This is a genomic window from Bradyrhizobium roseum (assembly GCF_030413175.1).
Lineage (GTDB): Bacteria > Pseudomonadota > Alphaproteobacteria > Rhizobiales > Xanthobacteraceae > Bradyrhizobium > Bradyrhizobium roseum.
On sequence record NZ_CP129212.1, the window covers coordinates 4926958 to 5836096 of the forward strand.

Here is a 909139-nt window from a genome sequence, read left to right on the forward strand (position 1 = left end):
GGCGTTCAGATGGGCACGATGCTGGGCGGCTCGGTGCTGGTCGAAACGGTGTTCTCCTGGCCGGGTCTCGGCCGGCTCGCCTTCGAGGCGGTGTTTCAGCGCGACATCAACTTGCTGCTGGGCATCCTGCTGAGCTGTTCCTTCGTGGTGATCGTCGCCAACATCCTGGTCGACGTCGCCTACACCAAGCTCGATCCCCGTATCCGGCTATCCTGAAGGATCACCGCGCATGAAAGCCTTGAGGGACTTCTGCGGCCGCTTCAGCCGCAATCGCGCCGCACTCGCCGGCATCGTCATTCTGTTGCTGGTGCTGGCCATGGCGCTGTCGGCCGGCAGGCTCTTTCCAGACGATCCGTGGGAGATGATCGCGCAGCCGTTCGTCTGGCCGGGGCAGGACAGCGAGATCTGGCTCGGGTCCGACATGCTCGGCCGCAATCTCGCGGCAGGGCTGTTCCACGGAGCGAAGGTCTCGCTGCTGATCGGCTTTGCCGCGACGATGATGGCTGTCGTGACGGGCACGGCAATCGGCGCGTTCGCCGGCTATTATCGTGGACCGGTCGACGACCTGCTGATGCGGTTCACCGAACTGTTCCAGACGATTCCGCAGTTCATCTTCGCCATCGTCGTGGTGGCGATCTTGTCGCCGTCGGTTGCCAATGTGACCCTCGCCATCGCGCTGGTATCCTGGCCATCGGTGGCGCGTCTGGTCCGCGGCGAATTCCTGGCCCTGCGGGAGCGCGAGTTCGTCCAGGCCAGCGTCGCCATCGGCATGGGCGATCTGCGCATCATCCTGACGCAGATCCTTCCCAATGCGCTCGGACCGATCATCGTCACCGGCTCGCTGATGGTCGCGACCGCGATCCTGACGGAGGCGGGGCTGGCGTTTCTCGGTCTCGGCGATCCCAACGTGATGAGCTGGGGCACGATCATCGGCAGCGGGCGCGATGCGCTGCGCAGCGCCTGGTACATCACCGCGATCCCCGGGCTGGCGATCCTGCTGACCGTGCTCGCGCTCAATCTCGTCGGCGAGGGGCTCAACGACGCCCTCAACCCCCGCCTGAAGAACCGGTGAGGCTGCCATGACCGATCATCACGCTCCTGCTCCGCTGCTCGAGATCCGGGACCTGCACACGCATTTCTTCACGCCGCATGGCGTCATGAAGGCCGTCAACGGCGTGTCGCTCACGGTCAATCGCGGCGAGATACTGGCTGTCGTCGGCGAGTCCGGCTGCGGCAAGTCGGTCACCGCCTTCTCGATCCTCAAGCTGATCCCCAACCCACCCGGCCGCATCGTCGCGGGGCAAGTGTTTTTCGAGGGCCGCGATCTTGCGAGCACGACACTTGACGAGATGCGCGAGGTGCGCGGCAACGGCATCTCCATGATCTTCCAGGAGCCGATGACCTCGCTGAACCCGGTGCTGACCATCGGCGAGCAGGTCGCGGAGACGCTGATCCTGCACAAGAAGATGACGAAGGCGCAGGCGCGCGAGCGCGTACTCGATCTGCTGGCGCTGGTCCGCATGTCGGACCCGCTGACGCGCATCGGACAATATCCCCATGAGCTGTCCGGCGGCATGCGCCAGCGCGTGATGATCGCGATGGCGCTGGCCTGCGAGCCGAAGTTGCTGATTGCCGATGAGCCGACCACGGCACTCGACGTTACCGTGCAGGCCCAGATCCTCGACCTCCTGATGGAACTGCGCGACCGGCTCGGCATGGCGATGATCCTGATCACGCACGATCTCGGCGTCGTCGCCGAGACGGCGGACCGGGTCGCGGTGATGTATGCCGGTCGCAAGGTCGAGGAAGCGAACGTCTTCGACCTGTTTCGACAGCCGCTGCACCCCTACACGCAGGGCCTGATCCGCGCGACGCCGGAAGGCGCGGGCGGCGGGCGCAAGACCGCACGGCTCACCGAAATCCCCGGCATGGTACCTGCCCTGACGGCGATGCCGCCGGGCTGCGCTTTCGCACCGCGCTGCGGATTTGCCACAGAGGCCTGCGCGGTGGCGCCGCCACCGCTGACGGTGCGCGGAGGCAGCCATCAGGTCGCCTGCATCCATGCTCTCGCAGCAACCGCACCCAAGCCGGAGTTTGCCTGATGCAAGATGCTGTCGCCGCTGTGAGAGGCGAACCCATTCTGGTCGTCGACGATCTCGTCAAGCACTTCCCGGCCGACGATGGCCGCGTAGTCCATGCCGTCGATGGCGTGACCCTGGAGCTCGCCGCCGGCGAAACGCTGAGTCTCGTCGGCGAGTCCGGCTGTGGCAAGTCCACGCTCGGCAAGACCATCATGCGGCTCTACCCGCCCACCTCGGGCTCGGTGCGCATTCGCGGGCAGGAAATGGCGAACGTGTCGCGCAGGGCCATGCGGCCGCTGCGGCGCGATCTGCAGATGGTGTTTCAGGATCCGTTCGCCTCGCTGAACCCGCGTACCAGCGTCGGCCGCGCGATCGAGGAGCCACTGATCGTCCACGGGCTCGGCAGCCGCAAGGAGCGCGGCGAGCGCGTCGCCTGGCTGCTGCAGAAGGTCGGCCTGCCAGCCGACGCGGCCAGCCGTCATCCCCATGAGTTCTCCGGCGGGCAGCGCCAGCGCATCGGTATCGCCCGTGCTCTGGCGCTCAATCCCAAGGTGATCATCTGCGACGAGCCGGTCTCCGCGCTCGACGTTTCGGTGCGGGCGCAGGTTCTCAACCTGCTGGCCGATCTCAAGGCCGAGTTCGGGCTGGCCTACCTGTTCATCTCGCACGATCTTTCCGTGGTCGAATACGTCTCCGACCGTGTCGCCGTGATGTATCTCGGCAAGATCGTCGAGATCGCGACGCGCGACGAACTGTGGAGCCGTCCGCTTCACCCGTATACCCGCGCCCTGCTCGACGCGGCGCCGATCCCCGACCCGACGCGCCGGCGCGCCCGCCGGCCGCGCCTGGAAGGCGAAATCCCGAGCCCGCTCGACCCGCCATCGGGTTGCCGCTTCCGCACACGTTGCCCGCTGGCGATCGTCCGCTGCAGCGAGGAAATGCCGCACCTGACCGCGGCGGGAACAGGCCACCTCGTTGCATGCCATCGCGCCTTCGAGGACGGGATCGGCACCAAACCGTCGCCTGCCGCATCATCATTGACCCCGTCGCCCGCAGGCCCCGCCCTGCGCGCCGTATCCTGACCATCGAGAGGAGCGCCTCCATGTATCGCTTGATCAGCGCCACGCCGAGTCCATACGCCCGCAAGGTCCGCATTCAGCTGGCGGAGAAGGGCATCCCCTTCGAACTGATCACGGAGGTCCCGTGGAATTCGGATACCCAGACGCCCCGGCACAATCCGCTAGAGAAGCTCCCCGTCCTGATCTGCGAGGACGGCACCAGCGTGTTCGAGTCGCGTTACATCAACGAGTGGATCGAGATGAAGCATCCCGCGCCGGCACTCGTACCCGGGGATGTCGACGGCATCCTCGCCGTGAAGCGCTTCGAGATCATTGTCGACGGCATGTGCGACGCGATGGTGCTGATGTTCTTCGAGAAGGCGCGCGAGCCGGGCAAGCGCAGCGCAGAATGGACCGCGCGTCAGAAACGCAAGCTCGACGGCGGCCTGCGCGAGCTCTCCCGCGTCATCTCAGACAATGAATTCGCCCATGGCGGTGTGTTCTCGATGGCCGACATCGCCAGCGGCACCGTTCTGAAATACATCGACGTGCGATGGCCGGAGAATCCCTGGCGCGCCGAGTATCCCAATCTCGCCGCCTATTCCGACCGGCTGGAACGACGCCCTTCATTTGCCTCGACCGTGCCGGTGCCGCAGGTCATCCGCGACAAGGTGGCGTAAGTGACCGGTCCAGCGCCTTCCCACGTCGAGCCGGCGTTGATCTCGCAGCGCCTCGGCGAACTCTTGAGTCATTGCGGGATTGTTTCGGATCTGACGGCGCGCATCGATCTGGATGGCGCGGCGCCCGGCTGCCGGCCCGCGGTGGGCGAAGGCGCCGCTGTCGTGCTCGCCGCCTGCGCCATCGCCGCCGCCGAGATCTGGCTGCGGCGCGGCGGCAAGCCGCAGCCCATTGCCGTATCGACCCGGCAGGCTGCCGCGACATTGCGTTCCTACGCCTATCTGACGCTCGACGGCCACGGGGTGGGCGGCGCCCCGTCTGACGAATCGCCTCTCGCGGAGTTCTACCGGACCAGAGACGGCCGGCACTTCTTCATCCACGGCGTGCTGCCGCATCTGGCGGCCGGGACCCTGAAGGTACTCGGGCTCGATACCGCCACCTATGACAGCGTCGCCCATGCCGTCTCGGGCTGGGATGCGCTCGATCTGGAAGAGGCACTCGCGACCCGCGGCATGTGCGGGGTCTACGCCCGCACGCCGGCGGAATGGGACGCACATGCCCAGAATATGGCGATCGCGCCGGGCGGTCCGGTCGAACTGCTTCGCATCGGTGATGCCCCGCCCGAACCGTTGCCTGCAGGTTCGCGGCCACTCGAGGGCGTGCGCGTCCTGGACCTCACCCGGATTCTGGCTGGTCCCACTTGCGGCCGCACGCTCGCCGAGCACGGCGCCGACGTGCTCCTGGTGTCCTCGCCGAAGCTCGACAGCGTCCATTCCTTCGTACTCGACACCGGACATGGCAAGCGCTCCACCTGGCTCGACCTGACGCACACCGAGGATCGCTCGACGCTGAAGCGGCTTGTCGCCCAGGCTCACATTTTCAGTCAGGGCTATCGTTCCGGAAGTCTGGCACGGCGCGGTTTTTCGCCAAACGAGCTTGCTGCGATCCGGCCCGGCCTGATCTGCATCTCGATCAACTGCTATGGTCACGAAGGCCCATGGGTAGAGCGTCCCGGCTGGGACCAGCTCGCCGCAGCCGCAACCGGACTGACCGAGATCCAGGGCGAGGACTCGGGCAGGCCCGCACTGCTGCGCAGCGCAGCCTGCGACTACGTCACCGGATATCTCGGCGCGCTGGGCGCGATCGCAGCTCTTCAGCGCCGCGCGACCGAGGGCGGAAGCTGGCTGGTGCGCGTATCGCTGGCGCAGACCGGCGTATGGCTGCGCGACTTCGCTGCGCCTCGCGCGCTGGAAGACCGGCCCGACTTCGCCGTTCCGGACGATTACTTCGTCGAGACGCAGACGCCGTTTGGCCGACTGAAGCATCTTGCCCCCGCAGCCCGCATGGGCGCGACGCAACCTCATTGGGAGCGGCCGGTGGTGCCGCTCGGCACCCACCCGCCGAGCTTTTCCGACGCCAACGCCGCACTCGCTGCCAGTTGATCCTTCCACTCGAAATACGGATGCAAGCCATGATCGCCAACAAGGTCGCCGTTAGCCCCGCCGAGGTCGAGACCATCATGGCCGGCTGGGTCACAGGAAAAATCCTGGCCGAGCCGGCGTTGAACGGCATGCGCCATTTCAGCGCGGTGTCGATCTATTTCGAGCCGGGAAAAGGGCATGCCCGGCACAACCACCCCGAATCCGAGCAACTGATCTTTCTGGTCGCGGGAGAAGCCGAGATGATGATCGAGTTCGAGGAGGGCAAGCCCGAGTTCAAGACCATCCACGCCGGAGACCTGGTCTCGATCCCCAAGGGCGCCTATCATTCGACCTTCAACACAGGCTGGGAACCCGTTCGGATCCTGGCGGTCTATTCGCCGCCGGGGCCTGAGGCGGCAATGCGTAACTCGCCCGAGTTCCATGTGATCCCGGCGGGCCAGGTGCCGCGACGGGCATGAGCCTCACGGCCAAGGTCAGTTCAGGTGCATTGATGTCGATAGGCGCCGGGCGTCACGCCGGTCAGCCTCTTGAACGTTGTAGCCAGATGGCTCTGGCTGGAAAACCCGGTGCGATAGGCAATATCCGCAATGGCCTCGTCGGTCGCGCGGAGCAGACTTTTGGCCCGCTCTACACGCCGCTGCAGGATGTACTGATGGACGGTGGCGCCATAGGTCTTCGAAAAAGCGCGCGTGAAGGAGGACGGCGACATGCCGGCTTCCTCCGCAAGTGTGACGAGGCTGACGTCTTCACCGATGCTGTTTTCGATGAGTTCGAGCACGCGGCCAAGTCTGTAGGAGCTCTGCGGCTCGTCGGCCGCCGCGCTCACCGGCTTCAATTTGCTGTAACGCCGCAGCAGATGGGCGGCCATGGCGTGGACGATGGCATCGACATAAAACGGCGATCCGTGGTCTTCCGGTCCGCGCAACGTATCCAGCAAAGCCAGCGCCAACTGCTCGAGCAGCGGATCGCTGACACCGAGGCCGAGATCGATGCTGACGGGACGATCCGAGCGCGAGCCCAGGCTACGGGCGATGCTATCCAGCATATCCTGCCGCAGATACATCATCAGCATGTCCGAAGTACCGTGGCGATGCCACTCGCTCGCTTCGTTGGCCGGGATGATGAAGAATTGCCGTGGGCGCACCACCGACGTCTCGCGAGCAACCGCGTCGCCGAGGCTGCGGCTGAGATGCGCAGGGCGGTGCAGGCAATACGCCAGGCACGGATGTCCGGTTGCGGCAAGCTTGCCCGACCAGGTGTTGACCGTCGCCAGGGCGACATAGACATCGCGCCAGCCACGGTTGGCGCTGTGCAGGATCAGCTGGTTGCGCGGCCAAAGTCCGATGCGATGGGTATGGTGCACGGTGAGTTCGCCGCCGATCATGGGAGAGTCTGCAGGCATCTCGACCTCCTCCGCCTCAAATGCATTCAAACCGATGACATGCGGTGACCGAGGCAAGAACGATGCCAAGACAATCCGGACGCGGCGCGTTTGATCGAGCGGGGGCCAATTGGCCTGCGGCGGAGGATGGCGCCAAGCCCGACAGCGCGGCAGTTCGGATGTAGGCCGACTGGCTGTCAGGCGTTGAGTGATTTCAGACGATTATGCGACCAATTATCTGAAATTGCTGGTGGGGGAAGAAGGACTCGAACCTTCGAAGTCGTAAGACGGCTGATTTACAGTCAGCTCCCTTTGCCACTCGGGACACTCCCCCGTCCAACAACATCGCAAGCCAAGCCGCTTTGAGGCGGCGGATCAGGCCATGGATGACGTTAAAACCGGAAGCGGATGGCGCGCTCCCGGTCGGCCGCGTTTATGGGCGAATGGGGGTGGCAAAGTCAACCAAGGCAAGCCCCTAAAAGCGGCTCTCCATGCACCCAAATTGCCATATTCGGGGACCCGTGACACAAGCTCCCCATGAGCGATCGCGACCGAAAACCCCCGTTCCGCCGTGGCGGTGGCAAACCCTTCGAAAAAGGGCGGAAATTCGCCCGACCGACCGGTCACCGGGGCCGGGAATCGGGCCCTGACGGGCCGGTGATTCTCTATGGCTGGCATACGGTTTCGGCCGCCCTGGCCAACCCGGAACGGCAGATCCGAAAACTGTTCCTGACCGAAAACGCCGCAAAGCGCCTGGCGGACGAGAATATCGACACCCGCGTTCCCCCGGAAATCGTCCGCCCGACCGCGATCGACCAGCGGCTCGGGCCCGACGCCGTGCATCAGGGGCTCCTGGCGGAGGCCGAACCCCTGCCCTCGCCGGATATCGATGCGTTGCCTCAGGAAGGCATCGTGCTGGTGCTCGACCAGATCACCGATCCGCACAATGTCGGCGCCATCCTGCGCTCGGCGGCGGCGTTTGCGGTGAAGGCGATCGTCACCACCGCCCGGCACAGTCCGGAGGCCACCGGCGTGCTGGCGAAGTCCGCCTCCGGGGCGCTGGAACTGGTGCCGATGGTGACGGTGCAGAACCTCGCCCGGGCGCTCACCGAACTCAACGACCGCGGCTTCATGACCGTCGGCCTCGACAGCGAGGGAACCGAGGATCTCGGCACGGTGCCGCTACAGCAGCCGCTGGCGCTGGTGCTGGGCGCCGAGGGCAAGGGCCTGCGCCAGCTGACGCGGGAGACGTGCCAGGTGGTGGCCCGGCTCGACATGCCCGGCGAGATCAAAAGCCTGAACGTCTCGAACGCGGCGGTGCTGGCGCTCTATATCGGCGCCAGCCGGCTCGGCCTGATGAAATGAAAACGCCCGCGCGCGGGATGCGAACGGGCGCTGAAACGTTCAAGTCACCGCTGGATCAGTTGTAGCGGCTCAGCACTTTGCGGCCGTGGTAGTAGCCGTGCCGGTGGTGGTGATGGCGGTGCGCGCGATGATACGGGCGATTGTAGCCATGGCCGTAGCCGGAAATGGAACCCTCGCGATAGACCGGACGCGGCGCCAGATTGCCGGGGCCGGTATAGGTCGGGCCCTGGTTGACCCAGTAATATTGCTGCTGCGGGTCCGGCAGACGCTCGCGGACCCAGCCGCCGCAATCGCCGCAGCCGACATAGCCATAGCTCACGACCGGCGCGGCATAGGCCGGCGCGGCGCAGCCACCATAACCGCAGGCCATCGCGGCGGGGGCCGAGGCCATCACGGCCACGGCGGCGATCAATCCCTTAATCAAATGACGCATTACTCTCTCCGGTGTTTGGTTGGTTTGAATGCTCTGGTCTTTCTTGAGCATGATCTTTTCGGAAAACCGGTTCCCACTTTTCCGGATCATGCTCAGCGTGGAAAAGGCGGACCGCGCCGTTCACCCTGCGGCGCGTAGATGATGGCGGGCGGATCGACGGGGACGTTCGATTGGGCGGGCAGCGGCGCCGACTGCGCCGACCAGGATTGGTGATAGCTCTCGGCCGGCTGCGGCAATTTACGGTTCGCCGGCGGCTCGATTTCCATCCGCCCATAGCCGGGCATGCGGCCGGAGCTTGGATAGTAACGGCCGACATGCGGCACCGGGTCGACATAACGGCCGCCATAGACGGTCGGCTGGACGTGGGTGCCCTTGCCCAGCCCCCAGTCGCCCTCGACCACCGCATAGGAGGCGTCGACACCGTTGATGATGACGGGGACGCCGGGACGGCCCGGAATCACGATCTCGAATCCGCCGCCGGCAAAGGCGGCCGGAGTCATCGCCATGGAAAGTGCCAGTGCCGCACCGATGCGCATCGCTTGGGTTCCCGTTTTCCTCGCGTCTCAATCTAATCCAACAACCCCATTGGAGGGTTAAGGGGGCCGGCCAAACTGGCGATAAGGCTAACGCGCCGACATGGAAGGCCGTTCAATTGCGGAAAAAGCCGCTATCCAATCGTTAACGCCTCCCGAACGTCAGAGCCGCTCGATTGTCATTTGGGCTGCGATATCGCACTCTTTCGCTCCCTCCGAACCCCAGCGAAATGCCCAGGATGACGACCAAAACGCCCGCGAAGAACGTGCTCTGGATCATGTGCGACCAGCTTCGCTACGACTATCTCGGCTGCACCGGCCACGCCGTCCTGAAGACGCCGAACATCGACGCGATGGCCAAACGCGGCGTGCTGTTTTCCAACGCCTATGTGCAATCCCCGATCTGCGGCCCATCGCGGATGTCGTTCTACACCGGCCGCTACATGCGCTCGCACGGCTCGCACTGGAACGGCTGGCCGCTGCGCGTCGGCGAGCCGACGCTCGGCGATCACCTGAAGAAGATCGGCGTCCGCAACGTGCTGGTCGGCAAGACGCATATGGCGCCCGACCTCGAGGGCCTGAAGAATCTCGGCATCCCCCCAGATTCCATCATCGGCGTGCACGTCTCGGAATGCGGTTTTGAGCCCTATGAGCGCGACGACGGCCTGCACCCGACCGGCCGCCCGCGCCCGGCCTACGACAATTACCTGCGCAAACACGGCTATGACGCGCCGAACCCGTGGGAGCACTGGGCCAATTCCGGCGCGGCCGACGACGGCTCCCTGCAGAACGGCTGGCTGTTGGTCCACGCCGACAAGGCCGCGCGCGTGCCGGACGAGCATTCCGAAACGCCCTACATGACGCGGCGCGCGATGGAGTTCATCGCAGAGGCCCAGGACGACGGCCGGCCCTGGTGCCTGCATCTGTCCTACATCAAGCCGCACTGGCCCTATATCGCGCCGGAGCCCTACGCCAGCATGTTCGGGCCCGATGACGTCAAGCCCGCGATCCGCTCGCAGCAGGAACGCGCCGACGCGCACCCGGTGTTCGCCGCCTACATGGACATGCGCTATTCCCGCAACATGTCGCGCGACGAGGCGCGCGAAAAGGTCATCCCGACCTATATGGGCCTGATCAAGCAGATCGACGACCAGATGGGCGTCCTGATGCACTTCCTCGAAGCGCGCGGCCTGCTCGACAATACGATGGTCGTGTTCACGTCGGACCATGGCGACTATCTCGGCGACCACTGGATGGGCGAAAAGGACCTGTTCCACGAGCAGTCGGCCAAAATCCCGCTGATTGTGATCGATCCCTCGCCGGCCGCCGACGCCACGCGCGGCACCGTCAGCAACGCGCTGGTCGAGGCGATCGATCTGGCGCCGACCTTCCTCGACTATTTCGGCTCGACGCCGCCGGACCACATCCTCGAAGGCCGTTCGCTCCTGCCGCTGCTGCACGGCGGCAAGCCCGCCGACTGGCGCAAGGTGGTGTTCTCCGAATACGACTACGCCATGCAGGATGTCCGCGTGATGCTGAACCAGCCGATCGAGCGCTGCCGGCTGTTCATGGTGTTCGACGGCCGCTGGAAATTCATCCACGCCTCCGGCTTCCGCCCGATGCTCTACGATCTCGAAACCGATCCGCAGGAGTTTGTCGATCGCGGCGCTGATCCTGCGTGCGCCGATGTCGTCGCGCGGCTGCAGTCCGAACTGTTCGACTGGGCGCTGCATCCGAAAATGCACATCACGACGCCGAACGCCAAGATCGCAGCCTATGCCGCCCAGCAATTGCAGGTGAAGAACGGCGTCCTGATCGGCATCTGGGACGAGGCCGAACTCGGCGCGATCAGGGAGAAGATCGGGATGAAGCCTTGATTGCTACTCCGACGATATCTGCGCCTGCCGCCAGGCGGCGGGCGGCGTTCCTACCATCCGGCGAAACGCGCGGTTGAAGGCGGCCTCGGAATCGTAGCCGACGGCTTCGGCCACGCGCGCGACCGGATCGCGGCCGGAAGCGAGCAGGCCGGCCGCGAGCTGCATGCGCCAGCGCGTCAGGTACTGCATCGGCGGCAGCCCGATCAGATGGGTGAAGCGCTGCGCGAGCGTCGACCGTGACAGGCCCACGGACTTCGCGAGTTCATCCAGCGTCCAGTCCGCAGCAGGGTTGCCGTGCAGAAGATTCAGCGCCTGACCGACGTGTCGGTCGCCGAGGCCGGCCAGCCAGCCGGTCTGTTCGGGGCCAAGCGCTTCGATATGGCACCGGATCGCCTCGACGAACAGCAACTCGCCCAGCCGGGCGAGGACGCCCTCTCCGCCGGTCCGGCGTTCCTCGGTTTCGGCCCTTGCGGCACGGATCAGGAAGGCCAGTCCCGAATTCTCGCGATAGGAACTTCGCCGCAGGTGCATGACCGCCGGCAGTGCCTCCAGCAGCGGATTGAAAGGACGCGCATCGCAGCCGAGAAATCCGCACAGAATGCGCGCGTCGGCAGGTCCGTTGTCACCGAACTGGATCCGATGGGGCAGCTGATCGGTCGTCGGCTGATGATAGTAGCTCATGTCAGGAATCGCCTGCATGCCCGGACCGCTGGAAAGCACATGGGCCGCGCCTTGCGGAAACGCGATGATGTCGCCGGCGTCGAGCCGCACGGATGGCTGATCGATCAGCCCGCCCCAGCAGCTGCCATCGATCACGACGTGATATTCGATGACATGCTGCGCTCCCGGCAGCACGGCGGAAGCGCAGGCAGCCGATGCCGGCGCCGCGGCGACCCATGGCGCGCGGACGTCGAGATGAAAGAACATTGCACTGCTGAGCCGTACGGCGCGCAACACATCGGACAGGGCATCCGCCCCCATCGTCGCAGCTCCAATCGGACGCTCGATCACGCTCTTCGGACGAACGGCAAAAAATAGGAATGATTTAGACGCTCAGTCAAGCCATCCGGCAGTCTGGTCATTTGCCTCGCCCGCGCAAGGACCTATGTCCGGCGCAGCAATGGAGGCTGCAATGAACATGATGGTGAGAGAACTGAACCAGCAGAAGCTGGAAGACTTCGTGACGCGGATGCTGGGTGACCTGGGCGCCGCCATGATTGCGCCGCTGGTGCGCATCGGCGACGAACTCGGGCTGTACAGCGCGCTTGCCGGAGCGGGACCGGTGACGCCGCAACAACTGGCGCGCCGTACCGGGACGGTCGAACGCATGGTGCGCGAATGGCTCAGCGCCCACGCCGCCGCGGGCTATCTGGACTATGACGTTTCGAGCGAGCGCTTTTCGATGAATCCCGAGCAGGCCATGGTGTTCGGAAACCCGGACAGCCCGGTCTACATGCTCGGCTCGTTCGAGGTTTGCCAGGCCGTGATGATCGACCAGCCCAAGGTGAGCAAGGCGTTCCGCAATGGCGGTGCCGCCGGTTATCACGAGCGGTGCAGCTGCCTGTTCAGCGGAATGTCACGCTTCTTCGCCGTGAGCTACAAGGCTCACCTGGTGCAGGAATGGCTTCCGGCCCTCGACGGCGTCGTCGACAAGCTGAAGCGCGGCGCGCGGGTTGCCGATATCGGCTGCGGTCATGGCGCCTCGACCATCCTGATGGCGGAAGCGTTCGAGAACTCCACGTTCTGGGGCGTCGACAACCACGCGGATTCGATCGCCTGCGCCCGCGACGCGGCGGAGCGCGGTGGTGTGGCGGCGAGAACGAGGTTTGATGTCGCAACCGCCAAGGATTTCACGGGCGGCGACTTCGACCTGATCTGCTGCTTCGATGCGCTGCACGACCTTGGCGATCCCGTCGGGGCGGCGCGGCGGATATTGCAGGCGCTGACGCCCGACGGCACCTTCATGGCCGTGGAGCCGCGCGCCGGCGACAGGCTGGAGGACAATATCAATCCGGTCGGCCGCCTCTATTATGCCGGCTCCACCATGATCTGCACGCCGGTTTCCCTGGCGCAGGAGGTCGGGCTCGCGCTCGGCGGGCAGGCCGGGCCAAAACGGCTCGATATGGTTCTGCGCGACGCCGGCTTTGGCCGCGTCCGGATCGCCGCCGAGACGCCCTTCAACATCGTGCTCGAAGCACGGCGGTGAGGTCAAACGGCGCTGCACCCTTTTGTGAGTCACGAGCAGCCAATGCTCGCCTTTGGCAAGGATATCTTTTCATGACGCAGACATTTCAAGCAAAGCAAGGCAAACGGGAGCCTGGCCAGGCCGGCTGGATCCTCGATTATTGGGTCGCCTGTTCGATCGCAGCGGTGGCGCGCGCCATCCGGCACCACCGCGCCAAGCGCCCGCACGAAGCATGCCGCGATCTCCCCTGCAGCTACGCCGCATGTTGTGGCGCCAGCGCCGATGCTAGTTCGTGATCTTGTATCCCGTCGCCTGCACGATCGGCTGCCAGAACGCGGTGTTGGCGGCGAGCTCTTTCGTCAGGCCTTCGGGCGTCGAGCCGACCGGGATCAGGCCGATCGCCGCGAGCTTTTCCTTCACCTCGGGCTTGGCGAGCGCGGCAGCCGCCGCCTCGCTCAGCTTCTTGGCAAAATCCACCGGCGCGCCGGCCGGCAGCCACATGCCGTACCAGGCGTCCGCCACCAGGTCGACGCCGCTCTCCTTCAGGGTCGGCGCCTCGGGGAGGAACGGCGAACGCTGCGCGCTGCCGATCGCGAGAATCCGGACGTTGCCGGCGCGATGCTGCGGGATGGCGTCGGTCAGCGTGGAAATCGCAAACGGCATATGGCCGCCGACGAGGTCGTTGACGATCGGCGCGCCGCCGCGATAGGCGACGCGGGTCAGCTTGATACCCAGCGCCTGCTCCAGGCGCGAGCCGGTGAAGTGCGGAATGGTGCCGTTGCTGGGCACGCCAAAGGTGGCCTGGTCCGGATTGGCCTTCAGCCAGGCGACGAATTGCTTGAAATCCTTCACCTCGGCAGGAACAGCCTTGCCGATGAAGACGCAGAACTCGAACCGCGTGAGCTGACTGACCGGCACGAAGTCTTTTGCCGCGTCGAAACTCGGCGTCGTCTCGACCATCGGCAGCAGGTACATCGTCGGCCCCGTGGTGACCAGGATGGTGGCGCCATCGGGGTTGGCCCCCTTCACCGCCTTGATGCCGATCAGCCCGTCGCCGCCGGTGCGGTTCTCGACGATGACGTTGCGATCGAGCAATGGCCCGATGTGCTGCGCCAGCAGGCGGCACAGTGCGTCGCCGCCGCCGCCGGCCGCAAAGGGGAAGATGATTTTTGTCAGCGGGCCCGATTGTGCCAGCGCCCGGCCCGCCCATCCGGTCAATGCCGTTGCGGTGCTTCCGGCCAGAAAATCGCGGCGTTTCATCCCGTCTCCTCCAACCTTATGGTTATATTTGTAGATCAGCCCGCCAACGCCACCGGCGTCAGGCCAGCGCCGTTTCGGCCACCGTCATAACCCCGATCGCAATAGTGGCAAGCCCCACTGCGCCCTGCAGGCCGCGATTGGCCCAGGTGAGCCGGCGCGCGGAGACCGCGAGCGGCACCGCGATCACCGTCGACAGCGCGCCCATGCCGATCATCGAGCCGACGCCGAACAGCGCGACGTAGCCCAGGCTGGCCACCGGGCCGGATGCCTGTGCGACCGCCAACACCAGCAGCGCCGCCGAGCCGGCCATGCCGTGCATCAGGCCGACCAGCAGCGTGCGCCAGCGGAAGCCATGGTCATGCGCATGCGCGGTGCGCTGATGCGGGGCGGTTTCGCCGGCATGGCTGTGGGCGTGGAAGTGCACCGTGCCGTCGCCATGGCCGTGCCGATGGAAATGCACCCGGTCGCGCCACAGCCGCCATAGCACATGGGCGCCGAGTCCGATCAGCATGATTCCAACCGCGGTCTCGATCGGGCGGGCCACGCTTTCGGGAATCGCGTGGCCGAGCAGGATGGCGGCGCCGGCGAACACGAACAGCGTCAGCGTATGGCCGAGGCCCCAGGTCAGCCCGTGCTTGACGATGTCGAGGACGTGGCTGCGGCGCGCGGCGATGCTGGATACGGCGGCGATATGGTCGGCCTCGAGCGCATGCTGCATGCCCAGCAAAAACCCCAGCCCAAGAATTCCGAACATACGCCCCCTACTTCGCTCTGTACCTGGTCGGATACCAGCCGGAAGCCCCGGTCAGGTCAAGGCTTCATCAGACGGGCTTTTGATCGACGCCCGGAGCGGCGGTCGGCCCGCCCATGATCCAGCGCGGTGCGCATCATCGCGCCGTTGGCGGCAGGGTTGGTGAAGCCATGCAGCGTGTTGCCGCAGGCGATGGCATGCCGGTCCCCGACCCCGCCGGTTCGCAACTCTGTCTCAAAATCGACGACCGGTCGCGGTGGCGCCGGCGGATCGTCGACACCGGTACAGACCAGCACGCTGGCCTTGTACCGCGCACCCGAATTCGGTCGGTTCGGCGCGTCGGCCACCGATCAGCTTGCTACCTCCTGCAGATGGGCAGCGGCCTCGCCGGCCGCTCGCATCACGTCGGTTTGACCCCTCTGAAAGGGCCGTGCCGGAACGATCATCAAAGCGAGTGCTTAGCGTGGCGCATCTACATTGGAGTCCTGCAATGACCAAATCGAACCTGCTCGCCGCCGCGGCGGTCCTGGCATCCGCGCTCGCCGGTCCTGCCATGGCGCAAGAAGTCGTCACCAATCCGGGCTATTGCGCACAATTCTATCCGAACGCCAATTGCCAGAACCGGGGACCCGGGAGCCCCTACACCGGCAGCTATCAGCGTCAGGTCTATCGCGATGCGGCTGATCAGGGCCGTGCCTGGCACAACAGCTACAACCGCTGGGACGGTAACGACGGCTTCTGGCCGGGCCATGTCGCGGCCGGCGTCGTCGGCGGCGCGGTCGGCACGGCGGCTGCGATCGCCACCTCGCCGTTCGGTGGCAACGAATATGCCCGCCGCAACGGGTTCGTCTGCGTTCCCGGCACGGTGTTCCGCGGCGAGGACGGCCGGCAGCATCTCTGCCAATAGGCGCATTGCGAATCGCGTTCGGGAAAAGGCGGCTGCAAGGGCCGCCTTTTTCATGCGGGAGCGGTGAAAGCGGCGGCTTGGGTTCTGGCCCTTGGCGGCCAAGTCTGATATTCGAGCCGCCGAAGCCCGGATCGCGCGGCGGGACGTTGTCCTCCCGCCCCGGCCACTTCGAATCGCCGGTTTAGCTCAGCGGTAGAGCAGCGGTTTTGTAAACCGAAGGTCGGGAGTTCAATCCTCTCAACCGGCACCACAAACACCCCTTAAATTACAGCACTTTTCCCTCCTTTCGAGCTGCGGCGAACGCGGCGAGAACGGCGGAAACAGCGGTCTTATCAGTCCCAAATTCAGGATTATTTGACGACGTGGTGACGAACCTGAATCCGACAAGCGGCAGGCCGATCGTCTATATGCTGGACCTTGTCGGCCGCCATAGGAGTGAACTGATCCGACTGCAGACGGCCCTAGAAACCATGAGCACGACGATCCCGATACTACCAGGTCGGATCAGCGAAGCGGTCGCGGACGTTGCTCGACCACCGAGCCTGAAGCCGCGGGGCTGGCGGCCGCCCAACGATGACTATGAGGTCCCGTTCTGATTCCGCCTCTAGTCGGCGTCCCGCAGCTGGGCCTCTAGCAATCGAGCCAAGTAAGCTTCGAGCTCGGAAAAGTCCAAATTTCCCTCGTGCCAAGCCCGGTCCGCCGCGCGGAGGCCGTCGACATATCCGCGCCGATCTTCGCGAATACGTTCAGGGACTATCTTCTTGCCCGGCAACAATCCGCCAGATTTTGTGCAAAGCAAGTAGTAGCAAGTAGCGCGGGCCGTTCTACCATTGCCCTCAATAAACGGGTGGATCCAATTCAACCGCCACAGGCCATAGGCCGCCATTTCCGTGGCACTCCAATTGAACCAGTTTTCGTGGATCGTCGAAATGAACCGATCCATTAACTCGGGCACATCTTTGAAGTGGGGCGGCAGATGGTTGCCTACGTATATGGGCTCCTCTCGAAATCGGCCGCCGAATTGGGATATATTGGCGACTGCGACATGATTGAGCGACCAAAGAGTGAATTTGTCGAAGGCAGTGTGGCCCTGCTTTAGTCCGATTTCGACGCAATTCGTCAGAAGATCGTATTGCCGGAACAGGTTCTTCTCCTGCACCAGATCGTATAGCTCTCGGTCGTCACCTTCCGATACGATCATACAAAAAGAGCCCGCTCAGCGGGCTCTCCCTTGCTCACTTGACAGTGGTCCGCATTAGGATGCTGCCGGCTGCCTTAGTGGCCGTTTCCTTGGTAATACCGGAATGCTCCGGTGCGTTCCCATACGCAAAGCTGATGCGCTGTTGAAACAACTGCTCATTCGTCACGCCGGTTTCCCGGGCCTGTTGCAGAAGGCGGTCAAGTTCCGGGCGCGCGGGAGCCTGTTTTAGTGCCGATTTTCTGATAGCCATTTTTGGTTCTCCCGAGTTTCGTGGGCCAAGATACCTTAGCCATTTCTTAAGAAGGTATAACGACCACCCCCCGTAGAACAGCGGGGATAGAAAATATTTCCAATCGGCGGCGTACCAGATTCGCTTGGGAAATTGGCGGGTCGGCAACACCGAACCGTGAATTGTGGGCCGGTGTCCCAAAAGTGTCACGTACGGCAACCCGCCGCTAAAGACGCACACAATCGCGTGCACTCGTCCCGATATTTTTTCTTTGTTCGCTCACCGCCCCCGTTCGACGGCGATCACCCGTCCCCGGCGGCGGCCCTCGGGGTCTGGTCGATCTCCTTCAGCGCCTCATCGACGCCTTCCAAGTGAATGGCCAAACTCTCTAACCGAGCCGCGGTGATGTCCTCGCCGCTGGGCGACATGACCCTTGCTCCAGCTTTTAGGTACGCAATCTGTTCGCGGATGTGCTGCCGTTCGGCTCGAGCCCAAAAGCTCCAATCTACTGGTCATTAACGCCTCCTCCTGTTTGAGAGCCACCAGGTTAGCACCTGCGGCAGCTTGACCCGGCCCTATAGCGTTGTACATAATTCTGATGAATTAAGTACAATTCAAGGCTAAGATTTTGTCTGACCAAGAGAAAAATCAGCGCAAAGCGGCGATCGGTTACACACGGACCAGCTCCGCCACCAACGTCGGCGACGGCAAGGACAGCGTCCCCCGCCAGCGCAAGGCGATCCAAGCCTTTGCCAACAAGGCCGGCTACACGGTCGTTGCTTGGTTCGACGATCCCGCCGTCGCCGGTGACGACATGATCGATGTACGTCCCGGCTTCGCAGCGGCGTTGGGGAAGATCGCCGGCAACGGCGTGCGCACCATCATCGTCGAGACTGCCAACCGCTTCGCCCGCGATCTGATTGTGCAGGAAACCGGGTATCGGCGCCTGCGCGCCGACGACATCAACATAATCGCCGCCGACAAGCCGGACCAGTTCGTCGACGACACGCCCACCGCTGTGTTAGTCCGCCAGATCCTGGAGGCCGTCGCACAATTCGACAAGGCGATGACGGTGGCGAAGCTGCGGGGCGCACGGGAGCGCAAACGCCGCAAGACCGGCGCCAAGGTCGAGGGCCGCAAGGCCCTCACTGAAACGGCCCCAGCGGCCGTGCAGATGGCACGCCAGCTGCGTGCACAGCAGCCCCGGATATCGCTGCGCCAAATCTCCGCAGCGCTCGCGGAGACCGGCCACGTCTCGATCAAAGGCAAGGGCAGCAAGCGGCCCGGAGGCAATCCCTATTCGGCAAGCGCCGTTGCCTCGATGCTGGACTAGCGCGGGTCAGCCGTGCGTCCGTTTTTCGGGGTCCCAGGACGCCGGCAACGCACCAGTGACCTCCGCAACGGCCTTGCGCGTCCTCCGTCACCGACGAGGTGTGCTACAGTCAGCCTCCGAATGAACGATTCGGAGGTTGCGTACCTTGACCATAGCTCTGCCCGATCGGTCGCCTGAAGTGAGGTGGCCTTGGCTAAGTTGGAAAATCTCGGCGCTCGCACTCGCCATTGTTCTCGGTTTCCTATCGTTCGCCGCGGTCGCAGACATCGCCAAGGAATGCAATCGCGAGCCGATCCACCGCGTCACCTCTGATGGTCGCCTCCGCGTCGCCGGCGCGCAGGATGCCCGTGTGGTCAACGGGAAGCACCTCCGGTGCCGGCTCGCATGGGGCGACGTCGTGATCGCCCTCCCATAGTCGCAAGGATGGATTGCATGAGCATTGCGTCTCCCGACTGGGCACCGCTTTCAAAATGGCACTGGCTTGGCCGCATCTTCACGGCGCGATGCCTGCTGGCGCTCGCCCTGTTCCTGGGGCTGTCGCTTACAGCGGTCGCCACGCTGACCATGGAATGTCGCGTTAAGCCGAGTTGCCTGCTGTCAGCGAACGGCCGTTGCATCGCCACCGCGGGAGGGCCCGGCCACTTGCTGATAGTTGAACAGCCAAAGGTGTGCCGCACGAAGGTCGCGTGGGTGCTGGATCGTTTTTGACATGCCATCCGCTGCGCGAGGCTGAGATGATAGAACGTCCGCCAATATCCGTAGGTGACTGGATCAGGTGAATGGGACTGCGTAGTATCGGACGTGCGGCGCCCTGAGCTTGTTGCCACGGCAGGCGAGCCCTGTCCGCTTGCGGACCTTAGACGCCACGCCATCCGGTGGGCGCTCAAAGGGGCGTCGCTTGCAGCCGCCTACCAATCCCTTGGGTACATTGGCCTAATCACATCATCTCCGCGGCTCGACAGTTCGTCTCATCGTGGCTGACCGGCTAAGACGGCCCGAGAGACATGTCCCAGGATGTCCCCAACCTTGCAGCCTTGGACTGCCCTTTCTCGCTTCCTGTGATTTCGGCCGGACCGTCGCCTTGAAAGAGCTGGCGGACTCACACCCGTACCGTGGCTCTGTAAACCGAAGGTCGGGAGTTCAATCCTCTCAACCGGCACCATATGTCTATTGAAGTTATTGGTCTTTCTTTCCCGTCCGGTGTGAACGCTAGCCGGTTCGAACAAACCGGAATTGCTCGGTCCGCCGTTCCAGGGGATCGGAACTGCGCTCGGTCATCCGATAGCCTTCGTGCGCCGAGAGGAACGGTTGCGCCGGGATCCGGTGTCGTTCGTACCGCACGACCTTGTCGCTCGCGGACGGCAGCGAGCCCGGGCCGTTATCACTGAGGAATGACGTCTGCATCTCGCGCACTTCCGCCTCACCGTCGTTGGTTGGCACACGCCTCCACACGATCGCCGCGGGGCGTACCGCGCACAGCGACCGGACGACCTCGATCGGATTGGGAACGTACTGGATCGCACCGTTGGAATGCATCAGATCGACATCATCGAGCCAATCGGCGGCCGGGCCGATGTCGCTGAAAAACTTCAGCCTGTCCGTTGCAAGTTCGCTGGCGCGGCGAACCATCGCCTGGGTTTCCACGACGGCCCAGCGGATGTCGGGGTTCTGCAGGCGAGCCAGCTTGTAGTGCAGGCCTGCGCCGCCGCCGAAATCGAGCACCGTCTTGATGTCGGACACCAGCGCCCAATCGCCTTTCGGATCATAGGCTACGGTCTTGCGGAAGATCGTGTCGACCAGTTCTTCATTCTCGTACCCTTCGATCGCTTGGCCGGGCGGGAAGAGCTTCCTCCGAAGACGTCGTATCAGGCTCATCTTCGATTGTTCATGGTAGCTGATTGCACTTCATACAATCAGAAATATCCAGAAACAATTCGGGCAGCAAGCTCCCGGTTGAACCGTCCCCTGAACAACTCCCGCCTCGACAGCAACTTTGGCGAGAGCGTTTCAAGCAAGGCGTGCCGTCAGCCCCATCCGCGGCCGGCCGCCGGCTTGCTCGAAGAAAACACGTTCAAAACCGAGCGCAGCTTCATCGGCGCACGCAGCTATTTCCGCCACGTCCGAGCGATCGAATCAGGCCGCCGGACGGGACCAGCTCCAAACGTTAAAACCTCCGGGAGGGCATTCCCGGAGGTTTCGGAGGTTTAACGTAAGTAGTGTTGCGTCTCCGTGGAGACCAAGAGGCAACCAGAGCCGGTCGCCTTGGGATCATAATAGATTACACAATTACCTGAGTAAATCATATTTTTTAATTTTCTGAGATTTTCAAGCATTCGTTACAGCGACTTACGTCCGTTTCGTGCCGCCGCCCCCATCCATCGCACGACCGAAAATCAGCAGACCTCCGGATACACCAAGAAAAACCCCCGGCAGTTGCCTGCCGGGGGTTCTCGGTGTTTCAAGTCTTTCGGGATCAGAAGTTGCGCTGAGCGCGAACGTTCAGGAACACAGTGCTCTGGTCCTTGAACTCGTACACAGTGGTCGGCTTGGGAGCCGCAGCCGTCAGGTTGGCAACGCCCGACATCTTCTGGTCGAGGAAGAATGCGCCGACTTCAGCCGAGAACGTCAGGTTCTTGACGGGAGTCCAGCGGGTGGTCAGACCCACCTGGGCAACGCTGTAGTCCGGGTTGCAGGTAAAGCCTGCGCCCTTGCCGACGGAGTAGTTGGCACACCACGCGCCCTTGGCCGAGGTCACGTCGAGCACGCTGCCGCCGTAACGCACCTGGGAGTAGCTGCCCCAGAGGCTGGACGACCAGTAGGGATCCCAGTTGTGGTTGAACGCACCACGGACACCCCATGCGTCCACCAGCTTGAGTTCGCCGCCCGGCACGTAGACCGCGTCGGCGGTCTGGCCGAAGCCGATGCTCTGGTAAGCGCCGTTTCCGCTGCCGCCGAACATCACGAAGTTCGGCGAGGCGCCTGACGTCGAGATCACGGCCTTGGTGGCACCCTTGGAGTACGAGACGTCGATCTTCAAATCGTCGCCCGCACCGGTCGGGAGGTTCTTGATCTGCAACGCGGCCATCACCGCACCGCCCCACTTGTCTTCGGGGTGACCGGAGATTTCCGACAGAGCGTTCGGAACGCCACCGGCGCCGAGGATGTTGTAGGAAGCGTTCACGAGGTGCGCCATACCCGAAACCTGGAACAGACCCCAGGCCTGGTCGACGCGGATGTTGCCGACGATGTCAGGAACATGCGTGCCGCCGTAGGCGTTCGCGCCAGCCGAGGTGGCGCCACCGGCGACGCCGAGGTTGAGCACGGCGGTGCGGTTGAACACGGTCGGATCATCGAGACCGATGGTGGCCGACACGCCGTTGCCGAACTGCGCGGTGTACTGGATGTTGTTGACGCCGGTGACGTAGTCGGCGCCGCCCATCAGGAACGAGTTGTTGTTGCCCGGATAGCCATTCCACGGCGTCGCGTAAGCCGAAGCCGACTTACCGAAGGTGAAACCGGCGAACTGGATGAACACCATTTCAACGGCGACATAGCCGCCGCCAGCGGTGGAGAGCCGGTTCGCATCGAAGGTCGCGAGCGCGGTCGGGTTGCTGGTGCTTCCACCGAAATTGTTGAACTGGAAGTCGCCCTGACCGAAGGTGCGGACGACGCCGTATTCGGTGGCAGTGCGGGTATCGATCGTCAGCGCCATACGCGAACGGGACGAGAAGTAGTCACGGTAGCGGTTCTGCTGACCGAGATCGCCCGACCAGGCCGGCCCACCGTAGGTGTTGCCGTTGAACGTGGTGTCGACACGAACGTAGCCACCCAGCTTGATGCAGGTGTCGGTGCCCGGGATGTAGAAGAAACCCGCGCCGTACAGGGAGCAGATCCTCACGTATTCGACCGCTTTGGCCTTGACGGGAAGATCGGCAGCCTGCGCCCCGCTCATGGCGATGAGACCCGCCGCTGAGCCGAGAACAAGGCTCTTGATCACTTTCATTGTTAACCTCCAAGTTGCTCTGTGGACAAGGGCGGACCTCTGACTGATCCCCCAGAGGATGGTCCGCCCTTGCAAGCCGCCCAGTCGTTTCGCGTCTTCGGACACACCCGCATGAACGCGAGGGACTTAAGCGAACCACTAAAACGGAACGATCGAGGACCCCCCGGACCGTCTCCAGAACTATGCATGCGCATTTTACTTAATCAAAATACTTTATGAACTCAGCTATCTCTATCCCATCCGACTGTGTCGCAGCAGCAACACCGCTCCGGCGTATGATATTTCAGCGCATCACACTGCTGGACGTGCCAATTGAATGAATTTCTTATGAAATAAGCTAAGGTGTCTTTCCAGGTACGGCGGAACTCGAACAGCCATGGGACAGGAACCCCGCAAGGGATCGGACTCATCCAGCCGCGCCAAACGCGCCGAGTCCGGGGCGTCGGGCGGCAAGAACCACGACATCGCCCGACGATTCGCCTGGGAGATCGCCGCCATCAACGTCCACCTGCAGGAGATTCGCTACTTCTGGGCCAAAACCCTCGGGGTCAGCGGCCCGCAATGGATGATCCTGATGGCCTTGGCCGATCTCGACCAGGGCGAGGGCGTGCCGGTCAAGGTGGTGTCGAAGATGCTCCATGTCGACCCTTCCTTCGTGACGACCCAATCCAAGATGCTCGAAAAGAAGGGTTTCATGCGCCGGAAGACCTCGGACGACGATGCCCGGGTCGTGCAGATGTCGTTGACCGACAAGACTTACAAGCACATCGCAGCCCTGGCTTCCCAGCAGGAAGAGCTCAACAACTTCATCTTTGCCGAATTCAGCGACCGCGACCTTGCCGAGTTCACAGAGAAGCTCACAGCGCTCAAGGCCCGTCTTGAGAAGGCCTGCCTGAAGGTTTCGATGGGCATATGACGTTCACTGCTTCAGGCCGGTACCCGGTCGAGGCGATCGGCAACCCAGTCGAAGATGAACTCGTTGGCCAGCGTGGGGTTGTCATGGTGGGCCTGTGCCGCCGCCGTCTCCGAACTGTCGAAGATCTTCAGTGAAATATCACGATGACGGGACTTCAGCCGTTCGAATAGATCGGTAACGACATCGCTCTTGAGCCAGCCCTGCCCGCCGACGGTGATCAAGACCGGGCAATGAAATCTCAGCCCGGGCCAGCTTTCCTCGATTCCTCCGCCAGCCGGCGCGAACCGATTCGTCAGGAATTCGCGCTCGTGGATATCCCACAGCCCGCCGTCGCAAACCGCGGCGGCGAAGCGATTGTCGAGCGCGATGCCACGGGCGGCAAACGACGACCCTGCGCCATCGCCAACGATGGCTATCCGACGTTCGTCGACATCGTCCCTCGTCCTCAGGTAATTCATCACGTAGCTGATCGAAGACTCCAGATCGCGTCGGCCGACAATCGCCTCGAAATCGGCATCGGTGCCCGAACCGAGCAGATCGACGGCGAGCAGCGCCATTCCCCGCTCCCGGGCATAACGCGCCACCTTGAACAGATATTCTTCCTTGCGGTGTCCGGGGTCGCCGATGCACACGACGACAGGCGTCCGGCCGGAAGTGGGCGGCGCCGGCACGAAATAGCCTTCCAATGGATGGTTTTGCAGCCAGGGGATCTCGACCGTCTCACCGGCCGGCGTCACCTGCGCAACGTAGCGGCGGGCGCAGGCTCGCATCGACTCAATGGCGCGCTGCTGTCTCGCATCGGTGGAATCCAGTACGAAGGTTGCGGCCTGATAATAGTTGATCGCGCGCAGCCAATTGCTTCGAGCGGTGATCGCATGACCGCCCGCGAGCGCCGCATCGGCACGCGCGGCATTCAGGTCGGCGATCCTCAGCCACTCACGGTGCCAGGAGTCGGCGCGATCGTGCGGATCGATCCGGCTCGCCACCAGGAAACATTCCGAAACCATCGAGCCGCCTTCCTGAGCCGCAGCCAGCAGCTTGAGGAATTCGGTCGAGAACTCATCGTTGTCCAGCCATTTATCCTGGCCTTGCGGACTGAAGTGAACTGTCATTTACCGGCGGTGCTAAGTTGATTGCGTCAACTGTCTACTATTGTTCCGGTGTTGTTAGCCGACACAATTTCGTTAGGGGTCGGCGCATCATGCATGGCAGGCATCCCGCGCTGGGAGGCGCAACGTCAACCTGGTACCGTGGAGCCGGGCAACAATGTGGTTCGAACGCGTCGAAGATAGGACACTGGAACTCTTCATTGCTGGCCACGTTGCTGCGGCATGAGGATTCGGGAAGAAAACTGCAACATGGTTCTGCTGGCTGCCGTCACCCTGGTCAGCCTGGCGTTCGCTGGCGGCGCTGCACTGGTCGGCTCCGCCGATACAAGGCCGGTTCGGATAGCCGATCGCATGCAGGGCGCCACCGAGCCCACGCCGTCACCTCGCAAGGGGAGAACGGATGTCAGCGACCAACCGCTGGTCCGCGTGGTCGGCGAACGTTTCGTCCCGAACACAAACCCGCGCGAACGATAGACGCCGCGCCGTTTTTTTCTTCATTGAATCCGCATGGCCATCTGATGCCCTATGCACGCGGACAGCCATCAACTGTCACCGTTTTGTCACCTCGCGCGCAAAAGCGTGGGAGTTATCCACCACCGTCTCGCCATTCGCTTGCTTCCGCAAAAGCGGTTTGATCGAGTGAGTTCGGCCGAGGTGTTGCATGAAATGGATGAAGGAACGCGATCTTCTGATCGCACAGACGATGGCGTTCGTTCAGTCGGTGACCGGCAAGGCACCGGACGCCGTCAGGACGCCGGAGGCCCCCACGGCGATCGCGGCGTCGGCCGCGCCGGCCTCCGCAGATACATTCGAACCCGAGCGCCCAGCCGCGGTGGCGCTTGCCGACCTCGCCGTTCCCTTGGTCCAGACGCCGGTTGCCCACCCGCCTGCGCAGGCAGCAGAGGTCCAAGCACGTGCCATACCTGCGCCTGCAATAAGAGTGTCGGCGGAGGCGCCACGAGAGTTACCGGTCCCGATTTCCATCTCCCGCCCCGACCTGCGGGAGGATTTCCAGTCCGAGATCCGGGCGCGGGTGGCCAGTTTCCGCGCCCATCAGGAACGGTTCAACCGCGAGCGCGAGGCCTATTGCACGGCGACGATGGCCAAGGTCCATGCCTCCCTCAAGGAGATTTAACAGTCGCGGCCGCACCCCGGAAAATATCCTGTTATTTCAACAGGATAAATCGGATAACTGTTTCCCGGCTCTACTTTGCATGGGGTTGTTTTCGATATTTTGTGTTCGGACCCCGCCCCGGGCAGGCCTACCTGCCGGCGATCTTCTCCAGCACCGGCAGCAGATGCGCCAGGAACGCCTGCGGATCTTCGCTCATCGGAAAGTGGCCCAGTCCCTTCATGATGGTGGCCTCGCAACCGGGAATACTGTTCGCCACCGCCAGCGTCTCCTCCGGCGTGCAGGAATAGTCGTATTCGCCGGACAGGAGAAACAGCGGGCAACGCCGCGTGTCGATCTGCGCGACGCGGTCGCGGATGTCGCCGTCCAGCTTGTAGAAGTACAGGTCGCCCTTGAAGACGCCGGGACCGCCCTGCATGTAATGCCACAGCGTCTCCCAGCGCTCGTTGTCGGGCGCATCGGGGCCCACCAGGCCGGAGACGATGGCGCCGCAGACTTCGCCGCCATGCACGTCCGCCCGGTGCAGGAAGTTGAGGTCGTAATAGGGATCGACATGCGCGCCGGCCTGCAGACCGATGATGGCGCGGAATCGTTCCGGATGCTCGAGCGCCAGATGCAGCGCGATCCGGCCGCCGATCGAGCATCCGATCAGAATCGGTCTGTCGAGGCCGAGCGCGCCTGAGATTTCCAGCACCATCGCCGTGTATTGCGCCGAGGTGAGCTGATACTCCTCCTCATGCCAGCCGGCAGGCGGCGAGGATTTGCCGTGCCAGGGCATATCGAAGGCGATCACGCGGTGGTTCCGGGTGACCCTGATATCGTTCATCAGGCCGCGATATTGCCGCCCGTCGCTGCCGGCGGTGTGCAGGCACAACAGCGGCGTCCCTTCGCCGGCCTCCTCGACATAGACCCGGTGCGGCCGGCCGAACAGGTCGAGATGCATGTAGCGGCCGACGATCGGCTCGAATCTCACGCTCATGCCGCGGCTCCTTCGCGCAGCTTGCCAAGGGCTTCCTTGAAGTAGCGCAGGTGGGACATGAATATCTGCAGATTGCCTTCGGCCTTGAGCGCGCGCCGCTTGATCAGCGCCATCAGGTCGTTCGAGCCCGGCGGCGGGCGCCGGCTCCAGAACTTTTTCCACTCCGCCTCGGAGGCCCGCAGCGCAAAGGACGAGGACGGCATCACGAACGGCCCCGGCGTCACCGAGACGATTCGGCCCTCGAAGATCGAGATCAACCAAGGCGTGGCGCCGACTTCGAGAAGGAAGCTGGTGGTCAGATAGCGGCCGCGCCGAACCAGACCCTCATCGTCGTTGACCCGCCGCTGCAGCGCTTCGATCATTTCCACCCCCATCCGCTTTTGAGGGCCATGTTCCGTGGAATGCGGCCGCCGTCAATCGGCCGGCGCTACAACCAGGCGCATACCAGCGCCACGTTGGCGGCGCAGGCGACCAGAAGGCAGATCGTCAGCCTGAGTTGGACACGCGTGCTGGAGGTCTGGAGGCTCGTCATCATGGCCCGAAACATCCGGCGATTCTGCTTGATGAGTCTCGGGGATTCTTTTTTCCGGGATTTACGTCTCGTTAAAGACTCAGAGACTCCACGAAAACGGGCCGAAACGAGCCAATTTGCTCCCGAAACCAGCATTCGAATGCCGACATGGCAGCCACGTCTGAAACCCGGCCGCCGCTTCCGCGTTGACCGTTTTTACCGGAGCCGACAATGCCCTACGCGCTGTTCTCGAACGATGCCAAGCTCAGCAAGGCCTACCCGACCGCCGCCGACGTCTGGGCGATCGCCCGCAAGAGCGGGCTGGTGGTGGACGTCGTCTCCCCCCGCCACAAGCAGGGTCCTCAACCCGTTCTGGACCAGGATTACGAGATCAAGCCCTGCCAGCTCGAGCCGCACGAAGACCCCGCCCGCAACAAGGCGGAAGCCGAGCGCGACGCGCAGACGGAATTGCAGCTGGCGTCATGAGGACGAAGGCGGTCACCGGATGCCGACAGGCATCCCTCGCCGGGATAAGCCCAGGCGGCAGATTAAAGTCTGAAATCGTCTCTAGGGCGTCGCCGAAACCAGCGATGCCTGTTCGGCAGCCACAGCAACACACGCCTTACGGCGCTGCAGTCCCCGGATCGCGCCGGTCACCTTGCGCACCTTGCCGACCCCGCAGGCGGTATCCTGCACGAAGGCCACTTCATAAGGAGCAAGAATAAACGGTTCGGATTTAAGGACCGTTTGAGCGAGGCACGGATAAGCCGCTGCAGAAAAGATCAGCCCTAACGCAAAAGCACGCATGTTTTTAATGTCCAACCCAGCCCGGCTGATACTCATAATAGCGCATCATGACGAAAAGTTGCGTGCACCGCGAAATTTTTTTTGACGCCTTCGAGAATGCAACCCGCAAGGCACATCGTAGAGGCCTTGCGCCAATGAAAAGGCCGGCATGACGCCGGCCTTTTGGATGTCGATGCGAAGCGCTCCATCAATATCGGGAGGCAGTCCCGCCGCCCCAACCGAACCGGTAATTCACGCCGACCTTGGCGGTGTGCTCGTCGTTGCGGAAGCTGCGGCCAGCGACGTCGGCCGGGCCGGCGGTGAAGGTGGTATTGCCGAAATTGTAATACTGGTACTCGGCCTTGGCCGACCAGTTCGGGGCAAACATGTATTCGAGGCCGCCGCCGACGGTGTAGCCGTCCTTGTGGCTGCCGTTGGTGGTGAATGCCGCCGGCACACCGGCCACCGACACCCCGATATTGTTGCCGTCACGCCAGGCGTAACCGCCCTTGGCGTAGAGCAGCGCCGGCCCCCAAGTGTAGCCGATCCGGCCGGTCACCGAGCCGATCTGGTCGGTGTTGGAGGTTACGAGGGTGCCACCGGGAAACAGCACGCCATCATTGTTGTTGCTGGGCAGCCAGCTGTACTGGGCCTCGACGCCCATGACCCAGTTTGGGGCGAACTGATAGTCGAAACCACCCTGGACACCACCCATGAAGCGGGCGTCGCTGCCCTGCAGGGAGGTGTTGCCCGCAAAGGCGCCGCCGACATGGCCGCCGACATAGAACCCGGTCCAGTTGTAGACCACCTGGGGCGCGGTATAGGCCGGCGCCTTGGTATAGGGCCGGGCTTGCATGTCGGCCGCGAAAGCTGGCGCAACCATGGCGGCCAGCGCGGCAGCCCCGAGCACTAACTTCTTCATTTGACTATCCCCGTTACGAACGTTGCAGATACCAATCCAAACAACGTGACTTCATTTGGGTTGCTTTGCGGCGAGTGGCAGCGACCAGATGGCGCGCGACTGTGGCCGCATGGCAACAAACCGATTTAGTTCCCTCGCATTAAAGGCTTTTTCGACGGTTAAGGATCCGGCTTTCCACCTAGTTGGGGTCGGGGATGACTAAGGCAAGGTTCAAGCCTCCTCGAAAAGTGATCCAAATTCGTTCACGGTTCCTTCCCAGGCCCTCCGACCCGGCTACCGAGATCCGGCCAGCGCCCGGCTTGGCACGCGCACGCCGGCGGGCGATCAGCGCGTCAATTTCTCCAGCTCCGCGAAAGGCGCGTACGCCAGCCCCGCGCAGGGCTCGGCCGCGTTTTCGAGGATGCGGTCGAGGCGGCCGTCGACGAACAGCATGGCGCGCTCCCGCGGCTCCCGGTAACCACCGTCGGATTCGCGCGCGCTGAACCGAAGACAGACGACATAACGCTGCCGTCCGCCGATGACACGCTCGACCGGCTCTGCCATGACGGCGTCGCGGACGCCGACGGGATTGTTGAGATAGGTCTTCAGGAACGCCAGCAATTCGGTGCGGTAATTCCTCGGAAACGGCTGGCTGGAGACGCCGCGGTCGTCGGTAAAGGTAATCGACTTGCCTTCATCGCTGGTGGCAGCACACGCCGATAGCGCGATCGGCATCGACATCATCGCCGCGAATTTGACCGAACGTTTCACGCCAATTCTTCTCCCGTCCTCCGCCGTCTCATAAACCGCCCGGCGTGAGAATGGAATTCGCCCCTCGGTTACCTCATGTCGGTTATCCCATGGCTTTCGCTCTCGAAAAATTGAGACGAGTGCCACGGAAATGGTCTTGAGCATGCCTGGCCTGATCTCGCCTGACCGATGAAGCTGGCGGCTCCGCACTGAACCTCCCCTGAAGCGGGATTTGGGATTCCGTTCATCTGAATGACATCTTCTTCAAATCCGATGATGATGCAGCGCGATCAAAATCGGTGAATCGAGGGAACGGGACGGGAATGTTCCTGCGCGCCGGGGGTTCACCTCAACGGGCTTCGGTGTAGAATTACCGAACCGGCCATCAGGAGAGATGCATGAAGAAATTTGGGATCAGGCTTTTGACTCTTGCCATGTTGTCGCTGACGCTCGCGGCAACCCCCATCGTCAGCGTCGTCTACGCGGCGCCCGACAACGATCCGCCGCCGCCCGACAAGAAGAAAAAGAAATCCAGCGAAGCTCGCCCGGGTATCGAGCAAACCGCATTCGCCGACGGCTATCGCGCCGCTTATGCCGCGATCTACGACCGTCACGACTACACTTCCGCTATCGAGCAGTTGAAGGCGCTCGGCCGCGACGACAGTGCCGCCGTTGCCAACCTGATCGGCTACTCCTATCGCAAGCTCGGCGACTACAAGGTCTCGCAGATCTGGTACGAGCGTGCGCTCAAAGCCGATCCGGGCCACGCCAAGACGTGGCAGTATTACGGCCTGTGGCAGGTTGAACAGGGCAACCGCGACCAGGCGCAGTATCACCTCAACCGGATCTCGGAGCTCACCGGCACCGCAAGCGAGGAATATCGCTCGCTCGCCACCGCGCTGGAAAAGCCGCCGGGCACGGGATTGGTTTACTGAGGCAGTAAAGTCTCCGCCGTCAATGCGAGCGAAGCAATCCATCTATCCGTTATGCCGTGACATGGATTGCTTCGCTCCGCTCGCAATGACGAACAAAAAATGACCGGTGCAGTGCTCAATCACTGCGCCGGTTTTTTTATTGTTGCGAGTTCACTTCATCACCTTCTCGACCTCGCCGCGAAAGGCCTGACGTGCGGCATCGCGCGAGTAGAACATGTGCCCGCCGGGATAGACGACCAGCTTCACCCGGTCCGACCGCGCATAGGCCGGCAACTGGTCGAGGATCACCTTCGATCCAAAATACGGTGTCGCCAGGTCGAAGAGCCCATGCCCGACCAGCAGTTTCATCTTCGGATCGAGCGCCAGGATCTGCCGCAACTGTGAAACGGACTCGGCCGGCCCTCGGCCGAAATCCCAGGCCATGTTCACGACACCATTGAGCAGGTGGTACGAGCCGTCAGGACGCCAATTCAGTTTGCGCGTGGTGAGGTCGACGGCCGCGCTCGTCAGCGGCGCCGTCAGGGAATCCCCGGAAGGATCGCCGAAGTGCGCGTAGCTCGAATCGGGGTAGGGATCGATGCCGGAGACCGACGCATCGTAGCGTCCCACAACGCGGCCATTTCGGCGGTCGAATTCCCGGCGGAATTCGCCGACATCGAGACGCCCGGCCAGCCTGCGGCTCACCGCCGGATCGATGCCGGTCAGCGCGGCCACCTTGTCGGAAAGCCGCATCGTCGCTTCCCGATCCGCCTGCCCCTTGAGGAGATCGGTAATGAACTCGCCCTGCGCGTATCGCTCGACATCGGCGAGATCGGCGCGCGTCACCGGTCCCTTGGCCTCGCGCGCGACCGCAGCCATGCTCGGCAGCGTGTACATGTATTGCAGCAGGCTCGAGCCGCCGAAGTCGCGGAAATCGAACAAGGGCGAGACCATGATCAGCCCGCGCACGCCGACGCCCTGCTGGGTCTGCAGGTTGCGCACGATCTTCGGCCCGCGGATGCCGCCATAGCTCTCGCCGGCGACGAATTTCGGTGACAGAAGGCGGTCGTGTTTTTCCAGCCATCGGCGGATCACGAGCGCGATGGCGCTGACGTCGCCATCGACCGAGTAGAACCGTTTGCGCGCATCCTCGCCGGACGCCACGAAACGGCTATAGCCGGTGCCGACGGGATCGATGAAGACGAGATCGGTGAAATCGAGCCATGTCTCGGCGTTGGGCAGCAGATCCGGCGGCGCGGACGACACCGCGCCCTCACCCGATATCGAGATGCGCCACGGCCCGGCGGCGCCGAATTGCAGCCACGCCGAGGACGCGCCCGGGCCGCCGTTGAACAGGAACGTCACCGGCCGGTTGGTGCGATCGACGCCTTCGAGCTGGTAGGACGTATGGGCGATATCGGCTTGCGGCTCGCCCTTGTCGTCGAACAGCCGGATCGAGCCAGCGGTGGCGGTGAAGTCGAGCGTACGACCGGGCAGCGCCAGCGTCTGCCGGGTGGTGGAATCAGGCGGCAGGCGATGTTGTTCGGCGACGGTTGACGGCGTCGCACCAGCAGCCGCCCCTCGTCCAGGACTGCCCTTTTGGCCCGATGGCGACGGTGACGGCGTGGCCGCGGGCTGCGGGACCGGCGAACTCGCCTCCTCGGCGCGCGCACCGCCCACCCAGCAAGCGATCAAGAGGGCGGCGGCGATGCGCCGGGGGCGCGTCGCCGTGAAACGAAAAGCCATACGATTCTCTCCCCGTACGCACACCACCGGCCGCGCCATCTGGATTGTACCGCGACAGTGCGACAATGCGGCTGGGTTACACAACAAGCACAAACCTGGACAAAAATCACAATCCCGACAGCATCGCGTGAGAAAGCGGTTCGCGCGTCCGGCGGTTGTCCTTGCCGGCCGCGAGGTGCTATCGGTCGGTTCCGCCAAAACACCGGCCGGGTATTTTTGGTACATTCTTGAAACCATTCAGGCGCCAGCGCGACTAATGAACTTGCGCTTTTTGATGGGGTCTCACCATGAAACGTTCGATTGCTGTTTGTCTCGGCCTGCTGGCACTGGCCTCCCCCGCGGCCGCAGATTCGCCGGTCGCGGTGGTCGAGGACGTCCAGGGCAAGGTCACCGGCGCCGAGTTCATGGACTATGTGACGCCCAAGGCGGTGATCAAGATCGCCGACGGCGGCTCGGTGATTCTCAGCTACCTGAAGTCATGCCGGCGCGAGACGATCCGCGGCGCCGGCACCGTGATCGTCGGCACCGACGAGAGCGCCGTCCACCTTGCCGAGGTCAAGGCCGAGAAGACCAATTGCGATCCTGCCCAGACCAACGTGACCACGCGCGAGACCAGCGGCGTCGCCGCCACCGTGCTGCGTAGCGTCGACGCCAGCAAACAGCCGCAGCCGCAACTCACGCTCTACGGCGCATCACCGCTGGTGGAGGCCAAAGGACGCGGCAAGCTGACCATCCGCCGCCTCGACGTGCCGGGCGAGCTCCAGGAGATCAATCTCGGCGGCACCCAGATGAAGGGACGCTTCGTCGATTTCGCCAACGAGAACGTCGCCCTCACCCCCGGCGGCCTCTACAGCGCGAAGTTCAAATCATCGCAGATCGTGTTCCAGGTGGACGCGCAGGCCAAGCCCGGCGCGACCCCGATCGTCGGCCGCCTGCTGCGGATGGAATAGGCGTGACGGACCATCCCGCTTGAGGATAAGGCGCAGCACGCGCAACCGCATGGTGGTTGCGGCCATCGCGCTGGTCTGCGCGGCGGCTTCGGTTTCTCCCGCGGCCAGGCCGATCCGCGGGCTGTCGCTCGACATCCTCACCGCGCTGCGCTGGGAGATATTCGGCCACAGGCAGGATCCCGCAGCTTCGCCGGCGGTGGTCGTCGCCATGGACGAGGAGAGCTTGCGAACTCCGCCTTTCAAGGGCGCGCCGATGCTGACCTGGACCGGCGAGATCGGGCGGGTGCTGTCGGCGACGCTCGAGGGTGGCGCCAAGGTCGCCGGCTTCGACATCGTGATCCCGGCGTCGATCGAGCAGTCGAATATCCCGTTCGGCGACGGGATGCTGGGCGACAAGGTCCGCGGTTTCGACCGTGACTTTCTTCGTGCGCTGGCCGGCGCAGCGGTGAACAACAAGGTCGTACTGGGCGAAATCCTCGGCGGCAACCAGCCGGTCAGGCCGTCGCAGGGACAGCGCGTCGCGGTGCGACAGCAGCAGAACATCCGTCCGCTCAACGTCCACATCGACAGCGACGATGTGCTGCGGCGCCTGCCGCTCAGCTTCACCGTCAACGGAACGCGAGTGCCGACGATGGCCGTCGAACTGGCGGCGCGTGCGCTTGGCGCAGCCCCCGAATTTGATGAGCGCGGCCGGCTCACGCTGGGCGGCTACCCGGTCCCCGGCCGGGTGCCGAACACAATGACGCTGAACTTCGAGGGCGGCGCCGAGGATATTCCGACCTTCTCCTTTGCCGATCTGCGCGCCTGCGCGGTCAAGAACGACAAGGATTACTTTCGACGCTGGTTCGCCGGAAAGGTCGTCATTTTCGGCAGCGTTCTCGACATCGAGGACCGCCGGCAGACTTCCAAGCGCTTTGCTACCGGCATCGAAGGCACACGCGCACCACGATGCGCCGCCGAGAGCACGCCGGTGATGGCGGGCTTTCGGACCAGCACCATCGCCGGCGTCTACATCCACGCCACCGCGGTCAACAATCTGATCTCGCGCAACGCGGTGGTGGAGCCCGGCCCGGCGGTGCGTTTCCTGATCGCTGCGGTGTTTGCGGTGCTGGCTGCCGTCGCCGCGTGGCTGCTTCGGCCGCTCAGCGCCGCGCTGGCGTGGTTGGCCGTGATCCTGGCTTCCATCGCCGGCGCCACGATCGCCTTCAATCACGCGCTGGCGCTGCCGATCGCCGAGCCGTTTTTGGCGAGCCTGTTTGCGCTCGCCGCCACCATCGGCTTCCGCTCCGTGATCGCCGACAAGGACCGACGCCTGCTGCAGAAGAGCTTTGCGCTCTACCTCGCCCCGCACGTCATCAACCGCATGCTGTCGTCGAACAAATTGCCGGAGCTCGGCGGCGAAACCCGCAACGTGACGGTGTTCTTCTCCGACATCGAGGGATTTTCTCTGATCGCGGAAAAGATGTCGCCCAACAGCCTGATGGAGCTGATGAACGAATATCTGTCGGCGATGACCGACGTCATCGAGCGTCATGGCGGTTATGTCGACAAGTATATCGGCGACTCCGTCGTAGCCGTGTTCGGCGCGCCGGCCGACGACCCCGATCATGCCGCCAACGCGGCGCGCGCCGCGCTGGATTGCTGCGCGCAACTGACCGAACTCAACGCCTCCTCACCCCTGTTCCAGGGATACAGGCTGGCGCAGCGGATCGGCATCAATTCAGGCGAGGCGCTGGTCGGCAATTTCGGATCGCGGCGGCGTTTCAACTACTCGGTCATGAGCGACGCCGTGAATCTCGCGTCGCGGCTGGAGGGCGCCAACAAGTTCTACGGCACCACCGTGATCGCCTCCGAGACCACCGTCGCCCTCACCGGCGACGCTTTTACCTGGCGTGAGCTCGACGCCATCAGGGTCAAGGGCCGGATCCAGGCGCTGAAGATCTACGAGCTGCTGGCGCGCGCCGCCGATCTCACACCTGAGCGAAAGCCCCTGATCGATAATTACGCCGAAGGACTGGCGCACTGGCGCGCCCGCGCGTTCGACCGCGCTGCGGTCTCATTCGGCCGCTCCGCCGATGTGGATCGGCCGGCCGCGCTGTTTCGCGATCGCGCGCGGCAACTGGCCGAGGCGCCGCCGGGCGACGAATGGGATCCGATCCGGACGCTGCAGGAGAAATAGCCGAACCGGTCGGGCATCGCTGCCCGGTCCCGCTCAGTAGGCAATGCCGATCATCAGAACGAAGTGCCGACGGCACGAGGCGGCGGGACAGTCCGAACCGTTCCAGGCCGGCTGGACGTAGCGTTCGCGGCGGTGATCGCGTGACGCGGCCAGCCGGATACGTTGCGGCGTCCGTTGCCTGACGTCGGAGAGCATACCTGCCGCGTTTGCGCTGACGGTTTCACCAACACCGGCAGCCGACACTGGCGATGCGATCGACAGCAGGCTCACAGCGGCGACCGCCGCGGCAAGCGGCAGCATCGAGCGGAGATAGCGGGCCATAAGAGACGCCTCCCGATTGGCGCGAGCGGACTTCAGAACTACCGACCACAACAATGTGGCAACCGTCAGAAGCCTACGCCAATAATTGCCTGGGCTCTACCACCGCCACCCCCGCCGCCGCTGACGATGCTCGGCCGGGCCACGGCCTGCTGGCGGACGCGCGGTTCCGGGGACGGCGCAGGACGTGCCCGCCGCGGTTCTTCGGGCTGGCGGCTGGTCTGCTTGCGGCGCGACCGTGCGGCTTCCTCATCCTCGTTCTTGCGCGAGGCGGTAGCGGGCGTCTTCTTCTCGTCGGCGACGCAGGTCTCGCCTTTCAGCGTTTCACCGCTCTTGCATTCGATCGGGCAGACGCGGGTGGTATGTTTGGCAAGTTCCGCGACAAGTTGGCTCGTCACGCTGATATTGGCGGTCGGCTGGCCGCCGATCGACATATAGCGACCGAGCGCCGCGCTGGTCGGCGCGTTGAGCGTGCCGTCGACCTTGCCGCTGAAGCAGCCGAGCCGGACAAGTTCGGTCTGCGCGGAACGAACCAGTTCGGGTGAATTGGGCTGTTTGGCTGCCCGCTTGGCGGCTTCCGCCTCGAAATTGTTCAGCGCGGCCACCACCGCGCCGCCGAGCCGGTCGCATTTGAGCGCTTTGGCGAACGTCTTCAGGTCGTCGATGCCCGATCCTTCGCTGCCTTTGGCAATGATCTGCTCGAGCTTGCCTTGCTCGTCCTTGCACGCGACCTCTTTCGCGACCGCGAGTTCGGCCTTCCGGCGCGCCTCCTCGGCCTCCCTCGACTGCTTCTCGCTTGCCGCCCTGGCCTCGGCGGCCTCCTGCTCGGCCTTGCGCTTCTCCTCGATCGCCTTGCGCTCAGCGGCCGCAGCCTTGGCCCTTTCCGCAGCTTCCGCCGCCTTGGCCTGCCGCTCGATGGCGGCACGCTGCGCCGCAGCGTCCGCGGCGGCACGATCCTTTTCAGCCTGTTCGGCTTTTTGCTTGGCCTCGGCGGCCTTGCGTTCGGCCTCCGCAGCCCTGGCCTTCTCGGCGGCTTCCGCCGCCCTGGCGCGACGCTCGTCCTCTTCGCGTTTTCTTGCCGCCGCCTGTTCGGCCTTCAGAGCCTCGGCCTGACGCCGGGCTTCCTCCGCAGCCTTTCGCGCCGCCTCGCGCTCGGCCCGCGCCTGCGCCGCGCGTTCCTCGGCGGCCTTCTTCAAAACGTCGATGCGCTGCTGCGCGTTGACCGTCAGCGGCGAATCCGGAAAGCGCCTGATAAATCGTTGCAGCGCGGCTGGATCGGTCGCGTCTTTCACGCGATCCCACTCCAGCGATTCCCTTGTCGGCACCTCGCGGCTCGGTGTCGGCGGCTGCGGCAGCGCGGCGAGATTGACGTTGCCCTTGGGACTCAAGGCCTCGATCTGGGCGCGCGCGAGATCGGCATAGAAGCCGGTGGGGTGCGTACCCAAAAACACTTCCCAAGCCCGCTTCGTGCCGATCTGCTGAACCAGCTCATAATCCGCCTTGATGTCGCTGGTCGGCGCCTCGCGCGCCACCGTCGGCGCCGGCACCAACGCGATATTGCCGCCACCGAGCGCCCCGTAAACGAACGGCTCCTGCCGGTTGTCGGTCACCTTCAGCACCTCGTCCCTGACCCTGCCGAACGCGAGGCGAACATCGAGACCGGGAACGGTGAGATTTTTCAGAACCGCCGCCGTGAACGGGCTGTGTTGGCCATCGCCATCGTCGGCCGTCGAACCTGCCTTCGCGGCATAGGCGATCAATGTGTCGGTGCTGGTCGGCTCGACCTTGCCGAGACCCGCCGATACCGCCCGGGTGGCGGTCTTGCGCTCCCGGCGCATCGACTTGACGAAGGGGTTGTCGCGGCAAGCGTCAAGAACGATCAGCCGCAAGCGCTTGGCGCCATCGGCCGAAGAAACCAGCCGCTCCAGGGGTATCGCCTCATCCTCGGAATCACGGTCGCTGGCGAGGCGCGCATCGACGGGAATGAGATAGTTGACCCCGCTGATTTCGAGACCATGGCCGGCGTAATAGACGACGGCAATATCGGCCTGATCGGCAATCGTTTCGAACTTGCGGATCGCGCGCTTGAATTCGAGGTTGCCGACATTGATCAGGGTATCGACCGTGTCGAAGCCGGCGTCGCGAAACATCTTGGCGACCGCGGTCGCATCCCGCGACGGATTGGGCAGTTGCGGAACGGTCTGGTAGTTCGAATTGCCGACGACCAGCGCCACGCGCTTCTCGGCCCGCGCTGCGTTGGTGGCGAGCATCATCGCGAGGAGAAATCCTCCGATCGCAGCCAGCAATGGGACAAAGCGCTTTAACATTAGCATTCCGACGCGAGCTAATGGTTCGCGCCACAAATCCATTCCGGGCGTTCTCCGGGCGGAACGGCGGCACTCCCGAAATCTGCCGACGTCCAAATCAATACCGTTTGGACCGCTCACGATCAATCCAGACACGGATCGGCGGCACCAGACAGCAAAACAATACGAGCTGAATTCTATGCTGCGAAAGCCCGGCTCCATCGTGACTTGCCTCACATGCCCTCAAAAATAGGGACAGCAATGCATACCTAAGCGCCTCCGCCAGTTTTACCTAATTACCGCCAATGTTGCCTGAATGGTACAGGTTTCGTGGATTCAGTTCCCTAACGAAGTCTTAGCTCCGCGCCATGCTTTCGCGTCCCGCGCCGTTCATCTAGTTTTTTGTGAGACTTTTTTTTGTTTTTCGATTCTTGGTTTTTGGGGACAGGCTTATGGCTGTCGATCTTACGTCCGTGCGCCGCTCGGGTTATCTCGCTTTGGCCGGTCTCGCCGGTTCGGTTCTGGCTTCATCCGGCGCGTTCGCCCAAGCCCCGCCGCCCCTCACCACAACGTCCCTGAACTGCACCACCACGCAGGTTGCGACTCCAACCATCATCAACAACATCGGCACGCTGGCGATTCCGGCCAGCGCCGCGAGCTCGGCGATTTCCGCGGCCATCGGCAATGTCAGCACGGCCTTCCTCACCCAGCAGGGCAGCGCCTTCGTGTCGGCGCCCGCCGATCCCGCGCCCGATCAGCCCGGCGGCGGCGTTTGGGCGCGCGGCGTCGGCGGTCAGGCCAACATCTCGTCCACCTCGAATTCGGTCGGAGTTTCGACCCAGGGCGGCGCTACGATCAATACGGCGACGACCAATTGTAACAACCAGCAGCGCCAGACCTTCGCGGGCGCGCAGGTCGGCACCGACATCGCACGCCTGAACTACGCGGGCTGGAATCTCCATCTTGGAACGACGGCCGGCTATCTCAGCTCGCGGACCACCGACAACGCCGGCTTCGGCAACGATTTCGAAGTCCCGTTCTGGGGCACGTACTTCGTCGCCACCAAGGGACGCTTCTTTGCCGACCTGATGGTTCGCCAGGAGTTTTACAACATTAACCTGAACAACCCGACGCTTGCGTTCAGCAATCAGCCGGTCGGTGCACATGGTTGGTCGATCTCGGCATCGACGGGTTACAATTTCGATCTGGGCCAGGGCTGGTTCATCGAGCCGTCGGCCGGTTTCATCTATTCCAGGACGTCGGTCGACAGCTTCACCGCGCCCGGCGTCGCCGGCGCCAACTTCACCGGCATCACCGGTGTCGTTCAGACCAACGACGTCACCAGCCAGATCGGCCGCGCGTCGTTGCGCGTCGGCAAGGCCATCGCGACGCCGACCGTGGTCTGGCAGCCGTTCGCTTCGGCAAGCGTGTTCCACGAATTCGCCGGTGACGTCAGGTCGAACTACACATCGCTGAACGCCCAACTCAATCCTGGCCCCGTGCCCTTCACGTTCAACCAGGCAACAACGACCTCCCGCGTCGGCACCTACGGCCAGTATTCGCTCGGCCTCGCCGGGCAGATCGTGAACACCGGCTGGCTCGGCTTCGTGCGCGTCGACTATCGCAACGGCGAGCGCATCGACGGCTGGACCGGCAACGCCGGCATTCGCTACCAGTTCACGCCCGAGACGCTCGCGGCCGTCATGCCGACCAAGGCTCCGAAGTCGCCGATCCCGGTCATCGGGGTGACGAACTGGACCGGCTTCTACGCTGGTGGATTCTTCGGCGCCGCCGCGGGCCGTACCGATATCGCGTTCCCGGGCTCGCCGCAGGCGACCAACCGGCCGTGGGTGTTCGGACCGATCGGCGGTATTCAGCTCGGCTACAACCATCAGTTCAGCAACAACTGGGTTCTCGGCTTCGAAGGCGACATCGGCGCCGCCGACATCCATGGTGGTCGCAGCGCCGGCACCCAGATAGCCCTGCCCGGCATGACCTCGGCTCTCTTTGGCCTGCAGGACAAGACTTCCTGGATGGCCACGGCGACGGCCCGCGTCGGCTATGCGATGGGACGCACCCTGTTCTACGGCAAGGGTGGCGCCGCGTTCGAGAACAGCCGCGTGTCTGCGACCTGCTTCAATCCACAAGGCGCGGCTTTGGCGCCCCCCACCTCCTGCTTCAATCAGGCGGGCGCGGCGTTTGCCCACGGCACCGGCTTCAGCACCTCGAGCACCCGCGTCGGCTGGACCATCGGCTACGGCACCGAGTTCGACCTGGGCAAGAACTGGTCGGCCAAGGCTGAATACGATTACATTTCGTTCGGCAGCCACACCGCGCTGGCGTCCGACGGCACCACCACCATCCGGGATCGGGCCGACATCAGCCAGGTCAAGGTCGGCCTGAACTACCGCTTCGGTCCGACGGCGGTCGCCGCCAAGTACTGATCCAGCAACGGCGCGTTCGCGCTGAGGCCAAATCGAGCGTTTAATCGGGCGACCGCGACCGGCGGTCGCCCGATTTCGTTATGGCGCGAAAAGTCGCCCGGGTTGATCTCGACAAGCCTGCCCAAGGTGTATAGACGGGCGCGGCGCAATCCGGCGCCCCCGGCCTGCCGTCACCTGTGAGTTCGCCGTCCGATGGCTACCCCCAAGCGATACGACCGGATCGCCTTTGTCGCGAGCGCCAGCACCGAGGCGCAGGCCGCGCTGGCCAAACTCGTCAATCTCTACGGCAATTGTGACGCCGGCGACGCCGACGTCGTGGTGGCGCTTGGCGGCGACGGCCTGATGCTGCAGACGCTGCACCAGCACATGCGCTCGGGCAAGCCGATCTACGGCATGCATCGCGGCACCGTCGGCTTCCTGATGAACGAATTCACTACCCACGACCTGCACACGCGGCTGGCGGCGGCTCGGGAATCCCTGATCAACCCGCTGTTGATGCGCGCGACCGACGTCCATGGCACCGTGCATCTGCATCACGCCATCAACGAGGTGGCGCTGTTTCGCCAGACCAACCAGGCCGCGCATCTGCGCATCCTGATCGACGAGCACGAGCGGATGGCGGAATTGATCGCCGATGGCGTCCTGGTGGCGACGCCGGCCGGCTCCACCGCCTATAACCTCTCGGCGCAGGGCCCGATCCTGCCGATCAATGCCGCACTGCTGGCGCTGACGCCGATCAGCCCCTTCCGCCCGCGCCGGTGGCGCGGCGCCCTGCTCCCGAACTCCGCCTTCGTCGTCATCGAGGTACTCGAGGGCGAGAAGCGTCCGGTGGCGGCCGCCGCCGACCATGACGACGTGCGCGACGTCCAGCGGGTGGAAGTCTTGTCCGACAAGACGATCTCGATGCGGATGCTGTTCGATCCCGGCCACAGCCTTGAAGAACGCATTTTGCGCGAGCAGTTCGGATCCTGACGCCCACCCGGTGATCGTCCGGTGAATTTGAGCCGGGTCATGTTGCGAAAAAGTGGCGCCATCGGGTATTCTCACGCGCCTGACGGGGGCCGCTTCTCAACCCTTCCTTAACGACCGCCGCGATATGGTTAACACCAGTATACTGTTTTGCTGGGCCAGGCCGGACCATGTATCGCATCGACTTCAACAAGCTGCGATTTCTGATTTGCGACGACAACCCGCACATGCGCCGCATCCTGCGCACGCTGCTGCATTCGTTCGGCGCGCGCGAGGCCTATGAGGCCGAGGACGGCGCGACCGCGCTGGAAATGTACAGCCACTACGTGCCCGACATCGTCATCACCGACTGGTCGATGCCGATCTTCGACGGCCTTGAGCTGGCGCAGATGATCCGGCAGCCGGAATCGAAGGGCAACCCCTACGCGCCGATCATCATGCTGACGGGCCATTCGGAGAAGCGCCGTGTCACCGTCGCGCGCGACGCCGGCGTCACCGAATTCCTGGCCAAGCCGATCTCGGCCAAGGGATTGTACCAGCGCATCCTCAACGTCGTCGCCAACCCGCGGCCCTTCATCAAGACCAAGACCTATTTCGGCCCCGACCGCCGGCGCAACACCACCAACGCCTATATCGGGCCCGAGCGCCGCGTCGGCGGCGAGGTCGAGGTCATGCAGCAGCCCTCGCTGCTCGACAAGGCGCGCACAGCCGTCTAGCCGCCGGCCCGGAGAGACCATGATGATGAAGCAGAAGCCCGGAACGATACAGGTCAAGTCGTTCGGCGATCACCACGTGATCACGCAACCCAATCCGCTGCGCAAGGTGCTGGTGCGCGTTCCCGAATCCGACCTCGACGACCCCGTCGGCCGCGCGGAAAAAGCGCTTGCCGGACTGTCCGGCGAATTCAAGAACTGGATGACGGTCGAGGCCGACCGGCTTTCGGCGGCGCACGCCGCCGTGCTCCGCGAAGGCTTCACCACCGAAAATCGCGACGAACTGTTTCGCGCCGCCCACGACATCAAGGGCGACGCCGCGACGTTCGGCTTCCCTTCCGCCGGCGCCGCCGCCGAAAGCCTCTGCCGCATCATCGAGCACGCGCCGAACCTCGATCAGGTGCCGGCCGAGCTGATTGCCCACCACATCAACGCCGTTCAGGCGATCGTGCGCGAGCGCACCAAACTCGATACGGTCACGACCGCGAGCAAACTGAGTTCGCAGCTGCGCGGGATCGCGGACGAATTCCTGGTCAAGGTCAACCGCGACCGGCCCGAACATCTCGAAGCGATCCTGGCGCCGAGCATCGTTCCGGCGGATTAGCCGGCAATCTACACGCAGTCGTCCCTGCCAAGTGCGCAATTGCGCACGGACCGATATGCCGCGGCTTCTCGATTGAACATGCGCTGGTCGAGGATCTTCGTGTGACCACAAACGGCGGTGGTCATGGCCCCACTCGTTCGCACGGACGGGCTTGACCGGGTAGCTGCTGCTTGCCCTTACGCTGCGATCAGGTCGCGTATCGGCGGCACGTGCGCTTCGTCGGCGACCAGTTCCTCGCAGAACATCCGGGCTTCCTCGCGCGCGGACTCGGTCGCAAAACGCCGCAGCAGGATCAAGAGCGGCTCGGCGGATTTGCCGTCGGTTTCGCAATGAGTCAGAACGCGCTCGACCATGCGGCGGCGCAGTCGCTCCGCGCCACCGGCGGTATCGACATAGCCGGTCTCGCAGCTTGCCTCGAGCGCGACGACGAACGCGGCGAAGGTCGATTCCGGCAGGCCGGCACGGACCAGCAGCGCCCGCAGGCCGGCGGCGCCGCGGTCATGCACCAGCGCGGTGACGCGCGCCAGCGGCAGGCTGGCCAGTTGAGCCAGCGCGGCCTCGAACAGTTCGATGTTGCCCGACAACAGCGCGCGCAGGATCAGGCCGGCGTTGAGTTGTCCCGTGGCGAGCAGATGCTGCACCAGACCCTGCATGTCCTCGCCGCGCGAGCGGGCCGCAATGCTGATGGTGGAACGCTCACGGGACTCTTCCGCCAGCCGCCCGGCCCGTTCGGGGCTCAGCCAGTTGCGGGCGGCAGCGAACTGCGCCAGCGTGCTCGACAGTTTCGCGACCAGCGCGGCGCGGGTGGCGGCCGGCAGGCCCTCGAGCACCAGCATCGCTTCACGGATGGCAGCGAGATGGCCATGCCGTTCGACGATACGGTCCCAGGAAAATGGCGCAAGTTCGGCGTACGCATTTTCGATCAGTTCGAGCGCGGCTGCCGCCGAACCGACTTCGGCAATCGCGGCGGAGACCGACGACGGCAGATTGATGCGGCGGGCGATGGCGCATTGCGTATCGCTGGTGCCGGTCGCAACGATATCGACGAGGTCGGCGTCGATCAAAAGCGGCGAGTGTTCGAGGATCGGCAGCGCGATCGACGGCTGGTCGGAAGCAAGCGCCCGTACGATCGTGGCCGGCGCGTCAGGGCTTCGCGAAAATACTTCCGCCATCGCCAGCCGAACCAGCGGCGACGGATCATCGAGCAGCATCAGCAACGCGCCTTCGGCGGCGATGCGATCGTCCTCGGTAAGGTCTGAAATCAACCAGGCCCGCGCCAACGCCCGCGTCGCCTCTGCCCGCTCGCCTGCCGGAGCGGTACGAATCCAACTGATGAACTGCCGAACAATCATGGTCCTGGCTACGCAACCTGTGACGACACCGTGACGCGGTGCCAACATCAGAAAAAATAAACCATGACGCTTAACAAAGGGTTCACCATAAACAGCTGGTTTTATTGACGTTTTGTTAAGGGGGCAAAGACGGCCTCGCGCTCCCCAAGCCGCAGCATATGATTACCGCTGGAGAGGCGGAGGCAAGAAGCCACCGAACTCGCGCTCCATCAGTCCCGCAAACGCAATTGTCGTCCGGTCTTCCAGGTACGATCCGATGATCTGCACGCCGATCGGAAGGCCCTCGCGTGAGCGGCCGATCGGCATCACCGTTGCAGGCAAACCGGGCGGCGTCGCCAGCGTCGCCCACACGATCTGGGACAGATAGGGATGCGCGGCGCCGTCGATGTTGAGGCTGCGCTCCTCCATGTCGTCGAGGTGATCGTGCGGAAACGCGACCACCGCATGAGGTGGGCAGAGCACGACGTCGAACTGGCTGAACAACATGCTCCATTGCTGACGCAACCGCGCGCGCGCGATTTCGCCCGCCATCCATTCGTGATGCGTCAGCAGCGGCGCCCGGATTCGCCATGCCTTCAGACTGTCATCGTCGCGCGACAGCGCTGCGGCCGCTTCGCGCATCCTCTGGAAATATTCGGGAGGCCGGCCGAAGTTCACGACGTTGCGCACAAGTCTGGTGTGCAGCCTCGCCGACTCGGCAAGATCAGGAAGTAACGCGCTCGATCGCGCTACTGTCGCACCCGCTTTAGTCAGACGGCCTGCAAGCTGATCCAGCGCCGTGCGAACGGCCGATGCCACCGGCAGCAACGGGTGGCCGTCGATGACGAGCACGCGATAGCTGCGCAGATCGGCATGGCGCGCGGCCGGTAGCCACAGCCGATAGGCGGTCGCCTGATTTTCGTCGGGACCTGCCAGGACGTCGAGCGCCATTGCAAGATCGTCAGCGGTGCGCGCCATCGGGCCGCAGACGCCAAGTCCGCTCGTGAGATCGGTCTGCAGTGGCAGTGCGCGCGGCGGCGCGTGGCCGCGTTGCGGCACCAGATCTGATGTCGGCTTGTGGCCGAACACACCGCAAAAATGCGCCGGCACGCGGATCGAGCCGCTGACGTCCGAGCCCAACTCCAAAGCAACATAACCCGCGGCCAGCGCGGCGGCCGATCCGCCTGACGAGCCGCCCGGCGTTCGCGCCGGATCCCAGGGGTTATTGGTCGCATTGTAGATGGTGTTGTAGCTCTGCCAGTCGGCGATGGCGATCGCGAGATTGGTCTTGCCGACGACGACCGCACCCGCGGCCTTCAGGCGCGCGACCGCAACCGCGTCTTCCGCAGCGCGCCAGTCGCGCCCCATGGGAAGTCCCCACGTCGTCGGTAGCCCGCCAACGTTGAAGGATTCCTTGACGCTGACGGGAATGCCGAGCAGCGGCTTGCGCTCGCCTTGTGCCAGCGCCCGGTCCGCAGCAGCAGCCGACAACCGCGCCCGCTCAAAGTCGCGCACGACCATGGCATTGATGCGTGCATCTTGCACCTCGATCCGCTTGATCGCCTGATCCAGCAATTCGGTCGCGGATATTTTGTAGCTGTCGAGCAGGCCGCGCAACTCGGCGACACTGCGATACGCAAGGCCATCACTGGCGGAAGCCGCGTTGCGCTGGGCTACAGCCGAACTTTTCCCCGCACCTGCCGCCACGACAGCTGCGGCACCGGCCGCCGCCAGAAACGAACGTCTGTTCAGGAATTGGTGCATGAAACGTCGCCTTCTGCAGTTGATGCAGAAAACGATAGAGACGGCCTGTCAACCGCGATTGTATATTTCGGTCATCGTGGGCCGCGCGACTTCCAGCCTGCGCTGTTGGCGGCCAGGTCGTGACCTGGCACGATCACGTTGTTCCAGTCGCCGATCAGATGACTGGGCGGCACACCGGCCAGCGCATGGCACTCGCGAATGAAATGTGCCTGATCAAAATAGCCGGCCTGGTGAAGAATGTCGGTCCACGGCCGTCCCGGCGCGGCAAGATGAGCCACCAGCGCCGCGTCGAAACGAACGGTCCTCGCGTAGTGCTTGGGTGACAAGCCTATCTCGGTCCTGAAGCGACGCTGGAATTGCCGGGCGCTCAGCCCCGCCCGCGCGGCAAGCGGTTCGATCCGCGCCCTTCCTGCTGTTTTCAAAAGCACGCGCGAGGCATGGTCGATGCCGTCCAGCGCCGCGCATCCTTCCAGCATAGCGCCAAACCATCGTTCAGCGGCGGCGACACGCGATGGAAAGTCAACCGCCGAACGGACGGCATCGCCCAGCCACTTGGCGCGGTAGCCCAGGACATCGGACGCCGGAATCCCTTCGTTGATCAGGCTGCTCATGTCCACGCCGACCAACCGATTGAGGCCCGCCGGCTGAAACAGGATATTGAACAGATGGATTTCGCCGGAGGCATGGAGCTGAATGCGACGCGAGCCCTGCGGCCCGACCACCGCCATGTCCGGCGAGGCCTGCGCGAGACCGCCGTCGATCCTGACCCTGAAAGGCTCCTTCAGGACGATGTCGATGATCTGGTGAGGTCGCGGCGGAAGCGGCCAGGACAGGCCGGGCGAAGGCAGAAATCCGCGGCGTTCGCCAAACGAGCGAACGATGCCGCGAAGCGCCGGATGTGGCAGAACTCGCTTCTGAACTTCCACCGCGGCCTCCAAGTGGAAAGCCATGACGATCGCCCTGCCGGTACTCGTACCGGTAGGGCGATCGATGGATGAATAGCACGGTTTGCCCGCGAGGGCATCGTTGGGGCTTAGCCGCTGAACGTGCCGAAGCGGTCACTAAAAAGATCAAGCCGGCCGGGTGCGCGGACCTCGGGCTTGTGTCCCGACAATGTCGTGCTTGTCGCAGCACTAGGCGTTGGCGCAACCGAATTTGCCGGCGCAACCGAGGTCAGCGACGAATTGCTGCCCCACAATTCCTGCACCGCCGGCGAAATCGGCTGCGGGCGTTCGCCGGCCTGGAACAGCGAGCGGAACACCGGCTCGGACGCAACCGAGGCGGTTTGCGACGATGCCGCAACCGGCGTCACGTTGCGCTGAACCGGAAAGCTCGAGAGATAGGCGGCGTTGTCGATCGCCGTCGCCGCCGGCGTCGCGCTCGCGACCGTAACGCGCCTTGGCAGATCGCCGCCGGCAGCCGCCATCGCGGTGCGCGTCACCGGCGAGTTGGCAGCGGCTTCGTACCGGGTGTTCAGCACCGAATAAACCTGCGAGACGCTCCGCGCCTGTCCCGCGCGATCATAGAAGATCGACTGGTTGGCCGCCGCAGCGTTCGGAAACATCTGCGCGGCCGACGCGTTCGGATTGTCCTCGGCGCTCTGGATCAGCTTGCCGGCGCCGCCGACGCCCATGAAATGCGCCATATAGAGTTCGGCATCGGTCGGGCGGCGGCCGATCTTGCCGGTCAGCTTGAAACTGTTGGACTGGGTCAAGACCGCCGCCATCGACGAGGCGGCCTCCGGATCGTCGCGCAATTTCATGATCGCCGCGCGTGCGTCGGGGTCGCTGACCGAATAGCTGCCGGAAGGATTTTTGGTGATGGCGTCGGCATATTTGCCATAGCCGAGATGGGCGCCCGCTTCCTTCACCGTGCCGAGCCAGGTCTGGTCGATGAACTGAAACAGCCCCCGCGCCGACGAGGTGCTGGCGGCGGCCTTCGGATTGAAGTTGGATTCCATCTTGGCGGTGGCGAGCAGATATTCGAAGCTCGCGCCGGTGGTCGATGCGGCCTGCCTGATCGAGCCCGCGATCCGCGCGCGCGCGGGATCGACACCTGCCGCAGCCGTGGCGCTTGTTGTGTCGACCGCCATATCTCTGTTGCCCTGCCCCTCGCGAAATCCGCGCAGGCCTCGAGGCGCCAGCAATCAGCGCCCGTACGCCGTCGAGACTGCCGCAATCATGGTTAATGAGAGGTTAAGGGCCGACACCGGTGCAACGCCCAGCGAGAGCAGGATCGAAGCCAAAAGGGAAAGTGCCGGAGACAATCAATAACGTCGCCGTGATGTCCCACCCCGACCGCGGGATGAACTTTCTACACATCGTACAAAGCGAGACAACGCAACGCCAACACCATGGGCTGCGGTATTGGCGCATGGATGAGTTGAACTTATTCCGAATATACTTTGGCCGGATCGAAATGCTTGTCGGCGTCCACGAATGACAGCCGCGTGTCGCCAGCGGCCGCATCGACCTTGCGGTAGAAACAGGAGCGCCGCCCGGTGTGGCAGGCCGCGCCCTGCTGCTCGACGCGAATCCAGATTGCATCCTGATCGCAATCCAGGCGCATCTCGATCACGCGCTGGGTGTGACCGGATGTCTCGCCCTTTCGCCACAACGCGTTGCGCGAGCGGCTGAAGTACCAGGCCTCGCCGCTTTCGATCGTCTTGCGCAGCGCCTCGTCGTTCATGTGCGCGACCATCAGCACGTCGCCGGTCGCGGCATCGGTCGCGACGCAGGTCACTAACCCGGACGCGTCGAATTTGGGCTGGAAGGCCAGCCCCTCTTCGCGGTCGTGATCATGTTTTGAAGCCGACACGGATGACCTCGCAACTCGAAGCGAGGTTACCGGCTCGGTCCTCGCACCAGGGACATGAAACGCTGCTGCTCCGACGGATTGTCGCGGAACACGCCGGTGAAGCGGCTGGTGAACGTGGTCGCGCCATGTTTGGCGACGCCGCGCACCGACATGCAGGTATGCTCGGCCTCGATCAGCACGGCTACGCCGCGGGGTTTCAAGACCTCGTCGATCGCGGCTGCGATCTGCGCGGTCAGATGCTCCTGGGTCTGCAGGCGGCGGGCGAAGATATCGGTGAGCCGCGCCAGCTTGGACAATCCCACCACGCGCTCGACCGGCGTATAGGCGATATGCGCCTTGCCGTAGAACGGCATCATGTGGTGCTCGCATTGCGAGGTAAATTCGATGTCGCGGATCAGGACGAAATCGTCATAACCGGCGGTTTCGCCAAAGGTGCGGTCGAGCACCTCGGCCGGGCACTGGTGATAGCCCTGATAGAGCTCGTCAAAGGCTTCGACCACGCGGCGCGGCGTGTCCAGCAAACCTTCGCGGCCGGTGTTCTCGCCGATATAACTGAGCAGGACGTGGACGGCCTGTTCGGCCTCCGCGCGCGACGGGCGAGGCAGGTCGGGGCGGACCGCAGCCGCCAAGAATTCGGCCGGATCGAGCTCGGCCGGACGGTTTTCCAAGGCTATATCGGGCGATTTCACTTCGGAAGGCCTCAGGTCGGAAGTCTTGTTTGGGCGGATGGATTTGATCAATGCGTCCATGTCTTCTCCGTTCGACCGGCCCGAAGGGCCGGAGTGTCACCGGGCAGACGGGGCGGATTGCCCGCCGGGCGCCTGAGTCCCATCTGAAATACGTTAAAACCCAAACCGGTTTCGTTCCGGCCCGCCTTCGACAACCGCCGGGCTGTTTTTCCGCCGTTGCTGCCCATATATAGGACGATGAAACCCTGCCGCCAAGGGCGCTTAAAATGCCGCCCGGGACACCTGATCTCATGCTGAATGACATCTACAACAAGCGGATCATCGAACTGGCGGGCAACATCCCCCGCCTCGGCCGCCTTCCCGACCCCCATGCCAGCGCCACGGCCCACTCCAAACTGTGCGGATCTACCGTCAAAGTCGACCTCAAGATGGACGGACCGGTCGTGACCGACTTCGCTCATGACGTGAAGGCCTGCGCGCTGGGCCAGGCCTCCTCCTCGATCATGGCCAGCCACGTGGTTGGCGCGACGGCCGCCGAGTTACGTGAATTGCGAGAAACCGTCCGCAAGATGCTGAAGGAAAACGGCAGTCCGCCGCAGGGCAAGTGGGCCGACGTCGCCCTGCTCGAGCCGGTACGCGACTACAAGGCCCGCCACGCCTCGACCATGCTGACCTTCGACGCCGTGGTGGATGCCATCGGCCAGATTGAGGCGAAGGCGAAGCAGACGGCAAAGGCGTAGGGCGGGTTCTCGCTAACCCGCCATCTCGCACGGGAGCGGCGGGTTAGCGAGAACCCGCCCTACGCCTTACTTCTGCGGCTGGATCGGCGCCGTCACAGAGCCACCGGTTGGAACCGCGGCTTCGGCGGTCTTGGTGGACTTGCCCGCTTGTGCCGGCGCGTCACCGCCAACGGCCGAGCTGACGAAGCGGTCCTGCGGCTTGGCGGGCTTTGCTTCCGCCATCGGCAACGCAGCATTGTCGCTCGGGAATACGTCCGCGGCGACTTCGGTCGTGACCAGATTGGCCAGCCGCAGTTCAGCGCGCGACATCTCGTGCAGATCTTCCCAAGGCGGCACGCTGAGCGCGAGCGACAGCAGGTCGCCGCTGCCACCCATGTCGAAAGTGTATTTGGTGAGTCGCCCGATGTCGCGCTGGACGATCATCAGATCCTGCGCAGAATAGCTTGCCGCTTTAGCGTCATCGGCGCGGTCGCCCATCCAGATCTGGTGCACGCGGACATGCGCCACGGGCGGCACGTAACGCGTCTTGCCCGACAGCAGCAGGAACACGCACATCGACTCGCAATAGGCCTCCGGCGTCACGCTCGCGCGCTCACCTTGCGCGGTCTGCGTGCGCACGGTGGCGCCGACGGTGGTCAGCGCGCCGAGGCTGCGAAATTTTCGCCCAAGTATGATGGAGTCATTGACCGAGCCGCCGCTGGAATCCAGCACGATGGTCGCGCCGGCAAGCTGTTTATCCCTGGCGAATTCCTCGAATTCGCGCGGACTGTCCGATGTGACGATGCCGACTGCCGAGACCCAGCCCCTGCAATCGGGCTGGCACGCATTCCACTTGAAATGCATCGGCTGCTTGCGTTCTTCAAGGGTGCCGCCGGCGTGCGCCGAGTTGCCGAGCGTCGTGACCGCGCCCGGCAATGCGAGACAGACGGCAGTGGCGCCGAGGAGCGCCCAGCCGCGAAATTTCAGCGACCTCACAAACCTCAATTTGGTTCCTTCCCCCAAGCCCCGTCCGTGAACAGCAGCAATGGCTTCAGTGTAGCCCAAGATGATTCTGTCATCGATCCGTATGAAAACGGTAACGGTGCTGACTTGTGTCGTCCATCATACCTTGGCGTGCTACACCTCTTCGCAGCGCGATAATTGTCGACTGTGGCGCAAATATCTGCCCCGCATCAGTTCCTTGATATGGAACCCCCGCAAGATTACGTAGCTGGTTCAGCATGGCACCCACCGATCCGTTTCCTCACAAACCATGCACGGAGTGTGCCAGCGCGGCCCGCCGCCTGCCGCGCAATGCCGGGCGCGCGCTGATCTGGATCTACCGACACACGCTCTCGCCGCTGGTCGGCTACAACTGCCGGCATCTTCCGACCTGTTCGGTGTATGGCGACGAAGCGATCGAACGGTTTGGGTTGTGGGGCGGCGGCTGGATGACGCTGGCGCGGATACTGCGCTGCCAGCCCTGGGGCACGTCCGGCATCGACAACGTTCCGGCGACCAGGCCGCCGGGCGCGCGGTGGTATCTGCCGTGGCGCTACGGACGGTGGCGCGGCGTCAACGGCTGATGCATGCGCAGGGTTGATGCGTGCAACGCCGGTGTATCCGCGCTATCGCCAGAAGAAGAAATCGCCCCCGCCTCGCGGTTGCGGCCCGATATCCACCGGCGGGCGCGGTTTCTGGCGACGCGGCGGTGGCGGCGGATTTGGGGCTTCGGCCGACGCCGACGCTCCGGTGCCCGCCGATCCATCATCAGGTGATTTCACCGACAGCAGCACATTGGTCTCATGCGTGCGCCAGCGATAGCCGATGCCGAAATCGACCGGCTGCGCGCGGCGGAACAGTTCGGCGTAAGACGGCTGATAGAGCCCCGGGAATTTGTCGATCGGCCCGAGGTAGCGGCCGAACGGGAAGAAGCGCCACTTCTTCGCATTGAAATAGCCGAGCGGAATGCCTGAATCGTCCTGGATAATGCTGGCGCTGTTGTTGAGCAGGAAACTGCGCACGGTGCTGAAATTGCCTTCATGCAGCAAATAGGATGCGCTCTTGATCAGGCTGTTGCCGGGGCCGAGCGTCTCGCAGAATTTCAGGAAGCCACTCGCCTTGACGCCGGCGTTCGACAGGTCGGTCGAAAAATAATACAGCGTCTTGTCCTGCCCGTCGCTGCCGGAGAAGATGATGCGCACGCCGCGCACGACATTCGTCCCGGGGGTTTCGCCCGCAACATACGCCGCTCCCTTGTCGTCCAGCGCGACCGGCCCGACACTTTTTACCGTCATGCCCGAGCGCGCCAGGAAGACGTAGAGGATCGGCAGCGTGCCGCTGATCTGGCCTGACTGCAGATCGGTCTTCATGTCCTTGGTGATGAAGAAGCTGAAGCTCAGGATCGAACCGAGCGAACGCTCGACATTGTAGAGCGCGGACGCGATGCCGCCGCGCGACAATCTCGTCAAATCCGGCACCACGCCGACCGGCTCGAGCGCGCTCAGCACATAGGTCGACGCCCTCGGATGGAACGCGTTGGCATAGAGAAAGTCGGGACCCGAGAACATGTAGAACATGACAGGTTTTGGCGACGCCAGATTGGCGTCCGCCCAGGCGCGGATCCGAGAGATCTGGCGCTGCTCGAGCTGGCCGAAAGCCGTGTCGAAGAATTTGGCGTGGCGCTGCCAGGCCGCTTCCCGCGTCAGCGGCGTCAGCGGCGAATCCGCAGACGGCATCATGCCTGCGAGAAACTTTGCGGTGTCGTCCACTGTGGCGGTCTGCGCATGGACACCGGCCACGGCCCCGAGCATCGCGATGGCTGCCAAAGACGCAATGCACAGAGAACGCAATATGCTCATTCGCGCCTCGCAGCGATGGCGGGGACCGGATCTGCCCGCTTGCGGAAAACGGCGTAGATCAACAGGCCCGAAAACATGATCAAGAGACTGAGGAACGAGCGCAACGGCTGTTCGCTCAACAGATGGTACATCATGAAGCCGGTCACGATCAGGAAAACCACCGGCGTGACCGGATAGCCCCAGGCGCGGTAAGGCCGCGGCAGGTCGGGACGCGTGATCCGCAGCTTGATGACCGCGAGCACGGTAAAAAACGAACAAAACAGCAAGGAGAACTGAATGAATTCGAGGACAGCCTCGAAACTGCGCGTGAACAGCAGCAGGCTCGCGACCGTAAGCTGGAACAGGATGGCGTAGGCCGGCGCACCGCCGCTGGATTTGCGTGCAAACGCCCGCAGCACCGGCATGTCCTCGCCCATCGTCATCATGACGCGCGGCCCGATCCACATCATCGCGCTGATCGAGGATATCAGCCCAAAGCAGATCATTGCGCCGACGATGCGGCCGCCGAACTCGCCGAAGATGTAGCTGCCGGAAATCCGGGCGACATCGAGCTGGCCGGCGAGCTTGTCGATCGGCGCGGCATGCAGGAACACGGCATTCAACGCGACATAGAGCACCAGCACGATCAGCGTTCCGATCAGCATCGCCCGCGGCACGTTGCGCTCGGGCAACCTCACCTCGCCGATGATGTAGGTCGCCGCGTTCCAGCCCGAGAACGAATACATCACGAAGACCAGGCTGATCGCGAACGGCGCGCTGACGATATGGGTGAAGTCGGAGGCCGAAGGCGCAAACGACACCGGCTGTGCCGTACCGATCGCAAAGCCGCAGACCAGGAACGCCACGATCAGCAACACTTTCAGGATGGTCGCGATCAACTGAAAGTTCGAGGAGTGCTTCACGCCGGTGAGTTGCACCAGCGACACCAGCCAGACCACGCCGATCGCAAGCGCCAGCGGCGATGCCTCCGGTGCGACCGACTTGCCGTACTCGCCGAACGCCATGGCGGCCAGCGCGACGGGTGCGGCGAAGCCCACGGTCGCCGATACCCAGCCCGCCACGAAGCCGAAAGCCGGGTGATAGGCCCGGCCGAGAAAGTTGTATTCGCCGCTCGAGCGCGGAAACATCGCGCCAAGCTCGCCGTAGGAAAACACCCCGCACAACGCGACGATTCCGCCGATCGTCCACAGCAGCAGGATCGAAAAGCCGGAGGGGATGTCCTTGACCTGAAAGCCGAGGCTGGTGAAGACGCCGACGCCGACCATGTCGGCAACGACGATGGCTACCGCCACCAGAACAGAAACAGTGGAGCCGCTGCCGGAGTGCGCGTCCGGCACCGCCGGGCTAACCGTTTCTGATGCCGCCATCTCCGATCATACCTTCAGCGCCGCAGCCAGAACTGCATCGTGAAGGCTGATGGGCCTCAATTCAAGCAATGTTTCCAATGGCTTAAATTAAGGCAAAAGATAGGTTCGATGATACCGCAAGCCTTCCGTGCCACGAACGGATTGCGAAAACATCATGGCGGCCCCACAATCGCGACACGATTTCATGGTGTCCTCAGGCTTCCGGAATGGAGAGTTTGTCCGGACGCTTAACGTCGCCTAAACGCGTGCGGGCTTACGCCGGTTGACGGTGAATCTCTGGGATTCTTGGGACATCGGGGCGGATGGTCGGAGCGATTCCGAAATTCCTGACAGATGATCGCGCCGTGCGCGCGATGTCACCGGCCGTGCCGCGTCGCGCCTTGAAGCGACGGCACTGGCTGACGATGGCCGCGCTATGCGCGCCGCTATCCATTGTGCTCATCCAGTGGAGCAAGGCGCCGAGCGCCGACATGCTGGCGGCGAATTCGGACGGCGCCATATCCCTGACCAGCAAGTCCAAGGCTCCGGCCGACCGGACTTCAATCGACATATTCGAAAATCGTTTCCCCACGCTGCAATTCGCCGACCGTTTTCCGACCGCGAACGAAAGCCTGCCGCTGGTCCAGCGCCAGGTCGCGCTGGCGCCGCACCCGCCACGCAATATGCGTACCGAGCCTGTGAGGGTCGCCTCGCTGACGCCGACGCTCACCTTGCCGCGCGCGGAGCGCGAGGACCTGACCACGCTGGTCGCGATGAAATCCTCGGCATTTCCCTATTCCGGCGCCAATCCGCGTTCCGAAGAGCCCTTCCTCAACATCACCAAGGGCGATCGCAAGGGCCACCGCAGCATCAGTGGCCGCGTCTACTGGCAGGACGAGACCTACAACGATAACCGTGTGCTGCTGCATGTCCCGGAAACCTTCGACGTCAAGAAGCCCGGCGTGATCGTGGTGTTCTTCCACGGCAACGGCGCGACCCTGGAGCGCGACGTCCGTGACCGGCAAATGGTGCCGCAGCAGATTTCGGATTCCGGCGTCAACGCCGTGCTGCTCGCGCCGCAGCTCGCGGTGAACGCCGCCGATTCATCGGCCGGCAAATTCTGGCAGCCGGGCGGCTTCAAACGCTTCATCGACGAGTCGGCGAGCCACCTCGCCCGCCTCTACGGCGACCCGAAATCGGCGCCAACCTTCGCCAGCCTGCCGATCGTGATCGTCGGCTATAGCGGCGGCTTCCTGCCGACCGCCTGGAGCCTCGAGGTGGGCGGCGTCCCCAACCGTATCAGCGGCGTGTTCCTGCTCGACGCGGTCTATGGCGAACTCGACAAGTTCGCGTCCTGGATCGAGAAGAACCGCACCGGCTTCTTCATCTCTTCCTACACCCGCCACACCAAGCGGCACGACCAGGAACTGATGCAGATGCTCCGCGACCGCGGTATCTCGGTCACCGAGACCATGGACGAACCGCTAAAGCCCGGCAGCGTGGTGTTCGTGCAGACGCCCGATGGCGTCTCCCACCGCGATTACGTCACGCAGGCCTGGACCGAGCATCCCATCAAGGACGTGCTGGTCAGGATGGCGGCAACGCCGGCGCTGACGAGAATTGCCAGCGGGCCGGCAGCGAACCGGTAAAGCGGTTAGGCATCTCGCCTGACCTGCAGCACAATCCGCCCCATCGCGCTACGGTTCGCGACCAGGCTCATGGCCTCGCCGGCCTGCTGCAGCGGCAGCACCCGGTCGACCTGCGGACGTAGCTTGCCCTCGCCGACCCACGCCATGATCTTTTCCGACGCGCGGGCGGCCTCCTCCGGGTAGCGCTCCATCCAGGCACCGACGAATACACCGACAACGGAATAATTTTTCAGCAGAGGCAGGTTCATGGCGAGCGACGGAATTTCGCCGCTGGTAAAGCCGATCGGAAGCAGCCGGCCGTTCCAGCCCATGAATCTTGCCAATGTCGCGAACAATGCTCCGCCGACATTGTCGACGCAGATGTCGAAACCTTTACCAGCAAGGGCCTTCACGCGTTCACGCACGTCCTCGCACGAATGGTCGATCACCTCGGCAGCGCCGTGCGCCCGAACCAGCGCCGCCTTCGCGGCACCGCCCACGACGGCAATGACCCGAGCGCCCATCAGATGCGCAATCTCGACACAGGCGAGACCGACGCCGCCGGCGGCCCCCGTCACGAGTACCGTCTCGCTGGCCTGCAGCCGCGCCCGCTCGATCAGCGCATACCAGGCCGTGAGATAGGTGTGCATCACCGTCGAGCCCACGGTGAAATCAACGTTGGCCGGCAGCATGGCGACGCTGCTCTGCTTGGCGACCATGCGCTCCGCAAAGGCGCCGAACCAATTGCCGCAACTGACGCGGTCGCCGGGCTTGAAGCGCGTCACCCGGTCGCCGCAGGCCAGCACGATGCCGGCGGCGTCCGTTCCCGGCACATAGGGAAGTTCTGGGCGCATCTGATAGCCGCCACAGCTCATCAGATAGTCCATGTAGCTGACGGACGCGGCATGGACGTCGACGAGAACCTCATTGGCCGCCGGGCGCGGCTCGTCGACCTCGGCGAAACCAAGGGCTTCGATGCCTTTGAAGGCGTTGCAAACAATGGCGCGCATCTCAGCCTCCGCGACGGGTTTCTGACGCGACGGGGGTGCCGCCGAACAGACGCGGCAGCAGCATCGGAACGCGCCGGCGATATTGCTCGTAGCTCGCGCCGAACGCGGCAACGAGATCGCGCTCCTCCAGCCTGACGCCGACGAGGATGTAGGCCGTGCTCATCATGGCGAACAGCAAATGCCCCGCCGTCATGTGCGGCGTCGCCCAGAACGCGAGCAGCATGCCGAGCATCAGCGGGTGACGCACCAGCCGGTACAGCAGCGGCGTCTTGAATGCCTGCATGCGATCGGCGCCCCCGCGCAGCGCATCGACGACCTGACGCACACCGAACAGCTCGAAATGATCGATCTGGAATGTCGAAAGCAGCGCGATCAACCAGCCCAGCCAGAACACCGCGGTGAACATTGCCGCCGGCCAGCCCTCGACGCGCCAGACGGTCGCGGGGATCGGGCGCCATTGCCAGAAGATCAGGATCAGCAGCAGGCTCGAAATCAGGACATAGGTGCTGCGCTCGCAGGAAGCCGGCACGATGCGCGTCCACCAGCGCTTGAACGCCGGGCGCGCCATGACGCTGTGCTGGGTCGCAAACAGGCCAAGCAAGATCACGTCGATCAGAATGGCGTGAGCCGGGGCGCTGTCCGGTCCGACGTCGATTGTCTTCGGGACCAGAAAACCGCCGAGGAAGGCCGGCGTATAGGCAAATGAAAGCGAGAAGATGAGATAGCTCGTGAGGCCATAAATGAGGGCCGCGGCGCGTCCTGCCATGATGTTTCTCCGGAGGTGACGGTGCAATTGCGCCGGTGCTATCATCGCAACCGTCCCCTCAGCGTCCCCGGGGCGCTACCGCGTCCCCTAACGCCCCACCGAAGATCGCATTGCCATGGCTTCGTTCAGCGTCCGGACGCTCGGTTTCCCGGAGATCCGGTGTGATGACCGCCTGTGCCCGTTGGCGTTGCGCAAGGGGCTCGCGCTGCTGGTCTATCTGGCCGAAGCCAACGGCCCGGTCGGACGCGATGTGATAGCCACCATGCTGTGGCCGGAAAGCCCGGCGGACGTGGTAAGGGCACGACTGCGCCGGCTGCTGCATCGCCTTCAATCGGCGCTCGGCAATGTCCTGGCATCCGACCGATCCACGGTCCGGTTGTCGGCGACGGTCAATCTGCAAATCGACTCACGCCTGTTCGAAGAGGCGTGTGACCGCGGCGAGTTCGAGCGCGCCTGCGCGCTGTATCAGGCCGACTTCCTCGACGGCTTCTCGCCCGGCGACTGCCCGCAATTCGACGAGTGGGCGTTCTTTCGCAAAGAGGCGCTGCGCGGCCGCGCGATCCAGGCGCTGGAACGGGTGGTGCAGGAGAAGCAGGTGGCGGGCGACTATGCCTCCGCCGCCGCTCATGCCGGCCGCCTGGTGGCGCTCGATCCGCTCAGCGAGATCTATGCGCGCCACCTCATTCGCAACCTGATTCTCAGCGGCGACCGCGCCGGGGCCGAGCGCCAGCTCAAGGCGCTGACGCAGCGTTTGCGCGACGACCTCGACGTCGCGCCCGAAGGCGAGACGACCGCGCTGCTCGAAGCCGATGCCGCGGCGCCGCCGCCGACGCAATATGTCAGCGGCGGCAGCGTGCATCTCGCGTTCCAGACCTACGGCAAAGGCGACCCCGACATCCTGATGCTGCCGGGCTTCGTGTCGCATGTCGAACGTGTCTGGGAGGACGCCGCCTGCCGGGCGTTTCTTTCCTCGCTGGCGGAGATCGGCCGTCTCATCCTGTTCGACCGCCGTGGCGTCGGCCTTTCCGACCGGGTCGGATTCAGCCCCAGCGCGGAGGCGACCGCAGAGGACATTCTAACCGTGCTCGATGCCGCAGGCTCGCGCCGGGTCGTGCTGTTCGGGGCCTCCGAAGGCGGACCAGCGTGCATCACCTTCGCCGCCGAATATCCCGACCGCGTCGCGGGGCTGATCCTGTTCGACTCGCTCGCGAAAGGAAGTTTTGCGCCTGATTATCCCCATGCGCTGCATGCCGAACAATATGATGCGTGGCTGCAGCAGCTCGTGTCGGCCTGGGGCGGCCCTGCGGGCATCGAGACGTTCGCACCGAGTCTCGCCGGCGATGCGAAAGCCAAAGCCTGGTGGGCCGGCCTGCTTCGCGCGGCCTCGAGCCCGGGCGCCATCAAGGGCGTGCTCGAAGCCCTGCGCGATACGGATGTGCGGCCTCTGCTCGGAAGGGTTGCCGTTCCGACACTGGTGCTGCACCGCCGCGGCGACCGCGCCGTCCGCATCGGCGCCGGGAGACATCTGGCCGACCACATCCCGCACGCGCGCTTCATCGAGCTCGACGGCGCCGATCATTGGGCTTTTGCCGGTAACCGGCAAGCGGTGCTCGACTGCATCAGGCCGTTCGTCGGCGAACTCTCAAATGCCTCCGGTCGAAGGTAGAGCTACAAGCCATGGTGAGTGATGCTTCACACATCGTTGTCCGCCCCGCCGTTCGCGACTTCAGCGATTGGGAACGCGTGCTCCAGCTGGTCCTCGATGCGTTTGCCTATATGGGACCGCGCATCGATCCGCCCTCCTCGGCCCTGCGGCTGACGCCCAAATCGGTGCAGGCGCATGCCGAAAGCGGCACGCTGTTGCTGGCCTACCGCGCATCCGATCTGGTCGGCTGCTTGTTTCTGCACCAGAAGAACGACGCCCTCTACATCGGCAAATTCGCCGTCAGCCCCACCCTGCAACACGCCGGTATCGGCCGAAAGCTGATGCAAGCTGCCCGCGACGAAGCGAGACGACGCGGTATCGGAACGCTCGAATTGGAAACCCGCGTCGAGCTGACGGAAAATCACGCGGCCTTCGCCCGGATGGGATTTATCAAGACGGCGGAGACTTCCCACCAAGGGTTCGATCGACCGACCAGCATCGTGATGCGCGCGCCGGTGTAGGCGGGCATGCCGCTCCGGCACGCGACGATCTCAGGAAGCTGGCCAAGACTCCTGCAGGTCGAGCCGTTGCGCTTGCGAGAACGGATGTAGGAATAACCGTACCCCGCGGAATTTGAACGCCGCCTCGAAAGCGCGGCCTTGCGAAAACAAGCTTGCCGCTCCGCTGTTCAGTTCAAGCGTAAGGGCGTCACTGGCGAGATAATGCGCCGTCCCAAGAACCGACAGGTCGGACGTATCGTAAAACATGAACCTGTATTCGAGGCCGTCATTCCCATTGTCGCGCCAACGGGGCGGACTGCCGTCCGGCAATGGCTGCGCATCGAGTCGAAGCCATATGTCTCCGGCAAAATCGATAACGAGCTTGCCGGGCCGCAGGCCTTTTAACTCCGGGACGGCGTTGGGGAATGTGCTGTAGATCGCTTGCGGATTATCCAAGTAGTCGGGCCACATGGCTGCACGCGTCTCCCTATGCGGTCACGTTGCGCTCACTTCGCCGGCGTCGCGGGGCCGGGGAGATGTACGGTATGGCGGGCGGCGCGTTGGGTGGAGGTTGCTGGCCGGGCACCGCGTCCATTGAAGCTAGATAAAGCCTGCCGACACCGCAACCTTTGGTCAGCCCGCATCTCTGGCATGGCAGCCTGGGCGATCGAATCGACCCCCTCGAATATGAGCGGATTTGACCTGAATTTCCCGATATTGCCCGGTTGCAGGAGCCGAATCCCCTGCTATACCGCTGCTTTCCGCTTACCTGCGCTCGTTCGCAGGAGTGAGCTTTGGGAGAATGACATGACTGACCAGAATACGCCCGGATCCGGATTCCAGTTCGGCCTCGCCAATTTAAAGCCCGCCGAGCCCTTGGAAAAAATCACCCTCACCTTCCCGGACGGCGCGAGCCGCGAATACGCCAGGGACATCACCGGGCTCGACGTCGCCAAGGGCATCTCGCCGTCGCTGGCCAAGCGCACCGTGGCGATGGCGCTGGATGGCGTGGTCACCGACCTCAACGATCCGATTTCAGCCGATGCGAAGATCGAACTGATCAACCGCGACGATTCGCGCGCGCTGGAACTGATCCGGCATGACTGCGCGCATGTGCTGGCGGAAGCCGTGCAGTCGCTGTGGCCGGGCACCCAGGTGACGATCGGCCCCGTCATCGAGAACGGGTTCTATTACGACTTCTTCCGCAACGAGCCGTTCACGCCGGAAGACTTTTCCGCGATCGAAAAGAAAATGCGCGAGATTATCGCGCGCGACAAGCCCTTCACCAAGGAAGTGTGGGACCGCGAAAAAACCAAACAGGTGTTCCGCGACAAGGGCGAAGCCTTCAAGGTCGAATTGGTCGACGCGATCCCCGGCGACGAGCCGATCAAGATCTATTTCCAGGGCGACTGGTTCGACCTCTGCCGCGGCCCGCATATGTCGTCGACCGGCAAGATCGGCAGCGCCTTCAAGCTGATGAAGGTGGCCGGCGCCTATTGGCGCGGCGACAGCAACAATCCGATGCTGACGCGCATCTACGGCACGGCGTTCGCGAAGCAGGAAGAGCTCGACGCCTATCTCAAGCAGATCGAGGAGGCCGAGAAGCGCGATCACCGCAGGCTCGGCCGCGAGCTCGACCTGTTTCACTTCCAGGAGGAAGGCCCCGGCGTGGTGTTCTGGCACCCGAAGGGCTGGACGATTTTCCAGGCGCTGATCGCCTATATGCGCCGCCGCCTGACCGGTGACTACAGCGAGGTCAACGCGCCGCAGATCCTCGACAAGGTGTTGTGGGAAATGTCCGGCCATTGGGACTGGTACCGCGAAAACATGTTCGCGGCACAATCCGCCGGCGACGAGGCCGAGGACAAGCGCTGGTTTGCGCTGAAGCCGATGAACTGCCCGGGCCATGTGCAGATCTTCAAGCATGGCTTGAAGAGCTACCGCGACCTGCCGTTGCGCCTCGCCGAATTCGGCGTGGTGCACCGCTACGAGCCGTCGGGCGCCATGCACGGCCTGATGCGCGTACGCGGCTTCACGCAGGACGACGCCCACGTGTTCTGCACCGAGGCGCAGCTTGCCGACGAGTGTCTCAAGATCAACGAGCTGATCCTGTCGACCTATGCCGATTTCGGCTTCGACGGCGAACTCACCGTCAAACTCTCGACCCGGCCGGAGAAGCGCGTCGGCACCGACGAGATGTGGGATCACGCCGAGCGCGTGATGGCGACCGTGCTGGCGGAGATCCAGGCCAGCGGCAGCAACCGCATCAAGACCGCGATCAACCCCGGCGAAGGCGCGTTCTACGGGCCGAAGTTCGAATATGTGCTGCGTGACGCCATCGGCCGCGACTGGCAATGCGGCACCACGCAGGTCGACTTCAACCTGCCGGAGCGTTTTGGCGCCTTTTATATCGACGCCGACGGATCGAAGAAGGTGCCGGTCATGGTTCACCGCGCGATCTGCGGTTCGATGGAGCGCTTCATCGGCATCCTGATCGAACACTTCGCCGGCAATTTTCCGCTCTGGCTGGCGCCGACCCAGGTGCTGGTCACGACGATCACGTCCGAGGGCGACGAATACGCCAAGGTGGTGGCCGCAGCCGCCCGGCGCGCCGGCCTTCGCGTCGACATCGATCTGCGCAACGAGAAGATCAACTACAAGGTCCGCGAACACTCGCTGGCAAAGATCCCCGCCCTGCTTGTGGTCGGCAAGAAGGAAGCCGAAAGCCATTCGGTCTCGATCCGTCGGCTCGGCAGCGATGGCCAGAAGGTGATGCCGACGGATGAAGCGATCGCCGCGCTGGTCGAGGAAGCGACGCCGCCGGATGTGAAGCGGGCGGCGGCCTAATCATAATCGGTCTAAAACCGGCTTCCGCTGGACCGGCTGTGCCCCTATTTGGGGCACAGCCATTTCCGACGAAAGAGACCCTCGTGCCCGACGCCATTGAACTCCTGAAAATCCGCCGATCGGTAAAGCCCCGCGAGATGAGCGGGCCCGGCCCTTCGCCTTCCGAGATCGAGACCATTTTGACCATCGGCGCGCGGGTGCCGGACCATGGCAAGCTGACGCCGTGGCGCTTCATCGTGTTCGAGGGCGACGCCCGGGCGCGGGCCGGCGACGTCATCGCGCAGGTCTTTGCGAAGAAGAACCCGTCCGCGCCTGCCGCCGATATCGAGGTGGAGAAGCGCCGGCTGATGGACGCGCCGCTGGTGATCGCGGTGGTCAGCTTCGTCAAGCCGCACCCGAAGGTGCCGGCCTGGGAACAGGAACTGTCCGCCGGCGCCAGCGCGATGAACATCGTCACCGCGGCGACGGCGCTCGGCTATGGCGCCAACTGGCTGACCGGCTGGTTCGCGTTCGACCGCGACGTGCTGGACGGGTTCGGATTGAAGGCGGATGAAAAGCTCGCCGGCTTCATCCATATCGGAACGCCGGCCAAGCCCGCCGAAGACCGTCCGCGCCCGGCGCTGTCCGACATCGTGACGCGGTTCTAGATTTGCGGTTCTGGATTTCGGCTCGACAGCTCTCTTGATTATCATCAACGATAAAGCCCGGCGCAGAACTTTCGTTCTGCGCCGGGCATTGTCACGTCGTCACGCCATGACGACCATCGCGCGCATCATCAACCCCACAGATGATTGTCGAAATGCTGGTGCGCCAGGTTGATCAGTTCGCCGATCTGCGTGCTCGCCAAATCAGCGCCCGATGCGGCGGCTCCATCGCTGTCGTCACCCTGCATTGAACGCAGAAGGGATCCCAGATCGGCGAAGCGGCCGCCAAGATCGCCGCCGAAGCCATCAGGCGTGCCGGCATCTGCACCGGTGCCCGTGGCGCCATCGCCCGCAGCCGTCTGGGTTCCGCCACAGCCGCCGGCGTCGCCATCGCCCGCATCTGCAGTCGGCGTTGTCGGCGTGTCAGGCGTTGCTCCGGTACCGCCATCGGGAGTGACAGTGTCGGGCGGCGTGGTCCCCGTGCCGCCGGCATCCGCCATGTCGGTGGTGTTGGCGCCATACAGCGCCACGATGCCGTCGATATCGGATTGCGTCAAACTGTCGAGCCCGAAATTGGCGGTCGAGTTCATCACCGCGTCATCGTCGTTGAAGTGACCCAGTCCAATCGCATGCCCGATCTCGTGGATCGCGACCAGGGAAAATTCCGAGCCGCTCAGATTGTCGGCGCTATCGAACTCGATATCTGCACTCTGAAGCTGGCCCCCTGAATAACTGTAGCTTGTGACGCCCAGGATGTTGCTGGCGCCATCGATCGCCCCCTCTGAGAAATCGATGTCAGATTCGGTAGTGGACGAGACCTGCTGGAATTGAATATTGGCAACCTCGGACCATTCAGCGAATGCAGCATTGATGGATTGCATTTCTGTCTGGGAGATACTGTCGTCAACGGCCCAGGTGACAATCCCTCCCGCAGTGCCCAGTTCGGGCGAGCCCCATTTCGCGCCCTCGAGGCTGAAGTCATTCGCCATGGTATCTCCTTCACCGTTGATGTCAGTCAAGATCGCAGTATCGGACACGTAAGCTGTTCGGTTGACGAGACTGAGGCTCTCGTTGGCAAGAGTGAGGCGATACAACGCTCATTGAATGATCAGCAATACGCCGACGCGTCGACGCAGCTTTGCAACGCCGGGCATCAAGCAAAGATCGCCCATGCGGGAACCGGCACCAATAAAGTCGGAGCCGCGCTTCGGTGCGTTGCGACCTGATCAGCCGAACAGCAAGCGCTGTGCGATTCCACACGCAGGTAAGCACGGCCTTGTCTGAACCCGCGACGACTTACGCTGCCTGCGAGGCCCGCGCAGCAAAACGAGCCAATAGTTCCGCGATCTCCGACGCCGGCTTCGCCGCGCTGAACAGAAAGCCCTGCACCTCGTTGCAGCCTTCGGCGCGCAGCCAGTCGAGTTGATCCTCGGTCTCCACGCCTTCGGCCGTGGTCGTGATGTTCAGGCTGCGGCCGAGGCCGGAGATGGCGCGCACGATCGCGACGCAGTCGGAACGCTCGACGAGATCCTTGACGAACGAGCGGTCGATCTTGATCTTGTCGAACGGAAAGCTGCGAAGATAACTCAGGCTGGAATAGCCGGTGCCGAAATCGTCCATGGATATGCTGACGCCGAGCTCGCGCAACTGATGCAGGATCGCCAGATTGGCTTCGGTCTCGGCCAGGAACACCGACTCGGTGATTTCGAGTTCGAGCCGCCGCGGCGACAGGCCGGAATGCGCCAGCGCCGAGATCACCGCCTGAACCAGATTGCGGCTGCGGAACTGGACCGGGGACAGATTGACCGCGACCTTGATGTCCTCGGGCCAGCTCACCGCTTCGGAACAAGCCTCGCGCAGCACCCACTCGCCGAGCGCCACGATCAATCCGATATCTTCCGCGACCGGAATGAAATCCATCGGAGAAACCATGCCCTTTTCCGGATGACGCCAGCGCAACAGCGATTCGAACCCGCTGATACGGTTGGCGGCCAAATCCACAAGCGGCTGATAGTGCAGCTCGAATTCTCCGCCGGCAAAGGCGCGGCGCAGGTCGCGCTCCATATCGCGGCGCTTCTGGGCCTGGCGATCCATGTCGCGCTCGAAGAAGCGATGAACGCCGCCGCCATCGGCCTTCGCCCGGTACAGCGCCATGTCCGCGTTGCGCATCAGTTCCTCGCTGGTCGCGCCATCGCCGGGCGACAGCGAGATTCCGATGCTTGCGCCAACGACCACTTCGAGCCCATCGAGATCATAGCGCGCGCTCAGCACGCCGATCAGCCGGTCGGCGAAGTCGCTCACGTCGTTCGGCGACACCTCCGAGACCAGCACGATGGCGAATTCGTCGCCGCCGAGCCGGGCGACGACATTGTCGCCGCGCACCTCGGATTTGAGCCGCTCGGCCACCTGCTTCAGCAGGCGATCGCCCATCGGATGGCCGAATGAATCGTTGACGTTCTTGAACAGATCGAGATCGACGCACAACACCGCAACGCGCCTGTTGCCGGACGCCGCCCGCTCGAGCGACGCGCGAAGGCGGTCCTGATAGAAGGCGCGGTTCGGCAGGTTGGTCAAGCCGTCGTGATGGGCCATGTGAGCGATCCGCGCCTCTGCTTCGCGGCGCTCGGTGATATCGACCGCTGCGACCAGATAGCCGTCATATCCGTCAAAGGCGACGCGGCGCCCGAATGTCAGCACGTGGATTTCGCTGCCGTCGGCCTTCAAATGCCGCCAGTCCCGGCTCGAATGATAGACATCTCCGATCTGCTGCAGCGCCTGGCTGTGGCTTGCCCACTCATCCTCCGGCCAGATCTGGCGAAGCTGCATCTGCAGGAAGGTTTCGCGTGGATAGCCATAATGTCGGACGGCCGCGTCGTTGACGCTGAGGAATTGGGTCGTTTCGACGTCGAACACCCACATCGGCATCGGATTGTTGTCGAACAGCAGGCGGAAGGAAACTTCACTCCGCTTCAGCGCCGTGACATCCGAGACCGTGAGCGACAGCATGTCGCCGAACGCCGTCACGCCCAACCGCAGACAGCGGTCTTCGCTGTCGATTTCGATCTGGCCGCCATTGCCGCCGACGATGATGTCGCGCAAGCGCCGAAGCACCTCCGGTCGGCATAGCAGGTTTCCCCCGGCGGCGAGCCGGCGCCATAACAACGCGGATGCCGGTTGCCGCAGCAGCCGCGCCGCGCCCTGATTGAGGTGGACGATCTGAAAATCGGAAGGGCTGCCGCTCGCATTGCGGATCGCCGCGAGTGACAGGACGCCCTCGTCGGTCGACGAAAAGATCGTGTCGAGCAGATTGAATTTCGGGCCCCGCTCGTTGACGTAGGCGCTGACGAGAGTGGCGCCCCAGCGCGAGGATGTCGGCAGCGCCAGCACGTCGTAAGTCCGAACCAGTCCGTCGCGCACGCAATGCGCGATGGCAAGATGCGGACAGCCGTTCTGCAGCGCGTGAGACGCCGCCTCGCCGAGCGTGGTCGCACAATCCGGCGGCAACGCGCTCAGGGGAATGTCCCAGCGATCGTCATTGAGCCATTGCTGGACGTAGCGGCCGCTGTGCGAGAGGGCAAACATCCCGCCGTCGTGGCGCAGCAGTACCACATGGTCCGCCATCCGGCCGAGGCTGCCCAGCATGACGTCCTCGTAGCGCGGCAGATTCTCGCCCGGGCGCAACGCAGCCTGCCATTTGCGCTTTAGAACCGGGACGTCGGCAAACATCTCGGTGTTGAATTTCTCCGACGTCTTTTTCGATGATCTGTTTGCCGCAACCATGACCTGCCCCGCTTTACGCGCTCAATCCCGGGGGCATCCAATGCAGCCGCCTTTAAGGCTCTGTAAAAATCGCGGCGGCGGTACGCCGATAGGACCATTGTGACAGTTTTAAGCTGCGCGATGGTTAGTGTGCGTTAGAGACTGTGACAGTCAGCGCGCGATGACCTCGACCTCGCCGTCGACGCCGTTGACGACGTTGAAGGGACGCTCGAACACCTTGCCCTCGTTCTTGGCGATCGCGCGGTATTCGCCTTCGGACAGCACGACGCGGGGAAATGCGCCGATCGATTCCTTGATGACGTCGCCGCCCGGCGTGATGACCGACCAGGCGGTATTGGCGAGCGCCTCGCCGCCCCTGTCGCTGACGAGTTTCAGCGTAATGACCGCCGCACGGTGGCTGACGGTCACGTCGGTCAATTTGCCGGCCTGGACGCGGATGTCGGAGCGCACGACCGAGTTGGCGTCGCCGTAGTTGGAAATGATGTAATAGGTCCCCTCGGGGAGCAGCGCGACGTCGCCGGCAGCTACGTTGGGGACCAGCGACTGGCGGTCGGTGCCGGCGTTGCCGCCCTCGAACTGACTGCCCTTGTACAGCGCGAACGAAATCTGGTTCGGCGGGATCTTGCTCGAACCCACGCGGCCCTCGATGCGCAACCCGCCGGCCGGAAGCACAAAGGCAAGACGGTCGGTCTCCGCCTTCAGGCTCACCGCCCGCACCGCGCTGACCAGGCCGAGCGCGACATGGACGACGTAGTTGCCGGGCGGCAGCACGATGTTCGGCGTCGCGCCGCGCTCCTCGCGGATCAGCTTGAACGTGCCGGTGTCGTCGGGCTTGTCAGCGAACACCCGCCACACCAGTCCGCCATTGATGACCGGCAGATCCTTGCCGTAGCGCGCCGTCAGCGACAGCACCCCCTGGGTGGGAACAGCAGGCGCCGGCGGCGCGGCCGGCGGGATCGTGACGATCGTCGGCGGCACGATGGTCGGCTGGTTCAACGGCGGCGGAACCGTCGGGATCGCTCCCGTCCCCGATGGCGGCGCCAGGTTCAGGGCTGGCGAGGTCTGTACGTCAGGCACCGCGGCCGGGGGCACCGGCGGCGGGCGATCCTGGAACATCTGGGCCGACGCGGAGCCAGGAAGTACCAGGGCAAGCGCCAAAGCCAGCATCAAGGCGAACGCTTTCCGCGGGAAAGGCCATCCGCCCCGCCCGAATCCAACGATACCGTTACCGCCCGAGATCATCGCCATGCTTTTCACCGAAAACGCGGCAAATTCAAGCCTCCAGCGCGGGACATGGGCGGGCGATGGTGGCGGAACCTGCGCCGGCACCCAATGTGAGGCCTGCGGTCGTGCTCAGGCCACATTCCCTGCCTAGGCGGCTCCGCCGGCCATAAACCATGCGGGTGGATCAAAACGAACGGTTCTGGTGCGGCCGCAGCGCAGCGAATAGAGTCGAGGCCGCAGGAGAGTTTGCGGTGTTGGATCATTGGATGGGCCGCGGCCAAAAGGGCTCCGATTCGCAGGACAAGGTGGGTCTCGGCAGCATCCGACGGCCGGTGATCGGGCTGGCGCTGGGCGGCGGCGCCGCCCGCGGCTTTGCCCATATCGGGATCCTCCGAACGCTGGCGGCCCACGGCATCGTCCCCAACGTCGTCGTGGGGACGTCGATCGGCGCCGTTGTCGGCGGCGCCTACGCGTCCGGACATCTCGACACGCTGGAGGACTGGGCGCGCCGCCTGCAGCCGCGAAACATCCTCTCCTATCTCGATATCCGCCTGAACGGGTCCGGCTTGATCGGCGGTGCAAAACTTGCGGCCGAACTCGAGACCGCAATGGGCCAGACCCCGATCGAAGACCTGCCGGTAAAATTCGCCACGGTCGCGACCGAAGTCCGCACCGGCCACGAGATCTGGCTGACCCATGGTCCGATGGTGGATGCGATGCGCGCCTCCTATGCGCTGCCGGGAATATTCTCGCCGGTGCTGGTCGGCGACCGCTGGCTGGTCGATGGCGCGCTGGTCAATCCGGTGCCGGTGTCGGCGGCGCGCGCGCTCGGCGCGGAGATCGTCATCGCCGCCAATCTTTCCAGCGACGTCTTCACGCATTCCACGACGATTTATTCCCACGGTCCAACGCCAGGCGTCACGGTATCGGTGATGCCGGAGCCCGAAGCCGAGCCGCGCAGGCGCGGCATCGGAAAGTTCTTCTCTGCCGAGCGCACCATGAAGCGTGAGTTCTTCGGCGGCGGTGGACGGCCCGGCATCTCTTCGGTGATGGTCGATGCCTTCAACATCATGCAGGACCGCATCACTCGCGCGCGGCTGGCTGGCGATCCGCCGGACCTGCTGATCTCGCCCCGCGTCGGCAAGATCGGCTGGTTCGACTTTCACCGCGCCGACGAACTGATCGCCCATGGCGCTAAGGCTGCCGAACGGGCCATCGAATCGATCCAGGAGGCGATCCATATCCTGGCGCCGCCGCCGGCCGGTGAGGCCGGGCCTGCTGTCGAGAAGGTCGAGAAATAAGCGCGTCAGGCCGTCTTGATGTAGTCGCGCAGCGCTTCCTGTTCGGCTTCGTATTCCTGAACGCGGTGCTTGACGATGTCGCCGATCGAGATCAGGCCCACCACCTTGCCCTCCTCGACCACGGGCAAATGACGGAACTTGCCGATCGTCATCATTTCCATGATGCCGGAGACGGTATCGGCCTGACGGCAGCTCACCACCCTGCGCGTCATCACCTCGCTGACCGGCTCCTCAAGTACCCGCGCGCCCCGCTCGCCCAGCACCCGGACGATGTCACGTTCCGACAGGATGCCTTCCAGCCGTCCCTGGTTCATGACCAGCACGGCGCCGATCCTGCGTTCGGCAAGGATCTTGACCGCCGCCGAGAGCTTGGCGTCCGGTTCGACGCTCAGGATCTGGTGGCCTTTGACGTCGAGAATTGAACGTACCGTCATTGTCGTCTCCCTGAATCCGTTCGTGCTCCCGAGAGCCCGACTTGTTCGCGAGTCTTCAATCAACAGTTCCGCGCCGATTTCATTTCGGGGCGCGGTTGACACGCGCGGCTGTCCTTGACGGCAGCGGCATTGGCTTGCGTTGCAACCTGCGTGGATGATGAATGAATTCGTTCTGCGCCGCAAGCGGCGATCAGACGCGACCGGGTTCGTCCGGTGACGAAACGTCCGTCGCATGCGGCATCGCACGCGGCACCGGATCGAACAGCGAAAACAGCATCAGGCCGGCGAGAAATCCGCCGATATGCGCCTGCCAGGCCACGCTGGCGCCGTCCGCGCCGATCGAAATCGAGCCGAGGCCAAAGATGATGTTGACGCCGAACCATACCGCGAGGAATCCAAGCACGCGCGTATTGCGCAACGCACGGCCTAGCGACAGCGCTGGAACTTTTGCCGCGGCATCCGCATCGCCCCGATTGAACGAAAGAAAGCTTCCCCGCACGAAAGCGAAACGGATCGCGGCCGCCATGGCGCCGGATACCGAAGCCGAAGCGCCGATCATCGGCGCGATGGCATGTTCATGGCTGACGAGATGGGCCACCGCGCCCGCCGCCGCGGTCACCGCCATGAATGCGAAGAATCGCGCGGGACCAAATCGGCGCGCCAGTGCGCTGCCGAACGGCAACAGCCACAGCACGTTGAAACCGATATGGCTGAGATTTGCATGCAACAGGGAATAGCTGACGAAGGTCCAGACCTTGGCGCCGGCCCCACCGGGAAAGGTGATATTGAGCAACGTCGAATCGTAGCGCTTGGGGATGAAACCGAACACGTCGATGGTCCAGTTCTCCAGTTCCACCGGCAGGAGCACCCGCAGATGAATCGCCGCGATCAGCAGCACATAGGCCGTCAGCGCGCCCGGAAGCGTCAGGATCGGCTCGTGCGGGGCCTCCGGCGGCTCGGCCGGGGATGAGTAGGACTGCGATTCCAAAGGCAGGACCTTGCAAGTCAGCTTCGAGGCATATCGGTCCAGATAGGCGGCTTTACCCGCCCTGTGCAAGTGCACAATCGGAGCTGTCCGTGTCCCGGAGGCGGCGCGGCATCGTGATGTGACGCAGCGCCGGGATCCAGCCTGCGTCATGTGGTCCCGGCCCTGCGGAGCAGCGTGTCGGACGATGCTTCGCATCGCCGATAGGACGCTGCGCCACGTCCAGGACATGAGACGGCCAAAGAAAAAGGGAGGATGCTGAGAACATCCTCCCTCGTCTCGCTGATCTTCTCGCGCCCTGGAGCCGGGATCACATCCCCACCCCTCCCCGCGCGATGACCAAACTGTTTGAGCCACCTGTGTACCAACTGCGCCGGGAAATCGTTCAGACAATCCGGCACCGTCCGATGCGTTCCACACTACGCGCAGGACCCCGCGCTAGACAACGACGTCGTTAATTTAAAGTTAACGACGAAGCGCTGACCGCTTTTCAGAAAACAGCAGCACTCCAAGTAGCTTCGCAAAAATCACGATGGCTGATCGAGAACGCGAGGAGCGAGAAAAGTCTCACGTGAGGGATTCGTTCGTGGTCCGGGCCACACGGTTGTACTTCCAAAAACTGCCAGTCTCGCTTTGTTGCTATTAGAGGTTGTCGTGCTAGACACCGGGACTATGGCCGGGAGGAAAGCGGTGGAAGGCTGGCGGGTCGTGGAGTTTGGTCCTCATTCGTTTGGGATTGAGCACGGTACAGACAAGGTTCTCGTCGGAGCTATCGACCTGATTGGCGGGCTCTGGCATGTGGATATCCTTCGGCCGAGCGGCACCATCAACGGCAATTTCGCCGAATACGCCGCTGCTCTTGCTTTCGTCGAGATTGCGTTCGCCGAAACGTCAATATGACCGCAGCGAAAGTTATCGCCGTCGGCCTCGGCCTTTACGCAATCTATCTGCCTGTAGCCTGGCTCATGCATCGAAACTATGAGCTTCCCCCGACACCCTTGGGCAATCCCGTCGAGATGCTGCTGGCCTTCCACCGCGACGAGCCCGATCATTTTGTGGCGCGGTCCCATATCTTTCGCACGACGGTTTTTCCCGACACTTCGCGAATTTCCGTCTACGAAAACCTGACGCCGCTACCCAAGGGGCAAGTCGGCTTCACGCCAGATCTGGGCGTCTACATCATCCGCCTCAAGACGAGTGACGGTTCTGATCCGCGATCCAATGGGCGCCGGTACTGGGTCGTTGGCGCTCAGGGCGGCTGAGCAACTGACCTGCGTCTACCCCAGCCGGTTGCACGCGAGTAACGCGATCCAATTCAGCATCGACCCGACCGGATTCCTCAGCACGCTCGCAATGCGCCGTCACGGCAACCTTGCCACACTGGTCCGCCCTCGCCGCAGGTTCGCGATCGGCATCAAGGCTGGCGATCGGGAAGCCGCAAGACAGTCGCTCCAGGTCACGGCAAGCCCCCCGGGGGAGACACATAAGTTACCGATCCCTTAACGGACATAGTGAATTTAACGTTAACGACGCAAAGCCGTCTCCCGCGCGGCCAAATCGCGTTCCCGGCATGGACGCTGCAAAGCCCCTGCTGCACAACACGCCGGGGAAGCGTGTTGCGCAAAAGCGGGACAGAACTGTCTCGCGGAGCAACCCGGGGGCGAGGATCAGTTCATGAAACACCCATCGAGCCGCGATTTCTTCGCCTATTGGGATGCGAAGCGCGGCGATGCGCGGGCGCCGGACCGCAGCGAGATCGAACCCGGCGCGGTGCGCGAGCTGCTCGGCGACATCTTCGTGCTTTCCTACGACAGCGACGCCGGCTATCCGTTCCGCGTCGCTGGAACGCGGGTCAGCGCCCTGCTCGGCCGCGACCTCAAGGATACGAGTTTTGCCGCGCTGTTCACCCCGGACAGCCGCCTCGAGATCGAGGACGTCGTCAGCCACGTGGCCGAGGAAATGCTGCCGGCCATCGCCGGCATCACCGCCACCTCGGACGACGGGACGACCGCTCATCTGGAGCTGCTGCTGCTGCCGTTCAACAATCGCGCCCATGCACCGGTCAGCCTGACCGGCGTGCTGGCTCCATTCGAAAGCGACCTCTGCACGATTTCCGATTTCAAGGTGACGTCGTGGCGCTACCTGCACCGGCCGCAAAAACTCGTGCCACGCGCCTTGCGCAAGCTCGCCATCGCGCGCGGCTTCATGGTGTATGAGGGCTTGCGGTAAGGCGGTAGCGCTATCGCGACAGCAGGTTGGTCTTCGCCACGTCGATCACCTCGTCGCCACGCCCGCTCATCACGGCGCGGAGCACCCAGAGGCTAAAGCCCTTGATCTGCTCGGCCGTGATCGTCGGCGGCAATGACAATTCCTGCGTCGCGGTGACGACATCAAGAACGGCAGGCCCGTCATGGGCCAGCACGTCGCGGATCGCGTTCGGCAGTTCACCCGGATCTTCCACCCGCACCGCACGAATACCCATGGCCCGGGCCATCGCAGCGAAATCGGGATTTTTGAGATCAACCCCGGTCTCGATGAAGCCGGAGGCCTTCATCTCCATCGCCACGAACCCCAGCACGCCGTTGTTGAAGATCACGACCTTCACCGGCAGCTTCATCTGCGTCAGCGTGATCAGGTCGCCCATCAGCATGGCAAACCCGCCGTCGCCCGACATCGAGACGACCTGCCGCCCCTTCTGCGCTGCCTGCGCGCCGATCGCATGCGCCATCGCGTTGGCCATCGAGCCGTGCACCCAGGAACCGATCAGGCGCCGGCGGCCGTTCATGGCGAGATAGCGCGCCGCCCAGATCGTCGGCGTGCCGACGTCGGCGGTGAATACCGCGTCCTCAGACGCCTGCTCGCTCAGGAGGCGCGCCAGATATTGCGGGTGGATCGGCTTCTGCCCCGGCGTTCCCTTGGCGAGGTCATCCAATCCGGCACGCGCCTTCCGGTAGTGCGCCAGGCTGTCGTCGAGATGCTTGCGATCCGCCTTCGCTGTCAGCTTCGGCAACAACGCGCCGATGGTGGCGCCGACATCGCCGACGAGGCCGAGGTCGAGCTTGCAGCGGCGGCCGAGGTTTTCGGGCCGGATATCGACCTGCGCGATCTTCGCATCGGTCGGCAGGAACTGCTTGTAGGGGAAATCAGTCCCGAGCATCAGCAGAACATCGCACGCATGCATCGCGGCATAGCCGGACGAGAAGCCGATGAAGCCGGTCATCCCGACATCGTAGGGATTGTCGAACTCGACGTGCTCCTTGCCGCCGAGCGCATGCACGATCGGGCTCTTTAGCGTCTCGGCCAGCCGCATCAGGCCGTCATGGGCGCCGGCACAGCCGCGGCCGCAGAACAGCGTGACGCGCTTGGCACCGTTGAGGAGCGTGGCCAGCGCCTCGAGTTCGCCCTCGCCCGGCCGGACGATGGGCTGCGCCGGCAACAACCCCGCATTCGGCGAAATGCCGCGCTTGGGCGCCGGACGCAACGCAATATCGCCGGGGATGACGATGACGGCGACGCCGCGCTGGCCCACGGCCGCACGAATGGCGTTTTCGAGGACGTACGGCAATTGCGCCGGATCGGAAACCAGTTCGCAATAATGGCTGCATTCGCGGAACAGCTCCTGCGGATGCGTCTCCTGAAAATAGCCGCCACCGATTTCGGCGGACGGGATCTGCGCGGCAATCGCCAGCACCGGCGTGCGGCTGCGGTGCGCATCGAACAGGCCGTTGATGAGATGCAAATTACCCGGCCCGCACGACCCCGCGCACACCGCAAGCTCGCCGGTGATCTGCGCCTCGCCCGCGGCGGCAAAGGCTGCGACCTCTTCATGCCGGACGTGAATCCAGTCGATCGCCTTTCGCTTGCGCAACGCGTCGGTGAGGCCGTTGAGGCTGTCGCCGACGACACCGAAGATGCGCTTGACGCCGGCCTGGGCCAGCGTCTCCGCGACAAGGTCTGCGACATTGTCGATCGTCATGTTGCGACCCTTTCTCAGCGTCCGGTGAATACCGCCGCACGTTTTTCGAGGAACGCGTTGCGCCCTTCCACCGCGTCGGCGCTGAGACGGATTTCCGCCTGCGTTTCGATCTCACGGCGGAACTGATCCTCATAGCCGGCGTGTTCGCTATCGTCGATCAGACGGCGCGTCGCGACCAGCGCGCGCGTCGGGCCGCTTGCGAGCCTGCGCGCCAGGGCGAGCGCGCCGTCGCGAAGGGACGCATCGTCGATGACTTCACGGACCAGCCCCCACTCTTTTGCCTGATCGGCCGTCAGCGGCTCGTTGGTCATCATCAGTTCGAGCGCACGCTGCCGGCCGACGAGGCGCGGCAGCATCCAGGTCGAGCCGAGATCGGGAACCAGCGCAATCCGGCTGAACACCTGAATGAAGCGAGCCGAACGCGCGGCAACGATCATGTCGCCCGCCATCGCAAGGCTGAAGCCGCCGCCGGCCGCGACGCCGTTGACCGCGACCACGATCGGAACGCGGCACGCACGCATCGCCTTGAACGCCGGCCAGTAATACTTCATCACGCCCGCGGCGATATCGTCACCGAGGATCTGGGCGGCCTTGAGGTTCTGGCCCGAGCAGAAACCGCGGCCGGCGCCGGTCAGCACCAGCGCTCTTACCTGCGGATCAGCATCGATTTCGCCGATGGCGGCCGCAAGATCGCCCAGCAGATCGGGCGTCATGGCGTTCAGCGTCTCCGGCTCGTCCAGCGTCAGCACGCCGACGCTGTCATCGCGTTCCCGCTTCACTCCCGGCATTTCGAAACCTCCGTTCGCTGTCATTTTTGGCCGGCCCGGCCGGACGCGGCAGCATGACCGATGGTATCGAAACAACCTGGCAAAAGACAATCGGTTTGCCCGGCATGACCGGGATCGACCGCAGCGGACAGCGAATTCGGGCGGGGCGAACGCCGTCGCGGCGTCTCACACGTAACCCAGCCAGCGCCAATAAGTCGCGGCCAGCAGCATCACCAGCGCAAGCGCGATCACCGTCAGCACCAAGCCCGTGCGGACGAAATCGCGGGCGCTGAATGTGTCGGTGCCATAGGCGACCATATTCTGCGGCGCGTTCACCACCAGGATGAAGCCGAAGCTCACCACGAACTGCAGCAGTATGGTCATGCCGATGGCGTTGATGCCGGGCGTCGCCACGCTCTTCAGCACGGCAATGACGATCGGAATCATGGCCGATGCCAGCGCCGTGGCGCTGGCGAAGCCGAGGTGAATAACGACCAGGAACAGGCTCATCACGCCAAGGATGAACAACGTGGTCGCGTTCCTCAGGCCGAATGCATCGACGACGATGTTGGCGAGCCAGGTCGCCGCCGTGGTCTGCAGCAGCGCGGTGCCGAGGCTGATGCCGACGCCGAACAGCACCACAGTGCCCCACGGGATTTTTGGCTGCGCCTCCTTCCAGCTCATGATGCCAAGGCCCGGCAGGAACATCAGCGCCACCGCGGTGATGGTCGTCGTGCTGGTATCGAATTTGTGCAGCACACTTTCGGTCGCCCAAAACCCGATCAGCGTGATCGACAGCAGCAGCAGCTTGATCTCTGACGGCTTCATCGGCCCGAGCTCGGACAGCGATTTGCGGATCCCTTCCCGGCCGCCCGGTACATGCGCCACTTCCGCCGGCATCATCCGTGTCATCACGAAATACAGGGCGACACACATCAGCACCGCGAACGGCCCGGCGGCGATCAGCCATTCCAGCCAGGTGACGGTTCGGCCGAACGCCTTCTCGATGAAGCCGATCGCCACCATGTTTTGCGCGGCCGCGGTCTTGATGCCGACGTTCCAGATGCTTGCGGTCTGCACCGTCGTGATCATCAGCATGCCGGCAAAGGCGCCGCGCCGGTTGACGCCGAAGGCCGAGATAATGCCGAGCGTGATAGGTACCAGACAGGCCACCCGCGCGGTTGTCGAAGGCACCATCAGCGCGATCACGAAGCCAACCACAATGGTGCCGATGACGACGTTCCGGGTTTCGGTGCCGGCCCGCGACAGGATGGTCAGCGCGATGCGCTTGTCCAGGCCGGTTGCCGTCATGGCCGCCGCCAAAAACAGCGCCGCCGCCACCAGCACCAGCGCGGTGTTTGCAAAGCCGCTGAAGGCGAGACCGAGCGCGGCGCTCGTCCCCATCAGCACTTTGGGATTGGCGACGCTCGGCGCCAGTCCGAGCAGGAACGCCATCAGCGCGGCGATCACGATCGCCGAAACCGCGTAGTCGATCGCCTCCGTCATCCAGACAATGATTGCGAAGCCGAGAATGGCGAGCATGCGATGCCCCGCGACCGGCAGGTCCGCCGGCGTCGGCAGCAGCAGAATGACAGCCAGCACGCCGACGGCGAGCAGCAAGCCCCAGTTGGCCCGGATCCAGCTCTGGCGCCCGTCGCCTGCGACCGAGCCGCCTGCAGATGTCTGTTCTACGATAGCCATGCGTGTTCCTCCCGGAACCGCACCATCGACCGGGATCGCCGGCGCTGTTTTGCGCTGGATCAAGCCGCTCGCTGCCGCGCCGGGACAACCTACCCGCCGCAGCGGCGGTCGGGCTTTCGCAGCCTCTTTGATCTTGCGCAAGGTACGGTTGCCCTGCCGTCTTTACCCAAGAGGATGGATGCGAGGAATTCCCGATGCGAAAAGCGCCCAGCCTGTCGATCTCACCGGAAAAAGTGTTTTTCATCGTCACAAAGTCGCGGCAGTCCGACGGCACGGCGACCGAACTGGATGCCAATTCCACGTCCGCCGACGACGATGCCGTCCACGGCTCTGACGACAACGGCAGGATCACCGACCGATCGGAGCTAGCCGGCTTCATCCGAGGCCTGAATGTCGACGAGCAGATCGATCTGGTCGCCTTGATGTGGCTCGGTCGCGGCGACGGCGATCTCGACAGCTGGAAAGACCTGCGTCAGGAGGCTTCACACGCCCACAACAACCGGACGGCGCACTACCTGATCGAGACCCCGATGCTTGCCGATTATCTGGAGGAGGCCTTGTCGCAGTTCGGCAAGTCTTTCGAGGATTTCGAGGCGCCTCTCTGACTTCGCGCGACATCAACCATCCAGGAGTAGTTCAAATGGACAAGATCAGGATCGGCACGGGCGACTGGATCGTCGTCTGTGATGGCGGCAAGGCGCTGATTCTCGAAAACCGTGGCGACCGCGTGTTTCCGAATTTGCATACCAGGGAAGTGCACGAGCTACCGAACCCGTCCACCCATGCGCAGGGCAGCGATGCGCCCGGCCGCGTGCACCAGTCGGGTGGCGGGGCACGAAGCTCGGTCGAGCAGACCGACTGGCACGACGAGTCAGAGCGAGCATTTCTCAAGACCCTGGCAGAGCGGTTGGACGTTGCCGTCACGACCGGCGAAACCTCGGCGGTGACCATTGTCGCCTCGCCTCGCGCGCTCGGCATGATCAGATCGGACTATTCGGCCGCGGTTCGAAAGGCGCTTCACGGCGAGATCGCCAAGGACCTGATCAAGATGCCGGTCTATGAGATCGAGAAGCAGCTTCTGGCGGGAGCATGAAAAGGGGGCGGGTTAACGTCGCGCGCGCCCCTGGGATTCAGCCAAACGCTGCCGAGGGCGGCCAAAACGGGACTCAACGCGCACCTCATTGCCGGCGCCGATAAGACATCGTTAACCCTGTCAGCCTTAGGGTCTTCCTGACGCCGAGGACCGGCTGTCTGGTGGCGAAGATGTCGTTTGCGCAAAAGAAAACAACCACTCTACCCTCCGCCGAGGAGCGACGGCGCTTTCAGCGTGTCAAAGTCCACCTGCTCGGCCGCTACATGTTGCCGGACCGCCGTGAATTTCCTTGCCAGATCATTAACATGTCGCCCGGCGGACTGGCCCTGCTGGCGCCCGGCATCGGCAATGTCGGCGACCGCGTGATCGCCTATCTCGATCATATCGGCCGGGTCGAAGGCAAAATCACCCGCATCATCGACAACGGCTTTGCGATGACGGTGGGCGCCACCGCGCGCAAGCGCGACAAGCTGGCCGCTCAGCTCACCTGGCTCGCCAACCGCGACATCCTCAACCTACCGGAAGACCGCCGCCACGACCGCATCATTCCGCGCAATCCGATCGCGCTGATGACGCTCGAGGATGGTAGCAAGATGACCTGCCGCATCATCGACCTCTCGCTGTCGGGCGCCGCGATCGCCGCGGAAAACCGCCCGCCGCTGAAATCGCTGGTCATGCTGGGCAAGGTGCAGTCCCGCGTGGTGCGAAACCTCGAGGAAGGCTTCGCGCTGGAGTTCGTCCACGAGCAAGTGGCCGAGGCTATCGAAGACGCGGTTACCGCGCGGTAAAGCGCCGGCCAGCAAACCCCCCCTTCTTTTTAGCTGAAAAGGCGGCATCCGCACCAAGGATGCCGCCCTTTCCGCGTTTTACGGTCTCTCAAACGCGGTTAACGGGGTGGGCTTTCGCGCGCTTTTATGCCGACGGCACAACGTCCCGCGCCTTAATGCGTAAAATTTGAATCAATTGCAGTTGTTTCAAATTTTATTCGAATTCGATTCAAGTATAAATCAAATTCGCCGCGAGTTTTACTTGTATTCGCTTCAAATCTACTTGCTTGACTTAGCGGCAGCGCAAATCCTCCGTGCGAAACATGGTCCCAACAAGAAACGGGGGCCACCATGTTTTTCAGGGGACAGGGGAAGGGACTGGCGGTCATCGCCATCCTTCTGGGAATGAGCGTCTCGGCAAAAGCCGGCGACGCCATCTATGCCAGCCTTGGCGAGACCGCGCGCTCGCCGATCGGCTGGGTCGAATTCTGCGCCGAGAACGCCGGCGAATGCCGCGGCGGCACCTCGCAGCCCCGCGACATCGTGATGTCGCAGACGGCGTGGCGCGATCTGGTGCGGGTCAACAAGTGGGTGAACGAGACCATCAAGCCGATCACCGACATGGATCATTGGGGTGTGATCGAGAAATGGTCGTTGCCGACGGACGGTTACGGCGACTGCGAAGACTATGTGCTTCTGAAGCGCAAGATGCTGATCGACGCCGGATGGCCGCGCGAAGCGCTGCTGATCACGGTGGTGCGCGACAAGAAGGGCGAAGGCCACGCGGTGCTGACGGTGAAGAGCGACAAGGGCGAATTCGTTCTCGACAACCAGAACGAAAGCGTCCTGGCGTGGACCGACACCGGCTACCGCTTCGTCAAGCGTCAGTCGCAGAGCGATCCCAATCTGTGGGTTTCGCTCGGTGACAGCCGCCCGGCGGTCGCCACCGCTTCGTCACGCGATCGATAACGAACAAGGATTTTACGAACCCGCGAGCCGGTCACATCCCCACCCCTCCCCGTCCCAGACCGGTTCGCGCGCGGCCACCCTTCCCCCAAAGGGTGGCCGCAACTTTTTTGGCGGGCGGATTTACGAGCTTTCGTTCAGAGACGATAATACGCGCGCCGACTTATTGAAGGACGCCGCCACCGATGGACATGCTGGTCAAGCTGTATGCGCTGCCGCCCTCCGGCGATGTGTTCGAGCGGCTGGGCCAGGCCTCCATCATAACGCGGCGCGCGCTCGCGCCGGAAAAGCACACGGTCGTTGGTTGGGTGCGCGAGAATTTCAGCGAGCATTGGGCCAGCGAAGTGGATGTGGCGTTTTCCCGCCAGCCCGTATCCTGCTTCATCGCCGTCCGGCAAAAGACCATTTTGGGATTTGCCTGCCACGATGCGACCTGCCCGAACTTCTTCGGTCCTACCGGCGTTCACCCGAACGATCGAAAGAGCGGAATCGGCAAGGCGCTGCTGTTCAACTGCCTCGAAGCGATGAGGCAGCAGGGCTACGGCTACGCCATCATCGGCGGCGTGGGCCCTGCGGAGTTCTATGCAAAGGCGGTCGGCGCAATACCGATCGAGGGCTCCGAACCCGGTGTCTATCGCGGGCTGCTGTAACGCGGGAGCATGTCATGGCCGGGCGCGAGATCGACGTTATCCGCACCTTGCTGACGTCAAAGCCGAGGCTGGTCGGAGCAGCGGCAGAGAGGCTCCGTGCGCGCGGCTGCGCGGAAGCCGCCGCCGCGGTAAGTTAAACCCGAAGAGCCAATCTGCTGCGTAAAGTCCTGTTCCAGCTGGATTTTTGCCCGCAATTCCCGCGACGCCCCGGCAAATCCGGGGTTTTGGCGCCATTTCGGCTGTGCTATTTTGGAACTTTAGAATCACGTCCGGATTTGGAGTCGCATGATTGAACTCGCCTCCCGGAGTGCCAGCCCCATCGCGCGTCTCGGCAAACAGCCGATTGCGATCGCCGCAGCGGCGCTCGTCCTTGTTGTGCTTGGGGTCAGTTTCATCACCCTCTGGCGCAGCTATACCGGCAACGCGCCTGAAACCGATCGCGTGGTCGCGACCCGGCAGTTGCAGGCGCGCGCCACCCAGGCGTCCGAGCAATTGGTCGAGAAGACCAAGGGTCTGGAGGCGACACAGCAGGAATCGATCGATCAATTGCAGATGGTGCAGGACCAGTTGCAGACGGTGCGGCGCCTGCTTGCCGCCCAGCAGAACGACACCAGGAAACTTTCCGAGCAGGTCGGAACGCTGACTGGAGCCATCGAGGGCCTGCGGCAATCCTTTGCCAGCACACAAGCCTCAGAACCCTCTGCGGCTCCCGCACCGCGCAAACGCGCGGGCAAGGTGCAGCCGCGCTCGAGCCGCAGCGCCACCCGCAGCCGCGCCAAGGCGCGCAGCTGACCGGCGCCCCTATGGCGGCCTTACAACAACCTTCTTTGCAGGCTTCCTGAACGGCGGCGCTTGGCTTGGCCGGACGATGCGATCCTGTTGACAACCCCCGCGCCCTGCCGCAACTTTTTTTCGCCTTTGTGAACTGGTTCACACATCCCCGCGGAAATCCGGAGCATCCTGTAGTTCACCGGATGGCGTGAGCCGATTTCAATATCCGGGGCTGGCAAGGTCGTTGACGGTATACTGCGTCGACGGCCTTGTTTTTTAATCAGTTTTGGTTGTTCCGACTTCTCAGACCAGCCGGCATCTCGCAAGCAGGTGATTTGCGTTCGCTGCGGTTTGCACCCTGAATGCGCCTCCCAAGAAGGAGAGCCGCATGAGCGCCGAACCCCTGCCAACCTCAGATGTCATCGGGCTGACGAAGGTCGCACCTTTCTCACGACGCGGCTTCATGACCGCGTCTGCCGCCGTGACGGCGGGCTATACGCTGGCAGCCGGCCCGGTGCGCGCCGACGTGATCAAAACCGACAGCAGTGGCCTCGTCACCGGCGACGCCAAGATCAAGGTCGCCGACGGCGAGATGCCCGGTTATTTCGCGAAGCCCGCGGTCGTCAGCAACCCGCCGGTGGTGCTGGTGGCGATGGAGATCTTTGGCCTGCACGAATACATCAAGGACGTGACCCGGCGGCTCGCCAAGCTCGGCGCGTTCGCGGTGGCGCCGGATTATTATTACCGCAAGGGCGCCGACCTGACCAAGATCACGGATATTCCGCAGTTGCTTCCGATCGTGAATGCGAAGCCGGACGCCGAGCTGCTATCCGACCTCGACAGCACCGTCGCCTGGGCCAAATCGCAGGGCGGCGACACGTCAAAGCTGGGAATCATCGGGTTCTGCCGCGGCGGCCGCACGGTCTGGGAATATGCCGCCCACTCCGGCACGCTGAAGGCCGGCGCCGCGTTCTATGGCCCGCTGATCGATCCGCCGAATCCGGTCTGGCCAAAGAGCCCGACGCAGCTTGCGCCCGAGATGAAAGCGCCCGTCCTGGGCCTCTACGGCGAGGCCGACACCGGCATTCCCGTCGCCACGGTGGAAGCCTTCAAGGCCGCATTGGCCGCCAACAAGAAGACGGCCGAGTTCAAGATCTATCCCGCCGCACCGCATGGCTTCCATGCCGACTATCGCCCGAGCTACCGCAAGGACGCGGCCGAGGACGCCTGGAGCCAGATGCAGACCTGGTTCAAAAAGTACGGCGTGTTGAGCTAGCTTCTGTAAGTAGTAGCAGTGGACCTCAATAATTGACTGACGCCTGCAGCGAAACACGCCAGGATCCTGCCGGGGTTTGCAGCCCGTCGGTCATGGCCCTTGCCGCCAGCACTCTGGAATTGAAGTTCGAGCCGGCCGCCAAGTCGAAGCCGGCGCCTAGCGACGACAGCGTGGAGTCGCGCCGGGAAAACAGATCCCGCCCCCATCCGACGTCGGCCAGCAGGAACGGCGCCAGCGTGCCCGGCATCCAGGAAGGCATGCTGGGCATCGAGACGTAGAGCGAGTTGCGCAGGATCATGGCCTGGTCGACCGCGCCGTCTTCGGTCACATAGCCGCGTACGGCGTGGATTCCGCCGAGCCCGATGCGTTCGGTGTCCGGAAGCGGCTTGGAGGACGCCAACACGGACACTTCCGATTTCAACGACAGGCCCTTCGGCAGCGGCGTCATGCGGCCGAACTCGAGGGTGACAAAGTTGGTCTGCACGTCGGTGACGCGTCCATTGGTGAAGACGTTCCAGGCGAGCGAATTGTTGCCGGTAAGGATGCCACCGGGATTGGACTTGAAACGAACGTCGAGGGTGTTGCTGCCCAGATTGTCCGACCACCGCCCGTTCCATCCGACCACCAGTTGGGCAACGTCGGCGCTGCCCTCCGCAACGGGCGTGCCGTCGAAGATGGTGGTGCGCAGCTGGTGCTTGAGTTCGACACCGCCGAGCAGATCGCCGACCGCAGGCGCCAGCAGATCGGACAGCGCAGTCCGAACGATCGCCGATGCCTGACTGGTTTGCGTCTTGATCCGGAACAGATTGCTGGGCCGCTCATTGGTCAGCACATGATCGCCGACGACTTCGAGGCTCGTGCGTAATCCGAGCGGCGTCAGCAACCGCCCCGCCTGGCTGACATACCTGGCGTCGTCGGGCCGGTTGAACAGCCCGTCGTCCACCCAGAAATTGCCGCTGCCGGTGAACTGATAGGAGGCGATGATATCGGCGGAGGGCGCCCCGCTGGCCCCGACATAATACCGATTGCGGTCGGTCAGGCGTGTGCCGCTGTTGGCGTAGCCGGCATACACCTGCCACGGCTTGCGGTCCGTCACCTGGATATTGACGTCGGTCAGGCCGAGATCCTTGCCGGGACCAAACACCGCTTCGACCTGCCGAAACGGATTGCGGTTGGCCCAGTCGAGATCGGTCTCGAGCTTGCGGGCATCGATCTCCTGCCCTGGGACGAGGCGGATGCGGCTTTGCGGATAGCGCTCGGCCGCGGCTCCCGTCACCTTGGTGTTGGCGACCTTGAAGACGATGACGCGCAACTGGAGGACGCCGGACGATACTTCCTGCGGCGGCAGCGTGACCGACACGAATGGACGACCGCCGTCGCGGTAGGCCGCGGCCACCGCCGCCTGCACTTCGGCGATCAGCTTGCGGCTGAGCGGCCGATCGAGGAATGACGTGAGCTGCTCGCGAAGCGCGGCGGCGTCGATTCCGCGGACCTCGCTCACATCGATACCCTTCGCGCCCCTGACCGACTTGGCGCCGCCGTCTGCGCCAATCAGGACGATGGCCTGAACGTCGACGCCGAGCGGCGTTGCGTCGTCGCTCCTGAGAAGTTCGTCGGCCCCGATCTTGACCGCCGACGCGCGGCGCGGCGGCTCCGGCGGCAGATTGCGCTCTACCACCTGTGCCCATGCGATGCCCTCAGCGGCGATCGCAACAGCGCAGCCCATGATCAGCGCGCAACAGCGGCCGATTCCGCGTCCATCAGGTGTGGCGGTTCGCACCCGATGCGTGATGCGTGATGCGAAACGTCGTGTCAACGGCTGCATCATGACGACCGCAGTCTGCCAAGGCTGCGCGATATCGACGCGTGAGTCCGCATGAGTTTGCACGTTCCGACGTTCTGTCGCACACGGTGAACCATGAGCACAGCAACCAATATGGTTAAGGGATTAAAGACGGTTTAAGGTTGAGTTCCAAACGACACATAACCATAGCGTGCGAACGGTTGAAGCGCATTCGCTCGCACCAACTTATGCGTGCAACCACGCATTCGAATGTGGGTGCCGATCAGCCGCGGCCTCACGCGCGCGCGACCTCAATTGTCGGCAAAGGCAGGCAGCCGATGGCGGTTGGCGGCGCCGACGAACTTGGCGCGCTCGCCAATCTGCCGATTGTGCGGATGAGGAAGCTCCAGGCATTGCCTGGATGCGCAGATGATGGCAGGCGACGGTTGCGCGATGCGCAGCACGGGCTCCCGCATCTGTTGAGGCGGCTGTGGCGCAGGCAGAGCCACCCGCGAAGTCACGTAGCTTCCGAGCTCTGCAGTCGGTACGCGAGGGGCGGCCGCCGGCATGACCGTGAGGTTTGCTCCAACAAAGGCGAAGGCATAGTTGGATGAGGCCGCCAGCGTTCCCTGCGTGATGCCGTAAACGCCGGCATCGCTGGAAGCCGCAGCCGACGTCGCCAGCGCGCCCGACAGCGTGTCGCCATTGACCAGGCCGGAGCCGCCCACCTGATAGGTGAGCGCCGGATTGGCATCGCCATAGGCGCGGCTCTTGGCATCAGCCGCCACCGTGATCGCACGCGGCGTGACCGACAGATTGGCCCCGGTAAACGAGGATATCGCATAGTTCGGCGAGCCCAGCGTGCCTTGCATTATCCCATAGGTGCCGACACCGCTGATTGCGGTCGCAGGCGTCGCCAGCGTGCCCGACAGCGTGTCGCCGTTCACCAGTCCCGAGCCGCCAACCTGATAAGTCAGCGCAGGATTGGCATCGCCATAGGCGCGACTCTTCGCATCGGCTGTCACGGTGATCGCGCGAGGCGTGATGGTCAATGTGCCGGGCGCATCGATAAAGCGATAGGCTCGGCCGGAGGCGCTGACGGCACTGCCGCCGCTGGCGTTGATGGCGTAGGCGCCGGCATTCGAAGTCACCGTCGCTGCCGTCGATACTCCGAGGCCGTTGATGATCCCCGCCGTATCGCCGGCATGCAGCCCGTAGATCGAATAGGTGAATGCCGGGTTGGCTTCACCATAGACCCGAGAGGCATTGGCGGGATCGACCCGCAACACATAGTTGACGCCGTAGAGCTCCGGGTAATAGCCGACGCTGGGCGCGGACCAGACGGTGGCGAGATCCCAGCCCGCGTAGGTTGACGCATAATTTGCCGAATTCTGCATCTCGCTGGTGGTGAGACCGGTGATGCCGGTGCTTGCGCCGCTGCCGACGGCATTCGCCCTTCCGGACGTCACGGTGTCCCAATAGGACGACGTGACGGCCGCGGTGCCGCCAACCGATCCGATCAAGCCGCCAGCCGCCGCCGTGCCGGAGGTCGAAACGGCGCTCGCGGCGCCGGTCGCGTAGGTCTGGGTGACCGCCCCGGTGCTGATGTGGCTGCCGATCAGTCCCCCTGCCATCGCCGACCCGGCAGCGGAGGTGGCACTGGCCGCACCGGACGCATAAGACTGAGCAACGGTGGCCCCGCCGACGTTCCTGCCGACCAATCCGCCGGTCGTGGTCGTCCCGGCGGCCGAGACGGCGCTGGCTGCACCGGTCGCGTAAGACAGCGTGAGCGTAGCCGTGCTGCCGTTGCTGCCAATCAATCCTCCCGCCGACGTGGCCGTGGCCGCTGCATATGTCGACGTTACATCCACGGACCCTGTCGCATGGGACCGGGTGACCAGCCCGGAGTTGCTGCCGACCAGTCCTCCGCCGAACAACGAGGTGACGGTCGACGACGCAACGCTGACAGCTCCGGTCGCGTAGGAATTTTCGATGGAGGCTCCCACGGAGTTGACGCCGGCCAATCCCCCGCCGAGCGATGTGGCCGTCACGGCGCCGGTGGCGTAGGAATCGACGATGGTTGGCGTGCCAGTGCTGTTGAAGCCGACCAGGCCGCCAACACCTTGGCTGCCGCCGCTGACCGCTCCCGTCGCATAGCTTCTAAGTATGCGGCCATTGTTCTGAGCGGTGAGGCCGCCGGCACGCGTGGCTCCGTTACCGGCCGTCACATTGCCGGTCGCGTAACTGTCCTGGATGATGCCGGACCCGTTATTCCATCCGACCAGACCACCCATGGAGGAGCTGGCGGCGGTCAGTCCCGTGACCGTGACCGCTGCCGAGCTATTGGCGACGCTACCGTGACTCTCGCCCACCAATCCGCCGCCATAGCCTCCGGCTACCACCACACCGGTCGCCGAGGCATTGCTGATGGCCCCCGATGACTGGCCGGCCAGGGTTCCAACGCGATTCAGCCCAGTCATGCTGGCGGCCTGCAAGCTGACATTGCTCAGTGTGGAGCCCGCGGCATATCCGAAAAGGCCTACATAGCTGGTCGACGGCAGGTTGATCGCAAGGTTTGAGATCACGTGGTCTTGTCCGTCGAAACTCCCGGTGAACTGTGAGGAGAGATCGCCGATGGGCGAAAAGCCGGTCGATGCCCACATGCCGGGATACTTGCCTCCCACAGCGAGACCGCTCGAAAAATCGATGTTGGCGGCAAGCTTGTAGCTCGCGCCGAGGTCCATCGCCATCAACTGAAGCTGATGGGCATTTGCAATGTTGGTCGAATATTCCCACTGGCCGAATGGACGAGTCCGGCCATCGATCATGAACCAGCCGGTGGACGCGTTGCCCTCGGTGAAGTCGAAATTGCCATACGCGCTCTGCTTGAACGCATAGTTGGCTGCCGCTGACTGCGCCGGATCGCTGGTTACGGCGGTCAGGCCGGACGGCGCGGTGCCCGCGCCAATTCCAGCCGATTGGCCCGTCGAATAGCTGTCCCAGTACGACAGCAAGACGCTGTCGGTGTCGCCGTTGTCGTTGTTGCCGACCAGTCCCCCGACATTGGCCGTACCACTCACCGGCCCCGTCGCGTACGACTCAGTGATGTAGCCCCCATTGTAGCCGACCAGACCGCCGACCTCGCTGACGCCGCTCACCGCCCCGGTCGCATAGGACCGCGTGATGTCACCCCAGGTGGAGCCGACCAGTCCCCCGACATTCGACGTACCGGTCACGGCCCCTGCGGCGTAGGATTGGGTGATCGAACCGGCATAATAGCCAGCCAGACCACCGACCTCGCTGACACCGCTCACCGCTCCTGTGGCGTAGGATTGTGCGATGGTGCCCCAGCCGTAGCCGACCAGTCCCCCGACATTCGACGTGCCACTGACCTGTCCAGTGGCATAGGACTGGGCAATACTGTCCTCACTTTGCCCGGCCAGACCGCCAACCAGATTGACGCCGCTGACCGCTCCGGTCGCATAGGATTGCGTGATGTTCCCCCAGTTGTGGCCGACCAGCCCGCCGACCAAATCTGTCGCAGTAACGGCTCCGGTCGCGTAGGACTGCGTGATGTCGCCGTCGTTGAACCCGACCAGGCCGCCCGCGATGGAGGTCGTCGCGGTCACTGCGCCAGTGGCGTGGGACTGTGTGATCAAGCCATAGTTGAATCCGACCAACCCGCCTGCGCCGGAATTGGTGCTGGCGACCGTTCCGGTCGCATAGGCGTTTGCAATGGTGCCATAATTGCCCCCGACGAGCGCCGCCGCTGCGACGCGACCGGTGACGGAGCCGCCCAGCAGCCCGACATTGCCCACGGTCCCCCCGCTGCCCACCATGCCGAACAGCGCGGCATAATCAGCGGCGGGCCTATTGATGACGAGACTTGAAATGGTGTGACCTTGGCCATCGAATGATCCGCGGAACTCCGCGCCGGGCACACCTACCGGTGCGAACCCCGCGCCGCCGTTCCACGTCGTCGTTGCGGCAGCATTGATGTCGCGGCCGAGCGCATAGGCACCCAACACGTAGTTTTGCATGTTCTGCAGGTCGTACACCGTATTGACCAGCATGTAGGCGTTGAGTGTGGCGCCACCGGTGACGTTGCCGCTGAAATTAGTTCGCGAGGGCGCAGTGTATTTGATGGCATTGACGCTCGAATTGCCGCCGGTCGGATTGTAGAAGATCGAGACCGTCCCCGCGGTCGATATCTGCCCTCCGCCGAATGTCACGGTGCCTGTCCCCGTACCGGAATTGTCGGCGCGCAGCACCACGCCGCCGCCGCCGGTGCTCGTGATGTTGGCGTTGACCGCGATGTTGCGATAGGCGCTGAGCGTCAGCGTCGCATTGGTCAACCAGTTGATGCTGCTCGCCACCGTGATGTCACCGCTGCCACCGCTGCCGGAAGCACTTGTCAGCTGGGTGACGTTGCTGCCTCCGTTCAGCGCGCTCGCGATGGTGCCGGCGAGCGTCGCATCGATCGTCAGATCCACGGGATCGAGCAGCCATGCACCGCCCCTGCCGGCATTGACGCTGCCACCGGAGAAGTTGAACACATGTCCCGAGGTCTCGATGAAGCCGCCACGCAGACCCTGCGTACTGATGGCGCCGGCAAACGACGTCGTACCATCCGACCAAACCACCACATTGCCGCCGGCACCTGACGTGCCGTCGGCCGTGATCGTCGCACCCGCCTCGATCGTCGTGGTCTGCGCGTTGGCGATGGTCTGAGGCAGAAACTTCAGCGCGGCGTCCGATCCGCCGAGCCGGTCGCCACCGATCAACACGGTGCCGCCCGATGTACCGCTGCCGTCGATCGCAGCGCCTGAAGCCAGGATGACGTCTTTTCCGGTCACCACGACAGTGCCGCCGGCGCCGCCACTCCCCTTCGCCTCGATCGCGCCGCCGACCGTGACCTTGTCGCCGCTGATGACGACGTCTCCGCCGGTGAGCGAACGCCGCGACGCGACGCCTGCACGCTTCGGCGCGGACGCTGCGTCCGCCTGAATACGCCGCGCGACAATTTTCTGCGTCACGTTGACGGAACCACTCTCGGAAGTGAGAAAAATTCTTCCGCCCTTGCTGGCGACGCCGGTCGCCGTGATGGCCCGCCCGGTGTTGCCGGCAAGCGCATAGACGTTGCCGCCGTTGGCGCGCAACTCTACTTCCGCAGCACGGATCGCACCGCTGTTGCGAATCTCGCCGTCCTGCGCCGGAAGCCGCACCAGCACTTTGCCATTGCCGAGCGAGCCGTCGCTCAGCACCACCTCGCTCCCGGAAGCCATCGCGGCGGTGCCGTTGCGCGCCGTCAGCGAGCCGTCGTTGCGAACCTGGCGCGCGACCAGGATGACGTCGCCCTTCGACGCCCCGATCTGGCCGAGATTGACCACCGAGGCTTTGCTGTTGCCGCTGAAGGTCAGCGCGCCGCCGGCCTGGAAATCCGCATCTTTCACATCCAGCGTCGAAGCCACGAAACTGCCGCCGGTCTTGACCACGCCGGTCGGTCCGACGACGACGCCTGCCGGATTGACGAGATAGACGGAGCCGGTTGCGGATACGAGCCCGTTGATCGATGACGGCACGTTGCCGGTCACGCGGTTGAGAGTCGCGCCGCTGCCGTTATTGAATTGGACCTGGTTGCCCTGCCCGACCGAAAAGCTCGACCAGTTGACGATGCCGGTGGCGCTCGACTGGGAAACCGTGAGGCTTGTCGGCGACGGCGAGCCAATTGCGACGTTGCCGCTGACCACCGTTCCACCGGTCGGTAGCGATTGCGCCACCGATGACTGCGCGCAACCGATGCCCCACAACAGTGGGATCACGCTGACGGAGGCTCGGAACTCCCTCCTGCTCGGCTTGATGGCAGATACGAGATGCCGCGTAGACCAGAATGAGACGATCATCGAACCACCATGCGCTGAAAGGCGACCGCACCGTTCCGTCTCTGAAATTTTTTGCCGACAGGCACGGTTCCATGCACACGCCGTTACCGTCGCAGATTCCTATCTAAGGATGTATCAACCAATACAGGCAACTTATCGAAAAATTGTAAATAACGATCGCACTAAACGGCTGCGCCCCCCCGAGCATCGCCAAATCCGACTGCGCGACGTACCGTATCGGATGCTGTCATCAGCCGTAGAACTGCGGCAGCTCATGCAGGCTGGCGTCATGCCGGCCGCAGTTCGATATCAACAACCGCGGCAAATGCTCTTGATCTTGCGATCGACCTCCTTGTTCTCTTTTTCGACCGCCACGTCACCGCTCCGCTGCGGACCTGTGATATCCGAGCCTGATCCCGCACCTCTTGCCGACCCCGTTGTCACGCCGCTGCCGGTGCTGGCGCCCGAGCCTGAGCCTGAAGACTGCGCCGTGCCTGCGCTGTTGGTGCCCGGCGCGCGCGGCGATGACATGCGGGACGCGTTGCCCGCACCGCTCGGATCTTCGCCGGCATTGTTCAGTCCGCCGGGAGTCGCGGGACCGGACGGGACCCCGGTGACGCCTTGCGAGCCGGCACCGGCCGAGCCTGCGCTCGGAGAGCCGGCGGCGCTGCCGCTGCCGCTGCCGCCGGCTGAACCGCCAGCGCTTTGGCCAAATGACGCGACAGGCGATATCAGGATGGTGATTGCCGCAACGGCGGCGGCTGTAGACGCTAGTTTCATTTGAATCTCCCTTTCGAAAGCAACGACTAGGCCCTGGCCCTTGTTCCTGCCGGAACGATTCCCTTGCCCGGTCATTGATTTTCACCCGTTGGAAGCTTGGAGTGATCGCGCTTGCGAAAATTGATCGCCTTCGACGATGACACGCTGGGCAAGCTGACCCGGCTCGCGCGCGACCGGATGGGGACATTGCAGGAATTGGCCGACGAGGCGTTTGCCGACGTTCTCAAGAAGCACGGCATTCCGGTCGACCTCAGAGACGCGTTGCGAAAGAGCGCGCGAATGCCAGAGGACACAACGCCGAAGAAGACCCGACCAAGAACTGGAAAGGCACGATCATGAACTCAGATCCCGACCCGTTCGAGCAGGGCGAGCGCGCCGCACGCCAAAGCATTCCGGCGGAGGCCAATCCGTATCAGGATGGCAGCGAGCAGCACGCGCTGTGGGCCGCCGGCCATGAGAAAATCGCCGGCGCTCGCGAGGCGAATGAAAGCGAAGATACCTAGGCTCGCTTTTGCTCAGCCGATCTTCTTCAGCCCGCTTTTGAATCGCGGCCCGTTGCGCTGATATGACTGTGCGGCGCGCCCCATCGCCGCCGATTGCTCCGGCGTCAACGCCCGGACGACGCGCGCGGGCGCGCCGATGATCAGGGAATATACGGGATATTCCTTACCCTCGGTAATGATCGAGCCGGCGCCGACAACGCTGCCGCGACGTATCCGCGCGCCATTCATGACGATCGAGCCCATGCCGACCAGCGTGTCATCCTCGAGCGTGCAACCGTGCAGAATCACATTGTGGCCGACCGTGCAGTTGGTTCCGATGGTCAGGGGAAAGCCGGGATCGGTATGGCAGGTGCAATTGTCCTGCACGTTGGAGCCCTCGCCGATCTCAATCCACTCATTGTCGCCGCGCAGCACCGCGCCGAACCAGACGCTCGCCGCGTTCAGAAGACGCACCTTGCCGATCACGGTCGCCGTATCCGCGATGAAATAATTTCCGTCAGCCGGGAGATCAGGCCCCTGCCCGTCGAGTTGGTAGATCGCCATAGCAAAAAGGTCTCCGTTACCGGAGACCTTGGCATAGCCGCGGGCGGAGGATCAAGCGAGCACTATGGCCTCATGCCAGCATGCCGGTGGCGCGCAGCGTCATCAGGAAGAACGTGCCGGACATCAGGCTCCAGAAGCCGGAAAGCACGGTCGCCATCATCACGAATTCGAAGCGGCGGCTTTCGATCCTGGCACCACGCAGCGTATTGCGCATGATGATGAAGGGGGCGGCGAACACCAGGAACGGCACGGCTGCGAACGTCTTCGGCGCCACGCCTTCGCCGAGCAGTCCGAACCCTGCCGGCCGCGCCGCCATCGCCTGATAGCCGCTGGTGAGCACGCCGGCGAACGCAAAGCCGATGCACAATGCGAACAGGGAATTCAACGCATCGGGCGACATGGCAACTTCCCCCACTCCGAAAGAACGCGCTTTGCTTTCGCAAATTTGGCGAGCGGCCGCCACAGCATCCTTAAGGAAAGGTTAATGGCCGGCTGGCGGGCGCCGTTTGCGCATGGCTGACGAAGCCGTCACTCCCGTGAAATCATGAGGAAATCACCTGTCCCATGGCATATTCGCCAGATGATTCGCGCCTTGCTTCCCCAATCAGTGCCTCGCTCATGACCCTGCTTTCGACGGCCCAGCACTTCGCCCGGGACACCCGCAGGAAGCGGCGCTCGCACATGACCCTGATCATGGCCGCGGCGGCTCTCACCGCGGGTGCCGTAGCGCTGGTCGCCTATCTGCTATGGCCGACGTGGGTCGCGCGCCCCGCCGGCGCACCCAACCGATTGCCGGTCAGCGTCGGCGGCACGCTATTCAACGTGCCAACCACGGCCATCCGCCGGAAAATCCAGCGCCACTCCGGCCCGCAGGAGCGCGTCGATCTCAATTTCGTCTTCCCGTCGCTGGAACCGCCAGATGCGCCGAAGCACGTCAGCGCCGATACGGTGGAGGAAAAGGTGCAGCCGATCGACCGGATCTTCGTCTCGATATCGGCCCATCATGATGCACTGGCGCCGGACTTGCGTGTCCGCACGATCTACCCGCGCTACCTCGCGCCGGCCTCGACGCCGGTCGATGACGCTCTGACGATGCGCACGTTTCGAGAAGGCTCGCCCTACGCCAATGAAGATCTGTTCTCCGCCGCGGCGCCCGCCCTTAACGCGCGCTGCTCGCGCGACGGCCTGACGCCGGGCATGTGCCTGAGCGAGCGCCGCATCGACGGCGCCGATCTCACGTTCCGCTTTCCGCGGAGTTGGCTTTCGCAATGGCGTGACGTTGCGAATGCGATAGATCGCCTGACGATGCAGATGCAGGGACCGAAGGGATGGTAGGATTTCGTAGGGCGGGCTGAGCGACTTGTCCGCCGTAGCTCAACGGGCGAAGGCGGAAGCGTGCGCACCCTTTTGCGGCTTGCTCGGTAACGGAGGGTGGGCACGTCGCTTGCGCTCGTGTGCCCACCTACAACGTCACGGCATCGCCTCAGCCGACGTCGGCAAGGTCTTCCTCGAGAATCGCCATCTGGAACTGGAACGAGCGGTCGTCGTCCTCGTCATCGACGAACAGCACGCCGATGAATTCCTCGCCGATATAGACTTCGGCGGAGTCGTCCTTTTTCGGACGCGGCACAACGCGGATCTTAGGATTGCCGAATACGCGCTTAAGATAGGCGTCGAGCTTCCTGACTTCCTGAACGTCCACGGCGGTCTCCAATCGGATTCTTTGAATTTCCGGGAGGTTTTTAGGACGAGACGGCGCAGACTACCAGCCGTAACTTCACAAATACGGCCGCAGGAAACGTGTGGAAAATCAAAGGCCGATGGCGCCCAGCATTTGATCCATGGTGCGCGACGGCTCCGCGCAGCCGGCCTCGCCGACGATCTTCGCGGGAACGCCAGCCACCGTGACGTTGTGAGGCACCGGCTTGACCACCACCGAGCCTGCCGCAATGCGCGCACAATGGCCGATCTCGATATTGCCAAGTATTTTTGCGCCTGCCCCGATCAGGACACCGCGCCTGATCTTCGGGTGGCGGTCCTCGTTTTCCTTGCCGGTGCCGCCTAGCGTGACGCCATGAAGGATCGAGACGTCATCGTCGATCACGGCCGTTTCGCCGCAGACGAAGCCGGTCGCATGATCGAGGAAGACGCCGCGGCCGATCCTGGCGGCAGGGTTGATATCGGTCTGAAACACCGCCGATGAGCGGCTCTGCAGGTAGAAGGCGAAATCCTTGCGGCCCTTCTGAAAAAGCCAGTACGCGAGACGATGGGTCTGCAGCGCGTGAAAACCCTTGAAATAGAGCAGCGGGTCGATGAAGCGCGAGGTGGCCGGATCGCGATCATAGACCGCGACCAGATCGGCGCGGAACGCGTTGCCGAGATCGGGTTCGTCGCGCAGCGCCTCGTCATAGGTCTGGCGGATCAGATCGCCCGACAGCGCCGAATGATCGAGCCGCTCGGCGATACGATGCACCACCGAATCCTCGAGACGCTCGTGATGCAGCACGGTCGAATAGATGAAGGATGCGAGTTCAGGCTCGCGGCGGACGATGTCTTCCGCCTCGCCGCGGACACGGTCCCAGATCGGATCGAGGGCGGCCAGCTTCGAGCCCTGCGGATTGGCGTGATGCATTGCCATGGATGGCTCTCGCAATTCAGCTTGGTTGACCGATACTATAGCACGGCCGGGGGTGGCTGTCCCGGGCAGGCCTCGGCAGCGTAAACTGCTGCTGAATGCCATTGGGGCTGGTTCAAGGTGGTCAGTCAATTCGGGAAATCAAGCCGGATAATGACCGGGTATTGATCAATTTTGGCCTGTCAGGCATGACCAGCATGCTGGGCTGAATGCGGGGGGGGCATCATTACGCACATATTGCGGGCGCGGACCGCTGCCAGTGCGCGGTCGGCTTGGATCGCAGCCGTGGCCATTCCGTTGATGCTGCTGGCCCCTGCCCTGTGGAACGGCTATCCCCTGCTCCAGTGGGATACCGGTGGCTATCTCGCGCGATGGTACGAAGGCTATCTGGTGCCGAGCCGCTCGACAACGTTCGGGCTCTATCTTCATTTCGGCGAAGATTCGAACTTCTGGATCAACCTCGGGATCAACGCGCTGGCGACGTTGTGGATCTTGCAGTTGACGCTGCGCGTACTCGGTATCGGCCAGCCGTTGCGGCTCTTGGCCGTCAGCCTCGTGCTGGTTTTGACCACCTCGCTGCCATGGCTTGCCAGCACGCTGCTGACCGACATTTTCGCTGGCCTGTCCGTTCTGGCACTCTTTATGCTGGCTGCGCATGGCGCGCGGATATCGGTCGTCGAGAAATGCCTGCTGTTCGGCCTCACCGCTTTCGCCGCAGCGACGCACAGCGCGACATTCGCGGTACTGCTCGGACTATGCTGCGCAGGCTGGATTGCACGGCCGTTCTTGCGGGGACGAATTTCCGTTGCGGGGCTGGCGCAGGGCAGCCTCACCATCGTCGCCGGCGCGGCTCTTCTGCTGTCGACGAATTTCGCGCTGTCCGGGAAACTGGCTTGGACGCCTGGCGGTTTTGGCGTCGCGTTCGGACGGATGCTGCAGGATGGCATTGTCGCGCAGTATTTGCACGATCAATGTCCCAAGCAAGACTTCAAGCTTTGCCCCTATCGCGACCGGCTGCCGGCCACGGCGGACCAGTTCCTGTGGGGCAACAGCATGTTCAACACGCTCGGCCGCTTTCAGGGACTGAACGACGAAATGGGGTTCATCGTGCTGCATTCGCTGGCCGAATATCCGGCCTGGCAGGCCAAGGCAGCGCTGGCGGGAACGCTGCAGCAACTTGGGCAGGTCGCGTCGGGTGAAGGCATCGGTGTCTGGCTTGGCCATACCTATGGCATCATGGAACGCTTTCTCCCCGCACAATTGAAGCCGATGCGCGCGGCGCAGCAGCAGCGCTGGCGTTTCGATTTCACCGCGATCAACCGCCTTCACGTTCCCGTCGCGCTGGCGTCGATGCTGCTGGCCGCCATCCTGTTCGGCTACGGCATCCTGCGCCGGCCGTTCGACGATCTGACCTTGCTCGCCGGCACCGTCACATCAGCGTTGCTCGGCAACGCGTTTATCTGCGCGGTGATATCAGGGCCGCATGATCGTTACGGCGCGCGCATGGCTTGGCTTGCGACCATGGTGGTGCTGATCACCTGCGTCAGGCATTCCGCCGGTGAGGATGAGCACGGGGGATCATTGCCGACGCGACAGGAAGTCGACGACACCGGCCTTGTAGACCTTGTCGCCGACCGCGCGCATGTGATCGCGGTTCGGAATGTCGAGCACCTCGGCGCCCGGAATGATGTTCCCGAGCGCCGCGGCTGAACCGGCGATTTCGTCGTTGGTGCCGACCGCGATCAGCACGGGCACGCCGATCCCTGCGGCTTCCTCAGACGTCATCAACCGCCGCGAACCGCGCAGGCAGGCGGCAAGCGCGCGGCGGTCGGAGCGGGTCTGGTCGGCAAAGGCGCGAAACGTCCGTCCGACCGGATCGGTCACATCGTCCAGCGAGAGCGCTTCCAGCGCGGTGGCCACGTTCTCACCGGGGCCGCCCCCCTCGATCAATCCAATACCGATGCCGCCGAGGATCGCCGAGCGCAGCCGTTGCGGCTGCTCGCGCGCCAACATCGCCGTCATGCGCGATCCCAGCGAATAGCCCATCACGTCGGCGCGCGCGATTTGGAGATGATCCAGCAGCGCGATCACGTCACCAGCCATGGTCGCGATTTCGTAGTCGGCGCAATCATAGAGCTTTTCGGAATCGCCGTGGCCGCGATTGTCGAGCGCGATGACGCGTCGGCCGTCCTTTCTCAGATCGGAAACCCAGGTCGGATACACCCAATTGACGTTCTTGCTGGAGGCAAAACCGTGCACGAGAACGATCGGATCGCCCTCCCCTTCATCGAGATAAGCAATTTCGACGTTGCCGTTGTGAAAACTCGGCATCAGCAATTCCATGTTTTGGGGATCGGAATGGGCGATCTTGCAATGGCTGCACGCTTAACCCTATGCGGCAGCGCCCGCCAGCGCCGGGCCGGACGGCAAGCAGGCCCCTGCCGCCTGCTTTCTCAATCGCCGCGCCTTGCTACGGCGCAGCCAGGCTTCGGTGGCCCGCTCGGTGGTCGCCTTGATCGACAACAGAAAACCGAACAACGCCAGCAACGCACCGAACACCCACATCGTCAGATTGAAGGTGCCGGCGGCCAGCAGCAGCGCGCCGCGGCCGAGCACCTTCAAGATCGCACGGGTCTGGCCGCCCTTGGATTCGGCAAGCCGGGCGGCGCGCGCGACATCCTTCGGCCCTTGCGCGATGCGCAGCGTGTCGAGCGCACCTCGGGTGCCGGCTTTCTCGCCGACACGCCCGACGTCCTTCGCCAGCCGCACCAGCGCGCCGGCCTTTTCGGCGCGGTACGCCGCCTTGATCGCCCTGATGGTTTCGCCGGGCCGAAGCACCGAGCTCTTCGCGACCGCCTGCTGCAGCAGCGGCGCATCGACGACCTCGCGCGCCGAGCGACCGGCCCACTGCGTCAGCCCTTCGCCCAATCGCCCGACCTTGCGGGCGTCCTTGACCATGGAAAGACCGGCGCGCACCGGTGCGACACCGCCGACGGAGACATAGGTCGCGGCGGTCACCGCGAGGCCAACGGTTGCGAGACCGAGCACCAGCCGGTCGACTTCCTCGCCGGTCGCCAGATGCTTGCCCTCGCGCAAGACGTCCCTGATGTCGCCAAAAACGAAGAGATCGCCAGCCACCGTGCCCGACAGGCTCGCGACGTCGTCGGCAGTACCGGTCACCAGGCCGGTGGCAAAGCGTTTGGCAAAATGCGACGCAGTGCCTGCGTCGGCAACGGCGTCGCTGACGCGCTTCGACAGTTCGTCGCTGACGGCAACGCCCTTGTCGCGGGCGAGCTCAACGAAGCTGTTGGCAAGATCGGAATCACCCGCCGCAAGGGCAGCCTCGATATTTTCGACGACCAGCGCCTGGTTGCTTCGCAGGGCGGAATTGATCTGGATATCCGACAGCGCCGCGGGATCTTCCTGCGCCGCCAGCACAGCCCCGGCATCGCGGGCGTGCGGCCACAACGCAGCGCACACGGCTACGCTGAGCGCCAATCCCGCCAGAGCAGTGCTGAGCCGCAGCCGCATCATCCAAAAAAGCCCAATGTTTCGGTCTGCCTCAAGATGGGTATGCCGCTTTTACGACACAACCGCCCCGACGAAAGAAGGGCTTTTCTCCCACGACAAGATTGTGTCGAATTTGCATAAGCAAATGTGCGGCTGGGACCCTTCAGATTCGGCTCTAGGAATCATCAGCACCCGCCATTATGGTTCGCGGCGTTTCGAGGCTGCCGCGTCGCGTTGATTGCGTCCGCCCGTCGTTGCTATCTAAGGTGAAGCTGATGTCCGACCATGTCGTCCCGCATTTTCATAACGACGCCGGAGTCTCGGTGATCGAGATCGGCTCGCAGGAATTCATGTGCGTGGGCGCCAACCCGCCGTTCGACCATCCGCACGTGTTCCTCGACCTCGGCAACGACAACGAGATTATCTGCCCGTATTGCTCTACCCTGTACCGTTTTGCCGCCGACCTTGCCGCGGGCGAGGCGCGCCCGCCCGAATGCGTGGTGAAGGACAAGGTCGCCTGACCTTTCGGTGGCTGCTCCGCGCACTATCATCGTTGCTGGTGCCGGGATCGGGGGACTGACGGCAGCGCTTTCGCTTGCCGCAAAAGGTTTTCGCGTCGTCATTCTGGAAAAGACCGAACGACTGGAGGAAGCCGGCGCCGGGCTGCAGCTGTCACCGAACGCCAGCCGAGTCCTCGTCGACCTTGGCCTGAGGCCGAGGCTCGCCTCGCGCGCGGTGACGCCCGAGGCCGTCAACATCATGAGCGCGCGCGCCGGCGGCGAAATCGCGCGCCTGCCGCTAGGTGAGGCTGCCGGCCTACGTGCGGGCGCGCCCTATTGGGTGATGCATCGCGCCGACCTGCAGGGCGCCCTGCAGGCCGCGGTCAATGATCACCCGGATATCGATCTGCGGCTCGGCTGCCAGTTCGAGGACGTGACGGCGCATGCCAAGGGGCTGACGGTGGTCCAGCGGCGCGGCGACAGCCGGCAGCAGGAACTGGCGGCGGCGCTGGTCGGCGCCGACGGCATCTGGTCGACGGTACGGAACCACCTGTTCCCGGCGGTGCAGCCGCAGTTCTCCGGCCTGATCGCCTGGCGCGGAACCCTCGATGCGACAACGCTGCCGCGCGAATATACCGCGCCGCGGGTACAGCTCTGGATGGGGCCGGACGCGCATCTGGTCGCCTATCCGATCTCGGCGGCGCGGCAGATCAATGTCGTCGCCATCGTGCCGGGAACCTGGAACAGGCCGGGCTGGAGCGCGCCCGGCGACGCCAATGAACTGAAAAACGCCTTCGCCTCGCAACGCTGGCCGTCGACGGCTCGCATGTTGCTCGGCGCCGTCGACGGCTGGCGGCGCTGGGCGCTGTTCACGCTGCCGGATCTCGGCGAATGGACCGATGGTTCGATCGCGCTGCTTGGCGATGCGGCCCATGCCATGCTGCCATTCGCCGCGCAGGGTGCGGGAATGGCGATCGAGGACGCCGCGGTGCTTGCAAAAACCTTGAGCGAAAGCCCCGGCGACTCGATTGCGGGCATCCCGCAGGCGCTGAAGCGATATGGCCGGCAGCGGCGCGACCGCGTGCTGCGGGTGCAGCGCGCCGCACGGCAACAGGGGCGCATCTATCATCTCACCGGCCCGCTGGCGCTGGCGCGCGACCTCGCGATCCGGGCAATGGGCCCGCAGCGCATGCTGGCGCGGCAGAACTGGATCTATGACTGGCGGGTGTGAGGGGCCCCTATGATCCCTCAATTCGCGCCAGCGCTTCCCTTCTTGCGGCCCTTGGCGGGGGCCGACGCCAGCGATGGCGGGGCTTCCGGCTTTGAATCCTGGCACCGGTTGCGCTGCCAGGCCTCCTCGGCCAGCTTCGATTGCCCGCGCAACGCAATGTAGTCGTTGCGATAGGCCATTTCCGCCACCACCGGGCCGGCGACGCCGGTTTCAGCCTTCGTCATCAGCCCCTGCAATTCAGCGGTCTTGGTCGCGAGGTTCTTGCGCTCCGGCTCGAGCTGCTTGCAATCGTAGAGGTCGTATTTGGCGGGATCGGCAAAGGCCGGCGAAATCGTGTCGCTCATCCCGGCACAGCCGGACAGGCCGGCCCCAAGCATGACCAGCGCCAGCGCCGCGAGGCCGCGCGAGGAGAATTGGCGATGGGACAGCGAGTTGGGCATTGGACCTTCGTTAAGTGCATTATGTTGAGAATGCCTAAAGCCTTTTCCAGTCCGATGGAATCGAAACTGAAAGGTTCTTGTTCTCAATTTTGCGCGTTCTCTTGACGCGAACCGGTTTCCCCCCGGATCAAGTCCGGGACAAGCTTTCGCTGGAAAACGCCCTGAAGCCTGCCGCAGGTAAACACCCCAAGTGTCCGCATTGAGGCTTTGCTTTGGTGGCTTGCTCACTTAAAGGTGGGGAGCGTCTTGTCCGGATAGCTTGCCAATTCCACTTCACCGGAAAACGCGCTAAGTAGCTGATATATTGAGACTAAGCGGACGTGGCGGAACTGGTAGACGCAAGGGACTTAAAATCCCTCGATGGCAACGTCGTGTGGGTTCGAGTCCCACCGCCCGCACCAGCCTTCGCTCGCGAAGCGGCTGAAGGCTGCCACGCCGAAGCCGGCAGGCGAAGGCGGGCTTGTTTCCGCGAGCTACTGCTTGGCAGGCGACGCGAAGACCGTAAGGTCGAAGCGGGTCCGGCATAGCTTGAGCGCAGCAAAGGCGAAGACGGACTGGTGAGACCGGGGACCCCATTGGCACAATCCCAACTTTTTGAAATGCGCCGGCTGGAGATGCTGAGCAACACCATTTTCGGCGTTGCCATGACCCTGCTCGCCTATGATCTCCCAAAGGCGTCCAGCTTTAAAAACGCGCCCGACTGGCATGATCTGCTGCGCATCTATGCGCAGCCGGTCATCGCGCTGATGATCAGCTTCATCGTCGCCGGCATGTTCTGGTTCAGCCATCACCGCCGGCTGGCGGTGGCGCCGGAAGCCAGTCGAGGCGTCGTGTTTCTCAACCTGTTCTTTCTGCTCTCGATCATCATTTTGCCGGTGACCAACGGACTCTACGGCGCCTACCGGCTCGATGGAGTGCTGGCGGTGCTCTACGGGCTTCACCTGACCATCATCGCTTCGCTCAACGTGGTGCTGTGGATTTTCGCGCTCAGGGGCCGCAGCGATCCGCATTTGATGGCGACGGCGATGCTTCCAGTATTCGTGTTCGTGTTTGGAACGGCCGTTGCCCTGGTCTCGCCGAAAGTTGCACAGTTCACCTGGTGCCTGGCGTTCCTGGCCCCCGTTGCAGGCTGGCTCGCAGCGCGACGCGCGGGCTAACGGGCTACCTTCGCCTCAGCGATCGTGAGCAACCGGCCCGCCTCCTCCACGATCATCCGCTCCATCTTTTCCTGGAACTCCTTGCGCGGCAGGCCGGGCGCGATCGGCGGCAGAAACGACAGGGTGATGGTGCCCGAATGCATCATCAGGGTCTTCTTGCCCCAGAACAGGCCGGAATTGCACGCCGCCGGCACGACGGGGACTTCGAGGTTCGTGTACAGCGCGGAAATGCCCGCTGATTGAAACGTCATGGGCTCGTCGATCGCCTGCCGCGTGCCCTGCGGAAACAACAGCGCCTTGCGTCCCTCGCCGACCGCGCGCTTCGCTTCATCGACCATCTGGCGCAGCGCCTGGCGGCCCGCCGAGCGGTCAACCAGGATCATCGGATAACGCTCCAGAAACCAGCCGACGAGGGGCAGCTTACGCAACTCCTTCTTGGCGACGATGCTGGCGTCCGGGAAGATCACGCAGAGCGCCGCGGTCTCCCACAGCGATTGATGATTGCAGGCGATGATGCAGGGCCCGTCGGGAACGTGCTCGCGCCCCTCGACGCGATAATCAAGGCCGACGACATATTTCATCAGAAACATGATGCCGTTGGCCCAGACCTGGGACACCGCGCGCACCGTGGCACTGCTCGCCTTGAACAGCGCCAGGAACGGCACCGACAGCGCAACCACCAGCGTCAGGATCACCACGGCGGCATCGAACAGGATCGACCTCAGATAATGCAAACGTCCGTCCCCTCAGGCCTCGATGCGGCCTCCCTTACAGCACTTTTCGCAGGTAGCACAATTGCGGCCACGCGCTGGAATGGGGCTCACGATGGATCAGCCCGATCAGCCCCGTACGGTCGACTTCGTCGCCTTGCCCTATCGTTGAAACGTTGCCCGGCGTCGGGCTTTTGCGGCCGATCGGGCGCCGAACGTGTCTGCGAATTAATGCTGGAACATCCGGGAGCGCATCCGCCCTGAGGAACGCAACGCAAACAAAAATGTTGTCATGCACAATAGGAGCGCGATGACATGGCTAGCGAACAAACCTTGGATAAACCCGCAGTCGTCGGGCGCAAATTATCCCCGTCCCGGCGGGTCTCTCATCCCCAACAGCCGCAAATTCCTTCCCCGCTGTCGAGTGACGGCCTGGAGCTTATGAGGGATACCCATTGCTGACGTGTGATCGCGTGACCACGAGGGGTTGCGTTCTACGCGCTCGCGGCAAATTCCTGATGGCGGCCGGGCGCCGCATCGAACAGCGCCTTGGTATATTCGTGCTGGGGCGCGGCAAAGACGTCGGCCGTGACGCCCTGCTCGACGATCACCCCACGCTGCATGACGGCGATGCGGTCGCAGACTTGTGCGGCCACCCTTAGATCATGGGTGATGAACAAGACCGCCAAATTGAATTTGCGGCGCACCTCATCCAACAGCTTCAACACCTGATCCTGAACGGAGACATCGAGCGCCGACACCGGCTCGTCGCCGATCAGCAATTCGGGCTCCATCGCCAGTGCGCGGGCGATGCAGATCCGTTGCCGCTGGCCCCCGGAGAACTGATGCGGAAACCGGTCGAGCGCAGCCGGCGGCAAATGCACCACCGCCATCAGGTCGCGCGCACGCTGCATCGCCTCCTTGCGGCCGAGGCCGAAATTCATCGGCCCCTCGATGATCGCCTCCCCCACCGTACGGCGTGGGTTGAGCGAACGATATGGATCCTGGAAAATGAACTGGATGCGTCGGCGCATCGGGCGGAACTTTGATTCGCGCATCGCCGCGATATCGATGCCGTCGACCTTGATGCCGCCCCCGGTGGCGTCGACCAGCCGCGCCACGCAGCGCGCCACGGTGGACTTGCCGGACCCGGACTCACCGACAATGCCGAGCGTCTCGCCGCGGCGGATCGTCAGCGAGACGTCCTTGACCGCGGCCACCACGCGCGCCTTCGGCTGGAACAGCGAGCGCTTGCCGTAGGTCTTGAAGAGATTTTCGGTCTGCAGGACCACCGGACCGGTCACCGGGGACCGCTTCGGCGGCGTCATGCTCGGCACCGCGGCCAGCAGCATCCTCGTATAGTCCTCGCGCGGCTTGCGCAGCACTTCCTCGCAAGGCCCCTGCTCCACGATCCGGCCCATCTGCATCACTACCACGCGGTCGGCGATCTCGGAAACGACGCCGAAATCATGGGTGATGAACAGCACGCCGGTTTTCTTGCGGCCCTGCATTTCCTTGACCAGCTTGAGGATCTGCGCCTGCGTGGTGACGTCGAGCGCTGTCGTCGGCTCGTCGGCGATCAACAACGCGGGATCGAGCACCAGCGCCGCCGCGATCATGATCCGCTGGCGCTGACCACCGGAAAGCTGGTGCGGATAGGCGTCGATCATCTGTTCGGGATCGGGCAGATGAACCGCCCGCATGATCTCGAGCACGCGCGCGCGCTGTTCCTTCTGGTCCAGGCTGGTGTGCACCTCCAGCACTTCTCGGATCTGGTCGCCGACGCGCTCTACCGGGTTGAGCGCGGTCATCGGCTCCTGGAACACCATCGCCATGCGCGTGCCGCGGATCGCGCGCAATTCGGCGTCAGTCTTGGTTAGCAGTTGATCGCCCTGCAGCCGGATCGCGCCGCTCTCGACCTGCATCGCGCCTTTCGGCAGCAGGCCCATCACGGCTTGCGCCGTCACCGACTTGCCGGAACCGGACTCACCCACCACGCAGACGATCTCATCGGCGCCGACGGTCAGGTTGATGCCCTGCACCGCATGCGTTCGGTCGCCGCCCTTGATGGCAACCGAAAGATTCGAGACTTCGAGGACGGTATCGCTCACATCACACCCGCTTTGCCATTTTTGGATCGAGCGTATCGCGCAGGCCGTCGCCGAGCACGTTGACGGCGAGTATCGTCAGCGCGAGGCAGACGCCGGGATAGATGATGTTGTGCGGGAACAGGCTGAACACTTCTCTTCCCGCGGCCATGATGTTGCCCCAGGTCGGCACTTCCGGCGGAACGCCGATGCCGAGGAACGACAAAATGGCTTCGATGAGGATGGCGGACGCGCAGATGAAGGTGCCCTGCACGATCATCGGCGCGATCGTGTTGGGCAACACATGCCGCCACAGCAGTTTTGGCGTTGACGTGCCGAGCGTCACCGCGGCCTCCACGTAAGGCTCCTCGCGCACGCTGAGCACGATCGAGCGCACCAGCCGGACGACACCGGGAATCTGGGGGACGGTGATGGCGATGATGACGGTCAGCACGCTGGAGCGGAACAGCGACACCATGGCGATCGCCAGCAGGATGGCCGGGATCGCCATCAACCCGTCCATGATCCGCATGATCACGGCGTCCAGAACCCGGAAGAAGCCGGCCAGCACCCCGATCAACAGGCCGACGGCGACGCTGATCAGCGCCACGGAAACGCCGACCAGCAGCGAGACACGCGCTCCATAGATCACGCGGCTGTAGACGTCGCGTCCAAGCCCGTCGGTGCCAAAGGCGGCGATCATCTTGATGCGTTCGCCGGTATCTGTGCGGATCGTGAACTCGGCGCCGGGAACCTTGTTGCGGGCGATCGGATTGATCGCCGTGGGGTCGATGGTGCCGAGCCAAGGCGCCAGCAGCCCCATCAGCAGGGCAATCGCGATGATCGTGGCGCCGAACATCACGCTCGGGTTACTCAGCAATTTGCGAAGCGCGGCCGGCTTGCCCGGGCTTGCCGGCAGAACGGGTTCGTTGATTGTCGCGTCCACCATCAGTAGCGAATCCTGGGATCGAGCACGGTATAGAGCATGTCAACGGCGAGGTTGATCATCACGTAGACAAACGAGAACAGCAGAATCACGGCCTGGATCGTCGGATAATCGCGCGCCAGTACAGCGTCGACCGTCAGCCTGCCGAGGCCTGGAATCGTGAACACACTTTCGGTCACGACGACGCCGCCGATCAGGAGCGCCACGCCGAGACCGATCACGGTGACGATCGGCACCGCCGCGTTGCGCAGCGCGTGGCGGAACAGCACCTTCCGCTCGGTCTGTCCCTTGGCGCGCGCGGTTCGGATGTAGTCTTCCGAGAGCACCTCGAGCACGCTGGTGCGGGTCATGCGGGCGATCAGCGCCACATAGATCACGGACAGCGTCACCGACGGTAATAGCAGCCTTAGCGCCCAGCCGCCGACGCCTTCGGATATCCGCTGATAGCCCTGCACCGGCAGCCAGTTCAGCCAGATGGAAAACACGTAGATCAGGAGATAGCCGACCACGAATACCGGCACGGAAAATCCGAGCACCGAAAATCCCATGACGATTCGATCGAGCCAGCTGCCCTGCCAATGCGCCGCCATCACGCCGAGCGGCACCGCGACGCACACGGCGATCAGCATGGTGAAGAAGGCCAGCGAGAGCGTAGGTTCGATCCGCTCGCCGATCAGCGCCGCCACCGTCTTCTTGAAGAAGAAGCTCTCGCCGAAATCGCCGGTCAGCACCCGGCCCGACCAGATGGCGAACTGCTGCAACATCGGCTGGTCGAGACCGAGTTGCTGGCGGATTTGCGCGATCTGCTCGCTATTGGCGCTGTCGCCGGCCAGAATCGCCGCCGGATCCGACGGCGTCATCCGCAGCATCAGGAAGATGAAGACGGCCACGACCAGCATCACCGGAATGGTGCCGAGCAGTCGCCGGAATAGATAGCCATACATGGACATGGTTTGCCCGACCTTGAAACGGCACGGGCGGAGGAATCTCCTCCGCCCGCATTGCTCTCAACTCACTTGGTGAGTTCGATGTTCCAGAACACCGGCGCCGGCGCAGTGACGAACCCCTTGACGTTCTTGCGCATCGCGACCGGCTGCACGTATTCGCCGACCGGGATCTCGGGTGTCGTCTCGATGGCGCGCAGTTGCACCGCCTCGGCAATCGCCTTCTGCTTGGCCGGGTCGGTTTCGCGGGCGAAGTCATCGCGCAGCTTTTCGAGTTCGGCATCGCACGGCCAGCCGAACAGCGCCTTGTCGCATGACGAGTTCAGATAGGCCGTCGACACCGGGTTCATCACGTCGGCGGCAACCCAGGCGGTCAGGAACGCGTTCCAGCCGCCGGCATTGGGTGCGTCCTTCTTGGACCGGCGCGCGACCACGGACTGCCAATCCATCGACTGCATGTCGACCTTGAAGCCCGCCTTCTCCATCAGCGACTTGGCGACCGGTGCGAGGTTGGTCAGCACCTTCAGATCGGTCGAGTGCATCAGCACGACCGGGGTGCCGTCGTAACCGGCCTCCTTCAGCAGTTCCTGCGCCTTCTTGACGTTGGAAGTGAGAAGTCCGTCCATCCCCTTGGTCGACGCAAACGGCGTACCGCAGATGAACAGCGCCTTGCACTCCTTGATGTAGTCGGGATCGCCGATGGTCGCCATCAGGAAATCTTCCTGATTGAAGGCGTACCAAAGCGCCTTGCGGATCTTCGGATTGTCGAACGGCTTGTGGATATGGTTGGGACGGAAGACGTATTGCCCCTTCAGCGGCGGCGAAATAATCACCGAGACGTTGGGGTCCTTCTTCAGGGTGCCCAGCAAGTCATGGCTTGGCTGCTCGACCATGTCGAGTTCGCCTTTGGAGAGTGCATTGACGGCCTGCTGCGCGTCGGAAATCGCGCGCCACTCGACGCGGTCGACCTTGACGACCTTGCCGCCGGCCATGCCGGACGCCGGTTCGCTGCGCGGCTTGTATTTGTCGAACTTGACGTAGACCGTCTTGTCGCCCGGCTTCCATTCATCCTTCTTGAATACGAAGGGGCCCGACCCGGTGAAATCCTCGATCTGCTTGCTCGGATCGGTTTCCGCGACACGCTTGGGCATCATGAACGGCACGTTCGACGAGGGCTTCGACAGGCCGAGAAGCACAAGACCTGTCGGTTCCTTGAGCTTGATGGTGAAAGTCTTGGCATCGACCGCGGCAATCGAGTCGACGAACGTCATCATCTTCTGGCCGAGGGAATCCTTGGCGGACCAGCGCTTGATCGATGCGATGCAATCTTCCGACGTGACCGGTTGACCATCGTGCCACAGCAGTCCTTCGCGCAAGGTGAAGGTGTAGCTCTTGCCGTCTGCCGCGGCTTCGTATTTCTCCACCATCTGCGGCTTGATCTCGCCCTTTTCGTCCTGCGCGAGCAGCACGTCGTAGATCATGTAGCCGTGGTTGCGGACGATGTAGGCCGTGGTCCAGATCGGGTCGAGAATCTTCAAATCCGAATGCATGACGACGCGCAACGTGGTCTCGGCAAGCGCCGGGGCTGCCATGGCCGCCAGGCTGCCGACACAAGTCGCGGCAATAATCGTTTTTCTAAACACGTTCATTCCTTCACCTCCGTTGTCGTCTCAACGCCCGAATGCCTATTGTTCGAGCGCCTGCCCGGTTTCTGACCGGACTATAGGGTCGATATTCAGCTTCACAACACCCTTTTGACCCGACGACACTGGGGACGCCAGCGCTCAGGCAGAAATCAGGACAGCCCTCCGGACAAGTCCTTTTGCGGCCGGCTTGCGCCCGCCGCCGGATGGATTGCAGTCCCGGTTAAGCTCCGCCAACACGCCTCGTCAAACGTCTACAATCAAGAATGATGCCAGAATTACCATTACGCTGACCGGGCACCGAGCAGGCTCCAAGCGCTTCATGTTTTCCCTTTACAAATCTACCGCCGATCCTTCTCGTAAAGGCCCGCATCGAACCCAAACATTCCGGCCCAACCGGGAGAGCCCATCATGAATCCTGCCAACCTTCCCTTCGATTCCGAAACCATGCTGCAGGGCCTGCGGGCCTGGGTGGAATGCGAAAGCCCGACCTGGGATGCGCCCGCGGTCGATCGCATGCTCGATCTTGCGGCGCGCGAAATGGCCATCATGGGTGCGACCATCGAACGCATCGCCGGGCGCCAGGGTTTTGCCGGCTGCGTCCGCGCGCGCTTCCCTCACCCGAAGCAGGGCGAGCCCGGAATCCTGATCGCGGGTCATCTCGATACCGTTCATCCCGTCGGCACGCTGGAGAAGCTGGCGTGGCGGCGCGACGGCAACAAATGCTTCGGCCCCGGTATCTTCGACATGAAGGGCGGCAACTACCTCACCCTCGAAGCGATCCGGCAACTGGCCCGCGCCGCGTTCACGACGCCGCTGCCGATCACGGTGCTGTTCACGCCGGACGAAGAGGTCGGCACGCCTTCGACCCGCGACATCATCGAGGCCGAGGCGGCGCGCAACAAATATGTGCTGGTGCCAGAGCCGGGCCGCCCCAACAACGGCGTGGTCACCGGGCGATACGCCATCGCCCGCTTCAATCTGGAAGCCGTCGGCAGGCCGAGCCATGCCGGCGCCACGCTTTCATCCGGCCGTTCCGCGATCCGCGAGATGGCACGCCAGATCATCGCCATCGACGGCATGACGACCGAAGATTGCACTTTTTCGGTCGGCGTCGTGCATGGCGGCCAATGGGTCAATTGCGTTGCCACGACCTGCAGCGGCGAAGCGCTCAGCATGGCCAAGCGACAGTCCGACCTCGATCGCGGCGTCGAGCGGATGCTCGCGCTGTCCGGCAGCAGCAACGACGTGACGTTCAAGGTGACGCGCGGCGTGACTCGGCCGGTGTGGGAACCGGACGCGGGCACCATGGCGCTTTATGAACACGCCCGCGGGATTGCGAAAGACATGGGCCTCGAGCTCCCGCATGGCAGCGCAGGCGGCGGCTCAGACGGCAATTTTACGGGTGCCATGGGCATCCCCACCCTCGATGGCCTGGGCGTTCGCGGCGCCGATGCCCATACGCTCAACGAGCATATCGAGGTCGACAGCCTGGCCGAGCGCGGCCGTCTGATGGCGGGATTGCTGGCGACGCTGAGTTGAACGACGTCATCCTCTCCCCGTCATTGCGAGTAAAGCGAAGCAATCCATGCCGCCACGCGCTGAAGCATGGATTGCTTCGTCGCTTCGCTCCTCGCAATGACGGGGCTAATCACGGTGCCAGACAATTACTAACGCCCACGCGGCATGCAAAACGGGATTGCTCCCGCGCTTGCGCTTGACGCGATGTCACGCTTAACGTCCCCCAACCAAAAACAGTGGCCGAGAGACTTGATGACCCGCATCGCCGTTGGCGCCTTTCTGCATGAGACCAATACGTTCGCGCCGACCAAAGCGACCTATGAGAATTTCGTCCATGGCGGCGGTTGGCCGTCGATGGCGCACGGGGCCGACGTGCTCAAGGCGATGCGCAAGATCAATGTCGGCCTGGCCGGCTTCGTCGAGGCGGCCGAAGCCAATGGCTGGGAACTGGTCCCGACCATCTCGGCGGCCGCGGTCCCCTCCGCGCATGTCACCACCGACGCCTTCGAGCGCATCATGAAGGAAATGGTCGACGGCATTGCCGCGGCGGGACCGATCGATGCCGTCTATCTCGACCTGCACGGCGCCATGGTGACCGAACGTCATGACGACGGCGAAGCCGAAACGCTGGCCCGCGTGCGCAAGGTGATCGGCAAGGATCTGCCGCTGGTGGTGAGCCTCGACCTGCATGCCAACGTCTCGCCCGAAATGATGGAGCATGCGGACGCGCTGATCGCCTACCGCACCTATCCCCACGTCGACATGGCCGAAACCGGCCGCGCCTGCGCCAAACATCTCGGGCTGATGCTGCAGACGAAAACGCGCTTTGCAAAAGCATTCCGGCAATTGCCGTTTCTGATCCCGATCTCCTGGCAATGCACCAACGACCAGCCGACCAAGGGCATCTACGAAAAGCTTGCCGCGCTCGAAAGCGACGCGGTGCCGACGCTGTCGTTTGCGCCGGGCTTTCCCGCGGCCGATTTCCGCGATTGCGGGCCGAGCGTGTTCGCCTATGGCCGGACGCAGGCTGACGCCGATGCCGCCGCCGATAAACTGGCGGCTCTGGTCGAAAGCCACGAGGACGATTTCGATGGACGGATCTATTCGCCGGATGACGGCGTTCGCCTCGCGATGGAGCTGGCCAAATCGGCGACGAAACCGATCGTCATCGCCGACACCCAGGACAATCCCGGCGCCGGCGGCGATTCCGACACGACAGGGATGCTGCGCGCGCTGGTACGCAACGGCGCATCCGGCGCCACCGGCGTGATCTACGATCCGGAATCGGCCCGCGCCGCGCATGCGGCCGGCGTCGGCGCCACCGTAACACTCGATCTCGGCGGCAAGTCCGGTATACAAGGCGATGCGCCGTACCGGGAAAGTTTTATCGTCGAAAAACTGTCGGATGGAAACTTCGTGGCGACCGGCCCCTATTACCGCGGACGCGACATGGAGATGGGACCGTCAGCCTGCCTGCGCATCGGCAATGTCCGCGTGGTCGTCGGCTCCTACAAGGCGCAGCTCGCGGACCAGGCGATGTATCGCTATGTCGGGATCGAGCCGACCGAGCAGAAAATCCTGGTCAACAAAAGCTCCGTACACTTCCGCGCCGATTTCGAACCGATCGCCGAAAAACTCCTGATCTGCGCTGCACCGGGCGCAATGCCGGCCGACACGGCAACCCTGCCATGGACGCGGCTGCGCCCCGGCATCCGCATCAAACCGAACGGCCCCGCCTTCGCCCCATCCGCTTAATCTCGCTCCACCTCTCCAGTCACGGGATAACAGACATGCCAACCATCGACCGCATCGACGGCTATGCCGAGGAACTCACCGCCATCAGACGCGATCTGCATGCCCATCCCGAGATCGGCTTCGAGGAAGTGCGCACGTCCGGAATCGTCGCGGAGAAGCTGAAGGGATGGGGCATCGAGGTGCATCGCGGCCTCGGCGGCACCGGCGTGATCGGCGTGCTGAAGGGCAAGGGCAGCGGCGGCAAGCGCATCGGGCTGCGCGCCGACATGGACGCGCTTCCGATGGAAGAGAATACCAATTTGAAATGGCGCTCGACGATTCCCGGCCGCTTCCACGGCTGCGGCCATGACGGCCACACCACCATGCTGCTCGGCACCGCGCGCTACCTGGCCGAAACGAAAAATTTTGACGGCACCGTGCATTTCATCTTCCAGCCCGCCGAGGAAGGCCTCGGCGGCGCACGCGCGATGATCAAGGACGGTCTGTTCGAAAAATTCCCCTGCGACGAAGTCTATGGCCTGCACAACGCCCCGGACCTCAACCATGGCGAGATCGCGATCCTGCCGGGACCGGCGATGGCCGGCGCGGACTTCTTCGACATCACCATCCAGGGCTACGGCGCCCATGGCGCGATGCCGGAACGCTCCAAGGACGCGGTCATTATCGCGACGACGCTGACGCAGGCGCTGCAGTCCATCGTCAGCCGCAACGTCGATCCGCTGAAATCGGCGGTGCTGTCGGTCACGCAGATCCATGCCGGCTCCGCCAACAACGTGATCCCCGGCGACGCCCGGCTCGGCGGCACCGTGCGCGCCTTCGACGATGGCGTCCGCGCGCTGATCCGCGACCGGATGCGCAAGATCTGCGCCGGCGTTGCCGCGACGTTCGAATGCGAGATCACCGCCGACATCCGCGACACGTTCAGCGTGCTCGTCAACCAGGAAGAACAGTCGAGAGTGGTCGAGGCTGTGGCGAAGACCATCGTCGATCCCGCCAATGTGCTGACGCGCTCGGCGCCGAAGATGGGCAGCGAGGATTTCGCCGACATGATGCAGGCGATTCCAGGCGCCTATTTCTGGATCGGTCACGACGGCTCGGTGCCGGTGCACAATGCAGGCTTTGTGCTCGACGACAAGATCCTGCCGATCGGCGCCAGCATGTTCGCCCGCATCATCGAAACCCGTCTTCCGGCAAGTTCGCATGCATAAACCCGTCGCCGAAGAAGAGATCACCTCGCTGCATGACCTTTCCGCGACGGACCTGATCGCGGGTTATCGCGCCAAGCAGTTCTCGCCCTCGGAAGTGCTGGAGGAAGTGATCGGGCATGTCGGAGCGTGGGAGCCGCATATCAAGGCGCTCTATCTGTTCGATCCCGAGGCTGCGCGCGCTGCCGCAAAAGTCTCGACCGACCGCTGGCAGAAGGGCGAGCCCGCTGGCACGCTCGACGGGATTCCGGTCACCATCAAGGACAACATGGCCACCAAGGGCCAGCCGGTGCCGCTGGGGTCGGCCAGCGTCAAGCAGGTAGCAGCCGAGAAGGATTCACCGCCCGCCGCACGGTTGCGCGAGTCAGGCGCGATCATCTTCGCCAAGACTACGATGCCGGACTACGGCATGCTCTCGTCGGGCCTCTCCAGTTTCCATCCCCTCACCCGAAATCCCTGGGATCTCAGCAAGAACGCCGGCGGCTCCTCGTCCGGCGCCGGCGCTGCGGCTGCAGCCGGCTACGGCCCGCTGCACCTCGGCACCGATATCGGCGGTTCGATCCGGCTGCCGGGCTCATGGTGCGGTCTCGTTGCGCTGAAGCCGAGTTTTGGCCGTGTGCCGATCGATCCACCCTATGTCGGCCGCGTCGCCGGCCCGATGACCCGCACCGTCGACGATGCGGCGCTGATGATGTGCGTGCTGTCGAAGCCGGACCGCCGCGACGGCACTAGCCTGCCGGCCGACAGCAGCCTGCACTGGAAGGTCATCGATAAGCCGCCGCGCAAGCTGCGCCTCGGCCTGATGCTCGACGCCGGCGCGGGCCAGCCGCTGGAAAGCGAGGTGCGCAACGTTGCCGTGAAGGCCGCCAAGGCGTTCGAATCCGCCGGCGCCGTTATCACCGAGATCGACGGCATCCTGACGCGCGAAATGCTCGACGGGCTCGATCATTTCTGGCGCGCCCGGCTGTGGGACGATCTCTCGAAGCTCTCGCCGGACGAGCGCGGCAAGACGCTGCCTTACATCGTCAAATGGGCGGAATCGGCGGCGAAGCTTTCGGGCGTCGACGTCGTCAGGGGATTCAACGCCACGATGGCGATCCGCGCAGCGGCGGCAAATCTTTTCCACGATCTTGATTACGTCATTTCCCCGGTGTCGCCGGTGGTGAATTTTCCGGCGGAGTTCGCCTCCCCGGTCAACGATCCGGATCGGCCGTTCGAGCACATTGCCTTCACCGTGCCGTGGAACATGGCGGAAAATCCGGCGATCTCGGTCAATGGCGGTTACGACGCAAAAGGGTTTCCGATCGGCGTGCAGATCGTCGGCCGTCGCTTCGACGACATCGGCGTGCTCGGCATGGCCAAGACGTTCGAGGGCCTGCGCGGCCCACAGCGGCCATGGCCCTCGCCGCCGAAGAAGTAGCTCTCACCGTCATTCCGGGGCGGCGCGTAGCGCCGAATCCGGAATCCAAGCGTAGACATATTCGACCGTAAGTGTGGATGCATGGATTCCGGGTTCGCCGCTTCGCGGCGCACCGGAATGACGATATAGGAACCACCAACGCAAGAAACGCAACGGAAGGAAACCCCATGGCCTACGAGACCATCAAATACGAGGTCGAGGACCAGATCCTCACCATCACCCTGAACCGGCCCGACAAGCTCAACGCCTTCAACGGCACGATGCAGCAGGAAATGATCGACGCCTTCGACGCGGCCGACAGGGACGACAACATCCGTGCCATCATTGTCACCGGCGCAGGCCGCGGTTTCTGCGCCGGCGCCGACCTCTCCTCCGGGGCCAACACGTTTGACCGCGACGCGCGGCGCGGCCCGGTGAAGCGGCTCGCCGACGGCAAGGTCGACTACAGCGATCCCCAAGTGCGCGACGGCGGTGGCCAGGTGACGCTGCGGATCTTCAAATGCCTCAAGCCCGTGATCGCCGCGGTGAACGGGCCCGCCGTCGGCATCGGCGTCACCATGCAGTTGGCGATGGACATCCGCATTGCGTCGGAAGCCGCGCGCTTCGGTTTTGTATTCTCGCAGCGCGGCATCGTGCCGGAAGCCGCCTCGAGCTGGTTCCTGCCACGCATCGTCGGCATCTCGCAGGCCTTGGAATGGTGCTATTCGGGCCGCGTGTTCCCGGCGCAGGAAGCGCTCGCCGGCCGCCTTGTCAGCAAGGTGGTGCCGCCGGACGATTTGCTGCCGACCGCGCGAGCATTGGCAAAAGAATTCGCCGCCAAGACAGCACCGGTATCGGTGGCGCTGATCCGGCAGATGATGTGGCGCATGATGGGGGCCGATGATCCGATGGAAGCCCACAAGGTCGACAGCCGCGGCATCTATGCGCGCGGGCGCAGCGACGACGTCAAGGAAGGCGTGGTTTCATTCCTGGAAAAGCGCCCGGCGCAATTCAAGGACAAGGTGTCGAACGATATGCCAGACTACTTCCCGTGGTGGCAGGAACGCGAATATAAGTGAGCGAACAGCGCGCATCGGCCAACGCGACGCAAGACGGCGTCGTCCTGCTGCACGGCATCAGCAGGACCGCGCTATCATTTCGAAAGATGCAACTGGCGCTGGGGCGCGCTGGTTTCGCTACCCTCAATCTGGACTATGAAAGCCGCCGCAAGGCGCTGGAGGGGCTGGCGGAAGACATCCATCCCGCCATCCGGAGCTTTGCCGATCGCATCGACGGCTCGATCCATTTCGTCTGCCATTCCATGGGCGGGCTGTTGGCCCGCGTCTATATTGCCAGGCACCGGCCAGAACGCCTCGGCCGCGTCGTGATGCTGGGCACGCCGAACAGCGGCAGCGAAATCGCCGACCGACTAAAGCATTTCGGCGCTTATCGCGCCTTCTTTGGACCGGCCGGACAGCAACTCGGCACAAAACGGGACGACGCGATCAATGCGCTGTTTCCGGCGGTCGATTATCCTGTCGGCATCATCGCCGGAAACCGGTCGATCGATCCGGTGGCCGGCAAGATGCTGCCGAAACCGCATGACGGCCGGGTGTCGGTGGAAAACACAAGGGTCGCCGGCATGGCCGACCATCTCGTGATCAACACGGCGCATCCCTGGCTGGTGCGAAACAACGTCGCCGTCGCGCAGACGATCGCATTCCTGCAGGATGGTGCGTTCGTGAAGCCGTGACGCGTCATCACCCCATCATCAGCGCGACGCGGCCGATCGCCTTGCGCTCGATCAGCAGCCGCATCGCCATCGCATAATCTTCCAGCGGCAGGCGGTGCGAGATGTTGGGGCGGATCGTTCCGGCTTCCGCCCACTCCGTCAGCTTCCTGATCCTGACTTCGCCGAGCGCAGGATTCTTCCGCACCGCTTCGCCGGCGCGGACGCCGAGCACGCTGGCGCCCTTGATCATCAGAAGGTTGGTCTTTGCGAGACCGATGCCGCCGGTGAAGCCGACGATCAGCAGACGTGCGCCCCAATTGATGCATCGCATCGAGTTCTCGAACACCTCGCCACCGACAGGATCGAACACCACGTCCGCCCCCCGGCCGTCAGTGATGCGCTTGACGGCGTCACGAAACGGCTCCTGGTCGTAGCGGATGAGATGATCGGCGCCCCTCGCCTGCGCAATCGCCAGCTTGTCGTCGCTGGAAGCGGTCGCGATCACGGTCGCACCCAGCATCTTTCCGATCTCGACGGCGGCGAGTCCGACACCGCCGCCGGCGCCATGCACCAGCAGCACCTCGCCCGGCTCGAGCCGGCCGCGGTCGATCAGCGCGTGATAGGCGGTGCCATGGCCTGCGAGGAACGTCGCGCCCTCGGCATAGTCGAACGTCGACGGCAGCTTGACGAGCTGCGAGGGCATGGCGATTGCTTCATCGCAATAGGCGCCATGGCGCATCTTGACGATCACGCGGTCACCCACGGTGACACCTTCGGCTGCATTCACTTCGACCACATCGCCGGCAGCTTCGACGCCCGGCGTGAACGGCAGCGGCGGCTTGAGCTGATACTGACCCGCCGCCATCAAGACATCGGGAAAATTGATCCCGGCGGCGCGGATGGCGACGCGCACCTGACCGAGGGCCAGGGGGACAGCGTCAAACGTTTCCAGACGCAGGCTCTCGGGCGGGCCGAGTTCGCGGCAGACGACGGCTTTCGGCATCAGGCGGCCCGCGCTTTCAGGCGCTCCAGCGCCTCGCGGATCAGCGGCATGCGGTCGTTGCCGAAATACATGTCGGTCTTGTCGACAAAGATCGTGGGTGAGCCGAAACCGCCGCGTGCCATCACCTCATCGGTATTGGCCTTGAGCTGATCCTTGATCCCCTGCTGGCCGATGGCTTCGAAAAACTTGACGTGATCGACGCCGGCCTTCTTGCAGACCTCGGTCAGCACCGAATCCTGCGAGATGTCCTTGTCACCGCCCCAATAGGCCTCGAACGCGGCGGTGGCGAACGGCACCATATCTTTTCCAAGCCAGATGCAGCCGCGCATCGCCTTGACACTGTTCACGGGAAACACCGTCGGCGGCATCTTGATGGTGAGCCCCGCCGAGCGCGCCCAGTCGGCAAGATCCTTTTTCATGTAGCGCGCCTTGAGCGGCACCGGCGTTTCGCGTGAGGCGTAGACGCTGGGATTGACGGTGTTGAAGATCCCGCCGACCAGGATCGGCCGCCACGTGATCTCGACGCCGAGCTCTTTTGCCAGCGGCTGGATGTTGTGGAAGGCGAGATAGGTCCAGGGACTGGAGCAGTCGAAGAAGAATTCGAGCATCGGGATTTCCTTTTGTTTGCTTTCTTCTCCCTCTCCACGTTCTTCACGGGGAGAGGGTCGGGGTGAGGGGCTGCTTCCGCAAACTCGCTGGCAGTTGGACTCGCGGAAGCAGCCCCTCACCCGGCGCTACGCGCCGACCTCTCCCCGCGAAGAGCGGGGCGAGGTTAAGATCTCATCTCCTTCGCCCGCGCGCCAAACATGTTCTTCCGCGCTTCCTCATCGAACGGCTCTTTCACGAACTTTCCGATCGCAAGACCCGCCTGCACCTGCGGCCGCGCGCGGACCTCGGCGTACCAGCGCTTGACGTTCGGATAGTCATCGAGCGTGAAGCCCTGCGCCTTGTGGGTCATGGTCCAGGGGAAGCAGGCGATATCGGCGATCGAATAATCGCCGGCGACACAGGCGCCGGTCTTGCCGAGTTGACGGTCGAGCACACCATAGAGCCGCGCCGCCTCGTCGCGGTAACGCTCGATCGCATACGGGATCTTCTCCGCCGCATAGAGCGCAAAATGGCCGTGCTGGCCGAGCATGGGCCCGAGCCCGCTCATCTGCCACATCAGCCATTGCATGACGCGGGAGCGCGCCCGCGTTTCCGTCGGCAAAAAGCGCCCGGTCTTGTCGGCGAGGTAGATCAGGATCGCCCCGGTCTCGAACACCGAAAACGGCTCACCGCCGTCCGCGGGATCATGGTCGACGATGGCCGGAATGCGGTTGTTCGGGCTGATCGCCAGGAATTCCGGCCTGAACTGCTCGCCTGCGCGGATGTTGACGGGGACGACCCGGTAGGGAAGCCCGAGTTCCTCCAGCATGATCGAGATTTTCCAGCCATTGGGCGTCGGCGCGTAATGCAGGTCGATCATGGCTCCCCTTGGCGGCCGAGGCGGGAAACATTCCACGGGACGGCCACTTTTGTTGTTCTGTACCTCGATCATAAGACATGGCAGAGAGGCGCTCAATCAGAACCAACGGGAGGCCCCCATGCTGTTTCCAACCACCATCGCAGGCTCGCTGCCCAAGCCGGAATGGCTGGCCGAGCCGAACATGCTGTGGGCACCCTGGAAGTCGAAGGGCGAGGAACTCGCCCGCGCCAAGCGCGACGCCACCATGCTGGCGATCAAGCTGCAGGAGGATGCCGGCGTCGACATCGTCACCGAGGGCGAGCAGGCCCGCCAGCATTTCGTCCACGGTTTTCTGGAGAAGGTCGACGGCATCGATTTCGCCCACAAGGTCGAGATGGGCATCCGCAATGACCGCTATAAGGCGATGGTGCCGCAGGTAACCGCGCCGCTGACGCTGAAGGGCCGCGTCCATGCCGACGAGGCGCGCGTCGCCCGCACCCACACCACCCGCAAGCTGAAATTCACCCTGCCCGGCCCGATGACCATCGCCGACACCGTCGCCGACAAATATTACGGCGACAAGGTCAAGATGGCGTTCGCCTTTGCCGAACTGCTCAACGCCGAGGCCAAGGCGCTGCAGGCCGATGGCGTCGACGTGATCCAGTTCGACGAACCCGCCTTCAACGTCTTCATGGACGAAGTCTCCGACTGGGGCATCAAGGCGCTGGAGCGCGCCGCCGAGGGCCTGACCTGCACCACCGCCGTCCACATCTGCTACGGCTACGGCATCAAGGCCAATACCGACTGGAAAGAAACGCTGGGCGCCGAGTGGCGGCAGTACGAGGATATTTTCCCGGCGATCGCCAGGAGCCCGATCCAGCAGGTCGCGATCGAGTGCCGGAATTCAAAAGTGCCGCTGGACCTGCTGGCGCTGCTCCCCGGCAAGATCATCCAGGCCGGCGTGATCGATGTGGCCAGCGACACGGTGGAGACGGCCGAGGATGTCGTCAAGGTGATCGAGGCGGTGTCAAAATTCGTGCCGCTCAGCAACATCGTCGCCACGACCAATTGCGGCATGGCGCCGATGCGAAGGGATATCGCGGAGGCGAAGCTGACCGCGCTGGGTGCGGGCGCAAAGCTGGCGCGGCAGAAACTGGGGTGAGGAAGTCGTCATTGCGAGCGAAGCGAAGCAATCCATAGCGCGGCATAACGGAAAGATGGATTGCTTCGTCGCTTTGCTCCTCGCAATCACGGCGAAAAACCATTAGCCCAGTGCACTCGGATGCAATACAGGCCGATACCCTGCACCGAGCGCCCGCAATGTCGATGGCGGCGTGAGTAGCACCGCGTCTCCGGTTCTCTCCTCCACCTTACCATACCCAACCATCGACCATTGGAGCGCCCTGCCCTGCACGATCAGAAAACTCTCGTTGCCCGCCAGCACCATCGCGCCGTCGGGCAATTGCGCCACCGGCATCGGCAGAGGATGGAGCCGCTTCTTGCCGCGATCAAGACGCTCGCCATGCAGCACGGCATCGATTTCCTTCGCGCGAATGCCCTTTACGCCACTGCCCTCTTCCCATGCCGCGCGAAACCGGTTCGCGTCCTCGCGGCGACAGAAGAAGCATGGGCGGTGGCCGGCGGCGAAGGCGGTCGCCTCATCGAGAAAGAACAGTTCGGTCCAACTTCGCCGCCCCATCACCGGCCGCCGCCAGCCTCTGAATTCGCAAAGGCAGGTGATCCAGGCCGGGCTCGACCAGCGCTTGTTCAGCAGCGTTTTGGTTGCGGGGTCATGGATGATGCCGCGGTTGCCGGTGAACCAGCCGCGGTGCGGGCTGGCGATGATGTCGCCGGTGGGGGTGACGCGGTTTTGCAGGGGCATGAGGTATTCCTACTCCTTCTCCCCGCGCTTGCGGGGAGAAGGTCGGGATGAGGGGCTGTCTCCACGAGCACCGAATGCGCGGAGAGTCCCCCTCACCCGGATCGCCGAGGCGATCCGACCTCTCCCCGCAAGCGGGGCGAGGTAAGAAAGATCACGGCCGGAGCGGCGGCTGGAACGACAGCGCGGTATCCCAGGGAAAATGGATCCAGGTATCCTGCGACACTTCCGTGATGAACGTATCGACCAGCGGCTTGCCCTGCGGCTTGGCGTAGACGGCGGCAAAATGCGCGTCGGGCATCATCGAGCGCACCAGCCGCCCGGTCTTGCCGGTGTCGACGAGGTCGTCGACAATCAAGAGCCCCTTGCCGGTCCCGCCGCCGAGTTTTGCGACCTCGTCCGAGACGCCCTTGAGCGCCTTTAGGTCGCCCTGTCGCGTGTGATCGTAGCTGGCGATGCACACGGTATCGATGACGCGGATGCCGAGTTCGCGCGCCACGATGGCCGCCGGCACCAGCCCGCCGCGGGTGATCGCGATGATGGCGTGAAACGGCCCGACCTCGTTGAGCCGCCAGGTCAGTGCCCGGCAATCCCGGTGAAACTGGTCCCAGGAAACTGGAAAGGCCTTTTCCGGCGGCGGCGTGGCTTTGTCCCCTGCGGTCACGGGCGTGCTCCGGAACAATCGATCAATTCTGTCTCCCGTATTCGCGCGTCGCTATTTCGCAAGGCCCGCCAGCATCTCCTTCACCGCCATCATTGCGGCGGCGAGCTTTTCCGGATCGCGCGAGCGCACCACGAGGTTGGTGTTGGGCTTCTTGTCCTCGTCCTGGAACGGGTAGCTGCCGATGATGGTGTCGGGATGGGCGTTGGCGATCTCGCGCAACGGCCCGCCGATGTCGCCTTCCCGCGCGTTGGCGCGGACCGTGTCCGAGAGCATCCGCACGCCCGATTTCAGCTTGGGCGCGACGATGTCCATCATCGCCTGCATGATCGAGGGGATGCCGGCCATCACGATGACATTGCCGAGCTTGAAGCCGGGCGCCAGGATGGTGGCGCTCTGGATCAGGTCGGCACCGTCGGGGACGCGCGCCATGCGCAGCCGCGCCTCGTTGAGATCCTGCTCGGTCCAGCGCTCGCGGAACCGCGCCACGACCTCCGGATGATGGTCGATCCCGACACCGAACGCCTTCGCGACGCTGTCGGCCGTGATGTCGTCATGGGTCGGCCCGATGCCGCCGGTGGTAAAGACGTAAGTGTAGCGATTCCGCAGGGCGTTCAGGGCGTCGATAATGTCCTGCTCCTCGTCGGCGACGACGCGGACCTCCTTGAGGTCGATCCCGATATTGGTCAGGTATTCGGCGATGAAGCCGATGTTCTTGTCCTTGGTCCGGCCGGACAGGATCTCGTCGCCAATGACCAGAATACCCGCCGTGACAATCTCGCTCATGACTTCCCCTCGCCTAGTACCCGTACCTTGCGCAAGCAACGCATTGAAGTCACGGGGGTTTGCTGCCGAAATAAGCACCCGGCAGCCCTTTTTTAGGGCAGCGCGGCGGACCACCCTACGAAATGCCGCGGGCCAATGCATATCGCGCTGGCCCGAGCCTTGCTACCATCCCGTGAAGTCATGCACTGTGCCGCATGGCCTCCGGAGACAGTCAGAATTTATGGCAATTGCCTTCGATGAAATGAACGTACCCGGCGGTGACCTCCGCCCGGCCTATCGGGAGCTCTCCCGCTGGCTGAAGGAGACGCCTCCCGACGCCCTGGAATACCGCCGCCAGGAGGCGGAACTGCTGTTCCGCCGGATCGGCATCACCTTTGCCGTCTATGGCGACGCCGAGGCCCAGGAACGGCTGATCCCGTTCGACGTGATCCCGCGAATCATTTCGGCCAAGGAATGGGCCACGCTGGAAAGCGGCCTAAAGCAGCGGGTCCGCGCGCTGAACATGTTCCTGCGCGACATCTACCACAGCCGCGACATCCTGCGCGCCAATATCATTCCCGACGACCTGATCTTCCAGAACCCGGTGTTCCGCCCGGAGATGAACGGCCAGGACGTGCCGCACGATGTCTATGTGCACATCGCCGGCATCGACATCGTCCGGACCGACGCCGACAATTTCATCGTGCTGGAGGACAATGCGCGGACGCCTTCGGGCGTCTCCTACATGCTGGAAAACCGCGAAATCATGATGCGGCTGTTTCCGGACCTGTTCGCCCGACACCGTGTCGCACCGGTGGAGCGCTATCCCGATGCGTTGCTCTCGACGTTGCGCTCGGTGGCGCCGCTGTCGGCTTCGGCGGAGCCGACCGTCGCACTGATGACGCCCGGCGTCTACAATTCCGCCTATTACGAACATTCGTTCCTGGCCGACAAACTCGGAATCGAACTGGTCGAGGGCCGCGACCTCGTGGTCAAGAGCGACGAGGTGTTCATGCGCACCACCGAGGGGCTGAAGCGCGTCGACGTGATCTACCGCCGCGTCGACGACGATTTCCTCGACCCCCTCACCTTCCGCCCGGATTCGGCGCTCGGCGTTCCCGGGCTGATGTCAGCCTATGCGGCCGGCAACGTCACGCTGGCGAACGCGGTCGGCACAGGAATCGCCGACGACAAGGCGATCTATTCCTACATGCCCCAGGTCGTGAAATTCTATCTCGGCGAAGAACCGATCCTGAAGAACGTGCCGACCTGGCGCTGCCGCGAGCCGAAGGACCTGTCCTATGTGCTCGACCATCTCGGTGACCTCGTCGTCAAGGAAGTGCATGGCTCCGGCGGCTACGGCATGCTGATCGGACCTGCCGCGACGAAAGCGACGATCGAGGCGTTCCGCGACAAGCTCAAGCGCGAGCCGGAGGGCTTCATCGCCCAGCCGACGCTGGCGCTGTCGACCTGCCCGACCTGCACGGCGTCGGGGCTGGCGCCGCGCCACGTCGATCTCAGGCCGTTCGTGCTGACGGGCAGCAAGCAGGTCACCATCGTGCCGGGCGGGCTGACGCGGGTGGCGCTGAAGGAAGGCTCGCTGGTGGTCAATTCGAGCCAGGGCGGCGGCACCAAGGACACCTGGATACTGGACGAGTAGAGAGCGAAATCTTCGTATGCTGTCGCGCACCGCCGAAAACCTGTACTGGCTGGCCCGCTATGTCGAGCGCGCCGAATACATCGCGCGCACCATCGACGCGACCCTGCGCGTCACCGCGCTCCCCGCCGCCTACATCGGCAAGACCAACGAGTGGGAATCGGCGCTGCTGACCGCGGGCGTCAGCGCGAGCTTTTACGAAACCTATCAGGAAGCCAGCGAGCAGAACGTCGTCGAGTATCTGGCATTCTCGCCGTCCAATCCCTCCTCGATCAAGAACTGCATCGAGGCTGCTCGACTCAATTCGCGATCCGTGCGCACCGCGCTGACATCGGAGATGTGGGACACCATCAATTCGGCCTGGATCGAGCTGCAGGAAGTCTGGGGCAAGGGCACCTCCAGCCGCGAGGAGCTGGCGCGGTTTCTCCGTTTCGTGCAGGAGACGTCACTGCGCTTCGACGGCTCGGCCTACCGGACCATGCTGCGCAACGACGCCTACTGGTTCTCCCGCCTCGGGCTGCATCTGGAACGCGCCGACAACACCGCCCGCATTCTGGACGTGAAATATCATGTGCTGCTGCCCGAGGAGGAACATGTCGGCGGCCCCCTCGACTATTACCAGTGGACCTCGATCCTGCGCTCGGTCTCGGCGCTGACGGCCTATCACTGGGTCTATCGCGAGACGCTGAAACCCTGGCTGATCGCCGACTTGCTCATCCTCAACGACACGCTGCCGCGGTCGCTGGCGAGCTGCTACAGCAATTTGGTACGCAATCTCGACCAGATCGGCGTCGCCTATGGCCGCCAGGGCGCCTCCCAGCGCCATGCCCGCGGCGTCCGCAACCGACTTGAACACAGCCATATGGACGATATCTTCCAGCACGGCGTCCATGAGTTCATCCAGGAATTCATTTCGGACAACGCCCGGCTGGGTGAGATCATCACCAAGCAATATTTGATTTAGTGCGATGGATGCCACCAAAACACCGTCATGGCCGGGCTTGTCCCGGCCATCCACGTCTGCTTTGAGAGTAAGGAAGACGTGGGTGCCCGGCACGAGGCCGGGCATGACGCTCCAGATCCGGTTCCACCATGCGCCTGCGAATTGCCCACACCACGAGCTATCGCTACGAGCCGCCCGCCTCGGGCGTGATCCAGATCCTGCGCATGACGCCCGGCAGCCATGACGGGCAGTATGTCGCCGAATGGCAGATCGACGTCTCGACCGATTCCCGGCTCGACACCCATCAAGACGCGTTCGGCAACGTCACCCACGTGCTCACCCACGGGCCGATCGCCGATCTCACCATCCATGTCGGGGGCCTGATCGAAACCCACGACACCGGCGGCGTGCTGCGCGGCACCGACGAGCGTTTTCCGCCCGGCCTGTTCCTGCGTACGACTCCGCTTACCGAGGTCAATCCGGCGATGGCGACGTTTGCCCGCGAGATGCGGGCGGAGTCCGACGGCGACGTGCTCGGTTTCCTGCACGCGCTGATGGTGCAGATCAACGAGCACATGACGTTCGACGAAGACCCCACCAATTCGGGCACGTCGGCGGCGGAAGCCTTCGCGCTCCGGCGCGGCGTCTGCCAGGACTACGCCCATATCTTCATCGCGTGCGCGCGCACCGGCGGCATCCCCGCCCGCTTCGTCTCCGGGCATTTTATGCGCTCCGACGGCACCACGCAGCAGCAGGCAGGTCACGCCTGGGCGGAATCCTATGTGCCTGACCTGGGCTGGGTCGGCTTCGATCCCGCCAACGGCATCTGCACCACCGACGCCCACGCCCGCGTCGCGATCGGCCTCGACTATCTCGGCGCCGCGCCGGTGCGCGGCACGCGATATGGCGGCGGGGCGGAGACGCTGACGGTGTCGGTCAAGGTCGAACAGGCCGCGCGGCCCGGGCAGTGGCAGAGCCAGCAGTAAGCGGGGGCCACTCAGCGTCAGCCGTCATTCCGGGGCTCGCGTAGCGAGAACCCGGAATCCGACGTGCACCAGCGTTGCTGTTAGTTGGATCCCGGGTTCGCGAAGGCGCGCCCCGGGATGACATCTTTCCGATCATCACTTGTCCAGCCAAACGTCCTCGAAGCGCAGATTGTTGTACTGGCTGTTGTCGTGCGGCTTGAAATTCTTCACGTGCGGCTGCCAGCAATTGCCGGCCGAACCATGCAGGATCACGGGACGCGCGGCGTCCTCCACCAGGATCCGCTCGATATCCCAGACCATCTTGCGCCGCTTTTCCTTGTCGAGTTCGCGGGACTGCGCCGCCAGCAGCTTGTCGACGTCGGCGTTGCAATACTGGGTGTAGTTGCGTTCGGAGTTACACGAATAGTTCTCGACGATGTTGCCGTCGGGGTCGTCGACGCTGACGCCGGTGACGTTGAGGCCGATCGTATAATCCTTGCGCTGCAGTTTGGCGTACCAGCGCGGCGTATCCAGAATGTCGAGCTCGGCGACGATGTAGATCTTCTTGAGCTGGTCGGAGACGATCACGGCTGGATCGCGGTAGGTCGGCAGGTTGCGCGTCTGAATCTTGATCTGCAGCGGCTTGGCATCGCTATAACCGAGCTTCTGCATGATGGCCTGTGCCTCGGCGAGGTTCTTTTCCGCTTCGGAGCCGTAGCCGGTCAAAGCGGCCTGCATCTCCGCGGGCATGCCCCACTCGCCCTCCGGCTTTGGCAGCATCGCCCCACCCAGCCGCGCGGTGCCTTCCATCAAAATGCTATTGAACGGCTTGCGGTCCAGCGCCAGCGACATCGCCTTGCGCATTTCCGGATTGTCGAACGGCGGATTGACGCGGTTGACCATCAGGTTGATCAGCGTGCCGGTCGTGATCACCTCGCAGATCGCGTTCGGCGCCCGCGCCTTGACGTCCTTCATCAGGGGAATGCTGACGTCGGAGGGAAAGGTGATGTCGTAATCGCCGGTCGAGAACGCCAGCATGCGCGTGGCACGGCTGTCGATGGTGCGCACCGTGATTTCGTCAAGATAGGGCCGGTCCTTCTTCCAGTATTCCGGATTGCGCACGAGGCGGATTGAATCGCCGCGCTTGAACTCGACGAACTTGAAGGGACCGGTGCCGACCGGCTTGGTACGCATCACCTGCTGCGGCACGTGACAGGGATAGACCGCGGAGAAGGCGCTCGCGAGCAATACCGGCAGGCTCGGCTGCGGCTCGCTCAACTCGAAGGTCGCTTCGTAATCGCCGTTGACGCTGACGTCCTGCAGCTTGGTGTACCAGACTTTTCGCGGATTGCGCTTGAAGTCCTGCGTCTCGGCCTTGCCGATCAGCATCCGCCAGGTGCACTGCACATCTTTCGCGGTGAACGGCTGGCCGTCGTGCCATTTGACGCCCTGCCGCAGCTTGAACGTCAACCTCGTATTGGTTTGATCCCACGCCCAGCTTTCGGCGAGATCGGGAATGACGGTCTCGATGCTCTCGTGCACCTTGGCGGGATCGAACGTCACCAGATTGTTGAAGACCGCGGCAAAAGGCATCACCGAGGCAATCGTCGATTCTTCCAGCAGCGAGGTCGAAGGCGGGTTGTCGTTGTGATAGAGCCTGAGCGTGCCGCCCTTTTTCTGCGCGGCGGCAGGGCTGGCGGCAACCAGTGCGATGCTAAGCAGCGCCAGGGACGCGGCAGGCTCGAGTAAGGACCGCTTGGCGCGCATGGTGGCCTCCCAATCTTTTTGTTCTTTTCGACGGTCAGACTGCCGGAGGCCGACGGCTTAATCAACACTTGTAAAAGGCCTCCCAAGCCCGGCCCTGCCACGACTGTGCCGATCGCAGTACCTGCCTCCCCGCGAGCCGGTTTATCGGCCTGATGGCATGCCGCCCCGCGGGAATTGGGGTTGGATGCCACTCTGAAATTGGCTACTAGTTGCCCCGCCGTAAATGGACGGCTCGGGGACATGGAATGACTTATTGTTGCGGAATTCTGGTGCGGGACGGGCTCGTGATGATCGCGGACACCCGTACCAACGCCGGCCTCGACAACGTCTCGACCTTCCGCAAGCTGCATATTTTCTCCAATCCGGGCGACCGCATCATGGCGATCGCCAGCGCCGGCAATCTAGCGATCAGCCAGTCGGTGCTGTCGACCCTGACCGAGGGCATCGAAGATCCCACCACCGGCGAGGTCGAGACGCTGATGAACGCCCCGACCATGTTCCAGGCGGCGCAGCGCATCGGGCGCGCGATACGTCTGGTCCATGCCACCGAAGGCCCGGCGCTGCGATCCGAAGATGTCTCCTTCGACGTCTCCTTCCTGTTCGGCGGTCAGATCAAGGGCTCGCGGATGCGACTGTTCATGGTCTACACCGCCGGCAATTTCATCGAATGCACCACCGATACGCCCTACTTGCAGATCGGGGAGCATAAATACGGCAAGCCGGTGCTCGACCGCGCGATGCATTACGACGTCGAGCTGTACGAAGCGCTGAAGACCGGCCTGATCTCGATGGATTCGACCATGCGCTCCAACCTTGGCGTTGGGCTTCCCATCGACGTGCTGGTGGTCCGCAGCGATGCCTGCGAGGCCGACCTCAACCACCGCATCGAGGCCGGCGAGCCCTATTTCCACGACCTGCGCTCGCGCTGGTCGGCGGCATTGCGCGCGGCGCACCAGAATATTCCAAGACCACCCTACAAAACCCAGACAGAAGCAAAAAACTGAAGGCGAGGAAGAAAATGGCCGACGCAACCAACAAGATCGCAATCGTGACCGGTGCCGGCACCGGCGTCGGGCGCGCCGCATCGCTGGCGTTGATGAATGCCGGCTTTACCGTCGTGCTCGCCGGTCGCCGCATGGAGATGCTGGAAGAAACCAAGAAGCTTGGCGACAATGTCGGCAAGAGCCTGTGTGTTTCCGCCGACATGACCGACCCCGGCTCGATCGCGGCGCTGTTTGCCAAGACGATGGACACCTACGGCCGGCTCGACGTTCTCTTCAACAATGCCGGCATGGGCGCACCGCCGGTCAATTTCGAGGACCTGCCGCTGGAGCAGTGGCAGGCCGTGGTGAACACCAACCTCACCGGCCCCTTCCTGTGCACCCAGCACGCCTTCCGCATCATGAAGGACCAGAAGCCGATGGGCGGCCGCATCATCAACAACGGCTCGATCTCGGCGCACGCGCCGCGGCCGTATTCCTCGGCCTATACTTCGACCAAGCATGCGATCACGGGCCTGACCAAGGCCTCCAACCTCGACGGCCGCAAATACGACATCGCGGTCGGCCAGGTCGATATCGGCAACGCGGCAACCCCGATGACCGATCGCATGGTCAATGGCCCCGGCGTGATGCAGCCCGACGGCACGATGATGCACGAGCCGCGCATGGATGCGAAGGCGGTCGGCGACGCGGTGGCCTACATGGCCGGACTTCCGCTCGATGCGAACGTGCTGTTCATGACTGTCATGGCGACCAAGATGCCGTTCGTGGGACGGGGGTAACCGGCCTCCATCCAAAAATCTGCAAAACAACCCCATGCACAGTAGGCGTCAAGGGGGATTTTGTTTCCCGGGTGATGGTGAGCTGAGCGACCTCTGCGCGACAAAACCGTGGAGCGAGCTGCCCTACTCCAGCCGCTCGACCTTACGCAGCGACGGGAACAGCTTCATCCATAGCAGCGCGATCGCGACCGTGCCGACGCCGCCAAGCACGGCGGCTGGCACCGTTCCCAGCAACGCCGCGGTGACGCCGCTTTCGAACTGGCCGAGCTGGTTCGAGGCGTTAATGAACAGGAAATTGACCGCGCCGACCCGGCCGCGCATCTCGTCGGGCGTCGAGAGCTGCACCAGCGAGAAGCGGATCACCACGCTGATCGTATCGGCCGCGCCAAGCACCGCCAGCGCCAGCACCGACAGCCACATCCATTGCGACAGCGCGAACACCACCGTCGCCACACCGAACACGATCACCGCCTGGAACATCCGCAGCCCGACAAGGCGATTGATGCTGTGGCGGGCCAGCACGATGGTCATCAGGAGCGCGCCGACGGCGGGCGCCGCACGCAAAATGCCGAGGCCGAGCGGGCCGGCCTCGAGAATATCGCGCGCGTAAATCGGCAGCAACGCGACGACGCCGCCGAACAGCACCGCGAACAGGTCGAGCGAGATGGTGCCGAGGATTGCCGGGTTGTTGCGGATGAAGCGGACGCCGGCAAACACGTCGTCCGCGAGCGAATCCGCTTTCGCGAGCTCCTGCTTTTCGGTGTAGATGAAGCCGGTGAGAACCGCGCCGACGAGCCAGAAGGCGACGATGACGAAATATGGCAGGCTCGGCGCGAACACAAAGACCAGCCCGCCGAGCGCGGGTCCGGCGATGGTCGCGACCTGGGCTGCGCCGGAAGAGATCGCGGTCGCACGCTGCACCGAGCCTTTCGGCACGATCAGCGGCAGCAGCGCGGCTGTCGCCGGGCTCTCGAAAGCGCCGGCGACGCCGATCACGAAGGTGGCGATGAATATCTGCGGCACGGTGAGCCAGCCGGCAAAGGTGCTGACGGCCAGAAACAGCGCGGTGGCCGCTTCCGCCAGCTGGCAAAGCTGCACCACGCGCTTGCGCTCGAACCGGTCGGCCGCGTGGCCGGCGACGAAAACCAGCAGCGCCGTGGGCAGGAATTGCACCAGCCCGACCATGCCGAGCTGAAAGGCGCTGCCGGTGAGTTCGTAGACCTGCCAGCCGATCGCGACCGCAGCGATCTGGCTGGCGAAGCGCGACAGGCTGCGCGACAACAGGAAGAACAGAAACGGCGCGTGCCTGAGCAATTCGCGGGCGCCGACCGGCATCGTGGAGGACATGGGCAAGAGCGGTGGCCGAGCGGGATGCCGATGTCAACGGGCGGCCCCGCAACACGGCATTGCGCGCCTGCGCGGCGCAGGCATAATCGCTGCCGGGGTTTTGGGGGATTCATGCTGCAACTGCAATCGGCGTTTGGCGTGCTGGCATTGCTGGCGATCGCGTGGGCGCTCAGTGAGAACCGCCGCGCGGTATCGCTCCGTCAAACCGCCATCGGGCTCGCCATCACCGTCGTCACCGCGCTGGTGCTGCTCAAGCTGCCACCGGTGGCAAAAGCGTTCGGCGCCATCAATGACGCCGTCAACACCATTTCGGCGGCAACGCGCGCCGGCACCTCCTTCGTATTCGGCTATCTCGGCGGCGGCGCCCTGCCCTTCGATCTCAAGGCAGCGGGCGCGGATTTCATCCTGGCGTTCCAGGCGCTGCCAATCATCCTGGTCATGAGCGTTTTGACGACGCTGCTGTTCTACTGGCGCATCCTGCCGCCGATCGTGCGCGGCATGGCGTGGCTGCTGGAACGCACGCTCGGCGTCGGTGGCGCGGTGGGGTTGTCGACCGCGGCCAATATCTTTCTCGGCATGGTCGAGGCGCCGCTGTTTATACGTCCCTATCTGGCGCAGCTCACCCGCAGCGAGTTGTTCATGGTGATGACCGGCGGCATGGCCGGCATCGCCGGCACCGTGCTGGTGCTCTACGCCACCTTCCTCGCGCCGCTGATCCCGGACGCCGCGGCGCATTTCGTCATCGCCTCGGTGCTGGGCGCGCCGGCGGCCATTCTCGTCAGCCTGATCATGGTGCCAGAGACGTCAGACAAACGCACCGGCGGATCGTCAGAATATCCCCGGATCGCTGGCAATCCTAAGATGCAAACCTCGAGCACCATGGATGCGATCGTCAACGGTACCACGGCCGGACTTGAACTGTTGCTCAACATCGTCGCCATGCTGCTGGTACTGGTGGCGCTGGTCTATCTCGCCAACGCTATCCTCGGCTTGCTGCCAGAGATCGGCGGCGCCAAACTTTCGCTGCAGCGCCTGCTCGGCTACCTGATGGCGCCGGTATGCTGGCTGATGGGACTGCCCTGGCCGCAGGCGGTCACCGCTGGAAGTCTGATGGGCATCAAGACCGTCCTCAACGAACTGATTGCCTATGTCGAGTTTTCAAAGCTGGGCACGGACGCGCTCGATCCGCGCTCGCGGCTGATCATGCTGTATGCGCTGTGCGGCTTTGCCAATTTCGCCAGCCTCGGCATCATGATCGGCGGCCTCGGCACCATGGCGCCGGAGCGGCGCGAGGAGATCAATGCGCTGGGGCTGAAGTCGATCGTGTCAGGCACGCTGGCGACATGTCTGATGGGCGCGGTGGTGGGGGTGATGACGTGAGGCGCCGCTGTCATTCCAGGGCGCGCGTAGCGCGAGCCCGGAATCCATCGAGCCGCGGAGCAAGTGGTAAATTGGATTCCGGGTTCGCTTCGCGCCCCGGAATGACGGCTAGCTCGCCAATTCCACCGTCTTGAACTCCGCCGGCAAGATCACCTCCAGCAGCTCAACGTCGTCTGAATAATCCAGGATCATGTGCTTGACGCGCGGCGGCTGGGTCCAGGCGCTCCCAACTTTCATCAGCGTCTCGCCCTCGCCTTCCATGTAGGTCTTCACCCAGCCCTTGAGCACGTAGACCATCTGGAATTCAATGTCGTGGTAATGCAGTTTTGAAACCTCCGCCGGATTGCAGGGCCCCTGCAGGCGGATCACCTGCGCGTGCGCCAGGCCGTGCGTAGCTTCCGCGATTCCGAGATCGCGGTACTTCGCATAGGTGCGCAGACCGTCGGCCTTGAAATCTTCTTCGCGGTGATGGCTGACGGCGATGCGCTGCTTCGGTCGGACCTTCTTGACCGGCTTCGCTTTGACGACGCCCGTCGCCTTCGACGCGATGGTCTTGCGGGCTGATGATTTCGCTGCCGTCTTGTGGCCCGACCATTTCTTCTTCACGGCGGGTTGCGCGGCAGCGCGCGACGTGACTTTCTTGCTGGCCATCTGTGCCTCCCTTTTTTGTTTGTGGTGGGAGGCTAACACAAATTTCGCCGCGTATGGGTAGAGCGCAGCGAAACCCATCCTCTTGCTGCATCCGCGGCGAACGCAGCGATGGGTATCGCTTTCGCTCCACCCATCCGACGACCGTACCGCTGGCTCTCAATGCAGCCGAAACACCCCATCGACCGCGCGCAGTTCGGCCGGCTTGATCAGCTTGGAGTGCGCCACCGTAACGGAGTACAGCGGGCCATCGAGCTTTTCCTGCCAGAAGGCGAGGAAATCCTTCAGCGCCGGGAATTTGGGAAACAGATCGTAGTTCTGCCAGACATAGGTCTGCAGCAATGAGGGATGATCCGGCATCCGATACAGGATTTGCGCCGTCGTCAGCCCATAACCCAACACCTGCTTCCGGAAGTCTTCGGAAGCAACTCCAACCTGCGAGACCATGCCAATACCTCCATTGCTGGAGCGCATTTGTCGTGGTGGCCACACACCGAGCCAACCCCGGCGGAGATGCGCTCACATGAGAGAAATGTGACGCACGATACCAACCCATCACAAGCCTAAATGTTTAACGATCTGTTGAAAAAGGTCGCGTTAGCAGCAGCTTACCGCACGTGCTAATACGGGGACCGGCCGGCGGCCGGGCCAGTTAATCATGATGAATGAAATTGGCAGGCGTCACATTTGAGTGCCAAATTTTCTGCTAGAAGCCCTTGTCCCCCGAACAAGAGTGGCCTAAATCAGCCGCAGCCGCGCTGGCACTCGCCTACGCGGACTGCCAAAACTCCAGAATTTGACAACATCTTCAGAAACTTAGGAGGACTGCATGAAATTCCGTCCGCTTCACGACCGCGTCGTGGTCAAGCGCATCGACGCCGAAGAGAAGACCGCTGGCGGCATCATCATTCCGGACAGTGCCAAGGAAAAGCCCTCGCAGGGCGAAATCGTCGCCGTTGGCCCGGGTGGCCGCGACGAGGCCGGCAAGCTGATCCCGATCGACCTCAAGGTCGGCGACCGCGTCCTGTTCGGCAAGTGGTCGGGCACCGAAGTCAAGATCGACGGTGAGGATCTCCTGATCATGAAGGAGTCCGACGTCATGGGCGTGCTCGACGTCCCCGCCGGCGCCAAGAAGAAGGCCGCCTAAGCCACAGCCGTTCCCTCATCCTGAGGAGCCGGCGCAGCCGGCGTCTCGAAGGATGGGCCACACGCTCAATCATCTCATCCTTCGAGACGCCGCAAAGGCGAGCTCCCCAGGATGAGGTCCAGTCTCAAACGGAGATCTCTCTATGTCAGCTAAAGAAGTCAAATTCGGCGTAGACGCCCGCGACCGCATGCTGCGCGGTGTCGATATCCTCGCCAATGCCGTCAAGGTCACGCTCGGCCCGAAGGGCCGCAACGTCGTGCTCGACAAGTCGTTCGGCGCTCCCCGCATCACCAAGGACGGCGTCACCGTCGCCAAGGAGATCGAGCTCGAGGACAAGTTCGAGAACATGGGCGCACAGATGGTGCGCGAAGTCGCCTCCAAGTCCGCGGATGCGGCCGGTGACGGCACCACCACCGCGACGGTTCTCGCGGCTGCGATCGTCCGTGAAGGCGCCAAGTCGGTTGCCGCCGGCATGAACCCGATGGACCTGAAGCGCGGTATCGATCTCGCGGTGGAAGCCGTGGTCGCCGACCTCGTCAAGAACTCCAAGAAGGTCACCTCGAACGAGGAAATCGCCCAGGTCGGCACCATCTCCGCCAACGGCGATGCCGAAATCGGCAAATTCCTGGCCGACGCCATGAAGAAGGTCGGCAACGAGGGCGTCATCACGGTTGAAGAAGCCAAGTCGCTCGAAACCGAACTCGACGTCGTCGAGGGCATGCAGTTCGACCGCGGCTACATCTCGCCCTACTTCGTCACCAACGCCGACAAGATGCGCGTCGAATTCGACGACGCCTACATCCTGATCAACGAGAAGAAGCTCTCCAACCTGAACGAGCTGCTGCCGCTGCTCGAGGCCGTGGTGCAGACCGGCAAGCCGCTGGTCATCGTCGCGGAAGACGTCGAAGGCGAAGCGCTCGCCACCCTCGTCGTCAACCGTCTCCGCGGTGGCCTCAAGGTTGCCGCCGTCAAGGCGCCGGGCTTCGGCGATCGCCGCAAGGCCATGCTGCAGGACATCGCGGTGCTGACCGGCGGTCAGGCGATCTCGGAAGACCTCGGCATCAAGATGGAGAACGTCACCCTGCAGATGCTCGGTCGCGCCAAGAAGGTGATGATCGACAAGGAAAACACCACGATCGTCAACGGCGCCGGCAAGAAGGCCGACATCGAGGCGCGCGTCGCGCAGATCAAGGCGCAGATCGAGGAAACCACCTCGGACTACGACCGTGAGAAGCTGCAGGAGCGTCTGGCCAAGCTCGCGGGCGGCGTCGCGGTGATCCGCGTCGGCGGCGCGACCGAAGTCGAGGTGAAGGAGCGCAAGGATCGCGTGGATGACGCGATGCATGCGACCCGCGCGGCTGTCGAAGAAGGCATCGTGCCGGGCGGCGGCGTCGCCCTGCTCCGTGCTTCCGAGCAGCTCAAGGGCCTGCGCACCAAGAACGACGACCAGAAGACCGGCGTCGAGATCGTGCGCAAGGCGCTTTCCGCGCCGGCCCGCCAGATCGCGATCAACGCCGGTGAAGACGGCTCGGTCATCGTCGGCAAGATCCTCGAGAAGGATCAGTACAACTACGGCTTCGACTCGCAGTCGGGCGAATACGGCAATTTGGTCTCCAAGGGCATCATCGACCCGACCAAGGTGGTTCGTGCGGCGATCCAGAACGCGGCTTCCGTCGCGGCTCTCCTGATCACCACCGAAGCGATGATCGCCGAACTGCCGAAGAAGGGTGGCGCCGCCGGCGGCGGTATGCCCCCGGGCGGCGGCATGGGCGGCATGGATTTCTGATCCAGCCATTCAGGCGATATCAAGGAATGCAAAACCCCGGCAGCGATGCCGGGGTTTTTGTTTGGGGGGTACGATCAGCGATGTCGCCACAGTTGATGTTCCCTGCGCACGAGCGATACCATTGCCGCGTCATTCCGGGGCTCGCGAAGCGAGAGCCCGGAATCCAACTATCGGCTCGCTCATGGCCTATTACGTTTACCTGCTCGCCAGCAACAGAAATGGAACGCTCTATATCGGCGTGACAAACGATATCGTTCGCCGCGTCTTCGAGCACAAGAGTAAGGTCGTCCCCGGCTTTACGAAACGGTACGCGGTCGACAAGCTCGTATGGTACGAAATTTACGACGATCCCACGTCGGCGATCACCCGTGAGAAAGAATTGAAGAAGTGGCGGCGGGAATGGAAGGTACGGCTCATTGAGGAACAGAATCCTCAGTGGATCGACCTGTATCCGCAAATATCGTCCTGAGATTGTTGATGCTTGGATTCCGGGCTCGCCGCTGCGCGGCGCCCCGGAATGACGGGAGAACCAAAGGCGATGGATAGGCTCGATTTATTTTTCGCGCGAGGTTGCAATGCCCGTCATTCCGGGGCTCGCGAAGCGAGAACCCGGAATCCAACTCTCCGCGTGCTCAGAATTCACCTTGGCTCGGTCTGTATCCGCAAATATCGTCCTGAGTTTTTTGATGCTTGGATTCCGGGCTCGCCGCTGCGCGGCGCCCCGGAATGACGAGAGCGAAGGGCCGCCCGTGGGTGGCCCCTCTTCTCAAACGCTCTCCGCCGACTTGATGCGGACGAGCTTGTTGAGCAGCGCGTCAAAGCCCTGCCCGTCGCCCGCATGAAGGTCGATCCGGCCGACCTTCTCCACCAGCCGCTCCAGCGACTCCAGCTCCTTGAGCCGCAGCAGCAGCGGGTTCTCCTCCATCAGCTTGGCGGTGTTCAGGAGCGAGCGCGTCGCCGCGGTCTCTTCCTGACGGCGGATCAGGTTCGCTTTCGCAACCCGCTCCGCTTCCACCACCTTGTTGACGAGCTCGCGGATCTCGCCAGGCAGGATGACGTCCTTGACGCCGAGTTCGGAGACCTCGACGCCGCTGTCGGCGATGCGCTCGCGCACATAGTCGCGCAGCTCCGCGTCGAGCGCCGCTTTCGCCGACAGCACCTCGTCGAGCGTGCGGCCGGCAACCGCCTCGCGGATCGCAAACTGCACCAACCGGTACAGCCACGCATCCACGTCAGGCACGGCAGCGACCACGCGCTCGGGATCGACGACCCGGCGAAATGCCGTCAGGGTCACACGCAACGCGATGCGATCCTTGGTCAGCATTTCCTGCGCGGTGATCTCGACCGCCTGCGGACGCAGGTCGAGGCGCTTGACCTCGATCTTGCGGCCGGCGAGCCAGAACGCGTGCCGTCCGGGCGCGAGCCGCTCCAGCAGCCGGCCCTCGACGTAGAGGAGACCGGCCTCGTGGTTCTCGACCACCGCTTCCGTCACGACGGTCGGACGGTTGCGCTCGATCATCGCCAGATGACGCGCGGTCACCCGGGGATCGCTGCCCACATCGACGCGTTCGACGTCGACCACGGTTGCGACCTTCCAGTAGACGCGGGCCTGCCAGGGCGTCATCAGGTGCACGGGACGGCCATCGAGGCTCACGATGGCGATCTCGTTCGCCTTCGTCTCGACAGCCTCGAACAGCTCCGCAGCCAGATCGGGCCGCGCGGCCTTCAGCACCGCGTAACGCTCCGCGGGGAATTCGGTGCGAACGACGTTGAAGATCTCCGCCGTCAGCCGACCGCGCAGATCGAACAGCCGGTGACGGCCGGGCTCGAGCACGCACTCCAGCCTGCCGTCGCGCGTCAGCAAGGCGCGCTCGCCGTCCTTCACCGTCATCGTCTTCATCAGCATATGCCAGGTCATGACACGCCTCCATGCTTTGCCGTCCGGCCCTCGCAGGGTCGGAAAGCGGGTTTCATTTTGCAAAGGACGTGGGGACCGGACGACGCTTCCTGCAGGGATCGGCGGGCCGGGTTTGAGCTTGCGCGATGGCGGGCGCACGCGCGCGATCACCCGACATGCATCGAGCGTTCGCACGTTGCCACCCGGCATCGACGCAAGCGGTATCCACCGCGGCGCAAAGCCGGTCTGACAGTGTCCAGGTTCGGACGAAAAGCCTTGCGGCGATGCGGCCGGACTGCGACTGAAGCGCGCGTCCGGTCCCCTTCAGAGGAGTCAGCGTTTCAGGCTGAACCGGAGCGGAGCGGGAATCGAACCCGCGACAGGATGATTACAAGTCATCTGCTCTACCCAACTGAGCTATCCTTTGTGGCGCCATAGACCGGAATCGAACCGGCGACCTTCGGGTTACCCCGACGCTCTGCCGCTGAGCTACTATCGCTTCTTCACTTGGCGGAACACGAAGCCGGAAACCGGCCCGCGCCAGTCGGGATCCAACGAGCCCGAACCCATGGCCAAAGCGAAGGAGCGGGTCAGTAAACGAAGCATGTTGCGCTTGCAAGAGCGATTTTAGAAATTCTGCATCCGCTGTGACTTCTCCGTCACGGTGCAATCGGTGACACCGCCATCGCCGCACACTATCGCCGCGCGAAACTCGCTCAATGCACGAGCTTGCCTATCCGTTCAGATCGCACCACCGATGGCTCTCCACCGGCTGCGGGCTTGCGCGAAAAATAGATGAGGCCGGCGCGGCCGACGAGATTTTCGAGCGGGATATAACCCACCGCCGTGCGCACCCGGCTGTCGGTCGAATTATCGCGGTTGTCGCCCAGCACGAACACGTGGCCGGCCGGGACCGTGTAGACAATCGTATTGTCGTAGAAGCCATTGTCGACGCAATCGAGCGTCTCGTAGCTCGCGCCGTCCAACAGCGTTTCGCGCCAACGCCGGGTGCGGTTGCTATCCCCGGCCCCGCACGGCTCGTCGCCTTCAAAATCGGACAATCTCTGCCGCACGGCCGGCACGCCATTGATGACGAGCAGACCCTGCCGCATTTGAATCGTATCGCCGGGCAATCCCACGATGCGCTTGATGTAATCGACCGATTCGTCCCTCGGCAGCCGGAATACAACGACGTCGCCCCGCTCGGGGGTGGAGCCGAGAATGCGCCCTGAAAACAGACGTGCTGAAAACGGCAGGGAATAGCGGCTGTAGCCGTAGGCATATTTCGAGACGAAAAGACTGTCGCCTACCAGCAACGTCGGCATCATCGAGCCGGCCGGAATGTAGAACGGCTGGAACAGGAACGTCCGGAATACGATCGGAGAGAAGATCGGGATCGCCAAAATCACGGCCACGACAATCAGAGCGATCCTGCCCCATCGCCGCGGGGATCGGCCTGCGACCTGCACCAATGTCATGATTACCCAGCCCTGTTCACGTGAGAGCCAAGATAAACGAGATGCCGTCAAGAACAATCCAAAATTGCATTTGGAATAGTCGCGTCGGGTGACGCCGCATTTCGCGGAATGCGGCGTCACCCTAGCGACCGAAATCAGGAACGCAGATTACTTCAGCCCGACGCCGGCCAAACCATCAAACGCTTCGTGCACTCAACAACTGCTCGGCGTGTCGCGATCTCTTGCATGTCCACCCGCAAATCAGCGGGCGCGATTGAACGAGACCACAAACGCCGACGGCGCAATGTGACCTGCGCAACAGTACAGGACGGAATCGAGACGAACGAACGCCGCAGGCGCCAGGGAGCGTCAGCCGTGAGGTGGATTCTGAATGGTCGGAGCCCGGGCCGCCCTTGCCGCCTACTGGATCTTCGCCAGCACCGCGAGGCGGCGGATGCCCTTGTTCTTGTAGGCGTCGAGGAAGGCGTAATAGTCCTTGAACGAGACGCAGCCGTTGGACTGGCCGCTCGGCCCGAGCATGTAGGTGTGCGCGAGCAGACCGTCGCGGCCGTGGATCTTGTCCTCGCCGCCGATCGGCGTCAGCCGCAGCGCCGGCACGCCGTGAAACAGCGCCTCGCGCGGCTTCAATTCGTAGATGTGCGGCGGCGTCACGCCCTGCATCCGCACATGCGAGTAGCGCACGTCGTCCATCTTCGAGCCGAGGCCCGAATGCGCCTCCAGCCTCGTGCCGTCGGGCAGATACACCGTCTTGGCGGCGATATCGTAGACCGCGGTCTGGCGGTCGTAGGGTGGCGCACCGCCCATCATCGGGTTCTGGCTTCGGGTATCGATGATGCTGCCGGTGACGTTGGCGTCGGCGGAGGCGTAGGCCAGCAACCCACCCCCGGCCGGCTGCTTGCCCCACAGCTTTTCGACCATGTTCTGCTTCTCGCCCGAGGCGATCGACATCACGGCGGCCTTGGCGCGCTGCGCCATATCACGAATGGAAGAGCCGGAGGCTTTGGTCTTGTCTTCCACCACCTTGGTGTCGGCTTCCTTGGGCGCCGCGGCCGGGACGTTCAAAGCCAGCTTGGTCGCCGGCGCGGCAACTTTCGGCTTCGCGGGTTCGGCAGGCTTCGCCGCCGCAACGGCCTTGGGTGCTTCGATCGGCGGCGAGGCTTCCGCCAGCTTCGTCGTTTCGGCAGGCCGGGAAGCAACCGATCGGGGCATCTCGCCTTGCGGCGCCGACGCGGCAAACCGCTCGTTGAACATCAGCGAGTTCGCGACGTTCTGCGGCGCGGGCATCACCAGCGACCGTTGCTCGAGGGAAGCAAATACTTCGCTGAACGCCGGCTGCTCGGGACGGTCGGCAACGGCGGTCGGGGTCCTGACGACAGGCGCCTCGAAGGCGCTGCTCTTCATGGTGGGATAGACGCTGGCGCCAAACACGTTGGTGTAGACGGTCCAAGCGCAGCCGAGCACAAGGCCCGCGACCGCGACACTGCCGAGGAAATATTGGGGAATGGTTTTACGGGAGGGTTTTCTGCGATTACGCACCGCAGGCCCGAACGCACGCTTACGCTTACTCATTCACACAAAGTCCAGAACAACAATCCCACCAGGTCCCCCAGTTGATGCCGCGTCTGACAAAGTCCCCGTCAGCATCTCGCAGAGGTACAGAGCGTCATTAAGGCAACTTTTAGTTAAATCCGCATTAAACGCGGGCGCAACCAAGAAAATCCGCAACCAGTTGGAACTTCTGGAGAAATTTGGACCATATCAAGGCGGAGGGCTCCACCGCGAACGGAAACATCCGGCAGTTTCGCCCGCCGGATGTCCCATATTGGGCCAAGTTTAGGCATCAATCCTTGAACGGATCGAATTCGTTCTCGCCCGCCATGGCGACCGCGAACGGGCGCAACGCGTGCTGCACCTTGATCGAGCCGGCGTGCTCGGCCAGCACTTCCGGCAGCCTGCGACAGGTCATCGGACTTTCGTCGAGGTCGGCGCCGACCAGCGTCACGCCCCGCGATTGCAGCCAGGCGTCCATCTCGGGCGCGCGAACCGCCGCTTGGCCTCCTTGCGGCCGAACAAACGGCCCGCGCCGTGCACCGCCGCGGAGTGACCGATCCTACCGCAGTTCCAGCGGCGGCGCGCGGTCGAGCACTTCGAACTTCGGCCCTTCCAGCACGTCGAGTGCATAGGTCTCGATCAAAAGCGGACCGCGCTTGCGTTGGGCCTCGCCTACCCGTTCGACGCGGGCAAACCTGTCCTTCAGATAGGGCGCATCGCCAAGCCAGGATTCGTAGACATACAACAGCTTGCCCGCGAGCTGCGACGCATCGGGTTCGGGCATGTTGACCCAGCGGATACGCTGGCTGTGCTGCGCGACGCAGGTGCCCTTCGGCAGATAGAAGGCGAGCCACGCGGTGGTGCCGTAATCCGGCGCCAGCACGCAAGTGGCCCCGGCACGCCCCCTCGCCGCCTCGACGGCAGCGGCCGTTTCACGCCAGCCAACGCCGACACTGCGCACAGTGGCGTCGCGGCGATAGCCTGACAGCAGGCCGGTGTTGGCCTGCACGACCAGCAGCACGAACATCACGACGCCGCCCGGCGCCGCCCAACGCCTGCAGAACTCGGCGAGGCGCTGCCAGCGCGGCGGCCATTCGACCAGATGCGCGGCAACGGCGGCGGCGACGGCGAACGCCGGGTAGACCGGCGCGAACCAGTTGGCCTCGACACGGGCATGCAGCGAGTGCCAAACGAAATAGGCGACGATGACCCAGAACATCGCGTTGACAAGCACGCGCGCCGGCATTGCGCCGGCACGCCGCGCATACAGTGCGTAGATCCCCATCACGCCCAGGATCCATACCAGCGGCGTCGCAAAGGCAATCTGCGTTGGAATCAGTTCGGCGATGTAGGCCGGACGGAAATCCTGGATCGTCGCCCGCCCCATCTGCTTGATGAACGAGACCCAGCCATGCTCGGCATTCCAGAGAATAACGGGGGCGAACAGCAGCAACGCGACGAGTCCGCCAAGATACAGCCAGGGCGACCCGAGCCAGTGCCGCAAACCGGGAACAGCGAACAGCCAGATCAGGATCGCGGGTCCGAAGAACAGCGCGGTGTATTTCGACAGCAGCGCGCAACCGGCGGCGGCGCCGACCGCAAGCCACCAGGCGCCGTTGCCGGTCTGCAGCACCTTGGCGAGCGCAAACAGCAGGAAGCTGGACGCCACCAGCAGCGGCGCGTCCGGTGTCACGATCATGGTGCCGACCGCGGCCATCAGCGTGATGTTGAGAAGGATCGCCGACGAGGCGGCCACGCGCCGGCTGCCGAACAGGATGGCGGCGGCCTGATAGATCGCCCAGCTCATCGGCAGCGCCAGCAGGATCGAGACCAGCCGCACGCCGAACTCGGTATCACCTGCGATCAGCGTGCCGAGCCGGATCACCACCGCGACCATCGGCGGGTGATCGTAGTAGCCGCCCGCGAGATGCTTCGACCATGTCCAGTAATAGGCTTCGTCGAAAGTGATCGGCGTGAACGCCGCGGCGACCAGGCGCAGCGCGACGAGCCCCAGGATCACCAGACCCGTATGGAGGGCAACCCGCGCTTCGTTCGGACTCATATTCCAATCATCGTTTGCGCCAGACGAACAGTCCGGACATGGCGTAGTTCCAGACCACGCCCATCAGGGCACCCGCAAGCCCGGCCAGCCACCAGATCGGCTCCTGGTCGAACACCGCGAACGCGACGCCGACATTGGCGAGCAGCCCGACGCCGCAAACGACGTAAAACAGCAACAGGCCGCGCAGGATCGCAAATCCCTTCAGCCGCTGGTCGCGATAGGTGAGAAAGTTGTTGAGAATGAAATTGCTGGTCATCGCGGTCAACGCGCCGGCCGCCTGTGCCTCCGCGAACGGCTCCCTGAAAATTTCATGCGCGATGAAGAGCACCACGAGATGCACGACAAGGCCGGTGCCGCCCACCATCGCGAACAGCAGGAAACGCAGCGACACCACGTCGTTGGTCAGCTTCGCCAACACGAGGCCGAGGAAATCCAGCGCCACCATCGAATCAAGTTTGCTCTCGCCGTGCTGGCGCGAACCGAAAGTGTACGGAATTTCGACAGTGCGCAGCTTGCCCTGCGCGCTGGCTATGACATCGAGCAGGATCTTGAAGCCCTGGGTCGAGAGCTGTGGCGCCAGTTCTTCGAAGCGGTCGCGGCGGATCATGAAGAACCCGCTCATGGGATCGGCGACCTCGACCTTCAGCACGCGTCGCGCCACTTCGGTTGCAAGCTGGCTCGCCCCTGCCCGCTGCTTGTTGAAACTGTCGGCGCTGCCGCCTTCGATGTAACGGCTGCCGACCACGAGCTCGGCCTCGCCGCTCCGCAGCAAGGCGACCATTTTCGGCAGTTGCGTCTCATCGTGCTGCAGATCGGCGTCGATCACCGCCGCGTAAGGGCCGCTCGAGGCCAAAATGCCTTCGATGCAGGCGCCCGACAGGCCGCGCCGCCCGATCCGGCGGATGCAGCGCACGCGGGAATCCTTCCGCGCCAGCCCGCGCACCACGTCCCAGGTTCCGTCGGGAGAATTGTCGTCGACAAAAACCACTTCCCAGGCAATGCCGGCAAGCGTGGCCTCCAGCCGCCGGTACAGCACGGTGACGTTGTCGCGCTCGTTGAAGGTCGGCACAACGACCGAAAGCTCGGGCAAACCGGCCTGCGACGGGGTTTCGGGGCCGGGCTGGATGGCATCATTCATGATCGCCAGCGTATATCCGCAGCGGGCCAACATGCCAAGGCGAGCTTGATACTCGGCCGTGCTTGATACTCAGCCATGACAACGGAAGTTCAAAGCGACCCGTGACCTGCCGCCACGACGAGCCATCAGCCGCCATAACGGGCCAAGCCCGATCAAAAATGCCCTGAAAATGCCAACGACCACGAACAGAGGGCGCGCGTACATCCGGCGCTGCCAAACTATTCATGGTCGTCCCAGCGCCGGAGCTTTAAAGCGTCAACGTCGCCGTTGAATACGAAATAGGAATGCCCGGAGCATTCTGCAAGGGGCAGTCGCCCCCCTAGTTCGGTACCTCCCGAATCACTGGCCCTCGCGGAGCCGGCGCCGCCGGAACCGGCTGGGGTGCCGGCGCGGCCTGCTGGGTGCTGGCCGGCTTGGCGGGTTTGCCGAATTGGCCGATCGGTCCATAGGCGATAGCGACCACCATCACGACCGATGCGACAATGGCCCCCAAAAGGCCGGCAATTGACTGCGAATTCATACTCATCGACCCCCTGCACCTAACCGGAAACTGATATCATGGAAAAAGCGGGCCGAAAAATAGTCCCATCGGCCAAACCGGCGGGCGGCCCGACGTTCCAAATCTGGCCACGCCAGCGCCGCGCCACGGACAAGCAAGAACCGCGATTCTATCGTAAACATGGCAGACTCTCGGCCTTCGGGTCGACCGGGAAGAGAGGTATCATATGTCAACGACAGACGAGACCAAGCCGGCCGGGAAATCCAAACGGCGCAAGGGCAAGGCGGAACGTAGCAAGAAGGCGGCCCCGCAGGCGGGTTTGCCGGAGACCCCGCCATCGGCTGGACTGCGGAGCCCGGACCAGAAAAAGCAGCCGCAACCGGCTCGCGTGGAGAGCCCGAAGGTGGAGCCGCAGCCGGCGGCGGTCGTGCAGCCCGTCGTTGCCGTCGTCGCGCCGCCTGAACCAGAACCGGCCGTTGTGTCCCCGCCTTCCGCGCCCATCTCGGCTGCGCCGCCGGTCGCCGAGCCGATGTCGGCCGAACCCACGCCAGCCGAAACCGAGCCAGCTGAAACCAAATCAGCCGAAACTCCGCCGGCCGAGTCGTCCCCAGCCGAGCCCGCGCCGGTGAGCCTGCAAACCATCGCCGATGCGTATCGCGACTACACCCGCAAATCGATCGAGGCGTTCGGGTCGTTTGTCGAACAGCTCAGCGGCGCCCGCTCGCTCGACAAGGCGATGACGGTTCAGACCGAATTCTTGAAGCGGACGTATGAGACCTCGGTGGCGGAGTCGCACAAGATCTGCGAATTGCATAACCGCCTAGCCAAGCAAACCCTCGACCCGTTCAAGGGACTTGCGGGCAAGACGCCCGCAACCCACGGCAAGCCTTGAAACCGGGCGAAGCGGGTCGACGTCCAGCAACGCAAAAGCAAAAGGCTCCGGTTTCCGGGGCCTTTTTTGAATTGGACTCTAGTTAGGAGCCCGCGTGTCGGTTTCGCTTCGACGCCGGCCCGGCGCCGCGCATGTAGTGCCGCTCCGGTCGGTAGCGGCCTGTCCAGGCCCGCATGATCCTGTTGGTAAGGGTCGATATCCATTGCAGGATGGCCATCAATCGATCCTTTGATCCCTGCATCCGAAAGCTCAGGCGCCGAGCTGGCCGGTCAGACGCTGATGGAACGATGAACTGCGCTGGTCGAGCCCGGTGAAAGTGACGGTGGCGCCATGGTCGTTGTATTTGGTTTCGATCGAATCCAGCGCCGCGACGCTCGACGCATCCCAGATCTGGGAATGGGTGAGATCGATCAGGACCCGCTTGGGGTCGGCGCCATAGGAGAACCGCTCGACAAGATCGTTGCTGGAGCCGAAGAACAGGGGACCATGGACAGTGTAATGGACCGACAACCCGTCCTGGCTCACGGTGCGCTCGGTTCGAATGACATGCGCGACTCGTCGCGCGAACAGAATCATCGCCAGCACCACGCCGACGGCGATGCCGATCGCGAGGTTGCCGGTGACGACGGTGACCGCGACGGTGGTCACCATGACCAAGGTTTCCGGGACCGGCATCCGCTTGAACGTCGCAGGCCGGACGCTGTGCCAATCGATGGTCTTGAGCGCGGCGATCATCATGACGGCGGCCAACGCCACCATCGGGATCTGCGCCATCAATCCGCTCAGCCCGGTCACCAGCACCAGCAGCACGACGGCGGCGACCACCGTCGAAATGCGGGTGCGCCCCTGCCCGATCTTCACGTTGACGACGGTTTGCGCAATCATCGCGCAGCCGCCGATGCCGCCATAGAAGCCGGCGGCGATGTTGGCGATGCCGAGCGCCCACGATTCCTTGCCCTTGTGCGACCGCGTATCCGTGAGGTCGTCGACCAGCTTGGCCGTCAGTAGTGTTTCCAGCAGTCCGACAAAAGCGACGCTGATCGCCGTCGGCCAGATGATGCGCAGCGTGTTGAAGTCGAGCGGAACGACAAACGCGGTGAAGCCGGGCAGTCCCGGCGCCATTGCGCCCTCGCCGCCGACGTTCGGTACCGCGAGATGCCCCAGGATCACGATCGACGTCACCACGATGATGGCGACGAGCGGCGCCGGTACCGCCGTCGTGATGCGCGGCATCACGAGCACGATCGCGATTGTCAGCGCGAACAGCGGATAGACCAGCCACGGCACGTTGAAAATGTGCGGCACCTGCGCAGCAAATATCAGAATGCCGAGCGCGTTGACGAAGCCGATCATCACCGAGCGCGGGATGAAGCGGGTGAGCCGCGCCAGGCCGGCAAGCCCGAACGCGATCTGGATGACGCCCGCGAGGATGATGGTCGGCAGGATGTAGCCGACGCCGTGCAGCTTAACCATCGGACCGATGACCAGCGCGATCGAGCCGGCCGCCGCGGTGACCATCGCCGGCCGGCCGCCGAGCACCGACATTACGAGGCACAAGACGATCGAGGAGACCAGCGCCACTTTGGGATCGACGCCCGAGACGAAGGAGAACGAGATCACCTCTGGGATCAGCGCCAGTGCGGTGATGATGCCGGCCAGCGATTCGCGGACGAAAAGGTTCGGCGCGCGAAGAATTGCCGATAGCGGCGGCGAGTCTTCGAACTGCGACTGAGTGGCGGCGGGACTGGCGATTTGCATGAGATTATCCAGAAGATGGTGGTAGCTAGCTCAAGACGGATGCGCGCAATCAGCCGGCCGGCGGATGGCGCACAATGCAGCGGAAGCCGATGTGGCAGGTGGAGGAATCGACCGTTTCGCCCTGACGGGCCGAAGGCCGGTACCGGAGACAGTAGTTTGGCGCGCAGAGATGCGAGCCGCCCTTGACGACGCGTCGCGTCGATCGCTCATCGCCGGCGTTCGGATGGCAGCAGGATTGCGGCGGCTGATCGGGTACGGCGTCGTACGGGCTCGACGTCCATTCCCAGACATTGCCGACCATGTCGAACAGGCCGTAACCATTGGCCGGAAACGCATCGACCGGCGATGTGCCTGCGTATCCATCCTCGGCCGAATTCTCGTGCGGGAAAAGGCCCTGCCAGGTGTTGGCAAGAAACCGCCCTTCCGGATTGGCGGCGTCGCCCCACGGATAGGCCTTGCCTTCCAGACCGCCGCGGGCGGCGAATTCCCATTCGGCCTCGCTCGGCAGATCCTTGCCGCACCACGCCGCATAGGCCAGCGCATCCTCATAGGCAACGTGCACGACCGGATGATCGTCGCGTCCGGCGATCGAACTGCCGGGTCCTTCCGGATGCCGCCAGTCGGCACCGGGGCGATACTCCCACCAGGCCAGGTTGTTGCGCAGGCTGACCGGTCGATCCGGTTTGACGAACACCAGCGAGCCCGGCACCAGCATCGCGGGATCGGCGTCCGGGTACATCGCAGGATCGGGTGGGCGTTCGGAATAGGTGATGTACCCCGTCGCTTCGACGAACCTGCGGAATTCGCCATTGGTCACGGGATGAGTGTCCATCCAGAAGCCGTCGACGAAGGCCGGACGAACCGGGCGCTCCTCCCGGTAAAAGCTGTTGGAGCCCATCAGAAATGCGCCGCCCGGAATCCAGTTCATGGACTCCGGGTCGACGGCGGCGGGCATGGCTCCCGCCTTGATCCGGCCGGAAGAAGCGCAGCAGCCCTCCCCCCGGCGAATGCCGGCTGCACCCTGCGCGATCGTTTCCGCTCTCGTCGGTGCAGTCATCGTTTCAGACCTTGGCGTGTTGCTTGGGCACGAAATCGAGCGCGGCACCGGGCGGAATCAGCTCCTCCTTCTTGGCGCTCTCCTCGAATTCCCTGATGACGCGCTGGGCGTGCTGCATCACCCACCAGCGCACGTAACGCTGGTTGACGGCATCGCGCTCCTTCGGGTCTTCCTTCAGATGCGTGATGCGGGCAAAGCCCAGCGCCAGCTCCGGATCGTGGAAATGCTGCTGCCGCTTGAAGTTGATCTTGAAGTCCTTCCACTTCACGGCGTGCAGTTCGTCCTTCAGCCAGACGATGCAGGACTCGCGATTCGACGTTTCCTGCTTGCCGAGGAAGAACGGGCTCTGGTCGACACCGTCGATCAGCCGGTCGGCGGGCGCCTTGCAGCCGGTCATCGACAGCAGCGTGGTGAACATGTCGGTGACATGGACCATCTCGTTGCTTTCGATGCCTGCCGGGATCCGGTTCGGCCAGCGGATCAAGAGCGGGGTGCGGATGCCGCCTTCCGCGGACGAGAAGTAGGAGCCGTCGAAGAAGCCGCCGGTGCCGCGGCCGGCGAGATGGTCCTCGGCGCCGTTGTCGCCGCACATCACGACGATGGTGTTGTCGGCTACGCCGAGCTCATCGAGCTTGTCCAGCAGCACGCCGAAGTCGTGGTCGAGCATCAGCAGGCAGTCGCCCCAATCGCCGTTGGTGCTCTTGCCGACGAACTCGTCGCGCGGGCTCATCGGGAAGTGCATCAGCGAGTGGTTGAAGTAGCAGTAGAACGGCTTGTCCGCCTTGACGGACTTTTCCATGAACTTGATGGCCCGCTTCTGGTACTCGAGGTCGCAGGTCTTCTTGGTCTCCATGGTGAGCTGCTCTTCCAGGATCGGCCAGGCGCCCTTCCCCTTCACGCCCTCATGCATGTGCGAGAAGCCGTCGCGCTCCGGCACATAATGCGGGTCGGTCAGCCACATGCATTCGTCATACGTGCGCAAGGGGCCGTACCATTCGTCAAAACCGTGATCGGTCGGAAAACGGCCGTCCTCGGCGCCGATGTGCCACTTGCCGTAGATCGAGGTCGCGTAGCCTCCTTCCGACAGGATCGAACCGATGGTGCGCTCCCACTTCACGATGCCGCCGCCATTACCGCCGAGCGCGATGGTGTGGTTGCCCGAACGGATCGGGAAGCGCCCGGTCATCAGCGCCGAGCGGGTCGGCGTGCATTGCGGCTCGACGACGTAATGCGTCAGCTTGACGCCTTGCTTGGCGAATGCGTCCATGCGCTTGGTATCGGCGCCGCGCAGAATGCCGCCGCCGTAGCAACCGAGTTCGCCCATGCCGAGGTTATCGACGTGAAAAAACAGGATGTTGGGTTTGCTTGCCATTGAATTCTCCGATCTGTGACGCAGGCGCACGCCGTCGTTGACGCGCGCGCTTCTTCGCGTCTCTCCTTGGTTGATGTCGTCAATCGTGTTTCGCGCCTGTCCGGCCGCGACGCTCAAAATTCGATTAGAAGATTTCGCCTACTCCTTTCGGTCCCACTTTCATTCCAAAGCCTGCCAGGCCTCGGTCCTTGATCTCCGGTGCCATGGCCGCGAGCGATTCCTCGCGGATCAGGCCCTTGAGCTCCTGCACCAGGTTCATGAATTCAGGCGTGTCGGTCATCTCGGCGCGGCGCGGACGCGGCAGCGGCACCTTGATCTCCGCCTTGATGCGGCCGGGCCGCGCGGTCATCACGTAGATGCGGTCGGAGAGGAATATCGACTCTTCGATATCGTGCGTGATGAACAGCACCGATATCTTGAACTGCTGCCAGATGTTGGTGAGGATCTCCTGCATCACGACCCGCGTCTGCGTGTCGAGCGCGCCGAACGGCTCGTCCATCAGCAGGACCTGCGGGCTGGTGGCAAGCGCACGGACGATACCGATGCGCTGCTTCATGCCGCCCGACAGCTGGTCCGGATAATGGTTCTCGAACGACAACAACCCAGCGAGGTCGAGCAGCGCGCGCGCCGTGGTGTTGCGCTTGCCCTGGTCGACGCCGGCCATCTTGAGGCCGAACTCGACGTTCTTGCGCACCGACAGCCACGGAAACAGCGAATATTGCTGGAACACGACGCCGCGGTCCGAGCCGGGCTTTGTGATGGCCTTGCCGTCCAGCCTGGCCTCGCCGCTGGTCGGCTTGACGAAGCCGGCGACGATGCTGAGCAAGGTCGACTTGCCGCAGCCGGAGGGGCCGATCAGCGAGACAAATTCGCCCGGCTGCACATTGAGCGAGACGCTCTCGACCGCAACGACCTTGTTGTCGTTGGCGCCGAAGATCACGCCCATGTCGCGCACGTCGATGAAACCTTTCTGGGCTTCAGCCATCGCCATCGTCATCGCTTTCCTCCGGGCGCGAATGCCAGCCAGGGCATCAGGAGATGACCGACCATCCGGATGATTCCGCTACAGGCCAGTCCAAGAAAACCGATCGTGATCATGCCGAGCACGATCGCGGGATAGTCCACCAGCGAGTAGGCCTCCCAGGTGAAATAGCCGACGCCGAACTGGCCCGAGATCATCTCCGCCGCGATCAGTGAGACCCACGCCACGCCCATACCGACCGCAAGGCCGGTGAAAATATGCGGCAGCGAGCCGGGCAGGATCACGTTCAGGAACAGGCGGAATTCGCTGGCGCCGAGGCATCGCGCGGCCCGCACCAGCACCCCGTCGAGCGAATGCACGCCGTGGATGGTGTTGAGCAGGATCGGGAAGAAGGCGCCGATGAAGGTGATGAAGACGATGCTGGCCTCGTTGTTCGGCCACAGCATGATCGACATCGGAACCCAGGCGATCGCCGGGATCGGCCGCAGCACCTCGACCACGGGCATGAACAGGTCGCGCACCCGCTGATACTTGCCGATGGCCAGTCCCAGCGGCACGCCGATGGCGATCGCGATGAAGAAGCCGAACAGGATTCGCCGGACGCTGATGGCGATATTGACGAGATATTTGCTGGATAGCCCAACCTGCGTCAGTTGCTGAAATACTTCATAGGGCGTCGGCACGTTCTTGAAGCGAATGTAGAATTCAAGCCGGTACTTTGTCCCGAGATACCACAGCAGGAACAACGCACCGAGCGAAACGCAAGCAAGCGCGGCGGTGATGATCCGATCACAGGTTATCTTCGCCAGCAGGCTCTTGAGGACCTTGGTCAGAGAGACCGTCGGAATCGACATCGGCTCCGGTGCCGGCGCTTCCGTGGCGGAAGCGCGCACCACCACCTGCGCAGGCTCGGGATTTTGGTACTTGTCGGCCATCGGGAGCGCTACGATCTTCGCACGTGCAGGGCTCGCCATGCGCGCCTCCTACTGTCCGACGTTGATGGCGCCAAGCACCTCGGCATAGTTCGCAAGCTTGCCGCCATTCTTGGCCGCGAATTCCTCGGCGTCCTTCTTGAGCAGGAACGGCACCACATCCGGCTTCTTGGGATCCTTTCCACCGATCGAATAGAAAGCGGCGTCGGCGAACACCTTGATGCCGAGTTGGTGGTCGACCAGGTAGACGGCGTTGAACTTCTTGCCTTCGGCGCCGTATTTCTTCACGCCGAGCAGCGTGCAGACCGGCGAACTGAATGCCACGATGTCGCCGCCCTGGATCCATATCTCGCCGGCCTTGCCGGGATCTTTGACCGGCGCGTTGCAGACCGGATCGGTGCCCGCCACGCTGTAGCTGTCGAATGAAGCCAGCTGCTTGTCGTAGTCGACCCCCTTGTCCTTGAAGACCTGCCGAACGTAGCTGTCGTTGACCCAGGCGCCAATGTTGAGCTCCTTGATCATGTTCAGCTTCTGAAGGATAGCGTAGTTGTTGCCGATCGACTCGACCCATTTCGGCTTGATCGTGGGATCCAGCGTGTGCACGCCGCCGGGCCCGAGGAAGATGTAGACCACTTCCTTGTTGATCTTGGTCCATTCCTCGATCTTCTCGGCGGCAAGTTTCGGGTTCTTGCGCATCCAGTCATTGGCTTCCATCAGCGCGGTGATGTAGGCCAGCACGATCTCCGGGTATTTCTCGCCAAAATCCTTGCGCACGACGACGCCATGGAACGTCGGCGTCTTGGTCTCGGCGCCGTCGTAGATCTTGCGCGCAAAGCCCTTGAACGGGAGCAGTTCGGCAAACGGTACGAAATCGCCATGGGCGTCGATGCGCTTTTCCTGCAGGTTGGTGCTGCCGACTTCCGGCGACTGCGACACCAGATTCCAGAAGTCGGGCGATAGCCCCTTCTTCTGCAGCGACGTCAGCATCATGCCGTGCGCAGCCGAGCCGAACGGCACCGAGACGTTCTTGCCCTTGAGGTCGGCGAGTTCGTAGAACGGCGAGTCCTTGTGGACGACGATGCCGTTGCCGCCGCCGACCGCGTTATAGGCGATAATGGCGACGAGCTGGGTTTCGTTCTTGGTGGCCTGCCCCGTGGCGCCGTTCACCATCAGCGGATAGTCGCCCATCATGCCGATCTGGATGTTGTTCGCCATCATGCCGTTGGTGATCGGCGGGCCTGACGTCGCGTTCTGCCAGCTCAGCTTGTACTGGATGTCCTTGTACTTGCCGGTTTTCGGCAGGTGTTTTTCGAGCAGGCCGAGTTCCTTCAGCACGACGCCGCCGGTGACGGTGTTGGTCGTCGTGTTCTGCGTACCGATGCCGATTTCGAGGGTCTCCGCGCCTGCGGTCGCGGGCGCCAACCCCAGCGTTGCGGCGACGAGCAAGGAAAGGAAGCCAGGGAGTTTGGACGCAGGGCCGACGCTCATGAGACAAATCCTTTTCGAACTGAACTGTGCGTTGTGACGTGCATCGCGCACGCCAAGCGCCCCGGCCACGGGAGAGTGGCTCGGCGCTCGGCGGTGAGCGGGCTGGCTGGGTTGAGGTTCTTGGTGCGAGCGATATGCCACGGGGCCGACGTCGGCGGCCGGCGGCGGGCCCGGCTGGCGATGCCCCGGATCGCAAACGGAGAGGTCAATGAAGGAAGTTGACGTCATGTGCCGTGAACTCGCTTGCTGCCATTTCGGACGCTGAACGTCCTGCAAACGAACTCTGAACGGCGGCCTTTGAATCCGAAACGACGAACGGCCTGAACCAGCAACGTATTGCGAAGAAATGCCGGGTGCTCAAATAATGGACAGAAATACCGTCTAGTCTGACTATCAGATGAGCGTCATGGCCAGGAAATGGCCATCTGATCATGCCGCCGCTTCTCAGGCCTCATCCGAGGCCGCGGTCCTGGCGTGCTTGCCATCCCTGATGCCGCTCAACATGAGCGCATTCTTGATAACGAGGTTCGAGCCGTGGGCGGCAAGGATGCCAAGCTCGGTGAACTTCTTCAGGCTGATGGTGACGGACTGGCGCGTCACGCCGGTCATATGCGCGAGGTCCGCGTGGGTGAAGGATGCAGCGATCAATACCCCGTCCTGCTCTTCCACGCCGTAAAGATTCATCAGGTGCAGCAACAGTTGCGCAAGACGTTCGGTCGGCGAGCGGGTGCCGAGCATCTGCGCCAGCGCCGAATAGCACTGCCCCTTGAAACTGAGTCCCTCGATGATTCCGATGGCCAGCGCCGGGATCGTCATCGCCATGCGCCGCAGCACGTCGCCCGGCAGATGTAGCACCGTGCTGTTGACGGCCGCTTCCCCCGACCACACGTGCAGCCCCTGCCTGAACACTTCCGGGCCGCCGACGAAATTGCCGGAGTGCCAGTAGGCCAGCGTGATCTCTCGCCCTGAGGGCGCGGTGTAGAACACCTTGATGCGTCCGCTCTCGATGAGGAAGATGCCGTCTTGCGGACTACCCTGGCTGAACAGTTGCGCGCCACGGTACAGGACGCGGCGTTTTCCCGAACCCAGCACCTGCGCGATTTCCGGTTCCGACAGCCCGCTGAACAGGTAGGGCGGGCCGCTTCGCTGCGCGCCGCCGTCGGCCATCAGCAAAGCGCCAACCTGCGCCGGCGCGCCGGCCCTACCGAATGCCGATGCGGATTGCAGCGGGGGCTTGCTCATGATCGATCCGCTCGAAGCCAAACCATCTTCCTGTGTTGCATCGACAGGGTCGGAATATCCGCTCCAGTCCCTATAAGCTTTGCAAAAGACACGCCAATCGGCTGCGACAAACTGGCCAATCAGGGCCGGTTTGATTAACATCCGGTCCGCCCATTCCCCTCCTTTGCCGACGAGTCCTCCCTTGAGCAAGCCAGCGAAATCGACCGCGAAAAACAGCGGCAACATCTATATCGGCATCGGCGGCTGGACTTTTGAGCCGTGGCGCGGGGTGTTTTATCCCGAGAAGCTGACGCAAGCGAAGGAACTGTCCTATGCGGCGTCCAAGCTGACCTCGATCGAGATCAACGGAACCTATTACGGCTCGCAAAAACCGGAGAGCTTTCGCAAATGGGCGCGCGAAGTGCCCGATGGCTTCGTCTTCTCGTTGAAGGGACCGCGCTTCGCGACCAACCGTCGCGTGCTGGCAGAGGCCGGCGATTCCGTCAAACGGTTCTATGATTCCGGCGTGCTGGAACTCGGCGACCGGCTTGGGCCCGTACTGTGGCAATTCGCGCCGACCAAGAAATTCGACGCGGCCGATTTCGGAAAATTCCTCGAACTCCTGCCGCGCAAGCTCGAGGGCCGCGCGCTGCGTCACGTGGTCGAGGTACGGCACGACAGTTTCTGCGTGCCAGAGTTCGTCGCCTTGTTGCGTCAATTCGAGGTGCCTGTCGTGTTCGCCGAGCACGGCAAGTATCCGGCGATTGCCGACGTCGTCAGCGACTTCGTCTATGCGCGCCTGCAAAAGGGCAATGACGAACTGAAAACCTGCTACCCGCCAAAGCAGCTCGACGCCTGGGCCAAACGCTTCCAGGCCTGGGCCAGTGGCGGCGAGCCCAACGACCTCCCGCGCGTCGACAAGGCCAAGCCCGCGAAGACGCCCCGTGACGTGTTCGCCTACGTCATCCACGAGGGCAAGGTGCGCGCCCCCGCCGGCGCGATGGAGCTGATCGAGCGGGTAAAATAATCCGTCTTTAGTCGAGCTTGATGCCGGCTTCGCGGATCAGCTTGGTCCAGCTGTCATATTCGGAGGCAACAAAAGCGTCGAGCTTGTCGTCGGCGAGATCCCACGCCTCTCCGCCGCTCTTCTCGAAACGATCTTTCAGTTCGGGCAGCACCGCGCGGATTTCCCGGCGCAGTTTTGCGATGACGTCCGGCGGCGTTTTGGCCGGCGCGAATATCCCGAGCCAGGAATCGACATCGAGGCCGGGCACGCCGGCTTCCGACATCGTCGGCACATCGGGCGCGAGCGGGCTGCGTTTTGAGGACAGCACCGCAATGCCCTTCGCCTGCCCGGATTGAACGTACGGCAGCCCTGCCGAATTCGAATCGAAGAACAGGTCGATGCGCCCGGCGAGCAGATCGGTGAAGGCAGGCGGCGAGCCCTTGTAGGGGACCTCGAGGAATTTGACGCCCGCGGCCTTCATGAACGCAGCGGCCACCAGATGCTGGCCGGTGCCGACGCCGGCGGTCGCGACCGAAATCGAGCCTGGGTTCGCTTTGGCGGCGGCGACGATGTCCGCCAGTTTGTCATGCGGCAGATCCTTGCGGGCGACCATCACATAGCCGAACTTGTAGATCAGTGCGACCGGCACAAAGTCCTTGCGCGGATCGTAGGCCAGCTTGGAATACAGCGCTGAATTGAACGCCATGTTGGAGAGCCCGCCGACCACCAGCGTGTAGCCATCCGGCTCGCTCTGACTCGCGGCCTGTGTGCCGACAACGGTGCCCGCGCCCGGCTTGTTCTCGACGACAAAGGGCTGCCCCATCCGTTTCGACAGCGCATCCGCAAGCTGCCGTCCGACCAGGTCGTAGCTGCCGCCGGGGCCGATTGGGACGATGATCTTGACGGGACGATCGGGATAGCCGGTCTGGGCAAACGATGGTGCGCCGCCAAATGCCAGCAATGCCGACGTCAACACCAGCAATCGGCAGGTTCGGTTCATGATGTTTCCCCCGGACGAATGGCCGTCTACCGGCTCTTCCGCAACTATGGAACACGCCGCATCCGACGGCAACGCGGATCTGGCAATTGGCCGGCCTTTCCAATAGCCTTGCGCCAACGACAAAATGTCTGGCATCGACATGGCCCGCAGGGCAAAACGCCTCTTCACCATCGGCTATGAGCAGACGCCGTCGCGCGCCGTGCTCGATGAGCTGGAAGCCGCCGGCGTCAAGCTGCTGGTCGACGTGCGCGCGGTCGCCTCCTCGCGGCGGCCGGGCTTTTCCAAGAGCCAGCTCGCGGCCGGCCTCGACGAGCGCGGCATTTCCTATTTGCACCTGAAAGGCCTCGGCACCCCGAAGAGCGGCCGCGAGGCGGCGCGCAGCGGCCAATTCGGACTGCTGCACAAGATCTATTCGGCACATCTGAAGACGGCGCAGGCGAAGGAGCAACTCGACGAGCTGTCGGCGCTGGTGAAGCAATCGGGACCGGTGTGCATCCTCTGTTATGAGCGCGACCACGCCCATTGCCACCGGCAATGGATCGCGGAGATCATCGAGAAGCGCGACGGCGTGAAGGTGGAGAATCTGGTCGCGCCGCAAGTGTAGCGCCGGCCGTCATTCCGGGGCGCGCCACTTGGCGCGAACCCGGAATCCAAGTTCCAGCTGATACCGTGGCTCGATGGATTCCGGGTTCGCGCTTCGCGCGCCCCGGAATGACGAAAGACTTACCCATCCCCTTTCAGCGAAAAAGTCCCCTCCATCATCTTAACGCTGCCGCCGCCGACATGGATCGAGGCCACCGCTCCGTTCTTCTTCTGCACCCGGGTCAGCAAGAGGCTCGGCCGTCCCATGTCGACGCCCTGCCCGATCTTCAATCTCAGTTCGCCGTCCCTGGTATCGTCAAGATCGGCCAGCAGCGCCGCGGCGGCCGCGGTGGCACTGCCGGTCGCGGGATCTTCGGAGAGCCCGCTGGCGCCGGGGTGGAACATCCGCGCCTGCAGCTCGCACGGCATCTCGCCGGCCGGCACGTCGCGGGTATAGAAATAGACGGCATCGCTGCCGTCGCACGGGAAGGTTTTTGCGAACGCTGCCGCATCGGGCCTGGCCCGCCGCAGCGCGTCACGTGTGGCAACTTCGACGGCGAGAAACGCCAGCCCGACCGAAATGATCTGCGGCGCGTGCCGGTCGGTCTTGATATCGCCGGCCGCCAGCGACAGGCAGGCCGCGGCCTGCTCGACAGGCAGATACGACATCCGCTTCAGCGGCTGGGGCGCGGTGAATTCGGTGCTGACGACCTTGCCCTGCTCGGTCACGATCTCGACCGGCACGAGGCCTGCGCCCTCCTCGAATAGCAACCGCGCCGGCGGCTTGGCCGCCAGCGTTGCCAGCACGAAAGCGGTGCCGACATTGGGGTGGCCCGCAAACGGCAGCTCCCGGTTCACCGTGAAGATACGCACCTGCGCATCATGGCCGGGATCGGCCGGCGGCAGCACGAACGTCGTCTCCGAATAATTGAACTCCCTCGCGACTGCCTGCATCTGCTCGGTCGACAGCCCGCCGGCATCGAGCACCACGCCGAGCGGATTGCCGCCGAAAGCACGGTCGGTGAAGACGTCCACAGTGATATAACGCCGCTGCATTTTTCTACTCCTCTATCCCAAACGCCACACAGCCATCGGCCGTTCATAGCCCCTGACCTCGACCTCGCCGAGCGAGACGGCGTCGCCGCAGGCTTCGCCGAGCGCATCGCGAACCGCCTCCGAGATCAGGAACTGAGAATTGAAATCCTTGTTGAGCGCCTCCAGCCGCGAGGCAAAATTCACGGTGTCGCCGATCACGGTGTATTCCTTGCGCCGCGGCGAGCCGATACTGCCGGCGACCACCTCGCCGATGTGGATGCCGATGCCGATGCGCAAGGGCCAGCTGGCCCCTTCATTGACGCGTGCATTGGCTTCCAGCATTTCGCGTGCCGCCGCGACCGCGCGGTGCGCCGGATCCGGCGCTTCCAGCGGCGCACCGAACAGCGCGAGAAATCCGTCGCCCAAAAACTTGTTCACGATGCCGCCGTGGCGGTCGAGGATATCGACCAGCACCGCAAACGCGCCGTCGAGCCGATCCACCACCTCCTGCGGCGTGCGGGTGCGGGCGCCGGCGGTGAAGCTGCGGAAATCGACGAACATGACGGCGACGCGGCGGATGTCGCTGTCGGTTTTGGTGCCCTCGGCCATCAGGCGCTCCACCACCTGCGGCGAAACGTGCTGGCCGAACAGGTTGGTGATGCGGTCGCGGGCCGTGGCGGCCTTGATGCTGGCCTCGAACTGCCGCCGCAGCTGGTGCCCGACCGCACCGGCGAGCACGCCGCAGACCAGCACGATCAGGCTGCGGGCACCGGCATAGAAAATGCCGGGGTCGGCATCTGCCGACGGATGATAGAACTTCGCCATGCAGAACAGCTGCGTGGCGGCGACGGCGCCGGTGAAGGTGGAAAGCCAGAAGTCCAGTCGCAGCGTCGAGAGGATGATGAAGATGAAATAGCTCATCGGCGCGACGAAGCCGAGCGCGGCCACTGATCCCATGCTGTCGATATGCAGCGCCAGCGCCAATGTCGGCATCGACGTCTCGATCAGCGCACCGATATAGCGGCGGTACAGCGGCAGGTCGCCTCCCCGCTTCATGTGCCGCTGGATGGCGCCGTGCACCCACCATTCGAACAGGATGAAGGGACCGATGATGGAATAGAGATAGAGCGGCGTCAGATTGCCGTGCCAGACCCGGGTGACCGCCTCGGTTGCAAAGAAGTAGACGATCGTCACGATGACGCCGAGCACCAGGGCGGTGACGACCAGCGCCTTGATGCGCAGGAGTTCGGTCTTCATCACCTCCTGCATCAGCTCGCGCTGGAAGTCGGCCGATACGCCGTTGTCGTCGTCGCTTTTCTTCTTGCCCCAAAACCCGAACATCACCGGCATCCGCCTGCCACACGCAATGCGCGACTATTGCAACCGTCATGGCGAGCGAAGCAATCCAGTTTCTCTCCTGTGGGATAGATGGATTGCTTCGTCGCTTCGCTCCCTTGCGCAAACGCTTCGCGCTTGTCGTAGCCAATGACGTGTTTTCGACACTGGCTTCTCACCGCGCCCCTTATAACCTCAATCCAGCGTGCGGCGGAAGCGCGTAACCGCAATCGTCATCGCCACCAGCATCAGTGCAATGAGTGCAATCGTGTCGTATTGCAGGTTGGAAGGTGCTGCGCCCTTCAGCATGATGGCGCGAACGATGCGGATGTAGTGCGTCAGCGGCAGGCCCTCGCCGAGGTACTGCGCCCAGACCGGCATGCCCGCGAACGGAAACATGAATCCCGACAACAGAATGCTGGGCAGGAAGAACATCATCGACATCTGCATCGCCTGCAGCTGATTCTGCACGATGGTGGAGAAGGTGTAGCCGATCGACAGATTGGTGGTGATGAACAGCGTCGTCAGAAGCGCCAGCAGCGCCACGCTGCCGAGAATCGGCACGCCGAACAGCAAAACACCGATGCCGACGATCAGCGTAGCCTGAACGGCGCCGACGATCACATAAGGGATGATTTTTCCGAACATCACCTCCACCGGCCTGATCGGCATCGACAGCAGACTCTCCATGGTGCCGCGTTCGATCTCGCGCGTCACCGACAGCGCGGTGAAGATCAGCATGGTCATGGTCAGGATGGTGCCGACCAGGCCAGGCACGATGTTGAGCCGGGATTCCGCAGCGGGATTATAGCGGGCATGCGTCCTGATCTCGAACGGCATCGCCGGCGGGTCGCCAATGTGGAGATCGTGCGCGAGCGCGGTCTGTACGATCACGCCGAGCGAGCCAAGCGCCGCGCCCGCCGCGACCGGATCGGTGGCGTCGGCCGCGACCAGCAGCGCCGGCTTGTCGCCGCGCCGCACCGCGCGTTCGAAACCGCGCGGGATCTCGACGCCGAACAGCACCTTGCCGGACTGCAGCAGATCGTCGAACTCGGCAACGCTGTGGACCTCCCGGGTGAAGCGGAAGTAGCTGGTATTCTCCAGCGCCTTCAGCACCGAGCGCGCCAGATCGCTTTCCTCCTGCATCAACACGGCCGTCGGCAGATGACGCGGCGTGGTGTTGATGGCGTAGCCGAACAGCAGCAACTGCATCACCGGGATCATCACGATCATCGCAAACGAGACGCGATCGCGCCGAAGCTGGATGAATTCCTTGACCAGCATCGCGTAGCTGCGGCGCCAGAATCCGAAGGCCGGCTCCCTCGCCGCTTCCACGGGACGAACAGATTCGGTCGCGCTCATTGGAAATTGTCCTTTGAGCGGGTCATGAGATCGATGAAGACGTCTTCCAGCGACGGCTCGCTATTCTGCCAGTGCCGCTCCTTCCTGTCGCGATAAGGCGCGATGGTCGCTTCCAGTGCGGCCTTGTCGCGGCCCGAGACGTGCAGGCTGGTGCCGAACGGCGCCACCATGTCGACGCCGGGTTTGCCGGCGAGTTCGGTCGCAAGCCCATTGAGGTTGTCGCCGGAGACTGTCCAGGTCGACAGCGCCGACTGCGCGATCACCTCGTCCACCGTGCCGTGCGCCAGCAAATGACCATAGGCGATATAGGCGATCTCGTGACAGCGTTCGGCCTCGTCCATGTAATGGGTAGAGACCAGCACCGTCAGCCCGTCGGCGGCGAGCGCATGGATTTCGTTCCAGAAGTCGCGCCGTGCCTTGGGATCGACGCCGGCGGTCGGCTCGTCCAGCAACAGCAATTGCGGATTGGGCAACGTGCAGGCGCCGAGCGCCAGCCGCTGCTTCCAGCCGCCCGAAAGCTCGCCGGCGAGTTGCTCCTCGCGGCCGTTCAGCCCGATGCGCCGGATCATGTCGCGTGCCGCGCCGCGCGCGTCGCGTAGCCCGTAGAGCCGCGCCACGAATTCCAGGTTCTCGCGCACCGAGAGGTCCTGATACAGGCTGAAGCGCTGCGTCATGTAGCCGACCCGACGCTTGATCTTGTCGGCGTCGCGGCGGATGTCGTAGCCGAGGCAGGTGCCCTCGCCGGCATCCGGCGTCAGCAACCCGCACAGCATCCGGATGGTCGTGGTCTTGCCGGAGCCGTTTGGCCCAAGGAAACCGTAGATCGAGCCGCGCTTGACCTGCATCGACAGGTCATGCACGACCTCGCGGCCGCCGAACGATTTTGACAGGCCCGAGACGTCGATCGCGATGTCGGGGCCTGATGCAGGACCCGCACTCATCGCTTGTCCGCCACAGGCGTTCGGGGATTGAGGAACACGCTGATCGGCTGGCCGACGCGCAGGCTGTCCGGCCGGCTCGGCCGCGCCTGAATCAGGTAGACCAGCTTGTTGCGCTCATCGAGGCTGTAGATCACCGGCGGGGTGTATTCCGCCGATGTCGCGATGAAATAGATCTTTGCCGTGAGATCGGTCGCGCAATTGTCGCAGGTCACCTTCACCTCGTCGCCGATCGCAAGCTTCGGCAGCTCCGCCTCGGGCACGAAGAAGCGCAGCTTCATGTTGCCGGGCGGCATGATCGACAGCACCGGCCGCTGCGCCGGCACCATCTCGCCTTCGCGGAAATAAATCTGCTGGATGGTGCCGCCGACCGGCGCAAAGCCGCTACGCCGCGCCAGCCGGGTCTGCGAGGTGTTGACGCGGGCTTCCGCCACGCGCAACGCCGATGTCGCGGAGTCCAGATTGGCTTGCGTACCGGAGCCGGTCTTGCTCAGCGACGACGCGCGGTCAAAGGTCTGCTGCGCGTTGGCGAGCGTCGCCTTGTTCTGGTTGAGGTCGGCCTGCTGCAGATCGTCATCGACCGAATAGAGCGGCACGCCGGGCTTTACCTCGTCGCCCTCGCGCACGTTGAGTTTTGTCACGCGCCCGCTCTCATCGGGGCTGACAAAAATCATGTCGGCCTCGACCCAGCCCTGGAAGCCCGGGTCCTTGCGTTCCATGCAGCCGGTGAGCACGGCGGCCAGCGCCAGCGCCGCCAGAATTGTCACTGTTCGCGACGAGGTCATGTCGTCCTCCGTTCGCCAAAAATCAGGTCGAGATGCACCCGAAACATCTCGATGGCATCCAGTGGCGCGTGCTTGCTGAAAAGGCTCTGCCAGATCACCGCGATCAGCGCGGGCGCGATCAGGATCTGCGGAAACTGCGCCAGGTCCTTGTTGCGGATCTCGCCGCGGGCGATCCCAAGCGCGATGGCGGCCCGCATTCCGGCCAGCCCCTTGGAGACCACCTCGCGGTAGTAGAAGTCGGCAATGTCGGGAAAACGCGGCCCCTCGGCGACGATCAGGCGCACGATGTCGCCGCGCCGCGTCGTCGTCACTTCGTGGATGAAGGTGCGGACGAAGCCCTCAATCATGTCGCGGACCGATCCGCCGACCGGCGGCGGGCCTGAAGCAAGCCGATTCACCAGCGGCACGATGGCGGTTCGTATCAATTCCTCGAACAGCGCTTCCTTGTCCTTGAAGTGCAGATAGATCGTGCCCTTGGCGACGCCGGCGCGGCTGGCGACGTCGTCGAGCCGCGTCGCGGCAAAGCCCCGGGCGATGAACTCGTACATCGCCGCTTCGATGATCGCCTCCCGCCGCTCCGCGGCGCGCTCGGCGCGGTTGGAAACGGGCTTTTCGGCGAGTTTCCGGACGGTTTTGCTGGGTTGCCTTGCCATACTAAAAATATGACTGACTAGTCAGTCATTGTCAATTTCAATGAATAAGCGACCCTTCACATGGCCGTGAGCGGCATTTGCTGCCCTGGATGATTGTCTGCGGTCCGGGATGCCGGCGATATCCCACATACGCGGGGTGTCTGGCCCGAGATGTCTCGTCGCGCGCAAGGCAATACGAGCATGGGATTGCAGCACGATTGATTGCTTCGTCGCTGCGCTGCTCGCGATGGCGGACGCGTTCTCAGGCCTGCGATGAGCGAGTAACGGCTCGACCTAGCCGGAAGTAGCGTGGCCGATGCCACCCTCCTTGCTAGAGTTGTGGGAAGCGCGCCGATCATTTTCTGATCGCAGAAGCGGGCGTTGCAAGTTGCGATGGAGAACGCAGATGAGCAGGCTCTCTGAAGGTTTTTCCTTGCGCCGGTGGCTGCGCGCCAGGCGCAAATCCGCCGGGGATGCCACGCATTCATCCGAGCGAATTGCGGGCGATCGCCGTCAACTGCTGCAGGCGCTCTCCGCCATCGCCGGCAGTGGCGCGCTGTCCGCGATGGCGCATCCGGCCGAAGCTAGGGATTCGAGCGAACTGCCGCCGCCCAAGCGGGCGTTGACCGGGCGCGATGAGGCCGGCAAGTCGGTGTTCAAATCCTTCGACGTCACCTCCAAAGTCGTGGAGATCGATTCCAACCCCGGGCTGACGTTCTACGAACTGTACAGGACGGAAGGCGTGCCCGCCCTCACCGGCCTGGAGCCGGATCCGATGGCGACCGGGACGAAAGGCTTTCCCGGCCCCGGGGGGCACGATCTTCCGGCTGATCTCCTATCCGCCCAAACGTCCCGAAGGCTACAAGCCGCCGCCGGGCGTTACCTTCGAGAGCGGTATCAAGGAGCTGTCGGACAAGCTCCGCGGCATGGGCGATCATTTTGAGCGCGGCACGCCGGGCATGCATACGACCGATACGATCGACTACGGGGTCGTGGTTCGCGGCGAGATGACGCTGGAATTGGACGACGGGCAGAAGGTGCACCTGCGCCAGGGGGACTGCATCGTTCAGAACGGCACCCGCCATCGCTGGCGCAACCCGCTGCCGGAGCCCTGCCTGATGGCCTTCATCTCGGTTGGCGGCAGGCGCGGCTGATCCGATCAAAGTAAAATGGTGCGAGGCCGTTCGCGGTGATATCATTAGCCCGTCGAAGCCCTCGCCATTTGGGAATAGAAGGGGTCATCGCATGACGTCGGACGGAATGGCCCTCGCTGCCATTGTCATCCTGATTTTTCCGATGGGTTATTTTTTTCTCGCTTCGCCCGCCTTTCTGCTGGTGAAGCTCGACATTCCACCCGTCACGCAGTTACTGCGCGGCATGTTCAATGCGCATTTTCTGATGATGCGCATCGCCGCCATCATCGGGACGGTGACCTTCGCGCTGACGGGGCGATTGGTTTTCGCAATCGGCGTCGCCTTGATCGCAGCTTTCGCGGTATGGGCGCGCGGCTGGTTTCTGCGGCAGTGGGATGTGCAGCTCCGCGCCAGGGATGCCGGCGACGCCGCTGTAGTGCGCCGGCTGCGGCGGCTGCATTGGGGCGGCATGCTGGCCAACGCGATATTGCTGTTCGCGATCGTGGTCAGCATCCCTTATGTCGCAGCCACGACGACGTAATCGGTTTTTAGCCCGGACGAACGCAGCGACATCCGGGACAGACCCGCATATCGCTCCGCTCTTGCGGGCTGCTCTCTTGCTCGCGCTCAGCCCTTGCGCATCTTGCTGAGCAGGTAATTGTCGTAATAGTTCTCCGCGATCTGCGTATAGAACAGCACTTCCTTCATGTACGCGTCGTGGCTTTCCTTGGTCTTCTTGAACAGCGGACTCTTCTCGGCGATCTCGTTGAGATGGTCCTGGGTTGCCTTGTAACAGGCTTCCATGACCGGCTGCGGGAATGCGCGCAACTCGGCGCCGCCACCGACCAGCCGCTTCAGGGCAGCCGGATTGACGCTGTCGTATTTTTCGATCATCCACGCCCCCGCAGCCGAGGCAGCCTGGTTGACGATCGCCTGGTACTGCTTCGGCAGTGAATTCCATTTCTCATCGTTGACGATCATGTGCAGCATGGCGCCGCCTTCCCACCAGCCGGGGAAGTAGTAGTATTTTGCGACCTTGTAGAAGCCGAGCTTCTCGTCGTCATAGGGGCCGACGAACTCTGCGGCGTCGATCGAGCCCTTTTCCAGCGCTGAATAGACCTCGCCGCCCGCGATCTGCTGCGGCACGATGCCGAGCTTGGCCAGCACATGGCCGCCCATGCCGGCGATGCGGAATTTCAGGCCCTGCAGATCATCGACCGTCTTGATCTCCTTGCGGAACCAGCCGCCCATCTGCGTGCCGGAATTGCCGCACAGGATCGCGTGGGTCTTGAACGGCTTAAGCGCCTCGTTGCAGAGGTCGGCGCCGCCGCCGAACGACCACCAGGAATGCTGGTGGCGGTGGTTCATGCCGAACGGCGCGCCGGTCGCATAGGCCAGCGCCGGCTCCTTGCCGATGTAGAAATACAGCGGCGTCTGCGCCATCTCGACGGTTGCAGAGCTCACGGCATCCAGCGCCTGCAGGCCGGGCACGATCTCGCCCGCCGCAAAGGTCTGGATCTGAAACTTGTTGTCGGTGGCGTCAGCGACGTATTTGGCGAAGGTCTGCGCCGTGCCGTAGATGGTATCGAGCGATTTTGGAAAGCTCGACGTCAGGCGCCATTTGATCTCGGGCGCTGACTGCGCGATCGCGGGCGCCGCAACCAGGGTGGTCGCGCCGGCCACGGCGCCACCTTTGAGAAATGTACGGCGTTTCATGATATGCTTACTCCCTGAAATTGCTGGTCGGTTGGCGCGGGGTTGAGAAGCTTCCGCAGCCATTCGGTGCTGAGAATAGCGACTTTTGAGGCATGGATGGAAGCGCCAAACCGGGCTTCTACCAAACCATTGCGCACCGCGGCAACCTCGGTGGCACATCGCCTCAGGCGCCTTGCCGGACTTGAAATCGCCGCTGTGGCAACCGCATAGTTTGCTGCAGGGGCGCCGCATAGAGCGCCCTTTTCTTGGGGAGGATACAGATGAAAGCATTCATGATGGGTGTGGCGATCACACTCGCCTTTTCCGCCACAGCCTACGCGCAAGCGCCGACCTGGACCGTCCCGGAGGAGAGCCAGCGTTGTCCGTCGAAATGGGGGGCAACCGACGAGCGCGGCTCGGCCAATCACCAGAAGCCCGCGGCTGTGTTGAACGCCGCCAAGCTGATCAAGACCGGCGAGGTGACCGAACTTGCGCATGTGCTCGGCCCCAGCATGGCGTTCTTCGGAACGCGGCGCTTCGACGTGCACACCAAGCGCACCTTTATGAACCAGTTCTCCAACATGCGCGGCTCGAACGAGGAGGTCGTCATCACCGAACTCGGCCAGGTCGGCACCCAGTTCGACGGCTTTGCGCACCAGACCCATCTCAATAGCTGGTACAATTGCCAGAAGGTCGACGAGAACGTCGATCGCAGCGGCTTCAAGAAGTTCGGCATCCACAATGTCGGCGCGCTGTTCACGCGCGGCGTCCTGATCGACGTCGCCGGCTTCAAGGGCGTCGAGATGCTGGGCGACAATTACGAGATCACGGTGGAAGACCTCGAGGGTGCGCTCAAGAAGCAGAACCTGGCGCTGCAGCCCGGCGACGCGGTCCTCATTCACACCGGCTGGGGCAAGCTCTACGGCAAGGACAACGCGCGCTACGTGAAATCCTGCCCGGGCATCGGCGTACCGGCCGCGCTGTGGCTGGCCGCGAAGGATCCGATGCTGCTCGGCGCCGACAACTGGCCGGTGGAGGTCTCGCCCAACCCCGACAAGCAATTGTCGCTTCCGGTGCATCAGGTCGCGCTGGTGGTGAACGGCATTCACCTGCTGGAGAACCTCAAGCTCGACGATCTCGCGCAAAAGGGCGTCGGCGAATTTGCCTTCGTGATGCAGCCGCTCAAGATTCAGGGCGGCTCGGGCTCGACCGTGTCGCCGATCGCCGTGCGGTAAATTCTTCGATTTTGGCAAGCCCGGTGCTTTCGGTTTCGCAAACCGCGGCTCCGCCCGGCCACAAGCGGCGTCCGTCCTGGAAACAGAACGGACGTCGCCCAAATGCCTACCGAACGGTACCGGTATCCGCCCGGCCAATCATGACAAGGCAAGCGAAGGGCGACGCGGCCGGCCCCGCCCGCCGCTCGAACGCCGCTATTGCGCGGTCAACGATCTATCCGGCCCCGCCGGAGCGGCGTGCTCCCGCAGTCGGTCGAATTCGCCTGGGTGATAGGTAGCGCCGTCGGGCGTAACGATCTCGACGTTCCAGCAGCCGTCCGAGATCAACTCCCCGGCCTTCTTCAACGCAGCCGGAACCGACGCGCGGTTGAGGGTCACGTTTCCTGCCGTATCCTGCGCATGAATTAAGAATCTCATAGGGCCGCCTCCCCGGGGCAAATCACAGCCATTCTCGCCCGGGGCGCCGCAGCGTCAAGGGCTTTGCCACTCACTTCGCAAACGGTTGACCCAGCCTCCCCGTCCGGCCGGCGCACGCGGCGGACAGGCCGTCTCCAGATAGTTCACCACGGTTTCACGGTCCTTGTCATCGAGCGGCGGCATGCCCGCGGCAAACTCCTGCGGACTTTCCTCGCGCGGGACGAAAGCCGTTTGCGCAGTGGCCGGCGTGATCAGGCGCGCACCGGTCAGAGCGAACCACCGCAAGCACTGCATCATCCGACCAGCACGGTGCACTGCGTCAGTCGTCGGTGTTACAATAGAAAGGTCGTTACGCTGGCGCCGCCAATTGATAGGACCACTGCCGCAAGAACAATGCAAAAGACGATCCAGTGACGAAACCGCCAATCGAACGAATATTTCACACCGGCCGCCGCCGCAGCCACCAAAATCAGGCCGCCGGCGAGGTATGAATAGGCTTCTAATGATGGCTGGCTGCCGAGACCCACTGCCCCGAGGTAGACGACCTCTACCGCGGCGATTCCGGCGATAGCCGATCCGATCAGCAACACTGCGCGGCTGACGAAATAGATGACACTGGTCTCGGCTTTGGTTCCGCGAATGCAAAGAAGCAGGATGGCAGCTATCGACAGGAGAACGCCGCTTGTGACGACGGGCCGCTGAGGAAAAGCTTCAAGCAAGGTGATCACACCAAGAAGCCACACCTCCGCCAGCAGCAAAGCGACCGCGACAGCAATGATCAACAGGGCCAGTTGGCCCAGGACGGTCCAGGCGTCATGTCGCAATCGGGCCTCCAGCAGGTAGCGCCGGATAACACGTTGCCCCGAGGGTAATTTGGCTCGGGCGTGGGCTCTATGAAAGGCTTCACATTGCGAGCAACTTGACCCAGCCTTGGCATCCGAAGCGGATCCCGGCGCTACGATCAAGCTGGACCCGCTGGCAACCCACGCCCGGCCGCGATCGCGTGGCGCATCAGGATGCTGCCGCCGCTATGGGAGAGTCGGGGATGCGCCGGGATATCGGCGATACCTATCCTGACGAAATGCCTCGCTTCATAGAAATTCACCGCAGGAATATTGTCGGCCCAGACATGCAGGCTCAGGCGATCGTAACCGGCCTCGGCCGCCAGGGATTCCGCCCAGACCAGCAGCGCAGCGCCGATGCCCAGTCCACGATGAGCGCCGTCAACCGCCAGGCAGTTCAGGAACATGCTACCCCAGTCCTGCAGTTCCAGCATCGGCCGGATGTGATCGTGGCGCTCCGATCCGAGCAGCACATGATGGTCTTCCCTCAGCAAATCGGCGGGAAAGGCGTTCGCGACGGCGACGATGTCACCCTCCGGGCCAAGCGACGCGACCCGGCAATTGCGGTAAGAGATCGGATATCGTTCGCCGCCGATGCCGCTCGACAGCAAGTCGACGGCAGTTACAAACGGGATCAGATCGTCAAACAGGAATTCATAGACACCGCCGCCGGCGATGCACATGAACCGCGCCACATCGCGGCTGTCCTCGGCGCGGGCCATGCGATAGACGATATCAGCCGTCATTTGTCAGTCCCGGCAGACGGGGTGGCCGTGTCGTGCGCGCAACGAATTCCCCGACATGCGCCATCGTACTTGTCCGAGACACATTAGGAGGCGAACAGCTTTTCACATTTGATCGGCGTCAAACGTTCCGTTCGCACGAAGCGCGGACGCAATATGTGACGATTCCATGATGGAAGCGTGGATACCGGGGCGAAGCCGAAACTTAGCTGTGAAACTTCAGCCCGTCGACAATCTTGTCGATCACCTTGCGTTCGGCCCGCATCGCGACGCCGACCAGATTGAGTTCGGCGCGGATCACCGCGCGCACCACCTCGCGGTTGGCGGCGTCATGCGTGGTCTTGAACATGTCCTCGGTATAGACAGCGGGCGTGACGTTCCGCGCCAGCGTCCGTTCGAGTGCGCGGGAAAGTGCTGCCCGGTCGGCGCCGTAGATCAGGATCGGCTGGCCGATCAGCGACAGGTATTGCGTGCCTGATGCGTCGCCATAGGGTTCGCCGATACATTCGGCAAAGGCCGCGGCAATGCCGCCGGCGAGAAACGACGCGACGTTGAGCTTCTGCCACGTTTCGAGATCGGTCCGGATCACGACCGCGATCTTGGTGTCGAATTGCATGATGTCTCCGAGGTGATGATGCCGTCATTCCGGGGCGCGCATAACGCGAACCCGGAATCCAACTGGCCGCAATTTCGGCGGTGACATGGATTCCGGGTTCGATGCTGCGCATCGCCCCGCAATGACGGTAACAGAAATCACCCCCTGGCGTCGCAGGCCCAGGCGCGGATCACACATTCCTTGCCGCCGAATTCGTAGCATTTTTTGGTCGCGGCATTGAGCGATGAGGATATTCTGGGTTTGACGGCGTACCCGTGGGGACCGCAGGGATTGGTCAGGTCGACCGCAAAAGCTGCGCAGGCGCGCTTCATGGTGACAGTGGTGCAGTTTCCCTTGCACTGCTTCAGCGCCGCGGCGCGCGCGGCGGGTTCCGCAGGGTAATCGTAGGCCTTGCCGTAGGCGCCGCACTTGCCGACGGCGAATGCGCCCGCTGCGCGGGCCTTGCTGATGTAGCTGGAGACGCCCAGGATCAGCGCCAGCGCAGCCACGAACAACGCGCGGCGTTGCGCCGCCACCGTCGAAACAATCAAGATTCCCTCCCCCGAGGCAACCTCTAGAATATAGTCGAGGGGAGTTTCTAGTTGGTGAATCGAAGCTTCGTAGGGCGGGCTGAGCGAAGCGAGCCCACCATCTTGTTGGCGGACGCATGGTGGGCACGCTTCGCTTTGCCTACCCTTTGAGATCTACGATCTTCGCGCCGCCTCGAGCGCCTGTGGCGTGTCGATATCGAGAAACGCGCTCTGGCCATCGACCGGGACTTCGGCCACCGCTTCGGCGTGCTTGGCGATCAGGTGTCGAGCGCCGACGTCGCCATCGAGCGTCATCAATTCCTTAAAGAAACGGCGCGACCACAGCACGGGATTGCCGCGGCGGCCGTCGCTCACGGGGACGGCGATCAATTGGCCGCGGTCCGGAGCAAAGGTTTCGATGAGTTGGTCGATCAGCTTCGCATCGATCAGCGGCATGTCGCCGAGGCAGATGACGGCGCCGTCGGCCGTGTCGGACACCGCGGCGATGCCTGCCTTGACGGAGGACGCCAACCCGCCGGCGAAATCCGGATTGCGGACGAATTTCACGTTGAGCCCCGCCAGCGCCTGCTCGACGAGATCGGCCTGATGACCGGTAACGATGATCACATCCGTCGCTTTCGAGGCCAGCGCCTGCTCGGTCACGATCCGCACCAGCTTCTTGCCGTCGAGTTCCGCGAGCAGCTTGTTGGGGCCGCCCATCCGCGTCGAGCGCCCGGCGGCAAGCACAATGGCCGTGACGTGGCGGTTGGCTTCGAGGTCGGCCACGGTGCGTGGCTGCGGCCGGGTGACGATTTCCATCAGCAACCCGCCGACGCCCATACCGGTCAGCTCGGCGCGCGTGACCTTGAGCCCGGCGAGAAGGCGCATCAGCACCCAGTCAAAACCGTTTTCGACCGGCGAGCGGGCGCAACCCGGCGCGCCCAGCACCGGCACGCCGCCGGCGCTGCCGATCAAAAGCAGATTGCCGGGATCGACCGGCATGCCGAAATGTTCGATTTGGCCGCCGATCTCCGTGATCGCGGCGGGGATCACGTCGCGGCGATCGGCGATCGCGGAGGCGCCGAACACGATCACGAGCTCGGCGCCGAGACCGAGCAGTTCCTTGATCGACGACGCCAGTGCCACCTCGTCATGCGGTACCCGGCGCTCGGCGATGATGGTGGCGCCGGCCGGCGCCAGCCGCTCCGCCGTCACACGCAACGTCTTCTCAATCACCTTCGGCGCAAGGCCCGGCAGCAGGGTGGAGACCACGCCGACCTTCTTGATGACGTAAGGCGCGATCCGCAGCGTGTCCTTGCCCGCGACGGCCACCGCCGCATCGCGCAGCCTGGCTTCGACACCGAACGGAATGAGCTTTACGGTCGCGATCATCTCGCCTTCGACCACCGGCTTGAAGGCCGAGAGCGTTGCAAAGGTGATGGCTTCGTCGATGCCGTTGATGCGGTCTACCGCGGCGCGATCGACCACCAGCACGCCGGCCTGCGCCGCAAAGAGGTTGGAGCGGCCGGTGAAGGCGCGCTCGACATTGACGCCCTCGCCCGCGACGGCCTGCGCGATGCTGGCGGCGGCCTCGTCTTCGGAGACGTCGCCCGCCTCCAACCGCACCACGACCACTTCCTTGACGCCGGCCTTGTTGAGCGCCTCGACTTCGGCGGCGCCGATCATGGTGCCTTTCTTCAACACCAGCGACCCCTGCCGCAGCGTATGGACGGTGACACCGCCAATCGCCTCGGCCGGACTGGCGGGACCGAACTTCATGCCGCCTGCACTTTCGCGGTCTCTTTGGGCAGCCGCAGCTCGGCGGTGATCTCGGCCATGATCGAGACCGCGATCTCCGACGGCGACACCGCGCCGATGGAAAGCCCGATCGGCGCATGGATGCGCGCGATGTCGGCGTCCGACGCGCCCTGCGCCTTCAGCCGCTCCGCGCGCTTGGCGTGGGTCTTTCGCGAGCCGAGCGCGCCGATATAGAAGCAGTCGCGCGCGAAGGCGTGCAGGAGCGCCGGGTCGTCGATCTTGGGATCGTGCGTGACCGCGACGAACGCCGTGTAAGGATCGATATTGAGCGGCGGCAGCGCCACATCGGGCCATTCGGCGATCAGCGGCACGTCCGGAAAGCGCTCGGGGCTGGCGAACGCCGTGCGCGGATCGACCACCGTCACGTCGTAATCGAGCGAGCGCGCCAGCGGCGCCAGCGCCTGGCTGATATGGACCGCCCCGACGATGACGAGGCGCGCCGTCGGCGCGTAGACGTTGAGGAACAGCTTCCTGCCGCCGCTCTCCACCGTCCCGCTCTTGCCCATGCGGAGCTGCTTCGACAGTTCGGCGCTCAGGGGATCCGTGGCGATATCCTTGGCCTTCACCAGCCGCTGCTCGCCACTAGCGGTATCGGTGACCACGATGACGGGCCGACGTGCGGCGCGCTCGACATTGACCTGTGTGAGGGTTTCCAGTTTCACGATCAGCCCACCTTCTCGACGAAGACGCGGATGGTGCCGCCGCAGGACAGCCCGACATTCCAGGCGGTCTCGTCGGCAACGCCGAATTCGAGCATCTTGGGCTTGCCGCTGGCGATCACGTCCAGCGCTTCGGTGACGACGGCGCCCTCGACGCAGCCGCCTGAAACCGAACCCAGAAACGTGCCGTCATCGTTGATGACGAGACTGGAGCCGGCCGGCCGGGGCGCCGAGCCCCAGGTCTCGACCACGGTCGCCAGCGCCACGCCGTGGCCAGCCTTCTGCCAATTCTCGGCGGCCTGCAGGATGTCTTCGTCGCGGTTGAGCATTTTGAAGCCCTTTCAAGCTGCGGGGCGGATGCGGCTGATATGGTGCGGTGGCGGGGCTGCTGAAAGCGCCTCGATCAGCCCCTCCATCGAGGTCAAGTTATGCACCGGGCGGAATTCGTCAACGTGCGGCAGCATCATTTTGATGCCTTGGGCCTTGGCCTCGAAGGCGCTGTAGCGCAGCAATGGGTTGAGCCAGATCAGCCGGCGGCAGGAGCGGTGCAGCCGGTCCATCTCGAAGGCCAGCTTGTCATCGGCCTCCCGTTCTAGTCCGTCGGATATAAGGAGAACGATCGCGCCCTGGCCGAGCACCCGCCGGCCCCATAATTTGTTGAAGCTGTGCAGCGAGGTCGCAATCCTGGTTCCCCCGGCCCAATCCTCCACCGAGGACGAGCAACTTGCCAGCGCCTCGTCCGGATCGCGCGCCCGCAAGGAACGCGTCACATTGGTCAGCCGCGTACCGAACAGAAACACCGACACGCGCTTGCGGGCGTCGGTGATGGCGTGGAGGAAATGCAGGAACAGGCGGGTATATTCGCTCATCGACCCCGAGATATCCAGCAGCGCCACGATCGGCGCCGGTTTGTCGATCCGCCCAAGCTTCCGGATATCGATGATCTCGCCGCCGGTGCGCAACGAACTGCGCAGCGTGCGGCGCATGTCGAGCCGCAAGCCCTTGGCGTCGGGCTGGTAACGGCGGGTGCGCAACTCGGCCTGCGGCAACCTCATGTCGGCGATGGCGCGGGTCACCTCGGCGATCTCGGCCGCGCTCATCTGCGCAAAATCCTTTTTCTGCAGGATCTCCTTGTCGGAGACCGACAGCCGCAATTCCTGCTCCTGGACTTGCGGCGCCTCTTCGCGCATCGAGGGCTGCGCCAGCGCCTCCTGCACCCGGCGCGAGGCCGGCGGCGGCTTCTTCTTGGCGTGGTCCGGCAGCGGCACCGAATCCAGCATGTGCTTCCAGTCTTCGGCGGCGCGGAAGAACAGGTCGAAGGCCTGGGCGAAGATCAACATGTGTTCGCGCCGCTTGACGAAGACCGCCTCCAGGGTGGCGTAGACGTCGGCGCGGTGGCCGATCTCGATCGCCTGCAGCGCATTGAGCCCGTCGATGACGGCGCCGGGGCCGACGGGAATCCCGGCGGCGCGCAGCGCACGGGCGAAGCCGACGACGTTGTCGGCCATGTGGCCGGTCGGGGGATTGAGATGGTCGATGGTGGTCAAGATGCGTTAACCTCCGCCGTCATTCCGGGGCGAGCGGAGCGAGAACCCGGAATCCATTTTTCAGCACCGATGCGGCTCGATGGATTCCGGGTTCGCGCCAAGTTGGCGCGCCCCGGAATGACGACAACTGGCGCGACGCGCGGCCTAGTCGCTCGTCGCTTCCTTCAAAACCTTCTGCAGCGTGTCGCCCTGCATCCGCGCGATGTCATCCTGGTACTTCAACAGCGCGCCCAGCGTGTCCCCGACGACTTGTGGCGTCAGCGAGCGGGCGTCGAGTTCGGTCAGCGCGGTGGCCCAGTCGATGGTCTCGGCGACGCCCGGCGACTTGTAGAAATCCTGGTCGCGCAGTGCCTGCACGAAGCGCACGACCTGCTGCGAGAGTTTCGCGGAGATGCCGGGTACGCGCGACTTGACGATCGCCAGCTCGCGCTCGGCGTCGGGATAGTCCACCCAGTGATAGAGGCAGCGCCGCTTCAGCGCGTCGTGGATCTCGCGGGTACGGTTCGAGGTGATGATGACGATCGGCGGCTGCGGCGCCTTGATGGTGCCAAATTCCGGAATCGTGACCTGGAAGTCCGAGAGAATTTCCAGAAGATACGCCTCGAACGCCTCGTCGGCGCGATCGAGCTCGTCGATCAGAAGCACCGGCGCGCCGGCGACGTCAGGCTCCAGCGCCTGCAGCAGCGGGCGCTTGATCAGAAAACGCTCGGCGAAAATATCGGACGATAACTGGTCGCGGTCGGTATCGCCGGCGGCTTCCGCCAGCCGGATCGCGATCATCTGCGCCGCACTGCTCCACTCGTAGACGGCGGAGGCAACGTCGAGGCCCTCGTAGCATTGCAGGCGGATCAGCTTGCGGCCAAGCGCGGCCGACAGAACTTTTGCAATCTCGGTCTTGCCGACGCCGGCCTCGCCTTCGAGAAACAGCGGCCGTCCCATGCGCAGCGACAGATAGGTCACCGTCGCCAGCGACCGCTCCGCCAGATAGCCGCGCGAGGTCAGCAGCTCGAGCATGCCATCGACGGATGTGGGCAGCGCCGATGCAGTCATGACAAAACCAATCTCGATACGCGGGTGACCGGCAAACTCACTTCGCCGTGGCGGCTTCGACGGCGCGGCGCGTCAGCACGCCGATCAGATGCGCACGATATTCGGCGCTGCCGTGCAGATCGCTGTTCAGCCCCTCGGCCGACGCCGAGATGCCGTCGAGCACCTTGTGCGAAAAACGCTTCTTGAGCGCCTCTTCGAACGCCAGCGCGCGGAACACGCCGTCGGAGCCCGCACCGGTGACCGCGACGCGCACGTCGGACGGACGCTTGGCGACGAACACGCCGACCAGCGCGTAGCGCGAGGCCTGGTTACGGAACTTGATGTAGGCCGCCTTCTTCGGCAGCGGGAACATCACCTTGGTGATGATCTCATCGCTTTCGAGCGCGGTGGTGAACAGGCCCTGAAAAAACTCTTCGGCCTTGAGGCGGCGCTTGTTGGTGACGATGGTGGCGCCGAGCGCGAGCACGGCCGCCGGATAATCCGCGGTCGGATCGTTGTTGGCGAGCGAGCCGCCGATGGTGCCCTTGTGGCGCACCGCCGGATCGCCGATCTGGGCGGCGAGCTCGGCGAGCGCCGGGATGGCTTCGCCAACGATGGCAGAGGTCGCCACGGCCGCATGCTTCGCGGTCGCCCCGATCACCAGCGCACGGCCCTTCATCTCGATGGTGTCGAGCCCTTCGATGTGGGAAAGGTCGACCAGATGCGGCGGGCTGGCCAGGCGCTGCTTCATGACCGGCACCAGCGTATGGCCGCCGGCGATCACCTTGGCGTCTTCGTTCTTGACGAGCAGATTGGCGGCTTGCCGTACCGTGCCCGGACGGTGGTATTTGAATTCGTACATGGAGAACTTCCTGATCGCGGTCGCGATGAAATCAATTAGGCGAGATCGGACTTGGCCATCGCCTTGGCGCCAGCGGCGATCGAGACGACGATGTTCTGGTAGCCGGTGCAGCGGCACAGATTGCCTTCAAGCTCCTCGCGAATGACGTGGTCGGAGAGGTCATGGCCCTTGCGGTGGACCAGATCGACCGCGGTCATGATCATGCCGGGGGTGCAGAAGCCGCACTGCAGACCGTGATGCTCGCGAAACGCTTCCTGCATCGGATGCAGCGGCGCGCCGTCGGCGGCCAGCCCCTCGATGGTCTTGACCTCGTGGCCGTCGGCCATGACCGCGAGCGTGGTGCAGGACTTCACCGCCTTGCCGTCGAGGTGCACGACACAGGCGCCGCACTGCGAGGTGTCGCAGCCGACATGGGTACCCGTCAGCCGCAGATTTTCCCGCAGAAACTGGACCAGCAGGGTACGGGGGTCGACATTGGCGTTGACGGGGTTACCGTTCACGATCAGGGAAATCTTGGCCATCAAGCACTCTCTTGAGCTGCACCGCCGCATATCAGCCGCGCAGACGTTTTAAAGTCATTCCAAAGCCCATAATATGGGCCATCCCGGTAATGAGCAACCTCAGTAGCCCCTCGTCTGGGGCATGGCCTGAGTGACTTGACGGGTCTGCTCGGCCGGGCCCCGGCCGCACAGAATCAGCCTTGCCTCAACCTTGCACAGCTTTGGCGAAATTGGCGAAGAACTCGTCGGCCAGCTTCTTGGCGGCCCCGTTGATCAGGCGCTGGCCGAGCTGGGCGAGCTTGCCGCCGATCTGGGCCTCGACATTATAGCTCAGCAGGGTACCGCCATCCTTCTCGGTGAGCGCCACGGTGGCGCCCCCCTTGGCAAAGCCGGCGACGCCGCCCTCGCCTTCGCCCGAGATCCTGTAGCCATTGGGCGGGTCGAGATCGCTCAGATTGACCTTGCCCTTGAAGCGGGCGGAGACCGGCCCGACCTTCATCTTGGCGGTGGCGCGAAAACCGTTGTCCTCGGTCTTTTCCAGCTCCTCGCAGCCGGGAATGCAGGCCTTCAGCACTTCCGGATCGTTCAGCTTGGCCCACACCGCCTCGCGCGGCGCCGCAAGCTGGACTTCGCCGTTCATCGTCATGGCCATGGGGGTTGCCTCCTGGATCGCTTCTAACTGATCTCCCCAAGTAAAGCACCGCCGGTCCAAAAGGAAGGCCGCCAGTGGCGAGGAGCGATGCATATTCGCAGGTGCAACACAGCCGGGCTGACAAGGGCATTGGCAGCGGCAACCCGTAATGGTTAGGTCGCGCGCAGATGAGCACGTCCCTGTCTCCCCTGCTGGCTCCGATGCTGTCGAGCGTGGCGATGCGCGCGATCTGCGACGATGCCGCGACCCTGCAAAATATGCTGGATTTCGAGGCGGCGCTGGCGCGCGCCGAAGCTGCGCTGGGCGTGATTCCGGCTGATGCCGCCGGCCCGATCACAAGCGCGTGCCGGGCCGAATCATTTGACCTCGCCGCGCTGGCGGAGGCCGCAACGAGATCCGGCAACCTCGCCATCCCGCTGGTCAAGGCGCTGACGGCCAACGTCGCCGGGGTGAACGCCGGGGCGGCGCGTTACGTTCATTGGGGCGCGACCAGCCAGGACGTCATCGATACCGGCGCCATGCTCGGGCTTCGCGCCGGCATCGACGCGCTGCTCGCCGACATTGATCGCGCCGTCGCGGGCTTTGCCAAATTGGCACACCAACACCGGCATACCCCTGTCGTGGCGCGCACCTGGCTGCAGCATGCGCTGCCGATGCCGTTCGGGCTGAAACTCGCCGAATATGCCGCGGCGCTGCACCGCTCGAAACTGCGGCTGCAGCGCCTGCGCAGCGAGACGCTGGCGCTGCAATTCGGCGGCGCGGCAGGCACGCTGGCGGCCTTGGGTGACAATGGACTGAAGGTCGCCGAAGCGCTGGCCGCCCAACTCAAGCTGCCGCTGCCCGACGCACCCTGGCACACCCACCGCGACCGCATCGCAGAGGCGGCCTCGGTGTTGGCCATCCTCGCCGGCACCTGTGGCAAGATCGCGCGCGACGTTTCGCTGATGATGCAGACCGATGTCGGCGAAGCGTTCGAGCCCTCGGGCGAAGGCCGCGGCGGCTCCTCGACCATGCCGCACAAGCGCAACCCCGTCGCGGCGGCCAGCGCCCTGGCGGCGGCCACCATGGCCCCCAACCTCGCGGCGACGATTTTTGCCGCCCAGGTGCAGGACCATGAGCGCAGCGCCGGCCCCTGGCACGCGGAATGGCCGACGCTGCCGACGCTGATGTTGGTAACGTCGGGCGGATTGGCCGCGATCGTGGATATCGCCGAGGGACTGGAAGTCGACGCCGCGCGCATGCACGCCAATCTCGACGCGACGAACGGCCTGATCATGGCGGAAGCCGTCACATTTGCGCTCGCCGAGACGATCGGCAAGAGCGACGCGCATCACCTGATCGAAACCGCCAGCAAGACGGCGGTCAAGGACAAGAAGCATCTGCGCGACGTGTTGACGAAGGACCCGAAAGTTGCCGCGGAGCTTGGCGCGGAAAAAATCGCAAAACTGTTCGAGCCGATGGCCTATCAGGGCGCCTCGCAAGCGCTGATCGACCGCCTGCTCGCTTCGCTGAACGAGAATTGATGTCATTGCCGGGCTTGACCCGGCAATCCATCTTCTTGAATAGACTCTTATTGGATGGATGCGCGGGTCAAGCCCGCGCATGACAGCGGAGGTTAGACCCATGCCGATGATCGACGCCGACGGGTGCCTGCTCAACGTATCCGTCGAAGGCCGCGACGGCGGACCGACGCTGATGCTGTCGAATTCGCTGGGCTCGACCATGCAGATGTGGGAGCCGCAGATGAAAGCGCTGACGCAGCTGTTCCGCGTCGTCCGCTACGACCGGCGCGGCCACGGCAAGTCGAATGTGCCGGCGGGGCCCTATTCGCTGGAGCGTTTCGGCCGCGACGTGCTGGCGATCCTCGACGACCTCAATATCGCCAAGACCCATTGGTGCGGCCTGTCGATGGGCGGCATGGTCGGGCAATGGCTGGGCGCCAATGCACCAGACCGGTTCGGCAAGATCGTGCTGGCCAACACCACCTGCCACTACCCGGACCCGACGCGCTGGAACGACCGCATCAAGGCTGTAAAGGAAGGCGGCATCGCTGCGGTCGCCGACGCCGTGCTGGCGGGCTGGCTGACCGCGGATTTTCGCGAACGCGAGCCGCAGATCGCCGCCAACATGAAGGCGATGATGCTGGCCACGCCGGTCGAGGGCTACATTGCCTGCTGCGAGGCGCTGTCGACGCTCGACCAGCGCGATCTGCTGCCGAAGATCAACAGCCCGACGCTGGTCATCGCCGGCCGCCACGACATGTCGACGACGATCGCGGACGGCGAGTTCATGCGCAGCCGGATCCCCGGCGCCAGCATGACCATCCTCGATGCCGCGCATATTTCCAACATCGAGCAGCCGCACGCTTTTACGGATGCGCTGGTGGGCTTTTTGACGCAACGCTGACACTGGTCGTCAATTCGGGGCGCGCGTCAGCACGAACCGCGAATCAATTCGCCCCGGACTTTGCTGCCAGTTGGATTCCGGGTTCGATGCTTCGCATCGCCCCGGAATGACGACATCGGAGGAGACACCCAATGGACGACAATCAACGCCGCGACGAGGGCATGGCCCAGCGCCGAAAAGTGCTCGGCAATGAGTGGGTCGACAAGTCGGTCAAGAACCGCAACGCCTTCAACACCGATTTCCAGGACCTGATCACCCGCTACGCCTGGGGTGACATCTGGACCCGGCCGCATTTCGACCATCGCACCCGCCGCGTGCTCGTCATCGGCACCATGGTGGCGCTCGGACAATGGGATGAATTCCGCCTGCATGTGCGTGCAGCGCTGGCCGAAGGCGGCTTCACCCCCGACGATATCAAGGAAATCCTGCTGCAGCAGGCAATCTATTGCGGCGTGCCGGCGGCCAACCACGCGGTGAAGGAAGCGAACGCAATCATCGCCGAAATGGGCTTGCTGAAAAGCTAGCCACGTTCATGCCTGCACCGGCAACGACGTGATGAGCGACCTGATCCGCTCCGCATCCGCTCGCGTGACCGGATTGTAGACGATCATGCCGAGATCGGGACGGCCGTCGACGGCAAACGCCGAATATTCCAGCGCGAGCTCTCCCAGGACCGGATGGCGCAGGCGCTTGACGCCCTCGCCATGGACGTTGACGTCGTTGTCGCGCCACAGCGCGTCGAATTCGGGGCTGAGCCGGCAAAGCTCTTCGACGAGCTGGCCGACTTCGGAAACAGCGCCGGCACGCGCCGCATCCGCCCGGAATGCGCCGACCACGAAACGCGCCACGCGCTCCCAATCATATTGCGCCGCCCGCACGCGGGGATCGCCGAAGATCAAGCGAAGGATGTTGCGCTGGCCCGGAGGAAGCGTGCCGTAATCGGTCAGCACGGCAGCCGCCGCGCGATTCCACGCGACGACGTCCCAGGTGGCGGTCTTGATCAGTGCGGGGCTGGCATCGAGCGCATCGAGCAGACGCTGCAGGCGCGGCGTCACGCCTTCGGTAGCGGTGTAGCGGACTTCGGGTGGACGCCCCAGTCCGAGCAGGAAGAGATGTTCGCGCTCGATGTCGGTCAGCATCAGCGCACGCGCGATCCGGTTCAGCACGTCGGGTGACGGCGCGCCGCCCCGTCCCTGCTCCAGCCATGTGTACCAGGTGGGGCTGATATTGGCGCGCTGGGCCACCTCCTCCCGGCGCAGTCCCGGCGTCCGCCGGCGACCCGCCGCAAAGCCGAGCGCGGCCGGATCGAGCCGGGTGCGGCGATCCCTGAGGTAGCTTCCGAGCAGATTGCCGGTTTCGATGCTCACGCCGATCCTGTTGGTCATTATACCCTGATAAGGTCACTACTTTAACATGACAGACGCCTGATCAATATCCGCCTCCGAACATTCCTGGAGGTTTTCTCGTGCGCATCTTCGTTACCGGCGCGACCGGCTTTGTCGGCTCCGCCATCGTCCACGAACTCATCGCATCGGGCCATCAGGTGCTCGGTCTCGCCCGTTCCGAGGCCGGAGCGAGCGCGCTCGCCGCGATGGGCGCCGAAATTCATCTCGGCGCGCTCGACGATCTGAAAAGCCTGCGCGACGGTGCGCGTCAGTCAGACGCGGTCATCCACACCGCCTTCAACCATGACTTCTCGAGATATCTGGAGAACTGCGCGGAAGACCGGCGCGCGATCGAAGCGATGGGCGCGGCGCTGGAGGGATCGAAACGGCCGATGCTGGTGACCTCAGGCTTTGGGTCGCTGGCGCCGGGCCGGATCGCGACCGAGGCCGATGGCGCACCGACCGGTTTCCCGCGCGCCTCCGAGGCCGCAGCGGCCGCCGTCGCGGCGCGGGGCATACGTGCCGCCGCCGTGCGGCTGGCGGCGTCGACCCATGGCGCCGGCGACCACGGTTTCGTGCCGCGCCTGATTGCCATCGCCCGCGATACAGGCGTCGCCGCCTATGTTGGCGACGGCCAGAACCGCTGGCCCGGCGTGCATCGGCTTGATGCCGCCCGGCTCTACCGGCTGGCGATCGAACAAGGCGTCGAGAATGGTCCCTATCACGCGGTCGCCGACGAGGGCGTGCCGCTCAAGGCGATCGCCGAACTTATCGGCCGCAGGCTCGGCGTGCCCGTCGTCTCTGTCAGCCACGAAGAGGCGCCTGCGCATTTCGGCTGGATCGCCCGGTTCGCCGCCATGGACATGCCCGCATCGAGCGCGCGAACCCGATCGGCGCTGCGATGGCAGCCGGAGCGGCCAGGGCTGATCGCCGATCTCGACCAGGGCCACTATTTTGCATGAGCGTATGCACATGCGCGTGGCTTGAGCGCCGGACCGCAAGCGTGTATCGCCGCACGCGAAGCAACCGCCGCATCGCAGCGTCGCGCCGGTGAAGCCCTGCCCTGGTGATATCTTGAACCCGCAACATGAGATGAAACCTGCGGCGGCTTCCGGCTCGTTCGCGGCCATGAAATCATCGCCCTATCGCGCCCAGTTCACGACCTACGTACTGGCGATGATGGCCGACAATATCGAGCACGTGATCAGCTATTGGGTGGTGTTCCAGAAATTCCATTCACCCGCGCTGGCCGGCTTTGCCGTGCTGTCGCACTGGCTGCCGTTCCTGCTGTTCTCGGTAGCCGTCGGCTCGCTGGCCGATCGCTACGACCCGCGCCGCATCATCCAGTGCGGCATGCTGCTGTTCATCGTGGCCTCGGCGGGATGGGGATATTTCTTCATCACCGACACGCTCGAGATGTGGCACGCCATGGTGCTGCTGGTCATTCACGGCTGCGCCGGCGTGCTGTGGCAGACGCCGAACCAGTTGCTGCTCTACGATACCGTGGTGCCGTCCGCTCTGCCGAGCGCGGTGCGACTGAACGCGACAGCGCGCTATCTCGGCATCCTGGTGGGCCCGGCTGTGGGCGGCGTCATCATGCTGACGCTCGGCCCGTCCCACGGCATCATCTTCAACACGCTGTTCTATCTGCCGCTGCTGCTCTGGCTGTTCTACGCGCCGTCCCGCGCCAGGGACGGCGCGCCCCGGCGTATCGCCGTCCGCGGGCTTGCCGATATCATCCAGACCATCCGCGACATCGGCACGCAACCGGTGCTGACTTCGATGACGCTGCTCGCCGGGCTGACCTCCTTCATGATCGGCAACGCCTATCATGCGCAGATGCCTGGCTATGCCGGCGACCTCGGCCATGGCGACCCCGGTGCTTCCTACAGCACGTTGCTGGCCGCCGACGCCGCCGGCGCCCTGCTCGCCGGCATCGCGCTGGAAGCGTGGGGACGGCTCAGGCCGACGCCCCGGACGGCCATTGTCCTCGCCGCGCTGTGGAGCCTGTCGCTGCTCGCATTCGCCGCGTCGCCCTTCTATGCGTTGGCGATCGCGCTGCTGTTTGCCGCGGGGTTCTTCGAACTTTCGTTCAATACGATGGCGCAGGCGCTGGTCCAGATCAACGCACCCGCCGACATCCGCGGCCGCGTCGTCGGCCTGTTCAACATGGCAGGCCTCGGCATGCGCGCCTTCAGCGGCATCACCGTCGGCCTCGCCGGCGCTGCGATAGGTATCCACTGGTCGCTCGGCCTGTCGGCAGCGGTGCTGCTGGTCTGTCTGGCGGCTCTGTATCAACGGGCTGCGCGCAGCGGCGCGGCGTCGAATTGAATTTGAAGGATCAGGTGGAGGTGGGCGGGCGCTCAAAACAAAAGCCCCGCCTTTCGGCGGGGCCTTCTTCATTTACTCACCAATCCGGCTAACGTTCCTGACCGGGGACCTGTTGGCCCTGTCGGTTGGGGTTCTGCCCCTGACGGCCCGGGTCCTGCTGCTGCTGGCCGGGCTTCTGGCCGCCGCCCTGCTGTTGACCGGGCTTCTGACCCGGGTTCTGGTTCTGCTGGCCCGGATTGTTCTGATTGGTCATTTGGAATCTCCGTTGGTTAGACGTAGCCGGGGTCAACGGAGGGCTTCGACATTCGTTGCGAGGGAACACCGGTTCCGCCGCGATCATTCCGCGGCAAGGCCATGTTCGGACTGTGGCGCAGGGAACCGCTGCCATAAAACTAGCCCTGTACAAGCCAATTTAGCCGCAGCCGGCGCTGTTGCCGCCCCCGGTTCCCACTGTTAGAAACCGACACGACGCGTCGTCCTGGGCTGCCGGAGCTCTCGACGCGTCCGGGCCTCGGGGACAAAACGGCAGCGCATGGATTACTTCGCCCAGCAACTGATCAACGGCCTCGTGCTCGGCTCGATCTACGGCCTGATCGCGATCGGCTACACGATGGTCTACGGCATCGTCGGTATGATCAATTTCGCCCATGGCGACATTTTCATGATCGGCGGCTTCATAGCGCTGATCACCTTCCTGATCCTGGTGTCGTTCGGCTTGACCGCGATCCCGCTGATCCTGCTGATCGTGCTTTTGGTATCGATGGCGATCACGGCGCTCTATGGCTGGACGGTGGAACGCATCGCCTACCGGCCGCTGCGGCACTCGTTCCGCCTGGCGCCGATGCTCTCGGCAATCGGCATGTCCTTCGTGCTGACCAATTATTCGCAGGTGGCCCAGGGCGCGCGCGTCAAGCCGGTGCCGCCGATCATCACCGGCGGCTACACGCTGCATGAGGGCGCCGAGGGCTTCGTCGTTCAGTTGTCCAACATCCAGATCATCGTCGTCATCACCACCATCGTGCTGCTGGCGCTGTTCACCTGGCTGGTGTCGCGCACCCGGCTCGGCCGCGACATGCGCGCCTGTGAGCAGGACCAGACCATGGCCGCGCTGCTCGGCGTCGATGTCGACCGCACCATTTCCATGACCTTCGTGATCGGCGCGGCGCTCGCGGCCGTCGCCGGCATGATGTACCTGCTCTATTACGGCCTGGTCGATTTCTTCATGGGGTTTGTCGCCGGGATCAAGGCGTTCACCGCCGCGGTGCTCGGCGGCATTGGCTCGCTTCCCGGCGCGATGCTGGGCGGGCTGTTGATCGGTCTTATCGAGACGCTATGGTCGGCCTATTTCTCGGTCGAGTACAAGGACGTCGCCGCGTTCTCGATCCTGATCGTGGTCCTCGTCTTCCTTCCGACCGGCCTGCTCGGCCGGCCCGAAGTCGAAAAAGTCTGACGGCGGCAGCGTGAGCGCACCCCCCGTCCCCATGCAAACCTCGCGCGCTCCAGGCGCCGCCTTCATCTTCAAGAAGGCGCTGATCAGTGCGCTGGTGGCGCTGGTGCTGTTCTCGCTGATGATCGGCGTTCGCACCGAAGCAGGCTCGGACGGACAACTGACCTACTGGACGCGATTCGGCGACCTTGCCGCGATGGTTGGGACCGTGTTCGGCGGCAGCATCGTCGTCGAGTTGTTGCGGCAATGGTGGGGACCGGTGGAAACCGTCCGGGTCATTCCCGCATCCGTGCAGAGCACGCTCTCGTTTGCCGGACGCATGGTCGCGCCGGTGCTGCTGATATTCACGTTCCTGGTCCCGGTCCTGTTCTACAACGAGCGCTACATTCTCGATCTGGCCATCCTCGTGCTGACATACGTGATGCTCGGATGGGGACTGAACGTGGTGGTCGGCCTCGCCGGCCTGCTCGACCTCGGCTATGTCGCGTTCTATGCGGTCGGCGCCTATTCCTACGCGCTGCTGGCCACCAATTTCGGATTGTCATTCTGGGTTTGCCTGCCGCTCGCCGGCATCCTGGCCGCGTTCTGGGGCGTGCTGCTCGGCTTTCCCGTGCTGCGGCTGCGCGGCGACTATCTCGCCATCGTGACTCTCGCCTTCGGAGAGATCATCCGCCTCGTCATCATCAACTGGCAGGACCTGACCGGCGGGCCGAACGGCGTCACCGGCATTCCGCGCCCCACCATGTTCGGCATTCCCCTCACCAACGACGACAACGGGCTCGCCGCCCTGCTCGGCATCGAATACTCGCCGACGCACCGCATCGTGTTCCTGTTCTATCTGATCCTGGCCCTGGCACTGCTCACCAACTGGGTCACCATCCGGCTGCGGCGGCTGCCGATCGGCCGCGCCTGGGAGGCGCTGCGCGAGGACGAGGTCGCCTGCCGCGCGCTCGGCATCAACACCACCACGACCAAGCTGACGGCGTTTGCCACCGGAGCGATGTTCGGCGGCTTTGCCGGCGCGTTCTTCGCGACCCGACAAGGCTTCATCAGTCCGGAATCCTTCACCTTCCATGAGTCGGCGCTGGTGCTGGCAATCGTCGTGCTCGGCGGCATGGGCTCGCAGCTCGGCGTCGCGCTCGCCGCGCTCGCCATGATCGGCGGCTTCGAGCTGTTCCGCGGGCTCGATCAGTACCGCATGCTGGTGTTCGGCATGGCGATGGTGCTCCTGATGATCTGGCGGCCGCGCGGCCTGATCGGCCATCGCGCGCCAACCGTGTTCCTCAAGCACAACCAGGCGATCTCTTCCGACCTCGTCAAGGAGGGACACGGATGAGCGGCGATCCGATCCTATCGGTCGACCGGCTGTCGATGCGTTTTGGCGGCATCGTTGCCGTCAACGAACTTTCCTTCGCTGCCGAGCGTCGCAAGATCACCGCGCTGATCGGACCGAACGGCGCCGGCAAGACCACGGTGTTCAACTGCATCACCGGCTTCTACAAGCCCTCGTCAGGCTCGATGCGGCTGACGCATGATGACAGCGGCCCGATCCAGCTCGAACGGCTGAACGATTTCCGGATTTCCAAACTTGCCCGGGTCGCCCGCACTTTCCAGAACATCCGGCTGTTTCCCGGCATGACCGCGCTGGAAAACCTGATGGTGGCGCAGCACAACGCGCTGATGCGCGCCTCCGGGCTGACGTTCCTCGGCCTGATCGGCGCCCCCTCCTGGCGCAAGGCCGAGCAGGACGCAATCGACCTGGCGCGGACTTGGCTCAACCGCATCGGGCTTTTGGATCGCGCCGACGATGCCGCCGGCAACCTGCCCTATGGCGACCAGCGCCGCCTGGAGATCGCGCGCGCGATGTGCACCCAGCCATCGCTGCTCTGCCTCGACGAGCCGGCCGCCGGATTGAACGCGCGCGAAAGTGCGGCCTTGAGCGAACTGCTGCTCGCGATCCGCAGCGACCACGGCACCTCCATCCTGCTGATCGAGCATGACATGAGCGTGGTGATGGAAATCTCCGACCACGTCGTCGTCATGGACCACGGCGTGAAGATCGCCGAAGGCACCCCGAAACATATCCGCGACGATCCCAAGGTGATCGCCGCTTATCTCGGCACCGACGAGGAAGAAGCCATCGCGGTGATGGAGAGCGGCACGTGAGCGCCCCATCGAAGACGCCCCTGCTCGCGATCCGCGGCCTGCGCGCCGCCTATGGCAAGATCGAGGCGCTGAAGGGCGTCGATATCGACATCAACGCCGGCGAGATCGTCGCGCTGATCGGCGCCAACGGCGCCGGCAAGTCGACGTTGATGATGACGATCTTCGGCCGGCCCCGCGCCCGCTCCGGCCACATCGAATTCGACGGCCACGACATCACCGGCGTGCCAACGCATGAGATCGCACGGCTGCGCATCGCCCAGTCGCCGGAGGGCCGGCGTATCTTCCCGCGCATGAGCGTGGCGGAGAATCTGCAGATGGGGGCAGATGCGACCGACAGCAGCGAGTCGGATCGCGCGAATGGCCTGGAGCGCGTCTTCACGCTGTTTCCGCGATTAAAGGAGCGTATCGCGCAGCGAGGCGGCACGCTGTCCGGTGGTGAGCAGCAGATGCTGGCGATCGGCCGCGCCTTGATGAGCCGGCCGCGCCTGCTGATGCTGGACGAGCCGTCGCTGGGGCTGGCGCCGCTGATCGCGCGGCAGATTTTCGATGCGATCCGAACGCTGAACCGGCAGGACGGCCTGACCGTCCTGATCGTCGAACAGAACGCCAACCATGCGTTGAAACTGGCCCATCGCGGCTATGTCATGGTCAACGGCCTGATCACCCTGTCCGGAACCGGCAGCGAATTGCTGCAACGCCCGGAAATCCGCGCTGCCTATCTGGAAGGCGGCCGGCGGGAGTAGCACCCCCACCTTTCTTGGCGCCGGTGCGTCAAGATGCTGCGAACCGACCGTGGATTTGCCCGAAAATTGCCGATGACTTAGCCGTAAAATCATCCGACAATGGGCGTGATTTTCGTACCCGGCCAGCCGGGTATTTCCGAAATCGACTGACCTGCGAGGGACATCTCATGAAATCACTGAAACTCATCGGCCTGGCCTTGGGCGCGTCGTTGGCGCTGTCATCGACGGCGCTGGCGCAAGACATCTCGATCGCCGTGGCGGGTCCGATGACGGGCGGCGAATCCGCGTTCGGCCGCCAGATGAAGAACGGCGCCGAACAGGCGGTCGCCGATATCAACGCCGCCGGCGGCGTGCTCGGCAAGAAGCTGGCGCTGCAGGTCGGCGACGATGCCTGCGATCCCAAGCAGGCGCGCTCGGTGGCGGAAAAGTTCGCCAGCGCCAAGATCCCGTTTGTGGCGGGTCACTTCTGCTCGTCATCGTCGATCCCGGCTTCGGAGGCCTACGCCGACGGCAACGTGCTGCAGATTACTCCGGCCTCGACCAACCCGCTGTTCACCGAGCGCAAGCTGTGGAACGTGGCCCGCGTCTGCGGCCGTGACGACCAGCAGGGCCTGGTTGCCGCCGAATACATCGTCAAGAACTACAAGGGCAAGAACGTTGCCATCCTCAACGACAAGTCGACCTACGGCAAAGGCCTCGCCGACGAAACCAAGAAGGCGCTCAACAAGGCCGGCATCACCGAAAAGATGAACGAGTCCTACAACAAGGGCGACAAGGACTTCAACGCGATCGTGTCGCGGCTGAAGCGCGACAATATCGATCTGGTGTTCGTCGGCGGCTACCATCAGGAAGCCGGCCTGATCCTGCGCCAGATGCGCGACCAGGGCCTCAAGACGGTGTTGATGGCGGGCGACGCCATGAACGACAAGGAGTTCGCCTCGATCACCGGTCCGGCCGCCGAAGGCACCTTGTTCACCTTCGGCCCCGACCCGCGCAACAAGCCGACCGCGAAAGCGATCGTCGAAAAGTTCAAGGCCAAGAACATCGATCCCGAGGGCTACACCCTCTACACCTACGCCGCGATGCAGGTCTGGACCCAGGCGGTGACGAAGACGAAGACGACCGATCCGAAGAAGGTGATGGAGACCATCAAGGCCGGCGAATGGGACACGGTGCTCGGCAAGCTTTCCTTCGATGCCAAGGGTGACATCAAGGTGATCGACTACGTCGTCTACAAGTGGGACGCCAAGGGCAATTACACTGAGATCAATCCGAAGGGGTCCTGATCGCCTTTTCGCGGATTTGAACATGAACGCCCCGGCTTGGCCGGGGCGTTTTCATTTTGGGTTCCAGATAATTCAAGGGGGGTGGGAACAATTGGGTTCCATCTGCATTGTGAGTTGCTGGGCTGAGTTCCATGTCATTGATTTTACAACCTTAACGCTTGTTCCATCTTGATCTGGCGATGGGGGATGGTTCTAGTTGGAGCACGCATCTCAGCCGTTGAGAGTCGCGCGAACTGGCCTGAGTTGGCCGAGGAAACACCATGAGTGATCTTTCCCCCGGAGCGTCACCCTCCGTTCGCCGGGCCGCCAAACCCAAGCCCGCCACCACCAACGGCACGTCTGACCCGATGCAGGATCTGCTGCACGCTTTGCAGGCGATGCGCGCGGGAGATTTCTCCGTGCGGATGACCGGCGATCACATCGGCATCGAGGGCAAGATCGCCGATACTTTCAACGAAATCGTCGCCGCCAACCAGCGTATGGCGCAACAACTCGAGCATGTCGGCCAGGTCGTCGGGCGCGAGGGCATGACCCGGCAGCGCGTGAAGTTCGACCTGTCGAGCGGGTCGTGGGCCGACATGGAAGGCTCCGTCAACACGCTGATTGATGACCTGCTGTGGCCGACCCGCGAAGTGACGCGCGCGGTCGCCGCCGTGGCGCAGGGCAATCTGCTGCAGACCGTGCAGCTCGATGTCGACGGCCGTCCATTGGGCGGCGAGTTTTTGCAGTCGGCCACCATCGTCAACACGATGATCAAGCAGCTTTCGGTGTTCACCTCGGAAGTGACGCGCGTGGCGCGCGAAGTCGGCACCGAGGGCAAGCTCGGCGGCCAGGCTCAGGTGCCGGAAGTAACCGGCGTCTGGAAGGACTTAACCGAGAGCGTCAACTCGATGGCCAACAACCTCACCGGCCAGGTCCGCAATATCGCCGAAGTCACCATCGCGGTGGCCAATGGCGATTTGTCAAAGAAGATCACGGTCGACGTCCGTGGCGAGATCTTGCAACTGAAAGAAGCCATCAACACGATGGTGGACCAGCTCCGCTCCTTCGCCTCCGAAGTGACACGCGTGGCGCGCGAAGTCGGCACCGACGGCAAGCTCGGCGGCCAGGCCATCGTCCCCGGCGTCGCCGGCACCTGGAAGGATCTCACCGATTCCGTCAACGCGATGTGCGGCAATCTTACCGCCCAGGTACGCAACATCGCCAACGTGACCACGGCGGTCGCCCGCGGCGACCTTTCGCGCAAGATCACGGTGGACGTCCGCGGCGAAATCCTCGAGCTGAAGGACACCATCAACACCATGGTGGACCAGCTCAACTCGTTCGCCTCCGAAGTGACGCGCGTCGCCCGCGAAGTCGGCACCGAGGGCAAGCTCGGCGGCCAGGCCCAGGTGCCGGGTGTGGCCGGCACCTGGAAAGATCTCACCGACAACGTCAACTTCATGGCCTCCAACCTGACGGCGCAGGTCCGCAACATCGCCGACGTCGCCACCGCGATCGCCGGCGGCGACCTTTCCAAAAAGATCACAGTGAACGTATCGGGCGAAATCCTTCAGCTGAAGGAAACGCTTAACACGATGGTCGACCAGCTCAACGCCTTTGCCGGCGAAGTCACGCGCGTCGCGCGCGAGGTCGGCACGGAAGGACGACTGGGAGGTCAGGCCAACGTGCTCGGCGTCGCCGGCACCTGGAAGGATCTCACCGAAAGCGTGAACTCGATGGCGTCCAACCTGACAGCGCAGGTCCGCAACATCGCCGAGGTGACCACCGCCGTCGCCAATGGCGACCTCTCGAAGAAGATCACTGTGGACGTGCGCGGCGAAATCCTGGAGCTGAAGGACACCATCAACACCATGGTGGACCAGCTCAACGCCTTTGCCGGCGAAGTGACCCGCGTGGCGCGCGAGGTCGGTACCGAGGGCAAGCTCGGCGGTCAGGCCAATGTGCGCGGTGTCGCCGGCACCTGGAAGGATCTCACCGACAACGTCAATTCAATGGCCGGCAACCTCACCGCCCAGGTCCGCAACATCGCCGAAGTCGCCACCGCGGTGGCCAAGGGCGACCTGTCGAAGAAGATTACGGTGAACGTATCGGGCGAAATCCTTCAATTGAAGGAAACGCTGAACACGATGGTCGACCAGCTCAACGCCTTTGCGGGCGAAGTCACCCGCGTGGCGCGCGAGGTCGGTACCGACGGCAAGCTCGGCGGCCAGGCCGAGGTGCCCGGCGTCGCCGGCACCTGGAAGGACCTCACCGACTCCGTGAACTCGATGGCCGGCAACCTGACGGCGCAGGTCCGCAACATCGCCGAGGTCGCAACCGCAATTGCCGGCGGCGACCTGTCGCGCAAGATCACCGTGGACGTCCGCGGCGAAATCCTGCAGCTCAAGGAAACGCTGAACACGATGGTCGACCAGCTCAACCGCTTCGCGGGCGAAGTGACCCGTGTGGCGCGCGAGGTCGGCACCGAAGGGCGGCTCGGCGGTCAGGCCAACGTGCCCGGCGTCGCCGGCACCTGGAAGGACCTCACCGACAACGTCAACTCGATGGCCGGCAATTTGACCGGCCAGGTCCGCAACATCGCCGAAGTCACCACGGCGGTGGCCAAGGGCGACCTGTCGAAGAAGATCACGGTCGACGTCAAGGGCGAGATTCTCGAACTGAAGAACACCGTCAACACGATGGTGGACCAGCTCAACGCCTTCGCCTCCGAAGTCACCCGCGTGGCGCGCGAAGTCGGCACCGAAGGCAAGCTCGGCGGCCAGGCCCAGGTGCCGGAAGTCGCCGGCACCTGGAAGGACCTCACCGACAACGTCAACTTCATGGCGTCCAATTTGACCGCGCAGGTCCGCAACATCGCCGAAGTCGCCACCGCCATCGCCGGTGGCGACCTGTCGAAGAAGATCACGGTCGACGTCCGCGGCGAAATCCTGCTGCTGAAAGACACCCTCAATACAATGGTCGAGCAGCTTCGCTCGTTCGCCGCCGAAGTGACGCGCGTGGCGCGCGAGGTCGGCACCGAGGGACGATTGGGCGGCCAGGCCGTGGTGCCCGGCGTGGGCGGCACCTGGAAGGATCTCACCGACAACGTCAACCTCCTGGCCGCCAACCTGACGACGCAGGTCCGCAACATCGCCGAAGTGACCACCGCGGTGGCGCGCGGCGACCTGTCGCGCAAGATCACGGTCGACGTGAAGGGCGAAATCCTCGAACTGAAGAACACCATCAACACGATGGTCGACCAGCTCAACGCCTTTGCCGGCGAAGTGACGCGCGTCGCGCGCGAAGTCGGCACCGAGGGCAAGCTCGGCGGCCAGGCCCAGGTCCCCGGCGTCGCCGGCACCTGGAAGGACCTCACCGACACCGTCAACTTCATGGCCGCCAACCTGACCGAGCAGGTGCGCGGCATCGTCAAGGTAGTGACGGCGGTCGCCAACGGCGACCTCAAGCAGAACCTGACCGTGAAATCGAAGGGCGAAGTCGCCGCCCTTGCCGACACCATCAACAACATGACCGAAACGCTGGCGACCTTCGCCGATCAGGTCACCAGCGTGGCCCGCGAAGTCGGCGTCGAAGGCCGGCTCGGCGGCCAGGCCAACGTGCCGGGCGCGGCCGGCACCTGGAAGGACCTCACCGGCAACGTCAACCTGCTCGCCGCCAACCTGACCTCGCAGGTCCGCGCGATCGCCGAGGTGGCCACTGCGGTGACCAAGGGCGACCTGACACGCTCGATCCAGGTCGACGCCCGCGGCGAAGTGGCCGAACTCAAGGACAACATCAACACCATGATCGGCAACCTGCGCCTGACGACGCAGGTCAATACCGAACAGGACTGGCTGAAGACCAACCTCGCCAAATTCACCAACATGCTGCAGGGCCAGCGCGACCTCACGACCGTCGGCCGGCTGCTGCTGACCGAACTGGCGCCCCTGATCAACGCGCACATGGGCGTGATCTACCAGACCGAGAATGCCGACAGCCCGCAGTTGCGCCTGCTCTCGGCCTATGCCGGCGACGGCGCCAAGCCGCATCCGCCGGTCGTGCAATTCGGCGAGGGGCTGATCGGCCAGTGCGCGATGGACAAGCGGCAGCGGCTGGTGGCTGACATTCCGGCCGACACGGCGCCGATCAATTCGGCGCTGCTGCGCATCGCCCCGAAGAATCTTGTCGTGCTTCCGGTGCTGTTCGAAAACCAGGTGAAAGCCGTGATCGAGCTTTCCTCGATCTCATCGTTCACGACATCGCAGATGACCTTCCTCGAACAGCTCACCGATTCCATAGGCATCGTGCTCAACTCGATCGAGGCGACGATGCAGACCGAGGGCCTTCTGAAACAGTCCCAGCAGCTCGCCGGCGAACTGCAGACGCAGCAGAAGGAGCTGCAGCAGACCAACGAACAGCTCGAACAGAAGGCGCAGCAGCTTGCCGAGCGCAATGTCGAGGTGGAACGAAAGAACCAGGAAATCGAACAGGCCCGCCGCGCGCTCGAGGAAAAGGCGACCGAGCTGTCGCTGACCTCGAAGTACAAGTCCGAATTCCTCGCCAACATGAGCCACGAGCTCCGCACGCCGCTAAACAGCATCCTGATCCTCGGTCAGCAGCTCACCGAAAATCCGGACGGCAATCTGTCGGCAAGACAGGTCGAATTCGCCCGCACCATCCACGGCGCCGGCACCGACCTGCTCAACCTGATCAGCGACATCCTCGACCTCTCGAAGATCGAATCCGGAACGGTGACGGTCGACGCCGAGGAAATCCTGACGTCGAGCCTCTTGGAGACCGTCGGGCGGCCGTTCCGGCACGAGGCCGACAACCGCGATCTTTCGTTCAGCATCGACGTCGACGAGAACCTCGCCCGCAGCATGGTGACCGATTCCAAGCGCCTGCAGCAGGTGCTGAAGAACCTGCTGTCGAACGCGTTCAAGTTCACCGCGGAAGGCGGCGTGAAGCTGAACGTCTCGGCCGCCGTCGGCGGCTGGAGCGCCGAACACCCGATCCTCAATCACGCGCCCGCGGTCGTCGCCTTCGAGGTGACCGACACCGGCATCGGCATTCCCCTGGAAAAGCAGAAGCTGATCTTCGAGGCGTTCCAGCAGGCCGACGCCGGCACCAGCCGCAAATACGGCGGCACCGGCCTTGGCCTTGCCATCAGCCGCGAACTTGCGAGCCTGCTCGGCGGCGAAATCCACCTGCGTAGCGTGCCCGGAAAAGGCTCTACCTTCGTCCTGTATCTGCCGCTGAAATATTCCGGCCCTACCGTGGCGCCGCGTGCTCCTGCCCCGTCGGCCTTTGCGCAAACTCCGGCGCTGCAGGTTGCAGCGACCCAGGAGCGCATCATCGAGCAATTGCCGGACGACCGACTCAGTCTCGAGCCGGGCGACACCATCCTTCTGATCGTAGAGGATGATCCGCATTACGCGCGGGTGCTGATCGACCTTGCCCGCGACAAGGGCTTCAAGGTGCTGGTCGCCAGCCGCGGCGACGAGGCGCTCGAACTCGCCAAGCAGTTCCAGCCATCGGCGGTTTCGCTCGACGTGTTCCTGCCGGACATGCTGGGCTGGACCGTGCTGAGCCAGCTCAAGCACAATCCGCTGACGCGGCACATTCCGGTGCAGATCATCACGCTCGACGAAGACCGTCAGCATGCGTTGGCCCGCGGCGCGTTTTCCTTTGTCAACAAGCCGACGACGACCGAGGGCGTCAGTGCGGCGCTGTCGCAGATCAAGGAATACGCCAAGCCCCGGCGCAAGCGCCTGTTGATCGTGGAGGACAATGCCGCCGAGCAGATGAGCATCACCGAGCTGCTCGGCCATGACGACATCGAGATCATCACCGCCGACACCGGCGCCGACGCGTTGTCGACGCTGCGGAACCAGCCGTGCGACTGCGTGGTGCTGGATCTGCGGCTGCCCGACATGAGCGGCTTCGAGGTGCTCGACCGACTCCGCAGCGACGAAACGCTGTCGAACGTACCTGTCGTCGTGTTCACGGGACGGGAACTTTCGGCCGAGGAAGACGCGGAACTTCACACGATGGCACGCAGCATCGTGGTGAAGGGCGTCGAGTCGCCGGAACGCCTGCTCGATGAAACGTCGTTGTTTCTGCACCGTGTGATCACGGAATTGCCTGTCGCCAAGCAGAGGATGCTCGAAAAGCTCAACAGTTCCGATGAAGATCTGGTTGGCAAGACCGCACTTCTCGTGGACGATGACGCCCGGAACATCTTTGCGCTGTCGAGCGTATTAGAACGGCGCGGCATGAAGGTGCTGACGGCGACGACGGGCCACGAAGCCATTGCGCTGGTCGAATCCAATCCGAATATCGCAATCGTGCTGATGGATATCATGATGCCGCAGATGGACGGATATCAGACCATTGGCGTGATCAGGCAAAACCCGTCGTTCGGTCGCCTTCCGATCATTGCGCTGACCGCCAAGGCGATGAAGGGCGACCGCGAGAAATGTCTCGAAGCCGGTGCTTCGGACTATCTCGCAAAGCCCGTCAATACCGAGCAGTTGCTGCTCGCGATACGAATGTGGCTGCACCGGTGATCGGCGTAAGCAGATGATGGACGACAAGGTGAACATTCTTCTGGTGGACGATCAGCCTGCGAAGCTGCTCGCTTATGAAGTCATCCTGAAGGAACTCGGCGAGAACCTGGTCAAGGCTTCGTCCGGGCGCGCGGCGCTGGAGTATCTGCTCAAAAACGACGTCGCAATCATCCTGGTCGATGTCTGCATGCCTGAACTGGACGGCTTCGAACTCGCCGCCATGATCCGCGAGCATCCACGGTTTCAGAAAATCGCGATGATTTTCATCTCCGCCATACAGGTCAGCGACCTCGACCGCTTGCGCGGCTACGAAATGGGCGCGGTCGACTATGTACCGGTGCCGGTGGTTCCGGAGGTGCTGCGCGCCAAGATCAAGGTATTTGCGGAACTCTATCGCAAGACGCGCCAACTCGAACGCCTCAACATCGAACTGGAGGATCGCGTTCGTGCCCGCACCGCCGAACTTGAGGATTCGCACAAAAGGCTGCTGCAAAGCGAGCAGCGCCGCAGCCTCGCGATCGCTGCCGGGAAGATGGGCTCGTGGGATTGGGACTGGGTCAACGGCGACTGGATGTGGGACGAAGGCCAGTATCAGATCCTCGGCCTCGATCCCGCCAAGTTCGAACTGACGCCCGCCAATATCCAGGCGCTGCTGCATCCCGACGACGTGCAGGTATTGCACGAGGCGTGGGCAAATTTCGCGCGCGGCGCGAAATCATATGAAACGGAATTCCGCATTATCCGTCCGAACGGCGAGGTGCGATGGTGCGCGGCAACGGCGGCGGCGAGCACCGACACGGGCGGCCGCGTCATTCGTGTTTCCGGCGTCACCGTCGACATCACCGAGCGCAAGCAGGCCGAGGAGCGGCAGAACCTGCTGGCGCGTGAGGTCGACCACCGCGCCAAGAATGCGCTGGCGCTGGCGCAATCGATCGTCCGGCTGACGCGCGGCGAGAACGTGAAAACCTATGTCCGCTCGGTCGAAGGACGGATCAACGCGCTCGCACGGGTGCACACCGTGCTTTCGCTCTCGAGCTGGCAAGGCGCCAAAATCAGAAAACTGATCGACGAGGAACTGGCGCCCTATTTGACCGGCGAGCAGATCAACCTGTCTGGTCCGGAGATGCAACTCGAACCGACGACGGCCCAGACGGTGGCGCTCGCGCTGCACGAACTCGTCACCAATTCGGCGAAGTACGGCGCCCTCTCGGCGCTGGCGGGCCGGCTGTCGGTGAGCTGGGAAGACGATGCCGGCCAGCTCAGGATCATCTGGGTGGAGACCGGCGGACCCGCGGTAGAGAAGCCGGTGGCGCGCGGCTTCGGGACCAGAAGCGTGATTGCCAGCATCGAATCGCAGCTCGGCGGGCAGGCTGAATTCGACTGGCGCCCGGAAGGCCTGGTTTGCCGCTTGACGGTCCCGCCGCCGCAGCGTCCGTTTGCCGCCGAACCGGTTTCCGCCGCTGACAGCCATGGCCTGCGATGCGCCGAACGGTAACCTGACGCCTGATTGGCGCTGTGAACGCGGACTGACCCCGCTCTATCCCGCGGCCGCTGCGGCGGTGTTGGCCGGCCGTCGGTGCGGTTCCAATGCCGCTTCGATCGCGCGCATCAGATCTGCCGGACGAAATGGCTTCTGAAGGCAGACGACATCAGAGAGTTCGGGCGTATCGGGCAGGAAGTCCAGCACGGTCATTCCTGAAATCGCAATGACCGGCAGGCCGGGCGATTGGGCGCGCAGCGCTGCAATCAGATCCGAGCCGTTGCTGTCCTGCAGGAGGATGTCGACGATCGCCAGGTCGAAGCCCGCCGGCTCGAACAGCTTCAAGGCAGCGCTGGCGCTTTCCGCCTCGATGATTTCGTAGCGGTGCATGCGCAGCACGATAGCAATGATCGTGCGGACCTCGGGTTGATCGTCAACAACAAGCACGCGGGGCATTGAGCCCTCCCGGATCGGTGGCGCAACAGCCTGGGTAGTCGAAGGGATTTCGGCCGTCGCACGTACCAGTATTGGCCCGGACGGTAAAGAGTCGGTTACGCGATCATGTGTCGCGCGCTAGGCGTCGACAGGTAAGATGGAACCTCAAGTTGATTCTGGCCGGGGCGCGCAGGGCATGATCCGGAAAAGCGGGAATCGGTTCTCCAAAAAGATCATGTTCAAACAAAGAGATGGGTTCATGATACGATTTCGGGAAATCTCATCATGACCTATCATAGTTATCTCGGCATTTGATTCCTTCAAATCCATGCACCGGCTGGAAATCGGGCTGCGCCGGTACGCTATTCCCGGGCGTTTGAAGCTATTGCCACTCTAGAACTGCAACAGCGTGTTCGCTGCCAGTTGGCCGGAGGCGACAATGGATGATGAGCGCAACATCTTCGTTTCGACCATGCCGGCGACCGCCCGCGATGGCAGACCCGCGCTCTTCGTCGTTGGTATCTCCGCAGTACTCTTCGCCTGCGCCGTACCGTTTGCCGGCGTGCCGCTGACCCCAATCCCGGCATTCGTTGCGAGCTACCAGTCGGCGCTTGCCATCAACGACGTGATCACCGCCGTCATGTTGTTTTCGCAGTTCGCAATCAGCCGCTCGCGGGCGCTGCTGTTGCTGGCGAGCGGATATCTGTTCACGGCCATGGCGGCGGTCGTCCACGCCCTCACGTTCCCCGGTCTGTTCGCGCCCGGCGGTCTGCTAGGCGCGGGGTCGCAGACCACCGTCTGGCTCTACATGGTCTGGCACGGCGGATTTCCGTTTCTCGTCATCGGCTACGCGCTTCTGAAAGCGAAAGACGACAGGCAGATGATGCTGGTGTCGACCGGCGCGGCGGTCGCCAAATGCATCGTTGCGGTCGGTGTTGCGATGGCAGCGGTCGTCTGGCTGGTCACCGCCCACCATGACCGGCTGCCGATCCTTTTGAGCGGCGGCCACTATACGCCCATCATGCTGGGCGTGGTCTCGACCGTGTGGTGCCTTAGCCTGGCGGCGTTAGCGATATTGTGGCTTCGCCAGCCGCACTCCGTGCTCGACGTCTGGCTGATGGTGGTGATGTGCGTCTGGCTGTTCGACATCGCCCTGTCGGCGATCCTGAACGTCGCGCGCTTCGACCTCGGCTTCTATCTCGGCCGCATCTACGGCCTTTGCGCTGCGAGCCTGGTACTCGCCATTTTGCTGATCGACAATGTCGGCGTCCAAGCCAAGCTGGCCCGCCTGCTCGGAAACGTTCGCCGCGAAGCCGCGTCCGAGCGAAGCCTCCGCAGCGAACGTGAAAGCCTGTTCAGCTCGGTCGTGGAATCGTCCAACGACGCCATCATCACCAAATTGCTCGATGGTACCATTACCGGTTGGAACGGTGCCGCCGAACGCCTGTACGGCTACACGGCGGCCGAAGCGATCGGGAGGAACACCAACATCATCGTCCCGCCTGAACGGCGCGACGAATTGCGCGACATCATCGAGCGGGTCAGCGCCGGCGAACCGATCGAACACCAGGAAACTTCGCGGATGCGCAAGGACGGCAGCATCGTCGACGTTTCGCTGAGCATCTCTCCGATCCGTTCGGCCTCCGGGCGGATCGTCGGCATCTCCAAATCCGCGCGCGACATCACCGAAAGCAAGCGGACGCAGCGGGCACTCAGCCAGGAAATCGAGGAACGCCGGCGCATCTTCGATTCTTCGAACGATCTCATTCTGGTGACCGACAGCAAGGGCAACTTCATCCAGGTCAGCCCGAGCGTTACGGCGATCCTCGGCTATCAGCCGTCCGACCTGCTCGGACATAGCGCGGTCGAATTCATCCACCCCGACGATATCGAGCACACCCGCAGGGAAATGAGGGCGGCGCGACTAGGACAGCGCAAGCGCAGTTTTGAAACGCGCTATATCAACAAGGAAGGCAGAACGGTCGCGCTGAACTGGACCGGAACGTGGTCGGAGCCGGTCCGTCGCCACTTCTTCATCGGCCGGGATCTGACCGAGAAGCAGACCGCAGATGCCCAGTTGCGGCATGCCCAGAAGATGGACGCAATCGGCCAGCTCACCGGCGGCGTCGCGCACGATTTCAACAACATCCTGACCGTGATCACCGGCACCATCGGCATTCTTGAAGAAGCCGTCGCCGACAACCCCGACTACGTTACGATCGCCAGGCTGATCGACGAAGCCGCCGAACGCGGCGCCAACCTGACCAAGCATCTGCTGGCGTTTGCCCGCAAGCAGCCCTTGCAGCCCGTCGAACTCGACGTCAATGCGCTGGTGCTGGAGTCGGCAAAGCTCTTGCGTCCCACCCTCGGGGAGCACATCGAGATCACCCCGCTCCTGGCCGAGAATACATGGACGGCGCTGGCCGACCCCAACCAGCTCACCACCGCCGTTCTCAACCTGGCGATCAACGCGCGCGACGCCATGCCCGATGGCGGAAAGCTTGCAATTGAAACCGCCAACGTCGTTCTGGATGAAAACTATGCCGGCAGGCACAGCGAGGTCGCGCCCGGCAGTTACGTCATGATCGCCGTCAGCGACACCGGCACCGGAATTCCGCCCGCGCTGGTGGAGCGAGTATTCGAACCCTTTTTCACGACCAAGGAAGTCGGCCGCGGCACCGGCCTCGGACTGAGCATGGTGTTCGGCTTCGTCAAGCAGTCGGGGGGGCACGTCAAGATCTACAGCGAGCAAGACCATGGCACGTCGGTCAAGATCTACCTGCCGCGGGCGATCGGCCTGCAGCAGACCGCCGCGGAAGCGGCGGCTTCGGCGAACGTCGTGGGTGGCACCGAAACCATCCTCGTCGTCGAGGACGATGCGATGGTAAGGCGTTACGTCATGACCCAGGTCCAGAGCCTGGGCTACGCCACGTTTGAAGCGTCCAACGCTTTCGATGCCTTGCGCATCATCGACGATGTCCCCGCCATCGACCTGCTCTTCACCGACGTGATCATGCCCGGGGCCATGAACGGCCGCAAACTCGTCGACGAAGCGCTGAAGCGGCGGCCCGGCCTCAAGACGCTCTATACGTCCGGATATACGGAAAACGCCATCGTCCATCATGGCCGGCTGGATTCAGGCGTGCTGCTGCTGGCGAAACCCTACCGCAAATCCGAACTCGCCAGGATGATCCGGCTGGCGCTTGCCAGTTGAGCAACCGGTGCGACTGATATATCCGTGGATCGGCCCGCCAAATGTGGCCTGACGGAACGGCGCGTTGAAGAATCTCATCACCGACATTTCCGGCGTCCGCGTCGGCCACGCCGACGACGCAACCCTCGCCTCCGGCGTGACCGCGGTCATTTTCGATTCTCCCGCCGTCGCCTCGATCGACGTGCGCGGCGGCGGGCCCGGCACCCGCGAGGACGGCCTTCTCAAGCCCGAAAGCACCGTCCAGGAGATCGACGCCATCGCGCTATCCGGCGGCTCGGCGCTCGGGCTCGACGCCGCCGGCGGCATACAGGCCTGGCTGGCTGAACAGGGCCGCGGCTTGCGGATCCGCGAGGCCGTGATCCCGATCGTTCCGGGCGCGATCTGCTTCGATCTGCTCAACGGCGGCGACAAGGCTTGGGGACGCTTCCCGCCCTATCGCGACCTCGCCTACGCCGCGGCGCGCGCGGCGCGCGACGATTTTGCATTGGGCAGCGTCGGCGCCGGCCTCGGCGCGACCACCGCCAATCTCAAGGGCGGGCTCGGTTCGGCATCGGCGCAGACCGATGGCGGGGTCACCGTCGGGGCGCTCGCCGTCGTCAACGCCGTCGGCAGCGTGACGGTCGGCGACGGACCGTGGTTCTGGGCGGCGCCGTTCGAACAGAACGACGAATTCGGCGGACGCGGACTGCCGCCTTCGTTCACGCCCGACATGCTGCGCGCACGGCTGAAGGGCGGTCCGCAAGCGACGCCTTCGGAAAACACCACGCTGGTCGTCGTGGTCACGGATGCCGTGCTGACGAAATCGCAGGCCAAGCGGCTGGCGATGATCGCGCAAACCGGAATGGCCCGCGCCATCTACCCCGTCCATGCCCCGACGGATGGCGACGTGGTGTATGCCGCCGCGACCGGCAGGAAGCCGATCGATCCGCAGTTCGGCCTCACCGAACTCGGGATGGTGGCCGCCAACACGGTCGCGCGTGCGATCGCGCGCGGCGTCTACAGTGCGACCGCGCTACCCTTTCTGGGTGCGCTACCGGCGTGGAGCGATCGCTTCGGCTAGGTCGCATTCCGAAGAGATCTCGCCGGGTCTCGTGCTCAGACGCTGACCGAAAGCGATGCGGTGGCGGCTGATGAAATGGCTCGAGCCTGACGCTGAATCATCTGCTCGATGAAATTGTAGGACGATGTGGCTGAACTCGATGAGCTGCCGCTCGCGGGCGATGTCATCGTCACCTTGGAGCCGTCCGCATAGGTCAGCGACGTCGTTATCGAACCGTCGCTGTTGGTGACAGAAGTGGTGCCGGCGCCCTGCAAGGCCTGCGTGAACGGATCGGAGCCGGACTGATCGCCATTGCTCGCAGTATCGCGATCATGATGTCCCTTGCCGGGCCGCAGCGCCGACGCCAGTTCTTTCAAGGTGACCGAGCCGTCGCCGTCCTTGTCGAGCTTGCCGAACACGCTGTCGGCGTTTTGAAGGTTGGTGCCGCCGGCGCCGAGCGCCTCTTCGAATTCCGACTTGCTGATCTTGCCGTCGCCGTCGCCGTCGATCTGTCCGAACAGGTCCTTCAGGGCAGCCGAACGGCTCTTGGATGCCGTGGTCGCCGACCCCGACGCGGACTGGCTCTGGGCGTCGAGCAGCGCGCTCATGGTTTGCGGCGAGATCGAAGCACCGGTACCGCCCGAGCCGGCTCCGGAGCCGACCGAAGGCGCGCCGTTTTGAGATAACAGATCGAAAGCGGCAGCAGGATTCTGGTTGGCGCCTTTGGTCTGCGCAGACGATTTCGACGATGTCAGCGCCTTGAGGGCATCGATGGCCGATGACGCAGCACCCAGAGCAAAGAACATGGCGGAACTCCAGCATGGCCGCATAAGACGACGGCCGACAGTTCGTTGGCATGGTCTTCAGCAAGCACCGTGCCATACCAAAAAACCCAGCAAATCCAGGCTTTCCTCTATCCGGATCGTTCGACGAACCCGGCAATAGCTGCCCGCCCCCGGCAGGTTTTTCCGCCCCGAAGGCCGCACCTGCGGGCGCATTGCCCCCGGCCCTCCTGCGTGTTACGCGAGGCCATTCCACCGCTTCAAGAACTTGGGAAAGCGCCCATGTCCCAGCCATTCGCGTCGCGTCCCCTCGTCATCGCGCCGTCAATCCTGGCGGCGGATTTTGCCAAACTGGGTGAGGAAGTCCGCGCCGTCGACGCCGCCGGCGCCGACTGGATCCATCTCGACGTGATGGACGGGCATTTTGTGCCCAACATTTCCTACGGTCCCGATGTCATCAAGGCGATGCGCCCGCATACCAAGAAAATCTTTGACGCGCATTTGATGATCTCGCCCTGCGATCCCTATATCGAGGCATTCGCAAAAGCCGGCTGCGATCACATCACCGTCCATGCCGAGGCAGGCCCACATTTACATCGTTCGCTGCAGGCGATCCGCGCGCTCGGCAAGAAGGCCGGCGTCTCGCTCAACCCGGGCACGCCGGCGAGCGCGATCGAATACGTCATCGACCTGATCGATCTCGTGCTGGTCATGTCGGTCAATCCCGGCTTCGGTGGCCAGGCCTTCATCAAGTCCGCGCTCGGCAAAGTCAGCGACGTCAGGGCGATGGCGGCGGGACGCCCGATCGACATCGAGGTAGATGGCGGCGTGGGCCCCGACGTGGCCGGCCAGTTGGCGGCCGCCGGCGCCAATGCGCTGGTCGCAGGTTCAGCCGTGTTCAAGGGCGGCACCATGGAAGCCTACAAGGCCAACATTTCCGCGATCCGCAACGCGGCGGCGCTGGCGCGCGGCGAAGCGATCTGACGCAGCTCCCGCGCGCGCTAGCGAGCGGGTAGCAAAGCCACACCAAAGGTGCCGCGAGCATTGGAACCGAAAGCTCCACGGTCCGGCCACAAAGCGTCACGCATCTCGCCATAAAGGCAGATCAGCATTCCGCCTTCCATGGATGGGACGGAAATATGATCAAGGCCTACTGCATCGCCGCGTTGCTCCTGGTACTCGCGCCCTCCTCCGCGCTCGCGCAGCGCGCGGGCGACGCCGCGCTGGGCGCGGTAGCCGGCGCCGTCGTGCTGGGCCCGGTCGGGGCCGTCGCCGGCGCCTTCGTCGGCTATACGGCCGGTCCTTCGATTTCGCGGTCGTGGGGATTGGAAGGCTCGCGGTCGTCGCGTCGCCGGCAGGCTTCAAGGGACAGCGTGCGCGGCGCCAGGGCGGAAGCCGTGGGCGTACCACCCGGGTCCGCCGGTCAAGCCGAACGGAGCGGCCGCGTCACCAGTCATCCGGCGCCGAACCCGCCGCGTTCCGGCAGCAAGCTGCCACCCGTCCAGACCCTCGACTGAGCGCGCGCGCAGCCCGATCCGGCTAGCCACCTTCCTGCAGCGGCGCCGACGGCGGCGGTCGCACCACGGTCACGGTGCAAGCGGCCTCGGCCGCGACCTTGGCCGACACGCTGCCGAGCAGCGCACGCAGCATCGAACTTTGCCGTGCGCCGATCACGATGTGGTCGACCTGATTGACCCGGGTGAATTCCAGGATCGCAGCAGCAGGATCGATGGCCTCCAGAACATGCACCGTGAGCCGGCTTTCATCCAGCTCCAACGGCTGCGCCCAGTGCCGCAGCGTCACCAGACGGTCGATATGCTTGTTGTTGCCCTGTTCGTCGAGCGTCCGGTCGATGGTGACGCGCCCGAGCTTGAGCACGTTCAGGCAGGCGAGCCGCGCCGACGGCAATGTCGACAGGAGCTGCGCGGCCGTCCGACGCAGGCATTCGTTGAGCGCTGCCGATCCCTCTTCGGTATCGATCGCAACCACCACGATCGGTCCCGAAGCCAGCTGCGCCGAGACCTCGGATTTCTCTCTCGGAACGGCCACGCCCTGGTTGAAGCGGCGGCGCCACACCGTCGAGAGCGGATCGCGCTGCAGCCGCTCCGAGCGCGCGGTAAGCTTGACCTGTTCGGGATGCGCCAGTTCGAAGGCCAGTTGGGACGCCGTCGGATGCCGCCAGACCGGCTCGATCTCCAGGCAGCGCAGTACGATTTCCTGCAGCCAGGGCGGATAGTCGCCCCTCAGCTTGCGCGGCGGATAGGGATCACGCCAAAGCCGACGCTTCATGCCGCGCAGCGTCTCGCTCTCGCCGAACGGCCGCTCGCCGGTGGTGAAGAAATACAGCAGCACGCCCAGCGAAAACAGGTCGCTGCGCGGATCGTCGCGGACGCCGAGCAGGCGCTCCGGCGCCATATAGGGCGCGGTGCCGTAAGGCAGACGGAATTCTTCCTGCAGCAAGTCCGGCAACTGGTTGTGGTGCGACAGGCCGAAATCGATCAGCACGCATTCGCCCGATGGGCGGAACATGATGCTGCTCGGCTTGATGTCGTGATGAATGACGTTCTGCCGGTGCAGGTCGGCCAGCGCGGTCGCGATCTGTCCGCCGATCACCCTCGCCTCTTCATAGGGGATCGGCAACTGGTCGATCCGGCTGTAGAGCGTCTTGCCGGGGATGCGCTCCATGACGACGTAGGGCTGCCGGTCGAAATCGCCGGTGCCGAAACAGCCGGGCACATGCGGGCCGGCCAGCCGCGGCAAGATCATCTGCTCCATTTCAAAGCTGACGATGGCCGCCGGATCCTCGCCCTCGGCCACCCGCGGCACCTTCATCAACAGCGGCACGTTGATGCCGGGATGGGTCACCGACCACAGCGTCGCCATGCCGCCCTGGTGAACACATTCCCCGATGGCGAAACCGTCCAGTTCTGCGCCAGACTCGATCAAGGATTTCGCCATTCTCTCATTTCCCAACAAGCAGGCGGTCGGCCAGCCAATGCGGTAGGCCATTGGCGCGGATCCGGTCCGCCGCCGCCTCGACATCATACGGCACACGGCAATAGGTGATCTCGCGTGAGGTTGTATCGAGGATTGCGAACGAGGCCGCCGGATCGCCGTCACGCGGCTGCCCGACCGAGCCGAGCACCGCAAGCCAGCGCCGGCCGCCGAGCAGTTGCACCGGCACGTTCGGCGTCGGGATGAAGCTCGTCATCTTCGCCGCCGCCGACATCGAATAGAGCGCCGGCTTGTGGATGTGACCGCAGAAGGTGACGTGGGCATCAGTCGCGGCGATGCTGCGCGCGGCGTCGGGCGTATCGCGCACATAGTGCCATCGCGCCGGATGCGAGGCTTCGGAATGCACATAGAGGCGATCGTCTTCGCGCTGCGTCAGCGGCAACTCCGCAAGAAAACGCCGCTGCGGCGCGCTGAGCCTGCCGCGCGTCCACTCGATCGCAGCCGTGGCCACGGCGTTCATGCTTTCTGAAGAGGTGCTGATGGCGTGGTCGTGGTTGCCGATGACGGCAATGGCGCCGTCATCGACCAGACCCATCACGGTATCGACAGCCCATTCCGGATCGGCGCCATAGCCGACGATATCGCCGAGGCAGACGATCCGCTCGGCCCCGCGGGCGCGCGCGAAATCAAGGCACGCGCTGAACGCCTGCCGGTTGGCATGGATATCGGCAAAGATGGCCAGCCGCACACGTCTCCTCCCCATCCATCATCGCGCCGGACCAGAGGCGCGCCTTGATGGATATCAAAGTTCAACAACTTCGAAGGCAGGATAAATCGACCGTTGAAAATCGTCCGGCCGTGGATGCGACAACGTGCGTTTGGAAGAATCACCGCTTCCGCGGCGCTTCCAGCCCCCTGAGCAGCAGGGTCAGCAGCGCGTCGATGCGCGCCGGGGCACCCGGCTCGTTCCATTCGTCGGCATGCGCCGGATGGTGGAAGCGGCTGGTGGCGTCGAAAATCGCGCGCGACGTCACCTTGACATCGGCGACTTCGAAGGCGCCCTGCTTGACGCCGTCGGCCAGGATCAGGGCGATCTGGTCGACCAGGCAATCCTTGTGGCAGTTGACGGCCTTGCAGGCCTCGCGGGCCAGCGTCAGATAGGTTGCAAACATCTCGGGGTCGTCGCCGAGCCGCTCGTGCTTGATCGCAAACATCGTGCGCAGCCACTTCTCCAGCCGCGCCGGCGCCGGACCGGAAGCTTGCGCGATCTCGAACAGCGGTGTGGCGAGGCGGTCGAGCCAGCGCTTGGCTACCGCCTCGCGCAACGAGGCCTTGCTGGGGAAGTGGCGGTAGACGCTACCATGGCTGACATCGAGCGCACGGGCCACGTCCACCACCGTTGCCTTGGCCAGCCCGTAGCGGCGCAGAACGTCCTCAGTGACCTCCAGAATCCGTTCGGGGGTCAGAACCACGACTTCGTTCATGCGCACACCTTTGATGCGATCGGACCGGTGGTCATCTAATCCCCTTTGGCATTTGCCTTGGGTAATCCCCTAGGCGGGTTAATGTTTCGTCGCCGGTTCCAGGCGCTCGGCTTGGGCGGCCAGATGACGGGCAACGCTTAGGTTGAGCCAATGCTGGATTTTTGCGGTCAAATGAATGATTTGGGTCGTCATAGCGTCGTCCTTTGCAAGTACCCGGGCTCAAAGGATCGGACCGGGTGACACGTGTTCTTGGCGTCGGCGGTGGATATAGCATGTCTCGCTGACAGATTTCAATATCTGTCAGTCAATAATCCGTGAGATTGTAACTTTTCGTCTGCAGTTCGGATCGATTGGCCGGACACCTAAATCGCCGATCCAATCCCTGCGGAGAGACTGGCCACTCGCCCAACGCAGCCTATTGAGAGTTCCTGGACATCGGCCAGCCGCACCCCACGGGTGGTTTCCCGGCCCCCGATCTGGTAAGGCACGGCGTAAAAAACAAATCGGCCGGCATCCGCCTCGCGACCCGCCCAACTCGTCCGGAGTTTTTCGATGATTCCCCGCTATACCCGCCCGGAAATGGCTTCCATCTGGGAGCCCCAGACCCGCTTCAATATCTGGTTCGAGATCGAGGCGCATGCGGCGGACGCGCTGGCGGAACTCGGCACCATCCCCAAGGAAGCCGCGAAGACGATCTGGGCGAAGGCGAAAGACGCGACCTTCGACGTGGCGCGGATCGACGAGATCGAGCGCGAGACCAAGCACGACGTCATTGCCTTCCTGACCCATCTCGCCGAAATCGTCGGCCCCGAGGCGCGCTTCGTCCACCAGGGCATGACCTCTTCCGACGTGCTCGACACCTGCTTCAACGTCCAGCTCACCCGCGCCGCCGACATCCTGATATCCGACATCGACAAGGTCCTGGCGGCGCTGAAGAAGCGCGCCTTCGAGCACAAGATGACGCCGACCATCGGCCGCTCCCACGGCATTCACGCCGAGCCGGTGACGTTCGGGCTCAAGCTCGCCTATGCCTATGCGGAATTTTCCCGCGCCCGCGAGCGCCTGATCGCCGCCCGCAAGGAGGTTGCGACCTGCGCGATTTCGGGCGCTGTCGGCACTTTTGCGCAGATCGACCCGCGCGTGGAGGAACACGTCGCGAAGGCAATGGGGCTGGTGCCGGAGCCGGTCTCGACCCAGGTCATCCCGCGCGATCGCCACGCGATGTATTTTGCCACGCTTGGCGTGATCGCCTCCTCGGTCGAGCGGCTGGCGATCGAAATCCGCCATTTGCAGCGCACCGAAGTGCTGGAAGCCGAAGAGTTCTTCTCCGAGGGCCAGAAGGGCTCGTCGGCGATGCCGCACAAGCGCAATCCGGTGCTGTCGGAAAACCTCACCGGGCTCTCCCGCATGGTGCGCGCCTATGCGATGCCGGCCATGGAAAACGTTGCCCTCTGGCACGAGCGCGACATCTCCCACTCCTCGGCCGAACGCATGATCGGTCCGGATGCGACAGTCACGCTCGACTTCGCGCTGATGCGACTCGCCGGCCTGATCGACAAGCTTCTGATCTATCCCGCCAACATGCAGAAGAACCTCGACCGCCTCGGCGGCCTGGTGCATTCGCAACGGCTGCTGATCGCGCTGACGCAGAAAGGCGCCAGCCGCGAGGACGCCTACAAATACGTCCAGCGCAACGCCATGCCGGTCTGGCGCGGCGAAGGCGATTTCCAGACGCTGCTCAAGCAAGATCCCGACGTGAAGAAGCATCTGAGCGATGCCGACATCGAGGAGCAGTTCGACCTCGGCTATCACTTCAAGCACGTCGACACGATCTTCAAGCGGGTGTTCGGCGAGGCGTGAGAGGCGCCTCCCTCGCCAGGCACATGATGCGATTCGACAGCCCGATGTCGTGCCGGGCATCAGCGGGCTGATGCCGTTCCAGCAATTTTCCGGCCTTGCCAAGCCGATTCAAATCGTTCCAAATTGTCGGAACCGTCGGCGACAATCTCCGGAAACCCGCCGGCAATCATCAAAGCAACCCAACGGTAACCGCAGATCGGCTAAGGTCGCAGCGTGTCAGTCCCGCCCACCATCCTCGTCTTCGACTCCGGCCTTGGCGGCCTCACGGTCCTGCGCGAGATCGTCCGCGCCCGGCCTGACGCGCACTACGTCTATGTCGCCGACGACGCGTTCTTTCCCTATGGCCACCACAGCGAGGAGCAGATCGTCGCCCGCGTGGTGCCGCTGGTCGGCGAGTTGATCGCGCGCCATGCCCCGGTTTTGGTGGTGATCGCCTGCAACACCGCCTCCACGCTCGTGATGTCGCATCTGCGCAGCGCCTACAGCGTGCCGTTCGTCGGTACCGTTCCGGCAATCAAGCCGGCCTGCGCCAGTTCGAGGACCAAGCGCGTGTCGGTGCTCGGCACCAGGGGCACCGTGCAGCGCGAATACACCAGGCGTCTGATCGATGATTTCGCGCAAGGCTGCAACGTGACGCTGGTTGGATCGGCGGAACTCGCTTCGCTCGCCGAGTCCGCGCTCAGCGGCAACGACGTGGGCGACGCGGATATCGCCGCCGAGCTCGCTCCCTGCTTTGTCGACGACGGCAAGCACCGCACCGACACTGTCGTGCTGGCCTGCACCCACTATCCGCTGCTGCTCGACCGCATGAAACGGCTTGCGCCGTGGCCGGTCGACTGGATCGATCCGGCGCCGGCCATCGCCCGCCGTGTGTCCGACCTGCTCGGCTCTCCGGGCAAGGAAAGCGACCAGGCCGGGGCCGAGATCATTTTCACTTCGAAGCGGCCGCACACGCTGAGCCAGGCGCTGATGCCGTTTTTCGGCGGTCGCGTGCCGGCGTAAGGCGGTCGAGGCCGGCATGGAGCCGACCCCGCATGGCAAGCCTTCCTACCTTTCGGCGTTGACGAGCTGATAGGCGCCGCGTTCGAACGTGTCGTAGACCGCGAGCGCCCTGGCATCCGCAAACGGCAGATACTGCATCATGATCACGCCGGCGATGCCGCGCGCCGGATCGATCCAGAAGAACGTGTTGTTGATGCCGCCCCAGCTCAGGCTGCCGGGAGACCGCTTGCCGGGCACTTGATCCACCGTGATCAGGAAACCGAGCCCCCATTTGTCGCGGCCGTCGGCGATGAAGGTGAAGTCGGCGCTGCGCGGCAGTGCGCTCTTCAACGCCGGCACCGAGACTGCGCCGATGTGGTTCTGGCCCATCAGTGCCACGGTCTCGGCCTTGAGCACCCGCACGCCGTCGAGCGTGCCGCCGTTGAGCAGCATGCGCACAAAACGCCCGTAGTTGTCCGCCGTCGAGGCCAGTCCCCCGCCGCCGATCGGTGCTGCAATGGTGAGCCCGAGTTGCGGGTTCTGCAACTCCACCGCGCCGTCCATCCGCACGCCGCCGCGTTGCTGTTGCGCGACGAGGCGCGGCCCCTTGGCTTCCGGCACGTCATAAAACGTGTCGTCCATCTTCAGCGGCGCAAAGATATGCTGGCGGAAATATGCCTCGAGCTTCTGGCCGGACACCACCTCGACCAGCTTGCCGACGACATCGGTGCTGGTGCTGTAGTGCCAGCGCTCGCCCGGATCGAACAGCAGCGGTCCGCCGAACGGATAATTCTCGCCGGCGCGCGGCTTGAGGTCGCGCCAGATCTCGCTGGTGAACGGATAGGCCAAACCGGACGTGTGCGTCAGGAAGTGCCTGGCGGTCGCCGGTCGCGACGCGGGGCGGACCTGGTAGGCGCCGGTCGCCTTGTCGAAGGATTCGATGACTTTCAACCCCACCAGCTCCGGCAGATATTTTTCAGCGGGGTCGTCGAGGCCGAGGCGGCCCTGCTCGATCAGTTGCATCAGCGCCACCGACGTGATCGCCTTGGTCATCGAGGCGATACGAAACAGCGCGTCGGCCGTGAGCGGACGGCCGGTCGCGACGTCGGCGACACCGAATGCGCTTCTGTAAAGCACCTTATCGCGATCGGTTACCAGCGCGACGACGCCCGGCACGTCCTTGCGCTCGACCGCGGCGCGCAGGCTCGCGTCAAGGGCTACACTTCCTGGTGAATTTTGTGCACTCGCAGTTCCGGTCAACGCAGCAACTCCAACGCTTAAGATGAAGAGAATTTCGGCGGTCTTTTTATACATGGCAGCCTCCCTGTTGCATGGAGCGGGGGCAGGCCCGCGCACGCTCTCCCGAAGCTATTTTGTTTTAAGCCCGCTCGAAGACGGCAGCAGGCACGCCGCATATGCGGCGGCCTGTCGTGTCATGAGACTAGCACCCGCATTTCGTCGAGTCCCGGATTGCGTCGCGCACGCATGACGAGGGTGCGTGCCGCGAGCATATGGGCACCGGCCCAATGGCCGACCCGCCATCCATCCAATTTTCGCAACGCACCGCGGACTAATCCGTATGATACAGATCGCCCATTGATGAATTGCGATCCGGGAGCTTCCACCTTGACCTCCGCAACACCCGCGCCGCTCAACCGCCTGCGCCAGCTCTGGCGCGAGGGACGCCCGACCTTCGGCGCGATTGCAACTATCCCTTCGATCCAGACCGTGCAGATCATGGCGCGCTGCGGGATCGACTGGATCATCGTCGACCTCGAGCATGGCCCGATCGATCTCGGCTCGGCGCATGCGATGATCACAGCCACATCAGGCACGCCCTGCGTGCCGATGGTGCGGATTGCCGCCAACGAGCCATGGCTGGCGAAGGCGCCGATGGATATCGGCGCACTCGGCATTAACTTTCCCATGATCTGCAGCCGCGAGGGCGCCGAAAAGGCCGTGCGCAGCGTGCGCTACCCGCCCAGGGGCGACCGGCTGTGGGGCCCGTTCCACGCCCCGTTCCGCTGGGGTGTGTCGATGGCGGACTACATGGCGACCGCCGACGACGACATGATCTGCATGGTCACCATCGAGCATGTCGAGGCGGTGAATCGCATCGACGAGATCATGGCGGTGCCAGGCATCGACCTTGCGGTGATCGGTCCCGGCGATCTCGCCACTTCCATCAACAAGCGCGGCCTGCCCGACGATCCCGAGGTGCTGGCGCTGATGGCGCGTGCCGAGGCCGGTATCCTCAAGAGCGGTGTGCCGATCGGCGGCGTCGCCCGCACCGCGGAACAGGCCAACCGGATGATCGAGCGTGGCTATGTCGCGCTGGCGCTCGGCTTCGACTGGTCGCTGTTCCAGCGCGGCATCGCCGCGAGCCTTGAGGGGATCAGGCGGTAGGTGCCGGGACGGCGGCAAACCCTTCAAAATCCTTGGCGTCTGCTTTATCCCCGTGGGCGTGTCCCGCCGCCGATCCGGACGATTCAGATATGAACCTGCTGGCGTCAAAACGCCTTGTTCGTGCTAGATGAGGTAGTGGCGGGTCGCCGGGACAGCCTGCCGGCTTTCTGATGGATCCAGTACGGAAACCCGAGCGGAGCGATGCGCGGTACGGTTAGAAAAATCACTCTCCCGCGCCGTCTGGTCGCCGACCTCATGCACGCGTCGATGCGCGTGCCCTTTGTCTCGCTTACCCGCCCCCTCCATGTCCGCACCCTCTCGGAGGCCCGCGCGCAGGCCGACCACCGGCCGGGCTGGGCCGCGATCTTCGTCAAGGCGTTCGCGCTGGTGGCGAAGGAGCAGCCGGTGCTGCGCACCCTCTACGTCAAATGGCCGTGGCCTGCCTTCTATGAACTGCCGCGCAGCGTCGCGATGGTGGCGATCGCCCGGGTCGAGGACGGCCAGGATTGCGTGCTGCCGCAGAAGGTCGCTGCGCCCGATGAGATGCCGCTGGCCGAGGTCGACGCCCTGATCCGGCACGCCAAGGAGGCGCCGATCGACGAGGTGCCGGCCTTTCGGAAGATATTGCGAACCACCCGCCTGCCCCTGCCGCTGCGGCGGCTGTTCTGGACGATGGGGCTCAATTTCGGCCGCCAGCGGGCCAATTATTTTGGCAGTTTTGGCGTCACTTCGGTGGCTGCCTATGGCGCCGGCCAGCTCCATGCCGTCAGCCCCGGACCGTTCGTCCTGAGCTATGGGGTGGAAAAGCCCGACCAGACCATCGAGGTGGTGCTGCGCTGGGACCACCGGGTTACCGACGCGGCCCCGATGGCCAAGGCGCTGAACCGGCTGGAGCAGGTGCTGAACGGGGAAATTGCCGCCGAATTGCGCGCAAACCGGCAGCAAAGCGAGCCCAAACCGGTCCGGGCGGTCGCGACCTGACCGGCGCGATTTGGCGCCGAATTCCGGCCGTTTTCGTTGACAGAACCGCGGTTTCTCCCTAATACCCCGCTTGCTCGCGGGCCGGTTTCGGCCCGCGATGCGTTTCGCGACCCGTGGTCTTCCCCGAGCTTTCGAGGCGGACCTGTCGGCCCCGGCCCCGCCGGTGCACAGGAGGGCGCGTCTCCTCAAAACCCAACTCTATTCAGAGGACGCGATGACAAAGCGCAGTGAAGCGAAGTACAAAATCGACCGCCGTATGGGCCAGAACATCTGGGGTCGCCCGAAGAGCCCCGTGAACCGCCGGGAATACGGCCCCGGCCAGCACGGCCAGCGCCGCAAGGGCAAACTGTCCGACTTCGGCGTCCAGCTCCGCGCCAAGCAGAAGCTCAAGGGCTACTACGCCAACATTTCCGAGCGCCAGTTCCACGGCATCTATGTCGAGGCCGGCCGGATGAAGGGCGACACCGGTGAGAACCTGATCGGCCTGCTGGAGCGCCGTCTCGACACGGTGGTCTATCGCGCCAAGTTCGTTGCCACGATGTTCGCCGCCCGCCAGTTCATCAATCACGGCCACATCAAGGTGAACGGCCGCCGCGTCAACATTTCGAGCTACAAGCTGAAGCCCGGCGACCTCGTCGAGATCAAGGAATCCTCCAAGCAGCTCACCCCGGTGCTGGAAGCCAGCCAGCTCGGCGAGCGCGACGTGCCTGATTTCATCGAAGCCGATCACGGCAAGATGACCGCGAAATTCACCCGCATCCCGGCACTGTCGGACGTGCCGTTCGCGGTGCAGATGGAGCCGCATCTGATCGTCGAATTCTATTCGCGCTGATCGGATTGCAGTCCAGAGATATCGAAGGCCCCGGTTTTGCCGGGGCCTTTTTGTTTGCGATTCGAAAGATCGACTGCAGCGTCAGGCCATCGCCTTCTTCGCAGCCTGAGCAAGGAAGCCCGATCGCGTAAACCCTTCCCGTTCGGCGTATCGATCGATTTGATCAAGCACGTCGGCCGGCATCGTCACGTTGATGCGAACGCTCTTCACTTCCGCGGCAGGCGCGGCGATCAACACGGCAACACCGTCCTTGTTTTGCGCGTCCTTCATGATCTCTTCTAGAGAACTTGGCTCCGGCGCGGCTTCGCCATCTGCCGCCAAACCTTCCAGATGCAACGCTAGGGCTTCGGCTCCCATATCTCGGGCTTCGTCAAGAGTCTTGCCGGCGCTGATCACCCCAGGAAGGTCCGGAAACGAAACGCCGTAATCGCTGCCGGCATCTTTGTGAATCAAGGCGATGTACTGTCGCATTCTCTATCTCGTCTGTTTCAGCTTCAGGTGGGCTTGCTTTTCGATGCTCCTGAATGTGCCGATCGGGATATCTCTCCGTGGGTGAGGTACAGTTACCCGCCCCGGTTTGGTCGGATGCTTGAACTGAAGATGACTTCCTTTTTGCGCGACCTGCACCCAGCCATCGGCCTTTAACGAGGAGATAATGTCCTTCGAATTCATAAGTATTTATACACACTTCCACCATTGATTTCAAGTGTATAAATACACACTACACCGTCGCTTGACGACGGCGGTAATACGCGCGCTTTTGCCGAGCAATCACGTGAACAAGAAAGTACCCCATGCACTACACCCCTGCCCCGCGCGATCCCAACGCTGCCCCCATCCGCATCAACCTGCTGTCGGACACGCAGACGCGCCCGACGCCTGCGATGCGCGAGGCGATCGCGCGGGCGGAAGTCGGCGACGAGCAGATCGGCGACGACCCGACGGTGAACCTGCTGTGCGAGCGCGTCGCCGACCTGCTCGGCAAAGAAGCCGCGGTGTTCATGCCGTCGGGCACCATGTGCAACGTCGCGGCGACGCTGGCGCATTGCCGGCCGGGCGATGAACTTCTGGCGCACGCGACCGCGCATATCATCGCGCGCGAAGGCGGCGCCCATGCGGCCCTCGGCGGTTTCCAGATCACACAACTGCCAGGCGATGATGGGCAGTTCTCGCCGGAAACGTTTCGCGCCGCCCTGCACCCGCGCTCGCGCTACCAGCCGCCGCAGACCCTGGTCAGCGTCGAGCAGACCGCCAATATCGGCGGCGGCACGATCTGGAAGAAAAAGGCGCTGGATGAAGTGGCCGCGATCGCCAAGGCGAACGGACTCATCACCCACATGGACGGCGCGCGGCTGTTGAACGCCTGTGTCGCGACCAATATCTCGGCGCGCGACATGACCGCAGGATGGGACTCGGCCTGGATCGATTTCTCGAAAGGCCTCGGCGCGCCGATCGGCGGTGCGATCGCGGGTACGCGCGCCTTCATCGACGACGTCTGGCGCTGGAAGCAGCGGCTGGGCGGGTCGATGCGGCAGGCCGGCATCGCTGCCGCAGCTTGCGTCTACGCCCTCGACCACCACGTCGAGCGCCTCGCCGACGATCACGCCAATGCGCGGGCGCTGGCGCGCGGCCTGTCGCAGATCGACGGCATCGAGGTGCAGGAGCCCGAGACCAACCTGGTTTTCTTCAAACCCGATGGCGCCGGCGTGCCCGGCGACAAGATGGTCGATGCCCTGCGCCAGCGCGGGGTCCTGCTCGCCATGATGGACGGCCGGATTCGCGCCTGCACCTATCTCGATATCAGCGCTGCCATGATCGAGGAGACGGTCGGCCTCGTTCGCGAGATCGTGCGCGGCGCGTGAAAAGCGCCGGCTTTCTCACGCCATGGCGGGCGCACGCGCCCGCCACAGCGCACTGGCGAGCAGCACATACACCGCACCGGTCCACAGCGCCTGCCAGTTCTCGAACCCTTCGTTGAGAACGACATAGACCGCCGACATCGCAAGCATCCCGGCGAACACGGCTTCCGCCAACGGCCGCTCGCCGGATCTGGCGCCGTTGATAAAGGCCAGTGTCCAGAACGGCACTACCGCCATGGTCAGCGTGGCAAACGGAAAATCGCGCCAGCGCGCGTCGAAGATCAGGCTGAGCGCGGTCTCGCCGGCGATGATCGTCGTCACGATCAGCGTCACGCCCAGCATGTTGGTCAGGAACAGCGGCGTGAACCCCTTCAGCGGCCCCAGAATTTCGAGGAACGACGGCAGCGAGCGGCCCGACATCAGCGCCCAGGTCGACAGCAGCGGCGCCGTCACCGCGGTCATCAGCAGGAAACCGTGGAGCAACCAGCCGCCAATCCCGTAACTTTCGAGCAGCATTTTTCCGACGCCGATGCCCAGCAGGATGCCGGCTGAAGTCGCCGACAGCGCGACCGCGCTCCATGACATCCATGACTCGCGGTGCTTCGGCGTAAAGAACGCCACCGCAAAGATGCAGATGCAGAGAAGCAGCCCGCCCGCCATCTGCAGCTTCCACAGCGGATAGTTGCTGATCGCCACGCCCGCCGGATATTTCAGCTTCCGCTCGGTACCATCGAACAGCCCCCAATAGCCGCCGACCGTACCCTCCCAGCGCCGCTTCCACGGCTCGTCATAGGCCTCGAAGAGATTGACCCGGAAATTGTCCCGTCGCGCCCGCTCCAGAATTTCGGAGACGAAACGCGCCTGGTTGACGCGGGAAGCCAGCGCGCCGTCGCGCATCCGCCCATGGCTCGGCCAGCCGGTCTCGCCGATCAGGATCTCCTTGCCGGGAAAGGCCGACACCACCTGCTTGCGGATCTCGTCGACATGCGCAGCCGCATCCTCCGCGCGCGGCGGAACGTCCTCCCAATACGGCAGAAAATGGGCGGTGACGAAATCGACATCGTGGCCGACCTCGCGATAGCGCAGCCAGAATTCCCAGACATCGGCATAGGTCACCGGCACGTTCACGCGCGGCTTCACCGAGCGGATGATCTCGCGCAGGTCGCCCACCGTCATCTCGCCGCGCAGCAGCACCTCGCTGCCGACGATGACGGCCGCGACCGTGCCAGGATGGTCCTTCGCCAGCCCGACCGCAATGTCGGCGAGGTGGGCGTTCTTCGCGCGATCGCGCCCGATCCAGACGCCGAGCAGCACCTTCAATCCGACTTGCGAAGCCAGCTCCGGCACCTTGTCGAGCCCGTTGTCGATGGAATAGGTGCGAATGCATTTGGAGACCTTGGCGAGTTCGCCGAGGTCGCCCGCGATCTGCTCCGGGCTGACGATGAGTGTCGGGTCGTGCGGGGTCTGATCGCCCCGGAACGGCGCATAGGAAACACATTCCAGTTTCGCTGTGCCATCGATCGGCGCGCGCGACAGCACCACCGGCGTGGCGAGCCACCACCACACCGCGACAACGATACCCAGCGATACCAAGAAAAGCGCCAGCGGCGTGCGAAAGCCGATCGTCCTGCTCCCAAATCGGTAAATAATTTCGTCTGTTTAGAGGTGCGCCGCGGACCTGTCGACCCACCAGCCGACATAGCCACGCCCCCAATTGCAAGAGCATGCCGAAGCGGTGATATTAGGCTGGCTTCACATCCGAAGCATCGAACATGGGCCTTGTTTTGCTCAAGATTGATTGATCCCGAAGCGAGTGAAGCGATGTCCTTCAAGAGATTTTCCCGGCGGCAATTTGGCAGAATTGCGGGCTGGTCGGCACTCGGCGTGTCGGCCCTGCCGACGGTGTCCGCATCGGCCCAATCGGCCCCGGACAGCGGAACGCGAACGGCGTCCGCCGGCTTTCCGAACGGGTTTCTGTGGGGCACGGCGACCTCGTCGTACCAGGTCGAGGGCGCCGTCAACGAGGACGGCCGCGGTCCGTCGATCTGGGACCGCTTCACCCACACGCCGGGCACCATCTCCGACGGCAGCAACGGCGATACCGCGACCGACCACTATCGCCTGTACAAGGAAGACATCCAGTTGATGAAGGCGCTGGGCACCAAGGCCTATCGCTTCTCGATTGCCTGGCCACGCGTTTTTCCGGAAGGCAATGGTACGCCGAATCCAAAAGGTCTCGATTTCTACAACCGCCTGGTCGACGAATTGCTGGCGAACGGCATCGCGCCGTTTGCGACGCTGTATCATTGGGATCTGCCGCAGGCGCTGCAGGATCGTTTCGGCGGCTGGACCTCGCGCGACACGTCAAAGGCGTTCGCGGACTACGCCGGTCATGTCGCGGCACGGCTGAGCGATCGCGTCACGCATTTCTTCACCATCAACGAATGCTCCAGGCTCGTGCAGCACGGCCATGAGTGGGGCTCTGATGCGCCGGGGCTCAAGCTACCTCCATCGGACGTGAAGCAGGTTCGCCACCACGTCGCGCTCGGCCACGGTCTCGCGGTTCAGGCGATCCGGGCCAACGCGCGGGCCGGCACCAGGGTCGGTCCGGCGGAGAATGCCGTGAGCTGCATCCCGGCCGTTGAGACGCCGGCCAACATCCGGGCCGCCGAGATCGCGACGCGCGAGCTCAATGCCGGCTATCTGACGGTCATGCTCGAGGGCAAATACACCGACGCCTATCTCGCGCAGGCCGGCAAGGATGCGCCGAAATACACCGCCGACGATCTGCGCATCATCGCCTCCCCGATCGATTTCGTCGGGTTGAACGTCTACATGCCCGATCATTACGTCGTCGCGGCCGACAATGAACGCGGCTTTACGCTGGCGCCGTTTCCAAAGTCATTTCCGCACATGAAGGCAAGCTGGCTCAGGCCCGGCCCCGAGACAATGTATTGGGTACCGCGCCACGTCGCCAAACTCTGGAACGTCAGGTCGATCTACATCACCGAAAACGGCACGTCTGGCAGCGACCAGCCGGCCGCTGAAGGCACCATCTACGACGTCGACCGCATCATGTACCTGCGCAATTACCTCACGCAGTTGCAGCGCGCGACGTCCGAAGGCGTCCCCGTACACGGATACTTCCTGTGGAGCCTGATGGACAATTTCGAATGGTCGGACGGCTATGAGCAGCGCTTTGGCATCTACCATGTCGACTTCGAAACCAGGCGCCGCACGCCAAAGCTGAGCGCGGCGTTCTACCGCGAAACCATCGCGAAAAACGCCGTGGCGTAATGCTCAGTCTTTGCGCAGGCCCTTGCCCAGCGCCTCGAACATGATGGTCTTCAGCGCCAGTTGAATCCGTCCGCCCTGCGTCGGGGCGTGCACCATGAAAACGACGAGCAGGTCGTCCTTGGGGTCGACGAAATAGAAGCTGCCGCCCGCCCCGTCCCAGCGGTATTCGCCAAGCGGCCAGCTCGTGTTCGGCGGCGGCTCGGTGCGCACGGCAAAGCCGAGGCCAAAGCCGCTGCTCGGGCCCGGGAAATAGAAGGGATCGTGAAGGATGCCGGTCTCCGGCCCGATCTGGTCCGACGTCATCTGCGCGACCGTCTCGGGCTTGAGGTATCGCTTGCCGTCCAACTCGCCGCGGTTCAGCAGCATCTGCAGGAAGCGGGCATAGTCGGCGGCTGTCGAAACGAGGCCAGCGCCGCCGGACTCCCAGCGCCGCGGAACGGTCGGATCCCGGATGCCGGCCACCCGGAAACGGTCGGCCGGAAACGGCTTGGCGAGGCGCGGCCACTTCGCTTCGTCCGCCAGATGGTAGGTCGTCTCGGTCATGCCGAGCGGATCGAACAACCGCTGCTTCTCGAACTGATACAGCGTCTGCCCCGATGCGACCTCGACGACACGGCCGAGCACGTCGGTCGAATGGCTGTAGTTCCAGCGCACGGCCGGCTGGTCGGCAAGCGGCAGCACCGCGATCCGGTCGGCAAATTCGGCATTGTCGAAATCGCCGGCGTACAGCAGCGGATCGGCATAGAGCTTCTGGACCACGGTCTCGCCGAAGAAACCATAGGTAATGCCCGAGGTGTGCCGCAGCAGGTCCCGGATCGTGATCGGACGCTTCAGCGGCTCGAGCCTGAGCGGACGCTTGCCCGCCTCATCGGAAGGATCGACGCCGACTTTTGCATCCGCAAAGGCGTGGATGTATTTCGAGACGGGATCGTCGAGCGCGAGCTTGCCGTCGTCGACCAGCATCATCGCGGCCACCGAGGTGACGGCCTTCGACATCGAGTAGATCTGGAAGATCGTATCCGGCGTCATCTTCTGGCTGGACCCGGGATCCCGCACCCCGAAACTTTCCAGATAGACCGGCTTGCCATGCTGCTGGATCAACAGAACGGCGCCGGGGATCTTGCCGGTCGTGACCTCGTTGCGAACGTGATCGCCGATCCGTTCAAGCGCGGCGCGGGAAAAAGTCGGCGCGGCCGGTGCCTTCGGCTCGGCCTGCGCGTGATGCGGCAGGCTACCGTGAAGAGGCAGCGCCAGCGCGGCCGCAACGAGCCAGGGCCGCAACGAACCGTCAGTTCTCCAGCGCTTCATAGACCATCTGCTTCAACGTCCGCTGGATGCGCTGGCGCTCCGTCGGTGTCTGCTCCAGCACGACGAAGAACATGTCCTGTTTGCGGTCGACTACCATGTAGCAGCCGGCGGCGCCGTCCCATTTCAACTCGCCGAGCGAGCCCGGTGGCGGAGGTTTTGCGTTGCCGGGATCGGTACGCACGGCAAGCCCGAGACCCATGCCGAAACCATCTCCGGGAAACCAAAAATGATCCCGAGCCACGCCGGAATCCTTGCCGGTGTGATCGGACGCCATCAACGCGAACGTCTTCGGATCGAGATAGGTCTTGCCGTCGTACGTGCCGCCATTGAGCAGCATCTGCGCGAATTTCGAAAAGTCCGACATGGTCGAGACCATGCCGCCGCTGGCGGATTCCCATTTCTGGCGAACTTCCGTGCGGTACAGGCGGCCGACCCTAAAATCGCTATCGTTCGGCACCGGCTGGGCCAGCCGCGCCAGCCGCTCCGGTTCGGTCACGAAGAAGTTGGTATCCACCATGCCCAACGGATCGAGCAGCTTTTCCTTTTCGATCGCGAGCAAGGATTTTCCGGACACGATCTCCATGATCCGCGCCAGAACATCGGTGGAATGGCCGTACTGCCAGAGTGCGCCCGGCTGGTTGTGCAGCGGCAGTTTGGCGATCCGCTCGGCGAATTCGGCAAGGTCGAATTCGCCAGCGTAAAGATTGGCCTCCTTGTAGGCCTTGCGCACCAGGCTGTCGCCATAGAAGCCATAGGTGATGCCGGAGGTATGACGCAGCAGGTCGAGAATGGTGATGGGCCTGGTCAGCGGCACCAGTTCGAGCGTCTTGGTGCCGTCCTCGGCTTTTTTCTCCACGCCGACTTTCATGTTTGCGAAGGACGGAATGTATTTCGAGACGGGATCGTCGAGCTTGATCTTGCCGTCCTGGATCAACTGCATCGCCACAACGGACGTGATCGCCTTGGTGAGCGACGACAGGCGGAAGATGGTCTTGTCGGTGATCGGGGCTTTCGACACCACGTCCTGCACACCGAAGGTTTCATGGTAGACCGGCTTGCCGTGCTGCTGGATCAGCACGTTGGCGCCGGCGATCTTGCCGGTGTCGACCTCGTTCTTGAAGAACGCGGTGATCTTGGCAAGCTTGTCCTGATTGAACTTCGCTCCCGCAGGAAGGTCGAACGTGCCTTCGGCCTTGGTCGGCGCCGCCACGAACAACAACGCACCAGCAGCGAATATACCGAGCAGCCCTGAATTCATTGGATCCCTCTCCCCGGAACTCACGGAAGAGTGTAGCGGAGGCATGATCAGGAACAAGGGCTGCCAGAGGTAGCCATTGCCTCCTCATGCAGCCGGCCGCTTTCGGGAGAGAAGCAGCAGAAGATGACATTTGTCAGATCAGGCGTCGCCGTGAGAGCCTCTACGACCGCGGCGACTGCAATACCGGCGGCCTGGTCGGCAGGGAACCGGTAAACGCCGGTAGAGATCGACGGAAACGCCACTGAGGCAAGCCGGTGCTTCCGGCAGAGTTCGAGCGAGCGGCGATAGCAGGAGGCCAGCAAATCTGCCTCGCCAAGCGAGCCGCCATTCCACACCGGTCCGACCACGTGAATCACATGTTTGGCTTGCAGCCTGTAGCCTTTGGTGATCTTGGCATCGCCGGTCTTGCAACCGTGGAGCATTCGGCATTCAGCCACGAGGTCCGGCCCCGCCGCGCGATGGATCGCCCCATCGACGCCACCCCCGCCGAGCAGAGACGAATTCGCCGCGTTGACGATGGCGTCAACGCGCAGTGTCGTGATGTCGGCAACGATGACTTCCAGCCGCGCCTGGCCGACGCGGCGCGCGGACACGCTCAGGCCGAGGCGGCCGCGCTGAGGGTGACACCCTTGTCGGCGAACAGCTGCTGCAATTCACCGGCCTGGAACATCTCGCGGATGATGTCGCAGCCACCGACGAACTCACCCTTGACGTAGAGCTGCGGGATGGTCGGCCAGTTCGAATATTCCTTGATGCCGTTGCGAAGCTCGGCGGATTCCAGGACGTTCAGCCCCTTGTAGCCGACGCCGACGTGGTCGAGGATCTGCACCACCTGCCCGGAAAAACCGCACTGCGGAAACTGCGGCGTGCCCTTCATGAACAGCACGACGTCGTTCGACTTCACTTCGTTGTCGATGAATTGTTCGATGCTCATATTCGCTTCCTTTTGGCCCTGGCCCCTGCGGCCTCGGCTGACGGGCCGGCTCGTCCCATCTAACCCGGTACTGCCGATATATGTAGCCCAGACCGTTGTGCATCCAAAGTAAAATGGCGAGGAGCTGGCATGCGGGAGGCCCGGATCGAGTTGTCGCAGCCCGGTCCCTCATAGTCTGACGACATCAATATAATACCCCGGAAAGGCTTTTTTCCCCGACGGAAGCCCCTATCTAGGACGGACTGTCCGCCAGGAACCAGGTCGCCAGACTAGCGTTCTCTCCCCTGACCGGAGACACAAGTGACGAAATCAGTAGCCGCCGCCGAGTTTGCGCCCCCCGCCCCCTCACTTTTCTCCGATTCCGGCACCCTCGCCCGGAATTTGGTGGAAGCCTATCTTTCCGTCCGCGGCGAGACCGAACGTCGGGCGGCTCCCCTGAGCCCTGAGGACCAGCTCGTCCAGTCGATGCCGGACGCGAGCCCGGCCAAATGGCATCGCGCCCACACCACCTGGTTCTTCGAGCAGTTCCTGCTCGGCGAGCATTGCGAGGGCTATCAGCCCTTTCATCCCGACTACGCGTTTCTGTTCAATTCCTATTATGTCAGCGCCGGCCCCCGGCACGCCCGTCACCAGCGAGGCCACCTCACCCGCCCGGGTGCCGACGATGTCACGGCCTATCGCCGGCATGTCGATGCCGCCGTGGTGAAATTCTTCCAGACCGCCGCCGAAGAGCGCCTCGCCGCGCTCGCGCCGCTGGTCGAGGTCGGCCTCAACCACGAGCAGCAGCATCAGGAATTGATGCTGACCGATATCCTGCACGCCTTTGCCCAGAACCCGATCCCGCCGGCCTATGATCCGTCGTGGCGCTTTCCGGCGTCGCAGCGCTCGGTGGAAGAATGGGTCACCCTCAACGAGGGCATCCACACCGTCGGGCACAGCGACGACAGTTTTCATTTCGACAATGAAAAGCCCGCGCACCGCGCCCTGGTCGGCCCGGTTCGGCTCGCCCGTAACCTCGTCACCAATGCGGAATGGCTGGCCTTCATGAACGACGGCGGCTACGGCACCGCCACGCTCTGGCTGATGGACGGCTTTGCCGCGGCCACCAACGAGGGATGGCAGGCGCCGGGCCACTGGCGCCAGGTCGACGGCGAATGGCGGATCATGACCCTCGGCGGGCTGCAGCCGATCGACCCTGAGGCCCCCGTCAGCCATGTCAGCTATTACGAGGCGGACGCGTTCGCGCGCTGGGCCGGCCGTCATCTGCCGACCGAAATGGAATGGGAAGTCGCCGCCCGGGCCGGACAGCTCAACGACGCCTTCGGCATCGTCTGGCAGTGGACCCGCAGCGCCTACTCGCCCTACCCCGGCTACCGCGCCATCGAGGGGGCGCTCGGCGAATATAACGGCAAGTTCATGGTCAACCAGTTGGTGCTGCGCGGCTCCTCGCTTGCAACCCCTGAGGGCCACAGCCGTATCACCTATCGCAATTTCTTCTATCCCCACCACCGCTGGCAATTCACGGGGCTGCGCCTCGCCGATTACGCCTGACATTTCCAATCAGCGAAGCGCGCCGGAAAGCGCGTTCAGGAGAGTATCATGAATGTGCACGCCGCCGCTTTGGCACAAACGCACCAGCTCGATGAGCAGACCTCCGCCTTTGCCGGCGACGTGATCGGCGAGCTCTCGCAGTTTCCAAAACGCCTGTCGCCGAAATATTTCTACGACGCCGCAGGCTCCGAACTGTTCGAGCAGATCACGGTGCTGCCGGAATATTATCCGACGCGCACTGAACTCGGCATCCTGCGCAGCCGCGGCGACGAGATCGCCGCCATCATTCCCACGGGCGCCGCGCTGGTGGAATTCGGCGCCGGCGCCACCACCAAGGTGCGCCTGCTGCTGGAGCGTTGCGAGTTCGGCGCCTATGTCCCAGTCGACATTTCCGGCGACTTTCTGAAAGCGCAGGCCGACGCCCTGCGCAAGGATTTTCCCGCGCTCGACGTCTATCCGGTCGCCGCCGATTTCACCGCGCCGTTCGTGCTGCCGGCCGAAATCGAAGGGCTGGCCAAGGTCGGCTTCTTTCCGGGATCGACGCTCGGCAATTTCGAGCCGGACGAAGCCCGCGCCTTCCTGCGCAGCGCCCGCGACATTCTCGGGGAAGGCGCGCTGATGATTATCGGCGTCGACCTCGAAAAGAACGAGCGCGTGCTCTATGACGCCTACAACGACGCCGCCGGCGTCACCGCAAAATTCAATCTCAACGTTCTGGTACGCATCAACCGCGAGCTCGGCGGCAATTTCGACGTGTCCGCCTTCATGCACCGCTCGATTTATAACCGCGAGCGGCATCGCATCGAGATGCACCTGATTTCCAAAAAGGCGCAGACCGTTCGCATCCTGGGACGCAATTTCTCATTTCGCCCCGGCGAAAGCATTCACACCGAGTCGAGTTACAAATACAGCCTCGACCGTTTCACGGCGCTGGCGCGCTCGTCCGGCTGGTCGGTGCGGGAATCCTGGACCGACCGCGAGGGAATGTTTTCCGTTCACGCGCTGGCGGCGTCGGATTGAGAAGCGGCGCGAGCTTTGCCGCTCGCGCCGTCACAGATGAAGTCTTCGCGGGTTAGGATTTTTCAGATCAGGTCTTGAGCAGTCGCCTGCGCTCCGGCCGCAGCCGGCGCGCCGGGGTGATCCGCGGCGCGATCGAAATCCAGTCATCGGACAAGCGGTCTGCACCCAGCAGCCACGCGTGAATGATGCGCCACTTGTCCTGGCCGCGCGACTGGAATTCCAGCAGTGGCGAACCACTGTCCTGCAGTTCGTGAAAGAACTTCAACGAGTCTTTTCCGGTGGGCCCGTCCGGATCGATCGCCTGCGACAATATCCAGCGGTCCCACTCCTGAATGATGCGTAGTCTTGCTTCACTTTGTTTCATCGGCGCGTACTTCCCCAGCCACGGTATTTTCCGTGGACTCCGATTGATCGCGCTGGTCTGTGTCGGATGGAGAAGTGCTACGCCGCCGCGCGTACTGCACCTCGCCGTCGCCACTATAACAAACTTCTTAACAAATCTTCATCTTTATCGACCCCGCCCGCAAAACGTTCTATCTGCGCTATGCTTTGCCCTTCGAAATGTCCAACTTTTGACGCGGACTCAGACGAGTTTCTGCGGCAGGCTCGGCTAGGGGTAAGTTCGTGCCAGGGGAATTCATCATGGGCAACGCTTATCCAGCCTCCGGCGATCGCAAGCAGTTTTCCAGTTCATCTTCCGCTGGCAACGAGACCGCCTGGGATCAGGAGACTGACATCAATCGGGTGTCGCTCGCCGAGGAGAATGCGAGGCTACGTACGCTCGTCGTGCAGCTATCGAACCTCGTCCTTCGAAACGTGGTCGATCAGCACAATACCTCGCCGATGCAGCCGATCAGGCGCCGGCTTCCTGACTAGCTATTCCGCCGCTCCGGGCCGCAGCGAGATCGTCTCCCACACCGCGACGACGATCATGATTGCCGTGGTCAGGATGGAAAGCACCAGCGGCGATAGGTCGCTTGCGAACCATGCGAGCACGCAGAGGGCGACGATGCCGACCCCATGCGACAGCTGCAGGAAGCCGCGAAAGCTGTACTTGAACAGGATGGTCCCGCACAGAAACAGCAAGGGACCGCCGATCGAGCTGATCACGGTCTTGAGGTCGGAATGCCCGCCGGGATGCTTCAGCACCAGTTCGTCCGCCACCGCAGCCACAATGATGCCGGCCACGATCGGCATGTGCAGATAGGTGTAGGCGAGCCGCGCCAGCCTGCCGGGCTCGCTCGATTTCGAGATCTGCTCGGACCCGGCTTCCGCACCGGTGTGGAAATAGATCCACCACATGGCAATGCTTCCCGCCAGCACCGAAATGAAGGCGGCGACGCTTTCGGCCGACCAGACAAGTTCGGCAAACGTCGCCCCCGTCACGATGACGGATTCTCCCAGCGCGATGATGACGAAGAGCGCACAGCGTTCGGCCATATGGCCGCCCTCGATCACCCAGTCCGAGACCGAAGACGCGCCGTGGCGCGGGATCCAGAACCGTACCGCGGGCGAAATATACTCGATCACGAGCGCGGTCAGCCAAAGCGCGAGCCGCCATTCGCCTTGCGCCAGTCCGCCCGCAATCCAGAACACCGCTGACATTGAAAGCCAGGCGGCGATGCGGATGGCGTTCATGCGCGTCCGTGGACGCGACGGCGGCGTGGAGACCCACAGGAAGACGGTCTTGCCGACCTGCATCGCCGCATAGGCAATGGCAAACCACAAGCCGCGCCCGTCAAACGCCGCCGGGATCGAGGTCGACAGCACCAGCCCGCCCAGCATCATCGCGAACAGCAAGAGCCGGACTGGCGTCTTCTCGGGATCGAGCCAGTTGGTGATCCAGGAGGTGAAGACCCACACCCACCACACTGCCAGAAACAGCAGCGTCACCTGAAGCACGCCCAGCGGCGTAAAATGCGCCAGCAGCGTGTGCGATATCTGGGTGATCGCAAACACGAAGACGAGGTCGAAAAACAGCTCCGCGTAGGTCACGCGGTTATGCTTGTGCGGTACGATCGGGCGGAACAGCGCGCCGTGCGGGTTGTCCGTCATCGATGCGCCCCCGCCGCCCGTAGCGGGCTTTAGCTCTCAGGCACCCCGGTCTGCAGCGCCAGCGCATGCAGCAAGCCGCCCATCTGCCCCTTGAGCGACTGGTAGACGATCTGGTGCTGTTGCACGCGCGACTTGCCGCGGAAGGATTCCGAGATCACGGTCGCGGCGTAGTGGTCGCCGTCGCCTGCGAGATCGCGGATCGTCACCTCGGCATCGGGGATCGCTGCCTTGATCATCGACTCGATATCGTGGGCCTCCATCGGCATCCAGCATGTCTCCGTCAGGTGTTTCGAATCACGGCCGGCTCGCGCGACCGTGAGGGCCGAGCCTAGCGCGTGCGCTCTTCTAGGTCACGCCCGGCCGCACTATATTCCCGCTCCGACCGTTTGACACTGAGAGATGAGGTCGCGCCCGATCATTTCGGGCTGACTGAAAATGAGGCTGAAAATCATGAAATTGCCCGGTCCCGACCATCCGATCACGATTACGGCAAACCCCAAACGCGTCCGCGTCTCGGCCGGGGGCGTGGTCATCGCCGACACCACCCAGGCGCTGACCCTGAAGAAGGCTAGCTATCCGGCGGTGCAATATGTGCCGCGCGCGGACGCCAACATGGCGCTGCTGGCCCGCAGCGAGCGCACCACGCATTGCCCGTATAAGGGGGATGCGAGCTATTTCAGCATCAACGCCAACGGCAAGGCCATCGAAAACTCGATCTGGACCTATGAGACGCCGTTCCCGGCCATGGCCGAAATCGCCGGCCACCTGGCGTTCTACCCGGACAAGGTGACGATCGAGGAAGTGGCGTAGGCAACAGACGCCAGACGCCGTCAAGCCTGGGCATGACGGAGAACGCCTGCTACGTCCTTCGTGACCCCAAGATCAACAGCACGACGAAGATAACGCCGCGGTGGCGGCGCCATTCATTCAAATTCACTCAGACGACGGCTCGCGCCGCCGGTTCCCCCGCAACTGTGTCCAATCAGACCTTGATGAATCAGGTTCCCGGCTGCAACATTTGGGCAAGCAGCCTGGCCGGAGACGCGTATGACATCGATTTCCACCGTAGGGCATGCCGAAGCGAGCGCCGTGCCCAAGGCCAAATCGCGCAACCTGTCGCTCGATCGCGCCCGCACCTTCCTGACGCTGGTGGTGCTGCTCCACCATGCCGTGATCCCCTACACCTATTTCGGGCACACCGATCCGAAGTCCTTCTTCGGCTTCGACATGATCGTGCTCGCCACCGACAGCTTCTTCATGGCGATGTTCTTCTTCCTGTCAGGCCTGTTTGCCTGGTCCGGCATCGCCCGCAAGGGTCCACTGAACTATCTGTCCGACCGCCTGCTGCGGATCGTCCTGCCCTTCGCGATCTGCGCGTTTACGGTCATCCCGCTCGCCTATTACGCGATCTCCCTACGCCACCATCCCGAAATCGGCTTTTCAGCGTTCTGGTGGAACATGGTCACCAAAGGCCCGTGGCCGAGCGGGCCGATCTGGTTTCTCTGGGTCCTGTTCGCCTTCGACCTGGTCGCCTGCCTGCTCTACAAGCTGTCACCGAACCTGCTCGATCCGATCAACCGCCTCTCGCTGCATGGCCGCCGCCGGCCCGCGGTGTTCTTCGCAGTCATGCTGGCCGTCACCGCGGCGTTCTACGTGCCCGGGCTGATGATCTATGGCCCGAGCAGCTGGTTCGAATTCGGGCCGTTCTCGGTGCAGCACGGCCGCGTGATGCTCTATGCGAGCTACTTCTTTTTCGGCGCCGGCATCGGCGTGGCGCAAATGGATCGCGGCCTGCTCGCGGCCGACGGCCGGATGGCGAAGGTGAGCTGGGACTGGATGGTGCTGGCGATCGTTCCGTATTGCCTGCTCTGGGGGCTGATCTACATCAAGCGCCAGATCCTCGGCAATCCGTCGCCATTACCGAACTGGTACGAGGCGCTCTACGCGCTCTGTTTCGCCGTGTTCAGCGTGGCCATCATGTTCCTGATCCTGGCCTTCTTCCAGCGGTTCAGGCAATCCGGCTCGGCAAAACTGCTCGATCCGATGCAGGCGGATGCCTACGGCATGTTCCTGGTGCACTACCCGATCGCGCTGTGGCTGCAGTACTGGCTGCATGACTACGACTGGCCGGCGATCGTCAAGGTCGCGATCGGGTTGACGCTGACCATCGCATTCAGCTGGGGCCTGACGCGCGCGCTGCGGCAAATTCCGGGTGCAACCAGGGTGCTGTGAACCTGTAGCCCGCATGAGCGTAGCGACATGCGGGAGGACGCGGGCATCGGCACCGCATGTCGCTACGCTCATGCGGGCTACAAATCTACGAAATCAATTAGCTTTGCCGCTCATATAGGCCGGCAGCCAGCGCTCGAACGCCGACTTCAGCGCATCCACCGACACCGCCGTTTCACCGGCCACCGCGATCGCATCGCCACCCGTGGTGCCGATCCGCGCGCACGGCACGCCCGCGCCCTTCATCTTGGCCAGCACCAGGCCGGCGTCCGCCGCCGGCACCGTCACGATATAGCGCGCCTGATCCTCACCAAACCAGTACGCATGCGGCACGGTCGAACTCGGCGCCGCCAACAGCTGCGCGCCGATGCCGCTCGCCATCGCCATCTCGGCCAGCGCGACCAGCAAACCGCCGTCGGAAACGTCATGCACCGCCGTCGCGGTGCCAGCGTGGATCATGCCGCGCACCACGTCGCCATTGCGCTTCTCGGCGGCCAGATCGACCGGCGGCGGCGCGCCCTCTTCGCGGCCGCAGATATCGCGCAGATAGACGGATTGGCCGAGCCAGCCCTGGGTGTCGCCGATCAGCAGGATCGCCTCGTCATCGGCCTTGAAGGCCAACGTCGCCGATTTGGTGAAATCGTCAAGCAGTCCAACGCCGCCGATCGAGGGCGTCGGCAAAATGCCGCGGCCGTTGGTTTCGTTGTAGAGCGAGACATTGCCCGACACGACCGGGAAGTCGAGCGCGGTGCAGGCTTCGGAAATTCCCTTCAGGCAGCCGACGAACTGGCCCATGATTTCGGGCCGCTCCGGATTGCCGAAGTTGAGATTGTCGGTGATCGCCAGCGGACGGCCGCCGACCGCGGTAATGTTGCGCCACGCTTCGGCGACGGCCTGCTTGCCGCCCTCGAACGGATCGGCCTCGCAATAGCGCGGCGTAACGTCGACGGTGAGTGCGAGTCCCTTCGGCCCGTCCTGCACGCGGACCACGGCGGCATCGCCGCCCGGACGCTGCACGGTATTGCCGAGGATGACGTGGTCGTACTGCTCCCATACCCAGCGCTTCGAGCACAGCTCGGGCGTGCCGATCAGCTTTTCCAACGATGCTGAAATGCCGAGCGGCGGAGTCACTTCGCGCGCGTGCACCACCGGCAGCGCCGCGGACGGCACATGCGGGCGGTCATAGAGCGGCGCCTCGTCACCCAGTTCCTTGATCGGCAGGTCGGCCATCACGTTGCCGCCATGCTTGACCACAAAACGCTTGCTCGGCGTGGTGTAGCCGACGACGGCGAAATCCAGTCCCCACTTCTTGAAGATCGCCTCGGCCTGTTTCTCCTTCTCGGGCTTCAACACCATGAGCATGCGCTCCTGGCTTTCCGAGAGCATCATCTCATAGGCGCTCATGCCGGTTTCGCGCGTCGGCACGTGATCGAGGATCAGGTCGACGCCGAGGTCGCCCTTGGCGCCCATCTCGACCGCCGAGCACGTCAGCCCCGCCGCGCCCATGTCCTGGATCGCGATCACGCAATCGGCTGCCATGATTTCGAGGCAGGCTTCCAGCAGCAGCTTTTCGGCGAAGGGATCGCCGACCTGCACCGTCGGCCGCTTCTCCGCGGAATCGTCGTCGAACTCGGCCGAGGCCATCGAGGCGCCATGGATGCCGTCGCGGCCGGTCTTGGAGCCGAGATAGACGATCGGCATGTTCACGCCGGAGGCCGCCGCGTAGAAAATCTTGTCGGTATCGGCGAGGCCGACCGCCATCGCGTTGACCAGGATGTTGCCGTCATAGCGGGTGTGGAAGCGCACCTGCCCGCCGACCGTCGGCACGCCGAACGAATTGCCGTAGCCGCCGACGCCGGCCACCACGCCCGATACCAGATGCCGCGTCTTCGGATGCTCCGGCGCGCCGAACGACAGCGCATTGAGGCAGGCGATCGGCCGCGCCCCCATCGTGAAGACGTCGCGCAGAATACCGCCGACGCCGGTGGTCGCACCCTGGTATGGCTCGATATAGCTCGGGTGGTTGTGGCTCTCCATCTTGAACACCACCGCCTGGCCGTCGCCGATATCAATGACGCCGGCATTCTCGCCCGGGCCCTGGATCACCCAGGGCGCCTTGGTCGGCAGGCCGCGCAGATGGATCCGCGAGGACTTGTACGAGCAGTGCTCATTCCACATCGCGGAGAATATCCCGAGCTCCGTGAAGCTCGGCACCCGCCCGATCAGCTTGAGGATACGCTCATACTCGTCGGGCTTGAGGCCGTGGCTGGCGACGAGTTCGGGGGTGATCTGGGGCTCGTTCATGGCTGCCTTAATATTGAGATCGACAGGGGCCGGAAAGGCCTTTTATGGCGCATTTCGGCCCTGTCCAGAGCTTTGCGCGGGGCGCCTTGCGGGATCGGCGTTTGCACATCGTTCCCGGATCGGATTTAAGGGCGGAAACATCCAGTTGAAGGCCATTTTTCGTGAACGAGCTTCCCCAAAACGCATTTCAGCGCCGCCCGGACCTGCATGTCGAGACCGAGGGCGAATTCAAGGGCTGGCGGACCTGGACCCGCGACAATTTTGAGACCCATACCGGACCGTTCTGGCACCGGATGGACGAGAACGGCAAAGTGCACTGCGCGTTCCGGGTCGAGCAGAAGCACCTCAACGGGCAGAAGAACGTCCATGGCGGCTGCTTCATGTCGTTCGCGGACTATTCGCTGTTTGCGATCGCCTCGCCGGTCCTGCAGGGACCGGGCGTGACGATAGGGTTTTCCTGCGAATTCCTCGATGCCGCGCGTGAGGGCGAACTGATCGAATGCGATGGCGAAATCACCCGCGCCGGCAACTCGCTGATCTTCCTGCGCGGCGTGCTGAGGTCAGGCGAACGGCCGCTGTTCACCTTCTCCGGCACCATCAAGCGGGTGAAGTGGAAGAAGCCTGCCGGCGCAGGCGCCGTTGCCACCTGACACGCCCAAAGTCCGTCGCGGCTGGCGCGACTATCTGCTGCTGCTCGCGCTGGCGTGCTGCTGGAGTTCAACCTATCCGCTGACCAAGATCGGCCTTGGCTCGTTTCCGCCGATCACCTTCATCTCGGCCCGCTCGCTGATCGCGGCCGCCTTTCTTTTGGTCATCCTGCGCATGCGCGGGATACGGATGCCGACGGACGGCAAGGCCTGGAAGCTGTTCGCGCAGCAGCAGACCATCAATTCGACGTTTCCGTTTCTCCTGATCACCTGGGCGCAGCAATATGTGCCGGCGTCATCGACCGTGGTGCTGGCCTCGACGACGCCGATCTTCGCGTTCCTGATCACCTGGGGCATCACGCGGCACGAGCCTGCGACGCTGTTGAAACTTGCCGGCGCCATTCTGGGTCTGGCCGGGACGGCCGTAATCGTCGGCCTCGATGCGCTCTCTGCGCTCGACACCCATATCTTTGCCGAGATCGTCATCCTGCTCGCGACCATCTCGTTCGCCTGTGCGACAATCTTCGGCATGCGCTTGACCGACTACGACCCGATGGTGGTGGCGGCGGGCTCGCTGTTGTACGGCGGCATGGTATTGTTGCCGTTCGCGCTTGTGATCGACCATCCCTGGACCTTGCGCCCGACGGCCGAGGCGCTCGCAGCCACGGTGGCGATGGGGATTTTCTCCAGCGCGCTGGGCCTGATGCTGTTCTACATGTGCCTGACGCGGCTCGGCACGCTCACCACCAACGCGCAAGGCTATCTGCGCATCCCGATCGGCGTCGGGCTGTCCGTGCTGCTGCTCGGCGAACCCGTCCCGGCCAATCTCGCGCTCGGCCTCGTCCTCGTCATGGCCGGCGTGGCGGCCATGACGATTCCGAAAGACGCCTTGACGCGCTGGCGGCAGCGCGGCGGCTGAGCCACGCGTGCTTACTGCACGCTCACCAGCGTCAGGTCGACGAACCAAGATTGCGGCGACACGAACCCTTTCACCTTCGAACTCATCGCGCGGGGATTGAGATCGTGGACGATAAAGAGCCAGGGCGGATTGTCGACCAGCCGCTCATGCGCCTTCTTGTAGGCAGTCGAGATCGCCTTCGGATCAGTCGATTCCGAGATCGTCTTGAGCGCCTCCTCGAAATCGTCGTCCTTCCACTGCTCGAAATTGAAGCCGTTCGGCGAAAAGTTCGCCGCCGCAAAGTAGCGCGCCATGACGCCGGCGTCCGATGATGGCGAACTAATGTTGAGCACCATGGCGCCGCGCAGATTGGGACTGTCGGGCGTGGCGCGCGCCGCCGTCAGCAGCACCTGCCATTCGATCACGTCGAACTCGACGTTGACGCCGCAGGCCTCCTTCAAATTCTGCTGCAAAAATTCATTCATCGGCAGCGGCAGCATCTGCCCCGAGCCCGAATTGGAGATCAGCGCCTTGAACGCGAGCGGTTTCGCCGGCGTGTAACCGGCTTCCGCGAGCAGCGCCTTGCCCTTGGCGGGGTCGGTCTTGTAGCGATTGACGGGGCTGCCGAAATCGGGATCGCTGGCCTTGAGCCAGCCGACCGACGGCTCTGCGGTACCCGCGAGCAACCCGACCAGCCCTTCCCGATCGATGCAGTAGTTCAAAGCCTGACGGACCCTGACATCCTTGAACGGGCTGTTGGCCGCGCCGATGTTGTAGAACCACGGCCAGACATGAGGATAGGAGCCGGTGGTGATGGTGAAGCCCGCGGATTTCAGCGAGCTGATGCCGTCCGGCGGCGGCACTTCGATCCAGTCGACCTGGCCGGAGCGCAGCGCGGCCAATCGCGAATTCGCCTCGGGTATCGGCATCAGCACGACATTGTCGACTTTTGCTTTTCGGCTGGCGTCCCAATAGCCGTCCCAGCGCTTGAGATCAGCCGCCTGTCGCGGCACGATCTTGGTGATGCGGAACGGTCCGGTGCCGGCCGCCGGCAAAGTCGCGACCTTGGCCCACTCCTTCCCGGCCTTCTCGAACGAAGTTGGCGAGGTGAACAGCAGATAAACCGCCATGTAGGGAAAATACGACGCCGGCTTGGTGGTGGTAATGGATACCGTCGCATCATCGATCTTCTTGTAGCTGCCCATCACGGGCACGCGTGCCCGCGACATCGCCGAACTCGGCGGCTCAAATTGCGGGCTCTCGTTGTTGAAATAGCGGTCAAGATTCCAGATCACGGCATCGGCATTGAAGTCGGTGCCGTCGTGGAATTTGACGCCCTTACGCAGGTGGAAAATCCAGGTCTTGTTGTCGGCGGGGTCCTGCTCCCACTTCTCCGCGAGCCCGGGACGCAAGGTCGCCAGCCGGTCGGTCTTGGTCAGGTCCCACAGCACCAATCCCTCGAAGATCGGATAGCCGAGGAAGCGCATGCCCTCGAAGCCGTTGTTCGGCAGTCCCGTTGCCGTCGGGATATCGGACGCCGTCATGGCGATGCGCAGCGTGGTTTCCGCCGCCGCCGGATGCGACGCCAGCAGCGCGGTCAACAGCGCGACCGAGCAAAAAGCCTTGCGAATGGGCATGTCTATCTCCGTCCGACGATCGGAAAATCCGCGTTTCGGATCAGGAGACAGGAGCAAGTATCAGGCCAGCCAAGCCTCTGCCGTTGAACAAAAATTCGGCAATTGGACGAGATCTATCCTCGGTCGCTGCGCTTCAACTCGACAACTGCTTCTCAGCGATCGAGAGCCATTCGGCCTGGGCATCGCGCAGATATTTCGGCGCGCGCTTCATCTGCAGCAGCAGTTCGTTGAAGACCACTCTCGCTTCGGCGTTACGGCCCGTGATACGCAGAAGCATGCCGTAACGAACGCGGGCCTCGGCGCCAGGATAATACGCTACGAGTGCGTGGTACTCGTCGAGCGCCTCGTCGGTGCGGCCGATCTCTGCCAGCGAGCGGGCATAGAGCAGATGCCCTTCGGCGGATTCGAAATCGGGCCACTGCGCCCTCAGCTCATCGAGCGTCGCGAGCACATCCGCGAAACGACCGAGGCCGAACTGCGCCTGCGCCCTGCCCAGCGCGTAGGCCGGTTCGTGCCCCATCGGCAGCGTGAGGAGGTGAGCGTAATGGCCTTCGGCTTCGTCGAACCGCTTCACGTCAAGGCATTCGGCCGCAAGCGCCTGACGGTTGGCGATGGTGTCGGTGCCGGCGAGCCGGTCCGACAGTTCGCGGTAGGTCTTTTCCGGATCGAGCTTGCCGGCAATGCGCTTGCGCGCCTCCCGGGCGCCCGGGCTTCCAAACCATTCCGGCACCAGTTCGACGACGATGTAGGCGAGCCCGCCGACCAGCGGGACCATCAGGATGATGAACGCCCACGGCTGCAGCCGTCCGGTCTTCGATGCGTGGTAGATCAGCGAGATATCGAGCAGCAACACAACAATGGCAACAGGCATGGCGCATTCCAGGCGAACGTGACGGACGATCCTTAGTGGCGTTGATAGCGCGGCGCGTTCAATCGGACAATCTTCAGTTGCTTTGAAACGGCATGTATCGGCCGGCGGTGCTTGCCGATCGCCGAAAGTTTCGACGGAACAGCAACGAACTGTGATCGGTCGGCTGGAACGCAGTGTTGGCGAACCTCGTTGGCCGTTATGCAGCAACAACAAGGAGCGATCATGAAACTCGCAACATTGGGACTGGCGACGGCGCTTGCCCTCACCAGCACGTATGGGCTGGCACAAACCGGTGCAGGCTCGGCCGGCGGAAGCGCGAGCACAGGCGGAGCGGCAGCGGGCGGCGCGACCGGAGGAGCGCCGGCGACCGGCACAACGACGGGCAATGCGACGGCCGCGAGCCCCGGCAGCGGCACGTCCAACAGCGCCGGCAGCGCCGCGGCCGGCGCCAACAGCGGGCGGAACCCGTCAGGTAACACGCTGATCAACCCCTCGCCCAGCGGCTCGACCCTGACGCCGGCGCCTGGCGGCCGATGATTGCTGGCTGACAAAAAAAGCCCCGCGCAGGCGGGGCTTTTTCATTCGCTTCATCGCACAGGCCGCTACTTCTTCTCTTCCAGCAGCTTTTTGTATTTCGCGACGTCGCGCGTCACCAATTGACCGAGCACTTCCGGCGCCAGCTCGTTGGCGTCGGGCGCGACGGTGGAGAGATCGTGAAAGCGCTTTTTCACCCCGTCGCTTTCGACGGCGGCCCTCGCCGCGGCATTCAGTTTCGCGATCACCGCAGGCGGCGTGCCCTTGGGCGCAAACAGGCCGTTCCAGCCCTGCGCCTCGAAATCCGGAAGGCCCGCTTCCGACGAGGTCGGCAGCTCGGACAAGGTGGCAAGCCGCACCGTCGAGCCGACGACGAGACCCCTCACCAGCCTGTCGGAGATCGCCTGCGACACCGAGGCGGCCGAGTCGCAGACGCCGTCGATCTGGCCGCCGATCGCATCCGTCAGTGCCGGCGCCGCGCCGCGATAGCCGACCAGCGTCACCTCGATGCCGGCCGCGTTCTCAAAACTCTTGCAGATCAGAAAATTCGACGAGCCGATGCCGGCATGGCCGAGATTGACCTTGCCCGGATTCTTCTTCGCGTAGGCGATGAATTCCTGCAGATTCCTCGCCGGAAAATCCTTGCGCAGCGCGACGATGCCGAACGTCTTGGCGACCACCGCGATCGGCGCAAAAGACTCCGGCGTGAAAGACAGTTTCGGATTGATCGTATAGGCCGCCGCGCTCGTGCCGGCATTGCCGATGGCGATGGTGTAGCCGTCGGCATCGGCGCGCGCCGCACGCGTCAGCGCAGTCGAACCGCCGGCGCCCGCGACATTCTCGATCACGATCGACTGCCCGAGCGACTTCGCCATTTCCTCGGCCACCACGCGTGCGATCACGTCCGACGTGCCGCCGGCCGCGAACGGCACGATCATGCTGATGGGACGCTTGGGATAGTCCTGCGCGTGGGCAACGCCGGCCAGCGACAGCGCCGCCAACGCAGCCAGCCATTTCACCGCATGCACAATCACGCCGCCTTTTCCAGATGCGCGGCGAGCCCCGCGAACAGGCCGCGGCCGTCGGTGCAGCCCATGATGTCTTCGACGTGGTTCTCCGGATGCGGCATCATGCCGAGCACGTTGCCGCGCTCGTTGACGATGCCGGCGATCGAATGCGCGGCGCCGTTGATGTTGAATGCGTCGTCAACGGTCCCTTCCGGCGAGCAGTAGCGATAGAGCACCCGTCCCTCGCCTTCGAGCCGCTTCACGGTCTCCTCGTCGGCCTCGTAATTGCCTTCGCCATGTGCGACCGGCACGCGGATCACCTGGCCCGCATTGTAGCCGCGCGTGAACGGCGTATCCGAACGCTCGACTTTCAGGTGAACATCCTTGCAGATGAATTTCAGCCGCGCGTTGCGCATCAGCACGCCTGGCAACAGGCCGGCTTCGCAGAGGATCTGAAAGCCGTTGCAGACCCCGAGCACGAGGCCGCCATCGGCCGCGTATTTGCGCACGGCGTCCATCACCGGCGCTCGGGCGGCAATGGCGCCGCAGCGCAGGTAGTCGCCGTAGGAAAAACCGCCGGGCACCACGACGAGGTCGGTGCCTTTGGGCAATTCCGTCTCGGCGTGCCAGACCATCGCGGCCTCATTGCCGGAGACCAGTTTCAGCGCCCGCGCCATGTCGCGCTCGCGGTTGATTCCGGGGAAGACAAGAACGGCAGATTTCATGGAACGCGCCTAGAGAAGTTCGACCCTATAATTCTCGATCACGGTATTCGCCAGCAGCTTGTCGGCGGCATCCTTCAATGCCGCCTCGGCCTTGGCCTTGTCGGCGCCCGACAGCTCGATGTCGAACACCTTGCCTTGGCGGACGCTGGCGACGCCATCGACGCCGAGCGATTTCAGCGCGCCCTCGATGGCCTTGCCCTGCGGATCGAGGATGCCCGATTTCAACGTAACGGTAACACGTGCCTTCACGATCTCAACCTCAGCTCTTCACAAGCACCGGACCGGTACCAGCCGGACGCTCGTTCTCCATCAGGATGCCGAGCCGCTTCGCCACTTCGGTATAGGCCTCCAAGAGCCCACCGAGATCGCGACGAAAACGGTCCTTGTCGAGCTTCTCGTTCGACTTGATATCCCACAGCCGGCACGAGTCGGGCGAGATTTCGTCGGCGACGATGATCCGCATCATCTCGTTCTCGAACAGGCGGCCGCATTCCATCTTGAAATCGACAAGGCGGATGCCGATGCCGAGAAAGAGGCCGGTGAGGAAATCGTTGACGCGGATGGCCAGCGCCATGATGTCGTCGATCTCCTGCGGCGTGGCCCAACCGAAGGCCGTGATGTGCTCCTCGGAGACCATGGGGTCGTTGAGCTGATCGTTCTTGTAATAGAACTCGATGATCGAGCGCGGCAGCTGGGTGCCCTCCTCGATTCCGAGGCGCTGCGACAGCGAACCCGCCGCCACGTTCCGCACCACCACTTCCAGCGGCACGATCTCGACCTCGCGAATCAACTGCTCGCGCATGTTGAGGCGGCGGATGAAATGGGTCGGCACCCCGATGTCGTTGAGGTGCTGAAACAGGTACTCCGAAATCCGGTTGTTGAGGACGCCCTTACCCTCGATCACCTGGTGTTTCTTGGCATTGAACGCGGTCGCATCATCCTTGAAGTGCTGGATCAGGGTACCTGGCTCCGGGCCTTCATACAGGACCTTGGCCTTGCCTTCATAAATACGGCGTCGACGGCTCATTGGGATGTACCGTGTTTTGTTGAAATCCATGAAATTGGTGTGCTCCGGATGACAAGGGTTTGCGACCACGACGGAGCTGCCGTGAAGGCCAGGGTCCAGGACAAAACGAGCGGAAACAGAACAAGAACCTCGCCTGATGGCAACCTATCCGATTGGCCCACCCAGCACAATCGACCCGGCCCTATTGGGGCCAACTTATCCCAGTCGCCTGCGGCCGAAGGGCCTGTTGTGTTACCGATTCGCCCCCTCTATTTAGGAAGGCGATCGGGCCGCGACAACGCTGGCTCTGTTTACCATTTCCGGGGATTGGAACCGAAAAATGACCACTTTCGACAAGCGCGAGGAAGGTTTTGAGAAGAAATTCGCCCTCGACGAGGAGCAGAAGTTCAAGGCCGAGGCGCGCCGGAACAAGCTGCTCGGTCTTTGGGCAGCTGAAAAACTCGGTCTCACTGGCGATGCCGCCACGGCCTATTCCAAGGAAGTGGTCGCGGCCGATTTCGAGGAAGCCGGCGACAAGGACGTGCAGGACAAGGTGATGAAGGATTTTGCCGCCAAGGGCCTTGCCGTCACCGCCGCCGAGGTGCGCGTCAAGATGGACGAACTGATGGCGACCGCTGCCCTCCAGGTGAAGGCGGGGACGTAAGAAGCGAATAGGAAGTGGCGACTGGCGAATAGGTCCATTCGCTAATCGCCATTTGCCATTCGCGCCTTTTTATATTCCTTCCGAACGATCTCCAGCAACCGCCGCGCCGCCGCGCTCAAGAATCCGCCGCGGCGCGTTATCGTGACGACGTCATCGCTTGCCTTCAGATCGCCGACATCGATGGTCGCGATCGTCTTATGCCGCCGTTCTTCCGCGTAATTGCTCTCCGACAACAACGCGATGCCGAGGCCGGCTTCGACCAGGCGCTTCTGTGCTGTCAGGCTGTCGACCGGCGTCCAGTCGATTTCACCGAGTCCGTGGGTCTGAAACAGCGCAAACACATGCGAAGCCGTGATCTCGCGCCGGCCCGGCACCGCGGGGAACGCAATCCAGCGTTCACCTCTCAATTCGGCCAACTTCGCGATACGGCGGCCGGCACGCGGATGATCGAGCGCACACACCACCTGCAACCGTTCGGCAAACAGCAACTCGCAATCGAGTTCGCGCGAACGGTCGCGGTCGTAGCGCAGGCCGATGGTCGCCTCGCCGCGCCGGATCAGATCGCTGACCTCCGCGCTGGTCGCGGTACGCAGGCTCAATTCGACATCGGGATGTTCGGCGGCGAAGCGTTTTAGAATCGTCGACAGCCGCCCGCCGGCCAGCGTGCCGACCACCGCGAGCGCAACCGGTCCTGAATTCGGCCGTGCCAGCGCGCGGACCGCATTCTCCGCATCCTGCGTAGCGGCGACCGCGCGTTCGGCGTAGGGCACCATCACCCGGCCCGCATCGCTCAGCATCGTGCGCCCCGCAATCCGCTCGAACAGCGGCACGCCGAGTTCCTGCTCCAGCAGCGCAATACGCCGCGAGATCGCCGGTTGCGAGCGGTGCAACGCCTTTGCCGCGCTCGAAATGCCGCCGCGACGATGAATGGTCAGGAAGGTGAGAAGCGCATCGCTGTCCATGTCCCGTCCATGCAAAGAGCTGATGATGGATAGATAAATAACAAATTTGGCTGATGGGAGCCAGCCCGCTAGCTTCGGCGCGAGCCAGGACCGTCCAATTCACGAAGCGGAGATTGCCGATGCGAACCCAGGTAGAAAAAGCCGAAGCCTTCCGCGCGCTGCATGCGCGCGCCGGCGCTTTCATCATCCCCAATCCCTGGGACGCCGGCACGGCCAAATTGCTCGCTGCGATGGGGTTCGAGGCGCTGGCGACCACGAGCCTTGGCCTTGCCAACACGCTGGGCAGCGCCACCGTCAGCCTCGATGCGATCATCGAGAACTGCCGGACGATTGCCGGCGCCACCGACCTGCCCGTCAATGCCGATCTGGAGAATGGCGGCGCCGACGATCCGAAGACCGCGGCGAAGGCGATCGCGCGCGCGGCGGAGGCCGGCTGCGTGGGCGGTTCGATCGAGGATTTCACCGGCAATCCGCGCGAGCCGATCTACGATTTCTCGCTCGCGGTCGAGCGCGTACAGGCCGCCGCCGAGGCGGCGCGCGCGCTCTCCTTCCCGTTCACGTTGACGGCGCGGGCAGAGAATTTCCTGTACGGCCGCAAGGATCTCGACGATACCGTCAGGCGGCTGCAGGCGTTCGAGGCGGCTGGTGCCGACGTGCTGTATTCGCCGGGCCTTTACGACCTCGACACCATCCGCGCGGTGGTGTCATCCATCGGCAAGCCGTTCAATCTGGTGATGGGCTTTGCCGACCCGACGCTGACGCTCGATCAGCTCTCGAAAGCCGGCGTCAAGCGCATCAGCGTCGGCGGCGCGATGGCGCGCTACGCGCTTGCCGCCTTCATGCGGAGCGCCCGCGAGATGAAGGATCACGGCGCGTTCACCTTCGTGCGCGAGATGGCGCCGATGAAGGAGGTCAGGGCTGCATTCAAGTGAAGTGAATGCGAATAGGGAGTGGCGAATAGGGAGAACCGCTATTCGCCATTTGCCATTCGCGCCTACCCCATCACTCCTCCTTGAACCCGTACTCCGGCACGTTGCCGCTGGCGCCGTAATATTTATACGGCAGGAATTTGCCGGACATCGTGATCTTGACCCGGTCGCCCTTCGGGTTGGCGACGCGATCGATCGCCATGTCGAAGTCGATTGCCGACATGATGCCGTCGCCGAATTCCTCCTCGATCAGCGCCTTCCACGCCGGGCCGTTGACCATCACCATTTCGTAGAAGCGGTAGATCAGGGGATCGGTCGGCGGCATCGGCGTGCCGGTGCCGCGCATCGGGATCTCGTTCAGCATCGCGGTTTCGGATTTGGAGAGCCCGAACAGTTCGCCGGCATTGGCCGCCTGCGGCTTTGTCAGTTTCATCTGGCCCATGACGGCGCCGACGATCAGCACCTCCGAATAGCCGCCGATCTTTTCGCAGATATATTTCCAGCTCCAGCCCTTCTCGCGCTTGATGTCGAGCAGCTTTTCGGTGAGGTCTTCGCGTTTCATGGGTGGTCTCCTTTGAAATCTAGCGCGCGATCTTCTGCGTTGAAGTGGCTTCGACCAGGCTCGGCGCCGCAACGATGGTCGGTTCGCTCAACCCGGGCCGCACCACCGGCACGTTACGCGGATCATGATCCGGCGTCGTCGCCGTAAACGTCTTGCTGCGGCTGACCAGGAAATCGACGATGTGGTTGCGCAGCGCGTAATAAAGCGGATGGCGATGCAGATCGATGCGGCCGCGATCCTTTGGCAGCGGATTTTCCACGATCTCCGCCAGCACCGCGCCGGGGCCGTTGGTCATCAGAAAAATCTTGTCGGCGAGATAGATCGCTTCATCCACGTCGTGGGTGATCATGAACGCGGTCTGTCCAGTCTCCAGACAAATCCGGCGCACCTCGTCCTGCAGCGTGCCGCGCGTCAGCGCGTCCAGCGCCGAGAACGGCTCGTCCATCAGCATGATCTTCGGCGTGATCGACAGCGCGCGCGCGATGCCGACGCGCTGCTTCATGCCACCCGACAGTTCCGAGGGGCGCTTGTGCTCCGAGCCGGTCAGCCCGACGAGGTCGATGAACTTCTGCGCGTGCGCCTTGACCCTGGCGCGGTCCCATTTGCGCCACTTCGAGGTGACGGCATAGGCGACGTTGCCGAGCACGGTGCGCCACGGCAGCAGCGCATGGCTCTGGAAGATCACGGCGCGGTCGAGGCTGGTGCCTTCGATGGCCTGCCCGTCGACGATGACGGCGCCCTCGGTCGGCTCGTCGAGCCCGGCCAGAATGTTCAGCACTGTGGTCTTGCCGCAGCCGGAATGCCCGATCACGCAGCCGAATTCGCCGCGTCCCATCGACAGCCAGAGGTTCTCGAACACGGTGATGGGGGCACCATCCGCGCCGGGATAACGCCGCGCGATGCCTTCGATGGAAATGAATTTGTCGGTCATCACAGTCATTCCGGGAACGTGACCATGCGCGTGAACCGCGCGAGGATCTGGTCGAGCAGCATGCCGACCACGCCGATCAGGAGAATCGCAATGATGACATTGGTAATTGAAAGGTTGTTCCACTCGTTCCAGACGAAGTAGCCGATGCCGGTGCCGCCCACGAGCATTTCGGCAGCGACGATCACGAGCCAGGCGATGCCGATCGATATCCGCATGCCGGTCAGGATCGTCGGCGCCGCCGCCGGCAGGATTACCGTGAAGGCGCGCCTGATGGTGCCGACTTCCAACGTGCGTGCGACGTTGATCCACTCCTTGCGGACGGCAGCTACTCCGAACGCGGTGTTGAGCAGCATCGGCCACACCGAGCAGATGAAGATCACGAAGATCGCCGATATGCTGGAATCCTTGATGGTGTAGAGCGCCAGCGGCATCCAGGCCAGCGGCGAGATCGGCTTCAGCACCTGAATGAACGGATCCAGCGCCTTGCTGATCAACGGCGACATGCCGATCAGGAAGCCGAGCGGGATCGCGACGATCACCGCCAGCAGATAACCGAGGCCGACACGGCCGATCGAATAGCCGAGCTGGATGCCGAGCCCCTTGTCGTTCGGCCCCTTGTCGTAGAACGGCTGCCTGAGATGCTCCCACAGTTTGGCGCCGACATCGAGCGGGCCCGGCATCGCCGACTTGCCCTGCGTTGCCGTCAGCCCCATCAGTTTTGCGTATTCCGGCGACATGGTGGTGGTCGTGCCGGTGCTGCGGGTCGCAAGATGCCAGATGCCGAGGAATGCCGCGAGCAATGCGATCGAGACCACAGCGGCGCGGAAGCGAAGGGAGAAGGTCATGGCCGACAGCCTCTCCCCACGTCGTCCCCGCGAAGGCGGGGACCCATACGCCGTGCCTTCTCGTTCAGGCACGATGTCAGAGACCTTGCTTTATTATTTCCGCCGCGGAGTATGGGTCCCGGCGTTCGCCGGGACGACGCGGTCAGTTGCGCCGCTGCCCTCACGACGCCTTCCTGATCTTGAAGCTCGCCAGATAGTCCTCCGGCTTCGCCGGATCGAACGTCTTGCCCATCACCGAAAAGGATTTGTACGCCGTCGCCGGCGGCGTCAGCCCCATCTCGGCCATGACTTTTTTCGTATCGGTCGCGAGATAGACCTGCTCCGCCACCGCCTTGTAGTCGACATCGCCCTTGATCTGGCCCCAGCGCTTCATCTGGGTCAGCATCCACACCGCAAACGACTGCCAGGGGAACGGATCGAAATCGACGCGCTTGGCATCGGTCTTCACGCCGCCGAGGCCGTCGGCATAGGTGCCGGTCAGCACCTGCTCCAGCACGGTCACCGGCGCGTTGATGTAGTTCGCGGGCGCGATCGCCTCCGCAATCTGCTTGCGGTTTTCCGCCTTCGACGCATAGGCCGTGGCGTCCACGATCGCCCGCGTCAGCGCCGCAAAGCTGTTCGGCGAGCTGGTGATGAACTCGCGGCTGGCGGCAAAACTGCAGCAGGGATGGCCGTCCCAGATTTCCTTGGACAGGATGTGCATGAAGCCGACGCCGTCATAGATCGCGCGCTGGCAGATGTTGTCGGGCGCAAGGAAGCCGTCGATGTTGTCGGCGCGCAGATTGGCGACCATCTCCGGCGGCGGCACCGAGCGGAGCTGCACGTCGGTATCGGGGTCGATGCCGTGCTCGGCCAGATAATAGCGCAGCAGGTAATTATGCATCGAATAGTCGAACGGAATGGCGAGCTTCATGCCCTTCCAGTCCTTCGGATCGCGCTTGTCCTTGTGCTTCATGGCAAGCGTGATGCCCTGCCCGTTGATGTTCTCGATCGCCGGCACCGTGAAGGGAATCGGATTGGCGCCCAGCCCCAGCGAAATCGCGAGCGGCATCGGCGCCAGCATGTGCGCGGCGTCGTATTCCTTGTTGATGGTCTTGTCGCGAATGACCGCCCAGCCGGCGGTCTTCACCACTTCGACGTTGAGGCCGTGCTTGGAATAGAAGCCGAGCGGATGCGCCATGATGATCGGCGTCGCGCAGGTGATCGGGATGAAGCCGACCTTGAGGTCTTTCTTCTCGGGCGCGCCGCCTTGCGCGAACAATTCGGTCGCGGTCTGCAGCGGGAAGAATTGCGAGATCGCGGCCAGCGCCGTCGAGGCGCCGACCGATTTCAGGAAGGCGCGCCGCGCCACATCCTTCGGAAACATCGCCCGCATCACGGCGGACGCGACCACGCCCTCGTAGCGCTTCTCTTCGCTCGCCGCGGGCTCGCAGCGCAGCGCCAGCGCGGCCTGTTCGTGTTCGGCTTCGCTGACATGCTGGCCGCACGAACAGCCGCCCGCGCGAAGACGGCGATTGGGATCGAATGGGTTATCGAAGGTAGACATGAGGCCTCCTGCACCGGTGCTGCTCCGTAATTAAGCAAGGCACATGCCAGCCCGTTTCTTCGGCGATTACGCTGATGCCGCAGGGATTTGGGCCCTTATTGGCCAGCACGAGATTTCGTGATAAACGAGAATTCGTAGTTGAATTACGATTTTTCGGAGTGACCCAATGGATCTGGCGTTGCGTTCGACGGCCGAAACGCACGACGCGGGCCTCCGCGCTGCCGCCTTCGAATTTGGCATCGAGCCCATGTTGCTGCTCGATCCCCACGCCGACCTGATCCTCGACGCCAATCCGGCCGCCTGCACTCTGCTCGGCTATGACCGGGCGCTGCTGCGACAGACCAAGGTCAGCGCGCTGCATAGCGGGCAGTTGCCGGCGCTGATCGTGTTCACGCAGGCCGTGCTCGACAAGGGCGCATACTGGACCAACGCGCTGACCCCGCGTCATGCCACCGGGCAACCCCTCAGGCTCGAATATGCCGGCACCGTACTGCCCGGCGACGACCGCGCGCTGGTGCTGCTCACCATGAGCGACCTCGATGCCCGCCGCCGCCGCTATGTCGATGCGGCCGCCGAAGACCACATGCGCGGCGGCATCGCGACCTGGCAGCGGGTCGAGCGCGTGTTCCAGGATATCGAACGGGAAAACCAGCTGATCCTGCGCGCTGCCGGCGAAGGCATCTACGGCGTGAACGCGGAAGGAAAGACCACCTTCGTCAATCCCGCCGCCGAGCGCATGCTGGGCTGGAGCGCGGAAGAACTCGTCGGCAAGGCCATCCACCCGATCGTTCATCACACCCATCATGACGGACGGCACTACCCGGATCATGACTGCCCGATCTATGCGGCGTTTCGCGACGGCGCGGTGCATCAGGTTGATGGCGAGGTGTTCTGGCGCAAGGACGGCACCCCGGTCTGGGTCGAATATACGTCGACGCCCATTCGTGACCGTGGCGTGGTGGTCGGCGCGGTGATCGTGTTTCGCGACGTCAGCCAGCGCCGCGAGGCCGACGAAAAGCTGCACGCGGCGCTCGCCGAAGTCGACCGCCTGCGCGAGCGGCTGGAGCTGGAAAACGCCTATCTGCAGGAAGAAATCCGCATCGAGACCAATCCGCGCGGCATCATCGGCCAGAGCGAGGCGATCCAGACCACGCTGCGCCAGGTCAAGCTGGTGGCGCCGACCTCGGCAGCCGTGATGATCACGGGCGAGTCCGGCACCGGCAAGGAATTGATCGCGCGCGCCATCCACGAGGCCAGCAGCCGCCGCGACCGGCCGCTGATCCGCGTCAACTGCGCGGCGATCCCGCGCGAACTGTTCGAGAGTGAGTTCTTCGGCCACGTCCGCGGCGCCTTCACCGGCGCGATGCGCGACCGCATCGGCCGCTTCGAACTCGCCAACGGCGGCACGCTCTTCCTCGACGAGGTCGGCGAGATCCCGCTCGAACTGCAAGGCAAGCTGTTGCGCGTGCTGCAGGAGGGCAATTTCGAACGCGTCGGCGAAGAGCGCACCCGCGCGGTCGATGTGCGCCTGATCGCCGCCACCAACCGCGACCTCAAGCAGGAAGTGCAGCGCGGCCGGTTTCGCGAGGATCTCTATTTCCGCCTCAACGTGTTTCCGGTGGAGTCCGTGCCGCTGCGCGAACGCCGCGAGGACATTCCGCTGCTGGCGCAGCACTTCCTGACCAGCAAGGCGCTGAAATCCGAACTGCGGCTGTCCGAGGGGGATGCGCGCAAACTGTCGCGTTACGACTGGCCGGGCAATGTCCGCGAACTGCAGAACGTGATCGAACGCGCCGCGATCCTCGCGCAGAACGGCCGGCTGCGCATCGACCTGCCTGACGTGTCAGGCGCGCCCCCCTCCTCCGGCGCGCCGCATGTGAAAACAGACAGCCGCCCCGCCGTCATGACCGCGTCCGAAATGCGTGCCCACGAACGCGCCAACATCGAGGCGGCGCTTGCGGCCTGCGCCGGCAAAGTGTTCGGCCCCGGCGGCGCCGCCGAGATGCTCGACATCAAGCCGACCACATTGGCCTCACGCCTCAAGGCGCTCGGGATCGCCAATGCGCGCGGTCAGGCGTGGCCATGACCCAAGAAGTCCAGCACAGCGCATTCGGCCCCGTCCCGACAAAGGCATGGGCGGTGTTGGACAAGTGCGGTCGGTTACCGCAATGAAAGCCGGCAGGAAAGTTGACATGATGGATTGCAGCGGCGTCCAGGCTCGACACGCCCCGAGGCGTGGGTTCAAGGCGTGGGTTCCCGGATTTCTAGCGCTTGTCCAACACAACGATCGGATACTGCCAAAGCTTGACAGCGAGGCTCGGCGCCGCACGCTCGACGAGTCCAGCTGCCCGGTAGAAGGCAGACGCCATCAGGTCGCTCCAGATCAGCGTGCGCTCCTCATAACTGCCGATGACATCCCACGGGAGCATCGAGACTTTGCAGTCGGACTCAAACTGTTGCCACCACCCCAGCGGATGAGGGGAGAAGTAAAGGCCGGATTCCTCGACCGCACGCTTGGGGGTAAACATCTTCCGCAAGCGATGGAGCGCACCCGCAGCGAATCTGATCGGTGACTTCGGATTGCTGTAGAGGATCACGATGCGACCGCCCGGCTTCACCAGCCGAATCATCTCGCGGACGGCCTTCTCCTGCATCTGCGCGTCGATATGGTAGATGACGTGGGCAGCGAAGATGCAGTCGAACTGCGAGCTCGCTTCCTCGTGGAGGTCGCAAATCGATCCGAGAATCTTCCGCGCCTTCGGCAGCTTTGTTTCCGAGATATCGAGCGCGGCCTTGGAGATATCCACGCACGCGGCCTGCTCGAACTGGGTTGCGATGGAGACATGGCTTTGAGGCAGATCCCCGCCGCCGACAACAAGAAGCGAGCCGTGCTTGCCAGCAAAGCATCCGATCGTCCGCTCGGTCGTGCTGCCGTGGTACTCGCGATAAGCGGGCCTGAATTGGCGGAATAGCGCATCTTCACCGCCGCTCCAGCCCTTCGTGTCATAAAACGAGCGGACGGAATCCTCGACGTTCGACATACGCACGCACTCCCGACCATGAAATATTACTTCAACTATCGAGATAGGCTATTCCAGGTAGCGGTGCGGGATCAAGTCTGGCAGAGCTGTGGGATCAAGTCTGGCTGACAGGGTTAATGGTGCGACGCGACCAAGGCAGTCGCCAGATGAAGGAACCGCCGATCGACGACTTCTACACCAAGAGAGGACCAATACCGATGAGCATTGCTGATCCCAACAAGACGATCCTGACCGGCGAAAACCCTTTTATCCGCCTGAGCCACAAGGACGGTGAGCCGAACTCGACGGAAGCGAGCTATTGGCGGATCATCTTTTCGCCGGCCGGTCCCGGCCACGTTCTCTACCTGAAGAGCGAGTTGACGGAACAGCGCTGGCGCATCTACTCCGACAATATCGCGATGGCGCGGTGGCTGCAGTCGACCGTTCAGGGCATGCTCAATGCCGAGCTATCGGACACGACGATCCCCTGTGCGGATGCGCAATTCTCCAAGACCGGCGATCCGCGCTACTTCTGGACCGAGCACGTCAAATCGCACGGCGAAGACATCTCGCTGACCTGGTTCGATATCGGCGAGCCGCTGCTGATCCACTCGCAGCCGAACCAGATTCCCGACCGGCGCTACGGCGTGTGCACCGTGCTGATCCCGGCGCTCGGTACCCGCCTTGTCCGCAACGGCGTCGAGGCTGCGGGGCGATCCTGGGCGCGGGAACGTGAAGGACGGCCATTCTCGACGTCGGCATTGGCGTTCTCGGAAAGCTGGACCGAAGCCGTCTGAGGCTGGTCGCGAATCTTTCTGCGTTTTCCGCGAGACGGAAGTCACCTGATCCGTCGCGGACACAGTGCCACACCGCGAGACGGCACGTTCTGCGCTACGGTTGATGCCCAAACAACAAAAAGTACCAAGGGCAGGAAAATGAACAAGCTGACACGGCGAACGTTCGTGACGGGGTCGGCCGCGCTGTTGTGCGCGCCGTCCATTAGGACCGAGGCGCAACCCGCATGGCCGGCAAAATCGATTCGTATCGTGGTGCCCTATCCAGCCGGCGGCCAGACTGACGGCATCGCGCGGGCGTTCGGCGACTACCTCGCACGGCAGGTGGGAAAACCGGTCGTCGTCGAAAACAAGGGCGGTGCCGGCGGCGTCATCGGGGTGTCGGATGCCAAACGCGCAGAACCCGACGGCACCACCATCCTGTGCACGATCTCGTCGTCGCTGATCCAGAACCGCGTCACAGTGAAAGACCTTCCCTACGATCCGGAAAAGGATTTTGTCTATCTGACGATGGTCAGCGGCGCCGGGGGTCCTGTCGTGGCGGCGAAAAAGACGGGAGCCACGAACCTTCGCGAGTTCATCGACTACGCCAACAAGGTCGGCAGCCTGAACTGGGGATCGTACGGCGTGGGTTCGACGCCGCACGTCCTGATCGAGACGGTGGCGAAGCAGTACGGCATCAAGGTTCAGGTCATCCAGTACCGCGGCGAGGCGCCGATGTGGAATGACGTCGCCGGACAGACCCTGGACGGCGCGGCCGGAAGCTATGCCGCGGCAGCGCCCGTCATCCAGGCAGGAACGGGCAACTTGATCGGCGTGGTCGGGACCCGACTGCCGCCCTATCCGGACACGCCGACCATGATCGAACAAGGCGCCGTCGGCGACTTCTACGACCTGCGCGCCTTCACCACCTTCGCGGTGCCGTCAGGCACGCCAAAGGATATCGTGGATCGGCTCTCACCGCTGCTGATCGAGGCGGGAACCGACCCCAAGGTCCGGCAGATGCTGAACAACTTCATCCTGTCGTCCCCGGCCGATTTCGAGACGACGAACCGCATCTTCAAGCGCGACAGCGAAGTGATGCTTCGCATCCTGCGTGATCTCGGCGTCAAGCCTTCGGAGTAGTCGTCAGTAGCGGCGGCCGCCCACCGAGAACGACGACGCCCCCGGCAGCGAGTTGATCTCGCTGTCGATCCGGCCCGTCTGCTGCACGACGCCGACCCCGAGCGACAGGCTGAGATTGGATATCGGCTGAAATTCGACGCCGGCATAGGCGCTGGAAACCGGCAGCGTGCCGGATTTGGAATCGAACGGCGCGAACGCGCTGCTGCCGATACCGCTATTGTATTTCAGCGTATCGACGCCTGCAAAGAACGTGATCGGCGGCCCGCCGCCATTCTTCAGGCTGTAGCCGAACTGCACGCCCTCACTGTAGACCGAGCCGAAACTGCCGAAGGCGCTCTGGCTGAGGCCGCCAAAACCCAAGGTGTTGCGCTGGCTGCCGACAAAAAGCCCGTTCGAGAAGTTGTAGCGCGCGTAGGAAGAGCCGGCGCGGTCGCTGAAGTCAAAGCTCGGAAAGTTCCCATACGCGTTCGGACTCTGGTCGGCCGCCGGATCGCCCGCGAAACTCATCGGCCAGCCCGGGATCCAGTAGCCCACGGGGCCTGTCTGGGCGTGGGCCGTGTGCCCGCCTAGACAGAGTATCGCCAGGACCAGCGCGAAACCTGCTCTGCTTGAAAAAATCGACATCGCCCGACCACCAATTGCGCTGTGATTATATGCTCCTGACCTCAGAAATACCAGAGAAGTCGAACTCGGTTGCCCCCCACAATCCGTTGATTCCACAACGACCTGCCCCGATGCGCCAACGCCGAAAGCGTTCGATCCGAGCATGCAAGGATACAGACGCCAATCGCACCACTTCGCCCGCGGCCGTTGGCTCGCCCCCGTGTTATCACGGAGTCTCAACTTAATGCCGTGTTATGCGCCGGGACGTACAACGAAACTTAATCCCATAGCCAGCCCGCCGACCTGATGGCCGTCAAGGGGCAGATGATCTTGGAGCACGGCCATGAAATTTCGCCTGTCCGTTTCCCATGCAATTTCCCTCTTCGGTATCGTCACCGCGCTGGGCTTTGCCGCCGTTTTCTTCACCAGCGGCTACGCGCTGAATCAGCTGCGTGTCGGAGGCCCGCTGTATAGCCAGATCAAGTCGGGTAACGACCTGATCGCGGACATCCTGCCGCCGCCAGCCTACATGCTGGAAGCCTATCTGGAGGCGACCCTTGCCTTGCAGGAACCTGACACGGTTTCGGCTCGAACGGAGCGTTTGGCCCAGCTGCGCAAGGACTATGACGAGCGTCGCGAGTTCTGGGGAAAATCGGATCTCGACCCGGTGTTAAAGTCGCTCTTGATCGAGAAATCCCACGCCGAAGTGGCGAAGTTCTGGGAGATCACAAACAACGAACTGCTACCGGCGATTGCGACAAAGAAACCCACCGCCGCCGAAATCTACAGGAAGCTGCAATCGGTTTACGCCACGCATCGCGGCATCATCGACACCATCGTGAAGAAGGCGACTGACGGCAACGCGGCCCTGGAAACAACGGCTGCCCAATTGGATACAAAATTCAATGCCATGGTGGTGGCGGTATCCGCCGTGGTGGTGCTGGTCCTCGCGCTGGGCATACTCGGCATTGCGTTCGGCGTCATCAGGCCGATTGTGCGGATGACGACGGTGATGAAACGCCTTGCAGGCGGCGAGTTGGATATCAACGTTCCCTCCGTAGCCCGCCGGGATGAAATCGGATCGATGGCCCAGGCTGTCGAGGTATTCAAGCAGGCAGCGGTGCAAAATCTCCGTTTGCAGGCGGAGCAGGAAAAGGCAACCGAGCAGGCTGCCGTCATGAAGCGAAACGCGTTGCTCGGCATGGCCGAAACCGTCGAACGCGAAACCGGGACCTCCGTTGAATCCGTTGGCGCGGCCACCCGGGAGGTGGCGAATGTCGCCGCAGGATTAACGGACTTGGCATCCAATCTCTCGTCAAACTCCCAGGCGGTTGCTGCCGCCGCCATGCAAGCCCTTGAAAACTCCCAGACCGTTTCGGCGGCGTCCGGGCAGCTGTCTGCTTCGATCCGGGAAATCGGAACCCAGATCCACCGCGCAAGTTCGGTGGCCGGCCATGCCGTTCAAAGCAGCAGGAAAGCCCAGGATACCATCCAGTCGCTGTCGGATGTGGTATCGAAAGTCGCCGAAATGAGTTCCAACATCGGATCCATCGCGAGCCAGACCAATCTGCTTGCGCTGAACGCGACCATCGAAGCGGCGCGCGCCGGCGAGGCAGGCCGAGGCTTCGCGGTTGTCGCCTCGGAAGTCAAAGCGCTTTCTCACCAGACGGCAAATTCGACCGAGGAGATCAATCGTCTGGTAGCTGACATTCGCATCGCCACGCAAGCCACCGCCGATGCCGTTGGCCACATCGGAAACGAAATCAACGAGGTCGATGAAGTTGCCAGCGCCATTGCCGCCGCCATCGAGCAGCAGCAGGCGGCCACGCAGGAAATCGCAAGAAGCATCGAACAGTCGGCCCATTCGAACCGCGAAGTAACGTCCAAGATCGCAAACGTCAGCCACGACGCCGCACAATTGAACGATCGGGCGACCGAGGTTCGGGAGACCATCTCCGGGGCGGCCGACTCGGTTGCCGCCCTACGGACGATACTGGTGAAGGTGGTGCGGAGTTCGTCTGAGGATACCGATCGGCGCGCTTCGGCGCGCTATGGCGTTGACCTTGCGGCCACGGTCGAAGCCGCAGGCAAGAAGGCTTCCTCCCGGGTGCTGGACATCTCTGGAGGCGGGGCAAGAATCTCGGGTGTTTTGGGCCTTGCCGTCAACACCGCCGGAACGATTCAGATCGAGGGCTTGTCGCGGCCGCTTGCCTTTGTCGTTCGTGGCGGGACCTCCAATGTCGCGAACCTCGAACTACGGGCCGAGGGCGAGCTTCGCGAACAATATCTGAGCTGGCTGTCGCGGCTGACCAAGGGACGAGCCGCAGCCTGAGCGTTCGGTTGACACCGCCTGATGACCGCAGGTCTACAGATTCACCGCCAGCCTGCTCGTTATTGGCGGTGAACTCCCTCCATCGGGGGCCCGCTCCTCGATCGGCTGCCACCGATGGAGCGACATTCGCTCACGGACGGTCCTGCCGTTCGTCGGACATTGGCGGCGTCGGCATGACCGCCGCGGACTGGGGAACGCCGCAGGCGAGGAGCGCGGCTCCCTTCAGTTCGCGAGTGGCATGAACCTCAGTGCGACAGGCGCTCCTTCTGAACCGTCAGCGCCACAACCAGTCCCTCCGCGACCCATTCCCGAGAAATGGTGCCCCCAAGCTGTGTTCCGACAGCCCGATTGATCAATTTGCTGCCGAACCCGACACTTCCGCTCGGCGCGTTAACCGAGGGCCCCCCTCGTTCGGTCCATACCAGGACCACTTCCGTAGGATGAGGCGCGCTGGATATGTCGAGAGTACCGGCCGACGACGAGAGCGCACCGTATTTCAGGGAGTTTGTGGCCAGTTCGTGAATCACCAAAGCAAGGGTCGTTGCAGACGCCTCGCTGACGGCCATACGCGGCACGGATACCCTCACCCGACCGCTAAACGCGCCCATATCATCGTAAGGTGCCAGCAACACGGAGATCAAATCTCCCAACAGGGCGTCTTTCTTCTCTTCGCCGGGAAGCGGACGGACGAGATCGTGAGCCCGTCCAAGAGCAGTCAGGCGTTGCGTGAGTTCACGAACCATATCCGAAGCGGTTTCAGTGGACCGTGACGTGAGAGCCGCCAAACCCGCAGCGATCGCCAGCAAGTTTTTAACGCGGTGGCTCATCTCGCCTGCAAGGAGCTCATTGGCCTCCTCGACCTGCTTCCGGCCGGTGACATCCAGGAATATTCCCAGCATGATCCGTCCGACAATCCCGGCATCGCTTCCCTGGCCACGTGCCGATATCCAACGAACCTCCTTCTCAATCATGATCCGAAAATCAATCTCGTAAGGGCCATGGATACTTCGCGTTGCGTTAAACGCAGCCTTGACCCGGTCCCGGTCGGCCGGGTGAATTTTGCTGGAAAGCTCTTCAAATGTCACGGTCTCGCTAGCCGGCACCGCCCAAAGTTCGAAGGCCCCATCATCCATCGTGAAGCGGTCGGTGTCCACGTTCCAGGTCCAAAGCGCAACACCACCGGCTTCCAATGCAAGCAAGACCTGCTTTGCTGACCATCGCTCCTCTAATAATGTTGCTATGGGCAAGGATGAATCCCTTTCGTGCAGCGAGGGCGAGTACGAAGTAGCTGTCGGCAGTAAAAGCGCAGAGACCTGGCGACGTCACGGCTGCTTGAACAACTGGTCGTTTCTGGCGCGCCACTTTTCGTCCGTCAGCCAGTTGTATTGCTGGTCGGCCATGACAGGTATGGCCGTCACCGCTTCCTTGGTAACGAGGAGATAGAAGCTTGACCTGTCCTGTGAGACCTTCATCAACTTGAGCGGTACAACGAGGCTGTCTTTCCCTGCTGTAAAGAATCCACCGGAAGCTACGATGACATAGTCCCGGCCATCCCTGGTGCCGAACACAATATTCCTGACCTCGCCCACGATCTTGTCATCCGAGCTTCGAACTTCCGCGCCTACGATTTCATCTGATCTCAAGCCCGGAGCCAGCTCGCTGATTTGGATCAGGGGTTTTGCATCCCTGTTGCCCCGGGTTCCCAAAGCAGCCCCGCGCTGAACTTTGGGTTCGCTAGCGCTGGTCTGCTTCTCTGCTTCATCCTCGTCGTTGTCTCCCAGAGAGCCCATGGGGGGACCGGCGATCAGTTCGCGGATGTTTGCCAACAGCCGCTCGCAATCATCATGACGCCCGTAAGCCCGAAGGGTAAACGCAGCGTCTCTGAGACTCCGCAAATCGCGGACCGATTGACTATTGGCCGGACCGTGGAGCCGGGGATTTTGCAGAATGGCCTCTTCAAGACCAGCGTCGGCGATCTGGCAGTCGGCTTTGCACTGCGCAATGAAAACTGCACTGAGAAATGTTGCGAAGGCTAATTTCAAGATCAAAGAACGCTCCTCGGTTAGGAAACTGATCACTGCGCCAGAAGTACATTTGTAATCTGGCGGCGCCGGGTGCACTTTCAGGGTGCGGTTTCCTGGCTTGAGGGCGGAGCAACCAACGACCGCAACTCGCTGATCATGCCAGGCACAGAATAGGGCTTCGAAAAGAAGCGCGTCTCCGACGGCATATCCGCATCATTCAAACGGGTTTTACCGGAAACGATGATGATCTTGATGGGCGGCCACCGATGCCGGACGGCGTGAGACAGCTTTAGTCCGTCCATCGTTCCCGGCATATCGACATCCGTAAAAATCACGGCGATGTCGGCTCGGGATTCCAGTACCAGAATGGCCTCGTCGGCGTTCGCCGCCTCGACTGCAACAAAGCCCGCTTCTTCTACCACCTCGACCGCGATCAGCCTGAGGAGCCAATCATCCTCCACAACCAGCACGACGGGAACAGCATTGCTGCTCATTGCGTTTCCCCAAGCTGGAGCCGAGGGAGAAACGAACGAGATGTGGCTGAAGTTGAACATGAAAATTTCGCCTGCGTGCCAATGCACGCTGCGGCCATCTTGAACCGACTTTTTCCTGGAGGTCGATCAACAACACTCTCGGCGACCAGCCGTTCCAGCAGACGAACGATTATATCCACCGCAACCGCAGCTTTGGACCGCGCAAGGCAGAGGGAAACGTAGCTTGGCAGGGCGGCGAGACGTTGTTGTTGCGTAAATAAAGCACCAGCGCCAACGTCGAGCGGCGGAACCAATGGAACCTACCGATTCACGCCTAGTTGTTCATGTGTAGGTCGATTGTTCAGCAAGGGTCTTTCCATTGTGGCAAGAGCCTTGCGCTTCCAGCAACGGGATAGCCCGTCAATGAAGTTTGGTCAGCAATGAAAGACTTTTCGAACGCATCGTTTCCGCCTGAAACGATAACGCTGATGCAAATCGCTCTCGAGGCCGCCGTCGCTTCGCTGCCAGAGCCGGTCAGCACGTCACACGTGCAAGCTATCGCTGAATCGATTCTGCGCTCGGCCAAGGAAGGCGAAAGAGATCCATCAGCGTTACAAAGAATGGCACTCATCGAGCTGCAAATATCGCGGCGTTGAGTGCCATTCGGCTGCAGTCCGCCCAGGCGGATCGGACTGCAGCAGAATCGAGCGCAGCTTACGCCGCCTTGGTGGTCAGTTCGGCCTCGATCGGCAGCCCCTCCTCGATCGGCAGCGAGGGATCGCGTGACCATTCGTTCCACGAGCCGAAATACATCCGCACGTCCTTCACACCGGCATTCTTCAGCGCGAGGAACGTGTTCGAGGCGCGCGCGCCCTTGAAGCAGTAGAGATAGACGGTCGTGCTTGGCGTGATGCCGACGGTGGCGCACTCCGCCAGGATCTCGTTCTTGGACTTGAAGCGCGGCCCCTCGGCCGTCGGCTTCATCATGCGATACCATTCCAGCCACACCGCGCCGGGAATCCGTCCCTTGCGTGGGCAGAAATCCTTCCCGTACGGCGACGAACTCTCGCCGATCCACTCGTCGATGTCGCGCACGTCGAGCAGCGCGATGCCGGGCTTGCCGACCGCGGCGAGCATGGTTTTTGCGTCGATCAGGATATCGCCGGCTTCCGGCACCACCGTGAACGAAGCCTTCGCCGGCGACGGCACGTCGGTGGTGACCGGCAGGCCCGCCGCCGTCCAGGCGTCGTAGCCGCCATGCAGCACCTTGACCTTGGGATAGCCCAGCATGGTCAGCAGATAATAGCCGCGGCAGGATTGGCCGAAACCGGAATTCATCGACTGCTCATAAATGACGGCGGTCTCCTTGCCGGAAAGTCCGGCGGCGCCGAACGCGTCGGCGAATTTCGTCTTCAACTCCGCCATGCCCTCGGGCGTCGAAGTCGCCAGATACGTGAAGATCTCATGGACGTTGACGGCGCCGGGAAGATGGCCCGCGCCGTAGGCGTCGGGATTGCGGGTATCGATGATGACACACGGCTCTTTTGTGAGGAATTCCGCGAGTTCGCCGGCAGTAATCAGAACGTCCGTCATGGCAGGCCTCTCCTGTTCAGGTGGTTGCGGGTTGGGTCGAAACGGAAATCCCTCTATCGCTCGTCGCCGGCCAGCATCTTGCGAAGCTGTTTGGTGGCGGGCGTGACGATGGCGACGAAATAGGCCTCGCGCAGCCGGCGTTGCGCGCGGTGGCCCTTCAGGTAGCCGCGCGCGCCGCAGTGGAGCATCGCGGCATGCGCCGCCGCGACGCTGGCGTCACCGGCCCGCAGCCGCAGCGCCACGACGCGCCGCCAATAGCTGTCGTCGGCATTGTAGGGATCGCACGCCAGCGCCATCGCCTCCTTCTCGAATTCGGAATGGAGTTCGCGGAACTGCACCGGCTGCTGCGGCAGATAACGGTTGACGTGGCCGAGCGGCGCGTCGACCTCGTCCATGATCTGGATGCAATCCTTGATCAGGCCGAGCGCCATGCCGGCCTGCAGCAGGATGAAGCCGGCGCGGATCTTCTTGACGAACGGTCCAGCCGGCTCGGCCAGGATCAATTCATCCGGCACGAACACGTCGCGGAACTGCACGCCGTAAGTGCCGGTGCCGTCCATCGCGAGGAACGGCTTGCAGGGCTGCAGGGTGATCGCGGGATCGGCGCAGTCGGCCAAAAACATCACGATGCCGCCGCCCTCATCCTCGCGCTCAAAGATGGTGCCGAAGTAATGGTCCGCGCCGAGATTGGACACCCAGGGCAGCGCGCCGCGCACGACATAACCGCCCTCGACCTTGCGCCCTTTCAGCTTGAGTTTTTCGATGCCGAAAAAACTCTTCATCGGGTTCGACAGCCCGGTGCCGCCGAGAATTTCGCCGCTGGCAAACTTGTCGGCGAATTTGGCGACGAGTGCTGGATTGTCCGAGTTCGACGCGTACCAGACCAGCGTGTTCTGGCACCACGCCATGAAGGCGCTGGCGCCGCAGACTTCGCCGATGGAAGCGATCGATTGAATGGCGCAGCGCAGATCGGCTGCGCCATTCGCTGGCTGGTGACTGCCCCATGCACCGGCCTCGCCGAGCTTTCGGAGCAATGCATCGGGGTAGAGCGTACCTTCGTCGATCGCCAGGGCGTGGGGGGCGAGTTCCTTGCGCGCGATCTCCGCGACCTTGTCGGCGATCGACACCGATGGAAGGGTTTCGTCGCTTACGAGCCGGGATACCGCCAGTGAACCCATCAAACCCTCCACACCCCAATGACCAAGTGTATTCGCCTGGCGTCGTTGCCCTGCGTTGCTGCGTTACGCGGTGACTTCGAGATTCACGGGCCGCGTAAAGGTGTTGGCGACCGGCGACCATTTCTGGACGTGCGTCACCAGCGCATCGATCTCGCTCTTTGGAATGCCCTCGCATTCCATGTCGACCTTGACGCGGACGTCCGTGAAGCCGACTGGCTTCTCACTGACGTCGCCGGTGCCCCACACCGCCGTGATGTTGAGGTCGCCCTCGAGCTCGAGCTCGAGCTTGTTGACAATCCAGCCGCGGTGCACGGCGTTGGCATGCAGACCGACCGCAAGGCACGAGCCCAGCGCGGCCAGCGAGGCTTCCGACGGATTGGGCGCTGTGTCGTCGCCCAGCAGGCCCGGCGGCTCGTCGACGATATAGGGCGCGAGGTTGCGGATATAGTTGGCGTGGCGGAACTTGCCTTCCGCCACCGTCTTGCACTTCAAGGTCTTGATGACCTTCGGATTGGCCTTGCCGTTGATGATGAGCTGCTCCAGCCCATTTTTGTCGATCGGCGCCAGGCAGCCTGTTAGCACCGTTTTCTGAGCGACCGCGGTCATCTTTTCTCTCCCTCGGTAGGATACCGAACGTTCTGTTTCCTGCATGAAGCGTGCCAGAGCCGGCCGAAATCAAAAGCCGAACCTCTCTCGCCGCTTAGCCGCGCCTGCCCGGAAATTGATCAGCGCCGCGCTGCACAGGCGCGAAGCAATTGCCGCATAGGTGCGATTACTTTCCGCGCAAACATGCGACTTGATGATTGCGCTTGATGATTGCACTTGGGTTCGATTAACTGGCGCGCATGGGCAGATCGGTTTCGAAGAAGAAGGCGTTCGTCGCGGGCGACGAGGAATCCGCGCGCGGGCGGCTGCTCAGCGCGGCAACGCACCTGTTCTGCAAGAACGGCATCAACGCCACCGGGATCGACGCCATCATCGACGAAGCCGGCACCGCCAAGACCACGCTCTACAAACTGTTCGGATCGAAGACCAACCTCGTCAACGCCGTGCTGGAAAGCGAAGGCAAGGCGTGGCGCGAATGGTTCATCGGCGCGATGGAAGAAGGCGGCGGTGACGCGCAGGCAAAGCTGAAGCGGATCTTTCCGGCGCTGAAGCGCTGGTTCGCCGAGGAGCGCTTCTACGGCTGCCCCTTCATCAACGCGGTCGCCGAGCATGACAAGGACGCCAAGGCGTTCCGCAACATCGCGCTACGGCACAAGAAGGTCGTGCTGGCGCATATCGAAAAGCTGGCGAGCGAAATGGGCGCCGCCGAGCCGCAGATGCTGGCGCATCAACTCGCGCTGTTGATCGACGGCGCCATCGTCGCAGCGATGGTGTCGCGCGATCCGGGCGTGGCGGATACCGCCGGCCTTGCGGCAGGCTCGCTGTTCGGGCCTTCCAGGGCAAGGAAGCCGAAACGGACGAGTGCGGCTGAACAACTCGTCGCGGTGTGAATCCGGCCACGGCAATACCGCCTGGCTCGAAGGCGATCAGGGTTTTTTGTTGAGCCTGCGAAGCTCGACTCTGGCCGCGAACCATTCCAGGTAGTGCCTCGGGCAGGTATCTGCAGCGAGGCGCAGCAGCCGCATCGCCTCATCCGTCCCGCCCTGTCCCAACGCCAGCTCGCCGGCATAGAAGTTTGCCTCGCAGACCTGCCATCCCGTCTTGGTCGGCCTGGCGTCCTCCGCAGCCTTGAGCACTCCCTCGAAAGTCGTCTCACCGAGGAACAGCCGGATGATCGGCGCGGGCCATTTCGACATGTCGATCCTCGCTGTGGCCTCATCGAGCTGGCTCGGTTGGCCGTTCTTCCGCCGCGCGAGGTCGAGCCAAAGCTGCGTGTAGGGATCCTTCTGATCGAGTTCGTTCGACCGAACGAAATCGTGAAGCGCTTCTGACCAGAGGCCGGCCTCGAAGTGGACGATTCCGCGCCAGCGATGGGAATAGGCGTTTTTCGGTGCAAGCTCGATCGCCTGCCCGATTGCGGATAGTGCCCGATCGAACTCGCCGTTCATGCGAAGAGCTGTCGAACGGTCAAAATAAAACCGGGGATCTTTCGGATTGAGCTCGATGGCTTGATCGAACTCGGCCAGTGCCAGCTCAACGTTGCCGCTGTTGATGTAAACGCGGGCTCGGCAGGATTGGCCGACCCCTCTTTCCCGGCTGATTTCAATGGCTCGATTGCAGTCAGCGACAGCGCGGTCCGACTCGCCCTTGACGTTGTAGGTGAAGCCACGGCCGAGATAAGCCTGGACATTCTCGGGATGAATCTGAAGAACCCGGCCGTAGTCCGCGATCGCGGCGTCAATGTCTCCATTGGAGAAGTAAGCGCCAGCGCGTCCCAGATAGGCGTGAACGTTCTTTGGATCGAGTTCGACAGCCTTGTCGTAATCGCTGTTCGCAGCATCGACGTCGCGCTTGTGGCGGTATGCAGATGCACGGCCAAGTCGGGCGTTCACGTTGGTCGGGTTGTGTTCGATGATCCGACTGTAGTCGGCAATGGCAAGGTCCACCTCGCCTTTTTGAAGATAGAACATGGCGCGCCGAAAGTGCGCAACGATCACGCTTTGCAGCATGCCTGTCGTCGATTCGATCACGGCGCTGCAACCTGCGATGCGATCGTCCACACTGAAATTTCCGACCGCGTTGCATTTCGCCGGCAGCGGCAATTGTGCGTTAGCGGCCGAAAACGATGCGGGCAACATACCTATCGTCGCGATCAACGCCGCAGCAGCGAACGCGCCACAACCTCGTTTCGTCACCTCAGCTCCCAAAGCACCCCGACGGGAAGATATCCGGAGGTTTGACGTCACGCCACAATTTTTAGTTGAGCCACCGAAGACGTGGCATGGTGATCGCGGGCTTTATGTCGCTTCTGGAATCGTCGCCGCAAGTCGCGCGAGTTCCTGCTCCAGATCGGCCTCGACGTCGCCGACCCGCATTTCGACCACGCGATAGTCGCGCGCCTCAAGCCACGCCTTCCGCCCGGCGCGATCGGCGACGATGGCTTCCGACTCGTTGGCGTTGACCAGCTCGATCGCCAGCCGGTGCACAAAGGAGACGAAGTCCGGAATATGGCGCCCCACCGGCGTCTGGCGCTTGAACTGGCCGGCGAAGCGGCGGTCGCGGGTCAGCGCCTGCCACAAGATCCGCTCGGCATCCGTCGGGTTACGCCGCAACAGCCGGGCCAGCCCCCGCACGGTCGAGCTGTCGCCGGGTACGGCCGGCCCCTGTCCGTGCTCGGCCAGCAGCGCGCGCAGCCGCGTCGCCTGGTCGCCGTCGAGCACGCCGCCCTTGGCCGGTCCCTTGCGGCCCTCGGCAATGGCCATCACCACGCCGTGCAGCGTGTGCATGTCCTGCTTGGTCGGGTCCATCCGCGTAAAGATGTTGCGCAGGTTCACCAGCATGGTCTCGCGCTTCTCGCGCGGGCGCAAGAATTCGACCTTGTCGAGTTCGCGGACCAGATTGTCGAAGAACGCCTGCATCTGGTGCTGCGACGCCGGCTCGGAGCGTTCCGGCATCGTGAACGGGAGGTCACCGCCGGTCGAATGCTTGAAGCACTCATAGCCCACCAGCAGCACCGCCTGCGCCAGGTTCAGCGAGGCAAAGCCCGGATTGACCGGAAAGGTGATGATCCGGTTGGCGAGCGCGACCTCCTCGTTCTGCAGGCCGTAGCGCTCCCGCCCGAACAGGATACCGGCCCCGCCGCCGGCCCCGACATGGGCGACGATCTCGGCGGCCGCCCGTTCGGGACCGACCACCGGCTTGGCCTGGTCGTGGGCGCGGGCCGTGGTGGCGAACAGCAGCGTCAGGTCGGCAACCGCCTGCTCGACGGTATCGAATAACTGCGCGCCATCCAGAATATGGTCGGCCCCGGCCGCCGCCCGCTGGGCGGCGATGTTCGGCCAGCCGTCGCGCGGCTTGACGATTCGCAGGCGCGACAGCGCGAAATTTCCCATGGCGCGCGCGGCCATGCCGATGTTCTCGCCGAGCTGCGGCTCGACGAGGATCACAACGGGTCCGGCTAAGTCCAAACCAGCCTTTGTCTTGTCGGTGCCGGACATTCCTGCGTTCACTTTCTGCGTCGACTGGCGATGACCGGCGATCCACCAGGTCCCCGCGGGGCCGCCTTCGATTGCCTGATTGAGATAATTTCTCAAGCAAAATAGTGGGGTTAGCACCCCTATTCGAGCCCTTTTCAAAGGCCCGAGGTGCCGTCTTTCATATGAGGGGCGGTCGAGGGGATCCCGGCGGCGAGGATACGTCGATGAGCTGGAATGAATCCGATATCCTGAATGCCCGCCGGATCATTCTCGGCGCGGCGCTGGACATGCTGGCGGGAAGGCTCACCTTTATCGAAGGTGCGCGCAAAATTGTTGCGGCTCGCCGGGCGGCCAGACTGGACGATTGGGACCCGGATCTGCTCCCCTTCGTCGGCATCGATTCCGAAACCGAAGCCCTGCCGTTCGGCGAGATGAGGGCGCATTGGCAGCCGGCGGCCCTGGATGCCCTCCGGCCCGAAATGGATCGCATGGAAACGTGGGCTCGCGAGATCGGCGAACCCCATTGCCGAAATCTTGTGGTGCGGTTTTCCAGTTCTTAACCCGGCGGCTCACAAGGGCGGCAATCTAATCTAAAGGATGGGCAAAAACTGCATAGCGGCTTGGCTTTCGCCGGCCGGGTTGCAGTGCTATAGCCCGCTTATAATCACTCCATGCCGCCCGCATCGGCGGTTTTCCGAGAAAAGGCCCCTTCCACATGGCAAAAATCAAGGTGTCCAACCCCGTCGTCGAACTCGATGGCGACGAGATGACCCGGATCATCTGGCAGTACATCAAGGACAAGCTGATCACCCCGTTCCTGGATGTCGAGCTGCTGTATTTTGACCTCGGAATGGAATACCGCGACCAGACCAACGACCAGGTCACGATCGACGCGGCCAACGCCATCAAGAAAGTCGGCGTCGGCGTCAAATGCGCCACCATCACCCCCGACGAAGCCCGGGTGAAGGAATTCAACCTGAAGGAAATGTGGAAGTCGCCGAACGGCACCATCCGCAACATCCTCGGCGGCGTCGTGTTCCGCGAACCGATCATCTGCAGCAATGTGCCGCGCCTCGTTCCCGGCTGGACCAAGCCGATCATCATCGGCCGCCACGCCTATGGCGACCAGTATCGCGCCACCGACATCAAGTTCCCCGGCAAGGGCACGCTGTCGATGAAATTCGTCGGCGAGGACGGCACCGTGATCGAGCGCGAAGTCTTCAAGGCTCCCGGCGCCGGCATCGCGATGTCGATGTACAATCTCGACGATTCCATCGCCGACTTTGCCCGCGCTTCGCTGAACATGGGCCTGGCGAAGAACTATTCGGTCTATCTCTCGACCAAGAACACCATCCTCAAGGTCTATGACGGGCGCTTCAAGGACATCTTCCAGGACATCTTCGACAAGGAGTTCAAGGCGAAGTTCGACGCCAAGAAGATCACCTACGAACATCGCCTGATCGACGACATGGTGGCCGCGGCCATGAAGTGGTCCGGCGGCTACGTCTGGGCCTGCAAGAATTACGATGGCGACGTGCAGTCGGACACCGTGGCGCAGGGCTATGGTTCGCTCGGCCTGATGACCTCGGTGCTGATGACGCCGGACGGCGCCACCGTCGAAGCCGAAGCCGCGCACGGCACGGTGACCCGCCACTACCGCGAACACCAGAAGGGCAAGGAGACCTCGACCAATTCGATCGCGTCGATCTTCGCCTGGACCCGCGGCCTGTCGCATCGCGCCAAGCTCGACAACAACCCGCAGCTCGCGAAGTTCGCCGATACGCTGGAGAAGGTCTGCGTCGCGACCGTCGAGTCCGGCTACATGACCAAGGATCTCGCGCTCCTGGTCGGCGCGGAGCAGCGCTGGCTCTCCACCACCGGCTTCCTCGACAAGGTCGCGGAGAACCTCGAAAAGACGATGGCGGCGTAAGCCGCCCTTCACGTCTCTCTCCACATCCATGCCAGCGACGAACGCGAAGCGTTTGCGCAAGGGGACAGAACGACGAACAATCCATCTCCGCTGGGGGCTCGATGGATTGTTCGGCGCCTGTCATCGGACGCGTTAGCGCGGCCCGCTGGCTCGCATTGCCCAAAGACCCAACGACGGAGCTACCAAGGTGTCGTCCCCCAAGAAGTCCCTATTGAAGAATGCCCTATTCGAGAATGCCGTACTGACTGCCGTTTTCCTTGTCGGCTCGCTCGCGACTGCGGCCGCGCAGACCGCCCTTCCCGACGCCATCGCCGCCCCGGGTGAAACGGCCATTCTCAAGCTGCATGCCGAAGGCGCACAGGTCTACGAATGCAAGAGCACGGACGGCGCGCTCAGCTGGACCTTTCGCGAGCCGATCGCGACGCTGTTCCAGGACGGCAAGACGGTCGGCCGGCATTACGCCGGCCCGAGCTGGGAAGTCAGCGACGGCAGCGCCGTCGTCGCCCAGGTCGCCGGGACATCGCCGGGCTCCGTCGCCATGGACATTCCCTGGCTGAAACTCACCGTGACGTCGAAGCGCGGCAACGGCGTGCTCAGCGCGGCAACGACCGTGCAGCGGATCAACACGGTAGGTGGAAAGCTGACGGGAGCCTGCTACAAGGCAGGTGCTTATGAGAGCGTCCCCTACGCGGCAGATTACATTTTCCTGAAGAAGGGCTGAACCGGCGCCGACACCAGGAGGTCAACGATGCTGTTCATGGTGATCGAGCGCTTCAAGAACCAGGACCCGATCCCGGTCTACAGGCGCGTGCGTGATCCCGGCATCACATTCCCGGAAGGCCTGACCTATGTCGGCAGCTGGATCGAACCCAATTTCGACCGCTGCTTCCAGTTGATGGAATGCGACGATCTGCGCCTGCTGCAGCAATGGGTGCTGGCCAACAACCGCGACCTCGGCATGACGTTCGAGATCGTCCCCGTGGTGCCGAGCAAGGAAACACGGGAAGTCGTGGCGCCGTATCTGGACTGAAGGAATGAGCTGCTAAGTTAGCTCAGCCTTCAGCCTGGTCCCGACCGTCGTCCATCGCGCCGAATTCCATCACCGGCATGATCCAATAGACGAGGCCGGCTCCCGCGAATGCCGTCTTGAGTCGAGCGAGCAATCCCACCGCGTCCTGCTGTTCCAGGATTATTCGCACCAGCACCTCGTCGGCGTGACCTTTGACCTGCTCGGCCGTGGTGCGCAACCGTACCGCCGGACCGTGGCCTGCCCCGTCAGACGCGGTGAATCCCGATACCAGATCGCGCTGTTCGCCGAGATAGTCGAACAGCTCCTCCCGTAGCTTGCGAGCCGCGATCAGCGTCAGGCAAACAGGTTGAACCGTCATTTGGCCCCCTTCGCGACGCCGCCGAACCGACGATAGAGGATTGGTAGAAGGATCAGGGTCAGAAGCGTCGACGACAGCAATCCGCCGATCACCACGATCGCCAGCGGCTTCTGGATTTCCGACCCGGGACCGGAAGCAAACAACAGCGGCACGAGCCCGAGCGCGGTAATGCTCGCGGTCATCAGCACCGGCCGAAGCCGCCGCCTGGAGCCCTCCACGACAATACGGGCCTCCGGCACGCCATGAGCGCGCAACTGATTGAAATACGAGACGAGCACGACGCCATTCAGCACCGCGATGCCGAGCAGCGCGATGAATCCGACCGAAGCCGGAACCGACAGATATTCACCCGTCAGGGCAAGCGCGAACACGCCGCCAATCAGCGCGAAGGGGATGTTGACCAGCACCATCAGCGCCTGGCGGATCGAACCGAAGGTGGTGAAGAGCAGAACGAAGATGAATCCGATGGCGACCGGGACGACGATCGACAGGCGCGCGGCGGCGCGCTGCTGGTTCTCGAACTGGCCACCCCAGGTCAGCCGGTACCCCTGCGGCAGCACGAGGTCCGTGGCCACCTTCCGCTGCGCTGCCTGGACGAAGCCCACCATGTCGCGACCGCGGACGTTGGATCGAACAACGCTCATGCGACCGCCGTCCTCGCGGTCGATCTTGACGGGACCGTCAACCCGGTGAATGCGGGCGACCTGTGAGAGCGCGACGTGCTGTCCGGACGCGAGCGTCAGCGGCAGGTTGGCGAGCAAGGTAGGCGCTTCGCGGGTCTTCTCGCTCCCGCGCAGCAGTATCGGGGTGCGACGCCCCTCCTCCAGGGCGGTACCGATGGTCCGGCCCTCGATCTGGGTGCGCAGCGAGGCGGCAATCGTATCGACGGCCAGACCGAGACGGCCCGCCTCCAGCCGGTTTACCGAGACCGTGTAATACTGCGCGCCTTCGTTGAGCGTGGTATACACGTCCTCGGCGCCATCGATCCCGGACAGGATCGCCGACAGCTTGCTTGCGATCTCATTGAGCTTCGTGATGTCAGGACCGAAGATCTTCACCGCAACATCGCCGCGGACACCGCTGATCATCTCCTGAACGCGCATATCGATCGGTTGCGTGAACCCGAGTGACAGTCCCGGAAAGTCGGCGAGCACCTGACGGAGCTGCTGAAGCAGCGCGGCCTTGTCGGGCGTCTTTCTTTCTTCAGGCGGCTTCAGGACCAGGAACGTGTCGGTCTGGTTGAGCCCCATCGGATCGAGGCCGAGTTCGTCCGACCCGGTACGGGCAACGATTTCTGCGACATCAGGCACGCGCGCAAGAATGGCAGCCTGAAGCCTGGCATTGATCGCGTTCGCCTGATCGAGATTGACCGACGGAATGGCTTCAACGCTGACGATGATGTCGCCTTCGTCCATGGTCGGCATAAATGTCTTGCCAAGGTTGGTGTAGGCAAAGCCGGCTGCGACGAGGGCCGCGACCGCGGCAACCATCACCTTACGCTCATTGGCCAGCGCCCAGTCCAGTGCAGGCGCGTAGCCGCGTGAAGCAAGCCGGATCAGCCACGGTTCGCGGTGCGGGGCCGCCTTGAGCAGGAATGAGGTCGCGACGGGAATGACCGTGAGCGCCAGCAGCAGCGAGGCGGCGAGCGCAAAGATGATTGCGAGCGCCACAGGCGTGAACAGCTTGCCCTCGAGTCCCTGCAGCGCCAGCAGCGGCACGAAAACGATGATGATGATGACCACGCCCGTCGAAACCGGCTCCAACACTTCGCACACCGAGCGGAACACGATATGGACCAGCGGGGCCGTCTTGCCTTCCGGTTTCTTGCTCAGATTGCCGACGATATTTTCGACGACGACGACCAGGGCATCGATCAGCATGCCGATCGCGATCGCCAGGCCACCCAGACTCATCAGATTGGCCGACATGCCGACCATCCGCATGACGATCAGCGCGATCATGATCGCGAGCGGCAGACTAAGCGCGATCACCAGCGAGGCACGCCAGTTGCCGAGAAACAGCAGCAAGAGGACGACGACCAGAACCGTGGCTTCCGCCAATGCCCGCACGACGGTTTCAACCGCACGGCCGACCAGCCGGCTCCTGTCGTAAAACACGTTGATGGTCACGTTCTTCGGCAGGGCTGGCTGCAGCTCCTGCAAGCGCTGGCGGACGTCGCGCACGAGCTGACCCGCATTGGCGCCGCGCAGTCCGAGCACAAGCCCTTCGACCGTTTCGCCGCGACCACCGACCGTGACGGCACCATAGCGCGTCAGGGAACCGACCCGAACGCTGGCAACATCGTTGACCCTGGTCGGAATGCCGTCCCTGACGTCGACCACGATGGCCTTGATGTCGTCGATCGAGCGAATGCTGCCTTCAATGCGGACAAGCGCAGAGTCCTCGCCCTGATTGACGCGGCCGGCGCCGTCGTTGCGGCTGTTGGTCTCGATCGCGCGCCGAAACAGGTCGTACGAAATGCCGCGTACCGCAAGCGCGTCACTGATCGGCACGATCTCGAAAGCCCGGACATGACCACCCAGCGAATTGACGTCGGCGACGCCCGGGACGGTACGCAGCGCCGGGCGGATCACCCAATCGAGCAGACTTCGCCGCTCCGCCAACGAGAGATCGGGACTGTCGATCGTGAACATGAACATTTCGCCGAGCGGACTTGTGATCGGCGCGAGACCGCCCATCACGCCCTCCGGAAGATCCCGCGCGATATTGGACAACCGTTCCGAGACCTGGTTGCGCGCCCAATAGATGTCGGTGCCGTCTTCGAAGTCCACGGTGATGTCGGCGAGTGCGTATTTCGTGGTCGAGCGAAGGATCTTCTTGTTGGGCAGTCCCAGCAGTTCGAGCTCGATTGGCACCGTGATGCGCTGTTCAACTTCTTCGGGAGTGAGGCCCGACGCCTTCATGATGACTTTCACCTGGACAGGCGAGACGTCGGGAAACGCGTCGATCGGCAGGCTGGGCAGAACGGCAGCGCCGGCGCCGATGAGCAGAAGCACGCTCAGGGCAACGAACAGGCGCTGCGACAGCGCGAAGGCGACAAGGCGCTCGAGCATTATTCGGCCCCAAGCCCCAGCAAAATCCCTCGCAGGGCCGTGATCCCGCTGACGGCGATCCCGTCCTTCTCCGTGATCGCACCCGAGATCACGACGTGATCCTGATCTTCGGCGAGCAATGTCACAGGCGTCAGGCGAAAGCCGCCCTCGATTGCGACGAAGACCGACGTCGTGTCGCCACGCCGTACAAGCGCGCTGGAGGAAACCTCCCAGGCGCTTTCACCGGCGGAAAGAAAGCTGATCCGTACCGCGGCCGTTTGCCCGGGGCGAAGCTCACCCGTATTCGGCACTTCTGCGCGCACCAGGATCGTTTGGGTTGCCGCGTCCGTGGTTTCCGAGACCAATATGACCACGCCGGAGGGCTCGTAGCCGTCGATTTCCACTCTTGCTCCCGATCGAATGGCCCGGATGCTCGATGCCGGCATCGCAATCTCGACCCACAAGGTCGACAATCGCGCAAGCTTCACGAGTGGCGCCGACTGCTCAACCCGCTGGCCTGGAGCAACCAAGATTTCGACTACTGTCGCCTGCTGAGGTGCAGTAACCGAAACCGCAGCCTTGATCGCCGCCTCGCTGGTCAGGAGTGCAATAGCTTCGTCGGAGAGACCGCTGAGCCGAAGCATTTGCCGCCGCTCCGCCACCGCGACGCTTGCCTGCCGGGCTTCGGCCTGGCTGGTCTCCAGGACGCGTCGAGGCACCGCCTTGCCCTCGAACAGGTCGGTGTTCCGTCTGAGCTGCTGGGCGGCTAGGACGTCCTGCGCGAAGGCATGCAGATAGTCCCGTTGCAGCGAAACAAAACTCGGGCTCTCCAGCGTGACGAGCGGCTGTCCGACATCGACGCGGTCGCCTCGCGCAACCGATAGCGCATTGACCATGCCGGCCACGGGAGCGCTGACCACCCACAACTGGGGGGTCGGGATAACAATCTGCGCCGGATATGGCAGCGTCTGGTCAATTCGGCTCGATACGGGATGAACGACACGAACGCCCAGGGTTTGCATCTGCGCAGGACTGACCTTCACCTCGCCCTCGGCCGAGGCCGGCGACATGTTGGCGGGAGCAATCAGGGCAAGCGCAAATATGACCCGAGGCAGCCTCCGCCAAAAGCAAAGACTCAGGATCGCCTCAACGTGGCTCATCGGCAAGAAACCATATGATCTGGTGGCGCCCCCAAGCCGCGCGTCCGTCGGGCTTGAGTAGTCTGTCCAGGCTCCTGTGCCTTGATTTGCGTCAAGTGGCGGATGCGATGAATGCTGCCGCAGCCGTTCCCTCGCCGCCGGTGCCCACAAGCAGGTCGTCAGTCCCGCTCCGCCTGCGCGATCTCGGCGGGCGCAAGATCGCCTTTCAACAGTTCCGCCGTATCGGCCAGCCGCGCCTCGGCGGTATCCCTCACATGGGCGGCGAGATCGGGCAGCCGCTCGATCAGGGCGTGAAAATCCTGCGCGTCCAGCGCCAGCAGTTTGGTCTTGCGCGTCGCGGTCACCGTGCCGCTGCGCTTGGTCCGGTGCAGCAGCGCGATTTCACCGAAGAACGTGCCGTTTGACAGCCGCACCCGCTGGCTCGGCAGTTCGATCTCGACCTCGCCCGCGGTGATGAAATACATCGATGCGGCCGGATCGCCGCGCCGCACCAGCACCTCGCCCGCCTCGATGGTCTGCGCCCGCAACAGCCGCATGACATCGATGATTTCGGAGGCACCGAGATGCGCGAAAAGCGGCACCCGCGCCAGCATCGCCCAGGTGACGATGAAGTCGCGCCGCCGCACTTCGTCGGTGAAGGCGCGCGAGACGATCGCGACCGGCAGCGCGATCATGGCGAAGCCGACGACGATGGCGAACACCGTCACGATCTTGCCGAGCGGCGTCACCGGCACCACGTCGCCATAGCCGACGGTGCCGAGGGTTACGATCGCCCACCACATCGCCTGCGGAATGGTGCCGAACTTGTCGGGCTGTACGTTGCGCTCGAGCGCGTAGAGCAGCGTTGCGAACAACAGCACCGCCCCGGTCAGGATCACGACGCAGCCGAACAGCGTGCGGCGCTCGGCCTGGAGCGCCGACAGCAGCGAGCGCAGCGCCGGCGAATAGCGCACCAGTTTTAAAAACGGCAGCATGCCCAACAGCACCAGCGCGTGGCGGTCGCCCACAGCGAGCGCGATCGCCGACGGCAGGAACGCCAGGAGATCGATGAAGCCGAGGCTGGAGAAGACGTATTCCAGCCGGGCCCGCGCCGGCGGCACCGCGCGAAGCGAATGCCCGGCCACGCTCCACAGCCGCGCCAGATATTCCAGCGCGAACGCCACGACGGCGATGATCTCAATTGACGTGAACAGCCAGCCGTAGCTGGCGTCGAATTCCGGCACCGAAGCCAAAACCATCGCCGACACGTCGAGGACGATGATGGCGACGATCAGTTGGGCGAAGCGCGAGCCGACCGAATGCGGCAGATGATCGTGTTCGAGCAGTTCGTAGATGCGGTCCCGGAGGTCCGGCTCGCTGCTGGCGGGTTTAACCGGAACGGTGGCCAACATCTCTCTCCACGACAACACGGTGTGTGCCGGTGATCTCCCTCGCCCCGCTCTTCGGGAAGAGAGCGTAGGCGGCCTCCGGGCCGCCGTCCTCACTCAACAACAATGAACGCCGATGCGAAGCATCGGCCATGGTGAGGGGCTGCCTCCGCAAATTCGATAGATAAGATCCGTGGGGAGCCCCCTCACCCGGATTGCACCGTACGATGCTTCGCATCGACAAGGCAATCCGACCTCTCCCGCAAGCGGGGCGAGGTAAGGAGCCTTTAGAGCCCTCAGGCGCCGGGCCATCGCCTGCTCGATCGCTGGCAGCGCCGCGTAGCCTTGGCGCCGTCGGCCTGCGCGATGTCGGGCCGCGCCGCCGCCCTTGCCGCCGAGCCCCCCTGCCGACCAGTTCGACCGCGTTCAAGCAACATATACATCAACCGGCTCATGCGACGCTCAAGCGATTTGGAGCACGCCCACTTTTGGCAAGCCTTGTCTGGCATCAACAGGTTGGCCGTCGGCTGCACCACTGCCTCGCATGATCCTCGCCATGCTTGATGGCGCGCGCATAGCACCCTGTTCGAGGGCCCATGCATTGTCGGTACGCGCCATTACTGTAGGCGTTATCGGCGCGCGCAATTCCTGACAGCGGCCTGCCTGTGGGTGGGGTTACACCAATTGCCTGTGGAGGCGTTGGGCGTTTTATGCAGCGGCCATTCTGCTCTACTTCACGATCACCGCACTCAAGGGGGCAGAGCCCCTCAGGTTTGCTCTTGAGCAGTTCAAGGAGTTGAGCGGACGGCGCCTCGGGAACCGACGACAATTTGGCGTAACGCGCAAACGTTCGAACTGCAGGGTTCGACGACCGCTTGGGCCAACTTTCATCGATCTGTCCGGAATAGCAGCCGATACGCTTGAGCTCTATCTTGATGTTTTTGATCAAGCTCGTTGTTGCTGGCGGACTGACGGCCGCCGTCTCGGCGGCAAGCGATGCGACTTGCTGCGGCAGCTGCTCTTGAGGTTTGGCCTCGACCGCGCCTGTGCCAGCGGCCTTCTCATCCATCTGACGGAGTTCCGCAACCGTCTCGGCTTTGACTTTCGTCACCGCGGTTTTCTCGGCCGCCGCGTTTTCCGTAGTCGCCCGTACCTGTTCGGCCGCAGCTACCTTTGCCTGTTCGACCTGCTTTGCTTTCTCCGCCGCGACTCTTGCCTCTTCGGCTGCTCGGGCCTGTACCGCTGCCTTGGCTTGTTCGGCCTGCTTCGCACCTTCGGCTGCGAGCCGGGCTTTTTCCTCAAAGGCCAAGCGCGCCTTTTCGGTCGCCGCAATGCGCGCTTCTTCCGACGCAATCTTGTTCAACTGTCCTTTGGCAAGGTTGGCATAAAACCCTTCCGGAAATTGCGCAAGGAATGCCTGCCAACCCTCTCTGGTGTTAAGTTGCAGGGCGAGCTCGTAGTCGCGGCGCATCTCGGCTTGAGGGTTTGCCAGGGAATTGACAGCAGGTTTCGCCGGAACCAACGGAAAATCGTCGCCGCCAAGCGAACCATAAACATAAGGTTCCTGCCGATTGCTCGTCTTCTTCAGGACGTCATCTCGGACAAAGCCGAACGCCTTGCGCAAATCAAGACCCGGCGTCGCGATGTGTTTGATCAGAGCCGACGTGAACGGGCTGTTCTTGTTGTCACCGTCGGATGCCGTTGAACCTGCCTTCGCAGCAAAAGCAATTAGCGTGTTTGGACTGGTCGGTTCAATCTTTGCCAGACCCCGACCAACCGCGCGCGATCCAATCGTTCGCTTCATGGTTTTGACAAATGGGTTGTCGCGGCACGCGTCAAGGATCACAAGCCTGAGCTGCTTTGCCGGCTCTATCGTCACCAAAATCCGGTCTAGCGGAAACGCCTCATCGTAGACGTCGAGGTCACGCTCCAGTGCAGCGTCAACCGGGATAATGTAATTTGTTCCGTCGACCTCAATTCCGTGACCCGCATAATAGACAACGGCGACATCGGCATCGCGAGACTTCTCGGAAAAATCCCGGAAAGCCCGGCGCATATCGGCAGTCTTCAAGTTACGGCGGGAATCCACCACATCGAAGCCCGCTTCCTTCAAGGTTTCTGCCATCGCGGTCGCATCGTTTGCCGGATTGCCGAGGCGAGAAACGTTCTCATAGGTGGAGTTGCCGATCACGAGCGCTACGCGCTTTTCGGCAAGAGCGGGCTCGCCAAGAAGCAAGCCAACCCATCCTGCAATTAACATCGCGCCAAGCCTGCGCATGAAAACACCACCCGCTATCATAAGCTGAGTCTATCATCCCATCTCATGACCGCAAATGTGCCGGCTCATCTGTGATAGAAATCACAAAAAGCACAACCTGCCTGGCCTCAGGCGCCGGCCATCGCCTGCTCGATCGCCGACAGCGCCGCGTCGGCCTTGGCGCCGTCGGGGCCGCCGGCCTGCGCCATGTCGGGCCGTCCGCCGCCGCCCTTGCCGCCGAGCGCCTCGGAGCCCTTGCGCACAAGTTCGACCGCGTTGAAGCGCGTCGTCAGATCGGCGGTGACGCCGACCACGATGCCGGCCTTGCCGTCCTCGGTGACGCCGACGATGGCGACCACGCCGGAGCCGATCTGCTTCTTGCCGTCGTCGACCAGGCTCTTGAGATCCTTGGTCTCGACGCCCTCGACCGCGCGCGCCAGCAGCTTGACGCCGCCGGCTTCGCGCACGCCGGCAGCGGCGCCATTGCCGGCCGACGTACCGCCGCCCATCGCGAGTTTCTTGCGCGCATCGGAGAGATCGCGCTCGAGCTTCTTGCGCTCTTCCATCAAGGCTGCGATACGCGCCGGCATCTCGTCGACCGAGGTGCGCAGCTCGGAGGCCGCGTTCTTCGCCAGCGTCATCGTGTCGTTGGCGTGCTTGCGCGCGTGACGGCCGGTCAGCGCCTCGATGCGCCGCACGCCGGAGGCGACCGCGCTTTCGCCAGTCACCGAAATCAATCCGATATCGCCGGTGCGGCGCACATGGGTGCCGCCGCACAGTTCGACCGACCAGCCGAGCGCATTCTGCCCCTGCTCGCGCGGGCCCTTGCCCATCGAGACGACGCGGACCTCGTCGCCGTATTTTTCGCCGAACAGCGCACGTGCTCCGGCTTCGCGGGCATCATCCACCGCCATCAGCCGCGTCGTCACCTCGTCGTTTTCCAGCACGACTTCGTTGGCGATGTCTTCCACACGCGCCAGTTCTTCCGCCGTGATCGGCTTCGGGTGCACGAAGTCGAAGCGCAAACGATCAGGCGCCACCAGCGAACCGCGCTGGGCGATGTGGTCGCCGAGCACCTGCCGCAGCGCCTCGTGCAGCAGATGCGTCGCCGAGTGATGCGCGCGGATCGAGGCGCGCCGGCCGTGGTCGACTTCGAGCTGCAGCGGCGTGCCGACCTTCAGCGTGCCCTGCTCCACCGTGCCGACATGCACGAAGAGATCGCCGGCCTTCTTCTGCGTATCTGACACCCGGAATTTCACGCCATCGCCGCTCAGCAGGCCGGTGTCGCCGACCTGGCCGCCGGATTCCGCATAGAACGGCGTCTGGTTCAGCACGATCGAGCCGCTCTCGCCGGCCTTGAGGCTGTCGGCATCCTTGCCGTCCTTGACCAAAGCGGTGACGACGCCTTCGGCGCCCTCGGTGTCGTAGCCGAGGAATTCGGTGGCGCCGAGTTTTTCCCGCAGGGGAAACCAGATCGTCTCGCTGGCGGCGTCGCCCGAGCCCGACCACGACGCCCGCGCCTTCACACGCTGGCGCTCCATCGCATCGGTGAACGACGCCTGGTCGACGCTGATGCCGCGCGACTTCAGCGCGTCCTGCGTCAGGTCCAGCGGGAAGCCGTAGGTGTCGTACAGCGTGAACGCCGTATCGCCGTCGAACATGTCGCCCTTCTTCAGCCCGGCGCTCTTCTCGTCGAGAATCGACAGGCCGCGCGACAGCGTCTTGCGGAAGCGAGTCTCTTCCAGCCGCAGCGTTTCCTCGATCAGCTTTTCGGCGCGCACCAAATCCGGATAGGCCTGGCCCATCTCGCGCACCAGCGCCCAGACCAGCCGGTGCATCAAGGGCTCGCCGGCGCCGAGCAGCTGCGCGTGGCGCATCGCGCGGCGCATGATCCGGCGCAGCACATAGCCGCGGCCCTCGTTCGATGGCAGCACGCCGTCGGCCACGAGAAATGCCGAGGAGCGCAGATGGTCCGCGATGACGCGGAACGACGCCACGTTCTGCGCGTCCGGCCCGCGGCCGAGCGCGGACGACGTCGCGTCGATCAGGTTGCGGAACAGGTCGGTCTCGAACACGCTGTCGACGCCCTGCAGGATGCAGGCCATGCGCTCCAGCCCCAGCCCCGTATCGATCGAGGGACGCGGCAACGGCTGGCGCTCCTCTTTCGTCACCTGCTCGAACTGCATGAAGACCAGGTTCCAGAATTCGAGGAAGCGGTCGCCGTCCTCTTCCGGGCTGCCCGGAGGTCCGCCCCAGATGTGCTCGCCGCGATCGATGAAGATCTCGGAACATGGTCCGCACGGGCCGGTATCGCCCATCGCCCAGAAATTGTCAGAAGTCGGAATGCGGATGATGCGGTCGTCGGAGAAGCCCGCGATCTTCTTCCACAGGCCGGCCGCCTCGTCGTCGGTGTGATAGACGGTGACCAGCAGCTTGTCCTTCTTCAGCCCGAAATCCTTGGTGATCAGGTTCCAGGCGAGCTCGATCGCGCGTTCCTTGAAGTAATCGCCGAACGAGAAATTGCCGAGCATCTCGAAGAAGGTGAGATGGCGCGCGGTGTAGCCGACATTGTCGAGGTCGTTGTGCTTGCCGCCGGCGCGCACGCATTTCTGCGAGGTGGTGGCGCGCTGGTAGGGCCGCTTCTCGACGCCGGTGAAGACGTTCTTGAATTGCACCATGCCGGCATTGGTGAACATCAGCGTCGGATCGTTGCGCGGCACCAGCGGCGACGACGCCACGATTTCGTGGCCGTTTGCTGCGAAGAAATCCAGAAATTTCGACCTGATCTCGTTGACGCCGCTCATGTTCATCCAATCGGAAAAAGGGGCCGGGTCAGGCGGCAACCAGCCTTTAACCTTCCGGCGGAAAGCTTTTAGACAAGGCGGCCTGCACTGTCCAGAAACTGTGCAAGCGGATGTTCAAGCGGATCATGGGGTTGCCGCAGCACACACATTAGGCGGCACTTCCCGTTGATAATGCTGCGGCTGCGTTGACAGGCTTGGCCGGGCTGTGTTTCTTTCCTATCTGTTCGACGTCACGTCGGGAGAGACCGGCTTCAGCGCCGGCGCCGAAGGAGCAACCGCCCCGGAAACTCTCAGGCAAACGGACCCTCGTGACGAACTGACATCTGGAAAGTGACGCCGGGCTTTGGGCCCAAGGCGTCCGCCGACGGGATAATACTCTCAGGCACAGCGACAGATGGGGCTTTCTTATCGGTTTTTCGGGGGCTGGTCCCCGGAACCCTTGAGGGTCCCTGAATGCTGGCGCGCGACCAATCTTCCCTGAAACGCACCCCGTTGCACGCGCTCCATGTGGCGCGCGGCGGCAAGCTGGTTCCCTTTGCGGGCTACGAGATGCCGGTGCAATACCCGGCCGGCGTGCTCAAGGAGCATCTGCATACGCGAAGCGCCGCCGGGCTGTTCGACGTCTCCCATATGGGCCAGCTCGCGCTGCGCCCCAAATCAGGTCAGGTCGCGGATGCGGCGCTGGCGCTGGAGCGGCTGGTGCCGCAGGACATTGTGGCGGTGGCGCCGGGACGGCAGCGCTACGCCCAGTTCACCAATGACGGCGGCGGCATTCTCGACGACCTGATGGTGGCGAATTTCGGCGACCATCTGTTTCTGGTGGTCAACGCCGCCTGCAAGGCCGAGGACGAGGCCCATCTGCGCGCGCACCTTTCCGATAGCTGCGTCATCGATTCGCTGAGCGACCGCGCGCTGATCGCGCTGCAGGGGCCGAAAGCCGAACAGGCTTTGGCGAAACTTTGTGCAGACGTCACCGCGATGCGGTTCATGGATACCGGGCCGCGCAAGGTCGCCGGCGTCGACTGCTTCGTCTCGCGCTCCGGCTATACCGGCGAGGACGGCTTCGAGATTTCGGTCCCGGCCGCACAGGCCGAAGCGCTGGTGACGGCGCTGCTGGAAAACCCCGACGTGCTGCCGATTGGATTGGGCGCGCGCGACAGCCTGCGGCTCGAAGCCGGGCTCTGTCTCTACGGCCACGACATCGACACCACGACCACGCCGGTCGAGGGCGCGCTGGAATGGTCGGTACAGAAAAGCCGCCGCAGCGGTGGCGCCCGCGCCGGCGGTTTCCCCGGCGCGGAAAAGATCCTCTCCCATTTTGAAAAAGGCGCATCGCGCCGCCGTGTCGGCCTGCGCGCGCAAGGCCGTGCGCCGGTGCGCGAGGGCGCCATGCTGTTTGCGGACGCCGCCTCCAGCGAGCCGGTCGGCAAGGTCACCTCGGGCGGGTTCGGCCCGAGCCTCAATGCGCCGGTCGCGATGGGCTATCTGCCGACATCGCTTTCCGCCAACGGCACCCACGTCTTCGCCGAAGTGCGCGGCCAGCGCCTGGGCCTTGAGGTCGCGGCCATGCCCTTCGTTCCCAACACCTATAAACGCTAGAGGATTGTTCATGACGACGCTGTTCACCACAGACCACGAATGGCTCCACATCGAGGGCGATGTCGCCACCATCGGGGTCACGGATTATGCGCAGTCGCAGCTCGGCGACGTCGTGTTCGTTGAACTGCCCAAGGTCGGACGTAGCTTGAAGAAAGCCGAAGCCGCCGCCGTGGTCGAATCGGTGAAAGCCGCCTCCGACGTCTACGCGCCGATTTCAGGCGACGTGATCGAGGTCAACGAGGCGCTCGTCGCCGAACCCGCGCTGGTGAATTCCGACGCCGGCGGCAAGGCCTGGTTCTTCAAATTGAAGATCGCGGACAAGAGCGAACTCGGCGGCCTGATGGATGAGGCCGCGTACAAGGCCCATACGGCTTGATTGAATGAAGCATTTTGCCACCACACACTCCCCGTCATCGTCCGCGAAAGCGGACGATCCAGTACGCCGCGGCCTCTCGATTCAATCACAGGCTTCCCGGCGTACTGGATACCCCGCCTTCGCGGGGTATGACGGCTGGTGCGGATGTGACGAGCTTTAGAGGAAGAAACCCATGAACGCGCCGCTGAAAACCACCGCCGAGGCCGCCACCGATTTCGTCCGCCGCCACATCGGCCCCTCGCCCCGCGATATCGCCGCGATGCTCGAAACCGTCGGTGCGAGCAGCCTCGCCGAGCTGATGGGCCAGACGCTGCCCGCCTCGATCCGGCAGAAGGCGCCGCTCGATCTCGGCCGCGCGCTCAGCGAGACCGAGGCGCTGGCACACATGCGCGAACTCGCCGCGCAGAATGAGGTCTTCACCTCGCTGATCGGCCAAGGCTATTCCGGCACCATCCTGCCCGCGGTGATCCAGCGCAACATCCTGGAAAACCCGGCCTGGTACACGGCCTACACGCCGTACCAGCCCGAGATCAGCCAGGGCCGGCTGGAGGCGCTGTTCAATTTCCAGACCATGATCTGCGACCTCACCGGGCTCGACGTCGCCAACGCCTCGCTGCTCGATGAAGGCACCGCGGCGGCCGAGGCCATGGCGCTGGCGGAACGCGCCGCGCAGGCGAAGACAAAATCCTTCTTCGTCGACCAGGACGTGCACCCGCAGACACTCGCCGTGCTGCGCACCCGCGCCGAGCCGCTGGGCTGGAAGCTGATCGTCGGCGATCCGCTCGCCGATCTCGACGGCGCCGAGGTGTTCGGCGGCCTGCTGCAATATCCGGGCACATCGGGCGCGGTGCGCGACCTCCGGCCCGCGATCGCAGCGTTGCATGCCAAGGACGCGCTCGCCGTCATGGCCGCCGATCTGCTGGCGCTGACGCTGATCGTCTCGCCCGGCGAACTCGGCGCCGATATCGCGATCGGATCGGCGCAGCGTTTTGGCGTGCCGATGGGCTATGGCGGCCCGCACGCGGCCTACATGTCGGTGCGCGACGCGCTGAAACGCTCGCTGCCCGGCCGCATCGTCGGCCTGTCGGTGGATTCGCGGGGCGCGCCGGCCTATCGGCTGGCGCTGCAGACCCGCGAGCAGCACATCCGCCGCGAAAAGGCCACCTCCAACATCTGCACCGCGCAGGTGCTGCTGGCGGTGATCGCCTCGATGTACGCGGTCTATCACGGCCCCGAAGGCCTGACGCATATCGCACGCACGGTGCACCGCCGCGCCGCGGTGCTGGCGGCGGGGCTGGCAAAGCTCGGCTTCGCGCCGCCGTCGCAGGCGTTCTTCGATACGGTGACGGTCGCGGCCGGCGGCAAGCAGAACGAGATTGTGGCGCGCGCGCTCGGCGAAAAGATCAATCTGCGGATCGGCGACAACACGCTCGGCGTTTCCGTCGACGAGACCACCACGCCTGAGATTGTCGAGGCGGTTTGGCGCGCCTTCGGCGGCAAGCTGTCCTATGCCGAGGTCGAACTGACCGCGCGTCAAACGCTGCCGCTCACGCTGAAGCGTGACAGCGCGTTCCTCGTCCATCCGGTCTTCCATACGCACCGCTCGGAGACCGAGCTGCTGCGCTACATGCGAAAACTCAGCGACCGCGACCTCGCGCTCGACCGCGCGATGATCCCACTCGGCTCCTGCACCATGAAGCTGAACGCCACCACGGAAATGATTCCGCTGACCTGGCCCGAATTCGGCAGCCTGCATCCGTTCGCGCCCGCCGATCAGGCGCGCGGCTATCACGCGATGTTCAAGCGGCTCGAACGATGGCTGTGCGACATCACCGGCTATGACGCGGTCTCGCTGCAGCCGAATTCCGGCGCGCAGGGCGAATACGCCGGATTGCTCGCGATCCGCGCCTATCACCAAGCCCGCGGCGAGCCGCACCGAAAAGTGTGCCTGATCCCCTCCTCCGCCCACGGCACCAATCCGGCCTCCGCGCACATGGTCGGCATGGAGGTGGTGGTGACCGCCTGCGACGCGCGTGGCGACGTCGACGTCGACGACCTCCGCGCCAAGGCGGAGAAACATTCGAAAAACCTCGCCGCCGTGATGATCACCTACCCCTCGACACACGGCGTGTTCGAGGAGCACATCCGCGACATCTGCGACATCGTTCACGGCCATGGCGGCCAGGTCTATCTCGACGGCGCCAATCTGAACGCGCAGGTCGGGCTGTCGCGGCCCGGCGATTACGGCGCCGACGTCTCTCACCTCAATTTGCACAAGACGTTCTGCATCCCGCATGGCGGCGGCGGCCCCGGCATGGGCCCGATCGGCGTCAAGGCGCATCTGGCGCCCTATCTCCCCGGCCATCCCGCAACGGACGGCAGCGTGGTGGTCGGGCCGGTGTCGGCGGCGCCGTTCGGTTCGGCCTCGATCCTGACTATCTCCTACATCTACATCCTGATGATGTCCGGCGAAGGTCTGACGCGCGCCACCGAAGTGGCGATCCTCAACGCCAACTATATCGCGAGCCGGCTCGATCCGTATTTTCCGGTGCTCTACAAAAATGCAAAAGGCCGCGTGGCGCATGAGTGCATCGTCGATCCGCGGCCGCTGAAGGCGAGCAGTGGTGTTACGGTCGACGATATCGCCAAACGGCTGATCGATTACGGCTTTCACGCGCCGACCATGAGCTTTCCGGTCGCGGGCACGCTGATGATCGAGCCGACCGAATCGGAATCGAAAGCAGAGATCGATCGCTTCTGCGACGCGATGATCGCGATCCGCAGCGAGATCACCGAGATCGAGATCGGCCGCTGGAAGGTCGAATCCTCGCCGCTGCGCCACGCCCCGCACACCGTGCACGATATCGTCGACGACGCCTGGGACCGGCCCTACAGCCGCGCCACCGGCTGTTTTCCGGCCAGCACCTCGCGCACGGACAAATACTGGTCTCCCGTGGGGCGCGTCGACAACGTCTATGGCGACCGCAACCTCGTCTGCTCGTGCCCGCCGGTGGAGGATTACGCGCAGGCCGCGGAGTGATTTTGTAGAATGGGTTGAGCGCCAGCGAAACCCATCAATCACACGCACCGAAAGATGATGGGTTTCGCGGAGAGCTCAACCCATCCTACCGATCGCGCCGCTACGGCGCGATCAACGCTTGATTCCACCGCCATAGATTTTCGTTGGTCAGGTGCGTGCCGCCCCACCACCGGTCAATCGGATTGTGGCGCGAAAAATCTTCCTTGTGGGCGACGATCGCCTTGCCGAATTCGGTGAGCGATATCCGGCTTTCCTTGTATCGCGGCAAGCGCACCGGATCGTCATGCATATCCAGCGTGAACGGCCACTCCGCGAGGCCCGAAACAGCGGGCGTGGGGGCGAGTGCAAGCCTTTCCAGCAGCGCTCCCGCCTTCCAATAGCCGAAAACGCGGCGCTGAAAGCGCTCGCGATGATGAGGGAACACATCGAACGGATGTTCGTATCCGGCCGCAATCAGTTCGAGCATCCGCATTTCCGAAGCACCGAGCCCGGTGGTGCGCCCCGGTAGTTCTTCGAGCATTTCCAGAACGCATCTCCGAAGCTGCGGCAGGATGCTCAGATCCTTGACCAGTAGATCGAACCATGCATGTGGCGTCGGCGCCCGAAACGCCTGCCATGCAAGACTTGCGATCTCGAAATGATGGTCATCGATAGCGACAGCTGGAAAATTCATTTTGGCAAGACGCGCAGGCTCGATCTCGCCGAGACGGGAATCCACATGTCGCAGCGTTAGTTCCAAACCGTTCGCGCGCGGGCGGAGATGATCGAGCAACCAGATCGTCTGCAGCTGTGTGTTCGGCATCGAGTCGACCCATAATTCGACCGTCTCAAAGCGCGCACAAAATTCGACAAAGCCCAGATCACGGTTTCCAGGCTTCTTGAACCAATCGCCAGTGAAATGGTCGAGCCAATGAGAACTGTCAGGCCATGCCGATCGTGGCGACAGAAACAGATCGAGTTCGTCCTGCGGCTTCAATTCCCCCCAGACGAACCCCAGGCCAAACGGAACCACGCGATCAGCAAGTCCCGTCCCCATCAGGGCTCCGGCGCTGCCATCATCGAACGTTACGATCAGACGCTTCATGGGTCGATCACCTGTGCACGCACAATCACACAAACAAAACGGGCGCTGAAGACGTCGGCAACTCAACGTCCGCAGCGCCCGTCTTTCACGTTTCGGGCCTTAACCCCCAAAACGATACCGTCTATTCGTCGTCCTTCGGCTCCTCGCCGTCGGCGTCGCGCTCGGCGGGGCCGGCCAGAATCTGCTCGGCGATCAGGCCGGAGTTCTGGCGGATCGCGACCTCGATCTTGGCGACCATGTCGGGATTGGCCTTGAGAAAGGCTTTTGAGTTCTCGCGGCCCTGGCCGAGCCGCTGGCTGTCATAGGAAAACCAGGCGCCGGATTTCTCGACGATGCCGGCCTTGACGCCGAGGTCGAGGATCTCGCCCATCTTGGAGACGCCCTCGCCATACATGATGTCGAACTCGACCTGCTTGAACGGCGGCGCCAGCTTGTTCTTCACCACCTTGACGCGGGTGGTGTTGCCGACCACTTCGTCGCGCTCCTTGATCGCGCCGATGCGGCGGATGTCGAGGCGGACCGAAGCGTAGAATTTCAGCGCGTTGCCGCCGGTGGTGGTTTCCGGCGAGCCGTACATCACCCCGATCTTCATGCGGATCTGGTTGATGAAGATCACCATGGTGTTGGACTTGTTGATCGAGGCGGTCAGCTTGCGCAGCGCCTGGCTCATCAGCCGCGCCTGCAGGCCGGGCAGCGCATCGCCCATCTCGCCCTCGAGTTCGGCCTTCGGCACCAGCGCCGCGACCGAATCGACCACCAGCACGTCGACCGCGCCGGAGCGCACCAGCGTGTCGCAGATTTCCAGCGCCTGCTCGCCGGTGTCCGGCTGCGAAATCAAGAGTTCGTCGATGTTGACGCCGAGCTTGCGCGCATAGACCGGGTCGAGCGCGTGTTCGGCGTCGATGAAGGCGCAGATGCCACCCTTCTTCTGCCCTTCCGCCACCGTGTGCAGCGCCAGCGTGGTCTTGCCGGAGGATTCCGGCCCGTAGATCTCGACCACCCGCCCCTTCGGCAGGCCGCCGACGCCGAGCGCGATGTCGAGCCCGAGCGAGCCTGACGAAATCGTCTCGACATCCATCGAGCGGTCGTTCTTGCCCAGCTTCATCACCGAGCCCTTGCCGAACTGGCGCTCGATCTGGGAGAGCGCCGCAGACAGCGCCTTGGTCTTATCCATGGAGGAACCTTCGACGATACGCAGGGCGGTGGCGGACATGGTTACGTGCTCCTTATGGCGGGGATTCGCGGGCGGTACAAACGGGGCGTTGGCGGGTTTCGGATTCGATGGCGTATGGCAGTTTGTACCACCTTTGTTCTATGTTCGCAATATGTTCTTTTCCCTCCAAGAGACTGCCGTCCGTTTGACCTGGCGCAACGAGGAGCCGCTGACCGACGATAAGGTATGAAATGACCGTGGTTCTACTGCCCGCGCCTCTCCCGGCCTGGTCCGCCGGGACGCATCGAAATTCGGCGCCAGCCATACGTTGGGGATGAAGATGGAACACCTTGAGATCGTCGCAAAGCAGCACGTCGCATTCATGAGGGCCGTGGAAACGGAAATGGCGAAGTTCGAGCGCCGGGAGATCGAGTTCCGCCGGAAAGATCGGGATGAGCGTGCGGCAGCGTTGCATGTGCCGCTGAGGGAAGCGCATCACTGAAGGAATTGAGGCTCCCTCGCGGATTGGACGCGGGGGAGCCTGCTTCAGGTCGCGCGTGCCACCGGTGGGCGTTGCGAAAATAATTCGGAACCAATCGCGCGTTGCGGCGTTTAAGCGCCATCACCGGCCAAGGCCCTTTCCCGGCGCCGGGACCCGAGACACCGGTCGTGCCCCGTCTGCACCGCCAGGGGACGTACCGATGCTCCGTGAAGCCATTGAATTGAAGCGTTATCTGCGGCTGGCGGAACGTTGGGCGACCCCCGAGGCGGGGCTGCTCGCCGCATCCATCATCTGGTGTGCCGGCCTGGGTTGCGGCCTCGCCTATGTGATCTTGATCACCATGCTATGAGGCGACACGCCCCCGCCGCCCCCCCGTCCGCGCCTGCCTCGCTTCCGGCGGCCGTGAGGCACGTCGAACGGTAATCCTCCGAAAAAAAGTGTCCGACCTACGCAAACATACGGAGGTGACCTTCGCCCTTGTCTGCGCATATTCAAGAAAATGGGCCGACATATCCTTTTCAAATGCCCGCGGCTGGGCACCCCTGTGCAGCATTGGCTGCCAAAAATTACGTCCCCGGACGAACCGAACTCCTATGCGCCGGTGGTCTGTCTGGCCTGCAGCCGGCTGCATTTCGTCCACAGGGAAACCGGCAAGCTGCTCGGCGAGACGTGAGGCCGCGCACGCCCCTCGTGCTCGCCTGTGCACAGCGCCGCTTGGACGTTTCCCCCTGGAACGGATTCCACTGCGGCGCGTAATCGCATTGGGAGCGGCTGTCAGTCATGCGTCGTGACGGGGAACGGGATCGTGCCGGGTAGGAAATATTTGACGGAACAGGCGGCCACCTGCCTGAAGTTTGCGATGGCAAGTGCGGATCCTGATGTCGCCGCGGGCTTTCTCGAAAAAGCCGCCGACCTTCAGGCCAGAAGCAGAAAGGCGCCGGATGCCAGCCCCCGGCCGCCTGACGTGGAGCCGGCGAAACGCTAGCTCCAGCGCTGCGGCCGCCGACGAGGCGGCCTCGGTGTTTTTCGGCCCCGGCCTGCCATGCACCGGCGGCGGAATCGATTACAATTTTAGGCGTGGTTGCGGCTTCGCCTGAACGGTCCTTCAAGACGCGTCCGCTATCGATGGCGCCATGCCCACACAGATTGCCCTCTCCGCAGAACCCATCCTGCCGATGCTTCAACAGCATGGCGCCGATCTCCTCAGATGGCTCGTGAGCCTCGGCCGCTCGGCGGAGCCCTCCCGGATGCCGCTGCCCGTTCGGCAGCCGGACGCGCCGTCGCGGCCGCATATTCCGCCGCGGCAGCCCTATCCCACCCGCCAGGAATAGACGCCCGGGCCCCCACCAGATTGGCGCATTGCGCTATCGCGGCCGGTATCGCACCCCGTCGCGATCGGCCGCCCCATGACCGAACGACCCCGCCGCATGGGGCTACGCGGCGAGGTCGCTGACGGCGGGAAAATCTGGAGGACCGCCCCGCCCTCACCAGCAGATACGTCGATCGCAAACTCCCGTTTCAGCGTGCGGATTCGTCTTCGCGCATGATCCGGAAAAGTGGCGGCGATCGTCCCATCGCATCCATGATCGGCGTTGAACCTTTTTCGGCGCAGCCAGACACAACCTTGCCTGGGACATTGCATCACTCGGGGATTAAGCCTGCGCCGCCAAGCGAAGATACTCCGCTTGCGCGGCGCCGTGCTTTTTCGGCGTTACTAAGCAAGCCGATATGGCCAGCCCCAGGCTGAAACCGCTCAGGTGGTTGAGCGTACCTTAGGGTACAGGCTTTTCAAAATTTCCGCCTCGTATGGAACTCGGCAGGGATCTTGCCGTCGCTCCTTTTCGCACCTTCCGCAGTCCCGGCAGCGGCTGGATCAAATCTCTTTGAGTTGTATTTACTGTTATGATCAATTTCGGGTGCACAATCAAAGTTCGAGGCGGTGGTGGGCCGCTGGCGAGATTTCGCTATGATTTACAAGGGCGTTGAATTCTCGGTGACGGCCGTCGCCCCCGGAATCTGGAAATGGCAATTCGTGATCGGCGACAGGGTCGTCGCGGGCAAGACCGAAACCAAGCTCAATCTGCTGGCGATCCGGCGCGTTCAGCTTCGGATCGACCGCGAGTTAAAGAAAGCCGAGCGCAAATAACCTGCCTCTGATGGACTTGTCCTGCTCCGCCTGCCCGCACGTGTTGAGCGGGTCCAGCAGGCCCATGCTTCGAGACGCTCGCGTCGCTCGCTCCTCAGCATGAGGTTGTCGTGTTTCAACAAAGTAAGAGCTCATCCTGCGAGGAGGCCGCGAAGCGGCCGTCTCGAAGGATGGCCGCAATACCGATCCGTGATTCCGGGACCTAGGCCGTCGCCTTTTGGGAATGCGCATTCGCCCCGGCGGCCGGCGCGGCGCCCTTGCGCAGTTCCCGGGCGGAAATGAATCTCACGCCCACCAGTTCGCCCTTGCGCCAGATCAGCGCGCATACCCGGCGCACCTCGCCGCCCGCGGTGAGGGAAAGCCCGAACATCTTGGGTACAGCGAGGTCGCCCACATCGAGACAGGCGCCATTTTCGGAAATATCGAGGATGTAGCATTCGATCCACGGCGCATCCGGCGCTGGGATCAAAAATCCCTTCTTGCGCAAATCGACCCGAACGAACTTGCGGGCACCCAGATCTTTGCGGTCTCTCACCATGGTGTCTCCTGCGCAGGGACACCCTAGGCGGGAACACCTGAATACCGAGTTATCGGAATTGGGCAAAACCCGGAGTATCGATTGCAATCCCGGGACCTCACCCTGAGGAGCCCGGCGACGCGGGAGCGTCTCGAAGGATGGCAGCTTGCACGGCCGTCGCCCAGGGCCATCCTTCGAGACGCATCGCTGGTGCGATGCTCCTTCAGGATGAGGTTCGGGGAAGACGCCGATATGACTCGAATTTCAAAATCTCTGAACTAATCGGCGCTTGCGAGCCGGCGCATGGTGAATTCGATGTCGCCGCCGGGCAGTTCCCGCCAGCTTTCGACCGAACTCATATAGGCCGCCTTCGGATACCGATCGAGAAAGTCGCGGGCCCTGGCGCGGGCCTCGTCGCGCGGGAGCGTAAATGTCTCGCGCAGATAGCCGTCGACCGGCTTGCGCCGGCCGGCCATCCGGCTCGCGAGATCGCGCGGGCGAAAGACCATGTCGCTACTCCAGACAGCATGACGACAGGCCGAATATAGGGGTAACGGGGGCAGAATCCTACTTGGTCCCCCCGGTCCGCTTACTGGTTGGTGGTGCCGGTCTTGCTCTTCTTGGCGGGCGCCGCCGCCGACTTCGGCGTATCGGTGCTGCGCACCGTGCCCCAGGGATCAGAAGAGGCCTTGGCGTCGGGGATCTTCCGCAACGAGTCCCTGTAGGCCTTGTCCCTGGCCGCTTCCTGCTCCCTCTCCTCCGGCGATTTGGTCTGCAATTCCGGGATGAGGTTGATGTTCGGGGTCTGCGCGTAGGCCGGTGCCGTCAACAACACCACGACCGCGGCCGCGCTCAGCATTCTCATGACGCTCTCCTTGGAGCATGATCCGGAAAAGTGGAACCGGTTTTCCGAACAGGTCATGCTCAAATAAAAGATACGATCCTGATGCGATTTTTTCAAATCGCGTCAGGATCAAGGGGGACGCTGACTTTGCGTTTCGGGTGAGAATACCACCGGGTCAACCGTACCGCCAAGCATGCCGCCCTCAGCTTTTGGTTACGCGAGATGTCGCGCCCCATGTGTGGCCGACCGCCGTTGTTCCCTTTGCGGCAATGGCCATTACAATGTGGCCGCAAACGACATCGGACGGGGAAACGGGGCGTTCATGCAGCAGCAGCCACCAGCAACGGAATTCGGCATCGCGGAAGCCAGGCGCGTGCTGGGCGAGGTCTTTGCGCCCTGGGTGATGGATCTCAATCTGGCGATCGAGCAATTCGACGCCGCCCCGCCCGCCGATGCGGCCGACTGGCAGCCGGGGGCCATTCTGCGCCTGCCGTTCTCGGAGCGGCTGTGCCGCAATGGCGGCACGGTCTCGGGCCAGGCGCTGATGGCCTTTGCCGACACCGCCATGGTGATCGCCAACCTCGCCGCCAATCGCGGCTATCGCCCGATGACCACGGTCGACCAGACCACGCATTTCATGCGCGCGGTCTCGGCCTCCGACGTGCTGGCCGATGCGCGGGTGGTCCGGCTCGGACGCACCATGAGTTTCGGCCGCGTCACGCTATTGTCCGCCTCCGACCACAAGCCGGTGGCGATGGTTTCGAGCGCCTTCGCAATGCTGTAGAAAGCCGCAGAGGGGTAAGGCGCCGCGTCGCGCGCTGCGACTGCAGAGAATACGACCAGCACCTATCGCTGTTTCGGCGCGCCGGGCGGATCGTCGCCCCGGTCCTCCCGGCTGACATGTTGGGCGCGCGCCTTGTCGGCCGGCTGCTCCTGTCCCTTCTCGTCGAGAACAATGCCCTGCTGGGCCGAACTCCGGGTTTCCGGCTTCGGCATGCCGGCCTGGCCGCCGTGCTTGCCGCCCATATCCTGTCGGCCTTCCAGATCGTTTTCCTTCGGCATTTGAAACTCCGGTAAGCCGCGGCTATGGCGGCTGGCGATCGTCCGGCACGTACCGGGTCGCCGGGGTCGTTGCGGGTTCAAGTCCACATCGGGCAACTGGTTCCTTGCCAAGCCGAGGTCTTCGCGAAGCTGTAGCGCGGCCAATACTTTAGCTACTGTGCATGGGGTTGTTTTCGCAGTTTTCGATTTCGCCGCCGGCGCCAGACCAGCACCGCCATCAGCAGCACGACCACCGCCGTTGCGGTTGCCCCGGCCCTGAACCGCCCGCCCGGCCGGTCGATGGTGCGCGACCACAATGAGGGCGCCTCGCCCGGTCGTGCCAGGCGGAACGCCACCACGCTGTCGCCGATCGTCGTGCCCGACTCGGAATGCCCGCCGGCGCCGATCGCGACATATTGCTCGCCCTTCCATTGATATGTCATCGGATTGGCGACGCCCGGCACCGGCAGGCGGCCTTGCCACAGTTCCCGCCCCGATCGCGCGTCGAAGGCGCGCAGATAAGCGTCCATCGCGCCGGTGAAGACGAGACCGCCGGCCGTGATCGCCACGCCATTGACCAGTGGCGTGCCAAAGGAAAGCGCGATGCCGAGCGGCGCGCGATCTTCCGTCGTGCCGACGCGCGACCGCCACAGGATCCTGCCCGCCTTCAGGTCGAGCGCAACCATCTCGCCCCACGGCGGCTTGTTGCATAACAGGCCAAGTGGCGAATGCGCGACCGCGCGCGTCATCGCGAACGGCGCGCCCTGCTGCCGTCCGAAATCGTGACCGGGCGGCGGATTGAATCCGTCGGGCACCGCCGCCCGCGGCAGCAGTTTGACGATGTGGATCGCACGCGAGACATTGGCGTAGAGGATCTGGTTGACCGGATCGAACGCCGCGCCGCCCCAGTTCACGCCGCCACCCGTCATCGGAAACACGACCGTGCCCTGCGTCGATGGCGGCGTGTAAAGGCCCTCGTTGCGCGCGGCGGCCACCTGCGCGCGGCAGGCATTGCGCTCCCAGAACGGAATCAGGCCGAACATTTCGTCGACGGAGATCTGCTGCGACAGCAGCGGCGGCACATGGGTCGGAAACGGCTGGGTCGGGGAAAGCACCTCGCCCTCGGCACCGCCCTGCGGCACCGCGCGTTCCTCGACCGGCCACACCGGCTGGCCGGTGTCGCGGTCGAGCACGAACACAAATCCCTGCTTGGTCGGCTGGATCACGACGTCGCGCGGGCCCTGCCCGGCGTCGATCCGCGCCAGCGTCGGCTGCGCCGGCAGATCGTAATCCCAGACGTCGTGGTGCACGGTCTGATACGACCAGACCCGTTCGCCGCTCTCGGCGCGCAGCGCCACCACCGAATTGGCGTAGTCGTTGTTGCCGGGCCGCTGGCCGCCCCAGAAATCCGGGCTCGGCGAGGACGTCGGCAGGAACACCAGGCCGCGTTCCTCGTCCACCGACATCGGTGCCCAGACATTGGCGTGACCCGCGACGATGCCGCCATGCAGCAGCGGATCGAACGACCAGCGCGATTGTCCGGTCCGCGCGTCGAAGGCGCGCACCGTGCCCGGCGGCGCATCGACGCGGCGGTTATCGGCGATGGCGGAGCCGACGACGACGGTGTCGCGGGCCACCACCGGCGCGGATGTGATCTGGAATTCGCCGGGCCAGTCCAGCGGGTCGAGCGCGAGCTTGACCTCGCCGTTGCTGCCGAAACCGGCGCAGGGCATGCCACTCTGCGCGTCGAGCGCGATCACGCGGGCGTCGTTGGTGCCCATGAAGATGCGCGCCCGGCAGGCGGCGTTCTCGGCGGCTTGCGCGTCGATCCAATAGGCCACGCCGCGGCAGTTGTAGCGGTTGGCCGGCCGTTGCGCGGTGGAGATTTTCGGATCGTACCGCCATTTCGGCGCGCCGCTGCCCGGATCGAGCGCGATGACTTCATTGAACGGCGAACAGAAGACGAGACTGTCTTCGACCAGCAGCGGGGTGGCCTGAAACTTGGTCCGCTTCATCACCTCGGGCGCGCGGGTATCGAGATCGCCGGTGCGAAACGCCCAGGCGCGGACGAGATTGCCGACATTGTCGGGCGTGATCTGATTGAGCGGCGAAAACCGCGACCCGCCCCGGTCGCCGCCCCAATGCTCCCAGGCGGAAGCCGGAAGCGAGATCGCGATGCAAAAGGTGGCGACGAACAGACGAACCGTATTTCGCATCCTCACCCCGCAAGCGCAGCACAACGCCTGCGGGGTCGATTACCCGATCGGTGCCTCAGTATCTACCCCGGCCGCCATAACCGCCGCCGCCATATCCGCCGCCGCCGTAATTGCCGCCGCGGAAACCGCCACCGCCGAGGCCGATGCCGATCCCGATGCCCAACCGGGGCGGCGGTGCAGCATACATGCGCGGCGGCGGATCGTCATACACCACGCGCGGGGGCGGACGGCGAACGACCACGACGTCTTCGTCGTCCGGCTGCGGCCGGCGCGGCTTGCGATCGGCCTTCTTCTTCGGCGGATCCGGCTCGACGCGGCGGACCGGGGCATTGACCTTCAACGGCTGCGGCTGCGCCGGCGTCTGCAGGTTGCAGGGACAGGTCGGACCGGCCAGCGCTACATTCTGCGGCACGGCGGCGTTCGCGGCGGCAACCGCCGGCGTCAGTTCGGGACGGTTGCGCAGCCGGATTTCCAGTTTTCGCGCGGTCGCGGACAGATCGCTGTCGGGGAATTTTTCCAGGAACGAGCGATAGGCGGACGCCGTGTTGATCAGCACGGCCTCGTTCCACGCCACCATGCGGCGATGACGGACCAGCCAGTCGCGCGCCAGGCGGCCGAGCGTCGTCTGCGGATAGAGACCGGCAAAGGCCTCATAGGCTTCATCGGTGCCGTCGGCCACGATCAGTTCGTTGGCCGCCTCGACCGGTTTGCCCTTCAGGTCACGAGTCCACTCGGCAACCGACTTCTTCGGCGCCGCCGCAGGCTTCGGCCCGGCGATCGAGGAGCCCGAGAAGCGGAAGTCCTCGGTCAGTGACGAGCTGTCCCACGGCGTCTGCCGCCCGTCGGTGACCTTGTTCACCGCCAACCGCACTTTCTTGAAGGTCTCTTCGATCGGAATGTTCTGCTCCTTGCCGGCCGCCAGCAGCGCGTTGGTGTACGGGCTGTTGTTGCCGGAGCCGTCCTCGGCGACCGCGCCGGGGGATGTCGAGAACGACAGGAACGTGCCGGGCGCGCCGACCTTGGCATCGACGATGGCAAGCCCGCCGCCGGCGGTCTTGAGCTCCGGAAACGGATTGTTGCGGCAGGCGTCGAGCATCAGGATGCGCATCTTGCTCGGCACCGAGGTCAGCGTGTTCAGGATGTCGTTGAGGCGCACCGCCTGAATCGGAATATCGGCTTCGCGCTTCGGATCGATGTCGACCGGAACCAGAAAATTCTCGCCGTCGATCTGCAAGCCGTGGCCGGCGTAAAACACCAGCGCCACAGTATCGGCACCCTTGGCCGCGACCTTGCCGGCGAAATCGCTGACCGCTTCGCGCATCTGGCCTTGCGACAGATCGGATGCGGTCGAAACCTCGAAGCCGGAATCAGTCAGCATTTGTGTGACCGCCCTGGCGTCATTGGCCGGATTGGGCAACGCCGGCACCGAGCGATAGGCGGACTGGCCGATCACCAGCGCGAGGCGATTTTCCGCGAATGCAGACTGGCTACCCAAAAGCAGCGCGGCAGGAACCATGAACTTGAGCAGCGCGTGACGAAACATGATGCGATCTCCGGGCGATGCGAGCTTACGGGTTGGTCACGGCCCGCAGCCAACGGGTTCAAGTCCGCGGCGCCCTATCGGGTGTGACAAAGGCCTGATTCAATGGCGATCTTGTCGCAGTTTCAAACGCCCGCGCCGTGATCTGAATCACAGTCGCGGAAACGTTATTCTGCCGCCCGCAAAATGCTGTTCGATCCGATGTCTTCACGGTAAAACAACCTTCGATGCGGCGGGTCGGGTTATATATCGCGCTGATGGTAGGCGCGGCTTTGGCGGTTGGGGGGTGCGGCTTTGGCGATATTCGCTCGCCGCTGCCCGAATTCATGCGCGCCAAGGCGCCCGAGCCGCCGGCGCCCGAACCGGCGCCCGACATCAAGCGCATGCTGAAGGAAAAGATCGACTCGGTGTTCACGGCGGCCTCGCAGCCGAGCAACGTTCGCGTTTCAGAACCGCGCCCCAATCTGCGCGGACCGGGCTGGACCGCCTGCGTCAAGGCCGAGGTGGTTTCGGTGACCGGCAAACCGCTGGGCACGCAGACCTATCGTGTCGAGATTTCCGGCGGCGTGATCGCGGATCGCCGGCAGGTCGAGCCTGAAGACACCTGCACCATCGAGAGCTACGAACCGGTCTAGAGACAGCGGGTGGTCGCCCGCACCGGACAAAGCTTCAGCGCGCTTGTCAACGAGAACAGCACGCGCGCCCCGCGGGAGGGATTGTCGGGTGCGCGATAGGTCAGCGGCACGGCCACGCCGATATCGGCTTGCAGGCCATCCATCAAGAAAAAGCGCGCGCCGCCGCCGGCTGATGTGAGCGAAAGGCCATCGCTCGGGCGGTATCCGTCGTTCCAGGCGACGCCGCTGTCGATGAAACCGTAGAACTGGTAGCCGCTGAGATATTGCAGCCTGGTTTTCTGGTCGAAGCGCAGTTCCGCCGAGCCGGCGATCCCATTGTCGCCGCTGATCTCGGCACTGCCATAGCCGCGGCCGAAGGCGATGCCGCCGAGATAGAATTGCTGCGAGGTGAACAACGGGCCCGATGCCATCTGGCCAGCGGCGCCGAGTTTCAGCGACCACGCATCCGTCAGAGTCTGGTAGCGGGTAAACCAGAAGTTCACCGCAGAGAAGGTACTGGAGGCGCCGTACCGCGACAGGTCGTCGCCACGATGGGAAGCGTCGAAGATGTCGAGACCCTGACGGTAATTCACCGTCAGATAATTGGTGCCGCCGAAATTGTCCTGCAGGCGATAGTCCGACGTCAGGCTCGCGGTGCGGATGCGATCGGCATAGATCGAACCGAACACGTCGGTTTCGGAGGCGTTGGTGAAGCCGGCCGCCGCCGTCAGCGTCAGCGTCGACTTCTGCGATTGCAACGGAACGATGCTGCCGCGAAGTTCAAACGACTCGGTCTTGACGTTGTCGCTGAAGGGCCTGCGAAAATCGCCGGGCCAGACTTCGCTGTAATAGCCTGTCGCGCCGACGCGGACGCCGTCGGTCCCGACCGGCGCCTCGTAGGACAGGCGGCCGAACCTGAGCTGGCGCGGATCGCCGGGCGTGGTCGAGAGATTGAATGACAGGGAATCGCCGGGCGTGAAATAGGAATTGAACGCCGCGGTCCCGTAGCTCTGCCAGGGACCGACCGACGACGATCCGAGATTGTCGATGCCGAGCGATGTGAAGACGTGCCAGGTCTTCACCGAGAGGATCAGGCGGAAGCGGCCGCTCGCGATGCCGATTTCCTCGAGCGCGGTGTCTTCGATCCGCACGCCGGGCCGGCCGTTGATCAACAGCAATTGCCGTTCGAGCGTCGCAAGCCGCGACGGCTGTTCGGCGAGCACGGCAGCGAGCATCGCCCGCACACCAAACTGTTCTGCGCCGTCTCCCTTCAGCGCGAGTTCCGTGATGCTGCCTTCGATAACCTGAATGCGAAGCGCACCGCCTTGAATATCCTGGGGCGGAACAACAGCCCGGCTGAGGTGAAAGCCCGCGGCGCGATAGGCGTCGCTGACCGCGCTCGCCATCCCCGCCAGGTCCGCCTGAGAGACCTGTTTCCCGACATAGGGTTGATACGCCGTAACCAGCCGTTCATTCGGTATCGCGACGGCCCCAGTGATCGCGACGCGCCGGAGCACGAACAACGGTTTGGCGTCCCCCTGCCCGTCAGCGCCTGCGAATTTCGGCGACGGCAATCGCGGCCGCCCATCGGCGCCCTGGCTTGATTGCTGGTCCTCGAAGCGCTTTTCGGTCTGCCTGGGATCGTAGCCGGGCTGGTTGGCGTTCTGCGCCTGCGCTGCGGCTTCCATCCCTAAACAGGCGCCGGCCATCAGGCAAAATCGGACAAAGCCCGCAACGCCCATACGCCCCCGTAGATTTACGGAGATCGGCAGGTTCATGCGCGCGGAGCTGTTAGCCATATGATTTTCATTATAATTTTATGGTCAATGCAGCGTTAACGCGCACGCCGAAGGCGACGGCTTCCGCTCACTCAATCTTGAAACATTTCCGGTAAATGCACGGGACAATACGGCAATCGGAGATAGTTTCATGCGTGCTATTTCTCGCGTCTCAGGCGCGTTCGCAGTGGCGTTCGTGATGGCTGCGACCTCAGCCGCCTTCGCGGTAGACGGCGGCGACTGGACGGTCAGCAAGTTCTCAGGCGAGGTGTGGCTCTCCGGTTCAGGCGTGCAGCCGGCATCTTTGAAGCAGCAAGACGTCCTGAGGCCAGGCGACACGGTGCGCACCGGGAATAATGGGCGCGTGCTGCTCAAGCGCGGCGAGGAAACCATCATGGTCTCGCCCAATTCCGTCATCGGCGTTCCCACCGAGACGAAGGAAGGCCTTTCGACCACCATCATGCAACGGGCCGGGTCGATCCTGCTCGATGTTGAAAAGCGCAACGTCAGGCATTTCGAGGTCGAAACCCCCTACCTCGCGGCCGTCGTGAAGGGCACGCAATTCCGCGTCACCATCGCTGCCGGCAAGACCAAGGTCGATGTCATCCGCGGTCAGGTCGAGGTCGCGGATTTCAAATCGGGCCAGATCGCCCGGCTGACGGCCGGCCAGCACGCGACCGCCTTGGCGCATGGCAAGGCCGGCCTCTCGCTTGGCGGCGCCGGCGCGTTCAGTCCGATTGAACAGGGCAAGCCGCGTGTCCCTTCCATCGAACGTGTCCCGGTGCCCCGCAACGGCCTGTCCGCACCTCGCAATGCCGCCAATGAGCGCGGCGCACAGCCGTCGCGTCAGGCGCTCGCGCGGCCCGCAGGGCACGGCGTCACCCGCATCTCGTCACCGATCGGCGAGGTCCGGTTGAACGTCCACCGTGCGACGAACGGACTCGCCCACGACAAGTCGGCGGCGCATGGCGGTCCGCGCAACGCCGCCAACAAGGACACGGTCTGGGGTTCATCCAGCGCAGGAAACGATAACGCCTCGGCCAACAGTGGCCAGGCCAACAGCGGCAACGGTGCTGCGAACGGCGCCAACCCCGCAACAGCAGCCGTGGCTGCTTCCGGCGTCGGCAGCGCAGTCGCTGCGGTCAGCGGCGGGGGTAATGGCAACACGAATGGAAACGGAAACGGCAACGGCAACGGCAATGGCAATGGCAATGGCAACAGCAACGACGACGGAGACGGAAACAGCAACAGCAACGCCAACGGAAATGGCAGAGGCAACGCCTCCAACCGTTACAGGAACCGCTAGCAGCACAATTCAACAGACCCTGGTCATGAGCTCATAAAGCTGACGACGAATAAAATCGAGCCACCAGAATGGTGATCATGTGAAACGATATCGGCCACACCTCTTCGTGGCGATTACGCTGGCGATCGTTTTGCTGGGCGGTTGGCACGGCGGACTGCGCCACGACCTGGCCGACCTCCGCTTCACGTTGCAATCGCGCCAGCCGAGCGGCGATATCGTCGTCGTCGCGATCGACGCGCCGTCGATCGACCAGATCGGCGTCTGGCCGTGGCCGCGCACACTCCACGCCGAACTGATCCGTCAGCTTCAGAAAGCCGGCGTGCGGGATATCGCACTCGACGTCGACTTCTCCACGCCATCGGATTCGCTTTCCGACCGCAACTTCGCCGAAGCCCTGGAGCGCGCGGGCGGGTCGGTGGTGCTGCCCTCGTTCCAGCAGCCCCGCACCGACCGGACCAACCTTCACGTCAATCGCCCATTGCAGCAGTTTGCCGAGCATTCGTGGCCTGCACTCGTCAATGTCGAGGTCGCGCCGGACGGCCTGGTCCGCCGCTATCCGTTCGGCGAGAAGCTCGACGGCACATTCGTGCCTTCGATGGCGACGATTCTCGCAGGGCAATATGCGGAAAAGCGCGCGCCGTTCCTGATCGACTACAGCATCCGGGCTGCGGGCATTCCAAAAGTCTCGTTTGTCGATGTGCTGCGCGGCGACGAAGCGACGTTGCGGAAGCTGAGCGGCAAGAAGGTCATCGTCGGCGGCACAGCGCTCGAACTCGGCGACCGCTTCAGCGTTCCGAATGGCGCGATCCTCTCCGGCCCCGTGCTGCAAGCCCTCGCCGCAGAGTCGCTGCTGCAAAACCGCGTGCTGCAATGGACCTCGGATGCCGTGACGGCGGCCGGCCTGATGCTGCTTGCCGTGACAATGCTGATCACCTGGCGGCGCCTCTCCGCGGGCAGGCGCGTGGCTCTGTTGGTGGCAACCGCGCTGGCGCTCGAAACGGTTGCGCTTGCCCTGCAGGCGGCATTCCCGTTCATTCTCGACACCTCGCTGTTTCATATCGCTTGCATTGTCTACGTAGCAGCCATTGCGCTCGACGAAATCAACATCCGCGCGCTGCTCGGCAAGGTCGCCGAGAATCGCTTTCAACGCGTGGCGATGTCACTCGGCGACGGCCTGATCTGCACCGACTCCAAATACGTGATCACCGACTGGAATCCCGGCGCGACTGCGATTTTCGGCTATCCGCCCGAAGTGATGATCGGCCGTCCGTTTGACGAGATTTGCGCACGCGAACTCCCCTCCGCCACGTCGGCGTTTTCCATCGATAACATCGCAAGGCTGCCGTCCGGATCGGTGATCGAGTTCGACGGCCGGCGCAGCAATGGCGAGGTGTTTCCCGTCGAGGCCAGTTTCTCACGCTGGCAAGGCGCCGACGGGTACCAGTTCGGCGCGATCCTGCGCGACATCTCGGTGCGCCGGCGCGAAGCTGCGAAAATCCAATATCTCGCCGAACACGACACGCTGACCGGGTTGATCAACCGCCACACCCTTCTCACCCGTCTTGCCGGCATGATCGCAAAGGCAAGAGTCGAAAGCCATGAGGTCGCGCTGCTGGTGGTCGGCCTGGAGGGATTCCAGCAGATCAACCAGATGCTCGGTCACGCCAGCGGCGACCTCGTCCTGCGCGCGATCTCGGAACGGCTCACGGCGAGAATTCCTGAATCAGGCATCGTCGCGCGACTGAACGGCGACGAATTCGCCATTGCGGCCCGACTGGCGGACATCGGCAGCAGCATCAAGAATTACGCGGAACAGATCGGCGCGAGCTTCCACGCCCCTTTGCTCGCCGGCAACCGCGACCACCGCGTCAGGGTCAGCATCGGCGCGGCCGTCTTCCCCGACGGCGGCGGCACGGCGGACGAGTTGCTGAGCAATTCTCACATGGCGCTAAGTCGCGCGCAGGCGACCCAACGTGGCGGCCACGTGTTGTTCGAGGATTCGATACGGCGCGACCTCGAAACGCGCCTGACCCTGGAAGCCGAACTGGCGGCCGCGGTCAACCGCGATGAGTTCGAACTGTTCTATCAGCCGCAACTGCATCTGGCCGACGGCCGCCTGATCGGCGCCGAGGCGCTGATCCGCTGGCACCACCCGATACGCGGCCTTATCGCGCCCGCAGGATTCATGCCTGTCGTCAACACGTCACCGATTTCCGAGCGAATTGCGAAGTGGGTGCTAAATACCGCCTGCGCCAAGGCGGCCGCTTGGGAACGCAGCGGGCACACCATCCGCATCGGCGTCAACCTTTCGCCTTCGATGTTCAACTCCGGCGATCTCGCCGACACGGTTCAACAGGCGCTTGCCTCGTCGGGACTGAGCCCAACCAATCTGGAGTTGGAAGTCACCGAGGATATCCTGCTGCACGACGAAAAGGGCGCGCTGGATACGTTTCTCACGATCCAGAAACTCGGCGTTCGGATCGTGTTCGACGATTTCGGCACCGGGTTTGCGAGCCTCAGCTACCTGAAGAAATTCCCGCTCGACGGGTTGAAGATCGACCAGTCTTTCGTATTCGGGTTGCTGGCAAATCCCGATGACGCAGCGATCGTCAGCTCGACCATCGGACTGAGTCGGCAGTTGGGCCTGTCGGTGATCGCCGAAGGCATCGAGGATCGCGCCACAGCCGATCTACTGGTGAAGATGGGATGCGAGGAGGGTCAGGGATATTTCTTCGGACGGCCAGTGCCGGCGAGCGAGTTCGAAGCCAGGTTTCTGCGCGATCCCATCGCGGCCGAAGTGGCATAAAGGCCGGGCGTTCACGCTAAACGATGCGTTAATGCGACCGCTCAAATCGAAGCATCGCGACAGCGCTATTTCTCCATCTATCGCCACTAACCTGCCCGCGTGAACGCGACGGCCAGTCGGCATCCACGTGTCGTCAGCCGGATAAGTCGCGAACGGGGATTTGGGGAAGTGGCTGACATTGCCGACACATCGACGGTTCGTCGTGCTTCGAGCACGGCCGCGGATGCGCTGGCCGCCGGCGCGGCGTTGACGCCGCTCGCCGGCGCATCCGCGGCCCAATGGCGCGCGCTCTCGACGCGTGCCGCCGAACCGAACGGATACTATTTGCCCGAATGGGAACTGGCGGTGAACGCCTCGGCGCGCGGCCGCATCGGAGCCGACGCGCTCGGCGCGTGGCGCGATCCATCGACCCTGATCGGCCTCATGCCCGTGATCTCGATGTGGCGCGCCTACAATATCCCGCTGCCAGCCTTGGTCGGCGCCGATCCCTACGGCACGCTTTGCACGCCGCTGCTCGACCGGGATATGGCCGAGGAAGCCGTCACCGGCATTCTACAGCGGGCTCGCCAGGTCGGCGCGCATGCGCTGATCTTCCGCGCCGTCTCGCTCGACGGTCCAGCCATGAAAGCCTTTACCAACGTGCTTGGCCGCGGCGGCATCGCGCCGGCGATGCTGCAATCGCATGTCCGCGCCTGCCTCGATGCGACCGCCGACGCCGACGAATTGCTGCGCGAGGCGCTGGGCGCCAAGAAGCTGAAAGATCTGCGTCGTCAGCGCAATCGCCTCACCGAACATGGCGACGTCCAGTTTGACGTCGCGCGCACGCCGACCGAGATCGCGGCCGCGGTTGAAACATTCCTGGTGCTGGAGGCCAGCGGCTGGAAGGGCCAGCGCGGCACCGCACTCAGCCAGGACGAGGGCGACGCAGCCTTCGTCCGCCGCGCCACCGCGGCGCTGGCCGGGACCGGCGAATGCGAGATCGTGACGCTGCGGGCCGGGCAGACGCCGGTGGCATCCGCCATCGTGCTGCGCCATCAGGACCGCGCCTTCTACTTCAAGCTCGGCGTCGATGAACGCTTTGCAAAATATTCGCCCGGCGTGCAATTGACGCTGGAACTGACCCGGTATCTCTGCGCGGATCCGGCCATTCGCCTGGTCGATTCCACCGCGGCCCCCGACCATCCCATGATCAACCCGATCTGGCGCGGACGCCTTGCGATCGGCGACGTGTTGATCCCGCTACGGCGGCGCGATCCGGTCGTGGCGCTGATCCGCGCTTCGCTTGGATTGCGCGGCGCGATCCGCGAGCCGCTGCGCCGCATCGTTCATTTCGTCAGAGCACGGCAGGAGAAATCCTAAATGAATACGCTCACCGCCATTGCGCCCGTCATTACGGCCGATCGCGACGCACTGCGCCGCGACTTTCCGCTAAAACCGTTCGCGATCCGCCACAAGCTCGCTGGCCATCCGCTGCTGACGCTGCCGCGCATCGCGCAACTGGCCGCCGAATTGCCGCGCGACCTGATCGAGTACAATTCCGGCACGGTCGCCATCAGCCAGGACCCGGACGCCATTCCCGCTGTCGACCTCGATCCGGTCGAAGTGGTGAAGCGCATCGAAACCGCCGGCGCCTGGATGGTGCTCAAGCGCGTCGAGAACTCGCCGGAGTACCGCAGCCTGCTGCAAGACACCCTGCTGTCGGTCGCCCGCGCCCGCGGTTTCAACAGCCTCGCGGACGCCGGCTTCGAGCAGGTCGAAGGCTTTCTGTTCGTATCCTCGCCGAATTCCACCACGCCTTTCCATCTCGACAGCGAAGACAATTTCTTCGTCCATATCCACGGCGAAAAATTCTTCACGATTTTCGACAATGCCGACCGCACGATCGTCAGCGACGACGAGATCGAGCGTTCGATGACCAAGCATCGCAACCTGAAATATGAAGAAAGCTTTGCGCCGCGCGGTCAGGAATTTCACCTGTTTGCCGGAGACGGCTGCTACGTGCCGTATCAATGGCCGCACTGGGTGCGCACCGCGGGCTCGTTCTCGATCTCGATGGCGATCACCTGGAAGACCCGCGAAGTGCGTCGGATGAACGATCTGCACTTCTTCAATTCGATGCTGCGCGGCGTCGGGCTGCCGCAGCAGCCGCCCGGCAAGCAGCCGATGCGCGACGCGCTGAAGCTCGCGTTCTATCGCACGGTGACGACGGCCATCAAGCCGCTGCGCGCCTCGATGGCGATGCGCCGGGTACTGCGGCGGATCGCGCTCGGCAAGCGGGCGAACTATTATCTGAAGGGCACGTAACGCTGTAGAGTTGTAGTAGATATGTAGCCCGCATGAGCGCAAGCGACATGCGGGAACAGTAACTCAGGCTACCGACCTTCGCGAGAGGTCCCGCATATCGCTGCGCTCATTCGGGCTACGAGACCTCACTGCTACGAGACCTTACTGCAGCGGCGAATGCGGCGCCGGCAGCATGATCGTCGAGTTCATCTCCTCGAGAAAGCCTGGCCCCCTGCCCAAAAACTCCTGCCAGACCGGATCCTTCATGGCGTTGCCGCGGGCTTCGGCGCGCGCGTTCAGGCTGGGATAGGCCCAGATGTGGCAGGCCTCGTTGGGCTGCCCCGCCTCGGTGGTCCAGAGGCCCACGATCTTCGAATATTTCTCGCGCTCCGGCAGCACTGCGGTAAACGCATCGAGCCATTGCTTCAGGCCGCCCGCCGCCTTGCCGCGATAGTTGCGTAGTTCATAGACATTGCCCGTCGAAGCCGGCGCCACCGGCGGCCGCACCGCGTTCATCAGGCGAACGTCCTGCCGCACCAGCAAGGGCCGGATCAGCGGCACATATTCGCCGGTCCAGCGCGAGTTCTTTGCCAGCTCGGCCCGCAGCCGTGCACGTTCGTCAAAGCTGTCGTAGCTCCACATGTGCAGGACCTGGTTGAGCGGCCCGATCTCGGTCGACCAATAACCTTCCAGCTTGCCGTAGTCGTCCTTGCGGATATCGCGCGAAATGGTGCTCGCGGCCTTGATCATGTCGCCGAGTGTGCCGGGCTTTACGGTGTAGGTGCGCAGTTCGTAGATCATGATGCCTTCCCAAGGTTTGTCGTTGGTTTCGTCGTCTTCTACTCCGCCGCCTGCGCGTTGATCTCGCCGGACACCTGACGGATGGCGCGGGCGAGTTGTTCGGCGGGCTGGGCACCGGAGATGGCATATTTCTGCGCCAACACGAACGTCGGCACGCCCGAAATCCCCTTGTCGGACGCCTCCTGCGCCTGGCTGGAGATCCGCGCGACGTCCTCATCGGTTGCGAGGCGGCTGCGCACGTCGGCGGCGTCGAGGCCGATATCGGCCGCGGCCTGCACCAGTACGTCGACATCGGTCAGGTCGCCGCCGTCGCGAAAGTACAATTCCATCAGGCGCTGCTTCATTTCGGCGGATTTGCCCTGGGCGTCCGCCCAGTGGATCAGGCGGTGGCAATCGATGGTGTTGGGCTGGCGCTTCACCAGTTCGGGCCGGTAGGTCAGGCCCTCCTCGCCCGCGGCCGTCACGACGCGGCCGGCAATGCCCTTGTAAGCTTCGACAGAGCCGAACTTGGCGGTGAGATATTCGTCGCGGCTGATGCCCTCGCGCGGCACCCAGGCGTTGAGGAAGAACGGCCGCCAGTGCACTTCGACGGGAATCTCAGGCACCAGCGCCAGCGCGTTCTCGATCCGGCGTTTTCCGATATAGCACCACGGGCAAACCACGTCGGAGACGATGTCGATCTTCAGCGGCTTCAAGGTGCTCATCGGCGTCTCCTCGGGGCTTCTGGGGCCAAAAAATAATCCCCGCAAGGTAAGCCGAATGGGCTGCCGCACAAGTCCAATGGCCGCATGTCTCACATCGCAGAACCGGCGCGGCCATCGTGGCGGTGGCCGGCACTGCCTCATTATCCCGGCGCTCGACAGCGCACCTGAGCTGCCCGGCCGGCCGGGACCCGTCACAGACGTGTATTGGACGGCTACGCAACCAAGCCAGTTTCGGAACCCATCCGAATACTCGGCTACCGCTGGGACGCCTCCGGAGGTAACGGCGGAGTGCGGCCGGTTCCAGAATTAACCCGCAGCGCGGACATAAAGCTTAACTGGAAAGCTTAACGCGGGGATTCAGTTGCTCGTCTTCCGCAAGCAACTAACCGTACCCGCTGGATTTTCGAAAACTTTTAACCACTGCTCGCAAAGGAGCATTGCCATGACACAATCACCCAAACCTCCGATCTTCGACGTGATCGATATCGAGCGCGAGATCGAGGAAGAATTCCGCAAGATTCCGACGGTTCGCGAAGCCCAACCCACCGCGCCGGATCTGGCGATGCCTGATTATGTCGAGCACCGCGCCGGCGCCACCGAGATCGGCAAGCTGTCGGCGGAAGCGGTTGTCCGCGAGTACGAAGCCGCGGCGAAGGATATCGAGGAGCTCGGCGCCGAACTGGTGGGGCACGTCAAGAAGTGCGAGGCGATGACGCGCGACGCGCTCACCGTGATCGAGGAGCTGAAGGAAACCGCGGGGCGATATCGCGAAGAGGCCAAGCGCGTCTTCCTTCACATCGAAAATTGCTCGCTGGTGACGGCGGAGGTGCGCAAGACCTGCATTGAAATGCGGGACAGGATCGCAGCTTCGGCCGAGGGCGAAACCAAAGCCAAAGAGCTCGCGAGCTAACAGCGTTGGCGGGTGCCGGCGGCAAGCCGCGGGCACGCGTTCGACGGATTACGCCAAACCTGCTGCGATCTGCCGCATCCGCTCGGCGGTGACATCGTCGGCGGGAAAGAAGGTTTCCAGCGCCAGCTCCTGCAGCGTGATGTCGACCGGTGTGCCGAACACCATGGTGGTCGAAATAAAGCTCAGCACTTCGTCATTGCGGCGCAGCTTGAAGGGGATCGCGACATTGTCGGCCGATACCGGGCCCGATCGCGCCGGCATCCGGTACGCCTTCAGTTCCTGGTAGAGCTTCAACAGTTCTGGATCGGCCGTCGCCTCGCACTGGCGATGTAGACGCTCCAACAGGTGCGAACTCCATTCCGCAAGATTGACCGTACGCGGCGCCAGACCCTCCGGATGAAACGCCAAGCGTAGAATATTGAGCGGCTGCCCGAGCAGATGCGGGGCCAGGCCTTCGAGCAGCGGCGCCACCATGCGGTTGGCGGTGACGAGATTCCAGTGCCGGTCATAGGCCAGCGCCGGGTTGGGCTCATGCGCCTTCAGCACCAGATCGATCGCAGCCCGCGCCGATTTCAGCGCGGGATCGTCGAGCGAGCGCTGCGGAAAGGCCGGAGCAAAGCCGGCGGCGACCAAGAGCACATTGCGTTCGCGCAAGGGAACCTCCAATCGCTCGGCGAGCCTCAGCACCATTTCACGCGACGGCGCGGCGCGCCCGGTCTCCACGAAGCTGAGATGGCGCGCGGAAATCTCGGCGTCGCCGGCCAGATCGAGCTGGCTCAGGTGGCGGCGCTGGCGCCATTCGCGCAAGTAATCGCCGATATGGACGGGCTGGTTTCGTTCGGCTCGCGCCGCGGAAGCATGTGCGTTCATGGCCAGAAATTACCACGCGGCTTTCGCACGATCCATTACGTCTGAGGTAATCGAAATGCGCTATTCCGGCCTTCGCAGCGCTTTCATGCGGGCAACGTAGGCTTCGATCGCCGGATGCTTTCGCAATTGCAGCGACCCGACCGGCGTCCTGCCGAGATAAACGAGTTGCCCGAATAGGGCGAAATCGCACAAAAGAGGCAGTTCGCCGAGAATGAAGCGATGTGACTGGACGAGCCCATCGACGGCCTCGAGGTGCCGGACGAGGTCGGAGAGTGCATGAGCGGGCGGCTTCCGCGACGTCCCCTGCCCCTGCAACTGCCGCAGGATGCGCCGCAGGTAGATACGATACATCAGACGGCCGTACGCGTTGCGTCCGAACACCTGCGGGACCATCTTGCGGCCTTCGGGGTCATGCCACTGGAAATAAAGACCGCTGAAGTACAGCGACTCGTCGCACCATTCCTCTACTGCATGGCAAAAGGCGCGCTGCCGCGCGTCGCCGGGTATCACAGCGGGCGAAGGGACCCTTGCCTCCAGTTCGTAGGCGATGTCGGTGGAATCCACGTACATCCGGCCGTCGATCTCGAGCGCCGGCGCCTTGCCGATCTTGCCCCGGCTCCGCACGGCCCACCAATGCGAGGGAGCCAGCATCGATACCCGGTCATGGGCGATGCCCTTGTAGGCCAGGATGGCCCTCACCTTCAGCGAAAACGGCGAAGGCGCCCAGTCATACAGTTTGATACGCATGCGTCTTTGGACTCTCCAGGACGGACGGCCCGCGCGACGGCCAGTTCGCGGTATCTGCCTTTTCGATCAGGGCGGCGGCGCGCTCGGCGATCATGGCTACCACAGCGTTGGGGTGACCGCGCGGCACGGATGGCATCACCGAGGCGTCCGCGATCCACAGGCCCGCGATGCCGCGCACCCGAAGTTGAGGATCGGCGACGGAGCCTGCGTCACTGCCCATACGACAAGTACTGGCCGGATGATAGACCGTCTGGACGTTGCGATGGATCCAGCCGGAAAGCGCTTCATCCGTCGGCAGCCGGCCCGGATCAACTTCGCCGATGGCCTCCTCGCCCAGCGGCGCGGCGACCGCGATCTCACGGGCGAGCCTGATGCCTTCGATCATGACCTGCATATCGTGCCGCTCCGTGTCCGCCAGCAGGTTGAAATCGATGACCGGGCTTTCTCCCGGCCGCGGGCTTGAGAGCGTGACTGCTCCCCGTGATTTGGGCTTCACCACGACGGGCGCGATCGTAAAGGCATGTCGCTGCGGCGGCTGCAGTCCCTGATCGCGCCATTCGAACGGCGCGAAGATCAACTCGATATCCGGCGCATGCTCAAGGGCGCGCGAGGATTGCGCGAAGGCGATCGCCTCCACCGCATTCGAGGCAAGCATGCCCTTCCTGAACAACAGATAGCGCAGCAGGTTCGAGATCGATTCCGCGTTCTTGAAGGTGTCGGTGCGCGACGTCGCAAAGACCAGCGGCACCAGTGGGTGGTCCTGCAAACCGCGGCCAACCTGCGGCGCGTCCAGAACAGGGCGAATGCCGAGCTTGCGCAGGTCCTGCGCCGGCCCGATCCCGGAATGCAGCAGAAGATACGGCGTACCAATCGCACCGGCGGCCAGAATGACGCCCTTGCCGCATCGGAAGGTACTGCGTTGGCCGGCGCGGTCCACTTCGACGCCGACGCTGCGCCCGCCCTCCACCAGCACGCGGTTGACGGTCGTCCCTTTCAGAACCTGCAGGTTGGTCCGCCGGCGGGCGGGAATCAAATAGGCATCGTAGGCGCTGTAACGCCGTCCTGCTTGATGGGCGATCTCGCTGATCCAGGCCCCTTCGTAAGCCGCCCCGTTATATTGCTCGCCCGAGTTGACGAGCACCCGGCGCGCGGCGGCCACATAGGCCTTCGACAGCGGATGCGGATCGGCAACCGGCGCGACCTTCATCGGCCCCGTCCGGCCGCGCTCCGGCGCGCCCGGGCCGGAAAGGCACTCCTGCGCGGCAAACGTCCCACGGACATCCTCCCACGACCAGCCCTCGGCTCCGTTGGCCGCCCAGTCGTCAAAATCGGCAGGATGACACCATTGATGGATCTGCGCGTTCATGTTGGACGAGCCGCCCAGCATCTTGCCGCGCGGCACCACGATGTCGCGCCGTACATCGCCACGATGGTGGACGCTGGAGTAGCCCCAGTCGAGCTTGCCGCGGAACAGCTTTGCGAAGCCGGCCGGGATTTTCACGAACGGATTCCTTGGCTCGCCGCCCGCCTCGATCAGCAGAACGCGGTTGCGCCCGCTCGCCGTGAGACGTTCGGCAAGCACCGCGCCCGCGGTACCGGCCCCGACGATGATCAGGTCATGCATGTCAGACTCCATGATGGGTGCGCGTCCAAGCCGGCGAAAAGCGGCGGGCAATCGACGGGCTGCAAATCCAACGTAGCCGCGCGGCGCAAAACCGGGTAGGTAGCGAATGGTTTCTGCATTCGAAAGTAAAACCATTGAAACAGTTCACGGTCGGCCCGGCCCTGCTGGCCTTCGCGAGGACAGTCGAGCATGGCAGTTTTGCCGCCGCCGCCCGGACGATGAACCAGTCGCCCGCGGCGCTCGGACAGAATGTGGCGCGGCTGGAAGATTTTCTGGGCGTGCGGCTGCTGAACCGCACGACGCGCACGATGAGCCTGACGCCAGAAGGCCGCATGCTGATCGAGCGGGCGCGCGGTCCGCTCAACGAGATCGAGGAGATCAGCCGCATCTTCGAGGAGCGACGCGGCAAGGTGTCGGGCCCATTGCGCGTGTCGGCCCCCGTCGGTGTCGCGCGGCACCAACTGGTTCCTTTGATCGCACGCTTTGCGGCGCTGCACCCGGCCGTGCATATCGAGCTCGATGCGTCGGACGAAGTGCGCGACTTTGCCGAGGGCGCGATCGATGTGAGCTTGCGGATATTGCGGCCGCAGGATTCGTCGGTCATCGCGCGGCCGATTACCACCTTGCAGGCCCTGACCCTGGCCTCACCGGCTTACCTCAAGGCGGCCGGCGTGCCGGCCGAGCCGCGCGACCTGATCCAACACCGGTGCATCGGCTATCGCTATTCGGGCACCGGACGCATTGCCGATCTGCATTTCCGGGCCGGCGGCAAGGACGTCACGATGGCCTTTCAGCCGACGCTGATCGTCAACGACGTCGAAGCGGCGTGCGAACTGGCGGCGAGCGGGCTCGGCATCGTGCAGCCACCCAGCAACTATGCGGCCCACTATCTCAAGAGTCAGCAGCTGGTGCAGGTTCTGTCCCGCTTCGCGGCTACGCCATGGCGCGTCTATCTCTGCTATCCCAATCGCAGCAAGCTGCCGCTGCGTGTCCGTGCCTTCATTGAATTCGCGCGCGACCACCTCAAGCACGCATCCGCGCTGACGGGTTTTGACGACAAGCCGCGAGCCCGGCGGTCGTCCCGGTAAGGCCTGCCGAATGATCCGAGGCATCGGGTCTCGGCATGCAGATCATCCCTGAGAAAAACCCGCGCAGCATTACGTCCGAGGTAATCGAAATGCGTCGCGGGCTGCGTCATCTTCGGTGGCACAGGAGATGACCCATGCTGATGCTTTCCCTCTTCCGCCTCGTCGCTGCGGCGATCCCGTGGACGCTGAATCTGGTCACCTGGTTGCTGGCGCGCTCGCTGAACATGCCGCAGCCGCTGGTGCATGACACCGGCGTGTTCGTGTTCGCACAGGTGCAGGCGATCGAGAACAGGGTCGGCAAGACGCTATGCCCGATGCGGCTGATGCGCAGGCTCCGGTCGCTGCTGTCGCGCTGATCCCTGCCCCCAACCCAAGAAGGAGACTAGCCATGATCCACCCGTCCACGTTCCTGAGCCGCGCCCTACTCGCCGACGCCATCTTCAGCGGCGTCGCAGCCGTCGCGCTGACGCTGGGCGCCGGCATGCTCGCGCCGCTGCTCAATCTTCCGGAAGTCTTGCTGCGCGAGGCTGGCCTGTTCCTGATCGCCTATACCGCGCTGGTCGGCTGGCTGGGCGCGCGCTCATCGGTGCCGAAGGCGCTGGTGTTGCTCGTGATCGTGGGCAATGCCGCCTGGACGCTTGGCAGCATCGCCCTGCTATTCTCGGGCGCTGTGTCGCCGAACCTGCTCGGTCAGATTTTCATCGTGGCACAGGCGATTGCCACCGGCGTGTTCGCAGAACTGCAGTTTATCGGGCTGCGCAAGAGCGGTGGCACGGTGGCGGCGTAGGTCTCCGCGTCATTCCGGGATGGTGCGTCAGCACCAGACCCGGAAACTCTCCATACGTCACGCGGCCCAATGGATTCCGGGTTCGATGCTCCGCATCGCCCAGGAATGACGGTCCCACCTTCAGCTCAACAGCAGCGCCGCGATCATCCCGGCAAAGGTCAGTATCAGCCCGATCACCAGCATCGGCACCAGGCTGCTGCCGGAATAGGGATCGGCCTGTTCCTTGTTGGTCACGACTTGGGTACGGTACGCCATCACTTTGCTCCTGTCTGGTTAAGCCGAAATCGTTCGCCGTTGCCGAGCATGACGCCGTGGCTGCCGGCGATGCCGAGTTCGAGGCTCGATGCGATCCGCCGCGCGCGCTCGACGAAATGCGCCTCGGCCTCGGGCGGGCAGATCTCCCGGGCGGTCTCTTCAAACAGTGCGAGCCAGCGGTCGAAATGCCCGGCATCGACCGGCAGCGGCAGATGCTTGGCCATCGGCGTGCCGTGGTAGCGGCCGGTCATCAGCGCCACCGACGACCAGAACGCGCACATCTGCGCCAGATGCGGCTCCCAATTCTTGATGCGGGCTTCGAACACCGGGCCTAGCACCGCATCAGCCCGCACCTTGGCGTAGAAGCCGTGCACCAGGCGCTCGATCATCGCCTCGTCGATGCCCGTCCGTTCCATGATTTCGGCCGTCAGACGCTCACGGCGCGCCGGCCCTACTACGATCGCTTCCATTTTCGCCGCTGCCTTAAATAGGTATTTCAAATACATATTTAGACGGCTATAGATGATTTGCAAGCGGATACTTCGAAAGGGCCCCCATGCGCCTGACATCGTTCACGGATTTTGCGCTGCGCGCGCTGATGCGGCTGGCGGGAGAGCCCGGCCGCTCGTTCGCGACCAACGAGATCGCGGCCGAGTTCGGCATTTCCCGCAACCATCTGGCCAAGGTGGTGCGCGACCTCGCCGACTCTGGCTTCATCTCGACTCAGCGCGGGGTCGGCGGCGGCTTTACGCTGGCGCGCCCTGCCCAGTCGATTACGATCGGCGAAGTGGTGCGCGCGCTGGAAGGCCCGGCGCTGGTCGAATGTTTTCGCGAGGATGGCGGCAGTTGCGTGCTGAAGCCGCGCTGTCGGCTCAAAGCCAGACTGGCCGCCGCGCGCGAAGCCTTTATGCGCGAACTCGACACCACGACGCTGGCGGAATGCGCCTACCCGGCGCCGACCAGACGAACCCCGGCGCCCGCGTGACGATTAGCAACCAGGTGCACCACATGAAACCGATCGAGTTCGAGAATGGCACCGTACAGATCGACGCGGCCATTGTCGCCGAAGGGCTCGGCCTCGCCCTGCCCCGACTTCAAAAGGAAATGCGCGCGGGCAAGATTACAAGCCTTGCCGAGCGAGGAGTCGACGCCGACAGCGGCCGGCATCGACTGACATTCTTCTCCGAACACCGCCGCTTTCGCGTCGTGGTCGACGCAACAGGCGCTATCGTTCAGCGCTCGGCGGTCGACTTTGGAGATTTGAGACTGCCGAAATCAGTGCACAAGCCCGGCGGATGAGACCTCAGGCACGATCGCCGGCTCCGCCTGCAAGACCGGCGCCGGTGCGAAACCCTCGAGCGTCATCTCGGCCGTGGCGTTTTGGGCCGGCTTCTTGCGAGTGCCCCTGGCGAGGCCGTTCCGGTTCAGATGCTTGCCGTTAGGCGACTTGCCAGCGCCTGATTTGGCTTTGAGCGCCTTGCCCTTGGCTGTTCCGGAAGACTTGCTTTTCGGAGCCTTGGTCTGGAGAGCTTTAGTCTTGAGAGCTTTAGTCTTGAGAGCTTTAGTCTTGAGACCCTTGCCCTTGAGTACTTTGCCTTCGGGCGAAGCGCCGTCCAGCTTGAGCGCCTTCTTCGCCTCGCGCTCCGCCTTTTCCTTCAGTTTCGCCTTCGCCTCGGCTTTCTCGCGGGCCAGCTTCTCCGCCTTTTTCAGCTCCTTGCGCTCGGCCTTGGCTTTCAGGCGGGCCTTTTCCGCCCGCGCCTCGGCGCGCTGCTTCTTGCGCTTCTTCTCGCAGGCCACGCATTTGCAGCCGATCGGCTTCAGATAGGCTTTGAAGTAGTCGGTTCCGTAGTCGTAATTGATCTCCTCGCCCGGCTCGATGTTCTTGATGGCGCGGATGATGACCTTGCGCTTGCGCGGCTTGACGTCGGACTCCGCGTTCGGCTTGCAGGCGTGGTTGATGTAGCGGGCGATGTTCTTGCGGACCGACCCGTCGATGGTCCAGCGGTTGTTCAGTTCGAACAGGTATTTGTTCTCGATCGCATCGTCCTTTTTCTTCTTCGAATCGAGAAGCGGCCCGAAATAGCGGATGATCTTGCTGCCCTTCTTGATCGGCTTGGTGGCGAAGAGGCCAAGGCCGGTGCGGGAGCGACCGACGCGATAGGGCTTGTTCGAGGGAATGGAGGCCATGATGATTGAATGACTGCACGCTTGGAAACGAGGATGATGAAGCCGCTCTTCTAGGACGATTCCGCGGCAGAGTCAGTTATTTCGCACCGTTGCCATGAACCTTCCCCAGATTGCGCATGTCTTATCCATAGGTTCCATGCAGGAAGTGCAGATGCAAGGCGTTCCCCTCACCGCGGCGGTCCTGCTCGCGGCGGCGCTCGGCCTGATTTCGCCGGCCAGCGCCCAAACATTCAGCAGCAGCTACACGTCGACGGCGGAAAAGGACTGCCGCACGGTCGGCAAGCCGAGGGACGGCGGCGCCACGCAGGTGTGCCCCGGCAAATCGGGACTTGTGGTGGTGGTCACCGAGGACGACCTGCGCCAGACCGTTTCCATCGGTCCCACCGCTGCAGCCGCCGCCAAGGAGCCGGCCGCGCAAACCTGGTTTGCCCCCTTCAATTCCACCGGCAACACCGTGGAATGGCGGGCGGCGGACGGCCAGCCGTTTGCCATCATCCAGCGCTGGCTGATCGCCGACAATGACGATGTGGACAAGAGCGGAACTCCAGTTAGCAAACCGATACTGGCGGTGACGCGGCTGCCGCCGGGGCCGGTCTGCCATGTCGCCTATATCGACGGCCAGGCCAACCGTAACGCCAACGAAGTCGCGCGCCAGGCGGCGGACGAATTCACCCGTGATTTCAAGTGCGGCAAGGACGACGTGAAAGTGGTCGGTGAAAAAGGCGCGGCCGTGAAGCTTGCGAAGCACTGATCAAGCCGCTATCCGGCGTGTTTTCGCCGCATTAACGTCAAAGCTACAGCCTTGGTTGTTTGATAGCCTCACGTGATGATTTCAACGGCAGCCTTACCGGAGCAACGATGCTAACGAGAATCATGGTTCTGCTCGTCGCCGGCACCGCGCTTGCCGGCTGTTGCGCGTCCGGCACCGGCTGTTCCACGACGCCGGTGACGGGAGCCCCCATCGCCTGGGACGGGCTGGGCGAGCCGCCGACGGAAAATGCCGCGCCCGGCGAGGAAAGGCGGCCGGCCAAGCGCAAGGTGGCCCGCAACCGTGAGATCATCCTCGGCCCGCTGAACGGGGCGGCGCCCCAGTCGGACGCCAAGGCGCAGTATGACAATTGGGAGCGGCGCCCCAACGAGGACGCGGAAGCGGACGCTCGTCTGGCGCGGCAAACCAAGATTTGCCGGGGTTGCTGAGGTCAGCGCTTCTGCTGGATCCGGCGATAACGCTGCAGCAGCCGTTCGCCCTTGGCGGCGATACGCCGCGCGGCGGCAACCGTGCGAGGAACCGGCTCGCCCCAGGCATGGGCTGACAACGCATGCCGCGTCGGCCTTCCCCGATCGTCCACCAATGGCGGTAGCTTCTTGCGGCCGTAGAACCTTACCGCCCAGCTGCCTTTGCGGCGCATGTCCTGCGGGGTCATCTCGGACAGCGGTACTGTCACGCCCGGCTTGAGATGCGAACCGTCTTTGCGCGCGAACGCGGCGCGACCGGCTGCCGTAAGGCCACCCTTCGGATCTTTCTCGCGGGCCCTGGCCGAGCTTTTCCGCGCGGTCTTCCTGGACGTCTTCTTTGCGCTCTTTCTGGCCGTCCGTGGGCGTGCGGTCTTTTTTGCCGGACGCTTCTTCGCGGTTTTCTTTTTCGAAGCTTTCGATGCCATGCGCATGTTGTCCACGAGGTTCGGGTAAGGACGCCCGGCGCGGCGCGCGCGCGCTTTCGCAGTCGCCTTCTGTGCCGACGTCAAATGTTTGGATTGCTTCCCCGCGCGCTTGCGCGGATTTGAGCGTTTCCAGGGAGAGCGTGCTTTTGTTGCCATGGAAACCCAACGCCTGAGCCCCGGCGAGGTTTCCATTCGTTCCCTCAGGTCATCCCCGCCGGCCGCGGCACCGTCGAGCGCAGCATCGCATCCAGCAACTGGTCGACGTCGGCGCCCGCGGGCAACCGGCGCAGAATGTCCTGCAGCCGCCCGTCGAGCAGCAGCGTGGTGAAGCCGTGCACCAGCGACCATGCGCGCGCGATCGCAGCGGCCTGGTCGAGCGTCAGCATCTCCGCGGCGAGCGATTCGTTGCGCCCGGCGCCGACCGCGCTCGCCAGTCCTTCGAAAGACGCCGAGGCCGCCTCGTGCAGCGAAGGCCGCGACATGTCGAGCCGCTCAGTCCGGAACATCAGCCCGTACATGCCAGGATGCGCCCGCGCATAGCCGACGTAAGCCTTGGCGTTGGCCAACCCCTTCAGCAGCGGATGGGTTTCGCTGTTGCGAGCCACGATCATTGCCGCGTTGAAGCGGCGGAAGCCGATGGCCGCGAGCTCGCTCAGAAGCCCGGTGAGATCGCCGAAATGATGGGTCGGCGCGGCGTGTGACACGCCGGCTTCGCGCGCCACCGCCCGCAGCGTCAGGCCCGCGAGCCCGTCGCGTTCCAGCACCCGCTCGGCGGCGGCGAGCAAGGCGTCGTGCAGGTCGCCGTGATGATAGGGGGTCTCGCCGGCCGAAGGGCGACGCGAACTCGCGGGCCTTTGCGTGGCTGACTTCGCCGGCCTGCGCTTCGCAGGGGGGCGAATGGTTATGCTTTTTTGGGAGGTCTTTGCCATGCGACTCCTTATAGCCGCGATTTTTACACTGTAAAGATTTTGCTTGACGGCGGCCCGAAACAAACTTACCAATATCTTTACGATGTAAAGATATAACGGAAGGAAACGTCAGATGCTCGACCAGGTGAAGACCGAGATGCCCCGGACCAATCTGGCGCCGATCCCGATGGAGTGCGACGCACCCCATCTCAAGGTGACCGGCGAACTGCCGCGCGAACTCAACGGCACGCTCTATCGCAACGGTCCCAATCCGCAATTCGACGCGCCCGGCGCACACTGGTTCGTCGGTGACGGCATGCTGCACGCCTTCCATCTGGAGAACGGCCGCGCCAGCTACCGCAACCGCTGGGTCCGTACCCCGAAATGGCTGGCCGAGCACGACGCCGGCCGCGCGCTGTTCGGCGGTTTTGGCCGAAAACTGCCGGGGGCACCGGCCGGCACCACCGATGACGGCGGCGTCGCCAACACCAACATCATCTTCCACGGCGGAAAGCTTCTGGCGCTCGAAGAAGGCCATCTGCCGACCGAGATCGAGCCGGGCTCCCTCAAGCGAACCGGCTATTGCGACTACAACGGCGCCATCAAGGGTCCGTTCACGGCGCATCCCAAGATCGATCCCGCGACCGGCGAGATGGTTTTCTTCGGCTACAACGCCGCCGGCCCGCTCACCCCTGCTCTCTCGTTCGGATCGGTCAACGCGGAGGGCGTGGTGACGCGGTTCGATCGCTTTGAATCCCCTTATGCCAGCATGGTGCACGACTTCATCGTGACCGAAAATCACATGCTGTTTCCGATCCTTCCCATCACCGGAAGCATGGAGCGGGCGATGCGCGGCAAGCCGCCTTACGCCTGGGAGCCCGAAAAAGGCGCTTACGTCGGAGTCATGAAGCGCAACGGCGCGACCAAGGACCTGGTCTGGTTCCGCGCCGAAAGCTGCTACGTCTTCCACATCATGAATGCGTGGGAGGAAGGCAACCGCATCATCGCCGACGTAATGCAGTTCGAGGAAGCGCCGCTGTTCCCGCACCCCGACGGCTCGAAGACCGATCCGAAGAAATCGCGCGCCTGCTATTGCCGCTGGACGTTCGACCTTGCTGGCAACACCGACCGTTTCACGCAGACCTATCTCGACGACCTCACCGGCGAATTCCCGCGCATCGACGACCGCCGCGCCGGCTTCGCCAACAGCCATGGCTGGTACGCCTGCGCCAATCCTGACCTGCCGATGTTCGGCGCGCTGTCCGGCATCGTGCATGTCGACGGCAAGGGCAAGCGGCTCGCCAACTATCTGCTGCCCGCCGGCGATAGCATTTCGGAGCCAGTCTTTGTCGAGCGCGGTGCTGATGCCTCCGAAGGCGACGGCTGGCTGCTCGCCGCCGTCTGGCGCGCGCAGGAGAACCGCAGCGATCTGGCGGTATTCAACGCGCAGGATATCGAAGCCGGCCCGGTGGCGCTGGTGCATCTCGGCCATCGCGTGCCGGATGGTTTTCACGGCAACTGGGTCGGCGCGGCGTAAGCACCCTCGTCATTCCGGGGCGATGCGATAGCATCGAACCCGGAATCCATTTATCCGCGTGCATGCGGCTCGATGGATTCCGGGTTCTCGCTTTGCGAGCCCCGGAATGACAACCATCGATGGAGGAAACACCCATGCACCTGCCCTCGATCACCTCAGCCTATCTCGCCATCCTCGCCCTGCTGTACACCGTGCTCGCCGTCCAGGTCGGGCGGCTGCGCCAGCGCGATCGCGCTGCATTCGGCGACAATGGAAGTCTTCGCCTGCGCAGCGCGATCCGCGCCCATGCCAACTTCATCGAATACGTGCCGATCATCACGCTGATGGTGGCGATGCTGGAAATGTCCGGACTGGCGGCGGTGTGGGTGCACCTTCTGATGGGCGCGCTGCTGGTCTCGCGTCTCTTGCATCCGCTCGGCATGTACGCAGCTCCCAACACGCTGCAATTCCGCATCGGCAGGGTCGGCGGCATTGCGATCACGCTGGTTTTACTGCTGGCCTGCGCCCTGACGATCCTGCGGCGCGTGGCGACGGGCCTATAGTAACCCGCAAGATATTGATAAAATTACATATTACAAATCTCTTCGCCTCTCATTTTGACACTGTAAAGATTTTCCTTGACGACCGCAGGCCTCACCCCTAGTGTATCTTTACGATGTAAAGATAAGCCGAGGAACATGCCATGACCATCTTCCTGATCCTTGCCCCCTTTGGTTCCTTCGCGCTGTTGATGCTGGTGACCTCGGCCGGGACCGCATTGTTCGCATCAGCGGCGATCTGCCTCGCCGTGGTCGGGATCGACATGGCGCGTGGCCGCACGGTCAAGATGCTCAGCGCCGGCAGCGTCGTCGTCTTCTCCGGCATCGGCGCGTATGTCACGCTGGTCGACCCGAAACTGAGCCATTCGGCGGTGAAAATCGCCGTCGATGTCGGCGTGCTCGCGATCTCGCTGGCCTCGCTGATCCTCCGCAAGCCGTTCGTGCTGCAATACGCGCTGGAGGAAGTCGATGCCGAAACCGCCAAGATGCCCGGCTTCCTGAAGTCGACCTATATGATCACCTGGGCCTGGACCGGCGCCTGCGTGCTGATGATCGTCGGCCACGTGCTGACGATTTACGTGCCCGGCTTGCCGTTGTGGGCCGGGCTGGCGATTGCCTTCGCCGCCCGCAACTGTGCCGCCTACTTCACGACATGGTATCCTCAATATTGCAAGGCCAAGTATGCCACGCCGCCGGCGAACGCCCTGCCCGGTGCCAACTGAGATTCCGACCGCAGCTCCCGACCGCAGCTCCCTCCAGTGGAAAGCAAGATGACATGAAGGACGTATTCGCCAAACTGGGCGCCGACTTTTTCTCCACCATCCTGTTTCTCGCGATCTATCTCGCCACTGACAACGTGCTGCTGGCGACGGGCGTTGCGATTGCCGGCGCGGTCGCACAGGTGATTTACGCGCGCGTCAAGGGCAAGGAGCTCGGCTACATGACGTGGGCGAGCCTCGCGCTCGTCATCGTGCTGGGCAGTGCGACGCTGCTGACGCATGATCCTCGTTTCGTGTTGGCAAAACCCGCCATCGGGCATTTCGCGATCGGCGCCATCATGCTCAAGCGCGGCTGGATGCTGCGCTACCTGCCCCCGATCGTGACCCAGACCATTCCCGAATACGCGACGCTTGCGGGCTACGCCTGGGCCGCGCTGATGTTCGTGCTCGGCGCCGGCACCATCGGCGTCGCCATGACGGGCGACATGAAGCTGTGGACGTTCTATGTCACCGTCGTGCTGGTCGGCGCCAAGATCGCCGCCTTCGCCATTCAATACATCGTGTTTCGTGTTCTGGTCGGCAGCCGGCTCCGCGCCGCCGCCCAGCGCGCCTGAACAATACGCGTCAAAACGACGCTTGAGACGGTTGGGCTTGTCTGGCGAGATGGGCTATACCGGCGACCAGTTTGACGGGTCTCGCAAGCCATTCCGGCTTGCCGGGAAGCAATGTCGGGGAGACAGAGATGGCCGTGGACGGAAACTGGAACATCACCATGAGCACGCCGATGGGCGAGCGCAAGGCGACGCTGACGCTGGCGAGCGCGGGCGGCACGTTGACGGGCACCCAGGGCGCCGACGGCAATTCCGGTGAAATCTTTGACGGCACCGTCAACGGCGACGACGTCGCCTGGAAGATCTCCATCACCAATCCGATGCCGCTCACCCTCGCCTTCACCGGCAAGGTTTCCGGCGACAACATGACCGGCGAAATGGGCATCGGCCCGATGGGCAGTTTTCCCTTCACGGGATCTCGGGCCTGACCACAAAGGCGAGGAGGCCGCAGCGCCTCCTCGCTCCCTCACCGCAGCGCTAGAACCAGATCTGCATTGCCAAGCCGCAGGCATCGCGCGGCGGTATGTCTTCCGGGACACAGCCGGCAGTATCGCGCGCGGCAATCGCCACGGCGCAGGCGTCGAGCACATCGTCGGCTTTGGCGCCGGTGCCGATGCGGTCGACCGTCAGCCATCGATCGATAGCCCGGATCCCTTGCCGCTCGAGCAGCAGATGACGGAGCGTGAATCCTTCTTCGGATTTCTTTGACGGAAGCGGCCTGCCGCCGTTGAGGCGCAGGAACACCAATTCCGGATGAGCTTCGCGAATGTCGTCCGCGCGATGGGCCTGGACGAAGGCATCCACTTCCATGATCTTCGGCCCGAGATGCCAGAGCTGACGCGACACTTTCTTCTGGCCGCGCCGCAAGGCGTCCTGGTTCGCCTCGTCAGGATCGGAAAATTCTTCCCACAACCAGCGCCGCGCCCCGGTGAATACGCGTGACGAATGCGGCCGCAGCCGCTCGCGGGCAAGCCGGTCGCAGGCCCGCTCACCGTCATCCGTCATGCCGATGGGAATATCGATCGCCGCGCGGTCGAAGCCGGCGGAGAGCGCATCAGCAATATCGCGGCAGAACCTGATCTCGTGAACGTCGCCGTCGAGCAGCACGGCCACCCAGCCCTTGCTGAACCCGTCGAGACCGAGCGCCTTTGTCCGTGCGCTCACTTCGGTCGGCTTGGTACGATCGCGATTGGATTGAAAGCATAGACCGCCTCCCCGTGCTGGTTATAAGCGGTCCATTTGATGCGGGCGACGCCGTGCGGCTTCGAGCGGGACGGTACCAATTCCACCAACTCCCCTTCGAGATGAATGGAATCGCCAGGCCGCACGGGCTTCAGCCAGCGCAAGTCGTCGACACCGGCGCCGAACAGCGGATGCGGCCCGAATGGCTGCGTGCTCGCCGCGAGCCGCATGGCAATGGCAGCCGTATGCCAGCCCGACGCAGCCAACCCGCCGAGGATCGTCTTCTTGGCGGCCTCGTCGTCGAGGTGAAACGGCTGCGGATCGTATTCTTTGGCGAAGCGGATGATGTCGTCTTTCGACACCGTCACCGCTTCGCTCTTGAAACGCATCCCGACCCTCAGGTCGTCGAACCACTCGACCATGTCAACCCAGATTCAATTCCTTGAAGAAATCATTGCCCTTGTCGTCGACGATGATGAAGGCCGGAAAATCCACCACCTCGATGCGCCAGATCGCCTCCATGCCGAGTTCGGGATATTCCACCACCTCGACCTTCTTGATGCAGTGCTCGGCGAGGTTTGCCGCAGCACCCCCGATCGAGCCGAGATAGAAGCCGCCGTACTTCTTGCAGGCCTCGCGCACCGCGACCGCGCGGTTGCCCTTGGCGACCATCACCATCGATCCGCCCGCCGCCTGGAACTGGTCGACAAAGGAATCCATCCGCCCCGCCGTGGTCGGGCCGAACGCGCCGGAGGCGTAGCCATCGGGCGTCTTGGCGGGACCGGCGTAATACACCGGATGATTCTTGAAGTAGTCCGGCAGCGGCTCGCCCCTCTCCAGCCGCTCGCGCAGCTTGGCGTGGGCGGAGTCGCGCGCCACGATCATGGTGCCGGTCATCGAGACCCGCGTCTTGATCGGGTATTGCGACAGCGTCGCAAGGATCTCCTTCATCGGCTTGTTGAGATCAATCTTGACGACCTCGCCGCCGAGCGACTGCTCGACTTCCGGCAGGTACTGTGCCGGATTGTGCTCGAGCTCCTCGAGATAGACACCGTCTTTCGTGATCTTGCCGAGCACCTGGCGGTCCGCCGAGCAGGACACGCCGAGCCCGATCGGCAGCGAAGCGCCATGGCGCGGCATCCGGATCACGCGCACGTCGTGGCAGAAATATTTTCCGCCGAACTGCGCGCCGACGCCGAGCGACTGCGTCATCTTGAGGATCTCCTGCTCCATCTCCAGATCGCGGAACGCGTTGCCGTCCGCCGAGCCTTGCGTGGGCAGCGCATCCAGATAGCGCGCCGACGCCAGTTTGACGGTCTTCATACAGAGTTCGGCCGAAGTGCCGCCGATCACGATGGCGAGGTGATATGGCGGGCACGCCGCGGTGCCAAGCGTCAGCACCTTCTCCTTCAAAAACGCCAGCAGGCGGTCCTTCGTCAGCACAGAAGGCGTTGCCTGGAACAGAAAGCTCTTGTTGGCCGAGCCCCCGCCCTTCGCCATGAACATGAATTTGTAGGCCGAGTCTACTTCTGAAGAGCCACCTTCGGCGTAGATCTCGCACTGCGCCGGCATGTTGTTGGCGGTGTTCTTTTCCTCGTACATCGAAAGCGGCGCCACCTGCGAGTAGCGCAGGTTACGGCGCAGATAGGCGTCGCGCGCGCCTTCGCTCAGCGCGGCCTCATCGTCGCCATCGGTGATGACGTTGCAGCCCTTCTTGCCCATGATGATCGCGGTGCCGGTGTCCTGGCACATCGGCAGCACGCCGCCGGCCGCGATGTTGGCGTTCTTCAAAAAATCGAAGGCGACGAACTTGTCATTGTCGCTGGCTTCCTTGTCGTCCAGGATCGAGCGCAGCTGCTTCAGGTGGCCGGGCCGCAGATAGTGATTGATGTCACCGAAGGCCGCTTCCGACAGCGCCCGCAGCGCCTCGCGCGACACCACCAGCATGTCCTTGCCGAGCACCTTCTCGACCCGGACGCCCTCGGCCGTGATCTTCTTGTACGGCGTGGTATCGGCGCCGAGCGGAAACAGCGGCGTGTGCTTGTAGGGCGGGACAGGCTTTTGCTCGGGAAAGGCGGTCGGGGCGTTCATGGCGTGATCTCGGGTTGGGGCCGGCGGCGGCCAGAACGGCGCTGCGGCGATAGACCCGTTCTAAGCATTTTTTGGACAAAGGAAAGCTTGGGGAAGCCCCGGGTATTCTACTGCCTTCCGGACGGCTCTTCCCTTCATATCCTGACGGTTGCCGGCCGCGAGTTGACTTCCGCGCGCGGCCCTTGCAGGAAATCCGCGCGCGGAGTTCAATGGCGCAAAGGGGCATTCAAAATGGCTTTGGGACTACGATTTCGCCGACCGACCTTGCTTGCCGCCACGCTGGCGCTGGTCGCCGCGTTCAGCGCTTCGCCGGCGCGGGCCGACCGTTGCGAGGACACCGCCAAGGAATTGAGGAACCAGATCGACGGCATCAAGATCAGCATCAACACCGGCAACATAATCTATCTGACGCATCCGGCGGCCAAAGAGCTGTCGCTCGGCTGTCGCGGCCGCAACTATTCCGTCGAGCTTTACGCCAAGGCCGACCGCAAGCCGAAGCCGCAATTCTTCGAACTGGTCGCCGCGGCCGGCGCCATCATTTTCACGATTCCGAAGCCCGACGTGGCGACCGGCTCCTCGCGCTGCATCAAGCGCATGGGCCTGCTCCGCGGCGACAAGGTTTCGATGCGCTTCCGCCGCCTCAACATGGAGTGCACGCGCACCAAGACCGAGGCTTCGATCGTAGTGACCCGCGGCAAGGACGAATAGAGAGCGTTTTCGAGCGAAGTGGACGCTGGTTCGCGTCTAGAAAGCGCGTCAAACAAAACTCCAGCTTCCGATCCGTCGCATTTGAACGATTTCGCGCGTCCCCTGTTCACCATCGCCCGGAATTGACGGCACGGGCGCTGACATTGCGCCCCCGAATTCACCAATCGTTCGTTTCAAGCCGACCAGTGTCGGGTGCAACCAAAAGGATGCTCCCGATGAACGTTTCTGCTGTCCCGCCGACCGTGGTGATCAAGGCGCCCGAAGTCCCGGTGTTCAAGGCCCCCGAAAAGACCCCCGACGTCCAGAACGGCGCTGCCGCCGACGGCACGCGCACGGCGAAGCCGCCGCAGGTCGCTCCCCTGCCGCCGGGTCAGGGAGCACGGATCGATCGGCTGGCTTGAGCCGCCCTCTCCGGCCGTCGTCACCCGCCCCGGGTCGCGCAACCGCGCGCCCGATGACGAACTCCTGCGCGACCCGGTACTGCGGAGACGTCTGATAGAGGCTGCGGCGTACTGGATCCCCGCCTGCGCAGGGGATGACAGTCACCGAAAACGGCGGCGCCGCACGTTTGCCGGAAAATTGCGCCATCATGCTGTCACGGGGAATGGAACCCGGGCATGATCGCAAAGCTCCTGTTGCAAAGCACCTTCTTCGTCGTTGTGTCCGGCGCATTGCTGTTCGTGTCGGCGGGTACGCTGGACTGGCCGTCGGCGTGGGTGTTCCTGCTCGTCAGCGCGACGCTTGGCCCCGCCTGCGGGCTGTGGCTCGCCAGGACCGATCCAGCCCTGCTCGCCGAGCGATTGCGGCCGACATTTCAGGCCGACCAGCCGGCGGCCGACAAGGGATTCATGCTGGCCTTCGCCGTTGCGGCGCTGGTCTGGCTGATCGCGATCGGGCTCGACCGGCGCGCGCATGCATCCCATGTTCCGTTCGCGCTGCAGGCTTTCGGGCTAGCGATGTACCTGCTCTCGACCGCCTTCATCATGTGGGTGTTCCGCGCAAACTCCTTTGCCGCGCCTGTGGTGAAGGTGCAAGATGCCCGTCACCATCGCGTGATATCGAGCGGCCCCTATGCCTTCGTCCGGCATCCCATGTACAGCGGCACTATATTGTTTTTTGTAGGCGTTCCGCTGCTGCTGGGATCATGGTGGGGCGTGGCGATCGCGCCGGTGTTTTTTCTGCTCTTCGCTGTTCGTACCCGCATCGAGGAGCGCGCTCTGGTCGAAGGCCTGCCCGGCTATGCTGACTATGCCGCGCGCGTGCGTTATCGTCTGGTGCCCGGAGTTTGGTGAGAGAGGCGGAGCGAGATGCCCGATAGCAAGACCTATACCGGCGGCTGCCATTGCGGCCAGGTGCGTTTCGAATGCACCGGCGACCTTGCCATGGTCACCGCCTGCAACTGCTCGATCTGCACCAAAAAGGGTCTGCATTTCACTTTCCTCGATCCGAAGAGCTTTCAGCTCCGGGCCGGCGAGGAGAACCTGAAGGAATACCTGTTCAACAAGCACGCGATCCACCATCAGCTCTGCGTCGATTGCGGCGTCGACGTCTTCGCGCGCGGCAAGAAGCCCGACGGGTCAGACGTCATCGCGCTGAACGTGAGCTGCATCGACGGCATCGAACTGTCGAAGCTGAAGATGACGCCGGTCGATGGCCGGAACATGTGACGGCGTCAGTTGTCCAGCGCCTTGTACCTGCGAAAAATCCCCTCCTCGTTGAACGCAATCCGCCGGTCGCTCGCCAGATACGCCTTGATGTTCGGCCTCACCGCCACGCGATCGCGCAACCCGACGAGACCGGGGATTTTGCGCTCGAACGCCTTCATGCGGTTCGGAAAGGCGTAGCGCAGCCCCTCGACGATCTGGAACAGCGACAGGTCAACGTAGGTGAGGCGGCGGCCGGTGACGTAAGTCCCGCCATTGGCCGAAAGCAGCCCCTCGAAATAGCCGAGATATTTCGGCACGCGCTCCTTCCAGAACTCCTCGGTGCGCTTTTTGGCCGGCGCCTTCTGGTCCTCGTAGTAAAGCGACGGACCGAGCGGGTGATGGGTATCGTGAACCTCCAGCACCAGATCCGCGATCGTGAGCTGCAATTGGTGCACCCAGAGCCTGCCGGCCTCGGCCTTCGGCGCCAGCCCGTGGCGCGATCCCAAATACAGCAGGATGTTGGCGGTCTGCCCGATCACGAGCTTGCCGGCCTTGAGAAACGGCGGTGCGAAGGGGGGCGGGCCCTTCCCCGCTCCCATCAGGCGGGTCATGGCGGCCATGCCGTTGCCGCGGCGCGCGACGTCGACATAGCCGGCGCCCGCCTCCTCCAGCGCAAGGCGGACATATTCGCCGCGGCCCTGGATCATTGGCCAGTAATAGAGCTCGTAACGCATCGGCGAAGTCTCCCATTGCCACTCGACAGGCTTAACAAATCATTCCGCCTTGCGTTCGTCACGCGGCGCCCGCCTTCGTCACCGCATAGTTACGGTTCCTCAACGGTATTTCGCAACAGGGCCGGTGCCGCGCCAATCCGGCGCAACCAATTAATGGTCGCCCCGTAGTTTTCTGAGACGGGGAAACGCCATGCCAGAAACCACCACCTTTGCGTTCGCGTACCACCAGCTGCTTGTGGCGATTGCGGGTGCCGTATGCCTGTTTGGAACCTGGGTCGGCATGCGCCAATTCGCCCGCGCCCGGGCCACCTCAGGCACCACGCGGATCGGCTGGCTGTTCATGGCCTCCGTCGGTACCGGTGCAGCGCTGTGGGCCGCGACGTTCCTCTCGATCCTGGCGCTCGACCCGACCCTGAACTCGGGCTTCGCGCCACTGGCGACCGGCGCGGTTCTGCTGGTCGCCATTGTCGCCTGCCTGATCGGCTTCGAGATCGGCAGCCGCCATTTTACGCTGGCGCCGGAGGCCGGCGGCCTCATGATGGGCGCCGGCATTCTTGCCATGCATTTCATCGCCTTCAAGGGCTGGCACGTCGCCGGGCATCTTGAATGGAACGTGCCTGGCGTGGTCGTGACCATCCTGCTCGGCCTCAGCCTCTCGGCGCTGGCGGTCAACCGCGCCAACCGGCCGGTGACGCGTTGGTGCCGCCACGGCGCGGCGATCGTGCTGGCGTTCATGATCTGCGTCATGCACTACGCGCTGACGGCGTCGACATCAGTGACAACAGACCCGTCGGTCGTGCTCCCGGCCGATCTCATTCCGGCGCATGTTCTGGGCCTCGCCATGGTCTGCGCGGTGTTGCTGGTGATGGGCTCGGGTTTCTCGACCTATGTCATCGACCTCGAGATACGGACGGAATCGGCCGACCGCATCCATCAGCTCTCGTTCAACGACACGATGACCGGCCTGCCGAACCGCATCGCCTTCAACGAGCGGCTGGCGTTCGACGCCGCCGAAGCCCATGAGAAGGCGCACAAGCTCGCGGCGTTCTCGATCGATCTCGACGGCTTCAAGGACGTCAATGATCAGTTCGGCCACGGCGCCGGCGATCTGCTGCTGATCGAGGTCGCCGACCGGATGCGGCGGATATTGCGTCCCGGCGAATTTCTGGCGCGCCAGAGCGGCGACGAGTTTCTCGGGCTGAAGATGTCGGGCAACCACCCGCAGGACGCCCAGGCCTTTGCCGAGCGTATTGCCGGCGTGTTCGCGCACCCCTTCCAGGTCGGGGATCAGTCGGTGACGCTGACCGCCTCGATCGGCTTCTCGGTTTTCCCGATCGATACGCCGGAACGCGATCAGGTGCTCAGCAACGCGAAGCTCGCGATGCACCGCGGAAAAAGCAAGCAGCGCGGCCTGATCTGCCAGTATCACCGCGAAATGGACGACACCGCGCGCGCGCGCCGCGCGCTGGCGCGCGACCTGCAACGGGCGGCCGCGCGCGGCGAACTCGAACTGCATTATCAGCTGCAGACCACGCTCGCCGACGGAAAGATTTGCGGCGCGGAAGCGCTGATGCGGTGGCGCCACCCGACGCGCGGCATGATTTCGCCGGCGGAATTCATTCCGCTCGCCGAAGAGACCGAGGCGATCATTGCGATGGGCGAATGGGCGCTCCGCACCGCCTGCCACGACGCCGCAGGGGGAAAAATCCCGGGCACCGTCGCCGTCAATCTGTCGCCGGTGCAGTTCGGCCGCGACGATCTCGCCGACACCATTCATGCGATCCTGCTGGAAACCGGACTGTCGCCGCGGCGCCTGGAGGTCGAGGTGACGGAATCGACCATCATGTCCGACCAGAGCCGCGGCCTGCACATCCTGCGCAAGCTGAAAGCGATGGGCGTTTCGGTGTCGATGGATGATTTCGGCACCGGCTATTCTTCGCTGGCGACGCTGCACTTGTTTCCGTTCGACAAGATCAAGCTCGACCAGTCCTTCGTCAAACGGCTGCCGGACGATGCCGCCGCTGCCGCGATCGTCCGCACCGTGCTGGCGCTGGGCGACAGCCTCGGCATGCCCGTGCTCGCCGAAGGCATCGAGACCGAGGCGCAGTGGCAATTCCTCGACCGCGCCGGCTGCGCCAAGGGCCAGGGCTATCTGTTCGCCAGGCCCGCAAGCCTTGCGCAATTGCCGGCCGCCATCGAGGCCACCGCGCGCTTCGTTCGCGAAGCGCCGCCCGCCGCGACCCATCGCGCGACGGCGGCGGCGTAGCGCGCCGCGCCGGGCGGCTCTCCACAGATCCCTATGGCGCGAAATCTGTCGCAACACGATCGGGCATGTTACGCTGCCTGCGTTTGAAGCGTCGATTTCTCAACATGGGAGAATGGGGATGGCGGACAACAAGAAGAAGCGCGGCGGGGCCGATCGCGGACTGATCGCGCTGGGCGAGCCCTACGAGGTTGCCTACTGGTCGAAGAAATTCAAGATCACGCCGGCCAAGCTGAAGGCCGCCGTCAAGAAGGCGGGGCGCTCCGCCAAAAACGTCGAGGCCTACATCAAGCTGCAGAAGCACAAGGCCGCCGACCGGGCGCGGATCGCAATCAGTCAGCCCTACGAAGTCAGCTACTGGTCGAAGAAGTTCAAGGTCACGCCCGCCAGATTGAAGGCAGCCGTCGCCGCCGTCGGACATTCTTCGAAGAGCGTCGGCGCCCATCTCGCCAAAGGCAAGGCCACGAAGAAGGCAAAGAAGAGCACCAGCAAGACGGTTCGGAAAACAGCCAAGAAGCGCGCAACGAAAAAGGCCGCCTAGCAGCGGCCAATTGGCGCAAGACATTGCGTTAGCATCAGCGCCGATTCCTTGGATGCGTCGTCGATCAGGACGATGCGCCCAATGCGATGGCGGCCGAGCGGCGGCCTAATAGCTGGAGGTGCTGCAGCGCTGAAGATGGCCAGCATGAGCGGTGAAGACCGTTGCGCCGGCGCCGCCGCTGCCCAAGCCGGCATTCTTGCAAGATCGCAGCGTGTCTGACGCCGCCCGGCCCATGTCGATTAATTGCTTCCCGCGAGCGTGGCCCCGGGCGAGCATGATGCAAGACGCAACAAGCTCCAAAAAAATCGATCTTGCCGGGACGAACGCGGGGATTTGTCGGAAACCGATCAGGGCGGTTTCACGGATCGTGCTTTGCCGCCCTTGGCGGCGCAGGGGGAGACTTTTTCATGCACCGAAGCGCAATCAGCCGTATCGCCGCGCTTGCCGGCTACGCCGCCATTTCGTGCCTGGCCGTCGGGTCGAACAACGCTCTTGCCGCAGAACTGCTCAAGGCTCGTCTTGCGCAAAACCTGGCCCCTATCTCCGGCCTTGCGATCGTCGCCAAATCCAAGGGGATCTTCGAAAAGCACGGGTTGGACATCACGGTTTCCAATTTCACCTCCGGCAAGCAGTGCCTGGACACCGTCGTCGGCGGCGGCGCAGACATTGCGACGACAGCGGAGGCGCCGGTCACGGCTTCCGCCATGGCCAACCAGCCGATCGCCTTCGTGGCCGGCATGGAATACTCCGATCTCAAGACCGTCGTGTCGGCAAAATCCGGCATCAAGAGCAAGGCCGATCTTCGAGGCAAGAAGATCGGGTTCACCGCCGGCACCGGCAGCGAAGTCTATACCGCAACGCTGCTGAAATCCGCGGGGCTGACACAAGCCGACGTTACGCTGGTGAACTTGCGGCCGCAGGAAATGCTGCCGGCGCTGGCGGCCGGCAGCATCGATGCGTTCGACACCTGGGAGCCTCATGTTGCCAACGCCAAAAAAACGCTCGGAGATGCCGCCGTCGAACTCGACACCAAAGGCACCTACTCCGAAACCTTCAACATCGTCGTCATGCGCGCCTATCTCGACGCCAATCCCGCGATCGTCACGAAATTCATTGCGGCGCTGATCGACGCCGAGACCTGGGTCAAGGCGAATCCGGACGAGGCAATTGCGACGGTGGCGGACGCGGTAGGCATGAAGCGCGATGACCTTCGGCCGATCTGGTCCGACTACGTGTACCGCGTCCGGATCGACGACCGGCTGATCGAAATCCTGAAGACCCACGCCGCGTGGCGTCTGGCCAGCGGCAATCATCCGCCGGGCGCCGTTATGCCGGACTTCAGCAAGGTGATCGTCTCCGAACCGCTGAAGAGCCTCGACCCTGCGCGCGCGACGTTTTCGTTAAAGTGAAGGGTCTTCCCCTATGACCCCCGACGCAGCTTTGCAAGCGCACGAAGGCGGCGGCCGTGCTCGCGCCCGCAGCAAAGCGGACCGCCTGCAGCGGCTCAACATTCTGATCGGCGCGCTCTCCGTCCCGTTGTTCGTGCTGCTTTGGGAGTTCGTTGCGCGATCCGGAATGGTCAACATCGTGTTGTTTCCGCCGCCGTCCGTGGTTGCGGTCGCCATTTTCGAATGGATGCGCACCGGGCAGTTCTTCCTGGACCTGACTGCCAGCCTTTATCGCGTGACGACCGGCTTCACTGTGGGGGCGGTGCTCGGGATCCTGCTGGGAATCATGACCGGTCAATTTCCTCTTGTTTCGAGCCTGCTCTCGCCGTTGTTCCACATCCTCCGCCCGATCCCGCCGATCGCATTCGTGCCGATCGTGATCCTCTGGTTCGGACTGTCGGAGGCGGGAAAACTGTTTCTCGTGGTGTGGGGCGTGTTTTTCACCGTATGGCTCTCCACCCATATCGGCGTGCAGAAGGTTGATCGCGGGTTGATCCGGGCCGCGTTGATGCTGGGAACGCCGCGGCGCCAAATGCTGCAGGAGATCATTCTGCTGGGAGCAATGCCCTATATCGTGGTCGGACTACGCACTGCGGTCAGCATCTCCTTCTATACTCTGGTGGCGGCAGAGCTTGCCGGCGCCTTCGCCGGCATCGTCTACAGGATCGAGATCGCACAGCAGAATCTGCAAACCGGCCAGGTGATGGGCGGTCTTGCCGCGCTCGGACTGATCTCGTTCGCCGCCGACCGGATGTTTTCCGCCTTCGCCGAACGCACCGTCTGGTGGCGCTGATGCAGCCGAGTCATCGATCCAGCGCGGAGCTTTCCCTGACCGTTCCCCCACCGGCCACAGCGAGCGAGCGGCGCGAACCGGCCATTCAGGTCTCAAACCTGAGCATTGTCTTTGACACCAATCGCGGCCAGCTGATCGCGGTCGACCGGGTTTCGTTCGACGTGCCGCATGGTGAATTCGTTTGCATCGTCGGGCCGTCCGGCTGCGGAAAATCGACCGTGCTCAATACGATCGCCGGGCTCGAGGTGCCGTTTGAAGGCGAGATCCTGGTGGAAGGTTTGCCGGTGCATCGTCCGCGGCCCGATGTCGGCATGGTGTTTCAGCAGCCTCATCTGTTTCCGTGGAAGTCTGTCCGGCGGAACATCGCCCATGGTCCGCGAATGCTTGGAAAGTCCGCACAGCAGGCCAATGCGATTGCAGACGACCTGATCGCCATGGTCGGACTCAAGCGCTTTGCCGACGCGCTTCCGAACACGCTTTCCGGCGGCATGCAGCAGCGCGTCGCCATTGCGCGAGCGCTCGCGAACCAGCCCCGGGTGCTGCTGATGGACGAACCTTTCGGCGCCCTCGACGCCCAGACCAGGGCGGTGATGCAGGACAACCTCTTGGAACTGCGCGACCGGATCAACGCCACAATCGTCTTCGTCACCCACGACATTGACGAAGCGATCGTACTGGCAGACCGAGTACTGATCATGAGCGCCGGACCGGGACGTATCCTTCGCCATCTCAACGTCGACCTTCCGCGACCGCGATCGAACGCAATATTGCTCGAGCCGGCCTATCTGGCGCTCAAGAAGGACTGCCTCGATGTCATCCGTGCCGAGGGATTGCGCGCGTTCCGCCAGTCGGACGAGGCTTGATTCCAGTCAGCATCACGTCCTCCACACGATGCGCAGCCGCGCCGGTCTGGCATGATCTTTGAATGACCTGACCGGTCTCGCGGAGGCGGAACGGGCGATGCAAAGGGCAAATAAGTCTATGGCGGCCGGCGTGATGTTGGCGGAGTCGGACAGCATGGTGAGGCCCCTTCCCGGCCTGCTGGACGGACTCGGCAAGGCCGACTGCAACCGGTTGCGTGCGATCGGCCGGGCAAAGGTGCTGGAGCCCGGACAACTGGTCTGGAGCCAGGGCGACGAACAGACCGGCATCTACCTAATCGGTTCGGGACGCATCCGCAGCTACTACGCGGCGCCGTCGGGACGAGAGGTTACGCTCGCCTATTGGTTTGCCGGCAATTTCGTCGGCGGTCCCGATCTGTTCGGGACGGGACCGCACATGTGGACGTCGGTCGCGGTAGAACGGAGCGAGCTGACATTCCTGCCCGGGGTAGCGTTGCGAAGGCTAGCGCTGGAATCTGCTTCCATCGCCGTCGCCCTGCTCGATGCTCTCGCATTCAAGGCACGATGCTATTCCGCCATGGCGCAGATGCTGGGCACCCGTTCCGTGACCGAGCGGCTGTACCGCTTGCTGATCTTCCTGTCGCATATCTACGGCGTCAAGCAAGGCAGCCAGACCGTCATCGGCACCCCGTTCACCCATGGCGACTTCGCAAAACTGATCGGATCGACGCGGCAATGGGTGACGGTGCAACTGGCCCGGCTTCAGGAGGAAGGCATCATTCGGTACGATCGGGAGATAATTTCGATCCTGAATCTCGCCGCGCTCGATCGAGACATGAACTAGAGCGTTTCATGTTTTTATGGAAGCGTATCCGGCATTGACGAAATAGTTGCTGCATTCGTCGGACATGACGCTTCTGACGAGGTGGCCGATGTGGTCGCAGGCGTCGTCGATCGTGCGTTTCTGTGCGATGCGCATCCAGTGCTTGATCTTGGCAAAGACCTGCTCGATCGGGTTGAGGTCGGGTGAGTACGGCGGCAGGTACCACAGCCTGGCACCGGCTTTCTGGATCATCTGACGGACGGACGGTGACTTGTGGCTACCGAGATTGTCCATCACGACGATGTCGCCCGGCCGCAGCACGCGAACGAGTTGCTGTTCGACATAGGCGCGGAAGCTCTCGCCGTTGATCGGCCCATCGAACACGCAAGGCGCAGTGAGTCGGTCACAGCGGAGCGCGCCCAGGAAGGTCAGCGTTCGCCAGTGGCCGTGCGGCGCAAAGCCGCGCAGCCGCTCACCCTTGGGCCCCCAGCCGCGCAGCGGGGCCATGTTGGTCTTGATCCAGGTCTCGTCGATGAACACCAGCCGGCTTGGATCGAGGCGATCCTGTAGGCTATGCCAGCGCTGCCGCCGCCGCGCGACGTCGGCGCGGCCCTGCTCAAGGGCGAACAGTGTTTTTTTTGAAGCTCAGACCCTCGCGTCGCAGGAACGTCCACACCGCGTGGTGCGAGACCTTCACGCCTCGTGCGGCGAGTTCGTCCTTCAGACCGTGCAGCGTCAGATGTGGCGTCTGGCTGATCCGCTCCGCGATGAACGCCCGATGCGGCTCCAGAATCGGCTTGCGGTGCCCGCCCATCTTGCCCGGAGCCACCGAACCTGTCGCGCGATAGCGTTGGCGCCACTTCACAACGGACGACACCGCAACATCGAACCGGGCCGCCACAGCATGGCAACTCTCGCCGGATTCCACCGCCCTCACGGCTCGTTCACGAAGATCGTTCGAAAGAGGTCGGACCATTCGATGCTGGCCTCCGATCCAGCCAGCATCTTGAATCACAAACCGCCCCCCAACGGAATCCCTCCCGATTCAATCAATCGATGAACCGCTCTAAATTAGCGGTCGCGCGCGCGTGACCTGAGTTCGAACGCCGCGCCGCCTCCGTCGAGTTCGAGCCGCCGCGCCAGGCCGATGAGTTCCCGGTCGCGCCAGGCGGGTGCCAGCAGTGTCACGCCCATCGGCATGCCATCAGGCAGTCGCGCATTCGGGATCGCCACCGCGCAAAGATCGAGCAAATTGGCAAAATATGAGTAGTAGCCGAGCCGATTGTTGAGCGTGACCGGATCGCCGTGCATGTCGTCGAGGGTAAACGGGCGCGGCGCCGTCGGAACCACGAGTGCATCGAGATCGGCGAAGATGTTCTGCACGGCCCGGCGCAGCCGATAGAGCCGGTGAATGGCAGCGAAGGCGTCCATTGCGGAATAGCTGGATGCCGATCGCAGCACCGTCCTTGTGACGTCCAGCAGGCCGCCACTGTCGATATCCGTCAGCGCCGCGATGACCGAGCGGCGCTCGGCGACCCAAGGGCCGGTGAACATCATCTCGCCGGCCTGCCTGAAAGGCGCAAAGTCGATCTCGACCGCATGGCCGCCAAGCCGGGAAAAACGTGAGCAGGCGCTCTCATAGAGTTCGGCACAATCGTTCATTCCGAAGCATTCGATATCCGCCGGCGCGATGCGGCCGAACCGGAACGTCCCGCCGGGGCCGGCGGCAGCGGAAACTGTCGCAGGGCGGCTGTAGGGATCTTCGGGGTCAAAACCCTCGATGACGCCGAGGATCGCTTCGCCATCATGGACGGTGTTGCAGAAGATCGAAACGCAATCGATCGTCGGGCAGTTCGGGACCAGCCCGCGCGAAGACACCAGGCCGACCGTCGGCTTGATGCCCACCAACTCGTTGAAGCCTGCCGGAATACGGCCCGAGCCACCGGTGTCGGTACCGAGCGCGAACACGACATGGCCGGCGGCAACCGCGACGGCAGAGCCGGAACTGGAGCCTCCCGAAACATAGAGGGCGTTGGCAACCGACGCGCAGGAGCCGTAAGGCGAGCGCGCGCCGGAGAGGCCGGTGGCGAATTGATCCAGATTGGTCTTGCCGAGGCAGATGGCGCCGGCGGCAATCAGCCGCTCGACGCTTTTCGCAGATCGCTGCGGCATGTAGCTGAAGGCCGGATATGCGGCGGTAGTCGGCATCCCCTCGACATCGATATTGTCCTTCACGCCAAAGGGAATTCCAAGCAATGGCAGGTTTTCACCGGCCCGGGCACGCGCCATCAGCTTGATGCACTCTTCGCGCGCTTCCTCGCGAGGACGAACATGAATCCAGCAATTGCGGTGGGGTTCGCCCTCGATGCGCCGATAGGCCGTCTCGATCGCTTGCAGCGGCTCGGGGGACCCCGCGACGGTTTCGCGGAGCGGTTCGGCCCGCGCATTTGACTGGTTCAACGCCATATCTCCCTCTTCATCGACGCCATGAAGTTGCGGGAGGTCAATCAGGGGAACAAGCAATTAAGTGCCTTGCGCAAATGAGAGGCGCCGGCCCATCGCATAGGGCGCTTCAGAATCAAAAAGGCGCCGCGGAACGAACTGCGGCGCCTATCCTTGTCGCGTGCCCGGCGTCCGCGGAGTTTTGTCCTCCGCCCAAACTCCCCTCAGTTCGCCGCGAAGCAATAAAACAGCCCGTCGCCACCGGTGCTCTTCAGGTCGGCCTGCGAGCAGCCGCCGTCCGGGCCGCGCGAGGGGTGCGAGGAGTTCCAGGACTTTGACGCGTCGTCGTCGCGCAGACCGATGCGATCGGTATGGCCGACCATCGCCGCGCCTTGGGTCGAACTCGTCCAGTTCTTGCAGGTGCGGTCTTCGCCGGCAGCGAACGCGGTGCCATCAGGCTGGGATCCGGTCAGCGCGTCGTGACGATTGGGGGTATCGCCGCGGCCGTTGATGACCTCGCCCTTTTCGCTGAGCGCGGTCTGCTTGGTCAGGCCATTGGCGCCATGCAGGTCGGCGACATCCTTGGCGACCACCTGCCCCTTCGCATTCTTCCACGGACCCGTGCCGATCCGGTCTTTCGCATTGACGGCCGGCTTACCGTCGGCGGCCTGGGTCGAAAGATAGGCCCGCCAGGTCTTGGCACCCGCGCCGGCCGCCTGCGCCAGGGTCTGGCAGTGATTGTCGGCACCGGCGAGCCCGCCGAGGTTGCCGCCATTTCCGATGCCGTTGCTGGTCAGGAAGAAGCTGGCGTCGGCGGATTGTGCCTGCGCCGGTACGCTTGCGGTAGCCGACATGGCGGCAACGGCAAAGCATGCCGGCAAGATGATTCGAACGAGATTGCTCATCGAAGTCCTCCCTTTTTTGTCTGGCTCGATGTCATCAGCGCATCGTGGCAGCCATTATCCCGGCATCTTAAAGCGCCGGGGCAAGTCAGTCATCCCACAAAGAAAAAGGCGCCGCGGAACGAACCGCGGCGCCCTTTTTTGTCAGCCTTGAGCGATCAGCTGGTCTGCTGGATCGCCGAGAGTTCCCAATCCGCGCCGCGACGGCGGGCGAAGGTCCACACTTCGGTGGCTTCGATCGGGGTGTCGCTGCCCGCGACCACGCGGCCGGTGGTCCGCTCCATGGTCTTGTCGACCAGCGAGAACCGCATCGCCACGCTGGCGAAATCGGTCTCACCCTCGCGCCAGGCTTCTGCGAGGTCACCCTGCAGCAGCTTGACGTCGGTCACCTTGTTGACGTCGTTGCGGGCCTTGTTCTCCTCGAGATCCTTGGAGAAGTAGGACACCATTTCGGGCGTCGCCAGCGTATGCAGTTTGGCGACGTCCTCATTCGACCATGCGGCCTGGACCTCGCCGAGCAGGCGCTCGAACGCTTCATAGTCAGCCGGCTGGATTTCCAGCGCCGGCTGGTTCGAACCCAGCCCAAAACCGCTCAGTCCGGAACGGAAGCTGTTCTGGGCGCCGGGGCCTTCCGCGGCGGGAGCAGGTCCGTTGGCGTAGGCGGCGGCCGGTGTGTGGCGGCGCTGCCACCACGACATCGCCAGCCGCACCACGATAACGATCAGGGCCACCTGCAGCAGCAGGCCGATGATCGACGAGATGCCGCCGAGGCCGGAGAACAATCCGCCGCCGGTCAGCATGCCGAACAGGCCTGCGCCGAGGAAGCCCATGGCGAGACCGCCGAGCATGCCGCCCATCATTCCGGGCCGGTTGAAGAAGCCGCCCTTGGCGGCCGCGCCGGCCGCCGGTGCGCCCACGCCGGGGCTACCGGGCTGGGTGAAGGTTCGGTTCATCGGCTGCGCCGCGCCGGGCGCCGTGGTGGTGCTGGGGGGGGCCGAATAGGTACGTGATCCACGCGAACCGGAGCTGCCGCCACCGCCAACGCGGGCGTCCGCCGCTTCGATCGTGATCGCCAGCGGAACGGCCACCGCCATCGCCAGCGCAATCATCCGTACAATTCCGCGCGTAGTCTGCGTGAAATTCATGTCTTTTTCCTCGTTCCCCGGCATGGGGAAGTGCTCCTAAGATGGGCAGACCCACCCAAAAGTGAAGCCGCCATAGAGACGCACCGCTGCGGCCCTCGGTCGCGGGGATGTGACGTTATGGCTGTGGGCTCGTTACCTGGCCTTAACCGAACCGGCCCCAGACCCGCCAGGCGACCAAGGCCCCGGACCGGCCTGGCGCTACGACGTCATGGTCTCCTTCACCTTTTCGACCAGCGCGGACAGCGCAAACGGCTTTGGCAGGAAGGCGAATTGTTCGTTCTCCGGCAAGCTCTTGTCGAAGGCTTCTTCGGCGTAACCTGAGACGAAGATGATCTTCAGGTTCGGATTGCGCTTGCGCATTTCGCGCAGCAGCGTCGGGCCGTCCATTTCCGGCATCACGACGTCGGACACGACGAGATCCACCGCGCCGTCCTTCTCTTCCAGCGCCTCCATCGCCTCGATGCCGTTGGCGGCCTCGATCACGCTGTAGCCGCGAGAGCGCAGGCCGCGCGCGTTCAGGGACCGCAGGCCGTCCTCGTCCTCGACCAGAAGGATGGTACCCTGCCCGGTCAGGTCGGCGCGCGGTTTTGCCGGCTCGGCCGCGGCGCTCTTTGCGGCACCATTCGCAGCCCCATTGGTTCCCTGGACTTCGGGCTGGGTTTCCAGCTCGGGACGGTGCCGCGGCAGGAAGATGCGGAACGAGGTGCCTTCACCCGGCACGGAGTCGACATAGACAAAGCCACCGGTCTGCTTGACGATGCCGTAGACCGTCGAGAGGCCGAGCCCGGTGCCTTTGCCGACCTCCTTGGTCGAGAAGAAAGGTTCGAAAATCTTGTCGACGATATCGGCCGGGATGCCGGTACCGGTATCCGAAATGTCGATCCGCACGTAGTCGGCGACCGGCAATCCCTTGTAGGAGAGCTGCGCGGATTCATCCGCCGTCACATTGGCGGTCCGCACCGTCAGCTTGCCGCCGTCCGGCATCGCGTCGCGGGCGTTGACCGCGAGATTGACCACCACCTGCTCGAACTGCGAGACGTCGACCTTGACCGGCCACAGATCGCGGCCGTGCACGAGGTCGAGCTTGACCTTCTCGCCGATCAGCCGCCGCAGCAGCATGGTGAGATCGGACAACGCGTCGCCGAGGTCCAGCACCTGCGGCCGCAGCGTCTGGCGACGCGAGAACGCGAGCAGTTGCCGCACCAGCGTCGCGGCGCGGGTCGCGTTCTGCTTGATCTGCATGATGTCCTGGAACGACGGATCGGTCGGCTTGTGCGCGTTCAAGAGGAAGTCGTTCGCCATCATGATGGCCGACAGCACGTTGTTGAAATCGTGCGCGATGCCGCCGGCGAGCTGGCCGACCATCTCCATCTTCTGCGACTGGTTGATCTGGTTTTCCAGCGTGCGCCGCTCGCTGGTCTCCAGCAGGTAGACGATGGCAGCTTCGGTATCGCGCTCGTCCTCCTCGACCGCGGTAACGAAAAACTGCCCCCAGCGCTCCTTGGCGCCGTCGAGCATGGCCTCGACCGGCGCGATGTCGCCCTGCCCCTCGGCCGCCTGGTTGATCGCCGCGATCAGATTACCGCGGTCGCGCGCATTCACGGTGCGGAAGATCGACTTGTTGGCCGCGCCGTCCGGGCTCAGGCTCTGCGCCAGCTTGGCGAAGCGGGCGTTGGCGCGGACGACGGCGCCGGCGCGGTCCACCGTCGCGATCGCCATCGGCGTATGGTCGAAGAACCGCATGAACCGAACTTCCGCGGCGCGTTCGGGGTCAGAATGCTCGTCGCGGGTGCGGCTGATCACCAGCGTGCGCGACGACCCCGGCGAACCGTCGGCGCCGAAGGCGAGCTTGTGGTAGAGCCGCACGGGCATGGTCTTGCCGCCGCGCATGCGCAGGTCGATGTCGAACACTTCGGTCTTGACCTCGCCGGGCACCGCCACGATCGAGGTCAGCAGCGCCGCGCCGTCGCCGGAAACGATATCGGTCAGCTTCAGTCCGCCCGACCCGATCTCGGCGAGATCGTAATCGAGCCAGTTCGCCAGCGTGGCGTTGACATAAATGACATCGCCGGCCGGCGCGACCGAGAAGAAGCCGCATGGCGCATGGTCGAGATACTCGATCGCGTGCTGCAGCTCGCGGAACACGTCTTCCTGGCGCTCGCGATCCCGCGTGATGTCGGCGATCGACCACACCGCGTATTTCGCTTCGCGCTTGCTCTGGCCAAGCGGCCGAACCCGCATCCGCAACCAGCGCCCCTGCGCCCCGTCCGAGCCGGCGATGCGGACTTCTTCCTGCTGCCGCTTGCCCTCGCGCGCGGCCTTGAGCAGGCGGAACACCGCCTCCGAGACGTCCGGATTGCCGATGAACACTCGCTCGATCGGGCGGACGTCCTGCGGCCCGGCGGCGCCGGTCAACGTCAGATAGGCGGCGTTCGAATAGACCACGTGGCCCTTCGGGTCGGTCACCGCCAACCCGTCATAAGCGTGATCGGCGATGCGGCCCATCACGGGGTCGTCGGCGGCGCGGTCGGTGAAGCGGACGATCCCGGCGGCAAAGGCGAACAGGTTGAACAGGCCGACCATGGCGAGCAGCGCCAGCACGCCGAGGATGTAGGGCTGGGCCTGGGCGCGACCGATGGTCATCAGCGCCACCGCCACCGCCACGATGCCGGCGGCCACCAGCAGCACCAGCACGATGCTACCGCCCCGCCGCGCCGGTTCGTGGGCCGCAAACGGCTCGGTCGACAAATGGCTGTCAGTTTCGACGGTCATAGGAAACGGCGCTGCTCTTCGGCGAGGAAATCAGACGGCACATGGAATTGGCCGGCCGCGGGCAACCCCGCGCCCGGTTGGCGCTTCTCCTGAGTGCCTGAATCGGGCCCGCAAGCGCAAGCCCATCGGGCGGCTATTTGACAGATTGAAGGCATTTCAAGGGGATTTCCAGCGGTTCCTTCACCTTCCCCGGGTCAGACCGCTCTTCAGGCGCATGACGTAGCCGATGATCTCGGCGACCGCGTGATAGTGCTCGACCGGGATCTCCTCGTCGATATCGACGGTGGCATGGAGTGCGCGCGCCAGCGGCACGTTCTCCACGATCGGAATGTCGTGCTTCTTGGCGATTTCCCTGATCTTGAACGCGACGTTGTCGACGCCCTTGGCGACGCAGACCGGTGCCGTCATGCCGCTGTCGTAGCGCAACGCTATCGAATAGTGGGTCGGGTTGGTGATGACCACGCTGGCATTGGGAACCGCGGCCATCATGCGCTTCTTCATGCGCTGTTGGCGCAACTGGCGGATTTTGGCCTTGATGTGGGGGTCGCCTTCGGACTGCTTGAACTCGTCCTTGATCTCCTGCAGCGACATCTTCTGCCGTTCGAACCATTGCCGGTACTGGAAGAAGTAATCGGCGATCGCGACCGCGGCCAGCATCGCCACCACCGCGCCCATCAACTGCACCGTCAGATTGGTGGTGACGCCCATGATCGCCGAAGGATCGAACATCAGGAACGATTCCAGGCGATGGCGCTCGGGCCACAGCACCGCCGTCATGACGGCGCCGAGCGCGATCAGCTTGAACACGCCCTTGGCGAAATTGGCCACCGCCTGTTTGCCGAAGATGCGTTTCAGCCCGGCGCCGGGCGACACCTTGTTGAATTTCGGCTTCAGCGATTCCGACGACCAGACCAGGCGGTGCTGCACCATGTTGCCGGCGATCGCGGCCAGCATCAGCATCAACAACGGCACGCCGATGGCGCCGAGCACGGCGTAGCCCAGCGTATTGCCGAGCGCGAGCAGCGCCGTGCCGTCGGCGCGAAGCTGGCCCGCATTGGCGATCAGGTTGCGCAGCGGCGTCAGGATGCCGCCGCCGACCGACCCCGAAAAGGTCGACAATATCAGCGTGGCGCCCGCGATGATGAACCAGGTATTGACCTCCTGGCTCTTGGCGACGTCGCCCTTTTCAAGGGCGTCGTCCAGACGTTTTTGGGTTGGGTCTTCTGTTTTGTCGTCGGTATCCTCGGCCATCGCGGCGTCCTAACTCGTTCGAGGACGGCGTGCGCGCAAAGGCGCTCCGCGTTCGTCGCAAGGAAAAACCGGCTCTTTCGGGTATTGCGTTACTTCAGCGGCGTCAGCTGGTGCATCACGCCGACGAAGTAATTGAGATAAGTCGCCATCATGCCGGTGAGGACGAAGGCGAAGATCAGGAAGCCGATCATGATGGAGAGCGGCACGCCGACGAAGTAGACCTGCATCGCCGGCATCAGCCGCGCCAGCACGCCGAGGCCGATGTTGAAGACGAGGCCGAACACCAGGAACGGCGCCGACAACTGCATGCCGATCTTGAAGGCTGCGGCGAACGCCCGGGTGGCAAGCGCCGCGACGTCGCCGCTCGGCAGCACCTCGCCCGGCGAGAAAATCCGGTAGCTCTCGTTCAGCGCCGCGATCACGAGATGGTGGCTGTCGGTGGCAAACAACAGCGTCATGCCCAGAATGGTGAGGAAGTTGCCGATCAGCAGCCCCTGTTGCCCCTGGGTCGGATCGACCGCGGTGACGAAGCCGAGGCCAAGCTGCTGGGCGATCACCGAACCCGCCACCGCCAGCGCCGACAGCGTAACGCGCGCGGTCGCGCCGAGCACGATGCCGATGACGATCTCGTGCACCATCAGCACGCCGAGCGCGGCCATCGAGGTCAGATCGACCTGATAGGCGTTGCGGTGCAGTGGCAGGATGATTAACGTCAGCAGCAGCGCGATCGAGAGTTTGACGCGCACCGGGATGTTGCTTTCGCCGAATCCCGGCAACAGCATCACCATCGCGCCCACGCGGGCGAACACCAGCATGAAGGTGGCGGCAAGGGCCGGCAGCAGCGATATGTCGATGCGCATTCATCGACAATGCATCAGCCGCCGATGATTCGCGACGATATCCGCATCATGTGAGCATGCATCGAATCCGCCATGAACGGCAAAGCCAGCAATAATGTCACGAAAATCGCCAGAATCTTCGGCACGAAGATCAGCGTCTGTTCCTGGATCTGGGTCAGCGCCTGGAACAGCGAGACCACGACGCCGACCACGAGCCCGATCACCATCAGCGGCGACGAAACCACCACGATGGTCCAGATCGCATCGCGCGCCACGTCGAGGGTTTCAGCACCGGTCATTTGAATTCCTTTTTCTATCCCCTCATGGTGAGGAGGCGCATCGCGCCGCCTCGAACCATGAAGCCCGTGGCCCATCCTTCGAGACGCCGGCTGCGCCGGCTCCTCAGGATGAGGACCATCGTCAGATCGGCATCTTCATGATGTCTTCGTAGGACTGGATCATGCGGTCGCGCACGGACACCAGCGTCGAAACCGCGACGTCGGTCTCCGCCACCGCCGTCACTACGTCCATGACGTTGGCCTTGCCCGAGGTCATCGCCAGCGTCTGCGCGTCGGATTTCTTGCCGGCATCGAGCACGCTGCCGACCGCGTCCTTGACCAGCGCGCTGAAGGACGGGCCGCCGGCGGATGCGCCGCCCTTCTCGGCGCCGCCGGATTCCACGATGCGCGAAAGTGCGGCGTAGGCGTTTGCTGCAACGGTGGGTGAAGCCATTTTCTATGGTCCCTGTTCAGGCCTTGAGGATGTCGAGCGTGCGTTGGATCATGCGGCGCGTGGCGCTGATGATGTTGAGGTTGGCCTCGTAGGAGCGCTGCGCCTCGCGCATGTCGGTCATTTCAACCAGCGGATTGACGTTCGGATATTTGACGTTGCCGGCCGCATCCGACGCCGGATTGCTCGGCTCGTACTTGACCCGAAACGCCGACTGGTCGGGCCTGACCTTGCCCAGCGTCACCACCTTCGCATCGAGCGTGCGGTCGAGCGCGGACGAAAACGTTGGCACCTTGCGGCGATAGGGATCGCCGCCCGCGGTCGGCGCGGTGGAATCCGCGTTGGCGATGTTTTCCGAGATCACCCGCATCCGTCCCGCCTGCGCGCGCAGGCCGGAGGTTGCGATGCTCATCGAGCGGGCGAAATCGCTTGCTTCATCTGCCATGATCCGGTTCTCCTAATCGTACCGCCTCAGCGCTTGCCGATGGCGGTCTTGAGCAGGCCGAGGCTGCGGGAGTAGAGCGACGTGGCGGCCGCATAGTCCATCTGGTTAGCCGAAACCTTCAGCATCTGGTCTTCCAGATTGACCGCATTGCCGGCGGGCTTGGTCAGGAAACCGCTCCGGCCGCCATCGCCCCTGAAACTGGGCGCGCCGCCGGCAGCACTGATATGGGTAGCGCTGGTGCGCGTCATGCCCAGCGAGCCGATGCCCCCGCCCATATTGGTTCCCTTGGTGTCGAACTTCGGCTCGATCAGGTCGGTGGGCTTGAAATTCGGGGTGTTGGCGTTGGAGACGTTTTCGGCAAGCACGCGCTGGCGTTCCTGATGCCACTGCATCTTGGTGCGTAGCGCCGACAGGAGCGGAAGATCGTTGATAGCCATCGCAGGCGATTCCCGTTAACCTCTGGCAGGCGCCGCGAGGTAGGCAGAATTTGCCCGGTGTATGGTTAACGGCGGGTTAAGATCGCGGTTCGCCGCTGCCGGCATCGGCAAATGACCACCGTCAGTGGCAAAATGAGTGCATTTCGCCACGATAGCCGCGTTAACCAGCAGCAGCCGACGCCGCACAGGGCGCTCAGAAGTCGTTTTGGCTCACGCGATTCTTGGTCTATTAATTAACGGACGGCGGCGCTCGCCGCGGGGAATTAAGGAATAAGGCTGATCTCGGGCGTGATTCGCCATGTGCGGATCGCTCCGGAGCGTGGTCAGGATGGCGGGAATTCGGATTCCCGGGGAACCTGCCCGGACGGCAGGGCCTCGGCCGTACCCGTCGAAGCCAGCACCAAGAGAACGGCCCGTGGCCGGGGACTAAAGAATGCAGACACTGACATTCCTCTTCGCATTCATCGCCGTTCTGGCGTTGATCGGCGTGGCCGCGTGGCTGGTCCGCCGCTTCGCCAACAACCGCCTCGGCGCCAACACCCAGCGTGGACGGATGCCGCGGCTTGCCGTGATCGACGCCGCCGCGGTGGACGGCCGCCGGCGCCTGGTGCTGGTCCGCCGCGACAATGTCGAACATCTCCTGATGATCGGCGGCCCGAGCGACATCGTGGTCGAACCCAACATCGTGCGCGCGATGCCCAACCGCGACCAGATGGCGCCGCGTCCGGCGGTGGGAGAGCAGCCGCCGCGGATCGCACCGCTGCCGGATACCGCCTGGAACGACGAGGCAGCCAAATCCGACGCGCGGTCCGAGGGCTTCGATCATCATACCGAGCCGCAAATGCCGGAACTGCCGCCGCGCCCTGCGCGGCCTTCTTTCTCCGATGACGTCCGCCGCCCCGCGCCGCCACCGCCGACGACGCCGGAACGCCGCAACGATCCATTGACAGGCTTTGCACCGGAATCGATCAGCGGCGGCCGGGCGGAACCAGCTCCGCCACGCCTGCCCCGCGGCGAACCGCTGATGCCGCGGCCACAGCGCGAATTGTCAAAGGCGCCGCCGGTTCGGGAGGTTCCGCCGGTTCGCGAAGCGCCGCCGATGCCGATGCGTGAAGCGTCGACGACGCGCGAGCCGCCCCAAATCCGTGAGGCCCCCCAAATCCGTGAGGCCTCCCCGGTTCGCGAGGCGCCGCCGATCCGCGAGGTACTCCCGGTCCGCGAGGCGCCGATGGTTCGTGAGCCGGCCCGCGCCCCTGAACGCCAGGTGGCCCCGCCCCCGCCCCCGCCGCCTCCTCCGCCGGCCCCCACCCCGTCGAGCGCGGACCAGAACCTTGCTGAAATGGCACAGCGGCTGGAGGCCGCCCTGCGCCGGCCGGCGGAACCCGTGGCGCCACCGGTGGCGCCGGAAACGCCGCCTGCGAGGGGCGCCCGCAGCGAACCACCGGCGCCGGCACCCGCCCCCGCTCCGCAGAAGAGCGGCTTCGAAAACCTCGAAGACGAGATGGCCTCGCTGCTCGGCCGTCCGAAGAACCCTTCGTGAGGCTGCCGGCTTCTCCGCGTAGAGTTTTATTTTTCTTAATCCTGGCCGCCGCCGGATCGTTTGCCGATCCGGCGGCGGCGCAGGATATCAGCATCAACCTGGGCCAGGGCGGCGGAGGCGTCACCGAGCGCGCGATCCAGCTGATCGCGCTGTTGACGGTGCTGTCGATCGCGCCGTCGATCCTGATCATGATGACGTCGTTCACGCGGATCGTCGTCGTGCTGTCGCTGTTGCGTACCGCACTCGGCACCGCGACCGCGCCGCCCAACTCCGTGATCATCGCGCTCGCGATGTTCCTGACCGCATTCGTGATGGGCCCCGTCCTGCAGCGGTCCTACGACGACGGCATCAAGCCCCTGGTCGCCAACCAGATCGGGGTCGAGGAGGCGCTACAGAGGGCTTCCGTGCCGTTGCGCGGCTTCATGCAGAAGAACGTTCGCGAAAAGGATCTGAAGCTGTTCATCGACCTCTCCGGCGAGCCGCCGCCGGCAACGCCGGAAGACCTGTCGCTGCGAATCCTGGTCCCGGCCTTCATGATCTCCGAACTCAAACGCGCGTTCGAGATCGGCTTCCTGCTGTTCCTGCCCTTCCTGATCATAGATCTCGTCGTGGCGTCGGTCCTGATGTCAATGGGCATGATGATGCTGCCGCCGGTTGTGGTGTCGCTTCCGTTCAAGTTGATCTTTTTTGTACTGGTCGACGGCTGGTCGCTGGTGGCCGGTAGCCTTGTGCAAAGCTATGGCGGCAGCTAGCCGAAACCCCGTATTTTCACGGACTAATAGGTCAACATTAGGTACGTATTTGCGGCGGACTTTCCGGCGAAGTTTAAGGTCAGATTAGTTCCTTCGTGCACAATGGGACGACAGGGAAACTGAGTTTTCGCAGCAAACGCATCACCGGATTGAACGATGGTAGGCCAGTCTATCGGCGATATGGACGCTGAATACGCCACGACGATTGCCGACCGAGCCATGCGCTTGATGACGCAGCAATCCGTACCGCCGACTCCGAACAATTTCGCAGTCTGGTTCGAATATTCGCTGGGCAACGCGCCGGCCCTGCGTAAGATCATTGATATTCTGATTGCGGGCAAGCGCAAGTTCGACGCGGCGACCAACGCCGAACTCTTCATCACTTACATCGCGCCACAGCAGACCGGACGCGATCCGCTCAGCGACCTGCCCGATCAATTGAGCGGACTGATCGACAGCGCCCAGCAGTTCCTCAATACCGCCGTCACCGACAATCAGACCCACATCAAGGCGCTCGGCGAGGTATCTTCCGAAGCCGCCACCGGCAGCGATCCGCGGCCGATCATCGCGAAACTGGTTGATGAATTGTCAAAGGCCACGCAACGGGCTGCGGCGCTGGAGGCCAGTTTCGCCGCCACCTCCGAGGAGCTGGACAGCATCCGCGATTCGCTGAAGGCCGCCGAACAGCGCTCCAATACCGATGCGCTGACCGGCCTCGCCAACCGCCATTCGATGGACGAATTCCTCCGCCTCGCCCAGATCGCGGCGATGGAAAAGGACGAGGCGCTCAGCGTCTTCCTGATCGACATCGATCACTTCAAGAAATTCAACGACGATTATGGTCATCAGGTCGGCGACCAGGTGCTTCGGCTGGTGGCAAAGGTGCTTCAGGAAGGCGTTCGCGAAGTCGATCTTGCAGCCCGCTACGGCGGCGAGGAACTGATCGCCGTGCTTCCGGGAGCGGATCTCGAAGCCTGCTCGGCGGTCGCCGAACGCGTTCGCCGCCGCATTTCCGAAGCCAAACTGACGCGCCGGGCGACGGGCAAGGAAATCGGAAGCGTCACAGTTTCGATCGGTGTCGCGCAATTCCGCCTCGCTGAATCCGCTGACGCCATGATTGAACGCTGCGACCGCGGGCTTTACAAGGCCAAACGGCTCGGCCGTAACCGCACGGTGACGGAGCTCGAGCTCGAGCCCGAGGCCGGCGCGGCCTAGAACAACGCTTCATCGGATTCTGGTTAATTTCGGACTACGCCCGCCTCGTTACTTTCGCGCATTCTCGCCGCGTTCGAGGGAAGAAAAAACGATGCCTCCCGCTCAGAGCGGAACTATTGCCGCAATCCCGGATTATTGCAGACGTCCTACAGCCGGGAGTATTTCATGAAGATCGCAGGGACGATACTGGCGGCCATCGGCATCGCCGGCACGGCGGCCCTTGCCCAGCAAATGCGGGCCGGAATGGTGACGAAGATCGATCGGATCAGCGGCACCATATCGATCAGGGACATACCTGAGGGTACCATTGGTGCGAACGCCGGCGCCGCGACCGAAGAATTCAAGATGCAGGACGCCGCCAGGTTGAATGCCTTGCACGCCGGCGACAGGGTCAGCTTCGCGGTGAGCGACATGGCGGGCACCAAGACCATCACCAAGATCGACAGGGCCGACGCGGTCACCAAGATCGACAAGAAGTGAGACGTCGCGAACGCGACATCCCGACAATAGATATCCCGCTTCGGCCAAACAAGATCGAGGTCCGGAACACCTGTGATCCGGACCTCGAAACCGGAATGGCCCCTCCATACAGAGCCGCTCGGTACGGAGCTCACTCTGGAGAAAACCAGGTGAGATCGCCTTGATCTGCGGCAAATGATGCGTCCCGAAAAACCCGGACCGGGTTTCCACGGGCCGGATGGATCATGACGCGATTTGATGAAGCGCTCGATGATCGCTTCGCTTTAATTTGCGCATGCTGCGCGCAAACGCGTTACGCGTCTGTCGCGAGGGAAACCCGGTTTCCAATTTTCCGGATCCTGCTCTATCGCGGCGGTGTGCGCGCAAGCGAAGCGCGAATCTCCGCGGCGGCTTCGTCACAATATTCGTTCAGCTTCTGAAAGCGCTGCTGCAACGCCCGAAGTTTAATCGCGCGCTTGGCCGGCCCGTCCCTGTCGATGTTGAATCTGTCGGCCGGCGATGGAGCCGACACCGCGGCTTCCAAAGCGGCCAGCGCCGCCTGCAGCGATGTGTCGTGGCCTTTGATGGAGGACATTTCTGCACGCCTTGCAATGGCATCCACGCGGCCTGGATCCTGTGGAAGTGCCGTGGGGTCGCGCGCTGGCGTTGCGATTTGTGCCAGACAGTGTGTTGTTTGGATGCCCGGCGATGGCCGAAATGGTGGCAAAAGGTGGACAGCAAAAGCGAATGCGGCGGAGAACCTCGTATTCTTACGGACCATAATTCCACGATTAAGATGCAATCGGCTGCCAGCTTTGCCAGCGTTTTCTTTTGTGTACGATGACTGTCCATATGTCGGTACCGCTTACAGAATCTGTGTTGCCGCCACGCTGCGACATTTGCGGCGTCGGCACCGTCAGAATTGGAAAGCTTCCGCAGGTAGGCCTGCGACCGCTCGTCTACGTCTACAAATGCGACGCTTGCAACCAGATCACGTCGGTCGAGCCGGGGCGGCAGGAAGATATGTCCCGCCGCCGGGTGATATCGATACGGCGGCCACGGCGCTGATCGGGACCGATTGAATCCGAAAGCCTGTCTCCGCACGGCGCCCCCGGGTTTCCTCCGGGCCGCGCCGCGTGTAAAGCTTCCGCCGAGCTTCCAACCAAGAAGAGGCAGGGGCATGTCCGGGGACTTGATTGACGAATTGCGTCGCAGGCTCGACAAGGGCGGGGTGCTGACGGGCGGCGACATCGAAGCGCGCTATCATCACGACAACGCCGGCAATCCGGCGCCGAAGCCGCGCGCGGTCGTCCGCCCGCGAACGACGGAAGATGTCTCCCTGTTGCTGCGGCTCTGTCACAGCGAAAGCGTTCCCGTCACGACGCAAGGCGGCATGACCGGGCTGGTGCGCGCCACGCTACCGAACGCGGATGAAATCGTGCTCTCGATGGAGCGCATGAACGCGATCGAGGAAGTCGACATCTCGGGCGGCGTGGCCATCGTGCAGGCCGGCACGCCGCTGCAGAAACTCCAGGAGCGGGTCGAGCAGGACGGCATGATGTTTCCGCTCGATCTCGGCGCGCGCGGCAGTTGTACCATCGGCGGCAATATCTCGACCAATGCCGGCGGCAATCGCGTCATCCGCTACGGCATGACGCGCGAGCTGATCCTCGGCCTCGAAGTCGTCACCCCCGACGGCACGGTGCTCAGGGGCCTGCGAAAATACATCAAGAACAACACAGGCATCGATCTCAAGCATCTGTATATCGGCACCGAAGGCATTCTTGGCGTGGTGACGCGCGCGGCAGTCCGGATCTTTCCGGCGCCGGCCGAACGCCAGGTGGCGCTGTGCGCGCTGCCCTCCTTCGGCAAGGTCATGAGCTTTCTCAAGCTGGCGCGACGATCGCTCGGCGGCGAACTGACCGCGTTCGAGGTCATGTGGAACGCCTACTACCGCCAGACCGTCGAACGCGTGAAGGGCGTGGTCGGCCCGCTGCCGACCCATCATCCATTCTATGTGCTGCTGGAGGCCTCGGGAAGCGACGCCGAACGCATGCGGACCAGCCTCGAGCAAATGCTGGAAACGGCGATGAACGATGAGTTGATTCTCGACGCCACGCTTTCGACCTCGAATGCGTCTGCGGCCGCGATCTGGCGCATCCGGGATTCCAGCGTCGAACTGGGCCGTAGTTTTCCTTTCGCGGCCAGGATGGGCTTCGACGTCAGTATCGCGATCGACCGGATGGAGGCTTACGCCGATGCGCTCGATGCCCGCGTCAAGGCGATCGATCCGCAAGCCTTCACCATCGTGATGGGGCATGTCGGCGACGGCAATCTGCATCCGAGCGTCTATCACGAGCATACGCCGGACAAGCACGGCGAGTTCGAAAAGCTGGTCTACGACCTCACCGGCGAATTCGGCGGCTCGATCTCGGCCGAACACGGCATCGGAATCCTCAAGCGGCCCTATCTGAAAATGAGCCGCACCGCGGAGGAAATCGAAACCATGCGCTCGCTCAAGCGCGCGCTTGACCCGAGGAACATTCTGAACCCAGGGCGGATTTTTACCGTATGAACGGTCGGGGTTGCGCCGGCACCCTCACGCCTTGAAGTCATACTGCTTGCAGAGATGGTCGCCGACCTGCACCAGCATGGCGACGCATTCGGGATAGCCCGGCTTGGCGATCGTGGCATCGTCGGCCTGGGCGCGGAATTCCCAGCTATCGCCGTCGCGGAGCACCGAGATCGCGATGCCATCGGGACAATCGGCGTGGACCTTCAACTCGGCACGCGCCATGGCAATGAGTTCGGCTTCGGTTTTGGCGGGCTTGCTCATCATGGCAGCGTCCTCCGGCAGGTTGTTTGCCCGGCAAGTTGCCGCTTCGACAGCCATCTGTCGAGGGTGACGAAGCGACGTGCCAGCGGCCCGCGCTGAATGGCCGACGTCGTAGCCCAACGCATTATCGCGTCGCGTTGGCCGGCCTCGTTTCGACGATAAGCCGCAGCGACGCGGCGTTTTCCGCATCAGGCTCCGTTCCGGCCCCGATCCGTTCGGCCGGCGATGGCGGCGACTTCTGGACGTGCTTGGTGAATATCCTGATGACGCGGCCCTTGACCACAGGCACCCTGTCGAACATCTCGGATGCAACGCCCTCGACGGTATCGCGCAACGCCAGGAATTGCGCCTGCCGGGCCCTGCTTTCAGTACCCCTTGTGCCGCCCAGTTCGTCCATCGCGGCATCGCTGATCTGGCACTCGACCGTGTCGCCGCCGTTCAGCATCGTGAACCTGAACGCGAGGCGTTCGGTATCGTGTCCAATAATTCGGTCGCGGGTCAGCGGCATCAGAGGGGCAGTTTTTGACGGTTAGCGAACGACAATGAGAGGCCGTGCCAGAGTGGCGCCGACATTTCTCCCTAGTGCGTCAACTGGTCAAAAATTGGTCGAACCTGCGGCGGAATCCGCTACTTCGCCGGCTTCTTCAAATCGATATGCCGGATGGCTGATATCGTGGGCAAGGCGCCGGTATGCACCGGTTCGGCGCGGGACATTTCCGGCGACAGCGGCGCGCGGGCGGTGGTCGCATCCGGGAAGCGGAGCTTCATTTCGCGAATGAAGCCGTCGAGCGTATCGACGCTGGCAGCCAACTTGGCGATCAGGGAGAATTCGGCGCTGTTGGAGGCGGCCGGCTTGCTCGCGATCTCGAATGCGGACCGGTCGGCCTCGCCGGTCATCAGCGGCGCGTATTTGTCGCGGAAACGGCCCAGGCCGATGGCGTCGCCGGCCAGCGCATAGCCGACCACGGCGCGGATCACGTCGCTCTTCTCATTGGCATTCAAGGGTTTGAAATCCCGCCAGCGCTCGCCGTAGTACAGTTCGATCTGCTCGGAAGCCTCCCGCCACTGCCGCGAGGCCCAATAGATGTCGGAGCGCAGCCGGATTGCCTCGCGGCCGGTCAGGTTGGAGATGATGTCGAGCGCGAGATCGTGGCGACCGACATCGCTCTGGGCCCGCGCCTCGAGCAGCAGGCGCTGCTGCCGCAGTTCGCCGGACAGATCGGAAATCCGGGTCAGGCGCAGCGCCGCGATCGCCCGGTCCGGCTTGCGGTTGCTCAGGTAGACCATGGCGAGGCGCGCCGCCACCTGTGCGCGGGCGGCGCCCTCCAGCCGCTTGTCCACCTGGTATTGCAGCAGTTCGGCGGCCTGGTCGAGCAGATCGATGGCGGCCAGCCGGTCCGCGAGGCGGCGGATCATCTCGTCGCCACGGCGGCCGATCGGGGTCAATTCGCGAAACTCATAGAACATCGCGAGCGCATCGACAGGCTTCATGTCGTCGGCCCTGGAGCCGAGATAGAGCTCGGCGAACAGCGCGGATGCCGTGTCCTGGCTCTGTCGCGCCAGTTCGGCATTGGGGTGCATCCGCGTCGCGGTCTTGGCCGCCGCCAACGAGTCGGCAAAGCGGCCGGTTTCGGCGTAGATCTGGGTCAGCCTGTTCAGGGTCTTCAACTCGATCGCATCGCCGCGCCAGGTGACCGCCAGTATTTCCAGCTCGCGCGTGAGGTCGGCCGGATTGAGTTCGCCGCGCTTGCTGCGCAAGAGGGCCTCCAGCAGCTTTGCCTCGGACGACGCCTGCCGGTCGGAGGATTGCGCGGCGAACCCGTAGGCATCGAGCGCGTCCTTGTCGTGCCCCAGCGCCTCGGCGAGGCGCCCGCGCAGCACCGCGATCTCGGGCTTCATCTCGTCGGGGACGCCGATCACCTCGAGCTCGCTGCGCCGCCGTGACGCCCCGCCATAATCCTTCACCTCGAGCGAGGCCCGCATTGCGTCTGCGGTAACGATGCGCTGGAGCTCCAGCGGCAGCGCCGCAATCGAGAATTCGGCATTCTTGAATTTCTCGCGCGCATCGACCCATTTTTCCTGGCGGGCGAATGCAAAACCTTTCCACAACTGGGAATCGTGGCCGTTACCGATCGCGGGGCTTGCGAGGTCCTTGATGGCGCGTTCGGGATGGCCGATCAGGATGCTCGCGACAGCATGCACCATCAGCACGGCAGCGTCCTCATTGCCCTGATTGGTTTCGGAAATGATCAGGTTGGTCATCCCCCTCGCCTCGTGATACATGCCGCGCGACATGTAAAAATTGGCAAGGTCAATCCGGGCCTGTGCCTTTTGTTGGGGTCCCGCGAAAGCCGCCGCCTTGATCAGCGCATCCAGCCTGGGGAAAAACTTCTCTTCCCGGTTCTTGCGCCATTCCGTGACGTCGAACAGCGGCCGCACCGCCGCGGTGGCGCGTTCGGCCGCAACGTCGGCGGACGACAGCGTCAATCCGCCGGGCCTTCCCAGCATCACCTTGTCGGAACCTACTTCGGCTTTGATGTCGTCGGCGTTCGGATGCACCACCACGCCGTGCATGGATTCCAGCAGCGATAGTTCGACGAAATCCTGACGCTTGATGAGGCCGCGGGTCGGTGGCGGCGCGGTGACGACCAGCAGCGTGTCGCCGGCATCGGGGTCGACCAGCCGGTGCATCGCGCCCGGGTTCGCCAGCGGCACGGTGACGTTGGCGAGCGCCGGCTCCGTAATGTTGCGCAGCACCGTCAGCGGCAGCGGCGTGGCCTGGCCGCGGTCGGCGAAGGTCAGCGTCCACTCGGCGCCGTTGGCGCGGCCTTCGCTTTCGAGCGAAGGAATCTGCGGCCGGTTGAGGCGGATGCGAATGGCTTGGCCCTTTTCCAGCGGCATCGCGCTGACATCGCCGATGATGGCCCCCCCTTTGAGGCGGATCGATTCGACATCGATCGGCCCGGCATGATCGAACACCAGCCAGACCGTATCGGCGCGGCGGAACAGCGCGGCCGGGGTCGGCCCGGGAAATGAGAACTTGACGCGCAGGCCGTCGCTGTCGCGCCTCGCATCGACGGTCGCGGCCTTGTCAGCGGCCTTGTCCTTGGCGGAGCTTTCCGGCGGCGGAGCAGATAATGCCGGTGCGGGCTGCTTTGCCGGCTCGACCGGGGATGGAGCCGGCTTGGGCGGCGCGGTCTTCGGCGCTTCCCCGGCCGCGGCCTGAACCTGGTCGGCAGGCTTGGCCGCTTTCGCGGGCTCCGCCGACGCCAGTGCTTTTTCAGGCGCTGCGACGACCTTCTCGGCCGCGGGCGGCGCGCTGTCATTGGCCGGCGTCACTTTGTCGACGGCAGGCTTCTTTTCAGGGGAAGCCTCGGCCACGACCGGCGCTTCGGCTGGTTGGGCGGGCTTGATTTCGACCTTGGCCTGTTCGGCGAACGTCTCGGAGGTGACAGGCCGAATTTCTGCCTGCGGCGGTGGCTGCGGTACTTCCTTTGCCTTGTCGCGCGACGTCCGCGGGGCCGGCCCGGGCTTGGCGGGGATCGGGGCTGGCTTGGCCGCGGCCTGCGGCTCGGGCGCGGCCGGCTTTTCCGCCTGCTGGAAGGCGACGTCGATCACGTAGTTCTTTTCCTCGCGGAACGAATGCACGTCAACCTCGCCGATCAGCACGATGTCGACGGCGGAGGAATCAACGTCGGCGCGCTGGCTGATCGAGGCGACGTTCGGCGGCGCCGCGACCTTGGCATCCGCAAGGTCGAAATTGAGCACGCTGGTGAATTGCAGCGTCAGCTTCTGTTCGTTCAGCACCGAAGATACGCTGACGCCTTCAGGCATCTCGAACACGAAGCGGACGAAAGTCGGCTGCACGGAAGCGCGGACCCGTACCGGCGGGCGCTTCTTGGCGGCATTGGCCGCAAGCTGCGCGCGAAGCGCGCGTTCGGCAGCCCGCGCCCGCTCCGCGAGCTCGCGCACGACAGCCGCGGGCAGCGCGGGCGGCGGGCCGGTCCAGCTATCGGGCAGGAAATCGACGAAGATGCGCTCCCCCGCCGTCATGGTGTTGACGGTCGCCCGCCGCGCCAGCGACAGCCGGATCGCCGTGCCGTCGGGGTCGCGCCGCGCCGAGCCGACATAATCGGGAACGGCGTCCGACAGTTTTTCGACGGGAATGTCGACCGGACGTTTGAACTGGATGATGATGATCGAGCCGGCCGTCGACACCTCGGATTCGACGTCCTCGGCCAGTTTCAGCACCAGCCGGGCAAAGCCGCCGCCGGAGGTGAACGTCGCTTCCCCCCGGACCGGATCCTCGGCCCGGCAGGGCTGGGAAGCGGCCAGGGAGGCGAGCATCAGAATGGCGGCCACCGGCCGGACAAGCCACAGCCGGGCCGCCCGCGCCAAAGCGCGGCCCTGCGACCCAGTTCCAGCGGCAGCCCTTTGCCCCATCCAGGTTATCTCGCGGCCTCAATGAATTCTGCGGCGAAGCGCGTTCGCCCGCGGATCTGAATCTTGGAGTGCCCGACTTAAGGCTTTGTTAACGCCAACTCATTGATTTCAATGACGCGCCCGGCTTGCACGCGGGCGCGGTCGCCGGGGTAGCCGAAATGCGCCCTCTCATCCCGGAAACACGCGGGCCAGCGGCGGCAACGATCACGCGATGTCGCCGCGCATCATTATCGCAAATCGGCGGAACCAATTGCGGCCTTCCGGTTTTAGCAGAAGCTAGACCCGGGATGCGGGCCGGCACTCGATCAACCAGCCCCCGGGCCTGCCCAAGCTTTCCACAGGCAGCAATTCGGAGTGGACGCAATGGCAACCCAGATCGTGATGGATCGTACCGGCGACACCCGCCATACATTCGACATTCAGGATCGCGCGGAGGTCGAAAAGGCCGAGCGGAGGTTCAGGGAATTGACCGGCGCAGGTTTCACGGCCGCGGTCCGATCCGGCCCCGGTGAGCCGCGGCTGATCCGCGCCTTCGATCCCACGGCGGAGGAAACGCTGTTTTATCCGCGGCTCGTGGGCGGCTGACGGCGGTGTCGCAGCAGATCGGGCTCGCGATAGGCTCGTTCGTCATGGCCTTGTTGGGAACGCTGCTGCTTTCGGCGCTCTCCTTGGTCGTGGCGCGGTCCGGCTCCGGCGCCAGGACGTTTCGCTACCAGACCGAGGCAAGAGCGCTGACCTTGTTGAACGAATGGCTCTCGCCGAAGCAGCGGGCCTGCTATGAGCGCTTTCGATATTTCGACGTCGTGGGCAGCGATACCGGGACACGCTATCGGATTCACCATGGCACCCAGACGAACATCGAGGAACTAAGCAGCACGGGCCAGCATGTCTGCAAATGGTGCTTCGTTCCGGACGGCGACCTCGTCGCGGGCGATGTCATGCTGGCGCAGAAGGTTGCCCTCGAGACCAACGAACGCGGCGCGCTCTCGGTCGCTCATCGCTCGTTCGTTGCGAACGGGCCGCGCCGCGGGTTCTGAGCGCTTGGCGCGGTCCCTCCGCAGGCAAGGAGCGCCGCGTCAGGGCTTTTGCTGCAGGATCTTGCCTTCGATCTTCGGCAGTTCGGCGGCCGAGGCCGATTTGTCGGCGCCGGCGCGGCGGGCGAGTTCGACCGTCAGCCGCTCGGCCGCTTCGGGCTGCATCAGGCCCAGAATGTCGGACATCTTGCGCGGCGCGATCTGGGAAGCGATGTCGTAGAGCACGGACATTTCCAGCCGGTCGAACACCTTGGCGGCGTCCTTCGGTTTCATGCCCTCATACATCGTGATGATGCTCTTGAAGCGGGCGGCGTCCTGCTCCGCCTTCTGCCCCGTCGCGGTCGATATCTTAGCCTCGGTGGCCTTCGCCTCCTCGACACGGGTCTCGATGCGTTTCTCCGCGGACTTCAACAGACTTTCGCGGATTTCGATTTCGCGCGCGCGCTGCTCCAGTTCCTGGCGTCGCGCCTGCAGCCGTTCCAGGATGGCGCGCTCCGACGGCGACACCGTTTGCGGATTCTGGTCGGGAAACACCACCACGCCATCCGGCTTCGGTGCGTCGGCAGCCGGCGGCGGCTCTTCCTTCTTTTCTTCCTTCTTGACGGACCCGGTGACGTCGGCGGATTCGGCCTTGGCGTTGGCTGGATAGCCGAAATTATCCTGCGCCCAGGAGCGCTTGGGCGGCTGGCTGACCTGATGGTCGAACACGTATCCGCCATCGATCACGAGGCCGACGATCTTCAGCACCGCCAGGCCGAAGATCGCGACCAGCACGACCGGAATGACTCGGATATCGCGAAACGATTTCATGCGGCGAGGCCACTGGCCCTTCTGCGTTCGGAGAATGCTTCAGCCGCCGCGGCCACCGCCTTGGCGGTAGAAACCTGGGGCGCTGCCGGCGCGGGTTCGGACTCCTGCGAGGGCCGTGCCGCGACCGCGATCCGGCCCAGCCGGCGGATGACGCCGTCGCCCTCTGCGAGCATGCTCTTCAGATGCCCGGCCATCTGGGTCGCCGCCGTGAGCTGGCTGCCGAGATTCTCGTTGACATCCCGCACGGTGTGCTTGAGGCCGCCGATCGCCCGCTCGGCGATTTCGGTCGCGGTGATCAGTTCGGCGATCGTTGCCTTCAGTGAATGCTCGTCGGCTTTCAGCCGCTGCAGCCGCTTGTTGAGCAGCATGCAGTAGCCGATGGTCAGCATCAGCAGCACCGCCACCAGACTCTCGATTACAACGCCGAGAAAATGACTCATTGTGCCTCCATCAACTTGGTTTGCTCGTCGGCCTTCTCGAACATCGCGAAGGTGGTATTGGGTTTGCGCAACTGCTTGGTGACGCGGATGGCAACGCGGTCGCCGACCCGGCCCATGCGCCCTTCGGTCAACAGCACGTTGCCGCAGCGGACCTGCACCAGCGCTTCAGGGCGCATTTCCAGCGGCAGGGTATCGCCGACCTTCAGCTTCATCAGCTGCTTCAGCGGAATGTCGGCTTCATACAGCACCGCATCGACCGATATCTCGGCCTGCGCCACTTCGGTCGCGAAATGCCCTTCCCAGATCGGATCGCGGCCGAACTTTTCGCCCATGAACATCTGGAGCAGAACCGGGCGGATCGGCTCGATGGTGGCGTAGGGCAGCAGCAGTTCGACAATGCCGCCGCGGTCTTCCATGTCGATGCGCAGGCGCACCAGGATAGCGGCGTTAGCTGGCCTGGAGATTGCGGCAAAGCGCGGATTGGTTTCCAGCCGGTCGATCGAGAAGGTCACGGGCGACAGCGGGCGGAAAGCCTGTTCGGCATCCGCCAGAATGACTTCAACCAGGCGCTTGACCAGGTTGGTTTCGATCGTGGTGTAGGGCCGGCCCTCGATACGCAGCGAGGTCTGGCCGCGGCGGCCGCCGAGCAACACGTCGATGATCGAATAGATCAGGCTGGAATCGACGGTCGCGAGGCCGAAATTTTCCCACTCCTCGGCCTTGAAAACGCTGAGCACCGCGGGCAGCGGAATTGAATTCATATAGTCGCCGAAGCGGACCGAGGTGATCCGGTCGAGCGAGACTTCGACGTTGTCGGAGGTGAAATTGCGCAGGCTCGTGGTCATCAGCCGAACCAGGCGGTCGAACACGATTTCGAGCATCGGCAGACGCTCGTAGGACACCATCGCGGAATCGATGATGGCGCGAATGCCGGAATGGTCGTCGAGATTGACGTCGCCGACGGTGAAACCGAGCAGGTTGTCGATTTCTTCCTGCGACAGGACCCGTTCGCCGGAATTCTTGTTGCCGAACTCGCGACCGCCATCCTCCACCATGGCCGCCCATTGCAGCGCCATGCTTTCGGAGAGTTCATTGGCGGCGGCTTCTTCCGCCGCGGCGGTGGGATCCTCGGAATCGAGCGACGCCTCCCATTGGGCGGCAATCGCGTCCTGGTCCATTTGATCCTGGTTGCCGGCCATGACGCTAGATCCGTTCCATCACTGCACGATGATTTCCTTGAACAGCACGGCGCTCACCTGCTGCGGCGCCACCGCGGTGTTCACCCGCTTGGTCAGTTCTTCCTTGAGGCGGAACAATCCGGCCGAACCATTGATGTCGGAAGGACGCAGTTCGCGCAGGTAGGTCTGGAACAGATCGGTGACGCGCGGCAGGTTCGGCTTGATGGCGTCGACCTCCTTGGCTTCCTTGATCTCGAGCACGACCTTGACGCGGAGATATTGCACCCGCTCGCCGGGCCCGCCGACCAGGTTGACCATCATGTCGGGTACATCGATGAAGGACGGCGGCTTCGGCGGCGGCGCCGCCTCGGCATGCTTCTCCGCGCCATCGCCGCGCATCAGAAAGAACCAGCCGGCGCCGGCGCCGAGGACGACGACGAACCCCCCCACCGCAATCAGCAGCTTGAGCTTGCCCTTTTTCGCTGGTGCGGCGTCTGCGCCTTCCGCCTGCTCGTTCTCAGCCATTGCCCCGCCCGCTTCGATTCATCGAACGAACGCGGTTGCCACCAGCCTGGGTAACGATGCCCCCACAACGCGAAACAAAAGCCGCCAGCGCACACGCGCTCTCCATGTGCAACGCTAGGGTAATAATGGTTAACGGAACCTTTCCATCGGGCTCCAAGTAGGAAAAATCTGCCGGGCAAACATGGTGAACAAGACCTTTCTGCCGGTCGTCCCGCACCTCGAAAACACCTAACCCCTTATAATTACAGCACTTCCGTAACTGGCACGGCTTTCGCTGAACAACCGGTGTAGCCCGCCGGCTTGGGAGAGCCCAAGGGTTTACGACAGATCCGGACCACGGGCTTGGGAGAGCCTGTTTTTGGATCGATCAAGGGGAGAACCACCCGATGGAGAATACGCTTCTCGTCGGACTATCGCGGCAGATGACGTTGGAACGGCAGATGGATGTCGTCGCCAACAACGTCGCCAATATCAACACGAACGGTTTCAAGGCCGACCGGTCGCTGTTCGAGGAATATCTGCGCTCGCCGGCGCATGAAGACAATTTCATGCGCGCCGACCGCCGCGTCTCCTTCGTACACGACCGCGCCACCTTCCATGATTTCGCAGCCGGCCCCTCCGAGCAGACCAAGAACCCGCTCGATGTCGCGATCGACGGCAACGCCTTCCTGGTGGTGCAGACGGCGGCGGGCGAGCGCTACACCCGCGACGGCGGCCTGCAGATCAACAACCAGGGCCAGCTCGTGACCGCAAGCGGCGATCCGGTGCTGGGCACGTCCGGCCCGATCGTGTTCCAGCCGACCGACAAGGCGATCAACATCGCGCCCGACGGCAACATCACGGTTCTCGAGGGCACCGGCACCACCGACTCGGTCCGAGGCAAGCTGCGGCTGGTCAATTTTGCCGATCCGCAGAAGCTGGTGAAGGAAGGCGGCAACCTCTACTCCGCCGGCCAGGGCATCGCCGCCCAGCCCGACACCACTTCGCGCCTGCGCGCCGGCTTCGTCGAGAAGTCGAACGTCAATTCGGTCCACGAGATGAGCCGGATGATCGAGATCACGCGCACCTACACGCAGATCTCGGCGCTGCTGCAGCAGCAGCAAGATCTGCACCGAACCGCAGTCGAGAAACTCGCCGACGTTCCGGCATAACCGTAAGGCACTGATCGATGCGCGCACTCTACACAGCAGCGACCGGCATGGCGGCACAGGAACTCAACGTTCAGGTGATCTCCAACAACATCGCCAACATGCGTACCACCGGCTACAAGAAGCAGCGCGCGGCGTTCCAGGACCTGATCTACGACCACGTGCGCCGCGTCGGCGCGCAGGCCTCCGACCAGGGCACCATCGTGCCCGTCGGCGTCGACATCGGTGGCGGCGTCAAGACCGTCGGCACGCCGCGCCTGATGGGCCAGGGCACGCTGTCGCCGACCGGCAACGACCTCGACGTCGCGATCCGCGGCGAAGGCTTCTTCAAGATCCAGGTGCCCGACGGCACCTTCGCCTACACCCGCGACGGCTCGTTCATGATGGACGCGCAGGGCCGCGTCGTCACCGCGCAGGGCAATCCGGTGCAGCCGACGATCACCATCCCGCAAAACTCCTCGCAAATCACCATCAGCCCGCAGGGCCAGGTCACGGTGGTGCTGCCGGGCTCGACCACGCCGACCCTGGTCGGCCAGATCGGCCTGACGCGATTCATCAACAAGGCCGGCCTCAATCCGATCGGCGACAATTTGTTCACGGACACGCCGGCCTCCGGCACGCCGCAGGACGGCGTCGCCAATACCGACGGTTTCGGCGACTTGCAGCAAGCCAACCTCGAACAGGCCAATGTCGAGGTGGTGACCGAAATCTCCGACCTGATCGCCGCCCAGCGCGCCTATGAGATGAACGCCAAGGTGGTCAGCGCCGCCGACCAGATGCTGCAATCCACCTCCAACATGTTCCGCTGAGGACTGGCCATGATTGTCCGCACCCTCCTGCTGGCCACCGCCCTGATCGCCGCATCAGGCGCGGCCGCGATCGCACAGACCCAGGATACTTTTGCGAACCGCAACGCGATCGCCGCGCCCGTGCTGCGCGCCGAGGTGCAGGTGTCGGGCGACCTGGTGCGGATCGGCGACGTCATCGATAACGCCGGCAGCGCCGGCCAGATAGCGATCTACCGCGCGCCGGATCTCGGCGCTACCGGCGCGCTGCCGGTCGCGCAAGTGCTCAATACCCTGCGCGCCCACCATGTGATCGGCGTCGATACAGGCGGCCTGAAGGAAATCAGGGTGACGCGGCTGGCCCGCGCGCTGGATGGCAAGGACATCGAGCTTCAGATCGCGCGTGCGCTGGAGCGCCGCAACGGCCTCGGCGAGGCCGCCAACTTGACACTGACCTTCGACCGCGACCCCGGCGACGTCAGGCTGGACTTGGGCTTCAGCGGCGCCCTGCAGCCGACCACCGTGCGTTACGACAACCGCAACGGCCGTTTCGACATTACCCTGGAGATCGCCAACGACAGCGGCGCCGCCGCGGCCAAGTTGCGTTTCACCGGCACGGCGATCGAAACAGTCGAAGCGGCGTTGCTGACGCGCAACGTCGAGCGCAACGAGATCCTGAAACTATCCGATTTCGTGATCGAGCGCCGCCCGAAGGCGGAAATCGGCGCCGACGCCGCCGCGCGCGACCGCGCGGTCGGCATGCAGGCTCGCCGGCAACTCCGCGCCGGCCAGGCCGTCAAGACCGCGGATCTCGTCAAGCCCGACCTCGTGCAGCGCGACCAGAGCGTCACCCTGACCTACGAGGCGCCCGGAATCTATCTCACCATGCGTGGCAAGGCGCTCGAAAACGGCGCCGAGGGCGACGTCGTCACCGTCATGAACCTGCAGTCGAAGCGCACGCTGTCCGGCACTGTCACCGGACGCGGCCAGATTTCGATCACGCCGGTGATGTCCCGCCCGCCGCAGACCAACGATACCACCTCATCGCTAAGCGCGCCGCAGCCCGCGCCCGTCGCGGTCGCCACCGTCAGTTCTCCTGTCGCTCCAAAAACCGAGTAATGTAGATGTCAGTCATTCGTCTCAACCGCATCGTTCTCACGGGCGCCATGCTGTCGCTGGCCGCCCTGGCCGGCGGTTGCTCCTCGATCGACCGCCTGTCGCAGATCGGCGAAAAGCCGAAGCTGACCGAGATCGAGAACCCGACCACGCAGCCCGGCTACAAGCCGGTGCAGATGCCGATGCCGAAGCCGGAACAGGCTTCCTACAACGCCAACTCGCTGTGGCGAAACGGCTCGCGCGCGTTCTTCAAGGACCAGCGCGCGGCGCGGATCGGTGACCTTCTGACGGTGACCGTCAATATCACCGACAAGGCTAACATCGCCAACCAGACCCAGCGCAGCCGCTCCAACAAGGAGGATTCCGGCATCACCGATTTCATCGGCGCCCAAACCTTGGGCGCGCAGGCACAGAAAATTCTGCCCGGCCGCATCCTGACCGCCGATTCCACCACCTCCAGCGACGGCAAGGGCTCGGTCAACCGCCAGGAAGCGTTGCAGACCAACGTCGCGGCCGTGGTCACGCAGGTCCTGCCGAACGGCAATCTCGTGGTCGAGGGCAAGCAGGAGATCCGGGTCAACTTCGAAATCCGCGAACTGATCGTCGCCGGCATCGTTCGCCCCGAGGACATCCAGAGCGACAACACCATCGATTCCTCGAAGATCGCGCAGGCCCGCATCGCCTATGGCGGCCGCGGCCAGATCACCGACGTGCAGCAACCCCGCTACGGCCAGCAGGTGATGGACGTGCTGCTGCCGTTCTAGCCAATTCAGAGCTCCCACATCTCGTTTGCGAACCTAGGCGCGACCGAGATGTTCTACGCGGCCTCCGTCAGCTCCCCTGGCGGAGGCCGTCGTCGTTTCACGGCTAGTTTGCCAGTCTGGATTTGCGCCTGGCAATCTTCACCAGAGTTTCGTCGATTCGTGTCTGCCAGCCTGGACCATCTGCTTTAAAGTGCTTCAGAACCTCAGGGCTAAGCCGCAACGAAACCAACCTCTTGGTCGGCGCTTTGTTCGGGCCGCGGCCCTTGCGCATAGTCGGGAAAACCTCGTCGAAGGGCTTCGCCTTCGCAAAGTCACTCTTGGTCCACCGAGGGTTATCGCTCACCGCACGCATATCACTGGCAGTGTAGCGTTTCTTAGCGACGGTTCGCTTCATAGAGGTCCCTTTCTCTCTTGCTGGCCGGGCGCATGCTGATAATGCTGACAGCTTCCACGCCGTAGACGGCAAAGATCACCGAAATGACGCCCCGAACGTTCATGCCGATGGCGCGATAGCGTTTTCCATAGGCATTGAGAACCAGCGCGGTATCGAAGAACTTCTCATTGATGTCAGCGAAGTCCATCCCGTGTTTGTCGAGATTGGCGATGCGCTTGGGTTCGTCCCAAACGATCTTCATCGATTATTTTGTCGCTACAAAATAATAGGAAGTCAATAGCGATCCTGGACGATGCGTCGCCCCAAAACGGAAAGCACTAGGCCTTGCGGCGCTGGACCATCAGCGCGAAGACCACCGCGAGCGCCGATGTCGCGGTGTACATCGCAAACGCGTTCAGGTAGCCGATCATCGTCGCCTGGCGCAGGATTTCCTTCGCCACCCGCGCCAGTCCCTGCACCGTGTCGAAATTCCAGGCTCCGGTCGTGCCGGGCGTTGTCAGCGCGCGGTTGTAGGGCGTGATCATCTCGGTCATGCGGCTGTAATTGGCGCCCGACGCGCGCACGATCTCGGCGATCGACAGCGAGATGAAGAAGCTCGAGCCGATATTGCGCAGGAGATGAAACACCGCCGACGCTTCGGCATAGTGTTTCGGGTCCAGCGTGCCGAACGCCACCGCCGTGATCGGCACCCAGACGACGCCCACGGCAAATCCCTGCACTGCGCTGTTGAAGACCAGCACTTCCATGGTGACGTTGAGATCGAAGGTCAGCATCCACAGCCCGGCCAGGGTCTGCAGGCCGAAGCCGAACGCCATGCTGATGCGCGGATCGATCCGGCTCATGAAGCCGGCGGTCATGAACCCGACCAGCATGCCGACGCCCCGGCATCCGATCACCTGCCCGACCAGCGCATCGGGAAAGCCGGCCTGCTGCTGCAGTAGCGGCGGCAACAGCACCATCGGCGTGAAGTTCAGCATGCCGTAGATCGTCACCAGCGCCAGCCCGATCGCATAGTTGCGGTCGGCGAGCAGCTTCAGGTTCAAAAACGGCTCGCGTGCGCTCAGGCTGTGGACCATGAAGATGTAGAAGGCGAGGCCGGCGATCAGGCATTCAATGACGATCTCCATCGAATCGAACCAGTCCAGCCGCACGCCCCGCGCCAGCACCAGCTGCACGGCGGCGAGCGCCACGGCGAGCGCGATGAAGCCGGTCCAGTCGAAGCGGACTTTGGTGAGGTCGGTGTCCGGCCGCAGCGTCCAGCTCATGCCGATCGTGGCGCAGACACCGATCGGCACCAGCATATAGAACGACCAGCGCCAGCTGTAGATTTCAGCGAGATAGCCGCCGATCACGGGACCGAACGCCGGCGCGACCGCGACCGCCATGCCGAACACCGACATCACCATCGTGTGCTGCCGTCGCGGAAACGTATTGAACAGGATCGACTGCGACAGCGGCACGATCGGCGCCCCTGCCCCGCCCTGCAGGATGCGCCACAGCACCAGCATCTCGAGCGACTGCGCCATGCCGCACAGCAGTGTCGCCAGCGTGAAGACGCCGATCGAGTAGACCACGGTTCGCCGTGTGCCGAAGCGCGATACCAGCCATCCGGTCATCGGCGTCACCACGGCAGTGGCGAGGATGTTGAACGTCATCACCCAGGCGATCTCGTCCTGGGTCGCCGACAGCGCGCCCTGCATCTGCGGCAAAATGGTCGATGTGGTCAGCAGCGCCGTACCGTAGAGCGAGGACCCCAGCACGACGGTCGCCATGGTCAGATAGCGTTGCGCCGGGGGCAAGTATCCGGCCGCCTCTTCGGCGTCGATGGCGGCGGTGCTCATGCCCAAATCTCTTTCAATTCGGCCCCCTCAGCTCCTTCCCTTGCGGCATCGCGCAACAGGATGATAACCCTGCTTACTATTTTATAACCTAGCTTACCAATTGTGCCGCGGCTACAATGGACCGCCATGCCAAATACCGAAGAATATATCGGCGTCGTGATCTCGGACGTCGCCCGCCTGCTGCGGACCGAATTCGATCGCCGCGTGCGCCGGCTCGGGATCACCCGCGGCCAATGGCTGGTGCTGACCCGCCTGCATCGCCGGCCCGGGGCGTCGCATTCCGAACTCGCCGAGATGATGGAAGTGGAAAAGGCGACCGCCGGCCGCATGATCGACCGGCTGGTGGCCAATGGCTGGGTCGAACGCCGCGCCGAACCCGGCGACCGGCGCGTCAAGCGCGTCTACCTGACGCCTGAAGCCGAACGGGTGCACAAGCGCATCTGGCGGGTCGCCGAGGACACGGTCGAAACTGCGCTCGCCGACCTGTCGGCCCGGGAAAGCAAGCAGCTGTTCACATTGCTGCAGCGCGTCAAGGAGACGCTGGTTTCCGGAGGCAATGGCACGGCAAGAGCCTCGGTGGTCGCCGGTCGAAACCCGGCTCCGCGCGGGCCGCGCCGCCTCAACGGAAGGATCGCGCCGTGACGCCGCGCCAACGAAGGCTGGCACTGATCGGCGTGCCCGTGCTCGTCATTGCCGGTGCGATCGCCGTCTGGCTGCAGGGCGGCCGCCACGTCACCACCGAGAACGCTTACGTCAAGGCCGACATCACGCAGATCGCCAGCGAAGTTCCCGGCCGCATCGTCGAGGTGCGGATCAGGGACCACTCGACCGTCACGGCGGGCGAACTGCTCGTGCGGCTCGACCCGGCTCCCTATCAACTGGCGCTGGCCAAAGCCGAGGCCGACGCCGATTCCGCGCGTTCCGCCGTCGAACAGCTCAAGGCGAGCCTGCGCGAGATCAGGGCTGAGACGAAAGAGGCCCAGAACAAGCTGACGTTCCTGCAGGCGCAGGCGCAGCGCGCGCGCGACCTGTCGGGGCGCGGCGTAACGTCGGCCGTGAAGCTCGAGCAAACCAACAGCGAGGAGCAGGAAGGGCTGGATCGCGTCGCGGTGCTGCATCAGCGAATCGCCCGCGTCGAGGCAGCACTGGGTGGCAGGCCGAACCGGCCGACCGATGAATTCGCAGCGGTCCGCGAAAAACTGGCGCTGCGCGACCGGGCGGCACTCGATCTCGCCTATACCGAGATCAAGGCGCCGCGGGCCGGCGTCGTGGTCAATTTCCGCCTCCAGCTCGGCGAGCAGGTCAAGGCGCAGACCTCGCTGTTTGCGCTGGTTGCCGATCGCAGGCCGTGGCTGGAGGCCAACTTCAAGGAAACCGACCTCACCCATGTCACCGTCGGGCAGCGGGCAAAGGTCGTGCTCGACATGCACCCCGACGTCACCTGGGATGCAGAGGTCGAGAGCATCAGTCCGGCGACCGGCGCGGAGTTTGCGATTCTGCCGGCGCAGAATGCGTCCGGAAACTGGGTCAAGGTGGTGCAACGCCTGCCGGTGCGGCTGCGGCTGATCGAACGTGCCGGCGAGCCATCCTTGCGCGCCGGCATGACCGCCTATGTTAGCATCGACACCGGCCGTACCCGAAGCCTCGCCAACATCTTTGGCAACGGCGCCGCCATTGCCGCGCGCCCGCAGCCGGCGGAAGCGGCCAAGACGCAGTGAGCGCAGGCTCGCCGCGCCTGGTTTCATGCGTGACGCTGCGCTTCGTCGATCGACGGCTCAACAGGAACGTTTCCCGGCACTTCCCGTTTCCCCTCTTCAACCCCATGGAGGAGAAACCATGTCTCTGGAATCGAACGAAACCGGCAACCTGATCGGCAGCGACAAGGTCGAGGGAACCGCAGTCTATGGCTCCGACAACAACAAGATCGGCTCGATCGAGCGCGTCATGATCGACAAGAAGAGCGGCAGGGTGTCCTACGCCGTGCTCTCCTTCGGCGGCTTTCTCGGCATCGGCGACGATTACTATCCGCTGCCTTGGCAATCGCTGAAATACGATACTTCGCTCGGCGGTTACGTTACCGGCGTGACGGAAGCGCAGCTCAAGGGCGCGCCGCATTACGGCAACGACAATACCTGGAACTGGGGCGACCCAGCCCGGGCCCGCGCCGTCAACGACTATTACGGCGTCGCGATCTGATCGCAGTCAAACTTGATATTCGGAGGGCCCGCCTCAAGGGTGGGTCCTCCATCAAGGCTGGCACATTCGTCTGCCCGCAGCGAACCTTTTGCGCTGTTCCGCGTTAGGGGCCTGTGGAGGCAGAGCATGGGAAAATTCTTCTTGTTCATAATCGCCCTGAGCGTCGCCGTTTTGCTGGCAATGAGCGCCTACATCATTAGCCTGTGATGATGGGCAGCTTAGCCCGGACTTGGCTATGACGAGCCGGAAGCGGTGCCGGTGTGCAAGTTTGTCGCAGGAACGGACGCGCCCGGCATAAGGCGCCCAGCGTCAGCACGCGGCGATTAGTTAACGCGACCGAGGATAGCGCGGTCCGGCATGCGTCGTTTTCTGCCGCGCATGCAAACTTTGTCATCGCTGACCACATCCTCGATTAACCATTCATCCCCATCGCAAGCATCGTGCGCCTGCCGACGATGCGCGCAGTTTGCTTGGATATGACGATCTGTCTCTCCGCGCCCTCTTTCTTTTTCGAAGGAACTGGGTAGCATGATCCGCGGGTGAAATGGGCTGTGCAACGCAACGCGCAGTTGTCATTCGCTCGCCCGGGCAGGCGAGCGGATATTCCAGAGACAGTAGTAATGGGCACGACAGGTCGCGGTGTACCGGATATCCCGCAGGCGCGGGGTGTGACCATCAGCCGTGCGTTATGGCTTGTCATGGCGCTGATAATGCAGGCCTCGCCTGCGTTCGCCGAACCATGCAGCAAACCGGCGGCGAGGGCCAAGATTGTCGAAGCGCTCCCGCGGGCCTCGGAGCAGCGGCCGGTCAATATCACGTTTCGAACTCACGCCGAAGGCGTGAAACTTTCGCTTGGCCTCAAGTCGAAATATCCAGACGACATGACCATTATTCTGCAGCACGACTTCGAGCAGTTGAATATCAGGGACGACCGCTTCGAGGTTTTGCTGCGCTTGATGGGGGCGCGGGAACGCCTTTCCATACCTTTCGCCGCGATCAAGGCGTTCTGGGATAAATCAGAACTGAAGTGCTCCGACTGACACGTCACCGCGGCGTCGCGCGCCTGATCAGGGCGCAGAGCCCCGTCATGCGCGCGATCGGATGTTCGACAAACAGGCGGCAGGACGCGAGCGCGCGATGCAGCGTGTCCGGCGGCGCGGCAGGTTTCAGGTGCGAAGCCAGAACCGCGCCATGGGCATGGCCAAGCGCGCGAGTCGAAAGCGTCAATGCGTTCAGCCGTCCTTCCCGCTGCAGCGGCACCAGCATGGTCCGCACCAGCGCCAGGTAGCCTGGCCAGTACGCCAGATGTCGGTACATGCTCGCAATCAATTGCGACTCGGTATCTTCGCCGAACCCGTTCAGTTCCTCGATCAGCGCCGCCACTTCGGGGTCCAGCGCCTCCATCGGCGGCAACTCCGGAATTTTGGCGCCCGGCGGCCGTGGCGCGGCGCCGGCCGGCCTCACCGCATCTGCCGGCCGCGGCTCGCAATGCGCCAGCAGCGCGGACAGCACGACGAGCGCCAACGCGTTGGTGTGATGATAGCTGTCGAGTACGTCATGAATGCGCGCGCGTTCGCTGTCGTCCACGCCCACCGCAAGCAGCGTGTCGGTCGACAAGCCGGGCCAGTCCGGCAGCGCGATGGTCTGCCTGATGGCTTCGGCATGTAGCGGCGCGTCGCCGAGATAGAGCGGACGAACGGCGGACCATGTCCATGGCAGCGCGCCCGGCATGGTCGCGAGGTGGCGCCAGATCAGGTTGACGACGCTGGTGCCCAGAACGTTGCGAATGTCGGCATAGATGTCAGCGATGTCACCTCGCGCTTCGGATTCGAGAACTGACGGGACGCTTTCTGCCATCAGGCCTGCTCAGCTCCGAAATTCGGCGAAGACGGTGCCAAGCCCATCGAGCTCCATTTTCACCTTGTCACCCGCCTTGAGCCACACCGTCTTCACGAGGCTCCCTGTCAGCACGATCTGGCCGGCATGCAGCCCCTTGCCCTCGTCGGCGAGATGATTGGCAAGCCAGGCCAGCGCGTTGTGGGGATGGCCGAGCACGTCGGCGCCGGTGCCGTGGCCGGCTTCCTCGCCGTTGATCAAGGCGCGTCCCTTCACCGTGAGCAGGTCCGGCGCCTTGCTGCGCGGCACCGCCGTGCCGAGCACGCAGCCGGCGGCGAAGAAATCATCGGCGACCAGCGTCGGCGCGCCCATCGCCTCCCATCTGATGTAGCGGTCGTCGACGATTTCGATCGCGGGATAGTAGGCCTCGATCGCCTCCATCATCGATTCCGCGGTAAACGGCCCTTCGCCGGGCGACAGGCTGCGCGCCATCCGCACCGCGATCTCGCACTCGACACCGACGCGAACATAATCGCCTGACCGCAGCGAAGCGCCGCTGTCGTGCACGCCCCTTGCGAACACGCCGCCGCAGCAGGGATGAGGGATGCCGAGGTATTGCTGCATGACCGGGCTGGTGCAGCCGATCTTGTAGCCCACCAGACTGCCGGTCTGCGGCAACATCAGATCGTGGACCGCACGCTGGATTTGATAGCCCGAGGCCTCATCGGCCGGAACGAGATCAGGCGGGAGCACGTCCAGCGGCGCGCCCGCCCGGCGGGCGGTGGCGATCATCTGTGCGGCCGCGAGAGTTTGGTCCATCAGCGGCGGCTTTCTCATTTCAAAGCGCGGCGATGCGCCCGCGCGCAGGCGATCAGCCGCGCGCCGATACCCTACTCGTCCCGGTAAACCTTCTCACGCTTCTCGTGGCGTTCCTGCGCTTCCACCGACAGCGTCGCGATCGGACGGGCTTCGAGCCGCTTCAGCGAAATCGGCTCGCCGGTCTCCTCGCAATAGCCGTAGGTGTTGTCCTCGATGCGTTGCAGCGCGGCGTCGATCTTGGAGATCAGCTTGCGCTGGCGGTCGCGGGCGCGCAGTTCGATGGCGCGGTCGGTTTCGGAAGAGGCGCGATCAGCCAGATCGGGATGATTGACATTCTCTTCCTGGAGGGTCTGCAGGGTGATCTTCGATTCTCTGAGGATCTCGTCCTTCCATGCCAGCAGCTTGGCGCGGAAATAGTCGCGCTGCCGATCGTTCATGAAAGGCTCTTTTTCGGAAGGTCGATAGTTCTTCAACTTTTCCAAGGCCAACCCATCTTCACGTACAAGGCGGGGCGGAAAATTGTCCGTCCGCGCGCGCCTTATATAGCGGCGGGTTGTGACAGACAATATAGGTCGCTCCCGTCCTTGCACAGGCAAAGGTATCCCTCCGCCGTCAGTAGCCGACCGTGAAGCGCTGGCGGATATGGGCCGGCCGTTCGATCTCGTCGGCGAGTGCAACTGCGAAATCCTCAAAGGAAATCCAGCTTTTGCCGTCGGAAGCGGTCAAAAGCTGGTCGGTGCCGAGCCGGAACTTGCCGGTTCGTTGGCCGGCCACAAACAAGGCTGAGGGCGACACGAAGGTCCAGCTGAGTTCCTGCTCGGCCCGAAGCAGGTCGAGGAAGGCGGCGCCCGCTTCGGCCTCGGGCTTGTATGCCACGGGAAAGGACGGGGTGGTCACCAGCCGGACGCCGGGCGACACGTCGAGGCTGCCGGCGCCGCCGACCACGAGATAACGGCCAACCTTCGATTCCCTGGCAGCCGCAATCAGCTTGACCGGGTCGCTGGCCAGAAAATGAACCGAGCTGATCGCGGCGGCGTGGCCGGTGACCAGCCGGGCAAGGCCGGCCTGGTCCATGACGTCGCCCCTGGCCGGCGTGACATTGGCGTGCGGCGCTATCCGTTCTGGATGACGGGCGATGGCGGTGACCTGGTGGCCGCGGCCAGCCAGTTCGGCGGTGATACGCGAGCCGGCATTGCCGGACGCGCCGATGACGGCGATTTTCATGGAAGCCTCCTTTTGATTCCGCGAATGCGGTATCCAATGGTGACTAGATAGAGAAATGGATGTAAGTGTTAAGAGAGCACTTTCGTCTCACCTGATAACCCTGGAGTAACCGCCGTGAAGGCCGCCAATTCGAAAATCCCGAACGCCTATTCGGCCGATTGCCCGACGCGCCAGATTCTCGATCGCGTCGGTGACAAATGGGCGGTGTTGATCCTGCTTCTCCTGCGCGACGAGCCGATGCGTTTCAATGCGTTACGGCGCACGATTGAAGGCATCTCGCAGAAGATGCTGAGCCAGGTTCTCAAATCGCTCGAACGCGACGGGCTGATCCGCCGGCGCGCGATCGCGACCGTGCCGGTAACGGTGGAGTATTCGATCACGCCGCTCGGCGCGACGCTCGCCGGCGCCGTCGATCCGTTGCGCGACTGGGCCGAGCAGAACTTGAAGGAAGTGTTGAACGCACAGCGCCGCTACGACGCACAGCGCAAGGATATCGCAGCGTGAGTCGCGCCGCGCTCACCCGGCGACATGCGTTAAAAGCTAGACTTGCCCGGCCTTTGCCAGTTCGACCTCAACCCGCAATTCAATCTCGGACAGCACCGCGTCGAGGCCGGGATCGCCCGAGGAGGACTTCAGGTTGGCCGCGGCGTCGCGCAGCCGGCTGACGGTGGAAGCATCGAGGGTGCCGGAGAGCAGCCCCATCTTGAGTTCGTCGAGCACGTCGAGCGCGCCCCTGCCCCGCGCCACCGAACGCTTGCGACGCTCGGTCGGATCCTCGACACCCTGCAGCGCGAGCAGCGCGTCGATGTTGCCGGCGGCCCTCGGTGCTGTAGCCGAGCGCGGCTCCTCGGGCGTCGACGGCGCTTCCGGCAGCGAGAAACCGGTCGAACTGGTTCGCCGCGTGTGATTGGCGGGCGATCCGATCGTGGTGCCATTGGGTCCGTAGATGCGCATCGTAGTGCTCTCGGCATGAGAATGATGCGAGCTTGGCCTCCTTATGGTTAACGAGACGTAAATGGCCCGGCAAAATTTGCCGACGCACGGCAGTTTCGCCCGTCATGGTGAACCGCCGCCGCATCCTGCCCACGCGAACTTGCAGCAATATCAAGCCATTGCCCGAGCAGCGCGACATGGCACGACCCTCGCATAGTTAATCGCGGACCGCCGTCATGGGAGTGGCGCCAACGGTCCGGTGGAAGACCTTGAGGGGAGCACAGGATGCCCGGCATCCGTTCGGCACGACTGATTTGGGTGGCCTGTGCGGCGCTGATGGCGCTGGCGCTGGCACCCCAGCCCTCGGGCGCAACGTCGCGGATCAAGGATCTCGCCAATATCGAGGGCGTGCGGCAGAACCAGCTGATCGGCTACGGCCTCGTGGTCGGCCTCAACGGAACCGGCGACACGCTGAACAACATTCCCTTCACCAAGCAGTCGCTGCAAGCGATGCTCGAGCGCATGGGCGTCAACATCCGCGGCGCCACCATCCGCACCGGCAACGTCGCCGCCGTCATGGTCACCGGCAACCTGCCGGCCTTCGGGACGCAGGGCACGCGGATGGACGTCACGGTGTCCGCACTGGGCGACGCCAAGAACCTGACCGGCGGCACCCTGCTCGTCACCCCCCTGCTCGGCGCCGACGGCAACGTCTATGCGGTGGCACAAGGCTCGCTGGCGATCTCGGGCTTTGCGGCCGAGGGCGCTGCCGCCAGCGTCACCCGCGGCGTGCCGACGGTGGGCCGCATCGCCAACGGCGCCATCATCGAGCGCGAGATCGAATTCGCGCTCAATCGCCTGCCCAATGTCCGCCTCGCACTGCGCAACGCCGACTTCACCACCGCCAAGCGCATCGCCGCCGCCGTCAACGACTTCCTCGGCGTCAAGACCGCCGAGCCGATCGACCCCTCCACGGTGCAGCTTTCGATTCCGGCGGAATTCAAGGGCAACGTCGTCGCCTTTCTGACCGAGATCGAGCAGTTGCAGGTCGAGCCCGATCTCGTCGCCAAGATCGTGATCGACGAACGCTCCGGCATCATCGTGATGGGCCGCGACGTCCGCGTCGCCACCGTGGCGGTGGCGCAGGGCAACCTCACGGTGACGATCTCCGAAAGCCCGCAAGTGAGCCAGCCCAACCCGCTGTCGCGCGGCCGCACGGTGGTGACCCCCCGGTCGGGCGTCAGCGTCAGCGAGGACGGCAAGAAATTCGCGGTCGTCAAGGACGGCGTCTCGCTGCAGCAGCTCGTCGACGGCCTCAACGGGCTCGGCATCGGGCCGCGCGACCTCATCAGCATCCTGCAGGCGATCAAGGCCGCCGGCGCGATCCAGGCCGACATCGAGGTGATGTGATGAACGGAATTGACAAGACTTCGCTGATCAACGGCCGCAAGGATCCGCAGCTCGCCGAGGCGCTGACTAAAATCTCGCCCGAGGCGCAGAAGAAGACGCGCGCCAAGGCCCAGGAGTTCGAAGCGATGTTCCTCAACTCGATGTTTTCGCAGATGACCACCGGCGTCAAAGGCGACGGCCCGTTCGGCGACACCACCGGCACCGGAGCCTGGCGCTCGATGCTGACGGACGAATATTCGAAATCCTTTGCCAAGTCCGGCGGCATCGGCATCTCCAACGACGTCTTCCGCACCCTTATCCTGCAGCAGGCCAACCGGGCCGGCTGATCCAGAAGGAGATTCGACATGAATGCGCGCCCCCAGGCCAATCCCGCGCCGGCTCCGGCAAGAGCGATCACCACACCGGCGGAAGCGCGCAAGCTCGCCGAAGATCTGATGAACGTGATGAGCGGCCTGCTCGGCATCATCGAACGCGAAACCGAACTGGTGCGCGCCGGCAATGTCGGCGAGGCGATGCGGTTGGAAGAGCAGAAGGGCGAGCTGTCGCGTCGCTACATGATCGCGGTCGAGAATCTGAAGAACGCACAAAAGTATCTCGCGCAGGTTTCGCCGGAACTGCTGACCACGCTGCGCAAGCATCACGACACCTTCCGCGCGATGCTGCAGATCAACCTCACCGTTCTTGCGACCGCACACGCGGTGTCCGAAGGCATCGTGCGCGGCGTCAACACCGAGATCCAGCGCAAGAACATTCCGAACACCTACACGGCATCGGGACAACGAGCGGCGCCGGGGCCGCGCAACATCACGCCGCTGTCGGTCAGCCGTTCGCTGTAGTCCGCGAATAGCTACAATTTTAGCCAAATTTATCCAACCGCTTCAGTGCGGAATTGAGCGTATTCGCTAACACGACGTTGAGAGGTGCCGGGCAATATTGCGTCGACGAGGGGTTGGGATTTGACTCGCGCAAGCCAGGAGGCTGCCATGAGTACAGATTTCAACATCAAACCGGTGGGGGCACCGGTTGCCGCACCGATCGCTCAGCACGTGAGCGAGTCGGCACAACAAGCGGTCGCAACCGTACTGCCGGCGAACAAAAGCGTCGCGGCGGTAGAGACCAGTGCGCGCGCCAGCACTGATTCCGCAGCTGTCCGCGTCTCCATTTCGAGCGCGGCGGTGGCCAACCAGGTGGTGATCGACCGCGACGCCCGCGCCGTCGTCTATCAGGTCATCGATACCAAGACGAGCCAGGTGGTGAAGCAGTTCCCCGAGGAAGCTGTGCTTCGCCGCCGCGCCTATTTCCACACGCTCGACCTGACCAAGGACGCCCCGCAGCGCCTCGCCGCCACCGACCGCACGGCCTGATCCAGAGCGGGCCGTGCGTGTCCTCAGACGAAATATGCCCCCTGTTCGGGGGCATCTTTCGTTGCGATCGGATCAGAACAGATGAAGTTCCCGATTCAACTGACGCGGGATGCGTAGGCCTGATCGAGATAGGTCTGGCCGCTGCCCGCGTCGGTGACGACGTTCTTGATCTCCGCCTTTCCAAGCGCGGACAGCGTAAACTTGGTGTCACCGATCCGGAACGACAGGTCCTTGATCAAAACTTCCTGGAACTTGTTGGTGCCGCCGCTCTGGTACTGCACCTTGGCGCGAAATCCGTTGACGTCCGAGACCGTGAACTTGAACGTCTTGTTGTCGGGATATTTGCCGGTCCAGGTGCCTTCGTACAATTTGGGATCGACCGCGACATAGGGTGTCTTGGACGGGACGGTCAGCCCCACCGTCTTGTAGTTGGCCGATATGATGCTCCAGAGATCAGCCATGCTGGCGCACTCCCCTCACCCGGTCAGCCGCGGCCTGCAAGGCCGGCGGCCAGATTGCAGTTGATGTCGATCAGCGACTTCAGCTTGGCCGGGTCCGGATTCAATTGCATGTCGACCGTCTGCTTCATCACGAACACGCCGATGTTGGCGATGTTCTGGCGTACTTCCATCGGTTGCTGATTCTCGTTCGCCTCGACGGCGCTCATGAAGATCGACCAGAGCCTGCGATTGAAAAGCAACGCGTTGTGCATTGCGGAATCGGGGCCGTTCCAGTTGGCCTGAACTTCCTGCAATTGCCGTGCAGCCTTCAGCAACGCCTGCGCTTCGATTTCACGGGGAGACGTCGTCGTCTGCGATGTACGCGCGTAGGCTTGAGCTGCATTAGACATTCACGAACCTCGATGGAGCGATGTGCAAGACCGCAGGATTCTTCGGAAAAGCTGCCTAAGATACATACAGGTTTCGCCTTTAAATATGGTTAGCACGAGTTACCCATTGTGTCGGCACTCCGGCAAAAACTCCATATTTGAGGCAGCATGCGGACCATCAAGTTCCCATGGAATTAATTTCGAAGCCCAAATTATCCGCTTCGATCCCTTTATTCATGCCAGCGTTTTCTCGTCCGAAAAATGCGTTACCCGAAACGAAAGACGGCGGGGTTTCCCCCGCCGTCTGATCGTTGAAGTCGACGTACCGCTTAGCGGAGCAGCTGCAGCACGCTCTGCTGGCTCTGGTTGGCCAGCGCCAGCGCGGACACCGCGATCGACTGGCGGGTCGACAGCGCCTGGCTGTTCGCCGCTTCCTCGTTGGTGTCGGCCAGCGTCAGGTTCGACGAACCGGTCTGCAGCACGTTGATCAGGTTCTTCGAGAAGTCCTGACGGATCTGCACGATCGACAGGTTCGAACCCAAGGCAGACGCCTGCGAGCGCAGCAGGGTCGAAGCGGAAGCCAGGTTGGCAATCACCTTGTTGGTCGCGGAGTTGTCGATGAAGTCGGTGCCGCTGACCAGATTCGCCAGGCCGAGACCAGTCGCATCGAAGTTGACGCCGGTGATGTTCAGCGTCGATTTGCCGGTTTCGTTGAACGTCAGCTTGAGTTGATCGCCACCGAGCAGGTTGATGCCGTTGAACGACGCATCCTGCGCCGTCGTGGTGATCTGTGACAGGATGCCGTTGAACTGCGTCACCAGGTTGCTGCGAACCGCTTGCGCGGATATGTCAACCACCGGAGCCGCTGCGGTCGTGAAGCTGATCGCAGAGGTCAGCGTACCGCCGATCGCCCCTCCCGCCTGCGCCGAACCGAGGGTCGACGAAGCATAGTCGTTGGTAGTCGTGATCGTCAGCTTGCCGGTCGAGTCGATCGTAGCGTTGAGATTATTGGCCAGCAGAGCGGCGTTGAGCTGGTCGAGCGTCTTGACCGTGCCGCCGGAGCCATCGCCGAACGTGACGTTGACCGGCGTGCCGCCGTTGAAGGAGGTGAAGGTCAGGTTCTTGCCGGACAGGCTGCCCGGCGCCGCGGCGCGGCCTGCGGTGAAGTTGGTTCCTGTGCCGGTGTTGCCGGTCAGGCCCAGCGCGGAAAGCGCGTTGCCGGTACCGATGATCGACAGGTCGGCCGTGGTGCCGGTGCTGATCTGCAGCACGCCGCTCGCCGAGATCGACGAGGGGGTGCCGACAGTCGTCAACGTTGCCGTACCGCCGACGTTGGCGGCGGTCTTGACGCCCGTGGCCAGATCGATCGCGGTGAGCGTGTCGGCGAGCGTCGCGTCCTGCAGATAGACGGTCGAGTTGCCGCTGCCGTCGGTGACGACGTTGCCGGTAACGCCGGAGCCGGTGGGCACGTTCGCAGCCAACGGAGCCTCAGCGTTCTTGAACGTGACGGTCTTGCCGTTGACGATCAGCGACGAGCCGTCCTCAATCAGGCTGCCGAGCGTCGAGGCAGCGGTCGTCCGCGCCCTCGTCACGGTGGCGTCACCGCCGCCCACTGAAGTCGTCAGACCGAGAGCCTTCAGCAGGTCGGCCTTGCCGGTGATGCTGAGGTCAGCGCCGGTACCGGTCGTCAAGGTGACAACGCCGGCAGCGATCGCGCCACTGGTGCCCGACGAGGGGGAGAACGCCGCGACGCCGGTCGTGGTGTTGATCACGGCCTTCTGAACGCCGCTGGCAAGATCGATCGCAGTCAAGAGATCGCCCACGGTGCCGAGCGGCGTGCCGGTGGTCCCGAGGTAAACCGAAGAGTTGCCATTGCCGTCGGTGACGACATTGCCCAAAACGCCGGAGCCGGCGGGAAGAGCCGTTCCGGCCGGGGCCGTGCCCGACTTGAAGGTGATCGTTTTACCGTTGACCGTCAGGGTCTGGCCATCGGTCGGCTGGGCATTGCCCAACAAGCCGGTCGCGGTGGCTGGACCGCTTGCGATCAGGGTGATGCCGGCGGCGAGCGCCGTGGTGCCGTCACCAGCCGTCGCGGCAGTGCCGACCAGCGAGGCGGAAACGCCCCCGAGTGTCGTGGTTGAAAGGGCTGGCGTGGTCCCGCCGGCCGTGCCGTTGAACAGCACGTTGGAGGTCGCCGTCGCACTGGTATAGGTCGTGGTTCCACGCAGGTCGGTCGCGGTCGCACCGGGGATGGTCGCCGAGACGTTCGACTTGGTGGAGTAGCCGACCGCGCTCTGCAGCGCCTGGTTGGCGATCGACTTGGCGGTATCGACCAGCTTCTGCAGCGAGGTGATGCCGGTGTTGGCGGCCTGCAGCACCTGCACGCCGTTGCCGATGCCGTCGAGCAGGTTGTTGATGTCACCGGCGCGCGCGTCGAGCGACTGCGCGGTGAAGAAGTTGGTGGGGTTATCGAGGGCGGTGTTGACCTTCTTGCCGGTAGCAAGTCGGTTCTGCGTGGTCGCCAGCAGGTCGGCGGTCGACTGCAGCGAGAGAAGGTTCTGGCGAACCGAAGCTGAAAGAACAATACCGGACATCTTTCATACCTTTCTGGTGTGAAATTAAGACAAGCCACTACCCGACCTCGCGATCAGGCGACAGCTCACTCTGAAACCAAGTCTCTAAGAAAAAATGAATCTGGCCGGATAAGGCGCCCTTAAAGACGGTGAATTTCAAATTAATCGGCCGGATCAGGATGCCCCCCGTATTCATACGGGCCGTTGGCAGAAAGCCCCGTGAAATGGGCACAAATCGCACGTTCACCATTGGTTAACCATCATCGGAAAGGATGCGACTCTGCCGGCGGGCAAGACAACGCGCGAAAAGCGTCAAACGGAGAACAGGCATGGCCTTGAAAGTCGAGCTCAAACCGCACGAGCGAATCATCATCGGCGCCTGTGTGGTCACCAATACCGATCAGCGCGCCAGACTGCTGATCGACGGCGACCGGATTCCGATCCTGCGCGAGAAGGATATCCTCACGCCCGACACCGCCGACACGCCGGCAAAACTGGTCTACCTCGCCGTGCAGCTGATGTACCTGTCGCCGGATCCGATGGCGCATCATCCGACCTATTTCAGCCTGGTCCGCGATATCCTCACCACGATGCCGAGTGCGTGGCCCTTCATCGAAGGGATCAACAACTTCATCCTGAACGGCGATCTCTACCATGCGCTGAAGGAATCGAAGAAGTTGATCGGCCACGAAGAGCAGATCCTGGCGAGCGCCCGAAAAATGCAATCCCTCGACGAGTTCGATCGCAAGTCCGCATAGCGATTGCATCGCTTCCAAATGAAAAGGCCTCCTCACGGAGGCCTTTTCATTTTTGCCCGAAAAATTATCCTCAGACCGGCAGGAACTTGGTCAGCGTGGTCTGGTAGAGCATCGACGTGGTCTGATACGAGGCCTGCAGGCTGGTCTGCAGCGCCAGGACCTTGGTCGCGACCTCGTCCTGGTTGATGCCCTCGATCTGGTCGAGCATGGTTTGCGCCATTCCCTTGAGTTGTGTCTGGCGATCGGTCGAAGCCTTGATCGCGTTCTGCGCGCCGGCGAACTGCGCCTGCATATCCTGGATCGACTGCTGGCCGGTCTGCGGCGCGAGGTTTGCCGAAATCCGTTGCTGCAGCGCGTTGACCTGCCCCTTCGAGTTCGGATTGGCGGAGTTGGTCGTGACCGCGCAATACACCGCGATATTCTGCAACTGATAGCGCAACGCCTGCTCGTTGGCGCGCGCGCCGTACTGCACCGTGATCGACTGGTCGATGCGGGCGATCGCGGTGCCGCGCGGCGAATCAGTGCCGATTTCGCCGGTGTACCAGGAAACGGTGTTGGCGGACGTGCCGCCGATCAGATTGGTGGCGGTGGCGAACGGCGGACCGTTGACACGCAGCGGGGCCGGATTTGCGCTCGCCGTGCCGCTGAAGCCCAGCGCGGCGAAGGCTGCCGCGTTCGAACTGGAAATTGCCAATGCATCGCCGTCGCCTCCGTGCAGCGCAATCACGCCGCCGGTGACGGTCGACGGCGTATTGGTGCCGGTGATCGAATCGATCTTCGCCAGCAGCGACTGCACGCTGTCGGTGACGTTGAGCTGGTTGCCGGTCGCACCCGAAGCCACGAAGGTGATCGGCGTACCGTTGACCGTGATCGTATCGCCCGCCGCAAAGCTTGCGGCCAAGGAGTCCGTTCCTAAAGCGCCCGAGAGCAGTGTAGCGCCCGTGATCGGCGCCGGTGTACCGGCCTGGTTGTTGACCGCAGTGCCCGTAACGGTAGCCGACGGGTTGAAGAAGTTGTTCGACGCCGCGATCGCGGATGCAGCGACCAGCGACGTATCGCTCAGCGTCTGGATCGAGGACGTCAGCAGGGCTTGAAGGTTCGTCGTGGTTGCGGCGGTATCAACTCCGATCAGGAACGAGCCTGACGGCGGCGGATTCTTCGTTGTCGCGGTCAGCACGATGGGCTCGCTGGTTCCGTCCGGCAGTTTGAAGTTGAACGTGACGCTTTCACCATCGTTCGGATTGACGGCGCCGAGATCGACGGTGATGGAAGGCGGCGTGCCGGTCGGCTGCGTGACGGTCGCCCCGGTCAGCGACGTGCTGACCGAGCTGAGCTTCAATCCAAACGACGAGCCATCTTCGGTCAGGCTGGTCACGGTGGTCGTCAATGGCGGCGACGCGACGGTCAGATGGCCCATATTGCCGACACCCTGGTCGGCCTGGCGCCGTTCGTTGATCAGTTGCCTCAGCCCGGCCTGGGTTCCGATACCGTCGAGCATGACGTCGGCTGCCACCGTTGCCGGGGTATCAGTGGTCCGGCCGGAAAACAGATAGCGGTCGCCGGTCTGGCTGTTGAGCAGCGACACCGCGTTCGAGAACGCCGCCTGTGCGGTGATCTGGCCGGAAGTCTGACCGTTGTCGTTGAGCACGATGGTCGACGTACCGGCCGCCTTCTTCACCGACGTCCCGATGTCGGACAAGCCCTGCAGCGCAAGGTTGACGACGTTCAGCCGCGTGTTGACGTTGGTCGCGGTGTCCGCATAGGCATTGATGCTGCTGACCTGCGCGCGCAGGCTGAGCGCAAAGCCGCGATTGGCGCCCTGTCCCGAATAGGTCGTCGAGACCCGGCCGCTGGCGAGCTGCTGCGTCAGATCGTCGAGCTGCGCGCGAATATTGAGGATCGAAGTCCCGATATACGATGTTCTGCCGTTAACGCCGTCGATCGACATGATACCCTCACATGGCCTGGATCAGCGTGTCGTACATCTGCTTGATGGACGACATGACGCGTGCATTGGCGGAATAGGCGTTCTGCAGCGCGAGCAGATGCGCCAGCTCGTCGTCGATGTTGACACCCGAGGCATCGGTCACCTTCTTCTGCAGGGTATTGAGCACCACCGACTGGCCTTCGGACAGCTGCTTGGCAGCGGTCGCGGCTTCGCCCTGCTGGCTGATGAACTGCTTGACGAAATTAGTCAGCGTGCCGGTAAACGGCGCGCCGGTGGTTCCGATGCCGGTCTGCGGCGAATAGCGATAATTGCCCGATTGCAGCTGCGTCAGGACGAAGTCGGAGCGCGTGGTGTCGCCTGCCGGCGTCAACGGGCTGGTGGAAAGTATGACGGCGCGCGAGGGATCGCCGAGCAGTCCGAGATTGACGCTGATGCGACCGGCAAGACCCGTCTGCTGCGAACCGTTGGCTGTGATCGCGCCGGTGAACAGCCCGCCATTGTCGGTGAAGAGCGCGAACTGCGGGTTGCCGCTGGTGAGCGACGACATCGTCGTCGTGACCGACGCGGCCAGTACGTCCGAGCGGTTCGTCGCGCCGTCATCCAGTACGCGCAGCGTGGAGCCGGACGGATTCGAAAACTGCAGATTGGCGCTCGTCCCCAGCGCAGCGTTGAGCTGGGTAACCACCGAAGCCATGCCGGCCGAAAAATCGATGCCGAGCACCTCATCGTTCGGATCGAGCGTCGTGGTGTTGCTCAGCGGCAGCACGCTCGGATCGTCGACGCGCAGGATCGAGAGATTGTGCGTGACGCCTGTCGTATTGTTCTTGTAGCTGACGTGGATGACGTTGCCCGATTGAAGTCCCGTCAGATCGAGATCGTAACCGGCCTGCGGCAGCACCGATGCAGGCGCGGCCGTTCCTGCGGTCGTCTTGTCCGACAGCGCGCTCGCCATCGATGCCGCGAACTGATCGATCTGCGCCTGCGCCTTCACCAGCGTATTGTCGCGCAGCTCGAGATAGGCGGCGATCTTGCCTGAGCGGATCGATTTGGTCGACACCAGATCGTAGCTGCCGCCATGCGGGAAATTGATCGAGATGGTGCCGACGTTGCTCTTGGTCGGATCGGTGGGATTGTACAGCGTGTTGGGCGTGATCGTGCCCTGGGGATTGAACGTCAGTTGCGCCGCCTCGGTGCCGACGAGCTGGACGCCCGAATTCGTGAACACCGTCACCTGGTTGAGGTCGTTGACGACGGTGCGGATGTCCATCAAGCTCGACAGTTGCGTGATGTACTGGTCGCGCTGATCCAGCAGCGACGCCGTCGCCGCATCGGTCTTGCCGTTGTTCTGCAGCTGATTGTTGATGAACGCGATCTGCGCCATCGCGTTGTTCGCCGTCACGATGGAATCGTTGATGCCCATTTCGGCGTTGGCGCGCAGGTTCTGGATCCCCTGCGTCGCCGCATTGAGCGTCTGGGCCATCGTCTGCGCCGCGCTGACGGCGCCGATCCGCGCAGATTGCGAGTCCGGGCTGGTCGACAAGCCCTGAAAGGCGGTCAGCAGCTTGTTGAACGAATCCTCGATGGTGCCGGTTTCCGACGGGTTTCCGTAGACGTTCTGCAAGTTCTGCAGGAATGTCGAGCGGATGTCTGCATAGGCCGCGCCGGAGGTTTCCGTTCGCAGTTGCGTCTGCAGATACTGATCGAGCTGCCGGTCGACGCCGTTGAGCAGAACGCTCGAGCCGTAGTCGCCGGTCATGCCGGCGACCTGGATTATCGATTTCCTGACGTAACCGGGCGTTTCCGCGTTGGCGACGTTGGATCCGACCAGCGAGATCGCGGCTTGCGTCGCGCGCAGGCCGGACATTGCGGTGGAGAGAGCCTGACTCAAACCCATGACTGACTGCCCATCTCAAATCGCATCGCGAACGTCGCGGCCCGTTATCGCAGCACGTTCAGGAGATCCTGCACCATCGTGTTGGCTGTGGTGATGACCTTGGTGTTGGCCGAGTAGGCCTGCTGGGTGACGATCAGTTTGGTGAACTCGTCGGCGATGTCGGTGTTGGATCCTTCCAGCGAGGAGCCGACGATGGTTCCGGACTTGCCGAACAGCGCCTGTCCGGATCCGTCCGTGACCTCGAACGCGCCGCCGTTGACGCGCTTGAGGAAGTTGGTGCCGTTGAACGTTGCGACCGAGATTTCGGCGAGGTCGAGGTTGCGGCCGTTGGAATAGTTGCCAACGATGCGACCGTTGGCGCCGACGCCGACCGACTGCAGCTGGCCGGCCGGGAAGCCGTCCTGCTGGATCTGGTTGACCTGCACGTTGCCGTTGGCGTCGGCGAACTGGGTGACACCGCCGGTGCCGAAATTGATGACTGGGCTGCCGAGCGCGACGCCGTTGACCACGGCATTGGTGAGCGTGACCGAGGGAACGGCCGGCGACATCTGGCCCGAGGCCGAGAAGGTGAAATTGGTATTGACGTTCTGCCAGGAGACCTGGGTGCCGGTCGCGTTGGGGTTGACCTGGTAGAACAGGTTCCAGGTGTCGGTATGGCCGGCACCGAGCGTGGAGCTGTCGGTCTTGGCCCAGCGGAACTGCAGGTTCACCGGCGCGCCAGAGACGTCGTAGGTGGTGACCGCGCCACCCGCGATCGATTCGTTGAGGAACGTCGAGTTGTCGTTGCCGATCACCTGACCGGTGCCGATGCCGCCGCCGCCGCCGCGCGTCGCGGTCACGGTGCCGGTGAAGCCGAGCGCGGCAAAAGCCGCCGTGTTCGAGCTGCTGACCGAGAGGTCGGAGGCCGTGCCGGAATGCAGCGTGATCGAACCGCCGCTGATGCCGGACGAGACGGCCGTTCCCGTCAGCGCGTCGATCTTGCCCAGCAAGGTTCCGATGCTGTCACCGATGTTGATCTGATTGTTGCCGACGGCGCCGGACGCCATGAAGGTGATGGTCTGGGCGTTGACCGTGATGGTGTCGCCTGCGATGAAATTGGCGGCAATCGAGTCGCTCGGCGCCGCGCCGTTGAGCAGCGTCGCAAGCGTATTTGCAACCGACGGCGTGGCCTTGTTGCTCTGCGTAGTGCCGCTGACGGAAGTGTCGGTATAAGGCGCCGGCGGCGTGCCGAGAGACAGCGGATTACGTCCGGCGGTATACGATCCCGGCGCGATCAATTCCGACCCTGGAACGGAAACGTCGTGCTTGGTCGTCAACGGATAGCTGGCAAGGTTGGCGCGGTAGTCGATGCGCGTGGTTTCCTGCGCCGGCAGGAAGTCGTTCTGGAAGCGGAGCACCTGCGGCGAGCTGCCCGATGGGTTGCCGGTGGTCGGGTCGATCGGCACGCCCTGCAGATAGTAGCCGGCGCCATTGACGAGATAGCCGCTCTTGTCGAGCTGGAAGTCGCCGCGGCGGGTGTAGCGGTCGACACCGTCGAACACCGGCGTGCCGTCGGTGAAGGTGCCGGGCTTTTGCACCGCGAAGAAGCCATTGCCGTTGATCGCCATGAAGGTCGCAACCGAGGCCGACTGCACGTCGCCTTGCACCGAGTTGGTGGAACGGGATTGCGTGGTCACGCCGCCGGCGAGCTGGGAGGTGACGGCGGTCTGCGGAATCAGATCGAGGAACGAGGTATCGATGCGCTTGAACGCCGTGGTCTGCGAGTTGGCGATATTGCCCGAGACGTTTTCCAGGGCATAAGAGTTGGCGCGGAGGCCGCCGACCGCGGTGGTAAGTGCGCCGAAGATACCCATGACATGTTCTCCACATTCGATACGGGCGGCTCGCCATTCCCAGGGAACCGAGGCCGCGTCGGGAGAACATGTCGCAAGCGCTGTGCCAGGCAACAAAATCGAGAAATATCAATATCTTGACAAAAAAGCCCCGGTCCAAGGACCGGGGCACATTTGCCGGGCGGGCAACATTTGCCGGGCAGCGTTGCCTATGAGGCCTGCGGTCCGGCGGGGTGAAACACCAGCCCGAACCCGTCGATGCAATAGCGCAGACCGGTCGGTTGCGGCCCGTCGTCGAACACGTGCCCCATGTGGCCGCCGCAGCGGCGGCAATGCACTTCGGTGCGCGTCATCCCGAACGTCGTGTCCTTGGTTTCGCCAAGGGCGTTGTCGAGCGGCTTCCAGAAACTCGGCCAGCCGGTGCCACTTTCATACTTGGTTTCCGAGGAAAACAGCGGCAGGTCGCAGCCGGCGCAGGCAAAGATGCCCTTGCGCTTTTCCTTCAACAGCGGGCTCGAGCCCGGCCGTTCGGTGCCGTGCTTGCGCAGGATCTCGTACTGCTGCGGCGTGAGCTGCGCGCGCCACTCGGCGTCGGTCTTTTCGATCTCGAATTTCCCGGCGGCCTCAGCCGGCGTGGCGCGCAGCCAGCGGAAAGCGGCGAGGCCAAACAGGCTGGCCACGGATGCGAGCAGGATACGGCGGTCCATCATGTAAAATCTCCGTGCGGGGCGAACGTAACGGTTCGCTATCAGGTACGGCCCAACCACGCCGACGTTACACCGAACCGTCCCGAATGATCTCACTTTCCTGCGAGGACGCCGCGGCCGGCCGCGGCGGCTGCGGGCGCGGCCCGGCCGGCGGACGGGCCTGCCGGGTTCCGGCCTGCCGGTTGGCTTCGGCCAAACGCGCCTCGCGCATGCGTTCCCGGGCGCGGGCGCCTTCGCGGTAGCGGGCCAGCGCGCCCGCGGCGGCGGAATGGCCCCGCCCCCATAGGCCGATCAGGTGGCCGGCAACGCGGCCGGTGGCGCCGCCCGCCCAGACCAGTTCGAACGGCGAAAACAGCTTCCAGCGTTCCTCGCCCCACAAAATGCTGCGCGCGATCACCTGCCCCGCCATCGCCGAGGTATTGAGCCCGTGGCGGCCAAAACCGGAGGCGACCCACAGCCCTTTGCGCAACTGCCCGATCTGCGGCATGCCGTGCACGGTTACCCCGACCGCGCCGCCGAACACATCCGCTATCGCGACCTTGCCGAGCTGGGGAAAGACCGTGGCGATGCGGCGCTGGATGGCGGGCCCGAAACGGCGTGGCCGCGCCTCCCAAGTGGTTTCCGGGCTCGCCCATAACAGCCGGTCGCCGTCGACGATGCGGAAATGATCGATGCCGTCGCTGTCGGCGATCGACCCCCTGAAGGCGATCACCTGCGCGAGCCGCTCGCCCAGCGGCTCGGTGACCGCCGCGTAGCGCCAGACCGGCAGCAGCGTCTCCGACAGCCGGCGCAACGGGGCGCCGAGGTGAACGTTGCCGGCCAGCACGATATGCGAGGCGCGCAGCCGTGCCGACGGCGTTACGATGCGCTTGCGAATGCCCGAGGGATCGATGCTGACGACCGGCGTATCCTCGAAAATGCGCGCGCCCGCCCGCCGCGCCAGCGCGGCCAGCCCGTGGACATATTTGCAGCCGTCGATCTGGAAGGCGCGCGGATAATGGATGCCGTGGAAATAGCGCCCCGTCTTGAGCTGATCGCGAACGCGATCGACCTGCCAGCCCTCGACCTCGGTCGCGAAATCCTCGCTCAGCGTCTGCAGCCGGCTGATCAGCGTGTCGCCGGCATCGACGGTGGAGACTTCCAGCGCGCCCTCGGTCAGCGCGATGCCCGGCATCGCCTCCTCGGTGGCGGTGGCGCGAATGTAGTCGGCGCCCTCCTTCGACAGCGCCCACAATTCGCGCGCGTCCTCCAGGCCGACGCGCTCGATCAGTTCGCCGATCGGAAGGCTGTACCCCGGCATCACGGTACCGAGCTGATGGCCGGATGCGTTCCAGCCGACATGCCGGCCCTCCAGCACCGCCACGCTGGCGCCGAGCCGCGCGGCCTCCAGCGCCACCGTCAGCCCGGCAAGCCCCGCTCCGACCACGCAAATGTCAACATCCAGGTCGAAAGACAGGCGCGAGCGAACAGGCGCGTCATCGGGGCTGTTGGTCGCACTTGTGAAAGTCTCGGGCATGGCGTTTCTTACGGACGGCTGCGGCGCTTGTCACCCTATCCGGGACATGAGCCTGTAGATTAGTCCAGACTAAGACCGAATCGAGATCGCGCCCATGCGCCGTTTGATGCTGCTGCGTCACGCCAAGACCGAACACGACGCGCCGTCGGGGCATGACCACGACCGCCGCCTCGACGAGCGCGGCCGGCTGGATGCCGCTGCGATCGGAACCTGGATCGGCCGGCATCCGCCGCTGCCCGACGCCGTCAAGGTGTCCACCGCGGTACGGGCCAGGCAGACTTGGGAGATCGCGCGCGACGCGATCATGGCCGCGCGGGAACAGGTCGCCCAGCCCAGCGCCGAATGGCTCGACGAAATCTACGGCGCCGAACCGGCGCAGCTGCTGCAAATCATCCGGATGGCCGCCGCCACCGATCCCGCGCACCTGATGCTGATCGGGCACAATCCCGGCATGCATGAGCTGGCACTGATGCTGTCCGGCAGCGGCGACGCGGCGGCGAAGAAAGCACTAGAAGACAATCTGCCAACCGCCGGCGTCGCCGTGCTGGATTTTGCGACCGACGACTGGAACGAGGTCGCCTTCCGCCGCGGCAAGCTCGTGCGATTCACCAGCCCGAAACTGCTGAAGCAGGCGCCGGACGACTGAGCCGCGCGGACATCTCAGCCGCGCGGTGCTATGCCCGGTGACGCGCATTCAAGCGAATTGAGAACAAGTTCGCGTCAAAGAAAATGCATCAGAGCAACAAGAGCCTAGCCCTCGATCCTGACAAATCAGGCCGGCATGGCCGAAGCAGGAGGCGCCGATGTTCAAATCCATACTCGTGCCGATCGACCTGGCCGATACCGATCTGACCAAGCCCGCGATCGCCACCGCCGCGACGCTGTCGCAGACCTGGAACGGCGCGGTGCGCCTGCTCAACGTGCAGCCGATGACGCCGCCGATGCTGGCCGAATACGTGCCGGCCGATTTCGACGCCCAGCAGCGCGCGGCGTCGGAAGACGCGCTCGCCATCGTGGCCAGGGAGTCCGGCATCGACGCCGCCCGCATCTCTATCGCGGTGCGGCAGGGCGGCATCTACCACGAGATCCTCGAAGAGGCCGAGGCGATCAAGGCCGACCTGATCGTGATGACCTCGCACCGGCCGGCGATGCGGACCTATTTCCTCGGCTCCAATGCCGGCCATGTCGTGCGCTACGCTACGTGCTCGGTGCTGGTGGTGCGGCACTAGACTCAAAACATCGAAAACAACCCCATGCAAAGTAGCATGGAGACGGCCCTATTCCAGACTTAAGATCATGAATTTACTGTACTTTTCCTGACATTCAGGAGCAGCGCCAAAACCGCTGTCAGCGCCACCACGGTGGCAAGCCCGATGGCCGGATCGGTGGCGAGGACCGCGGCGAGCGACGCGCCGCAGGCCGCGCCGGCCATTTGCGCGAAGCCGAACAGAGCGGCGACCGCGCCGGCGCTGTCGGCGAACGGCGATAGCGCCGCCGCACTCGACAGCGGGCTCACGATCCCCAGGCCGAACAGAAAGATCGAAACGGCGGCGAGAAACGGCGGCAGCGAATGCCTCGCGAGCAGGACCGCGAGCAACAGCGCGATACCGCCAACAGCGGCCGTCACCAGCCCGATCAGCGTCGCGCGATGCAGACCGAACCGTGCCGACAGTCTCGGCGCCAGCATCCCTGCGCCGAACACCAGGAAGACGACGCCCGCGAACAGCAGACCCAGCATCACCGGCGACAAACCAAATCCTTCGAGCAGCACGCGCGGCGCGGCGGAGAACACCGCGAACAGGCCGGCCATCATCAGACCGGCGGTCCTGGCCGGCGCCGCGAACCGTGCGTCGCGTAGCAGGCCGAGATAGGTGGCGGCGATCCCGAGCGGACGCACGAAACGGTCGGAGGCCGGCCGGGTCTCGCCGACGAACGCCGCATAGGCCGCCCCGGCGCCGATGGCAAAGGCCGCGACAAAGGCGAATTCGGCGCGCCAGCCGAACAAATGATCGAGCGCGCTGCCGAGAAGCGGCGAAAACCCGGGCGCCGCCGCCGTCGCGATGGTGATCGCCGCCATCGTGCCGGCAAGCGCCTGGCCGTCGAACAGATCGCGGGCGATGGCGCGCGCGAGCACGTTGAAGATACAGGCGCCGGCCGCCTGGATCGAGCGGCCGATCAGCAAGCCCAGCAAGTCGCCGGCGACGGCGCACCACATCGTGCCCAGCACGAAGAGGCACAATCCGATCAGGATCGGCATTCGGCGCCCGAGCCGGTCCGACAACGGACCGGCGATCAATTGTCCGACCGCGACGATCGCCAGGAAAACCGTGATGGTCGACGTGACGGCCGCGCTGGAGACGCGCAGATCGGCGGCCATCGCCGGCAGCGAAGGCAGAAAAATGTTGGTCGACAGGATGCTGATGGCGGCGAACGCGCAGATCACCGCCCTGCAGGCGGTTGCGGTTCGCTGCCGCAGTTTCGCGGCAGGCGTTTTGCTCAGAACGACGTCCGTGCGCATGGCTTGCGTGTCCCGTGCCTGGTTCAAAGCGCAGCGGATCGCCTGCACTGCCACGGCGCTCGGGCCGGACGGTTGCATCCTGAGCAATGGTCTTCGAGGTGTCGTCATAGGAATGACGGAGGTGATGCTGTGCCAAAGGCGAAAAACTGACAGATGTTAACAGAATGATAGGCTCGTGATTTCACCTCGGGAGCTGTCCGCGCTTTTTGTCAGATCTCGACCTGAAGGCCGGCGCGGGCGACCAAGATAGGATCGCCGCTAAGGGCCGTGAGCGGACACCGTAACGCTCTTTCTTATTCTTGAAAGAAGGAAGCACCGTATCTCTCGTCAATGTAACTGCTTGGTGGCCGTCCGATATCGGCTACATGTTGGGGTCCGAAGATGACTTGGCTCCCCGGGCGTAGCGTCAAGTTCTCAGCATGTCCCGGATCACTGTCGAGAACTCCGAGATAGCCGTGCTCTGTCTTCGTCTTGACGATCACCCACATTCGATCAACGCCTCGGTCGATGATTTGGCCGTTCTCTTTCGTTTCAATATCGAAGAGCAACTTTGCAGCGTCCCCAGGCGACAATGATTGCCGCTTGGCTAGAGACGGCAGCTGAAATGTCCCCGGAAAAGCCAGAGCTCGCTCTTCAGCGGAGATCAGCGCCCATCCATTCGCTGAGATCGTCGGGTCTAATTCACTCATATCCATCCTGCTTCTGACCGGATCGAAGTTAGCACTCTATCGCTATGCCAGAGCGTAACGGATTTGCCGGGTTCAAGAACCCTGCTTCGCTTTGGGTCAATCGAGACGGTTCTGCCTGATCCCAGTCAGGTCCGGTTTTCCCCTGATAGGCGACATACTCGCGGCCGAGAGACTCGGCAGCGACGGGCCACAAGGCGACCTTTCAAAACGCGAAGTTCACTATGTCAGCCAGGTAGTGTCCAAGAACTGCTGGCCAAAGTGCCCCGGATCGGCGGTACAACATCATCAACAAGCCACCTATCACCACCGCCACGCCGATATTCCCGAAACCCGTCCACCAGTGATAGGCTCCAAACAAGAAAGATGTTGCGAGAACCAAGGCATAGCCGTCGTCCAAATAACTCTGGAGCAGATGACGCGCACATCGCCGAAATACGATCTCCTCGCTTAAGGCGACTAGGCCAAGACCAAAAAAGATATCGACGACATGTAGCCAACCTTGCACTGCGGGATATGGCGCGAGCACTGTTGCAGGTAGGACCGCATTGATGGTGCGTCGGATCCAACCATCCAAATAGTGGTCCGCGAGAACAATACCGACAATCCAGATGGTCACTTCCCATCGAGGTATTCGAAGTGGTTCAAATCGGAAGGCTATTGTTCGCGCAGCAGGTATGGCGAACAGAACTGCCAAAGCCCCGAGGCGACCTGCGTAGTCCCAAACCATCCATGCCGCCGGATCGGATTGCTGCAGTCTTACAATTTGCGACACAACCATTGGGAAAAGGGCCGCTGCGAACCAGAGAGGCGTGGGTATCGCGCGAACCATCATCGTGTATCTTTAGCGCGGCTGATACATTTACCGCAATACGGCCTAGCGAGCACGGGCACGTCCGCTTCGGGTCTTGGCCGTGTAAAAACCCCATTCCAGAGAAGCCGGAGAGAAGGTCGGACCGTTCGGCCTCAGGCCGCGATCGCGCCATCAACGGCTTGGTCCCAACGATGTTCATAACCCGGGTCAGATTGTAGGCCAGGACCGAGAGGGCCATCTCGGCGGCTACTTTAGGAAGCGTTTTGGTCAGGAAGTGCGTCGCACCCATGCGCGCTTTCATGGTGCCGAACGGATGCTCGACGGTCTCGCGACGTAGTCGCATGGCGAGCGGGTTCGCATCGAGCCGCTGCTGCACGGCGTCGAGCAGATGCTCGTGTTCCCATCGTGTGATCCGTCGCTCGGACCCGGGCGTGCACTGGGATTTGATCGAACAATTCTTGCAGGCGTTGGTCCAGTAGCGCCTCAGCATCTTGTCGGCTTCTTCGTTTGTATAGCGATAAGGCAAACGCTCCCCGGCCGGACAACGATAGGCATCGTCCTCCGGCAAATAGACGAAGTCCTGCTTGCCGAAGCGTCCGTCCGACTTGGCGCCCGAAGTCATCGGCTTGGGCAGGGTTATCGTGATGCCGGCCTCGTGGCAGGCGAGGATCTCCGGGCTGTTGAAGTAGCCGCGGTCGGCAACGGCCTCGAGGGTCTCGGTCTGCAATACAGCCTTTGCTTGCCTGGCCATATTGGCGAGTTGCGCCCGATCCGAGCCGCTGTTCGTCACCTCATGGGTAATGATCAGGTGATGATCGGTATCCACAGCGACCTGCACGTTGTAGCCGACGACGCCCGAGCCACGGCCGCTGGTTGCCATCGAGCGACTGTCGGGGTCGGTCAGAGATATCTGCTGGTCGGGCGAAGCCAGCATCTGCTTCTCGTAGACAGCAAGCTTGCCCATTTGCTCCTTCACCTTCGCCAGCTTCTCCTTGAGTCTCGTCACCTTCCCGGCCAGCGCTTCGGTCGGCTCCTGCCGGTCGGCGGTGTCAAGCTGGCTCAGATAGCGGGCAACGCTTTCCTCCAGTTGGGCACGCCGCCGCTCCACCTTTGCCCGCGTGAAGTTCCTGTCCCGGTTGTTCACGGCCTTGAACTTGCTGCCATCGATGGCAACGCTCGCCGTCGCGAGAAGGCCCATCTCACGGCAAAGCTCAACGAAGCGCGCGCAGACCTTGCGGAGCCCCAGGCCGTTGTCCTTGCGGAAGTCTGCGATCGTCTTGTGATCAGGCACGAGCCGGCCCAGCAGCCACATGACTTCGACATTGCGACCGGCCTCTCGCTCCAGCCGCCGGCTCGACTGCACCCGGTTAAGGTAGCCGTAGATGTAAAGCTTCAGGAGAACCGAGGGATGGTACGACGGCCGTCCGGTCGCCGCCGGGTCCACCCCATCGAAGCCCATTTCCGCCAAATCCAGCGCATCGACAAACACGTCGATCACCCGAACCGGGTTGCCTTCGTCAATGAAATCATCGAGGCATTCGGGCAGCAGCGTCGATTGCCCACGATCCGCCTCTTCAATGAAGCGCCTCATCAATTCTCTCCCGAGAATCATCGAGGTAATCATAGCAGCGCAATGGCGTTTTCACACAGCCAGGGTCACAAGCGGGCCTTGGACGGGGCGACAGATAGGGTCCGCTGAGGGCCAAAAGGCGACGCCTCCCAAGAGGGGGCGGCGATCGCAATATAACGGCATTGCGCAACCGGAGGTGTTATCTGCAGCAATTTACGTTTGCTTAGGTCGGTTCCGCTAGTCTCTCGTCATGATCCGGATTGGACAGCGCGAACAAGAAGTGCCGATGTGGATATGGGCGACGGTGCCGCTGATATTCGTCGCCCTTGCGCTCCGCGAATCGACCACATATCGCGGGATAGTCTTCGAGCCCGACGTCGACTACGTCCGCATCGTTGCCCGATGCGCGGTGGCTTCCATCGCAGGCTTCCTGCTGATGGACCTGATGCGCCGGGCGACTACGCCTTGGTACAGCCTACCATTCCTGTTGATGGCGAGCTTTGCAGCCCCGGCGATCGCGATCGGCTGGCTGAACGACGCGATGCGGGAGCTTATCGCCGTTGTCGTCGGGGCCGCGATCACGGCGGCCGCCGGGCGAGGCGGCTCGGGTGCGGCGGGATTGCTTCTGATGGGAATTACCCTTGGCACGCCTCTGGTCGCCGGCGCGCTGCTAACGCTATTTTTCACGCTGGTGAGTAGGTTTCTGGCCGACTTACCTCTGTGGTCGCGCGATGCCCGGCGCGAGTTGCTGGCCAATCTTGGCGCGATGGTACTCTGGCTGGTCGTCGCGCTCGGCGGCTATATCGCAATCCGCTCTTCATTCGGTCTGTCGACGGTTCGAATGTCGGCAGCCGGAGCTGTGCCGCACTGGTTGCCGGTCGTCGCTGCCTTGCTCGGAGCTTTTCTGGCGACCGCCGCCCATCTCGCATCGGCTGCGCGTGCCCGCCGAGAAGAAGCCAATGAGCGCCGTGGCCTAAAGATCTGGCTGCTCGCGGTGGTCTGCGGCGCAGCTTTTTTCCATAGCCCCGATCTCTTCGGATTTACGAGCCACCGGCTCATGTATGATCACATCCGGCCGATGTTGCGTTCGGCGCATTTGTTACCGTCGCCGGACATCATCGTTGCAGATTATCGCGTCAGCGTTCCGTTTCACGACTACAAGACCAATAAGGGCGCGCTGATGCCCGACGGGAAGCCGTCCTATCTCGGCGTAACCATGCCGGACGAATATGGTCTGAGCAGCAAACGATTTATCCCGAGCGTTACCGTCTACCGTCGCGACATCACGTTGCAGCAAACCTCAACCTGGTGGACCGACCGCCGCAAACTGCTTGAAATTGCCAAGGCGGCCGAGCCGGACCAAGACGCAGTTGTCCGCTTTGCCGGTCCACGCGGCTCCATCGGGCTACGCAGCGATCAATATCCGGAAGTCGATATACAGCTCAACGATTTTGATCCGGCTGTTTCAACCGAGACAGCTGAGCAGGCGCTGCGCCGATTCCTGCGCGAACGCCTCCAGCGCGTAAGCGGCTAAGGCTAACTTCTGCTTCGGGTCAATCGCTTCGTTTTGACGGTCATCCGCTTCCTTCCGGTGTACCCTCAACTCCGGACATCCGACCGGTAACCGCACATGGCAGCAACGGGCCAACAAGAAACATTCGCCCGGCCGCCTATTCGATCACCTCGTCAGCTTGAGCCATCAGCGTTGGTGGCACGGTGAGGCCAAATGACTTGGCAGTTCTGAGGTTGACAACCCGTTCGTGCCTGGTTGGACCGGAACGCTGCGTCTCCGACCGCACCGGAAACTGTCAGTCCGACCGCCCATGGCAGTTGATCCGCGATCACCATCGCTTGAGGCGAGCCCTCTCAGCGCGATCGAAATTCGAAGGTCACCGAGTTGCGGCAAGAATGACCGCGACTGTCTCGTCGGGCATGTCCCACGCGGGGAAGTGGCCGCTGGACTCGAACCAGTGCAGATCTGCCGACGGGAAAGCGGCTTTGGCGCGCGTCGCCTGGCGGGGCAAGCAGAGCCGATCCCGCCTGCCCCAACCGATCACGACGCGACCGGGGGAGTGCGCGGCTGGCCCAGTCTGTTCGGGGCCTCGGGCAAGATCGTCGACCAGCGCGTCGAACGTCGGCGTGTTGCTAAGACCTGTCAGTTCGGTGGCCACAATCACCGGGTCAAGCGCCCATGGCCGCACGGACAATTGTGCCAGCAACGCTGTGCGCGAAGCCCCATACCGGCTAAGCATCGGCAGCAGCGGCCGGATTGCACGCAGCAGTCGTCCCGACAGCCCGATAGTGACCTTGAAAAAGGTTCGTTCCCAACCACGCCAAAAGCCCCCCGGATCTAGTGCGACCACGTTGCCGACGCCGCCGCGCCGTGCAAGTTCGAGGACGATCCGTGCGCCCATCGAGCTGCCGACAATGTCGACCCCCGTCAGATCATTGTCCACGATGTAGCGCTCGACGCTGCCGACCAGTCCGACGAATGTTCCGCTATCGCCTTCAACCCGCGTTGCACCGTGTCCGGGAAGGTCGACAGCGATTACAGTGCGATGCGCGCTGAGCGCATCAAGGATCGTGCACCACGATTGCCAACTTCCACCAAGGCCGTGAATGAGCAGGAGCTTTGGCCCTGTGCCGCGTTGAATATGGTGCATCTTACGCCTTCTTGGTTGCCGTACACCCTAGACTAACGCACCAGATTGGCTTATGGGGCCATGGACGAACCCGTCGCCACCTATTCTTGCGCGCGCGTGGCGGCTTCGCCGCTGCTCGGTTGACCGCCCAAGTTCCGGATTTCACGAATCAAGCAACGCTTGCGCTCTATTTCCCATCGACACTTGCCGAGTCGAACCTCAGCCACCTCGCGATGGCAATACTTTGCTATCGCGAATGTCATGCGCCGCGATGTGCGTCAAATCTCCACTGGCGCCATTGAAAGGGCTTGCGGCGGCCCTGTCCCTACTTGTCCGCTTTCCATTGGAAACGGACATCGGATCTAGCCGCGGCCACGTCAGCTAAGGGCCACAGCCGGACTCGGCCAGCCTGCCCGAATTGGTCTGCTTAGGCGTCAAAAGCGGACGCCAGCAGGCTCGGCGTCTGGGGCGCTGATACGCCGCGGCCGGTCGCGATGGCTCATGTAGATCGAAGCGCTCAGCTTCATTCCTAACGGCTGCTTCCGCCTTCCAGCAACGGTCATTCCCTCTGGAACATTTTGCTATCGCTGCTTGAACATCAGCATCAGATGGAACGCTCTCTTTTGCTCGATGCTGGACGAATTGAACCAAGTCATGGCCTGATAAGCGTCAGATACAGCAATCTTCGCTTCCACATCCGTAAAGGTTCGGTTGGGATCGTAGTCTGCCAACAGGCGCTGGGCTTGCAGGTTACCGGTGACGCGCGCGAAATCTGCGACAGGGCCCAGACCGGCGCTCGGCACGATGGCCAATCCCTGCGGATTTGTCTGACTGAGTTGCCGGCACAGCTTCGCCAGGGTCGAGTGGTCAACGCTACGATAAATCAATGAATAGCTGCTCGTCGAACTGGCGGTCGAACGATTGGCCGGCCCACCGTGAAAGACGTCCGCCAAAGTTGTCAAAGCGAAATGAAATACCGCGTAATAGGCATTCGAGATAGCTCTCCGAAAGTCGGCCTGAGTTGCGCCCGACCGGGAAGCGAGCATGGTTGCTTGCTGGAGCAGTTCGTCGGGATCAGGGGGCACCCTGTTCCTCATATCGCACGATCGGGAGTCGTTCTTCGCCCTTGTCGGCCAGTTGCCGGATCAAGTCGGAGACGGTCATGGCAGAAGGTTGGCCCATAGCAGCGGCCGAGGAGCCGTGGCTCAGAACAATCTTGATTTCAATGGCCACGTTCCCTGCCCAATCGATAGTGGGCGAGGTCGAGACGTTGGACACGGCAATGTTGTTCGCTTGCGCGACAGTTCGCGTCAACTGAACGATTTCCCGGTCAGACAGAGTGCTCATGATCGTCCTCGTTCACGATGATAGTATTCCCCGGCGGCTTTGTCTCTCCGTGCGAGGATTAATTTCACCGGGTCTTCTCCGGTCTAACCCTGACAGCCGACATATCGTCGCCCGTGGGATGCGGCAGCGATGGGTCAAAACGCGACTTCAGGCGGCCACCGGTCTACTTCAGCTTGTCTCCCAGCAACGGACATCGGCCGGGCCGCTCGGGAGGTCTGTTGAGGGCCAATAGGCGACATGCTTGCAAAGGCACGGATCCGGGCTCATGCGCAATGGTCGTTCGTTGTGGTCGCAAGTGCCGTCGGCGGTGAACCTTTCTCGGGCGGCCCGCGACAAACAAGCCGCCATCGTTGCGACGGCGGCGCGTGCCATGCCGATCGCGCGACGCCAATTGAGGTCGCCCATGCCGATCGTCCGAATCCTCCTGCTCCTTCTCGCGCTCGCTTCGCCGCTGTCGATGGCGGGAGGCGCTGTTGCGGGGCCGTTTGAGGATGCGCAGGCGGCGCATGGCAGACGCGACTACGCAACCGCGCTACGGCTCTGGCGTCCGCTGGCCGACCAAGGCAATGCCGAGGCGCAGTACGCACTCGGGTTCATGTACGAAGGCGGCCAAGGTGTGCCGAAAAATTACGCCAGGGCTGCAAAGTGGTGGCGCCTCGCAGCCGATCAAGGCCATACCTTCGCCCAGTACAACCTGGGGACCTTGTACGACAACGGCAATGGGGTGCCTCGGAACAAAGCTGAAGCATTGAAGTGGTATCACCTCGCCGCCGAGCGCGGTAACGATGGTGCGCAGTTCAACGTCGGGGCCCTGCATTTCGCGGGCGTGGCCGTGTCCCAGAACCGGACCGAGGCTGCGAAGTGGTTTCGCCGCGCTGCAGACCAAGGTCATATTGGAGCGCAGGTCTATCTTGGCCTCTGTTACGCTACGGGACTAGGCGTGCCGCAGGACAATGTTCAAGCCTACATGTGGCTCAGTTTGGCGGTTGCGCGAAGTGACCAAGATGCGATCAGCAATCGAAATCGCGTCGCGCAGAAGATGACCCCGGCACAGATCGCCGAAGCGCAGAAGCTGGCGGGTGAGTGGAAGTCGAAACCGGAACGGTAGTATTCCCGTGCGTCGCGGAAGCAATGTCTGCTGTCGGTCACACGCGACGGTCCGACCGCACAGCTCGTTATGTCTCCTCCGAAAGCGGCCTCTACGGGCCTCATCGGGAGATCGGCTCAGGGCGGGATGCGAGCGAACTATAAAACTTTAGATGCCACAACAATTGAGCGGCAATCCCCACGCACTATGCTGACGGAGCATGAGGCTGCAATAAAGTGTCAAAAGATAAGGTCAGAGTTTGGCGGTCACGGGCGCAAGCCTTCACGGTTGCGTTCGCCCTGGGCGTAGCCTTGGTTAGCCTGCTGAAGATCTTCGGTCCAACCGAACTTGCGGGAACACTGATTATTCCGCTTGCTATGTTGTTCGTCGTTTTTTGGCTGTCCGGGCTTTACAGCAACCATCGGTATTGGAAAGAGTTTTGCAAAGATGAAATACAGCGCGGCGGATCAAAACAAACCGCACGTGAGAAATGGCGAGTGCTGTACCCGCCCATGAGTTAGGTACGCATAAGCCAGTTAAGTACTCGTGGGCCAGCTATTGGTCATGTGCAAGCCCACCGCGCGCCTCACTCCGCCAGCGGGGTCGCATACCCTGCCACCAGCTTGACGAGATCGGCCTGCCGCGAGGTTCCGGTCTTTTCGAACAGGTGGGTGACGTGGGTTCTGACCGTCGTGTCGGCGATGCCGAAGGCGCTGGCGACTTCCGGGACGCCGCCGACCTCGACGATCGCCATCAGCACGCGAAGCTCGGTCGGCGTCAGCTTGAAGGCGCTGCCGATGGCCTGGGACGCGGAAGGCACGGCCAGGCTCGCCTTGCGAACGAACAGCGCCGCCGCGGTGGAGACGACGCCGGCGCGGCGCCGCGCGCCCGAGGTCAGCGGCAGCGCGTGGGCGATATAGCGTTCGCCGTCGCTTCCGCTCAGCGGCACGGCGATGCCTTTGGTGCCGAGCGCCGCATCGCCCTGCCCTGCGGCCGCAAAGACCTCGCGCAAGGCCCTGTCGGTCTGCGCCTCGCGGGCGACCAGACGGCCGCTTACGCAACGGAGAATGTCGCTCTCCGCGAGCAGCGCGTGGCCGGCGGCATTGGCGTGGATCAGCCGTCCGTTCGCATCGACCAGATACATGCCGGCGCTGAGCCCATCGAGCGTATCGACGAAGGTCGCGACTTCCGCCGCCTTGAATTCGAACATCCGGCCGATCAATACCGCCCGCCGGATATGCGGCGCGATCAGCTTCATCTGACGGCGCGCGTGGTCGTCGACGACGCCGTTTCGCTGGTGCCGGAACACGCCGAAGATCGCCGCGCTGATCGTCGATCGCTCGACCACCGCGCTGAGGAAATCGACCAGGCCCTGGGGCTCGGCCCATTGCCGATACAATTCGCTCGCGGTCAGTTCGCCTGATGACATCAGGTCGGTGGTCGCGATCGGCTGTTCGAGGTCGCCGAGAAAGTGTCCTTCCGCGGCCGGATAGATCTGTTGAAACAGCGCCACCGGCAACGGCATCTGGAATCCGACGCGGTACGGTATCGACGCATGCACGGCGCCGACGTCCTTGCAGAACAGTCCTCCGCCGGCGCCGCCGACAAAGCCGGCGACCCGTTCGATGGCACTTTCCCAAAGCGATGACTCGATGGCCGCATCGTAAACGGCGCTGATCAGATCACTCAGCCGTTGCCGATTGGAGAAATCGCCTGACAGAACCAGTTCGGAAGCCGATCGCAAGCCTGACACCTCTCTTCATTCCCCGTCATCTATCGACGAGAAGTTTGCGACCACTTTGAGTTTTTCCGATGATCCAAACGCTCTGTCCGCTCAAAATTTATTGACCGTGCCGATGCGATCTTGGCGGAATAACCGCCATCATCCGATGGAGGCTGACCGGCTCACACAACGCCCCGGTCGCGGCGTCAGCGGAGAAACGCGAGGCATGATACCCCGCTCGGTGTCGCTCGCGAGCACGCCTCAACCCGATTTTCCGGGAAGAGCGTCGAAACCGGCGCGCAAGCGCCGGTGCGATCACGAGGCTGAGGGACACTGAGAGGGCCGTCCAGATCGCGAGGATCTTGACGATGGCGAGCATCACCACGTTGATTCACTCCCGGATTTGGATCCGCCGACAAACTGTACTGACGGCCGTCGCGATGCAGGAGCTACGCCCACCACAGCGGTCCGCTTCGGCATCGGCTCGCTTTCAGCACCGTGGTTCGATTGCAACCGGCGCGCTTCAGGACGCCACCCCGGACCTGTCTCACGCTTCCGCGCAGGTGACGGTGACGTCGCTCACCCGCGATACCGTATCGCATCGCGATGACGGTGCAGTGGGCGCGTATCGCAGCATCGAATGGCATTGGGCCACCAAACTCATTTCGATCTCCAGGTTCGCTCAATTCCGCGCTGAGCGTTGAACTACCGATCGCGCGCCAAACCTGCATCATAGGAACCTGGGAGACGGCAGCTTGCTTCCATCCTCTTGCGGCGGGTGGGATATTTCGGTCACGCGGCACGAACGCGGGTAGCGCGAGGTCATAACAAATCGGCCCGGTCTTGCGACCGGGCCAATGCCCTCGGAGCATTCGGTGCAATATCTCACATGATCCGGCCGAAGTCCGGATCGACGGCGCCGCTCACGGCCGATTCAATCCGGCTGCGTTCGATGCCGATGTCGCGGAGCGCGCGATCGTCGAGTTCGCGCAAGGTCTGGATGGCCTGGCGGCGCGCGAGATGGTTGACGATTCCATGTACCCATTTGCCGAGCAGGCGGAAAAAGCCGCCCGTCGCGCTGGAAATCACAGGTTGGCCTGCGGTTCTGGATATCGTCGTCATCGCGCTTCTCCTTGCTTGGGCGGGCCAAGCCGCTACCGCCGGCGCAAACGCCTGCGAGAGCGCTTGCACTTTGATGGACCGATTGTCTTGCACCCCTCTCAGTGCAATCTCTGGCTTGATGGTTCCTAAATGATCCGATACATTTCTCGGTGCAAGTAAAACATTGCTCTCGGTGCAATTATGTCCAAATTCGAATACCTGAAACTGGCCGACACCGTCGCCGCCGAGATCGCCAATGGCGCGCTGAAGCCCGGCGACCGCCTGCCGCCGCAGCGCAGTTTTGCGTATGAGCGCAAGATCGCGGTCTCCACCGCCAGCCGCGTCTACACCGAGCTGCTGCGCCGCGGCCTCGTGGTCGGCGAGGTCGGGCGCGGCACCTTCGTGTCGGGCGAGACGCGCCGCGGCATCACCTTGACGACCGAACCCCGCGGCGGACGCATCGACCTGGAAGTGAACTATCCGATCCTGCCGACGCAAACCGTGATGATTGCCAGAAGTCTTGCCGGGCTGGAGCGCCCCGAAGTGCTCGACCTCGCGCTGCGGCACTCGACCACGGCAGGCACGCAGGCGGCGCGCACCATCTCCGCCGAGTTTCTCGCCCGCGAGGACTGGTCGCCCGCGCCCGATCAGCTGGTGTTCACCGCGAACGGCAGGCAGTGCATCGCCGCCGCCCTGGCGGCGATCGTGCCGAGCGGCGGCCGCTGCGGCGTCGAGGCGCTGACCTATCCCTTCATCAAGGACATCGCCGCGCGGCTCAACGTCACGCTGGTGCCGCTGGCGATGGACGAGCAAGGCGTTCGCCCCGACGCCGTGCAGAAGGCGCATCGCGAGGCGCATCTGTCGGCGCTGTATGTGCAGCCGACGATCCAGAATCCCCTCGGCATGACCATGCCGCCGGCGCGCCGGGCCGACCTGCTGCGCGTCGTCGAAAAGCTCGGTCTCACCGTCATCGAGGACACGGTGTACGGCTTTCTCGACGAAGAAACGCCGATGGCCGCGCTTGCGCCCGATCGCTGCATCACGCTCGACAGCCTGTCGAAGAAGGTCGCGCCGGGTCTTGCGCTCGGCTTCATCGTTTCGCCGCCGCGCCTGCGCGAGCGCATCATGGCCGCGGTGCGGTCGGGCGGCTGGACGGCTTCCGGATTTGCGTTCGCCGCCGGACAGCGGCTGATGGCCGACGGCACGGTGGCCGAGCTGTCACGGCTGAAACGGATCGACGCGGCGCGGCGCCAGCAGACGGCGGCGAAATACCTCGCCGGCTTCGAGATCCAGGCCAATGCAAAGTCCTACCATCTCTGGCTCACGCTGCCGCCGCATTGGCGCTCGCAGACGTTCGTTGCGGCAGCGGCGCGGCGCGATATCGCACTGACCCCCTCGACGACCTTCGCCGTCACGCCCGGCCACGCGCCCAACGCGGTACGCCTGGCGCTTGGCGCCCCCAGCACCGAACAACTCGACCTGGCGCTACGCACGCTCTCGGGAATGCTGACGGCGAAGGAAGATTTCGATACGACCGAGTAGGGTTACGTTTCGCAGACCGGCCACTCCGCGATAAATCCCCTCGCCTTGTACGGCTCGATCTTGCGCCATTCGCGCAACATGCGGCGCGCAAATTCGGCGTCGGTGTGCCAGAGCGCGCGCGGCGTTTCAAAGCCGTCGACCATCACCAGCATCTTCTCGACCTCCGGCCAGTGCCGGTGCAGCGTCATGGGATAGCGGCGCGCGGTCCAGCTGTTGCCGAGGCAGATCACGCTGCGGATATTGGCAAGGCCGAGCGCGGCGTCGATGATCGGCAGCGAGAAGATGACGTTCTCGCCGGTGTTTTTCGCGCGGTCCTCGCGCAGGATGATGGTGTCGGGAATGCCGCGCGCGATCATGGCGCCGGCGATGATCTCGCATTCCGAGCGGTCCGAGCCCGGTGTCACGCCGCCGCTCACGATCGCCCAGCGAAAAAACCCTTCACGCCACAGCCGGCAGGCCTCGTCGATGCGCAGATCGACGTCCTCGCGGGTGCCGAACACGAACAGCAGGTCGGCCGGCCGCAGCGGCGTCTCGACCAGATGCCGCGCATTGATCGCGGCGATCTCGGCCTCCGTCGGTGATGGCGTTGTCGAAGTCGTCACGGCCGCTCGCCTGCCATGGGGATGGGATACAGCGTGCCGCACCTCATGGCGTCTTGCGAAATCACGTTTGGTGTCGCTTGGTTGCGACGCCGGTTACGGCAGCAGTTTTTCGGGCAGCGCATCGAACGAGTATGTGCGCGGCCGGTTGCGTTTGACAAAGCCGCCGATGGTCCAGGCGAACCAGATCGCGATGCCGATCAGGAACAATGCGCCGGTGAATTCGGACGTCGCCAGCGCCCGCACCAGCAGCCCGGTCATGGCGATCGCCAGCAATACCAGCATCGCGACCGCCGTGGCATAGCTCACCATGCCGATGCCGCCGGTCAGCGACGCCGTGCTGCCCGCCGCCTGCATGCGCCGATGCAGTTCGGTGATGAAGGCACGGTAGCCCTGGTCCTGCGGCGTCATCAGCGAAACGGTCTGCCAGGTGGTCGACAGGATGGCGATCCGGCCGCCGCCGGCTTTTGCGATATCGGCGCGAAAACGGCGGGATTGCAGCGACATCGGCCGGTACGACAGGCGGACCGAGGCGATGTCGGCATAGGGCCACACGCCGGAGCGGCGGCCGATCCGCCACGACAATCCCTCATCGGTCAGTTCGAATTGCTGCGCGGACGACACCAGCGACGCCTTGTAGGCATAGCTCGTGCGCGCGCCCTCGCCTTCGCCCGGCTGGTTCGGCAGTGAAGTCGGCAATGCAAAAATCCCGTGTCGTCAAACCCGCCTGCTTGCGCGGCGCGCCGGCTTTACCTTACAAGCGGGCCATGGCCGAGACGACCTATTTTCCACCCCGCCTGATTCTCGCCGGTGCGATCGTGTCCGGCGTGCTGCTGGCGCTCGCGGTGCACATGCTCGGCGCGCGTTACGGGCTCGATCTCGGCGGCCTGTGGCGAAAAGACACCGCCGAATTCATGCCCGCGGGCGCCGCCATCGCCTGGTGGCTGATCGCAACGGTGGGATTTTCCGGTGGCTATTTCACCGCCAATCTGATGCACAGCGCGGCCTCAGGCCAGATTCCGCTGCGGATGCGCCAGTTCCTGGTCGCGGTCGGCGTGCTGGTGCTCGCCGGCGCGGGGCAAGCCGCCTCGGCGCCGAGCCCGGTGCCGAGCTTGTCGGGCGTGCTGGCCGGCCTCGCGGCGCTGTGCCTCGGCGCCGCGATGGCGTTCTGCGGTGCCCATTTCGCGCTGCGCAAGGCCTGAGCATTTCGACGCCTGCCGTTACGCCGTCAGACGCTGCCGCGACTGCATCAACATGTCCTCCACCTCGGACGCGGGACGCGGGCGGCTGAACAGATACCCCTGCGCCTGCGTGCAGCCCTCCCGGCGCAACAGTTCGAACTGCGCGTCGGTCTCGACGCCTTCGGCCGTGGTGGCGATACCGAGGCTCTTACCGAGGCCGGTCACCGCACGGACGATCGCCATGGAGTTCTCGCGCGTCGCCAGTTCGCTGATGAAGGAGCGGTCGATCTTGATCTTGTCGAACGGGAAACTGCGCAAATAGCTCAGCGACGAATATCCCGTTCCGAAATCGTCGAGCGATATCCTGACGCCGAAGCCGCGAAGCTCGTGCAGAACCCGAAGCGTCGCCTCGCTGTTCTGCAGCAGCACCGATTCGGTGATCTCCAGCTCGAGCCGCTGCGCTGGAAGCCCGGAAGCCTGCAGCGCCGCCTTCACGGTGGAGACCAGACTGGGATTCTTGAACTGCACCGGCGAGAGATTGACGGCGACGCCGACCTGCTGCGACCATCGCACGGCGTCCATGCAGGCCTGCCGCAGCACCCACGCGCCGATCGGCACGATCAGGCCGGTTTCTTCCGCCAGCGGAATGAAATTGGCCGGAGGAATCATGCCGCGCAGCGAATGATTCCAGCGCACGAGGGCCTCGAAGCTGACGACGAGGTCTCTGGCGACGTCGCGGATCGGCTGGTAATACACCTCGAATTCGTCGCGCTTGAGTGCCATGCGCAGATCGAGCTCCAGCAGCCGCCGCGCCTGCGCGCGCGCATCCATCCCGGTCTCGAAGAAGCGATAGGTGCCGCGGCCGTCCTCCTTGGCGCGATACAGCGCAAGGTCGGCCTTCTTCAACAATTCGTCGGGATTCCTGCCGTCCTCGGGGGCCAGCGAAATGCCGATGCTGACGCCGATGACGAGCTGGTGGCCGGCGATCTCGTAGGGCGCGGAAACCTGCTCGACCACCTGGCTGGCGAGCGAAGCGACCGCCGTCGGCTCGCAGTCGTTGCAGAACTGCACGATAGCGAATTCGTCGCCGCCGAGCCGCGCCACCGTGTCGTGCTCGGTGATGCACTCGCCGAGACGGCGCGCGACCTCCTTCAGCAGGATGTCGCCGACGGGGTGGCCGAGCGAGTCGTTGATGTCCTTGAAATGGTCGAGGTCGAGGCAGAGCACCGCGAGCTGGTCGCTGCGCCTGACGAGCCGCAGCGCCTTTTCGAGCTGCTCGCGGAACAGCGTCCGGTTCGGCAGATCGGTCAACGCGTCGTGGCGCGCCATGTGCGAAATCCGTTGCTGCGCGGCCTGCCATTCCGTGATGTCCTCGAAGGTGGCGACCCAGCCGCCGCCCTTCATGGGTTGATCGACCACGCGAACCGAACGGCCGTTGCGGTCGATCGTCCTGGTCACGGTCCGGCCGGCCCTGGCGTCCTGCAGCGCGCCGGCGAAGAACTCGTCGGGATCGCCGTGCCATTCGCCGGCCGCTTTCGATTCCCGCAGCACGTCGACGAGCAGGCGGCCCTGCATCGGCATGCCGGACCTGTCCATCAATTCGGCGTAGCGCTGGTTGACCAGGAGAATGCGGCCGTCCGCGTCGAACATGCAGAGTCCCTGCGACATGTTGTCGAGCGCGGTATCGAGCAGGATTTTCTGGCTATGAAGTTCGCCTTTGGCGCGGCGATCGATCATCGCCGCCAGCAGCGAAAGGCCGAGGATCGCAAACGCCGCGACCGCCGTCAGGAACGACAGTTCCGTCGGCGAGATCGACAGTCCGTCGGTGCCGAGGATCGGCTCGGGGACCAGCGTGATCGCGCCCATCGCCGTGAAATGATGTGAAATGACGGCAACCGTCAGCAGCGCGGTGGCGGTCATCGTCCGGGCGGGACTGTCGCGGCGCGCGGCAACCACGAGCGCGATCGCCGCGAAAAGGCTGCCCACCACGACGGAGACCACGACGAGGCCGGATGACCATACGAAGAATGCCGGCAGCACCAGCGCCGCGATGCCGGCATAGTGCATCGCCGCGATGCCGCCGCCGATCACGGCGCCGCCGAGCGCCGCCGCCCATGGCCGCGCGCTGGACAATGCGACGCAGAGGCCGATGGCAACGATGCCGATCGCGAGCGCCAGCGACAAAAGCGTGACCGGGATGCTGTATCCGGCGCCGGCGCCGGGATCGTAGGCCAGTATCGCGATGAAATGGGTGGCCCAGATCCCGCAGCCGCCGACAACGGCGTCGAGGCCGACCCAGGTCGCCCGGATCCGGCCGTGCGAGGCTTTGGCCCGATGAAACAGGCTGATCGCGACCGCGCTGGCGAGCCAGCAAATGGCGGCGGACAGAACGACCAGCCGCCAGTCATGTTCGGTGACGAGGCAGGTTAGAACGCGGGTCATCACAGACTCTCCCCCAACTGCCTGCCAGTAACACCCCTATTCGTATAAATACGGTAATTCATCGCGGCATGGTTGTGTAAATGGTGAACGAATATCTCAAATGGAACTTTGGGGGCGGGTTTGGGACAGCGGTGCCCCGGCGCGCCTTGACCCGCCCGACCCGCGGATGGGCAAAGGAAAACGCCGCGCGGGATGCACCCCCGCGCGGCGTTTTGCCTCAATCGGGTGGAGATCAGCTGGCGGCGCGCAGGTTGACCTTACCTTCGGCCAGCGACGTCAGCTTCTGGTCGGTGGCCTTTTCTTCGTCGAGCGTCTTCTGCAGAACGCTGGCGCAATCGCTGCGGCCGAGCTGGCGCGCCCACGCGATCAGGCTGCCGTAGCGGGTGATCTCATAGTGCTCGACGGCCTGCGCCGCGTTGATCAACGCTGCGTCGAGCACGGACTTGTCGGCAACCTCGCCGGCCACCTCGTCAGCCTCTTCGAGAATGCCGTCGATCGCCGGACAATCGACCGCCTTCACCTCGGCGCCGTGCATGCGGAAGACTTCTTCAAGGCGCTGCACATGCGTTTTGGTTTCGTCGAGATGGGTCAGAAAACCCTGCTTGAGCTGCGCGTCGGTGGCCTTTTCGACCATTTTCGGCAGCGCTTTCACGAGCTGCTTTTCGGCATAGTAGATGTCCTGCAATTGATGCACGAACAGGTCGTCCATGGTTTTGATGTCTTTGCTAAACAGTCCCATTGCGGTCTTTCCCTGGTTTTGAACATGCCGGCGCCGGCCTTTGGCGGCCGGGCGCGCTACGCTTCATGTTCGAGGCTTGCGGGGGTTAACCGGCTTGCAAAAAGGATGTTCCTAACGGCCTCGAAAACGCCGCGATGGAACGGTCGAGAGCGGCAAAAGCGCGTGCGGAACGGGCCGGTCGCGACTCGAAATCGTCAATGCGGTGACATATGTACGGCGTATGACAGGAGCGGCCTGACGTAGCCAAAAGGCATGCTTGTCAAGGGCTGCACAACGGCCCGGATTTAGCTTATGGATTTCGCGCACGGTGCCTCTGACCGTCGACTGTCACCCTTCGTGACAGGTCCGTTTTTACGTACTGCCCCCCGCCGGGAGGATGAATGCATCGGTTGCTGACCGCGCTCGGGCGTGGCTTCAAGGAGAAGATCGGCTGGAAACGGCTGGGGATCGCAGCGAGTCTGCTGATCATCGGTCTTGCGATCACCCATCTGGTGCGCACCCTCAAGGGGGTCGATACCGGGATCATCCTGACGGCGCTCACAGAGATCGCCCCGCATCGCATCGCGCTGGCCGCGCTGTGCGTGGTGGGCGCGTTCTGCACGCTGACCTTCTATGATTTCTTCGCGCTGCGAACCATCGGCAAGACGCACATCCCCTATCGCATCGCCGCGCTGTCGAGCTTCACCAGCTACACCATCGGGCACAATATCGGCGCCACCGTCTTTACCGGCGGCGCGATCCGATTCCGGATCTATTCCGATTACGGCCTGACCGCGATCGATGTCGCCAAGATCTGCTTCCTCTCCGGCCTCACCTTCTGGCTCGGCAATCTGTTCGTGCTCGGCATAGGCATGGCGTTCCATCCCGAGGCGGCGTCCGCGATGGACCTGCTGCCGGACGCGATGAACCGGCTGATCGGGATCGGCTGCCTTGCCGGCATCGGCGCCTATTTCGTCTGGCTGGTGACCGGCGAAAAACGCCGCGAGCTCGGCCAGAACGGCTGGAAGGTGGTGCTGCCCTCGGCACGGCTGACACTGCTGCAGATCCTGATCGGCGTGGTCGATCTCGGCTTCTGCGCGCTGGCGATGTATCTCTTGATGCCGATGACGCCGTACATCGATTTCGTTTCGCTGGCGGTGGTGTTCATCCTGGCGACACTGCTCGGCTTTGCCAGCCACGCGCCGGGCAGCATCGGCGTGTTCGACGCCGCGATGCTGCTGGCGCTGCAGCAGTTCGGCCGCGAGGAATTGCTGGCGACGCTGGTGGTGTTCCGCATCTTGTATTTCCTGATCCCGTTCGGCATCTCGATCGGCATCATGGGAACGCGCGAACTCTGGCTCAGCGTCGTGCAGCCCTGGCTGGAACGGCGCCGGCTCGGCGAGGCCTACACCGCCAAGGCGCGGGTCGAGGCGCGGGTGCAGCCGCCGGTCAAGCGCCGGCAGTCGGGAGGCCGGTAACGGCGTCGTTATCGGCGCCGTCCGGTCTTTTGACGCAGAGCCGCCGCATTCTCTTATTTCTGCCTCACCGCTAACGTCAAACGGCGCCATGGCTGGAATTTTCTCACGTTCAATGCTGTCGGTCGCACTGCTTGCCGCTGCGCTCGCCGGCCTCTCGACCTCCGCTGCGCAGGCCCAGACCGCTCCCGGCTACGGGGCGCTGCAGATTTCCTGGGAGGTGCGCAACCGCTTCCGCCTGTTCCGCGAGGAGCGCGATTTCCTGCTGCACGCCGAGAGCGGGCGCGGCCGCAGCGTGCTGGCCGCCGAGCAGGCGCTGGCCATCCAGAGCGACGGCCGCGGCTGGGCACGCAACACGGTGAACCGGCTTTGCATCGATCTCGCCGGCCGCGTCAGCGAGCCCTGCACCCGCGACAACGTCAAGGAAAGCTATCTGACGCCGACCGATCATCCGGTCGTGATCCGGCTCACCGGCCCGGTACCGGTCGGCGCCACCTGCGCCTGGACCGTCGACGATGGCGACGGCCCGCAGACCTCCACCTTCGACTGCGCCGAACCGGTCAATCTGCGCGTCCGCTACGGCCGCACCACCGTGGTCACGGCCGACGTCTCCAGCTCGGAGGGTAGCCAGCGCGCCTTCACCGAGATCGCGGTGCGCGACATCTTCATCGCCGGGCTCGGCGACAGCGTCGCCTCCGGCGAGGGCAATCCGGACCGGCCGGTGGCGCTGGCGGACGAGGGCTTTTGCTTCCGCTCCTATCTCGGCACGGCCGCAGCGCAATATTACCGTCCGAGCCGCGCCGGCTACAAGGGCGGACGCGCCTGCGAGGCGCCGGAGCAATTGTCGGTGTGGCAGCGGCAGAGCGCGCTGTGGTTCAATCCGGCCTGCCACCGTTCGCTCTACAGTTACCAGACGCGCACCGCGATCGCGCTCGCCGTGCGCTATCCGCACATCGCGGTGACCTACCTGCCGCTGGCCTGCACCGGCGCCACCATCGCCGACGGGCTGTTCGGCTCGCAACGCGCCCGCGACTGCCTGCCGTCGAAATCGGGCAGCGGCGCGTGCCAGGGCACCGTCAACGGACAACTGGCCGAACTGCGCGATGCGCTGACCGCCGCGAAACGCCGCCAGCCGGATCGCAAGCTCGACCTGATGCTGCTGTCGATCGGCGCCAACGACATCTATTTCTCCGGCCTCGTCGCCGACGTGATCGTCGACCACGCGACCGAGCGGGCATTGTTCCGGCGCTCCGGCGTGATGGCGTCCGTCGACGACGCCCGCAGCGCGATGACGCGTGACTTGCCACAGGGCTTTGCAAAACTGCGCGACGCACTGAAGCCGTTGGTCGGCGACCTCGCGCGCGTGGTCTACACCTCCTACGCCAATCCCACCCTGGCGAACGGCGGCGCGCCCTGCCCCGGCGGCCGCGCCGGGTTCGACATCCATCCCTCCTTCAACGCGCAGCCGCAGCGGCTCGCCGCGGTCTCGAACTTCGTCGAGCGCGAATTCCTGCCGCAGCTGCAGGCGCTGGCGCAGTGCGAAGGCGGCATCCTGTGCCGCAACCCGCGCACCGACCGCATGACCTTCGTCGACGGCCACCAGGCCAGCTTCGCCAACCACGGTTTTTGCGCGCGCGCCGAAACCGATCCCGATTTCGACCGGCAATGCTTCTCGAAGAACGGCGACAGTTTTGATTCCGACATCGTCACGGCGGCGAGCCAGCCGATGACCTGCGGCCGCAGCGCCGCCGAATACCGCGCCTACCTGCCGCGCGCGCGCTGGATCCGCGACGCCAACGACAGTTACTTCGCGGCGATGACCTACCCGCAGGGCCTGCCGACATCGCAGCAGCCATCCGACATCCATGACGCGACCTGGGGCGTGCTGTCGGCGGTCTATGGCGGCGCGGTGCATCCGACCGCCGAGGGCCACGCCGCGATGGCGGATGCCGCGGTGCCGGCCGCCGCCGCCGTGCTGCAGCTCGATGCCGGGGTGCCGGAAGTCAACTCGCAACCGATGGCGCCGATCCAAGGCGCGCCGGACGCGCCGCGGCCGCCGGGACGGACGGGGTTGAACTAGGCTGGCTATGGCGGTGGGCAACCAGCCCACACAGCCCCACGACCACACGCTTCATCCCCGCGTCGACTCCATCCATAGCAAACAAGAAAAAACCACCGCCACAAGCACTGCAGCGGCTGTAATTTCAATAGCGAAAGGAAAGCCGAGGATTGCCCACATTGGCAGGCAAATGATTGCAACGACGCCGAAGATGATATTGTCAATTCTCTCGGTAACAGACCTTAGAGACATTGCCGCTCGACCATCGTCGGACCACCGACGCTCTAGAAGCTAGATTGTTGTTGCCGGCGAGGAAAGGCAACCTCGGACCCGCTCCGATCACCGTGGCGTGTGAGCATCCGGTCCCGCACCGGCCTGGAAGGCCATTGCGCCGGGTGCCCGGTTAAGACGGGCGAGCGCCTTTAACGAAACATTCAGAACTGAGCAGCTTGTGTGCGGGGTGAGAGAGCACAATTGGAGAGGGGCGCACCTGGGCGACCTCGAACCGGGCGACAAGCATGCTGTCGGCGATCGAAGTTATCGGGGCTTGCTCCATCATCCTCATCGCGCTGTATGGCTTGATCGCGATGGCGTTGATGCTTCTGATCTGGATCAAAGGTCTATTCGCCACCGTCAAGGAATACGGCTTTCCTGGCAGCGGAACCAGGACAGGTTTCCGCGCGCTGATGGCTGACGCCAAAGCCCGCCCCAGAAGATTTCTGCTCGTCCTGGGCATTGCCTGCGTATGCATCTATTTCGCCGAGTACGTTTTGCTCGGACTGATTGCGCTGGGCCTTATCGCCGCCGTGATCGAGACGTGGCGTGGCGACAGTGTCGAGGGACGCCTCACCCGATATCTGAGCCGCCCTCCGTTCGTGGATGAAGGCCGCCGAGCAACCCGTGACGGCTCCAGCTCCGTCAGCTGATATCAACTCCGTCGTTTTCGACGGGCTCAATGAAGGCACGGCAGAGACAAGCCAACACGGAACATAGTCCGTGCGCTCACCGGTCCTTACCGGGACGCGCCCGACAAGCTGGCATCCTTCCACTAGCGCGCGGGAACCGCCGCCGGCGCCGCCGCCTTCTTCGGCGCCGCGGGCGCGGCCTTTGCCGGACCGGGCGCGACCGGCAGCAGCTTCATCGCCGCGGCTTGCGCCGGCAGATACTTCACGACGATCGCCGGATCGATCTGCGCCAGCGCCGTATCCGGAAGCCGCGTCCAGACTTCATCCCTGCCCAGCAGCGAGATACCGAGATAGCCGCGCATCGTCAGCGTCTGGCCGTCCGGGCTCAGCGTCATCTTGGCCTTGTAGATCTTGCCGTCGCGCGGATCGAGCACGTTGCCGTTTTCGTATTTCAGGCCATCGCGCTTCATGTCGCGGATGAAGGACATGCCGAGCCACGGCGCATCCTTGCGATCGTCGACGCATTTCGCGCAGGTCGGATTCGGCGGATCGCCGGCTTCGAGAAACAGTCGGGCGAAAACGCCCTCGAAGACACCGGCGTGATCGACAACCAGGAACCAACCGACCGGCTTGCCCTTCTCGACCTTCTCCCACAAGCCCGCGGCGGAAGGTTCCACCGGCTGCGCGGCGAGTTCGCCTGACACCGCGATGGCGATCACGATGGCGAGTATCAGTTGAAATCCAGCAAGCCTGCGCATCGTCGTCACCTGATCAATGGCCTCAATCAATGGGCGGAGACTAAGGCCATTTCGCGGACGGAGCCAGTAACGATCGCCCGCGCGTCGGCACGGCGCGGTGAGCCCAGCTGTCACATTTCGGGACGTCAGTTGACCCCGAGTTTCTTCTGCAGGCTCGACGACGACGTCGTGTACTGGAACACCAGCCGCTTCTCCGGATAGACGTAGCGGTGCGCCTTCTGCGCCATCAGCGCGCCTTCATGGAATCCGGACAGGATCAACTTGAGCTTGCCGGGATAGGTGTTGATGTCGCCGATCGCGAAGATGCCGGGAATGTTGGTCTCGAACGCCGCGGTGTCGACCGGCACCAGATTGTTCTCGAGCGCGACGCCCCAGTTCGCCACCGGGCCGAGCTTCATGGTGAGCCCGAAGAACGGCAGCATCGTATCGCACTCGATCTTCGTGATCGCATTGTCGTTGCCCTTCATCATCGCGCCGGAGAGCTTGCCGCCCTCGCCTTCCAGCGACGTGACCTGGCCGATCCTGAGATCCATCTTGCCGTCGGCCACCAGCGCGCGCATCTGATCGACGCTGTGGGGTGCGGCGCGGAAATCGTCGCGCCGGTGCAGCAGCGTCACGCGCTTGGCGATCGGATGCAGATTGAGCGTCCAGTCGAGCGCGGAATCGCCGCCGCCGACGATCAGGATGTTCTTGTCGCGGAACTGCTCCATCTTGCGCACGGCATAGAACACCGAGGTGCCCTCATAGGCCTCGATGCCCGGCACCGGCGGCCGCTTCGGCTGGAACGAACCGCCGCCCGCCGAAATCACCACCACCTTGCACTCGAACACCTGGCCGGCATCGGTCGTCACGCGAAAGAGCGGATCGCCGATCTTCTCGATCGTCTCCACCATCTCGTTGAGATGGAAGGTCGGGCCGAACGGCTTGATCTGTTCGAGCAGCGCCTCGGTGAGGCCCTGGCCGGTCACCATCGGAATGCCGGGAATGTCGTAGATCGGCTTTTCCGGATAGAGCTCCGCGCACTGGCCGCCGAGCTTGTCGAGGATGTCGACCAGATGCACCTTCATGTCCAGGAGGCCCAGTTCGAACACCGCGAACAGGCCGCACGGCCCCGCGCCAATAATCAGCACATCGGTTTTGATCGCTTCGCTCATGTCAGCTTCTTTTCGGTTGAACCTGGTGGGAAGGCCGCACCTGTCTAGCCAACAAGGCGGAACGAGGAAAGCCAAAATATACTTCGAGACGACGGCAACCCCTTGCCGTCATTCGACAACTGGGCTGTAAGGGATGCGAGATTTTCGGAGATTGAGCCTGTGAACGCCCCCTTGCGCACCGACGCCGCCCCGCGTCTGGAGGATTTCCCCTACCGCCTGTCGGACAATGTGAGATTTGCCGATCTCGATCCCAACCAGCACGTCAACAATGCGGTCTACGCCAGCTATTTCGAAACCGGCCGCGTCACGCTGATGAAGGACCGCAGCTACGGGCTGATGCCGGACGGCGTCACCTGGATCATGGTGCGGCTCGACATGCATTTTCGCGCCGAACTGCGCTGGCCCGGCACGATCGAACTGGGGCTTGGCGTCGTCAAGTTCGGCCGCACCTCCGTCACCTTCGATCAGGTGGTGTTTTCCGCAGGCATCTGCGTGGCTTCGGCGCAATCGGTCTCCGTGCTGCTCGACGAAGCCACGCGCAAGCCCACGCCGCTGACGCCGGAGATCATCGGAAAATTTCAGCCCTGGATTCGCCGCGGAGCCAATCCGGCATGATCCGCGTGGCGATGCTGGCGGCACTCTTCGTTGGCATCGCCGTGCAGCCCGCCGCGGCTCAGTCGTATTATCGCGAAGACCTCCGCATTCCGATGAACGCGGCCGGCCCGCGCGGACTCGAAGCGATGCTGCTGCGGCCGTCGGGCACGCAACGCTATCCGCTTGCTTTGCTCAGCCACGGCGCCCCCGTGATGTCGCGGCGCGCGCAACGATGTCGCCCTACGGAGCCTACCGATGATCGACAGCTTCTTGCGCGACCATCATCTCGGAACGCGCGATATCGCGGCAGGGCCGACGCCTCCGTCGCTGCCTGCGCCGCCGCAACTACGCGAAAAAGGTCGCGCGGGGTTTGCCGATTATCTTGCCACGAGCTCGCCGCACCGCGCCTTCGCGGTCTCACCCAAGGGCGCCTATGCGTATCGCAGCGGGCGCCGCTCGGCGCGTGAAGCGGCGGAAGCTGCGCTGGCCGCCTGCACGGAATACGGACCCGATTGCGCCGTTTATGCGATCGATGATGAGCTGGCCGAACCGGCCGGCGCCGGATCGCGCTGACCGTGTCTTGACAGTCGCAGGCTTGAAATCAGGCCTGGCGTTCCGGCGTCGACACCACGAGGCCGTCGAGCTCGTCGCTCACCTTGATCTGGCACGACAGGCGCGAGTTTGGCCGCACGTCGAAGCCGAAATCCAGCATGTCCTCTTCCATCGGGGTCGGCGCGCCGACCTTCTCGCGCCAGGCTTCGTCGACATAGACGTGGCATGTCGCGCAGGCGCAGGCGCCGCCGCATTCGGCCTCGATGCCGGGAATGGCGTTGCGGATCGCAGCTTCCATCACGGTCGCGCCGTTCTCGACTTCGATGGTGCGTTTCTCGCCGGTATGGTCGACAAAGTGAATTTTGGCCATGATCGCTCGTGCTGCCGGAATGCGTAAGGAAAGTCCCGGCAGTCCTATAACGGGTCGATCCGCACAGCGCCAGCGGTCGGGACGAAAACCTGAAACGCCCATGTGCCGGGATTTTGCCCGGTACGGACCGCGTTCCGTTCAGGACCGGCGCAGAAACGTCTCGATTTCCGCCCGCGCCTCGCCGACCGCCTCGCCGAGTTCGGCGAGCGCCGCGGAGGCATCGAAACCTCGCGCTATGGCCGTCTCCAGCCGCGCGGCGGCATCGGCGACGGCAAAAGCGCCGACAGCCCGGGCCGAGCCCTTGAGTGTGTGCGCCAGCACGCTCGAATCCACCGGCAAGGCCGCGAGCTTTTCGACCAGATCTGCCGTTTGGGCCGAGAACATCGCCAGCACCTCCTGCTCGATCGCGGCATCGCCAAGCGTCATGCGTTGGAGGTGGTCGAAATCAATCGGCCCGCCGCCGGGGGCCAGCGGAGGCGATGGCATCCATTCAATCCGTTCGAGGTGAAGCGACATGATGAGGGGTCCGGGTCGCCGCGCCGAAAGTGATTCGGCGGAGGCCATTTTCCACAGCCAAGCACGCCGGCGGTTAACGGAACGTTCCCCGAACTTGCCGCATATTTACCCGATTTTGGACGCAAATCCGCCCAGAAACCCCGCGTCGTTCAAGAATTTTGTGCACTTTGAATGTCTTAGCGGACAGCGCTGTTAACGATGATTAAGGATGTCTTAATCGCGGCCATTTCATTCGCACCGCTCAACCAATAGGATGTGTGGCGGATGTATGCGGACTGGCTGCCGGCGGGCACGCTTGCAGTCCGCGGGGGGTTATGAATCCGGCTTCGAGCTTGCGACTTTTGCAGGAACGGCCGGGTGCGTAAACGTTAGAGGGGTCGGACTGAAGATGGCGAACAATCCAAAGAAGGTCAAAGACCCCACTGAAGTCGCGCTGTCCGCCATTCAGGAAGCGCTCAACATCAGCGATACCTCGGTCGACCCCCACCGGAATTCGAGCGGTGGCGAGTTGTCGCCGCCCGCCATGCCGTCCACGCCGCCCTTTCCCGAAATGCCGTTCGACACGCGCGGAGGCGGCGACCGGCCGGCGTTCGATTCCATCGATGAGCCGCGCAGCCCTCGTCGCCCCGCCAATGACGATCGCGAGACCATCGGGCAGCTTTTGCAGGCGATTCAGAAGAATCAGCCGGCGCGCAGCGTCTATACGCTGGCCTCCGTGTTCGGCGGCGTCTGGGTGGTCGGTTGCGGCCTGCTGACCGTCAGTTTCCTGCCCGCACTGCAGGCGGCGATCGGACAGAGCGGCGGCGTGCTGGTGCTCGCCGGCCTGGCCGCGCTGTTCTTCGCGCCGGTACTGCTGTTCTACTTCCTCGCGAGCCTCGCCTGGCGCGGCCAGGAAATGCGCATGATCGCGCAATCGATGGCGCAGGTCGCGATCCGCTTCTCCGAGCCCGAGGGCGCCGCCGCCGATTCGATGGTCACCGTGGGTCAGGCGATTCGCCGGGAAGTTGCAGCGATGGGCGACGGCGTCGAGCGCGCGATCGCGCGCGCCGGCGAACTGGAATCGCTGGTCGCCAACGAAGTCGCCGCGCTCGAGCGCGCCTATTCCGACAACGAGGTGCGGATCCGCGCGCTGCTGCAGGACATCGCCCATCAGCGCGACAATCTGGTCGGCCAGGCCGAGCAGGTCCGCAGCGCCATCTCCGGCGTCCAGATCGACCTGCGCCACGACATCGCGCTGATCTCGGATGCCATCGCCTCGCGCGTCGACGAGGTCGCGAAAAGCATCACCGGCGCGCTGGAAGAGCGCGGCCAGCACATCACGAGCGCGCTCAGCCACGCCGGCGACAACATGATTCTCGCGCTCGGCGAGCGCGGCGGCGACCTGCTCGACCGCCTCGAGGAAGCCAGCGCCGAGACCACCCGCGCGGTGCTCGACGCCTCCGAACGGCTGACCACCAGCCTCAACTTCAAGACCGGCCACGTCCATGACGAGTTCGTCGACCTCGCCGACCGTGTTCACGAGATGCTGAACGAGCGCATCGACCGCATCACCGGAGAATTCGAGCAGCGCTCCTCGACCATCGTCGACGGCATTTCCGACCGCACCGAGCAGGTCCACGACTCCCTGAAGAACTCTTCCGACTCGCTGCTGCTGGAACTCGAACTGCGCTCGGGCGACCTCGTCAACAAGATCGACGACGCCGGCAACCGGCTCGCCAGCCGCATCCTCACCTCCGGCGACAAGGCCAGCGAAGCGCTGGACGTGACCGTGAATACGCTGGTCGCCAAGGTGATCGGCCAGACCGAGAACGCGCACGACAGCCTCGCTTTGCAGATGAACGCCTACGAAGAACTGGTGAAGAACCAGGGCAGCGAGCTTGCGGAGAAATTCGCGCGTGACAGCGGCACGCTCGGCGCGTTGATCACGCGTCATATCTCCGAGTTCGACCGCACCGTCAAAACCTTCGGCGGCGAGATCGTCGAGCGCATGGGACAGCGCACCCAGGAAATCAGCGACAATCTGAAGACCTACGTCGACACCTTCGACACCCGCCTGGTCGCCAACAGCGGCGAGATCACCGCGGTGCTGGATCAGCGCCTGCTGCAGTTCGAAACCACGCTCGGCACCCGCGTCACCGGCCTCGACGCCTCGCTCGACAGCAAGATCAAGTCGTTCGACGAGACCATCGACGGGCGGCTGAAATCGCTGGAGACGAGCTTCGACAGCCGCGCCAAATCCGTCACCGAAACCATCGAGGGCCGGCTCGGCTCGCTGACGGGATCGCTGACCGACGGTGCGGCGCAGGCGATCCAGTCGATCGACCAGCGGCTCACCCTCCTCACCTCCTCGCTGACCGACGGCACCGCGCAGGCGATTGCGGCAATCGACCATCGCATCGCCAACGTCACCGAGACCATCGACGGCCGCAGCGTCCATCTCGCCGACACCATCCAGGCGCGGTTCCAGGAAATCCATCAGGGCCTCGAGACCCGCGTCGACAACCTCGTTGGCGGGATCGATATCCGCGTCGGCGATATCGCCAGCGGCATCGAGAGCCGGGTCGGCGCCATTGCCGGCCAAATCGATACCCGCGTGGCGCAGTTCGAGGATCTGCTCGGCACCCGCATCGAGGCGGTGGCCGGCCGGATCGAGAGCAGCGGCCGCCAGGCCAGCGAAGACCTGACGGCGCGCGCCGAGATGCTGTCGTCCGGAATCAAGTCGCATGTCGAGGACGCCGAGCGGTCGCTGACCAACCTCGTCGTCAACACCGCCGAGACCATCCAGACCGGCGCGCGCAGCGCACAGCAGGCGCTGCTGACGGTGTCCTCCGACGTCGGCGAGAAGCTGAAACTGACCTCCGCCGAGGTCGAGGCCTCGCTGACCGCGATCGGTACCGGCGCCGCCGTATCGATCCTCACCAGCGCCCAGGAGGCGCAGGCCACGCTGGTGTCGGCCTCCTCCGAGGCGGCCTCGCAGATCAAATCGCTGGCCGCGGACGTCGAGCGCACCCTGTCGGCCGCCGGCGACGCCACCGCCGCGTCGGTCCTGGCCGGCGCGCGCGAGGCGCAGAACATGCTGGTGACGGCGTCCTCGGATGCCGCCAACCACGTCAAGTCGCTGACCTCCGACGTCGAGCGCTCGCTGTCGCTCGCCGGAACCTCGACCGCCGAAGCCGTCACCGCGGGCGCGCGCGAGGCCCAGAGTACGCTGGTCGCCGCTTCCACCGAGGCCGCCAACCAGGTCAAGTCGCTTGCCGCCGACGTCCAGCGTTCGCTCTCGATCAGCGGGGTTGCAACGGCCGAGGCGATCACGGCCGGCGCGCGCGAGGCGCAAAGCGCCCTGCTCAGCGCTTCCGCCGAAGCCTCGACCCAGGTCAAGTCGCTCACATCCGATGTCGAGCGCTCGCTGTCGATGGCCGGCAACGCCACCGCCGAGTCGATCACGACGGGCGCGCGCGAAGCGCAGAACACGCTGATCACGGCGTCGACGGAAGCCGCCAACCACGTCAAGTCGCTGGCGATCGACGTCGAACGCACGCTGACCACCGTCGGAACCAACGCCGCCGCCGTCATCCTCGGCACCGCGCGCGACGCCCAGACCTCGCTTTCCGCGACCTCTTCCGAGGCCGCGAACCAGATCAAGGCGATCGCCGCCGACATGGAGCGATCGATCAACGTCGTCACGACAGGCACGACCGATACCATCCAGACCACCGCGCAGAACGCGCAGAGCGTGCTGATCGCCGCCACCAACGAGGTGACCACCAAGGTCAAGTCGACCTCGATCGAGATCGAGCGTTCTGTACTGGCCGCCAGCACCAGTTTCGGCTCGACGATGACCGGCAAGACCGACGAGATCGTCACCTATGTCCAGCAGCAGACCGACCGTCTCGCGCAGATCGTCGACGCCCGCCGCGGTTCGCTGGTCGAGGCGCTCGGCAGCAGGACCACGCAGCTCACGGGCGACATCGATCGCGTCACCTCCGACGCCCTGAAATCGATCGAGACCCGCGGCCAGGCGTTCGCGCAATCGATGGCGACCCACGGCTCGGAAGTCGCGCGCACCATCACGACCGCCGGCGACCAAGCCACCGGCGCGGTGGCCAAGTCGCTGAAGGACCTCGAACAGGCGTCGCGTTCGGCCATCGACCAGTCGCGCCAGGTCTCGATCGCCGCCGTCACCGAAATGCAGGAGACCAGCAAGATCCTGCGCACCGACACGGTGGCGCTGTTCGAGCGGCTGCGCGAGGGCAACATCCTGCTGCAGGAAGTGCTGACCGGCGCCCACGACAATCTCAACTCGCTGGAACGCGCGCTGGTGACCCGCGTCGCCGACTTCGTCTCGGCCATGAACGACGTCACCGCCCGCAACGGCCTCGCCACGCAGACCCTGGAAGACCAGCTCACCGTCTTCAACAGCAAGACCTCGAAGGCGCTGGAAGATCTCGGCGCGCTGTCGAGCGAGTTCGAGCGGCACGGCAAGGAGCTGGTCGAGGCGGCCGGCGCCGTCGAACAGGCCAACCGCACCACCACGAATTCGGTCGCCGACCGCAAGTCGCAGCTCGACTCGCTGGTGACCACCATCGACTTGCGCACCACCGACCTCGACCAGCGGCTGTCGCGCTTCACCACCCTGCTCGACGAATCGCTCGCCGCGGCCGAAGAGCGCGCCCGCGACATCGCGCGCGTGGTCGCCGAAACCGCCGGCGCGGGCTCGGCCGCACTCAACCGGCAGTTCGAAGCGGTGCGTGCGGCGGCCGAGAACGAGCGCCGGCAGACCATCGACGCGATGAGCGACATGTACCAGCAGAGCAACATCGAGACGGACGCGATGTTCAAGCAGTCGACCGAGAAGTTCGCGTCGATGGTGCAGGCGATGAAGCAGATGGCCGCCGAAATGCACGACGAGCTCGAGCAGACCCGCAACGAACTGCGCCGCGGCGTGCTGGAGATGCCGCAGGAGGCCGCCGACAACACCGCGCAGATGCGCAAGGTGATCGTCGACCAGATCGAGGCGCTTGCCGAACTCAACCGGATCGTCGCCCATCACGGCCGCGGCCTCGACGTCGTGACCGCAAGCCGCCCCACCCCGCCGCGCCAGGAAGAGCAGCCTTTGATCGCGGCCGTCACCAACCGGAGCAGCGAGACGCGGATGCGCGAGAACGAGCCGCGGATGCGCGAAAGCGAAGTCCGCATGCGCGACATGCCGAGCGCCTCGACGCTGCCGCCGCCGGACCTCGGCGGGTCGAGCGGCCGCCGCGCCGAAGCCCCGCCGATGTCGCCGGCGGGCGGCGGTCAGGACGGGTGGCTGTCCGACCTGCTCCATCGCACCGACGCCGGCGTCGGACAGCCGCCCCGCGGCCGCGCCCCGCAGCCAGCCGCCAATCCGCTGGAGTCGCTGTCGCTCGACATCGGCCGGCTGATGGATCGCAACCTCGCGGGCGAAATGTGGGACCGCTACCAGCGCGGCGAGAGCAAGGCGTTCACCAAGCGGCTGTACACGCCGGCCGGGCAGAAGGCGTTCGACGAGGTCTCGCGCAAATACCGCGCCGATCGGAGCTTCAAGCAGACGGTCGACCGCTACATCGCCGAGTTCGAACGGCTGCTCGACGAGGTCGCGCGCGACGACCGCGGCCCGCAGGCGCTGCGCAGCCACCTCACCTCGGAGACCGGGCTGGTCTACACCCTGCTCGCACACGCGGCCGGGCGGCTTGGGTAAGGCTTAGATCAATCGGACATCTAGAAACGGAGGCAGCGATGCCTCCGTTTTGTTTTTCCAACCGTTGATCAAAGACTGCAGCAACATACTGTTGATCGCTTGATTGGGAATGGCTTTGGCGGTGGACTACATAAAGGTCGGTTGGAAACAGAACGCCCTTGACACGCCACTCCTGCTTTACAGCGAGTTGGACGATAAACGGTGGGAGGTCAGGAAAGTGGAAGTATTTCCCGACGGGTCGCTCGGATATGCCGATCGCTCTACGCCTGAGGGGACGACTTTCTTAAGTCTCGAACCGCTACCGACGCTTTTGCAAATTGCTTTAATGCCTGAGTTCGATGCTGTGGCGATCACAAAAGACGAGTTTGAAACAATTTGGTTGAAGGCCACAGTACGGACTAGCGAAGCGTAATCAGCTTACTGCCGCTTCTGCCCAGCTGGCACCCTCGGCGGCGCCGAGGCGTTCGCGCCTCTGGGCGGGGTCGAAGCGGTTGGCTCCGGCGGCGGCGGGGGGGCGTTGTTGCTGCCACCAAAAATCACGCGGCTCGGGTTGCGATCAAAATTGTTCACGGCGCGGCTGATGTCGGCGAGCGTGCGGCGGCCGTCGGCCATCAGCGCGCCCGAGCGCTTGTCGAAATCCTCGGCGAGTTCGCGGATCGATTTCACCATCAGGTTCAATTCGCCGCCGGCGGCGCCGCCCGCGATGGTGTTCAGCCCGAGCATCAGGCTGTCGGCCTTGCCCATCACGCCGTCGACCCGCAGCATGACGTTGTCGATCTTCTCGGAGTTGCGCGCGAGCGCGGCGGTGAAGGTTTCCAGGTTCCGCAGCGAGTTCTTCACCGACTCCTGGTTGTCGGCGACGATGCGGTTGACGTTCTGCAAGGTGGCGCGGATCGACTCGGTAACGTCCTGCAGCGCGCTCGGGTCGGCGGTCAGCATCGGCACGCCGTCCTCGTCGAGCGGCACGGCGGCGGCGTTCTCCTCGCCGCCTTTCAGCGAGATCGCGGCGACCCCGGTCAGGCCCTGGAACTCGAGACCGACCAGGGTGTCTTTCCGGATCGGTGCGTTGTTCTCAACCATCGCGAGTGCGACCACGCGGCGGGGGTTGTCGAGCTTGACCGAAACGACTTCCCCTATCCGGATACCGTTGAAATTGACGCTACCGCCGTTGCGCAGGCCGGACGCCGGGCCTTCGAACACGATGCGGATCGGGCTGCGCAGCTTGGTGGTGTGCAGGCTCTGAAACCACAGCACGAAGCCGAACGCCGCGGCGATCACCGCCAGCGTAAAGGCCCCGATCAGGACGTAATTCGCCCGCGTTTCCATAACTCAAGGTACTCCGGAAGCTGGATCCGGTCAGCTTCGCCGACCCAACCCGTCGTTTATCGCATGTTCGGGCATGATCGCATCAAAACCCGCTACCCGCTTCGTGATCCTGCGCTGGATCCCCATTCCGATTGAGTCGGAACGGGGCTCTAGATTATTTGTTTTGCGCGTATTCCAAGCGCGAACAGCTCCCACTTCGCTGGAAAACGCTCTACCCCATGACCGCGCGGGCGCGCTTGCCATGAAAATATTGCCTGAGCCAGGGATGCTGGGAAGCCTGCATGTCGGCAATCGAACCTGCAGCAATGATCTTACCGTTCCCTAAAACCGCGATCCGGTCGCAGGCCGTGTAAAGGCTGTCGAGGTCGTGCGTTACCATGAAAACGGTCAGGCCCAAAGTGCGCTGCAGGGTGCGCACCAGCTCGTCGAAATCGCCCGCGCCGATCGGATCGAGGCCCGAGGTCGGCTCGTCCAGGAACACCAGTTCGGGATCGAGCGCGAGCGCACGCGCCAGCGCCACGCGCTTGATCATGCCGCCTGAGAGTTCGGAGGGATAGCGGTCGGCGACTTCGGGCTTCAGGCCCACCATGCCGAGTTTCGCCACCATGATCTCGTCGAGCAGCCGCTGCGACACCCTGAGATATTCGCGCACCGGGAACTGGATATTCTGGCGCACGGTGAGCGAGGAGAACAGCGCGCCCTGCTGGAACAGGATGCCCCAGCGGCGCTCGACCCCGCGGCGCTCGGCGGTGCTCGCCGCATCCAGATCGACGCCGAACACCTCGATGCGCCCGGCGATCTTCGGCACCAGGCCGATGATGGTCCGCGTCAATACCGATTTGCCGGCCCCCGAAGGCCCGACGAAACCCAGGATTTCGCCGCGCTTGACGTCGAGGTTGAGCCCATCCAGCACCCGCGTCTTGCCGAATTGAACCGTAATGTCGCGAACGCGGATGATCGCGTCGGAAATCTCCTCCGCCATGGTCACATTCCGATCGATGCGAAGAAGATCGCGAACACGCCGTCCATCACGATCACGAAGAATATCCCCTTTACGACGGAGGATGTCGTGTGCTGGCCGAGCGATTCAGCGCTGCCCTGCACCGCCAGCCCCTCGACGCAGGCGACGATGCCGATCACGGCGGCCATGACCGGCGCCTTGATGATGCCGACGATGAAATGGTCGATCGAGATGGCGTCGCGCAGGCGCAGCAGGAACGCCTCGGGCTCGACGCCGCCATAGAGCCAGGCCACCAGCCCGCCGCCGTAGAGCGCGGCCATCGCGCCGAGGAAGGCGAGGATCGGCAATGCCAGCACCAAAGCGAGCATCCGCGGCAGGATCAGGACCTCGATCGGGTCGAAACCCATGGTGCGCAGCGCGTCGATCTCCTCGCGCATCTTCATCGAACCGAGTTCGGCGGTGTAGGCCGAGCCGGAGCGGCCCGCCACCATGATCGCGACCAGCAGCACGCCGATCTCGCGCAGCACCAGCACGCCCAGCATGTCGACCACGAAGATGTCGGCGCCGAATTTTCGGAAATGGAAGATGCCCTGTTGCGAAATGATACAGCCGATCAGGAACGTGATCAGCACCACGATCGGCACTGCGCGCCAGCAAACCTGCTCCAGATGATGGATGGTCGAGGTCATGCGGAAGCCGCGGGGGCGGATCAGGACATGGCCGGCTGCCGCCAGCACCGCGCCCAGCATTTCGATCAGCCCGATCAGCGTGCCGCCGACGCCGGCCACGGCACGACCGATCTGTTCCAGCATGCCTGATATGGTCACCCGGTCGGTCTCGACGGCCGGCTCGGCCTTCACCCGGCGCACCTCGTCGACCAGACTGGCATAATTGGCCGAGAGCCCGGCGATTTCGGTCTCGACGCCGCCCTGGGTCAGGCTGCGGCGCAGCCGCTCGATCAGCCAGGCGCCAAAGGTGTCGAGCTTGGACACCCGGGAGGCGTCAATGACGATGTTGGGCGACTTGCCGCCGAGTTTTTCGGCGTCCGCGACCATCCGTTCCAGCACCGGCGCAAAGCGGGCTGTCCATGACCCGGTCGCACACAGCGCCAGCCCGTTGCCTTGCGCTATCCGCTCCAATGTCGGGTCGCCGCTCACGATGCCTACCCCTCGAGGCCAGTACGGTATCGATGCAAAACGTTCAGGTTCCGCACGCCATACGCCTTGTCGAATCCGTCCCTAACCAGCCATAGTTGGCCGCGCCGGGCAAGCTTGCGGTTCAGAAATTGCCAGATTTTAAAATGACTTCCAGCCCATCTCGAAAGCTTGCCGTCAGCATAGAACGCTGGCCGATCGCGGGCAGCTTCACGATCAGCCGCGGGGCCAAGACCGAGGCCGTGACCGTGATTGCCACGGTCAGCCAGGACGGCGCGAGCGGCCGCGGCGAATGCGTGCCCTACCCGCGCTACCACGAGACGCCGGAAGCGACACTTGAAGCGCTTCATGCAATGCGGGAGCCACTTGCGAAGGGGCTGGACCGCGCAGCGCTGCAGGCGGCGATGCCGGCGGGCGCCGCCCGCAACGCGCTGGATTGCGCGCTGCTCGATCTGGAGGCCAAGCGCGCCGGGCAGCGGGTCTGGACCCTGCTCGGCCGGCCGGCGCCGCGCCCCTGCACCACCGCGTTCACGATCTCGCTCGGTACGCCGGCCGCCATGGCCTCGGCGACCGCGAAAGCCGCGCACCGGCCGCTGCTGAAGGTCAAGCTCGGCGGCGAGGACGACGAGGCGCGGATCGCCGCGGTGCGCAAGGCGGCGCCTGAGTCCGAACTGATCGTGGACGCCAACGAGGCCTGGACCCCGGGCAACCTCGAACAAAACCTGGCCGCCTGCGCCAATGCCGGCGTGACGCTGGTCGAGCAGCCGCTGCCGGCCGGCGGCGACGAGGCGCTGGCGCGCATCCGGCGGCCGATCGCGGTCTGCGCCGACGAAAGCGTGCATGACCGCGCCTCGCTCGACGAACTGCGCGGGCGCTACGACGCGGTCAACATCAAGCTCGACAAGACCGGCGGGCTGACGGAAGCGCTCGCGATGGCGGACGCCGCGCACGCGCTCGGCTTTGAAATCATGATCGGCTGCATGGTCGCAACCTCACTGGCGATGGCGCCCGCCATGCTGCTGGCGCCGCAGGCCCGATTCGTCGATCTCGATGGTCCGCTGCTGCTGGCGCACGACCGCGAGAACGGGCTGCGCTATGACGGCAGCCTGGTCTACCCGCCGGAAGCCGTCTTGTGGGGCTGATGGGCGAGCCGCCGCCGCGCCAGCCAGATCACGAGCCCGCCCGACGCGGCCATCGCCGCCATGACGTAATAGATGCCCTGTCCCCAGCTTTCGTAGATCGTGCCTGACGCGACCGAGGCGAGGCCGGCGACGATGCCGCCGCAGGCGGTCATGTAGCCCTGCCCCCGCGCCATCACGTGGCCGGGCACCTGACGCAGCATCAATCCCATGATGCCGACCTGCGTCAGCCCGAAGCTCAGCGCATGCGCGAGCTGGACGATCGCGAGAACGGCCAACGGCGGATCCTGCGCCATGACCGCCCAGCGCACGGCCGCGCTGAGCGCCGCGATCACCACCAGCATCCACGGCGGCAGGACAAATCGCGGCGACAGCGCGAACAGCACGATCTCGGCGATCACGCCCAACACCCAGAGAATCGCAATCGTCAGCCCGTCATATCCCGCCTGCTGCCAGGCGATCGACGCAAAAATGTAATAGGCGGCGTGGCTGCCCTGGATCAGCGCCGACGCGACAATGACGGCGATAAAGCCGCCGTCGCGCAGCAGCGCGCCCGCCCCGCCGCTATCCGGGCGGGCCGTCCTGGTGTCGTCCAGCGACGGCAGTGCGAGGCTCGCCAGCGCCCCGAGCGCGGCAGCGCCGGCGATGATCCAGATCAGGTTCTTGGCGGCGATCAGGTCGAACAGCATGCCGCAGACCAGTGCGCCCAGGACGAAGGCGGCCGAGCCCCACAGCCGCAACGGCCCGTAGTTCAGGCCGTAGCGTTTCACGCCGCACAACGCATAGGCATCGGTCAGCGGTACCATCGGCGTCCACAGGCAACAGGTCAGGGCGTAGACCAGAAACACCAGCACCGGCAAATGCTGGGTGCCGAGGAGGAAGAAGCCCAAAGCCGTGGCAAAGGCGGTCACGACGATGCCGCCGCGCAAGGCCTGGCGCCGTTCCGCCAGTCCTGTCACCAGCGGCAGCGCCGTAAACCGGGTCACCGCGGGGACGGCCGTGATCAGGCCTATCCAGAACGCATCGATCCCGACCGCCTTCAACCAGACCGTGAAAAACGGCAGATGAGCGCCGGTCATTCCGAACAGGGTGCCGTAAAACAACGCCACCCGGGTCGCGAAACGCCGGGATACATCTTGAGAAGCTGTGGGGATTTGTGATTCGCTCTGCATCAATTCAATTGCGATTCGGGCAATATCGTGTTGTCTCGTTATCGCAGTGCGCGTTGATTTGCGCGAAGAGTTTGACATGGCTGACGACGTATTCGCCCTCTCTCCGATCTCGGCACGCGCCACGCTGCCGCGGGAGGAAGATTATGCCGCGATCGCCGAAGCCTTCATGGAAACCTCGCGGGGCCGCTGGTTCCTGACCGAATACGCCAAGCGCAACCGCAATGCCGACACCCGCATGGTGCTGGACGCGGTAGCGCGGATCGAACAAAATCTTGCCGCGCAGCGCGAAGAAGAACTCGAGCGCGAAGCAAACCTGCAGCGCGAGGAAGGCCTTTCGGCGCAGCAGGCCAAGGACGCTGTCGCCGCGGCCGCCGCCGCGCAGGATCGGCTCACCGAGGCGCTCGCCGCCATCCGCAGTCTGGTCGAAGCGGCCGAGGAATCGGCGATGGAGGCACTCGACAGCCTGGCGCTGGAAAAACGGATGGCACCGGTCCGCAAGGGCGCGCGGGTGTTGCGGGAAATCGCCTGGCGCTTACGGGAAATCGGCAATGACGGTCGGATCTGCGACCTGATCGATTCGCAGGTCACCGTCATCGAAAAGAGCACCGACCAGTTCTCCTCCGACGAGGCGCGCCTGGCGCTGCGCGCGGCCTTTGCCGCCCTGCAGGGCCGGCTGGTGGAATTCACCGACGACGATGCGTCGATGGAGATGGAGACCGAAGCGGCGGCGCCCGCCCCGGCCGCACCGGCATTGGACCTGGTGGCAGAGATCGCCGAAGCGTTTTTCGCAAGGGAAGCTGCCAAGGCGTCGTCCGTTTACAAGGCGCCGCCAGCTGACAAGGCGCCGCCCGTCGCCCCGCGCGTGCACGCCGAACCCGCGCCAACGGAAACCCCGCAACCTGCCGCGGTCGCGGCCGTCGCGGAAGCGGCCGCTCCGGAGACCGCGTTCCAGAATGCCGACGCGCAGGACGCTGACGAAACGACCACAGGCACGACGGATACGAACGCAGCGGATGCCGACGCCCAGGACGAGGCGGTCCTCGACATGATCGCGATGGAGATGGGCGCGCCCGATCCGATCGGCGACGACGAAATCGAGATCGCCGAGGCGGTCGCCGAGCAAGCCCGTCCCCCCGAGCCTGCTCCCACCGAGCCAGTTCCGGTGGCCCCCACGATCGTCGCCAAAGCGCCTGAACCGGTTTTCGTCGCGCCGCCTGTTCAACAGGTCGTTCAAGCGCCACCTTCGCCGCCCGCTCCTGTCCCGGCACCCGCCGTGGAAATGTCGCTTGGCTCCAGCCTGATCGCCAGCGGCTTGCTGAAAAAGCCGATCACCGCGGCCAACGACCCGCTGGCGCCGATCCGTCGCATGAGCCAGGCCGAGAAGATCGCGTTCTTTTCGTGAGAAGCCGCCTGCTCTCCCGCGCGAAGCTTTCGTGGCTGCGATAACGCGTCCGCAGCATTTGTTGCACAAGCGAAGAGTTCGCTTTCCGGTTGCTTCGCCCCTTCGCCGACGTCAAGCTGACGCGATCGTCATCGCGCGCGGAGACGGCCGTGAAGTCCAGAATCATCGTCAATCCAATGGCGAACAAGGGCGGTTGCGGCAGGCGCTGGCCGCAGATCCGCGCCGAACTCGAAAAGCATCTCGGCCCGCTCGATGACGACGACATCGCGACGACGAGCGCCCCCAATCATGCGACGCTGCTGGCGCGGGAAGCGGTCGATGCCGGTTACCGGCGCCTGATCTCCGTCGGCGGTGATGGCACCTTCAGCGAAATGATGAACGGCGTGATCGCGGACGATCGTCCGATCGTGGACGACCTGGTGCTGGCGCAACTGCCGGGCGGCACGTCGAACGAACTGTGCCGCTCCTTCGGCCAGATCTCCTTCGAAGCGGCCAGCAAGGCGATCGCCATGGGCCACACCCGCGACATCGACGTCTTCCGCGCCGAAGCCAGGGGGTACGGCGGCAACCAGGTGACCCGCTACGGCTTCGTGCTCGCTATTGTCGGCGCCGCCGCCACCATCTCCTGGCGCGCGCAACGCGTGCCACTGCTGAAGCGGCTCGGCCCGTTCAGCTACATCCTGATGACCGCCTTCACGTCGCTAACCTACAACCCGCATGACTACCGCATCAGGATCGACGACGAGGCCGAACAGAGGCTGCCGATGTGGTCGCTGATGCTGTGCAGCTTCGACGGCGCCGGCGAAGGGCTGATGCTCGCCCCCGGCGCCGACCCCGGCGACCGCAAATTCGACCTGATCATGGTCGGAGACATCGGTCATTGGGAGACCCTGACCAAGATCGTCCCCAGGCTCGGCGACGGCAGCTATCTGGCGCACCCGAAAGTGTCGCGGCGTCACGCGACGCGGATCACGATCGACAGCGATCAAATGGTCCGCGCCGACGTCGACGGCGAAAGCATCGGACGATTGCCGATGTCGGTGACGATGCTGCCGTTCCACCTCAAGGTGGCGGCCGCCGGCCGGATTTGACCGTCCGCTCGCGCAGCCCTTTCATATTGTGAACCACATCACACATTCGGCCGCGGATCGAAGGTAACATTTGAAGAAGGGAACAGGGCTGAATTCGATAGGCACCGCGCCGGAGTCGCCAAACGCATCCCGCGGTCCGTCCATCTCGGAGGGGGCATGGTCGATCCGTCAACAGCAAAGCGCCTCGTTCAGGTCATCCACGACAATTTGCCGGCTCCCGTCCCAGGGAGACGGCCGGTTCATACCATCGGCATCGGCGTGAAGGGCAAATTCGTGGCGTCGGAGGTGGCGCGCACCTATTGCATTGCGGAACATTTCAACGGAGAGCCCGTCGACGTCTCGATCCGGTTCTCCAACGGATTGGGGGGCCTGGAGCAGCACGATGGATGGTCCGATGTCCGTGGCATGGCGGTACGCTTCCACTTGCGGGACACGACGGCAAGCGACCTGATCGCGACGACGCTCGGCGAATTCTTCGTCCGCAATGTCGACGACTTCTTCGAATTTTCCAGGGTTGCGAAGCGCGAGCCGCATCGGCGACGGCACTGGCTGCTGAAGATCGCAGATTTTCTGCAGCTCAAGATCCCTCCCCGCACGCCCTACGCGGGCGAAACCCAGAGCGTCGACGCGGGCGCGCTTCGTTACGCCAACCGGCACCGGTTCGCCCAGCTGGGCATCTTTCAGGTCGGCACGATCGGCGCACCGGAGAGCTATGCCCGCGCGAGCTATCATGCCGTCCATACCTTCTGGGTGACGGCGCCCGATGGCGTTCGCCGCCCGGTTCGCTTCTACTGGCAGCCGGTCGCCGGCGTGAACAACACCGACCCCAAGGCCGTACCGAAAGACAAATATCTGTTCGAGGAGCTCAAAGACCGTCTGCGGCGGTGGCCGGCCCGGTTCATGCTGATGATGACCATCGGCGAAGAGGGCGATGCGATCGACGATTGCACCAAGCCCTGGCCGGGAACCCGCGTCCGTGTCGCCATGGGCACCCTCACCCTCACCGAGATCCCCGAGGGCGACGACCAGGCCGCCGCCGGAGAGCGCATCAGCTTCAATCCCTGCCGCCTCGCGCCCGGCATCGAAGCCTCCAACGATCCGATCCTCGAAGCCCGCCTCGGCGCCTACGAAGTCTCGCGTGAAATGCGCGGCGGATGTCCCTTCAAATGGAGACCGGACGATGTCGCGTGACGAAGGGATCATGGATCGTTTTGTGGACCGGCTGCCCGAAACGTCCCTTTTTAAGTTCGTGGCAGCACGGATCCTGGTGCCGTTGTGGGCATGGTGGACGCCGGTGAAGCCGCTGCCCGGCGGTCCGCATCCGTCGTTCCAGCACAGCGACAATGTCCAGTGCATGATGAACCTGATCATGCCGCTCAAGGACAAGTCGCCGATCGGACGCGCGCACGCCGCGATGGCGATCGCGCAGCACAAGGACGCGATCTTCGCCGGCTTGAACAATGTCGGCACGGTGCACTTCGCGCGCTTCGTCATCGTCGGCGACAACATCTGCATGTTTTCGGTCTATGACGGCGACTTCACCAATTACATCCGCGATTTCATCGCCACGATCGGCGAGGTGTTCGACGCCGTGGTCGGCCTCGTCGAGGGTGGAGAAAAAGTGATTCCGTGCGAGAAGAATGTCGAGGCGTTCATCCAGTGGGTGCACGAGCGCGACCTGTACCAGGTGCCGGACACGCCCACCGACTTTCTGCGCGACCAGGAAGCGCTGAACGGCGACAGGAACGTGTCGCCCGTCAATGACGATCTGACGCTGCTGCCGCGCAAGATGGTGCTTCAGCTGCGCGCCAACGCCAACGTTTCGCTTGGCAGCGGCTACCGGGCGTATCCCGGATTTTCGGTGGCACAGGTCCGCAAGCAACTGGGGCTAGGCTGGTGAGCGCGATGTTCGATCTCTCCGATCTGCAGGGCAACATCCTGCGCGGCTACACGAGGAAGCCGTACGTGCGATATCTCATCCTCGAAGTCGCCGATCGGATCGCGGCCCGGCGCTGGCTCGCCGCCGCGATCTCCGGCCGCGACCACGACGTGCCGCAGATCACGACGGGGGATTGGGGGAAAGCCCGGCCCGACACCTGTTTCAACATCGGCCTGACCTACGAGGGACTGCGCGCCCTCGGCACGCCGACCGCCTCGCTTGAAATGTTCCCCAACGAATTCATCGAGGGCATGACCGCCCGCGCCATCAAGCTCGGGGATGTCGGGCAGAGCGCGCCGGAAACCTGGCCATCGCCGTTCGACGAGCCCGGACGCATTCATCTCATCGCAACGATCTATGCCGAAAAAATCGAGCAGCTGGACCACGTGCAGCAGCGCGCCCTCGATCGAAACGCGCTGAGGCTGCTCGGCATGCGCGAGGGATATAATTTCAACGGCGACTTCGTTCACTTCGGATACCGCGACAACATCATGCAACCACGGTTCGAGGGCGTTCACGACCCGGAGCGCCATGCCGACGGGCAACCCATGGCGCCGCTCGGCACCGTGCTGCTCGGACACAAGACCAATCTGGAAGGTTTGCTATGGCGGGTGCCCCAGCCCGCCGAACTCGGACACAACGGCACCTTCAACGCCTTCCGCGTGCTGCGACAGGACGTCGTGGGCTTCGAGAACTATCTCGATCAGGCCGCATCCGATCTGCTCAAGCACACGCAGGTCGACGAAGTGCTGCCGCCAGGCGCGGAAACAAAAATCTGCCAGGTGCTCTCCATCAAATCGCCCTCGCGTCATGCCGCCTTGCGCGAGGTGGTCGCCGCCAATTTGTGCGGCCGATGGCGCGATGGCACGCCGCTGGCCCTTTCGGCGGACCTGCCCGATCCCGGCGTGGACCAGGCGAGGTTCGACTATGATCACAACTCACGCTGCCCCTACGGCGCCCATATCCGCCGCTGCAACCCGCGCGGCGGGCAGATCGTGCAAAGGGTGGCCAACAACAGCCGGCGCCTGGTCCGCCGCGGCGTACCCTATGGACCGGCCTATGATCCGGCGACGCCCAACGGGGACCAACCGGAACGGGGGCTGCTCGGCAATTTCATCGGCGCCAGCCTCGGCGCCCAGTTCGAGGCGATGTCCTGCGACTGGCTGAACCTCGGCCTGCAGGATCCGCGCATCACCGGCTCCAACGATCCGATCACGGGCACCAACGATCCCGCCACCAGCTGGTTCGACCTGCCGCTCAAATCCGGCGGCACGATCCGGCTGCGCGGATTCCCCGAGTTCGTTTCGACCCGGGGTGGCGCCTATACGTTCCTCCCGAGCCTGTCGGCGATCCGATACCTGGGATCGCTGACGACGTGAGCAGCCGACCCAGGGTCATTCGGCGGTCATGGCAACCTGCATTCACCGGTTCAAGGCCCTGACCAGTTCATCCGCCTCGCGCAGGTCGCGCGAGGTTTCCGCGGACGCGAATTTCGCCCGGGTCGACATCAGCAAGTCCCGCGCTTCGGCGCGCGCCGATCCGCTCTCGGCCAGATGCGCCATGCTGATCGCCGTGCGCAATTCCCAACCGACCGCCCCGATCTTCCTCGCCGATGCGAGCGAGCGCTTGAACAGACGCATGGCGGCCCGGTCGTCCCGCGACGGTTCGCGGCACAGCAGCGAACCCTGAATCCGATAGATCTCGGGCGCTGCCCAGCTTTCGCCGGTCTGCTCTACCAGCGACGCCGCCGAGGCCGCGAAGTTTCGCGCCCGCTCGATCTGCCCGATCCGTCCGAATTCCGTGGCGAGCAGAATTCGATAGAGCGGCATCTGAATGCAGCGATTCTCGGCGGGTAGTTTCTCGAGCAGGCCGCACAGTTTCTCCAGCACCTCCGGCGCCGGGCCCCGCGCCGCCAGCGCGGAGGTCGCCCACAACGGACCGATCACCCCGTACATCGGGTAGCCATACTCATTGGCGACCTCCAGGCCGCGTTCGACGCTGGCGAGATTGGCCGCGAGATCGCCTTCATACCAGTGATCGGACACGCCGAGGATGGCGGCAAATGCCAGCATGAAAGGATGCCCGAGCTCGTTTGCGAGCTGCCGCGCGGTCTCACAGCACTCCCTTGCCCGGCCGGGCCGGCCCAGCAGCCACTCGACATGGCCGGAATAGACCAGCGACACGATCAACGGATCATGCTGGTAGATCTGAACCAGCTTGCCGTGCTCACGGGGATTGTAGCGGGCGCTGATGAGCGCCGCGAGCTCGCTCGCCTGCTCCAGACGGCCGAGAAAGAAATTGGCGATCAGGGCGGCGGTGTACGCCATCAGCGCGGCCTCGCCGTCGCGCCACTCCTCGGCCCGCCGGACGAAATCCTCCGATTGCCCGAGACCCTTGGCAAGCTCGCAATTGACCAGCTTGGCGATGGTGCTTCCCCACAGGACCGCCGCCTTCTCGCTGATGGTGCCATGGCTCTCGCAGAGTTTGAGCGCGCGATTATAGGATTCGTAAACGTGCGGATCGGACCATCCCGCATTGGCGGTGTACGCCATCGCCAGGCTGGATTGCAGCGCGATCTCGGTTTCGAAGCGTTGCGGGGAAGCGGGCAGCTTCGGAATCAGCGAGAGGCCTTCGCGAAGATGAACCACCGCCTCCTTGGTGGCCGACCGGCGGAGCGCCGATTTGCCCGCGTGCAGCCACGCTTCGATCGCCTCGGGAATGTTGCCCGCGCGCGCATAGTGATAGCCGAGCACGGCAGGCTGGCTGCTTGCCCTGATCGACGCCTCCTGCAAAAGCCACGACGCCACGCGCGCATGAAACTCGCGCCTGTCCTCCAGCAGCAGCGAAGAATAGGCCGCTTCCTGGATCATCGCGTGCTTGAACGTGAACGCGGTGCCGTGGGATCCCTCGACGCGATATGCGATCTCGGCGCTCTCCAGCGCCTGCAACGCACGCTTCAGCGTTTCGCCCTGGCCCGGCAGGATGTTGAGGATGCCTTCATAATTGAATTGCCTGCCGAACACCGAGGCGATCTGCGCGACGCGCTTGGCGGGGCCGAGCCGGTCAAGGCGCTCCATCAGCGAATCGTGAATGCTCGACGGCACCAGCGGCTTGGGCAGTCTCTCGCCCAGCGCCAGGCCGTCGACGTCGCGCGCGGCGGCGCGGGAATCGATCACAGACCGCGTGAACTCCTCGACGAACAGCGGCACGCCATCGGTTCTTTCCACGATCTGGCTGGTGATCCGGCGCGACACGATATCGCCGCCTGCGACGGCTGCGACCATCTGCTCGCATTCGTTCGGCGCCAGCTTTTGCAGGGGAATGCGTCGAACCGGCAGGCCCGCCAACCAGTCGGCGCTGTAATCGTCGCGATGTGTGATCAGCAACATGATCCGTTCGCCGGGACAGTGGGCGATCACGCGCAGCAGCAGTTCGATGGTGGTCGGGTCGATCCACTGCACGTCCTCGACGATGCCGAGGATCGGCCATTTGCGCGAGGCAGCGACAAGCGCGTCGATGAACACCTGAAGGGCGCGCCCGCGCTCCGAGGGCGATCCGAGATCCGCAGGCTCGTATCCCGAAGATGCGGGGATCGACAGCACCGCGCCGTAGTAGCGCAGCGTCCGCTCGACATCGGTGACGGCTCTTGCCAACAGCGAACGCAGTTTCGCCAATGCGAGCTCCGCGTCGTCGGTCTCCTTGATGCCGGTCGCGCGCGTGAGCCGCTCGATTTCCGGGGCCAGCGGCGTGTTGACGTGGAACGGCGAGCATTGCAGCGACAGGGTATCGCGCGGCGATGCATCGAGCGAGCTGCGGAACTGGCGGATCAAACGCGACTTGCCGATGCCGGGTTCGCCGGAAATGACGCCGACCTGCCCCGACCCTGCCAGGGTCTGCCGCCACATCTCGGCAAGCAACGCGCTTTCGCCGGTCCGGCCGATCATCGGCGCCAGCGGCGACCTCCGCGCGCGGTCGAACCTGCTTTCGCTGGCCGCAAGCGCCTCGGCGCGCCAGGCCTCGACCGGCTCTTCGACGCCCTTGAGCGATCGCCGGCCAAGCGGTGCATAGCTGAAGGTTCCACGGGTCAGCTCATATGTGCTCGCACCGACCACAACACCGTTCTCGCCGGCAAGCCCTTGCAGACGGGCAGCGACATGCGCGGAGCTGCCGAACACTTCCCGCCGCTCGGGCGGCTCGCCCGGCACGCTGCCGACGACGACCACCCCCGTGTTGACTCCGATGCGCACGCCGAGGCGGACGAAACTGCCGTCCGACAGCGGAAAATGGTGCTCCTTGATCGCCGCGGCGACCGCCAGCGCGGCGCGCACCGCGCGCTCGGGATCGTTTTCATGGGCCTGCGGCACGCCGAAATAGGCGAGCAAACCGTCGCCGATCAGCCGGGCGATGTGACCGCCGTAGCGGCGGATCTGTTCGTCGCAGATATCGCGGTAGGTCTTGATGACCCCGAAAAACTCCTCGGGGTCGATCCGCTCGCTCAGGGGCGTCGAACCGACTATGTCGATGAATGCCACGGTGAGCTGCCGCCGCTCGGGATGCAGAGCTGCATTCTCCACATCCGGCGGCGCCTGCGTTCGATGAATTGCGCCCAAGCGATCGGGCTGCGGCTGGCTGCTCATGACCACCATGTTCAGTTTCCACCGCCCCTGCCATGCGGCCCGGCGGACGGCGGGCCGTGTCCGGATAACGCTGCCGAGCGGCCGTGCCCGGGGCAGGCAGTGTCCGCGATTGAACACCATGTGCCCGCGATCGTACAGCGGATTTTGAACCAGTTTCAGCGACTTAACGGCGACGCCGGAGCCTGGAGCAAGCGCCTTCGCCCCTGCCCCGGGTCGTCCGATCCGTAACGCGAACCGATGCGCCGCGCGCTGCCCCGCGTGACCGCGCTCACGTACGACGCGACCGACCTCGCCTAGCGTCCTGGCAACCAATCTCGCCAACCCGCGTCGCCTGAGGAGGCAGCCATGTCCCGCTTTAAGCTATCGCATCTGGTCGCCGGCCTGCTGGCCGGCCTGTCGAGTTTCGCCACAGCCGGCATGGCGCGGGCGGAAGCCCCGACCGCCGACATCCGCAGCGGCGTGCAGACGCTACCGAAGGACCAGCGCGTCGCGCTGGTGATCGGCAATTCGAACTACCAGTCCGCGCCAAGACTCGCCAATCCCGGCAACGACGCGCAGTCGATGTCGCAACTCCTGAACGCCGCGGGCTTCGAGGTGACGCAGGCGACCGACCTGAAGCGCAGCGACATGGTCAGGGTGGTGCAGGACTTTACGGCGAAGGTCGCCGAGCGCGGCCCCGGCACCGTCGCCATGATCTACTATGCCGGTCACGGCGTGCAGGTCGAGGGCGAAAACTATCTGCTTCCGATCGATGCGAAAATCTCGACAGCGTACGATCTCGACGCCAATTCGCTGCGGCTGGTCGACCTGATGGGCACGCTTGAATCGATCACGAGCCGGATGCGCATCGTCGTGCTCGACGCCTGCCGCAACAATCCGTTTCCGCAGGCCAATGACGCCGGGCGGGGCCTCGCCATCGTCGATGCGCCGAACGGCTCGATCGTCGGCTACTCCACCGCACCGGGCATGGAGGCGGCAGACGGTGACGGCAACCACAGCCCGTATACGTCCGCGTTCATCAATAACGCGCGCGAACCGAACCTGCCGATCGAGCAACTGTTCAAGCGCGTCCGGCTCGAAGTGAACCACGCGACACGGGGCCGGCAGACGCCGTGGGAAAGCTCGTCGCTGACCTCCGATTTCTTTTTCTTCGGCGATACCGCCGTGGCCGCAGGCCGTGCGCCGGATCGCAGCCCGATCGTGCAGATGGCGGCGAACCTGCCGTCACGGTCGGTGCGACAGGCTTACGACTACGTGGTGTCGGAGGGGTCGCCTGAATATTATGAGGAGTTCATCCGGCTCTATCCGACCGACCCGCTGGCGGACGAGATCCGCGTACTGCACTATAATTTGAAGGTCGCCAAGGCGTGGCACAAGGCGGTGGTCGCGAACTCGCCGCTCGCCTACAAGACGTTCCACCAGAATTATTCCAACAGCCTCTACGCGCCCGCGGCGCTGAAGCTGTACGGCGCGCCGAAGGCCGTTCCGCTGATGCAGTTCACGCATCTGGCGAAGCACTCGCCGTCGTACAAGCACGGCAACTTCGGATCCTCGTTCGCCCACAACAAGAGCGGAGGCGGATCGGGCCCGTTCCAGCATATGCCCGGTCACGGCGCATCGAAGCCGTTCGGCAACGGCAAGATGGGAGGGCTGCCCGGCAGGAACAAGCAAGGTCCTTTCAACGCAGGCAACCACGGCAAGTTCTCAAAAATGCCCGGCAAGTTCGGCAACCATCCGATGCGGACCGGCAACAAGCACATGCTCGGCAGCGGCCAGCGTCATTTCGGCGGCGGAATGGGTAACCGATTCAGCCAGCGTTTCTCACCCGGCCCGTCGCGGATGTCGTTCGCGCGCGGCTCGTACGGCGGCGGGTCGTATGGCGGCGGCGGATCATTCGGCGGAGGCCGTTCGTTCGGCGGCGGCTTCGGACGGCGCTGACAAAAGCTCACGTCATCATGCATCCGGGCAGAGCTGGCGCTCTGCCCGGTTATGTTTCGGATGGGATGATCAGGCGACCAGCCTGGCGAACAGGTCGGCGTCGACATTGCCGCCCGAGAGCACGATGACGACGTTCTTGCCCTTGGCGTCGATGCGCCCGGCCAGCAGCGCGGCGAGACCGACCGCCCCGCCCGGCTCGACCACCAGTTTCAATTCCCGATAGGCATAGGCGACCGCGGCGCCGACTTCCTCGTCGGACGCGATCACGCCGCTGGCGAGCAGCTTGCTGTTGATCGAAAACGTGAGCTCGCCCGGCATCGCCGCCATCAGCGCATCGCAGATGGTGCGCCCGGCGGCGTGATGCGCCTCGCGGTGGCCGGCGCGCAGCGACAGGCCGTGATCGTCGTAGTCCTTGGGCTCGGCGACGATGACCTGGGCCTGCGGGAATTTCGCCTTCACCGCCGTCGCCACGCCGGCGATCAGCCCGCCACCCGATGCCGGCGCCACCACGATGTCGGGAACGAGCCCGAGTGCGGCCATGTCCTCGGCGATCTCGCGGCCCGCGGTGCCCTGTCCGGCGATGACAAACGGATCGTCATAGGGACGCACCAGCGTCGCGCCGCGCTTTTGCGCAATCCCGTTGGCGATGGCTTCCCGGTCTTCCCTGTCGCGGTCGTAGAGCACCACTTCGGCGCCGTAGCCCTTGGTGCGCTCGCGCTTGGTGACCGGCGAATCCGCGGGCATCACGATGGTCGCCTGCATGCCGAGGATCTGCGCCGCCGCCGCCACGCCCTGGGCGTGGTTGCCGGAAGAGAATGCGACCACTCCGCCGACGCGCCTGTCGTGCGGAATAGAAGCCAGCTTGTTGAAAGCGCCGCGGAACTTGAACGATCCGGTCCGCTGCAGCATTTCGGGCTTCAGGAAGACTTTTGCCCCGACCCGTTCATTGAGAACGGGGAACGACAATAGCGGCGTCCGCACCGCAAAGGGCGCAACCACCTTGGCGGCAGCCTCGATATCGGCCGCGCCAATCGGTGGATTTGAGATCGTTTCTGGCATCCGCAACTTGTATCGCGGTTGCCGACGGACGGGCAAGACGCATTCCGGTGATATCAGGCGGCGAAATGCGGGTCTTCTGCCCTGAATTCGGCCACATCGCCTTCCGGCAGCTCGGGGCGAACGTTCAGGGCATGATCGACAAAGACGCGCGCAGAGGCCTGCCAGCTGTAGCCGGCGGCGAATTCCACACAGTCGTCCCGCGAAACCTGCAGCGCCTCCAGGCAGGCCGCGCGCAAATCCTCGTCCAGCACGCCGACCGGCGAAGCACCTATCACGTCGCGCGGTCCGGTGACCGGAAAGGCCGCCACCGGCAGGCCGCTGGCGAGCGCCTCGAGGAGCACCAGGCCAAACGTGTCGGTCCGGCTGGGAAACACGAAAATATCGGAGGCCGCGTAGATTTCGGCCAGTTCCTCGCCGTGCCTCGCGCCGAGGAACACGGCATCCGGATATTTCCGCTCCAGCGCCGCGCGGGCCGGCCCATCGCCGACGACGAGCTTGGTGCCCGGCAGATCGAGGTCGAGGAAAGCCTCGAGATTCTTTTCGACCGCGATGCGCCCGACGCTGAGGAACACCGGCATCGGCAGACAAAGGTCGATGCTGCGCGGATGAAACAGCGCGGTATCGACGCCGCGCGACCACAGCACCACGTTGCGAAACCCGCGCGCGCGCAATTCGGTCGCCAGCGCCGGCGTTGCCGCCATCACGGCCTGGCTCGGCCGGTGGAACGCGCGCAGTGCGCGCCATACCCAGGATTCCGGCACCGGCGAACGCGCCGAAACATATTCAGGGAAGCGGGTGTGAAAGCTCGTGGTGAACGGCAGGCCACGCTTGCGGCAATAGCGCCGGACCAGCAGCCCGATCGGGCCTTCGGTCGCGATATGGATGCCGTCGGGCTTCGCCGCCGCGATCAGTCTTGCGATCTTTGCCGGGTACGGCAACGCCAGCCGCAGTTCGGGATAGCTCGGCATCGCAAAAGTGCGAAACGATTGCGGCGTCAGGAAACTCACCTCGACGCCGAAGCCCTTGGCCGCTTCCGCCATCGCCGTCAACGTCCGCACCACCCCGTTGACCTGGGGGTGCCACGCATCGGTCGCGACCAGGATGTGCGTCATGCGGCACGCGCTGCGACGCGGGGAACGGGAGCCGTATTTCGCTGCGGATCAGCCCAGGTGATGATTTCGAACCGGCCGTCCTCGTGCTCGGCGAGCGCGGTGCAGCTTTCGACCCAGTCCCCGCAATTCATGTAGCGAATGCCGTGCTCGTCGCGGATCACGGCGTAGTGGATGTGGCCGCAGATCACGCCGTCCGCGCCGTGCCGCCGCGCCTCGCCGGCCAACGTCGTTTCGAACGCGCCGATATAGTTCACGGCATTCTTGACCTTCTGCTTCGCCCATTGCGACAGCGACCAGTAGGGCACACCGAACATGCGCCGGAAGAAGTTGACCAGCCGGTTCATCTGGATGGCGAAATCGTAGGCCTTGTCGCCAAGATGAGCGAGCCAGCGCGCGTTCTGCACCACGAGATCGAAGATATCGCCGTGGATGACGAGATAGCGCTTGCCGTCGGCGCCCTCGTGAATGGTGTTTTCGACGACGTCGATGCCGCCGAAATGCGTGCCGTAATAGTTGCGCAGGAACTCGTCGTGATTGCCCGGCACGTAGATGACTTTGGCGCCCTTGCGCGCCTTGCGCAGCATCTTCTGCACGAAGTCGTTGTGCGATTGCGGCCAGTACCAGCTCGATTTCAACGCCCAGCCATCGACGATGTCGCCGACGAGATAGATGGTATCGGCGTCGTGGCTTCTCAGGAAATCCAGCAGGCGGTCGGCTTGCGATCCGCGGGCTCCGAGATGGACGTCGGAGATGAACAAGGTGCGAAAACGCCGTTCAGGGCTGTCTTCACTCAAAGAGTCACTACCCATACCTGTCCCCTGACAGATTTTTGTGACAGGGCGATGACTAGTTCACGCGACCCATAGCCCCACGAGAATCATTGTCGCGCCCCGCAGATTGCGGATACCAGCGCGATGCGACAGGCAGGCGACATCGGCGAGGCAACATTTCGGTGGCGTCGCTGCGAGCGGAGGGACGACGAGAGATAAATCAATAGAACTTGTGAAAATGATGGATCGGGCCGTGGCCGTGGCCGACGCTGAAGCGATCGGCTGCCGCGATCGCGACGCTAACCCAGGCCTTGGCGTTGCGCACGGCGGTCGTCATGTCCTCCCCCTTTGCCAGCCCCGCGGCGATCGCCGAGGAGAGCGAGCAGCCGGTGCCGTGGGTATTTTTGGTGGCGACGCGCGGCGCGGCGAGCGCCGTGACGCCGGACGCGTCGATCAGATAGTCGATGCTCTCGGCACCCTGCCCATGGCCGCCCTTGATCAGCACCGTCTTGCAGCCGAGCGCCAGCAATCGCCTGCCCTGTTGTTCGACGGCGGCATCGTCCTTCGCCACGCCTTCGCCGAGCAGGTCGGCGGCTTCCGGCAGGTTGGGCGTGATCACCGACGCCAGCGGAATGAGTTTTGTGCGCAGCGCGTCGACGGCCTCCGCCGCGAGCAGCCGGTCGCCCGAGGTTGCGACCATCACGGGATCGAGCACGACGTGTCTTGGCGACCAGCGCTTCAACCCCGCGACGATGGCATCGATGACAGGCGGATGCGCGACCATGCCGATCTTGACCGCCCCCACCGCCAGATCGGAAAACACCGCGTCGATCTGCGCGGTGACGAACTCGGCCGGCACCTGGTGGATGCCGCTGACGCCCGTCGTGTTCTGCGCGGTCAGCGCCGTGATCACCGAGGCGCCGTAGACGCCGAGCGCTGCGAACGTCTTGAGGTCGGCCTGGATGCCGGCGCCGCCAGAGGAATCCGAACCGGCGATGGTCAGCGCAATCGGCGTGGTCATCGAAAGTCTCGTCGAAATGAGGGGTTGAGGGCCATACCTCGTTGTTGGCCTGTCCTAGCGCGGCCCGCCATGGGCAGCAAGCCGGCTTGCCTTTGGCTTGCCTTGGAGCGTCGTTTTTGGCCTATTGGGGCAAATTTTCCGGAGACGACAGCGATGGTTCCCTTCTTCGTTCAGTTCAAATGCAAGCTCGGCCAGTCCTACGCCGTCGCCAACGCGCTCGCCGAGGCGGAGATCGCCTCGGAGATCTATTCGACCGCCGGCGATTACGATCTGCTGGTCAAGTTCTACGTCGACAACGACACCGACATCGGCCACTTCGTCAACGAGAAGGTGCAGGTGATTCCGGGTATCCAGGACACCCACACCATCATCACCTTCAAGGCGTTCGGCACCGGCTAGCCTCATAACCCTCTACCCCGCATCGACTTAGCCTGCCGCGGCCACGCTCCGCCGGCCTCTGGGAGCGCCCGTCTTGTCCGAAACAACCGTCACTTCTGCCCGGCTGCGGGATTTCATTCAGCAGGCACTCATTGCGGTGGGCCTGCCGGACGCCGATGCGGCGGCGGTCGCGGAGCTGATGGCAGCGGCCGACCTGCAGGGGTCCGATGGCCACGGCGTCAGCCGGTTGCCGCAATATGTCAGGCGCATCAAGGCCGGCGGCGTCAACGTCCGGCCCAACATCGATGTGGTGCACGCACATGCCGCGACCGCCGTCTTGAACGGCGACAACGGCATGGGCCACCTCGTGATGAAACGCGCGGCCGAGATGGCGATCGAAAAGGCGCGCACCACCGGCATCGGCTGGGTCAACTCGCAATTCTCCAACCACGCCGGCCCCGCCTCGCTCTATGCCACGATGCCGCTCGCCCATGACATGATCGGGCTCTATTTCGCGGTCGGCAACGCCAACCATCTGCCGCCCTGGGGCGGCCTCGACATGCTGCTGTCGACCAACCCGATCGCCGCCGCGATCCCGGCCGGCGAGGAGAACCCTGTCGTGCTCGACATGGCGACGACGGTCGCCGCCTACGGCAAGGTTAAAACAAAAGCGTTGCGCGGCGAGACCATGCCGGAGGGCTGGATGATCGACCGCGCGGGCAAGCCGCTGACCGATCCGAAGCGCGCCGACGAAGGCATGCTGCTGCCGCTCGGCGGCATGGAGGCCGGCTACAAGGGTTACGGCCTGGCGATGATCATCGGCCTGCTCGCGGGCACGCTCGGCGGCGCAGCGATGGGCCGCGACGTCATCGACTTCAACCACGACGACGACAGCGTCACCAACACCGGCCAGGCGATCGCCGCGATCAACGTCGCGGCCTTCGGCGACGTCGCCACGTTCAAGCGAAGCGTCGATGCGCTGGTGCGCGACTTCCGCAACAGCCAGCGGATGCCCGGGGTGGACCGCATCTGGGTGCCCGGCGAACGCAGCCACGAAACGCGGCTCAGGCGAATGAGCCACGGCATTCCCCTGGCCGCCGCGCTGCGGAAGGGATTGGACCAGGTCGCCGACGAGCTCGGGTTAGCGCGGCTGTAGGCCTGGTGCGACCCCGCGGCCATATTTAGCCGGAAGAATTACTAACGCCCGTTAACCATACCGGCCGATTTGCACGCTTTTGCCATATCCGCATCATTCTACCGCCTTGATATTTTTTGTTAATAATTGCGTCGTCAACCGGAAGCTCCGCGGCGGAGGATTTCCGAAGGGGTTTAGTCGCGAGTACCACCGATGGGGACGCTGTACGATATGCTCGGCGCGCTTCCGAGCGACGACGCCGAGGAGTTGCGGACCGCCTTCCGCAAGGCGGCCAAGGCCACGCATCCCGACACCAACCCCGACAATCCGGAAGCCGCCGTCAGGTTCAGGGAGCTGATGCGCGCCTATGACATCCTGAACGACCCCGACCAGCGCGCGACCTACGACCATTTGCTCGCCATCGCGCTGCAGCCGTCGGCCAACCTCCCGTCGACGCGCACCTATGAAACCGTGCGCAAGGTCGCCTCCAACACCATGGCGGCAAGCGTGATTTTGGCGGTGCTGGTTGGCGGTTACACCGTGTTCGGGCTGTTTTCGAAGGCGCCCAGCGCCGCTGAAATGGTCGCCGGCCTGACCGCCGGCGGCAATTTGGAGGTTGCCGCGGTGCACCCGGCCGCGCCGGCGCAGGAAGAGCCGCAAGCCCGGCGCGAGGCTGACATCGCCACCGGCTCGGTGACCGCTGCCGCAGCGCCTGCCGCGAAGGAAGCCGGCCCCGCGCCGGTCGGCCGCCTCGAACGTGTGCCCGCCTTCGTCAGTTACGATCTGGGGATTCAATACTACCCGCGCTTCGCCGCGGCCTATTTCGATCGCGGCGCGGCACCGCCGTACCGGATGGGCACGTTCGATCGCCCGCTGACCGACGTCACGGCGGCCCGGCGGGCGCCGGATTCAAAACGGAGCAGGATTGCGTCGCCCCTGCCGAGCAGGCCCTTGATGATCGTGCCGGTCGTATTGGAAAGGCGCGTGCCGGAAAGGCGTGAACCGGTCACCGCGGCCCTGACGCCCTGAGCCCGCGATGTCGCCGCTTGCGACTTAGCCTTCCTTGCCCTGCTTCGCCTTGCTTGGCCGTGGCGGCCCTTCGACCGGCGGCAGCGACTTGAGATATTCCGCCATCGCCGCGCGGTCCTCCGGCGACAATTGCGAAGTGTTCCTGATTACGCGCGCCATCGATCCACCCGCGGTGTCGCCGTCGGGCGTTTGACCGCTTTCCAGGAAATATTCGATATCCTTCGCGCTCCAGTCGCCCAGCCGCTTCTGCGTGATGTTGGGCACCCAGCCCTCGCCCTCCGGATCGGGCCCGCCCGCAAAGCGCTGCGCCGCGACGATGCCGCCGAGGAAATTGCGCGGGCTGTGGCACTCGGCGCAATGGCCGAGGCCGTTGACGAGATAGGCGCCGCGATTCCACGACGGCGAATGCGAGGCGTCGGCCGTGAACGGCTTGCCGTCCATGAACAGCCATTTCCAGACGCCGACGTTGCGGCGGATGTTGAATGGAAACGGCAGGTCGTGGTCGCGCGTTGTCCCGGCCACCGGCGCGAGCGTCTTCAGGTAAGCAAAGAGATCGCGGATGTCATCGACGCTCGCGTACTGGTAGGAGGCGTAGGGAAACGCCGGAAAATAATGTGCGCCATCCGGCGAGGTGCCCTTGAGCACGGCGGTCACGAAGTTCGCTTCGCTCCAGCGGCCGATGCCGGCGGACGGATCTGGCGAGATGTTCGGGGCGTGGAACGTCCCGAACGGCGACGGCATCGCAAGCCCGCCGCCGAGCTTCAGCCGGTCAGGCTGGTTCGGCACAGCGTGACAGGAAGAGCAGCCGCCGGCATTGAACACGGAGAGACCATTGGCGAGGTTCGGCGTGCGCGGCGACAGCAGGCTTGCGGCCACAACAGAAGGTGCCGTCAGCCACCAATATATGCCGCACCCCACCGCACCGACCAACAGCAGTCCAGAAAAAATTCTTCGCAGCATTCGCCGATCCGTTGTCTGGCGTCTCACCCGGCCAGTATGGCCGACCTTTTCGTCCCCGGCTTGCACGAATGATTGAACGCTGCGGCGCCCGCAGAGTTCGCCGACCGCGGATCATAAAAAGCGGGCGGACGCTTCGTGCATCCGCCCGCTTTGCGCGCATCCGATTCGAACTAGCCGTTCTTCAGACGGTAGGTCTCGTGGCAGCCGCTGCATTCCTTGCCGATCGTGGGCATGGCGGCCTTCAGGGAGTCGAGATCCTTGATCTTGGCCTTGGCCTCGGTCACGGCCTTGGCGTAGCTGTCGATCTTGGCGGCGAAGCCTGCCTTGTCTTCCCAGACCTTCGGCGAGGAAGAGTAATCGCCCTCGATCTTCAGGCCCTTGATGCTGTCCGGAAACATCGCCGGCAGCTTCTTGGCGGTCTCTTCCAGCTGCGCCAGCGACGTATCGACCACGGCCTGGTCATAGGGCTTTTCGCCCTTGACCATCGGGGCGAGCCCGCCCATCGCCCTTCCGGTCGCCTTCATCGCCGTCTGGGTCTGGTTGGCCACTTCCTGTTGGGCCACGACCGCACCGACGCTCAGCATCAAGATACCTGCTACCACCACCACTCGCTTCATTGGCTACCCCTTTTTCTGGCTATGACGCGCGCGAACCCGCGATCGTCGCGAGCCCGCCTGTTTGGCCAACACCGCATGCGGGGCATCATTCCGCATGCGACAAAATATCAGAGATTATGCCTTTTCTGCGCTTCCCGGATCGCGATCCAGACGCGCTCGGCGGTGGCCGGCATGTCGATGTGATCGATCTGGTACTCGCGCCACAGGCCCTCGATGATCGCGTTGACCACGGCCGGACAGGAGCCGATCGCGCCCGCCTCGCCCGCGCCTTTTACGCCCAGCGGATTGGTCGTGCACGGCACGTTATGGGTCTCGAAGTGGAATGACGGGCCATCGGCGGCGCGCGGCACCGCGTAGTCCATGAAGGTGCCGGTGACGAGCTGGCCGTCGCTTGCGCTGTAGACCGCCTGCTCCATCAGGGCCTGGCCGATCCCCTGCATCGCGCCGCCATGGACCTGGCCGGCCAGCAGCAAGGGATTCAGCGTCACGCCGAAATCGTCGACGATGACATAGTTGACGATCTTGATGATGCCGGTGGCCGGATCGATCTCGACTTCGGCCAGATGCGTGCCGTTCGGATAGGTGCCGTCGGCCTGCGCGAAGGTTGCGCTGGCATTCAGCTTCGCGGGATCGACGCCCGGACGTTTGGCGAGATCCGCAAAACTGATCGAGCGGTCGGTGCCGGCGATGCGCACGAGGCCGTTGCTGATCTCGAGGTCGCCGGCGCTGGTCTCCAGCGCCTCGGCCGCGATTTCCTTCAGCTTGGCCCCGAGATCGCGGGTGGCGCGCTCGACGCTGACGCCGCCGGTCGGGATCGACGCCGAGCCGCCAGTCCCGAGACCGGTCGCGATCTTGTCGGTGTCGCCCTGCAGGACGTGGACGCGTTCCGGCGGCACGCCGAACTGCTCGGCGACCAGTTGCGCGTAGGCCGTCTGGTGGCCCTGCCCGCTCGACTGGGTGCCGATCAGGATCGAAATATCGCCGTTGGGATCGAGCGCGACATTGGCGGTCTCCTCGCCCATGGTGCCGCACACTTCGACGTAGCTGGCGAGGCCGATGCCGCGCACCAACCCGGCCTTCTTCGCCGCCTTGGCGCGCTTGGAAAACTCCTTCCAGTTGCCGACTTCCATCGCGCGCTTCATATGCGCGGTGAAGTCGCCGGAATCGTAGACCTTGCCAGTCGCGGTCTTGTACGGCATCGCCTTCGGCGGGATGAAATTCTTGCGCCGGATCGCATCCGGCGTCATGCCCAGCTTTCGCGCGGCGGCATCGACCAGGCGCTCGATCACGTAGGCCGCCTCGGGGCGGCCGGCGCCGCGATAGGCGTCGACCGGCACGGTGTTGGTGAACACGGTGCGAACGCGGCAGTGGAAGGCCTGGATATCATAAAGCCCGGGCAGCATGCCGGCGCCGCCATGCGGAATGTACGGCCCGAAGGTCGAGAGATAGGCGCCCATGTCGCCCATCAAATCGACGTCCATGGCCAAGAACTTGCCGTCCTCGGCCAGCGCCATCTTCGCGGTCGTGACGTTGTCGCGGCCCTGCGCGTCGCCCATGAAGTGGTCGGAGCGATCGGCGGTCCATTTGATGGTCTTGCGCAGCTTCCTGGCAGCCACCGAGATCAGCGCGTATTCGCGATAGGGAAACAGTTTGGTGCCGAAGCCGCCGCCGACGTCGGGGCAGATCACCCGCATCTTTTCCATCGGCATTTTCAGCACCATGCCGCACAGGATTTCGCGCAGGCGATGGCTGCCCTGGCTGCCGATGGTCAGCGTCAGATGATCGCGCTTGGCGTCGTATTCGGCAACCGCAGCGCGCGTCTCCATGAAGTTGGTGATGACGCGGGGATTGACGATCGTGATCTCGGCCACCGCGTGCGCCTTGGCGAACACGGCCTCGACCGCCTTCTTGTCGCCGATCGGCACGTCGAACAGCACGTTGCCGGGCTTGTCGGGCCAGACCAGCGGCGCACCCGGCTTGACGGCATTGGCAAGGCCGACCACCGAGGGCAACGGCGTCCATTTGACGTCGATCGCTTCGATCGCGTCGCGGGCCTGGTCGATGGTATCGGCAACCACGAAGGCGACGGCGTCGCCGACATGGCGCACCTCGTCCTTGGCCAGGATCGGGTATGGCGGGCCTTTGAAGGGATCCGTTTCCAGGTTGAACAGGCACGGCAGGTCGCCGAGATCGCCGACCTCGGCCGCGGTCAGAATCAGCGACACGCCCGGCATCCCGCGGGCTTTTGCAGCGTTGATGGTGAACTTCGCATGCGCGTGCGGCGAGCGCAGCATCAGCGCGTGCAACGCCGGCTGGGGCGAATGGTCGTCCGTATAGCGGCCTTTGCCGCGAATCAGCGCGTCATCTTCCTTGCGAAGAACGCTTTGACCGACGCCGAATTTGATGGGAGCTGCCATCGTATCTCCAATTGTCAGGGAGCACGACGACGCCTCTGGGAACCGTCATCCGCCCTATCTTTTTTGTTGCAGCACCACGCTTGCGGAAAACCGGTATCCCGCTTTTCCGGCGCGTGCTCTAGAACCGTTCCATATTGCAGCGGTTCGCGCCCCAGCGCAAACCGCTTTCGGCCGGGCACGGCAGACGCGCCACGGAATCGCCGCCCTTCTCGCGCCTGCACAAAAAGGGCGGACGGTCTTTGACCTGGCGTGAGGACGATATGATCAATACTTCGCGATCACCCGCCAGCTGAATCTACAGCCGGGCGCGCAGGATGGCTCGGCAACCCAGGAAGCGAGACTAGGAGCTACTATTTGCTCGTATCTACAATTGCTTAGAGCCGGACTGCCGATCCCGCAGGAGCGCGAAAATCCACCCCCGGCCAAACAGCAGCACGATCAGGACCCCATACACGAACGCGCCCACCGCCATCAGCAGCAGCAAGATGGTCTCATCCCGGAACGTGTGCATCTGCGCGAAGTAGAAGGCGGCGAATCGGGCGGTGGCCCACAGCGTGGCGGCGAGCAGGACACCGGCGGCCGCGAATTTCGCGAGTGACCTCAGCCAGGCCCGATCGAACTCGAGGTGACCTGCCCGCACCGCAAAGAACAGCACCAGCAACAGATTGACCCATGCGCCGGCGGCAGTGGCGAGCGCCAGCCCGATTTGCGCCAGCGCCCCCATCAGCGCCACCTTCAGCGCGACGTTGACGGCGACCCCGGTCAGCGCCGCCTTGACCGGCGTCGCGGTGTCCTGGCGCGCGTAGAACGTCGCCACCGCGCTGCGAATGGTCACGAACGGCACCAGGCCGATCGCATATGCCGCGAGCGTGGCGCCGGCGGCGGCGGCGTCCGCTGTCGAGAACGCGCCGCGCGCAAACATCGCGCGCATGATGACGTCGGGCACGGTGAGGAAGGCGGCGACGAAAGGGATCGAAAACAACAGCGAGAATTCGAACGCCCGCCGCTGCGCGGCCGAAGCGCCGGTGACATCGTTCGCAGTGAGACGCCGAGACATCTCGGGCAGCAGAACCGTGCCGATCGCGATCCCGATCACGCCGATCGGCAACTGATTAAGGCGGTCGGCGTAATACAGCGCCGACAACGCACCCGCCGGCAGGAAGGTCGCGATGATGGTATCGGCGAACAGGGCGATCTGCGTTCCCATCGAGCCGATGGTCGCCGGGCCCAGCGCGCGGAAGAACGCGCGCACGTCCTCGTCGAACCTGATCGCGGCGAATTTCGGCAGGATGCCGGTCCTGGCCGCATCGCCCGCCAGCAGCAGAAATTCCAGGATACCGGCGAGCAGCACACCCCATGCCGCAGCATAACCCGCCCCCGGAAAGAACGCAGCGAGCGCCAGCGTCGCCATCATGGAGAGGTTGAGAAAGATCGGCGCGGCGGCGGCACTGGCGAAGCGATGCATCACGTTGAGCATGCCGCCATACAGCGTCACCAGCGTGATCAGCAGCAGATACGGAAAGGTGATCCGGGTCAGCGAAATCGCCAGCTCACCGCGCGCCGGGTCGTCCTTGAATCCCGGGGCAAGGATGGCGATCACGTCAGGCATGAACCACAAGGCGATCACAAGCAGAACGACCTGGGCGGCAAACAGCAGCGTGAAGATGCGGTCCGCAAACAGTCTTGCCGCCGCCTCGCCCTTGCCGTGCAGGTGCGCATAGGCCGGCACGAAGGCGGCGTTGAAGGCGCCCTCGGCGAAGATCGCGCGAAAATGATTGGGCAGCCGCAGCGCCACAAAGAAGGCGTCCGCGACCGGACCGGCGCCGAGTATGGCGGCGAGCATGATGTCGCGCGCGAAACCGGTCACCCGCGAGAGCAGCGTGTAACCGCCGACAGTGAAGATGCGTCCGAGCATGCGATGCTTCTAGCGCATATTCGCCGGACGGTGAAATCAGGCAGTTATTTGTCTGGGCGCGATCCTGTCCGAAAGCGGACGACCGCTTTCGGGATCATGCCTGAACCGCACCCCGCACCGCCGCGATGACGCGATCCTGCGCCGCCTCGTCGAGATAGGCGTGGATCGGCAGGCTGACGACGTCGTCGGAGAGCGCTTCGCTCACCGGCAGCCCGCCATCCGCCACCGGGAACGCCTTGTAGGCGGTCTGCTGATGCATCGATTTGGTATAATAAACCATCGTCGGAACGCCCTGCGCCTTCAGCGCCGCGGCAAAACCGTCGCGATCGACCCCCTTGGGCAGGCGGATGGTGTACTGCGCCCAGATCGAGGTGCAGCCGGGCGCGAGCCGCGGCACCGTCACGGCGTTGCCGAGGCCGCGCGCATAGCGCTCCGCGACGCGGTTGCGGGCTGCGATCTCGTCCTCGAAAATCTTCAACTTCTCGATCAGGACCGCTGCCTGCATGGTGTCGAGGCGCCCGGTCAGGCCGAGGCGCACATTGTCGTATTTGTCGGAGCCCTGGCCGTGCACACGGATGCTGCGCAGCGTTTCGGCCAGTTCGTCGTCATCGGTAAAGATGGCGCCGCCGTCACCGAAGCAGCCCAGCGGTTTGGTCGGAAAGAAACTGGTCGCGGTCGCAAGGCCCAGCGAGCCGATCCGGCGGCCCTTGTAACTTGCGCCAAAGCCCTGGGCCGCGTCATCGAGCACGAACAGGCCTTCGGCCTGCGCGACCTCGGCAATCGCATCGTGGTCGGCGCTCTGGCCGAACAGGTCGACGGGGATCACGGCGCGGGGCTTCAGGCCGCGTTGCTTTGCCGTTGCAATGCCGCGCTTGAGCGAGGCGGCATCCATGTTGTAGGTCGCGGCGTCGACATCGACGAACACCGGCGTCGCACCGGTCAGCGCCACCGCTTCGCCGGTCGCGCAGAACGTGAACGACGGACACAGCACGGCGTCGCCGGGGCCGACTTCTTTCGCCATCAGCACCATCAGAAGCGCATCGGTGCCGCTGGCGCAGCTCACGACGTGTTTGGCGCCGCAGAAATCCGCCAGCGCCTTCTCCAACACGGCGACCTCCGGACCGTTGATGAAGAGGCAATGGCCGGTGACCCGCGCGAGCGCCTCGTCGATCGATGGGCCGAGCCGCCGGCGCTGCGAGCCGAGGTCATAGAAGGGAACGGGTTCTGGACGCATGTGCTGGTTCATGGAGCCTTGCTGGAATCGGAATTGAGAAAGTTCAGCCGGCGATGCGGCGCGGTCCCTTGCGCGCGGCGGAGGCCGCCGGCTTGGCGGGCTGCTCGAGACAGCGGATCGCGATTGCGAGGCTGGCAACGCCCTCGTCGCCGGTCACTGCCGGCACATTGCCGGTGCGGACGGCATCGAGGAAGGCGAGCAGTTCGGCGCGCAACGGTTCATCATGGCCAACCGGCAGATGCCGCATCGAATAGCTGCCGTCGGGCTTGAAGCCGAAGCATTCGGTCACCTGGCGCGTCAGCAGATCGCCCATCACATATTTGCCGCGGGTGGCGACCGTGACGCTGCGCGCCTTGAACGGCGTCAGCCAGTTGGTGTTGATGTGGGCGAGAACGCCGGAGGCGGTGCGGAACTGCAGCAGCGCGATGTCCTCGCGCTCGGCGACCGCGCTGGAAAGCTGCGGCTGCACCTCGACGATGTCAGATTCGGTGAACCAGCGGATCAGGTCGATATCGTGCACGGCGAGATCGATCACCACGCCGACATTCGACATTCGCGGCGGAAACGGCCCGACGCGGGTGATGCCGATCGAAAGAATATCCTCGCCCGAGATCGCCTGCTTGATCGCGGCGACCGCCGGATTGAAGCGCTCGACGTGACCGACCATCAGCGTCACGCCGGCGCTCTTCGCCGCATCGACGATGTCCTGCCCCTCTTCCACCGTCGAGGCGACCGGCTTCTCGACCAGGATGTGGATGTTGCGCGTAATGCAGGCCAGCGCGATCTCGTGATGCAGATGGGTGGGCGCTGCGATGGTGACGGCGTCGACGCCTTCATTGAACAGTTCATCGAGTTCGGCGAAGGCGCGGCAGCCGGCAAGCGCAGTGGCCCGCGCGCGATGCTCGGGCAACGGATCCACGATTCCGACCAGCGTCACCCCGGGCAGACCGGCCAGAACGCGGGCATGGTTGCTCCCCATCACGCCGGCGCCGACTACGCCGACCCGCAAGCCGCCGACGGCACCGATCTTTGCGTCGGATGCGGACCCTTTGGAACTCATGATGTATCGACCCCAAACAGACGTTGCGCAGAGGTTGCGCCGGTAACTTCCCCGGCGGTTCCTCTAGCACGCCGTCACAGGCGTGGCGAACGCGATCGACCGTTTTTAGACACGTTTTGATTCAAACAGTTACAGTCTGACGGGTCGTAAAACCACGGCTCGATTAGCTGCGCTGATAATCATCCTCGATGCGAATGATGTCGTCTTCGCCCAGATAACTGCCGGTCTGGACCTCGATCAGTTCGAGCTGGATCTTGCCGGGATTCTCCAGCCGGTGCACCGCGCCGATCGGGATATAGATCGACTCGTTCTCGTGCACGGTCTTGACCAGTTCGTTGACGGTGACCTGTGCCGTTCCGCGCACCACGATCCAGTGCTCGGAGCGATGGTGATGCTTCTGCAGCGAGAGCCGTCCGCCCGGCTTGACGATGATGCGCTTGACCTGGTGACGGTCGCCATTGTCGACCGACTGATAGGATCCCCAGGGCCGATGCACCCGGATGTGATCCTCGGTGACCTGAGGCGCCACCGTTTTCAGTTTCGCCACCAGTCGCTTCAATCCGTTGGCGTCCTGCTGCCGGGAAACCAGCACGGCGTCCTGGGTCGCGACCACGACGAGATCGTCGACGCCTTCGAGCGCGACCAGCGCGCGGTCGGTCGATACGTTGCAGTTGCGGGAATCCTCGAACACCGCAGCACCCCGCGCCGCGTTGCCGTCGCCGTCCTTGGCGGACAATTCCCACACCGCATGCCAGGAGCCGACATCAGACCAGCCGCACGCCACCGGCACGACCGCGGCGCGCGCGGTTTTTTCCATCACGGCGTAGTCGATCGAGATCGACTTCGCCAATCCGAACGCGGCTTCGTCGAGCTTGACGAAGCCGAGATCGGTGCCGGCCTTCGCCACCGCGTCGCTCACGGCCTGGATGCTTTCCGCATCGACCTTGCGATATTCATCCGTCAACACGGCGGCGCGGAACATGAAGTTGCCGCTGTTCCAGAGATAGCCGGACTTGACATAATCCGCCGCCGTGGCCGGATCCGGCTTCTCGACGAATTTGGCGACCGCACGGACCTTGCCGGAAATGATCGCACCGGGATTGATGTAGCCATATTCGGTGGCGGCGCGTTCGGGCTGCACGCCGAAGGTCACGATGTGGCCGGCTTCCGCGGCGGCCAGTCCCTCGCGACAGGCCGCGAGGAAGGCGGGCGTATCGCTCACCACGTGGTCGGCGGCCAGCGCCAGCACGATCGCGTCCTTGTCGCGCGTTTCGGCAAACGCCGCACCGGCGGCGATCGCCGGCCCGGAATCGCGCCGCATCGGCTCCAGCAGCACGTCGGCCTCGCGCCCGATCTCCGCCAGTTGCTCGAGCACCATGAATCGATAGGCGTTGTTGGTGATGATGACGGGCCGTTCGAACAGATCAGCGTCGGAAACCCGCAGCAGCGTGTCCTGGAATGTCGAGCGCGCCCCGAACAGGGACAGGAATTGTTTCGGGTGAACCTCGCGCGAGGCCGGCCACAGCCGCGTCCCGGCGCCGCCGCACATGATCAAGGGAATGATTTTTCGGGTCATCGGCGTTTCAAATCCTGTAGTACTCACAATACCACGCGACAAAATCGGCAAGCCCGTCCTCGATCGAGGTCTGCGGCCTGAAACCGGTGTCACGCATCAATTCGGCGACATCGGCAAAGGTCTCGGTCACGTCTCCGGGCTGCATCGGCAGCATCTCCCTGACCGCCGCGCGGCCCAGTTGCCGCTCCAGAACCGCTACCACATGAAGCAGTTCTTCCGGATGATTATTGCCGACATTGTAAACCCGTGCCGGCGCCGTGGCGCCCTCGTCGCGCGGAGCCTGGTCGACCAGTTTCAATACGACGCGCGTCACATCGTCGATATGGGTAAAATCACGCCGCATCCGGCCATGGTTAAAGAGACGGATCGGGGTTCCCTCGACGATCGCCTTGGTAAACGCGAAAATCGCCATATCGGGCCGGCCCCACGGCCCGTAAATGGTAAAGAACCGCAAACCTGTCACCGGAAGCCGGTAGAGATGGCTGTAGGAATGCGCGATCAGCTCATTCGCCTTCTTGGTCGCGGCGTAGAGGCTGATCGGATGGTCGGTTTTGTCGTTTACCGAAAACGGCAGCTTGGTGTTGGCGCCGTAGACCGACGATGAGGATGCATAGACCAGATGGTCGCAGCCGTGATGCCGGCATCCCTCCAGTAGATTGACGAACCCCGCGAGATTGGCGTCGACATAGGCATGCGGATGGTCGATCGAGTAGCGCACGCCGGCCTGTGCCGCGAGATGCACCACTTTTTCGAAACGCGGCCCGGCGAACAGGCGCGCCATCGCCGCGCGGTCAGCGAGATCGATCTGTTCGAACGCAAAATCCCGCTCTCCGTGCAGAATGTCGAGCCGCGCCTTCTTGAGCGCCGGGTCGTAATAGTCGTTGAGATTGTCGAGGCCGACCACGGCGCGGCCTTCGGCCAGCAGCCGCCGCGCGACGTGGAAGCCGATGAAACCCGCGGCCCCGGTGACCAATATTGGTTGATCCGGCATCGTATCCCTGGAAGGAGCCGCTCAAGGGCTGAATTGCTGTCCGCGCCTCTTTACCTGCGTTGCGGAGGGGGCCGCAATACCGCCCGCCCCGCTATTGCCAGATCGGCCCGAAAACCATACCAAGGCGCGCAATTGCATCGCATTTTACACCCTTCTCAAACCCAGCACAGGCGAGATGCGCGGTATCCTGCTTTCGGCGTTGAAGATACTGGTCTCGGCGGCGCTGTTGTATTTCTCGCTGCGCAAGGTCGACCTGGCCGAGCTGTTCGGCCGCATCGACGTTTCCAGCCTGGGCTGGATCGGCGTGGCGATTGCGGTGACGTTCCTGCAGATATTCGTCGGCGTGCTGCGGTGGCGCGAGATCAGCGCGGAGTGCGGCGCGCCGTTGCCGACGAGGCAGGCGATGCGCTTCAACGTGATCGGAACCTTCTTCAACCAGACACTGCCTTCCTCGATCGGCGGCGACGCGGTCAGGCTGTGGCTCGTGGCGCGCAGCGGCCATGGCTGGCGCGCAGCGACCTATTCCATCTTCGTCGACCGCGCCATCGGCCTGATCGCGCTCGCGGTGGTGATCGTCGCGAGTCTGCCCTGGAGCTACCGCCTGATCACCGATCCGCACGGGCGGTCGGCGCTGCTGCTGGTCGATTTCGCAGCGCTTGCCGGCGGTCTCGGATTTCTCGTTCTCGGCCGGCTGCCGTGGCCGTGGCTGAAGCGCTGGTGGCTCACCCACCACTTCCACGCCTGTTCGGTGATCGCCAACCGCGTGCTGTTCAGCCGCGCGCACGGTCCGAAAGTCGCGATCCTGTCGCTGCTGGTGCATGTGCTCGCCGTCGTCATCGCCTGGTGCGTGGTGCAGTCGATCGCAGCGCCCGTGCTGTTCGGCCAGGTGTTCCAGCTTGTTCCGCCGGTCATGCTGATCACGATGCTGCCGATCTCGATCGCCGGCTGGGGCGTGCGCGAGGCCACCATGGGGCTGGCGTTCGGATATGCCGGCCTGATGGCGAGCGAAGGCGTCAATATCTCGCTGCTCTATGGCGCGGTGTCGTTCATCGTCGGCCTGGTCGGCGGGCTTGTCTGGATCCTGAGCGCCGAGAAGGCTGCGCAGGGCACGGTGCCGATCCAGGTTCCCAAATAATTCCCTGAAGCAACTTTCCACGCGGATCGAATGGCCCGTTCGCTTTTTCTGCTGTCACTGGCCGCCGCGGTGCCGGCCGCGCTGCTGTCGGGCGCGCTGACCTGGGCGATCCGGCCGCTCATGATGCGCATAGCGCTGGCCAAGCCGAACGCGCGTTCCTCGCACCGGATCCCGACGCCGCAGGGCGCCGGCATCGCGGTGATCGCGGCCACGCTGATCGCGGCCGCGGCGGTCATCGGACTTGCCGGCCCGGCCGACATGAAGATTCCCGCCACCGTGTTCGGCGCAACGCTGTTCATTGCCGCAGTCGGCTTTGTCGACGACGTAAGAACGCTTTCGGTCGCGCCGCGGCTGCTGCTGCAGGGGGCCGCCGTCGCAGCCGTGATCCTTGCGGCGCCCGAAGGCCTGCGCATCGTTGCCGCCTGCCCGCTCTGGCTCGAGCGCGGCTTGCTGATCATCGCAGGGCTGTGGTTCGTGAACCTCGTCAACTTCATGGACGGGCTCGACCTGATGACGGTCGCCGAGATCGTGCCCGTCACCGGCGCGCTGGTTCTGCTCGGCTGGCTGGCCGAACTCCCGGCGCCCGCGATGGTGGCTGCTGCTGCCCTGCTCGGCGCGATGCTGGGATTTGCGCCCTTCAACCGGCCGGTGGCGAAAATCTTCCTTGGCGATGTCGGCAGCCTGCCGATCGGCCTGTTGGCCGGCTGGTGCCTGCTGCAGCTCGCCTGGCACCAGCAGATGGCGGCCGCCCTGCTGTTGCCGCTGTATTATCTCACTGACACGACCGTCACGCTGTTTCGGCGGATGGCGAGGCGCGAGCCGTTCTGGGCGGCGCACCGCAGCCATTTCTACCAGCGCGCCACCGACAACGGATTTTCCGCACCGCGCGTGGTGGGCGAAGTATTTGCGCTCAACATCCTGCTTGCCGCGCTGGCGATCGGCTCGGCCCTGACCTCGTCGGCGGCCACCGCCGTCGTGCTCTTGATCATCGGCGGCATCGCCACGGCGTTCCTGATGCGCAGATTCTCGCGCCGGCTGCCGTTGTCGGGCTAATTCGGCGTTTGCAGAAGCTCGTGGATCAGGTTGCGATATTCGGACATTGCAGTTTCAAAATCGAAGCGTCCTGCGACTTCAGCCGCCCGCGCGCCGCGTTGCGCATCCTGGTCGTTGGCTGCGAGGCTTACCGTCTTTGCCAGCTCGTCGGCCCTGCCGGGCTCGACGACCCAGCCGACGTCGTGCTCGATGACCGTCAGCGCCGCCTCGGCGTCCGCTTCCGAAACCAGAATCACCGGGCGTCCGATCGCCAGCAGATTGTAGAACCGGCTGGGCACCGACACGCCGGCGACGTTCCTGCGGTAGGGAATGATCCAGGTGTCGGCGGCCGACAGGAAAATTTCCAACTGGTGATCCTCGACGCGGTCGACCAGCGTGACGTTCGGAAGCTTCGCCTCGGCCTGCAAGGCCTTCAACTGATCGAAGCCCACCCCCCAGCCCGACAGCAGGAAGTGAATATCGCCGTTGTCGCGCAGCAACCGCGCCGCCTCGAACACGATGACGGGATCGTGGGTAAAGCCGAGATTACCGGAAAGTCCGACGACGAAACGGGCCGAGAGCGAACGGCGATACGGATTGTCCGGATCGACCGCGCGAACGCCGCGCGCCAACGTTGCCCAGTTCGGAATGAAGCGGACCTTGTCGCGCGTCATTCCCCGGTAGCGCAGCAGCAATTTTTCGGTGTCGCGACCAATGATGACGACGGCGTCGAGCGCACGGAACATCGGCGCGTTGAAGGCATGCATTGCCTTCGCCAGCAAGGAATCCGGCTTCAGCATTCCAGCCATGACCAGCACGTCGGGATAGAGATCGTGCATGATCAGCACCGATCTTGCGCCCTTCAGCTTCGCCGCTGCAGCAAAGGCGTAAGGCAGCATGAACGGCGCCGGCACGGTGATCGTGACATCGCCACGGCGCAGCTTGATCAGCATCGCGACGAACATCCGAAACGTGAACAGCAGTTCGGCCAGGGCTCGCTTGAGCAATGCGGCCTTGCCGGGCATCCAGTTCCTCACTTCGACGACCGAAGGCTTGCCGACGGCCGCGGAACCCGCCGTTCCCGACAGCACCAGAACTTCCGCTTCACGCGCCACACGTTCCGAAATCGCCGCCATGATCGCCGCCGTCGTGCTCGGGTCGGGCGGAAAATGCTGGCTGACGACGACGACTTTTCCCGGCTTGTGCATCATCGCTTTCGTGGCGGCCCGCCGAAAAGATCAGGCAGCGTTCGATCCGAATTCGGGCACGGCATCCTTGAGCACCGCGCGGATGGTCGAACGGTCGTCCCGTGCAATGGCATCTTCCAGCGCCGCCAGCCATTTGCGCAGGGTCTGCATCGGCGGCTCGTTCGGTTTGGCCGCCATGATGCCGGCGACGCCGATCTCTACCGCCGGCTCCTCGCTGGCGAACAGGATCTCGTTCAACCGCTCGCCCGGCCGCATGCCGCTGAACACGATCTCGATATCGATGCCGGGTTGGAGGCCGGACAGGCGGATCATCCGCTCGGCCAGTTCGACGATCTTGACCGGCTGTCCCATGTTGAGGACGTAGACGGAAACATCAGGCCGCGCCGGCGTCAGCGCGTGCGTCGCGGCCGTCAGCACGAGATCGCAGGCCTCGCGAATGGTCATGAAGTACCGCACCATGTCCGGATGCGTCACCGTGACCGGGCCGCCGGCCTCGATCTGCGCCTTGAATTTCGGCACCACCGATCCGTTGGAGGCCAGCACGTTGCCGAACCGCACCGAGATCAGGCGCATGTGCGGCCGGCCGCCCGTTTGCGTCATCAGGTCGTGATCCAGCGCCTGACAATACATTTCGGCAAAGCGCTTGGTCAGGCCGAGCATCGAGACCGGTTCGATCGCCTTGTCGGTCGAGATCATCACCATCGCCGCCGCGCCCGCCGCAAGCGCGGCGTCGGCGACATTGACCGAACCGAAGATGTTGGTCTTGACGCCCTCGCTCCAGTCGCGCTCGAGGATCGGCACGTGCTTGAGCGCCGCGGCATGGAACACGATATCGGGCTTGAACTCCCGCATCAGGTTCATGATCCGGTCGCGGTCGCGGATATCGGCGATCCGCCCCTCGATCGCGGCACTGCCCCCGCGCGCCGTGAGCGCCTCCGTGACCGCATACAGCGCCGGTTCGGAATGCTCGATCACGAGCAGCCGTGCAGCGCCGAACGTCGCGACACGGTCGCAAATCTCCGAACCGATCGAGCCGCCGCCGCCGGTGACGATCACCGCCTTGCCCCTCACCAGCGTCTCGAGCCGCGCATAGTCGATCTTCTCGCTCGGCCGCAGCAGCAGGTCCTCCACGGCGACATTGGTCAGCCTGGGCGCGTCGCCGCTTTCGAGCGACGGCAGGCGGCTGACGAACAGGCCGAGCCGCCTGGCCCGCATCAGGATGGCCTCGGGATGCGCCTCGGGTTCGAACGCCGACGGGGTCATGACGACACGCGAAATCGGTTTTCCGCGCCCGGCATAGTCGCGCACCACGTCCTCGACGTCGTCGAGGCCGCCAAGCACCGGCACGTTGCGGATCGACTGGCCGCGGTCCGCCGCCGACGGCGACAGCACGCCGACGGGCCAGAGTTGCTTAACCGCGCCGCTCTCGATCGCGCGCAGCAGCACTTCCGCGTCGGCGGCGCGGCCGATCAACAGGGTCGAAGACGCCCCTTCGGTCCGGGCATGGCGGCGAACCCGCGAATAGCGGAAATAGCGATAGCCGAACCGCAGCGCGCTCAGCGCGAACACCTGAAGGAACCAGTACAGCACGATCGTGATGCGCCCGAACAGCACCGGCGCCTTGGGGTTCGATGCCGCGAAAATGAAGGCATAGTCGAGCACGATCAGCGCCACCGTCAGGACGCTGGCCACGCGCATGATATTCAGCGCATCCGGCAGCGAAATGAAACGCCATTTCGTCGTCGTCAGGTTGAAGACGTAACAGATCACGACGCTGAATACGACGAACAGCGGCAGAATGCGCAGCAACAGCGGCAGGCGGGCGTAGAAGGCTTCGCCGCCCTCGAAACGCAGGTAGAACGCCGCAAGCAACGCAAACGCCGTCGCCAGCGCGTCATGCGCCGCGATCATGTAGTTGCGATGTGTCAGTTGCGAAACAGGTGTCATACAACCGGTCGGCTGAGGAAGCGTTTTGGATTCGCGTTGTGTCCCTGGCCCGCTGATATCTTATCTGCGGCGTGCATGCCAGCGATCATGGCGGAACGGTTCCGGAAGATTCCGCTTCCGACCTGGCGCGCAGCACCATGCCGCCGGCGATACCGGCGCCCAGCACATACATCCATCCTTCATGGAAATCGAACAGGTGCGAGTTGAACAGCGAACTGAATATGTTCTGCAGCACCACCATCAGTCCGATCCACGCCGCCAGCCCCTCGCCGCGGAACAACGCGAAATGCGAAAACCACATCGCGTAGAGGATCACGACCCCGACCGCCCCCCACTGCACCGCGACGCTGAGGGTCTGGTTGTGCGGGTTCCCGATGACCTGGCCCTGGGCCAGCACCGCGGGACCGGTCGCTGCGGCCTCGAACAGCCCCCGCGTCGATCCCGTGCCGTGGCCGATCACCGGAGCCTCGGCAAAGAACCGCAGCGACTTCTCCCAGAATTCGAGCCGCAGGCCGATCGACGTCGGCTGGTTGAATTCCTTATAGACCCGGTAGTCCCGCGCGAACGTGTCCATTGTCGCCTGCAGTTGCGGCGACAGCGTCCAGGCCAGGGCACCGAATATGACGGCAGCGACGAGCAGCAGCACGTTGGTGCGCCATTTGAGATGCGCCATCGCGAACACGGCGAGCATCACCGGCAAGGTCACCAGCGCCGTGCGCGACACGACGACGAACACCATGTTGAGGATGAAGCTGGCCGCCACCGCCATCAGCAGCAGCGCCTGCCGGAGTTTGCCGTCGCGCAACAGCGTGATGATGGGGAAAATCAGCACCACCGCGCACAATACGAACTCCTGGCTCTGGGCGATGTAATTCTTGACGAAAATACCGTGCCCGGAAGGCTCGTCGGGGCGCTTCAATGTCAGGCTCGGATCGTACGCGACGATCCAGGACGCGACCATCAATACGGTACAGGACACCAGGAAAGCGACGAAGGGCCAGATGCCGCGGGGCGAGCGCTCGAAATGATAAAACAAGAACGGCAATACCAGCAGCTTGGTCGCCGGAGCAACGGCCTGCAGACGCGCGGCCCATGACGCGTCCGACCACAAGGTGCCCAGCGCCGCCAGCAAAACGAGCGCGATCGGCAACGCGCAGATCGGGCGCCGCAACGAACGCACAAACGGACGCCATTCGAGCACCGCAGCCACGGCGACGAGCCAGAGTACCACGGCGATGCCCACGCCGCTGGTCGACCACGGCAACAAGAGCGCAAGCAGGACCGCAATGAGATCAGCGTTGCGTACCCGCGCCTCTTTATCGTAACGGGCGGCAAGCATCGACGACAACATGGAACCGAGCGAGCCCGCGGTCTCGCGCATGCGATCCGCCGTCGTCATCGCGACACCGTCAAGGTCGCGGTCAGCTCGCGCTGCCTCACCGCCAATGTCATGCCGCCGGCAATCCCGACACCCAACACATACATCCAGCCTTCATGAAAATCGAACAGGTGCGAGTTGAAGAGCGAGGTGAAGATGTTCTGCACCACGACGAGCAATCCGATCCAGGCGACGAAACCCTGGCCCCGGAACAGCAGCAGATGCACCAGCCACATCGCGTACAACAGGATAACTCCGACCGCTCCCCATTGCACCGCGATGTTCAGGGTCTGGTTGTGCGGGTTGCTGATGACCCCTCTCTGGGCCGGATCGACATAATCGGTCGCGGCCCGCTCGAACAGCGGACGCAGCGATCCGGTCCCATGGCCGATCACCGGCGCTTCGGAAAAGAACCGCAGGGATTTCTTCCAGAACTCGAGCCGAAGCCCGATTGACGTCACGCTCTCCTGCGCCTTGTAGAGCTGATAGTCCCTCAGAAGTCTCTTGGGGCTCCAACGCACGTCAGCCGTGGTGACCCAGATCACACCAGCGAACGCAACCATGACGCCGATGATGACCAGGGTTGTTCGCAGTCTCATATGAACCAGCGCGACCGCCGCCAGCATGATCGGCATCGCCACCATCGCCGATCGCGAAGCGACGATGAACGCCATCGTGCCGATGAAGCCGGCCGCGAGCAGCCCCGCCAACAGGCTCTGCCCAAACTTTCCCCGTCGCGCAAAGTGCAGGGACGGATAGATCAGCGCGATGGCGCAGAGCGCGAACTCCTGGCTTTGGTCGATGTAGTTCTTGACGAAGACGCCGCGCGCATCGCTTTGGGCGCCTTTCAGCGAAAGGCTGGGATCGTAGGCGACGACCCACGACATCACCATCAGCAGCGCGCAGGACGCCAGGAACGCGGCGAGAACCCACATTCCGCGCGACGACCGCTCGAAATGATAGAACAGCCCGGGCAGCACCAGAAGCTTGAGGGTGGGAATGACGGCGTAAAGCCGCACGCTCCATGCCGCGTCCGACCACAGCGTGCCGGCAAGCGCCAGGCCGACCAGCGCAAACGGCAGGTAGCAGATCGGCTGCTTGAGCAGTTCGCCATAGGCCCGCCAGTCCATTACCCACGCCACGGCACCGAGCCAGAGCAGCACGAAGATCGCCGGCAGGGTCGTCGACCAGGGCAGCGAAAGCACGGTCAGAATGGCAAAGACGTCCGCAATGGTCGTCCACAACGCCCGATCGCGCCAGTAACGCCGCAGCGGCGAGATCGGCGGTGCAGCCGCACTCAGCGTCACGCCTTGCCTCCCCGCGCGCGGTCGACCAGCGAGGTCGTGCTGTGGCCCGGCAGAATGTCGACGAGCACGACCTCGCCGCCGGCCGCCTCGACGAGCTCGTGGCCGACGACCTGTTCGCGGGTGTAGTCGCCGCCCTTGACCAGCACGCTCGGCGTGACTTTCGCGATCAGCTCGATCGGCGTGTCCTCCGCGAAGATCGCGACGAGATCGACCGCCTCCAGCGCCGCCAGCACCTCGGCGCGCGCGCTTTCGTTCTGGACCGGGCGCCCCTCGCCCTTCAGCCGCTTCACCGAGGCATCGCTGTTGAGACCGACGATCAGCCGGTCGCAGGCGCGGCGCGCGGCCGTCAGCACCTTGACATGGCCGGGATGCAGGAAGTCGAAGCAGCCATTGGTGAAGCCGATGCGCAGTCCCTGCCGTCGCCAGTCCGCAAGATGCGTGTCGAGATCGCCGCCGGCGGGCACGATCTTGTCTTCGGCCACCAGCGACGCATGCGGCAGGATCTTTCGCCGCAACTCCGATGGCGTCACGGTCGCAGTTCCCTTCTTGCCGACGGCCACCGCCGCCGCCGCGTTCGCCATCCGCAGCGCGCTTTCCCAATCGGCCCCGGCCGCCAGCGTCAGCGCCAGCACGGCGGCGACGGTGTCGCCCGCGCCGGAGACGTCACGCACCTTGACCGGCAGCGCCGGCACGTGGATCGCCTCGCCGCCGCGAACCACCAGCGTCATGCCGTGCTCACTTTGCGTCACCAGCATGGCCTCGCAATCGGCGAGCAGCATCGCGTCCTGCGCCGCGGCGGCAATGTCGAGGTCGCTGTCGGCGCGGCTGCGGGTGGCTTCGGCAAACTCCTTGCGGTTCGGCGTCAGCAGCGTGGCGCCGCGATAGATCGCGAAATTGGCGCTCTTGGGATCGACGATCACGCGCTTTCCGAGCTTTTTGGCGGCGTCGATGATGTTGCGGATGACGCGCGCGGTCAGCACGCCCTTGGCGTAGTCGGACAGCAGCACGATATCAGCGCGGCCGAGCTGCGGCAGGATCGCGTCGATCAGCCTTTGCTCGACATCGGCCGCGGCCGGCACGGCCAGCTCCCAATCCGCGCGCAGCATGTGGGTGGAAAAATGCTCGGAGACAAAGCGCACCTTGCGCGTCGTCGGGCGCGACGAATCGGTGACCAGCACGGCCTCGACCAGCTTCTCCCGGGCCAGATCGGCCTTCAGCCTGGCGCCCGCCTCGTCCTCTCCGACGAGGCCTGCAAAGATGCAGCGCGCGCCGAGCGAAGCGATGTTGCGGGCGACGTTACCGGCGCCGCCGACATTGGTCTCGCTGCGCTGGACGGCGATGACGGGGGCCGGCGCCTCCGGCGAAACGCGCGACACCTCGCCATAGACGAATTCGTCGAGCATGAGATCGCCGACGCAGAGCACGGTCTGGTTGGGAATTGCCTGGCTCAGGGCTTCGAAATCGAACATTGGTCTACCTGGTGCCCGTCAGCGAAAGCGGTCGGCGCGATCGAGAAAGCCCTTCACGTAGCGCTCGACCGCGTCTTCCAGCGCGGTGAAGCCGCCGTTGTATCCGGCACGCAGCAGCCGATCGACTTCGCTCCGGGTGAAATATTGATAGCTGCCGCGGATCGCCTCGGGCATCTCGACATACTGAATATTCGGCGTGGCGCCGAGCGCGGCATAGGCCGACAGCATCAGGTCGCGAAAGCTGCGCGCGGTGCCGGTGCCCACGTTGAAGATGCCGCTGACGCCGGGGGACGCCAGCAGCCACATCGTCACGCGCACGACGTCGTCGACATAGATGAAGTCGCGCCGCTGGTCGCCATCGGCGATCCCGTCGCGGTGCGACTTGAACAATTGCACCGGGCGTCCGGCCTTGACGTCGTCGAAACGCCGCGCCAACACGCTCATCATCGTGCCCTTATGGTACTCGTTGGGGCCGAACACGTTGAAGAACTTAAGTCCGGCCCATTGCGGCGGCAGGCGCTCGCCGCGCGCGGCGCGTTCAGCCACCGCCATGTCGAACAGATGCTTGCTCCAGCCGTAGAGGTTCATCGGCCGCAGCCTCTGCAAGGCGTCCATGGACTGCTCGTCGCGAAACCCCTGGTCGCCATCCCCATAGGTTGCCGCCGAGGAGGCATAGATCAGCGGCGTGGCGTTCGCCGTGCACCAGTCCAGCAGACGCATCGACAGTCGGAAATTGGTCTCGATCACCAGATCGCCATCGGTCGCCGTGGTCTCGGAGATGGCGCCGAGGTGGATGATGGCTTCGAGCCGGCGGCCCTTCAGCCAATCCATCAGTTCCGGGGGCGGCACGAAATCGGCGAGCCGGCGCTTGGCGAGGTTACGCCATTTGCCGTCCTGGCCGAGCACGTCGCACACGGCCACGTCCCGGCCGGCGTCATTCAACGCGGCCACGACGTTCGACCCGATAAAACCGGCGCCCCCGGTCACCAGCAACATGCCATCCCCTGCCTTGATTGTTCGGGCCAAGCTTTGCCCCACTCCCGCACGGCAGGCAATCTGGCATCTCGGGCAAGACACAGGCCAATCGACCGGCTTTACCTGTCGATGCAGAGCGGTTACCGACGGGGCTGCAACTGGTTAGCAGCGTCAATCAAGATATGAATTCAAGTTCATCAAATAGAATTGAAATGGAGGATGCCGCCGATACCAGGCCGATCCTGATCGTGCCCTATATGTGGATCGGCGACTTCGTCCGCGGCCACACCGTGGTGCGGGTATTGAAGCAGCGCTGGCCGAACCGCCCGGTCGACCTGCTGGTGACCCCCCTGTGCGCCCCGCTGGTCGACTATATGCCGGGCGTCCGGGCGGGCATCGTCTGGGATTTACCCCGCAGCCGGCTTGCCATAGCCAAACAAAGAGGATTGGCCGCTGAGCTACGGCCCCGGGGCTATGGAACCGCCCTCGTCATGCCCCGCACCTGGAAGGCGGCCATCGCGCCGACGCTGGCCGGCATCCCCGAGCGCGTTGGCTTTTTCGGCGAGGCCCGGTTCGGCCTGATCAACCAGATGCGCTGGGGCGAGAAGGCCCTGCCCCGCTTCATCGACAAGAATGCCGCGCTGGCGATGCCCGCGGACGCGCCGCTGCCCCCGGAATGGCCGGTGCCGCAGCTTCTCGTGCCGCCGGAGCAGATCGCGCGCTGGCGGCAGGCCAATGGAGTGGGTTCAGGCCCGGCGGTGGCACTGGCCCCCGGGTCGGTCGGCGCCTCGAAACGATGGACCTATTATCCACAGACCGCCCGGCTTCTGATCGAGCGCGGGCTCGACGTCTGGGTGGTCGGCGGCCCCGGCGAAAAGGCGCTGGCGCAGGAGATCGTCGCCGTTGGCGGCAGCAAGGTCCGCGACCTCACCGGCACGGACCTGCGCAACGGCATTCTGGCGATGGCCGCGGCCGGCGTGGCGATCTCGAACGATTCCGGCCTGATGCACATCGCGGCCGCCATCGGCACGCCGACCATGGGCATTTTCGGCCCCACCAGCCCCTATCTGTGGGCGCCGCTGAACGGCCTGGCCGCCACGGTGTTGCAGAACAAGTCGAAGCTGTCCTGCCAGCCCTGCCAGCGCACCGTCTGCACCATGAACGAGCACCGCTGCATGCGCGACATCGAGGCAACAGAGCTGGCCGACATCGCGGAGCGCGTGATGGCTCAGAGCGTGCGATAGACAGCAGCGATCGCGTTCGCTTCCGCTTCCAGGCTGAAGTTTTGCAGCACCTGCGTCCGCGCCCGTTCGCCCATCGCGTTCGCCGCTGCGGGATCGCGCATCAAGGGCTCCAGCGCCGTCACCAGCGCCTCCACATCCCCCGGCGGCGTCAACACGCCGCTGACACCATCGTCGACCACGAATTCGGCGGCACCGGCCCGTGCCGCCACCAGCGCCGCGCCTGACGACATCGCCTCGATCAACGTCAGCCCAAACCCTTCGTTGCGCGAGGTGAAGGCGTAGATCGTCAGCCGCTGATACCAGCGCTGCACGTCCGCGATCTCGAGCTCGCCCGTGATGACGATGCGCGACTGCAGCCCGGCCGCCTCGATCTGCTGCTTCAGGCCGTTGGCAAACCCCTGCTGCTCCGGCACCACGGCGCCGACGATGACAGCCGTGAAATCGGGATAGCGCGGCAACAGCCGGCACATCGCCGCGACGAACACGTCCGTGCCCTTTTGCGCCCGCACCCTGCCGAAGCAGCCGATGGCGTAGCGGCCCGGCAGGTTCGCCTCGGCGAACGCCGCCGCGCGATCGGCCGGCGGCGCATAAGCATCGGTGTCGACGCCGTGCATCACCACCGTCGCCTTGCGCTTGAGGAACGACGCCGACAATTCGGAGGTCGCGATCACCGCATCCATCTGCCGGATCAGCCAGCGCGTCAGCCGCTTGTGGTGCCGCTGCGCGGCCGAGGTGAACACGAGCTTCAGCGGCCAGCCGAGCGCGCGCAGCAAAAGCCCCGCGATCATCTCGTCATTGCGCCGCGCGTGCCAGATCAGCGGCGCCTTGCGGCGCCAGAGTTTCAACAGATCGAAAAATCCCATCCGCGCGATACCGTCAGGCGCATGCGGTCCAAGCCAGACCGCGCGATACATCGCGGCAAGTTTTGGCGCCACCATGCGGTTGGTCGCGGTGACGCCCGAATAGCGCCTGTGCAGATTCGGCACGATCAGCTGCAGATCACTGGCCAAATTGTTCTCGATCGGCACGTCCGGCTCCGTTTAGGCCAGTCCTATACGCAACATTAAGCATAGTGGCCAGTTCGACGCCCGCCGAAACCCTGTCTTCACCGAGGCCCCGCTAGCCTCGGGCCTAATAATAAAACAGGGAAAGGTGTCTCATGACAGTGCTCGTCACTGGTGGGGCCGGCTATATCGGTAGTCACATGGTCCACGCGCTGGCGGATGCCGGCGAAAGCGTCGTCGTGATCGACAACCTCTCTACCGGCTTCTCGCATTTTCTGCCGGAGGGCGTGCCGCTGTTCATCGGCGATGCCGGAGATGAAAACCTGGTCGCGGGCGTGATCGCCCAGCACAAGGTCGAGAGCATCATCCATTTCGCCGGCTCGATCGTGGTGCCGGATTCGGTGCGCGATCCGCTGGGCTATTACCGCAACAACACCATGACGACCCGCAGCCTGCTGAATGCCGCGGTGAAGGCGGGCGTCAACCGTTTCATCTTCTCGTCGACGGCGGCCGTTTACGGCAACCCGGACCAGGTGCCGGTGCCCGAGCACGCGCCGACGCGGCCGGCATCGCCTTACGGCTCGTCCAAGCTGATGACCGAAATCATGCTGCATGACGTCGCTTCCGCCCATGGCATGAACTACGTCGTGCTGCGCTACTTCAACGTCGCCGGCGCCGATCCGAAGCTCCGCTGCGGCCTTGCCACCGTTGGCGCGACGCATCTCCTGAAGATCGCGGTCGAGGCAGCGACCGGCCAGCGCGCGAAGATGGACGTCTACGGCACGGATTACCCGACGCCGGATGGCAGCTGCATCCGCGACTTCATCCATGTCAGCGATCTCGCGCAAGCCCATCGCGCGGCACTTGCCTATTTGCGCGGCGGCAACGGCTCGATCACGTTGAACTGCGGCTATGGCCGCGGCTATTCGGTGCTCGAAACCATCGAGGCCGTCCGCCGCATCTCGAAGCGCAATTTCGCGGTTTCCTATGCGCCGCGCCGTCCCGGCGACATCATGACGATGGTCGCCGATACCAGCCGCATCCGTGGCACCCTGGACTGGACGCCGCAATTCGACAATCTGGACACCATCGCCACCCACGCGCTAGCCTGGGAAGAGAAGCTGTTCCGCGACCGCGGCGGCCTTCCGCAGCATGCGGAATCGGCCTGAAATCAATCGCTTATTTGGCTTGAAAAAGCCTCGCCGAGCAGGCAAGGACTACCCCGCTGAAGCCCTGACGCGCCCTTCCATCCCGGGGCCGTCAATGGAACGCGGATGACCGAACTTCCAAGCAAACCGACCCGAAAAATCACCGACGATCCCTATGGCGCCGCGATCCTGATTCGCCGGCTCGTCATGGAGCAGGGTTTTGTCTATTGGCGGCGCTATGTGACCGCGTTTGCGCTGATGGGCGTGTCCGCCAGCGCCACCGCCGGCTCGGCCTACATCCTGGGCCAGGTGATCAACCAGGCCTATATCGACAAGAATGTCACCGGCATCGCCATCCTCTCCGGCGTCACCGTGGTGCTGCTGTTCATCAAGGGCCTGGCGACCTACGGCCACACCGTCATCCTGTCCAAGATCAGTAACGCGATTCTCGCCAACAACCAGCGGCGGCTGTTTGCCAAGCTGATGAGCGAAAGCATCGGCTTCTATTCCGAGCGGCATTCCTCCGAGTTTCTGGCGCGGATGACATCGGGCGCCAAATCCATTACCGACGTGCTAACGCTGTTGATCAACGCCGTCGGGCGCGACGTGCTGCTGCTTGTCAGCCTGATCTTCGTGATGGTGTCGCAGGATCCGGTGCTGTCGTTCATCGGCCTCGTGGTGGTGCCGCCGGCGATGCTGATCCTGCGCAAGCTGATCAAGCGCATCAAGGGCCTCGCCCATAACCAATTCACCGGCAGCGCCGACATCATGGAGACCATGCAGGAATCACTGCAGGGCATCCGCACGGTGAAAGCTTTTACGCTCGAAGCGGCGATGCAGCGGCGGATTGACGAGAACATTGCGATCGTCGAACGCAACGCCAACAAGATGGCGCGGGTCTCCAACCGTTCCAACCCGCTGATGGAAATGCTCGGCGGCTTTGCGGTCGCCGGGTGCCTGCTCTATGGCGGCTATAGCGTGGTGGCGCTCGGCGCTACCCCCGGACAGTTTTTCTCCTTCATGACCGCGTTCCTGCTGGCGACCGAGCCGGCCAAGCGGCTGGCGCGACTCAATATCGACCTCAACAGCCAGCTGGTCGGCGCGCGCATGCTGCTCGAAATCGTCGACAGCCCGGCCAGCGAGCCGGCCGACGACGACAAGCCGGCGCTGAAACTCTCAACGGCGCGGGTGGAGTTCCGCGACGTCAACTTCGCCTACCGGCCGGACGAGCCGGTGCTGAAGGCGATGAGCTTCGTCGCCGAACCCGGCAAGACCACTGCGCTGGTCGGCCCGTCCGGCGGCGGCAAGTCCACCGTGCTGGCGCTGATGCTGCGGCTCTACGAGATCAAGCAGGGCGAAATCCTGATCGACGGCCAGAACATTGCCGGCGTGTCGCGCCATTCGCTGCGCGCCCAGACCGGCTATGTCGGGCAGGACGTCTATCTGTTCCGCGACTCGATCGGCGCCAACATCGCCTTCGGCAAGCAAGGCGCCACCCAGGACGAGATCGTGACGGCGGCGAAGGCAGCCTGCGCGCACGATTTCATCATGGGTTTTCCGCTGGGTTACGACACGCCGGTCGGCGAACACGGCACGCAGCTCTCCGGCGGTCAGCGCCAGCGCATCGCCGTGGCGCGGGCGCTGATCAAGAACGCGCCGGTGATCCTGCTCGATGAGGCCACCGCCGCGCTGGATTCGGAATCTGAAAAGGCCGTGCAGGAGGCGATCGACCATCTCTGCCGGAACCGCACCACCATCGTGATCGCCCACCGCCTGCACACCATCATGCACGCCGACGCCATTCTGGTGGTCGAGGGCGGCGAGATCGTCGAACGCGGGCAACATGACGATCTGCTGCGGCGCGGCGGACGTTATGCCTCGTTCTTCCGCCTGCAGCAGCGCGACGCCGGCCATCCCGGTCTGGCGCCGGTCAGCGCAACCGCGTAAAAGCGAACCGCCGGATTTTCACCTGTAACCATCCGAGACCCTTTTCATGAACGCAGCCTCCTACGTCATTCCCGCGCCCCCGCAGGCCTCGCTTCCCGTCGTCGGCGAGACCAGCGCCTATCCGGTCCGCCGCATCTGGTGCGTCGGGCGCAACTATCTCGAGCACATCCGCGAGATGGGCAATGACGAGCGCGCGCCGCCGTTCTTCTTCGCCAAGCATGCCGACATGCTGGTGCCTGACGGGGCCACGATCCCCTATCCGCCGCTGACCAAGGACCTGCATCACGAGGTCGAACTCATCGTCGCGATGAAGAGCGGCGGGCTGAACATTCCCGCCGACAAGGCGCTCGACCATGTCTACGGCTATGCGGTCGGCATCGACCTCACCCGCCGCGACCTGCAGATCGCCTCGCGCAAGAAGGAGCGGCCGTGGGAAATCGGAAAATCGTTCGACTATTCGGCGCCCTGCTCCGCGATTCAGCCCGCTTCCAAGATCGGCCACCCCGCCAAGGGCAAGATCTGGCTGACGGTCAACGGCAAGGAGACACAGAAGGGCGACCTCACCGAGTTGATCTGGAACGTACCTGAAATCATCTGGCAGCTCTCGCAGCAGGTAAAACTCGCCGCCGGCGACATCATTATGACCGGCACCCCGGCCGGCGTTTCCCAGCTCCAGCCCGGCGACAAGCTCGAATGCGGCGTCGATGGCGTCGGCACGCTGAAGGTGAATATCGGCAAGCCGGAATAACTGAATTCAAGACCGACGAATGCAAAGCCCCGGAACCGATTCCGGGGCTTTTTTTTATTACAGTTCGCGACGGACGGGCGGAGTGGAGCGAGAGATAACCCGTCATCGCTTCACGATGCTTTGACTGTTTGCGGCGGCGCTGCATCGACGCAGATGCGGCTTACCGTAGGATTACGGAGATTGAGCGATACCGTGTGACTACGGAATGACAAAGCGGTTTGCATCATATCAACCATCACGCGAGCCCGACAACCTGGAGAGCGATGTCGCACTCAACGGGGAACGCATGATGAAGCCAGCCGGTTGCGACCAAAATGGATTTCTCAGATCCCTGAGCGAACACGACTTCGAAGAGCTCCACCCGTATCTGAAGACAGTCGACCTGCCGCGGGACCTGACACTGATCGAACTGGGTCAGGCCATCACGAATGTCTACTTTCCGCACACGGCCGTCATCGCGCTGGTCGTGGAGTTTCAGACGGGCGAGAGGGTCGAGGTGGCCCTCGTTGGCCCGGACAGTCTTCTGGGCGCCTTTGGCGTCATGGGTGAGCCGGTCGCCCTGATCACGGCGATCGTGGTATTGCCCGGGTCCGCGTCGGTGATCGACGCAGACCGGCTGCGCGAGGCATCCAAGCACAGCAAATCGCTCCGACAACTCATGGTCCGGCACAGTCAGGCATTGTACGTGCAGGCGCAGCAGACGGCGGCATGCAATGCCTTGCACTGCGTGAACGCAAGGCTGTCGCGCTGGCTTCTGCGCGTGCGGGACCTGAGCGGCAGCGACCGGTTCAAGGTCACGCAGGAATACATGGCAGCGATGATCGGCTCGCGCCGGAATGCCGTGTCGCTGGTCGCCCACACGCTCCAGCAATCGAACGTCATCAGGTACAGTCGCGGTCACATCGAAATCGCCGATCCGGAGGCGCTGAAGAAAAGCGCCTGCGAGTGCTATGGCGAATTGCGAGCTCAATACCAGCGCCTGAAATTTCCCGATCGACCCGAAGCTGAGTGAGCGGCGTACCGGACAGTCATCCGGCCCCGATCTGCCCTGACCCTCACATGCGTCGACGAAGACATTGCCCCGGGACACGCGCCTCCCGGTTGCAAGATCCGCAAAACTGACACAGATTTCAACTATTGCCGGAGAATAACGGCGAATGTCAGAGCGGAGGAAATGGCCATGATCAAGGTAAGCGTGATGTATCCCAATACGCCCGGCGGGCGCTTCGACCATGATTACTACCGCGACAAGCATATGCCGCTGGTCAAGGCGCGGATGGGTGACGCGTGCAAGTCCTACACCGTCGACAAGGGCATGGCCGGTGGCGTCCCCGGCGCGCCCGCGACCTATGTTGGCATGTGTCACATCTTTTGCGACTCGGTGGAGGCCTTCCAGGCCGGCTTCGGCCCCCATGCCCAGGAGATCATGGCCGACATCCCGAACTATACCGACCAGTCCCCGGTCATCCAGATCAGCGAAGTCGTCGTCGGCTGACGCAGTTGCCGCACCCCGTCAGCCACGGCGCGCCGCTATGTGCGCCGGTGGCTGACAAAGGCCGGCGTAGCTGATGGACGACATACCGGACCGGACGCAGCCCAAGTCAACGAAGGCGATATACGTGACCACTCCGCCAACCGCTGTCGCGGAGCTCGACAAAAATTTGACGGTCAGCCCCGCAGCGCCTGCAGGCCCTTGAAGGTCAGCCGCTTGGGATCGCGGACGCCGGCCAGATAGAATTTGCGGATGAAGGCTGCCGCGGCCTCGCGGTCGCAATCGGTCAGCGCCACGATGGCATCGATGGCAATTCGCTGGGCGTCCATGGGCTTCCTCGTGCTGTCGGGGGCCGCAAGCCCCGCAGCGTAGGGTAACAATGGTTAATCCGGCGTTAACCGTAAGGACAGCTTGAACGATTCGTGGCCGGCCACGTATACGCGAAATGACGCATGGGGCGCCGGGACGCATCGCGCGCGATGGAACCGCTCAGGAATACTGCATTACCCCGTCGTCGACCTTGCCGTAGCGAAGCGTGACGATGTCGAGCGCATAGTTTTGATACAGCCGCCACGGCCGCTTGGAACCCTGCTTGGGCAGCTTGGCGATCGAACGCTGCACATAGCCGGACGAGAAATCCAGCGACGGCAGTTCGGTGACGTCGGGATCGACGTTGTGCGGCATGCACTGCTTGTAGCCGTTGCGGTCCATGTAATTGATCAACCGGCAGACATATTCGCAGGTCAGATCGCATTTCAGCGTCCAGGATGCGTTGGTGTAACCGAACGCCGATGCCATGTTCGGGATGTCCGAATACATCATGCCCTTGTAGTTCAGCGTGCGCGCAAAATCGACGGTGCGGCCGTCGACGCTGACCTCAAGCCCGCCAAGCACCTGCAGGTTTAGCCCGGTCGCGGTGACGATGATATCGGCGTCGAGTTCGCTGCCGTCCTTCAGCTTGATGCCGCCCTTGGTGAAGGTGTCGATCTCGCTGGTGACGACGGAGGCGCGCCTGTCGCGGATCGACTTGAACAGGTCGCCGTCGGGCACCAGGCACAGCCGCTGTTCCCACGGATTGTAGCGCGGCGTAAAATGCTTGCCGACGTCGTATTCCGGTCCCAGCGCCATCTTGACGCCGCCGAGGATCAACTGCTTGGCGCGGTCCGGCTTGCGGCGGCAGAGCTGGAAGAAATACATGCCGAACAGCACGTTGCGCCAGCGGATCAGGTGATAGGCGAGTTTTGCCGAGAGAGTTTTGCGCAGCTTGTTCGCGAGTGCGTCCTCCGCCGGCCGCGCGACGACGTAGGTCGGCGAGCGCTGCAGCATGGTGACGTGGGCGGCGGTCTTGGCCATTTCGGGCACCAGCGTCACCGCCGTGGCGCCCGAGCCGATCACCACCACGCGCTTGCCCGCATAGTCTAGATTCTCGGGCCATTTCTGCGGATGCACGATCTGGCCGGCGAAGTCGGCGCTCCCGGCAAACTCCGGCGTGTAGCCTTCCTCGTATTTGTAATAGCCCGAGCACATGAACAGGAAACTGCAGGTGAATTGCGCGATCTCGGTCGCGCCCTCGCCCGTCGTTCGCTCGGCCTCCACCGTCCAGCGCGCCTCCGGCGACGACCACGACGCGCGCTTGACGCGATGGTTGAAGCGGATGTGCTTGTCGATGCCGTTGTCGACCGCGGTCTCGCGGACGTAATTCAAAATCCGCGGCCCGTCCGCGATCGCCTTCGGCTCGGTCCACGGCTTGAAGGAATAGCCGAGCGTGTACATGTCGCTATCGGAGCGGATGCCGGGATAGCGAAACAAATCCCAGGTGCCGCCGATGCAGTCGCGCCCTTCGAGAATGACGTAGCTCTTGCCCGGGCATTTTTCCTGCAAGTGATAGCCCGCGCCGATGCCCGAGAGCCCGGCGCCGACGATGAGGACGTCGAAATGTTCTGCCGCATCGATCATGGCATTCTCCCTGCTTGCTCGATCTAATGAGGAGAGGCGAGAAATTGCAACTCGCATTGTCAGGTTGGTCTGACGATACAGGCTGTATCGAAAGCCGCCATTATGCTGAATGTTCGCGGCCGCGCGAATACTCAGCAAAAAGCCCCGGATCGCTCCGGGGCTTTTCCAATCTGACATTGCCTTCCCGCTAACTCAGCGCCGCAGACGCTTTCGATCAATACCGGTAATGATCCGACTTGAACGGGCCTTCCGGCTTGACGCCGATATAGTCGGCCTGGTCCTTGCGCAACTCGGTCAGCTTGACGCCGATCTTGGCGAGGTGCAGCCGGGCCACCTTCTCGTCGAGCGACTTCGGCAGCACGTAGACTTCCTTCTTGTACTTGCCGTCCTTGTTGTTGGCCCAGAGTTCGATCTGCGCCAGCGTCTGGTTGGTGAACGACGCCGACATCACGAAGGACGGATGGCCCATGGCGTTGCCGAGGTTCACCAGGCGGCCCTCCGACAGCAGGATGATGCGGTGCTTGTCGGGGAATTCGATCTCGTCGACCTGCGGCTTGATGTTGGTCCACTTCATATTACGCAGGCCCGCGATCTGGATCTCGTTGTCGAAGTGGCCGATGTTGCAGACGATGGCGCGATCCTTCATCGCGCGCATGTGCTCGATGGTGATGATATCCTTGTTGCCGGTCGCGGTGACGAAAATGTCGGCGCGCGGGGCGGCGTCTTCCATGGTGGTGACTTCATAGCCTTCCATCGCCGCCTGCAGCGCGCAGATCGGATCGACTTCGGAGACCATAACGCGGCAGCCGGCCTGGCGCAGCGAGGCGGCCGAACCCTTGCCGACGTCGCCGAAGCCCGCGACCATCGCGGTCTTGCCGGACATCATCACGTCGGTGCCGCGGCGGATGCCGTCGACCAGCGACTCGCGGCAGCCATAGAGGTTGTCGAATTTCGACTTGGTAACGCTGTCGTTGACGTTGATCGCCGGCCACAGCAGCGTGCCGGCCTTCTGCATGTCATAGAGACGATGCACGCCCGTGGTGGTCTCTTCCGAGACGCCCTTGATGCTCTTGGCGATCTCGGCGAAGTAGCCTTTCGGCTTTTCCTTGAGCTGCTTCTTGAGCAGCGCGAAGAAGACTTCCTCCTCTTCCGAACCCGGATTGTCCAGGAACTTGGTGTCGCCGTTCTCGGCGCGCAGACCGAGATGGACATACATGGTGGCGTCGCCGCCGTCGTCGAGGATCATGTTGGGATGACCGCCGCCGTGCCAGTCGAACAGCTTGGCCGTGTAGTCCCAGTATTCGGCGAGCGTCTCGCCCTTGACGGCGAACACCGGAATGCCCGCGGCCGCGATCGCCGCTGCCGCATGGTCCTGGGTCGAATAGATGTTGCAGGACACCCAGCGGATATCGGCGCCGAGCGCGGCCAGCGTCTCGATCAGCACGCCGGTCTGGATCGTCATATGCAGCGAGCCGGCGATACGCGCGCCCTTCAGCGGTTGCTTGGGGCCGTATTCCTCGCGGGTCGCCATCAGACCCGGCATTTCAGTTTCGGCCAGCGAGAGTTCCTTGCGGCCGAAATCGGCGAGCGAAATGTCCTTGACGATATAGTCGGTGAAGGCGGGCTTCTTGGCAGCAGAGGTCATGCGGTTGATCCCTTGAAATGCATATTCCGAAAAGCCGGAGGCTTTCCGGAATATGCGATACGATGAAAAAGAAACTCAGATCGCGCGCTTGAGCGCGTCGACCAGATCGGTTTTTTCCCAGGAGAAGCCGCCGTCCTTGTCCGGCGTGCGGCCAAAATGACCGTATGACGAAGTCCGCGCGTAGATCGGCTTGTTGAGGTCGAGGTGGGTACGGATGCCGCGCGGCGTCAGATCCATCGCCTCGGCCACGGCGGCCTCCAGCTTGTCCTCCGGCACCTTTCCGGTGCCATGAGTATCGATGTAGATCGACAGCGGTCGCGCCACGCCGATCGCATAAGCAAGCTGCAGCGTGCAGCGGTCGGCAAGGCCGGCGGCGACGATGTTCTTGGCGACATAGCGCGCCGCGTAGGCCGCCGAACGGTCCACCTTGGTCGGGTCTTTGCCGGAGAACGCGCCGCCGCCATGCGGGGCCGCGCCACCATAGGTATCGACGATGATCTTGCGGCCGGTCAGGCCGGCATCGCCGTCGGGACCGCCGATGAAGAATTTGCCGGTGGGATTGATGTGCCAGATGGTCTTGCCGTTGATCCAGCCTTCCGGCAGCGCCTGGCGCACATAGGGTTCGACGACGTCGCGCACCTGGTTCGAAGTCATGTCCTCGACGAGATGCTGGTGCGAAACCACGATCTCGCGGACCCCGACCGGCTTGCCGTTTTCATACTGCACGGTGACCTGGCTCTTGGAGTCCGGGCCGAGCACCTTCTCCTTGCCGGAGTGACGGGCTTCCGAAATCAGCCGCAGGATCTTGTGAGCGTAGAAAATCGGCGCCGGCATCAGGTCGGGCGTCTCGTTGGTGGCGTAGCCGAACATGATGCCCTGGTCGCCCGCGCCCTCTTCCTTGTTGGTGCCGGGCTGCAGCGCGTCGACGCCCTGCGCGATATCGGCGGATTGCGGATGCAGCAGGATTTCGATGTCGCAGGTTTTCCAGTGAAAGCCTTCCTGCTCGTAGCCGATGTCCTTGATCGCCGCGCGAACGACGCTTTCGATCTGGTCGTTGGTGACGGATTTGGGTCCGCGGGTCTCACCGGCGATGACGACCTTGTTGGTGGTGGCGAGCGTTTCGCAGGCCGCGCGGATCGCCCAGGGATCGATGCCAGCCTTGGGCCCCTCGCGGAAAAACAGATCGACGATCTCGTCCGAGATACGGTCGCAAACCTTGTCCGGGTGTCCCTCGGAAACCGACTCGCTGGTGAACAGATAAGACGCGCGCATCAACAACCCCTTGTTCGCGCCGGATGCCGGCGGCTGTGTGTGATTATTCCCGGAATGTCAGTCGCGACGACGCGAGATGACGTAGGATTCGTCGTAAAACCAAAGCCCATTATGCTTGCGCAGAACCTCTCTTGTGGCATCGAGGGCCCGGCTGTTTTCAGTCATTTCCGTCAACCGGTCGTCTTCAATCTGGGCGACATACACCGCCGCATTCCACGCTGCAAAAGCCGTCGAGGTTCCGATCGAGCCGGTGACCTCGTTGGGCAGCGCTTCCATATCATACCGGAAGATCGAACGGTTATCGGCGTAAGCATTAAAGTTAAGGTCGCGTGCAGCCGATCCCAGCTCGTATTTCACCGCGCGCAATAGCTCATGGCGGCTCACGGCGAAAGGATTTTCTCCCGGCCAGACCGACTGGATGATTTCCAGGCCCGGATCATGCCCGTGGGAGTGAATTCCAATCAGCCTGCCGCCCGCACGCAGAGCCCTCGCCAACGGTGCGATGATCCGCTTGGCACGGAAATTCACGGAGGATTTGGCCCGGTAAGGCTGGGAGGCGATGACAAGGTCGAAATTGGCCTCGGTCCGGCCCGCCCGGGGGATGATCGAATCAAGCAGGAAGCGATGGTCTTCCCGGTAAACGACCAGCGCCACCGGACGCTCATAGATCGGCATACCCGATTTGGGGCTGATGTTCGCCCGCCAGTTCTGCTCCAGGAACGCACCAAGCTCAGCGATCTGCGTCTCGAATTCCCCCGAAGACGCGCCGCGAAGAGCAACCTCATGCCAGATCATGCCGGCCGCTGCTGCCGGCGAGGCCGGCGTCAGCCAGGGCGCCTCGGCATAGTGCATGTTGGTCAGCACCACGACGGTCGCCGGATGCTCGAACAGCCGGTCCGGCACCTTGTCGAGCGTCAGCCGGACGTCCTCCACGCTCAGCTCCTTGCCGGCGATGTAGAACGGCATGTGGGGAAAACGGCCGTGCATCGAGCGCATCACCCGTGCCAGCACCGTGCCGTCGCCGACGCCGGCGTCGAATACCCTGAGCGCCGGCGGCCGCGGATGCAGGCTGGCAAGCTCGAGCCCCACCCGCTCCGCAATCACCCGCTTCTCGCTGCAGGTATGGACGAACAGCAGATATTTCTGCCGGTTCTCGAAGAAGCGGAAGTTGCCTCGCGGGTCGCGCTTTTCCGGCGGCACGTCGAGGCCGCGCGGCGGCGGGAGGGTGCCGGTCGACGTCGCGATATAGGACTGGATCCGATCCAGCGTATCGATGGTGATGCGCTTGCCCTCGCGGAGCCGGTGCACCAGCTTGCCGTCGTTGACCGACCGGCGGCCAAACGTCGTCTCTGCCATGTCCGAGTGGCGGCAGAAATCGGTGATCTGGCTGAGGATCTGGTCGTTCTTCATCGGCCGTAAGGTTTGGGAAATCGCGGTGGGCAGCTTCATGTAACCGGATCGACCTACCACGGCCTGCCCACCAAGTATACGTGTCGAAAACGGGAACGGCGTCATTGGAACCCGTCGCACTTGCCAATATACAGGACGGTAGATTGATACTTTGGGGTGAGGATGTTCAAACGGTATTGCGCCGCTGCCGTGTTGCTGTTGGCAACGCAGGCCCCGGCAATGGCGGGTTATCTGGACGAAAATCCCGACGAGGTCTTTTCCGCGGTCTATGAACGACTTGGCGCGCTGCCGGTCAGGGCCGCGCGCGATCCCAACGTCTGGCTTCGTCTTGAGGAACTCAAGCGCGAACCGTGCGACCAGAAGAGCATCGGCGATCTCGCACTGGCGCTGGACAAGGCCGGTTACCGGCGAGAGGCCGCCAGCGGGCTCTACAAATTCGTTCTGAATTGCGGCGCGCCGGTTACGGCGCTGCACCGGTCGATCGACATTTATCTGCGGCTGACCGACTATCCGAAGGCGGTCGAGGTCGCCGACGAATTCATCCGGCGGGCGCCGACCAACCGCGAGGCGCACTATCTGCGCGGCCTGGCCCTCGAAAGCGCGGGAGACCATCAGCGGGCGCTGGTCGACTTCGCCAACGCGATCGAGCTGTTCGGTTCGGACAAGAAGGGTATTTCCAGCCGCGTCTTCATGCACATGGCATCCGCATACGCCGCGCTCAATCGGTTCTGCGAGGCGGCGGCCCCAATCAACATGTGGGTCGCATTCGATCCCGCCACCCGCGACACCAGCCAGACCCAGAAGATTATAGCCGACTATGAGGCAAAGGGTAATTGTGCCCCTTCGAAGGATTTCCAGAAGGAAGTCTATCCCTTGCGCGGGCAAAACGTCGTCACGGTAAAGGTCGAAATCAACGGTGTGCGCGGCCTGTTCGTTCTCGATACCGGGGCGACCTATGTCGCCATGAAATCGAATTTCGCCGATCGCGCGAAGATATCGCAGGCAGGCGCCGGCGAGATCACGATGGCGACCGCCAACGGATTGACCAAGGCAAAGCTCGCGAAAGCTGACAAGGTGACCCTCGGAAAACTCGCGGCGACCAATGTACCGGTTGCGATCCAGAACACGGATGCCAGGAGCTACGGCACCGGTGTCGATGGGCTGCTCGGGATGAGCTTTCTGTCCCGGTTCGAGGTCCAGATGGCGAACGGATCGATCGAGGTTCGCACCCGCCGGGCAAAGAAATAGTTCCCGAAAGACCATTGGAATTGCGGGCTGGAACCGCTTGAACCGCCCGGCCAAAACTTGCGACAAAGCAAGCGGATGCTTGCCAGTCACCGAGGCCCGATGCGCCGCGCAATCCTGATACTAGCCGTGCTGGCCGCCGTGCTTGCGCCGGTGCCGTCCCTCGCCCAATCGCGCGCAGACCTTGGGCCGCTCTGCACCACCGACACCAAGCCGACCGATCAGCAGATCGACGCCTGCGACAAGATCATCGCGTCAATGGAGTTCACCGGCGGGAAACTGGCGACGTTCTATTTCTGGCGCGCGGTCGGCTGGAACAAGAAGGGCGAATACGCCAGGGCGATCGCCGACTACGACCAGGCGATCAAGCTCGGGCCGCCATCGGCGTTTTCCCGGCAGAACCGCGGGATTTCGAAACTGGCACTCGGCGATCTCGACGGCGCGTTGGCCGACATCAACGAAGCGATCCGGATCGATCCGGCATTGCCGCAGCCGCTCACCAACCGCGCGGTGATCTGGCGCGCCAAGGGCAACCTCGATCGCGCCATCGCCGACGCGACCGAGGCGATCCGGCTCGCCAATGCCCAAGCGCCGGCCAACATCATGACGCCGCCGGGCAGCGTGCTGATCTCGGCATACACGCAACGCGCCCTCGCCTACGAGGCCAAGGGCGATGTCGAACGCGCCAAGCTGGACTACGCCGCCACGCTGCCGGGTCAGGCTTCCGATGCCGGCAGCAAGGCCAACCAGGCCACGGCGAAAGTTCGCCTGTCGCTGCTGTCGGAACCGCTGCCGCCCGCACCCCGCACGGCGACCACGGCGGCACCGCTACAAGCCGGCAAAACAGCTCCAGCCTCGCCGGCACCGGCCAAGCCGGCCGGCGCCGCGAGCCCGTCGCAGCCCGCCCCTGCGTTGGAAATGCGCAAAAGCGCCAACACAGATAAAGCCGAGACCGAGAAACAAGCCCTCAGGCGCGTCGCGCTGGTGATCGGCAACAGCGCCTATGCGCGGGTCAGGCCGCTGCCCAACCCGACCAACGATGCGCGCGCGATGGCCAAGAGCCTGCGCGAGATCGGCTTTGTCGTGACCGAAGGCACCGACCTCGACCGCGCGGCGATGCAGACGACGATCCGCAATTTCCTGCGCGACGCCTCACAGTCGAAGGTGGCGGTGGTGTATTATGCCGGTCACGGCGTGCAGATCGACGGCCGCAATTATCTGGTGCCGGTCGATATCCAGCTCCAGAGCAGCGGCGGCCTGACCGACACGATGATGGACCTCGACACGATCATGGCCGGCCTCGACGATCAGGTCCGCACCAACATCCTGATCCTCGACGCCTGCCGCAACAATCCGATGGCGCCGCGCGTCGCCTCTACAGGCCCTGCCCGCGACATCGAAGCCGGATCATCGGGGCTGGCCCCGCCCACGACGCTCGGCAACGGCGCGACATTCGGCGCGGGCACGCTGATCGCCTTCGCGACCGCGCCCGGACAGGTCGCGCTCGACGGCGAAGGCGCCAACAGCCCGTTCTCGGCGGCGCTGACCCGCCACATCGGCATGCCGGGATTGGAAGTGCAGCAGATGCTGACGCGGGTCCGCGCCGAAGTGGTCGCGGCGACCAAGGGCAAGCAGGTGCCGTGGTCGAACTCGTCGCTGCTCGGCGAGGTCTATCTGGCGGATCAGTGACGGGAGACGCTTTGCGCTGTCTCAACGTCGTTGCGAGGCGCGCAAGCGACGAAGCAATCCATCATCCGCATGTGCGGAGAGATCGATTGCTTCGTTCGCGATGACAAAATCCGGTCAGCCCGGCCTACTTCCCCCACACCTCTTTGGCGACTTCGACCGCAAGGCTCAGCTTGGCCCACTGCTCTTCCTCGGACAGGATGTTGCCTTCCTCGGTAGAGGCAAAGCCGCATTGCGGCGACACCGCGAGCTGGTCGAGCGGAACGAACTGGGCGGCCTCTTCGATACGGCGCTTGATGTCGTCCTTCTTCTCCAGCTCGCCGAATTTCGAGGTGATGACGCCGACCACGACCACCTTGTTGCCCTTCGGCAGATAGCGCAGCGGCTCGAAACCGCCGGCGCGGTCGGAATCATATTCGAGGAAATAGCCGTCGTAATTGGTGCCGGCCAGCATGGTCTCGGCCACCGGCTCGTAGCCGCCGGACGAGATCCAGGTCGAACGGAAATTGCCGCGGCAGACGTGCGTGGTGACGACCATGTCGGCCGGACGATCGGCCAGCGCGTAGTTAATGATCCGGGCGTAGATTTCCTGCAGGCCGTCTGGATTGTCGCCGCGGGCGCGCGCTTTCTGCAACTCATCCTGCGAGCAGAGATAGGCCCATACGGTATCGTCGAATTGCAAATAGCGGCAGCCGGCGTCGTAAAAGGCCTTCACCGCCTTGCGGTAGGTCTTGCCGAGGTCAGCATAGAATTCCTCGAGATCCGGATAGACCTCCTTCGAAATCGCCTTGCGGCCGCCACGGAAGTGCAGCACGGCCGGCGACGGGATCGTCATCTTCGCGGTGACGTGCGCCTTGTCGGCATGCTTCTTGAGAAAGCGGAAATGGTCCAGCATCGGATGGGCGTCGGGAAAGTCGAGCTTGCCGATGACACGGACGGCATCATGGCGGGTCTCAACGCCCGCGAACTGGATACCCGTCTCGGGGTGGAACAGCTCGCAGCCGCCGAGCTTGGCGAGAAAATCGAAGTGCCACCAGGAGCGGCGGAATTCGCCGTCGGTGGCCAGCTTCAGGCCAATGGACGCCTGCTTGTGCACGACCTTCTCGATTTCGAGGTCTTCGGCCTTGCGCAGGTCCTCCGGCGTGCCCTCGCCCTTTTCCAGCTTCGCGCGCGCTTCCTTGATGCGCGGCGGGCGCAACAGGCTGCCGACCTCGTCGGCGCGGAACGGAGCTTTGGTTCTCTGCATGGTTTCAACTCCCATCAAATCTTCTAATGCGCGGCGGCGCCGGCGACGCCGAGATAGCGTTCGAGTACCGCGGGATCTGCCTTTAACGCGTGGCTTGCCGCATCATGCACGATCGCGCCGCGTTCCAATATCACAACCCGATCCGCCAGCCCCAGAATCTTTTGCGCGTTCTGCTCGACGATAATCGAGCAGATACCACCGGCACGGGTGATGGTGCCCAACGCCCGGAGCAATTCCTCTACGATGATGGGCGCCAGCCCCTCGGTCGGCTCGTCGAGCAGCAAGACCTTGGGATTGAGGGTCAGCGCACGGCCGATCGCCAGCATCTGCTGCTCGCCGCCCGACAATTGGTTGCCGAAATTGCTGCGGCGTTCTTTCAGTCGCGGAAACATGTCGTAAACCCTGTCGACGGTCCAGGGGCCCGGTTGGGCCACCGAGGTCATGTTTTCCTCGACCGTCAGCGAGCGGAAGATATTGCGCTCCTGCGGCACCCAGCCGATCCCTGCCCGCGCCCGCTGGTCCGGCCGCATCGCCGTAATGTCCTGCCCACCGAGCGAGAGGCTGCCACCGAAACGGCGGGTGATGCCGACGATCGAATTGATCAGCGTGGTCTTGCCGGTGCCGTTGCGCCCGAGCAGCGCCAGCACCTGGCCTTCGCCGAGCTTCAGCGACATCGAGGGCAGCACCACGGCGTCGCCGTAGCCGGCGCGCAGGGCGTCGATGACGAGAAGCTCAGACATCGGCCGCCTCGCCGAGATAGACCGCCTTGACTTGCGGATCACGCGCGACTTCCTCCGGTGGCCCCTCCACCAGCATGGCGCCGTTGACCAGCACCGAAATGCGATCGGCGAACGAAAACACCAGGTCCATGTCGTGTTCGATCAGCAGCACCGTGACGTCGCGCGGCAGCGCGGCGACAGCGGCCAGAATATCGTGACGTTCGCTCTCGGGCACGCCGGCGGCGGGCTCGTCCAGCAGCAGCACGCGCGGCTTGGTCGCGATTGCCACCGCGATCTCGAGCAGGCGCTGCTTGCCGTAAGGCAGCGTCGCCGTCAGTTCGTTCATGACGTCGAGCAAATGAAAGCGCGCCAGCGTTTCCGCGATCTCTTCATTGACGTCTGGGCGCGTGCCCATCCGCCGCCACCAGTCGCCGCCGCGGCCGAGCCGTTCGGAGACCGCGAGCCCCACAGTTTCGAGCGGGGTCAGGTCCGCATACAGCTGGTTGATCTGGAAGGTGCGCGACAGCCCGCGCAGCACCCTTGCGTGGACCGGCAGGTCGGTGATGTCGTTGCCCTCGAGCAGGATCTGCCCGCCGTTCGGGTTGAGGACGCCGGTCAGGAGGTTGATGACGGTGGTCTTGCCGGCGCCGTTCGGCCCGATCAAGGCGTGGCGGGCGCCCTGCATCACCTGCAGCGACAGGTCGCGGGTGACCCGCAGGCCGCCGAAGGATTTTTCCAGTCTCCTGGTTTCCAGCGCGATCGTCATGGCGCATCGCTTTCGGGAACGGCCACCACGGTCTTGCGTCCGAATACCCGTTGAATGACGAAGTTCGGCCCCCAAAGCACCCAGCGATGGATGCGCTCGCGACCGATCAGCACCATCACGACCAGCACCAGCCCGATCCAGAACAGCCAGTATTGCGGCGTGATGGTCTGAAACAGTTCCTGCAGCATCTTGAAGACGACGGCGCCGATCAGCCCGCCATAGAGATAGCCGGTGCCGCCGATGACCAGCACCAGCATCAGGTCGGCCGAACGTTCGAAGGAGAACACATCGAGCGAAGCCAGCGCCGTGGTCTGGGTGAACAAGGCGCCTGCGATGCCGGCATAGAACGCCGCCACGGTGTAGATCGCAACCAGGCGGCGGTTGACGGGCACGCCGATCGCCGACGCCCGAAGCGGATTGTTCCTGATTGCGCGCAACGACAGGCCGAACGGCGAATTGACGATCCGCCGCGCCAGCAGAAACAGCAGGAACAGCACGGTCAGCGAATAGAAGAAGCCGGTCTTGCCGAACATGTCGAACGCGAACAGGCCGAGGATCGGTTGCATCTCGATGCCCTGCAGGCCGTCGGTGCCACCGGTGATGTTGGAAAAGCGTTCCCCCAGCGCTTCGAGCAGCAGCGCGATGCCGAGCGTCACCATCAGCCGGGTCAGGTCGACGCCGCGGATGACAAGGAAGCTGGTGAGGAAACCGAGCGCCATTGCGATCAGACCGGCGACGACCAGCGCAATGACAGGCTCGTTGATGATGCCGTGCAAGGCCAACAGCCCCGCCGAATACGCCCCGACGCCGAAGAAGGCGGCGTGCCCCAGCGAGACGATGCCGGCGTAACCGAGGATCAGGTCAAGCGACAGCGTGAACAGCGCCAGCCGGATGATGTCGGTCATGATCAGATAGCGCGACGGAAACAGGAACGCGCAGGACGCCGCCAGAATCCAGAACGCGATTTCGGCCGGCCGCCAGCGGGCGCGGGCCATGGCATGGGACGAGACGTCGGACACCACGCTCATCGCCGGCTCACCGCGCAGCCGTGCGGCCGAACAGGCCGTTCGGACGCCAGATCAGGATCACGATCATGATGGTGTAGATGACGAACGGCCCCATCTTCGGCACGTAATATTTGCCGGCGACGTCGCCGATGCCGAGCAGGAGCGACGCGAGGAACGGCCCGGTGATGCTGGAGGAGCCGCCGACGGTGACCACGATCAAGAAGTAGATCATGAATTTCAGCGGAAAATACGGATCGAGCCCGAGAATCTCGGCGCTCAGCGCCCCGCCCAGCCCCGCAAGGCCGCAGCCGAACGCAAACGTGAACGCGAAAACCTGCGGCACGTTGATGCCGAGCCCGCTGGCAACGCGGGGATCATCGACGGCGGCACGCAAACGGCTGCCGAACCGGGTTTTTGACAGGATCAGTTGCAGTGCGACCGTGAGCAGGCCGCAGATCACGATGATCATCAGCCGGTAGCGGCCGATTCCGACGCCGAAGAAATCGAACTGCCCTTCGAGCGCCGCCGGCAGCTTGATGAAGATCCGCGACGATCCCATGATGTAGTCCACCGCCGCCACCGACATGAAAGTCAGGCCGATCGTGAACAGCACCTGGTCGAGATGGCTGCGGGTGTAGAGATGGCGGTACAGCGTCCGCTCCAGCGCCACGCCGATCAAAGCTGCCGAGACGAAGGCCAGCGGCAGCGCTGAAAAGAACGGCCAGCCGGAATTGTTCACCAGCACGGCGCAGATATAGCCGCCGGTCATGGCGAAGGCGCCGTGGGCGAGGTTGACGAAATTCATCAGCCCCAGCGTCACCGCCAGCCCGCAGGCGAGCACAAACAGCAGCATGCCGTAGGCGATACCGTCGAACAGGATGGTGAACAGCGTGGTCATGGGAGGAGGCTAGCCAAGATCTGAAGCGAAACTAACGCGATAGCGTCATGGCCGGGCTTGTCCCGGCCATCCACGTCTTCCTTTGCGACTTGCCGTGGAAGAAAGACGTGGATGCCCGGGTCAAGCCCGGGCATGACGCGGAAAGAGCGGAGCAACACGATGGGCTCCACGGCTTTGCCGTCACTTTTTGGTCTTGCCGGAATCCTTTACCGCCTCGAAGGTCGCGAATTCGACGTTGTAGAGCTCGCCGTCGACCTTCTCCACCTTGCGGATGTAGATATTCTGCACGATGTCGCGGGTTTCCGGATCGATCATGATGGGACCGCGCGGGCTTTCCCACTTCATGCCCTTCATCGCCTCGATCAGCGCGTCGCCATCGGTCTTGCCGCCGGTCTTCTTCAAGGCCTCGTAGATCAGGCGAATGCCGTCATAGCCGCCGACCGCCATGAAGCCCGGACGCTGGTTGAAGGCCTTCTTGTAGGCGGCGACGAATTCCTTGTTGGCCGCCGAGGGATGCGCCGCCGAATAGAGATGCGCGGTGACGGTGCCGAGCGCCGCGTCGCCCATGCCGTTGAGCAGATCGTCGTCCATCACGTCGCCGGGGCCGATCACCCGAATACCGGACTTGTCGAGGCCGCGCTCGGCATACTGCTTCATGAAGTTGCCGCCCTGTCCGGCCGGCACGAACACGAACACGGCGTCGGGCTTGGAATCCTTCATGCGTTGCAGAAATGGTGCAAAATCAGGGTTTTGCAGCGGCACCTTCACTTCTTCTACGATCTCGCCGCCGCCGGCGGTGAAGTTCTGCTTGAAGAAGTTGAGAGCGTCATTGCCCGGCGCATAGTCGGAAGTGAGCGTCGCCACCTTCTTGATGCCGTTCTTGGCGGCCCAGTCGCCGATGATCGTCGACGACTGCGCCAGCGTGAACGAGGTGCGGACGATGTAGGGCGAGCGTTCGGTGATGATCGAGGTGCCCGCCGCCATCACGATTTCCGGAACCTTGGCCTGCGTCGCCAGCGGCGCGGCGGCCAGGGCTGCCGGCGTCACGCCGAAGCCGGCGATGAAACTGACCTTGTCGTTGACGATGAGTTCCTGCGCCAGGCGCTTGGTATTGTCGGGGACCGCCGCATCGTCCTTCAGGATGATTTCGATCTTCTTGCCGGCGACGGTGTCGCCGTTCTGCTGCATGTAGAGCTTGACCGCGTTGTCGATCTGCTTGCCGGTCGACGCTTGGCCGCCGGTCATCGGCAGAATCAGACCAATCTTGACGGTTTCCTGGGCTTGAGCCGGCGCAAAGGCCAGTATCCCCGCGACCGCGCTTGCGGCCAGCACCATGTGACTGCGAATAGACATCAGTATCCTCCCCCTGATCGGCCGTGTGTGCTCGAACCGAGTCCCCGGCCCTTGATCGCATCATAACCCGGATTTTTCGGCCGGGTAGCGCCGCGACATGGCGTTGCTGCAAGCCCTTTTGTCAATCGGACCATTGGCGCGGCGCCGCGAATGGATCGGTCGGCTAAAACGGTCGCCACCGACGCGACGGTATCATAATATGAACCCGCCTAGCTGCCCAACACTGCATCGGCGGCTTATTTGTACGACTGTACAAATAAATTGGTCCTGTCAGCAAAGAGGCCTTGTCTGCTCCCGGCGGCGTCCTAAATCCATCATCCATCATCACCCATAAAGAGTCAGGCCGTAAGCTTCTGCCGATGCCAACCAGCGCGCGCCATATCATCCGGCTTCTCGCCGTCGCCCTCGCGGGCTGCGGCCTGGCCGGTTGTGGAACCGTCAACGAGAGAATTGCTGCCGGCGTCAGTGACGCCATCCCGGCGGCGATCGGGGGACTCCCCGCGGACGCGCCGCCCCGCCCCGGCACCGCGAAATATGACGAGTTCATGCGGGAGCGCGAGCGGAAGCGATTGCAGCCGGCGGCTGAGCGGGAGCAGGCAGCCAAACCCGCACCCGCCGCACAAGATACGGCGCGCTAATCCATGAAGACCACGGTCTTGCGCCCGTTGAGGATCACGCGATCCTCCAGGTGATGGCGCATGGCGCGCGCCAGCACGCGGCGCTCGATGTCGCGGCCCTTGCGCGAGAGATCTTCCGGCGTGTCGCGGTGGCTGATGCGCTCGACGTCCTGGTCGATGATCGGGCCTTCGTCGAGGTCGCGCGTGACGTAATGCGCGGTGGCGCCGATCAGCTTGACGCCGCGCTCATGGGCCTGGTGGTAGGGCCGCGCGCCCTTGAAGCCCGGCAGGAACGAGTGGTGGATGTTGATACAGCGCCCTGACAGTCTTGCCGACATCTCGTCCGACAGGATCTGCATGTAGCGCGCCAGGACGACGAGTTCGGTCCCGGTGTCCTGAACCAGTTTCCAGACCGCCTGTTCCTGCTCGCGCTTGGTCTCCTTTGTCACGGGCATGTAATGAAACGGTATCTCGCCGAAATCGAGATTGCCGTAGCTCTCGCGCGGATGGTTGGAGACAACAGCGGTCGGGATCATCTGAAGTTCGCCGGTGCGCCAGCGATAGAGGATATCGACCAGGCAGTGATCCGACTTGGACACCAGCAGCATCACCCGGCGGCGATGGGCGCGGTCGCGCATCTGCCAGTCCATGGCGAAGCGGTCGGCGATCGCGGTGAACCCGGTCTGGAGCGCCTGCAATTCCACGGCGAGATCGGCGGCGGTGAACACCACCCGCATGAAGAATTTTTGGGTTTCGATATCGTCGAACTGCTGGGCGTCCAGGATGTTCTGCCCGTTATGGGCCAGAAAGGTCGACACTGCGGAAACGATGCCGGGGCGGTCCGGGCAGGACAGCGTCAGGACGAACTGGTGATCGGGCATGGCGGAGCTGACTACATTTCGGGCAAAAGGGCGAAGCGGCGATTTGCGGGCCCTGCTCTATCACCGCGCCCGCGCTTGCGCCAATCCCGAAAGGGGGATCAGGATGAACAAAGCGCGAAGCCAAAGCGTTGGAGCGAGATCATGGCTGACAGATTGAACGGTTACCGCATCCTGATCCTGGAAACCCGCGAGGAAGCGCAGTTTTCCCGCCTGCTCACCGAACAGGGCGCCGACGTGCTGCAATGTCCGATGTTCACCATTCGCGACGCGCCGGACCCGGCGCCGGTCGAAGCCTGGATCGTGCGGGCCATCGAAAGGCCGCTGGACGACCTGGTGCTGCTGACCGGCGAAGGCCTGCGCCGGCTGATGAAAGTGGTGCGGCCGATCGGCGTCGAAGAAGCCTTCGTCGCCTCGCTCGGCAAGGCGCGCAAACTCGCGCGCGGCCCCAAACCGGGCAAGGCGCTGCGCGAAATCGGCCTGGAACCGCAGATGACGACGGAAAAGCCGACCTCCGAGGGCGTCGCCGACATGCTGTCGCGACTCGATCTCAAAGGCCGACGCCTCGGCCTGCAGCTCTATCCCGACAAGGACCATAGCGTCCTGATCGGCGCGATCGAGGCGCAAGGCGCCGTGGTCGATACCGTGCTGCCCTATGCCTATGACGCGCAGGCCGCCGATGCCAACATCATCACGGCGATCGACGAGATGGCCGAAGGCCGCATCGACGCGATCGCACTGACCAATCTCGGCCAGATCCGCCGCCTGATCGAGGTGGCGCGCGCGCGAGGCTGCGAGAAGCGGCTGCGCAATGGACTCGAACAGACGATGATCGCGTCGGTCGGGCCGGCCGTATCCGATGAACTGAAGTCGCACGGCCTGCGCACGGACATCTATCCGGCTGAGGACGCTTTTTTCATGCGGCCGCTGATCTCGGCGATGGCGACGGCGCTTGGCAGAAATCCGCCCCGCGCGGCGGCGGGAAACTGACCGTTCAGTCAATCCGGATTACGTGAGACCGACCAAACGTCCGCTGCAGCGGAGATCAGCCGCTGATCTCCACCTGCGCGCGAGGGGCCAGCACCGGAAGCCTCATTTGTGCTATCCGTCACTGCGGTCAGGCAAAGGGTAGAAACCATGGGTGTTCGGCCGCTCCAGCAAGGTTCATCGTTGGAAGACCGCCTGTCCCAGTTGCTGGGCGAACTTTGCATTGATTGGGGATTCTGCATTCCACCCGCTGACGCCCGACGAATTGCGTCAACGAAGACTCTCACAGCCGACCAATTTGCATACGCGGTACTGACGGCCGAGGGCTTCGTGGCAGAGTATGAAACGCGGTGGTTCAGGCAAATTCGCCAACGCTTTGTCGATAGGTTTTGCCAAGAAATTCGAGTAGATGAGTAAGCGGCCCGAGCCCGCGCAGGGAGCGCTTGCGGACATCACGACGCGGCTGATCCGCTTCTGCCCTGCAGCTTTAGCTCCCCGCCAGCTTGACGGATCCCCGCCCTAATCCACCTTCGCGCCCGCAAACTTCACCACCTTGCCCCACTTCTCGGTCTCGTCCGCCACCAGCTTCCCAAACTCCGGCGCCGAGCCGGGCAGCAGGATGGCGCCGAGCTCCGAAAAGCGCGCCTTGGCCTTGGGATCGGCCAGGATCTCGTTGACGGCCTTGTTGAGTCGCTCGACGATTTCCGGCGGCGTGCCCTTCGGCGCTGCGAGGCCATACCAGGCGCTCGCCTCGTAGCCGGGCAGGAAATCGGCGACCAGCGGCAGATCCGGCAGCACTTCCGAACGGGTCGTGCTGGTGACCGCAAGGCCGCGCAGCTTGCCGGATTTGACGTGCTCGGCGCAGGTCGGAATGTTGTCGAACATCACCTGCATCTGGCCGGACAGCATGTCGGTGAGCGCCGGCGCGCCGCCGCGATACGGCACGTGCACCATGTTGATCCCGGTGATCATCTTGAACAGTTCGCCCGACATGTGGATCGTCGAGCCGTTGCCTGAGGATGCCATGTTGAGCTTGCCGGGATTGGCCTTGGCGTAGGCGATCAATTCGGGGATCGTCTTGATCGGCAGCGAGGGATGCACCACCACGACATTGGGGAAGCGGATGATGCCGGCGATCGGCTCGCTCTCCTTGATGAAATCGAACGGCAGCTTGTCGTAGAGCGTGGCGTTGATCGCATTCGCCGGCGCCACCAGCAGCAGCGTGTAGCCGTCGGGCGTGGCGCGCAGCACCTGTTCGGTGGCGATATTGGTGCCGCCGCCGGGCCGGTTCTCGATCACAAAGGACTGCCCGAGCTTTTCCGACAGCCACTGCCCCATCAGGCGCGCGGTGAGATCCGCCGAGCCGCCCGGCGTGTAACCGATGACGAGGCGAACCGGCCGCGACGGATAGGCCTGCGCGCTGGCGATGCTTGACGTGACTGGCAATGCAGCCGCACCGGCGGCGAGTTGCAGGAATTGACGGCGCTGAAACTTCTTCATGCTTCCTCCAGAGAAACGCGCTGGCGGCTCTTTTCGGCCGCTCGGGTACGCGCATCCTAGAGGATGATCGGGGAATGTGTACCGGTTTTCGCCGGAGGGGACGCGGAGTTACCGTGTCACTTCGTCTCGACGAGATAGGCCTGATAGGCGAGCCGGATGCCGTCTTCCAGTGAGGTCGAGGCCCGCCAGCCAAGTTTGGCCAGCCTGGAGACATCGAGCAGTTTTCGCGGGGTGCCGTCCGGGCGCGACGTATCGAAACTGATCTGGCCGGCATAGCCGACGGTCGCGGCGACCACGCGGGCGAATTCGGCGATCGTGATGTCTTCGCCGGTGCCGATATTGACCAGCTCGCTCTCTGAATAGGTCTTCATCAGATGAACGCAGGCGTCGGCGAGATCATCGACATAGAGGAATTCGCGTCGCGGCGTGCCGGTGCCCCAGACCACGACCTCCTTCGCGCCTGAGAGCTTCGCCTCGTGGAAACGGCGGATCAGGGCGGCGACGACGTGGCTGTATTCGGGATGATAATTGTCGCCGCTGCCGTAGAGGTTGGTCGGCATCACGCTGATGAAGTCGGCGCCGTACTGGTGCCGATAGGCTTCCGCCAACTTGATCCCGGCGATCTTGGCAATGGCGTAAGGCTCGTTGGTCGGCTCCAGAGGCCCTGTCAGCATCGAGTCCTCGCGCAAGGGCTGCGGCGCCAGTTTTGGATAGATGCAGGATGAGCCGAGGAACATCAGCTTCTCGGCGCCATGGACATGCGCCGCGTGGATCACGTTGGTCGCGATCGCCAGATTGTCGTAGAGGAATTCGGCGCGCAGCGTGTTGTTGGCGACGATGCCGCCGACCTTGGCGGCGGCAAGAAACACCACCTGCGGACGTTTGGCGGCAAACCAGCGGTTGACCGCCGCCTGGTCGCGCAGGTCAGCCTCGCTGCGGGGCAAGGTGAGCAGCTCGGCACCTTCCCGCGCCAGCCGGCGCACCAGCGCGGAACCGACCATGCCGCGATGGCCGGCGACGTAGACCGTCTTGCCCGTCAGCTCAAACAGAAGACTTGCCATTGGCCACCTCCCGCCGTGCCTTGTTGAGATCGTTGGCGACCATTTCCTTGACCATCTGCGCGAACGGAGTTTTGGGCTTCCAGCCGAGCCTTTCGCGCGCCTTGCTGGCATCGCCGACCAGAAGGTCCACCTCGGTCGGGCGGAAGTAGACCGGATCGATGCGGACCACGGTGTTGCCGGACTTCTTGTCGATTCCGGTTTCGTCGACGCCCTTGCCGCGCCATTCGATGGCGCGGCCAACCTCGGCGAACGCCAGCTCGACGAACTCGCGCACCGAACGCGTCTCGCCGGTTGCCAGCACGAAATCGTCGGGCGCATCCGACTGCAATATCATGTGCATGCCCTCGACATAGTCTCGCGCATGACCCCAGTCGCGCTTGGCTTCCAGATTGCCGAGATAGAGCATGTGTTCCAGGCCGGCCTCGATGCGGGCCACGCTGCGCGTGATCTTGCGCGTCACAAAGGTCTCGCCGCGGATTGGGCTCTCGTGGTTGAACAGGATGCCATTCGAAGCAAAGATGCCGTAAGCCTCGCGGTAATTGACCGTGATCCAGTAGCCGTAGAGTTTGGCGACGCCGTAAGGCGAACGCGGATAGAACGGCGTGGTTTCCTTCTGCGGTACCTCCTGGACGAGGCCATACAGTTCCGAGGTCGAGGCCTGATAGAACCGCGTCTCTTTTTCCATGCCGAGGATGCGGATCGCCTCCAGCAGCCGCAGCACGCCGATGGCGTCGGCGTTGGCGGTGTATTCGGGGCTTTCAAAGCTGACGCCAACATGGCTCTGGGCGGCGAGATTGTAAATCTCGGTCGGCCTGATCTGCTGCATCAGCCTGATCAGGTTGGTCGAGTCGGTCATGTCGCCGTAATGCAGCAAAAACGGCTTCTTGCGCGAGTGCGGGTCCTGGTAGAGGTGATCGATGCGCGCGGTGTTGAACGAGGACGACCGCCGCTTGATGCCATGGACCTCATAACCGAGGCCGAGCAGATATTCGGCAAGATAGGCGCCGTCCTGGCCGGTGACACCGGTGATCAGCGCGACGCGCTTTGAATTTTGAGCCTTCATCATCTCTCCAAGGGCCTCGGCCCCACGTTGCGGCTACGCGGGAAGCCGCCTGCGCGGCGCAGGCCATAGCATCCAAGAGAGGTATAGTCTAATCTGAAACTCGCTAGATTTCAGACCCTTAGGCCGAGCGCCGTCCGCATCGACCGATGGTAGTGGATCATGGCCGGCTCATTGCGGCCATAGACCGTGTGCGTCTGCGCGCCCGATGTCAGCCCGATCTGGATGCTACGCCCGGCCGGGAAATCCTCGCCGGTGACGACGTCGAGCACGAGCTGCATGTTCTTGTCCCAATGGAGACGCTCTTCCTCGGTGCGCGGCGCCTTCGGCACGTAAAGCCCGAGATCCATGACCGAGCGATCCGTGCGTCCGTCGCAGGGGAACACCCGTGCGAGTTCGACATGGTCGCCCTGCACGAGCAGCGCGGTGTTGGGGAACAGCAAATAGACCAGCGTCGTGTTCCACATCAGATCCCACTTGTCCTCGGGCTCGGACTTGAGCCGCTCGAGTTTCCGGCGCGGGAACGTCAGCCGATGGTTGAGGCCGAACGCCTCGAAATCGGTCACGTTGCCATGCAGGATGTCGCGCAGGGAATCGCGATGCAGGAAGCCGACGTGATAGCCCTCGTTGAAGGTGTCGACGACGATCTTCCAGTTCATGGTCTCCGGAATCAGACGCCGGTCGAAGAACGACCAGGTCGCAAATTGGTACGAAGCAAGTTCGTCGGCGAGCCCGCCGAGCCATGGATCGATGTCGAAACTCGTCGAACCGTCCGCGGTCGGGATCACCCATACCAGGCCGTGCTTTTCGCACAGCGGCAGTTCGACCAGCGAGCCGCGTTCGCCGCGCACGTCGGGAAAGCTGCGCTCGTCAGGAATACCCGCCAGCTCGCCGGCCAGATCGTAGGTCCAGGCATGATAGGGGCACGAGAGCAGCCGCGCCTTGCCGCAGCCCTGCGCCACCTTGGCGCCGCGATGGCGGCACACGTTCAGGAAGGCGCGCAGTTTGCCGTCGCGTCCCCTCACGATCAAGACGGGCAGGCCGGCATGGTCGTCGGTGCTGAAGCTCCCCGCCTCCGGCCAGTCCGAAGCAAACCCCATGACCAGCGGATGCTTGCGGAACAGCACCCGCTGTTCCTCAGCCATTCGCTCCGCATCGGTGTAGGCCGTCACCTCGTTACGCCAAGGGCTGTCTGCCATCGCCGTGGTCCGCGTCTCCACGTAGTGCAGCAACCGCTTCAAAAGGTTGATCTGATCCTGCCTGCTCATGGACATCTCCAGCTGGCTGTGGTCTCAAAACCGATCGCCGCGATACGGCACCGTATCACTAGCACGTACCACCTCGAGTTTCAATACGGCACCGTATCGCTTGGGAACAGTCGACGCGGCCTACTCGCCATGATGGCGCAGGCGTTCCAGTTCAATGACGGTAACGCCGCCATACTCGAGCCGCAGCAACCCTTCCTGCTCCAGTCGCTTCAGGCACTGGTTGGCGTTCTGCCGCGAAATGCCGGACAGCGCTCCGATTTCCTCCTGTGTGATCTCGAGGTGACGCGTCATGTCGGGATAGAGTATGGGGTTGAACAGAGAGGCGATCGAGCGCGCGACGCGGCTGGTGGCATCGAGCATGCGGTCGTGTTCCAGCGCCCCGATGAACTGGCCGACCCGCTCGTTGAGCTGCCGGACCAGAAAACGGTTGAACGCGACGCTGTTCTCGAACAGCCAGAAGAAGGTGTTTCGGTCCATCAGCGCCAGGCGGGTGTCGCGCAGCGCGACCACGTCGTAGCGGCGCGGCTCGCTCTTCAGGACGGAGCCCTCCCCGAACCAGGCGCCCGCGGTCATGCCGGCCAGCGTCACGGCCTTGCCGCCGCTCGACACGGTACCCATCCGGGCAAGACCGGTGACGATGCCGGTCCAATAGTCGAAGGCGTCGCCGCGCATGAAGACATACTCGTTGGCGCGAAAGAATTTCTCGACGATGCCGGCCCGGGCAACCTCGATTTCGCGTTCGTTGAGCTCACGCGACCACGCCGCGATGCGTTTGAGGTAATCCACTGCAATCATGATCGCATCGACCGTTGCACCCAAACGTGCTGCACCGCAACAGAAGGCGGCGCGGCAAAATTTCCCGACCAATTGTCAGCCAAAAGACATTTCAAACTATCGCATTGCACTACAGAGGGCCACCTTGGCACCATCGGCCTTTGGCGCGGTGGCGGGGTGCGACACTACCGCGCGTGAGGCGAGACCATCGGCAGACACCGTTAGTCGGATGGCTTGCCCGGCACCGCCGATGTAGGATCGCCGATGCGGTCGAAAACCAGATAAAGAGCGCGACCCAAGCGCCGTGTCCGGAGGGAATGAGTGGCTTACACGTTGGAAGTGCGCGGGGTTTCGCTGCGCTTCGGTGGCGTTCGCGCGCTGACCGAGGTCTCGTTCGGCGTGAACGAGGGCGAATTGTTCTCGATCATCGGCCCGAACGGCGCCGGCAAGACCTCGATCGTCAATTGCATTTCGGGCCGCTACAAGCCGACCGAAGGCCAGTTGTTCTACCGCGACAAGGACATTACCGGCCTCAATCCGAACGCGCGGCCGCGGCTCGGCATCGGCCGCACCTTCCAGAATCTCGCGCTGTTCCACCATATGAGCGTGCTCGACAACATCATGGTCGGGCGGCATCACCTGTTGAAGAACAACTTTATCACGGGCTCGCTGTACTGGCTGACGGGCGCGCGGCGAGAGGAACTCGAGCACCGCCGCAAGGTGGAGGAGATCATCGATTTCCTCGACTTGCAGTCGGTGCGCAAGGCGACCGCCGGCACCCTGCCCTACGGCCTGCGAAAACGCGTCGAGCTCGCCCGCGCCATGGCGCTGGAGCCGCAACTCATCCTGCTCGACGAGCCGATGGCCGGCATGAACTTCGAGGAAAAGGAGGACATGGCGCGCTACATTGTCGATCTCAACGAGGAGTTCGGCATGACGGTGATGATGATCGAGCACGACATGGGCGTGGTGATGGACATCTCCCACCGCGTCATGGTGCTGGATTTCGGGCGCAAGATCGCCGAGGGCGATCCGGCCTCGGTACTCGCCGACCCCCACGTCAAGCGCGCTTATCTCGGCGAAGAGGACGAGATGCTCGTCGATCCCGACGACAAGCCCTCCGCTCCGGAGTGCGCAGCATGATGGATTACGCTGGACGCGTCGCCAAGGCAGATACATTCCCCAAGCTGCTGCGCCTCAATGCGCGGGAACATGGCGGCGAAATCGCGTTGCGCGAAAAGGACCTCGGGCTGTGGCGCGTCTTCACCTGGAATGACTACCAGACGCGCGTGCATGATTTCGCGCTCGGCATGGTCGAACTCGGTCTCGGGCGCGGCGACGTCATCGGCATCATCGGCGACAACCGGCCGGACTGGGTGGCCGCCGAAATCGCGACGCACGCCATCGGCGCCATGAGCCTTGGCCTTTACCGCGACGTGCTGGACGAGGAAGCGGCCTATCTGCTGAGCTACGGCGACGCCAAGCTTGTATTCGCGGAAGACGAGGAGCAGGTCGACAAGCTGCTGGCGCTGGCCGACCGTGCGCCCAATCTCAAGCACATCGTCTATTCCGATCCGCGCGGCATGCGGAAATACGACGATCCGCGGCTGATGGCGGCCGAAAAGCTCGCCGCGATGGGGCGCGAGCACGCCGCGCGCGAGGCAGGCCTCTACGACCGGCTGGTCGATGCGACCAGCGGCGAGGACACCGCGATCCTCTGCACCACCTCGGGCACGACGGCCAACCCCAAACTGGCGATGCTGGCGGGCGGCCGCGTGCTGAAGCATTGCGCGACCTATCTGGCGTTCGATCCGAAGGGACCGGACGACGAGTATGTCTCGGTGCTGCCGCTGCCCTGGATCATGGAACAGGTCTACGCGCTCGGCAAAGGGCTGCTGTGCCGGATGAAGGTCAACTTCGTCGAAGAGCCCGAGACCATGATGCACGATTTCCGCGAGATCGCGCCGACCTTCGTGCTGTTCGCGCCGCGGCTCTGGGAATCGATCGCCGCCGACGTGCGCGCCGGCGTGATGGATGCTTCGCCGCTGAAGCAGAAATTGTTCGATATCGGCATGAAGACCGGGCTCGCGGCGCTGGCGCAGGGCAAGCATTCGATCCTGGCCGACCAGCTGCTGTTCCGCGCGCTGCGCGACCGCCTTGGCTTCACACGGCTGCGTTCGGCCGCGACCGGCGGCGCAGCGCTCGGGCCGGATACCTTCAAGTTCTTCCGCGCCATGGGCGTGCCGTTGCGCACGCTCTACGGCCAGACCGAAATGCTCGGCGCTTACACGCTGCATCCCTTCGAAAAGGTCGACCCGGATACGACGGGCGTGCCGATGGCGGCCGATATCGAGCTTCGTATCGACAACCCCGACATCAACGGCGTCGGCGAGATCGTGGTTCGGCACCCCAACATGTTCCTCGGCTACTACAAGAATCCGGAGGCTTCCGCCGCCGATGTCAAGGACGGTTGGATGCATTCCGGCGACGCCGGCTATTTCAACATCGACCGGCAGCTCGTCGTCATTGACCGCATCAAGGACCTCGCCGAGACCTCCCGCGGTGAACGCTTCTCGCCGCAATACCTGGAAAACAAGCTGAAATTCTCACCCTACATCGCCGAGACGGTCGTGCTCGGCGCCGGCCGCGACACGCTGGCCGCCATGATCTGCATCCGCTTCTCGATCATCTCGAAATGGGCGGAGAAGAAACGGATTTCGTTCACGACCTACACCGATCTTTCCTCGCGGCCCGAAGTCTATGAACTGCTGCGCAAGGAAGTCGAAAGCGTCAACGCCACGCTGCCGGCGGCACAGCGCATTTCCCGCTTCCTGCTGCTCTACAAGGAACTCGACGCCGACGACGGCGAACTGACCCGCACCCGAAAGGTCCGCCGCAGCGTCATCAACGAGAAATATGCCGACATCATCGACGCGATCTACGGCGGCAAGCGCGACATCCCGGTCGACACCGTCATCCGCTTCCAGGACGGCACCACCCAGCGCATCCGCACCACGTTGCGGGTGGTCGATCTCGGCCACGATGCGCCGATGGCGGAGGCCGCGGAATGATGAAGCAGCAATCATACAAGGCGCCCGTTGATGCGCCCTCTCCCCTTGAGGGAGAGGGCATCACCGCCGCTCCCCGCGAACTCGCTTGGGTGAGGGGTATATCTCCACACCTGCGAACGCGGAGAGAACCCCTCACCCGTCTTCGCTTCGCGAAGCCACCCTCTCCCACAAGGGGAGAGGGAATGTCCGTAACTCTCGCGCGTCGAAAAACATGAACACCCAGCTCCTGATCCAGCTCCTGGTCAACGGCCTCGTCGTCGGCACGCTCTATGGCGTGGTCGCGATGTCGTTCGTGCTGATCTACAAGGCGACGCAGGTCGTGAATTTCGCGCAGGGCGAACTGCTGCTGATCGGCGCCTGGGTGTGCTGGTGGCTGCTCACCAAATACCAGGTGCCGTTCTACCTGGGCATGCCAATCACGCTCGTCTTCATGTTCCTGTTCGGCATCGCCATCCAGATCGTGATCCTGCGCCCGATGATCGGCGAGCCGATCATTTCCGTGATCATGGTGACGATCGCGCTGTCGACGGTGTTTTCGGCGCTGATGAAGTGGATGTTCGGCGTCAATCTGCAGCCGTTCCCGCGCATCTTCCAGACCCAGAACGTCAACATTCTCGGGCTGCAGGTGCAGACCGTCTACCTGATGAGCCTTGCGGTATCGGTGGCGATGATGATCGGCATGGCGTGGTTCTTCCGCTTTTCAAAATACGGCCTCGCCATGCGTGCAACCGCCTTCAACCAGCAGGTGGCGCAGTCGCTCGGCATATCCGTGAAAAGCGTGTTCGCGATGGCCTGGGCGATTTCGGCGACCGTCTCCGCCGTCGCGGGCGTGGTGGTGGCCGTCGTCAACGGCGTTTCGGCCGGACTTTCCGCCTACGGCGTCAAGGTGTTTCCGGCGGCGATTCTGGGTGGTCTCGACAGCGTCGGCGGCGCGGTGCTGGGCGGCATCATCATCGGGCTGTTGGAGAATTTCGCGCATTTCCTCGACAGCGAATATCTGCACTGGGGAAATCTCTACGAAATCGCGCCGTTCTACGCGCTCATTATCATTCTCATGATCAAGCCCTACGGCCTGTTCGGCACCAAAGACATCGAGCGGGTGTAAGATTATGGCTGGTCAGACCCTCATTCCCGCCGGCGACTTCCGCACTACTTATGCGGCGGACACCACCGTGTTTCCGACCACGACCAGCCGCAACGCATTGATCGCCGGCATCGTCCTGATCTGCTTTGCACCGCACGTCGTCAACGAATACGTCCTCAGTTTGCTGATCCAGATCGGCATTTTCGGCATCGCAGCGCTTGGGCTGAACATCGTCGTCGGCTTCACCGGCCAGATCTCGATCGGCCACGCCGCCTTCTTTGGCTTTGGTGCCTTCACCTCGGCCTATCTCAACAACCGCTTCGGGATTCCCGTCTTCTTCTGCATTCCGCTCGCCGGCGTCGTGACGGCCGTGGTCGGCCTGATTTTCGGCCTGCCCGCGGCTCGGCTGAAGGGGCTCTATCTCGCGATCGCCACGCTGGCGGCGCAGTATATCCTGCTCGACTTTTTTGCCCGCGCCGAATGGTTCACCGGCGGCAGCGTTCCGGCCAGTGCCGAGCCGTTCTCGATCTTCGGCTACTCGCTGCGCGGCGACAAGAAATACTTCTACGTCGTGCTGGCCTATGTCGTCGTCTGCTATCTGCTGGTGACGAACCTGATCCGCTCGCGCGACGGCCGCGCGCTGATCGCGGTGCGCGACCATTACCTCTCCGCCGAGATCATGGGCATCAACCTGACCAAGTACCGGACGTTGTCGTTCGGCCTTGCCGCCTTCTTTGCCGGCGTCGGCGGCGCGCTTTATGCACACTACAATCAGGTGGTGTCCAACGAAGGCTTCGGCATCGACCGCTCGATCATCTTCCTGGCCATGATCATCATCGGCGGCCTCGGCTCGATCATGGGCACGCTGATGGGCACCGCCTTCATGGTGCTGCTGCCGGAATCGATGGAATGGCTCAGCGTTGCGCTGCGCGGCAGTCCCATCGATCAGTTCCTGGGGTTGAAGAACAACATCGCCTTCCTGCGCGAGATGGCCATTGGCCTGATCATCATCGTCTTTCTGGTGTTCGAACCGGACGGACTCGCGCACCGATGGCGGCAGATCAAGGCGTACTGGAAACTCTACCCGTTCTCGCATTGAGGTCGGAACGGGACGGACAACGAAGACCTCGAGAAGAAACCGGAGGATTATGTCCATGACGATGAAGACACTGCTAAGCACCGCTTCGCTTGCCCTGTTGCTGGCAAGTGCCGCGACGACGTCGCAGGCCCAGGTGAAACTGGGACATCTCGCCGACTATTCGGGTGCGACATCGGACGTTGGAACGCCGTTTGGACAAGGCGTCGCGGACGCCTATGCCTGGATCAACAAGAACGGTGGCATCGACGGCAAGAAGGTCGACGTCGATACGGTCGACTACGGCTACCAGGTGCCGCGCGCGATCGCGCAGTACAAGAAATGGTCGGGCACCGACAAAGTCGCCGCCATCCTCGGCTGGGGCACCGCCGATACCGAAGCGCTGACGGGATTCCTGGCCGAGGACAAGATCCCCGACATTTCGGCGTCCTATGCCGCTGCACTCTCCGACCCGACTGGTGCGGGCGGCAAGGCCAAGCCAGCGCCCTATAACTTCTTCTATGGCCCGAGCTACTCCGACGCGGTTCGCGGCATGCTGACCTGGGCCGCCGAGGACTGGAAGGCCAAGGGCAAGCCCGGCAAGCCGAAGTACGTTCATATGGGCGCGAACCATCCCTATCCGAACGCGCCGAAGGCGGCCGGCGAAGCCATGGCCGCCGAACTCGGCTTCGAAACTCTGCCGCCGATCGTGTTCGCATTGACGCCCGGCGACTACAGCGCGCAGTGTCTGACCCTGAAGAACTCCGGCGCCAACTACGCCTATCTCGGCAACACCGCCGGCTCGAACATCTCCGTGCTCAACGCCTGCAAGGCCGCCGGCGTCGACGTGCAGTTTCTCGGCAACGTCTGGGGCATGGACGAGAACGCCGCCAAGGCCGCAGGTACCGCCGCCGACGGCGTGGTGTTCCCGCTGCGCACCGCGGTGGCGTGGGGCGGCAACGCACCCGGCATGAAGACGGTGATGGAAATCTCCAAGATGTCGGACGCGGCCGGTACCGCCTACCGCCCCGTGCACTACGTCGCCGGCGTCTGCACCGCGCTCTACATGAAGGAAGCCGTCGAATGGGCTGCCAAGAACGGTGGCGCCACCGGCGAGAACGTCAAGAAGGGCTTCTACCAGAAGAAGGATTGGGTGCCGGCCGGCATGGACGGCGTCTGCAACCCCTCGACCTGGACCGACAAGGATCACCGCGGCACGCTCAAGGTCGATCTCTATCGCATGAAGGTCGCAGGCGCGACCGACGCCCCGCTCAACGATCTCGTCAAGAACGGCGCGATCAAGCTGGAGAAGGTCAAGACCGTCGACCTGCCGCGCAAGCCCGAGTGGCTCGGCTGGTGATTTCGCGGATTGCCTCCGGGCGATCCCAACACTCCGTCGTCATCCCCGCGAAAGCGGGGATCCAGTACGCCGCGGCCTCTCGGTCTATCGCAGGCGCCTCTGGAATACTGGATCACCCGCTTTCGCGGGTGATGACGGCAAGAGGTGATCAGACATGACTGAAGCAACTCAAATCGACCGTCCCGCGGCTGCACAAGCCGCCGCGCCGCTGCTCAGCGTCCGCAACATCGAGGTGGTCTACGACAAGGTCATCCTGGTGCTGCGCGGCCTCAGCCTCGATGTGCCGAAGGGTGCGATCGTGGCGCTGCTCGGCGCCAACGGCGCCGGCAAGTCGACGACGCTGAAGGCGATCTCCGGCCTGCTCAAGACCGAGGACGGCGAAGTGATCCGCGGCGAGATCATGTTCGACGGCGCGCGCATCGACGGCATCGACCCTGACAAGATCGTCCGCCGCGGCATCTTCCAGGTGATGGAAGGCCGTCGCATCATCGCCGACATGACGTCGATCGAGAATCTGAAACTCGGCGCCTTCACCCGCACCGATAACGAGATCGGCGCCGACATCGACATGGTGTTCCGTTATTTCCCGCGCCTCAAGGAGCGCACGGGTCTGGCGGGCTACCTCTCCGGCGGCGAGCAACAGATGCTGGCGATCGGCCGCGCGCTGATGGCGCGGCCCAAGATGATCTTGATGGACGAGCCGTCGATGGGCCTGTCGCCGCTGCTGGTGAAAGAAGTGTTTTCCATCATCAAGGAGATCAACCGCGACCTCGGCGTCACGATCCTGCTCGTGGAGCAGAATGCGCGCGCAGCGCTGTCGGTCGCGAGTCACGGCTACATCATGGAACAGGGCAAGGTGGTGCTCGACGGCACGGCGGACGAATTGCGCGACAACGAGGACGTCAAGGAATTCTACCTCGGCGGCGCCGGCGATCAACGCAAGAGTTTCAAGAACCTGAAAAGCTTCAAGCGGCGAAAGCGGTGGCTGTGACCACCACCCGCCACTATTCAGCCGAGCACCTGCTCCGCTTCCGCAACAGCGCACAGCACATGGTAGAACGACGACGCAGGGATGGTGGCGACCAGCGAGTTGCCGTCGCGATCGAACTGGTCGTACCAGCCGCCCGTGACGGGATGGCTGAGATAATGCCGTTCGAGCCGCGCCAGCGCCGCGCGCGCTTCATCCGCGGCCCCCGCCTCGCCCGCTTCGGCCTGCGCGATCCACGCCTTGGCGATTTCGGTCTGCGGCCACAGCCGCCGCGTATGCCGCCTGATGGTGCCGTCGGCGCGCCCTTCATCGACCAGGCAACCCGTCGCCGCGTCGCGATAGCGCAGCGCCGACGCCAGCAGTTCGCCGCGGTAGCGCCCGGTCGGGCAGCCGGTGATGCGCTCAAAGCCCTTCAGGAGCCACGCCCATTCCGCCTGGTGCCCGGGCTCGACGCTGACGGGCTCGATCTTCGAGAAATCCTCTTCGAAGTATTCTCCGAGCACCTGCCGCTGCTTGTCATAAAGATTGGCCAGAAACAGGCTGAAGAAATTGCCGGCCCGGTTCTGGAACACCAGATCATGCGTCGCGTCGAACGCCGCAATCATCGATTCGAACAGATGCATGTGCGGATTCTGCCGGCGCGGCAGCGATACCGGCAAGCCTTCGTGAACCCCGCCATGCGGCGAACGCAGCTCCGTCTCGATGAAGCGGCACAGCGCGTCGATCTCGGTGCGGATTTGCGCATCGGGTTCGAGCCCATAAGCAGTAGCGAGCGCGAGCAGGATGAAGGCGTGATCGTAGGAATCGCGCAGCGGATCGAGTACCGAGCCATCCGGCTTCAGTGTGTGGACGAAGCCGGGCTTGCCGTCGGGCGCCTTCGCCTTCGCCAGCAGGTGCTCGAGCCCCTTCAGCGCGATGGCGCGGCCCTCGGGATACCAGCCCATCTGCGCCGCCTTGGCATAGCAATAGATCTGACGCGCCTGCACGAAAACCCGGCGCGGCGCCGCGCGGTCCGCACGGCCATCCTCATCGAGCCGATCGATGAAACCGCCCGTGCTGTCGTCCCAGCCCTCCGTCGACCACAGCGGCAGGCAATGCTCGATCATGCGAAGCTTCAGCCTCGCGACGACATCGGCCGAATCGTCTGCCACCGCAGCGCTATGCGTTTCAGCCATTGGGTTCCCTGCAACATCTCCGACGCCGGTAGCCGTCTGATACCACGTCAGAAGCGGCGTGCAATCGGCGTCCATGGAAGGCATCAGCCATGACCGAACATTACGACGCCCTCGAAACGCGCGAACCGGCCCAACGCGAAACCGAGCTGTTTTCCCGGCTGCCGGACGTGCTGCGCAAGGCGCTGGCGGCACCGGCCTATGCCGAGCGGCTGCAGGGCATCGATCCCGCTGCCGTGACCAGCCGTGCCGCATTGGCGGGTCTTCCCATCCTGCGCAAGTCGGAACTCCCGGCCCTGCACAAGGCCTCTCCGCCATTCGGCGGATTCGTGGCGGGGCCTTTGGGGTCGTTTGGGCGGCTGTTCACCTCGCCAGGACCGATTTTCGAGCCCGAGCCTGTGCACGCCGATCCCTGGCGCGGCGCGCGGGCATTGTTCGCGGCCGGCTTCCGGCCCGGCGACGTGGTGCTGAACACCTTCAGCTACCATCTGACGCCCGGCGGCTTCATCTTCGACGCCTCGGCGCGGGCACTGGGCTGCGCCGTGATCCCGGCCGGCCCCGGCAATACCGAGCAGCAGTTCGAGCTGATCGAAGCCTATCGCCCGGTCGGCTATAGCGGCACGCCCGATTTCCTCAAGATCCTGCTCGATGCCGCCGCTTCCAGCGGGCGCGACGTCTCCTCGATCAAGCGCGCGATGGTATCGGGTGCTGCGTTTCCGAAATCGCTGCAGGACGACGTGAAGTCCCGCGGCATCGACGCCTATCAGGCGTTCGGCACCGCCGACCTCGGCCTGGTCGCGTTCGAAACCCCGGCGCGCGAAGGCATGGTCGTCAACGAGGACCTCATCATGGAAATCGTGCGCCCCGGCACCGGCAATCCGGTGGCACCCGGCGACGTCGGCGAAATCGTCGTCACCTCGCTCGATCCGCGGCACCCTTGGATCCGGCTCGCGCTCGGCGACCTCACGGCGGCACTGCCGGGCGCAAGCCCGTGCGGACGCACCAACATGCGCATCAAGGGCTGGATGGGCCGCGCCGACCAGACCACCAAGGTCAAGGGCATGTTCGTCCGCCCCGAGCAGGTCGCCGAGATCGGCAAGCGCCATCCCGAACTCGGACGCCTGCGCCTCGTCGTCACGCGTTCGGGCGAAAGCGACCTGATGACGCTGAAGGCGGAGACGGCCTCTACCACCGGCAAGCTCCACGATGACCTCGCCGCGACGCTGCGCGCGGTGACCAACCTCGGCGGCAAGGTCGAGCTGGTCGCGGCCGGATCGCTGCCGAACGACGGCAAGGTGATCGCCGACGAACGCTGACTAGATCAAGCAGCGCATCCCGGAACCTTGCCTAACAGGGAAAACGCGCAAGTGAATGCATGCAGATTGCGCAATTGAGGGCATAAAGCTAAACATTTCTTAGACTTGCGGCCTCTCGTCACCGGCCGGGCACATAAACAGCGAATTTCAGAGCGGCATCAGGGAATATTTTGGACCTGAACAGCGAAACTGCGCGGACATAACACGCAAGTACGGACGCGGGAGCGTTACTTTCTCTTTCCACCTTGGAATTGGTTGGCTCGACTACCTTCGGAGCGGCGTTGGCGCAGCGTTCAGTGCGCTTTGGTCTCCACCCAAGTCCAAGGCTGGCACCCAGCCGAAGCACGCGACCAACGGCAAGCAGAACAACTCCGTCCTGCATCGGCCGCCAACGCTTGACGCAAATCAGTCCGCCCGAGCGCGGGACCAGATGCTGAGCGAAATCGCCAGCCTGGCCGTCGAGAGTGAGCTACTCGCCTGGGCCCAAGACGGACTGCTTCGAAAGAACGCTCTGCTGGAGACGGATGCCCGGTCGATCGAAATCGCCTATCAGCGGAGGCTCGGCGAAGCCGCACTTCCTTCGGGAAATGTGACGGCCTCACCGGCGGACACGTCCATCTCTGCCATCTCACAAGGTACAGCTCCGACGCTCGCGCTGCCAAAAGAGCCTTTGCGCAAGCGAAGCAAGCCCCACCTGTCATTTGTACGAGGACCTTGCCTGGTCTGCAAACAAACCCCTTCGGATCCACATCACCTGCGCAGTCGAGGACATTAGGGCGCTAGGTCAGCGATGAGTTCACAGTACCACTTTGCCGCTCCCACCATCATGATCTGCATCGGCATGGTGACGAAAAGGCTTGGTGGCGAACATGCAGATTGCGCCAATGCCCATTGCTAAACAACTATGGGACGCCAGCCAAACCCGGGGGCAAGAAGAAGCTGAAATTTTGCCTGACCTTTCATCCACATCAAGACACGAGGGGCTAGCAAGATGAATGTCCGCTTCGATACCGCCCCGACTCCTGCACTACCCGAGGAGCTGGACTCACTGTACGCATACGATGAAGACCGCCTGATTGACGCATGCGCGCGGGCACGGCGAGTTCTATGATGGCGATGCGTGAAGGTCAGGCGGCTCGCTGATCGGTGGGGTTGTCGGCTTGGCGCAGGAGCTTCCATTCCCATGGCAGCAGCTCGTGCAGACGGGATACGGGAAGATCGGCGATGCGGGCGAGGACGTCGGCGAGCCAGGCTTTGGGATCGACGTCGTTCAGGCGACAGGTCGTGATCATCGTCAGCATGATGGCGGCGCGGTCAGCGCCACGCAGACTGCCGGCGAAGGTCCAGTTGCGCCTTCCCAAGGCGATGCCGCGCAACGCTCTTTCGGCGGCGTTGTTGCTGAGGCAGATCCTGCCATCGTCGAGGAAGCGGGCGAAGTCGTCCCAGCGCCTGAGCATGTAGTTCATGGGCCTCAGGACCTCGGCGGAGCGCGATAGGGTTTCTCGCTCGCGGAGCAGCCAGGCGTGCATGTCGTCGAGCAGCGGCTTGCTCTGCTCTTGGCGAACGGCACGCCGTTCGTCGGCACTGCGGCCATTGATGGCGCGCTCGATCTCGAACAGGGCGTCCAGACGCCTGACCGCCTCCAGCGCGATCGGGGAGACCGGTTTGCCTTTTTGTCCGTCCCGGGCGGTTTTCTCGATATCGGCCAGTTCGAAGAAGCCCGCCGCGCATGGGCGAAGCAAAATGCCGGCGTGATTGGCATCGCTTTCTTCTGCGGGTCGAACAGCGGCTCGAAGCCATTGTAGCAGTCGGCTTGCAGGATGCCGGTGAAGGCGGCCAGATGCTTCTGCGGATGCTCACCTCGTCGGTCGCTCGAGGCGTAATAGACCGCCGCTGGCGGCGCAGGCCCACCGTAGGGCCGGTCATCCCGCACATAGGTCCAGATTCGTCCGGTCGTGCACTTGCTCTTGGCCAGGATACGGATGGTGGTGTCGTCGCCATGCAGGCGCTCCGCCGCGAGCACATGCCGCTCGATCAGTTGGAACAGCGGCATGACGGCGAAGGTTCCGTGGCCAACCTGGTCGGCCAGCGTCGATAGCGGCAAGTCGATCCTCTCGGCCTTGAAGCGCACGCTCTGGCGATTGAGCGGGATATGCATGCCGAACTTGTCGAACAGGATCGTCGCCAGCAATTGCGGACCAATGAAGCCGCGCGGCGTGGCATGGAACGGTGCGGGCGACTGGCTGATCTTTTCGCAATCGCGGCAGGTGAACTTTTCTCGAACCGTCTCGATCAGCTTGAACCGACGCGGAATCTCCTCCAACGTCTCGGTCACATCCTCGCCCAGCTTCGCCAAGCGCGCCCCACCGCAGCAGGCGCAGGTCGTTGGCGCCTTAATGACGACCCGCTCGCGTTCGATGTCGTCCGGCCACGGCTTGCGCACCGGCCGCTTGCGCGTGAAGGCCCGAACGTTCTGTACCTTTGCAGCCGCGGCACGCGCGGCGAGTTCATCCTCACTCGCCGTGGTGATCAGCTCTTCGAGCTCCAATTCCAACTGCTCGATCAGCCGCGCCGTGCGCTCGGAGCGCGGCCCGTACAGTTCGCGTTTGAGCTTCTCGATCCGCAGCTCGAGATGCGCGATCAGCGCCTCGTTGTCCGACAGCTCCGCCTGCGCACTGGCAGCCACCGCCTCGGCTCGCAGCCGCGCCTCACGCTCGGCCTGCAGCGCCGCCAGGGCACTCGCAAGGTCCGATGGAAGATCGTCCGGCTTCGATATCATGAAGCCATTGAATCAGATCAAGCAGCAGATTCAAACCGTAAAAGCGGCTATCCGGCCCGCGTCGGCCGATGGGTTTCTTGAGGGTTACGCCAATCGATCCCGGACAGCAGATAGCTCAACTGCGCCGGCGAGATCGTTACCGATTCACCGGCAACCGATGGCCAGATGAACTTTCCTCTCTCCAGTCTTTTTGTGAACAAGCAGGCTCCCTGGCCATCGTGCCAGATCACCTTCACAAGATCGCTTCGGCGACCGCGGAACACGAACAGATGACCGCTGAGCGGGTCCTTGCGAAGAACCTCCTGCACCTGGAGTGCCAGCGATGGAAAGCCTCGGCGCATGTCCGTGTAGCCTGTCGCCAGCCACACTCGCGCGCCCGTCGGAACCGGGATCATCGGCGTACCAAAGCATCGAGAACGCGACGTAGCGCGTCTCCATCGACGTCGCCATCGACCCGGATGCAGTGCCCGCTACCAAGATCAATCTCGATGATGCCCTGGCTCTTCCGTGGACGAGCCGCCGTCGTCGTCAATGGCGCTTTGGCCACCTCCCGCGGCGGTGCAGACGGCCCAATCTCGACCGGCACGAACGGCGCTGTACTCGCTTCACCATGCTTGCAAAGCGCTTTGCGCCACCTGAACAGCTGGCTCACATGTAGGCCTGCCACGCGGGCCACCTCGGAAACACTGGCTCCGGGCTCGAGCGATGCTGCAACCAGCCGTTCCTTCTCATCCAGCGACCACCGGCGCCGCCGCGCGACCGATGTGATCACCTCCGCCCGCGAAATCGTCATAGTGCTTCTCCTAGGATTACTCCTAGGACCTGCAGCCCTCGCGTCCCTCAAACAAGACGGCCTCTGGCGGAGGGATACGACTCACTATCGGCCCCGCCTCTGCTGCTGCGAGGTGAATCACCCGAAAGATCTGAGCTGCTGCGCCGCGCAATATTCGCCGATCTTGCACCCCGTTCCGCTATCGAGTGGCTACTGGCTATCGATGTCGTGGAGTTGTCCTGGGAAATCCAGCGCTACAGGATATTGCGCCATAAGCTATTGGAACACCTTCGTGAAACGCTGTCGAACAAGCCCTGCGTCACGTCGATCTCGCCGGACTTCCGCCGGGGACAGAAGATCACGCGCGTCACGAGCTTCAGAGGAATGCACGGATCTGGCGCACGGATCCAACTGCAGCAGCTGAGATCGAGACGCGACTTGCAGTCTACGGCTATGACGCGACTGCAATCAACACGCAAGTCTACCTGCAAGCCCGCGACATCTTCTTGGCTTTTGAAGCTCTGCGAAATAGCGCTTAAAACCGGCGCATGTCTTTGCTCCGAAATGAACAATCGCCGCCAAATGGAAAACAGGCGTAAGCATCATCGCGTGGTGAGCGATCAGCATTGATTGCGTGAGCGACTTAAACAAGCATCTCCCGCTGCCCATACCAATTATTGCTGGCTCTTGCTGACGCGACGCGCCGCATAGACTTACCTTTCCCAACCTGTATCACCTTGAAGAGTTATGACCATACGAGGCACGTGGGGGTCGCATTTCGGTGAGAGCGAAGATTCGCCGCCTGACAACTTTGCTGGGGCCTAGCTAAAGAAGGGCGGCGCGTTTTCCACTACCGATTATATCACCTTCAGAACGGTCCGATGGTAAGGTCGACCGTGAGAGTCAAGTTACCATCCGAGCCTATTGACAATCCTGCTTAAGCTGGTGTTGTGGCGGGCAGCCGTGGCTAAACCCTCGGTTGCGACTTCTGACGCTATACTAGTACCTTTCCAATGATCCAAGATCTTGTTCGCAGGATATGAAGAAAACTCGGCGGAAAGAGGATATTCCTGTGCGGACGGCCTCACAAATGATACCTGCCTCCGGCCCACCGGACTCTAAAGTGCATTCCTCTGCGTCTGGCTCGCACAATACCCCCAATGAAGAAAAACCCAGGGTGCTTGTAACGGGTGCGGATGGGTTCATCGGGCGGCACTTGGTCCCCTTCCTTGCCACGCGGGGATACAGGGTGATTGCCGCATCGAGGGCGACAAGCACCTTCGAGAATCCGAACGTTGCCGCAGTCCCGTTGCCGGATCTCTCGAAGCTGTTTGACTGGTGCCCCCTTCTGGATCAATGCGACGCTGTGGTTCATCTTGCGGGCATCGCTCACAAGCACGCTGGCGACGCCCTTTACGATCGCATCAATCACCGCGCGACATCTGCTCTGGCCCGCGCCATTTCACTCGGCGCGAAGAGACATCTGGTGTTCATTTCTTCCATCGCCGCACAGTCCGGTCCTTGCGCAGATCATGATCTGACTGAAGACGACTTTCCAACACCAAGCAATGCATATGGACGGTCCAAATTTGCCGGCGAACAGGCCATTCGCGCCGCCGGCATTTCGTTCACCATCTTGCGACCGGTCGTAATTTATGGCGAAGGCGAGAAGGGAAATTTCGCTGCCGTCCATCGGCTTTCGCGGCTGCCCGTCCCGTTGCCGTTCGGAGCACTGACCGCAAAACGGTCCGTATTGTCCATTCAGAATTTCAATTTGGCAGTCGAAACGGCCTTGAGCAACCCCCGTGCACGGGGAGAGACTTTTATCGTGTCGGACCCGAAGCCGGTCACCGTCACAAAACTCATCGCGCGTCACCGCGCCAGCCTCGGCAGATCACCTGGCTTGATACCCCTGCCTGAAAGCTGGATCGAGGCGTGCCTGAAGGCCACGGGCCAAATTTCGACTTGGGAACGGATTGGCCGGCCACTGTTAGCTCCGCCGACGAAGCTACTTGCAATAGGCTGGGAACCATTGAGCGAATAGTGTTCGTGGCAGCCAATACATTGGCACTGACACTGCGAACCATTTCCATATTCGCAGAATTCGCAGATAATAGTATCTTGTCGCAGAATGGTAAGATCGCCTCGCAGCCACGCAATAAGACATGCTGCATCGGCAGATCGCTGGGAAGTGGAGAGCACTATCGAACGGCGTGGCGTTCTCGATCGTCTCGCTTCCAGACTTGCAACGATTGGATCGGCGGGCCTGGGATTGACTTTGCCGATCAGATCGCCTGGAAAAATCACTACGATCCGACACTCCTGTCCACGACTAAGATTAAATTTCGCGGCTAGGGCAGTTTTGGCAACATAGCGCTCCGCGCGTTAAGGCAGTGAGATGAAGAGACCAGCAATTTTCTTTGATCGGGACGGCGTGCTGAACGAAGATAGGGGCTACGTCTTCGAAATCAGCCAGCTAAAGTGGATAGATGGCGCACGCGCAGCGGTCAAGGTCGCCAATGATGCCGGATATTTTGTATTCGTGATTACGAACCAATCTGGTGTAGCCAGAGGTCTCTATGAGGAAAGCCATGTTGAAGCGCTACATGAGTGGATGGCGAACGATTTAGCTAGCATCGGAGCTCACATAGATGCATTCGAGTACTGCCCTTTTCATCCCGAAGCGCCAATAGAGCGGTATCGTCAAGCAAGCTATCGACGTAAGCCGGCACCGGGCATGATCAATGACCTCTTGGACCAGTTTCCGGTGGATGCCGGTCGGAGCATTCTCATAGGAGACAAGCCCACCGATCTAGAGGCCGCACGGGCAGCAGGGATAAAAGGCTATTTGTTTAGGGGCGACAACCTCGAGCATTTCTTGAAATCTATCTTGTAATCATACGCGACAAAATTTCTTCCAGCGCCAATTGGCACACGATGCTATGCGGCTTTCTCAGATTTCGGCGGTCTAACCACGCAATAGGCCTCTACCGTTTGTCACAGGATCAGTATTGTCGCTTGAACATCGTCGTGCTGGTGTGAAAAGCGGCCTCGACCTGAATTGGCTACATCCGAGTGATCGCTGTGTGCCGGCTCAAGACGTACGCCACTCTCGTAAAGTTCGACTCTAGAGCGAACCTCGTCGCCGGACTCCGCGAGGTCGTCGAATAGTCTGTTCCTCTCCTTGATTACAGCAAATTTCGAACCCTTAGCTGCGCGAATGGTGGCGTGAATCTGATTTTTCACAGGACTGAAGGCGAAATGTGGATCGGGTGCGTAGCTACGGCTCCAAACCCGTCGTCTTTGAAAATGCTTGAGCAACAGAAGCTCGAAGCGCACTCGATTATCCGACGGAAGGGGGTGGCCTACGTATGTTCGCTGTCTTTCGTCATTTAACGAGCTATTTTGTTAGTTGTACCCCCATCCCAAAAGAATTACGAATAAGAAGTCGCGCATTAGTTGGTCCCGCAAGGTGCGTTTTGAGTATGTCAGATTCGGCATTGGCTGTTCGTCCGTCAGAGACGATTCTGAGGCGCGTGGCATCATGGCCGCGTTCTTGGTTTTGGCTTTTATGCACGGACCTTTATCCAGCCCTTACCGCGGCCGCTCTTCCATGGTCAACGTCGGCCGTCAGTGTGTTCATGGTCGTTTGGCTTATCTGCTTATTTCCAACGATCAACCTGCGGTCATTCTGCCGTTCGCTTAAACAACCAGCCAGTTATCTGCCTCTGGCGCTTCTTGCGCTAGCTCTGCTAGGTTTGTTCTGGGCCGATGATACGTGGGGGGTACGACTGGAGGGCATTGCTCCGGTAGCCAAGCTCGCGGTTATCCCTCTCCTCCTGTATCATTTCGAGCGATCGCATCGCGCCCATTGGGTCTTTATTGCTTTTCTTGGCTCATGCACAATTTTGATGGGGCTTTCCTGGATCGTTTATTTTGCGCCGAGCTGGCGAATTTCAGGAAACGAGGCTGGCGTTCCGGTCAGAAACAGCATCGACCAAACGCAAGCGTTTGCGATCTGCGTCTGTGCGCTTGCTCCAATCTTGTTAGCGTTCTTTGCAAAACGGCGAACTCTGCTGGCCTTCGGGTGCTCCGCTCTGTTGATTGGATTTGTCGTCAACATGGCCTTTATCGCGCTTGCGCGAACGGCCTTTCTTTACTTACCGTTCTTGGCAGCGATCTTTGCGGCGAGATACTTGAGCGGCAAGGCCGCGCTAAAATTCTTTGTTATTGTTGCTGGTGCGGCGGTTTTAGCTGCGTTCACATCCCCATACTTGCGCCACCGCCTTCTGCAGACCGCTGTCGAATTCAAACAGAATGATCAATCGGATATCGCTACCTCAACGGGTCAGAGGTTACTTTATTGGAGCAATTCGTTGGATTCCATCGCAAGGGCTCCAATCCTCGGACACGGCACGGGATCGACCAAGCAATTGTTCGAAAGACTTGCAGAGGGCAAAAGTGGCCCTTGGGCTGACAAGATCCGTAACCCGCACAATCAGACACTGTATGTTGCTATTCAATGGGGATTATTTGGTTGCATCATCCTATTCTCGATGTGGGGCGCTCATCTGCTTTTGTTTCGCGGGCATGGTTTGATCGAGTGGATCGGCTTATCTGTCGTGGCCCAGAATTTTCTGAGCGGTTTCGCTAACTCACATCTGTTCGACTTCCATGCAGGATGGCTGTACGTATTGGGCGTAGGAGTCGCTGGCGCAATTGTCTGCAGAGAAAGTACGAGCCCGACAGTCCGCCATGCAACATGAACTACCGCCGCACCAATGGTGCAGTGAGTGCCGGTGTCCACTGGGTCTGCTTATGTGGTATGACGGTGCCCAGTTCTCCGCCTAACCAACCTATTTCGAGCCATAAGCGACTTGATAGGTCGCGTAAGAAACGCCGAATTGGACCCCGGGACTTGCCGAAAACGCCCACCGGTTCACGGGCCCCTCTTTCCGTCCACGCCGGTGAAGTGATAGAAATCCTGCTCTACTCGTGTTAGTTGCATGATATTCACACTGAACTGGCGCCTATGCAGGTGAGTCGAGAACTGAAATTGGCATTAGCGATAGCTGGCATCATCGGCTATTTCGCGCTCTCCTCTTATTTTAAGTATTCCTATCACCTCTTAGGAAGCGAGAGTGTTGTCCTTCATAGCTTCGAGCGATTGGGAGACTCGCGCCATGCTGTGGTCGCGCATACTTGGGTTCCCAGAGGCGCGCGATTGGGCGAAGCGGATTCCGAGGACGATTACGAGCGCTCGTCCGTAATGTTGTACGAAGACGACAAGCCCCTCGGCCCACCTCACAGCTCACACGCTGACATTATGAAGCTTGGAAGGGGCCGTTTCTCACATTGGCGAGGCCAAGGTTTCGTATTTTCGTCGAGCGACAACAGTGACCCGATGACGAATGGCCGTTTATACCGAGCCGTCCAGCCGATCAAGCCGACGCATGAGCCGTAGTATTGTTTATGTAACTGACTGGCCCGCCGGTTCACGCTGGCGGGCCATGGTCAGTTCCTCATTCTATCATAGATGAGCAAGCACGCTAAGTATTGGCAATGCTGGTTGAACGCCGCATCTAATCCATGTCATGACGAATTTCTTGAACTGAGTTCGTTCAACGGGTATGGCTTCAATTCGGCGACGATGCTGCGCAGCTAACATAACCAGCTTTCGCGTTGAACGCCTATAGTATGCAGCTTTTCCGAAATTCTCTGAGCAGGTTGAAGGTATGATAGGAAAACCGCCTGTTGCACTGATCACCGGCGTCACCGGCCAGGACGGCGCGTATCTTGCCGAATATCTGCTCGGCCTCGGCTATGAGGTCCACGGCATCAAGCGGCGGTCGTCCTCGTTCAACACCGCGCGCATCGATCACCTCTACCAGGACCCGCATTCCCGCAAGGTGCCGTTCCTGCTGCATTACGGCGACATGACCGACTCGACCAACCTGATCCGGCTGATGCAGCAGATCAGGCCGACCGAGATCTACAACCTCGCAGCCCAGAGCCATGTCGGCGTCAGCTTCGAAAGCCCGGAATACACCGCCAATGCCGACGCCATTGGCGTGCTGCGGCTCTTGGAGGCGATCCGTATCCTCGGCATGGAGAAGGAAACGCGGTTCTACCAGGCCTCGACCTCGGAACTGTACGGTCTCGCCCAGGAGGTACCGCAGAAGGAGACCACGCCGTTCTACCCGCGCTCGCCTTACGGCGTCGCCAAGCTCTACGGCTACTGGATCACGGTGAACTACCGAGAGGCCTACGGCATCTATGCCTCGAACGGCATCCTGTTCAATCATGAGAGCCCGATCCGGGGCGAGACTTTTGTGACGCGCAAGATCACGCGCAGCGTCGCCCGCATCGAGACCGGCCTGGAAGACACCCTCTATCTCGGCAATCTGGAAGCCAAGCGCGACTGGGGCCATGCGCGGGATTATGTCGAGGGCATGCACAGCATATTGCAGGCGGATGCGCCCGACGATTTCGTGCTGGCGACCGGCGAGACCCGTTCGGTGCGCGAGTTCGTCGAACTGGCGTTCGCCGAGGTCGGCCGCACCATCCAATGGCGCGGCAGGGGCGTCGACGAAACGGGCGTTGACAGAAAATTCGGCAAGACCATGGTCCGCATCGATCCGGTCTACTTCCGGCCGACCGAAGTCGACCTTCTGGTCGGCGATGCCAGCAAGGCGCGCGAGAAGCTCGGCTGGAAGCCTAAGATCACGTTCGCTCAGATGGTCAAGGAAATGGTCGCAAGCGATCTCGCTGACGCGAGACGGGAGGTGGCCAATGGCAAGCCTTCCGTTTGAGCTGAAAGGCAAGACGGTCTATGTCGCCGGGCATCGCGGCATGTCGGCTCGACGCTGGGTGCGTCGGCTGCTTGACGTCAACCGGTCGGCCGAGCTCGGTTGACGCGCCGGCACGAGGACGGCAAGCCCCGCCTACGAAGCATACCGAACGAAACAGTCGGCTGATCGATCATCAGCGCTACACATTTCAGATGGCCGTCACACATGCACAACTCTGCAAGGCTGATCTTCGCTACTCAGTTCTATCCTCCGGATCCGAGCACGACGGCGGTGTACCTGGGTAAGATCGCCGATACGCTTGCGGTAGATAGCCAAGTCGTCGTAATTTCCGCCACGCCCAACTCGGATTTGCTCAGAGCTGACCCGCACAGCAATCCGGCCGTCATCGAAATCAAAACCTGGAATCCGCGCAAGTCCGCACTCGTGCAACGCGCGGCGGCGGTTTGCCTGCTGGCCGCACGGATGTTCTTCTCGGTCTTGAAGCGAGCAACATCCAACGACGTCGTCTTCTGCATAACGACTCCTTTTACTTTGCCTTACACCGTGTTTCTGGCGGCGAAACTGCGAGGCGCGACGACGCTGCTCCTCATCCACGATCTTTATCCCGAAGCGCTCGAAGTGGCCGGCCTGATCCAATCCAAGTCCTTTGCGGCCCGGCTCATCCGCTTCGCAAACACGATCCTGTTTCGAGGCCTGGACGCCATCGTCGTCATCGGACGGGATGTGCCGCCCCTAATCCTCAAGTATCCAGGCGTCAAACCCGATAAGCTTCACATTATCCCCAATTGGCCCCTGATCCCCATCGGATATCGGAAGGTCGAGCCATCCAACCGTTTCCGCGCTCCGGGTGCTTCCAAATTCATCGTCGGACTGTCTGGCAATCTCGGCTTCACCCATTCTCCTGCAACGGTGTTTGAAGCAGCAAAACTGCTGCAGTCCGAGCGCGACATCCATTTCATCCTGTCCGGATGGGGCGTTGGCTGGAAGGACTTGAATGACCTGTTCGCACGGGAAAAACTCACCAACGTCACGATCCTGAGCCCGGTCCCCGAGGATGAGCTCATTGAGTTCCTGTCCGCAGCGGATCTTTGGATCATACCCTACCGCCGGAATGTCGCCGGCGTGTCGATTCCGAGCCGCCTCTACAATCTCCTGGCCGTCGGTCGGCCGGTCGTTGTCGCGTCAGAGGCAAATTCCGAAGGAGCTCTGGTGCTCCGTGAGCAGGCCATCGGATGGGTCGTGCCGCCCGAGGACCCAGTCGAGCTTGCCCGGGCTATCCAGGAGGCTGCACGGGATCGTAAGGCGACGACCGAAAAAGGAATCCGGGCGGCCGATGTTGCTCACAAATACCGCGAGGAGGCAGCGCTTGCCCTTTACCGCAGTGTCGTCAGCGACGTCAAACACACAAGGATGGGCGAGCCGTAGACTCTGCTGGTATGCGTCGTCCATCACTCGCCGAGACAAGCGCTGCCGCGGCGAACACGTTTGTACAGTTCGATCACCAGCGGCGGCGTGAATGTATCGTAGTCGCGTGTCGTAGTTTTTTCAAAGCACTTTTCGAGACCAGTTTTGACGAGTGGCGCTTGTGGCGACCAAATCAGCCAGGGCGGAAATTTGTCCGGCCGCCGCTGAACGACCAGCCAGTCATAGTCGCTCTCGATCCATCTCTTCGCAGTGGTGTCCGTCCAAACCGACAGTTCATCGAGTTCCTTGATCGTCTGCGCTTCCTGCTCGGCAGTCAGGTTCGGTTTGAGCTGACGATAGGACGAGCCCAGGCTGAGGCTCACGGCCGGAAACCTCATATCCGCGCGCGCTAGCGCCAGCGGGATTCGCGGATCGAGACCAACCACACCGAAGGAGGAGCCTGGCTGCAGCGATTGAGTCAGCATAGCGCTGATCTCACTCACCTCTTGCGGCAGCGCGTCGACGCTGTTGCGGAGCGATGGCAGCCGGTTCGTGCCGGTCAGGCTCCAGGATTGCATCGCTGCAGTCACGACGGCTGCGACGATTGCCACCACCGCAAGGCCTCGCGCCGCTAGCGCGAAAGAGAAATGCCGCAGCAAGCCGTGAATGGCCAGCCCGCCCGCCAGCGCGCCGAGATAATCAAAGTAATTCGCGTAGCTCTGGATGCATATCGGACAGTACGATTGCGAGCCGAGATGATGGAACACCAGCAGGCCACAGTAGGCGGCGACGAACAGCATTATCCAGCCGCGATTGGTGATCCGCGGCAGAAGCGCGACGATCGCCGCGAGCACCACCGCTACCATCGGCAGAAGGTGGTGACCCAGCATCCAGTCCCGCCACATCTCCCAGCCGAACGCGTAGACGAGCAATTCTATCAGCGAGTTCTTCTGCTCGATCGCGACCTGATGGCTGAAACCAAAGGCGTTCGGGAACAGCCGCGGCAGGATGCCGGCATTCATGAGCCAGTCTGTCACTAACGGCACCCAGATCGACACGTAGACAAACCGGCTGCCCCACAGCCAGGCTAGGGTTCCCCAGGTGACCAGAAAGGTCGCAGACGCGATGATATAGACACGCCAGCGGTCGCGACCTGCCCTAACCCACGCGATCGCAAGGCTGAGCGCAATGAACGACACTAGGTTGACCCTGAGCTGATAGATCATCGTCAGCACGACACCGAGGCCAATGGCGAGCGCATAGCTCGCGCGCTTGTCCATCGAGAGCAAAAGATGCAATGCTATGAGCTGCAGGCAGACGGCGTACGTGTAGGGCGTCGCGCTATTAAAATAGAAGATACCATCTTCCGTCAGCGCGAAGACGATGACCGCGAGCGCAATTGGCCAGATCGTGCAGCCAAGCCGACCCAAAAAGGCCGACAACAGCGCGATATTGACGGAGGTGATCAGCAGCGAAAGCGCGCGCGAGGCCACGATGTCGTGGCCTGCGATCCACTGCCATGCGCCGAGCCAGTAGAATAGCAGCGGCTGGTACCAGGTCGCATCCTCAGCGGTGTAGGGCTTCACCTCGCCGCTGACATACCACCACGACTTGATGATGTAGCCGGCCTCGTCGGCCCAGGTGCCTTGCCGCGTCACCGCGAACATGGAGACGACGAGCCAGCCGGTGAGGACCGTCACAAGAACACCGACGCCGGCGGCGTGAAAGCGACGGTCGCGTCTCGAAGCGTGCATGATCCCTGTCCCCTACCCTGTCGGGCGCATGCCTGTTTTGCAGCATCGCACGCCGATTTCAAGCACGCATGAGTCGCCTGCGGTCGTCGCGGCACCTTGCCTGACCGGTGGGCTTGGGGTATCCACCGCCTACTTTCCGTACGGGAGAAGCATGCGATGTCAAGCACTGGCCAAACGCTTTACCGGCGCGCGCGCAAGGTCATGCCCGGCGGTACCCAATTGCTGTCCAAACGCCCAGAAATGTTCTTGCCCGAGCAGTGGCCCACCTACTTCAAAACGGCCAAGGGCGCCGAAGTGGTCGACCTCGACGGAAGAACCTTTCTGGACATGAGCTATTGTGGAATCGGCGCCACCATCCTGGGTTTTGCGGATCCCGACGTCGACGCCGCGGTGAAGACCGCAATCGATTTGGGCTCGATGTCAACGCTGAATTGCGCCGAGGACATCGAACTCGCCGAACTCTTGATCGAGCTGCATCCCTGGTCGGACATGGTTCGCTTCGGCCGCGCCGGTGGCGAAGCGATGGCGATAGCGATCCGCATCGCACGCGCAGTCACCGGTCGCGACATGGTGGCATTCTGCGGCTATCACGGCTGGCACGACTGGTATCTGAGCGCCAATCTCGGCGAAAACACCGCGCTCGACGGCCATCTACTGCCAGGCTTGGAAACGAAGGGCGTGCCGCGCGGTCTCGCCGGGTTGATGCATCCGTTCCACTTCAACAAGGTTGACGAGATCGAGGCGATCGTTGCAACCAACGGCGAGCGACTCGCCGCAATCGTAATGGAGCCGGTGCGCTCCAGCGAGCCTGAGCCGGCCTTCATCAAGGGCATCCGCACCCTTGCTGACCGCTGCGGCGCAGTGCTGATCTTCGACGAGGTGACATCGGGATTGCGCGTCAATTCGGGCGGCGCACACCTCGCCTACGGCGTCGACCCTGATATCGCAGTATTTGCCAAGGCGATCGCTAATGGGTTTCCGATGGCGGCGATCGTCGGCCGGGCATCGGTGATGGATGCTGCGCAGGAAACCTTTATCAGTTCGACTGCTTGGACTGAGCGCGTTGGGCCGGTGGCGGCCCTTGCCACGCTGCGCAAGCATCGCGAGCGCAATGTTGCTAATCACCTTATGCGGATCGGCAGCCGCATCCAGAACGGTTGGAATGAAGCCTCACGCACGACCGGCCTTCCTCTGCATATTTCCGGAATCTCACCGCTCGGGCATTTCGCCTTCGACCTGCCCGATGCGCAGGAAGTCCGCACGTTGTTCACCCAAATGATGCTCGACCGCGGTATCTTAGCTACCGGCTCGTTCTATGCAATGTGGGCGCACACCGACGCCCAAGTCGACCGCTATCTGGAAAACTTGAACGAGGTGTTCCACGAGCTGCGCATCGCGGTGGACCAGAAGGCCGTCAAACAATTGCTGCGCGGTCCGGTCGCCCATTCCGGGTTCAAGCGGCTGACCTGATCAGGCGTCCATGCCGAAAATTTCGCGCCTAACGTTGCGCGACGTCGGCGAGCGCGCGGCCTTCGGATAGATACCGTAAAGCACGCTGTCGGCGGCGAGCGCGCCACCATCGATGATGATTGCACCGGTTGACACGAAAGTGTTGTCTCCGACGGCGGTCTTACCGATCACCCGGCTGCCGCCGTACATCACGCTGCCACGTCCGAACGATGGATAGTCGTTCTCGAGATTCGCGCCGACCGTGCAGTTGTGGTAGCAGATGAAGTAATCAGAATAGCTAGCGCGGCCGAGCACCGTGCCGACCGGATGCTGGACTGCGAACACGTCGGGCAGCTCTACCTCGTAGAATGCGTCTAGCGCGTGCAAGGCCTTGTTAAGCGCGTAGGCCTTGTCGGCAATGGGATGCCCGGGCCGCTCTCGAAACACTGTGTTTGCGAGATAGTACAGAAAGATCGCATATTGGTCGGAGTGCAAATGCGAGAACCGTGCCTCGCCATTGGCAAAGAAGCCCTTGAGCCTGACGCGCGAGAAACAGTGCTCGACCCGTCCGAGCGCAAGGTCCACGAATTTCAACAGGTCGCCGAGATCGGCGCCATCCGGGAACAGATTCTCGAACTGCCTCCGCACGTAGACGGCGAGCTCATTGCGCTGAAGCGAGAGCTGCACGGCGCTAGTTCCTGCTGCTGGAGCTCGCCCGTACCTCGAGGCCGCGCGAGAAAAGATGGCTGCGTAGCTTGATCGGGCTATTATCGGTAAAAAGAAACATCGAAGAAATCGCCACCGCGGACGCGCCGGCCTCCAGTGCGTCGATCGCATGCTGAAGTGAGCCGCAGCCGCCGGAAACGATCAAAGGCACGCTTAACACGTGCGCAGCCCTGTGGATCATTTCAAGGTCGTAACCGCTCATGGTGCCGTCCTGGTCGATGGAGCCGAGCAGCACCTCGCCGCAATGAAGGTCCTCGCAGCGCCGCGCCCATTCGATTGGATCGAGGGCTGCGTGCTCACGACCGCCGTCGATGAACACGCTGGCGTGATTGGGGCTGATTTTCTTGTAGTCGATTGATACCGTCATGCACTGGTCGCCGAATGTGCGCGCCGCCTCGCGCAGAAATTCCGGCCGGCGGACTGCTGCCGAGTTCACCGACACCTTGTCGGCGCCGGCTCGAAGCAGCACGTTCACGTCATTGAGCGTCTTGACCCCACCGCCGACCGTGAACGGCATGAATATCTCTTCCGACATCCGCTCGATGATCTCGACCACGCGGTGACGCGAGGCTTCGCTCGGCACGATGTCGAGCACGATCAATTCGTCGACGCCATAGTCGTTATAGACCTTCGCCGTCGTCACCGGATTGCCGGCTGCACGCTCGTTCTCGAAGAAACGGACATATTTGACGAGCCTGCCGTCACGCAGCAGGAATTTCGGGATCAGGCGCTTCTTCAGCATCGCGGGCTAATTTTCAAGGATTCCAGCGCAGGAAATTGCTCATCAGGTCGATCCCGCTATCCTGGCTTTTCTCGGGGTGGAACTGAGTAGCGGCGATATTATCCCGCGCGATGATCGCAGTCACCTGCTGGCCATGTTGGGCATAGCCGACCACGTCCTTAGGCGCCTTGCAGTGCATGGCAAAGCTATGCACGAAATAGAAAGCCAGATTGCCCTCGCGGATATTGGCGAGGATCGGATGGCTGCGCTCCTTCGCCACCATGTTCCAGCCCATATGCGGGATCTTCAACGCGGGATCGTTCGGCATCAAGCGCAGGACGTCGGCATCGAACCAGCCGAGTCCGCTGTGTAGAACGCCGTCATTGGCGTGCTCCTCAGAGGTTTTGGCTAGGAGCTGCATGCCCAGACACACGGCGAGGAACGGCTTGCCCTTCTCTCGCACATAGCGCTCCAGGAGCTCATCGATGCCGCGTGCACGAATATTGGTCATGGCGTCGCCGAACGCACCGACGCCTGGCAGGATCACGTGGGAGGCGTCTGCAATCGCGCCGGCATCATGGGTCACGACCGGGTCAAAGCCGCAATATTCCACGGCGTTACGCACCGACCGCACATTGTTAATGCCGTAATCGACGATCGCAACGCCTGACATCGCCCCCCACTCCCCCTAGCACTGTTCCGCAAGCGCCCGCGATCAATCCTCGACTATTCCTTGCCGCCGCCGATCTCGACACCCGGATGGTTCGGCCAGGGTACGTGAGTGTTGTTCCACTTGTACATGTCCGGCATGCGGCGGCCCGGCTCCACCGTGTTCGGCGAGAACTGCCACGGGCTGACCTCGTGCTTGATCGCAATACCCAGGAACTGCTCTTCGGATAGCTGCAGATAATCGAGGAAGAGATCAAGGCTCGGCGGCCGCTTGCCGTCGAATTCGCGCACCAGGGCCTCGCCCTGCTCGCGGGTCATGCGCTTGTTGCGGATGTCGATATTGGCGAGATGGTTGGTCCGCCCCATGCCGCGCTTGATGTATTTCAGGTAGTCGCGCACACCCTGGAAAAAGCACTCGATCTTTTCATAGTCGTATTCCGGCGGAATACCCTCGACCTCCTGGCCTTTCCAGCCGAGCTCGCTCTTGATGATTTCGACATGCTTCTTGGTGTCCCACTTGATATAGCTGCCGAGACAGACCGAGCGGCACTTGATCCGCATCAGTTCCTTGCGCGGCGGATAGACGAACGGATAGAGGTCGCGTTTGGCGACGCGGCCGCCGAGAAATTCGTACATGTCGTCGGCGGTGATGCCGAGATTCATGGCGCGGTTGAAGCGCTTCTCGTCAACCTCTTCCATCTCGTCGTAGGAATAGAACGACTGGTATTCAGCGAGACTCTCACCCCAGATCAGAAGCGGCGTTTCGTAACGGATCGCGATCTGCATCGTGTGGGCATAGATGCCGGTATGGCAGTGCCAGCAGAAGTCGCCGCGGCGCTTCAGTGACTCCAGCATCAATTCGCGGACGACGTGCCAATTCGGCGTAAAGTTCAGGACGTCGACGCCGAGCTGCTTGAACACGCTGGTGTTGTTCTCTTCGACCAGCGGCCGGTAGAACCAGTGGTCGAAGCGCACCACCAGCGGCTTCAGGCCGAGCTTGCGCACGACGTACCAGAGCTGGAACACACTGTCCTTGCCGCCCGAATAGGGCAGGATGCAGTCATAAAGGCCCTTGTCGCGGTATTGACCGACCAGTTCCATGAGCTGCTTGTAGCGTTCATCCCAGTTGATCTGGGTGTCACGGACCTCGATCTGAGCGCAAACGCTGCAGGACCCGGCCTCGTCGAACGATGTCGCCTCTGCCGTTTCCGGCAACAAGCATTTGCTACAGCTCAACATTTCAGAGATTCTCGCGATTGCATGATTTGCTGTCGGCTTACCACGCCGTCCAGCCCCCGTCGACTGCAATGCACTGGCCTGTGACATAGGCCGACAAATCGCTCGCCAGATAGGCCACAGCGCCCTTCATGTCATCTTCCCGCGCCATGCGGGCAAGTGGCGTGCGGGCCACATAACGGCTCAAAAACGGTTCCGACGTGGCCCGGAACACGCCTCCCGGCGCGACGGCGTTGACCCGCACTTTTGGGGCCATGGTGGTCGCAAGCCAGCGCGTCATCTGGATCAGGCCACCCTTGCTTGCAGCGTAGGCTGCGGGGTTCCCCAGCGCTGTTCCCTCGTAAAGTCGCCAGTCCGGCCCGGCGAGCCCGTAGATCGAGGAGATATTGATCACGCTGCCGTGGCCTGATTTGGCCAGATCCTGGGCTGCGGCCTGGATCAGGACGAAAGGCGCGGTCAGGTTGACTTCGAGCGCCCGCCGCCAAGTCGCATCCGACTGCTGCTCGAACGGCACGGCCCACCCCTCAAGCCCACTGGTGCCAACAAAGGCCGCGCAGTTGACGATGATGTCGATGCCGCCGAACGCCTGGCGCACCCGCCGAGGCAGATCTTTTACCGCCTCCCCCTGCTCGAAATCGCAGTCGAACATTTCCGCCTTGACCGGCCAGCTCTTCGTGAGCGCCGCCGCAGCCTCTTTGCCGGCAGACGCCGCCATATCGACCAGCGCGATCGTGGCGCCAAGCTCCGCCAGGCCGTCTGCAATCGCGCGGCCGATATGACCGGCGCCCCCCGTGACGACAGCGACGCGCCCGTCGAGTGACATCATCTCGCGGAGCGAACGTTCGGTGCTCATCCGAAAATCCTCTGAAACTCGTCGGAGGCGCGTTGCAGATCGTCGAGCCGGCCGACATCGATCCAGTACTCCCGCAGGGGGAACACCACAGACGGCTTGCCAGTAGCAATCGTTCGCTCGATCAGGGTGGGCATGTCCACGGCCTCGTTGGCTTCGAGGTAGTCAAGCACGCCAGGATCGAGCAGATAGACGCCGGCATTGACGAAGAATTTCTGCGTCGGCTTCTCGCGGATGCCGAGCAGGCGATGATCGTCGAAATCGACGACGCCGAACGGCACCGTCACCGAATGCTCGCGCACGCAAACGGTGGAGAACGCCTGATGCTCGCGGTGATATTTCAGCAACTGCTCGAAATTGACGGTCGTGAGCAGATCTCCGTTCATGACAAAAAACGGCTGCGTCGGCCGCTCGGGCAACAGCGACAGCGCGCCGGCGGTGCCGAGGCGCGCGTCCTCCTGGAGATAGTTGATTTCCACGCCCAAGGCCGAGCCATCGCCGAAATGCTCGCGGATCATGTCGGCCTTGTAGTTGACCGAGATGAAGAACTTGCCAAAGCCAGCCTTGACGAAACCGCCGAGCACTGTCTCCAGGATCGGCTTGTCGCCAACCCGGATCAGGGGCTTCGGTATGTCATCAGTCAGCGGCTTCAGCCGCGAGCCGAGGCCGCCGGCCATCAGGACCACCCAGTGGTCGGATTGCTGCGCGAGCGCAAGGTCGTCGATCAGCTTGACCTCGACCACCCTGCCCTCGGCATCGACGATCGGAAGCTGATGGATCGAATGCTTGCGCATCAGGTTGAGCGCAGCCGGGTTGGAAATGCCGACCGGCGCCGTGATCGGCGTGCGGTTCATCACGAGGTCGACGGAGGCGTCGAGCCCGACGCCGCCGAGCAACGCGCGCCGCACGTCTCCGTCGGTGACGGTGCCGACGATCCTGCCGTCACGTTCGACCACGGCGAGCTGCAAATGGCCTTGATCGATCCGCCGCAGCGTCTCGATCAGGGGCATATCTTCACTGACAACGAATATTTCTGTCATCACGAACCAATCCGGTCGCCGCCGGCGAAGGCGCCGGACCCGACATTCTTTGCGACCACGGCGCCCGCGGCAACGACAGCCCCCGCTCCCACGTTGACGCCCACCAGAACCACCGCCCCCGCACCGATATGGGCGCTCTCGCCAATCGACACGCCGCCGCACAGCACCGCCCCCGGAGCAACATGCGCGTGATCGCCCACGATGCAGTCATGCTCCACCACCGCGCGCGTATTGACCAGAGCATTCCGCCCGATCCGCACCGCCGGCTGGATCACGGCACCCGCCATCACCTGAGCGCCGGCGCCGAGCGTTGCATCGGAGGCAATCACTGCGGAGACATGCGAAATCACCGGAAACTTGTAACCCAGAGCGGCGAAACGGCCAAACAGCTCACGCCGCCCGGACAGGCCCGAATCGGTGCGCGAGGCGCGGTTGCCCAAGCCGTTAACGAGCTCGACCGCATCCACGCTCATCTTCAGGATGTCTTCGTCGGGTCCCGTGATCGGAACGCCGCCGACCACACTGCCCAGGAGTGCGGTATCGCAATCCATCACCGCGGCGGGACGTATGCCACGGCTCCGCAAAGCTTCGATGACAACGCGGGCATGACCGCCGGCACAGAGCACGATCAGGCTCATGGCTCCAGCGCCTCATTGGCCGCATAGTCGCGCTGCGCCGACTTGCCGAGATAGCTCCAGTATTCGATCGGCGCAATGCCGTCACCGGGCCGCTTGACGCCGAGATTATCCTCTGTGAAGCGCTCGCCGGCGCAAACGGCGCGGATCGCAACGAGACTCCGCCGCGCCACCGCGCGATTTGGAATCTCTTCCCGCGCAGGCACCTTGCGGCCGTCGCCGAGCGCTGCCTCGACGTCGCGGATCGACGCAATCATCGCGGTCATTTCGTCGGGTTCGACCGAGGCGCGGTGATCGGGCCCCGGCAGATTGCGATCGAGGGTCAGGTGTTTTTCTATCACGGCCGCGCCGAGCGCGACCGCGGCTGCGGCAACATGAATGCCGCGGCTGTGATCGGAAAAGCCAACGGGAAGCCCGAACGCATCGTGCAGCGTCGCCATCGCGCGCAGATTGATCGATTCCGGTTCGGCCGGATACTCGGTCGTGCAATGCAACAGCGTGACCTTGGCGCGTAGCTCGGTCCAGGTCCCGCGGTCGAGCAGAAGGTTTGAGAAATCGGCCGGAGACGGCCGCGTATGCGCGTCGGCGAGATAGCCGAAGGCGATGACGCCGAGCGCCTGCTCGACTTCCGCCAGTGTTGCCATGCCGGTTGACAGGATGATCGGCAGTCGAAAGCGCGCCAGATGCAAGAGCAGTGGCGCATTGGTAAGATCGCCCGATCCAACCTTCAGTGTCGAGACGCCGATTCGGCGGACCAGATGCGTGGCGCTGTCGTCATCGAACGGGGTCGACATGTAGGCGATGCCGACGGCGGCGCAGGCCGCGGCGATATTCTCCTCGTCGTCCTCACTCAGTTCGAGCGCGCGCAGCATTTCGAGCTGTGACTGCGCGTCGCCAGTGGTCGCCTGCTGATAGCTTGCTTTCGCAGCGCCTGCAGTCGCCAGCTTGTCGGCACGAAACGACTGAAACTTGACGACGTCGGCCCCTGCGCGGGCGGCAGCTTCCACCAACTCGAGTGCCCGCGCGCGATCGCCGTTATGGTTAACACCGGCCTCGGCAATGATCAGGGTTCGGCGATGCATGCGGTTTCGTCGCTGGACGCAGGGCGATCGAAATCGCCTGCCTATCAAGCGGTTGTCTTAGTCGAGTACACTGGTAAAAGCAATGCAAGCGGGCGGCTTGCGGCGTTCCCCATTCAGCCCCCTGGCCGGCGACGAATCGTGCCGGTCCTTGTTTGGCGCTGACAGCGGGATTGTCGAGAGCAAATGACGAATTCGCCGGAGATATTGTTCCTGCTGGTGGGCCGCGGAGGATCCAAGGGATTGCCCGGCAAGAACCTGCGCGAGGTCGGCGGTCTCAGCCTGGTCGGCTACAAGGCAAAGGCGGCGCGGCAATCGCGCTACTGCTCGCGTCTGATCGTCTCCAGTGACAGCGCGGAGATCCAGGCCGAGGCAAAGCGCCATGGCGCCGAGGTGCTGTTCGACCGCCCGGCCCAACTTGCGAGCGACACCGCCTCCTCCAACGACGTGGTGCTTCACGCCATGGATTGGTTCGAGACGCATGAAGGACGGCGCTACGACGCCATTATGCTGCTGGAACCTTCGTCGCCCTTCGCACGGCCGGGACATTTCGATGAGGCGGTCGAACTGTTCGCCGCGCGCAAGGCGAGCCTTGTGGTCGGCATGCGCGAGACCGAAGTGGCCTCGATCTTCGTCGGGACGCTCGGCGTGGACGGCTCAATCGGTGGCATCGTCGAGAAGATGCTGAAGACGACGGCGCAGCGGCGGCAGGACCAGGTGCCTGAAGTCACTATGAACGGCGCGCTCTACCTCGTCGGCTGGGACGCGATGCGCAAGCACCGGAAGATCTATGCCGATCCCTCCGCGAGCTACGGCATCATGATGGACCGCTTGCACTCGATCGAGATCGAGAGTGCTGCCGACCTCGCCTACGCATCCTACGTCATCGAGCACGGTATGCTCGACGCGTCGCCATGGCGGAAATCCGCATGACCGCAAGCCGCCGCATCGCCGTCGTCACCGGTTCGCGGGCCGACTACGGATTGCTGCGGGGCACCCTGACGCGGCTGAAGGAGACGGATAACGTTTCCCTCAGCATTGTCGCCTGTGGCATGCATCTCGTGCCGCGCTTCGGCGAGACTTGGCGAACTATCGAGGCCGACGCTTTTTCGATCGCGGCGACAATCGATCTCCAACTGCACGACGATCGCGCCGAGACGGTGGCGCGTGGTACCGGCATCGGCGTTTCCGGCTTCGCCGATGTGCTCCCCCAGCTTGCGCCGGATGTTCTTGTCGTGCTCGGCGACCGCTACGAGGTGCTGGCTGCCGCGGTCACCGCGACGCTGTTGAACATTCCGATCGCTCACATACATGGCGGCGAGATCACCGCCGGCGCCTTCGATGATGCGATCCGCCACGCGATCACGAAGATGGCCTGCCTGCATTTCGTTGCGGCCGAGCCCTATCGGCAGCGCGTGATCCAGATGGGCGAAAATCCCAACTTTGTCTTCAATGTCGGCGCACCGGGCCTTGATCTAGCCAGCACGGCGCCGATGCTCAGCCGGACCGAACTGCTCACAGGGCTTGGCGTCAGCGGCCCGGAACGCTTCCTGCTGGTCACGCTGCATCCGACGACGGCGCGGCCGGATACCGACGCAACGAATGTCGCCGCACTCCTCGGCGCGCTCGCCGAGGTCAAGGACCGCAGCATCATCTTCACCGGCGTCAACGCTGATCCCGGTTATCGCGCCATCGACGACGCCATCAGGGCCTTCGTCGCGGCACGGCCGGACCACGCCTTTCACTTCACCTCACTCGGCAGCGAGCGTTACTGGGCCGCGCTGCGGCTCGCCGACGCCGTGGTCGGCAACTCCTCCAGCGGCATCCTGGAGGCGCCGGCCGTCGGCGTGCCCTCGATCAATATCGGCGACCGCCAGCAAGGCCGGCTGCGCGCCGCCTCGATCATCGATTGCCCGGCCGATTCGGCCGTCATTCTCGCAAGTCTGCTGCGCATCTTCGAAGGCCGGTTCCACCCTGATCCGGGCGTAGAGCCGCCCTATGGCCGCGGGGGCGCGTCGGAAAAGATCGCTGGAACCCTTCAAAAGATCGACCTCCGTGGTGCTTTCCCGAAGCATTTCCATGATTTAGCCGCCGCGCCGGAACACCTCAAGACGGGCTGATAACTGCCGGCCGTTGTTGCCTGCGCAATGCGCCAAGTTGTATAGATCGGGCGGCTTTGAAACGATCCGCGGCAGGTCCGGAGAAACGCGACATGACGACAATCGATTCCCTCACGGATGCGGCGGCCGCGGCGCGTGCCGTCGAAGTCAGCGAGCTACCGATCCCGCCCTATCGCGGCAACACCCTGCCCTCGATCGACTATGACGCGCATCCAGCCTATGGTGGCATGTTCGCCCGGCCGACTTTCCGCGAGCGGCTTTACGCGCTGAATGTGTTCCTGCGGACCTTCGCCTTTGTCACCATCCGCCGCATCGTCGATTACGACAACATGCCGCTATTGACCAAGGAAGCCGGCTTCAGCGGCCTCAACGCCCGGACCGCCCTGCGCTACATCTCGATGTTTGCGCGCATCCGCGCCAGCCGCGCGATCGGCATACTGACCGGTGCGCGACGCCCTGCGATGCCGGCAAACCCGGCCTTGCTGAACAAGATCAAATCCGACGGCATCGTCTGCCTGACGCTCGCGCCGGATGAAATCGACCAGATCCGAAATGTGACCAATCCGGGCTTTGCCAAACTTGACGAGCGTCGTGCCAACATTCGGCCGGAGAAGCGCAAGTTCGACGACAACGTCTACTGGTGCACGCGCTCCGCCGATGCAGAGGCCTTCGCGACGGTAGAGAATATCTTCAAGCGCTACGGTATCGTGGAGACTGCGAGCGCCTATCTCGGCCGCCCGGCCGGCGTGAAGCACGTCAATGCACAGATCAACGACCAGGACCTCGCGTTTTGGAAGCGGGTATTCCCGGACACCCAGCACCAGGACCCATGGGGCAGCTATCTGCATATCGATGCCACCTACGGCATGCTGAAATGCGCGATCTACGTCCACGACATCGGCCCGGACGGGGGACCGTTCTGCTACATCCGGGGCAGCCAGAATGCGAAGATCGGCTGGTTCGAAGGGATGGTGCGCCGGACCAACGACTTCAGCGGCTTCTCGGGTCGGCGCCCCGAGGCGCGCAAGAAATTCATGGCGCTGCCGGCGTTCCTGCGCAAGAAGGCGGATTTCGGCGGCGACCTGCAAGACAACTCCCCCGACGTGGCGCGGCTGCGCGAGGGACATTTCGCCGCGACCTCGAACTACGGCAATTGCGTGCTGTTCGACGGCAACGGCATGCATCGCGGCGGCATGGTGAACAAGGGCGAACGCCGCTGCCTGTTCATCCTGCTCGCGGAACTCTGAGGCCTCGCCTTGGCGATGTGACGCGATCAGCTCTTCGCGCCGTGCAGCTTGCTCGGCCGCGTCAGATAATCCGCGAGCTGTTCGGGACTGAAATAGGCTGACTGGCTGCGCAGCGGGCTGTCCTTGCGGATAAAGGCGAGATCAATCTGCGCGAGCGCGCCGTCCAGCGACCGCATGTGGCCCTCGAGCACGTCATAGACCGCAAACCCCGCCTCGTCACAGAAGCGCACGATGTCGGCGAACTGCGGAATGCCATGCCGCATCGGCATCGTCGTGGTCTCGAGTATCATGAGATCGATCTCGTTGATGCGCGAGCCCAGCCCTTTCAGCACCTCGATCTCGGCACCCTGGGTGTCGACCTTGATGAATACCGGATGCTCAAGCTTCTCCGGCAACAATGAGTCCAGCCGACGTATCGGCGTCTTGCGCGCTTCGCCGTCGAGCGCCTTGCCTTCGACCTGCGCGAAGATGCTCGAGCCCGAGATATCGTCATGGACGTTGAAGGTGATCTCGCCGTCCTCGGCGCCAGCGGCGACCAGAAAATATTCAGCGTCAAGCCGCTGCTTGAGCTGCTCAAGCACGGGACGGCATTCAGCGACCGGCTCGACCAGAAAATACTTCGCGCGCGGGAATGCGTCGTAGATCGGTGAGGTGCCGAAGGCGATGCCGACGTCGATCACCGTCTTCACCTCAAATCCCAGCGATTTCAGGTGCTTGAAGAACAGCGCAAAGTTCCGGACCGGTGCGTTGGTGCGCATCAGGCGCAGGCCGATCGGCTCCAGGACGCGATTGATCGCCTGGAACGCGGCTGAGACGAATGCCTTCATGAAGCGTGCGCCGTTGGGCAAGAGCCGGGGTGAAAAAATCGATCGCAAAATGCCTGGTCCGCCAGAGATTCGGTGGAATTTGCAATCGATAGGTCGATTTGGTAGATCAGCCGCGCAAGCCGGTCAAGCGACCGTCCCTCGGCCGTGACAGCGACATCAGCATGAAAATTCTCGTGACCGGAAGCTCCGGCTTCATCGGACAGGCATTGGTGCGGCGGCTGCGCACCGAGGGGTGTGCAGTCGTGGGGCTCGACAAGGTTCCGGCTGCCGCAACCGATATTGTCTGCGACCTCCTGGAGACAGATCGTCTCAAAGAGGCCGTGCAGAACGCGGCGCCCGACGCGCTGGTCCATCTCGCCGCGCGCATCGACCTGGACGAGACGACCAATCTTGCGGGCTATGCCGCCAATATCGAGGGCGTTGAGAATCTGGTCGAAGCGGTGCGGCTGACGCCGTCGATCCGGCGCGGGATCTGGACCTCTTCGCAGCTCGTCTGCCGCGTCGGCTATCTGCCGACAAGCGACACCGATTATACCGCGGACACACTATACGGAAAGAGCAAGGTCCGCACCGAACAGATCGTCCGCACCGCAGACGGCGGCGGCTGCGAATGGTGTCTGGCGCGTCCCACCACGGTCTGGGGCCCCGGCATGAGTGCGCACTACCAGCGCTTCCTCCGCATGATCGAACGCGGATACTATTTCCACGTCGGGAACGGCCCGCTCTGGAAGTCTTACAGCTATATCGACAACATTACATTCCAGTACTGGCGCCTGCTCGCGGTGCCTGCCGAACAGATCCAGCGCCGAACATTCTATCTTGCAGACTACACGCCGATCGATCTGATCGCCTGGTGCGACGCCTTTCAGCGCGCGTTCGGCTCTCGCCCCATTCCGCATCTGCCAACCACCGTTGCACGAACATTGGCGTTTTGCGGCGACGCTGTGAACGCGATCGGGATAAAGAAGTTTCCCTTCAATTCATTCCGCCTCAACAATGTGCTCACACAATATCAGTTCGACCTCGGGCCTACGGCTTCGGTCTGCGGCAATCTGCCGTTTGACATGAAGCAAGGCGTCGCGGCAACGGTGGCTTGGCTGCGCGACTTCTCGGCGCACTGACCGGCTTTAGGTGGCCGAGCTGTTCACCTGAAGCTCGCCGGCATCCTCCGACGATCCCGACCGCAGCCTGGCAAAATCGAGCGTGAAGCCGGTCACAACCAGCGAAACCAGCACCAGCGCCGAATTTGCCATGCCCAGCGGCCCCTGCACTACGCTGAGCAGGATGCTGGCGAGGACAAAGACCAAAAGCAGCAACGGCGTTATCCGGTCGGAGTGCTTGCTTCCCGCCGCGCTCCAGCCCGCCACGACGCCCCAGATCAGGACGTAAATGATTGCACCGACAAAGCCGAAATCGATGAAGGCGGCGGCCCACACGGTCGGGAAGAATCCGTAGATCAAGGCAGCTCTTAGCTCGGCCTCCATGGCCTCGACCTGCTGGTTGTTCGGAAAAAAGACCCGCAGCAGCGGTGATAGCACCCCGATCTCGTAGACTCCCCATTTCGGAGTGAACTTATCGCGTGCCTGCCATGCGATATCGATGGTCCGTACCCCGTGTGTCAAATAGAAATAGGTGCTCAGGCCGATCATCGCGCCAGATGCCGATAGGCGGCCGGATTCGATCGCGGACGCGACGTAACCCCGCGGCTTCACACTCCAAGCTTCCAACCTCATCGCGAGGATCGCGTCGGCGGAGCTCGGCTTTTGCTCCGGCGGTGGAGCCGCGCGCGCCTCTGCAATTCGCTCGCCAATTCGCTTGTTAAGATCAGTTGCGGTAATTTTCTCGCTGGTCTCGGTCGGCCCGCCGGCAACGGCAGGAGGTATCTCGCGCTGCGTCTGGTCCCGCTGCATCTGCTCCTCCTGCAGCTCGATGATCAGCGGCGACATCTGGATGCAGAAACTCTGCCGACTCGTCCAGATCGCGCTCGAATAGATAGCAAACAGCCCGATCATGGCGACCATTTTGACGACGAGATAGTGGCCGCGTGGCAACAGCGGCCGACCCTGCGCGAGCCGAATCAGCATTGCCACAACAATCAGAACGAGAGCGAACAGGATCGGCATCCGCCCCGAATAGAGCACCGCATAACCGACTGGAGAGACGATGGACAATTGCGCCAGCGTCGCCGCCCATCCCGTGACTTCCTCTCCCTTGAGCAAGAACAGCACCATCGACACAAACCCGAAGGAGAACATGGCATAGCCGGCATACAGCAGCGGTGTCCGCTTCATCGATATGGCGTCGACCAGCCCAGGAGCGCAGCGCAACAGCTCCGAGTAGGCACTGTTGCTCACCCCGCTCAGGATCGCGCGGTCAAGCGCGACCAAGGCAATTCCGACGATACCGAACAGTGACACAGCGATGACGATGCGATTCAGCATCCGCCTGGAAAGCGCAGGCATTTCGACGTGACGCGAGAAATGGCGGACGAAAAGAACTCTGCCACCCCAATAGCCGAGCAGAAAGAGTGCGACGCCCAAGCCGACTGTGGTAAGCACGACAATGGACGGCTGTCCCTGATAGTCTATTGGTCCGACGGCGACACTTAAGAGCGCTGCGCACCAGATTAAGACGAGGAGAATTGCGGGTGACGAGAGACCGCCCGCCAATTGAACAATCCGTTGCATGTTGCCGTTAGAAGCGCGCCGAAACCCTAAAGTTGTGTAGCAGGCTCACCTTGACAACGCAATAACGGTACCTCTCGTTCACGGAAAGAGCATGTCCGCATCAGTCGGAAGGCCGACGGTATCCAGCGCGGCGGGGTCCTTGCGAGTCTCGCGCATTTTGTGGATGGCCAATACGACCAGCGACAGGAGCAGCACCGCGCTGGCGATGGCACCGGCCACTGCCGCACCATAGATTCCGTACACGGGAACCAGGAGGACGTTGAGCAGCATGGACACCACGGCCGAACCGAGATTGGAGAGCATGAGATACTTGTCCGAGCGCGCCGCATAGAGCGCGTAGGAGGGAACATCTGCCAACATACGCAGGTAGATTCCAGGTAGCATGGCATAAAACACCCCGATGGCGGACGCGTAAGCGGATAGTCCGAGCACCGACAACATCGGCGCCATGGCAAAGCCGCAGATGATTACTGTTCCCGATGCCAGCGCCAGCATCGACCAGAGGAACGAGCGGAGTGCCACGCGGTAGGCGTCGACGCCCGCCGAATATCCCGCGATGACTTTGGGCAGAAACTGATGCGATACCGATCCGCCCAGCGACAGAAGGCCGATAAGTATCGTCGAATAGAACGTGTAGATGCCGAGCGCATCGCGACCGATGAAGATGTCGATGACGAAGCGGTCGACATAGGAGATAACCAGCGCGCCGGCCGCGGTAAGCATGAAGGGCCGCGCCGTCCGCAGGCCCTCGCGGATGTTCGACCAGTCGGGCCGGTATCCCCTGAGCTCGCGCCAGGGAAGCTCGGAGAGCGAGAAGGCGGAAAAGACAATCGACAGCACGCCGCCGAGCGCCCACAAAACCAGCACCGTCTCGAGCGTCCGCGTCGAAGGCGCCGCGAACATCAGAAGCGCGATTGCATAGACCCAGATGCCGCCGCGAAGGAACACGCCGACATAGGCACGCACCGGCCGCCAGGTGATGATGAGTATCCGCGTTGCCTCCAGCGAGACATGCTCGGTAATCAGGATCACGATGAACCATGGCGCAAGACGGCCTGGGAACCAACCCGCGGCAATCGCACCGAAAACCATGACGCCGGTCGCAAGCAGCGCCACCGAGCCGAGCGCCATCTGGTCCGCGATAATCCGCGCGCGCCGCTCCGGCGAAGCCGGCACCAATTCGCGCAGCGTGTAAGAGTAGAATTCCAGTCCGACCCCAAGCAGCGCGAACGCAAGCGTCGCGGTCAGGAGACCGTATTGCCCTATCTCTGCCGGCGACAGCATGCGTGCCAGCAGCAGCGATAACAAGAAACGGCTTGCTAGCGTCAATGCGCGCAGGATGAGCGCCGAGACGGTGCCCGCAATTGCTGGCCGGGTCATGAAGTCAAGCAGACGAGATCGCATCACGCTGTTCCATCACCATCGGCCATCGATATCGGTTACAGCGTGTTCCCCGCGTGGTCGTCAGGCCGCGGTTCTGCAGGACTTTAGGAAGCGCGGCAAATGTGCGTTCAGCGAACGCGCCAATGGCTCGACTGACGCGCGAGCGGTCTCGTTCCCGGGATCGAAGTTGCGCCAGCCGAAATAGTCTCCCTCAACGCTGATTGCTGCGAGGTGCCGCACCACCTCGCGCCGCATCGTCGCGAGGTCGTCAGGCCGGTGCCATCTCGCAAGCCGCTCCGCAAGCGCGTCGATTTCGCCGACATCCCGGATGAGCACGAAGTGTTGCTCGGTCGCATAGTAGGGTTCGGTCGCGACCGAACAAAGTCCCGCCAACGCCGCCTGGAGCCCGATCGTCCCGGTGAACGTAACCGACACTCCGCATTTGCCAATCAGCAGGTTGGCCGGAACGTCATAGGGCACCAGCGTAACAAAAGATAGCGTTGACAGCCGCTCGAACAACTCGCGCTGACGGAAACCAAATTGCAGCGGATGATCCTTGACGAAGATGCGGTAGCCCGCGCGGCCAAGCACCTCGCAATAGCGCACGATCACGTCGTCATGCGCGAGCATGTACGGGGGCTTCAGCCAGTAGTCCATCGAGGCTTCGGGAAAGAGCTGCAGTCCGAGGAACACTCGCCGCTCGCGTGGCAGGTCGGCGAGCCGCTTGTCCCAGTCATGGTCAAGCAGCTTGAGTGCGGCGACGTCGCCGACGCGCACCTTGTGCTTCAGCCGCTTCAGCGCATCGAGATAATGGCAATTGTAGCGGTCGCGCTTGAGGAAGCGCCAGACATTGAAGAAGGCCCCGCGCACAGCGTAATAAGTGAATATGCGCCAGAACCTGGCTTGCGAGAAGCGCTTGGCACCGCGCACATAGGCGGGCGCGAAATCTTCGGTGCAGAGCTGGCTCACCGCCGCATCGATGTCCTCGCTGGAGGGCTCGCGCAACCAGGCCGGTCGGCCACGACGCATCAGCATCACCTGATCGGGAATGATCGATGTCGTCATTTCGAGGAAATCAATGCCGCGCCGGCGCGCGATGCGCTCCATCACGTCCATGACATAGCGGTCGATGGTGAAGGTCACAACGAGTTGCGGATCGAGCTTGTCGAAGGCTTGCTCGATCGCCTGGGTCATGCCGCCGATCATCCTGAGTGCGATATCGCGATCGAGGCTGCGGAGCACGCGGCAGCGCAGGATGACATCGGCGCACCCCTCCTCGCCAAACCGTGCGAGCGCGGCAGAGGCCGTGTCCCCCCTGTCGATAAAACGATAGAAATCGTCGACCAGCGAATAATCACCGTCGTCGCGGAGGTCGCTCAGCACGACCGCGTCTGCGAATTCCATGCGCGACGCAAGATACTTCCACCACGGCGTCGTGCTGTGAATGGTGAAGAAGACGACGGCGGCCATCAGATCTTGTTCGCGCTTTCGGCAAGGAACGGGCTGCTCGGCAGGTTGATGCAGCGCGTATGCATGTCTTCGGCGACTGGCAGCGGCGAACGCGGGCAGTCCCGGTACATCGGCAAGAGATGCATTGGCGTCCACAGCGGCCTTGCACGGATGCCGTGACCGTGCAGGGCGTCGAGCAGCCCGTCGCGCTCGGTGGCGCGTTCGCGGTGGAGCACGAGCGTATTGAGCCAGTAGTTGCTTTGCGAGCCTGTCGGCTCACGATAGATGCGCGCCCACGGGAAATCCCTGAAGGCATGCAGATAGCGTTCGGCGAGCACGCGCTTGGCCTCGACCATCGCCGGCAGCCGCTCCATCTGCGCGCAGCCAAGCGCCGCATTGATGTTCGGCAGGCGGTAGTTATAGGCGACCTCGTCATGGTCGAATGCCCAAGCGTGCGCCTTCTTCGCCGTAGAGGTGAAGTGCCGCGCGTGACGGGCGTACGCCTCATCGTCGGTCACGATCATGCCGCCACCGCCGGTCGTGACAATCTTGTTGCCGTTGAAGCTGAGCACAGCGGAATGGCCGAACGTGCCGCAGCCCTGCCCGCCCAGCGTCGAGCCGAGTGACTCGGTCGCGTCCTCGATGACCACGAGATCGTATTTGGCGGCCACCGTACCGAGTGCAGCCATGTCCACCGGATGCCCGAAGATGTGCACCGGAACTACCGCGCGAAGCCGGCGGCCCGTCTGCTTGTTCACCCATGCGCCGTTCCGCCGCACCGCGATGGCACCAAGATGCGCCTCGAGCGCCTGGGGATCGATCCCTAGCGTATCCCAGGTCGAATCGACGAAATGCGGGAAAGCGCCGGCATGGCTCACCGCGTTCGCCGTGGCGACGAAGGTGATTGAAGGCAGCAGGACCTCGTCGCCTTGCTCGACACCCTCGAGCACCAGTGCGGCGTGAAGCGCAGCGGTACCGTTGACGATCGCCACCGCATGGCGCGCGCCAGTCGCGGCTGCAACCATCTCCTCGAAGCGAGTGACATATTTGCCCGCTGACGACACCCAATTGGTGTCGATGCAATCGAGCACGAGCTGGCGCTCGCGCTCACCAAAGCGCGGCTCGTGCAACTCGACCGGGCGCGCTGCCGCGCCGAGCACGGCATCCACCGCGTCGAGCACGGGTTTGAGGTCTGGCAGGGCGGGACGGTCGTGGCTCGCCTGGGCCGAGGAGATGCGCATCTTGTTCACAGCGTATACGCATTGGAACGATAGCGAGACAGGTTCTCCTGCTTGGTGAACCAGGCGATAGTCTGTTCGAGGCCCTTGCGCAGGCCGTCCACGCCGGCAAAGCGCGGCGACCAGCCGAGCAGCTTCTGCGCCTTGGCATTGCTGGCCCATAGGCGATCAACTTCGCTGCGCTCGGGACGGACGCGGACGCCGTCTTGCTCGATCTCGATCGTGACGCCCATCAGTTCGGCGATCATGAGCGCGGTATCGCCGATGGAGATCTCGAACGCATTGCCGATATTGATGACCTCACCGATGCCGGCCTTCGAGTCGAGCGCTGCCAGGAAGCCGCCGACGGTATCGGCTACATAGTTGAAATCGCGCGTGGGATGGATGCTGCCGAGCTTGATCTTGCGCGCGCCCGCCGCGATCTGGGTAATAATGGTCGGGATTACCGCGCGCGCCGATTGCCTGGGACCATAGGTATTAAACGGCCGCACCACCGTCACCGGGGTCCCGAACGAACGTTCGAACGACATCGCGAGCTGATCCGCGCCTATCTTGGTTGCGGAATAGGGCGACTGTCCCTGCAGGCGATGGTCCTCGGTGATCGGAACGAATTGGGCCGTGCCGTAGACCTCGCTGGTCGAGGTATGCACCAAATGGTCAACGCCGAGATCCCGCGCCGCCTGCAGTACATTGAGGGTGCCGCGGATGTTGGTTTCGACGTAGGTGTCCGGCGAATGATAGGAATAGGGAATCGCGATCAGCGCTGCGAGATGCAGGACGGCGTCGCATCCCTTCATCGCGGTGCGCACGCCACTCGGGTCGCACACGTTGCCGGCGAATATATCGAGTTCCCTGCGAATCTCGGGTGCAGAGGAATCAAGCCAGCCGTGCGAGCCCATGCTGTTGTAGTGCACAAATGCGCGCACCGCGAAATTGCGGCGGACCAGTTCCTCCGCGAGGTGGGATCCGATAAATCCGCCTGCGCCCGTTAGCAAAATTTTCCGCAACATTCGGCTCCCTTCACCAGCCAAGCTCCCCTTAATACAAAGTACCCGGGCTGATGGTCGCTTCTAAACAGTCCTTCTGCGGGAGGCCAGTCGGAACATACAGAAAATATGACACGACAGTTCTCAGGTCGGCAAATTGACCTCCCCGCACGCCTTGATCGAGCTAACAAACACGGGAATTACAAGAAGACCGGGCAACTACCATGATACCACAGCAACGGTACTGTAACAACCTGCTCAGCGAAACTCGCGGATCAAATCGATTACACTGTGGAGTTGTCCGGTGGCGATCTCCGCAAACATCGGCAGCGACAGGATGCGTCCCTGGTCAGCGAACGCATTCGGAAATTGCTCAGGACGATGGCCGAAACGCGCGTAAGCGGCAAGGAACGGCAGCGCCGTCGGATAATTGATCGCGGTCTGCACGCCGTTGGCGTTTAGGTGTGCCGCCAGCGTGTCGCGGCGCGGATGCTTGATCGTGTAGAGGTGATAGACATGGCTGCGGCCCGGTGCGGCCTCTGGCACGACGACGTCCTCTATCTGGTTGAGACCGGCGTCGTAAACCCCGGCAGCGTCCTGCCGCGCCTTTGTCCATTGCACCAGATGCGGCAGTTTGGCCGACAGGACCGCCGCCTGCATGCCGTCGAGCCGGCTGTTGATGCCCTCGATATGATGCTGATGCTTCACCAGGCCGCCGTGCCGCGCCAGCATGGTCATGTATTCGGCAAGCGCATCGTCATTGGTCACGACGGCGCCGGCATCGCCCATCGCGCCGAGATTCTTGCCCGGATAGAACGAATAAGTCGCGGTCGCGCCGAAGGTGCCGACCTGCCGGCCCTTGTAGCGGGCCAGATGCGCCTGTGCGCAATCCTCCACCACCCAGAGCTTGTGCCTGCTCGCGATCGCCATGATCGCATCCATGTCTGCCGGCTGCCCGTACAGATGAACCGGAATGATGCCGACCGTGCGCGGCGTGATCGCTGCCTCGATCGCTGCCGGATCGATCGTGAACGTAGCGCCATCGGTGTCGCAGAATACCACTGTGGCGCCAGCATGCGTAATCATCGCCGGGGTGCTGATCCAGGAATGGGCCGTGGTGATCACCTCGTCACCCGGCTTGACCTTCAGCGCGGCCATCGCGAGATACAGCGCATCGGTGCCGTTCGCGCAGGATACGCAATGCTTGACGTCCACGGCAGCGGCGAACTCGCGTTCGAAGGCATCGACGTAGGCCCCGCGAATGAAGGCGTTGTCGCGGATGACGGAGGCAATCGCGCCGTCGATCTCGCTTTTGATGGACTGATACTGCAGTTGCAGATCCGCAAAAGGTACCGGCATCGGGTCCTCGTTCCTACTTGTCCGTCAGCAATCGGCGCGCCGGATTACCTACATAGGTTCCGCACATCGTGATGTCTCTGGTCACGACAGAACCCGCACCGATAACGACATCGTCGGCGATCCTGACCGGCATGATCGTGGCGTTGGAGCCGATCGAGACGCGGTTGCCGATCACGGTCTCGCGCCACAACTCCCTGTTGCCGCGGGCCGGGCCGCCGGTTGAGAAGGTATCGTTCACGAACATCACGCCGTGACCGACAAAGCAGTCTTCGCCGATCGTGACCAGTTCGCAGATGAAGGCGTGAGACTGCACCCGCGTGCGAGCGCCGATCACAACGCCCTTCTGGATTTCGGTGAACGGCCCGACAAAACAGTCGTCGCCGACCTTGCAGCCGTAGAGATTGCACGGCTCAACGATCTTGACGCCTGTGCCGAACTCGACGTCGCGCAAGCCGGAGTGATGTATCTCCGGCCGGTTCACGGCACGACACCAAGCCGGCCCAGCCGCGGCGCGAAGCGAAGCGGCACCTCGACGCCGGTCTCGATCGATTCATAGAGAGCGGAGATGAGCTCCAGGCTCTTGCGCCCTTCGAGGCCGTCGACCAGCGCCGCACGCTGATTCATCAGGCAGTCGATCACGTGCCGGTAGTAGGCCTGGTGGCCGAAGCCGTAGACGTTCGGCGGATTGACGGAAAATTTCTCGATCACGTCCTTGTCCGACGGCGACTCATCGACAAAGCGCCAGTGCCGGATCTGGTTGACGGCGAAGCCCGCAATTTCGACCGTTCCCTTCTCTCCGAGAATCGAAAGCGATCCTTCGAGGTCGGTCGGCCGGACAGCCGTCGTCGCCTCGATGATCCCCAGCGCGCCATTGCGGAATTTCAGCGTTGCCACCGCCGTGTCCTCGGCCTCGATCTTTGCCAGCGCTGTGACGGCACGGGCATGAACGCTGACGACATCGCCGAAAAACCATTCCAGCATGTCGACGTGGTGACTGGCCTGGTTGGAGAGCACGCCGCCGTCATAGGCCCAGGTGCCCCGCCAGGCATCCTGATCGTAATAGGCCTGGTCGCGGCACCAGCGGACGCGGACCGTGCCGAGAATCAGGCGGCCGAAGCGGCCGGCCTCAAGCGCATCGCGCGCCTTCACCACAGGAACATTGAAGCGGTTCTGCTTGACGACGAACAGCTTGACGCCGGCCTCGTCACAGGCGCGGATCATGTCGTCGGCATCCTGCAGCCGCAACGCCATCGGCTTCTCGACGACGACGTGCTTTCCGGCCTTTGCGCAGGCTATGACATGAGCGGGATGCATCCCGCTCGGCGTCAGCACGGCCACCGCATCGATATCCTTCCGGGAGAGGAAATCATCCATGTCATGGAATGCCGGGACGCCGAACTTCGAGGCGATCGCGTCGGCGCGGCTGCGGACGGTGTCACAAACGGCAACGATCGTGGCTCCGTCGATATGATTGCCACCCAACAAGTCGGAATGACGCTTGGCAATGCGCCCACATCCGAGCAAGCCGAATCTAATCATTAACAGCCTCTGTTCTAGCTAGCCATCACTGTGCGGAGCTTCACGACGGCCAACGCCGGGACCTTGAACGCGCAACCGCAACTGTCCTATATTAACAAAAGCTACTGCAAAGCAAGGCGTTTACCCGTGGCCCTGGCTTCTTCGTCTCGACGGCGACGCCAGCAAGGATTGTTGGCAGCGAGGCGCCCGACTTTGGCATATCCGCGAGCTGAACGCGCGGAGTGACCGTCGGACCGCGATTGCCCTGCATCAAGCCGGTGGTTGTACGCCCCGGTCAAGTAAGCTACCCCTCCTCGGACACTGACACAATTTCGATGAATGCGAAAGCAATGGCCGATGCCAGCGGACCAATTCGAGATCGTCTTGGATTGGCGCTCCTGCTTTACCTCTACATAGTAGTTTGCTGTGCGTCGCTCGTCTGCGTTGCAGCGATCTATCCTGAATTTCACATCTTCTTTCAGCCGGCCGGCCTGTTCGGCGCCGTAACCGTTATCGCGTTGTTTTCCGTTGTCGCCATTCTCCTCATCATTGCGGAGTTCAGCTTTGGCTATTGCATCGCATTCTATTTCTACATGATGGCCATCGGCTATCTCTGGCTGAACTACTTTTCCGGGTTCAACTATAATCATCGGCTGAGCGCGCTCTCCGCCGCGGCCTCGGCCTTGGCATTTCTGCTGCCCGCGCTGTTCATAACCTCCCCGCTGCGCCAGGTATGGAGTCCATCGCCGAGGAATTTTGGCCGCTTGCTGAATCTCCTGCTTCTGACCGGCGCCGCGACCGTCGCGATCGGCGCCTCCTACAACTTCAGATTAATAGCCATCAACGAGATCTATTCCTTTCGAGACGAGCTGACGTCCCCGGCAATTGTGAACTACATGATCGGCATAACGTCCACTGCGTTGCTGCCGTTTGCGTTCGCTTGCTTTGTGGAACGCAAAGACGTCTGGCGCGCCGGCGCCGTCTTGCTGCTCCTGCTGTGCTATTATCCGATCACCCTAAGCAAGCTCGCCTTGTTTTCGCCGGTGTGGCTGGTCGGCATGTTGGTGCTCTCGAAACTATTCGAGGTTAGGGCTACAGTCGTCGTCTCGCTGCTGGGGCTGGCAGCTTTCGGAATTTTGCTGTTCGTCCTGTACAAGAACGACCTGGCTCCGTACGAGTTCACGATCTCGTATTTCGGCTTGGTCAATTTCAGGATGATTGCGATTCCATCGCTGGCGATGGACTACTACAACGAATTTTTCTTCCGACACGATCTCACACATTTTTGTCAGATCAGGTTCCTCAAACCCCTCATGACGTGCCCGTACCAGGACCAGCTTTCCGTCGTGATCTACAATGCCTTCGGGATCGGAGGAAATTTCAACGCGTCGCTGTTTGCAACGGAGGGTATCGCCTCCGTCGGCGCGATGTTTGCGCCGGTTGCAGTTTTCGCCGGGGGGCTTATCATAGGCTTGGCAAACCGTATGTCCTCCGGATTGCCGCCGCGTCTCATTCTGATCTCTGGCGCCATTCTCGTCCAGGTTCTGCTCAACGTTCCGTTCACGACGGTCTTGCTTACCCATGGCGGTGTGTTCTTGTTTTTGCTCTGGTACATTGCGCCACGCGCAGCTTCGGATGCCAGATAACCGGGGTTTTCGATGCAGAGCGTCCTGATCACCGGCGGCGCGGGCTTCATCGGCCAGAACCTGGTGCACGCATGGCGGGCCGCGCGGCCGGCCGACCGCCTGACCGTGGTCGACGCCATGACCTATGCGGCCAATGTCCGCAGCCTGGAGCCGCTGATTGCCGATCGCTCCATCCTGTTCGTGAAGGGCGACATAGGCGACGCGGCGCTGATGCAGCGCCTGTTCGACGAGCGCAAATTTTCCCGCGTGGCGCATCTCGCCGCCGAGTCGCATGTCGACCGCTCGATCAGCGATCCCGAGGCCTTTCTGCAGACCAACGTGCTCGGCACCTTCACGCTTCTGAAGGCGGCGCTCGATTGCTGGCGCGCGGCGGCGATGCTCGATGGGGCGCGATTTCTCCACGTCTCGACCGACGAAGTCTATGGCTCGCTCGGCCCCGCCGACCCCGCTTTCACGGAAGCCTCGCCCTACCGCCCGAACTCGCCTTACGCGGCAAGCAAGGCGTCGAGCGATCATCTGGTCCGCGCTTTTATTGCGACCTATGGCATGCCGGCGCTGATCACGAACTGCTCCAACAATTACGGCGCCTATCAGCACCCGGAAAAGCTGATTCCGCTGATGATCATCCATGCGCTGGAAGGCAAGCCGTTGCCGGTTTACGGGGACGGCTCCAATGTCCGCGACTGGCTGCACGTGTCAGATCATTGCGACGCCCTGGTGAACGTTATCGAGCACGGCCGCACCGGCGAAACCTATAATGTCGGCGGCGGCAACGAGCGCAACAACCGCGAGGTGGTGGGCCTGATCTGCGATACGATCGATGCCGCCTTCGCAGCCGACGCACGCCTCGCCTCGCGCTTTCCATCCTGTCCCGCAGCTGGCGCCGGCTCCTGCCGCACGCTCATTACCTATGTGACGGATCGCCCCGGCCATGACCACCGTTATGCGATCGACGCCGGCAAACTCGCGACGGAACTCGGCAGCTGCTGCAGTGTCGGTTTCGAGAGCGGACTGCAGCAGACCGTGCAGTGGTATCTCGACCATGAAAAGTGGTGGCGTGACGTCACCAGCGGCGCTTACCAGGCGTGGATCGACAAGAACTACGGCTTCCGGCGTGCGGTCTAGCCATTCATGCGTATCCTCGTGCTCAATGCGGACTACCCGCGCTTTCTGAGCTGGCTGTATCGCGGCCATCCGGGGCTCGGAGGCGCCGGTTATGCCGCCCAGATGGCGGCGCGAAACGCCAGCCTGTTCGGCGTCGCGGATTTCTATTCGCGGAATTTTGCCACGCTCGGCCATGCGGCGGCAGAGATACACGTCAACAATGCCTGGCTTCAGACCGCATGGGCGCGCGAGCACGGGATGGCCGTTGAAGCGGCTGAAACTGCCACCCCGAGCGGAGGCACCTCGCTTCCAGTCTGGCTGCAGCGCGCCGTGACGCCGCTGAAGCCGATGCTGCGGCCATTGGCTCGCAAGGTCGGCCTCAGCCCCAGCCTCGATGCACAGGCCGAGGCCATTCTGCTGGCCCAGATCGAGGATTTCAAACCCGAATTGGTGCTCAACCAGGACACGTTTCACGTCGACTCCAGGCTGATGCGGCGCATCAAGGCGATCGGCAACCCGATCCTGATCGGACAGGTCGGGATTGCGCCGTCGCGCGGCGTGGACTGGTCCGTCTACGACCTGATGATGTCGCAGCTGTCGGTGACGGTGGATTTCTTTCGCCGTCTCGGCGTGCGCGCGGAAGTCAATCATCTGGCATTCGAGCCCGGCATTCTCGAAGCGCTGCCGCCGGCACCCGCTATCGACATCGAGGTTTCCTTTGTCGGCACGGTGTCGCCGGATCACCGGCAGCGGACTGCGCTGCTCGAGGCCGTTGCTGAACGTCACGATCTCAAGCTGTTCGGCACCCCACCGCGGACGCTGCCGGCCGCCTCCCCGCTGCATCGCTGCTTCCAGGGCGAAGTCTGGGGCGCCGAGATGTATCAGGCGCTGCGGCGATCGAAGATCACGCTCAACTCCCACATCGACATGGCCGGGCGGGAAGCGGGAAACATGCGGCTGTTCGAGGCCACCGGCGTCGGCGCGTTCCTGCTGACCGACTTCAAGGACAATCTGCCCACTTTGTTCGCGCCGGACCGCGAGGTCGCCGTCTGGCGCTCGGTCGACGATTGTCTCGAGGCCATCGATCGCGCGCTCGGCGACGCCGAAAGTCGCGCCGCAATTGCCGCGGCGGGCCAGGCGAGAACCATGGCGCAGCATACCTACCGCCATCGCGCCGCGGAGATCCTTGGCTTTGTCGAGCAGATACAGGCAACCCGATGAACCTCCGGCACCTTGTCAGGCAAGTCGGCAAGCGTTTCGTCAAGGTAACGCCGATCCTGCGTCGTCACATTCTGCCATCGGCCGATTATCGCGTGCTCGGCGGCATCGATGAAGCACGCGTTGCCGCGAATTCATCGGGCGGATGGTTTGCAGCAAGAACGGTTTCGCGGCAGGAACGCGCCTATCGACGGCTCATTGCGACCATGAAGAACGGCGAACCACGGCTCGATTTCCGTATCGCAGCAGAAGCTGTCGCGGCCACTGGACTGTCCAATCCCCGCCTGCTCGAAATCGGCTGCGGCAGCGGTTACTACTCGGAAATACTGACCACGCTGCTTCCCGGCGGCGTTCGCTATACCGGCATCGACTATTCCGAGGCCATGATCGTCCGCGCGCGCGAACACTATCCGGCGGTCGCGTTCGAGGTCGCCGATGCGACGAAGCTGTCTTACGCCGAACAGGCTTTCGACATAGCCTTCAACGGCGTATCGCTGATGCATATCATCGATTATCAGGCCGCGATCCGCGAAGCCGCCCGTGTCGCGCACTTCTGCATCTTCCACAGCGTGCCGGTATTCGAGAATTACCGCACCACCTATCTCAGCAAATATGCCTACGGTGCGCCGGTCGTCGAGGTGGTGTTCGGCAAGCAGGAACTGATGTCACTGTGCAGCGATGCCGGATTGCGCCTGATGCGCGAATGGCCGGGGATACCCTATGATGTCCACGACGTGACGGGTCATCATTCCAGCGCGGCAACCTACCTGTTTGCCCGCTGAGCAAACTCAAAGCGGCGCGATCACGGTCCGTACGTAGGGGCCGACAATGTTATCCAGCAGAATCATCTGCTTGATCTGGGACAGACTGGCCCACCGATAGACCTGCTCGTTGATGACGAGCCTGCTTGCATCCTCGACGAACAAAACCATGTTCTCGTTCAATTTTTGCCAGAACCGGCTGCCTTCCTCATTGTGCTTCGAGCGGTAGATCACCCGGATATTTTCCGAAGGCTCCAAACATTCGGCAAACGGCGCGCGATCCGCGCCTCGCAAGCCGCGTATGTTCTCCCACGTGCTCTGGATCGTCGGACAAAACTGCAAGTAACCGATATTGCCCGGATCCGCCTTGGCCTGCAGCAAGAACTCCACGCCGCGCCCCGCCGTCTCGCGGCACAGCAGCGCGAGCGCTCCGCCGTCCGATTGCGTGAAAATCGGCTGCTCCCACCCCGCAATCTCCCGCAGGCCGGGCGCACTGCGCACCCTGACGCCCTCGATACGGAAAAACTGACCGGTCACATGGCCGATGTTGCCGTTATCGGCCCGTTGCCAGCCGGCGACCTCGCGCAGCGGAATCAATTCCGCCGAGAACGGGACATCCTTGCGCCTCCCCTCGAGCCAGTCGAGCAACTCGGCCGGGTCTTTGGCCTCGATCGCCAGGGAGGCCTGCAGACGCTCGCGCAGCCAACCGATATTCTGCTGATCGGCCATCAGATCGACGCCCTCACGACTTCGACAACCTCGTCCACTTCCTCATCCCGCAGGTGAGGATAAATTGGCAGCGAGAATATCCGCGTGGCTTTTGTCTCCGCCACAGGAAACTGACCCGCGCGATAGCCTAGATCTTCATAGCCCCGCATCAGGTGAATCGGCCACCGGTACTGCACGGAGCATTTGAGGCCACCGGCTTCGATCCGGGCGAGAGTGGCATCGCGATCGCCGGGCGCCTCGACCACAAACAGATGATAGACGTGCCGGCTGTGGCCGTTTTCCCGCGGCATCCGCAGCGTGCTTCCGGCAAATCCGCGCCGGTACCGATCGGCTATCTCGCGGCGGCGTTCGATCCAGCCGTCGATTCTCGGAAGCTTCAACGCAAGAATCGCCGCATGCACCTCGTCCAGCCGGGAATTGTAGCCGTGCCGCTCGGCATAATAGGCATCCACCATGCCGTAGAAGCGCAGCGAGCGCGCGCGGCTGACGAGCGCCTCGCTGTCGCTCACGACCATGCCGCCATCGCCGTAACCGCCGAGCGTTTTTGTCGGGTAGAATGAAAAGGTCGCCGCCGTCCCGATGCTTCCGCACTTGCGATTTTTGTAAAGCGCGCCTTGCGACTGCGCACAATCCTCGACGATCTTCAGTTCATGCCGCTTGGCGAGGGCAACGAGGGGATCGAGATCGACGCATTGACCGTAAAGATGCACGGGAACGATCGCCCTGGTTCGCGTCGTGATGGCAGCCTCGACCTGGCTGACGTCCATCAGGAAGTCATCCTCCCTGATATCGACGAATACCGGGCGCGCTCCGAGGACCTGTATCGCGGCCACCGTCGGCACCGCCGTGTTCGGCACCGTGATGACCTCATCGCCAGCAGCAACACCGGCGGCCGCCAGTGCAATGTAGACCGCGTCCGTTCCGCTGTTTACTCCGACGCCGCCGCTGACGCCGACATAGGCTGCCATGTCGCGCTCAAACGCGATCCCTTCCGGCCCGAGAATCAGTTGCCCGGAATTGAAAACACGGTCGACAGCCGCGAGGATCTCGTCTCGCAGTTCGTCGTACTCGCGCCGATAATCCCAGAAAGGAGGCAACATCTCTTTGTCAATTTCCCTGGATGATTCCCGGGCTAGTACGCTGTGCCGCGCAACACAAGAAACGCGCGTCCGGAAACGATGTCCAGTAGCTGGAACGCGCGGATGCCAACATTTCGTAGCCTGCTCTTGATGGTATGCGATCGCGCCTGGGGTCTGCTTTCCTGGACTCCGAGCATCGGAGCGGTGATTTTCTCGATTGCCAGCAGCTCATCCACGTAGGGCCGATAGATGTGCTCGCGGGTATCTCGGGAAAACGGCGCACCGAAGATGCGGTGGCTGTTGAAGATAAACCACCGCAACCCTTTTCGCAGCCCCTGAAAGTGGAAGAAGATCAGCGGATGGGTTGCATCGATCATGACCCGGCCGTCGCGGAAATCAATCCGGTAGTTGGCGATATTCCAGGGAGCGAGGTTCGCGCCGACGTTGTCGACAGACTTTACGCGCGTCGACAGCAGTGAAAAGGAATCGAGATATCCCTGATCCGCGTAGCGATCGCCATCGACATGGTCGTAGCACCATTCGATGCATCGGTCCCGCCACCACCTGATGACGGCAATTCCATCCGGATCGTTTCGGACGCCAACCCATCCGACATTGTAGGTGCCAAACACGCGGCGCTTCGCCAGGTTCGGTGCATAGCGATGCGGGATGATCGCGACCGTCGCCTGGGCCAATTCGCTGTAGACACTTTCCGGCGAGGCAAAGAAATACAAGTCGCCATCGAGATAGGTAATCCAGTCGGCGTCCGGCTCGCGCTCCCGGACATGCAGCATCCAGGCCGGCGAGCAGGTGAAGTAATATTCGACCAGGCTTCTGGTCGACTTGGTCGCAGCGAGTCCTGGATCGGCGGCCTCGAACTCTTCCAGCCGCACCGCCACCAGCCCCGGCAGGTCGAGCGAGACCAGGATCCGGTGACACGCTTCGCTCAGGCACAGCACCCAAAGCCGCGCGCCTGGCGCGTGCCGTTGCAGCGAATGATAGAGCGCCAGTCCGCGCGACAGGTAGTTGTGGTCGAAGTAGGTGCAGTAGACGCGGTTCGGCATGATCCATATATCAGTCAGGCTGCGGAACGGACCAGAGGCGATAGCGCCTCGGATGCGCCCACCAGTCCTGTCTACAGGAGCCGCCAAAACGTCGCAATGCGACCCTCGTAAATTGTTGAAATATGGCACTTTACCGGGATATGGCCGATAGTGGCCGGACCGCGTCTGCGGCTGCAATTTTCGCGGGTGGACAAAGCCGGATTGCCATCACCGAAAGCGTTTTGAGATGCACATGGACGCGTGTTAACGAGGCCGGCAATTCGGAAATGGCGACGCGAGCACGCGTGGTATGGATCGCAAAGGCATCATTCTGGCAGGTGGCCGCGGCACGCGGCTTTATCCGCTGACGCTCGCGACCTCGAAGCAGCTGTTGCCGGTCTACGACAAGCCGCTGATCTATTATTCGCTGACCACGCTGATGATGGCGGGCCTGCGTGAGCTTCTGATCATCACCACGCCGGAGGAGATCGACCAGTTCCGGCGCCTGCTCGGTGACGGGCGGCAGTGGGGCATCGAGCTTTCCTTTGCCATCCAAGACCATCCCGGGGGTATCGCGGAAGCTTTCCTGATCGGGCGGGATTTTCTCGCCGGAGGATCCTCCGCGCTGATTCTGGGCGACAACATCTTCTATGGCGACAATCTGCGGGCGCTGTTGCACAACTCGGCGCAGCAGAGCCATGGCGCGACGGTGTTCGCATGCTGGGTCGACGATCCCGAGCGCTATGGCGTCGTCGAGTTCGACGCGTCGCATCGGCCGCTGCGGATCGTGGAAAAGCCGACGGCGCCGAATTCGAACTACGCCGTAACCGGTCTCTATTTTTATGACGAACGCGTCGTCGATGTCGTTCGCGAGATGAAGCCGTCGCCGCGCGGCGAGCTCGAAATCACCGATCTCAACCAATGGTATCTGCAACGCGGCGAACTTCATGTCGAGCGTTTTGGCCGCGGCTACGCCTGGCTTGACGCCGGCACCCATGAATCGCTGCTCGAGGCGTCGCAGTTCATCCACATCGTGTAGAAGCGTCAGGGTCTGAAGATCGCCTGTCCCGAGGAAGTCGCGTTCAGCCAGGGCTTCATCGACGCCGAACAATTGCTGCGCCTTGCCGAGCCGATGAAAACCACCGGCTACGGGCAATATCTCATCCGGCAGGCCGCGATTCCGCGCTAGCTAGAGCGTTTTCCAGCGAAGTGGCGACCGTTCGCGTCAAGAAAACGCGTCAGATCAAAAACGAGAGTCCCGTTCCAATGCCATCGGAACGGGGCTCTAGTTGGGGATCGCTGCGGTCAGCCTCGCCCGCACGCTTTCGATCGCGAGCGGACTGGCGGCAACCGCGACGACGACCAGCCATAGCCCGCATTCGACGAAAAATCGCAATGGTTCCGCCAGCGGGATGGCCAGCCGGATCGCCACTCCCAGCGCCCAGCCGGCGAGCGTCACCGCGACCATCACCCCGGCCAGAAAGCACAGATGCCGCAGCGGGTGCTGCAGCGTGTTCTGCAGGATGATCCATCCCAGGACCCCGAATTGGACCAGGAGTTCGCTGGCGATGACGGCAATCGCCGCCCCAATCAGTCCCGTTGCGGGTATCAGGATAGCCGACAGGGCCAGGAAAATGACGAGCTGCAGTCCCTTGGTCCGCACCAGCAGATCGCCTCGATTGCTGAAATTGGCGTAATTCAGCGCCAGGATCGAGGGGGCGGCGGCGGCGGTACCGACCAGCAACGTCACCGTAAGCGCCGGATCGTAGGGAACGATACCGTGGGTCCAGAGCGCGAAAAAATCCTGCCAGAACGGCAACAGGCCGGAGACGACGATGCTCGCCAGCAGCGTCACCAGCACCGATCCGCGGGCATACAGGCTTTGCAGCCGTTGCGCGTCGCCAACGGCATGATCATGGCCGAGCTCCGCGGCGAGAGGAAGGGTGGTCTGGACACAGAGGACGCGAAGCAGGCCGGCGACCATGCGGGTAAGCCCCCACTGCGCAACGGCGACGCGGTCGGACACGAGTGCGCTGACCAGCAAGACCGGCAGATTGAGCAAGGCAAGATCGGTGGCGCCGGCCACCGCAAACGGAGCAGCCTTGCGAAACTGACCGACAATCCAGCGCCATGAAGGCGTCGCGCGCGCCGTGCGCAAATACGGAAACAACCGCGGAGCGTCGATTGTCAAAAGCCAGATCGCGGCGACCACCTGCGCAGCGGCGTAAGCGAGGGTGACGGCCAACAGGCTACCCGTCGCGACGATTGCGACCAGCTGGGCGAATTGCCCGATGAGAACGGCGGCGTTCTGCACCTTCACCGCGCGTCCGTAGAGCCCGCGCGCTCGGTACAGCGCGGCGACGAGATTGGACGGCACCGTCCACAGCATTCCGGCGGCCATGAAGACGAAAGCCGCATCGAAATGCACAACCGTGACAAATCCGAACACCGTGGAGGGCGCCAGCAATGCCGCCCCCACGAGCAGCGGCAAGGTCAACGCCGCAGTGAGCCCGAGATAGACCCGCAGCATCGCGCCGTAGTACCGCGCGGTGCGGTCGTCGCAGTCGGCGCCCGGCTTGAATTGAAAAAACCGGTTGATCGCGCGGAATTGCAGGCCGGCATCGGCAATGAAAGCGAGATTGCCGATGGCATAGATCACAAGCCACGCTGCCAGCGTATCGCCCGTCCAGTAGTGCAGGAAGACCGGGATGAGAGCGACCTGCTGGGTGATCCCCAAAACCATCTGGAACAGATTGGCAGACCATCCGGCAAACAGCCGCCCTGCCCGGCCGGGCGCGGGAGGACGCGACGAAGCGACGGCTTTGCCACGCACGTCAACGGGCTCATCGATCAAGGGCCAGACCTCATAAAGGCATTGCCGTCGAGCTATCAGTCCGGCAGGAGGATGTCGAGGGTTCGCCCGGCAACGCGTCCGCACCGTTACAACCAGACAGAGATCGCCCGTTGATTCCAGCGGCGGAAACCGCCAATTTGCGCACTCTCGAACCACGGGGCCAATTCCCCAGCAAGCACCGAAGTGAAACCGTGACAGCAGATTACATCCCGTTCAACCTGCCCCATGCCACCGGCAAGGAGGTGGTCTATGCCGCCGAGGCGCAGCGCAACCATCATCTCTCTGGCGACGGGACCTTCACCAAGCGCTGTCATCAATGGATCGAGGAACGGACCGGTTGCGCCAGGGCGCTTCTGACTCATTCCTGCACCTCGGCGCTGGACATGGCGGCACTGCTGCTCGACATCAAAAGCGGCGACGAGGTGATCCTGCCTTCCTACACCTTCGTATCGACCGCCAACGCGTTCGTGCTGCGCGGCGCGGTTCCGGTGTTCGTCGACATCAGGGAGGACACGCTCAACCTCGATGAACGGCTGATCGAGGACGCGATCACGACGCGGACCCGCGCGATCGTCCCGGTGCACTACGCCGGCGTCTCCTGCGAAATGGATTCGATCGCGGCCATCGCCCGGCGTCATGGTCTGCGAATCGTCGAAGACGCCGCGCAGGGAATCATGGCCGGATACAAGAACCGAGCGCTCGGCGCGATCGGCGATCTCGGCAGTTTCAGCTTTCACGAAACCAAGAACATCATCTCCGGTGAAGGCGGCAGCCTGATGGTGCGGGATAAAGAGTTCGCGCAGCGCGCCGAGATCATCCGGGAAAAGGGCACGGATCGCGGCCGGTTTTTCCGCGGCGAGGTCGACAAATACACCTGGCAGGACGTCGGCTCGTCATTTCTGCCGAGCGAGATCACCGCGGCCTTCCTGTGGGCGCAACTCGAAGAGGCGGAGCGGATCACGCGCGAACGGATGGACATCTGGCGCCGCTATCACGCCATGCTGGCCCCGATCGAGCAGTCGGAGCTGCTTCGCCGGCCGATCGTTCCGGCCGATTGCCAGCACAACGGGCACATGTATTACGTGCTGCTGGCCCCAGGCATCGATCGCCAAGCCGTGCTGCGCGAACTCAAGGGCAACGGCATCCACGCGGTGTTCCACTATGTCCCGCTGCATTCCTCGCCGGGCGGAATGCGCTTCGGGCGCGCGCACGGCGATCTCTCGTTGACGACCTCGCTGTCGGAGCGTTTGATCAGGCTGCCGATGTGGCTTGGCCTGAGCGAAGACCAGCAGCAGCGGATCTGCAACGTGCTGGGAGCGATCCTAAAAAGCTCCTAGGGTAGTATCAGAAAGCCTCCGCTTCCGTAGATGGATCCAGCGCGGTCGGTGGCGACCTGCTCTGCCGGAGGCTATGGCTTCGCGAAGGAGGCGCAACGCCCAAGGTGCTGGCCCCCCTGGCGAGCGAGAGACCGAATGCGACACCCTCGTCAGCCTCGCCCAGCGATAGAATGCAACTGACAGCCGCAGCAGGTGCCTCAGATAGCGCGCCGGGATTATTTGAGGCCGGGTGGGTTGCGCCTCCTGACGGACGAGCGGAAGATCGTCACGTTGGAAAACGTTTGGCTTCCTGCACTGGGCCCAGCTGTGAAGCTTATCAACAAGCCTGACTCCGCAAAGAACGTCAGAACTCCGAGGGTTACCTCGAATTGTTGAATGGCTTGGATTTTGACGTTCAAATCCGCATCTTTAGCGACCTGCTGCGAACGCCGTACGAGCATATCGTCATTGTTGACCGAATTCAGCACCCCGTCGCGATTGCGGATTGACTTGATCGGAAGATCTATGCTGCGCGCCCAACCACGATCCGGCTGCCGCCCGCCGGCCAACGAAGTCCGGCCAGCGTCATCCGGACTTCGGCCAGCAGGATAGCTGTGAACGCGCGATTGACGAGCGGGTTCAACTTGAACTCCCGCAAGGGATCTTTGGCCTCTTCATTACCCTTATCGAGCAGCCGGCTCGCCATCATGAGCGGGAGCAGCAGTGCGGTATAGGAGGACGAGAACAATACCTCAAATCCGTTGCGTCGCAGCTTTGCTTCCAGTTCGCCGCGTCGGTATCGGCGTTCGTGATGTGCCAAGTCGTCCGCCCGGCTCCAGAGCCAAGGATGCTGTGGCACAGCAACGATGATTCCTCCACGGGGTCGTGTCGCCACGCGAAGGCCACGCAACACCCCCTCGTCGTCGGCAATGTGTTCGATGACATCGAAGGCGCCAGTAAGATCGAACAGGCTGCTGGCTGGAATCCGGCGCGCATCCATCTGCACAAACTCTACTTCGGACGGCACGCGCTGCCGTGCATGTATGAGCGCCGACGGATGCAACTCGGAGCCCACCAGGCGTTCCCAGGAACGTGATTTCGCCATCGCGCCGATCACCGCACCATTGCCGCAGCCGATCTCGAGAAACCGACGAGCGTCGGGAAAAAATTTCGCGGCGAGACCGACAATGAGCCGATTGCGGGCGACGAACCAGAAATGTTCCGTCTCGACCTTCGCAAGGGCCGCAAGCCCGGCAGGATCGACGCCGCTGACGGTGTCAGCGAGTTCCGGTGCAAACATCGGAATTCCCCCGCCTTGCGCGGCGGCATACCCACAGCCAGAGCATCGCCAGCCAAGCGGCCAGATCGCTTCGCTCGCTGCAACCTTCTCCACGGCATTGCAGCCAAGGCATCGCCGCCCGGACGCGAACGGCCCGTTCATGCTGTCGTCGCTGTTGACCCGGACCCCCTCTGGCAAAGGCACGATATTGCGTGATTTCTTCATCGTGAAACTATAGACACTGACGGCGGGCGTGACCAGAATCGGCATTCGAGCATTTGCATCCTAAACTGCCACGGTCAAGGCGTCCGGCGGATGCTTCCAGCTTTGTTGAGCTTTCACTTGCGCATTTGCATCATCCAGTCCTGCTATATCCCATGGAAGGGTTTTTTCGACCTGATTGGCAGTTGCGACGAATATGTAATTTTTGACCGTACGCAATACGTGAAGCGGCATTGGCACAATCGCAACCGCATCAAGACGGCCAATGGCGTCGAATGGCTCACAATTCCTGTGGTCACCAAGGGCCGGTTTGACCAGGCAATCGACGAGGTCATGATCGAGAAGCCTTGGGCCGAGAAGCACTGGCGTGCGCTGGAACTTGCCTACCGGCGCGCTCCTTTCTTCGAAGCATTTTCGCCCATGGTGAAGGCTTGGTACGAGCGCGCCGAGAGGCAGACGCGGCTCACCGACGTCAACGAGCTGTTCACAAGGGAGATCGCGGGCCTGCTCGGTTTGAAGACGCGAATCGCCAGGGACGCTACGTATCCCGCCGACGGCGCGAAGACCGCAAGGCTGCTCACGATCACACAGGCTGCCGGCGCAGATCGCTATCTGAGCGGCCCGTCGGCGCGGGCCTATTTCGACGAGGCCTTGTTCGCCGCAGCCGGAATCACTACGGAATGGATGAGCTACCAAGGCTATGCGGACTATCCGCAGCTCCATGGCGGCTTCGAACACGCCGTCAGCGTGCTCGATCTGTTGTTCAACACTGGCCCCGAGGCGGCGCGCTTGATCAGGCGTCAGCCCGCAGACTGAAGCGGCTGGGCCCGTTCCCAAAGCGAACAAAAAAATCCCGGGACAAGGTCCCAAGATTTCTGTGGATACCTCGTACGATCTGACGACGATGTGGATCGCGACGCAAGCGAATGCTTACGGCTCGCCCAGATTGCTGACGACGCCGCCGGCAGCCGTCGGCGCGGTACCGAGCGAGGTGTTCCCGCGTTCGGTCGTTGCCGTATATGGCGTCTGCTCCGCTAAAGCCCGTGGTCTTGACGCCTGCACGCCAGTGCCGCCGCGTCCGCCGCAACACCCGCGGTGTTGCCGGCAAGCACAAAACATCGACACCGCACTATTTATTGCCTGTTGTGGCCGCGACACCGAACAGTTTCCAATCGACTGGGTGTTTCTCGACCGGTACGCGGTTCGGAAACGTCGCGCCGAGGCAATACCGGTCCCGCTCTTGTAGCTGATGGTGCTGTCGCGAGTGAACAACTGCGCATTGCCCGCGGTTCGCATATCGCTGAAGCCCTGCTGCGAAAACTTCAGTGATGACGCAATAAACCGCGACCGAAACCGAGGCGGCCGTCAGGATTCTGCGCCGTTGAGGCCGCGGAGCACGTGAATTTGGAGGTTGCGGAGGACCACTCTATTGGTCGCCGCGACGCTGACCCCGTTGGTGCTGGCACGTGCCGGTGAACGACGCAAAATAGTCCCTCCTTTGGCTGGAGCTTCGGTCCAGACCGTTGAAGTGAATGCAATATTCGCCCTTCCCGGAACGCCCGGCGTTCGAGCTCGCACTCCTTGGCAGGGACCAACGTTGCATCGCCTCCAGAGATTGCAATCTTGTCCATGCTAAGCAATAAAATTTCAGAAGCAAATCAAGCCGAGCGAACAACTATCTGCCGGAAGACCAAACCGCACCCGGGTTCAATTCTCGTGCATTTTTTGCGTCGCACGCTAGCCATGTTGATTCGTCGTTCCCGGCGCGTTTGCGCCCCCCGCCCACTTGCCGTATGAGAAGACCAGCCCGGCGGCTTTTCCGTGCTGCCCTCTTAAGAATATGGCAACATCACGGCGTTTTGCCGATCGCCGGCCGGTGCCGAAGGACGATGATGCAAGCGACCGAGTTGATAGCTGAAGTGCTCCGAAACAACGTTTCCATTCCGAATGGCGACACCCCGTTGTCGGAGCTCGAGGGCTGGGATTCGCTGAAGGGCGTTCGACTCGTGCTCCGGTTGGAGGAGATCGTCGGCCGGGAGCTTACGGAGGATGACATCGAGCGGCTGCAGTCGGTCGGCGACGTCGAGCGGCTCCTGAAGGCCACCTGAGAGATGACGCCGACCCGTGATCGCTGGGTAATCGTCTCGGGCGCCGGCGGCGCGCTCGGACGGGGGCTTGTGGCCCATTTCGCCGCCAAGGGCCACCCGATCCTGGCGCTCGACCGGAAATTCGAGGACGCCCCCCTCGAGCCGCCAATCGTTGCGCGCACGCTGGACCTCGCGGATGAAGTTCAGGTCAAGCAGGCCCTTGCGGATGTTGTTCCGGAAGGCGCGCCAATCACTCTCCTTGCCAACGCTGTCGGGCTGATCTGGAACGAACCGACGCTAAGCTTCAAGGGCGCGAAACTCGCAACCCACGGCGTGGAATCTTGGCGCAGGGTGATCGACGCCAATCTGACCGCCCCCTTCATCGTCGCCGCCCAGGTCGCAGCGCGAATGGTGCGGCGTGGCGGCGGCGTGATCGTCAATTTTTCCTCGATCGCCAGCGAGGGGAACGCGGGACAGGCCGCCTACAGCGCTGCCAAGGCCGGTGTCGAGGGACTGACCCACACGATGGCGATCGAGCTCGGCCCGCTCGGCGTGCGCGTGAACGCTCTGGCGCTCGGCTTCATCGATGTTACGACCACGCGCGACGCCGTCGCCGGCGAGCGCTTGCAGGGCTATGCGCAGAAAACTCCGGTCGGCCGCCTCGGACGGTTAGACGATGTCGTCAATGCGATTGAGTTCCTCGCGGCCAACAGCTTCGCGAACGGCACCGTCGTGAAGCTCGACGGGGGTTTGCGTCTGTGACGGATCTGTGGACTGCATTTGCAGGGATCGCCGATGCCGACCCGGCTGCGCCTGCTCTGATCCTGGGCGAGACGACCTGCAGCTTCGGCGAGCTGAAGACGCTAGCGGAGTGTTGCGCCGCGGCGCTTGCTGGACGCGGCGTCGTCAAGGGTGACGTGGTGGCGCTTCAGCTTCCCAAACGCCGCATCACCTACACGCTGCTGCTCGCCTGCCTGCGGCTTGGCGCCCCCTACGTATTCCTCGATCCGAAGAATCCGGCGGAACGCACCCAGCGTATCCTGGCGCAGCTTCGCCCGAAGCTTCTGTTCAGTGCGTCCGACACCGAGAACCCGTTTGGCGCGACATTGAAGCTGTCGGATGGCGACGACGCCTGGCTCGATACCCCGGCGAGAGCGCGCGGCGCGATCGCTTCATCCATCACCGGGACCGATCCGGCCTATGTCATGTTCACCTCCGGCTCGACCGGCGAGCCGAAGGGCGTGGTGATCCCGCATCAAGGCGTGCTCAGCCTAATCAAATGGGCCAAGGACGTGGTACGGGCCTCGCCGCGCGAGCGCTTCACCAGCATCAATCCGCTGCACTTCGACAATTCGGTGTTCGACGTCTATTGCGGTTTATTCAATGGCGCCGCGCTGGTACCGGTCGAGACCTCCGAGGTCAGCAATCCTGCAAGCTGGGTGAAGATCATCCGCGCCGGCAAGGCGAGCCTGATGTTCGCGGTGCCGACACTGTTCCTCATTCTCGATCAGCTCAGCCTGTTGACGCCACAGGCGCTGCCCGACCTACGCACGTTCCAGTTCGGCGGCGAAGGCTATCCGATCGGCAAGCTGCGTGAATTTCACGGCCGCTTTGCAGGAGTGGCGCGCCTGATCAATGTCTACGGCCCGACCGAGACGAGCTGCATTTGTTCGAGCATCGAGATCACGCCCGACATTCTCACCGCACCGGACAGCGAGTTCCCTACGCTCGGCAGCATGCATCCGGACTTTATATACACCATTCTCGACGATCAGCAGACGCCGGTGCCGCGCGGTGAGCCAGGAGAATTGTGGATTGGCGGCCCCTGCGTCGGACTCGGTTACTATGCCAATGCGGAAGAGACCGCTTCGCGCTTCCGCCAGGACCCGCGGCACGACCACTACCGCTCGATTTTCTACCGCTCCGGCGATCGTGTCCGCGAGGACGAGAACGGACGTCTCTGGTTCCACGGCCGGGTCGACAACCAAGTCAAGATCCGCGGCCACAGAATTGAGCTTGAGGAGATCGATCTCGCGGTACAGAGCCTGCCCGGCGTCAGACGCGCCGTCGCGGTGGTGCTCAGCGGCGCCGATGCTGATGAAATTGCGGTTGCCTATGTCGCCGACCGTATCATCCTTGCAAGAGAAGTATTGGAGCGCTGCCGGCAGACGCTTCCGGCCTACATGTGTCCTACGAAGATCGTGCAGCTCGACGAATTGCCGCGCAATGCCAACGGCAAGGTCGACCGCAAGGCCGCGCGCGCGTATCTCGAGCAGATGGCCTAAGCGATGAAGCTCTCGATCGTCACCACGCTGTACAGGTCTGCCGCCCATGTCGCGGAGTTCCACCGGCGCGCCAGCGAAGCCGCGCGCCGCGTCACCGACGACTACGAGATCGTGATGGTCGACGACGGCTCACCCGACAACTCGCTCGATCTCGCCTGTGCGCTTGCCGACACCGATCTGCACCTGCGTGTCGTCGAGCTGTCGCGCAATTTCGGCCATCACAAGGCGCTGATGGCCGGCCTAGATCACGCGCGCGGCGAACTGTGCTTCCTGATCGACAGCGATCTTGAGGAGGATCCGGGCCTGCTAGGCTCCTTCATCGACAAGATGCAGGCAACCGACTGCGACGTCGTCTATGGCTTCCAGGAGCGGCGCAAGGGCGATGCCTTCGAGAGCGCCGGCGGCCGGATTGCCTGGTACTGGATCAACAAGCTCTATTCTATCGACATTCCCCAGAACCAGTGCACGGTACGGCTGATGCGCCGCGAATATGTGGACGCCCTGCTCCTTCACCGCGAGAGCAACACCGTGATCGGCGGGCTCTGGGTCATCACCGGATTTCGCCAGACCGGCAGCGCGATCAGCAAGGGGCATCGCAACGACACCACATATTCGCCGCGGCTGCGGCTCGGCACACTCGTCAACGGCATTACCTCGTTCAGCACCGTTCCCTTGAACTTGATGGTCATGTTCGGCATGACGATCGCGATGATCTCGTTTGCATTCGGCATCGTGGTCATTCTGGAGAAGCTGATCCGCAACACCGCCGCAGGCTGGGCCTCCCTGATCGTCTCGATCTGGTTCATGGGCGGTATCATCGTGCTCTGCCTCGGCGTAATCGGCATCTACGTGTCGCGCATTTTCGTGGAAACCAAGAACCGTCCCTACGTCATCGTTCGCAGGATTCACCAGAGATCTCAATCATGACCACCGAGAAGATCGATCCCGCCCGCGCGGCCTATCAGAGCCGGGAAGAGGGGCATTGGACGGAGCTCAAGGGCATCCTGGATGATGGACATATCTCGCTGCCGGAAACGCTGATCAACTATCCCGCCTTCGTCCGACGCCGCGAGCTGACGCGCCTTCTGGCGGACTATGACCTGTTCCGCCTGATCCAGGATCTGCCCGGCTCCATCGTCGAGCTCGGCGTGTTCCTCGGCGCCGGCCTCTTCACCTGGTCGAAGCTGCTCGAGACGTTCGTTCCCGCCGACCGCTCGCGAAAGGTATTCGGTTTCGAGAGCGGCGGCGGCTACCAGGACTTTGCGCCGGAGGACGGCGATCCCCGGCCCTGGATCGAGAGCGTCGTTGGCCGCAAGGAGGTTCCGGACGGCTATCTCGACCGAATGGTAAAGCTGACCAACCAGGACAATCTGCTGCCCGGCGTCGAGCGCTGCCGCGTTATCTCCGGCGACATCCTCCAGACCGTCCCTACGTTTGCCGCCGGCAACCAAGGCACGCGGCTGTCGATGATCTTTTTCGACGTGAACCTGTACAAGCCGACGCTGACGGGATTCCGCGCACTTTATCCGCTGCTTGTGCCCGGCGGTGTGGTCGCTATGAACGGCTTTGGCACGCCGCCTTGGCTCGGCGAAACCACCGCCTTCGAGCACTACTTCAAGGAAATCGGGCAGCCCCTGCCCCGCGTACGCAAGTTGTCGTACTCGATCAGGCCCGGCGGCTATTTCATCAAGTAATAGCCGGGAACGCCCAAGGAATGGCGATGACAACCAAGGTTCTGCTGTTCACCTCGCAGGACATCGGCAACGATGTCTTCTCCTATCTGCACGCGCGCGACGACATCGACCTCACCGTCGTGACCCAGCGCACCCAGCGCGACGAGATCTACGGCTATCGGGCGACGCTCGATCTCTGCCTGGAAAAAGGCGTGACGGCGCTGACGCCGAAAGCGATCGACAACGCGTTTCTGACGCAGGTCGAGGCCATGGCGCCGGATCTGATCATCTGCGCCTACTATCCCCGCATCTTCCCGCGCCGTCTCCTGAAGATACCGCCACTTGGCTGCGTCAACGTGCATCCCGGCCTGCTCCCGCACTATCGCGGCACCTTCCCGACGCCATGGTGCATTCTCAACAACGAGAAGGAGATCGGCGTCACACTGCACTACATGGACGAAGGGATCGATACCGGCGACATCCTGGTGCAGCAGCTTCACCCGATCGGGCCCGACGAGACCGGACACGAGCTCTACAAAAGATCGATGACGCTCTGCGCCGATCTTCTGATCGAGAATGTCGACAAGCTCCTACGCAAGGAGCTGACGGCGCACAAGCAGCCCGCCGGCGGCTCCTACTACAACAGGATCGCACTGCAATACCGCATCGACTGGCATCAGCCGTGCTCGGAAATCCGCAATCAGATCCGCGTGCACGCAAAGCCGTATTTTCCGGCTTACGCTTTTCTCCTGAACAAGTGCGTGACCATCAACAAGGCGTCGTTCATCGATCTCGAAGACTATCGCGCCCAGGGCTCGGGCACGATCTGCAAGGTCTTCGAGAACATGAATTTCGTCGTGTCCTGCGTCGACGGCTGCCTCCTGATCGAGGACTACGATCTGTTTCCGATCCTGCGGCCCGACGACGTCGCACTGCACATCCGCCCCGGCAACCGGTTCTGACGTACACCATGACAGACGAGCAAAAAAAAGCCTCCGCTGCGATCGACGGCACCTACGGTGCCTTCTACCAGCAGCGCAACCCGATACATGTCTATCCGGTCGAGTTCGTCGTCCGCGCCTTTCTAGGCAATTATCCGCGGCACAAGACCGATGCGGCGAGCTACCGGGGGAAGCGCGTACTCGATCTCGGCTGCGGCGACGGCCGCAACATGCCCCTGCTCCATAATCTCGGAATGGAGATCCACGGCACCGAGATCTCGCAGGAGATCTGCGACCTCACCGCTGCGCGGATGAAGAACCTCGGCATCGACCCGAACCTGAAGGTCGGGCGCAATCACGCCCTGCCCTACCCCGACGGTTTCTTCGACATCGTGCTCGCCTGCCACGCCTGCTACTACATCGACCCCGGAACGCGCTTCTCCGACAATGTGAGCGAGATCGCCCGCGTCATGCGCGGCGGCGGTTCCTTCGTGTTCTCCGCTCCGATCGGCACGACCTATGTGCTGCGGGGCGCGAAGAATCACGGCGACGGCCATATGGAGATTGCCGCCGATCCCTACGGCCTGCGCAACGGTTACGTGCTCAAGAAGTTCGACCATGAATCCGAGATCGCAGCCACGCTCTCGCCGGCGTTCACCGGCTTCGAAATTGGCTCGTGCCGCAACGATTTCTGGGGTATCGAGGAGCATGTCTGGACGGTGGCCTGCCGGAAGGCACGCTGATTTCGAGACATCTAACCTGGACATCTGACCATGCCTTTGTATTCAGGCGAAGAGCGGCCGCGCCGCATCGTGATCTTCGGGACCGGCCAGGGCGCCGACACGGCCCGCCGCTATTTTGAATGGGACACGTCACACGAGGTCGCTGGCTACGTCGTCGATCGCGAATTTCTCACCGCGCGCGAATTCAACGGCCGCCCAGTAGTCGCTGTTGACGAGGCCTTCGGCCGCTTTCCGCCGAGCGTATTCCTCGCCTTCGTCCCGCTCGGCTCGAATCGCATGAACCTGCTGCGGGCCGAGAAGTACAAGCTTTTGAAGTCGCTCGGCTACCGCTTCATCTCCTATATACACGGCTCGAACAAGCTCGCCGGGCATTGCGAGATCGGCGAGAACTGTTTCATCCTGGAAAACCAGTCGGTCAATTTCGACACCGTCATCGGCGACAATGTCGTGATCTGGAGCGGCTGCCAGATCGGCGACCGCAGCCGCATCGGCAACCACGCCTTCCTCGCCGCCCATGTCGTGCTCAATGGCGACGTCACGATCGGCGAGTACGCCTATCTCGGCAGCAACTGCAACATCTCCAACAGCGTCCATGTCGGCCAGCAGTCGTTCATCGGCGCCAACGCGCTGATCACGCAGGATACGGCGGAGCGCGCGGTTCACGTCGTCGAGGCGACGCCGGCCGCCGGCATCGATAGCCTGCGCTTCATCAAGCTGCTCAAGAACCATCACTAGGACGGAATGATCATGGCCGAGCACTACGAGCGACTGGGATTGGTCTATGGCCCGACCGGCGCGAGTTGGCATCGCTCGCACTGCCAGAACCCGTTCGTGCAGCAGCTTTCACCGACACGCCATCGCGTGCACTTCGCCGCGCGCGACGACAAGAACCGCTCGCAGGGCGCGTGGGCTAGTATCGAGGTCACAGGTTCCGGGCTGGCTGTGAAGGAGGCCGCGCCTGCGCCCTCGCTCACGCTCGGCCGGCTCGGCGCGTTCGACGATTGCGGCGCGATGCCAGGCAGCATCGTGACGCATCAGGGACGGCTCTTGATGTACTACACCGGCTGGACGCTGGCGCGCGCCGTGCCTTTCACCTTCTTCATCGGCGCGGCGGAGTCGCGCGACGGCGGCCAGACCTTCCAGAAGGTGTCGGAGGCACCTGTCCTCGGCCGCAATCACCACGATCCGTTCCTGGCCGGCGCGCCCTGGGTGATCGCGGAAAACGGCCGCCTGCGCATGTGGTACATCTCCGGCACCGAATGGGTGCCGGGTGCGACCGAGAACGAGGCGCCGACGCACTACTACTCGATCAAGCACGCGGTGAGCGACGACGGCATCGTCTGGCAGGTCAACGACCGGCTCTGCCTGCCTTATCTGGAGAACGAGCACGCGATTGCCCGGCCCGTGGTGATGAAGGTCGACGGCGGATACCACATGATCTATTCGGCGCGCCGGCTCGGCGAGACCTATCGCATCTATAGCGCGACGTCGGCCGATGGGCTGTCATGGGAGCGCGACAGCCGACCGATGATCGAGGTTGCGCCCTCTGGGTGGGACTCCGAGATGGTCTGCTACGGCAGCCGCCTGGAAACGCCGCAGGGCAATTTCCTGCTCTACAACGGCAATGCCTATGGCAAGGACGGTTTTGGCGCCGCACGCCGGACCTGATCTGCGCGGGCGCCCGCCTGATGCGTGTCGTCAGGTGAGAAGCAGATGGTCGAGATGCAGGCCGGCCAGATACTCGGCCAGCGTCGGAACACCGGCGTCGTGGGGCTGCTCAGCGACTGCTCCAGCGCCGAGCGTCGACTGGCTCGGGGGAGGCATTGTGTCCGGCGGTTCAGGCCGATGAGCTGTAGAGCCGCCGCCGGACTCCGCCAGGAAAACGAAGTTATCCCCGTGCGTCACCGCGGCGGCCGTACCTGACGACGCCTGCGGCGCGGAGTGAACACCGGTGAATCCGTCGCCGTTCAAGTCCTGTTGGAAAATCGTCTCATAGGATTGCAGGGTGCTGCTGCTGCCGGAGACGGCGCCGGTCAGGAAGGCGGTGAAGTTGCCGTTGCTGTCGGTGCTCCAGATCGAGAACTGGCCGGTGCTCGAGTCCTTCCATGCGACGTCGTAACCGCTGCCCGTCTGCTCGGCCGCAACCGGCAACCAGGTTCCGGCCTGGCCGACAACGACGGGCGCTCCACCCATCTTCAATGACGGGCCCGATCCGCTCGTATTGAGGAAATAGTTGCTTCCACTCACGACGAGGCTGGTCGAACCGGCCGCTTCGATCACGGTCGGCGGCAGCCCGATCGTGCCGTTGCCGTTCAGGTCCTGATGGAAGGTGTTTTCGAGGTTCTCCAGCGTCGTGCTGGTGCCTGACACCGCGCCTGTCAGGTAGGACGTGAAATTGCCGTTGCTGTCGATGGTCCAGATCGAGAACTGGCCGGAGCCGGAGTCTTTCCACGCGACGTCGTAGCCGCTCTCCGTCTGTTCCGCCCCGACCAGCGACCAGGTGCCGGCCTGGCCGGCCACAACGGCCGCGCCACCATACTTCAGAGTGGGACCGGTGCTGGTTCCGTTCGCATAGACAGCATAGTTGCTTCCGACCAGCGCGAGCGTCGTCGAGCCGAACGACTCGATCACGACCGAGCTCGGCGCGGCCGGCACGCCGATCGTGCCGTCACCGTTCAGGTCCTGATGGAAAGTGTTTTCGAGATTTTCCAGCGTTGTGCTGATGCCGGAGACGGCGCCGGTCAGGTAGGACGTGAAATTGCCGTTGCTGTCGACGGTCCAGATCGAGAACTGCCCGGAGCTAGCATCCCTCCACGCGACGTCATAGCCGCTTCCGGTCTGCTCAGCCGCAATCGGCGTCCAAGGCGCTGCCGCCCCCACCACCACGGCGGAGCCGCCATATTTCAGCGTTGGTCCCGTGCCGCCGCCGGAGGGATTGAGTGCATAGTTGTTTCCAATCACGGTAAGGCAGGTGTTCCCGTATGCCTCGACCGTAACCGGCGTCGAGTAAACGCCGATCAGATCGGCCGGGCTGATCGCAACATTGCCGGTTAGATCGACCGCGAAATCGGCGACCCCGTCGCCGTTGGTATCGCCCTGCAGGGTGGTGACGCCGGTCGAGCTGTTGTAGAAATAGTTGAGTTCGCCGGCCACGCCATGGAAGGCGGCGGTGGCGATGAACTTGAACTGATCGTAGCTGCCGCTGCTGCTGATCGCATCGAACCCGCTGAGGTCGATGTAGTCTGTACCGGATACGAAGTCGGTAATGCGGTCGCGCTGGCCGCTTGCGGCCGAACTGTTGCCGAGCAGGAACACGAAGGTATCGCCGCTGCTGCCGCCGGTCATGTTGTCGACGCCGGCGCCGCCGATCAGCGTGTCGTTTCCGGCGCCGCCCGTCAGCGTATCGGCGCCGCCGCCGCCTGAAAGCGTAGAGCCGGTGTTGCTTGCGATGAGGTGGTCGTTGCCGCTGCCGCCGATGGCCTTCTCGATCACCGCGTTGAGCGCCAACCCGATATTGTTGGTCAGGCCGCCGACCGAGGAAAACGCACCCGCGTTCAGGTCGATGGTCTGCGCCGCGGAATAGCCGGAGCAATCGAGCGTGTCGTTGCCGCCGCTGTCATAGATCGTCAGCGCCGGCGCCAGGCTGTAGGCGGCGAAATTGAACACCGCGCCGGCATTGCTGTTGAAGCCATAGACGGTGTCGCCGGTTCGCGTCGAGGTCGCCGTGCCGTACATCAACCCCACGGCGTAGATGTCCGCCATCTGCGGCGTTACCACGTAGCGGTACGAACTTCCGGAATAGTTCGGCTCCGAGAAGTACGACATAATGGAATATTGCCAGGTGTCGTTGGCATAGACCGCGTTTGTCGAATAGGACGCGCTGCCATTGTACGGCCCCTGGTGGCCGAGGCCGAGTGCGTGTCCGACTTCGTGGACGTAGGTCTGGTAGCCGTAGCTGTCGATGCCTGTCTTGCCGTCATTCGCGCCGCCGTCGGTGGTGATCCAGTCCGAGCTGATATTGACAGTCTGGCTGATGATCGCGCCGCCGCCCGACCAGGAACCGCTGGCATAGGCCTGCATCGTGCCGTTGTGGGTGAAGGTGATGTTGGCGGCGCCGGAGGTCTGGACGAAGCTGATGTTCGCGACGTCGGACCACGCCTGCAACGCCGTCAGCGCCAGAAACTGCTCCGACGTATTCAGTCCGGTGATGTTGTAAGTGATGGTGTTTGACGCCCAGTGATGGGAGATAGTGGAGTTGTATTGCCAAAAGCCGTTGACGAGGTAATCGGCAAGCATCGCGATCGAGCCCACCGGCTTGCTGGCTGCTACCACTAGGGAAAACGAACTGCTGGCATCGGCCAGCGGGAAAGGATCGCCGTCATCGACAAAGATTGTGTCGGGTGCAGACGCCGTCGGGCCCGCCCCAGCATCGGGCGTCTGGAAGATCCAGATGTCACCGTTAAGCAGACCGTTCTTCTTCATCAATCGAACCCGTCGGGTTGCGGGGAATTGTGGCGCAGCCGGAGGCTAGAACCGCCTTGTTAACGCTTGTTTATCAACCGGTCGTTCTGGGCCTCGCTGCACGACGCGAGAGGCCCTTAACCCCGGGCGTCCGTGTTTTGCAGGGTTAATTCTGGCCGTCCTGTGCCGGAATCGACCCAAATACGGCACTTTTTTGCCTGCAAGGCCGCCCCAAGCATCGAACAAGCCGGAAATCGGCGCCAAGTCGTTTAAACTAGACAAGTCTGCCAATTCCCACACGAAAATCGAAAAAGGAGGAATTTCAACCCCTTTCGGCAAAACGCCCGTAGGCCCTGCTTCTGCTTCACTGACTTTGATCACCGCCCCGCTCGCTCGCAAGGAGTGATACGCTTCGTACCAAAATCATTGTATTTCCGGAGGGGGAGAGCGGTCGAGTACTTCGACCTTCGGCCCTTCCAGCACGTCGAGCGCGTAGTTTTCGATGAGCAGCGGGCCACGCTTGCGCTGCACCTCGCCCACTCGTTTGATGCGATTAAACCTGTCCTTGAGATAAAGCGCATCGGCGAGCAAAGCCGGATACACGTACAACAGCTTGCCCGCGAGTTGGGCCGCATCGGGTTCGGGCATGTTGACCCAGCGGATGCGCTGGCTGTGCTGCGCGAAGCAGGTGCCTTTCGGCAGATAGAAGGCGAGCCAGGCCGTGGTGCCGTAGTCCGGCGCCAGCACGCACGTCGCGCCGGCACGCGCCCGCGCCGCCTCGATGGCATCGGCCGTTTCGCGCCAGCCGACGCCGACGCTGCGCACCGTGGCGTCGCGACGATAGCCTGACAGCACGCCGGTGTTGGCCTGCACGACCAGCAACGCGAACATCACGACACCCCCGGGCAGCGCCCAGCGCCGGGAAAAGTCGACCAGACGCTGCCAGCGTGGCGGCCATTCGACCAGATGCGCGGCGACGGCGGCGGCGACGGCAAACGCCGGATAGATCGGCGCGAACCAATTGGCCTCGACACGGGCATGCAGCGAGTGCCAAACGAAATAGGCGACGATGACCCAGAACATCGTGTTGACAAGCACGCGCGCCGGCATTGCGCCGGCACGCCGCGCATACAGTGCGTAGATCCCCATCACGCCCAGGATCCATACCAGCGGCGTCGCAAAGGCAATCTGCGTTGGAATCAGTTCGGCGATGTAGGCCGGACGGAAATCCTGGATCGTCGCCCGCCCCATCTGCTTGATGAACGAGACCCAGCCATGCTCGGCATTCCAGAGAATAACGGGGGCGAACAGCAGCAGCGCGACAAGGCCGCCAAGATACAGCCAGGGCGAACCCAGCCAGCGTCGCAAACCGGGAACGGCGACCAGCCAGATCAGGATCGCTGGTCCGAAGAACAGCGCGGTGTATTTCGACAGCAGCGCGCAACCGGCGGCGGCGCCGACCGCAAGCCACCAGGCGCCGTTGCCGGTCTGCAGCACCTTGGCGAGCGCGAACAGCAGGAAGCTGGACGCCACCAGCAGCGGCGCGTCCGGTGTCACGATCATGGTGCCGACCGCGGCCATCAACGTGATGTTGAGCAGGATCGCCGACGAGGCGGCGACGCGCCGGCTGCCGAACAGGATGGCCGCGGCCTGATAGATCGCCCAGCTCATCGGCAGCGCCAGCAGGATCGACACCAGCCGCACGCCGAACTCGCTGTCGCCTGCGATCAGCGTACCGAGCCGGATCACCACCGCGACCATCGGCGGATGATCGTAGTAGCCGCCGGCCAGATGCTTCGACCACGTCCAGTAATAGGCTTCGTCGAAGGTGATCGGCGTAAAAGCCGCTGCCACCAGCCGCAGCGCGACCAGTGCGAGTATCGTTAGGGCAGTGGTGTGGACGAGCCGCGCCTCGTTTGGGTTCATTTCCCGGTCATCGCTTGCGCCAGACGCGCAGCCCAGATATCGCGTAGTTCCAGACCTCGCCGCCATAAACTCCGGCCGCTCGCAGTCATGAAACATTGTTGCGTTCGTTGAACGGCGGGCCGGATTTCGGAGCTTGGCCGAAAGGTCACACTCATAAGAGCCAGCGTATATCGGCGGCCCGCTGGAAAGCCAAGGTGCCTTCAAGGACAGTAATGGGTCGGACGAAATGAGGTTGCGCGCCCATTCTAAATGTGAATCGCTCCCCCAACCCGCTTTGAACCACTTGAATTGCCAGCGATCCCGCCCCCTCCGCATGGCCCGCCCGCGGCCACCGCTGCAAGCCGGGTCATGCGGTGACAGCGCGCGGATGCCGTCTCCAAAAGCGTTTTGAGCTGCGCGGGGCCGCGTGTTAACGAAGCTGGACCTCTCCCGCCGGTGCGGAAGAGGAGCTGCTGAAACAGGTGCTCGTCCCGATGCAATACGCCCCCAGCGACCTCAACCCACGCGAGCGCTACAAGGTGCTCACCTCCTTCGTGCTGCCGCGGCCGATCGCGTGGGTGACGACGATCGGCCCGACCGGCGTGGTCAACGCCGCGCCGTTCAGTTTTTTCAACGTGTTCTGCGAGGACCCGCCGCTGTGCATGTTCGCGGCGAACCTGCGCCCCGACGGCCGCGTCAAGGACACCGTAATCAACATCCGCCGGACCGGCGAGTTCGTGGTCAACATGACCGACGAGCCGCTGGCGCAGGCGATGCACGAGAGCAGCGGCGATTTTCCGCCTGACATCGGCGAGCCGGATTATCTGAAGCTGAAGGTCGCACCATCGACGAAGATCGGCGCACCGCGGCTGGCGGATGCGCCATTCTCGATGGAGTGCAAGACCTGGAAGGAAATCGACGTCAACGGCGACCGGCTGCTGGTGATGGGCGAAGGCATCCACTTCCACATCCGCGACGATCTGTGGGACCACGCCACGATGCGCGTGCACATGGACCGCTATCACCCGATCGGCCGCATGTTCGCAGATCGCTATTGCCGCACCGATGACCGCGTGGTGTTTCCGCCGGCCGAAGGAGTGAAGACAACCGCCTGAACCGACGCCGGCAGGAAGGAGAAGCAGATGGCCGAAAACTTCCGCGACAACGACGCCCGCGAACGATTTGAACTCGACGTCGAAGGCCACACTGCCTTCGTCACCTACCGGAAATCGCCTGATACGGTCACGCTGATCCATACCGAGGTGCCGCCGGAGCTGGGCGGCAAGGGCGTCGGCTCAAAACTGGCGCGCGCAACACTCAATGCGGTCCGGGCGCAAGGGCGCAAGCTGACGGTCGAGTGCGATTTCATTCGCAGCTTTATAGGCAAGCACACCGAGTACAACGATCTGCTGGCACCTGGCCAATTGGAGGCGAAGAGCGCGGCGGCCTACAAGGCGGGCTGCTTCTGCGGCGCGGTCGAAGTGGAAGCGTCGGGTGCGCCAGTGTTCGCCGGTTACTGCCATTGCAGGGATTGCCAGGCCTGGTCGGCGGCGCCGGTCAATGCCTTCAGCCTGTGGAAGTCAGGCGACGTGCGCGTCACCAAGGGCGCGTCCGACATCGGCACCTACAACAAGACCGAAAACTCCTACCGGAAATTCTGCAAGGTCTGCGGCGGCCATGTCATGACCGAGCATCCGCGCATGCGGCTGATCGACGTCTACGCCAACCTGCTGCGGGGATACACGCACCAGCCCACCCTGCATGTGAACTACGCCAGCAAGACGCTGTCCGTCAGGGACGGCCTGCCGAAATACGCCGACTTTCCTGCCGATCTCGGCGGCTCCGGAGAGAAGCTGCCGGATTGAGAACTTACGCCGGCCGGTGCGCCCGCAGGAACGAGCGGATCTGGCGCACCGCGAGCGGAACGCGCTCCTTCGGCTCCTTCCACGGAAACAGGCTCACTTCCGCGTTCGGCGCCAGCATCGCGCTCTCCATCGCGACCGCGTAGGGATGCGCCGGGATGTCGTCGGGCAGGATCAGCACCGGCGTCTGGCACTGGCGAACGAAATCGCGTGTCACCGTAAAGACGAAGTCGGGATCGGTGCGATACATGGCCGTCAGGAACTTTTCCGCCTGTTCCATCGTAAGGTCGGGCCGTTTCTCGATGAGCTGCGGCGCCCAGCCCTTGATGTTGTTCTGGTAGAACAGATCGCGCATCTCGGGCCGCGAGCCCGACGGCATCGCCAGCACGCCCGCCACGACACGGTCCGGCGCGCGCTTGATCAGATTCCAGATCAGGGGACCGCCGATGCAAAACCCCAGCACCATGAACTTTACGAAGCCGAGATGGTCCATCAGCGCAAGCTGATCGTCGGTATGGGAATCCCAGGGCCGGTCGATTTCGAGCGGGCCTGTCGACTGGCCGGGCGGCGCATTGCGAAGGTCGTAAGCGACGCAGCGATATTCGTTGCCGAATTCCTTGTAAGCATGGAACGGCGGATAGTCGCCGGTGATGCCCGAAATGTTCGAGTTCAATCCGCCGCCTGCGATCAGCAACAGCGGGAAGCCGTCGCCCGCCTCCTCGTAGTGGATGCGAACGGCGCCCTTTTCGAAAAAGCCCATGGCGCTTCCCCCGCCTGAGTTACGTTTGCGCCGGCGCGCCGATCTTGTCCTGCGTCTTCGTATCGAAATCGCCGGCGTCATGCCGCTCGTGCAGCTGGCTCGCCGGATCGCCCGAGATGCGGTTGACCATGCGCCCGCGCTTCACCGCCGGACGCTTTGCGATCGCATCGGTCCAGCGTTGAACGTTCTTGTAGTCCTGCACCGACAGAAACTCGCCGGCGCCATAGATCAGTCCCTTGGCCAGTGCGCCGTACCACGGCCAGGTCGCCATGTCGGCGATGGTGTATTCGCTGCCCGCCAGAAACTCATTGTCGGCAAGCCGCCGGTCGAGAACGTCGAGCTGGCGCTTCACCTCCATGGCGTAGCGGTCGATCGCGTATTCGATCTTGGTCGGCGCGTAGGCGTAGAAATGGCCGAAGCCACCGCCGAGGAACGGCGCGCTGCCCATCTGCCAGAACAGCCACGACAGGCATTCGGCCCGCGCCTGCCCGCCCGCCGGCAGGAAGGCGCCGAACTTTTCGGCCAGATGCACCAGGATTGCGCCCGACTCGAACAGGCGGATCGGCGTCGGTCCGCTACGATCCATCAGCGCCGGTATTTTCGAATTCGGATTGACGGCGACAAAGCCGCTGCCGAACTGGTTGCCGTCGATCTTGATCAGCCAGGCGTCGTATTCCGCGCCGCTGTGGCCGGCCGCCAAAAGCTCCTCGAACATCACCGTGACCTTGACGCCGTTTGGCGTCGCCAACGAATAGAGCTGAAACGGATGCTTGCCGACCGGCAGCTCGGCCTCATGCGTGGCCCCCGCAATCGGCCGGTTGATGCTGGCGAAGCGGCCGCCGCTCGCCTTGTTCCAGGTCCAGACTCTTGGCGGGACATATTCGGCGGGATCGGTGACGGGGGCATCGGTCATTGGTTGGGCTCCAGGCTTCTTTCGGCAATGCTTTTTTGACCGTCTCGCACGGCGAACGGCTGGGCTTCTTATATCGGCCATGCCGGTTATCGCTACAAGGGCATCATGCGCGGGTAACTCGGAGCAATGCATTTGTGGCTGGCGCAGCCGCAATAATCCATATTTGGACTGGTCACCCCATGAGAGCTTCCAGATGCTGCCGTCCCAACGCGCCTCGTTCGATGTCCCCCGCGATATCTGCTATCTCAATGCCGCTTCCTACAGTCCCCTGCCGATCCGGACCCTGGAGGCCGGCCGCGCCGCCGTCGGCCGCAAGGGCCGCCCCTGGACGCTCGAACCCGGCTTTCAAAGTGCACAGCACGAGCGTGCAAGGACGGCCGCCGCCCGGCTGATACAGGCCGATCCTTCCGATATCGCGCTGATCCCCTCGATCAGCTATGGCGTGGCCACGGCCGCCAAGCTTTTTGCCCCCGGCCGCGGCACGCGCGTCCTCGTTCTGGAAAACGACCACTCCTCCCCCGTGCTGGAATGGCACGCGCGGGCCGGGGCGCAGGGGTTTATCGTCGAGACCGTGCGCCAGCCCGATGACGGCGACTGGACGTCGGCGGTGCTCGAAAGCATCGAACGGTCAGGCGCGCCGCCGGTCGGCCTCGCCTCGATCTCGTCGGTGCACTGGTCGGACGGCGGGCTGATCGATATCGCAAAACTCGGCGCGGCGCTCCGGCGGCGGGGCGCGGCCTTCCTGATCGATGCCACGCAAAGCGCCGGCGTGCTGGCGCTGGATGTACGGCATCTCGACCCGGACTTCGTGATCTTCCCGACCTACAAGTGGCTGGTCGGCCCCTATGGCCGCGCCTTCCTCTATGTCGCCAGGCGGCACCAGAACGGCGTCCCGCTGGAACAGACCGCCGGCGGCCGCCGCAACGTCCGCGCCGAGAACGCGCTCTATTTCACCGACCTCGATTATGTTGGCGATGCGCACCGCTTCGACATGGGCGAGCGCGATCATTTCATTTCGCTGGAGATGGCCTCCATCGGCATGGAGCTGATGGCCGACTGGGGCGCGGAGGAAATTGCACAACGTCTCGCGATGCTGACCGAGCGGATCGCAGCAGGCGTGCGCGAGATCGGCATCCGCGTTCCCGACGCACCGCTGCGGGCGCCGCATGTATTGAGCCTTGCCTTCGAAGCCGGCATGCCTTCAGGCCTTGTCGAGGGCCTGGCGAGCGAAGGCGTCTACGTCGCGCTGCGTCTCGGACGCATGCGCGTGTCGCCGCACGTGTATAATGACGAGACAGACGCTGACCGGTTTATCGAGGTTTTGACGCGCCGGCTGCGGGGCTGACTTGTCGGGTGGCACAGGCACACTTGCGCCGGGCCCACTTTCCAGCGTGAAAGCCGCGATGCATATTTTGCGAGGTGGAATGCGCGCCTCAGGGCGAGACTGGAGACGCTTGGCATCCACGGCTGCGATGGGCTAGCGTTTCATCGAAATACCGCCGCCGGGAGGACACGCCATGAAATCGCCGATCTGCGACATGCTGGGTATCGAGTTTCCGCTGCTGGCCTTCAGCCATTGCCGCGACGTGGTGGCTGCCGTCAGTCGCGCCGGCGGGTTTGGCGTGCTGGGCGCCACCGCGCACTCGCCCGAGACGATCGAGCTGGAGTTGAAATGGATCGACGATCACGTTGGCGGCAAGCCGTACGGGCTCGACGTGCTGATCCCGGAAAACATTTCGACGGCCGGCGAAAAAGACGTCACCTGGAAAAGCCTGGAGGCGCGGATTTCGCCGCAGCACCGCGACTTCACCCGCAACCTCTTGAAGAAATACGGCATCGAGCTGACCACGACCAATGTCGCCGACAATCAGCCGCAACCGTTCGACGCGCAGCGTGCGCTCGACGTGCTCGACGTCTCGTTCCGCCACCCGATCAAGCTGATCGCGAACGCGCTCGGCGTGCCGCCGAAGGCGATGATCGACAAGGGCCGCAAGCACGGCGTGCCGGTCGCCGCCCTCGTCGGCTCCAAGGAGCACGCGCTGCGGCAGGTTGCGGCCGGCGTCGATATCCTGGTCGCGCAGGGCACCGAGGCGGGCGGCCATTGCGGCGAGGTCTCGACCATGGTGCTGGTGCCCGAGGTGATCAAGGCGATCAGGCCGATCCGCGATGTGCCGGTGCTGGCGGCGGGCGGCATCATGACCGGACGCCAGATGGCGGCCTGCATGGCGATGGGCGCGGCCGGCGCCTGGACCGGCTCGGTGTGGCTGGCGACGGTGGAGTCCGAGACCACGGAGATCTTCCGCGAGAAAATGATCGCGGCGTCCTCACGCGACGCCATCCGCTCCAAGGGCCGCACCGGCAAGCCGGCGCGGCAGTTGCGCTCGGTGTGGACCGACGCGTGGGACCGCGGACCGGATAGTCCCGGCGCGCTGCCGATGCCGCTGCAGAGCATCATCAGCCGCGACGCCTTCAACTCGATCGACCGCGCCGCCGCCGCCGGGAATACCCAGGCGCGCGATCTCGTGACGTATTTTGTCGGCCAGGGCGTCGGCCTGGTCGACAGCGTGAAATCGGCCGGTGCGGTGGTGCAGGAATTCAAGGAAGACTTTGCTGACGCCGTGGAGCATATGAATGCACTGATGGAGGAGTAAACGTCTCTCCACGTCATTGCGAGCGAAGCAAAGCAATCCATACTTTCTTTGCGGAACCATGGATTGCTTCGTCGCTACGCTCCTCGCAATGACGGAACAATGAATCGTGAATCCCTGGAAAGCAAAGCAAGAAAAAATGCCGAATAACAACTCCCTCCCCGAAGACCGCATTCCCGTCATCGTCGGCGTCGGCGAAATCGCCGACCGGCCCAAGGACATCGCCGCCGGCCTCGAGCCGATGGCGATGCTCGAGGAAGCCGTGCGCCGCGCGGAAGCGGACAGCGGGGCAAAACTGCTCGGCGAGCTCGGCTCGCTCGACGTCGTCAATTTCCTGAGCTGGCGCTATCGCGATCCCGAGAAGCAGCTGGCGGCCCGGCTCGGCGCCGATCCGGCGCATTGCTATTACGGCCCGGTCGGCGGCGAGAGCCCGATCCGCTACATCCACGAAGCCGCCAAGCGCATCGCGCGCGGCGAATGCAGTGTGGCCGTGGTCTGCGGCGCGGAGGCGCAATCCACCGCCACCAAGGCCGAACGCGGCGGCATCACCCTGCCATGGACGCCGTTTGCCCATGACGTCGAGGAGCCGAAGCGCGGCGCGGCATTCCAGAAGCCGATGGCGGTGAAGCTCGGCGTGTTCCGCCCGATCACAGTCTATCCGCTGTATGAAACGGCGACGTCAGCGCATTGGGGGCAGACCCCGCGCGAGGCGCTCGCCGAATCCGGCGCGCTGTGGTCGACCTATGCCCGCGTCGCATCCGAGAATGAAAATTCATGGATGAAGAAGCGGTTGACGCCTGAGGAAATCACAACGCCCACGGCTGAGAACCGCCTGATCGCGTGGCCCTACACCAAATGGATGGTGGCCAACCCGACCGTGAACATGGGCGGCGCGGTGCTGCTGACCTCGCTGGCCAAGGCGCGCGCGGCCGGTATCCCCGAAGATCGCCTGATCTATCCGACCGGCGGCGCCTCGGCGGAAGAGCCCCGCGACTATCTCGTCCGCGACCAGTTCTACGAAAGCCACCCGCAGAATGCCGTGCTGAAGGCGGTCATGGACCTCGTCGGGGGCGACGGCAAGAAATTCGACGCCATCGAATTGTACAGCTGCTTCCCCTGCGTACCGAAGATGGCGCGGCGGACGCTCGGCCTCGGGCCCGACGTGCAGCCGACGGTCACCGGCGGCCTCACTTTCTTCGGCGCCCCGCTCAACACCTACATGACGCACGCGGCGATCGCGATGGTGCGCAAGCTGCGGCAGGGCGGCAAGCTCGGCCTGCTCTACGGCCAGGGCGGCTTTGTGACCAAGCATCACGGCCTGGTTCTGTCGCGCGAGGCGCCAAGGGAGGCCCTCGCGCAGCAGACCAGCGTGCAGGCCGAAGCCGACCGGAACAAGCGGGCCGTGCCGGACTTCGTCACCGAGGCCAACGGCAAGGGCAAAATCGAAGCCTTCACCGTGATCTACAAGGGCAAGGGCGAGGTCGAGCACGGCGTGGTGATGATGCGCACGGAAGCCGGTGCCCGGGCGCTGGCGCGGGTTCCAGCCAACGACGAGACGACCTTCAGGCATTTACTCAACCTGGACCGTACGCCGGTGGGAACGCTCGGCACGATCGTTACGGCGGAAGACGGCGTGTTGGAGTGGCGGGCAGGCTAGCCTCGGCAACGACGCAAGGCTTGACGGGTGCGGTGACAGCGGCGAACCTCGTTCGCATTGTCGACGCGATCCGCGCCGACGGCTCCGGCCGTCGGCACCCCGTTCATTGAAAGCCAGTCAATTTTGCCGACCTTCATTCGCGACCTGACCAGCGCCGCCTTGCTGTCAGCCACGCTTTCCATCGCCGCCCTGCCGGGTCTGGTGCGCGCGCAATCAGGGAACGCCGGCGGGCAGCATCGGCAATGACGAAAAGTCGCTGTCCGGTTCGCGCGCGGCGCCCCGCGCGACCGAGTCCCCGAAGCCGGCGAGACCTAACCGAGCCGAAACGGAAGCGCCAAGCCGTGCGTCGCGAAAAGGCGGCGGTGGTGCCAGCAGCGGCGGCAATATCGACGGCGCATGGGTTTTGACCAGCGTCGGCACACCCTGCGGCAGTTCCACCGATACGGTCGTTATCTCCAGTGGTAAAATGGTCGGACAATACGGCACCGCTCAAGTGAGTCCGAATGGCGGCGTCTCCGGCGTGGGGTCCGCGGGAAGCCTGAGCTGGACCATGTCCGGCCGCTTTTCCGGCCGCAGCGGATCCGGAACGTTCCGGCGATCCGATGGCTGTGCCGGAAGCTGGACCGGAACCAAGCAATAATTGCAGGTTCTAGCGGCGGGCGAACCAACGCGTTGGAAGCCTTCGGCCTCCCGCACGACTATGAACGGGCAAATGCGGCAGCGGACCGCACTTTCGCCGCATGCGCGCAGTCGTGTATGAATTGGCGAAGCACGTCACGCATTTCGACCAAGGGAAGATATGGCAAATCGATCCAGGACGGCGCGAACCGCCGTAGCGGCGCGGCGGTGGGTTGGTCCAGCCATGGTTACGCTGGTGGCGGTGGCCACCCTGACGATATCGGCCGCGAACGCCGCGCCAAAACAGTCGCGCCCCGCCCCCGTGAAGGAGGCGAGCGCCCCGCGCGCGGCCGGCGAGCCGCTCATGGCCATCATCTCGATCAAGACCCAGCACGTCACGCTTTACGACGCCGAAGGCTGGATCCTGCGTGCGCCGGTATCGACCGGCACCAAGGGCCGGGAAACGCCGGCCGGCATCTTCGCGGTGGTCGAGAAGAACAAGGAACACCGCTCGAACATGTACGACGATGCCGAGATGCCGAACATGCAGCGCATCACCTGGAACGGCATCGCGCTGCACGGCGGACCCCTTCCCGGCTATGCGGCCTCGCACGGCTGTGTGCGGCTGCCGTTCGGTTTCGCCGAACGCCTGTTCGACAAGACGCGGCTCGGCATGCGGGTGATCATCTCGCCCGAGGACGCCGAGCCGATGGAGTTTTCGCACCCCTCGCTGCCGGTGCCGAAGGCCGAGGCCATCGCGGCCGCGCCGGCCAAGGCCGAAGCGCTGCCCCGCGAGGCGGCCGAGGCCGCCAAGGCAGCCGATGAGACCAAGAAAGCAGCGGCGACCGCCACGCGCGAGACGGCTGCGCTGACGGCGGCACTGCGCAAGCTGGAGGCCCAGAAAAAGCGCGCCGATGCCGAACTCGCCGCGACCGACAAGGCAGTCGTCACAGCCAGGACCGACGAGGCCAGAGCAAAGGCCGAGGACCTCAAGCAGAAAGCCGCCGCCAAGGCCGCGGAACTGACCACACAGCTCGACACCACAAAGGCCGATGCCGCATCGAAGCTCGACGCCGCGGCCGCTGCCAAAGAAGCCGCCAAGACGGCGCAGGCGCGGAAAGCCGACACCGCCAAGGCAGCAAGCGAAGCCAAACTGTTGCTTGAGCCGTTTTCGATTTACATCAGCCGCGAAACGGAAAAGCTTTACGTGCGGCGCCAGACGTCGAAGCCGGCGCCCGACGGCGGCGGCGTGGTGTTCGATGCGTCGATCGAGGTACCGATCAAGATCCGTAATCCGGAACGGCCAATTGGCACGCATGTGTTCACGGCGGTCGCGCGCAACGAATCCGGCCTGCGCTGGACTTCAGTTACCATCGACCATGGCGACGATGCGAAATCCGCGTTCGACCGCATCACGATCCCGCAGGACGTGCTCGATCGCATCGCGCCGACTGCGATGCCGCGATCCTCGATCGTGATCTCGGATGAACCGTTGAGCAAGGAAACCAACTATCGCACCGAGTTCGTGGCGGTGCTGAGCCACCAGCCGCAAGGCGGCTTCATTACGCGCAAGCCGACGCCGCCCGATATGCTCGTTGGCGACGCCGGCGACGACGGCTTCGGACCATTTTTCCAGCCCGGCTGGAATCCGCAAACCGTCAATTCGCGTCGGCGCGGTGCGCAGGACTATCAGCCGTTCCAACCGCGCTGGTGGTAAGAGGCGGCACCCGGCCCCTGCTCCTCCTGTCCTGCTGCTGCGACGCCGTCGCAGGCTCGCCCTTGGCGCCGGCACGACGGTGCTTCGACGCGCGAGCAAGCAAGCAGGGGAAAGCGCACGCAGCTTCGGAAAGGCCCGCCATCTTTGGGACGAAGAGCCGATGGCCGGGCATCCGTGGCCCGGCCATCGGCTTCGTTGTCAGGCCGCCCGCACCGAATCCAGGAACTTGCCGACCTCGCGCCTGAGGCGGTCGGAGTCCGAGGACAGCGACTGGGCGGCGGAGAGCACCTGCGAGGACGCCGAGCCGGTTTCGCTGGCGCCGCGCTGCACATCGGTGATGTTGGAGGACACCTGCTGGGTGCCTTGGGCGGCTTGTTGCACGTTGCGGGAGATTTCCTGGGTCGCCGCGCCCTGCTCTTCAACCGCCGCCGCAATGGTCGAGGCGATCTCCGCCAACTTTTCGATGGTGCTGCTGATCGCCTTGATCGCCCCCACCGACTCCTGGGTCGCCCCCTGGATGCCGCTGATCTGCTGGCTGATCTCGCCGGTCGCTCTTGCCGTCTGCTCCGCAAGCGCCTTCACCTCCGACGCCACGACGGCAAATCCCCGACCGGCCTCGCCGGCGCGCGCGGCTTCGATGGTGGCGTTGAGCGCCAGCAGATTGGTCTGGCCTGCGATGGTGTTGATGAGTTCGACGACGTCGCCGATGCGGCTTGCCGCCTTCGACAATTCGCTGACACGATCGTTGGTGGCGCGGGCCTGACCGACGGCATCGGTCGCCATCCGCGCGGATTCCTGCACCTGGCGGCTGATCTCGTTCACGGACGAGGACAATTCCTCGGTCGCCGACGCTACCGACTGCACGTTGCTGGACGCCTCTTCCGAAGCCGAGGCCACCATCGTCGTCACTTGCTGCGCGCGCTCGGCCGTCGATGTCAGCCTGTTCGCGGAAGCTTCGAGCTGGGTCGAGGCCGACGACACGGTGTTGACGATCTGGCCGACGGCAGCCTCGAAGGAGTTGGCGAGCTTGACCATCTCGGACTTGCGCTGATCGGCATTGCGTCGATCGCTTTCCGTTTGCTCCACCTTGAGCCGCTCAACCTCGATTGCGTTGTTTTTGAACACCTCGACCGCCTGGGCCATCTGGCCGATCTCGTCCTTGCGTTCGGTTCCCGAGATGGCCGCTGAAGTGTTGCCCCCGGCAAGGACACCCATTTCGGTCGTGATGCGCTGAATCGGACGGGTGACCGCGAATGCGATGCCAATCGCGCCCACCAGCGAGAGCAGCAGCGTGACGGCGCCACCGGTCATCATGGCAAACATTGCGCTGGCAGCGGCGGCCTTGGATGCCGCGGAACGCACGGTCAGCAGCGACCGCTCCTCGGCATCCATCTCCTGCACGACGCCGCGGAGGCCGTCCATGGATTTCTTGCCGGCGCCGGACGCTTCCAACTCGCGTGCCTTCGACTGGGTCGCCGGATCCTTCATCAGCGCGATTTCGCGCATTGCCACGTTGGTGAACCAGTCGTTGGCGAGTTGCTTGACGCGCTCAAGGCGCTTCTGCTGGACAGCATTGTCCGAGGTCAGGCTGCCGACCTTGGCGCTCGCGGCCTGGAATTGCTTCTGTCCCGACTCATAGGGAGCGAGGAAGCCGGTATCCGCGGAGACGAGGTAACCGCGCACGCCGGTTTCCGCATTGATCATGGCGTCAACGACACCGCTGAGTTGCTCCAGCACCTCGTAGGTGTGAACCGTCATCTTCTCCGTCGAGTTCATCGTGCTGATCGAACTGTAGATCGTCGCCGTGCTGATACTGATGACGAGGCAGATCGCGGCAAACACCGCGGATACCTTCACGGAGATACGTACATTATTGATCCAGGCCATGGCTGCTCCTCAAATCGCTTTCATTGGGATCGCACATCGCCGATGACAATCCGAGGGCGCGGTGAAATCTATGGTGGAATCTATTCAAACTGGAGGCGCGTCGTCTTGCAGAAATTAATCGGACATCTGCATTTCCGCAGTGCGGCGACGCGCTAGCGCGATGGCGAATCAATGGGATACGCAACGAACACTTCCGCGTTCCAGAGATATCGCAGGACACCTCCAACGGAAGATTAACATTCGTGACCGTGTAAACACGGTGTCCGGATGCGCGCCGGATTCCATCCGCTGGTCGATCAGCGCTCAAGCAACACGACCAGGACATCGGTAGAACTACGGACCGGCGGCGCGCCTCGCCGGCATCATGACGGTTCACCCGACTGTTGCCGCGCTGCGGCCAGGGTCTGCTGCGGCGCTTCGCCGAACAACTCGCGGTACAGCGCCGTGAACTCGCCCATATGCCAGAATCCGTTCATGAGGGCGACGGCCTTGATCGATTGCGGCGGCTCCCCCCGCAGCAGTTGCTGGCGCACGCTCCACAACCGGCGCAACCGCATGTAGCGATGCATGCTCATGCCGCGTATCGCAACCACGGCGTTGTGCAGCGTCCTCACCGAGACCCCGAACTGCCGCGCCACGTCGGCGCTGTAAAGTGTCTTGCCGGCGTTGACGGCGACGAACTCGTCGAACTTCTGGACCAGCGACAGGTAATGGCTGAGGCTGAGACGGCGAGACTCCGTTGCCGGCGAAGCAGCGGCCATCGCCAGATCGAGCGCCTGCAGGATGGATTCCTCGATACACTCGATCACCCCGGTTTGAACCAGCGTATCGGGCGAATGCGACGCGAGATGTAGCGCATCGCGCAAGGTCGTGCGAAGCGCATCGACTTTGTCGGGCTCCGTCGCAATCACCTGGGCGCTGTCGATCTCGCCCGGCCAACCGCGATCGTCGATCGTATCGAAGTTCACGAAGGCGACCAGATTGGGCTGCGGTTCGACGATCTCGCATTTCGCTTTGCCCTTGACCAGCAGGAAGGCGGCACCGCGGGCCTCCTGGCCATTCAGGATCAGGGAGGCCGCATCTTCCATGAGCAGACCGACGATCGCCCCTGCCGTGGAATATTGCATCTGGAGGATGCGCGGAAACGTGCGTTGCAGGTATATCGTGCAGCCATTCAGCCGCAGCGAGGCGAACGAAGCAGCGAATTCCCTGCAATCGAGCGGAATGCTGTTTGCCTCGCCCAGCCCGTCAATGCTCCGCAAATTATCGAAATCGGGAGACCGGCTGATCTTCACGAATTCGGAGTCAACGAGTTCATCGAGCAATGACACGCGGCGCTCACCCGAGTCGTCGGCGGCGATCGTCGCAACGACGAACAAGGGGGGCAGCCGGGATTGAGAAGGATCGTGCGCGCATGACGTGCGAATGCCTTGAATCATCTTGCTGTCGGATGAAGCGTCCTTGGTCCTGGCTTTTCTTCATTGACGCGAAATACATCGCAACGGAAAAAAAAGGCATTCGGTCCGGCATCAGCTTCATCGCGATGCCCTCGTACTGTACCGAGTTCTCCCGATTTCCGAAACTCGCCGGCCACATCCAGCACCAGTTTCACGCAGGGCGATTGTTCGGCCCATGCCGCAATCGGCTTTCTTGCGATCCAAGGGTGTCTCCCGCGCCTCATACAGCCGAACAACAAGGCCGGCTGAGGGCCGCTTTCATTTCCAAACTTCAGTTCGCAATGCTGGCGTGAGGCGCGGGCTCCGGACCAGGGGCAACGCGCCAAAGCCGCACGCTCCTGGTCTGAGAACCTGTCGACCTCGAGATCGAGGCGGCCCTGGCAGCGAACAATTGTCGCGACCGAAACACCTGCGAAGACGCCGGGCAGGCCTTGGAAAATAATCTCAAATACTTATGATGACTTAAGTTCGGACGCCGTACGAACACGGCGGGCGCGAGCGCCGCTGCCGCGAGTCCAGAACAAGGCCCGTCCTGTTCGGACCCAGGCCCGTTGTCCGGCGATGTGCCGGTCGTTACGCCGCCCGTACCGAATTCAGGAACCTGCCGACTTCCAGCTTGAGGCGATTGCTATCGGCCGACAGCGATTGCGCCGCCCCCAGCACCTGCGAGGACGCCGATCCGGTCTCGCTGGCGCCGCGCTGCACGTCGCCAATATTGGAGGATACCTGCTGGGTACCCGTCGCCGCCTGCTGCACGTTGCGGGATATTTCCTGTGTGGCGGCGCCCTGCTCCTCCACCGCGGCTGCGATGGTCGACGAGATCTCGGACAGCTTCTCGATGGTGCCGCTGATCGCCTGGATCGCGGTAACCGATTCCTGAGTCGCCGCCTGGATACCGGTGATCTGCTGACCGATCTCGCCGGTCGCCTTTGCGGTCTGCTCGGCCAGCGCCTTTACCTCGGACGCCACGACCGCGAAGCCGCGGCCTGCTTCACCGGCGCGCGCCGCCTCGATGGTGGCGTTGAGCGCCAGCAGGTTGGTCTGTCCCGCGATGGTGTTGATCAGTTCGACGACATCGCCGATGCGGGTGGCGGCTTTCGACAATTCACTGACGCGGTCGTTGGTCGTGCGCGCCTGTTCCACGGCGTCGGTCGCCATCCGCGCCGATGCCTGCACCTGACGGCTGATCTCGTTGACGGACGACGCCATCTCTTCGGTGGCCGATGCCACCGACTGCACGTTGGTCGACGCCTCCTCGGAGGCCGCCGCGACCGTGGTCGCGAGTTTCTGCGAGCGTTCCGCCGTCGACGTAAGCGTGCCCGCCGAAACCTCGAGCTGACTGGACGCAAACGACACGGTCTCAACGATCCGGCCGACCGCAGCTTCGAAATCGTCGGCCATCTTGTGCATGTCCGCCTTCCGGCTTGCGACGGCGCGGCTCTCGGCCGCACGCTGCTCGGCCTCCAGCGACTGGCGGGCGACGGCATTGCTCTTGAACACTTCGACCGCCTTGGCCATCTCGCCAATCTCGTCGCCGCGGCCGATGCCGGGCACTTCGACGTCAAGGTTGCCGCCGGCAAGATCATTCATCGTGACGGTCATCCGCTGCAACGGAGCGGTGATGCTGCGTGCAACGAACATGGACACCACAAGGATGAATAGCAGGACCACGCCGACAATGATCAGGGAGCGCTGGATCGATACCCACGCCTGAGCCTTCAGGTCGTCGATGTAGACGCCGGTCCCGATCACCCAGTTCCAGGGCGCAAAGCCGACCACATAGGACAGTTTCGGCTGGGGCTTGTCGAAGCCTGGCTTGGGCCACTCATAGGGAACGAAACCCGACCCGGCCTTTTTGACCGCATTGACGAAATCGACGAACAACAGCTTGCCGTTCGGATCCTTGTAGCTCGATAGATCGTTGCCGTTCATTTCCGGCTTGATCGGATGCATCACCATTTTCGGATGCATGTCGTTGATCCAGAAGTAATCGTTGCTGCCGTAACGCAGTCCCGCAACCCGCGCCATGGCGCGCTTCTGAGCGTCGGCGTCCGAAACGCCGCCTTTTTGCGCCGCGGCGTGCTCTTCCTTGACGATGCCGAGCGCGAGTTCGCCGAGATGCTGCAGTTCAATCTGTTTCTGCTGATCGAGGCTCGATGCAAGTTCGCGCGAATCGAGAAAGGCTACGCACAGGAGGCCCGCGAAGCTGAGGCAGATGAGGGCATAGATTTTTCGGCCAATCGACATCCTGGCCTGACGTACCATTGCAAGCATGTTTGATCTCCGCAGGGCGGGCCGTCCGCCTCGATGCACGGAATCGTAGATGTCAGCGATTCTCTTCCCGTTAATTTACGATCCGTAGTTCTACGGGACTTCCGCAGTTCCACGGGGCTTCCGCTTACCAAGGAGGCCGCCAGGAGGGTTGCCGAATCCCCGAACGCAAAAAGCCCGTCCCTATTCAGGGACGGGCCTTTGGCCTGCAATTGATCGGTTGTTACGCCGCGCGCACCGAATTCAGGAACTTGCCGACCTCGTGCTTCAGGCGGCCGCTGTCGGACGACAGCGACTGGGCCGAGGACAGTACCTGCGACGAGGCCGAGCCGGTCTCGCCGGCGCCGCGCTGCACGTCGGTGATGTTGGCGGAGACCTGCTGGGTGCCCCGGGCAGCCTGCTGCACGTTGCGGGAGATTTCCTGCGTCGCCGCGCCCTGCTCTTCCACCGCGGCCGCGATGGTCGAGGAAATCTCCGACAGCTTCTCGATCGTGGTGCTGATGGCCTGGATCGCGCCGACGGACTCCTCGGTCGCCGCCTGAATGCCGGTGATCTGCTGGCCGATCTCGCCGGTCGCCTTGGAGGTCTGCTCCGCCAGCGCCTTGACCTCGGACGCCACGACGGCAAAACCGCGGCCGGCATCGCCGGCGCGCGCCGCCTCGATGGTGGCATTGAGCGCCAGCAAATTGGTCTGTTCGGCGATGGTGTTGATCAGTTCGACCACCGCGCCGATGCGGGCTGCAGCCCTCGACAATTCGCTGACCCGGTTGTTTGTGGTGCGGGCCTGGTCGACGGCCTCATTGGCCATCCGCGCCGATTCCTGAACCTGGCGGCCGATTTCGGTGATGGACGAGGCCATCTCCTCGGTCGAGGAAGCCACCGACTGCACGTTGGTGGAGGCTTCCTCGGAAGCCGCGGCCACCATCGTCGTCAGTTCCTGAGCGCGTTCGGCGGTCGCCGTCAGCGTGCCGGCGGCGGCTTCGAGCTGGGTCGATGCCGAGGACACGGTCTCCACGATGTTGCCGACCGCGCCTTCGAAATCGTCGGCGAGCTTGATCATTTCCTGCTTGCGCCGCTGCGCCGCAGCCAGATCCTGTTGGACCTTGGCCTCGGCTTCTTCGCGCGCCTTGTGTTCGGCGTTCTCGCGAATGACGGTCACGGTCTTGGCGAGGTCGCCGATCTCGTCGCCGCGGCCGGCCCCGGGGATCTCGACGTCGAGGTCGCCGGCGGCCATCCTGCCCAGCGCACCGTTCAGGAGCGTCATCGGACGGGCAACCCCAAGGAAGGAGAACACGACGGAGGCGATCAGCGACAGCACGACCACGATGGCCATGATCATGTTGATGCGGTTGGCGCGCTCGGTATCGGCCATCACCTCGTCCTTGGAGGTTCTGGCATCCTGCTGCGCGCCGGTGACGGTGGCCTCCATCAGATCGGCGACGTCGGCAGCCGCCTTCACCGTGCGGTTGGCGATGATGTCGTTCTTGATCTGCTCGGTCTTCACGGACTCCTCGTTGGCCGCCAGGAAACGCGTGACGATCGAAGACAGATTGGAGACCACCACCAGCAGATCGCGGTCGTCCGCCTCGCCGCGCAGCTTGTTGAAAACGTCCTTCAGCGAGGCCACGATCTTGCCCATCTCGGTCACCAGATTGGCGTCGCCGGTGGTTCCGAGCTTCCAGGCCGCCGCGCGCAGCGCGTTCACCCTGGCGTCGGCCTGAAACAGCAGACGTTCGATATCGAGGCGATTGTCGAGCTTCGCCATGGCCGGCGAACCGAGCTGGGCGGCGACGGCCTTGGTCCATTCGTCCGAGACCACCGAGCGCTTGTCGATCTGCGACAGCAGCGTGATCTGCGCTTTCGCCAAGTCTTCCACGGCGGCAGTAAAGCCGTCCATCAGATCCTTGATCTTCTGCAACCTCTCCCTGGCATCAGAACGTTGCGCGGTCGCGAGTGCTGCATCGAGTTCCTTGGCCTGACTCGCCTTGTAGCGCTGCAGATCCGCCATGGTCTTTTCGACCTCGGCCGGGCTTCGCGCCAGCCTGACGGCGGCAGCGGCGAGCTGCACCTTGCGCAGGTCGATATGCGCGGAAAGCGAATTGTCGGCGATCCGCTGCGATCGGGTCGCACGTTCGCTGCCTTCCTCGATCCTCGCCTCGGTGATCATCTGGTTGGCGACCATCCCGATCGCCAGCAGCACGCCAAGCACGCCGGCCAAGCCCAGTTTGTTTCCGATACGGTTGAGCTTGATCATGTCGACGACCCCAAATTCTTAAGCAGGTTTTCCGGAGACGGGATCTGCGGCCGAAGGCGCCCGCAACCTACGCGCACGAAATCCCGATGATGCAGACTAGCGTAGGGGGGACCGGTTAATTTCCGCTTGCGTGAAAGTACGGATATCAAGTCCGGTTGCACCCCTTCCGACTTCTCGTATAGCGAGAAAGGCCCGAATTCCCATGCTGGGAGCCGGGCCTTTCGTTTGCCGGCGGCTCGTCAGGCCGCCCGAACCGACTCCAGAAACCTGCCGACCTCGAGCTTCAGGCGATGGTTGTCGCCCGACAGCGACCGCGCCGCCAACAGCACCTGCGAGGAAGCGGCGCCGGTCTCGCCGGCACCGCGCTGCACGTCGGAAATATTGGCGGAGACCTGCTGGGTCCCGCGCGCCGCCTGCTGCACGTTGCGTGAAATTTCCTGGGTCGCCGCGCCCTGCTCTTCCACGGCCGCCGCGATCGCCGAGGAAATCTCCGCCAGCCGTTCGATGGTGCCGCTGATTTCCTTGATGGCGTTCACCGACTCCTGGGTCGCGCCCTGGATGCCGGTGATCTGCTGGCTGATCTCGCCGGTGGCTTTGGCCGTCTGTTCCGCGAGCGCCTTTACTTCCGACGCCACGACGGCGAAGCCGCGGCCGGCCTCGCCGGCGCGCGCCGCCTCGATGGTGGCGTTGAGCGCCAGCAGATTGGTCTGGCCGGCGATGGTGTTGATCAGTTCGACCACGTCGCCGATGCGGCTCGCCGCCTTGGACAATTCGCTGACCCGGTCGTTGGTGGTGCGGGCCTGCCCCACCGCATCGGTCGCCATCCGCGCCGATTCCTGCACCCGGCGGCCGATTTCGGTGACCGAGGACGAAAGCTCTTCGGTCGCCGATGCCACCGACTGCGCGTTGGCTGAGGCTTCGCTGGAAGCCGACGCCACCATTGCGGTGAGCGCCTGCGACCGCTCGGCGGTGGCCGACAGCGTGTCTGCGGAAGCCTCGAGCTGCGTCGAAACCGACGACACCGTCTGCACGATCTCGCCGATCACGGTTTCGAAATTACGGGTAATGCCGTCGACGCGGCGGCCGCGCTCGATCTTGGCTTCGGCGTCGGCGGCTGCGGCTTCGTCGGCCGCCTTCTTGGCGATCAATGCGTCCTTGAAAACCTGCAGGGCATCGGCCATCGCGCCGATCTCGGTTTTCTCACCCTGATGCGGCACCTTCACGGCCAGATCGCCGTTGCCCAGCGCCTGCATCGGCGAGACGATGGAGGCAATGCCGTCGGATACGTCGCCGACCAGATAGTAGCTGACGCCGATGCCGATCAACACGGCCGTGGAGAGCAGCACGGCCAGCATGATGAAGGCGGCGTCGTAGCTGCCGGCCGCTTCCCGCGCCGCCTTGTCGGCGCCCGCGTTGTTGAGGTCGATGCTCTTCTTCAGAACAGCATCGGCCTGGAGTCCGATCTTGTTCACGGTCGTCGCATTCAGGTCGTTGGCTTCGGTGGGCATCTGGCCGGCCGCATTGCGGGACAGCTCCATGACTTCCCGGCTGCCCCTGCGGTACTTGTCCCAGAGCTGCGCCCACTCGTCATACAGCGCGCGTTCTTCCGCCGAAGTGATCAGCGGCTCATAGGCGGCACGGATCCTGTTATTGGCCTCGATCACCTCGGCCAGCGTCTTTTCCGTCGCCAGTTTCTCGTCCAGCGTCTCGGCCAGCATGTGATCGCGGATCACGTTTCGATAGCTGATGACTCCGGCCCGCAGGTCACCCAGCACGCGCACGCTCGGCAACCAGCTCGTGGCGATGTCCACCGTGTTGGCGTTGATTGCTTGCATGTTCCGGACTGCAAGCAGCCCCATGCACACCATGGCGGCGAGCAGAAAGGCGACCACGGCGACGATCTTGGTGCGGATGGAATACCTTGAGAGCATGGTTCCGGTCTCTTGATCTTGGGCGCGCAGAGCGCACGCCGGAGGATGGCGCGGAAGGAGGGCGGAGGATGCGTCCCGGCATCAAACACGATACGCCCTGAGGTAGAGTTAACGCGCGGCGGCAAGATCACCGGCGCGGCTCGCGCCTCACCGGAACATCGATGTCTGCAATCCGATCAGCGCATCAGCTTCAGCGCATCGGCAAAAAAATCAGGACCGCCGAAATTGCCCGATTTCAAGGCAAGCAGCATGTCGCCCTGCGCGGCGCCCACGGCGCGCAAAACCGGCACTCCTGCAGCGATTTCCGTCCCGACGACGAATCCGGGAACGCGCAAGCGATCGACCACGGCGCCTGACGTTTCACCACCGGCGACCACCAGCCGCCGCACGCCGGAACGCACCAGGCCCTCCGCAACGTCCGCCATCGCCTGCTCAATGGCATGCCCGGCTGCATCGCGGCCATGCCGTGATTGCAGAGCTACAACCTGATCCGGCGTCGCGCTCGAAGCGATCAGGATCGGTCCGGCACTGATTCGTTCGCCCGCCCAGGCCAGCGCGCGACGCACCTCGCCGGGTCCGGCGAGGACCTGCTCAGGATCGAGGCGGAGCACGGCCATGGTCTTTTCGGCGTTACTAACCTGGGCCAGCGTCGCCTGCGAGCAACTCCCGGCCAGGCACGCCGCCGGTCCGCCGACCGGCGCGGCGGTCGCCGCGCCCGCCACCCCTGATTTGACCTTGCCGGAGGCGACCAGCGCCCGGGCGAGGCCGAGACCGATGCCGGAGGCGCCAACCGACAGCCGATGGTCCAGCGCAACGCCGCCGATGGTTTCGAGATCGCGGTCGAACACGGCGTCGATGACGGCCGCGCCGATGCCCTTGCCCGCCAGCTCCGCGAGTCGCGCGCGCACCGCAGCCGCGCCGCGCGACAGCGTGGCGAGATCCACCAGCCCGACGCTGGTCTGGCTCTGGCGCGCCAGCACCCGCACCAGGTTGGAGTCGTGCATCGGATTGAGCGGGTGGTCCTTCAGCGGGCTTTCGTTCAACGGCACGGAACCGACGAACAGATTGCCCTGATAGACGGTGCGGCCGGTTTCCGGAAAGGCGGGCGTCACCAGCACGATCGCGTCGCCGCAATCCGCGCGCAGCGCATCCATCACCGGGCCGATATTGCCGGCTTCGGTGGAATCGAAAGTCGAGCAGATCTTGAACAGCACATGGCCCGCGCCGCGTCCGCGCAGCCATTTCTCGGCCGCGCGCGAGCGCTCGACCGCCGCGTCCGCCCGGATCGAACGGCTCTTGAGCGACACCACGACGGCATCGACCTCCGGCAGCGCGAGATCGTCGGGCGGCACGCCGATGGTCTGCACCGTGCGCAGGCCCTGACGGGTCAGCGTGTTGGCGAGGTCGGAGGCGCCGGTGTAGTCGTCGGCGATGCAGCCCAGAGACAGTTTCACGGCTTTGCTCCGGCATAAGGCTTGAACCAGCCGAGGCCGTCGGTGGTCTTAGCCCGCGGGTTGTACTCGCAACCGACGAAGCCGCCATAGCCGAGCCGGTCGAGCTCGGCGAACAGGAAGGGATAGTTCAGCTCCTCGCCATCCGGCTCGTTGCGCGAGGGAATGCTGGCGATCTGGGTGTGTCCGATAATCGGCATCATCTCGCGCAGCCGCATGGTGACGTCGCCATGGATGATCTGGCAGTGATAGATATCAAACTGCAGTTTCAGGTTCGGAATCTTCAGCTCGGTGATCAGATCGCGCGCAAAGCCGAAATCGTTGAGGAAGTAGCCGGGCACGTTGCGGGCGTTGATCGGCTCGATCACGACGTCGAGACCGTGCGGCGCATAGAATTCAGCCGCCCATGCCACTGATTTATAAAACTGCTCGACGGCTTTGGCCTCGCTGCGGTTGGCGATGCCAGCCATCAGATGCAGCCGCTTGACGCCCGTCGCCTTGGCGTACGGCAGCGCCGTCTCCAGACTGCGCTTCAGATCGTCAAACCGCTCGGGCAGCGCGGCGAAACCCTTTTCGCCGGCGTCCCAATTGCCCGGCGGCAGGTTGAACAGCGCCTGCGTCAGGCCGTTCTTTTTCAACCGCTCGCCGACGGCGTTCGCCGGATGATCGTAGGGAAAGAGGAATTCGACCGCGGTGAAGCCCGCTTTCGCCGCCGCCTCGAAACGGTCGAGGAACGGAACTTCGGTGAACATCATGGAGAGGTTGGCTGCAAAGCGGGGCATAGAGCGTCTCCTTCTTGATCTTGGCTCTAGTTCGGCTCACCCGGCAGATGCGTGCCGGTGACCCGAGCGTACATCCGCGCCACCGAGGCGTCGTCGTCGCGGCCCATGCCCGATGCGGCGGTCATCAAGAACATCTGCAGTGCTGCGGCCGCGACCGGGACCGGGAATTTCTGCGAGCGCGCCATGTCCTGGATGATGCCGAGGTCCTTTACAAAAATCTCGACCGCGCTGCGTGGTGTGTAATCGCCCTCGAGCACGTGCGGCATGCGGTTCTCGAACATCCAGGAATTGCCGGCGGACGCCGTAATCACCTCATAGACTTTTCGGATGTCGAGGCCCTGCTTCGCGGCGAACGCGATCGCCTCCGAGGCGGCGGCGATATGCACGCCGGCGAGCAGCTGGTTGATCATCTTGAACGCGGCGCCTTGGCCAGCGTCGTCGCCGAGCTCGTAGAGCTTGGCCGCCATCGCATCGAGCGCCGGTCGCGCTTTGGCAAAGGCCGCCGGACTGCCGGACGCCAGGATCGTGAGTTCGCCCTGCGCCGCGCGCTGCGCGCCGCCCGAGATCGGCGCATCCAGATAAAGTCGCCCGCTCGTTTCCAACTGCTTTGCCAACCGGCGCGCGACATCGGGATCCATGGTCGCCGAAGAAATGAATACTGCGCCCTTCCCAAGCGTTTCCGCGACGCCATCAGCGCCGAACAAAATGGTCTCGGTCTGGGCGGCGTTGACGACCACGCTGACCACGATGTCAGCCGTTTTGGCAGCTTCCGCCGGCGTACCGGCGCCCTTGCCGCCATCCGCCACGAACCGCGCCACGGAGTCCGCCGAGACGTCGCAGCCGGTCACTTCGAGCCCGGCGCGGCGCAGCGAGGTCGCCATGCCGAACCCCATCGAGCCCAGCCCGATCACGGCAACGCGCGGTTTGGCGGATTCTGGCATTCGGCGGTCCCTCAATGTTTCATTTTGACCGCGATCCGGTCGGCGGTATTGCCTCTTGGGTATCACGGCTTGGCCGCGCTGCCAAAGCGTGGGAAAAGGTCGAGCAAACAGGGCGAGGTGCATGGGCGAAACCAGGATTCGCGAGGAAATCTGCCGCCTCGGCCGCTCGCTGTTCGAGCGCGGCCTGACGCCGGGCTCCTCCGGCAATATCAGCGTGAAACTTGACGACGGCGGCTGGCTGGTGACGCCGACCAACGCCTCGCTCGGCTTCCTCGACCCCGCGCGGTTGTCGCGGCTCGACCCCGACGGCAAGCTGACTTCCGGCGACGCCCCCACCAAGGAAGTGCCGCTGCACACCGCCCTCTACCAGACCCGCAGCGCCGCCCGCGCCGTGGTCCATCTGCACTCGACCCATTCGGTGGCGCTATCGATGCTCCCCGAGATCGACCCCCGCGCCGCGCTGCCGCCGATGACACCCTACTACTTGATGAAATGCGGCCATACCGCCCTCGTGCCCTATTACCGCCCGGGCGATCCCGCGGTCGCCGACGCGATCAAGGGGCTGGCCGGGAAATACTCGTCCGTCCTGCTCGCCAATCACGGCCCCGTGGTGTCAGGCGACACGCTGGAGGCCGCGGTATTTGCGATCGAAGAACTGGAAGAAACGGCGAAGCTGTATCTGCTGCTGCGCGGGCTGAACCCAAAGTATCTGTCGCCGGAGCAGGTGAAGGATTTGACGAAAGTGTTTGGGCTGACGCTGCCCGAAACTCACGATCACACATAGTCATCCCATGCAAACCAATCTCAAATGCTTCAAGTCCAGTAGAAAGTTCTGGGTGATTGGCTATGGGGCAGGCCACGGTCCCCTTCTGCTGAGAAGTGGAAAGACCGACGAACACCATACCCGCATCGACGTGCTAATTCTCGACATCCGTGCGATGGAGATTAGATCCTGGTCCGAAGGATTTGAGATCGCGCTGGTTGATCAGGCCCATCTACGAGATTTCCGCAGCTGCCCCGCCGAGATGATGGAACCAGGACTCAATGTGTACGCCATCTCCGGCAAAGGGTGGCAAGGATTCATCCTTGGTGGAAAGCTTTTCGTCCATGAAGATGAAGCCGATTTCATGGCACCAAGTGCGTTCGCGGCTGCAAATCATGTAGGCTTGGCCCTAACGGCAAGGCCAACGGACGCCGAGGTTGAAGCGGCGGCTCGTGTCCTTGATGAAGCGGGCCGCCACCATCATTGGTGGCCCAAAACGATCAAACCCTACGATGAGTTTGCCAAGACGGACCCGATCGCCAAGAGTGAGTTCGAAGGGATAGTGGAACAGATGTTGATGGCTGCATCTGCGGCAAAGCGAAATGCGGAAACGCCGTAACGCGCGGCGAGGCCGTTCGTCACATCCCCAGATACGCCTTGCGTACGTCCGGATTGGCGCTGATCTCGGCCGCACTGCCCTGCATCAACACGCGCCCCGTCTGCAGGATGTAGGCGCGGTCGGCGATCTCCAGACACTCCGACATGCGCTGTTCGACGATCAGCACGGTCATGCCGGCGTCGCGGATGCGCTTCACGGCCTGGAAGATTTCATCGACCAGCTTCGGCATGATGCCCTGCGAGGGCTCGTCCAGCATCAGAAGCCTTGGCCGTGTCATCAGCGCGCGGCCGATCGCCAGCATCTGCTGTTCGCCGCCGGAGAGCGTTTCGGCGCGCTGCTCCAGCCGCTCCTGCAGGCGCGGGAACAGCTGGAAGACGAGGTCGAGCGGCGCCTCGCGACCGGCCTGGCCGCGAAACAGATAGCTGCCGAGCCGCAAATTGTCGCGCACCGACAGCCGCGGAAACAGCCGCCGGTTTTCCGGTACATAGGCAATGCCGCGCGAAGTGATGACGTGCTGCGCCATGCCGTCGATCTTTGTGCCGTCGAACGACACGGTGCCGGAGCGCGGACGTTCCGCACCGGCGATCGATTTCAGCAATGTCGACTTGCCGGCGCCGTTGGCGCCGGCGACGCAGACAATCTCGCCCTTTGCCACCTCGATCGACACCGCCGAGATCGCGACCAGCCCCTGATAGGCGGTGGTGACTTCATGCACCGACAGCATGACGATCCCCCAGATAGGCGCTGATGACTTTCGGATCGCGGACGACGTCGGACGGCTTGCCCTCGACCAGAACCTTGCCGAGGTCGAGCACGATGGCGCGGTCGACCAGCGGCATCACGATCTCCATGACGTGTTCAACCATCAGCACGGTAACGCCGGTGTCGCGCACCTTGCGCACCAGATCGACGCCGGTCTTCGCCTCGACCGGCGTGAGCCCGGTGAGCACTTCATCCAGCAACAGCAGCTTGGGCTCGGTCGCCAGCGCGCGGGCGACTTCGAGCCGGCGCTTCTCGCTAGGCACCAGATCGCTGGCGAGCACGTTGGCGCGCGGCCCAAGCCCGCAGAACTCCAGCACCTGATGCGCCTTGCGGCGGGCTTCGCGCATCACGGTTGACCGGACCAGCGCGCCGACGATCACGTTGTCGATGACGGTCATGGTCTCAAAACTCTTGACCACCTGAAACGTGCGGCCGACGCCGCGCTGGCAGCGCACGGCCGCCGGCAACGCCGTGACGTCCTCGCCGTCGAAGACGATCGAGCCCTGCGTCGGCGGCAGCACGCCCGCGATCAGGTTGAACAGCGTCGACTTGCCGGCACCGTTCGGGCCGATCAGCCCGACGATCTCGCCGCGCCCGACCGAGATCGAGACATCGCTGTTGGCGATCAGGCCGCCGAAGCGCTGCCAGACGCCGCGGGTTTCGAGAAGTGGCGTCGTCATCGCGCTGCCTCCTCGCGCTTGGGCGTGAACAGCCCGACCAGGCCCTGCGGTCGCGCCAGCGAAATCGCGATGATCAGGCCGCCATAGACAATCAGGTCGACGCCGCGACCCGAGCCGCCGATAAAGGAGCGCGTCAGCTCGGTCAGGGGGATCAGGATCACCGCGCCCAGCATCGGCCCCCACAATGTCCCGATGCCGCCCAGCACCGCGGGCAACGCCATCAGCAGCGAAAACTGAAAGCCCATGACGCTTTCAGGATCGATGTAGGAAACAAACTGTGCGTAAAAACTGCCGCCGACCGCCACCAGAAAGGCCGACACCGCGGCGGCGCCCATCTTGGAATTGAACACGACGACACCGAGGCTCTCGGCGGCGTCCGGATTGTCCTTTACCGCGCGCCACCAATAGCCCCATTTGGAATCCTCAAGCCACCAGGTGACGAACCAGGCGACGCAGGCCAGCGCCAGCGCGAAATAGAAATACGGCAGCTTGCTGCGCGTGAACTGGAATTTCAGCCAGCTGTCGCCGCGCACGGGAATATCGATGCCGAGTGCTGCCCCCGCCCAATCCCAGTTGTGGAACAGCAGCAACCCGATTTCGGCGATGACGATGGTGGCGATGACGAAGTAATGTCCGCGCAGGCGGAAGCAGGGATAGCCCAGCGCCATCGCGATGATGGCGGAGATCACGCCGCCGCCGATCATGCCGAACCACGGCAGCACGCCGAACTTGGTGAACAGCAATGCCGTGGTATAGGCGCCGATACCGAAATACAGCGCGTGACCGAGCGAGATCTGTCCGCAATAGCCGGAGAGAATGTTCCAGCTCTGCGAAAGCGCGCCCCACATCAGCGTCAGCACCATGATGTTCTGGACGTAGACGTCCTTGACGAACAGCGGCACCACGGCTGCGATCGCGGCAAGACAGAATGCGACGATGAGGTCGCGGCGGCGGCTTCGGGCGAAATCCGTATCCATCACATCGATCCGAACAGGCCGCGCGGCCGGACGAAGACCACAAGCAGATAGACCGCGTAGATGCCGACCGCCTTCAGCGAAGGCGGTAGCAGCAAGGCGGTCGAGGCCTCGACGAGGCCGACGATGATGCCGCCGGCGAAGGCGCCGAACACGCTGCCGAAGCCGCCGAGCGCTACCGTGACATAGGCGATCAGCGCGAACGAGGCGCCGACGTCGGGATAGATATAAAAGAATATCGACATGATGGCGCCGGCGAGCCCGACCAGCGCTGCGCCGAGGCCCCAGCCCAGCGCGAACACCCTGTTCTTGTCGATCCCGACCAGCGCCACCGCACCGGCATCCTCACGGGTGGCCTCAAGCGCGCGGCCGAAATCGGTGCGGTTGATGAAGAAGTAGAGCCCGCCGAAGGCTGCGATCGCGACCGCCGCACCGATCAATTGCGGCTCGGGCAGGAAAATGCCGCCGATCGAGACGGTCTTGCCGCCGAGCCAGGAATGCGTGACGCTGCGGTAGTCCGGCGTGAAGAAATACTGCGCCAGCCCGCGCATGACGATGGCCAGCCCGAACGTCGAGAAGATCTGCACCATGCCCGCATTGGCTTTGGCGCGCACGGCGAAGCGCACGATCAATAGATAGGCGACCGCCCCGAACACGAACAGCGCCGCGGCGACCAGCGGCGCCGACAGCAAGGGATCGATCGCAAAGAACGCGAACAGGAAAAACGTCGCATACATCGCGATCATCAGGAACTCGCCATGGGCGAAGTTCACGACGTCCATGAGCCCGAATATCAGCGCAAGGCCGACGGCGATCAGCCCGTAGAGCAGCCCCATCAGGAGGCCACTGGCGAGGCTCTGGATGATGGTCTGGGCGGTCAACGGGATCCTCCCATCTCTCGCCGTCCCTGCCTGGTGCGCGGTTGCGCACGGAGCAGGGACCCACAACCATCGAATTCGCATTTGAAGGAAGGAAGTGAGGCCACGATGAACCCGATGCTTCTCGGCGTATGGGTCCCTGCGTTCGCAGGGACGACGCCGTGTGTGTGTGTGTGTGTGTGTGTGTAATGTCTCTGAAAAAAGCGGACGCCTACTTCATCGGCCAGACGGGCTCGGCCACGGCGCCTTGCGGCGGTGAAATAGTGACGAACTTGCCGCCTCGATATTGCAGCAACACCGGGTCGGCGTCGTTGTTCTGGCCCATCTCGTCGAACTTCACGCGCTTCCACGGCATGATGGTCTGCTCGCCCGGGATTTCGGTCGCGGCCAGCGCGGTGCGAATCTTTTCGCCGTCGGTCGACTTGGCGCGATTGATGGCGTCTGCCAGCACGATCAGGGCCATGAACTCGCGCGACGTGTTGTCGTTCAAATCCTTGCCCGACTTCTCCTTGAACAGCGCGTTGATCGCGCCGACCATCGGCCGCTTGGCCGCGAGGTCGAGCGAAAAGCTGCCACGGGTGATCACGCCTTCGAGCTTGTCGCCGACGGCGTCGTACAGCGCCTTCTCGGAAAAGCCCGCAGCCTGCGCCACGATGGCGTTCGGTTTGTAGCCGAGTTCGGCCATGGTCTTGACCAGCAGAATGCCGTCGGTGGTGTAGCTCGAGGGCATCAGCACGTCGGCATTTGCCACCTTGAGCTGCTGCACTTCGGCCGACAGTGACGGCGTGTTGGAGCGGTACTTGATGTCGGCCACGATCTTGTAACCGCGCTCCTTGGCGAGCTTGATCTGCGCATTGGCGGAGTCGGTGCCGAAAATCGTGTCCTCGTGGAACAGCGCCAGCGTATCGATCTTGGTGCCCTTCTTCTTCAGGGCATCGTAGAAGTCGAACATCGCCCTGGTGAACATCTCGTCATGGGGCGCGGCGCGGAAGAAGAATTTCAGGCCGCGGGTATGCAGGCTCGGCGACGAGTTGTCGGCCGACAGGAACGGGATCTGATAGCGCTCGCAGGTCTGGCTGACCGTGACGGCGACTGAACTCTGATAGGTGCCGACGATCGCGCAGACCTTCTCTTGCGTGATCAGGCGCTCGGCTTCGGCGCGACCCTTCTGGGGGTCGCCCTGGTGGTCGGCATAGATAAGACGGATCTTGGCCCCGCCGAGGCCCGACAGGCCTTCGCCCTTCGCCATCGGCAGGTCGAACTCGTGGTTCTTGTTGATGACGTCGAGCGCCGCCTCGTACGCCTTCTGCGCATCGACGCCCTGCTGGGCGCTGGCGCCGGAGAGTGGATAGAGGACCCCGATCACCACTTCGGAAGTTTGTGCGCGGCTTGCGATCGGCGCGAGCGCGGCGACGGCGGTGGCTCCAAGCAACACATTGCGGCGCGTGATGGTCATTACATCATCCCCTATGGTGAGACTTATTGATGAAACGGTTGGCGGTTACGGTAGAGCGCAAATGATCAGCATGAACTGCATCAAAGCACGGCAAGTTGCTTGTTCATGAGGTCGGTCACCAGCATCAGCCCGGGCGCGTGCGTAATGGCAAACGGGACCCTGGCGGCCGCGATCACCGATTGCGGTGTGACGCCACACGCCCAGAACACCGGAATTTCGTCGGCGCCCACCGGCACCGCATCACCGTAATCAGGCTTGTCGATGTCGGCGATGCCGATCGACCTGGGATGGCCGAGGTGAACCGGCGCGCCGTGCACCGAGGGAAAGCGCGAGGTGATCTGCACGGCGCGTATCGCGTCTGCCGGCTTGAACGGCCGCATCGACACCACCATCGGCCCCGCGAACGGTCCTGCGGAGCCGCAGGCGATATTGGTGCGGTACATCGGCACGCGCAGCTTGCGCTCGATGTGGCGGATCGGCAGACCCTCTGCCAGCAGCGCTTCCTCAAAGGAATACGAACAGCCGAGCACGAAGGCGACGAGATCGTCGCGCCAGTGCGCCAGGACATCGGTCGGCTCCTCCACCACTTCGCCGTCGCGCCAGACGCGATAGCGCGGCAGGTCGGTGCGGATGTCGAGATCGATGCCGAGCGCAGGGATTCTTGGGTCGCCGACATCTGACATGCCGATGATCGGGCACGGTTTTGGATTGAGCTGGCAGAACCGGTGAAACGCCCCCGCGAGCGTCTCGGGCAGGATCACGAGGTTGCCCTGGACGAAACCGTTGGCGACGCCGGCGGTGGTATCAGCCATGCCGCTGCGGCAGGCGTGCCGTGCCGCCACGCTAGGCGATAAATCCGCCGCATCGTGGCTGGGTTGCTCCGTCCTCGCCAAGCCGGTCATCGTTGTCCCCGCTTCCAATCCTGTCGACATCCACTCCCGCATATGGCTATGATAATGTCTAATCGTCTTTTCTAATCGTCTTCGATAATTCAGATTTATCAATCTGCAGGCTGAGGGTGCATGACTGATTTCAAGGCAATTGAGACCTTCATGTGGGTGGTGACGCTCGGCAGCTTCCGCGGCGCCGCCCAGAAGCTCAACACCACCCAGCCCGCGATCTCGCAGCGGATCGCCGGGCTCGAACGCGAGGTGGGCGTCAAGCTCCTGCAGCGCGACCGCCGCATGGTGCTGCCGACACCGAGCGGCCGCCAATTGATGGTCTATGCCGAGAAGCTGATGGGGCTGCGCTCCGAAATGCTGGCGGTGGTCGGTGACCGCTCGTCGATGCGCGGCGTGCTAAGGCTCGGCGTCGCGGAGACCATCGTCCACACCTGGCTGACGCAGCTGATCAAGAACGTCAATCACGCCTATCCAAATCTCTCACTGGAGATCGAGGTCGACATCACCTCGAATTTGCGCAACCGGCTGCTCGCGCAGGAAATTGAGCTCGCCTTCCTGCTCGGTCCCCTGACTGCGCCCGGCGTCAGCAACCGCGCATTGTGCGACTATCCGGTCGGCTTTCACGCCAGCCCTTCGCTCGGACTCGGCAACCGTCAACTGACGGTGCACGACCTGGCGACATTTCCCATCATCACCTTCTCGCGCAAAACCCCGCCCTACGAGATCGTGCGCTCGCTGTTCAACCGGCCGGACCTGCCGCCGATGCGACTGCACGCCAGCGCGTCGATCGCGACCGTCATTCATATGGCGATCGAAGGCCTCGGCATTGCCGTTATTCCGACCGCGATCGTCGAAAGCGAATTGGCCGACAGGCGGTTGCAATTGCTGTCGACCAACCTGCAACTGCCGCAGTTGACGTTTTCGGCGAGCTGGCTGGCCTCCCCGGATACGGTCGCGGTGGAACGCGTGGCCGAACTTGCCGCCAGTCTCGCGCAGGGCGGCGTCATTGTTGACGCGCCGCGCGAGGCGCGTCATTGAAACAGCGTGTCTCGCGTATCGCTTGAACCCGGAACGACCATGACCAAAATCGCCTCCAACCTGCAAATCGATTCCGCCCGGATGTGGGGCACCATTCACGAAACCGCCCAATTTGGCGCCACGCCGAAAGGCGGCGTGCGGCGGCTGACCCTCGGACCCGAGGACAAGCAGGTGCGCGACTGGTTCCGCAGCGCCTGCGAGGCCGCGGGGCTCGAAGTCCAGGTCGATACGCTGGGCTCGATGTTCGGCCTGCGCAAGGGCCGCGACATGTCGAAGGCGCCGATCGGCCTCGGCTCCCACCTCGACACGCAACCAACCGGCGGCAAGTTTGACGGCGTGCTCGGCACGCTGGCGGCGCTCGAGGTGGTGCGCACGCTCAACGATGCCGGCATCGAAACCGAGACGCCGATCTGCATCTGCAACTGGACCAACGAGGAGGGCTCGCGGTTCGCGCCGGCGATGATGGCCTCCGCGGCCTATGTCGGCGACTTCACCACCGATGACATTTTGTCGCGGAAGGATGCCGAGGGCGTCACGGTGGGAGAGGCGCTCGACAGCATCGGCTATCGCGGCGCCACCGCGGTCGGCACGCAGAAATTCTCCGGCTTCGTCGAACTGCACATCGAACAGGGCCCGATCCTCGAGGCCGAAAACAAGACCATCGGCGTGGTCGATTCCGGCCAGGGCGTGCTGTGGTACGACGGCAAGATCACCGGCTTCGAGAGCCATGCCGGTTCGACGCCGATGCCGTTGCGCCGCGACGCGCTGGCGACGCTGTCGGAAATTGTGCTGGCGATGGAGGCGATCGCGAAGAAGCACGGCCCGAAGGCCGTCGGCACGATCGGCGAGGCCGTCATCGCCAATCCCTCGCGCAACGTCATTCCCGGCGAGATCGCCTTCACGCTCGACTGCCGCAGCGCGGACGCCGCCATCATGGAAGCGCTCGACAAGGATTTGCGCGCTGCCATTGCCGAGATCGCAGCACGCCGCAAGGTCGAGGTCCAGTTCGACCTGATCTGGCGCAAGCCGCCGACGCATTTCAATCCAAAACTGGTGGACGCGGTGGAGAACGCGGCGAAGATGCTGGGCTACTCGCATCGCCGCATCACCTCCGGCGCCGGCCACGATGCCTGCAACCTGAACACGGTGATCCCGGCGGCGATGGTGTTCGTGCCCTGCAAGGACGGCATCAGCCACAACGAACTCGAAGACGCCACGCAGGCCGATTGCGCGGCGGGCGCCAATGTGCTGATGCATACCGTGCTGGCGCTCGCTGGCGTCGCATCCTGAGAAACCAGACAGGCTGATAAATAGTTGAGGACATGCCATGCGCGGAGTTTTCGTCGACGCCAATGAATCGCTGGCCGTCATTTTTGAGCGGCTTCAGGGGCCAGACGATCCGGAAGTGCGGATCAACCGGGATCCCGACATCAAGCCGGAAGATTATCCCGCCATCCTCGATGGCGCCGAGATCGCGATCGTCGATCACACCGCGCTGCCGACCGATGTCGCGAAGAAGTGCACCGGCCTGAAGCATGTCGTGTTCCTCGGCACCGGCGCGCGCAGCTACATGAACCCGGAAGAACTCGCCGAGCTCGGCATCGAGGTGCATCTGATCAAGGGCTATGGCGACACTGCCGTGGCGGAATGCGCCATCGCGCTGATGTGGGAAGGCGCGCGCGGGCTCGCCAAGATGGACCGCGGCATCCGCGCCGGCAACTGGCTGCGCGACGACGGCATGCAATTGACGGGCAAGACGCTCGGCCTGATCGGCTTCGGCGGCATCGCGTCCGAAGTCGCGCGCATCGCGCTCGGCGCCGGCATGCGGGTCATCGCCTGGAACCGGTCGCCGAAGAAGCATCCGAAAGTCAGCTTCGTCGAACTCGACGAACTGCTGGCGGAGAGCGACGTGATTTCGATTCATCTGCTGCTCAACGACGAGACGCGCGGCATGGTCTCGCGCGCCTGCATCGAGGCCATGAAGCTCGGCGTCATCCTGGTCAACACCGCGCGCGGCGCGATCGTTGACGAGGAAGCCATGATCGACGCACTGAAATCAGGCCAGATCCGCCATGCCGGTCTCGACGTCTTCAACATCGAGCCGCTGCCGGCCGACCACCCGCTGACCAAGCTCGACAACGTGACGCTCTCGGCGCATTCCGCCTTCCGCACCCCGGAGGCCAGCGAGAATTTGATGCGCGCGGCGTGGGAGCACTGCCGGCGGGTGACGAAGGGAAACTAGCCGCGACCCTCTTCCTTCTCCCCTTGTGGGAGAAGGTGGATCGCTGGCGCGCAGCGGCAGCGAGACGAATGAGGGGTTCTCTCCGCGAGTCACGTTCGGTGAGAAATCCCTCATCCGGCGCTTGGCGCCACCATCTCCCACAAGGGACAAGGGAAAAAGCGTTCACCAACGCGCAGCTTCTGCATGTCAAATCACGCGTCATGACGACCGCGTTATCTTCTCACATTCGCGTGTGAATGCCCCATTCACTGTGTCGCACCGTTTGGCTCATTTGTCACAGTCTGGTCCGCTGCCGAAATTGCTAATCGATTCGGACGACAGGTTGGTGCAGCAAAGCGGGCGCCGCTGCACCGGCCAAACCAGACAGCAAGGGAGAATAACAAAGTGCGCAAGATCATTGGAACCGCAGGATTTGTCGCGATCATGTTCACGGCGTTTCCGGCATCCGCTCATTCGACGGCGCCTTACGATTATGCCTACTGCCTGCAAGGCAAGAATTACGGCCTTCCGGGCCTGTGCCAATTCACCAGCTACCAGCAATGCATGACGACGGCGTCAGGTACAACGGCCTTCTGCGCGAAGAATCCGCGGTTGGCGTTTCGTACGGATGGATTCCAGCCGCACGGGCTGAATCATCACGACAAGAACTACCGCTCGCACGTACCGGCGAGGTGAGCGAATGAGCGCGGCGGGTTCGCCGATCATCCAACTGAAATCGTAGCGATCGATGGCTCTTCCCTTGTCCTTGTGGGAGAAGGTGCCGGAGCGAAGCGTAGGCGGATGAGGGGTTCTCTCCGGGAATTCTAAAGTGAGAGGGGTGCTCGTGGAGAGACCCCCTCATCCGGCGCTTCGCGCAACCTTTTCCCAAAAGGGGAGAAGGAAGAAGAGCGCTCCGCGCCACATGGCCCGACCACATCCGGAGAATAAAATAATCGCGCCGGGCTGACGCATTTGAACCCAGCAACAGTGCCTTGCGACAACAGACAGCGTCGTGCGTGCCGCTGTCCATGAGGTTCATATGCTATCACTTTTCAAGAGGCCGTTGTTCGATCGGGGCAGCCCCACCGCGGCCGCGGATTTCCATGCGCAACGGCTTGCGATCTATGAGCGCGAGCTCGGCGAACGCGACCATACGTTTCTCGACCCCGGCGACAGCCGTATCGACATCCACGCCTTCGGCCGCGATTTCGTGCCGGATTGCGAAGACGGTTCGGACGAGGGCTACGTTCTCCTGACCAACGGCATGAGCGAGCGGCACATGGCCGTTCCGTCACAGGCAGACGTGAGGCGCCGCGCCGAACTGATGTGGTATGTCCGCGAGGCGACAACGGAAACCAGCACCAACCTGCGCTGGCTCGCGACCGTGCCGTTCATCGACAGCACCTGGTTCGGGTTCGGACACCGCCTGCCGATGCCCGCGCCGCCGGTCGCCGGCACCGATTTCAAAACATTCCTGTTTCTCACGCCGATCATCGCCCCGGACCAGCGCATCGCGGAGACGCTCCAGGTCGCCGGCGACCCGGTGGAGATTCTGACCGTCAACCTGATCTCCGACCGCGAATATGAATTGATCAAACGCGAAGGCCTCGACGCGTTTCTCGATCTGCTCGACGAAAACGATTATCCCGCGATCTTCGATCCGGCGCGGAAATCGTACGTGTAGTGTCCGCAACGGAGGCGATCTCTTCCTTCTCCCCTTGTGGGAGAAGGTGGACAGCTACGCGCCACACACGCGACCCTCATCCTGAGGAGACCGCGGAGCGGTCGTCTCGAAGGATGGCCACGGGCGAGATCGGTGCCTTCATGGTTCGAGACGGCGCTGGCGCGCCTCCTCACCATGAGGGATCGCCTACTCTACCATCTCCGCGACCGCCTTGCCGCACGCAACCGTATCGGCATTGCCGCCGAGATCCCGCGTACGCAACGTGCGTTCACCCAGCGTGCGCTCGATGGCGCCGACGATGGCCGCTGCGGCCTGCTTCTCGCCGAGATGCTCCAGCATCATCGCGCCGGACCAGATCATGCCGATCGGGTTGGCGATGCCCTGCCCTGCGATGTCAGGCGCCGAGCCATGCACCGGCTCGAATACCGACGGGAAATGGCCTTCCGGATTGATGTTGCCCGACGGCGCGATGCCGATGGTGCCGGTGCAGGCCGGGCCGAGATCGGACAGGATGTCGCCGAACAAATTGGAGCCGACCACGACGTCGAACCAGTCCGGATGCAGCACGAAGTTCGCGGTGAGAATGTCGATGTGGTACTTGTCCCACTTCACCTTCGGATAGTTTTTCGCCATCGCCTCGACGCGCTCGTCCCAATAGGGCATCGTGATCGAAATGCCGTTGGACTTGGTCGCCGAGGTCAAATGTTTCTTCGGCCGCGACTGCGCCAGCTCGAACGCGAACTTCAAAATACGATCGACACCCACGCGCGTCATCACCGTCTGCTGGGTGACGAATTCGCGGTCGGTGTCCGGGAACATCCGCCCGCCGACCGATGAATACTCACCCTCGGTATTTTCGCGCACCACCCAGAAATCGATATCGCCGGGCTTGCGGTTGGCGAGCGGCGACGGCACGCCGGGCATCAGCCGTACGGGGCGCAGATTGACGTACTGGTCGAACTCGCGGCGGAACTTGATCAGCGAGCCCCACAGCGAAATGTGATCCGGGATTTTCGCCGGCCAGCCGACCGCGCCGAAATAGATCGCGTCATGCTTGCCGATTTTTGCCTTCCAGTCCTCCGGCATCATCTCGCCGTGCTTCTCGTAATAGTCCCAGGACGCGAAATCGAAATGGTCGAAATGCACGGCCACGCCATGCTTTTTCGCGGCCGCCTCCAGCACGCGCAGGCCCTCCGGAACCACCTCCTTGCCGATGCCGTCTCCGGGAATGACCGCGATCCGATACTGCTTTTTGGCGCTGCTCATCGAGAGTTTCCTTGTCTTCGCTGGGCCGGCTAATGCCGCTTATTTCATGGCCTTGCAATGGACCAAACCCGCCCGTTGCGCAACGCTGCACTGCAATGTTGACCGCCACGGCGCCGCGAGCCTAACAATTGCGGCTCCCTTTCCTGCCCTCACCCAAGCGAGAAATCCCATGGATCTGCACCTGCGCGGCAAACGTGTCCTGATCACCGGCGCCTCCAAGGGCATTGGCGCGGCCGCGGCCGAAGCCTTTGCCGAGGAAGGCTGCGACGTCATGCTGGCCGCCCGCAACGGCGAGCAGTTGAAGGCGCTCACGGAGCGGCTGCGCTCGGCGCACCAGATCAGCGCCACCACCCATGTCGTCGACTTGCGCAAGGGCGAGGACATCGCCAGGCTGGTCAAGGAAGCCGCCGACATCGATATCCTTGTCAACAATGCCGGCGACATTCCGGGCGGCTCGATCGACAAGATCGACGAGGCGACCTGGCGCCACGCCTGGGAATTGAAAGTGTTCGGCTACATCAACCTGACCCGCGCGATCTATGCACAGATGAAGGCGCGCGGTGGCGGCGTGATCGTCAACGACATCGGTGCCGCCGGCGAAAAATTCGACGCCAACTACATCTGCGGCAGCGCCGGCAACGCCGCGCTGATGGCGCTCACCCGCGCGCTTGGCGGCAAGAGTCTCGCCGACAACATCCGCGTGGTCGGCATCAATCCCGGCCCCGTCGGCACCGACCGCCATGTCACGCTGTTGAAGACCCGCGCCAGGAACCAGTTCGGCGATGAGAACCGCTACAAGGAATTCCAGAAGAACATGCCGCTCGGCCGTCCCGCGCATGCGCGCGAGATCGGCGACCTGATGGCATTCCTGGCGTCGGACCGGTCCGGCTACACGTCGGGGGTGATCTTTACCGTGGACGGCGGGCATACGTCGGGGTGGTAGACCTCGGGCCGCAAACTCGAACCTCATCCTGAGGAGCCGCGCATTTGCGCGGCGTCTCGAAGGGTGGGCCGCGAACCCGGCCGGGGCCTGCATGGTTCGAGACGGCGCTATCGCACCTCCTCACCATGAGGATCAGGCAGATGCCCGGACCCGCCACCGTCTTTGCGAGGAGCGCGGACACAAGTGATGTGGGCATCGCAAGGACGAAACAAGCGCAAGGAGGCGGCCTGAATATTGCATTGAGTTCAGATCACAGGAGTTTCTTCAATGTCGCAAGCTATCCGCGACCTGTTCGACCGGTGGGAGCGGGTTTGGCATGAAGGCCAATACGATCTGATCCCGAGTTGCGTCGGACCGCACTACATCCGGCATGACGAAAAAGGCGACCGCACCGTGACGCGGGAGGCCTACGCGGCGGAACTCGCTGCTATCCACACGGAGCGACCGGGCATCCGTGTCGTGGTGTACGACCACTCTTTCACCGATGACCGCGCGTGGTTTCGCTTCTCGTTCGTGTGGCCTGATCCCGCGACTGGCGAGCGCCGCAGCCGGGCGGGGATGCAGAGCTACCGGATCGAGGGCGATAAGCTCGCCGAGACCTGGATTACGCTCCTGCCGCTAGCCACCGCATGGACAGATGCGACGGCTCAAGAGCGTTGGACGGTCAAGCGTCCTGACCGGCAACCTACCCCGTCGTTCGCTCCAACAACTGCCGGATCAGCGTCGTGATCCTGCCTCTCGGCGACATCATCTCGTACATGATCGTAAAATGGTTCGCGTCGGGAATTTCCTCATACGTCACCGGCAAACCATATCGCGCGCAGTGACCGGCGAAGTCGGCGGTCTGCTTGCGCAACAGTAACTGTAGCCCGCATGAGCTCTTGCGATATGCGGGACCGGTGCCCGCGGCATACCGCATATTGCAAGAGCTCATGCGGGCTACGATTCTTTCTCACCCTCCACGCCGCCGGCCCCTTACCCCGTCGTCCGGTCGAACAACTGCCGGATCAGCGTCGTGATCCTGCCTCTCGGCGACATCATCTCGTACATGATCGTAAAATGGTTCGCGTCGGGAATTTCCTCATACGTCACCGGCAGACCATATCGCGCGCGGTGACCGGCGAAGTCGGCGGTCTGCTTGCGCAACAGCGGCAGTTCGGCGCTCCCGACCACCAGCGACAGCGGCTTCAGCGGGCCGCCCTCCTGCATGACAGGCGAGTTGCGGCGCGAGGTCGCCTCGTCAGCCCGCAGCTTCTCGTTGAGATAGGAGTGCCGGATCGGCTCGAGATCGAAGATGCCTGATATCGCCAGCCCCGCCTTCACCTTGGGATGCGACAGCGCCATTGCGGTCAGGTGCCCGCCGGCCGACCAGCCCGACACCACGATACCGCCGGGCGCGGCGCCAAGCGCAGGCAACTGCGCGGCGAGGAAGTCGATGCCGGCGTGGATTTCGCCGACGATCTCGTCCAGCGTGGCTTCCGGCGCCAGCGTATAGCCGATCAGCGCGACATTGATGTCGTGCGCCATGGGCCCCTCGGCAAAGATCGTGAAAACCTCCTTGGCGCGCGCCTGCCAATAGCCGCCATGGATGAACAGCAGGGTCGGCGCCTCCTCGCCCGCTTTAAGGAAATCGATCCGGTTTCGCTCGCGCGGGCCATATCGCAGGTCGAGCTGGTCTGGAAAACGCTTGCGCACCTCGGCGGAGCGCTGCTCCCAACCGGCCGCCATGTCGACGCTGCCGGGCACGGCAACGCCGTTATTGAGGCCGAGATCGCGCGCCTCCTGGCTCATGGCGCGCCAGTCCAGCGCTGAAAACAATGTCGTCATGCAATATCTCCGCTCGAATACGGCAGCCGCACATTCTACTTTGCCGGAAAATGTTCTACAGCAACATCTGCGTTCAAGATACGGGTAACAAGCGGAGAAAGCGAAAGTGGCTGATCAGGGTTTGGTGCGTGAGACGGCGGTCGCCATTGTCGGCAAGCTGAAATCGGGCGAAGTGACCCCGCTCGACCTGCTCGACGTGCTGGAAAAGCGCATCGCCGAGGTCGACGGCAAGGTCAATGCGCTGCCGACGCTGTGCTTCGACCGCGCCCGCAAGCATGCCACCGCCCTGATGAAGAAGCCGGTCAGCGAGCGCGGGCTGCTCGCCGGGCTTCCAATCCCGATCAAGGACCTCACCGCCGTCGAAGGCGTGCTGACCACGCAGGGGTCGCCGATCTACAAGGATGATATCCCGGCGAAGTCCGATATCCTGGTCGAGCATCTCGAGAGCAATGGCGGCGTGATCTACGCCAAGTCGAACACGCCGGAATTCGGCGCCGGCGCCAATACCTTCAACGAGGTGTTCGGACCGACCCTCAATCCCTGGGACACCTCGCGCTCCGCCGCCGGCTCCTCCGGCGGCGCGGCGGTAGCGCTCGCCACCGGCACGGCCTGGCTGGCGCATGGCTCCGACATGGGCGGCTCGCTTCGTAACCCCGCGAGCTTCTGCGGCATCGTGGGCCTGCGGCCGAGCATCGGCCGCGTCGCGCATACGATCGCGGCGGGCGTCGATCGCAATCTCGGCCAGCAAGGACCCATGGCGCGCAATGTCGAAGACGTCGCATTGCTGCTCGATGCCATGAGCGGCGAGCACCCCGCCGATCCGCTGTCGTTGCCGGTGCTGCCGAATTCGTTCCTGTCCGCCGTCCGCTCCGGCAGCAAGCCGAAGCGCGTCGCCTATTCGCCCAACCTCGGCATCACGCCGGTCGACCCGGAAGTCGCAGCCGTCACCCGCAAGGCCGCACAGCGCCTTGCCGAAGCTGGCGCGATCGTCGAGGAAGCCCATCCCGACCTGCGCGAGGCGCATGAATGCTTCCACGTGCTGCGCGCGTTCGACTTTGCGCTCTCCAAGGCCGCGCTGCTGCGCACCAAGCGCGATCTGCTCAAGCCCGAGGTGATCTGGAATATCGAGGAAGGCCTCAAGCTGACGGTCGAGCAGCTCGAACGCGCCCAGGCGCAGCGCGTTGCCATGACCGCGCGCACGCTTGAGTTCTTCGACAAGTACGACCTGCTGCTTTGCCCCGCCACGATCGTGCCGCCCTTCCCGGTCGAGAACCGCTATGTCGCCGAATGCGCCGGCAAGAAGTTCGACAATTACGTCGAATGGCTCGGCATCGTCTACGCGATCACGCTGGTGTGCTGCCCGGCACTGTCGCTGCCCTGCGGCTTCACGGCCTCGGGCCTTCCCATCGGGCTGCAGGTGGTGGCGCCGCCGCGCGGCGAGGCGCAACTGCTGGCGGGCGCCAAGGTGCTGGAAGACATTCTGGGCGTGCGCGACACGACCCCGATCGATCCGCGGGCGCCGAAATAAGAGGGCAAATGACCGACGAGAACGGGCCGCCGCCGGAAAGCAAGCTGACGCGCAGCAAGGCGCGATGGGCGCGCGAAGGGAAATTCCTCACCGGAAAGATTTCACGGCCGGAGGAAATGCGCTTGCCGCCGGGTCAGCATCTGACAAAGGACTGGCCGACGCTCGATCTCGGCCTGACGCCGAACATCTCGCGCGAGCGCTGGCGGCTCGACGTCTACGGCGCGGTCGAACATCCGCTGTTCTGGAGTTTCTCGCAGTTTTCCGCGCAGCCGCAGAGCCGCTTCGTATCCGACATCCATTGCGTCACCACCTGGTCGCGCTACGACAATCAATGGGAGGGGCTGGCCACCCGCGACCTGCTCGACGCCTGCCGGCCGCGCGAGGAAGCGCGGTTCGTCGTGCTGCATTCGCACGACGGCTACACCACCAACCTCGCGCTGGAGGACTTTGCCGCCGAGGACGCCATCCTCGTCCATAGCTGGTCCGGCGCGCCGCTCGAGCAGGAGCATGGCGGCCCGGTGCGGCTGGTGATACCGCATCTCTATTTCTGGAAAAGCGCAAAGTGGCTGCAGAGTATCGAGTTCCTGGCGGAGGACGCGCCCGGCTATTGGGAAGTGCGCGGCTATCACAATCGCGGTGACCCGTGGCAGGAACAGCGATATTCCAGCGACTGAAGATGGTTTAACCTCGCCCAGGTCGCGGCTTCATCCTTCGAGACGCATCGCTTCGCGATGCTCTTCAGGGTGAGGTCTTGGACCCTCATGGTGAGGAGCGCGGCGACGCCGCGCGTCTCGAACCATGGTGGCTGAACTGCAGCCGACATATCCGCCCCCAGCCCAGGAGAACGCCCGTGCCGCATGAACGCTTTCAATTCACCGGCGAAGGCGGCCATCAGCTTGCCGCAGCCCTCGATACGCCCGACGGGGCGGTGCAGGCCTACGCGCTGTTCGCGCATTGCTTCACCTGCGGCAAGGATGTGCTGGCCGCCAAGCGCATCGCCACCGCGCTGGCCGCCAAGGGCATTGCGGTGCTGCGGTTCGACTTCACCGGCCTCGGCGCCAGCGAAGGCGAGTTCGCCAACTCCACCTTCTCGTCCAACGTCGCCGATCTGGTCCGCGCCGCCGATCATCTGCGCGAAACCCGCGCCGCGCCCGCGCTGCTGATCGGCCACAGCCTCGGCGGCGCGGCCATCCTCGCCGCCGCCGCACGGATTCCGGAAGCCAAGGCGGTCGTCACCATCGCCGCACCTTCCGATCCCGCGCATGTCACGCACCTCTTCAAGGACCGGATCGAGGAGATCCGCACCCAGGGCAAGGTCGAAGTGCAGCTCGCCGGGCGACCGTTCCACATCAAGCGCGAATTTCTCGACGATGTCGCCGAGCACAATCTGATGGCGCAGGTCGCCAGGCTGCACAAGGCGCTGCTGATCATGCAGTCGCCGACCGACGACACGGTGGGCATCGATAACGCCACCAGCATCTTCGTCGCCGCAAAACATCCCAAGAGTTTTGTCTCGCTGGCAGGCTCCGACCATCTGCTATCCGGCAAGCGCGACGCGGCCTATGTCGCCGATGTCATCGCTGCCTGGGCCGAACGCTATGTCGAGCCCATCATGGCCTCACAGCCGGCCAGCGACGTGCCGTACGACGTCGTGGTCCGCGAAACCCGCAACAGCAAGTTCCAACAGACCGTTACAGCTGGCCTGCATCAAATGCTGGCGGATGAGCCGGTCGCGGCCGGCGGCCAGGACTCTGGACCGGCGCCATATGATTTCGTGCTGGCAGGCCTCGGCGCCTGCACGTCGATGACGATGCGAATGTATGCCGACCGCAAGTCGCTGCCGCTCGATCGAGTCACGGTGGCGCTGAAGCACAGCAAGATTCACGCAAAAGACTGCGCGGAATGCGAAACCCGCGAGGGCATGCTGGACCAGATCGAGCGCGTCATCTCGATCGAAGGCGCTCTCGACGCCGATCAGCGCCAGCGCCTGATGGAAATCGCCGACAAATGCCCGGTGCACCGGACGCTGCAGTCGGAAATCCGCATCGTGACGAAAGCCGCCGATTAAGCCGTCGCCAGCGGGCGGACACGGAGCGCGCCGCGAAGCCCCGCGGCGCTGCCGACCAGTATCCCGGCAAAGGCGATCAGCGATGCCAGCGCCAGGGTGGAAAATCCGGTCAGGCCCTGCCCGATCGAGCAGCCGAACGCCATCACGCCGCCTGCGCCCATCAACGCCGCGCCGCCGCCAGAGCGCAGCATGTGGCGCGGCGAATGATAGCCTTCGAGATGGAAACGCCCGGTCAGGAGCGCGGTCACCAGGCTGCCGGCAAACACGCCGAACACGGTGGCGATGCCGAAATTCAGCGTCGATCCCGTCGACAGCATGACGTATTGCAGCGCGTCGGCGATCGGGGCGATGAAGGTCAGCGAGGTCACGGGTGCCGGCTTGAAATCGTCGGCGCCGAGATAGCCGGTGACAAACCAGCCCACCACCACCAGCAGGCCGACCGCAAGTCCCGCAGCGATCTGGCCCGGCGAGCGCCGGAACGCCGGATGAGAAAAGGCGAAGATGATCAGCGCCGCCGAGACGATCGAAGCCGCCAGCATCCGCGCGGCCGCCTCGCTCAAGCCCGCGGCGGCAAGCAGTGCCGGCACCGAATTTGCCGTTGCCGTGGTCTGCGACGCGCCGACCATCGCGACCCGCGCCGGCGCGATCAGGCCCTTGAGCGTCATCTGTCCGACGATCGCCAGCACCACGACCACCACGAAGGAACGGAGGTTGCCGCGCCCGAGCAGCACCAGCGCGCGCGAACCGCAGCCGTTCGACAGCACCATGCCGTAGCCGAACAGGAGGCCCCCGAAGAACATCACCGGCGCGGAGAACGATGCCTGCAGGTAGATCGATTTGCCGATATCGGCGAGGCCCGCCGCCGCCAGCAACTGCGTCCCCGCCACAGCCACGCCGATCGCCAGCGCGTAGGTCCGCAGCAGCCGGCCATCGCCTTCGGCCCAGAAACCCCGCAGGCCCGAGAGCAGGCAAAACCCGCTCAACAATCCGACCGATCCATAGATGAGGCCGATCAGCAGTCCGCTGATGACGACGATATTGCCACTGTCCAGCACGGCTTTTCCCTGTTCCCTCGCACGGCCGGCGCGCCGTTCCAGTTCAAGTAGGAAGCAATTTCGGTGCTGCTATTACGTGGGAAGCATGGCGCCGTCCACGGCCCGCACATGCAGAGAATGAATCTCTCGTCCGCTACGCCTGTCATGGAACGAAAGCGCCGCCCGTGACCGGCGTGGGAGAGATTTGTTATCCACGCAAAATTGAAAGACAGCCCTGCGTGAACGCCTAAGCCGAGGGCCGCAGGATCACGCGGTCGCGCGACGAACCGGCCACGGCCATGAAGGCCGCCTTCGCCTGCTCCAGCGGATAAACCGCGTTCGGCCTGATCGGGAACGGCCTGAGACGCCCGTCGGCAAATCCGGGCCCGAGCTCGCGCAGCACCGCGCCGGTCGCGACCGACGACAGGCCGAGCGTATCGATGCCCACATAGGTGTGCTGGCCGCGGTAGAACTCGAGTATGTTGAACGGCACGATGCGATCGATCGCGGCGATCAGGATCTGCCGCCCGCGCAGGGCGAGCGATTTGTGCGCAGCCTCGAAATAAGGATCGCCGACGGTGTTGAACACGATGTCGGCGCCCTTGCCGCCGGTAATCTCGCGCACGCGCGCCGCAACGTCGGCCGCAGACGTATCGATCACCTCGACGCTCGAATTGCTGTGCCCTTCATACGGCTCGGCCCTGCGCACGACACCGATCACGCGCGCGCCATGCCAGCTTGCGATCTGTGTCGCCGCCTGCCCGACCTTGCCGTTGACGCCCATGACCAGCACGGTCTCGCCGGCCTTCGGAATGCCGGCCCGGCGCAGCCCTTCCATCGCGGTCACGAACGGCACGCCGATGCCGGCGGCCTCTTCCCATGAAATGCTTCCGGGCTTTTCAACGACCGCGTCCGCCTCGACCACGAGATGCGTCGCATGCGTGCCGTCGCGGCGAATGCCGAGATCACCGGACGAGCCGAACACCTCGCGGCCGCGCCACCCGTCGGGTCCGTCGATCACGACCCCCGCATAGTCGCGGCCCGGCGTGCGCGGGAACACCGCATAAGGCATCAGCCCGGTCGCGGCCTTCACATCGGATGGATTGACGGCGGCCGCCCTGACCTCGATCAGCAGGTCGTCGTCGCCGCGCGACAGCGTGAGGCTCTCGACCACCGGGGAAATCGACGCGGCATCGGCGGCCTTCGCCGGCAGCCGCACGCAGCGGGCCTGGATGGATCGAACGTCGGACTTCTCGGGAGCTGGCATCAGGGTTTTCCGCTGGCTTTCGCGCAGCAGGGGTTACCCTTTCGGCCGCTTGTCGTAAACACGTTTGGCCTTGCCGAGCGAGCGTTCCAGCGTGTCGGGGGCGACGGCCCTGATGCGGGCGGTGATGCCGATGGTGTTCTTGATGAAGATCGAGACCTTTTCGGCGTGCGAGTCGAGGCCGCTGGCGTCCCAGCTTTCCGGGCGGGCCTCGGCGAGCACGGTCATCTCGTCCATCCGCCCTTCCCGCGTCAGCTCGATGATGAAATGGCCGCCGCACCAGTCGGTCGCCAGCAGCGCTTCCTCGATCTGGGTCGGGAACACGTTGACCCCGCGCAAAATGATCATGTCGTCGGAGCGCCCGGTGACCTTCTCCATCCGCCGCATGCCCGGCCGCGCCGTGCCCGGCAGCAGCCGGGTCAGGTCACGGGTGCGGTAGCGGATGATCGGAAAGCCCTCCTTGGTGAGCGAGGTGAACACCAGTTCGCCCTTCTCGCCGTCGGGCAGCACGGCGCCGGTCTCGGGGTCGATCACCTCGGGATAGAAATGATCCTCCCAGATGTGCAGGCCGTCCTTGGTCTCCACGCATTCCTGCGCCACGCCGGGGCCGATCACTTCCGATAGGCCGTAGATGTCGGTCGCATCCATGTCGAACGCCTGCTCGATCTCCAGCCGCATCGCATTGGTCCAGGGCTCGGCGCCGAAGATGCCGAACTTCAGCGAGGACTGGCGCGGGTCGAGCCCCTGCCGCTTGAACTCATCCAGGATCGCCAGCATGTAGCTCGGCGTCACCGTGATGATATCGGGCCGGAAATCATTGATCAGCTGCACCTGCCGCTCGGTCATCCCGCCGGACACCGGCACCACCGTGCAGCCGAGCTTTTCAGCGCCGTTATGCACGCCGAGCCCGCCGGTGAACAGGCCGTAGCCATAGGCGTTGTGGATGATCATGCCGCTACGCCCGCCGGCGGCGCGGATCGAGCGCGCCATCACGTCCGCCCAGATGTCGATATCGCCCTGGGTGTAGCCGACCACGATCGGCTTGCCCGTCGTGCCCGAGGACGCATGGATGCGGACCAGTTTTTCGCGCGGCACCGCAAACATCTTGAAGGGATAATTGTCGCGGAGGTCCGTCTTTGCCGTGAACGGAAATTTTGCGAGATCGGCAAGCTGTTGGAAGTCGGACGGGTGCACGCCGGCGGCGTCAAAGGCTTTGCGGTAATGCGCGACGTTGTCGTAGGCATGTCCCAGCGACCAGGCGAGGCGCGTGGTCTGCAGCGCCATGATCTCGTCGCGCGAGGCGCGCTCGGCCTCGTCCAGTTCGGCGCTGTAGCTGCTTCCGCCGGATTTCAGTTTTGCCATGGCCATGACGCGTCTCCCTCCCGGCTATTTTTCTGTGGCCGCGTTGTCCGCGCCCGCCAGCCACGTTCCCGCAATGGTGCGGGAGTGCCCTCGAAACTCGGCGATCACGGCATCCCCGGCGCTGACACGCACGTCATAGATTCCAGACCGGCCGCTGCGTGAGATTTCCCGCGCGGTTGCCACCAGCACGTCTCCCAGCTTTCCCGGCCGAATGAAGGTGATGTCGCACTGCGCGGCCACCGCGCGCTGGTTGTGCGAGTTGCAGGCAAAGGCGAAGGTGGAATCGGCCAGCAGGAAAATGAAGCCGCCATGGGCGATGCGCTGGCCGTTGACCATGTGCGGCTGCACCGTCATCGTCAGCACGGCATGGCCAGCCTTCACCTCGACAATCTTCATGCCGAGGCCCTGGCTTGCGTCGTCTTCCTGCCACATCGCGTCCGCGCAGGCGCGGGCGATCTCGTCGGGCGAAAGGGCCTTGTTCATGGCGCGCTGCCCGCGCCGCAGGACGGTTCCACGTCGTTCTCTCCCTGTACGCACGGGCCTGTTCGGCCTCTGTCGTTAGCTAGTGTCGGATCGAAGCACCTGAGGTGTCAACGCGGCCGCCCATTCATTATACGTGGTCGTAATCTACCACCACCTTGTCCGAGCACGGCCGCGCCTGGCAAGTGAGGATAAACCCCGCCTTCAGCTCCCACGGCTCCAGCGAATAATTGACTTCCATCTGCGCCTCGCCCTCGACCAGCTTGGCGCGGCAGGTCGAGCACATGCCGCCCTTGCAGGCGAACGGCAGATCCATACCGGCGCGCAGCGCGGCATCCAGAATGGACTCCTCGTCAGCGACCGGCACCTCGCGGCGCTTGCCGTCGATGATCAGTGCAGCCATCGCCTTGGGTGGCGCGGATGTTTCAATGACCTTCTTCGGGCGCGGCTTGCCGCCGAATTCAGAGACGAAGCGCTCGACGTGGATGCGGTCCTCGGCAATGCCGATCTCGCGGCAGGTCGTCTCGACATCCTCGCTCATCCCGGTGGGGCCGCAGATGAAGACGTGATCGACCCGCGAGGCCGGCACCAGCGAGCGCAGCAGCACGCGAACCTTTTCGCCGTCGAGCCGGCCATGCAGGATCGGAATATCCTGCTCTTCGCCCGATAGGACATGGAACAGCGAGAACCGCTGCAGGAAGCGATCCTTCAATTCCTCGAGCTCCTCGAGGAACAGCATGCTCGAGGTCGAGCGGTTGCCGTAGAACAGGAAGAAGCGGCTGTCGGGCTCGCGCGCCAGCACGCCCTTGGCGATCGACAGGATCGGCGTGATGCCGCTGCCGGCGGCAAAGCCGACATAGACCCTCGCCTCCTGGGGCGCGTGCACGATGCCGAACCGCCCGGTCGGCGTCATCACGTCGAGCTCGTCGCCGGATTTCAGCTCATCCGCGGCCCAGCTCGAGAACGCGCCGCCGTCGACTTTCTTGACCGCGATGCGCAGTTCGCCGTCGTCGGGCCCGGAACAGATCGAGTAGGAGCGGCGCACTTCCTCGCCGTCCATGGTGGTGCGCAAGGTGAGGTATTGGCCCGGTGTAAAGCTGTAGTCGCCTTCCAGCTCCTTCGGGATCGCGAACGTCATCGACACGGCATCCGCCGCTTCGCGGCGCAGATCGTTGACGGCCAGACGGTGAAAGCGCGGGGCGTGGGACATGGTCAATGACACTTGAAATAATCAAAGGGTTCGCGGCAGCTCTTGCAGCGCCACAGCGCCTTGCAGGAGGTCGAGCCGAACTCGGACAGCACTTCGGTATTCACGGAACCGCATTGCGGACAGGCCACCTGCTGCTCGCCGAACAGCGCGCGGCGCGAGCCTGACGCCTGCGGCGGCGCGATGCCGTATTCCCTGAGCTTGGTGCGGCCGTCCTCGCTCATCCAGTCCGTGGTCCAGGCCGGCGACAGCACGGTGCGAACCGTCGGCCGCGCGATGCCGGCGCGCTCCAGCGCCAGCTCGATTTCCAGCGCGATCATGTTCATGGCCGGACAGCCGGAATAGGTTGGCGTGATCGCGACCTCGACGCGGCCGTCGTGCACTTCCACCTCGCGCAGCACGCCGAGATCGGCAATGGTCAGCACCGGGATTTCGGGGTCAACCACCGTAGAGGCGGCTTCCCAGGCGCGCCGGCGCAGATCGATGTCGTCGAGAACGGCTACCATGTCGCCCCCGGAAAGGTGCGCGGCATCGATTGCAATTCGCTGAGGAGATGGCCGAGATGCTCGCTATGCCGCCCGCTGCGGCCGCCCTGCTGCATCCAGCCGTTGTTCGGCAAGGCAAGCGTCGCCTCGGCAACGACGCCCGTGATCGTCTTCATCCACTGCGCACGCAACGGCACGGGATCGACAGCAATGCCGGCATCGATCAGCCCACGCTCGCTGTCGTCGATTTCGAACATTTCGCCGGTGAAGGCCCAGAGCAGATCGATCGCTTCCTGCGCGCGGCGGTGGCTTTCCTCGGTGCCGTCGCCAAGGCGGACGATCCACTCCGAGGAATGGCGCAGATGGTAGGCGCTTTCCTTTTCCGATTTTGCCGCAATCGCGGCCAGCGTCGCGTCGGCCGAGCGCATCATCGCCCGCCAGTAGAGGTCGGCAAACGCCGCGTAGAAAAACTGCCGCACCATGGTGCGGGCAAAATCGCCGTTCGGCTGTTCCAGCAGCAACAGATTGCGATACTGCCTGACGTCGCGCAGATAGGCGAACTTGTCCTCGTCATTGTCTCTGCCCTCGGCTTTCGCCGCGTAGGAATAGAGCTCGCGCGCCTGCCCGAGCAGGTCGAGGCCCATGTTGGCCAGCGCCATGTCCTCTTCCAGCATCGGCGCGTGGCCGCACCATTCCGACAGCCGGTGCCCGAGGATCAGCGCGTCGTCGGCGCGACGCAGGGTGTAGAGCACCAGCGGCGTTTCGGAGACGGTGATGTTGCCTGCGGTCATGTCGTTAACCCGCTTGTTCAGTCGTCATTGCGAGGAGCGAAGCGACGAAGCAATCCAGACTTCCTTTGCGGCGCAATGGATTGCTTCGCTGCGCTCGCAATGAGGACGTCACATATGCCCGACTTCCTCCGGCACGTCGTAAAACGTCGGGTGCCGGTAGATCTTCGACTCCGCCGGCTCGAACATCATGCCCTTCTCGGCCGGGTCGGAAGCGGTGATCGCGTTCGACGGCACCACCCAGATCGAAAGACCCTCGCCGCGGCGGGTGTAGATGTCGCGCGCGGCCTGCAGCGCCAGCGTGGCGTCGGTGGCGTGCAGCGAGCCGACGTGCTTGTGCGCCAGCCCGTTGCGGCTGCGGATGAACACTTCCCAGAGCGGAATGGTTGGCGTCGCCATCGCTGATCTCCCTATTCGGCGGCCTGCAAGGCGGCGCGCTGCCTGCGCTTCTCGGCATAGGCCGATGCCGCCTCGCGCACCCAGGCGCCGTCGTCATGCGCCTTGCGCCGCGCCGCCAGCCGGTCGCGGTTGCAGGGGCCGTTGCCGGCGAGCACCTGCTTGAACTCGTCCCAGTCGATCGCGCTGTATTCCCAACTGCCGTTTTCGTTCTGCTTCATTCCGGGATCGGGAATGGTGAGCCCCAAAAACTGCGCCTGCGGCACGGTGGCGTCGACGAATTTTTGCCGCAGCTCGTCGTTGGAAAACCGCTTGATCTTCCACTTGGTCGATGTGTCCGAGTGCTGGCTCGCCTGGTCGGGCGGGCCGAACATCATCAGCACCGGCCACCACCACCGGTTCAGCGCATCCTGCGCCATCGCCTTCTGCTCCGCGGTGCCGCGGCACAGCGTCACCATAATTTCAAAACCCTGGCGCTGATGGAACGACTCTTCCTTGCAGACGCGGATCATCGCGCGCGCGTAAGGGCCGTAGGAACAGCGGCACAGCGGGATCTGGTTCATGATCGCGGCGCCATCGACCAGCCAGCCGATGGTGCCGATATCGGCCCAGGTCAGCGTCGGGTAATTGAAGATCGACGAATACTTGGCCTTCCCCGCCAGCATCAGGTCGACCAGTTCCTCGCGCGAGGAGCCCAGCGTCTCGGCGGCGGCATAGAGATAGAGTCCGTGACCGCACTCGTCCTGTACCTTGGCCAGCAGCGCCGCCTTGCGGCGCAGCGACGGCGCCCGCGTGATCCAGTTGCCCTCGGGCAGCATGCCGACGATTTCGGAATGCGCGTGCTGTGAAATCTGCCGGGTCAGGGTTTTGCGGTAGGCCGCCGGCATCCAGTCGTTCGGCTCGATGCGCTCCTCGGCGTCGATGCGCGCCTGGAACTGCGCGGCCCGCGCGGCGTCCTCAATATTACGGTCTTCGCCCTCGGACGAATTGAGCGCCTGCGTATACATGGCGGACCTCCCCTGAAATTATTGGGAGGGAATATATAACACAAATGGAGATATGCAATATATTTCTGTAACAGATCTATCGGTTGGCAAAGCGCTTCGCAAGTTCCGCGCCCGGCTTCGGCAACGGACCGGCTTCATTGGTGGCGTGGCGGTCAAGCCATTGTTCGGACGCGGGAAGCAGGTCGCGATAGATCCCGGCGCACAGCGCCCGGGCCGCCCGGCCCGGCCAGTCCGAAGGCAACAGCGCTGTCGGCAGCAACGGATCGCGGAGTACGACGCGGCGGTAATGGTGGATCAGGAGCACGCGCGCGGTGAGGGCGTCCGCATCCGTCAACGTCTCGCCCCCGAGAATCCAGCGGTGCAGCGGCTCAAAGGTCTTCATGAATTTGAGGTAGGCGTCCGCGGTGCGATCGAGCGGCCAGCTTTCACTGAGCAGGCGCCGCCCGCTGTCGTCCTCGGCAGAGACTTCGAGACGGATAGCGCCGGCCGCCTCCTCCGGCACCGGCACGCCCGACGGCGCCACCCAGACGCCCGGTAGCGGACTGCCAAAGCCGGCGTTCTTCAGCGCCTCGCGCGCCAACTCGCGATCGCCGCCGTTGCCGATCAGCAGCAGCTCGAATCGTCCGGTCCAGTCGGACGCCGGCGGCCCGTAGATGTGTTTCGTCGCGATATCAAACGTTTGCCGCCCGCTCTGCACCAGACGGTAGAAGCTGTTGCGACCGATTTTAATGCGCTCGAACCAGCCGTCCGCAGTCAGCCGCGACATCGCGGTGCGTACCGCGCTGGCGTCGATGTCGAGTTGTTCAAAGAATTCCAGCAGCGTGCCAAGCCAGACCGAGCCGCCACGCGGCACGATGGCGTCGCCGAACAGGGTGACGACGATCGACCCGGTGCGCGAAGGTTCGCGCTTCAACTGCTGGATGATGCGGGCAAGCGGCGGCGGCATGCGTCAGGGCATAGCGCGTTTGTTGGGAGGGCGACAATGGTGGCTGCCGCTTCTCCTTCTCCCCATCCTTTACGGGGTCGAGACGAGCAAAGCTCGCTCTTAGAAGGTCGGGATGAGGGGCTGCTTCAGCAAATTCGATGGATCGGAGTTCGCGGAGAGTGCCCCTCACCCGCCGCTTCGCGTCGGCCTCTCCCCGCAAGCGGGGCGAGGCTAAAGAGACCGCGGCACCCACCAGTACGGTTTCGGATTCGCCAGTCGCTCCGGGATTCGTCAAATAACGAAGAATGGCCGCCCTAGTTGTGAATAACAGGTACGAAGACAGAACACACGCTACCCAAAAGCGAAACCGTCTATAGTCACACCAATTCTCGCCTCCCTTATCGGGACTCTCTTCAGCTCGAATGGCTGGTTTCTTAATCAACTGGTGCGGGGTTGGACCATCGCCGCGACATTCGATGTGCTCAAAGCGCGCTTATGCATCTGTGTCCAGTTCAACTTCTCTTCCGCATTCTAGGAGTCATTCATGCCCAAAGCTCCATCCACGTATTCGCTTATTCCTAAGGAGCTCGATACGACGCAAGCTATCCTAATGTGCATCGGCAAGCTAATCGCCGTGTGGGCGAATACAGAAGCATGCTTTTACGCTGTCTACTTTTGCCTATCCGGTCATCCAAGTGGCAACGCCGATATTGCTTGGGCGTCTATCCTTAGTACTCGGCGCAGGATGGATCTCGTTTATAATCTACTCAGGTATGAAAACGAGCTAGACGCCGAAATCAAAACTGAGCTGTTTGAATGCCTGGAACGATTCAGGGCGGTTACAGAATTCCGTAATCAGCTATGTCATTCGATGTACACAACCGAGCCGCCCGAAAATGAAAAGCTGGTTAGCATAGATCAATGGAGCCTCGCTCCCATTAAGAATATCACCGACCCGATTTTTAAGGAGAAGTCAAAACTCGCGAATGCAGCAACCATTAACGAGATTTGCTGCATAGCGGATCGATGTATGGAGATAAACGAGCGGGTCACGAAGTCCGTTTACAAGATACGCGATCAACTGAAATTGCAGCACGTAGTACTGCCTCCATTGCAGTTGGGACCGCAATAGAAGGCTCCGTGGAGATTGTTCGACCTTCGAGATTTCAGACCCTCATGCGAAGAGCGCGGCAACGCCGCGCGTCTCGAATCATGTGGCCCGGATGTAGCCGTTTACCGGTGCGGGTTCGGATAAACCATAGCGCGCCACCCGCTCCGATCAAACGGCGCCCACTCACCTTCCGCCTGCGCCAGCCGATCGGCCACTGCATAGACCGCGGCCGGGTGATGGCCCATGCCGCAATGGCTGCTCTCGACCTCGATGCTCTCCGACGTCGCCGAGGTCTTCTCGACACAGCCCTGCCACGCGCAGACACCATCGGTGCGGCTGAAGATTGCCGTGGTCGGCACCGGCGGGGTTCCCGCCAGCGTGCCGCCGAAACGGTGGTCTTCTTCCTCGGCGCTGCGGCCGCTTGCCAGTTCGTACACCCGCCAGGCGTTGGTCGCCTTCGGGCCTGATGCAAACGGGCTGCCGAGCGTGATCACCGTCCGCACGCGCTCCGGCATCATCTTGGCGAGCTGGCGCGCGTAGAGACCGCCGAGGCTCCAGCCAACCAGCGAAACCTTGCGGCCGTGCGTGTCGTTCATCTCGTGCACCAGATCGACCATCGCGTCCTGCACGCCATGGCGCAGGCCGAGATTGCGGCCCTGCTTCCAGCCCGAAACGGCGTAGCCGCGGCCCTTGAGAAAGCTGCGCAGCGGACGGGTGGATGCGTCGGATGCAACAAGCCCGGGCAACACCAGAACGGGATGACCATCGCCGCGGGGAGCAAGGCTCAGCAGCGGCAGCGCGCCGAGAAACGCGCCCAATTCGGAAAAGGCTCGCCCCTCCAGAAACATCAGCGTTTTAGATGGCGGCGAAAGCGTCTGTGCAGCAACGGACATCATGTCTCCTCTCGGGTCGGCCCCTGACGTCGCGGCAGCCGGCCACCAGTTCAGTAAAGTAGACGCTCGCGCAGCAGAATCGTTCCGCAACGCAACATAGCTGACCAAAAAGTTAGGGAACCGGTTTTCAGCTTGCAAGCCGGCCAAGTACGGCCCGGGGCAACTAAAAGAATTGACGTGATTAATTAATCACAGCAGCCGCAGCAGGTATTCGAGGGTGTAGAGCGCGAGCCCGGCCAGCCCGCCGATCAGCGAACCGTTGAAGCGGATGTATTGCAGGTCGCGGCCGATGTTGATCTCGATCAGCGCGATCAGCTGGCCCATGTCCCAGGATTTCACCTGATCGGAGATGAAGGTGGAGACGCCGCTTTTCTGTTCGGCGACCACCGTTCGCAGCACGGCGACGAGGCCCTGATTGATTTCGGCGCGCAGCTCGGCATCGCCCGCCAGCGCCTCGCCCGCGGTCATGAACATGCGCACCAGATATTGCTGCAGCACCTGGGTCTCGCCCGAGGCGCTGCGTTCGATGAACGAGCGCAGATTCTCCCAGACGTGACGCGCAAGGCCCGCGAGTTCAGGGCGCGCGAGCAGATCGCGCTTTAGGCCCTGGATACGTTCGGCATAGGCGGGATCGGTTTCGAGGCGATCGACGAAGCTCAGGATCATCCGGTCGAACTCGCCGCGAAACGGATGCGCCGGATCGTTGCGAACCTCCTCGAAGAACGACGTGGCCGACGCCACGATCCTGTTCACCAGAAACTTGTCGGCGCGATAGAGTTTCAGCAGCGTCGGCAGTTCGCTGCGGATTTTCTCGCGGATCATGGCCATGGTTTCGGCCTGATGCATCGTGTCGTGCACCCCGCGCAGGAGATCGTCGAGCAGGCCCCGATGACGTCCCTCCTTGACGAACGCGCGCAGCGTGCCGGCGGCGAGCGGCGCGAGATCGATCGCCATCAGTTGCGACGCGATACGGCGGCTGACGAAGGTGATCAGCCCGGAATTTTCCGTCGCCGCCACCGCTTCCGGCAGCAGCCGCAAGGCAAAGCGCGCCAGATCCTCGCTGCGCTTGCGGTCGCGCAGCCAGTCGGCGATGAACGAGCCGAAATCGATCTGCCGCAGCTTGGCTTCGACCGGCGCGGCCTCGAGGAAGTGCACCTCGATGAATTCGCCGAGCTTGTCGGCGATGCGCTGCTGGTTGCTCTGGATGATCGCGGTGTGGGGGATCGGCAGCCCCAGTGGCCGCTTGAACAGCGCCACCACCGCATACCAGTCGGCGAGGCCGCCGATGGTCGCGGCCTCGGCGAAGGCCGCGATGAAGCCGAATACGGGGTGCACCGGCAGCAGCGCCTTGGCGCCGAGGAAAATCACGAATGTCGCCGCGAGCACCGACGTCGCCAGAAGCTTCACGCGCCGCAGCTCGGCGGCGCGCGCGGCGTCGCCGGGGCTGTCGATGGCGAAGGTGGCGGGAAGGCTCATGGCGGCTTTCGGACAAACGACCCTCATCCTGAGGAGCCGCGAAGCGGCGTCTCGAAGGATGCAGGCCCCATCGTGGCCTCATGGTTCGAGACGGCGCAAGGGCGCCTCCTCACCATGAGGGTTCGACTGACGTATGCCGACATCAGACAAAAAAGAAGGCCCGCCTAAGCGAGCCTTCGAAATGCAGTTGTCAGGCAGATCGCGATCAGGCGGTCTTGGAGTAGACCTTGGAGAAGTTGTCCTGCGCGGTCTTGGCGCTCTCGGAGACGAGCTTGCCGAGATATTCGGACGTCGCCTTGGCGCGGGAGACCAGCACTTCGCCCTGGGCACGAACCGCCTCGGACTGGATCTGGGCCGCTTCGCTCAGCGACTTGGCCGAAGCGAGCTTGTCGATGCCGGCGAAGAACGCTTCGACGTCCTGATAGAGCGCCTGCTGGATGTTGCGGCTGATCTTGGCAGCCTCGGCGACCGAACCGGCAACGGCGGTCTCGACGGCGGCGGTCACCTTCTCGGAACCGGCATGGAAATCGGCGGCACGAACCTTGGCGGTCTCGGCCTGCTTCTTCACGAAGTCACGCGCAGCTTCCGGAACTTCCATGCTCTGGAGCTTGGTGAACGCCTCGGTGACGGGCGCGAAGGCTTCCTTGACGGTGTTCAGTACGGAATTGGTGTCGGTGGTCATGGGGTGTCTCTCCATCCTCAGGTTTGAGCTATGGGCTCACCCCGTCCGGATTGGCCCGGGGCAGGAGTGTTGTGTCATAGTTAATGGTGCAGCGCAACATCAATGTTGCAGCGCGATATCACGAGTACGTGAACAGCTTGACGAATGGGCGGTTTGCCCGCCGAACCGGCAAAAACTCGACTTTAGGCTATGACGCCAGAGCCTTAGCCGGGGCGCAGGAGCCGCGCCGGCCTACTTTGCATGGGGTTGTTTTGCACGTTTTTGTCCGGGCGGTGTCCGATCCCGATTGTCAGGGCGGTGCCCGGCCGGTCAGTGCTGGACCGCCCCCGGCAGCCCGTAGGCCTCCATCTGGGCCCGCACCTGCGCCACATTATGCCCGAGCACGACGATGTCATGCTTCCTGCCGTCGACGTCCCGGACGTGGTCGCGCAGCAGCGCCTCCGCCTTGAAGCCGAGGCTCTCGAACAGGGCGATGGCCGCCTGCTGGTCGACCGTCATCTGCACCGACAGCTTCTCCAGCCCCGCCCCCAGCGCCAGCGCGAATGTCTCCTGCGACAGGGCCCGGCCGACGCCCTGCCCGCGGACATCCAGCGACACCACCATCCGGATCTCGCCGACATGGGGCGACCAGGAATGCGGGTCACGCACCAGCGTCCCGCAGCCGACCACCGCCCCGCCCTTCACCGCCAGCAGGCTGGTGATGGCGCCGCGCTCGATCTCGTTGACCCAGGCCGACAGCACCTTGGGCTGGCTGATGTTGCGCGGCAGGAACAGCAGATCGTGCGTCGGCAGCTTTTGCGCGAACGCCAGCACCGCGGCTTCGTCGGCGCGCGCCATCATACGGAATTCGATCTCGCCGGCGTCGGTCTTGACGAGGCGCGGATAGGAACGGGTTTCGCTCATGTCGATCTCTTCCCCAGCCAGGAATCCAGTTTCGGCCACAGCCGCTTGACGGCGTTGGCGCCGGCGACGACGCTGACATGGCCGCCCTTCAGCATCACCTCTTCCTTGTCGGTCGAGCCGACCTTCTTGATCAGGTGTTTTGCCGCGTCATAGGGCACGATGTGGTCGTGCTCGGCCACCGCATGCAGGATCGGCACCTTGATGTCGGCGATATTGGCCGCGCGGCCGCCGACCGACATGGTGTCGTTGAACAGCTTGTTGTCCCACATCAGGTCCTTGGTGATGGCGCGAAAGTACTCGCCCGCCAGCGGCAGCGTGTCGGTGCCCCAGCGGTCCATCATCCGGTAGGCCTTGACGTATTCATCGTTCCAGATGTTCTCCCACAATTGAACCTGGCTGGCGGCGCGCGAGGCCGGCCGCAGCATCTCGAACGACGACAGGATCATTTCCGGTGGCACGTTGCCGACGCTGTCGACGAGGCGGTCGACGTCGAAATAGCGGCGATCGGAGAAATTCGAAAACAGCTTCATCTCGCGGAAATCGATCGGCGTGGTAAAGCAGATCAGGTTCTTCATCGGCCCGTCGTTGAAGATCGAGCCGTACAGCAGTGACAGCACGCCGCCGAAGCAATAGCCGATGATGCTGACGTCCTTTTCGCCGGAATCCTGCTGCACGCGGCGGATGCAATCCGGGATGAAGTCGAGAACGTAGTCGTCCATCCGCAGGCTTTTCTCTTCCGGCTTCGGCGCGGTCCAGTCCAGCATGTAGACGTCGTAGCCGCGCTTCAGCAGAAACTCGATGAAGCTCTGGCCCGGCACGAGGTCGAGAATGTAGCCGCGGTTGGTGGTCGCCATCACGATCAGGATCGGCACGCGGTAGATCTCATCCGCCATCGGCCGGTAGTGATAGAGGTTCATGGTGCCGCGGAGGGCAAGGATGTCCTTTGGCGTGGAGCCGAGAGACGGGCCTGATGAGGCAAAATACTCGACGCCCTTGATGCTGCGCTGGATCGCGCGCTGCACCTCGGACTGGATCCGCTCCGCAATCGACGCCGGATCGAGGCCCGCGGGAGCGTTCATTTTGGCTCTCCCTCCGATGGCGGCCGCCTGGTGCGCGGCGGCCGCGGCGCGCCGGCGCTGCCATCGGTCGCCAGCGAATTGTGATGCACCTGGTGCAGCATCGCCTTGATCTCGTTGAGCTGGCCCTCGATCGACTGCAGCCGCTCGGACATGCCGACCATCTGCGCCCGGCTCGGCAGGTTCATCGCGAGCAAGTACTTTTCCATCAGCTCGCCGAGCTGCTTCTGCGCGCCGGCCGAGACGCCGCCGACCTGGTTCATTACCTTGGAGAACTCCGGCGACGCCATCGCCTGGTTGGCAAAGGAGTTGAACCCCTTCTCCATCTCCCCGAGCATGCTCTGCCAAATCGCGGCAGGATCGTTGCCTTTGTCGGCCATCGCGCCCTCTCCCGGAAAAGTGACGAGCGCTTGCCACGCTTCGCATCGATTTGACCCATACCACACCGTTGTGGCGGACCGGTCAACCGCCGCACACCTTCTGCGGTGCGGGAAACCGTGCCATAGTTACTGCGAGACGTTTTCAGCCAAGGGAACACAAACGCGATGCTTGCCCATCAGCCGCCCCAGATCGCTCGCGCCAACGGCATCGACATCTGCTACGAGATCTTCGGCGACCCGACCGCGGAACCGATGCTGCTGATCATGGGGCTCGGCGCCCAGATGATTCACTGGGACGACGATTTCTGCCGCCAGCTCGCCGCGCGCGGCTTTCGCGTCATTCGCTTCGACAACCGCGACATCGGCAAATCCTCGCATCTGTCCGGCGGCGCGCGCCTGACGCCGTTCGAACTGATCAAATTGCGGTTCCTCAGGATTCCGGTCGCCTCGACCTACAAGCTCATCGACATGGCCAAGGACACCGTCGGCCTGATGGACGTTCTCGGCATCAAGTCGGCGCATCTGGTCGGCGCGTCGATGGGCGGCATGATCGCGCAAGAGGTAGCCTTGTCCTTTCCGCACCGGGTTCGCTCGCTCACCTCGATCATGTCGACCACCGGCAACCCGAGGCTTCCGCCGCCGACCCGCGAGGCCGCCGCCGCGCTGATGGCGCCGCCGCCGCGCACCAAGGAGGAATATTTTGCGCGGTTCGCCAAGACCTGGAAGATACTGCGCGTCGGCTCGTTCCCGGAAGACGAGGCGCTCGATCCCTCGCGCGCCGCGCGCACCTTCGAACGCGGCCTCAATCCAGCCGGCGTCGGGCGGCAGTTGCGCGCGGTGCTGGCCTCCGGCAGCCGCAAGGAACGGCTGCACCACCTGAAGATTCCGACGCTGGTCATTCACGGCACCGTCGATCCGCTGGTGCGTCCCGCAGGCGGCAAGGATACGGCGGCGTCAATCCCCGGCGCGAAGCTCCTGATGATCGAAGGCATGGGCCACGCATTGCCGATCCCGATGTGGCCGCAGATCATCGGGGCGATCGACGAGCACGCCCATCGTGCGGCGGCGAAGGCGGCTTAAATCTTCGTCGCGATCCAGATGACGTGGCGGGCGCCGCCGCCTCTGCCGGTGGCGCGGATGTTGACTTCGTTGACGTCGAAGTTTGCGCCGCGCAGCCGCTTCGCAAACGCCGGATTGGGGCCGGACGACCATACCGCGAGAACGCCGCCCGTGCGCAGCGCCACATGCGCCGCATTCAACCCCGCTGAACTATAGAGCGCATCATTGGCCTTGCGCGTCAGGCCTTCCGGACCGTTGTCAACGTCGAGCAGGATGGCATCGAATTTCGCACGGTGCGTGCGGATGATTTCAGTGACATCGGCTTCACGGATGCTGACGCGGGGATCGCCGAGGCTATCGCCAAAGATTTCCGCCATCGGGCCGCGCGCCCAGGCGACGACGGCCGGGACGAGTTCGACCACCATGATTTGCGCCTCGTTGCCGAGCGCCCCCAGCGCCGCCCGCAGCGTAAAGCCCATGCCGAGGCCGCCGATGAGCATGTGAGGCTTTGCGATCTTCTCGATCTTCCTCGCCGCCAACGTCGCCAGCGCGGCCTCCGAGCCCGAGAGGCGGCTGTTCATCAGCTCGTTGGTGCCGAGCATGATGGAGAACTCCTTGCCGCGGCGCATCAGGCGGAGTTCGTCCTCGGTGCCGGGGATGCGTGCGGTGTCGAGTTTTTCCCAGGGAATCATGCGGAGGCTTGTAGCATGCTCTCACAACAGTCGTCGTCGCTGCAAACGCAGGGACCCATAACCACAGGAGGTAGTGGTTACGGGCAGAGTATCTGGCGCTATTGCTTCAATGAGAGGCCGCGGCGTATGGGTCCCTGCATTCGCAGGGACGACGTCTAACCGCTCGCCCACACGTCCAGCACGTAACGGTTCCTGGTGCCGAGATCGTCGATCCAGCGCAGGCCCGCGTCAGTATCGGAGCCGGTCTTCTCGCGATAGATCGCAACCAGCGCGGCCTTGACGTCAGGCTCCATCTTGCCGCCGTCGCCGCAGACATAGACGATCGCGCCCTGCTCGATCAGGTTCCAGACGCGGTCCTTCTGCGCCGTCACCTGATGCTGCACATAGTTCTTCGGCCCCTCGGCGCGCGAGAACGCGGTGTGCAGTTCGACGATGCCGTCGGCAGCAAATGCCTTCAGTTCATCGGCGTAGAGAAAATCCTGATCGGGATGACGGCAGCCGAAGAACAGCATGGCAGGACCGAGTTTTGCGCCGTGCGCCTTGCGGTGGGCGCGCTCCTGCAGGAAGCCGCGGAATGGCGCCAGCCCGGTGCCGGGGCCGATCATGATCACGGGCACCGCGGGATCATCGGGCAGGCGGAAGCCGGCCTTGGTCTCGCGCACGGTGGCATGAATGTTATCGCCGACACGGCGACCGGAAAGGTAGTTCGAGCACACGCCCTTGTAGACGCCGCGCCCCGAACTGGCCGGCGCTTCGACGACGCCGACCGTGATGCTGCAGCGCGCCGCGTCGATCGAGGGCGACGACGAGATCGAGTAATAGCGCGGCGCCAGCAGCGACAGCATTTCCAGATAGGCGTGGAACGGCAGCTCGCAGGCGGGATATTCTTCCAGCAGATCGAACACCGATTTGCGTTTTGTCAGCACGTCCGAGCGATAGCGCTCCGCCGAAGCCGCGTCGTCACCGAGATAGGCAAGCAGTTTTGGCTTGGTGACGGGACAGCGCGTGTGTTCCGACATGATCTGGATCTGCTTGCGGGTCGCGACCTGCTGCAGCTCGACGAACTCGGTCAATAACCTCCCGACCGACACGGCATCGTCGACCGGCAATTGCGCGCGGCGGCCTTCGGCGACGTGGAGCCGGATCTGGTCGGCCGGCAAGAAGCCAAAGCGGCGCGCGACGGAATCGACCAGCGCGGGATCGTTGCGCGGCACGACGCTGAGATGGTCGCCGACGCGGTAGACGATGCCGGGCGGCAACTGCACTTCGATATGCCGGGTCGAGCGGTCGGAGGGGTTGGCGCCGCTCTTGTTCTGGAGTTCGGAATTGTCCAGCACCTTCATCGGCGCGACGCCGCCCTGTGCGACCATGGTATGGACAGCCGACGGCGCCACCGGCTCGATCGAATACAGCGGCGCGTCGTCGGCGCTGCGGGCGAAGCTGGAATCAACGCCCAACTCCTTCATCGCCGCAGGCGCGGCCTTCGCGAACCATCTTTCGAACTGACCATCGAGATCGCTGCGGGCATCGCCCTCGCCGCGAGCGGAGAGGCTGCGCGCGCCGTGCGCCGCCAGTTGCTCGTCGATCATGCGCGGCACGGATTGATAGGTCGCCGCCCAGTCGCTGTTGCCGCAGCCGAACACTGCGTAGCGCACCTTGGCGAGCGCATCCTTCTTCAGGCCGTTGTCCAGCCATTTGACGAACTGTGTGGCATTGTCGGGAGGGGCGCCATTATAGGAGGCGCAAAAAATCAAAAGCCCGCCCTTCTCCGGAAGCTTGCCGACATAATCGTCGAGCGCGCCGAGCCGGGTCGCAAAGCCGTTGACCTCGGCGAGGTCGGCCACGCGCGTCGCCAGCTCCTCGGCCGTGCCGAGGTTGGAGCCGTAGAGCACCAACAGCGGCGTGTTGTGTCCCGGACGGGCCCGCGCCTGCGGCGCCGCGGCATTCGAGGCGGCAGCCGCTACCGCCGCCCGGCCGGCAAAAGCGCCGCGGTCCCGGTCGGCGCGCGGCCGCACCTTGATCTTGAAGCCGTCAGGCTTGACGGTCAGCGTTTCCTTCAGATGCATCTGGTAGCGATGCGGATCGAGCAGCTTGAAGCGCTGCAGGATCATGCCGATCGCCAGCGCCGCCTCGTGCATCGCAAAGCCGCGGCCGATGCAGGCGCGCTGGCCGTTGCCGAACGGCTTCCAGGCGTTGATCGGTCGCTTGGCCTCGGCCTCGCGGCTGAAATTCTCGGGATCGAAAGCATCGGGGTTCGGCCCCCAGACGCTGGGATCGCGATGCAGCGCCATCACGAGAACGGTGATGAAAGTGTTCTTTCTCAGTCTGTACTTGCCGCCAGCGAGCGTCTCGTCCTTGAGCGGCGCGATGCCATAGGCGGGCGCTGGCGGCCACAACCGCAGCGCCTCCTTCAAAATCTGCGTGATGTAGGTGAGCTGTGTGACCTGCTGATACGTCGGTTTCGCGTTGATATCGGGCCCGAGCACCCGGTCGACTTCCTCATAGGCCTTCTTCAGCACTTCGGGATGCTTGAGCAATGCGTAGATCGTGCAGGACAGCAGCCCGCTCGTGGTCTCGTGGCCCGCGATCAGAAATGTGTTGATCTGGTAGCGGATGTTGACGTCGTCGAGCTGCTCGCCGGTGGAACGGTCGACGCCCGTCATCATGGCGCCGAGCATGTCCTTCTTGCCCTCGGCAGCTTCCGCATTGCCGCGGCGCTCGGCGATGATCTCGTCGACCATCTTGTTCATGAAGGCGACGTCCTCGGCGAGGGTCTTGCGCCGCTTCTGCAGCCAAAGGCCTTCCAGCGGAATGCCGCGAGTCATCATGATGGTCTCGAGCGAGCGTACCAGCGACTCCACAAACGGGTGGTAGTCGCGGCGATAGAACGAATTGAAGCGGTAGTCGAAGCCGCACAGCCCGATGGTGTCGAGCGTCAGCGCGGTCATGTCGTGGACGACGTCGATCTCCTCGTCGCCGTTGAGCCGCTCCCATTTCTTCACGAGCTGCTCGGCGATATCGACCATGCTCGGGTGATAGGACTGCATCGCGCGGTTGCCGAAAGGCTGCAACAGGATGTTGTGCGCCTTGCTCCAGTTCGGCTCATTGGTATCGGCGGTAAACAGCCCGTCGCCGCCGACGGCACGGACACGGCGCAACGAACCGCGCACCGCCTTGTCGAAGCGCTTTTCGTCGGAGAGTTCGTCGATCAGATCATGGCCGGAAACGATGACGAGCGGGGCGCCCATCATGTCCAGCCAGAAAATCGGCCCGAGCTCCTTGCTGAGCCGCACCAGGTGCTGCACCGGCGCGTTGGGATCCAGCGACAGCATGTTGCCGACGACAGGCTTCTTCGGCGGATGCGGTATCGGATCCAGCTTGTTGGGGGACGCCATTGTCGAAGTAACTCCTGCCATTCCGCATCGTCATCCTGGGGAGCGCGCCGAAAGCGGCGTGCGCTCCATGATAAGGTCTACCCGAATCTTCGTTTACGCCATTCGATCAGCTTGGCGCTGACCTCTTCCGGCTTTTCCTGCTGCGTCCAATGGCCGCTGTCGCGGACGAGATATTTTTCCAGATCAGGGACGATCTTCTCCATGCCATCGGCGGCCGAGGGCGGCAGCACGGCGTCGTTCTCGGCCATGATCATCAGCGACGGCACGCGCACCATATGATCCATACCTTCCGAGCGCTGCCAGTTGCGCGAAAAATTGCGGTACCAGTTGATGCCGCCGGTGAAGCCGGTCTTCGTGAAGGTATCGACGAACACCTTCTTTTCCTCAGGCGACAGGATCGGCGTGCGCGGATCGAATTTGGCATCATAGGCGGCGATCATCTGCGGGAATGCAAGATTGGTCTTGGCCGATGCACCGACACCCGCGACCGACGGCGCTTCGGCCGCATCCTTGCGCGGCAGCGGCTTGCGCATGAAGGCGTCGAACGTCTGCTCGACCCGGCTGCCGAAGATCTTGTCGGGCTCGCGGGCGGGGTCCTGGAATTGCACGATGTACATGCTGTCGCCGAAACGCTTGCGGAACAGTTCGATCGGATCGGCCGGCAGGCGGTCGTAATGCGGCGTGTTGACACCGACGACGCCGGCGACGCGATCGATATGACGCAGCGGCATCTGCCAGACGATGAAGCCGCCCCAGTCGTGGCCGACGAAGATCGCCTTGTCGATCTCGAGGTGGTCAAGCAGTCCGACGAGGTCGCCGGTCAGGTGCTCCATGTCGTAGGCCTCGACCGGCTCGGGCCGGTCGGTCGCGCCATAGCCGCGCTGGTCCGGTGCAATGACGCGGATACCGGCCTCGCTCAGCGCCTTGATCTGGTGGCGCCAGGAAAACGCCAGCTCCGGCCAGCCATGACACAGAATGAGCGGAGGCTTGTCGGACTTCGGGCCCGCCTCGTAATAGCCCATGCGAATACCGTTCACCTGGGCGAACTGCAGCGGCGGCATTTCAATCATCGCAAGATCCTATTCAGCGGCGCTGGTCATGCTCGGCGGCGGCAGGAATGCCGCCTCCAGCTCCTCGAATTCGCGAGGCAGCATGCCGCACATGACCTGGACATGGGGAATGATGTTGGCGCCCGCAATGAAGCCGAAATCGAGCTGGTCGCGGTAGCTCTGCACGGTAATGTTGAGCGCGATGCCGTGGGTCGAGATCGACACCGGGAAAATGTGCAGCAATTCCGCCCCCGCGGCGTACAGTGTCTGCCGCGGCCCCGGCACGTTGGACACCGTAATGTTGGCGGATGGCGGCAACACGTTCGACAGGTCCGAGCGGCTGTAGAGCAGCGCCATGATCTGCACCATGATCGGCGCCCCGAGCATCGAGACGTTGGAAACCTGCGGCATGAACGCCCGCAGCGGATGCGACATCTCCTTGGACTTGGTGGATTGCGCGATGATCGCTTCCAGCCGTTCCCTGGGATTCTCGATATTGGTGGCGATCGAGCAGACCATGCCGAAAACCTGGTTGTTGGCTTCGGTGTTACCCTCCTCGCGCAGCGAGATCGGCACTGCCGCGGTCATCGACTTGGCTGGCAAGGCGCCGCGCTCCAGCAGATAGCGCCGCACCACGCCGGAAGAAAGCGCCAGCACCACGTCGTTGAGCTTGCCGCCGGATGCCTTGGCGACCGCCTTGGCGCGCGATAGCGAAATCGACGTGCCGGCAAAACTGCGCTCCGACGAAATCGCCTTGTTAAGCATCGTCGGCGGCGACAGCATGCTGGCAATGCTTTCGCGCGACTTCGGATCGGAGATCTTGCCGACGACATCGGAGACGCTCTTGAGCATCGCCGGGATACTGCCGGCGAATTTCACCGCGCTCTCGATCTGGAACATGGCGTTGTCGAACAGGATCGATCCGAGATCGCTCTTTCCCGAACGCGGCAGATCGAGGGTTTTCGGCGTCGACGAACCGTCGAAGGGCTGACGCCAGAGCTGCTGGTAGGAATCGATCAGATTGGCGGCGATGTCGCGCGGTTCCTTGGTCCCCTTGGCCTGCGGGATCGGCGCCTCGACCTTTCGCGGGATCGGCGTGACGTCATAGATCATGTTGGTCAGCGCGGCACCGGCGCCGCCGTCGATGCAGGCGTGATGCATCTTGGAGTAAAGGCCGATCTCGTTGTCCTTCATGCCTTCGAAGACGTAGAACTCCCACAGCGGCCGGGCGCGGTTGAGCAGTTTTGCATGCATCCAGCCGACAATGCGCTCCAGCGTGGCGCGGTCGTAGGGCGCGGGCAGGCTGCCACGGAAAATGTGACGGTCGATATCGAACTGGTCGTCCTCGACCCAGGAGGGATGATCGATGTCGAGCGGCGCCTTTTCCAGCCGCGCTTTGAGGATCGGCGCGATGTGCAGCCGTGAGGCGATCATCGCCTTGAAATCCTCGAAGAAGTTGCCGTTGTAGTTCTCCGGCAGTCGGAAGATCGCCATGCTGCCGACATGCATCGGCATCTCGGGCGTTTCGAGATACAGAAATGACGCGTCCATCGAAGACAGTTTCTTGGCGTCCGCCATACTTTCCTCCCGCGGTCAAAAACGCGGCGCCTTGGTGGCGCTTCTGGCGTCTGAAATAACTTTTGTTATTGGAGCATATCCGAAAACTCCTCCCGATCCTGCATCAATTGCAGGTGGGACTGTTCGTGATCATGCCCTTGAGCTCAAGGCGCAAGCTCAGGATTGTGCATTTTCAGGAGGCCCATAGGCAATGGCAAAGGGACCCGATCGGTCAAAATGCTTAAACTCCCCCTCGGGCTGCGCTAGGCGGTCGGCGACCGCCCATAGGGCCGCCGGATTGACGCCGAGTCCAATATGGCTCGCGAAATATACCTCGATGTTTTCAGCCGTTGCGGAAGGACGCAGCAGGCTGGTGTGCCAGTTCACGATACCGTCGGTGCGGGAATAGATCGAAGTCGCCGGCACCGGCAGGTCGCCGGCGATCGCCTCTCTGATCTCCGGATTGTCATCGGCCTTCTCCCCCGACAGCGCCTCATAGAGCCGCGTGGCGTTGGTGGCCCTGATGTCGCTGGCGAACGGACTGCCGAGCGTAATCACGCTGCGCACCATGCCCGGCTCCTGCAACGCGAGGTCGCGCGCATAGACGCCGCCAAGACTCCAGCCGACCAGGCTGACCTTGCGGCCGGTCTGGCCGTGAATGCGCCGCAACAGGTCGCGCAAGGCCTCGCGCTTGGACGCGACGCCGCCGAGATTGCGTCCCATGTTCCACGCATGGGCGTCGTAGCCGAGCTCTTTCAAATAGCGCCGCATCGGCGCCATCGACAGATCGCTGGCAAGAAAGCCCGGCAGCGCCAGCACCGGATGCCCGTCGCCCTTCGGTGCGCGCAACAACAGCGGCGACAGCAACAGGCTCGAGTTCAGCTCGAGCAGGCCCCTCGCCTCGGCCAGCAACAAGAACAGGCTCGGTGGCCGCAGCCGTTGCGCTTTCGCCGCCCCGTCCTCGGCGACGGCCACTTACTTCTTGTCCTTATGGCCCATGCCACCAAGGCCGGCCATGGTCACGAACATATCCTGAAACCGCTCGGCGATCTTTGGATCGAAGGTGAACCAGCTCTGAATCAGCGACTCCGGCGACACCTTTTCGATGTTGGCCATCATCTGCTGCTGCATCTTGTCCATCACCGCCGTCTGCATCGGCTGCACATCCGGAAGTCCGAAAAACTGTCTGGCTTCCAGCGGCGTGCAATCCACTTCGACGTTAACTTTCATGACCGCTCCTTTTGCTGGCTGCCTGCAGTATCGCCACGATAATCCTGATCGCGCAAGGACAAGAGCCGGACCCCGGCCTTTTCAACTCCCGACATGGTCAACCAAAACGTTCGGCGGCAAAGGGCCTGTGATCGGCAAACGGGGTCTCGCCGGTCATCATTTCCGCCAGCAGGCGGCCGGTGGCCGGCCCGAGCGTCAGGCCGTGGTGCTGGTGGCCGAAATCGAACCACAGCCCGCTGTGGCGAGGGGCCTTGCCGATCACCGGCAGCATGTCAGGCAGACAGGGCCGAGCGCCCATCCATGGCTTGGTGTCGACCGGTTCGCCCAGCGGGAACAACCGATGCGCCCGCGGCAGGGAACGCTCGACCTGGACCGGCGTCGGCGGCGAATCGCGGTGAGCGAACTCGGCGCCGGTGGTCAGTCGAATGCCACGATTCATCGGCGCCAGGAGATAGCCCAGGTCGGTGTCCAGGACGGGATGGTGCAAGACTGCGTTGCCGCGCGGCTTGAGGTGCAAATGGTAACCACGCTTGACCTGTAGCGGAATCGAATAGCCGAGCGGCGCAAAAACCTGATCCGACCATGGGCCCATCGCCACCACGACGTCGCGCGCCGTGATCGTGCCTTCCAGCGTCGCCACCCGCCATCGCGTGCCGGATTGTTCGAGCGTGCGCGCGTCGCCGACCAGATATCGCCCGCCCTTGCGGCCGAACAGCGCCGAATAGGCTTTGGCCAGGCCGCCGGGATCCGGCACGAAGCCCGGCGCCGGGAAATGGATGGCGCCACTGAAATCGCCGGTCAGATGCGGTTCGCGGGCTACAATCGCCGCCGGGTCCAGGATATCGCCCGCGACGCCATACTGCCGGGCCCGCTCCAGTTCGCTGACCGCACCCGCAAGCGTCGCCTCGGAGCGAAACAATTTGATCCAGCCGGTCCGCCGCAGCAACTCCGGCACATTGGCTTCCGCAATCAGTGCCTCATGCTCGATCAGGCTGCGCTGGATCAACGGCAATTCCGCCATCGCACTGTCCAGTGCACGCTGCGGCGACGAGGCGAGGAAATAGCGCGTCAGCCACGGCAGGAAAGCCGGCAAATCCCTGAAGTGGTAACGCACCTGCGGTGCCTGCAGCAACGCGTAGCGCAGGATCTGGCCGAGATCGCGCGGAAACATGTAGGGAAATACCGAAGCGCATTCGATCAGGCCGCCATTGCCATAACTGGTTTCCTCGCCGGCCACCTCGTGCCGGTCGATCAGAACCACGTTCCGGCCGCGCTTCTGCAGGTGCAGGGCGGCACTCACGCCGACCATGCCCGCACCCAGAACGAGTACGTCGGCCTTCAGTTCCGCCATCCGGCACTCCAAAAGTTCAATGTCCAGCGCTTGCCCGCGCGTCTTATGGTGAACCTACTCATTGCCGCACCGCCGCGCAAACCGGCACGCAGTGCGGGATAATGATGCTTGCGCGGCGGCTGGACTTTGGCAACATGGCTCGGCAATATCCGTCGCTAGTCGCGGAAATGGCGCATCAAAGCGGGAAATCGAAACAAATGTCGGTACGTCGAAGTGTGTTTGCAGCGGCCACGGCTTCAATACTTGCCTTAACGACAGCCCTGGCGATGGCGCCGGCATCGGCGCAGACCCTGCGCTACGCCAACCAGGGCGATCTCAAATCGCTCGATCCCTACACGCTGAACGAGAGCACCACCCACGCCCATCTCGGGCATGTCTTCGAAGGCCTGGTGGCGCGCGACAGGGATTTGAAGATCATCCCGGCGCTGGCCGAAAGCTGGGAGATTCCAGAGCCGACCCGCTGGCGGTTCAATTTGCGCAAGGGCGTGAAATTCCAGAACGGCGATCCCTTCACCGCTGACGACGTGGTTTTCTCGGCAGAACGCGTCCAGAAGAAGGGCTCGAACCTGCAGACCCGCATCCCCAGCGGCACCAAGGTGGTCAAGGTTGACGACTACACCGTGGACTTCGTCCTGCCGACTCCCAATCCCATTCTCAATTCGCAATGGGATACCTGGTACATCATGAGCAAGAAGTGGGCCGAGGCGAACAACGCCGTCGAGCCGACGCCGGCGGCGGCCACGACACCGAGCTTTGCCTCGCTCAACGCCAACGGCACCGGTCCCTTCAGCGTCGAGAGCCATCAGCCCGGCGTCAAGACGGTCTACAAGGCCAATCCCACCTGGTGGCGCAAGCCCGAACATAATCTCAAGGAAATCATCTTCACCCCGATCGGCTCGGATGCCACCCGCGTCGCCGCTCTGCTCTCGGGCGAAGTTGACGTCATCGAGCCGGTTCCGATCCAGGATATTTCGCGGGTTGATTCCAGCCCGAACGCCCAGGTTCTGAAGGGACCGGAACTCCGCACCATCTTCCTCGGCATGGACCAGGTCCGCGACGAACTGCTCTACTCCAACATCAAGGGCAAGAACCCGTTCAAGGACGTCAAGGTGCGCGAGGCCTTCTTCAAGGCCGTCGACATCGAACTGATCAAGAACCGCGTCATGCGCGGCCTGTCGACGCCCTCGGCGCTGATGATCGCGCCGCAACTGTTCAAGCTGTCCGGCGACTTCACGCGGCCGAAACTCGATCCCGACGGCGCCAAGAAGCTGTTGACCGAAGCCGGCTATCCCGACGGCTTCGAAGTCACGATGGACTGTCCGAACGACCGCTATGTCAACGACGCCGCGATCTGTCAGGCGGTGGTCGGCATGCTCGCCCGCATCGGCGTCAAGGTGACGTTGCTGGCCCAGCCCAAGGCGCAGTATTTTGCCAAGGTGCTGAAGCCCGGCGGCTACCAGACCTCGTTCTACCTGCTCGGCTGGACGCCCGGCACGCTCGACTCCCACAACGTCCTGTTCGACATCATGGGCTGCCGTGACGATCCGAAATCCAGCCGCGGCGAAGCCAATCTCGGTGGCTACTGCAACAAGAAGCTCGACGCATTCACCGACCAGGTGCTGCAGGAATCCGACGCCGCCAAGCGCGACCTCCTGATCAAGCAGGCCTACGAAATCGGCGCCAAGGACTTTGGCTATATCCCGCTGCACCAGCAGGCGCTGGCGTGGGGTGTGTCGAAAAAGGTCAAGCTGAGCCAGCGCGCCGACAACCAGGTCCTGCTGTACTGGGCGACCAAACAGGACTAGTCAGGCTTCAATACAGGTCCCGGTGGCTTCGCGGCTTCCGGGACTTTTCTTTTTCTTCGAGGCGACGGCAACCGTCGCATCCGAGGGCAGTGAAAGGAACCCATGCTCGCTTTCACGCTTCGCCGCGCACTCCAGGCTATCGGCGTCATGATTGCGGTCGGCGTCATCGCGTTCTCGATGTTCCGCTTTGCCGGCGACCCGGTCAACCAGATCGTCTCGCTGGATACGCCGGCCGCCGAGCGCGAGGCGGTGCGCAAGTCGCTCGGCCTCGACGATCCGGTGCCGGTGCAGTTCGCGCGCTACTTCATCAATGTCGCGCAATTCAAGTTCGGGGTGTCCTATCAATTCCGCCAGCCGGTCTCGAACCTGTTGATGGAGCGGATGCCGGCGACGCTGGAACTGGCGGCCTGCGCCACCGTCTTCGCCATGGTGTTCGGCATCCTGATGGGGGTCTATTCGGCGCTGCGGCGTGACTCCGCGCTGGCCAAGCTATTCCAGGCGGTGTCGCTGATCGGAATTTCGCTGCCGACCTTCCTGATCGGTATTCTCCTGATCTATCTATTCTCGGTGACGCTGGGCTGGCTGCCGTCATTCGGCCGCGGCGACGTCGTGCGTCTTGGCTGGTGGACCACGGGTCTGTTGACGCTGTCCGGCCTCAAGGCGCTGATCCTGCCGTCGATCACGCTCGGCCTGTTCCAGCTGACCCTGATCATGCGGCTGGTGCGCGCCGAGATGCTCGAAGTGCTCCGCACCGATTACATCCGCTTTGCCCGCGCCCGTGGCCTGACCACCCGCGCCATTCATTTCGGCCATGCGCTGAAGAACACGCTGGTTCCCGTCATCACTGTAGCAGGGCTGCAATTTGGCTCGGTAATTGCATTTGCCATCATCACCGAAACCGTCTTCCAGTGGCCGGGTATGGGATTGTTGTTCGTGCAGGCGGTGCAAAATGTCGATATCCCGATCATGGCCGCATACCTGCTGATGGTGTCGCTGATCTTCGTCACCATCAACCTGGTGGTCGATATCCTCTACACCATCGTCGATCCGCGCCTGCGCTCGACCATCAGCCGCCCGGCCTGAGACGCCCATGTCCGACGCCGTCGTCCCCCACCGAGTAGAGCCCAGTGCGCCGCCGACGCGCGGCGGCACCGGCTGGTTGAAGCGCGCCCTCGACAGCGACATCTTCTATTCGTTCCGCCGCTCCCGGATGACGATGGTAGCGGCAGCGGTGACGCTGCTGTTCTTCCTGATGGCGCTGTTTGCTTCCCAGCTCGCGGTGCAGAACCCGTTCGATCCGGCACAGCTGCAGCTGATGAATTCGCGTATTTCGCCGCTGTGGACCGCCGACGGTCAGAGCCCGTTCCTGCTCGGCACCGACGAACAGGGCCGCGATGTTTTCTCTGCGATTCTCTACGGCATGCGGATTTCGCTCGTCGTCGGCGTGCTCGGCGTCATCTTTGCCGGGGCGCTCGGCATCACGCTCGGCCTGATCGCGGGCTATGTCGGCGGCGCGGTCGACGGACTGATCATGCGCATCGCCGACGTGCAGCTCACCTTCCCCGCCATCCTGATCGCGCTGCTGGTCAATGGCGTCGCCAAATCCGTGTTCGGCAACCGGCTCGACGCCATGAGTACGCTGGCGGTGCTGGTGGTGGCGATCGGGCTGAGCTTCTGGGTGCAATATGCCCGCACCGTGCGCGGCTCGGTGATGGTCGAGAAGAACAAGGACTACGTCGCCGCCGCGCAGTTGATCGGGCTTCCCGCGACCAAGATCATTTTTCGGCATGTGCTGCCGAATACGATGGGCCCGATTCTGGTGATCGCCACCATCAACCTCGCGCTCGCCGTCATCACCGAGGCGACGCTGTCGTTCCTCGGCGCCGGCATGCCCGACACCATGCCCTCGCTCGGCACGCTGATCCGGATCGGCAACAATTACCTGTTCGCCGGCGAATGGTGGATCGTCGCGTTCCCCGGCATAGCGCTGGCGGGGCTGATCCTCTCCATCAACCTGCTCGGCGACTGGCTGCGCGACGCGCTCAATCCGAAGCTCCGATGACCGTTCCTGTTCTCAGCGTGCGTAACCTCGAGGTGGAATTTCTCACCCGCCGCAGCACGCTGCGCGCGATCAACGGCGTCTCCTTTGACATCGCCAAGGGCGAGGTGCTCGGCGTGGTCGGCGAGTCCGGCGCCGGCAAGTCGGTGACGGGCCTCGCCGTGATCGGACTGATCGACCCGCCCGGGCGTATCGCGGGCGGCGAGATCTATCTGTCGGGCATGCGGATCGACCATCTGCCGCCGGAAGAAATCCGCCGCATCCGCGGAAAGCGGATCGGCATGATTTTTCAGGATCCCCTGACCAGCCTCAACCCGCTCTACCGGATCGGCGACCAGATCGTCGAAACGATCCGCACCCACATGAATCTGTCGGAGACCGCGGCGCGCAAGCGCGCCATCGATCTCCTGGCCGAGGTTGGAATCCCCGCGCCCGAAAAACGGATCGACGCCTATCCGCATGAATTCTCCGGCGGCATGCGCCAGCGCGTCGTGATCGCGCTGGCCATCTGCGCCGAGCCGGAACTGATCATCGCCGACGAGCCGACCACCGCGCTCGATGTCTCGGTGCAGGCCCAGATCATTGCGCTGATCAAGCGCCTCGGGCGCGATCACGGCACGGCAGTCATGCTGGTCACCCACGACATGGGCGTGATCGCCGAAACCTCCGACCGCGTGGCGGTGATGTATTCGGGACGGATCGCCGAGATCGGCCCGGTGCAGGACGTGGTGCAGAACCCGCTGCATCCCTACGCCAAGGGCCTGATGGGCGCGATCCCGACGCTGGCCGGTGAAGAAAAACGGCTGGTGCAGATTCCAGGCTCGATGCCGCGCCTGTCGGCGATCCCGCCGGGCTGCTCGTTCAATCCACGCTGCGCCTTTGCGTTCGACCGTTGCCGCGTCGATCGGCCGGAACCGCTCCAGCACGGCTCGCATGCGGTGGCGTGCCATCTCTACGACAAGGCCACGGAGACCGCGGCATGACGGCTCCCTTTGTCGACGTCAGAAACCTGCGCCGCGTGTTCGACGTCTCCAAGCCGTGGCTCAATCGCGTCCTCGAAGGCGGCCATCTCGAGTACTTGAAAGCCGTGGACGGCGTGACCTTCGACATCAAGAAGGGCGAAACCTTTGCGCTGGTCGGCGAGTCCGGTTCAGGCAAGACCACCGTCGCGCGGATGGTGGTGGGATTGCTGCCGCCGAGCTCGGGCGAAGTGATCATCGACGGCATCTCGATGACGAATGCGAAACAGGCCCAGGCGCGGCAGCGGCTGCGCCGCCGCATCCAGATGATCTTTCAGGACCCTTATGCCAGCCTCAACCCGCGCTTCCGGGTCGATGCCATCGTCTCCGAGCCGATCCGCGCCTTCGACCTGATCCAGGGCGAGCGCGAAATTCGCGCCCGCGTCGGTGAATTGCTGAGCGTCGTCGGCCTGCATCCCGACGACGGCCTGAAATACCCGCATGAATTCTCTGGCGGCCAGCGCCAGCGCATCGCCATCGCGCGCGCGCTCGCGTCGGAGGCTGAGTTCATCGTCTGCGACGAGCCGACCTCGGCACTCGACGTTTCCGTGCAGGCGCAGATTCTCAACCTGATGCGCGACCTGCAGGACAAGTTCGGCCTGACCTATCTGTTCATCAGTCACAACCTCGCCGTGGTCCGCCATATGGCCACCCGGATCGGCGTGATGTATCTCGGCCGCATCGTCGAGATCGCGGAGGGGCGCGAGCTGTTCGCCAATCCCAAAATGCCTTACACAAAAATGCTGCTGGGTGCGGTGCCTGATCTGGCGATGTCCGGCCGCCAGCGCATCCCGGTCAAGGGTGAAATCCCCAATCCGATCGATCCGCCGCCCGGCTGTGCCTTCAATCCGCGCTGCCCGCTGGCGTTCGACCTCTGCCGCAAGGAGGCGCCGCTCCTCATCGACGGCGTCGCCTGCCATGCCGTCAACCAACCGGTTGAGAGCGCGGCCCTGGTATGATCACAGAGATGGGTGCAATGCGTGGCATCCCAGCGGTTGGCATCCAGCCTCCGCTGTGGTCAAGTGCGCGTGCATCGCAATATCCTCACCGCAGCGGATTCCCATGAGCAACATCAATCCCGATCCGTTCACTACAAGGCCGGAAATCGAGGGCACCTTTGGCGTCGTCACCTCGACGCATTGGATCGCCACCGCCGTCGGCATGGGCATCCTGGAAAAAGGCGGCAACGCGTTCGATGCCGGCGTCGCCACCGCCTTCACGCTGCAGGTGGTGGAGCCGCATCTGAATGGTCCGGGCGGCGACGTGCCGATCATCGTGCACGACACCAAGCGCGCCCGCACCGAGGTGATCTGCGGTCAGGGGCCTGCGCCGGCGAAGGCCACCATCGCGCACTACAAGAGCGAGGGCCTGGAAATGGTGCCCGGCACCGGCCTTCTCGCCGCCTGCGTCCCCGGCACGTTCGAATCCTGGATGCTGCTGCTGCGCGATTACGGCACGATGCGGCTGCGCGACGTGCTGGAGCCCGCGATCGCGTATGCGCGCGACGGCTATCCGCTGGTCGAGCGGGCGGCGGCGACCATCCAGATCGTCGAAAAGCTGTTCCGCAATCACTGGAAGACCTCGGCTGCGGTCTACCTGCCGAACAACGAGGTGCCGAGGCCCGGCACGCTGTTTACCAACAAGCAGCTCTCGGAAACCTACGCCCGTATCCTGCAAGAGGCCGAAAGCGCCGGCTCCGACCGCGTCGCGCAGATCGAGCGCGCGCGCAAATCCTGGTCGCACGGTTTCGTGGCAGAAGCGATCGACAAGTTCTTCCGCACCCAGGAAGTGATGGACGTCTCTGGCTCGCCGCATCGCGGCGTGCTGTCGGCGGATGACATGGCACGCTGGCAGCCGACCGTCGAGGCGCCGCTCACCTATGATTACGGCCGCTACACCGTCTGCAAGCCCGGCGTCTGGAGCCAGGGTCCGGTGATGCTGCAACAGCTTGCACTGCTGAAAGGCTTTGAGCTTGACGGGCTCGACCCAGCCGGACCCGAATTCATCCATCTGCAGATCGAGTGCGCCAAGCTCGCCTTTGCCGATCGCGAGAAATTCTATGGCGACCCGAAATTCACCGACATCCCGATCGAGACGTTGCTGTCGGACGCTTACAATGACGAGCGCCGCAAGCTGATTTCCAAAGACAAGGCCTCGCTCGATTTCATCCCGGGCTCAGTCGAAGGTTTCGGCTCCATCGTCAAGATGCGCCGCGCCGAAGGCCATCGCGAGGCGGTCGGCGCCATGGGCGCGGGCGAGCCGACCGTCGGCCGCTTCGGCGAAGTGCGCGGCGATACCGTGCATTTCGATATCATCGATACCGCCGGCAACATGATCTCGGCGACGCCGTCCGGCGGCTGGCTGCAATCCTCGCCTGTCATTCCCGAACTCGGCTTCTGCCTCGGCAGCCGCGCCCAGATGTTCTGGCTGGAAGAAGATCATCCCGCCGCGCTGGCGCCGGGCAAGCGCCCGCGCACCACGCTCTCGCCCACCCTATGCTATCGCGACGGCGAACCCTACATGGCCTGGGGCTCGCCGGGCGGCGACCAGCAGGACCAGTGGACCACGCAGTTCTTCCTGCGGCATGTCCACGCCAAAATGAACCTGCAGGAAGCGATCGACGCGCCGGCCTGGCACTCCGAACATTTCCCGATCTCGTTCTGGCCGCGTACCGCGCGCCCCGGCGTGCTCGTGGTCGAGAACCGCGTGCCGAAGGCAACCGTGGATACGCTGAAGAGCCGCGGCCATGTCGTCGAAATCGGCCCCGAATGGTCGGAAGGCCGCCTGACTGCAGCCTCCAAGATTGGCCGCCGCCGCCGCGCCGCCGCCAATCCGCGGGGCATGCAGGGCTACGCGGCCGGACGATAGCTGTGAAAGAGACAAGATGACCTGGTCGATCATCGCCCGCGATCCCGCAACCGGCCAGATCGGTATCGCGGTCGCAACGAGATTTTTCGCGGTCGGCGCACGTGTCCCGCACATCGCGCCCGGCCTCGGCGGCATCGCAACGCAGGCGCTGGTCAATCCGTATTACGGCATCGACGGCGTCAAGCTGTTGCGCGAGGGTAAATCGCCGCGCGAAGTGATCGACACGATGATCGCCACCGACGCCGGCCGCGAGAGCCGGCAACTGCATGTCATGGACATCCAGGGTCGCATCGCGGCGCATACCGGGCGCGACTGCGTCGACTGGTGCGGCAGCATCCAGGGTGACGGTTTCTCGCTCGCCGGCAACATGCTGGCCGGCGAGGCCGTCCTGGCAGACACGGCGCGGGCCTTTGCCGACAACGCTGCCCTGCCCTTTGCACAGCGGCTGATTACCGCGATGAACGCCGGCGAGGCCGCCGGCGGCGACAAGCGCGGCAAGCAATCGGCGGCGCTGGTGATCCAGGGCGAGGAGGAATGGTCCGACCTCGATTTGCGCGTCGACGACCATGCCGATCCACTGGCCGAACTCGCGCGGCTGGAACAGGTCAGTCGCGAGCGCTGGGTGCACTTTCGCCAGTTCATGCCGACGCGCAGCAATCCCGCAGGGATCACCGACCGCAACGTGATCGACGCCACCATCGAAGCAGCGCTGGCGCAAAAAGCATGACGGCACGCCCGCTGATCGAAATCGAGAAACTGCGCGTGGTGTTCCACGGCGACAACGGCCGCACGACGCATGCGGTGGACAGCGTCGACCTCAGCGTCGCCAACGGCGCCACGCTGGGATTGGTCGGGGAATCCGGCTGCGGCAAGAGTGTGACCTCGCTCGCCATCATGGGGCTGTTGTCCAAAGGTTCCGCCGAGGTCTCCGGCTCGATCCGCTTCGATGGATTCGACCTGCTCGATGTCCCCGACGATACGCTGCGCGACCTGCGCGGCAACCGGCTGGCGATGATCTTCCAGGAGCCGATGACCTCGCTCAATCCGAGTTTCACCATCGGCGACCAGATCATCGAGACCATCCTGCGCCATCGCGGCGGCTCGCGCCGACAGGCGCGCGAACGCGCCATCGCGCTATTGCGCCGGGTGCATATCCCGTCGCCTGAAAAGCGCATCGACGAATATCCGCACAAGCTTTCGGGCGGCATGCGCCAGCGCGTGATGATCGCGATGGCGCTGGCCTGCGATCCCAGGCTCCTGATCGCGGACGAACCCACCACCGCGCTCGACGTCACCCTGCAGGCGCAGATCCTCGACCTGATGCGCGAATTGAAGGCCGCCAGCGGCGCCGCGATTATTCTGATTACCCACGATCTCGGCGTGGTCGCCGAGGTCTGCGACGAGGTTGCGGTGATGTATGCCGGCGAGATCGTGGAGCGCGCACCGGTCGACGAACTGTTCGCCAATCCCCAGCATCCCTACACCGTCGGTCTGCTCGGCTCGATTCCGCGGCTCGGCCGTCGCACGACTCATCTGGCGACCATCGAAGGCATGGTCCCGAACATGGCGAACCCGCCGGTTGGCTGCCGTTTTGCGGCGCGATGTCCGTTCGTCGTTGAAAACTGCACCACCGCGCCGCCGCCGCTCGCGATCGTGAATCCCGGCCACGCCTCACGCTGCATCCGCGCGCCGCTGGAGCGGCTGGTATCATGACCGCACTTCTCGAAGTCGACGGGCTCGTAAAACATTTCGTCGCCGCGCGGTCGATGTTCGGAACGCCGACCGCCCATGTCAGGGCGGTCGATGGGGTCAGCTTCACCGTCGAGGCCGGCAAGACGCTGGCGCTGGTCGGCGAATCCGGCTGCGGCAAATCGACCGTCAGCCGGCTGGTGCTGCGGCTGATCGAACCCGATGCCGGCACCGTACGCTTCGAAGGCCGCGACCTCGGCGCGCTCGACGCCAATGCGCTGCGCGCCTTCCGCCGCGACGCGCAGATCATCTTTCAGGACCCCTACGCGTCGCTCAACCCGCGCATGACCGTCAGCCAGATCCTGACCGAGCCGCTGGCATTGCATGACCTGGTGCCGACCGCGCGCCGCCGCGAGCGGGTGGAAGAGATATTGCGGCTGGTCGGGCTCGAGCCGCGCTTTGCGCGCCGCTACCCGCACGAATTTTCCGGCGGCCAGCGCCAGCGCATCGCCATCGCCCGGGCGCTCGCGGTGGAGCCGAAACTGATCATCTGCGACGAGCCGGTGTCGGCGCTCGACGTCTCGATCCGCTCGCAGATCCTCAATCTGCTGCGCGACCTGCAGGACCGGCTCGGCCTCGCCTATATCTTCGTCAGCCACGACCTCGCCGTGGTGAAACACATCGCCGACCGGGTCGCCGTGATGAACCTCGGCGTGATCGTCGAGACCGCAGATGCCGAAACGCTGTTTGCAGCGCCCCGGCATCCCTATAGCCGGGCCCTGCTGTCGGCCATTCCCGTGCCCAAACCGCGGGCAAGGCGCAGCCGAATTGTGCTGCAGGGAGAGATGCCGAGCGCACTCCATCCGCCGGCCGGCTGCCGTTTTCACACCCGCTGCCCCTACGCGATCGATCGGTGCCGCATCGAAGTGCCGCAACTGCTCGCGGATAGTGCAGGACATGCCACAGCCTGCCATCGCACGGCAGAACTGCCGCCACCGGAGACGATCACGGCAGAGGACGGCGACTTTTCACCTGTTCTGGAAAAATTAGTCGCGGCCTTCAGCAAAGGCACGGAAGCTGCAGGGAGCGACGGGGTTGGTATCGTCGGAACAACCACAACGCTGGGTTAATGAATACGGGGTCGTCAATGTTCAAATTCTCGCGCCTGGCAATTGCCGTCGCAGCGCTGCTGGTGTCATCGGAGGCGGCCGTGCATGCCCAAAGCACGCTGCGCATCGGCATCGCCCAGGATCCGGACGTGCTGGACCCGTCGATCAGCCGCACCTATGTCGGCCGCATCGTGTTCGCGGCATTTTGCGACAAGCTGTTCGATATCGACGAGAAGCTCAATATCGTGCCGCAACTGGCGCTGTCTCACGAGACGTCCACGGACGGCAAGGAGATGACGATCAAGCTGCGGCCCGGCGTCAAGTTCCATGACGGCGAGCCCTTTAATGCCGAAGCCGCCAAGTTCTCGATCGAACGTCACCTGACGCTGCCGACCTCGTTTCGCAAGCCCGAACTGGCGACGGTCGATCATGTCGACGTCGTCGATCCCCTGACGATCAAGCTCGTGCTCAAGTCGCCGTTTGCACCGCTGATCGCGCAACTCACCGACCGTGCGGGAATGATGGTTTCGCCGAAAGCGGCAAAGGAACTCGGCGACAAGTTCGGACAGAGTCCGGTTTGCGCCGGCCCTTACAAGTTCGTCGAGCGCGTGCAGCAGGATCGCATGGTGTTCGAGCGGTTCACCGACTACTGGGACAAGGACAAGATCTTCATTGATCGCGTGGTGTTCCTGCCGATCATCGATTCCACGGTGCGGCTCGCCAATCTGAAATCGGGCGGCCTCGACCTGATCGAGCGCGTACTGGCAACCGACATCAAGGCCGTTCGCTCCGACAGCCGGCTGAAATTGTCGACGGCGCCGGGGATCGGCTACATGGGTCTCACCATCAACATCGCCAACGACAAGAACAAGGGCGCGCTCAGTCAGCACGCCAAGGTGCGGCAGGCGCTCGATCTTGCGATCGACCGCGAGGCCCTCAATCAGGTCGTGTTCAACGGCGAGTTCACCCCCGGCAATCAATGGGTCAGCCCGGACCATCCGTATTATCAGAAGGGATTTCCGGTTCAACCGCGCGACGCCGCCAAGGCGAAGGTCTTGTTGAAGGAAGCCGGGGTAAGCCTCCCGGTCACCGTCGATCTCATGGTGCCGCTGGGCGCGGAGAACGAGGCCGTGGCGCAGGTGCTGCAGTCGATGGCGTCGGAAGTGGGCATCGACCTGAAGATCCGCACCATCGAGTTCGCGACCTCTTTCAAGCAGGCCCAGGCCGGAGAGTTTCAGGCGTTCCTGATCCCCTGGAGCGGACGGATCGATCCGGACGGCAACGCCTATGTGTTCCTGCGCAGCAAGGCGCCGCAGAATGATGGCGGCTACTCCAACCCGGAAGCCGACAAGGCGCTTGATGACGCCCGTCTCGTGACCGACAAGGCGCAGCGCATGGCGATCTACGAGAAACTGACCAAGATCGTGCTCAACGACCTGCCGTTGATCTATCTTTATCACAACAAGCTCTTGATCGCGCATAGCACCAAGCTCGAGGGCTACAGGCAGATGCCGGACGGGCTCGTGCGCGTGGTCGGACTGAAGCTGAAGTGAGCGCAGCGGCCGGACCCGGATGAAGCCATGCTGAACTTCCTCGGCCAGCGCATCCTGCAGCTGATCCCCACCTTGTTCTTCGTATCGCTCCTGATCTTCTCGCTTCAGCACCTGCTGCCCGGGGACCCTGCCCTGGTGATGGCCGGTGAGGAGCGCGATCCCGCGGTCATCGAGCAAATCCGCCAGCAGTACAAGCTCGATCAACCGATCCCGATCCAATATGCCTATTGGGTCAAAGGCGTCTTGTCGGGCGACCTCGGCGAGTCCCTGCGCATCAAGGTGCCCGTTCTGAAACTGATCGCACAGAAATTGCCGGTGACCATGCAAGTGGCGTCGATGGCGATCGTGATCGCCTTCCTGATCGGCATTCCCGCAGGCATTATCTCGGCGGTGAAGAAGGGCACGGCGTGGGACTATGGCGCCAACCTGTTCGCGCTATGGGGCATCTCGACGCCGAATTTCTGGCTCGGCATCATGCTGATCTTCCTGTTCTCGGTCGAACTCGGCTGGCTGCCGGCCTCGGGCTACGTGCCGCTGTCCGAGAACTGGCGCGCCAGCCTCGCCTCCACCATCATGCCGGCTTTCGTGCTCGGCAACGCCATCGCCGCGGTCCTGATGCGGCACACCCGTAACGCCATGCTGCAGGTGCTGGAAAGCGACTATGTCCGCACCGCCCGCGCAAAAGGCCTCTCCGAACGCTCGGTCATTCTCAAGCACGCCATGCGCAACGCGCTGACGCCGGTCATTACGCTGGGGGCGCTCGAACTCGGCACGCTGTTGTCGGGCGCGGTGCTGACCGAGCAGATCTTTTCGATTCCGGGTTTCGGCAAGCTGATCGTCGACGCCGTGTTCAACCGCGATTATGCGGTCGTGCAGGGCGTCGTGCTGACCACGGCGACGATCTACATCACGCTCAACCTGATTGCCGATATCGCCTATGTCCTCGTCAATCCAAGGCTGAGGGCCTAGGCCATGACCGACGCTGCCATCGGCACGATCAAACTCAATCAATCCGACGAGCTGGAGAGCCCGGCGCGGCGCGCGCTGCGGCGCCTGTTCAGGCGCAAGGGCGCGGTGGCCGGCCTCGTCGTGATCGCCATTTTCGTCCTGCTCGCGGTGTTCGCGCCGCTGATCTCGCCGTACGAGCCGATCGCGACGAGCTGGTCGCTGGTGCGCAAACCGCCTTCCGCGCTGCACTGGTTCGGTACCGACGAACTCGGCCGTGACATTCTCGCCCGCGTGATCTACGGCGCGCGGGCCTCGCTGCTGGCCGGCGCGATCTCGGTCGGGATCGCGCTGTCGATCGGCGTCCCCCTCGGACTGTTGTCCGGCTACCGCGGCGGCTTCATCGATGCCCTGATCAGCCGCATGACGGATGCCATGCTGGCCTGCCCGTTCCTGATCCTGGCGATTGCGCTGGCGGCCTTCCTGGGGCCAAGTCTCGGCAACGCCATGATCGCGATCGGCATCTCGGCGACGCCGATCTTCGTCCGGCTGACGCGCGGCCAGGTGATGAGCGTCAAGGTCGAGGATTACGTTGAAGCGGCGCGCGCGATGGGCAATCCGCGCTGGCGCATCGCGCTGTTTCATATCCTGCCCAACATCATGCCGGCGCTGCTGGTGCAGGCGACGCTTTCGGCCGCCGCCGCGATCATCGCGGAAGCCGCGCTATCCTTCCTCGGCCTCGGCCAGCAGCCGCCCGCGCCCTCCTGGGGCAGCATGCTGAACGCCGCGCAGCGCTTTCTCACAAACGCGCCGTGGATGGCGGTCTGGCCGGGGCTGGCGATCTTCCTGGTGGTGCTGTCGTTCAACCTGGTCGGCGACGGCCTGCGCGATGCGCTGGACCCGAGGGAGAAGTAGGCGGTCGTCGCAGCGTCGTTCCGCGCCAGCATCCGTCGTCATTCCGGGGCTCGCGTAGCGAGAACCCGGAATCCATCGTGACATTTTGTTCTGCGGTGAGTTGGATTCCGGGTTCGCGCTGAAGCGCGCCCCGGAATGACGGCTGGGATTCGTGAGATCGGCTACACCACCACTTCCCGCATCACTCTCCGGCAATCCATCTCGTATTCCAGATCGATCACCGGCGGTCGGGCAAAGTGCCACGTCAAGCCCGCCCGCACCGCGCCGCGGCGAACCAGCGCGTCGGCAAAGACATGATGGAAGTCGTGGATCGTATACGTTTGCGTCGCCGTGACATCCTTCCAGCCGAAGTCGAATTCGCCCATGCGCCGCTCCATCACCCCGGCGACGTAGCGGACCTTGTCCGCGATGCCGTCGGGGCTGATGTCGCGGTAGCGCACCGTGCGCTCGGCATAGCTCGCATTGCCTTCCTGCGATTCTCCGCTGCCTGCAATGACAAAGCTCGGCGTCGTGCTCGGGCTCGGCCGCGTGAACGAAAACGCATAGAATGACGGCTCCGACGGCGGATCGATCTCCGGACAGACGTTGCTGCGCGCGACGGGGTTGGTCTTGCCGTCATAGACGCCCCATTCCGCCAGTGTCTTCACGTAATGCAGGTTGAAATTGCGAAATCCCTCGTCGGTGAAGGCGGCCGGCGAGCGCAGTTCGCAGGCGCAGAACGACGTCAGCGGCCGGCCCGCCGCCTGGATGTATTTTGCGATCTGCGCAAATCCCTCGGCCAGCGGCAGCCATTTGTCGAACCGCACCCGCTCGATCTCATAGCCGGGGTTGGCGGCCACGCCGCCGGAATATTGAAACACGGCCGGGATGAAGCGGTAGTTGCCGGCGGTAAAGTCGCTCGTCGTCATCGTGCTCCCTCTTTCTCTGCTTCTGGAATGAAGAGCTTAGCGACCGTTCCCTGACGTGGACACAAAAAAGACGGCAGCGTCTCCGCTGCCGTCATTCGCCATTTCTAAGCGGCGGAAAGGCTCAGGTCGGCTTCAGCCCCGATTGTCCAAGGTCGAAATCCTTGATCTCCTTGTTCCGCGCCGAGCCGGCCTTCGCCTGGTGGTTGGTGGCCAGCAAGACATAGACCGCCGGCAGCACGAACAGCGTGAACAGGGTGCCGATCGACATGCCCGCGACCACCACGAGACCGATCGAGAAACGGCTCGCTGCGCCCGCGCCGGTGGCCATCAGCAGCGGAATCAGGCCGGTGACCATCGCCGCCGTCGTCATCAGGATCGGACGCAGCCGGATCCGGGCCGCCATTTCGATCGCCGATCGCTTGTCGAGGCCTTCCTTGAGCTGCAGTTCGTTGGCGAACTCGACCATCAGGATGCCGTGCTTGGTGATCAGGCCGACCAGCGTCAGCAACCCCACCTGGGTGTAGATGTTGATGGTCGCCACGCCGAAGAACAACGGGATCAGCGCACCGACGATCGCCATGGGAACGCTGATCATGATGACCAGCGGATCCCACAGGCTTTCGAACTGCGCCGCCAGCACCAGGAAGATGATGACCAGGGCGAAGCCGAAGGTAATCGCAAGCTGGTTGCCTTCCTGCACATACTGGCGGGAATCGGCCAGGTAGTCATGACCGAAGCCGGCGGGCAACTTTTTCGCTTCGCCCTCCAGGAAGTCCACCGCCTGCCCGACCGTCACGCCCGGCATCGGCACCGCCGAGAAGGTCGCCGAGTTGAGCTGGTTGTAGTGCGTGAGCGAATTCGGATCGGTAGCGGTCTCGATCGACACGATGGTCGACAGCGGCACCAGCTGCCCGGTATTGGTCGGGACATAGTAACCGCCGATCGCTTCCGGCGACAGCCGCATGCCGCGCGGCACCTGCGGGATCACCTGATAGGACCGTCCCTCGAGGTTGAAACGGTTGACGTAGTTGCCGCCCAGCAGCGTCTGCAGCGTGGCGCCCACCTGCGACATGTTGATGCCGAGGTCGCTCGCCTTGGAACGGTCGACGGAGACGCGCACCACCGGCTGGTTGAAGTCGAGGTCGGAGTCGGACACGATAAACAGCCCGCTCTTGCGTGCTGAGTCCTTCAGCTTGGCCATCTCCTCGTAGACCGCCTGGAAACCGGCCGTCGAATTGATCACCATCTGAACCGGCAGGCCGCCAGGTCCGCCCGGCAGCGGCGGCAGATTGAACGCAAACGCCTGAACGCCTTCGATCTTCGAGAGTTCCGCCTGCACCAGCGGCTTCAGCTTGATCGAGGAACGCGTCCGCTCGTCCCACGGCTTGAGCAGCATGCCGGCGACACCGCCCTGCGGCCCGTTGATGCCGTTCAGCACGAAGCGCAGGTCGGTCTCGGGAAATTTGGCAAACGCCTTGTCGAGCTTCTCGCCGTAGAAATTGACATAGTCGATGTTGGCGTATTTCGGCGCCTTGGTCACCGAGAACACGATGCCTTGGTCCTCCTCGGGCGCGAGCTCCTTGGCGGAGTTCAAATAAAGGAAGCCGACCATCCCGAGCATCGTGACCGCGAACAGGTAGGTCACCGGACGATAGTCCAGCGAGCGGTCGAGCTGACGGCCGTACCAGCGCGTCATCGCGCCGAACACCCGATTGACCAGCCTGGCGAACCGTCCCTCATCCGCGCTCTTGAGCAGCACCGAGCACATCATCGGCGACAGCGTCAGCGCGATAATGCCTGACACAACCACCGAGCCCGCCAGCGTGAAGGCGAATTCGCGGAACAGCGAGCCTGTCAGGCCGCCGAGGAAGCCGATCGGTGCGTACACGGCCGCCAGCGTGATCGTCATCGAGATCACAGGTCCGACGATTTCGCGCGCCCCCTGCAGCGACGCCTGTACCGGCGTCTTTCCTTCCTCCAGATGGCGATGGATATTCTCGACCACCACGATGGCGTCATCGACCACGAGCCCGATCGCCAGCACCATCGCCAACAGCGTCAGCAGGTTGAAGCTGAAGCCCAATGCCAGCATCAGGCTGCAGACGCCGATCAGCGACAACGGAATCGTAACCACCGGGATGATGACCGAGCGGAACGAGGCCAGGAACAGGAAGATCACGACCACGACGATCCCCACCGCCTCGATCAGCGTGTGCTGCACCTCGTCGATCGACGACTGAATGAATTTTGTGGAATCGTAGGCCACCTTCATCTTCATCGAGGGCGGCAGGTTGCGTTCGAGCTCCGGGAACAGCGCGCGCACGCCCTTGACCAGCGTCAGCGGGTTGCCCTGCGGCGTCGCCTGCACGCCGATGAAGATCGCGCGCTCGCCGCTGAACGCGACACTGGCATCGGTGCTTTGCGCGGCGAGCTCGACGGTTGCGACATCCTCGATCCGCACGAAGCCGCCGTCCTTGGACTTGACGATCATCTTCTTGAACTGATCGAGGTTCCGCAGATCCGTATTGGTCTGGATGTTCGAGACGATGAAGTAGCCCTTGGTCTGGCCGGCGGCGGCCTGGAAGTTGTTCGCCGCGATCGCCTGTGAAACGTCAGTCGGCGACACGCCGCGGCCGGCCATGCGCAACGGATCGAGCCAGAGCCGCATCGCGAACGTCTGCCCGCCGAGAATGTCGGCCGACGCCACGCCGTCGACCGTCGAAAGTACCGGTTGCACGACGCGCGTCAGATAATCCGAAATCGCCGAACCGGAGAGTTCGTCGCTGGAAAATCCGATATACATCACCGCCGTGGTCTGGCCGGTCGTCTTGGTCACGATCGGATCGTTCGATTCCCTCGGGATCAGGTATCTGACCGAGTTAACCTTGGCGAGGACTTCGGTCAGCGCCTGGTTCGGATCGAAATTCAGCTTGATGTAAACCTGGATCGTGCTGGTGCCCTGCACCGACGACGAGGTGATGTAGTCGACGCCTTCGGCGGAGGCGACGGCCTGCTCGAGCGGCGTGGTGATGAAACCCTGAATCAGGTTGGCCGACGCGCCAGGATAGACGGTGGTGACGTTGATGACCGTGTTCGAAAGCTTCGGATATTGCCGGATCGGCAACACGAACGCGGCCCGCAGACCGATCAGGAGGATCAGCAGGCTGACGACGACCGACAGGACCGGGCGCTTGATGAAAATATCGGTTAAGGCCATCGCAAAATTATCCCGCTGGGTTCAGCATATTTCGGGCGCGGTCGCAAAGACCGCCGCCCGCCGTTCTTCGGCGCGGCCCCTATGGGCTGCGTCACGCGTCAATAGCGCGGCGGCTTGGCCGGCGTCGGCGGCACCGGATCGTTGGAGATCGTCACCGCCGACCCCGATTGCAGCTTGAGCTGGCCCACGGCCACGACGCGGTCGCCATCCTTCAACCCCTTCAGGATTTCGGCGCGACCTTCGACACGGTTGCCGGTCTGCACGAAGGTGCGCGTTACCGTGAGGCTGGTCTTGCCATCCTCCGCCTTCTTTTCTCCGACGAGATAGACCGAGTCGCCATAGAGCGTGTAGTCGACCGCGGTTTCGGGCACGGTGACGACGGGCGGCTTGTCCGGCAGGACCACGGTGGTGGTCGCGAACATGCCGGGCTTGAGGATCTTGTCCGGGTTCTGCAACGTCGCCTGCACGCGTATGTTGCGCGTTTCGGTGGCGATTTGCGGCTCGATGGTGGTAATCTTGCCCTCGAAAGTGCGACCCGGATAGGCGTCGACCGCGATGCGCACGATCTGGCCGACCTTAAGCTGGGCGGAATCCTTTTCCGTCACGGTGAAATTCGCAAAGAGCATCGACAGGTCGGTCAGGGAGACGATTTGCGTGCCCGCGGTCAGGTATTGTCCGACCTCCACCTTACGAACGCCGAGTTCACCGTCGAACGGCGCACGGACCAGCTTCTGCGAGATGATGGCTTCGGTCTTGGCAATGCCGGCGGTGGCCTGATCGAATGCGGCTTGCGCGGAATCCACCGTCGCCTGCGGCCCGACCTGCCGTTCGGCCAGCTGCTTGGCGCGATCCAGCGATATCTGCGCGACGCGTTGCTGGGCCTTGAAGTTGGCGAGGTCGCCCTGATCGGGGCCGTCGAACAGTTGCAGCAGCGGCGTGCCGGCTTTGACGCTGGCGCCCGCGGTGAACATGATGTCGGTAATGCGCCCGTTGACGTCGGACGTGACATTGACCTGATGCACGGCGGCGAGATCGCCGACCGCGGTCAGGAGATTCGGAATGACCTCGGATTTGGCCATGGCGACGTTGACGTTGGTCGGCGGCGGGGGCTTGCTGAAGATCTCCTTGAACAGGTTCGGCAAGAACACGAACTTGAAAAACACCAGGCCGCCTACGATGGCCCCCAGCAGTACGCCGACGATCAGGAACCAGCGCACCAGCCGCACCGGCCGTTTATGCGGCTTGTCCGCGATCGGCTTTCCCGTCAGCTTGGGTTCAGTCACGATATTCATGTCATGCACTTTCTGCATTTACCGATTGTCCCGAATTCGGCGACAGCTCGCGGCCCAGATGAGAAGCAATCGCGGCCTCGCCAAGTCCGATGCCGCGCAGGATGAATTGAGTAAGCTGGCGCTCCAGATCGGCAGCGTTGCCGTAGGCGAGACAGGGCACGGCGGGGAGCCGCGTCAGCGCCGCCATCAGCACGGTGTGGTGGGCGAACCAGAACAGGTTGAGCGGATCGCTGCCGACCCTTGCCGCGTCACCGGCCGCAATCGCGCTTTCGATCGAGGCGGTGAACACCGGCCCGATCAGGCCGCCGATCTTGTCGTAGAGCAGCCGCGCGAACTCGCCATCGTCGAGTTGGCTCGTCGTCATCAGCCGCAGCCGCTGCGCCTCCTCCTGGTCCGAGCCGTCGGATACCTCGATGAAATGGCCGACCATGCCCTTGACCAATTCGACCAAAGTGGCCGTCGAAGGCTCCTGGCCCAGCAGGTTCGCGAAGTCCGGATCGGCCTCGCACTCCTCCGCGAGGATCTCGGCATAAAGCGCCGCCTTGGAAGGGAAGTGCTTGAACAACAGCCCTTCCGAAATGGCGGCTGCCGCCGCCACGCTCTTGGTCGTGGTGCCGGCAAAGCCGTTGCGGGCGAAGCACCGCTTCGCGGCGCTCAGGATCAACTGCCGCCTCAAGTCACTGGTCATGCGCAGGGTAGACATGCGGTCGTGAGTAATTACTCACCATTCTGAAGTCAAGAAGGTATTGCGATGCACCCGGCAGATTCCGCTGCGGGGTGGCGTCAAAGACACAACGCCATCACCTTGTTTAGAAAGACTTTTTCGGAGAGAGCGGGGCGGGTTCATGGCGGTCGACCAGCAAATCCAGATGCGACGCTGAAGGTGCTCGGTTACAGGCTTGCGCTCCGCGCTTGACGCGTCGCGGGGGGCATCTAAGGTAGTTGCAAATGCGACTAATTTTGATTGTCGCGGACAAAAAACTCCCGGAGGATCCGTCGGGCCATGGATCTGGATACACGCGAGTTGGCGGCCAGCTTCGACCTCGAAAGGCTGACGCCGCAGTTTTATGCCAACCCCTACCCAACCTATCGCGCCTTACGCGAGACCGATCCTGTCAAGCGAATGCCTAACGGCTCGTACTTCCTGACCCGCTACGACGACCTGGTTGCCGCCTACAAGAACACAAAAGCGTTCTCGTCGGACAAGCAGAAGGAGTTCGCACCGAAATATGGCGCCTCCCCGCTTTACGAGCACCACACCACCAGCCTCGTGTTCAACGATCCCCCCGCCCATACCCGCGTCCGCCGCCTGATCATGGGTGCGCTCTCGCCGCGCGCGATCGCCGGCATGGAGCCGGACGTGATCCAGCTGGTCGATCGCCTGCTCGATACCATCGCCACCAAGGGAAAGGTCGGGGGCCAGGTAGACCTGATCGACGATTTCGCCGCCGCCATCCCGATCGAGGTCATCGGCAACCTGCTCGATGTTCCCACGGGTGAGCGCGAGCCCTTGCGCGAATGGTCGCTGGCCATCCTCGGCGCGCTGGAGCCGGTGGTAAGTGGTGACGCTTTCGCGCGCGGCAACAAGGCGGTGGAAGCCTTCCTGTCCTACCTTGAAGGACTGGTGGCGCGGCGGCGGGCAAAGCCCGGCAATCCCGACCACGACGTGCTAACCCGACTCATCCAAGGTGAGGACAATGGCGAACGGCTTACCGAAAAGGAACTGCTGCACAACTGTATCTTTCTGCTCAACGCCGGCCACGAAACCACCACCAATCTCATCGGCAACGGCCTGGTGGCGCTATCAAACCACGCCAGCGAAAAAATGCGCCTGATCGGCAATCCGGCGCTGATCAAGACGGCGGTCGAGGAAATGCTGCGGTTCGAGAGCTCCAACCAGCTCGGCAACCGCATGACCGTCGAGCCGTTCGAACTCGGTGGCATCGCGATGCCGCCGGGCACGCCGGTAACGCTATGCATCGGGGCGGCCAACCGCGACCCCGCTCAGTTCGCCGACCCAGAGCGCTTCGACGTCGGCCGCACGCCGAACCGGCATCTCGCCTTCGGCACCGGCGCGCATCAATGCGCCGGCATGGCGCTGGCGCGACTCGAAGGCGCGATCGCGATCTCGCGCTTCCTCGCGCGCTTTCCGGACTATGCGCTGACGGGCGAGCCGGTGCGTGGCGGACGGGTGCGCTTCCGCGGCTTCCTGAGCGTGCCGTGCACTGTCAGCTAGGCCGTGAACGAACTGCAGAGGTCCCGCGTCGCAACATCGTCGTCCATGTACAGCCTTCAAGCGAACGATTTCAGTGCTTGCGCGTTGACATTGCCGGGCGACAAATATCAACGGAGTGAGATCCATGCCTCTGCGATCCGTCCGCATTGCAATGGCGCTTATGCTGGCATCGGTTTGCGCTCTGCCTCAGGTGTCGCCAGCCGCCGAGGACACCTCAGGACAGCAGGCCTTCAACAATGCCTGCCGAACCTGTCACATGGTAAGAGAGGGCGACAACCGGCTGGGCCCCAACCTGCACAAGGTTGTCGGACGGAAAGCAGGGTCGATGCCAGACTATGGTTTTTCCAGCGCGATGAAAGAAGCCGGTTTCGTCTGGGATGAGGAGAGGCTCGATCGGTTCATTGCAAACCCAGACGAAGTTGTACCCGGCAACAGCATGAAGCCGTATGGCGGCCTCTCATCGAGCGAGGAGCGAAAAAAGATCATCGGCTTTCTTGCGCAGTCGCGATAACGCCGCACCCGCAGGCACCTGAGACGAAGGCACGGCGCCTACCCCTCACCTTATCGCGCGCGCCGACGCCAAGGCGCGTTCCACCGCCTGCGATACAATGACGGCCGAGCGTTCGTCGAGATGAACGCCGTCGGCCCACCGTAGCTCGCTCCGATTCACTTCGATGGAGAGCCATCGCGTCGAATCCGGAAACGCGGCGTGAATGATTTCGCGCGTGATCGCTGCGGCTCTCGAGCCTTCAATCGGCTCGGCATAAGGCAGCTCGAACAGGAACACGCGCGCCCCGCGTTGCTCCAGCAGCTGGATCAACTCCCCGATCCGCTTCGCGTTGCTTCGGGCGGCCGCGGTGGGATCCTCCGCATTGAACTGTTGCACCGCACGGTCCACGTAGATCCGGTTATCGAATTCGCTCGGTGGCTGCCCTATCAGCCGGTGCAGTTCCGGTGCGGCCTGCTGATAGGTCAACGGCGCGTGGTGTCGTTGCTCATAGGCGGCTACCGCCGCGCGCACCGGTCGGAAGAAAGGCGGTTCTGCGTCGCCGCGCGAGTAGCGCTCGACCAGCGCGGCATCGATGGGACGGCTGAGAACATTCGCCTCGACCAGAATGGTCCCGGGAAGCCGCGGCTGGTTAGCCACGATCTCGAGACCGGTGACCGGAGAGCCGCCCGCAAGCGCCAGGTTCCTCATCCTGGGCGTCGCAAAATATTCCTCCTTGAGGCGGAACGTGATCGAACTGCCGGTCAGCACGATGTCGGGCACCGGTTCGCGCAAGTAGCGGCTCAGGGTGATCAACGTGCCATCCCGCGTCGTCGTCGCCGGCATTTGCAGCCCGCTGCCGAAACGCGCGGTGGCAAAACCGCAGGCGATCAGAACGATCGTCGCGGCGACACCGCATTTCATTAACCACCGGGCTGCTGACATATGTTCTTCGACCCTAGAACTGAAAGTAGATGAACGACGTTTCGGGGCCGGCCTCCAAGTACATCAGCGCGGCCATCGATCCGTAGAGATATGGCTCCGCCCATCGAAGTCTTCCCTCGACCAGCCGACGGAGGCCGAGGTGCTGTATCATGACCGGCAACGAATAGAGCAGCGCCAGATTGTAGAACAGTTTGGTCGGGCTCGGATTGGTACTCGGGACAAACATGCCCGTAAGGTAGTTGAGCGCGTGCTGGAAATCCGGCAGCTTGAAGAATATCCAGAGCATGCTGACGCAGACAAAAACCACCGTCATCCGCGCCACCCGAAACGCCGCAAACTCGATCGAAGCCAGTCGCGACAGCAAGGGACGTTCGAGCACCAGCAGCAGGCCATGCATCAGTCCCCATGCAAGATAGCTCAGGCCGGCGCCGTGCCAGAGTCCGCCCAGTCCCATCACGATCATCAGGTTCAGATACGTCCGCATCGGGCCATGGCGATTGCCGCCGAGGGGAACGTAGAGATAGGTGCGCAGCCAGGTCGACAGCGAGATATGCCAACGCGTCCAGAACTCGGAGAATGAAGCCGAGACGTAGGGAAGATTGAAGTTGATCGGCAGCCGGTAGCCGAACAGAAGACCGAGCCCGATGGCGATGGCGGAATAGCCGAAGAAGTCCGCATAGATCTGATAGCTGTAAAGGAAAACCAGCAGCCAGCGGTCCTGGATCTGCAGCGTCTCATAGAGCGGGAAGCTCATATAGGACGTCATTTCGTTGAGGTTGTTCGCCACGTAGAGCTTGAAGAAAAATCCGGTGAGGATCCATCTCGCGGCCTCGACGAACGGAATGTGCTCGAAATATTTCGGCTGGATTTGCAGCATGAACATTTCCGCCCGCGTGATCGGACCCGATACGAGTTGCGGAAAGAAGATGATGTAGAGGAAGACGTCCGCCAGCGCCGGCGGCGTGGTTTTCTGCCGGGTCAGATCGACCAGCAGGCTGATGTTGTGAAAGACGAAGAATGAAATGCCGATCGGCAGCGGCAATTTAAGCAGGAAATCGAGCGGCGCGAAGCTGACGAGACTCGGGTACGCCGGATCGATGAACAGCAATTTGTATTTGAAGAAAGCGAGCAGCGCGAGGTTGAAGGCGATGCCGACCGGAAGCCAGATCTTTCGGTTTCGCAGCGCCAGGAGCAGAAAGGAGTGGGTTCCGAAAACCGCGACGGCCAGCAATGCAAGCAATTCCGGCTGGCCGTATCCGTAAAAGAACAGGCTGGCGACCACCAGCCACTGGACCTGAAAGGCTCGCAACGGCGGCAGGTAATACGCCGCGAACACGATCGCGGCGAAGACGCTGAACTGCCAGGAAGTAAAGGTCATGCCGCCCCAATGGTGATCGGGGAAGCTCTAGCATTTCGGCTTGGGAGGGCCTAGCCGAAAGCGCGCAGGCGGCGCGCACTACGTGTGATGCTGCCGCTATGGGAAGTTCAATTTCCTGCAGTGTTGAAACGGGAGAGATCGCAATCGCGTTCGGCGTATCTGACGCGTCGCAAACCGTCGCGGTCTTCGACCACGATTGGCCGGCAGCGCGCAGCCCAGGCGGCCTGGCCGGCTTCATCCGCTTTCAGATCTGCCGCCGACCGCGTTACGATCTTCACGATGCCGGGGCCGGCGACGTAGAAACTGGTTTGCTGGCTGGGAAGCGTCAACGCGCCGGAGGCAGCGGCCGGCTTGGCATCCGCTGCCGGTTTCGGCGCAGATGCGGCCTGAGCAGCATCTGCCGATCGGCCGTGATCCATCGCAAATTGGGCGGACGCCGAAGACATCGAAGCAACGACAACCGAGATTGCGATGTAGACGCGCATGGACACTACCTCTTGAAACGAATGCCGTCCGTCAGAATTGACCGACAGGCATTGAGGCGGTGTAAAGCGAGGTGACTAACCGCGCTGCAATTTGGTCGATAAAGGTTTAGCCGTTTTTCGGGCGTAGCAATGCGTCGATATTCGCCATTCTGATTGCTCATCGCCCGTCGCGAGGAGCAAAGCGCGATTACTCGCTGCGGCCGAACTCGCAGCCCCTGCGGGCGTATTGCAGGCGGACAACACCCTCATCGTCATAGGTGCGCCGCGGCTTGCAGTAGGCTTCCCACTTCTCGATGCTGGCCCGCTTTGCCCTCTCGTCTTCCAGCTCCTGCGCGGGGTTGCGCGCTGGATCATCGAGATAGGAAGTCGTGCACACCCTGCCGTGAAACTTGCTGTGGGTGCAGCGTTCGACGATCTGCCAAGCCTGCGCCGAGGTCGAAAGCAGGGCGAGGGTCGCAATTGCGTAGAGGATTTTCATGTTGCCGCTCATCGCTTCCCGGAGACGTTCTCCGTACGACGCAGGTAATGCCGTAGGCGGTTGAGGTGCAACGCTAACCCTTTGTTAAGCTAAATAGCGTCGACAAAGGTTAAATCCGGAACCCGAAATTTTTGCTTTTTGCTACCTTGTCTCAAACCGGTCGACCGTTCAGCTACGAGACAGCATCGTCCGCCGTTGACACAACGTGTGCGAAATCCGGACGGCATTCGTCAGACCACGGTCCGATGTCGCTCGATACATTTGCGCAAGACCTCATCCATCGGCCTTGCCCACCAATCGTTCGAGAAGATTTCGATTTCGCAATAACCGGCAAAACCCTGCGCTTCGACCGCGGATCGCACAGATGTGATGTCGATGACGCCATCGCCCATCATGCCGCGGTCGTTGAGGATGTCTTTTGTCGGCACCAGCCAGTCGCAGACGTGAAACGCCAGCAGGCGATCCTGGCCGGCGCGTTCGATCTGGCCCATCAATTCCGGATCCCACCAGATATGATAGACGTCGAGCGCGACGCCGAGCATGCCGCTGAGCCGCTCCGGGTCGAGCCGATCGCAGATGTCGAGCGCCTGCCTTGTGGTGTTGACGCAGGCCCGGTCAGCCGCATAAGCGGGATGCAACGGCTCGATCGCAAGCGGCACGTCTGCTTCTCTTGCGTATTCAAGCAATTCGGCGATGGCATCTTCGACCTGTGCCCGGGCCGCCGCGATGTCTTTTGATGGCGCGCTGCCGGGCCGCGAGTATTGCGGCAGGCCGCCGACCACGAGCACGATGCAGGGCGCACCCAGCGCGACCGCCTCATCGATCGCACGGAAGTTGTCGTCACGCGCCTCCATGCGGTACGCGGCGTCGGCGGGAAACATCCCGCCGCGGCAATAGCCGGAGAGATCCAGGCCGGCATCACGCACGGCGCGGACCGCGCGCTTGAGCCCGACGGCGGCGACCTGGTCGCGCCAGGGATCGATGGCGCGGATGCCGTGGCGCGCGCAGGCCTCGATGATCTCCACGAGGTCGCCCTGCTTGCGGACCGTTGCCGTGTTCAGCGACAGCCAGCGATGATCTCCGGAAAAGTCGCGCATCAGGCCTCGATGCCGCGGATTGCCAGCAATGTCTTCATGCGCCGCGTCGCCAGTTCGGGGTTGGAGAGCAGCCCAGCCTGGTCGGCAAGGCGAAACAGTTCGGCCAAATGCAGCGTCGAGCGCGTGCTCTCCTGCCCGCCGACCATGGTGAAGTGATCCTGGTGGCCGTTGAGCCAGGCCATGAACACGATACCGGTCTTGTAGAACCGCGTCGGCGCCCGGAATATGTGGCGCGACAGCGGCACCGTCGGCCCCAGCACGTCGTGGAAACCCGCCGCGTCGCCGGCCGCAAGGCGAGACAACGCGTAGGACGCAGCGGGTGCGATGGCGTCAAAGATGCCGAGCAGCGCGTGCGAAAATCCATGGTCGTCGCCGGCGATCAGTTCGGCATAGTTGAAATCGTCGCCGGTATACATTTTGACGCTCTTGTCGAGCCGCCGGCGCATGTCGATCTCGCGCTGCTTGTCGAGCAGCGAGACTTTGACGCCGTCGACCTTGGCCGCATTGGCGTTGATGATGTCAACCGCCGTGTCCATCGCCTTGTCGAGATCATGGGTGCCCCAATAGCCCGCCAGCGCCGGATCGAACATGTCGCCGAGCCAGTGGATGATCACGGGCTCGCGGACCTGGCCCAGCACGCGGCCATAGACCTTGGCGTAATCGTCGGCGCCGCGGCCGAGCTTGGCCAACGCGCGCGAGGCCATCAGGATGATGCGGCCGCCGGTCTTCTCTACCGCCTCGACCTGCTCTTCATAGGCGCGGATGACGTCGTCGACCGACGTCGCATCCTCCACCGCGAGATGGTCGGTGCCGGCGCCGGAGAACACCAGCGCGTTACCCTTGGCCTTCGCCGCTTTCACCGAGCGCTGGATCAACTCCAGCGAGGTCGGCCAGTCCAGCCCCATGCCGCGCTGAGCGGTGTCCATGGCTTCGGCGACGCCGAGGCCGAGGTCCCAGACATGCTCGCGGAACGCAATGGTGCGGTCCCAGTCGATCGCGGATGACAGCCATGGATCGTTATCGGCGAGCGGATCGGCGACCACATGCGCGGCTGAGAACGCCACGCGGTTGAGCGCGCCTGCAAGCTTCGCCGGAAATGTCCGGGACGCCGCCAGACGATAGGTTTCGATCGAACGATCCGCCGTCGGCAGTTTCAGCGACAGCGATGACATCGGCAGGACGGGCTTGTTCATGACCGGGCCTCCTCACACCTTGATCGGGTCGACGTCGATCCAGCGCCGCTCGCGCCAGCTCTGCAGCGCGCATTCGGCGAGTTGCACGCCCTTGGCGCCTTCCAGCAGCGTGTATTTGTAGGGCGCATCCTCGCAGACGTGGCGGATGAACATCTCCCACTGCTCCTTGAAGCCGTTGTCGTAGACGACGTTGTCGGGAACCTTCTGCCAGTCGGCATAGAAATCATGGGTGCGCTTCTCGTCCGGATTCCACACCGGCCGCGGCGTCGCCTGCCGGGCCTGGATCACGCAATCGGTCAGGCCCGCCACCGCCGAACCGTGCGTGCCGTCGACCTGGAAGGTGACGAGGTCGTCGCGATACACCCGCGTCACCCAGCTCATATTGATATGCGCGATCACGCCGCCCTTGAGACGGAAGGTGGCGTAGGCGGAATCATCGGCGGTCGCCGTGTACTTCCTGCCCTTCTCGTCGAACCGCTCGGGGATATCCGTGGTGCCGAGGCAGGAAACGCTTTCGACCTCGCCGAACAGATTGTCGAGCACGTAACGCCAGTGGCAGACCATGTCGAGGATGATGCCGCCGCCGTCCTCGCTGCGATAATTCCATGACGGCCGCTGCGCCTCCTGCCAGCCGCCTTCGAACACCCAGTAGCCGAACTCGCCACGTATTGAGAGCATGCGGCCGAAGAAGCCGGAGTCGCGCAGGAAGGCCAGCTTCTTCAGGCCGGGCAGGAACAGCTTGTCCTGCACCGTGCCATGCTTGACGCCGCGGGCGTTGGCGAGCTTCAGCACCGCGATCGCCTCCTCCAGATTGGTCGCGATCGGCTTCTCGCAGTAGACGTGCTTGCCGGCGTTGATCGCCTTGGTCAGCAGCGAGGGCCGCGCCTGCGTGGTGGCGGCATCGAAGAAGATCGTGTCGTCCTTGTGAGACAGCGCCTCGTCGAGATCGGTCGACCAGCGGTCGACGTTGAAGCGTTTTGCGAGGCGCTCGACCTTCTCCGCGTCGCGGCCGACCAGGATCGGGTCGGGCAGCATGCGGTCGCCGTTGGCGAGCAGCACGCCGCCCTGGTCGCGGATCGCGATGATGGAACGGATCAGATGCTGGTTGAGCCCCATGCGGCCGGTCACGCCGTTCATGATCAGGCCGAGGCGTTTGGTGGTCATGAGGTTTTCTCCAGGGGAATTCGTGTCGCCGGCGCAGCGGCCGCATCGTCGACCGGTCCGGATGAACGGAACTCGCGAAGCCGGGTATTATTGTCAGCGATCCCGTCAGGAGATCGCCGCCGTGGATCGGGATGCGATCCTTGCCCAGCCACGTACCGCTCCCTGATGGTCGTCTTTTCCGGGAAAAAATTAACCCGTTGGGTAAATACTGGCAAGCGGGTTTTGTGCAGCAAGATTTCCAATTCTCGTCGCCCTGGCGAACGCAGGGGCCCATACCCAGGGGACGTTGTGAGTTGAAAGGCGTCGACCACGGCCTTTCATCCGCCAGGCCGCGGCGTATGGGTTCCTGCGTTCGCAGGAACGACGGGCTACACCGGCTGATGCGCCGGTGTCCGCACGCCGGGCTTTACCGCCTTGCCGAAATCCGCCGTCGACTTCCCCGTCAGCGCCGCCAGCACCAGCGCCACCATGTGGGCGAGGCGCTGGTCCCGCGCCTGCTTCTTCAGGAGGTCGCGACCGAAGATGACGGAGAGTGTCGCGCTGTTGGAGAGGTAGAAGAAGCAGAGCCCGGCGATGGAAATATAGAGCTGCACCGGATCGACGGCAGCGCGAAAATCGCCGCTTTCCACGCCGCGCGTCACCACGGTGCGGATCATCTCGACGAACGGCGAGTGCATCGACTTGACCCTGGTGGAGCGCTTGAGGTGGCGCGCCTTGGCGAGGTTCTCGGTGTTGAGCAGCGCCAGGAATTCCGGGTTGCGGAGGAAATAGCTCCAGGTGAAATCGATCAGCCGTTCGATCGCCTCGGGCGGATCGAGATGTTCGAGATCGAGCCCGCGCTCCTCGGAACGGATCTTTTCATAGGCACCTTCGAGCACCGCGAGGTAGAGGTCTTCCTTGTTGCCGACGTGGTAATACAGCATGCGCTTGTTGGCGCCGGCAATGGCGGCGATACGGTCGACGCGCGCGCCGGCCAGGCCATGGGCGGCGAACTCCTGCTTGGCGGCCTCGAGAATGCGGATCCGCATCCCCTCGGGGTCGCGCTGCCATTTCTGAACGCGTTTTGCCTTGGCCAAAATCAGGCGCCCGGTGATTGCATCAGACAGGCTGTAGCATGCACGGTGCGCTTTGAGAACGAGGCGATGCTGGCCTTCTCCCTTCTCCCCTTGTGGGAGAAGGAAAAAGTCACGACTTCCCCGCCGATGGCTGCACCAGCAGCGTGGGCACGCCGCAGGTGCCGCTGCGCACCGTCATCACCCGCGTGCCCGGCTTGCGGCCGGTGCGGATTTCCGAAACGTCGACGCCGGCCTGAGAGAGCCGCGCATGGGTGGCGTCGATGTCGGCGACGCGCCAGCACAGGCCGCGCAGCCTGTCCTGCGAAATATCCATCTCCTTGCCCGGCCGGTGGCTGACCTCGACGATCAGGTCGCCGCAGCGGAAGAACATCAGCCGCCCCCAATCGGGATGTGAGCGGTCGAGCGCCATGTCGAGTCCGAGCCGGGCGCCATAGAGGGCGGCGGCGCGCTCCGGATCCGGCGTCGAGACCACGACATGGTCCAGCGCGGTGATCGACCCGGTCGTGGTCCGGACCGACAGCGGCCGCTCGCGGTCGCGCTCGAGGAAGAACAGGCGCACGCCGCGCGTGGCGTCCGTTGCCGCGCGCGTGCGCTTCCACGCCAGCGTCGCGCCGGAAATCGCGTCGCGGCTTTCGACCTCGGCGATCGGGTCCGGCTTCAGCGTCAGTCGGTCGAGCCGGCGATGCATTTTGGCGATGTCGCTGGTCCGGAAGCAGATGCTGGCGAGCCCCTCGCCCTGGGCGGCCAGCACGCTGCGAATCCGGTCCGCGTTAGCGTCCTCGCCGCGCGGGGCCATCAATTCCAGCGTCGTGTTGTCGAGGGTGAACAGCACCCGATCGGCGCCCTCGCCGCTGTTTTGCCAGGCCGGCGAACGCGCGAACAAGGCCTGGTAGGCGGCAGAGGCCGCGTTGATGTCGCCGGTGAGAACGACGACGTGGTCGAGGCTGGTGATCACGGGAACAGCCCTCGCGTGTTCTTGGCCGCGCGGACCTTCTCCACGCCGATCGCCATCGCCGCGGTCCGATGCGGGATGTTGTCCGCCTTGGCACGCTGCACCATGTGGTCAAAGGCGCGATCGAGGATGGCGTATTCACGCCGCGTCACCTCCTCTTCTTCCCAGAACAATTGCTGCAGGTCCTGCACCCATTCGAAGTAGCTGACCACGACGCCGCCGGAATTGCAGAGAATGTCGGGGATCAGGAACACTTCGCCCTGGCGTTTTTCCAGCACGAGGTCAGCGTCCGGCGTGGTCGGGCCGTTGGCGGCCTCGGCCAGCACGCGGCATTTGAGATTTTCCGCGACCCTGGCGTCGATCACCCGCTCCATCGCTGCCGGCACCAGGACGTCGCAGGGCAATGTGAGCAATTGCTCGGGATCGAAGGCGAGTTGGTTGGAGAAGCCGGCGATGCTGCCGTGCCTGCCCGCATGGTGCATCAGCGCGGGAATATCCAGTCCCTTCGGGTCGTGCAGCGCGCCGGTGTGATCGCTGATGGCGATGATCTTGAGACCGTATTGATGCAACTCCAGCGCCGCATAGGAGCCAACATTGCCAAAGCCCTGGATCACGGCGGTCGCGCTGCCCGGATTGATCGACAGTTCCTTCAGCACGCGCCGCGCAAGATAGGCGACGCCGCGCCCCGTCGCTTCACGGCGGCCGAGCGTGCCGCCCGACGAGACCGGCTTGCCGGTGACGATCTCGGTCACGGTGCGGCCCTGGTACATCGAGTAGGTATCCATGAACCAGGCCATCACCTGCTCATTGGTGCCCATGTCGGGCGCCATCACGTCGGTATGCGGACCGACGAAGGGAATCATCTCCTGCATGTAGCGCCGCGACAGCGCCTCCAGTTCTCGCCTGGAGATAGTGGTGAGATCGACATTGACGCCGCCCTTGGCGCCACCATAGGGCAGCCCGACCAGCGCGCATTTCCAGCTCATCCAGATCGCCAGCGCCGCCACCTCGCCGATGTCGACGGAGGGCGCGAATCGCGTGCCGCCCTTGGTCGGGCCGAGGGTGAGATGATGCTGCACCCGGTAGCCTTCGAATACCGCGACCGTGCCGTCGTCGCGGTGGATCGGGCAGGAAACGGTGATGGCCCGCTTCGGCATCAGGATTCGGCCGCGCTCGTCCATCGGAATTTCGAGATGGTTGGCGATGACGCCGAACTGGTTGACCGCCATGTCGAACACCGGACCGGAATAAACGGTCATCACTTCCCTCCACTTTTGCCGAACCGCCCGGAAACCCCGGCAGCCGTCAGCCGTTATACGGCAGTATGTTCCGATTCCGTAAGCGTCAGCCCGGTGGGGAAAGGCCCAAAGATCGGTCGCATTCTCCTCATACTCCCATTCCAAGCTGCAAAGACGGCACAGCTGCGAATAATTTCAGCGAATGCTTCCGATAACCGGTGCTAATGTACAGACGCCGGGCCGGGACCACCCCTTCAGCTCATGACGGAAAACGAATGCAGGCTCTCTTCATCGGACAGACCTATATCGACGTTACCTTCATCACCGACCACATGCCGACCGGCGACGAAAAGCACGTGGCCTCCGATTATGCGGTGTCGTTCGGCGGCAATGCCGTCACCGCGGCCTTCTGCTGCGCCAAGCTCGGCATCGTGCCTGACCTGATCGCGACCGTCGCCAATGACTGGCTTGGCCGCATGTTTCAAGACATGAGCGCGAAGTATGGAATCTCGGTCCATCCGCGCAAGGTCAACTCGTCATCGCTATCCTTCATCATGCCGAAGGACGGCAAGCGCGCCATCGTGCGCTGCCGTGACGACGAGCATATTCACCCGTTCCCGATGCTGAACCTGAAGGGCTGCCGCGCGCTGCATGTCGACGGGCACCAGCCGGATGCCGCACTCCACTACGCCAAACTCTGCCGTGAGGACGGGATTCTGACGTCGCTCGACGGCGGTGGCCTGCGCACCAATACGCACGACCTCCTGGAATTCATCGACGTCGCCATCGTCGCCGAGCGGCTGTGCGAGCAGATGGACAAGACACCGGAAGGCATGCTGGATTATCTCAAGAGCCGCGGCTGCCGGGTCGGCGGCGTCACCATGGGCGAACAGGGCCTGCTCTGGTATGACGAGACCGGAACCGTCCGCAAGCTGCCGGCGCTGCCGATCGCGCCCGAGCGCGTGATCGATACCAACGGCGCCGGCGACGTGTTTCACGGCGCCTATGTGTACTCATATCTCAGCAGCCCCTCGAAAGGCTGGCAGGAGCATTTCGAGTTTGCGCGCGCCGCCTCGACCTACAAGATCCAGCGCCTCGGCAACGAGGCCGGCTTGCCGACGCTCGCCGACATCGACGCGGTCAAGCAGGAATTCCAGATCGGGCGCAAGAAGGAATTTTGGGATTAGGATATGGGACGCGTCTTCGTCGCCGGCAGCATCAACATGGATGTCGTGGCGACCGCCGACCGGCATCCGAAGGTCGGCGAGACGGTCGCCGGCCAGTCCGTGCACTATTTTCCCGGCGGCAAGGGCGCAAACCAGGCGGTCGCCGCCGCCAAGCTCGGCGCATCGACCGCGCTGATCGGCCGGCTCGGTGCCGATGCATTTGGTCAGCAGCTGCGGACGTTTCTCGCCGCTGAGGGCGTTGATCTCACGCTCGTCAAGGACAACAAGGATATCCACACTGGAACGGCGATCATCACGGTCGCCGATGCCGACAACACGATCGTGGTCGTGCCCGGCGCCAACGCTTATGTCAGCACCGAGGATGTCGCAGCTCCCGTCCTTGCCCAAGGCGACATCGCCGTCAGCCAGTTCGAAATTCCGCTGCCGACGATCAGCGCCTTCTTCAAACGGGCGCGTGCGGCGGGTGCAACCACCATCCTGAACCCCGCGCCGGCGATGGCCTGCGACCCGGATTTGCTCGAACTCGTTGACGTCCTGGTCCTCAACGAAACCGAACTGGGATTTCTCGCCATCACAGAACTGGGGGATGACGACCCGCCTGCCCGCTTCGTGGAGGCGGCGACGCGCCTGCAAGCCGGTGCCAACACGATCATCTGCGTCACCCTGGGCAAGCGCGGCGTGCTCGCGCTTGTCGGTTGTGAAGCATCGATGATTGCCGGACGCGCGGTGAAGGCCGTGGATACGACCGGCGCCGGTGACTGCTTCGTCGGCGCCCTCGCCGCGCAGTTGGCCGGCGGCGCGGCGATCCACGATGCCCTCGCCTACGCCAATGCAGCGGCATCGATCTCGGTGCAGCGGATGGGCGCTGCCCCATCGATGCCGACGGACGCGGAGGTCTCGGCGGTTTTGCGTTCGTAGCCGGATACCACCGGCCTAACTCAGCGCGCTCTTCAGGTCAAAACCGGGATCAGCTGCTTGCTCGGGCGTGATCGAGCCGTTGGCGGCGAGCAGGCGACGTCCGAACATGTGGTCGCCGGCACGGTTGACCGACTCGATGCCGAGGAGTTGCCCGGCCTTGTAGCAAAACACCGAGAACGCGCCCTGCGCGCGATCGCCGCGCACGACCACGCGGTCGTAACCGGTGGTCAACCCCACCATCTGCAGCTTGTCCGGGCCCTGATCGCTCCAGAACCACGGCAGGCCGTCATAGGGTTTTACATCGCCGGTCAACCTGGCCGCAACGCACCGCGCGTGATCGGTGGCGTTCTGCACCGACTCCAGCCGCAGCGAGCCTCCGAACCGCGGGCTGTCATAGAGCGCGCAATCGCCGATCGCCGAGATATCAGGATCGGTAGTCAGCAAATGCGCGTCGACCACGATGCCGGCCGCCACCTTCAGCCCCGCCTCCGCTGCCAGTTCGACATTTGGCAACACACCGATGCCGACCACGATCAGATCGGCCCCGATGTGGCGCCCGTCGCTGAGGCTCACCCCTGTCACCTTACTGCCGTCGCTCTCGATGCCGGTGACCTGGACGCCGAAGTGAATGCGGATGCCGGCCGAAGTGTGCCGCGATTGAAAATATTCCGATATCTCGGCAGTCACCGCGCGTGCCATCACGCGCGGCGCAAGCTCGATGACGTCGACTTCGAGGCCCTTGGCGCGCGCGGTCGCGGCGAATTCCAGGCCGATGAACCCGGCGCCGATCACGATGACGCGTTGGCCCGGACTAATGTAGTCACGCAGGGACTGGCTGTCGTCGAGCGTCCGCAGGTAACGCACGCTGTCGAGGTTGGCATTGGGGATATCGAGCAGCCGGTTGCGCGCGCCGGTCGCCAGCACCAGATGGCCGTAATCGAGCGAGCGGCCGGAACCGAGCAGCACCTTACGCGCGGCACGGTCGATCGACATCGCCCGATCGGAGATCAGCTCGATCTTCTGATCCGCATAGAATTTTTCCGGGCGAAACATCAGGCTGTCGGGTCCGCCAGTCCCCTTCAGATAGGCCTTGGACAATGGTGGCCGCTGATATGGCAGGTGGCCTTCATCGTTCAGCAGCGCGATGCGCTCGGAAAAGCCGTGCTGGCGCAGCGACATCGCAAGCTGGAAGCCTGCATGGCCCGCGCCGATGATGACAACCGGTCCTGCCGTCATGGAAACATCCTACGTTCGAGCTCATGGGAATGACCCATGTTGCGTTCTCTCCACCGATTTCGGCTTGCCTGCCTCGTTCCCTGGAAGCGGCGCTCGTGTCCGCTCCGAACGATGACAGGCCCTATCTGACCTCATGGCGCGAGGCGACGCAAGCGCGCCGTCGTCCGGCTGGCAGCAGATATTTTGCAGGCCCGGCCTGGGATTGTCACCTGTTACCTTCTGCTATTTAAATACCGGCCCCGCTACTTGCCGAGGCTCAGCCATGCCGACATCCGATGATCCCGCCGCCCCCGCCCTGCTCCGGATCGAAGGTTCGATCGCCACCATCACGCTGAACCGGCCGGCGGCCTTCAATTCCATAAACCTGTCGATCGCGCAGAAGCTCGAGCAACTCGGCCTCGAGGTCGAGCGCAACGATGCTATACGCGTGCTTGTGATCGAGGGCGAAGGCCGCGCCTTCTCGGCCGGCGGAGACCTGCAGACCATTGGTGCTGCCGCCGCCAGCGACACCGTTGCGCCCGTGGTCGGCGAACTGCTGAAGCACTATCACGCCTTTATCGAGACGCTGCGGCGGATGCCGAAAATCGTGCTCTCCAGCGTCCACGGCTCCGCCGCCGGCGCCGGCATGGGCCTCGCTTTCATCACCGACCTCTGTATTGCCGCAGACGACGCCCGCTTCACGCCGGCCTATGCCAAGATCGGCGTCTCGCCTGACGGCGGCAGCACGGTCGGCATGGTCGGCACCGTCGGCACCCGCCGCGCGTTACAGATATTCCTGGCCGAGGACAGCTTTACCGCGCAGCAGGCCCATCAATGGGGACTGGTCGCACGCATCGTTCCGGCGGCGGAGCTGAAGACAGAGACGCGCAAGTTCGCAGATCGGCTGGCGCAGAACCCGCCGGCGGCAATTGCAGGCACCAAGTCGCTGGTTTATCAGGCCGCGGTCACCCCGGTGAAGCAACAGCTCGATGCCGAGGAAGAGAAGATCATCGACGCCATGCTAACCGAGGATTTTCGGGTCGCGGTGCAGAAATTTACCAGCAAGTCGAAGTGACGACTCGGAGCGCGCTGGGGTTCGCCTAATCCTTGCCTTGCCCGCGCATGAAATCGAAGTCGCAGCCTTCGTCGGCCTGCAAGATCGTCTCGTTGAACAAATGCGCGTAGCCGCGCCTGGCCCACTCCGGCGCGACGGCCGGTGCCAGCGCCGCGCGGCGTTTTTCGAGTTCCGCGGCATCCACCAGGAGGTCGATGCTGCGTTTCGCGACATCGAGGCGGATCATGTCGCCGTTCTTCACCAGCGCCAGAGGGCCGCCGACGGCGGATTCCGGAGTGATGTGCAGCACGATGGTGCCGAACGCGGTACCGCTCATGCGCGCGTCCGATATCCGCACCATGTCCTTGACGCCGCCGCGCGCCAATTTCTTCGGGATCGGCAGATAGCCCGCCTCCGGCATCCCGGGCGCACCTTTGGGACCGGCGTTGCGCAGCACCAGCACGTCGTCGGCGTTGACGTCGAGATCGGGATCGTCGACGCGTAGCGTCATGTCCTCGACGGAATCGAACACCACGGCACGGCCGGTATGCTGCAACAGTTTCGGGCTTGCCGCCGAATGCTTGATCACCGCGCCGCGCGGCGCGAGATTGCCGCGCAATATCGCCATCGCGCCCTCGGCCTTAATCGGATTGTCGCGCGAACGGATGACGTCCTGACCAGGCACGTCCTCGGCAACGGCGACAATCTCCCGCAGAGTCTGTCCTGTAATGGTCTTTGCATCGAGATCGATGAGGTCACCGAGTTGCGCCATCAGCTTCGGCACGCCGCCGGCATGATGGAAGTGCTCCATGTAGTGCTCGCCCGACGGCTTCAAATCGATGAGCACCGGCACCTCGCGGCCAAGCTTGTCGAATTTCGCGAGGTCGATCTTGTGCGGCGAGCGATGCGCCATCGCGGTGAGGTGGATCAACCCGTTGGTCGAACCGCCGATCGCTTGCATCACGACCTGCGCATTGCGGAACGATGCCTCGGTCAGTAACTCGCTCGGCTTTGGCCCCTTGGCCTTTGCCATGGCGGCCGCCACCCTGCCACTCGCCTCGGCCGAGCGAAACCGCTCGGCATGCGGCGCCGGGATCGTCGCGCTCATCGGCAGCGAGAGGCCGAGCGCCTCCGTGATGCAGGCCATGGTCGATGCCGTTCCCATCACCATGCAGGTGCCGACCGACGGCGCGAGCCGGCCGTTGACGGCTTCGATCTCCTCATCGTCGATTTCGCCGGCGCGATACTTTCCCCACAGGCGGCGGCAGTCGGTGCAGGCGCCGAGCACCTCTCCTTTGTGATGCCCCACCACCATCGGCCCGACCGGAATGACGACGGTGGGCAAGTCGGCGGAGATCGCGGCCATGATCTGGGCCGGCAGGGTCTTGTCGCACCCGCCGATCACAATAATAGCGTCCATCGGCTGGGCGCGGATCATTTCCTCGGTATCCATCGCCATCAGGTTTCGCAGATACATCGAGGTCGGATGCGAAAAACTTTCGGCGATCGAGATGGTAGGGAACACCATCGGCATCGCGCCCGACAGCATGACGCCGCGCTTCACCGCCTCGATGATCTGCGGAACGTTGCCATGGCAGGGATTGTAGTCGCTGTAGGTATTGGTGATGCCGACGATCGGACGATTGAGCGCGTCGTCGGAATAGCCCATCGCCTTGATGAACGCCTTGCGCAGGAACAGCGAGAAGCCAGCGTCGCCATAACTTGCCAGTCCCTTGCGAAGTCCGTCGGCCATTTTCCTGTTCCTTCTTCGAGGCTTCGTCGTTCCCGGCACCCGCATGAGGAGCCGGGGAACGACAATCATGATCGTCAGTATGGTTTTCCGGGCGGGTGCCGCAAGGGCGTATCACCCGGAATTACGGATCCTGCTTCCAGTTGACGATCCTGTCCTTGTCGCCATCGAACTCCATGCTGCAGAACGTGCCGCCCTGGTAGTAATCGCCGACCGGGTCCGGCTTCAGCTTGGCCTGCTCGGCCATGGCGTGTTCGAGGAAATCTTCCCCGCGACCGGTCGGGCGATAGCCGAGCTCGTAGGCGCGGTGGTTGTCCCACCAGGCACGCTCGTTGTAGGAGGCGCCGTAGAGAACCTCGAAATGAATATCGGGATGTTCGAGCCCGATGCGGCAGAGCTGCACCAGATCCTCGGGCTTCAGCCAGATCGAGAGACGGCGGTGATCCAGCGGCATCTCGCCGAAATTACCGATCCGCAGGCACGTGACGCTGAGCCCGTGCTTGTCGGCATAGAGCGCGCCGACCGCCTCGCCGAACACCTTGCTGACGCCGTAGCGGCTGTCAGGGCGCGGCGTGACGTCGGTGCCGATGCGGTGATGACGCGGATAGAAGCCGACCGCGTGGTTGGACGAGGCGAAGATCACCCGCTTGACGCCCTTGCGATAGGCCGCCTCGAACAGATTGTAGCAGCCGATGATGTTGGCCTGATGGATCTGATCCCAGCGGCCCTCGACCGAATAGCCTCCGAAATGCAGGATGCCGTCGACGCCTTCGCAGACCGCCTCGACCTGGGCGAGATCGGCCAGATCGGCCGCCTTGAACTGCTCACTGCTGGCCAGATCGGCCGGCGCTTTGAGATCGCTCAGCAGCAGGTCCGGATAGATCGGCGGCAGCAGCTTGCGCAAGGATGTGCCAATCCCGCCGGCGGCGCCGGTCATCAATATGCGTGGCATTTGTTTCCTCATCTCTCGACCGATTTGCGGTCATTAGCCGGGAATGATAGCAAACTCAAACGCCCAAGGAACGCCCAAGAAACGCACAAGCAACGCAACAACGAGAACAGCAAATGTCCGACGCCGCATCGCACTCAGCCGGCTGGCGCCCAGCCACCTATTATCCCGATCCGGCCATCCATGCCCTCGACCCCCGCTTCGAGAAATACTGGCTGAAGCTTTCGGCCGTCGAGCAGCTGACCACCGGGCTTCGCTGGGCCGAGGGACCAGTGTGGTTCGGCGACGGGCGCTACCTGCTCTGCAGCGACATTCCCAACCAGCGCATCCTCAAATGGGAGGAAGAGACCGGCGCGGTCAGCATCTTCCGCAAGCCTTCGAACTTCGCCAACGGCAACACCCGCGACCGGCAGGGACGGCTCGTCACTTGCGAGCACGGCGGCCGTCGCGTCACCCGCACCGAGTATGACGGCTCGGTCACGGTGTTGATGGATTCCTTCGACGGCAAGCGGCTGAACTCGCCCAATGATGTCGTGGTGAAATCCGACGGCTCGATCTGGTTCACCGATCCGGTCTTCGGCCTACTCGGCAATTACGAGGGCTACAAGGCCGAGCCCGAACTCGACATGAACGTCTACCGGATCGACGGCGCGACCGGCAAAGCGACCGTCGTCGCCGAGGGTGTGCTGGGGCCGAACGGACTCGCCTTCTCGCCCGACGAGAAAGTTCTCTATGTCATCGAGTCCCGCGGCGTGCCGACCCGCAAGATCCTCGCCTATGACGTCTCGGCTTCCGGCGACAAGCTTTCCGACAAGCGTGTGTTTGTCGATGCCGGCCCGGGCACGCCGGACGGCTTTCGCGTAGACATCGACGGCAACCTGTGGTGCGGCTGGGGCATGGGCGATCCCGAACTCGATGGCGTGGTCGTGTTCGCGCCCGACGGCGTCATGATCGGCCGCATCGCGCTGCCCGAACGTTGCGCCAACGTCTGTTTCGGCGGCGTGAAGCGCAACCGCCTGTTCATGGCCGCGAGCCAGTCGATCTACGCGCTCTATGTCAACACGCAAGGTGCGCCGGGCGGTTAGAGCGCGGCGCACCCGTGCAGCTCAACCCTTCTTCTCCGGTGCGGCGGTCTGCTTGGCGAGCGCGTCTTCGAAAGCCTTCTCCAGCGTCACCGCATAGGCATTGAACTCGCCGGGATTGACGAACGGATTGGGTCCGCCTTCGCGTAGCCTGGCGCGCTTATCCGCCATTTTGAACATTTCCGGGTGGGGCGCGAGCAGCACGTCCACCTTCATGTCCTTGGCCCGCGCGAACGTCTTGCGGTAATCAGCCACGATTCCAAAATAGGTAGGGTCGGCGCCGAGCCGGTTCAGCGCGACGGTGCCGCTGCAGAAAATGAGGACGGAGCGCGTGGCGTCGCCGTCCTTCACCGAGAACGCCCAGCTCGTGCATCCCGGCGAATGTCCGGGCGTTTCACGGGCGGTCAGCGTCACATTCCCGACAGTGACCGCCTCACCTTCGCGCACCGTGCGGTCGACCTTCACCGGCGGGAACGCTAGCGCCATGTCTTCCTCCGCTCCCGGATAATATCCACCCTCGAGCAACGACTTGTCGCCCTCGCCCGCAACGAGCCGGGCGCCGCTGGCCTGCTTCAGTTCGGCAAGGCCGCCGGTGTGATCGATGTGCGCGTGGGTATTGAGGAGATACTTGATGTCGGTGACCTTGAAGCCCAGCTTCTCGATGCTCGCCCTGATCTGCGACGTCGCCTCCGGCATCGCCGTATCCACCAGGATGTGGCCCTGTGGAGACGTGATCAGGTAGGACGCCAGGCCGTCGGTGCCGACGTAATAGACGTTGCCGATCATTTTGAACGGCTCGGTCGGCGTGTTCCATTTGACCTTGAGGGCAGCGATGAGATCTTTGGGGGTCTGGGCCCCGGCGACTGTGGTCAGCGAGATCAGCGCAACAAGTGCAACGGCGATTTTCTTCACGGCATCCTCTATTTTTTGTTCCGTCGTCGCGGTGTCGACCGACATTGACGCAGGATTCAACCTGACGATGATTCTGTCAAAAAAAATGCCGACCGCCTTTCGGCAGCCGGCATCCTTCATAATCGGCGCGAGCGCCGAAACAGTTTACGCGGCGTTGTAGCCGGCGACAGCCTTCACTTCGAGATATTCCTCAAGGCCGTACCTGCCCCACTCGCGGCCGTTTCCGGACTGCTTGTAGCCGCCGAACGGCGCGGTGCGGTCATTCGGCACGCCCTGCAGGTTGACATTGCCGGCGCGGATCTGGCGGGCGACGCGGCGCGCGCTTTCCACGGTATCGCCGGTGACGTAACCGGCCAGACCATAGGGCGTGTCGTTGGCGATCTTCACCGCCTCCGCTTCATCCTTGGCGCCGATGATGGTCAGCACCGGCCCGAAGATTTCCTCCCGCGCGATCGTCATATCGTTGGTGACATCGGCGAAGATGGTCGGGCGGACATAGAAGCCCTTATTGACGCCCTCGGGCAGGCCTGGACCACCGGCGACCAAGGTCGCGCCTTCGTCGATGCCCTTCTTGATGAGCGCCTGGATCTTGTCCCACTGGATACGCGATACGACCGGGCCGATGGTGGTGCCTTCGGCGCGGGGATCGCCCGCCTTGGTCTTGTCAGCGACGCCCTTGGCGATCGCAGCAACTTCCTTCATCTTCGACAGCGGCACGATCATCCGCGACGGCGCGTTGCAGGACTGTCCGGAATTGTTGAACATGTGCATCACGCCGCCGGTGACGGCCTTCGCAAGGTCGGCGCCTTCGAGGATGACGTTCGGCGACTTGCCGCCGAGTTCCTGGCTGACGCGCTTCACGGTCGGCGCGGCGCGCTTGGCGACGTCGACGCCGGCGCGGGTCGAGCCGGTGAACGAGATCATGTCGATGTCGGGATGCTCGCTCATGGCGGCGCCGACTTCAGGGCCGAGGCCGTTGACGAGGTTGAACACGCCCTTCGGCACGCCCGCTTCATGAAGGATTTCAGCGAAGATCAGGGCCGAGGTCGGCGTGAATTCCGACGGCTTCAGGATCATGGTGCAGCCGGCGGCGAGCGCGGGCGCGACCTTGCAGGCGATCTGGTTGAGCGGCCAGTTCCAGGGCGTGATCATGCCGATGACGCCAACCGGCTCGCGCACGACGACGGCGGAACCGATCGTCTCTTCAAAGTGGTAGTTCTTGAGAACTTCCAGCGTGGAAGCGATATGGCCGAGGCCGGCACCGGCCTGCAGGCGTTCGGCCATCGGCAGCGGCGCGCCCATTTCGTCGGACACCGCGGCGCCGATTTCCTTCATGCGGCCCTTGTAGATCTCGATGATTTTCTCCAGGAGCGCGATGCGCTCCTCGCGGCTGGTCTGCGAGAACGTCACGAAGGCGCGCTTGGCGGCGGCCACCGCCTTGTCGAGATCGGCCTTCGAGCCGAGCGCAACTTCGTACATCGCGTCTTCGGTCGCCGGGTTGACGACGGGGGTGGACTTCTTGACGACGGGATCGACCCAGGCGCCGTCGATGTAGAATTGCATGCGATTGACCATCGGAAACCTCTTTGTCTCGGAGCAATGGAGAATGGAACGGAAGCGTTCGGCAGGCATCCTTGCACGAAAGCCTGAGCGGTTGTACCCGCCATATGCGGGGCGCCGCGTTGCGGCAGGCGGGGGATATAAGATCAGGGATGCGACGCTGGCAAGGTGCTCGCTGTCGTCCCTGCGAACGCAGGGACCCATACGCCGTGTCCTGTCGTTTGGGGGTCGCGGTCAAATACCGCCTTAGACAACTGCTCCCTGTGGTTATGGGTCCCTGCGTTCGCAGGGACGACATCTGGCTGGCACCGCCCGCTCCCTCAAACCGCCATCTTGCGGTGCCGCACGGGCGCGCCCACCGTGAGGCTTTCGGCCGCATCGATGATGGCGTTGGCGTCGATGCCGTAGTGGCGGTAGAGGTCGCCAATGGTGCCGGTCTGGCCGAACTGCTCGACGCCGAGCGCCTCGACCCGATTGCCGCGCACGCTGCCGAGCCAGCCGAGCGCCGCCGGATGGCCGTCGATGACGGTCACAATGCCGCAGTCGCGCGGCAGCGGCGCCAGCAGCTTTTCGATATGGCTGAGATACTGGATGCCACGGCGCTCGCGCCGCAAATTCCGTGCGGCGGACCATCCGGCGTGCAGCCGGTCGGCCGAGGTTACCGCCAGCAAACCGACGTCGCGATGGCTCTCTCCGATCAGGCCCACCGCCTCGATCGCCTCGGGCGCCACCGCGCCGGTGTAAGCGATCACGATGTCGCAGTTCGGCCCCGGCTCGCGCAGCCAATAGGCGCCCTCGGTGATGTCCCGCTGCAGCTCCGGCCCCATGATGCGCTGCGGCTGGTCCAGCGTGCGGGTCGACAGCCGCAGATAGACCGAACCGCCCTCGCCGGCCTCGCGCTGCATGTGCCGGAACCCCCATCCCATGATCACGGCAAGTTCATCGACAAAGGCGGGCTCGAACGAGGCCAGCCCATCTTGCGCCATGCCGATCAGGGGCGTGGCGATCGACTGGTGCGCGCCACCCTCCGGCGCCAGCGTGATGCCCGACGGCGTCGCCACCACCATGAAGCGGGCGTCCTGGTAGCAGGCATAGTTCATCGCATCGAGGCCGCGCTCGATGAAGGGATCGTACAGCGTTCCGACCGGCAGCAGCCGCTCGCCATTGATCGCATGCGACAGCCCGAGCGCCGAGAGCATGATGAACAGGTTCATCTCGGCAATGCCGAGTTCGAGATGCTGTCCCTTGGGCGAATAGTCCCAGTTGAAGGTCGACGGGATCTTTTCCTGCCGGAACAGGTCGTGGTTTTCGGCCTTGGCAAACAGACCGCGGCGGTTGACCCAGGCGCCGAGATTGGTCGACACGGTGACGTCAGGCGACGTGGTGACGATGCGCGAAGCCAGTTCGCTGTCGCTGCGCGCGAGTTCGTTCAACACCAGGCCAAATCCCTGCTGGGTCGACATCTGCGCCGCGGGCTTGAAGGTGAGTTGCGGCGGTACGTCGATCGTAGGCGCGGTGAGACGACGACGGCCCTGCTGGTTGAACGGTGCGGCCGCCAGAAACGCGTCGAGTTCGGCCGGAGTTTGCGACAGGCCCTCGTACTTGTCCCATTCGTGGCCGGGGCGGATGTTCTGCGCGCTCCGCCATTTCTCCATCTGCGCCACCGTCATCAGGCCGGCATGGTTGTCCTTGTGGCCTTGCATCGGCAGGCCGACGCCCTTGATGGTGTAGGCGATGAAGCAGACGGGGCGATCATGATCGATCGCCTCGAAAGCCTCGATCATGCTGGCCATGTCGTGTCCACCCAAATTCGACATCAGCGCCAGCAGTTCGTCGTCGCTGCGGCGATCGATCAGTTGCGACACCTGCCCCTGGTCGCCGATTTCGTCCTGCAGGCGCTTGCGGAACGCCGCGCCGCCCTGGAAGCACAGCGCTGCATACATCTGGTTCGGACAATGATCGATCCAGCGCCGCAGCGCCTCGCCGCCGGGCTCGGCGAACGCCGCCTGCATCAGGCGGCCGTACTTTACGATCACCACCTCCCAGCCGAAATTGCGGAACATGGATTCGAATTTCTCCCACAGCCCTTCCCGCACGACGGCATCGAGGCTCTGGCGGTTATAGTCGACCACCCACCAGGTGTTGCGCAGGCCGTGTTTCCAGCCCTCCAGCAGCGCCTCGAAGATGTTGCCCTCGTCCATCTCGGCATCGCCGACCAGTGCGACCATCCGCCCCTCGGGACGGTCCTTCATCCAGCCATGCGCGGTGACGTAGTCCTGCACCAGCGACGAGAACAGGGTTTGGGCGACGCCGAGGCCGACCGAGCCGGTGGAGAAGTCGACGTCGTCGGCATCCTTGGTGCGCGACGGATAGGACTGCGCACCCTTGTAGCCCCGGAAATTTTCCAACTTGTCGCGGGTCTGGTGGCCGAACAGATACTGGATGGCATGGAATACCGGGCTCGCATGCGGCTTCACCGCGACGCGGTCCTGTGGCCGCAATACCGAGAAATACAGCGCCGACATGATGTTGGCGAGCGAGGCAGACGAGGCCTGATGGCCGCCGACCTTCAGCCCGTCCACATTGGGCCGGATATGGTTGGCGTGATGGATCGTCCACGACGACAGCCACAATGCCTTGCGTGCCAGCGCAGACAGTAATTCGAGGCGTGCGGGCTCGATGGGCATGGGGATGCTCCCTGAAAGGGTCTTTGGTTGTCGGATTTTACCCGTGGCGCCGTTTCCAGAATTCTCAATTTTGCGCGACAAACCGCCCGATACTGGGATAAAATCCCACAATGTTCCTTTAAATCGCGAGTTTATCCCAATGCCTGCCCTCGACGCCATTGACCGCAAGCTCCTGAGTCTGCTGCAATCCGACAGCCGCATGACCATGCAGGAACTCGCCGACAAGGTCGGCCTCTCGGTGTCGCCCTGCCATCGGCGGGTCAAACTCCTGGAACAGCGCGGCGTCATCACGCGCTACATCGCGACCGTAGACCAGAAATCGCTCGGGCTCCATGTCAGCGTCTTCATCTCGATCAAGCTGGCGCGGCAGAAGGAAGAGGACCTCAACCGGTTTGCGAAAGCGATCTCGAAATGGGACGAGGTGCTGGAATGCTACCTGATGACCGGCAATCGCGATTACCTGTTGCGCGTCGTCGCCGCCGACCTTTCCTCCTATGAGGCGTTCCTGAAGAACAAGCTGACGCGGCTCGACGGGATCGCCTCGATCGAGTCGAGTTTTGCGCTGAGCCAGGTGAAGTATTCGATCGCGCTGCCGGTGTAGAAGACCTTGGGCGGCGATAACGGCCGCATCCTCCGTTCATGCGGGGGATCCAGTACGCCGCGGCTTATCGGTTCAATCACTGCTGTCTCTGGAATACTGGATCGTCCGGTCAAGCGGACGATGACGAAAGCCGAATATTTTTACGCGAATGACTAGAGGGTTTTGAGTGATTTGCCCATCGTGCCGCAGGTGACCGCAAGAAGTTGCGCTTGCGCGCAGAGCAAATCAGTCCGCAGTCAACGCCACGGCTCGACGATGATCTTGGTGTGGACTTCCGGATTGGCGAGATCGGCGAATGCGGTGGCCACACCGTCGATGCCGACGCTGGCGGTCACCATCGAGGCGGCATCGACCTCGCCTTCCGCGATCAGGCGCAGGGAATACGCGAATTCCTCCGGCGTGTAGCCCAGCACGTATTGGACGTTGAGCTCCTTCAAGATGCCGAGCATGGGCTCGGAGCGGTCGGTTTCCATGCAGACGCCGACCACGACGATGCGCGCGTCGCGCGGCGCGCCCTCGAACACCTGCTGGATCAGGCCGGGAATGCCGACGCATTCGAAGATCAGCGCGGGCTTCAGCGCCGGCAGCAACGCCTGGAGCGGCGGGCGTGCGGCCTTCTCTTCCGGGGACATCTGGGCATGCTCGGCCCATGTCGCATAGGGCTGCGTTCGCGCGGGGTCGACGACCACGTCGGCGCCGAGCTTTTCGGCGAGCGCGCGGCGTGCCGGCGAATAATCGGCGGCGACGATCGGGTGCAGCCCCCTGATCTTCAGCGCCGCGATGACGGCGAGCCCGACCGGCCCGCAGCCGATCACCAGCGGCACCTCGCCGCCTTTGATGTCAGCTTTTGCCACCGCATGCACGCCGACCGCGAGCGGCTCGGTCAGCGCGGCGTGCGCGGCGGCGAGGCCGTTCGGGACCTCGAGCAGCAAGGCTTCGCTGAGCAGCATGCGCTCGGCATAGGCGCCGATATTGTCGTTGGAGTAGCCGATGCCTTGCGGGCCTTCCGCGGTCAACAGCGCCGGCAGCGAACAGACTTTTGTGCCGGGCTTGAACTTCTGCGTCGTGCCCGGGCCATAATCGAGCACCTCGCAGCAGAATTCATGGCCGAACACGACATCGCGGGAAAGGTCCATCGGCTTGCGGCCGGGGAAGTGTTTTGAAAGCTCGACCATGCGGTGCGCGTGCTTGCGCGCGTGCAGGTCGGAACCGCAGATGCCGCAGGCCAGCGACTTGACCAGCACCATGCCCGGGCCCGGCTTGGGCTCCGGCATCTGGTCGACGACAATTTCTCCATTGCGGAAAATGGCAGCGCGCACGACAATCCTCCCGGTGATTTTGGTGCACCTTAGCGCATCGACGGCCCTGATTGAAATCAGAACCATCGCACCGAAGCTCGGCGATGCGCGCAGACCGGATCAGGCGTTCGGCGACGACTCGCCGGCAACGGCCAGAAGCTGCGAGCGCCTGACGCGCTCGCGATGGGCGGTGTAGAGGCCTGACGCGACGATGAAGGCGGCGCCGGTGCACGTGTAGACGTCGGGGACCTCGCCGAAAATCAGGAAGCCGAGCACGGAGACCCACAGCAGCTGCGTGTAGGAGAACGGCGCCAGCACGGAAGCATCCGCATAGCGGAACGCCAGCACCACGATCCACTGGCCTGCGGTGGAGGCTATGCCGATGAAGATGCCGAAGGCGATGTCGTGCCAGGTCGGCGTCACCCAGACGAACGGCACCAGCGCCGAGAGGATGCAGACGCCCGCGATCGACGAGTAGGTCATCACGGTAATGGCGCGCTCGGTGCCGCTCATCATCCGCGTCATGATCAGCGTGCAGGCCCAGGCCAGCGCCGAGACCAGCGGAAAGAACGCCGCCGGATGAAACGCGCCTGTGCCGGGGCGCAGGATGATGATTACGCCGATCAGGCCGACGCCGGTCGCGATCCAGCGGCGCAGGCCGACCTTTTCGCCGAGGAAGACGATCGACAGCGCGGTGACGAGCAGCGGCGCGACGAAGCCGGTGGCGGAAGCTTCCGCGATCGGCAGGAACCGCAGCCCGGAGATGAAGAACAGCGACGAGGCCAGCACCGCCACACCGCGCATCAGCTGCAGGCCGGGTCGGTTGGTCGGCAACGCAAACAGCGGCGAGCCAGGCATCATCGCCGGCGTCATGATCAACGCAAACACCACGAAGCGAATCCACGCGATCTCGATCGACGGCAGGGTCGCAGACAGATATTTCGCGGTCACGTCCGAGATGCCGAGGAATATCGTCGATGCCAGAATCAGCGCGATGCCCTTGAACGGCCGATCGGCGCGCGCGGGCGCCTTGCGAACCGCGGACTTCTTTTCGGGCAAAGATACTGGAGCGCTGTCCAGCCTCGCGGCTGCGGCGGGGGGCGGTGTCACGGCAATCTCGAAGGCAGCAATTATCGAATCGGGCGAGGTTGCAAAAAACACCAATTCGCCCGACGCGACTAGGCCCGAAAACAGGATGCGGATATGCGCTGAGGGGGCAATTGCAAGGGTTTGTTAAGGCAAGAGCTTGCTCAAGTCGGAGTCCCCTACAGCATCGGCAGGCTGCGCGGCTTGGGCCCGCGCGGAAACGCCTTGTCGAGCGCGGCGATCTCGGCGGCATCGAGCGTCAGGTCGCCAGCGGCGGCGTTCTCGGCCGCGTGTTCCGCGTTGGAGGCTTTTGGTATCGCGAGCACTGACAGGGCGCGCGTGAGAAACGCCAGCGCGACCTGGCGCGGGGTTGCGTTATGCGCCCGCGCGATTGCCTGCAGCACTTCGCCGCCCTTGCTGCGCGCGGATGGAAAATCATTATGCCCGAACGGCGAATAGGCGACGACGGCGACACCGTGTTGCTCGCACCACGGGATCACCGCGTGCTCGATCGCGCGCTCCTGCAGATGGTAGAGCACCTGGTTGCAGGCGATCTTGCCGTCGCCCGCGACATCGCGCAGTTCGTCGAGATCGTCGGCGTCGAAGTTGCTGACGCCCCAAGAGCGGATCTTTCCACTCGTCACCAGCTGGTCGAACGCGGCCACTGTCTCCTCGAACGGATACGAGCCGCGCCAGTGCAGCAAATAGCAATCCAGATGATCGGTCTTCAGCCGCTTCAGCGAGCGCTCGCAGGCGGTGACGGTGCCGCGCCGCGAGGCGTTGCTCGGCAGCACCTTTGAAACCAGAACCAGATTTTCGCGCGGTAACCCCGCGATAGCGTCCGCGATCACAGGTTCAGCCTCGCCATACATCTCGGCAGTATCGATATGCGTCATGCCGGCTTCGATGCCGCGGCGCAGCGCAGCGATGGCAGCCGTGCGGTCGCCGCGGTCGAGATACCAGGTGCCCTGCCCGATCACGGATACGTCCGCGCCGTCGTTGCCGAATTTCTTCTGTTTCACGATCACCTCAACTTCTGACGATGCCTACCAGACGGCGGCGATGCAGCGGCAGGGCGTTCTCCGCCGTCTGGTCGCGCAGCCAATCGCGAAAGCTCGATATCTCCGGGCAATCCGCGGTGCCGGCCGGCGCAATCAGCCAGTCGCCGACGCCCGATCCCTCCGTCACGCGGTCGCAGCGGTAGCCTGGATGATGGCCGAGACCGCGGGCGATCAGAACATCCACCTTGCCCTCGACCAGTTCATGCAGTCCGGCGGGCTGCAGCACCCGCAGGCCGATTTCGGTATGGCTGGCGCGAAACTCCGCCAGTTCCAGACGGCGCAGATCGAAGCTGCCGTGCACGCCGAGCTGCAGCAGCACCGCGCCGACCGGCTTCAATTTTTCGGTCGCGTTGGCGATGCGGCGAAAGCCACCGGAAATCTCAGGCAAATAGGCCTGCCCGGCCTCGGTGAGGACAAGCTGCTTGTGCAGCCGCTCGAACAGGCGAACACCAAGACGCGCCTCCAGCGCCTTCACCTGCTGCCCGACGGCGGCAGGCGTCACATGCAGCTCATGCGCGGCAAGCTTGAAGCTCAGATGCCGCGCGGCGGCTTCGAAGGCGCGAAGCGCATTGAGCGGTGGGAGGATGTAGGTCATCGCCGCCCAGTTTGTCACTTATAGGCCCCGGCCTTGCAATAGATTTTCTTGCGCTGGACCGAAGGAACCATGCTTTGCGCGGCCATGCTGCCGCCAGTACGGTCCTGCTGCGGCGTTGCACGGGCCGACGCCGGAATTTGTCAAACAGGAGATAAGCCAAAATGGCGCAAACCGTCAGTCACAATCCCGCAACCGTCCATGCGCCCTCCAGCGGCTACAGCATGGGGCTTGAAGTTTCCCAGCATCGCCGGCTGCTGTTCGTCAGCGGTCAGGTGCCGGAAAACGTCGATGGCAGCGTGCCCGAAGGTTTCGAGGCGCAATGCGAGCAGGCCTGGCGCAACGTCATCGCGGTGCTCGAAGCCGCCGGCCTCGGCGACCGGCATCTGGTCAAGATCAACACGTTCCTCACCGATCGCAGCCAGGTCGCGGCCAACCGCACCATTCGCCGCAGGATGCTCGCGGGACACGAACCCGCGTCCACGGTGATGATCGCGGAAACCGTCGACGGCAAATGGCTGCTGGAAATCGAGGCGATCGCTGCTGAATGAAACGCAGCCCTGGGGGAAACATCTGATGAGTGAAATCCATCCTTTTTACGAGGCGCATCGCAGCGCGATGGTTGCGGCCATGCGCCAGCGTCTCGACCTTGCCGAAACCATGCTGCGCGAGCGCGCTCATCTTTCGGATATGAACAACCTCAGACAGGACGTGATGGACGAGTTCGAGATGGTGCTCGGCCAGATGCCGTATGTCGGCGGCGCGGCCAGTCGCATGAGCGACTTGTTCATGCGCTTGCTGGGCTTCATGGCGATCGGGCGCGTGCTTCGACGACATGGCGTTGCGCTGCCGATCATCGGCGAGATCGAGCGGGAAAGCTACAAGGCGCAATTATTGGCCATGCCGGAAGACGAACGGCTCGCTTCGGGACGTCAGTTCATGTCCCGCGAGAACCAATCCCTGATCCGCGAGCAGGCAGCAAGAAGCCTGGCCAACGAATATAGCGAGGATTTCGTCTACGATTTCGTCGAGCCGCTGCCCGGCGACAGTTTTGAATTCGGCATCGACTACAAGGCGTGCGGCTTCTGCAAATTCGCCGCGCGTCATGGCGACGAGGAAATCCTCCCGCACATCTGCGGACTGGATTTCGACGCCTACGCAACCCGAGGCATTCGCCTGGAACGAACCCAGACGCTGGCCGGCGGCGCCAGCCACTGCAATTTTCGATTCTCAGTGCACGAAACCTAGTTCGCTGCCGCCAATTTCTGCAGCCCGGGATCGCTCGTGCCGGTCTGCGCGATCAGGCGCTTGAGTTCCGGGATGCAGGAGCCGCAATTGGTGCCTGCTTTCAGCTTCGCGCCAATATCGGCGGCCGAATGCGCGCCGGCCGCGATGGCGTCGCAGATGGTGTTGCGGCCGACACCGAAGCAGGCGCAGACGATCGGGCCGACATTGGCGAGGCCGTCGGCCGATTTGCCCGACAGCAGCATGCGGCGCTGGTCGGGGCCGAGCGCATCGGCGGCAAACAGTCCCTTCACCACATTCCAGTCGCCGGCGTCCCGCGCGGGCCCGATGAACAGGCAGATTTCGATGCGGTCGTCATTAAAGGACGCCGCGCGATAGACGCCTCCGCCGAAATCCTTGTATTCGGCGAGGTCATGCGTCGCGATTGATTTGAGCCAGGATTGCCATCCCACCAGATCGGCGTTGTCGGCAATCAAATAGCCGTAGCCGCCATTGACGGCGACTCGGGCGCTCCAGGCGTGCGTCGGCAACGCCAGCGGCTTGCGCGACAGCGCGAAGCCACGGAATACATATTCGTACGGCGTGATCGATACCGGCGTCGCCTTGTTCTCGGGCTGGCCGGAGAACGGGTCGGTGATGGGGGCCACCAGCGAACCGACCCGCGCAGCGGTCGCGTTGGCCTCGCTCCAGTGGATCGGCGCGAACAGCATGCCGCGCTGCTGGCGTTCACTGACGACGACGCGCAGCGTGCACTGGCCGTAATCGGTGGTCACCCGCGCGAAGTCGCCGTCGGCGAGCCCGTTTCTCGCGGCATCGTCGGGATGAACCTCGACGAAGGGTTCCGGCAGATGCTGGCCGAGGCGCGGGCTCATCCCGGTCCGCGTCATGGTGTGCCACTGGTCGCGGATGCGACCGGTGTTGAGCCGCAGCGGCCGCGCCGCCGTGGTCTCGGTCCGCAACGCGGGGATTTCCGGCGCGATGAAACGCGCCTTGAAATCGTTGGCGAAGAAGCCGCCCTCGGCGAAGAAGCGCGCCTGCGGCCCGCTACCCTGCCGCACCGGCCACTGCACCGGCGCCATCGCGTCGAAATCGCCGTCCGACAGCGCCTGCAGCGCGCCGATATCGAAGTCGCGCACGCCCTCGTTCTCGAACGCCGAGAGCGACGCATGCTCGCGGAAAATGTCCGCCGCCGAGTTGAAGCCGAAGGCCGCGCCAAAGCCGAGGCGCCGGGCCACCTCACCCATGATCCACCAATCGGGCTTGGCCTCGCCCGGTGCGGACAGAAACGCGCGCTGCCGCGAGATGCGCCTTTCGGAGTTGGTCACGGTGCCGGATTTCTCGCCCCAGGCCTCCGCCGGCAGCAGCACATGTGCGCCCACGTCGACTGTGTCATTGGAGATGACATTCTCGGAAACGACGAACAGTTCGAGCTTCTTCAGGGCGTCGCGAACGGCGTCGGCATCCGGCAGCGACACCGCCGGATTGGTCCCCATCACCCATAGCGCCTTGATCTCGCCGCGCGCAATGGCCTGGAACATCTGCACCGCCTTCAGCCCTTCATGCGTGGCGATGCGCGGTGCCTTCCAGAACCGGCGCACGCGATCGATGTCGGGCGGCGTAAATCCCATGTGGGCGGCGAGCTGGTTGGCGAGCCCCCCGACCTCGCGGCCCCCCATGGCGTTGGGCTGTCCGGTCAACGAGAACGGCGACGCGCCCGGCTTGCCGATCCGCCCCGTCGCGAGATGGCAGTTGACGATGGTGTTGACCTTGTCGGTGCCCTGGGCCGACTGGTTGACACCCTGCGAATACATCGTGACGACGCGCGGCGTATTGGCAAACATCTGGAAGAATGTCGCGACGTCCTGCTCGGACAGGCCAGTCGCGAGCGCCGTGGCTCCGGCACTGCCGGCCATGCTGCGTGCGCGGGCGATCGCCTCGTCGAAGCCCGTGGTATGGCGTTCGATGTAATCCCGATCGAGCGCACCACTGTCAGCGAGGTGAACGAGCAACCCGCTGAACAGCGCGGTATCGGTGCCAGGCTTTAACCCCAGGAACAGGTCGTCATCGCCGACGGTATCGGTACGGCGCGGATCGATCACGATCATCCGCGCGCCCCGCTTCTGCTTGTTGGCCAGCATGCGCTGGTACAGCACCGGATGGCACCAGGCGGCGTTGGAGCCGACCAGCACCAGCAGGTCCGCCTCGTCGAGATCCTCATAGCAACCCGGCACCGTGTCGGCACCGAAGGCGCGGCGGTGGCCGGCGACGGACGACGCCATGCAGAGCCGCGAATTGGTGTCGACATTGGCGCTGCCGATGAAGCCTTTCATCAGCTTGTTGGCGACGTAATAGTCTTCCGTCAGCAACTGGCCGGAAAGATAGAACGCCACCGCGCCCGGGCCGTCGCGCGCGATGATATGCTGGAACCGGTGCGCGACGTGGTCGAGCGCGTCGCTCCAGGCAACCCGCTCCATGGTCCCCTTGCCGCAGCGGATCATCGGATAGAGCAAACGATCGGTGAGGCCGAGGGTCTCGCCGAGCGCCGAGCCCTTCGAGCAGAGCCGGCCGAAATTGGCGGGATGATCAGGGTCGCCGGATATCGCCGCCCCGCCCCGCCCGTCCGGCGTCGCCAGGATGCCGCAGCCGACGCCGCAATAGGCGCAGGTGGTGTTGACGGCGCGCAGGTCGGGATCGATGGCGGTCATGGCAGCAACCGGATCATGCGGCTTCGGAACGGATCGCGAGCGAGCGGCCGAACATCATGTCGGCGCGGATTCGCTGCGTGGGTTGCCGCGTTCGGATCAGTTCGAGATACCACAACGCGTCGGCGACATCGCCGATCAGCACCGCACCGGTCAACCGCCCGCCCGAAATCACGAGTTTCTTGTAGGTGCCGTGGTTGATATCCGACAGCACGATGCTTTCGCTGCCGTCGCCGCCGATGAAATCGCCGGCCGAGAACACGCTGACGCCGGAAACCTTGAGGTTGGTCGCAACGACACTGCCGGCATAGCAAGCCTCGCGCCCGGCGAGATGCCGCGCCAGCACCCGCGCCTGCTCATAGGCCGGCTCGACCAGGCCGTAACAGATGCCGCGATGCTCGGCGCATTCGCCGATCGCGAATATGTCCGTCGCGCCCGTCTGCAGATGGTCGTCGACCACAATGCCGCGATTGACCGGGATGCCGGCGCCCTTGGCCAGCGCGATATTGGGCCGGATGCCCGCCGCGAAGATCACGGCGTCGGCCGGAATCTGGCGGCCGTCCGCCAGTTCGACGCCTTCGACGCGCATTGTGCCGTGAATGCGCGCGGTGTTGGCATTGAGCCGGATGTCGATCCCCTTACGCTCGACGAGGGATTTCAGAAGCTCGGCCGCGGGCGCGTCGAGCTGGCGTTCCATCAGGCGGTCCATCAGATGTACCAGGGTCACTCGGGCGCCGGCCTTGGCGAGGCCATACGCCGCTTCGAGGCCGAGCAATCCGCCGCCGACGACCACCACGCGCTTCTTCTGCGCCGCCAGCGTCAGCAGCAGATCGACGTCGCGGCTGTCGCGGAACGTATGAACGCCGGCGAGGTCGGCGCCCGGAACATTGAGCCGCAGCGCCGACGACCCCGTGGTCAGCACCAGCTTCGAAAACGGAATGCTCTCATGATTCTCGATCTTGAGTTCGCGGCGGCCGACATCGATCTCGGTGGCCGTGCAGCCATATTTCAACGTGACGCCGCGGTCGCGCCACCAGGAGGCCGGTCGAAGCTCGATATCCTGCGAGGTGGTCTCGCCAGCCAGCACCGACGACAGCAGCACACGGTTATAGGCGAGCCGCGGTTCGTCCCCGATCACTGCGATGGCATAGCGGCCCAGCGCCGCCTTGGCCAGTTCGTCGACCAGACGGGCAGCGGCCATGCCGTTGCCGACGATTACCAACGGCTCGCTCATCGCGTATCCTCACTCAGCGGCTTGAGCGCCGCCGTAGGCTTCGGAGATCATGTAACCGGACAGCGTGCCGTAGGCGGCGGTCCAGGCTTCGGCGACGTCGGGCGTCCAAGCCTCGCCGAGCCCCTTTTCCAGCGTCCACAGCAGCGCACCGCCGACGACGGGATAATGCTCGGGCTTGGCGCCATAACTGACGTGACGCTTTGCCAAGGCGCTGGCGGCCGGCAACACCGAATCGAGATCGCTCAAGCCATTGACCACCACGGCCAGGGTTCCCATCAGCTTCTTGCGCTGCTCGGTCATGTCGTCGGGAAACATCGCCTTGACCGGGGGAGCGACTTCGAACAGGCGATCGTAGAACAGCACGGCGGCCTGTTCGGAGATCGGAGCGACCTTGGCGAAACTCTGCTGCACGAGACTGACTTGCTCTGGTGTCATCTTGCTTCGTTCCTTTTCCGTCGTCATGCGCGGGCTTGACCCGCGCATCCATCCTCAAAAAGACCCTTTTGCGCTTCCGATGGATTGCCAGGTCAAGCCCGGCAATGACGAAAGTGCGAAACCTCAGGCCGCCTCGACGAAGCGATGCCGCTCATACAGGAATTCCAGCACGCGCTGACGGCACTTGAGGTAGCCGGCGTTGGTCGCAAGCTCGAGCCGCTTGCGCGGCCGCGCCAGCGGCACATCGAGCACCTCGCCGATCCGCGCGCTCGGGCCATTGGTCATCATCACGATGCGGTCCGACAGCAGCACGGCCTCGTCGACGTCATGTGTGATCATCAGGATGGTGTTGCCGAGCTTCTGGTGCAGCGCCATCACCGAGTCCTGCAGATGCGCGCGGGTGAGCGCATCGAGCGCGCCAAAGGGCTCGTCGAGCAGCAGCACCTTCGGCTCCATCGCCAGTGCGCGCGCAATGCCGACACGCTGCTTCATGCCGCCGGAGATTTCGGATGGCCGCTTGTCCTTGGCGTGCGCCATCTGCACCAGATTCAGATTATGCATCACCCAGGCGTCGCGCTCGGCGCGGGTCTTGGTCGACGAAAACACCTTGTCGACGCCGAGCTTGACGTTTTCGTAGACGGTCAGCCACGGCAGCAGGCTGTGGTTCTGGAACACCACCGCGCGGTCCGGCCCCGGCGAATTGACCTCGCGGTTCTCCAGCAGCACGCAACCCTGCGTGCAGTCGGTGAGGCCGGCGACGATGTTGAGCAGGGTGGATTTTCCGCAGCCGGAATGGCCGATGATCGAGACGTATTCGCCCTTCTCGATCGTCAGGCTGATGTCCTTCAGCACCTCGGTCGAGGCGTTGCCGCGGGTGAACGTCTTGTCGATGTGATCGAGCTTCAGATAGGCCGGCATGACATTCTCCTCAGTTCAGCGCGGTGCCGCGGGTCACGATCCTCGCCAGTCCCGCAATCAGGCGGTCGAGCACGAAGCCGATGATGCCGACATAGAACAGGGCCAGGATGATTTCGCTGATGTGCGAGGAGTTCCAGGCGTCCCAGATGAAGAAGCCGATGCCGACGCCGCCGATCAGCATTTCCGCTGCGACGATGGCCAGCCACGACAGGCCGATGCCGATGCGAAGACCGGTGAAGATGTAGGGCGCCGCCGCCGGGATCATGATCTTCCAGAAGAACTCCAGCGGATTGAGCTGCACGACCGCCGCGACGTTGCGGTAGTCTTGCGGGATGTTGCGGATACCGACCGCGGTGTTGATGATGATCGGCCAGATCGAGGTGATGAAGATGACGAAGATCGCCGAGGGCTGGCCGTCACGGAACGCGGCCAGCGACAGCGGCAGCCAGGCCAGCGGCGGAATGGTGCGTAGCACCTGGAAGATCGGATCGAGCCCGCGCATCGCCCAGACCGACTGCCCGACCAGCGTGCCCAGCGCGATGCCGGCGATCGCGGCCAGCGAATAGCCCAGCGCGACGCGCTGCAGCGAGGCGGATAGATGCCAGAACAGGCCCTTGTCGATGCCGCCGCGATCGAAGAACGGATCGAAGATCAGTTCCCTGGTTTCGGTGAATACGCGCGACGGCGGCGGCAGGGTCGAGCCGGTACGACGGCAGACCAGTTCCCAGAACAGCATCAGCAACGCGACAACGATGAGCGGCGGCACGACCCGCACCGCGGCCTCCCTCGCCATCTTGATGTACTTCTCGGTCCGTGGCGCCAGCTTTGGCTTCATCGTCACTACCGGCGCTGCCATCGCCGGCGAAGTGACCGGAATTGCCGTCGCGGTGGCTTCGCTTTTCATCGCATGCATCGACATCGAAATTGTATCTCCGCGTTTCAATGAGCGGGCCGCACGCTTGCCGCGCGGCCCGTTTGGATCAGACTTCAACACGCTTGATCGACAGCGACTTCAGATAAGCGGACGGATTCTCAGGGTCGAACACCTTGCCGTCGAAGAAGGTCTCCTTGCCGCGCGAGGTGGAGGTCGGAATATCCGTAGCCGCAACCCCCATGGTCTTGGCGGCTTCTTTCCAGAGATCCTGGCGGTTGACCTTGGCGATCAGCGCCTTGGTATCGAGGCCAGCCTCGTATTTGCCCCAGCGGATGTCCTCGGTGAGGAACCAGAGATCGTGGCTCTGGAACGGATAGGACGCGTGATCACGCCAGTATTTCATGATGTGCGGCGAGTTCTCCACGACCTTGCCGGGAATGCCGTAGTCGAACTTGCCCGCCGAACGATCGTAGACGTCATCGACAGGGCAATTCATCCATTGCCGCTTGCCCATGATGGTGGCGAGTTCCTTCTTGTTCTCAGCCTTGTCGGCCCATTGCTGCGCCTCCATCACCGCCATCAGGATCGCCTGAGCAGCCTTCGGATATTTGTCGACCCAGGCCGCGCGCATCCCCAATGATTTCTCGGGATGCTTGGCCCAGATTTCGCCGGTGTTGACGGCGGTGTAGCCGATCTTCTGGTTGATCAGCTGCAGGTTCCACGGCTCGCCCACGCAGAAGCAGTCCATGGTGCCGACCTTCATGTTCGCGACCATTTGCGGCGGCGGCACCACGATGGTCTCGATATCCTTGTCAGGATCGATGCCACCGGCGGCGAGCCAATAGCGGATCCACAGATCGTGGGTGCCGCCCGGGAACGTCATGGCGGCCTTGACCGACTTGCCTGCGGCCTTCTTCTTTTCAAGCGCGACCTTGAACGGCGCGGTGTCGACGCCGAGCTTGAGGTCGGCATATTCGTTGGAAACGGAAATGCACTGGCTGTCGAGATTGAGCCTGGCCAGGATGTACATCGGCGTCGGCTGGTTGTTCTGCGTCACCTTGCCGGACGAGATCAGGTAGGGCATCGGCGTCAGGATGTGCGCACCGTCGATGCCGTTGCCTTCCGAGCCCAGCACGAGGTTGTCGCGGGTGGTGCCCCATGACGCCTGCTTGGCGACCTCGACGTCGGGCATGCCGTACTTGGCGAACAGCCCCTTGTCCTTGGCGACGAACAGCGGCCCGGCATCACTCAGCGCGATGAATCCGAGGATAGCCTTGGTCACTTCCGGTCCCGCGCCTTGTGCGAACGCGCCGGCGGGGAAATTCAGCCTGGCGGCGGCGAGCAATGCCGCCGTACCGCTAGCCGCCTTCAGGAGCTGGCGGCGACTGAAACCACGGCGCGAGGTCGGGGTGGTGGGTTTCGTCATGAGCATCGTTGTCCTTTGGGTCAGTGCTTAAACGGGCCGTCCGATTGGGTCGCCGCGCTGGGCGCAGAAAGGCGCGTTCCAGGAAGGCCCCGGAATGGCGGCGGTCACAATTCGGATGAGTGGTCTCGAGGGACGGCTTCAATGGCGTCAGCACAAGCCATTCAAGCTTCGTGCCAAGCGTTCAACGACGAAAAATACCCAGTAATATCAATCAATTAAATGCAAGTTGCGGCAAACCATCGCGACGCTTCCGGCACCGTTATTCGCATTCAAAATTTGCGATTCGCCCAAATCTTGTGCGGCGCACAAGATTTGGGCATGCCGAAGAATCGGTGTTTCAGGCGTCCTCGGTCGCCTTCGCCATCATCGGTTTTGGCGCGCTTCCGTCGCCGGGTTTCATGCGGAATTCGTAGGTCATGAGGTGCCAGGGCCCGGCCGCCGGCTTGCCGTCCGGCATGGTCGGATCGCTGCGTTTTTCGATCTTGGCGACCAGTTCGTCCTTGACCCCGAACACGACGTCGGAATCGAGGTATTTGTCGCCGTCCATGAAGACGTGCGTGATCAGCGGCTGGTGGCCCGGTGCGGCGACCAGGAAATGCACATGGGCCGGCCGCATCGCATGCCGGCGGGTCTGTATGATCATTTCGCCGACCGGACCATCGGTCGGAATCGGATAACTGCACGGCAGGATGGTCCGGAAGAAGAATTTTCCATCGGCATCGGTGATGAAGCGCGCCCGCGACGATGGCCCCTCCGTCGCATAGGCCGGCTTCTGGGAATCGTAGAAGCCATCGTCATCGGCGTGCCAGACGTCGACCGGCACGCCAGCCAACGGCTCGCCCTTCACGTCGGTGACGCGGCTCTGCACGAACATCCGCTCGCCCGGCAGAGTGGCCGAGATGTCGGCACCATGCGGCGTCACCTTGTGCTCGCCGACATAGAACGGGCCCAGCACGGTGGTCTCGGTCGCGCCTTCGCGCTCCCGGTGGTTCACGGCATCGACCAGCATCGAGACGCCGAGCACATCCGAGAGCAGGATGAACTCCTGACGGATCGGCGTGCATTTCTGCCCGGTGCGGGTCAGGAAGTCGATTGCGTATTCCCACTCCTCGAAGGTGAGATCGGTCCGACGGACGTAGTCGTGCAGCGATTTCACCAGTTCCTGCATCAGGAATTTGGCGCGCGGATCCGGCGTGTCGTCAAAACTGCGGATCACGGCGGCGGTCAGTTCGGTCTCGCTGAATTGGCGCATTTTTCTGTCCTGCGGGATAAACGAAGGCTGGCGTCACCCTATACCAGCGCCCCGTGCCGGGTAAGCGCCGCTGGTTGGAACGGAGCACACTTTTCGGCTATCAAAGCTGGGTCATCCAGCCGGAGATCAGCGCCGATGTTAGCCCCTGCCCCCGCCTCGCCCGAATCCGCCGGAATGTCCAAGGCGGCGCTCGATCGCCTCGAGAATCACCTGAAGCAGCGCTATGTCGATGCCGGCCGCTTCCCGGGAACGCAACTCCTGATCTATCGGCGCGGCAAGGTGGTTCATTCCACCGTGCAGGGCTTTGCCGACCTCGAACGCAAGGCGCCGGTCAAGGACGACACGATCTTCCGCATCTATTCGATGACCAAGCCAATCACGAGCGTCGCCTTCATGATGCTGGTCGAGGAAGGCCGCGTCGCGCTCGACGAGCCCGTGCACAAATACATTCCCGCTTGGAAAAATCTGGGCGTATTCGCGGCCGGCACCTATCCGGCGTTCCTCACCCGTCCGCCAACCCGGCCGATGCTGATCGTGGACCTGTTGCGCCATACTTCCGGGCTTACCTACGGCTTCCAGCAGCGCAGCAATGTCGATGCCGCCTACCGCGAAACCAAGATCGGCGAAGTGATCAAGGCCGGCTCGCTGCAGACCATGATCGACGACCTTGCCAAGATCCCGCTGGAATTCTCCCCGGGCGAGGCCTGGAATTATTCCGTCTCGACCGACGTGCTCGGTTATCTGGTCGGCGTCATCAGCGGCAAGCCGTTCGAGCAATTCCTCAAGGAGCGCATTTTCGATCCGCTCGGGATGAACGACACCGACTTTTTCGTGCCGAAGGAAAAGGCGCATCGTTTCGCGGCCTGCTATTCGGCCGGCGTGCAGATCGGCATGACGGCCGGCGAGGCCAAATTGACGCTGCAGGACGACCCGGCCACGAGTTCGTTTCTGTCGCCGCCTTCGTTCATTTCAGGCGGCGGTGGCCTGTGCTCGACCACGGCCGACTATCTCACCTTCTGCCGCGCGCTGCTCAACGGCGGCGAACTCGACGGCGTTCGCCTGCTCGGCCCGAAGACGTTGAAGCTGATGGCGTCGAACCATTTGCCCGGTGGCGTCGACCTGCCGGCGATGTCGCGCTCGCTGTTTTCCGAGGCGGCCTACAATGGCATCGGCTTCGGCCTGGGCTTCGCCGTCACCATGAACCCCGCACAGACAATGATCGCCGGCAGCCCCGGCGAGTTCAACTGGGGAGGTGCAGCGACGACCTCGTTCTTCATCGACCCGGCGGAAGAGCTGATCATGATCTTCATGACGCAGGTGCTGCCGTCGAGCGCCTATCCATTGCGGCGCGAGTTGCGCACCATGGTGTACGCCGCCATCACCGACAGCAATCTTTGACGCCGGCCCGTTCGGCGGCACCAGGCCGCCATGGAACCTGGCCTGCAGCCCCGGGGCGGGGCTTGCACCGCTGTAATATGCTTGGCGCAATTCCGCCGCATCTCCTATGCTCGCCGCACGTCGCGCCGATCGGGAATTTCCTTGCCAAAGCTCTCATTGCCACTGCGTCTCGCCCTTCTGGTCGCGGGAACTACGCTCCCGCTGATCATTTTCGCGGTCGGCATCGTCTACAATAATTACAAGCAAGACCGGCAGAACGCGACGCAACGGGTGCTGGAAACCGTCCGCAGCATCCGCCTCGTCCTCGACGCCGAGATGCTGCGCATGACCGGTGCGCTTCAGGTGTTGTCGCTGACGAATTCATTGCGCGACGGCGATTTCAATGGCTTCCGCCGGATCGCGCGGGGTTTTCTCGATCAATATGGCGAAGGCGGGGTCATCCTGGTGGCCAACCGCGACGGCCGGCAGGTGTTTTCCTCGGTCACGACAGATGCGACGAGCCTGCCGCCGCGGAACAACCGCGCCATCGTCGACAAGGTCTTTGCCGAGAAGAAACCGGTCTATTCCAACCTGTTCGTCGACGCGGTGAAGAAGCGCCTGATCGTGACCGTCGAGGTGCCGGTCTTTCGCGATGGCGAGATGATCTACGACATCTCCTTCAGTCCACCGATCGAGATTTTTCAGGCCATGATCGAGCAGCAGCAGCCGAGCAATGACTGGACGATCTCGATCTTCGACGGCGAAGGCACCAGTTTCGCGCGCGTGCCGAACCCGCAGGAAACCGTCGGCAAGCGTGCCTCGCCCTCGCTCTATGCGCAGATGTTCCAAAATCCCGAAGCCACCATGGCGACGATATCGCTCGAAGGCGTGCCGCTGATCACGAGCATAGCCCGCTCCTCGCTCACCGGTTGGACCGTTGCCGCCGGGGTCGCCGAAAGCTCACTGGTTGCGCCGCTGTGGCGAAACCTCGCGATCACGAGTGTGATGGGCGCAGCGCTGCTGATGGTCGGCCTCGCCTTTGCGGTGCGGATGGCGACCCAGATCGCCCGCGGCGAGATGCTTCACAATCTCCTGATCGAGGAGCTCAACCATCGCGTCAAGAATACGCTGGCGGTGCTGCAGTCGATCGCCACCCAGACGTTCCGCAGCGCCAGCCGGACGGAGCGCGAAAAGTTCGAGGGCCGGCTCGGCGCGCTGGCCGAGGCGCACAATCTGCTGAGCCAGGAAAAATGGCAGGGCGCGGAGCTGCGGGAAGTGATTGCGCGGGTGCTGCGGCCCTACCTCCTCAGCACTCCCGAGCGAATGCGGATGTCCGGGCCTCGGGTTCCGCTGTCGCCTCGGCTCGCCGTGGTGTTGTCGATGATCGTGCACGAAATCGCGACCAATGCCGCCAAGTACGGCGCGCTGTCGAATGACACCGGCACCATCGCGATAGATTGGGAGATCATCGAGGAAAGCGACCGGCGCAAGCTGCGGCTGATATGGACCGAGGCCGGCGGCCCGCCCGTCACGGCGCCGGTGCAGCGCGGCTTCGGCTCGCGGTTGATCGAGCGCAGCACGCGCGACCAGCTTGGTGGCGAGGCGACCGTCGATTTCCTGCCGCGCGGCGTCGTCTATACTGTGAGCTGCGCGCTCGACATGGAGGAATAAACCGATACGGAGAGCGTTATTTCAACATCTCCGGCACGATCAGCCGCGGCAGGAACAATGACACACTCGGCCAGATGATCAGTGCGGCCAGCACCAGCAGCATCGGGATCAGCATGATCACCGTGTCCTTGAGCGCGTAGCGCAGCCGCACGCCCGCAATCGAGCAGGCGATCATCAGGCACAGGCCGTAGGGCGGCGTCACCAGCCCGAAGGCCAGCGACACGATCGAGATGATCGCAAACTGTACGGGGTGCAGGTCGACCGATTTCGCCAGCGGTTCGAGCACGGTGCCGACGATGATGATCGCCGGAATGGCGTCGAGAAAACACCCCACCACGAGGAAGCAGAACGAGATGAAGAAGCCGGCCCCGATCGCGCCCATGCCCCAGGTCGAGACGTTGGCCAGCAGTTCCTGCGGAATCCTGTAATAGGCCAAGAGCCAGCCGAAGGCGCTCGCGGTACCGATGCAAAACAGCGCGACGCCGGCGAGACGGCCGGTGTCCAGCAGCGCCTTGTAGAGCTGGCGCGCGCCGGTTTCGCGGTAGAAGAACGTCGATAGCGCAACGGAATAGAGCACTGCGACGCATGCGGATTCGGTCGCAGTAAACCACCCCAGCAAAATGCCGCCGACAATGATGAACGGCGTCGTCAGCGCCGGTATCGACCGCAAGATCGCCCACCACATGTCCCGCCAGCTATCCTTCGGATAGGTCGGATAGCCGCGGCGCACGGCATAGACATGCACGGTCGCCATCTGTGCGCCCGCGATCAGCAATCCCGGCACAATGCCGGCGAGGTACATCGCGGCGATCGAGGTCGAGATCAGCCCACCCCATACGATCATCAGAATCGAGGGCGGGATGATGACGGCGAGCACGGCGGAGACCGCCGTGATGGCGATGGAGAACGAAAGATCGTAGCCCTCCTTGGTTTGGGCATCGATGAAGATCTTGGACTGGCTCGCCGCGTCAGCGGTGGATGAGCCGGAGATGCCGGCAAAGAACACCGACAGCACAACATTGATCTGCGCCAGCGATCCCGGCCAGTGACCGACCATCGAGCGCGACAACGCGACCAGGCGGTCGGTGATGCCGCCGATGCTCATCAGGTTGGCAGTGAGAAGAAAGAACGGCACGGCGAGCAGAATAAACGAATTGTAGGCGTTGAAGGTCTCCTGCGCGAGCGTCATGATCGACAGGCGCGGCTCGATCAAAAGGACTGGCACGCAGGCCAGGCCGAGCGCAAAGGCGACCGGTACGCGGAAGATGAGCAGGCCGACGAAGACCCCGAACAGGAGCATGGCGGCCTGTCCGGCAGAAAGAACATTGCCGCTCATCGTCTTGCCCCAAACAGAATCCGCGCCTCGTCGAGAATTTGTTCACCCGCAAAAACGATCCACGTCACGCCCGCCGCCGGCCATGCGACGTGGATCATCCAGAGCGGCAGATCCGCCAGTTCCGACGTCCGGTTCCAGGCGAACCGCGTGAATTCGAGCCCGGCCCACACAAACACCACCGCCATCGCCAATATGCCGAGCCGAGCCATTATCCGCACGACGGCCTCACTCCGGCGCGACAGGTCGGGCCAGACATCGACCTCGAAATGCTGGGACTCCCTGATGCCGACCATGGCGCCGATCATGATGGTCCAAATGAACAGGAAGCGCGCCATCTCCTCGGTCCAGATGTAGGAGGGAATGAGCGGCGTGTAGCGCGAGATGATCTGCAGCGTGACCGGAATGACCAGGATGCCGACGCAGGCGGCGAGCAGCATTTCCAGTAATTTGGCATAGGCCGCCGTCGCTCGGCGCCACAGCGACGGGTTTGGCGGCATCGACACTTCAGTCATGAAAGCTCCGGGAGATAGCGATCATGGAACGGGGCAAGCCGTCCGGCTTGCCCCGTTCCCCGCCGCGCGGCGTAACGGTCCTCAGGCGACGTTGATCTTCTCGAAGATGCCTTCGGCACCGATTTCCTTGGCATAAGTGGCCATCACGGGATCGGCGAGCTTCTTCATGGCGTCGCGCTCCTCGAACGGGACGCGCTTGAGCTTGCCGGCCTTCTCCAGCGTGTCGAGCTTGACGACCTCCTCGCTCGACTCCAGTTGGCGGCCGTAATCGCCGGCCTCCTTGCCGGCCTTCATGATGGCGTCCTGCAAGTCCTTCGGCAGGGTCTTCAGCGTCTTCACCGAGAAACAGATCGGCCGGATCGACACCGCGTGCTGGGTCAGGTTGAGATGCGGCGCGACCTCATAGAACTTCATTGCCTCGACGCCGGCCGCCTCGTTCTCGCCGGCCGAGATCACGCCGTTCTGAATGGCGTTGTAGACTTCATTGTAGGCGATCACGGTCGGACTCATACCGACGGCTGCGAACGTCTTCGACCAGATCGGCGCGCCCTGTACGCGGACCTTGAGACCCTTGAGATCGGCGATATTCTTGAGCGGCTTGTTGGCGAAGATGTTGCGGATGCCGCCGCCGGCATAGCCGATCAGAACCACTTCAGCCTTGGCTGCGACCTCGTCAGCGATTGGCGCCAGAATGTTGGCTTCGACCACCTTGTTCATGTGCTCGATGCCCTTGAACACGAATGGTGCGTCGATGAACGGCGCCGCCTTGGCAAAAGTCGACATGTGGGCCGGCGATACAATGCCGTAATCGACCGCCTTGCCCTGCGACATGTACTCGAAATACTGCTTTTCGAGCCCGAGCGATGAATTCTTGTGCAGCGTGAAATTGATCGGCTTGCCGTAGTACTTCTTCACCAGTTCCTCGAACCGGATCAGCGCCCTATTGAAGGCGTGATCGTCGTTGAACTGCACGGCTCCGTTGAGCGTGACGGGCGCCTGCGCCCGCAGGATCGATGGCATCCCCAATGTGCCGGCAGCCGCGGTCGCACCAAGGCCGGCAAGTACGGTTCTTCGCTTCATGGCGTTTCTCCCCTGCAATGCCCGTCCCTTGTAAGCGGGACTTCGGCGTGGCCGTGACGCGGCCACTGTTGTAAAGCGTATGCAAAACAGCGCCGCTGTGGAAGCCAATTCAGGCAATACCCTGGGGCTAATCGGCCGCAGGCAGGAGGCCGATGATTGCAATCATTCCGGCAAATCCGAACCGCAGCACATCGTCCAAGCCGGCGTCCCCTTCCGCAGCGGCGTCCATCGCGACCCGGCCGGCCCATCGGTGGCCTCCGCAACATCCGTGGCTTCGACCTTGCCGGCAATGGCGTGCGGAGGGCGCCGCTTTAGCCAAAAATGCTGGGCGACATCCGATTCCTGCCCCGCCTCCGGCATTAGGCGGCCTGCGAGATCCGCCGATTACCGGATCTTCCCGCCACAGATAGTCCAAAAACAAGACTGAACTTTGCTGCATTGTGTCAGACATCATCTCGCGCGGGCATTTCACAAAAATGCTCGCAGCTGTCGCGCCCGCATGCGCTGTGTGAGCGATCGCGTCTTGGCCGGCACCCCCGTAAAAATCCGGGGGTGGATCGCGACCTAGTAAGCATGCTGACTAAAATCTGTGACCTTTGAACTCGCGGTGGTTGTGGTTTGTCGAATATTTTGTCAAATATAGCGGGCGGGGCTTTTTCGAATTTTCGCCCCGGGCGCCGGCAGCTCTAGGTGGTTGGCGGCGCCGGTATCGGAGTGCTTCCCATGCGTGTCTGCGTTCGGTTAGCGTTCCGAGACATCTCAGGATTCCTGAGGTTCTCATAACCTCACGTCTCGAAGTGACTTTGAACACGGCAGATACAGAAGAAGCTCTGACCAATTTTTGCCAGGGTTTCCCGATTGAAGGACGGTAAAACCAGAATGAACAGATCAGCAGCGAAGAAAATGAAGCAGCGCAGCGCCGGCAAACCCGATATTGAATTGGGCAAGCGGATTCGCCTGCGACGTGTGGAGCAGAAAATCTCCCAGGCAGAACTCGGCGACAAGCTCGGCGTCAGCTTCCAGCAAGTCCAGAAGTACGAGAAGGGCGTCAACCGCGTCGGCGCTGCCCGTCTGCAGCAGATCGCCACTGCGCTCGACGTTCCGGTCACGTTCTTCTACGACGGCGACGGCAAGGCCCGCGAAGTCGAGAGCCTTCTATTCCTGGACAGCGCGTTCAGCCTGCGGCTGCTGCGTGCCTACAGCAAGATCAAGGACCAGACCGTTCAGCGTCAGCTGGTGTCCCTGATGGAATCGATCGCGGCCAACGAAGGCTAAGCACCTATCGCGCCTTGATCGCAGCACCGCGGACCCGTTTCAGTTGCGCGAGAAATCGCCGGGTAGCCTGTTGCTGCGCTAGGCCTGATCTTGATCTGCCGGGAGATCAGCGCATCGCCGCCGCCGCTGACAATTCCGGTCAATCGCGACAACCAAGTCCTGAATAGATGGCCTCGCAAGCGCGAGGCATTAAAGCCATTCGCCGAACAGGGTTCCGCCGAGCACGCGCACCTTCCATTTTTTCCCGATCCGACGCCGACGTAACTGCAAAGCCCTCCGACTGTAAAACTGCCATCGACCCGGCCCGGACGCCCCCTTGCCGGCGGCGGGCGAAACGTTCCTTCGCCTCGCTCCGCCCGGACACGCCTTGCGAACGGGCCAAGATGCGCAACTGGATCCGGCACGTCGACGGGTTGATCGGCAATCTGATCATCTTCAACTGGCAGCACCATCTGGCCGACCGCGTCGCAATGGTCGGATCAGGAACTCGCCGAGACGCTGAAGAACATCCCGATCAAGCAACGGCAGGAGGCCTGGCTGCGGGCCGCGCGAACCCTGTACCGAGGAGGAGCGCGACGCGGCGCGATCCAGGCTGGTCGCGCTGCTCGACGAGATGGAATGGGCGCTCGAGACCTCCGGATGGCCGGTGGGCAAGGCCTAGTCGACCGCCGGCATCGTCGCGGTCCCCTTCGTCAAGCGCATCGACGAGGAGATCGCGCCGGATGAAACCACCGAGAAGAAACATCCACGCGTTGCTGCGTGGTGGATTAGACTGAAAGCGCGACCGACTTACGCCCAGGCGAATTTCGGCCCTTTCGTTGATTTCTGAACCGGACTGGATACCTCGATGCTGGACACCCCGAACAACGCCAAGACCTCGCATGCCGACGGCAAGATTCTGCAAGCCGTCAGCGACGGCGTCGGCGTCATCACCTTCAACAACCCCGACAAACGCAATGCGATGTCGCTCGAGATGTGGGAAGGTCTTGGCGAGGCGCTGACCGCCCTCCGCGACAATCCCGATGTGCGCGTCGTGATCCTGGTCGGCGCCGGCGACAAGGCGTTCGTCTCGGGGGCCGATATCAGCCAGTTCGAAAAGACCCGCCACAATGCGGCAGCCTCGGAAGAATATTCGAAACGCAGCGAGGCGCAGCGGGCGCTACTGGCGAGTTACCCGAAGCCGACGATCGCCTGCATCCGCGGCTTCTGTCTTGGCGGCGGCATGCAGGTCGCGATGCTCACCGACATGCGCCTCGCCTCCGACAACAGCCAGTTCGGCATTCCCGCCGCAAAACTCGGAATCGCCTACGGCTATGACGGCCTCAAGCATCTGGTTTCGCTGGTCGGGCCATCCTGGGCGCGACTCATGATGTATACAGGGATGCGGATCGATGCTGCGGAAGCGTTACGGATCGGATTGGTCGACCGCATGCTGCCGGACGTGGAATTATGGGACGCCACGATGGAGATCGCGCGCACCATCTCCGGCAACGCGCCGCTGGCGATCAAGGCCGCCAAGATCACGATTGCCGAAGTCTTGAACGACGAAAGCAAGCGCGACATGGACGCGATCAAGAAGATCGGCATGGCCTGCATGGACAGCGACGATTTCCGTGAAGGCCGGACGGCCTTCATGGAAAAGCGCAAGCCGCAGTTCAAGGGGAAGTAAATCGGCTTTCGTCATGGCCCGGCTTGTCCCGGCCACCCACATCTCACGTTGCCGAAGCACCAGACGTGGATGCCCGGCACAAGGCCGGGCATGATGGCGAGTTGGTGTTACAGCGCCGCCAGCACCGCCCTTGTGATATCCGCGGTGCCGTTGCTGCCGCCAAACTCCATCGGCTTGATCGCTCCCGCATAGGCCTTGTCGACCGCGCGTTCGATGCGCTCGCCGGCTTCGGCCGCGCTTTCCAAGCCGTGCTTGTCGGCGAGCCAGTCCAGCATCATCGCGGAAGACAGGATCATCGCGGTCGGGTTGGCCTTGCCCTGCCCCATGATGTCAGGCGCGGTGCCGTGGCAGGGCTGGAACACGGCGTAGCGGTCGCCGATATCGGCTGAGGGAGCCATGCCCAGGCCGCCGATCAGGCCGGCGGCAAGGTCGGAGAGAATGTCGCCGAACATGTTCTCCGTCACCATGACGTCGAAGTCCCAGGGACGCTTCACCATCATCAGCGAGCAGGCGTCGACATAGACCCGGTCGGTCTTGACATCGGGATGCCGCTTGGCGGCTTCGTCGAATATCCCGCGAAAGAACGCGAACGCCCTGAATACGTTGGCCTTGTCGACGCAGGTCAGGCCGCCATGGGTCTTGCCGCGCGCCTTGCGGCGTTCGGCGAGACGGAACGAGAACTCGAACAGCCGCTCCGAGGTCTTGCGCGTGATCACCAGCGTCTCGCGCGCCTCGGTGTCGGTCACCACGCCCTTGCCCATCGAGGCGAACAGGCCTTCGGTCGATTCCCGGATCAGCACCAGGTCGATGCCGCGCTTGTCAGCGCCGACGATCGGGCTCGGCACGCCCGGAACGAGCCGTGCCGGACGCACACCGGCATAGAGGTCGAAGTGGAAGCGCAGCTCAATCTGCGGCGCAATTTCGGTGTTATCAGGGTAGCGCACTGACGGCAGGCCGCAGGCGCCGAGCAGGATGGCGTCCGCTTCCTCGCATAACCGGATCGTCGAGTCCGGCATCGATTTGCCTGTCGCCAGATAATTATTGGCGCCGGCAGGGGCATCGGTGAAGCGGAATTTGAGGTCCGAGGTTGCTTCGATCTTGCGCAGGACTTCCAGCGCCGGCGCCATCACTTCCGGGCCGATGCCATCGCCGCCGAGCACGGCGATGTGGAGGGCGTTGTTTGCGGACATGGGGAATACCTTGAAAGACAGAAATTAGGTACCGTCATTGCAAGCGAAGCGCAGCAATCCATTTCACGGCACAACGGATGGATTGCTTCGCTCGCAACAACGGCAGCAACAGCGAGCGCTACGGCGTCAGCACCGCGCGGCCGACGAGCTTGCCTTTCTGCAGGTCCATCAAGGCTTCATTGGCTTTCGCCAGCGGCATCGTCGTGACCGGAATCGGCTCGATCATCTTGTTGCGGACGAGGTCGAGCAGTTCCGCGGTTTCGCGCAGATTGCCGACATAGCTGCCCTGGATCGTGATCGCCTTGATCGGAATCAGCGGCAGTGCCCACGGCGCGCCGCCGCCGAACAGGCCGACGATGACGAGCTTGCCGCCCTTGGTCAGGCAATCGAAGCCGAGTTGGGTGGTCTGCGCATTGCCGACGAGATCGATCACGGCGCGAATCGGTCCGCCGGCCGCCTTGGCCAATTGCTCCAGCGCATCCGGCGCCTTGCCGTCGACGGTGGCGAGCGCCCCGGCGGCTTCCGCGGCCTCGCGCTTGCGGGCGTCGATATCGACGACGATGGCGCCCTTGCCGCCCATCGCCTTCAACAGCGAGAGCGCCATCAGGCCCAGCCCACCGGCGCCGAAGATGACGATCGGTGAATTGAAGGCGAAGTCCACCTTCTTCAGCGCGCTGTAGGTGGTGACGCCGGAACAGGCATACGGCGCCGCCGTGACGGGATCGAGCCCTTTCAGGTTCAACAGATATTTCGGATTCGGCACCGTCATGTAATCGGCATAGCCACCATCGCAATAAACGCCGAGCGAGTTCGGCTTGACGACGCACATGTTCTCGTCGCCGCCGACGCACGTCGCGCATTTGCCGCAGCCGAGCCAGGGATAGACCAGCGCAACGTCCCCTACCTTGAGGTCGCCCTTGTCGGCGGCGGAGGCGTCAGGTCCGAACGCCACCACCTCGCCGACCGTCTCGTGTCCCATCGTGCGCGGCAGCGACACGCCGCGGTCCTTCAGCGACAGCGGCTTGCGGCCGTGGCCGAGATCATAGCCGCCTTCCCAGATGTGAAGGTCGCTGTGGCAGACGCCCGCCGCCTTTACCTTGATCAGAACCTGCGTGCCCGTCGGCTGCGGCGTCTCCTGATCCACCTCTTTCAGCGGTGCGTTGAACTCGGCGACCTGAAAGCTCTTCATCGCTTCTCTCCCGTGATTCTTGGTCTTGGACGCAAACACTCGGGCGGACACTGCCACGTCCATCCCATCGAGACAAACGCTGCCGGTTCTCCGGTATTCAGATCAGCGGATGATGGCACGCCACGAACTGATCCGGCGCCACCGCGCGCAGTTCGGGCATCTCGTCGCGGCATCGCTGATCGGCGCGGGGGCAGCGGGTGCGGAACCGGCAGCCGGACGGCGGTGCGATCGGCGATGGCGGCTCTCCGACCGGCACGGTCTCGGTGGGGCGGACGTCGGGGTCCGGCACCGGGATGGCCTCGATCAGCAGCGCGGTATAGGGATGCGCCGGCCGGGCGAAGAGCTGTTCGGAGGGGCCGACCTCGCACAATCGGCCGAGATACATCACTGCCACCCGGTCGCTCACCGCCTTCACTACCGCGAGGTCGTGCGCGATGAACAGCAGCGTCAATCCGAAGCGGCCCTTCATCTCCTCCAGCAGATTGAGGATCTGGGCGCGGATCGACACGTCGAGCGCGGATACCGGCTCGTCGCAGACGATGAACTCCGGATTGAGAATGAGAGCGCGCGCGATGCAGATGCGTTGGCACTGCCCGCCGGAGAACTCGTGCGGCAGCCGCCCCACGACCAGGTTCGGGTCGAGCCCGACCGCGCTCAGCACCTCGTGGACCTGTTGCTCGCGCTTCCTGGGATCCTTGACACCCGCAATCACCAGCGGCTCGGCGACGATGTCGCCGATCTTGCGGCGCGGGTTCAGCGAGGCAATCGGATCCTGGAAGATCAGTTGCACGCGCCGGCGCATCTGGCGCAAGGCATCGCCCTGCATCGTCGTGAGATCATGACCGTCGAACAGGACCCGCCCCGAGGTCGGCCGCCGCAACTGCAGCACCGCGCGGCCCAGCGTCGATTTTCCGCAGCCGGATTCACCGACCAAGCCCAAGGTCTCGCCGCGGGCAATCTGCAGGGATACGCCGGACACGGCATGAACGATCTTGGCGCCGACGGGGTATTCCACCACCAGATCGTCGACGTCGAGCAGCGGTTCATTTGAAGCGACCGACACAGCTTGCAGCATCATGCGCCGGCCTCCGCATGGATTCCGATCGGGTGGAAACAGGCGTACTGATGTTCGCGGGATTCGGCTGCCGTCAATGGCGGCTTCTCGACCCGGCAGCGGGCCACCGCGTAGCGGCAGCGCGGCGAGAACGAGCAGCCGTGCAACGGCCGGGTTGGATCGGGCGGACGCCCGGAGATCGCCGGCAGCGGCGTGTGCGGCGCAGTGTCGAGCCGCGGAAGGGCGGCGAGCAGCGCTTCGGTGTAGGGCATCCGCATTTTCTTGAACAACGCCGGCGTCGGCGCACGCTCGACCACCCGGCCGGCATACATCACGGCGACTTCATCGGTACGGCCGGCGACGACGCCGAGGTCGTGGGTGATCAGGATCATCGCCATGTGCCGACGGCGCTGCTCGCGCGCCAGGAGATCGAGGATCTGCGCCTGGATCGTCACGTCGAGCGCGGTGGTCGGTTCGTCCGCGATCAGGAGCTTTGGTTCGCACGACAGCGCGATCGCGATTGCCACGCGCTGCCGCATGCCGCCGGAAAGCTGGTGCGGATATTGCGCCAGGCGCTGCTCGGGCGCAGGGATGCCGACCGCTGTGAGCAGTTCGACGCTGCGCCTGGTTGCAGTGGCATCGTCTAGTTCGAGATGCTCCTGCAGCGTCTCGATCAATTGCGTGCCGATCGTGAGCACCGGATTAAGCGAGGTCATCGGGTCCTGGAACACGACCGCCAGCGAACGTCCGCGCAGCTTGCGCAGTTTCTCCGGCGAAAGCTTCAGCAGATCCTGTCCGTCGAACATCACGCGGCCGGAGAGCTTTGCCTTTTTCGGCAGCAATTGCAGGATCGCCCGCGACAGCATGGTCTTGCCGCAGCCGGATTCGCCGACGACGCCGAGCGTCTGCCCCGCGCCTACCGTGAGGTTCACTTGATCCACCGCGCGCAGATTGCCGCGCGGGGTCGGCAGGTCGACCTGGACGTCCTCGACCGAAAGCAGCAATTTATCGGTCACAGCGCACCCTGCCGTGGGTCGGTCAACGCGCGCAAGGTGTCGCCGACCAGATTGAAGGCAAGAACCGTGAGGAACATCGCTGCAGCCGGCAGGAACGCAAGCCGCGGCGCGACCTCGAGGCTTTCGCGCCCCTCCCCGATCATGCTGCCCCAGCTCGATATCGGCGGCGGAACGCCGAGGCCGAGGAACGACAGCGAGCCCTCGACCACGATGATGACGGCGACGCCGAGCAGGAAGAACGCCGCCAGCGGCAGCATGACGTTGGGCAGCAACTCGCGCAGCAGGATTCGCGCATGCGTCGCCCCCAGCGCCTGGGCCGCGATCACGAATTCTCGCCTCGCCAGCGTCAGCGTCGACGCCCGCGCCACCCGCATGAAGGCGGGAACGCTGAGCGCGCCTAAGATGAGCGTGAGATTGAAAGTCGACTGGCCCAGATAGGCAGTCACCGCCAGCGCCAAAACCAACGGTGGAAACGCCAGCAGCACATCCATGCTGCCGACCACCAGCGACTCGAACCGGCCTCCGAAGTAGCCGGCGAACATGCCGAGCGCGCCGCCGAACACCAGCCCGATCACGGGCGCGCACACGCCGACTACCAGCGATATCCGCGCGCCAAAAATCAGGCGCGACAGTTCGTCGCGGCCGAGCCCGTCGGTGCCGAGCCAATGCTCGGCCGAAAACGGCGCTCGCCGCTCCAGCATGTCCATATCGGTCGGGCTCGGCAACGGCAGAACGTTTGCAAACACCGCCAACGCGCACACGAACACCAGCCAACCGATCGCGGCCCAGAACAGAATGCCGAGACGCCGGCCCTTGCGCGCAGGCTGCGTGACCGCCTCCTCCGCAACATCGAGTTCAAGCGTGGCCATGGCGAATCCTGGGATCGAGAACGGCGTAGAGAAGATCGACGATGAAGTTCATGATGACGAAGCCAGCGCCCACCAGCAGCACCACCCCCTGCAGGATGATAAGGTCGCGCGTCAGGATCGATCCGATCAGGAGCCGCCCGATGCCCGGCAGGGCAAAGATCGTCTCGACGATGACAGCGCCGCCGATGAGCCGGCCGATATTGATGCCGGTAATCGTGACCAGCGTCAGCGACGACGGTTTTAGCGCGTGCACGAACAGGATGCGCGAAGCCTTCAACCCCTTGGCCTTGGCCAGCGAGATGTAGTCTTCCTGCAGGGTTGCGATCATGTCGGATCGCAGCACGCGCATGATGCCGGGCCATTCGGCGAGCGCGAGCGTCAGCGCCGGCAGCACCATGAAGCGCAGGTTCGCCGCCGGGTCTTCGGTAAAAGGCACGTAGCCGGTCGCCGGCAGCCAGCGCAGCTCGACCGCAAACAGATAGATCAGCAGGATCGCCGACAGGAACGTCGGGACCGACAGCATGCCGAAAGCCGAGCCGGTCATGAAGCGGTCGAACGGTCCGCCGCTACGCGATGCGCAGATGATGGCCAGGGGAACGCCGATCGCCAGCGCGCCGACCTGCGCCAGCAGCATCAGCTCGATCGATACCGGCAGCCGCTCGGTGACCGCCTGCAGCACCGTCTGGCCGGTGCGGAACGAACGGCCGAAATCACCCTGCATCACATGGCCGAGCCAGCTCAGATAGCGCCACCAGATCGGCTGGTCCAACCCCATGTCACGACGCAACGCCGCCACGTTCTCAGGCGTCGCCTGATCGCCGAGGATCGTGTAGGCGAGATCGCCCGGCAGCAGCGACGCGATGGAGAACGTCAGCAGCGAAACCGCAATCAGCACCGGCACCAAATACAGGAGCCGTCGTGCAACGAAGAACGCCATGGGCGGCTATTCCTTCCAGGCGCGCGATACGTCGATCACCCCGCTATACATCTTGGGCAGACCCTTCAGCTTCGCGCTGGATATCGCATAGTAGGTGTTCTGGAAGGTCCAGAACCAGATCGCCTCCTTGTTGATCAGCCGGGAGATTGCGCAATAGTCGTCGATACGCTGGGCCTGATCCGGCGTGTTGCGGGCATGATCGAGCAGCTTGTCGAGCTCCGGATTGGAGTAGTTGGCAAGCGCCACCGGGCTTCCGGTCTTGAAGTTGGAGTACATCTGCGTATCGGGATCGGCCAGATCGACGATGCGCCACGGCGTCAACTGGAACTGGCGCATGAAGGCGCGCGGCGGAATCGTGGCCTGGTCGACCTGCTCGATCTCCATGTTGATGCCGGCCCGCTTCCACAATTGCTGCAGCACCTGGCCAACGGTCCGCCCACGGGGCGTCGCCGTGACAAGCATCTTGAACTCGACGGGCTTGCCGTAATCCTTGATCAGGGCCTTGGCCTTCTCGAGGTCTTCAGGAAGTGCGCCGTCGTCCTTGCACTTGACCCAGGAGCCATCGCCATAGGGATTGCTGGCCGGCCTGGCGAGACCATTGGTAATCGCCTGCGACATCTTCTTGCGGTCGAGCGACATGACCACCGCCTGGCGAACGCGCACGTCGTCGAACGGCGGCGTCTTGGTGTTCATGGCATAGACCGCAGCCCCCGAGCCGACGTAGCTGTGCACGGTGAGCTTGGAGTCTTTCTGCGCCTTCTGGATGTTGTCGGCGGAATATTCGTCGTCCCAGATCAGGTCGACCTCGCCGGATTGCAGGCTCGCGAATCGCGACTGCGCGTCGGGCAGCGGCTTCAGCGTGATGCGGTCCAAATATACCTTGTCCTTGTCCCAGTAGTCCGGGTTCTTCTCCAGGATCATGCGATCGCCGGCGGTCCAGGATTTCAGGATGTAGGGACCGGTGCCGACGGGATTGCGGTTGTATTCGTCGCCCTTGGCCTTCCAGGCTGTCGGCGAGTGAACGGCCTGGTTCTGGCTCGCGTAGGAGATAATTGCGGGGAAGTTTACCGATGGGTCGTTGAGATTAAAGACGAGTGTCAGTTCGTCGGGCGCCTGCACGTCCTTGATGGCAGAAATATAGAAGGCGCAACGGCACTTGTTGGCAGGATCCTTCTGCCGGTCGAAGTTGGCCTTGTAGGCTTCCGCATTGAAGGGCGTACCGTCGTGGAATTTGACCCCGGGACGCAGCTTGAAGGTCCAGGTCTTGAAGTCGTCCGAGTGAGACCAGGACAGCGCGAGCTTGGGCTGCGGCTTGCTGTTGGCGTCGAGCGTGGTGAGCGTGTCGAAGATCGCGGAGGATGCCGTCAATGCCGCCGTGTCGTAGACGCCGACCTTCAGCGGATCGAAGCCGGGAATATCGAGTTCGAGGCCGACGGTGATGCTGCCACCCGCCTTCTGCGCGCTGGCAGGCATGACGGACAAGGCCACACCAAATCCCGCCACAAGAAATATGCGCGCGAGCGCGCTCGAACGGTTGGCCGCCTTCATGGATATTCCCTCCGATGTGTCGTCCGTCCGGTATTCCGGATCGTGATCGCTACGGTAAGATTGTCTGGAATTTCCGTCGCGGGCAAGGCCGTTTACAGGCTGCGGATGAAAACGCCGCCGCAGCCTGATGTTTCGCTATGCGGAGCGCGCCGTCAGCCGCGCGCGGTAACCGCCGCCTTGCCGGCGAAGGCTGCGATTTCGTCTTCCGACAAACCGGTCTCTTTCAGGTAGGCGCGCGTATGTTCGCCGAGCGTCGACATGCGCGGGGCCGCCGATACCTTGGCCCCCGACATGCGGAACGGCAAGTTGAGTACCTTGAAGGTGCCGCCGCCGTCCTCGACCTCGGTCAATGCGCCTCGATGAGCGATCTGCGGATCGCCGAGCGCCTCGGCGACGGTGCGGTAGGCCGACGAAGGCACGCCGCGCGCGTTGAGCGCGGCGAGGCACTGCGCGGTGGTGACGGTGCGCGACCACGCCTCGACGCCTTCGATCAGGCTCACCCAGTTGTCGCGGCGGTCGGCATATTTCGCAAAGCGCGGGTCGCTCACCCATTCCGGGTGACCGATCACCTGCATCAGGCTCTGGAAAGTCTTCTCGCTGGCGATCGCCATCATCACATAGCCGTCGGTCGTCTCGATCGGGCCGAACATCGGCCGTTGCGTCGGCCTCACCTCGAATTGCGACCACTGCAGTTCGTTCAGCGTCAGGCTCAGCATCGATTCCAGCATGGAGACGTCGATGTGCTGGCCCTGCCCGGTCGCGTTGCGCTGATAGAGCGCCGCCGAGACGGCGCCGAAGGCGTAAACGCCGGTGAGCACGTCGGCGTGATAGATGCCGCAATAGTCCGGCCGGCTGCGGCCCGGCTGGTACGCCAGGTGCGCCATCTCGTAGCCAGAAGCCGCATGGATCACCGGCGCATAGGCCGGCAGTTCCGCCGACGGCCCGGTCTGGCCATATCCGGAGATTGAGCAATAGATCAGTTTGGGGTTGGCCTCATGCAACGAGGCATAATCGAGCTTCAATCGCCGCATCACGCCGGGCCGGAAATTCTCCACCAACACGTCCGCGGTTGCGACCAGCCGGCGGATCGCCTCCAGCCCCTTGGGCGACTTCAAATCCAGCACCAGGCTGTTCTTGCCGACGTTGAGCTGGCCGAAAGCAGTCGAGCAGTTATTCCGGACCGGCGGGCGGGTCCGCATCGTCTCGCCTTCCTCGCTTTCGATCTTGACGACCTCTGCTCCCATATCGGCAAGCATTCGTGTACAATGCGGGCCGGCGATGGTGGTCGAGAAATCGAGGACGCGCAGACCGGCGAAGCAGCCTGTCAAATTCCTCTGATCATTGCCGGCTATGTTCATTTCGTAACGCTCCTTCGGCCTTTGCGGCCCTTGGTCTTGTTGGCGGTCGTGACCCTAAATTGCGCGCCATCGACAGGGAAGTCATTCGCTTAGGAACCGACCGCACGGAGCGCGCGTTACATCGATGGGAAGTTGGACCCGTTCTTGCATCGGGTTCTTCAGACGTAGTTTCCCTTGGTTTCCTTACGGCGGCTGCGAGGACGTTTCCCTTGAGGGTCTTGTTCGTTACCACGGAAATGGATGATTTCATCCGGGTTGGCGGTCTCGCGGCAGTTTCCGCCGCACTACCCAGAGCCTTACGGCGCTGGAGCGATGTCCGGATCATGCTGCCGGGATACCGGGACGTCGTTGAGCAGCTCACACACGTTGAAATCGTTGGCGAATGTCCTGCTTTGGCGGAGATGCCGTCCTGCCTTCTAGGGCGGGCGTCCACCCAGGATGGACTGCCGGTCTACGTGCTGCTGTGCCCACAACTCTACGATCGGCCGGGCAATCCCTATGGCGACGAATCAGGGCAGGACTGGCCGGACAACGATGTCAGGTTCGGCCGTTTCGCTTCTGCGGCGGCCGAACTTGCCGCAGGCAATCTGGACAAGAATTGGGCAGCGGACCTCGTCCATGCCAACGACTGGCAGGCCGCGCTGGCGCCCGCCTATCTGGCGTGGCGCGGCTCGAAAGTTCCCTCCCTCCTGACCATCCATAACCTGGCCTACCAAGGTCTGTTCCCGCCGGACTCGCTGCGGCGGATTGGAGCGCCGGAAAGTTCCTTCCATATCGAGGGGCTGGAATTCTACGACCACGTATCGTTTCTGAAGGGCGGCCTGGTCTACGCCTCGCACCTGACCACCGTCAGCGCCACCTATGCCAAGGAGATCACGACCCGCGAACTGGGCTGCGGCCTCGAAGGCCTGCTGCAGCGCCGCTCCAACGCATTGGAACTGACCGGCATCCTCAACGGCATCGACGAAAGCTGGGATCCCAGCGCCTGTGCGCAACTGGCGCAGACGTTTGCCCCGGGGGACTGGGAGGGCAAGCAGGCGAACGCCGATTACGTCCGCAAGCAGTTCGGCCTGGCGCTGTCGCGCGGTCCGCTATTCGGCCTCGTCGCCCGGCTGGTGCACCAGAAAGGCGTCGACCTCGTGCTGTCCGCCGCCGACGAAATCATCGAGGCCGGCGGCCAGATCGTGGTGACCGGAAGCGGCGAGCCGCAGATCGAACAGGCACTGGTCGATGCGCACCGCCGCAGACCCGACGCGATCGGCGTTGTGATCGGCTTCAACGACGCGCAAGCACGGCGGATCTTCGCGGGCAGCGACTTTACGCTGATGCCGTCGCGGTTCGAACCGTGCGGGTTGAGCCAGATGTACGCGCAGCGGTTTGGGTCGCTGCCGATCGGGCACCAGACCGGCGGGCTGGCGGAGACCATCAAGGATGGCGAAACCGGCTTCCTGTTTTCAAAACCCTCAACGGAGTCCTTCCTCGGCGGCGTCAGACGTGCATTCGACGCCTTCGGGGCCAAGGACCGCCTCGATGCGATGCGGCGTAGTGCAATGGCGCGATCATTCAGCTGGGATCTGTCGGCAGCCTGTTACAGCGCGCTGTATCGCAAGACGATCGCGCCTTCCATCATCGCTTGATACGTCTATTCCGGTGTCCGCCGCGTCTCCGGCATGAACAGCCAGATCACCGTCAGGCCGAGCGCTGCGATGCAGGCCAGTCCCATGAAGGCCGTGCTGCTGCCAAAAGTATCGCTGATATAGCCGGCCAGCACCGTACTCAGCGACGCGCCGATGCCAGTCGCGGTTCCGACGATGCCCTGTGCGAGACTGAAGTGGCCGCTGCCGAATGCGACGTCAGCGACGATCAGCGGTACCATCACGCTCAGCACCGCTGCGGTAATACCGTCGAACACCTGCACCGCGACCAGAAGATAGGGATCGCTCACCACCGAGAACAGCAGACCTCGGATTGCCAGCGCGCCGAACGCCAGCAGCAGCAGTGGTCGCCTGCCCCAGGCTTGCGCCTTGCGGCCGACCGAGGGCGAGGCCAGCGCCACGATAGCCTGCGGCACGATGATACAGGCTGCGATCAGCACCGGCGCCCATTGGCTCGATCGCGTGGTGACAACGCCGGCCATCAGCGGCAGCATGGCGGCATTCGCAAGCTGGAACAGCAGCACGCCGCCGGCAAAGATCAGCAGCGGGCGCTGGCGCAGCAGGTGGAATACGCTGGTGGCTTCCTGATCGGGAACCTCGCGCACGACAGCACCGTGGCTTTGCGCCACGTCGATTTCCTGCTCGCGGATGCGCGAGAGTGCCAGCAAGGTAGGAATCACAAGCAGGAAGGTGACGATAAACACGGCCTGGTTTGACAACAGGTAACCTGTCGCCCCCATCAGCGCCGCCGCCGAACCATTGCCGAGCGACGCGAAACGCGCGTTACGTCCCAGGCGCTCTCCCATCGCCAGCGGCCCGACCAGACCAAGACTGATGGCCGCAATCGCCGGGCCCAACACGCAGCTCGCCAGCGCATGCAAAATGGCCGCTGCCGTCACCACCGGAAAGATCGGCCATAATGCATAGGCCAGCGCGGCGCAGCCGATGGCGGAGACGGCGAGGCCCGCCACCAGCCGCTCCGACCGCGCGGCATCGACGGTCGCGCCGCCCGGCATCTGGCCGAGCAGGCCGATAATGCCGCCGATCGACAGCACGAAGCCGATCTCGACCTGCGTCCATTTCTGCGTGGTCAGATAGACCGCAATGAACGGACCGAATCCGGTCTGGACGTCGGCGAGGAAGAAGACGAACCAGTCGAGGCCGCGCTGACTTTCGCGAGACGGCCTTGGCTTGCTCCCCGGCGCGGGCGGCAGCGGCACGATATTGCCTTGCCCGTCGGATCGCCCGTGGCGACCGTCGTCAATCCGATTGAACGATGGGGATGGACGGGCCACCAGGCTGCAACTCCTCATTCTTGGTGTGATCTCGGGGCAAACGCTTGGCGTTCGTCCCGATGAAACCCGCTACTCGCATTGCCGGATTGTGCTTATTTGTCGAAATCCCACGGCTGCAGACGACCGGCCGCACCAAGCACGATGACCGGCGCGTCCTCCTTGTATTCGGGCGCCGCCGAGACCTGCGCCTTGGTCAGTTCGAGCGTAATGCTGTCACGCTTGTTGGAGACGCCGCCGAAACGCAGCGCGCTCCATTCGACCACGATCTTCCGGCTGCCGACACCGAGGAAGCCGCCGAAATCGATCACCGCAGCGCGAACATTGCCTTCACGATCCACGATCGCATCGACGATGCGCCCCATACCTTCGTTAGCCGCGCTGCGAACTTCGCGGCCCAGAATGCCATGGGCATCCCGGGCGCCAATCACGGTAACCGAGGGCGGTGGTACAGGTTCCTTGGTGGCGTCAGGCGGCGCGGTTCGAGTCCCCTGTGTCGTGCCGGCGTCGTCCGCCGCTGAAGCCGCCGGGCCGCCGGCCAATCCAGCGATCAGAAACAGGATGAGAATACCTATGCGCATGAGTCCTCCTGACTTTCGAATCATGAGCCGCGCATGGCTCCTAATGCGTCAATACGATTGACACGTGAATCTGGCCGCGCGTTCGGACCACCTCGAGCGAGACTTCGTCGCCATGGCGACGGACCCGCAAGTCGACGCTGGACGGCCCAAGCCGCAGATCGCGCAACAAGACCTCATTGAGAAATTCCGGCAGATGCGGATCACGCAGACGGATCTCGCCGCGCGCGGCATCGAATTCTAGACCGAGGGCGGCTTCCAGCAGGCTGAACGGCGTAGCACTGGCCCAGGCCTGCGGCGCGCAGGCGACGGGATAGAGCACCGGTCCGCGATGCCTCTCGCGGCGGAATCCGCAGAACAATTCCGGCAGCCGTCGCAGGTCCATATAGCTCGCGGTATCGAACAGCCCCCTGAACAGATGCGCCACCGAATGCTTCAAGCCGTAGCGCGCGAAGCCGAGCGCAATCAGCGCATTGTCATGCGGCCAGATCGACCCGTCATGATAGGACATCGGGTTGTAACGCGCTTCGCCGCGCGCAACTGTGCGGATGCCCCATCCCGAGAAGAATTTCTGGCTCATCAGATCGGCCGCGACGCGCCGTGCCCGATCGGTGCTGACAATGCCGGTGAAAAGAAGCTGACCGGCATTCGAAGTCCGCACCCTGCACGGCCGCTTGGCGCCGTCGAGCGCCAGCGCGTAAGTGCCGAGTTCCTCGCACCAGAAAGCCTGCTCGAAGCGCTCGGCCAGCAGCAATGCCGCGGATTCGAGCTGGGCCGCCTGCTCGATCAATCCGAGCCGCCGGGCGCAGCGGGCTGCCAGCCGCTTGCCGGCAAAGACATATCCCTGGACTTCCGCCAACGCGATATAGCCCTCGGCGAGCTGTCCGTCGGCATGGAAGATCGCATCGAACGAATCCTTCCAGCCCTGATTGGCGAGCCCCTGCTCGGTGGCGCGCTGGTACTCGACAAACCCATCCTTGTCGGGGTCGCCGGGACCGTCGATCCATTGCAATGCGGCCTCGATCGCCGGCCACAGTTCGGCGAGCGTTTCTTCGTCACCGGTACGTTCGACATAAAGCCCGGCCAGCAGGACAAACAGCGGAGTGGAATCCACGCTGCCGTAATACTGCGCGAACGGCACCTCGCGCAGCGCGGCCATCTCTCCGCCGCGCATCTCATGCAAAATCTTGCCGGGCTCGGCGTCGGCGCGCGGATCCGTGGTCTTGGCCTGGAAGAAGGCGAGCCGGCGCAGCACCCCCTGCGCGATGCGAGGATCAATCCACAACATCTGAAGCGCCGTGATCAATCCGTCGCGGCCGAACGTGGTCGAATACCAGGGAATGCCGGCATAGGGGTATCGGCCCTGCGGCGTTTCCGTCATCAGCATGTTGAGGTCGGCCATCGCCTGGCACAGCACCTCGTTGAAAATGTCGTTCGACGTCTCGATGCTGGCCGCACCCGCCGTCGAGCGCCGCATCTCGCGCCGGTGCGCCAGCAGGCCACGAAAGAACGGCGGCGGCTTTTGCATGATCGGCTTGTTGCAGGATACCGTGACGAAGATCGCGGTCGACTCCTGCGGCGCCAACTCGAAATGAAACGTTGCCGAGTGGGTGGCGAGCCGGGTCGGCTGCGGCTCGAAATGCAGGGCCGTGATGCGGGTCTGACCGTCGAGCCCGCCATATTCGAGCACGACGTCGGCGGGGCCGAGCAGCCGGCTGGATCCTACGCCCCGGCGCGAGCGGCGCTCGCCGCGCACCTCGAACAGATCGGCGAAATCATTGTCGAACAGCAGCGTCAGGTCGAAGCTTGCCGGCCGGTCGCCGTGGTTCTGCAAGGCGATGCGCTGGTAGGCTGTGCCACGCCACAGGAAAATCGAGCGCACGATGTGCAGCGTATCTTTCTGCAGCGCCAGTCGGCCGTTGTGGTACACGTCGGAGTTGGTGAGGTCGACGGTCAGCGCCGAATTATCGTCGCGCAGATTGGAGCCGAGCAACAGCGGCTGGACCTCGTCGAGCACCATCTCCAGCCGCGCCAGATAACGGGTGTCGGCGTTGAACAGGCCATCGGGCCCGCCGGCAGAGGCGCCGATATCGCCGTGGCTGTCCAGCACAATAAATGTGTCGTCGTGCTTGAGCGAACGACGCTGCCGCGTCGCCGGGCCCGTCATCGGAATGTAGAACGGCGATTCCGTGACGTGTTCAGCATCTTCGACGCTGGCCAGGTGAGTGACTTCCGCCGTCATTTGGACCTCAAGCGATTTTCTCGCGTTGCGATTGACGCATTGGGACGCAAACGCTACCGGAGCGGATCAGGCCGCATGACTGGCGAGCCGTCCGATCTCGCGCGCAACCAGTTCGCGGTACGGCCCCCTGCCCTGCACAAGGATATCCGGCGGCCCGTCCTCGATGATCCGGCCGCCCTGCAGCACCACCACGCGATCGAAATTGCGCAAGGTCGCAAGCCGATGGGCAATCGCGATCACAGTGCGCCCGCGCATCAGCCGTGACAAGGCCTCGCGGATCGCCTCCTCCGACTCGCCGTCGAGCGCGGCGGTCGCTTCATCCAGCAGCAGGATCGGCGCATCCTTCAGGAACGCCCTGGCAATGGCGATACGCTGCCGCTGCCCGCCGGAAACCTTGATCCCGCGATCTCCGACCATGGTATCCATGCCTTCAGGAAGATTCTCGATGAAATCGCACCGCGCCGCGATCGCTGCACGCAGCACCTCGTCATCCGTCGCGTTGGGCCGTCCGTAGCGAATGTTTTCCATGATCGAGCGATGGAACAGCGAGATATCCTGCGGCACCACCGAGATCGCCTCACGCAGGCTTTGCTGCGTCACCCGCGATATATCCTGGCCGTCGATCGTAACGTTGCCGCGCTGGATATCGTAGAAGCGTTGCAGCAGCGCAAACAAGCTTGACTTGCCGCCGCCGGAATGACCGACCAGCCCGACCCGCTGTCCGGGCTGAATGCGCAGCGAAAACTTGTCGAACACCTGGGCGCCGCCCGGGTAGTGAAATGAGACATTGTTGAAGGCTACCGCAGCGCCGCTGCGGATCAGCGGCTCTGCCTCTGGGTGGTCCTTCAACTCGTGCGGCAGCAACAGGGTCGCAATGGCTTCCGTCATCCGGGCGACGTGCTGCGTGACATCGACCAATGCCACGGCCAGGTCGCGCGTCGCGCTCAGGATCGACAGGCCCAGCGTGCAGACCAAGACGACGTCGCCGGTCGTCGCACCGCCCTGCTGCCAGAGCGTGATGGCCCACGCCAGCAGCGCGATCGTCAGGACAATCGTCACGACAGCATGAAGCAAACGCAGTTTTTCGAGGTAGCGCAGGCTGCGGCCTCTGGCGTCGAGTTCCCGACCGACGGTGGCGTCGAAACGGTCATGTTCGTAGCTGAGGCCGCAAAAGGCGCGGACCAGCGGCAGGTTGCTGATGACGTCGACCATCTCGCCGTCGACTGCAGCTGCCTTGTCGGCAAACTCGTCATGCAGCGGCTTGCCCGCCGCAGCGAGGCGGAACATCGCCAGCAACATGATGCCCGCGATGACGATCAACCCGGCGGACATCGCAAGACTGACCGTGCCGATCAGGAGAATTGCCGAAACGGTGGCGATGCAGGGCGGCAATACATTCCAGACGAACATGTTCTCTACGGTGAACACCGCGTTGGAGGTCGCCGTGATTCGGCTGGTCAGCATGCCCGGCAGGCGGTCGGAGAAATAACTGGGGGCGTGGCCTGTGAGGTGGCGGAACATGTCGCGGCGTAGATCGCCGGTGACACCGACAAAGGTAAAGCTCGCTGTCCAGCTCGCAACCCGCCACAAGAGATTGTCTGCCGCGATCAGCAGCATGAGAAAACCGAATGCCAGCCATACGCCGTTGGCGTGTGATGCGCCTGCTGTCAGGCTGTCGACCAGGTTCTTCACGCCGTACTGCGTGCCCACCGAACAGGCAACTGCTGCCACGACAGCAGACACAATGATTACATGCGCCGCACGACGCCGACGCAGATAGCGCAGGACAAAAGAAAACGGACGCCGCGCATATCCAGAAAGAGTGTCCATGAGTTCCGCAAACCTGTTGAGGGTGAATGAGAATCCCTAGCGTGCATCGCACACGATGACGTGAAGAATGCCGCTTCGGGCTTCATGCGCGTGGCCATCACCCCGCAACAATTCTGCAGCATCGAGACAGCCGTACATTTGTTCGCGCGAGATGGCATGAGCAAGACAGCCATGTGGAGGAAGCAAGATGAACTAATCAAAGGAACTTCGCAGATGCGGGAACGTTCCCGCTACGGGCACGGCGGTGTCGATCGAGGGCTGAGGGCTCAGTTACCAACATTCCACACAGGAGATGCAAACATGCGCATCGCGCAGGTCGCCCCGCTCACGGAGGCTGTTCCCCCCAAATTGTACGGCGGCACCGAGCGGGTGGTGCACTGGCTTACCGAGGAACTCGTAGCGCTCGGGCATGATGTCACGCTGTTTGCCAGCGGCGATTCAATCACTTCGGCGAAGCTCGACGCCACATGGCCGAAAGCGCTGCGCCTCGATGGCTCCGTGCGCGATCCCAATGCGCTGCATATGGTGATGCTGGAGCGTGTTCGACAGAAATGCGACGATGAAGAGTTCGATTTTCTGCACTTTCATCTCGACTACTATCCATTTTCGCTGTTCTACCGGCAGCCGACGCCGTTCCTCACAACGCTGCACGGCCGGCTCGACCTGCCGGAGCACCAGCCGGTCTTCAACACTTTCTCCAAGGTTCCGGTGATCTCGATCTCCGACTCGCAGCGCCGGCCGGTACCGCAAGCCAACTGGGTGCGCACCATCCATCATGGACTGCCGGAAAATTTGTTGACGCCACGGCAGGTGCAGCCGTCCTATCTCGCCGTGCTCGGACGCATCGCCCCGGAAAAAGGCGTCGACCGCGCCATCCGGATCGCGACGCGATCCGGCATTCCGCTCAAGATCGCGGCCAAGGTCGACCGCGCTGACCAGGATTATTACGACGAGTTGATCGCTCCGATGATCAAGGCCAGTCCGCTGGTCGAATTCATCGGGGAGATCAGCGACCGCGAGAAGCCTGATTTCCTGAGTGGCGCGATCGGCCTTCTGCTGCCGATCGACTGGCCGGAGCCGTTCGGCCTTGTGATGATCGAAGCGATGGCCTGCGGCACGCCCGTGCTCGCCTATAACCGCGGATCGGTCCCCGAGATCATCGATCCCGGCCTTACCGGCTTCATCGTCGAAGACGAGACCAGCGCCGCGGCGGTGATCGACCGTCTCGCCGCGCTCGACCGGACCGCCATCCGCAAGCAGTTCGAGGCGCGCTTCACCGCGCGGCGCATGGCGCTCGATTATCTTGCGGCCTATCGCAGCCTGAAAGAGCGAGCCGAGCCGCGGATGAAACTCGTCAGCAGCGCGGAGTAGATTGCGATCAGCCCGCTTTCACCGTCATGGTGGGCCTCGTCCCGGCCATGACGGCGATTTCAACCGACCGCCATCCGTTTCGGCTCCACGATCTCGAACATCCGTGGAAAATCATCCATCAATGCCATCAATTCGGCCAGCCGCATCGGATTGCCGACGACCGCGATTTTTCCGGAAGCGACCGCTTCCGGAAACGTCGTGAGCTTCGCGATCACTTCGTCCAGCACGCCACGCGCGAGCGCAAAACCGGCATCAGCGTCGGTGGCTTGTGCGCCAGCGGCATAGGTCAGCGCACTGTTCTCCAGGTTGAGAACAAAACTCTCGTTTGTGTCGGTGAAATTCCAGTTCAGCACGATGCGCTTGCCCTCGGCCTTGGGACCGTTCAGTCGCACGCCGAGCACATCCCACAACTGCTCGGTGCGAAGCGCCGCCAGTGTCTCGCGCGGCATCGTCGAGCGCGGCGGCGCCTTGGGCATGCCCTGCCGCAATTCCTGCGCGCCGAACAGATAGGCATTGCGCCAGGTCGAGCTTTCGGAGGCATAGCCGAGTTGCTCGAACGTATCGGCGAGCATCGCGCGCGCCGCCTGGTTGTCAGGCTCGGCGAACACCAGATGACTCACGGCCTGCGCGACGAAGCGGAATTCGCCTTTGGCAAAATCCCCGGCCGCGCGCGACAGGACCGCCTCGGCGCCGCCCATGTACTCGACATATTTCTTGCCTGACGCCACCGGAGGCAGCGGATCGAGATTGACGGGGTTGGCGTCATACCAGCCAAGATATTTTTGATAGATCGCCTTCACATTGTGCCGGATGTGGCCGTAATAGCCGCGCCCGTGCCAGGCGCCTTCGAGGCTCGCCGGCAAGCGGATGGTTTCGGCGATTTCGGCTGCCGTTAGGCCGTGGTTCATCAGGCGGATGGTCTGGTCATGCGCAAATTTGTAGAGATCGCGCTGCTGGCGGATCATGGTGTCGATCCGCTCCTGTCCCCAGACCGGCCAGTGATGCTGGCCGCACATCGCATCGGCCTTGCCGCCCCACATCTGCAGGGCTTCGCCGAGATATTTTGACCACGCCAGCGCGTCGCGCACGTCGGCGCCGCGGAACGGCAGCAGATTGTGGAAATTATGGGTGCAGTTCTCCGCGAGGTTCAAAAGCTTGTAGCGCGGGACGAAGAAATGCATCTCCGCCGGCGCTTCGCTGTTCGGCGCCATCTGGAATTCGAACTCCACGCCGTCGATCGTTCGCCTGTCACCGGTTGATATAATGAGATCAGTCGGACGCAGCAGCGCGACTGCGCCCGCCGCCATGGTCTTGCCGAGCCCGCAGTCGACCTGCCCGCGCACGCCCTTGGCAAGGAACGGCCCGAACTGATATTGGGCGCGGCGCAGCATCGCCGGCCCAGCAATGATGTTCTCGGATACGGCGTGCTCCATGAACAGGTTGGGCGCGATGATCGGCACCTTGCCGCTTCCGAGCGTTTCGTCGTCGAGCACGCCGCGCGCACCGCCCCAATGGTCGGTGTGGGTATGGGTGAAGATGACGGCGGCGACCGGCCGCTTGCCGCGGTGCTGGAAGTAGAGCTCCATCGCGGCTCGCGCCCCCTCGATCGAGGTCAGCGTATCCACCACGATGACACTGCGCTCGCCCTCGATCAGCGTCATGTTGGCGATGTCGAGCCCGCGCACCTGGTAGACGCCGGGCACCACCTCGAACAGGCCGTGGTGCATGTTGAGCCGCGCCTGCCGCCACAGGCTGGGATCGACGGTCGGTGGCGCCTGCTCGGCGGAGAGGAAGCCGTAAGGCTCCAGGCTCCACACCACCCGGCCCTGCGGCGACATGATCTTCGCGTTTTCCAAGGTACCGAGAAAGCCGCGGGCGGCGTCGTCGAAATCCCTCACATCGGAGAACGGCAACGCTTGCAACGTCGCCGCATGCTGCGCGATGACAGAAGCCGAAGCCTCCTTCGGTGTTTCCGTTGTGGCCGGTTGGCTCATTGTTCTGTACTCCCTTGCGCAAACAATAATCGGAACGACGTCAGCGGAACTGCAGCCCCTCGAACCGGCCGCTGTTGCGCCATGCGTCGATATATTTGAAGTAGGCCATGGGCCCGGCCGGATGACCGACATTGAGCTTGGCGGCCGGACCCGGCTCTCGTCCTTCATTGTTGTAATAGCCGGGCGTGCAGTCGGGCGAGCCGATCATGCGGCCGGCGCCGGTCAGCAGCAGCTCGACCCAGCGATCTTCGGCTTCCCTGCTGACTTCGATTTCCTTGAAGCCATTCGCCTGGGCATGCCGAACCGTCAACGCAATCGTCTTCGCGGCCTCGGTCAAATTATGCGGTACGTTGGAAATCAGGTTGGCGCCCTGCGTCGGCTGCACGAAGAATGCATTGGGAAAGCCGTGGACGTGAATGCCGTGTTTAGTTCGCATGCCCGACGCCCAGTAGTCCGACAGCTTGACGCCGCCGCGGCCGGTCAGGTCGAAGCCGGCGCGCCGCTTGTACTCGGTGCCGACCTCGAATCCGGAGGCGTAGATGATGCAGTCGAGCGGATACTCTCTTCCCGCGACAACGATGCCGTTCCCGGTGATGCGCTCGACACCCTTGCCGTCGGTATCGACGAGGTACGTACCCGGTGTATTGAAGGCCTGCAGATACGCGTCATGGAAGCACGGCCGCTTGCAGAGCTGGCGATACCAGGCTTTCAGCTTCGCGGCCGTCTCGCGGTTGCCGACGATCGCATCGACCCGGGCGCGGATTTCCTCCATTTTCTCGAAATCGGAATCCTCGAATGCCGCCAGCATGTTCGGCGGGGTGCGCTGCTCGCGCGGAAGGTCCATGATTTTGGCGCGGATGCGCCGCGACAGATCGGTCCAGCCATCCTGCACCAGATCTTCCTCCGCCGAGCCGCCGGCCTGGTTGGCCGTAAAATTCTCCAGCCAGCGCTGTTGCCAGCCCGATGTCGCGATCCCCGCAAACCATTCCGGGTCGATCGGCGCGTTGGCCCTGACATCGACGGAGGACGGCGTGCGCTGAAAGACGTAGAGCTCCTTGCAGGCGCGCGCGAGATGCGGCACGCACTGCACGGACGTGGCGCCGGTGCCGATGATGCCGACGCGCTTGTCGGCCAGCTTTTCCATCAGCGCGCCCGACGGATCGCCGCCGGTGTAGGCATAGTCCCAGCGGCTGGTGTGGAAGGAATGTCCCTTGAAGGACTCGATGCCTTCGATGCCGGGCAGTTTCGGCACATGCAGCGGCCCGGTGCCCATGCCGACGAACTGCGCCGTGAAGGCATCGCCGCGATTGGTTTGGATGGTCCAGCGCGACTTCGCTTCGTCCCAGTCGAGACTCACGACCTCGGTGTGAAAAAGTGCGTTGTCGTAGAGGCCATATTGCTTGCCGATGCGCTGGCAATGCGCGAGGATTTCCGGCGCGTGCGCATATTTCTCCGACGGCATATGGCCGGTTTCTTCGAGCAGCGGCATATAGACCATCGACGCCGTATCGCATTGTGCGCCGGGATACCGGTTCCAATACCAGGTGCCGCCGAAATCACCGCCCTTCTCGATGATGCGGACGTCCTTGATGCCGGCTTCGGACAGGCGCGCCGCAGTGGCGAGCCCGGCAAAGCCGCCGCCGATGAAGGCAAAGGTGACGTGGTCGGTCTTCGGATCGCGCGGCGTCACCGGCGTATAGGGATCGTCGAGATAATGCGCGAGCTGGCCGGCGACGCGAAGATACTGGTCGTTGCCGTCAGGCCGCAGGCGCTTGTTGCGTTCCTCGAGATATTTTTCACGCAAGCGTTCCTTGTCGATCGCTGCGTTTTGTGTAGCCGTCGCCTGTTCCGTCATCGTCATCCCGGGCGTCTTTCAGAGATAGAGAACATGCCTGTCATTAGCACGCTCAGGATGGGTGCGCAGACAGATAGGGTGAATTTTCAATCGACCAGGATGGCATCGGCTCCATGCGAAAGATCTGCCGCAGGTGTACCTCATCCGGACCGTCGCCGATCCGCAGCAGGCGTCCCCAGGCCAGCGCCTGATGAATTGGCGTGTCGTCGGAGCCGCCCATCGCGCCGAACACCTGCATGGCGCGATCGGCGATCCGCTGCAGCATCGCAGGCACCGCCACCTTGATCAGCGAAACGTCGCGCCAGGCGTCCTGATGGCCGGCTTGGTCCAGCCGCCAGGCGCAACGATAGGCGAGCAGCCGCGCCTGCTCGAGTTCGACGCGGGATTCAGCGATCCAGCGTTGCACGGTGTCGTACTGGATCACGGTGCGGCCGAAGGCGGAACGCTCCGACGAACGCACCATCATCAGTTCGATCAGGAGTTCGCATAGCCCGATCGAGCGCATGCAGTGATGGATGCGGGCCGGCCCCAGGCGTATTTGCGCGACCCTGAAGCCTTCGCCCTCGGCGCCGAGCAGATTGGCTCGGGGCACCCGCACATTGTCGAAGGCGAGTTCACCGATCGGCGCAACGTGGTCCTCGCAACCCATCCAGCGCAGCCGCCGCACCAGGCGGACGCCCGGCGTCTCCATCGGCACGATGATGCAGGAATGGCGGCCGGTGCGGTCCGCCCCGGCATCCGTCACGCCCATCACGATCAGAAAACTGCATCGCGGGTGCGCCGCACCGGTGATGAACCACTTTCGTCCGTTGATGACGTAGTCGTCGCCGTCGCGGACCATGCGGGTGGCGATATTGGTGGCGTCGGATGACGCCACGTCCGGCTCGGTCATTCCGAAGGCCGAACGGGTTCTGGCTTCCAGCAGCGGCCGCAGCCAGCGCGCCTTCTGCTCCGGCGTGGCGCAATTCTGCAGCGCGATCATGTTGGGCACGTCGGGCGCCTGGCAGTTGAAAACTTCAGGGGCCCAGAACAAACGGCCCATGATCTCGGCCAGCGGCGCATATTCGAGATTGGAAAGTCTTGTGCCGGGCTCGTCCTCGGCCAGTTCGGGAAGGCCGAGATTCCACAGCCCTGCCGCCTGCGCCTTGCGCTGCAGGTCACCCATGAAGGGCGGGACCTCCCTGTTGGCCATGTGCACAAGCCAGACGCGATGGCGCGGCAGCACTTCGTGATCGAAGAACCCCTGCAACTTCTCCAGCCATGCTTCCGACCGACCGGAAAGATCGAAATCCATCTCCGCCCCTCTCTCTTCCTTTTTTAAGGAACCTAAGCAAATGTCGACATGATTTGCAAATTCATTTCGATATATTGACAATATTACTGATTCTGACCAATCATAGCGCCATGACAACAACCGCCGCCGCCGCCGCCGCCAAGGCGGACGACCAAGCCGATCCCTCCTTTGCAACCACGCTCGCACACGGGCTCGCCGTGCTGGCGGCCTTCCGCAATCGCAGTGGGTCGCTGTCGAACGCCGATCTGGCGCTGCATACGGGCCTGTCGCGGCCGACGGTGTCGCGGCTGACCTACACGCTGGCGCAGCTCGGCTATCTCAAGCGGGACGCCAAAGGCCGCTTCCAGCTTGGCCTCGGCATCCTCGCCGCCGCCTATCCGGTGCTGTCGGCGCTGAAAGTCCGGCAATTGGCGCGGCCGCTGATGCGAGATTTCGCCGCCTATACCGGCGGCACCGTCTCCATCGCGATGCCGTTCGGGCTCGACTTTATTTATGTTGAAACGGTGCGGACCACCGACGCCGTGACACATCTGCCGGATGTCGGCTTTGCAAGCTCGTTGGCGCCGACCGCGGTCGGTCGCGCACTGCTCTCGCTATTCAACAAGGAAGAGCTCGACGCCTATGTGACCGGTGTGAAGGCCGAGCGGCCGGACGAAGCCGACTATGTGCAGGCGCGGACGCTGCCCGATGTCGAGCTTTGCAAGGAGCGCGGCTTTGCGATCTCGCTCGGCGAATGGCGGCGCGAGATTTTTGGCGTTGCCGCCCCGCTGTACCGCACGGCTTCCGGCGAATGCCTTGCCGTCAATTGCGGTATCCCGTCGTTTCGTTTCAACGCCGAACAGATCGAGCGCGAATGCGCGCCGCGCATGCTGGGCCTCGCTCGCAGCATCCGTTCGTTGGTCGCCGGCGACTGAATACCCCCGGAAGAGGGGCAAAAAGGCGCATCGCTCGACCGGTGCGCACCATATTGGGAGGGAAGAATGAGCCGGATCAAAGCCGTGCTGGGCCTTGCCGTGGGTATCGCATGGGGCGCGGCGATGCCGATCGGCACTGCCGCGCACGCGCAGGCCAGTTACCCGAACCGACCGATCCGCATCATTGTCCCCTACCCGGCCGGCGGCATCGTCGACATGGTGGCGCGCGCCGTGACCGAACAGATCGGCCGCGACTGGAAGCAAACCGTCGTCATCGAGGCGAGGCCGGGCGGCAACAGCAACATCGGTACATCGGCGGTGGCGCGCAGCGAACCCGACGGCTACACATGGCTGGTGACCGGCCCGGCCGCGTTGGTCAACCCAACGCTCTATAAGGACGCAGGGTGGGACGCGCTGAAGGATCTCAGATGCGTCGGCCTCGCAGTCTGGAATCAGAGCGTCGCCCTGGTTCACCCCTCGATGCCGGCGACGACGATCAAGGAATTCGTGGAGATCGCCCGCAAGAAACCGGGCGAACTCAATTTCGGCAATCCCGGCACCGGCTCCTCGATCGACCTGAGCGCGCAAAAACTGTTTCAGGCCGCGGGCATCAGGCTGACCAATGTCGGCTACAAGGGCCAGCCGCAGGCCCTGATCGACCTGATGACCAACCTGATGCACTTCGAGATCGTCTCGCTCGAACTGGCCCTGCCGCACATCAAGGCAGGCAACGTGAAGCCGCTCGCCGTCATGACCGACAAGCGCGTCGCCGACCTGCCGGATGTCCCGACGATCGCGGAGGCCGGATTTCCGGAGGCCACCTACGTGCCCTGGTACGGCATCTACGTTCAGGCGGGAACGCCGGCAGCCATCGTCGAAAAAATCAACGACGGCATCAACAAGGCGCTGCAGAACCCGGACGTGCAGCGGCAGCTCGCGGTCGCCAACATTCCGGGCAAGCCGATGCCGCTTGCGGATCTGGCCACGCTGATGAAAGCCGATCACGAGAAGCTGACGAAGGTGATCGCGACGTCCGGGATGGCGTTACAGTGATTTGATTGGTCATGGCCGGGCTTGTCCCGGCCATCCACGTTCTTCCAAGTCTCAGCCAAAGGTGTGGATGCCCGGGCCTTCGCCTCGCCGAAGGGGCTGCGGCCCCGCAGGCGGGTCAAGCCCGGGCATGACGAGAAGCGAGACTCCGTTACTTCTTCACCTTGCTGGCGTCCATCTTGACGTCCGTATCCAGCATCTTGACCGAAAACGCCGTGTTGACGTCGAACGGCTTTTCCATGCCGAGATAGGTCTGCACCAGTTCGTAGTCCTTCTTCATCCGTTCGGCGTCGATCCAGCCCAGCGCCTTGGTGGTGGTGAATTCGTCGGTCATCAGGAACTTGATGCGTTCCCACTGGCGCTGCTGGTTCTCCTTGTCGAGACCGGAGGCCTGGTCGAGCAGTGCCTTGAGGCAGGGCGCGACGTCGGCGACGCAGGCGGCATAGGCTTTCTGGGTGATCTTGACGAACGCCTCGACCAGCTTCGGGTTCTTCTCCAGATACGCGCCGTTGACGATCAGCGAGTTGCCGTACGGGTTGAGCCCGATATCCTTCCAGTTGACGAAGCCGAGGTCGGAGCCGAACTCGATCACCTTGAGATCGTGCTCGTTATAAAAATCGCTGATGATATCGACGGTGTGGCTCTTCAGGGCCGCGATCTTGGCGGTCGGTCCGACATTAACAAAACTTACGGCGTCGGGCGCGATGCCCGCGGCCTTGGCGAAGGCCGGCCACATCACCCGCGAAGCATCGCCGGGCGGGTTCCCGATCTTGTGATTTGGAAAATCTTTTGGCCCGTTCACGCCGTAGCTCTTAAGCCAATAAAACGTCTGGCCGGTATTGGCGTAGATGCTCATCAGCGCCACCGCGTCCGCACCCTTGCTCTTGGCCACCAGCATGGTCGCGAGATCGGCGATACCGAACGGCGACCCGCCGGATCCGACCTTCAGCGACGAAACACCGGAACCCTTGCCGACCTCGATGGTCAGGTCGATGCCGGCTTTTTCGTACCAGCCCTGCGCCTTGGCATAATAGAAAGGTGAATGGTCCGCCGTCGGCGTCCAGTTGAGGATCAGGTTGACAGCCTCGGCAGCCCCGCAGGGTGCCACCGGTAGGGCCAGCGCCAACGCCAGTCCCGCAATTCGCAACCCACTCATGGTAACCTCCTCGTTTGCAGCCGAGCTTGTCGCCGCGCGCCGGTGACGCTACCAATGCAACTCGGGACTAGACGAGTTGTCAACTATTTGGTTGGAAATGCCTAAAAAACGATCTGACGGCAAAAGGCCTCAGCGGCGAGATCCCGTCGCAACCCGCAAGAAGTTGATGACGGCGGCGCGGCGCGAATTCGCCAGCAGCGGCCTTGCCGGAGCGCGGGTCGACGAGATCGCGGCGCGTGCGGGCGTCAACAAGCAGCTCGTCTATCATTATTTCGGCGACAAGGACGCGCTGTATCTGGCGGTACTGGAATGGGTTTACGAGGAAATCCGCGCCCAGGAGCGCAAGCTCAATCTCGAGGGGCTGCCGCCCGAGAAGGCGATCAAGAAGCTGATCGAGAGTTCCTTCGACCATCTCGCCGCGCATCCCGACTTCATCGTGCTGCTGAACGACGAAAATCGCGGCGGCGCCCGCCATGTGCGCGGCTCCCGCAAGCTGGAGGCGATGCATTCGCCGCTGGTCAGTCTGGTTTCCACCATCCTCGGCCAGGGCGTCAAGGCAGGCATATTCCGTAAAGGTATCAACCCGGTACACCTCTATATTTCGATTGCAGGCCTCAGCTACTTCTACTTTTCGAATACGCCCACCCTGTCCGCGATCTTCGGAAAGGACCTGTCGAGCCGGGCCGCCCGGCAGGCCCGCCGCAGGCACGTCGTCGATCTGGTGATGCATTCGCTGCGGCCTTAATCAACCAGATGGTTGATTAGTGAGGAAGGCCGCGATAGATTGTCGCCACGCAGCCGGGGGGGCTTAGCCAAGGGAGCGCACGGTGTTGAGCGGCGACGGTGGATCGGTACGGTCTTTCGCGATCATCCTGATCGTGCATCTGGCCGTGATCGTGCTCTGGCAGGTGCTCGTCGATGCCTTCCAGGTGCCGAAATTCATCCTGCCCTCGCCGCTTGCCACCATCAAGACGCTGGCCTCGCCCAACTATGCGTGGCTGTACAACCTCGCCGTGACGGCGGTCGAAATCCTCGGCGGGTTCTGCCTTGGCGCGCTGGTCGGTGTCATGCTGGCCGTGTTGTTCACCTGGTCGCCGCTGATCAGCCTGTTGCTGCTGCCGCTGTTCGTGACGCTTAACATGATTCCGAAGGTCGCGCTCGGGCCGCTGTTCATCGTCTGGTTCTCCTACGGCATCTTCCCGAACATCCTGATCGCGTTTTCGATCTGCTTCTTCCCGATCCTGCTGACCACGGCACGGGGCTTAAGCGAGGTCGAACCGGATCTGCTCGACCTTGTGAAATCGCTGCGCGGCTCGCGCTGGACGCTATTCCGGAAAATCCAGCTTCCCGGCGCGCTGCCTTACGTATTTTCCGGCATGAAGGTCGGCGCGATCCTGGCGGTGGCCGGCGCCATCGTCGGCGAGTTCATCGCCTCCGAGCGCGGGCTCGGCTACCTCATGATCCAGGTGCAGTCCTCGCTCGACACGCCGGCAATGGTGATGGCGGTGGTGCTGCTGACACTGCTCGGCGTGGCACTGTATGGGCTCGTGCTCGGCCTCGAACGGATGTTCGTCGTTCGCGACATCCGGTTGCAATAAGAAGACAGGAAAAACATGCTGCTGACGCGCGACAACCTGCCCCAGACGATTTCGGACATCGCAGCGCTCGACGACCTGCTGTGCCGCCCGAGCCAGGCGCTGATTGACGATCTCCGCAAGGTCGACGGCGACATCATGGTCCTGGGCGTCGCCGGCAAGATGGGGCCGACGCTGGCGGGTCTCGCCAAGGCCGCCGCGCCGGAACGCCGCGTCATCGGCGTCGCCCGCTTCTCGGATCCCGCCGTCGAGGACTGGCTGCAGGCGCGCGGCATCGAGACCATCCATTGCGACTTGCTCGACGAGGACGCCATCAAAGCGCTGCCGAAGGCGCCGAACGTCGTGTTCATGGCCGGGCGCAAGTTCGGTGCCGAGGGCGACCTGTCGCTGACCTGGGCCATGAATTCGCACGTCCCCGCGCTGGTCGCGCAGGCTTTTGCCACGTCGCGGATCGTCGCGTTCTCGACCGGCTGTGTCTATCCGTTCGTGCCGGTGGATGGCAAAGGCGCGAAAGAGGACATGGCGCCCAACCCACCTGGCGAATACGCGCAATCCTGCGTCGGGCGCGAGCGCATGTTCGAGTATTTTTCGAGAAAGCATGCGACGCCCGGACGGCTGTTCCGGCTCAACTACGCGATCGACATGCGCTACGGCGTGCTGCACGACATCGCCAGCAAGGTGCTGCAGGGCAAGCCGATCGACGTCAGCCTCGGCCATGTCAATTTCATCTGGCAGGGCGACGCATCCGCGCAGGCGCTGCGCTGCCTGGCGCATTGCGAGACGCCAACCTCGCCGATCAATGTCAGCGGCCACAAGATTCTCGCCGTGCGCGATCTCGCCGCAAGATTCGGCCAGCGGTTCGGCCGGGCGCCCGAGATCGTCGGCACGGAAGAGCCGACGGCATGGCTCACCGATACCTCGCAGGCGGTAAAGCTGTTCGGCCTGCCGATCGTCGATACCGAGCAGCTCATCAGCTGGACCGCCGACTGGGTGTCGCGGTCGATGCCGAGCCTTGGCAAGCCCACCAAATACGAGGTGCGCGATGGCCGCTACTGAGCCGGTCGGCATCGTCGGACTCGACGTCGACGACGCGCAGGCCGTAATGATGTTGTCGACCGAAGCGGGCTGGAACCAGAACGAGGCCGACTGGCGCTTCTTCCTGAGCCGGGGCGCTGTGTTCGGCATGCGCAACGGCGCGCGGCTGGTCGCGACTGCCGCGCTGCTGCCCTACTCCGCGGGCAATGCCTGGATCAGCATGGTGCTGGTGACCGCGGACTTCCGCCGCCGCGGCATCGCAACCAAGCTGGTCGATGCCTGCCTGAACGCGGCGGCAAGGCGGGGTCTCACGACCTGGCTGGACGCAACACCGGACGGTGCCGCCGTGTACGGGCCGCTCGGCTTCGAGCCGACGCTGCAATTGCGACGGCTGCGGCTGACGAAGCCGCAAGACACCGGTACAATACCCTCATTATCAGACGGCAACCTCGACGCTTTGGCGGCACGCGATGCCGGCGCCATGGGGTTTGACCGCAGCACGTTGTTGGCGGAATTTTCCGCGCGCTCGGGCTCGCGCATCGTGTCTGGCGATCGAGCCATGGCGCTCATCCGCGATGGACGCACCGCGCGTCATATCGGCCCACTGCTGGCCGATCGCGCCGATCAGGCGCTCGCGCTGGTCGATGCCATCGTCCGCTCCGAGACGGGGCCGTGGCTGATCGATGCCGTCTATTCTCAGGAAGAGTTCCTAAGCGGCCTCGTCGCATTGGGCTGGACTATCGAGCGGCCGTTTCAACGCATGCGCTTTGGCCCGGCAGCCATTTCCCCCGTGCAACCGCCGTTCGCCGTCGCCGGCCCGGAATTTGGATAGGACGTACCGTCATGCATCATAGCAAAATCAAGGCCGACGTTCGGAAGTTGATCGCCGACGGCACGGTACTCCCCGCGCATCCGCTGGCGCTCGACGCCAACCGTGCGCTTGATGTCAGGCATCAGCGGGCGCTGACTCGCTATTATCTCGACGCAGGCGCCGGCGGGCTGGCCGTCGGCGTCCACACCACACAATTCGCGATCCGCGACGTCGGACTGTACCGGCCGGTGCTGGAGCTGGCGGCGGAGACCGCGGCTTCATGGACCACGCGGCCGGTCGCGATGGTCGCGGGACTCGCCGGTCCGACACCGCAAGCTACAGCCGAAGCGCAAACCGCACGCGGCATCGGATATCACGCCGGCCTGCTGAGTCTTGCCGCGATGAAGTCGGCATCCGAGGACGAGATCATCGCGCATTGCGAGGCGGTGGCGCGCGAGATCCCGCTGGTTGGCTTCTACCTGCAGCCGGCGGTCGGCGGCGTCGTCCTCAGCGCCGATTTCTGGCGCCGCTTCGCTTCCATCGACAACGTCATCGCCATCAAGATCGCGCCGTTCAACCGCTACCGGACGCTGGACGTGCTGCGCGGCGTGGCGGCGGCCAACGCGCTCGGCCGCGTCGCGCTCTATACCGGCAACGACGATCACATCCTGCTCGACCTGATGCTGCCGTTCGATCTGCGCGACAAGGGCGTCACCACCCGCGCGTATTTCAAGGGCGGTCTCCTTGGGCACTGGTCGGTGTGGACCGCGAGCGCGATCAAGCAGTTCGAGAGGTGCAAAGCCGCGCGCGGCAAGGACACCCTGCACGCGGACCTGCTGGCGCTCGATGCCCGCGTCACCGACTGCAACAGCGCATTCTTCGACGTCGCCAACAATTTTCACGGCTGCATCGCCGGCTGCCATGAAATCCTGCGGCGGCAGGGATTGATGCAGGGGTTGTGGTGTCTCGATCCCGCCGAGGGGCTCAGCCCCGGACAGATGCAACAGATCGACCGCGTCTGCCGCGAGCACGCCGATCTTTCCGACGACGCCTTTGTGAAAGACAACCTGCAGAAATGGCTGGCATGAGCGCCGAAGAGCCCTTCATCAGCCTTCAGAACGTCCGCAAGGTCTATCGATCCAAAGGCGCGGAATTCCTCGCCGTCTCCGATGTCACCATGGACGTCAGGGAAGGCGAGCTGGTTTCGCTCGTGGGCCCGTCCGGCTGCGGCAAGACTACGGTGCTGAAGATCCTGGCAGGGCTGCACGATGCCGATGGCGGCACCATCAAGATCGGTAACTCAAAAACCCCGTTCGACCCGGCCCGCGATATCGGCATGGTGTTCCAGCAGGCGCTTTTGCTGAAATGGCGGACCATTTTGGACAACGTGCTGCTGCCGGCCGAGATTGTCGGCCTGCCGATGAAGGCCGCGCGGAGCCGCGCCCGCGATCTGCTCAACCTGGTCGGCCTTGCCGGTTACGAAGACAAATATCCGCAGCAATTGTCCGGCGGCATGCAGCAGCGGACCGCCATCGCCCGCGCCTTCATCCACGATCCAAGGCTGATCCTGATGGACGAACCGTTCGGCGCGCTCGACGCGCTGACCCGCGAACAGATGAACCTCGAAATGCTGCGGATCTGGCGCGAAAGCGGCAAGACCATCCTGTTCGTGACGCACTCGATCCAGGAAGCGGTGTTCCTCGCCTCGCATTGCGCGGTGCTCACCGCCGGCCCGGCACGCATGGCCGAGTATTTTCCGATCGAACTGCCGTTCCCGCGGGACTTGCCGATCAAGACGACCGAAGAATTCGGCGCCTATGCGCGAAGGATCTATGCCAAGCTAGGAATAGGATCGGCGAATTGAGTCACGCGGCGCGCTGGCGGCTGCGATCGTCATCCGCGACGCCCGGGTCGGCCGCAAAGACGTAGCCGCCGCGCCGCTCCTTCGCACGATACAGCGCCGCATCGGATCGGGTGAGCAGCGCCTCGACGGTCCTGCCGTGGTCCGGCGACAAAGCAACGCCGATGCTGGCCCCGATAACGATCTCATGATCGCCGACCCGATAGGGTGCGCTGATTGTCTCGAAGATCCGCTGCGCCATGAGTTCGGCATCGCCGCGGCACTGCGGCGCCCTCTGAATCACGATGAATTCGTCGCCGCCCATGCGGACGACGAGGTCGGAGCTGCCGGCAATCGACGACAACCTTGCCGCCACCTGCCGCAGCAAGGCGTCCCCGACCGGATGACCAAAGCGGTCATTGGCGGTCTTGAAATGATCGAGGTCGACGGCATGGACCGCGGCCAGAGCGCTGCCGTTTCCAGCGACGATCTCCGCGAGGTCCGTGCCGAGCACGGATCGATTGAGCAGGCCGGTCATGGGGTCGATACGCGCGAGCTGTTCGAACTTCCGCTTCATCGACATCTGGTTCAGCGTGTTTTCGTACGACAAACGAACCATCTCGAGGCCGGCGGCGACATAGACCAGGATCATGAAACCCAACGCAATATGCGGGGCATCCGACGCCTTCATGAAGGTTGCAGCGACCAGAGGCAGGCCTACGGCCGCGAAACCCAGCAATGCCACCACCGGCCGCAACGACAGCCGCGCCACGATCCCCGCGCTGAAGCCGAAGGCAATGCCGATCGCCATCACGAGGCAGATCGCGTCTCCGACGAACAAACTACGTGCAGCAAACAGCCCGATGATCAGCGCCGTGGTGAAACTGCCCGCCGCATAGCGCCACTCCCAGACGACGGCTTCGGCCCGATCGCGCAGCGGCCTCCGGCGCGTTTCGTTACGGAACGCGAGCACGCCGAACAGCCTTATGGCAGCGACGACAACGCCGGCGACCGTCAGCGCCGCAGAGAGGCGGTCGCCGGTCTCGCTGACCGAGATCGCGCCGACGATTCCCTGGCAACCGCCGGCAACCAGGATCGGGACGGTGGTCCCGTAAAGATTGCCGATAACTTCCAGATAGACGGCATCGGAGATCGACGCAGCGCCAGACTTGAATCTCCCGAACGGCATGGTTTTCCCCCGATACGCCGGCAACACAATACCGGCGACGCGTAAAGGCATCGGGGTCCGAATTGCTAAAATTGCATCGATTCCAAGGCAGCCAAGGTGCCATCAACCGCGTCTCGGGGGACGCCGCTAGAGCGTTTCATGTTTTTATGGAAGCGTATCCGGCATTGACGAAATAGTTGCTGCATTCGTCGGACATGACGCTTCTGACGAGGTGGCCGATGTGGTCGCAGGCGTCGTCGATCGTGCGTTTCTGTGCGATGCGCATCCAGTGCTTGATCTTGGCAAAGACCTGCTCGATCGGGTTGAGGTCGGGTGAGTACGGCGGCAGGTACCACAGCCTGGCACCGGCTTTCTGGATCATCTGACGGACGGACGGCGACTTGTGGCTACCGAGATTGTCTATCACGACGATGTCGCCCGGCCGCAGCACGCGAACGAGTTGCTGTTCGACATAGGCGCGGAAGCTCTCGCCGTTGATCGGCCCATCGAACACGCAAGGCGCAGTGAGTCGGTCACAGCGGAGCGCGCCCAGGAAGGTCAGCGTTCGCCAGTGGCCGTGCGGCGCAAAGCCGCGCAGCCGCTCACCCTTGGGCCCCCAGCCGCGCAGCGGGGCCATGTTGGTCTTGATCCAGGTCTCGTCGATGAACACCAGCCGGCTTGGATCGAGGCGATCCTGTAGGCTATGCCAGCGCTGCCGCCGCCGCGCGACGTCGGCGCGGCCCTGCTCAAGGGCGAACAGTGTTTTTTTTGAAGCTCAGACCCTCGCGTCGCAGGAACGTCCACACCGCGTGGTGCGAGACCTTCACGCCTCGTGTGGCGAGTTCGTCCTTCAGACCGTGCAGCGTCAGATGTGGCGTCTGGCTGATCCGCTCCGCGATGAACGCCCGATGCGGCTCCAGAATCGGCTTGCGGTGCCCGCCCATCTTGCCCGGAGCCACCGAACCTGTCGCGCGATAGCGTTGGCGCCACTTCACAACGGACGACACCGCAACATCGAACCGGGCCGCCACAGCATGGCAACTCTCGCCGGATTCCACCGCCCTCACGGCTCGTTCACGAAGATCGTTCGAAAGAGGTCGGACCATTCGATGCTGGCCTCCGATCCAGCCAGCATCTTGAATCACAAACCGCCCCCCAACGGAATCCCTCCCGATTCAATCAATCGATGAACCGCTCTATTCGTAAGCCGACGGCCCGGTGTCGCGATAGGCCCACAGGTATTCGCGCGGCAACGAGACCGGCGCCTCGACACCAACCTGATGGCGCGAGGCAGTCCCGAGTTCGATCACCTCGAGCCGCGTGCCGAACAGCTCGATGCCGTAGGCCGTTTGCGTGCCCTGGTAGCGGCGGTCGAGGACCTTGGCGGGAAACGTGTTCGCGCCGTCCTGCCGCCCGATGGTGATGTTTTCCGGCCGCAGCGCCACGCGCACTTTTTCGTCCGGCGTCAGCCGGTGGAACAGCGCCACCTCGCCCCGCCGCCCCTCGCCGAAATCGACCGTGCCGAACTGGCCGTTGCGCGACACCAGCGTTCCCGCGAGCTCGTTGGTGGCACCCGTGAAATTGGCGACGAAGAGATCCGCCGGCCGGTTATAGATCGCGTCAGGCGTGTCCATCTGCAGCAGCTTGCCGTCGCGCATCACGCCGATGCGGTCGCCGAGCACGACGGCTTCCGCCTGGTCATGGGTGACATACAGCGCGGTCATCCCGGTCTGCTTGAAGATCACACGAAGATCGTCGCGCAACCGCAGGCGCAGCTTGGCATCGAGATTCGACAGGGGCTCGTCGAGCAGCAACAATTGCGGCCGGTAGACGATGCTGCGCGCCAGCGCCACGCGCTGCATCTGGCCGCCGGACAACGCGACCACCGGCCGTTCGGCGTATTCCGAGAGACCGACCAGCTTGAGCGCTTCGTCGACCTTAAGGCGGGCGTCATTGCGCGAAAACTTTCGGTGCTTGAGCGGATAGACCACGTTCTGCCGCACCGTCATGTGCGGCCACACCGCATAGGACTGAAACACCATCCCGAGCTCGCGCGCACGCGGCGGCACCAGAATCCCGCGTTCGGGCGACGAGACCACCCTGCCCGCGATGCTGATCTCGCCCGAGGTCGGATGCTCCAGCCCCGCGACGCAGCGCAGCGTCGTGGTCTTGCCGCAGCCGGAGGGGCCGAGCAGAACCACGATCTCGCCGGCCGGCACGGCGAAACTGACGCCGTCGATCGCCGGCCGGCCGATCGCGAACTGCTTGCGCAGGTCGGTGACTTCGAGGGTTGCCGTCATGAGCGATCCTTCTTCACACGCGCATCGCTCACTGCCGATAGCCGAAGGTCTTGTCCCACTCCGCCACCCAGGTCGCCTGAAGCTTCACATAGTCTTCGAACTTGGGGTACCAGACCTTGACGACCTTGGGGTCGAAGCCTTCCGGATAGGCCGGCGGCTCCTTCAAGGAAGTGAGATTTCCGAGCTCCTTGATCATGAAGGTCTGCCCTTCCTTCGACAGACACCAGTTCAGGAACAATTTTGCTGCGTTCGGATTGGCGGCGGTTTTCGGAATGCCGCTGGCATAGGGATTGACCGGCGCACCCTCCGGCGGGAAGAAAATCCCCACCGGCGCGCCGTCCTTTTTCTTCTGATAGATCACATTGTAGAGCAAGGGACCCATCGCCACTTCCCCGCGAACCAGCGAGTCCGCCATCGGCGCGCCCGACGGATACAGCACCGGGCGGGTCGCAGCCTGCTTCTTCCAGTAATCCTCGCCCAGCACCTGGCGCTCGAACATGATACGGGTCCAGGTGGTGCCGCCGGATTGCGCGAACACCTGCCCCGTCAGCTTGTTGTATTCGGGCTTGGTCAGATCCATCCAGCTTTTGGGGGGATCCTTCACCAGTTCGGTGTTGTAGGCGATCGACCACGCGATGGTGGCGCGCGGCCACAGCTTCTTGGAGATCAGCGCGTCGGGATTGTAGTCGGCCGCATTCGGCGGCGTATAATCCTGGAACATATCTTCCATCGGCAGCATCAACCCCCGGTCGGAATGATCTACGACGTCGGCGATCAGCTTGCCGGCTGCAGCTTCGGTCCTGACCCGGGTGATCAACTGGCCGCCAGGCGCGCGCACCATCTCGACCTTGATCTCGGGAAAGCGCTTGTTGAACTGCTTGATGACCAGTTGCTCGACCTCGGCGAAGTTCGCCGTGTAGAACACCAGCTTGCCTTCGGCCTTCGCGGCGGCGATCAATTCGGGCGGACCGAACTCCTGCGCCTGCACCGGAAAAGCGCCCGATATCAAGCCCAGAACGGCGGCGCCGGCGATGGCGACGGTTCTCGCGAAGATTTTTCTGTTCACAGCGTATCCTCCCTTTGTCTTCATTATCCGGTGCGGGCGACGCTGCCCTGCGCCGACCCCTGCGACAGCCAGTTGGCGCCGCCGATGAGAACGCCGAGCAAAATGGTTTGCACGATGCTGAAGGCCGCGGTTTTTCCGATATTGCCGCCCTCGTAGTAGTCCAGCAGCAGCACCGACATCACCATCGTGTTGCTGGTGTAGAGAAACAGCGACGAACCGAGTTCGCGGATCGCCAGCACGAACAGCAGCGTCATCGACGCGATCACGCCCGGCCGCGCCAGCGGCAGCACGATCGTCCGGATCGTCTCGAGCATGCCCTTGCCGCACACCCAGGCGGCTTCCTCGAGCTCGCGATGAATCTGCATGAACGAGGTCGACAGCGACTTGACCGTGTCAGGCATAAATCGCGCGATGAACGCCAGCGCCAAAATCCAGATCGTGCCGTAGAGGCCGCCGGGAATGCCGATCCAGGCCCAGAGGTAGGCGACGCCGACGACAAGGCCGGGGATGGCAACCGGGACCGTCGAGATCAGGTCGATCCAGAATCGGCCGGTGACTCGGGTGCGGTGAATGGTGTAGCCGATCGCAAAAGCCAGCGCGCCGCCGACAACCGCGGTGACCACACCGACCTCCACCGCATTGTAGATCGACCGCAACGTCAGCGGGTTGTCGAAAATGCTGTAGAAATGCATCAGCGAGTACTGCCGCATGTCGAACAGGCTCGCGGCGTCCCGGATGAACATGAACTTTCGGAACGCCGCAACGATCAGCGCCAGCGACGGCAGCACCACGACGATCAGCAAATAGACGATGCCGAGGCCGAAGGTGAACCAGCGCCAGCGCCCGAGGTCGAGACTGCGCGGACGAAACGCCTTGCCGGCGACGGTGGTGTAGCTGCGGCCGCTCAAGACCCTCTGCTGCAGGAATACAAGAAGGCCGGTGACGACCATCAGGATGATCGCGACCGCAGCGGCGGTGTTGTAGAGCGGCGGCGACCAGTTCGTGAGCTTGAAGATGTAGGTGGTCAGCACCGCAAGGTTGGTCGGCGCGCCGAGAACCGCCGGAATGCCGTAAATGCCGAGCATCACGATGAACGACAGCAGCATGCCCGAGACGATCGCCGGCATGATCAGGGGGAACGTCACCGTGAACAAGGTCGCGAACGCGCTGGCGCCGGAAATCTCGGCGGCCTCTTCCAGGCTCGGGTCCATGTTGCGCAGCGCCGACGCGGTGAACATGTAGACATAGGGCGCGTAGTAGATGCCGAACACGAACACCAGGCCCCACATCGAATAGAAATCGACGCGCCAGTCCAGCCCCACCCATTTGAACATGGTGTTGATCAGGCCGGTCTTCGGCGACCCCAGGATGGCCCATGCGACGCCGGCAACCAGCGGCGGCGCAAACAGCGGCAGGATGCTGGCGGCCGCGATAAACCCCTTGAACGGCGTATTGGTGCGGACGACGATCCAGGAGAACAGCAACCCGATCACCACGGCAATCAGCGTACCGCCGCCGCAGGCGATCATGGTATTTGCCAGCGCCTCGGCGACATTCGGGTTCGCCAGCACGGTCACGAAGTTCTTGACCGAGAGGTGGCTGAGCGAGATGCCTTCGACCACCGGATTGGTGTCGGTGAGCGCACCGAGCAGCAGCATCAGGATCGGATAGATGACGAGAAAGCCGAGAATCGCCAGCAGGAACGTGACCCACAAGCCGCCCCACGCACGCTGCCCCTCACTGACGCTACGCACGACTTCGCTGCGCCGGCTCGTCTGTCCGTTCAACGCGCTTCCCCCTCGGTGACCGTCTTTTTATGGAATTGCGATCACGATGCGCGGCAAGCCTAGTCGATTGCGACGCGCGCGGAAAGGTATCCGAGAGTCGGCGCGCGGATATGGCGCGGAGAGCACGTTTTCTCCGATGTGCCGCTGTTCCTTCGCATATGCATCATGCAGCGCTGTGTCTGTGGCTTGCAGCGCGTCCGTAGTACACGCCGCCATGGGCACGACCGCCCTTGGCGTAGAGAGCCCTGATTGGATGTCACTGGATACAACCGCTGAGCCGCCCGCCCCCGCGCCCATCGACGGCCTGCCCCCGGATCTCCGGCGCTGGGCGGTTGCGGCGATCTTTACCGCGCTGGCACTGGCCTCGCTGGATACGGCGATCGCCAACATTGCGCTGCCCGCCATTGCCGCCGATCTTCATGTCAGCCCGGCCGACGTGGTCTGGGTGGTCAACATCTACCAGATCGCGCTGGTCGCGACCTTGCTGCCGCTCGGCGCGCTCGGCGAAATCGTCGGCCATCAACGGATCTATATCGGCGGCCTGCTGCTGTTCACGCTGGCCTCGCTCGGCTGCGCCTTCGCATGGTCGCTGCCCAGCCTGACGGCGGCCCGGGCACTGCAGGGATTGGGCGCCAGCGGCATCATGAGCGTCAACGCGGCGCTGGTTCGCTTCGTCTATCCGACCCATATGCTCGGACGCGGCTTCGGCCACAACGCGCTGGTGGTCGGAACGGCTTTCACTTTGGGACCGACCATCGCCTCCGCGATCCTTTCGATCGGAACCTGGCCGTGGCTGTTCGCCATCAATATTCCCTTTGGCGTGATCGCGATCTGGATCGGCCTGAAGACCTTGCCGAAAACGCCGCGGGCGAAGCACGCGTTCGATTTCACGAGCGCGGCGCTGACCGCGAGCTGCCTCGGTCTCTTTATTGTCGGCATCGGCAGTGCGGCCCATCAGGCCCCTCCGGCGCTGGTCGGACTGGAGCTTGGCGCGGCCTTGCTGCTCGGCTGGATCATGACCCGCCGGGACGCCGCCCACCCGGCGCCGATGCTGCCGATCGACCTGTTCCGGCGGCCGATGTTCGCACTGTCGGCGGCCACCTCGGTGTGCTCCTTCGCGGTGCAGGGACTGGCGTTCGTGTCGCTGCCCTTCTACTTCGAGGACGTGCTGCACCGGTCGCAGGTCGAGACCGGCTTCTTCATGACACCCTGGCCGCTGGTCGTGGCGATCATGGCGCCGATCGGAGGCCGGCTCTCCGACCGTTATCCGGTCGGCATCCTCGGCGGCATCGGCCTGGTGCTGCTGGGCATCGGCATGGCGCTGCTGGCGACGCTGCCGCCGGACCCAGGCACGGCCAACATCGTCTGGCGCACGGTGATTTGCGGGATCGGCTTCGGATTCTTCCAGACGCCCAATTTGCGGGCACTGATGTCGAGCGCGCCGCCGCATCGCAGTGGCAGCGCCAGCAGCATCGTCGCGACCGCCCGCCTGACCGGACAGACGCTCGGCGCGGCGCTTGCCGCCTTGTGCTTTGGCCTTGCCGGCCATGATGGCGCGACGCTTGCATTGGCACTCGGCGCCGGCTTTGCTGCGCTCGGCAGCGTGATGAGCTTCCTTCGGCTGACTGTGGGTACTCCGCGCAATACATGACTGTCATCGCCCGGCGGCGATCGGGTCGATGGATTTGGAGGACGAGTTGCGACTACTCAGTATGCTGGCCGGCGCGTGTCTCCTGCTGTTTCCGGCCGCCCTTCAGGCCCAGACCGTCTGGGACATGCCAACAGAATATCCGCCAAACGCGATGCCGGGCGTTGGCCTGACGGCCTTCACAAAACACGTCGCCGAATCCAGCGCAGGCAAACTCGAGATCAGGCCGAGCTTTGACGCCAAGGCCGGCATCAAATCGGCCGGCATGCTCGCCGCGATCGCCGACGGCCGGGTGCCCGCCGGCGATGCCTTTGCCGGCGCGCTGGAAGCCGAAGACCCGATCTTTGCGCTGCCTTCGCTGCCCTTTCTGGTAACGTCGACCGCCGACGCCAAACGCCTTGCCGAGATCGCGCGGCCGCATCTGGCGACGGCGCTGCAGAAGAAGGGCCTGCGGCTGCTTTATCTGACGCCGTGGCCGCCTTCAGGCATCTGGTCGAAGAAACCGCTGACGTCGCCGCCCGACCTCGCCGCGCTCTCCATTCGCACCTATGACAAGACCTCAAGCGAAGTATTCCTGAGCGTCGGCGCCAAGGCCGCATCGATCAGTTTCGCGGACACGATGCCGAAACTGGTCGACGGCAGCATCAACGCGGTGTTGTCGTCGGGAGACGGCGGCGCCGGCCGCAAGCTTTGGGAGTATCTGCCCTGTTTCAGCGAAATCACCTATTCGCTGCCGCTTTCGATCGCGAGCGTCAATCAGGCGGCCTATGACGGTTTGAGTCCGGACACGCGCGCCGCGGTCGATGCCGCCAGCCGTCACACCGAGAGCGAATTGTGGCGCGCGCTGTCGACCCGGCTGGAAGAGAACTATCAGCGTATGCGCCAGAACGGCGTCGCGATCGATTCAAATCCCGAGCCGTCGATCGTTGCAGCGCTGCGAACGGGGGCGGCGGCGGCGCAGCGCGCCTGGTGCACCCGCTCGGGGCCCGTCTGCGCCGAGATTCTTGACGCCTTCAAAGCCGGCAAACCATAGCGCGCCAGCCGGTCGGTGCTGGACGGACATGACAGCCATGCCGGCGCACATGCCATGCAACACCGGCGGGCCGGCTTTCATCCTGAGCGCTAACGCATTTTCTTGATTTGAACTATTCCAGATCGCAGGCCATCTTGCCGCCCGCAGCTCTCTCGGTGGATTGAGCGAACAGGGGATACGCGATGGCAAATCTCACGATCAACGGCAAATCAATCAGCGTGGACGTCGAAGACGACACCCCGCTCCTTTGGGCAATCCGGGAGAACGTCGGACTGACCGGAACCAAATATGGATGCGGCATCGCACAATGCGGCGCCTGCACCGTGCATGTCGACGGGGTCGCGATGCGCTCCTGCGGCGTCACGGTCAGCGAAGCCGCCGGCAAACAGATCACCACCATCGAGGGGCTCGCCAGCAATGGCGCCCTGCACAAGGTGCAGCAGGCCTGGGTGGCCAACGACGTGCCGCAATGCGGCTATTGCCAGAGCGGCATGATCATGGCGGTCGCCGCCCTTCTCAAGGAGAAGCCGAAGCCGACCGACCAGGACATCAACGAGGCCATCACCAATATCTGTCGTTGCGGGACCTTCCAACAGGTCCGCGAGGCAATCCACGCCGCAGCGAACGCCTGAGGAAGACGCCATGAACAAGCACGTCATGCCCAAGCTCACCCGCCGCGGTTTCGTGATCGGCACCGCTGCGACCGGCGCCGGTCTGGCCATCGGCCTCGATCTTCCCTTTGGCGGTCCGACCGTGGTCCGCGCCGCCGACGGCTCGCCCGAGGTCAATGTCTGGGTGGTGATCCGCCCCGACAACACTACCGTTGTTCGTATCGCCCGCTCGGAAATGGGTCAGGGCACCCTCACCGGCCTCGCCCAACTCGTCGCCGAAGAGCTCGAATGCGACTGGTCAAAGGTCGTCACCGAGTATCCGACTCCCGGACAAAGTGTCGCACGCAAGCGCGCCTGGGGCGATTTCTCGACCGGCGGCAGCCGCGGCATTCGCACCAGCCAGGAGTATGTCCGCAAGGGCGGCGCCACGGCGCGCGTGATGCTGATCCAGGCGGCCGCCAACGAATGGAAGGTGCCGGCCTCGGAATGCACCGCCGCCAACAGCGTCATCACTCACACGCCATCGGGCAAGACCACGACCTACGGCAAGGTGGTGGAGGCCGCGGCGAAGCTCGAGCCGCCGGCGGACGTCAAGCTGAAGGATCCCAAGGACTGGAAGATCATCGGCAAGGGCGTCAAGCGGCTCGACACCGTCGACAAGACGACGGGAGCGATGATCTACGGCGCCGACGTCAAGCTGCCCGGCATGCTCAACGCCGCGATCAAGGATTGCCCGGTGTTCGGCGGTAAGCTGAAGAGCTATGACGCAGCCAAGGTCATGGCGATGAAAGGCGTCAAGAAGGTCGTGCGCGTCAGCGACAGCAGCGTTGCCGTCGTCGCCGACACCTGGTGGCACGCCAAGACCGCGCTCGATGCGCTGCCGATCGTCTGGGATGAAGGCGAGAACGCCAAGGTCTCCAGCGAGTCGATCGCCAAATGGCTGGCCGAAGGTCTCGACAACGCCCAGCCGGCCTATGTCGGCAACCAGAACGGGGACGCCAAGGCCGCGATTGCCTCTGCCGCCAAGAAAGTCGAAGCGGTCTACAATTATCCCTACCAGAACCACGCCCCGATGGAGCCGATGAACGCGACGGCGCTCTATACATCAGACAAATGCGAGGTCTGGTGCGGCACGCAGAACGGCGAAGCGGCGTTTGCCGCCACCATGGAAGCGTCAGGCCTGCCGGCCGAAAAATGCGAAGTGCACAAGCAGATTTTGGGCGGCGGCTTCGGCCGGCGCGGCATGACGGATTATGTCCGACAGGCCGTTCTCATCGCCAAGGAGATGCCGGGCACGCCGGTCAAGCTGCTGTGGTCGCGCGAAGAGGACATGGCGCAAGGCAAGTTTCATCCGGTCACGCAATGCAAATTGACCGGCGCCTTCGATGCCGACAACAATCTCACGGCGCTGCACGTGCGATTGTCCGGCCAGTCGATCCTGTTCTCGGTGCGTCCGGCGGCGCTGGTGAACGGCATGGATCCGGCTGCGTTTCAGGGATTGAGTCCGTCCGGCGACGCCGCGATCGGCTATTCCGTGCCGAACCTGCTGGTCGAGCATTCGATGCGCAACCCCCACGTTCCGCCGGGCTTCTGGCGCGGCGTCAACGTCAACCAGAATGCGATCTATATGGAATGCTTCATGGACGAACTGGCGCAGTCGGTCGGCCAGGATCCGGTGGAATTCCGCCGCAAGCTGATGAGCAAGCATCCGAAGCATCTTGCCGTGCTCAATGCCGTGGCCGAGAAGATCGGCTGGGGCAAGCCGCCGCCGCAAGGCATCTATCGCGGCATTGCGCAGGTGATGGGCTACGGCAGCTATGTCGCGGGCGCCGCGGAAATCTCCGTCACCGAAGGCAACAAGATCAAGGTGCATCGCATCGTCGCCTCGACCGATCCGGGTTATGTCGTCAATCCGGCGCAGGTCGAGCGGCAGATCGCGGGCTCCTTCGTCTATGGTCTGTCCGCTCTGTTCTACGGCGGCTGCACGGTGAAGGACGGCAAGATCGAGCAGACCAATTTCGACACCTACAACTCGATGCGCATCGCCGAGATGCCGAAGGTGGAATGCGTCATGGTGCCGAGCGGCGGCTTCTGGGGCGGCGTCGGCGAGCCGACCATCGGGGTTGCCGCACCCGCGGTGCTCAACGCCTACTTTGCCGCCACCGGCAAACGCATCCGTTCGATCCCGTTGCGGGACCAGAACATCACGTTCGCCTGACAACAACGGACGGCGGCCTCACCTCGAGGCCGCCGCTCTCTTATCGCGAGGTCAGCTAAATGAAAACGCTGCGTACCGTTACCGCGGTTGCGACGGTCATGGCGTCCAGCCTGCCGGTGCTTGCGGCTTCCGAGCCGCCGCCCGGCGCAGCATCCTGCTCCGGCTGCCATTCCGCGAGAGCAACGGACTCATCCATCCCGCGGCTGTACGGCCGCAGCGCTAATGAGGTCATGACCGCGATGACCGGATTTCGCGACGGCTCACTTCCCGCCACGGTCATGAACCGCATCGCCAAGGGCTTCTCCGACGACGAACTGCGCGCAATTGCGACGTGGCTCGCGGCACAAAAATGAGGAGCGCAGCATGAGCCGACGTATCAGCCGCCGGGAGTTCTGTGGCGCGGGCGTAGCCATGACGGCACTGGCGTTTCCGCTGCCAGCCTTCGCCCAGGCGGCCGCGCGTGTGGTCGTGATCGGCGGCGGCTTTGGCGGCGCGAGCTGTGCACGGACGCTAAAAGCGATCGAACCGAAACTGCAAGTCACGCTGGTCGAGCCGAACAAGACCTTCACCGCCTGCCCGTTCAGCAACACTGTCATCGCCGGCCTTCGTTCGATCGAGGCGCAACAATTCGGCTACGACAAGATCGCAGCCGGTGGCGTGACCGTGGTGGCGCAGGCAGCAACGGCGATCGACGCGAGGGCGCGGACCGTCGGCCTCGCCGACGGCACGTCGCTAACCTACGACCGGCTGGTGCTGTCTCCCGGAATCGATCTGCGTTTCGACGCGCTGCAGGGCTACGACGAAGCCGCAGCTGCGAAGATGCCGCACGCCTGGAAAGCCGGCGAGCAGACGCTGCTGCTGCGCAATCAATTGGAGGCCATGGACGATGGCGGCCTGGTGGTGATCGCCGTTCCTGCCAATCCCTTCCGTTGCCCGCCGGGACCTTACGAGCGCGCCTGCCTGATTGCGCATTATCTGAAGACCAAAAAGCCCCGCTCGAAGCTGCTCATCCTCGACGCCAAGGAGACCTTTTCCAAACAACGCCTGTTCCAGAACGCCTGGAAGGAGCTCTATCCGGGAATGATCGAATGGGTATCGCTGTCGCAGGGCGGCAAAGTGAACGCCGTCAATCCTGCGACCAACACGCTGATCACCGATTTCGGCGACCACACCGCTCACGTGGCCAACGTCATTCCGCCGCAGCGGGCCGGCCGCATCGCGACGATCGCCGGCGCGACCGACAACACAGGCTGGTGCGCGATCGATCCGGTCACCTTCGAATCCAAATCGGCGCCCAACATCCATGTCATCGGCGACGCCTGCCTCGCCGGCGCCATGCCCAAATCGGCATTCTCGGCGAATTCACAGGCCAAGACCTGCGCACGCGCGATTGCCACGCTGTTGTCAGGCGGATCGCCCGCCGCACCAAAACTGATCAATACCTGCTACAGTCTGGCAGCACCCGACTATGGGATTTCGGTTGCCGGCGTCTACCAGCCGAAGAACGGGCTGCTGGCCGACGTCGAGGGCGCCGGCGGGGTCAGCCCGGCGGATGCGTCACGCGAGTTCCGCGCGCGCGAGGCCGACTATGCGCAATCCTGGTTTTCGACCGTGACGGCGGAAGTCTTTGGCTAATCGCACGCATCGCATCTGGGGCCCGGTCCTTGCCGGGGCCCTGTTCGCCCTGCCCGGTTTCGCGACCGCGGAAGACCTGAGCAGTTATGCCGTCATCGACGGTGCCATTCCGCGGTCGCTGACGGGCATGGCCGGCGATGCGGCGCGCGGCCGCGCGCTCGTCGTCGAACGTTCCAGCACTTGCATCCTCTGCCACAGCGGCCCATTTCCCGAACAGAAATTCCAGGGCGACCTCGCGCCTGACCTTTCCGGTTCCGGCAGCCGTTCGTCCGAGGGCCAGCTCCGGCTGCGGCTGGTGGACGCGTCCCGTCTCAATCCCCCGACCATCATGCCGTCTTATTATCGCGTCGACGGCCTCGACCGCGTCGGGACGCCATGGCGCGGCAAGCCGATCCTGTCGGCGGAACAGATCGAGGATATCGTGGCGTATCTTGTGACGCTGCGCGAATAGGACGACATGATGCAGCAACCGCCCCAATCCTCACGCCGCCAGTTCCTCGGCCTCGCCGGTAGCACGGCCGTGCTCGGCGCCATCCCGGTCGTGACCGTTCGCCCCGCCGAGGCGACGCCCGCGATGCTCGTCTCCGCGATCCGGAGCGTCACCGGCGGCGCGGCGGTGCGGACCGGAAAGGTCAAGGTCGACATCCCGCCGCTGGTCGAGAACGGCAACACCGTTCCGATGACGGTCAGCGTCAACCACCCGATGGCCCCGGAAGATCACGTCCGCAGCATCCACGTCTTCAACGAAAAGAACCCGCAAGCCAACATCGCCAATTTCCATCTCGGCCCGCATAACGGCCGCGCGCAGATCTCGACCCGCATTCGCCTCGCCGACAGCCAGCAGATCGTCGCGATCGCAAAGCTTTCGGACGGGTCGTTCTGGTCGGCCAGCGTCGATGTCGTGGTGACGCTCGCGGCCTGCACCGAGGATGTGATCTGATGGCCGCCGCACTGATCAACGTTCCGGCGAAAGCCAAGCGCGGCGATATTATCGAGATCAAGACGCTGATGTCGCATGTCATGGAAACCGGCTATCGCCATATGGCTTCAGGCGAACTCGTTCCGCGTGACATCATCACAAGCTTTACGTGCCGCTTCAACGGATCGGAGATTTTCCGCGCCGACCTGTTTCCAGCCATCTCCGCCAACCCCTTCATCACCTTCTTCACGACGGCGACCGAGAGCGGCAAGTTCGAGTTTGAATGGACCGGCGACCACGGGTTTTCCGAAACTGCATCCGCTTCGATCACAGTCGAATGAGATTCGTAGGCGCCATAGCCGTCGCGCTGCTGATCGCGGTCCCGGCAATGGCCGCCGAAATCCCGCCTGCCGAACGCCGCTCCGGCTACGACTTCATGAAGCCGGACACCAAGGCGATGCAGGATGAGGATACCGCCAACCCGGGGATGCTCTGGGTGCTTGAGGGCGAAAGCGTATGGAAGCGCAAGGTGGGCTCCGCCGGCAAGGCCTGCGCCGATTGCCACGACGATCCCCGCACCAGCATGAAGGGCGTGGCCGCGCGCTACCCCGCCTTCGACAAGACAGCCGGCCGCCCGATCGACCTGGAGCAGCGCATCAATTCGTGCCGGACCAACCAGCAGCAGGCGACGCCATTGCCTTTCGAGAGCCGCGATTTGCTGGCGCTCACGGCCTTTGTCGCGCGACAGTCGCGAGGCGAAAAGATCGAAAGCAGCACCGACCCGCAACTGGCGCCGTTCATCGAAAAGGGCCGCCAGCACTATGTGCGACGGCAAGGGCAGCTCAATCTCGGCTGCACCAACTGCCATGACGATAATTGGGACAAAAAGCTCGCCGGCTCTGCGATCACGCAGGGACACCCGACCGGTTACCCGCTCTACCGGCTGGAATGGCAATCGCTGGGCTCGCTGCAACGGCGCCTGCGCGCCTGTATGTCAGGCATCCGGGCACAGGCCTATGACTACGGCGCGCCGGAGCTGGTCGAACTGGAATTGTATCTAATGTCGCGGGCGCGCGGCATGAGAATGGAAGCGCCGGCGGTGCGGCCTTAGGGCGGTGCGAAGGATGGGTTGAGCTCTTCGCGAAACCCATCATCCTTCCGCACATGTGATTGATGGGTTTCGCGAAGAGCTCAACCCATCCTACCTTATCGCGATTTGAGCGACTACCGCTCCGCGAACGCCTTCTCGACCACGAACTGCGCCGGCTCGCCGTGATTGCCTTCGACGAATCCCTTGCCGCCCAGCAGCGCACGCGTGTCCGTCACCAGCGCCGGGCTGCCGCAGATCATGACGCGGTCATGGACGGGGTCGAGCGAGGCGAGGCCAATATCAGCGAACAGTTTTCCTGAGTTGATCAGGTCGGTGATACGGCCGCGGTTGCGGAAGGGGTCGCGGGTCACGGTCGGGTAATAGACCAGCTGGTTGCGGATATATTCACCGATCAGCTCGTCGTTCGGCAGCTTCTCGGTGATCATCTCGCCATAAGCGAGTTCCTTGACGCGGCGGCAGCCGTGCAGCAGCACCACCTTCTCGAACCGCTCATAGGTCTCGGGATCCTTGATCACGGAAAGAAACGGGGCCAGGCCCGTGCCGGTGCCGATCAGATAGAGGTTGCGGCCGTTCTCAAGGTTATCGATGACCAGCGTGCCGGTGGCCTTGCGGCTGACGATGATCTCGTCGCCCTGCTTGAGGTGCTGGAGCCGCGAGGTCAGCGGGCCGTCCGGCACCTTGATCGAGAAGAACTCGAGCCGGTCCTCGTAATTGGCGCTGGCGACCGAGTAGGCGCGGAGCAGCGGCCTCTCGCCGACCTTGAGCCCGATCATGGTGAATTCGCCATTGCGGAAACGGAACGAGGGATCGCGCGTGGTGGTGAAGCTGAACAGCGTATCGGTCCAGTGATGGACGCTCAGCACGCTTTCCTGGTTGAAATTGCTCATCGCACCGTTCCCAGGCCGATTGACCGGCCGCATCATTCGTATACGATCGTTCGTATACGAATGAATAATCCAGCTTGATCCGATCGTCAAGCCGGGCAGAATGTCCGCCGAAGGCATTGAACCAAAAGGAAAAACCATGGCCCACGACGCACCCCAGGCGACCGGTCCCAGCAAGCTGGTGATCCGCAATATCGGGCTGCTGCTGTCGGGGGCGCTGGAGAAGCCGATCCTGGACGGGGACACGATCGTGGCCGAAAACGGCAAGATCACCGCGATCGGCCGCTTCAAGGACGTCGACACCGAGGGTGCCACCACGATCGTCGATGCCAACGGCACCACCGTCGCCCCGGGCCTGATCGACAGCCACGTCCACCCGGTCGCCGGCGACTGGACGCCCCGGCAGAACCAGACCAACTGGATCGACAGCTATCTGCACGGCGGGGTCACCACCATGATCTCGGCCGGCGAGGTTCACATGCCCGGCCGCCCCCGCGATGTCGTCGGGTTGAAGGCGATGGCGATCTTTGCGCAGCGCGCGTTCTGGACCCTGCGGCCTGGCGGCGTGAAGGTTCATGCTGGCGCGCCGGTCATCGAGTGCGAGATGGTCGAGGACGACTTCAAGGAATTGGCCGCGGCCGGCGTCAAACTGCTCGGCGAAGTCGGCCTCGGCGGCGTCAAGGACGGGCCGACGGCACGGAAAATGGTCGGATGGGCGCGCAAGTATGGCATCCAGAGCACGATCCACACCGGCGGCCCCTCCATTCCCGGCTCCGGCCTGATCGACAAGGACGTGGTGCTGGAAGCCGACACCGACGTGGTCGGCCATATCAATGGTGGCCACACCGCCCTGCCCGACGACCAGATCCGCTGTATCTGCGAGGGTTGCAAGCGTGGGCTGGAACTGGTTCACAACGGCAATGAGCGCTCGGCGCTGTTCACGCTGCGCATCGCGCGCGAGATGGGCGACCTCAACCGTGTCATCCTCGGCACCGACGCGCCGGCCGGCTCCGGCGTGCAGCCGCTCGGTATCTTGCGGATGGTGTCGATGCTGTCCTCGCTTGGCGACCTGCCCGCCGAACTCGCGTTCTGCCTGGCAACCGGCAATACTGCGCGCATGCGCGAGCTCGATTGCGGCATCATCGAAGTCGGCCGCTCCGCTGATTTCGTCCTGATGGACATGGCCCAGCACTCGCCCGGCAAGAACATCCTCGAAAGCGTTCAGCTCGGCGACCTGCCCGGCATCGGCATGACCATCATCGACGGCATCATCCGCACCCAACGCAGCCGCAACACCCCGCCGGCGGGCAGGGTTCCAGAGATCGTTAGCGGGCATTAATGCCCTTCACGCATCACGAATGCGTGCGTGCAGATGTGAAAGTCGCATCAAGCCTCGAAAGCGGTGAACAAATCGGCGGTGATCGCGACGAATGCGGGCAGGCCTGATGGACACCTGCTCTCACCACCGAGGAACATTTGAAGAATTCGCTGCAAGTCGCCGGCGGGGTCGTCGGCGCTGTCATAGGCTTTGTCGCAACGTTGCTGCTGCTGGAACTGGTTGGCTTCGGAAACCCGGCCGATCCGATCATGTCCGGCATGCTGGCGCTATTGGTATTCGCGCCATGCGGCGCCATCGCGGGCCTCTTGCTCGGCACGGCGCTCGCGAGGCGGCGGGGCGGCGGGAAAAACAGCGATGGGCTGTTCCGCAGCAGCATGAAGGCATCGGCCGTTCTGATTGGGCTCTGCGCCGCAGCCGGCGCCTCCTATTATGTCTACGCCGTCACGACGGCAACGCCCTGGCTCAATCCGAACGCCCCCAACCCGCTTCTCGTCTTTGAAGTTCGCCTCCCGGCGGGATCTACATTGCCGGGCTCCGCCCGTGACATAACGGCCGAGCTTCAGACCGACCTGAACACCATGCCGGGCGAGATGCAGCCCGACCAGTTCCGCCGCGATGGCGAAAGTCCGGTCGTTGCCGGCTATGTCGAACTCGCGTTTCGCACCGCGTATCGGCGGTTGGAGATCAAGATCAAGGGCCAGCCCGACCGGCTCTACCTCATCGGCCTTTCAGACAAGGCGCCGCATGCTGCGGAATTCGGGTCATGGCAGGCCAATGCCGATGGCAGCGAAATCCGCTATCGCGCCCGATGGCCGGGGCGAAGCTGACGATGGAACCGGGTCGCCACTGCGACCTCCGTTCTACTTTGCATGGGGTTGTTTTCGATATTTTGAGTCCGGACCCTGCGATGAACGCCCAACAGTCATCTTCACCGGTCCGCCGCCATCTCTTCTGTGGCCCGCTCACCGCAGCCGGTCGAGCAGCGCCATCAATGTCTCGCGCTCCTTCGCATCGAGCGGCGCCAGCGTCTCCCGCGAGATTGCTAGCGCGTTCGGTGCAGACTTTTCGGCCAGTTGCTGGCCGGCGCGCGTCAGGCTCACCAACAGGCGGCGGCCGTCCTCAGGGTCCGGGCTGGTCTCGGTCAGCCCGCGCGCGGTCAGGCGATCGATCACGCCCTTGATGGTGGCGACGTCCATCGCCGTCAGCCGGCCGAGCAGGTTTTGTGAGCACGGCCCGGTCTCGTTCAGTTTGGCGAGCGCCGCCCATTGCGTCGGCGTCAGGTTGATGCCGATGCCCTGGGCGAAGATGGTGGCATGGCGCTGCGAGACCTGGCGCAGGATGAAGCCGATCTGTTCATCGAGAATGTACGACGGTCGCGCCGGCTTGATGGCTCGTTTTGGCGAAACACCCTTGGCCATCTACGCCCCCGTCCCTTTCTGCCTGCCGCCTACAGTGAGAGATGCGCGTCGCGGATGTCCGGCCGCGCATCGAGTTCCGCCATCGTGCCGCCGAAGCAGATCTTGCCGCGCTCGATGATGTAGGCGCGGTCCGAGATCAGCCGCGCGAAATGCAGGTTCTGCTCGGAGACCACGATGCTGACGCCTTCCCGCTTCATCGCGAGGATGGCATCGACCATCTGCTCCACGATCTTCGGCGACAGCCCTTCGGAGGGTTCGTCGAGCAGCACCAGCGACGGGTTGCCCATCAGCGTCCGCGCGATGGTCAGCATCTGCTGCTCGCCGCCGCTCATGCGTCCGCCCGGGCGGTTGCGCATTTCACCGAGGTTGGGAAACAGCGTGAACAGCTTTTCGCGCGTCCATTGCGGCGCGTTGGGCCGCGTCGGCTGGCGGCCGACTTCGAGGTTTTCCTCGACCGTCAGGTCCGTGAAGATGCGCCGCTCTTCCGGCACGTAACCAAGCCCGCCGCGCACGATCGCGTGCGTCGGCTCGCGCGAGACATCCTTGCCCTCGAATACTATCCGTCCCGAGCGGTTCTCGACCAGGCCGACGATGGAGCGGAACGTGGTCGATTTGCCGGCGCCGTTGCGTCCCAACAGCGCGACCACCTCGCCCTCGCCGACTTCGAGCGCGATATCGAACAGGATATGCGCCGGGCCGTAAAAGCTGTTGAGATCGGCGACCTGCAGCTTCATGCGCCGGCTCCCTCGCGGTGGCGTGCGTCGTATACTAGACCTTCGCCGAGATAGATGGCGCGTACCTGCGGGTTGCCGCGGACTTCCGCAGGCGAACCTTCGGCAATCAGGCTGCCGCGGTTGAGCACCAGGATGCGATCGGCATGTTCGAACACCACGTCCATGTCGTGCTCGGTGAACAGCACGCCGATCGATTGCTCGCGGGAGATCCGCGCGGTGAGCCGCATCAGTTCGATCCGCTCGCGCGGCGCCATGCCGGCGGTCGGCTCGTCCATCAGCAACAGTTTCGGCTGGTTGGCGAGCGCGATTGCGAGCTCCAGCCGCTTGAGATCGCCATAGGCCAGCTCGCCGCAGGGCCGCTCGGCATAGGCGCCCATGCCGACGAGATCGAGCAGCCGGCCGGCCTCCTCGCGCGCATAATTCGCGGTCGAGCCCCAGAGATTGAACAATTGCCTGCCATAGGACACCAGCGCGACCTGCACGTTTTCCCGCACCGTCATGGTCGGGAATGTCGCGGTGATCTGGAAGGTGCGCCCGACCCCTAGCCGCCAGACCGCGCGCGGCTTGCGGCCGACGGTTTCCTCGCCGAGCAGGGTGATGCGACCACTGTCCGGCGTGTTCTGGCCGTTGAGCATGTCGAAGCAGGTGCTTTTTCCAGCGCCGTTCGGGCCAATCAACGCCAGGATTTCGCCCGCGCGCAGTTCGAACGACACGCTGCGAACGGCATGGACGCCACCGTAGGATTTGCTGAGGCCCTCGACCGACAGCAATGTGGGGACCGTGCTCATTCGGCGACCTCAATCCGGGAGGTGGCCAGCGCGGCTTTTTTCTCAGGAGACCGCCAGCGATTCCTGATCGTCTCCAGCGTGCCGACGATTCCCTTCGGGAACGCCACCACCATCAGCACGATGAAGCCGCCGAGCACCAGCTTCGACAGATCGGTCTGGCTGACCAGCCAGATGTTGGCCGCCTTGAACACGATGGCACCGATGACCGCGCCGGAAACCGTCTCGACGCCGCCGAGCAGCACCATGACCAGCGCATCGACAGACAGCGAGATGCCGAGGCTGTCGGGAAACACGCTTCCCTTCAGATAGGCAAACAGCGCACCGCCAATGCCCGCAACCGTGCCTGATATGACGAACGCCGTCCATTGCACGCGCTTGCCGTTGATACCGATCGCCTCGCTGCGCAGCGGCGAGTCACGCGTCGCGCGCAACGCAAAACCGAACGGCGAGAACACGATCACCCGCAGCACCGTGACCGCGAGCGCGGCGATACCCAAAGACAGCCAGTAAAAACTGGCCGGGCCCGAGGCCCACTTGTCCGGCCAGACGCCCAGGATGCCGTTGTCGCCGCCGGTTACTGCCACCCACTGGAACGCGATCGACCAGACGATCTGCGCAAAGGCCAGCGTCAGCATCGCAAAATAGACGCCCGAGAGCTGAACGGCGAAGAAGCCGAAAACGGCAGCGCCCAGCAGGCCCAGCAGCGGGCCAAGCAACAGCGAGACGATCATCGGCAGCCCCGCCGCCTTGGCGAGGAAAGCGACGCCATAGGCGCCAAGCCCGAAATAGGCGGCGTGGCCGAACGAGGCGAGCCCGCCGACCGACATCAGGAAGTGCAGGCTGGCGGCAAAGATCACGAAGATCGCGATCTCCGAACCGACCGTCAGCGCATAGTTGCCGGCGAACAGCGGCAGCATGGCGGCCACGGCCAGCGCGCCGAGCGACAGCATGCGCTCACCCGAGGTGAGCGGCCGCCATGGATTGACGGTCAATCCCGGCGTGCGGCGCGCGGCGGCTTCCGGCCTGCCGAACAGGCCCCACGGCCGCACGATCAGCACCACCGCCATGACAAGGAAAACCAGGATGATGGAGATCTTTGGGAAGATGAGAATGCCGAAGGCGTTCAGTTCGGAAACTAGCACGGCGGCGACGAAAGCGCCGATGATGCTACCGAGGCCGCCGATCACCACCACCACGAACACGTCGACGATGATGCGAAGATCCAGCGCGTGATGCACCGCATCGCGCGGGATCTGCAGCGCGCCGCCGAGCGCCGCGAGAAAGACGCCGAGCGCAAACACGCTGGTGAACAGCCATTTCTGATTGACGCCGAGCGCCGCCACCATGTCGCGGTCCTGCGTCGCTGCGCGGACCAGAATTCCCCAACGTGTGCGCTGGAATAGCAGCCAGAGCCCGCCAAGCACGATTGGGCTGAGCGCAATCAGGAACAAATCATAGCTCGGGATATTCTGGCCGAAGAATTCGACCGCCCCCTTGAAGCCGGGCGCGCGGCGGCCGAGCAGATCGTCCGGACCCCAGATCAGCACCACGATATCCTGGACCATCAGCGTGAGGCCGAAGGTCGCCAGCAACTGGAACAGTTCCGGCGCGTGGTAGATCCGCCGCAGCAGCACCATCTCGACCAGCACGCCGACGACGGCAACGATAAGCGCCGCAACGAGGATGCCGCCCCAGAAGCCAAACGCGCCGGCGAAGCGCTCGGTCAGCGTGAACGCGACATAGGCGCCGAGCATATAGAACGCGCCATGGGCAAAATTCACAATCCGCGTCACGCCGAAGATGATGGACAGGCCTGACGCGACCAGGAACAACGACGCCGCGCTGGCGAGACCGGTCAGGAACTGAACGAAGTAGAAGGCCATGGGCGGTCCGGGTTGGTGCAGAACGGGCGTTCATCCTTCGAGACGGCGCTTCGCGCCGCCTCAGGATGAGGTCTTTCTTACCTCGCCCCGCTTGCGGGGAGAGGTCGGATCGCCCTTGCGATCCGGGTGAGGGAGTACAGGCGTATCGATAGTGCACAACTTGGGGAGAGAGCCCCTCACCCCGAGCCTCTCCCCGCGAAGAGCGGGGCGAGGGAGAGGCGTCCTCACTCCTTCGGGCGAAGCTTTCCAACTTCCGCATCGCTCGGCAGATAGTCCGAGCCCTTGCGATAGACGGAATCCACCATCACGCCCTTGCCGTCCTTCAGCGCGGTCTTGCCGACATAGGCGCCAAGCGTCGACTGGTGGTCGATCTTGCGGAAGGTGATCTCGCCGAACGGCGACGGCATCGACAGGCCTTCGGTCGCCGCGATCAGCTTCTCCGGATCGGTCGAATTGGCTTTCGTCAGGATCGCTGCGGCCGCCTTGATGGTCTGGTAGCCGACGATCGAGCCGAGCCGCGGATAGTCGTTGAACTTGGCCTGATAGGCCTTAAGGAACTTGTCATGGTCCGGCGTCTTGATGTCGTACCAGGGGTAACCCGTGACGATCCATCCTTCCGGCGTTTCGTCCTTCAGCGGATCGAGATATTCTGGCTCGCCGGTCAGGAACGACACCACCGCGCGATTCTTGAACAGGCCGCGGGTATTGCCTTCGCGCACGAGCTTGACCAGATCGGCGCCAAAGGTGACGTTAAGGATCGCCTCGGGATTGGCCGCGGCAACCGCCTGCACCACCGGACCGGCGTCGATCTTGCCCTGCGGCGGCCACTGCTCGTCGACCCACTGGATGTCCGGGCGCTTCTCCGACATCAGCTTCTTGAACACCGCGACCGCGGACTGGCCATATTCATAGTTCGGCGCGATCGTCGCCCAGCGCTTGGCGGGCAGCTTGGCCGCCTCTTCCACCAGCATCGCCGCCTGCATGTAGTTCGATGGACGCAGGCGGAAGGTGTAACGATTGCCCTTGGACCAGGTGATGGCGTCGGTCAGCGGTTCGGCTGCCAGGAAGAAAACTTTCTTCTGGTTGGCGAAATCAGAGACAGCCAGACCGATATTGGACAGAAACGTACCGGTCAGCATCGCCACGTTCTCGCTCGACACCAGTTCGTTGGCCGCAGTCTGCGCGTCCGCCGGCTTGCCGCCGTCGTCCTTGGAGATGACGACCAGCTTCTTGCCGTTGATGCCACCGGCCGCATTGATTTCCTCGACCGCGAGTTGCCAGCCCTTGCGATAGGGCTCGGTGAAGGCCGGCAACAGCGAATAGCTGTTGATCTCGCCGATCTTGATCTCGCCCTGCTGCGCCATGGCGTTGCCGGCCATGCCCGCAACCGCGATCGCCAAACCTGCTCCCAGTACGTGTCTACGTCGCATCCCTACCTCCAATAATCTGTGAAATTATCGTAAACCGTCTTCGCCTTTGACTTCCGAAACCGTCAACCCGCCGACGCGCGGCAATGGCCTGCCGCTGTCGGTGACCGCCACCGCGACCATGATCTCGTTGGCACGCGGCGCGTCGTTGATCTGCACTTCCATCCCGTCGAAATGGCTGCGCACGAAGGCTGCGTCCTTGTGCCCGAGTGGAATGTCCAGCGTCGTCCCCGGCCCGCTGCGCTTCTTGGACGACGGGATCAGCGCCGCGCCCTTGCCCAACACCTTGCGCACCGGCGCACCCATCTTGGGATGCAGGATAGCGGCGGCATGTTCGAGTTCGCCGTTTTCGCCGACGGCGGCCGCCTTGCCGTAACTGTGCGCCTTGGCGCCGTCGATGCCGAGGGCTGCGACCGCTCTCTTGGAAAGCAGATCGCCGAGTTCCTCGCCGATTTCAATCAAGGGCGAGAGATCCTCGACGTACCTGCCGGCAAACGGATTTTCGATAACGGCAATCGCCGCTGCCCGCCGTGTCGGCGGCGCGACCTTCTGACCCATCTCGAGATAGGTTTCCTCGACCACCGTGACGATCTTGCGAATGATCGCGCTCATCTGTCAGCCTCGCTCCCGATCAAACACGCGCTACTCCGGCCAGCGCACTGCCACGAAACGCCGGCAGCGCCCTTGCCCTGATCCCTGTTGATCCCACCACGGCCGTCTCGCCTAGTAGACGCAAGGCCGCACCTTCAATCAATCCCGCCGCAAGCAATTGCTGTGCCCGGCCAACCCCTGCGCTCAAGGCTTCGTCGATCTCGTCCGCCGCGAGCGTGCCGACACCGCGCGTGACAAGGCGCCCACCGAGATCGCTGTCGGGCTGCAATTCACTTGCGGGCTGCCGAACAATCCCGGGATGACCGGGCAGATCAACGGCATTGGCGATGACAGTGGCCGCAGCATCGGCCTGCGACGCCGTTTTCGCCAGCACCGTCACCGCGTCGGCGATCCCCAGCGAAAAGCTACGGCCACGCCATCCGCTGGTCGCGATGCCGCGTGCAGGATCGCCGGCCTCGATGCTGATGGTTTGCATCACGCCGCGATGGTCCGGCCGATCCATCAGCCCAACGGCGAACTGTTCGGCGCCGGTCAGATGCAAAGCGATGTCGCCGCCATTGTTGACGTAGGCGCGATCGAGCCGCGCCGCGGCAAGCATGGCGCCGAGAATCTCTTCCGCAACGCTGCCGGCGACGGCGGCCATCGGCGTGATAAATTGCCCGGCCGCAAATGGCACCACCGCCGCATGCATGCGGCGCGCGACGACGCCGCTGAGCGCGCTGCAGGCCGGATCGACAGCCTTTCGAAGCTCGCTCAATTCCTCGCAGAGTTCATCGAGCAAACCGTTGAAGCGCCGCGCCGCGGTCTCGTAGGCGGCGCCTACCTCACCTTCACTCCCCCGCGCCCCGATGATCAGATCGATCGGACCATCCTGCAAATGCAGCCGCTTGCCGTCAGGAAGAAGCGCGATTTGCGGGAACCGCCTCATGCACGCTGTCCCGGCACATACGGCATCGGGCGGGTTTCGGTGGTGTCCCGCAGTGACGCCAGCGGGCGCACGTGATCCATGTGGCCGCCCAGCGCCGCATAATCGGAAAGTTTGAGCGTGAATTCGATCGGCGCCACCAGCGCCGGCGTCGGCACATAGCCGAACGCGCCGGCCGGCATCTGCGTGACGTCGACCATGAAAGTGATGCCGCCGCCGGGCCAGACATACACCGGTGCACCGCCGCTGGTGACACGCGTCAGCGCGTCCTTGACCGAGCGCGTCAGCCGCACCGGATTATCGGTGACCCCTGCACGCAGCGAGCCGCCGGCACCGCCCATGAACAGCACCGTGCAAAGTGCCGGCTCGCAATTCTCCTGGATGCGCTCGACCGAGAATCTCAGATCTGGCGGCATCTGCTTCTCGATCGGCCGTAACGCTTCGTCCAGCTCGTAATAGGCCGCGTGTTCGCCCGTGGTCGAGACCATCAGCATGGTCAGGCCGGGCCGCGCCTCCTTGGGATTGAACGGCCCCAGCACCGACAGCGGATCGGAAATATTGGTGCCGCCCCAGCCGGTGCCGGGATCGGCGACCTGGAAGTAGCGGCCCGGCGTCGAGCGCCGTCCCTTCATCTTGATCCCGGTATCTGGGATATCGAGCAACTTGCCGGCCTGATGTTCCGAGAGAACACCGGTGATGTGGTCATCCACCACCACGACTTCATCGACCTTGCCCAACCACTGCTTGGCGAACATGCCGATGGTCGCCGAGCCGCAGCCCACCCGCATGCGCTCTTCGGCAACGCCATTGACGATGGGGGGATAGCCGGCCTGCACCACAACCGTGGCGCCGCCGTCGATGGTCAGTTCCACTGGCTTGCAGTTGGAGAGGTCCATCAGCGCGTCGCAGGTGACGCGGCCTTCCTTCTTGGATCCGCCGGTCAGGTGATGCACGCCGCCGAGCGAGAGCATCTGCGAGCCGTATTCGCTGGTCGTGACATGGCCGATCATCTCGCCTTCCGCGCGGACGGCTGCGGTTTCCGGGCCGAGATAGCGGTCGGTGTCGATCTTCACCTTGACGCCGCAATAGCTGAAAATGCCTTCGGTCACGACCGTGACCATGTCGACACCATCGACTTCCGAGGACACGATGAAGGGCGCCGGCTTGTAATCGGGATAGGTGGTGCCGGCGCCAATGGCGGTGACGAACACGTCCGGCTGATGGACGATCTTGCCGTCCCAATCGCCGCCGGCCTGGAACGGCACCAGCCGTCCGCCATGCGATACCGTCCGCTCCAGCACGATATGCGGGTCGACGCGCACCAGTTCGCCGTTTTGATTGGCATAGCGATCGCACGCGCCCGCCGCGCCCGGCTTGATGTAGCACATCACCGGACAGGCATCGCAGCGGATCTTGTCGCCACCGGCGACGGTCGCATCGGTCATTGAACAAGCCTGCGGTCGAGAAGGCGCCGAACGGAGCCGCTTCCTCGCAGCCCGTCACTTTGTTCGTATACGAATGATGTTGCTCGCGGACTTGAACGCTGTCAAGCGGGCCCGCAAGCCAAAAATCTTGGCTGCCGCATAATAGCTCATTTGCCTCGCTTCCCTGTTCATAAAGCGAGCAGCGCGCTGCGGCGCGGTTGGCGCGCTTGCACGTTTGTACACAAACGGTATCTTTCGCAGGGCATCCCGCGCACGATTTTGCAGCGCAGCGAGGACTTGGGGACCATGACGCAGAGCACGATGCGCCTGACCGTCAACGGCACGACCAGCGACGTGGTTGCCGCGCCGGATACCGCATTGCTCTATGTGCTGCGCAACGACCTCGCGCTGAACGGACCGAAATATGGCTGCGGGCTCGGCGAATGCGGCGCCTGCGCAGTGCTGATTGATGGCGTCGCGGCGCGTTCCTGCGTGATACCGATCGAGGGCTGCAGCGGCCGCGACATCGTGACGCTCGAAGGTCTCGGCACGCGCGAGCATCCCGACCCCGTGCAGCAGGCCTTCATTCACGAACAGGCGGCGCAATGCGGCTATTGCCTGAACGGCATGATCATCGCGACCAAGGCGCTGTTGTTGCGCTCCCCTCACCCGTCGGACGATGAAGTCATGGAAGCGCTGCGTCATCATCTCTGCCGGTGCGGCGCGCATGTCGAAATCATGCGTGCGGCGATGCGCGCGGCGGGCCGTGCCGTTGAGGCGCAGACGTGATGACGGCACCCGACACGACCGAGGATCGCAGCCGGCCGCAAGGCACGCTGTCCGTCGTCCGCCCCGCCTCGCCCGTCGAGGCCGTCAAGTTCGAGACCTTCATCAAGATCACCGCCGACGGATCGGTCACCGCCTATAATGGCCATGTCGACCTCGGCACCGGCATCCGCACCGCGCTCGGACAGATCGTCGCCGACGAGCTCGATGTGTCCTTTGCGCGTGTCATCGTCGTGCTGGGGGACACTGCGCTCGTCCCCAATCAGGGGGCTACGATTGCCAGCGAGACGATCCAGATCACGGCCGTACCGCTGCGCAAGGCCGCCGCGCAGGCGCGACAGTTTCTGGTCGCACGCGCGGCGGAGCGGCTGGATATTCCTGTCGAAGCACTTGTCATCGAGGACGGCCTGATCCGCGGCAAGGATAATCGCAGCGTCAGCTATGGCGAATTGATCGCAGGCGAGACCATCCGGCTTGAGCTGGCCGATGATGTCCCCGTGAAATCTGTCGGTGCCTACACCATCGTCGGCCAATCCGTGCCGCGCATCGATTTGCCGGCCAAGGCGACCGGCGAACTGGTCTACGTTCACGATATGCGCGTGCCGGGCATGCTGCATGGCCGCGTCGTGCGCCCGCCCTATGCCGGCGTCGATGTCGGCGATTTCATCGGCGACAGCCTGATCGCAGTCGACGAGGCATCGGTCGGCCATATCCCCGGGCTCGTCGCCGTCGTGAGGATCGGCGACTTCCTCGGCGTCGTCGCCGAGCGCGAGGAAAATGCGATCAAGGCGGCGGCGCAGCTCAAGGTAACCTGGAAGCCGGTACCGACGCTGCCCGACCTCAAGGACATCGAGACCGCGCTACGGGCCAACCCATCGACGCCGCGAACGCTGATCGACAAAGGCAATGTCGATGCCGCGATCGCCGGCGCCGCCAAACCGATGTCGCGCACCTACATCTGGCCCTACCAGATGCACGCCTCGATCGGCCCGTCCTGCGCGGTCGCCGACTATCAGGAGGATCTGACGCGGGTCTGGTCCGGGACGCAGAACCCGCACCATCTGCGCACCGAACTGGCACGGCTGATCCATCGGCGCGAAGCCGAGATCGAGGTGATCCGGATGGAGGCCGCCGGCTGTTACGGTCGGAACTGCGCCGACGACGTCACAGCCGACGCGGTATTGTTGTCGCGGGCCGTCGGCCGGCCGGTGCGCGTACAGCTGACGCGCGAGCAGGAGCACGCCTGGGAGCCGAAGGGCACCGCGCAGTTGATGGATGTCAATGGCGGATTGAACGCCGACGGCAGCGTCGCCGGCTACGATTTTGCCACGCGCTATCCATCGAACGGCGCGCCGACGCTGGCGTTGCTGCTCACCGGCGCCGTCCCGCACACGCCCGCCATCTTCGAGATGGGCGACCGCACCGCGATCCCGCCCTACGACTACGACAATCTCCGCGTGGTCGCCCACGACATGCCGCCGATCGTGCGGGCCGCATGGCTGCGCGGCGTCTCGGCGTTGCCGAACACCTTTGCGCATGAATCCTGGATCGACGAATGCGCCAGCGAGGCCGGCGTCGATCCAATCGAATACCGCCTGCGCTTTTTGAAGGATTCTCGCGCCATCGATCTCGTCAATGCGGTGGCCGAACGCGCCGGCTGGAAGCCGCGGCCGGTACGGCAGGAGCCGGAAGCCGAGGGCGACATCGTGCGCGGGCGCGGCTTCGCCTATGCGCTCTACGTCCACAGCAAGTTTCCCGGCTATGGTGCGGCGTGGTCGGCCTGGATCGCCGACGTCGCCGTCAACAAGGCGACCGGCGATGTCAGCGTGACGCGTGTCGTCGCGGGGCAGGATTCCGGGTTGATGATCAATCCGGACGGTGTGCGCCACCAGATCCATGGCAACGTCATCCAGTCGACCAGCCGCGCGCTGATGGAGGAGGTGTCATTCGACCGCACCTCCGTGACGGCGCGCGAATGGGGCGCCTACCCCATCATCAAATTCCCCGAGGTGCCCGACATCGACGTGCTGATGCTGCCGCGGCAGGACCAGCCGCCGCTCGGTGTCGGCGAGTCCGCCTCGGTGCCCAGTGCCGCGGCCATCGCCAACGCTATCTTTGATGCAACCGGGGTTCGCTTTCGCGAATTGCCGTTCACGCCGGAGCGCATTTTGCGAGGGCTGCGCGGCGAGCAGCAGGCGGCGCCGGAGACCTTGCCGCCCCCGGTATCCGCGCCGCAGCTTGAGACCGGCCGATGGTGGAAACCCTTCGCTGAGCACCGCGGCGCAGTCGCCACGGCCGCCGCGCTATGCGCCGCCGCGATCGGTATCGGCGCCGCGGCGCTGCCATGGCGCGCCATTGCGCCGATCGCGAGACCGGACGCGTCAGTTTATTCGGCCGCAACCATCGCCCGTGGCCAGCAACTCGCCGCGCTCGGCGATTGCGCCGTCTGCCACACCTCGGCAAACGGCATCCTCAATGCCGGCGGAAAGCCGCTCGCAACGCCGTTCGGAATCATCCACTCGACCAACATCACGCCGGATGTCGAAACCGGAATCGGCGCGTGGTCCTATCCCGCCTTCGAGCGCGCGATGCGCGAAGGCATTCATCGCGACGGAAGGCATCTCTACCCGGCATTTCCGTACACGCACTTTGCCAAGACCACCGATGCCGACATGCAGGCGCTCTACGCCTATCTGATGGCGCAGCCGGCGGTGCGTGCGGAGACGCCGCAGAACGCGCTGGCGTTTCCGTTCAACCTTCGGCCGCTGATGGCGGGTTGGAACGCGCTGTTCCACAACCCGACCGTGTTCCAGCCTGACCCGGCGAAATCCGAGATCTGGAATCGTGGCGCCTATCTGGTGGAAGGCCTCGGCCATTGCAGCGCCTGCCATTCGCCGCGCAATGCGCTCGGCGCGGAGAAGGCAACCGCCTATCTCGCCGGCGGGTTCGCGGAAGGCTGGGAGGCGCCGGCGCTGACGTCGCTGTCGCAGGCGCCGATCCCGTGGAGCGAGGATGAACTCTACGCCTATTTGCGAACCGGCGAGTCGCGGCTTCACGGCGTTGCTGCGGGACCGATGGCGCCTGTGGTAAAGGAACTGGCGGCGTTGCCGGATTCCGATATCCGCTCGATGGCGGTCTATCTCGCCTCGTTCAACGAGACCTCCATGGATGACGCAGCGCAGCAAGCACGCGCCACGCGACTGGAAACCGCCACCAGCACGCGCGCCACGGCCGCGTCCAGCGTCGGCGCCCGGATCTACCAGGGCGCCTGCGCGGTGTGCCACGAAGTCGGCGGCGCGCCATTGTTCGGCAGCCGGCCATCGCTGGCGCTGAACAGCAATCTGCACAGCACTGCCCCTGACAACCTGATCCAGGTGATCCTGCACGGCATCGCCAAGCCGGCCGCACCCGACCTCGGCTACATGCCGGCCTTCAAGGACAGCCTGACCGACGGCCAAGTGGCGGAACTGGCAGCCTATCTCAGGCGGCAATTTGCTCCGGACAAGCCGGGCTGGACGGGCGTTGAAGCGGCAGTTGGCCGGATCCGGCAGGAATAGCGCGCCGGTCTGCCATGTCCAGGCCAGAACCCACTGGTTGGGCGGCTCCCGGCACGGTAGAGTTCCGCCATGGCAGTGACCGATATTGCATCCCGAACCTATAATCATGGCTGGCGGCTCGACCCGATCGTGCGCAGCCTGCTCGATACCGATTTTTACAAGCTGCTGATGCTGCAGATGATCCGCGATCTCTATCCGGATCAGCAGGTCACCTTTTCGGTCATCAACCGCACCAAGCATGTCCGGCTTGGCGAGATCATCGACGAGGGCGAGCTGCGCGCGCAGCTCGACCATGCCCGCACCATCCGCTTTTCCAAGAAGGAGCTGATCTGGCTCGCCGGTAATACGTTCTACGGCAAGACCCAGATGTTCTCGCCCGACTTCATCCACTGGCTGGCCAATTTCCGCCTGCCCGAATACGAGCTGCGCAAGGTCGACGGCCAGTACGAACTGCACTTCCACGGGCCGTGGACCCACACCACGATGTGGGAGATTCCGGCGCTCGCGATCATGAACGAGTTGCGCTCGCGGCAGGCGACCAAGGGTCAGGGCCGCTTTGTGCTCGACGTGCTCTATGCCCGCGCCAAGGCCAAGCTGTGGTCCAAGGTCGAGCGGTTGCGCAAGCTCGAAGGTCTGCGGCTTTCCGACTTCGGCACCCGCCGCCGCCACGGCCATCTGTGGCAGCGCTGGTGCGTCGAAGCCGTCAAAGAGGGCCTTGGCTCATCGTTCACGGGCACCTCCAACGTGCTGCTGGCGATGGATAACGATCTCGAAGCGATCGGCACCAATGCGCATGAACTGCCGATGGTTGCCGCCGCGCTGGCGGATTCCGACGAGGAGTTGCGCTGGGCGCCCTATCGCATCCTCGACCAGTGGCGGCATACCTATGGCGGCAATCTTTTGATCGCCCTGCCCGACGCCTTCGGCACCAAGCCGTTTTTGCGCGATGCGCCGGACTGGGTCGCCGACTGGACCGGCTTTCGTCCCGACAGCGCGCCACCGATCACGGCCGGCGAGGACATCATCAAATGGTGGAAGCAGAAGGGCCAAGACCCCCGCGAAAAACTTCTGGTGTTCTCCGACGGCATGGATGTCGGCTCGATCGAGGAGACGTACAAGCATTTCTCGGGGCGCGTGCGCATCTCCTTCGGCTGGGGCACCAACCTCACCAATGATTTCGTCGGCTGCGCGCCTGATGGTTCCGCCGATCTCGACCCGATCTCGCTGGTCTGCAAGGTGACGTCGGTCGATGGGCGGCCTGCGGTCAAGCTGTCGGATAATCCCGAGAAGGCCACCGGCAGCCCCTCCGAGGTCGAGCGCTATTTGCGCGTGTTCGGAAATGCCGGCCGCGTCCGTACCGCCGTACACGTCTGAATTTCCAAGTCATCTCAGACCAACATATCTGACGAGCGCCGCATGCCCGCACCCAAGCCGCCTGCTTTCGAAACCCTGAGCCTGCACGCCGGCCAGCGCCCGGACCCCGCCACCGGCGCGCGCGCCGTTCCGATCTATCAGACGACGTCCTACGTGTTCCAGGATTCCGATCACGCCGCGGCGCTGTTCAACCTGGAGCGCGCCGGACACATCTACACGCGTATTTCCAACCCGACGACCGCCGTGCTCGAGGAGCGGCTAGCGGCGCTCGAAGGCGGCGTCGGCGCGATCTGCACCGCGAGCGGCATGGCCGCGCTGCATCTGGCGATCGCGACCATTCTCAATGCCGGCGACCACATCGTCGCCTCCGCCTCGCTCTATGGCGGCACCATCAACCTGCTGGCACATACCCTGCCGCGCTTCGGCATCACCACGACGTTCGTCAAGCCGCGCGCGCTCGATGAGTTTCGTACGGCGATCAAGCCGAACACGCGGCTGATCATCGGCGAGACTATCGGCAATCCCGGGCTCGAAGTGCTCGATATCCCGGCGGTAGCGCAAATCGCGCATGACGCCAAAATTCCGCTTTTGATCGACAACACTTTTGCGACGCCGTTCCTCAGCCGGCCGATCGAGCTCGGCGCCGATCTCGTGATGAACTCCGCAACCAAGTGGATCGGCGGCCATGGCATCGCGATCGGCGGCGTCATCGTCGACGGCGGACGGTTCGACTGGCACGCGTCAGGAAAATTCCCGCAGCTCACCGAGCCCTATGCCGGGTATCACGGCATCGTCTTCGACGAGCAATTCGGCCAGGCCGCCTTCATCATGCGTGCCCGTACGGAAGGTTTGCGCGATTTTGGCGCCTGCCTGTCGCCGACCAATGCGTTCCAGTTGCTGCAGGGCGTCGAGACGCTGGGCGTCCGCATGGAGCGCCATATGAGCAATACGCTCGCGGTGCTGGAGGCCTTGACGGCCAACAAGGCGGTTGAGTGGGTGCTGCACCCGGCGCTGGAGAACCATCCCGACCACCAACTTGCGAAGCGACTGCTTCCGCGCGGCGCGGGATCGATCGTTTCGTTCGGCATCAAGGGCGGTCGCGCGGCCGGTAAGAAATTCATCGAGTCGTTGCGAATGATCAGCCATCTGGCCAATGTCGGCGACGCCAAGACGTTGGTCATTCATCCCGCCAGCACCACGCATCAGCAGATGGACGCCGCACAGTTGAAGGCGGCAGGCATCGGCGAGGAACTGGTGCGGCTGTCGGTCGGCATCGAGACCGTCTCCGACATCATCGACGATCTCGGCCAGGCGCTTCGCGCATCGCAGAAGGTTTGAGCCATGCAGCTTTCCGTAAATGGTGTTGACACGTTCGTGGCCACCGGCGGCCGGCCATTCGATCCCTCGCTGCCTGCCGTGGTGCTGCTGCACGGCGCAGGCTTCGATCATTCGACCTGGGCGCTGCACAGCCGCTGGTTCGCGCATCATGGCTATTCCGTGCTGGCGCCGGACTTGCCGGGACATGGCCGCTCGTCCGGCAAGCCGCTGCCGACCATCGCCGACATGGCCGACTGGACTGCCGCGCTGCTCGACGCCGCCGGCGCGCCGAAAGCCAGGCTGGTCGGGCATTCGATGGGATCGCTGATCGCGCTGGAGACCTCCGCGCGACATCCCGACAAGGTCTCAGGCCTCAGCCTGATCGGCACGGCCGCGACGATGACGGTGGGGCCCGATCTGCTCAAGGCGGCGGAGGCCAACAGCCCCGATGCCTTCGACATGGTTTCGATCTGGGGCCTCGGCTTCAAGGCCGAACTCGGCGGCAGCCTCGCGCCGGGACTCTGGATGCATCAGGGCGCGCAGCGCGTGCTGCAGCAGACGCGGCCCGGCGTGCTCTACAACGACCTCAACGCCTGCAACGCCTATCAGAACGCGCTCGCCGCGGCCGCGCAGGTGAAGGTGCCTACGACGTTCATCCTCGGCGAGCGCGATATGATGACTCCCGCGAAGGCCGGCAAGACGCTGGCGGCGGCGACGCCGAATTCGCGCACCGTGGTAGTGCTTGGCGCCGGCCACATGATCATGGCCGAGGCACCGGACGAGTTGCTGGCGGCGTTACAACAGTAACAGCATAGAGTGCCGCTTCTTCCCTTCTCCCCTTGTGGGAGAAGGTGGCGCGAAGCGCCGGATGGGCTTACTCTCGAGCGGCGGGCTTCCTTTCCACCGGATGTATATCAATGCCGCGCAGCCTTCCCATCCGCAGCACGTCCATCGCCAGCGTGCGTCCGATCCGGTCGCGGTCCAGCGCGCGGATCAAATCGTCGACGCCGTTGATCTCGACGCCGTCAAGTTTGATTACCACGTCGCCCGGCAGCAGGCCTGCCTTCGCGGCCGGGCTGTCCGGCTCGATCTGCGCCAGCAACGCGCCCATCGTGTTGTCGACGCCGGCGACCACCGCATGGCGACGCGGGATCGGCGCGGTCTGGCCGGCGACGCCGATGAAGGCGCGGCGGACGTAGCCGTGACGGATGATCTCGGACAGCACGAACTGCGCGGTGTTGCTGGCAACCGCGAAGCAGATGCCCTGCGCACCGCTGATGATCGCGGTGTTGATGCCGATCACTTCCGCCGCCGACGACACCAGAGGTCCGCCGGAATTGCCGGGGTTGAGCGCGGCATCGGTCTGGATGACGTCCTCGATGGTCCGTCCGCTCACCGAGCGGATCGAACGGCCAAGCGCCGACACCACGCCGGCGGTCACCGTCGATTCAAATCCCAGCGGATTGCCGATCGCTACTACCAGCTGGCCGCGGCGCAGGCTCTTGGAATTGCCGAGCGAAGCATAGCGCAGATCGCGCGCGCCGTCGGCCCGCAGCAATGCGAGGTCGGTGTCGGGATCGACGCCGAGCACGTGCGCGTCGGTGACAAAGCCTTCGGTGTCGCGCAGCCTGATCTCTTTCGACGATCCGACCACATGGCTGTTGGTCAGCACCAAGCCATCGGGCGAAATGACGATGCCCGAGCCAAGTCCGCCGCGCTCGCGCGCGGAGCGCACCTTCGGTCCGGTTTCGACGCGCACAACGGCAGGCCCGACGCGGGACGTCACGCCGATCACGGCGTGGGAATAGGCGTCAAGCAGCGCCTGGTCGTCTGCAGGGGTGGGTTCGGGAGCCGGCGACGGGGCGTCGCCGGAAATATCTGAGGTAAAATCCAGCATGGCGAGTTTCCTTCGGCCTCACCAAATGGTGGCCTTGGCGCGTCCTCGCAAGAGCCTTGGCGTGCGCGCAGGGCTGCCCTGCCTGCTATTGCGCCCGTCTCAGCGTCCCCGCGCGAGCCTTGACGGGATCGAGCAGCGACCAATCGCCTTGTTCCAGTGCGTAGCCTTTCGGGAACGGTGCGCGCAGCTCGAGCCCGAGCGAGCGCAGCACGCGGTCGTCGCGGTAGTAGCATTGCAGGACGACGCGGACGAGCGTCGCCGCCGCGGCCCCGCCGGTGGCGCGGAACTCTGTCGCGACCGTATCGCGTTTTGCGGAATTCAGTTCGGCCAGCGGCCGGCCCGCCAGCCGCGCGAGATGATCGAGCGCTTGCCTCACCAGCGCCGTATCGCGGCCGAGCGTCGCCAGCATGTCGGCCTGGATGGCGGGATCGTCCGCGCCGGGCACCTTGTACTCGTCGCTGGCGGGAATGATCATCGCGGCGACGGTGCGGAGATCGTCGCGTTGGGCTGGGGTCAGTTCATTGGTTGCGGACATGGCGGTCTCAATCAAACAGGTTGGCAAGGCGTTGCTTCATCTGGTCGGCGACGTAGAGCGCGATCGCCTGGATGGTCGAGGTCGGGTTCACGCCGCCTGACGTCACGAACACGCTGCCGTCGACGATGAAGAGATTCTTCACGTCGTGCGAACGGCCCCATTCATTGACCACCGAGCGTGCGGGATCGGTCCCCATGCGCGCCGTGCCGAGCAGATGCCAGCCGCCCCATGGGATCGGGTCGTTGATGCATAGGTCGGTCGCACCGGCGGCTTCAAGAATCTCCCGGCCGCGCGCCAGTCCGTGCTCCATCATTTTCCGGCTGTTCGCGCTGATCGTGTAGTCGATCTTCGGCGCGGGGATGCCGTGACTGTCCTTCAGTACGGGGTCGAGCGTGACGCGGTTGTGCTCTTCCGGCAGGTCCTCGCAGATCGCGGAGACCGCAAGACGATGGCCGTTGAGCCGGCGAAACACGCGGTGATGATCCGCGCCCCACGGCAAAATGCCCTTCTGCTCGCTCGCGACCGCTTCGAACACGGGTCCTGCGCCGCGGCCGAACTGGATGCCGTAGCCGCGGACGAAGCCGCGCGACAGATCGGTGTCGTAGAACTCCTTGCTCCAGAGGCAGGTCGGCGGCGCGCGGTTGGAATCCGTAAGCTCCTTCACAAAGCCGTAGATCTGCGCATAGGGATGGAACATCAGGTTCTTGCCGACCAGGCCGGACGAATTGGCAAGCCCGTTCGGAAAGCGGCCGGAGACCGAGTTCAGCAGCAGCCGCGGCGTGCCGACGCCATTGCAGGCGATGATGACGACCTCAGCCGGCTGGAACTGCTCGACGCCGTCCTTGTCGTAGTAGACGACGCCCGAGGCCATGCCGTGCTCGTTGGTCAGGATTTCGCGCACACGGCAGTGCGTCTTGAGTTCGACGCCGGCGCGGATCGCGTGCGGCCAATAGGTGATGTCGGTCGAGGCCTTCGCACCCTGCGCGCAGGCCGGCGTGCAATGGCCGAGATTGATGCAGCGCGCCCTGCCCTCGTAATCCATCGTCGCCACCGTCGTGTCCGACGGCCACCAGTGCCAGCCGAGCTTGTTCATGGCGTTGCCGATCAGCGGACCGGAGAGCCCGAGCGGCTGCGGCGGCATCGGCGGGTGCGTGAGCGGCGACAGCGGATCGCCTGATAGCCCTGAGACGCCCATCATCCGGTCGTTCTCCTCGAAGAACGGGGTGAGCGCGTCGTAGTCGATCGGCCAGTCGTCGGCGACGCCGTCCAGCGTCTTCACCTTGAAGTCGGATGGATGCAGGCGCGGCCAGTGCGCGGTATACATCACGGTCGAGCCGCCGACGGCGTTGAAGTTCACCACCTTGATCGGCGAGTTGTCGTCGTTGATCGGATAGTCCTCGGGCCGGCCGCGGATATTCGGGCTGGTCGACCAGTCGCCATAAAACTTCGCCTCCCAGTCGCGCCCGGTGCTGGGATATTCCGATGGGTTCATCCAGCCGCCCTGGTCGAGGCAAAGAATGTGCATCTTGGTGTCGGCCAGACTCCACGCCACGGCGGCACCGGATGCGCCGGCGCCGATGATCAGGACGTCAACGGGATCGTGCTTGGTCATTCTCGTTACCTGACTATCCTTACCGGCAGCGTGCGAATGCCGCGAATAAAATTCGAATACAGCCGCTGCGGCGGACTGACGATCTCAAAACGAAGGTCGCGGTTCAATACTTCCTCCCAGAGGATGCGGATTTGTTGTTCGGCGAGGCGGTCGCCGACGCAGCGGTGGACGCCGGCGCCGAAGGCCAGATGCTGGCGCGGCTTGGGGCGGTCGATGATGAATTCGTCGGCGCGATCGATCTTGCTCTCGTCGCGGTTGCCGGAGATGTACCACATCACGACCTTGTCGCCCCGAGCGATCCTCCGGCCGGCCAGCTCGACATCGTTGCGTGCAGTGCGGCGCATGTGCAGCACCGGTGTCTGGTAGCGGATCGTCTCCGACACGAGGTTCGGAATCAGATCGCGCCGTGCCCGCACCAGTTCGAACTGCTCGGGATTCTCCACCAGCGCCATCAGCCCGCCGCTCATCGAATTGCGGGTGGTGTCATTGCCCCCGACGATCAAGAGCCCGATCGTGCCTATGAACTCCCGCGCCTGCAGGTCTCGCGTCGCGGGCGAATGGGCCAGCATCGAGACCAGGTCGAAGGTCGGCGGGGCATCGGCGCGTACATTCCACAATTTGCGGAAATATTCGCCCATCTTCAGCATCTCATCATAACGCTCGTCTTCCGAGCGCACCACGGCGTCGGGCGAATCGACATTGGCGATGGCTACATCGGACCACCAGCTCAGCTTCATGCGGTCTTCCCAGGGGAAATCGAACAGCGTCGCCAGCATCATGTTGGTAAGATCGGTCGAAACCCGCTCGGCCCAGTCGAAAGTCTCGTTGCGCGGCAAGGCATCCAGCACGTCGCAGGTTCGCTCGCGGATCAACGCCTCGAAATTGGCGAGATTCGACGGCGCCACGATCGGCGCGACCGTGCGCCGTTGCGCGGTATGGCCCGGCGGGTCCATACGGATGAAGCTGGTACGCTCCTGGCCCTTCGGCTGGTCGGCCACCTGAATACCGCCAAGCTCCGAGCTCGACGAAAAGTTCTCGTGGTCGAGTTCGATCGCAAAAATGTCGTCGTAGCGCGTCACCGACCAATACGGTCCGAACGGAGAAGCCTCGCAATAATGCACGGGGTCGTCGCGGCGCAATCGCTCGAACAGCGGCCGCCAGGTGTCGTCCTGATACAGATGGGGATCGCTGACGTCGATTGACGTCAGCCTGCGTTGTGCCGCCATGGCCATCGCTTGCCTCCCCCCTCCTACCGTCGCCGCCTTGCGGGCGATCTGAAGCTGGACGATACGGGTAGATGCGGTCGCGAGTAAAGCCAGCCGGAATTGCCGGCGGCAAACCTGCAACCCTGCCACGCGTCCGCGCAGGGTTTGTCCCGCGGCGCGAGAGCGGGTAGCTTTAACAGAATTCAGAAACAGGGGAGCGACGCCAATTCCGGACCTCGACGCGATCATCATCGGCGCCGGCCTGTCCGGCATGTACCAGCTCTACCGCCTACGCGAACCAGGCCTGCGGGTGCGCGTGTTCGAGGCCGGTACCGAGGTCGGCGGCACCTGGTACTGGAACCGCTATCCCGGGGCGCGCTTCGATTCCGAGAGCTATTCCTACGGCTACTCCTTCTCCAAGGAGCTGTTGCAGGAATGGGAGTGGTCGGAGCATTTTGCCGGCCAGCCGGAAACCTTGCGCTATTGCAAATATGTCGCAGACAAGTTCGACCTGCGCCGCGACATTCAGTTCGAGAGCCGCGTCACGGCCGCCGTGTACGAGGAAGAAACACGAAGCTGGACCATCACGCTGGAGGACGGCAGCCGCTTCAGTTCGCGCTTCCTGATTACCGCGATCGGGCCGCTTTCCACGCCCACCCTGCCCCGGATCGAGGGACGCGACGACTTCAAGGGCCCGTCGTTTCACACCGCGCGCTGGCCCAAGGAGCCGGTGGATTTCGCCGGCAAGCGTGTCGCGGTGATCGGCACCGGCGCGACCGGTATCCAGACCATCCAGACCATCGCGAGCCAGGTCGGACATCTCACCGTATTCCAGCGTACGGCCAATTGGGCGGCACCGCTGCACAACGGCAAGATCGACGCCGAGACCCAAGCCAAGATCAAGGCCGGCTATCCAGAGATTTTTGCGCGCTGCCGCGAGACCTTTGCCTGCTTCATGCATACGCCCGATCCGCGTGGCGCGTTCGAGGTCTCCGACGAGGAGCGCGAGGCCAATTATGAAAAACTCTACGGCGAGCGCGGCTTCGGCATCTGGGTCGGCAATTTCAACGACATTCTGACCGATCGCAAGGCTAACGCGACGATCTCCGATTTCGTCGCGCGCAAGATCCGGCAGCGGGTGAAGAACCAGGCCGTGGCCGAAAAGCTGATTCCGAAGAATCACGGCTTCGGCACCCGCCGGTTGCCGCTCGAGACCTTTTATTACGAGGTCTATAACCAGGACAATGTCGAGCTGGTCGACATCAAGGCAACGCCGATCGAGCGCATCACACCCAATGGCATCAAGACCAGCGAGAAGGAATACGAGTTCGATATCATCATCTATGCGACGGGGTTCGACGCTATCACCGGCAGTTTTGACAAGATCGATTTTCGTGGGGCTGGCGGCGCGCGACTGAAGGACAAGTGGAAACGCGGGCCGGAGACCTATCTCGGCATCATGGTGCATGAATTCCCCAACATGCTGATGCTGATGGGGCCGCACACCGCGCTTGGCAATATCCCGCGCAGCATCGAGTACAGCGTCGACTGGGTCACCGGGCTGATCTCGTTCGCGATGCAAAAGAAACTGACGCGGCTGGAGGCGACGCCGGATGGCGTGAAATCCTGGACCGACCACGTCAAGGCGCTTGGCGAGGGGATGCTGTCGAACGAGGTCGATTCCTGGATGACCGGCATCAATTCCAACGTCGAGGGCAAGCAGACCCGCATCGTCGCCCGCTATAGCGGCAGCGCACCGGCGTATCGGGCGAGGTGCGATGAGGTTGCGGCGAAGGGCTATGAGGAGTTGAGGCTGGGGTAGCTTCACATATCCCGGCGCGTAATTGCGTACCTGAGGGCGTGCGCTGCATGGTGGGCACGGCGCAATAGCGCCCCTCCACGCTTGCCGTCATTCCGGGGCGCGACGAAGTCGCGAACCCGGAATCCATCTCGCCGCACGCTTTGTGGTGTATTGGATTCCGGGTTCGCGCTGCGCACGCCCCGGAATGACGAAGCCACTCACCACGCATCGATACACGGCCGCTTCCTCGTCGTGCGCGCTTCCGGCTTCGGCACGGAACGCAGGCCTGACATGACCCAGTGCCTCGTATCGGCGGGATCGATTACCTCGTCGATCTCCAGCACCGAGGCAATCGAGACCGCCTTGCCGTTGGCATAGAGTTCGGCGACCTTGGCCTGGTAATAGGCCTCGCGCTCGTCGGCGTCCTCGATCGCTTCCATCTCCTTGCGGAAACCGAGCCGGACATAGCCTTCCAGCCCCATGCCGCCGAACTCGCCGGTCGGCCACGCCACCGTGAAGAACGAGGCGTGAAAGCCGCCGCCGATCATCGCCTGCGCGCCGAGGCCGTAGCCCTTGCGCAGCACGATACCGAACAGCGGCACGGTGAGGCTGGCGCCAGTCACAAACATCCGCGCGACATGGCGCACGATCGCGGTCTTTTCGGCCTCGGGACCGACCATGAAGCCCGGCGTATCGCACAACGACACGATCGGGATGTCGAAGGCGTCGCAGAGCTGCAGGAAGCGCGCGGCCTTGTCGCCCGCCGGCGCATCGATCGCGCCACCGAGATGTTTTGGATTGTTGGCGATCAAGCCGAACGGCTTGCCCTCGATCCGGATGAACGCGGTGATCATGCCGACGCCGAAGTCGCGGCGAATTTCCAGCACCGAGCCGTCATCCGCCAGCAAGTCGATCACGTTTCGGATATCGTACACCCGCAGGCGATTTTCCGGGATCGCCCGCCGCAGCAGGCGCTGGTCCGGCGCCTTCCAGTCCGTGACGGCGCCCTGGAAGTACGACAGATATTTTTGCGCCGCGGCGGTCGCTTCCGCCTCATCCTCGACCAGAATGTCGATGACGCCGTTCGGCGACTGGAACGACACCGGCCCGACTTCGGCGGGATGATAGACGCCGAGGCCACCGCCCTCGATCATCGCGGGCCCGCCCATGCCGATCGAGGCGTTTCTCGTCGCGATGATCACGTCGCAGCAGCCGAGCATCGCGGCATTGCCGGCAAAGCAATAGCCGGAGACGATGCCGATGACCGGCACCAGGCCCGAGAGCTTTGCGAACTGCACGAAGGAAGGCCCGTCGAGGCCGGTCATGCCGAGCCGGTCGGTGTCGCCGGGGCGGCCACCGCCGCCTTCGGCATAGAACACCAGCGGCAGCCGCCACTGCTCGGTCAGGCTCAGCATGCGGTCGATTTTCTTGTGGTTCATGTGGCCCTGGGTGCCGGCCAACACGGTGTAGTCGTAGGAGATCACCATGCAGCGGGCGGCATCCGCGCCGAATTTTTTCGCGTTCACGGTGGCGACGCCGGAAATCAAGCCGTCGGCCGGCGTGTTGCGAATGAGATCATCGACCGTGCGCCGCCGCCGCTGGGCGGCGATTGCCAGCGATCCGTATTCGACGAAAGAGCCGTCGTCGACAAGATCGGCGACGTTCTCGCGCGCGGTGCGCTGGTTGGTCTTGCGGCGGCGCTCGACCGAGGCCGGGCGATTTTCGTCGAGCGTGATGGCGTGGCGCTCGATCAGTTCGGCGAGATCGGGGCGAATGTGGTCGAGATCGAACTCCTCCTCCTCGGCAATATCATGGGCGTCGATCTCGGCGGGCTCCAGATAGAGGATTGCCTCGTCCTGCATCAACGTCGCGCCGGCCTCGCCGACCACACTTGTCACCCTGCCGCCATGCGGCGCAGTCACCAGATGCTCCATCTTCATGGATTCCAGCACGGCGATCTGCTGGCCGGGACGGACGAGATCTCCTTCCTGGACGTCGATCGACACAATCGTGCCCTGCAACGGCGCCGGCACCGAGACCGAACCGGCCGGCCCGGTTGCCGATGCTGCGACCGCAAGCGCGAGCGTGTCATCATCGGCGTCGGCGGCATCACTGGATTCGCTCAGCGCTGTCTCGGCGGTCGGCTCGGCCGTCCTGCTGGCCGCGCCGACGAGATCGGCAACATGGGCCTCGATGAAGCCGGTGCTGACCCGGTTTTCGACAAAATCCGGGTGCGCCAAAATCGCCGTCAGGAATGGAATATTGGTGGCGACACCGCCGATCCGGAACTCACGCAGGGTGCGCGACGCCTTGTGCACGACGTCGCCCCACTCGCCGCCGGCCGAATGCACGATGACCTTGGCGAGCAGCGAGTCGAAGGCCGAACTGGTCCGGTAACCCGAGTAACCGAACGTGTCGACGCGAACGCCCGGACCGGACGGCAGGTCGAACAGCGTCAGCGTACCGCCGGTGGGCCTGGTCCCGCCGGCCTCGTCCATCACCTCCATGTTGACGCGAAGCTGCATCGCAAAGCCGCGCGGCTTCGGGATATAGCCCTGCGCCAGCCCGAGCGACCCCAGCGTGGCGCCGGCCGCGACCGCAAGCTGCGATTGCACGAGATCCAGGCCCAACACCTCCTCGGTGACGGTATGCTCGACCTGCAGCCGCGGATTAGCCTCGATGAAGGCGAACGCGTGTTCGCTGGTTCTGGCGTCCTTATCGACAAGGAATTCGAAGGTGCCGAGATTATCGTAGTTGGCCGCCGCTGCGAGTTCCTTGGCGGCTTCGATGATGCGCCCCCTCAGCGCGTCGTTCAGCGACGGGCTCGGCGCGACCTCGATGAGCTTCTGATTGCGGCGCTGGATGGTGCATTCGCGCTCCCAGAGATGACTGATCGCACCAAAGTGGTCGCAGATGATCTGCACCTCGATGTGGCGGGCGTTGCGGATCAGGCGTTCGACATAGACACCGTCGCTGCCAAAGGCGGCCATCGCCTCGGACTGGCAGCGCACATACGCCTCCTCCAGCTTCGACGCGTCGGAGACGATGCGCATGCCGCGGCCGCCGCCACCGGCGATCGCCTTGATCATGATGGCGCCGTGCTCGCCCAGTGATTCGAGGAAGGCCCGCGCCTCGTCCAGGCTCGTCGGTCCAATGGTGCCGTCGATCACGGGCACGCCGCATTGTTTCGCCAGTGCCTTGGCTTGCGCCTTGTCGCCGAATAGCTCGAGCGCCTCCGGCGACGGCCCGACAAAGACGATGCTTTCCTCGATGCAACGCCGGGCCAGCGCGGCGTTCTCGCTGAGGAAACCGTAGCCCGGGTGCACGGCGTCGCATCCGGTGGCCTTGGCCGCCGCGATCACGGCCTCGATGTCGAGATAGGCTCTCGGGCCACGACCCGGGATTTCATGGGCGGCGTCGGCGGCGCGGACATGCATCGACTGCGCATCGTCGGTGGAATAGATCGCGACCGAAGCGAGCCCGACGTCGCCCGCGGCGCGCGCGATTCGAATGGCGATCTCGCCACGGTTGGCGATCAGCAATCTATGGAAGGACATCGACGTTTCCGTTCGGGCACCAAAGCGAAATGAACGGGTAACCGCCTCACCTCGCCCTGGGAGCTTCCCCTTTGCATCTAACGGCAGCACGACACGGCCACCGCTTCAGTTTCTCGTTGCTGAACATGAAACCTTTGCAGGGATTCTGTGCAAGCGGAATTTCGTTCCACATCGCGGAATTCAAACAGCGGAATGAGGCGCTTAGCGCGTTACCGGCAATCGAGCTGCGCTTCGAACCAGCCCTGTAGCGACACCGACAGCGGTTGCCAGGCACGGTGAAGGCCGGAGAGCTTCGCTGCATTGGTTCGGTAAATGTTGCGCAGTTCCGCGTCGATCGCAGGGAGATCGACGCCGGTGCAGCGGCCTTCGCTGACGATGGTTCGCCCATCGACCACCACGTCGCGCAACAGCGACGCATTGCCGCGCGCGAACAGAAGGTCGATGGCGTCAACCGGCATGATCTGGTCGCGGTCAAGCCGATCGAAATCGATCGTAACGAAGTCGGCTGGTGCGCCAGATACCAGTTCGCCCGTTCCCGGCGCGCCGGTGGCCCTGCGGCCGTTGGCGATGGCGAGGCCGAGGAATTCGGAAGGAGTCCAGGTGCGCTGGAAGCCAAGGCCGCCATGCATCATCTGAACCAGCCGCATCTCGCGCAGCACGTCGTCGTCCTCGTCCAGCGCCAGGCCATCGACGCCGACCGCGATGGCGCAGCCGCATTTGTGCGCGGCCGCGATCGGCGCCAGGCCGGAGCGCAGATGCATATTGGAAGAGAAATTGGTGACGATGCGCGCGCCGGAAGCTGCGATCATCTCGATCTCGTCGGGGCGGGCATGGATGCAATGCGCCAGCGTCAGCCGCTCCGACAGGAAGCCGATGTCGCGGAGATAGCGGACGATGCCGTCCGGAAAATGCCGGTCCGCCCAGGCGCGCTGATAGATCGTCTCCAGCAGATGCATGTGGATGCGCCGCCCGGTCAACGCGGAGTTTTCCGCCACCGTTTCCAGCAGCGGCTTCGAGCACCACTGCACGCCGGCCGGGCCAAGCTGGACATCGACCATGGGCCCCGCGATGGCTGAGGCAATCGCGTCCGTGAGTTCGATATAGGCTTTCGGCGACATCGGCGCGCGAACGAACAACTGCTCGATGGTGCTGCGATCATCGTTGGAAAGGCTCGCCAGGACCGGCGCTTCATCGCCATACACCACCGGATTTTGATCGCGCACCGCGATCGCGAAGGCGATACGGATGCCGACGTCGGACGCCGCGCGCGCAATCGCGCTGGCCTCTTCCACCAACGGCATCGTGCCGCTCGGGCGGGTGTAATGGATCATCATCGACGCACAACCGGCGCGCGCCGAGCGGGCCAGCGCGGACGCCGCGGTGAGGTACGGATCGACCGGCGTGCCGAGCGCGGAGCGGAGAATCCAGCTTTCCAGCGGCATGCCGAGCGCGCCGAACGAGGATGCGGTCGGGCGGGCGTGGTCGTGGGCGTTCACGAAGGCGGGAAGGATGAGAACGCGCGGACCGGCTGGGAACTGCGCTCCGGCGGAGATATCGGCGATGATGCCGCTATCGTGCCGAAGCAGAACGTTTTCGAGCAGGCCGCGGTCAGCGCCGGAGAACAGGCTGTGAGCGGCAACTTCCATGGTCATGACGCGCCCTCCCCGTCATTGCGAGCGCAGCGAAGCAATCCATTTCTCCACTTGCTGAGGCATGTATTGCTTCGTCGCTACGCTCCTCGCAATGACGCTGTGAAAGCCCAATTCGGCACAAACACTCAATTCGCCGTGTACACCAGCTCCCGCTCCGCCCGCGGCGGCAGGAATTCGCGCGAGAAGATTTCCGCCGGTGTCGGCGTCCGCGACAACTGGTAGCCCTCGACGATGATACCGATGGCGCGGGCCATACGGTCGTCCTTGACGTCGCCGACGCCGATTTCCTTCATCTCGGGCGAAACGATCAGCTTGTCGAAGGAATATTGCAGGCGACGCTTTTCAACCTCGACGTTGATCAGGTTGTCGTAGTTGACGGCAGCTTTCATCCCGGCGTTCTGATCCTTGGCGATCGCGATCATGCCCTTGTTGACGGCGCGAACGAGGCCGGCGACGGCCTTCGGATTGGACGCCAGCAGCTTGCGCGAGACCATCACGCCGTTGGAATAGAGATCGAGGCCGTAATCGCCGAACTGGAACCATTTGTAGTCCTTGTCGGGATCCTGGCGGTTCAGCACGAGATTGAAATAGCTGGTGATATTGAACACCAGGGCAGCGTCGATGTCGCCCTTGATCAGCATCGGCTCCTGCAGGTTGGGCGCCATGTTGGATATCTTGATCTTCTCGCCCTCGAGCTTGTTCTTTTGCGCGAACACCGGAAGCAGCCGGGTGGTCGGTGTGCCCTGAGCGCCGCCGAGCGTGCGGCCCTCGAAATCCTTGATGCTGTTGATGCCGCTGGTCTTCTTGGTGACGATCGCGAATGGCGGCTGGTTCCAGATCATGTAGACCATGACCGGCGCATCCTGCGGCTTGGTCGAGGCGTTCTGGATGATGGCGTTGACGTCGCCGAAGCCGGCGTCATAGGCACCCGACATGATGCGCGTCACGGTGGCGCCGGAGCCCTCGCCCTGGTCGATCACGACGTTGAGGCCTTCCGCTTTGAAGTAGCCATTGTCCTTGGCGTAGAAGAACGCCGCGTCCGAGCCTTGCGTCTTCCAGCCGAGCGTGAACTTGATCGTCGTTTCCTGGGCGGTTGCCGTGCCGGCGAACAAGGCAACTCCGAACAGCGCGGCGCTTACTCTGGCTAACATCGTGGTCTCCTTGACGGGTTTGGATGGCGGTTGGAAATCCGGTTCACGTGGCGATCACGTCGTTCTTGCGGGTGGCCCATCCGGTGACACGTCCCTCGATCACCGAGAAAATCGCATAGAGCGCGACGCCGAGGCCGGCGAGCACGAACAGGCCGGCAAACACCAGCGGCACGTTGAAATTGGAGGATGCGGTCATCATGACGTTGCCGATGCCGCGGTTCGAGGCCACGGTCTCGGACAGCACCGCGCCGACAAAGGCGTAGGAGACCGCGACCTTCAGCGAGGCAAAGAAGAACGGCATGGTCCGCGGCAGCCCGACATTCCAGAGAATGTCAAGCTTGCTGGCGCCGAGCGCCTTCAGCACATCCTCCAGTTCGGGCTCGGTGGTGGCGAGACCGGTCGCGATGTTGACCACGATCGGAAAGAAGCAGATCGAGAGCGCGGTCAGCACCGCCGGCACCGAGCCCGAGCCGAACCACAACACGAAGATCGGCACCACCGCGACCTTCGGGATCGAGGAGAAGCCGACCAGCAGCGGATAGGCGGTGTCATAGGCGGTCTTCGAAACACCGATCACCGCGCCCAGCACGACGCCTAGGCCGACCCCGAGCACGAAGCCGATCATGGTCGTCGCCAGCGTCTGCAGGATGTGGGGCCACAGGATCGGGAATTTTTCGAACAGCGTGGCGAACACCTGCGACGGGCGCGGCAGCACCAGGTCGGACATGCCGGTCATCAGGCAGAACAGTTCCCAGGCGACGAAGAACAGCACGATCAGTCCCGCCGACCAGGCCTTCTGGCGATAATCGAGATCGGGCATGTCAGGCCGCTCCCTGGGTTGCGGCGGTCGATCTTGACGCGGTTCTGGCGTCCTCGATGAAGGCGCGCAGCTTCTGGTTCAGCGCGACGAAATCCGGCTCGAATGTCATCGCTACCGTGCGCGGGCGAGCGAAGGTGACGTGGCTGTCGTCGAGGATCCGGCCGGGTCGGGCGCTCATCACGCAGATGCGGCTGCCGAGAAACGCCGCCTCGCGCAGGTCATGCGTGACCAGCAGCACGGTCGGCTTGTGTGCGATCCAGAGGTCCTGAAGGATCGACCACAGTTCTTCCCGCGTGAACTGGTCGAGCGCACCGAACGGCTCGTCGAGCAGCAGCATGCGCGGCTCGTGGATCAGTGCGCGGCACAGATTGGCGCGCTGAAGCATGCCGCCGGATAGTTGCCAGGGATAGCGGTTGCCAAATCCCTTGAGGCCGACCTGCTCCAGCAGCGCATTGGCCTTGTCGCGGAATTCGGTTTTGCGCAGTTTTCGGAACTGCGAGCGGAAGGGCTCGACAATCTTGAGCGGCAGCATGATGTTCCGCTCGATCGTCATCCAGGGCAGCATGGTCGGGTTCTGAAACGCCATCCCGACCCGCAGGGCGCGTGCCGCCACTTCCCGGCCGCCGACAATGACGACGCCGGTGGATGGCTGCACCAGCCCGCTCACCAGCCGCAGGATGGTAGACTTGCCGCATCCGGAAGGCCCGACCAGCGCAACGAACTCACCGTCAGCGATCCGCAAGCTCGTCGTGGCAAGCGCCGGCACCGCGCGGTCGCCGCGGCCGAAAGTGACCGAGGCCTCGGACAGTTCGATGGCGATGGCTGCGGCGGAAGCCGGAACCGGCACGCCGGAGAACTCGGAATGGGGCTGCATGCGCATCATGGCTGGAAGTGCATGCAAACCGGATGCCAGCCAAACTCGCCTTGAAAAACAAGGGCATCACGGACGACGACAAAACCGCCGGATTCCTTTTGTGCAATCCAGCCTTCAAACTGCATGCAATTGAGGCGCTCGATCGGTGCACAATTATGATATGAAATCGCCGTTCGAAGCCAATTCTCGAGGATTCGCCGATGGCGCCTCGCACCGCCAGCAAAACCGCCGAATCATCCGACAAGGTCGGCGTGATCTGCCGCGCGCTGCGCCGCGCCATCATCGAGCAGGCGCTGGAGCCCGGCGCGAAACTGCCTGAGGATTCGCTTGGCGAACGGTTCGGCGTCAGCCGCACCATTGCGCGGCATGCGCTGGGACAGCTCGCCGCGGAAGGCCTCGTCGAGCTTCGCCGTAACCGGATCGCCGTCGTGGCGACGCCTAGCTGGCAGGAAGCCCGCGACGCCTTTGATATCCGGATCGAGCTTGAGCGGCTGGTGGTGCGACAGCTCGCCGGCAAGCTGAGCAAAAGCCAGATCGCCGAACTCAACGCCCATGTCGACGCCGAGGACCGCGCCCGCGACGGCACCGACGCGGTGTCGATCCGCCTCGCGACGGAATTCCACATCCTGCTCGCCCAGATGACGAACAGTCCGATCCTGGTGCGTTACGTCAGCGAAGTCGCCTATCGCTGCTGCCTCACGTTATCCTTGTACAGCCGCCCGCATTCGTCGGAATGCGCGATCAACGAGCATCGCGCGATCATCGCGGCGCTGGTCAAGGGCGACGAAGCCAAGGTGATGGGACTGATGCACAGCCACCTGGATTCAGTCGCCAGTCGCGCGCTGGTCGCCCCTGCCCCGCAACGCGGCCGCGATCTGCTGGATATTCTGGCGCCCTATGCCGAGGAAGGCGACGGCGGGCGCGTGGTGAAACTGCCGAAGGTGGTCAGGGCGCGCTGATCGTCGTTGCGAGGAGCGCAGCGACGAAGCAATCTAGACTTGCTTTGCCGCACGATGGATTGCTTCGCTGCGCTCGCAATGACGGCAGCGAGCCCCTACGCCTCGATCCCCCGCTGCACCAGAATGCGCTCGGCGCTGTCGTTCCAGACGTCCATCTTCACGATCTGTCCGCCCTTCACCACAAAACGATCGACATAGCGGTTGCCTTCGAACGGCGTGCCGTCGATCCATTCGCCGTAGAGCGTGCCGATGCTGTAGACCACGGTCTCGTCCGCGCCCGGACAGACGTCAAACCGATCCATCTGCTTCTTGACCCAGCGATAGCGCCGCGCGTTGAAGCCGGTCGGCCCGCGCGGATGATCGAATTCGCGCCCGCCGGTGAAGGTGATGATCGTGCCGGGCTTCATGTAGGCCGCCGCGGCATTCGGGTCCGGGATCATCGAGGCCGTGAGATAGGCCTCGACCACTTCGGCGTCGGACATTCGCTTGGGTTCGTTCTTGGACTGGGCTTCGGCGGCAACGGACATCACGGTCTCTCCTGACCGCCGAACTCTACAATCAGCCCATCAAACTGCATGCACATATTTTGAACAATCCGGCCTCAAAACTGCACACAATCTGGAGCTGCCCCGGAAACCCCGTTCCGCTAGGTTGGGGCTTCCTCCAACCCGCTGCGCGATGAACACCAGAACCGCCTTCGACCTGATCTTCCGCAACGCCCTGACGCGAGCCTCAGCGACGCCGGTCGATATCGGCATTGCCGGCGGCCGCATCGCCGCCGTCGAACCCCGCCTCGCCTGCGAGGCGACCGAGATCGACGTCGGTGGCAAGCTTGTCCTGCCAGGTTTCGTCGACACGCATATTCACCTCGACAAGGCCTGTCTGCTCGGCCGCTGTGGTCATGACCATGGCAGCGTGGCGGAGGCCATCGCCGCGGTCGCGGCCATGAAGCGCGACTTCACGGTGGAAGACGTTTACGCGCGCGGCGCAAAGGTGATCGAGCGGGCCATCGTGCATGGCACGACGCGGATGCGCACCCATGTCGAGATCGATCCGCGCATCGGCCTGCGCAGCTTCGAGGCGATCAAGGCGCTGAAGCGCAACTATGCCTGGGCGCTCGATCTCTCCCTCTGCGTGTTTCCCCAGGAGGGCCTGACCAACGATCCCGGCGCCGAGGAACTTTTGATCGCGGCGCTGCGCGACGGCGGCGAAGCGATCGGCGGCTGTCCCTACATGGACACCGACCCGAACGCGCATCTCGAAACGATTTTCGATCTGGCGCTTGAGTTCGACGTCGATGTCGACCTGCACCTCGATTTTGATCTCGACCCGTCATGGTGGCATCTCGAAGAGGTCTGCCGGCAAACCGAACGGCGCAACTACCAGGGCCGGGTCGCGATCGGTCATGCCACCAAATTGTCGGCGCTCCCCCCGGACCGGCTGAAAGAAGCGACGGCGCGCCTCGCCAAATCAGGCGTCGCCGTCACGGTGCTGCCCGCGACCGATCTCTATCTGATGGGCCGCGACGCCACGCACAACGCGCCGCGCGGGCTGACGGTGGCGCACAAGCTCGTCGAAAGCGGCGTCCTGTGTTCGGTCGCCACCAACAACGTGCTCAATCCCTTCACGCCGTTCGGCGACGCCTCGCTTTTGAGAATGGCAAATTTCTACGCCAATGTCGCGCATGCCGGCATCAGCGAATTCGACGCCTGCCTCGATCTCGTCACCGAACTGCCGGCGCGGCTGATGAATTTGAGGGATTACGGTATCGCGCCGGGTAACGCTGCAGATCTGGTCATTCTCGATACCGACAGCGGCACCAATGCAATTGCCGAGCTGCCCGACCTGCTGATGGGATTCAAGAACGGGCGAAAGGTGTTCGAGCGCGAAAGGCCGACGCTGTTTCCGCCGAACGCCTAGAAGCTCTCCGTAATGGCCGGGCTTGACCCGGCCATTACGAAAGAGCGGAAGAAGCCCATGCAGGCCCCGCTCTGGCGTTATGCGCCGCCCTCCAATTGACCTGCCCGCCAATCCATTGTTGTACTCAGCCCAATCACAACAACACGTCCGGGGCAGGAAATCATGAAAGCCACCACCATACGAAGCGTCGAAACGCTCGCCTGCGATGCCGGCTGGCGGAACTACCACTTCGTCAAGATCATGACCGAGGACGGCATCGTCGGCTGGAGCGAGTATGACGAGGGGTTTGGCGCGCCCGGTGTGACCACCGCAATCGAGCGGCTTGCGGCGCGCGTGGTCGGCAAGAACGCTTACCAGCATGAGCGCATCTACGCCGAACTGTTCTCCGCGACGCGGCCGGCCGCCGGCGGCGTGGTGGCGCTGGCGCTCGGCGCCATCGAGAACGCGCTGCTCGACGTCAAGGCCAAGGCGCTCGGCGTGCCCTGCTATGACCTGCTCGGCGGCAAGGTGCGCGACCGCATCCGCGTCTACTGGTCGCATTGCGCGACCTGGCGCATCAACCATCCCGGCTATTTCAAGCCGGCGATCACGAGCCTCGATGGCGTCAAGGGAATCGGCCGCGAGGTGCGCGAAAAAGGCTTTACGGCGATGAAGACCAACATCTTCGTCTACACCGACGGCAAGCCGCAAGGCTGGCGCCCGGGCTTCGGCTCGCCGTTCGAGCCGGAGATCAATGTCGACCGCAATGTGCTGCGAAACCTCTGCATGCACCTGGAGGCCATCCGCGACGGCGCCGGCCCTGATGTGGACCTGCTGCTCGACCTGAACTTCAACGCCAAGACTGAAGGCTACCTGAAGATTTTGCGCGCCATCAAGGACATGGACATGTTCTGGGTGGAGATCGACACCTTCAATCCGCAGGCGCTGGGCTACATCCGCCGCCAGAGCCCGCACCCGATCTCATCCTGCGAGACGCTATTGGGCCTGCGTGAATTCCTGCCCTATTTCAGCGAACAGGCGATGGACGTCGCTATCATCGACACGCCCTGGAACGGTGTCTGGCAGTCGATGAAGATCGCCGCCGCTGCCGAGCATTTCGAGGTCAACGTCGCCCCGCATAATTTCTACGGCCACCTCTGCACCATGATGAACGCGCATTTCTCGGCGGCGGTGCCGAATTTACGCATCATGGAAACCGACATCGACCGTCTTGAATGGGACCATGAACTGTTCACGCACGTGCCCGAGATCGTCGACGGCCATCTGGTGATGCCGGACCGGCCGGGCTGGGGCACCGAGCCGAACGAGGAAGGCCTGCGCGCGCATCCGCCGAAGAGCATGGGCGGGCTGTTGAATTACGGGCAAAAGAAGTAGGCGGGCCGTCGACCTCTGCCGTCAAGCCCGGCCATGACGGAGTGGCGAGTAGCCCGCGCGAGCGGAGCGTGTGCGGGAGGCTGCATCCACGGAAACCTGGATGCCGCTTCGCTTATCCGGCTACGGCATCAGCGCAATTCGATATCCAGCCATCCCAGCGCATTCACCGTGACGCGATCGCCGGTATCGACCAGCACGGTCGTGGTCTCGGCTTCGATGATCGCGGGGCCGGTCAAGGCGTGACCGGGCTGTAGGTCATCCAGCGCGTAGACCGGCACGTCGCGCCAGCCGCCGAAATAGGCCTGCCGCTTGCGGCCCGGCGCGCAAGCGTTAGACGATGATGCGGGCTTTGCACCTGAGTCGAGCCGCTCGACTTCGCCGACGGCGGCGACGCGGGCGTTGACGAACACGACCTCCTGGCCGCGCGAGGCGTAGGTGTAGAGTTCCTCATGCCTGACGTGAAAACGGTCCTCGATCCGATCCACCAGATCAGGCGCGTTCCAGTCGAGGCCGTCGAGCGAAACGTCGATCTCGAAGATCTGCTCGCCGTAGCGCATCTCCGCGGAACGCTCGATTGAAATCTTGCCGCCGAACCATGAGCGCAGCCGGCCAGCGGCCTGCTGCTCCAGTCCGGCAAACAGTTCGCGCACCTCATCGGCGGAAATGCGACCCGCGCCGTAGTGCGTGCGGCTGATCTCGTAGCGGAGGTCGCTGGTCAGCATGCCCCAGGCCGACAGCACGGAAGCCACGGTCGGCACGATGATGCGCTTGATCTCGAGCTCGCGCGCGACTTCCGCTGCGTGCAGTCCCGCCGCACCGCCAAAGCTCAACAGCGCGAACTTTCGTGGATCGACGCCGCGGCGCAGCGTCATCAGGCGGATGCCATCGGCCATGTTGAGATTGATCATGCGGTAGATGCCGGCCGCCGCCTCGACGCGCGATAAATCCATCGCGTCAGCGATACGGTCGACGGCGGCTTCCGACGCCGCACGGTCGAGCGGACGCTTGCCGCCCATGAAGGCGGCGGCATCGAGATAGCCGAGCACGACATTGGCGTCGGTGACGGTGGCGGCCTGACCGCCATTGCCGTAACAGGCCGGGCCCGGCACCGAGCCCGCGCTTTCCGGCCCGATCCGCAACGTACAACTGGCATCGACACTCGCGATCGATCCGCCGCCGGCCGCGATGCTCGCGATGTCGAGGCTGCGCAGTGCAATGCGCTGGCCGGCCAGCGAACCGTCGGCCGATAGCGACGCATGGCCGCCTGCAATCAGCGAAATGTCGGTCGAAGTGCCGCCCATGTCGAACGGCACGAGATCGGGGATGCCGACCAGATCGGCGCAGCGCCGGCCGCCGGACATGCCGCCCGCGGGGCCGGACAGCACCGTGCCCGCGGCGAGCCGCGAGGCCTCCTCGACCGGCGCCATGCCGCCATGCGACAGTACGACGAACAGACTGCCCTTGAAGCCAGCTTCAGTCAGTCGCGTTTCGAGGTTGGTGAGATAACGCCGTACGATCGGCTCGACATAGGCGTTCACGATCGTGGTCGAGACGCGCTCATATTCCTTGATCTGCGGCAGCACGTCGCTGGAGCGCGAGATGCTGATGCCGGGCAGCGCCTGCTTCAGCTTTTCGACGGCGGCGAGTTCGTGAACGGGGTTGAGATAGGAATGCAGGAAACACACCGCGACCGACGTCGCGCCTGATGGCCTGATGCCGGCAATGGCGTCGTCGAGCGATTTCGCATCCAGTGGAATCAGCACCTCGCCATTGGCCCTGAGCCGCTCTTTCACGCCAAAGCGCCGTTGGCGCGGCACCAGCGGCTCCGGCGGCGGAGAACGCAGGTCGTAGCGGTCGGGCTTGAGGCCCTCGCGCATCTCGATGACATCGCGGTGGCCTTCGGTGGTCAGCAGCGCAACCTTTGCGCCCTTGCGCTCCAGCAGCGCGTTGGTCGCCACGGTGGTGCCGTGGACGAGGCGATCGGTCGCAGCGAGCATATCCGCACGCGACACATTCAGCCGCCTCGCCAACTCTTCCAGCCCGGTCATCACACCCAGCGACTGGTCCGCCGGGGTCGACGGCGATTTCGCGAACACCGTCCGCCCGCTTTCATCCGTCGCCACGAGATCGGTGTAGGTCCCGCCGACGTCAACGCCGATCCTGAACATCATGAGGACGCCTGCCCGGCTGCAGCTTCCGTCAGACCCTGCTCGCGGTCGCGCTCACGCGCCCCCGCCGACCGCTTGGCGGGCGGTCCCCAGCCACCGCCGCCGGAGGAGCGAATGTCCAGGCAGTCGCCGGGCCGCAGTTCGATGCCGACTTCCTTGGTGCGGAGCACGCGCGGCTCGCGGCCTTCGGACAGCAGGCGATAATGATGCGGCTGGCCGTCCTCGCCGCCGAGCATGCCGCAGGGGCCGTGCCGCGCGCCGTCGCCCGCGGTGTTGCCCTTCGCGATCTTTTCCGTTTCCAGCACCAGCTCGAGGGAGACACCGAGGCCGCCACGAAACTGGCCGTCGCCGCCGGAACCGGCGCGGAATTCATGGTGACGGAAATGCAGGGGAAAGCGCACCTCCGCGACCTCAAGGCTGCCGAACTTAAGCCCGCCGACCGAGTGCCATTCACCGATTGACGACCAGCCGTCGCCCGCCGACGACGCGCCGCCGCCGGGACGCGCCTGAAACAGGTGCCAGATGAAATTCTTTCCCGACCGCGGATCCTCGCCCTGGATCGCGATCCGGAAGCGGCGGCTCCAGCCGGCCATCGCGCGTTCCGGGCACGACGCCGACAGCGCCTTGACGATAGCCTCGACGATCTCATTGGAGGGATGGCTGGTGCACAAGGTCACCGGCCGGCCGGGATCGGCCCACACCACCGTGCCCTGTTTTGCAATGACCTTCAGCGGCCGCAGCGCGCCGGTATTCTTGGCCACCTCGGGGTCGATCAGGTAGAAAAAGGCCATTGCCACCGCCGCCTGCATATTGGCATGCGAGGAGTTCACAAAACTGGTCGACTGCGGATCGCTTTCGGACAGATCGATTTCGATGTCGCTGCCCTTTTTCGTCACCTTGGCAGCGATGCGGATATCGGTGCGGCCGTGGCCGTCATCGTCGAGAAATGCCTCGCCATGGAAGACGCCGTCCTTCCAGGTCGAGACCACCGCGCGGGCCTGCTGCTCCGTCGCGTCGAGGATCGCCTCGACCGCGGCCTCCACCACGGGCGCGCCGAATTCGAAAAACAGCCGCGCCAGCCGCCGCTCGCCGAGATGCGCCGCGCCGAGCATCGCGGCGAGGTCACCGCGGAAATCCCTGGGGTTGCGAATGTTCAGCGCCAGCAGGTCGAGCAGATCATCGCGCAGCTTGCCGGCTTCGTACAGCTTGATCGGCGGGACGCGCAGCCCCTCCTGATAGATTTCAGTGGCGGCTGGGTTGTAGGCGCCATGGGTGGCGCCGCCGATGTCGCTTTGATGCGCGCGAACGATGGTCCACAGCAGCCGCTTTTCTCCGGCGAACACCGGGACGAAGGCCGTGAGATCCGGCAGATGGCTGCCGCCGTGATAGGGATCGTTGAGCAGGATGACGTCGCCCGGTTGCACGTCCTTGAACCGCTCTTCGACCGCGCGCGTCGCCCAGGTCAGCGCGCCGACGTGAACCGGAATATGATCGGCCTGCGCGATCAGGCGGGAGCCGGTGTCGCAGATCGCCAGCGAAAAATCGCGGCTGGAATTGAGGATCTGCGAGTAGGAGGTGCGAAGCATCGCCTCGCCCATCTCCTTCACGATCGAACTCAGGCGATGCTGGACGACGGAGCGCGTGATGGGATCGATCTTGGCGGACATTCTTACCTGTTCGTTTTTGTGGTCAACGCGTGCCCGCAACTTCTTCAAGCGCGCCGGACGCGGCGTCGACGATCGCATGGATATCGGCATCGGTCATCGGGGTCGACAATGCCATCAATCCGTTGCCCGCGGCCAGCACACCGCGATTGAGCAAGGCGCGGTTGAACACCGTCTGACGCTGCGTTTCCTCTTCGGTCAAATAAGCCGAGCGATAGTCGCGCACCGGCCGGTCGGCGAAATGAATCTTGAGCAGCGATCCCAGGCCCACGGTGCCACCGGGCACACCATGGCGCTTGAACGCGGCGTCGATGCCGGAGCGAACCGCCTGCCCTATCGCATCGAGACGCGCAAAGGCCGCGTCATCGAGCAGTTGCATCGCCGCGATCCCTGCACGCATCGTTACCGGATTGGCGGAGAACGTGCCGCCATGCGGCAGCGCCGGCTTGCCCGCGCGCGGATCGAATACCGCCATGACGTCGCGATGGCCGCCGATGGCGCCGACCGGAAAGCCGCCGCCGATGATTTTTCCGAGCGTCGTCAGGTCCGGATCGATATCCCAGATGCCCTGCGCGCCGCGATAGCCGAGGCGAAACGTGATGACCTCGTCGAAAATCAACAGCGCGCCGACTTCGCGCGTCACCTTGCGCAGCGCCTCCAGATAGGCCCGGTCGGCCGGCGCCAGACCGGCACGGTTGGGCATGGGATCGACCAGCACGCAGGCCAGTTCAGACCCGTGCTCGCGGATCAGGCTGACGGCGGCTTCGGTGTCGTTGAACGGGATGGTGACGACATCGGCGAGCACGTTGTCGGGCGTGCCCCTGGCATAGGCGACCGACACCGGCGCATTGCGGCCCCACGCTTCCGGTGCTGGGTCCAGACTCACTTCGGCATAGTCGTAGGAGCCGTGATAGGCGCCCTCGCATTTGGCGATCTTGGGCCGGCCGGTATGCGCCCGCGCCGCCTTCAGCGCCATCATCACCGCCTCGGTGCCGGAGTTGGCGAACCGCACCTGCTCGACCGACGGCAGCCGCGAGACCAGCAGCTCGGCAAGATCAACCTCGGATTCTGTCGGCAGCCCGAACGCCGAGCCGAGGGCGAGCTGCTCGGTTGCCGCTTTGATTAGCGCCGGATGGGCATGGCCGTGAATCTGCGACGTAAAATTGTTGATGCAGTCGATGTAGACGTTGCCATCGAGATCCCAGACCCGGCAGCCCTCGCCGCGCGCGGCATAGATCGGGTACGGCTTCATGAACACGGTGGTACGGGTGTTGCCGCCGGGCAGGCTCGCCAGCGCCCGATCGTACATTTTTTGCGAAGATGAATGTTGGTCCGGATACATGCGCCATTCCATGCGAGGAAGTCAGGTGCACATCAGAAACACAATCGCCCCGATGATCAAGCTGGCAGCGACGAATAGCAGCACTGCGGGCAGGCCGAAAATGGTCGCTACCACCCCGGTTGCCGATTGGATCAGCGCGGTGCCCAGGAAGAACGCGAGGTTGATCGCCGAGAGCGCCTTGCCGGCATTCTGCGCATCGACAAGCTGTCGCGTCATGCCGTAGAGCAAGGGCTGCGTCGATACGGCAACGCCGGTCAGCACGAACAGCGCGGCGTCGACCTGGGACGGCACGAACGTCACGCCGAGCAATTCCGCCAGCGGATAATGTGGGGCGCCGGCCGCCATCACGGCGAGCACCACCGCGGCAAAGCCATGCGTCGCCGCCAGCATCTCACGGCGATGGCCGAAGCGGCGATCGAGAAGGCCCATCAACGCGGGACCCGCAATCAGCGCCAACGTAAACAGGCCGAGCACGTTGCCCGCCTCGATGCGGTTCAGTCCCTTGATCTCCATCAGCCAGGGTCCGCCCCACAATCCCCGCAGCACCAGCGACGCCGCGAGCGACACCAGCGCCAGCGCAATCAGCCCACGCAGCGGCCGCGACAGGCCGATCCGCAACACCTCGGCCATTTGCGTCAACGGCGATGAGAGATCGGCCTGCGCCGTCGACTGTTTCGGAACCAGCAGGAATACGGCGACCGCCACCACGGCGCCGAAGCCCGCCGAGATCCAAAATCCAGCGCGCCAGCCCCAGAATTCGACGACAAAAGCCAACGGGCTCGCCGACAGCAGCATGCCGACATTGCCGATCGAGAGGATGATGCCGGACCACAGGCCGAACCGCGCCGCCGACATCTGCTTGGCAGCCAGCGTCATCGGACACATCAGCATGCCCGAGGTGGCGACGCCGAGCAGGAACTGGCCGAACAAAAAGCTCTCCGGCCCCGTCGCCAGACCGGAAGCCAGCGCACCGATGATGGTTCCGCACAAGAGGCTCAGCGAAACCGGCCGGACGCCGAAGCGGTCCATCGCCGCGCCGACCGGGATCTGAGAGGCGGCAAAGGCGAAATGATAGATCGAGGTCAGGCTCGCCAGCGTCTGCGGCGGCGTATGAAAATCCGCCGCCATCACGTCGAGGCTGATCGCCGGAATCGTCCGCAGCAGCGTCGACAGCATGTGGCCGCAGGCCAGCGCCAGCAGCGCAAAAATCAGGGCGCGGAGGTTGATATCCGCGTCATCGGCCTTGCCGTCCATGTTCATTTCATCCCAGGCATTTTGAGGCGGCGTACCATCAATATGCAGGGAACACCAATCTACCCTCACCCGCGGCTTGATCCTGTCGGCGCGGGGAACCATGATGTGCTAACCAGCCGATCGACCCGTCGGGTCAACCAGCGGCACGGAAGACCGCGAGCGGGAGAAACCATGCAAGTCACGATGAAAGATCGCGTCGCCGTCATCACCGGCGGCAGCAAGGGCCTTGGGCTGGCGATGGCGCGGCAGTTTGCGGCCTCCGGCGCCAGGGTCGCAATGCTGGCGCGCGGCGCGGCTGATCTCAAGGCCGCGCGCGAGTTGCTGGCCAAAGACGACCTCGCCGTCCGCGACTATGTCTGCGACGTCTCGAAGGCGGCAGACATTGCGAAGGCGCATGACAAGATCGTCAGCGATCTCGGCCCGGTCGACATTCTCGTCAACAACGCCGGCACCGCGCGAACGATGGCGTTCGAGAACATCAGCGATGAAGCCTGGCAGGAAGACCTCGACTTGAAACTGTTTGCCGCGATCCGCTTCTCCCGGCTGGTCTGGCCGGGCATGAAGGCGCGCAAATGGGGCCGCATCATCAATGTGCTCAACACCTACGCCAAGGCGCCGGCGGCGGCCTCGGCGCCGACGTCGGTTACCCGCGCCGCCGGCATGGCGCTGACCAAGGTGATGGCGAGCGAAGGCGGCGAGCACAACATCCTCGTCAACGCGATGCTGGTCGGCCTGATCATGAGCGATCAGTGGGTGCAGCGGCACGCCAAGCAGGCGCCGGAGATGGATTTCGAGCTGTTCGCCAAAAACCTCGCCAAGGGCACGCCCTTGGGGCGCATCGGCACGGCGGAGGAATTCGCCAACCTCGCCTGCTTCCTCGCCTCCGATCAGGGATCGTTCATCACCGGCACCGCGATCAATGTCGACGGCGGACGGTCACCGGTGGTGTGAGTAAGACTCGCGCAGCTGCATCTTCTCCCTCGCCCCGCTCTTGCGGGGAGAGGGTCGGGGTGAGGGGCTCTCTCCGCGAATTCGGCTCACAGTCGGACTCGCTGAAGCACCCCTCACCCGGCGCTTCGCGCCGACCTCTCCCCGCGAAGAGCGGGGCGAGGTTAAGAAGCAGCAAGCACCGCCCCACGAACAAAAAGGCCCCCGTCGCCGGAGGCCTTTCCGTTTTCGCTAAGCCGCCTCGGCGGCCCTCGTCTTAGACCGCGTCCTTGGCGGCCTTGACCGGGCGGGCACGGACGATCTTGCGGGCCGGCTTGGCCTTGAACATCATTTCCTCGCCCGTGAAGGGGTTGGTGCCCTTGCGAGCCTTGGTCGCGGGCTTCTTGACCACGACGAACTTCGCGAAGCCGGGAACGAGGAATACCCCGTTCTTCTTGAGCTCCTTGTGGCCAACGTCGACGAGCGCTTCCATCACGCCCTTGACCTCTTTCTTCGAAACTTCAGTGGTGGTCGCGATCTTCTCGATCAGCTGCGACTTAGACATTTGGGTGGCCATGATTGCTCCATTTGATTCTGGCACCGGCGACGATATGGCGGAAACAGCCTAAAAAACAGGGTTTCCGACATTCTGCACAGCTATCTCGCTAGTCGAGTTGAACTGATTCGTCCAATTTTGGCTGGTTTTTAGGCCCTCTAAGCTGTGCGAAGCCTATTTTTAGAGGGATTCCGCGGCTCCGGCAGCCTCATTTCGGGACAATCCCGGATGAAAGGCCGGCCCGCCCCCATCTTCAGACGAGCCTCCGCTATGCCCGCGAGCGAAAAATGAGCAGGCCGAATACACCCTGAGCACCTTGTTTTCAGGAGGATTTTTCGATTCACGCGGCGATTAGAAAATGACTCGCGTTCCCGTTCCATCGTAACATCGCCCGCAAGGCGGCCGCCTGAAGGCCCGCCACAATACCAATCAATATTGTATCCGGAGACTTCGCATGGATTTGACGCGCCTTGAGATCAATCGTCGCACCGCACTGCTGACATCGGCGGCGATCGCGGCCAACGTGATCAATCCGATGCGGGCCTTCGCGCAGGAAACGCCGCGCAAGGGCGGCGTGTTCAACGTCCATTACGGCGCCGAGCAGCGCCAGCTCAATCCGAGCATCCAGGCTTCCACCGGCGTCTACATCATCGGCGGCAAGATCCAGGAAAACCTGGTCGATCTCGATGCCAGCGGCCAACCGGTCGGCGTGCTCGCCGAGAGCTGGGAGGCCTCGCCCGACGGCAAGACCGTGACCTTCAAGCTGCGCAAGGGCGTCACCTGGCACGACGGCAAGCCGTTCACCTCGGCCGACGTCGAATTCACCGCCATGAACATGTGGAAGAAGATCCTCAATTACGGATCGACGCTGCAGCTGTTCCTGACCGCGGTCGAAACGCCCGATGCGGAGACCGCGATCTTCAAGTACGAAAGGCCGATGCCGCTGAACCTGCTGCTGCGGGCCCTGCCCGACCTCGGCTACATCTCGGCCAAGCACCTTTATGAAAGCGGCGATATCCGCCAGAACCCGACCAATCTCGCGCCCGTCGGCACCGGCCCGTTCAAGTTCGTGAAATATGAGCGCGGGCAGTACGTCATCGCCGACCGCAACGAGAACTACTGGCGCCCCAATGCGCCCTATCTCGACCGCATCGTCTGGCGCGTGATCACCGATCGTGCCGCCGCCGCGGCGCAAATGGAGGCCGGCGAGCTGCATTACTCGCCGTTCTCCGGTCTGACAATTTCCGACATGGCGCGGCTCGGCAAGGACAAGCGCTTCATCGTCCAGACCAAGGGCAATGAAGGCAACGCCCGCACCAATACGCTCGAATTCAACTTCCGCCGCAAGGAGCTGTCCGATATCAAGGTGCGGCGCGCGATCGCGCATGCGATCAACGTGCCGTTCTTCATCGAGAATTTTCTTGGCGACTTCGCCAAGCTCGGCACCGGGCCGATCCCCTCGACCTCGACCGATTTCTATCCTGGCGCCAACACGCCGCAATACCCTTACGACAAGGCCAAGGCCGCAGCGCTGCTCGACGAAGCCGGTTACAAGGCCGGCCGCGGCGGCACCCGCTTCTCCCTGAAGCTGCTGCCTGCTCCATGGGGTGAGGATATTTCGCTGTGGTCCACTTTCATCCAGCAGTCGCTCGGCGAGATCGGCATTCCCGTCGATATCGTCCGCAACGACGGCGGCGGCTTCCTCAAGCAGGTCTATGACGAGCACGCCTTCGACCTCGCCACCGGCTGGCACCAGTACCGCAACGATCCTGCCGTCTCGACCACGGTGTGGTATCGCTCCGGCCAGCCCAAGGGCGCGCCCTGGACCAACCAGTGGGGCTGGGAAGACAAGAACGTCGACAAGACCATCGACGATGCCGCCACCGAGGTCGATCCGGCCAAGCGCAAGGCGCTGTATGCCCAGTTCGTCAAGGAGGTGAATACCGAGCTGCCGGTCTGGATGCCGATCGAGCAGATTTTCGTCACCGTGATCAACGCCAAGGCACGCAACCATTCCAATACGCCGCGCTGGGGCTCCGCGAGCTGGCACGATCTTTGGCTTTCCGCCTAAGCCGATATCGGCCAAGGTGGATCGATGCGTATCCTGAGCCTAGCGGGGCGGCGGCTCGCCGCCTCGATCCCGACCCTGATCCTGATCCTGATCGGCGTGTTCCTGCTGCTGCAGTTCGCGCCGGGCGACACCGTTGATGCCATGATGGCGCAGATGGGTGGCGGCGATGCCGCGACCGCCAAGGAACTCCGCAAATTCTACGGGCTCGACCTCTCGATCCCGGCGCAGCTCGGCAACTATCTCTGGCGGCTGGTGCGGCTCGATCTCGGCTTTTCCTCGATCTATGGCAAGCCGGTGGCCACCGTGATTCTGGAGCGGCTTCCGCCGACGATTCTCCTGATGACAGCTTCGCTGTCGTTTGCGTTTTTCTTCGGCCTCCTGTTCGGCGTGATCGCCGCCCGCGGCGTCAACCGCTGGCCGGATACGCTGATCTCGACGCTCGGCCTGATCTTCTACGCGACGCCCTCGTTCTGGTTCGGCCTGATGGCGATTGTCGTGTTCTCGGTCTATCTGCAATGGCTGCCGCCCGGTGGTTTTGAGGACATCGGCACGGTGCAGACCGGCATCTGGCGCGTGCTCGATATCGCCAGCCATCTGGTGCTGCCGACGCTGACGCTCGGGCTGATCTTTCTCGCGATCTACCTGCGCATCATGCGCGCCTCGATGCTGGAAGTGTTGAATCTCGATTACGTTCGCACCGCGCGCGCCAAGGGCCTTGACGAGACGCGGGTGGTGACGCGGCATGTACTGCGCAACGCCCTCTTGCCAATGGTGACTCTGATCGGCCTCCAGGCAGGCACCATGCTGGGTGGATCGGTGGTGGTCGAAAGCGTGTTCTCGCTGCCCGGCCTGGGCCGGCTGGCTTACGAATCGGTGGTGCAGCGCGACCTCAACACGCTGCTCGGCATCGTGTTCGTCTCCGCGCTGCTCGTGATCATTGTCAACTTCGCCGTCGACCTGATCTATGCGCGGCTCGATCCGCGCATCACGGCGGATTAGACCGATGGATACGATCAAACGCTATTTCAGAAGCCCCGCCGCCGTCGCCGGCCTCATCCTGCTGCTGATCGTGATCGCGATGGCGATCTCGGCTGGCTTTCTCTACCCGCGCGATCCGCTGGCCCTGGCCGGCCGTCCCCTGATCTGGCCGTTCTCCAATCCGCGCTTCCTGCTCGGCACCGACAATTCCGGCCGCGATATCGCCGCCCAGATTTTCTACGGCGCGCGGATATCGCTGTTGATCGGCGGCGTCGCCACCGCCATCGCGGTCCTGATCGGCATCCTGGTCGGCGCCTTCGCCGGCTATTACGGCGGCTGGATCGACACCGTGCTGATGCGGATCACCGAAGCGTTTCAGACGCTACCGAATTTCGTGCTGCTGCTGGTACTGGTCGCCGTGTTCGGCTCAACCTTGACCACTGTCACCATCGCGGTCGGCGTGGTGTCGTGGCCGGCGCCGGCGCGGCTGACCCGCGCCGAGTTCCTGACGCTGCGCAACCGCGAATTCGTCCAGGCCGGCCGCACGCTTGGCATGAAGGATATCCAGCTTATCCTCGGCGAGATCCTGCCCAATGCGCTGCCGCCGGTGATCGTCTATGCCAGCGTGGTGATGGCAGTGTCGATCCTGCTGGAAAGTGCGCTGGCCTTCCTGCGCCTGTCCGACCCCAATGTCGCATCCTGGGGCAATCTGATCGGCCTCGGCCGCGACGTACTCCGGGTGCAGTGGTACGTCTCGGCGATCCCCGGCATCGCCATCCTCGTCACGGTGCTCGCGGTGTCGCTGGTCGGCCAGGGCCTCAACGACGCGCTCAACCCGAGGCTCAAGGGCCGATGAGCGGGAACGAGACCATCCTTTCGCTCGACCGCCTGAGCGTCCGCCTGCCCCGCGGCGCCGACCGGACGCACGCGCTCAGGGACGTGTCGCTCGAGATCGCCTCCAACGAAATCCTCTGCGTGGTCGGTGAATCCGGTTCCGGCAAGTCGATGATGGCGAACGCCGTGATGCGGCTGCTGCCCAACGAGGTGACGATCGACGGTGGCCGAATGCTGTTCGAGGGCTGCGATCTCTGCGCCGCGACGCCGGCCGAAATGCGCGAGGTGCGCGGCGCCGGCATCGCGATGATCTTTCAGGAACCGATGACGGCGCTCAATCCGCTGCGCACCATCGGCGACCAGATCGCGGAAATGTTTTCGATCCATACCGATCTGTCGAAGGCCGAGATCGGCGCAAAAGTCCTCGCTTTGCTCGCGGACGTCCGCATTCCCGACCCCAAGGTGGCGGCGAAAGCCTATCCGCATGAACTGTCCGGCGGCCAGCGACAGCGCGCCATGATCGCGATGGCGCTGGCGCTCGACCCAAAACTCCTGATCGCGGACGAGCCGACAACCGCGCTCGACGTCACCACGCAGGCGCAAATTCTAAAGCTGATCCGTGACCTGCAGCAGCGCCGCAAGACTGCGGTCATGTTCATCACGCATGATTTTGGCGTCGTCGCCGAGATCGCCGACCGCGTCGTGGTGATGCAGCATGGCGTCATCGTCGAACAGGGCACGGCCTCAGACGTCCTGACCAGGCCGCAGCATGCCTACACCAGACAACTCATCGCGGCCGTCCCGCCGCTGACAGCGCCGCCGCCACGCGCCCTTGCGGCCGACAACATCCTGACGATCACGGACGTCTCAAAAACCTATCGTACCGGAGGCTTTCTCGGGCGCGGCGCGCGGGTAACGCCGGCCGTCAAGAACGTCTCGCTCCACCTGCCGCGCGGCGCGACGCTCGGCATCGTCGGCGAATCCGGTTCCGGTAAATCGACGCTGGCGCGCTGCATCGTGCGGCTGATCGATCCGGACCGCGGCTCCATCGTGCTAGAGGGGCGCGACTGGGCCAAGATGACGCGCGAAAACGTTCGCCGCGAGACACGCCATATCCAGATAGTGTTTCAGGATCCGTTCGCTTCGCTCAATCCGCGCCGCAAGGCCGCCGAACTGGTGGCGCAGGGCCCGATCGTGCATGGCATGCCGCGCGCGCAGGCGATGGCGGACGCGAAGGAACTATTTGCACTGGTCGGGCTCGATCCCTCCTCCGCCGACCGCTACCCGCACGAATTCTCCGGCGGCCAGCGCCAGCGCATTGGTCTCGCTCGCGCGCTGGCGCTGAAGCCGGACGTGCTGGTGGCGGACGAGCCGGTGTCCGCGCTCGACGTTTCCGTGCAGGCACAGGTGCTGAAACTGCTTGCCGAACTACGGGCGCGGCTCGGGCTTTCCATCGTCTTCATCACGCATGATTTGCGCGTGGCCGCGCAGATCTGCGATCTTGTCGCGGTCATGAAGGACGGCGAGGTCGTGGAGTATGGGCTGGCTGGCAATGTGTTCGGCAATCCGCAGCACGCCTACACGCGAGCATTGCTGGACTCGATCCCGGGCGGAGCGTTCGCACGCGAGCACGATACGGCAACGGTGTAGCGGCTCCCTCTCCCCGCTCTTGCGCGGGGAGAGGGTTGGGGTGAGGGGCTGCCTCCGCGTAATCAACTATCAATCGGATTCGTGGACAGAGCCCCTCACCCCGACCCTCTCCCCGCAAGAGCGGGGCGAGGGAGAAGGAAGGCTCGGCATCTTCGACGCCATGGAAATTCTGTTCCTGGAAATTCTGTTCCTTGCAGGCGTCCGGTCGTTCTGCTTAGTTTGGCTCCCCGACAAGGCCTGAGGAAACAACAGCGTGGCACTCAAAAACGTCATTGGAATCGATCACGCCGTGGTCATGGTGAAAGACCTCGACAAAGCCGCCGAAAACTACAAGCGGCTTGGCTTCACGGTGTCGCCGCGCGGCACCCACAGCGCGCATATGGGATCTGGCAACTACACCATCATGTTCGACCCCGACTATATGGAATTACTCGGCGTCTTGACGCCGACGGAACATAATGCTCCGGCGCGGGCAAATCTCGAAAAGAACGGCGAAGGCATCGAGCGCATCGCGTTCACGGCGGTGGATTCGGCTTTGGGAGCGGAAGAAATTCGCGCGCGCGGCTATCCGCCGGTCGGGCCGACCGATTTCGAGCGGCCGGTGACGATGCCCGACGGCACGATCTCCGCCGCGAAATTCCGCACCTTCCAGTGGCCGACGGCAGAAGCGCCGGGCGGCGTGCGCATCTTCGCCTGTCAGCACAAGACGCGCGAAACGGTGTGGATTCCCGTACTGATGAACCACGCCAACGGTGCGAAGCGCCTCAAGCAGGTGCTGATGGTTGCGCCTGAGCCGGCCAAGGAAGCCGCGCATCTCGCTAAAATGATCGACCGCGAAACGCGCAACGAGGCAGACGGCGCTGTCGCCGTTCCCTCCGGCGGCGACCGCGCCGATTTCGTGTTCCTGACCAAGGATCAACTCGGCAAGCGCTATCCCGGCGTATCGCTGGCGGGCCTGCCCGAACGCGGCGGCGCAGGGCTCGTGATCGAGGCCGATGTCATGGCGGCGGAAAAGGCGCTGGGCGCGGTCGGCGTCAAGACCGCAGGCGGCGTTGTGGTGCCGCCGGCTGAGGGCAACGGCACGATGCTGGCGTTCGTCGGGGCGTAGCCGGCAGCGCCAGCCACACTGCATCGGGAAGGCCGCAACATGGCGAAGGGCAACATCGAAGCGGAAAGCGACACGGTGGCGATCCGCCGTGGCCGCCCCCGCTCCGCCGAGGCCACCAGCGCCATCCTGCAAAGCGCCTATACGCTGATGGCAACGACAGGCCTCGCCGCCACCAGTATCGATGCGGTGGCGCGGCACTCCAACGTCTCGAAGATGACCATCTACAAATGGTGGCCGTCGCGCGAAGCGCTGCTGATCGACGCGTTCCTCAACCATGCCTCGCTGATGCTGCCGTTGCCGGCATCAGGCATACCAGCGGAACGCCTCAGAAACCACGCCGCGGCCTATGCGAAGGCGCTGCAGGGTGAATTCGGCAAGGTGCAACTCGCGGTGATCTCCGAATGCATCTCGAACACCGGATCTGCGGAGATTTTCTACGAGCGCTATCTCGGCTACCGCCGCACCGCGCTGATCGAATTGATCGCGGCCGGCCAGCAGGACGGCAGCGTCGGCGCTTCCGGCAAGCCGGAAGACCTGTACGACGCGATCTACGGCAGCCTGTTCTACCGCTACATTTTCGGCATCAAGCCGATCTCGCCGGCGCAGGCCCGCAACCTCGTTGACACGCTGCTGAACATCAAGAGCCGCTGATGGAAATGCCGCGTTGGCGCCGGAACCAGGCCCAGGTCTCGCGTGTCACCGCGAGATATCCCCTGCCCCGATAAACGATCTGTTCGTCGACGATCCCGTTCAGCTTCGGCAGCGCGTGAAACGGGATCGATGGATAGGCGTGGTGCTCGACATGGTACGGCATGTTCCACGCGAACCACTTCGTGAACATGCCGGTGTAGGTCGTCCTTGTGTTCTGGAAGGCGCTGCGCGTCCGGTCGCAGCCGGTGTGTTCGGCGTAGAGATAGGGACGCAGGAAAAATTGCCCGACGACCAGCGGCACGATCCACACCCAGAGCAGGATCGCCGTATGCAGGGCGAGCGAGGCAAGCAGCAACACCGCGTAACCCAGCAAGTAAAGGCGCGCCTCCTTCACGACGATATGTCGCTTGGCCTCCGGTATCCAGGGCGCGGTAGCGCTGCCGGTCAGGCCATGGCGAAGCATCAGCCCGAGGCGAAAGGCGACCTGCCGAATGCCGCTATAGGCGATCGCAAGCTGGGTATCCGTAGCCGGGATCGGACCGACCAGCAGTTCAGGGTCACGTGCCGGATCCTGCGTGTAGCGGTGGTGATCCCAGTGAAACAGGCAGTAGTACTCGTAGGGCAATCCGATCGCGAACGACGACAGGTGGCCGAACGCCAGATTGAGCGCGCGACTCCGGAATGCCGTTTTGTGCGCGGTTTCGTGCACGACCATGAACAGGAAGGCCACGAAGTATCCCTGCACGACCATCAGCGGTATCGCCCAGAGCCATCCATAGCTCGACGATACCAGCCAGATCAGCACGCCGAAGGCAATGATAGCGCCATAATGGCTCATCGCGCGAACGATGCCTGGCAGGTTCGATCGCACCGAAAGCGAACGAAGGTCAGCCGAACTCAACAGCTTCTCACCCGTTGCGGTAATGGCCGTGCTCATGGTCGAAACTTCCTTCGGGATGATTTAGCGAAGCAACAGCGCCGAGATTTCGGCGTTGATAAAGGCGCGGTCTGCGGGATTGTTGATGGGATTTCCGGCGCGGTGGCCGTGAATCGATGCAATGGGATGCAGCACGGCCGACTTCGCATTGACCAGGCGGCCGAGCTCGGCCTCGTTGTCGCGGACGTCGAAGTAGCGATCGGTCTGTCCGGGCATCAGCAGCATGTGGGCCTTGATCGCGGCCAGGGCGCGGTACAGGTCACCACCGAATTCGGGACACTGGCCGATATCGCCACGCTGCCAGATGCCGATCTGAGCCAGCAGATCGTTGGCGTCGCGTCTGGTGAACGCGACGTCCCACGACCGCGTGAGGTAGTCCTCCAGAGTCGAAAAACCGGCCTCGCGCCAGAGTTCGTCGCGATAATAGTCGTGCGACATTGCCCATCCCGCATAGACGCGGCCCATCGCCCGGAGGCCGGCGACAGGTTTTTTAACGAAACGCCCGTCCTGCCAGGCAGGATCCGCCGTCAACGCCGCCTTCACGCTTTCAAGAAACACGTAATTGTAAGGCGAGCATTTGGCACTGCCGCAAACGACTGCGGCCCGCTCCACCATGTCGGAATGACAGGCCGCCCAGTGATAGGCCTGCATCCCGCCCATCGACCAGCCATAGACCAGTGCGATTTTCGAGATTCCGAATTGCTCGACCAGCAGGCGGCGCTGGACCGCGACGGCGTCGTGATAGCTGATCGCCGGAAATGGCACGAGCCCGGTGTTGGAAGGCGACGATGACAGCCCATTGCCGAACAGATTTGGAATGACGATGAAATAACGGGTCGGATCGAGCGCAGCGCCCGGCTGAATCAGCCACTCGATATCGGCGTGCTGTGCGCTGAACGACGTCGGATAGACGATCACGTTGTCCTTGCGCGCGTTCAGCACGCCGTAGGTCTTGTAGGCAAGCCTCATCGCCGGAAACACCGCGCCGCTCTGAAGCGCCACATCGCCCGCATCGAAGGTCTGGTAGTCGGCTAGGGTCGTCATCGGCCGATCTCAATTTAATGTACTCATAGTACATTATTTCTGCTGGATTGCAATGGAAGTTTGGCAGGCCTTCAGACGGCGCTCAACGCCATATCGAACGCAAATGCGCTCGCAGCATTTCGCGGCGCGCTTCTGCGTCGCGATCAAAACCCGATTAACCGCCCGCGATCATTCTGCTGGCGCCGCCACGGGCGCTTCCGAATGCGAGCTGTAGACTGCGCTGCCGCTGGTCTTCGCCAGCGCGAACAGTCCTGCCGCCATCACCGCGTAGGCCAGCGCCACGCCCGGGGTCACGCCGAGGCCGCCGCCGATGCCGACCGCTTCGCCGTGCATGAAGCCGAAATAGGTCATGACGGCGCCGGCCAGTGCGAAAGCCGAGGCCTTGAGGAAATCGCGCTCTATCACGAACACGCCGATCGCGCCCAGCACGAGGCCGGCGAGGATCGAGCCGCCGCCCATCACTTCGAGGCCGTGATAGAGCACGCCCTGCTGCGGCAGCGCCGAGATCGCGGCAGCCTTCACCGCATCGACCTTGTCGGCCGCCAGACCGCCCACCGCTTGAGCCGCCGTCATCGCCGACGCGAGCATGGTGTCGATCTGCAGCTTTGCCCAGGCGGCGAGATGCGGCGTCAGCGCCAGCACGATCGCCGGCGCATGCTTGAGCGGCGTGGTCTGGAACGCCTGCGCGCCGATCAGCATGCCGATATAGAGCAGGATCGGTGAAATCGCGACCACGGGCACCAGCGCCAGCAGCACCGAGATGATGCCGAACCACGACAGCAGCACCACCATCAACCCGGTCGCCGCCGAATAGCCGATCCGCCCGCCCATCGCCTTCCAGCCGGGATGGCCGATATAGACCGCGTTGATGAAGGGATTGCCCATCAGGCAGCCGATCAAGCTGACGACGCCGTCCGCCGTCAGTACGCGGGTGGTCGGATATTCATCGCCCGCCGCTTCCGCGCTCTCAACATTGTCCATGGCCTCGACGAGGTCGTAGATGCCGAACGGAATGGCGGTGACGAGGATGATGCCGAGGAATTCGAATCCGGAAAACACATGGCCGAAGGCCGGCAGCGGCACCGAGAAGCCGAAATTCGCAAAGGCATCGCCGACGCCTTTCAGGCTGAGGCCGCCGAGGCCGAGGCCGAACAGGTTCGAACCCCACGCGATGATCATGCCGACCGCAATGGCTATCAGGCCGGCCGGCATGCCCTTCCAGTATTTCACGCCGCCGAACCAACTCACCAGGATGATGGCAAAACACACCAGCCCGATCTGCGGCGTCATGTACATTTCCAGCGCTGGCCGCATCGAGATGAAGGTGACGGAGACGCCGGCGAGCGTACCGAGCAGCGCCGCGCGCGGGGTGATCTTGCGGATGTACGGCGCGATGAAGCCGCCGATCATCAGAATGAAACTCTGGAAGAACACCCATACCAGGCCGGCCGACCAGCCCTTGAGCGGGTCGCCGGTCTTGATCGTGATCGGCAGCATGATCACGAAGGTGACGATGAACATGTGCGGCACGCTGACGCCCGACGGCAGCGCGCAGACGTCGCTGCGGCCGGTCTTCTGCGCCAGTTTGTAGGCAAGATAAGCGTAGTAGAACGTCGAGAGGCACATCATCAGGCCGAGCGCCGGCAGGATGCGGCCAAACACAATGCTGTCGGGCATCTTCAGCACGAATCGCAGCAGTCCGGTCAGCACCAGCATGTTGACGAGGATGTTGGTGCCGAACCCGAACAGCGCGTTCCAGTCGCCCGGCGTCCACAGGGCCGGTTTGAACGTGGATGTGCCTGCAGTCCCCGTCGTGGTCGCGCTCATCGCAATCCCCCTGCTGCTGCCGTTGGTGAAAGTGCCGCAAGTACCGCCGCCGAGTCGGAGACCCAGCCGAAGATGCCGCCCTGAGCCTTGATCATCTTCAGGCCCATCTCGTGGAACTCCGGAAAATAGGAAGCGCAGCCGTCCGCCAGCACCACGCAGCGATAGCCGCGATCGTTAGCTTCGCGCACCGTGGTGTTGACGCAGACCTCGGTGGTGACGCCGCAGACCAGCAGATTCTCGACGCCGTAGCGCTGCAGCACGTCGCCAAGCTCGGTGGCGTAGAACGCGCCCTTGCCCGGCTTGTCGATCACGATCTCGCTGTCGAGCGGATACAATTCGGGAATGATGTCGTGACCGGCTTCGCCCCGGATGAGGATGCGCCCCATCGGCCCGGGATCGCCGATTCGCAATGACGGTGCGCCACGCTCGAGCTTCGCCGGCGGCGCATCCGACAGATCAGGCATATGGCCTTCGCGGGTGTGCACGACCAGCATGCCCGTCTTGCGCGCCGCGTCCAGCACCGCCGCAATCGGCTTCACCGCCCGCGCCAGCTGGCTGACGTCATTGCCGAGCGTCTCGCCAAAGCCGCCCGGCTCCATGAAATCGCGCTGCATGTCGATGATGAGAAGCGCGGTCGCCGCCCAATCGAGCGCGATCGGCTCCGGCTCCGCTGCGAGCGTTGCTGAGTTCGCCATGACGTGCGCGCCCCGAACGAGAACTCTTCAGCGACGATCAAGCAAAGCCCATGCCATTGTGTACAATCACATCACACGTTCGATCTGGAAAAAATCCATCGTATCGTCAATCGATTGCGCGCCGAGGCGAGTCTGCGCGCGGCTTGCTCGCCCGCACCGCCACCGTGCAATTGCTCAACGGATGAGCATACGGCGCGCCCGGCTGCCCGGCCGATCTCCTGTCCGCGCCGGCACCAGCGACTGCACCAGCCAGGCCAGGCCGGCATCCATCATCGCCACCTTGGGAACGACGGCATTGATCGGGAAGCGCGGCAGCGGCAGCGGCGGCGTCGCCGCGACCACATCAAAGCGGGCCCCATGAATTTCCACGAACCGCTTCGGCAGCGCGGAGACCAAACCGGTTTCGGCCAGCACCGACAAAGCGAACATGAAGTTCGGCACGGTCAGCGCCACGCGACGGCTCAGGCCCTTTTTGGCGAGTTCGACGTCCACGAAGCCGGATACATTACCGGTATGCGAAACGACGAGATGCTCCAACTCACAAAAGCGCCTGAGAGTTGGATTGCGCTGGAACGAATGTCCCTTTCTGAAGGCGATGACGAACTGCTCCTCGTAGAGTATCGCCTTGTGGAAACGGACCGGAATATCGTCGAAGGGGATGATCGCCACATCCATCGCGCGGTCTTCGAGCTCCTTCAGCGCGTCCTTCCACGCCAGATGAGGAACGCTGAAGCCCTGCGTCGGAAGCAACTGCCGGATGCCAACATCGATGCCTGGCGCCGCGCTTCGTAGCGTCCCCAGCAGCGGCGGCAGGATCACCGATGAAATCCCGTCCGGCGCGCCGATCACGAAGCGGCGCGTCGACTGGCGCGGGTCGAACGGGGTCGCCGTCGAAACGACGCCCCGAACGAGCGCGAGGATTTCCGCGACCGACGTCGAAAGCTGGAGTGCGCGCTCGGTCGGCACGACGCCTTTCGGGGTCTTGAGAAACAGGGGGTCGCCAAGCAGCGCGCGCAAGCGGCCAAGCCCATGGCTGACCGCGGACGAAGACAGATGCAGCCGTTCCGCCGAACGGCCGACATGGCGCTCCCTGAAGACGATCTCGAACAGCACGAGAAGATTGAGATCGATCCGGGATAGGTCAATTTGCTTCAGCATAATGCTGAAATCATATCACTGGATTCATCACAGGCGAACTGGGATCTGGACGACACCGCGGGCCGGTCGCCGGCCGAAACCAGAATGGAGTGACACAAAATGTTCAGATCGAACCGCTGGCGGCGCCTGGCGCTGAAGGCCGCACTCGCCATGCCGCTCTCGGCTAGCGCCGCAGGCCAACCCATGCCGGCGAATTCCGAGCAGGAACTCACCGATCTCGTCCGCACGAGCGAGGCGCGGGCTTCGGCGTTCATGCGCGGCGACATGGAAAAATGGTCCAGCATGACCCGCATTGCCGACGATTTTACGCTGATGCAGCCGTTTGGCGGCGAAGCCAGCCGGGGTTTTGACATGTCGCCCGAGCGGCTGGCACGGCTTGCGCGTTATTTCAGGAACGGCGATGCCAAGGTCGACCTCGTCCAGTCCTATGCGTCGGGCGATCTGGTCGTCCTTGCCGTGATCGAGCGGCAGCACGGCGAGGTCGGCGGCCTGCCCGACCAGGACTGGTCGCTGCGGGTGACGCTGGTTTATCGCCGGCAAGGCGCGGAGTGGTGGCTGGTTCACCGCCATGCCGACCCGCTGGTGCGCAACATTGGGCTCGAGACCTCGGCCGCATTGGCCCGCGGCGCAAGCCCTGGAACGCAGTAGGCGGTTCAGACCGGAATCAAAGCCGGCTCCGCTGCCGCGGTTTACGGATTCCAGCTCAGCAGCGGGGCGCCGAATGCCCGCCTCCACACCGACAGGAAACGAGGAAACCAGGAATGCGCGACGGCGCCTTGATAGGCCCAGGTCTGGTACTTCTGGCCCGTCTCCGACAAGAGCTCCTGATATCCACCGTGCGTTTCCGTCGCGGTGCGAATGTCCTGCAGGATATCGCGGGCGCCGGCGCGGTACCTGTCGGTGCCGGAACATTCGTCGTAGTCGAGCATGCGATCGGCGAATTCGACGTTGAACGTCGGCCAGCAGGAACGGCCCTGGTAGGCTGGTGCTGCGATCTTGTGGATCATCTTGCTCTGCGGATTACCCAAAGATACCAGGAAATGAGACGTGTCGCGAATTCGAAAGCGCGGCTCGTCCAGGATCAGATCGGTCGTGGCGGCGAACAGCGCACGTTCACTCGGCTCGGTCAGGTCCCAAAATCCTTCGTGCACATTGACGAAATCGAGCGCAATGCCGTTCGCCGCCTCGCCCTCGGCATCCAGGGCGTGCCTGATATGGCCATGCCTGCCGAACAAATCGAGCAGTTCCTTCTTGTATTGCGGCAGCCCGCGCCCGAGCAATCCTTCCAGCCCGGTCCGGTCAATCACCCCCAGCCGTATGCCGCGCACGAAAGTTGCGTAGACGCACGCGTTGGTGACGAAGCGCCGGCGCTCGGCGCGGGTATCGGTCGCGGCGGAACGAGGTGCGGTAACGTCGCACAGCAGGGCCGAGAGGCCGTCCTGTTCGAACGGCTGCAACGCGCTGGCGAGTTCAGATATCGCGCGCTTCAAATCCTCGCGATACTCGGCAACCAGCAAGCGGCCCGCGTGCGCGCCCTGCGACATCGCCAGATACGAAGATTTCCTCTGGTCCGCCCGCAGGATCTGTTCCAGGCCTGCGAGGATACCCAGCAGCGTATCTGACGGTTGCGAGAAGTAGTTGACGCCGATGTAGCGGTCACCTCCGGCAGGAACGATCGTCGTCGTGACGACATTGGCCCGAACGGCCTCCAGCAACAGGTGGACGCTCTTTTCCAGCAACCGAACCCTGCGAACGGCATCCGCGGAATCGATAATGGTCTCGGGATCGAGAACGTCGGGATAGAACCAGGCAAAGTCCCGCGGGTAATAGGCGGATGCGTGCGGCGCGCCCGTGACCAGAAAGGCTTCCTGCGGCGAGAAGGCGCTGTCCATCGAGTGCCGGTACAACGCTTCGATCCCACCCGACAGGTGGGATTTTCGCAAAAACCGGTCACCGAGAAAATTGACGGCCTGAATTCCGTTGGCGACCCAGGTCGCCACCGCCCCCTGGTAAAATCGGTAGTCGCGGCGAGATGAAATTGGAATATTTGGAATATGACGATTCATGGCTTGGATCGACGATGTCCGGCGGTGATGAGTAGCAGTTCTTACAACAGACATCGTAGATTCGTCTTTCGGTCAGATGAACCGCGATGTCATGATACCGTCACAAATGGACGTCGCGTTTGGCTCCGCCCGCGATCAGGCCGTTGGCTGGAAATTCTCGATGAATCGGAGCAGCACCCGCGCGCCGGCATCGGCGTCGGCGGCTTCGACATGCTCGGCCGGGTGATGGCTGATGCCACCGCGGCAGCGGACGAACAGCATCGCGACGTCTGATATGTCGATCATCGCCATGCCGTCGTGGCCCGCGCCGCTCGGCAGTTCGAAGACACGATAGCCTTCTCCAGCAACCGCTTCCGCCACCTGCTTTTTCAGCCACGACGCGCAGGGTACGGTGCGGTTCTCGTGCGTGACGTCGATCTGCAGCGCGAGATCCCGCCGCTTCGCGATGGCCTCGATCTGTCGCACGATTTCCGCCACCGCCAGTTTGCGATGGGCGTCCGCCGGCGCGCGAATGTCCAACGTGAACGAGACCCTTCCCGGAATGACATTGGTCGCACCGGGCAGCGCGGTGATGGCGCCGACGGTGCCGACCAGGCCAGCATCGTCCGTCTTGCAAAATTCCTCGACCGCCACGATGCATTCGGCGGCACCCGCCAGCGCGTCGCGCCGCAGCGCCATCGGCACCGTCCCGGCGTGACCCGCCATGCCGGTGAGGCTCGCCGCCAGCCGCGTGGCGCCCGATATTGCCGTCACCACGCCAACGGGAAGATTTTGCTGTTCCAGCACCGGCCCCTGCTCGATATGCAGCTCGACATAGGCATGCAGTTCGCGGCGGGCCCGCGCCGCCGCGCCGATATGCTCCGGGTCGAGCCCGAACCGCACCATCGCCTCGCGCATGGTGAGTCCATCGGCATCGCGCGTATTGAGCACGCTCTCGTCAAACGTGCCGGCGACCGCCCGGCTGCCGAGCAAGGTGGAAGCAAACCGCACGCCCTCCTCATCGGCAAAGCCCGCAACTTCGATCGCAAAGGGCAACCGCACGCCGCGCCGGCTCAGGTCGGCGACGCAGGCGATGGCGGTGACGATCCCGAGCGGGCCGTCCCATTTGCCGGCGTCGCGTACGGTGTCGTAATGCGATCCCAGCATCAGGCACGGCAGCCCCGGACGGTCGCCTTCGTAACGGCCGCAGACATTGCCGATGGCGTCGAGATGCGCGGCCATGCCGGCGTCTCTCATCCACGACATCAGGAGATCGGCCGCGATGCGGTGCTCGGGCGACAGGAAAACCCGCGCCAGATTGTCCGGCGTCTCCGAAATCGCCCCAAGCTGATGGATCCGGCTGACGATTTCATCGCCGAGCCGTGATCCCGTGGTCGCCTTATCGCTCATGCCGCTCCGTCAGCGCGCGTCGATCGGCGCTTCTCGATGGATGGGCAAGCCTTTTAGCCCCTTCCCACCGTGCACTCAATCTGGCCGTGGGGCTCGTCAGTCGGCAGGAAGACGTCATTGTTGTTATCCAGCCCGAATGCCGACAGGTTCATCGGAATGAAGTGCATGTTCGGGCAGGCCATGCTGATTTCGGAAATCTCCGGCACCGCCGCCAGCGCCGCCTCGCCCATCCGGTACAGGCTGTCCTGCACGCTCATGCTGTAAGTGGTACCGAACACCTCGAGCAAGGTATCGAAAATCCGCGCGTTGGCGGCAGGATAGTTCGCCGGCACGCCCGACCACTTCCAGGAGGCCACCATGCTGGTGGCGCACATCCGGTCGGCGGTCTCGGGCAGCGTGGTGTAGCGGTCGTGCGGATAATTCTCCCAGCCGGACTGCGTCGACTTCATGAAGGCAAAACCGTCGATCCCGGACGTCAACGCCGCCTGCCCCCCGCGCGCGACGGCGACCTCGACGAACGGCTTGCCGTTGCTGTCGAGCACAAAACTGTGGGGATGCGGCTTGCCCCCGAAACTCAGGCGGCTCCATTTGGTCTCGTGCGCCGTGATCGCAACCGAGGCGATCTGCGGATAACTGTCGAGATATCGCCTGGCCAGCACCTGACAGAATTCTTCGGTGCTGAGGCCCGTGTTCTCGCGGGCGACGATGTTGACGATGTTCTTGATCGTATCCGTCGCCACTGAGGTGGAATTGTCGGCGTGGGTATAGGCACGGGCAAAATCGCCCTCAATCATCGCCTTGACGCTGAGCTGGCTGACTTCGTGACGATCGCCGTCCCGGTGGATCCGCATCACCCGAACCCGGCCCTTCCCGTATCTGTTCCTGATCAGCGCCACGTCAGACCTCCAGTTCAAACTTTGATTTTTTCGGGACTTCGGTTGCCCGCTCTGATCCAATATTGCAGCAACGTTCGTGCCAAGGGGCAACATCTTGGGGAACAGGGTCTTGGGGGACGGGCTTCTGGCACGGGCCTTGTATCAGGTGGAGCGGGCCCGAACGCCGCAATCTGGGGGAAGTCCATGACCACAGCCACCGAAACCCATCCGGTCGACGAGATCCTGCCGACGCCGCGGCTGCTGGCGCTCGGCCTGCAGCATGTATTGGTCATGTATGCCGGCGCGGTCGCCGTGCCGTTGATCATTGGCCGGGCGCTGAAATTGCCGCCGGAGGACGTGGCCTTCCTGATCACTGCCGACCTGTTTGCCTGCGGTATTGCCACGCTGGTGCAATGTATCGGCTTTCCCGGCGTCGGTATCCGGTTGCCGGTGATGATGGGCGTGACGTTTGCCTCGGTCGGGCCGATGCTGTCGATGGCGGCGGCCCCCGACATCGGCCTGCTCGGCATCTACGGCTCGGTGATCGCAGCCGGGCTGTTTGCCATTGTTGCCGCGCCTTTTGTCAGCCGGCTGCTGCCGCTGTTTCCTCCGGTCGTCACGGGCACCATCATCCTGGTAATCGGCATTTCCCTGATGCGGGTCGGCATCAACTGGGCCGGCGGCGGCCTGCCGACTTTGACCAAGGTCGTCGACGGCGTGCCCGGCGCCTTCCCAAATCCAGCCTATGGCCAGTTGCAGGGGCTCGGCATCGCGCTGTTCGTGCTGCTGGTGATCCTCGGCCTGATCAAATGGGGCACCGGCTTCGTCGCCAATGTCGCGGTGCTGCTCGGCATCGTCGCCGGCGCCATACTTGCGGCGGCTCTCGGCGTCATGCATTTCGAGAAGGTCGCTGCGGCGCCATGGGCCGCGATCGTGCTGCCGCTGCATTTCGGGATGCCGAAATTTCAGCTGATCCCCATCGTCACCATGTGCATCGTGATGATCGTGGTGATGATCGAATCCCTCGGCATGTTCCTGGCGCTGGGCGAGATCACCGGCAAGGCGATCAGCCGCGACGCGCTGACCCGTGGCTTGCGGGCCGACGGCGTCGGCACCTTCCTGGGCGGGCTGTTCAACACCTTTCCCTATACGTCGTTCTCGCAGAATGTCGGCCTGGTCGGCATCACCGGCGTGCGCTCGCGCTGGGTCACGATCGCCGGCGGCGGCATCCTGCTGCTGCTCGGGCTGGTGCCGAAGATGGCGGCGCTGGTCGAAGCCGTGCCGCTGGTGGTGCTGGGCGGCGCCGGCCTCGTGATGTTCGGCATGGTGGCGGCCACCGGCGCGCGCATCCTCACCGCGGTCGACTTCAAGAACAACCGCTACAATTTGTTCGTGGTCGCCATCTCGGTCGGCTTCGGCATGATCCCGCTGGTTTCGCCGAATTTCTTCAAGAACTTGCCGCACGACCTGCATCCGTTGCTGGAGTCAGGCATTCTGCTCAGCGCGCTGGTCGCGGTGGCGCTGAACGCCTTCTTCAACGGCGTCAGCGGCAAGACGGCGGAAGCCGACGCCGCGTCGGCCGCGGCCTCGGCGACGCATTAGCCGGAGGAGTGCGATCAGCTTCCGCGATAGGTCGCATAGCTCCACGGCGTGACCAGCAACGGCACATGGAGATGGCCCTCGGGGTCGCTCACCGCAAACTGCAGCGGAATGCGATCGAGAAACGGCGGATCGGACAGCGTCACGCCGCGATCGGCAAAATAGCCGCCGACGTGAAATGTCAGTTCGTAGCGGCCGATCGGCACCGGCCGCCCGCCGATCAGCGGCTGATCGGTGCGGCCGTCGCTGTTGGTGATCGCGCGACCTACCACGCGGGCCTCGCCGAGTTCCGACAGTTCGGTCAGTTCTACCGCGATCCCCGCTGCGGGCTTGCCGCTGTGGGTGTCCAGCACATGGGTCGACAGGCGGCCGTGCACGGCAAGCTTGTCCTCGGACGCGACGAGTTGGTCGACACGCAGCGCCGCGACCCGACAGACTTCCTCGATCGACCGGCGCATCTCGGCGCTCGCGTCATTCAGCAACCGGCGTTCGAAATCGCGCAGGATGGAATCGCGGGTGTGACGGCGAACGCAAACAATGTAGGGAAAGCCGAATTTCGTCCGGTAGGCGTTGTTCGCGCGCTCGAAGGCTTCATATTCGGCATCCGAGAGCCGATCGAGCCCGACCCCGTCCTGTTCGGCGGTGGATTCGGCCGTGAGGCCCGCCGCACGTTGCGTCTTGTTGGCAAGATCGGGATGCGCCTTGACCAGTTTCAGCCGCGTTTCGTCCGACGCGCCCTCCACTACCGCCTTCATCGCTGCGAAAAGAGAAGCCACGCCGGCAAACGGCCGCATCGCGGCCACCGCTTCCGCCACCCACGGCGAATGCTCGAATACATTGGCCAATGCGGCGACGAAATCGTCCTTGCTGGCAATGTTGAGATCGGAAAGCTTTTTCCGCATCGGTCCCTGCCTATCCTATATCAAAAGCGTGGTCGGCGAGATCCGCCAGGTTGGCGTGCCAATGCTGCGCGATCTGCAGCCGCGTCGGCACCCAGACCCGCTCGTGCTGACCGATGTAGTCGAGAAACCGCAGCAGCGCCGCGGCGCGACCGGGGCGGCCGACGACCCGGCAATGCAGGCCGACCGACATCATCTTCGGCGAAGTTTCGCCTTCCCGGTAAAGGACGTCAAAGCTGTCCTTGAGATAGGTGAAGAACTCGTCGCCGCCGCCAAAACCCTGCGGGTTAATAAAGCGCATGTCGTTGGCATCGAGCGTGTATGGAATGACCAGATGCGGCTTCGATCCGCGCGACCTGATCCAGTATGGCAGGTCGTCGGCGTAGGAGTCGCAGAGATAAAGCAGCCCGTCGGCTTCCATCAGAAGCCTGAGGGTGTTGATCGAGGTGCGTCCGGTGTACCAGCCGAGCGGAGGCGCGCCGGTCGCCTCGGCATGGATGCTGATCGCCGCCGCGATCTCGGCCCGCTCCTCGGCCTCCGTCATGTCTTTGTGCTCGATCCATTTCCTGCTGTGGCTGGCGATGTCCCAGCCGGCCTCCTTCATGGCGGCGACCGCGTCCGGGTTTCGCTGCAGCGCCATCGCGACGCCGAACACGGTCGCCGGCAGATTGCGCTCGGTGAACGCCCGCCACAGCCGCCAGAACCCGGCGCGCGAGCCATATTCGAACATCGATTCAATATTGGCATGGCGTTGGCCGGGCCAGGGCTGCGCGCCCAGCACGTCGGAAAGGAAGGCTTCCGAGGCACGATCGCCGTCGAGAATGTTGTTCTCGCCGCCCTCCTCGAAATTCACCACGAACTGCACCGCGACCCGCGCATCGCCGGGCCATTTCGGATCGGGCGGGTTGCGCCCGTAGCCGCGGAAGTCGCGCGGATAGGACGGCGCGGCCATGCCTTAAACTTCCTCGAAGCGGATCTTCTGCGCGCCCTTCCACAGCACGGCCTTGCCGAAAGCGGTCAGGTTTTCCAGCCCGGAGGTCAGGGTGATGAAGTGGTTGCCGGCCAGCTGGCCCATCTTGCTCGCAAAATGCACGCCACCATAGGCCAGCAGGATTTCGGTTTCGCTGATGCCGCCAGGATAGAGAATGATCTGGCCGGGCGCGGGATAGCTGGTGTGGTTCTCGTAAGTGACGCCGAAATCGAGATCGCCGAGCGGCATCCAGACGCCCTCGCCGCTCCAGCGCACATGGATCGCCTGGCTTTCGAACGGCATCGCCTTGCGGAAGGCGGCCACGGTTTTGGGCGCCAATTGCTCCTCGAAACGGGCTTCAAAGGTAAATTCGCCGGCGCGGACAATCAGTTGGCTCATCGGTCTCTGCTTCTGGATTACGGGTGAAGGACACGTTCGACCGTATCCATTGCAGCCGGAATGAGCGGAAGCAAGGCCCATTCCAGCCCCGCTGGCCGGTTCGCGCCAGCACGGCGAAGCGATGGCGGCAGCGGATGCCAGCCGTGAGCACGACGCGTAACGGAACGGCCGTAAACGCTTGCCTTCCCTCGATGTTGTGCGTTTCAATCCGCTCAAACATCAGGCGCCCGAGGAAGCACCCATGCCCGCAAGAATCATCGGAATGATCGGCACCCAGCAGGAAGGCATCGCGGTTCACCTCATCAAGGGACAGATATCTCGACAATGGGTGGTCGATTTCACCCGCCTGCACGAGCAGTGGAACTATGACTCCGTGCTCGTTGGATATTACGCCTCGGCCGCCGAAGGTTTTGCCATCGCGCTCTACGCCGCCGACCATACCGAGCGGATCAAGTTCCTGATCGCGCACCGGCCGGGCTCGGTGGCGCCCGCGCTCGCCGCGCGGCAGGTCGCGACCTTCGACCAGCTCACGCAGGGCCGGATGGCGCTGCACATCATCGCCGGCACCAGCGACGCCGACCAGGCCAGCGAAGGCGACTTTCTGCCCAAGAACGACCGCTACCGCCGCGGCGGCGAATATCTCGACGTCATGCAGAAACTCTGGACCAGCGACCGCCCGATCGACCACCAAGGCGAGTTCTACCGCGTCGAGGGCGGCTATACCGACATCAAGCCGTATCAGCAGCCCTACCCCTCGCTGTTCTTCGGCGGCTCGTCCGACGGCGCACTGGAAATGGGCGCCAGACATTGCGACGTGTTCGCGGTGTTCGGCGAACCGCTCAAGGAAACGGCCGAGCGGGTGCAGGATTTCCGCCGGCGCGCGGCAGCCTTCGGACGCCGCGTCGGCTTCAACATGTCGCTGCGGCCGATTATGGCGGAAACCGAGGGCGCGGCCTGGGACAAGGCCAATGCGCTTTTGGCCGACGTCGAGCGCAAGACCGGCGCGGCGCCGCAGCCGACCAACCATTCCGCCGAACGCCTGCTCGGCTACGCCGCCCGCGGCGACGTGCATGACGAGCGGCTGTGGATGGGGATCGCCCGCGCTACCGGCGCGCCGGGCAACACGTCATGCCTGGTCGGAACGCCGGACCAGATTGCCGAGGCGGTGCTCGAGTATTACCGGCTCGGCATTCATTCCTTCCTGCTGCGCGGTTTTGAGAACCCTCACGACACGATGGCAATCGGCCGCGATCTCATTCCGCGCATCAAAGCGGGCGCGCTGGCGATCGACCGGCAGGCGGAAGCCGCCGAGTAAAGCTTCATCCGAAATATCGCAGGTGCTGCAAGGTGCGGGCATAACGCACTGGAGACCAAGAAGAAAACGCATGAAGGAAATTGCATGAAGGCCGTGGTTGTCGAGAACTACGATTCGATCGACGGCATCGCGATCAAGGAGATCGATACTCCGGGCCTTTCCAAAGGCGAAGTCCGCGTCAAGGTCGGCGCGGCGGCGGTTGGCTTCGTCGACGGATTGAAGGTGCAAGGGCTCTATCAGACCAGGGACCCGCTGCCCTTCGTGCCGGGAACGGAGTTTGCCGGCATCGTCGAAGCCGTGGCCGATGGCGTCACTGCGTTCAGGCCCGGCATGCCTGTCATCGGCATGACCCGTTCCGGCGCGCTCGCCGAGTACATCTCGGTGCCGTCAGCGGCGCTCAAGCAGTTGCCGCCGCAGGTTCCCTTCGAGGCCGGCGCGTCGTTTCAGGCCAATTATCTGACCGGACTTTACGCGCTGGAGGCCCGCGCGTCGCTGCGCGAGGGGGAAATCCTGCTGGTGCTGGGGGCGGCCGGCGGCGTCGGCATCGCCGCCGTCCAGATCGGAAAACTGATGGGCGCGCGGGTGATCGCAGCTGCCTCGACGGCGGAAAAGCGCGACTTCGCGGTCCGGTTCGGCGCTGACCAGACCATCGACTACACCAAGGCCGACTGGCGCGACACGCTGAAGGAATTGACCGGCGGACATGGCCCCGACGTGATCTTCGACCCCGTCGGCGGCGAGGTCGCGCTGCAGGCGTTTCGCTCGATCGCCTGGCGCGGTCGGCATCTGGTGGTCGGCTTCGCCTCTGGCACCATTCCGGCGCTGGCGTTCAACCTGCCGCTCCTGAAGGGCGGCGCCCTGCTCGGCGTCGACCTCGCCCAGATCCAGAGGCGCGAGCCGGAGACCCACGCCCGCCTGATCGCACAATTGTTCGACTGGCTGGCATCAGGCAAGTTGCATCCCGTGGTCGGCAAGGTCGTGCCGTTCGAGAATTTCCGCGAGGCGTTCAAGACGATGCAGTCACGATCGGCGCTCGGCAAGATGATCGTCAAATTCGGCTGAAGCCCAGCGTTGACGCAGGACAGGAACTGATGCCTCCGGAAAACAGCAATACATCGCGCCGCCACATGCACACGCGGTCGATCACCTGCGAAGGCTTTTTGCGCGACGACGGCCTTTGGGAAGTCGAGGCATGGCTGCGCGACACAAAGCCCTTTCTCCAGCCCGCCAGCCGTTTTCGCGGCGAACTGAAACCCGGCGACCCCGTCCATGATATCGGCCTGCGGCTCGCGATCGACGAGACCATGACCATCCGCGAAGCGGAGGCCATGATGCGCGGCACACCCTATGCGACCTGCATCGACGTCGAGCCGATCCTGGGCCGCCTCGTCGGCGAGCGCGTCGGCCCGGGATGGCGCGAAGTGTTACGGCGCAAAATTGCCCGGCTGGAGACCTGCACCCACCTGATGGAATTGCTCGGCCCCGCCGTGACCACGCTGTATCAGACCATGTCCCACGGCAAGAATCCCGAGGGCCGCGACTCGCTGGAGGATCAGCAAAAAACCGGCAGGCGGCCGTTCTTCATCGGCGGATGCCATTCCTGGCGCACGGATGGCCCGGTGGTCGCAGCGATGTTCCCGCAGTTTGTGACCGAGCCCGTAGCGAAGGACTAGTCTAGGCGCGCGCGCGAACGCGATCATAGATCGCAAACGCCGCCGCCAATAGACAGCCGGCGATGATGCCGACGGTCAGATCCTCGACCAGGGTCAAGCCGAAGGTCGCAATCAATACACTGGCCGGGCGCCAGGCGTGAAGCAGGCGGAAAAACTCCTCCCTCTCCGCCATGTTCCAGCACACGACCACCAGCACGCCGGCGAGCGCCGAGAGCGGAACAAAGCTCGCCAGCGGCGCAGCCACCACCATGAACACCAGCACGAACAGCGCATGCGCCATGCCGGAAACCGGGCTGCACGCGCCGGCGCGGATATTGGTCGCGGTGCGGGCGATGGTGCCGGTCACGCTGATGCCGCCGAAGATGGCGGAAGCGATGTTGGCGATGCCTTGCGCCACTACCTCCATGTTGTAGCGATGCTTGCGCCCGGTCATGCCGTCGGCAACTTTTGCGGACAGCAGGCTTTCGACCGCGCCGAGCAGCGTGAAGGAAAGCGCTGTCGGCAACAATTCGATGATTGTGGCGTAGGACATCGCTGGCAGGCGTGGCCCCGGCAAACCGTCGGGAAGCTGGCCAAAGCGGCTGCCGACGGTCTCCACCGGCAGATGGAACAGCCAGGCCACGACCGAGGCCAGCACCACCGCGATCAACATGCCCGGCCAGTTTGGCGCGAAGCGCCGCAGCAGGAAGATCAGGGCGGCGGTGCTAACGCCCACGGCAAGCGCGGCGGGATTGAGCGTCGGCAGCGCCTGGCCGAGCGCGATAAGCTTCGGCAATAGCTGGCCAGGTTCGGCAGCAACCAACTTCAAGCCACCGAGATCCCTGAGCTGGCTGGCAAAGATCGTGACCGCAATGCCGGCGGTAAAGCCGATGGTCACCGCATGCGGAATATAACGGATCAGCGAACCGAGCCGCAAAAGGCCGATCAGTGTCAGCATGAAGCCGGAGATGAAGACGGTCAGCAGCAGCCCTTCGAGGCCGAACCGCGTCACGGTGGCCGCGACCAGCACGATGAACGCGCCGGCGGGACCGCCGATCTGATAGCGGCTACCGCCGAGCGCCGACACCAGGAAGCCGCCGATCACGGCGGCGTACAATCCCCGCTCGGGCGATACGCCCGAGGCGACGGCGATCGCCATCGAAAGCGGCAGCGCGACGATCGCGACCGTCAGGGCCGCAAGCATATCCCTTCGAAAGTGGGCGAGTCCGTAGCCTTCCGACAGAACGGTGACGAGCTTGGGACGGTAATGATGCGCGGTCGCGGAGCCATCAGGCATTGCGGGTCAACCGATCGAGGGACTCATCTATTATAGCGAGGCGCGGGGCATGGAACCACAAAAACCCCAGCTCATTGCAGCGGTACACGCGGCAAAGTATCCGCAAAAGCGCGGGCATCATACCGCCAAAATACCCTTAGGTTGTGATCCTCAAGCGTTGCCTCTAATAAACTTCACTGGCACGCCACGGCCGAAGCCAACACGTATGTTCCCGCGAGACGAAATTCTCGCATTGGCGAAACGCGACGAGATGCACGAGGCGCAAAAGGACGCAGTTGGACCCGATCGGCAGTTTGCGCGTGACGCCGCCCCTCGCCGGTGTCACTATCTCGCTATAACAAAAGCTGCGCACGTCGGACGAAGCGCGGCTGCCGAGGGGGAAACAAAAGCGTCAATGTCGGCGCGCGCGTTCCTTTGGCCAACCCGTCCGTTGGCGTCGCATGGGACAACAGATCGTCCATCGTCTGCTGATTTCGTTCCCCGCCTTGCTCGGGGTTCTCTTCCTCTGTTTTTGCCTGTTGCAGGTGGTGCCGGCTGATCCCGCGATGATCATCGCCGGGCCGGACGCCAAGGCTGAGACCATTGCCGCCATCCGGCAGGAACTCGGCCTCGACCGATCGATCCCGGTCCAGTTCTTCGAATACATCATGCGTGTGCTGCGCGGCGATCTCGGCCGCTCCATCATCTCCAACAAGATGGTGAGCGAAGAACTCGCCATGACCATCGGGCCTACGGTCGAACTGATGCTGGGGGCGATGCTGCTAGCCGTACCGATCGGGCTCGCGCTCGGAACGCTGGCGGCGGTCAATCGCGGTCGCATCACCGATCGCATCATCATGGCCTGCTCGGTGGCCGGCGTGTCGATGCCGGTGTTCTTCATCGGCCTGATCCTGATCCAGTTCGTCGGGTTCAAGTGGGCGCTGTTGCCGTTCACCGGCCGCACCGGACCGGTATGGGACGGCGGATTGCCGAGCCTGATCCTTCCCGCGCTAACGCTCGGCGCGGTGCTGATCGGCCCGATCGCGCGGCTGACGCGCACCGCCGTGCTCGAAGTGCTCGGCGCCGACTTCGTGCGCACGGCGCGGGCCAAGGGACTGCGCGAGCACGTCGTCATCATCCACCATGCGCTGCGCAATGCCATGATCCCGGTCGTCACCCTGATCGGGCTGCAGGCCGCGTTCCTGCTCGGCGGCGCCGTCGTCACCGAGACCATGTTCTCATGGCCCGGCGTCGGCCGGCTCGCTGTCGGTGCCATCGTCTCCAGCGATTTTCCGACGGCGCAGGGCGCGATCATGATCCTCGCCATCGCGTTCCTGTCCATCAACCTCCTGGTCGACGTGCTCTACGTCTATCTCGATCCCAGGATACAGCGAAGATGAGCGCCGAGGCCCTCGATACCGGCTTTGCCGAAGTGCGCGAGACCGGCGTGTTCGCTCGCACCGGCCTGTTGCGGCGACTCGCGCGCGACCGCGTGGCGGCGCTCGCCGCGATCGTGCTCACCGTGATCGTGCTCGCAGCCCTGCTGGCGCCCTGGATCGCGCCCTACGACCCCTACTTCACCGATCTCACCAAGGTGATGCGGCCGCCCGACGGAGAGCACTGGTTTGGCACCGACAATACCGGTCGCGACATTTTCAGCCGCGTCATCTACGGGACGCGCAACACGCTGATGCTCGGGCTGGTCGGCGTCATCGTCGGCGGTTTCATCGGCGGCGTGCTCGGCATCCTCGCCGCCTATTACCGCCGGCTCGACGGCTGGATCATGCGGCTGGTCGACGTCATGCTGGCCTTCCCCGCGATCCTGATCGGGCTGGCGGTGGCCGCGATCTTCGGCGCCGGGCTGACCGCCGTGGTGATTGCGCTGGTCGTCGCCACCGTGCCCGATGTGGCGCGGGTGGCGCGGGGTGCTGCGATCGGCGTGATGGGACAGGAATTCATGGAAGCCGGCCGCGCCGTCGGCGTATCCGACCGTGAATTGATCTGGCGCTATCTGACGCTGAACTGCATTTCCACGATCTTCGTGTTCCTCACTTTGCGCTTCGGCCAAATCATCCTGATCGGCGCCGCCCTCGGTTTCCTCGGCATGGGCGCGCAGCCGCCGACCGCCGAGCTCGGCATGATGGCGGCGCAAGGCCGCGACTTCCTGTTCATGGCGCCGCACATTGCGACGATCCCGAGCTGTGCCATCTTCGTGATCGTACTGGCCGCCAATCTATTGGGCGACGCATTCCGCGACGTCCTCGATCCGAGGCTGCAGACATGATCAGGTCGATTCTGAGTGTTGCACTGGCGTTCGGAATGGCCGGCCCAGCGGCGGCCCAGACGCTGACCTTGATGAAGGGAATCGACGCGCCGCATTACGACGCCCAACGCACGACCTGGGGACCGACCTCCGACATCGTCAACATGTTCCAGGATACGTTGGTTGCACTCGACTGGGACGGCAGGACGCCGATCCCTTATCTCGCGAAATCATGGATCATCAGCGAGGACGGCCGGACCTACACTTTCAAGCTGCGCGACGACGTCTCGTTCTGCAGCGGCAAGAAGTTCACCGCCGATGACGTCGTCTACAGCTTCAAGCGGTTGAAGGACCCGGCGATCAAGGGCCCCTTCGCCTGGCGCGCGGGGAACATCAAGGAGTTGCGCGCGACCGACCCCTACACCGTCGAATACGAGCTCGAGGAACCATTCTCGGAGTTGCTGCTGCAGCTCACGATGTTCACCAACGTGATCCACAACAAGGAGAGCGTGGAGGCGCTGGGCAAGGATTACGGCATCAAGGGCGCCGACGGCACCGGGCCGTGGTGTTTCGATCACTGGCACCCGCGCACCGAGATCGTGCTGAAACGCCACGACGCCTACAAATGGGGCCCCTCGATGTACCAGAACAAGGGGCCGGTAAAATTCGAAAAGCTCGTGATCAAGATCGTGCCGGAAAATTCCAGCCGGGTGGCCGCGATGATGTCCGGCCAGTTCGATATCACCCACCAGTTTCCGGCGCAGTTCATTACCCAGGCCAAGGCAGCACCAATGCTGACGGTGACGCCGGCGAAGCCGAATTTTCAGCTGCTCTATTACGGGTTCAAGATCACGCGGCCGATGGTGGCCGATGCGCGGGTGCGCGAGGCCATGAGCATCGCTATCAACCGCGCCGAGATCGCCAAGGCGATCCTGCTCGGCAACGCCGACCCCGCGTTCACGATCGTCGATCCCGCCGCGCTCGACTTCGATCCGGCGACCAAGGGCATCGTCACGGAGGACCTTGCGCGCGCCGCAAAGCTGCTCGACGAAGCCGGCTGGAAACCTGGCGCTGACGGCATCCGCGAAAAGGACGGCATGAAGCTGGCGCCGCGGATCTACTTTACCGCCAACGCCAACTCGGCCCGCGTTGCCGAAGCTATCCAGGGCTACCTGCGAAAGATCGGTGTCGACTGGCGCCTGCAACCCTGGGACTCGACGATCTCGCCGGTGAAGATGGCCGAGCAGGACTACGAAGTCTGGTCGGTGACGGTACCTTACCTGTCGGCCGGCGACCTCATGAACATCTATTTCGATTCAGCCAACATCCCGACGCCGAACCGGATGAACTGGAAAGACGTCGAAACCGACTCCTGGCTGAAGCAGGGCCGCGCGGCGCTGACCGAGGCCGACCGGGCGAAATACTACGCGCTGGTGCAGCAGAAGGTGACGCGCGAGCACCTCTGGATGCCCGTGCTCAACATCAACATGGATCAGGTCGCCAGCAAGAAGATATCAGGCGCCCGGCCGCACATGATCTACCAGAACACTTTTTATAAAGGCCTGGACGTAACGCGCTAGAGCATGATCCGGAAAAGCGGGAACCGGTTTTCCGAAACGATCATGCTCAAGACAAAGAAAAACAGGGACTGGAGGAAACACGATGCGCAGGATTTTTGCGGGCGTTGTGACGCTGCTCGGAGTGGCCGGACTTTGTTCGATGGCGGAGGCGCAAACCCTGAAGATGATGAAGTCGCTCGACGCCCCGCATTACGACGGCCAGCGCACCACGTGGTCGCCGACGTCTGACATCGTCAACATGTTCCAGGACACGCTGGTTGCGATGGATTGGGATGGCAAGACGGCGATCCCCTATCTTGCAAAGTCGTGGACGATCAGCGAGGACGGCAAGACCTATGTCTTCAAGCTGCGCGACGATGTGCAGTTCTGCAGCGGCAAAAAGTTCACCGCCGCCGACGTCCTCTATTCCTTCAAGCGGCTGACCAGCGCCGAACTCAAGGCGCCGCTGGCCTGGCGCGCCGGCAACATCAAGGAATTGCGCGCGCCCGATCCCTACACCGTCGAATATGAACTCAACGAGCCGTTCTCCGATCTGCTGCTCCAGCTCACGATGTTCACGACCGCGATCCACAATCAGGAAAGCGTCGAAGCGCTCGGCAAGGACTACGGCATCAAGGGAATCGACGGCACCGGGCCGTGGTGTTTCGAAAGCTGGCAGCCGCGCACCGAAATCGTGCTGAAGCGGCACGACGCCTATAAATGGGGCCCCTCGATGTACCAGAACAAAGGCCCGGTCAAATTCGAGAAACTCAGCATCAAGATCGTGCCGGAAGATTCCAGCCGCGTCGCCGCCATGCTCGGCGGACAGTTCGACGTCACCCACCAGATTCCGCTGGCCTTCATCCAGCAGGTCAAGGCCGCGCCGAATCTGACCGTCCAGGAGGCGCTGCCCAACTTCCAGCTGATGTATTACGGCTACAAGACGACGCGGCCGATGGTGGCCGATGCCCGCGTCCGCGAGGCGATGAACATCGCGATCAACCGGGCGGATATTGTCAAGGGTATCATGCTGGGCAACGCCGAGCCGGCTTACACCTTCATCGATCCCAAGGCGCTCGATTTTGCTGCCTCGACCAAGGGCATCATCAAGGAGGACGTCGAACGCGCCAAGAAGCTGCTCGACGAGGCCGGCTGGAAGGTCGGCAGCGACGGCATCCGCGAGAAGGACGGCATCAAGCTCGCGCCGCGCGTGCTGTACACCCAGGTCGCCTATTTCCCGCGCGTGTCCGAGGCCATTCAAGGCTACATGCGCAAGATCGGCATCGACTGGAAGATCGTCGGCTTCGACTCCACGATCGCGCCCGCCGAAATGGGCAAGCAGGATTACGAGCTGTGGACCGTGACCTTCCCCTACATCTCCGCGGGCGATCTGCTCAACTTCTATTTCGACTCCAAGAACATGCCGGCGCCCAACCGCATGAACTGGAATGACGCCAAGACCGACGAGTACCTGAAGATGGGCCGCGCCTCGCTGACGGAAGCCGATCGCGCCAAATATTACGCCCTGGCGCAGCAACGCGTCACCGAGGAGCATCTGTGGATGCCGGTGATGAACATCGCGATGTACACGACCAGCCTCAAGAAGCTGAAGGGCGTCCGGCCGCACATGCTCTATCAAAACACGTTCTACAAAGGCCTGGATTATTCGTTCTGATGGACAACCTTCTGGAGGTTCGTGGCCTGAAAACCCATTTCGCGACGGATCGCGGCCTGTTCCGCGCCGTCGACGGCATCAGCTTCAACGTGCCGCGCGGCCGCACCATCGGCCTCGTCGGCGAGTCTGGCTGCGGCAAGAGCGTGACGTCGCTGTCGGTGATGGGGCTGGTCGCCTCGCCCGGCAAGGTCGAGGCCGAGGCGGTCATGTTCGGCGATCGCGACGTGCTGAAGCTGTCGGCCGACGAGCGCCGCCGGCTGCGCGGCAGCAAGATGTCGATGATATTTCAGGAGCCGATGACCTCGCTCAACCCGGTCCACACCGTAGGCCAGCAGATCATCGAGGCGATCCTGGCCCACAGCGCGATGACGCCAAAGGCCGCACGGGAGCGCGCGATCGAAATGCTGGAGCTGGTGCGGATACCTTCCGCCGCGCAGCGCATCGATGACTTCCCGCACAACATGTCCGGCGGCATGCGCCAGCGCGTGATGATCGCGATGGCGCTGTCCTGCGAGCCGGCGCTGTTGATCGCCGACGAGCCGACCACCGCGCTCGACGTCACCATCCAGGCCCAGATCCTCGACCTGCTCGGCGATCTGCAGCAACGGCTCGGCATGGCGATCCTGATCATCACGCATGATCTCGGCGTCATTGCCGAGGTCGCCGACCAGGTGCTGGTGATGTATGCCGGCCGCATCGTCGAAAGCGCCGACGTCAACGACCTGTTCGCCGATCCGCAGCATCCCTACACGATCGGCCTGCTCGGCTCGATCCCGCGCATCGATGTCGACCGCGCGCGCCTTGCCACCATCGAGGGCATGGTCCCCAGCCCGAACAACCAGCCGGCGGGCTGTCGCTTCGCGCCGCGCTGTCCGTTTGCAGACCGGCGCTGCGTGACCGAGCCGCCGCCGCTGCGCGACATCGCGCCGGGTCATCAGGTGGCGTGCTGGAAGGCGCCGGTCGAGGTGATGTCATGATCGCAGTATCGGGCGAGGCTCCGGTCCTCGAGGTCAACGGCCTCGTCAAGCATTTCGGCGTCACCCGCGGGCTGATCAACCGCAAGGTGATCGGTCTCGTGCGCGCCGTCGAGGATGTCAGCTTCGAGATCGCGCGCGGCGAAACGCTGGCGCTGGTTGGCGAGTCCGGCTGCGGCAAGTCCACGACCGGCCGCCTGATCCTGCGCCTGATGGACCCGACGGCGGGCTCGGTGCGCTTCAAGGGCCAGGAGATCGCCAACCTCGACAAGGACGAACTGCGCCGGATGCGCCGGCACATGCAGATCATCTTTCAGGACCCGTACGCCTCGCTCAACCCGCGCATGACCGTCGGCGAGATTCTCGACGAGCCGCTGCGCGTTCACGAGATCGGCGACGCCGCCTCGCGCGCCGTGCGCGGGCGGGAGCTGCTGCAGATCGTCGGTCTCTCCCCCGAACATGCCCGGCGCTATCCGCACCAGTTCTCCGGCGGGCAGCGCCAGCGCATCGGCATCGCCCGGGCGCTTGCCGTCAACCCCGACCTGATCGTCTGCGACGAGCCGGTGTCGGCGCTCGACGTCTCGATCCAGGCCCAGATCGTCAACCTGCTGCAGAACCTGCAGCAGCGGTTTGGCCTGTCTTATCTGTTCATCGCGCATGATCTCGCCGTCGTAAAACACATCAGCGACCGCGTCGCGGTGATGTATCTCGGCAAGCTGGTCGAGATCGCCGACAAGAAGACGCTCTACGACCGCCCGCTGCATCCCTACACCCAGGCGCTGCTGGCCGCGATCCCCAAACCCGATCCGGCCCTGCGCACCAAGCGCGTCATGCTGCAGGGCGACGTGCCGAGCCCGATCAAGCCGCCGTCCGGCTGCCGCTTCCACACCCGCTGCCCGCACGCGCAGGCCCGCTGCTCAGCCGAAGAACCAAAGCTGCGCGAGGCGGCGCCCGGTCATCGCGTGGCCTGTCACTTCTTCGAAACGCTGCCGGTGCCGACCATTCTGGCGCGGTCGGGCATGGCGAACGGCAAGTTTGCCGCGCGGCTGGCGGCGTTCGAGGCGGCCAAGCAGGCACGGGCACCGGGCTGAATTGGGCCGACTCAAAACTGCGAAAACAACCCCATGCACAGTAGCAAATAGGTATTATAACACCTCAATTGACGTGCTCGATCGCCCGTATCGCGCCGCGGAGTTCGGCGAGGCCGCGGAGACGGCCGATGGCGGTGTAGCCGGGGTTGGTGCGCTTGGTGGCGGCGAGGTCGTCGAGCATGCGGTGGCCGTGATCGGGGCGGAACACGATCTGCTCGGCCGATGAGCGCTTTCGGTTCTCCGCGAGCAACGCCTTGAGCACCGCGATCATGTCGACGTCGCCGTCGAGATGATCGGACTCGAAGAACGACAGCGTATCGCCTTCCCGCTTGGTGGCGCGCAGATGCGCAAATGCAATGCGCGGCGCAAAGCGCCTGGCCATCGCGGGCAGATCGTTTTGCGGGCGCACGCCGAGCGAGCCGGTGCAGAAGCAGATGCCGTTGGCCTTCGACGGCACGGCGTCGAACAGCGCCTGATAATCCTCCGCCGAGGAGGCAATGCGCGGCAGGCCGAACAGCGGCCGCGGCGGGTCATCCGGATGCAGCGTCAGCGTCACGCCGAGCGCCTCGGCGACCGGCGTCACGCGCGCCAGGAACTCGCTGAGATGCTTGCGCAGCACGCTGGAATCGATGCCGCGATATTGCTGCAGGCGGTCGCGGAATTGCGGGATGGTCAGGGGATCGGTGGTGGAGCCCGGCAGCGCGCTGGCGATGTTGGTGACGAGGACGTCGATATCGGCCTGCGTCATCTTCGAGAACACTTCCTGCGCGCGCTGCCGCGCGGCTTCGGAATATTCGGCCGGCGCCTCGGGGCGCTGCAGAATGTGCAGGTCGAACGCCGCGAACCGCTCATGGTCGAAGCGCATGGCCTTGGCGCCGTTCGGCAATTCCCATTCGAGATCGGTGCGGCACCAGTCGACGACCGGCATAAAATTGTAGCAGATGATCTTGATGCCGGACGCGGCCACCGCCTCCAGGCTCGCGATCCACGCCTCGATCGAACGCGTCGCGCCGCCGCCGAGCCGTTTGACGTCGTCGGGCACCGGAATCGATTCCACCACCGACCAGGTTAACGGCGAACGGCCGGGCTGGCCGTTCTCGATCAAATTCTTGCGCTCCTCGACGGCGGCGCGGGTCCATGCCTCGCCGATCGGCACCTGGTGCAGCGCCGTCACGACGTCGGTGGCGCCGGCCTGGCGGATATCGTCGAGCGACACGGGATCATTGGGCCCGTACCACCGCCATCCCTGCAACATCATCGACGCCCTCCCCTTGCCATCACGCCGTCAGCACGACCTTGACGCTTTGCGAACGGTCGAGTGCCAGCCGCACCGCATCGGGCGCGACCGACAGCGGGCGCTGCGCCGTCACCAACGAGAGCACGTCGACGCTGCCGTCGGCGATCAGGTCGACGGCGGTAAAGAACTCGTTGCCGAAGCGGAATGAGCCGCGCAGGTCGATCTCCTTGGCCATGACCGCATTGGCCGGCACGGAAATCTGCCCACCCGGCAAATTGCCGACCTGGACCACGACACCGCCGCGCCTGACCACGCCAATCGCGCTGGCGAGGCCGGCGGCCGTGCCCGAAACTTCAAAGGCGACATCGAACGGCTTTGCAGCCGCCTCCGCCTTCAACGCCTCCTCACCGCCGGAGATGTCGAAAACATCGGTGGCGCCGAGCTTCTTGGCGAACGCCAGCGGCGCCGCCGCGATATCGACGACGGTGCTTTCGGCGATCCCGGCGCGCTGCGCCGCCAGCATCGTCAGCAGGCCGATCGGACCAGCGCCGAACAAAACGGCGCGCTTGCCGGTGACGTCGCCGGCGCGGGCGACCGCATGCAGGCAGACCGCCAGCGGTTCAGCGAGCGCCGCCGCCTGATAGGTCACATGGTCGGGGATCTTCACGCATTGCGCCGGAATGGCGTCGAAGTACGACGCAAAGCCGCCCTGCATGTGCGGGGTTTTCGAGGCCGAGCCCATAAAGAAGATGTTTTCGCAAAGATTGGGTCGGTTCTCCCGGCAGGGCTTGCAGTGGCCGCACCAGCGCGACGGATTGAGCGCGACGCGGTCGCCGACCTTCAGGCCGGCTGCAGAGCCGGCAATCTCGGCTACCTCGCCTGCGATTTCGTGCCCGAGCACGAGCGGTGACGTCACGACGAAATCGCCGGTGCGGGCGTGGCGGTAGTAATGCATGTCGGAGCCGCAGATGCCACCGGCGCCGAAGCGAATCCGCACCATGCCTGACGCGAGCGGATCGAGCGGCCGCTCCACCATGCGCAGGTCTTCCGGGCCGTACAGCGTTGCAGCCAAAGCCATCGATGTCATTTTGAAAGCCCCATATATTTCGGCAGCCAGAGCGTCAGTTCGGGAATGTAGGTGATGGCGACCAGCGCCAGCAGCAGTGGCACCAGCCACGGCAGGATCGCCATCGTCGTGCGCTCGACGGAGAGTTTGGCCACCCGCGCCAGCACGAACAGCACCATGCCGAGTGGCGGATGCAGCAGGCCGATCATCAGGTTGAGCGTCATGATCAGGCCGAAGTGAATCGGGTCGATCCCGAGTTTCAGGACGATCGGCAGCAGGATCGGCACCAGAATCGTAATCGCGGCGATGGTGTCGATGAAGCAGCCGACGAACAGGATCAGGATGTTGGCCAGCAGCAGGAACACCCACTTGTTCTGGGTGATCCCGAGCATGACGTCGGTCAGCGTCTGCGCCGCCTGTGACACCGTCAACAGCCAGGCAAAGATCGAGGCCGCGGTGACGATGAACAGCACCGAGGCCGTGGTCTCGATGGTGTCGAAGGTCGCCTTCGCCACCGTCTGCAGCGTCATCGAGCGGTAACGGACCAGCCCGAGGAACAGCGACCAGATCACGGCGGCGACCGCGGCTTCCGTCGGCGTGAACCAGCCGAGCGTCATGCCGCCGATCAGGATGACCGGCGCCATCAGCGCCATCACGGCGGAGAAATCAAAGTACCAGTCGAGCGCCAGCAGCGCGACGAGGCCGATGCCGACCGCCATGTTCACCGACATGCCGCCGACGACCATCAGCCAGACCACCAGCGGAAACGCCAGCACGATGAAGATTTCGAGCGCCGCCGAGCCGAGCTGCGGCCAGGAAAACGGCGCGTCGCTGCCCCAGCCGTTCTTGTGGGCGAAGTAGGCCACCGTCGCCATCATGGCCAGGGTCATGACCACGCCGGGAATGAGGCCGCCGAGGAATAGCGCGCCGATCGAGACGTTCGCCATCATGCCGTAGATCACGAACGGCAGCGACGGCGGGATGATCGGGCCGAGCGTGGCGGAGGCCGCGGTGACGCCGACGGCGAACTCGGTGGAGTAGCCGTGGTCCTTCATCGCCTTAATTTCGATGGTGCCGAGGCCCGCGGCGTCGGCAATCGCCGTGCCGGACATGCCGGAAAAGATCACGGAGCCCACGATATTGACGTGGCCGAGGCCACCGCGCATCCAGCCCACCAGCGCGACCGCGAACTTGTAGATGCGGCCCGTCACGCCCGCGATGTTCATCAGATTGCCGGCCAGGATGAAGAACGGCACGGCGAGCAGCGGAAAGCTCTCGACGCCCGCGATCATGCGCTGCGCCAGCGTCACATCGGGCGTGATGCCGGTGACCAGAATGTACACCAGAGACGAAACCGCCATCGATAGCGCGACCGGCAGGCCGAGCAGCATCAGCAGCAGAAATCCCCCAAGCAACAATAACATCAGCTCAACCTTCCGTGCCGTCGAACGCACCGGGGCGTTCCAGGATCGAGTAGCCCCGCCGCCAGTTCTCGACCGCGATCTGGATCGAGCGGGCAAACATCAGCGCGAAGCCGAGCAGCACGGCATAATAGACAAAGCCCTTTTGAAACTTGATCGTCGTCATCCGCTCGTCGCCGATGATCTGGATGAACTGCCAGACCAGCTTGATCGCGTAGCCGAAGAACGCGATCCGGATCAGGTCGATCACTGTCGACAGCACCCGCGCAGGGGTTTGCGAGAGATAGCGGTAGATCAGGTCGACCTGGATGTGCCGCGACAACCGCACGCACATCGCAGATCCGATGAACACCACGCCGATCAGGCAATAGGTCGCAATCTCCTCGGTCCAGGCGTAGCTGTCGTTGAGGACATAGCGGGTGAAGAACTGCAGGAACACGCACAGCGCCATGATCCAGAAGATCGCCAGCGCGAGCCAGTCTTCCGCGGCGTACTGGCTGAGATCGGCGACCTTGGGGACTTCGTCCTCAAAGGTGTGCGCGATCTCGTCCGCCGTGATCTGCTTGTGAACTTCGACCGACATGCGCTTATTCCCCAACTCGCAGCGCGTGATTGAATCCGTCATTCCGGGGCGATGCGTAAGCATCGAACCCGGAATGACGGCGGATAGTTACTTCACCGCCTGGATGCGTTCCCAGTCGGCCTTGCGATAGTCAAAACTCTCGAAGGTCACGTTCTTGAGCACGGTGTCGCGGAACTCGTCCTTGTTGACCTCGGTCACGGTGAGGCCCTTCTGCTTGAAGAAGTCGACCAGCTTGCCTTCGTTGGCCTTGATCTCGGCAGTGGCCTTGGCGGCCGCTTCCTGCGCGACGTCGGTGAAGATCTTGCGGTCTTCCTCGGACAGCTTCTTCCACAGCGCGCTGGACACCACCGTGTTGAGGTGATCGACGATGTGGCCGGTCAGCACGATGTGCTTCTGCACCTCGAAGAACTTCTTGGCCTCGATGGTGGTGAGCGGGTTTTCCTGGGCTTCCACGGTGCCGTTCTGCAAGGCGAGATACACTTCGGCGAACGCAATCGGCGCGGTGTTGGCGCCGCAGGCGCGCGGCATCGCCAGATAGGCCGGCACGTCGGGCACGCGGATCTTGAGCCCCTTCATGTCGGCGCAGGTCTTGATCGGCTTGTTCGAGGAGGTGTGGCGGACGCCGTAATAGGTCACCGCCAGGATGCGATGGCCGGTCTTGTCCTCGTAGCCCTTGGCGAGTTCCTTGAAGACGTCGCTCTTGGTGTAGGCCAGCAGGTGATCGGCGTCGCGGAAGGTGTAGGGATAATAGGTCACGCCGATCGGCGGAAAGCTCTTGGCCGCAAAGCTCGAGCCGGAAATGATCATGTCGACGGAGCCGAGCGAAAGCCCCTGGTTGATGTCGGTTTCCTTGCCCAGCTGCGACGCCGGATAGACGTCGATCGCATAGCGCCCATTGGTGCGCTTGCCGATCTCGCCCGCGGCCCAGACGGAAGCGGTGTGGAACGGCTCCGAGGTTTCGTAGACGTGGGCCCATTTGAGCTTGGTCTGCGCCATGCCTGAACTGGTCGCCGCCAGCAACGCCGCGGCAGATACCGCAAACGCAATCGTCAATTTCTTCAACATTGGAATTCCTCCTTGCTGCAATTTTCTTGTGTTACCCAACCGGGACGGCATTGCGCCGGCCCGTTCGAATTCTTGTGGCTCAACCATTTCTTTCGCGAACGCGGGGGGCGGTTGAGGCTTCGGTTCCGAAATTCTGTGCAAATCGCGCCTGCGAACAGGCCAGATGCTCGCGCATCGAAAGGCGCGCGGCGTCGGGATCATGCGAAGCGATGGCGTCGCGGATCGCGCGATGCTCGGCCAGCGCCGCGTTCCAGGACTGCGGGTTTTCGAAATAGTGCGCGAGCTTGGCGAAGTAGGGATTGAGCCGCTGGTCGAACAATTCGCCGACCACGCGGACCAGCACGGCATTGTCGAGACAAGCGGCCACCGCGACGTGAAACGCGCGGTCGTGGACCATCGAGGCTTCGCCGGGATGCTGCACCGTCGCCATCGCCTCGACGGAGGCATCGATGCGCGCAATGTCTTCCGGCGTCGCGACCCGCGCAGCCTGCTCGGCAATCGCGCCCTCCATGAACTCTCGGGCGCGCAGCAATTCGAACGGGCCTTCGATCTCGGCGGCCGGCAAGGACAGCGCGTGCGCCGCCGGTTCGCTGACGTAGATCCCGGAGCCGACGCGAATGCGCACCCTGCCCTCGACTTCGAGCGCGATCAGCGCTTCGCGCACGGTCGGGCGCGATACTTTCAACTGCTCGGCCAGATCGCGCTCGGTCGGGAGACGGCTGCCCACGCGGTATTCGCCGCTGTCGATCAAGGCGCGGAGCTGATCGGCAACCTGGCGATAAAGACGTCGCGCTTCCACGGCTTCGAGCGGCACGCCCGGCTTCTCCCTGACGATCCCCTCGAGGAGATCGCTTTTTTCTTGCTTTGATCGGGCTGGGGCCAATAAATCGGAATATTGGCCTTACCAATTGACCAACGATTTGATGGATTGGGCGCCCCATGTCAAGCAAAACACCGAAAAATCGCGCATCCGGTTCGCAAGACAGCGATTTCCGTCTGTCGATGGCCAACCTCGACCGGCTGCCCGCTGGCGTCCGCCGTCCGGCCTATGACCGGACGCAGGTCACGGCGGGCATCGTTCACCTCGGTATCGGCGCCTTCCACCGGGCGCACCAGGCGGTGGTGCTGGATGATCTTCTGGCTGATGGCGCCACCGAGTGGGGAATCGTCGGGGCCAGTCTGCGCAGTCCGGCGACGCGTGATGCCCTCGCCCCGCAGGACTGCCTTTATACGACAGCCATTCGTTCCGGCGCAGGCACCGATCACCGGATCATCGGCTCGGTGCTCGCCTGCGAAGTCGCCAGCGAGAATCCGGCGGCCCTGATCGCGCGCATGGCAGATCCGGCCACGCGGATCGTTTCGCTCACGGTCACCGAAAAGGGCTACTGCCACACGCCGCAAACCGGCGACCTCGACGAACGCCATCCCGACATCGTCCACGATCTGCAGAATCCGGATACGCCGCGCTCGGCCATCGGGTTTCTCGTGGCCGCGCTCGCGCAACGAAAGGCGGCGGGCACCGCCCCCTTCACCGTGCTGTCATGCGACAATCTTTCCGCGAACGGCCGCACGGTGCGGCGGATCGCGACGCAGTTCGGTAGCCTTCGTTCGCGCGATCTCGCCACATGGATCGAAGCCGAAGTGGCCTTCCCGTCCACCATGGTGGACCGAATCGTGCCGGAGACCACCGACATCGACCGATCCGAGATTTCGTCCGCGCTCGGCATGATTGACGCGTGGCCGGTGGTGACGGAGCCGTTCACACAGTGGATCGTCGAAGAGCGCTTTTCGGCGGGACGGCCGGATTTCGCGGCGGCGGGCGTGCAAATGGTTTCGGATGTGACGCCGTTCGAACACATGAAACTGCGGCTGCTCAACGCCAGCCATTCGACGCTGGCCTATCTCGGCTACCTCGCCGGCCATGAGACCATTGCTTCTACCATGACCGACAGCCGCTTCGCAGCGCTGGCGCGGCAGATCATGGATGACGCGGCGCCAACGCTCACGATGCCCGGTGGCACTGATTTGGCGGCCTATGGCGCGTCGCTGCTGCAGCGCTTTGCCAACCCCGCTCTGCATCACCGCACCTGGCAGATCGCGATGGACGGCTCGCAGAAACTGCCGCAGCGGCTGCTTGCCACCATGGCGGACCGGCTGCGGCTTGGGCTTCCGATCGACACCCATGCGCTCGCGGTCGCGGGCTGGATGCGCTATATCACCGGCAAGGATGAACAGGCACGCGCCATCGATGTGCGCGATCCGCTCGCCGGGGAATTGCTGGGAATTGCCGAGCGTGCCGGCCCGGTCGCGGAGCGACTTGCGCCGGCGCTACTGGAGGTACGATCCATTTTCGGCGCGCTCGGCGGCGATCCGCGCGTGCGTGCGGCGGTTACAGAAGCGCTGACGAAGCTTTATGCGCTGGGGGCACGGCAGACGGTGCAGACGTTTCAGGTGAAGTGAAGCGATTTTAGATCATGCTAGTCTAGAGCGCGACGGAGGTGCGCAGAGAAGCGACGCACCCGGCATCCGTTAGCGACACGCTGCCTTCCTTGCTTATCCTCCCCTGGAGGGGTCCGAGACGAGCGAAGCTCGCTCGTGGATCGGTTCGCATGCAATGCGAACCGAGGTGGGGTGACAGCCTCTCCACGCATTCTCTGCTGGCTGGATAACGCTGTCTCCACGTCTAACAGAGCATGCGTGGAGAGTCTGTCACCCCGCCCCGTCTCACATTGCGCTGCGCTCCATGTGAGCCGACCCGCCCCCTCAAGGGGCGGGTGAAAATCAGCGCGGCACCACCGCCGTCGCTTCGATCTCGACGCGTGCCGCCTTCTCCACCAGCCGCACCACCTGCACCAGCGCCATGGCCGGATAATGCGCGCCAAAAATCTCGCGGTAGATGCGGCCGAGCTCTTTCAGGTTCGCGAGATATTCCTCGATATCGACGACATACCAGGTCAGGCGCACGAGATGCTCAGGCCGGGCGCCACCCTCGGCGAGGATATCGGCGATGTTGCGCAGCGTCTGGCGCACTTGGCCGATGAAATCGGGCGCGAGGTTTTCCTGCGTGTCCCAGCCGATCACGCCGCCGGTCACGACAAGGTGGCCATCGGCGGCCATGCCGTTGGCATACCCTTTCGGCATTGGCCAGCCGCTCGGCTGCAGCACGCGCGGGCCGGACGACGAGGGGGCGGTCTTGGGATCAGGCACCACGCTCAGCGCGGGGCCCTTGGGAGCGGTCACCGGCATTCTCCATCGGTTCAAATCATTCGGCAGCGATGCCGGGCGCAGACCCGCCCACCGCCATCTGCCTCAGCGCGAAGCGCCGCAGCTTACCGGTTTCGGTCTTCGGCAGTTGCGCGACAAATTCGATCGCACGCGGATATTTATAGGGTGCGATGGTCTGCTTGACGTGGTCCTGCAGCACCTGCATCAGCGCGGCGTCGCCCTTGGCGCCGCCCGCCAGAACCACATAGGCCTTGACGATCATGCCGCGCGCCTCGTCGGGCGAGCCGACGACGCCGCATTCGGCGACAACGGGGTGCGATAACAATGCTGCCTCGACCTCCGGGCCCGCAATGTTGTAGCCGGAGGAAACGATCATGTCGTCCGAGCGGGCGACAAAGGACAGCCGGCCATCGGCGTCGCGAACGAAGGAGTCGCCGGTCAGGTTCCAGCCGTCGCGCACATAGTTCGATTGCCTTTTATCCGCGAGATAGCGGCATCCGGTCGGCCCGCGCACCGCGAGCTTGCCGACGGTGCCATCGGGCAATTCGTTCATGTCGTCGTCGACGATCTTTGCTTCATAGCCGGAGACCGGGCGACCCGTCGTGCCCGCGGCGGCATCGCCGGTGCGGTTGGTGATGAAGATGTGCAGCAGTTCGGTAGAACCGATGCCGTCCAGAATCGTCTTGCCGGTCTTCTGCGTCCAGCTTTCGAACACCGGCGCCGGCAGGGTTTCGCCGGCGGAAACGGCCAGCCGCAGCGACGACAGATCGGCGCCCTTGTCCATCGCGGCCATCATCGCGCGATAGGCGGTCGGCGAGGTGAAGCAGATCGTCGCCTTGTAGGTCTCGATGATCTTGACCATTTCGGGCGGCGACGCGTTTTCCAAAAGCGTCGCGGTGGCACCGAATCGCAGCGGGAAGATCGCGAGTCCGCCGAGCCCGAACGTGAAAGCGAGCGGCGGCGAGCCGACGAAGACATCGTCCTCGGTGACGTTGAGGACTTCCCTGGCATAGCCGTCCGCGACGATCATGAGGTCGCGGTGGAAATGCATCGTCGCCTTGGGTTCGCCCGTGGTGCCGGAGGTAAACCCGAGCAAGGCGACGTCATCCCGCCCGGTCTTCACGGCGTTGAACTTCACCGGCTTGTTCAGCGCCACGCGGTCGAGTTCGGCGTCATGATTGGACGTGCCGTCGAAATTCACCACCTGCTTGAGGAAACGGCTGGTCTTGGCGCAGGCCACCAGTTCGTCGGCGATGCGGCTGTCGGTCAGCGCCAGCGCGATCTCGGCCTTGTCGACGATTTTTGTCAGCTCGCCGGCGCGCAGCATCGGCATGGTGTTGACCACGACGGCGCCTGCCTTGGTGGCGGCGAGCCAGGCCGCGACCAGCGCCGGGTTGTTGCCGGACCGGATCAGGACCCGGTTGCCCGGCTTGACGCCGTAATCCTCCACCAGCGCATGCGCCAGGCGGTTGGACCAGTCGGCCAGTTCCTTGTAGGTGCGCTGGCGGCCGTTGCCGATCAATGCGATGCGGTCGCCAAAACCCTTCTCGACGATGCGGTCGGTCAGTTCGACCGCGGCATTGAGATATTCGGGGTAGTTGAACTCGGGCCTGTCGAGCCGCAGGTCCGGCCATTGCTCCGGCGGCGGCAGGTTTCGCCGCGCGAAATCATCGACATGGCCCGACGGGCCAAGAGATTGGCCTGTGTTTTGACTGGGAGTTTGACCTGACATTCTCTTCTCCCCTCGCTTTCCACGATGAAAGGCTCGAGATCAATATCGAGGACGCCCGGCAAGCCGTCTTGGGAAATCATTTTAGGCTTAAAGTATTTTTCCGCAAGGGCGGAATCGCCGCCTTTCGCCACCGCCCGGGAGGACCCCGGCGGCGGGGAACCTGGTCCCCGGGAGCTCATGCTCCGCTGCATGGTTCGAGACGCCCGCCTTGCGGGCTCCTCACCATGCGGATCCTGGATCTTGCCGCAAAAAAGGACCTCATCCCGAGGAGCCCGCATCGCGGGCGTCTCGAAGGATGGCCGCAACACGGCTGCCGAAGGACTACGCGTTGGCTTCGGGCGGCAGAAAATCCACCTCGTGCTGGGCGGAAATCCGGACCACCTCTTCGGGGTCGGTCAGATTGTGCAGCTGATTGAACAGCGCTTCGAGCTTCTGCATCGGCGACACCCAGAACAGCGCCCGCGCCGGCTTGTCCGACTTGTTGAAATAGCCGTGCGGAATGCCGCGCGGCAGGCGCACCAGATCGCCGGCCTTGGCCTGCACCCAGACGCCGTCCAGTTTGAGGTCGAGCACGCCTTCCTGCACCAGGATGAATTCATCCTGCGTCGGGTGAACATGTACCGGCACGAACTGGCCGGGCTCGCTGTTGGTCTCGAACGCAAAGGTGGAATCGGTCACGGCCTTTGGATAATAGGCCTGGCCGAGGATGTTCCAGCTCTTGCCGGCGTACCCGGTGCCGCTGGCGGTGATGCCTTTCTCAAGCGCTGCCATATCGTCCTCTCCTCTGTTGCTGTGGTTAGACCTGGCGTCCGGCGAGTTGCTTCAGCCGCAGCGTCATCGACGAATTTGCGTCGGCGAGCGGTGCGATGGCCGTGAAATGATTGGCGCCGGCAATGGTCGCAAATCGCGTCGCGATGCTGGCGGCCTGCCAAGCATCCACAATGGTGCGGCTCTGGCGAAGATATTCGGCGCTCTCATTGCCGCCGACCACCGCATCCAGCGTGCCTCGCGACGGCGGTGGCCAGAACAAAGGGCTCACGGCTTCTGCCGATGCATCATCAAGCTTCAACGCCGTGTTGATCGATGTCGTAACCAGCGGACGCAGATCGAACAGGCCGGAAATGGCGTAGGCCGCGGTGACAAGATCCACCGGCAATGATGCATCGAAGGCGCGCCAATCCGTGGCCAGCATGCAGGCCGCGAGATGGGCCCCCGCGGAATGGCCGCTGACGACCAGCGGCCGTCCGTGCTTTGCCAGCGCCCGCATGGCGGCGCGCATCTCGTCGATGATATCGGCGATCGACACCGCGGGGCACAGATCGTAGCTCGGCACAGCGACATCGATGCCATGGGCATTCAGCCCGGCGGCAAGGTGGCTGAAGAACGAACCGTCCAGCGCCTGCCAATAGCCGCCATGGATGAAGACGACGATCGGGCCGTCACCGTCGCCGGAAAACAGATCGATGCGCTGACGCTCGCCCGCGCCGTAAGCGATCACTTTCAGTGGGTGGGTCGCGCGATAGGCCGCCGCGTCGCGCGACCAGCCGGCGATGATCGCCGGATTCTCCGGCACCCGCGCGCGGTTATTGTATTCGACCTCGTAATCCACACTCGCGCTCAACGGACCACCCTCCCGGCTTCAGCCCGTCCGCGCCTTGGCGGATCTTTGCGCCGACGCCTTGGTCTTGGCCAAAAGGCGCATGAGATCGCGAACGTCCTTTGGCGTCAGGTCGCCGAACACATCGGCAATCCATAATTCGTGCTCCGCGGCCATCTTGCGGAATTCGGCGCGGCCGGCCTTGGTCAGACGGATCACCTGCACGCGGCGGTCGGCATCCGAGGTGCGGCGGTCGAGATGGCCGGATTCGACGAGCCGCTCGACCAGCCCCGTCACGTTGCCGTTCGACACCATCATACGCTTGGAGACATCCGACAGCGTCATGCCGTCAGGCACCTTGTCGAGCTGGGCCATCAGGTCGAAGCGCGGCAGCGTGACGTCAAAGCGCTCGCGCAACCGGCTGCGCACCTCGCCCTCGATCAGGGTGGTGCAGGTCAGGAGGCGCAGCCACAGCCTGAGTTCGTCGCCATGATGTTCGGGGAGTTCGACCGCCTTGGTCTCTGAATCGAGGATCATGATGCCATTCTGTCCGGCCCGGGCGTCCGGCGATCCGGACTGCGCACAGCATGAACGATCATTGCCCAGATTTCTTTAGGTTTCAAGTAATTGGCGCATGGCTTGCATGGACGCGTTTGGCTTGCAGGTGCTGTCGTCGTCAGAATAAGCTGCAATCCGGGCACTTTGCATGGCGTGGATTTTCGGCGGTCACAGCCGATTGGAGGAATAGTTATGAAGCAGTCTTTGACGTTGACGGGGCTGATGCTGACCGGACTTGCCGTCATGCCGGGCGTGGCCGCGGTGCCGGCCGCAGCGCAAGAGAAAATCAAGATCGGCATTATCACGACGCTATCGGGTCCTGCGGCCGTGCTCGGCCAGCAATCGCGCGACGGCTTTCAGCTTGCGGTCAAGGACCTCGGCGGCAAGATGGGCGGCAAGGATGTCGAGGTCGTCGTGGTCGACGACGAACTCAAGCCCGACGGCGCCGTGACCAAGGCAAAAGGCCTGCTCGAACGCGAGAAGGTCGACTTCGTGGTCGGACCGATTTTCTCCAACATCCTGCAGGCGATTCACCGCCCGGTGACCGAGAACAAGACGTTTCTGATCAGCCCGAATGCGGGGCCATCGAGCTACGCCGGCAAGGAGTGCAACCCGTTCTTCTACGTGACCTCCTACCAGAACGACCAGGTTCACGAGATCCTCGGCAAGGTCGCGCAGGATCGCGGCTACAAGCGGATGTATGTGCTGGTGCCGAACTATCAGGCCGGCAAGGATTCCGCGGCCGGATTCAAGCTCGACTACAAGGGCGAGATCGCGGAGGAAAGCTACACGCCGCTCGGCACGCTGGATTTCCAGGTCGAGCTGACAAAAATCTCTTCGTCCAAGGTCGACGCGCTGTTCACCTTCATGCCGGGCGGCATGGGCGTCGGTCTCGTCAAGCAATATCGCCAGGCTGGTCTCGCCGACAAGATCCCGGTGCTGTCGGCTTTCACGGTCGATGAATCCACCCTGCCCGCGCAGCAGGACGCCGCCGTGGGCATGTTCGGCGGCGCCAACTGGGCGCCCGATATGGACAATCCGCAGAGCAAGAAATTCGTCGCCAGCTATGAGGCCGCCTACAACAGCGTGCCCGGCACCTACGCCATGCAGGGCTATGACACGGCGCTGTTGATCGACAGCGCGGTGAAGGCGGTGAAGGGCGACCTCAAGAACAAGGACGCGGTGTCGGCGGCGCTGAAGAAGGCCGAGTTCACCTCGCTGCGCGGCGACTTCAAGTTCAACACCAACGGCTATCCGATCCAGAACTTCTATCTGACCAAGGTGGCAAAACGCGCCGACGGCAAATTCCAGACCGAGATCGTCGAAAAGGTGTTTTCGAACTATGGCGACCGCTACGCCAAGGATTGCGCGCCGGCGAAATAATAATCGAGAGGGAACGAGAACGATGAAAACCGAAATCGCCGGCATCACCCGCGCCAATGAAGGCATGCAGGGAATTTCCTGGAGCATCCTCGGCCAGACCTATGTGCCGAAGAACGTCACCGAGCATTCCTTCTCATGGCATGCGACGTTCCCGCCCGAGACGTTCGTGCCGCCGCACATCCATCCGGACCAGGACGAATATCTCTACATCCTGGAAGGCCAGCTCGATTTTTTCCTCGACGGCGCCGAGACACAGGCCACGCCGGGCGACCTGGTGCGGCTGCCGATGGGCAAGCCGCACGGCATCTTCAACAAGTCCGGCCGCACCGCCAAGACGCTGTTCTGGGTGTCGCCGACGCGCCGGCTCTACGATCTGTTCTGGGCGATCCACAACATGAAGGAGCAGACGCCGGACGCGGTGGTGGCACTCGCCGCCGAGCACAACATCCACTTCCTGCCGCCGCCGCCCGGGGCGTGAAGGATTCAAGTTTCTCGTCATGGCCGGGCTTGTCCCGGCCATGACGGCGATTGTTGCCTCTACGCCCGCACCGCCGCCAGCCCGAGCGCCGGGGCGGCAAATCCCGCCTTGGACGCATAGCCGCGCACGATCGCTTCGCGCTGGGCGTGGCTCAGCACTTTTTCGATATCGCTAAATCCATCCGGCGCGAGCTGCTCGACCGCGTCGATCACGCCCTCGGGGCCGCCGCGGCGGTTGGAGCGCACGATCTCCGCCGTCATCGGCAGGCGCTTCTTCTCATAGGCGACCAGCGCCTGGCGCGGGTGCTCGGCGCGCGCCAGCTCATCGGCCAATGCCCGCGCATCGAGGATCGCCTGCGACGCGCCGTTGGAGCCGACCGGGTACATCGGATGCGCGGCGTCGCCGAGCAGCGTCGCCCGGCCCCAGGTCCAGTACGGCAGCGGATCGCGGTCGCAGCAGGGATACTCGTAGAATTCCGGCGTCGCCGAAATAAGACTGCGGACGTCGACATGGGGCAGCGAGAACCGCTCGACATGCGGCATCAGTTCCTCGCGCTTGCCGGGCCGCGACCAGTCCTCGCGGCGCGGCGGCGGCGTATGGCCGTCGCCGATCCGGACCAGCACCGCCCAATTGGTCAACCGGCTCACCGGGCTTGATCCTTCCGCGATCGGATAGACCACCACCTTGGCGTTCAGCCCGCCGGCCACGATCATCGAACGGCCGGTCAGGAATGCCGGCCAGTCGCGCGCGCCGCGCCACAGCATCAGGCCGTTCCAGCACGGCGGGCCCTCGTCCGGAAACAGCATCTCGCGCACCCGCGAATGGATGCCGTCGGCGCCGATCAGGATGTCGCCGCGCGCGGTTTTTGTATGCGCACCCGTGCGGTCGAAGAAGTGCGCGACCACGCCGCCCTCATGCTGCGCGAACGTGCCGAGCCGGCAGCCGGTGTGGATCGCCTCGGGCCCCAGCCGTTCCTCGACGGCGCGATGGATCACGCTCTGCAGGCGGCCGCGATGCACCGAGAATTGCGGCACGTCGTGGCCGGCATCGAGCCCGCGCGGCTCGCGCCAGACTTCCTGGCCGTGGCGGTTGAGGTAATACAGCACGTCGGTGCGAACGGCGGCGGCGTCCAGCCGGTCCAGCAGCCCAAGCCCGGCGAGTTCGCGGATCGCATGCGGCAGCGTGTTGATGCCGACGCCGAGTTCGCGGATGGTGTCGGCCTGCTCGAACAATTCGCAATCGATGCCCCGCGCGCGCAACATCAGCGCGGTGGTGAGGCCGCCGATGCCGCCTCCGACGATGATTGCCTTCATCCGCGTTACTCCACTCGACCGGTCGCCGTTTCTCAACCTCGCCCCGCTTGCGGGGAGAGGTCGGAATTTGCGCGTAGCGCGAATTCCGGGTGAGGGGGTACAGGCCTATCAACGAACCGCAGAATTCGCGGAGAGCGCCCCTCACCCCGACCCTCTCCCCGCAAGAGCGGGGCGAGGGAGAAGAAGCAAGCCTGCCATCCGGGCTATTCGGCTGCAAGCGGCTTTGTCGCCTCGGCTTTCAGCTCGGCGCGGGTTTTCGGCTTACCCTTAATTTTGAGGTCCTCGAAATCCTGCCGGTCGCGCACGCTGTTGCGGAAGATCTGCTCCTTGCCGGGCAGATATTGCGGCGGACAGGCGATATCGGCGCCGTACCAGGCGGCCGCCCGCATCGTAAAGGACGGGTCGACCAGGTGCGGCCGGCCCAGCGCCACCAGGTCGGCGCGGCCGGCGGCCAGAATGGTATTGACCTGATCGGCGGACGTGATGTTGCCGACACACATGGTGGCAACCCGGGCTTCGTTCCGGACCTGATCCGAGAACGGGGTCTGGAACATGCGGCCATAGATCGGCTGCGCATCGCGCACGGTCTGTCCGGTCGAAACATCGACCAGGTCGACGCCGGCGTCGCCGAACGCGCGCGCGATCGCCACCGCGTCGTCGCCGGTGATGCCACCGGCGGCCCAGTCGGTGGCGGAGATGCGGACCGACATCGGCTTGTGCGCGGGCCATGCCGCGCGGATCGCCGCGAACACCTCCAGCGGATAGCGCAGGCGATTTTCCAGCGAACCGCCATAGTCGTCGGTGCGCGCGTTGGTCAGCGGCGAGATGAAACTCGCCAGCAGATAGCCGTGGGCGCAGTGCAGCTCCAGCATGTCGAAGCCGCAGGCGTCGCCGCGCAAGGCAGAGGCCACGAACTCCTGCTTGACGCCATCCATCGCCGCACGATCCATCTCGCGCGGCACCTGGCTGTCGGGAAAGTAAGGCAATGGCGACGCCGAGATCGTGTCCCAGCCGCCCTGCTCCAGCGGCCGGTCCATGCCGTCCCACATCAGCTTGGTCGCGCCCTTGCGGCCGGCATGCCCGAGCTGCAGGCAGATCTTTGCCGCCGAATTGGCGTGGACGAAATCCACGATCCGTGTCCATGCGGCCTGCTGCTCATCGTTCCACAGGCCGGCGCAGCCGGGGGTGATGCGGGCGTCGCGGCCGACACAGGTCATCTCGGTGAAAATCAAGCCGGCGCCGCCGATCGCGCGCGAGCCGTAATGCACCAGATGGAAATCGCCGGGCACGCCTTCCTGCGCGGAATACATGCACATCGGCGAGACGACCGCGCGGTTGGCGACCTGCATGTCGCGCAGTTTCAGCGGCTGGAACATCGGCGCCACGGGCTTGTCGATGTCGACATCGAAGCCCTTGCCGCGAACCTGCATTGCGAACGCCTTGTCGACCTCGCGAACGAACTCCGGCGCGCGCAGCGTCAAATTGTCATAGGTGATCGCCTTGGCGCGGGTCATGACGCCAAACGCGAACTGCACGGGATCGAAATCCCAGAAGCGATCGACATGCTCGAACCAGACCAGCGATACGTCGGCGGCGTGCTGGATCTTCTCGACCTCCTCGCGCCGGCCGTGCTCGTAGGCCTGCAAGGCGGCCTCGACGGTCGGCGCCTGCGCCATCGCATCGACCAGCGCAATCGCGTCTTCCATCGCGAGCTTGGTGCCGGAGCCGATCGAGAAATGCGCGGTCGCCTTGGCGTCGCCGAGCAGCACCATGTTGTCCTTGACCCAGCGCTGGCTGCGGATCATCGGAAAATTGCGCCACATCGAACGGTTGGTCAGCAGCGGATAACCGTCGAGGAATTTGCCGAAGATCTGCGACATGCGGTCAGCGGATTGGCGTTCGTCCAATCCCTCGAGGCCGGCGCGCTTGAAGGTCTCGGCGTCGGTCTCGAAGATCCAGGTCGAGTGGCCCATCTCGTACTGATAGGCGTGGGCGATGAAGGGGCCCCACTCGGTCTCCTCGAAGATGAACGTGAAGGCGTCGAGCGGCTTGGTCGACCCCATCCAGGCGAACTTGTTGGAGCGCAGGTCGATTTCGGGCCGAAAGTGCCCGATGTATTTGTCGCGGAAACGGCTGTTGATGCCGTCGGCGAGGACGATCAGATCGGCATCGGCGAATTGCGCCTCGTCATCGACGTCGGCCTCGAACAGCAGCGTCACGCCAAGTTCGCGGGCACGCTCCTGCAAGATCAGCAGTAGCGTGCGGCGCGAGCAGCCGCAAAAGCCGTTGCCGCCGACGCGATGCACGGTGCCGCGGAAATGCACCGCGATGTCGTCCCAATAGGCGAACTCCTGCGTGATGCGGCGGTAGCTCGGCGGATCGTATTTCTCGAAATTGTCCAGCGTGGCGTCGGAGAACACCACACCGAAGCCAAACGTGTCGTCGGCGCGGTTGCGCTCATAGACCGTGATCTCGGCCTGCGGCCGCTGCTTCTTCAGGAGGATCGCGGCGTAGAGACCGGCCGGTCCGCCGCCGATAATCGCGATCTTCATCTGCCGCCTCCGAAACAGGCTGTCGGAACGGGAATTACTTTAAGCCTAAAGTAATTTGGGAGCAAGGGGGTTGCTTGTCACATCCTCCGCCCTCATCCCGAGGAGCTTGCGCCGCAAGCGTCTCGAAGGATGGGCCACGGGCGAGATCGGGGCCGGCATGGTTCGAGACGGCGCCAACGCGCCTCCTGCCATGCGGGGACAACGCTCAATTCCCCTCAAATACCGGCGTCCGCTTGTTCGAGAACGCCTCGAAAGCGCGGCCGAAATCTTCCGTGGTCATGCACAGCGCCTGCGCCACGGCTTCGGCCTCGATCGCCTCTTCCACCGACATGGCCCATTCCATCGCCAGCATGCGCTTGGTCATGGTGTTGGCGAAAGTCGGACCTGCGGCAATCTGCGTGGCCAGGAGTTGCGCTTGCGCGAGCACCGTCTCCGGCGTGACGATGCGGCTGAAGAAGCCCCATTTCTCGCCCTCCTCCGCGGTCATGAAGCGGCCGGTGTAGAGCAGTTCCGAGGCCCGCGACTGGCCGATGATGCGCGGCAGGATCGCGCAGGCGCCCATGTCGCAGCCGGCGAGGCCGACCTTGTTGAACAGGAACGCGACCTTGGCGCCGGTGGCAGCCAGACGCAGGTCGGACGCCATCGCGACGATCGCGCCCGCGCCGGCGCAGATGCCTTCGACGGCCGCAACGATCGGCTGCGGGCACGCCCGCATCGCCTTCACGAGATCGCCGGTCATGCGGGTAAAGGCGGTCAGACCCTTGGTGTCCATCTGGATCAACGGGCCGATGATCTCGAACACGTCGCCGCCGGACGAAAAGTTTCCGCCCGCGCCGGTCACGACGATGGTCTTGACCTCGTCGTCCATCGCGCAGGCGCGGAAGAAATCGGTGAGTTCGCGGTAGCTGTCGAAGGTGAGCGGATTCTTCCGCTCGGGACGATTAAGCGTGACGGTGGCGACGCGATCGACCACGGCCAGCAGAAAGTGTTTCGGCGAATAGTCGGCCAGCGGCAGCGTGACGGGGTTGGCGGGCTTGCTCATAAAATCTCCCTGAATTGCGTTGTTGTCGTCGGCCGGTCAGACTTCGCCGCCGGCCACTGCGATGGCTTGTCCGGTGATCGAGACGGCGCCCTCGCCGCAGAGCCAGAGCACGGCATCGGCCACTTCCGACGGCGCGACGAGGCGCCCCTGCGGATTGTGCTTGGACAGTTCGGCGATGGCCTGCTCGCGGCTGCGGCCGGTCTTCTTGATGATGTTGTCGATCGAGCCTTCCAGCAAGTCGGTTTCGGTGAAACCGGGGCAGACGGCGTTGACGGTGACGCCGCTCTTTGCGGTTTCCAGCGCCAGCGAACGGACGAGGCCGATGACCGCATGTTTGGCGGCGCTATAGGCCGAGACATAGGCGTAGCCCTTGAGGCCAGCGGTGGACGCGACGGCGACGATGCGGCCGCGGCGGCGCTCGATCATCCCGGGCAGCACCGCCTGCGCGGCGTGGACCACGCCCATGAAATTGACGTCCATCATGCGCTGGAACAATGCCGCGTCGGAGCGGCCGAACGGCGCCGATTCCGCAGCACCCGCATTGGCGACGAGAATGTCGATCGGTTGCCGCGCGGCGGCTTCCGCGATGGCTGATGTCACCGAGGCCTGATCGGCGACGTCGGCGACGGCTGCGAACTGCGCGGCTCCGGAGGCCACCGCCGCGTCCAGCGTCGCGCGGTTGCGGCCGAGCACCGTGACCGTCGCACCGGCCTTCGAAAGCGCCGCCGCTACCGCCAGTCCAATGCCCCGCCCGCCGCCGGTAACGAGCGCATGGGAGGAACGCGACAAGGGGGACATCGGCCAAGCCTCCATAGTGGGGCTTCAGGATATATTTTAAACTTCAAGCTTTTGCAAGAAAGCGCCCTCGCTCGCGCAAGAAAAGCGTTGACCTTTCCCGGAGCAGCGTGACGGCTGCAATTGCGAACGGCTCCGCATGACGGTATGAACTTTGGCTCGCATGCTGGGTTAAACCTGTTTCACGGACCATGAGATAGGGAGATCGTCATGACGCAGAGACAAGCGGTGTTTCCTGCTGGAAGGCGAGCGCTGTACGAGAAATACAAGTACTCGGCGGCGATCCGATCGGGTGACCTCCTGTTCGTCTCGGGTCAAGTCGGCTCCCGCGAGGATGGCACGCCTGAGCCGGTGTTTGAGCGTCAGGTCGAGCTTGCCTTTGAAAACCTGAAGGCTGTGCTCGAAGCCGCGGGATGTACCCTCGCAGACGTCGTCGATGTCACGACGTTCCATACCGATCCCGAAGCACAGCTCGAAACGTTTCTGAAAGTCCGCGACAACCATCTCGGCGAACCGCCATATCCGAACATCACAGCCGTGGGAGTCAACTGGCTTGCCGGATTTGATTTTGAGATCAAGGTCATAGCACGCATCCCGAACGACGGCTGAAATGCTGGTGCGCAACGTTCGGAGAAGCGGAGTCCAGGCAGGTGCCGTCTTTGGCTGGTAAAAAGGGGATTTCGGTGCAGGACTTGGAGCGCAACAAGGCGAATGTGGTCGCCTTCTACCGGTTGATGTTCAACGAGTGCAAACCGGATCAGGCCGTCGAGCTGTATGTCGGTGATGACTATATTCAACACAATCCGCACGTCGCGACGGGAACGGACGGCTTCATCGCTTATTTCGAACGAATGGCGCGCGAATGGCCCGGCAAGCGAGTCGAGATAAAGCGGGCTATCGCCGAGGGCGAGTATGTCGTTCTTCACTGCTTCCAGCACTGGCCGGGCGATCATGACTACGCGGGGATCGATATCTTCCGGCTCGACGAACGAGGAAAGATCGTCGAGCATTGGGACGTCCTGCAGGTTATCCCGCAGCAGTCGGCCAACCCGAACGGCATGTTCTGATTTTTCCGCACCTTCGGCGCGGCAAAGCGAACCCAAGCGTGTAACCAACTCCAATTACGCACTACCGAGAGATGCCAGGCATGTCGCGTTTTACCTCGGCCCACTCTGCATGTCAGATGATCCCGCCTTGGCGAAGTGCGGCGATGGCATCTGCATTGTAGCCGAGATCGGCGAGCACTCGATCGGTATGCTCGCCGAGCGTCGGCGGGCGCGAGACGATCTCGCCCGGCGTTTCCGACAGCCGCACCGCGACGCGCGCGGTCGGCGCTGATTTCGGCAAGCCCGGATAGTCCACATCCTGCATGAAGCCGGCGGCGCGGATATGTGGATGGTCCAGCGCCTGTTGCGGGCTCAACACTGGACCAGCGGGGATCATCGCCTTGCCGAGCGTGTCGAGCGCTTCCTCCGTGGTGCGCTCGGCGCACCAGCGCGCCATGCGTTCGCTGATGACCGGGCCGTTGTTGCCGCGCTTGAGGTCGTCGGCGAACCGCGGATCCTGCAGCCAATGATCCTCACCCATCAGCTTGGCCCAGCGGATGAACAATGGGTGTCCGGTGACCTGGCACAGCACCCAGCCGTCTTTGGTGCGGTAGATATCGACGGGTGCCGCGGTCTGGCCGAGATTGCCGGTCGGCACCCGGTTGGCCGCGATCACCGCCTGCTCGATCAGGGCCGCGTTGGTGAAGGACAGCGCGGTCGCCAGCAGCGCGCCCTCGACGATCTGGCCGCGCCCGGATTTGCCGCGCTCCATCAGGGCGGCGAGCGTGCCGAACGCACAATGCAGCGCGGTGCCGAAATCGACCCAGTTCACCGCGGCGCGGTATGGCGGATCGCCCTTGCCGGTCATGTAGACCGCGCCCGACATCACCTGGCCGACGCCGTCGAAGCCGACGCGGTCCGACCACGGCCCCGGCCCGCCGAATGCGGTCGCGGTGGTCAGGATAATGTCCGGCTTGATCGCCTTCAGCGAGTCGTAATCGAGCTTCATCGCCCGCAGCGTCTGCGGCGGCAGATTGGCGACCACGACGTCGGCGGTCGCGATCAGCCGGCGCATCACCTCCTGCCCCTCCGGCTTCATCGGATCGAGCGTGATGCACTTCTTGTTGCGGTTGACCTGCAGGAACAGCGCGCCCTCGCCGCCTTCGCCGACGGGGGCGACAAAGCGATCCTCACTGCCGTCGCGCTTCTCGACGCGGATGACTTCCGCGCCGAATTCCGCCAGCAATGTCGCGCAATACGGCCCTGCGATATAGCGCCCGAAATCGAGGACGCGAACGCCCTCCAAAACTCCCCCCATCGATCATTTCCTTGTTCTTGGCTCGCCGGATCGGCCGAGGCATTCGTGTTGCTCAATGCACTGGCCGGCCATACAATCACCGATCCCGATCGAATGGAACATCCCTCATGCCATCGACAGCACAACGGCCCTATCGCGGCGTATTCCCCGTCGTTCCGACCATCTTCGACGAGCGTGGCGCGCTCGATCTGGCGGGGCAGCGCCGCTGCGTCGATTTCATGATCGACGCCGGCTCCAACGGGCTGTGCATCCTGGCCAATTTCTCCGAGCAGTTTGTGCTGACCGACGCCGAGCGCGAACAGGTGATGCAGGTGGCGCTGGCGCATGTCGCCGGAAGGGTGCCTGTGATCGTGACGACGACGCATTTCGGCTCACGGGTCTGCGCCGAGCGCAGCCGGCAGGCCCAGGACGCGGGGGCTGCGATGGTGATGATCATGCCGCCCTATCACGGCGCCACGTTCCGCGTGCCGGAAAAGGCGATCTTCGATTTCTATCGCACCGTGTCCGACGCCATCGACATCCCGATCATGATCCAGGATGCGCCGGTCGCCGGCACGCCGCTGTCGGTCGACCTGCTGGCCCGCATGGCGCGGGAGATTGCGAATGTCAGCTATTTCAAGATCGAGGTGCCGATGGCCGCCGCAAAGCTGCGCGACCTGATCGCGGCCGGCGGCGACAGCGTCGAAGGGCCGTGGGACGGCGAGGAAGCGATCACGCTGATGGCCGACCTCGACGCGGGCGCGACCGGCGCCATGACCGGCGGCGGATATCCTGACGGTATCCGGCAGATCGTCGATCCCTATCTGGCGGGCCGCCGCAACGAAGCGATGGCGGCCTATGCCCGCTGGCTGCCGCTGATCAATTGGGAGAACCGTCAATGCGGCCTGCAGGCTGCCAAGATCCTGATGCAGGAAGGCGGCGTGATCGGCTCGGCCGCGGTTCGACACCCACTTCAGAACGTTCGCCCCGAGGCGCGCGCGGGGCTGATCGAGATTGCCCGCACGCTCGATCCCGTGGTGCTGCGCTGGGGCCAATAAGGCCCCCTATTCCGGAAGTGCGACGTCGGCGATGACGGGCAGATGGTCCGAATAGGCGCGCGCCTTGCGGTCGGTCCAGGCCGAGCGGATGATGAGGTCCGGCGAGGCATAGATCCGGTCAAGCCGCATCATCGGCAGCCGGGCCGGAAATGTCCGCAGGCGCGTGCGCACCGGGCAAATCCGCGCCAGCACGCCGCGCACTGATTTGACCCAGAACCAGTCGTTAAAGTCGCCGAGTACGATCGTGCGCGTCGGCCGCACCAGTTCGGCCAGCGCATGCGCCTGCGCGTGCCGTTCATGGATGCTCAGGCCGAGATGGGTGGCGATGACCCTGACCTCCGCCTGCTTGAAGAGGATACGTGCCGCGATGGCGCGGCGCGGCTCACGTTCCTCGTACGAGACGTCGGAAACCGTCGGTGGCTCGATGAAAGGCCAGCGGCTCATCAGCACCTGGCCATAGTCGCCGTCCTTGGTGACGATCGACCGCGCATCGATGCTGTGCTCGCCGACGGCCTTGGCCAGCAGCGCAAAGGGGTCGTCGGTCCGTCCGCGTGAGTCGACCTCCTGCAGCGCCACGATATCCGGAGACCAGTGGCGAATGATGGCGCAGACGCCGTCGAGGTCGAATCTTGGATTGAGCATAAACGTGCCGTGGACGTTCCACGTCATGATGCGAAGCGTTGACGTCACCTTCGGCGTCCCGCCATCCAGGTCACCAGGAACTGCACGGCGAGGCAAAGCGCGATCCAGGCCGCGATCGCCAGCGCCAGCAGCAGGACATTGCCCCATGACGCGTTTCGGGCGAGATCGGCGATCTGCGCGCCGAGGGCGGCCATGACCGCGATGCCCGGCGCCATGCCGAGCGCCGTGCCGAGCATGAAATCGCGCAGGCTCAACTCGCTGGCGCCCGCCACGAGATTTACCACCGAAAAGGGCGCGATCGGGACCATCCGGATCATCGCGACCGCGACGACGCCCTTGTCGATGACGCGGCGCTGGATCCGCGCCGCCCGGCGTCCGAGCAGCCGCTGCAGCCGGACATGGCCCAGGAACCGGCCGATCAGGAACAGCGTCAACGCGCTGAGCAGCACGCCGATGCCGGCGCTGACAAAACCCATCCAAGGCCCGAGCGCCGCCGCCGTCGCCGCGATCAGCACCAGCACCGGAAAGACCACGAGACCGCCGACCACGAAGGCGGCAATCGCCAGCAGCGGCGCGAACTGCGACCGCGCCGGTTGCGCGATCACCGAGGAGACGAAGCCGACATCGGCAAAATCCTTCAGCGACGTATATTGCCAGGCCAGCGCGAGGCCGGCGAGCGCGGCGACGAGGCCGAGCACGGCAAGGATCGTACGCGCCGTCCACATGCGGGTGGCGGCCCGGTCGAGATGAAGCGGTTCGCGGGGGTCGGCGACGGGTTGCACGACGGTCGCAAGCCCGCCTTCCGTCGCCGCCGGATCGATCGGCTGCAGCGATTTTTCGCGGTCGCTCGCCGCGAGGCGATCGAGATATCCGAACAGATCGGCCTCGTTGTCCTCGATCTCGCGTTCGTCGGCGCCGCAGAAATGCCCGATCATCTGGCGGCGAAACCGGGCGATATATTCCTGCTGCTTCTCCGACGTCGCCTCGAAGGCCAGATCGCATTCGGTGTCGGCGCCCATCGAGCGGTTGTTGATATTGGCGGAGCCGATGCGAAGGAAGCGATCGTCTGTTATCATCACCTTGCTGTGCACCATGACGGCCGACGCCGACCCGTCCGCGCCCCGCGTCGACGGATAGAGGAAGCGAACGCGGTCCACAACATCGGCCGCCACGAACTGGGCGATGAACCCGCCACGGCCGCTCTGCATCGCCTGCGATTCGAACCAGGACGAATGCATTTTGGGCGTGACGATGAGGACTTTGAGCTGCGGCACGTCCAGCATCCGCTGCACCAACAGACGCGCGATGTCGACGGCGCTGGTGAACTGGTTCTCGATATAGATGAAGCGGTCGGCCATATTGATGGACGCCTCGAACAGCCGCGCCACCTCGTGCGCGCCGGCGTCACCCGCGATGGTGATGCCGGTCCGGGCGATGCCTGCCGTCATGTCGCGCACCTGCACCGGAATCGCAGCCGGCCAGCGGTCGCCGGTGACCGCGGCGGATTTTGTCACCGCGCAGCCGGCGGCGCGCCACCTGCCCTCGGCCACTTCCCTCAGGCAGGCAGCGGCTTCGCCATCCACCATGCACTGCACGTCGTGAAACGGCGGATAGGGCTTTCCGTCGGGATCGACGCGGAGCGGATCATCGGCCGCGTGCGCGCTGCTGTCCCAGCGCCTGATCGTCAAATCGAGACCGCCGGAGAAGGCGAGCACGCCATCGATGACGACGATCTTCTGGTGCTGCGCCGAACCCAGAGGAAGGCTGGAGTCGAAGCAGAAGCGAAGCCGGTCCGGCGCGCCCGCGGTGAATTTCGCGGGAGAATTCCATTCCCGCTCCGCCGCGTAGAGGGGCGGAAAATCCCAGCTCAGGATGTCGATCCGCAAGCCGGGCCTTGCCTTGAGCAGCGCCTTGAGGAACGCGCCGAGTTCTTCCGGATAGCCGTCGTCGGCCTGGCCGGACGGACCGACGAAGCGGGTCAGGCTGTGGATGTCCCAGCCGATGATATAGACCTGCCGCGTCGCCAGCAGCAGCGCCGCGCGCAACGCCGCGAAATAGGCGGCGGCATCATTCAGGATTGCCAGCCGCCCTGCCTTGCACTTGCGCCAGACGGTATCGCCCGGGGTGAGGATGGATGAGCTCTGCAGCAGAGGGCACCTCGGCGAGACAGGACATGAACGCGGGACGACGGGCGGAGGCCGGTCCGCCCGAACAAACGCCTTCAGGCCATCAGGGTTCCACAGCCGGGATTGTTTTTGCTCAGGAATTTCCACGGAAATGCGGCGCTCCCGATCGATGGCGCCTGGTCGCAGGCAACACGCATCCCATTGCAAATCTCTTATATATGACTATCGTCATATAATAGCGATCGAACAGGAGAAGCCGCGATGTCCGCAAGCCCCGATCCCGTCGTCATCCTTTCCGCCGCCCGCACGCCGCTGGGGCGATTCATGGGCGAACTGTCCCCGTTCAGCGCGCACAAGCTCGGCGCGCATGTGATCGGCGCGGCGCTGCAGCGGGCGAAACTGCCGCCGGAGCGCGTCGACGAGGTGCTTTTGGGCAACGTGCTGCCGGCCGGACAGGGCCAGGCGCCGGCGCGGCAAGCGGCGCGTGGCGCCGGATTGCCCGACGCCACCGGCGCCACCACGGTCAACAAGGTCTGCGGCTCCGGCATGAAGGCGACCATGCTGGCCCACGACATCATCAACGCCGGCTCGGCGGACATCGTGCTGGCCGGCGGCATGGAGAGCATGAGCAACGCGCCCTATCTGCTGGCGAAAGCGCGCGGCGGCTATCGCGCCGGCCATGACCGGATCATCGATCACATGATGATGGACGGGCTGGAAGACGCCTACGAGAGCGGCCGATCGATGGGCGACTTCGGCGAGGCCACCGCGGAGGCGTATCAGTTCACCCGCACGGACCAGGACGCTTATGCGATGGAGACGCTGAGCCGCGCCCGCAAGGCGGTCGAGGGTGGCGCGTTCAGCGCCGAGATCGCGCCGCTGACATTGACCGAGAAGACCGGCCCGCGCGTCATCGCCAATGACGAACATCCGCTCAAGGTGGATCCTGCAAAAATTCCCGGACTGAAACCCGCGTTTCGCGCCAACGGCACCATCACGCCGGCCGCCTCCTCCGCCAATGCCGACGGCGCCGCCGCACTCATTCTCGCAAAACGTTCACTCGCCGATCGGGACGGCCTGCCGTTGCTTGCCGAGATCAAGGGCCACACCACCCACAGCCAAGAGCCGCAATGGTTCACCACCGCCCCTATCCCGGCGATCCGCAAGCTGCTGGATAAAGTGGGCTGGAGCGTCGGCGATGTCGATTTGTTCGAGATCAACGAAGCCTTCGCGGTGGTGGCGATGGCGGCGCAGAAGGACCTTGGCATCCCCCGGGAGAAACTCAACGTCAATGGCGGGGCCTGCGCGCTCGGCCACCCGATCGGCGCCACCGGCGCGCGGCTGATCGTGACGCTGTTGCATGCGCTGGAAGCGCGCAACCTGAAACGCGGCGTCGCCGCCCTGTGCATCGGCGGCGGCGAAGCCACTGCGATTGCCGTCGAGCGTGTCGGGCGCTGATCTCGAAGCAAGGGTTCGCGGGCGGCTGAGTATAGCCGCCCAGTCACAGGCTAGTAGTTGGTCGCCGTCCTCTGGTTCGGGATGCCGTCGATCGGGCACTCATCCGTGCCGACCGTCGGACGTGTCATCGCCTCGACCATTTCCCGGGTGCCTTCGGGATCGGCGATCCACTTGGCATAGAAATCGTAGGGGCAGGTCGCGACGCCCTTTGCGCCGTCACCGGAATTGATCATGCCGGTATAGCCGCGATGCACCAGCTTGAAGAGGTGGTTCTGCGACTGGCCGTTGCGGCGGGCGTCGCGGATCAAATGTTTTGACAGCGCGGCGTATTGAATGCCGTTTTCCTCCTCGCCGGTCTCGCCGAGGGTGCGGCCGTCGAAGCCGATGATCGCGGAGTGGCCGAAATACGAATAGACGCCGTCGAAGCCGGCGGCGTTGGCGACCGCGACATACACGTTGTTGGCCCAGGCCATCGCCTTGGAAATCATCACCTGCTGTTCCTTGGCCGGATACATATAGCCCTGGCAGCGCACGATCAGTTCGGCGCCCTTCATGGCGCAGTCGCGCCAGATCTCCGGATAGTTGCCGTCGTCGCAGATGATCAGGCTGACCTTCAGGCCCTTCGGGCCTTCGGATACGTACGTGCAATTGCCGGGATACCAGCCCTCGATCGGAACCCATGGCATGATCTTGCGGTACTTCTGCACGATCTCGCCCTTGTCGTTCATCAGAATCAGCGTGTTGTACGGCGCCTTGTGCGGATGCTCCTCATGACGCTCGCCGGTGAGCGAGAACACGCCCCAGACCTTCGACTTGCGGCAGGCCTCCGCAAAGATCTCGGTTTCGTCGCCCGGCACCGACGAGGCCGTCTCGTACATCTCCTTGGAGTCGTACATAATGCCATGGGTGGAATATTCCGGGAAGATCACGAGATCCATGCCCGGCAGGCCGAGCTTCATGCCCGCGATCATGTCAGCGATGTTGCGCGCGTTGTCGAGCACCTCGGCCTTGGTGTGCAGCCGCGGCATCTTGTAATTGACGACGGCGACGCCCACCGTGTCGTTGCTGGAGGAAATGTCACCGTGGAGCATGGGATCGCCTCTCGTTCGGGTTCGGATTTTGACAGATCGCGCGTCAGTGGCTGATCATCCAGGGCCGCGCGGTCGGGAAGCCCTTGGCGCCGCTTTTCGATTGGGTCATCAGCCGCGCCGGCTTCTTCTTGCCGGTCGAGCAGCAGCCGCAACCGGGGCCGTGGGCGGCCTTGTACTCAGCAACCGTTTTCGGTGCGTGGGCGCTGCGCTCGTTGGTGGCGATGGCCTTGCGTTTGTCCGACGGCATGCAGAAGAACGCCGGCGCGGTCAGGATCACCCGCGGCGACTCACTTTCGCAGCGCGGGCAGTCCTGCGGATCGTCGCACTCGGCCATCGGCCGCATGTCCGTGAACGGGCCGCAATCGTTGCAGAGATATTCGTAGACAGGCATCTGTTTTCCTCGCGCGAGTGTTTTCGTAGCGGCTTCGCGATGATGGATGCGGGCGGCGGCACGCGTTCGGCCATCCCGCATCCTTCTCGCGCAGGGATCACTTGTCCGGCGAGATCGGCATCTGGATGTCGCCGGTGATATGTTTGATCGGACCCGCCGACGACGGCATGATGTCGAAGTCGAAGATTTCCGTCGGCAGCCACAGCGTGGCGCAGGCGTTGGGCACGTCGACGACGCCGGAGATGTGGCCCTGGCACGGCGCCGTGCCGAGGATCGAATAGGCCTGCGCGCCGGAATAGCCGAACTTCTTCAGGTACTCGATCGCGTTCAAGCAGGCCTGGCGATAGGCGATGTGAACGTCGAGGTAATGCTGCTTGCCGGCCTCGTCGACCGAGATGCCCTCGAAGATCAGATAGTCCTTGTAGTTCGGCGTGATCGGCGACGGCTTGAACACGGGGTTCTTGATACCGTATTTGGCGACGCCGTCCTTGATGACATCGACCTTGATATGCAGCCAACCGGCCATTTCGATCGCGCCGCAGAAGGTGATCTCGCCGTCACCCTGGCTGAAGTGCAGGTCGCCCATCGAGAGGCCGCCGCCCGGCACATAGACCGGGAAGTAGATTTTCGAGCCGCGCGACAGGTCCTTGATGTCGCAATTGCCGCCATGCTCGCGCGGCGGCACGGTGCGGGCGCCCTCGGCGCCGATCTTGGCCTTGACGTCGCCCTTGGCCTGGCCGGCATGCGCCGTCGCAGCGAACGGCGGATTGGCGAGGCCCGGCACGCGGGTCGGGTTGGTCGCGATCAACGCGTTCTCGCGCTCGTTCCAGGTCGCGAGCAATTTCGGATCGGGCAGACAGCCGATCAGGCCGGGATGGATCAGGCCGGCGAAATTCACGCCGGGAATGTGGCGCGACGACGTGTAGAGGCCCTTGATGTCCCAGATCGATTTCTGCGCCAGCGGGAAATGGTCGGTCAGGAAGCCGCCACCGTTCTGCTTGGAGAAGAAGCCGTTAAAGCCCCACAGGCTCTCCTTCAGCGGACCGACGTCGAGCAGGTCGACCACCAGGAGATCGCCGGGCTCGGCGCCCTTGACGCCGATCGGGCCGGACAGGAAATGCACGATCGACAAATCGATGTCGCGCACGTCATCGGCGGAATCGTTGTTCTTGATGAAGCCGCCGGTCCAGTCGTAGGTCTCTATGATGAAATCGTCGCCCGGGCTGACCCATGAAACCATCGGGATGTCGGGATGCCACCGATTGTGGATCTTGTCGTTCTCGTAGGCCGACTGCGAAAGATCTACCTTGATCAATGTCTCTGGCATCAGATGCTCCCCTTTTTACCAGTCAATTTGCTGTTCACTTCCCAGGCTCCTTAAACCGACAGATATTTCGAAACTTGCGCGGCATCGACGCTGTCGCGCGGGTCGTCGCGGACGATCGCGCCGTTCTCGATCACGAGCACGCGGTCGGCGATCTCGAGCGCAAAACTCAGCACCTGTTCTGAGACGACGATCGACAGGCCGCGCTCGTCGCGGATCCGCTTCAGCGTGCGCGCCATGTCCTTGATGATGGATGGCTGGATGCCCTCGGTCGGCTCGTCGAGCAGCAGCACTTTTGGCTTGGTGGCGAGCGCGCGGGCGATCGCGAGCTGCTGCTGCTGTCCGCCGGAGAGATTGCCGCCGCGGCGGCCCTTCATCTCCAGCAGCACGGGAAACAGTTCGTAGATATCATCAGGCACTTCCGTGCCGCCGGACACGACGAGACCAGTCTCGATGTTCTCCTTCACCGTCATGGTCGAGAAGATCATGCGGCCCTGCGGCACATAGGCTAGGCCTTTGGCAACGCGCTCATAGCTCGGCAGCGCGCTGAGCTCGGTGCCTTCCATGCGGACCGAGCCGCTCCTGGTCGGCAAAATGCCCATCAGCGACTTCATAAGCGTAGTCTTGCCCATGCCGTTGCGGCCCATGATCGCGACGATCTCGTTGGGCGCGACGGAGACATTGAGGCCGTGCAGCACCTCGCTCTGGCCGTAAGCGACGTGAAGATCCGAAATAGCCAGCATCGATTGCTCCTTAATGGCCCAGATAGACTTCGATCACCTTCGGATCGTTCTTCACTTTCTCCATCGTCCCCTCAGACAAAATCTGGCCCTGATGCAGCACCGTGACCTTGTGGGCGATGTCCTCGACGAATTTCATGTCGTGCTCGATGACCAGCACCGAGCGGTCCTTGATGATACGATTCAGCAGTTCCGCGGTCTTGGCGCGCTCGGAGACGCTCATGCCGGCGACGGGTTCGTCGAGCATCAGGAGGTCCGGGTCCTGGATCAGCAGCATGCCGATCTCCAGCCACTGCTTCTGGCCATGGCTTAGCTCGTCGGCAAAGGTGTGGAGCCGGTCCTTCAGGAAGATCATTTCCGCGACCTCGTCGACCCTTTCTTTCACCGCTGCGTCACGCTGGAATGTCAGTGAACCGAACACGGTGCGGCCGCGCGGATAGGAGATTTCCAGATTCTCGAACACGGTGAGGTCTTCGAACACTGACGGCGTCTGGAATTTACGGCCAACGCCGGCCTGCACGATCTCGTTCTCCTTCAGTTTCGTCAGTTCCTTGCCGCGAAACTGGATCGACCCGGAGGTGGCGCGCGTCTTGCCGCAGATCAGGTCGAGCACCGTCGTCTTGCCGGCGCCGTTGGGGCCGATGATGACGCGGATCTCGTTCTCCTCGACATAGAAGGACAGATCGTTGACTGCCTTGAAGCCGTCGAAGGAAACGGTGAGCGCTTCGACCGCGAGCAGGAATTCCTTGGGCTGGGAACCGATGAGCATGATGATCTCCTCACTCCGCCGGCGCGCCATCGGCGACGGAAGTGTCGCTCCAGCCGTTCTTGGATTTCGGTTTTCGCATGGCCAGCAGCCTGTCGATGCGCGGCTGCACGTAGTCCTGCCAGATGCCGGACAGACCGTTCGGGAAGGCCAGCACCACGGCAATGAACAGTGCGCCAAGGCCGAACAACCAGAGCTGCGGGAAGGATTCCGAAAGGCTGGTCTTGGCGAAATTGACCAGCAGCGAGCCCCACACCGCCCCGAAGATCGACATCCGCCCGCCGACCGCGGTGTAGATGACCATCTCGATCGACGGCACGATGCCGACAAAGGATGGCGACATGAACCCAACGTTGAGCGCGAACATCGCGCCGCCGATCGCGGCGAACACGGCGGCCATGCAGAAGGCAAAAATCTTGAAGTTGGCGACGCTGTAGCCGGAGAAGCGAACACGGTCTTCCTGTTCGCGCATCGCGACCAGAATGCGTCCGAGCTTGGTCAAACGGATGAACTGCGCGATGCCGATGCAGGCAAACAGCAACACCACTTCGACGAAGTACAGGATGATCTTGGCGTGGTCGGGCCGGATGTCCCAACCTTTCAGCGTGCGCAGGTCGGTCATGCCGTTGATGCCGCCGGTATAGCCCTGCTGTCCCACGATCAGGATGGTCAGGATCGCGGCGATCGCCTGGGTGATGATCGCGAAATAGGTGCCGCCGACCCGACGCTTGAACATCGCGGTGCCGATGATCAGCGCGAACAGCCCCGGCACCAGGATGATGGCAAGAATAGTGAAGGTGAGACTGTGGAACGGCTGCCAGAACAGCGGCAGCGAGGTGATCTGGTTCCAGTCCATGAAATCGGGGATGCCGGGCGTCGACTGGATCTTGGTGTTCTCGACGCTGGAGGCTTCCAGCTTGAGGAACATCGCCATGCAGTAGCCGCCGAGGCCGAAGAACACCCCCTGCCCCAGGCTCAGGATGCCGCCATAGCCCCAGCACAGCACCAGCCCGATCGCGACAAAGGCGTAGGTCAGGTATTTGGCGACCAGGTTGAGACGGAACACATCCAGCGACAGCGGCAGGATCACGAACAGGACCAGAGCCAGGGCAACGAAGCCGATCAGCTCGGACCGATTGAAGAAGCGTGACGTGATGATCATGACTTCCTGCTTCCGTTATTTGCGGACTTTGAGGGCGAACAGACCTTGCGGCCGCAGCATCAGGATTCCGACCACGGCGAGCAGCGTGAGCACCTTGGCCATTGAGCCCGACATGAAGAATTCCAGCGTCGACTGGGTCTGCGAGATCGAGAAGGCGGAAGCGATGGTGCCGATCAGGCTGGCGGCGCCGCCGAACACGACCACCAGGAAGGTATCGACGATGTAGAGCTGGCCGGACGTCGGCCCGGTCGAGCCGATCATGGTGAAGGCGCTTCCGGCGACGCCGGCGATGCCGCAACCCAGCCCGAAGGTGTAGCGGTCGACTTTCTCGGTGTTGATACCGACGGCTCCGGCCATGATGCGATTCTGCACCACGGCGCGGACCTGGCGGCCCCAGCGCGATTTGTACAGGACATAGGCGACCACGACGGTGATCAGCAGTGTCAGGCCCATCACGAAGATACCGTTGATCGGCACTTCGATGGAGTCGGTCACTTTAAGCGAGCCCAGCATCCATTGCGGCAGTTCGACGCCGACTTCGCGCGGGCCGAACACCGAGCGATAGGTCTGCTGCAGGATCAAGCTCAGGCCCCAGGTGGCGAGCAGCGTATCGAGCGGTCTCTTGTAGAGATGTTTTATGAGCGCCCATTCGACCAGCATTCCGAGCGCGCCTGACGCGAGGAAGGCAAGTATCATCGCGAGGAAGAAGTAGCCGCCGAACAGGCCCGGCAGATAGGACTGGAAAACGTTCGACGTCATCCAGGTGACGTAGGCGCCGAGGATCATGAACTCGCCGTGGGCCATGTTGATGACGCCCATCTGGCCGAAGATGATCGCAAGACCAAGCGCCATCAGCACGTAGACGGAAAACAGGATCAGGCCCGCAAAGCCCTGCATGACGAAGATGGAGCCGAGATCGCCAATCGAATAGTCACCGAACATCGATGTTTCTCCGTCGAGGGATAAGGCCCGCGTCGCGAACGAATTCGCGACGCGGGGTCGTCAAGCGCGGATTGACGGTCCACGCCAGGGAGCTGGTGCACAGGAGAAAGCCGCGCGGAGTCCTGCGGCGCTTACTGGTAGCCCTTCGGGAACGGATCGGGCTCTACGAGATCGGCGGTCTCGAAGATCAGTTCGAACTGGCCGTCGAGCTTGGCCTTGCCGACGCGGGTCTTTGACCAGAGGTGATGGTTTTCGTGGATGCGCACGTAGCCTTCGGGCGCGCCCTTGAATTCGACACCGGTCGAGGCAGGCGCGATCTTGTCGATGTCGAAGCTCTGGGCCTTCTCGACCGTCAGTTTCCACAGCCACGGGCCGAGATAGGCAGCCTGGGTGACGTCTCCGATCACGGTCTTTTCGCCCCACATCTTCTTAAAGGCGGCGACGAATTCCTTGTTGTTAGGATTGTCGAGCGACTGGAAGTACTTCATGCAGGCATAGGCGCCCGCGATGTTCTCGCCGCCGATGCCGTCGATCTCGTCCTCGGTCACCGAGATCGTGAGTAGCGCCTGCTTCGAGAGATCGATGCCGGCCGCCTTGAGCTGCTTGTAGAAGGCGACGTTGGAACCGCCGACCACGTCGGTGAAGATGACGTCGGGCTTGGTGAGCTTGATCTTGTTGATGACCGAATTGAACTGCGTAGAGCCGAGCGCGTAATATTCCTCGCCGACGACCTTGCCCTTCAGCACGTTCTCGACGTGCTTGCGCGCGATCTTGTTCGAGGTGCGCGGCCAGATGTAATCCGAGCCGATGAAGAAGAACGATTTTGCGTTCTTCTCCTTGGCGATCCAGTTGAGGCCGGCGAGGATCTGCTGAGTGGCTTCCTGGCCGGTGTAGATGACGTTCTTGGACTGCTCGAGGCCTTCATAGAAGGTCGGGTAATAGAGCATGCCGTTGTACTGTTCCATGACCGGCAGCACCGCCTTGCGCGATGCCGAGGTCCAGCAGCCCATGATGGCTGCCACCTTGTCGTTGACGAGCAGCTTCTTGGCCTTTTCGGCAAAGGTCGGCCAGTCGCTGGCGCCGTCTTCCTGGATGAACTTGATCTTGCGTCCGAGCACGCCGCCCATCGCATTGATCTGTTCGATGGCGAGCTTTTCGGCCTGGATCGAACCTGTTTCCGAAATCGCCATCGTGCCGGTGGCCGAGTGCAGGATGCCGACGGTGACTTCAGTGTCCGTCACCGCGAGCCCGGTCGTATTGACCGTTGCGGTCGCAGGCCCGGCCCCGAACGAGGGCCGCGGAAGCATCGAGATCAGCGGCAACGCCGCCGCGCCCATCAGCAGTTTGCGGCGAAGCGGCGACTGCAGATCCTTGTTTTTTTCGTCTGACATGAGCACCCCATTGTTGGTTCGAGAACGCTTATTGGTCAGGCGAGGATTGCCTAGAATTGTGCACTGCACTGATACGTGAGATCGCGTATACTGCACCGCAAAATAGCGACGTAGGTTGTGTGCGGGGTTTGCTGTCTACGTACGAAGACCGAGCAGACCGGGCAGGAGTGATGAAGTGGCAGGGCGGCAGCGGATCGACCGCGTCAGGCGCCAATATAATCAATGGGTTGCGAACCAGACCCTGGAAGACTATGCGCTGCGCTTCACCGCCAAGAGCGCGCGGCGATGGTCGGCCGCCCGCGTCGCCAACACGGCGCTAGGCGCCATCTCATTCCTCGCACTGGAAGCGATCGGCGGAACGATTACGCTGAATTACGGTGCAGCCAACGCCACCGCCGCCATCCTGGTCGTCAGCGTCATTATCTTTCTTTGCGGACTGCCGATCGCCTACCACGCCGCCAAATGCGGCATCGATATCGACCTGCTGACGCGCGGCGCGGGCTTCGGCTATATCGGCTCGACCATCACGTCTCTGATCTACGCCTCCTTCACCTTCATCTTCTTCGCGCTCGAAGCGGTCATCATGGCCGCCGCGCTGGAGATGTGCTTCGGCATCCCGCGCCCGATCGGCTATCTCATCAGCGCCGTCGTCATCATCCCCCTGGTGATCTATGGCATCACGCTGATCAGCCGCTTCCAGCTATGGACGCAGCCGCTCTGGGTCGTGCTCCACATCCTTCCCTTTGTGGCCATCGCCTGGGCCAACCCGCATTCATTCACCGAGTGGCGTAAATTCGCCGGCGAACATGGCGACACGACCGGCCATCTCGACCTGCTGCTGTTCGGCACCGCGGCCTCCGTCGTGTTCTCGCTGGTGGCGCAGATCGGCGAACAGGTCGACTTCCTGCGGTTCCTGCCGCGCGACCGCCGTACCTCGCGGACGTCGTGGTGGATCGCGCTGCTGAGCGCCGGCCCCGGCTGGATCATCTTTGGCGCGCTCAAACTGCTGGTTGGTTCCTTCCTCGCCTACTTCGCGCTCAGCCATGGCGTCACCAACGAACAGGCGGCCGACCCGGCGCACATGTATCTCGAAGCGTTCCGGTATGTGCTGTCGCAGCCGGATCTCGCGCTGGCGCTGACCGGCACCTTCGTCATTCTCTCGCAGGTCAAGATCAACGTCACCAACGCCTATGCCGGCTCGATCGCGTGGTCGAACTTCTTCTCGCGGCTGACGCACAGCCATCCCGGCCGCGTGGTCTGGCTGGTGTTCAACGTCATGGTGGCGCTGCTCTTGATGGAAATCGGCGTCTACAAGGCGCTGGAGCAGACGCTGGCGCTCTACTCCAACGTCGCGATCGCCTGGGTCGGCGCGCTGGTCGCCGATCTCGTCATCAACAAGCCGCTTGGGCTGCGCCCGCAGCACATCGAGTTCAAGCGCGCGCATCTCTACGACATCAATCCGGTCGGCGTCGGCGCCATGCTGATCGCGACCATCGTGTCGATCTCGGCGTTCTACGGCCTGTTCGGACCGACCGCGAAGGCGCTGTCGGCCTTCGTGGCGCTCGCTGTTGCCTTCATCACCGCGCCGCTGATCGCATGGGCCACCGACGGCAAATATTACATCGCGCGCAAGCCGAAACGAAGCTGGCAGAATCTCGAAGCGATCCAGTGCTGCATTTGCGAGCATTCGTTCGAGCCGGAGGACATGGCCTCCTGCCCAGCCTATGCGGGGCCGATCTGTTCGCTGTGCTGTTCGCTCGACGCACGCTGCCACGATCTCTGCAAGCCGCATGCGCGGATCGGCGCGCAGGTCTCGGAGACGCTGGGCAAAATGCTGCCGCAGCCGATCTACGCCCGGATCAACTCGCAGTTCGGGCATTATGTCGGGGTCTTCGCGGTGTCCGCGGGCCTGGTCGGGTTGACGCTCGGGTTGATCTACCTGCAGACCTCGGCGACGATCGGGGTCGACACCCTGCTTGTGTCCGACGTGCTGTGGAAGGTGTTCTTCGCGCTCACCATCATCATCGGCGTGGTGGCGTGGCTGTTCGTGCTGGCCCAAGAGAGCCGCCGCGCAGCCGAGGCCGAAACGCGGCGGCAGACCGCGCTCCTGATCCAGGAAATCGACGCCCACAAGCGCACCGACGCCGAGCTGCAGCGCGCCAAGGAAGTGGCTGAGTCCGCCAACCTCGCCAAGAGCCGCTATGTGGTGGGGTTGAGCCATGAACTGCGTTCGCCGCTCAACGCCATCTCCGGCTACGCCCAGCTGCTCGAACAGGATTCCAGCCTCAATACAAAGCCGCGCGACCAGGTGCGCGTGGTGCGCCGCAGCGCCGATCACCTGTCAGGGCTGATCGACGGTATTCTGGATATTTCCAAGATCGAGGCCGGCCGGCTCTATCTGTCGCGCGACGAGGTGCGCTTCAGCGAATTCCTCGAGCAGCTCGTCGGCATGTTTCGCGTCCAGGCGGCCGCCAAGGGCATCGACTTCGTGTTCCGGCGGCCTTCGGTGCTGCCGCTGGTCGTCTATGCCGACGAGAAGCGGCTGCGCCAGGTCCTGATCAATTTGCTGTCGAACGCGCTGAAATTCACCCAGACCGGCAGCGTGCAGTTCGTCGTGCATTACCGCAGCCCGGTCGCCGAGTTCGAGATCATCGACACCGGCCCCGGCATCCAGCCAGACGATCTCGAACGGATCTTTGCGCCGTTCGAACGCGGCGCGCTGGGCGTGTCGCAGCCGCAGACCGGAACTGGTCTGGGGCTGACCATCAGCCGGCTGCTGGCGGGCGTGATGGGCGGAGATATCCGGGTGACGAGCGAGGTCGGCACCGGCAGCACGTTCCGCGTCAAGATCCTGCTCTCCGAAGTCACCAACCCGACGCGGATCGCGCCGGTCGGGGCGCCGATCTTCGGCTATCACGGGCCGCGCAAGACGATCCTGATCACCGACGACGATCCGACCCAGCGCGATCTCCTGCGCGAGGTGCTGACGCCGCTCGGGTTCATTTTGCTCAGCGCGCCTGACGGCACGGGCTGTCTCGCGCTGGCGCAGCATTGCCGGCCGGATTTGTTCCTGCTCGATATCTCGATGGCCGGCATGGACGGCTGGACGGTGGCGGAAAAATTGCGCGCGAGCGGCCATCACCAGGCCCGTATCCTGATGGTGTCGGCGAGCGCGCTGGAAGCGCATGGCGCGCCGCTGGCGCAGCCGTTCCACGACGGCTACCTGATGAAGCCGATCGATATTCCAAAGCTGTTGGAGACGATCCGGCAACTGCTCAGGCTCGAATGGCAATACGAGGCCGAACCGGCTCCCCCGCCGCGCTGGAGGCCGGAGACGGGCTCGCGGCCACCGGTGAAATATGTCGAGGAACTGATCGGCCTCGGCCAGCTCGGCTATGTCAGAGCGATCCAGGTCAAGCTGGACGAGATCGGCCAGGAATACCCTGAACATGCCGACTTCGTGTCGCAAATGCGTGCCTTGATCGACCGCTTCGATCTCGACCAGTACATGGCGGCCTTGAAAACATTGCACAGCTATGATCACTGAATCCAAAAAGCGCGACGTCGCCCTCATCGTCGATGATTCGCCGGAAACGCTGCGGCTGCTCACCGACGCGCTCGACGGCGCTGGCATGACGGTCATGGTCGCGCTCGACGGCGCGGCGGCGATGCGGATCGTCGACCAGATCACGCCCGATATCGTGCTGCTGGACGCCGTCATGCCCGGCCTCGACGGTTTCGAGACCTGCAGGCGATTGAAGCGTGATGCAGGTCTGGACCACGTTCCGATCATCTTCATGACCGGGCTCGCCGAGACCGAGCATATCGTGCGGGGGCTGGAAGCCGGCGGCGTCGACTACGTCACCAAGCCGATCGCGGTCGAGGAGATGCTGGCGCGCATCCGCGTCCATCTGGCGAATGCGCGGCTGACGCAGAGCGCGCGCGCCGCGCTCGACGTTTCAGGCCGCTATCTGCTCGCCGTCAACGCCGCCGGCAAGATCATGTGGGCGACCCCGCAGGCGCAAAAGCTGCTGTCGGATGCGCTCAGCGCCGACAGCGACGACGATGTCGTGCTGCCCGACCCGATCCCGCAATGGCTGGACCAGGCCCGCAAGGGCAAGGCCGGGTCGAAAGCCGCGATCATGACGGCGCTTCCCGGCAACGAACAGCTGCGGCTGCAATATATGGGCAGGCTCGGCAGCAACGAATTCCTGCTGCGGCTGGCCAAGGATTCCGGCGCCGAGACGCCTTCCGAATTCTCCAGCGATCTCGGCCTGACGGCGCGCGAGGGCGAAGTGCTGTCGTGGCTGTCGAAAGGCAAGACCAACCGCGACATCGCGCAGATCCTGGGCCTGAGCCCGCGCACCGTCGACAAGCACCTCGAACAGATCTATTCGAAACTCGGGGTTGAGAACCGCACGGCGGCGGCCGCCATCGCGGTGAATGCCAGGCACCGGAAATCCTGACATCAGGTTTCCAGCGGTGCCTCGGAGGAAGGGCTCACCGCATTTCGGGGAGACCAGCGCCTCAGCTCGTCATACAGTGCGTCGGGCTGTATCGGCTTGGTCAGGAAGCCGTTCATGCCGGCCTCCAGACAGATTTCGCGTTGTCCCACCAGCGCGTTGGCGGTCAGCGCGATGATCGGAACATCGCGCTGCGGGCCGCTCAAGGCGCGGATCGCCGCAGCCGCGGAAATGCCGTCCATCTGCGGCATCTGCATATCCATCAGCACGAGGTCATAGGGCTTTTTCTGCACCGCCGCGACAGCCTCCTCGCCGTTGCAGACGAGGTCAGCCTGATAGCCGCGGCGGGAAAGCAGCTTCGAGATCAGCGTTCGCATGATGGCGTTGTCCTCCGCCACGAGGATGTCGAGTGACGCAGCAACGCCGTCATCCATGACCGGCGCCAAGGGAGGCGCCGCCGCCACAGATGCGGTAACCACCTGGCAGCGAACCGAGAAGGAGAACTTGCTACCCGTGCCTGGTTCGCTTTCGACCTCGATGTCTCCGCCCATGGTTTGGCAAAGCCGTTTGCAAATCGCCAGGCCGAGGCCGGAGCCACCATATTTGCGCGATATGGATGTATCGGCCTGGGTGAAGGGTTTGAACAGATTTGCCAGCGTTTCCGGCTCGATGCCGATGCCGGTGTCGGCGATTTCGATGCGAAGCTCGATGTCGCCATCCGCCAAAAGGAGATGCGATGCGGTGACGGTGATCGTGCCCTTCTCCGTGAACTTGATCGCATTGCCGACCAGATTGAGGAGAATCTGGCCAATCCGACCTGGGTCACCCCGCATCAAGGCCGGCAGGTCGTCGGCAAACGACGTTCTGATGACAAGGCCTTCACACACTTTCGGAGCCATGAGCAAAGCAACAGCCTCAACGCATTGCCGGGGCTCGAAATCGATTGTTTCCGGCACGAGTTGACCCGCCTCGAGCTTGGAAAAGTCCAGGATGTCGTTGACGATCGTCAGCAGGTTGTTGGCGGATTCCTCCGCCACTTTGGCCAGACCTCGCTGCTCGGGATCGAGCGCCGTTCCTGTCAGCAGGTTGATCATCCCCATCATGCCTGCCATCGGCGTGCGGATCTCGTGGCTCATGATCGCCAGGAACTCGGATTTCGCCCGGCTCGCCGCCTCGGCCGCCTTGGTGGCCGCGCTCAGCCTCTCGTTGGATTCCCGCAGCTTGGTTGCTTCGCCCGCAAGGCGATGTGTTGCTCGCCAGATCATGACCCCGAGCAGCGTAAACAGCGCAACCAGAAAGCCGGCCTCGCCCAGCCGGCGCACGGTGCTTTGCACCCACGGCGCCAGCAATTCCTGGGTATCCTGCGCAACGGCAATAACGAGCGGGAAAGATGCTCCGGTCGTATAGCTGTTGAGACGGCGGGCGCCGTCGGTGGACGACACGATCTCGACGGTACCAACCGGTGAATTCTTGAGGTGCTGGAAGATGCCGCTCTTGGTCATGTCACGACCGACATTGGCATCTGAGAACGGTCGCCTCACCAGCAATTTGCCCTTCAGGGACGCCAGCAGGATCGCGCCGTTGTCGCCGATCTGGAGTCGGTTGTACAGTTCCTGAAAATACTGGGCTTTGATGGCCACGAGGACAACGCCGCCAAATGAGCCGTCCGGACGATTGAAGCGCCGGGATACCGGAATGATCCAGTTGCCCGTCGTACGTCCTCGTACCGGCGAGGCGATGTACAACGCTCGATCGGCTCGAGCCTGATGATGGAGGAAGTACTCCCGGTCCGAGAAGGTGGCCCCTGCCGGGATTTCAACGGCGCTGGCCACCATTGTCCCGTCGGCGTCGATTATCCCGATGGTGGAGAACTGGGGTGAGTGTTGGATTTGTTCAGCAAACTGCGCCCCTGAAAGCTCTTGCTCCTTGCTTGAGAACGGACTGTTTTCAAGCCGGAACACGGTTGCAACCAACAGTGCGTCTGCGGTGCGAAAGGTAAGCTCGGCTTGCTGCATGAGCGAGTTGGCGAGATTGACGTTCTCTTTCTCGCCGTCCGCCAGCACGAAGGCTCGATGCTGCACGATATGAAGGGCTTCGACGCCGATGAAGGTGACGCATGTCAACGCGATCAGGGCGGTGGTCCAGGTGGTAGCGGAAACCCGCCCCCTGGCGTTTTTCCTCCGAGGCCATCGTATCGCCCTTGCCATCTGCGCCATCGTGGTCCCAGCCCCAATTGGAATGGAGTAGCTGCGGAACCATTGACGCCACGTAAGAAAGAGCGGCCGTAATACTACGGGCGTTCGACGTTCGATCGTTGCCCCATGCCGGACACAGCATGGATACTGCGACGGTCCGGGCGCCCTTCGTTTCAGCCCGGCGCCGGGCCGCCGAGCACCACACCATCGAGACCATCGAGGGGCAAGCCGAGATGGCGCAGCGCGGTCGGCGCGAGGTCGATGATGCGGCTCGTCGTCGTGACCACGCTGCCGGCTGAAAATCCGTTGCCGACGGCGATCAACGTCGGCCGGGTCTCATGCGGACCAAGCCCGCCGTGCATGCCGCAATCGCGCCGTACGGCATCCTCGTTCTCCGCGAAGCGAACCGCCATCGCCGTGAGTCCCGGAACGCCGTTGCAGTTGCGGCCGGGCGACTTCGCCATATCGATCGCGAGAACATCGGCGGCCGTAATCTGGCCAAGCTCGGCAAGGTCTTCGCCCATGATAATGCGCCCGGCCCAGGACTGCTGGCCGAGCCAGTCGGCTACCTCCATGCGCCGCGGCAGGGCGTCGCCGCCGAAATGAATGAAAGCCGATGATCCCTGGGGCGCCACGACAATCTCCGGGCTATCCAGGCTCATCTTGAATCCCGCTTCGTGCAGCCGTCGTTCCACCGGCACGGTCCCGGTGACGGATTCGTGACCATGGTCCGATCCGACGAGCAGGAGCACATCATGACCGCGGTCCCGCAACCACTCCACGGTTTCCGCGACCGCGCCAACGTGCCTATCGACCTCGCGTAGCGCCATGAGATGTTGCGGCGAGCCGAGCGGAAAGGCGTGCATGGTCTTGTCGGGCTCGGATAGCCAAAGCGTTGCAACCGAAGGCGGCCGCTCCATCAGGATCGAACTGAATTTGTCCGCCAGCACCGCATCGCCGACCGCGCCGGGAGGCGCGACAATCGCGGGCATCAGCGGCACCCGGCCCCGGCTGTAGCTCAGTTCGCGGTGGTGCAGTTCGCCGTGCCCCTCCGCATCGTGAAAGAAGGCCGCGCCCGGCGAGACGTTGGAACAGAGCACCGCGCCGTGCAGCGACGCTGCCCGCTGCGACAAGGAAGGGCGTGTCAACAATCGCCCGAAATGATTACGATACGTCTCGTAGAACTCCGGCCTGCCCGCATCATGAACTTCGTGCCCATTCTCGATCGGCAATGCGACCGCATTGCCCCGCAGTCCGTGCGATATCGGCCAGCATCCGGTGGCAATGGACGCCGACGACGCCCGTGTCGCCGACGGAAAAATCCCGCGATGGTCCGCGAACCAGGTTCCAGCCCGCCGAAGCCGCGCCATCTGCGGCGTGGTCTCCTCGGAAACGAAGTCCGGCCGGTGCCCGTCGCAGATGACGGTGACGACGATCGGGTGTGACATCGGCAATCCCTTTTTGACAGCTTAAGCAAGGGTCGGATCGAGCTTGTCGCGCAGCCAGTCGCCGATCAGCGAGACCGCCAGCGTCGTCAGCGTGATGATCGCCGCCGGCGTCAGCATGATCCACGGCGCGCTGCCGATATACTCGCGGCCATAACCCACCATGTTGCCAAGGCTGGTCATCGGCGGCTGCACGCCGAGACCGAGAAACGATAGCCCGGATTCGAGCAGGATGACTTCGGGAAACACCAGCGTCATCGAGATGATCAATGTGGAGGCGATATTGGGAAGGATATGGCGCAGATAGATCCGCGACGGCACGGCGCCGAGCTGCCTGACGGCGGAGGCATAGCCCTGCCCTGTCGCGGAGATCGCCAACCCGCGGGCGATCCGGGCGTAGCGCTCCCAGCCATAGAAGCCCATCAGCCCGATCAGCAGCGGCAGCGACGATCCGAAAAATGCCAGCACGGCAAGCGCCAGGATCAGAAACGGCATGCTGGCTTGAAAGTCAGCCAACATCAGCACGGCCTGTTCGGCGAGACCGCGGAAATGCGCCGCGAAGAATCCGAGCAGCGTGCCGACGATGGCCGAGATCGCCGTCGCGCCGAAAGCGATCAGCAATGAAATGCGGATTGAAAAAATCAGCCGTGTCAGCACATCGCGGCCGAGTTCGTCGGTTCCGAGCCAATGCGCGGCATTGCCGGGGGCCGAAAGACGGTTGCGCAGATCCATCTTGGTAACGCCATAGGGCGCGATCGCCTCCGCCAGGATCGCCACCGCCAGCATGGCAACGACCCACAGGATGGCAATCGCGACAAGGGGCGGAATCCGCGGCCACGACATCGTTCGTTTCGCCACGGTTGATTCCGGCAACGACACATCGGCCATGTCAGTGCGCCCCCGCCGCTTCCCGGCTCCTCAGGCGCGGATCGAGGAAACCATAGAGGAAATCGACGATCAGGTTCGATGTCACCATCGTCGCCGCGACCAGAAGCAGGATGCATTGCACCACGGCGAGATCGCGGTTCGCAACGGCAACGACAAGCAGCCGCCCGACCCCGGGCCAGGAGAACACGCTTTCGACGACGACGGCGCCGGCGATCAGCGTCCCGACCATGAAGCCGATGATCGTGACCGTCGGGATCGCGGCATTGGGCAAGGCGTGCGACAGCACCACCGCGCGCCACGAAACGCCCTTGGCCGATGCCGTGCGGATGTAGGGCTGGCCCAGCACTTCCAGCATCGCGCTGCGCGTGAAGCGCGCAAGCACCGCCGCGCCTCCGATGCCGAGCGTGAATATGGGCAGGATCGCGTGCCGCCAGGTTTCCTGCCCGCCGGACGGCAGCCAGCCGAGCTGTACGGCGAAAATCAACACCAGCACGAGGCCCAGCACGAAGCTCGGGACCGTGAACCCGGCCACGGCCCCGATCATCACCGCGCGATCGATCAGGCTGCCGCGATGCAGCGCCGCGAAAATGCCGCCGGGGATGCCGATCGCAAGCTTGAGCAGGAGCGCCGGGATCGTCAACGCCAGGGTGGCGGGGATACGCTCGAGGACGAGTTCGATCGCCGGACGGCCATCGCGCATCGAGCGTCCGAGTTCACCCTTGGCGATGGCGCCGAAATAATCGAAATATTGCATCCAGATCGGATCGTCGAGCCCCCACGCCTTGCGGAAGGCGGCGATGACCTCAGGCGGCGCCTCCGGGCCCATGATGATCAGGGCCGGATCGCCGGACAGGCGAAGCACGACAAACGCAAAGGTGACGACCAGTGCGATCGTGATCATCGCCCGTCCAATACGGATCGCGAAATAGCGCGCCATCAGGCAACGGCTCCCAACGCTACAGCGGCAGGCGATTCAAGCCCGGTCAGATGGCAGGCCACGCTTCGATCGGGGGCAACCTCGACAAGCACCGGCGCTTCGGTGCGGCAGCGCGCGAAGGCGCTCGGGCATCGCGGGTGAAAGGCGCATCCGCCCGGCTTCGCCGCTGGATTTGGCGGATCGCCGGAAAGCACGATCCGTTCAACTCTGCGCGTGCCGGGGGCCGGCGATGCCGAAACCAGCGCCTTGGTGTAGGGGTGCTGCGGCGAGACGAACAGATCGTCGGCGCTCCCCAGTTCGACCACACGCCCGAGATACATGACCGCGACGCGCTGGCTGATCTGGCGCACCACGCGCAGATCGTGGCTGATGAACAGCATCGTCAAATTCAGTTCTGCCTGAAGATCGATCAGGAGATTGACCACTTGCGCCTGGATCGAAACGTCGAGCGCACTGACGGGCTCGTCGCAAACCAGAAAATCCGGCCTTGTCGCCAAAGCGCGCGCCAGCACGGCGCGCTGGCGTTGGCCACCCGACAGTTCATGCGGGTATCGCCGCCCGACATCGTCCGAAAGCCGGACACTGCGCATCAACTCCTGCACGCGCGCCGCACGAAACGCCTCGTCTCCGACGGCGTGAATATCGAGCGGCTCCCGCACCTGCGCCGCAATCGGCAGGCGGCGGTCGAGCGCACCCAGCGGATCCTGAAAAATCATCTGCATCCGGGCGCGCAAAGCCCGCCATTCCGCCGTGTCCATCGCCGGAAGCCGGTCGCCATGGAAGGCGACAGACCCCGCGTCCGGATTTTCCAGGCCCAGCACGAGCCGGCCCGTGGTCGATTTTCCCGACCCGGATTCGCCGACGAGACCGAGGGTCTCGCCGCGGTTGATCCCGAAGGTCACCCCATCGACGGCACAGACGTCACGAGAGCGACCGAACATGCCCGCCCGCATCCGGTAAGTCCGGACCAGCCGGTCAACGCTCAGCAACGGCGTGGTCATTCGGCGGCCTGACTGATGGTTTCAGTTGCTTCCGCGTGCCGATCGATGACGCAGGCCACACGTCGACCTTCGCCGACAGCGCGAAGCCGTGGCGGCGTCGTGACGCACGGCGCGGTCGCCCGGCCACAACGCGGCGCAAAGGCGCAGCCGTTCGGCATGGCCTTCGGATCCGGCACGGTGCCGGCGATGGCGGTGAGCCGGCGGCGCGGGCCGTCGATGGGCGGCAACGATCCGATGAGCCCGTGTGCGTAGGGATGACGCGGATCATCGAACAATTCCGCCGACGGCGCCTCCTCCACCACACGACCCGCATACATCACCGCGACGCGGTCGCAATTTTCCGCGACCACGCCGAGATCATGGCTGATGAGCACGATCGCCATGCCGGTCTCCCGGCGTACGCGCCGGATGAGTTCGAGGATTTGCGCCTGGATTGTCGCATCGAGCGCCGTGGTCGGCTCGTCCGCAATCAACAGATCCGGATTCCCGGCCAACGCCATCGCGATCATGATGCGCTGGTTCTGTCCGCCGGAAAATTCGTGCGGATAGGCGGATAGTCGGCGTTCCGCATCCGGGATACCGACGAGGTCCAGCAGGCGCCTGGCTTCGGCGTGGATCGCGGCTCCCGAAAGCCCCCGATGCAGGGCCAGGCTTTCGCCGACCTGCCGGCGAATCGTCAGCACCGGATTCAATGCGCTCGCCGGGTCCTGAAATATCATGGCGATGCGGCCGCCGCGCACCCTGTCCATGGCGGCCGGCGACGCGCCGAGAATCTCGCTGCCTTCAAGCTTCACGCTGCCGCCGACGGAAGCGGTCTTCGGAAGCAGACCGAGTGCCGCCAGCCACGTCACCGACTTGCCCGAGCCGGATTCACCGACCAGCCCGACCGCCTCGCCGCGACCGACGCTGAGGCTGATGCCGTCGAGCACCTTTACGCCGTTAAAGGCGACGGTCAGGCCGTCGAGCGAGACCAGCGGCTCCATGGCTCAGACCTCGAAATTTCCGGCGCGGAAATCCATGGCAAAGGCCGGAGCAGCCTTCCACTTGATGGACTTCGGCTTTGCGGTGAAAGTCGCGTTCTGGTGCAGCACCGTATAGGCCGGGTCCTCGCGCTCGCAGATCTCAAGCATGCGGCGGAAGGCCGTACGGCGCGCCGCACGATCGGTCGACGTCTCGAGGAATTCGGCGAGCTTGTTGGCTTCCGCGTTGGTGAACTCGCCGATCTGTTGCTGCTGTCCGTTCGGTCCATGCTGGGCGACGAGCGAGGAGACCGGATCGTTGAACGGCGCGGAATTCGACCAGTCGCGGACCGCGCGCGTCGGCGTCCGTTCCATGATCTGGGTCCAGTTTTCCTTCGTCTCGATCTGGACGTTGAGGCCCACGGCCTTCCACATCTCCACCAGCACCTGCGCGGTTGCGACCTGATTGGTGTAATAGTTGTTGAGCAGCCGGTAGGGAATCGGATCGCCCTTGTAGTTGGCCTGTTTCAGCAGATCCTGCGCCGTTTTTGGGTTGTACTCCGGCACGGTCCAGTCGGACTGGTACATGTCGGCATAGAACTCCCATTGCAGCCCGCGCGGAACACGCGTGCGTCCGGCCCAGAGGCTGTCGACGATCGCCTGCCGGTCGATCGCATGGGTGAAGGCGCGTCGCATCAGTGGATTGGCAAGCTGCGGATGGTTCTTGTCGAACACCGTCAGCCGGTGGTTCATGATGGTGCCGCCCTGAACCTCGAAGGCCGCGTTCTTCTCGATGCCGGTGATCTGATCCGGCGGAATGTCGCAGGCGAACTGGTACTGGCCGGACACCAATCCATTCACGCGGCTGGATACTTCCGGAACCTCGACGAAACGAATGCGCTTGATCGGCGGACGGCCGCCCCAATATTCATCATGCGCTTCGAGCGTAAGCGACACGTCCGGCCTGAATTCGACAACCTTGTAAGGGCCGGTGGTAATCGGCTTCCGCGCCCAGTCGAGATAGCTTGCGGCCTCCTCCCAGCCGCGACGGCTCATGATGTCGGAACCGTAACGCGACAGCCGGCCTTCCAACGTGACATCGGGCGTGGCGTTGACGAAGCGCACCGTATATTTGTCAACGGCCTCGACGCGAATGAGGTCGGGCCAGATGCGGCGCGCCGCAGCCGGCACTTCCGCCGGCAGTTCCTTGCCGGGGCGCGGCGCCGGGATCTGTTCAAACGCCTTGATGGTGCTCCGGTTCTTGGCTTCCGTACTGGCGAACATGCGCTCACGGCTGAAACTGAAGATGACGTCCTCGGCCGTCATCTCGTCGCCGTTGTGGAATTTCACGCCCTGGCGAAGCTTCAGTTCGACGGTCTGGTCGTCGACGCGGCGCCATTCAGTGGCTAGCCCCGGCCTCACGCTGAGGTCGCCGCGCCAGTTCTTGCTGATCAGGGCCTCCCACAGCGAGGAGAAGAACACGCGTTCGCCGACGTTGGACTGCTCGCGCAGCACATCGAGCGTGTTGGAGTTTGTGACCTTCTGGACCGCAATATTGATGGACGGGCGATTGTCCGCCTGCCCGATCGATATGCGCGGCAACACGAACGCACCGGCGGCGCCAGCGCCAAGGCTCAGCAGGGAACGGCGGGTAGGACGGATCATGAATCGTTCCTTTTCATGGGACAAAACGATGTACGGAGATCGACGCCGCGGCTGTCGCGCGCATCGCCGACCTGTCATTCTCCCGAACAGGCACGAAGCAGCGCCTGTTCGACTTTCAAACGGCGAGCCCGAGCGCCTCGATATGTGCGGCGCCACGACGAATGTTGATCTGATCCTTGACCTCGATCAGCAGGCGGGGCTTGCTCGACAGGCGGCCGAGCGCCCGGAACACGGCAGCCCAGCGCACCGAGCCGTCCCCCGGAAGCCAATGGCGGTCCGAGTAGCCGTCGGTGTCCTGGATGTGGACATGGGCGAGGTCATCGCCCGCGGCATCGACGTAATAGTCGACCGGCGGCGCGCCGGTGGAAACGTGGGCGTAATGCGCGTGTCCGGTATCGATCGAAACACGGACCGCGGTGCTGTTGAAGCTCCTGGCGAGCAGGACGCGGGCGGCCGGGTCCTTGTCCTCTATATTTTCGATCACGAGTTCGCACCCGATGTTCTCGGCACGCTGCACGACGTCCTTGAGCGTCAGATGCACCCGTTCGGAGAGGGCGTGCCGGGAACCCGGATTAATATCCAGATTGTTGTAGTCCCACGTCGTGAAGGGCGAGTGGATGACCATCTGGGTCGCGCCGAGCATCTCGCACGCCTCCAGGCCCTGCAAGAGCCGCCTGGTAACGACGGCGCGGATCAGCGGATCCTGGCTGTCGATCTTGAATCCCCAGAACGGGCCGTGAATCCCGAGCCGACCGGTGTAGCCGTCGAGCAGCCGGCGGATCTCGGCGCCGACCGAACGCCAATCCCCATCGAGCGTCGCGCTGCTGAAAAAGTCCTGAATTTCCAGGTCGCGCTGCTTCTCGAGGATCCAGCCACGGTGAATGGCAAGTGTCTCTTTCGTCAGCGCAGCGCCAAGGATCGGCACATCCGTACTTGCGGCCATGGATACTCCGATAGCTCGATCATGCTTCATGCAGGCCGAGCTAATCGAGCGACGTGACGGGCTGATGAAATTTCGCCGGCCAGCATCACGATCACGGGCTTTTCCACGATACGATGCAAAATGTGGGCTGCGCGAAAATGGCGCTGGATGTCGGCTTCGGTGGAAGGCTGCCCAAACATATCCAGATCGGTGGAAATGAAAGCGACAGTGGCCTTGCTTTCCGATCAACGCGCGCTTGATTGCCTGCCCGCCGGTCTCGCCGTCTCCCGTTCAATCGACGTCTGCCGGAAAGTCCGCCCGGATTGATTCGCCATTTTATGCATCCTCAAAGGGTGTGCCCTGACTTTCACGACACAATCATCGCGCTCGCCGCTTCGAGCCGGTAACGCAGCAGCGGCGACGGCAGGCATTCGACAACGCAACGCCGACCGCCGCGGCAGACGGGCGAGGACTGACGGCCTGCGCCCGCAGCGCGTCGATTCGAGGAAGACGCGCCGCCTGATCACGCAGGTGGCTCCGGAACCCCGCACTATGTGCGGAAGGTCACTACAGATGCTCGACCATTTGATTGAAATCTTCCAAAAACTTTAGCGGTGCCGTTTACTCGAACTTTGCTCGTGGCGTTCTAGTCCACAGCAGAATGTTTCGTCATGGAACAAAAACACGCCGCCGCCACAAGTCGGTCAAATCTTCCTGTCCAGTACCAACGGATCGCTTGAGTGTTCATTCGTATCGTCAAACTTTTCGTCACGGCAGGCTTAATTGAATCAAGCTTTATCTGGCCCAATTTGAAATGAATCTCGCACGCGAATCGATCGAATTATTAGGCCAGATAGCGCGGATAGTATGGTTTGAAGGAACCAAACACGGGCTGCGCGACCGCGAATGGATGGCGCTGCGATTTCTCTCCCGCGCCAACCGTTTCTCCAGGACCCCTTCGTCGTTGGCGAGTTACGTCGGCACGACCAGGGGCACCGCGTCGGTGCTCATCGATGAGCTTGAAAGGCTCGGGTACCTGGAAAGGAAGCGTTCCGCCGAGGACAAGCGCTCAGTGATGCTGAGCGTCACGCAGAAGGGCAAGAAAGTCCTGGTGCGCGACCCTGCCAATATTCTCGTGGATGCGATTGCCGCGCTCGATGATGAAGGCAAGATCCGCCTGCGCGACGCGCTCCGGCATGTGCTGGACCAATCTGAAGTAGCCGAGCAGAAACAGCACGCCGACGTTTGCAAACGGTGCATCTTCCTCAGGGAAGACCGGATGCCGACCGAGGGCAAAACGTCGGCTGAATTCACCTGTCGCATGTTTCGCGCTGCGATCGCGGAGGACGAGATCGAATTGCTGTGCACCAGTTTCGAACATCGCCGGCAATAGCCGGTGGTTACGGGGTTCCCTTGCGAGAAGAGTAGATCGCTCCGCCGCTGGACAACACGACCAGGCGTCCATTCTCGTTCCCGATCTCTTCGATACGACCGAGCCCGGGCACCTGTTGTCCGAGAACGGCTTCGACTACGCCGTTCGGCCCCTGCAGGATGGCGACTCCTTCGTATGCCTGGCGAACCGTCCACCCCTTGACCGCCCTTCTAGCTGCCGGCGCGCGCTCAGGAGGAGACGCCGAACCGGTGAACTCGGGGACGGAAGCTGCTGACGCCATCAACGGCATCGAGGGGGCTGGCGGCAGTGGTTGCGGGATAACCGGCGCCGGAACCTGGGCCTGCGACTGGGCAAGCCTGTCGAGCTTTGCCGTCGAGGACGAGCTGACCCGCTCGATGCGGTCAAGGTTCTCGGCGAACCGGCCGAAGCGATCGTTCGTCGCCTTGCTCGACTGGTCAACGGCAGCGCGCAATCCATCGAGATTTTCCGAGACCCCCGCCACCTGCTTGCGCAGTTGGGCGACCGTATCGCGCAACATCCTGATTTCGGCGTTCGCCGCAACGCTGGTTTGACCCGGCAACGTGGCGAGGTAGACGATCACGCCGGTGCAAGCGCTGACGACCAGGCCTACGGCGATCGCCAATGTCGCGAGCGGGACGACCCAGGTCGGGCGCGGCGCCGGGGGCTTGGCCACTATAATGGCGGGCCGTACCACCGCCGGCGCAGGTTTCGGTATCGCCATCTTTTCCAGGCGGGCCTTCGCACGGATGCGCTTCAACCCCTCAAGCGCCTCCTTTGCGAGGGCTTCATCGGTCGCTGCGACCGCAGCGGCCGCCGGCGCGGCCGCTCGTGTGGCGTCATGCGTCGAATCCGGAGCCTGCTTCGCCGCTCCGGAAAGATCCGAAGTCCTGATGGGACGAGCCTTGCCGTCGGACAACATTTCAAATGCTCCGCTTCGAATCGACCATGCTGAGCAAAGCTAGTTGCCGAAGCTTATCCGAAACCGACGTCCGGCACGTCGTCACCGCGGGCCCGCGACGTCGCGCGCCACGGTTCCGCCACGCGAAGCGTGCAAAGGTGCGACTCTAAAGCCACACTCCCGCCAAGATTGAATAGGTCAGCTGTCCCGCGCCGCCTGGTTCAGGTTGCCTTGCAGCGGTAATGCGCCCGTCGACGCCATTCCGGAATTGAAAAACAAATCAACGGCCCGGCCGTTCAGTATTGTTGAAAACACCTTCAATTCCGTAGTTACGAACAAGCAACGAAGGCACGCACGCGAATATGCTTTGAAGTTCAAACCAACTGGTGTGATTGCAATAACGAAGAAGCACCTATTGAGAAACAAACAGCAACAAGCTCGTTTACCAAGAGGTTCGGCGCGCGCGCTTGATAACGAATCGCCAATCGTTACGGTTTTACCTAAGTGATTCTCGCCCGATGGCGAGGAGATCGACACAGACCAGCGGTGTTGGACGCGATGAGCAACTTGGCGCAACTGTTCTAGATCGTTTCTCAAATGCTCCGCGTGGTGACTGCAAAGCGCCCGCCGAGCCTACTTCGTAGCGTTCAGTAATCAAAAATCAAAGTAACAGGCCTGCAAGCGCAGGCACTGAATGCGTAAGGCTGCCTGCGAATATCTCAAACAGAACAATCGTTCGCAGGAAGAATGTCGTCAAACAGCAAGGCTGCCGGTCCGGGCTAAGGCAACACAACAAGTTGCCGCCGGGATTGCAGCGAGTCCGAAACAGGGGCGAAAGACTGATGTATATCATCGTTGATGACCGCGAAAATGTCGCTAACAGCTACGTCGGAGGGCTGGTTCGGGAGGGTGTTTCATCGATCGCATTCTCCTCCGGCGAATTCTGGGACTGGCTGCAATCCGTGAGCGAGGCAGACCTGGCAGCGGTCGACGCTTTCCTCGTGGGAGAATTCGACGCGCGCGGAAGCCTTCCGCGGGCCGTGCGCAAACGATCGTCGGCCGCCATCATCGCGGTGAGCGGCCACAAGATGCTCAAGAACACACTGGAGCTGTTCGAGGCCGGGGTCGACGACGTGGTGCATGCTCCGATCCATCTGCGCGAGATTCTCGCCAGAACCGCGGCAATCGCGCGCCGCAGGCTGAGCGATCTGCCGCGGCCATGTGAAACGCGTCTTCAGGTATTCTTCAACGGCCGCGATCCTGAAATCGCGGGCCGTGCCCTCACATTGCCTCGCCGTGAGCTGCGCATTCTCGAATATATGGTCGGCAACCACGGCAAATGGATCACCAAGACGCAGATATTCAACGCGGTCTACGGCATATTCGAGTCGACGTTCGACGAGAGCGTGATCGAGAGCCATGTCAGCAAGCTGCGCAAGAAGCTTCGCGACCGGCTCGGCTTCGACGTGATCGTGGCCCGGCGGTACGTCGGGTACCGGCTGGATATTCCGGCGCTCGACAGCATTGAGGTGCCGATGCAGGATCTCGGCGACGTCGGCATGCTCATCAACAGACCGCATGCCCTGCCGGCGGCGTACTCGGCCGGCAGCTAATTTAGAGCGCGACGACGACGCAAACGATTATCCCGGCGGCACGGACGAGACATCCGAAACAAGCCAACACCGGTTCTCCGCACAGGCAGGCTGAGAACCGGTGCGATTTCAGCCGTAGACCGGACTGGAAGCTCGGGCAGGCAGCTCCGGAGCGGCGGGTGTCACACCTCCGCTACGGCTTCCGCTGGAATTCTTCCCTGGAGACGTAGTTGAAATCGTCAAGGAGGACGTCCTGCACGATTTCGGCCTGCATACGCTCATTGACGCGCTGCTTGATGGCTGTGGTGAGGATGGACAGGTCGTAGCGGGCAAGCTTCCTGAAATCCAGCCGCTCATCCGCATAGATCCTGCGAAAGGCTTCATCGACGACATAGGGCTCGGGCGGAACAGCGAGCTGGCGCATGGTGCTTCCTTCGACCGTATAGACGAACCGTGCAACGACATAGCCCTGCACCGCGCCGTTCTCGACCATGGGCACGCTCAGCACCCGCGTCTTCTGGGATTGCAGGCCGGCGAGATATTCATCCTTCGCGGCGAGCGTGCCGCCGTTTTCCTTCCAGTAGGCGACGGCATAGCTCGTCCCTGCGGTGAGTATGCATACCCAGAGCCCGGCCAGCACCAGCCTGATCATTTGCCGTCCCTCGCGGTCCGCGTATAGGTGCCGTCTGACTCGGCCTCCTTGATCGCCCTTACGATGATGGTGGCCACTTCGCGCACGGCGTCGTAGTGCATCTCCAGGATCTGGCGGTTTCGCTCGAGCTTCTGACGTAGCCGCTGGACTTCCTCCGTGACCTCCGCCTCGCCGCCAAGATAGGTCCGAGCCCGCATCAGGCGAACGAATTCCAGCATGCTCCGGCTCTTGCGTGCGCTGAAATCGTCGAAGTCGATCTTCGTTCCGGTCTCCAGCGCGACCGTTTCTTCCTCCACCACATTCTCCAGCCGTCGGATCGCCGCCAGCAGGCCTTGCACTTCGTCCGGTCTTGCGCCGCCAGCGTCTATGGCCTTGCCGTCTACATCCGGCACGTGCACGGGCAATGTCGCCCCGTCCCGTCCTTCGATCTGTACGTCAAATGGCTCGGCCAGCACGGCCAGCGCGCCGCTATCTATCTGCATTGGAACATCCCCCAGCTCTCGAATCCGAAGCTCATCATCCCGCCTTTCCTGAATCGTCCCGCACCGCCGGATGCGCAGCAGCGAGTTGTTTGGCAATGCCGATGCCTTTGCCCTGCGCAAGTTGATTGCCGAGCTGTTCCGCCATCATCGACCGCCAGACGGTGCCGGCCGTTCCCTTTCCGAAAAGGTCCTCCGACTGCTTCGGGAGCATCGTCTCGACGAAGACCTGAAGAACGAAGGCTTCAAACTTGCGGTATACATCTGTCGGAGATGATGCCTTGATTACCTGCACTGGCGCGCCCGGCGACCCCGGCTCGGATGCCGCGGCCTTCGCCGTCGATTGATCCGCAGCGGCCCGCGCCGTTGCAGCGGCCTTGCTGACCTCTGCGTCCATCGTGGCAGCAAAACCGGCATCGGGGGACTTCAGGGCATCCAGTTTCGCGGTCGCCGCGCGTTGCGTCGCCGGATCCGCAGCTTCCAGGACGCCGAGAACAACATCAGGTGTGGGCGTCACGATCATTCTTTTGAATCCAGCCAGCCGGTCGTCGCCGTCCGATCACGCCGGCCGGCATGCAGATTTGTCATTTCCTCGAGCGCACGCGCTTCCGCATCGCGAAGCCTGGCGGCCGCGGCCGCCCTCGCGATCTGTTCCAGATGCTTCACACGGCGGTTTTCTGCCCGAACCTGGTCGAGCTGCCGGGATGCCTGGGCCTGAACCGCACGAACCCCCGCCCCGGTCGTCGTCAAGCGCCGCGCAATCGATTCGCTGGACGACCCCATCGGCAGCCGCCTCTCATTGAGCGCCGTGACCAGATAGGTTTCCTCCTCCTGCAGGTTCTGCTCCTGCTGCCGCAATTGCGTGAGCTGCCATTCGGACAGCCGCAGTTGCAGCTTCATGAGTGAGACCATCCGACCAAGCTTTTCAGCGCGCGGCTTCATGTCCGGTCAGCCCGCCACCCAGGACGAGACGCCGATCATGAACTGGCTCAGCAGTTCATCGCTCGTGAGGTAAAGCAGCAAAAAACCGCCGAACATGACGAAGGGAACCGAGATGAAATAGACCGGGATCGTCGGCGTCAGCTTGTTGATGAGACCGATCGCCAGATTGACGATGACCGAGTAGACGACGAACGGACTGGTGATCCGCAGCGTCAGCACAAAGGCCTCCGAGAGACGATTGAGCGTTTGCGCCAGCGCCACGTCCCCGCCGAGCTTGTCTCCGGGATGCCAGACGTCATAGGAGTTCATGAGCCCGCGCAGCACCAGCCAATGCTGGTCCGTCAGGAAAAACAGCGTGGTGACGGCCGCCATGATCAACGGGACCAGGGCCGGCGCCGGGTCGACATCTCCCACCTGCGTTCCGGGGATGCTGCTCAGCCCGATCGCGTTCGTCACGGCCGTTACCATGGTCTGAAGCGCCAGAAAGAACACGCGTCCGCCAAGACCGATGACGCTGCCGATCAGAAGCTCGGTGCCGATCAGCGACGCCAGCCTGAGCGGCGAGGCATCGGCCAGCAGCGGCCGAAGGGTCGCAGCCAGCAACGGCGCGAGCGCGAAACTGGTGACGATCGCGATGAACAGGCGGACCTGGGGCGGAATGTTGAGGCTGGAGAATCCCGGCACCAGCATCAGGCAGGCGCCGATCCGGCAGAACACGACGAAGGTCGCCAGTACGCTGTCGGCGAGGCCGCTGATCACGAGACGGCCCCCAGCGACCTGATCTCGGCACTGCGCGCGACCTCGACATGCGACAGGATCGGCAAGGTCGGGAATACCCGCTCCAGGATCATCCGGACATAGGGCCGCGCTTCCGGGGTCACCGCCAGCACGACACTGGTTCCCGCTTCGGTGAACTTCCGAACCGCGGCGCTGGCTTCGGTCGCGAATTGCTCGATCAACCGCGGGTCCGCGTCGAATTCGACGACGTCGCCCTTGGCGTCGCGCTTCAGGTTCTGGTGGAACGCCAGGTCCCAGCGATTGCCGAGGCGAACGACGTTCAGCACGCCATTGTCGGAAAGATCGCCGCAGATCTGCTGTGCGAGACGCATCCGGACATGCTCGGCGACCTGCTCCGAGCGCCGGACATGCGGCGCGATCTCGGCAATCGCCTCGAGAATCAGATGAAGATTCCTGATCGACACGCGCTCGGCCAGCAGAATCTTCAGGATCGCGAGCAACCCCGAATACGAGATCTGCGACGGACAGAGATCGTCGACCAGACGCCTGTATTCGGGATCGAGCCGCTCCAGCAGCGCACGCATATCCTTGTAGGACAAGAGCTGGGCGAGGTTTGCCCGGATCACCTCACTCAGATGCGTGAGCAACACCGACAGATTGTCGACCGGCTTGCAGCCCTGTCGCTTGACTTCTTCCGTGAAGGCCTCCGTCACCCACAGCGCCTTCATGCCGAACGCCGGCTCGATCACCTCGTCACCGGGCACATCAGGCTTTCCATCCTGGTCCACGAGCACGAGCACCTCGCCGAGCCGGAGCTGGCCATGGGCCACCCGCGTGTCATGAATCCGGATCTGGTATCCCTTGGGATCGATCGACAGATTGTCGGTGAGCTTGATCTCCGGAATCACGAAGCCGTACTGCTTGGCGAATTTCTTGCGGATCTTGCTCACCCGATGGGCAAGCTCGTTGCGGGAGCCCAGTAGATGAACCGAAAGCTGGCTTCCGAGCGAGAGCTCGATCTCCGAGGTCTTGAGCGAATCCCGGACCGTTTCCTTGGCGTCGGCCTCGGCCCGCTCGTCTGCCCTGCTGGCCTCCTCCTTGCGCAGCTCGGCCGCCCGTCGTTTCGGCAGCGAGTAGCCTACGAATGCCATGACCCCGCCGAGCAGCGCGAACGGCAGGAACGGCAGCCCGGGCATCAGCGCCAGGACGAACATCATCAGGGCCGCCGCCGACACCGCGCGGGGATAGCCGCCGAGTTGGCGCAGCACCGCCTGCTCCGCCGACCCCCTGGTTCCGCCTTTTGAAACCAGCAGACCGGCCGAAAGCGACACGATCAGCGCCGGCATCTGCGTCACAAGGCCGTCGCCCACTGACAATTTGGTATAGACGTCGGCGGCCCGGCCGAGCGTCAGGCCATGATGCGTCACACCGATGATGATGCCGCCAAAGATGTTGATCGCCGTGATGATCAGGCCGGCGACGGCGTCGCCGCGCACAAATTTCGAGGCACCGTCCATCGCACCGAAGAACGCACTCTCTTCCTCGAGCTCGCGGCGCCTGCGCTGGGCTTCCTTGTCGTCGATCAGGCCCGCGGAGAGATCCGCATCGATCGCCATCTGCTTGCCGGGGATCGCGTCCAGCGTGAAGCGGGCGCCGACCTCGGCGATGCGGGTCGCGCCCTTGGTGATCACGACGAAATTCACCGTGACCAGGATCGCAAAGATGATCAGGCCGATGACGAAATCGCCACCCATGACGAACTTGGAAAAGCCCGCAACGACATAGCCGGCAGCGTGTTCGCCCTCGCCGCCGCGCGACAGGATCAGGCGGGTGGTGGCGATGTTCAGGGCGAGCCGGAGGATCGTCGCAATCAGCAGCACGGTCGGAAAAGCCGAGAAATCGAGCGGACGCTGGATCCACAGCGCGACCATCAGGATGAGGGCCGACAGCGCGATCGAAACCGCAAGGCCAAGGTCGACCAGGATTGACGGGATCGGCAGAAACAGGATCGTGAGCATGGTCACGATGCCGGCCGCAAAGAACACGTCCGCGCCGAGGCGTCGCTGGGGCGGAAGGGTAGCAGTGAGCATATCGGCCATGGGTCACCGGCGGCAAATTCCGGAGTGCAATCTGCCGCGCAAAGCTTACGCGAGGGTGGCGATGACGGCCGGACGGATCAGAATCCGCGCTCGATCCGCGAATAGACCATCTCGGTGAAGGTGGAGAGATGCGCGCCGATGAACGAGCCGGAGACAGCCACGACCAAGAGAATGACGATGATCTTCGGTACGAAGGTCAACGTCACTTCCTGGATCTGGGTCAAGGCCTGGATGAGGGCGATGACGGTACCCACGAGCATTGCGGCGCCGACCGCAGGCCCGGAGGCGACGATGATGGTCCAGATCGCCGCCTGGACCATATCGAGGGCGTCCCTCTCGTTCATGACTGGCTGATCGTGAGGCCAGGCCCGACCGCGACCTTCGTGCCGTTTTCGAGCGTCGCAATGGAGCCGTCGCTATTGATCGAAATCGAAACGACCTTGCCGCTGAAGCTAGCCCCGGTCGAGTCGGTGAAGCTGACAGTCTTTCCGATCAGCCCATCGGCTTGCGACAGCGACTGCGAAGACAGCAGCGCATCGAGCTTCGCATTGGTCTGCATCGCCTGCTCGACCGTCGACAACTGCGCGAACTGGCTCATATATTGCGAAGTGTCCATCGGATTGGTGGGATCCTGGTTCTTCATTTCGGCCACCAGGAGCTGCAGGAACGTGTTGTAGTCGACGGTGCTCGTCGACGTGGTGGCCGTGGACGAGGTCGCCGAAGATCTCGCCGTATCGGTTGCGCTGGTAACGTTCATTTGTCTCTCCGCTGTCAGGCAGCCTCGAATGGAAGATTGGTCGCGGCGCCGGACAGGATCGCCTGCTCCACCGGAAACAATGCCCGGATCCGCTTCAGCGCCTCGTAGTAACGCTTCCCCCCGACCAGGTCGTCGATCGCCGCGAGGCCCTCGAGCATTTCCTGGTTCTCGCACACCGCCTTCAGGGCGGTGTGATGCTGCCCGTAAAGCGCGTCTGCATCCTGATGGTCCGTCGGGTTCATCAGCATGAGCTGAACGATGAAATAGAGCTGCCGCAGCGCCGTGGTGGCGTCGGCCGCCTGCATGACCTGGCCTTCCAGAAGAAACATCACGTCGTTGACGAGTTCGATCGCGACCTTTCGGTCGACACGCAGCACCGCCCCGTTGACGTAGATGAGCTCTCCCGCCCGCAACGATATCTTCATTGAAGCGCATCCCGGATCAGCCTGTTGATTTCGATCAGGCCCGTCACGTCATTCGACCTCTGGTCCCGCAAGCGGTCGGCTTCCTTGACGACCCACAGGCCGATCGAAATGATGTCGGCGCGCAGCTTGTCGGGAAACCCGTTTTCCGGATGCACGAGGTCCTCGATGAGGATGGTCCATAGCCGCCGGATGTAGAGCAGGCTTTCGATCAAATCCTCGTTGCTGAAGGAGCCCTGGCGAAGCCGCTCCAGCCGATCGATACCGAGACTCAAGGCCTGCCGCTCGCGCGCCCGCGCTTCGTGACCACTGTCTTCAACGACGGTCTCGTAGGCATCCCAAGTCATGTGGACCACTCTGCAGAGGAGGCTGAATAGGAGCGAGGCAGCCGCATCAACCCTGCCTCAGAGATAGTTGATGAGGCTGATCTTCTGCAGCCGCGCCGTGAGCGCGAGCGCCGTATCGATCTGGTTTTGCAGGGCATTGACGCGGACCGACGCCTCGGACGGATCGACCTCCTCCATGGCGACAACCTGCTGGTTGAGGATGTCGTGCTGGATCTTCAGTTTGTCCGTGGCGGCGGACACCCGCTGCTGGACAGCGCCGACGCTGCCGCCGAGCACGGCGAGGTCATAGATGGCGCCGCTGACGAGACTGATAGCCCTGTCCACGACGGTCTGGAAGGTGGCCTGGCTCAGACTCGAATTGCCGAGATCGGAGAGCATCGTGTAGGCCGCGGCGAGCTTGCGGAAACCCGGCTGGTTGGCGCTGACGGACGTGTCGACGACTTCGGTCGTGGAAATGCGGCTGGTCAGCGTCTGGTCGGCGGCCGAGGACCAGTTGGCGTTCCAGGCCGGGCTGGCGAATTGGGCATCAAAGCTGGTGTTGAGGAAGTTCTGCATCTGCGCAGGGGTGATGGTGCTTACGTTTGCCGACGACTGCGCGAAACCGAAGGTCGCCAGAAAGTCCGCGTCGACCGCATTCTTGCTGGTCGAGCCGGCGGTGTAGTTCGCGATCGGCGCGTTCTGCGTATCGAGGCCAGCGAACAGGAACGAGCCGTTGTAGGAGACGTTGAGCGCGCCGATGAGATCCTGCAGATTGGCAGAGGCGCTCGGCAAAAGTATTTGCTGACCGCCGTCGGCATCACGCGCGGCGATCAGGTTCTTGAGGAACTCCTGGGCGGTCGTACCGAGCTGGGTGATCCGGTTCTGGGTCATATCCAGGCGTCCGGCGACGAGCTCATTGGTGTCCACGATCTGGTCCATGAAGCTCATCTCGGCGCGCAGCCCGACGTCTCGCCCCGTCGATGTGCCGAGCTGCAGACCGGGATCGGCGAACCGGCCGGTGGTCGCTTCCTTGCTCGCCTTGCTCAGCGCGCTCTGGTTGTTGGTGATGGAATACCGGAGTGACGAAGACAGCATCAGGGTCGAGATGTAGTTCGCGCTCATCATGGTTAACTCACCGCCGCCAGCAGAGTGTTCAGCATGTCGTCGACGGCCGAAATGATCTTCGACGACGCCGAATAGGTACGCTCGACCTGCAGCATCAACGACATTTCGTCGTCCATGTTGACGCCGTTGACATTCGAGAGCGCGGTATTGCTGCGGTCGAGCAGCGTATTCTGGTACTGGGCGCTATCGTCAGCCGTCTTGCGCCGGCTTTCGATCCAGCTGACCGACGACGAGGCGAAATCGATCACGCTGCCGCTCGGCTTGCCCTGCGCGGCCGCATCGAACGGCTGCGGCGCGTCCATGTTGTCGATGAGCTGTTGCAGTCGCGCCGAGAAGCCGGCCACACCGGTGGTGTTGTAATTGTAGGCGACGTTGCCGCTGATCGCGCCATCTCGCAGCAGGTTCGGGTTTCCACCCGAGGCCGGGTCGACCGAGGCGGCGACCGTGATCGTGCCGGCGAGGCCGACCGAAATGGTTGCGGCCGCGGGCATCGCCGGCGCGCCGGGATAGGTGAAGAGGCCTGGCACATCCGGCAGCGCAGCGCCGGACTGGTCGATCTCCCGGAAGGCGTCGATCAGGCCGCGTGCGATCTCGTCGAGCTGGGACTGGTATGTGACGGTCGCCGTGTCGCGCAGTTCGGCCAGACCCGCGATCTTGCCCGATTTGAGCGGCATGACGGACGACGCGCCGGTGACCGGCACGCCGTCGATATAGACCGCATTGCCCGTGATGCCGGCCGTATAGGCATTGGTCGGCGCAAAACTAACATTACGCGCCGACTTGTCATACAGGACGACGCCGCTGTCGGTGTAAAGCGCCGCATCGCCGTTGGGACGGATCGAGACCGAGACGCCGATTTCCTGCGACAGCTTCGAAATGATGGCGTCGCGCTGGTCGAGGTAATCGGTGACGTCCTCGCCGGTGGTCGTCCCCTTTACGACCGCGGTATTGACCGTGTCGAATTGGGCGAGGAGCCGATTGATGTTGGTGACCGCGGTCAGCATGTCGGCATCGGCGCCCTCGCGGACCGACTGCACGGTCGTCGTCGCCTGGTTGAGCGAGGCCGCCATGTCCTTTGCAGCTGCAACGGCTGACTGCGCCAGCGTCGCATTGTCGGGCGCTGTCGCATATTGATGCAGCGCCTGCTTCAGCACATTGAGCTGCGCGGTCGGCGACTGGTCGAGCTCCGGGTCGTCCACCGTCGCAGCCGCGATCTTCTGGAGACCGTCATAGATCACGCTCTGCTTGGTGGACGCAGATGTGGCGGTCAGCACGTTGGTATAAAGGCCCGCGCTCGCGGCACGCTGGATCGCCGCGACGTAGACGCCGTTGCCGGGGAAATTTTCCAATACGGCGATCTTGCGCGAATAGCTCAGCTCGCTCGCGCCGGCGATATTGCGGGAGATGACCGACGACTGGATGCCCGCCGCCATCAGGGACGAGCGGGCAGAACCGAGAGCGGCAGTAAGGGACATGGCGTACTCCAGGGCGCGGAACGGCTCAGCGCTTCAGGTTGACGACAACGTCCAGCAGGTCCGCGCCGGTCTGGAAGGATTTGGAATTGGCGGTGAAGCCGCGCTGCGACTCGATCATTGACGTCAGCTCGTCGGCAAGATCGACATTCGAACTCTCGAGCGCTCCGGACGCAATGGTTCCGAAGCCGCCGACGCCGGCGGATCCAATCTGCAGGTTTCCGGAGTCCAGGCTCACCGAATAGACGTTGCCGACTTCCGGCTTGAGGTTGTCGGGGCTCGGGACGTCGGCCAGCGCGATCGTGTAGATCGGCAGCATCGTCCCGTTCTCGAGAACCGCGGTCACGATACCCTTGTCATCGATATCCACCTTCTCGACGGAAGATGGCGCATTGCCGTCGACGGTCGTCTTGAAGCTGAAGCTCGAGGCAACCTGCGTCACATCAGCCATGTCGACCGTGAACGCCGAGCCGCCGGGAACGTTGACCGTGAGCGATGTGGGCGGCCCGACCATGGCGCCCCTGCCGGCTGCGGTCGTATCGAACGTGAAGGTGCCGAGACCTCCAGCCATCGGGGTTCCGGCTGCTGAATCATAAACCTGGACCTGCCAGGTATCCACGCCGGCTGCCGTCGCCGTCCTCGACATATAGACATCGAGCGTCACCGGCCTGCCGATATTGTTATAGGCCACGATCGAGCTTTTCGATGAGTAGGAAGCCGGCCCGGGAGGCCCCGCGATGATGGCCGCACTGGGATCGAGATTGCCGCTGACGGTCCCCAGCGTCGAAGGCTCGGCCTGAAGCTGCGCCTGATTGACGTTGACGATCTGCATCCCCGCCGTGCTGTTCGAGGAAATGCCGGTCACCGCGCCGGGGTAACCCATCAGATAGAAGCCGGCCGCATTGACCAGATTGCCCTGGCTATCGGGCACAAACGACCCGGCCCGCGTGAGGAATTGCTGCGTGCCCGTGGCGTCCGAGACCACGAAAAAGCCGTTGCCCTGCACGGCTAGGTCCGTCGTCGACGTGGTGAACGATAGATGGCCCGGATCCGTGATGGCGTAGCGCACATGGGTTTCGACCGCGCCGGAGTCGTAATTGCCTGAGCCGCTCTTCAGGATCAGCGAGGAGAATTCGGTCGAAGCCCGCTTGTAGCCGGTGGTGTTGACGTTCGCGATGTTGTCCGAAACCGTCGACAGCTTGTTGGACTGCGCGGCCATCCCCGAAACACCGGTGCGCATCACGCCGTAAAGGCTCATGGTTGGGCTCCTTTGGTAGATTGCAGCCAGAATGACGGTTCTTGCTTGCGCGGGGCTGATGACGACCGGCGATGTAGAACTTCATGCCGCACGTCACGTCGGCGCGTCATGTCGTTCCCGGCTGGCACAACGCGCGCGCCTTGTCGGTCCAGGCGCCGAAGCCTGAGGATACGAGGTGACCGACGATGTGACAGATGTAGCGCTTCTGCGCCGGGCGATTGTGAGGACCCGCATTGTAGCGGGCGACCGCCATGGTCCAGCTGCCCTCGCGCTGCTTCAACTCTTTCAGAAAGCGCGCGGCGTAATCGACGTTCTTCGCGGGATCGAACATCGCCCGAACCGAGCTGAATTTTTCGCCGTGATAATGATGATTGATCTGCATGCAGCCGAGATCGATCAGCTTGATGCCCTTGTGTCTCATGGACTCGAAGCTGGCCAGCGCGCCGTCGACATTCCCGGCAAATACCGTCTGGCCTTCGGCGCCAAGCGCATAGGGATGCAGCGCGCCCCGTCGCCCGGTCTCGGTCAGGCCGACCGCATACAGGATACCAAGCGGAATGCCATGAAGCTGCGCGGCGCGGGCCATCTCGCGCTCGCAAGGACGCGGATGGTCCGCCCTGCCCTCCGCGGCAGCGCTACAGATAAACAGCGCCGCGACGATGATGCGGCGCCACGTCCTGGTCATGACGCGTCTCCTGGTTGGTCTGCTGCTCTTTCCGGGGCTGCTTCGCCCCGTCTTGCGGTTGGCCTGGCGATGCACTGGATCCGTCTTGTGTGCCTTGCTGCTGCTGGCCGGAGAGCGAAGGCTGCGACGGGGGCGAACCGGGCTGAAATCCGTCCAGCGCGCCATGCTGGACCGGGGCGACGTCGGCGACGTAGCCCGCCGACTGCATGAGTTCGCGAATCGATTCCCGCTGCTGATCCAGCATCTGACTGGTATCCTTGCGGTCCGCCGCCAGATGGACGGAGACGGCCGCGCCGACAAGGCGAAGCCTTACGGTGACGTTGCCGAGCGCCGGCGGCTCCAGGCTGATGGTCAGGATCTTCAGCGGCTGATCAGCGACATTGTCCTGGGCCGAAAGGAGATTGGACGCGGCCGACGGTTGCGAGGCCGAGGAGCCCTCCAGTTCCGCCACCATGGCATTCGCGACTTGCGCGGTCGCGGAGAATGGCTGGACAGGGGGAAGATGCGTCTCCTGCCGGACCACGGTGACCTTGGTCGCTTCGGGCAACGCTTCGCGACCTCCGCCTTTGGCGGCACGCTCGATATTGGCAGCGACGGCTTCGAAGCTGGTCGCGGCGGTCATCGTCCGTGGCGGCGCCGCATCGGCCTGTGACGCTACCGTCGCCTGCGGCACCACGGCCGGCGGGCGGCTTCCGGTCTCGGCAACATCTTTCATCGCGCTGGCCGCGTTCGTGCCCGGCAGTTCGCGCGCGGTCGGCAATCGCGCTTTCCCCGCGGGCGCTGCGTCGTCGTCATCGCGGACCGTTTGCGCCTGTGGTTTCAATACCGGTATGGCGGCAAAGGGCTGTCCAATGCCCGAAGGCAGTATCGATCGATCCTGGATATCTGCCGTCTCCGAATGATCTGATATCACGGATGGGCGTGGCGCGTCCGGCTCCTCGGCGGCCTTCGGAAGCTTGCGCGCCGTCTCGTCGCCGGGCCTGTTGAGTTCTGCCAGCAGCGCGACGCGAGCGCGAAGCATGCCCGGTTCGATCGACCCATCTTGATCCCGATCGCTCGACGCGCGCTGCGCCGGGTTCGATACCGTGTGGAGCAGGTCGCGGAACGCCGAGTTTCCGCCCGGCTTTGCTCCAAAGCCCTTTCCGGAACGGGCTGTCCCGCGCATGTTGATCGTCTCGGCAATGACGGAGATGGGTTCTCCGCCGGTTCCGCTAAGCTTGTTCATGGACGGCGATCCTTGGTGAGGAGATCCAGCTCCGCGAGTTGCTTCTGCGCGCGTGCGAGCAGCGCTGCCGACGGGGAAAGATCGAGACGCGCCGGTGTGGGCGGTGGATTTTCGGCTACCGATCCCGTGGTCGGCTTGCGGATGTCGAACATGATCTGAAGGGTCGCATTCAGGATCGGAACGTCCCGCTCCGGCAATTTCGATTTGTCGACGGTCTTCAATTCGGCAAGGCCGCCTTCATAATCGTCGGTGAGCGCCCGCGCCGCAGCGCGGAAGAAGCGTGCGCGCTCGCCGTCCGTATTTCCGTCGCCACTGAGCGGCAGCGCCTGCTCGCCCGCCAGCCGCGCCACGGCAAGACGACCGCGGATCAGGGCCGTTCGCGCGATCCCCAGATAGAGTTTGAGGCGGCTCGCGCGATCGAGCTGTTCCAGCATGGCCGAAAGCCGCGAGAAGCGGCGCTCGTCAAATGCAAGGCTCGAACGCGTCAAGGCGGACGAAAAGCGCTGCCAGAAATCGCCGGAATAGACCGAGTTGCCATAGTGCCGGACATAGACCAGCGTCAGAAATTCGAACTTGTCGAAGTCTTCAGCCTGCCCGACGAGCCCGATCTCGCGTCGCAGAGCAGCCTCTTCGACGAGCGTGCCCGGCAGCAACAGGCGGGCTTCATCCAGGCGCTCGATCGCGGCCGGCGCATCCGAATTGGCCAACAGCGCCCCCAGCACCAGCGCAATGTGACCGCTCATGCTCGACGGCACCGCGCGCGGCTTGACGTCCTTCAATATCTCCCGGGCTTCGTCCTGGCGGCCTTCAACATAGGCCAGCGCGCCATTGAACAGCCGCTCGTCGACGCTCATCCGATCACGCGGAAGCTTGCGCACGATCTGCGGGGCTCCGCCGCTCAGCAAGTAGATGACGACGGCCTGGCCATTCTGCGGGTTGCTCCACACGTTGGGATCAGCGGCAAGAAGTTTCTCGCCGATCTGCCGGATCAACGCCGGATGCCGGCGGTGCGCTGCGGCGTCGCCGCGCGCGATACCGTCCTGCACTGCCTGCAACGACCGAACCAGCTGATACGGCTCGCCCGAGGCCGGCTCCGGGGACGGCGTCGCGGCAAGTGCCGTCGCCGCCATGAAGGACAGCGATAACAACAGCCCGGCGGCCGGTCGCGCCCCGATCACGGCCGTTTCTCCCTGACAAGGATCTCGATCCGGCGGTTTTGTGCCGCCGCTGGATCCTCCGGAAGTTTTGGACGCCGATCCGCATACCCTTCGACATGCTCGATCCGGCGCGGATCCACGCCGGATCGAACCAGCATGTAGTACGCCATTTGCGCACGCGCGGTCGAAAGCCGCCAGTTGTCGTAGGTGTCCGACCGGTACGGTCGATTGTCGGTATGGCCGCGGACAATGATCAGACCCGGACGCTTCGTCAGCAGCGGCCCGATCTTGTCGATGACTCGAATGAGTTCGGGACGCGGTTCGGCAGAGCCGACTGCAAACATGCCGAAGTTGGCATCGTCGGTCAGACTGATCAGCAGGCCTTCCTCGACCTGGCGGACTTCCGCAACCGGCCCGGCGCCCGCTTTGATGTCCGACAACGCGTCGGCGATCACTGCCTGGAGCTGCTTGGCGGTGGGCTGTGCGCGGGCGGCGTCACGCGGTTCGACGCCCTTCGCAGCTTCTGCCGGATGAGGTTGGGCCGCGGCATTGGCTTCAGCGCTGACCTGAGAACTGGCTTGGACATTGCCTTCGCGGCCGGGCAGCGAGGACGCCGAGCCTGGCGGCAGCAAAGGCGACATGTGCACAGACGTCGGCTGTCCGCTCGCCTGGGCGGCACCTCCGCCATCATCAGGCTTGCCGGGGCGAACGGGCGGCGGCTCGCCTTGACTTCCCTCATGCGCATTTTCGCGGAAGGGAGGCTTCGGACGAGGCTCGCTCTCGATCACCCGCTCGGCATTCTTCCCAGCCTGCGGCGCGAGCCTCCAGTAACCGGGATCGAACGGATCGCGATAGGCCTCGCCTCCCTTCAGACCGTCCTCTTGCGCTGAGGTCAAAGCGCCCGCGCGCCTCTGTCCCGACGCCTCATTCGCGCTGGCGGCGATCTCGGTCAGTGCCGCGTAGGGATCGCGAAACAGGACCTTCTCCTCGTAGAATGGCGGCTTCTCGGCGGTGGGCGAGTCGCCGCGGCGCTCCTCGTTGGGCCCCGCAGGCTTGCGCTTGCCGTCCTGACCTTCGGACGCGGGCGGATCCTCCTTCGAGAGATCCCTGAGGCCCTTCGGAGCCGGAGCGTTCTCCGACAGCTTGATCGGATTGAAGTAGCTCGCCACGACCTGACGCTGGTCCTGGTTCAGCGCGCTGAGCAACCACAACACCAGGAAGAACGCCATCATGGCGGTCATGAAGTCCGCATAGGCGATCTTCCAGACGCCGCCCTTGGCCGGCGAATCTTCGAAGGCGCTGCGCCGCCGGATGATGACGAGCTCTGGCTTGAGGTCGCTCATTGCGAATTACCGACGCGCTTCCTTCAGCCGTGCCGTCCACGCCTGCATCTGCGTCTCGATCACGGTCTGATCGGCCACGACGCGGATTTCGAGCGTGTCGGCCGCCTGATATTCGATACCCGTCCGCCGCGCCGTGTCGAGCTGCGCCTTGACCCGCTGCAGCAAATCGGCCGGACCGCTGATCCGAAGCACCGGCACGGGTGAGCTGCATGTCAGCACCGATATCTGCTCGATGAGCGCCTCGACAGCCTTGTCGCGGACTGCATCTGCGAGGAACGGCTGCAATATACGAGCCACGGAGCTGGCGATGTTCGATTCAAGTTCGCGGCAGGCGGCGCTGAAGCCATGGACGATCGCGACGGCCTGCTGGTCGGACCACTTGGCGCGCTCTTCGCCAAGCCTGACGGCGCTACGAACGCGCTCCTCCGCCAGCCCGGCATTGCCTTCCGCAAGACCGGCGGCATAGCCGCGCCGATAGGCTTCATCCACAAGATTGACCTGCGGGGTTTCGGCTTTGGGTGCAGGCGCGGACTGGGGAATCGGCGCAGGCTGGGACTCGCGCCGGGCCTCCCGCGGCTTCGCCATGGGCTCCGGGACTTTCGGCTTCTCGGCGGGTTTGGCGCGACCATTCGCATCGAACTGCGGAAGGAGTTTTCCGATCGCCGCATTCATGCCGCCTCCTCCCGGCGCATCCAGTCTTTAAGGATCGCCGCCGCCTGCGCCTGGTCGAGACGCACGATCTGCTCAAGCCGCTTCTGCGGGGTCCGCTGCATCTTGCCCTCGAGGTCTTCCACCAGGTTCAGCTCTTCCTGTTCCGCCGCCGTCAAATTGGCGGCCTCGAGCTCGGCGACGGCGTCCGACGCCGCGACCTGCTCCTGCTGCGCACGGTGGGTCAGGATGCCGTTGACCGCGGGGCGAAGGCCGAACCAGACGAGCATGGCAGCGACGGCCAGGATCGTCGCCGCATTGATGATGCTGCCCATCTGCCTGTTCAGCATCTCGACGAACCCGATGGGCGGCACCGGGGCCAGCTCGCGCGAGCCCTCGACGAAATCCACCGCCGTCACCTGGATCTGGTCGCCGCGCTGCCGGTCGATGCCGCCGGCGGTCGCTGCAAGCTGGCTGATCTCCGCGATCTTGCTGTCGACGATGGCCTGATTGGTCTTGTCGCCGAGATCGGCAACGAGCCGCGTGCGATTGATCAGGACCGCGATGAAGAGTTTCTTAACGGAATAGCCGTCGCTGACGGTCGTCGTCGTCTTGGACGATACTTCGAAATTGGTGACGTCCTCACGCCGCTGCTTTTCCTCGTTGGAGTTCTTGGTGCCGCCGGCATTGACCTGCTGGTCGGGAAGATTCTGTTGCACGGTCGTCGGCGTCTGGCGATCGGCGTTCTGCGAGGTTTCCTTCTCCCGCACGTTGCGGACCGAGCGCTCCGCGCGTGCCTCCGGATCGTAAACGGTCTCGTTGATCTGCCGCTTGTCGGTCGAGAGCTGCGGCGCGACGCTGACTTCGAAATTGTCCAGACCGAGATAGGGCGTCAGCGCCTTGCGGATGTTCTCCTGCACCATCTGCCCGACCATCTTCTGCAGGCTCGCCATCTTGGTCGGCGCCGCGCTCGCCTCGTCCTCCTCGGCAAGCAGCATGGAGCCGTCGGCATCCAGCACCGTCACCTTGTCCCGCGTCATGCCGGGAATGGCGGCAGCGACGAGATGACGGATCGACTGCGCCGTACGGGCCTCGATCGCGCCGTCGGTGCGCAGCACGACCGAAGCGGATGGCGGTTGCTGGGTCGCGCGGAACGAACCGCGCACGGGCAGAACGATATGGACCCTGGCAGCCTTCACGCCCTTCATCAGCTGAACGGTTCGGGCAATTTCGCCTTCGAGCGCCCTGAGCTTCGTGACCTCCTGCATAAACGAGGTCAACCCGAGCGAGCCGATCTTGTCGAAAAGTTCGTAGCCGGCATTTGCGCTCGTCGGCAGCCCCTTCTCGGCAAGCAGCATCCGCGCCTGCATGGTCTGGCTCGGCCGGACCGAAACCGCGTCTCCGGCTGTATTCACGTCAAACGCGATGCTCTGCTCACGGAGCGCGGCGCCAATGCGCGTCACGTCCTCGCGGGTGAGACCGGTGTAAAGAGGCTCGAACTCAGGTCGGCTTAGATAATAGGCGCCTCCGACCACAGTCACCAGAACGGCAAATCCAATCACCCCCAGCGCCATCAGGCGCCGCGGCCCGAGTTCCAGCAAATTGTTGAGCAGCTGCTGTACCTGCGCGCGACTGAGCATGAGACCTCGTACCAATGCGAATGCCAGCACACTCCGCCGCCAACCTTGTCTGGGGGTTGCGCGTGAAAGCAGTCACATCAGTCCGTCTTGCGGGCGTTGTCGATTGGTGGGCCGGAGGGCGACATCTGCCGGAGATTTTAGCGCAGACGCCAACGCCGTCGACGCACGACGCGTTGAACGAGGACCAGGGAAATGGCCTGGATTGGATCGGACGACAGGTCGATCGCCGTCATGTCGACCTTGACGAAGGGACCGCGCTCCGCGAGGAGCACGGTCTCTTCGATGGCGCTTCTTACTTGAAGAGCGACAGGATGCTCTGGCTGTTCTGGTTGGCGATCGACAGTGCCTGCACGCCGAGCTGCTGCTGGACCTGCAGCGCCTGCAGACGGGTGGACTCCGCGTTCATGTCGGCGTCGACGAGCTGGCCGATACCGCGGGTCACCGAATCCATCAGCGACTTCACGAAGTCGGTATTGTTCTGAATGCGGTTCTTGATGGCGCCGAGGTCCGCGGCCGACTGGCTGACGGTGTTGATCGCGGCCACGACCTGCGCGATCAGGCCGTCGAGTGTGGTCTGGTCGGCCACCGAGTCGGTCAGCGCGCCGATGTTCATGTTGTCGATGGACACGGTGGTGGTACCGCTGACCGTATCGAGGATGCCGGTCTGCGTGGTGGTATACAGCGAGTAGTTGGCGACCGTGACCTGGATCGTGTTGATGGTCGGCGTGGCGCCCACGCGCGAGAACGACGACACGAGGTTGACGGTGGCCGGAGTCGTGGCATTCGTGCTGAGCCAGTTCACGCCGTTGAACGTCGCCGAGTTGGCGGTGTTCTTCATGTCCTGCTGGATCTGGGTGATTTCCGACTGGATCTTGGTCCGGTCGATGCCGGCCGTCTTGGCCTCGACCAGCAGCGCCTGAAGCTTGTTGAGGCCGCTGGTGCCTTCGTTGCCCAGGACCGCGGTCAGCGCAGTGTATTCGGTGTCGACCGTCGCGGCCGACAGCCCGAGCGAGTCGGACACCGCGGACAGCGCGGAATTGTCGGCCCGCATCGAGGTCGCGATCGACCAATAGGCCGAGTTGTCCGAAGCGGTTGCGACGCGCTGGCCGGTCGAGATCCGGTTTTCGGTGGTCTGCATGTTCGCGCTGACCGACCGCAAGGTCTGCAACGCGGTCATCGCCGCCGAATTGGTAAGCAAGGAAGCCATTGTCGATGTCCCTTTGAGTTTGGAATTGAGTCTTTGGGGACATACCGGGCTTTCACCGGTACGACAGGGCGGCGTCATGCCTTTGGGTCGCGGATATCCGTCGAGGGCCCAACCCGTCGTAGCAGCAAGGGTATCGGCCGAACCTTGTGCTAAGCTTGTGACTCCCGGGACGAAAAAAAGGCCGCGCTCTGGAGAGCGCGGCCTTTCCGCCCGAATGGTCCGGGCTTAGCGGAACAGGGACAGGATGCTCTGGGTGTTCTGGTTGGCGATCGACAGCGCCTGCACGCCGAGCTGCTGCTGGACCTGGAACGCCTGCAGACGGGTGGACTCGGCGTTCATGTCGGCATCGACGAGCTGACCGATACCGCGGGTCACCGAGTCCATCAGCGACTTCACGAAATTGGTGTTGTTCTCGATGCGGTTCTTGATGGCGCCGAGGTCGGCGGCCGACTGGCTGACCGTGTTGATCGCGGCCGTGACCTGCGCGATAAAGCCATCGAGCGTGGTCTGGTCGGCGGTCGAATCGGTCAGCGCGCTGATGTCGATGGTGTCGATCGAGGCGGTGCCGTTCACCGTATCCAGGATGCCGCCCTGGGCGTTGGTATAGAGCGTATAGTCGGCAACCGTCACCGTAATCGAGTTGATGGTCGGCGTGCCGCCGACGCGAGAGAACGACGACACGAGATTGACCGTCGCCGGCGTCGTGGCATTCGTGCTCAGCCAGTTCACGCTGTTGAAGGTCGCAGACGCAGCCGTGCTCTTCATGTCCTGCTGGATCTGGGTGATTTCCGACTGGATCTTCGTCCGGTCGATACCGGCGGTCTTGGCTTCGACCAGCAGCGACTGGAGCTTGTTGAGACCGCTCTTGCCGTCGCTGCCGAGTACCGTGGTCAGCGCGGTGTACTGGGTATCGACGGTCGCGGCCGACAGACCGAGCGAGTCTGACACGGCTGACAGCGCGGCGTTGTCGGCACGCATCGAGGTCGCAATCGACCAATAGGCCGCGTTGTCCGAAGCGGTGGCAACACGCTGGCCGGTGGAGATCCGGTTTTGCGTGGTGGCCATGCTCTGGCCGATCGACTGCAGGGTCTGCAGTGCGGTCATGGCGGACGAGTTCGTGAGGAGGCTTGACATGAAGAATGTCCCTTTATGTACGCGTTAACTTTTTCATTGGGGGGACATACCGGGCTTTCACCGGTTCGGCAGGGCGGCATCATGCCTTTGGACCGATATGGGTGGGGTCCAACCTGACGTGGCCCCTGACTACCAGCCGAACGTTAGCCTTAGCTTAAGGCGGGCCCGCATTTCGCCACAATAACGCGGCCGCGGATTTGCCGTCCGGTAAGGATGAACGCCCGGCTGCGGGCCAGGACCGCCCCGCCGCCACGATGCACCGCGCTACGAGAATGACCGGACCAGTCCGGAGACGAGCAAATTCCAGCCGTCGATGAGCACGAAGAACAGCATCTTGAACGGCAGCGCGATCACCGTCGGCGGCATCATCATCATGCCCATCGACATCGTCAGCGTCGCGACGATCATGTCGATCACGAGGAACGGCAGGATGATCAAGAATCCAATCTCGAACGACCGGCGAAGCTCGGAGATCATGAATGCCGGAATGATGACGCGCATGTCGATGCGCTTGTCGTCGAATTTCCTGCGGAAACTTTCGGCGGCCAGTGCTTCGAACGTCTGCAGGTCCTTCTGACGCACGTGGGCCAGCATGAATTCGCGGAACGGATCTGATATCCGCAGGTATGCCTCCTCCTCCGAGATCTCGTTCTTCATCAAGGGCTGGACACCGGTTTCCCAGGCGCGATCGAACGTCGGAGCCATGACGTAGAACGTCATGAACAGCGCCAGGCTGATCAGGACCAGATTCGCCGGCGTCGTCTGCAGGCCGAGGCCGGCGCGAAGAAATGACAGCGCGACGGCAAATCGGGTGAAACTCGTCACCATGATGAGCAGCCCCGGTGCGACGGACAGCACAGTGAGCAGCGCCATCAGCTGGACGATCCGGCCGCTGGTGCTGCCGTTCCCCGGTGGAAGCAGGGAGCCAAGGTCCGGAATTTGCGCCGCCGCCGTTTCGGGCAGCAGGACCAGCAACGCCACGACCAGCAACATCCTCATTGGATCACCAACGTCTCGATAATCAATTCGCGAACCTTGCCCGAAGACCGGATATTGGCCCGCTCGGTCAGGTCGTCCCGCAGATGCTGAAGCCCGCGCGCGCCCTCGAACTGGGCAGCCGAGGCCGACCTGAGATAGACGACGATGTCTTCGCTGATATGGGCGGCCAGGATGCCTGCTTCCTCGTCGTTCAAGCTGTCGGTCACCATCGACGCTTCGACGCGCGCCCAATTGTTCGCCGGCGCCGCGAGGTTGGTCACGATCGGAGAAAGCTTCCTCAGCCGCGCGCTGCCCGCGTATATCGAGGCGACGGGCGGCGGGGCGGCGTTCTTCCTGGCATCGACGGCGCGCTCCGCCGTCGCGACGAGATGCAGGCCGGCAAGAGCGCCGGCGCCGATCGCGATCAGCGTCAAGATGAATATCGCCGCCGTCAAGCGCATGGCGTTCCTTGTGCCCGCCGCATGGCCCGGTTTTCCTCGGGATCAGAAGGGCGCCACCGCATCATAGATCCTGTGTCCCCAACCCGGTTGCTGCACGTCCGTCAGACGCCCGCGGCCGCCATAGGACACGCGCGCCTCGGCGATCTTTTCATAAGAGATCGTGTTGCCGCGCGAGATGTCTCGGGCCCGAACGATCCCTCCGACATTGAGCACGCGCATCTCCGCATTGACGCGGAATTCCTGCGAGCCGCTGATCATCATATTGCCGTTCGGCAACACGTCGGTGACGACGGCGGCAACCGACAGCTTGATATCCTCGGTACGGTCGATCTGGCCGGCGCCCTTGGTCGAGGAGCTCGCGCTCAAATTGGCGTTGCCCTGACCGGTATCCTGCCAGCCAGCGACGTTTGCCAGCCAGTCCAGACCGACCTTGATCTGCGAATCGCGTGAGCGATCCGTCTTGTTGTCGAGCTTGGCCTTGTCCTGCATGGAGATGACCACCGTCACGACGTCGCCCACGCGCCGGGCGCGGGGATCGCGGTAAAGGTCGGTGCCGTCGTCCCAGGTCGAACGAAAGCTCAGAGGCGTATGTCCCCGCGGCGTTGTCGGGATCGGATAGGCTTGCGCTCTCAGCCCGGTACCTACGGGGGAAAGCTGCGGCCCGCGCAACACCTCGGAGGGATCCTGGGCGCAACCGCCCAGGAGCAGGAGCGAGAGGATGAGCATCGGCTTCTTCATTTGTTTCTCTTTCCGTCGTCCGCACGACGCATGCCGCCAAGCAGATCAGCGAGATGCGCGGCGCGCGCGGACTCCATCTCATTGAAGATGGCGCTCGAATTTTTAGGGCTCAGCTTTGCGAGCACCGCTGCCGCGGTCTCATCCGACATGCCCGCGATATGGGTTGCGGCGGCTTCGGGGCGCATTCGCGAATAGATCTCGACCATCGACGCCTCGGCCTTCTTCAAAAATTCGTCCCGAAGCGCCATCCACTTTTCGTATTCGGCGCGCTTGGCTTCGACTTCCGCAATCCGCTCGCGGAGCCTGGTCTCGGCCTTCTCCAGCTCCTTCAACTGCCAGGCCAGCCGGGCATCCACGGCCGGGTCCGCAACGTTGCTGCAGAATTGGGCGACCTCGTTGTCGTTCGGCGCGGCCGCCGCAGGCGTCGGCTTTGGCGAGGTTGCGGCGCCTCCGCCCCTGCCCGGGCGGGCGACGGCCGGCGGATTGTCGGGTGCTGCGCCGGTGATCAAGGGTCCGGTGTCTTCGGCAGCGCGCGCCACGGGTCTTGCCTGGGCGCTATCGCCGGGGAGCATCAAGACCGGGAGACCCGGCTTCTGCGCTCCCGCGGCGCGTGTTCGCACCAAAGGCCGCAGGTCCAAAGGCTTTGACGGCTTTCCGTCATCCAGCGCCGGCACCGGCGATGCGCCCGCCAGCACGCACGCCGCGACCAGCAGCAGGACTTTCGACTTGTGATCCAGCTTTAGCATCAGGTGGCGCGCGATCCCCGTTCGAGAACAAAGCATTGCGCGACCAAGCTTGCACGACGCTTGCGCGTCATTGCACGATGATGTCCGCCTGCAGCGCGCCGGCCGTCTTGATCGCCTGCAGGATCGCGATGATGCCGGAAGGCTTCAGGCCGATCTGGTTCAGGCCGCGGACCAGGCGCTGCAGGTCAACCCCGCTGAGAATGGCCACCTGGGCCCCCGGCTCGTTGACGTCGACATAGGTCTGCGGAACAACCTTGGTCTCGCCGCGCGAGAACGGGTTCGGCTGGGATACGACGGGCAGCTCGGTCACGCGGACAGTCAGATTGCCGTGGGTCACCGCCACCGTGGATATGCGGACGTCCCGCCCGATCACCACCGTGCCGGTTCGCTCGTTGATCACGACCCGCGCCCTGGTATCCGGCTCGACGGTCAATTCGCCGATTTCGGCGAGAAAGCGGACCGGCCCGACGTGTCGCGGCTTTGACAGCACGACCGTCCGATAATCGCGCTCGAACGCGATCTGGGCGCGGTAGCGACCGCCCGCATAGCGATTGATGGCGTCGAGGATTCGGGTCGCCGTGACGAAATCCGGGTTCTTCAATTCGAGAACGAGGAACTCCATTTCATGGAGGCTTCCCTGCACGGCGCGCTCGACCAGCGCGCCGTTCGGAATGCGGCCGGCGGTCGGCGTGCCTTGGCTGACATTCTGCGCCTGGCCCCCCACGCTGAATCCGGCGACGGTGACGGACCCCTGCGCCACCGCATAGACAGCGCCGTCAGCGGCACGCAGCGGGGTCATCACGAGCGTTCCTCCGAGCAGCGAGGTGGCATCGCCGAGCGACGATACGGTGATGTCCATGCGTTCGCCCGGTTCGATCGAAGGCGGCAGGTCCGCGGTCACCATCACGGCGGCGACGTTGCGCGTGCGCAGCGTGGTCGGCCGCGCCGTGGAATTCGCATTGTCGTTCCGCACATTGATGCCCATGTTGTCGAGCATCGACTGCAGGGACTGCTCCGTAAACGGCGCATTGCGCAGGGTGTCACCGGTCCCGTTGAGGCCGATGACGAGCCCGTAACCGACAATCTGGTTTTCGCGCAATCCCCTGAGGTCCGCGATGTCCTTGATACGGACGGCGGCCTCGGCGCCAGCCGCCGAAAGGACGAGGATCAACGCCAGCAGCAATCGGGTAATCATCCGTCAACGACCTTTACGGTGCCGTCCGGCTGGACGATGCCCCTGATGATCACGCCGGTGTCGGTATTACGGACCGGAATGAGCGCGCCGGCGGCGCCCGATTGCATGGCGGCGCCGTATGTCGCGATCGAAAGGCCATTGTCCTCGACGATGACCTTGACGATCGCCCCGCGGGCAACCGCCCAAGGTTCATCGACGGCATTTGTCGGTATGGGCTGGCCTGGCAGAAGCGAGCGGCGCGCCATGCGTCCGACCACGGCCTGACGCCCCTCGATGAACAGCGCGACGCCGAGAAGGTTGGGCGCAAAGGCGCGCTCGGTGATCATCTCATCCCTGATCACCTCGCCGGGGCGGATCGTCACCGACGGCACCGGCAAGCGCCGTTCCTCGCCGGTCGCCGCACCTGCAAAAGCGACAGCCAGCAGCGCGACGGCTGCCCCTCGTACGAACCGGCCAACCGAGTTCAACATCGATACACCGGAACTAGCGAAGCCCCTTGGAGACCGTCGAAGCCATTTCATCCGATGCCGTGATGACCTTGGCATTCATTTCGTAGGCGCGCTGCGCCGAAATCAACTCGGTGATTTCCTTGACTGGATCGACGTTCGACGCCTCAAGATAGTGCTGGTTGATCTTCCCGTAGCCGGCATCGCCGGGCAGCCCGACAACCGGCGTGCCGGAAGCGGTTGTCTCCTTGTAGAGATTACCACC

At 63.5% G+C, this 909139-nt stretch carries 830 protein-coding genes, 4 tRNA genes, 5 pseudogenes and 1 riboswitch (2 of these 840 running past the window's edge); of the genes and pseudogenes, 348 read left to right on the top strand and 491 right to left on the bottom strand.

What is annotated here, in order from left to right:
* The 7 genes in view from QUH67_RS23385 to QUH67_RS23415 are tightly spaced (at most 29 nt apart) and all read left to right on the top strand, a layout consistent with a single transcriptional unit that may run on beyond the window.
* Positions 1 to 216, top strand: the final stretch of a protein-coding gene (locus tag QUH67_RS23385; protein ID WP_407080475.1) for an ABC transporter permease. Its footprint begins 762 nt before the window's first position; only the last 216 of its 978 coding nucleotides appear in the window; the start codon falls outside the window, past its left edge; the stop codon is at positions 214 to 216.
* 13 nt (positions 217 to 229) lie between these two features.
* Complete coding sequence (locus QUH67_RS23390; protein WP_300941609.1) at positions 230 to 1072, top strand: ABC transporter permease; 843 nt, start codon at positions 230 to 232, stop codon at positions 1070 to 1072.
* A gap of 7 nt (positions 1073 to 1079) precedes the next feature.
* Positions 1080 to 2102: an ABC transporter ATP-binding protein gene (locus tag QUH67_RS23395; protein WP_300941610.1), complete on the top strand. Its 1023-nt coding sequence runs from the start codon at positions 1080 to 1082 to the stop codon at positions 2100 to 2102.
* The gene (locus QUH67_RS23400; protein WP_300941612.1) at positions 2102 to 3163 is read left to right on the top strand and encodes an ABC transporter ATP-binding protein; all 1062 of its coding nucleotides are present in this window, start codon (positions 2102 to 2104) and stop codon (positions 3161 to 3163) included. Before QUH67_RS23395 ends, QUH67_RS23400 begins: the two co-directional genes overlap by 1 nt.
* A 20-nt stretch (positions 3164 to 3183) precedes the next feature.
* The gene (locus QUH67_RS23405; RefSeq protein ID WP_300941613.1) at positions 3184 to 3819 is read left to right on the top strand and encodes a glutathione S-transferase N-terminal domain-containing protein; all 636 of its coding nucleotides are present in this window, start codon (positions 3184 to 3186) and stop codon (positions 3817 to 3819) included.
* Positions 3820 to 5259: a CoA transferase gene (locus tag QUH67_RS23410; protein ID WP_300941615.1), complete on the top strand. Its 1440-nt coding sequence runs from the start codon at positions 3820 to 3822 to the stop codon at positions 5257 to 5259.
* 29 nt (positions 5260 to 5288) lie between these two features.
* Positions 5289 to 5717 (top strand): cupin domain-containing protein, encoded by a 429-nt coding sequence (locus QUH67_RS23415; protein WP_300941617.1) that lies wholly within the window; start codon positions 5289 to 5291, stop codon positions 5715 to 5717.
* Positions 5718 to 5737: 20 nt separating this feature from the next.
* Here QUH67_RS23415 and QUH67_RS23420 read toward each other — a convergent pair whose 3' ends face one another.
* Entirely contained in the window at positions 5738 to 6661 is a 924-nt protein-coding gene (locus tag QUH67_RS23420; protein ID WP_300941618.1) for a helix-turn-helix transcriptional regulator, read from the bottom strand.
* A 227-nt stretch (positions 6662 to 6888) separates the two neighbouring features.
* Positions 6889 to 6974 (bottom strand) — tRNA-Tyr (locus tag QUH67_RS23425).
* 203 nt (positions 6975 to 7177) lie between these two features.
* Between QUH67_RS23425 and rlmB the strand changes: the two genes are divergently transcribed.
* Positions 7178 to 8005: a 23S rRNA (guanosine(2251)-2'-O)-methyltransferase RlmB gene (rlmB, locus tag QUH67_RS23430; RefSeq protein WP_300941620.1), complete on the top strand. Its 828-nt coding sequence runs from the start codon at positions 7178 to 7180 to the stop codon at positions 8003 to 8005.
* Positions 8006 to 8060: 55 nt separating this feature from the next.
* Here rlmB and QUH67_RS23435 read toward each other — a convergent pair whose 3' ends face one another.
* Together QUH67_RS23435 and QUH67_RS23440 are read right to left on the bottom strand one after the other, a co-directional pair.
* Entirely contained in the window at positions 8061 to 8438 is a 378-nt protein-coding gene (locus QUH67_RS23435) for a hypothetical protein (protein WP_300941622.1), read from the bottom strand.
* A gap of 92 nt (positions 8439 to 8530) precedes the next feature.
* Positions 8531 to 8974, bottom strand: a complete 444-nt coding sequence (locus tag QUH67_RS23440) for a hypothetical protein (RefSeq protein ID WP_300941624.1) — start codon at positions 8972 to 8974, stop codon at positions 8531 to 8533.
* 236 nt (positions 8975 to 9210) lie between these two features.
* Here QUH67_RS23440 and QUH67_RS23445 point away from each other — a divergent pair, with 236 nt between their 5' ends.
* Complete coding sequence (locus QUH67_RS23445; RefSeq protein ID WP_300941625.1) at positions 9211 to 10848, top strand: alkaline phosphatase family protein; 1638 nt, start codon at positions 9211 to 9213, stop codon at positions 10846 to 10848.
* Between the two features lie 3 nt (positions 10849 to 10851).
* Here QUH67_RS23445 and QUH67_RS23450 read toward each other — a convergent pair whose 3' ends face one another.
* Positions 10852 to 11829 (bottom strand): AraC family transcriptional regulator, encoded by a 978-nt coding sequence (locus QUH67_RS23450; protein ID WP_300941627.1) that lies wholly within the window; start codon positions 11827 to 11829, stop codon positions 10852 to 10854.
* A gap of 163 nt (positions 11830 to 11992) precedes the next feature.
* Between QUH67_RS23450 and QUH67_RS23455 the strand changes: the two genes are divergently transcribed.
* Positions 11993 to 13054: a class I SAM-dependent methyltransferase gene (locus QUH67_RS23455; protein ID WP_300948146.1), complete on the top strand. Its 1062-nt coding sequence runs from the start codon at positions 11993 to 11995 to the stop codon at positions 13052 to 13054.
* 264 nt (positions 13055 to 13318) lie between these two features.
* Here the strand turns inward: QUH67_RS23455 and QUH67_RS23460 are convergent, their stop codons facing one another.
* The 3 genes from QUH67_RS23460 to QUH67_RS23470 are packed head-to-tail and all read right to left on the bottom strand — an operon-like array spanning position 13319 to position 15391.
* On the bottom strand, positions 13319 to 14293 hold the full coding sequence (locus QUH67_RS23460; RefSeq protein WP_300941628.1) for a Bug family tripartite tricarboxylate transporter substrate binding protein: 975 nt from the start codon (positions 14291 to 14293) through the stop codon (positions 13319 to 13321).
* Positions 14294 to 14351: 58 nt separating this feature from the next.
* Positions 14352 to 15047, bottom strand: a complete 696-nt coding sequence (locus QUH67_RS23465; RefSeq protein WP_300941629.1) for a sulfite exporter TauE/SafE family protein — start codon at positions 15045 to 15047, stop codon at positions 14352 to 14354.
* Between the two features lie 56 nt (positions 15048 to 15103).
* Positions 15104 to 15391: a dienelactone hydrolase family protein gene (locus tag QUH67_RS23470; RefSeq protein ID WP_300941631.1), complete on the bottom strand. Its 288-nt coding sequence runs from the start codon at positions 15389 to 15391 to the stop codon at positions 15104 to 15106.
* Between the two features lie 143 nt (positions 15392 to 15534).
* Between QUH67_RS23470 and QUH67_RS23475 the strand changes: the two genes are divergently transcribed.
* Both QUH67_RS23475 and QUH67_RS23480 read left to right on the top strand, forming a co-directional pair.
* Positions 15535 to 15951: a hypothetical protein gene (locus QUH67_RS23475; RefSeq protein ID WP_300941633.1), complete on the top strand. Its 417-nt coding sequence runs from the start codon at positions 15535 to 15537 to the stop codon at positions 15949 to 15951.
* Positions 15952 to 16126: 175 nt separating this feature from the next.
* Positions 16127 to 16201, top strand: a tRNA-Thr gene (locus tag QUH67_RS23480).
* Positions 16202 to 16555: 354 nt separating this feature from the next.
* Here the strand turns inward: QUH67_RS23480 and QUH67_RS23485 are convergent.
* From QUH67_RS23485 to QUH67_RS23495, 3 genes are all read right to left on the bottom strand, one after another.
* Positions 16556 to 17152: a Fic family protein gene (locus QUH67_RS23485; RefSeq protein ID WP_300941634.1), complete on the bottom strand. Its 597-nt coding sequence runs from the start codon at positions 17150 to 17152 to the stop codon at positions 16556 to 16558.
* Positions 17153 to 17186: 34 nt separating this feature from the next.
* Complete coding sequence (locus tag QUH67_RS23490; protein ID WP_300941636.1) at positions 17187 to 17402, bottom strand: hypothetical protein; 216 nt, start codon at positions 17400 to 17402, stop codon at positions 17187 to 17189.
* A gap of 281 nt (positions 17403 to 17683) precedes the next feature.
* Positions 17684 to 17809: a hypothetical protein gene (locus tag QUH67_RS23495; RefSeq protein WP_300941638.1), complete on the bottom strand. Its 126-nt coding sequence runs from the start codon at positions 17807 to 17809 to the stop codon at positions 17684 to 17686.
* Between the two features lie 200 nt (positions 17810 to 18009).
* Between QUH67_RS23495 and QUH67_RS23500 the strand changes: the two genes are divergently transcribed.
* Together QUH67_RS23500 and QUH67_RS23505 are read left to right on the top strand one after the other, a co-directional pair.
* A complete protein-coding gene (locus QUH67_RS23500; protein WP_300941640.1) occupies positions 18010 to 18714 on the top strand; it encodes a recombinase family protein in 705 nt (234 codons plus the stop codon).
* A 432-nt stretch (positions 18715 to 19146) separates the two neighbouring features.
* Positions 19147 to 19422, top strand: coding sequence for a hypothetical protein (locus QUH67_RS23505; protein WP_300941642.1), 276 nt, complete (start codon positions 19147 to 19149; stop codon positions 19420 to 19422).
* 501 nt (positions 19423 to 19923) lie between these two features.
* Here QUH67_RS23505 and QUH67_RS23510 read toward each other — a convergent pair.
* On the bottom strand, positions 19924 to 20589 hold the full coding sequence (locus QUH67_RS23510; RefSeq protein ID WP_300941644.1) for a class I SAM-dependent methyltransferase: 666 nt from the start codon (positions 20587 to 20589) through the stop codon (positions 19924 to 19926).
* Between the two features lie 598 nt (positions 20590 to 21187).
* Entirely contained in the window at positions 21188 to 22717 is a 1530-nt protein-coding gene (locus QUH67_RS23515) for a porin (RefSeq protein ID WP_300941645.1), read from the bottom strand.
* Between the two features lie 376 nt (positions 22718 to 23093).
* Here QUH67_RS23515 and QUH67_RS23520 point away from each other — a divergent pair, with 376 nt between their 5' ends.
* On the top strand, positions 23094 to 23633 hold the full coding sequence (locus QUH67_RS23520; protein WP_300941646.1) for a MarR family winged helix-turn-helix transcriptional regulator: 540 nt from the start codon (positions 23094 to 23096) through the stop codon (positions 23631 to 23633).
* Positions 23634 to 23644: 11 nt separating this feature from the next.
* On the opposite strand, the gene QUH67_RS23525 is transcribed toward QUH67_RS23520, so the two are convergent.
* Positions 23645 to 24619: an alpha/beta hydrolase family protein gene (locus tag QUH67_RS23525; protein ID WP_300941648.1), complete on the bottom strand. Its 975-nt coding sequence runs from the start codon at positions 24617 to 24619 to the stop codon at positions 23645 to 23647.
* Between the two features lie 372 nt (positions 24620 to 24991).
* On the opposite strand from QUH67_RS23525, the gene QUH67_RS23530 reads away from it, so the two are divergent.
* Together QUH67_RS23530 and QUH67_RS23535 are read left to right on the top strand one after the other, a co-directional pair.
* Positions 24992 to 25216, top strand: a complete 225-nt coding sequence (locus QUH67_RS23530; protein WP_300941650.1) for a hypothetical protein — start codon at positions 24992 to 24994, stop codon at positions 25214 to 25216.
* 187 nt (positions 25217 to 25403) lie between these two features.
* Positions 25404 to 25877 carry a hypothetical protein gene (locus QUH67_RS23535; RefSeq protein ID WP_300941651.1) on the top strand — a complete coding sequence of 158 codons (474 nt, stop codon included), beginning with the start codon at positions 25404 to 25406 and terminating at the stop codon, positions 25875 to 25877.
* A gap of 127 nt (positions 25878 to 26004) precedes the next feature.
* On the opposite strand, the gene QUH67_RS23540 is transcribed toward QUH67_RS23535, so the two are convergent.
* The 3 genes from QUH67_RS23540 to QUH67_RS35020 form a co-directional block, all read right to left on the bottom strand.
* Positions 26005 to 26853 (bottom strand): alpha/beta fold hydrolase, encoded by an 849-nt coding sequence (locus QUH67_RS23540; RefSeq protein WP_300941653.1) that lies wholly within the window; start codon positions 26851 to 26853, stop codon positions 26005 to 26007.
* A complete protein-coding gene (locus QUH67_RS23545) occupies positions 26850 to 27215 on the bottom strand; it encodes a hypothetical protein (RefSeq protein ID WP_300941655.1) in 366 nt (121 codons plus the stop codon). The genes QUH67_RS23540 and QUH67_RS23545 overlap by 4 nt, the downstream gene beginning before the upstream one ends.
* A gap of 65 nt (positions 27216 to 27280) precedes the next feature.
* Positions 27281 to 27388, bottom strand: coding sequence for a glucose transporter (locus QUH67_RS35020; RefSeq protein WP_407080344.1), 108 nt, complete (start codon positions 27386 to 27388; stop codon positions 27281 to 27283).
* A 207-nt stretch (positions 27389 to 27595) separates the two neighbouring features.
* Between QUH67_RS35020 and QUH67_RS23550 the strand changes: the two genes are divergently transcribed.
* Positions 27596 to 27850, top strand: a complete 255-nt coding sequence (locus QUH67_RS23550; protein ID WP_300941657.1) for a hypothetical protein — start codon at positions 27596 to 27598, stop codon at positions 27848 to 27850.
* Positions 27851 to 27931: 81 nt separating this feature from the next.
* On the opposite strand, the gene QUH67_RS23555 is transcribed toward QUH67_RS23550, so the two are convergent.
* The 3 genes from QUH67_RS23555 to QUH67_RS23565 form a co-directional block, all read right to left on the bottom strand.
* Positions 27932 to 28171, bottom strand: a complete 240-nt coding sequence (locus tag QUH67_RS23555; RefSeq protein ID WP_320416154.1) for a hypothetical protein — start codon at positions 28169 to 28171, stop codon at positions 27932 to 27934.
* A gap of 187 nt (positions 28172 to 28358) precedes the next feature.
* Entirely contained in the window at positions 28359 to 29072 is a 714-nt protein-coding gene (locus QUH67_RS23560) for an outer membrane protein (RefSeq protein ID WP_300941659.1), read from the bottom strand.
* Between the two features lie 324 nt (positions 29073 to 29396).
* Complete coding sequence (locus tag QUH67_RS23565) at positions 29397 to 29786, bottom strand: hypothetical protein (protein WP_407080476.1); 390 nt, start codon at positions 29784 to 29786, stop codon at positions 29397 to 29399.
* A gap of 413 nt (positions 29787 to 30199) precedes the next feature.
* On the opposite strand from QUH67_RS23565, the gene QUH67_RS23570 reads away from it, so the two are divergent.
* Positions 30200 to 30736, top strand: a complete 537-nt coding sequence (locus tag QUH67_RS23570; protein WP_300941661.1) for a tetratricopeptide repeat protein — start codon at positions 30200 to 30202, stop codon at positions 30734 to 30736.
* A gap of 150 nt (positions 30737 to 30886) precedes the next feature.
* Here the strand turns inward: QUH67_RS23570 and QUH67_RS23575 are convergent, their stop codons facing one another.
* The gene (locus QUH67_RS23575) at positions 30887 to 32461 is read right to left on the bottom strand and encodes a S10 family peptidase (RefSeq protein WP_300941663.1); all 1575 of its coding nucleotides are present in this window, start codon (positions 32459 to 32461) and stop codon (positions 30887 to 30889) included.
* 287 nt (positions 32462 to 32748) lie between these two features.
* Here QUH67_RS23575 and QUH67_RS23580 point away from each other — a divergent pair, with 287 nt between their 5' ends.
* Both QUH67_RS23580 and QUH67_RS23585 read left to right on the top strand, forming a co-directional pair.
* Positions 32749 to 33411 (top strand): hypothetical protein, encoded by a 663-nt coding sequence (locus QUH67_RS23580; protein ID WP_300941664.1) that lies wholly within the window; start codon positions 32749 to 32751, stop codon positions 33409 to 33411.
* A gap of 49 nt (positions 33412 to 33460) precedes the next feature.
* Positions 33461 to 35590 carry an adenylate/guanylate cyclase domain-containing protein gene (locus QUH67_RS23585; protein WP_300941665.1) on the top strand — a complete coding sequence of 710 codons (2130 nt, stop codon included), beginning with the start codon at positions 33461 to 33463 and terminating at the stop codon, positions 35588 to 35590.
* A 33-nt stretch (positions 35591 to 35623) separates the two neighbouring features.
* Here the strand turns inward: QUH67_RS23585 and QUH67_RS23590 are convergent, their stop codons facing one another.
* Both QUH67_RS23590 and QUH67_RS23595 read right to left on the bottom strand, forming a co-directional pair.
* The gene (locus QUH67_RS23590) at positions 35624 to 35911 is read right to left on the bottom strand and encodes a hypothetical protein (protein ID WP_300941667.1); all 288 of its coding nucleotides are present in this window, start codon (positions 35909 to 35911) and stop codon (positions 35624 to 35626) included.
* A gap of 65 nt (positions 35912 to 35976) precedes the next feature.
* Positions 35977 to 38235 (bottom strand): caspase family protein, encoded by a 2259-nt coding sequence (locus QUH67_RS23595; protein ID WP_300941669.1) that lies wholly within the window; start codon positions 38233 to 38235, stop codon positions 35977 to 35979.
* A gap of 431 nt (positions 38236 to 38666) precedes the next feature.
* Here QUH67_RS23595 and QUH67_RS23600 point away from each other — a divergent pair, with 431 nt between their 5' ends.
* The 4 genes from QUH67_RS23600 (at position 38667) to QUH67_RS23615 (ending at position 42944) form a co-directional block, all read left to right on the top strand.
* Complete coding sequence (locus tag QUH67_RS23600) at positions 38667 to 40658, top strand: autotransporter domain-containing protein (RefSeq protein WP_300941670.1); 1992 nt, start codon at positions 38667 to 38669, stop codon at positions 40656 to 40658.
* A 192-nt stretch (positions 40659 to 40850) separates the two neighbouring features.
* Positions 40851 to 41630, top strand: a complete 780-nt coding sequence (locus tag QUH67_RS23605; RefSeq protein ID WP_300941672.1) for an NAD kinase — start codon at positions 40851 to 40853, stop codon at positions 41628 to 41630.
* 167 nt (positions 41631 to 41797) lie between these two features.
* The gene (locus QUH67_RS23610; RefSeq protein WP_300941674.1) at positions 41798 to 42343 is read left to right on the top strand and encodes a response regulator; all 546 of its coding nucleotides are present in this window, start codon (positions 41798 to 41800) and stop codon (positions 42341 to 42343) included.
* 22 nt (positions 42344 to 42365) lie between these two features.
* Positions 42366 to 42944, top strand: coding sequence for an Hpt domain-containing protein (locus QUH67_RS23615; protein WP_300948148.1), 579 nt, complete (start codon positions 42366 to 42368; stop codon positions 42942 to 42944).
* Between the two features lie 176 nt (positions 42945 to 43120).
* On the opposite strand, the gene QUH67_RS23620 is transcribed toward QUH67_RS23615, so the two are convergent.
* From QUH67_RS23620 to folE, 6 genes are all read right to left on the bottom strand, one after another.
* Positions 43121 to 44296 carry a DUF2336 domain-containing protein gene (locus QUH67_RS23620; RefSeq protein ID WP_300941676.1) on the bottom strand — a complete coding sequence of 392 codons (1176 nt, stop codon included), beginning with the start codon at positions 44294 to 44296 and terminating at the stop codon, positions 43121 to 43123.
* A gap of 162 nt (positions 44297 to 44458) precedes the next feature.
* Positions 44459 to 46039 carry an amidase gene (locus QUH67_RS23625; RefSeq protein ID WP_300941677.1) on the bottom strand — a complete coding sequence of 527 codons (1581 nt, stop codon included), beginning with the start codon at positions 46037 to 46039 and terminating at the stop codon, positions 44459 to 44461.
* Between the two features lie 71 nt (positions 46040 to 46110).
* The gene (locus QUH67_RS23630; protein ID WP_300941679.1) at positions 46111 to 46977 is read right to left on the bottom strand and encodes an AraC family transcriptional regulator; all 867 of its coding nucleotides are present in this window, start codon (positions 46975 to 46977) and stop codon (positions 46111 to 46113) included.
* Positions 46978 to 47072: 95 nt separating this feature from the next.
* Entirely contained in the window at positions 47073 to 48131 is a 1059-nt protein-coding gene (locus tag QUH67_RS23635; RefSeq protein WP_300941680.1) for a transglycosylase SLT domain-containing protein, read from the bottom strand.
* A 296-nt stretch (positions 48132 to 48427) separates the two neighbouring features.
* A complete protein-coding gene (gene hisI / locus QUH67_RS23640; protein ID WP_300941682.1) occupies positions 48428 to 48856 on the bottom strand; it encodes a phosphoribosyl-AMP cyclohydrolase in 429 nt (142 codons plus the stop codon).
* 26 nt (positions 48857 to 48882) lie between these two features.
* A complete protein-coding gene (gene folE, locus QUH67_RS23645; protein WP_300941684.1) occupies positions 48883 to 49605 on the bottom strand; it encodes a GTP cyclohydrolase I FolE in 723 nt (240 codons plus the stop codon).
* A 230-nt stretch (positions 49606 to 49835) separates the two neighbouring features.
* Here folE and QUH67_RS23650 point away from each other — a divergent pair, with 230 nt between their 5' ends.
* Positions 49836 to 50285 carry an iron-sulfur cluster assembly scaffold protein gene (locus tag QUH67_RS23650; protein WP_300941686.1) on the top strand — a complete coding sequence of 150 codons (450 nt, stop codon included), beginning with the start codon at positions 49836 to 49838 and terminating at the stop codon, positions 50283 to 50285.
* A gap of 66 nt (positions 50286 to 50351) precedes the next feature.
* Here the strand turns inward: QUH67_RS23650 and QUH67_RS23655 are convergent, their stop codons facing one another.
* The gene (locus QUH67_RS23655) at positions 50352 to 51269 is read right to left on the bottom strand and encodes a COG3904 family protein (RefSeq protein WP_300941688.1); all 918 of its coding nucleotides are present in this window, start codon (positions 51267 to 51269) and stop codon (positions 50352 to 50354) included.
* A gap of 236 nt (positions 51270 to 51505) precedes the next feature.
* Between QUH67_RS23655 and yidD the strand changes: the two genes are divergently transcribed.
* Complete coding sequence (gene yidD / locus QUH67_RS23660) at positions 51506 to 51850, top strand: membrane protein insertion efficiency factor YidD (protein WP_300941690.1); 345 nt, start codon at positions 51506 to 51508, stop codon at positions 51848 to 51850.
* A gap of 42 nt (positions 51851 to 51892) precedes the next feature.
* Here the strand turns inward: yidD and QUH67_RS23665 are convergent, their stop codons facing one another.
* The gene (locus tag QUH67_RS23665) at positions 51893 to 53125 is read right to left on the bottom strand and encodes a hypothetical protein (protein ID WP_407080345.1); all 1233 of its coding nucleotides are present in this window, start codon (positions 53123 to 53125) and stop codon (positions 51893 to 51895) included.
* The gene (locus QUH67_RS23670; RefSeq protein ID WP_300941692.1) at positions 53122 to 54492 is read right to left on the bottom strand and encodes an APC family permease; all 1371 of its coding nucleotides are present in this window, start codon (positions 54490 to 54492) and stop codon (positions 53122 to 53124) included. The genes QUH67_RS23665 and QUH67_RS23670 overlap by 4 nt, the downstream gene beginning before the upstream one ends.
* A gap of 302 nt (positions 54493 to 54794) precedes the next feature.
* Between QUH67_RS23670 and QUH67_RS23675 the strand changes: the two genes are divergently transcribed.
* Positions 54795 to 56120: an alpha/beta hydrolase gene (locus QUH67_RS23675; RefSeq protein WP_300941694.1), complete on the top strand. Its 1326-nt coding sequence runs from the start codon at positions 54795 to 54797 to the stop codon at positions 56118 to 56120.
* Between the two features lie 5 nt (positions 56121 to 56125).
* Here the strand turns inward: QUH67_RS23675 and QUH67_RS23680 are convergent, their stop codons facing one another.
* Positions 56126 to 57109, bottom strand: a complete 984-nt coding sequence (locus QUH67_RS23680) for an NADPH:quinone oxidoreductase family protein (RefSeq protein WP_300941696.1) — start codon at positions 57107 to 57109, stop codon at positions 56126 to 56128.
* Between the two features lies 1 nt (position 57110).
* On the bottom strand, positions 57111 to 57875 hold the full coding sequence (gene mddA, locus QUH67_RS23685; protein WP_300941697.1) for a methanethiol S-methyltransferase: 765 nt from the start codon (positions 57873 to 57875) through the stop codon (positions 57111 to 57113).
* Between the two features lie 115 nt (positions 57876 to 57990).
* On the opposite strand from mddA, the gene QUH67_RS23690 reads away from it, so the two are divergent.
* Positions 57991 to 59541: an alpha/beta hydrolase gene (locus QUH67_RS23690; protein ID WP_300941699.1), complete on the top strand. Its 1551-nt coding sequence runs from the start codon at positions 57991 to 57993 to the stop codon at positions 59539 to 59541.
* A 77-nt stretch (positions 59542 to 59618) separates the two neighbouring features.
* Entirely contained in the window at positions 59619 to 60041 is a 423-nt protein-coding gene (locus QUH67_RS23695) for a GNAT family N-acetyltransferase (RefSeq protein WP_407080346.1), read from the top strand.
* A gap of 30 nt (positions 60042 to 60071) precedes the next feature.
* Here QUH67_RS23695 and QUH67_RS23700 read toward each other — a convergent pair whose 3' ends face one another.
* Positions 60072 to 60491, bottom strand: coding sequence for a hypothetical protein (locus QUH67_RS23700; protein ID WP_300941703.1), 420 nt, complete (start codon positions 60489 to 60491; stop codon positions 60072 to 60074).
* A 336-nt stretch (positions 60492 to 60827) separates the two neighbouring features.
* On the opposite strand from QUH67_RS23700, the gene thrS reads away from it, so the two are divergent.
* Both thrS and QUH67_RS23710 read left to right on the top strand, forming a co-directional pair.
* The gene (gene thrS, locus QUH67_RS23705; RefSeq protein ID WP_300941704.1) at positions 60828 to 62867 is read left to right on the top strand and encodes a threonine--tRNA ligase; all 2040 of its coding nucleotides are present in this window, start codon (positions 60828 to 60830) and stop codon (positions 62865 to 62867) included.
* 83 nt (positions 62868 to 62950) lie between these two features.
* Positions 62951 to 63514, top strand: a complete 564-nt coding sequence (locus tag QUH67_RS23710; RefSeq protein WP_300941705.1) for a nitroreductase family protein — start codon at positions 62951 to 62953, stop codon at positions 63512 to 63514.
* Between the two features lie 128 nt (positions 63515 to 63642).
* Here QUH67_RS23710 and QUH67_RS23715 read toward each other — a convergent pair whose 3' ends face one another.
* The 3 genes from QUH67_RS23715 to QUH67_RS23725 all read right to left on the bottom strand — a co-directional run bounded on the left by QUH67_RS23715 (position 63643) and on the right by QUH67_RS23725 (position 68533).
* Positions 63643 to 64500, bottom strand: coding sequence for a matrixin family metalloprotease (locus tag QUH67_RS23715; RefSeq protein WP_300941707.1), 858 nt, complete (start codon positions 64498 to 64500; stop codon positions 63643 to 63645).
* Positions 64501 to 64807: 307 nt separating this feature from the next.
* Entirely contained in the window at positions 64808 to 67291 is a 2484-nt protein-coding gene (locus tag QUH67_RS23720; protein ID WP_300941709.1) for a putative bifunctional diguanylate cyclase/phosphodiesterase, read from the bottom strand.
* A gap of 150 nt (positions 67292 to 67441) precedes the next feature.
* Positions 67442 to 68533, bottom strand: a complete 1092-nt coding sequence (locus QUH67_RS23725; protein ID WP_300948150.1) for a hypothetical protein — start codon at positions 68531 to 68533, stop codon at positions 67442 to 67444.
* Between the two features lie 233 nt (positions 68534 to 68766).
* On the opposite strand from QUH67_RS23725, the gene QUH67_RS23730 reads away from it, so the two are divergent.
* The gene (locus QUH67_RS23730; protein WP_300941711.1) at positions 68767 to 69816 is read left to right on the top strand and encodes a patatin-like phospholipase family protein; all 1050 of its coding nucleotides are present in this window, start codon (positions 68767 to 68769) and stop codon (positions 69814 to 69816) included.
* Between the two features lie 5 nt (positions 69817 to 69821).
* Here the strand turns inward: QUH67_RS23730 and QUH67_RS23735 are convergent, their stop codons facing one another.
* Entirely contained in the window at positions 69822 to 70250 is a 429-nt protein-coding gene (locus QUH67_RS23735; RefSeq protein ID WP_300941713.1) for a CBS domain-containing protein, read from the bottom strand.
* A gap of 190 nt (positions 70251 to 70440) precedes the next feature.
* On the bottom strand, positions 70441 to 71238 hold the full coding sequence (locus QUH67_RS23740; protein WP_300941715.1) for a rhomboid family intramembrane serine protease: 798 nt from the start codon (positions 71236 to 71238) through the stop codon (positions 70441 to 70443).
* 687 nt (positions 71239 to 71925) lie between these two features.
* On the opposite strand from QUH67_RS23740, the gene QUH67_RS23745 reads away from it, so the two are divergent.
* The 3 genes from QUH67_RS23745 (at position 71926) to QUH67_RS23755 (ending at position 73464) form a co-directional block, all read left to right on the top strand.
* Complete coding sequence (locus QUH67_RS23745) at positions 71926 to 72135, top strand: hypothetical protein (protein WP_300941717.1); 210 nt, start codon at positions 71926 to 71928, stop codon at positions 72133 to 72135.
* Complete coding sequence (locus QUH67_RS23750) at positions 72132 to 72497, top strand: hypothetical protein (protein ID WP_300941719.1); 366 nt, start codon at positions 72132 to 72134, stop codon at positions 72495 to 72497. The genes QUH67_RS23745 and QUH67_RS23750 overlap by 4 nt, the downstream gene beginning before the upstream one ends.
* A gap of 412 nt (positions 72498 to 72909) precedes the next feature.
* Positions 72910 to 73464 carry a PAS domain-containing protein gene (locus QUH67_RS23755; RefSeq protein ID WP_300941721.1) on the top strand — a complete coding sequence of 185 codons (555 nt, stop codon included), beginning with the start codon at positions 72910 to 72912 and terminating at the stop codon, positions 73462 to 73464.
* A 10-nt stretch (positions 73465 to 73474) separates the two neighbouring features.
* On the opposite strand, the gene poxB is transcribed toward QUH67_RS23755, so the two are convergent.
* From poxB to QUH67_RS23770, 3 genes are all read right to left on the bottom strand, one after another.
* Positions 73475 to 75211: a ubiquinone-dependent pyruvate dehydrogenase gene (gene poxB / locus QUH67_RS23760; protein ID WP_300941723.1), complete on the bottom strand. Its 1737-nt coding sequence runs from the start codon at positions 75209 to 75211 to the stop codon at positions 73475 to 73477.
* 14 nt (positions 75212 to 75225) lie between these two features.
* A complete protein-coding gene (locus tag QUH67_RS23765; RefSeq protein ID WP_300941725.1) occupies positions 75226 to 75999 on the bottom strand; it encodes an enoyl-CoA hydratase-related protein in 774 nt (257 codons plus the stop codon).
* A gap of 165 nt (positions 76000 to 76164) precedes the next feature.
* Positions 76165 to 77679, bottom strand: a complete 1515-nt coding sequence (locus QUH67_RS23770; RefSeq protein WP_300941727.1) for a DASS family sodium-coupled anion symporter — start codon at positions 77677 to 77679, stop codon at positions 76165 to 76167.
* A gap of 194 nt (positions 77680 to 77873) precedes the next feature.
* Between QUH67_RS23770 and QUH67_RS23775 the strand changes: the two genes are divergently transcribed.
* The 7 genes from QUH67_RS23775 (at position 77874) to QUH67_RS23805 (ending at position 83202) form a co-directional block, all read left to right on the top strand.
* Positions 77874 to 78284, top strand: a complete 411-nt coding sequence (locus QUH67_RS23775; RefSeq protein WP_300941728.1) for a DUF3775 domain-containing protein — start codon at positions 77874 to 77876, stop codon at positions 78282 to 78284.
* 35 nt (positions 78285 to 78319) lie between these two features.
* The gene (locus QUH67_RS23780) at positions 78320 to 78772 is read left to right on the top strand and encodes a host attachment protein (RefSeq protein ID WP_300941730.1); all 453 of its coding nucleotides are present in this window, start codon (positions 78320 to 78322) and stop codon (positions 78770 to 78772) included.
* Positions 78773 to 78942: 170 nt separating this feature from the next.
* Positions 78943 to 79560, top strand: a complete 618-nt coding sequence (locus QUH67_RS23785; protein WP_300941731.1) for a PilZ domain-containing protein — start codon at positions 78943 to 78945, stop codon at positions 79558 to 79560.
* Positions 79561 to 79890: 330 nt separating this feature from the next.
* Positions 79891 to 80508 carry a transglutaminase-like cysteine peptidase gene (locus QUH67_RS23790; RefSeq protein WP_300941733.1) on the top strand — a complete coding sequence of 206 codons (618 nt, stop codon included), beginning with the start codon at positions 79891 to 79893 and terminating at the stop codon, positions 80506 to 80508.
* Between the two features lie 182 nt (positions 80509 to 80690).
* Positions 80691 to 81155 carry a GNAT family N-acetyltransferase gene (locus QUH67_RS23795; RefSeq protein WP_300941734.1) on the top strand — a complete coding sequence of 155 codons (465 nt, stop codon included), beginning with the start codon at positions 80691 to 80693 and terminating at the stop codon, positions 81153 to 81155.
* Between the two features lie 285 nt (positions 81156 to 81440).
* Complete coding sequence (locus tag QUH67_RS23800; RefSeq protein WP_300941736.1) at positions 81441 to 81947, top strand: hypothetical protein; 507 nt, start codon at positions 81441 to 81443, stop codon at positions 81945 to 81947.
* A 367-nt stretch (positions 81948 to 82314) separates the two neighbouring features.
* The gene (locus tag QUH67_RS23805; protein ID WP_407080347.1) at positions 82315 to 83202 is read left to right on the top strand and encodes a dienelactone hydrolase family protein; all 888 of its coding nucleotides are present in this window, start codon (positions 82315 to 82317) and stop codon (positions 83200 to 83202) included.
* Positions 83203 to 83227: 25 nt separating this feature from the next.
* On the opposite strand, the gene QUH67_RS23810 is transcribed toward QUH67_RS23805, so the two are convergent.
* The 3 genes from QUH67_RS23810 to QUH67_RS23820 all read right to left on the bottom strand — a co-directional run bounded on the left by QUH67_RS23810 (position 83228) and on the right by QUH67_RS23820 (position 91647).
* Entirely contained in the window at positions 83228 to 84928 is a 1701-nt protein-coding gene (locus QUH67_RS23810; RefSeq protein ID WP_300941738.1) for a ShlB/FhaC/HecB family hemolysin secretion/activation protein, read from the bottom strand.
* Between the two features lie 368 nt (positions 84929 to 85296).
* Entirely contained in the window at positions 85297 to 90807 is a 5511-nt protein-coding gene (locus QUH67_RS23815) for an MBG domain-containing protein (protein WP_300941740.1), read from the bottom strand.
* Between the two features lie 369 nt (positions 90808 to 91176).
* Positions 91177 to 91647 carry a hypothetical protein gene (locus tag QUH67_RS23820; RefSeq protein ID WP_300941742.1) on the bottom strand — a complete coding sequence of 157 codons (471 nt, stop codon included), beginning with the start codon at positions 91645 to 91647 and terminating at the stop codon, positions 91177 to 91179.
* Positions 91648 to 91758: 111 nt separating this feature from the next.
* Here QUH67_RS23820 and QUH67_RS23825 point away from each other — a divergent pair, with 111 nt between their 5' ends.
* Positions 91759 to 91986 (top strand): hypothetical protein, encoded by a 228-nt coding sequence (locus QUH67_RS23825; protein ID WP_300941744.1) that lies wholly within the window; start codon positions 91759 to 91761, stop codon positions 91984 to 91986.
* Positions 91983 to 92150, top strand: a complete 168-nt coding sequence (locus tag QUH67_RS23830) for a ribosome modulation factor (protein ID WP_300941745.1) — start codon at positions 91983 to 91985, stop codon at positions 92148 to 92150. Before QUH67_RS23825 ends, QUH67_RS23830 begins: the two co-directional genes overlap by 4 nt.
* A 12-nt stretch (positions 92151 to 92162) precedes the next feature.
* Here QUH67_RS23830 and QUH67_RS23835 read toward each other — a convergent pair whose 3' ends face one another.
* Complete coding sequence (locus tag QUH67_RS23835; RefSeq protein WP_300941748.1) at positions 92163 to 92693, bottom strand: gamma carbonic anhydrase family protein; 531 nt, start codon at positions 92691 to 92693, stop codon at positions 92163 to 92165.
* Between the two features lie 70 nt (positions 92694 to 92763).
* Positions 92764 to 93093, bottom strand: coding sequence for a DUF6949 family protein (locus tag QUH67_RS23840; RefSeq protein WP_300941750.1), 330 nt, complete (start codon positions 93091 to 93093; stop codon positions 92764 to 92766).
* Positions 93094 to 93374: 281 nt separating this feature from the next.
* Between QUH67_RS23840 and QUH67_RS23845 the strand changes: the two genes are divergently transcribed.
* Positions 93375 to 94028, top strand: coding sequence for a hypothetical protein (locus tag QUH67_RS23845; RefSeq protein WP_300941751.1), 654 nt, complete (start codon positions 93375 to 93377; stop codon positions 94026 to 94028).
* Between the two features lie 148 nt (positions 94029 to 94176).
* Here the strand turns inward: QUH67_RS23845 and QUH67_RS23850 are convergent, their stop codons facing one another.
* Together QUH67_RS23850 and cysE are read right to left on the bottom strand one after the other, a co-directional pair.
* On the bottom strand, positions 94177 to 94395 hold the full coding sequence (locus tag QUH67_RS23850) for a DUF3126 family protein (protein WP_025590201.1): 219 nt from the start codon (positions 94393 to 94395) through the stop codon (positions 94177 to 94179).
* Positions 94396 to 94503: 108 nt separating this feature from the next.
* Entirely contained in the window at positions 94504 to 95331 is an 828-nt protein-coding gene (gene cysE / locus QUH67_RS23855; protein WP_300941757.1) for a serine O-acetyltransferase, read from the bottom strand.
* A 297-nt stretch (positions 95332 to 95628) separates the two neighbouring features.
* Here cysE and QUH67_RS35025 point away from each other — a divergent pair.
* Positions 95629 to 96891 (top strand): annotated as a pseudogene (locus tag QUH67_RS35025) (hypothetical protein); the annotation flags it as partial.
* Between the two features lie 15 nt (positions 96892 to 96906).
* Here QUH67_RS35025 and QUH67_RS23860 read toward each other — a convergent pair.
* Both QUH67_RS23860 and QUH67_RS23865 read right to left on the bottom strand, forming a co-directional pair.
* Positions 96907 to 97659 (bottom strand): alpha/beta fold hydrolase, encoded by a 753-nt coding sequence (locus tag QUH67_RS23860; protein ID WP_300941759.1) that lies wholly within the window; start codon positions 97657 to 97659, stop codon positions 96907 to 96909.
* 60 nt (positions 97660 to 97719) lie between these two features.
* Positions 97720 to 98862, bottom strand: a complete 1143-nt coding sequence (locus tag QUH67_RS23865; RefSeq protein WP_300941761.1) for a hypothetical protein — start codon at positions 98860 to 98862, stop codon at positions 97720 to 97722.
* Between the two features lie 251 nt (positions 98863 to 99113).
* Here QUH67_RS23865 and QUH67_RS23870 point away from each other — a divergent pair, with 251 nt between their 5' ends.
* Both QUH67_RS23870 and QUH67_RS23875 read left to right on the top strand, forming a co-directional pair.
* Complete coding sequence (locus QUH67_RS23870; protein WP_300941762.1) at positions 99114 to 99359, top strand: zinc-finger domain-containing protein; 246 nt, start codon at positions 99114 to 99116, stop codon at positions 99357 to 99359.
* Positions 99360 to 99366: 7 nt separating this feature from the next.
* Positions 99367 to 100569: an FAD-dependent monooxygenase gene (locus tag QUH67_RS23875; RefSeq protein WP_300941764.1), complete on the top strand. Its 1203-nt coding sequence runs from the start codon at positions 99367 to 99369 to the stop codon at positions 100567 to 100569.
* Between the two features lie 17 nt (positions 100570 to 100586).
* On the opposite strand, the gene QUH67_RS23880 is transcribed toward QUH67_RS23875, so the two are convergent.
* Positions 100587 to 101009, bottom strand: coding sequence for a twin-arginine translocation pathway signal (locus QUH67_RS23880; RefSeq protein ID WP_407080348.1), 423 nt, complete (start codon positions 101007 to 101009; stop codon positions 100587 to 100589).
* 314 nt (positions 101010 to 101323) lie between these two features.
* On the opposite strand from QUH67_RS23880, the gene QUH67_RS23885 reads away from it, so the two are divergent.
* Positions 101324 to 101410: transfer RNA gene (locus QUH67_RS23885), tRNA-Leu, on the top strand.
* A 198-nt stretch (positions 101411 to 101608) separates the two neighbouring features.
* The gene (locus QUH67_RS23890) at positions 101609 to 102166 is read left to right on the top strand and encodes a TMEM175 family protein (RefSeq protein ID WP_300948153.1); all 558 of its coding nucleotides are present in this window, start codon (positions 101609 to 101611) and stop codon (positions 102164 to 102166) included.
* Here QUH67_RS23890 and QUH67_RS23895 read toward each other — a convergent pair.
* From QUH67_RS23895 to QUH67_RS23915, 5 genes are all read right to left on the bottom strand, one after another.
* Positions 102163 to 102900 (bottom strand): lysophospholipid acyltransferase family protein, encoded by a 738-nt coding sequence (locus tag QUH67_RS23895; protein WP_300941766.1) that lies wholly within the window; start codon positions 102898 to 102900, stop codon positions 102163 to 102165. The genes QUH67_RS23890 and QUH67_RS23895 overlap by 4 nt on opposite strands.
* 470 nt (positions 102901 to 103370) lie before the next feature.
* Positions 103371 to 104987, bottom strand: coding sequence for an ABC transporter ATP-binding protein (locus QUH67_RS23900; RefSeq protein WP_300941767.1), 1617 nt, complete (start codon positions 104985 to 104987; stop codon positions 103371 to 103373).
* 1 nt (position 104988) lies between these two features.
* Positions 104989 to 105912 carry an ABC transporter permease gene (locus tag QUH67_RS23905; protein ID WP_300941769.1) on the bottom strand — a complete coding sequence of 308 codons (924 nt, stop codon included), beginning with the start codon at positions 105910 to 105912 and terminating at the stop codon, positions 104989 to 104991.
* Positions 105912 to 106853, bottom strand: coding sequence for an ABC transporter permease (locus QUH67_RS23910; RefSeq protein ID WP_300948154.1), 942 nt, complete (start codon positions 106851 to 106853; stop codon positions 105912 to 105914). Before QUH67_RS23910 ends, QUH67_RS23905 begins: the two co-directional genes overlap by 1 nt.
* Positions 106854 to 106921: 68 nt before the next feature.
* Positions 106922 to 108502 carry an ABC transporter substrate-binding protein gene (locus QUH67_RS23915; RefSeq protein WP_300941770.1) on the bottom strand — a complete coding sequence of 527 codons (1581 nt, stop codon included), beginning with the start codon at positions 108500 to 108502 and terminating at the stop codon, positions 106922 to 106924.
* Positions 108503 to 108907: 405 nt separating this feature from the next.
* On the opposite strand from QUH67_RS23915, the gene QUH67_RS23920 reads away from it, so the two are divergent.
* From QUH67_RS23920 to QUH67_RS23945, 6 genes are all read left to right on the top strand, one after another.
* Positions 108908 to 110038: a M20/M25/M40 family metallo-hydrolase gene (locus tag QUH67_RS23920; RefSeq protein ID WP_300941772.1), complete on the top strand. Its 1131-nt coding sequence runs from the start codon at positions 108908 to 108910 to the stop codon at positions 110036 to 110038.
* A gap of 231 nt (positions 110039 to 110269) precedes the next feature.
* The gene (locus QUH67_RS23925) at positions 110270 to 111772 is read left to right on the top strand and encodes a M81 family metallopeptidase (RefSeq protein WP_300941774.1); all 1503 of its coding nucleotides are present in this window, start codon (positions 110270 to 110272) and stop codon (positions 111770 to 111772) included.
* A 35-nt stretch (positions 111773 to 111807) separates the two neighbouring features.
* A complete protein-coding gene (locus tag QUH67_RS23930; RefSeq protein ID WP_300941775.1) occupies positions 111808 to 112980 on the top strand; it encodes a M20 aminoacylase family protein in 1173 nt (390 codons plus the stop codon).
* On the top strand, positions 112973 to 114397 hold the full coding sequence (locus tag QUH67_RS23935; RefSeq protein ID WP_300941777.1) for an amidase: 1425 nt from the start codon (positions 112973 to 112975) through the stop codon (positions 114395 to 114397). Before QUH67_RS23930 ends, QUH67_RS23935 begins: the two co-directional genes overlap by 8 nt.
* A 167-nt stretch (positions 114398 to 114564) precedes the next feature.
* Complete coding sequence (locus QUH67_RS23940) at positions 114565 to 115455, top strand: crotonase/enoyl-CoA hydratase family protein (protein ID WP_300941778.1); 891 nt, start codon at positions 114565 to 114567, stop codon at positions 115453 to 115455.
* Positions 115452 to 116129 (top strand): esterase/lipase family protein, encoded by a 678-nt coding sequence (locus QUH67_RS23945; RefSeq protein ID WP_300941780.1) that lies wholly within the window; start codon positions 115452 to 115454, stop codon positions 116127 to 116129. The genes QUH67_RS23940 and QUH67_RS23945 overlap by 4 nt, the downstream gene beginning before the upstream one ends.
* Before the next feature lie 7 nt (positions 116130 to 116136).
* Here the strand turns inward: QUH67_RS23945 and QUH67_RS23950 are convergent, their stop codons facing one another.
* The 3 genes from QUH67_RS23950 to QUH67_RS23960 all read right to left on the bottom strand — a co-directional run bounded on the left by QUH67_RS23950 (position 116137) and on the right by QUH67_RS23960 (position 118579).
* Entirely contained in the window at positions 116137 to 117111 is a 975-nt protein-coding gene (locus QUH67_RS23950) for an NADPH:quinone oxidoreductase family protein (protein ID WP_300941782.1), read from the bottom strand.
* On the bottom strand, positions 117111 to 117719 hold the full coding sequence (locus QUH67_RS23955) for a 2-hydroxychromene-2-carboxylate isomerase (protein WP_300941784.1): 609 nt from the start codon (positions 117717 to 117719) through the stop codon (positions 117111 to 117113). Before QUH67_RS23955 ends, QUH67_RS23950 begins: the two co-directional genes overlap by 1 nt.
* A gap of 164 nt (positions 117720 to 117883) precedes the next feature.
* Positions 117884 to 118579: a glutathione S-transferase N-terminal domain-containing protein gene (locus QUH67_RS23960; RefSeq protein WP_300941786.1), complete on the bottom strand. Its 696-nt coding sequence runs from the start codon at positions 118577 to 118579 to the stop codon at positions 117884 to 117886.
* A 118-nt stretch (positions 118580 to 118697) separates the two neighbouring features.
* On the opposite strand from QUH67_RS23960, the gene QUH67_RS23965 reads away from it, so the two are divergent.
* Positions 118698 to 119720, top strand: coding sequence for a methionine synthase (locus QUH67_RS23965; protein WP_300941787.1), 1023 nt, complete (start codon positions 118698 to 118700; stop codon positions 119718 to 119720).
* A gap of 102 nt (positions 119721 to 119822) precedes the next feature.
* Here QUH67_RS23965 and QUH67_RS23970 read toward each other — a convergent pair whose 3' ends face one another.
* The 3 genes from QUH67_RS23970 to QUH67_RS23980 all read right to left on the bottom strand — a co-directional run bounded on the left by QUH67_RS23970 (position 119823) and on the right by QUH67_RS23980 (position 121884).
* Positions 119823 to 120440: a hypothetical protein gene (locus QUH67_RS23970; RefSeq protein WP_300941789.1), complete on the bottom strand. Its 618-nt coding sequence runs from the start codon at positions 120438 to 120440 to the stop codon at positions 119823 to 119825.
* A 151-nt stretch (positions 120441 to 120591) separates the two neighbouring features.
* A complete protein-coding gene (gpt, locus tag QUH67_RS23975) occupies positions 120592 to 121101 on the bottom strand; it encodes a xanthine phosphoribosyltransferase (protein WP_300941791.1) in 510 nt (169 codons plus the stop codon).
* A gap of 51 nt (positions 121102 to 121152) precedes the next feature.
* Positions 121153 to 121884, bottom strand: a complete 732-nt coding sequence (locus QUH67_RS23980) for a competence/damage-inducible protein A (RefSeq protein ID WP_300941793.1) — start codon at positions 121882 to 121884, stop codon at positions 121153 to 121155.
* Positions 121885 to 122104: 220 nt separating this feature from the next.
* On the opposite strand from QUH67_RS23980, the gene QUH67_RS23985 reads away from it, so the two are divergent.
* The 3 genes from QUH67_RS23985 to QUH67_RS23995 all read left to right on the top strand — a co-directional run bounded on the left by QUH67_RS23985 (position 122105) and on the right by QUH67_RS23995 (position 125449).
* Positions 122105 to 123523: a circularly permuted type 2 ATP-grasp protein gene (locus tag QUH67_RS23985; RefSeq protein WP_300941794.1), complete on the top strand. Its 1419-nt coding sequence runs from the start codon at positions 122105 to 122107 to the stop codon at positions 123521 to 123523.
* A 16-nt stretch (positions 123524 to 123539) separates the two neighbouring features.
* Positions 123540 to 124484, top strand: coding sequence for an alpha-E domain-containing protein (locus tag QUH67_RS23990; RefSeq protein ID WP_300941796.1), 945 nt, complete (start codon positions 123540 to 123542; stop codon positions 124482 to 124484).
* 128 nt (positions 124485 to 124612) lie between these two features.
* Entirely contained in the window at positions 124613 to 125449 is an 837-nt protein-coding gene (locus QUH67_RS23995) for a transglutaminase family protein (RefSeq protein ID WP_300941798.1), read from the top strand.
* Between the two features lie 135 nt (positions 125450 to 125584).
* Here QUH67_RS23995 and QUH67_RS24000 read toward each other — a convergent pair whose 3' ends face one another.
* Positions 125585 to 127195, bottom strand: coding sequence for an ABC transporter substrate-binding protein (locus tag QUH67_RS24000; protein ID WP_300941799.1), 1611 nt, complete (start codon positions 127193 to 127195; stop codon positions 125585 to 125587).
* A 245-nt stretch (positions 127196 to 127440) separates the two neighbouring features.
* Between QUH67_RS24000 and QUH67_RS24005 the strand changes: the two genes are divergently transcribed.
* Positions 127441 to 128199 carry a peptidase gene (locus QUH67_RS24005; RefSeq protein ID WP_300941800.1) on the top strand — a complete coding sequence of 253 codons (759 nt, stop codon included), beginning with the start codon at positions 127441 to 127443 and terminating at the stop codon, positions 128197 to 128199.
* Positions 128200 to 128213: 14 nt separating this feature from the next.
* Positions 128214 to 128978 carry an SDR family oxidoreductase gene (locus QUH67_RS24010; protein WP_300941802.1) on the top strand — a complete coding sequence of 255 codons (765 nt, stop codon included), beginning with the start codon at positions 128214 to 128216 and terminating at the stop codon, positions 128976 to 128978.
* A 123-nt stretch (positions 128979 to 129101) separates the two neighbouring features.
* Here the strand turns inward: QUH67_RS24010 and QUH67_RS24015 are convergent, their stop codons facing one another.
* Complete coding sequence (locus tag QUH67_RS24015; protein WP_300941804.1) at positions 129102 to 130325, bottom strand: MFS transporter; 1224 nt, start codon at positions 130323 to 130325, stop codon at positions 129102 to 129104.
* A gap of 111 nt (positions 130326 to 130436) precedes the next feature.
* Here QUH67_RS24015 and QUH67_RS24020 point away from each other — a divergent pair, with 111 nt between their 5' ends.
* Positions 130437 to 131705: a NupC/NupG family nucleoside CNT transporter gene (locus tag QUH67_RS24020; protein ID WP_300941805.1), complete on the top strand. Its 1269-nt coding sequence runs from the start codon at positions 130437 to 130439 to the stop codon at positions 131703 to 131705.
* A gap of 108 nt (positions 131706 to 131813) precedes the next feature.
* On the opposite strand, the gene QUH67_RS24025 is transcribed toward QUH67_RS24020, so the two are convergent.
* Both QUH67_RS24025 and QUH67_RS24030 read right to left on the bottom strand, forming a co-directional pair.
* Positions 131814 to 132356 (bottom strand): cupin domain-containing protein, encoded by a 543-nt coding sequence (locus QUH67_RS24025; RefSeq protein WP_300948155.1) that lies wholly within the window; start codon positions 132354 to 132356, stop codon positions 131814 to 131816.
* A 156-nt stretch (positions 132357 to 132512) separates the two neighbouring features.
* Positions 132513 to 132800, bottom strand: coding sequence for an usg protein (locus QUH67_RS24030; RefSeq protein ID WP_300941807.1), 288 nt, complete (start codon positions 132798 to 132800; stop codon positions 132513 to 132515).
* A 382-nt stretch (positions 132801 to 133182) separates the two neighbouring features.
* On the opposite strand from QUH67_RS24030, the gene QUH67_RS24035 reads away from it, so the two are divergent.
* The 3 genes from QUH67_RS24035 to QUH67_RS24045 all read left to right on the top strand — a co-directional run bounded on the left by QUH67_RS24035 (position 133183) and on the right by QUH67_RS24045 (position 135755).
* Positions 133183 to 133500 carry a co-chaperone GroES gene (locus tag QUH67_RS24035; protein WP_300941808.1) on the top strand — a complete coding sequence of 106 codons (318 nt, stop codon included), beginning with the start codon at positions 133183 to 133185 and terminating at the stop codon, positions 133498 to 133500.
* A 142-nt stretch (positions 133501 to 133642) separates the two neighbouring features.
* A complete protein-coding gene (gene groL, locus QUH67_RS24040) occupies positions 133643 to 135286 on the top strand; it encodes a chaperonin GroEL (RefSeq protein ID WP_300941810.1) in 1644 nt (547 codons plus the stop codon).
* A 181-nt stretch (positions 135287 to 135467) separates the two neighbouring features.
* Positions 135468 to 135755: a GIY-YIG nuclease family protein gene (locus tag QUH67_RS24045; protein ID WP_300941812.1), complete on the top strand. Its 288-nt coding sequence runs from the start codon at positions 135468 to 135470 to the stop codon at positions 135753 to 135755.
* Positions 135756 to 136052: 297 nt separating this feature from the next.
* Here QUH67_RS24045 and QUH67_RS24050 read toward each other — a convergent pair whose 3' ends face one another.
* From QUH67_RS24050 to QUH67_RS24080, 7 genes are all read right to left on the bottom strand, one after another.
* The gene (locus QUH67_RS24050; protein ID WP_300941814.1) at positions 136053 to 137204 is read right to left on the bottom strand and encodes a slipin family protein; all 1152 of its coding nucleotides are present in this window, start codon (positions 137202 to 137204) and stop codon (positions 136053 to 136055) included.
* 406 nt (positions 137205 to 137610) lie between these two features.
* Positions 137611 to 137682, bottom strand: a tRNA-OTHER gene (locus tag QUH67_RS24055).
* 217 nt (positions 137683 to 137899) lie between these two features.
* Positions 137900 to 138661, bottom strand: a complete 762-nt coding sequence (gene lepB / locus QUH67_RS24060; protein ID WP_300948156.1) for a signal peptidase I — start codon at positions 138659 to 138661, stop codon at positions 137900 to 137902.
* A 399-nt stretch (positions 138662 to 139060) separates the two neighbouring features.
* Positions 139061 to 140230, bottom strand: coding sequence for a DUF2778 domain-containing protein (locus QUH67_RS24065; RefSeq protein ID WP_300941816.1), 1170 nt, complete (start codon positions 140228 to 140230; stop codon positions 139061 to 139063).
* Between the two features lie 271 nt (positions 140231 to 140501).
* A complete protein-coding gene (locus tag QUH67_RS24070; protein WP_300941818.1) occupies positions 140502 to 140690 on the bottom strand; it encodes a hypothetical protein in 189 nt (62 codons plus the stop codon).
* An 81-nt stretch (positions 140691 to 140771) separates the two neighbouring features.
* On the bottom strand, positions 140772 to 142274 hold the full coding sequence (locus QUH67_RS24075) for a glycosyltransferase family 39 protein (RefSeq protein ID WP_300941820.1): 1503 nt from the start codon (positions 142272 to 142274) through the stop codon (positions 140772 to 140774).
* A gap of 7 nt (positions 142275 to 142281) precedes the next feature.
* Positions 142282 to 143412, bottom strand: a complete 1131-nt coding sequence (locus QUH67_RS24080; protein WP_300941822.1) for a glycosyltransferase — start codon at positions 143410 to 143412, stop codon at positions 142282 to 142284.
* Positions 143413 to 144137: 725 nt separating this feature from the next.
* On the opposite strand from QUH67_RS24080, the gene QUH67_RS24090 reads away from it, so the two are divergent.
* Positions 144138 to 144803 (top strand): phasin family protein, encoded by a 666-nt coding sequence (locus tag QUH67_RS24090; protein ID WP_300941824.1) that lies wholly within the window; start codon positions 144138 to 144140, stop codon positions 144801 to 144803.
* Between the two features lie 249 nt (positions 144804 to 145052).
* On the opposite strand, the gene QUH67_RS24095 is transcribed toward QUH67_RS24090, so the two are convergent.
* The 7 genes from QUH67_RS24095 to QUH67_RS24125 all read right to left on the bottom strand — a co-directional run bounded on the left by QUH67_RS24095 (position 145053) and on the right by QUH67_RS24125 (position 153559).
* A complete protein-coding gene (locus tag QUH67_RS24095; RefSeq protein WP_300941826.1) occupies positions 145053 to 146561 on the bottom strand; it encodes a SulP family inorganic anion transporter in 1509 nt (502 codons plus the stop codon).
* Between the two features lie 49 nt (positions 146562 to 146610).
* Positions 146611 to 147516 (bottom strand): formylglycine-generating enzyme family protein, encoded by a 906-nt coding sequence (locus QUH67_RS24100; RefSeq protein WP_300941827.1) that lies wholly within the window; start codon positions 147514 to 147516, stop codon positions 146611 to 146613.
* Between the two features lie 106 nt (positions 147517 to 147622).
* Positions 147623 to 148990, bottom strand: a complete 1368-nt coding sequence (locus QUH67_RS24105) for an arylsulfatase (protein WP_300941829.1) — start codon at positions 148988 to 148990, stop codon at positions 147623 to 147625.
* A gap of 124 nt (positions 148991 to 149114) precedes the next feature.
* Positions 149115 to 149987 carry an ABC transporter ATP-binding protein gene (locus QUH67_RS24110; RefSeq protein WP_300941831.1) on the bottom strand — a complete coding sequence of 291 codons (873 nt, stop codon included), beginning with the start codon at positions 149985 to 149987 and terminating at the stop codon, positions 149115 to 149117.
* On the bottom strand, positions 149984 to 150946 hold the full coding sequence (locus tag QUH67_RS24115) for an ABC transporter permease (protein ID WP_300941832.1): 963 nt from the start codon (positions 150944 to 150946) through the stop codon (positions 149984 to 149986). Before QUH67_RS24115 ends, QUH67_RS24110 begins: the two co-directional genes overlap by 4 nt.
* A gap of 9 nt (positions 150947 to 150955) precedes the next feature.
* Positions 150956 to 152392 (bottom strand): ABC transporter substrate-binding protein, encoded by a 1437-nt coding sequence (locus QUH67_RS24120; RefSeq protein WP_300941834.1) that lies wholly within the window; start codon positions 152390 to 152392, stop codon positions 150956 to 150958.
* Between the two features lie 444 nt (positions 152393 to 152836).
* Positions 152837 to 153559 carry a Crp/Fnr family transcriptional regulator gene (locus tag QUH67_RS24125; RefSeq protein WP_300948158.1) on the bottom strand — a complete coding sequence of 241 codons (723 nt, stop codon included), beginning with the start codon at positions 153557 to 153559 and terminating at the stop codon, positions 152837 to 152839.
* A 256-nt stretch (positions 153560 to 153815) separates the two neighbouring features.
* Here QUH67_RS24125 and QUH67_RS24130 point away from each other — a divergent pair, with 256 nt between their 5' ends.
* Positions 153816 to 154640, top strand: a complete 825-nt coding sequence (locus tag QUH67_RS24130; protein ID WP_300941835.1) for a DUF72 domain-containing protein — start codon at positions 153816 to 153818, stop codon at positions 154638 to 154640.
* A gap of 7 nt (positions 154641 to 154647) precedes the next feature.
* Here QUH67_RS24130 and QUH67_RS24135 read toward each other — a convergent pair whose 3' ends face one another.
* Positions 154648 to 155619 carry a Bug family tripartite tricarboxylate transporter substrate binding protein gene (locus QUH67_RS24135; protein WP_300941837.1) on the bottom strand — a complete coding sequence of 324 codons (972 nt, stop codon included), beginning with the start codon at positions 155617 to 155619 and terminating at the stop codon, positions 154648 to 154650.
* A gap of 124 nt (positions 155620 to 155743) precedes the next feature.
* Between QUH67_RS24135 and QUH67_RS24140 the strand changes: the two genes are divergently transcribed.
* On the top strand, positions 155744 to 156223 hold the full coding sequence (locus QUH67_RS24140; protein ID WP_300941839.1) for a DUF488 domain-containing protein: 480 nt from the start codon (positions 155744 to 155746) through the stop codon (positions 156221 to 156223).
* Between the two features lie 119 nt (positions 156224 to 156342).
* Here the strand turns inward: QUH67_RS24140 and QUH67_RS24145 are convergent, their stop codons facing one another.
* The 6 genes from QUH67_RS24145 to QUH67_RS24170 all read right to left on the bottom strand — a co-directional run bounded on the left by QUH67_RS24145 (position 156343) and on the right by QUH67_RS24170 (position 162309).
* The gene (locus QUH67_RS24145) at positions 156343 to 157257 is read right to left on the bottom strand and encodes a PhzF family phenazine biosynthesis protein (protein ID WP_300941840.1); all 915 of its coding nucleotides are present in this window, start codon (positions 157255 to 157257) and stop codon (positions 156343 to 156345) included.
* A 12-nt stretch (positions 157258 to 157269) separates the two neighbouring features.
* A complete protein-coding gene (locus QUH67_RS24150) occupies positions 157270 to 158577 on the bottom strand; it encodes an adenylate/guanylate cyclase domain-containing protein (protein ID WP_300941842.1) in 1308 nt (435 codons plus the stop codon).
* A gap of 189 nt (positions 158578 to 158766) precedes the next feature.
* A complete protein-coding gene (locus QUH67_RS24155; RefSeq protein WP_300941844.1) occupies positions 158767 to 159933 on the bottom strand; it encodes an ABC transporter permease in 1167 nt (388 codons plus the stop codon).
* On the bottom strand, positions 159930 to 160874 hold the full coding sequence (locus QUH67_RS24160) for an ABC transporter ATP-binding protein (RefSeq protein ID WP_300941846.1): 945 nt from the start codon (positions 160872 to 160874) through the stop codon (positions 159930 to 159932). Before QUH67_RS24160 ends, QUH67_RS24155 begins: the two co-directional genes overlap by 4 nt.
* Positions 160871 to 161656, bottom strand: coding sequence for an HlyD family secretion protein (locus tag QUH67_RS24165; protein WP_300941848.1), 786 nt, complete (start codon positions 161654 to 161656; stop codon positions 160871 to 160873). The genes QUH67_RS24160 and QUH67_RS24165 overlap by 4 nt, the downstream gene beginning before the upstream one ends.
* The gene (locus tag QUH67_RS24170) at positions 161653 to 162309 is read right to left on the bottom strand and encodes a TetR/AcrR family transcriptional regulator (protein WP_300941850.1); all 657 of its coding nucleotides are present in this window, start codon (positions 162307 to 162309) and stop codon (positions 161653 to 161655) included. The genes QUH67_RS24165 and QUH67_RS24170 overlap by 4 nt, the downstream gene beginning before the upstream one ends.
* Before the next feature lie 385 nt (positions 162310 to 162694).
* Here QUH67_RS24170 and QUH67_RS24175 point away from each other — a divergent pair, with 385 nt between their 5' ends.
* From QUH67_RS24175 to QUH67_RS24185, 3 genes are all read left to right on the top strand, one after another.
* Entirely contained in the window at positions 162695 to 163231 is a 537-nt protein-coding gene (locus tag QUH67_RS24175) for a cupin domain-containing protein (RefSeq protein ID WP_300941851.1), read from the top strand.
* The gene (locus QUH67_RS24180) at positions 163215 to 163442 is read left to right on the top strand and encodes a cupin domain-containing protein (protein ID WP_300941853.1); all 228 of its coding nucleotides are present in this window, start codon (positions 163215 to 163217) and stop codon (positions 163440 to 163442) included. Before QUH67_RS24175 ends, QUH67_RS24180 begins: the two co-directional genes overlap by 17 nt.
* Before the next feature lie 91 nt (positions 163443 to 163533).
* Entirely contained in the window at positions 163534 to 163962 is a 429-nt protein-coding gene (locus tag QUH67_RS24185; RefSeq protein WP_300941855.1) for a hypothetical protein, read from the top strand.
* Positions 163963 to 164048: 86 nt separating this feature from the next.
* Here the strand turns inward: QUH67_RS24185 and QUH67_RS24190 are convergent, their stop codons facing one another.
* On the bottom strand, positions 164049 to 165137 hold the full coding sequence (locus tag QUH67_RS24190) for a TRAP transporter substrate-binding protein (protein WP_300941857.1): 1089 nt from the start codon (positions 165135 to 165137) through the stop codon (positions 164049 to 164051).
* A gap of 260 nt (positions 165138 to 165397) precedes the next feature.
* On the opposite strand from QUH67_RS24190, the gene QUH67_RS24195 reads away from it, so the two are divergent.
* The gene (locus tag QUH67_RS24195) at positions 165398 to 166351 is read left to right on the top strand and encodes a cyclase family protein (RefSeq protein ID WP_300941859.1); all 954 of its coding nucleotides are present in this window, start codon (positions 165398 to 165400) and stop codon (positions 166349 to 166351) included.
* A 195-nt stretch (positions 166352 to 166546) separates the two neighbouring features.
* On the opposite strand, the gene QUH67_RS24200 is transcribed toward QUH67_RS24195, so the two are convergent.
* The 14 genes from QUH67_RS24200 to QUH67_RS24265 form a co-directional block, all read right to left on the bottom strand.
* Positions 166547 to 166768, bottom strand: a complete 222-nt coding sequence (locus tag QUH67_RS24200; protein ID WP_300941861.1) for a hypothetical protein — start codon at positions 166766 to 166768, stop codon at positions 166547 to 166549.
* 54 nt (positions 166769 to 166822) lie between these two features.
* Positions 166823 to 167053 carry a hypothetical protein gene (locus QUH67_RS24205; RefSeq protein ID WP_300941863.1) on the bottom strand — a complete coding sequence of 77 codons (231 nt, stop codon included), beginning with the start codon at positions 167051 to 167053 and terminating at the stop codon, positions 166823 to 166825.
* 47 nt (positions 167054 to 167100) lie between these two features.
* Positions 167101 to 167592, bottom strand: a complete 492-nt coding sequence (locus tag QUH67_RS24210; protein WP_300941865.1) for a hypothetical protein — start codon at positions 167590 to 167592, stop codon at positions 167101 to 167103.
* 137 nt (positions 167593 to 167729) lie between these two features.
* Positions 167730 to 168332, bottom strand: coding sequence for a GNAT family N-acetyltransferase (locus tag QUH67_RS24215; protein WP_300941866.1), 603 nt, complete (start codon positions 168330 to 168332; stop codon positions 167730 to 167732).
* A 226-nt stretch (positions 168333 to 168558) separates the two neighbouring features.
* Positions 168559 to 168969, bottom strand: coding sequence for a DUF2000 family protein (locus QUH67_RS24220; RefSeq protein ID WP_300941868.1), 411 nt, complete (start codon positions 168967 to 168969; stop codon positions 168559 to 168561).
* Between the two features lie 137 nt (positions 168970 to 169106).
* Positions 169107 to 169496: a DUF4189 domain-containing protein gene (locus QUH67_RS24225; RefSeq protein WP_300948159.1), complete on the bottom strand. Its 390-nt coding sequence runs from the start codon at positions 169494 to 169496 to the stop codon at positions 169107 to 169109.
* Positions 169497 to 169652: 156 nt separating this feature from the next.
* Positions 169653 to 171257 (bottom strand): molybdopterin-binding/glycosyltransferase family 2 protein, encoded by a 1605-nt coding sequence (locus QUH67_RS24230; protein ID WP_300941869.1) that lies wholly within the window; start codon positions 171255 to 171257, stop codon positions 169653 to 169655.
* A complete protein-coding gene (locus QUH67_RS24235) occupies positions 171254 to 171958 on the bottom strand; it encodes an XdhC family protein (protein WP_300941871.1) in 705 nt (234 codons plus the stop codon). The genes QUH67_RS24230 and QUH67_RS24235 overlap by 4 nt, the downstream gene beginning before the upstream one ends.
* A gap of 2 nt (positions 171959 to 171960) precedes the next feature.
* Entirely contained in the window at positions 171961 to 172284 is a 324-nt protein-coding gene (locus QUH67_RS24240; protein WP_291851489.1) for an XdhC family protein, read from the bottom strand.
* A gap of 12 nt (positions 172285 to 172296) precedes the next feature.
* Complete coding sequence (locus QUH67_RS24245) at positions 172297 to 173505, bottom strand: vWA domain-containing protein (protein ID WP_300948160.1); 1209 nt, start codon at positions 173503 to 173505, stop codon at positions 172297 to 172299.
* Between the two features lie 141 nt (positions 173506 to 173646).
* Positions 173647 to 174552, bottom strand: coding sequence for an AAA family ATPase (locus tag QUH67_RS24250; protein WP_300941875.1), 906 nt, complete (start codon positions 174550 to 174552; stop codon positions 173647 to 173649).
* A 37-nt stretch (positions 174553 to 174589) separates the two neighbouring features.
* A complete protein-coding gene (locus QUH67_RS24255) occupies positions 174590 to 175393 on the bottom strand; it encodes an FAD binding domain-containing protein (RefSeq protein ID WP_300941877.1) in 804 nt (267 codons plus the stop codon).
* 35 nt (positions 175394 to 175428) lie between these two features.
* A complete protein-coding gene (locus tag QUH67_RS24260) occupies positions 175429 to 175914 on the bottom strand; it encodes a (2Fe-2S)-binding protein (RefSeq protein WP_300941879.1) in 486 nt (161 codons plus the stop codon).
* Between the two features lie 184 nt (positions 175915 to 176098).
* Entirely contained in the window at positions 176099 to 176545 is a 447-nt protein-coding gene (locus QUH67_RS24265; RefSeq protein ID WP_300941881.1) for an SRPBCC family protein, read from the bottom strand.
* A 167-nt stretch (positions 176546 to 176712) separates the two neighbouring features.
* On the opposite strand from QUH67_RS24265, the gene QUH67_RS24270 reads away from it, so the two are divergent.
* The 3 genes from QUH67_RS24270 (at position 176713) to QUH67_RS24280 (ending at position 179475) form a co-directional block, all read left to right on the top strand.
* Entirely contained in the window at positions 176713 to 178068 is a 1356-nt protein-coding gene (locus QUH67_RS24270; RefSeq protein ID WP_300941883.1) for a 3-carboxy-cis,cis-muconate cycloisomerase, read from the top strand.
* 100 nt (positions 178069 to 178168) lie between these two features.
* Positions 178169 to 178951, top strand: coding sequence for a 3-oxoadipate enol-lactonase (pcaD, locus tag QUH67_RS24275; RefSeq protein ID WP_300941885.1), 783 nt, complete (start codon positions 178169 to 178171; stop codon positions 178949 to 178951).
* Between the two features lie 131 nt (positions 178952 to 179082).
* On the top strand, positions 179083 to 179475 hold the full coding sequence (locus tag QUH67_RS24280) for a carboxymuconolactone decarboxylase family protein (protein WP_300941887.1): 393 nt from the start codon (positions 179083 to 179085) through the stop codon (positions 179473 to 179475).
* 6 nt (positions 179476 to 179481) lie between these two features.
* Here the strand turns inward: QUH67_RS24280 and QUH67_RS24285 are convergent, their stop codons facing one another.
* The gene (locus QUH67_RS24285) at positions 179482 to 180336 is read right to left on the bottom strand and encodes a helix-turn-helix transcriptional regulator (RefSeq protein WP_300941889.1); all 855 of its coding nucleotides are present in this window, start codon (positions 180334 to 180336) and stop codon (positions 179482 to 179484) included.
* Positions 180337 to 180416: 80 nt separating this feature from the next.
* On the opposite strand from QUH67_RS24285, the gene QUH67_RS24290 reads away from it, so the two are divergent.
* Both QUH67_RS24290 and QUH67_RS24295 read left to right on the top strand, forming a co-directional pair.
* Positions 180417 to 181298, top strand: a complete 882-nt coding sequence (locus QUH67_RS24290) for an SDR family oxidoreductase (protein ID WP_300941891.1) — start codon at positions 180417 to 180419, stop codon at positions 181296 to 181298.
* Between the two features lie 130 nt (positions 181299 to 181428).
* Positions 181429 to 182667, top strand: coding sequence for an MFS transporter (locus tag QUH67_RS24295; RefSeq protein ID WP_300948161.1), 1239 nt, complete (start codon positions 181429 to 181431; stop codon positions 182665 to 182667).
* Between the two features lie 88 nt (positions 182668 to 182755).
* Here QUH67_RS24295 and QUH67_RS24300 read toward each other — a convergent pair whose 3' ends face one another.
* Positions 182756 to 182920 carry a hypothetical protein gene (locus tag QUH67_RS24300; RefSeq protein ID WP_300941893.1) on the bottom strand — a complete coding sequence of 55 codons (165 nt, stop codon included), beginning with the start codon at positions 182918 to 182920 and terminating at the stop codon, positions 182756 to 182758.
* 279 nt (positions 182921 to 183199) lie between these two features.
* Between QUH67_RS24300 and QUH67_RS24305 the strand changes: the two genes are divergently transcribed.
* The 7 genes from QUH67_RS24305 to QUH67_RS24335 all read left to right on the top strand — a co-directional run bounded on the left by QUH67_RS24305 (position 183200) and on the right by QUH67_RS24335 (position 196355).
* A complete protein-coding gene (locus QUH67_RS24305) occupies positions 183200 to 184117 on the top strand; it encodes an ABC transporter permease subunit (RefSeq protein ID WP_300941894.1) in 918 nt (305 codons plus the stop codon).
* Between the two features lie 31 nt (positions 184118 to 184148).
* Entirely contained in the window at positions 184149 to 185450 is a 1302-nt protein-coding gene (gene livM / locus QUH67_RS24310) for a high-affinity branched-chain amino acid ABC transporter permease LivM (protein WP_300948162.1), read from the top strand.
* The gene (locus tag QUH67_RS24315) at positions 185447 to 186280 is read left to right on the top strand and encodes an ABC transporter ATP-binding protein (RefSeq protein ID WP_300941896.1); all 834 of its coding nucleotides are present in this window, start codon (positions 185447 to 185449) and stop codon (positions 186278 to 186280) included. The genes livM and QUH67_RS24315 overlap by 4 nt, the downstream gene beginning before the upstream one ends.
* Positions 186277 to 187023 (top strand): ABC transporter ATP-binding protein, encoded by a 747-nt coding sequence (locus tag QUH67_RS24320; protein WP_300941898.1) that lies wholly within the window; start codon positions 186277 to 186279, stop codon positions 187021 to 187023. The genes QUH67_RS24315 and QUH67_RS24320 overlap by 4 nt, the downstream gene beginning before the upstream one ends.
* 167 nt (positions 187024 to 187190) lie before the next feature.
* Positions 187191 to 188309, top strand: a complete 1119-nt coding sequence (locus tag QUH67_RS24325) for a branched-chain amino acid ABC transporter substrate-binding protein (protein WP_300941900.1) — start codon at positions 187191 to 187193, stop codon at positions 188307 to 188309.
* A 260-nt stretch (positions 188310 to 188569) separates the two neighbouring features.
* Positions 188570 to 194860 carry a HAMP domain-containing protein gene (locus QUH67_RS24330; protein WP_300941902.1) on the top strand — a complete coding sequence of 2097 codons (6291 nt, stop codon included), beginning with the start codon at positions 188570 to 188572 and terminating at the stop codon, positions 194858 to 194860.
* Between the two features lie 13 nt (positions 194861 to 194873).
* A complete protein-coding gene (locus QUH67_RS24335) occupies positions 194874 to 196355 on the top strand; it encodes a sensor histidine kinase (RefSeq protein ID WP_300941904.1) in 1482 nt (493 codons plus the stop codon).
* A gap of 42 nt (positions 196356 to 196397) precedes the next feature.
* Here the strand turns inward: QUH67_RS24335 and QUH67_RS24340 are convergent, their stop codons facing one another.
* Complete coding sequence (locus QUH67_RS24340; protein WP_300941906.1) at positions 196398 to 196796, bottom strand: response regulator; 399 nt, start codon at positions 196794 to 196796, stop codon at positions 196398 to 196400.
* Positions 196797 to 197214: 418 nt separating this feature from the next.
* On the opposite strand from QUH67_RS24340, the gene QUH67_RS24345 reads away from it, so the two are divergent.
* Together QUH67_RS24345 and QUH67_RS24350 are read left to right on the top strand one after the other, a co-directional pair.
* A complete protein-coding gene (locus QUH67_RS24345) occupies positions 197215 to 199989 on the top strand; it encodes a PAS domain S-box protein (protein ID WP_300941907.1) in 2775 nt (924 codons plus the stop codon).
* 64 nt (positions 199990 to 200053) lie between these two features.
* Complete coding sequence (locus QUH67_RS24350; protein WP_300941909.1) at positions 200054 to 201049, top strand: P1 family peptidase; 996 nt, start codon at positions 200054 to 200056, stop codon at positions 201047 to 201049.
* A 35-nt stretch (positions 201050 to 201084) separates the two neighbouring features.
* Here QUH67_RS24350 and QUH67_RS24355 read toward each other — a convergent pair whose 3' ends face one another.
* Complete coding sequence (locus QUH67_RS24355; RefSeq protein ID WP_300941911.1) at positions 201085 to 201834, bottom strand: EF-hand domain-containing protein; 750 nt, start codon at positions 201832 to 201834, stop codon at positions 201085 to 201087.
* Between the two features lie 258 nt (positions 201835 to 202092).
* Between QUH67_RS24355 and rpe the strand changes: the two genes are divergently transcribed.
* Positions 202093 to 202794: a ribulose-phosphate 3-epimerase gene (gene rpe, locus QUH67_RS24360; protein WP_300941912.1), complete on the top strand. Its 702-nt coding sequence runs from the start codon at positions 202093 to 202095 to the stop codon at positions 202792 to 202794.
* A gap of 155 nt (positions 202795 to 202949) precedes the next feature.
* Positions 202950 to 203327: a DNA-directed RNA polymerase subunit N gene (locus QUH67_RS24365; protein ID WP_300941914.1), complete on the top strand. Its 378-nt coding sequence runs from the start codon at positions 202950 to 202952 to the stop codon at positions 203325 to 203327.
* 22 nt (positions 203328 to 203349) lie between these two features.
* On the opposite strand, the gene QUH67_RS24370 is transcribed toward QUH67_RS24365, so the two are convergent.
* The 3 genes from QUH67_RS24370 to QUH67_RS24380 form a co-directional block, all read right to left on the bottom strand.
* Complete coding sequence (locus QUH67_RS24370; protein WP_300941915.1) at positions 203350 to 204768, bottom strand: serine/threonine protein kinase; 1419 nt, start codon at positions 204766 to 204768, stop codon at positions 203350 to 203352.
* 4 nt (positions 204769 to 204772) lie between these two features.
* On the bottom strand, positions 204773 to 205513 hold the full coding sequence (locus tag QUH67_RS24375; RefSeq protein WP_300941916.1) for a metallophosphoesterase family protein: 741 nt from the start codon (positions 205511 to 205513) through the stop codon (positions 204773 to 204775).
* Between the two features lie 139 nt (positions 205514 to 205652).
* On the bottom strand, positions 205653 to 206249 hold the full coding sequence (locus QUH67_RS24380) for a TetR family transcriptional regulator (protein WP_300941919.1): 597 nt from the start codon (positions 206247 to 206249) through the stop codon (positions 205653 to 205655).
* Positions 206250 to 206801: 552 nt separating this feature from the next.
* On the opposite strand from QUH67_RS24380, the gene purB reads away from it, so the two are divergent.
* Together purB and murI are read left to right on the top strand one after the other, a co-directional pair.
* On the top strand, positions 206802 to 208109 hold the full coding sequence (gene purB / locus QUH67_RS24385) for an adenylosuccinate lyase (RefSeq protein ID WP_300941921.1): 1308 nt from the start codon (positions 206802 to 206804) through the stop codon (positions 208107 to 208109).
* Between the two features lie 213 nt (positions 208110 to 208322).
* Complete coding sequence (gene murI / locus QUH67_RS24390) at positions 208323 to 209111, top strand: glutamate racemase (RefSeq protein WP_300941923.1); 789 nt, start codon at positions 208323 to 208325, stop codon at positions 209109 to 209111.
* A gap of 45 nt (positions 209112 to 209156) precedes the next feature.
* Here the strand turns inward: murI and QUH67_RS24395 are convergent, their stop codons facing one another.
* Positions 209157 to 210404: a serine hydrolase domain-containing protein gene (locus tag QUH67_RS24395; protein ID WP_300941925.1), complete on the bottom strand. Its 1248-nt coding sequence runs from the start codon at positions 210402 to 210404 to the stop codon at positions 209157 to 209159.
* A 312-nt stretch (positions 210405 to 210716) separates the two neighbouring features.
* Between QUH67_RS24395 and QUH67_RS24400 the strand changes: the two genes are divergently transcribed.
* From QUH67_RS24400 to rpsD, 3 genes are all read left to right on the top strand, one after another.
* A complete protein-coding gene (locus QUH67_RS24400) occupies positions 210717 to 211496 on the top strand; it encodes an HpcH/HpaI aldolase family protein (RefSeq protein WP_407080349.1) in 780 nt (259 codons plus the stop codon).
* 201 nt (positions 211497 to 211697) lie between these two features.
* On the top strand, positions 211698 to 212477 hold the full coding sequence (locus QUH67_RS24405) for an acyltransferase (protein WP_300941928.1): 780 nt from the start codon (positions 211698 to 211700) through the stop codon (positions 212475 to 212477).
* Between the two features lie 214 nt (positions 212478 to 212691).
* Positions 212692 to 213309 (top strand): 30S ribosomal protein S4, encoded by a 618-nt coding sequence (gene rpsD, locus QUH67_RS24410; protein ID WP_108516453.1) that lies wholly within the window; start codon positions 212692 to 212694, stop codon positions 213307 to 213309.
* Positions 213310 to 213390: 81 nt separating this feature from the next.
* Here rpsD and QUH67_RS24415 read toward each other — a convergent pair whose 3' ends face one another.
* Both QUH67_RS24415 and QUH67_RS24420 read right to left on the bottom strand, forming a co-directional pair.
* A complete protein-coding gene (locus tag QUH67_RS24415; RefSeq protein WP_300941932.1) occupies positions 213391 to 213780 on the bottom strand; it encodes a type II toxin-antitoxin system HicB family antitoxin in 390 nt (129 codons plus the stop codon).
* Positions 213781 to 213783: 3 nt separating this feature from the next.
* The gene (locus QUH67_RS24420; protein ID WP_300941934.1) at positions 213784 to 213981 is read right to left on the bottom strand and encodes a type II toxin-antitoxin system HicA family toxin; all 198 of its coding nucleotides are present in this window, start codon (positions 213979 to 213981) and stop codon (positions 213784 to 213786) included.
* 122 nt (positions 213982 to 214103) lie between these two features.
* Between QUH67_RS24420 and QUH67_RS24425 the strand changes: the two genes are divergently transcribed.
* Positions 214104 to 215171: a threonine aldolase family protein gene (locus QUH67_RS24425; protein WP_300941936.1), complete on the top strand. Its 1068-nt coding sequence runs from the start codon at positions 214104 to 214106 to the stop codon at positions 215169 to 215171.
* A gap of 15 nt (positions 215172 to 215186) precedes the next feature.
* Here the strand turns inward: QUH67_RS24425 and QUH67_RS24430 are convergent, their stop codons facing one another.
* The gene (locus QUH67_RS24430) at positions 215187 to 216761 is read right to left on the bottom strand and encodes a glycoside hydrolase family 17 protein (protein ID WP_300941937.1); all 1575 of its coding nucleotides are present in this window, start codon (positions 216759 to 216761) and stop codon (positions 215187 to 215189) included.
* A gap of 228 nt (positions 216762 to 216989) precedes the next feature.
* On the opposite strand from QUH67_RS24430, the gene QUH67_RS24435 reads away from it, so the two are divergent.
* Positions 216990 to 218465: a GH1 family beta-glucosidase gene (locus QUH67_RS24435; RefSeq protein ID WP_300941938.1), complete on the top strand. Its 1476-nt coding sequence runs from the start codon at positions 216990 to 216992 to the stop codon at positions 218463 to 218465.
* Positions 218466 to 218468: 3 nt separating this feature from the next.
* On the opposite strand, the gene QUH67_RS24440 is transcribed toward QUH67_RS24435, so the two are convergent.
* From QUH67_RS24440 to grxD, 4 genes are read right to left on the bottom strand one after another with little or no spacing between them, the layout of a single operon-like run.
* Positions 218469 to 219773, bottom strand: coding sequence for a serine hydrolase domain-containing protein (locus tag QUH67_RS24440; RefSeq protein ID WP_300941939.1), 1305 nt, complete (start codon positions 219771 to 219773; stop codon positions 218469 to 218471).
* Positions 219754 to 221031, bottom strand: a complete 1278-nt coding sequence (locus tag QUH67_RS24445; RefSeq protein WP_300941940.1) for a serine hydrolase domain-containing protein — start codon at positions 221029 to 221031, stop codon at positions 219754 to 219756. Before QUH67_RS24445 ends, QUH67_RS24440 begins: the two co-directional genes overlap by 20 nt.
* 47 nt (positions 221032 to 221078) lie before the next feature.
* Positions 221079 to 221630: an O-acetyl-ADP-ribose deacetylase gene (locus QUH67_RS24450; protein ID WP_300948163.1), complete on the bottom strand. Its 552-nt coding sequence runs from the start codon at positions 221628 to 221630 to the stop codon at positions 221079 to 221081.
* On the bottom strand, positions 221627 to 221965 hold the full coding sequence (gene grxD / locus QUH67_RS24455) for a Grx4 family monothiol glutaredoxin (protein ID WP_300941941.1): 339 nt from the start codon (positions 221963 to 221965) through the stop codon (positions 221627 to 221629). The genes QUH67_RS24450 and grxD overlap by 4 nt, the downstream gene beginning before the upstream one ends.
* A 300-nt stretch (positions 221966 to 222265) precedes the next feature.
* Here grxD and egtB point away from each other — a divergent pair, with 300 nt between their 5' ends.
* Both egtB and egtD read left to right on the top strand, forming a co-directional pair.
* Complete coding sequence (gene egtB, locus QUH67_RS24460) at positions 222266 to 223516, top strand: ergothioneine biosynthesis protein EgtB (RefSeq protein ID WP_300941942.1); 1251 nt, start codon at positions 222266 to 222268, stop codon at positions 223514 to 223516.
* A gap of 48 nt (positions 223517 to 223564) precedes the next feature.
* Positions 223565 to 224536, top strand: a complete 972-nt coding sequence (gene egtD, locus QUH67_RS24465) for an L-histidine N(alpha)-methyltransferase (protein ID WP_300941943.1) — start codon at positions 223565 to 223567, stop codon at positions 224534 to 224536.
* A 67-nt stretch (positions 224537 to 224603) separates the two neighbouring features.
* Here the strand turns inward: egtD and QUH67_RS24470 are convergent, their stop codons facing one another.
* Entirely contained in the window at positions 224604 to 224900 is a 297-nt protein-coding gene (locus tag QUH67_RS24470; RefSeq protein WP_300941944.1) for a hypothetical protein, read from the bottom strand.
* 278 nt (positions 224901 to 225178) lie between these two features.
* Here QUH67_RS24470 and QUH67_RS24475 point away from each other — a divergent pair, with 278 nt between their 5' ends.
* Positions 225179 to 225412: a hypothetical protein gene (locus QUH67_RS24475; protein ID WP_300941945.1), complete on the top strand. Its 234-nt coding sequence runs from the start codon at positions 225179 to 225181 to the stop codon at positions 225410 to 225412.
* Here QUH67_RS24475 and QUH67_RS24480 read toward each other — a convergent pair whose 3' ends face one another.
* Positions 225413 to 226591 (bottom strand): low temperature requirement protein A, encoded by a 1179-nt coding sequence (locus tag QUH67_RS24480; protein ID WP_300941946.1) that lies wholly within the window; start codon positions 226589 to 226591, stop codon positions 225413 to 225415. It abuts the gene before it with no gap.
* A 29-nt stretch (positions 226592 to 226620) separates the two neighbouring features.
* On the bottom strand, positions 226621 to 226857 hold the full coding sequence (locus tag QUH67_RS24485; protein ID WP_300941947.1) for a BolA family protein: 237 nt from the start codon (positions 226855 to 226857) through the stop codon (positions 226621 to 226623).
* A gap of 184 nt (positions 226858 to 227041) precedes the next feature.
* On the opposite strand from QUH67_RS24485, the gene QUH67_RS24490 reads away from it, so the two are divergent.
* Both QUH67_RS24490 and QUH67_RS24495 read left to right on the top strand, forming a co-directional pair.
* On the top strand, positions 227042 to 227401 hold the full coding sequence (locus tag QUH67_RS24490; RefSeq protein ID WP_300941948.1) for a DUF427 domain-containing protein: 360 nt from the start codon (positions 227042 to 227044) through the stop codon (positions 227399 to 227401).
* Positions 227402 to 227638: 237 nt separating this feature from the next.
* Positions 227639 to 228823: an acyltransferase family protein gene (locus tag QUH67_RS24495; protein ID WP_300941949.1), complete on the top strand. Its 1185-nt coding sequence runs from the start codon at positions 227639 to 227641 to the stop codon at positions 228821 to 228823.
* 93 nt (positions 228824 to 228916) lie between these two features.
* Here QUH67_RS24495 and purL read toward each other — a convergent pair whose 3' ends face one another.
* Complete coding sequence (gene purL / locus QUH67_RS24500; protein WP_300941950.1) at positions 228917 to 231124, bottom strand: phosphoribosylformylglycinamidine synthase subunit PurL; 2208 nt, start codon at positions 231122 to 231124, stop codon at positions 228917 to 228919.
* Positions 231125 to 231285: 161 nt separating this feature from the next.
* Between purL and QUH67_RS24505 the strand changes: the two genes are divergently transcribed.
* On the top strand, positions 231286 to 231774 hold the full coding sequence (locus QUH67_RS24505) for a PaaI family thioesterase (protein WP_300941951.1): 489 nt from the start codon (positions 231286 to 231288) through the stop codon (positions 231772 to 231774).
* Positions 231764 to 232690: a DMT family transporter gene (locus tag QUH67_RS24510; protein WP_300941952.1), complete on the top strand. Its 927-nt coding sequence runs from the start codon at positions 231764 to 231766 to the stop codon at positions 232688 to 232690. Before QUH67_RS24505 ends, QUH67_RS24510 begins: the two co-directional genes overlap by 11 nt.
* Positions 232691 to 232701: 11 nt before the next feature.
* On the opposite strand, the gene QUH67_RS24515 is transcribed toward QUH67_RS24510, so the two are convergent.
* The 7 genes from QUH67_RS24515 to purC all read right to left on the bottom strand — a co-directional run bounded on the left by QUH67_RS24515 (position 232702) and on the right by purC (position 238470).
* Positions 232702 to 234306, bottom strand: coding sequence for an ABC transporter substrate-binding protein (locus QUH67_RS24515; RefSeq protein ID WP_300941953.1), 1605 nt, complete (start codon positions 234304 to 234306; stop codon positions 232702 to 232704).
* Positions 234307 to 234439: 133 nt separating this feature from the next.
* Positions 234440 to 235177: a tetratricopeptide repeat protein gene (locus tag QUH67_RS24520; RefSeq protein ID WP_300941954.1), complete on the bottom strand. Its 738-nt coding sequence runs from the start codon at positions 235175 to 235177 to the stop codon at positions 234440 to 234442.
* Between the two features lie 32 nt (positions 235178 to 235209).
* Positions 235210 to 235728, bottom strand: a complete 519-nt coding sequence (locus tag QUH67_RS24525; protein ID WP_300941955.1) for a hypothetical protein — start codon at positions 235726 to 235728, stop codon at positions 235210 to 235212.
* A 51-nt stretch (positions 235729 to 235779) separates the two neighbouring features.
* Positions 235780 to 236745: a tripartite tricarboxylate transporter substrate-binding protein gene (locus QUH67_RS24530; protein WP_300941956.1), complete on the bottom strand. Its 966-nt coding sequence runs from the start codon at positions 236743 to 236745 to the stop codon at positions 235780 to 235782.
* Positions 236742 to 237443, bottom strand: a complete 702-nt coding sequence (gene purQ, locus QUH67_RS24535; protein WP_300941957.1) for a phosphoribosylformylglycinamidine synthase subunit PurQ — start codon at positions 237441 to 237443, stop codon at positions 236742 to 236744. The genes QUH67_RS24530 and purQ overlap by 4 nt, the downstream gene beginning before the upstream one ends.
* A gap of 9 nt (positions 237444 to 237452) precedes the next feature.
* Positions 237453 to 237692: a phosphoribosylformylglycinamidine synthase subunit PurS gene (gene purS, locus QUH67_RS24540; RefSeq protein WP_057838858.1), complete on the bottom strand. Its 240-nt coding sequence runs from the start codon at positions 237690 to 237692 to the stop codon at positions 237453 to 237455.
* Between the two features lie 10 nt (positions 237693 to 237702).
* Positions 237703 to 238470 carry a phosphoribosylaminoimidazolesuccinocarboxamide synthase gene (purC, locus tag QUH67_RS24545; RefSeq protein WP_171708996.1) on the bottom strand — a complete coding sequence of 256 codons (768 nt, stop codon included), beginning with the start codon at positions 238468 to 238470 and terminating at the stop codon, positions 237703 to 237705.
* A 319-nt stretch (positions 238471 to 238789) separates the two neighbouring features.
* Between purC and QUH67_RS24550 the strand changes: the two genes are divergently transcribed.
* Positions 238790 to 239113 carry a DUF1476 domain-containing protein gene (locus QUH67_RS24550; protein ID WP_300941958.1) on the top strand — a complete coding sequence of 108 codons (324 nt, stop codon included), beginning with the start codon at positions 238790 to 238792 and terminating at the stop codon, positions 239111 to 239113.
* 41 nt (positions 239114 to 239154) lie between these two features.
* On the opposite strand, the gene QUH67_RS24555 is transcribed toward QUH67_RS24550, so the two are convergent.
* Entirely contained in the window at positions 239155 to 240075 is a 921-nt protein-coding gene (locus QUH67_RS24555) for a LysR family transcriptional regulator (protein ID WP_300941959.1), read from the bottom strand.
* 119 nt (positions 240076 to 240194) lie between these two features.
* Here QUH67_RS24555 and QUH67_RS24560 point away from each other — a divergent pair, with 119 nt between their 5' ends.
* Positions 240195 to 241007, top strand: a complete 813-nt coding sequence (locus tag QUH67_RS24560; RefSeq protein ID WP_300941960.1) for an isocitrate lyase/PEP mutase family protein — start codon at positions 240195 to 240197, stop codon at positions 241005 to 241007.
* 70 nt (positions 241008 to 241077) lie between these two features.
* On the opposite strand, the gene cynS is transcribed toward QUH67_RS24560, so the two are convergent.
* From cynS to QUH67_RS24580, 4 genes are all read right to left on the bottom strand, one after another.
* Positions 241078 to 241566 carry a cyanase gene (cynS, locus tag QUH67_RS24565; RefSeq protein WP_300941961.1) on the bottom strand — a complete coding sequence of 163 codons (489 nt, stop codon included), beginning with the start codon at positions 241564 to 241566 and terminating at the stop codon, positions 241078 to 241080.
* 19 nt (positions 241567 to 241585) lie between these two features.
* A complete protein-coding gene (locus QUH67_RS24570; protein WP_300941962.1) occupies positions 241586 to 242497 on the bottom strand; it encodes an ABC transporter ATP-binding protein in 912 nt (303 codons plus the stop codon).
* A 5-nt stretch (positions 242498 to 242502) separates the two neighbouring features.
* Positions 242503 to 243342: a nitrate ABC transporter permease gene (gene ntrB, locus QUH67_RS24575; RefSeq protein WP_300941963.1), complete on the bottom strand. Its 840-nt coding sequence runs from the start codon at positions 243340 to 243342 to the stop codon at positions 242503 to 242505.
* Positions 243343 to 243502: 160 nt separating this feature from the next.
* The gene (locus tag QUH67_RS24580) at positions 243503 to 244888 is read right to left on the bottom strand and encodes a CmpA/NrtA family ABC transporter substrate-binding protein (protein ID WP_300941964.1); all 1386 of its coding nucleotides are present in this window, start codon (positions 244886 to 244888) and stop codon (positions 243503 to 243505) included.
* A 166-nt stretch (positions 244889 to 245054) separates the two neighbouring features.
* Here QUH67_RS24580 and QUH67_RS24585 point away from each other — a divergent pair, with 166 nt between their 5' ends.
* The gene (locus QUH67_RS24585; protein ID WP_300941965.1) at positions 245055 to 246974 is read left to right on the top strand and encodes a sigma 54-interacting transcriptional regulator; all 1920 of its coding nucleotides are present in this window, start codon (positions 245055 to 245057) and stop codon (positions 246972 to 246974) included.
* A 178-nt stretch (positions 246975 to 247152) separates the two neighbouring features.
* On the opposite strand, the gene QUH67_RS24590 is transcribed toward QUH67_RS24585, so the two are convergent.
* A complete protein-coding gene (locus QUH67_RS24590; RefSeq protein WP_300941966.1) occupies positions 247153 to 247929 on the bottom strand; it encodes a class I SAM-dependent methyltransferase in 777 nt (258 codons plus the stop codon).
* Between the two features lie 146 nt (positions 247930 to 248075).
* Between QUH67_RS24590 and QUH67_RS24595 the strand changes: the two genes are divergently transcribed.
* The gene (locus tag QUH67_RS24595) at positions 248076 to 248705 is read left to right on the top strand and encodes a hypothetical protein (protein WP_300941967.1); all 630 of its coding nucleotides are present in this window, start codon (positions 248076 to 248078) and stop codon (positions 248703 to 248705) included.
* Between the two features lie 138 nt (positions 248706 to 248843).
* Positions 248844 to 249827: a Bug family tripartite tricarboxylate transporter substrate binding protein gene (locus QUH67_RS24600; protein WP_300941968.1), complete on the top strand. Its 984-nt coding sequence runs from the start codon at positions 248844 to 248846 to the stop codon at positions 249825 to 249827.
* A gap of 3 nt (positions 249828 to 249830) precedes the next feature.
* On the opposite strand, the gene QUH67_RS24605 is transcribed toward QUH67_RS24600, so the two are convergent.
* Positions 249831 to 250361 (bottom strand): hypothetical protein, encoded by a 531-nt coding sequence (locus QUH67_RS24605; protein ID WP_320416094.1) that lies wholly within the window; start codon positions 250359 to 250361, stop codon positions 249831 to 249833.
* Between the two features lie 412 nt (positions 250362 to 250773).
* Here QUH67_RS24605 and QUH67_RS24610 point away from each other — a divergent pair, with 412 nt between their 5' ends.
* Positions 250774 to 252762, top strand: a complete 1989-nt coding sequence (locus QUH67_RS24610; protein WP_300941970.1) for a methyl-accepting chemotaxis protein — start codon at positions 250774 to 250776, stop codon at positions 252760 to 252762.
* 245 nt (positions 252763 to 253007) lie between these two features.
* Here the strand turns inward: QUH67_RS24610 and QUH67_RS24615 are convergent, their stop codons facing one another.
* The 3 genes from QUH67_RS24615 to QUH67_RS24625 all read right to left on the bottom strand — a co-directional run bounded on the left by QUH67_RS24615 (position 253008) and on the right by QUH67_RS24625 (position 255340).
* Entirely contained in the window at positions 253008 to 254009 is a 1002-nt protein-coding gene (locus QUH67_RS24615; protein WP_407080350.1) for a sensor histidine kinase, read from the bottom strand.
* Positions 254010 to 254084: 75 nt separating this feature from the next.
* On the bottom strand, positions 254085 to 254810 hold the full coding sequence (locus QUH67_RS24620; RefSeq protein ID WP_407080351.1) for a PRC-barrel domain-containing protein: 726 nt from the start codon (positions 254808 to 254810) through the stop codon (positions 254085 to 254087).
* Positions 254811 to 254884: 74 nt separating this feature from the next.
* Positions 254885 to 255340 (bottom strand): response regulator, encoded by a 456-nt coding sequence (locus QUH67_RS24625; protein WP_300941971.1) that lies wholly within the window; start codon positions 255338 to 255340, stop codon positions 254885 to 254887.
* Positions 255341 to 255699: 359 nt separating this feature from the next.
* On the opposite strand from QUH67_RS24625, the gene QUH67_RS24630 reads away from it, so the two are divergent.
* The gene (locus QUH67_RS24630) at positions 255700 to 255915 is read left to right on the top strand and encodes a hypothetical protein (RefSeq protein ID WP_300941972.1); all 216 of its coding nucleotides are present in this window, start codon (positions 255700 to 255702) and stop codon (positions 255913 to 255915) included.
* A gap of 58 nt (positions 255916 to 255973) precedes the next feature.
* Here QUH67_RS24630 and QUH67_RS24635 read toward each other — a convergent pair whose 3' ends face one another.
* From QUH67_RS24635 to QUH67_RS24645, 3 genes are all read right to left on the bottom strand, one after another.
* The gene (locus QUH67_RS24635) at positions 255974 to 256852 is read right to left on the bottom strand and encodes a sulfurtransferase (protein WP_300941973.1); all 879 of its coding nucleotides are present in this window, start codon (positions 256850 to 256852) and stop codon (positions 255974 to 255976) included.
* Positions 256853 to 256905: 53 nt separating this feature from the next.
* Positions 256906 to 258030, bottom strand: a complete 1125-nt coding sequence (locus tag QUH67_RS24640; RefSeq protein WP_300941974.1) for an acyl-CoA dehydrogenase family protein — start codon at positions 258028 to 258030, stop codon at positions 256906 to 256908.
* Positions 258031 to 258093: 63 nt separating this feature from the next.
* Positions 258094 to 258636, bottom strand: a complete 543-nt coding sequence (locus QUH67_RS24645; protein WP_300941975.1) for an OsmC family protein — start codon at positions 258634 to 258636, stop codon at positions 258094 to 258096.
* Positions 258637 to 258875: 239 nt separating this feature from the next.
* Here QUH67_RS24645 and QUH67_RS24650 point away from each other — a divergent pair, with 239 nt between their 5' ends.
* The gene (locus tag QUH67_RS24650) at positions 258876 to 259526 is read left to right on the top strand and encodes a TetR/AcrR family transcriptional regulator (RefSeq protein ID WP_300941976.1); all 651 of its coding nucleotides are present in this window, start codon (positions 258876 to 258878) and stop codon (positions 259524 to 259526) included.
* A gap of 36 nt (positions 259527 to 259562) precedes the next feature.
* Here the strand turns inward: QUH67_RS24650 and QUH67_RS24655 are convergent, their stop codons facing one another.
* Positions 259563 to 260831: a tetratricopeptide repeat protein gene (locus QUH67_RS24655; protein WP_300941977.1), complete on the bottom strand. Its 1269-nt coding sequence runs from the start codon at positions 260829 to 260831 to the stop codon at positions 259563 to 259565.
* A gap of 102 nt (positions 260832 to 260933) precedes the next feature.
* Positions 260934 to 262133, bottom strand: coding sequence for a TrmJ/YjtD family RNA methyltransferase (locus QUH67_RS24660; RefSeq protein ID WP_300941978.1), 1200 nt, complete (start codon positions 262131 to 262133; stop codon positions 260934 to 260936).
* Positions 262134 to 262336: 203 nt separating this feature from the next.
* On the opposite strand from QUH67_RS24660, the gene QUH67_RS24665 reads away from it, so the two are divergent.
* From QUH67_RS24665 to QUH67_RS24680, 4 genes are all read left to right on the top strand, one after another.
* Complete coding sequence (locus tag QUH67_RS24665; protein ID WP_300941979.1) at positions 262337 to 262672, top strand: hypothetical protein; 336 nt, start codon at positions 262337 to 262339, stop codon at positions 262670 to 262672.
* Between the two features lie 155 nt (positions 262673 to 262827).
* Positions 262828 to 264042 (top strand): NADP-dependent isocitrate dehydrogenase, encoded by a 1215-nt coding sequence (locus tag QUH67_RS24670; protein ID WP_300941980.1) that lies wholly within the window; start codon positions 262828 to 262830, stop codon positions 264040 to 264042.
* A gap of 241 nt (positions 264043 to 264283) precedes the next feature.
* Entirely contained in the window at positions 264284 to 264763 is a 480-nt protein-coding gene (locus tag QUH67_RS24675) for a DUF3455 domain-containing protein (RefSeq protein ID WP_300948166.1), read from the top strand.
* Positions 264764 to 264790: 27 nt separating this feature from the next.
* Positions 264791 to 265072: a DUF3303 domain-containing protein gene (locus QUH67_RS24680; RefSeq protein WP_300941981.1), complete on the top strand. Its 282-nt coding sequence runs from the start codon at positions 264791 to 264793 to the stop codon at positions 265070 to 265072.
* A gap of 22 nt (positions 265073 to 265094) precedes the next feature.
* Here QUH67_RS24680 and QUH67_RS24685 read toward each other — a convergent pair whose 3' ends face one another.
* The 6 genes from QUH67_RS24685 to alaS form a co-directional block, all read right to left on the bottom strand.
* Positions 265095 to 265430 carry a DUF3240 family protein gene (locus tag QUH67_RS24685; RefSeq protein WP_300941982.1) on the bottom strand — a complete coding sequence of 112 codons (336 nt, stop codon included), beginning with the start codon at positions 265428 to 265430 and terminating at the stop codon, positions 265095 to 265097.
* Entirely contained in the window at positions 265427 to 268504 is a 3078-nt protein-coding gene (locus QUH67_RS24690; RefSeq protein ID WP_300941983.1) for an efflux RND transporter permease subunit, read from the bottom strand. The genes QUH67_RS24685 and QUH67_RS24690 overlap by 4 nt, the downstream gene beginning before the upstream one ends.
* Complete coding sequence (locus QUH67_RS24695; protein ID WP_300948167.1) at positions 268504 to 269643, bottom strand: efflux RND transporter periplasmic adaptor subunit; 1140 nt, start codon at positions 269641 to 269643, stop codon at positions 268504 to 268506. Before QUH67_RS24695 ends, QUH67_RS24690 begins: the two co-directional genes overlap by 1 nt.
* 158 nt (positions 269644 to 269801) lie before the next feature.
* Positions 269802 to 271034: a cyclic nucleotide-gated ion channel gene (locus tag QUH67_RS24700; protein WP_300941984.1), complete on the bottom strand. Its 1233-nt coding sequence runs from the start codon at positions 271032 to 271034 to the stop codon at positions 269802 to 269804.
* Positions 271035 to 271518: 484 nt separating this feature from the next.
* Complete coding sequence (locus tag QUH67_RS24705; protein WP_300941985.1) at positions 271519 to 273288, bottom strand: caspase family protein; 1770 nt, start codon at positions 273286 to 273288, stop codon at positions 271519 to 271521.
* Positions 273289 to 273395: 107 nt separating this feature from the next.
* Positions 273396 to 276071, bottom strand: coding sequence for an alanine--tRNA ligase (gene alaS, locus QUH67_RS24710; protein ID WP_300941986.1), 2676 nt, complete (start codon positions 276069 to 276071; stop codon positions 273396 to 273398).
* Between the two features lie 226 nt (positions 276072 to 276297).
* Positions 276298 to 276387, top strand: a riboswitch (glycine riboswitch).
* Positions 276388 to 276524: 137 nt separating this feature from the next.
* Between alaS and gcvT the strand changes: the two genes are divergently transcribed.
* The 3 genes from gcvT (at position 276525) to gcvP (ending at position 281086) form a co-directional block, all read left to right on the top strand.
* The gene (gene gcvT / locus QUH67_RS24715; RefSeq protein WP_300941987.1) at positions 276525 to 277670 is read left to right on the top strand and encodes a glycine cleavage system aminomethyltransferase GcvT; all 1146 of its coding nucleotides are present in this window, start codon (positions 276525 to 276527) and stop codon (positions 277668 to 277670) included.
* A 10-nt stretch (positions 277671 to 277680) separates the two neighbouring features.
* A complete protein-coding gene (gcvH, locus tag QUH67_RS24720) occupies positions 277681 to 278046 on the top strand; it encodes a glycine cleavage system protein GcvH (protein WP_300941988.1) in 366 nt (121 codons plus the stop codon).
* Between the two features lie 172 nt (positions 278047 to 278218).
* Positions 278219 to 281086 (top strand): aminomethyl-transferring glycine dehydrogenase, encoded by a 2868-nt coding sequence (gcvP, locus tag QUH67_RS24725; protein WP_300941989.1) that lies wholly within the window; start codon positions 278219 to 278221, stop codon positions 281084 to 281086.
* Between the two features lie 100 nt (positions 281087 to 281186).
* Here the strand turns inward: gcvP and QUH67_RS24730 are convergent, their stop codons facing one another.
* Both QUH67_RS24730 and recA read right to left on the bottom strand, forming a co-directional pair.
* On the bottom strand, positions 281187 to 282170 hold the full coding sequence (locus QUH67_RS24730) for a DUF1835 domain-containing protein (protein WP_300941990.1): 984 nt from the start codon (positions 282168 to 282170) through the stop codon (positions 281187 to 281189).
* Between the two features lie 121 nt (positions 282171 to 282291).
* On the bottom strand, positions 282292 to 283383 hold the full coding sequence (gene recA / locus QUH67_RS24735) for a recombinase RecA (protein ID WP_300941991.1): 1092 nt from the start codon (positions 283381 to 283383) through the stop codon (positions 282292 to 282294).
* Between the two features lie 641 nt (positions 283384 to 284024).
* On the opposite strand from recA, the gene QUH67_RS24740 reads away from it, so the two are divergent.
* Both QUH67_RS24740 and QUH67_RS24745 read left to right on the top strand, forming a co-directional pair.
* Positions 284025 to 284174, top strand: coding sequence for a hypothetical protein (locus tag QUH67_RS24740; protein WP_300941992.1), 150 nt, complete (start codon positions 284025 to 284027; stop codon positions 284172 to 284174).
* Positions 284175 to 285791: 1617 nt separating this feature from the next.
* Positions 285792 to 285971 carry a hypothetical protein gene (locus QUH67_RS24745; protein ID WP_300941993.1) on the top strand — a complete coding sequence of 60 codons (180 nt, stop codon included), beginning with the start codon at positions 285792 to 285794 and terminating at the stop codon, positions 285969 to 285971.
* Between the two features lie 202 nt (positions 285972 to 286173).
* On the opposite strand, the gene QUH67_RS24750 is transcribed toward QUH67_RS24745, so the two are convergent.
* The 3 genes from QUH67_RS24750 to QUH67_RS24760 form a co-directional block, all read right to left on the bottom strand.
* Entirely contained in the window at positions 286174 to 286509 is a 336-nt protein-coding gene (locus QUH67_RS24750) for a PilZ domain-containing protein (protein WP_300941994.1), read from the bottom strand.
* 257 nt (positions 286510 to 286766) lie between these two features.
* On the bottom strand, positions 286767 to 286997 hold the full coding sequence (locus QUH67_RS24755; RefSeq protein WP_300941995.1) for a hypothetical protein: 231 nt from the start codon (positions 286995 to 286997) through the stop codon (positions 286767 to 286769).
* A gap of 80 nt (positions 286998 to 287077) precedes the next feature.
* A complete protein-coding gene (locus tag QUH67_RS24760; RefSeq protein WP_300941996.1) occupies positions 287078 to 287353 on the bottom strand; it encodes a hypothetical protein in 276 nt (91 codons plus the stop codon).
* Positions 287354 to 287654: 301 nt separating this feature from the next.
* Between QUH67_RS24760 and QUH67_RS24765 the strand changes: the two genes are divergently transcribed.
* Entirely contained in the window at positions 287655 to 288116 is a 462-nt protein-coding gene (locus tag QUH67_RS24765; protein WP_300941997.1) for a PaaI family thioesterase, read from the top strand.
* Between the two features lie 62 nt (positions 288117 to 288178).
* On the opposite strand, the gene QUH67_RS24770 is transcribed toward QUH67_RS24765, so the two are convergent.
* The 3 genes from QUH67_RS24770 to QUH67_RS24780 form a co-directional block, all read right to left on the bottom strand.
* A complete protein-coding gene (locus tag QUH67_RS24770) occupies positions 288179 to 288394 on the bottom strand; it encodes a hypothetical protein (protein WP_300941998.1) in 216 nt (71 codons plus the stop codon).
* Between the two features lie 152 nt (positions 288395 to 288546).
* Entirely contained in the window at positions 288547 to 290589 is a 2043-nt protein-coding gene (locus QUH67_RS24775) for a pyrroloquinoline quinone-dependent dehydrogenase (RefSeq protein ID WP_300941999.1), read from the bottom strand.
* 55 nt (positions 290590 to 290644) lie between these two features.
* Complete coding sequence (locus QUH67_RS24780) at positions 290645 to 292132, bottom strand: caspase family protein (RefSeq protein WP_300942000.1); 1488 nt, start codon at positions 292130 to 292132, stop codon at positions 290645 to 290647.
* Between the two features lie 269 nt (positions 292133 to 292401).
* On the opposite strand from QUH67_RS24780, the gene QUH67_RS24785 reads away from it, so the two are divergent.
* On the top strand, positions 292402 to 292764 hold the full coding sequence (locus QUH67_RS24785; RefSeq protein WP_300942001.1) for a hypothetical protein: 363 nt from the start codon (positions 292402 to 292404) through the stop codon (positions 292762 to 292764).
* Here the strand turns inward: QUH67_RS24785 and QUH67_RS24790 are convergent.
* Positions 292761 to 294542, bottom strand: a complete 1782-nt coding sequence (locus QUH67_RS24790; RefSeq protein WP_407080352.1) for a ShlB/FhaC/HecB family hemolysin secretion/activation protein — start codon at positions 294540 to 294542, stop codon at positions 292761 to 292763. The genes QUH67_RS24785 and QUH67_RS24790 overlap by 4 nt on opposite strands.
* Before the next feature lie 130 nt (positions 294543 to 294672).
* On the opposite strand from QUH67_RS24790, the gene QUH67_RS24795 reads away from it, so the two are divergent.
* The 4 genes from QUH67_RS24795 (at position 294673) to QUH67_RS24810 (ending at position 300937) form a co-directional block, all read left to right on the top strand.
* The gene (locus QUH67_RS24795; protein WP_300942002.1) at positions 294673 to 295827 is read left to right on the top strand and encodes a FecR family protein; all 1155 of its coding nucleotides are present in this window, start codon (positions 294673 to 294675) and stop codon (positions 295825 to 295827) included.
* A 79-nt stretch (positions 295828 to 295906) separates the two neighbouring features.
* The gene (locus tag QUH67_RS24800) at positions 295907 to 298633 is read left to right on the top strand and encodes an EAL domain-containing protein (protein ID WP_300942003.1); all 2727 of its coding nucleotides are present in this window, start codon (positions 295907 to 295909) and stop codon (positions 298631 to 298633) included.
* Positions 298634 to 298801: 168 nt separating this feature from the next.
* Positions 298802 to 299992, top strand: coding sequence for a GNAT family N-acetyltransferase (locus tag QUH67_RS24805; RefSeq protein ID WP_300942004.1), 1191 nt, complete (start codon positions 298802 to 298804; stop codon positions 299990 to 299992).
* Positions 299993 to 300937: a cupin-like domain-containing protein gene (locus QUH67_RS24810; RefSeq protein WP_300942005.1), complete on the top strand. Its 945-nt coding sequence runs from the start codon at positions 299993 to 299995 to the stop codon at positions 300935 to 300937.
* Positions 300938 to 301078: 141 nt separating this feature from the next.
* Here QUH67_RS24810 and QUH67_RS24815 read toward each other — a convergent pair whose 3' ends face one another.
* Together QUH67_RS24815 and QUH67_RS24820 are read right to left on the bottom strand one after the other, a co-directional pair.
* Complete coding sequence (locus QUH67_RS24815) at positions 301079 to 301717, bottom strand: NIPSNAP family protein (RefSeq protein WP_300942006.1); 639 nt, start codon at positions 301715 to 301717, stop codon at positions 301079 to 301081.
* A gap of 38 nt (positions 301718 to 301755) precedes the next feature.
* On the bottom strand, positions 301756 to 302421 hold the full coding sequence (locus QUH67_RS24820) for a DsbA family oxidoreductase (protein ID WP_300942007.1): 666 nt from the start codon (positions 302419 to 302421) through the stop codon (positions 301756 to 301758).
* Between the two features lie 442 nt (positions 302422 to 302863).
* Between QUH67_RS24820 and QUH67_RS24825 the strand changes: the two genes are divergently transcribed.
* Positions 302864 to 303331, top strand: a complete 468-nt coding sequence (locus tag QUH67_RS24825; protein ID WP_300942008.1) for a hypothetical protein — start codon at positions 302864 to 302866, stop codon at positions 303329 to 303331.
* A gap of 48 nt (positions 303332 to 303379) precedes the next feature.
* Here the strand turns inward: QUH67_RS24825 and QUH67_RS24830 are convergent, their stop codons facing one another.
* The 3 genes from QUH67_RS24830 to QUH67_RS24840 are packed head-to-tail and all read right to left on the bottom strand — an operon-like array spanning position 303380 to position 306707.
* Positions 303380 to 304201, bottom strand: coding sequence for a helix-turn-helix domain-containing protein (locus QUH67_RS24830; RefSeq protein ID WP_300942009.1), 822 nt, complete (start codon positions 304199 to 304201; stop codon positions 303380 to 303382).
* 60 nt (positions 304202 to 304261) lie between these two features.
* The gene (locus tag QUH67_RS24835; RefSeq protein WP_300942010.1) at positions 304262 to 304948 is read right to left on the bottom strand and encodes a glutathione S-transferase family protein; all 687 of its coding nucleotides are present in this window, start codon (positions 304946 to 304948) and stop codon (positions 304262 to 304264) included.
* Positions 304929 to 306707, bottom strand: a complete 1779-nt coding sequence (locus tag QUH67_RS24840; RefSeq protein ID WP_320416095.1) for a GMC family oxidoreductase — start codon at positions 306705 to 306707, stop codon at positions 304929 to 304931. The genes QUH67_RS24835 and QUH67_RS24840 overlap by 20 nt, the downstream gene beginning before the upstream one ends.
* Between QUH67_RS24840 and QUH67_RS24845 the strand changes: the two genes are divergently transcribed.
* The 3 genes from QUH67_RS24845 to QUH67_RS24855 all read left to right on the top strand — a co-directional run bounded on the left by QUH67_RS24845 (position 306590) and on the right by QUH67_RS24855 (position 308447).
* The gene (locus QUH67_RS24845) at positions 306590 to 307660 is read left to right on the top strand and encodes a LysR family transcriptional regulator (protein WP_300942012.1); all 1071 of its coding nucleotides are present in this window, start codon (positions 306590 to 306592) and stop codon (positions 307658 to 307660) included. The genes QUH67_RS24840 and QUH67_RS24845 overlap by 118 nt on opposite strands.
* A gap of 134 nt (positions 307661 to 307794) precedes the next feature.
* Positions 307795 to 308016, top strand: a complete 222-nt coding sequence (locus QUH67_RS24850; protein ID WP_300942013.1) for a hypothetical protein — start codon at positions 307795 to 307797, stop codon at positions 308014 to 308016.
* A gap of 32 nt (positions 308017 to 308048) precedes the next feature.
* Positions 308049 to 308447 carry a hypothetical protein gene (locus tag QUH67_RS24855; protein WP_300942014.1) on the top strand — a complete coding sequence of 133 codons (399 nt, stop codon included), beginning with the start codon at positions 308049 to 308051 and terminating at the stop codon, positions 308445 to 308447.
* Positions 308448 to 308567: 120 nt separating this feature from the next.
* On the opposite strand, the gene QUH67_RS24860 is transcribed toward QUH67_RS24855, so the two are convergent.
* Together QUH67_RS24860 and QUH67_RS24865 are read right to left on the bottom strand one after the other, a co-directional pair.
* Positions 308568 to 308702: a hypothetical protein gene (locus tag QUH67_RS24860; protein WP_300942015.1), complete on the bottom strand. Its 135-nt coding sequence runs from the start codon at positions 308700 to 308702 to the stop codon at positions 308568 to 308570.
* On the bottom strand, positions 308702 to 309172 hold the full coding sequence (locus QUH67_RS24865; RefSeq protein WP_300942016.1) for a group III truncated hemoglobin: 471 nt from the start codon (positions 309170 to 309172) through the stop codon (positions 308702 to 308704). Before QUH67_RS24865 ends, QUH67_RS24860 begins: the two co-directional genes overlap by 1 nt.
* 86 nt (positions 309173 to 309258) lie before the next feature.
* Between QUH67_RS24865 and QUH67_RS24870 the strand changes: the two genes are divergently transcribed.
* A complete protein-coding gene (locus tag QUH67_RS24870) occupies positions 309259 to 309687 on the top strand; it encodes an RrF2 family transcriptional regulator (RefSeq protein ID WP_300942017.1) in 429 nt (142 codons plus the stop codon).
* Between the two features lie 23 nt (positions 309688 to 309710).
* Entirely contained in the window at positions 309711 to 310001 is a 291-nt protein-coding gene (locus QUH67_RS24875; protein WP_300942018.1) for a DUF6522 family protein, read from the top strand.
* 417 nt (positions 310002 to 310418) lie between these two features.
* Here the strand turns inward: QUH67_RS24875 and QUH67_RS24880 are convergent.
* A pseudogene (locus tag QUH67_RS24880) lies at positions 310419 to 310889 on the bottom strand (SET domain-containing protein); the annotation flags it as partial.
* A 136-nt stretch (positions 310890 to 311025) separates the two neighbouring features.
* Here QUH67_RS24880 and QUH67_RS24885 point away from each other — a divergent pair.
* Both QUH67_RS24885 and QUH67_RS24890 read left to right on the top strand, forming a co-directional pair.
* A complete protein-coding gene (locus tag QUH67_RS24885) occupies positions 311026 to 311640 on the top strand; it encodes a hypothetical protein (RefSeq protein ID WP_407080477.1) in 615 nt (204 codons plus the stop codon).
* A gap of 122 nt (positions 311641 to 311762) precedes the next feature.
* Entirely contained in the window at positions 311763 to 312086 is a 324-nt protein-coding gene (locus tag QUH67_RS24890) for a hypothetical protein (protein WP_300942020.1), read from the top strand.
* Positions 312087 to 312088: 2 nt separating this feature from the next.
* Here QUH67_RS24890 and QUH67_RS24895 read toward each other — a convergent pair whose 3' ends face one another.
* Both QUH67_RS24895 and QUH67_RS24900 read right to left on the bottom strand, forming a co-directional pair.
* Positions 312089 to 312742 carry a DUF6321 domain-containing protein gene (locus QUH67_RS24895; RefSeq protein WP_320416096.1) on the bottom strand — a complete coding sequence of 218 codons (654 nt, stop codon included), beginning with the start codon at positions 312740 to 312742 and terminating at the stop codon, positions 312089 to 312091.
* Positions 312743 to 312750: 8 nt separating this feature from the next.
* Entirely contained in the window at positions 312751 to 313479 is a 729-nt protein-coding gene (locus QUH67_RS24900) for a TetR/AcrR family transcriptional regulator (protein WP_300942021.1), read from the bottom strand.
* Between the two features lie 112 nt (positions 313480 to 313591).
* Between QUH67_RS24900 and QUH67_RS24905 the strand changes: the two genes are divergently transcribed.
* From QUH67_RS24905 to QUH67_RS24925, 5 genes are all read left to right on the top strand, one after another.
* Positions 313592 to 314995: a carotenoid oxygenase family protein gene (locus QUH67_RS24905; protein WP_300942022.1), complete on the top strand. Its 1404-nt coding sequence runs from the start codon at positions 313592 to 313594 to the stop codon at positions 314993 to 314995.
* A gap of 134 nt (positions 314996 to 315129) precedes the next feature.
* Positions 315130 to 315537, top strand: coding sequence for an MAPEG family protein (locus QUH67_RS24910; RefSeq protein WP_300942023.1), 408 nt, complete (start codon positions 315130 to 315132; stop codon positions 315535 to 315537).
* Positions 315538 to 315677: 140 nt separating this feature from the next.
* Positions 315678 to 316256, top strand: coding sequence for a hypothetical protein (locus tag QUH67_RS24915; protein WP_300942024.1), 579 nt, complete (start codon positions 315678 to 315680; stop codon positions 316254 to 316256).
* A gap of 53 nt (positions 316257 to 316309) precedes the next feature.
* On the top strand, positions 316310 to 316867 hold the full coding sequence (locus tag QUH67_RS24920; RefSeq protein ID WP_300942025.1) for an inner membrane-spanning protein YciB: 558 nt from the start codon (positions 316310 to 316312) through the stop codon (positions 316865 to 316867).
* Between the two features lie 128 nt (positions 316868 to 316995).
* Entirely contained in the window at positions 316996 to 317292 is a 297-nt protein-coding gene (locus tag QUH67_RS24925; RefSeq protein ID WP_300942026.1) for a hypothetical protein, read from the top strand.
* Positions 317293 to 317341: 49 nt separating this feature from the next.
* Here QUH67_RS24925 and QUH67_RS24930 read toward each other — a convergent pair whose 3' ends face one another.
* The 3 genes from QUH67_RS24930 to QUH67_RS24940 are packed head-to-tail and all read right to left on the bottom strand — an operon-like array spanning position 317342 to position 320137.
* On the bottom strand, positions 317342 to 318028 hold the full coding sequence (locus QUH67_RS24930; RefSeq protein ID WP_300942027.1) for a DUF429 domain-containing protein: 687 nt from the start codon (positions 318026 to 318028) through the stop codon (positions 317342 to 317344).
* Positions 318025 to 318468: a MaoC family dehydratase gene (locus QUH67_RS24935; RefSeq protein ID WP_300942028.1), complete on the bottom strand. Its 444-nt coding sequence runs from the start codon at positions 318466 to 318468 to the stop codon at positions 318025 to 318027. Before QUH67_RS24935 ends, QUH67_RS24930 begins: the two co-directional genes overlap by 4 nt.
* Position 318469: 1 nt before the next feature.
* A complete protein-coding gene (locus QUH67_RS24940; protein WP_300942029.1) occupies positions 318470 to 320137 on the bottom strand; it encodes a fumarate hydratase in 1668 nt (555 codons plus the stop codon).
* Between the two features lie 231 nt (positions 320138 to 320368).
* Between QUH67_RS24940 and QUH67_RS24945 the strand changes: the two genes are divergently transcribed.
* The 4 genes from QUH67_RS24945 to QUH67_RS24960 all read left to right on the top strand — a co-directional run bounded on the left by QUH67_RS24945 (position 320369) and on the right by QUH67_RS24960 (position 322512).
* Positions 320369 to 320845: a hypothetical protein gene (locus tag QUH67_RS24945; protein WP_300942030.1), complete on the top strand. Its 477-nt coding sequence runs from the start codon at positions 320369 to 320371 to the stop codon at positions 320843 to 320845.
* Between the two features lie 215 nt (positions 320846 to 321060).
* Complete coding sequence (locus tag QUH67_RS24950; RefSeq protein WP_300942031.1) at positions 321061 to 321246, top strand: hypothetical protein; 186 nt, start codon at positions 321061 to 321063, stop codon at positions 321244 to 321246.
* Positions 321247 to 321462: 216 nt separating this feature from the next.
* Positions 321463 to 322137: a methyltransferase family protein gene (locus QUH67_RS24955; RefSeq protein WP_300942032.1), complete on the top strand. Its 675-nt coding sequence runs from the start codon at positions 321463 to 321465 to the stop codon at positions 322135 to 322137.
* Between the two features lie 15 nt (positions 322138 to 322152).
* Positions 322153 to 322512: a GFA family protein gene (locus tag QUH67_RS24960; protein ID WP_300942033.1), complete on the top strand. Its 360-nt coding sequence runs from the start codon at positions 322153 to 322155 to the stop codon at positions 322510 to 322512.
* Positions 322513 to 322517: 5 nt separating this feature from the next.
* Here the strand turns inward: QUH67_RS24960 and QUH67_RS24965 are convergent, their stop codons facing one another.
* On the bottom strand, positions 322518 to 323225 hold the full coding sequence (locus QUH67_RS24965) for a glutathione S-transferase (RefSeq protein ID WP_300942034.1): 708 nt from the start codon (positions 323223 to 323225) through the stop codon (positions 322518 to 322520).
* Between the two features lie 190 nt (positions 323226 to 323415).
* On the opposite strand from QUH67_RS24965, the gene QUH67_RS24970 reads away from it, so the two are divergent.
* The 6 genes from QUH67_RS24970 to QUH67_RS24995 all read left to right on the top strand — a co-directional run bounded on the left by QUH67_RS24970 (position 323416) and on the right by QUH67_RS24995 (position 329956).
* Positions 323416 to 325491 (top strand): putative bifunctional diguanylate cyclase/phosphodiesterase, encoded by a 2076-nt coding sequence (locus QUH67_RS24970; RefSeq protein ID WP_300942035.1) that lies wholly within the window; start codon positions 323416 to 323418, stop codon positions 325489 to 325491.
* A gap of 118 nt (positions 325492 to 325609) precedes the next feature.
* Positions 325610 to 326029: a DUF3606 domain-containing protein gene (locus QUH67_RS24975; protein WP_300942036.1), complete on the top strand. Its 420-nt coding sequence runs from the start codon at positions 325610 to 325612 to the stop codon at positions 326027 to 326029.
* A 407-nt stretch (positions 326030 to 326436) separates the two neighbouring features.
* Positions 326437 to 327438 (top strand): NrtA/SsuA/CpmA family ABC transporter substrate-binding protein, encoded by a 1002-nt coding sequence (locus QUH67_RS24980; RefSeq protein ID WP_300942037.1) that lies wholly within the window; start codon positions 326437 to 326439, stop codon positions 327436 to 327438.
* Between the two features lie 13 nt (positions 327439 to 327451).
* The gene (locus QUH67_RS24985) at positions 327452 to 328270 is read left to right on the top strand and encodes an ABC transporter permease (protein ID WP_300942038.1); all 819 of its coding nucleotides are present in this window, start codon (positions 327452 to 327454) and stop codon (positions 328268 to 328270) included.
* Positions 328270 to 329133 (top strand): ABC transporter ATP-binding protein, encoded by an 864-nt coding sequence (locus QUH67_RS24990; protein ID WP_407080353.1) that lies wholly within the window; start codon positions 328270 to 328272, stop codon positions 329131 to 329133. The genes QUH67_RS24985 and QUH67_RS24990 overlap by 1 nt, the downstream gene beginning before the upstream one ends.
* A gap of 154 nt (positions 329134 to 329287) precedes the next feature.
* Positions 329288 to 329956: a Crp/Fnr family transcriptional regulator gene (locus QUH67_RS24995; RefSeq protein ID WP_300942040.1), complete on the top strand. Its 669-nt coding sequence runs from the start codon at positions 329288 to 329290 to the stop codon at positions 329954 to 329956.
* A gap of 6 nt (positions 329957 to 329962) precedes the next feature.
* Here the strand turns inward: QUH67_RS24995 and QUH67_RS25000 are convergent.
* The 11 genes from QUH67_RS25000 to flgB form a co-directional block, all read right to left on the bottom strand.
* Positions 329963 to 330911 (bottom strand): IS630 family transposase gene (locus tag QUH67_RS25000; RefSeq protein WP_300942041.1). Its coding sequence is split into 2 segments (ribosomal slippage): positions 329963 to 330574 and positions 330576 to 330911, totalling 948 coding nucleotides; the frame shifts between segments, so codons are not numbered across the junction.
* A 95-nt stretch (positions 330912 to 331006) separates the two neighbouring features.
* Positions 331007 to 332395 (bottom strand): allophanate hydrolase, encoded by a 1389-nt coding sequence (atzF, locus tag QUH67_RS25005; RefSeq protein ID WP_300942042.1) that lies wholly within the window; start codon positions 332393 to 332395, stop codon positions 331007 to 331009.
* A gap of 206 nt (positions 332396 to 332601) precedes the next feature.
* Positions 332602 to 333231 carry a lectin gene (locus QUH67_RS25010; protein ID WP_407080478.1) on the bottom strand — a complete coding sequence of 210 codons (630 nt, stop codon included), beginning with the start codon at positions 333229 to 333231 and terminating at the stop codon, positions 332602 to 332604.
* Between the two features lie 206 nt (positions 333232 to 333437).
* Entirely contained in the window at positions 333438 to 334424 is a 987-nt protein-coding gene (locus tag QUH67_RS25015) for a Tim44 domain-containing protein (protein ID WP_300942044.1), read from the bottom strand.
* 198 nt (positions 334425 to 334622) lie between these two features.
* The gene (gene cckA, locus QUH67_RS25020; protein ID WP_300942045.1) at positions 334623 to 337196 is read right to left on the bottom strand and encodes a cell cycle histidine kinase CckA; all 2574 of its coding nucleotides are present in this window, start codon (positions 337194 to 337196) and stop codon (positions 334623 to 334625) included.
* Positions 337197 to 337376: 180 nt separating this feature from the next.
* A complete protein-coding gene (gene flhB, locus QUH67_RS25025; RefSeq protein WP_300942046.1) occupies positions 337377 to 338447 on the bottom strand; it encodes a flagellar biosynthesis protein FlhB in 1071 nt (356 codons plus the stop codon).
* A gap of 89 nt (positions 338448 to 338536) precedes the next feature.
* A complete protein-coding gene (gene fliR, locus QUH67_RS25030; protein ID WP_300942047.1) occupies positions 338537 to 339307 on the bottom strand; it encodes a flagellar biosynthetic protein FliR in 771 nt (256 codons plus the stop codon).
* A gap of 14 nt (positions 339308 to 339321) precedes the next feature.
* Positions 339322 to 339585, bottom strand: coding sequence for a flagellar biosynthesis protein FliQ (gene fliQ, locus QUH67_RS25035; RefSeq protein WP_300942048.1), 264 nt, complete (start codon positions 339583 to 339585; stop codon positions 339322 to 339324).
* A 121-nt stretch (positions 339586 to 339706) separates the two neighbouring features.
* A complete protein-coding gene (gene fliE, locus QUH67_RS25040; RefSeq protein WP_300942049.1) occupies positions 339707 to 340018 on the bottom strand; it encodes a flagellar hook-basal body complex protein FliE in 312 nt (103 codons plus the stop codon).
* Positions 340019 to 340034: 16 nt separating this feature from the next.
* Complete coding sequence (gene flgC / locus QUH67_RS25045) at positions 340035 to 340460, bottom strand: flagellar basal body rod protein FlgC (RefSeq protein ID WP_300942050.1); 426 nt, start codon at positions 340458 to 340460, stop codon at positions 340035 to 340037.
* 26 nt (positions 340461 to 340486) lie between these two features.
* Positions 340487 to 340897 (bottom strand): flagellar basal body rod protein FlgB, encoded by a 411-nt coding sequence (flgB, locus tag QUH67_RS25050; protein WP_300942051.1) that lies wholly within the window; start codon positions 340895 to 340897, stop codon positions 340487 to 340489.
* A 433-nt stretch (positions 340898 to 341330) separates the two neighbouring features.
* Between flgB and QUH67_RS25055 the strand changes: the two genes are divergently transcribed.
* The 4 genes from QUH67_RS25055 (at position 341331) to QUH67_RS25070 (ending at position 344884) form a co-directional block, all read left to right on the top strand.
* On the top strand, positions 341331 to 342437 hold the full coding sequence (locus QUH67_RS25055) for a flagellar biosynthetic protein FliO (protein ID WP_300942052.1): 1107 nt from the start codon (positions 341331 to 341333) through the stop codon (positions 342435 to 342437).
* Positions 342434 to 343189 carry a flagellar type III secretion system pore protein FliP gene (gene fliP / locus QUH67_RS25060; protein WP_300942053.1) on the top strand — a complete coding sequence of 252 codons (756 nt, stop codon included), beginning with the start codon at positions 342434 to 342436 and terminating at the stop codon, positions 343187 to 343189. The genes QUH67_RS25055 and fliP (QUH67_RS25060) overlap by 4 nt, the downstream gene beginning before the upstream one ends.
* A gap of 228 nt (positions 343190 to 343417) precedes the next feature.
* The gene (locus tag QUH67_RS25065) at positions 343418 to 344404 is read left to right on the top strand and encodes a GGDEF domain-containing protein (protein ID WP_300948170.1); all 987 of its coding nucleotides are present in this window, start codon (positions 343418 to 343420) and stop codon (positions 344402 to 344404) included.
* Between the two features lie 165 nt (positions 344405 to 344569).
* Positions 344570 to 344884, top strand: a complete 315-nt coding sequence (locus QUH67_RS25070) for a copper-binding protein (RefSeq protein WP_300942054.1) — start codon at positions 344570 to 344572, stop codon at positions 344882 to 344884.
* Between the two features lie 343 nt (positions 344885 to 345227).
* On the opposite strand, the gene QUH67_RS25075 is transcribed toward QUH67_RS25070, so the two are convergent.
* Positions 345228 to 345485 (bottom strand): hypothetical protein, encoded by a 258-nt coding sequence (locus tag QUH67_RS25075; RefSeq protein ID WP_300942055.1) that lies wholly within the window; start codon positions 345483 to 345485, stop codon positions 345228 to 345230.
* 558 nt (positions 345486 to 346043) lie between these two features.
* On the opposite strand from QUH67_RS25075, the gene QUH67_RS25080 reads away from it, so the two are divergent.
* A complete protein-coding gene (locus QUH67_RS25080) occupies positions 346044 to 347438 on the top strand; it encodes an FAD-binding oxidoreductase (RefSeq protein WP_300942056.1) in 1395 nt (464 codons plus the stop codon).
* A 24-nt stretch (positions 347439 to 347462) separates the two neighbouring features.
* On the opposite strand, the gene QUH67_RS25085 is transcribed toward QUH67_RS25080, so the two are convergent.
* From QUH67_RS25085 to QUH67_RS25095, 3 genes are all read right to left on the bottom strand, one after another.
* Positions 347463 to 347699, bottom strand: a complete 237-nt coding sequence (locus tag QUH67_RS25085) for a hypothetical protein (RefSeq protein WP_300948171.1) — start codon at positions 347697 to 347699, stop codon at positions 347463 to 347465.
* A 124-nt stretch (positions 347700 to 347823) separates the two neighbouring features.
* Entirely contained in the window at positions 347824 to 348207 is a 384-nt protein-coding gene (locus tag QUH67_RS25090) for a DUF1488 family protein (protein ID WP_300942057.1), read from the bottom strand.
* Positions 348208 to 348326: 119 nt separating this feature from the next.
* Positions 348327 to 352142, bottom strand: coding sequence for a tetratricopeptide repeat protein (locus QUH67_RS25095; RefSeq protein WP_300942058.1), 3816 nt, complete (start codon positions 352140 to 352142; stop codon positions 348327 to 348329).
* Between the two features lie 363 nt (positions 352143 to 352505).
* Here QUH67_RS25095 and QUH67_RS25100 point away from each other — a divergent pair, with 363 nt between their 5' ends.
* Together QUH67_RS25100 and QUH67_RS25105 are read left to right on the top strand one after the other, a co-directional pair.
* Entirely contained in the window at positions 352506 to 352727 is a 222-nt protein-coding gene (locus QUH67_RS25100) for a hypothetical protein (protein ID WP_300942059.1), read from the top strand.
* 5 nt (positions 352728 to 352732) lie between these two features.
* Positions 352733 to 353179 carry a hypothetical protein gene (locus tag QUH67_RS25105; RefSeq protein WP_300942060.1) on the top strand — a complete coding sequence of 149 codons (447 nt, stop codon included), beginning with the start codon at positions 352733 to 352735 and terminating at the stop codon, positions 353177 to 353179.
* Between the two features lie 39 nt (positions 353180 to 353218).
* Here the strand turns inward: QUH67_RS25105 and QUH67_RS25110 are convergent, their stop codons facing one another.
* Genes QUH67_RS25110 through fliL form a run of 4 tightly spaced genes read right to left on the bottom strand, consistent with a single transcriptional unit; the run spans position 353219 to position 356129 of the window.
* Positions 353219 to 353986, bottom strand: a complete 768-nt coding sequence (locus tag QUH67_RS25110) for a MotE family protein (RefSeq protein WP_300942061.1) — start codon at positions 353984 to 353986, stop codon at positions 353219 to 353221.
* Positions 353983 to 354426, bottom strand: coding sequence for a DUF6468 domain-containing protein (locus tag QUH67_RS25115; RefSeq protein WP_300942062.1), 444 nt, complete (start codon positions 354424 to 354426; stop codon positions 353983 to 353985). Before QUH67_RS25115 ends, QUH67_RS25110 begins: the two co-directional genes overlap by 4 nt.
* Positions 354423 to 355625 carry a flagellar motor switch protein FliM gene (gene fliM / locus QUH67_RS25120; RefSeq protein ID WP_057840380.1) on the bottom strand — a complete coding sequence of 401 codons (1203 nt, stop codon included), beginning with the start codon at positions 355623 to 355625 and terminating at the stop codon, positions 354423 to 354425. Before fliM ends, QUH67_RS25115 begins: the two co-directional genes overlap by 4 nt.
* 18 nt (positions 355626 to 355643) lie before the next feature.
* Positions 355644 to 356129: a flagellar basal body-associated protein FliL gene (fliL, locus tag QUH67_RS25125; RefSeq protein ID WP_300942063.1), complete on the bottom strand. Its 486-nt coding sequence runs from the start codon at positions 356127 to 356129 to the stop codon at positions 355644 to 355646.
* Between the two features lie 386 nt (positions 356130 to 356515).
* Between fliL and flgF the strand changes: the two genes are divergently transcribed.
* Genes flgF through flgH (QUH67_RS25145) form a run of 4 tightly spaced genes read left to right on the top strand, consistent with a single transcriptional unit; the run spans position 356516 to position 359942 of the window.
* Positions 356516 to 357280 carry a flagellar basal-body rod protein FlgF gene (gene flgF / locus QUH67_RS25130; RefSeq protein WP_300942064.1) on the top strand — a complete coding sequence of 255 codons (765 nt, stop codon included), beginning with the start codon at positions 356516 to 356518 and terminating at the stop codon, positions 357278 to 357280.
* A 17-nt stretch (positions 357281 to 357297) separates the two neighbouring features.
* On the top strand, positions 357298 to 358086 hold the full coding sequence (gene flgG, locus QUH67_RS25135) for a flagellar basal-body rod protein FlgG (RefSeq protein ID WP_300942065.1): 789 nt from the start codon (positions 357298 to 357300) through the stop codon (positions 358084 to 358086).
* 9 nt (positions 358087 to 358095) lie between these two features.
* Positions 358096 to 359181: a flagellar basal body P-ring formation chaperone FlgA gene (flgA, locus tag QUH67_RS25140; RefSeq protein WP_300942066.1), complete on the top strand. Its 1086-nt coding sequence runs from the start codon at positions 358096 to 358098 to the stop codon at positions 359179 to 359181.
* A gap of 5 nt (positions 359182 to 359186) precedes the next feature.
* Positions 359187 to 359942, top strand: coding sequence for a flagellar basal body L-ring protein FlgH (gene flgH / locus QUH67_RS25145; RefSeq protein ID WP_300942067.1), 756 nt, complete (start codon positions 359187 to 359189; stop codon positions 359940 to 359942).
* 103 nt (positions 359943 to 360045) lie between these two features.
* Here flgH (QUH67_RS25145) and QUH67_RS25150 read toward each other — a convergent pair whose 3' ends face one another.
* The 3 genes from QUH67_RS25150 to QUH67_RS25160 all read right to left on the bottom strand — a co-directional run bounded on the left by QUH67_RS25150 (position 360046) and on the right by QUH67_RS25160 (position 362177).
* Complete coding sequence (locus tag QUH67_RS25150) at positions 360046 to 360336, bottom strand: BrnA antitoxin family protein (RefSeq protein ID WP_300942068.1); 291 nt, start codon at positions 360334 to 360336, stop codon at positions 360046 to 360048.
* Positions 360317 to 360577 (bottom strand): BrnT family toxin, encoded by a 261-nt coding sequence (locus tag QUH67_RS25155; RefSeq protein WP_300942069.1) that lies wholly within the window; start codon positions 360575 to 360577, stop codon positions 360317 to 360319. Before QUH67_RS25155 ends, QUH67_RS25150 begins: the two co-directional genes overlap by 20 nt.
* A gap of 76 nt (positions 360578 to 360653) precedes the next feature.
* Complete coding sequence (locus tag QUH67_RS25160) at positions 360654 to 362177, bottom strand: DHA2 family efflux MFS transporter permease subunit (protein ID WP_300942070.1); 1524 nt, start codon at positions 362175 to 362177, stop codon at positions 360654 to 360656.
* Positions 362178 to 362303: 126 nt separating this feature from the next.
* Between QUH67_RS25160 and QUH67_RS25165 the strand changes: the two genes are divergently transcribed.
* The 4 genes from QUH67_RS25165 to QUH67_RS25180 all read left to right on the top strand — a co-directional run bounded on the left by QUH67_RS25165 (position 362304) and on the right by QUH67_RS25180 (position 365413).
* Positions 362304 to 362819, top strand: a complete 516-nt coding sequence (locus QUH67_RS25165) for a MarR family winged helix-turn-helix transcriptional regulator (protein ID WP_300942071.1) — start codon at positions 362304 to 362306, stop codon at positions 362817 to 362819.
* Positions 362816 to 363895 (top strand): HlyD family secretion protein, encoded by a 1080-nt coding sequence (locus tag QUH67_RS25170; RefSeq protein WP_300942072.1) that lies wholly within the window; start codon positions 362816 to 362818, stop codon positions 363893 to 363895. The genes QUH67_RS25165 and QUH67_RS25170 overlap by 4 nt, the downstream gene beginning before the upstream one ends.
* Positions 363896 to 364013: 118 nt before the next feature.
* A complete protein-coding gene (locus tag QUH67_RS25175; protein WP_300942073.1) occupies positions 364014 to 364373 on the top strand; it encodes a PRC-barrel domain-containing protein in 360 nt (119 codons plus the stop codon).
* A 620-nt stretch (positions 364374 to 364993) separates the two neighbouring features.
* The gene (locus QUH67_RS25180; RefSeq protein ID WP_300942074.1) at positions 364994 to 365413 is read left to right on the top strand and encodes a ClpXP protease specificity-enhancing factor SspB; all 420 of its coding nucleotides are present in this window, start codon (positions 364994 to 364996) and stop codon (positions 365411 to 365413) included.
* Positions 365414 to 365417: 4 nt separating this feature from the next.
* Here the strand turns inward: QUH67_RS25180 and QUH67_RS25185 are convergent, their stop codons facing one another.
* The 4 genes from QUH67_RS25185 to QUH67_RS25200 all read right to left on the bottom strand — a co-directional run bounded on the left by QUH67_RS25185 (position 365418) and on the right by QUH67_RS25200 (position 368252).
* On the bottom strand, positions 365418 to 366230 hold the full coding sequence (locus tag QUH67_RS25185; RefSeq protein ID WP_300942075.1) for a hypothetical protein: 813 nt from the start codon (positions 366228 to 366230) through the stop codon (positions 365418 to 365420).
* Positions 366231 to 366239: 9 nt separating this feature from the next.
* On the bottom strand, positions 366240 to 367028 hold the full coding sequence (locus QUH67_RS25190) for a 2-keto-4-pentenoate hydratase (RefSeq protein ID WP_300942076.1): 789 nt from the start codon (positions 367026 to 367028) through the stop codon (positions 366240 to 366242).
* Between the two features lie 71 nt (positions 367029 to 367099).
* Positions 367100 to 367465, bottom strand: a complete 366-nt coding sequence (dksA, locus tag QUH67_RS25195; RefSeq protein WP_092509290.1) for an RNA polymerase-binding protein DksA — start codon at positions 367463 to 367465, stop codon at positions 367100 to 367102.
* Positions 367466 to 367640: 175 nt separating this feature from the next.
* Positions 367641 to 368252 (bottom strand): NAD(P)-dependent oxidoreductase, encoded by a 612-nt coding sequence (locus QUH67_RS25200; RefSeq protein ID WP_300942077.1) that lies wholly within the window; start codon positions 368250 to 368252, stop codon positions 367641 to 367643.
* 114 nt (positions 368253 to 368366) lie between these two features.
* Here QUH67_RS25200 and QUH67_RS25205 point away from each other — a divergent pair, with 114 nt between their 5' ends.
* Positions 368367 to 368756 (top strand): winged helix-turn-helix transcriptional regulator, encoded by a 390-nt coding sequence (locus tag QUH67_RS25205; RefSeq protein ID WP_300942078.1) that lies wholly within the window; start codon positions 368367 to 368369, stop codon positions 368754 to 368756.
* Between the two features lie 36 nt (positions 368757 to 368792).
* Here QUH67_RS25205 and QUH67_RS25210 read toward each other — a convergent pair whose 3' ends face one another.
* Positions 368793 to 369206 carry a flagellar assembly protein FliX gene (locus tag QUH67_RS25210; RefSeq protein WP_300942079.1) on the bottom strand — a complete coding sequence of 138 codons (414 nt, stop codon included), beginning with the start codon at positions 369204 to 369206 and terminating at the stop codon, positions 368793 to 368795.
* Positions 369207 to 369470: 264 nt separating this feature from the next.
* Here QUH67_RS25210 and QUH67_RS25215 point away from each other — a divergent pair, with 264 nt between their 5' ends.
* The 4 genes from QUH67_RS25215 (at position 369471) to QUH67_RS25230 (ending at position 371959) form a co-directional block, all read left to right on the top strand.
* Complete coding sequence (locus QUH67_RS25215) at positions 369471 to 370595, top strand: flagellar basal body P-ring protein FlgI (protein WP_300942080.1); 1125 nt, start codon at positions 369471 to 369473, stop codon at positions 370593 to 370595.
* Complete coding sequence (flgJ, locus tag QUH67_RS25220; RefSeq protein WP_300942081.1) at positions 370595 to 370921, top strand: flagellar assembly peptidoglycan hydrolase FlgJ; 327 nt, start codon at positions 370595 to 370597, stop codon at positions 370919 to 370921. The genes QUH67_RS25215 and flgJ overlap by 1 nt, the downstream gene beginning before the upstream one ends.
* 18 nt (positions 370922 to 370939) lie before the next feature.
* Positions 370940 to 371431: a hypothetical protein gene (locus QUH67_RS25225; protein ID WP_300942082.1), complete on the top strand. Its 492-nt coding sequence runs from the start codon at positions 370940 to 370942 to the stop codon at positions 371429 to 371431.
* A gap of 147 nt (positions 371432 to 371578) precedes the next feature.
* Complete coding sequence (locus QUH67_RS25230) at positions 371579 to 371959, top strand: hypothetical protein (RefSeq protein WP_300942083.1); 381 nt, start codon at positions 371579 to 371581, stop codon at positions 371957 to 371959.
* Positions 371960 to 372054: 95 nt separating this feature from the next.
* Here the strand turns inward: QUH67_RS25230 and QUH67_RS25235 are convergent, their stop codons facing one another.
* From QUH67_RS25235 to QUH67_RS25245, 3 genes are all read right to left on the bottom strand, one after another.
* The gene (locus QUH67_RS25235; protein WP_300942084.1) at positions 372055 to 372420 is read right to left on the bottom strand and encodes a hypothetical protein; all 366 of its coding nucleotides are present in this window, start codon (positions 372418 to 372420) and stop codon (positions 372055 to 372057) included.
* 23 nt (positions 372421 to 372443) lie between these two features.
* Positions 372444 to 372809 (bottom strand): flagellar biosynthesis regulator FlaF, encoded by a 366-nt coding sequence (flaF, locus tag QUH67_RS25240; RefSeq protein WP_300942085.1) that lies wholly within the window; start codon positions 372807 to 372809, stop codon positions 372444 to 372446.
* Positions 372810 to 373117: 308 nt separating this feature from the next.
* Complete coding sequence (locus QUH67_RS25245) at positions 373118 to 375382, bottom strand: DUF1522 domain-containing protein (protein ID WP_300942086.1); 2265 nt, start codon at positions 375380 to 375382, stop codon at positions 373118 to 373120.
* Between the two features lie 308 nt (positions 375383 to 375690).
* On the opposite strand from QUH67_RS25245, the gene flbT (QUH67_RS25250) reads away from it, so the two are divergent.
* The gene (flbT, locus tag QUH67_RS25250; protein ID WP_300942087.1) at positions 375691 to 376119 is read left to right on the top strand and encodes a flagellar biosynthesis repressor FlbT; all 429 of its coding nucleotides are present in this window, start codon (positions 375691 to 375693) and stop codon (positions 376117 to 376119) included.
* A gap of 70 nt (positions 376120 to 376189) precedes the next feature.
* On the opposite strand, the gene QUH67_RS25255 is transcribed toward flbT (QUH67_RS25250), so the two are convergent.
* From QUH67_RS25255 to QUH67_RS25275, 5 genes are all read right to left on the bottom strand, one after another.
* On the bottom strand, positions 376190 to 378067 hold the full coding sequence (locus QUH67_RS25255; RefSeq protein ID WP_300942088.1) for a flagellar protein: 1878 nt from the start codon (positions 378065 to 378067) through the stop codon (positions 376190 to 376192).
* 7 nt (positions 378068 to 378074) lie between these two features.
* Positions 378075 to 379961 (bottom strand): flagellar hook-associated protein FlgK, encoded by a 1887-nt coding sequence (flgK, locus tag QUH67_RS25260; protein WP_300942089.1) that lies wholly within the window; start codon positions 379959 to 379961, stop codon positions 378075 to 378077.
* Between the two features lie 44 nt (positions 379962 to 380005).
* Positions 380006 to 381814, bottom strand: a complete 1809-nt coding sequence (locus QUH67_RS25265; RefSeq protein ID WP_300942090.1) for a flagellar hook-basal body complex protein — start codon at positions 381812 to 381814, stop codon at positions 380006 to 380008.
* A 188-nt stretch (positions 381815 to 382002) separates the two neighbouring features.
* Positions 382003 to 382503, bottom strand: a complete 501-nt coding sequence (gene msrB / locus QUH67_RS25270; protein WP_300942091.1) for a peptide-methionine (R)-S-oxide reductase MsrB — start codon at positions 382501 to 382503, stop codon at positions 382003 to 382005.
* A 64-nt stretch (positions 382504 to 382567) separates the two neighbouring features.
* Positions 382568 to 384016 carry an NAD(P)/FAD-dependent oxidoreductase gene (locus tag QUH67_RS25275; RefSeq protein ID WP_300942092.1) on the bottom strand — a complete coding sequence of 483 codons (1449 nt, stop codon included), beginning with the start codon at positions 384014 to 384016 and terminating at the stop codon, positions 382568 to 382570.
* A 94-nt stretch (positions 384017 to 384110) separates the two neighbouring features.
* Here QUH67_RS25275 and QUH67_RS25280 point away from each other — a divergent pair, with 94 nt between their 5' ends.
* Together QUH67_RS25280 and QUH67_RS25285 are read left to right on the top strand one after the other, a co-directional pair.
* Positions 384111 to 384662, top strand: coding sequence for a SixA phosphatase family protein (locus QUH67_RS25280; RefSeq protein ID WP_300942093.1), 552 nt, complete (start codon positions 384111 to 384113; stop codon positions 384660 to 384662).
* Positions 384663 to 384819: 157 nt separating this feature from the next.
* Positions 384820 to 385245, top strand: a complete 426-nt coding sequence (locus QUH67_RS25285; protein WP_300942094.1) for a universal stress protein — start codon at positions 384820 to 384822, stop codon at positions 385243 to 385245.
* 65 nt (positions 385246 to 385310) lie between these two features.
* Here the strand turns inward: QUH67_RS25285 and QUH67_RS25290 are convergent, their stop codons facing one another.
* The 4 genes and pseudogenes from QUH67_RS25290 to QUH67_RS25305 all read right to left on the bottom strand — a co-directional run.
* Complete coding sequence (locus QUH67_RS25290; protein ID WP_300942095.1) at positions 385311 to 386534, bottom strand: Bcr/CflA family efflux MFS transporter; 1224 nt, start codon at positions 386532 to 386534, stop codon at positions 385311 to 385313.
* Between the two features lie 293 nt (positions 386535 to 386827).
* Positions 386828 to 387223, bottom strand: a complete 396-nt coding sequence (locus QUH67_RS25295) for a hypothetical protein (RefSeq protein WP_300942096.1) — start codon at positions 387221 to 387223, stop codon at positions 386828 to 386830.
* A 202-nt stretch (positions 387224 to 387425) separates the two neighbouring features.
* Positions 387426 to 387839 (bottom strand): CPBP family intramembrane glutamic endopeptidase, encoded by a 414-nt coding sequence (locus QUH67_RS25300; RefSeq protein ID WP_300942097.1) that lies wholly within the window; start codon positions 387837 to 387839, stop codon positions 387426 to 387428.
* A gap of 361 nt (positions 387840 to 388200) precedes the next feature.
* Positions 388201 to 389625: pseudogene (locus tag QUH67_RS25305) on the bottom strand (IS1182 family transposase); the annotation flags it as partial.
* A gap of 229 nt (positions 389626 to 389854) precedes the next feature.
* Here QUH67_RS25305 and QUH67_RS25310 point away from each other — a divergent pair.
* Positions 389855 to 391138, top strand: coding sequence for a hypothetical protein (locus QUH67_RS25310; protein WP_300942098.1), 1284 nt, complete (start codon positions 389855 to 389857; stop codon positions 391136 to 391138).
* Between the two features lie 355 nt (positions 391139 to 391493).
* On the opposite strand, the gene QUH67_RS25315 is transcribed toward QUH67_RS25310, so the two are convergent.
* The 3 genes from QUH67_RS25315 to QUH67_RS25325 all read right to left on the bottom strand — a co-directional run bounded on the left by QUH67_RS25315 (position 391494) and on the right by QUH67_RS25325 (position 393593).
* Positions 391494 to 392267, bottom strand: coding sequence for an alpha/beta fold hydrolase (locus QUH67_RS25315; RefSeq protein WP_300942099.1), 774 nt, complete (start codon positions 392265 to 392267; stop codon positions 391494 to 391496).
* A gap of 560 nt (positions 392268 to 392827) precedes the next feature.
* Complete coding sequence (locus QUH67_RS25320; protein WP_300942100.1) at positions 392828 to 393331, bottom strand: hypothetical protein; 504 nt, start codon at positions 393329 to 393331, stop codon at positions 392828 to 392830.
* Complete coding sequence (locus QUH67_RS25325; protein WP_300942101.1) at positions 393321 to 393593, bottom strand: hypothetical protein; 273 nt, start codon at positions 393591 to 393593, stop codon at positions 393321 to 393323. The genes QUH67_RS25320 and QUH67_RS25325 overlap by 11 nt, the downstream gene beginning before the upstream one ends.
* Before the next feature lie 265 nt (positions 393594 to 393858).
* On the opposite strand from QUH67_RS25325, the gene QUH67_RS25330 reads away from it, so the two are divergent.
* On the top strand, positions 393859 to 394701 hold the full coding sequence (locus QUH67_RS25330; protein ID WP_300942102.1) for a tetratricopeptide repeat protein: 843 nt from the start codon (positions 393859 to 393861) through the stop codon (positions 394699 to 394701).
* Between the two features lie 215 nt (positions 394702 to 394916).
* Positions 394917 to 395201, top strand: a complete 285-nt coding sequence (locus QUH67_RS25335) for a hypothetical protein (protein WP_300942103.1) — start codon at positions 394917 to 394919, stop codon at positions 395199 to 395201.
* 65 nt (positions 395202 to 395266) lie between these two features.
* On the opposite strand, the gene QUH67_RS25340 is transcribed toward QUH67_RS25335, so the two are convergent.
* Positions 395267 to 396433, bottom strand: coding sequence for a helix-turn-helix transcriptional regulator (locus QUH67_RS25340; protein ID WP_300942104.1), 1167 nt, complete (start codon positions 396431 to 396433; stop codon positions 395267 to 395269).
* A gap of 338 nt (positions 396434 to 396771) precedes the next feature.
* On the opposite strand from QUH67_RS25340, the gene QUH67_RS25345 reads away from it, so the two are divergent.
* Entirely contained in the window at positions 396772 to 397107 is a 336-nt protein-coding gene (locus tag QUH67_RS25345; protein WP_300942105.1) for a hypothetical protein, read from the top strand.
* Between the two features lie 181 nt (positions 397108 to 397288).
* On the opposite strand, the gene QUH67_RS25350 is transcribed toward QUH67_RS25345, so the two are convergent.
* On the bottom strand, positions 397289 to 397525 hold the full coding sequence (locus tag QUH67_RS25350) for a DUF1127 domain-containing protein (RefSeq protein WP_300942106.1): 237 nt from the start codon (positions 397523 to 397525) through the stop codon (positions 397289 to 397291).
* A gap of 180 nt (positions 397526 to 397705) precedes the next feature.
* On the opposite strand from QUH67_RS25350, the gene QUH67_RS25355 reads away from it, so the two are divergent.
* On the top strand, positions 397706 to 399046 hold the full coding sequence (locus QUH67_RS25355; RefSeq protein ID WP_300942107.1) for an aminotransferase-like domain-containing protein: 1341 nt from the start codon (positions 397706 to 397708) through the stop codon (positions 399044 to 399046).
* Between the two features lie 2 nt (positions 399047 to 399048).
* Here QUH67_RS25355 and QUH67_RS25360 read toward each other — a convergent pair whose 3' ends face one another.
* Positions 399049 to 399648 carry a YdcF family protein gene (locus QUH67_RS25360; RefSeq protein ID WP_300942108.1) on the bottom strand — a complete coding sequence of 200 codons (600 nt, stop codon included), beginning with the start codon at positions 399646 to 399648 and terminating at the stop codon, positions 399049 to 399051.
* A gap of 93 nt (positions 399649 to 399741) precedes the next feature.
* The gene (locus tag QUH67_RS25365) at positions 399742 to 400344 is read right to left on the bottom strand and encodes a hypothetical protein (RefSeq protein ID WP_300942109.1); all 603 of its coding nucleotides are present in this window, start codon (positions 400342 to 400344) and stop codon (positions 399742 to 399744) included.
* 68 nt (positions 400345 to 400412) lie between these two features.
* Between QUH67_RS25365 and QUH67_RS25370 the strand changes: the two genes are divergently transcribed.
* The gene (locus QUH67_RS25370) at positions 400413 to 400847 is read left to right on the top strand and encodes a hypothetical protein (protein WP_300948172.1); all 435 of its coding nucleotides are present in this window, start codon (positions 400413 to 400415) and stop codon (positions 400845 to 400847) included.
* Positions 400848 to 400865: 18 nt separating this feature from the next.
* Here the strand turns inward: QUH67_RS25370 and QUH67_RS25375 are convergent, their stop codons facing one another.
* Complete coding sequence (locus QUH67_RS25375) at positions 400866 to 403268, bottom strand: bifunctional diguanylate cyclase/phosphodiesterase (RefSeq protein WP_300942110.1); 2403 nt, start codon at positions 403266 to 403268, stop codon at positions 400866 to 400868.
* A gap of 232 nt (positions 403269 to 403500) precedes the next feature.
* The gene (locus QUH67_RS25380; RefSeq protein ID WP_300942111.1) at positions 403501 to 404007 is read right to left on the bottom strand and encodes a YciE/YciF ferroxidase family protein; all 507 of its coding nucleotides are present in this window, start codon (positions 404005 to 404007) and stop codon (positions 403501 to 403503) included.
* Positions 404008 to 404387: 380 nt separating this feature from the next.
* Here QUH67_RS25380 and QUH67_RS25385 point away from each other — a divergent pair, with 380 nt between their 5' ends.
* From QUH67_RS25385 to QUH67_RS25395, 3 genes are all read left to right on the top strand, one after another.
* On the top strand, positions 404388 to 405464 hold the full coding sequence (locus QUH67_RS25385; RefSeq protein WP_300942112.1) for a lysylphosphatidylglycerol synthase transmembrane domain-containing protein: 1077 nt from the start codon (positions 404388 to 404390) through the stop codon (positions 405462 to 405464).
* 112 nt (positions 405465 to 405576) lie between these two features.
* A complete protein-coding gene (locus QUH67_RS25390; RefSeq protein ID WP_300942113.1) occupies positions 405577 to 407541 on the top strand; it encodes an SGNH/GDSL hydrolase family protein in 1965 nt (654 codons plus the stop codon).
* Positions 407542 to 408038: 497 nt separating this feature from the next.
* Complete coding sequence (locus tag QUH67_RS25395) at positions 408039 to 408446, top strand: hypothetical protein (protein ID WP_300942114.1); 408 nt, start codon at positions 408039 to 408041, stop codon at positions 408444 to 408446.
* 122 nt (positions 408447 to 408568) lie between these two features.
* On the opposite strand, the gene QUH67_RS25400 is transcribed toward QUH67_RS25395, so the two are convergent.
* Positions 408569 to 409183 carry a DUF2147 domain-containing protein gene (locus QUH67_RS25400; RefSeq protein WP_300942115.1) on the bottom strand — a complete coding sequence of 205 codons (615 nt, stop codon included), beginning with the start codon at positions 409181 to 409183 and terminating at the stop codon, positions 408569 to 408571.
* Positions 409184 to 409308: 125 nt separating this feature from the next.
* On the bottom strand, positions 409309 to 410337 hold the full coding sequence (locus QUH67_RS25405) for an NAD(P)/FAD-dependent oxidoreductase (protein WP_300942116.1): 1029 nt from the start codon (positions 410335 to 410337) through the stop codon (positions 409309 to 409311).
* Between the two features lie 159 nt (positions 410338 to 410496).
* On the opposite strand from QUH67_RS25405, the gene QUH67_RS25410 reads away from it, so the two are divergent.
* Positions 410497 to 410952, top strand: coding sequence for an acyl-CoA thioesterase (locus QUH67_RS25410; protein WP_300942117.1), 456 nt, complete (start codon positions 410497 to 410499; stop codon positions 410950 to 410952).
* Positions 410953 to 411186: 234 nt separating this feature from the next.
* Positions 411187 to 411504 carry a hypothetical protein gene (locus QUH67_RS25415; protein ID WP_300942118.1) on the top strand — a complete coding sequence of 106 codons (318 nt, stop codon included), beginning with the start codon at positions 411187 to 411189 and terminating at the stop codon, positions 411502 to 411504.
* A gap of 28 nt (positions 411505 to 411532) precedes the next feature.
* On the opposite strand, the gene QUH67_RS25420 is transcribed toward QUH67_RS25415, so the two are convergent.
* Both QUH67_RS25420 and QUH67_RS25425 read right to left on the bottom strand, forming a co-directional pair.
* Complete coding sequence (locus QUH67_RS25420; protein ID WP_212422152.1) at positions 411533 to 411853, bottom strand: 2Fe-2S iron-sulfur cluster-binding protein; 321 nt, start codon at positions 411851 to 411853, stop codon at positions 411533 to 411535.
* A 138-nt stretch (positions 411854 to 411991) separates the two neighbouring features.
* Positions 411992 to 412369: an Hpt domain-containing protein gene (locus tag QUH67_RS25425; protein WP_300942119.1), complete on the bottom strand. Its 378-nt coding sequence runs from the start codon at positions 412367 to 412369 to the stop codon at positions 411992 to 411994.
* Positions 412370 to 412757: 388 nt separating this feature from the next.
* Between QUH67_RS25425 and QUH67_RS25430 the strand changes: the two genes are divergently transcribed.
* Together QUH67_RS25430 and QUH67_RS25435 are read left to right on the top strand one after the other, a co-directional pair.
* A complete protein-coding gene (locus QUH67_RS25430; protein WP_300942120.1) occupies positions 412758 to 418088 on the top strand; it encodes an apolipoprotein A-IV repeat region-like domain-containing protein in 5331 nt (1776 codons plus the stop codon).
* Between the two features lie 109 nt (positions 418089 to 418197).
* Entirely contained in the window at positions 418198 to 418500 is a 303-nt protein-coding gene (locus QUH67_RS25435) for a DUF6881 domain-containing protein (protein ID WP_300942121.1), read from the top strand.
* Between the two features lie 5 nt (positions 418501 to 418505).
* Here the strand turns inward: QUH67_RS25435 and QUH67_RS25440 are convergent, their stop codons facing one another.
* From QUH67_RS25440 to QUH67_RS25450, 3 genes are all read right to left on the bottom strand, one after another.
* A complete protein-coding gene (locus QUH67_RS25440; RefSeq protein WP_300942122.1) occupies positions 418506 to 419414 on the bottom strand; it encodes an MlaD family protein in 909 nt (302 codons plus the stop codon).
* Positions 419415 to 419625: 211 nt separating this feature from the next.
* Positions 419626 to 420396: an ABC transporter ATP-binding protein gene (locus QUH67_RS25445; RefSeq protein ID WP_300942123.1), complete on the bottom strand. Its 771-nt coding sequence runs from the start codon at positions 420394 to 420396 to the stop codon at positions 419626 to 419628.
* 2 nt (positions 420397 to 420398) lie between these two features.
* Complete coding sequence (locus tag QUH67_RS25450) at positions 420399 to 421532, bottom strand: ABC transporter permease (RefSeq protein WP_300942124.1); 1134 nt, start codon at positions 421530 to 421532, stop codon at positions 420399 to 420401.
* Between the two features lie 143 nt (positions 421533 to 421675).
* Between QUH67_RS25450 and dgcA the strand changes: the two genes are divergently transcribed.
* Entirely contained in the window at positions 421676 to 422671 is a 996-nt protein-coding gene (gene dgcA / locus QUH67_RS25455) for an N-acetyl-D-Glu racemase DgcA (RefSeq protein ID WP_300942125.1), read from the top strand.
* Here dgcA and QUH67_RS25460 read toward each other — a convergent pair.
* The gene (locus tag QUH67_RS25460) at positions 422641 to 423840 is read right to left on the bottom strand and encodes an MFS transporter (protein WP_300942126.1); all 1200 of its coding nucleotides are present in this window, start codon (positions 423838 to 423840) and stop codon (positions 422641 to 422643) included. The two genes, dgcA and QUH67_RS25460, sit on opposite strands and share 31 nt — an antisense overlap.
* 235 nt (positions 423841 to 424075) lie before the next feature.
* Here QUH67_RS25460 and QUH67_RS25465 point away from each other — a divergent pair, with 235 nt between their 5' ends.
* The 5 genes from QUH67_RS25465 (at position 424076) to QUH67_RS25485 (ending at position 429651) form a co-directional block, all read left to right on the top strand.
* Positions 424076 to 425242 carry a hypothetical protein gene (locus QUH67_RS25465; protein ID WP_320416097.1) on the top strand — a complete coding sequence of 389 codons (1167 nt, stop codon included), beginning with the start codon at positions 424076 to 424078 and terminating at the stop codon, positions 425240 to 425242.
* Between the two features lie 149 nt (positions 425243 to 425391).
* Complete coding sequence (locus tag QUH67_RS25470) at positions 425392 to 426333, top strand: diacylglycerol/lipid kinase family protein (protein WP_300942128.1); 942 nt, start codon at positions 425392 to 425394, stop codon at positions 426331 to 426333.
* Positions 426334 to 426489: 156 nt separating this feature from the next.
* Positions 426490 to 427524: a catalase gene (locus QUH67_RS25475; RefSeq protein WP_300942129.1), complete on the top strand. Its 1035-nt coding sequence runs from the start codon at positions 426490 to 426492 to the stop codon at positions 427522 to 427524.
* Positions 427514 to 428233 carry a hypothetical protein gene (locus QUH67_RS25480; protein ID WP_300942130.1) on the top strand — a complete coding sequence of 240 codons (720 nt, stop codon included), beginning with the start codon at positions 427514 to 427516 and terminating at the stop codon, positions 428231 to 428233. The genes QUH67_RS25475 and QUH67_RS25480 overlap by 11 nt, the downstream gene beginning before the upstream one ends.
* A complete protein-coding gene (locus QUH67_RS25485; protein ID WP_300942131.1) occupies positions 428230 to 429651 on the top strand; it encodes a Dyp-type peroxidase in 1422 nt (473 codons plus the stop codon). The genes QUH67_RS25480 and QUH67_RS25485 overlap by 4 nt, the downstream gene beginning before the upstream one ends.
* Before the next feature lie 42 nt (positions 429652 to 429693).
* On the opposite strand, the gene QUH67_RS25490 is transcribed toward QUH67_RS25485, so the two are convergent.
* Positions 429694 to 432918, bottom strand: coding sequence for an adenylate/guanylate cyclase domain-containing protein (locus QUH67_RS25490; RefSeq protein ID WP_300942132.1), 3225 nt, complete (start codon positions 432916 to 432918; stop codon positions 429694 to 429696).
* Between the two features lie 336 nt (positions 432919 to 433254).
* Between QUH67_RS25490 and QUH67_RS25495 the strand changes: the two genes are divergently transcribed.
* Positions 433255 to 434847: a caspase family protein gene (locus QUH67_RS25495; protein ID WP_407080354.1), complete on the top strand. Its 1593-nt coding sequence runs from the start codon at positions 433255 to 433257 to the stop codon at positions 434845 to 434847.
* Between the two features lie 69 nt (positions 434848 to 434916).
* Here the strand turns inward: QUH67_RS25495 and QUH67_RS25500 are convergent, their stop codons facing one another.
* The 4 genes from QUH67_RS25500 to thiD all read right to left on the bottom strand — a co-directional run bounded on the left by QUH67_RS25500 (position 434917) and on the right by thiD (position 438809).
* Positions 434917 to 435906 (bottom strand): threonine ammonia-lyase, encoded by a 990-nt coding sequence (locus QUH67_RS25500; protein WP_300942133.1) that lies wholly within the window; start codon positions 435904 to 435906, stop codon positions 434917 to 434919.
* A 53-nt stretch (positions 435907 to 435959) separates the two neighbouring features.
* Positions 435960 to 437018 (bottom strand): glycosyltransferase family 4 protein, encoded by a 1059-nt coding sequence (locus QUH67_RS25505; RefSeq protein ID WP_300942134.1) that lies wholly within the window; start codon positions 437016 to 437018, stop codon positions 435960 to 435962.
* Positions 437015 to 437827: a UDP-2,3-diacylglucosamine diphosphatase gene (locus tag QUH67_RS25510; RefSeq protein WP_300942135.1), complete on the bottom strand. Its 813-nt coding sequence runs from the start codon at positions 437825 to 437827 to the stop codon at positions 437015 to 437017. Before QUH67_RS25510 ends, QUH67_RS25505 begins: the two co-directional genes overlap by 4 nt.
* A 181-nt stretch (positions 437828 to 438008) precedes the next feature.
* The gene (gene thiD / locus QUH67_RS25515) at positions 438009 to 438809 is read right to left on the bottom strand and encodes a bifunctional hydroxymethylpyrimidine kinase/phosphomethylpyrimidine kinase (RefSeq protein ID WP_300942136.1); all 801 of its coding nucleotides are present in this window, start codon (positions 438807 to 438809) and stop codon (positions 438009 to 438011) included.
* Positions 438810 to 438962: 153 nt separating this feature from the next.
* Here thiD and QUH67_RS25520 point away from each other — a divergent pair, with 153 nt between their 5' ends.
* The 3 genes from QUH67_RS25520 to QUH67_RS25530 all read left to right on the top strand — a co-directional run bounded on the left by QUH67_RS25520 (position 438963) and on the right by QUH67_RS25530 (position 441351).
* Positions 438963 to 439208: an Lrp/AsnC ligand binding domain-containing protein gene (locus tag QUH67_RS25520; RefSeq protein WP_029583462.1), complete on the top strand. Its 246-nt coding sequence runs from the start codon at positions 438963 to 438965 to the stop codon at positions 439206 to 439208.
* Positions 439209 to 439281: 73 nt separating this feature from the next.
* On the top strand, positions 439282 to 440343 hold the full coding sequence (locus QUH67_RS25525; RefSeq protein ID WP_300942137.1) for an Ldh family oxidoreductase: 1062 nt from the start codon (positions 439282 to 439284) through the stop codon (positions 440341 to 440343).
* A gap of 192 nt (positions 440344 to 440535) precedes the next feature.
* Complete coding sequence (locus QUH67_RS25530) at positions 440536 to 441351, top strand: J domain-containing protein (RefSeq protein ID WP_300942138.1); 816 nt, start codon at positions 440536 to 440538, stop codon at positions 441349 to 441351.
* Between the two features lie 24 nt (positions 441352 to 441375).
* Here QUH67_RS25530 and QUH67_RS25535 read toward each other — a convergent pair whose 3' ends face one another.
* The 8 genes from QUH67_RS25535 to QUH67_RS25570 form a co-directional block, all read right to left on the bottom strand.
* A complete protein-coding gene (locus tag QUH67_RS25535) occupies positions 441376 to 442311 on the bottom strand; it encodes a c-type cytochrome (RefSeq protein WP_300942139.1) in 936 nt (311 codons plus the stop codon).
* A 170-nt stretch (positions 442312 to 442481) separates the two neighbouring features.
* Entirely contained in the window at positions 442482 to 442928 is a 447-nt protein-coding gene (locus QUH67_RS25540; protein WP_300942140.1) for a c-type cytochrome, read from the bottom strand.
* 107 nt (positions 442929 to 443035) lie between these two features.
* The gene (locus QUH67_RS25545; protein ID WP_300942141.1) at positions 443036 to 445345 is read right to left on the bottom strand and encodes a xanthine dehydrogenase family protein molybdopterin-binding subunit; all 2310 of its coding nucleotides are present in this window, start codon (positions 445343 to 445345) and stop codon (positions 443036 to 443038) included.
* 364 nt (positions 445346 to 445709) lie between these two features.
* Complete coding sequence (murJ, locus tag QUH67_RS25550) at positions 445710 to 447260, bottom strand: murein biosynthesis integral membrane protein MurJ (protein ID WP_300942142.1); 1551 nt, start codon at positions 447258 to 447260, stop codon at positions 445710 to 445712.
* 94 nt (positions 447261 to 447354) lie between these two features.
* Positions 447355 to 448506, bottom strand: a complete 1152-nt coding sequence (locus QUH67_RS25555; protein ID WP_300942143.1) for a DegT/DnrJ/EryC1/StrS family aminotransferase — start codon at positions 448504 to 448506, stop codon at positions 447355 to 447357.
* A 31-nt stretch (positions 448507 to 448537) separates the two neighbouring features.
* The gene (locus tag QUH67_RS25560) at positions 448538 to 449554 is read right to left on the bottom strand and encodes a Gfo/Idh/MocA family protein (protein WP_300942144.1); all 1017 of its coding nucleotides are present in this window, start codon (positions 449552 to 449554) and stop codon (positions 448538 to 448540) included.
* A 163-nt stretch (positions 449555 to 449717) separates the two neighbouring features.
* Entirely contained in the window at positions 449718 to 451130 is a 1413-nt protein-coding gene (locus tag QUH67_RS25565) for a mannose-1-phosphate guanylyltransferase/mannose-6-phosphate isomerase (RefSeq protein WP_300942145.1), read from the bottom strand.
* A gap of 7 nt (positions 451131 to 451137) precedes the next feature.
* On the bottom strand, positions 451138 to 452121 hold the full coding sequence (locus QUH67_RS25570) for an SDR family NAD(P)-dependent oxidoreductase (RefSeq protein ID WP_300942146.1): 984 nt from the start codon (positions 452119 to 452121) through the stop codon (positions 451138 to 451140).
* Between the two features lie 175 nt (positions 452122 to 452296).
* Here QUH67_RS25570 and QUH67_RS25575 point away from each other — a divergent pair, with 175 nt between their 5' ends.
* Entirely contained in the window at positions 452297 to 453256 is a 960-nt protein-coding gene (locus QUH67_RS25575; RefSeq protein WP_300942147.1) for a lysylphosphatidylglycerol synthase transmembrane domain-containing protein, read from the top strand.
* A gap of 30 nt (positions 453257 to 453286) precedes the next feature.
* A complete protein-coding gene (locus QUH67_RS25580) occupies positions 453287 to 454309 on the top strand; it encodes an MraY family glycosyltransferase (protein WP_300942148.1) in 1023 nt (340 codons plus the stop codon).
* On the opposite strand, the gene QUH67_RS25585 is transcribed toward QUH67_RS25580, so the two are convergent.
* The 6 genes from QUH67_RS25585 to rfaD all read right to left on the bottom strand — a co-directional run bounded on the left by QUH67_RS25585 (position 454306) and on the right by rfaD (position 462593).
* On the bottom strand, positions 454306 to 455499 hold the full coding sequence (locus tag QUH67_RS25585) for a glycosyltransferase family 4 protein (protein ID WP_320416098.1): 1194 nt from the start codon (positions 455497 to 455499) through the stop codon (positions 454306 to 454308). The two genes, QUH67_RS25580 and QUH67_RS25585, sit on opposite strands and share 4 nt — an antisense overlap.
* 27 nt (positions 455500 to 455526) lie before the next feature.
* Positions 455527 to 457443, bottom strand: coding sequence for an SDR family NAD(P)-dependent oxidoreductase (locus QUH67_RS25590; RefSeq protein WP_300942149.1), 1917 nt, complete (start codon positions 457441 to 457443; stop codon positions 455527 to 455529).
* 85 nt (positions 457444 to 457528) lie between these two features.
* Entirely contained in the window at positions 457529 to 458842 is a 1314-nt protein-coding gene (locus QUH67_RS25595; RefSeq protein ID WP_407080355.1) for an O-antigen ligase family protein, read from the bottom strand.
* Positions 458839 to 460128 (bottom strand): O-antigen ligase family protein, encoded by a 1290-nt coding sequence (locus tag QUH67_RS25600; protein ID WP_300942150.1) that lies wholly within the window; start codon positions 460126 to 460128, stop codon positions 458839 to 458841. The genes QUH67_RS25595 and QUH67_RS25600 overlap by 4 nt, the downstream gene beginning before the upstream one ends.
* Positions 460125 to 461597, bottom strand: coding sequence for a D-glycero-beta-D-manno-heptose-7-phosphate kinase (gene rfaE1, locus QUH67_RS25605; protein WP_300942151.1), 1473 nt, complete (start codon positions 461595 to 461597; stop codon positions 460125 to 460127). The genes QUH67_RS25600 and rfaE1 overlap by 4 nt, the downstream gene beginning before the upstream one ends.
* Positions 461598 to 461615: 18 nt before the next feature.
* On the bottom strand, positions 461616 to 462593 hold the full coding sequence (rfaD, locus tag QUH67_RS25610; protein WP_300942152.1) for an ADP-glyceromanno-heptose 6-epimerase: 978 nt from the start codon (positions 462591 to 462593) through the stop codon (positions 461616 to 461618).
* A gap of 161 nt (positions 462594 to 462754) precedes the next feature.
* On the opposite strand from rfaD, the gene waaF reads away from it, so the two are divergent.
* Positions 462755 to 463816 (top strand): lipopolysaccharide heptosyltransferase II, encoded by a 1062-nt coding sequence (gene waaF / locus QUH67_RS25615; RefSeq protein ID WP_300942153.1) that lies wholly within the window; start codon positions 462755 to 462757, stop codon positions 463814 to 463816.
* Here waaF and QUH67_RS25620 read toward each other — a convergent pair.
* Complete coding sequence (locus QUH67_RS25620; protein WP_300942154.1) at positions 463801 to 464844, bottom strand: glycosyltransferase family 4 protein; 1044 nt, start codon at positions 464842 to 464844, stop codon at positions 463801 to 463803. The two genes, waaF and QUH67_RS25620, sit on opposite strands and share 16 nt — an antisense overlap.
* A gap of 131 nt (positions 464845 to 464975) precedes the next feature.
* On the opposite strand from QUH67_RS25620, the gene galE reads away from it, so the two are divergent.
* The 5 genes from galE to QUH67_RS25645 all read left to right on the top strand — a co-directional run bounded on the left by galE (position 464976) and on the right by QUH67_RS25645 (position 470158).
* On the top strand, positions 464976 to 465989 hold the full coding sequence (gene galE, locus QUH67_RS25625; RefSeq protein ID WP_300942155.1) for a UDP-glucose 4-epimerase GalE: 1014 nt from the start codon (positions 464976 to 464978) through the stop codon (positions 465987 to 465989).
* Between the two features lie 105 nt (positions 465990 to 466094).
* Complete coding sequence (locus QUH67_RS25630; RefSeq protein ID WP_300942156.1) at positions 466095 to 467915, top strand: ABC transporter ATP-binding protein; 1821 nt, start codon at positions 466095 to 466097, stop codon at positions 467913 to 467915.
* Between the two features lie 46 nt (positions 467916 to 467961).
* Positions 467962 to 468663: a fumarylacetoacetate hydrolase family protein gene (locus tag QUH67_RS25635; protein WP_300942157.1), complete on the top strand. Its 702-nt coding sequence runs from the start codon at positions 467962 to 467964 to the stop codon at positions 468661 to 468663.
* A gap of 289 nt (positions 468664 to 468952) precedes the next feature.
* The gene (locus QUH67_RS25640) at positions 468953 to 469675 is read left to right on the top strand and encodes a Crp/Fnr family transcriptional regulator (protein WP_300948176.1); all 723 of its coding nucleotides are present in this window, start codon (positions 468953 to 468955) and stop codon (positions 469673 to 469675) included.
* 168 nt (positions 469676 to 469843) lie between these two features.
* Positions 469844 to 470158: an EthD family reductase gene (locus QUH67_RS25645; RefSeq protein WP_300942158.1), complete on the top strand. Its 315-nt coding sequence runs from the start codon at positions 469844 to 469846 to the stop codon at positions 470156 to 470158.
* A 173-nt stretch (positions 470159 to 470331) separates the two neighbouring features.
* Here the strand turns inward: QUH67_RS25645 and QUH67_RS25650 are convergent, their stop codons facing one another.
* From QUH67_RS25650 to QUH67_RS25670, 5 genes are all read right to left on the bottom strand, one after another.
* Positions 470332 to 470484 carry a hypothetical protein gene (locus QUH67_RS25650; protein ID WP_300942159.1) on the bottom strand — a complete coding sequence of 51 codons (153 nt, stop codon included), beginning with the start codon at positions 470482 to 470484 and terminating at the stop codon, positions 470332 to 470334.
* Between the two features lie 160 nt (positions 470485 to 470644).
* Positions 470645 to 472111 (bottom strand): flavin-containing monooxygenase, encoded by a 1467-nt coding sequence (locus tag QUH67_RS25655; protein ID WP_300942160.1) that lies wholly within the window; start codon positions 472109 to 472111, stop codon positions 470645 to 470647.
* 214 nt (positions 472112 to 472325) lie between these two features.
* A complete protein-coding gene (gene ahcY, locus QUH67_RS25660) occupies positions 472326 to 473756 on the bottom strand; it encodes an adenosylhomocysteinase (protein WP_300942161.1) in 1431 nt (476 codons plus the stop codon).
* A 75-nt stretch (positions 473757 to 473831) separates the two neighbouring features.
* A complete protein-coding gene (gene metK / locus QUH67_RS25665; protein WP_300942162.1) occupies positions 473832 to 475028 on the bottom strand; it encodes a methionine adenosyltransferase in 1197 nt (398 codons plus the stop codon).
* A 57-nt stretch (positions 475029 to 475085) separates the two neighbouring features.
* Positions 475086 to 476438 carry a hypothetical protein gene (locus QUH67_RS25670; protein WP_300948177.1) on the bottom strand — a complete coding sequence of 451 codons (1353 nt, stop codon included), beginning with the start codon at positions 476436 to 476438 and terminating at the stop codon, positions 475086 to 475088.
* Positions 476439 to 476600: 162 nt separating this feature from the next.
* Between QUH67_RS25670 and QUH67_RS25675 the strand changes: the two genes are divergently transcribed.
* Both QUH67_RS25675 and QUH67_RS25680 read left to right on the top strand, forming a co-directional pair.
* A complete protein-coding gene (locus QUH67_RS25675; RefSeq protein WP_300942163.1) occupies positions 476601 to 477686 on the top strand; it encodes a retroviral-like aspartic protease family protein in 1086 nt (361 codons plus the stop codon).
* A 99-nt stretch (positions 477687 to 477785) separates the two neighbouring features.
* On the top strand, positions 477786 to 479372 hold the full coding sequence (locus QUH67_RS25680; protein ID WP_300942164.1) for a caspase family protein: 1587 nt from the start codon (positions 477786 to 477788) through the stop codon (positions 479370 to 479372).
* Positions 479373 to 479496: 124 nt separating this feature from the next.
* Here the strand turns inward: QUH67_RS25680 and QUH67_RS25685 are convergent, their stop codons facing one another.
* From QUH67_RS25685 to QUH67_RS25710, 6 genes are all read right to left on the bottom strand, one after another.
* On the bottom strand, positions 479497 to 480615 hold the full coding sequence (locus QUH67_RS25685; RefSeq protein WP_300942165.1) for a cobalamin-independent methionine synthase II family protein: 1119 nt from the start codon (positions 480613 to 480615) through the stop codon (positions 479497 to 479499).
* Positions 480616 to 480638: 23 nt separating this feature from the next.
* Complete coding sequence (locus QUH67_RS25690) at positions 480639 to 481355, bottom strand: ABC transporter ATP-binding protein (protein ID WP_300942166.1); 717 nt, start codon at positions 481353 to 481355, stop codon at positions 480639 to 480641.
* A complete protein-coding gene (locus tag QUH67_RS25695) occupies positions 481348 to 482100 on the bottom strand; it encodes an ABC transporter ATP-binding protein (RefSeq protein ID WP_300942167.1) in 753 nt (250 codons plus the stop codon). The genes QUH67_RS25690 and QUH67_RS25695 overlap by 8 nt, the downstream gene beginning before the upstream one ends.
* Entirely contained in the window at positions 482097 to 483128 is a 1032-nt protein-coding gene (locus QUH67_RS25700) for a branched-chain amino acid ABC transporter permease (RefSeq protein ID WP_300942168.1), read from the bottom strand. Before QUH67_RS25700 ends, QUH67_RS25695 begins: the two co-directional genes overlap by 4 nt.
* Before the next feature lie 7 nt (positions 483129 to 483135).
* Entirely contained in the window at positions 483136 to 484005 is an 870-nt protein-coding gene (locus QUH67_RS25705; RefSeq protein WP_300942169.1) for a branched-chain amino acid ABC transporter permease, read from the bottom strand.
* 180 nt (positions 484006 to 484185) lie between these two features.
* Positions 484186 to 485358 (bottom strand): ABC transporter substrate-binding protein, encoded by a 1173-nt coding sequence (locus QUH67_RS25710; protein WP_407080356.1) that lies wholly within the window; start codon positions 485356 to 485358, stop codon positions 484186 to 484188.
* Positions 485359 to 485642: 284 nt separating this feature from the next.
* Here QUH67_RS25710 and QUH67_RS25715 point away from each other — a divergent pair, with 284 nt between their 5' ends.
* On the top strand, positions 485643 to 485996 hold the full coding sequence (locus tag QUH67_RS25715; RefSeq protein WP_407080357.1) for a hypothetical protein: 354 nt from the start codon (positions 485643 to 485645) through the stop codon (positions 485994 to 485996).
* Here QUH67_RS25715 and purU read toward each other — a convergent pair.
* Positions 485993 to 486856: a formyltetrahydrofolate deformylase gene (gene purU / locus QUH67_RS25720; RefSeq protein ID WP_300942170.1), complete on the bottom strand. Its 864-nt coding sequence runs from the start codon at positions 486854 to 486856 to the stop codon at positions 485993 to 485995. The genes QUH67_RS25715 and purU overlap by 4 nt on opposite strands.
* 141 nt (positions 486857 to 486997) lie before the next feature.
* On the opposite strand from purU, the gene QUH67_RS25725 reads away from it, so the two are divergent.
* Positions 486998 to 487843, top strand: a complete 846-nt coding sequence (locus QUH67_RS25725) for a uroporphyrinogen-III synthase (RefSeq protein ID WP_300942171.1) — start codon at positions 486998 to 487000, stop codon at positions 487841 to 487843.
* Between the two features lie 516 nt (positions 487844 to 488359).
* Here the strand turns inward: QUH67_RS25725 and QUH67_RS25730 are convergent.
* The 5 genes from QUH67_RS25730 to QUH67_RS25750 form a co-directional block, all read right to left on the bottom strand.
* Positions 488360 to 489340: a Bug family tripartite tricarboxylate transporter substrate binding protein gene (locus QUH67_RS25730; protein WP_300942172.1), complete on the bottom strand. Its 981-nt coding sequence runs from the start codon at positions 489338 to 489340 to the stop codon at positions 488360 to 488362.
* A 116-nt stretch (positions 489341 to 489456) separates the two neighbouring features.
* Positions 489457 to 490401 carry a GDP-L-fucose synthase gene (gene fcl / locus QUH67_RS25735; protein WP_300942173.1) on the bottom strand — a complete coding sequence of 315 codons (945 nt, stop codon included), beginning with the start codon at positions 490399 to 490401 and terminating at the stop codon, positions 489457 to 489459.
* Positions 490382 to 491464 carry a GDP-mannose 4,6-dehydratase gene (gmd, locus tag QUH67_RS25740; RefSeq protein ID WP_300942174.1) on the bottom strand — a complete coding sequence of 361 codons (1083 nt, stop codon included), beginning with the start codon at positions 491462 to 491464 and terminating at the stop codon, positions 490382 to 490384. The genes fcl and gmd (QUH67_RS25740) overlap by 20 nt, the downstream gene beginning before the upstream one ends.
* A gap of 110 nt (positions 491465 to 491574) precedes the next feature.
* A complete protein-coding gene (locus tag QUH67_RS25745; protein ID WP_300942175.1) occupies positions 491575 to 492729 on the bottom strand; it encodes an aromatic ring-hydroxylating oxygenase subunit alpha in 1155 nt (384 codons plus the stop codon).
* A 120-nt stretch (positions 492730 to 492849) separates the two neighbouring features.
* Complete coding sequence (locus QUH67_RS25750; protein ID WP_300942176.1) at positions 492850 to 493524, bottom strand: Crp/Fnr family transcriptional regulator; 675 nt, start codon at positions 493522 to 493524, stop codon at positions 492850 to 492852.
* A 300-nt stretch (positions 493525 to 493824) separates the two neighbouring features.
* Between QUH67_RS25750 and QUH67_RS25755 the strand changes: the two genes are divergently transcribed.
* The 6 genes from QUH67_RS25755 (at position 493825) to QUH67_RS25780 (ending at position 501084) form a co-directional block, all read left to right on the top strand.
* A complete protein-coding gene (locus QUH67_RS25755) occupies positions 493825 to 494646 on the top strand; it encodes an ABC transporter ATP-binding protein (RefSeq protein WP_300942177.1) in 822 nt (273 codons plus the stop codon).
* Positions 494643 to 496574 carry a long-chain fatty acid--CoA ligase gene (locus QUH67_RS25760; protein WP_300942178.1) on the top strand — a complete coding sequence of 644 codons (1932 nt, stop codon included), beginning with the start codon at positions 494643 to 494645 and terminating at the stop codon, positions 496572 to 496574. Before QUH67_RS25755 ends, QUH67_RS25760 begins: the two co-directional genes overlap by 4 nt.
* Before the next feature lie 211 nt (positions 496575 to 496785).
* Entirely contained in the window at positions 496786 to 497679 is an 894-nt protein-coding gene (locus QUH67_RS25765) for a branched-chain amino acid ABC transporter permease (RefSeq protein WP_300942179.1), read from the top strand.
* A gap of 4 nt (positions 497680 to 497683) precedes the next feature.
* Positions 497684 to 498757: a branched-chain amino acid ABC transporter permease gene (locus QUH67_RS25770; protein ID WP_300942180.1), complete on the top strand. Its 1074-nt coding sequence runs from the start codon at positions 497684 to 497686 to the stop codon at positions 498755 to 498757.
* Between the two features lie 55 nt (positions 498758 to 498812).
* Positions 498813 to 500093: an ABC transporter substrate-binding protein gene (locus QUH67_RS25775; RefSeq protein ID WP_300942181.1), complete on the top strand. Its 1281-nt coding sequence runs from the start codon at positions 498813 to 498815 to the stop codon at positions 500091 to 500093.
* A 154-nt stretch (positions 500094 to 500247) separates the two neighbouring features.
* A complete protein-coding gene (locus QUH67_RS25780) occupies positions 500248 to 501084 on the top strand; it encodes an ABC transporter ATP-binding protein (protein ID WP_300942182.1) in 837 nt (278 codons plus the stop codon).
* Between the two features lie 17 nt (positions 501085 to 501101).
* Here QUH67_RS25780 and QUH67_RS25785 read toward each other — a convergent pair whose 3' ends face one another.
* On the bottom strand, positions 501102 to 502256 hold the full coding sequence (locus tag QUH67_RS25785) for an AGE family epimerase/isomerase (RefSeq protein WP_300942183.1): 1155 nt from the start codon (positions 502254 to 502256) through the stop codon (positions 501102 to 501104).
* A gap of 89 nt (positions 502257 to 502345) precedes the next feature.
* Between QUH67_RS25785 and QUH67_RS25790 the strand changes: the two genes are divergently transcribed.
* A complete protein-coding gene (locus QUH67_RS25790; RefSeq protein WP_300942184.1) occupies positions 502346 to 503569 on the top strand; it encodes a phenylacetate--CoA ligase family protein in 1224 nt (407 codons plus the stop codon).
* Between the two features lie 1127 nt (positions 503570 to 504696).
* Here the strand turns inward: QUH67_RS25790 and tnpC are convergent.
* The 3 genes from tnpC to tnpA all read right to left on the bottom strand — a co-directional run bounded on the left by tnpC (position 504697) and on the right by tnpA (position 507141).
* Positions 504697 to 506348 (bottom strand): IS66 family transposase gene (tnpC, locus tag QUH67_RS25795; protein WP_300942185.1). Its coding sequence is split into 2 segments (ribosomal slippage): positions 504697 to 505292 and positions 505292 to 506348, totalling 1653 coding nucleotides; the frame shifts between segments, so codons are not numbered across the junction.
* 47 nt (positions 506349 to 506395) lie between these two features.
* Entirely contained in the window at positions 506396 to 506743 is a 348-nt protein-coding gene (tnpB, locus tag QUH67_RS25800; protein ID WP_300941317.1) for an IS66 family insertion sequence element accessory protein TnpB, read from the bottom strand.
* Positions 506740 to 507141, bottom strand: a complete 402-nt coding sequence (tnpA, locus tag QUH67_RS25805) for an IS66-like element accessory protein TnpA (protein WP_300941319.1) — start codon at positions 507139 to 507141, stop codon at positions 506740 to 506742. Before tnpA ends, tnpB begins: the two co-directional genes overlap by 4 nt.
* Positions 507142 to 508210: 1069 nt before the next feature.
* Here tnpA and QUH67_RS25810 point away from each other — a divergent pair.
* The 6 genes from QUH67_RS25810 (at position 508211) to QUH67_RS25835 (ending at position 515357) form a co-directional block, all read left to right on the top strand.
* Entirely contained in the window at positions 508211 to 509164 is a 954-nt protein-coding gene (locus QUH67_RS25810; RefSeq protein WP_300942186.1) for an NAD-dependent epimerase/dehydratase family protein, read from the top strand.
* 354 nt (positions 509165 to 509518) lie between these two features.
* The gene (locus tag QUH67_RS25815) at positions 509519 to 510016 is read left to right on the top strand and encodes a D-glycero-alpha-D-manno-heptose-1,7-bisphosphate 7-phosphatase (RefSeq protein WP_300942187.1); all 498 of its coding nucleotides are present in this window, start codon (positions 509519 to 509521) and stop codon (positions 510014 to 510016) included.
* A gap of 745 nt (positions 510017 to 510761) precedes the next feature.
* Positions 510762 to 511886 (top strand): O-antigen ligase family protein, encoded by a 1125-nt coding sequence (locus QUH67_RS25820; protein WP_300942188.1) that lies wholly within the window; start codon positions 510762 to 510764, stop codon positions 511884 to 511886.
* A gap of 969 nt (positions 511887 to 512855) precedes the next feature.
* Positions 512856 to 513932: a GDP-mannose 4,6-dehydratase gene (gene gmd, locus QUH67_RS25825; protein ID WP_300942189.1), complete on the top strand. Its 1077-nt coding sequence runs from the start codon at positions 512856 to 512858 to the stop codon at positions 513930 to 513932.
* On the top strand, positions 513913 to 514035 hold the full coding sequence (locus QUH67_RS25830) for a hypothetical protein (RefSeq protein WP_300942190.1): 123 nt from the start codon (positions 513913 to 513915) through the stop codon (positions 514033 to 514035). The genes gmd (QUH67_RS25825) and QUH67_RS25830 overlap by 20 nt, the downstream gene beginning before the upstream one ends.
* A 101-nt stretch (positions 514036 to 514136) precedes the next feature.
* On the top strand, positions 514137 to 515357 hold the full coding sequence (locus QUH67_RS25835) for a glycosyltransferase family 4 protein (RefSeq protein ID WP_300942191.1): 1221 nt from the start codon (positions 514137 to 514139) through the stop codon (positions 515355 to 515357).
* A gap of 23 nt (positions 515358 to 515380) precedes the next feature.
* Here the strand turns inward: QUH67_RS25835 and QUH67_RS25840 are convergent, their stop codons facing one another.
* Positions 515381 to 517090: a hypothetical protein gene (locus QUH67_RS25840; protein ID WP_300942192.1), complete on the bottom strand. Its 1710-nt coding sequence runs from the start codon at positions 517088 to 517090 to the stop codon at positions 515381 to 515383.
* A 96-nt stretch (positions 517091 to 517186) separates the two neighbouring features.
* Here QUH67_RS25840 and QUH67_RS25845 point away from each other — a divergent pair, with 96 nt between their 5' ends.
* Complete coding sequence (locus tag QUH67_RS25845; RefSeq protein WP_300942193.1) at positions 517187 to 518560, top strand: aminotransferase class III-fold pyridoxal phosphate-dependent enzyme; 1374 nt, start codon at positions 517187 to 517189, stop codon at positions 518558 to 518560.
* Here QUH67_RS25845 and QUH67_RS25850 read toward each other — a convergent pair whose 3' ends face one another.
* From QUH67_RS25850 to neuB, 8 genes are read right to left on the bottom strand one after another with little or no spacing between them, the layout of a single operon-like run.
* A complete protein-coding gene (locus QUH67_RS25850; protein WP_300942194.1) occupies positions 518561 to 519226 on the bottom strand; it encodes an LbetaH domain-containing protein in 666 nt (221 codons plus the stop codon). It abuts the gene before it with no gap.
* A 4-nt stretch (positions 519227 to 519230) separates the two neighbouring features.
* Positions 519231 to 520007, bottom strand: coding sequence for an imidazole glycerol phosphate synthase subunit HisF (hisF, locus tag QUH67_RS25855; RefSeq protein ID WP_300942195.1), 777 nt, complete (start codon positions 520005 to 520007; stop codon positions 519231 to 519233).
* Positions 520008 to 520020: 13 nt separating this feature from the next.
* On the bottom strand, positions 520021 to 520659 hold the full coding sequence (gene hisH, locus QUH67_RS25860) for an imidazole glycerol phosphate synthase subunit HisH (protein WP_300942196.1): 639 nt from the start codon (positions 520657 to 520659) through the stop codon (positions 520021 to 520023).
* 53 nt (positions 520660 to 520712) lie between these two features.
* The gene (locus tag QUH67_RS25865; RefSeq protein WP_300942197.1) at positions 520713 to 521894 is read right to left on the bottom strand and encodes an N-acetyl sugar amidotransferase; all 1182 of its coding nucleotides are present in this window, start codon (positions 521892 to 521894) and stop codon (positions 520713 to 520715) included.
* 37 nt (positions 521895 to 521931) lie between these two features.
* On the bottom strand, positions 521932 to 522744 hold the full coding sequence (locus QUH67_RS25870) for an SDR family oxidoreductase (RefSeq protein WP_300942198.1): 813 nt from the start codon (positions 522742 to 522744) through the stop codon (positions 521932 to 521934).
* Complete coding sequence (locus tag QUH67_RS25875; protein WP_300942199.1) at positions 522741 to 523781, bottom strand: nucleotidyltransferase family protein; 1041 nt, start codon at positions 523779 to 523781, stop codon at positions 522741 to 522743. The genes QUH67_RS25870 and QUH67_RS25875 overlap by 4 nt, the downstream gene beginning before the upstream one ends.
* Positions 523781 to 524419 (bottom strand): NeuD/PglB/VioB family sugar acetyltransferase, encoded by a 639-nt coding sequence (locus tag QUH67_RS25880; RefSeq protein WP_300942200.1) that lies wholly within the window; start codon positions 524417 to 524419, stop codon positions 523781 to 523783. The genes QUH67_RS25875 and QUH67_RS25880 overlap by 1 nt, the downstream gene beginning before the upstream one ends.
* Complete coding sequence (neuB, locus tag QUH67_RS25885) at positions 524416 to 525498, bottom strand: N-acetylneuraminate synthase (RefSeq protein WP_300942201.1); 1083 nt, start codon at positions 525496 to 525498, stop codon at positions 524416 to 524418. The genes QUH67_RS25880 and neuB overlap by 4 nt, the downstream gene beginning before the upstream one ends.
* A 183-nt stretch (positions 525499 to 525681) precedes the next feature.
* On the opposite strand from neuB, the gene QUH67_RS25890 reads away from it, so the two are divergent.
* The 3 genes from QUH67_RS25890 (at position 525682) to QUH67_RS25900 (ending at position 528862) form a co-directional block, all read left to right on the top strand.
* Entirely contained in the window at positions 525682 to 526428 is a 747-nt protein-coding gene (locus QUH67_RS25890; protein ID WP_300942202.1) for an acylneuraminate cytidylyltransferase family protein, read from the top strand.
* A complete protein-coding gene (neuC, locus tag QUH67_RS25895) occupies positions 526425 to 527615 on the top strand; it encodes a UDP-N-acetylglucosamine 2-epimerase (RefSeq protein ID WP_300942203.1) in 1191 nt (396 codons plus the stop codon). The genes QUH67_RS25890 and neuC overlap by 4 nt, the downstream gene beginning before the upstream one ends.
* A 92-nt stretch (positions 527616 to 527707) precedes the next feature.
* Positions 527708 to 528862: a phytanoyl-CoA dioxygenase family protein gene (locus tag QUH67_RS25900; protein WP_300942204.1), complete on the top strand. Its 1155-nt coding sequence runs from the start codon at positions 527708 to 527710 to the stop codon at positions 528860 to 528862.
* A gap of 26 nt (positions 528863 to 528888) precedes the next feature.
* Here the strand turns inward: QUH67_RS25900 and QUH67_RS25905 are convergent, their stop codons facing one another.
* The gene (locus QUH67_RS25905; RefSeq protein ID WP_300942205.1) at positions 528889 to 529689 is read right to left on the bottom strand and encodes an FkbM family methyltransferase; all 801 of its coding nucleotides are present in this window, start codon (positions 529687 to 529689) and stop codon (positions 528889 to 528891) included.
* Between the two features lie 161 nt (positions 529690 to 529850).
* Here QUH67_RS25905 and QUH67_RS25910 point away from each other — a divergent pair, with 161 nt between their 5' ends.
* Complete coding sequence (locus QUH67_RS25910; protein WP_300942206.1) at positions 529851 to 530810, top strand: NAD-dependent epimerase/dehydratase family protein; 960 nt, start codon at positions 529851 to 529853, stop codon at positions 530808 to 530810.
* A 6-nt stretch (positions 530811 to 530816) separates the two neighbouring features.
* Here QUH67_RS25910 and QUH67_RS25915 read toward each other — a convergent pair whose 3' ends face one another.
* The 8 genes from QUH67_RS25915 to QUH67_RS25950 all read right to left on the bottom strand — a co-directional run bounded on the left by QUH67_RS25915 (position 530817) and on the right by QUH67_RS25950 (position 540330).
* Complete coding sequence (locus QUH67_RS25915) at positions 530817 to 532247, bottom strand: hypothetical protein (protein ID WP_300942207.1); 1431 nt, start codon at positions 532245 to 532247, stop codon at positions 530817 to 530819.
* A gap of 207 nt (positions 532248 to 532454) precedes the next feature.
* Positions 532455 to 533780 (bottom strand): lipopolysaccharide biosynthesis protein, encoded by a 1326-nt coding sequence (locus QUH67_RS25920; RefSeq protein WP_300942208.1) that lies wholly within the window; start codon positions 533778 to 533780, stop codon positions 532455 to 532457.
* A gap of 60 nt (positions 533781 to 533840) precedes the next feature.
* Entirely contained in the window at positions 533841 to 535229 is a 1389-nt protein-coding gene (locus tag QUH67_RS25925) for a hypothetical protein (protein WP_300942209.1), read from the bottom strand.
* A complete protein-coding gene (locus QUH67_RS25930) occupies positions 535229 to 536449 on the bottom strand; it encodes a LegC family aminotransferase (RefSeq protein WP_300942210.1) in 1221 nt (406 codons plus the stop codon). Before QUH67_RS25930 ends, QUH67_RS25925 begins: the two co-directional genes overlap by 1 nt.
* A gap of 5 nt (positions 536450 to 536454) precedes the next feature.
* The gene (locus QUH67_RS25935; protein WP_300948180.1) at positions 536455 to 537453 is read right to left on the bottom strand and encodes an NAD-dependent 4,6-dehydratase LegB; all 999 of its coding nucleotides are present in this window, start codon (positions 537451 to 537453) and stop codon (positions 536455 to 536457) included.
* 237 nt (positions 537454 to 537690) lie between these two features.
* The gene (locus QUH67_RS25940; protein WP_300942211.1) at positions 537691 to 538791 is read right to left on the bottom strand and encodes a DegT/DnrJ/EryC1/StrS family aminotransferase; all 1101 of its coding nucleotides are present in this window, start codon (positions 538789 to 538791) and stop codon (positions 537691 to 537693) included.
* A gap of 13 nt (positions 538792 to 538804) precedes the next feature.
* Positions 538805 to 539272: an acyltransferase gene (locus tag QUH67_RS25945; RefSeq protein WP_300942212.1), complete on the bottom strand. Its 468-nt coding sequence runs from the start codon at positions 539270 to 539272 to the stop codon at positions 538805 to 538807.
* A complete protein-coding gene (locus tag QUH67_RS25950; RefSeq protein ID WP_300942213.1) occupies positions 539269 to 540330 on the bottom strand; it encodes a Gfo/Idh/MocA family protein in 1062 nt (353 codons plus the stop codon). The genes QUH67_RS25945 and QUH67_RS25950 overlap by 4 nt, the downstream gene beginning before the upstream one ends.
* Before the next feature lie 314 nt (positions 540331 to 540644).
* Between QUH67_RS25950 and QUH67_RS25955 the strand changes: the two genes are divergently transcribed.
* From QUH67_RS25955 to QUH67_RS25970, 4 genes are read left to right on the top strand one after another with little or no spacing between them, the layout of a single operon-like run.
* A complete protein-coding gene (locus tag QUH67_RS25955; RefSeq protein WP_300942214.1) occupies positions 540645 to 541955 on the top strand; it encodes a hypothetical protein in 1311 nt (436 codons plus the stop codon).
* Between the two features lie 12 nt (positions 541956 to 541967).
* On the top strand, positions 541968 to 543080 hold the full coding sequence (gene rfbB / locus QUH67_RS25960) for a dTDP-glucose 4,6-dehydratase (RefSeq protein ID WP_300942215.1): 1113 nt from the start codon (positions 541968 to 541970) through the stop codon (positions 543078 to 543080).
* A 6-nt stretch (positions 543081 to 543086) separates the two neighbouring features.
* On the top strand, positions 543087 to 544280 hold the full coding sequence (locus tag QUH67_RS25965; protein ID WP_300942216.1) for a CgeB family protein: 1194 nt from the start codon (positions 543087 to 543089) through the stop codon (positions 544278 to 544280).
* A complete protein-coding gene (locus QUH67_RS25970; protein ID WP_300942217.1) occupies positions 544277 to 545059 on the top strand; it encodes a class I SAM-dependent methyltransferase in 783 nt (260 codons plus the stop codon). Before QUH67_RS25965 ends, QUH67_RS25970 begins: the two co-directional genes overlap by 4 nt.
* A gap of 6 nt (positions 545060 to 545065) precedes the next feature.
* Here the strand turns inward: QUH67_RS25970 and QUH67_RS25975 are convergent, their stop codons facing one another.
* Genes QUH67_RS25975 through QUH67_RS25985 form a run of 3 tightly spaced genes read right to left on the bottom strand, consistent with a single transcriptional unit; the run spans position 545066 to position 547910 of the window.
* Complete coding sequence (locus tag QUH67_RS25975; RefSeq protein WP_300942218.1) at positions 545066 to 545767, bottom strand: NDP-hexose 2,3-dehydratase family protein; 702 nt, start codon at positions 545765 to 545767, stop codon at positions 545066 to 545068.
* Positions 545767 to 546867: a DegT/DnrJ/EryC1/StrS family aminotransferase gene (locus QUH67_RS25980; protein WP_300942219.1), complete on the bottom strand. Its 1101-nt coding sequence runs from the start codon at positions 546865 to 546867 to the stop codon at positions 545767 to 545769. Before QUH67_RS25980 ends, QUH67_RS25975 begins: the two co-directional genes overlap by 1 nt.
* 32 nt (positions 546868 to 546899) lie before the next feature.
* Complete coding sequence (locus QUH67_RS25985; RefSeq protein ID WP_300942220.1) at positions 546900 to 547910, bottom strand: hypothetical protein; 1011 nt, start codon at positions 547908 to 547910, stop codon at positions 546900 to 546902.
* Between the two features lie 289 nt (positions 547911 to 548199).
* On the opposite strand from QUH67_RS25985, the pseudogene rfbA reads away from it, so the two are divergent.
* Positions 548200 to 549078, top strand: a pseudogene (rfbA, locus tag QUH67_RS25990) (glucose-1-phosphate thymidylyltransferase RfbA).
* A 96-nt stretch (positions 549079 to 549174) separates the two neighbouring features.
* On the opposite strand, the gene QUH67_RS25995 reads toward rfbA, so the two are convergent.
* Positions 549175 to 550722 (bottom strand): polysaccharide biosynthesis protein, encoded by a 1548-nt coding sequence (locus QUH67_RS25995; protein ID WP_300942221.1) that lies wholly within the window; start codon positions 550720 to 550722, stop codon positions 549175 to 549177.
* A gap of 212 nt (positions 550723 to 550934) precedes the next feature.
* Here QUH67_RS25995 and rffA point away from each other — a divergent pair, with 212 nt between their 5' ends.
* On the top strand, positions 550935 to 552080 hold the full coding sequence (rffA, locus tag QUH67_RS26000; RefSeq protein ID WP_300942222.1) for a dTDP-4-amino-4,6-dideoxygalactose transaminase: 1146 nt from the start codon (positions 550935 to 550937) through the stop codon (positions 552078 to 552080).
* 502 nt (positions 552081 to 552582) lie between these two features.
* Here the strand turns inward: rffA and QUH67_RS26005 are convergent.
* On the bottom strand, positions 552583 to 553608 hold the full coding sequence (locus QUH67_RS26005; RefSeq protein ID WP_300942223.1) for a class I SAM-dependent methyltransferase: 1026 nt from the start codon (positions 553606 to 553608) through the stop codon (positions 552583 to 552585).
* A gap of 72 nt (positions 553609 to 553680) precedes the next feature.
* Between QUH67_RS26005 and QUH67_RS26010 the strand changes: the two genes are divergently transcribed.
* The 10 genes from QUH67_RS26010 to QUH67_RS26055 all read left to right on the top strand — a co-directional run bounded on the left by QUH67_RS26010 (position 553681) and on the right by QUH67_RS26055 (position 562957).
* Positions 553681 to 554376: a WbqC family protein gene (locus QUH67_RS26010; protein WP_300942224.1), complete on the top strand. Its 696-nt coding sequence runs from the start codon at positions 553681 to 553683 to the stop codon at positions 554374 to 554376.
* Between the two features lie 1073 nt (positions 554377 to 555449).
* Positions 555450 to 555668, top strand: coding sequence for an acyl carrier protein (locus QUH67_RS26015; protein ID WP_300942225.1), 219 nt, complete (start codon positions 555450 to 555452; stop codon positions 555666 to 555668).
* Positions 555669 to 555671: 3 nt separating this feature from the next.
* Positions 555672 to 556409, top strand: a complete 738-nt coding sequence (locus QUH67_RS26020; protein WP_300942226.1) for an SDR family NAD(P)-dependent oxidoreductase — start codon at positions 555672 to 555674, stop codon at positions 556407 to 556409.
* Positions 556406 to 557932 (top strand): amino acid adenylation domain-containing protein, encoded by a 1527-nt coding sequence (locus tag QUH67_RS26025; RefSeq protein ID WP_300942227.1) that lies wholly within the window; start codon positions 556406 to 556408, stop codon positions 557930 to 557932. The genes QUH67_RS26020 and QUH67_RS26025 overlap by 4 nt, the downstream gene beginning before the upstream one ends.
* 3 nt (positions 557933 to 557935) lie before the next feature.
* The gene (locus QUH67_RS26030; protein WP_300942228.1) at positions 557936 to 558859 is read left to right on the top strand and encodes a glycosyltransferase family 2 protein; all 924 of its coding nucleotides are present in this window, start codon (positions 557936 to 557938) and stop codon (positions 558857 to 558859) included.
* Positions 558856 to 559626 carry a class I SAM-dependent methyltransferase gene (locus QUH67_RS26035; protein ID WP_300942229.1) on the top strand — a complete coding sequence of 257 codons (771 nt, stop codon included), beginning with the start codon at positions 558856 to 558858 and terminating at the stop codon, positions 559624 to 559626. The genes QUH67_RS26030 and QUH67_RS26035 overlap by 4 nt, the downstream gene beginning before the upstream one ends.
* Before the next feature lie 26 nt (positions 559627 to 559652).
* Positions 559653 to 560567 (top strand): methionyl-tRNA formyltransferase, encoded by a 915-nt coding sequence (locus QUH67_RS26040; protein WP_300942230.1) that lies wholly within the window; start codon positions 559653 to 559655, stop codon positions 560565 to 560567.
* Positions 560568 to 560575: 8 nt separating this feature from the next.
* On the top strand, positions 560576 to 561289 hold the full coding sequence (locus QUH67_RS26045; RefSeq protein WP_300942231.1) for a class I SAM-dependent methyltransferase: 714 nt from the start codon (positions 560576 to 560578) through the stop codon (positions 561287 to 561289).
* 30 nt (positions 561290 to 561319) lie between these two features.
* On the top strand, positions 561320 to 562024 hold the full coding sequence (locus QUH67_RS26050) for an acetyltransferase (RefSeq protein WP_300942232.1): 705 nt from the start codon (positions 561320 to 561322) through the stop codon (positions 562022 to 562024).
* 12 nt (positions 562025 to 562036) lie between these two features.
* Complete coding sequence (locus QUH67_RS26055) at positions 562037 to 562957, top strand: glycoside hydrolase family protein (RefSeq protein ID WP_300942233.1); 921 nt, start codon at positions 562037 to 562039, stop codon at positions 562955 to 562957.
* Positions 562958 to 562987: 30 nt separating this feature from the next.
* On the opposite strand, the gene QUH67_RS26060 is transcribed toward QUH67_RS26055, so the two are convergent.
* Together QUH67_RS26060 and QUH67_RS26065 are read right to left on the bottom strand one after the other, a co-directional pair.
* Positions 562988 to 565771 (bottom strand): M10 family metallopeptidase C-terminal domain-containing protein, encoded by a 2784-nt coding sequence (locus QUH67_RS26060; protein WP_300942234.1) that lies wholly within the window; start codon positions 565769 to 565771, stop codon positions 562988 to 562990.
* A gap of 402 nt (positions 565772 to 566173) precedes the next feature.
* Positions 566174 to 567676, bottom strand: a complete 1503-nt coding sequence (locus QUH67_RS26065) for a glycosyltransferase family 39 protein (protein ID WP_300942235.1) — start codon at positions 567674 to 567676, stop codon at positions 566174 to 566176.
* A gap of 473 nt (positions 567677 to 568149) precedes the next feature.
* Here QUH67_RS26065 and QUH67_RS26070 point away from each other — a divergent pair, with 473 nt between their 5' ends.
* Both QUH67_RS26070 and QUH67_RS35030 read left to right on the top strand, forming a co-directional pair.
* Positions 568150 to 568770, top strand: coding sequence for a flavin reductase family protein (locus tag QUH67_RS26070; protein WP_300942236.1), 621 nt, complete (start codon positions 568150 to 568152; stop codon positions 568768 to 568770).
* 27 nt (positions 568771 to 568797) lie between these two features.
* Positions 568798 to 569520 carry an N-acetyltransferase gene (locus tag QUH67_RS35030; RefSeq protein WP_407080358.1) on the top strand — a complete coding sequence of 241 codons (723 nt, stop codon included), beginning with the start codon at positions 568798 to 568800 and terminating at the stop codon, positions 569518 to 569520.
* Between the two features lie 4 nt (positions 569521 to 569524).
* Here QUH67_RS35030 and QUH67_RS26085 read toward each other — a convergent pair whose 3' ends face one another.
* Both QUH67_RS26085 and yghU read right to left on the bottom strand, forming a co-directional pair.
* Complete coding sequence (locus QUH67_RS26085) at positions 569525 to 570277, bottom strand: alpha/beta fold hydrolase (protein ID WP_300942237.1); 753 nt, start codon at positions 570275 to 570277, stop codon at positions 569525 to 569527.
* Between the two features lie 19 nt (positions 570278 to 570296).
* Positions 570297 to 571190, bottom strand: coding sequence for a glutathione-dependent disulfide-bond oxidoreductase (gene yghU / locus QUH67_RS26090; RefSeq protein ID WP_300942238.1), 894 nt, complete (start codon positions 571188 to 571190; stop codon positions 570297 to 570299).
* Between the two features lie 193 nt (positions 571191 to 571383).
* Between yghU and QUH67_RS26095 the strand changes: the two genes are divergently transcribed.
* From QUH67_RS26095 to QUH67_RS26115, 5 genes are all read left to right on the top strand, one after another.
* Entirely contained in the window at positions 571384 to 572535 is a 1152-nt protein-coding gene (locus tag QUH67_RS26095; RefSeq protein ID WP_300942239.1) for an aminotransferase class V-fold PLP-dependent enzyme, read from the top strand.
* A gap of 172 nt (positions 572536 to 572707) precedes the next feature.
* Positions 572708 to 573841 carry a nitronate monooxygenase gene (locus QUH67_RS26100; protein ID WP_300942241.1) on the top strand — a complete coding sequence of 378 codons (1134 nt, stop codon included), beginning with the start codon at positions 572708 to 572710 and terminating at the stop codon, positions 573839 to 573841.
* Between the two features lie 136 nt (positions 573842 to 573977).
* The gene (locus QUH67_RS26105; protein WP_300942242.1) at positions 573978 to 575495 is read left to right on the top strand and encodes an acetyl-CoA acetyltransferase; all 1518 of its coding nucleotides are present in this window, start codon (positions 573978 to 573980) and stop codon (positions 575493 to 575495) included.
* 57 nt (positions 575496 to 575552) lie between these two features.
* Entirely contained in the window at positions 575553 to 575741 is a 189-nt protein-coding gene (locus tag QUH67_RS26110; protein WP_300942243.1) for a hypothetical protein, read from the top strand.
* Between the two features lie 553 nt (positions 575742 to 576294).
* Positions 576295 to 577830 (top strand): L,D-transpeptidase, encoded by a 1536-nt coding sequence (locus QUH67_RS26115; protein WP_300942245.1) that lies wholly within the window; start codon positions 576295 to 576297, stop codon positions 577828 to 577830.
* Positions 577831 to 578028: 198 nt separating this feature from the next.
* On the opposite strand, the gene QUH67_RS26120 is transcribed toward QUH67_RS26115, so the two are convergent.
* From QUH67_RS26120 to ltnD, 8 genes are all read right to left on the bottom strand, one after another.
* On the bottom strand, positions 578029 to 579717 hold the full coding sequence (locus QUH67_RS26120; RefSeq protein ID WP_300942246.1) for a methyl-accepting chemotaxis protein: 1689 nt from the start codon (positions 579715 to 579717) through the stop codon (positions 578029 to 578031).
* A 362-nt stretch (positions 579718 to 580079) separates the two neighbouring features.
* A complete protein-coding gene (locus tag QUH67_RS26125; RefSeq protein WP_300942247.1) occupies positions 580080 to 581096 on the bottom strand; it encodes a helix-turn-helix domain-containing protein in 1017 nt (338 codons plus the stop codon).
* A gap of 651 nt (positions 581097 to 581747) precedes the next feature.
* Entirely contained in the window at positions 581748 to 583448 is a 1701-nt protein-coding gene (locus QUH67_RS26130) for a methyl-accepting chemotaxis protein (RefSeq protein ID WP_300942248.1), read from the bottom strand.
* 220 nt (positions 583449 to 583668) lie between these two features.
* The gene (locus QUH67_RS26135; RefSeq protein WP_300942250.1) at positions 583669 to 585699 is read right to left on the bottom strand and encodes a methyl-accepting chemotaxis protein; all 2031 of its coding nucleotides are present in this window, start codon (positions 585697 to 585699) and stop codon (positions 583669 to 583671) included.
* 239 nt (positions 585700 to 585938) lie between these two features.
* Positions 585939 to 587630 (bottom strand): methyl-accepting chemotaxis protein, encoded by a 1692-nt coding sequence (locus QUH67_RS26140; protein ID WP_300942251.1) that lies wholly within the window; start codon positions 587628 to 587630, stop codon positions 585939 to 585941.
* A 176-nt stretch (positions 587631 to 587806) separates the two neighbouring features.
* Positions 587807 to 589084: a 3-oxo-tetronate kinase gene (gene otnK / locus QUH67_RS26145; protein WP_300942253.1), complete on the bottom strand. Its 1278-nt coding sequence runs from the start codon at positions 589082 to 589084 to the stop codon at positions 587807 to 587809.
* Positions 589081 to 589863 carry a 2-oxo-tetronate isomerase gene (gene otnI / locus QUH67_RS26150; RefSeq protein ID WP_300942254.1) on the bottom strand — a complete coding sequence of 261 codons (783 nt, stop codon included), beginning with the start codon at positions 589861 to 589863 and terminating at the stop codon, positions 589081 to 589083. Before otnI ends, otnK begins: the two co-directional genes overlap by 4 nt.
* 26 nt (positions 589864 to 589889) lie before the next feature.
* Positions 589890 to 590927 (bottom strand): L-threonate dehydrogenase, encoded by a 1038-nt coding sequence (gene ltnD, locus QUH67_RS26155; protein WP_300942255.1) that lies wholly within the window; start codon positions 590925 to 590927, stop codon positions 589890 to 589892.
* Between ltnD and otnC the strand changes: the two genes are divergently transcribed.
* Both otnC and QUH67_RS26165 read left to right on the top strand, forming a co-directional pair.
* Positions 590926 to 591588 (top strand): 3-oxo-tetronate 4-phosphate decarboxylase, encoded by a 663-nt coding sequence (gene otnC / locus QUH67_RS26160; RefSeq protein WP_300942256.1) that lies wholly within the window; start codon positions 590926 to 590928, stop codon positions 591586 to 591588. The two genes, ltnD and otnC, sit on opposite strands and share 2 nt — an antisense overlap.
* Positions 591589 to 591595: 7 nt before the next feature.
* Positions 591596 to 592186, top strand: coding sequence for a hypothetical protein (locus tag QUH67_RS26165; RefSeq protein WP_300942257.1), 591 nt, complete (start codon positions 591596 to 591598; stop codon positions 592184 to 592186).
* Between the two features lie 19 nt (positions 592187 to 592205).
* Here QUH67_RS26165 and QUH67_RS26170 read toward each other — a convergent pair whose 3' ends face one another.
* The 6 genes from QUH67_RS26170 to QUH67_RS26195 form a co-directional block, all read right to left on the bottom strand.
* Positions 592206 to 592910 carry an ABC transporter ATP-binding protein gene (locus tag QUH67_RS26170; protein WP_300942258.1) on the bottom strand — a complete coding sequence of 235 codons (705 nt, stop codon included), beginning with the start codon at positions 592908 to 592910 and terminating at the stop codon, positions 592206 to 592208.
* Complete coding sequence (locus tag QUH67_RS26175; protein WP_300942260.1) at positions 592894 to 593628, bottom strand: ABC transporter ATP-binding protein; 735 nt, start codon at positions 593626 to 593628, stop codon at positions 592894 to 592896. Before QUH67_RS26175 ends, QUH67_RS26170 begins: the two co-directional genes overlap by 17 nt.
* On the bottom strand, positions 593625 to 594605 hold the full coding sequence (locus tag QUH67_RS26180; RefSeq protein ID WP_300942261.1) for a branched-chain amino acid ABC transporter permease: 981 nt from the start codon (positions 594603 to 594605) through the stop codon (positions 593625 to 593627). Before QUH67_RS26180 ends, QUH67_RS26175 begins: the two co-directional genes overlap by 4 nt.
* The gene (locus QUH67_RS26185; protein ID WP_300942262.1) at positions 594605 to 595483 is read right to left on the bottom strand and encodes a branched-chain amino acid ABC transporter permease; all 879 of its coding nucleotides are present in this window, start codon (positions 595481 to 595483) and stop codon (positions 594605 to 594607) included. The genes QUH67_RS26180 and QUH67_RS26185 overlap by 1 nt, the downstream gene beginning before the upstream one ends.
* Positions 595484 to 595691: 208 nt before the next feature.
* Positions 595692 to 596936 (bottom strand): ABC transporter substrate-binding protein, encoded by a 1245-nt coding sequence (locus tag QUH67_RS26190; RefSeq protein ID WP_300942263.1) that lies wholly within the window; start codon positions 596934 to 596936, stop codon positions 595692 to 595694.
* A gap of 80 nt (positions 596937 to 597016) precedes the next feature.
* Positions 597017 to 597838 (bottom strand): putative hydro-lyase, encoded by an 822-nt coding sequence (locus QUH67_RS26195; protein WP_300942264.1) that lies wholly within the window; start codon positions 597836 to 597838, stop codon positions 597017 to 597019.
* A 120-nt stretch (positions 597839 to 597958) separates the two neighbouring features.
* Here QUH67_RS26195 and QUH67_RS26200 point away from each other — a divergent pair, with 120 nt between their 5' ends.
* From QUH67_RS26200 to QUH67_RS26220, 5 genes are all read left to right on the top strand, one after another.
* Positions 597959 to 598876, top strand: a complete 918-nt coding sequence (locus QUH67_RS26200; RefSeq protein ID WP_300942265.1) for a LysR family transcriptional regulator — start codon at positions 597959 to 597961, stop codon at positions 598874 to 598876.
* Positions 598877 to 598915: 39 nt separating this feature from the next.
* Positions 598916 to 600166: a Zn-dependent hydrolase gene (locus QUH67_RS26205; RefSeq protein WP_300942266.1), complete on the top strand. Its 1251-nt coding sequence runs from the start codon at positions 598916 to 598918 to the stop codon at positions 600164 to 600166.
* A gap of 37 nt (positions 600167 to 600203) precedes the next feature.
* Positions 600204 to 601118 (top strand): NAD(P)-dependent oxidoreductase, encoded by a 915-nt coding sequence (locus QUH67_RS26210; protein ID WP_300942267.1) that lies wholly within the window; start codon positions 600204 to 600206, stop codon positions 601116 to 601118.
* A gap of 384 nt (positions 601119 to 601502) precedes the next feature.
* The gene (locus QUH67_RS26215; protein ID WP_300942268.1) at positions 601503 to 601793 is read left to right on the top strand and encodes a DUF3551 domain-containing protein; all 291 of its coding nucleotides are present in this window, start codon (positions 601503 to 601505) and stop codon (positions 601791 to 601793) included.
* 343 nt (positions 601794 to 602136) lie between these two features.
* Positions 602137 to 602781: a suppressor of fused domain protein gene (locus tag QUH67_RS26220; RefSeq protein WP_300942269.1), complete on the top strand. Its 645-nt coding sequence runs from the start codon at positions 602137 to 602139 to the stop codon at positions 602779 to 602781.
* Positions 602782 to 602967: 186 nt separating this feature from the next.
* Here QUH67_RS26220 and QUH67_RS26225 read toward each other — a convergent pair whose 3' ends face one another.
* Positions 602968 to 604047: a tartrate dehydrogenase gene (locus tag QUH67_RS26225; protein WP_300942270.1), complete on the bottom strand. Its 1080-nt coding sequence runs from the start codon at positions 604045 to 604047 to the stop codon at positions 602968 to 602970.
* A 169-nt stretch (positions 604048 to 604216) separates the two neighbouring features.
* Between QUH67_RS26225 and QUH67_RS26230 the strand changes: the two genes are divergently transcribed.
* Together QUH67_RS26230 and QUH67_RS26235 are read left to right on the top strand one after the other, a co-directional pair.
* Positions 604217 to 604990, top strand: coding sequence for an SDR family oxidoreductase (locus tag QUH67_RS26230; RefSeq protein ID WP_300942271.1), 774 nt, complete (start codon positions 604217 to 604219; stop codon positions 604988 to 604990).
* A gap of 267 nt (positions 604991 to 605257) precedes the next feature.
* The gene (locus tag QUH67_RS26235; RefSeq protein ID WP_300942272.1) at positions 605258 to 605719 is read left to right on the top strand and encodes a nuclear transport factor 2 family protein; all 462 of its coding nucleotides are present in this window, start codon (positions 605258 to 605260) and stop codon (positions 605717 to 605719) included.
* Positions 605720 to 605965: 246 nt separating this feature from the next.
* On the opposite strand, the gene QUH67_RS26240 is transcribed toward QUH67_RS26235, so the two are convergent.
* A complete protein-coding gene (locus QUH67_RS26240; RefSeq protein ID WP_300942273.1) occupies positions 605966 to 606817 on the bottom strand; it encodes an alpha/beta hydrolase in 852 nt (283 codons plus the stop codon).
* 106 nt (positions 606818 to 606923) lie between these two features.
* On the opposite strand from QUH67_RS26240, the gene QUH67_RS26245 reads away from it, so the two are divergent.
* The 3 genes from QUH67_RS26245 (at position 606924) to QUH67_RS26255 (ending at position 610413) form a co-directional block, all read left to right on the top strand.
* Complete coding sequence (locus QUH67_RS26245; RefSeq protein ID WP_300942274.1) at positions 606924 to 608345, top strand: amidase; 1422 nt, start codon at positions 606924 to 606926, stop codon at positions 608343 to 608345.
* An 8-nt stretch (positions 608346 to 608353) separates the two neighbouring features.
* Entirely contained in the window at positions 608354 to 609019 is a 666-nt protein-coding gene (locus QUH67_RS26250; RefSeq protein ID WP_300942275.1) for a sulfite oxidase-like oxidoreductase, read from the top strand.
* A 176-nt stretch (positions 609020 to 609195) separates the two neighbouring features.
* Positions 609196 to 610413 (top strand): bifunctional alpha/beta hydrolase/OsmC family protein, encoded by a 1218-nt coding sequence (locus QUH67_RS26255; protein WP_300942276.1) that lies wholly within the window; start codon positions 609196 to 609198, stop codon positions 610411 to 610413.
* On the opposite strand, the gene QUH67_RS26260 is transcribed toward QUH67_RS26255, so the two are convergent.
* From QUH67_RS26260 to paaX, 10 genes are all read right to left on the bottom strand, one after another.
* Entirely contained in the window at positions 610410 to 611465 is a 1056-nt protein-coding gene (locus tag QUH67_RS26260; protein ID WP_300948182.1) for a YeeE/YedE family protein, read from the bottom strand. The genes QUH67_RS26255 and QUH67_RS26260 overlap by 4 nt on opposite strands.
* A 229-nt stretch (positions 611466 to 611694) precedes the next feature.
* Entirely contained in the window at positions 611695 to 612714 is a 1020-nt protein-coding gene (locus tag QUH67_RS26265) for a quinone oxidoreductase family protein (protein WP_300942277.1), read from the bottom strand.
* Between the two features lie 33 nt (positions 612715 to 612747).
* On the bottom strand, positions 612748 to 614079 hold the full coding sequence (paaK, locus tag QUH67_RS26270; protein ID WP_300942278.1) for a phenylacetate--CoA ligase PaaK: 1332 nt from the start codon (positions 614077 to 614079) through the stop codon (positions 612748 to 612750).
* Positions 614080 to 614097: 18 nt separating this feature from the next.
* Complete coding sequence (gene paaI / locus QUH67_RS26275) at positions 614098 to 614556, bottom strand: hydroxyphenylacetyl-CoA thioesterase PaaI (RefSeq protein WP_300942279.1); 459 nt, start codon at positions 614554 to 614556, stop codon at positions 614098 to 614100.
* A gap of 127 nt (positions 614557 to 614683) precedes the next feature.
* Positions 614684 to 615763, bottom strand: a complete 1080-nt coding sequence (gene paaE / locus QUH67_RS26280; protein WP_300942280.1) for a 1,2-phenylacetyl-CoA epoxidase subunit PaaE — start codon at positions 615761 to 615763, stop codon at positions 614684 to 614686.
* A 2-nt stretch (positions 615764 to 615765) separates the two neighbouring features.
* Positions 615766 to 616266, bottom strand: coding sequence for a 1,2-phenylacetyl-CoA epoxidase subunit PaaD (gene paaD / locus QUH67_RS26285; RefSeq protein ID WP_300942281.1), 501 nt, complete (start codon positions 616264 to 616266; stop codon positions 615766 to 615768).
* Positions 616260 to 617036 (bottom strand): 1,2-phenylacetyl-CoA epoxidase subunit PaaC, encoded by a 777-nt coding sequence (paaC, locus tag QUH67_RS26290; RefSeq protein WP_300942282.1) that lies wholly within the window; start codon positions 617034 to 617036, stop codon positions 616260 to 616262. The genes paaD and paaC overlap by 7 nt, the downstream gene beginning before the upstream one ends.
* 108 nt (positions 617037 to 617144) lie before the next feature.
* Positions 617145 to 617432: a 1,2-phenylacetyl-CoA epoxidase subunit PaaB gene (gene paaB, locus QUH67_RS26295; protein WP_300942283.1), complete on the bottom strand. Its 288-nt coding sequence runs from the start codon at positions 617430 to 617432 to the stop codon at positions 617145 to 617147.
* A gap of 11 nt (positions 617433 to 617443) precedes the next feature.
* On the bottom strand, positions 617444 to 618436 hold the full coding sequence (gene paaA, locus QUH67_RS26300) for a 1,2-phenylacetyl-CoA epoxidase subunit PaaA (RefSeq protein WP_300942284.1): 993 nt from the start codon (positions 618434 to 618436) through the stop codon (positions 617444 to 617446).
* Positions 618437 to 618512: 76 nt separating this feature from the next.
* A complete protein-coding gene (gene paaX, locus QUH67_RS26305) occupies positions 618513 to 619382 on the bottom strand; it encodes a phenylacetic acid degradation operon negative regulatory protein PaaX (RefSeq protein ID WP_300942285.1) in 870 nt (289 codons plus the stop codon).
* A 523-nt stretch (positions 619383 to 619905) separates the two neighbouring features.
* On the opposite strand from paaX, the gene QUH67_RS26310 reads away from it, so the two are divergent.
* Positions 619906 to 620493 carry a hypothetical protein gene (locus QUH67_RS26310; protein ID WP_300942286.1) on the top strand — a complete coding sequence of 196 codons (588 nt, stop codon included), beginning with the start codon at positions 619906 to 619908 and terminating at the stop codon, positions 620491 to 620493.
* 101 nt (positions 620494 to 620594) lie between these two features.
* On the opposite strand, the gene QUH67_RS26315 is transcribed toward QUH67_RS26310, so the two are convergent.
* From QUH67_RS26315 to QUH67_RS26340, 6 genes are all read right to left on the bottom strand, one after another.
* Entirely contained in the window at positions 620595 to 621365 is a 771-nt protein-coding gene (locus QUH67_RS26315) for an esterase/lipase family protein (RefSeq protein ID WP_300942287.1), read from the bottom strand.
* A 189-nt stretch (positions 621366 to 621554) separates the two neighbouring features.
* On the bottom strand, positions 621555 to 622841 hold the full coding sequence (locus QUH67_RS26320; protein ID WP_300942288.1) for a DUF445 domain-containing protein: 1287 nt from the start codon (positions 622839 to 622841) through the stop codon (positions 621555 to 621557).
* Between the two features lie 205 nt (positions 622842 to 623046).
* Complete coding sequence (locus tag QUH67_RS26325) at positions 623047 to 623523, bottom strand: phasin (RefSeq protein WP_300942289.1); 477 nt, start codon at positions 623521 to 623523, stop codon at positions 623047 to 623049.
* A 309-nt stretch (positions 623524 to 623832) separates the two neighbouring features.
* Positions 623833 to 624426: a GNAT family N-acetyltransferase gene (locus QUH67_RS26330; RefSeq protein WP_300942290.1), complete on the bottom strand. Its 594-nt coding sequence runs from the start codon at positions 624424 to 624426 to the stop codon at positions 623833 to 623835.
* The gene (locus QUH67_RS26335) at positions 624423 to 625505 is read right to left on the bottom strand and encodes an alpha/beta fold hydrolase (RefSeq protein WP_300942291.1); all 1083 of its coding nucleotides are present in this window, start codon (positions 625503 to 625505) and stop codon (positions 624423 to 624425) included. Before QUH67_RS26335 ends, QUH67_RS26330 begins: the two co-directional genes overlap by 4 nt.
* Positions 625502 to 625882, bottom strand: coding sequence for a hypothetical protein (locus QUH67_RS26340; protein ID WP_300942292.1), 381 nt, complete (start codon positions 625880 to 625882; stop codon positions 625502 to 625504). Before QUH67_RS26340 ends, QUH67_RS26335 begins: the two co-directional genes overlap by 4 nt.
* Before the next feature lie 165 nt (positions 625883 to 626047).
* Here QUH67_RS26340 and QUH67_RS26345 point away from each other — a divergent pair, with 165 nt between their 5' ends.
* On the top strand, positions 626048 to 626962 hold the full coding sequence (locus QUH67_RS26345; RefSeq protein WP_300942293.1) for an alpha/beta fold hydrolase: 915 nt from the start codon (positions 626048 to 626050) through the stop codon (positions 626960 to 626962).
* On the opposite strand, the gene QUH67_RS26350 is transcribed toward QUH67_RS26345, so the two are convergent.
* From QUH67_RS26350 to QUH67_RS26380, 7 genes are all read right to left on the bottom strand, one after another.
* Positions 626959 to 627633, bottom strand: a complete 675-nt coding sequence (locus QUH67_RS26350; protein ID WP_300942294.1) for a spermidine synthase family protein — start codon at positions 627631 to 627633, stop codon at positions 626959 to 626961. The two genes, QUH67_RS26345 and QUH67_RS26350, sit on opposite strands and share 4 nt — an antisense overlap.
* 155 nt (positions 627634 to 627788) lie before the next feature.
* Positions 627789 to 631028 (bottom strand): bifunctional cytochrome P450/NADPH--P450 reductase, encoded by a 3240-nt coding sequence (locus tag QUH67_RS26355; RefSeq protein WP_300942295.1) that lies wholly within the window; start codon positions 631026 to 631028, stop codon positions 627789 to 627791.
* Positions 631029 to 631105: 77 nt separating this feature from the next.
* Positions 631106 to 632098 (bottom strand): alpha/beta fold hydrolase, encoded by a 993-nt coding sequence (locus QUH67_RS26360; RefSeq protein ID WP_300942296.1) that lies wholly within the window; start codon positions 632096 to 632098, stop codon positions 631106 to 631108.
* 9 nt (positions 632099 to 632107) lie between these two features.
* A complete protein-coding gene (locus QUH67_RS26365; RefSeq protein WP_300942297.1) occupies positions 632108 to 633655 on the bottom strand; it encodes a WS/DGAT/MGAT family O-acyltransferase in 1548 nt (515 codons plus the stop codon).
* A gap of 156 nt (positions 633656 to 633811) precedes the next feature.
* The gene (locus tag QUH67_RS26370) at positions 633812 to 634609 is read right to left on the bottom strand and encodes an esterase/lipase family protein (RefSeq protein ID WP_300942298.1); all 798 of its coding nucleotides are present in this window, start codon (positions 634607 to 634609) and stop codon (positions 633812 to 633814) included.
* Entirely contained in the window at positions 634610 to 634864 is a 255-nt protein-coding gene (locus QUH67_RS26375; RefSeq protein ID WP_300942299.1) for a DUF6489 family protein, read from the bottom strand. It lies immediately after the preceding gene.
* A 97-nt stretch (positions 634865 to 634961) separates the two neighbouring features.
* Positions 634962 to 636215: an NAD(P)/FAD-dependent oxidoreductase gene (locus tag QUH67_RS26380; RefSeq protein ID WP_300942300.1), complete on the bottom strand. Its 1254-nt coding sequence runs from the start codon at positions 636213 to 636215 to the stop codon at positions 634962 to 634964.
* Positions 636216 to 636412: 197 nt separating this feature from the next.
* Between QUH67_RS26380 and QUH67_RS26385 the strand changes: the two genes are divergently transcribed.
* From QUH67_RS26385 to QUH67_RS26440, 12 genes are all read left to right on the top strand, one after another.
* Positions 636413 to 638020 carry an ABC transporter substrate-binding protein gene (locus tag QUH67_RS26385; protein ID WP_300942301.1) on the top strand — a complete coding sequence of 536 codons (1608 nt, stop codon included), beginning with the start codon at positions 636413 to 636415 and terminating at the stop codon, positions 638018 to 638020.
* A gap of 102 nt (positions 638021 to 638122) precedes the next feature.
* Positions 638123 to 639103 (top strand): ABC transporter permease, encoded by a 981-nt coding sequence (locus QUH67_RS26390; protein ID WP_300942302.1) that lies wholly within the window; start codon positions 638123 to 638125, stop codon positions 639101 to 639103.
* 7 nt (positions 639104 to 639110) lie between these two features.
* A complete protein-coding gene (locus tag QUH67_RS26395) occupies positions 639111 to 640082 on the top strand; it encodes an ABC transporter permease (RefSeq protein ID WP_300942303.1) in 972 nt (323 codons plus the stop codon).
* A complete protein-coding gene (locus tag QUH67_RS26400; RefSeq protein WP_300942304.1) occupies positions 640079 to 641062 on the top strand; it encodes an ABC transporter ATP-binding protein in 984 nt (327 codons plus the stop codon). The genes QUH67_RS26395 and QUH67_RS26400 overlap by 4 nt, the downstream gene beginning before the upstream one ends.
* Positions 641059 to 642057 (top strand): ABC transporter ATP-binding protein, encoded by a 999-nt coding sequence (locus QUH67_RS26405; RefSeq protein WP_300942305.1) that lies wholly within the window; start codon positions 641059 to 641061, stop codon positions 642055 to 642057. The genes QUH67_RS26400 and QUH67_RS26405 overlap by 4 nt, the downstream gene beginning before the upstream one ends.
* Before the next feature lie 103 nt (positions 642058 to 642160).
* Complete coding sequence (locus tag QUH67_RS26410; protein ID WP_300942306.1) at positions 642161 to 643966, top strand: gamma-glutamyltransferase family protein; 1806 nt, start codon at positions 642161 to 642163, stop codon at positions 643964 to 643966.
* A 16-nt stretch (positions 643967 to 643982) separates the two neighbouring features.
* Positions 643983 to 644693, top strand: coding sequence for a DUF1028 domain-containing protein (locus QUH67_RS26415; protein WP_300942307.1), 711 nt, complete (start codon positions 643983 to 643985; stop codon positions 644691 to 644693).
* Positions 644690 to 645679 carry an ABC transporter ATP-binding protein gene (locus QUH67_RS26420; RefSeq protein ID WP_300942308.1) on the top strand — a complete coding sequence of 330 codons (990 nt, stop codon included), beginning with the start codon at positions 644690 to 644692 and terminating at the stop codon, positions 645677 to 645679. Before QUH67_RS26415 ends, QUH67_RS26420 begins: the two co-directional genes overlap by 4 nt.
* Complete coding sequence (locus tag QUH67_RS26425) at positions 645676 to 646785, top strand: ABC transporter ATP-binding protein (RefSeq protein ID WP_300942309.1); 1110 nt, start codon at positions 645676 to 645678, stop codon at positions 646783 to 646785. The genes QUH67_RS26420 and QUH67_RS26425 overlap by 4 nt, the downstream gene beginning before the upstream one ends.
* 17 nt (positions 646786 to 646802) lie before the next feature.
* Positions 646803 to 648317 carry an ABC transporter substrate-binding protein gene (locus tag QUH67_RS26430; RefSeq protein ID WP_300942310.1) on the top strand — a complete coding sequence of 505 codons (1515 nt, stop codon included), beginning with the start codon at positions 646803 to 646805 and terminating at the stop codon, positions 648315 to 648317.
* Positions 648318 to 648344: 27 nt separating this feature from the next.
* The gene (locus QUH67_RS26435; RefSeq protein ID WP_300942311.1) at positions 648345 to 649286 is read left to right on the top strand and encodes an ABC transporter permease; all 942 of its coding nucleotides are present in this window, start codon (positions 648345 to 648347) and stop codon (positions 649284 to 649286) included.
* A gap of 3 nt (positions 649287 to 649289) precedes the next feature.
* Entirely contained in the window at positions 649290 to 650177 is an 888-nt protein-coding gene (locus tag QUH67_RS26440) for an ABC transporter permease (RefSeq protein ID WP_300942312.1), read from the top strand.
* 161 nt (positions 650178 to 650338) lie between these two features.
* Here QUH67_RS26440 and cnbZ read toward each other — a convergent pair whose 3' ends face one another.
* From cnbZ to QUH67_RS26460, 4 genes are all read right to left on the bottom strand, one after another.
* The gene (cnbZ, locus tag QUH67_RS26445; RefSeq protein ID WP_300942313.1) at positions 650339 to 651085 is read right to left on the bottom strand and encodes a 2-amino-5-chloromuconate deaminase CnbZ; all 747 of its coding nucleotides are present in this window, start codon (positions 651083 to 651085) and stop codon (positions 650339 to 650341) included.
* Positions 651086 to 651206: 121 nt separating this feature from the next.
* Positions 651207 to 654302, bottom strand: a complete 3096-nt coding sequence (locus tag QUH67_RS26450) for a multidrug efflux RND transporter permease subunit (protein ID WP_300942314.1) — start codon at positions 654300 to 654302, stop codon at positions 651207 to 651209.
* Between the two features lie 98 nt (positions 654303 to 654400).
* Positions 654401 to 655594, bottom strand: a complete 1194-nt coding sequence (locus QUH67_RS26455; protein WP_300948183.1) for an efflux RND transporter periplasmic adaptor subunit — start codon at positions 655592 to 655594, stop codon at positions 654401 to 654403.
* A 1-nt stretch (position 655595) separates the two neighbouring features.
* On the bottom strand, positions 655596 to 656297 hold the full coding sequence (locus QUH67_RS26460) for a TetR/AcrR family transcriptional regulator (RefSeq protein WP_300942315.1): 702 nt from the start codon (positions 656295 to 656297) through the stop codon (positions 655596 to 655598).
* A gap of 300 nt (positions 656298 to 656597) precedes the next feature.
* Between QUH67_RS26460 and QUH67_RS26465 the strand changes: the two genes are divergently transcribed.
* Both QUH67_RS26465 and QUH67_RS26470 read left to right on the top strand, forming a co-directional pair.
* On the top strand, positions 656598 to 657830 hold the full coding sequence (locus QUH67_RS26465) for a cytochrome P450 (protein ID WP_300942316.1): 1233 nt from the start codon (positions 656598 to 656600) through the stop codon (positions 657828 to 657830).
* 124 nt (positions 657831 to 657954) lie between these two features.
* Entirely contained in the window at positions 657955 to 658341 is a 387-nt protein-coding gene (locus QUH67_RS26470) for a c-type cytochrome (RefSeq protein WP_300942317.1), read from the top strand.
* 45 nt (positions 658342 to 658386) lie between these two features.
* On the opposite strand, the gene QUH67_RS26475 is transcribed toward QUH67_RS26470, so the two are convergent.
* The 10 genes from QUH67_RS26475 to QUH67_RS26520 all read right to left on the bottom strand — a co-directional run bounded on the left by QUH67_RS26475 (position 658387) and on the right by QUH67_RS26520 (position 668344).
* Positions 658387 to 659262: a hypothetical protein gene (locus tag QUH67_RS26475; protein WP_300942318.1), complete on the bottom strand. Its 876-nt coding sequence runs from the start codon at positions 659260 to 659262 to the stop codon at positions 658387 to 658389.
* Positions 659263 to 659275: 13 nt separating this feature from the next.
* A complete protein-coding gene (locus tag QUH67_RS26480) occupies positions 659276 to 660640 on the bottom strand; it encodes an MBOAT family O-acyltransferase (RefSeq protein WP_300942319.1) in 1365 nt (454 codons plus the stop codon).
* A 107-nt stretch (positions 660641 to 660747) separates the two neighbouring features.
* On the bottom strand, positions 660748 to 661125 hold the full coding sequence (locus tag QUH67_RS26485; protein ID WP_300942320.1) for a hypothetical protein: 378 nt from the start codon (positions 661123 to 661125) through the stop codon (positions 660748 to 660750).
* A gap of 187 nt (positions 661126 to 661312) precedes the next feature.
* Positions 661313 to 661603 carry a hypothetical protein gene (locus QUH67_RS26490; RefSeq protein ID WP_300942322.1) on the bottom strand — a complete coding sequence of 97 codons (291 nt, stop codon included), beginning with the start codon at positions 661601 to 661603 and terminating at the stop codon, positions 661313 to 661315.
* A 230-nt stretch (positions 661604 to 661833) separates the two neighbouring features.
* Positions 661834 to 662700 (bottom strand): sugar phosphate isomerase/epimerase family protein, encoded by an 867-nt coding sequence (locus QUH67_RS26495; protein WP_300942324.1) that lies wholly within the window; start codon positions 662698 to 662700, stop codon positions 661834 to 661836.
* Positions 662700 to 663893: a dihydrodipicolinate synthase family protein gene (locus tag QUH67_RS26500; protein WP_300942325.1), complete on the bottom strand. Its 1194-nt coding sequence runs from the start codon at positions 663891 to 663893 to the stop codon at positions 662700 to 662702. The genes QUH67_RS26495 and QUH67_RS26500 overlap by 1 nt, the downstream gene beginning before the upstream one ends.
* 12 nt (positions 663894 to 663905) lie before the next feature.
* Complete coding sequence (locus QUH67_RS26505) at positions 663906 to 665057, bottom strand: Gfo/Idh/MocA family protein (protein ID WP_300942327.1); 1152 nt, start codon at positions 665055 to 665057, stop codon at positions 663906 to 663908.
* A 368-nt stretch (positions 665058 to 665425) separates the two neighbouring features.
* Positions 665426 to 666133, bottom strand: a complete 708-nt coding sequence (locus tag QUH67_RS26510) for a TetR/AcrR family transcriptional regulator (RefSeq protein ID WP_300942329.1) — start codon at positions 666131 to 666133, stop codon at positions 665426 to 665428.
* A gap of 109 nt (positions 666134 to 666242) precedes the next feature.
* Entirely contained in the window at positions 666243 to 667088 is an 846-nt protein-coding gene (locus tag QUH67_RS26515) for a VOC family protein (protein ID WP_300942330.1), read from the bottom strand.
* On the bottom strand, positions 667085 to 668344 hold the full coding sequence (locus QUH67_RS26520; RefSeq protein WP_300942331.1) for a Glu/Leu/Phe/Val family dehydrogenase: 1260 nt from the start codon (positions 668342 to 668344) through the stop codon (positions 667085 to 667087). The genes QUH67_RS26515 and QUH67_RS26520 overlap by 4 nt, the downstream gene beginning before the upstream one ends.
* 254 nt (positions 668345 to 668598) lie before the next feature.
* Here QUH67_RS26520 and QUH67_RS26525 point away from each other — a divergent pair, with 254 nt between their 5' ends.
* Positions 668599 to 669510 carry a sugar kinase gene (locus QUH67_RS26525; protein ID WP_300942332.1) on the top strand — a complete coding sequence of 304 codons (912 nt, stop codon included), beginning with the start codon at positions 668599 to 668601 and terminating at the stop codon, positions 669508 to 669510.
* 3 nt (positions 669511 to 669513) lie between these two features.
* The gene (rbsK, locus tag QUH67_RS26530; RefSeq protein WP_300942334.1) at positions 669514 to 670428 is read left to right on the top strand and encodes a ribokinase; all 915 of its coding nucleotides are present in this window, start codon (positions 669514 to 669516) and stop codon (positions 670426 to 670428) included.
* Positions 670429 to 670443: 15 nt separating this feature from the next.
* Here the strand turns inward: rbsK and QUH67_RS26535 are convergent, their stop codons facing one another.
* Positions 670444 to 671664 (bottom strand): NAD(P)/FAD-dependent oxidoreductase, encoded by a 1221-nt coding sequence (locus tag QUH67_RS26535; RefSeq protein ID WP_300942335.1) that lies wholly within the window; start codon positions 671662 to 671664, stop codon positions 670444 to 670446.
* Between the two features lie 262 nt (positions 671665 to 671926).
* Here QUH67_RS26535 and QUH67_RS26540 point away from each other — a divergent pair, with 262 nt between their 5' ends.
* Positions 671927 to 672718, top strand: coding sequence for an enoyl-CoA hydratase/isomerase family protein (locus QUH67_RS26540; protein ID WP_300942336.1), 792 nt, complete (start codon positions 671927 to 671929; stop codon positions 672716 to 672718).
* Between the two features lie 25 nt (positions 672719 to 672743).
* Here the strand turns inward: QUH67_RS26540 and QUH67_RS26545 are convergent, their stop codons facing one another.
* A complete protein-coding gene (locus QUH67_RS26545; RefSeq protein ID WP_300942337.1) occupies positions 672744 to 674450 on the bottom strand; it encodes an IlvD/Edd family dehydratase in 1707 nt (568 codons plus the stop codon).
* A gap of 121 nt (positions 674451 to 674571) precedes the next feature.
* Positions 674572 to 675399 carry an NAD-dependent epimerase/dehydratase family protein gene (locus QUH67_RS26550; RefSeq protein WP_300942338.1) on the bottom strand — a complete coding sequence of 276 codons (828 nt, stop codon included), beginning with the start codon at positions 675397 to 675399 and terminating at the stop codon, positions 674572 to 674574.
* Between the two features lie 113 nt (positions 675400 to 675512).
* On the opposite strand from QUH67_RS26550, the gene QUH67_RS26555 reads away from it, so the two are divergent.
* A complete protein-coding gene (locus QUH67_RS26555; RefSeq protein WP_300942340.1) occupies positions 675513 to 676481 on the top strand; it encodes an SMP-30/gluconolactonase/LRE family protein in 969 nt (322 codons plus the stop codon).
* A 21-nt stretch (positions 676482 to 676502) separates the two neighbouring features.
* On the opposite strand, the gene bla is transcribed toward QUH67_RS26555, so the two are convergent.
* The 3 genes from bla to QUH67_RS26570 form a co-directional block, all read right to left on the bottom strand.
* On the bottom strand, positions 676503 to 677390 hold the full coding sequence (bla, locus tag QUH67_RS26560) for a subclass B3 metallo-beta-lactamase (protein WP_300942341.1): 888 nt from the start codon (positions 677388 to 677390) through the stop codon (positions 676503 to 676505).
* Positions 677391 to 677534: 144 nt separating this feature from the next.
* The gene (locus QUH67_RS26565; protein ID WP_300942342.1) at positions 677535 to 678965 is read right to left on the bottom strand and encodes an aldehyde dehydrogenase family protein; all 1431 of its coding nucleotides are present in this window, start codon (positions 678963 to 678965) and stop codon (positions 677535 to 677537) included.
* A gap of 305 nt (positions 678966 to 679270) precedes the next feature.
* Positions 679271 to 681637 (bottom strand): transketolase, encoded by a 2367-nt coding sequence (locus tag QUH67_RS26570; RefSeq protein ID WP_300942343.1) that lies wholly within the window; start codon positions 681635 to 681637, stop codon positions 679271 to 679273.
* 139 nt (positions 681638 to 681776) lie between these two features.
* Between QUH67_RS26570 and QUH67_RS26575 the strand changes: the two genes are divergently transcribed.
* Positions 681777 to 682238: an Lrp/AsnC family transcriptional regulator gene (locus QUH67_RS26575; protein WP_300942344.1), complete on the top strand. Its 462-nt coding sequence runs from the start codon at positions 681777 to 681779 to the stop codon at positions 682236 to 682238.
* A gap of 236 nt (positions 682239 to 682474) precedes the next feature.
* Here QUH67_RS26575 and QUH67_RS26580 read toward each other — a convergent pair whose 3' ends face one another.
* The 4 genes from QUH67_RS26580 to QUH67_RS26595 all read right to left on the bottom strand — a co-directional run bounded on the left by QUH67_RS26580 (position 682475) and on the right by QUH67_RS26595 (position 686278).
* The gene (locus QUH67_RS26580) at positions 682475 to 683557 is read right to left on the bottom strand and encodes a zinc-binding dehydrogenase (protein WP_300942345.1); all 1083 of its coding nucleotides are present in this window, start codon (positions 683555 to 683557) and stop codon (positions 682475 to 682477) included.
* 99 nt (positions 683558 to 683656) lie between these two features.
* On the bottom strand, positions 683657 to 684646 hold the full coding sequence (locus QUH67_RS26585) for a DMT family transporter (protein ID WP_300942346.1): 990 nt from the start codon (positions 684644 to 684646) through the stop codon (positions 683657 to 683659).
* Positions 684647 to 684801: 155 nt separating this feature from the next.
* The gene (locus QUH67_RS26590) at positions 684802 to 685644 is read right to left on the bottom strand and encodes an aldo/keto reductase (protein WP_300942347.1); all 843 of its coding nucleotides are present in this window, start codon (positions 685642 to 685644) and stop codon (positions 684802 to 684804) included.
* Positions 685645 to 685651: 7 nt separating this feature from the next.
* Complete coding sequence (locus QUH67_RS26595) at positions 685652 to 686278, bottom strand: LysR family transcriptional regulator (protein ID WP_300948184.1); 627 nt, start codon at positions 686276 to 686278, stop codon at positions 685652 to 685654.
* A 161-nt stretch (positions 686279 to 686439) separates the two neighbouring features.
* Here QUH67_RS26595 and QUH67_RS26600 point away from each other — a divergent pair, with 161 nt between their 5' ends.
* Positions 686440 to 686826 (top strand): RidA family protein, encoded by a 387-nt coding sequence (locus tag QUH67_RS26600; RefSeq protein ID WP_300942348.1) that lies wholly within the window; start codon positions 686440 to 686442, stop codon positions 686824 to 686826.
* 25 nt (positions 686827 to 686851) lie between these two features.
* Entirely contained in the window at positions 686852 to 687523 is a 672-nt protein-coding gene (locus tag QUH67_RS26605; RefSeq protein ID WP_300942350.1) for an L-2-amino-thiazoline-4-carboxylic acid hydrolase, read from the top strand.
* On the opposite strand, the gene QUH67_RS26610 is transcribed toward QUH67_RS26605, so the two are convergent.
* The 7 genes from QUH67_RS26610 to QUH67_RS26640 form a co-directional block, all read right to left on the bottom strand.
* Positions 687520 to 690225, bottom strand: coding sequence for a nitrate reductase (locus QUH67_RS26610; protein WP_300942352.1), 2706 nt, complete (start codon positions 690223 to 690225; stop codon positions 687520 to 687522). The two genes, QUH67_RS26605 and QUH67_RS26610, sit on opposite strands and share 4 nt — an antisense overlap.
* 13 nt (positions 690226 to 690238) lie before the next feature.
* The gene (locus tag QUH67_RS26615) at positions 690239 to 691456 is read right to left on the bottom strand and encodes an NAD(P)/FAD-dependent oxidoreductase (protein WP_300942354.1); all 1218 of its coding nucleotides are present in this window, start codon (positions 691454 to 691456) and stop codon (positions 690239 to 690241) included.
* A gap of 9 nt (positions 691457 to 691465) precedes the next feature.
* Positions 691466 to 691891 carry a globin family protein gene (locus QUH67_RS26620; RefSeq protein ID WP_300942355.1) on the bottom strand — a complete coding sequence of 142 codons (426 nt, stop codon included), beginning with the start codon at positions 691889 to 691891 and terminating at the stop codon, positions 691466 to 691468.
* 123 nt (positions 691892 to 692014) lie between these two features.
* Complete coding sequence (locus QUH67_RS26625) at positions 692015 to 692809, bottom strand: ABC transporter ATP-binding protein (RefSeq protein WP_300942357.1); 795 nt, start codon at positions 692807 to 692809, stop codon at positions 692015 to 692017.
* Between the two features lie 10 nt (positions 692810 to 692819).
* Positions 692820 to 693713, bottom strand: coding sequence for a nitrate ABC transporter permease (gene ntrB / locus QUH67_RS26630; protein ID WP_407080359.1), 894 nt, complete (start codon positions 693711 to 693713; stop codon positions 692820 to 692822).
* A gap of 76 nt (positions 693714 to 693789) precedes the next feature.
* The gene (locus tag QUH67_RS26635) at positions 693790 to 695109 is read right to left on the bottom strand and encodes a CmpA/NrtA family ABC transporter substrate-binding protein (RefSeq protein ID WP_300942359.1); all 1320 of its coding nucleotides are present in this window, start codon (positions 695107 to 695109) and stop codon (positions 693790 to 693792) included.
* A gap of 337 nt (positions 695110 to 695446) precedes the next feature.
* Positions 695447 to 696361, bottom strand: a complete 915-nt coding sequence (locus QUH67_RS26640; RefSeq protein WP_300942360.1) for an intradiol ring-cleavage dioxygenase — start codon at positions 696359 to 696361, stop codon at positions 695447 to 695449.
* A 135-nt stretch (positions 696362 to 696496) separates the two neighbouring features.
* Between QUH67_RS26640 and QUH67_RS26645 the strand changes: the two genes are divergently transcribed.
* Together QUH67_RS26645 and QUH67_RS26650 are read left to right on the top strand one after the other, a co-directional pair.
* Positions 696497 to 697759, top strand: a complete 1263-nt coding sequence (locus QUH67_RS26645) for a serine hydrolase domain-containing protein (protein WP_300942361.1) — start codon at positions 696497 to 696499, stop codon at positions 697757 to 697759.
* Positions 697760 to 697900: 141 nt separating this feature from the next.
* Positions 697901 to 699409 carry a sensor histidine kinase gene (locus tag QUH67_RS26650; RefSeq protein ID WP_300942362.1) on the top strand — a complete coding sequence of 503 codons (1509 nt, stop codon included), beginning with the start codon at positions 697901 to 697903 and terminating at the stop codon, positions 699407 to 699409.
* Positions 699410 to 699425: 16 nt separating this feature from the next.
* On the opposite strand, the gene QUH67_RS26655 is transcribed toward QUH67_RS26650, so the two are convergent.
* The 3 genes from QUH67_RS26655 to QUH67_RS26665 form a co-directional block, all read right to left on the bottom strand.
* Positions 699426 to 700745: a TRAP transporter large permease gene (locus QUH67_RS26655; RefSeq protein ID WP_300942363.1), complete on the bottom strand. Its 1320-nt coding sequence runs from the start codon at positions 700743 to 700745 to the stop codon at positions 699426 to 699428.
* Positions 700742 to 701257 carry a TRAP transporter small permease gene (locus tag QUH67_RS26660; RefSeq protein WP_300942364.1) on the bottom strand — a complete coding sequence of 172 codons (516 nt, stop codon included), beginning with the start codon at positions 701255 to 701257 and terminating at the stop codon, positions 700742 to 700744. The genes QUH67_RS26655 and QUH67_RS26660 overlap by 4 nt, the downstream gene beginning before the upstream one ends.
* Before the next feature lie 81 nt (positions 701258 to 701338).
* Entirely contained in the window at positions 701339 to 702337 is a 999-nt protein-coding gene (locus tag QUH67_RS26665; protein ID WP_300942365.1) for a TRAP transporter substrate-binding protein, read from the bottom strand.
* Between the two features lie 879 nt (positions 702338 to 703216).
* Here QUH67_RS26665 and QUH67_RS26670 point away from each other — a divergent pair.
* Together QUH67_RS26670 and QUH67_RS26675 are read left to right on the top strand one after the other, a co-directional pair.
* Positions 703217 to 703612, top strand: a complete 396-nt coding sequence (locus tag QUH67_RS26670) for a helix-turn-helix domain-containing protein (RefSeq protein WP_028347342.1) — start codon at positions 703217 to 703219, stop codon at positions 703610 to 703612.
* An 847-nt stretch (positions 703613 to 704459) separates the two neighbouring features.
* Positions 704460 to 705281, top strand: coding sequence for an enoyl-CoA hydratase (locus tag QUH67_RS26675; protein ID WP_300942366.1), 822 nt, complete (start codon positions 704460 to 704462; stop codon positions 705279 to 705281).
* A gap of 107 nt (positions 705282 to 705388) precedes the next feature.
* Here the strand turns inward: QUH67_RS26675 and QUH67_RS26680 are convergent, their stop codons facing one another.
* From QUH67_RS26680 to QUH67_RS26715, 8 genes are all read right to left on the bottom strand, one after another.
* The gene (locus tag QUH67_RS26680; protein WP_300942367.1) at positions 705389 to 706471 is read right to left on the bottom strand and encodes an isocitrate/isopropylmalate dehydrogenase family protein; all 1083 of its coding nucleotides are present in this window, start codon (positions 706469 to 706471) and stop codon (positions 705389 to 705391) included.
* 118 nt (positions 706472 to 706589) lie between these two features.
* Positions 706590 to 707660, bottom strand: a complete 1071-nt coding sequence (locus QUH67_RS26685) for an alcohol dehydrogenase (RefSeq protein WP_300942368.1) — start codon at positions 707658 to 707660, stop codon at positions 706590 to 706592.
* A gap of 97 nt (positions 707661 to 707757) precedes the next feature.
* On the bottom strand, positions 707758 to 708735 hold the full coding sequence (locus QUH67_RS26690) for an ABC transporter ATP-binding protein (RefSeq protein WP_407080479.1): 978 nt from the start codon (positions 708733 to 708735) through the stop codon (positions 707758 to 707760).
* Complete coding sequence (locus QUH67_RS26695; RefSeq protein WP_300942370.1) at positions 708735 to 709730, bottom strand: ABC transporter ATP-binding protein; 996 nt, start codon at positions 709728 to 709730, stop codon at positions 708735 to 708737. The genes QUH67_RS26690 and QUH67_RS26695 overlap by 1 nt, the downstream gene beginning before the upstream one ends.
* Entirely contained in the window at positions 709727 to 710599 is an 873-nt protein-coding gene (locus QUH67_RS26700) for an ABC transporter permease (protein WP_300942371.1), read from the bottom strand. The genes QUH67_RS26695 and QUH67_RS26700 overlap by 4 nt, the downstream gene beginning before the upstream one ends.
* Positions 710586 to 711536, bottom strand: a complete 951-nt coding sequence (locus QUH67_RS26705; RefSeq protein WP_300942372.1) for an ABC transporter permease — start codon at positions 711534 to 711536, stop codon at positions 710586 to 710588. The genes QUH67_RS26700 and QUH67_RS26705 overlap by 14 nt, the downstream gene beginning before the upstream one ends.
* Positions 711537 to 711542: 6 nt before the next feature.
* A complete protein-coding gene (locus tag QUH67_RS26710; RefSeq protein WP_300942373.1) occupies positions 711543 to 713084 on the bottom strand; it encodes an ABC transporter substrate-binding protein in 1542 nt (513 codons plus the stop codon).
* Positions 713085 to 713236: 152 nt separating this feature from the next.
* Positions 713237 to 714442 carry a CaiB/BaiF CoA transferase family protein gene (locus QUH67_RS26715; RefSeq protein WP_300942374.1) on the bottom strand — a complete coding sequence of 402 codons (1206 nt, stop codon included), beginning with the start codon at positions 714440 to 714442 and terminating at the stop codon, positions 713237 to 713239.
* Between the two features lie 209 nt (positions 714443 to 714651).
* Between QUH67_RS26715 and glgA the strand changes: the two genes are divergently transcribed.
* On the top strand, positions 714652 to 716079 hold the full coding sequence (gene glgA, locus QUH67_RS26720; RefSeq protein ID WP_300942375.1) for a glycogen synthase GlgA: 1428 nt from the start codon (positions 714652 to 714654) through the stop codon (positions 716077 to 716079).
* 5 nt (positions 716080 to 716084) lie between these two features.
* Here glgA and QUH67_RS26725 read toward each other — a convergent pair whose 3' ends face one another.
* From QUH67_RS26725 to QUH67_RS26740, 4 genes are all read right to left on the bottom strand, one after another.
* Positions 716085 to 717392 carry an MFS transporter gene (locus QUH67_RS26725; protein ID WP_407080360.1) on the bottom strand — a complete coding sequence of 436 codons (1308 nt, stop codon included), beginning with the start codon at positions 717390 to 717392 and terminating at the stop codon, positions 716085 to 716087.
* A 92-nt stretch (positions 717393 to 717484) separates the two neighbouring features.
* Positions 717485 to 717970, bottom strand: a complete 486-nt coding sequence (locus QUH67_RS26730; RefSeq protein ID WP_300942376.1) for a PRC-barrel domain-containing protein — start codon at positions 717968 to 717970, stop codon at positions 717485 to 717487.
* Positions 717971 to 718010: 40 nt separating this feature from the next.
* Positions 718011 to 720209: an amylo-alpha-1,6-glucosidase gene (locus tag QUH67_RS26735; protein ID WP_300942377.1), complete on the bottom strand. Its 2199-nt coding sequence runs from the start codon at positions 720207 to 720209 to the stop codon at positions 718011 to 718013.
* 66 nt (positions 720210 to 720275) lie between these two features.
* Positions 720276 to 722039: an ABC transporter ATP-binding protein gene (locus QUH67_RS26740; protein WP_300942378.1), complete on the bottom strand. Its 1764-nt coding sequence runs from the start codon at positions 722037 to 722039 to the stop codon at positions 720276 to 720278.
* A 300-nt stretch (positions 722040 to 722339) separates the two neighbouring features.
* Between QUH67_RS26740 and QUH67_RS26745 the strand changes: the two genes are divergently transcribed.
* Positions 722340 to 723410 carry a glycosyltransferase family 4 protein gene (locus QUH67_RS26745; protein ID WP_300942379.1) on the top strand — a complete coding sequence of 357 codons (1071 nt, stop codon included), beginning with the start codon at positions 722340 to 722342 and terminating at the stop codon, positions 723408 to 723410.
* Positions 723411 to 723469: 59 nt separating this feature from the next.
* Here QUH67_RS26745 and QUH67_RS26750 read toward each other — a convergent pair whose 3' ends face one another.
* The 3 genes from QUH67_RS26750 to QUH67_RS26760 are packed head-to-tail and all read right to left on the bottom strand — an operon-like array spanning position 723470 to position 728553.
* Positions 723470 to 725404: an alkyl/aryl-sulfatase gene (locus QUH67_RS26750; RefSeq protein WP_300942381.1), complete on the bottom strand. Its 1935-nt coding sequence runs from the start codon at positions 725402 to 725404 to the stop codon at positions 723470 to 723472.
* A gap of 40 nt (positions 725405 to 725444) precedes the next feature.
* Complete coding sequence (locus QUH67_RS26755) at positions 725445 to 727265, bottom strand: flavin-containing monooxygenase (RefSeq protein WP_300942383.1); 1821 nt, start codon at positions 727263 to 727265, stop codon at positions 725445 to 725447.
* A gap of 46 nt (positions 727266 to 727311) precedes the next feature.
* Positions 727312 to 728553 (bottom strand): acyl-CoA dehydrogenase family protein, encoded by a 1242-nt coding sequence (locus tag QUH67_RS26760; protein ID WP_300942384.1) that lies wholly within the window; start codon positions 728551 to 728553, stop codon positions 727312 to 727314.
* Between the two features lie 110 nt (positions 728554 to 728663).
* On the opposite strand from QUH67_RS26760, the gene QUH67_RS26765 reads away from it, so the two are divergent.
* Positions 728664 to 729467 carry an IclR family transcriptional regulator gene (locus tag QUH67_RS26765; protein ID WP_300942385.1) on the top strand — a complete coding sequence of 268 codons (804 nt, stop codon included), beginning with the start codon at positions 728664 to 728666 and terminating at the stop codon, positions 729465 to 729467.
* 66 nt (positions 729468 to 729533) lie between these two features.
* Positions 729534 to 730520: a Bug family tripartite tricarboxylate transporter substrate binding protein gene (locus QUH67_RS26770; protein WP_300942386.1), complete on the top strand. Its 987-nt coding sequence runs from the start codon at positions 729534 to 729536 to the stop codon at positions 730518 to 730520.
* A 148-nt stretch (positions 730521 to 730668) separates the two neighbouring features.
* Here the strand turns inward: QUH67_RS26770 and QUH67_RS26775 are convergent, their stop codons facing one another.
* Positions 730669 to 731673 (bottom strand): ABC transporter substrate-binding protein, encoded by a 1005-nt coding sequence (locus QUH67_RS26775; RefSeq protein WP_300942387.1) that lies wholly within the window; start codon positions 731671 to 731673, stop codon positions 730669 to 730671.
* A gap of 97 nt (positions 731674 to 731770) precedes the next feature.
* Here QUH67_RS26775 and QUH67_RS26780 point away from each other — a divergent pair, with 97 nt between their 5' ends.
* The 6 genes from QUH67_RS26780 to QUH67_RS26805 all read left to right on the top strand — a co-directional run bounded on the left by QUH67_RS26780 (position 731771) and on the right by QUH67_RS26805 (position 736978).
* Positions 731771 to 732418, top strand: a complete 648-nt coding sequence (locus tag QUH67_RS26780) for a TetR/AcrR family transcriptional regulator (protein ID WP_320416099.1) — start codon at positions 731771 to 731773, stop codon at positions 732416 to 732418.
* 85 nt (positions 732419 to 732503) lie between these two features.
* Entirely contained in the window at positions 732504 to 733271 is a 768-nt protein-coding gene (locus QUH67_RS26785) for an ABC transporter permease (RefSeq protein ID WP_300948188.1), read from the top strand.
* Positions 733272 to 733286: 15 nt separating this feature from the next.
* Positions 733287 to 734324, top strand: a complete 1038-nt coding sequence (locus QUH67_RS26790) for an NAD-dependent epimerase/dehydratase family protein (protein ID WP_300942389.1) — start codon at positions 733287 to 733289, stop codon at positions 734322 to 734324.
* Complete coding sequence (locus tag QUH67_RS26795; protein WP_300942390.1) at positions 734311 to 735135, top strand: GNAT family N-acetyltransferase; 825 nt, start codon at positions 734311 to 734313, stop codon at positions 735133 to 735135. Before QUH67_RS26790 ends, QUH67_RS26795 begins: the two co-directional genes overlap by 14 nt.
* 11 nt (positions 735136 to 735146) lie before the next feature.
* A complete protein-coding gene (locus QUH67_RS26800; RefSeq protein WP_300942391.1) occupies positions 735147 to 736202 on the top strand; it encodes a dihydrodipicolinate synthase family protein in 1056 nt (351 codons plus the stop codon).
* Entirely contained in the window at positions 736190 to 736978 is a 789-nt protein-coding gene (locus QUH67_RS26805) for an ABC transporter ATP-binding protein (RefSeq protein ID WP_300942392.1), read from the top strand. Before QUH67_RS26800 ends, QUH67_RS26805 begins: the two co-directional genes overlap by 13 nt.
* A 1-nt stretch (position 736979) precedes the next feature.
* Here the strand turns inward: QUH67_RS26805 and QUH67_RS26810 are convergent, their stop codons facing one another.
* The 5 genes from QUH67_RS26810 to QUH67_RS26830 all read right to left on the bottom strand — a co-directional run bounded on the left by QUH67_RS26810 (position 736980) and on the right by QUH67_RS26830 (position 743275).
* Positions 736980 to 738143, bottom strand: coding sequence for a GGDEF domain-containing protein (locus QUH67_RS26810; protein WP_300942393.1), 1164 nt, complete (start codon positions 738141 to 738143; stop codon positions 736980 to 736982).
* A 136-nt stretch (positions 738144 to 738279) separates the two neighbouring features.
* A protein-coding gene (locus tag QUH67_RS26815) for an IS630 family transposase (RefSeq protein WP_300942394.1) occupies positions 738280 to 739228 on the bottom strand; the annotation gives its coding sequence in 2 pieces (ribosomal slippage) (positions 738280 to 738891 and positions 738893 to 739228; 948 coding nt in all).
* Positions 739229 to 739318: 90 nt separating this feature from the next.
* Complete coding sequence (locus QUH67_RS26820) at positions 739319 to 740422, bottom strand: ABC transporter ATP-binding protein (protein ID WP_300942395.1); 1104 nt, start codon at positions 740420 to 740422, stop codon at positions 739319 to 739321.
* 28 nt (positions 740423 to 740450) lie between these two features.
* Positions 740451 to 741488 carry an ABC transporter substrate-binding protein gene (locus QUH67_RS26825; protein ID WP_300942396.1) on the bottom strand — a complete coding sequence of 346 codons (1038 nt, stop codon included), beginning with the start codon at positions 741486 to 741488 and terminating at the stop codon, positions 740451 to 740453.
* Between the two features lie 23 nt (positions 741489 to 741511).
* Complete coding sequence (locus QUH67_RS26830; RefSeq protein ID WP_300942398.1) at positions 741512 to 743275, bottom strand: ABC transporter permease; 1764 nt, start codon at positions 743273 to 743275, stop codon at positions 741512 to 741514.
* Positions 743276 to 743528: 253 nt separating this feature from the next.
* On the opposite strand from QUH67_RS26830, the gene QUH67_RS26835 reads away from it, so the two are divergent.
* From QUH67_RS26835 to soxA, 10 genes are all read left to right on the top strand, one after another.
* Entirely contained in the window at positions 743529 to 744926 is a 1398-nt protein-coding gene (locus QUH67_RS26835; protein WP_300942399.1) for an MFS transporter, read from the top strand.
* 46 nt (positions 744927 to 744972) lie between these two features.
* Complete coding sequence (locus QUH67_RS26840) at positions 744973 to 745956, top strand: TRAP transporter substrate-binding protein (RefSeq protein ID WP_300942400.1); 984 nt, start codon at positions 744973 to 744975, stop codon at positions 745954 to 745956.
* Between the two features lie 182 nt (positions 745957 to 746138).
* Positions 746139 to 746588 carry a (2Fe-2S)-binding protein gene (locus tag QUH67_RS26845; RefSeq protein WP_300942401.1) on the top strand — a complete coding sequence of 150 codons (450 nt, stop codon included), beginning with the start codon at positions 746139 to 746141 and terminating at the stop codon, positions 746586 to 746588.
* Between the two features lie 10 nt (positions 746589 to 746598).
* A complete protein-coding gene (locus tag QUH67_RS26850; RefSeq protein WP_300942402.1) occupies positions 746599 to 748785 on the top strand; it encodes a xanthine dehydrogenase family protein molybdopterin-binding subunit in 2187 nt (728 codons plus the stop codon).
* A gap of 59 nt (positions 748786 to 748844) precedes the next feature.
* Entirely contained in the window at positions 748845 to 749138 is a 294-nt protein-coding gene (locus tag QUH67_RS26855; protein ID WP_300942403.1) for a c-type cytochrome, read from the top strand.
* Between the two features lie 10 nt (positions 749139 to 749148).
* A complete protein-coding gene (locus QUH67_RS26860) occupies positions 749149 to 750420 on the top strand; it encodes an NAD(P)/FAD-dependent oxidoreductase (RefSeq protein WP_300942404.1) in 1272 nt (423 codons plus the stop codon).
* On the top strand, positions 750413 to 750871 hold the full coding sequence (gene soxX / locus QUH67_RS26865) for a sulfur oxidation c-type cytochrome SoxX (protein ID WP_300942406.1): 459 nt from the start codon (positions 750413 to 750415) through the stop codon (positions 750869 to 750871). The genes QUH67_RS26860 and soxX overlap by 8 nt, the downstream gene beginning before the upstream one ends.
* A gap of 9 nt (positions 750872 to 750880) precedes the next feature.
* Positions 750881 to 751360, top strand: a complete 480-nt coding sequence (locus QUH67_RS26870) for a SoxY-related AACIE arm protein (RefSeq protein WP_300942407.1) — start codon at positions 750881 to 750883, stop codon at positions 751358 to 751360.
* On the top strand, positions 751360 to 751680 hold the full coding sequence (gene soxZ / locus QUH67_RS26875; RefSeq protein ID WP_300942408.1) for a thiosulfate oxidation carrier complex protein SoxZ: 321 nt from the start codon (positions 751360 to 751362) through the stop codon (positions 751678 to 751680). Before QUH67_RS26870 ends, soxZ begins: the two co-directional genes overlap by 1 nt.
* The gene (soxA, locus tag QUH67_RS26880) at positions 751677 to 752450 is read left to right on the top strand and encodes a sulfur oxidation c-type cytochrome SoxA (RefSeq protein WP_300942409.1); all 774 of its coding nucleotides are present in this window, start codon (positions 751677 to 751679) and stop codon (positions 752448 to 752450) included. Before soxZ ends, soxA begins: the two co-directional genes overlap by 4 nt.
* A gap of 113 nt (positions 752451 to 752563) precedes the next feature.
* Here soxA and QUH67_RS26885 read toward each other — a convergent pair whose 3' ends face one another.
* A complete protein-coding gene (locus QUH67_RS26885; protein ID WP_300942410.1) occupies positions 752564 to 753337 on the bottom strand; it encodes a ferredoxin--NADP reductase in 774 nt (257 codons plus the stop codon).
* A gap of 136 nt (positions 753338 to 753473) precedes the next feature.
* Between QUH67_RS26885 and QUH67_RS26890 the strand changes: the two genes are divergently transcribed.
* Positions 753474 to 754673, top strand: coding sequence for an amidohydrolase family protein (locus QUH67_RS26890; RefSeq protein WP_300942412.1), 1200 nt, complete (start codon positions 753474 to 753476; stop codon positions 754671 to 754673).
* A 137-nt stretch (positions 754674 to 754810) separates the two neighbouring features.
* Positions 754811 to 755500, top strand: a complete 690-nt coding sequence (locus QUH67_RS26895) for a hypothetical protein (RefSeq protein ID WP_300942413.1) — start codon at positions 754811 to 754813, stop codon at positions 755498 to 755500.
* 135 nt (positions 755501 to 755635) lie between these two features.
* Here the strand turns inward: QUH67_RS26895 and QUH67_RS26900 are convergent, their stop codons facing one another.
* The 8 genes from QUH67_RS26900 to QUH67_RS26935 form a co-directional block, all read right to left on the bottom strand.
* Positions 755636 to 756091 (bottom strand): MarR family winged helix-turn-helix transcriptional regulator, encoded by a 456-nt coding sequence (locus QUH67_RS26900; protein ID WP_300942414.1) that lies wholly within the window; start codon positions 756089 to 756091, stop codon positions 755636 to 755638.
* 29 nt (positions 756092 to 756120) lie between these two features.
* Positions 756121 to 756825: an ABC transporter ATP-binding protein gene (locus QUH67_RS26905; protein WP_300942415.1), complete on the bottom strand. Its 705-nt coding sequence runs from the start codon at positions 756823 to 756825 to the stop codon at positions 756121 to 756123.
* Positions 756822 to 757613 carry an ABC transporter ATP-binding protein gene (locus QUH67_RS26910; RefSeq protein ID WP_300942417.1) on the bottom strand — a complete coding sequence of 264 codons (792 nt, stop codon included), beginning with the start codon at positions 757611 to 757613 and terminating at the stop codon, positions 756822 to 756824. Before QUH67_RS26910 ends, QUH67_RS26905 begins: the two co-directional genes overlap by 4 nt.
* Entirely contained in the window at positions 757610 to 759496 is a 1887-nt protein-coding gene (locus QUH67_RS26915; RefSeq protein ID WP_300942419.1) for an ABC transporter permease, read from the bottom strand. Before QUH67_RS26915 ends, QUH67_RS26910 begins: the two co-directional genes overlap by 4 nt.
* Positions 759497 to 759720: 224 nt before the next feature.
* Positions 759721 to 760926: an ABC transporter substrate-binding protein gene (locus QUH67_RS26920; protein WP_300942420.1), complete on the bottom strand. Its 1206-nt coding sequence runs from the start codon at positions 760924 to 760926 to the stop codon at positions 759721 to 759723.
* Positions 760927 to 760950: 24 nt separating this feature from the next.
* Positions 760951 to 761535: an amino acid synthesis family protein gene (locus tag QUH67_RS26925; protein WP_300942421.1), complete on the bottom strand. Its 585-nt coding sequence runs from the start codon at positions 761533 to 761535 to the stop codon at positions 760951 to 760953.
* 19 nt (positions 761536 to 761554) lie between these two features.
* The gene (locus tag QUH67_RS26930; protein ID WP_300942422.1) at positions 761555 to 762463 is read right to left on the bottom strand and encodes a UPF0280 family protein; all 909 of its coding nucleotides are present in this window, start codon (positions 762461 to 762463) and stop codon (positions 761555 to 761557) included.
* Entirely contained in the window at positions 762460 to 763905 is a 1446-nt protein-coding gene (locus QUH67_RS26935) for a 6-hydroxynicotinate reductase (protein ID WP_300942424.1), read from the bottom strand. The genes QUH67_RS26930 and QUH67_RS26935 overlap by 4 nt, the downstream gene beginning before the upstream one ends.
* Positions 763906 to 764190: 285 nt before the next feature.
* Between QUH67_RS26935 and QUH67_RS26940 the strand changes: the two genes are divergently transcribed.
* The 5 genes from QUH67_RS26940 (at position 764191) to QUH67_RS26960 (ending at position 771725) form a co-directional block, all read left to right on the top strand.
* On the top strand, positions 764191 to 764673 hold the full coding sequence (locus QUH67_RS26940) for a (2Fe-2S)-binding protein (protein ID WP_300942425.1): 483 nt from the start codon (positions 764191 to 764193) through the stop codon (positions 764671 to 764673).
* Complete coding sequence (locus QUH67_RS26945) at positions 764673 to 768227, top strand: molybdopterin cofactor-binding domain-containing protein (RefSeq protein WP_300942426.1); 3555 nt, start codon at positions 764673 to 764675, stop codon at positions 768225 to 768227. The genes QUH67_RS26940 and QUH67_RS26945 overlap by 1 nt, the downstream gene beginning before the upstream one ends.
* A gap of 69 nt (positions 768228 to 768296) precedes the next feature.
* Positions 768297 to 769601, top strand: a complete 1305-nt coding sequence (gene pncB / locus QUH67_RS26950; RefSeq protein WP_300942427.1) for a nicotinate phosphoribosyltransferase — start codon at positions 768297 to 768299, stop codon at positions 769599 to 769601.
* A gap of 42 nt (positions 769602 to 769643) precedes the next feature.
* The gene (locus QUH67_RS26955) at positions 769644 to 770939 is read left to right on the top strand and encodes an O-acetylhomoserine aminocarboxypropyltransferase (protein ID WP_300942428.1); all 1296 of its coding nucleotides are present in this window, start codon (positions 769644 to 769646) and stop codon (positions 770937 to 770939) included.
* 3 nt (positions 770940 to 770942) lie between these two features.
* Complete coding sequence (locus QUH67_RS26960) at positions 770943 to 771725, top strand: alpha/beta fold hydrolase (protein WP_300942429.1); 783 nt, start codon at positions 770943 to 770945, stop codon at positions 771723 to 771725.
* Positions 771726 to 771792: 67 nt separating this feature from the next.
* Here the strand turns inward: QUH67_RS26960 and QUH67_RS26965 are convergent, their stop codons facing one another.
* From QUH67_RS26965 to QUH67_RS26980, 4 genes are all read right to left on the bottom strand, one after another.
* Positions 771793 to 772815 (bottom strand): S1C family serine protease, encoded by a 1023-nt coding sequence (locus QUH67_RS26965; RefSeq protein ID WP_300942430.1) that lies wholly within the window; start codon positions 772813 to 772815, stop codon positions 771793 to 771795.
* Between the two features lie 85 nt (positions 772816 to 772900).
* Positions 772901 to 773350 carry a hypothetical protein gene (locus tag QUH67_RS26970; protein WP_300942432.1) on the bottom strand — a complete coding sequence of 150 codons (450 nt, stop codon included), beginning with the start codon at positions 773348 to 773350 and terminating at the stop codon, positions 772901 to 772903.
* Positions 773351 to 773357: 7 nt separating this feature from the next.
* Positions 773358 to 774962: a GMC family oxidoreductase gene (locus tag QUH67_RS26975; protein WP_300942434.1), complete on the bottom strand. Its 1605-nt coding sequence runs from the start codon at positions 774960 to 774962 to the stop codon at positions 773358 to 773360.
* A 5-nt stretch (positions 774963 to 774967) separates the two neighbouring features.
* Positions 774968 to 776194 (bottom strand): cytochrome P450, encoded by a 1227-nt coding sequence (locus QUH67_RS26980; protein ID WP_300942436.1) that lies wholly within the window; start codon positions 776192 to 776194, stop codon positions 774968 to 774970.
* 223 nt (positions 776195 to 776417) lie between these two features.
* On the opposite strand from QUH67_RS26980, the gene QUH67_RS26985 reads away from it, so the two are divergent.
* Entirely contained in the window at positions 776418 to 777989 is a 1572-nt protein-coding gene (locus QUH67_RS26985) for a flavin-containing monooxygenase (RefSeq protein ID WP_407080480.1), read from the top strand.
* 197 nt (positions 777990 to 778186) lie between these two features.
* Here QUH67_RS26985 and QUH67_RS26990 read toward each other — a convergent pair whose 3' ends face one another.
* The 5 genes from QUH67_RS26990 to QUH67_RS27010 all read right to left on the bottom strand — a co-directional run bounded on the left by QUH67_RS26990 (position 778187) and on the right by QUH67_RS27010 (position 786028).
* A complete protein-coding gene (locus QUH67_RS26990) occupies positions 778187 to 781525 on the bottom strand; it encodes a carboxyl transferase domain-containing protein (protein WP_300942438.1) in 3339 nt (1112 codons plus the stop codon).
* 209 nt (positions 781526 to 781734) lie between these two features.
* The gene (locus QUH67_RS26995; RefSeq protein ID WP_300942439.1) at positions 781735 to 783177 is read right to left on the bottom strand and encodes an amidohydrolase family protein; all 1443 of its coding nucleotides are present in this window, start codon (positions 783175 to 783177) and stop codon (positions 781735 to 781737) included.
* Between the two features lie 125 nt (positions 783178 to 783302).
* Complete coding sequence (locus QUH67_RS27000; protein ID WP_300942441.1) at positions 783303 to 784328, bottom strand: ABC transporter substrate-binding protein; 1026 nt, start codon at positions 784326 to 784328, stop codon at positions 783303 to 783305.
* A 43-nt stretch (positions 784329 to 784371) separates the two neighbouring features.
* On the bottom strand, positions 784372 to 785148 hold the full coding sequence (locus QUH67_RS27005; protein WP_300942442.1) for an ABC transporter permease: 777 nt from the start codon (positions 785146 to 785148) through the stop codon (positions 784372 to 784374).
* A gap of 1 nt (position 785149) precedes the next feature.
* A complete protein-coding gene (locus QUH67_RS27010) occupies positions 785150 to 786028 on the bottom strand; it encodes an ABC transporter ATP-binding protein (RefSeq protein ID WP_407080481.1) in 879 nt (292 codons plus the stop codon).
* Positions 786029 to 786222: 194 nt separating this feature from the next.
* On the opposite strand from QUH67_RS27010, the gene QUH67_RS27015 reads away from it, so the two are divergent.
* On the top strand, positions 786223 to 786981 hold the full coding sequence (locus tag QUH67_RS27015; RefSeq protein WP_300942445.1) for a GntR family transcriptional regulator: 759 nt from the start codon (positions 786223 to 786225) through the stop codon (positions 786979 to 786981).
* A 95-nt stretch (positions 786982 to 787076) separates the two neighbouring features.
* Here the strand turns inward: QUH67_RS27015 and QUH67_RS27020 are convergent, their stop codons facing one another.
* Positions 787077 to 787508, bottom strand: a complete 432-nt coding sequence (locus QUH67_RS27020) for a nuclear transport factor 2-like protein (RefSeq protein ID WP_300942446.1) — start codon at positions 787506 to 787508, stop codon at positions 787077 to 787079.
* A 151-nt stretch (positions 787509 to 787659) separates the two neighbouring features.
* Between QUH67_RS27020 and QUH67_RS27025 the strand changes: the two genes are divergently transcribed.
* Complete coding sequence (locus QUH67_RS27025) at positions 787660 to 788901, top strand: amidohydrolase family protein (protein ID WP_300942447.1); 1242 nt, start codon at positions 787660 to 787662, stop codon at positions 788899 to 788901.
* Between the two features lie 162 nt (positions 788902 to 789063).
* Positions 789064 to 790275, top strand: a complete 1212-nt coding sequence (locus QUH67_RS27030; protein ID WP_407080361.1) for a mandelate racemase/muconate lactonizing enzyme family protein — start codon at positions 789064 to 789066, stop codon at positions 790273 to 790275.
* A gap of 128 nt (positions 790276 to 790403) precedes the next feature.
* Here QUH67_RS27030 and QUH67_RS27035 read toward each other — a convergent pair whose 3' ends face one another.
* From QUH67_RS27035 to QUH67_RS27050, 4 genes are read right to left on the bottom strand one after another with little or no spacing between them, the layout of a single operon-like run.
* On the bottom strand, positions 790404 to 792446 hold the full coding sequence (locus QUH67_RS27035) for a hydantoinase/oxoprolinase family protein (RefSeq protein ID WP_300942448.1): 2043 nt from the start codon (positions 792444 to 792446) through the stop codon (positions 790404 to 790406).
* A complete protein-coding gene (locus QUH67_RS27040; RefSeq protein ID WP_300942450.1) occupies positions 792443 to 794110 on the bottom strand; it encodes a hydantoinase B/oxoprolinase family protein in 1668 nt (555 codons plus the stop codon). Before QUH67_RS27040 ends, QUH67_RS27035 begins: the two co-directional genes overlap by 4 nt.
* Before the next feature lie 22 nt (positions 794111 to 794132).
* On the bottom strand, positions 794133 to 795449 hold the full coding sequence (locus QUH67_RS27045; protein ID WP_300942452.1) for an aspartate aminotransferase family protein: 1317 nt from the start codon (positions 795447 to 795449) through the stop codon (positions 794133 to 794135).
* A gap of 21 nt (positions 795450 to 795470) precedes the next feature.
* Complete coding sequence (locus QUH67_RS27050) at positions 795471 to 796703, bottom strand: MFS transporter (protein WP_300942454.1); 1233 nt, start codon at positions 796701 to 796703, stop codon at positions 795471 to 795473.
* A 171-nt stretch (positions 796704 to 796874) separates the two neighbouring features.
* On the opposite strand from QUH67_RS27050, the gene QUH67_RS27055 reads away from it, so the two are divergent.
* Positions 796875 to 797654, top strand: coding sequence for an SDR family oxidoreductase (locus tag QUH67_RS27055; protein ID WP_300942455.1), 780 nt, complete (start codon positions 796875 to 796877; stop codon positions 797652 to 797654).
* 253 nt (positions 797655 to 797907) lie between these two features.
* On the opposite strand, the gene QUH67_RS27060 is transcribed toward QUH67_RS27055, so the two are convergent.
* Entirely contained in the window at positions 797908 to 798207 is a 300-nt protein-coding gene (locus tag QUH67_RS27060; RefSeq protein ID WP_027536409.1) for an HU family DNA-binding protein, read from the bottom strand.
* A gap of 433 nt (positions 798208 to 798640) precedes the next feature.
* Between QUH67_RS27060 and QUH67_RS27065 the strand changes: the two genes are divergently transcribed.
* From QUH67_RS27065 to QUH67_RS27090, 6 genes are all read left to right on the top strand, one after another.
* Positions 798641 to 800257, top strand: coding sequence for an ABC transporter substrate-binding protein (locus tag QUH67_RS27065; protein WP_300942461.1), 1617 nt, complete (start codon positions 798641 to 798643; stop codon positions 800255 to 800257).
* A gap of 24 nt (positions 800258 to 800281) precedes the next feature.
* Positions 800282 to 801256, top strand: a complete 975-nt coding sequence (locus QUH67_RS27070; protein WP_300942462.1) for an ABC transporter permease — start codon at positions 800282 to 800284, stop codon at positions 801254 to 801256.
* A 4-nt stretch (positions 801257 to 801260) separates the two neighbouring features.
* Positions 801261 to 802091 (top strand): ABC transporter permease, encoded by an 831-nt coding sequence (locus tag QUH67_RS27075; RefSeq protein WP_300942463.1) that lies wholly within the window; start codon positions 801261 to 801263, stop codon positions 802089 to 802091.
* Entirely contained in the window at positions 802088 to 803719 is a 1632-nt protein-coding gene (locus tag QUH67_RS27080; protein WP_300942464.1) for an ABC transporter ATP-binding protein, read from the top strand. Before QUH67_RS27075 ends, QUH67_RS27080 begins: the two co-directional genes overlap by 4 nt.
* A gap of 253 nt (positions 803720 to 803972) precedes the next feature.
* Positions 803973 to 804827, top strand: coding sequence for a VOC family protein (locus QUH67_RS27085; protein WP_300942465.1), 855 nt, complete (start codon positions 803973 to 803975; stop codon positions 804825 to 804827).
* Positions 804828 to 804866: 39 nt separating this feature from the next.
* Positions 804867 to 805478 (top strand): TetR/AcrR family transcriptional regulator, encoded by a 612-nt coding sequence (locus tag QUH67_RS27090; RefSeq protein WP_300942466.1) that lies wholly within the window; start codon positions 804867 to 804869, stop codon positions 805476 to 805478.
* Here the strand turns inward: QUH67_RS27090 and QUH67_RS27095 are convergent.
* The 5 genes from QUH67_RS27095 to QUH67_RS27115 all read right to left on the bottom strand — a co-directional run bounded on the left by QUH67_RS27095 (position 805465) and on the right by QUH67_RS27115 (position 811139).
* Complete coding sequence (locus QUH67_RS27095; protein ID WP_300942467.1) at positions 805465 to 806415, bottom strand: fatty acid desaturase; 951 nt, start codon at positions 806413 to 806415, stop codon at positions 805465 to 805467. The two genes, QUH67_RS27090 and QUH67_RS27095, sit on opposite strands and share 14 nt — an antisense overlap.
* 24 nt (positions 806416 to 806439) lie before the next feature.
* A complete protein-coding gene (locus tag QUH67_RS27100; protein WP_300942468.1) occupies positions 806440 to 807459 on the bottom strand; it encodes an alpha/beta fold hydrolase in 1020 nt (339 codons plus the stop codon).
* A gap of 168 nt (positions 807460 to 807627) precedes the next feature.
* Positions 807628 to 809286 (bottom strand): regulator, encoded by a 1659-nt coding sequence (locus QUH67_RS27105; RefSeq protein ID WP_300942469.1) that lies wholly within the window; start codon positions 809284 to 809286, stop codon positions 807628 to 807630.
* Positions 809283 to 809981, bottom strand: a complete 699-nt coding sequence (locus tag QUH67_RS27110) for a cysteine hydrolase family protein (protein ID WP_300942470.1) — start codon at positions 809979 to 809981, stop codon at positions 809283 to 809285. The genes QUH67_RS27105 and QUH67_RS27110 overlap by 4 nt, the downstream gene beginning before the upstream one ends.
* Positions 809982 to 810155: 174 nt before the next feature.
* Positions 810156 to 811139 (bottom strand): LysR family transcriptional regulator, encoded by a 984-nt coding sequence (locus QUH67_RS27115; RefSeq protein ID WP_300942477.1) that lies wholly within the window; start codon positions 811137 to 811139, stop codon positions 810156 to 810158.
* A gap of 99 nt (positions 811140 to 811238) precedes the next feature.
* Here QUH67_RS27115 and QUH67_RS27120 point away from each other — a divergent pair, with 99 nt between their 5' ends.
* The gene (locus tag QUH67_RS27120) at positions 811239 to 811787 is read left to right on the top strand and encodes a YybH family protein (protein ID WP_300942478.1); all 549 of its coding nucleotides are present in this window, start codon (positions 811239 to 811241) and stop codon (positions 811785 to 811787) included.
* A gap of 41 nt (positions 811788 to 811828) precedes the next feature.
* On the opposite strand, the gene QUH67_RS27125 is transcribed toward QUH67_RS27120, so the two are convergent.
* The 3 genes from QUH67_RS27125 to pucL form a co-directional block, all read right to left on the bottom strand.
* The gene (locus tag QUH67_RS27125) at positions 811829 to 813205 is read right to left on the bottom strand and encodes a hypothetical protein (RefSeq protein ID WP_300942479.1); all 1377 of its coding nucleotides are present in this window, start codon (positions 813203 to 813205) and stop codon (positions 811829 to 811831) included.
* A gap of 135 nt (positions 813206 to 813340) precedes the next feature.
* The gene (locus QUH67_RS27130; protein ID WP_300942480.1) at positions 813341 to 814594 is read right to left on the bottom strand and encodes an allantoate amidohydrolase; all 1254 of its coding nucleotides are present in this window, start codon (positions 814592 to 814594) and stop codon (positions 813341 to 813343) included.
* Positions 814595 to 814647: 53 nt separating this feature from the next.
* Complete coding sequence (pucL, locus tag QUH67_RS27135) at positions 814648 to 815490, bottom strand: factor-independent urate hydroxylase (protein ID WP_300942481.1); 843 nt, start codon at positions 815488 to 815490, stop codon at positions 814648 to 814650.
* A 183-nt stretch (positions 815491 to 815673) separates the two neighbouring features.
* Between pucL and QUH67_RS27140 the strand changes: the two genes are divergently transcribed.
* Entirely contained in the window at positions 815674 to 817071 is a 1398-nt protein-coding gene (locus QUH67_RS27140; protein WP_300942483.1) for a nucleobase:cation symporter-2 family protein, read from the top strand.
* A 14-nt stretch (positions 817072 to 817085) separates the two neighbouring features.
* On the opposite strand, the gene uraD is transcribed toward QUH67_RS27140, so the two are convergent.
* The 3 genes from uraD to QUH67_RS27155 are packed head-to-tail and all read right to left on the bottom strand — an operon-like array spanning position 817086 to position 819336.
* A complete protein-coding gene (gene uraD / locus QUH67_RS27145) occupies positions 817086 to 817970 on the bottom strand; it encodes a 2-oxo-4-hydroxy-4-carboxy-5-ureidoimidazoline decarboxylase (protein WP_300942484.1) in 885 nt (294 codons plus the stop codon).
* Between the two features lie 10 nt (positions 817971 to 817980).
* Positions 817981 to 818919, bottom strand: coding sequence for an allantoinase PuuE (puuE, locus tag QUH67_RS27150; protein ID WP_300942486.1), 939 nt, complete (start codon positions 818917 to 818919; stop codon positions 817981 to 817983).
* Between the two features lie 3 nt (positions 818920 to 818922).
* Positions 818923 to 819336, bottom strand: coding sequence for a DUF3830 family protein (locus QUH67_RS27155; RefSeq protein ID WP_300942487.1), 414 nt, complete (start codon positions 819334 to 819336; stop codon positions 818923 to 818925).
* 241 nt (positions 819337 to 819577) lie between these two features.
* Here QUH67_RS27155 and QUH67_RS27160 point away from each other — a divergent pair, with 241 nt between their 5' ends.
* The 3 genes from QUH67_RS27160 (at position 819578) to QUH67_RS27170 (ending at position 822324) form a co-directional block, all read left to right on the top strand.
* A complete protein-coding gene (locus tag QUH67_RS27160) occupies positions 819578 to 820651 on the top strand; it encodes an LLM class flavin-dependent oxidoreductase (RefSeq protein ID WP_300942489.1) in 1074 nt (357 codons plus the stop codon).
* A gap of 84 nt (positions 820652 to 820735) precedes the next feature.
* A complete protein-coding gene (locus QUH67_RS27165; RefSeq protein ID WP_300942490.1) occupies positions 820736 to 821713 on the top strand; it encodes an NADPH:quinone oxidoreductase family protein in 978 nt (325 codons plus the stop codon).
* A 65-nt stretch (positions 821714 to 821778) separates the two neighbouring features.
* Positions 821779 to 822324, top strand: coding sequence for a DUF2889 domain-containing protein (locus QUH67_RS27170; protein WP_300948191.1), 546 nt, complete (start codon positions 821779 to 821781; stop codon positions 822322 to 822324).
* A 28-nt stretch (positions 822325 to 822352) separates the two neighbouring features.
* Here the strand turns inward: QUH67_RS27170 and QUH67_RS27175 are convergent.
* Positions 822353 to 823600, bottom strand: a pseudogene (locus tag QUH67_RS27175) (SulP family inorganic anion transporter); the annotation flags it as partial.
* A 440-nt stretch (positions 823601 to 824040) separates the two neighbouring features.
* Here QUH67_RS27175 and QUH67_RS27180 point away from each other — a divergent pair.
* The 6 genes from QUH67_RS27180 to QUH67_RS27205 all read left to right on the top strand — a co-directional run bounded on the left by QUH67_RS27180 (position 824041) and on the right by QUH67_RS27205 (position 831141).
* Entirely contained in the window at positions 824041 to 824979 is a 939-nt protein-coding gene (locus QUH67_RS27180; RefSeq protein WP_300942491.1) for an ABC transporter permease, read from the top strand.
* Entirely contained in the window at positions 824976 to 825863 is an 888-nt protein-coding gene (locus QUH67_RS27185) for an ABC transporter permease (protein ID WP_300942493.1), read from the top strand. Before QUH67_RS27180 ends, QUH67_RS27185 begins: the two co-directional genes overlap by 4 nt.
* The gene (locus QUH67_RS27190) at positions 825860 to 827422 is read left to right on the top strand and encodes an ABC transporter substrate-binding protein (RefSeq protein ID WP_300942495.1); all 1563 of its coding nucleotides are present in this window, start codon (positions 825860 to 825862) and stop codon (positions 827420 to 827422) included. Before QUH67_RS27185 ends, QUH67_RS27190 begins: the two co-directional genes overlap by 4 nt.
* 82 nt (positions 827423 to 827504) lie before the next feature.
* Positions 827505 to 829076: an ABC transporter substrate-binding protein gene (locus tag QUH67_RS27195; RefSeq protein ID WP_300942496.1), complete on the top strand. Its 1572-nt coding sequence runs from the start codon at positions 827505 to 827507 to the stop codon at positions 829074 to 829076.
* Positions 829076 to 830053, top strand: a complete 978-nt coding sequence (locus tag QUH67_RS27200) for an ABC transporter ATP-binding protein (protein WP_300942497.1) — start codon at positions 829076 to 829078, stop codon at positions 830051 to 830053. The genes QUH67_RS27195 and QUH67_RS27200 overlap by 1 nt, the downstream gene beginning before the upstream one ends.
* Positions 830050 to 831141, top strand: coding sequence for an ABC transporter ATP-binding protein (locus QUH67_RS27205; protein ID WP_300942498.1), 1092 nt, complete (start codon positions 830050 to 830052; stop codon positions 831139 to 831141). The genes QUH67_RS27200 and QUH67_RS27205 overlap by 4 nt, the downstream gene beginning before the upstream one ends.
* 64 nt (positions 831142 to 831205) lie before the next feature.
* Here QUH67_RS27205 and uxuA read toward each other — a convergent pair whose 3' ends face one another.
* The 6 genes from uxuA to QUH67_RS27235 all read right to left on the bottom strand — a co-directional run bounded on the left by uxuA (position 831206) and on the right by QUH67_RS27235 (position 837327).
* Positions 831206 to 832396, bottom strand: coding sequence for a mannonate dehydratase (gene uxuA / locus QUH67_RS27210; protein WP_300948192.1), 1191 nt, complete (start codon positions 832394 to 832396; stop codon positions 831206 to 831208).
* Between the two features lie 22 nt (positions 832397 to 832418).
* On the bottom strand, positions 832419 to 833465 hold the full coding sequence (locus QUH67_RS27215; protein WP_300942500.1) for an L-idonate 5-dehydrogenase: 1047 nt from the start codon (positions 833463 to 833465) through the stop codon (positions 832419 to 832421).
* Positions 833462 to 834868: a TRAP transporter large permease gene (locus QUH67_RS27220; RefSeq protein ID WP_300942501.1), complete on the bottom strand. Its 1407-nt coding sequence runs from the start codon at positions 834866 to 834868 to the stop codon at positions 833462 to 833464. The genes QUH67_RS27215 and QUH67_RS27220 overlap by 4 nt, the downstream gene beginning before the upstream one ends.
* Before the next feature lie 4 nt (positions 834869 to 834872).
* Positions 834873 to 835448 (bottom strand): TRAP transporter small permease, encoded by a 576-nt coding sequence (locus QUH67_RS27225; protein ID WP_300942502.1) that lies wholly within the window; start codon positions 835446 to 835448, stop codon positions 834873 to 834875.
* 87 nt (positions 835449 to 835535) lie between these two features.
* A complete protein-coding gene (locus QUH67_RS27230) occupies positions 835536 to 836513 on the bottom strand; it encodes a sialic acid TRAP transporter substrate-binding protein SiaP (protein ID WP_300942503.1) in 978 nt (325 codons plus the stop codon).
* A gap of 79 nt (positions 836514 to 836592) precedes the next feature.
* A complete protein-coding gene (locus tag QUH67_RS27235) occupies positions 836593 to 837327 on the bottom strand; it encodes a FadR/GntR family transcriptional regulator (protein WP_300942505.1) in 735 nt (244 codons plus the stop codon).
* 125 nt (positions 837328 to 837452) lie between these two features.
* Between QUH67_RS27235 and QUH67_RS27240 the strand changes: the two genes are divergently transcribed.
* Positions 837453 to 838973, top strand: coding sequence for a mannitol dehydrogenase family protein (locus tag QUH67_RS27240; RefSeq protein WP_300942507.1), 1521 nt, complete (start codon positions 837453 to 837455; stop codon positions 838971 to 838973).
* 321 nt (positions 838974 to 839294) lie between these two features.
* Here the strand turns inward: QUH67_RS27240 and QUH67_RS27245 are convergent, their stop codons facing one another.
* The 5 genes from QUH67_RS27245 to QUH67_RS27265 all read right to left on the bottom strand — a co-directional run bounded on the left by QUH67_RS27245 (position 839295) and on the right by QUH67_RS27265 (position 843604).
* Positions 839295 to 839759 carry a RidA family protein gene (locus QUH67_RS27245; RefSeq protein WP_300942509.1) on the bottom strand — a complete coding sequence of 155 codons (465 nt, stop codon included), beginning with the start codon at positions 839757 to 839759 and terminating at the stop codon, positions 839295 to 839297.
* A 16-nt stretch (positions 839760 to 839775) separates the two neighbouring features.
* Complete coding sequence (locus tag QUH67_RS27250; RefSeq protein WP_300942510.1) at positions 839776 to 841470, bottom strand: benzoate-CoA ligase family protein; 1695 nt, start codon at positions 841468 to 841470, stop codon at positions 839776 to 839778.
* Between the two features lie 321 nt (positions 841471 to 841791).
* Entirely contained in the window at positions 841792 to 842241 is a 450-nt protein-coding gene (locus tag QUH67_RS27255; protein ID WP_300942512.1) for a cupin domain-containing protein, read from the bottom strand.
* Between the two features lie 25 nt (positions 842242 to 842266).
* Complete coding sequence (locus QUH67_RS27260; RefSeq protein ID WP_300942513.1) at positions 842267 to 843091, bottom strand: alpha/beta hydrolase; 825 nt, start codon at positions 843089 to 843091, stop codon at positions 842267 to 842269.
* 18 nt (positions 843092 to 843109) lie between these two features.
* Complete coding sequence (locus QUH67_RS27265) at positions 843110 to 843604, bottom strand: MarR family winged helix-turn-helix transcriptional regulator (protein WP_300942514.1); 495 nt, start codon at positions 843602 to 843604, stop codon at positions 843110 to 843112.
* 243 nt (positions 843605 to 843847) lie between these two features.
* Here QUH67_RS27265 and QUH67_RS27270 point away from each other — a divergent pair, with 243 nt between their 5' ends.
* Both QUH67_RS27270 and QUH67_RS27275 read left to right on the top strand, forming a co-directional pair.
* The gene (locus QUH67_RS27270; protein ID WP_407080482.1) at positions 843848 to 845008 is read left to right on the top strand and encodes an ABC transporter substrate-binding protein; all 1161 of its coding nucleotides are present in this window, start codon (positions 843848 to 843850) and stop codon (positions 845006 to 845008) included.
* A 22-nt stretch (positions 845009 to 845030) separates the two neighbouring features.
* The gene (locus QUH67_RS27275; RefSeq protein ID WP_300942516.1) at positions 845031 to 845486 is read left to right on the top strand and encodes a cupin domain-containing protein; all 456 of its coding nucleotides are present in this window, start codon (positions 845031 to 845033) and stop codon (positions 845484 to 845486) included.
* Between the two features lie 59 nt (positions 845487 to 845545).
* Here QUH67_RS27275 and QUH67_RS27280 read toward each other — a convergent pair whose 3' ends face one another.
* From QUH67_RS27280 to QUH67_RS27295, 4 genes are all read right to left on the bottom strand, one after another.
* Entirely contained in the window at positions 845546 to 846799 is a 1254-nt protein-coding gene (locus QUH67_RS27280) for a flavin-dependent oxidoreductase (protein WP_300942517.1), read from the bottom strand.
* Between the two features lie 203 nt (positions 846800 to 847002).
* Positions 847003 to 849351 carry a bifunctional salicylyl-CoA 5-hydroxylase/oxidoreductase gene (locus tag QUH67_RS27285; RefSeq protein ID WP_300942518.1) on the bottom strand — a complete coding sequence of 783 codons (2349 nt, stop codon included), beginning with the start codon at positions 849349 to 849351 and terminating at the stop codon, positions 847003 to 847005.
* 205 nt (positions 849352 to 849556) lie between these two features.
* Positions 849557 to 850393, bottom strand: a complete 837-nt coding sequence (locus QUH67_RS27290; RefSeq protein ID WP_300942519.1) for an enoyl-CoA hydratase family protein — start codon at positions 850391 to 850393, stop codon at positions 849557 to 849559.
* A 36-nt stretch (positions 850394 to 850429) separates the two neighbouring features.
* Complete coding sequence (locus QUH67_RS27295) at positions 850430 to 851191, bottom strand: SDR family NAD(P)-dependent oxidoreductase (protein WP_300942520.1); 762 nt, start codon at positions 851189 to 851191, stop codon at positions 850430 to 850432.
* A 207-nt stretch (positions 851192 to 851398) separates the two neighbouring features.
* On the opposite strand from QUH67_RS27295, the gene QUH67_RS27300 reads away from it, so the two are divergent.
* Both QUH67_RS27300 and QUH67_RS27305 read left to right on the top strand, forming a co-directional pair.
* Positions 851399 to 851797 carry a RidA family protein gene (locus QUH67_RS27300; RefSeq protein WP_300942521.1) on the top strand — a complete coding sequence of 133 codons (399 nt, stop codon included), beginning with the start codon at positions 851399 to 851401 and terminating at the stop codon, positions 851795 to 851797.
* A 74-nt stretch (positions 851798 to 851871) separates the two neighbouring features.
* On the top strand, positions 851872 to 852255 hold the full coding sequence (locus tag QUH67_RS27305; protein WP_300948193.1) for a nuclear transport factor 2 family protein: 384 nt from the start codon (positions 851872 to 851874) through the stop codon (positions 852253 to 852255).
* Positions 852256 to 852367: 112 nt separating this feature from the next.
* On the opposite strand, the gene QUH67_RS27310 is transcribed toward QUH67_RS27305, so the two are convergent.
* Positions 852368 to 853552, bottom strand: a complete 1185-nt coding sequence (locus tag QUH67_RS27310) for a CaiB/BaiF CoA transferase family protein (RefSeq protein WP_300942523.1) — start codon at positions 853550 to 853552, stop codon at positions 852368 to 852370.
* 107 nt (positions 853553 to 853659) lie between these two features.
* Here QUH67_RS27310 and QUH67_RS27315 point away from each other — a divergent pair, with 107 nt between their 5' ends.
* On the top strand, positions 853660 to 854589 hold the full coding sequence (locus QUH67_RS27315) for a dihydrodipicolinate synthase family protein (protein ID WP_300942524.1): 930 nt from the start codon (positions 853660 to 853662) through the stop codon (positions 854587 to 854589).
* Between the two features lie 6 nt (positions 854590 to 854595).
* Here QUH67_RS27315 and QUH67_RS27320 read toward each other — a convergent pair whose 3' ends face one another.
* Both QUH67_RS27320 and QUH67_RS27325 read right to left on the bottom strand, forming a co-directional pair.
* Entirely contained in the window at positions 854596 to 855279 is a 684-nt protein-coding gene (locus QUH67_RS27320) for an endonuclease/exonuclease/phosphatase family protein (protein ID WP_300942525.1), read from the bottom strand.
* Positions 855276 to 857504 carry a VTT domain-containing protein gene (locus QUH67_RS27325; protein ID WP_300942526.1) on the bottom strand — a complete coding sequence of 743 codons (2229 nt, stop codon included), beginning with the start codon at positions 857502 to 857504 and terminating at the stop codon, positions 855276 to 855278. Before QUH67_RS27325 ends, QUH67_RS27320 begins: the two co-directional genes overlap by 4 nt.
* A 114-nt stretch (positions 857505 to 857618) precedes the next feature.
* Between QUH67_RS27325 and QUH67_RS27330 the strand changes: the two genes are divergently transcribed.
* Positions 857619 to 858815 (top strand): acetyl-CoA C-acyltransferase, encoded by a 1197-nt coding sequence (locus QUH67_RS27330; protein WP_300942527.1) that lies wholly within the window; start codon positions 857619 to 857621, stop codon positions 858813 to 858815.
* A gap of 50 nt (positions 858816 to 858865) precedes the next feature.
* Here QUH67_RS27330 and QUH67_RS27335 read toward each other — a convergent pair whose 3' ends face one another.
* The 8 genes from QUH67_RS27335 to urtA all read right to left on the bottom strand — a co-directional run bounded on the left by QUH67_RS27335 (position 858866) and on the right by urtA (position 866622).
* A complete protein-coding gene (locus QUH67_RS27335) occupies positions 858866 to 859906 on the bottom strand; it encodes an aliphatic amidase (RefSeq protein ID WP_300942528.1) in 1041 nt (346 codons plus the stop codon).
* 43 nt (positions 859907 to 859949) lie between these two features.
* Complete coding sequence (locus QUH67_RS27340; protein WP_300942529.1) at positions 859950 to 860297, bottom strand: FmdB family zinc ribbon protein; 348 nt, start codon at positions 860295 to 860297, stop codon at positions 859950 to 859952.
* 97 nt (positions 860298 to 860394) lie between these two features.
* Positions 860395 to 861624 (bottom strand): formamidase, encoded by a 1230-nt coding sequence (gene fmdA, locus QUH67_RS27345; protein ID WP_300942531.1) that lies wholly within the window; start codon positions 861622 to 861624, stop codon positions 860395 to 860397.
* A 50-nt stretch (positions 861625 to 861674) separates the two neighbouring features.
* A complete protein-coding gene (gene urtE / locus QUH67_RS27350; protein ID WP_300942533.1) occupies positions 861675 to 862364 on the bottom strand; it encodes an urea ABC transporter ATP-binding subunit UrtE in 690 nt (229 codons plus the stop codon).
* 10 nt (positions 862365 to 862374) lie between these two features.
* Positions 862375 to 863130 (bottom strand): urea ABC transporter ATP-binding protein UrtD, encoded by a 756-nt coding sequence (gene urtD, locus QUH67_RS27355; RefSeq protein ID WP_300942534.1) that lies wholly within the window; start codon positions 863128 to 863130, stop codon positions 862375 to 862377.
* A 10-nt stretch (positions 863131 to 863140) separates the two neighbouring features.
* On the bottom strand, positions 863141 to 864289 hold the full coding sequence (gene urtC, locus QUH67_RS27360; protein ID WP_300942535.1) for an urea ABC transporter permease subunit UrtC: 1149 nt from the start codon (positions 864287 to 864289) through the stop codon (positions 863141 to 863143).
* A gap of 15 nt (positions 864290 to 864304) precedes the next feature.
* A complete protein-coding gene (urtB, locus tag QUH67_RS27365) occupies positions 864305 to 865231 on the bottom strand; it encodes an urea ABC transporter permease subunit UrtB (protein WP_300942536.1) in 927 nt (308 codons plus the stop codon).
* 131 nt (positions 865232 to 865362) lie between these two features.
* Positions 865363 to 866622, bottom strand: a complete 1260-nt coding sequence (gene urtA, locus QUH67_RS27370) for an urea ABC transporter substrate-binding protein (protein WP_300942538.1) — start codon at positions 866620 to 866622, stop codon at positions 865363 to 865365.
* A 175-nt stretch (positions 866623 to 866797) separates the two neighbouring features.
* Between urtA and QUH67_RS27375 the strand changes: the two genes are divergently transcribed.
* Positions 866798 to 870169: a hybrid sensor histidine kinase/response regulator gene (locus QUH67_RS27375; protein WP_300942539.1), complete on the top strand. Its 3372-nt coding sequence runs from the start codon at positions 866798 to 866800 to the stop codon at positions 870167 to 870169.
* Positions 870159 to 871088 (top strand): response regulator, encoded by a 930-nt coding sequence (locus QUH67_RS27380; protein ID WP_300942541.1) that lies wholly within the window; start codon positions 870159 to 870161, stop codon positions 871086 to 871088. Before QUH67_RS27375 ends, QUH67_RS27380 begins: the two co-directional genes overlap by 11 nt.
* Before the next feature lie 2 nt (positions 871089 to 871090).
* Here QUH67_RS27380 and QUH67_RS27385 read toward each other — a convergent pair whose 3' ends face one another.
* From QUH67_RS27385 to QUH67_RS27420, 8 genes are all read right to left on the bottom strand, one after another.
* Positions 871091 to 873301, bottom strand: coding sequence for a hybrid sensor histidine kinase/response regulator (locus tag QUH67_RS27385; RefSeq protein ID WP_300942543.1), 2211 nt, complete (start codon positions 873299 to 873301; stop codon positions 871091 to 871093).
* 152 nt (positions 873302 to 873453) lie between these two features.
* Positions 873454 to 874728, bottom strand: coding sequence for an alkaline phosphatase family protein (locus QUH67_RS27390; protein WP_300942545.1), 1275 nt, complete (start codon positions 874726 to 874728; stop codon positions 873454 to 873456).
* A 21-nt stretch (positions 874729 to 874749) separates the two neighbouring features.
* Complete coding sequence (locus QUH67_RS27395; protein WP_407080483.1) at positions 874750 to 875568, bottom strand: ABC transporter permease; 819 nt, start codon at positions 875566 to 875568, stop codon at positions 874750 to 874752.
* A gap of 46 nt (positions 875569 to 875614) precedes the next feature.
* Complete coding sequence (locus QUH67_RS27400) at positions 875615 to 876550, bottom strand: ABC transporter permease (protein WP_300942548.1); 936 nt, start codon at positions 876548 to 876550, stop codon at positions 875615 to 875617.
* The gene (locus tag QUH67_RS27405) at positions 876550 to 877551 is read right to left on the bottom strand and encodes an ABC transporter ATP-binding protein (RefSeq protein ID WP_300942549.1); all 1002 of its coding nucleotides are present in this window, start codon (positions 877549 to 877551) and stop codon (positions 876550 to 876552) included. Before QUH67_RS27405 ends, QUH67_RS27400 begins: the two co-directional genes overlap by 1 nt.
* Complete coding sequence (locus QUH67_RS27410) at positions 877548 to 878534, bottom strand: ABC transporter ATP-binding protein (RefSeq protein WP_300942550.1); 987 nt, start codon at positions 878532 to 878534, stop codon at positions 877548 to 877550. Before QUH67_RS27410 ends, QUH67_RS27405 begins: the two co-directional genes overlap by 4 nt.
* A gap of 3 nt (positions 878535 to 878537) precedes the next feature.
* Positions 878538 to 880175 (bottom strand): ABC transporter substrate-binding protein, encoded by a 1638-nt coding sequence (locus tag QUH67_RS27415; protein WP_300942552.1) that lies wholly within the window; start codon positions 880173 to 880175, stop codon positions 878538 to 878540.
* A 115-nt stretch (positions 880176 to 880290) separates the two neighbouring features.
* Complete coding sequence (locus tag QUH67_RS27420; RefSeq protein ID WP_300942554.1) at positions 880291 to 881118, bottom strand: sugar phosphate isomerase/epimerase family protein; 828 nt, start codon at positions 881116 to 881118, stop codon at positions 880291 to 880293.
* Between the two features lie 793 nt (positions 881119 to 881911).
* On the opposite strand from QUH67_RS27420, the gene QUH67_RS27425 reads away from it, so the two are divergent.
* Entirely contained in the window at positions 881912 to 882490 is a 579-nt protein-coding gene (locus QUH67_RS27425; protein ID WP_300942556.1) for a MarR family winged helix-turn-helix transcriptional regulator, read from the top strand.
* A 7-nt stretch (positions 882491 to 882497) separates the two neighbouring features.
* On the opposite strand, the gene QUH67_RS27430 is transcribed toward QUH67_RS27425, so the two are convergent.
* The gene (locus tag QUH67_RS27430) at positions 882498 to 883430 is read right to left on the bottom strand and encodes a hypothetical protein (protein ID WP_300942557.1); all 933 of its coding nucleotides are present in this window, start codon (positions 883428 to 883430) and stop codon (positions 882498 to 882500) included.
* Positions 883431 to 884251: 821 nt separating this feature from the next.
* Between QUH67_RS27430 and QUH67_RS27435 the strand changes: the two genes are divergently transcribed.
* The gene (locus QUH67_RS27435) at positions 884252 to 885022 is read left to right on the top strand and encodes a response regulator transcription factor (RefSeq protein ID WP_300942558.1); all 771 of its coding nucleotides are present in this window, start codon (positions 884252 to 884254) and stop codon (positions 885020 to 885022) included.
* A 172-nt stretch (positions 885023 to 885194) separates the two neighbouring features.
* Here the strand turns inward: QUH67_RS27435 and QUH67_RS27440 are convergent, their stop codons facing one another.
* The 28 genes from QUH67_RS27440 to flgG (QUH67_RS27575) all read right to left on the bottom strand — a co-directional run.
* Positions 885195 to 885653 carry a hypothetical protein gene (locus tag QUH67_RS27440; RefSeq protein WP_300942559.1) on the bottom strand — a complete coding sequence of 153 codons (459 nt, stop codon included), beginning with the start codon at positions 885651 to 885653 and terminating at the stop codon, positions 885195 to 885197.
* Entirely contained in the window at positions 885650 to 886135 is a 486-nt protein-coding gene (locus tag QUH67_RS27445) for a flagellar biosynthesis protein FlgN (protein WP_300942560.1), read from the bottom strand. The genes QUH67_RS27440 and QUH67_RS27445 overlap by 4 nt, the downstream gene beginning before the upstream one ends.
* 34 nt (positions 886136 to 886169) lie before the next feature.
* Positions 886170 to 886655 (bottom strand): rod-binding protein, encoded by a 486-nt coding sequence (locus QUH67_RS27450; RefSeq protein ID WP_300942561.1) that lies wholly within the window; start codon positions 886653 to 886655, stop codon positions 886170 to 886172.
* Positions 886652 to 887032: a hypothetical protein gene (locus QUH67_RS27455; protein WP_320416100.1), complete on the bottom strand. Its 381-nt coding sequence runs from the start codon at positions 887030 to 887032 to the stop codon at positions 886652 to 886654. The genes QUH67_RS27450 and QUH67_RS27455 overlap by 4 nt, the downstream gene beginning before the upstream one ends.
* 48 nt (positions 887033 to 887080) lie before the next feature.
* Positions 887081 to 887833: a flagellar biosynthesis protein FliR gene (gene fliR, locus QUH67_RS27460; RefSeq protein ID WP_300942563.1), complete on the bottom strand. Its 753-nt coding sequence runs from the start codon at positions 887831 to 887833 to the stop codon at positions 887081 to 887083.
* Positions 887830 to 889911 (bottom strand): flagellar biosynthesis protein FlhA, encoded by a 2082-nt coding sequence (gene flhA, locus QUH67_RS27465; protein ID WP_300942564.1) that lies wholly within the window; start codon positions 889909 to 889911, stop codon positions 887830 to 887832. The genes fliR (QUH67_RS27460) and flhA overlap by 4 nt, the downstream gene beginning before the upstream one ends.
* A gap of 77 nt (positions 889912 to 889988) precedes the next feature.
* Positions 889989 to 890255 carry a flagellar biosynthesis protein FliQ gene (gene fliQ / locus QUH67_RS27470; protein WP_300942565.1) on the bottom strand — a complete coding sequence of 89 codons (267 nt, stop codon included), beginning with the start codon at positions 890253 to 890255 and terminating at the stop codon, positions 889989 to 889991.
* Positions 890252 to 890668 (bottom strand): flagellar hook assembly protein FlgD, encoded by a 417-nt coding sequence (gene flgD / locus QUH67_RS27475; protein WP_300942567.1) that lies wholly within the window; start codon positions 890666 to 890668, stop codon positions 890252 to 890254. The genes fliQ (QUH67_RS27470) and flgD overlap by 4 nt, the downstream gene beginning before the upstream one ends.
* 14 nt (positions 890669 to 890682) lie before the next feature.
* On the bottom strand, positions 890683 to 891093 hold the full coding sequence (gene flbT, locus QUH67_RS27480) for a flagellar biosynthesis repressor FlbT (protein ID WP_300942568.1): 411 nt from the start codon (positions 891091 to 891093) through the stop codon (positions 890683 to 890685).
* Complete coding sequence (flaF, locus tag QUH67_RS27485) at positions 891090 to 891437, bottom strand: flagellar biosynthesis regulator FlaF (protein WP_300942569.1); 348 nt, start codon at positions 891435 to 891437, stop codon at positions 891090 to 891092. The genes flbT (QUH67_RS27480) and flaF (QUH67_RS27485) overlap by 4 nt, the downstream gene beginning before the upstream one ends.
* A gap of 57 nt (positions 891438 to 891494) precedes the next feature.
* Entirely contained in the window at positions 891495 to 892541 is a 1047-nt protein-coding gene (locus QUH67_RS27490) for a flagellar hook-associated family protein (RefSeq protein ID WP_300942570.1), read from the bottom strand.
* A 2-nt stretch (positions 892542 to 892543) separates the two neighbouring features.
* Positions 892544 to 894016: a flagellar hook-associated protein FlgK gene (flgK, locus tag QUH67_RS27495; RefSeq protein WP_300942571.1), complete on the bottom strand. Its 1473-nt coding sequence runs from the start codon at positions 894014 to 894016 to the stop codon at positions 892544 to 892546.
* Between the two features lie 25 nt (positions 894017 to 894041).
* Positions 894042 to 895271 carry a flagellar hook protein FlgE gene (locus tag QUH67_RS27500; RefSeq protein WP_300942572.1) on the bottom strand — a complete coding sequence of 410 codons (1230 nt, stop codon included), beginning with the start codon at positions 895269 to 895271 and terminating at the stop codon, positions 894042 to 894044.
* A 106-nt stretch (positions 895272 to 895377) separates the two neighbouring features.
* Positions 895378 to 895956 carry a transglycosylase SLT domain-containing protein gene (locus QUH67_RS27505; RefSeq protein ID WP_300942573.1) on the bottom strand — a complete coding sequence of 193 codons (579 nt, stop codon included), beginning with the start codon at positions 895954 to 895956 and terminating at the stop codon, positions 895378 to 895380.
* On the bottom strand, positions 895907 to 896716 hold the full coding sequence (gene fliK, locus QUH67_RS34875; RefSeq protein ID WP_320416101.1) for a flagellar hook-length control protein FliK: 810 nt from the start codon (positions 896714 to 896716) through the stop codon (positions 895907 to 895909). The genes QUH67_RS27505 and fliK overlap by 50 nt, the downstream gene beginning before the upstream one ends.
* Before the next feature lie 461 nt (positions 896717 to 897177).
* A complete protein-coding gene (locus tag QUH67_RS27515) occupies positions 897178 to 898311 on the bottom strand; it encodes a chemotaxis protein (RefSeq protein ID WP_300948194.1) in 1134 nt (377 codons plus the stop codon).
* 44 nt (positions 898312 to 898355) lie between these two features.
* Positions 898356 to 899681 carry a MotB family protein gene (locus QUH67_RS27520; protein ID WP_300942576.1) on the bottom strand — a complete coding sequence of 442 codons (1326 nt, stop codon included), beginning with the start codon at positions 899679 to 899681 and terminating at the stop codon, positions 898356 to 898358.
* A 6-nt stretch (positions 899682 to 899687) separates the two neighbouring features.
* Positions 899688 to 900353 (bottom strand): hypothetical protein, encoded by a 666-nt coding sequence (locus QUH67_RS27525; protein ID WP_300942577.1) that lies wholly within the window; start codon positions 900351 to 900353, stop codon positions 899688 to 899690.
* Positions 900350 to 901969 carry a flagellar basal-body MS-ring/collar protein FliF gene (fliF, locus tag QUH67_RS27530; RefSeq protein WP_300942579.1) on the bottom strand — a complete coding sequence of 540 codons (1620 nt, stop codon included), beginning with the start codon at positions 901967 to 901969 and terminating at the stop codon, positions 900350 to 900352. Before fliF ends, QUH67_RS27525 begins: the two co-directional genes overlap by 4 nt.
* 292 nt (positions 901970 to 902261) lie before the next feature.
* Positions 902262 to 903176, bottom strand: a complete 915-nt coding sequence (locus QUH67_RS27535) for a flagellin N-terminal helical domain-containing protein (RefSeq protein ID WP_300942580.1) — start codon at positions 903174 to 903176, stop codon at positions 902262 to 902264.
* A 225-nt stretch (positions 903177 to 903401) separates the two neighbouring features.
* Positions 903402 to 904310: a flagellin gene (locus QUH67_RS27540; protein WP_300942581.1), complete on the bottom strand. Its 909-nt coding sequence runs from the start codon at positions 904308 to 904310 to the stop codon at positions 903402 to 903404.
* A gap of 264 nt (positions 904311 to 904574) precedes the next feature.
* Positions 904575 to 905309, bottom strand: coding sequence for a flagellar type III secretion system pore protein FliP (gene fliP / locus QUH67_RS27545; protein WP_300942582.1), 735 nt, complete (start codon positions 905307 to 905309; stop codon positions 904575 to 904577).
* Positions 905306 to 905749: a flagellar basal body-associated FliL family protein gene (locus QUH67_RS27550; protein WP_320416102.1), complete on the bottom strand. Its 444-nt coding sequence runs from the start codon at positions 905747 to 905749 to the stop codon at positions 905306 to 905308. The genes fliP (QUH67_RS27545) and QUH67_RS27550 overlap by 4 nt, the downstream gene beginning before the upstream one ends.
* Positions 905750 to 905791: 42 nt before the next feature.
* The gene (gene flgH / locus QUH67_RS27555; protein WP_300942584.1) at positions 905792 to 906487 is read right to left on the bottom strand and encodes a flagellar basal body L-ring protein FlgH; all 696 of its coding nucleotides are present in this window, start codon (positions 906485 to 906487) and stop codon (positions 905792 to 905794) included.
* Positions 906484 to 907233: a MotE family protein gene (locus QUH67_RS27560; protein ID WP_300942585.1), complete on the bottom strand. Its 750-nt coding sequence runs from the start codon at positions 907231 to 907233 to the stop codon at positions 906484 to 906486. The genes flgH (QUH67_RS27555) and QUH67_RS27560 overlap by 4 nt, the downstream gene beginning before the upstream one ends.
* Before the next feature lie 67 nt (positions 907234 to 907300).
* Entirely contained in the window at positions 907301 to 908425 is a 1125-nt protein-coding gene (gene flgI / locus QUH67_RS27565; RefSeq protein WP_300948196.1) for a flagellar basal body P-ring protein FlgI, read from the bottom strand.
* Positions 908425 to 908898, bottom strand: a complete 474-nt coding sequence (gene flgA / locus QUH67_RS27570) for a flagellar basal body P-ring formation chaperone FlgA (protein ID WP_300942586.1) — start codon at positions 908896 to 908898, stop codon at positions 908425 to 908427. Before flgA (QUH67_RS27570) ends, flgI begins: the two co-directional genes overlap by 1 nt.
* A 13-nt stretch (positions 908899 to 908911) precedes the next feature.
* A protein-coding gene (gene flgG / locus QUH67_RS27575; RefSeq protein WP_300942587.1) for a flagellar basal-body rod protein FlgG crosses the window boundary here: on the bottom strand, positions 908912 to 909139 show its end. Its footprint extends 561 nt past the window's final position; only the last 228 of its 789 coding nucleotides appear in the window; its start codon lies off the right edge, out of view — the gene reads right to left on this strand; its stop codon occupies positions 908912 to 908914.

Excerpts from the sequence above, each read along its gene's own strand:
- QUH67_RS25175 (WP_300942073.1), top strand. The coding sequence starts at position 364,014 with ATGTCTCTGGAATCGAACGAAACCGGCAACCTGATCGGCAGCGACAAG.
- QUH67_RS26565 (WP_300942342.1), bottom strand. The coding sequence starts at position 678,965 with ATGGTCAATCGCATGCAATTCTACATCGACGGCGCCTGGGTCGATCCC.
- uxuA (WP_300948192.1), bottom strand. The coding sequence starts at position 832,396 with ATGTTGCAGGGATGGCGGTGGTACGGGCCCAATGATCCCGTGTCGCTC.
- QUH67_RS25370 (WP_300948172.1), top strand. The coding sequence starts at position 400,413 with ATGGCCGAGACGACCTATTTTCCACCCCGCCTGATTCTCGCCGGTGCG.
- QUH67_RS26930 (WP_300942422.1), bottom strand. The coding sequence starts at position 762,463 with ATGAGGCGGTTCCCGCAAATCGCGCTTCTTCCTGACGGCAAGCGGCTG.
- QUH67_RS24180 (WP_300941853.1), top strand. The coding sequence starts at position 163,215 with ATGGGCGATCATTTTGAGCGCGGCACGCCGGGCATGCATACGACCGAT.
- QUH67_RS24585 (WP_300941965.1), top strand. The coding sequence starts at position 245,055 with ATGGATCTGGCGTTGCGTTCGACGGCCGAAACGCACGACGCGGGCCTC.
- QUH67_RS25155 (WP_300942069.1), bottom strand. The coding sequence starts at position 360,577 with ATGAAGATCGTTTGGGACGAACCCAAGCGCATCGCCAATCTCGACAAA.
- QUH67_RS27285 (WP_300942518.1), bottom strand. The coding sequence starts at position 849,351 with ATGAAGATCGCGATTATCGGCGGCGGACCGGCCGGTCTCTACGCCGCG.
- flhB (WP_300942046.1), bottom strand. The coding sequence starts at position 338,447 with ATGGCCGAGGATACCGACGACAAAACAGAAGACCCAACCCAAAAACGT.
- QUH67_RS26705 (WP_300942372.1), bottom strand. The coding sequence starts at position 711,536 with ATGGCGTTCTTCGTTGCACGACGGCTCCTGTATTTGGTGCCGGTGCTG.
- QUH67_RS25190 (WP_300942076.1), bottom strand. The coding sequence starts at position 367,028 with ATGGACCAAACTCTCGCGGCCGCACAGATGATCGCCACCGCCCGCCGG.
- QUH67_RS24280 (WP_300941887.1), top strand. The coding sequence starts at position 179,083 with ATGGACGACAATCAACGCCGCGACGAGGGCATGGCCCAGCGCCGAAAA.
- QUH67_RS24065 (WP_300941816.1), bottom strand. The coding sequence starts at position 140,230 with ATGAGTAAGCGTAAGCGTGCGTTCGGGCCTGCGGTGCGTAATCGCAGA.
- QUH67_RS26965 (WP_300942430.1), bottom strand. The coding sequence starts at position 772,815 with ATGCTGGATTTTACCTCAGATATTTCCGGCGACGCCCCGTCGCCGGCT.
- QUH67_RS27455 (WP_320416100.1), bottom strand. The coding sequence starts at position 887,032 with ATGAAGCTGCAACTGCGGCTGTCCGAATGGCAGCTCACGCAATTGCGG.
- QUH67_RS26465 (WP_300942316.1), top strand. The coding sequence starts at position 656,598 with ATGGATCTGGATACACGCGAGTTGGCGGCCAGCTTCGACCTCGAAAGG.
- QUH67_RS23785 (WP_300941731.1), top strand. The coding sequence starts at position 78,943 with ATGTCGTTTGCGCAAAAGAAAACAACCACTCTACCCTCCGCCGAGGAG.
- QUH67_RS27280 (WP_300942517.1), bottom strand. The coding sequence starts at position 846,799 with ATGAAGGCAATCATCGTCGGAGGCGGCATCGGCGGCCTCACCACCGCG.
- QUH67_RS24660 (WP_300941978.1), bottom strand. The coding sequence starts at position 262,133 with ATGTCCGGCACCGACAAGACAAAGGCTGGTTTGGACTTAGCCGGACCC.
- QUH67_RS23475 (WP_300941633.1), top strand. The coding sequence starts at position 15,535 with ATGACCAAATCGAACCTGCTCGCCGCCGCGGCGGTCCTGGCATCCGCG.
- QUH67_RS23775 (WP_300941728.1), top strand. The coding sequence starts at position 77,874 with ATGCGAAAAGCGCCCAGCCTGTCGATCTCACCGGAAAAAGTGTTTTTC.
- QUH67_RS27105 (WP_300942469.1), bottom strand. The coding sequence starts at position 809,286 with ATGAGCGCGACCACGACGGGGACTGCAGGCACATCCACGTTCAAACCG.
- QUH67_RS23780 (WP_300941730.1), top strand. The coding sequence starts at position 78,320 with ATGGACAAGATCAGGATCGGCACGGGCGACTGGATCGTCGTCTGTGAT.
- QUH67_RS25080 (WP_300942056.1), top strand. The coding sequence starts at position 346,044 with ATGTCCGGGGACTTGATTGACGAATTGCGTCGCAGGCTCGACAAGGGC.
- QUH67_RS25830 (WP_300942190.1), top strand. The coding sequence starts at position 513,913 with ATGGCAAGCCTTCCGTTTGAGCTGAAAGGCAAGACGGTCTATGTCGCC.
- QUH67_RS27000 (WP_300942441.1), bottom strand. The coding sequence starts at position 784,328 with ATGTTAGCCAGAGTAAGCGCCGCGCTGTTCGGAGTTGCCTTGTTCGCC.
- QUH67_RS25180 (WP_300942074.1), top strand. The coding sequence starts at position 364,994 with ATGGGCACGACAGGTCGCGGTGTACCGGATATCCCGCAGGCGCGGGGT.
- QUH67_RS27230 (WP_300942503.1), bottom strand. The coding sequence starts at position 836,513 with ATGTTGAAGAAATTGACGATTGCGTTTGCGGTATCTGCCGCGGCGTTG.
- QUH67_RS25705 (WP_300942169.1), bottom strand. The coding sequence starts at position 484,005 with ATGACCACGCTGTTCACCATCCTGTTCGACGGTATCGCCTACGGCATG.
- QUH67_RS23675 (WP_300941694.1), top strand. The coding sequence starts at position 54,795 with ATGGTCGGAGCGATTCCGAAATTCCTGACAGATGATCGCGCCGTGCGC.
- QUH67_RS25710 (WP_407080356.1), bottom strand. The coding sequence starts at position 485,358 with ATGTCTATTCGCAGTCACATGGTGCTGGCCGCAAGCGCGGTCGCGGGG.
- QUH67_RS26440 (WP_300942312.1), top strand. The coding sequence starts at position 649,290 with ATGACCGACGCTGCCATCGGCACGATCAAACTCAATCAATCCGACGAG.
- QUH67_RS26475 (WP_300942318.1), bottom strand. The coding sequence starts at position 659,262 with ATGTCAGCAGCCCGGTGGTTAATGAAATGCGGTGTCGCCGCGACGATC.
- tnpA (WP_300941319.1), bottom strand. The coding sequence starts at position 507,141 with ATGACGATTTCGCGGGCGGAGGTGATCACATCGGTCGCGCGGCGGCGC.
- QUH67_RS24305 (WP_300941894.1), top strand. The coding sequence starts at position 183,200 with ATGGATTACTTCGCCCAGCAACTGATCAACGGCCTCGTGCTCGGCTCG.
- QUH67_RS24425 (WP_300941936.1), top strand. The coding sequence starts at position 214,104 with ATGCACTACACCCCTGCCCCGCGCGATCCCAACGCTGCCCCCATCCGC.
- QUH67_RS26760 (WP_300942384.1), bottom strand. The coding sequence starts at position 728,553 with ATGGATTTCGATCTTTCCGGTCGGTCGGAAGCATGGCTGGAGAAGTTG.
- rfaE1 (WP_300942151.1), bottom strand. The coding sequence starts at position 461,597 with ATGTTCGATTTCGAAGCCCTGAGCCAGGCAATTCCCAACCAGACCGTG.
- QUH67_RS24120 (WP_300941834.1), bottom strand. The coding sequence starts at position 152,392 with ATGAGCGTCGGCCCTGCGTCCAAACTCCCTGGCTTCCTTTCCTTGCTC.
- QUH67_RS26450 (WP_300942314.1), bottom strand. The coding sequence starts at position 654,302 with ATGGCCTTAACCGATATTTTCATCAAGCGCCCGGTCCTGTCGGTCGTC.
- QUH67_RS24755 (WP_300941995.1), bottom strand. The coding sequence starts at position 286,997 with ATGGTCTTTCGCCCGCGCGATCTCGCGAGCCGGATGGCCGGCCGGCGC.
- QUH67_RS24870 (WP_300942017.1), top strand. The coding sequence starts at position 309,259 with ATGCGCCTGACATCGTTCACGGATTTTGCGCTGCGCGCGCTGATGCGG.
- QUH67_RS24960 (WP_300942033.1), top strand. The coding sequence starts at position 322,153 with ATGCCCGATAGCAAGACCTATACCGGCGGCTGCCATTGCGGCCAGGTG.
- QUH67_RS25785 (WP_300942183.1), bottom strand. The coding sequence starts at position 502,256 with ATGGCTGAAACGCATAGCGCTGCGGTGGCAGACGATTCGGCCGATGTC.
- paaC (WP_300942282.1), bottom strand. The coding sequence starts at position 617,036 with ATGACCGCAGGCAACATCACCGTCTCCGAAACGCCGCTGGTGCTCTAC.
- QUH67_RS24915 (WP_300942024.1), top strand. The coding sequence starts at position 315,678 with ATGACCATCTTCCTGATCCTTGCCCCCTTTGGTTCCTTCGCGCTGTTG.
- flgA (WP_300942586.1), bottom strand. The coding sequence starts at position 908,898 with ATGTTGAACTCGGTTGGCCGGTTCGTACGAGGGGCAGCCGTCGCGCTG.
- QUH67_RS24195 (WP_300941859.1), top strand. The coding sequence starts at position 165,398 with ATGAAAGCATTCATGATGGGTGTGGCGATCACACTCGCCTTTTCCGCC.
- QUH67_RS27540 (WP_300942581.1), bottom strand. The coding sequence starts at position 904,310 with ATGTCAAGCCTCCTCACGAACTCGTCCGCCATGACCGCACTGCAGACC.
- QUH67_RS26265 (WP_300942277.1), bottom strand. The coding sequence starts at position 612,714 with ATGCCAGCTCCCGAGAAGTCCGACGTTCGATCCATCCAGGCCCGCTGC.
- QUH67_RS24420 (WP_300941934.1), bottom strand. The coding sequence starts at position 213,981 with ATGAATTCGAAGGACATTATCTCCTCGTTAAAGGCCGATGGCTGGGTG.
- QUH67_RS23625 (WP_300941677.1), bottom strand. The coding sequence starts at position 46,039 with ATGCACCAATTCCTGAACAGACGTTCGTTTCTGGCGGCGGCCGGTGCC.
- QUH67_RS25230 (WP_300942083.1), top strand. The coding sequence starts at position 371,579 with ATGAGTACAGATTTCAACATCAAACCGGTGGGGGCACCGGTTGCCGCA.
- QUH67_RS26485 (WP_300942320.1), bottom strand. The coding sequence starts at position 661,125 with ATGCGCGTCTACATCGCAATCTCGGTTGTCGTTGCTTCGATGTCTTCG.
- QUH67_RS24745 (WP_300941993.1), top strand. The coding sequence starts at position 285,792 with ATGATTTACAAGGGCGTTGAATTCTCGGTGACGGCCGTCGCCCCCGGA.
- livM (WP_300948162.1), top strand. The coding sequence starts at position 184,149 with ATGCAAACCTCGCGCGCTCCAGGCGCCGCCTTCATCTTCAAGAAGGCG.
- QUH67_RS23845 (WP_300941751.1), top strand. The coding sequence starts at position 93,375 with ATGACCCTGATCATGGCCGCGGCGGCTCTCACCGCGGGTGCCGTAGCG.
- rbsK (WP_300942334.1), top strand. The coding sequence starts at position 669,514 with ATGGGACGCGTCTTCGTCGCCGGCAGCATCAACATGGATGTCGTGGCG.
- QUH67_RS25495 (WP_407080354.1), top strand. The coding sequence starts at position 433,255 with ATGTCCCGCTTTAAGCTATCGCATCTGGTCGCCGGCCTGCTGGCCGGC.
- mddA (WP_300941697.1), bottom strand. The coding sequence starts at position 57,875 with ATGGCAGGACGCGCCGCGGCCCTCATTTATGGCCTCACGAGCTATCTC.
- QUH67_RS23665 (WP_407080345.1), bottom strand. The coding sequence starts at position 53,125 with ATGAGCATATTGCGTTCTCTGTGCATTGCGTCTTTGGCAGCCATCGCG.
- QUH67_RS24555 (WP_300941959.1), bottom strand. The coding sequence starts at position 240,075 with ATGGACAGCGATGCGCTTCTCACCTTCCTGACCATTCATCGTCGCGGC.
- QUH67_RS26375 (WP_300942299.1), bottom strand. The coding sequence starts at position 634,864 with ATGAAAGTTAACGTCGAAGTGGATTGCACGCCGCTGGAAGCCAGACAG.
- QUH67_RS26180 (WP_300942261.1), bottom strand. The coding sequence starts at position 594,605 with ATGGATACGGATTTCGCCCGAAGCCGCCGCCGCGACCTCATCGTCGCA.
- QUH67_RS24285 (WP_300941889.1), bottom strand. The coding sequence starts at position 180,336 with ATGACCAACAGGATCGGCGTGAGCATCGAAACCGGCAATCTGCTCGGA.
- QUH67_RS26620 (WP_300942355.1), bottom strand. The coding sequence starts at position 691,891 with ATGACACCAGAGCAAGTCAGTCTCGTGCAGCAGAGTTTCGCCAAGGTC.
- QUH67_RS25070 (WP_300942054.1), top strand. The coding sequence starts at position 344,570 with ATGAAGATCGCAGGGACGATACTGGCGGCCATCGGCATCGCCGGCACG.
- QUH67_RS25985 (WP_300942220.1), bottom strand. The coding sequence starts at position 547,910 with ATGCCGAACCGCGTCTACTGCACCTACTTCGACCACAACTACCTGTCG.
- gcvT (WP_300941987.1), top strand. The coding sequence starts at position 276,525 with ATGCTGGCGCGCGACCAATCTTCCCTGAAACGCACCCCGTTGCACGCG.
- neuB (WP_300942201.1), bottom strand. The coding sequence starts at position 525,498 with ATGCATCGCCGAACCCTGATCATTGCCGAGGCCGGTGTTAACCATAAC.
- QUH67_RS25325 (WP_300942101.1), bottom strand. The coding sequence starts at position 393,593 with ATGAGCACTCTGTCTGACCGGGAAATCGTTCAGTTGACGCGAACTGTC.
- QUH67_RS24975 (WP_300942036.1), top strand. The coding sequence starts at position 325,610 with ATGGCGGACAACAAGAAGAAGCGCGGCGGGGCCGATCGCGGACTGATC.
- rlmB (WP_300941620.1), top strand. The coding sequence starts at position 7,178 with ATGAGCGATCGCGACCGAAAACCCCCGTTCCGCCGTGGCGGTGGCAAA.
- QUH67_RS23540 (WP_300941653.1), bottom strand. The coding sequence starts at position 26,853 with ATGAGCGTGAGATTCGAGCCGATCGTCGGCCGCTACATGCATCTCGAC.
- QUH67_RS25820 (WP_300942188.1), top strand. The coding sequence starts at position 510,762 with ATGGTCGTTTGGCTTATCTGCTTATTTCCAACGATCAACCTGCGGTCA.
- flgA (WP_300942066.1), top strand. The coding sequence starts at position 358,096 with ATGATTGTCCGCACCCTCCTGCTGGCCACCGCCCTGATCGCCGCATCA.
- QUH67_RS23435 (WP_300941622.1), bottom strand. The coding sequence starts at position 8,438 with ATGCGTCATTTGATTAAGGGATTGATCGCCGCCGTGGCCGTGATGGCC.
- QUH67_RS24370 (WP_300941915.1), bottom strand. The coding sequence starts at position 204,768 with ATGGCGAAATCCTTGATCGAGTCTGGCGCAGAACTGGACGGTTTCGCC.
- QUH67_RS26015 (WP_300942225.1), top strand. The coding sequence starts at position 555,450 with ATGATGCAAGCGACCGAGTTGATAGCTGAAGTGCTCCGAAACAACGTT.
- QUH67_RS26920 (WP_300942420.1), bottom strand. The coding sequence starts at position 760,926 with ATGCGACGTAGACACGTACTGGGAGCAGGTTTGGCGATCGCGGTTGCG.
- QUH67_RS24610 (WP_300941970.1), top strand. The coding sequence starts at position 250,774 with ATGAAATTTCGCCTGTCCGTTTCCCATGCAATTTCCCTCTTCGGTATC.
- QUH67_RS24770 (WP_300941998.1), bottom strand. The coding sequence starts at position 288,394 with ATGCCGAAGGAAAACGATCTGGAAGGCCGACAGGATATGGGCGGCAAG.
- QUH67_RS27055 (WP_300942455.1), top strand. The coding sequence starts at position 796,875 with ATGCAAGTCACGATGAAAGATCGCGTCGCCGTCATCACCGGCGGCAGC.
- QUH67_RS23440 (WP_300941624.1), bottom strand. The coding sequence starts at position 8,974 with ATGCGCATCGGTGCGGCACTGGCACTTTCCATGGCGATGACTCCGGCC.
- flgJ (WP_300942081.1), top strand. The coding sequence starts at position 370,595 with ATGAACGGAATTGACAAGACTTCGCTGATCAACGGCCGCAAGGATCCG.
- QUH67_RS24070 (WP_300941818.1), bottom strand. The coding sequence starts at position 140,690 with ATGGACGCCTGGCTGCAATCGCGGGGCGTGACGCTGGTCGGCGCCGAC.
- rpsD (WP_108516453.1), top strand. The coding sequence starts at position 212,692 with ATGACAAAGCGCAGTGAAGCGAAGTACAAAATCGACCGCCGTATGGGC.
- urtD (WP_300942534.1), bottom strand. The coding sequence starts at position 863,130 with ATGCTCATCGGTTCCCAGCCCAAGGAATTCCTGCTCGCGGTCGAAGCG.
- QUH67_RS23555 (WP_320416154.1), bottom strand. The coding sequence starts at position 28,171 with ATGCGTGCTTTTGCGTTAGGGCTGATCTTTTCTGCAGCGGCTTATCCG.
- QUH67_RS24695 (WP_300948167.1), bottom strand. The coding sequence starts at position 269,643 with ATGAGCCACGTTGAGGCGATCCTGAGTCTTTGCTTTTGGCGGAGGCTG.
- QUH67_RS25560 (WP_300942144.1), bottom strand. The coding sequence starts at position 449,554 with ATGAGTTCCAAAGGGTCCGCATCCGACGCAAAGATCGGTGCCGTCGGC.
- QUH67_RS24650 (WP_300941976.1), top strand. The coding sequence starts at position 258,876 with ATGGGCAGATCGGTTTCGAAGAAGAAGGCGTTCGTCGCGGGCGACGAG.
- paaA (WP_300942284.1), bottom strand. The coding sequence starts at position 618,436 with ATGTATACGCAGGCGCTCAATTCGTCCGAGGGCGAAGACCGTAATATT.
- QUH67_RS23735 (WP_300941713.1), bottom strand. The coding sequence starts at position 70,250 with ATGACGGTACGTTCAATTCTCGACGTCAAAGGCCACCAGATCCTGAGC.
- QUH67_RS26200 (WP_300942265.1), top strand. The coding sequence starts at position 597,959 with ATGACTGATTTCAAGGCAATTGAGACCTTCATGTGGGTGGTGACGCTC.
- QUH67_RS27295 (WP_300942520.1), bottom strand. The coding sequence starts at position 851,191 with ATGTCCCCCTTGTCGCGTTCCTCCCATGCGCTCGTTACCGGCGGCGGG.
- QUH67_RS25870 (WP_300942198.1), bottom strand. The coding sequence starts at position 522,744 with ATGAGCACCGAACGTTCGCTCCGCGAGATGATGTCACTCGACGGGCGC.
- QUH67_RS23985 (WP_300941794.1), top strand. The coding sequence starts at position 122,105 with ATGGCAATTGCCTTCGATGAAATGAACGTACCCGGCGGTGACCTCCGC.
- QUH67_RS26845 (WP_300942401.1), top strand. The coding sequence starts at position 746,139 with ATGGCAAATCTCACGATCAACGGCAAATCAATCAGCGTGGACGTCGAA.
- QUH67_RS26385 (WP_300942301.1), top strand. The coding sequence starts at position 636,413 with ATGTCGGTACGTCGAAGTGTGTTTGCAGCGGCCACGGCTTCAATACTT.
- QUH67_RS23590 (WP_300941667.1), bottom strand. The coding sequence starts at position 35,911 with ATGGCCCGCTATCTCCGCTCGATGCTGCCGCTTGCCGCGGCGGTCGCC.
- QUH67_RS27165 (WP_300942490.1), top strand. The coding sequence starts at position 820,736 with ATGAAGGCCGTGGTTGTCGAGAACTACGATTCGATCGACGGCATCGCG.
- QUH67_RS26570 (WP_300942343.1), bottom strand. The coding sequence starts at position 681,637 with ATGCCCATCGAGCCCGCACGCCTCGAATTACTGTCTGCGCTGGCACGC.
- QUH67_RS24685 (WP_300941982.1), bottom strand. The coding sequence starts at position 265,430 with ATGACGGTTCAACCTGTTTGCCTGACGCTGATCGCGGCTCGCAAGCTA.
- QUH67_RS24445 (WP_300941940.1), bottom strand. The coding sequence starts at position 221,031 with ATGAATTCAGGGCTGCTCGGTATATTCGCTGCTGGTGCGTTGTTGTTC.
- QUH67_RS26885 (WP_300942410.1), bottom strand. The coding sequence starts at position 753,337 with ATGAGCAATTTCAACCAGGAAAGCGTGCTGAGCGTCCATCACTGGACC.
- yghU (WP_300942238.1), bottom strand. The coding sequence starts at position 571,190 with ATGACCGATGCCCCCGTCACCGATCCCGCCGAATATGTCCCGCCAAGA.
- QUH67_RS26545 (WP_300942337.1), bottom strand. The coding sequence starts at position 674,450 with ATGGCCGACGGACTTCGCAAGGGACTGGCAAGTTATGGCGACGCTGGC.
- QUH67_RS24630 (WP_300941972.1), top strand. The coding sequence starts at position 255,700 with ATGAAAGACTTTTCGAACGCATCGTTTCCGCCTGAAACGATAACGCTG.
- QUH67_RS25460 (WP_300942126.1), bottom strand. The coding sequence starts at position 423,840 with ATGCAGAGCGAATCACAAATCCCCACAGCTTCTCAAGATGTATCCCGG.
- QUH67_RS24015 (WP_300941804.1), bottom strand. The coding sequence starts at position 130,325 with ATGTCCTCCACGATGCCGGTCGGCGCCCGCGAATTGCTCAGGCACGCG.
- QUH67_RS26420 (WP_300942308.1), top strand. The coding sequence starts at position 644,690 with ATGACGGCACGCCCGCTGATCGAAATCGAGAAACTGCGCGTGGTGTTC.
- QUH67_RS27025 (WP_300942447.1), top strand. The coding sequence starts at position 787,660 with ATGAACACCAGAACCGCCTTCGACCTGATCTTCCGCAACGCCCTGACG.
- QUH67_RS25840 (WP_300942192.1), bottom strand. The coding sequence starts at position 517,090 with ATGCACGCTTCGAGACGCGACCGTCGCTTTCACGCCGCCGGCGTCGGT.
- QUH67_RS26540 (WP_300942336.1), top strand. The coding sequence starts at position 671,927 with ATGCCGACATCCGATGATCCCGCCGCCCCCGCCCTGCTCCGGATCGAA.
- QUH67_RS26990 (WP_300942438.1), bottom strand. The coding sequence starts at position 781,525 with ATGTCCTTCCATAGATTGCTGATCGCCAACCGTGGCGAGATCGCCATT.
- gcvH (WP_300941988.1), top strand. The coding sequence starts at position 277,681 with ATGACGACGCTGTTCACCACAGACCACGAATGGCTCCACATCGAGGGC.
- ltnD (WP_300942255.1), bottom strand. The coding sequence starts at position 590,927 with ATGCACCTCGCCCTGTTTGCTCGACCTTTTCCCACGCTTTGGCAGCGC.
- QUH67_RS27040 (WP_300942450.1), bottom strand. The coding sequence starts at position 794,110 with ATGTCCGCCAAGATCGATCCCATCACGCGCTCCGTCGTCCAGCATCGC.
- QUH67_RS26060 (WP_300942234.1), bottom strand. The coding sequence starts at position 565,771 with ATGAAGAAGAACGGTCTGCTTAACGGTGACATCTGGATCTTCCAGACG.
- fliP (WP_300942582.1), bottom strand. The coding sequence starts at position 905,309 with ATGAGGATGTTGCTGGTCGTGGCGTTGCTGGTCCTGCTGCCCGAAACG.
- QUH67_RS26135 (WP_300942250.1), bottom strand. The coding sequence starts at position 585,699 with ATGATCAAGCTCAACCGTATCGGAAACAAACTGGGCTTGGCCGGCGTG.
- egtD (WP_300941943.1), top strand. The coding sequence starts at position 223,565 with ATGAATGTGCACGCCGCCGCTTTGGCACAAACGCACCAGCTCGATGAG.
- flgB (WP_300942051.1), bottom strand. The coding sequence starts at position 340,897 with ATGGCTATCAACGATCTTCCGCTCCTGTCGGCGCTACGCACCAAGATG.
- QUH67_RS23575 (WP_300941663.1), bottom strand. The coding sequence starts at position 32,461 with ATGGCTTTTCGTTTCACGGCGACGCGCCCCCGGCGCATCGCCGCCGCC.
- QUH67_RS27240 (WP_300942507.1), top strand. The coding sequence starts at position 837,453 with ATGTCAAGCAAAACACCGAAAAATCGCGCATCCGGTTCGCAAGACAGC.
- QUH67_RS27515 (WP_300948194.1), bottom strand. The coding sequence starts at position 898,311 with ATGGCGGCGACGGCACTTGCCGCGACGCCGTCCCCGGAGCCGGCCTCG.
- QUH67_RS23770 (WP_300941727.1), bottom strand. The coding sequence starts at position 77,679 with ATGGCTATCGTAGAACAGACATCTGCAGGCGGCTCGGTCGCAGGCGAC.
- QUH67_RS26735 (WP_300942377.1), bottom strand. The coding sequence starts at position 720,209 with ATGACGGCGGAAGTCACTCACCTGGCCAGCGTCGAAGATGCTGAACAC.
- QUH67_RS26405 (WP_300942305.1), top strand. The coding sequence starts at position 641,059 with ATGACGGCTCCCTTTGTCGACGTCAGAAACCTGCGCCGCGTGTTCGAC.
- QUH67_RS25750 (WP_300942176.1), bottom strand. The coding sequence starts at position 493,524 with ATGATTGCAGTGGATTACCTCAAACGCATCGCGGCGTGGTCGCGTGAG.
- QUH67_RS24470 (WP_300941944.1), bottom strand. The coding sequence starts at position 224,900 with ATGAAACAAAGTGAAGCAAGACTACGCATCATTCAGGAGTGGGACCGC.
- QUH67_RS24765 (WP_300941997.1), top strand. The coding sequence starts at position 287,655 with ATGCAGCAGCAGCCACCAGCAACGGAATTCGGCATCGCGGAAGCCAGG.
- QUH67_RS25835 (WP_300942191.1), top strand. The coding sequence starts at position 514,137 with ATGCACAACTCTGCAAGGCTGATCTTCGCTACTCAGTTCTATCCTCCG.
- QUH67_RS24700 (WP_300941984.1), bottom strand. The coding sequence starts at position 271,034 with ATGTTGGCCACCGTTCCGGTTAAACCCGCCAGCAGCGAGCCGGACCTC.
- QUH67_RS24645 (WP_300941975.1), bottom strand. The coding sequence starts at position 258,636 with ATGACCGCGGTCGCTCAGAAAACGGTGCTAACAGGCTGCCTGGCGCCG.
- QUH67_RS25480 (WP_300942130.1), top strand. The coding sequence starts at position 427,514 with ATGTCGCGTGACGAAGGGATCATGGATCGTTTTGTGGACCGGCTGCCC.
- QUH67_RS24035 (WP_300941808.1), top strand. The coding sequence starts at position 133,183 with ATGAAATTCCGTCCGCTTCACGACCGCGTCGTGGTCAAGCGCATCGAC.
- QUH67_RS23970 (WP_300941789.1), bottom strand. The coding sequence starts at position 120,440 with ATGCCCCTGCAAAACCGCGTCACCCCCACCGGCGACATCATCGCCAGC.
- QUH67_RS26395 (WP_300942303.1), top strand. The coding sequence starts at position 639,111 with ATGTCCGACGCCGTCGTCCCCCACCGAGTAGAGCCCAGTGCGCCGCCG.
- QUH67_RS23520 (WP_300941646.1), top strand. The coding sequence starts at position 23,094 with ATGGGACAGGAACCCCGCAAGGGATCGGACTCATCCAGCCGCGCCAAA.
- QUH67_RS26595 (WP_300948184.1), bottom strand. The coding sequence starts at position 686,278 with ATGACCTACATCCTCCCACCGCTCAATGCGCTTCGCGCCTTCGAAGCC.
- QUH67_RS23805 (WP_407080347.1), top strand. The coding sequence starts at position 82,315 with ATGAGCGCCGAACCCCTGCCAACCTCAGATGTCATCGGGCTGACGAAG.
- paaE (WP_300942280.1), bottom strand. The coding sequence starts at position 615,763 with ATGTCCCACGCCCCGCGCTTTCACCGTCTGGCCGTCAACGATCTGCGC.
- QUH67_RS25385 (WP_300942112.1), top strand. The coding sequence starts at position 404,388 with ATGCATCGGTTGCTGACCGCGCTCGGGCGTGGCTTCAAGGAGAAGATC.
- QUH67_RS26210 (WP_300942267.1), top strand. The coding sequence starts at position 600,204 with ATGCGCGGAGTTTTCGTCGACGCCAATGAATCGCTGGCCGTCATTTTT.
- QUH67_RS26400 (WP_300942304.1), top strand. The coding sequence starts at position 640,079 with ATGACCGTTCCTGTTCTCAGCGTGCGTAACCTCGAGGTGGAATTTCTC.
- QUH67_RS24750 (WP_300941994.1), bottom strand. The coding sequence starts at position 286,509 with ATGGTGAGAGACCGCAAAGATCTGGGTGCCCGCAAGTTCGTTCGGGTC.
- gcvP (WP_300941989.1), top strand. The coding sequence starts at position 278,219 with ATGAACGCGCCGCTGAAAACCACCGCCGAGGCCGCCACCGATTTCGTC.
- QUH67_RS26455 (WP_300948183.1), bottom strand. The coding sequence starts at position 655,594 with ATGAATATCGTGACTGAACCCAAGCTGACGGGAAAGCCGATCGCGGAC.
- QUH67_RS27020 (WP_300942446.1), bottom strand. The coding sequence starts at position 787,508 with ATGTCCGTTGCCGCCGAAGCCCAGTCCAAGAACGAACCCAAGCGAATG.
- QUH67_RS24945 (WP_300942030.1), top strand. The coding sequence starts at position 320,369 with ATGGCTTTGGGACTACGATTTCGCCGACCGACCTTGCTTGCCGCCACG.
- QUH67_RS24760 (WP_300941996.1), bottom strand. The coding sequence starts at position 287,353 with ATGAGAATGCTGAGCGCGGCCGCGGTCGTGGTGTTGTTGACGGCACCG.
- flgK (WP_300942089.1), bottom strand. The coding sequence starts at position 379,961 with ATGGGTTTGAGTCAGGCTCTCTCCACCGCAATGTCCGGCCTGCGCGCG.
- QUH67_RS23720 (WP_300941709.1), bottom strand. The coding sequence starts at position 67,291 with ATGGTTGCGGCAAACAGATCATCGAAAAAGACGTCGGAGAAATTCAAC.
- QUH67_RS23935 (WP_300941777.1), top strand. The coding sequence starts at position 112,973 with ATGCATAAACCCGTCGCCGAAGAAGAGATCACCTCGCTGCATGACCTT.
- QUH67_RS25440 (WP_300942122.1), bottom strand. The coding sequence starts at position 419,414 with ATGGAAACGCGGGCGAATTACGTCCTGATCGGGGCCTTTACGCTGGCG.
- QUH67_RS23570 (WP_300941661.1), top strand. The coding sequence starts at position 30,200 with ATGAAGAAATTTGGGATCAGGCTTTTGACTCTTGCCATGTTGTCGCTG.
- QUH67_RS27190 (WP_300942495.1), top strand. The coding sequence starts at position 825,860 with ATGATCAGGTCGATTCTGAGTGTTGCACTGGCGTTCGGAATGGCCGGC.
- QUH67_RS23690 (WP_300941699.1), top strand. The coding sequence starts at position 57,991 with ATGGCTTCGTTCAGCGTCCGGACGCTCGGTTTCCCGGAGATCCGGTGT.
- QUH67_RS27070 (WP_300942462.1), top strand. The coding sequence starts at position 800,282 with ATGCGTATCCTGAGCCTAGCGGGGCGGCGGCTCGCCGCCTCGATCCCG.
- gmd (WP_300942174.1), bottom strand. The coding sequence starts at position 491,464 with ATGAAGGCTCAAAATTCAAAGCGCGTCGCGCTGATCACCGGTGTCACC.
- QUH67_RS25510 (WP_300942135.1), bottom strand. The coding sequence starts at position 437,827 with ATGGGTAGTGACTCTTTGAGTGAAGACAGCCCTGAACGGCGTTTTCGC.
- QUH67_RS25085 (WP_300948171.1), bottom strand. The coding sequence starts at position 347,699 with ATGAGCAAGCCCGCCAAAACCGAAGCCGAACTCATTGCCATGGCGCGT.
- QUH67_RS25775 (WP_300942181.1), top strand. The coding sequence starts at position 498,813 with ATGACGATGAAGACACTGCTAAGCACCGCTTCGCTTGCCCTGTTGCTG.
- urtE (WP_300942533.1), bottom strand. The coding sequence starts at position 862,364 with ATGCTGGCTATTTCGGATCTTCACGTCGCTTACGGCCAGAGCGAGGTG.
- QUH67_RS26360 (WP_300942296.1), bottom strand. The coding sequence starts at position 632,098 with ATGATTGAAATGCCGCCGCTGCAGTTCGCCCAGGTGAACGGTATTCGC.
- QUH67_RS25235 (WP_300942084.1), bottom strand. The coding sequence starts at position 372,420 with ATGGCTGATCTCTGGAGCATCATATCGGCCAACTACAAGACGGTGGGG.
- QUH67_RS26525 (WP_300942332.1), top strand. The coding sequence starts at position 668,599 with ATGCAGGCTCTCTTCATCGGACAGACCTATATCGACGTTACCTTCATC.
- QUH67_RS27065 (WP_300942461.1), top strand. The coding sequence starts at position 798,641 with ATGGATTTGACGCGCCTTGAGATCAATCGTCGCACCGCACTGCTGACA.
- QUH67_RS26890 (WP_300942412.1), top strand. The coding sequence starts at position 753,474 with ATGGCCCACGACGCACCCCAGGCGACCGGTCCCAGCAAGCTGGTGATC.
- paaD (WP_300942281.1), bottom strand. The coding sequence starts at position 616,266 with ATGGTAGCCGTTCTCGACGACATCGATCTGCGCCGGCGCGCCTGGGAA.
- flgH (WP_300942584.1), bottom strand. The coding sequence starts at position 906,487 with ATGAAGAAGCCGATGCTCATCCTCTCGCTCCTGCTCCTGGGCGGTTGC.
- QUH67_RS27195 (WP_300942496.1), top strand. The coding sequence starts at position 827,505 with ATGCGCAGGATTTTTGCGGGCGTTGTGACGCTGCTCGGAGTGGCCGGA.
- QUH67_RS26775 (WP_300942387.1), bottom strand. The coding sequence starts at position 731,673 with ATGAGTGGGTTGCGAATTGCGGGACTGGCGTTGGCGCTGGCCCTACCG.
- QUH67_RS27525 (WP_300942577.1), bottom strand. The coding sequence starts at position 900,353 with ATGAATGCGGCGATCGGAAAACTCCTTCCGCAGTTCGATGCGAATGGT.
- QUH67_RS26805 (WP_300942392.1), top strand. The coding sequence starts at position 736,190 with ATGGCTGGCATGAGCGCCGAAGAGCCCTTCATCAGCCTTCAGAACGTC.
- QUH67_RS24790 (WP_407080352.1), bottom strand. The coding sequence starts at position 294,542 with ATGGCTAACAGCTCCGCGCGCATGAACCTGCCGATCTCCGTAAATCTA.
- QUH67_RS24485 (WP_300941947.1), bottom strand. The coding sequence starts at position 226,857 with ATGCCGATGGAGGCCCACGATATCGAGTCGATGATCAAGGCAGCGATC.
- QUH67_RS25920 (WP_300942208.1), bottom strand. The coding sequence starts at position 533,780 with ATGCGATCTCGTCTGCTTGACTTCATGACCCGGCCAGCAATTGCGGGC.
- QUH67_RS25280 (WP_300942093.1), top strand. The coding sequence starts at position 384,111 with ATGCGCCGTTTGATGCTGCTGCGTCACGCCAAGACCGAACACGACGCG.
- QUH67_RS24600 (WP_300941968.1), top strand. The coding sequence starts at position 248,844 with ATGAACAAGCTGACACGGCGAACGTTCGTGACGGGGTCGGCCGCGCTG.
- QUH67_RS27255 (WP_300942512.1), bottom strand. The coding sequence starts at position 842,241 with ATGGCAGCGCTTGAGAAAGGCATCACCGCCAGCGGCACCGGGTACGCC.
- QUH67_RS24030 (WP_300941807.1), bottom strand. The coding sequence starts at position 132,800 with ATGGTCTCGCAGGTTGGAGTTGCTTCCGAAGACTTCCGGAAGCAGGTG.
- QUH67_RS23810 (WP_300941738.1), bottom strand. The coding sequence starts at position 84,928 with ATGGGCTGCGCTGTTGCGATCGCCGCTGAGGGCATCGCATGGGCACAG.
- QUH67_RS24905 (WP_300942022.1), top strand. The coding sequence starts at position 313,592 with ATGCTCGACCAGGTGAAGACCGAGATGCCCCGGACCAATCTGGCGCCG.
- QUH67_RS26030 (WP_300942228.1), top strand. The coding sequence starts at position 557,936 with ATGAAGCTCTCGATCGTCACCACGCTGTACAGGTCTGCCGCCCATGTC.
- QUH67_RS26790 (WP_300942389.1), top strand. The coding sequence starts at position 733,287 with ATGCTGCTGACGCGCGACAACCTGCCCCAGACGATTTCGGACATCGCA.
- QUH67_RS27290 (WP_300942519.1), bottom strand. The coding sequence starts at position 850,393 with ATGAGCAAGCCCGCCAACCCCGTCACGCTGCCGCTGGCCGACTATTCG.
- QUH67_RS25095 (WP_300942058.1), bottom strand. The coding sequence starts at position 352,142 with ATGGGGCAAAGGGCTGCCGCTGGAACTGGGTCGCAGGGCCGCGCTTTG.
- msrB (WP_300942091.1), bottom strand. The coding sequence starts at position 382,503 with ATGATGGACCGCCGTATCCTGCTCGCATCCGTGGCCAGCCTGTTTGGC.
- QUH67_RS24970 (WP_300942035.1), top strand. The coding sequence starts at position 323,416 with ATGCCAGAAACCACCACCTTTGCGTTCGCGTACCACCAGCTGCTTGTG.
- QUH67_RS24955 (WP_300942032.1), top strand. The coding sequence starts at position 321,463 with ATGATCGCAAAGCTCCTGTTGCAAAGCACCTTCTTCGTCGTTGTGTCC.
- QUH67_RS27560 (WP_300942585.1), bottom strand. The coding sequence starts at position 907,233 with ATGCTAAAGCTGGATCACAAGTCGAAAGTCCTGCTGCTGGTCGCGGCG.
- QUH67_RS27170 (WP_300948191.1), top strand. The coding sequence starts at position 821,779 with ATGCACACGCGGTCGATCACCTGCGAAGGCTTTTTGCGCGACGACGGC.
- QUH67_RS26415 (WP_300942307.1), top strand. The coding sequence starts at position 643,983 with ATGACCTGGTCGATCATCGCCCGCGATCCCGCAACCGGCCAGATCGGT.
- QUH67_RS26505 (WP_300942327.1), bottom strand. The coding sequence starts at position 665,057 with ATGACCACCAAACGCCTCGGCCTGATCATGAACGGCGTGACCGGCCGC.
- QUH67_RS26685 (WP_300942368.1), bottom strand. The coding sequence starts at position 707,660 with ATGAAGAGCTTTCAGGTCGCCGAGTTCAACGCACCGCTGAAAGAGGTG.
- QUH67_RS26355 (WP_300942295.1), bottom strand. The coding sequence starts at position 631,028 with ATGGCGTCCCCCAACAAGCTGGATCCGATACCGCATCCGCCGAAGAAG.
- paaX (WP_300942285.1), bottom strand. The coding sequence starts at position 619,382 with ATGCCGCCGCCGCTTGCCCGCATCATCCAGCAGTTGAAGCGCGAACCT.
- QUH67_RS24705 (WP_300941985.1), bottom strand. The coding sequence starts at position 273,288 with ATGCGCAGGCTTGGCGCGATGTTAATTGCAGGATGGGTTGGCTTGCTT.
- QUH67_RS24480 (WP_300941946.1), bottom strand. The coding sequence starts at position 226,591 with ATGACGGACAACCCGCACGGCGCGCTGTTCCGCCCGATCGTACCGCAC.
- QUH67_RS27205 (WP_300942498.1), top strand. The coding sequence starts at position 830,050 with ATGATCGCAGTATCGGGCGAGGCTCCGGTCCTCGAGGTCAACGGCCTC.
- QUH67_RS25570 (WP_300942146.1), bottom strand. The coding sequence starts at position 452,121 with ATGCCGGATCAACCAATATTGGTCACCGGGGCCGCGGGTTTCATCGGC.
- urtA (WP_300942538.1), bottom strand. The coding sequence starts at position 866,622 with ATGTCAGACGAAAAAAACAAGGATCTGCAGTCGCCGCTTCGCCGCAAA.
- QUH67_RS27080 (WP_300942464.1), top strand. The coding sequence starts at position 802,088 with ATGAGCGGGAACGAGACCATCCTTTCGCTCGACCGCCTGAGCGTCCGC.
- QUH67_RS26040 (WP_300942230.1), top strand. The coding sequence starts at position 559,653 with ATGACAACCAAGGTTCTGCTGTTCACCTCGCAGGACATCGGCAACGAT.
- QUH67_RS25535 (WP_300942139.1), bottom strand. The coding sequence starts at position 442,311 with ATGCTGCGAAGAATTTTTTCTGGACTGCTGTTGGTCGGTGCGGTGGGG.
- QUH67_RS26380 (WP_300942300.1), bottom strand. The coding sequence starts at position 636,215 with ATGGCGGAACTGAAGGCCGACGTACTCGTTCTGGGTGCGGGCATGGTC.
- paaK (WP_300942278.1), bottom strand. The coding sequence starts at position 614,079 with ATGGCCATGGCAAAACTGAAATCCGGCGGAAGCAGCTACAGCGCCGAA.
- QUH67_RS25315 (WP_300942099.1), bottom strand. The coding sequence starts at position 392,267 with ATGCACCATATTCAACGCGGCACAGGGCCAAAGCTCCTGCTCATTCAC.
- QUH67_RS26235 (WP_300942272.1), top strand. The coding sequence starts at position 605,258 with ATGTCGCAAGCTATCCGCGACCTGTTCGACCGGTGGGAGCGGGTTTGG.
- QUH67_RS24050 (WP_300941814.1), bottom strand. The coding sequence starts at position 137,204 with ATGACCTGGCATATGCTGATGAAGACGATGACGGTGAAGGACGGCGAG.
- QUH67_RS26045 (WP_300942231.1), top strand. The coding sequence starts at position 560,576 with ATGACAGACGAGCAAAAAAAAGCCTCCGCTGCGATCGACGGCACCTAC.
- QUH67_RS24140 (WP_300941839.1), top strand. The coding sequence starts at position 155,744 with ATGTCTGGCATCGACATGGCCCGCAGGGCAAAACGCCTCTTCACCATC.
- QUH67_RS23560 (WP_300941659.1), bottom strand. The coding sequence starts at position 29,072 with ATGAAGAAGTTAGTGCTCGGGGCTGCCGCGCTGGCCGCCATGGTTGCG.
- QUH67_RS24730 (WP_300941990.1), bottom strand. The coding sequence starts at position 282,170 with ATGAAGCGTCTGATCGTAACGTTCGATGATGGCAGCGCCGGAGCCCTG.
- QUH67_RS26765 (WP_300942385.1), top strand. The coding sequence starts at position 728,664 with ATGACAACAACCGCCGCCGCCGCCGCCGCCAAGGCGGACGACCAAGCC.
- QUH67_RS23980 (WP_300941793.1), bottom strand. The coding sequence starts at position 121,884 with ATGAGCGAGATTGTCACGGCGGGTATTCTGGTCATTGGCGACGAGATC.
- QUH67_RS25650 (WP_300942159.1), bottom strand. The coding sequence starts at position 470,484 with ATGGACGCCCAGCGAATTGCCATCGATGCCATCGTGGCGCTGACCGAT.
- QUH67_RS24810 (WP_300942005.1), top strand. The coding sequence starts at position 299,993 with ATGAATACGCTCACCGCCATTGCGCCCGTCATTACGGCCGATCGCGAC.
- gmd (WP_300942189.1), top strand. The coding sequence starts at position 512,856 with ATGATAGGAAAACCGCCTGTTGCACTGATCACCGGCGTCACCGGCCAG.
- QUH67_RS25090 (WP_300942057.1), bottom strand. The coding sequence starts at position 348,207 with ATGCCGCTGACCCGCGACCGAATTATTGGACACGATACCGAACGCCTC.
- QUH67_RS23755 (WP_300941721.1), top strand. The coding sequence starts at position 72,910 with ATGAAACACCCATCGAGCCGCGATTTCTTCGCCTATTGGGATGCGAAG.
- urtB (WP_300942536.1), bottom strand. The coding sequence starts at position 865,231 with ATGTTCGGTGACTATTCGATTGGCGATCTCGGCTCCATCTTCGTCATG.
- QUH67_RS25430 (WP_300942120.1), top strand. The coding sequence starts at position 412,758 with ATGGCGAACAATCCAAAGAAGGTCAAAGACCCCACTGAAGTCGCGCTG.
- otnI (WP_300942254.1), bottom strand. The coding sequence starts at position 589,863 with ATGCCCCGCTTTGCAGCCAACCTCTCCATGATGTTCACCGAAGTTCCG.
- QUH67_RS26330 (WP_300942290.1), bottom strand. The coding sequence starts at position 624,426 with ATGAGCGAAACCCGTTCCTATCCGCGCCTCGTCAAGACCGACGCCGGC.
- QUH67_RS24240 (WP_291851489.1), bottom strand. The coding sequence starts at position 172,284 with ATGCTCAACCGCGACGAAGACATCCTGCAGGCCGCCGAGAATTGGCAG.
- QUH67_RS24920 (WP_300942025.1), top strand. The coding sequence starts at position 316,310 with ATGAAGGACGTATTCGCCAAACTGGGCGCCGACTTTTTCTCCACCATC.
- QUH67_RS26900 (WP_300942414.1), bottom strand. The coding sequence starts at position 756,091 with ATGGCCAAGGGTGTTTCGCCAAAACGAGCCATCAAGCCGGCGCGACCG.
- QUH67_RS25015 (WP_300942044.1), bottom strand. The coding sequence starts at position 334,424 with ATGAATTTCACGCAGACTACGCGCGGAATTGTACGGATGATTGCGCTG.
- QUH67_RS26325 (WP_300942289.1), bottom strand. The coding sequence starts at position 623,523 with ATGACCACCGACACCAATTCCGTACTGAACACCGTCAAGGAAGCCTTC.
- QUH67_RS24095 (WP_300941826.1), bottom strand. The coding sequence starts at position 146,561 with ATGCAAATCGCCAGTCCCGCCGCCACTCAGTCGCAGTTCGAAGACTCG.
- QUH67_RS26460 (WP_300942315.1), bottom strand. The coding sequence starts at position 656,297 with ATGTCTACCCTGCGCATGACCAGTGACTTGAGGCGGCAGTTGATCCTG.
- QUH67_RS23600 (WP_300941670.1), top strand. The coding sequence starts at position 38,667 with ATGGCTGTCGATCTTACGTCCGTGCGCCGCTCGGGTTATCTCGCTTTG.
- QUH67_RS26470 (WP_300942317.1), top strand. The coding sequence starts at position 657,955 with ATGCCTCTGCGATCCGTCCGCATTGCAATGGCGCTTATGCTGGCATCG.
- neuC (WP_300942203.1), top strand. The coding sequence starts at position 526,425 with ATGACCGCAAGCCGCCGCATCGCCGTCGTCACCGGTTCGCGGGCCGAC.
- QUH67_RS24170 (WP_300941850.1), bottom strand. The coding sequence starts at position 162,309 with ATGGCAAGGCAACCCAGCAAAACCGTCCGGAAACTCGCCGAAAAGCCC.
- QUH67_RS26105 (WP_300942242.1), top strand. The coding sequence starts at position 573,978 with ATGCCGAATAACAACTCCCTCCCCGAAGACCGCATTCCCGTCATCGTC.
- QUH67_RS25725 (WP_300942171.1), top strand. The coding sequence starts at position 486,998 with ATGGCTGACAGATTGAACGGTTACCGCATCCTGATCCTGGAAACCCGC.
- QUH67_RS25475 (WP_300942129.1), top strand. The coding sequence starts at position 426,490 with ATGGTCGATCCGTCAACAGCAAAGCGCCTCGTTCAGGTCATCCACGAC.
- ntrB (WP_300941963.1), bottom strand. The coding sequence starts at position 243,342 with ATGACCTTCTCCCTTCGCTTCCGCGCCGCTGTGGTCTCGATCGCATTG.
- flgK (WP_300942571.1), bottom strand. The coding sequence starts at position 894,016 with ATGTCCCTTACTGCCGCTCTCGGTTCTGCCCGCTCGTCCCTGATGGCG.
- QUH67_RS26065 (WP_300942235.1), bottom strand. The coding sequence starts at position 567,676 with ATGAACCCAAACGAGGCGCGGCTCGTCCACACCACTGCCCTAACGATA.
- QUH67_RS27410 (WP_300942550.1), bottom strand. The coding sequence starts at position 878,534 with ATGGAGCCGCTGGTCTCGCTCGACGGCCTGACCGTCGCCTTTAACGGC.
- QUH67_RS23715 (WP_300941707.1), bottom strand. The coding sequence starts at position 64,500 with ATGGCGAATGACTTCAGCCTCGAGGGCGCGAAATGGGGCTCGCCCGAA.
- QUH67_RS25965 (WP_300942216.1), top strand. The coding sequence starts at position 543,087 with ATGCGTATCCTCGTGCTCAATGCGGACTACCCGCGCTTTCTGAGCTGG.
- QUH67_RS25680 (WP_300942164.1), top strand. The coding sequence starts at position 477,786 with ATGCGCCGCGCAATCCTGATACTAGCCGTGCTGGCCGCCGTGCTTGCG.
- QUH67_RS25435 (WP_300942121.1), top strand. The coding sequence starts at position 418,198 with ATGGCTTTGGCGGTGGACTACATAAAGGTCGGTTGGAAACAGAACGCC.
- QUH67_RS24900 (WP_300942021.1), bottom strand. The coding sequence starts at position 313,479 with ATGGCAAAGACCTCCCAAAAAAGCATAACCATTCGCCCCCCTGCGAAG.
- QUH67_RS23925 (WP_300941774.1), top strand. The coding sequence starts at position 110,270 with ATGACCCGCATCGCCGTTGGCGCCTTTCTGCATGAGACCAATACGTTC.
- QUH67_RS24115 (WP_300941832.1), bottom strand. The coding sequence starts at position 150,946 with ATGGCGAGCCCTGCACGTGCGAAGATCGTAGCGCTCCCGATGGCCGAC.
- QUH67_RS24440 (WP_300941939.1), bottom strand. The coding sequence starts at position 219,773 with ATGAAGCGCTGGAGAACTGACGGTTCGTTGCGGCCCTGGCTCGTTGCG.
- QUH67_RS26610 (WP_300942352.1), bottom strand. The coding sequence starts at position 690,225 with ATGACCGCCATCGATCCCGACCTGCGCGCCGTCAACACCACCTGCGCC.
- QUH67_RS26640 (WP_300942360.1), bottom strand. The coding sequence starts at position 696,361 with ATGCGCCAATTCAGCGAGACCGAACTGACCGCCGCCGTGATCCGCAGT.
- QUH67_RS25540 (WP_300942140.1), bottom strand. The coding sequence starts at position 442,928 with ATGAAGCGAGTGGTGGTGGTAGCAGGTATCTTGATGCTGAGCGTCGGT.
- flgH (WP_300942067.1), top strand. The coding sequence starts at position 359,187 with ATGTCAGTCATTCGTCTCAACCGCATCGTTCTCACGGGCGCCATGCTG.
- QUH67_RS25950 (WP_300942213.1), bottom strand. The coding sequence starts at position 540,330 with ATGATTAGATTCGGCTTGCTCGGATGTGGGCGCATTGCCAAGCGTCAT.
- QUH67_RS25465 (WP_320416097.1), top strand. The coding sequence starts at position 424,076 with ATGGTGCTGGACGCGGTAGCGCGGATCGAACAAAATCTTGCCGCGCAG.
- purC (WP_171708996.1), bottom strand. The coding sequence starts at position 238,470 with ATGAGCCGTCGACGCCGTATTTATGAAGGCAAGGCCAAGGTCCTGTAT.
- QUH67_RS25790 (WP_300942184.1), top strand. The coding sequence starts at position 502,346 with ATGACCGAACATTACGACGCCCTCGAAACGCGCGAACCGGCCCAACGC.
- QUH67_RS24090 (WP_300941824.1), top strand. The coding sequence starts at position 144,138 with ATGTCAACGACAGACGAGACCAAGCCGGCCGGGAAATCCAAACGGCGC.
- QUH67_RS27225 (WP_300942502.1), bottom strand. The coding sequence starts at position 835,448 with ATGTCGGTCGAAGTTCACAAGCAGATCACGGCGGACGAGATCGCGCAC.
- QUH67_RS23750 (WP_300941719.1), top strand. The coding sequence starts at position 72,132 with ATGACCGCAGCGAAAGTTATCGCCGTCGGCCTCGGCCTTTACGCAATC.
- QUH67_RS27435 (WP_300942558.1), top strand. The coding sequence starts at position 884,252 with ATGTATATCATCGTTGATGACCGCGAAAATGTCGCTAACAGCTACGTC.
- QUH67_RS25200 (WP_300942077.1), bottom strand. The coding sequence starts at position 368,252 with ATGAAAATCGCCGTCATCGGCGCGTCCGGCAATGCCGGCTCGCGTATC.
- QUH67_RS25675 (WP_300942163.1), top strand. The coding sequence starts at position 476,601 with ATGTTCAAACGGTATTGCGCCGCTGCCGTGTTGCTGTTGGCAACGCAG.
- QUH67_RS25390 (WP_300942113.1), top strand. The coding sequence starts at position 405,577 with ATGCTGTCGGTCGCACTGCTTGCCGCTGCGCTCGCCGGCCTCTCGACC.
- QUH67_RS27180 (WP_300942491.1), top strand. The coding sequence starts at position 824,041 with ATGGGACAACAGATCGTCCATCGTCTGCTGATTTCGTTCCCCGCCTTG.
- QUH67_RS26310 (WP_300942286.1), top strand. The coding sequence starts at position 619,906 with ATGCCCAAAGCTCCATCCACGTATTCGCTTATTCCTAAGGAGCTCGAT.
- QUH67_RS27250 (WP_300942510.1), bottom strand. The coding sequence starts at position 841,470 with ATGTCAGGTCAAACTCCCAGTCAAAACACAGGCCAATCTCTTGGCCCG.
- thiD (WP_300942136.1), bottom strand. The coding sequence starts at position 438,809 with ATGACCACGCCGATTGCGCTGACCATCGCCGGTTCGGATTCCTCTGGC.
- QUH67_RS25700 (WP_300942168.1), bottom strand. The coding sequence starts at position 483,128 with ATGAGCGTGGTGTCCGACGTCTCGTCCCATGCCATGGCCCGCGCCCGC.
- purQ (WP_300941957.1), bottom strand. The coding sequence starts at position 237,443 with ATGAAATCTGCCGTTCTTGTCTTCCCCGGAATCAACCGCGAGCGCGAC.
- QUH67_RS24690 (WP_300941983.1), bottom strand. The coding sequence starts at position 268,504 with ATGCTCGAGCGCCTTGTCGCCTTCGCGCTGTCGCAGCGCCTGTTCGTT.
- QUH67_RS23395 (WP_300941610.1), top strand. The coding sequence starts at position 1,080 with ATGACCGATCATCACGCTCCTGCTCCGCTGCTCGAGATCCGGGACCTG.
- QUH67_RS26490 (WP_300942322.1), bottom strand. The coding sequence starts at position 661,603 with ATGAAAATCCTCTACGCAATTGCGACCCTCGCCCTGCTTTCGACCTCG.
- murJ (WP_300942142.1), bottom strand. The coding sequence starts at position 447,260 with ATGCTCGGACGCATCTTCACTGTCGGCGGTTACACGCTGCTCTCGCGG.
- QUH67_RS25685 (WP_300942165.1), bottom strand. The coding sequence starts at position 480,615 with ATGCAGAGAACCAAAGCTCCGTTCCGCGCCGACGAGGTCGGCAGCCTG.
- QUH67_RS26945 (WP_300942426.1), top strand. The coding sequence starts at position 764,673 with ATGACGGCACCCGACACGACCGAGGATCGCAGCCGGCCGCAAGGCACG.
- QUH67_RS25165 (WP_300942071.1), top strand. The coding sequence starts at position 362,304 with ATGCCAAATACCGAAGAATATATCGGCGTCGTGATCTCGGACGTCGCC.
- QUH67_RS26665 (WP_300942365.1), bottom strand. The coding sequence starts at position 702,337 with ATGAAGCGAAGAACCGTACTTGCCGGCCTTGGTGCGACCGCGGCTGCC.
- QUH67_RS24200 (WP_300941861.1), bottom strand. The coding sequence starts at position 166,768 with ATGAGATTCTTAATTCATGCGCAGGATACGGCAGGAAACGTGACCCTC.
- ahcY (WP_300942161.1), bottom strand. The coding sequence starts at position 473,756 with ATGACCTCTGCTGCCAAGAAGCCCGCCTTCACCGACTATATCGTCAAG.
- metK (WP_300942162.1), bottom strand. The coding sequence starts at position 475,028 with ATGCGCGCGTCTTATCTGTTCACCAGCGAGTCGGTTTCCGAGGGACAC.
- QUH67_RS25880 (WP_300942200.1), bottom strand. The coding sequence starts at position 524,419 with ATGAGCCTGATCGTGCTCTGTGCCGGCGGTCATGCCCGCGTTGTCATC.
- QUH67_RS26730 (WP_300942376.1), bottom strand. The coding sequence starts at position 717,970 with ATGCGCATAGGTATTCTCATCCTGTTTCTGATCGCTGGATTGGCCGGC.
- QUH67_RS27035 (WP_300942448.1), bottom strand. The coding sequence starts at position 792,446 with ATGATGTTCAGGATCGGCGTTGACGTCGGCGGGACCTACACCGATCTC.
- QUH67_RS24230 (WP_300941869.1), bottom strand. The coding sequence starts at position 171,257 with ATGAAGTTCGGTCCCGCCAGTCCGGCCGAGGCGATTGGCGGTGTCACC.
- QUH67_RS26635 (WP_300942359.1), bottom strand. The coding sequence starts at position 695,109 with ATGACGAAACCCACCACCCCGACCTCGCGCCGTGGTTTCAGTCGCCGC.
- QUH67_RS24635 (WP_300941973.1), bottom strand. The coding sequence starts at position 256,852 with ATGACGGACGTTCTGATTACTGCCGGCGAACTCGCGGAATTCCTCACA.
- purU (WP_300942170.1), bottom strand. The coding sequence starts at position 486,856 with ATGCCCGATCACCAGTTCGTCCTGACGCTGTCCTGCCCGGACCGCCCC.
- soxA (WP_300942409.1), top strand. The coding sequence starts at position 751,677 with ATGAGATTCGTAGGCGCCATAGCCGTCGCGCTGCTGATCGCGGTCCCG.
- QUH67_RS23485 (WP_300941634.1), bottom strand. The coding sequence starts at position 17,152 with ATGATCGTATCGGAAGGTGACGACCGAGAGCTATACGATCTGGTGCAG.
- QUH67_RS27310 (WP_300942523.1), bottom strand. The coding sequence starts at position 853,552 with ATGGGGGGAGTTTTGGAGGGCGTTCGCGTCCTCGATTTCGGGCGCTAT.
- QUH67_RS25930 (WP_300942210.1), bottom strand. The coding sequence starts at position 536,449 with ATGCGCATCTCCTCGGCCCAGGCGAGCCACGACCGTCCCGCCCTGCCA.
- QUH67_RS25640 (WP_300948176.1), top strand. The coding sequence starts at position 468,953 with ATGAAGCCAGCCGGTTGCGACCAAAATGGATTTCTCAGATCCCTGAGC.
- QUH67_RS26230 (WP_300942271.1), top strand. The coding sequence starts at position 604,217 with ATGGATCTGCACCTGCGCGGCAAACGTGTCCTGATCACCGGCGCCTCC.
- QUH67_RS23505 (WP_300941642.1), top strand. The coding sequence starts at position 19,147 with ATGAGCATTGCGTCTCCCGACTGGGCACCGCTTTCAAAATGGCACTGG.
- QUH67_RS23580 (WP_300941664.1), top strand. The coding sequence starts at position 32,749 with ATGAAACGTTCGATTGCTGTTTGTCTCGGCCTGCTGGCACTGGCCTCC.
- QUH67_RS27245 (WP_300942509.1), bottom strand. The coding sequence starts at position 839,759 with ATGCCGGTGACCGCTCCCAAGGGCCCCGCGCTGAGCGTGGTGCCTGAT.
- QUH67_RS26120 (WP_300942246.1), bottom strand. The coding sequence starts at position 579,717 with ATGGCCTGGATCAATAATGTACGTATCTCCGTGAAGGTATCCGCGGTG.
- QUH67_RS26195 (WP_300942264.1), bottom strand. The coding sequence starts at position 597,838 with ATGACCGGCTTGGCGAGGACGGAGCAACCCAGCCACGATGCGGCGGAT.
- QUH67_RS24680 (WP_300941981.1), top strand. The coding sequence starts at position 264,791 with ATGCTGTTCATGGTGATCGAGCGCTTCAAGAACCAGGACCCGATCCCG.
- QUH67_RS23450 (WP_300941627.1), bottom strand. The coding sequence starts at position 11,829 with ATGGGGGCGGATGCCCTGTCCGATGTGTTGCGCGCCGTACGGCTCAGC.
- QUH67_RS24395 (WP_300941925.1), bottom strand. The coding sequence starts at position 210,404 with ATGTATAAAAAGACCGCCGAAATTCTCTTCATCTTAAGCGTTGGAGTT.
- QUH67_RS25255 (WP_300942088.1), bottom strand. The coding sequence starts at position 378,067 with ATGTCGATCGACGGCGTTAACGGCAGAACATCGTATATCGGGACTTCG.
- QUH67_RS27425 (WP_300942556.1), top strand. The coding sequence starts at position 881,912 with ATGAATCTCGCACGCGAATCGATCGAATTATTAGGCCAGATAGCGCGG.
- QUH67_RS24985 (WP_300942038.1), top strand. The coding sequence starts at position 327,452 with ATGACCCCCGACGCAGCTTTGCAAGCGCACGAAGGCGGCGGCCGTGCT.
- QUH67_RS23915 (WP_300941770.1), bottom strand. The coding sequence starts at position 108,502 with ATGAACGTGTTTAGAAAAACGATTATTGCCGCGACTTGTGTCGGCAGC.
- QUH67_RS24940 (WP_300942029.1), bottom strand. The coding sequence starts at position 320,137 with ATGAACGCCCCGACCGCCTTTCCCGAGCAAAAGCCTGTCCCGCCCTAC.
- QUH67_RS25865 (WP_300942197.1), bottom strand. The coding sequence starts at position 521,894 with ATGTTGAGCTGTAGCAAATGCTTGTTGCCGGAAACGGCAGAGGCGACA.
- QUH67_RS24380 (WP_300941919.1), bottom strand. The coding sequence starts at position 206,249 with ATGAACGAAGTCGTGGTTCTGACCCCCGAACGGATTCTGGAGGTCACT.
- QUH67_RS23445 (WP_300941625.1), top strand. The coding sequence starts at position 9,211 with ATGACGACCAAAACGCCCGCGAAGAACGTGCTCTGGATCATGTGCGAC.
- QUH67_RS25115 (WP_300942062.1), bottom strand. The coding sequence starts at position 354,426 with ATGAGTCATTTTCTCGGCGTTGTAATCGAGAGTCTGGTGGCGGTGCTG.
- cynS (WP_300941961.1), bottom strand. The coding sequence starts at position 241,566 with ATGAAACGCGAAGACCTCACCGAAAAGCTGCTCGACATCAAGCGCGAG.
- QUH67_RS25055 (WP_300942052.1), top strand. The coding sequence starts at position 341,331 with ATGCAGACACTGACATTCCTCTTCGCATTCATCGCCGTTCTGGCGTTG.
- QUH67_RS26605 (WP_300942350.1), top strand. The coding sequence starts at position 686,852 with ATGAGTGAAATCCATCCTTTTTACGAGGCGCATCGCAGCGCGATGGTT.
- QUH67_RS24165 (WP_300941848.1), bottom strand. The coding sequence starts at position 161,656 with ATGACCTCGTCGCGAACAGTGACAATTCTGGCGGCGCTGGCGCTGGCC.
- QUH67_RS24740 (WP_300941992.1), top strand. The coding sequence starts at position 284,025 with ATGCTCCGTGAAGCCATTGAATTGAAGCGTTATCTGCGGCTGGCGGAA.
- QUH67_RS26615 (WP_300942354.1), bottom strand. The coding sequence starts at position 691,456 with ATGAGCGAGCCGTTGGTAATCGTCGGCAACGGCATGGCCGCTGCCCGT.
- QUH67_RS23790 (WP_300941733.1), top strand. The coding sequence starts at position 79,891 with ATGTTTTTCAGGGGACAGGGGAAGGGACTGGCGGTCATCGCCATCCTT.
- QUH67_RS23495 (WP_300941638.1), bottom strand. The coding sequence starts at position 17,809 with ATGTCGCCCAGCGGCGAGGACATCACCGCGGCTCGGTTAGAGAGTTTG.
- QUH67_RS23910 (WP_300948154.1), bottom strand. The coding sequence starts at position 106,853 with ATGTATGGCTATCTATTCCGGCGACTGCTCGGCACCATTCCGGTGATG.
- QUH67_RS26625 (WP_300942357.1), bottom strand. The coding sequence starts at position 692,809 with ATGCCGGCCTATCTGAAGCTCGATCACATCGACAAGACGTTCACCCGC.
- QUH67_RS25910 (WP_300942206.1), top strand. The coding sequence starts at position 529,851 with ATGAAAATTCTCGTGACCGGAAGCTCCGGCTTCATCGGACAGGCATTG.
- QUH67_RS24075 (WP_300941820.1), bottom strand. The coding sequence starts at position 142,274 with ATGAGTCCGAACGAAGCGCGGGTTGCCCTCCATACGGGTCTGGTGATC.
- QUH67_RS26425 (WP_300942309.1), top strand. The coding sequence starts at position 645,676 with ATGACCGCACTTCTCGAAGTCGACGGGCTCGTAAAACATTTCGTCGCC.
- QUH67_RS24045 (WP_300941812.1), top strand. The coding sequence starts at position 135,468 with ATGGCCTATTACGTTTACCTGCTCGCCAGCAACAGAAATGGAACGCTC.
- QUH67_RS26520 (WP_300942331.1), bottom strand. The coding sequence starts at position 668,344 with ATGACCGTTTATTCCGGTCCGGTGTTCGACATGGCGGTCAACCAGTTC.
- soxZ (WP_300942408.1), top strand. The coding sequence starts at position 751,360 with ATGGCCGCCGCACTGATCAACGTTCCGGCGAAAGCCAAGCGCGGCGAT.
- QUH67_RS27450 (WP_300942561.1), bottom strand. The coding sequence starts at position 886,655 with ATGATCGTGACGCCCACACCTGATGTTGTTCTCGGCGTCCTGGAAGCT.
- QUH67_RS24815 (WP_300942006.1), bottom strand. The coding sequence starts at position 301,717 with ATGATCTACGAACTGCGCACCTACACCGTAAAGCCCGGCACACTCGGC.
- QUH67_RS26350 (WP_300942294.1), bottom strand. The coding sequence starts at position 627,633 with ATGATTCCCTGGGAAAAACTCGACACCGCACGCATCCCCGGCACCGAG.
- QUH67_RS24270 (WP_300941883.1), top strand. The coding sequence starts at position 176,713 with ATGAGCACGTCCCTGTCTCCCCTGCTGGCTCCGATGCTGTCGAGCGTG.
- QUH67_RS26975 (WP_300942434.1), bottom strand. The coding sequence starts at position 774,962 with ATGACCAAGCACGATCCCGTTGACGTCCTGATCATCGGCGCCGGCGCA.
- QUH67_RS27340 (WP_300942529.1), bottom strand. The coding sequence starts at position 860,297 with ATGCCTGTCTACGAATATCTCTGCAACGATTGCGGCCCGTTCACGGAC.
- QUH67_RS25420 (WP_212422152.1), bottom strand. The coding sequence starts at position 411,853 with ATGGCCAAAATTCACTTTGTCGACCATACCGGCGAGAAACGCACCATC.
- QUH67_RS27270 (WP_407080482.1), top strand. The coding sequence starts at position 843,848 with ATGCTGACCGGACTTGCCGTCATGCCGGGCGTGGCCGCGGTGCCGGCC.
- QUH67_RS25955 (WP_300942214.1), top strand. The coding sequence starts at position 540,645 with ATGAATGCGAAAGCAATGGCCGATGCCAGCGGACCAATTCGAGATCGT.
- flaF (WP_300942569.1), bottom strand. The coding sequence starts at position 891,437 with ATGACTTGGGATGCCTACGAGACCGTCGTTGAAGACAGTGGTCACGAA.
- QUH67_RS23800 (WP_300941736.1), top strand. The coding sequence starts at position 81,441 with ATGATTGAACTCGCCTCCCGGAGTGCCAGCCCCATCGCGCGTCTCGGC.
- QUH67_RS23930 (WP_300941775.1), top strand. The coding sequence starts at position 111,808 with ATGCCAACCATCGACCGCATCGACGGCTATGCCGAGGAACTCACCGCC.
- QUH67_RS25760 (WP_300942178.1), top strand. The coding sequence starts at position 494,643 with ATGATGGATTACGCTGGACGCGTCGCCAAGGCAGATACATTCCCCAAG.
- QUH67_RS26190 (WP_300942263.1), bottom strand. The coding sequence starts at position 596,936 with ATGACCATCACGCGCCGCAATGTGTTGCTTGGAGCCACCGCCGTCGCC.
- QUH67_RS26740 (WP_300942378.1), bottom strand. The coding sequence starts at position 722,039 with ATGGACACTCTTTCTGGATATGCGCGGCGTCCGTTTTCTTTTGTCCTG.
- QUH67_RS25215 (WP_300942080.1), top strand. The coding sequence starts at position 369,471 with ATGCCCGGCATCCGTTCGGCACGACTGATTTGGGTGGCCTGTGCGGCG.
- QUH67_RS27505 (WP_300942573.1), bottom strand. The coding sequence starts at position 895,956 with ATGACCAGGACGTGGCGCCGCATCATCGTCGCGGCGCTGTTTATCTGT.
- QUH67_RS27400 (WP_300942548.1), bottom strand. The coding sequence starts at position 876,550 with ATGGCGCGCTATTTCGCGATCCGTATTGGACGGGCGATGATCACGATC.
- QUH67_RS27140 (WP_300942483.1), top strand. The coding sequence starts at position 815,674 with ATGACCACAGCCACCGAAACCCATCCGGTCGACGAGATCCTGCCGACG.
- QUH67_RS25505 (WP_300942134.1), bottom strand. The coding sequence starts at position 437,018 with ATGACGCACATCCTGGTCGCGACCGATGCGTGGCACCCCCAGGTCAAC.
- QUH67_RS25695 (WP_300942167.1), bottom strand. The coding sequence starts at position 482,100 with ATGACGATCGCGCTGGAAACCAGGAGACTGGAAAAATCCTTCGGCGGC.
- QUH67_RS24795 (WP_300942002.1), top strand. The coding sequence starts at position 294,673 with ATGCGTGCTATTTCTCGCGTCTCAGGCGCGTTCGCAGTGGCGTTCGTG.
- QUH67_RS24950 (WP_300942031.1), top strand. The coding sequence starts at position 321,061 with ATGAACGTTTCTGCTGTCCCGCCGACCGTGGTGATCAAGGCGCCCGAA.
- QUH67_RS26860 (WP_300942404.1), top strand. The coding sequence starts at position 749,149 with ATGAGCCGACGTATCAGCCGCCGGGAGTTCTGTGGCGCGGGCGTAGCC.
- QUH67_RS26070 (WP_300942236.1), top strand. The coding sequence starts at position 568,150 with ATGCAATACGCCCCCAGCGACCTCAACCCACGCGAGCGCTACAAGGTG.
- QUH67_RS26410 (WP_300942306.1), top strand. The coding sequence starts at position 642,161 with ATGAGCAACATCAATCCCGATCCGTTCACTACAAGGCCGGAAATCGAG.
- QUH67_RS26575 (WP_300942344.1), top strand. The coding sequence starts at position 681,777 with ATGCCTGCCCTCGACGCCATTGACCGCAAGCTCCTGAGTCTGCTGCAA.
- QUH67_RS23650 (WP_300941686.1), top strand. The coding sequence starts at position 49,836 with ATGCTGAATGACATCTACAACAAGCGGATCATCGAACTGGCGGGCAAC.
- fmdA (WP_300942531.1), bottom strand. The coding sequence starts at position 861,624 with ATGCCAGAGACATTGATCAAGGTAGATCTTTCGCAGTCGGCCTACGAG.
- QUH67_RS23635 (WP_300941680.1), bottom strand. The coding sequence starts at position 48,131 with ATGGCGGTCGACACAACAAGCGCCACGGCTGCGGCAGGTGTCGATCCC.
- QUH67_RS25970 (WP_300942217.1), top strand. The coding sequence starts at position 544,277 with ATGAACCTCCGGCACCTTGTCAGGCAAGTCGGCAAGCGTTTCGTCAAG.
- QUH67_RS26115 (WP_300942245.1), top strand. The coding sequence starts at position 576,295 with ATGGCAAATCGATCCAGGACGGCGCGAACCGCCGTAGCGGCGCGGCGG.
- purB (WP_300941921.1), top strand. The coding sequence starts at position 206,802 with ATGATTCCCCGCTATACCCGCCCGGAAATGGCTTCCATCTGGGAGCCC.
- QUH67_RS24435 (WP_300941938.1), top strand. The coding sequence starts at position 216,990 with ATGTCCTTCAAGAGATTTTCCCGGCGGCAATTTGGCAGAATTGCGGGC.
- QUH67_RS27390 (WP_300942545.1), bottom strand. The coding sequence starts at position 874,728 with ATGTCACACCCGATCGTCGTCACCGTCATCTGCGACGGGCACCGGCCG.
- waaF (WP_300942153.1), top strand. The coding sequence starts at position 462,755 with ATGAATTCAAGTTCATCAAATAGAATTGAAATGGAGGATGCCGCCGAT.
- QUH67_RS27315 (WP_300942524.1), top strand. The coding sequence starts at position 853,660 with ATGCCATCGACAGCACAACGGCCCTATCGCGGCGTATTCCCCGTCGTT.
- QUH67_RS23905 (WP_300941769.1), bottom strand. The coding sequence starts at position 105,912 with ATGGTGGACGCGACAATCAACGAACCCGTTCTGCCGGCAAGCCCGGGC.
- QUH67_RS27405 (WP_300942549.1), bottom strand. The coding sequence starts at position 877,551 with ATGACCACGCCGTTGCTGAGCGTTGACCGGCTGGTCCGGACTTACCGG.
- QUH67_RS24855 (WP_300942014.1), top strand. The coding sequence starts at position 308,049 with ATGATCCACCCGTCCACGTTCCTGAGCCGCGCCCTACTCGCCGACGCC.
- dksA (WP_092509290.1), bottom strand. The coding sequence starts at position 367,465 with ATGAACGATCGGCAGCGCGACTATTTCCGCGCCAAGCTGCTGGCATGG.
- QUH67_RS24925 (WP_300942026.1), top strand. The coding sequence starts at position 316,996 with ATGGCCGTGGACGGAAACTGGAACATCACCATGAGCACGCCGATGGGC.
- QUH67_RS24190 (WP_300941857.1), bottom strand. The coding sequence starts at position 165,137 with ATGAAACGCCGTACATTTCTCAAAGGTGGCGCCGTGGCCGGCGCGACC.
- fliE (WP_300942049.1), bottom strand. The coding sequence starts at position 340,018 with ATGGCTTCACCCACCGTTGCAGCAAACGCCTACGCCGCACTTTCGCGC.
- QUH67_RS24020 (WP_300941805.1), top strand. The coding sequence starts at position 130,437 with ATGCTGCAACTGCAATCGGCGTTTGGCGTGCTGGCATTGCTGGCGATC.
- QUH67_RS27185 (WP_300942493.1), top strand. The coding sequence starts at position 824,976 with ATGAGCGCCGAGGCCCTCGATACCGGCTTTGCCGAAGTGCGCGAGACC.
- QUH67_RS24490 (WP_300941948.1), top strand. The coding sequence starts at position 227,042 with ATGAAATTGCCCGGTCCCGACCATCCGATCACGATTACGGCAAACCCC.
- QUH67_RS25415 (WP_300942118.1), top strand. The coding sequence starts at position 411,187 with ATGATCGACAGCTTCTTGCGCGACCATCATCTCGGAACGCGCGATATC.
- QUH67_RS26220 (WP_300942269.1), top strand. The coding sequence starts at position 602,137 with ATGCTATCACTTTTCAAGAGGCCGTTGTTCGATCGGGGCAGCCCCACC.
- lepB (WP_300948156.1), bottom strand. The coding sequence starts at position 138,661 with ATGACATTGGTGCAGGTCGCAGGCCGATCCCCGCGGCGATGGGGCAGG.
- QUH67_RS27095 (WP_300942467.1), bottom strand. The coding sequence starts at position 806,415 with ATGAGCACGGCCATTACCGCAACGGGTGAGAAGCTGTTGAGTTCGGCT.
- QUH67_RS24780 (WP_300942000.1), bottom strand. The coding sequence starts at position 292,132 with ATGTTTCGTCACGCGCTGCTCAAGTTCATGGTTCCTGCCGCGCTGCTT.
- QUH67_RS27330 (WP_300942527.1), top strand. The coding sequence starts at position 857,619 with ATGTCCGCAAGCCCCGATCCCGTCGTCATCCTTTCCGCCGCCCGCACG.
- QUH67_RS26130 (WP_300942248.1), bottom strand. The coding sequence starts at position 583,448 with ATGCTTGCAATGGTACGTCAGGCCAGGATGTCGATTGGCCGAAAAATC.
- cysE (WP_300941757.1), bottom strand. The coding sequence starts at position 95,331 with ATGGCAATGCATCACGCCAATCCGCAGGGCTCGAAGCTGGCCGCCCTC.
- QUH67_RS25285 (WP_300942094.1), top strand. The coding sequence starts at position 384,820 with ATGTTCAAATCCATACTCGTGCCGATCGACCTGGCCGATACCGATCTG.
- QUH67_RS23670 (WP_300941692.1), bottom strand. The coding sequence starts at position 54,492 with ATGGCGGCATCAGAAACGGTTAGCCCGGCGGTGCCGGACGCGCACTCC.
- QUH67_RS25745 (WP_300942175.1), bottom strand. The coding sequence starts at position 492,729 with ATGAGCAGGCAGGATCAGATCAACCTTTTGAAGCGGTTGCTGCACTAC.
- QUH67_RS26170 (WP_300942258.1), bottom strand. The coding sequence starts at position 592,910 with ATGCTGTCGGTGCATGAAGTCACCACCGCCTATCAGGGGCTGGTCGCG.
- QUH67_RS24860 (WP_300942015.1), bottom strand. The coding sequence starts at position 308,702 with ATGGCGTACCGTACCCAAGTCGTGACCAACAAGGAACAGGCCGATCCC.
- QUH67_RS24315 (WP_300941896.1), top strand. The coding sequence starts at position 185,447 with ATGAGCGGCGATCCGATCCTATCGGTCGACCGGCTGTCGATGCGTTTT.
- QUH67_RS26810 (WP_300942393.1), bottom strand. The coding sequence starts at position 738,143 with ATGCCGTTCGGGAGATTCAAGTCTGGCGCTGCGTCGATCTCCGATGCC.
- QUH67_RS26690 (WP_407080479.1), bottom strand. The coding sequence starts at position 708,735 with ATGCTGCAAGCTGTGTCGGTCGCTTCAAATGAACCGCTGCTCGACGTC.
- QUH67_RS26925 (WP_300942421.1), bottom strand. The coding sequence starts at position 761,535 with ATGAGCGCGATCATTCGCAAGATCGTCACGGTGGTCGAGGAAACCTAT.
- QUH67_RS26175 (WP_300942260.1), bottom strand. The coding sequence starts at position 593,628 with ATGACGACGCCACTTCTCGAAACCCGCGGCGTCTGGCAGCGCTTCGGC.
- QUH67_RS25290 (WP_300942095.1), bottom strand. The coding sequence starts at position 386,534 with ATGCGCACGGACGTCGTTCTGAGCAAAACGCCTGCCGCGAAACTGCGG.
- flgC (WP_300942050.1), bottom strand. The coding sequence starts at position 340,460 with ATGGCAGATGAAGCAAGCGATTTCGCCCGCTCGATGAGCATCGCAACC.
- QUH67_RS25010 (WP_407080478.1), bottom strand. The coding sequence starts at position 333,231 with ATGTCGGCTACCGCAAGCGTACCGGCGCAGGCACAATCCGCCGACGCC.
- QUH67_RS23700 (WP_300941703.1), bottom strand. The coding sequence starts at position 60,491 with ATGTGGCCCGACTACTTGGATAATCCGCAAGCGATCTACAGCACATTC.
- QUH67_RS25295 (WP_300942096.1), bottom strand. The coding sequence starts at position 387,223 with ATGAGTGAATTAGACCCGACGATCTCAGCGAATGGATGGGCGCTGATC.
- flbT (WP_300942568.1), bottom strand. The coding sequence starts at position 891,093 with ATGAAGATATCGTTGCGGGCGGGAGAGCTCATCTACGTCAACGGGGCG.
- QUH67_RS26715 (WP_300942374.1), bottom strand. The coding sequence starts at position 714,442 with ATGAACATAGCCGGCAATGATCAGAGGAATTTGACAGGCTGCTTCGCC.
- QUH67_RS24895 (WP_320416096.1), bottom strand. The coding sequence starts at position 312,742 with ATGGAAACCTCGCCGGGGCTCAGGCGTTGGGTTTCCATGGCAACAAAA.
- QUH67_RS26085 (WP_300942237.1), bottom strand. The coding sequence starts at position 570,277 with ATGGGCTTTTTCGAAAAGGGCGCCGTTCGCATCCACTACGAGGAGGCG.
- QUH67_RS27200 (WP_300942497.1), top strand. The coding sequence starts at position 829,076 with ATGGACAACCTTCTGGAGGTTCGTGGCCTGAAAACCCATTTCGCGACG.
- QUH67_RS26100 (WP_300942241.1), top strand. The coding sequence starts at position 572,708 with ATGAAATCGCCGATCTGCGACATGCTGGGTATCGAGTTTCCGCTGCTG.
- QUH67_RS24820 (WP_300942007.1), bottom strand. The coding sequence starts at position 302,421 with ATGAGCACCTTGAAGCCGCTGAAGATCGACATCGTCTCCGACGTGGTT.
- QUH67_RS24995 (WP_300942040.1), top strand. The coding sequence starts at position 329,288 with ATGGTGAGGCCCCTTCCCGGCCTGCTGGACGGACTCGGCAAGGCCGAC.
- QUH67_RS24665 (WP_300941979.1), top strand. The coding sequence starts at position 262,337 with ATGAGCTGGAATGAATCCGATATCCTGAATGCCCGCCGGATCATTCTC.
- QUH67_RS23490 (WP_300941636.1), bottom strand. The coding sequence starts at position 17,402 with ATGGCTATCAGAAAATCGGCACTAAAACAGGCTCCCGCGCGCCCGGAA.
- QUH67_RS23515 (WP_300941645.1), bottom strand. The coding sequence starts at position 22,717 with ATGAAAGTGATCAAGAGCCTTGTTCTCGGCTCAGCGGCGGGTCTCATC.
- QUH67_RS26320 (WP_300942288.1), bottom strand. The coding sequence starts at position 622,841 with ATGAGCCTTCCCGCCACCTTCGCCATCGACAGCCCCGGCGACGCCGCG.
- hisF (WP_300942195.1), bottom strand. The coding sequence starts at position 520,007 with ATGCTGAAGAAGCGCCTGATCCCGAAATTCCTGCTGCGTGACGGCAGG.
- QUH67_RS25380 (WP_300942111.1), bottom strand. The coding sequence starts at position 404,007 with ATGGGACTGTTTAGCAAAGACATCAAAACCATGGACGACCTGTTCGTG.
- paaB (WP_300942283.1), bottom strand. The coding sequence starts at position 617,432 with ATGGCGACGCCAACCATTCCGCTCTGGGAAGTGTTCATCCGCAGCCGC.
- QUH67_RS23835 (WP_300941748.1), bottom strand. The coding sequence starts at position 92,693 with ATGGCGATCTACCAACTCGACGGGCAGGGGCCTGATCTCCCGGCTGAC.
- QUH67_RS23535 (WP_300941651.1), top strand. The coding sequence starts at position 25,404 with ATGAAATGGATGAAGGAACGCGATCTTCTGATCGCACAGACGATGGCG.
- QUH67_RS26035 (WP_300942229.1), top strand. The coding sequence starts at position 558,856 with ATGACCACCGAGAAGATCGATCCCGCCCGCGCGGCCTATCAGAGCCGG.
- QUH67_RS24335 (WP_300941904.1), top strand. The coding sequence starts at position 194,874 with ATGATGGACGACAAGGTGAACATTCTTCTGGTGGACGATCAGCCTGCG.
- QUH67_RS27500 (WP_300942572.1), bottom strand. The coding sequence starts at position 895,271 with ATGAGCCTTTACGGCGTGATGCGCACCGGTGTTTCGGGGATGGCCGCG.
- QUH67_RS24570 (WP_300941962.1), bottom strand. The coding sequence starts at position 242,497 with ATGACCGACAAATTCATTTCCATCGAAGGCATCGCGCGGCGTTATCCC.
- QUH67_RS23615 (WP_300948148.1), top strand. The coding sequence starts at position 42,366 with ATGATGAAGCAGAAGCCCGGAACGATACAGGTCAAGTCGTTCGGCGAT.
- QUH67_RS24175 (WP_300941851.1), top strand. The coding sequence starts at position 162,695 with ATGAGCAGGCTCTCTGAAGGTTTTTCCTTGCGCCGGTGGCTGCGCGCC.
- QUH67_RS24255 (WP_300941877.1), bottom strand. The coding sequence starts at position 175,393 with ATGTACGAATTCAAATACCACCGTCCGGGCACGGTACGGCAAGCCGCC.
- QUH67_RS26700 (WP_300942371.1), bottom strand. The coding sequence starts at position 710,599 with ATGGCCACGCTTGAACTCGATGTTGCGGAGGAGGCGGTCACGCAGCCT.
- QUH67_RS27385 (WP_300942543.1), bottom strand. The coding sequence starts at position 873,301 with ATGGCGCAGATGGCAAGGGCGATACGATGGCCTCGGAGGAAAAACGCC.
- QUH67_RS24220 (WP_300941868.1), bottom strand. The coding sequence starts at position 168,969 with ATGCAATTCGACACCAAGATCGCGGTCGTGATCCGGACCGATCTCGAA.
- QUH67_RS27445 (WP_300942560.1), bottom strand. The coding sequence starts at position 886,135 with ATGCAGATAGATAGCGGCGCGCTGGCCGTGCTGGCCGAGCCATTTGAC.
- QUH67_RS26835 (WP_300942399.1), top strand. The coding sequence starts at position 743,529 with ATGTCACTGGATACAACCGCTGAGCCGCCCGCCCCCGCGCCCATCGAC.
- QUH67_RS25345 (WP_300942105.1), top strand. The coding sequence starts at position 396,772 with ATGGCGAGCATCACCACGTTGATTCACTCCCGGATTTGGATCCGCCGA.
- QUH67_RS24105 (WP_300941829.1), bottom strand. The coding sequence starts at position 148,990 with ATGGCAAGCAAACCCAACATCCTGTTTTTTCACGTCGATAACCTCGGC.
- QUH67_RS27160 (WP_300942489.1), top strand. The coding sequence starts at position 819,578 with ATGCCCGCAAGAATCATCGGAATGATCGGCACCCAGCAGGAAGGCATC.
- QUH67_RS24910 (WP_300942023.1), top strand. The coding sequence starts at position 315,130 with ATGCACCTGCCCTCGATCACCTCAGCCTATCTCGCCATCCTCGCCCTG.
- QUH67_RS24890 (WP_300942020.1), top strand. The coding sequence starts at position 311,763 with ATGGTTCTGCTCGTCGCCGGCACCGCGCTTGCCGGCTGTTGCGCGTCC.
- QUH67_RS23830 (WP_300941745.1), top strand. The coding sequence starts at position 91,983 with ATGAACTCAGATCCCGACCCGTTCGAGCAGGGCGAGCGCGCCGCACGC.
- QUH67_RS24550 (WP_300941958.1), top strand. The coding sequence starts at position 238,790 with ATGACCACTTTCGACAAGCGCGAGGAAGGTTTTGAGAAGAAATTCGCC.
- QUH67_RS26055 (WP_300942233.1), top strand. The coding sequence starts at position 562,037 with ATGGCCGAGCACTACGAGCGACTGGGATTGGTCTATGGCCCGACCGGC.
- urtC (WP_300942535.1), bottom strand. The coding sequence starts at position 864,289 with ATGATCATCACGTCACGCTTCTTCAATCGGTCCGAGCTGATCGGCTTC.
- QUH67_RS24840 (WP_320416095.1), bottom strand. The coding sequence starts at position 306,707 with ATGGTTTTACTTTCGAATGCAGAAACCATTCGCTACCTACCCGGTTTT.
- QUH67_RS27550 (WP_320416102.1), bottom strand. The coding sequence starts at position 905,749 with ATGCGCTTGACGGCGGCGATATTCATCTTGACGCTGATCGCGATCGGC.
- QUH67_RS26910 (WP_300942417.1), bottom strand. The coding sequence starts at position 757,613 with ATGAGCACGGTCCCCACATTGCTGTCGGTCGAGGGCCTCAGCAAATCC.
- QUH67_RS26555 (WP_300942340.1), top strand. The coding sequence starts at position 675,513 with ATGTCCGACGCCGCATCGCACTCAGCCGGCTGGCGCCCAGCCACCTAT.
- QUH67_RS26140 (WP_300942251.1), bottom strand. The coding sequence starts at position 587,630 with ATGCTCTCAAGGTATTCCATCCGCACCAAGATCGTCGCCGTGGTCGCC.
- QUH67_RS25635 (WP_300942157.1), top strand. The coding sequence starts at position 467,962 with ATGAACGCAGCCTCCTACGTCATTCCCGCGCCCCCGCAGGCCTCGCTT.
- QUH67_RS23890 (WP_300948153.1), top strand. The coding sequence starts at position 101,609 with ATGCGCCGGCTGGAGATGCTGAGCAACACCATTTTCGGCGTTGCCATG.
- QUH67_RS27275 (WP_300942516.1), top strand. The coding sequence starts at position 845,031 with ATGAAAACCGAAATCGCCGGCATCACCCGCGCCAATGAAGGCATGCAG.
- QUH67_RS23405 (WP_300941613.1), top strand. The coding sequence starts at position 3,184 with ATGTATCGCTTGATCAGCGCCACGCCGAGTCCATACGCCCGCAAGGTC.
- QUH67_RS25375 (WP_300942110.1), bottom strand. The coding sequence starts at position 403,268 with ATGACCCGCGTTCTAACCTGCCTCGTCACCGAACATGACTGGCGGCTG.
- cnbZ (WP_300942313.1), bottom strand. The coding sequence starts at position 651,085 with ATGACGACGAGCGACTTTACCGCCGGCAACTACCGCTTCATCCCGGCC.
- QUH67_RS24135 (WP_300941837.1), bottom strand. The coding sequence starts at position 155,619 with ATGAACCGAACCTGCCGATTGCTGGTGTTGACGTCGGCATTGCTGGCA.
- QUH67_RS26850 (WP_300942402.1), top strand. The coding sequence starts at position 746,599 with ATGAACAAGCACGTCATGCCCAAGCTCACCCGCCGCGGTTTCGTGATC.
- rfbB (WP_300942215.1), top strand. The coding sequence starts at position 541,968 with ATGCAGAGCGTCCTGATCACCGGCGGCGCGGGCTTCATCGGCCAGAAC.
- QUH67_RS27005 (WP_300942442.1), bottom strand. The coding sequence starts at position 785,148 with ATGCCCGATCTCGATTATCGCCAGAAGGCCTGGTCGGCGGGACTGATC.
- QUH67_RS27380 (WP_300942541.1), top strand. The coding sequence starts at position 870,159 with ATGATCACTGAATCCAAAAAGCGCGACGTCGCCCTCATCGTCGATGAT.
- QUH67_RS25445 (WP_300942123.1), bottom strand. The coding sequence starts at position 420,396 with ATGGCGGAGGAGATTTCCGACGCGATCATCCGCGTTCGCGACATTACG.
- uraD (WP_300942484.1), bottom strand. The coding sequence starts at position 817,970 with ATGCGGAAAAAGCTTTCCGATCTCAACATTGCCAGCAAGGACGATTTC.
- QUH67_RS24475 (WP_300941945.1), top strand. The coding sequence starts at position 225,179 with ATGGGCAACGCTTATCCAGCCTCCGGCGATCGCAAGCAGTTTTCCAGT.
- QUH67_RS25150 (WP_300942068.1), bottom strand. The coding sequence starts at position 360,336 with ATGAAGCGAACCGTCGCTAAGAAACGCTACACTGCCAGTGATATGCGT.
- QUH67_RS25555 (WP_300942143.1), bottom strand. The coding sequence starts at position 448,506 with ATGAACCAGCACATGCGTCCAGAACCCGTTCCCTTCTATGACCTCGGC.
- QUH67_RS23605 (WP_300941672.1), top strand. The coding sequence starts at position 40,851 with ATGGCTACCCCCAAGCGATACGACCGGATCGCCTTTGTCGCGAGCGCC.
- alaS (WP_300941986.1), bottom strand. The coding sequence starts at position 276,071 with ATGAGCGGCGTCAACGAGATCAGGTCGAAATTTCTGGATTTCTTCGCA.
- QUH67_RS25395 (WP_300942114.1), top strand. The coding sequence starts at position 408,039 with ATGCTGTCGGCGATCGAAGTTATCGGGGCTTGCTCCATCATCCTCATC.
- QUH67_RS27490 (WP_300942570.1), bottom strand. The coding sequence starts at position 892,541 with ATGATGAGCGCGAACTACATCTCGACCCTGATGCTGTCTTCGTCACTC.
- QUH67_RS24345 (WP_300941907.1), top strand. The coding sequence starts at position 197,215 with ATGGATGATGAGCGCAACATCTTCGTTTCGACCATGCCGGCGACCGCC.
- QUH67_RS25545 (WP_300942141.1), bottom strand. The coding sequence starts at position 445,345 with ATGGCAGCTCCCATCAAATTCGGCGTCGGTCAAAGCGTTCTTCGCAAG.
- QUH67_RS26345 (WP_300942293.1), top strand. The coding sequence starts at position 626,048 with ATGCTTGCCCATCAGCCGCCCCAGATCGCTCGCGCCAACGGCATCGAC.
- QUH67_RS24125 (WP_300948158.1), bottom strand. The coding sequence starts at position 153,559 with ATGGCCGACGGCGGCGCGCAGCGAAGCGGCCCGCCCTACCTGTTCAGC.
- QUH67_RS26240 (WP_300942273.1), bottom strand. The coding sequence starts at position 606,817 with ATGACGACATTGTTTTCAGCGCTGGACTGGCGCGCCATGAGCCAGGAG.
- cckA (WP_300942045.1), bottom strand. The coding sequence starts at position 337,196 with ATGACCGTCGAAACTGACAGCCATTTGTCGACCGAGCCGTTTGCGGCC.
- QUH67_RS27090 (WP_300942466.1), top strand. The coding sequence starts at position 804,867 with ATGGCGAAGGGCAACATCGAAGCGGAAAGCGACACGGTGGCGATCCGC.
- QUH67_RS24590 (WP_300941966.1), bottom strand. The coding sequence starts at position 247,929 with ATGTCGAACGTCGAGGATTCCGTCCGCTCGTTTTATGACACGAAGGGC.
- flaF (WP_300942085.1), bottom strand. The coding sequence starts at position 372,809 with ATGTCTAATGCAGCTCAAGCCTACGCGCGTACATCGCAGACGACGACG.
- QUH67_RS26710 (WP_300942373.1), bottom strand. The coding sequence starts at position 713,084 with ATGAAGGCGGCCAACCGTTCGAGCGCGCTCGCGCGCATATTTCTTGTG.
- fliL (WP_300942063.1), bottom strand. The coding sequence starts at position 356,129 with ATGGCTGAGAACGAGCAGGCGGAAGGCGCAGACGCCGCACCAGCGAAA.
- QUH67_RS23725 (WP_300948150.1), bottom strand. The coding sequence starts at position 68,533 with ATGATCTCGGGCGGTAACGGTATCGTTGGATTCGGGCGGGGCGGATGG.
- QUH67_RS27060 (WP_027536409.1), bottom strand. The coding sequence starts at position 798,207 with ATGGCCACCCAAATGTCTAAGTCGCAGCTGATCGAGAAGATCGCGACC.
- QUH67_RS25400 (WP_300942115.1), bottom strand. The coding sequence starts at position 409,183 with ATGCGCAGGCTTGCTGGATTTCAACTGATACTCGCCATCGTGATCGCC.
- rfaD (WP_300942152.1), bottom strand. The coding sequence starts at position 462,593 with ATGTTGCTGGTGACCGGGGGCGCCGGTTTTATCGGGTCGAACGTCGTG.
- QUH67_RS23550 (WP_300941657.1), top strand. The coding sequence starts at position 27,596 with ATGCCCTACGCGCTGTTCTCGAACGATGCCAAGCTCAGCAAGGCCTAC.
- QUH67_RS27100 (WP_300942468.1), bottom strand. The coding sequence starts at position 807,459 with ATGACGACCCTAGCCGACTACCAGACCTTCGATGCGGGCGATGTGGCG.
- QUH67_RS27535 (WP_300942580.1), bottom strand. The coding sequence starts at position 903,176 with ATGGCTTCCTTGCTTACCAATTCGGCGGCGATGACCGCGTTGCAGACC.
- pcaD (WP_300941885.1), top strand. The coding sequence starts at position 178,169 with ATGCCGATGATCGACGCCGACGGGTGCCTGCTCAACGTATCCGTCGAA.
- QUH67_RS25425 (WP_300942119.1), bottom strand. The coding sequence starts at position 412,369 with ATGTCGCTTCACCTCGAACGGATTGAATGGATGCCATCGCCTCCGCTG.
- QUH67_RS25670 (WP_300948177.1), bottom strand. The coding sequence starts at position 476,438 with ATGAAGAACGACCAGATCCTCAGCCAGATCACCGATTTCTGCCGCCAC.
- QUH67_RS25815 (WP_300942187.1), top strand. The coding sequence starts at position 509,519 with ATGAAGAGACCAGCAATTTTCTTTGATCGGGACGGCGTGCTGAACGAA.
- QUH67_RS24110 (WP_300941831.1), bottom strand. The coding sequence starts at position 149,987 with ATGACGATGGCGATGGCTGAAGCCCAGAAAGGTTTCATCGACGTGCGC.
- QUH67_RS25940 (WP_300942211.1), bottom strand. The coding sequence starts at position 538,791 with ATGCCGGTACCTTTTGCGGATCTGCAACTGCAGTATCAGTCCATCAAA.
- QUH67_RS25500 (WP_300942133.1), bottom strand. The coding sequence starts at position 435,906 with ATGCCAGAAACGATCTCAAATCCACCGATTGGCGCGGCCGATATCGAG.
- QUH67_RS25185 (WP_300942075.1), bottom strand. The coding sequence starts at position 366,230 with ATGGCAGAAAGCGTCCCGTCAGTTCTCGAATCCGAAGCGCGAGGTGAC.
- QUH67_RS26675 (WP_300942366.1), top strand. The coding sequence starts at position 704,460 with ATGCTGGACACCCCGAACAACGCCAAGACCTCGCATGCCGACGGCAAG.
- flbT (WP_300942087.1), top strand. The coding sequence starts at position 375,691 with ATGGCCTTGAAAGTCGAGCTCAAACCGCACGAGCGAATCATCATCGGC.
- QUH67_RS27155 (WP_300942487.1), bottom strand. The coding sequence starts at position 819,336 with ATGAGCCAACTGATTGTCCGCGCCGGCGAATTTACCTTTGAAGCCCGT.
- QUH67_RS23390 (WP_300941609.1), top strand. The coding sequence starts at position 230 with ATGAAAGCCTTGAGGGACTTCTGCGGCCGCTTCAGCCGCAATCGCGCC.
- QUH67_RS27075 (WP_300942463.1), top strand. The coding sequence starts at position 801,261 with ATGGATACGATCAAACGCTATTTCAGAAGCCCCGCCGCCGTCGCCGGC.
- QUH67_RS24885 (WP_407080477.1), top strand. The coding sequence starts at position 311,026 with ATGCAGGAAGTGCAGATGCAAGGCGTTCCCCTCACCGCGGCGGTCCTG.
- QUH67_RS23585 (WP_300941665.1), top strand. The coding sequence starts at position 33,461 with ATGGTGGTTGCGGCCATCGCGCTGGTCTGCGCGGCGGCTTCGGTTTCT.
- QUH67_RS24250 (WP_300941875.1), bottom strand. The coding sequence starts at position 174,552 with ATGACTGCATCGGCGCTGCCCACATCCGTCGATGGCATGCTCGAGCTG.
- QUH67_RS24560 (WP_300941960.1), top strand. The coding sequence starts at position 240,195 with ATGCGAACCCAGGTAGAAAAAGCCGAAGCCTTCCGCGCGCTGCATGCG.
- QUH67_RS25575 (WP_300942147.1), top strand. The coding sequence starts at position 452,297 with ATGCGCGGTATCCTGCTTTCGGCGTTGAAGATACTGGTCTCGGCGGCG.
- tnpB (WP_300941317.1), bottom strand. The coding sequence starts at position 506,743 with ATGATCCCGGTTCCGACGGGCGCGCGAGTGTGGCTGGCGACAGGCTAC.
- QUH67_RS25690 (WP_300942166.1), bottom strand. The coding sequence starts at position 481,355 with ATGTCTGAGCTTCTCGTCATCGACGCCCTGCGCGCCGGCTACGGCGAC.
- QUH67_RS25645 (WP_300942158.1), top strand. The coding sequence starts at position 469,844 with ATGATCAAGGTAAGCGTGATGTATCCCAATACGCCCGGCGGGCGCTTC.
- QUH67_RS27015 (WP_300942445.1), top strand. The coding sequence starts at position 786,223 with ATGGCGCCTCGCACCGCCAGCAAAACCGCCGAATCATCCGACAAGGTC.
- QUH67_RS24520 (WP_300941954.1), bottom strand. The coding sequence starts at position 235,177 with ATGCCTGTTGCCATTGTTGTGTTGCTGCTCGATATCTCGCTGATCTAC.
- QUH67_RS23415 (WP_300941617.1), top strand. The coding sequence starts at position 5,289 with ATGATCGCCAACAAGGTCGCCGTTAGCCCCGCCGAGGTCGAGACCATC.
- QUH67_RS25890 (WP_300942202.1), top strand. The coding sequence starts at position 525,682 with ATGACGAATTCGCCGGAGATATTGTTCCTGCTGGTGGGCCGCGGAGGA.
- pncB (WP_300942427.1), top strand. The coding sequence starts at position 768,297 with ATGGCAGTGACCGATATTGCATCCCGAACCTATAATCATGGCTGGCGG.
- dgcA (WP_300942125.1), top strand. The coding sequence starts at position 421,676 with ATGACTTCCAGCCCATCTCGAAAGCTTGCCGTCAGCATAGAACGCTGG.
- QUH67_RS35030 (WP_407080358.1), top strand. The coding sequence starts at position 568,798 with ATGGCCGAAAACTTCCGCGACAACGACGCCCGCGAACGATTTGAACTC.
- QUH67_RS24080 (WP_300941822.1), bottom strand. The coding sequence starts at position 143,412 with ATGAATGATGCCATCCAGCCCGGCCCCGAAACCCCGTCGCAGGCCGGT.
- QUH67_RS25585 (WP_320416098.1), bottom strand. The coding sequence starts at position 455,499 with ATGATGCACAAGCCGGGAAAAGTCGTCGTCGTCAGCCAGCATTTTCCG.
- QUH67_RS24265 (WP_300941881.1), bottom strand. The coding sequence starts at position 176,545 with ATGGCCATGACGATGAACGGCGAAGTCCAGCTTGCGGCGCCGCGCGAG.
- QUH67_RS24355 (WP_300941911.1), bottom strand. The coding sequence starts at position 201,834 with ATGTTCTTTGCTCTGGGTGCTGCGTCATCGGCCATCGATGCCCTCAAG.
- QUH67_RS23765 (WP_300941725.1), bottom strand. The coding sequence starts at position 75,999 with ATGCCGGGAGTGAAGCGGGAACGCGATGACAGCGTCGGCGTGCTGACG.
- QUH67_RS25490 (WP_300942132.1), bottom strand. The coding sequence starts at position 432,918 with ATGGTGGTCATGAGCAGCCAGCCGCAGCCCGATCGCTTGGGCGCAATT.
- QUH67_RS24330 (WP_300941902.1), top strand. The coding sequence starts at position 188,570 with ATGAGTGATCTTTCCCCCGGAGCGTCACCCTCCGTTCGCCGGGCCGCC.
- QUH67_RS24150 (WP_300941842.1), bottom strand. The coding sequence starts at position 158,577 with ATGTTCGGGTTTTGGGGCAAGAAGAAAAGCGACGACGACAACGGCGTA.
- QUH67_RS23880 (WP_407080348.1), bottom strand. The coding sequence starts at position 101,009 with ATGCCCAACTCGCTGTCCCATCGCCAATTCTCCTCGCGCGGCCTCGCG.
- QUH67_RS26225 (WP_300942270.1), bottom strand. The coding sequence starts at position 604,047 with ATGAGCAGCGCCAAAAAGCAGTATCGGATCGCGGTCATTCCCGGAGAC.
- QUH67_RS26980 (WP_300942436.1), bottom strand. The coding sequence starts at position 776,194 with ATGGCCATGGCGGCACAACGCAGGCTGACGTCAATCGACGTCAGCGAT.
- QUH67_RS23565 (WP_407080476.1), bottom strand. The coding sequence starts at position 29,786 with ATGCCGATCGCGCTATCGGCGTGTGCTGCCACCAGCGATGAAGGCAAG.
- QUH67_RS26335 (WP_300942291.1), bottom strand. The coding sequence starts at position 625,505 with ATGAACGCTCCCGCGGGCCTCGATCCGGCGTCGATTGCGGAGCGGATC.
- QUH67_RS24495 (WP_300941949.1), top strand. The coding sequence starts at position 227,639 with ATGACATCGATTTCCACCGTAGGGCATGCCGAAGCGAGCGCCGTGCCC.
- fliR (WP_300942047.1), bottom strand. The coding sequence starts at position 339,307 with ATGCGCATCGACATATCGCTGCTGCCGGCCCTTGCCGCCACCTTCATG.
- QUH67_RS23680 (WP_300941696.1), bottom strand. The coding sequence starts at position 57,109 with ATGCGCGCCATTGTTTGCAACGCCTTCAAAGGCATCGAAGCCCTTGGT.
- QUH67_RS24415 (WP_300941932.1), bottom strand. The coding sequence starts at position 213,780 with ATGCGACAGTACATCGCCTTGATTCACAAAGATGCCGGCAGCGATTAC.
- QUH67_RS25275 (WP_300942092.1), bottom strand. The coding sequence starts at position 384,016 with ATGCCCGAGACTTTCACAAGTGCGACCAACAGCCCCGATGACGCGCCT.
- QUH67_RS26745 (WP_300942379.1), top strand. The coding sequence starts at position 722,340 with ATGCGCATCGCGCAGGTCGCCCCGCTCACGGAGGCTGTTCCCCCCAAA.
- QUH67_RS25160 (WP_300942070.1), bottom strand. The coding sequence starts at position 362,177 with ATGAGCACCGCCGCCATCGACGCCGAAGAGGCGGCCGGATACTTGCCC.
- QUH67_RS25355 (WP_300942107.1), top strand. The coding sequence starts at position 397,706 with ATGTCCAAATTCGAATACCTGAAACTGGCCGACACCGTCGCCGCCGAG.
- QUH67_RS23530 (WP_300941650.1), top strand. The coding sequence starts at position 24,992 with ATGGTTCTGCTGGCTGCCGTCACCCTGGTCAGCCTGGCGTTCGCTGGC.
- QUH67_RS24670 (WP_300941980.1), top strand. The coding sequence starts at position 262,828 with ATGGCAAAAATCAAGGTGTCCAACCCCGTCGTCGAACTCGATGGCGAC.
- QUH67_RS26905 (WP_300942415.1), bottom strand. The coding sequence starts at position 756,825 with ATGAAGCTGCAGGTCGCCGATCTCAACAGCTTTTACGGCCCGGCGCAT.
- QUH67_RS23795 (WP_300941734.1), top strand. The coding sequence starts at position 80,691 with ATGGACATGCTGGTCAAGCTGTATGCGCTGCCGCCCTCCGGCGATGTG.
- QUH67_RS26365 (WP_300942297.1), bottom strand. The coding sequence starts at position 633,655 with ATGGCGGACGCCAAGAAACTGTCTTCGATGGACGCGTCATTTCTGTAT.
- yidD (WP_300941690.1), top strand. The coding sequence starts at position 51,506 with ATGGCACCCACCGATCCGTTTCCTCACAAACCATGCACGGAGTGTGCC.
- QUH67_RS25810 (WP_300942186.1), top strand. The coding sequence starts at position 508,211 with ATGATACCTGCCTCCGGCCCACCGGACTCTAAAGTGCATTCCTCTGCG.
- QUH67_RS25730 (WP_300942172.1), bottom strand. The coding sequence starts at position 489,340 with ATGAAGAAGTTTCAGCGCCGTCAATTCCTGCAACTCGCCGCCGGTGCG.
- QUH67_RS26755 (WP_300942383.1), bottom strand. The coding sequence starts at position 727,265 with ATGACGATGACGGAACAGGCGACGGCTACACAAAACGCAGCGATCGAC.
- QUH67_RS25765 (WP_300942179.1), top strand. The coding sequence starts at position 496,786 with ATGAACACCCAGCTCCTGATCCAGCTCCTGGTCAACGGCCTCGTCGTC.
- fliM (WP_057840380.1), bottom strand. The coding sequence starts at position 355,625 with ATGGCCGGCAACCAGGATCAAATGGACCAGGACGCGATTGCCGCCCAA.
- QUH67_RS23920 (WP_300941772.1), top strand. The coding sequence starts at position 108,908 with ATGAATCCTGCCAACCTTCCCTTCGATTCCGAAACCATGCTGCAGGGC.
- QUH67_RS26660 (WP_300942364.1), bottom strand. The coding sequence starts at position 701,257 with ATGACTGAAGTGTCGATGCCGCCAAACCCGTCGCTGTGGCGCCGAGCG.
- QUH67_RS23820 (WP_300941742.1), bottom strand. The coding sequence starts at position 91,647 with ATGAAACTAGCGTCTACAGCCGCCGCCGTTGCGGCAATCACCATCCTG.
- QUH67_RS23990 (WP_300941796.1), top strand. The coding sequence starts at position 123,540 with ATGCTGTCGCGCACCGCCGAAAACCTGTACTGGCTGGCCCGCTATGTC.
- QUH67_RS24340 (WP_300941906.1), bottom strand. The coding sequence starts at position 196,796 with ATGCCCCGCGTGCTTGTTGTTGACGATCAACCCGAGGTCCGCACGATC.
- QUH67_RS27420 (WP_300942554.1), bottom strand. The coding sequence starts at position 881,118 with ATGGCCGCAAGTACGGATGTGCCGATCCTTGGCGCTGCGCTGACGAAA.
- QUH67_RS35020 (WP_407080344.1), bottom strand. The coding sequence starts at position 27,388 with ATGATGACGAGCCTCCAGACCTCCAGCACGCGTGTCCAACTCAGGCTG.
- QUH67_RS26820 (WP_300942395.1), bottom strand. The coding sequence starts at position 740,422 with ATGACGGCAACCCTCGAAGTCACCGACCTGCGCAAGCAGTTCGCGATC.
- QUH67_RS25100 (WP_300942059.1), top strand. The coding sequence starts at position 352,506 with ATGGCAACCCAGATCGTGATGGATCGTACCGGCGACACCCGCCATACA.
- QUH67_RS23840 (WP_300941750.1), bottom strand. The coding sequence starts at position 93,093 with ATGTCGCCCGATGCGTTGAATTCCCTGTTCGCATTGTGCATCGGCTTT.
- QUH67_RS25310 (WP_300942098.1), top strand. The coding sequence starts at position 389,855 with ATGATCCGGATTGGACAGCGCGAACAAGAAGTGCCGATGTGGATATGG.
- recA (WP_300941991.1), bottom strand. The coding sequence starts at position 283,383 with ATGTCCGCCACCGCCCTGCGTATCGTCGAAGGTTCCTCCATGGATAAG.
- QUH67_RS26315 (WP_300942287.1), bottom strand. The coding sequence starts at position 621,365 with ATGTCCGTTGCTGCACAGACGCTTTCGCCGCCATCTAAAACGCTGATG.
- QUH67_RS27115 (WP_300942477.1), bottom strand. The coding sequence starts at position 811,139 with ATGCTGAAGCAAATTGACCTATCCCGGATCGATCTCAATCTTCTCGTG.
- grxD (WP_300941941.1), bottom strand. The coding sequence starts at position 221,965 with ATGAGCATCGAACAATTCATCGACAACGAAGTGAAGTCGAACGACGTC.
- QUH67_RS23955 (WP_300941784.1), bottom strand. The coding sequence starts at position 117,719 with ATGCTCGAATTCTTCTTCGACTGCTCCAGTCCCTGGACCTATCTCGCC.
- QUH67_RS25905 (WP_300942205.1), bottom strand. The coding sequence starts at position 529,689 with ATGAAGGCATTCGTCTCAGCCGCGTTCCAGGCGATCAATCGCGTCCTG.
- QUH67_RS23400 (WP_300941612.1), top strand. The coding sequence starts at position 2,102 with ATGCAAGATGCTGTCGCCGCTGTGAGAGGCGAACCCATTCTGGTCGTC.
- QUH67_RS24515 (WP_300941953.1), bottom strand. The coding sequence starts at position 234,306 with ATGCCCATTCGCAAGGCTTTTTGCTCGGTCGCGCTGTTGACCGCGCTG.
- QUH67_RS23620 (WP_300941676.1), bottom strand. The coding sequence starts at position 44,296 with ATGATTGTTCGGCAGTTCATCAGTTGGATTCGTACCGCTCCGGCAGGC.
- QUH67_RS25655 (WP_300942160.1), bottom strand. The coding sequence starts at position 472,111 with ATGATCGATGCGGCAGAACATTTCGACGTCCTCATCGTCGGCGCCGGG.
- QUH67_RS24865 (WP_300942016.1), bottom strand. The coding sequence starts at position 309,172 with ATGGAAGCGATCGTAGTAGGGCCGGCGCGCCGTGAGCGTCTGACGGCC.
- QUH67_RS26780 (WP_320416099.1), top strand. The coding sequence starts at position 731,771 with ATGCCTAAAAAACGATCTGACGGCAAAAGGCCTCAGCGGCGAGATCCC.
- hisH (WP_300942196.1), bottom strand. The coding sequence starts at position 520,659 with ATGTCAGGCGTTGCGATCGTCGATTACGGCATTAACAATGTGCGGTCG.
- QUH67_RS23860 (WP_300941759.1), bottom strand. The coding sequence starts at position 97,659 with ATGCCGAGTTTTCACAACGGCAACGTCGAAATTGCTTATCTCGATGAA.
- QUH67_RS26500 (WP_300942325.1), bottom strand. The coding sequence starts at position 663,893 with ATGAACAAGCCCGTCCTGCCGATGTCATCGCTGTCGCTGAAACTGCCG.
- QUH67_RS25530 (WP_300942138.1), top strand. The coding sequence starts at position 440,536 with ATGGGGACGCTGTACGATATGCTCGGCGCGCTTCCGAGCGACGACGCC.
- QUH67_RS26480 (WP_300942319.1), bottom strand. The coding sequence starts at position 660,640 with ATGACCTTTACTTCCTGGCAGTTCAGCGTCTTCGCCGCGATCGTGTTC.
- puuE (WP_300942486.1), bottom strand. The coding sequence starts at position 818,919 with ATGGCCGCGCCGTCCTATCCGCGCGACTTCCGCGGCTACGGGCGCAAC.
- QUH67_RS26250 (WP_300942275.1), top strand. The coding sequence starts at position 608,354 with ATGACCGACGAGAACGGGCCGCCGCCGGAAAGCAAGCTGACGCGCAGC.
- QUH67_RS26915 (WP_300942419.1), bottom strand. The coding sequence starts at position 759,496 with ATGGCCTTCTACTTCGTTCAGTTCCTGACCGGTCTCGCCAGCGCGGCG.
- QUH67_RS25520 (WP_029583462.1), top strand. The coding sequence starts at position 438,963 with ATGGTTCCCTTCTTCGTTCAGTTCAAATGCAAGCTCGGCCAGTCCTAC.
- QUH67_RS24155 (WP_300941844.1), bottom strand. The coding sequence starts at position 159,933 with ATGAGCGCGACCGAATCTGTTCGTCCCGTGGAAGCGGCGAGGGAGCCG.
- QUH67_RS25580 (WP_300942148.1), top strand. The coding sequence starts at position 453,287 with ATGGCCCGTTCGCTTTTTCTGCTGTCACTGGCCGCCGCGGTGCCGGCC.
- QUH67_RS25925 (WP_300942209.1), bottom strand. The coding sequence starts at position 535,229 with ATGGCCGCCGTCGTCTTCTTCACCATTCACAGCACGACGCCGTGGTGG.
- QUH67_RS25590 (WP_300942149.1), bottom strand. The coding sequence starts at position 457,443 with ATGACACCTGTTTCGCAACTGACACATCGCAACTACATGATCGCGGCG.
- QUH67_RS24260 (WP_300941879.1), bottom strand. The coding sequence starts at position 175,914 with ATGGCCAAGATTTCCCTGATCGTGAACGGTAACCCCGTCAACGCCAAT.
- flgG (WP_300942065.1), top strand. The coding sequence starts at position 357,298 with ATGCGCGCACTCTACACAGCAGCGACCGGCATGGCGGCACAGGAACTC.
- QUH67_RS25770 (WP_300942180.1), top strand. The coding sequence starts at position 497,684 with ATGGCTGGTCAGACCCTCATTCCCGCCGGCGACTTCCGCACTACTTAT.
- QUH67_RS24830 (WP_300942009.1), bottom strand. The coding sequence starts at position 304,201 with ATGAACGCACATGCTTCCGCGGCGCGAGCCGAACGAAACCAGCCCGTC.
- QUH67_RS24215 (WP_300941866.1), bottom strand. The coding sequence starts at position 168,332 with ATGGCCCGCGCCGAGGACAGCCGCGATGTGGCGCGGTTCATGTGCATC.
- QUH67_RS23545 (WP_300941655.1), bottom strand. The coding sequence starts at position 27,215 with ATGATCGAAGCGCTGCAGCGGCGGGTCAACGACGATGAGGGTCTGGTT.
- fliQ (WP_300942048.1), bottom strand. The coding sequence starts at position 339,585 with ATGACCGGTGCTGAAACCCTCGACGTGGCGCGCGATGCGATCTGGACC.
- QUH67_RS27300 (WP_300942521.1), top strand. The coding sequence starts at position 851,399 with ATGACGCAGAGACAAGCGGTGTTTCCTGCTGGAAGGCGAGCGCTGTAC.
- QUH67_RS24300 (WP_300941893.1), bottom strand. The coding sequence starts at position 182,920 with ATGACCAATCAGAACAATCCGGGCCAGCAGAACCAGAACCCGGGTCAG.
- purL (WP_300941950.1), bottom strand. The coding sequence starts at position 231,124 with ATGAACGAGCCCCAGATCACCCCCGAACTCGTCGCCAGCCACGGCCTC.
- QUH67_RS27220 (WP_300942501.1), bottom strand. The coding sequence starts at position 834,868 with ATGTTATTGTTGCTTGGGGGATTTCTGCTGCTGATGCTGCTCGGCCTG.
- QUH67_RS26870 (WP_300942407.1), top strand. The coding sequence starts at position 750,881 with ATGCAGCAACCGCCCCAATCCTCACGCCGCCAGTTCCTCGGCCTCGCC.
- rpe (WP_300941912.1), top strand. The coding sequence starts at position 202,093 with ATGTCCCAGCCATTCGCGTCGCGTCCCCTCGTCATCGCGCCGTCAATC.
- QUH67_RS24145 (WP_300941840.1), bottom strand. The coding sequence starts at position 157,257 with ATGCAGCGGCGTTATATCACTGTGGACGTCTTCACCGACCGTGCTTTC.
- QUH67_RS26955 (WP_300942428.1), top strand. The coding sequence starts at position 769,644 with ATGCCCGCACCCAAGCCGCCTGCTTTCGAAACCCTGAGCCTGCACGCC.
- QUH67_RS24835 (WP_300942010.1), bottom strand. The coding sequence starts at position 304,948 with ATGCGTATCAAACTGTATGACTGGGCGCCTTCGCCGTTTTCGCTGAAG.
- QUH67_RS24825 (WP_300942008.1), top strand. The coding sequence starts at position 302,864 with ATGACACAATCACCCAAACCTCCGATCTTCGACGTGATCGATATCGAG.
- flgF (WP_300942064.1), top strand. The coding sequence starts at position 356,516 with ATGGAGAATACGCTTCTCGTCGGACTATCGCGGCAGATGACGTTGGAA.
- QUH67_RS26940 (WP_300942425.1), top strand. The coding sequence starts at position 764,191 with ATGACGCAGAGCACGATGCGCCTGACCGTCAACGGCACGACCAGCGAC.
- QUH67_RS23465 (WP_300941629.1), bottom strand. The coding sequence starts at position 15,047 with ATGTTCGGAATTCTTGGGCTGGGGTTTTTGCTGGGCATGCAGCATGCG.
- QUH67_RS27265 (WP_300942514.1), bottom strand. The coding sequence starts at position 843,604 with ATGATCCTCGATTCAGAGACCAAGGCGGTCGAACTCCCCGAACATCAT.
- QUH67_RS24640 (WP_300941974.1), bottom strand. The coding sequence starts at position 258,030 with ATGGGTTCACTGGCGGTATCCCGGCTCGTAAGCGACGAAACCCTTCCA.
- QUH67_RS23950 (WP_300941782.1), bottom strand. The coding sequence starts at position 117,111 with ATGCCGAAAGCCGTCGTCTGCCGCGAACTCGGCCCGCCCGAGAGCCTG.
- QUH67_RS27215 (WP_300942500.1), bottom strand. The coding sequence starts at position 833,465 with ATGACATCGATGGCTTTGGCTGCAACGCTGTACGGCCCGGAAGACCTG.
- galE (WP_300942155.1), top strand. The coding sequence starts at position 464,976 with ATGACAGTGCTCGTCACTGGTGGGGCCGGCTATATCGGTAGTCACATG.
- QUH67_RS27120 (WP_300942478.1), top strand. The coding sequence starts at position 811,239 with ATGTTCAGATCGAACCGCTGGCGGCGCCTGGCGCTGAAGGCCGCACTC.
- QUH67_RS23995 (WP_300941798.1), top strand. The coding sequence starts at position 124,613 with ATGCGCCTGCGAATTGCCCACACCACGAGCTATCGCTACGAGCCGCCC.
- fcl (WP_300942173.1), bottom strand. The coding sequence starts at position 490,401 with ATGGCAAGTCTTCTGTTTGAGCTGACGGGCAAGACGGTCTACGTCGCC.
- QUH67_RS24160 (WP_300941846.1), bottom strand. The coding sequence starts at position 160,874 with ATGAGTGCGGGTCCTGCATCAGGCCCCGACATCGCGATCGACGTCTCG.
- QUH67_RS24100 (WP_300941827.1), bottom strand. The coding sequence starts at position 147,516 with ATGCCCGCCGCCGTCGACCCGGAGTCCATGAACTGGATTCCGGGCGGC.
- QUH67_RS23420 (WP_300941618.1), bottom strand. The coding sequence starts at position 6,661 with ATGCCTGCAGACTCTCCCATGATCGGCGGCGAACTCACCGTGCACCAT.
- QUH67_RS23595 (WP_300941669.1), bottom strand. The coding sequence starts at position 38,235 with ATGTTAAAGCGCTTTGTCCCATTGCTGGCTGCGATCGGAGGATTTCTC.
- QUH67_RS26680 (WP_300942367.1), bottom strand. The coding sequence starts at position 706,471 with ATGTCCGCAAACAACGCCCTCCACATCGCCGTGCTCGGCGGCGATGGC.
- otnC (WP_300942256.1), top strand. The coding sequence starts at position 590,926 with ATGGGCGAAACCAGGATTCGCGAGGAAATCTGCCGCCTCGGCCGCTCG.
- QUH67_RS26165 (WP_300942257.1), top strand. The coding sequence starts at position 591,596 with ATGCAAACCAATCTCAAATGCTTCAAGTCCAGTAGAAAGTTCTGGGTG.
- QUH67_RS24965 (WP_300942034.1), bottom strand. The coding sequence starts at position 323,225 with ATGCGTTACGAGCTCTATTACTGGCCAATGATCCAGGGCCGCGGCGAA.
- QUH67_RS25065 (WP_300948170.1), top strand. The coding sequence starts at position 343,418 with ATGACGCAGCAATCCGTACCGCCGACTCCGAACAATTTCGCAGTCTGG.
- QUH67_RS27110 (WP_300942470.1), bottom strand. The coding sequence starts at position 809,981 with ATGGCGAACTCAGCAACGCTCGCAGCGGAGCCGGAGCCGATCGCGCTC.
- QUH67_RS26795 (WP_300942390.1), top strand. The coding sequence starts at position 734,311 with ATGGCCGCTACTGAGCCGGTCGGCATCGTCGGACTCGACGTCGACGAC.
- QUH67_RS26995 (WP_300942439.1), bottom strand. The coding sequence starts at position 783,177 with ATGACCATGGAAGTTGCCGCTCACAGCCTGTTCTCCGGCGCTGACCGC.
- QUH67_RS27335 (WP_300942528.1), bottom strand. The coding sequence starts at position 859,906 with ATGCTCCACGGTGACATTTCCTCCAGCAACGACACGGTGGGCGTCGCC.
- QUH67_RS24325 (WP_300941900.1), top strand. The coding sequence starts at position 187,191 with ATGAAATCACTGAAACTCATCGGCCTGGCCTTGGGCGCGTCGTTGGCG.
- QUH67_RS24850 (WP_300942013.1), top strand. The coding sequence starts at position 307,795 with ATGCTGATGCTTTCCCTCTTCCGCCTCGTCGCTGCGGCGATCCCGTGG.
- QUH67_RS24990 (WP_407080353.1), top strand. The coding sequence starts at position 328,270 with ATGCAGCCGAGTCATCGATCCAGCGCGGAGCTTTCCCTGACCGTTCCC.
- QUH67_RS25110 (WP_300942061.1), bottom strand. The coding sequence starts at position 353,986 with ATGAAATCGTTTCGCGATATCCGAGTCATTCCGGTCGTGCTGGTCGCG.
- QUH67_RS26750 (WP_300942381.1), bottom strand. The coding sequence starts at position 725,404 with ATGAGCCAACCGGCCACAACGGAAACACCGAAGGAGGCTTCGGCTTCT.
- fliQ (WP_300942565.1), bottom strand. The coding sequence starts at position 890,255 with ATGAACGAGAGGGACGCCCTCGATATGGTCCAGGCGGCGATCTGGACC.
- QUH67_RS23965 (WP_300941787.1), top strand. The coding sequence starts at position 118,698 with ATGCTGTTTCCAACCACCATCGCAGGCTCGCTGCCCAAGCCGGAATGG.
- QUH67_RS26960 (WP_300942429.1), top strand. The coding sequence starts at position 770,943 with ATGCAGCTTTCCGTAAATGGTGTTGACACGTTCGTGGCCACCGGCGGC.
- QUH67_RS24580 (WP_300941964.1), bottom strand. The coding sequence starts at position 244,888 with ATGTCTACCTTCGATAACCCATTCGATCCCAATCGCCGTCTTCGCGCG.
- QUH67_RS23610 (WP_300941674.1), top strand. The coding sequence starts at position 41,798 with ATGTATCGCATCGACTTCAACAAGCTGCGATTTCTGATTTGCGACGAC.
- QUH67_RS26655 (WP_300942363.1), bottom strand. The coding sequence starts at position 700,745 with ATGAGCGGCAATGTTCTTTCTGCCGGACAGGCCGCCATGCTCCTGTTC.
- QUH67_RS24295 (WP_300948161.1), top strand. The coding sequence starts at position 181,429 with ATGAAACCTGCGGCGGCTTCCGGCTCGTTCGCGGCCATGAAATCATCG.
- QUH67_RS26670 (WP_028347342.1), top strand. The coding sequence starts at position 703,217 with ATGAACAGATCAGCAGCGAAGAAAATGAAGCAGCGCAGCGCCGGCAAA.
- QUH67_RS26020 (WP_300942226.1), top strand. The coding sequence starts at position 555,672 with ATGACGCCGACCCGTGATCGCTGGGTAATCGTCTCGGGCGCCGGCGGC.
- QUH67_RS25900 (WP_300942204.1), top strand. The coding sequence starts at position 527,708 with ATGACGACAATCGATTCCCTCACGGATGCGGCGGCCGCGGCGCGTGCC.
- QUH67_RS27125 (WP_300942479.1), bottom strand. The coding sequence starts at position 813,205 with ATGAATCGTCATATTCCAAATATTCCAATTTCATCTCGCCGCGACTAC.
- ntrB (WP_407080359.1), bottom strand. The coding sequence starts at position 693,713 with ATGAAAAGCGAAGCCACCGCGACGGCAATTCCGGTCACTTCGCCGGCG.
- QUH67_RS26495 (WP_300942324.1), bottom strand. The coding sequence starts at position 662,700 with ATGCGCGACTTTTCCGGAGATCATCGCTGGCTGTCGCTGAACACGGCA.
- QUH67_RS25975 (WP_300942218.1), bottom strand. The coding sequence starts at position 545,767 with ATGGCCGATCAGCAGAATATCGGTTGGCTGCGCGAGCGTCTGCAGGCC.
- QUH67_RS27030 (WP_407080361.1), top strand. The coding sequence starts at position 789,064 with ATGAAAGCCACCACCATACGAAGCGTCGAAACGCTCGCCTGCGATGCC.
- QUH67_RS27045 (WP_300942452.1), bottom strand. The coding sequence starts at position 795,449 with ATGTATCCGGACCAACATTCATCTTCGCAAAAAATGTACGATCGGGCG.
- QUH67_RS23960 (WP_300941786.1), bottom strand. The coding sequence starts at position 118,579 with ATGATCGACCTGCATTACGCGCCGACGCCCAATGGCTGGAAAATCTCG.
- QUH67_RS26005 (WP_300942223.1), bottom strand. The coding sequence starts at position 553,608 with ATGCCGATTCTGGTCACGCCCGCCGTCAGTGTCTATAGTTTCACGATG.
- QUH67_RS26800 (WP_300942391.1), top strand. The coding sequence starts at position 735,147 with ATGCATCATAGCAAAATCAAGGCCGACGTTCGGAAGTTGATCGCCGAC.
- QUH67_RS26340 (WP_300942292.1), bottom strand. The coding sequence starts at position 625,882 with ATGGCCGACAAAGGCAACGATCCTGCCGCGATTTGGCAGAGCATGCTC.
- QUH67_RS26935 (WP_300942424.1), bottom strand. The coding sequence starts at position 763,905 with ATGACCGATGCGACCGTCGCCGGTGGCGACAAGATCCGCTGCGATGCC.
- QUH67_RS26855 (WP_300942403.1), top strand. The coding sequence starts at position 748,845 with ATGAAAACGCTGCGTACCGTTACCGCGGTTGCGACGGTCATGGCGTCC.
- QUH67_RS26050 (WP_300942232.1), top strand. The coding sequence starts at position 561,320 with ATGCCTTTGTATTCAGGCGAAGAGCGGCCGCGCCGCATCGTGATCTTC.
- QUH67_RS25780 (WP_300942182.1), top strand. The coding sequence starts at position 500,248 with ATGACTGAAGCAACTCAAATCGACCGTCCCGCGGCTGCACAAGCCGCC.
- QUH67_RS25265 (WP_300942090.1), bottom strand. The coding sequence starts at position 381,814 with ATGGGTATCTTCGGCGCACTTACCACCGCGGTCGGCGGCCTCCGCGCC.
- QUH67_RS27520 (WP_300942576.1), bottom strand. The coding sequence starts at position 899,681 with ATGAGCGACCTCAAGCCAGAGCTCGTCATCATCCGGCGGCGCAGCGCC.
- QUH67_RS25405 (WP_300942116.1), bottom strand. The coding sequence starts at position 410,337 with ATGAGCGAAGCGATCAAAACCGATGTGCTGATTATTGGCGCGGGGCCG.
- QUH67_RS23865 (WP_300941761.1), bottom strand. The coding sequence starts at position 98,862 with ATGATGCGGCTGCGGCTCAGCACTGCTCTGGCGGGATTGGCGCTCAGC.
- QUH67_RS26770 (WP_300942386.1), top strand. The coding sequence starts at position 729,534 with ATGAGCCGGATCAAAGCCGTGCTGGGCCTTGCCGTGGGTATCGCATGG.
- QUH67_RS25210 (WP_300942079.1), bottom strand. The coding sequence starts at position 369,206 with ATGCGCATCTACGGACCCAATGGCACCACGATCGGATCGCCCGCCAAT.
- QUH67_RS23460 (WP_300941628.1), bottom strand. The coding sequence starts at position 14,293 with ATGAAACGCCGCGATTTTCTGGCCGGAAGCACCGCAACGGCATTGACC.
- QUH67_RS23870 (WP_300941762.1), top strand. The coding sequence starts at position 99,114 with ATGTCCGACCATGTCGTCCCGCATTTTCATAACGACGCCGGAGTCTCG.
- QUH67_RS24935 (WP_300942028.1), bottom strand. The coding sequence starts at position 318,468 with ATGGTCGAGTGGTTCGACGACCTGAGGGTCGGGATGCGTTTCAAGAGC.
- QUH67_RS24980 (WP_300942037.1), top strand. The coding sequence starts at position 326,437 with ATGCACCGAAGCGCAATCAGCCGTATCGCCGCGCTTGCCGGCTACGCC.
- QUH67_RS24595 (WP_300941967.1), top strand. The coding sequence starts at position 248,076 with ATGAAGGAACCGCCGATCGACGACTTCTACACCAAGAGAGGACCAATA.
- QUH67_RS24025 (WP_300948155.1), bottom strand. The coding sequence starts at position 132,356 with ATGGCCAGCAAGAAAGTCACGTCGCGCGCTGCCGCGCAACCCGCCGTG.
- QUH67_RS25245 (WP_300942086.1), bottom strand. The coding sequence starts at position 375,382 with ATGTCCGGTATTGTTCTTTCAGCTTCGGTTCGCCAGAACCTTCTCTCG.
- QUH67_RS24365 (WP_300941914.1), top strand. The coding sequence starts at position 202,950 with ATGATCAAGGCCTACTGCATCGCCGCGTTGCTCCTGGTACTCGCGCCC.
- QUH67_RS27440 (WP_300942559.1), bottom strand. The coding sequence starts at position 885,653 with ATGATCAGGCTGGTGCTGGCCGGGCTCTGGGTATGCATACTCACCGCA.
- QUH67_RS24405 (WP_300941928.1), top strand. The coding sequence starts at position 211,698 with ATGCGCGGTACGGTTAGAAAAATCACTCTCCCGCGCCGTCTGGTCGCC.
- QUH67_RS24000 (WP_300941799.1), bottom strand. The coding sequence starts at position 127,195 with ATGCGCGCCAAGCGGTCCTTACTCGAGCCTGCCGCGTCCCTGGCGCTG.
- groL (WP_300941810.1), top strand. The coding sequence starts at position 133,643 with ATGTCAGCTAAAGAAGTCAAATTCGGCGTAGACGCCCGCGACCGCATG.
- QUH67_RS27430 (WP_300942557.1), bottom strand. The coding sequence starts at position 883,430 with ATGTTGTCCGACGGCAAGGCTCGTCCCATCAGGACTTCGGATCTTTCC.
- QUH67_RS27130 (WP_300942480.1), bottom strand. The coding sequence starts at position 814,594 with ATGAGCGATAAGGCGACCACGGGATCACGGCTCGGCGATGAAATCGTC.
- QUH67_RS23940 (WP_300941778.1), top strand. The coding sequence starts at position 114,565 with ATGGCCTACGAGACCATCAAATACGAGGTCGAGGACCAGATCCTCACC.
- QUH67_RS25565 (WP_300942145.1), bottom strand. The coding sequence starts at position 451,130 with ATGACCCGAAAAATCATTCCCTTGATCATGTGCGGCGGCGCCGGGACG.
- QUH67_RS27050 (WP_300942454.1), bottom strand. The coding sequence starts at position 796,703 with ATGGACGGCAAGGCCGATGACGCGGATATCAACCTCCGCGCCCTGATT.
- folE (WP_300941684.1), bottom strand. The coding sequence starts at position 49,605 with ATGGACGCATTGATCAAATCCATCCGCCCAAACAAGACTTCCGACCTG.
- QUH67_RS26430 (WP_300942310.1), top strand. The coding sequence starts at position 646,803 with ATGTTCAAATTCTCGCGCCTGGCAATTGCCGTCGCAGCGCTGCTGGTG.
- QUH67_RS24775 (WP_300941999.1), bottom strand. The coding sequence starts at position 290,589 with ATGCGAAATACGGTTCGTCTGTTCGTCGCCACCTTTTGCATCGCGATC.
- QUH67_RS25980 (WP_300942219.1), bottom strand. The coding sequence starts at position 546,867 with ATGTTGCCTCCTTTCTGGGATTATCGGCGCGAGTACGACGAACTGCGA.
- flgD (WP_300942567.1), bottom strand. The coding sequence starts at position 890,668 with ATGAACGTTACCAGCGCAACCGATACGGCGAGATCTTCGGCGACCTCG.
- QUH67_RS25330 (WP_300942102.1), top strand. The coding sequence starts at position 393,859 with ATGCGCAATGGTCGTTCGTTGTGGTCGCAAGTGCCGTCGGCGGTGAAC.
- QUH67_RS26535 (WP_300942335.1), bottom strand. The coding sequence starts at position 671,664 with ATGACGGCAGGACCGGTTGTCATCATCGGCGCGGGCCATGCAGGCTTC.
- QUH67_RS25630 (WP_300942156.1), top strand. The coding sequence starts at position 466,095 with ATGACCGAACTTCCAAGCAAACCGACCCGAAAAATCACCGACGATCCC.
- QUH67_RS26600 (WP_300942348.1), top strand. The coding sequence starts at position 686,440 with ATGGCGCAAACCGTCAGTCACAATCCCGCAACCGTCCATGCGCCCTCC.
- flhA (WP_300942564.1), bottom strand. The coding sequence starts at position 889,911 with ATGGCCGATATGCTCACTGCTACCCTTCCGCCCCAGCGACGCCTCGGC.
- QUH67_RS26645 (WP_300942361.1), top strand. The coding sequence starts at position 696,497 with ATGTTAGCCCCTGCCCCCGCCTCGCCCGAATCCGCCGGAATGTCCAAG.
- QUH67_RS26205 (WP_300942266.1), top strand. The coding sequence starts at position 598,916 with ATGACCAAAATCGCCTCCAACCTGCAAATCGATTCCGCCCGGATGTGG.
- QUH67_RS27415 (WP_300942552.1), bottom strand. The coding sequence starts at position 880,175 with ATGATCCGTCCTACCCGCCGTTCCCTGCTGAGCCTTGGCGCTGGCGCC.
- QUH67_RS23510 (WP_300941644.1), bottom strand. The coding sequence starts at position 20,589 with ATGAGCCTGATACGACGTCTTCGGAGGAAGCTCTTCCCGCCCGGCCAA.
- QUH67_RS25225 (WP_300942082.1), top strand. The coding sequence starts at position 370,940 with ATGAATGCGCGCCCCCAGGCCAATCCCGCGCCGGCTCCGGCAAGAGCG.
- QUH67_RS24875 (WP_300942018.1), top strand. The coding sequence starts at position 309,711 with ATGAAACCGATCGAGTTCGAGAATGGCACCGTACAGATCGACGCGGCC.
- QUH67_RS24010 (WP_300941802.1), top strand. The coding sequence starts at position 128,214 with ATGGCCGACGCAACCAACAAGATCGCAATCGTGACCGGTGCCGGCACC.
- QUH67_RS25595 (WP_407080355.1), bottom strand. The coding sequence starts at position 458,842 with ATGACGACGGCGGATCGCATGCGCGAGACCGCGGGCTCGCTCGGTTCC.
- QUH67_RS26550 (WP_300942338.1), bottom strand. The coding sequence starts at position 675,399 with ATGCCACGCATATTGATGACCGGCGCCGCCGGCGGGATTGGCACATCC.
- QUH67_RS24185 (WP_300941855.1), top strand. The coding sequence starts at position 163,534 with ATGACGTCGGACGGAATGGCCCTCGCTGCCATTGTCATCCTGATTTTT.
- fliF (WP_300942579.1), bottom strand. The coding sequence starts at position 901,969 with ATGCTCAGTCGCGCGCAGGTACAGCAGCTGCTCAACAATTTGCTGGAA.
- thrS (WP_300941704.1), top strand. The coding sequence starts at position 60,828 with ATGACTGACCAGAATACGCCCGGATCCGGATTCCAGTTCGGCCTCGCC.
- QUH67_RS24625 (WP_300941971.1), bottom strand. The coding sequence starts at position 255,340 with ATGTTCAACTTCAGCCACATCTCGTTCGTTTCTCCCTCGGCTCCAGCT.
- QUH67_RS25875 (WP_300942199.1), bottom strand. The coding sequence starts at position 523,781 with ATGACAGAAATATTCGTTGTCAGTGAAGATATGCCCCTGATCGAGACG.
- QUH67_RS26095 (WP_300942239.1), top strand. The coding sequence starts at position 571,384 with ATGCTGCCGTCCCAACGCGCCTCGTTCGATGTCCCCCGCGATATCTGC.
- paaI (WP_300942279.1), bottom strand. The coding sequence starts at position 614,556 with ATGAACAAGGCCCTTTCGCCCGACGAGATCGCCCGCGCCTGCGCGGAC.
- poxB (WP_300941723.1), bottom strand. The coding sequence starts at position 75,211 with ATGACGATCGACAATGTCGCAGACCTTGTCGCGGAGACGCTGGCCCAG.
- QUH67_RS26390 (WP_300942302.1), top strand. The coding sequence starts at position 638,123 with ATGCTCGCTTTCACGCTTCGCCGCGCACTCCAGGCTATCGGCGTCATG.
- QUH67_RS27010 (WP_407080481.1), bottom strand. The coding sequence starts at position 786,028 with ATGCGCATGCAGCCCCATTCCGAGTTCTCCGGCGTGCCGGTTCCGGCT.
- QUH67_RS26970 (WP_300942432.1), bottom strand. The coding sequence starts at position 773,350 with ATGTCCGCAACCAATGAACTGACCCCAGCCCAACGCGACGATCTCCGC.
- QUH67_RS26435 (WP_300942311.1), top strand. The coding sequence starts at position 648,345 with ATGCTGAACTTCCTCGGCCAGCGCATCCTGCAGCTGATCCCCACCTTG.
- QUH67_RS27395 (WP_407080483.1), bottom strand. The coding sequence starts at position 875,568 with ATGTCGTGGCCGCGGATTCCGCCCCTTGTCGCGATTGCCATCCTGTGG.
- QUH67_RS25350 (WP_300942106.1), bottom strand. The coding sequence starts at position 397,525 with ATGACGACGATATCCAGAACCGCAGGCCAACCTGTGATTTCCAGCGCG.
- QUH67_RS24005 (WP_300941800.1), top strand. The coding sequence starts at position 127,441 with ATGACTTATTGTTGCGGAATTCTGGTGCGGGACGGGCTCGTGATGATC.